This is a genomic window from Providencia sp. 2.29, from assembly GCF_015832305.1.
GTDB lineage: Bacteria > Pseudomonadota > Gammaproteobacteria > Enterobacterales > Enterobacteriaceae > Providencia > Providencia stuartii.
On sequence record NZ_CP065420.1, the window covers coordinates 1,038,089 to 1,960,834 of the forward strand.

823 protein-coding genes, 18 tRNA genes, 3 rRNA genes, 2 other RNA genes, 20 pseudogenes, 1 CRISPR repeat array, 1 riboswitch and 1 other annotated feature (2 of these 869 only partly in view) are annotated in these 922,746 nt (G+C 41.6%); of the genes and pseudogenes, 543 read left to right on the forward strand and 323 right to left on the reverse strand.

The window, feature by feature from the left end; genetic code table 11:
• From aas to luxS, 12 genes are all read left to right on the forward strand, one after another.
• A protein-coding gene (gene aas / locus I3B46_RS04555; protein WP_036941520.1) for a bifunctional acyl-ACP--phospholipid O-acyltransferase/long-chain-fatty-acid--ACP ligase crosses the window boundary here: on the forward strand, window positions 1-1,289 show its 3' portion. Its footprint begins 856 nt before the window's first position; the window shows 1,289 of its 2,145 coding nt (coding positions 857-2,145); its start codon lies off the left edge, out of view; the stop codon is at window positions 1,287-1,289.
• A 4-nt stretch (window positions 1,290-1,293) separates the two neighbouring features.
• Entirely contained in the window at window positions 1,294-2,484 is a 1,191-nt protein-coding gene (gene lplT / locus I3B46_RS04560; RefSeq protein WP_040132888.1) for a lysophospholipid transporter LplT, read from the forward strand.
• A 22-nt stretch (window positions 2,485-2,506) separates the two neighbouring features.
• Window positions 2,507-3,010 carry a nicotinamide-nucleotide amidase gene (gene pncC / locus I3B46_RS04565; protein WP_104872926.1) on the forward strand — a complete coding sequence of 168 codons (504 nt, stop codon included), beginning with the start codon at window positions 2,507-2,509 and terminating at the stop codon, window positions 3,008-3,010.
• A gap of 106 nt (window positions 3,011-3,116) precedes the next feature.
• Window positions 3,117-4,184: a recombinase RecA gene (gene recA, locus I3B46_RS04570; protein WP_014656658.1), complete on the forward strand. Its 1,068-nt coding sequence runs from the start codon at window positions 3,117-3,119 to the stop codon at window positions 4,182-4,184.
• 451 nt (window positions 4,185-4,635) lie between these two features.
• On the forward strand, window positions 4,636-7,266 hold the full coding sequence (gene alaS, locus I3B46_RS04575; protein ID WP_014656657.1) for an alanine--tRNA ligase: 2,631 nt from the start codon (window positions 4,636-4,638) through the stop codon (window positions 7,264-7,266).
• A 227-nt stretch (window positions 7,267-7,493) separates the two neighbouring features.
• A complete protein-coding gene (gene csrA / locus I3B46_RS04580) occupies window positions 7,494-7,679 on the forward strand; it encodes a carbon storage regulator CsrA (protein WP_004264815.1) in 186 nt (61 codons plus the stop codon).
• Window positions 7,680-8,092: 413 nt separating this feature from the next.
• Window positions 8,093-8,185 (forward strand) — tRNA-Ser (locus tag I3B46_RS04585).
• A gap of 11 nt (window positions 8,186-8,196) precedes the next feature.
• Window positions 8,197-8,273 (forward strand) — tRNA-Arg (locus I3B46_RS04590).
• A gap of 98 nt (window positions 8,274-8,371) precedes the next feature.
• Window positions 8,372-8,448, forward strand: a tRNA-Arg gene (locus I3B46_RS04595).
• Window positions 8,449-8,535: 87 nt separating this feature from the next.
• Window positions 8,536-8,612: transfer RNA gene (locus I3B46_RS04600), tRNA-Arg, on the forward strand.
• Between the two features lie 348 nt (window positions 8,613-8,960).
• The gene (gene gshA, locus I3B46_RS04605; RefSeq protein ID WP_040132889.1) at window positions 8,961-10,520 is read left to right on the forward strand and encodes a glutamate--cysteine ligase; all 1,560 of its coding nucleotides are present in this window, start codon (window positions 8,961-8,963) and stop codon (window positions 10,518-10,520) included.
• A gap of 158 nt (window positions 10,521-10,678) precedes the next feature.
• Complete coding sequence (luxS, locus tag I3B46_RS04610) at window positions 10,679-11,194, forward strand: S-ribosylhomocysteine lyase (protein WP_014656655.1); 516 nt, start codon at window positions 10,679-10,681, stop codon at window positions 11,192-11,194.
• Between the two features lie 64 nt (window positions 11,195-11,258).
• Here luxS and I3B46_RS04615 read toward each other — a convergent pair whose 3' ends face one another.
• Both I3B46_RS04615 and I3B46_RS04620 read right to left on the reverse strand, forming a co-directional pair.
• Window positions 11,259-12,545 carry a CNNM domain-containing protein gene (locus I3B46_RS04615; protein WP_014656654.1) on the reverse strand — a complete coding sequence of 429 codons (1,287 nt, stop codon included), beginning with the start codon at window positions 12,543-12,545 and terminating at the stop codon, window positions 11,259-11,261.
• A 44-nt stretch (window positions 12,546-12,589) separates the two neighbouring features.
• Window positions 12,590-13,387 (reverse strand): cytochrome C assembly family protein, encoded by a 798-nt coding sequence (locus I3B46_RS04620; RefSeq protein WP_004924889.1) that lies wholly within the window; start codon window positions 13,385-13,387, stop codon window positions 12,590-12,592.
• 402 nt (window positions 13,388-13,789) lie between these two features.
• Between I3B46_RS04620 and ffh the strand changes: the two genes are divergently transcribed.
• The 8 genes from ffh to I3B46_RS04660 all read left to right on the forward strand — a co-directional run bounded on the left by ffh (window position 13,790) and on the right by I3B46_RS04660 (window position 21,831).
• Window positions 13,790-15,151: a signal recognition particle protein gene (gene ffh, locus I3B46_RS04625; RefSeq protein WP_004924888.1), complete on the forward strand. Its 1,362-nt coding sequence runs from the start codon at window positions 13,790-13,792 to the stop codon at window positions 15,149-15,151.
• Between the two features lie 136 nt (window positions 15,152-15,287).
• Window positions 15,288-15,536, forward strand: a complete 249-nt coding sequence (rpsP, locus tag I3B46_RS04630; RefSeq protein ID WP_004924887.1) for a 30S ribosomal protein S16 — start codon at window positions 15,288-15,290, stop codon at window positions 15,534-15,536.
• 18 nt (window positions 15,537-15,554) lie between these two features.
• The gene (gene rimM, locus I3B46_RS04635; protein WP_004924886.1) at window positions 15,555-16,103 is read left to right on the forward strand and encodes a ribosome maturation factor RimM; all 549 of its coding nucleotides are present in this window, start codon (window positions 15,555-15,557) and stop codon (window positions 16,101-16,103) included.
• Window positions 16,104-16,141: 38 nt separating this feature from the next.
• Window positions 16,142-16,906, forward strand: a complete 765-nt coding sequence (trmD, locus tag I3B46_RS04640) for a tRNA (guanosine(37)-N1)-methyltransferase TrmD (RefSeq protein WP_004924885.1) — start codon at window positions 16,142-16,144, stop codon at window positions 16,904-16,906.
• A gap of 47 nt (window positions 16,907-16,953) precedes the next feature.
• Window positions 16,954-17,307 (forward strand): 50S ribosomal protein L19, encoded by a 354-nt coding sequence (gene rplS, locus I3B46_RS04645; RefSeq protein ID WP_004914006.1) that lies wholly within the window; start codon window positions 16,954-16,956, stop codon window positions 17,305-17,307.
• Between the two features lie 428 nt (window positions 17,308-17,735).
• Window positions 17,736-18,830, forward strand: coding sequence for a 3-deoxy-7-phosphoheptulonate synthase (locus I3B46_RS04650; RefSeq protein ID WP_004924894.1), 1,095 nt, complete (start codon window positions 17,736-17,738; stop codon window positions 18,828-18,830).
• A 14-nt stretch (window positions 18,831-18,844) separates the two neighbouring features.
• Complete coding sequence (tyrA, locus tag I3B46_RS04655) at window positions 18,845-19,966, forward strand: bifunctional chorismate mutase/prephenate dehydrogenase (protein ID WP_004924884.1); 1,122 nt, start codon at window positions 18,845-18,847, stop codon at window positions 19,964-19,966.
• Window positions 19,967-20,268: 302 nt separating this feature from the next.
• Window positions 20,269-21,831, forward strand: a complete 1,563-nt coding sequence (locus I3B46_RS04660; RefSeq protein WP_004924883.1) for a methyl-accepting chemotaxis protein — start codon at window positions 20,269-20,271, stop codon at window positions 21,829-21,831.
• Window positions 21,832-21,909: 78 nt separating this feature from the next.
• Here the strand turns inward: I3B46_RS04660 and pheA are convergent, their stop codons facing one another.
• From pheA to bamD, 3 genes are all read right to left on the reverse strand, one after another.
• The gene (gene pheA, locus I3B46_RS04665; RefSeq protein WP_036941497.1) at window positions 21,910-23,082 is read right to left on the reverse strand and encodes a bifunctional chorismate mutase/prephenate dehydratase; all 1,173 of its coding nucleotides are present in this window, start codon (window positions 23,080-23,082) and stop codon (window positions 21,910-21,912) included.
• A gap of 27 nt (window positions 23,083-23,109) precedes the next feature.
• Window positions 23,110-23,231 (reverse strand) — a sequence feature (Phe leader region).
• 140 nt (window positions 23,232-23,371) lie between these two features.
• Window positions 23,372-23,701 carry a ribosome-associated translation inhibitor RaiA gene (raiA, locus tag I3B46_RS04670; protein WP_014656650.1) on the reverse strand — a complete coding sequence of 110 codons (330 nt, stop codon included), beginning with the start codon at window positions 23,699-23,701 and terminating at the stop codon, window positions 23,372-23,374.
• Between the two features lie 395 nt (window positions 23,702-24,096).
• On the reverse strand, window positions 24,097-24,828 hold the full coding sequence (gene bamD / locus I3B46_RS04675) for an outer membrane protein assembly factor BamD (protein ID WP_004924881.1): 732 nt from the start codon (window positions 24,826-24,828) through the stop codon (window positions 24,097-24,099).
• 138 nt (window positions 24,829-24,966) lie between these two features.
• On the opposite strand from bamD, the gene rluD reads away from it, so the two are divergent.
• From rluD to I3B46_RS04735, 12 genes are all read left to right on the forward strand, one after another.
• On the forward strand, window positions 24,967-25,944 hold the full coding sequence (rluD, locus tag I3B46_RS04680; protein ID WP_004924880.1) for a 23S rRNA pseudouridine(1911/1915/1917) synthase RluD: 978 nt from the start codon (window positions 24,967-24,969) through the stop codon (window positions 25,942-25,944).
• Window positions 25,944-26,678, forward strand: coding sequence for a purine nucleoside phosphorylase YfiH (yfiH, locus tag I3B46_RS04685; protein WP_088499061.1), 735 nt, complete (start codon window positions 25,944-25,946; stop codon window positions 26,676-26,678). Before rluD ends, yfiH begins: the two co-directional genes overlap by 1 nt.
• Before the next feature lie 126 nt (window positions 26,679-26,804).
• The gene (clpB, locus tag I3B46_RS04690) at window positions 26,805-29,378 is read left to right on the forward strand and encodes an ATP-dependent chaperone ClpB (RefSeq protein WP_004924878.1); all 2,574 of its coding nucleotides are present in this window, start codon (window positions 26,805-26,807) and stop codon (window positions 29,376-29,378) included.
• Window positions 29,379-29,888: 510 nt separating this feature from the next.
• Window positions 29,889-31,428, forward strand: a 16S ribosomal RNA gene (locus tag I3B46_RS04695).
• A gap of 87 nt (window positions 31,429-31,515) precedes the next feature.
• Window positions 31,516-31,591 (forward strand) — tRNA-Glu (locus I3B46_RS04700).
• Between the two features lie 457 nt (window positions 31,592-32,048).
• Window positions 32,049-35,060, forward strand: a 23S ribosomal RNA gene (locus tag I3B46_RS04705).
• Window positions 35,061-35,190: 130 nt separating this feature from the next.
• Window positions 35,191-35,306 (forward strand): 5S ribosomal RNA (rrf, locus tag I3B46_RS04710).
• Together the 16S, 23S and 5S rRNA genes with 2 tRNA genes alongside form the textbook arrangement of a ribosomal RNA operon.
• Window positions 35,307-35,361: 55 nt before the next feature.
• Window positions 35,362-35,438: transfer RNA gene (locus tag I3B46_RS04715), tRNA-Asp, on the forward strand.
• A gap of 291 nt (window positions 35,439-35,729) precedes the next feature.
• Window positions 35,730-36,518: an endonuclease/exonuclease/phosphatase family protein gene (locus I3B46_RS04720; RefSeq protein WP_196993149.1), complete on the forward strand. Its 789-nt coding sequence runs from the start codon at window positions 35,730-35,732 to the stop codon at window positions 36,516-36,518.
• Window positions 36,519-36,897: 379 nt separating this feature from the next.
• Window positions 36,898-38,085 carry an NAD(P)/FAD-dependent oxidoreductase gene (locus I3B46_RS04725; RefSeq protein ID WP_004916265.1) on the forward strand — a complete coding sequence of 396 codons (1,188 nt, stop codon included), beginning with the start codon at window positions 36,898-36,900 and terminating at the stop codon, window positions 38,083-38,085.
• 13 nt (window positions 38,086-38,098) lie between these two features.
• The gene (locus I3B46_RS04730) at window positions 38,099-38,491 is read left to right on the forward strand and encodes a hypothetical protein (protein WP_014656645.1); all 393 of its coding nucleotides are present in this window, start codon (window positions 38,099-38,101) and stop codon (window positions 38,489-38,491) included.
• A 17-nt stretch (window positions 38,492-38,508) separates the two neighbouring features.
• A complete protein-coding gene (locus I3B46_RS04735) occupies window positions 38,509-39,702 on the forward strand; it encodes a methionine gamma-lyase (RefSeq protein WP_004922949.1) in 1,194 nt (397 codons plus the stop codon).
• Window positions 39,703-39,760: 58 nt separating this feature from the next.
• Here the strand turns inward: I3B46_RS04735 and I3B46_RS04740 are convergent, their stop codons facing one another.
• Complete coding sequence (locus I3B46_RS04740) at window positions 39,761-41,131, reverse strand: amino acid permease (RefSeq protein WP_104872924.1); 1,371 nt, start codon at window positions 41,129-41,131, stop codon at window positions 39,761-39,763.
• A 156-nt stretch (window positions 41,132-41,287) separates the two neighbouring features.
• Here I3B46_RS04740 and queE point away from each other — a divergent pair, with 156 nt between their 5' ends.
• Window positions 41,288-41,959, forward strand: coding sequence for a 7-carboxy-7-deazaguanine synthase QueE (queE, locus tag I3B46_RS04745; RefSeq protein ID WP_014656642.1), 672 nt, complete (start codon window positions 41,288-41,290; stop codon window positions 41,957-41,959).
• Window positions 41,960-41,993: 34 nt separating this feature from the next.
• Here queE and queD read toward each other — a convergent pair whose 3' ends face one another.
• The gene (gene queD / locus I3B46_RS04750; RefSeq protein ID WP_004922942.1) at window positions 41,994-42,356 is read right to left on the reverse strand and encodes a 6-carboxytetrahydropterin synthase QueD; all 363 of its coding nucleotides are present in this window, start codon (window positions 42,354-42,356) and stop codon (window positions 41,994-41,996) included.
• A 237-nt stretch (window positions 42,357-42,593) separates the two neighbouring features.
• On the opposite strand from queD, the gene cysJ reads away from it, so the two are divergent.
• From cysJ to I3B46_RS04765, 3 genes are read left to right on the forward strand one after another with little or no spacing between them, the layout of a single operon-like run.
• A complete protein-coding gene (gene cysJ, locus I3B46_RS04755) occupies window positions 42,594-44,399 on the forward strand; it encodes an NADPH-dependent assimilatory sulfite reductase flavoprotein subunit (protein WP_104872923.1) in 1,806 nt (601 codons plus the stop codon).
• Window positions 44,399-46,129 carry an assimilatory sulfite reductase (NADPH) hemoprotein subunit gene (gene cysI / locus I3B46_RS04760; protein ID WP_104872922.1) on the forward strand — a complete coding sequence of 577 codons (1,731 nt, stop codon included), beginning with the start codon at window positions 44,399-44,401 and terminating at the stop codon, window positions 46,127-46,129. The genes cysJ and cysI overlap by 1 nt, the downstream gene beginning before the upstream one ends.
• Window positions 46,126-46,860 carry a phosphoadenylyl-sulfate reductase gene (locus tag I3B46_RS04765; RefSeq protein WP_104872921.1) on the forward strand — a complete coding sequence of 245 codons (735 nt, stop codon included), beginning with the start codon at window positions 46,126-46,128 and terminating at the stop codon, window positions 46,858-46,860. Before cysI ends, I3B46_RS04765 begins: the two co-directional genes overlap by 4 nt.
• A gap of 63 nt (window positions 46,861-46,923) precedes the next feature.
• On the opposite strand, the pseudogene I3B46_RS04770 reads toward I3B46_RS04765, so the two are convergent.
• A pseudogene (locus tag I3B46_RS04770) lies at window positions 46,924-48,060 on the reverse strand (carbohydrate porin); the annotation flags it as partial.
• 542 nt (window positions 48,061-48,602) lie between these two features.
• Here I3B46_RS04770 and I3B46_RS04775 point away from each other — a divergent pair.
• A complete protein-coding gene (locus I3B46_RS04775) occupies window positions 48,603-48,842 on the forward strand; it encodes a BrxA family protein (RefSeq protein WP_001353740.1) in 240 nt (79 codons plus the stop codon).
• 187 nt (window positions 48,843-49,029) lie between these two features.
• On the opposite strand, the pseudogene intI2 reads toward I3B46_RS04775, so the two are convergent.
• Window positions 49,030-50,007, reverse strand: a pseudogene (gene intI2, locus I3B46_RS04780) (class 2 integron integrase IntI2).
• A gap of 385 nt (window positions 50,008-50,392) precedes the next feature.
• Here intI2 and lnu(F) point away from each other — a divergent pair.
• The 10 genes from lnu(F) to I3B46_RS04830 all read left to right on the forward strand — a co-directional run bounded on the left by lnu(F) (window position 50,393) and on the right by I3B46_RS04830 (window position 60,420).
• The gene (gene lnu(F), locus I3B46_RS04785; protein WP_070342364.1) at window positions 50,393-51,238 is read left to right on the forward strand and encodes a lincosamide nucleotidyltransferase Lnu(F); all 846 of its coding nucleotides are present in this window, start codon (window positions 50,393-50,395) and stop codon (window positions 51,236-51,238) included.
• Window positions 51,235-51,708, forward strand: coding sequence for a trimethoprim-resistant dihydrofolate reductase DfrA1 (dfrA1, locus tag I3B46_RS04790; RefSeq protein WP_000777554.1), 474 nt, complete (start codon window positions 51,235-51,237; stop codon window positions 51,706-51,708). Before lnu(F) ends, dfrA1 begins: the two co-directional genes overlap by 4 nt.
• Before the next feature lie 16 nt (window positions 51,709-51,724).
• Window positions 51,725-52,516: an ANT(3'')-Ia family aminoglycoside nucleotidyltransferase AadA1 gene (gene aadA1, locus I3B46_RS04795; RefSeq protein ID WP_001206316.1), complete on the forward strand. Its 792-nt coding sequence runs from the start codon at window positions 51,725-51,727 to the stop codon at window positions 52,514-52,516.
• A 163-nt stretch (window positions 52,517-52,679) separates the two neighbouring features.
• Window positions 52,680-53,027, forward strand: coding sequence for a quaternary ammonium compound efflux SMR transporter QacE delta 1 (locus I3B46_RS04800; protein ID WP_000679427.1), 348 nt, complete (start codon window positions 52,680-52,682; stop codon window positions 53,025-53,027).
• A complete protein-coding gene (sul1, locus tag I3B46_RS04805) occupies window positions 53,021-53,860 on the forward strand; it encodes a sulfonamide-resistant dihydropteroate synthase Sul1 (RefSeq protein WP_000259031.1) in 840 nt (279 codons plus the stop codon). The genes I3B46_RS04800 and sul1 (I3B46_RS04805) overlap by 7 nt, the downstream gene beginning before the upstream one ends.
• A 404-nt stretch (window positions 53,861-54,264) precedes the next feature.
• Complete coding sequence (locus tag I3B46_RS04810; protein WP_000050481.1) at window positions 54,265-55,806, forward strand: IS91-like element ISCR1 family transposase; 1,542 nt, start codon at window positions 54,265-54,267, stop codon at window positions 55,804-55,806.
• A gap of 263 nt (window positions 55,807-56,069) precedes the next feature.
• A complete protein-coding gene (locus I3B46_RS04815) occupies window positions 56,070-56,726 on the forward strand; it encodes a quinolone resistance pentapeptide repeat protein QnrA1 (protein WP_012579084.1) in 657 nt (218 codons plus the stop codon).
• Between the two features lie 124 nt (window positions 56,727-56,850).
• Window positions 56,851-57,555, forward strand: a complete 705-nt coding sequence (locus tag I3B46_RS04820) for an IS6-like element IS26 family transposase (protein ID WP_001067855.1) — start codon at window positions 56,851-56,853, stop codon at window positions 57,553-57,555.
• Window positions 57,556-58,004: 449 nt separating this feature from the next.
• Window positions 58,005-59,480 carry an ABC-F type ribosomal protection protein Msr(E) gene (msr(E), locus tag I3B46_RS04825; RefSeq protein WP_000052512.1) on the forward strand — a complete coding sequence of 492 codons (1,476 nt, stop codon included), beginning with the start codon at window positions 58,005-58,007 and terminating at the stop codon, window positions 59,478-59,480.
• A gap of 55 nt (window positions 59,481-59,535) precedes the next feature.
• Window positions 59,536-60,420, forward strand: a complete 885-nt coding sequence (locus I3B46_RS04830) for an Mph(E) family macrolide 2'-phosphotransferase (RefSeq protein WP_000155092.1) — start codon at window positions 59,536-59,538, stop codon at window positions 60,418-60,420.
• 189 nt (window positions 60,421-60,609) lie between these two features.
• On the opposite strand, the gene I3B46_RS04835 is transcribed toward I3B46_RS04830, so the two are convergent.
• Window positions 60,610-60,966 carry a helix-turn-helix domain-containing protein gene (locus I3B46_RS04835; RefSeq protein ID WP_260280703.1) on the reverse strand — a complete coding sequence of 119 codons (357 nt, stop codon included), beginning with the start codon at window positions 60,964-60,966 and terminating at the stop codon, window positions 60,610-60,612.
• On the opposite strand from I3B46_RS04835, the gene I3B46_RS04840 reads away from it, so the two are divergent.
• Window positions 60,957-61,661 (forward strand): IS6-like element IS26 family transposase, encoded by a 705-nt coding sequence (locus I3B46_RS04840; RefSeq protein ID WP_001067855.1) that lies wholly within the window; start codon window positions 60,957-60,959, stop codon window positions 61,659-61,661. The genes I3B46_RS04835 and I3B46_RS04840 overlap by 10 nt on opposite strands.
• Window positions 61,662-61,850: 189 nt before the next feature.
• On the opposite strand, the gene aph(3')-Ia is transcribed toward I3B46_RS04840, so the two are convergent.
• Complete coding sequence (aph(3')-Ia, locus tag I3B46_RS04845) at window positions 61,851-62,666, reverse strand: aminoglycoside O-phosphotransferase APH(3')-Ia (protein WP_000018329.1); 816 nt, start codon at window positions 62,664-62,666, stop codon at window positions 61,851-61,853.
• A 150-nt stretch (window positions 62,667-62,816) separates the two neighbouring features.
• On the opposite strand from aph(3')-Ia, the gene I3B46_RS04850 reads away from it, so the two are divergent.
• From I3B46_RS04850 to I3B46_RS04860, 3 genes are read left to right on the forward strand one after another with little or no spacing between them, the layout of a single operon-like run.
• Window positions 62,817-63,521 carry an IS6-like element IS26 family transposase gene (locus tag I3B46_RS04850; RefSeq protein WP_001067855.1) on the forward strand — a complete coding sequence of 235 codons (705 nt, stop codon included), beginning with the start codon at window positions 62,817-62,819 and terminating at the stop codon, window positions 63,519-63,521.
• 5 nt (window positions 63,522-63,526) lie between these two features.
• On the forward strand, window positions 63,527-64,009 hold the full coding sequence (locus tag I3B46_RS04855; RefSeq protein WP_001044207.1) for a Mu transposase C-terminal domain-containing protein: 483 nt from the start codon (window positions 63,527-63,529) through the stop codon (window positions 64,007-64,009).
• Window positions 64,010-64,011: 2 nt separating this feature from the next.
• Complete coding sequence (locus tag I3B46_RS04860) at window positions 64,012-64,872, forward strand: TniB family NTP-binding protein (RefSeq protein WP_000344784.1); 861 nt, start codon at window positions 64,012-64,014, stop codon at window positions 64,870-64,872.
• Between the two features lie 50 nt (window positions 64,873-64,922).
• Here the strand turns inward: I3B46_RS04860 and I3B46_RS04865 are convergent, their stop codons facing one another.
• Window positions 64,923-66,467: an IS3 family transposase gene (locus I3B46_RS04865; protein ID WP_000287615.1), complete on the reverse strand. Its 1,545-nt coding sequence runs from the start codon at window positions 66,465-66,467 to the stop codon at window positions 64,923-64,925.
• Window positions 66,468-66,589: 122 nt separating this feature from the next.
• Here I3B46_RS04865 and istA point away from each other — a divergent pair, with 122 nt between their 5' ends.
• On the forward strand, window positions 66,590-68,113 hold the full coding sequence (istA, locus tag I3B46_RS04870) for an IS21-like element IS1326 family transposase (RefSeq protein WP_001324342.1): 1,524 nt from the start codon (window positions 66,590-66,592) through the stop codon (window positions 68,111-68,113).
• Complete coding sequence (gene istB, locus I3B46_RS04875; RefSeq protein WP_000983249.1) at window positions 68,100-68,885, forward strand: IS21-like element IS1326 family helper ATPase IstB; 786 nt, start codon at window positions 68,100-68,102, stop codon at window positions 68,883-68,885. The genes istA and istB overlap by 14 nt, the downstream gene beginning before the upstream one ends.
• Before the next feature lie 534 nt (window positions 68,886-69,419).
• Here the strand turns inward: istB and I3B46_RS04880 are convergent.
• The 3 genes from I3B46_RS04880 to I3B46_RS04890 form a co-directional block, all read right to left on the reverse strand.
• On the reverse strand, window positions 69,420-69,920 hold the full coding sequence (locus I3B46_RS04880; RefSeq protein WP_000376623.1) for a GNAT family N-acetyltransferase: 501 nt from the start codon (window positions 69,918-69,920) through the stop codon (window positions 69,420-69,422).
• Between the two features lie 127 nt (window positions 69,921-70,047).
• Entirely contained in the window at window positions 70,048-70,887 is an 840-nt protein-coding gene (gene sul1 / locus I3B46_RS04885; protein WP_000259031.1) for a sulfonamide-resistant dihydropteroate synthase Sul1, read from the reverse strand.
• Entirely contained in the window at window positions 70,881-71,216 is a 336-nt protein-coding gene (locus I3B46_RS04890; RefSeq protein ID WP_052238321.1) for a DMT family transporter, read from the reverse strand. Before I3B46_RS04890 ends, sul1 (I3B46_RS04885) begins: the two co-directional genes overlap by 7 nt.
• Here I3B46_RS04890 and hypA point away from each other — a divergent pair.
• On the forward strand, window positions 71,109-71,474 hold the full coding sequence (gene hypA, locus I3B46_RS04895) for a hydrogenase maturation nickel metallochaperone HypA (RefSeq protein ID WP_025999322.1): 366 nt from the start codon (window positions 71,109-71,111) through the stop codon (window positions 71,472-71,474). The two genes, I3B46_RS04890 and hypA, sit on opposite strands and share 108 nt — an antisense overlap.
• A 3-nt stretch (window positions 71,475-71,477) precedes the next feature.
• Here the strand turns inward: hypA and ampR are convergent, their stop codons facing one another.
• Entirely contained in the window at window positions 71,478-72,353 is an 876-nt protein-coding gene (ampR, locus tag I3B46_RS04900; RefSeq protein WP_004193231.1) for a LysR family transcriptional regulator AmpR, read from the reverse strand.
• 110 nt (window positions 72,354-72,463) lie between these two features.
• Here ampR and I3B46_RS04905 point away from each other — a divergent pair, with 110 nt between their 5' ends.
• On the forward strand, window positions 72,464-73,603 hold the full coding sequence (locus I3B46_RS04905) for an extended-spectrum class C beta-lactamase DHA-1 (protein ID WP_004236386.1): 1,140 nt from the start codon (window positions 72,464-72,466) through the stop codon (window positions 73,601-73,603).
• 194 nt (window positions 73,604-73,797) lie between these two features.
• On the forward strand, window positions 73,798-74,238 hold the full coding sequence (locus I3B46_RS04910; protein ID WP_223672965.1) for a hypothetical protein: 441 nt from the start codon (window positions 73,798-73,800) through the stop codon (window positions 74,236-74,238).
• Between the two features lie 177 nt (window positions 74,239-74,415).
• On the opposite strand, the gene I3B46_RS04915 is transcribed toward I3B46_RS04910, so the two are convergent.
• The 6 genes from I3B46_RS04915 to dfrA12 all read right to left on the reverse strand — a co-directional run bounded on the left by I3B46_RS04915 (window position 74,416) and on the right by dfrA12 (window position 79,402).
• Window positions 74,416-75,957 (reverse strand): IS91-like element ISCR1 family transposase, encoded by a 1,542-nt coding sequence (locus I3B46_RS04915; RefSeq protein ID WP_000050481.1) that lies wholly within the window; start codon window positions 75,955-75,957, stop codon window positions 74,416-74,418.
• 404 nt (window positions 75,958-76,361) lie between these two features.
• Window positions 76,362-77,201 (reverse strand): sulfonamide-resistant dihydropteroate synthase Sul1, encoded by an 840-nt coding sequence (sul1, locus tag I3B46_RS04920; protein WP_000259031.1) that lies wholly within the window; start codon window positions 77,199-77,201, stop codon window positions 76,362-76,364.
• Window positions 77,195-77,542 (reverse strand): quaternary ammonium compound efflux SMR transporter QacE delta 1, encoded by a 348-nt coding sequence (locus tag I3B46_RS04925; RefSeq protein ID WP_000679427.1) that lies wholly within the window; start codon window positions 77,540-77,542, stop codon window positions 77,195-77,197. The genes sul1 (I3B46_RS04920) and I3B46_RS04925 overlap by 7 nt, the downstream gene beginning before the upstream one ends.
• A 163-nt stretch (window positions 77,543-77,705) precedes the next feature.
• A complete protein-coding gene (locus tag I3B46_RS04930) occupies window positions 77,706-78,497 on the reverse strand; it encodes an ANT(3'')-Ia family aminoglycoside nucleotidyltransferase AadA2 (RefSeq protein ID WP_001206356.1) in 792 nt (263 codons plus the stop codon).
• Window positions 78,498-78,502: 5 nt separating this feature from the next.
• Complete coding sequence (locus tag I3B46_RS04935) at window positions 78,503-78,793, reverse strand: DUF1010 domain-containing protein (protein ID WP_001336345.1); 291 nt, start codon at window positions 78,791-78,793, stop codon at window positions 78,503-78,505.
• Between the two features lie 111 nt (window positions 78,794-78,904).
• Window positions 78,905-79,402 (reverse strand): trimethoprim-resistant dihydrofolate reductase DfrA12, encoded by a 498-nt coding sequence (gene dfrA12, locus I3B46_RS04940; protein ID WP_001083725.1) that lies wholly within the window; start codon window positions 79,400-79,402, stop codon window positions 78,905-78,907.
• A gap of 144 nt (window positions 79,403-79,546) precedes the next feature.
• Between dfrA12 and intI1 (I3B46_RS04945) the strand changes: the two genes are divergently transcribed.
• The 5 genes from intI1 (I3B46_RS04945) to I3B46_RS04965 all read left to right on the forward strand — a co-directional run bounded on the left by intI1 (I3B46_RS04945) (window position 79,547) and on the right by I3B46_RS04965 (window position 85,163).
• A complete protein-coding gene (intI1, locus tag I3B46_RS04945) occupies window positions 79,547-80,560 on the forward strand; it encodes a class 1 integron integrase IntI1 (RefSeq protein ID WP_000845039.1) in 1,014 nt (337 codons plus the stop codon).
• 202 nt (window positions 80,561-80,762) lie between these two features.
• On the forward strand, window positions 80,763-81,113 hold the full coding sequence (locus I3B46_RS04950; RefSeq protein ID WP_000454193.1) for a DUF3330 domain-containing protein: 351 nt from the start codon (window positions 80,763-80,765) through the stop codon (window positions 81,111-81,113).
• A gap of 125 nt (window positions 81,114-81,238) precedes the next feature.
• Complete coding sequence (locus I3B46_RS04955; protein WP_000147567.1) at window positions 81,239-81,799, forward strand: recombinase family protein; 561 nt, start codon at window positions 81,239-81,241, stop codon at window positions 81,797-81,799.
• A gap of 2 nt (window positions 81,800-81,801) precedes the next feature.
• Entirely contained in the window at window positions 81,802-84,753 is a 2,952-nt protein-coding gene (locus tag I3B46_RS04960) for a Tn3-like element TnAs3 family transposase (protein ID WP_015344976.1), read from the forward strand.
• The gene (locus I3B46_RS04965) at window positions 84,687-85,163 is read left to right on the forward strand and encodes a hypothetical protein (RefSeq protein ID WP_223171565.1); all 477 of its coding nucleotides are present in this window, start codon (window positions 84,687-84,689) and stop codon (window positions 85,161-85,163) included. The genes I3B46_RS04960 and I3B46_RS04965 overlap by 67 nt, the downstream gene beginning before the upstream one ends.
• An 84-nt stretch (window positions 85,164-85,247) precedes the next feature.
• Here the strand turns inward: I3B46_RS04965 and I3B46_RS04970 are convergent, their stop codons facing one another.
• Window positions 85,248-85,952 (reverse strand): IS6-like element IS1006 family transposase, encoded by a 705-nt coding sequence (locus tag I3B46_RS04970; protein WP_001067784.1) that lies wholly within the window; start codon window positions 85,950-85,952, stop codon window positions 85,248-85,250.
• 63 nt (window positions 85,953-86,015) lie between these two features.
• Here I3B46_RS04970 and I3B46_RS04975 point away from each other — a divergent pair.
• The 5 genes and pseudogenes from I3B46_RS04975 to I3B46_RS04995 form a co-directional block, all read left to right on the forward strand.
• Window positions 86,016-86,846 (forward strand): annotated as a pseudogene (locus I3B46_RS04975) (IS91-like element ISCR2 family transposase); the annotation flags it as partial.
• Window positions 86,847-86,876: 30 nt separating this feature from the next.
• Window positions 86,877-87,761 (forward strand): DUF3363 domain-containing protein, encoded by an 885-nt coding sequence (locus I3B46_RS21680; RefSeq protein WP_001447541.1) that lies wholly within the window; start codon window positions 86,877-86,879, stop codon window positions 87,759-87,761.
• Window positions 87,762-87,983: 222 nt separating this feature from the next.
• Window positions 87,984-89,198 carry a chloramphenicol/florfenicol efflux MFS transporter FloR gene (gene floR, locus I3B46_RS04985; protein WP_000214122.1) on the forward strand — a complete coding sequence of 405 codons (1,215 nt, stop codon included), beginning with the start codon at window positions 87,984-87,986 and terminating at the stop codon, window positions 89,196-89,198.
• 27 nt (window positions 89,199-89,225) lie between these two features.
• The gene (locus I3B46_RS04990) at window positions 89,226-89,531 is read left to right on the forward strand and encodes a LysR family transcriptional regulator (RefSeq protein ID WP_001255015.1); all 306 of its coding nucleotides are present in this window, start codon (window positions 89,226-89,228) and stop codon (window positions 89,529-89,531) included.
• 111 nt (window positions 89,532-89,642) lie between these two features.
• Complete coding sequence (locus tag I3B46_RS04995) at window positions 89,643-91,136, forward strand: IS91-like element ISCR2 family transposase (RefSeq protein ID WP_015344975.1); 1,494 nt, start codon at window positions 89,643-89,645, stop codon at window positions 91,134-91,136.
• Between the two features lie 175 nt (window positions 91,137-91,311).
• Here the strand turns inward: I3B46_RS04995 and I3B46_RS22290 are convergent, their stop codons facing one another.
• Both I3B46_RS22290 and sul2 read right to left on the reverse strand, forming a co-directional pair.
• Entirely contained in the window at window positions 91,312-91,614 is a 303-nt protein-coding gene (locus I3B46_RS22290; RefSeq protein ID WP_000251875.1) for a phosphoglucosamine mutase, read from the reverse strand.
• A gap of 86 nt (window positions 91,615-91,700) precedes the next feature.
• Window positions 91,701-92,516 carry a sulfonamide-resistant dihydropteroate synthase Sul2 gene (sul2, locus tag I3B46_RS05005; RefSeq protein ID WP_001043260.1) on the reverse strand — a complete coding sequence of 272 codons (816 nt, stop codon included), beginning with the start codon at window positions 92,514-92,516 and terminating at the stop codon, window positions 91,701-91,703.
• Window positions 92,517-92,605: 89 nt separating this feature from the next.
• Between sul2 and I3B46_RS05010 the strand changes: the two genes are divergently transcribed.
• A protein-coding gene (locus I3B46_RS05010; RefSeq protein WP_085940648.1) for an IS4-like element ISAba1 family transposase occupies window positions 92,606-93,696 on the forward strand; the annotation gives its coding sequence in 2 pieces (ribosomal slippage) (window positions 92,606-93,146 and window positions 93,146-93,696; 1,092 coding nt in all).
• 196 nt (window positions 93,697-93,892) lie between these two features.
• Here I3B46_RS05010 and I3B46_RS05015 read toward each other — a convergent pair.
• From I3B46_RS05015 to I3B46_RS05025, 3 genes and pseudogenes are all read right to left on the reverse strand, one after another.
• A complete protein-coding gene (locus I3B46_RS05015; protein ID WP_006581703.1) occupies window positions 93,893-94,378 on the reverse strand; it encodes a hypothetical protein in 486 nt (161 codons plus the stop codon).
• A gap of 37 nt (window positions 94,379-94,415) precedes the next feature.
• Window positions 94,416-94,550, reverse strand: coding sequence for a phenol hydroxylase subunit (locus I3B46_RS22640; protein WP_223231885.1), 135 nt, complete (start codon window positions 94,548-94,550; stop codon window positions 94,416-94,418).
• 53 nt (window positions 94,551-94,603) lie between these two features.
• Window positions 94,604-96,103: pseudogene (locus I3B46_RS05025) on the reverse strand (Tn3 family transposase); the annotation flags it as partial.
• An 85-nt stretch (window positions 96,104-96,188) separates the two neighbouring features.
• On the opposite strand from I3B46_RS05025, the gene I3B46_RS05030 reads away from it, so the two are divergent.
• The gene (locus I3B46_RS05030; protein ID WP_000602738.1) at window positions 96,189-96,941 is read left to right on the forward strand and encodes an IS6 family transposase; all 753 of its coding nucleotides are present in this window, start codon (window positions 96,189-96,191) and stop codon (window positions 96,939-96,941) included.
• A gap of 62 nt (window positions 96,942-97,003) precedes the next feature.
• Here I3B46_RS05030 and I3B46_RS22645 read toward each other — a convergent pair.
• From I3B46_RS22645 to aac(3)-IVa, 4 genes and pseudogenes are all read right to left on the reverse strand, one after another.
• A pseudogene (locus I3B46_RS22645) lies at window positions 97,004-97,357 on the reverse strand (AAC(3) family N-acetyltransferase); the annotation flags it as partial.
• A gap of 5 nt (window positions 97,358-97,362) precedes the next feature.
• Entirely contained in the window at window positions 97,363-98,388 is a 1,026-nt protein-coding gene (gene aph(4)-Ia, locus I3B46_RS05035; protein WP_000742814.1) for an aminoglycoside O-phosphotransferase APH(4)-Ia, read from the reverse strand.
• Window positions 98,375-98,596 carry a hypothetical protein gene (locus I3B46_RS22295; RefSeq protein WP_000171321.1) on the reverse strand — a complete coding sequence of 74 codons (222 nt, stop codon included), beginning with the start codon at window positions 98,594-98,596 and terminating at the stop codon, window positions 98,375-98,377. Before I3B46_RS22295 ends, aph(4)-Ia begins: the two co-directional genes overlap by 14 nt.
• A gap of 20 nt (window positions 98,597-98,616) precedes the next feature.
• Entirely contained in the window at window positions 98,617-99,393 is a 777-nt protein-coding gene (gene aac(3)-IVa / locus I3B46_RS05045) for an aminoglycoside N-acetyltransferase AAC(3)-IVa (RefSeq protein ID WP_001199192.1), read from the reverse strand.
• 113 nt (window positions 99,394-99,506) lie between these two features.
• On the opposite strand from aac(3)-IVa, the gene I3B46_RS05050 reads away from it, so the two are divergent.
• On the forward strand, window positions 99,507-100,211 hold the full coding sequence (locus tag I3B46_RS05050; protein ID WP_001067855.1) for an IS6-like element IS26 family transposase: 705 nt from the start codon (window positions 99,507-99,509) through the stop codon (window positions 100,209-100,211).
• Window positions 100,212-100,316: 105 nt separating this feature from the next.
• Here the strand turns inward: I3B46_RS05050 and chrA are convergent, their stop codons facing one another.
• The 6 genes from chrA to I3B46_RS05080 form a co-directional block, all read right to left on the reverse strand.
• Entirely contained in the window at window positions 100,317-101,522 is a 1,206-nt protein-coding gene (gene chrA, locus I3B46_RS05055) for a chromate efflux transporter (protein ID WP_000184001.1), read from the reverse strand.
• Window positions 101,523-101,677: 155 nt separating this feature from the next.
• Window positions 101,678-101,881, reverse strand: a complete 204-nt coding sequence (locus I3B46_RS05060) for a hypothetical protein (RefSeq protein ID WP_000376616.1) — start codon at window positions 101,879-101,881, stop codon at window positions 101,678-101,680.
• A 127-nt stretch (window positions 101,882-102,008) separates the two neighbouring features.
• Window positions 102,009-102,848 carry a sulfonamide-resistant dihydropteroate synthase Sul1 gene (gene sul1 / locus I3B46_RS05065; RefSeq protein WP_000259031.1) on the reverse strand — a complete coding sequence of 280 codons (840 nt, stop codon included), beginning with the start codon at window positions 102,846-102,848 and terminating at the stop codon, window positions 102,009-102,011.
• Window positions 102,842-103,189, reverse strand: coding sequence for a quaternary ammonium compound efflux SMR transporter QacE delta 1 (locus I3B46_RS05070; RefSeq protein WP_000679427.1), 348 nt, complete (start codon window positions 103,187-103,189; stop codon window positions 102,842-102,844). The genes sul1 (I3B46_RS05065) and I3B46_RS05070 overlap by 7 nt, the downstream gene beginning before the upstream one ends.
• Window positions 103,190-103,411: 222 nt before the next feature.
• A complete protein-coding gene (locus I3B46_RS05075; RefSeq protein ID WP_001749986.1) occupies window positions 103,412-103,864 on the reverse strand; it encodes an NAD(+)--rifampin ADP-ribosyltransferase Arr-3 in 453 nt (150 codons plus the stop codon).
• A gap of 96 nt (window positions 103,865-103,960) precedes the next feature.
• Window positions 103,961-104,515 (reverse strand): fluoroquinolone-acetylating aminoglycoside 6'-N-acetyltransferase AAC(6')-Ib-cr5, encoded by a 555-nt coding sequence (locus tag I3B46_RS05080; RefSeq protein ID WP_063840321.1) that lies wholly within the window; start codon window positions 104,513-104,515, stop codon window positions 103,961-103,963.
• 291 nt (window positions 104,516-104,806) lie between these two features.
• Here I3B46_RS05080 and intI1 (I3B46_RS05085) point away from each other — a divergent pair, with 291 nt between their 5' ends.
• Complete coding sequence (gene intI1, locus I3B46_RS05085; protein ID WP_000845039.1) at window positions 104,807-105,820, forward strand: class 1 integron integrase IntI1; 1,014 nt, start codon at window positions 104,807-104,809, stop codon at window positions 105,818-105,820.
• Between the two features lie 274 nt (window positions 105,821-106,094).
• On the opposite strand, the gene I3B46_RS05090 is transcribed toward intI1 (I3B46_RS05085), so the two are convergent.
• On the reverse strand, window positions 106,095-106,799 hold the full coding sequence (locus I3B46_RS05090; RefSeq protein ID WP_001067855.1) for an IS6-like element IS26 family transposase: 705 nt from the start codon (window positions 106,797-106,799) through the stop codon (window positions 106,095-106,097).
• Between the two features lie 24 nt (window positions 106,800-106,823).
• On the opposite strand from I3B46_RS05090, the gene I3B46_RS05095 reads away from it, so the two are divergent.
• Window positions 106,824-108,398, forward strand: coding sequence for a methyl-accepting chemotaxis protein (locus tag I3B46_RS05095; RefSeq protein ID WP_071538080.1), 1,575 nt, complete (start codon window positions 106,824-106,826; stop codon window positions 108,396-108,398).
• A gap of 152 nt (window positions 108,399-108,550) precedes the next feature.
• Here the strand turns inward: I3B46_RS05095 and I3B46_RS05100 are convergent, their stop codons facing one another.
• The 9 genes from I3B46_RS05100 to treR form a co-directional block, all read right to left on the reverse strand.
• A complete protein-coding gene (locus tag I3B46_RS05100; protein WP_425288178.1) occupies window positions 108,551-109,198 on the reverse strand; it encodes a TniQ family protein in 648 nt (215 codons plus the stop codon).
• A 2-nt stretch (window positions 109,199-109,200) separates the two neighbouring features.
• Window positions 109,201-110,868, reverse strand: coding sequence for an AAA family ATPase (locus I3B46_RS05105; protein WP_001276994.1), 1,668 nt, complete (start codon window positions 110,866-110,868; stop codon window positions 109,201-109,203).
• Window positions 110,865-112,973, reverse strand: a complete 2,109-nt coding sequence (locus I3B46_RS05110; protein WP_000267723.1) for a DDE-type integrase/transposase/recombinase — start codon at window positions 112,971-112,973, stop codon at window positions 110,865-110,867. The genes I3B46_RS05105 and I3B46_RS05110 overlap by 4 nt, the downstream gene beginning before the upstream one ends.
• Window positions 112,960-113,781, reverse strand: coding sequence for a TnsA endonuclease N-terminal domain-containing protein (locus tag I3B46_RS05115; protein WP_001029679.1), 822 nt, complete (start codon window positions 113,779-113,781; stop codon window positions 112,960-112,962). The genes I3B46_RS05110 and I3B46_RS05115 overlap by 14 nt, the downstream gene beginning before the upstream one ends.
• A 118-nt stretch (window positions 113,782-113,899) precedes the next feature.
• Window positions 113,900-114,139, reverse strand: a complete 240-nt coding sequence (locus tag I3B46_RS05120) for a hypothetical protein (protein ID WP_231405897.1) — start codon at window positions 114,137-114,139, stop codon at window positions 113,900-113,902.
• Window positions 114,140-114,194: 55 nt separating this feature from the next.
• A complete protein-coding gene (gene pgmB, locus I3B46_RS05125; protein WP_004922933.1) occupies window positions 114,195-114,842 on the reverse strand; it encodes a beta-phosphoglucomutase in 648 nt (215 codons plus the stop codon).
• A complete protein-coding gene (locus I3B46_RS05130; RefSeq protein ID WP_061064736.1) occupies window positions 114,835-117,558 on the reverse strand; it encodes a glycoside hydrolase family 65 protein in 2,724 nt (907 codons plus the stop codon). Before I3B46_RS05130 ends, pgmB begins: the two co-directional genes overlap by 8 nt.
• Before the next feature lie 25 nt (window positions 117,559-117,583).
• Entirely contained in the window at window positions 117,584-119,005 is a 1,422-nt protein-coding gene (treB, locus tag I3B46_RS05135; protein ID WP_004922928.1) for a PTS trehalose transporter subunit IIBC, read from the reverse strand.
• Window positions 119,006-119,126: 121 nt separating this feature from the next.
• Entirely contained in the window at window positions 119,127-120,092 is a 966-nt protein-coding gene (gene treR / locus I3B46_RS05140; RefSeq protein ID WP_004922927.1) for a trehalose operon repressor TreR, read from the reverse strand.
• 311 nt (window positions 120,093-120,403) lie between these two features.
• Here treR and cysG point away from each other — a divergent pair, with 311 nt between their 5' ends.
• From cysG to rpoS, 12 genes are all read left to right on the forward strand, one after another.
• Window positions 120,404-121,816: a siroheme synthase CysG gene (gene cysG, locus I3B46_RS05145; RefSeq protein ID WP_004922925.1), complete on the forward strand. Its 1,413-nt coding sequence runs from the start codon at window positions 120,404-120,406 to the stop codon at window positions 121,814-121,816.
• Between the two features lie 15 nt (window positions 121,817-121,831).
• A complete protein-coding gene (cysD, locus tag I3B46_RS05150) occupies window positions 121,832-122,740 on the forward strand; it encodes a sulfate adenylyltransferase subunit CysD (RefSeq protein WP_004922922.1) in 909 nt (302 codons plus the stop codon).
• Window positions 122,741-122,751: 11 nt separating this feature from the next.
• Window positions 122,752-124,194 carry a sulfate adenylyltransferase subunit CysN gene (gene cysN, locus I3B46_RS05155; protein ID WP_040132390.1) on the forward strand — a complete coding sequence of 481 codons (1,443 nt, stop codon included), beginning with the start codon at window positions 122,752-122,754 and terminating at the stop codon, window positions 124,192-124,194.
• 5 nt (window positions 124,195-124,199) lie between these two features.
• Complete coding sequence (cysC, locus tag I3B46_RS05160) at window positions 124,200-124,805, forward strand: adenylyl-sulfate kinase (RefSeq protein WP_014656632.1); 606 nt, start codon at window positions 124,200-124,202, stop codon at window positions 124,803-124,805.
• 399 nt (window positions 124,806-125,204) lie between these two features.
• Window positions 125,205-125,504 (forward strand): cell division protein FtsB, encoded by a 300-nt coding sequence (gene ftsB / locus I3B46_RS05165; RefSeq protein ID WP_004922916.1) that lies wholly within the window; start codon window positions 125,205-125,207, stop codon window positions 125,502-125,504.
• A 68-nt stretch (window positions 125,505-125,572) separates the two neighbouring features.
• The gene (gene ispD, locus I3B46_RS05170; RefSeq protein ID WP_014656631.1) at window positions 125,573-126,295 is read left to right on the forward strand and encodes a 2-C-methyl-D-erythritol 4-phosphate cytidylyltransferase; all 723 of its coding nucleotides are present in this window, start codon (window positions 125,573-125,575) and stop codon (window positions 126,293-126,295) included.
• A gap of 12 nt (window positions 126,296-126,307) precedes the next feature.
• On the forward strand, window positions 126,308-126,820 hold the full coding sequence (gene ispF / locus I3B46_RS05175; RefSeq protein WP_004922911.1) for a 2-C-methyl-D-erythritol 2,4-cyclodiphosphate synthase: 513 nt from the start codon (window positions 126,308-126,310) through the stop codon (window positions 126,818-126,820).
• Complete coding sequence (gene truD / locus I3B46_RS05180) at window positions 126,786-127,835, forward strand: tRNA pseudouridine(13) synthase TruD (RefSeq protein ID WP_014656630.1); 1,050 nt, start codon at window positions 126,786-126,788, stop codon at window positions 127,833-127,835. The genes ispF and truD overlap by 35 nt, the downstream gene beginning before the upstream one ends.
• Entirely contained in the window at window positions 127,813-128,574 is a 762-nt protein-coding gene (gene surE, locus I3B46_RS05185; protein WP_004922907.1) for a 5'/3'-nucleotidase SurE, read from the forward strand. The genes truD and surE overlap by 23 nt, the downstream gene beginning before the upstream one ends.
• Window positions 128,571-129,197 carry a protein-L-isoaspartate(D-aspartate) O-methyltransferase gene (locus I3B46_RS05190; RefSeq protein ID WP_004922905.1) on the forward strand — a complete coding sequence of 209 codons (627 nt, stop codon included), beginning with the start codon at window positions 128,571-128,573 and terminating at the stop codon, window positions 129,195-129,197. The genes surE and I3B46_RS05190 overlap by 4 nt, the downstream gene beginning before the upstream one ends.
• Before the next feature lie 243 nt (window positions 129,198-129,440).
• Window positions 129,441-130,508: a murein hydrolase activator NlpD gene (gene nlpD / locus I3B46_RS05195; protein ID WP_014656629.1), complete on the forward strand. Its 1,068-nt coding sequence runs from the start codon at window positions 129,441-129,443 to the stop codon at window positions 130,506-130,508.
• A 54-nt stretch (window positions 130,509-130,562) separates the two neighbouring features.
• Window positions 130,563-131,549, forward strand: coding sequence for an RNA polymerase sigma factor RpoS (gene rpoS / locus I3B46_RS05200; protein WP_004922901.1), 987 nt, complete (start codon window positions 130,563-130,565; stop codon window positions 131,547-131,549).
• Between the two features lie 105 nt (window positions 131,550-131,654).
• On the opposite strand, the gene miaE is transcribed toward rpoS, so the two are convergent.
• The 17 genes and pseudogenes from miaE to I3B46_RS05275 form a co-directional block, all read right to left on the reverse strand.
• On the reverse strand, window positions 131,655-132,416 hold the full coding sequence (gene miaE, locus I3B46_RS05205; RefSeq protein ID WP_004922898.1) for a tRNA isopentenyl-2-thiomethyl-A-37 hydroxylase MiaE: 762 nt from the start codon (window positions 132,414-132,416) through the stop codon (window positions 131,655-131,657).
• A gap of 1 nt (window position 132,417) precedes the next feature.
• The gene (gene mutS, locus I3B46_RS05210; protein ID WP_061064741.1) at window positions 132,418-134,982 is read right to left on the reverse strand and encodes a DNA mismatch repair protein MutS; all 2,565 of its coding nucleotides are present in this window, start codon (window positions 134,980-134,982) and stop codon (window positions 132,418-132,420) included.
• A 511-nt stretch (window positions 134,983-135,493) separates the two neighbouring features.
• Window positions 135,494-136,602, reverse strand: a protein-coding gene (locus tag I3B46_RS05215) for an IS3 family transposase (protein ID WP_101495226.1) whose coding sequence is annotated in 2 segments (ribosomal slippage) — window positions 135,494-136,350 and window positions 136,350-136,602 — 1,110 coding nt in all. Because the reading frame shifts where the segments join, the coding sequence is not laid out codon by codon here.
• Between the two features lie 51 nt (window positions 136,603-136,653).
• Window positions 136,654-136,851, reverse strand: coding sequence for a hypothetical protein (locus I3B46_RS05220; RefSeq protein WP_230089057.1), 198 nt, complete (start codon window positions 136,849-136,851; stop codon window positions 136,654-136,656).
• 298 nt (window positions 136,852-137,149) lie between these two features.
• Complete coding sequence (locus I3B46_RS05225; protein WP_104872920.1) at window positions 137,150-137,401, reverse strand: hypothetical protein; 252 nt, start codon at window positions 137,399-137,401, stop codon at window positions 137,150-137,152.
• A gap of 273 nt (window positions 137,402-137,674) precedes the next feature.
• Entirely contained in the window at window positions 137,675-138,031 is a 357-nt protein-coding gene (locus I3B46_RS22650; protein WP_104872919.1) for a nucleic acid/nucleotide deaminase domain-containing protein, read from the reverse strand.
• Between the two features lie 11 nt (window positions 138,032-138,042).
• Window positions 138,043-138,477, reverse strand: coding sequence for an RHS repeat domain-containing protein (locus tag I3B46_RS22655; protein ID WP_404935966.1), 435 nt, complete (start codon window positions 138,475-138,477; stop codon window positions 138,043-138,045).
• Between the two features lie 97 nt (window positions 138,478-138,574).
• Entirely contained in the window at window positions 138,575-138,868 is a 294-nt protein-coding gene (locus I3B46_RS05240) for a hypothetical protein (RefSeq protein ID WP_004917071.1), read from the reverse strand.
• Window positions 138,859-139,560 carry an RHS repeat domain-containing protein gene (locus I3B46_RS05245; protein WP_231405898.1) on the reverse strand — a complete coding sequence of 234 codons (702 nt, stop codon included), beginning with the start codon at window positions 139,558-139,560 and terminating at the stop codon, window positions 138,859-138,861. Before I3B46_RS05245 ends, I3B46_RS05240 begins: the two co-directional genes overlap by 10 nt.
• A 190-nt stretch (window positions 139,561-139,750) precedes the next feature.
• Complete coding sequence (locus I3B46_RS05250; protein WP_004916875.1) at window positions 139,751-140,179, reverse strand: hypothetical protein; 429 nt, start codon at window positions 140,177-140,179, stop codon at window positions 139,751-139,753.
• 45 nt (window positions 140,180-140,224) lie between these two features.
• On the reverse strand, window positions 140,225-140,440 hold the full coding sequence (locus I3B46_RS22300; protein ID WP_163761952.1) for a hypothetical protein: 216 nt from the start codon (window positions 140,438-140,440) through the stop codon (window positions 140,225-140,227).
• A gap of 48 nt (window positions 140,441-140,488) precedes the next feature.
• The gene (locus I3B46_RS22305; protein ID WP_237683268.1) at window positions 140,489-140,779 is read right to left on the reverse strand and encodes an RHS repeat-associated core domain-containing protein; all 291 of its coding nucleotides are present in this window, start codon (window positions 140,777-140,779) and stop codon (window positions 140,489-140,491) included.
• Window positions 140,780-140,830: 51 nt separating this feature from the next.
• Window positions 140,831-140,908: pseudogene (locus tag I3B46_RS22310) on the reverse strand (RHS repeat domain-containing protein); the annotation flags it as partial.
• 30 nt (window positions 140,909-140,938) lie between these two features.
• Window positions 140,939-141,220 (reverse strand): hypothetical protein, encoded by a 282-nt coding sequence (locus I3B46_RS21695; RefSeq protein ID WP_231405900.1) that lies wholly within the window; start codon window positions 141,218-141,220, stop codon window positions 140,939-140,941.
• Complete coding sequence (locus I3B46_RS05265) at window positions 141,207-141,587, reverse strand: hypothetical protein (RefSeq protein WP_104872917.1); 381 nt, start codon at window positions 141,585-141,587, stop codon at window positions 141,207-141,209. The genes I3B46_RS21695 and I3B46_RS05265 overlap by 14 nt, the downstream gene beginning before the upstream one ends.
• Before the next feature lie 69 nt (window positions 141,588-141,656).
• Window positions 141,657-141,833: pseudogene (locus I3B46_RS05270) on the reverse strand (IS3-like element ISSde8 family transposase); the annotation flags it as partial.
• Window positions 141,834-141,932: 99 nt separating this feature from the next.
• Entirely contained in the window at window positions 141,933-142,466 is a 534-nt protein-coding gene (locus I3B46_RS05275; RefSeq protein ID WP_104873613.1) for a hypothetical protein, read from the reverse strand.
• Between the two features lie 243 nt (window positions 142,467-142,709).
• Here I3B46_RS05275 and I3B46_RS05280 point away from each other — a divergent pair.
• A pseudogene (locus tag I3B46_RS05280) lies at window positions 142,710-143,817 on the forward strand (IS3 family transposase).
• 84 nt (window positions 143,818-143,901) lie between these two features.
• Here I3B46_RS05280 and I3B46_RS05285 read toward each other — a convergent pair.
• The 4 genes from I3B46_RS05285 to I3B46_RS05300 form a co-directional block, all read right to left on the reverse strand.
• Window positions 143,902-144,405 (reverse strand): hypothetical protein, encoded by a 504-nt coding sequence (locus I3B46_RS05285; RefSeq protein ID WP_053110412.1) that lies wholly within the window; start codon window positions 144,403-144,405, stop codon window positions 143,902-143,904.
• Window positions 144,402-144,686, reverse strand: a complete 285-nt coding sequence (locus I3B46_RS22315) for a hypothetical protein (protein ID WP_053110411.1) — start codon at window positions 144,684-144,686, stop codon at window positions 144,402-144,404. The genes I3B46_RS05285 and I3B46_RS22315 overlap by 4 nt, the downstream gene beginning before the upstream one ends.
• Window positions 144,687-144,755: 69 nt before the next feature.
• Complete coding sequence (locus tag I3B46_RS21700) at window positions 144,756-145,025, reverse strand: RHS repeat-associated core domain-containing protein (RefSeq protein WP_231405901.1); 270 nt, start codon at window positions 145,023-145,025, stop codon at window positions 144,756-144,758.
• A 348-nt stretch (window positions 145,026-145,373) separates the two neighbouring features.
• Window positions 145,374-145,754, reverse strand: a complete 381-nt coding sequence (locus I3B46_RS05300; protein WP_053110406.1) for a hypothetical protein — start codon at window positions 145,752-145,754, stop codon at window positions 145,374-145,376.
• A 189-nt stretch (window positions 145,755-145,943) separates the two neighbouring features.
• Here I3B46_RS05300 and I3B46_RS05305 point away from each other — a divergent pair.
• Window positions 145,944-146,647 (forward strand): annotated as a pseudogene (locus I3B46_RS05305) (IS1 family transposase).
• A 301-nt stretch (window positions 146,648-146,948) separates the two neighbouring features.
• On the opposite strand, the gene I3B46_RS05310 reads toward I3B46_RS05305, so the two are convergent.
• From I3B46_RS05310 to I3B46_RS05335, 8 genes and pseudogenes are all read right to left on the reverse strand, one after another.
• Window positions 146,949-147,617 (reverse strand): hypothetical protein, encoded by a 669-nt coding sequence (locus I3B46_RS05310; protein ID WP_104872916.1) that lies wholly within the window; start codon window positions 147,615-147,617, stop codon window positions 146,949-146,951.
• Entirely contained in the window at window positions 147,617-148,192 is a 576-nt protein-coding gene (locus I3B46_RS21710; RefSeq protein WP_255532012.1) for an RHS repeat-associated core domain-containing protein, read from the reverse strand. The genes I3B46_RS05310 and I3B46_RS21710 overlap by 1 nt, the downstream gene beginning before the upstream one ends.
• Window positions 148,193-148,243: 51 nt before the next feature.
• A pseudogene (locus tag I3B46_RS21975) lies at window positions 148,244-148,321 on the reverse strand (RHS repeat domain-containing protein); the annotation flags it as partial.
• Window positions 148,322-148,351: 30 nt separating this feature from the next.
• Window positions 148,352-148,516, reverse strand: a complete 165-nt coding sequence (locus tag I3B46_RS21720) for a hypothetical protein (protein WP_231405903.1) — start codon at window positions 148,514-148,516, stop codon at window positions 148,352-148,354.
• Between the two features lie 297 nt (window positions 148,517-148,813).
• Window positions 148,814-149,203 (reverse strand): hypothetical protein, encoded by a 390-nt coding sequence (locus I3B46_RS05320; protein ID WP_231405904.1) that lies wholly within the window; start codon window positions 149,201-149,203, stop codon window positions 148,814-148,816.
• Window positions 149,154-153,335 carry an RHS repeat-associated core domain-containing protein gene (locus I3B46_RS05325; protein WP_231405905.1) on the reverse strand — a complete coding sequence of 1,394 codons (4,182 nt, stop codon included), beginning with the start codon at window positions 153,333-153,335 and terminating at the stop codon, window positions 149,154-149,156. Before I3B46_RS05325 ends, I3B46_RS05320 begins: the two co-directional genes overlap by 50 nt.
• A 5-nt stretch (window positions 153,336-153,340) precedes the next feature.
• Entirely contained in the window at window positions 153,341-153,772 is a 432-nt protein-coding gene (locus tag I3B46_RS05330; protein WP_060560807.1) for a DcrB-related protein, read from the reverse strand.
• Between the two features lie 346 nt (window positions 153,773-154,118).
• Window positions 154,119-155,771, reverse strand: a complete 1,653-nt coding sequence (locus tag I3B46_RS05335) for an alpha-keto acid decarboxylase family protein (protein WP_053110398.1) — start codon at window positions 155,769-155,771, stop codon at window positions 154,119-154,121.
• 290 nt (window positions 155,772-156,061) lie between these two features.
• Between I3B46_RS05335 and I3B46_RS05340 the strand changes: the two genes are divergently transcribed.
• Window positions 156,062-156,331 carry a DUF1471 domain-containing protein gene (locus I3B46_RS05340; RefSeq protein ID WP_004922790.1) on the forward strand — a complete coding sequence of 90 codons (270 nt, stop codon included), beginning with the start codon at window positions 156,062-156,064 and terminating at the stop codon, window positions 156,329-156,331.
• 161 nt (window positions 156,332-156,492) lie between these two features.
• On the opposite strand, the gene I3B46_RS05345 is transcribed toward I3B46_RS05340, so the two are convergent.
• The 4 genes from I3B46_RS05345 to gltS (I3B46_RS05360) form a co-directional block, all read right to left on the reverse strand.
• Window positions 156,493-156,843: a RidA family protein gene (locus I3B46_RS05345; RefSeq protein ID WP_004922788.1), complete on the reverse strand. Its 351-nt coding sequence runs from the start codon at window positions 156,841-156,843 to the stop codon at window positions 156,493-156,495.
• Between the two features lie 9 nt (window positions 156,844-156,852).
• The gene (locus I3B46_RS05350) at window positions 156,853-158,094 is read right to left on the reverse strand and encodes a D-amino acid dehydrogenase (RefSeq protein WP_053110397.1); all 1,242 of its coding nucleotides are present in this window, start codon (window positions 158,092-158,094) and stop codon (window positions 156,853-156,855) included.
• A 56-nt stretch (window positions 158,095-158,150) separates the two neighbouring features.
• Window positions 158,151-159,056 carry a LysR family transcriptional regulator gene (locus tag I3B46_RS05355; protein WP_004922785.1) on the reverse strand — a complete coding sequence of 302 codons (906 nt, stop codon included), beginning with the start codon at window positions 159,054-159,056 and terminating at the stop codon, window positions 158,151-158,153.
• A 230-nt stretch (window positions 159,057-159,286) separates the two neighbouring features.
• Window positions 159,287-160,492 (reverse strand): sodium/glutamate symporter, encoded by a 1,206-nt coding sequence (gene gltS, locus I3B46_RS05360; RefSeq protein ID WP_000599533.1) that lies wholly within the window; start codon window positions 160,490-160,492, stop codon window positions 159,287-159,289.
• Window positions 160,493-160,935: 443 nt separating this feature from the next.
• On the opposite strand from gltS (I3B46_RS05360), the gene I3B46_RS05365 reads away from it, so the two are divergent.
• Genes I3B46_RS05365 through I3B46_RS05375 form a run of 3 tightly spaced genes read left to right on the forward strand, consistent with a single transcriptional unit; the run spans window position 160,936 to window position 162,329 of the window.
• Window positions 160,936-161,256, forward strand: coding sequence for an antibiotic biosynthesis monooxygenase family protein (locus I3B46_RS05365; protein WP_000562370.1), 321 nt, complete (start codon window positions 160,936-160,938; stop codon window positions 161,254-161,256).
• Window positions 161,249-161,635, forward strand: coding sequence for a hypothetical protein (locus I3B46_RS05370; RefSeq protein WP_000460651.1), 387 nt, complete (start codon window positions 161,249-161,251; stop codon window positions 161,633-161,635). The genes I3B46_RS05365 and I3B46_RS05370 overlap by 8 nt, the downstream gene beginning before the upstream one ends.
• 7 nt (window positions 161,636-161,642) lie before the next feature.
• Complete coding sequence (locus I3B46_RS05375; protein WP_053110395.1) at window positions 161,643-162,329, forward strand: ArsR/SmtB family transcription factor; 687 nt, start codon at window positions 161,643-161,645, stop codon at window positions 162,327-162,329.
• Here the strand turns inward: I3B46_RS05375 and tetR(B) are convergent.
• Window positions 162,307-162,930, reverse strand: coding sequence for a tetracycline resistance transcriptional repressor TetR(B) (gene tetR(B) / locus I3B46_RS05380; protein ID WP_163761954.1), 624 nt, complete (start codon window positions 162,928-162,930; stop codon window positions 162,307-162,309). The genes I3B46_RS05375 and tetR(B) overlap by 23 nt on opposite strands.
• Before the next feature lie 81 nt (window positions 162,931-163,011).
• On the opposite strand from tetR(B), the gene tet(B) reads away from it, so the two are divergent.
• A complete protein-coding gene (gene tet(B), locus I3B46_RS05385; protein ID WP_053110393.1) occupies window positions 163,012-164,217 on the forward strand; it encodes a tetracycline efflux MFS transporter Tet(B) in 1,206 nt (401 codons plus the stop codon).
• A gap of 112 nt (window positions 164,218-164,329) precedes the next feature.
• Here tet(B) and tetC read toward each other — a convergent pair whose 3' ends face one another.
• Window positions 164,330-164,923 carry a tetracyline resistance-associated transcriptional repressor TetC gene (tetC, locus tag I3B46_RS05390; RefSeq protein WP_053110392.1) on the reverse strand — a complete coding sequence of 198 codons (594 nt, stop codon included), beginning with the start codon at window positions 164,921-164,923 and terminating at the stop codon, window positions 164,330-164,332.
• Window positions 164,924-165,010: 87 nt separating this feature from the next.
• On the opposite strand from tetC, the gene I3B46_RS05395 reads away from it, so the two are divergent.
• The 4 genes from I3B46_RS05395 (at window position 165,011) to I3B46_RS05410 (ending at window position 168,250) form a co-directional block, all read left to right on the forward strand.
• Window positions 165,011-165,943, forward strand: coding sequence for a helix-turn-helix domain-containing protein (locus tag I3B46_RS05395; RefSeq protein ID WP_004922753.1), 933 nt, complete (start codon window positions 165,011-165,013; stop codon window positions 165,941-165,943).
• 83 nt (window positions 165,944-166,026) lie between these two features.
• Window positions 166,027-166,431, forward strand: a complete 405-nt coding sequence (locus tag I3B46_RS05400; RefSeq protein WP_004922750.1) for a RidA family protein — start codon at window positions 166,027-166,029, stop codon at window positions 166,429-166,431.
• A gap of 399 nt (window positions 166,432-166,830) precedes the next feature.
• Window positions 166,831-167,982 (forward strand): lactonase family protein, encoded by a 1,152-nt coding sequence (locus I3B46_RS05405; RefSeq protein WP_014656610.1) that lies wholly within the window; start codon window positions 166,831-166,833, stop codon window positions 167,980-167,982.
• 64 nt (window positions 167,983-168,046) lie between these two features.
• Entirely contained in the window at window positions 168,047-168,250 is a 204-nt protein-coding gene (locus tag I3B46_RS05410; RefSeq protein WP_014656609.1) for a hypothetical protein, read from the forward strand.
• 37 nt (window positions 168,251-168,287) lie between these two features.
• On the opposite strand, the gene I3B46_RS05415 is transcribed toward I3B46_RS05410, so the two are convergent.
• Together I3B46_RS05415 and I3B46_RS05420 are read right to left on the reverse strand one after the other, a co-directional pair.
• Window positions 168,288-169,631 (reverse strand): NCS2 family permease, encoded by a 1,344-nt coding sequence (locus tag I3B46_RS05415; protein ID WP_053110390.1) that lies wholly within the window; start codon window positions 169,629-169,631, stop codon window positions 168,288-168,290.
• Window positions 169,632-169,655: 24 nt separating this feature from the next.
• Window positions 169,656-171,446: an adenine deaminase gene (locus I3B46_RS05420; protein WP_104872913.1), complete on the reverse strand. Its 1,791-nt coding sequence runs from the start codon at window positions 171,444-171,446 to the stop codon at window positions 169,656-169,658.
• A gap of 195 nt (window positions 171,447-171,641) precedes the next feature.
• On the opposite strand from I3B46_RS05420, the gene I3B46_RS05425 reads away from it, so the two are divergent.
• Entirely contained in the window at window positions 171,642-172,556 is a 915-nt protein-coding gene (locus I3B46_RS05425; RefSeq protein WP_004922734.1) for a LysR family transcriptional regulator, read from the forward strand.
• A gap of 12 nt (window positions 172,557-172,568) precedes the next feature.
• Here I3B46_RS05425 and I3B46_RS05430 read toward each other — a convergent pair whose 3' ends face one another.
• The gene (locus tag I3B46_RS05430) at window positions 172,569-173,075 is read right to left on the reverse strand and encodes a DUF2165 family protein (protein ID WP_040132372.1); all 507 of its coding nucleotides are present in this window, start codon (window positions 173,073-173,075) and stop codon (window positions 172,569-172,571) included.
• Between the two features lie 279 nt (window positions 173,076-173,354).
• On the opposite strand from I3B46_RS05430, the gene I3B46_RS05435 reads away from it, so the two are divergent.
• The 4 genes and pseudogenes from I3B46_RS05435 to I3B46_RS05450 form a co-directional block, all read left to right on the forward strand.
• Window positions 173,355-174,248, forward strand: coding sequence for a hypothetical protein (locus I3B46_RS05435; RefSeq protein WP_040132371.1), 894 nt, complete (start codon window positions 173,355-173,357; stop codon window positions 174,246-174,248).
• 200 nt (window positions 174,249-174,448) lie between these two features.
• Window positions 174,449-175,186: a vWA domain-containing protein gene (locus I3B46_RS05440; RefSeq protein WP_004922730.1), complete on the forward strand. Its 738-nt coding sequence runs from the start codon at window positions 174,449-174,451 to the stop codon at window positions 175,184-175,186.
• Window positions 175,187-175,666: 480 nt separating this feature from the next.
• Window positions 175,667-175,846, forward strand: coding sequence for a hypothetical protein (locus I3B46_RS22320; protein WP_004922728.1), 180 nt, complete (start codon window positions 175,667-175,669; stop codon window positions 175,844-175,846).
• Window positions 175,847-175,966: 120 nt separating this feature from the next.
• Window positions 175,967-176,091 (forward strand): annotated as a pseudogene (locus I3B46_RS05450) (IS256 family transposase); the annotation flags it as partial.
• A 52-nt stretch (window positions 176,092-176,143) separates the two neighbouring features.
• On the opposite strand, the gene I3B46_RS05455 reads toward I3B46_RS05450, so the two are convergent.
• From I3B46_RS05455 to I3B46_RS05485, 7 genes are all read right to left on the reverse strand, one after another.
• Complete coding sequence (locus tag I3B46_RS05455; protein ID WP_060560814.1) at window positions 176,144-176,845, reverse strand: tetratricopeptide repeat protein; 702 nt, start codon at window positions 176,843-176,845, stop codon at window positions 176,144-176,146.
• Between the two features lie 334 nt (window positions 176,846-177,179).
• A complete protein-coding gene (locus tag I3B46_RS05460; protein WP_061064747.1) occupies window positions 177,180-179,579 on the reverse strand; it encodes a beta-N-acetylhexosaminidase in 2,400 nt (799 codons plus the stop codon).
• Window positions 179,580-179,843: 264 nt separating this feature from the next.
• Window positions 179,844-181,115, reverse strand: coding sequence for an iron uptake transporter deferrochelatase/peroxidase subunit (gene efeB / locus I3B46_RS05465; protein WP_004922719.1), 1,272 nt, complete (start codon window positions 181,113-181,115; stop codon window positions 179,844-179,846).
• 11 nt (window positions 181,116-181,126) lie between these two features.
• Window positions 181,127-182,026: an EfeM/EfeO family lipoprotein gene (locus I3B46_RS05470; RefSeq protein WP_104872912.1), complete on the reverse strand. Its 900-nt coding sequence runs from the start codon at window positions 182,024-182,026 to the stop codon at window positions 181,127-181,129.
• Complete coding sequence (locus tag I3B46_RS05475) at window positions 182,019-182,852, reverse strand: FTR1 family iron permease (protein ID WP_004922715.1); 834 nt, start codon at window positions 182,850-182,852, stop codon at window positions 182,019-182,021. Before I3B46_RS05475 ends, I3B46_RS05470 begins: the two co-directional genes overlap by 8 nt.
• Window positions 182,853-182,863: 11 nt before the next feature.
• A complete protein-coding gene (locus I3B46_RS05480; RefSeq protein WP_014656601.1) occupies window positions 182,864-183,199 on the reverse strand; it encodes a cupredoxin domain-containing protein in 336 nt (111 codons plus the stop codon).
• A 226-nt stretch (window positions 183,200-183,425) separates the two neighbouring features.
• A complete protein-coding gene (locus I3B46_RS05485; protein WP_014656600.1) occupies window positions 183,426-183,983 on the reverse strand; it encodes an iron transporter in 558 nt (185 codons plus the stop codon).
• A gap of 264 nt (window positions 183,984-184,247) precedes the next feature.
• On the opposite strand from I3B46_RS05485, the gene I3B46_RS05490 reads away from it, so the two are divergent.
• Complete coding sequence (locus I3B46_RS05490) at window positions 184,248-185,177, forward strand: DUF7916 family protein (RefSeq protein WP_004922707.1); 930 nt, start codon at window positions 184,248-184,250, stop codon at window positions 185,175-185,177.
• Between the two features lie 102 nt (window positions 185,178-185,279).
• On the opposite strand, the gene I3B46_RS05495 is transcribed toward I3B46_RS05490, so the two are convergent.
• Window positions 185,280-186,245: a hypothetical protein gene (locus I3B46_RS05495; protein WP_163761955.1), complete on the reverse strand. Its 966-nt coding sequence runs from the start codon at window positions 186,243-186,245 to the stop codon at window positions 185,280-185,282.
• A 238-nt stretch (window positions 186,246-186,483) separates the two neighbouring features.
• On the opposite strand from I3B46_RS05495, the gene rimO reads away from it, so the two are divergent.
• Together rimO and I3B46_RS21725 are read left to right on the forward strand one after the other, a co-directional pair.
• Window positions 186,484-187,818 carry a 30S ribosomal protein S12 methylthiotransferase RimO gene (gene rimO / locus I3B46_RS05500; protein WP_004922699.1) on the forward strand — a complete coding sequence of 445 codons (1,335 nt, stop codon included), beginning with the start codon at window positions 186,484-186,486 and terminating at the stop codon, window positions 187,816-187,818.
• 721 nt (window positions 187,819-188,539) lie between these two features.
• A pseudogene (locus tag I3B46_RS21725) lies at window positions 188,540-188,677 on the forward strand (helix-turn-helix domain-containing protein); the annotation flags it as partial.
• A gap of 188 nt (window positions 188,678-188,865) precedes the next feature.
• Here I3B46_RS21725 and dhaM read toward each other — a convergent pair.
• Window positions 188,866-190,299, reverse strand: a complete 1,434-nt coding sequence (gene dhaM / locus I3B46_RS05510; protein WP_042116772.1) for a dihydroxyacetone kinase phosphoryl donor subunit DhaM — start codon at window positions 190,297-190,299, stop codon at window positions 188,866-188,868.
• 701 nt (window positions 190,300-191,000) lie between these two features.
• Window positions 191,001-191,630 carry a response regulator transcription factor gene (locus I3B46_RS22325; protein ID WP_014656595.1) on the reverse strand — a complete coding sequence of 210 codons (630 nt, stop codon included), beginning with the start codon at window positions 191,628-191,630 and terminating at the stop codon, window positions 191,001-191,003.
• Between the two features lie 488 nt (window positions 191,631-192,118).
• Between I3B46_RS22325 and I3B46_RS05520 the strand changes: the two genes are divergently transcribed.
• Window positions 192,119-193,114, forward strand: coding sequence for a LacI family DNA-binding transcriptional regulator (locus tag I3B46_RS05520; RefSeq protein ID WP_036941349.1), 996 nt, complete (start codon window positions 192,119-192,121; stop codon window positions 193,112-193,114).
• Between the two features lie 39 nt (window positions 193,115-193,153).
• On the opposite strand, the gene I3B46_RS05525 is transcribed toward I3B46_RS05520, so the two are convergent.
• Window positions 193,154-194,608, reverse strand: coding sequence for a glycoside hydrolase family 32 protein (locus tag I3B46_RS05525; RefSeq protein ID WP_104872909.1), 1,455 nt, complete (start codon window positions 194,606-194,608; stop codon window positions 193,154-193,156).
• Between the two features lie 231 nt (window positions 194,609-194,839).
• Between I3B46_RS05525 and I3B46_RS05530 the strand changes: the two genes are divergently transcribed.
• From I3B46_RS05530 to purT, 3 genes are all read left to right on the forward strand, one after another.
• The gene (locus I3B46_RS05530) at window positions 194,840-195,784 is read left to right on the forward strand and encodes an aminoimidazole riboside kinase (RefSeq protein ID WP_163761956.1); all 945 of its coding nucleotides are present in this window, start codon (window positions 194,840-194,842) and stop codon (window positions 195,782-195,784) included.
• A 112-nt stretch (window positions 195,785-195,896) separates the two neighbouring features.
• Window positions 195,897-196,814, forward strand: a complete 918-nt coding sequence (gene rarD, locus I3B46_RS05535) for an EamA family transporter RarD (RefSeq protein ID WP_196993150.1) — start codon at window positions 195,897-195,899, stop codon at window positions 196,812-196,814.
• A gap of 118 nt (window positions 196,815-196,932) precedes the next feature.
• The gene (gene purT, locus I3B46_RS05540) at window positions 196,933-198,111 is read left to right on the forward strand and encodes a formate-dependent phosphoribosylglycinamide formyltransferase (RefSeq protein ID WP_104872907.1); all 1,179 of its coding nucleotides are present in this window, start codon (window positions 196,933-196,935) and stop codon (window positions 198,109-198,111) included.
• Window positions 198,112-198,156: 45 nt separating this feature from the next.
• Here purT and I3B46_RS05545 read toward each other — a convergent pair whose 3' ends face one another.
• Complete coding sequence (locus I3B46_RS05545; RefSeq protein WP_102780741.1) at window positions 198,157-199,764, reverse strand: GMC family oxidoreductase; 1,608 nt, start codon at window positions 199,762-199,764, stop codon at window positions 198,157-198,159.
• Between the two features lie 353 nt (window positions 199,765-200,117).
• On the opposite strand from I3B46_RS05545, the gene I3B46_RS05550 reads away from it, so the two are divergent.
• The 4 genes from I3B46_RS05550 to yjiA all read left to right on the forward strand — a co-directional run bounded on the left by I3B46_RS05550 (window position 200,118) and on the right by yjiA (window position 204,402).
• A complete protein-coding gene (locus tag I3B46_RS05550; protein ID WP_014656592.1) occupies window positions 200,118-200,594 on the forward strand; it encodes a WG repeat-containing protein in 477 nt (158 codons plus the stop codon).
• A 382-nt stretch (window positions 200,595-200,976) separates the two neighbouring features.
• A complete protein-coding gene (locus I3B46_RS05555) occupies window positions 200,977-203,130 on the forward strand; it encodes a carbon starvation CstA family protein (RefSeq protein WP_004922657.1) in 2,154 nt (717 codons plus the stop codon).
• 70 nt (window positions 203,131-203,200) lie between these two features.
• The gene (locus I3B46_RS05560; RefSeq protein WP_004922653.1) at window positions 203,201-203,404 is read left to right on the forward strand and encodes a YbdD/YjiX family protein; all 204 of its coding nucleotides are present in this window, start codon (window positions 203,201-203,203) and stop codon (window positions 203,402-203,404) included.
• Between the two features lie 23 nt (window positions 203,405-203,427).
• Window positions 203,428-204,402 carry a GTPase gene (gene yjiA, locus I3B46_RS05565; protein ID WP_014656591.1) on the forward strand — a complete coding sequence of 325 codons (975 nt, stop codon included), beginning with the start codon at window positions 203,428-203,430 and terminating at the stop codon, window positions 204,400-204,402.
• 670 nt (window positions 204,403-205,072) lie between these two features.
• On the opposite strand, the gene I3B46_RS05570 is transcribed toward yjiA, so the two are convergent.
• From I3B46_RS05570 to I3B46_RS05580, 3 genes are all read right to left on the reverse strand, one after another.
• On the reverse strand, window positions 205,073-205,444 hold the full coding sequence (locus I3B46_RS05570) for a helix-turn-helix domain-containing protein (RefSeq protein WP_004922647.1): 372 nt from the start codon (window positions 205,442-205,444) through the stop codon (window positions 205,073-205,075).
• A 780-nt stretch (window positions 205,445-206,224) separates the two neighbouring features.
• Window positions 206,225-207,544 (reverse strand): L-cysteine desulfidase family protein, encoded by a 1,320-nt coding sequence (locus I3B46_RS05575; protein WP_104872906.1) that lies wholly within the window; start codon window positions 207,542-207,544, stop codon window positions 206,225-206,227.
• Window positions 207,545-207,743: 199 nt separating this feature from the next.
• Window positions 207,744-209,096, reverse strand: coding sequence for an MATE family efflux transporter (locus I3B46_RS05580; protein ID WP_004922637.1), 1,353 nt, complete (start codon window positions 209,094-209,096; stop codon window positions 207,744-207,746).
• A 216-nt stretch (window positions 209,097-209,312) separates the two neighbouring features.
• Here I3B46_RS05580 and I3B46_RS05585 point away from each other — a divergent pair, with 216 nt between their 5' ends.
• The gene (locus I3B46_RS05585; protein WP_014656589.1) at window positions 209,313-210,209 is read left to right on the forward strand and encodes a diaminopimelate dehydrogenase; all 897 of its coding nucleotides are present in this window, start codon (window positions 209,313-209,315) and stop codon (window positions 210,207-210,209) included.
• Between the two features lie 384 nt (window positions 210,210-210,593).
• On the opposite strand, the gene I3B46_RS05590 is transcribed toward I3B46_RS05585, so the two are convergent.
• Window positions 210,594-211,421, reverse strand: coding sequence for a phosphoenolpyruvate hydrolase family protein (locus I3B46_RS05590; protein WP_004922623.1), 828 nt, complete (start codon window positions 211,419-211,421; stop codon window positions 210,594-210,596).
• 10 nt (window positions 211,422-211,431) lie between these two features.
• Entirely contained in the window at window positions 211,432-212,655 is a 1,224-nt protein-coding gene (locus tag I3B46_RS05595; protein ID WP_014656588.1) for a Tm-1-like ATP-binding domain-containing protein, read from the reverse strand.
• Between the two features lie 310 nt (window positions 212,656-212,965).
• Between I3B46_RS05595 and I3B46_RS05600 the strand changes: the two genes are divergently transcribed.
• The gene (locus I3B46_RS05600; protein WP_104872905.1) at window positions 212,966-213,598 is read left to right on the forward strand and encodes a TetR/AcrR family transcriptional regulator; all 633 of its coding nucleotides are present in this window, start codon (window positions 212,966-212,968) and stop codon (window positions 213,596-213,598) included.
• A 55-nt stretch (window positions 213,599-213,653) separates the two neighbouring features.
• Here the strand turns inward: I3B46_RS05600 and I3B46_RS05605 are convergent, their stop codons facing one another.
• Window positions 213,654-214,064 carry a GNAT family N-acetyltransferase gene (locus I3B46_RS05605; RefSeq protein ID WP_004922612.1) on the reverse strand — a complete coding sequence of 137 codons (411 nt, stop codon included), beginning with the start codon at window positions 214,062-214,064 and terminating at the stop codon, window positions 213,654-213,656.
• A gap of 149 nt (window positions 214,065-214,213) precedes the next feature.
• On the opposite strand from I3B46_RS05605, the gene I3B46_RS05610 reads away from it, so the two are divergent.
• Window positions 214,214-215,269, forward strand: coding sequence for an AbrB family transcriptional regulator (locus tag I3B46_RS05610; RefSeq protein ID WP_004922609.1), 1,056 nt, complete (start codon window positions 214,214-214,216; stop codon window positions 215,267-215,269).
• 37 nt (window positions 215,270-215,306) lie between these two features.
• On the opposite strand, the gene I3B46_RS05615 is transcribed toward I3B46_RS05610, so the two are convergent.
• Window positions 215,307-215,654: a YacC family pilotin-like protein gene (locus tag I3B46_RS05615; protein ID WP_004922605.1), complete on the reverse strand. Its 348-nt coding sequence runs from the start codon at window positions 215,652-215,654 to the stop codon at window positions 215,307-215,309.
• Window positions 215,655-215,901: 247 nt separating this feature from the next.
• Here I3B46_RS05615 and cueO point away from each other — a divergent pair, with 247 nt between their 5' ends.
• Both cueO and hpt read left to right on the forward strand, forming a co-directional pair.
• Window positions 215,902-217,527 carry a multicopper oxidase CueO gene (gene cueO / locus I3B46_RS05620; RefSeq protein ID WP_104872904.1) on the forward strand — a complete coding sequence of 542 codons (1,626 nt, stop codon included), beginning with the start codon at window positions 215,902-215,904 and terminating at the stop codon, window positions 217,525-217,527.
• A gap of 362 nt (window positions 217,528-217,889) precedes the next feature.
• Window positions 217,890-218,426, forward strand: coding sequence for a hypoxanthine phosphoribosyltransferase (hpt, locus tag I3B46_RS05625; RefSeq protein ID WP_014656584.1), 537 nt, complete (start codon window positions 217,890-217,892; stop codon window positions 218,424-218,426).
• Between the two features lie 82 nt (window positions 218,427-218,508).
• Here hpt and can read toward each other — a convergent pair whose 3' ends face one another.
• Complete coding sequence (gene can / locus I3B46_RS05630) at window positions 218,509-219,162, reverse strand: carbonate dehydratase (protein ID WP_004922593.1); 654 nt, start codon at window positions 219,160-219,162, stop codon at window positions 218,509-218,511.
• A gap of 258 nt (window positions 219,163-219,420) precedes the next feature.
• On the opposite strand from can, the gene I3B46_RS05635 reads away from it, so the two are divergent.
• From I3B46_RS05635 to I3B46_RS05690, 14 genes are all read left to right on the forward strand, one after another.
• Window positions 219,421-220,362, forward strand: a complete 942-nt coding sequence (locus tag I3B46_RS05635; protein ID WP_004922590.1) for an ABC transporter ATP-binding protein — start codon at window positions 219,421-219,423, stop codon at window positions 220,360-220,362.
• Window positions 220,359-221,129 carry an ABC transporter permease gene (locus I3B46_RS05640; protein ID WP_014656582.1) on the forward strand — a complete coding sequence of 257 codons (771 nt, stop codon included), beginning with the start codon at window positions 220,359-220,361 and terminating at the stop codon, window positions 221,127-221,129. The genes I3B46_RS05635 and I3B46_RS05640 overlap by 4 nt, the downstream gene beginning before the upstream one ends.
• A 754-nt stretch (window positions 221,130-221,883) precedes the next feature.
• On the forward strand, window positions 221,884-222,435 hold the full coding sequence (locus tag I3B46_RS05645; RefSeq protein ID WP_004922584.1) for a fimbrial protein: 552 nt from the start codon (window positions 221,884-221,886) through the stop codon (window positions 222,433-222,435).
• A gap of 137 nt (window positions 222,436-222,572) precedes the next feature.
• Entirely contained in the window at window positions 222,573-223,253 is a 681-nt protein-coding gene (locus I3B46_RS05650; protein WP_014656581.1) for a fimbrial biogenesis chaperone, read from the forward strand.
• Between the two features lie 35 nt (window positions 223,254-223,288).
• Complete coding sequence (locus tag I3B46_RS21980; protein ID WP_255531931.1) at window positions 223,289-224,749, forward strand: fimbria/pilus outer membrane usher protein; 1,461 nt, start codon at window positions 223,289-223,291, stop codon at window positions 224,747-224,749.
• Window positions 224,750-224,786: 37 nt separating this feature from the next.
• Complete coding sequence (locus tag I3B46_RS21985; RefSeq protein WP_255531933.1) at window positions 224,787-225,854, forward strand: fimbria/pilus outer membrane usher protein; 1,068 nt, start codon at window positions 224,787-224,789, stop codon at window positions 225,852-225,854.
• 14 nt (window positions 225,855-225,868) lie between these two features.
• The gene (locus I3B46_RS05660) at window positions 225,869-226,927 is read left to right on the forward strand and encodes a fimbrial protein (protein ID WP_104872903.1); all 1,059 of its coding nucleotides are present in this window, start codon (window positions 225,869-225,871) and stop codon (window positions 226,925-226,927) included.
• Window positions 226,928-226,939: 12 nt separating this feature from the next.
• Window positions 226,940-227,491, forward strand: coding sequence for a fimbrial protein (locus I3B46_RS05665; protein ID WP_004922571.1), 552 nt, complete (start codon window positions 226,940-226,942; stop codon window positions 227,489-227,491).
• 1 nt (window position 227,492) lies between these two features.
• The gene (locus tag I3B46_RS05670; RefSeq protein ID WP_004922566.1) at window positions 227,493-228,035 is read left to right on the forward strand and encodes a fimbrial protein; all 543 of its coding nucleotides are present in this window, start codon (window positions 227,493-227,495) and stop codon (window positions 228,033-228,035) included.
• 578 nt (window positions 228,036-228,613) lie between these two features.
• A complete protein-coding gene (locus I3B46_RS05675) occupies window positions 228,614-229,183 on the forward strand; it encodes a fimbrial protein (RefSeq protein WP_004922560.1) in 570 nt (189 codons plus the stop codon).
• A gap of 60 nt (window positions 229,184-229,243) precedes the next feature.
• Window positions 229,244-229,924: a fimbrial biogenesis chaperone gene (locus tag I3B46_RS05680; RefSeq protein ID WP_004922557.1), complete on the forward strand. Its 681-nt coding sequence runs from the start codon at window positions 229,244-229,246 to the stop codon at window positions 229,922-229,924.
• 27 nt (window positions 229,925-229,951) lie between these two features.
• Window positions 229,952-231,313 (forward strand): fimbria/pilus outer membrane usher protein, encoded by a 1,362-nt coding sequence (locus I3B46_RS21990; protein WP_255531934.1) that lies wholly within the window; start codon window positions 229,952-229,954, stop codon window positions 231,311-231,313.
• 35 nt (window positions 231,314-231,348) lie between these two features.
• Window positions 231,349-232,452, forward strand: coding sequence for a fimbria/pilus outer membrane usher protein (locus tag I3B46_RS21995; RefSeq protein WP_255531935.1), 1,104 nt, complete (start codon window positions 231,349-231,351; stop codon window positions 232,450-232,452).
• Between the two features lie 14 nt (window positions 232,453-232,466).
• The gene (locus I3B46_RS05690) at window positions 232,467-233,510 is read left to right on the forward strand and encodes a fimbrial protein (RefSeq protein ID WP_072502464.1); all 1,044 of its coding nucleotides are present in this window, start codon (window positions 232,467-232,469) and stop codon (window positions 233,508-233,510) included.
• 140 nt (window positions 233,511-233,650) lie between these two features.
• On the opposite strand, the gene I3B46_RS05695 is transcribed toward I3B46_RS05690, so the two are convergent.
• From I3B46_RS05695 to sfsA, 10 genes are all read right to left on the reverse strand, one after another.
• Window positions 233,651-234,865 carry a hypothetical protein gene (locus I3B46_RS05695; protein ID WP_104872902.1) on the reverse strand — a complete coding sequence of 405 codons (1,215 nt, stop codon included), beginning with the start codon at window positions 234,863-234,865 and terminating at the stop codon, window positions 233,651-233,653.
• Window positions 234,866-234,923: 58 nt separating this feature from the next.
• Window positions 234,924-236,138: a hypothetical protein gene (locus I3B46_RS05700; RefSeq protein ID WP_040132336.1), complete on the reverse strand. Its 1,215-nt coding sequence runs from the start codon at window positions 236,136-236,138 to the stop codon at window positions 234,924-234,926.
• Window positions 236,139-236,381: 243 nt separating this feature from the next.
• Window positions 236,382-236,762, reverse strand: coding sequence for an aspartate 1-decarboxylase (panD, locus tag I3B46_RS05705; RefSeq protein ID WP_004922542.1), 381 nt, complete (start codon window positions 236,760-236,762; stop codon window positions 236,382-236,384).
• 48 nt (window positions 236,763-236,810) lie between these two features.
• Entirely contained in the window at window positions 236,811-237,674 is an 864-nt protein-coding gene (gene panC / locus I3B46_RS05710; protein ID WP_004922538.1) for a pantoate--beta-alanine ligase, read from the reverse strand.
• Window positions 237,675-237,707: 33 nt separating this feature from the next.
• The gene (gene panB / locus I3B46_RS05715) at window positions 237,708-238,499 is read right to left on the reverse strand and encodes a 3-methyl-2-oxobutanoate hydroxymethyltransferase (protein ID WP_014656572.1); all 792 of its coding nucleotides are present in this window, start codon (window positions 238,497-238,499) and stop codon (window positions 237,708-237,710) included.
• A gap of 59 nt (window positions 238,500-238,558) precedes the next feature.
• Window positions 238,559-239,050: a 2-amino-4-hydroxy-6-hydroxymethyldihydropteridine diphosphokinase gene (gene folK, locus I3B46_RS05720; RefSeq protein WP_004922531.1), complete on the reverse strand. Its 492-nt coding sequence runs from the start codon at window positions 239,048-239,050 to the stop codon at window positions 238,559-238,561.
• A gap of 1 nt (window position 239,051) precedes the next feature.
• On the reverse strand, window positions 239,052-240,623 hold the full coding sequence (gene pcnB / locus I3B46_RS05725; protein ID WP_104872900.1) for a polynucleotide adenylyltransferase PcnB: 1,572 nt from the start codon (window positions 240,621-240,623) through the stop codon (window positions 239,052-239,054).
• Between the two features lie 85 nt (window positions 240,624-240,708).
• Window positions 240,709-241,599, reverse strand: a complete 891-nt coding sequence (gluQRS, locus tag I3B46_RS05730) for a tRNA glutamyl-Q(34) synthetase GluQRS (protein ID WP_036941319.1) — start codon at window positions 241,597-241,599, stop codon at window positions 240,709-240,711.
• A 61-nt stretch (window positions 241,600-241,660) separates the two neighbouring features.
• Complete coding sequence (gene dksA, locus I3B46_RS05735) at window positions 241,661-242,116, reverse strand: RNA polymerase-binding protein DksA (RefSeq protein ID WP_004922522.1); 456 nt, start codon at window positions 242,114-242,116, stop codon at window positions 241,661-241,663.
• Between the two features lie 198 nt (window positions 242,117-242,314).
• Window positions 242,315-243,025, reverse strand: a complete 711-nt coding sequence (gene sfsA, locus I3B46_RS05740; protein WP_004922520.1) for a DNA/RNA nuclease SfsA — start codon at window positions 243,023-243,025, stop codon at window positions 242,315-242,317.
• Window positions 243,026-243,084: 59 nt separating this feature from the next.
• Here sfsA and hrpB point away from each other — a divergent pair, with 59 nt between their 5' ends.
• A complete protein-coding gene (gene hrpB / locus I3B46_RS05745) occupies window positions 243,085-245,577 on the forward strand; it encodes an ATP-dependent helicase HrpB (RefSeq protein WP_163761957.1) in 2,493 nt (830 codons plus the stop codon).
• 729 nt (window positions 245,578-246,306) lie between these two features.
• A complete protein-coding gene (gene mrcB / locus I3B46_RS05750) occupies window positions 246,307-248,823 on the forward strand; it encodes a bifunctional glycosyl transferase/transpeptidase (RefSeq protein ID WP_036941313.1) in 2,517 nt (838 codons plus the stop codon).
• A gap of 130 nt (window positions 248,824-248,953) precedes the next feature.
• On the opposite strand, the pseudogene I3B46_RS21740 reads toward mrcB, so the two are convergent.
• Both I3B46_RS21740 and hemL read right to left on the reverse strand, forming a co-directional pair.
• Window positions 248,954-249,076, reverse strand: a pseudogene (locus I3B46_RS21740) (NadS family protein); the annotation flags it as partial.
• A gap of 79 nt (window positions 249,077-249,155) precedes the next feature.
• Complete coding sequence (hemL, locus tag I3B46_RS05755) at window positions 249,156-250,445, reverse strand: glutamate-1-semialdehyde 2,1-aminomutase (protein ID WP_004922511.1); 1,290 nt, start codon at window positions 250,443-250,445, stop codon at window positions 249,156-249,158.
• A 334-nt stretch (window positions 250,446-250,779) separates the two neighbouring features.
• On the opposite strand from hemL, the gene erpA reads away from it, so the two are divergent.
• Window positions 250,780-251,124, forward strand: a complete 345-nt coding sequence (gene erpA / locus I3B46_RS05760; RefSeq protein WP_004922507.1) for an iron-sulfur cluster insertion protein ErpA — start codon at window positions 250,780-250,782, stop codon at window positions 251,122-251,124.
• Between the two features lie 40 nt (window positions 251,125-251,164).
• On the opposite strand, the gene btuF is transcribed toward erpA, so the two are convergent.
• Window positions 251,165-251,992, reverse strand: coding sequence for a vitamin B12 ABC transporter substrate-binding protein BtuF (btuF, locus tag I3B46_RS05765; RefSeq protein WP_104872898.1), 828 nt, complete (start codon window positions 251,990-251,992; stop codon window positions 251,165-251,167).
• A 78-nt stretch (window positions 251,993-252,070) separates the two neighbouring features.
• Window positions 252,071-252,763, reverse strand: a complete 693-nt coding sequence (mtnN, locus tag I3B46_RS05770; protein WP_004922501.1) for a 5'-methylthioadenosine/S-adenosylhomocysteine nucleosidase — start codon at window positions 252,761-252,763, stop codon at window positions 252,071-252,073.
• A 122-nt stretch (window positions 252,764-252,885) separates the two neighbouring features.
• On the opposite strand from mtnN, the gene dgt reads away from it, so the two are divergent.
• From dgt to I3B46_RS05810, 8 genes and pseudogenes are all read left to right on the forward strand, one after another.
• Window positions 252,886-254,409, forward strand: a complete 1,524-nt coding sequence (gene dgt, locus I3B46_RS05775) for a dGTPase (RefSeq protein ID WP_040132328.1) — start codon at window positions 252,886-252,888, stop codon at window positions 254,407-254,409.
• 322 nt (window positions 254,410-254,731) lie between these two features.
• Window positions 254,732-256,063, forward strand: coding sequence for a 23S rRNA (uracil(1939)-C(5))-methyltransferase RlmD (gene rlmD, locus I3B46_RS05780; protein ID WP_014656565.1), 1,332 nt, complete (start codon window positions 254,732-254,734; stop codon window positions 256,061-256,063).
• A 16-nt stretch (window positions 256,064-256,079) separates the two neighbouring features.
• Window positions 256,080-258,317 carry a GTP diphosphokinase gene (gene relA, locus I3B46_RS05785; RefSeq protein ID WP_014656564.1) on the forward strand — a complete coding sequence of 746 codons (2,238 nt, stop codon included), beginning with the start codon at window positions 256,080-256,082 and terminating at the stop codon, window positions 258,315-258,317.
• 83 nt (window positions 258,318-258,400) lie between these two features.
• Window positions 258,401-259,195, forward strand: coding sequence for a nucleoside triphosphate pyrophosphohydrolase (gene mazG, locus I3B46_RS05790; protein ID WP_040132326.1), 795 nt, complete (start codon window positions 258,401-258,403; stop codon window positions 259,193-259,195).
• Window positions 259,196-259,233: 38 nt separating this feature from the next.
• Window positions 259,234-259,548, forward strand: a pseudogene (locus tag I3B46_RS21750) (ATP-binding cassette domain-containing protein); the annotation flags it as partial.
• A gap of 607 nt (window positions 259,549-260,155) precedes the next feature.
• Window positions 260,156-261,793 carry a glutamine hydrolyzing CTP synthase gene (pyrG, locus tag I3B46_RS05800; RefSeq protein WP_004922482.1) on the forward strand — a complete coding sequence of 546 codons (1,638 nt, stop codon included), beginning with the start codon at window positions 260,156-260,158 and terminating at the stop codon, window positions 261,791-261,793.
• Between the two features lie 63 nt (window positions 261,794-261,856).
• A complete protein-coding gene (gene eno, locus I3B46_RS05805; RefSeq protein ID WP_004922479.1) occupies window positions 261,857-263,158 on the forward strand; it encodes a phosphopyruvate hydratase in 1,302 nt (433 codons plus the stop codon).
• A 319-nt stretch (window positions 263,159-263,477) separates the two neighbouring features.
• A complete protein-coding gene (locus tag I3B46_RS05810; RefSeq protein WP_004922475.1) occupies window positions 263,478-264,863 on the forward strand; it encodes a DASS family sodium-coupled anion symporter in 1,386 nt (461 codons plus the stop codon).
• A gap of 129 nt (window positions 264,864-264,992) precedes the next feature.
• On the opposite strand, the gene I3B46_RS05815 is transcribed toward I3B46_RS05810, so the two are convergent.
• The 3 genes from I3B46_RS05815 to I3B46_RS05825 form a co-directional block, all read right to left on the reverse strand.
• Window positions 264,993-265,922 (reverse strand): two-partner secretion domain-containing protein, encoded by a 930-nt coding sequence (locus I3B46_RS05815; protein WP_014656561.1) that lies wholly within the window; start codon window positions 265,920-265,922, stop codon window positions 264,993-264,995.
• A gap of 414 nt (window positions 265,923-266,336) precedes the next feature.
• Entirely contained in the window at window positions 266,337-269,498 is a 3,162-nt protein-coding gene (locus I3B46_RS05820; protein WP_004922465.1) for an efflux RND transporter permease subunit, read from the reverse strand.
• A gap of 15 nt (window positions 269,499-269,513) precedes the next feature.
• Window positions 269,514-270,701 carry an efflux RND transporter periplasmic adaptor subunit gene (locus I3B46_RS05825; protein ID WP_004922461.1) on the reverse strand — a complete coding sequence of 396 codons (1,188 nt, stop codon included), beginning with the start codon at window positions 270,699-270,701 and terminating at the stop codon, window positions 269,514-269,516.
• A 133-nt stretch (window positions 270,702-270,834) separates the two neighbouring features.
• Between I3B46_RS05825 and acrR the strand changes: the two genes are divergently transcribed.
• The 3 genes from acrR to mscK all read left to right on the forward strand — a co-directional run bounded on the left by acrR (window position 270,835) and on the right by mscK (window position 275,312).
• On the forward strand, window positions 270,835-271,485 hold the full coding sequence (gene acrR, locus I3B46_RS05830; RefSeq protein WP_004922458.1) for a multidrug efflux transporter transcriptional repressor AcrR: 651 nt from the start codon (window positions 270,835-270,837) through the stop codon (window positions 271,483-271,485).
• A 14-nt stretch (window positions 271,486-271,499) separates the two neighbouring features.
• On the forward strand, window positions 271,500-271,853 hold the full coding sequence (locus I3B46_RS05835; RefSeq protein ID WP_004922455.1) for a DsrE/DsrF/TusD sulfur relay family protein: 354 nt from the start codon (window positions 271,500-271,502) through the stop codon (window positions 271,851-271,853).
• A gap of 69 nt (window positions 271,854-271,922) precedes the next feature.
• Window positions 271,923-275,312, forward strand: a complete 3,390-nt coding sequence (mscK, locus tag I3B46_RS05840; protein ID WP_154625557.1) for a mechanosensitive channel MscK — start codon at window positions 271,923-271,925, stop codon at window positions 275,310-275,312.
• A gap of 6 nt (window positions 275,313-275,318) precedes the next feature.
• Here the strand turns inward: mscK and I3B46_RS05845 are convergent, their stop codons facing one another.
• Window positions 275,319-275,489, reverse strand: coding sequence for a DUF2496 domain-containing protein (locus I3B46_RS05845; RefSeq protein WP_014656559.1), 171 nt, complete (start codon window positions 275,487-275,489; stop codon window positions 275,319-275,321).
• Between the two features lie 398 nt (window positions 275,490-275,887).
• On the opposite strand from I3B46_RS05845, the gene I3B46_RS05850 reads away from it, so the two are divergent.
• A complete protein-coding gene (locus I3B46_RS05850; protein ID WP_104872895.1) occupies window positions 275,888-276,856 on the forward strand; it encodes an FUSC family protein in 969 nt (322 codons plus the stop codon).
• 82 nt (window positions 276,857-276,938) lie between these two features.
• On the opposite strand, the gene priC is transcribed toward I3B46_RS05850, so the two are convergent.
• Window positions 276,939-277,487 carry a primosomal replication protein PriC gene (gene priC / locus I3B46_RS05855; protein WP_053110366.1) on the reverse strand — a complete coding sequence of 183 codons (549 nt, stop codon included), beginning with the start codon at window positions 277,485-277,487 and terminating at the stop codon, window positions 276,939-276,941.
• A gap of 146 nt (window positions 277,488-277,633) precedes the next feature.
• On the opposite strand from priC, the gene apt reads away from it, so the two are divergent.
• The 10 genes from apt to I3B46_RS22330 all read left to right on the forward strand — a co-directional run bounded on the left by apt (window position 277,634) and on the right by I3B46_RS22330 (window position 288,210).
• The gene (apt, locus tag I3B46_RS05860; protein ID WP_104872894.1) at window positions 277,634-278,185 is read left to right on the forward strand and encodes an adenine phosphoribosyltransferase; all 552 of its coding nucleotides are present in this window, start codon (window positions 277,634-277,636) and stop codon (window positions 278,183-278,185) included.
• Between the two features lie 108 nt (window positions 278,186-278,293).
• The gene (dnaX, locus tag I3B46_RS05865; RefSeq protein WP_102780727.1) at window positions 278,294-280,225 is read left to right on the forward strand and encodes a DNA polymerase III subunit gamma/tau; all 1,932 of its coding nucleotides are present in this window, start codon (window positions 278,294-278,296) and stop codon (window positions 280,223-280,225) included.
• A gap of 49 nt (window positions 280,226-280,274) precedes the next feature.
• Entirely contained in the window at window positions 280,275-280,604 is a 330-nt protein-coding gene (locus I3B46_RS05870) for a YbaB/EbfC family nucleoid-associated protein (RefSeq protein ID WP_004922433.1), read from the forward strand.
• On the forward strand, window positions 280,604-281,203 hold the full coding sequence (recR, locus tag I3B46_RS05875; protein WP_004922431.1) for a recombination mediator RecR: 600 nt from the start codon (window positions 280,604-280,606) through the stop codon (window positions 281,201-281,203). The genes I3B46_RS05870 and recR overlap by 1 nt, the downstream gene beginning before the upstream one ends.
• Window positions 281,204-281,471: 268 nt before the next feature.
• Window positions 281,472-283,346, forward strand: a complete 1,875-nt coding sequence (htpG, locus tag I3B46_RS05880) for a molecular chaperone HtpG (RefSeq protein WP_004922423.1) — start codon at window positions 281,472-281,474, stop codon at window positions 283,344-283,346.
• A gap of 192 nt (window positions 283,347-283,538) precedes the next feature.
• Window positions 283,539-284,183 carry an adenylate kinase gene (adk, locus tag I3B46_RS05885; protein WP_014656554.1) on the forward strand — a complete coding sequence of 215 codons (645 nt, stop codon included), beginning with the start codon at window positions 283,539-283,541 and terminating at the stop codon, window positions 284,181-284,183.
• A gap of 128 nt (window positions 284,184-284,311) precedes the next feature.
• A complete protein-coding gene (hemH, locus tag I3B46_RS05890; protein WP_104872893.1) occupies window positions 284,312-285,283 on the forward strand; it encodes a ferrochelatase in 972 nt (323 codons plus the stop codon).
• 118 nt (window positions 285,284-285,401) lie between these two features.
• Window positions 285,402-286,520 carry an LPS O-antigen length regulator Wzz(fepE) gene (wzz(fepE), locus tag I3B46_RS05895; RefSeq protein ID WP_014656552.1) on the forward strand — a complete coding sequence of 373 codons (1,119 nt, stop codon included), beginning with the start codon at window positions 285,402-285,404 and terminating at the stop codon, window positions 286,518-286,520.
• A 101-nt stretch (window positions 286,521-286,621) separates the two neighbouring features.
• Window positions 286,622-287,935 carry an inosine/guanosine kinase gene (locus I3B46_RS05900; protein ID WP_004922409.1) on the forward strand — a complete coding sequence of 438 codons (1,314 nt, stop codon included), beginning with the start codon at window positions 286,622-286,624 and terminating at the stop codon, window positions 287,933-287,935.
• 26 nt (window positions 287,936-287,961) lie between these two features.
• Window positions 287,962-288,210: a hypothetical protein gene (locus I3B46_RS22330; RefSeq protein WP_131728120.1), complete on the forward strand. Its 249-nt coding sequence runs from the start codon at window positions 287,962-287,964 to the stop codon at window positions 288,208-288,210.
• 104 nt (window positions 288,211-288,314) lie between these two features.
• Here the strand turns inward: I3B46_RS22330 and ybaL are convergent, their stop codons facing one another.
• Complete coding sequence (ybaL, locus tag I3B46_RS05910) at window positions 288,315-290,057, reverse strand: YbaL family putative K(+) efflux transporter (RefSeq protein WP_004922404.1); 1,743 nt, start codon at window positions 290,055-290,057, stop codon at window positions 288,315-288,317.
• 262 nt (window positions 290,058-290,319) lie between these two features.
• Window positions 290,320-291,543, reverse strand: a complete 1,224-nt coding sequence (locus I3B46_RS05915) for an MFS transporter (protein WP_004922399.1) — start codon at window positions 291,541-291,543, stop codon at window positions 290,320-290,322.
• Between the two features lie 376 nt (window positions 291,544-291,919).
• On the opposite strand from I3B46_RS05915, the gene ushA reads away from it, so the two are divergent.
• On the forward strand, window positions 291,920-293,587 hold the full coding sequence (gene ushA / locus I3B46_RS05920; RefSeq protein WP_004922398.1) for a bifunctional UDP-sugar hydrolase/5'-nucleotidase UshA: 1,668 nt from the start codon (window positions 291,920-291,922) through the stop codon (window positions 293,585-293,587).
• 78 nt (window positions 293,588-293,665) lie between these two features.
• Here ushA and I3B46_RS05925 read toward each other — a convergent pair whose 3' ends face one another.
• The 5 genes from I3B46_RS05925 to copA form a co-directional block, all read right to left on the reverse strand.
• Window positions 293,666-294,451, reverse strand: coding sequence for a nucleotidyltransferase domain-containing protein (locus tag I3B46_RS05925; protein WP_163761958.1), 786 nt, complete (start codon window positions 294,449-294,451; stop codon window positions 293,666-293,668).
• A 166-nt stretch (window positions 294,452-294,617) separates the two neighbouring features.
• On the reverse strand, window positions 294,618-295,709 hold the full coding sequence (locus I3B46_RS05930; RefSeq protein WP_104872892.1) for a 3-oxoacyl-ACP synthase III family protein: 1,092 nt from the start codon (window positions 295,707-295,709) through the stop codon (window positions 294,618-294,620).
• Between the two features lie 419 nt (window positions 295,710-296,128).
• Window positions 296,129-296,605, reverse strand: coding sequence for a Cys-tRNA(Pro)/Cys-tRNA(Cys) deacylase YbaK (gene ybaK, locus I3B46_RS05935; RefSeq protein WP_004922388.1), 477 nt, complete (start codon window positions 296,603-296,605; stop codon window positions 296,129-296,131).
• A 19-nt stretch (window positions 296,606-296,624) separates the two neighbouring features.
• Window positions 296,625-297,425: a TraB/GumN family protein gene (locus I3B46_RS05940; protein WP_104872891.1), complete on the reverse strand. Its 801-nt coding sequence runs from the start codon at window positions 297,423-297,425 to the stop codon at window positions 296,625-296,627.
• Window positions 297,426-297,602: 177 nt separating this feature from the next.
• Window positions 297,603-300,548 (reverse strand): copper-exporting P-type ATPase CopA, encoded by a 2,946-nt coding sequence (gene copA / locus I3B46_RS05945; protein ID WP_053110363.1) that lies wholly within the window; start codon window positions 300,546-300,548, stop codon window positions 297,603-297,605.
• Window positions 300,549-300,689: 141 nt separating this feature from the next.
• On the opposite strand from copA, the gene cueR reads away from it, so the two are divergent.
• Window positions 300,690-301,100: a Cu(I)-responsive transcriptional regulator gene (gene cueR / locus I3B46_RS05950; RefSeq protein ID WP_014656544.1), complete on the forward strand. Its 411-nt coding sequence runs from the start codon at window positions 300,690-300,692 to the stop codon at window positions 301,098-301,100.
• Here cueR and I3B46_RS05955 read toward each other — a convergent pair.
• From I3B46_RS05955 to tesA, 5 genes are all read right to left on the reverse strand, one after another.
• Window positions 301,054-301,533, reverse strand: coding sequence for an NfeD family protein (locus I3B46_RS05955; protein ID WP_004922378.1), 480 nt, complete (start codon window positions 301,531-301,533; stop codon window positions 301,054-301,056). The two genes, cueR and I3B46_RS05955, sit on opposite strands and share 47 nt — an antisense overlap.
• Window positions 301,530-302,474: an SPFH domain-containing protein gene (locus I3B46_RS05960; RefSeq protein ID WP_014656542.1), complete on the reverse strand. Its 945-nt coding sequence runs from the start codon at window positions 302,472-302,474 to the stop codon at window positions 301,530-301,532. The genes I3B46_RS05955 and I3B46_RS05960 overlap by 4 nt, the downstream gene beginning before the upstream one ends.
• Before the next feature lie 13 nt (window positions 302,475-302,487).
• Entirely contained in the window at window positions 302,488-303,345 is an 858-nt protein-coding gene (locus I3B46_RS05965; RefSeq protein ID WP_014656541.1) for a co-chaperone YbbN, read from the reverse strand.
• A 59-nt stretch (window positions 303,346-303,404) separates the two neighbouring features.
• Entirely contained in the window at window positions 303,405-304,190 is a 786-nt protein-coding gene (locus I3B46_RS05970; protein WP_104872890.1) for an SDR family oxidoreductase, read from the reverse strand.
• 68 nt (window positions 304,191-304,258) lie between these two features.
• On the reverse strand, window positions 304,259-304,900 hold the full coding sequence (gene tesA / locus I3B46_RS05975) for a multifunctional acyl-CoA thioesterase I/protease I/lysophospholipase L1 (protein WP_036941282.1): 642 nt from the start codon (window positions 304,898-304,900) through the stop codon (window positions 304,259-304,261).
• Between tesA and ybbA the strand changes: the two genes are divergently transcribed.
• From ybbA to I3B46_RS05990, 3 genes are all read left to right on the forward strand, one after another.
• On the forward strand, window positions 304,868-305,554 hold the full coding sequence (gene ybbA, locus I3B46_RS05980) for a putative ABC transporter ATP-binding protein YbbA (RefSeq protein ID WP_014656538.1): 687 nt from the start codon (window positions 304,868-304,870) through the stop codon (window positions 305,552-305,554). The genes tesA and ybbA overlap by 33 nt on opposite strands.
• Window positions 305,551-307,998 (forward strand): putative ABC transporter permease subunit YbbP, encoded by a 2,448-nt coding sequence (ybbP, locus tag I3B46_RS05985; RefSeq protein ID WP_104872889.1) that lies wholly within the window; start codon window positions 305,551-305,553, stop codon window positions 307,996-307,998. Before ybbA ends, ybbP begins: the two co-directional genes overlap by 4 nt.
• 224 nt (window positions 307,999-308,222) lie before the next feature.
• On the forward strand, window positions 308,223-309,587 hold the full coding sequence (locus I3B46_RS05990) for an esterase-like activity of phytase family protein (protein ID WP_104872888.1): 1,365 nt from the start codon (window positions 308,223-308,225) through the stop codon (window positions 309,585-309,587).
• Window positions 309,588-309,677: 90 nt separating this feature from the next.
• Here I3B46_RS05990 and I3B46_RS05995 read toward each other — a convergent pair whose 3' ends face one another.
• The 5 genes from I3B46_RS05995 to ppiB form a co-directional block, all read right to left on the reverse strand.
• Window positions 309,678-310,928: an MFS transporter gene (locus I3B46_RS05995; RefSeq protein ID WP_014656536.1), complete on the reverse strand. Its 1,251-nt coding sequence runs from the start codon at window positions 310,926-310,928 to the stop codon at window positions 309,678-309,680.
• Window positions 310,929-311,030: 102 nt separating this feature from the next.
• On the reverse strand, window positions 311,031-312,113 hold the full coding sequence (gene purK / locus I3B46_RS06000; protein WP_104872887.1) for a 5-(carboxyamino)imidazole ribonucleotide synthase: 1,083 nt from the start codon (window positions 312,111-312,113) through the stop codon (window positions 311,031-311,033).
• A complete protein-coding gene (gene purE / locus I3B46_RS06005; protein WP_004922352.1) occupies window positions 312,113-312,628 on the reverse strand; it encodes a 5-(carboxyamino)imidazole ribonucleotide mutase in 516 nt (171 codons plus the stop codon). The genes purK and purE overlap by 1 nt, the downstream gene beginning before the upstream one ends.
• A 128-nt stretch (window positions 312,629-312,756) precedes the next feature.
• Complete coding sequence (locus tag I3B46_RS06010; RefSeq protein WP_036941271.1) at window positions 312,757-313,506, reverse strand: UDP-2,3-diacylglucosamine diphosphatase; 750 nt, start codon at window positions 313,504-313,506, stop codon at window positions 312,757-312,759.
• A 14-nt stretch (window positions 313,507-313,520) separates the two neighbouring features.
• Window positions 313,521-314,015: a peptidylprolyl isomerase B gene (gene ppiB / locus I3B46_RS06015; RefSeq protein WP_004922346.1), complete on the reverse strand. Its 495-nt coding sequence runs from the start codon at window positions 314,013-314,015 to the stop codon at window positions 313,521-313,523.
• A gap of 409 nt (window positions 314,016-314,424) precedes the next feature.
• Here ppiB and cysS point away from each other — a divergent pair, with 409 nt between their 5' ends.
• From cysS to I3B46_RS06060, 9 genes are all read left to right on the forward strand, one after another.
• Complete coding sequence (gene cysS, locus I3B46_RS06020; protein WP_036943984.1) at window positions 314,425-315,813, forward strand: cysteine--tRNA ligase; 1,389 nt, start codon at window positions 314,425-314,427, stop codon at window positions 315,811-315,813.
• Between the two features lie 726 nt (window positions 315,814-316,539).
• Window positions 316,540-317,055, forward strand: a complete 516-nt coding sequence (locus I3B46_RS06025) for a fimbrial protein (protein WP_014656533.1) — start codon at window positions 316,540-316,542, stop codon at window positions 317,053-317,055.
• A 70-nt stretch (window positions 317,056-317,125) separates the two neighbouring features.
• On the forward strand, window positions 317,126-317,851 hold the full coding sequence (locus I3B46_RS06030) for a fimbrial biogenesis chaperone (protein WP_014656532.1): 726 nt from the start codon (window positions 317,126-317,128) through the stop codon (window positions 317,849-317,851).
• Window positions 317,835-318,386, forward strand: a complete 552-nt coding sequence (locus I3B46_RS06035; protein ID WP_004922332.1) for a fimbrial protein — start codon at window positions 317,835-317,837, stop codon at window positions 318,384-318,386. Before I3B46_RS06030 ends, I3B46_RS06035 begins: the two co-directional genes overlap by 17 nt.
• Before the next feature lie 16 nt (window positions 318,387-318,402).
• A complete protein-coding gene (locus I3B46_RS06040; protein ID WP_014656531.1) occupies window positions 318,403-318,999 on the forward strand; it encodes a fimbrial protein in 597 nt (198 codons plus the stop codon).
• A gap of 5 nt (window positions 319,000-319,004) precedes the next feature.
• Window positions 319,005-319,733 (forward strand): fimbrial biogenesis chaperone, encoded by a 729-nt coding sequence (locus tag I3B46_RS06045; protein ID WP_036941264.1) that lies wholly within the window; start codon window positions 319,005-319,007, stop codon window positions 319,731-319,733.
• On the forward strand, window positions 319,733-320,464 hold the full coding sequence (locus tag I3B46_RS06050; RefSeq protein ID WP_036941261.1) for a fimbrial biogenesis chaperone: 732 nt from the start codon (window positions 319,733-319,735) through the stop codon (window positions 320,462-320,464). Before I3B46_RS06045 ends, I3B46_RS06050 begins: the two co-directional genes overlap by 1 nt.
• Window positions 320,465-320,560: 96 nt before the next feature.
• Window positions 320,561-323,161, forward strand: coding sequence for a fimbria/pilus outer membrane usher protein (locus I3B46_RS06055; RefSeq protein WP_014656528.1), 2,601 nt, complete (start codon window positions 320,561-320,563; stop codon window positions 323,159-323,161).
• A gap of 58 nt (window positions 323,162-323,219) precedes the next feature.
• Window positions 323,220-324,329, forward strand: a complete 1,110-nt coding sequence (locus I3B46_RS06060) for a hypothetical protein (protein ID WP_223854862.1) — start codon at window positions 323,220-323,222, stop codon at window positions 324,327-324,329.
• A 464-nt stretch (window positions 324,330-324,793) separates the two neighbouring features.
• On the opposite strand, the gene ybcJ is transcribed toward I3B46_RS06060, so the two are convergent.
• Window positions 324,794-325,006: a ribosome-associated protein YbcJ gene (gene ybcJ, locus I3B46_RS06065; protein WP_014656527.1), complete on the reverse strand. Its 213-nt coding sequence runs from the start codon at window positions 325,004-325,006 to the stop codon at window positions 324,794-324,796.
• Between the two features lie 17 nt (window positions 325,007-325,023).
• Window positions 325,024-325,881, reverse strand: coding sequence for a bifunctional methylenetetrahydrofolate dehydrogenase/methenyltetrahydrofolate cyclohydrolase FolD (gene folD, locus I3B46_RS06070; RefSeq protein WP_004922311.1), 858 nt, complete (start codon window positions 325,879-325,881; stop codon window positions 325,024-325,026).
• A gap of 188 nt (window positions 325,882-326,069) precedes the next feature.
• On the opposite strand from folD, the gene I3B46_RS06075 reads away from it, so the two are divergent.
• The 7 genes and pseudogenes from I3B46_RS06075 (at window position 326,070) to arsC (ending at window position 330,794) form a co-directional block, all read left to right on the forward strand.
• Window positions 326,070-326,146: transfer RNA gene (locus I3B46_RS06075), tRNA-Arg, on the forward strand.
• Between the two features lie 60 nt (window positions 326,147-326,206).
• Window positions 326,207-326,372, forward strand: a pseudogene (locus tag I3B46_RS06080) (integrase core domain-containing protein); the annotation flags it as partial.
• A gap of 127 nt (window positions 326,373-326,499) precedes the next feature.
• A complete protein-coding gene (locus I3B46_RS06085) occupies window positions 326,500-326,835 on the forward strand; it encodes a metalloregulator ArsR/SmtB family transcription factor (protein ID WP_004922304.1) in 336 nt (111 codons plus the stop codon).
• A 47-nt stretch (window positions 326,836-326,882) separates the two neighbouring features.
• Complete coding sequence (gene arsD / locus I3B46_RS06090) at window positions 326,883-327,248, forward strand: arsenite efflux transporter metallochaperone ArsD (protein ID WP_004922301.1); 366 nt, start codon at window positions 326,883-326,885, stop codon at window positions 327,246-327,248.
• A 13-nt stretch (window positions 327,249-327,261) separates the two neighbouring features.
• Window positions 327,262-329,013, forward strand: coding sequence for an arsenical pump-driving ATPase (gene arsA / locus I3B46_RS06095; RefSeq protein WP_042116859.1), 1,752 nt, complete (start codon window positions 327,262-327,264; stop codon window positions 329,011-329,013).
• Window positions 329,014-329,068: 55 nt separating this feature from the next.
• Window positions 329,069-330,358: an arsenic transporter gene (locus I3B46_RS06100; RefSeq protein WP_004922295.1), complete on the forward strand. Its 1,290-nt coding sequence runs from the start codon at window positions 329,069-329,071 to the stop codon at window positions 330,356-330,358.
• Between the two features lie 10 nt (window positions 330,359-330,368).
• Window positions 330,369-330,794, forward strand: coding sequence for a glutaredoxin-dependent arsenate reductase (gene arsC / locus I3B46_RS06105; RefSeq protein ID WP_014656469.1), 426 nt, complete (start codon window positions 330,369-330,371; stop codon window positions 330,792-330,794).
• A gap of 27 nt (window positions 330,795-330,821) precedes the next feature.
• Here arsC and I3B46_RS22660 read toward each other — a convergent pair whose 3' ends face one another.
• Window positions 330,822-330,938, reverse strand: coding sequence for a putative zinc ribbon protein (locus I3B46_RS22660; protein WP_113742863.1), 117 nt, complete (start codon window positions 330,936-330,938; stop codon window positions 330,822-330,824).
• Window positions 330,939-331,196: 258 nt separating this feature from the next.
• Here I3B46_RS22660 and I3B46_RS06115 point away from each other — a divergent pair.
• From I3B46_RS06115 to lpxL, 4 genes are all read left to right on the forward strand, one after another.
• Window positions 331,197-332,377, forward strand: a protein-coding gene (locus tag I3B46_RS06115; protein ID WP_104872885.1) for an IS3 family transposase whose coding sequence is annotated in 2 segments (ribosomal slippage) — window positions 331,197-331,452 and window positions 331,452-332,377 — 1,182 coding nt in all. Because the reading frame shifts where the segments join, the coding sequence is not laid out codon by codon here.
• 205 nt (window positions 332,378-332,582) lie between these two features.
• Window positions 332,583-333,150: a CRISPR direct-repeat array (repeat unit 28 nt; unit sequence GTGTACTGCCGTATAGGCAGCTTAGAAA).
• Between the two features lie 153 nt (window positions 333,151-333,303).
• A complete protein-coding gene (locus I3B46_RS06120; protein WP_004922288.1) occupies window positions 333,304-333,651 on the forward strand; it encodes a hypothetical protein in 348 nt (115 codons plus the stop codon).
• Window positions 333,652-333,972: a hypothetical protein gene (locus I3B46_RS06125; protein ID WP_004922284.1), complete on the forward strand. Its 321-nt coding sequence runs from the start codon at window positions 333,652-333,654 to the stop codon at window positions 333,970-333,972. It begins immediately after the preceding gene.
• Between the two features lie 277 nt (window positions 333,973-334,249).
• On the forward strand, window positions 334,250-335,173 hold the full coding sequence (gene lpxL / locus I3B46_RS06130; RefSeq protein WP_036941256.1) for an LpxL/LpxP family Kdo(2)-lipid IV(A) lauroyl/palmitoleoyl acyltransferase: 924 nt from the start codon (window positions 334,250-334,252) through the stop codon (window positions 335,171-335,173).
• A 168-nt stretch (window positions 335,174-335,341) separates the two neighbouring features.
• Here lpxL and I3B46_RS06135 read toward each other — a convergent pair whose 3' ends face one another.
• Window positions 335,342-335,587 carry a hypothetical protein gene (locus tag I3B46_RS06135; RefSeq protein WP_231405907.1) on the reverse strand — a complete coding sequence of 82 codons (246 nt, stop codon included), beginning with the start codon at window positions 335,585-335,587 and terminating at the stop codon, window positions 335,342-335,344.
• A 1,104-nt stretch (window positions 335,588-336,691) separates the two neighbouring features.
• Here I3B46_RS06135 and I3B46_RS06140 point away from each other — a divergent pair.
• From I3B46_RS06140 to ascB, 3 genes are all read left to right on the forward strand, one after another.
• Window positions 336,692-337,264, forward strand: a complete 573-nt coding sequence (locus I3B46_RS06140; protein ID WP_014656465.1) for a hypothetical protein — start codon at window positions 336,692-336,694, stop codon at window positions 337,262-337,264.
• A 1,058-nt stretch (window positions 337,265-338,322) separates the two neighbouring features.
• Complete coding sequence (locus I3B46_RS06145; protein WP_004922269.1) at window positions 338,323-339,738, forward strand: NAD(P)/FAD-dependent oxidoreductase; 1,416 nt, start codon at window positions 338,323-338,325, stop codon at window positions 339,736-339,738.
• Between the two features lie 2,328 nt (window positions 339,739-342,066).
• On the forward strand, window positions 342,067-343,497 hold the full coding sequence (gene ascB / locus I3B46_RS06150) for a 6-phospho-beta-glucosidase (protein WP_104872884.1): 1,431 nt from the start codon (window positions 342,067-342,069) through the stop codon (window positions 343,495-343,497).
• A gap of 790 nt (window positions 343,498-344,287) precedes the next feature.
• Here the strand turns inward: ascB and I3B46_RS06155 are convergent.
• From I3B46_RS06155 to nrfA, 7 genes are all read right to left on the reverse strand, one after another.
• Complete coding sequence (locus I3B46_RS06155; protein WP_004922246.1) at window positions 344,288-344,704, reverse strand: hypothetical protein; 417 nt, start codon at window positions 344,702-344,704, stop codon at window positions 344,288-344,290.
• 235 nt (window positions 344,705-344,939) lie between these two features.
• A complete protein-coding gene (gene nrfF, locus I3B46_RS06160; protein ID WP_104872883.1) occupies window positions 344,940-346,037 on the reverse strand; it encodes a heme lyase NrfEFG subunit NrfF in 1,098 nt (365 codons plus the stop codon).
• Window positions 346,030-347,910, reverse strand: a complete 1,881-nt coding sequence (locus I3B46_RS06165) for a heme lyase CcmF/NrfE family subunit (RefSeq protein ID WP_104872882.1) — start codon at window positions 347,908-347,910, stop codon at window positions 346,030-346,032. Before I3B46_RS06165 ends, nrfF begins: the two co-directional genes overlap by 8 nt.
• A 21-nt stretch (window positions 347,911-347,931) precedes the next feature.
• Window positions 347,932-348,888: a cytochrome c nitrite reductase subunit NrfD gene (nrfD, locus tag I3B46_RS06170; protein WP_004922237.1), complete on the reverse strand. Its 957-nt coding sequence runs from the start codon at window positions 348,886-348,888 to the stop codon at window positions 347,932-347,934.
• A complete protein-coding gene (gene nrfC / locus I3B46_RS06175) occupies window positions 348,885-349,556 on the reverse strand; it encodes a cytochrome c nitrite reductase Fe-S protein (protein ID WP_104872881.1) in 672 nt (223 codons plus the stop codon). Before nrfC ends, nrfD begins: the two co-directional genes overlap by 4 nt.
• A complete protein-coding gene (gene nrfB, locus I3B46_RS06180) occupies window positions 349,553-350,119 on the reverse strand; it encodes a cytochrome c nitrite reductase pentaheme subunit (RefSeq protein ID WP_004922230.1) in 567 nt (188 codons plus the stop codon). The genes nrfC and nrfB overlap by 4 nt, the downstream gene beginning before the upstream one ends.
• A gap of 45 nt (window positions 350,120-350,164) precedes the next feature.
• Entirely contained in the window at window positions 350,165-351,601 is a 1,437-nt protein-coding gene (gene nrfA, locus I3B46_RS06185; RefSeq protein WP_196993151.1) for an ammonia-forming nitrite reductase cytochrome c552 subunit, read from the reverse strand.
• A gap of 764 nt (window positions 351,602-352,365) precedes the next feature.
• Between nrfA and napF the strand changes: the two genes are divergently transcribed.
• The 19 genes from napF to I3B46_RS06280 all read left to right on the forward strand — a co-directional run bounded on the left by napF (window position 352,366) and on the right by I3B46_RS06280 (window position 370,966).
• Window positions 352,366-352,857 (forward strand): ferredoxin-type protein NapF, encoded by a 492-nt coding sequence (gene napF, locus I3B46_RS06190; RefSeq protein WP_076914254.1) that lies wholly within the window; start codon window positions 352,366-352,368, stop codon window positions 352,855-352,857.
• On the forward strand, window positions 352,847-353,125 hold the full coding sequence (napD, locus tag I3B46_RS06195) for a chaperone NapD (protein WP_014656456.1): 279 nt from the start codon (window positions 352,847-352,849) through the stop codon (window positions 353,123-353,125). The genes napF and napD overlap by 11 nt, the downstream gene beginning before the upstream one ends.
• On the forward strand, window positions 353,106-355,592 hold the full coding sequence (gene napA / locus I3B46_RS06200; RefSeq protein WP_061063793.1) for a nitrate reductase catalytic subunit NapA: 2,487 nt from the start codon (window positions 353,106-353,108) through the stop codon (window positions 355,590-355,592). Before napD ends, napA begins: the two co-directional genes overlap by 20 nt.
• Window positions 355,593-355,598: 6 nt before the next feature.
• Window positions 355,599-356,294, forward strand: a complete 696-nt coding sequence (napG, locus tag I3B46_RS06205; RefSeq protein ID WP_004922210.1) for a ferredoxin-type protein NapG — start codon at window positions 355,599-355,601, stop codon at window positions 356,292-356,294.
• Window positions 356,281-357,144 (forward strand): quinol dehydrogenase ferredoxin subunit NapH, encoded by an 864-nt coding sequence (gene napH / locus I3B46_RS06210; RefSeq protein WP_104872879.1) that lies wholly within the window; start codon window positions 356,281-356,283, stop codon window positions 357,142-357,144. Before napG ends, napH begins: the two co-directional genes overlap by 14 nt.
• The gene (napB, locus tag I3B46_RS06215) at window positions 357,141-357,590 is read left to right on the forward strand and encodes a nitrate reductase cytochrome c-type subunit (protein WP_004922202.1); all 450 of its coding nucleotides are present in this window, start codon (window positions 357,141-357,143) and stop codon (window positions 357,588-357,590) included. Before napH ends, napB begins: the two co-directional genes overlap by 4 nt.
• Before the next feature lie 9 nt (window positions 357,591-357,599).
• Window positions 357,600-358,202 carry a cytochrome c-type protein NapC gene (gene napC, locus I3B46_RS06220; RefSeq protein WP_004922200.1) on the forward strand — a complete coding sequence of 201 codons (603 nt, stop codon included), beginning with the start codon at window positions 357,600-357,602 and terminating at the stop codon, window positions 358,200-358,202.
• A gap of 192 nt (window positions 358,203-358,394) precedes the next feature.
• On the forward strand, window positions 358,395-359,132 hold the full coding sequence (locus I3B46_RS06225; RefSeq protein ID WP_004922196.1) for a heme ABC transporter permease: 738 nt from the start codon (window positions 358,395-358,397) through the stop codon (window positions 359,130-359,132).
• Window positions 359,132-359,344 (forward strand): heme exporter protein CcmD, encoded by a 213-nt coding sequence (gene ccmD / locus I3B46_RS06230; RefSeq protein ID WP_004922193.1) that lies wholly within the window; start codon window positions 359,132-359,134, stop codon window positions 359,342-359,344. Before I3B46_RS06225 ends, ccmD begins: the two co-directional genes overlap by 1 nt.
• Complete coding sequence (ccmE, locus tag I3B46_RS06235; protein ID WP_014656454.1) at window positions 359,341-359,820, forward strand: cytochrome c maturation protein CcmE; 480 nt, start codon at window positions 359,341-359,343, stop codon at window positions 359,818-359,820. Before ccmD ends, ccmE begins: the two co-directional genes overlap by 4 nt.
• Entirely contained in the window at window positions 359,817-361,748 is a 1,932-nt protein-coding gene (locus I3B46_RS06240; RefSeq protein WP_104872878.1) for a heme lyase CcmF/NrfE family subunit, read from the forward strand. The genes ccmE and I3B46_RS06240 overlap by 4 nt, the downstream gene beginning before the upstream one ends.
• Window positions 361,745-362,302 carry a thiol:disulfide interchange protein DsbE gene (dsbE, locus tag I3B46_RS06245; protein ID WP_060560852.1) on the forward strand — a complete coding sequence of 186 codons (558 nt, stop codon included), beginning with the start codon at window positions 361,745-361,747 and terminating at the stop codon, window positions 362,300-362,302. Before I3B46_RS06240 ends, dsbE begins: the two co-directional genes overlap by 4 nt.
• A complete protein-coding gene (locus I3B46_RS06250; protein ID WP_040132251.1) occupies window positions 362,299-363,366 on the forward strand; it encodes a cytochrome c-type biogenesis protein CcmH in 1,068 nt (355 codons plus the stop codon). The genes dsbE and I3B46_RS06250 overlap by 4 nt, the downstream gene beginning before the upstream one ends.
• Window positions 363,367-363,885: 519 nt before the next feature.
• On the forward strand, window positions 363,886-365,106 hold the full coding sequence (locus I3B46_RS06255) for a PfkB family carbohydrate kinase (RefSeq protein ID WP_163761959.1): 1,221 nt from the start codon (window positions 363,886-363,888) through the stop codon (window positions 365,104-365,106).
• Window positions 365,099-365,869, forward strand: a complete 771-nt coding sequence (locus I3B46_RS06260; protein WP_376738360.1) for a glutamine amidotransferase — start codon at window positions 365,099-365,101, stop codon at window positions 365,867-365,869. The genes I3B46_RS06255 and I3B46_RS06260 overlap by 8 nt, the downstream gene beginning before the upstream one ends.
• 124 nt (window positions 365,870-365,993) lie before the next feature.
• Entirely contained in the window at window positions 365,994-366,959 is a 966-nt protein-coding gene (locus tag I3B46_RS06265) for a DMT family transporter (protein ID WP_036941236.1), read from the forward strand.
• Window position 366,960: 1 nt separating this feature from the next.
• Complete coding sequence (locus I3B46_RS06270; protein WP_004922160.1) at window positions 366,961-367,992, forward strand: phosphotriesterase family protein; 1,032 nt, start codon at window positions 366,961-366,963, stop codon at window positions 367,990-367,992.
• A gap of 360 nt (window positions 367,993-368,352) precedes the next feature.
• Complete coding sequence (locus tag I3B46_RS06275) at window positions 368,353-368,787, forward strand: DUF2946 family protein (protein WP_004922152.1); 435 nt, start codon at window positions 368,353-368,355, stop codon at window positions 368,785-368,787.
• A 136-nt stretch (window positions 368,788-368,923) separates the two neighbouring features.
• On the forward strand, window positions 368,924-370,966 hold the full coding sequence (locus I3B46_RS06280) for a TonB-dependent copper receptor (RefSeq protein ID WP_104872877.1): 2,043 nt from the start codon (window positions 368,924-368,926) through the stop codon (window positions 370,964-370,966).
• Between the two features lie 78 nt (window positions 370,967-371,044).
• Here the strand turns inward: I3B46_RS06280 and I3B46_RS06285 are convergent, their stop codons facing one another.
• From I3B46_RS06285 to glgC, 4 genes are all read right to left on the reverse strand, one after another.
• A complete protein-coding gene (locus tag I3B46_RS06285) occupies window positions 371,045-372,424 on the reverse strand; it encodes a sugar porter family MFS transporter (RefSeq protein ID WP_004922142.1) in 1,380 nt (459 codons plus the stop codon).
• A gap of 316 nt (window positions 372,425-372,740) precedes the next feature.
• Window positions 372,741-373,628, reverse strand: a complete 888-nt coding sequence (locus I3B46_RS06290; protein ID WP_004922140.1) for a helix-turn-helix domain-containing protein — start codon at window positions 373,626-373,628, stop codon at window positions 372,741-372,743.
• A 201-nt stretch (window positions 373,629-373,829) separates the two neighbouring features.
• The gene (gene glgP / locus I3B46_RS06295) at window positions 373,830-376,283 is read right to left on the reverse strand and encodes a glycogen/starch/alpha-glucan family phosphorylase (protein ID WP_076914249.1); all 2,454 of its coding nucleotides are present in this window, start codon (window positions 376,281-376,283) and stop codon (window positions 373,830-373,832) included.
• A gap of 4 nt (window positions 376,284-376,287) precedes the next feature.
• Window positions 376,288-377,580 carry a glucose-1-phosphate adenylyltransferase gene (gene glgC, locus I3B46_RS06300; RefSeq protein ID WP_004922133.1) on the reverse strand — a complete coding sequence of 431 codons (1,293 nt, stop codon included), beginning with the start codon at window positions 377,578-377,580 and terminating at the stop codon, window positions 376,288-376,290.
• A 754-nt stretch (window positions 377,581-378,334) separates the two neighbouring features.
• On the opposite strand from glgC, the gene I3B46_RS06305 reads away from it, so the two are divergent.
• Complete coding sequence (locus I3B46_RS06305; RefSeq protein ID WP_004922128.1) at window positions 378,335-378,589, forward strand: helix-turn-helix domain-containing protein; 255 nt, start codon at window positions 378,335-378,337, stop codon at window positions 378,587-378,589.
• Between the two features lie 269 nt (window positions 378,590-378,858).
• Here the strand turns inward: I3B46_RS06305 and I3B46_RS06310 are convergent, their stop codons facing one another.
• Both I3B46_RS06310 and I3B46_RS06315 read right to left on the reverse strand, forming a co-directional pair.
• The gene (locus I3B46_RS06310) at window positions 378,859-379,851 is read right to left on the reverse strand and encodes a hypothetical protein (protein WP_014656441.1); all 993 of its coding nucleotides are present in this window, start codon (window positions 379,849-379,851) and stop codon (window positions 378,859-378,861) included.
• A 318-nt stretch (window positions 379,852-380,169) separates the two neighbouring features.
• The gene (locus I3B46_RS06315; RefSeq protein ID WP_004922124.1) at window positions 380,170-381,006 is read right to left on the reverse strand and encodes a MurR/RpiR family transcriptional regulator; all 837 of its coding nucleotides are present in this window, start codon (window positions 381,004-381,006) and stop codon (window positions 380,170-380,172) included.
• Window positions 381,007-381,292: 286 nt separating this feature from the next.
• Here I3B46_RS06315 and I3B46_RS06320 point away from each other — a divergent pair, with 286 nt between their 5' ends.
• The 11 genes from I3B46_RS06320 (at window position 381,293) to I3B46_RS06370 (ending at window position 397,828) form a co-directional block, all read left to right on the forward strand.
• On the forward strand, window positions 381,293-382,804 hold the full coding sequence (locus tag I3B46_RS06320) for a CoA-acylating methylmalonate-semialdehyde dehydrogenase (protein WP_004922117.1): 1,512 nt from the start codon (window positions 381,293-381,295) through the stop codon (window positions 382,802-382,804).
• Between the two features lie 12 nt (window positions 382,805-382,816).
• Entirely contained in the window at window positions 382,817-384,754 is a 1,938-nt protein-coding gene (gene iolD, locus I3B46_RS06325) for a 3D-(3,5/4)-trihydroxycyclohexane-1,2-dione acylhydrolase (decyclizing) (protein ID WP_014656440.1), read from the forward strand.
• Between the two features lie 1,043 nt (window positions 384,755-385,797).
• On the forward strand, window positions 385,798-386,784 hold the full coding sequence (gene iolG, locus I3B46_RS06330) for an inositol 2-dehydrogenase (protein WP_004922108.1): 987 nt from the start codon (window positions 385,798-385,800) through the stop codon (window positions 386,782-386,784).
• A gap of 120 nt (window positions 386,785-386,904) precedes the next feature.
• Complete coding sequence (locus tag I3B46_RS06335) at window positions 386,905-388,593, forward strand: solute:sodium symporter family transporter (protein ID WP_004922104.1); 1,689 nt, start codon at window positions 386,905-386,907, stop codon at window positions 388,591-388,593.
• Between the two features lie 16 nt (window positions 388,594-388,609).
• The gene (locus I3B46_RS06340; RefSeq protein WP_104872876.1) at window positions 388,610-390,481 is read left to right on the forward strand and encodes a DUF294 nucleotidyltransferase-like domain-containing protein; all 1,872 of its coding nucleotides are present in this window, start codon (window positions 388,610-388,612) and stop codon (window positions 390,479-390,481) included.
• Entirely contained in the window at window positions 390,478-391,182 is a 705-nt protein-coding gene (locus I3B46_RS06345; RefSeq protein WP_004922098.1) for a 3'-5' exonuclease, read from the forward strand. The genes I3B46_RS06340 and I3B46_RS06345 overlap by 4 nt, the downstream gene beginning before the upstream one ends.
• Window positions 391,183-391,458: 276 nt before the next feature.
• A complete protein-coding gene (locus I3B46_RS06350) occupies window positions 391,459-392,592 on the forward strand; it encodes a Gfo/Idh/MocA family protein (RefSeq protein WP_014656438.1) in 1,134 nt (377 codons plus the stop codon).
• Between the two features lie 20 nt (window positions 392,593-392,612).
• On the forward strand, window positions 392,613-394,517 hold the full coding sequence (locus tag I3B46_RS06355; protein WP_036941225.1) for a bifunctional 5-dehydro-2-deoxygluconokinase/5-dehydro-2-deoxyphosphogluconate aldolase: 1,905 nt from the start codon (window positions 392,613-392,615) through the stop codon (window positions 394,515-394,517).
• A 32-nt stretch (window positions 394,518-394,549) separates the two neighbouring features.
• On the forward strand, window positions 394,550-395,443 hold the full coding sequence (gene iolE, locus I3B46_RS06360) for a myo-inosose-2 dehydratase (protein ID WP_004922086.1): 894 nt from the start codon (window positions 394,550-394,552) through the stop codon (window positions 395,441-395,443).
• Between the two features lie 143 nt (window positions 395,444-395,586).
• The gene (gene iolB / locus I3B46_RS06365) at window positions 395,587-396,420 is read left to right on the forward strand and encodes a 5-deoxy-glucuronate isomerase (protein WP_004922083.1); all 834 of its coding nucleotides are present in this window, start codon (window positions 395,587-395,589) and stop codon (window positions 396,418-396,420) included.
• A 295-nt stretch (window positions 396,421-396,715) separates the two neighbouring features.
• A complete protein-coding gene (locus I3B46_RS06370; protein WP_014656437.1) occupies window positions 396,716-397,828 on the forward strand; it encodes a class II histone deacetylase in 1,113 nt (370 codons plus the stop codon).
• Window positions 397,829-397,883: 55 nt separating this feature from the next.
• Here I3B46_RS06370 and I3B46_RS06375 read toward each other — a convergent pair whose 3' ends face one another.
• Complete coding sequence (locus tag I3B46_RS06375) at window positions 397,884-398,525, reverse strand: NAD(P)-dependent oxidoreductase (protein ID WP_036941222.1); 642 nt, start codon at window positions 398,523-398,525, stop codon at window positions 397,884-397,886.
• Window positions 398,526-398,738: 213 nt separating this feature from the next.
• On the reverse strand, window positions 398,739-399,707 hold the full coding sequence (locus tag I3B46_RS06380; protein WP_004922072.1) for an FUSC family protein: 969 nt from the start codon (window positions 399,705-399,707) through the stop codon (window positions 398,739-398,741).
• A gap of 207 nt (window positions 399,708-399,914) precedes the next feature.
• Here I3B46_RS06380 and I3B46_RS06385 point away from each other — a divergent pair, with 207 nt between their 5' ends.
• Entirely contained in the window at window positions 399,915-400,532 is a 618-nt protein-coding gene (locus I3B46_RS06385) for a malonate decarboxylase holo-ACP synthase (RefSeq protein WP_004922067.1), read from the forward strand.
• A 127-nt stretch (window positions 400,533-400,659) separates the two neighbouring features.
• On the opposite strand, the gene I3B46_RS06390 is transcribed toward I3B46_RS06385, so the two are convergent.
• The gene (locus I3B46_RS06390) at window positions 400,660-401,298 is read right to left on the reverse strand and encodes a glutathione S-transferase family protein (protein ID WP_014656435.1); all 639 of its coding nucleotides are present in this window, start codon (window positions 401,296-401,298) and stop codon (window positions 400,660-400,662) included.
• 406 nt (window positions 401,299-401,704) lie between these two features.
• On the opposite strand from I3B46_RS06390, the gene I3B46_RS06395 reads away from it, so the two are divergent.
• From I3B46_RS06395 to tehB, 5 genes are all read left to right on the forward strand, one after another.
• Entirely contained in the window at window positions 401,705-402,262 is a 558-nt protein-coding gene (locus I3B46_RS06395) for a cytochrome b (protein WP_004922061.1), read from the forward strand.
• A gap of 14 nt (window positions 402,263-402,276) precedes the next feature.
• Window positions 402,277-402,855 carry a YceI family protein gene (locus tag I3B46_RS06400; protein WP_014656434.1) on the forward strand — a complete coding sequence of 193 codons (579 nt, stop codon included), beginning with the start codon at window positions 402,277-402,279 and terminating at the stop codon, window positions 402,853-402,855.
• Between the two features lie 208 nt (window positions 402,856-403,063).
• A complete protein-coding gene (locus tag I3B46_RS06405) occupies window positions 403,064-403,873 on the forward strand; it encodes a hypothetical protein (protein ID WP_004922055.1) in 810 nt (269 codons plus the stop codon).
• 349 nt (window positions 403,874-404,222) lie between these two features.
• Window positions 404,223-405,302 (forward strand): linear amide C-N hydrolase, encoded by a 1,080-nt coding sequence (locus I3B46_RS06410; protein ID WP_004922053.1) that lies wholly within the window; start codon window positions 404,223-404,225, stop codon window positions 405,300-405,302.
• A 113-nt stretch (window positions 405,303-405,415) separates the two neighbouring features.
• Window positions 405,416-406,303, forward strand: coding sequence for an SAM-dependent methyltransferase TehB (gene tehB, locus I3B46_RS06415; protein ID WP_014656432.1), 888 nt, complete (start codon window positions 405,416-405,418; stop codon window positions 406,301-406,303).
• 59 nt (window positions 406,304-406,362) lie between these two features.
• Here tehB and clcA read toward each other — a convergent pair whose 3' ends face one another.
• Both clcA and I3B46_RS06425 read right to left on the reverse strand, forming a co-directional pair.
• Complete coding sequence (clcA, locus tag I3B46_RS06420) at window positions 406,363-407,763, reverse strand: H(+)/Cl(-) exchange transporter ClcA (RefSeq protein WP_104872874.1); 1,401 nt, start codon at window positions 407,761-407,763, stop codon at window positions 406,363-406,365.
• A gap of 404 nt (window positions 407,764-408,167) precedes the next feature.
• Complete coding sequence (locus tag I3B46_RS06425) at window positions 408,168-409,265, reverse strand: porin (RefSeq protein ID WP_014656430.1); 1,098 nt, start codon at window positions 409,263-409,265, stop codon at window positions 408,168-408,170.
• Window positions 409,266-409,583: 318 nt separating this feature from the next.
• Between I3B46_RS06425 and hcp the strand changes: the two genes are divergently transcribed.
• Both hcp and hcr read left to right on the forward strand, forming a co-directional pair.
• Window positions 409,584-411,236: a hydroxylamine reductase gene (gene hcp / locus I3B46_RS06430; protein WP_014656429.1), complete on the forward strand. Its 1,653-nt coding sequence runs from the start codon at window positions 409,584-409,586 to the stop codon at window positions 411,234-411,236.
• Window positions 411,237-411,282: 46 nt separating this feature from the next.
• Complete coding sequence (gene hcr / locus I3B46_RS06435) at window positions 411,283-412,287, forward strand: NADH oxidoreductase (protein ID WP_060560862.1); 1,005 nt, start codon at window positions 411,283-411,285, stop codon at window positions 412,285-412,287.
• A gap of 148 nt (window positions 412,288-412,435) precedes the next feature.
• Here the strand turns inward: hcr and I3B46_RS06440 are convergent, their stop codons facing one another.
• Window positions 412,436-412,672, reverse strand: a complete 237-nt coding sequence (locus I3B46_RS06440; RefSeq protein WP_004922032.1) for a HEAT repeat domain-containing protein — start codon at window positions 412,670-412,672, stop codon at window positions 412,436-412,438.
• A 616-nt stretch (window positions 412,673-413,288) separates the two neighbouring features.
• A riboswitch (M-box (ykoK) riboswitch) is annotated at window positions 413,289-413,460 on the forward strand.
• A 74-nt stretch (window positions 413,461-413,534) separates the two neighbouring features.
• Here I3B46_RS06440 and I3B46_RS06445 point away from each other — a divergent pair.
• Window positions 413,535-414,605 carry a magnesium transporter gene (locus I3B46_RS06445; RefSeq protein ID WP_004922030.1) on the forward strand — a complete coding sequence of 357 codons (1,071 nt, stop codon included), beginning with the start codon at window positions 413,535-413,537 and terminating at the stop codon, window positions 414,603-414,605.
• A 29-nt stretch (window positions 414,606-414,634) separates the two neighbouring features.
• Here the strand turns inward: I3B46_RS06445 and I3B46_RS06450 are convergent, their stop codons facing one another.
• Complete coding sequence (locus I3B46_RS06450; RefSeq protein ID WP_141173165.1) at window positions 414,635-415,168, reverse strand: SprT family zinc-dependent metalloprotease; 534 nt, start codon at window positions 415,166-415,168, stop codon at window positions 414,635-414,637.
• A gap of 106 nt (window positions 415,169-415,274) precedes the next feature.
• On the opposite strand from I3B46_RS06450, the gene I3B46_RS06455 reads away from it, so the two are divergent.
• The 6 genes from I3B46_RS06455 to I3B46_RS06480 all read left to right on the forward strand — a co-directional run bounded on the left by I3B46_RS06455 (window position 415,275) and on the right by I3B46_RS06480 (window position 420,302).
• The gene (locus I3B46_RS06455; protein WP_040133352.1) at window positions 415,275-415,601 is read left to right on the forward strand and encodes an ArsR/SmtB family transcription factor; all 327 of its coding nucleotides are present in this window, start codon (window positions 415,275-415,277) and stop codon (window positions 415,599-415,601) included.
• A 2-nt stretch (window positions 415,602-415,603) separates the two neighbouring features.
• Window positions 415,604-416,041, forward strand: a complete 438-nt coding sequence (locus I3B46_RS06460) for a YeeE/YedE family protein (protein WP_169342121.1) — start codon at window positions 415,604-415,606, stop codon at window positions 416,039-416,041.
• Between the two features lie 4 nt (window positions 416,042-416,045).
• Window positions 416,046-416,453, forward strand: a complete 408-nt coding sequence (locus I3B46_RS06465; RefSeq protein WP_004922016.1) for a DUF6691 family protein — start codon at window positions 416,046-416,048, stop codon at window positions 416,451-416,453.
• Between the two features lie 268 nt (window positions 416,454-416,721).
• Window positions 416,722-417,333, forward strand: a complete 612-nt coding sequence (locus tag I3B46_RS06470; RefSeq protein ID WP_004922007.1) for a lytic polysaccharide monooxygenase — start codon at window positions 416,722-416,724, stop codon at window positions 417,331-417,333.
• Between the two features lie 67 nt (window positions 417,334-417,400).
• The gene (locus tag I3B46_RS06475; RefSeq protein ID WP_004922004.1) at window positions 417,401-419,080 is read left to right on the forward strand and encodes a glycosyl hydrolase family 18 protein; all 1,680 of its coding nucleotides are present in this window, start codon (window positions 417,401-417,403) and stop codon (window positions 419,078-419,080) included.
• 307 nt (window positions 419,081-419,387) lie between these two features.
• Entirely contained in the window at window positions 419,388-420,302 is a 915-nt protein-coding gene (locus I3B46_RS06480) for a LysR family transcriptional regulator (RefSeq protein WP_004922001.1), read from the forward strand.
• Between the two features lie 444 nt (window positions 420,303-420,746).
• Here I3B46_RS06480 and metK read toward each other — a convergent pair whose 3' ends face one another.
• A complete protein-coding gene (gene metK / locus I3B46_RS06485; RefSeq protein WP_004921998.1) occupies window positions 420,747-421,901 on the reverse strand; it encodes a methionine adenosyltransferase in 1,155 nt (384 codons plus the stop codon).
• A gap of 644 nt (window positions 421,902-422,545) precedes the next feature.
• Between metK and speA the strand changes: the two genes are divergently transcribed.
• From speA to I3B46_RS06505, 4 genes are all read left to right on the forward strand, one after another.
• Window positions 422,546-424,450, forward strand: coding sequence for a biosynthetic arginine decarboxylase (gene speA, locus I3B46_RS06490; protein ID WP_004921992.1), 1,905 nt, complete (start codon window positions 422,546-422,548; stop codon window positions 424,448-424,450).
• 104 nt (window positions 424,451-424,554) lie between these two features.
• Complete coding sequence (gene speB, locus I3B46_RS06495; RefSeq protein WP_004921989.1) at window positions 424,555-425,475, forward strand: agmatinase; 921 nt, start codon at window positions 424,555-424,557, stop codon at window positions 425,473-425,475.
• Window positions 425,476-425,801: 326 nt separating this feature from the next.
• Window positions 425,802-426,581, forward strand: coding sequence for an acetoin reductase (locus I3B46_RS06500; protein ID WP_004921987.1), 780 nt, complete (start codon window positions 425,802-425,804; stop codon window positions 426,579-426,581).
• A gap of 335 nt (window positions 426,582-426,916) precedes the next feature.
• Entirely contained in the window at window positions 426,917-427,822 is a 906-nt protein-coding gene (locus I3B46_RS06505; protein WP_004921983.1) for a sphingomyelin phosphodiesterase, read from the forward strand.
• Between the two features lie 37 nt (window positions 427,823-427,859).
• Here I3B46_RS06505 and I3B46_RS06510 read toward each other — a convergent pair whose 3' ends face one another.
• Window positions 427,860-428,729, reverse strand: a complete 870-nt coding sequence (locus I3B46_RS06510; RefSeq protein WP_004921981.1) for an alpha/beta fold hydrolase — start codon at window positions 428,727-428,729, stop codon at window positions 427,860-427,862.
• A gap of 178 nt (window positions 428,730-428,907) precedes the next feature.
• Here I3B46_RS06510 and I3B46_RS06515 point away from each other — a divergent pair, with 178 nt between their 5' ends.
• Both I3B46_RS06515 and I3B46_RS06520 read left to right on the forward strand, forming a co-directional pair.
• Complete coding sequence (locus I3B46_RS06515) at window positions 428,908-429,147, forward strand: Pathogenicity locus (protein WP_104872873.1); 240 nt, start codon at window positions 428,908-428,910, stop codon at window positions 429,145-429,147.
• 173 nt (window positions 429,148-429,320) lie between these two features.
• Window positions 429,321-429,653, forward strand: coding sequence for a hypothetical protein (locus I3B46_RS06520; RefSeq protein ID WP_231405908.1), 333 nt, complete (start codon window positions 429,321-429,323; stop codon window positions 429,651-429,653).
• Here the strand turns inward: I3B46_RS06520 and mutH are convergent.
• The 6 genes from mutH to leuA form a co-directional block, all read right to left on the reverse strand.
• Complete coding sequence (mutH, locus tag I3B46_RS06525) at window positions 429,640-430,323, reverse strand: DNA mismatch repair endonuclease MutH (protein ID WP_060560879.1); 684 nt, start codon at window positions 430,321-430,323, stop codon at window positions 429,640-429,642. The genes I3B46_RS06520 and mutH overlap by 14 nt on opposite strands.
• 550 nt (window positions 430,324-430,873) lie before the next feature.
• Complete coding sequence (gene sgrR, locus I3B46_RS06530) at window positions 430,874-432,553, reverse strand: HTH-type transcriptional regulator SgrR (RefSeq protein WP_014656422.1); 1,680 nt, start codon at window positions 432,551-432,553, stop codon at window positions 430,874-430,876.
• A 315-nt stretch (window positions 432,554-432,868) separates the two neighbouring features.
• Complete coding sequence (gene leuD, locus I3B46_RS06535) at window positions 432,869-433,471, reverse strand: 3-isopropylmalate dehydratase small subunit (RefSeq protein ID WP_004921966.1); 603 nt, start codon at window positions 433,469-433,471, stop codon at window positions 432,869-432,871.
• A 12-nt stretch (window positions 433,472-433,483) separates the two neighbouring features.
• The gene (gene leuC, locus I3B46_RS06540) at window positions 433,484-434,887 is read right to left on the reverse strand and encodes a 3-isopropylmalate dehydratase large subunit (RefSeq protein ID WP_004921962.1); all 1,404 of its coding nucleotides are present in this window, start codon (window positions 434,885-434,887) and stop codon (window positions 433,484-433,486) included.
• A 1-nt stretch (window position 434,888) separates the two neighbouring features.
• On the reverse strand, window positions 434,889-435,980 hold the full coding sequence (gene leuB / locus I3B46_RS06545; RefSeq protein WP_004921959.1) for a 3-isopropylmalate dehydrogenase: 1,092 nt from the start codon (window positions 435,978-435,980) through the stop codon (window positions 434,889-434,891).
• Window positions 435,981-435,982: 2 nt separating this feature from the next.
• On the reverse strand, window positions 435,983-437,563 hold the full coding sequence (leuA, locus tag I3B46_RS06550) for a 2-isopropylmalate synthase (RefSeq protein WP_004921957.1): 1,581 nt from the start codon (window positions 437,561-437,563) through the stop codon (window positions 435,983-435,985).
• A 907-nt stretch (window positions 437,564-438,470) separates the two neighbouring features.
• Between leuA and leuO the strand changes: the two genes are divergently transcribed.
• The 21 genes from leuO (at window position 438,471) to lpxC (ending at window position 463,695) form a co-directional block, all read left to right on the forward strand.
• The gene (gene leuO / locus I3B46_RS06560) at window positions 438,471-439,424 is read left to right on the forward strand and encodes a transcriptional regulator LeuO (RefSeq protein ID WP_004921954.1); all 954 of its coding nucleotides are present in this window, start codon (window positions 438,471-438,473) and stop codon (window positions 439,422-439,424) included.
• Between the two features lie 288 nt (window positions 439,425-439,712).
• Entirely contained in the window at window positions 439,713-441,494 is a 1,782-nt protein-coding gene (locus tag I3B46_RS06565) for an AMP-dependent synthetase/ligase (protein ID WP_169342124.1), read from the forward strand.
• 296 nt (window positions 441,495-441,790) lie between these two features.
• Window positions 441,791-443,518, forward strand: a complete 1,728-nt coding sequence (gene ilvI, locus I3B46_RS06570; protein ID WP_004921947.1) for an acetolactate synthase 3 large subunit — start codon at window positions 441,791-441,793, stop codon at window positions 443,516-443,518.
• A 2-nt stretch (window positions 443,519-443,520) separates the two neighbouring features.
• Window positions 443,521-444,012, forward strand: coding sequence for an acetolactate synthase small subunit (gene ilvN / locus I3B46_RS06575; RefSeq protein ID WP_004921945.1), 492 nt, complete (start codon window positions 443,521-443,523; stop codon window positions 444,010-444,012).
• 164 nt (window positions 444,013-444,176) lie between these two features.
• Window positions 444,177-445,187: a catabolite repressor/activator gene (gene cra, locus I3B46_RS06580; RefSeq protein ID WP_004921942.1), complete on the forward strand. Its 1,011-nt coding sequence runs from the start codon at window positions 444,177-444,179 to the stop codon at window positions 445,185-445,187.
• A gap of 698 nt (window positions 445,188-445,885) precedes the next feature.
• The gene (gene mraZ / locus I3B46_RS06585; protein ID WP_004921936.1) at window positions 445,886-446,344 is read left to right on the forward strand and encodes a division/cell wall cluster transcriptional repressor MraZ; all 459 of its coding nucleotides are present in this window, start codon (window positions 445,886-445,888) and stop codon (window positions 446,342-446,344) included.
• 2 nt (window positions 446,345-446,346) lie between these two features.
• Window positions 446,347-447,297: a 16S rRNA (cytosine(1402)-N(4))-methyltransferase RsmH gene (gene rsmH, locus I3B46_RS06590; protein ID WP_004921934.1), complete on the forward strand. Its 951-nt coding sequence runs from the start codon at window positions 446,347-446,349 to the stop codon at window positions 447,295-447,297.
• 2 nt (window positions 447,298-447,299) lie between these two features.
• Entirely contained in the window at window positions 447,300-447,620 is a 321-nt protein-coding gene (gene ftsL, locus I3B46_RS06595; RefSeq protein ID WP_072502443.1) for a cell division protein FtsL, read from the forward strand.
• A 12-nt stretch (window positions 447,621-447,632) separates the two neighbouring features.
• On the forward strand, window positions 447,633-449,399 hold the full coding sequence (gene ftsI, locus I3B46_RS06600; RefSeq protein WP_004921927.1) for a peptidoglycan glycosyltransferase FtsI: 1,767 nt from the start codon (window positions 447,633-447,635) through the stop codon (window positions 449,397-449,399).
• Window positions 449,386-450,873 (forward strand): UDP-N-acetylmuramoyl-L-alanyl-D-glutamate--2,6-diaminopimelate ligase, encoded by a 1,488-nt coding sequence (gene murE, locus I3B46_RS06605; RefSeq protein WP_040133347.1) that lies wholly within the window; start codon window positions 449,386-449,388, stop codon window positions 450,871-450,873. The genes ftsI and murE overlap by 14 nt, the downstream gene beginning before the upstream one ends.
• Window positions 450,870-452,243, forward strand: a complete 1,374-nt coding sequence (gene murF / locus I3B46_RS06610) for a UDP-N-acetylmuramoyl-tripeptide--D-alanyl-D-alanine ligase (RefSeq protein WP_004921921.1) — start codon at window positions 450,870-450,872, stop codon at window positions 452,241-452,243. The genes murE and murF overlap by 4 nt, the downstream gene beginning before the upstream one ends.
• Entirely contained in the window at window positions 452,237-453,319 is a 1,083-nt protein-coding gene (gene mraY, locus I3B46_RS06615) for a phospho-N-acetylmuramoyl-pentapeptide-transferase (RefSeq protein WP_004921918.1), read from the forward strand. The genes murF and mraY overlap by 7 nt, the downstream gene beginning before the upstream one ends.
• A 2-nt stretch (window positions 453,320-453,321) precedes the next feature.
• Window positions 453,322-454,647 carry a UDP-N-acetylmuramoyl-L-alanine--D-glutamate ligase gene (gene murD / locus I3B46_RS06620; RefSeq protein ID WP_004921917.1) on the forward strand — a complete coding sequence of 442 codons (1,326 nt, stop codon included), beginning with the start codon at window positions 453,322-453,324 and terminating at the stop codon, window positions 454,645-454,647.
• Entirely contained in the window at window positions 454,647-455,840 is a 1,194-nt protein-coding gene (gene ftsW, locus I3B46_RS06625) for a cell division protein FtsW (RefSeq protein ID WP_004921913.1), read from the forward strand. Before murD ends, ftsW begins: the two co-directional genes overlap by 1 nt.
• Complete coding sequence (murG, locus tag I3B46_RS06630; protein WP_004921911.1) at window positions 455,837-456,910, forward strand: undecaprenyldiphospho-muramoylpentapeptide beta-N-acetylglucosaminyltransferase; 1,074 nt, start codon at window positions 455,837-455,839, stop codon at window positions 456,908-456,910. The genes ftsW and murG overlap by 4 nt, the downstream gene beginning before the upstream one ends.
• 57 nt (window positions 456,911-456,967) lie before the next feature.
• Window positions 456,968-458,431 carry a UDP-N-acetylmuramate--L-alanine ligase gene (gene murC, locus I3B46_RS06635; RefSeq protein ID WP_036941184.1) on the forward strand — a complete coding sequence of 488 codons (1,464 nt, stop codon included), beginning with the start codon at window positions 456,968-456,970 and terminating at the stop codon, window positions 458,429-458,431.
• A 3-nt stretch (window positions 458,432-458,434) separates the two neighbouring features.
• Complete coding sequence (locus I3B46_RS06640) at window positions 458,435-459,355, forward strand: D-alanine--D-alanine ligase (RefSeq protein ID WP_104872870.1); 921 nt, start codon at window positions 458,435-458,437, stop codon at window positions 459,353-459,355.
• 1 nt (window position 459,356) lies between these two features.
• Entirely contained in the window at window positions 459,357-460,166 is an 810-nt protein-coding gene (gene ftsQ / locus I3B46_RS06645) for a cell division protein FtsQ (protein WP_004921902.1), read from the forward strand.
• Between the two features lie 36 nt (window positions 460,167-460,202).
• Window positions 460,203-461,459, forward strand: a complete 1,257-nt coding sequence (gene ftsA / locus I3B46_RS06650) for a cell division protein FtsA (protein WP_004921898.1) — start codon at window positions 460,203-460,205, stop codon at window positions 461,457-461,459.
• 57 nt (window positions 461,460-461,516) lie between these two features.
• A complete protein-coding gene (gene ftsZ / locus I3B46_RS06655; RefSeq protein WP_014656415.1) occupies window positions 461,517-462,677 on the forward strand; it encodes a cell division protein FtsZ in 1,161 nt (386 codons plus the stop codon).
• Between the two features lie 100 nt (window positions 462,678-462,777).
• Complete coding sequence (gene lpxC / locus I3B46_RS06660) at window positions 462,778-463,695, forward strand: UDP-3-O-acyl-N-acetylglucosamine deacetylase (protein ID WP_004921892.1); 918 nt, start codon at window positions 462,778-462,780, stop codon at window positions 463,693-463,695.
• Window positions 463,696-463,758: 63 nt separating this feature from the next.
• Here lpxC and I3B46_RS06665 read toward each other — a convergent pair whose 3' ends face one another.
• Window positions 463,759-464,280 (reverse strand): DUF721 domain-containing protein, encoded by a 522-nt coding sequence (locus I3B46_RS06665; RefSeq protein ID WP_004921887.1) that lies wholly within the window; start codon window positions 464,278-464,280, stop codon window positions 463,759-463,761.
• Window positions 464,281-464,491: 211 nt separating this feature from the next.
• Between I3B46_RS06665 and secM the strand changes: the two genes are divergently transcribed.
• The 3 genes from secM to mutT all read left to right on the forward strand — a co-directional run bounded on the left by secM (window position 464,492) and on the right by mutT (window position 468,292).
• Window positions 464,492-465,019, forward strand: coding sequence for a secA translation cis-regulator SecM (secM, locus tag I3B46_RS06670; RefSeq protein WP_104872869.1), 528 nt, complete (start codon window positions 464,492-464,494; stop codon window positions 465,017-465,019).
• 103 nt (window positions 465,020-465,122) lie between these two features.
• A complete protein-coding gene (gene secA / locus I3B46_RS06675) occupies window positions 465,123-467,834 on the forward strand; it encodes a preprotein translocase subunit SecA (protein WP_004921881.1) in 2,712 nt (903 codons plus the stop codon).
• 53 nt (window positions 467,835-467,887) lie between these two features.
• Entirely contained in the window at window positions 467,888-468,292 is a 405-nt protein-coding gene (mutT, locus tag I3B46_RS06680; RefSeq protein WP_040133346.1) for an 8-oxo-dGTP diphosphatase MutT, read from the forward strand.
• Between the two features lie 189 nt (window positions 468,293-468,481).
• On the opposite strand, the gene yacG is transcribed toward mutT, so the two are convergent.
• The 7 genes from yacG to ampD all read right to left on the reverse strand — a co-directional run bounded on the left by yacG (window position 468,482) and on the right by ampD (window position 474,358).
• The gene (yacG, locus tag I3B46_RS06685; RefSeq protein WP_004921873.1) at window positions 468,482-468,679 is read right to left on the reverse strand and encodes a DNA gyrase inhibitor YacG; all 198 of its coding nucleotides are present in this window, start codon (window positions 468,677-468,679) and stop codon (window positions 468,482-468,484) included.
• Between the two features lie 16 nt (window positions 468,680-468,695).
• A complete protein-coding gene (gene zapD, locus I3B46_RS06690; RefSeq protein WP_004921870.1) occupies window positions 468,696-469,454 on the reverse strand; it encodes a cell division protein ZapD in 759 nt (252 codons plus the stop codon).
• Window positions 469,455-469,463: 9 nt separating this feature from the next.
• Window positions 469,464-470,069, reverse strand: a complete 606-nt coding sequence (gene coaE, locus I3B46_RS06695; RefSeq protein WP_014656411.1) for a dephospho-CoA kinase — start codon at window positions 470,067-470,069, stop codon at window positions 469,464-469,466.
• A gap of 155 nt (window positions 470,070-470,224) precedes the next feature.
• Window positions 470,225-471,412 (reverse strand): type II secretion system F family protein, encoded by a 1,188-nt coding sequence (locus I3B46_RS06700; RefSeq protein ID WP_014656410.1) that lies wholly within the window; start codon window positions 471,410-471,412, stop codon window positions 470,225-470,227.
• Entirely contained in the window at window positions 471,412-472,812 is a 1,401-nt protein-coding gene (locus I3B46_RS06705; protein ID WP_004921861.1) for an ATPase, T2SS/T4P/T4SS family, read from the reverse strand. The genes I3B46_RS06700 and I3B46_RS06705 overlap by 1 nt, the downstream gene beginning before the upstream one ends.
• A gap of 14 nt (window positions 472,813-472,826) precedes the next feature.
• Window positions 472,827-473,252 (reverse strand): prepilin peptidase-dependent pilin, encoded by a 426-nt coding sequence (gene ppdD / locus I3B46_RS06710; RefSeq protein ID WP_004921858.1) that lies wholly within the window; start codon window positions 473,250-473,252, stop codon window positions 472,827-472,829.
• 557 nt (window positions 473,253-473,809) lie between these two features.
• The gene (gene ampD, locus I3B46_RS06715) at window positions 473,810-474,358 is read right to left on the reverse strand and encodes a 1,6-anhydro-N-acetylmuramyl-L-alanine amidase AmpD (protein WP_104873610.1); all 549 of its coding nucleotides are present in this window, start codon (window positions 474,356-474,358) and stop codon (window positions 473,810-473,812) included.
• 259 nt (window positions 474,359-474,617) lie between these two features.
• Here ampD and nadC point away from each other — a divergent pair, with 259 nt between their 5' ends.
• The 18 genes from nadC to I3B46_RS06805 all read left to right on the forward strand — a co-directional run bounded on the left by nadC (window position 474,618) and on the right by I3B46_RS06805 (window position 498,603).
• Window positions 474,618-475,517 (forward strand): carboxylating nicotinate-nucleotide diphosphorylase, encoded by a 900-nt coding sequence (gene nadC, locus I3B46_RS06720; protein ID WP_004921849.1) that lies wholly within the window; start codon window positions 474,618-474,620, stop codon window positions 475,515-475,517.
• A 1,051-nt stretch (window positions 475,518-476,568) separates the two neighbouring features.
• Window positions 476,569-477,339: a pyruvate dehydrogenase complex transcriptional repressor PdhR gene (pdhR, locus tag I3B46_RS06725; RefSeq protein ID WP_014656406.1), complete on the forward strand. Its 771-nt coding sequence runs from the start codon at window positions 476,569-476,571 to the stop codon at window positions 477,337-477,339.
• 165 nt (window positions 477,340-477,504) lie between these two features.
• Window positions 477,505-480,171 (forward strand): pyruvate dehydrogenase (acetyl-transferring), homodimeric type, encoded by a 2,667-nt coding sequence (gene aceE, locus I3B46_RS06730; RefSeq protein ID WP_004921831.1) that lies wholly within the window; start codon window positions 477,505-477,507, stop codon window positions 480,169-480,171.
• Between the two features lie 13 nt (window positions 480,172-480,184).
• The gene (aceF, locus tag I3B46_RS06735) at window positions 480,185-482,056 is read left to right on the forward strand and encodes a pyruvate dehydrogenase complex dihydrolipoyllysine-residue acetyltransferase (RefSeq protein ID WP_061063815.1); all 1,872 of its coding nucleotides are present in this window, start codon (window positions 480,185-480,187) and stop codon (window positions 482,054-482,056) included.
• 204 nt (window positions 482,057-482,260) lie between these two features.
• On the forward strand, window positions 482,261-483,688 hold the full coding sequence (gene lpdA / locus I3B46_RS06740) for a dihydrolipoyl dehydrogenase (protein ID WP_014656403.1): 1,428 nt from the start codon (window positions 482,261-482,263) through the stop codon (window positions 483,686-483,688).
• Between the two features lie 389 nt (window positions 483,689-484,077).
• Complete coding sequence (locus I3B46_RS06745; protein ID WP_014656402.1) at window positions 484,078-484,431, forward strand: VOC family protein; 354 nt, start codon at window positions 484,078-484,080, stop codon at window positions 484,429-484,431.
• Window positions 484,432-484,871: 440 nt separating this feature from the next.
• Window positions 484,872-487,469: a bifunctional aconitate hydratase 2/2-methylisocitrate dehydratase gene (gene acnB / locus I3B46_RS06750; RefSeq protein WP_004921820.1), complete on the forward strand. Its 2,598-nt coding sequence runs from the start codon at window positions 484,872-484,874 to the stop codon at window positions 487,467-487,469.
• A gap of 1,117 nt (window positions 487,470-488,586) precedes the next feature.
• Window positions 488,587-489,219 (forward strand): fimbrial protein, encoded by a 633-nt coding sequence (locus I3B46_RS06755; RefSeq protein ID WP_014656401.1) that lies wholly within the window; start codon window positions 488,587-488,589, stop codon window positions 489,217-489,219.
• Window positions 489,220-489,280: 61 nt separating this feature from the next.
• Complete coding sequence (locus I3B46_RS06760; protein WP_040133343.1) at window positions 489,281-489,988, forward strand: hypothetical protein; 708 nt, start codon at window positions 489,281-489,283, stop codon at window positions 489,986-489,988.
• Window positions 489,989-489,990: 2 nt separating this feature from the next.
• Window positions 489,991-490,647, forward strand: coding sequence for a hypothetical protein (locus I3B46_RS06765; protein WP_144242672.1), 657 nt, complete (start codon window positions 489,991-489,993; stop codon window positions 490,645-490,647).
• 39 nt (window positions 490,648-490,686) lie between these two features.
• Window positions 490,687-493,113 carry a fimbria/pilus outer membrane usher protein gene (locus I3B46_RS06770; protein ID WP_223854817.1) on the forward strand — a complete coding sequence of 809 codons (2,427 nt, stop codon included), beginning with the start codon at window positions 490,687-490,689 and terminating at the stop codon, window positions 493,111-493,113.
• A gap of 43 nt (window positions 493,114-493,156) precedes the next feature.
• A complete protein-coding gene (locus I3B46_RS06775; RefSeq protein WP_014656397.1) occupies window positions 493,157-493,837 on the forward strand; it encodes a fimbria/pilus chaperone family protein in 681 nt (226 codons plus the stop codon).
• A gap of 99 nt (window positions 493,838-493,936) precedes the next feature.
• On the forward strand, window positions 493,937-494,278 hold the full coding sequence (locus I3B46_RS06780) for a helix-turn-helix domain-containing protein (protein ID WP_004921801.1): 342 nt from the start codon (window positions 493,937-493,939) through the stop codon (window positions 494,276-494,278).
• 839 nt (window positions 494,279-495,117) lie between these two features.
• On the forward strand, window positions 495,118-495,750 hold the full coding sequence (locus I3B46_RS06785; RefSeq protein ID WP_042116721.1) for a fimbrial protein: 633 nt from the start codon (window positions 495,118-495,120) through the stop codon (window positions 495,748-495,750).
• Window positions 495,751-495,808: 58 nt separating this feature from the next.
• Window positions 495,809-496,447 carry a fimbrial protein gene (locus tag I3B46_RS06790; RefSeq protein ID WP_060560897.1) on the forward strand — a complete coding sequence of 213 codons (639 nt, stop codon included), beginning with the start codon at window positions 495,809-495,811 and terminating at the stop codon, window positions 496,445-496,447.
• Window positions 496,448-496,504: 57 nt separating this feature from the next.
• Window positions 496,505-497,134, forward strand: coding sequence for a fimbrial protein (locus I3B46_RS06795; protein WP_163761960.1), 630 nt, complete (start codon window positions 496,505-496,507; stop codon window positions 497,132-497,134).
• Window positions 497,135-497,194: 60 nt separating this feature from the next.
• The gene (locus tag I3B46_RS06800; protein ID WP_004921789.1) at window positions 497,195-497,830 is read left to right on the forward strand and encodes a hypothetical protein; all 636 of its coding nucleotides are present in this window, start codon (window positions 497,195-497,197) and stop codon (window positions 497,828-497,830) included.
• A 65-nt stretch (window positions 497,831-497,895) separates the two neighbouring features.
• A complete protein-coding gene (locus tag I3B46_RS06805) occupies window positions 497,896-498,603 on the forward strand; it encodes a type 1 fimbrial protein (RefSeq protein WP_040133342.1) in 708 nt (235 codons plus the stop codon).
• Between the two features lie 306 nt (window positions 498,604-498,909).
• On the opposite strand, the gene I3B46_RS06810 is transcribed toward I3B46_RS06805, so the two are convergent.
• Window positions 498,910-499,287 (reverse strand): VOC family protein, encoded by a 378-nt coding sequence (locus tag I3B46_RS06810; RefSeq protein WP_004921781.1) that lies wholly within the window; start codon window positions 499,285-499,287, stop codon window positions 498,910-498,912.
• A gap of 208 nt (window positions 499,288-499,495) precedes the next feature.
• Here I3B46_RS06810 and I3B46_RS06815 point away from each other — a divergent pair, with 208 nt between their 5' ends.
• The 4 genes and pseudogenes from I3B46_RS06815 (at window position 499,496) to I3B46_RS06830 (ending at window position 502,567) form a co-directional block, all read left to right on the forward strand.
• Window positions 499,496-499,867 (forward strand): YacL family protein, encoded by a 372-nt coding sequence (locus I3B46_RS06815; RefSeq protein ID WP_088499131.1) that lies wholly within the window; start codon window positions 499,496-499,498, stop codon window positions 499,865-499,867.
• 150 nt (window positions 499,868-500,017) lie between these two features.
• Window positions 500,018-500,893 carry a small-conductance mechanosensitive channel MscS gene (gene mscS / locus I3B46_RS06820; protein ID WP_004921773.1) on the forward strand — a complete coding sequence of 292 codons (876 nt, stop codon included), beginning with the start codon at window positions 500,018-500,020 and terminating at the stop codon, window positions 500,891-500,893.
• Between the two features lie 203 nt (window positions 500,894-501,096).
• Window positions 501,097-501,714 (forward strand): annotated as a pseudogene (gene argO, locus I3B46_RS06825) (arginine exporter ArgO).
• A gap of 118 nt (window positions 501,715-501,832) precedes the next feature.
• Window positions 501,833-502,567, forward strand: a complete 735-nt coding sequence (locus I3B46_RS06830) for an oxidative stress defense protein (protein WP_004921765.1) — start codon at window positions 501,833-501,835, stop codon at window positions 502,565-502,567.
• On the opposite strand, the gene I3B46_RS06835 is transcribed toward I3B46_RS06830, so the two are convergent.
• Window positions 502,564-503,466: a LysR family transcriptional regulator ArgP gene (locus I3B46_RS06835; RefSeq protein WP_004921761.1), complete on the reverse strand. Its 903-nt coding sequence runs from the start codon at window positions 503,464-503,466 to the stop codon at window positions 502,564-502,566. The genes I3B46_RS06830 and I3B46_RS06835 overlap by 4 nt on opposite strands.
• A 191-nt stretch (window positions 503,467-503,657) precedes the next feature.
• Between I3B46_RS06835 and rpiA the strand changes: the two genes are divergently transcribed.
• From rpiA to serA, 3 genes are all read left to right on the forward strand, one after another.
• Entirely contained in the window at window positions 503,658-504,314 is a 657-nt protein-coding gene (gene rpiA, locus I3B46_RS06840; protein WP_004921758.1) for a ribose-5-phosphate isomerase RpiA, read from the forward strand.
• A 170-nt stretch (window positions 504,315-504,484) separates the two neighbouring features.
• Window positions 504,485-505,006: a YcxB family protein gene (locus I3B46_RS06845; protein ID WP_004921753.1), complete on the forward strand. Its 522-nt coding sequence runs from the start codon at window positions 504,485-504,487 to the stop codon at window positions 505,004-505,006.
• 328 nt (window positions 505,007-505,334) lie between these two features.
• On the forward strand, window positions 505,335-506,585 hold the full coding sequence (gene serA / locus I3B46_RS06850; RefSeq protein WP_004921747.1) for a phosphoglycerate dehydrogenase: 1,251 nt from the start codon (window positions 505,335-505,337) through the stop codon (window positions 506,583-506,585).
• Between the two features lie 41 nt (window positions 506,586-506,626).
• On the opposite strand, the gene I3B46_RS06855 is transcribed toward serA, so the two are convergent.
• The 3 genes from I3B46_RS06855 to zapA all read right to left on the reverse strand — a co-directional run bounded on the left by I3B46_RS06855 (window position 506,627) and on the right by zapA (window position 507,972).
• The gene (locus I3B46_RS06855) at window positions 506,627-507,217 is read right to left on the reverse strand and encodes a 5-formyltetrahydrofolate cyclo-ligase (RefSeq protein WP_061063823.1); all 591 of its coding nucleotides are present in this window, start codon (window positions 507,215-507,217) and stop codon (window positions 506,627-506,629) included.
• Between the two features lie 131 nt (window positions 507,218-507,348).
• A non-coding RNA gene (ssrS, locus tag I3B46_RS06860) (6S RNA) lies at window positions 507,349-507,530 on the reverse strand.
• Window positions 507,531-507,642: 112 nt separating this feature from the next.
• The gene (gene zapA / locus I3B46_RS06865; RefSeq protein WP_004921740.1) at window positions 507,643-507,972 is read right to left on the reverse strand and encodes a cell division protein ZapA; all 330 of its coding nucleotides are present in this window, start codon (window positions 507,970-507,972) and stop codon (window positions 507,643-507,645) included.
• A gap of 175 nt (window positions 507,973-508,147) precedes the next feature.
• Here zapA and I3B46_RS06870 point away from each other — a divergent pair, with 175 nt between their 5' ends.
• The 7 genes from I3B46_RS06870 (at window position 508,148) to gcvP (ending at window position 517,802) form a co-directional block, all read left to right on the forward strand.
• The gene (locus I3B46_RS06870; protein WP_004921737.1) at window positions 508,148-508,726 is read left to right on the forward strand and encodes a YecA/YgfB family protein; all 579 of its coding nucleotides are present in this window, start codon (window positions 508,148-508,150) and stop codon (window positions 508,724-508,726) included.
• 280 nt (window positions 508,727-509,006) lie between these two features.
• On the forward strand, window positions 509,007-510,323 hold the full coding sequence (pepP, locus tag I3B46_RS06875; RefSeq protein ID WP_163761962.1) for a Xaa-Pro aminopeptidase: 1,317 nt from the start codon (window positions 509,007-509,009) through the stop codon (window positions 510,321-510,323).
• A 29-nt stretch (window positions 510,324-510,352) separates the two neighbouring features.
• Window positions 510,353-511,531, forward strand: a complete 1,179-nt coding sequence (gene ubiH / locus I3B46_RS06880; RefSeq protein ID WP_072502435.1) for a 2-octaprenyl-6-methoxyphenyl hydroxylase — start codon at window positions 510,353-510,355, stop codon at window positions 511,529-511,531.
• A 25-nt stretch (window positions 511,532-511,556) separates the two neighbouring features.
• Window positions 511,557-512,786, forward strand: coding sequence for an FAD-dependent 2-octaprenylphenol hydroxylase (gene ubiI, locus I3B46_RS06885; RefSeq protein ID WP_104872862.1), 1,230 nt, complete (start codon window positions 511,557-511,559; stop codon window positions 512,784-512,786).
• Window positions 512,787-513,287: 501 nt separating this feature from the next.
• The gene (gcvT, locus tag I3B46_RS06890) at window positions 513,288-514,382 is read left to right on the forward strand and encodes a glycine cleavage system aminomethyltransferase GcvT (protein WP_004921724.1); all 1,095 of its coding nucleotides are present in this window, start codon (window positions 513,288-513,290) and stop codon (window positions 514,380-514,382) included.
• A 54-nt stretch (window positions 514,383-514,436) separates the two neighbouring features.
• On the forward strand, window positions 514,437-514,829 hold the full coding sequence (gene gcvH / locus I3B46_RS06895) for a glycine cleavage system protein GcvH (protein ID WP_014656389.1): 393 nt from the start codon (window positions 514,437-514,439) through the stop codon (window positions 514,827-514,829).
• Between the two features lie 96 nt (window positions 514,830-514,925).
• Window positions 514,926-517,802: an aminomethyl-transferring glycine dehydrogenase gene (gcvP, locus tag I3B46_RS06900; RefSeq protein WP_004921716.1), complete on the forward strand. Its 2,877-nt coding sequence runs from the start codon at window positions 514,926-514,928 to the stop codon at window positions 517,800-517,802.
• 218 nt (window positions 517,803-518,020) lie between these two features.
• Here gcvP and I3B46_RS06905 read toward each other — a convergent pair whose 3' ends face one another.
• Entirely contained in the window at window positions 518,021-518,641 is a 621-nt protein-coding gene (locus I3B46_RS06905) for an HD domain-containing protein (RefSeq protein ID WP_004921714.1), read from the reverse strand.
• Between the two features lie 11 nt (window positions 518,642-518,652).
• Window positions 518,653-519,642 (reverse strand): tRNA-modifying protein YgfZ, encoded by a 990-nt coding sequence (gene ygfZ / locus I3B46_RS06910; RefSeq protein ID WP_004921711.1) that lies wholly within the window; start codon window positions 519,640-519,642, stop codon window positions 518,653-518,655.
• A gap of 252 nt (window positions 519,643-519,894) precedes the next feature.
• On the opposite strand from ygfZ, the gene sdhE reads away from it, so the two are divergent.
• On the forward strand, window positions 519,895-520,161 hold the full coding sequence (sdhE, locus tag I3B46_RS06915) for an FAD assembly factor SdhE (RefSeq protein ID WP_004921708.1): 267 nt from the start codon (window positions 519,895-519,897) through the stop codon (window positions 520,159-520,161).
• Window positions 520,142-520,552 carry a protein YgfX gene (locus I3B46_RS06920; RefSeq protein WP_036941148.1) on the forward strand — a complete coding sequence of 137 codons (411 nt, stop codon included), beginning with the start codon at window positions 520,142-520,144 and terminating at the stop codon, window positions 520,550-520,552. Before sdhE ends, I3B46_RS06920 begins: the two co-directional genes overlap by 20 nt.
• Window positions 520,553-520,597: 45 nt before the next feature.
• Here the strand turns inward: I3B46_RS06920 and fldB are convergent, their stop codons facing one another.
• Complete coding sequence (gene fldB / locus I3B46_RS06925; RefSeq protein WP_014656387.1) at window positions 520,598-521,116, reverse strand: flavodoxin FldB; 519 nt, start codon at window positions 521,114-521,116, stop codon at window positions 520,598-520,600.
• 162 nt (window positions 521,117-521,278) lie between these two features.
• On the opposite strand from fldB, the gene xerD reads away from it, so the two are divergent.
• The 7 genes from xerD (at window position 521,279) to I3B46_RS06960 (ending at window position 532,719) form a co-directional block, all read left to right on the forward strand.
• On the forward strand, window positions 521,279-522,202 hold the full coding sequence (gene xerD, locus I3B46_RS06930; RefSeq protein WP_004921697.1) for a site-specific tyrosine recombinase XerD: 924 nt from the start codon (window positions 521,279-521,281) through the stop codon (window positions 522,200-522,202).
• A 19-nt stretch (window positions 522,203-522,221) separates the two neighbouring features.
• Window positions 522,222-522,926, forward strand: coding sequence for a bifunctional protein-disulfide isomerase/oxidoreductase DsbC (gene dsbC, locus I3B46_RS06935; protein ID WP_004921696.1), 705 nt, complete (start codon window positions 522,222-522,224; stop codon window positions 522,924-522,926).
• A 5-nt stretch (window positions 522,927-522,931) separates the two neighbouring features.
• Window positions 522,932-524,665, forward strand: coding sequence for a single-stranded-DNA-specific exonuclease RecJ (recJ, locus tag I3B46_RS06940; RefSeq protein WP_004921693.1), 1,734 nt, complete (start codon window positions 522,932-522,934; stop codon window positions 524,663-524,665).
• Between the two features lie 138 nt (window positions 524,666-524,803).
• Window positions 524,804-525,905 (forward strand): peptide chain release factor 2 gene (gene prfB / locus I3B46_RS06945; protein WP_101495230.1). Its coding sequence is split into 2 segments (ribosomal slippage): window positions 524,804-524,881 and window positions 524,883-525,905, totalling 1,101 coding nucleotides; the frame shifts between segments, so codons are not numbered across the junction.
• A 7-nt stretch (window positions 525,906-525,912) separates the two neighbouring features.
• On the forward strand, window positions 525,913-527,433 hold the full coding sequence (gene lysS / locus I3B46_RS06950) for a lysine--tRNA ligase (protein WP_004921686.1): 1,521 nt from the start codon (window positions 525,913-525,915) through the stop codon (window positions 527,431-527,433).
• A gap of 628 nt (window positions 527,434-528,061) precedes the next feature.
• Complete coding sequence (locus I3B46_RS06955) at window positions 528,062-528,589, forward strand: hypothetical protein (protein WP_004921685.1); 528 nt, start codon at window positions 528,062-528,064, stop codon at window positions 528,587-528,589.
• A 26-nt stretch (window positions 528,590-528,615) separates the two neighbouring features.
• Window positions 528,616-532,719 (forward strand): hypothetical protein, encoded by a 4,104-nt coding sequence (locus I3B46_RS06960; RefSeq protein WP_163761963.1) that lies wholly within the window; start codon window positions 528,616-528,618, stop codon window positions 532,717-532,719.
• A 276-nt stretch (window positions 532,720-532,995) separates the two neighbouring features.
• Here the strand turns inward: I3B46_RS06960 and I3B46_RS06965 are convergent, their stop codons facing one another.
• From I3B46_RS06965 to I3B46_RS06975, 3 genes are all read right to left on the reverse strand, one after another.
• Window positions 532,996-533,820, reverse strand: a complete 825-nt coding sequence (locus tag I3B46_RS06965) for a helix-turn-helix transcriptional regulator (protein ID WP_004921678.1) — start codon at window positions 533,818-533,820, stop codon at window positions 532,996-532,998.
• A 930-nt stretch (window positions 533,821-534,750) separates the two neighbouring features.
• The gene (locus I3B46_RS06970; RefSeq protein WP_004921676.1) at window positions 534,751-535,110 is read right to left on the reverse strand and encodes a nitrous oxide-stimulated promoter family protein; all 360 of its coding nucleotides are present in this window, start codon (window positions 535,108-535,110) and stop codon (window positions 534,751-534,753) included.
• 233 nt (window positions 535,111-535,343) lie between these two features.
• On the reverse strand, window positions 535,344-535,562 hold the full coding sequence (locus I3B46_RS06975) for a DUF465 domain-containing protein (RefSeq protein WP_004921673.1): 219 nt from the start codon (window positions 535,560-535,562) through the stop codon (window positions 535,344-535,346).
• A gap of 271 nt (window positions 535,563-535,833) precedes the next feature.
• On the opposite strand from I3B46_RS06975, the gene eco reads away from it, so the two are divergent.
• Window positions 535,834-536,310 carry a serine protease inhibitor ecotin gene (eco, locus tag I3B46_RS06980; RefSeq protein ID WP_004921671.1) on the forward strand — a complete coding sequence of 159 codons (477 nt, stop codon included), beginning with the start codon at window positions 535,834-535,836 and terminating at the stop codon, window positions 536,308-536,310.
• 48 nt (window positions 536,311-536,358) lie between these two features.
• Here eco and I3B46_RS06985 read toward each other — a convergent pair whose 3' ends face one another.
• The gene (locus tag I3B46_RS06985) at window positions 536,359-536,796 is read right to left on the reverse strand and encodes a universal stress protein (protein ID WP_104872860.1); all 438 of its coding nucleotides are present in this window, start codon (window positions 536,794-536,796) and stop codon (window positions 536,359-536,361) included.
• Window positions 536,797-537,092: 296 nt separating this feature from the next.
• On the opposite strand from I3B46_RS06985, the gene I3B46_RS06990 reads away from it, so the two are divergent.
• The 8 genes from I3B46_RS06990 to I3B46_RS07025 all read left to right on the forward strand — a co-directional run bounded on the left by I3B46_RS06990 (window position 537,093) and on the right by I3B46_RS07025 (window position 546,941).
• Window positions 537,093-538,022: a cation diffusion facilitator family transporter gene (locus I3B46_RS06990; RefSeq protein WP_014656378.1), complete on the forward strand. Its 930-nt coding sequence runs from the start codon at window positions 537,093-537,095 to the stop codon at window positions 538,020-538,022.
• 302 nt (window positions 538,023-538,324) lie between these two features.
• The gene (gene galE, locus I3B46_RS06995) at window positions 538,325-539,350 is read left to right on the forward strand and encodes a UDP-glucose 4-epimerase GalE (RefSeq protein ID WP_004921658.1); all 1,026 of its coding nucleotides are present in this window, start codon (window positions 538,325-538,327) and stop codon (window positions 539,348-539,350) included.
• A gap of 24 nt (window positions 539,351-539,374) precedes the next feature.
• The gene (locus tag I3B46_RS07000; RefSeq protein WP_004921656.1) at window positions 539,375-540,427 is read left to right on the forward strand and encodes a UDP-glucose--hexose-1-phosphate uridylyltransferase; all 1,053 of its coding nucleotides are present in this window, start codon (window positions 539,375-539,377) and stop codon (window positions 540,425-540,427) included.
• A 78-nt stretch (window positions 540,428-540,505) separates the two neighbouring features.
• Window positions 540,506-541,666 carry a galactokinase gene (galK, locus tag I3B46_RS07005; protein WP_392504923.1) on the forward strand — a complete coding sequence of 387 codons (1,161 nt, stop codon included), beginning with the start codon at window positions 540,506-540,508 and terminating at the stop codon, window positions 541,664-541,666.
• Window positions 541,667-541,685: 19 nt separating this feature from the next.
• Window positions 541,686-542,726 carry a galactose-1-epimerase gene (gene galM, locus I3B46_RS07010; protein WP_104872859.1) on the forward strand — a complete coding sequence of 347 codons (1,041 nt, stop codon included), beginning with the start codon at window positions 541,686-541,688 and terminating at the stop codon, window positions 542,724-542,726.
• Window positions 542,727-542,858: 132 nt separating this feature from the next.
• The gene (locus I3B46_RS07015) at window positions 542,859-543,866 is read left to right on the forward strand and encodes a substrate-binding domain-containing protein (RefSeq protein WP_004921645.1); all 1,008 of its coding nucleotides are present in this window, start codon (window positions 542,859-542,861) and stop codon (window positions 543,864-543,866) included.
• Window positions 543,867-544,119: 253 nt separating this feature from the next.
• Window positions 544,120-545,751: a sodium/sugar symporter gene (locus tag I3B46_RS07020; protein ID WP_040133336.1), complete on the forward strand. Its 1,632-nt coding sequence runs from the start codon at window positions 544,120-544,122 to the stop codon at window positions 545,749-545,751.
• Between the two features lie 230 nt (window positions 545,752-545,981).
• Window positions 545,982-546,941, forward strand: coding sequence for a hypothetical protein (locus I3B46_RS07025; protein ID WP_104872858.1), 960 nt, complete (start codon window positions 545,982-545,984; stop codon window positions 546,939-546,941).
• Between the two features lie 505 nt (window positions 546,942-547,446).
• Here the strand turns inward: I3B46_RS07025 and I3B46_RS07030 are convergent.
• The 6 genes from I3B46_RS07030 to prpB all read right to left on the reverse strand — a co-directional run bounded on the left by I3B46_RS07030 (window position 547,447) and on the right by prpB (window position 554,648).
• Window positions 547,447-548,397, reverse strand: coding sequence for an AEC family transporter (locus tag I3B46_RS07030; RefSeq protein WP_014656374.1), 951 nt, complete (start codon window positions 548,395-548,397; stop codon window positions 547,447-547,449).
• Window positions 548,398-548,461: 64 nt separating this feature from the next.
• The gene (locus tag I3B46_RS07035) at window positions 548,462-549,655 is read right to left on the reverse strand and encodes a thiamine pyrophosphate-dependent enzyme (protein ID WP_225829652.1); all 1,194 of its coding nucleotides are present in this window, start codon (window positions 549,653-549,655) and stop codon (window positions 548,462-548,464) included.
• The gene (locus tag I3B46_RS21755) at window positions 549,607-550,095 is read right to left on the reverse strand and encodes a thiamine pyrophosphate-binding protein (protein ID WP_225829653.1); all 489 of its coding nucleotides are present in this window, start codon (window positions 550,093-550,095) and stop codon (window positions 549,607-549,609) included. The genes I3B46_RS07035 and I3B46_RS21755 overlap by 49 nt, the downstream gene beginning before the upstream one ends.
• A 995-nt stretch (window positions 550,096-551,090) precedes the next feature.
• The gene (locus I3B46_RS07040; protein ID WP_004921626.1) at window positions 551,091-552,539 is read right to left on the reverse strand and encodes a bifunctional 2-methylcitrate dehydratase/aconitate hydratase; all 1,449 of its coding nucleotides are present in this window, start codon (window positions 552,537-552,539) and stop codon (window positions 551,091-551,093) included.
• Between the two features lie 14 nt (window positions 552,540-552,553).
• Window positions 552,554-553,717 (reverse strand): bifunctional 2-methylcitrate synthase/citrate synthase, encoded by a 1,164-nt coding sequence (gene prpC, locus I3B46_RS07045; RefSeq protein WP_104872857.1) that lies wholly within the window; start codon window positions 553,715-553,717, stop codon window positions 552,554-552,556.
• Between the two features lie 46 nt (window positions 553,718-553,763).
• The gene (gene prpB / locus I3B46_RS07050) at window positions 553,764-554,648 is read right to left on the reverse strand and encodes a methylisocitrate lyase (protein ID WP_040133335.1); all 885 of its coding nucleotides are present in this window, start codon (window positions 554,646-554,648) and stop codon (window positions 553,764-553,766) included.
• Between the two features lie 255 nt (window positions 554,649-554,903).
• Here prpB and prpR point away from each other — a divergent pair, with 255 nt between their 5' ends.
• A complete protein-coding gene (gene prpR, locus I3B46_RS07055; protein ID WP_004921616.1) occupies window positions 554,904-556,493 on the forward strand; it encodes a propionate catabolism operon regulatory protein PrpR in 1,590 nt (529 codons plus the stop codon).
• Between the two features lie 653 nt (window positions 556,494-557,146).
• Entirely contained in the window at window positions 557,147-558,289 is a 1,143-nt protein-coding gene (locus I3B46_RS07060; protein WP_004921609.1) for an MFS transporter, read from the forward strand.
• Window positions 558,290-558,356: 67 nt separating this feature from the next.
• Here the strand turns inward: I3B46_RS07060 and I3B46_RS07065 are convergent, their stop codons facing one another.
• Window positions 558,357-559,298, reverse strand: coding sequence for an ATP-grasp fold amidoligase family protein (locus I3B46_RS07065; RefSeq protein WP_104872856.1), 942 nt, complete (start codon window positions 559,296-559,298; stop codon window positions 558,357-558,359).
• A gap of 409 nt (window positions 559,299-559,707) precedes the next feature.
• Between I3B46_RS07065 and I3B46_RS07070 the strand changes: the two genes are divergently transcribed.
• Window positions 559,708-560,601 carry a hypothetical protein gene (locus I3B46_RS07070; protein ID WP_014656367.1) on the forward strand — a complete coding sequence of 298 codons (894 nt, stop codon included), beginning with the start codon at window positions 559,708-559,710 and terminating at the stop codon, window positions 560,599-560,601.
• A gap of 143 nt (window positions 560,602-560,744) precedes the next feature.
• On the opposite strand, the gene I3B46_RS07075 is transcribed toward I3B46_RS07070, so the two are convergent.
• Window positions 560,745-561,221, reverse strand: coding sequence for a GNAT family N-acetyltransferase (locus I3B46_RS07075; protein WP_004921602.1), 477 nt, complete (start codon window positions 561,219-561,221; stop codon window positions 560,745-560,747).
• Window positions 561,222-561,652: 431 nt separating this feature from the next.
• On the opposite strand from I3B46_RS07075, the gene I3B46_RS07080 reads away from it, so the two are divergent.
• Complete coding sequence (locus I3B46_RS07080) at window positions 561,653-561,925, forward strand: hypothetical protein (protein ID WP_223854813.1); 273 nt, start codon at window positions 561,653-561,655, stop codon at window positions 561,923-561,925.
• A 342-nt stretch (window positions 561,926-562,267) separates the two neighbouring features.
• Here the strand turns inward: I3B46_RS07080 and I3B46_RS07085 are convergent, their stop codons facing one another.
• Window positions 562,268-562,897, reverse strand: coding sequence for a LysE family translocator (locus I3B46_RS07085; protein WP_004921590.1), 630 nt, complete (start codon window positions 562,895-562,897; stop codon window positions 562,268-562,270).
• 1,163 nt (window positions 562,898-564,060) lie between these two features.
• Here I3B46_RS07085 and I3B46_RS07090 point away from each other — a divergent pair.
• Both I3B46_RS07090 and I3B46_RS07095 read left to right on the forward strand, forming a co-directional pair.
• On the forward strand, window positions 564,061-565,761 hold the full coding sequence (locus tag I3B46_RS07090) for an ATP-dependent nuclease (RefSeq protein ID WP_196993152.1): 1,701 nt from the start codon (window positions 564,061-564,063) through the stop codon (window positions 565,759-565,761).
• Window positions 565,758-567,134 (forward strand): UvrD-helicase domain-containing protein, encoded by a 1,377-nt coding sequence (locus I3B46_RS07095; RefSeq protein WP_196993153.1) that lies wholly within the window; start codon window positions 565,758-565,760, stop codon window positions 567,132-567,134. The genes I3B46_RS07090 and I3B46_RS07095 overlap by 4 nt, the downstream gene beginning before the upstream one ends.
• A gap of 114 nt (window positions 567,135-567,248) precedes the next feature.
• Here I3B46_RS07095 and I3B46_RS07100 read toward each other — a convergent pair whose 3' ends face one another.
• The 4 genes from I3B46_RS07100 to I3B46_RS07115 form a co-directional block, all read right to left on the reverse strand.
• Entirely contained in the window at window positions 567,249-568,406 is a 1,158-nt protein-coding gene (locus I3B46_RS07100) for a DUF3800 domain-containing protein (RefSeq protein ID WP_196993154.1), read from the reverse strand.
• Between the two features lie 18 nt (window positions 568,407-568,424).
• Window positions 568,425-569,342, reverse strand: coding sequence for a hypothetical protein (locus tag I3B46_RS07105; RefSeq protein WP_196993155.1), 918 nt, complete (start codon window positions 569,340-569,342; stop codon window positions 568,425-568,427).
• Window positions 569,343-569,472: 130 nt separating this feature from the next.
• The gene (locus tag I3B46_RS07110) at window positions 569,473-570,270 is read right to left on the reverse strand and encodes a DNA translocase FtsK (protein ID WP_196993156.1); all 798 of its coding nucleotides are present in this window, start codon (window positions 570,268-570,270) and stop codon (window positions 569,473-569,475) included.
• A gap of 61 nt (window positions 570,271-570,331) precedes the next feature.
• The gene (locus I3B46_RS07115) at window positions 570,332-570,748 is read right to left on the reverse strand and encodes a hypothetical protein (protein ID WP_196993157.1); all 417 of its coding nucleotides are present in this window, start codon (window positions 570,746-570,748) and stop codon (window positions 570,332-570,334) included.
• A 137-nt stretch (window positions 570,749-570,885) separates the two neighbouring features.
• On the opposite strand from I3B46_RS07115, the gene I3B46_RS07120 reads away from it, so the two are divergent.
• The 5 genes from I3B46_RS07120 to I3B46_RS07140 all read left to right on the forward strand — a co-directional run bounded on the left by I3B46_RS07120 (window position 570,886) and on the right by I3B46_RS07140 (window position 573,237).
• Window positions 570,886-571,161 (forward strand): helix-turn-helix domain-containing protein, encoded by a 276-nt coding sequence (locus I3B46_RS07120; protein WP_196993158.1) that lies wholly within the window; start codon window positions 570,886-570,888, stop codon window positions 571,159-571,161.
• Window positions 571,162-571,268: 107 nt separating this feature from the next.
• Window positions 571,269-571,610 (forward strand): hypothetical protein, encoded by a 342-nt coding sequence (locus tag I3B46_RS07125; protein WP_196993159.1) that lies wholly within the window; start codon window positions 571,269-571,271, stop codon window positions 571,608-571,610.
• A 9-nt stretch (window positions 571,611-571,619) separates the two neighbouring features.
• Window positions 571,620-571,937, forward strand: coding sequence for a hypothetical protein (locus tag I3B46_RS07130; RefSeq protein WP_146063747.1), 318 nt, complete (start codon window positions 571,620-571,622; stop codon window positions 571,935-571,937).
• A gap of 279 nt (window positions 571,938-572,216) precedes the next feature.
• On the forward strand, window positions 572,217-572,651 hold the full coding sequence (locus I3B46_RS07135; protein ID WP_196993160.1) for a DUF2787 family protein: 435 nt from the start codon (window positions 572,217-572,219) through the stop codon (window positions 572,649-572,651).
• 70 nt (window positions 572,652-572,721) lie between these two features.
• Complete coding sequence (locus tag I3B46_RS07140; RefSeq protein ID WP_196993161.1) at window positions 572,722-573,237, forward strand: hypothetical protein; 516 nt, start codon at window positions 572,722-572,724, stop codon at window positions 573,235-573,237.
• Window positions 573,238-573,239: 2 nt separating this feature from the next.
• Here I3B46_RS07140 and I3B46_RS07145 read toward each other — a convergent pair whose 3' ends face one another.
• The gene (locus I3B46_RS07145; protein WP_196993162.1) at window positions 573,240-573,875 is read right to left on the reverse strand and encodes a hypothetical protein; all 636 of its coding nucleotides are present in this window, start codon (window positions 573,873-573,875) and stop codon (window positions 573,240-573,242) included.
• A 186-nt stretch (window positions 573,876-574,061) separates the two neighbouring features.
• Here I3B46_RS07145 and I3B46_RS07150 point away from each other — a divergent pair, with 186 nt between their 5' ends.
• The 6 genes and pseudogenes from I3B46_RS07150 to I3B46_RS07170 all read left to right on the forward strand — a co-directional run.
• On the forward strand, window positions 574,062-574,253 hold the full coding sequence (locus I3B46_RS07150) for a helix-turn-helix transcriptional regulator (protein WP_196993163.1): 192 nt from the start codon (window positions 574,062-574,064) through the stop codon (window positions 574,251-574,253).
• A gap of 76 nt (window positions 574,254-574,329) precedes the next feature.
• Entirely contained in the window at window positions 574,330-575,091 is a 762-nt protein-coding gene (locus I3B46_RS07155; RefSeq protein ID WP_196993164.1) for a hypothetical protein, read from the forward strand.
• Window positions 575,092-575,268: 177 nt separating this feature from the next.
• Complete coding sequence (locus tag I3B46_RS07160; RefSeq protein WP_196993165.1) at window positions 575,269-576,894, forward strand: DUF927 domain-containing protein; 1,626 nt, start codon at window positions 575,269-575,271, stop codon at window positions 576,892-576,894.
• Window positions 576,895-577,152: 258 nt separating this feature from the next.
• Window positions 577,153-577,350 carry a hypothetical protein gene (locus I3B46_RS22335; protein ID WP_231405909.1) on the forward strand — a complete coding sequence of 66 codons (198 nt, stop codon included), beginning with the start codon at window positions 577,153-577,155 and terminating at the stop codon, window positions 577,348-577,350.
• On the forward strand, window positions 577,331-578,527 hold the full coding sequence (locus I3B46_RS07165; RefSeq protein WP_231405910.1) for an FRG domain-containing protein: 1,197 nt from the start codon (window positions 577,331-577,333) through the stop codon (window positions 578,525-578,527). Before I3B46_RS22335 ends, I3B46_RS07165 begins: the two co-directional genes overlap by 20 nt.
• A gap of 364 nt (window positions 578,528-578,891) precedes the next feature.
• Window positions 578,892-579,709: pseudogene (locus tag I3B46_RS07170) on the forward strand (IS3 family transposase); the annotation flags it as partial.
• 12 nt (window positions 579,710-579,721) lie between these two features.
• Here the strand turns inward: I3B46_RS07170 and I3B46_RS07175 are convergent.
• Together I3B46_RS07175 and I3B46_RS07180 are read right to left on the reverse strand one after the other, a co-directional pair.
• Window positions 579,722-579,857, reverse strand: a pseudogene (locus I3B46_RS07175) (IS3 family transposase); the annotation flags it as partial.
• Window positions 579,858-580,002: 145 nt separating this feature from the next.
• The gene (locus I3B46_RS07180; protein WP_196993166.1) at window positions 580,003-581,742 is read right to left on the reverse strand and encodes a hypothetical protein; all 1,740 of its coding nucleotides are present in this window, start codon (window positions 581,740-581,742) and stop codon (window positions 580,003-580,005) included.
• A 188-nt stretch (window positions 581,743-581,930) separates the two neighbouring features.
• Here I3B46_RS07180 and I3B46_RS07185 point away from each other — a divergent pair, with 188 nt between their 5' ends.
• Window positions 581,931-582,170: a molecular chaperone DnaJ gene (locus I3B46_RS07185; protein ID WP_196993167.1), complete on the forward strand. Its 240-nt coding sequence runs from the start codon at window positions 581,931-581,933 to the stop codon at window positions 582,168-582,170.
• A gap of 315 nt (window positions 582,171-582,485) precedes the next feature.
• On the opposite strand, the gene I3B46_RS07190 is transcribed toward I3B46_RS07185, so the two are convergent.
• From I3B46_RS07190 to smpB, 4 genes are all read right to left on the reverse strand, one after another.
• Window positions 582,486-584,960, reverse strand: a complete 2,475-nt coding sequence (locus I3B46_RS07190) for a DEAD/DEAH box helicase (protein ID WP_196993168.1) — start codon at window positions 584,958-584,960, stop codon at window positions 582,486-582,488.
• 744 nt (window positions 584,961-585,704) lie between these two features.
• Entirely contained in the window at window positions 585,705-586,913 is a 1,209-nt protein-coding gene (locus tag I3B46_RS07195) for an integrase domain-containing protein (protein WP_196993169.1), read from the reverse strand.
• A gap of 165 nt (window positions 586,914-587,078) precedes the next feature.
• Window positions 587,079-587,442: a transfer-messenger RNA gene (gene ssrA, locus I3B46_RS07200) on the reverse strand.
• Window positions 587,443-587,490: 48 nt separating this feature from the next.
• On the reverse strand, window positions 587,491-587,973 hold the full coding sequence (gene smpB, locus I3B46_RS07205) for an SsrA-binding protein SmpB (protein ID WP_004921558.1): 483 nt from the start codon (window positions 587,971-587,973) through the stop codon (window positions 587,491-587,493).
• 154 nt (window positions 587,974-588,127) lie between these two features.
• On the opposite strand from smpB, the gene I3B46_RS07210 reads away from it, so the two are divergent.
• Together I3B46_RS07210 and I3B46_RS07215 are read left to right on the forward strand one after the other, a co-directional pair.
• The gene (locus tag I3B46_RS07210; RefSeq protein ID WP_014656346.1) at window positions 588,128-588,562 is read left to right on the forward strand and encodes a type II toxin-antitoxin system RatA family toxin; all 435 of its coding nucleotides are present in this window, start codon (window positions 588,128-588,130) and stop codon (window positions 588,560-588,562) included.
• Window positions 588,555-588,848, forward strand: coding sequence for an RnfH family protein (locus I3B46_RS07215; protein WP_004921549.1), 294 nt, complete (start codon window positions 588,555-588,557; stop codon window positions 588,846-588,848). The genes I3B46_RS07210 and I3B46_RS07215 overlap by 8 nt, the downstream gene beginning before the upstream one ends.
• 639 nt (window positions 588,849-589,487) lie before the next feature.
• Here I3B46_RS07215 and bamE read toward each other — a convergent pair.
• From bamE to nadK, 3 genes are all read right to left on the reverse strand, one after another.
• Window positions 589,488-589,967, reverse strand: coding sequence for an outer membrane protein assembly factor BamE (bamE, locus tag I3B46_RS07220; protein WP_004921543.1), 480 nt, complete (start codon window positions 589,965-589,967; stop codon window positions 589,488-589,490).
• A gap of 112 nt (window positions 589,968-590,079) precedes the next feature.
• A complete protein-coding gene (gene recN / locus I3B46_RS07225) occupies window positions 590,080-591,741 on the reverse strand; it encodes a DNA repair protein RecN (protein WP_036941037.1) in 1,662 nt (553 codons plus the stop codon).
• An 85-nt stretch (window positions 591,742-591,826) separates the two neighbouring features.
• Entirely contained in the window at window positions 591,827-592,726 is a 900-nt protein-coding gene (gene nadK / locus I3B46_RS07230) for an NAD(+) kinase (protein WP_036943950.1), read from the reverse strand.
• Window positions 592,727-592,827: 101 nt separating this feature from the next.
• On the opposite strand from nadK, the gene grpE reads away from it, so the two are divergent.
• Entirely contained in the window at window positions 592,828-593,418 is a 591-nt protein-coding gene (gene grpE, locus I3B46_RS07235; RefSeq protein ID WP_004921530.1) for a nucleotide exchange factor GrpE, read from the forward strand.
• A 66-nt stretch (window positions 593,419-593,484) separates the two neighbouring features.
• Here grpE and ung read toward each other — a convergent pair whose 3' ends face one another.
• Window positions 593,485-594,165 (reverse strand): uracil-DNA glycosylase, encoded by a 681-nt coding sequence (gene ung, locus I3B46_RS07240; RefSeq protein WP_104872822.1) that lies wholly within the window; start codon window positions 594,163-594,165, stop codon window positions 593,485-593,487.
• A 320-nt stretch (window positions 594,166-594,485) separates the two neighbouring features.
• Here ung and grcA point away from each other — a divergent pair, with 320 nt between their 5' ends.
• The gene (grcA, locus tag I3B46_RS07245; RefSeq protein WP_004921525.1) at window positions 594,486-594,869 is read left to right on the forward strand and encodes an autonomous glycyl radical cofactor GrcA; all 384 of its coding nucleotides are present in this window, start codon (window positions 594,486-594,488) and stop codon (window positions 594,867-594,869) included.
• Between the two features lie 161 nt (window positions 594,870-595,030).
• Entirely contained in the window at window positions 595,031-596,488 is a 1,458-nt protein-coding gene (locus I3B46_RS07250) for an ankyrin repeat domain-containing protein (RefSeq protein WP_104873607.1), read from the forward strand.
• A gap of 27 nt (window positions 596,489-596,515) precedes the next feature.
• On the opposite strand, the gene srmB is transcribed toward I3B46_RS07250, so the two are convergent.
• The 4 genes from srmB to I3B46_RS07270 form a co-directional block, all read right to left on the reverse strand.
• Complete coding sequence (gene srmB, locus I3B46_RS07255; protein WP_104873606.1) at window positions 596,516-597,859, reverse strand: ATP-dependent RNA helicase SrmB; 1,344 nt, start codon at window positions 597,857-597,859, stop codon at window positions 596,516-596,518.
• 158 nt (window positions 597,860-598,017) lie between these two features.
• Complete coding sequence (gltS, locus tag I3B46_RS07260; protein WP_014656340.1) at window positions 598,018-599,223, reverse strand: sodium/glutamate symporter; 1,206 nt, start codon at window positions 599,221-599,223, stop codon at window positions 598,018-598,020.
• Window positions 599,224-599,494: 271 nt separating this feature from the next.
• Window positions 599,495-600,412: a formimidoylglutamase gene (hutG, locus tag I3B46_RS07265; RefSeq protein ID WP_061063852.1), complete on the reverse strand. Its 918-nt coding sequence runs from the start codon at window positions 600,410-600,412 to the stop codon at window positions 599,495-599,497.
• Window positions 600,413-600,414: 2 nt separating this feature from the next.
• Complete coding sequence (locus I3B46_RS07270) at window positions 600,415-601,110, reverse strand: IclR family transcriptional regulator (RefSeq protein WP_104873605.1); 696 nt, start codon at window positions 601,108-601,110, stop codon at window positions 600,415-600,417.
• A gap of 164 nt (window positions 601,111-601,274) precedes the next feature.
• Here I3B46_RS07270 and trmN point away from each other — a divergent pair, with 164 nt between their 5' ends.
• Window positions 601,275-602,003, forward strand: a complete 729-nt coding sequence (trmN, locus tag I3B46_RS07275; protein WP_004921501.1) for a tRNA(1)(Val) (adenine(37)-N(6))-methyltransferase TrmN — start codon at window positions 601,275-601,277, stop codon at window positions 602,001-602,003.
• Between the two features lie 31 nt (window positions 602,004-602,034).
• On the opposite strand, the gene nadB is transcribed toward trmN, so the two are convergent.
• Window positions 602,035-603,636, reverse strand: a complete 1,602-nt coding sequence (gene nadB / locus I3B46_RS07280; RefSeq protein ID WP_104873649.1) for an L-aspartate oxidase — start codon at window positions 603,634-603,636, stop codon at window positions 602,035-602,037.
• 470 nt (window positions 603,637-604,106) lie between these two features.
• Between nadB and rpoE the strand changes: the two genes are divergently transcribed.
• The 11 genes from rpoE to acpS all read left to right on the forward strand — a co-directional run bounded on the left by rpoE (window position 604,107) and on the right by acpS (window position 613,793).
• On the forward strand, window positions 604,107-604,685 hold the full coding sequence (gene rpoE, locus I3B46_RS07285; RefSeq protein ID WP_004921494.1) for an RNA polymerase sigma factor RpoE: 579 nt from the start codon (window positions 604,107-604,109) through the stop codon (window positions 604,683-604,685).
• 111 nt (window positions 604,686-604,796) lie between these two features.
• Entirely contained in the window at window positions 604,797-605,423 is a 627-nt protein-coding gene (gene rseA, locus I3B46_RS07290; RefSeq protein ID WP_014656335.1) for an anti-sigma-E factor RseA, read from the forward strand.
• Window positions 605,423-606,373, forward strand: a complete 951-nt coding sequence (gene rseB, locus I3B46_RS07295) for a sigma-E factor regulatory protein RseB (RefSeq protein WP_004921489.1) — start codon at window positions 605,423-605,425, stop codon at window positions 606,371-606,373. Before rseA ends, rseB begins: the two co-directional genes overlap by 1 nt.
• Window positions 606,374-606,376: 3 nt before the next feature.
• The gene (rseC, locus tag I3B46_RS07300) at window positions 606,377-606,841 is read left to right on the forward strand and encodes a SoxR-reducing system protein RseC (RefSeq protein WP_014656334.1); all 465 of its coding nucleotides are present in this window, start codon (window positions 606,377-606,379) and stop codon (window positions 606,839-606,841) included.
• 228 nt (window positions 606,842-607,069) lie between these two features.
• Complete coding sequence (lepA, locus tag I3B46_RS07305; protein WP_036943946.1) at window positions 607,070-608,866, forward strand: translation elongation factor 4; 1,797 nt, start codon at window positions 607,070-607,072, stop codon at window positions 608,864-608,866.
• Window positions 608,867-608,883: 17 nt separating this feature from the next.
• On the forward strand, window positions 608,884-609,855 hold the full coding sequence (gene lepB, locus I3B46_RS07310; protein ID WP_004921482.1) for a signal peptidase I: 972 nt from the start codon (window positions 608,884-608,886) through the stop codon (window positions 609,853-609,855).
• Window positions 609,856-610,129: 274 nt separating this feature from the next.
• Window positions 610,130-610,810 (forward strand): ribonuclease III, encoded by a 681-nt coding sequence (gene rnc, locus I3B46_RS07315; protein WP_004921478.1) that lies wholly within the window; start codon window positions 610,130-610,132, stop codon window positions 610,808-610,810.
• Window positions 610,807-611,715, forward strand: a complete 909-nt coding sequence (era, locus tag I3B46_RS07320) for a GTPase Era (RefSeq protein WP_004921475.1) — start codon at window positions 610,807-610,809, stop codon at window positions 611,713-611,715. Before rnc ends, era begins: the two co-directional genes overlap by 4 nt.
• A gap of 16 nt (window positions 611,716-611,731) precedes the next feature.
• Window positions 611,732-612,460, forward strand: a complete 729-nt coding sequence (gene recO, locus I3B46_RS07325; protein WP_004921473.1) for a DNA repair protein RecO — start codon at window positions 611,732-611,734, stop codon at window positions 612,458-612,460.
• A 218-nt stretch (window positions 612,461-612,678) separates the two neighbouring features.
• Window positions 612,679-613,410 carry a pyridoxine 5'-phosphate synthase gene (pdxJ, locus tag I3B46_RS07330; protein WP_004921469.1) on the forward strand — a complete coding sequence of 244 codons (732 nt, stop codon included), beginning with the start codon at window positions 612,679-612,681 and terminating at the stop codon, window positions 613,408-613,410.
• Window positions 613,410-613,793, forward strand: a complete 384-nt coding sequence (acpS, locus tag I3B46_RS07335) for a holo-ACP synthase (protein ID WP_004921465.1) — start codon at window positions 613,410-613,412, stop codon at window positions 613,791-613,793. The genes pdxJ and acpS overlap by 1 nt, the downstream gene beginning before the upstream one ends.
• A 157-nt stretch (window positions 613,794-613,950) precedes the next feature.
• Here acpS and I3B46_RS07340 read toward each other — a convergent pair whose 3' ends face one another.
• Together I3B46_RS07340 and I3B46_RS07345 are read right to left on the reverse strand one after the other, a co-directional pair.
• Window positions 613,951-614,211 (reverse strand): YfhL family 4Fe-4S dicluster ferredoxin, encoded by a 261-nt coding sequence (locus I3B46_RS07340; protein WP_004921463.1) that lies wholly within the window; start codon window positions 614,209-614,211, stop codon window positions 613,951-613,953.
• Window positions 614,212-614,826: 615 nt separating this feature from the next.
• A complete protein-coding gene (locus tag I3B46_RS07345; protein ID WP_004921460.1) occupies window positions 614,827-615,285 on the reverse strand; it encodes a hypothetical protein in 459 nt (152 codons plus the stop codon).
• Between the two features lie 198 nt (window positions 615,286-615,483).
• Between I3B46_RS07345 and leuE the strand changes: the two genes are divergently transcribed.
• Together leuE and tadA are read left to right on the forward strand one after the other, a co-directional pair.
• Window positions 615,484-616,131, forward strand: a complete 648-nt coding sequence (gene leuE / locus I3B46_RS07350) for a leucine efflux protein LeuE (RefSeq protein WP_014656332.1) — start codon at window positions 615,484-615,486, stop codon at window positions 616,129-616,131.
• A 172-nt stretch (window positions 616,132-616,303) separates the two neighbouring features.
• Window positions 616,304-616,840 carry a tRNA adenosine(34) deaminase TadA gene (gene tadA / locus I3B46_RS07355; RefSeq protein WP_004921454.1) on the forward strand — a complete coding sequence of 179 codons (537 nt, stop codon included), beginning with the start codon at window positions 616,304-616,306 and terminating at the stop codon, window positions 616,838-616,840.
• Between the two features lie 35 nt (window positions 616,841-616,875).
• Here the strand turns inward: tadA and mltF are convergent, their stop codons facing one another.
• A complete protein-coding gene (gene mltF, locus I3B46_RS07360) occupies window positions 616,876-618,519 on the reverse strand; it encodes a membrane-bound lytic murein transglycosylase MltF (RefSeq protein ID WP_231405924.1) in 1,644 nt (547 codons plus the stop codon).
• Between the two features lie 441 nt (window positions 618,520-618,960).
• Between mltF and purL the strand changes: the two genes are divergently transcribed.
• The gene (gene purL / locus I3B46_RS07365; RefSeq protein ID WP_076914159.1) at window positions 618,961-622,848 is read left to right on the forward strand and encodes a phosphoribosylformylglycinamidine synthase; all 3,888 of its coding nucleotides are present in this window, start codon (window positions 618,961-618,963) and stop codon (window positions 622,846-622,848) included.
• 54 nt (window positions 622,849-622,902) lie between these two features.
• On the opposite strand, the gene I3B46_RS07370 is transcribed toward purL, so the two are convergent.
• The gene (locus I3B46_RS07370; RefSeq protein ID WP_163761978.1) at window positions 622,903-623,934 is read right to left on the reverse strand and encodes a methyltransferase; all 1,032 of its coding nucleotides are present in this window, start codon (window positions 623,932-623,934) and stop codon (window positions 622,903-622,905) included.
• Between the two features lie 903 nt (window positions 623,935-624,837).
• Here I3B46_RS07370 and I3B46_RS07375 point away from each other — a divergent pair.
• The 5 genes from I3B46_RS07375 (at window position 624,838) to glnB (ending at window position 630,550) form a co-directional block, all read left to right on the forward strand.
• A complete protein-coding gene (locus tag I3B46_RS07375) occupies window positions 624,838-626,277 on the forward strand; it encodes a sensor histidine kinase (RefSeq protein ID WP_014656328.1) in 1,440 nt (479 codons plus the stop codon).
• Window positions 626,278-626,279: 2 nt separating this feature from the next.
• Entirely contained in the window at window positions 626,280-627,131 is an 852-nt protein-coding gene (gene qseG / locus I3B46_RS07380) for a two-component system QseEF-associated lipoprotein QseG (RefSeq protein WP_004921434.1), read from the forward strand.
• Window positions 627,118-628,458 carry a two-component system response regulator GlrR gene (gene glrR, locus I3B46_RS07385; protein WP_004921431.1) on the forward strand — a complete coding sequence of 447 codons (1,341 nt, stop codon included), beginning with the start codon at window positions 627,118-627,120 and terminating at the stop codon, window positions 628,456-628,458. The genes qseG and glrR overlap by 14 nt, the downstream gene beginning before the upstream one ends.
• A 118-nt stretch (window positions 628,459-628,576) precedes the next feature.
• A complete protein-coding gene (locus I3B46_RS07390; RefSeq protein WP_104873601.1) occupies window positions 628,577-630,199 on the forward strand; it encodes an NAD+ synthase in 1,623 nt (540 codons plus the stop codon).
• A 12-nt stretch (window positions 630,200-630,211) separates the two neighbouring features.
• A complete protein-coding gene (gene glnB, locus I3B46_RS07395; protein ID WP_004921424.1) occupies window positions 630,212-630,550 on the forward strand; it encodes a nitrogen regulatory protein P-II in 339 nt (112 codons plus the stop codon).
• Between the two features lie 221 nt (window positions 630,551-630,771).
• Here the strand turns inward: glnB and hmpA are convergent, their stop codons facing one another.
• Window positions 630,772-631,971, reverse strand: coding sequence for an NO-inducible flavohemoprotein (gene hmpA, locus I3B46_RS07400; RefSeq protein ID WP_104873600.1), 1,200 nt, complete (start codon window positions 631,969-631,971; stop codon window positions 630,772-630,774).
• A gap of 351 nt (window positions 631,972-632,322) precedes the next feature.
• Here hmpA and glyA point away from each other — a divergent pair, with 351 nt between their 5' ends.
• Window positions 632,323-633,576 carry a serine hydroxymethyltransferase gene (glyA, locus tag I3B46_RS07405; RefSeq protein ID WP_004921412.1) on the forward strand — a complete coding sequence of 418 codons (1,254 nt, stop codon included), beginning with the start codon at window positions 632,323-632,325 and terminating at the stop codon, window positions 633,574-633,576.
• A gap of 81 nt (window positions 633,577-633,657) precedes the next feature.
• The gene (locus I3B46_RS07410) at window positions 633,658-634,809 is read left to right on the forward strand and encodes a 3-phenylpropionate MFS transporter (RefSeq protein ID WP_004921405.1); all 1,152 of its coding nucleotides are present in this window, start codon (window positions 633,658-633,660) and stop codon (window positions 634,807-634,809) included.
• 219 nt (window positions 634,810-635,028) lie between these two features.
• On the opposite strand, the gene suhB is transcribed toward I3B46_RS07410, so the two are convergent.
• Window positions 635,029-635,832, reverse strand: coding sequence for an inositol-1-monophosphatase (gene suhB / locus I3B46_RS07415; RefSeq protein WP_004921404.1), 804 nt, complete (start codon window positions 635,830-635,832; stop codon window positions 635,029-635,031).
• Between the two features lie 125 nt (window positions 635,833-635,957).
• Between suhB and trmJ the strand changes: the two genes are divergently transcribed.
• From trmJ to rluF, 23 genes are all read left to right on the forward strand, one after another.
• On the forward strand, window positions 635,958-636,689 hold the full coding sequence (gene trmJ, locus I3B46_RS07420) for a tRNA (cytosine(32)/uridine(32)-2'-O)-methyltransferase TrmJ (protein ID WP_004921401.1): 732 nt from the start codon (window positions 635,958-635,960) through the stop codon (window positions 636,687-636,689).
• Between the two features lie 106 nt (window positions 636,690-636,795).
• Window positions 636,796-637,293, forward strand: a complete 498-nt coding sequence (iscR, locus tag I3B46_RS07425) for a Fe-S cluster assembly transcriptional regulator IscR (protein WP_004921396.1) — start codon at window positions 636,796-636,798, stop codon at window positions 637,291-637,293.
• Between the two features lie 117 nt (window positions 637,294-637,410).
• Window positions 637,411-638,625, forward strand: coding sequence for an IscS subfamily cysteine desulfurase (locus I3B46_RS07430; protein ID WP_014656323.1), 1,215 nt, complete (start codon window positions 637,411-637,413; stop codon window positions 638,623-638,625).
• Window positions 638,626-638,649: 24 nt separating this feature from the next.
• Window positions 638,650-639,036, forward strand: a complete 387-nt coding sequence (iscU, locus tag I3B46_RS07435) for a Fe-S cluster assembly scaffold IscU (protein WP_004921389.1) — start codon at window positions 638,650-638,652, stop codon at window positions 639,034-639,036.
• Between the two features lie 148 nt (window positions 639,037-639,184).
• Entirely contained in the window at window positions 639,185-639,508 is a 324-nt protein-coding gene (gene iscA / locus I3B46_RS07440) for an iron-sulfur cluster assembly protein IscA (protein ID WP_004921385.1), read from the forward strand.
• Window positions 639,509-639,665: 157 nt separating this feature from the next.
• Window positions 639,666-640,187 carry a co-chaperone HscB gene (gene hscB / locus I3B46_RS07445; RefSeq protein WP_004921381.1) on the forward strand — a complete coding sequence of 174 codons (522 nt, stop codon included), beginning with the start codon at window positions 639,666-639,668 and terminating at the stop codon, window positions 640,185-640,187.
• Between the two features lie 11 nt (window positions 640,188-640,198).
• Window positions 640,199-642,049, forward strand: coding sequence for a Fe-S protein assembly chaperone HscA (gene hscA / locus I3B46_RS07450; RefSeq protein ID WP_163761979.1), 1,851 nt, complete (start codon window positions 640,199-640,201; stop codon window positions 642,047-642,049).
• A 2-nt stretch (window positions 642,050-642,051) separates the two neighbouring features.
• Window positions 642,052-642,387 (forward strand): ISC system 2Fe-2S type ferredoxin, encoded by a 336-nt coding sequence (gene fdx, locus I3B46_RS07455; protein ID WP_004921377.1) that lies wholly within the window; start codon window positions 642,052-642,054, stop codon window positions 642,385-642,387.
• Between the two features lie 33 nt (window positions 642,388-642,420).
• A complete protein-coding gene (gene iscX / locus I3B46_RS07460) occupies window positions 642,421-642,621 on the forward strand; it encodes a Fe-S cluster assembly protein IscX (protein WP_053110534.1) in 201 nt (66 codons plus the stop codon).
• 162 nt (window positions 642,622-642,783) lie between these two features.
• Window positions 642,784-644,079, forward strand: a complete 1,296-nt coding sequence (gene pepB / locus I3B46_RS07465; protein ID WP_004921373.1) for an aminopeptidase PepB — start codon at window positions 642,784-642,786, stop codon at window positions 644,077-644,079.
• 99 nt (window positions 644,080-644,178) lie between these two features.
• Complete coding sequence (locus tag I3B46_RS07470) at window positions 644,179-644,637, forward strand: enhanced serine sensitivity protein SseB C-terminal domain-containing protein (protein ID WP_004921371.1); 459 nt, start codon at window positions 644,179-644,181, stop codon at window positions 644,635-644,637.
• 426 nt (window positions 644,638-645,063) lie between these two features.
• Window positions 645,064-646,026 (forward strand): Rpn family recombination-promoting nuclease/putative transposase, encoded by a 963-nt coding sequence (locus tag I3B46_RS07475; RefSeq protein WP_104873598.1) that lies wholly within the window; start codon window positions 645,064-645,066, stop codon window positions 646,024-646,026.
• Window positions 646,027-646,353: 327 nt separating this feature from the next.
• Window positions 646,354-651,402 carry an alpha-2-macroglobulin family protein gene (locus I3B46_RS07480; RefSeq protein ID WP_104873597.1) on the forward strand — a complete coding sequence of 1,683 codons (5,049 nt, stop codon included), beginning with the start codon at window positions 646,354-646,356 and terminating at the stop codon, window positions 651,400-651,402.
• A gap of 73 nt (window positions 651,403-651,475) precedes the next feature.
• A complete protein-coding gene (gene pbpC / locus I3B46_RS07485) occupies window positions 651,476-653,797 on the forward strand; it encodes a peptidoglycan glycosyltransferase PbpC (protein ID WP_104873596.1) in 2,322 nt (773 codons plus the stop codon).
• Between the two features lie 243 nt (window positions 653,798-654,040).
• Window positions 654,041-654,466: a nucleoside-diphosphate kinase gene (ndk, locus tag I3B46_RS07490; protein ID WP_004921360.1), complete on the forward strand. Its 426-nt coding sequence runs from the start codon at window positions 654,041-654,043 to the stop codon at window positions 654,464-654,466.
• A gap of 152 nt (window positions 654,467-654,618) precedes the next feature.
• Window positions 654,619-655,800: a bifunctional tRNA (adenosine(37)-C2)-methyltransferase TrmG/ribosomal RNA large subunit methyltransferase RlmN gene (locus I3B46_RS07495; RefSeq protein ID WP_004921358.1), complete on the forward strand. Its 1,182-nt coding sequence runs from the start codon at window positions 654,619-654,621 to the stop codon at window positions 655,798-655,800.
• Window positions 655,801-655,993: 193 nt separating this feature from the next.
• On the forward strand, window positions 655,994-656,938 hold the full coding sequence (gene rodZ / locus I3B46_RS07500) for a cytoskeleton protein RodZ (protein WP_004921357.1): 945 nt from the start codon (window positions 655,994-655,996) through the stop codon (window positions 656,936-656,938).
• Window positions 656,939-657,091: 153 nt separating this feature from the next.
• Window positions 657,092-658,213: a flavodoxin-dependent (E)-4-hydroxy-3-methylbut-2-enyl-diphosphate synthase gene (ispG, locus tag I3B46_RS07505; protein ID WP_004921354.1), complete on the forward strand. Its 1,122-nt coding sequence runs from the start codon at window positions 657,092-657,094 to the stop codon at window positions 658,211-658,213.
• A gap of 215 nt (window positions 658,214-658,428) precedes the next feature.
• On the forward strand, window positions 658,429-659,721 hold the full coding sequence (gene hisS / locus I3B46_RS07510; RefSeq protein ID WP_014656316.1) for a histidine--tRNA ligase: 1,293 nt from the start codon (window positions 658,429-658,431) through the stop codon (window positions 659,719-659,721).
• A gap of 10 nt (window positions 659,722-659,731) precedes the next feature.
• On the forward strand, window positions 659,732-660,355 hold the full coding sequence (locus I3B46_RS07515; protein ID WP_004921349.1) for a YfgM family protein: 624 nt from the start codon (window positions 659,732-659,734) through the stop codon (window positions 660,353-660,355).
• A gap of 143 nt (window positions 660,356-660,498) precedes the next feature.
• Complete coding sequence (gene bamB, locus I3B46_RS07520; protein ID WP_004921347.1) at window positions 660,499-661,671, forward strand: outer membrane protein assembly factor BamB; 1,173 nt, start codon at window positions 660,499-660,501, stop codon at window positions 661,669-661,671.
• A 138-nt stretch (window positions 661,672-661,809) separates the two neighbouring features.
• On the forward strand, window positions 661,810-663,282 hold the full coding sequence (gene der / locus I3B46_RS07525) for a ribosome biogenesis GTPase Der (RefSeq protein WP_004921345.1): 1,473 nt from the start codon (window positions 661,810-661,812) through the stop codon (window positions 663,280-663,282).
• Window positions 663,283-663,430: 148 nt separating this feature from the next.
• Window positions 663,431-664,306: a 23S rRNA pseudouridine(2604) synthase RluF gene (gene rluF, locus I3B46_RS07530; RefSeq protein WP_004921343.1), complete on the forward strand. Its 876-nt coding sequence runs from the start codon at window positions 663,431-663,433 to the stop codon at window positions 664,304-664,306.
• A 79-nt stretch (window positions 664,307-664,385) separates the two neighbouring features.
• On the opposite strand, the gene I3B46_RS07535 is transcribed toward rluF, so the two are convergent.
• Window positions 664,386-665,534: a M4 family metallopeptidase gene (locus I3B46_RS07535; RefSeq protein ID WP_014656315.1), complete on the reverse strand. Its 1,149-nt coding sequence runs from the start codon at window positions 665,532-665,534 to the stop codon at window positions 664,386-664,388.
• Window positions 665,535-665,689: 155 nt separating this feature from the next.
• Window positions 665,690-666,607, reverse strand: a complete 918-nt coding sequence (gene hemF, locus I3B46_RS07540; RefSeq protein WP_004921339.1) for an oxygen-dependent coproporphyrinogen oxidase — start codon at window positions 666,605-666,607, stop codon at window positions 665,690-665,692.
• 136 nt (window positions 666,608-666,743) lie between these two features.
• Here hemF and I3B46_RS07545 point away from each other — a divergent pair, with 136 nt between their 5' ends.
• From I3B46_RS07545 to cysM, 8 genes are all read left to right on the forward strand, one after another.
• Window positions 666,744-667,175 carry a GNAT family acetyltransferase gene (locus tag I3B46_RS07545; protein WP_014656314.1) on the forward strand — a complete coding sequence of 144 codons (432 nt, stop codon included), beginning with the start codon at window positions 666,744-666,746 and terminating at the stop codon, window positions 667,173-667,175.
• Window positions 667,176-667,268: 93 nt separating this feature from the next.
• Complete coding sequence (locus I3B46_RS07550) at window positions 667,269-667,865, forward strand: RpoE-regulated lipoprotein (RefSeq protein WP_004921336.1); 597 nt, start codon at window positions 667,269-667,271, stop codon at window positions 667,863-667,865.
• Between the two features lie 279 nt (window positions 667,866-668,144).
• A complete protein-coding gene (locus tag I3B46_RS07555) occupies window positions 668,145-669,041 on the forward strand; it encodes a Dyp-type peroxidase (RefSeq protein WP_036940983.1) in 897 nt (298 codons plus the stop codon).
• Between the two features lie 263 nt (window positions 669,042-669,304).
• Entirely contained in the window at window positions 669,305-670,327 is a 1,023-nt protein-coding gene (locus I3B46_RS07560; protein WP_004921332.1) for a sulfate ABC transporter substrate-binding protein, read from the forward strand.
• Entirely contained in the window at window positions 670,327-671,157 is an 831-nt protein-coding gene (gene cysT / locus I3B46_RS07565) for a sulfate/thiosulfate ABC transporter permease CysT (RefSeq protein ID WP_004921329.1), read from the forward strand. Before I3B46_RS07560 ends, cysT begins: the two co-directional genes overlap by 1 nt.
• The gene (gene cysW, locus I3B46_RS07570; RefSeq protein ID WP_104873594.1) at window positions 671,157-672,023 is read left to right on the forward strand and encodes a sulfate/thiosulfate ABC transporter permease CysW; all 867 of its coding nucleotides are present in this window, start codon (window positions 671,157-671,159) and stop codon (window positions 672,021-672,023) included. The genes cysT and cysW overlap by 1 nt, the downstream gene beginning before the upstream one ends.
• Window positions 672,020-673,108, forward strand: coding sequence for a sulfate/thiosulfate ABC transporter ATP-binding protein CysA (gene cysA / locus I3B46_RS07575; protein WP_104873593.1), 1,089 nt, complete (start codon window positions 672,020-672,022; stop codon window positions 673,106-673,108). The genes cysW and cysA overlap by 4 nt, the downstream gene beginning before the upstream one ends.
• Window positions 673,109-673,405: 297 nt before the next feature.
• Window positions 673,406-674,290 carry a cysteine synthase CysM gene (gene cysM, locus I3B46_RS07580; RefSeq protein ID WP_004921324.1) on the forward strand — a complete coding sequence of 295 codons (885 nt, stop codon included), beginning with the start codon at window positions 673,406-673,408 and terminating at the stop codon, window positions 674,288-674,290.
• A 171-nt stretch (window positions 674,291-674,461) separates the two neighbouring features.
• On the opposite strand, the gene crr is transcribed toward cysM, so the two are convergent.
• From crr to cysZ, 5 genes are all read right to left on the reverse strand, one after another.
• Entirely contained in the window at window positions 674,462-674,971 is a 510-nt protein-coding gene (crr, locus tag I3B46_RS07585; protein ID WP_004921322.1) for a PTS glucose transporter subunit IIA, read from the reverse strand.
• A 49-nt stretch (window positions 674,972-675,020) separates the two neighbouring features.
• Entirely contained in the window at window positions 675,021-676,748 is a 1,728-nt protein-coding gene (gene ptsI, locus I3B46_RS07590; protein ID WP_004921320.1) for a phosphoenolpyruvate-protein phosphotransferase PtsI, read from the reverse strand.
• Between the two features lie 142 nt (window positions 676,749-676,890).
• A complete protein-coding gene (gene ptsH / locus I3B46_RS07595) occupies window positions 676,891-677,148 on the reverse strand; it encodes a phosphocarrier protein Hpr (protein WP_004921318.1) in 258 nt (85 codons plus the stop codon).
• Between the two features lie 354 nt (window positions 677,149-677,502).
• Window positions 677,503-678,456, reverse strand: a complete 954-nt coding sequence (gene cysK / locus I3B46_RS07600; protein ID WP_163761981.1) for a cysteine synthase A — start codon at window positions 678,454-678,456, stop codon at window positions 677,503-677,505.
• 277 nt (window positions 678,457-678,733) lie between these two features.
• A complete protein-coding gene (cysZ, locus tag I3B46_RS07605) occupies window positions 678,734-679,498 on the reverse strand; it encodes a sulfate transporter CysZ (protein ID WP_004921313.1) in 765 nt (254 codons plus the stop codon).
• Between the two features lie 348 nt (window positions 679,499-679,846).
• On the opposite strand from cysZ, the gene zipA reads away from it, so the two are divergent.
• The 4 genes from zipA (at window position 679,847) to I3B46_RS07625 (ending at window position 684,634) form a co-directional block, all read left to right on the forward strand.
• The gene (gene zipA, locus I3B46_RS07610; protein ID WP_151207855.1) at window positions 679,847-680,860 is read left to right on the forward strand and encodes a cell division protein ZipA; all 1,014 of its coding nucleotides are present in this window, start codon (window positions 679,847-679,849) and stop codon (window positions 680,858-680,860) included.
• Between the two features lie 57 nt (window positions 680,861-680,917).
• Window positions 680,918-682,933 carry an NAD-dependent DNA ligase LigA gene (gene ligA / locus I3B46_RS07615; RefSeq protein WP_104873592.1) on the forward strand — a complete coding sequence of 672 codons (2,016 nt, stop codon included), beginning with the start codon at window positions 680,918-680,920 and terminating at the stop codon, window positions 682,931-682,933.
• A gap of 231 nt (window positions 682,934-683,164) precedes the next feature.
• The gene (locus I3B46_RS07620) at window positions 683,165-684,349 is read left to right on the forward strand and encodes a NupC/NupG family nucleoside CNT transporter (RefSeq protein ID WP_014656308.1); all 1,185 of its coding nucleotides are present in this window, start codon (window positions 683,165-683,167) and stop codon (window positions 684,347-684,349) included.
• Between the two features lie 69 nt (window positions 684,350-684,418).
• Entirely contained in the window at window positions 684,419-684,634 is a 216-nt protein-coding gene (locus I3B46_RS07625) for a DUF3820 family protein (protein ID WP_004921304.1), read from the forward strand.
• Window positions 684,635-684,644: 10 nt separating this feature from the next.
• Here the strand turns inward: I3B46_RS07625 and I3B46_RS07630 are convergent, their stop codons facing one another.
• Window positions 684,645-685,061, reverse strand: a complete 417-nt coding sequence (locus tag I3B46_RS07630; RefSeq protein WP_004921302.1) for a MarR family winged helix-turn-helix transcriptional regulator — start codon at window positions 685,059-685,061, stop codon at window positions 684,645-684,647.
• 132 nt (window positions 685,062-685,193) lie between these two features.
• Between I3B46_RS07630 and I3B46_RS07635 the strand changes: the two genes are divergently transcribed.
• Window positions 685,194-685,946: an SDR family NAD(P)-dependent oxidoreductase gene (locus tag I3B46_RS07635; RefSeq protein ID WP_014656307.1), complete on the forward strand. Its 753-nt coding sequence runs from the start codon at window positions 685,194-685,196 to the stop codon at window positions 685,944-685,946.
• 203 nt (window positions 685,947-686,149) lie between these two features.
• Here the strand turns inward: I3B46_RS07635 and I3B46_RS07640 are convergent.
• The 3 genes from I3B46_RS07640 to gltX all read right to left on the reverse strand — a co-directional run bounded on the left by I3B46_RS07640 (window position 686,150) and on the right by gltX (window position 687,965).
• A tRNA-Ala gene (locus I3B46_RS07640) sits at window positions 686,150-686,225 on the reverse strand.
• A 38-nt stretch (window positions 686,226-686,263) separates the two neighbouring features.
• Window positions 686,264-686,339: transfer RNA gene (locus I3B46_RS07645), tRNA-Ala, on the reverse strand.
• 204 nt (window positions 686,340-686,543) lie between these two features.
• Window positions 686,544-687,965 carry a glutamate--tRNA ligase gene (gene gltX / locus I3B46_RS07650; protein ID WP_004921297.1) on the reverse strand — a complete coding sequence of 474 codons (1,422 nt, stop codon included), beginning with the start codon at window positions 687,963-687,965 and terminating at the stop codon, window positions 686,544-686,546.
• A 444-nt stretch (window positions 687,966-688,409) separates the two neighbouring features.
• Between gltX and I3B46_RS07655 the strand changes: the two genes are divergently transcribed.
• The 7 genes from I3B46_RS07655 to I3B46_RS07685 all read left to right on the forward strand — a co-directional run bounded on the left by I3B46_RS07655 (window position 688,410) and on the right by I3B46_RS07685 (window position 691,213).
• Window positions 688,410-688,485: transfer RNA gene (locus I3B46_RS07655), tRNA-Val, on the forward strand.
• 37 nt (window positions 688,486-688,522) lie between these two features.
• Window positions 688,523-688,598: transfer RNA gene (locus I3B46_RS07660), tRNA-Val, on the forward strand.
• A gap of 34 nt (window positions 688,599-688,632) precedes the next feature.
• Window positions 688,633-688,708, forward strand: a tRNA-Val gene (locus I3B46_RS07665).
• A 52-nt stretch (window positions 688,709-688,760) separates the two neighbouring features.
• Window positions 688,761-688,836: transfer RNA gene (locus tag I3B46_RS07670), tRNA-Lys, on the forward strand.
• A 29-nt stretch (window positions 688,837-688,865) separates the two neighbouring features.
• Window positions 688,866-688,941: transfer RNA gene (locus I3B46_RS07675), tRNA-Lys, on the forward strand.
• 29 nt (window positions 688,942-688,970) lie between these two features.
• Window positions 688,971-689,046: transfer RNA gene (locus I3B46_RS07680), tRNA-Lys, on the forward strand.
• A gap of 1,873 nt (window positions 689,047-690,919) precedes the next feature.
• The gene (locus I3B46_RS07685; RefSeq protein WP_014656306.1) at window positions 690,920-691,213 is read left to right on the forward strand and encodes a helix-turn-helix domain-containing protein; all 294 of its coding nucleotides are present in this window, start codon (window positions 690,920-690,922) and stop codon (window positions 691,211-691,213) included.
• A 367-nt stretch (window positions 691,214-691,580) separates the two neighbouring features.
• Here the strand turns inward: I3B46_RS07685 and I3B46_RS07690 are convergent, their stop codons facing one another.
• The 5 genes from I3B46_RS07690 to I3B46_RS22340 all read right to left on the reverse strand — a co-directional run bounded on the left by I3B46_RS07690 (window position 691,581) and on the right by I3B46_RS22340 (window position 698,066).
• Window positions 691,581-693,308 (reverse strand): potassium/proton antiporter, encoded by a 1,728-nt coding sequence (locus I3B46_RS07690; protein ID WP_076914141.1) that lies wholly within the window; start codon window positions 693,306-693,308, stop codon window positions 691,581-691,583.
• A 486-nt stretch (window positions 693,309-693,794) separates the two neighbouring features.
• Complete coding sequence (locus I3B46_RS07695; RefSeq protein WP_004921285.1) at window positions 693,795-694,463, reverse strand: methionine ABC transporter permease; 669 nt, start codon at window positions 694,461-694,463, stop codon at window positions 693,795-693,797.
• A complete protein-coding gene (locus I3B46_RS07700; protein WP_004921283.1) occupies window positions 694,460-695,473 on the reverse strand; it encodes a methionine ABC transporter ATP-binding protein in 1,014 nt (337 codons plus the stop codon). The genes I3B46_RS07695 and I3B46_RS07700 overlap by 4 nt, the downstream gene beginning before the upstream one ends.
• 3 nt (window positions 695,474-695,476) lie before the next feature.
• Window positions 695,477-696,937, reverse strand: coding sequence for an NAD(P)-binding domain-containing protein (locus I3B46_RS07705; RefSeq protein ID WP_004921281.1), 1,461 nt, complete (start codon window positions 696,935-696,937; stop codon window positions 695,477-695,479).
• Between the two features lie 4 nt (window positions 696,938-696,941).
• Window positions 696,942-698,066, reverse strand: coding sequence for a CMD domain-containing protein (locus I3B46_RS22340; protein WP_061063873.1), 1,125 nt, complete (start codon window positions 698,064-698,066; stop codon window positions 696,942-696,944).
• A 214-nt stretch (window positions 698,067-698,280) separates the two neighbouring features.
• On the opposite strand from I3B46_RS22340, the gene I3B46_RS07715 reads away from it, so the two are divergent.
• The 4 genes from I3B46_RS07715 (at window position 698,281) to I3B46_RS07730 (ending at window position 701,840) form a co-directional block, all read left to right on the forward strand.
• Window positions 698,281-699,126, forward strand: a complete 846-nt coding sequence (locus I3B46_RS07715; protein ID WP_227698385.1) for a MetQ/NlpA family ABC transporter substrate-binding protein — start codon at window positions 698,281-698,283, stop codon at window positions 699,124-699,126.
• Window positions 699,127-699,334: 208 nt separating this feature from the next.
• Window positions 699,335-700,072: a cyclase family protein gene (locus tag I3B46_RS07720; protein ID WP_053110513.1), complete on the forward strand. Its 738-nt coding sequence runs from the start codon at window positions 699,335-699,337 to the stop codon at window positions 700,070-700,072.
• Between the two features lie 184 nt (window positions 700,073-700,256).
• On the forward strand, window positions 700,257-701,036 hold the full coding sequence (locus I3B46_RS07725) for an SDR family NAD(P)-dependent oxidoreductase (protein ID WP_004921272.1): 780 nt from the start codon (window positions 700,257-700,259) through the stop codon (window positions 701,034-701,036).
• 9 nt (window positions 701,037-701,045) lie between these two features.
• On the forward strand, window positions 701,046-701,840 hold the full coding sequence (locus I3B46_RS07730) for a MoaF C-terminal domain-containing protein (RefSeq protein ID WP_053110511.1): 795 nt from the start codon (window positions 701,046-701,048) through the stop codon (window positions 701,838-701,840).
• A gap of 41 nt (window positions 701,841-701,881) precedes the next feature.
• Here I3B46_RS07730 and I3B46_RS07735 read toward each other — a convergent pair whose 3' ends face one another.
• The 6 genes from I3B46_RS07735 to I3B46_RS07760 form a co-directional block, all read right to left on the reverse strand.
• Complete coding sequence (locus I3B46_RS07735; RefSeq protein ID WP_036940952.1) at window positions 701,882-703,132, reverse strand: SLC13 family permease; 1,251 nt, start codon at window positions 703,130-703,132, stop codon at window positions 701,882-701,884.
• Window positions 703,133-703,505: 373 nt separating this feature from the next.
• On the reverse strand, window positions 703,506-704,819 hold the full coding sequence (locus tag I3B46_RS07740) for an NAD(P)/FAD-dependent oxidoreductase (protein ID WP_072502407.1): 1,314 nt from the start codon (window positions 704,817-704,819) through the stop codon (window positions 703,506-703,508).
• 346 nt (window positions 704,820-705,165) lie between these two features.
• Window positions 705,166-706,206, reverse strand: coding sequence for a M48 family metallopeptidase (locus I3B46_RS07745; protein ID WP_104873591.1), 1,041 nt, complete (start codon window positions 706,204-706,206; stop codon window positions 705,166-705,168).
• Window positions 706,203-707,435 carry a YjgN family protein gene (locus tag I3B46_RS07750; protein ID WP_004921259.1) on the reverse strand — a complete coding sequence of 411 codons (1,233 nt, stop codon included), beginning with the start codon at window positions 707,433-707,435 and terminating at the stop codon, window positions 706,203-706,205. Before I3B46_RS07750 ends, I3B46_RS07745 begins: the two co-directional genes overlap by 4 nt.
• Before the next feature lie 1,496 nt (window positions 707,436-708,931).
• Entirely contained in the window at window positions 708,932-709,144 is a 213-nt protein-coding gene (locus I3B46_RS07755) for a HEAT repeat domain-containing protein (protein ID WP_104873590.1), read from the reverse strand.
• 948 nt (window positions 709,145-710,092) lie between these two features.
• Window positions 710,093-710,167: transfer RNA gene (locus I3B46_RS07760), tRNA-Arg, on the reverse strand.
• A 557-nt stretch (window positions 710,168-710,724) separates the two neighbouring features.
• Between I3B46_RS07760 and mlaA the strand changes: the two genes are divergently transcribed.
• Window positions 710,725-711,477: a phospholipid-binding lipoprotein MlaA gene (gene mlaA, locus I3B46_RS07765; RefSeq protein ID WP_014656294.1), complete on the forward strand. Its 753-nt coding sequence runs from the start codon at window positions 710,725-710,727 to the stop codon at window positions 711,475-711,477.
• A gap of 918 nt (window positions 711,478-712,395) precedes the next feature.
• Here mlaA and fadL read toward each other — a convergent pair.
• The gene (gene fadL, locus I3B46_RS07770; protein ID WP_102780937.1) at window positions 712,396-713,727 is read right to left on the reverse strand and encodes a long-chain fatty acid transporter FadL; all 1,332 of its coding nucleotides are present in this window, start codon (window positions 713,725-713,727) and stop codon (window positions 712,396-712,398) included.
• 352 nt (window positions 713,728-714,079) lie between these two features.
• Between fadL and I3B46_RS07775 the strand changes: the two genes are divergently transcribed.
• From I3B46_RS07775 to sixA, 4 genes are all read left to right on the forward strand, one after another.
• Entirely contained in the window at window positions 714,080-714,376 is a 297-nt protein-coding gene (locus tag I3B46_RS07775) for a YfcZ/YiiS family protein (protein WP_004921249.1), read from the forward strand.
• A 386-nt stretch (window positions 714,377-714,762) separates the two neighbouring features.
• Window positions 714,763-716,082, forward strand: a complete 1,320-nt coding sequence (gene fadI, locus I3B46_RS07780) for an acetyl-CoA C-acyltransferase FadI (protein ID WP_004921245.1) — start codon at window positions 714,763-714,765, stop codon at window positions 716,080-716,082.
• Window positions 716,082-718,271: a fatty acid oxidation complex subunit alpha FadJ gene (gene fadJ, locus I3B46_RS07785; RefSeq protein WP_163761982.1), complete on the forward strand. Its 2,190-nt coding sequence runs from the start codon at window positions 716,082-716,084 to the stop codon at window positions 718,269-718,271. Before fadI ends, fadJ begins: the two co-directional genes overlap by 1 nt.
• A gap of 424 nt (window positions 718,272-718,695) precedes the next feature.
• Window positions 718,696-719,181: a phosphohistidine phosphatase SixA gene (sixA, locus tag I3B46_RS07790; RefSeq protein WP_004921240.1), complete on the forward strand. Its 486-nt coding sequence runs from the start codon at window positions 718,696-718,698 to the stop codon at window positions 719,179-719,181.
• 97 nt (window positions 719,182-719,278) lie between these two features.
• Here the strand turns inward: sixA and smrB are convergent, their stop codons facing one another.
• Window positions 719,279-719,821 (reverse strand): endonuclease SmrB, encoded by a 543-nt coding sequence (smrB, locus tag I3B46_RS07795; protein ID WP_004921238.1) that lies wholly within the window; start codon window positions 719,819-719,821, stop codon window positions 719,279-719,281.
• A 243-nt stretch (window positions 719,822-720,064) separates the two neighbouring features.
• Here smrB and hutI point away from each other — a divergent pair, with 243 nt between their 5' ends.
• The 11 genes from hutI to I3B46_RS07850 all read left to right on the forward strand — a co-directional run bounded on the left by hutI (window position 720,065) and on the right by I3B46_RS07850 (window position 732,317).
• Window positions 720,065-721,303, forward strand: a complete 1,239-nt coding sequence (hutI, locus tag I3B46_RS07800) for an imidazolonepropionase (RefSeq protein ID WP_014656290.1) — start codon at window positions 720,065-720,067, stop codon at window positions 721,301-721,303.
• A 365-nt stretch (window positions 721,304-721,668) separates the two neighbouring features.
• Entirely contained in the window at window positions 721,669-722,412 is a 744-nt protein-coding gene (hutC, locus tag I3B46_RS07805) for a histidine utilization repressor (RefSeq protein WP_004921235.1), read from the forward strand.
• Between the two features lie 380 nt (window positions 722,413-722,792).
• A complete protein-coding gene (gene hutU / locus I3B46_RS07810) occupies window positions 722,793-724,478 on the forward strand; it encodes a urocanate hydratase (protein WP_004921233.1) in 1,686 nt (561 codons plus the stop codon).
• 12 nt (window positions 724,479-724,490) lie between these two features.
• On the forward strand, window positions 724,491-726,023 hold the full coding sequence (hutH, locus tag I3B46_RS07815; protein ID WP_104873586.1) for a histidine ammonia-lyase: 1,533 nt from the start codon (window positions 724,491-724,493) through the stop codon (window positions 726,021-726,023).
• A gap of 206 nt (window positions 726,024-726,229) precedes the next feature.
• Window positions 726,230-727,627 (forward strand): amino acid permease, encoded by a 1,398-nt coding sequence (locus I3B46_RS07820; RefSeq protein ID WP_014656287.1) that lies wholly within the window; start codon window positions 726,230-726,232, stop codon window positions 727,625-727,627.
• 161 nt (window positions 727,628-727,788) lie between these two features.
• Window positions 727,789-728,721 (forward strand): 50S ribosomal protein L3 N(5)-glutamine methyltransferase, encoded by a 933-nt coding sequence (prmB, locus tag I3B46_RS07825; protein WP_004921227.1) that lies wholly within the window; start codon window positions 727,789-727,791, stop codon window positions 728,719-728,721.
• Between the two features lie 74 nt (window positions 728,722-728,795).
• The gene (aroC, locus tag I3B46_RS07830) at window positions 728,796-729,893 is read left to right on the forward strand and encodes a chorismate synthase (RefSeq protein WP_104873585.1); all 1,098 of its coding nucleotides are present in this window, start codon (window positions 728,796-728,798) and stop codon (window positions 729,891-729,893) included.
• 170 nt (window positions 729,894-730,063) lie between these two features.
• Complete coding sequence (locus I3B46_RS07835; RefSeq protein WP_014656286.1) at window positions 730,064-730,867, forward strand: TSUP family transporter; 804 nt, start codon at window positions 730,064-730,066, stop codon at window positions 730,865-730,867.
• A gap of 16 nt (window positions 730,868-730,883) precedes the next feature.
• On the forward strand, window positions 730,884-731,432 hold the full coding sequence (locus I3B46_RS07840; protein WP_004921221.1) for an elongation factor P hydroxylase: 549 nt from the start codon (window positions 730,884-730,886) through the stop codon (window positions 731,430-731,432).
• Between the two features lie 29 nt (window positions 731,433-731,461).
• On the forward strand, window positions 731,462-731,734 hold the full coding sequence (locus I3B46_RS07845) for a YfcL family protein (protein WP_004921219.1): 273 nt from the start codon (window positions 731,462-731,464) through the stop codon (window positions 731,732-731,734).
• Between the two features lie 58 nt (window positions 731,735-731,792).
• Entirely contained in the window at window positions 731,793-732,317 is a 525-nt protein-coding gene (locus I3B46_RS07850; protein WP_104873584.1) for a GNAT family N-acetyltransferase, read from the forward strand.
• Window positions 732,318-732,452: 135 nt separating this feature from the next.
• Here the strand turns inward: I3B46_RS07850 and mnmC are convergent, their stop codons facing one another.
• Window positions 732,453-734,507, reverse strand: a complete 2,055-nt coding sequence (gene mnmC / locus I3B46_RS07855) for a bifunctional tRNA (5-methylaminomethyl-2-thiouridine)(34)-methyltransferase MnmD/FAD-dependent 5-carboxymethylaminomethyl-2-thiouridine(34) oxidoreductase MnmC (protein ID WP_204282975.1) — start codon at window positions 734,505-734,507, stop codon at window positions 732,453-732,455.
• Between the two features lie 204 nt (window positions 734,508-734,711).
• Between mnmC and fabB the strand changes: the two genes are divergently transcribed.
• Complete coding sequence (gene fabB / locus I3B46_RS07860) at window positions 734,712-735,926, forward strand: beta-ketoacyl-ACP synthase I (protein ID WP_060561130.1); 1,215 nt, start codon at window positions 734,712-734,714, stop codon at window positions 735,924-735,926.
• A gap of 59 nt (window positions 735,927-735,985) precedes the next feature.
• Here the strand turns inward: fabB and I3B46_RS07865 are convergent, their stop codons facing one another.
• The 4 genes from I3B46_RS07865 to I3B46_RS07880 all read right to left on the reverse strand — a co-directional run bounded on the left by I3B46_RS07865 (window position 735,986) and on the right by I3B46_RS07880 (window position 739,553).
• Entirely contained in the window at window positions 735,986-736,429 is a 444-nt protein-coding gene (locus tag I3B46_RS07865) for a hypothetical protein (protein ID WP_060561129.1), read from the reverse strand.
• A 177-nt stretch (window positions 736,430-736,606) separates the two neighbouring features.
• A complete protein-coding gene (locus I3B46_RS07870; protein ID WP_004921210.1) occupies window positions 736,607-738,124 on the reverse strand; it encodes a tripartite tricarboxylate transporter permease in 1,518 nt (505 codons plus the stop codon).
• A gap of 10 nt (window positions 738,125-738,134) precedes the next feature.
• Window positions 738,135-738,566, reverse strand: a complete 432-nt coding sequence (locus tag I3B46_RS07875) for a tripartite tricarboxylate transporter TctB family protein (protein ID WP_004921207.1) — start codon at window positions 738,564-738,566, stop codon at window positions 738,135-738,137.
• A 12-nt stretch (window positions 738,567-738,578) separates the two neighbouring features.
• Window positions 738,579-739,553 carry a Bug family tripartite tricarboxylate transporter substrate binding protein gene (locus I3B46_RS07880; protein ID WP_004921205.1) on the reverse strand — a complete coding sequence of 325 codons (975 nt, stop codon included), beginning with the start codon at window positions 739,551-739,553 and terminating at the stop codon, window positions 738,579-738,581.
• A 291-nt stretch (window positions 739,554-739,844) separates the two neighbouring features.
• Between I3B46_RS07880 and tctD the strand changes: the two genes are divergently transcribed.
• On the forward strand, window positions 739,845-740,513 hold the full coding sequence (gene tctD, locus I3B46_RS07885) for a transcriptional regulator TctD (protein WP_004921202.1): 669 nt from the start codon (window positions 739,845-739,847) through the stop codon (window positions 740,511-740,513).
• Window positions 740,510-741,928, forward strand: coding sequence for a sensor histidine kinase (locus I3B46_RS07890; RefSeq protein WP_014656281.1), 1,419 nt, complete (start codon window positions 740,510-740,512; stop codon window positions 741,926-741,928). The genes tctD and I3B46_RS07890 overlap by 4 nt, the downstream gene beginning before the upstream one ends.
• A 58-nt stretch (window positions 741,929-741,986) precedes the next feature.
• On the opposite strand, the gene I3B46_RS07895 is transcribed toward I3B46_RS07890, so the two are convergent.
• Window positions 741,987-745,322 carry an SEL1-like repeat protein gene (locus I3B46_RS07895; RefSeq protein WP_104873582.1) on the reverse strand — a complete coding sequence of 1,112 codons (3,336 nt, stop codon included), beginning with the start codon at window positions 745,320-745,322 and terminating at the stop codon, window positions 741,987-741,989.
• A 393-nt stretch (window positions 745,323-745,715) separates the two neighbouring features.
• The gene (locus I3B46_RS07900; protein WP_014656279.1) at window positions 745,716-746,645 is read right to left on the reverse strand and encodes a DMT family transporter; all 930 of its coding nucleotides are present in this window, start codon (window positions 746,643-746,645) and stop codon (window positions 745,716-745,718) included.
• Between the two features lie 99 nt (window positions 746,646-746,744).
• Between I3B46_RS07900 and I3B46_RS07905 the strand changes: the two genes are divergently transcribed.
• The 10 genes from I3B46_RS07905 (at window position 746,745) to purF (ending at window position 756,866) form a co-directional block, all read left to right on the forward strand.
• Window positions 746,745-747,536 carry an AraC family transcriptional regulator gene (locus tag I3B46_RS07905; protein ID WP_004921194.1) on the forward strand — a complete coding sequence of 264 codons (792 nt, stop codon included), beginning with the start codon at window positions 746,745-746,747 and terminating at the stop codon, window positions 747,534-747,536.
• A 132-nt stretch (window positions 747,537-747,668) separates the two neighbouring features.
• Window positions 747,669-748,799 (forward strand): 4-phosphoerythronate dehydrogenase PdxB, encoded by a 1,131-nt coding sequence (gene pdxB, locus I3B46_RS07910; RefSeq protein ID WP_040133500.1) that lies wholly within the window; start codon window positions 747,669-747,671, stop codon window positions 748,797-748,799.
• A gap of 100 nt (window positions 748,800-748,899) precedes the next feature.
• A complete protein-coding gene (locus tag I3B46_RS07915; protein WP_014656277.1) occupies window positions 748,900-749,910 on the forward strand; it encodes an aspartate-semialdehyde dehydrogenase in 1,011 nt (336 codons plus the stop codon).
• Window positions 749,910-750,725: a tRNA pseudouridine(38-40) synthase TruA gene (gene truA, locus I3B46_RS07920; RefSeq protein ID WP_004921188.1), complete on the forward strand. Its 816-nt coding sequence runs from the start codon at window positions 749,910-749,912 to the stop codon at window positions 750,723-750,725. The genes I3B46_RS07915 and truA overlap by 1 nt, the downstream gene beginning before the upstream one ends.
• 128 nt (window positions 750,726-750,853) lie before the next feature.
• Window positions 750,854-751,540: a DedA family protein gene (locus tag I3B46_RS07925; RefSeq protein WP_036943938.1), complete on the forward strand. Its 687-nt coding sequence runs from the start codon at window positions 750,854-750,856 to the stop codon at window positions 751,538-751,540.
• Window positions 751,541-751,699: 159 nt separating this feature from the next.
• On the forward strand, window positions 751,700-752,683 hold the full coding sequence (gene accD / locus I3B46_RS07930; protein WP_036943936.1) for an acetyl-CoA carboxylase, carboxyltransferase subunit beta: 984 nt from the start codon (window positions 751,700-751,702) through the stop codon (window positions 752,681-752,683).
• A complete protein-coding gene (gene folC, locus I3B46_RS07935) occupies window positions 752,676-753,965 on the forward strand; it encodes a bifunctional tetrahydrofolate synthase/dihydrofolate synthase (RefSeq protein ID WP_183124486.1) in 1,290 nt (429 codons plus the stop codon). Before accD ends, folC begins: the two co-directional genes overlap by 8 nt.
• A gap of 5 nt (window positions 753,966-753,970) precedes the next feature.
• Window positions 753,971-754,651 carry a cell division protein DedD gene (gene dedD, locus I3B46_RS07940; protein ID WP_004921181.1) on the forward strand — a complete coding sequence of 227 codons (681 nt, stop codon included), beginning with the start codon at window positions 753,971-753,973 and terminating at the stop codon, window positions 754,649-754,651.
• A 179-nt stretch (window positions 754,652-754,830) separates the two neighbouring features.
• Window positions 754,831-755,334 carry a colicin V production protein gene (gene cvpA / locus I3B46_RS07945; RefSeq protein WP_004921179.1) on the forward strand — a complete coding sequence of 168 codons (504 nt, stop codon included), beginning with the start codon at window positions 754,831-754,833 and terminating at the stop codon, window positions 755,332-755,334.
• 14 nt (window positions 755,335-755,348) lie between these two features.
• Window positions 755,349-756,866: an amidophosphoribosyltransferase gene (purF, locus tag I3B46_RS07950; RefSeq protein WP_036940930.1), complete on the forward strand. Its 1,518-nt coding sequence runs from the start codon at window positions 755,349-755,351 to the stop codon at window positions 756,864-756,866.
• Window positions 756,867-757,004: 138 nt separating this feature from the next.
• Here purF and I3B46_RS07955 read toward each other — a convergent pair whose 3' ends face one another.
• The 7 genes from I3B46_RS07955 to I3B46_RS22345 all read right to left on the reverse strand — a co-directional run bounded on the left by I3B46_RS07955 (window position 757,005) and on the right by I3B46_RS22345 (window position 760,913).
• The gene (locus I3B46_RS07955) at window positions 757,005-757,547 is read right to left on the reverse strand and encodes a nuclease (protein WP_104873581.1); all 543 of its coding nucleotides are present in this window, start codon (window positions 757,545-757,547) and stop codon (window positions 757,005-757,007) included.
• 161 nt (window positions 757,548-757,708) lie between these two features.
• On the reverse strand, window positions 757,709-758,002 hold the full coding sequence (locus I3B46_RS07960; RefSeq protein WP_174822185.1) for a DUF1240 domain-containing protein: 294 nt from the start codon (window positions 758,000-758,002) through the stop codon (window positions 757,709-757,711).
• A 121-nt stretch (window positions 758,003-758,123) separates the two neighbouring features.
• Window positions 758,124-758,918, reverse strand: coding sequence for a hypothetical protein (locus tag I3B46_RS07965; RefSeq protein ID WP_104873580.1), 795 nt, complete (start codon window positions 758,916-758,918; stop codon window positions 758,124-758,126).
• Window positions 758,919-759,169: 251 nt separating this feature from the next.
• Window positions 759,170-759,637, reverse strand: coding sequence for a hypothetical protein (locus tag I3B46_RS07970; RefSeq protein WP_104873579.1), 468 nt, complete (start codon window positions 759,635-759,637; stop codon window positions 759,170-759,172).
• 19 nt (window positions 759,638-759,656) lie between these two features.
• Window positions 759,657-759,923 (reverse strand): hypothetical protein, encoded by a 267-nt coding sequence (locus I3B46_RS07975; protein WP_230089102.1) that lies wholly within the window; start codon window positions 759,921-759,923, stop codon window positions 759,657-759,659.
• A 103-nt stretch (window positions 759,924-760,026) separates the two neighbouring features.
• On the reverse strand, window positions 760,027-760,401 hold the full coding sequence (locus I3B46_RS07980) for a hypothetical protein (RefSeq protein WP_104873578.1): 375 nt from the start codon (window positions 760,399-760,401) through the stop codon (window positions 760,027-760,029).
• Between the two features lie 329 nt (window positions 760,402-760,730).
• Window positions 760,731-760,913: a hypothetical protein gene (locus I3B46_RS22345; protein WP_040133295.1), complete on the reverse strand. Its 183-nt coding sequence runs from the start codon at window positions 760,911-760,913 to the stop codon at window positions 760,731-760,733.
• Window positions 760,914-761,016: 103 nt separating this feature from the next.
• Between I3B46_RS22345 and I3B46_RS07990 the strand changes: the two genes are divergently transcribed.
• Entirely contained in the window at window positions 761,017-761,841 is an 825-nt protein-coding gene (locus I3B46_RS07990; protein WP_004921171.1) for a YwqG family protein, read from the forward strand.
• Between the two features lie 73 nt (window positions 761,842-761,914).
• Window positions 761,915-762,487 carry a UbiX family flavin prenyltransferase gene (locus tag I3B46_RS07995; RefSeq protein WP_004921169.1) on the forward strand — a complete coding sequence of 191 codons (573 nt, stop codon included), beginning with the start codon at window positions 761,915-761,917 and terminating at the stop codon, window positions 762,485-762,487.
• Window positions 762,488-762,596: 109 nt separating this feature from the next.
• Here I3B46_RS07995 and tnpA read toward each other — a convergent pair whose 3' ends face one another.
• Complete coding sequence (gene tnpA / locus I3B46_RS08000) at window positions 762,597-763,022, reverse strand: IS200/IS605 family transposase (protein ID WP_004924660.1); 426 nt, start codon at window positions 763,020-763,022, stop codon at window positions 762,597-762,599.
• Between the two features lie 56 nt (window positions 763,023-763,078).
• Between tnpA and I3B46_RS08005 the strand changes: the two genes are divergently transcribed.
• Window positions 763,079-764,248, forward strand: coding sequence for an RNA-guided endonuclease InsQ/TnpB family protein (locus I3B46_RS08005; RefSeq protein WP_004924658.1), 1,170 nt, complete (start codon window positions 763,079-763,081; stop codon window positions 764,246-764,248).
• Between the two features lie 87 nt (window positions 764,249-764,335).
• Here the strand turns inward: I3B46_RS08005 and I3B46_RS08010 are convergent, their stop codons facing one another.
• Complete coding sequence (locus tag I3B46_RS08010; protein WP_004921167.1) at window positions 764,336-765,253, reverse strand: TIGR01777 family oxidoreductase; 918 nt, start codon at window positions 765,251-765,253, stop codon at window positions 764,336-764,338.
• A gap of 298 nt (window positions 765,254-765,551) precedes the next feature.
• On the opposite strand from I3B46_RS08010, the gene yfcD reads away from it, so the two are divergent.
• The 4 genes from yfcD (at window position 765,552) to I3B46_RS08030 (ending at window position 769,200) form a co-directional block, all read left to right on the forward strand.
• Window positions 765,552-766,094, forward strand: a complete 543-nt coding sequence (yfcD, locus tag I3B46_RS08015) for an NUDIX hydrolase YfcD (RefSeq protein WP_004921163.1) — start codon at window positions 765,552-765,554, stop codon at window positions 766,092-766,094.
• 203 nt (window positions 766,095-766,297) lie between these two features.
• Window positions 766,298-767,533, forward strand: coding sequence for a M24 family metallopeptidase (locus tag I3B46_RS08020; protein ID WP_004921161.1), 1,236 nt, complete (start codon window positions 766,298-766,300; stop codon window positions 767,531-767,533).
• Window positions 767,534-767,551: 18 nt separating this feature from the next.
• A complete protein-coding gene (locus I3B46_RS08025; protein ID WP_004921159.1) occupies window positions 767,552-767,749 on the forward strand; it encodes a DUF3311 domain-containing protein in 198 nt (65 codons plus the stop codon).
• Window positions 767,746-769,200 carry a sodium:solute symporter family protein gene (locus tag I3B46_RS08030; protein ID WP_060561123.1) on the forward strand — a complete coding sequence of 485 codons (1,455 nt, stop codon included), beginning with the start codon at window positions 767,746-767,748 and terminating at the stop codon, window positions 769,198-769,200. Before I3B46_RS08025 ends, I3B46_RS08030 begins: the two co-directional genes overlap by 4 nt.
• Window positions 769,201-769,319: 119 nt before the next feature.
• On the opposite strand, the gene I3B46_RS08035 is transcribed toward I3B46_RS08030, so the two are convergent.
• The 4 genes from I3B46_RS08035 to ackA form a co-directional block, all read right to left on the reverse strand.
• Window positions 769,320-770,243, reverse strand: a complete 924-nt coding sequence (locus I3B46_RS08035; RefSeq protein WP_036940922.1) for a YopT-type cysteine protease domain-containing protein — start codon at window positions 770,241-770,243, stop codon at window positions 769,320-769,322.
• 2 nt (window positions 770,244-770,245) lie between these two features.
• On the reverse strand, window positions 770,246-770,482 hold the full coding sequence (locus I3B46_RS08040) for a hypothetical protein (RefSeq protein WP_014656271.1): 237 nt from the start codon (window positions 770,480-770,482) through the stop codon (window positions 770,246-770,248).
• Window positions 770,483-770,672: 190 nt separating this feature from the next.
• A complete protein-coding gene (gene pta / locus I3B46_RS08045; RefSeq protein WP_163761984.1) occupies window positions 770,673-772,817 on the reverse strand; it encodes a phosphate acetyltransferase in 2,145 nt (714 codons plus the stop codon).
• An 82-nt stretch (window positions 772,818-772,899) separates the two neighbouring features.
• The gene (gene ackA / locus I3B46_RS08050) at window positions 772,900-774,102 is read right to left on the reverse strand and encodes an acetate kinase (protein ID WP_004921151.1); all 1,203 of its coding nucleotides are present in this window, start codon (window positions 774,100-774,102) and stop codon (window positions 772,900-772,902) included.
• Window positions 774,103-774,705: 603 nt separating this feature from the next.
• Here ackA and yfbV point away from each other — a divergent pair.
• The 4 genes from yfbV (at window position 774,706) to I3B46_RS08070 (ending at window position 778,395) form a co-directional block, all read left to right on the forward strand.
• Entirely contained in the window at window positions 774,706-775,161 is a 456-nt protein-coding gene (gene yfbV / locus I3B46_RS08055; RefSeq protein ID WP_004921149.1) for a terminus macrodomain insulation protein YfbV, read from the forward strand.
• A 127-nt stretch (window positions 775,162-775,288) separates the two neighbouring features.
• Entirely contained in the window at window positions 775,289-775,783 is a 495-nt protein-coding gene (locus I3B46_RS08060; RefSeq protein ID WP_014656269.1) for a YfbU family protein, read from the forward strand.
• A gap of 20 nt (window positions 775,784-775,803) precedes the next feature.
• Window positions 775,804-776,478 carry a sugar phosphatase gene (locus I3B46_RS08065; protein WP_014656268.1) on the forward strand — a complete coding sequence of 225 codons (675 nt, stop codon included), beginning with the start codon at window positions 775,804-775,806 and terminating at the stop codon, window positions 776,476-776,478.
• 87 nt (window positions 776,479-776,565) lie between these two features.
• Window positions 776,566-778,395 carry an SLC13 family permease gene (locus I3B46_RS08070; protein ID WP_014656267.1) on the forward strand — a complete coding sequence of 610 codons (1,830 nt, stop codon included), beginning with the start codon at window positions 776,566-776,568 and terminating at the stop codon, window positions 778,393-778,395.
• Window positions 778,396-778,732: 337 nt separating this feature from the next.
• Here the strand turns inward: I3B46_RS08070 and yfbR are convergent, their stop codons facing one another.
• Window positions 778,733-779,314, reverse strand: coding sequence for a 5'-deoxynucleotidase (yfbR, locus tag I3B46_RS08075; RefSeq protein WP_014656266.1), 582 nt, complete (start codon window positions 779,312-779,314; stop codon window positions 778,733-778,735).
• Between the two features lie 212 nt (window positions 779,315-779,526).
• Here yfbR and I3B46_RS08080 point away from each other — a divergent pair, with 212 nt between their 5' ends.
• Window positions 779,527-779,886 (forward strand): hypothetical protein, encoded by a 360-nt coding sequence (locus I3B46_RS08080; RefSeq protein ID WP_004921139.1) that lies wholly within the window; start codon window positions 779,527-779,529, stop codon window positions 779,884-779,886.
• Window positions 779,887-780,413: 527 nt separating this feature from the next.
• Here I3B46_RS08080 and I3B46_RS08085 read toward each other — a convergent pair.
• Complete coding sequence (locus I3B46_RS08085; RefSeq protein WP_014656265.1) at window positions 780,414-781,628, reverse strand: pyridoxal phosphate-dependent aminotransferase; 1,215 nt, start codon at window positions 781,626-781,628, stop codon at window positions 780,414-780,416.
• A 772-nt stretch (window positions 781,629-782,400) separates the two neighbouring features.
• On the opposite strand from I3B46_RS08085, the gene I3B46_RS08090 reads away from it, so the two are divergent.
• The 14 genes from I3B46_RS08090 (at window position 782,401) to nuoN (ending at window position 799,067) form a co-directional block, all read left to right on the forward strand.
• Complete coding sequence (locus tag I3B46_RS08090) at window positions 782,401-783,330, forward strand: LysR family transcriptional regulator (protein ID WP_014656264.1); 930 nt, start codon at window positions 782,401-782,403, stop codon at window positions 783,328-783,330.
• Between the two features lie 747 nt (window positions 783,331-784,077).
• Window positions 784,078-784,521, forward strand: a complete 444-nt coding sequence (locus I3B46_RS08095; protein ID WP_014656263.1) for an NADH-quinone oxidoreductase subunit A — start codon at window positions 784,078-784,080, stop codon at window positions 784,519-784,521.
• A gap of 18 nt (window positions 784,522-784,539) precedes the next feature.
• Window positions 784,540-785,214 carry a NuoB/complex I 20 kDa subunit family protein gene (locus tag I3B46_RS08100; RefSeq protein WP_004921127.1) on the forward strand — a complete coding sequence of 225 codons (675 nt, stop codon included), beginning with the start codon at window positions 784,540-784,542 and terminating at the stop codon, window positions 785,212-785,214.
• A 73-nt stretch (window positions 785,215-785,287) separates the two neighbouring features.
• Entirely contained in the window at window positions 785,288-787,087 is a 1,800-nt protein-coding gene (nuoC, locus tag I3B46_RS08105; protein WP_004921126.1) for an NADH-quinone oxidoreductase subunit C/D, read from the forward strand.
• A 2-nt stretch (window positions 787,088-787,089) separates the two neighbouring features.
• Window positions 787,090-787,632, forward strand: a complete 543-nt coding sequence (gene nuoE / locus I3B46_RS08110; protein WP_004921124.1) for an NADH-quinone oxidoreductase subunit NuoE — start codon at window positions 787,090-787,092, stop codon at window positions 787,630-787,632.
• Window positions 787,629-788,987, forward strand: coding sequence for an NADH-quinone oxidoreductase subunit NuoF (gene nuoF, locus I3B46_RS08115; protein ID WP_004921121.1), 1,359 nt, complete (start codon window positions 787,629-787,631; stop codon window positions 788,985-788,987). Before nuoE ends, nuoF begins: the two co-directional genes overlap by 4 nt.
• 90 nt (window positions 788,988-789,077) lie before the next feature.
• Window positions 789,078-791,810, forward strand: a complete 2,733-nt coding sequence (gene nuoG / locus I3B46_RS08120) for an NADH-quinone oxidoreductase subunit NuoG (RefSeq protein WP_071821155.1) — start codon at window positions 789,078-789,080, stop codon at window positions 791,808-791,810.
• A complete protein-coding gene (gene nuoH / locus I3B46_RS08125; protein WP_014656260.1) occupies window positions 791,810-792,787 on the forward strand; it encodes an NADH-quinone oxidoreductase subunit NuoH in 978 nt (325 codons plus the stop codon). Before nuoG ends, nuoH begins: the two co-directional genes overlap by 1 nt.
• 14 nt (window positions 792,788-792,801) lie before the next feature.
• Complete coding sequence (gene nuoI, locus I3B46_RS08130) at window positions 792,802-793,344, forward strand: NADH-quinone oxidoreductase subunit NuoI (RefSeq protein ID WP_004921112.1); 543 nt, start codon at window positions 792,802-792,804, stop codon at window positions 793,342-793,344.
• A 12-nt stretch (window positions 793,345-793,356) separates the two neighbouring features.
• Entirely contained in the window at window positions 793,357-793,902 is a 546-nt protein-coding gene (gene nuoJ, locus I3B46_RS08135) for an NADH-quinone oxidoreductase subunit J (RefSeq protein ID WP_004921110.1), read from the forward strand.
• On the forward strand, window positions 793,902-794,204 hold the full coding sequence (gene nuoK, locus I3B46_RS08140; protein WP_004921109.1) for an NADH-quinone oxidoreductase subunit NuoK: 303 nt from the start codon (window positions 793,902-793,904) through the stop codon (window positions 794,202-794,204). Before nuoJ ends, nuoK begins: the two co-directional genes overlap by 1 nt.
• Window positions 794,201-796,057, forward strand: a complete 1,857-nt coding sequence (nuoL, locus tag I3B46_RS08145; protein ID WP_014656259.1) for an NADH-quinone oxidoreductase subunit L — start codon at window positions 794,201-794,203, stop codon at window positions 796,055-796,057. Before nuoK ends, nuoL begins: the two co-directional genes overlap by 4 nt.
• Before the next feature lie 19 nt (window positions 796,058-796,076).
• Window positions 796,077-797,597, forward strand: coding sequence for an NADH-quinone oxidoreductase subunit M (nuoM, locus tag I3B46_RS08150; RefSeq protein WP_004921104.1), 1,521 nt, complete (start codon window positions 796,077-796,079; stop codon window positions 797,595-797,597).
• A 6-nt stretch (window positions 797,598-797,603) separates the two neighbouring features.
• On the forward strand, window positions 797,604-799,067 hold the full coding sequence (nuoN, locus tag I3B46_RS08155; RefSeq protein ID WP_104873576.1) for an NADH-quinone oxidoreductase subunit NuoN: 1,464 nt from the start codon (window positions 797,604-797,606) through the stop codon (window positions 799,065-799,067).
• Between the two features lie 53 nt (window positions 799,068-799,120).
• Here nuoN and I3B46_RS08160 read toward each other — a convergent pair whose 3' ends face one another.
• Both I3B46_RS08160 and I3B46_RS08165 read right to left on the reverse strand, forming a co-directional pair.
• Window positions 799,121-800,128, reverse strand: coding sequence for an alpha-xenorhabdolysin family binary toxin subunit B (locus I3B46_RS08160; protein ID WP_231405911.1), 1,008 nt, complete (start codon window positions 800,126-800,128; stop codon window positions 799,121-799,123).
• 13 nt (window positions 800,129-800,141) lie between these two features.
• Entirely contained in the window at window positions 800,142-801,344 is a 1,203-nt protein-coding gene (locus I3B46_RS08165) for an alpha-xenorhabdolysin family binary toxin subunit A (RefSeq protein WP_104873574.1), read from the reverse strand.
• Between the two features lie 803 nt (window positions 801,345-802,147).
• Here I3B46_RS08165 and I3B46_RS08170 point away from each other — a divergent pair.
• The 6 genes from I3B46_RS08170 (at window position 802,148) to menE (ending at window position 809,301) form a co-directional block, all read left to right on the forward strand.
• Window positions 802,148-803,479: an isochorismate synthase gene (locus I3B46_RS08170; protein ID WP_104873573.1), complete on the forward strand. Its 1,332-nt coding sequence runs from the start codon at window positions 802,148-802,150 to the stop codon at window positions 803,477-803,479.
• A 119-nt stretch (window positions 803,480-803,598) separates the two neighbouring features.
• Complete coding sequence (gene menD / locus I3B46_RS08175; RefSeq protein WP_014656255.1) at window positions 803,599-805,272, forward strand: 2-succinyl-5-enolpyruvyl-6-hydroxy-3-cyclohexene-1-carboxylic-acid synthase; 1,674 nt, start codon at window positions 803,599-803,601, stop codon at window positions 805,270-805,272.
• Window positions 805,272-806,036, forward strand: coding sequence for a 2-succinyl-6-hydroxy-2,4-cyclohexadiene-1-carboxylate synthase (gene menH, locus I3B46_RS08180; RefSeq protein ID WP_014656254.1), 765 nt, complete (start codon window positions 805,272-805,274; stop codon window positions 806,034-806,036). The genes menD and menH overlap by 1 nt, the downstream gene beginning before the upstream one ends.
• A 12-nt stretch (window positions 806,037-806,048) precedes the next feature.
• Complete coding sequence (gene menB / locus I3B46_RS08185; protein ID WP_004921088.1) at window positions 806,049-806,906, forward strand: 1,4-dihydroxy-2-naphthoyl-CoA synthase; 858 nt, start codon at window positions 806,049-806,051, stop codon at window positions 806,904-806,906.
• Window positions 806,906-807,877, forward strand: a complete 972-nt coding sequence (gene menC / locus I3B46_RS08190) for an o-succinylbenzoate synthase (RefSeq protein WP_040133286.1) — start codon at window positions 806,906-806,908, stop codon at window positions 807,875-807,877. The genes menB and menC overlap by 1 nt, the downstream gene beginning before the upstream one ends.
• Window positions 807,865-809,301: an o-succinylbenzoate--CoA ligase gene (gene menE, locus I3B46_RS08195; RefSeq protein WP_104873572.1), complete on the forward strand. Its 1,437-nt coding sequence runs from the start codon at window positions 807,865-807,867 to the stop codon at window positions 809,299-809,301. Before menC ends, menE begins: the two co-directional genes overlap by 13 nt.
• Before the next feature lie 153 nt (window positions 809,302-809,454).
• On the opposite strand, the gene I3B46_RS08200 is transcribed toward menE, so the two are convergent.
• Window positions 809,455-810,894, reverse strand: a complete 1,440-nt coding sequence (locus I3B46_RS08200) for a catalase (protein ID WP_004921082.1) — start codon at window positions 810,892-810,894, stop codon at window positions 809,455-809,457.
• A gap of 298 nt (window positions 810,895-811,192) precedes the next feature.
• On the opposite strand from I3B46_RS08200, the gene I3B46_RS08205 reads away from it, so the two are divergent.
• A complete protein-coding gene (locus I3B46_RS08205) occupies window positions 811,193-811,741 on the forward strand; it encodes a YfaZ family outer membrane protein (RefSeq protein ID WP_004921080.1) in 549 nt (182 codons plus the stop codon).
• 141 nt (window positions 811,742-811,882) lie between these two features.
• On the opposite strand, the gene tyrP is transcribed toward I3B46_RS08205, so the two are convergent.
• Window positions 811,883-813,043, reverse strand: a complete 1,161-nt coding sequence (gene tyrP / locus I3B46_RS08210) for a tyrosine transporter TyrP (protein ID WP_230084765.1) — start codon at window positions 813,041-813,043, stop codon at window positions 811,883-811,885.
• 486 nt (window positions 813,044-813,529) lie between these two features.
• Here tyrP and I3B46_RS08215 point away from each other — a divergent pair, with 486 nt between their 5' ends.
• On the forward strand, window positions 813,530-814,870 hold the full coding sequence (locus tag I3B46_RS08215; protein ID WP_004921077.1) for an anaerobic C4-dicarboxylate transporter: 1,341 nt from the start codon (window positions 813,530-813,532) through the stop codon (window positions 814,868-814,870).
• Between the two features lie 62 nt (window positions 814,871-814,932).
• On the opposite strand, the gene yfaE is transcribed toward I3B46_RS08215, so the two are convergent.
• From yfaE to ubiG, 4 genes are all read right to left on the reverse strand, one after another.
• The gene (yfaE, locus tag I3B46_RS08220) at window positions 814,933-815,196 is read right to left on the reverse strand and encodes a class I ribonucleotide reductase maintenance protein YfaE (protein WP_014656251.1); all 264 of its coding nucleotides are present in this window, start codon (window positions 815,194-815,196) and stop codon (window positions 814,933-814,935) included.
• Window positions 815,197-815,198: 2 nt separating this feature from the next.
• Window positions 815,199-816,335 carry a class Ia ribonucleoside-diphosphate reductase subunit beta gene (nrdB, locus tag I3B46_RS08225; protein ID WP_004921075.1) on the reverse strand — a complete coding sequence of 379 codons (1,137 nt, stop codon included), beginning with the start codon at window positions 816,333-816,335 and terminating at the stop codon, window positions 815,199-815,201.
• An 11-nt stretch (window positions 816,336-816,346) separates the two neighbouring features.
• Window positions 816,347-818,638 (reverse strand): class 1a ribonucleoside-diphosphate reductase subunit alpha, encoded by a 2,292-nt coding sequence (gene nrdA / locus I3B46_RS08230; protein ID WP_004921074.1) that lies wholly within the window; start codon window positions 818,636-818,638, stop codon window positions 816,347-816,349.
• A gap of 335 nt (window positions 818,639-818,973) precedes the next feature.
• Window positions 818,974-819,696: a bifunctional 2-polyprenyl-6-hydroxyphenol methylase/3-demethylubiquinol 3-O-methyltransferase UbiG gene (gene ubiG, locus I3B46_RS08235; RefSeq protein ID WP_004921073.1), complete on the reverse strand. Its 723-nt coding sequence runs from the start codon at window positions 819,694-819,696 to the stop codon at window positions 818,974-818,976.
• Between the two features lie 243 nt (window positions 819,697-819,939).
• On the opposite strand from ubiG, the gene gyrA reads away from it, so the two are divergent.
• Window positions 819,940-822,543 (forward strand): DNA topoisomerase (ATP-hydrolyzing) subunit A, encoded by a 2,604-nt coding sequence (gene gyrA, locus I3B46_RS08240; protein WP_014656250.1) that lies wholly within the window; start codon window positions 819,940-819,942, stop codon window positions 822,541-822,543.
• A gap of 192 nt (window positions 822,544-822,735) precedes the next feature.
• Entirely contained in the window at window positions 822,736-825,516 is a 2,781-nt protein-coding gene (gene rcsC / locus I3B46_RS08245) for a two-component system sensor histidine kinase RcsC (RefSeq protein ID WP_231405925.1), read from the forward strand.
• Between the two features lie 78 nt (window positions 825,517-825,594).
• Here the strand turns inward: rcsC and rcsB are convergent, their stop codons facing one another.
• Window positions 825,595-826,245, reverse strand: coding sequence for a response regulator transcription factor RcsB (rcsB, locus tag I3B46_RS08250; protein WP_004921064.1), 651 nt, complete (start codon window positions 826,243-826,245; stop codon window positions 825,595-825,597).
• 1 nt (window position 826,246) lies between these two features.
• Entirely contained in the window at window positions 826,247-828,958 is a 2,712-nt protein-coding gene (gene rcsD, locus I3B46_RS08255; protein ID WP_104873571.1) for a phosphotransferase RcsD, read from the reverse strand.
• 215 nt (window positions 828,959-829,173) lie between these two features.
• Here rcsD and I3B46_RS08260 point away from each other — a divergent pair.
• Window positions 829,174-829,261, forward strand: a tRNA-Ser gene (locus I3B46_RS08260).
• Between the two features lie 5 nt (window positions 829,262-829,266).
• Window positions 829,267-829,342 (forward strand) — tRNA-Thr (locus tag I3B46_RS08265).
• 61 nt (window positions 829,343-829,403) lie between these two features.
• Here the strand turns inward: I3B46_RS08265 and I3B46_RS08270 are convergent.
• Window positions 829,404-829,649 (reverse strand): annotated as a pseudogene (locus tag I3B46_RS08270) (hypothetical protein); the annotation flags it as partial.
• 267 nt (window positions 829,650-829,916) lie between these two features.
• Between I3B46_RS08270 and I3B46_RS08275 the strand changes: the two are divergent.
• The 6 genes and pseudogenes from I3B46_RS08275 (at window position 829,917) to I3B46_RS08300 (ending at window position 833,523) form a co-directional block, all read left to right on the forward strand.
• Window positions 829,917-830,294, forward strand: coding sequence for a phage antirepressor KilAC domain-containing protein (locus tag I3B46_RS08275; RefSeq protein ID WP_255532014.1), 378 nt, complete (start codon window positions 829,917-829,919; stop codon window positions 830,292-830,294).
• A 122-nt stretch (window positions 830,295-830,416) separates the two neighbouring features.
• Window positions 830,417-830,743 (forward strand): hypothetical protein, encoded by a 327-nt coding sequence (locus I3B46_RS08280; protein ID WP_040133280.1) that lies wholly within the window; start codon window positions 830,417-830,419, stop codon window positions 830,741-830,743.
• A 146-nt stretch (window positions 830,744-830,889) separates the two neighbouring features.
• Window positions 830,890-831,132, forward strand: a pseudogene (locus I3B46_RS08285) (integrase core domain-containing protein); the annotation flags it as partial.
• A gap of 337 nt (window positions 831,133-831,469) precedes the next feature.
• Window positions 831,470-832,219 (forward strand): hypothetical protein, encoded by a 750-nt coding sequence (locus tag I3B46_RS08290; protein ID WP_014656244.1) that lies wholly within the window; start codon window positions 831,470-831,472, stop codon window positions 832,217-832,219.
• 150 nt (window positions 832,220-832,369) lie between these two features.
• Entirely contained in the window at window positions 832,370-832,705 is a 336-nt protein-coding gene (locus I3B46_RS08295; protein WP_014656243.1) for a hypothetical protein, read from the forward strand.
• 344 nt (window positions 832,706-833,049) lie between these two features.
• Window positions 833,050-833,523 carry a hypothetical protein gene (locus tag I3B46_RS08300; RefSeq protein ID WP_230084764.1) on the forward strand — a complete coding sequence of 158 codons (474 nt, stop codon included), beginning with the start codon at window positions 833,050-833,052 and terminating at the stop codon, window positions 833,521-833,523.
• Between the two features lie 244 nt (window positions 833,524-833,767).
• Here I3B46_RS08300 and I3B46_RS08305 read toward each other — a convergent pair whose 3' ends face one another.
• The 6 genes from I3B46_RS08305 to I3B46_RS08330 all read right to left on the reverse strand — a co-directional run bounded on the left by I3B46_RS08305 (window position 833,768) and on the right by I3B46_RS08330 (window position 837,394).
• Window positions 833,768-834,145 (reverse strand): hypothetical protein, encoded by a 378-nt coding sequence (locus tag I3B46_RS08305; protein WP_225829657.1) that lies wholly within the window; start codon window positions 834,143-834,145, stop codon window positions 833,768-833,770.
• Between the two features lie 319 nt (window positions 834,146-834,464).
• A complete protein-coding gene (locus I3B46_RS08310) occupies window positions 834,465-834,842 on the reverse strand; it encodes a hypothetical protein (protein WP_014656241.1) in 378 nt (125 codons plus the stop codon).
• A gap of 69 nt (window positions 834,843-834,911) precedes the next feature.
• Entirely contained in the window at window positions 834,912-835,157 is a 246-nt protein-coding gene (locus tag I3B46_RS08315; protein ID WP_163761986.1) for a hypothetical protein, read from the reverse strand.
• Between the two features lie 272 nt (window positions 835,158-835,429).
• Complete coding sequence (locus I3B46_RS08320) at window positions 835,430-835,672, reverse strand: ANR family transcriptional regulator (protein ID WP_004921036.1); 243 nt, start codon at window positions 835,670-835,672, stop codon at window positions 835,430-835,432.
• 53 nt (window positions 835,673-835,725) lie between these two features.
• The gene (locus I3B46_RS08325) at window positions 835,726-836,403 is read right to left on the reverse strand and encodes a hypothetical protein (RefSeq protein ID WP_041705003.1); all 678 of its coding nucleotides are present in this window, start codon (window positions 836,401-836,403) and stop codon (window positions 835,726-835,728) included.
• Between the two features lie 367 nt (window positions 836,404-836,770).
• Window positions 836,771-837,394: a LexA family protein gene (locus I3B46_RS08330; RefSeq protein WP_004921030.1), complete on the reverse strand. Its 624-nt coding sequence runs from the start codon at window positions 837,392-837,394 to the stop codon at window positions 836,771-836,773.
• Between the two features lie 205 nt (window positions 837,395-837,599).
• Here I3B46_RS08330 and I3B46_RS08335 point away from each other — a divergent pair, with 205 nt between their 5' ends.
• The 19 genes from I3B46_RS08335 (at window position 837,600) to I3B46_RS08420 (ending at window position 851,842) form a co-directional block, all read left to right on the forward strand.
• A complete protein-coding gene (locus tag I3B46_RS08335; RefSeq protein WP_040133276.1) occupies window positions 837,600-838,034 on the forward strand; it encodes an antiterminator Q family protein in 435 nt (144 codons plus the stop codon).
• 860 nt (window positions 838,035-838,894) lie between these two features.
• The gene (locus I3B46_RS08340; protein ID WP_014656238.1) at window positions 838,895-839,236 is read left to right on the forward strand and encodes a phage holin family protein; all 342 of its coding nucleotides are present in this window, start codon (window positions 838,895-838,897) and stop codon (window positions 839,234-839,236) included.
• The gene (locus tag I3B46_RS08345; RefSeq protein ID WP_004921025.1) at window positions 839,236-839,631 is read left to right on the forward strand and encodes a M15 family metallopeptidase; all 396 of its coding nucleotides are present in this window, start codon (window positions 839,236-839,238) and stop codon (window positions 839,629-839,631) included. Before I3B46_RS08340 ends, I3B46_RS08345 begins: the two co-directional genes overlap by 1 nt.
• Window positions 839,632-839,693: 62 nt before the next feature.
• Window positions 839,694-840,005 (forward strand): hypothetical protein, encoded by a 312-nt coding sequence (locus I3B46_RS22350; protein WP_014656237.1) that lies wholly within the window; start codon window positions 839,694-839,696, stop codon window positions 840,003-840,005.
• On the forward strand, window positions 839,977-840,156 hold the full coding sequence (lysC, locus tag I3B46_RS22665) for an Rz1-like lysis system protein LysC (protein ID WP_104873566.1): 180 nt from the start codon (window positions 839,977-839,979) through the stop codon (window positions 840,154-840,156). The genes I3B46_RS22350 and lysC overlap by 29 nt, the downstream gene beginning before the upstream one ends.
• Window positions 840,157-840,254: 98 nt before the next feature.
• Window positions 840,255-840,755 carry a phage neck terminator protein gene (locus tag I3B46_RS08355; protein WP_014656235.1) on the forward strand — a complete coding sequence of 167 codons (501 nt, stop codon included), beginning with the start codon at window positions 840,255-840,257 and terminating at the stop codon, window positions 840,753-840,755.
• Window positions 840,752-842,263, forward strand: a complete 1,512-nt coding sequence (locus I3B46_RS08360; RefSeq protein WP_040133275.1) for a DUF3383 domain-containing protein — start codon at window positions 840,752-840,754, stop codon at window positions 842,261-842,263. Before I3B46_RS08355 ends, I3B46_RS08360 begins: the two co-directional genes overlap by 4 nt.
• 9 nt (window positions 842,264-842,272) lie before the next feature.
• Window positions 842,273-842,707 (forward strand): phage protein, encoded by a 435-nt coding sequence (locus tag I3B46_RS08365; protein WP_004921015.1) that lies wholly within the window; start codon window positions 842,273-842,275, stop codon window positions 842,705-842,707.
• A complete protein-coding gene (locus I3B46_RS08370) occupies window positions 842,707-843,099 on the forward strand; it encodes a phage tail assembly chaperone (RefSeq protein ID WP_004921014.1) in 393 nt (130 codons plus the stop codon). Before I3B46_RS08365 ends, I3B46_RS08370 begins: the two co-directional genes overlap by 1 nt.
• A 144-nt stretch (window positions 843,100-843,243) precedes the next feature.
• Window positions 843,244-845,028 carry a hypothetical protein gene (locus I3B46_RS08375; RefSeq protein ID WP_104873565.1) on the forward strand — a complete coding sequence of 595 codons (1,785 nt, stop codon included), beginning with the start codon at window positions 843,244-843,246 and terminating at the stop codon, window positions 845,026-845,028.
• Between the two features lie 82 nt (window positions 845,029-845,110).
• Window positions 845,111-845,842, forward strand: a complete 732-nt coding sequence (locus I3B46_RS08380) for a phage baseplate protein (protein WP_053110979.1) — start codon at window positions 845,111-845,113, stop codon at window positions 845,840-845,842.
• A complete protein-coding gene (locus I3B46_RS08385; RefSeq protein ID WP_036940883.1) occupies window positions 845,839-846,177 on the forward strand; it encodes a phage baseplate plug family protein in 339 nt (112 codons plus the stop codon). Before I3B46_RS08380 ends, I3B46_RS08385 begins: the two co-directional genes overlap by 4 nt.
• Window positions 846,152-846,976, forward strand: coding sequence for a phage protein (locus I3B46_RS22355; RefSeq protein WP_040133272.1), 825 nt, complete (start codon window positions 846,152-846,154; stop codon window positions 846,974-846,976). The genes I3B46_RS08385 and I3B46_RS22355 overlap by 26 nt, the downstream gene beginning before the upstream one ends.
• Window positions 846,973-847,629 carry a Gp138 family membrane-puncturing spike protein gene (locus I3B46_RS08395; protein ID WP_014656228.1) on the forward strand — a complete coding sequence of 219 codons (657 nt, stop codon included), beginning with the start codon at window positions 846,973-846,975 and terminating at the stop codon, window positions 847,627-847,629. Before I3B46_RS22355 ends, I3B46_RS08395 begins: the two co-directional genes overlap by 4 nt.
• On the forward strand, window positions 847,629-847,991 hold the full coding sequence (locus tag I3B46_RS08400; protein ID WP_004920995.1) for a hypothetical protein: 363 nt from the start codon (window positions 847,629-847,631) through the stop codon (window positions 847,989-847,991). The genes I3B46_RS08395 and I3B46_RS08400 overlap by 1 nt, the downstream gene beginning before the upstream one ends.
• A complete protein-coding gene (locus tag I3B46_RS08405; protein ID WP_004920993.1) occupies window positions 847,975-849,099 on the forward strand; it encodes a baseplate J/gp47 family protein in 1,125 nt (374 codons plus the stop codon). The genes I3B46_RS08400 and I3B46_RS08405 overlap by 17 nt, the downstream gene beginning before the upstream one ends.
• Entirely contained in the window at window positions 849,092-849,748 is a 657-nt protein-coding gene (locus I3B46_RS08410) for a DUF2612 domain-containing protein (protein WP_104873564.1), read from the forward strand. Before I3B46_RS08405 ends, I3B46_RS08410 begins: the two co-directional genes overlap by 8 nt.
• Window positions 849,735-851,225: a tail fiber protein gene (locus tag I3B46_RS08415; protein WP_104873563.1), complete on the forward strand. Its 1,491-nt coding sequence runs from the start codon at window positions 849,735-849,737 to the stop codon at window positions 851,223-851,225. Before I3B46_RS08410 ends, I3B46_RS08415 begins: the two co-directional genes overlap by 14 nt.
• The gene (locus tag I3B46_RS08420) at window positions 851,225-851,842 is read left to right on the forward strand and encodes a tail fiber assembly protein (RefSeq protein ID WP_104873562.1); all 618 of its coding nucleotides are present in this window, start codon (window positions 851,225-851,227) and stop codon (window positions 851,840-851,842) included. The genes I3B46_RS08415 and I3B46_RS08420 overlap by 1 nt, the downstream gene beginning before the upstream one ends.
• A gap of 367 nt (window positions 851,843-852,209) precedes the next feature.
• On the opposite strand, the gene I3B46_RS22360 is transcribed toward I3B46_RS08420, so the two are convergent.
• Window positions 852,210-852,683, reverse strand: coding sequence for a hypothetical protein (locus I3B46_RS22360; RefSeq protein WP_163761987.1), 474 nt, complete (start codon window positions 852,681-852,683; stop codon window positions 852,210-852,212).
• A 434-nt stretch (window positions 852,684-853,117) separates the two neighbouring features.
• Here I3B46_RS22360 and I3B46_RS08430 point away from each other — a divergent pair, with 434 nt between their 5' ends.
• Entirely contained in the window at window positions 853,118-853,783 is a 666-nt protein-coding gene (locus I3B46_RS08430; RefSeq protein WP_014656221.1) for a DUF7822 domain-containing protein, read from the forward strand.
• Window positions 853,784-854,345: 562 nt separating this feature from the next.
• Here the strand turns inward: I3B46_RS08430 and I3B46_RS08435 are convergent.
• A complete protein-coding gene (locus tag I3B46_RS08435) occupies window positions 854,346-855,299 on the reverse strand; it encodes a glycoside hydrolase family 6 protein (RefSeq protein ID WP_104873561.1) in 954 nt (317 codons plus the stop codon).
• A gap of 441 nt (window positions 855,300-855,740) precedes the next feature.
• Window positions 855,741-857,048, reverse strand: coding sequence for a glutamate/aspartate:proton symporter GltP (gltP, locus tag I3B46_RS08440; RefSeq protein WP_004920976.1), 1,308 nt, complete (start codon window positions 857,046-857,048; stop codon window positions 855,741-855,743).
• A gap of 633 nt (window positions 857,049-857,681) precedes the next feature.
• On the opposite strand from gltP, the gene I3B46_RS08445 reads away from it, so the two are divergent.
• A complete protein-coding gene (locus I3B46_RS08445; RefSeq protein ID WP_104873560.1) occupies window positions 857,682-858,260 on the forward strand; it encodes a DUF3828 domain-containing protein in 579 nt (192 codons plus the stop codon).
• Window positions 858,261-858,459: 199 nt separating this feature from the next.
• Complete coding sequence (locus I3B46_RS08450) at window positions 858,460-858,957, forward strand: hypothetical protein (protein WP_225829659.1); 498 nt, start codon at window positions 858,460-858,462, stop codon at window positions 858,955-858,957.
• Between the two features lie 577 nt (window positions 858,958-859,534).
• On the opposite strand, the gene I3B46_RS08455 is transcribed toward I3B46_RS08450, so the two are convergent.
• The gene (locus tag I3B46_RS08455; RefSeq protein WP_102780472.1) at window positions 859,535-860,059 is read right to left on the reverse strand and encodes a pentapeptide repeat-containing protein; all 525 of its coding nucleotides are present in this window, start codon (window positions 860,057-860,059) and stop codon (window positions 859,535-859,537) included.
• Window positions 860,060-860,648: 589 nt separating this feature from the next.
• On the reverse strand, window positions 860,649-861,311 hold the full coding sequence (locus I3B46_RS08460) for a GntR family transcriptional regulator (protein WP_104873559.1): 663 nt from the start codon (window positions 861,309-861,311) through the stop codon (window positions 860,649-860,651).
• A gap of 386 nt (window positions 861,312-861,697) precedes the next feature.
• Here I3B46_RS08460 and I3B46_RS08465 point away from each other — a divergent pair, with 386 nt between their 5' ends.
• The 5 genes from I3B46_RS08465 to I3B46_RS08485 are packed head-to-tail and all read left to right on the forward strand — an operon-like array spanning window position 861,698 to window position 867,877.
• Window positions 861,698-862,936 (forward strand): NRAMP family divalent metal transporter, encoded by a 1,239-nt coding sequence (locus I3B46_RS08465; RefSeq protein ID WP_014656216.1) that lies wholly within the window; start codon window positions 861,698-861,700, stop codon window positions 862,934-862,936.
• Window positions 862,937-862,951: 15 nt separating this feature from the next.
• The gene (locus tag I3B46_RS08470; RefSeq protein WP_060561101.1) at window positions 862,952-863,725 is read left to right on the forward strand and encodes a LamB/YcsF family protein; all 774 of its coding nucleotides are present in this window, start codon (window positions 862,952-862,954) and stop codon (window positions 863,723-863,725) included.
• Entirely contained in the window at window positions 863,722-864,528 is an 807-nt protein-coding gene (locus tag I3B46_RS08475; RefSeq protein ID WP_004920961.1) for a putative hydro-lyase, read from the forward strand. Before I3B46_RS08470 ends, I3B46_RS08475 begins: the two co-directional genes overlap by 4 nt.
• Window positions 864,529-864,537: 9 nt before the next feature.
• Complete coding sequence (locus tag I3B46_RS08480) at window positions 864,538-866,145, forward strand: 5-oxoprolinase/urea amidolyase family protein (protein ID WP_104873558.1); 1,608 nt, start codon at window positions 864,538-864,540, stop codon at window positions 866,143-866,145.
• On the forward strand, window positions 866,138-867,877 hold the full coding sequence (locus tag I3B46_RS08485) for an acetyl/propionyl/methylcrotonyl-CoA carboxylase subunit alpha (RefSeq protein WP_104873648.1): 1,740 nt from the start codon (window positions 866,138-866,140) through the stop codon (window positions 867,875-867,877). The genes I3B46_RS08480 and I3B46_RS08485 overlap by 8 nt, the downstream gene beginning before the upstream one ends.
• Window positions 867,878-867,921: 44 nt before the next feature.
• Here the strand turns inward: I3B46_RS08485 and I3B46_RS08490 are convergent, their stop codons facing one another.
• Window positions 867,922-868,191 carry a hypothetical protein gene (locus I3B46_RS08490; protein WP_014656212.1) on the reverse strand — a complete coding sequence of 90 codons (270 nt, stop codon included), beginning with the start codon at window positions 868,189-868,191 and terminating at the stop codon, window positions 867,922-867,924.
• A 665-nt stretch (window positions 868,192-868,856) separates the two neighbouring features.
• Window positions 868,857-870,308 (reverse strand): class II fumarate hydratase, encoded by a 1,452-nt coding sequence (fumC, locus tag I3B46_RS08495; RefSeq protein ID WP_053110985.1) that lies wholly within the window; start codon window positions 870,306-870,308, stop codon window positions 868,857-868,859.
• Between the two features lie 694 nt (window positions 870,309-871,002).
• Between fumC and I3B46_RS08500 the strand changes: the two genes are divergently transcribed.
• Window positions 871,003-871,545, forward strand: coding sequence for a DUF924 family protein (locus I3B46_RS08500; RefSeq protein WP_004920950.1), 543 nt, complete (start codon window positions 871,003-871,005; stop codon window positions 871,543-871,545).
• Between the two features lie 774 nt (window positions 871,546-872,319).
• Here I3B46_RS08500 and I3B46_RS08505 read toward each other — a convergent pair.
• The 5 genes from I3B46_RS08505 to I3B46_RS08525 form a co-directional block, all read right to left on the reverse strand.
• The gene (locus I3B46_RS08505; protein WP_004920946.1) at window positions 872,320-873,096 is read right to left on the reverse strand and encodes a dimethyl sulfoxide reductase anchor subunit family protein; all 777 of its coding nucleotides are present in this window, start codon (window positions 873,094-873,096) and stop codon (window positions 872,320-872,322) included.
• 1 nt (window position 873,097) lies between these two features.
• Window positions 873,098-873,715 carry a DMSO/selenate family reductase complex B subunit gene (locus I3B46_RS08510; protein ID WP_014656207.1) on the reverse strand — a complete coding sequence of 206 codons (618 nt, stop codon included), beginning with the start codon at window positions 873,713-873,715 and terminating at the stop codon, window positions 873,098-873,100.
• An 11-nt stretch (window positions 873,716-873,726) separates the two neighbouring features.
• A complete protein-coding gene (locus I3B46_RS08515; RefSeq protein WP_004920940.1) occupies window positions 873,727-876,156 on the reverse strand; it encodes a DMSO/selenate family reductase complex A subunit in 2,430 nt (809 codons plus the stop codon).
• Window positions 876,157-876,456: 300 nt separating this feature from the next.
• Window positions 876,457-877,719 (reverse strand): mechanosensitive ion channel family protein, encoded by a 1,263-nt coding sequence (locus I3B46_RS08520; RefSeq protein WP_104873555.1) that lies wholly within the window; start codon window positions 877,717-877,719, stop codon window positions 876,457-876,459.
• A 665-nt stretch (window positions 877,720-878,384) separates the two neighbouring features.
• Complete coding sequence (locus I3B46_RS08525; protein ID WP_004920937.1) at window positions 878,385-878,960, reverse strand: DUF308 domain-containing protein; 576 nt, start codon at window positions 878,958-878,960, stop codon at window positions 878,385-878,387.
• 321 nt (window positions 878,961-879,281) lie between these two features.
• On the opposite strand from I3B46_RS08525, the gene I3B46_RS08530 reads away from it, so the two are divergent.
• Window positions 879,282-880,130, forward strand: coding sequence for a D-amino-acid transaminase (locus tag I3B46_RS08530; protein ID WP_053109881.1), 849 nt, complete (start codon window positions 879,282-879,284; stop codon window positions 880,128-880,130).
• Window positions 880,131-880,139: 9 nt separating this feature from the next.
• Here the strand turns inward: I3B46_RS08530 and I3B46_RS08535 are convergent, their stop codons facing one another.
• From I3B46_RS08535 to I3B46_RS08545, 3 genes are all read right to left on the reverse strand, one after another.
• Window positions 880,140-880,730: a cysteine hydrolase family protein gene (locus I3B46_RS08535; protein WP_004920932.1), complete on the reverse strand. Its 591-nt coding sequence runs from the start codon at window positions 880,728-880,730 to the stop codon at window positions 880,140-880,142.
• Between the two features lie 98 nt (window positions 880,731-880,828).
• Window positions 880,829-882,190, reverse strand: a complete 1,362-nt coding sequence (locus I3B46_RS08540) for a sensor histidine kinase (RefSeq protein WP_004920930.1) — start codon at window positions 882,188-882,190, stop codon at window positions 880,829-880,831.
• On the reverse strand, window positions 882,180-882,857 hold the full coding sequence (locus tag I3B46_RS08545; RefSeq protein ID WP_014656200.1) for a response regulator: 678 nt from the start codon (window positions 882,855-882,857) through the stop codon (window positions 882,180-882,182). Before I3B46_RS08545 ends, I3B46_RS08540 begins: the two co-directional genes overlap by 11 nt.
• Before the next feature lie 175 nt (window positions 882,858-883,032).
• Between I3B46_RS08545 and I3B46_RS08550 the strand changes: the two genes are divergently transcribed.
• Entirely contained in the window at window positions 883,033-883,275 is a 243-nt protein-coding gene (locus I3B46_RS08550; protein WP_004920926.1) for a hypothetical protein, read from the forward strand.
• A 22-nt stretch (window positions 883,276-883,297) separates the two neighbouring features.
• Window positions 883,298-884,098 (forward strand): MipA/OmpV family protein, encoded by an 801-nt coding sequence (locus I3B46_RS08555; RefSeq protein WP_004920924.1) that lies wholly within the window; start codon window positions 883,298-883,300, stop codon window positions 884,096-884,098.
• Between the two features lie 74 nt (window positions 884,099-884,172).
• Here I3B46_RS08555 and I3B46_RS08560 read toward each other — a convergent pair whose 3' ends face one another.
• Entirely contained in the window at window positions 884,173-884,433 is a 261-nt protein-coding gene (locus I3B46_RS08560; protein WP_004920922.1) for a DinI-like family protein, read from the reverse strand.
• Window positions 884,434-884,647: 214 nt separating this feature from the next.
• Between I3B46_RS08560 and I3B46_RS08565 the strand changes: the two genes are divergently transcribed.
• Window positions 884,648-885,223 carry a GNAT family N-acetyltransferase gene (locus I3B46_RS08565; RefSeq protein WP_071886617.1) on the forward strand — a complete coding sequence of 192 codons (576 nt, stop codon included), beginning with the start codon at window positions 884,648-884,650 and terminating at the stop codon, window positions 885,221-885,223.
• Window positions 885,224-885,266: 43 nt separating this feature from the next.
• On the opposite strand, the gene I3B46_RS08570 is transcribed toward I3B46_RS08565, so the two are convergent.
• Window positions 885,267-885,677 carry a GNAT family N-acetyltransferase gene (locus I3B46_RS08570; RefSeq protein ID WP_004920918.1) on the reverse strand — a complete coding sequence of 137 codons (411 nt, stop codon included), beginning with the start codon at window positions 885,675-885,677 and terminating at the stop codon, window positions 885,267-885,269.
• Window positions 885,678-885,769: 92 nt separating this feature from the next.
• Window positions 885,770-886,447, reverse strand: coding sequence for a DUF1345 domain-containing protein (locus I3B46_RS08575; RefSeq protein ID WP_014656196.1), 678 nt, complete (start codon window positions 886,445-886,447; stop codon window positions 885,770-885,772).
• Between the two features lie 300 nt (window positions 886,448-886,747).
• Between I3B46_RS08575 and I3B46_RS08580 the strand changes: the two genes are divergently transcribed.
• The 6 genes from I3B46_RS08580 (at window position 886,748) to I3B46_RS08605 (ending at window position 892,707) form a co-directional block, all read left to right on the forward strand.
• Window positions 886,748-888,019 carry an MASE1 domain-containing protein gene (locus tag I3B46_RS08580; RefSeq protein WP_076914095.1) on the forward strand — a complete coding sequence of 424 codons (1,272 nt, stop codon included), beginning with the start codon at window positions 886,748-886,750 and terminating at the stop codon, window positions 888,017-888,019.
• Between the two features lie 27 nt (window positions 888,020-888,046).
• Window positions 888,047-889,357 (forward strand): HdeD family acid-resistance protein, encoded by a 1,311-nt coding sequence (locus I3B46_RS08585; protein ID WP_060561096.1) that lies wholly within the window; start codon window positions 888,047-888,049, stop codon window positions 889,355-889,357.
• Window positions 889,358-889,435: 78 nt separating this feature from the next.
• Entirely contained in the window at window positions 889,436-889,768 is a 333-nt protein-coding gene (locus tag I3B46_RS08590) for a DMT family transporter (RefSeq protein WP_376738364.1), read from the forward strand.
• A 199-nt stretch (window positions 889,769-889,967) separates the two neighbouring features.
• Window positions 889,968-890,426, forward strand: a complete 459-nt coding sequence (locus I3B46_RS08595; protein ID WP_004920908.1) for an Hsp20 family protein — start codon at window positions 889,968-889,970, stop codon at window positions 890,424-890,426.
• A gap of 578 nt (window positions 890,427-891,004) precedes the next feature.
• The gene (locus tag I3B46_RS08600) at window positions 891,005-892,204 is read left to right on the forward strand and encodes an AAA family ATPase (protein WP_196993170.1); all 1,200 of its coding nucleotides are present in this window, start codon (window positions 891,005-891,007) and stop codon (window positions 892,202-892,204) included.
• Complete coding sequence (locus I3B46_RS08605) at window positions 892,201-892,707, forward strand: hypothetical protein (protein ID WP_163761989.1); 507 nt, start codon at window positions 892,201-892,203, stop codon at window positions 892,705-892,707. Before I3B46_RS08600 ends, I3B46_RS08605 begins: the two co-directional genes overlap by 4 nt.
• A gap of 2 nt (window positions 892,708-892,709) precedes the next feature.
• Here the strand turns inward: I3B46_RS08605 and I3B46_RS08610 are convergent, their stop codons facing one another.
• From I3B46_RS08610 to I3B46_RS08660, 11 genes are all read right to left on the reverse strand, one after another.
• Entirely contained in the window at window positions 892,710-893,885 is a 1,176-nt protein-coding gene (locus tag I3B46_RS08610) for a tyrosine-type recombinase/integrase (protein ID WP_163761990.1), read from the reverse strand.
• A gap of 1 nt (window position 893,886) precedes the next feature.
• Window positions 893,887-894,084 carry a hypothetical protein gene (locus tag I3B46_RS08615; RefSeq protein ID WP_004912104.1) on the reverse strand — a complete coding sequence of 66 codons (198 nt, stop codon included), beginning with the start codon at window positions 894,082-894,084 and terminating at the stop codon, window positions 893,887-893,889.
• Window positions 894,074-894,277 carry a hypothetical protein gene (locus I3B46_RS22370; protein WP_163761991.1) on the reverse strand — a complete coding sequence of 68 codons (204 nt, stop codon included), beginning with the start codon at window positions 894,275-894,277 and terminating at the stop codon, window positions 894,074-894,076. Before I3B46_RS22370 ends, I3B46_RS08615 begins: the two co-directional genes overlap by 11 nt.
• Window positions 894,278-894,683: 406 nt before the next feature.
• Window positions 894,684-895,277, reverse strand: a complete 594-nt coding sequence (locus I3B46_RS08625; RefSeq protein WP_163761992.1) for an HNH endonuclease signature motif containing protein — start codon at window positions 895,275-895,277, stop codon at window positions 894,684-894,686.
• Window positions 895,274-895,504 carry a hypothetical protein gene (locus I3B46_RS08630; RefSeq protein ID WP_163761993.1) on the reverse strand — a complete coding sequence of 77 codons (231 nt, stop codon included), beginning with the start codon at window positions 895,502-895,504 and terminating at the stop codon, window positions 895,274-895,276. The genes I3B46_RS08625 and I3B46_RS08630 overlap by 4 nt, the downstream gene beginning before the upstream one ends.
• Before the next feature lie 25 nt (window positions 895,505-895,529).
• On the reverse strand, window positions 895,530-895,706 hold the full coding sequence (locus I3B46_RS08635; protein WP_196993171.1) for a hypothetical protein: 177 nt from the start codon (window positions 895,704-895,706) through the stop codon (window positions 895,530-895,532).
• A gap of 45 nt (window positions 895,707-895,751) precedes the next feature.
• Window positions 895,752-896,252, reverse strand: a complete 501-nt coding sequence (locus tag I3B46_RS08640; RefSeq protein WP_153673902.1) for a siphovirus Gp157 family protein — start codon at window positions 896,250-896,252, stop codon at window positions 895,752-895,754.
• Window positions 896,252-898,273, reverse strand: a complete 2,022-nt coding sequence (locus I3B46_RS08645) for a hypothetical protein (RefSeq protein WP_163761994.1) — start codon at window positions 898,271-898,273, stop codon at window positions 896,252-896,254. Before I3B46_RS08645 ends, I3B46_RS08640 begins: the two co-directional genes overlap by 1 nt.
• A 12-nt stretch (window positions 898,274-898,285) precedes the next feature.
• Window positions 898,286-898,534: a hypothetical protein gene (locus I3B46_RS08650; RefSeq protein ID WP_231405912.1), complete on the reverse strand. Its 249-nt coding sequence runs from the start codon at window positions 898,532-898,534 to the stop codon at window positions 898,286-898,288.
• A gap of 11 nt (window positions 898,535-898,545) precedes the next feature.
• Window positions 898,546-898,878, reverse strand: a complete 333-nt coding sequence (locus I3B46_RS08655) for a hypothetical protein (protein WP_105881084.1) — start codon at window positions 898,876-898,878, stop codon at window positions 898,546-898,548.
• 492 nt (window positions 898,879-899,370) lie between these two features.
• A complete protein-coding gene (locus I3B46_RS08660; RefSeq protein WP_163761995.1) occupies window positions 899,371-900,012 on the reverse strand; it encodes a LexA family protein in 642 nt (213 codons plus the stop codon).
• Between the two features lie 107 nt (window positions 900,013-900,119).
• On the opposite strand from I3B46_RS08660, the gene I3B46_RS08665 reads away from it, so the two are divergent.
• From I3B46_RS08665 to I3B46_RS08705, 9 genes are all read left to right on the forward strand, one after another.
• Entirely contained in the window at window positions 900,120-900,305 is a 186-nt protein-coding gene (locus tag I3B46_RS08665) for a Cro/CI family transcriptional regulator (RefSeq protein ID WP_105881083.1), read from the forward strand.
• Between the two features lie 38 nt (window positions 900,306-900,343).
• Window positions 900,344-900,799 (forward strand): toxin YdaT family protein, encoded by a 456-nt coding sequence (locus I3B46_RS08670; RefSeq protein WP_004912077.1) that lies wholly within the window; start codon window positions 900,344-900,346, stop codon window positions 900,797-900,799.
• A gap of 17 nt (window positions 900,800-900,816) precedes the next feature.
• A complete protein-coding gene (locus tag I3B46_RS08675; protein ID WP_163761996.1) occupies window positions 900,817-901,041 on the forward strand; it encodes a hypothetical protein in 225 nt (74 codons plus the stop codon).
• Between the two features lies 1 nt (window position 901,042).
• A complete protein-coding gene (locus tag I3B46_RS08680) occupies window positions 901,043-901,855 on the forward strand; it encodes a helix-turn-helix domain-containing protein (RefSeq protein WP_163761997.1) in 813 nt (270 codons plus the stop codon).
• Window positions 901,848-902,438 carry an ATP-binding protein gene (locus I3B46_RS08685; RefSeq protein WP_163761998.1) on the forward strand — a complete coding sequence of 197 codons (591 nt, stop codon included), beginning with the start codon at window positions 901,848-901,850 and terminating at the stop codon, window positions 902,436-902,438. Before I3B46_RS08680 ends, I3B46_RS08685 begins: the two co-directional genes overlap by 8 nt.
• On the forward strand, window positions 902,435-903,805 hold the full coding sequence (locus I3B46_RS08690) for a replicative DNA helicase (RefSeq protein ID WP_196993172.1): 1,371 nt from the start codon (window positions 902,435-902,437) through the stop codon (window positions 903,803-903,805). Before I3B46_RS08685 ends, I3B46_RS08690 begins: the two co-directional genes overlap by 4 nt.
• A gap of 193 nt (window positions 903,806-903,998) precedes the next feature.
• Complete coding sequence (locus I3B46_RS08695) at window positions 903,999-904,235, forward strand: hypothetical protein (protein WP_150375419.1); 237 nt, start codon at window positions 903,999-904,001, stop codon at window positions 904,233-904,235.
• A gap of 113 nt (window positions 904,236-904,348) precedes the next feature.
• Entirely contained in the window at window positions 904,349-904,519 is a 171-nt protein-coding gene (locus I3B46_RS08700; RefSeq protein WP_164565073.1) for a hypothetical protein, read from the forward strand.
• Between the two features lie 27 nt (window positions 904,520-904,546).
• Window positions 904,547-904,888: a hypothetical protein gene (locus I3B46_RS08705; RefSeq protein ID WP_163761999.1), complete on the forward strand. Its 342-nt coding sequence runs from the start codon at window positions 904,547-904,549 to the stop codon at window positions 904,886-904,888.
• 50 nt (window positions 904,889-904,938) lie between these two features.
• Here the strand turns inward: I3B46_RS08705 and I3B46_RS08710 are convergent, their stop codons facing one another.
• Window positions 904,939-905,454 (reverse strand): hypothetical protein, encoded by a 516-nt coding sequence (locus tag I3B46_RS08710; RefSeq protein ID WP_163762000.1) that lies wholly within the window; start codon window positions 905,452-905,454, stop codon window positions 904,939-904,941.
• 224 nt (window positions 905,455-905,678) lie between these two features.
• Between I3B46_RS08710 and I3B46_RS08715 the strand changes: the two genes are divergently transcribed.
• The 11 genes from I3B46_RS08715 to I3B46_RS08765 all read left to right on the forward strand — a co-directional run bounded on the left by I3B46_RS08715 (window position 905,679) and on the right by I3B46_RS08765 (window position 912,105).
• Entirely contained in the window at window positions 905,679-906,272 is a 594-nt protein-coding gene (locus I3B46_RS08715; RefSeq protein WP_163762001.1) for a DUF1367 family protein, read from the forward strand.
• Window positions 906,273-906,283: 11 nt separating this feature from the next.
• Window positions 906,284-906,598 (forward strand): Ref family recombination enhancement nuclease, encoded by a 315-nt coding sequence (locus I3B46_RS08720; RefSeq protein WP_163762002.1) that lies wholly within the window; start codon window positions 906,284-906,286, stop codon window positions 906,596-906,598.
• Window positions 906,586-907,116, forward strand: coding sequence for an antiterminator Q family protein (locus tag I3B46_RS08725; protein WP_048607752.1), 531 nt, complete (start codon window positions 906,586-906,588; stop codon window positions 907,114-907,116). Before I3B46_RS08720 ends, I3B46_RS08725 begins: the two co-directional genes overlap by 13 nt.
• Before the next feature lie 164 nt (window positions 907,117-907,280).
• Complete coding sequence (locus I3B46_RS08730; protein ID WP_163762003.1) at window positions 907,281-907,475, forward strand: TrmB family transcriptional regulator; 195 nt, start codon at window positions 907,281-907,283, stop codon at window positions 907,473-907,475.
• Window positions 907,476-907,618: 143 nt separating this feature from the next.
• Window positions 907,619-908,668 (forward strand): DNA-methyltransferase, encoded by a 1,050-nt coding sequence (locus tag I3B46_RS08735; protein WP_196993173.1) that lies wholly within the window; start codon window positions 907,619-907,621, stop codon window positions 908,666-908,668.
• 38 nt (window positions 908,669-908,706) lie between these two features.
• Window positions 908,707-908,976, forward strand: a complete 270-nt coding sequence (locus I3B46_RS08740; protein WP_004912034.1) for an HP1 family phage holin — start codon at window positions 908,707-908,709, stop codon at window positions 908,974-908,976.
• Window positions 908,976-909,434 carry a lysozyme gene (locus I3B46_RS08745; protein WP_163762004.1) on the forward strand — a complete coding sequence of 153 codons (459 nt, stop codon included), beginning with the start codon at window positions 908,976-908,978 and terminating at the stop codon, window positions 909,432-909,434. The genes I3B46_RS08740 and I3B46_RS08745 overlap by 1 nt, the downstream gene beginning before the upstream one ends.
• Window positions 909,416-909,598: a hypothetical protein gene (locus I3B46_RS08750; protein WP_163762005.1), complete on the forward strand. Its 183-nt coding sequence runs from the start codon at window positions 909,416-909,418 to the stop codon at window positions 909,596-909,598. Before I3B46_RS08745 ends, I3B46_RS08750 begins: the two co-directional genes overlap by 19 nt.
• On the forward strand, window positions 909,585-910,016 hold the full coding sequence (locus tag I3B46_RS08755; RefSeq protein WP_163762006.1) for a lysis protein: 432 nt from the start codon (window positions 909,585-909,587) through the stop codon (window positions 910,014-910,016). The genes I3B46_RS08750 and I3B46_RS08755 overlap by 14 nt, the downstream gene beginning before the upstream one ends.
• A 101-nt stretch (window positions 910,017-910,117) precedes the next feature.
• Window positions 910,118-910,996 (forward strand): hypothetical protein, encoded by an 879-nt coding sequence (locus tag I3B46_RS08760; protein WP_163762007.1) that lies wholly within the window; start codon window positions 910,118-910,120, stop codon window positions 910,994-910,996.
• Between the two features lie 98 nt (window positions 910,997-911,094).
• Window positions 911,095-912,105 (forward strand): terminase small subunit, encoded by a 1,011-nt coding sequence (locus I3B46_RS08765; RefSeq protein WP_163762008.1) that lies wholly within the window; start codon window positions 911,095-911,097, stop codon window positions 912,103-912,105.
• Window positions 912,106-912,315: 210 nt separating this feature from the next.
• Here the strand turns inward: I3B46_RS08765 and I3B46_RS08770 are convergent, their stop codons facing one another.
• The gene (locus I3B46_RS08770) at window positions 912,316-912,531 is read right to left on the reverse strand and encodes a HEAT repeat domain-containing protein (RefSeq protein ID WP_163762009.1); all 216 of its coding nucleotides are present in this window, start codon (window positions 912,529-912,531) and stop codon (window positions 912,316-912,318) included.
• A 66-nt stretch (window positions 912,532-912,597) separates the two neighbouring features.
• On the opposite strand from I3B46_RS08770, the gene I3B46_RS08775 reads away from it, so the two are divergent.
• The 12 genes from I3B46_RS08775 to I3B46_RS08830 all read left to right on the forward strand — a co-directional run.
• Window positions 912,598-914,211 (forward strand): TerL protein, encoded by a 1,614-nt coding sequence (locus I3B46_RS08775; protein ID WP_163762010.1) that lies wholly within the window; start codon window positions 912,598-912,600, stop codon window positions 914,209-914,211.
• Window positions 914,212-915,741 (forward strand): DUF1073 domain-containing protein, encoded by a 1,530-nt coding sequence (locus tag I3B46_RS08780; RefSeq protein WP_163762011.1) that lies wholly within the window; start codon window positions 914,212-914,214, stop codon window positions 915,739-915,741.
• The gene (locus I3B46_RS08785) at window positions 915,710-916,504 is read left to right on the forward strand and encodes a phage head morphogenesis protein (protein WP_196993174.1); all 795 of its coding nucleotides are present in this window, start codon (window positions 915,710-915,712) and stop codon (window positions 916,502-916,504) included. The genes I3B46_RS08780 and I3B46_RS08785 overlap by 32 nt, the downstream gene beginning before the upstream one ends.
• Window positions 916,505-916,516: 12 nt before the next feature.
• Window positions 916,517-917,701: a DUF2213 domain-containing protein gene (locus tag I3B46_RS08790; RefSeq protein ID WP_163762012.1), complete on the forward strand. Its 1,185-nt coding sequence runs from the start codon at window positions 916,517-916,519 to the stop codon at window positions 917,699-917,701.
• 9 nt (window positions 917,702-917,710) lie between these two features.
• A complete protein-coding gene (locus I3B46_RS08795; protein ID WP_163762013.1) occupies window positions 917,711-918,196 on the forward strand; it encodes a structural cement protein Gp24 in 486 nt (161 codons plus the stop codon).
• 9 nt (window positions 918,197-918,205) lie between these two features.
• Complete coding sequence (locus I3B46_RS08800; RefSeq protein ID WP_163762014.1) at window positions 918,206-919,201, forward strand: DUF2184 domain-containing protein; 996 nt, start codon at window positions 918,206-918,208, stop codon at window positions 919,199-919,201.
• Between the two features lie 66 nt (window positions 919,202-919,267).
• Window positions 919,268-919,582 carry a hypothetical protein gene (locus tag I3B46_RS08805; RefSeq protein WP_163762015.1) on the forward strand — a complete coding sequence of 105 codons (315 nt, stop codon included), beginning with the start codon at window positions 919,268-919,270 and terminating at the stop codon, window positions 919,580-919,582.
• A gap of 9 nt (window positions 919,583-919,591) precedes the next feature.
• Entirely contained in the window at window positions 919,592-920,071 is a 480-nt protein-coding gene (locus I3B46_RS08810; protein WP_231405913.1) for a DUF4054 domain-containing protein, read from the forward strand.
• The gene (locus I3B46_RS08815) at window positions 920,061-920,612 is read left to right on the forward strand and encodes a hypothetical protein (protein WP_163762016.1); all 552 of its coding nucleotides are present in this window, start codon (window positions 920,061-920,063) and stop codon (window positions 920,610-920,612) included. Before I3B46_RS08810 ends, I3B46_RS08815 begins: the two co-directional genes overlap by 11 nt.
• Entirely contained in the window at window positions 920,605-920,985 is a 381-nt protein-coding gene (locus I3B46_RS08820) for a hypothetical protein (RefSeq protein ID WP_196993175.1), read from the forward strand. The genes I3B46_RS08815 and I3B46_RS08820 overlap by 8 nt, the downstream gene beginning before the upstream one ends.
• Window positions 920,919-921,458, forward strand: a complete 540-nt coding sequence (locus I3B46_RS08825; protein WP_163762017.1) for a phage neck terminator protein — start codon at window positions 920,919-920,921, stop codon at window positions 921,456-921,458. Before I3B46_RS08820 ends, I3B46_RS08825 begins: the two co-directional genes overlap by 67 nt.
• A gap of 9 nt (window positions 921,459-921,467) precedes the next feature.
• Window positions 921,468-922,746, forward strand: the 5' portion of a protein-coding gene (locus I3B46_RS08830) for a DUF3383 domain-containing protein (protein WP_163762018.1). 242 nt of this gene lie beyond the right edge of the window; only the first 1,279 of its 1,521 coding nucleotides appear in the window; its start codon is at window positions 921,468-921,470; its stop codon lies off the right edge, out of view.

Below are 922,746 nucleotides of genomic sequence, written 5' to 3' on the forward strand. Positions count from 1 at the left end.
ATTATACGGCGGGTAGCCATGGTATTCGTAATGCACTTAAAGCTTCTCAAGCAAAAGTTATCTTTACGTCACGACAATTTCTTGAAAAAGGCAATTTAACCCATATTCCAGAGCAAGTTACTGAAGCAAATTGGATTTACCTTGAAGATTTAAAAGATACCGTAACTTGGCAAGATAAATTATGGATAGTTAAACACCTATTAATGCCAGCTAAGGCCGTGATTCCTCGTAAGGCTGAAGATGAAGCATTAGTACTGTTTACTTCTGGTTCAGAAGGTACGCCAAAAGGGGTTGTGCACAGCCACGCTAGCCTTATGGCAAACGTTGAGCAAATTAAAACCATCGCAGACTTTACGCCTCGTGACCGTTTTATGTCATCGTTGCCACTCTTTCACGCTTTTGGGTTAACGGTTGGGCTGTTTATTCCTCTCTTTTCAGGAAGCCGGGTCTTTTTATACCCAAGCCCACTCCATTACCGAGTTATCCCTGAATTAGTGTATGACAAAAATTGCACTGTGTTATTTGGCACATCAACATTTTTGGCTAACTACGCACGTTTTGCTCATCAATATGATTTTGCACGATTACGCTATGTCGTTGCGGGTGCTGAAAAATTATCAGATAGCACCAAGAAGATTTGGTTTGATAAATTCGGCATTCGTATTCTTGAAGGTTATGGTGTGACTGAGTGTGCGCCTATTGTCTCTATCAATGTTCCGATGGCCTCTAAAGAAGGCACGGTAGGGCAAATATTGCCACAAATGGACTCCCGTATTATCCCAATTTCCGGGATTGAAAATGGAGGCAAGTTGCAGCTCAAAGGGCCAAATATCATGAAAGGGTATTTGCGTGTTGAAGCGCCCGGCGTTCTTGAAAAACCATCGGCAGAAAACCAGCATGGTGAGCAAGAAGAAGGATGGTATGACACAGGTGATATTGTCGTACTTGATGAACTCAATTACTGCACGATTAAAGGCCGTGTCAAAAGATTTGCGAAGCTTGCTGGTGAAATGGTTTCACTCGAAAGTATTGAACAGATGGTATTCAGTTTGTCGCCAAACGCCCATCATGCTGTGGTTACGAAACCGGATAGCAGTAAAGGCGAGGCATTGGTCCTGTTTACCACAGATAAAGAGCTGGATAGAAGTGCACTTTCATCTGCCGCAAAAAGTAAGGGCTTAACCGAATTAGCTGTGCCGCGGGATATTCGTGTTGTAAAAGAGTTACCAGTGCTCGGAACGGGTAAAACAGATTTCGTTACGCTTAAACAGATGGCGTTAGAGGATTGAAGGTATGCAAGATGTCAATGCGCCACTCATGAGCCGAGGGATGAAAGCGGTTCTGGCTTCGCAGTTTCTTTCCGCTTTTGCTGATAATGCGCTGTTATTTGCCATTTTAGCCCAGTTAAAAGCGGAGTTTTATCCTGAATGGAGCCATCCCGTATTACAGATGGTCTTTGTATTTACCTATATCATCTTAGCGCCATTTGTAGGGCAAGTTGCTGATCGCTTCTCGAAAGGGCGTGTCATGTTAGTTTCAAACTTGTTTAAGTTTATTGGCGCGCTGGGGATCTGCTTGGGTCTTAACCCATTCCTTTGTTATGGGCTTGTTGGGATTGGCGCAGCATCATATTCCCCTGCAAAATACGGTATCTTAGGTGAACTAACCAGTGGCGATAACTTAGTAAAAGCAAACGGCGTTATGGAAGCATCAACAATCGCCGCTATATTAGTTGGCTCAGTTGTTGGCGGTATTTTATCTGATGTTAGCCTAATATTAGCCCTTGCGACCTGTGCTGTGCTTTATGCGTTAGCGGTAATTGCCAATTTTTATATTCCTCGATTAGTTGCCGCTCGCCCTGGTAAAGGCTGGCATTTTAAAAAACTATTCATTGATTTTTGGACAGCCTGCCGCACGCTGTGGGCAAACCAAGAAAGCCGCTTTTCATTGGTCGGAACTAGTATGTTTTGGGGCGCGGGTGTCACTTTACGCTTCTTATTAGTGGCATGGGTTCCTATCGCATTAGGCTTACAAGATAATGCAACGCCAACCTACCTAAATGCCGCGGTTGCCGTCGGTATTGTCGTGGGAGCGGGGCTTGCCGCAAAATTTATTACATTAAAAACCGTATCACGCTGTATTCCCGCAGGGATTGTGATTGGCGTTATGGTGATATTACTTGCTCTGCAAACTAAACTCATGCCTTCTTACGCTATCTTGGCTGTATTAGGGATTTTTGGTGGGCTATTTGTAGTTCCTCTCAATGCGTTACTGCAAGAAAAAGGTAAGGCAACGGTCGGGGCTGGTAACGCGATAGCGGTGCAAAACCTAGGTGAAAATAGCGCCATGCTTATTATGTTAGGGCTATATTCACTGGCAATGAAAGCTGGGTTGTCTGTGATTAGTGTCGGTATTGGCTTTGGCTCGGTATTTGCTATCGCAATTGCTGGGTTGTGGATCTGGGATCGCGCACGCAAAAAATAGGCATGTAAAGGTAAACAATCAAATGAAAAATGAAAGTTATCTCGAAACATTAAGCATTCAGCTTGGTCAGCTCCTCAAAAAACAAGGTAAAACGATAACCTGTGCGGAGTCATGTACCGGCGGGTGGATTGCAAAAGTATTGACGGATATTGCCGGTAGTTCGGATTACTTTCATAGAGGGTTTGTGACATACAGTAATGAGGCAAAACACCAGATGATCGGTGTGACAGAAGCCTCATTGCAGAAGTATGGCGCAGTGAGTGAGCACGTCGTTTCGGAGATGGCGCTTGGTGCACTTAAAGAAGCCGCCGCTGATGTGGCGGTTTCCGTCAGCGGTATCGCAGGTCCCGGTGGCGGTAGTGAGGAAAAACCGGTTGGTACTGTTTGGTTTGGATTTGCTCAAAAACACTCTACAGGTACTGTTAATATTACGACTAAGCATTGTGTGTTCCAAGGTGATAGAAATGCAATTCGTTTACAATCAACCGCTTATGCACTTGAAACACTTTTACAAATGTTAAGTTAAAAATCTTCTTGATACTGTATGATTATACAGTATACTTATCATCAACAAACCGAATTCAATCGTTCTATTTGCAGTGGGAGAGTCCATTGCACCAAAGGGAGTGAACATGGCTATCGATGAAAACAAACAAAAGGCATTAGCTGCAGCGTTAGGTCAAATTGAAAAGCAATTTGGTAAAGGCTCTATCATGCGTCTTGGTGAAGACCGCTCAATGGACGTAGAAACTATTTCAACAGGCTCTTTATCTCTTGATGTGGCTTTAGGTGCAGGTGGTTTGCCATTAGGGCGTATTGTCGAAATTTATGGTCCTGAATCTTCTGGTAAAACAACACTCACGTTGCAAGTTATTGCAGCAGCACAACGTAGCGGAAAAACCTGTGCATTTATCGACGCTGAACATGCGCTAGATCCAATCTATGCGAAAAAACTGGGTGTTGATATCGATAACCTTCTATGTTCTCAACCTGATACTGGTGAGCAAGCACTAGAGATTTGTGATGCACTGACGCGTTCAGGCGCTGTTGATGTCATTATCGTTGACTCCGTGGCCGCATTAACACCAAAAGCTGAAATTGAAGGTGAAATCGGTGACTCACACATGGGCTTAGCGGCTCGTATGATGAGCCAAGCGATGCGTAAATTAGCGGGTAACTTAAAGAACTCGAATACACTTTTAATCTTCATTAACCAAATCCGTATGAAGATTGGCGTTATGTTTGGTAACCCTGAAACCACTACAGGTGGTAACGCTCTGAAATTCTACGCTTCTGTTCGTTTAGATATTCGCCGTATCGGTGCTGTCAAAAATGGTGAAGAAATTGTAGGTAGCGAAACACGCGTTAAAGTTGTTAAAAACAAAGTTGCAGCGCCATTTAAACAGGCTGAATTCCAAATCCTTTATGGTGAAGGCATTAACACCTATGGTGAATTGATCGACTTAGGTGTTAAACATAAGTTGATTGAAAAAGCCGGTGCTTGGTATAGCTATAACGGTGATAAAATCGGTCAAGGTAAAGCAAACGCGACAACGTATCTGAAAGAGCATCGGGAAATTGCAGAAGAACTCGATAAAAAATTGCGTGAAATGCTTTTAACGCATACTGGTGAGTTTAGCAGCGCAGCGGCTGACTATATCAGTGAAACTGATGAAGATGAGACACCAGAAGAATTTTAATACGAACTTATTAGTTTGATAAATAAGAAGATTATAAACGCCACTCTAAAATGAGTGGCGTTTTTTTGTTTTTCATTTGAGCTATAATGGGATGAACAATGGTTTTTCTGTGGAAAAATAGCCCATTGAAAGGTATAAACATACTTTCAGAAAATATTCAGACGCTTTACAATGAAAGCCACGAATGGATGTATCTATACTACAAAAAATTCAAGGCGCAGCGAGGCGACAAAAAAATAAGTCGCTAAGAACATGTATCATGTCTGTAACTAGGACGAGTGAACATAGTCAACCATGCTACAACTTGAAGTATGAAGAGTATAAATTTTACTTCTACACAAAGAGACTTTATCTTATCAGTCACTTTTTAATCGGAGAGTTGATTAGAGGTGATGTTACATTCCATCTCAACAATTCGTAATTCAGTTTCCAGCTTGAAATCGGGATAATTATGAGTAAAAGCACCGCTGAGATCCGTCAAGCGTTTCTCGACTTTTTTCATACAAAAGGTCATCAGGTGGTCAGTAGCAGTTCGCTAGTGCCAAACAATGACCCAACATTATTGTTCACTAACGCAGGGATGAACCAGTTCAAAGATGTTTTTCTTGGTCTGGATAAAAGAGCATATTCCCGAGCGACAACAGCACAAAGATGTGTGCGAGCAGGTGGTAAACATAACGATTTAGAAAACGTTGGCTACACAGCCCGCCACCATACTTTCTTTGAAATGCTTGGCAACTTTAGCTTCGGTGATTACTTCAAACATGATGCAATCAACTTTGCTTGGGAGCTATTAACTGGGAAAGAATGGTTCAACTTACCAAAAGAAAAATTGTGGGTGACCGTCTACGAGACCGATGATGAGGCCTATGATATTTGGCACAAAGAAGTCGGTATTCCTGTAGATCGTATTATCCGTATTGGTGATAACAAAGGGGCGCCATACGCATCTGATAACTTCTGGCAGATGGGGGATACAGGTCCTTGTGGTCCATGTACCGAAATTTTCTATGATCATGGTGAGCATATCTGGGGTGGTCCTCCAGGAAGCCCTGAAGAAGATGGTGACCGTTATATCGAAATCTGGAACATCGTTTTCATGCAGTTTAACCGTCAATCCGATGGCACGATGGAACCACTACCTAAGCCGTCAGTGGATACAGGGATGGGGCTTGAACGTATTGCGGCAGTATTGCAGCATGTCAACTCTAACTATGATATCGATATTTTCCAAGAGCTGATCGCAGCAGCCGCTAAAGCGACAGGTTCTAACGACCTTTCAAATAAATCACTTCGTGTCATTGCTGACCATATCCGTTCTTGTGCATTCCTCGTGAGTGATGGTGTTATTCCATCCAACGAAGGTCGTGGTTATGTATTGCGCCGTATTATTCGCCGCGCAGTACGTCATGGTTATATGCTGGGAGCAAAAGACACTTTCTTCTACAAACTAGTGGCGCCACTCATTAACGTTATGGGGTCCGCAGCGGATGAACTGGCTCGTCAGCAATCTACTGTTGAAAAAGTACTTAAAACTGAAGAAGAACAGTTCGCTCGTACCTTAGAGCGCGGCCTACAGCTACTTGATGAAGAACTAGCTGCCCTTAAAGGGGATACCTTAGATGGTGAAACGGTATTCCGTTTATATGATACATACGGTTTCCCGATGGATTTAACCGCTGATGTGTGTCGTGAACGTAATATTAAGGTTGACGAAGAAGGCTTTGAGCGCGCAATGGAAGACCAGCGTCGTCGTGCTAGGGAATCAAGTGGCTTTGGTACTGACTATAATTCACTGATTAAGGTCGAAAAGCACAGCGAATTTTCTGGTTATGCCTATAATGAACAATTAGCAACAATAACTGCCATCTATAAAAATGGCCAGCCAGTCGATTCCCTGAACGCAGGTGAAGAAGGTTTGGTGATCCTTGATAAAACGGCGTTTTACGCAGAATCAGGTGGTCAAGTCGGTGATACAGGTTTGTTGCGTAATGATAGCGGTAGCTTTATCGTGACGGATACCCAAAAATATGGTCAAGCGATTGGTCATATTGGTAAGGTAGAATCAGGCTCTTTGGTGATTAATCATCGTATTGATGCCAAAATCGATGTGGAAAGACGTGATGCAATCCGTCTGAATCACTCAGCGACTCACTTGTTACATGCCGCTTTACGTCAAGTGCTAGGTGAGCATGTGTCACAAAAAGGCTCTTTAGTTAATGATAAATACTTGCGCTTTGACTTCTCACATTTTGAGGCTATGACAGCCGCTCAGTTGCGCGAAGTTGAAGATATCGTTAACGCACAAATTCGTAAGAATACACCAATTGAAACGGAACTTATGGATTTAGAGAGTGCAAAAGCGAAAGGTGCGATGGCACTATTCGGTGAGAAATACGAAGAGCGCGTACGTGTTCTGAGTATGGGCGGTGATTTCTCTATCGAACTTTGTGGTGGTACGCATGCAAGCCGTACTGGTGATATTGGTTTGTTCCGTATCCTCAGTGAGTCTGGTACAGCGGCAGGTGTGCGTCGTATTGAAGCGACAACAGGTGAGAGCGCATTGGAAAGTGTTCATAGCCAGTCAGAGCAACTTAATGCGATAGCTCATCTTCTCAAAGGCGATATGAGTAGCTTAGTTGAAAAAGTTAAGTCTGCATTGGAAAAATCTCGTCAGCTAGAAAAAGAGATTTTGCAATTAAAAGATCAACAAGCATCGCAAGAAAGTGCTTCACTAAGTAGCAAAGCAAAAGATATCAAAGGCGTTAAATTACTTGTTAGTCAATTAAATAATACTGAACCTAAGCTTTTGAGAACCATGGTTGATGATCTCAAAAATCAGTTGAAATCAGCGATTATCGTGCTTTCAACAACAAGTGGTGATAAAGTCAGTATAATTGTTGGTGTAACTAATGATTTGACTGCTAAAATAAAGGCGGGTGATTTGATATCCTATGTTGCTCAACAAGTCGGTGGTAAAGGCGGTGGGCGCCCAGACATGGCTCAGGCTGGTGGTACGGATGTGAGTGCGTTACCAACAGCTATGGCAAGTGTAGAAGATTGGGTGTCTTCACGGCTCTAGCTACTGGGGAAGTTACCTCATACACCGTGAGGTAACTTTCGCTGTTGCAACATTGTTAAAGTGTTGTAAGTGGTGTTATATTTTGTATGTATATAATTAAAAATGATTGCCTTGATGGCATCAATGCTTTAGGTGTATATCATTGCTTTACGTTTTCACGGTGTGTGATGGACAATAGCGGGGGAAACCTAGAGACCCGACTCTTTTAATATTTCAAGGAGCAAAGAATGCTTATTCTGACTCGTCGAGTTGGTGAAACACTCATGATAGGCGATGAGGTAACAGTTACGGTACTGGGAGTAAAAGGCAATCAAGTTCGTATTGGTGTCAATGCCCCAAAGGAAGTTTCTGTTCACCGTGAAGAAATTTATCAACGGATCCAGGCTGAAAAGACTCAACCAGACAATCAATAATAATGAATAAGCGTCCATATCTTGACCCACACAGCAAAGATGGACGCTTGTCTTTTATCTATATCCCTTCCTATATTTAATTTTTTCTCGCTTCCCTGTGGCTAATTGGCCTTTTATTCTATGGCCCTTACCACTTCTCTTGCACTGCATATGATGATTAACATGTTTTGCTAGCATATTTTCACGATAGAATTTCACAATGAGTCGTTTTTTTACGACCTTAAAAATTGTGAAATTACCCCGTGATGAATATGATTTTCGATGCTAAACTAATCATCTTGCTTGTGAAATGTGCAAACGATCATTGAAAAGTAAAAAGTTTGGAAAAATTGTTTGACTTCTAAAGCGAGGAAAGTAATATGTGCGCCACACAGAGACGAGATGTCAAAAACAAATCGCCTGTGACTAAAAACGGTGAGGTGGCCGAGAGGCTGAAGGCGCTCCCCTGCTAAGGGAGTATGCGGTCAAAAGCTGCATCGAGGGTTCGAATCCCTCCCTCACCGCCATTTTAGAAGCTGCATCCGTAGCTCAGCTGGATAGAGTACTCGGCTACGAACCGAGCGGTCGGAGGTTCGAATCCTCCCGGATGCACCATATTTAACCCTATAAGTAAAGCTGGTGGGGTTGCGTTTTGGTTTTTAAGAACTGAAACAACAGTAGTCATTGAGAAGTGTAGAGTTTGATATTGTAATGCATCCGTAGCTCAGCTGGATAGAGTACTCGGCTACGAACCGAGCGGTCGGAGGTTCGAATCCTCCCGGATGCACCATCTACTAGCTAATCTAGCGTATCAAATATCCCCTCGAGAAACAGTATTTTAAATTGTTGAACACACTGTTCATCAGTAAAAGAATTTGCATCCGTAGCTCAGCTGGATAGAGTACTCGGCTACGAACCGAGCGGTCGGAGGTTCGAATCCTCCCGGATGCACCATCTACTAGCTAATCTAGCGTACCAAATACCCCCCTCGATAAACAGTATTGTGAAGTGTTGAACACACCGTTCAGCAGTAAAAGCATTTGTATCCGTCGCTCAGTTGGATAGAGTACTCGGCTACGAACCGAGTGGTCATAGGCTCGAATCCTTCCAGATGTACCATAATCAGAAGCCCCCTCAAAAGAGAAATTTTTTTAGCCCTATTATTGGCTTTATTGTTTATTTAATACTGTTTCAATGATTCGCTTTATATAAACCACACATCTAAACAGCGACAATTTCCTCCATTTACGCTAAAGTAAGCACCTTACTAAAATAAAATGACATCACTGGCGGGAGGTCGATTTGATCCCGGACGTATCTAAAGCGCTCTCATGGTTAGAGGCGCACCCAGAAGCACTAAATGGTATTCAACGTGGTATTGAACGTGAAACATTACGTGTTACTCCGGAAGGTTCTATTGCTGAAACTTTGCATCCGGAAGAGTTGGGGAAAGCATTAACACATAAATGGATCACGACAGATTTTGCTGAGCCTTTACTTGAATTCATCACACCTGTTGATAAAAGTATTGGGCATAGTTTGGCTTTTCTTAGGGATTTACATCGCTATACGGCGCGTCAGATGCATAATGAAAGGATGTGGCCGTTAAGCATGCCTTGTTTTATCGAAAACGAGGATAAAATCACGCTGGCACAATATGGCTCATCTAATGTTGGCCGCTTCAAGAATTTATATCGCGAAGGGCTGAAAAACCGTTATGGTGCGTTAATGCAGACCATTGCTGGCGTTCATTACAACTTCTCCTTGCCAATTGAGTTTTGGCAAGCGTGGGCGGGTGTTAAAGACGCTGAAAGTGGCAAAGCACAAATCTCGGATGGCTATCTACGTCTGATCAGGAACTATTATCGCTTTGGTTGGGTTATTCCTTATTTATTTGGCGCTTCCCCTGCAATTTGCGGGTCGTTCCTCAAAGATAGGGATACCAAACTCACATTTGAAAAGACCGCTGGTGGTACTTATTACTTGCCATATGCGACGTCACTGAGAATGAGTGATTTGGGCTATACAAATAAATCTCAGAGCGATTTAAACATTACATTTAATGACTTAGATAGTTATGTCGCGGGCTTGAAAAAAGCCATTTACAAACCATCTGAGGAGTTTGCTGCACTAGGTGTTAAAAAAGAGGGCAAATACATTCAATTGAACACTAATGTGTTGCAAATTGAAAACGAATTGTATGCCCCTATACGCCCTAAACGTGTGCCTAAAGGTGATGAATCGCCGTCAGATGCGTTGCTACGCGGTGGCATCGAATATATTGAGGTAAGAGCGTTAGATATTAACCCATTCAGTGCGATTGGTGTTGATGAAACACAAACTCGTTTCCTCGACCTGTTTTTAATTTGGTGTGTGTTAGCTGATGCACCTGAAATGAACGCTCAGGAATTGGATTGTAGCCGTAAAAACTGGAACCGAGTGATCCTCGAAGGGCGTAAGCCTGGGCAAGTCATCGGTATTGGTTGTGGCAGTGAAATGAAGCCACTCGTCGAAGTCGGGCAGCAGTTATTTAACGATCTGATCCGTGTAGCTGAAGTCCTTGATACTTGCTGTGATGCTAAGTATCGTGATGTTTGTCACCAATTTGTTGCGATGTTTGAAGATCCAACACTGACATATTCTGCTTTAGTGATGGATAAAATGATTGAGCAAGGCATTGGTGGCTATGGCTTAGCATTGGCAGAAAAATATTATCAGCAATTGGTGAGTGAACCTTACGAGGTGATCACTGAGGCACAGTTTGAAGAAGCTCGATTAGCTTCCATTGAAAAACAAGCTATGCTAGAGAAAGAGCAAACCGAAAGCTTTGAAGAGTACCTGCACAAGCATGCAGGGCGTTAAAAAGAAAATGGCCACGTTAAGTGGCCAAATATAAAATCTCTTAGAGAATTAGGGATGATAACAAATTTGCGCGTCTTTCATTTATTAAGACTCGGCGATTCCAAAATAGTTTCATTTATTTTTTGAAAATAAAAATAATTTTTTCAGGAGGTCAAGAAATGCCGTTATTAGACAGTTTTACTGTAGATCATACGCGTATGGCTGCACCTGCCGTCCGTGTGGCGAAAACCATGCAAACTCCAAGTGGAGATACGATTACAGTTTTCGACCTGCGTTTCACGGTTCCTAACAAAGAGGCAATGTCAGAGAAAGGTACTCATACACTAGAACACCTATTTGCAGGTTTTATGCGTGATCACCTCAACGGTGATGGTGTTGAGATCATTGATATCTCGCCAATGGGATGCCGTACAGGTTTTTATATGAGCTTGATTGGAGAGCCTGATGAACAACGCGTAGCGAATGCATGGAAAAGTGCAATGCAGGATGTACTGAAAGTCCAAGATCAAGCGAAGATCCCTGAACTGAATATTTACCAGTGTGGCACATATAAAATGCATTCACTGGAAGAAGCTCAACAAATTGCACGCAATGTCTTAGCGTCAGAAATCCGTGTTAACAAAAATGATGAGCTAGCCTTACCAGCTGAGAAGTTGACAGAACTACACGTTTAGATAAATAGCTTCTGGATAAACTGCACCTGATATTCGATACAGGTGCAGTTTTTATTTGTGCTTACTAAGAGGAAGATACCGCCGACTTTGTGTTTAAAGGCGTAATTTTTACCTGTTTGATAATATTGTCACTGATTTCTAATACTTCAACTAAGTAGTGTGAAATAACAATTTTCTCTTGTAATTCAGGTATATCCCCAATAGCTTCCAACACCATACCATTCACAGTTCTTGGGCCATCGATAGGCAGGTGCCAATCAAGGGCTTTGTTAAGGTCTCGAATATTCGCTGTACCATCAACGAGTACACTCCCGTCGCTTTGAGGTAGAACTTCTTCAGCCAATGATGGTGACATGGAGGTTGTAAAGTCACCGACGATCTCTTCTAAGATGTCTTCAACAGTAATCAGACCTTGGATCTCACCATACTCATCGACAATGATGCCTATTTTCTCTTTGTTATGCTGAAAATTAATTAGCTGAGTACTTAACAGCGTACTATTTGGAATAAAATAGATATTATCGGCGGCTTTGATCAGATTTTGTTTATTGAACTCGCGTTTTTCCATCATCATGCGATAGGCTTCGCGTACTCGTAAGATCCCAATCGCATCATCCAGTGAATCACGATACAGTACAATACGCCCATGAGGTGAGTGAGTTAATTGGCGTACAATGGATTTCCAATCATCATTAACATCAATGCCTACTATCTCATTTCTTGGCAGCATAATGTCGCCGACAGTCACTTTTTCAAGATCTAAGATAGATAGCAACATGTCTTGATTACGTCGACTGAGCTTTGCTTTCGACTCATTAACGATAGTTCTTAACTCATCTTTACTTACAGCATCGCTACGTATAACAGGGGGTTTTATTCCACAAATGTACATAAACATCAGTGTAATTTTATTGAACGCCCAAACGACAGGCAGCATAATTTTTTGTAGAGGTTTTAAAATATAGCTACTTGGAAAAGCGACTTTTTCTGGGTATAGCGCCGCGATCGTTTTAGGTAAAACTTCAGCGAAGACTAAGATGATGAAGGTTAAAATACCTGTTGCAATTGCCACCCCTGCGTTACCGTATAAACGCATCCCCACAATAGTCGCGAGTGACGAAGCTACGATATTAATCAGGTTATTACCAATTAGGATCAAACTAATCAGTTTATCAGGGTGTCTGAGTAATTTTTCAACTCGTTTTGCAGAACGGTTGCCTTGTTTGGCGAGGTGCTTTAAGCGGTAACGGTTCAGCGTCATCATACCTGTTTCTGAGGCTGAAAAGTATGCTGACATAATAATTAAAACGATTAATATGATGATGAGCGTACCAGTAGATACGTGATCCAAAACTAGGTTCCTTATGCAGTATAGATAAGATTATTTTATCCATCTTATGGATAAGATACCATAATTTGTTGCATCAGCCGGTTGCCGAAAAAAGCCATTGTTAGGATAAAGGCGCCTGCTACATGGAAAAATAGGACTCTTTTTCCGCGCCAACCTCCATGAAAATGACCCCATAATAAAATGATATAGACGAACCAAGCGACAACTGATAACACAGACTTATGAATATTCTCTTTATCAAAGATATTATCCATATAAATAAAGCCCGTACATAAAGTTAAGGTTAGCAGAATGACACCAACTTGGGTGATATGAAACATTTTACGCTCAATGACCATCATTGGTGGCATATCAGCTCTGAATTTGAACGTTTTATTTTTAAGTTGATAGTCAATAAGCGCGACTTGGAATGCATACAAGGCGGCAATTAAAAGGGTTGCATAGCTAAGCAAGGCCAAGCCAATGTGAATAAATAGCGGGACGCTGCCTTCTAGATGGGTGATAAATTCACCTGGCATCACGGCTGAGAGGATTAAATTAATAATGGCAAAACTATAGACAATAGGTGTCAAATACCACGCTTTGCCTTTGTAGGCGACCACCGTCATGATGATGCACATTAATAGGCTAACTGCGGAACCTAAATTCAGCAATGTGAGGTTTTGTCCTTCTGCTCCACGAAAAATAAGCAACTTTAGCGTGATTGCATGGGTAATCAGTGCAACAACAGCTAATAAGAGGGCTAACCGGCGATAGACAGGTTGTTTACGAACCTGGCCGGGAACGATCAGTGATATGCTGAACAGATATGTACAAACTGCTATGACTGCAAATACGGGCATAGTATAGTGTCGTTATTCATTTTTAGTGGATAATGTTAGCTAGTATAACGCGTGCAACTGTAGGCTCCAACCATTAGCACTGTTAATAAGCCTCTTCTTAATCGCTAATCGCATTTAAGAGTCCTTTTTACAGGCCATGTTCATTTAAAAATGAGGATAATTTGGGTATCTGGCCTGTAAAAACAACCTCCAACAGGGTGCAGCGAATATACGTCAGGTATGATACACTGTGACGAAAATTTTCGGCGTTGGTTTCAGTTGTGGCTGTCAGTGGTTATTTTGCTTTGAAAAGACCGATAAGCAAATTTGCCGAAATGAGCCACTCAATACTTGTATTTTGCAGTATTCATAACCAAATCTAGCTTTGACAGTAGGCCCATAAACAGAATTGAGCTAAGACATATGTTTGATAATTTAACTGACAGACTATCGCGCACTTTGCGCAACATCAGCGGGCGTGGTCGTCTGACTGACGATAATATTAAAGATACATTGCGTGAAGTTCGCATGGCTCTGCTGGAAGCAGACGTTGCGCTCCCCGTTGTCCGTGAATTTATTCAAAAGGTAAAAGAGAGTGCTGTTGGCCAAGATGTCAATAAAAGCTTAACGCCAGGCCAAGAGTTCATCAAAATTGTTCAAAATGAGCTTACTCGAGCGATGGGGGAAGAGAACCATCAGCTCAACCTTTCTGCACAACCACCTGCTGTGGTGTTGATGGCAGGTTTGCAAGGTGCGGGTAAAACAACCAGCGTTGCAAAACTAGGTAAGCTATTAAAAGAAAAACAAAAGAAAAAAGTTTTAGTGGTCTCTGCTGACGTGTATCGTCCAGCGGCAATCAAGCAGTTAGAAACATTGGCTGAAACAGTTGGAATTGATTTTTTCCCTTCCGATGTTAAAGAGAAGCCTGCGGCGATTGTGCAAAAAGCTTTAAAACATGCTCAATTGCAATTCTATGATGTATTACTTGTGGATACAGCTGGGCGCTTGCACGTTGATGAGGCGATGATGGAGGAAATCCAAGAAGTCCATCGCATTATCAAGCCTGTAGAAACCCTGTTTGTTGTCGATGCGATGACGGGGCAGGATGCGGCAAATACAGCAAAAGCGTTTAACGAAGCACTGCCTCTTACTGGGGTTGTTCTGACCAAAGTTGACGGTGATGCTCGTGGCGGTGCGGCTCTCTCTATTCGCGCTATCACCGGTAAGCCAATTAAGTTCTTAGGGGTTGGCGAAAAAACCGATGCGTTGGAGCCCTTCCATCCTGAGCGTGTGGCTTCCCGTATTTTAGGCATGGGTGACGTGTTATCTCTGATCGAAGAGATTGAACATAAAGTTGACCGTGACCAAGCTGAAAAATTAGCTAAGAAACTGAAAACGGGTGACGGTTTTGATTTAAACGACTTTTTAAGTCAATTAAAGCAGATGCGTAATATGGGTGGCATGGCGAGTATGATGAGTAAAATACCCGGTATGTCTCAAGTGCCTGATGCGGTGAAGTCACAAATGGATGATAAAATTACTATCCGTATGGAAGCTATCATCAACTCAATGACACGCAAAGAGCGCGAAAAACCAGAAATTATCAAGGGCTCCCGTAAACGCCGTATTGCAGCGGGGTCGGGTACGACGGTTCAAGATGTCAACCGCCTTTTGAAACAATTTGATGATATGCAACGCATGATGAAGAAGATGAAAAAAGGCGGTCTTGCTAAAATGATGCGTGGTATGAAAGGAATGATGCCACCGGGTTTTCCGGGGCGTTAAGTAATGAAGCTAGAAAGAATATGCACTTTTGATTGATTTTTGCGTCAAAGTGAGTAAAATTTTCGGGCTTTTTATATGACAACCGGACTCTATCCCTCGATGGAGTCTGGTTGTTTTATTAACTAATGAGGATGTTATGGTAACAATTCGTTTATCTCGTGGCGGCGCAAAAAAGCGTCCGTTCTACCAAATCGTTGTAACCGATAGCCGCAATGCGCGTGACGGTCGTTTCATCGAGCGTATCGGTTTCTTCAACCCAATCGCTTCAGGTCAAGCAGAAGAACTGCGTTTAGACTTGGATCGTGTTGAGCACTGGGTTGGTCTGGGCGCAACTATTTCTGACCGTGTTGCACAACTGGTCAAACAAGCTAAAAAAGCAGCTTAATCTGTCACGGTGGTAACTATGAGCAAGCAAGCAAATCTAGCGACTCCTACTAACCCAATTGTGTTGGGTAAATTAGGCGCTGCGTATGGAATTCGTGGTTGGCTCAAAGTTTTTTCGTCCACCGAACATGCTGAAAGTATTTTTGATTATCAGCCTTGGTTTATTCAACGTTCTGGTCAGTGGCAACACATCGAACTGGAAGATTGGAAACACCATAACAAAGATATCATTCTGAAACTCAAAGGGGTTGATGACCGCGATGCAGCAACGCTGTTAACTAATTTTGAGATTGTTGTGGATTCAGCGCAACTTCCTGAATTAGATAATAACGAATACTACTGGAAAGACCTTATGGGCTGCCAAGTGGTGACGTTGCAAGGGTATAACCTAGGTACCATTACCGATATGATGGAAACTGGGTCTAATGATGTCATTGTGATTAAGGCAAATCTAAAAGATGCGTTTGGCATCAAGGAGCGGCTGGTTCCGTTTCTTGATGGGCAGGTTATCAAGAAAGTCGATCTCAAATCTAAACTGATTGAAGTTGATTGGGATCCTGGTTTTTAAATCTCCGGTTGAACGGTTTTTATGAGTGGGACTAAATAATGTGGATTGGTGTAATTAGCCTGTTTCCCGAAATGTTCCGCGCAATAACCGAGTACGGGGTAACTGGTCGGGCAGTGAAAAATGGCCTGCTGTCTGTTGAGTGTTGGAACCCGCGAGATTTTACTCACGATAAACACAAAACAGTCGATGATCGCCCCTATGGCGGTGGTCCGGGCATGCTGATGATGGTGCAGCCATTAAGGGATGCTATCAATACAGCAAGAACTGAGGCAGGTGAGGGTGCGAAAGTCATCTATTTATCACCTCAGGGGCGCAAACTTAGTCAAGCTGGGGTTTGCGAATTGGCAACGAATGAGAAACTTATTCTTGTTTGTGGTCGATATGAAGGCATTGATGAACGGATCATACAAACCGAAGTTGATGAAGAATGGTCAATCGGTGATTACGTTCTAAGTGGTGGGGAGCTCCCCGCGATGGTGTTGATAGACTCAGTTTCTCGGTTCATTCCGGGGGTACTTGGTCATGAGGCGTCTGCTCAGGAAGACTCTTTTGCAGACGGCTTGTTGGATTGTCCTCACTATACCCGCCCTGAAGTTTTAGACGGCATGCACGTTCCTGATGTTTTATTGTCAGGGAATCATGCAAAGATAGATAGCTGGCGCATGAAGCAATCACTTGGCCGTACCTGGCTGAGAAGACCTGAGCTTCTGGAAAGCCTAGCTCTGACTGACGAGCAAAGGATGTTGCTGAACGAATTCCAAAATGAATATCGTTCTGAGCAACAAGTGAATCCAGACAATTAAATTAATTGTCTAACATATATCAGTTTACCTAGGGTAAGAGAATTATTATGAGCAACATTATTAAACAACTTGAACAAGAGCAGATGAAGCAGGACGTACCTTCATTCCGTCAGGGTGATACTGTGGAAGTTAAGGTATGGGTCGTAGAAGGCTCTAAGAAACGTCTGCAGGCATTTGAGGGCGTGGTTATTGCTATTCGTAATCGCGGTCTGCACTCTGCATTCACTGTTCGTAAAATTTCTAACGGCGAAGGTGTTGAGCGTGTATTCCAAACTCACTCTCCTGTCGTAGATAGCATCGCTGTTAAACGTCGTGGTGCCGTACGTAGAGCTAAACTGTACTACCTGCGTGAGCGTTCTGGTAAGGCTGCTCGTATCAAAGAGCGTCTGAACGCCAAGTAATACGCTTTCGCTACATCCGAAAGTTACGATAAGGCCCGCTTATGCGGGCCTTTCTATTTGTTACCTTATTGATTTAGATAAGTTCACTGTTAATCATTTTCTGAAGTTAGATCTTTCTCTGTCACTTATTTCCCTTCTTATCGACCTAATCGTTAATATATTATCCTCTTAAGTTAAATTACGTACTTTACCTGTTTTTGTAAACATAACTTTACTAAAAGAGTGGTTTTGTATAACAAATGAGCGATATTCAATAGTTTGTTTTATTAAAATCTATTACTTATCAATGTGTTGTATTTGTGTAATTTTTTATTTACGTATGTGGGAATATTTTACATTAATGGATTGTATTCTTTACGTCACATGGTATGTTAATAACCAAGCACTCAAACACAATATATAAACAATAAGTTAAGCAGGTAATAAAAATGATCATGCAAAAAGATGTACTCAATAATGTGAATATTCGTGATGAACAGGTACTGATTACACCTGAAGCACTGAAACAGAAGTTTCCACTGAGTCACAACAATCTGCATGCCATCGCGGCTTCGCGTCAAACAATTGCTGATATTATCCATCAGCGTGACCCGCGCTTACTCGTGGTATGTGGTCCTTGTTCTATTCATGATGTCGATGCGGCGATTGAATACGGGCAACGTTTACAGAAGCTTGCTGCTGAACTGAGTGATAGTTTATATATTGTGATGCGTGTCTATTTTGAAAAACCTCGTACAACAGTGGGTTGGAAAGGATTAATAAGCGACCCTCTTATGGATGGTTCGTTTGATATGGAAAAAGGGCTACATATTGCGCGTGATCTTTTGACCAACCTTGTCAATATGGGGCTGCCATTAGCCACTGAAGCGTTAGATCCTAATAACCCACAATACTTAGGTGACCTTTTTAGCTGGTCTGCAATTGGTGCAAGAACCACAGAATCGCAAACACACCGTGAAATGGCATCAGGGCTATCGATGCCTGTAGGGTTCAAAAATGGTACGGATGGCAGCTTGTCTACAGCCATCAATGCGATGAAAGCCGCTTCTATGCCACACCGTTTTATGGGGATTAATCAGTCAGGGCAAGTGAGCTTATTGCATACCAACGGTAATGAAAATGGGCACATTATTTTACGCGGTGGTAAAACGCCAAATTACAGCCCTGAAGATATCGCGGCTTGTGAAATTGAAATGAGAAAGGCAGGGCTAGAACCTTCATTGATGGTCGATTGTAGTCACGGTAACTCTAATAAAGATTTCCGTCGTCAGCCACTCGTTGTTGATTCAATTATTGAACAAATTTCTAATGGGAATCAATCAATAACCGGTATTATGTTGGAAAGCCATTTACATGAAGGCAATCAAAGTTCTGAGCAACCGCGTAGTGAGATGAAATATGGTGTATCAGTGACGGATGCCTGCATTAACTGGGAAACAACGGAAACGGTATTGCGTAAGCTACATCAAGCATTGTTACCTGTGCTTGAAGGGCGCGCAGAAAAATTTGAAATTGCGAGCTGATACAAGGTATAGGTATGTCTGTAGAATTATCTCATCTTAGAGAACAAATTGATGAGGTTGATAAATCGTTATTAGATTTGTTGGCTAAGCGCTTACAACTTGTAGCTGAAGTTGGTGAAGTCAAAAGCCAACATGGTTTACCTATTTATGTACCTGAGCGGGAGGCGAGTATGTTGGCCGCCCGCCGTCAGGAAGCCGAACGCATGGGGATCCCCCCAGACCTAATAGAAGATATTCTTCGGCGCATTATGCGGGAATCCTATGCCCGTGAAAATGATAAAGGGTTTAAAACATTAAAGCCTGATGCGGGTCCAATAGTGATTGTTGGTGGTGATGGTAAAATGGGGCGGTTATTTAATCGCTTACTAACGTTATCAGGTTACCAAGTTAAAATTTTAGGTGAACATGATTGGGCACAAGCAGAATCAATTGTTAAAGGGGCTAGCGTCGTTATTATTAGTGTTCCGATACATTTGACGGTGCGCGTGATCAAGCAATTACCGAAATTGAACCAAGAAACCGTATTAATCGATATTGCGTCAATAAAACATCAACCTTTGGAAGCAATGCTGGCTGTTCATGAGGGGCCAGTGCTTGGCTTACACCCTATGTTTGGTCCTGATGTTGGTAGCGTTGCGAAACAAGTGTTTGCTTTTTGTGATGGTAGAGGGGCTGAGTCATATCAATGGTTCCTTGAGCAATTACAAGTTTGGGGAGCTCGCTTGAAAAAGATCACTGCGAGTGAGCATGATCGTAATATGAGTTTTATTCAAGCATTGCGCCACTTTACTACTTTCACCTATGGGCAAAACTTAGCGAAAGAACATGTTGATTTGCAGCAATTGCTCGATCTCTCATCGCCAATATACCGGTTGGAACTTGCAATGGTTGGGCGCTTATTTGCTCAAGACCCACAGTTGTATGCTGATATCATCATGTCGTCAGATGAAAATATTGAATTAATTCGCCGTTACTATCAGTTATTAGGGCAATCGATTGAGACGCTCGAACGTAAAGATAAGGCTGAATTTATACGACAATTTAATGAAGTTAGTGATTGGTTTGGTGAGGATGCACATCACTTTATGAAAGAAAGCCAATCCTTGTTGCAAAGAGCGAACGACAATCGTAAGTAATGTATAAAATAGCTTCTAATTTAATTTTAGGAGCTATTTTTTTATTACCAAAATCAAAATATTCCCTCTTCAAACTCGTACGCTTTCTGCTTTACTATCTATAATTTGTTTTAGTTATTGCCATTTTTAATGATGTAAAATATTACATTCTTAGAGTCACTCAGCGATTTATTCTGATTTTGTCTGTTAATATCTATTTATAAAATGAATATTTATAAATTAAACAATTTAACTAATAAAGTTAGTCGATAATCTACCGATATTAACTGTCATAAAATGACGGCCAGTTCGGTGAGGAATCTATGTCTCTGAAAGATATAAAAATAGGTGTAAAACTTTTTATTGCGTTTGCGTTCTTTATTTTTCTTCTGCTCTTAAGCTCGGCGCTGTCCTTAATTAGCTTAAACAAAGCAAATAATGGTATTCAAGACATTATCTATAAAGATTATCCAATGACTGTTAATGCTAATCAGCTAATGGATAATTTTTATTCTTATATAGGGATACAGGAACTCATTTTATTGGATGATAGAGATAGTGAAAGACGCAGAAATGAACTAAAGAAAATCAGCTCGAATGTTGTTCGACTACTCAAAGAGCTTGATGAAAATGCCAAGGATCCACAGTCTATTGCTGTTCTTGCGGAGATCTATGATGTTCGTGAACGATTCCTTCAGTCACAAGCTAGGTTGAGTGAATTTCTCAATAACAATAATCGAAGCGCTGCTATCGATGAAATGATGAACAAAACATCGGCAATACAGCGTGAATACCGCGAGAAAGTACAACAATTTATTGAAGTGCAAAATCACAGAATGCAAGCCGCGGGCGTTATTGTCGATGGTGATTACCATTTTAATAAATATTTATTAATAACCCTCGCGATTATCAGCATTGCTATAGCTTGTATTATGGGATGGTTTATTACCCTGTCGATTACACGGCCTCTGGGAGCCGCCGTTGGCTTTGCTCAAGCGATTGCGGAAGGGGATTTAACACAACATGTTGAAATAAAAAATCAAGATGAAACTGGGGTGCTATTGCGAGCGCTAGTCGAAATGAAAAAGCGTTTGTTAGAAATTGTACAAGAAGTACAAAATGGCTCTGAAAGTATTTCAGCCGCTGCGGGGCAAATTGTTGCAGGAAACCAACATCTAGCGGCAAGAACCGAAGAGCAAGCAACCTCTGTGGAAGAGACTGCGAGTTCTATGGAACAAATCACATCGACAGTACAAAATACGGCAGAGCATACTCACCAAGCGACACAATTGGCCGCAGACACTGCGGTTGTTGTAGCCAATAATGGTCGCATGATGAATGAGGTAACCAACAAAATACGTGCTATTCATTCATCTTCTAACCAAATGACAGAAATTATTAATCTAATTGATTCTATTGCATTCCAAACAAATATTCTTGCATTGAATGCATCTGTTGAAGCCGCACGGGCAGGGGAACATGGCCGTGGTTTTGCAGTGGTTGCTGGTGAAGTTAGGTTACTTGCCCAAAAAAGTGCTAACTCGGCAAATGATATTCGTCTGTTAATTGAAAATTCGTTAACACGAACTAAAGAAGGTATGGAATTAGTTGAACATGTAGAGCAGCAAATTGATGGAATGATCAAAAATGTTGAAGAGATGGATCAACGGCTTCAGGAGATAGGTCAAGCTAGCCACGAGCAGAGCGCTGGAATATTACAAATAAACAGTGCGGTTGGACAACTTGATGTGACGACACAACAAAATGCAAGTTTAGTCGAGGAGTCAGTCGCGGCGGCAGCGTCATTGAATGAGCAAGCATTGCATTTAAAACAGCTGGTTAATTATTTTCAGGTAAGTGCGACTCACGAAAATAGGTCAGTGTAATAAGTAAATAGTGTGTGTCAGAAGCCAGTCATGTGAATGACTGGCTTACTATTAACGTATCAGCATAGATAAAATAGATTAAGGCGTAATTTTTTCTGGTTCAACGGGGACAATATTTTCAGAAGGATAGCAGCCTAACACCTTAACAGAACGGGTTATTGCAATCAGCTCTTTTAGTGCCTGCTGCATATTTTCAGAACGTAAATTGGCATGCACATCAACATAGAACATCTCTTCCCAAGGCTTACCATTAATAGGGCGTGATTCCAGTTTACTCATGATGATCTTATTATTTTTTAAGATGATTAGAGCATCAACAAGAGCACCGGCCTGTTGACCAGTTGTAATGAGTAATGTGGTTTTTGCAGGAACTTGCTCAGTGACCTCAATCGCTTGCTGAGCAACAACGATAAAGCGTGTCATGTTAATTTGTTGGTTGGCAAGATTATGTTCTAGCACTTGCAAGCCATATAGCGCGCCGCCTGCTTCACTTCCTAGTGCCGCAACATTTGGCGAGTTTTGTTGAGCAACATTCTGCATTGCGGTTGATGTGCTATCACAATATTCAATTTTCCAATGCGGGAATTGGGCTAAATATTGGCTACATTGTTGGAATGGTTGTGGATGGCTGTAAACCGTCTCTATTTTGCTAAGATCAGCCCCTGCGGTTGTGAGCAAGCAATGGTTTATTGGTAGTCGAATTTCACCTACGATTGAAAGGGTGGTGTTCTGTAATAGGTCATAAACATCGTTAATGGCGCCTGAGCTGGTATTTTCAATAGGTAGGATACCATAGTCGGCTTGACCACTTTCAACGAGTGAGAAGATATCTTGGAATTTATGGCAGCTACATTCAACTAATTGGTCAAAATGTCGGGCAGAGTATTGGCGAGCAGCAATATGTGAATAGGAGCCTTTAGGGCCTAGGAAGGCAAAACGGGCGGAGTCATTTGGTGTTAAGTTTAAATGTTGCTGTAAGATGGCTTGTTGAGTAAGAACGGAATCTTCAATGATCATTTGAAACAGTCGTGTAACATAAAAACCATCTAACCCTAATGGCTTGGCTTTATTGATCAAAACATCCAGTAATTGGCGTTCACGCTCTTTGTCTCGAATTGGACGGTTATCTTCTAATTTTGTTTGAGCTACTTCAACGGCATACCCGCGTCTCTTAGCCAGTAGGCCGAGAAGTTCACTGTCTAATTGGCTGATTTTTTCACGTATCTTCAGTAAATTAGTACTGTTGTCCATCCTACCTTCCCCATAAAATATCAGTAAATAAAAAAAGCCCCCTAGCAGGGGGCTTTCAAATCTTGTCATCTTTTCTTTCTCGAACGACAAAAGCCCCTTAGTAGGAGTGGCTAAAGAAAGAAAAGAAAACAAAATTCATGTGCATCATTATTTACCTATTATTGACCATTTCTTAAATAGACCCGATACACGGGCAGATGTCAACAAAAAAGATATTGGGGAAATTAAAAACGCGCCCAAGATAGGCGCGTTGATAAGGTTTCAAGATAAGTTTGTAGACAATATAAAATTATAACGTAACAAGGTTAGCTTCTTTTACACTATTACTGGCTCTTCTTGATTCTCCTTTATGTTGCACTTTGTTCAGTTGTCTTTCGAGTTTATTAATTAATTCATTGATGGCGACATACATATCTTCATGTTTGGCGCTTGCAACGAGTTTTCCTGTAGCAGTTTTGATGTTGGCATCAACCATAAAACCTTGTGGTTCTTTTGATAATACAACGTGAGTATTAATCAAAGCGACTTGCCATTTGTCGAGTTTAGTCAGACGGCTCTCAATGTGATCTCGGATAGCAGGGGTAATATCCATTTGTTTGCTAGTTATGTTTACTATCATATAGTTACCTCTCATTGTTTCCGTCTTTGATGTATTCAGAATACTGACTATTTATCTAAAAAAATTGATATAGATCACGCTTAATGAACAGGATAATCCTTCGCGAACCGAACTGTGATTCAGGATAAAAAAGAGAGGGAAAGAGATTGCCAAGTTGAGTTTCTTGAGCGAAACTGAAAAAGTTGACTATCAATACGGTAAATAGTCGGTACTTTATTTGGGCTAAAATTCAGATAAAGAGTAAACAATAAAATAGTGGCCTAAAAAAGATTATTTATCGTCAATTAAAGTTGCCTTCCGATTTTGTCTTTGATTATTTTATATGCTCAGTTTCACTTTTATGTGATAAACAAAAACAGCAGCCTAAGCTGCCGTTTTCAATGTTGATTTTTCTGTTAATTTGGATTGGCTGCAATAAGGTTAGCAACTTTATTTGCTTCTTCATCTAACCCCATCTGCTTATAAGCTATTTCCATGTATTTTAATGCATTACGGGTAGCTTCAGTATCTGGGTAGTCCCTTAGCATTTGTTGTACTCGATTGACAACCGCGACATAAGCGCCACGTTTGTTGTAGTATTCAACAACAGAGAGGTCAAACCTTGCTAAACGATCTTTTAAATAAACAAGACGCTTACTGGCGTCATTAGCATAGAGGCTGTTAGGATAGTAACGCACTAATTGGCTGAAGTCTTTGAATGCGACGCGTGCATGTTGTGGGTCTCTATCTGAACGGTCTACGCCGAAGAAACCTTGTAACAAGCTGTCATCAAGTGCCATTGCCGTTAGCCCACGCATATAAAGGACATAGTCGATATTTGGATGAGTTGGGTTTAAACGCATAAAACGGTCAATCGCAGCTATCGCCATTGGTAGCTCGGCTGATTTATAATAAGCATAAATCAGGTCTAATTGTACCTGTTGGGCGTAAGGGCCAAATGGATAGCGGTTATCTAACGCTTCTAATTGCTTGATGGCCGCTTTATAGTTGCCGTCCTGCAACTTTTGCTGGCCAATACTGTACATTTCAGCCGGAGTACTATCAGGGCTGACTTCATTATTGCTGGAGCATCCGGTGAGTACCAGGCTCAACGTGGCAGCAGCCACCAGATATTTGATACGTATCATCACGTGTTGGTTATCCTCTGAGTGTTTCGAGGGAGACTATCCGTAAGGCTCCCGGCAAAATTCGAGTTACAATAACATATATTTTAAATAAAACGGCATCGCCGTCAAAATACAAACACTAAAAAAGTAGATTAATTTATGGCTCAACAAGTACAACTTAATGCAACTGTTGCTGAATCACAGCTCGGTCAACGTTTAGATCAGGCTTTAGCGGAATTGTTCCCTGATTATTCACGTTCACGTATAAAAGAGTGGATTTTAGACGATAGAGTGCAGGTTAATGGAAAAGTTATCAATAAGCCAAAGGAAAAAGTTTTAGGTGGCGAACAAATTTTAGTCGATGCACTGATTGAAGAGGACAATCGTTGGGAGCCGCAAGATATTCCTCTTGATGTTGTGTATGAAGATGAGGATATCCTCGTTATTAATAAGCCTCGTGGGCTAGTTGTTCACCCAGGTGCAGGGAACCCAGATGGCACTATATTGAATGCACTATTGCACCGCTATCCTGAAATTGTTGATGTACCACGAGCTGGTATTGTCCACCGTCTAGATAAAGACACGACGGGATTAATGGTGGTTGCGAAAACCGTACCCGCTCAAACACGCCTTGTAGAATCATTGCAATTACGCGAAATCACCCGTGAATATGAAGCAGTTGCTGTAGGGCGAATGACTGCGGGTGGTATGGTCGAAGAACCCATTTCAAGGCATCCGACAAAACGTACTCATATGGCTGTTCACCCAATGGGGAAACCTGCGATAACACATTATCGCGTGATGGAGCATTTTAGAGCTCATACTCGCTTGCGTTTACGTTTGGAAACGGGAAGGACACACCAAATTCGTGTGCACATGGCCCACATTAACCATCCTTTGATTGGTGATCCACTGTATGGCGGACGTCCTCGTCCATTAAAAGGGGCAAGTGAAGAATTTTTTGAAGTCATGCGTAAATTTGATCGCCAAGCACTGCATGCAACGATGTTGCGACTGTATCATCCTATTTCAGGGATTCAAATGGAGTGGCATGCACCACTACCGGATGATATGGTTGAACTTATTGAAGCCTTAAAGGCAGACTATCAACTGCATAAAGACGATATGGATTGGTAATGAGCTCATTGATTTTTCCTGACTGGCCTAAGCCTAAGAATGTATCATGCTGTAGCACCACACGTATTGGTGGGGTCAGTTTGTCGCCATTTGATAGCCTCAATTTAGGGGGGCATGTAGGTGATGATCCCTCGGCTGTCAGTGAAAATCGTCATCTCTTACAGACCTTGGCGGGCTTGCCACAACAACCGTTGTGGCTTGAACAAGTCCATGGCACAAAAGTATTGTGCTTAACTGGTGCTGCCATTGACAACAAACAGGCGGATGCTGTCTATACTCAACAGGTAGGGCAGGTGTGCGCTATCATGACCGCTGATTGTTTGCCTGTTCTTTTTTGTAGCAAAGATGGTCGTGAAGTCGCGGCGGCTCATGCGGGTTGGCGCGGGTTGTGTGATGGTGTGCTTGAAAATACGGTAGCACAATTTAATTGTGATAAAAAAGACATAATGGCTTGGTTAGGGCCTGCCATCGGGCCTGAAAAATTCGAGGTCGGTGCCGAGGTGAAAGCAGCATTCGTCAAACAATCGAGTGAACTCGCATCAGGGTTTACGGTTCACGGCGAAAAATATTTAGCAGATATCTATTTATTAGCACGCAAAAAGCTGCAAGCAGCAGGTGTTTCATCAATTTACGGCGGTACATTTTGTACCGTGAGCGATAAAAACAGATTTTACTCCTATCGCCGTGAGGGTAAAACGGGGCGCATGGCCTCATTGATATGGGTAAATAACTAGTGCTTAGTGATTTATTCTGAATTAACTGATATCACTAAAATAATTTAATTATAAACTTGAATAAATAAAAATAGACCTCATTTATTCACCAGAAGCAATTTTAATCCCATTTTTAGTGGAGGTGTTATGCGTCTGGATCGTTTAACTAATAAATTCCAGCAAGCGCTCGCTGACGCCCAGTCATTAGCCCTTGGGCGCGAAAACCAATTTATAGAACCTATTCATTTATTAAGTGCACTGTTTAATCAAGAAGGTGGCTCTGTTCGTCCTTTGTTGACAACAATTGGTGTTAATGCAGGGCAATTGCAACAAAAAATTGAAGATGCACTCGCACGCTTACCGCAAGTGCAAGGGGTTGCCGGTGATGTGCAACCATCAAGTGATTTGATCCGCCATTTAAATTTATGTGATCAACTCGCTCAAAAAAATGGAGATGAATTTATCTCCTCCGAACTGTTTCTTCTCGCTGCTTTAGAAGCTAATACATCACTTGCAGACATGCTCAAAGCGGCCGGTGTGAATAAAGCAAATTTAAATAAGGCAATAGACGAGATGCGTGGTGGAGAAAAAGTGAATGACCAAGGTGCTGAAGACCAGCGCCAAGCGTTAAAGAAATTTACTGTTGACCTGACTGAGCGTGCTGAGCAAGGCAAATTGGACCCAGTCATTGGGCGTGATGAAGAGATTCGCCGTACAATTCAGGTTTTGCAGCGTCGTACAAAAAATAACCCTGTATTGATTGGTGAGCCAGGTGTCGGTAAAACCGCCATCGTCGAAGGGTTAGCGCAACGTATTGTTAATGGGGAAGTGCCAGAAGGGCTAAAAAATAAACGTGTCTTATCCCTTGATATGGGAGCATTAATTGCAGGGGCGAAGTTCCGAGGCGAATTTGAAGAACGTTTAAAAGGCGTACTAAACGACCTCGCAAAACAGGAAGGTAATGTGATCCTGTTTATCGATGAGTTGCATACGATGGTGGGTGCAGGTAAAGCCGACGGCGCAATGGATGCCGGTAACATGTTGAAACCCGCATTAGCGCGTGGTGAATTGCATTGCGTTGGTGCGACAACTCTAGATGAATATCGTCAATATATTGAAAAAGACCCTGCTTTAGAGCGCCGGTTCCAAAAAGTTTATGTGGCAGAGCCAAGCGTCGAAGATACGATCGCGATTTTACGTGGTCTGAAAGAGCGTTATGAGCTGCACCACCATGTGCAAATTACGGACCCTGCTATCGTAGCGGCGGCGACATTATCGCATCGCTACATTACGGATCGTATGTTGCCAGATAAAGCTATCGACTTAATTGACGAGGCTGGTGCAAGTTTACGTATGCAAATGGATTCTAAACCTGAATCCCTTGACCGTTTAGAGCGCCGTATTATTCAACTGAAATTAGAGCAACAAGCTCTGAAAAAAGAGTCTGATGATGCGAGTAAAAAACGTCTTGATATGCTTGAAGAAGAATTGGCGGAAAAAGAGCGTGAATATTCTTCATTAGAGGAAGAGTGGAAAGCAGAAAAAGCCTCGTTAACAGGCACTCAGCATATCAAAGCTGAGTTGGAAAATGCACGCTACGAAATGGAAAAAGCACGTCGTAGTGGTGATCTGGCTAAAATGTCAGAGCTGCAATATGGCCGTATTCCTGAGTTGGAAAAACAGCTAGAAGCAGCGACAAAAGCAGAAGGCAAAAATATGAAGCTTCTGCGAAATAAAGTCACTGATGTTGAGATCGCTGAAATTCTTGCTCGTTGGACTGGCATACCTGTTTCTCGTATGTTGGAAAGCGAAAGAGAAAAATTACTGCGTATGGAGCAGCAATTACATCAACGCGTAATTGGTCAAGATGAAGCGGTTGTTGCTGTTTCAAATGCAATCCGCCGTAGCCGCGCGGGTCTATCAGATCCTAATCGCCCAATTGGCTCATTTATGTTCCTAGGGCCAACAGGGGTCGGTAAGACTGAGTTATGTAAAGCACTGGCAAACTTTATGTTTGATAGTGATGATGCGATGGTGCGTATCGACATGTCAGAATTTATGGAGAAACATGCCGTTTCCCGCTTAGTGGGGGCTCCTCCAGGCTATGTTGGTTATGAAGAAGGGGGCTATCTAACAGAAGCTGTCCGTCGTCGCCCTTATTCTGTGATCTTATTGGATGAAGTTGAAAAAGCGCATCCAGATGTCTTTAACATTTTATTGCAAGTGTTGGATGATGGACGTTTAACAGATGGGCAAGGTCGTACTGTCGATTTCCGTAATACGGTGATTATCATGACGTCGAACCTAGGTTCTGATTTGATCCAAGAGCGTTTTGGTACAATAGGCTATTCAGAAATGAAAGATATGGTCATGGAAGTGGTTTCTCATAGTTTCAGACCTGAGTTTATTAACCGTATCGATGAAGTCGTTGTGTTCCATCCATTAGGTAAAGAGCACATTACTAATATCGCGAACATTCAGCTTGGTCGTCTATATAAACGCCTTGAAGAGCATGGTTATGAAGTGAGTGCAACACCCGCTGCGTTGGAGAAAATTGGAGAAGCAGGGTTTGACCCAATCTTTGGTGCTCGTCCATTGAAACGAGCAATCCAACAAGAGATTGAAAACCCACTGGCACAAGAAATATTGTCAGGCAAATTAATTCCAGGTAAACCAGTCGTTCTGGATGTTGAAAATGATGAGATAGTGGCTAAACAGTAAAACTCAACATTTCAATTAGTAAATAGAAAGGCGATCATCAGATCGCCTTTTTACTTTTGATAGGCATAAAAAGGCGATTTTGCTGTAAAAACCGGCGTAAAGTTTAAAAAGTAGTCGGTTGTCATTTTTTTTCAAAAAAACACTTGCCAGAATTTTCTGACTCCCTATAATGCGCCTCCACTGACCGACGATGAGCCGACACTGAATGTGATGGCAAGCCCAACAGGCTAACGAAGGCAGGCGAGAGATTCTGAAAAGAATAAGCGAAAAAAAAGCTTGACTCTCGATGAGGAAAGCGTAATATACGCCACCTCGCGACAACGACCTAACTGGTTAATATCGAAAGATAAAGTCGCAACGCTCTTTAACAATTTATCAGACAATCTGTGTGGGCACTCACAGGACACTATCAAAAAAATATTTGATTTTAAAGTCTTGAAGAGTGACTAACACGTTAATTCATATATGAAAGAATGTAGTCAGTTTAATTCTTTGAGCATCAAACACTTTTAATTGAAGAGTTTGATCATGGCTCAGATTGAACGCTGGCGGCAGGCCTAACACATGCAAGTCGAGCGGTAACAGGGGAAGCTTGCTTCTCGCTGACGAGCGGCGGACGGGTGAGTAATGTATGGGGATCTGCCCGATAGAGGGGGATAACTACTGGAAACGGTGGCTAATACCGCATAATCTCTTAGGAGCAAAGCAGGGGACCTTCGGGCCTTGCGCTGTCGGATGAACCCATATGGGATTAGCTAGTAGGTAAGGTAATGGCTTACCTAGGCGACGATCCCTAGCTGGTCTGAGAGGATGATCAGCCACACTGGGACTGAGACACGGCCCAGACTCCTACGGGAGGCAGCAGTGGGGAATATTGCACAATGGGCGCAAGCCTGATGCAGCCATGCCGCGTGTATGAAGAAGGCCCTAGGGTTGTAAAGTACTTTCAGTCGGGAGGAAGGCGTTGATGTTAATACCATCAACGATTGACGTTACCGACAGAAGAAGCACCGGCTAACTCCGTGCCAGCAGCCGCGGTAATACGGAGGGTGCAAGCGTTAATCGGAATTACTGGGCGTAAAGCGCACGCAGGCGGTTAATTAAGTTAGATGTGAAATCCCCGGGCTTAACCTGGGAATGGCATCTAAGACTGGTTAGCTAGAGTCTTGTAGAGGGGGGTAGAATTCCATGTGTAGCGGTGAAATGCGTAGAGATGTGGAGGAATACCGGTGGCGAAGGCGGCCCCCTGGACAAAGACTGACGCTCAGGTGCGAAAGCGTGGGGAGCAAACAGGATTAGATACCCTGGTAGTCCACGCTGTAAACGATGTCGATTTGGAGGTTGTTCCCTAGAGGAGTGGCTTCCGGAGCTAACGCGTTAAATCGACCGCCTGGGGAGTACGGCCGCAAGGTTAAAACTCAAATGAATTGACGGGGGCCCGCACAAGCGGTGGAGCATGTGGTTTAATTCGATGCAACGCGAAGAACCTTACCTACTCTTGACATCCAGAGAATTTAGCAGAGATGCTTAAGTGCCTTCGGGAACTCTGAGACAGGTGCTGCATGGCTGTCGTCAGCTCGTGTTGTGAAATGTTGGGTTAAGTCCCGCAACGAGCGCAACCCTTATCCTTTGTTGCCAGCGATTCGGTCGGGAACTCAAAGGAGACTGCCGGTGATAAACCGGAGGAAGGTGGGGATGACGTCAAGTCATCATGGCCCTTACGAGTAGGGCTACACACGTGCTACAATGGCGTATACAAAGAGAAGCGACCTCGCGAGAGCAAGCGGAACTCATAAAGTACGTCGTAGTCCGGATTGGAGTCTGCAACTCGACTCCATGAAGTCGGAATCGCTAGTAATCGTAGATCAGAATGCTACGGTGAATACGTTCCCGGGCCTTGTACACACCGCCCGTCACACCATGGGAGTGGGTTGCAAAAGAAGTAGGTAGCTTAACCTTCGGGAGGGCGCTTACCACTTTGTGATCCATGACTGGGGTGAAGTCGTAACAAGGTAACCGTAGGGGAACCTGCGGTTGGATCACCTCCTTACCGTTGAAGTGTTTTGTGAAGTGTTCACACAGATTGTCTGATGAAAAGTAGAGCAAAGCCAATCGAAGATTGACTGAAGACCTTGTTGTCCCCTTCGTCTAGAGGCCTAGGACACCGCCCTTTCACGGCGGTAACAGGGGTTCGAATCCCCTAGGGGACGCCAATCTTTGGTGTACAATCGAAAGGCTGCGCGTCGACCTTTCTGCGTTGTGCGGTGCTCGCGATGCTCATGTACCTGGTGTACATTCCGCTCGCTGCGCGCCTACGCCTTGAAATGTCTTAGCTCGCACTTTCTCGAAAGTGCTAGTAATAATGATTAAGCTAATTCAGTGAGTTAGCTTAACAATTATGCTCTTTAACAATCTGGAACAAGCTGAAAATTGAAACAACGCACATTGTTTATCGCTTAAACAATGTGAGAGTCTCTCAAAATTTCAAACCTGAAATTTTCGGTCATTCAAACGAGTGGCATGAGCGAGCAGGGTGAAATTCAAGGCGGACAGCGCGCAGCAAGCGCAGCGTACAGGAGTACGTGAGCATTGCGAGCACTGCCCAACGCAGAAGTTCACCACGCACAGCCATGACAGTCAGGTGATCGTTGAAACAATTTCGGGTTGTGAGGTTAAGCGACTAAGCGTACACGGTGGATGCCTAGGCAATCAGAGGCGATGAAGGACGTGCTAATCTGCGAAAAGCGTCGGTAAGGTGATATGAACCGTTATAACCGACGATGTCCGAATGGGGAAACCCAGTGCAATTCGTTGCACTATCGTTTGATGAATCCATAGTCAAACGAGGCGAACCGGGGGAACTGAAACATCTCAGTACCCCGAGGAAAAGAAATCAACCGAGATTCCCCTAGTAGCGGCGAGCGAACGGGGAGCAGCCCAGAGTCTTAATCAGCATCAGCATCAGGAGAACGGTCTGGAAAGGCCGGCAATAAAGGGTGATAGCCCCGTATCCGAAGGTGTTGGTGTTGTGAACTCGACGAGTAGGGCGGGACACGTGTTATCCTGTCTGAATATGGGGGGACCATCCTCCAAGGCTAAATACTCCTGATTGACCGATAGTGAACCAGTACCGTGAGGGAAAGGCGAAAAGAACCCCGGCGAGGGGAGTGAAATAGAACCTGAAACCGTGTACGTACAAGCAGTGGGAGCCCCACCACTAAGCCAGTGGTGAGTCATCACAGCGTCATCCTTACTTGATGGCGGTTGGCGGAACGTCCTTTGTGACGCCCAACCCAAAAAATCAAGCAAAGGGGGCTTAGTGGTGGGGTGACTGCGTACCTTTTGTATAATGGGTCAGCGACTTATATTCTGTAGCAAGGTTAACCGAATAGGGGAGCCGTAGGGAAACCGAGTCTTAACTGGGCGAATGAGTTGCAGGGTATAGACCCGAAACCCGGTGATCTAGCCATGGGCAGGTTGAAGGTTGGGTAACACTAACTGGAGGACCGAACCGACTAATGTTGAAAAATTAGCGGATGACTTGTGGCTGGGGGTGAAAGGCCAATCAAACCGGGAGATAGCTGGTTCTCCCCGAAAGCTATTTAGGTAGCGCCTCGTGAACTCATCTTCGGGGGTAGAGCACTGTTTCGGCTAGGGGGTCATCCCGACTTACCAACCCGATGCAAACTACGAATACCGAAGAATGTTATCACGGGAGACACACGGCGGGTGCTAACGTTCGTCGTGAAGAGGGAAACAACCCAGACCGCCAGCTAAGGTCCCAAAGTCATGGTTAAGTGGGAAACGAAGTGGGAAGGCTCAGACAGCCAGGATGTTGGCTTAGAAGCAGCCATCATTTAAAGAAAGCGTAATAGCTCACTGGTCGAGTCGGCCTGCGCGGAAGATGTAACGGGGCTAAACCATGCACCGAAGCTGCGGCAGCGACATGTAAATGTTGTTGGGTAGGGGAGCGTTCTGTAAGCCTGTGAAGGTGTGCTGCGAGGCATGCTGGAGGTATCAGAAGTGCGAATGCTGACATAAGTAACGATAATGCGGGTGAAAAACCCGCACGCCGGAAGACCAAGGGTTCCTGTCCAACGTTAATCGGGGCAGGGTGAGTCGACCCCTAAGGCGAGGCAGAAATGCGTAGTCGATGGGAAACAGGTTAATATTCCTGTACTGGTGATAATTGCGATGGGGGGACGGAGAAGGCTAGGCTGGCCGGGCGACGGTTGTCCCGGTTTAAGGATGTAGGTGGGTGAATTAGGCAAATCCGGTTCGCTATACACTGAGGTCTGATGACGAGTCACTACGGTGGCGAAGTAGCTCATGCCCCGCTTCCAGGAAAAGCCTCTAAGCTCTAGATTATCATTAATCGTACCCCAAACCGACACAGGTGGTCAGGTAGAGAATACTCAGGCGCTTGAGAGAACTCGGGTGAAGGAACTAGGCAAAATGGTGCCGTAACTTCGGGAGAAGGCACGCTGGCATTAGGTGAAGTGGTTTACCCATGGAGCTGAAGCCAGTCGCAGATACCAGCTGGCTGCAACTGTTTATTAAAAACACAGCACTGTGCAAACACGAAAGTGGACGTATACGGTGTGACGCCTGCCCGGTGCTGGAAGGTTAATTGATGGGGTTATCCGTAAGGAGAAGCTCTTGATCGAAGCCCCAGTAAACGGCGGCCGTAACTATAACGGTCCTAAGGTAGCGAAATTCCTTGTCGGGTAAGTTCCGACCTGCACGAATGGCGTAATGATGGCCAGGCTGTCTCCACCCGAGACTCAGTGAAATTGAACTCGCTGTGAAGATGCAGTGTACCCGCGGCAAGACGGAAAGACCCCGTGAACCTTTACTATAGCTTGACACTGAACATTGAGCCTTGATGTGTAGGATAGGTGGGAGGCTTTGAAGTGTGGACGCCAGTCTGCATGGAGCCAACCTTGAAATACCACCCTTTAATGTTTGATGTTCTAACGTAGCCCCATAATCTGGGGTGCGGACAGTGTCTGGTGGGTAGTTTGACTGGGGCGGTCTCCTCCCAAAGCGTAACGGAGGAGCACGAAGGTTGGCTAAGCATGGTCGGACATCATGCGGTTAGTGCAAAGGCATAAGCCAGCTTGACTGCGAGAGTGACGGCTCGAGCAGGTACGAAAGTAGGTCTTAGTGATCCGGTGGTTCTGAATGGAAGGGCCATCGCTCAACGGATAAAAGGTACTCCGGGGATAACAGGCTGATACCGCCCAAGAGTTCATATCGACGGCGGTGTTTGGCACCTCGATGTCGGCTCATCACATCCTGGGGCTGAAGTAGGTCCCAAGGGTATGGCTGTTCGCCATTTAAAGTGGTACGCGAGCTGGGTTTAGAACGTCGTGAGACAGTTCGGTCCCTATCTGCCGTGGGCGTTGGAAGATTGAAAGGGGCTGCTCCTAGTACGAGAGGACCGGAGTGGACGCACCGCTGGTGTTCGGGTTGTCATGCCAATGGCACTGCCCGGTAGCTAAGTGCGGAAGAGATAACCGCTGAAAGCATCTAAGCGGGAAACTTGCCTTGAGATGAGTCTTCCCTGACTCTTTAAGGGTCCTAAAGGAACGTTTAAGACGAAGACGTTGATAGGCTGGGTGTGTAAGCGTAGCGATACGTTGAGCTAACCAGTACTAATGAACCGTGAGGCTTAACCTGACAACACCGAAGGTGTTTTAGAGAGACGATTGTTGAAGTGCACGAGATAGAGTGGTGCGAGAAATCAGCTTGTTCAAGATTGCAGTTCTGGTTTGCGGTGTCGACGCGAACGAGAACGAAACCGAATTTGTCTGGCGGCAATAGCGCGGTGGTCCCACCTGACCCCATGCCGAACTCAGCAGTGAAACGCCGTAGCGCCGATGGTAGTGTGGGGTCTCCCCATGTGAGAGTAGGGAACTGCCAGACATCAAATTGAAGACTTATCGCAGAGCGGTAAGCAGCCGAAAGGCGAAGAATAAGTGGAGCGGTAGTTCAGTTGGTTAGAATACCTGCCTGTCACGCAGGGGGTCGCGGGTTCGAGTCCCGTCCGTTCCGCCACTTATCAAGCCCCGTGAGATAACTCACGGGGCTTTTTTTATCTGTGCTTTAACCTCTTCCTGCATACTACATTTCTTCAATAGATTATGAACTTGCTTAGCGCAAACCATGTGTTTGATGCTTGCAAAATGCTATGAATAATTCAGAAATGGTTAATGAACAGATAATTATCAGTGGAGTTTAGCCTTAACTACATAAGATATAACAGGGTAGGTTTGATATACTACAAGCCATATGGTTTATAAAATTGCTAAAATGCTTTTAACTTCTAATTTTGTAGGGATCAGAAACGTGGCGAAAAGAACCTATTCTGTCAGATATATTGCAGGTCAACCCGCTAAACGTATTCAGCCAATGCCTGTACATATGTTAGGAGAATCATTACCCGTGGGGCTTCCCCTATTTGCGGCGGGAGAAACCTTAGATGTTGTGACATGGAATATTTATAAACAACAGCGACCTAACTGGAAAAAGATCCTTAATGAGTTAGTTAAAGATAAAAAACTGATTCTACTTCAAGAAGCTCAAATGTCGCCTGAGCTTATTTCATTCGTAGCCTCCCACAAACTGATAGCAGATCAAGTGCCCGCGTTGCCTTTTTCTCAGCATCCTGCTGGCGTAATGACATTAGCAACTGCTCATCCTATCTACTGTTGCCCGCTACGCGAAAAAGAGCCGTTATTGCGTTTAGCAAAATCGGCATTGATAACAGTTTATCCCTTGCCTAATGGGGAGCATTTGATGGTTGCAAATGTGCATGCCATAAACTTTAGTTTTGGTGTTGATGTTTATACAAGGCAATTAAGTAAATTAGGTGAGCATATATCGAAACACGTTGGCCCTGTACTTTTGGCTGGAGATTTTAATGCGTGGAGCCGCCAAAGGGTTAACGCCTTAAAACGCTTTGTTAGAAGCGTGGGGCTTAAAGAGGTTAACTATGATACTGATCAGCGCACTAAAGCGTTTGGACGGCCTCTAGATTATCTCTTTTATAGAGGCTTAAAAGTGAAAGATTGTTATGTCACAAACACAGATGCATCAGATCATAACCCAATTATTACTCAGTTTGACTTAGTATAAAAATTATTTGAGTACCTACCTATTAGTAATTTCATACTTAAAAAGCCATTTATAGTTATTCTGCTCTTACGATAAACATTATCGATATGTCAGTTGCAGATAATGTTTATTTGGCTAAAAACAAATATTTATTATTAGACTGTATAAATAAGTTAGTCTTAAAATGAATGTTATTATTTTCATTCGGTAATTAAAAATAAAGATAACTATAATCTTGCTTATTTTTATTTAATGATAATTCACTGAATGTAATTAGTTTTATTTGGTGGATGAATATTAATTATTAATTAAATGTATGGCGAATTAATTAAATTAAACTATATTTATATATCTATATGATAACGATTTAACACAACTTAAATAATAGGTGGGTTAAAGTATGAAGCATATCGTCATAGTCGGTGGTGGTACAGGTGGTACAATGTTAGCGAATATCCTTGCAAGGAAACTTAATAAGGATATTTTTTCTAAAAAAATAAAAATAACATTAGTGACTGATAACCCTACTCATTATTATAAACCAGCTTTTATGTATGTTGCATTTAACTTATTCTTTAAAGAGGAGTTAAGTCGCCATGAACGATCGTTATTACGGCCCGAAATTAATTTAGTGATTGATAAAATTGAGTCCTTTGACTTTAAAAATAAAGAACTAAAGTCAAATAGCGGTAAGACTTTAAATTATGATTACTTAGTTATCGCGACAGGATGTGTTCCTAGGCCAGATAGAATAGAAGGGTTAAAAGAAATAGGTAACCACTTCTATTCTTATGAGCCAGCAAGAAAGTTAGCAGATCAATTATCAAAAATTGAAAAAGGTAGGATCTTTATCACCGTATCATTTCCTGAAACGCCAAATGTTCCTCATCAATGTGGTATCGCACCAATGGAAACGACATTGATGTTAGATGAATTTTTACGTAAACGTCGTGTAAGAGACAATATTGAAATTGTATACACCTACCCGACAGTCTCTCAATTATTACGTAATTGCCTTTTCCTTCAACAACCTGTTTGTGAAGCTATCCCTGAGATTTTTAATATAAAAAATATTAAAGCTCAACGAGGTTTTACATTAAGTAAAGTAGATCCAGACAAGAAAGTCGCTTATTCACAAGAAGGTGATGAGCAGCCTTTTGATATTTTAATTAGCACTCCGCCAATTACAGCTGTTGAAGCTGTGATTAATACAGGCTTAAGTGAGCACAATAATGGTGAAGGCTGGCTCCCAACAGATCATGAAACCATGCAAGTCTACGGCACAGATGGAGTGTATGTAATCGGTGATACCGTTGATTTGCCTATCAGTAAAGCAGGAGGGAGCTGTCATAACCAAGCTGGGATTATTGCTGATAATATTTTTGGTGAATTAACTTATGGTTATCCTGCGGCTATTTATGATGGGCGTGTACAAGCCGTTGCTCAAATGGGATTAAATGCAGGTATGCCATTACAGTATGACTATAAACATGATGTTATCCCAATACCTGCAACTAAGGTGGGAGGACTACTCAGAAATAGTTTCAATAGAGGTCTTTATTGGGCTGCTATCCGTGGTTTAGTGTAAGAGGGTAATTATCATGTCAAATGAAAATACGCACTCCAAACTTATTGAGCTACTTAATTCAGAGTCTGTAGATCATTTCGCCGAGAAAATATCACCACTGCTGCATTTAAAACGCTTAGATAATATCGTTGATCTACTTTCTTTAGTTTCTGACCTTGTTGATATTCTTGATTTAGGTACGGTTGAAAAATTATCCAATTCATTCGAAGACACGTTAACGCCAGTTTGGGAGCTAGGAACGGCATATAACATGGCTAAGATGGAGGCGATATATGATGATAAAACGCATAATTTTCGTTCAGTTTATAGCTTGTTAAAAGATCCAAATACTTTACGGGGGATTAGTATCCTATTAAGAACGTTGCAGATTATGGGTTCTAGGATACCTCAATCCAATGAGAAGTAATTTTTTAGGAGAGTGGTATGAGCTTAAATCAGAGGAATGCTTTTGATACTCGAATAATACACAGTTTTTATGATCAGCGTGAAAACAAAGGGGCGTTGGTTCCGCCTATATATCAAACCTCAACTTATTCATTTAGCAGTGCGGAAGAGGGAGCCGCCTGTTTCAGTGGTGAGAAAGAAGGGTATATTTACACAAGAATTAATAATCCTACGCTAGATTTGTTAGAAAAAAGGCTCGCTGATTTAGAAGAAGGTGAAGCAGCGATTGTATTTTCGTCAGGAATGGGAGCCATTACATCGACTTTTTGGTCTCTAATGAACCCAGGTGATGAGCTATTAGTTGATATGACGGTTTATGGGTGTACTTATTCCTTTTTTCATAATGGACTCGAGCGATTCGGTATTCAGGTACGCCACATTGATATGAGTGACCCTAAAAATGTAGCTCAAGCGATCAGCAAAAAGACGAAAATGATTTTTTTTGAATCCCCAGCTAATCCTGATATGCGCTTGGTGGATATACAAGCGGTAACGAATATTGCTAAGGAGCATAATATTATTGTCGTTGTTGATAACACCTATTGTACTCCTTATCTACAAAAGCCAATCACATTAGGCGTTGATATTGTGATCCATTCATTAACCAAGTATATGAGTGGTCATGGTGATGTTATTGCAGGCGCAGCCATAACAACAAAGGAAATAGCGAAGCAGATCCGGCTAGTTGGGTTAAAAGATATGACGGGAGCGTGTTTATCACCTCATGATGCGAGTTTGATTATGCGAGGAATGAAAACGCTCTCTGTTCGTATGGAGCGTATTGTGAAGAGCGCTCAACAGATAGCACAATATCTCTCTTCTCATCCTAAAATTGCATTTGTCATTTATCCAGGCTTGCCGAGCTTTAAACAATATGAGCTAGCCAAAAAACAAATGAAATTACCTGGCGGCATGATTGCCTGTGAAATTAAAGGCGGTATGGAATCAGGTAAACGCTTTTTAAATCGTTTAACGCTATTTTCACGAGCAGTGAGCTTGGGGGATTGTGAATCCTTAGCACAACACCCTGCAAGTATGACACATTCAACTTATACACCAGAAGAACGACAATATTATGGGATAAGTGATGGATTACTGAGATTATCGATTGGACTAGAGGATGTAAATGATTTGATTGCCGACCTTGAGCAGGCTCTTGAATTAGAAAGTTAATGATAAAACGCCCCATCAATGATGGGGCGTTATGTTGTGTTTTGCAGATAGGATTATTTTAATTATTTTTTTGGTAATCGCGCATTATAAAGTAGGCAACAGTAAGTATCACAACCCAAACACAACCGACGATTAAAGCCACTCGTGTGTTTTCAAAGAACCCAAGTAATGCGATAACAAATACCATAAAGGCAATCGTCACCATAGGGCCGACCGGCCAAAATGGTACAGGGAACTTGAGCTGCTTAACCTCTTCTTGGCTCATTTTACGGCGCATAGCAACCTGCGAAAGCAAGATCATTAACCATACCCAAACAGTGGCAAACGTTGCAATTGAAGCAATAATCACGAAAATTCGCTCAGGTAAAAGGTAATTTAAGTATACGCCAAGCAGCATAACGGCTGACATCACCAAGACGGTTACCCATGGCACACCATTGCGTGTCAACTTAGTGAAAGCGCTAGGTGCTTGTTTATCTTGAGCCATGCCGTACATCATTCGACCAGCGCCAAAAATATCACTGTTAATGGCCGAAATGGCGGCGGTGATAACAACGATGTTTAGAATGTTTGCGGCAGAAGAAATATTCAGACTAGAAAAAATTTGCACGAATGGGCTACCGTTTTGCCCAATTTGGTTCCATGGATAGATACACATTAAGATAAAGAGTGTTAAACCATAGAATAGCAAGATCCTAATAGGCACGGCATTAATTGCTTTAGGGATGGTTTTCTCTGGGTTTTGAGCTTCGCTTGCGGTGATACCAATCACTTCAATCCCACCAAATGCAAACATAACAATGGCGAGAGAGGCAATAACGCCAGTAATGCCATGCGGCATAAAACCACCATGTTCCCATAGGTTTTGCAAGCCGACAGCGTGGTCTGTCTCTTTACCAAAACCGTAGAACATTAAGAAGGCACCACCGATAATCATGGCAATAATCGCGGTCACTTTGACTATCGATAACCAGAATTCAAGCTCACCAAATATTTTAACGTGACATAAATTCAGCGCACCGATAAATAAAACGATGCTGAGTACCCATACCCATTGATCAACATGAGGGAACCAAAAGCCCATATACATCCCGAAGGCGGTGATATCTGCAAGGCAGACAACCAGCATTTCGAAAACATAGTTCCATCCGGTTAGAAAGCCTGCTAATGGCCCCATATAGTGGCTGGCATAGTGAGAAAATGCCCCTGGAACTGGGTTATGAACCGCCATTTCACCTAAAGCACGCATAACCATAAAAACGGCAGCGCCCCCTATCATATAGGCGATGAGTACTGCGGGGCCGGCTGCTTGTATGGCTGAAGCGGAGCCATAAAAGAGGCCTGTACCAATCGCTGACCCTAAGGCCATAAAGCGAATGTGCCTGACACTCAGTCCCTTTCTGAGTTGATTTTTTTTACTACTTTGCATTTTTTGTCCTGTCTTTAATTACCGAATATCGTTTCGGTTTTTTTAATCAGATGTGCTTTATCAAATCCAAGCTGTTTACATTACCATAAAGTGGGTTAACCGCGGATAGATATCTGCGATATAATACGTATTAAGATGACAATGCCAGAGAGTGCGATGAATTACCCAATCAATGAAATTTTTCAAACATTACAAGGTGAAGGTGTGTTCACCGGTGTTCCTGCTGTTTTTATTCGCTTGCAAGGCTGCCCAGTGGGTTGCAGTTGGTGCGACACCAAACATACTTGGGAGAAAGAAGAGAGCAAAGCAACAACACTTGGTGATATTGCACTAAAAACCGTTGATACAGATACATGGGCGCTGGCGGATAGTCATGAATTAATCAACCTCATGAAAAAACAAGGGTATACAGCTAAACATATTGTTATCACAGGGGGAGAGCCGTGTATTTACGATCTGCTTCCTTTAACGTGTGAGTTAGAAAATCAAGGCTATCAGTGCCAAATTGAAACGAGTGGCACTTATCCTATTCAATGCTCAGATAAAACATGGGTAACGGTATCACCAAAAGTGGGGATGAAAGGGGGATTACAGGTGCTTACGGAATCAATTAACCGAGCAAATGAAATCAAGCACCCTGTTGCGCGTGAAAAAGACATTGAAGAGTTGGATAAATTGTTGGCAAAACGAACCGAAAAACATGCGCCAGTTGTTGCATTACAGCCTATTAGCCAAAAAAGCTTAGCAACCAAGTTATGTATCGATACGTGTATTGCGCGAAATTGGCGTCTTTCTATTCAAACCCATAAATATCTTAATATCGCCTGATGTGCCGCGTTGAACACGGCATACCAGAAAGTGTCTATTCGCCGCGGTAAATACAGCCAGCATTACAGGTTTCTTTCACTGTCACGGCACTGAGTAATGGTAAGAGGGGTTTGGTTTTATGCCAAATCCAGCTTGCCAGCACCTCGCTGGTTGGATTTTCGAGGCCTTCAATATCATTTAAGTAATAATGGTCGAGTTGATCTAAAATTGGCTTAAATGCTTTTTTGACATCACTAAAATCGATAAGCCATCCACTTTTTTCCTCGACTTCGCCTGTCAGCTCTAATCTTACCATGAAAGAATGGCCATGGAGGCGACCGCATTTATGACCTTCAGGTACATAGGGAAGTTTGTGTGCCGCTTCAAAATGAAAATCTTTATAGATGCTTGTTCTCATAACTAACTCCTTATAAATCGAAATGCAGCGTATTCTACTGTAATTTGTACTCCGAGCATCTTATTTTGTCGAATTATCACTAACCATTTTTATGAGTATGATTCACTAACTATTTTCATTAGGCTTTTTAGCTATTAGTTATGGCGATCGTTTCTTATCCCGTTACGAAAGGGTGTTATAACCTGACAAACTATCGGGGTAGTAATTTATGATGAGCAACTCTGGGGTTATAAGATAATGACAAAAAAACAGTCTCCAATTTCGGCATTGCCAATATCTATGGAGCAACTTGCACGCTTACAGACAGCCGTGGATGATTTTTCATCTCACCAATTAGCTTGGTTGTCTGGATATTTGTGGGGAATGGTAAACCAAAATACAGTGACTAGCACACCTGTGAGTGCTCCCGTGCCACAGGACGAAACGATTACAATCATTTCTGCTTCACAAACTGGCAACGCGCGCCGTTTATCTGAACAACTTAGAGAAAAGTTGCTCAGCGAAAAGCTCAATGTGAATTTAGTGAATGCAGGAGATTATAAATTTAAGCAGATCGCGCAAGAAAAAATATTGGTGATAGTTGCATCAACACAAGGAGAAGGCGAGCCTGCTGAGGAGGCGGTTGCATTATATAAATACTTGCACTCCAAAAAGGCTCCAAGCCTGAATGAAACGGCATACGCTGTTTTCGCATTAGGCGACTCTTCCTATGAGAAATTCTGTCAAGCTGGTAAAGATTTTGATACGCAGCTGGCTCAATTAGGCGCCAAGCCATTACTTGCACGTATCGATGCCGATGTAGAGTATCAAGCAATTGCAGATGCATGGATTGAGGAACTGAGCCAATTACTTAAAGCGCGAGTGCCAACGCAAAGTACTCATCAACTTGTTGCGGCTCAGGTAGGGAGCGTAGATGAAATTCATTCATCACCTTACACTAAGACGTCGCCACTTACCGCATCTTTATCGGTCAATCAGAAGATCACAGGGCGTGGATCACTAAAAGATGTTCGCCATATTGAGATTGATTTGGGGGATTCAGGGTTACGCTATCAGCCTGGTGATGCGCTTGGGGTGTGGTTTGATAATGATCCTGCTCTTGTTGAGGAGCTTGTCAGTTTATTATGGTTAACCGGTGATGAAAAGGTTCAAGTGGCTGAACAATCATACACACTACGTGATGCACTGACTCACCATTTAGAATTGACACAAAACACCCCTCTTATTGTTGAAAAATATGCCAACTTGTCAAAAGACGAGACTTTATTGGGGTTAATAAGTGATAAGCAGGCACTTTTGCACTATGCACAAAATACTCCCATTGTTGATATGGTGAGACAAGCTGCCGCTCAGCCTACCGCTCAAGAGTTTGTTGAGCTTCTTCGACCATTGACCCCACGGTTGTATTCAATCGCATCTTCACAGGCGGAAACAGAAGATGAAGTGCATATTACTGTTGGCGTTATACGTTATGACATTGATGGTCGTGCTCGTACAGGTGGTGCTTCTGGCTTTTTGGCTGATCGCCTAAAAGAAGGTGATGAACTGCGTATTTTTATTGAACACAATGATAACTTCCGTCTTCCAGACGACAGTACAAAACCTGTCATCATGATAGGCCCCGGTACTGGCATCGCACCGTTCCGTGCATTTATGCAGCAACGCGATAATGAGGAAGCGACTGGTAAGAACTGGTTGTTTTTTGGTAATCCACATTTTGTTGAAGATTTTCTCTACCAAGTGGAATGGCAACGCTATGTCAAAGAAGGTTTGTTGACCAATATTTCATTGGCTTGGTCCCGAGATCAAGCACAAAAAGTGTATGTGCAAGATAAGTTGCGTGAACAAGGTGAGGAAGTTTGGCACTGGATTGAAGAAGGGGCACATATCTATGTCTGCGGTGATGCGAATCACATGGCTCGGGATGTGGAGCAGGTGTTGCTGGAGATTATCAGTCAATACGGAAACATGGATAGCGAATCGGCAGATGAATTTTTAAGTGAGCTGCGCGTGGAGCGCCGTTATCAGAGGGATGTCTACTAATGAGTGATAAAAAATACGGGCCTTTGGTCGTAGAAGGCAAACTGGCTGATAGTGAACGGATGAAAAACGAGAGTAATTATCTACGTGGAACTATCAAAGAAGATCTCAAAAATGGATTAAGTGGCGGATTTGAAGGGGATAATTTCCTACTAATTCGTTTCCATGGGATGTATCAACAAGATGATCGTGATATCCGAGCGGAGCGCGCTGAACAAAAATTAGAACCCCGCCATGCGATGATGCTTCGTTGCCGGTTGCCCGGGGGCATCATTACGCCTAAACAGTGGTTAGATATCGATAGATTCGCATCAGAACATACGCTGTATGGCAGCGTGCGTATCACTAACCGACAAACCTTCCAGTTCCACGGTATTTTAAAGGGAGATGTGAAGCCTGCACACCAAATGTTACATCATGTGGGGCTTGACGCATTAGCGACGGCAAACGATGTGAACCGTAATGTGCTTTGTACCTCTAACCCCGTTCAATCTGAGCTACATCAACAAGCTTATGAATGGGCGAAAAAAATATCGGAGCATTTACTGCCGCGAACAAATGCTTATGCAGAAATTTGGCTTGATAAAGAAAAGGTGGCAACAACGGATGAAGAGCCAATATTAGGGAAAACCTATTTGCCTCGTAAATTCAAAACATCGGTAGTGATACCGCCATTAAATGATGTCGATTTACACGCCAATGACATGAACTTTGTAGCGATTGCTCAAGATGGGGAGTTAATTGGCTTTAACGTGTTAGTGGGCGGTGGTCTTGCGATGACTCACGGTGACACGGCGACTTACCCTCGATTAGCCAGTGAGTTTGGGTTTATTTATTTGAAAGATACGCTGGCGATTGCAGAAGCTATCGTGACAACTCAACGTGATTGGGGGAATCGGACAGAACGTAAAAATGCTAAAACAAAATACACGCTGGAACGTGTTGGTGTTGAAACATTTAAACAAGAAGTTGAAAGACGCTCTGGGGTGACCTTCGAGCCAGTTCGGCATTATGCGTTTACTCAACGTGGTGATCAAATTGGTTGGTTAAAAGGGATAGACGATCGTTGGCATCTCACGTTATTTATTGAAAATGGTCGTTTAATCGATTTTCCTAATAAACCACTAAAAACAGGTGTTGCAGAAATAGCTAAAATTCATCAGGGAGACTTTCGCTTAACGGCGAATCAAAACCTGATAGTTGCGGGAGTGCCTGAATCGGAAAAAGAGCGCATTGAAGCGATTGCACGTGAACATGGCTTGATCAGTGATGAGGTGACATTGCAGCGTGAGAACTCAATGGCTTGTGTTTCTTTCCCTACCTGCCCATTAGCAATGGCGGAAGCAGAGCGCTTCTTACCTGAATTTGTCAGTGAAGTAGAAAAAATCATGTCGTCACACGGCATCGGTAACGAGCATATTGTATTACGTGTGACAGGTTGCCCAAATGGCTGTGGTCGAGCTATGCTGGCGGAAGTTGGATTGGTAGGTAAAGCGATTGACCGATATAACTTACATTTAGGTGGTAATCGTATCGGTACTCGAATTCCGCGCATGTATCGAGAAAATATTAGTTCGGCGGAAATTTTAGCTATCTTAGACAATTTGATTGGTCGTTGGGCAAAAGAGCGGGAAGATCAGGAAGGTTTTGGCGACTACTTAATTCGTGCTAATGTAGTGAAACCAGTACTGAATTCAGCTATCGATTTTTATGAAGTGAGGGAGGCGGTATGAGTCAACTTGAGCTTGCTGAGGTACTTAAATTAGGTAAAGCGCAACAAACTGAATATTTATCAGTATTGAATGTGCAATTGGAAAAACTGAGTGCTATTGAGCGAATCGAGTGGGCATTAGATAATTTGCCCGCTAAATTTGTATTGTCATCCAGTTTTGGCATACAAGCGGCGCTCATGCTACATATGGTGACACAAGTGATGCCCGATATTCCTGTTATTTTAACGGATACTGGGTATCTTTTTCCTGAGACTTACATCTTCATTGAAGAGTTAAAAGATGAACTCCATTTGAATTTGCAAGTTTATCGCTCCCCATTATCTCCAGCGTGGCAGGAAGCTATTTATGGCAAATTATGGGAACAAGGAACTGAGGGGATAGATCTATACAATCAAATTAATAAGGTTGAACCGATGAATCGAGCTTTGCGGGAGTTAAAAGCGCAAAGTTGGTTCTCGGGGCTGCGTAGAGAGCAATCGAAGAGTCGTGCCACGCTGCCCGTACTGAGTATCGGTAAAGGGGTATTTAAAATATTACCAGTGGTTGATTGGAATAATCGCCAAGTACATGAATATCTGACCAAATATGATTTGCCTTATCACCCTCTTTGGGAGCAAGGGTATTTATCTGTTGGTGATACACATACCACTCGTAAATGGGAGCCTGGTATGAGTGAAGAAGAGACCCGCTTTTTCGGTCTTAAACGCGAATGTGGGCTTCATGAAGGGTAAGTTACTGCAAATAGCTTGAGTGGCTGACCTGATAAATCAGCCACTCAATGTTTAATTCAATTTTTAGAATAAGTATTTAAATCTGACTCTGGAGCCATAACGATCTTTATCGCTATTTTTCACTTCGATATCTTTTCCATCAATTACAGAGTAGTAAGCGCCGATATAAATTTTAAAATTATCCATATCAAGTATGTTTGGTAACTCATATGAAGTATATAAAGTGTGAATATCATATTTTCCTGGACCAAAAATAACTTCATTATCGATGTCACTATCATAATTTAATGCGTAGGACTTGATATCATTATGAGCGTAAATATAACCCAGCTGCAAGCGGCGCCATAAAATATTGGCACCAGTAGTAAAATCTGTTTCATTGCTAGCATCTAAATAAGCCGTACTCCAGTTTACGTCGATACCATTTGTTGGATCATCTTTTAAGCTATTCCAACCTAGAGTTAAACCATATCCATTACGCTTAGATTGGTTTTTAAACTCACCTGTATTTTTATCTTCATAACCATAAGCATTTTTAATAACATTACTTTCAATGGCGGCGGCTACTTTAAAGTTGTCTTTATTCCAAGCGATCACAGGTCGAACATAGATAACATTTTTCTTATTGATTTGTTTTCGCCCATGGTATTCGCCATCGGTAAAGATACTGGTGCCATCTTCGATTAATAGATTTGTTTCAAAATACCAATTATCGTATTTAGTATTAAACATCATGCTGCCGCCACTATTGCTTCTTCCTCGGCCCTCTTTCATCATATAGATATAGCCAAAGCCATCACTATAGGTATCATTCGCGGTATTACCTGAATACTCAATAAAGGTATCTTGATTTAATGGGAACATATCGTAGGCTTCATAGCGGCCTAATTTTATTTGCCAACTCTCTTTTTTACCAAAGTAGAATTTGGCATCATCTAAACCAATTTGTCCATTAATATTAGCGAGTGGTTGAACGGAGAAGCCTGCATAGTTGTTATTCTTTAAAGAACGCTCACCATCAAGTCCAATTAGAATACGGCCATTAATTCCCCATTTATCATAATCACCAAAATCTTTATCTTTTCCTGCCTGAGTATTTACTGAGGTCAGTTGCCCTTTTTTACTAGCAATATCAGTATTAAATTCGACATCACCGTAAAGTTTAAGCTTGCCATATTGGCTATTGGTTTCGATTAAATGTGGGGCTTCAGTATGATTTGTCGTAGCTGTTGTTGTGGGCGGACAAAATAGTTGGGAACTGGGAGGGGTGGAAATGGAGTTTTTAAGGATTATTTAGGGAAGAGTGACAAAATAGATGGGAACTGGGTGTAGCGTCGTAAGCTAATACGAAAATTAAAAATGACAAAATAGTTTGGAACTAGATTTCACTTATCTGGTTAACTAATCTAGCTAACCTGCCGCTCAGCTTAGTACGATCCTATATCCAACTGATCATAATCCTTTCATCAGTATCCCAAATTAAATCCCCCTCCTAGACTGCCTCACCAACACTTTACAGTGATCCCGTATTTCCGGACAGGTGATTGATTTTTTTCGCTTGTACAGGTGTTAAGCCACAGTTATCTTGATGTGGACATTATGCATTGTAATAGCCCATTAACATGCGCTAAGAGCATAAATTAATATACAGTAACAAGCATTACGAGGTGCTAATGTTTGGAAAGCAGCCTCTTCCAACTACAATAATAAGTTAACTATCCTCCACCCACAAATAATTACAAATGACCCCTTTCCGCTATAACTCCGATCTCACCAGCGGCTCGCTACAAACCCGAGAGTGTCGCATTATTACTGGCTTGTTACTCCAAGAGCTTGATGAAGCTGCCTGGGATAAAGCCATGTATAAGGAAAATGTGCTTCAGAAACGCACGCAATCTACGGTAAGACGTATTTCTTCAGCGCTTAGAAAACGCCTAGAACACCTAAGCTCTGACTTTTGGGCTTTTGCGTTTTTATGTTAGGCATTGTCTGGCAACTGGAGGAAGTGTAATGACCATGAATGGTCACTGTGATTGACAGTATCTTGCTTAAACTTATCTGAACAATGGTAGAACTGGCTCATATTTATCCCCTCTATGATTGTTTATCTTTTTCACCATAAAAAGTATCAGGGGCTACTCAGGGCTACATAAAGATATTTATCTACTTTTACTGATTGATAAGTAGCATCAGTCCATCCGCAGGACTGGTGGTGCCGGCAAAATGCTGACCCAACACATGCGTATAGATTTGCGTGGTCTTAACATCGTTATGCCCTAAGAGTTCTTGCACAGTGCGAATATCACGCCCCGCTTGTAATAGATGCGTAGCAAACGAGTGACGAAATGTATGACAAGTGACACGCTTGCTAACGATGCCTGCTTTTTGTACGGCTGCCTTCAATGCCTTTCGCGCAACGGAGTCATGCAGATGATGGCGGCATAATTTGCCGTTATACGGGTGGTTGCAGAGCGTGCTGGAGGGAAAGACAAACATCCACGCCGCTTGTCGATAAGCAGAAGGGTATTTGTGATCTAAAGCAAAAGGCAGCGATGGCCCTACGCCTTGTAAGTTGTCGTCTTGCTGAATAAGCCGCGCTTGCTCAATGAGTTATTTTATTGCTGGGATTAGGCGCGTGGGCAGTAGGCTGTTTCTGCTTTTCCCACCCTTACCGTCATGCACAGTGATGCAGCCATTATCAAAATCAAAATCTTTAACCCGCAAACGCAAGCATTCATTAATGCGCAAACCTGCACCATACAGCAGCGTAAAAATAACTTGGTTGCGAGTATCCATAACCTGCAAAATGCGTTGCACTTCATTTGCAGAGATAACAGAGGGTAGCCGTCTAGGCTTGCTTGCAGGGATATAATCAATATCGCCCAACGGCTGTTGTAAAAACCTGTTGTACAAAAAAGCTAGGGCATTTAAAGCGATTTTCTGCGTGTTTATGGCTACATGTCTGCTGTTTGCTAAGCTGGATAAAAACAGCCTGACCTCTTCACTGCCCATGGTCTGAGGATGACGTTTTTTGTGAAACAGAATAAAACGCTTAATCCAGTGCAGGTAAGTTTTTTCAGTTTTCAGCGCATAACCTTTTTGTCGCATATCCGTGCGTATAGAATTTAAAAATGGACTGTTAGACATAAAACGCTCCTTGTCTTGCAACTGTCTGCCTATACAGCCTATTCTAGCTGGGATTTAAAAAAGTGCCTGTTTTTTACGCCTAGAGATGCTTGTTTACCGGTAGAGTTTTAATTTAATGCTAAATAAATTAAAATGTTATGAGTTCTTTGGGTGAGATAATGTGCATCGTGCAAGCAGGATAGACGGCATGCACGATTTGTAATAACAGAGTGTCTTGTATTTTTAAAGAAAGTCTATTTAATACAAGTGATTATATTAATTAACGGTAAGCATCAGCGGGTGACAAAACGAGCATGCTTACTAATAAAATGTTGTGCGTAAGAATAAAACAAAAGCTGCGTATACCTTTCCGCAGAATCAGTGGCTTCAACAAAAGGATGTTTCAATGCTTCAGCAGAAAATGATCGAACGCTTCAAGGAAGCTTGCCATGAGGATGCACGAATAATCGCGGCGCTGATGTTCGGCTCATTTGCTATCGGAGAGGGTGACGAGTTCTCTGATATCGAATTTGCAGTGTTCATCCAGGATGATCATTTTGAAAATTTCGATCAGCGCTCGTGGCTTAATGCTGTAAGTCCGGTTGCAGCTTACTTTCCGGATGACTTCGGCCACCACACCGCGCTTTTTGAAAACGGCATTCGCGGTGAATTCCATTTCATGCGAAAATCGGACATACCGGTCATTTCCACTTGGCAAGGCTACGGGTGGTTTCCCTCGCTTGAGGAGGCTGTTTTGTTGGACCGATCAGGAGAGTTGTCAAGGTACGCGAGTGCTCTCGTGGGCAGTCCCCCGAAACGTGAAGGCGCGCCGCTGGTGGAAGGACTTGTATTGAACCTCATCAGCCTGATGCTCTTTGGGGCAAATCTTTTAAATCGGGGAGAGTATGCTCGCGCCTGGGCTTTGCTCAGCAAAGCACATGAAAACTTACTCAAGTTGGTTCGCCTCCATGAAGGGGCAACAGACCACTGGCCGACACCTTCACGCGCGCTCGAAAAGGATGTCTCGGAGGACTCGTATAATCGCTACCTGGCATGCACAGGCAGCGCGGAACCAAAAGCACTATGTGTAGCCTATCATGAAACGTGGAAGTGGAGTCTCGAATTGTTCAGGAGTGTGGCTGGACCTCTGAATATCGAGCTTCCGAGAATTGTAATTGCGCAGACAAAAAGGTTGCTAAATGAATCTGCGACGCCGCACAATAAAATGTTAACCTCTGAGGAAGAATTGTGAAACTATCACTAATGGTAGCTATATCGAAGAATGGAGTTATCGGGAATGGCCCTGATATTCCATGGAGTGCCAAAGGTGAACAGCTCCTGTTTAAAGCTATTACCTATAACCAATGGCTGTTGGTTGGACGCAAGACTTTTGAATCAATGGGAGCATTACCCAACCGAAAGTATGCGGTCGTAACACGTTCAAGTTTTACATCTGACAATGAGAACGTATTGATCTTTCCATCAATTAAAGATGCTTTAACCAACCTAAAGAAAATAACGGATCATGTCATTGTTTCAGGTGGTGGGGAGATATACAAAAGCCTGATCGATCAAGTAGATACACTACATATATCTACAATAGACATCGAGCCGGAAGGTGATGTTTACTTTCCTGAAATCCCCAGCAATTTTAGGCCAGTTTTTACCCAAGACTTCGCCTCTAACATAAATTATAGTTACCAAATCTGGCAAAAGGGTTAATAAAATGTTAAACATCATGAGGGAAGCGGTGATCGCCGAAGTATCGACTCAACTATCAGAGGTAGTTGGCGTCATCGAGCGCCATCTCGAACCGACGTTGCTGGCCGTACATTTGTACGGCTCCGCAGTGGATGGCGGCCTGAAGCCACACAGTGATATTGATTTGCTGGTTACGGTGACCGTAAGGCTTGATGAAACAACGCGGCGAGCTTTGATCAACGACCTTTTGGAAACTTCGGCTTCCCCTGGAGAGAGCGAGATTCTCCGCGCTGTAGAAGTCACCATTGTTGTGCACGACGACATCATTCCGTGGCGTTATCCAGCTAAGCGCGAACTGCAATTTGGAGAATGGCAGCGCAATGACATTCTTGCAGGTATCTTCGAGCCAGCCACGATCGACATTGATCTGGCTATCTTGCTGACAAAAGCAAGAGAACATAGCGTTGCCTTGGTAGGTCCAGCGGCGGAGGAACTCTTTGATCCGGTTCCTGAACAGGATCTATTTGAGGCGCTAAATGAAACCTTAACGCTATGGAACTCGCCGCCCGACTGGGCTGGCGATGAGCGAAATGTAGTGCTTACGTTGTCCCGCATTTGGTACAGCGCAGTAACCGGCAAAATCGCGCCGAAGGATGTCGCTGCCGACTGGGCAATGGAGCGCCTGCCGGCCCAGTATCAGCCCGTCATACTTGAAGCTAGACAGGCTTATCTTGGACAAGAAGAAGATCGCTTGGCCTCGCGCGCAGATCAGTTGGAAGAATTTGTCCACTACGTGAAAGGCGAGATCACCAAGGTAGTCGGCAAATAATGTCTAACAATTCGTTCAAGCCGACGCCGCTTCGCGGCGCGGCTTAACTCAAGCGTTAGATGCACTAAGCACATAATTGCTCACAGCCAAACTATCAGGTCAAGTCTGCTTTTATTATTTTTAAGCGTGCATAATAAGCCCTACACAAATTGGGAGATATATCATGAAAGGCTGGCTTTTTCTTGTTATCGCAATAGTTGGCGAAGTAATCGCAACATCCGCATTAAAATCTAGCGAGGGCTTTACTAAGCTTGCCCCTTCCGCCGTTGTCATAATCGGTTATGGCATCGCATTTTATTTTCTTTCTCTGGTTCTGAAATCCATCCCTGTCGGTGTTGCTTATGCAGTCTGGTCGGGACTCGGCGTCGTCATAATTACAGCCATTGCCTGGTTGCTTCATGGGCAAAAGCTTGATGCGTGGGGCTTTGTAGGTATGGGGCTCATAATTGCTGCCTTTTTGCTCGCCCGATCCCCATCGTGGAAGTCGCTGCGGAGGCCGACGCCATGGTGACGGTGTTCGGCATTCTGAATCTCACCGAGGACTCCTTCTTCGATGAGAGCCGGCGGCTAGACCCCGCCGGCGCTGTCACCGCGGCGATCGAAATGCTGCGAGTCGGATCAGACGTCGTGGATGTCGGACCGGCCGCCAGCCATCCGGACGCGAGGCCTGTATCGCCGGCCGATGAGATCAGACGTATTGCGCCGCTCTTAGACGCCCTGTCCGATCAGATGCACCGTGTTTCAATCGACAGCTTCCAACCGGAAACCCAGCGCTATGCGCTCAAGCGCGGCGTGGGCTACCTGAACGATATCCAAGGATTTCCTGACCCTGCGCTCTATCCCGATATTGCTGAGGCGGACTGCAGGCTGGTGGTTATGCACTCAGCGCAGCGGGATGGCATCGCCACCCGCACCGGTCACCTTCGACCCGAAGACGCGCTCGACGAGATTGTGCGGTTCTTCGAGGCGCGGGTTTCCGCCTTGCGACGGAGCGGGGTCGCTGCCGACCGGCTCATCCTCGATCCGGGGATGGGATTTTTCTTGAGCCCCGCACCGGAAACATCGCTGCACGTGCTGTCGAACCTTCAAAAGCTGAAGTCGGCGTTGGGGCTTCCGCTATTGGTCTCGGTGTCGCGGAAATCCTTCTTGGGCGCCACCGTTGGCCTTCCTGTAAAGGATCTGGGTCCAGCGAGCCTTGCGGCGGAACTTCACGCGATCGGCAATGGCGCTGACTACGTCCGCACCCACGCGCCTGGAGATCTGCGAAGCGCAATCACCTTCTCGGAAACCCTCGCGAAATTTCGCAGTCGCGACGCCAGAGACCGAGGGTTAGATCATGCCTAGCATTCACCTTCCGGCCGCCCGCTAAATATCTCCTTTTGGGTTGTTAATAAAACATCCAATAAGTTGACTGTGCGTGAAAAAGAAAGTTTTGTGTGATGGCGTTGAAGATCGCACCGTTAAGCTCTTATGTGGGATGGTGCAGAGCTCGACGACTACCGATAAAACGCAACCGCCGCAAACAGACAAGAAAAAGCCCCAACTGATAACAGTTGGGGCTTCAGTATTGTGATTGGTGGAGCAATAGCACCCTGAACCCAAAACCTTCTCGCTCAACCGGTAGTGGCTGATAACAACTCGTGAGGGCTATTGCGGGTTAAGCATTTAGCGATGTCTAGGGCCAGACTGGACGTCTGAACGCAAGCCGCTGATACTGTACATAACCACAGTATCAGCGGAGGATACCCATGTCGCTGGCAAGGAACGCCACGGCGAGTCAATCGCCCACTCAAACAAACGGTTACGAACGCCACCAACCCGACCAGACGCTGCTCTACCAGCTGGTTGAGCAGCACTACCCAGCCTTCAAAGCCTCACTCGAAGCCCAAGGTCAACACCTGCCTCGCTACATCCAACAAGAATTCAACGACCTCCTCCAATGTGGCCGTCTGGAGTATGGTTTCATGCGGGTTCGCTGCGAGGATTGTCATCACGAGCGTCTGGTCGCCTTCAGCTGTAAACGACGCGGCTTTTGCCCTAGCTGCGGTGCCCGCCGGATGGCCGAGAGTGCGGCGCTGCTGATAGACGAAGTCTTCCCCAAGGAGCCCATTCGCCAGTGGGTGCTCAGCTTTCCTTTCCAGCTACGCTTTTTGCTGGCTCGCCATCCCCAGCTGATGGGCCAGGTCTTGAGTATCGTCTATCGTACACTCTCAACTCATCTGATCAAAAAAGCCGGTTACACCAAAGCCTCTGCACAAACTGGCTCAGTGACTCTTATCCAACGCTTTGGCTCCGCGCTAAATCTCAATGTCCACTACCACATGCTGTTTCTCGATGGTGTCTATGCCGAAGATGACTATGGCAAGCAACGCTTCCATCGTGTCAAGGCACCCACTTACGATGAGCTGAATACGCTCGCTCACACCCTCAGCCATCGCATCGCTCGCTGCATGGAAAAGCGTGGGATTTTGGAGCGTGATGCCGAGAATACGTGGTTGACACTGGAAGAGGGCGAAGACGATACGCTGACTCAATTACATGGTGCTTCGGTTACGTATCGCATTGCCGTCGGCCCCCAGCAAGGGCGCAAAGTCTTCACCCTGCAAACCTTGCCAGGGCGTGAGGATAAAGCCGACTCAAGCAGTCGAGTAGCCAACCATGCTGGTTTCTCGCTACACGCCGGTGTGATGGCCGAAGCGCATCAGCGGGATAAGCTTGAGCGCTTGTGTCGCTACATTAGTCGGCCAGCGGTTTCAGAAAAACGTCTGGCATTAACCGCCAATGGGCAGGTGCGTTACGAGCTCAAAACTCCGTACCGCAATGGCACCACCCATGTGATCTTCGAGCCGCTGGACTTCATCGCCAAACTCGCTGCGTTGGTACCTAAGCCGCGAGTCAACCTCACACGCTTCCACGGCGTCTTTGCACCGAACAGCAAACACCGAGTTCAAGTAACACCCGCCAAGCGGGGCAAGAAGCCCGACAAATCGGAAGGTCTCGATACTAACTGGCGTGACAAGAGTCCTGCAGAGCGCCACCGCGCCATGACCTGGATGCAACGCCTCAAGCGAGTCTTCAATATTGATATTGAAGTCTGCGAACACTGCGGCGGTCACGTCAAAGTGATTGCCAGCATCGAAGATCCGAAGGTCATTGAGCAGATTCTCAAGCATCTGAAACAGAAAACAGCCAAGGCGAATGCCGCCAAGCAGCGTGAGCTGCCACCAGAACGAGCGCCGCCACTGACTCCCAGCCTGTTCGATCCATCACAGAGTCGTCTCTTTGACTGACGACCCCAAATCCAACACTGCTCAACACTGCCAACTTTTAAACGGGGCGGTGGGGCAGTTTGTATCTCTCGAGCTATCAGGCTAGAGATTTTACCGCCAAATCGAACCTTATTAGAGCGGTTTAGGCTGGACCGGCAGTTAAAATTGGGGCTTGAGCGGTAAACGAGTGAGGGAATTTCAGGTAAGATACTTCGGATGAGGAGCAAAAAGGTGGTTTATACTTCCTATACCCGTTAGCACCCTCCCTGATTAAAGGAAGCCGTATGGATATTATTGATAAAGTTTTTCAGCAAGAGGATTTCTCACGCCAGGATTTGAGTGACAGCCGTTTTCGCCGCTGCCGCTTTTATCAGTGTGACTTCAGCCACTGTCAGCTGCAGGATGCCAGTTTCGAGGATTGCAGTTTCATTGAAAGCGGCGCCGTTGAAGGGTGTCACTTCAGCTATGCCGATCTGCGCGATGCCAGTTTCAAGGCCTGCCGTCTGTCTTTGGCCAACTTCAGCGGTGCCAACTGCTTTGGCATAGAGTTCAGGGAGTGCGATCTCAAGGGCGCCAACTTTTCCCGGGCCCGCTTCTACAATCAAGTCAGCCATAAGATGTACTTCTGCTCGGCTTATATCTCAGGTTGCAACCTGGCCTATACCAACTTGAGTGGCCAATGCCTGGAAAAATGCGAGCTGTTTGAAAACAACTGGAGCAATGCCAATCTCAGCGGCGCTTCCTTGATGGGCTCAGATCTCAGCCGCGGCACCTTCTCCCGCGACTGTTGGCAACAGGTCAATCTGCGGGGCTGTGACCTGACCTTTGCCGATCTGGATGGGCTCGACCCCAGACGGGTCAACCTCGAAGGAGTCAAGATCTGTGCCTGGCAACAGGAGCAACTGCTGGAACCCTTGGGAGTAATAGTGCTGCCGGATTAGCTCGAATGCAAACACAAGAGGCAAATATCACTTGAGTTCCGCGCTACAACAAGGCAGATTCGGCACTGTTGCAAATAGTCGGTGGTGATAAACTTATCATCCCCTTTTGCTGATGGAGCTGCACATGAACCCATTCAAAGGCCGGCATTTTCAGCGTGACATCATTCTGTGGGCCGTACGCTGGTACTGCAAATACGGCATCAGTTACCGTGAGCTGCAGGAGATGCTGGCTGAACGCGGAGTGAATGTCGATCACTCCACGATTTACCGCTGGGTTCAGCGTTATGCGCCTGAAATGGAAAAACGGCTGCGCTGGTACTGGCGTAACCCTTCCGATCTTTGCCCGTGGCACATGGATGAAACCTACGTGAAGGTCAATGGCCGCTGGGCGTATCTGTACCGGGCCGTCGACAGCCGGGGCCGCACTGTCGATTTTTATCTCTCCTCCCGTCGTAACAGCAAAGCTGCATACCGGTTTCTGGGTAAAATCCTCAACAACGTGAAGAAGTGGCAGATCCCGCGATTCATCAACACGGATAAAGCGCCCGCCTATGGTCGCGCGCTTGCTCTGCTCAAACGCGAAGGCCGGTGCCCGTCTGACGTTGAACACCGACAGATTAAGTACCGGAACAACGTGATTGAATGCGATCATGGCAAACTGAAACGGATAATCGGCGCCACGCTGGGATTTAAATCCATGAAGACGGCTTACGCCACCATCAAAGGTATTGAGGTGATGCGTGCACTACGCAAAGGCCAGGCCTCAGCATTTTATTATGGTGATCCCCTGGGCGAAATGCGCCTGGTAAGCAGAGTTTTTGAAATGTAAGGCCTTTGAATAAGACAAAAGGCTGCCTCATCGCTAACTTTGCAACAGTGCCTAAAATAAGCCTTATATCCAAGCATAAAACAAGGTTGTCTAGACTTCTTTTAACAGTAAAGTTATCATAAAACTGAATTTTATTTTTTAGGTAAGTTTATGCATTCTATCCGCATTCGTTAAGACACAACTATTTGCATAGTGACACTATTTTATAATGGTGGGCTTTTGTTGTGTCTTTAAGAATATATGCGGATATATAAAGTAAAAGTATGCTTAATTTATAAGTATGCTTTTAGTGCATAGTTTCCAGTTATAACTTAATTGACTAGCTATTTGTCCACCCTGTGGATGAATAGCTTTTTTTTTGGGAGGACACTGTGATGCTAGCTTTTGTTTTCACCTAAATCCTGTTTGCTGCATAAAAAATTTCAAGAGCTAAACAGGAGTAAATAAAAATGAGTTTAATTATTAAAGCGAGAAACATACGCTTGGATTATGCTGGGCGTGATGTTTTGGATATTGATGAATTGGAAATTCACTCTTATGACCGTATTGGTCTTGTGGGTGATAACGGAGCAGGAAAGAGTAGTTTACTCAAAGTACTTAATGGCGAAATTGTTTTAGCCGAAGCGACATTACAGCGTTTTGGTGATTTTGCACATATCAGCCAACTGGGCGGAATCGAAATAGAAACGGTCGAAGACCGGGCAATGTTATCTCGCCTTGGTGTTTCCAATGTACAAAACGACACAATGAGTGGCGGAGAGGAAACTCGTGCAAAAATTGCTGCCGCATTTTCCCAACAAGTACATGGCATTCTAGCGGATGAACCAACCAGCCACCTTGATCTCAATGGAATAGATCTACTTATTGGTCAACTTAAAGCATTTGATGGAGCATTACTTGTTATCAGTCATGACCGATATTTTCTTGATATGGTTGTAGACAAGATATGGGAGTTAAAAGACGGTAAAATTACGGAATATTGGGGTGGTTACTCGGATTACTTGCGTCAAAAAGAAGAAGAGCGACAACACCAAGCCGTAGAATATGAGCTGATGATGAAGGAACGGGAGCGATTAGAATCTGCTGTGCAAGAAAAACGCCAGCAAGCTAATCGATTAGACAATAAGAAAAAAGGAGAAAAATCCAAAAACTCTACCGAAAGTGCTGGACGACTTGGGCATGCAAAAATGACTGGCACCAAGCAAAGAAAACTGTATCAGGCAGCTAAGAGTATGGAAAAGCGTTTGGCTGCATTAGAAGATATTCAAGCACCAGAGCATTTGCGTTCTATTCGTTTTCGTCAAAGTTCAGCCCTAGAACTGCACAATAAGTTCCCGATTACGGCAGATGGTCTGAGCTTAAAATTTGGTAGCCGTACTATCTTTGATGACGCTAACTTTATAATACCGCTTGGCGCTAAAGTCGCTATAACTGGATCGAATGGAACAGGGAAAACGTCCTTGTTAAAAATGATATCAGAACGTGCTGATGGATTAACCATATCTCCAAAAGCTGAAATTGGCTACTTTACACAAACAGGATATAAATTTAACACGCATAAATCTGTGCTCTCCTTTATGCAGGAAGAGTGCGAGTACACAGTTGCGGAAATTCGTGCAGTATTGGCTTCAATGGGGATCGGAGCGAATGATATTCAAAAAAACTTATCCGACTTATCGGGAGGTGAAATCATCAAACTGCTTTTATCCAAAATGCTTTTAGGAAAATATAATATTTTGCTTATGGATGAACCAGGAAACTATCTTGACCTAAAAAGTATTGCCGCATTAGAAACAATGATGAAGTCCTATGCAGGAACTATTATCTTCGTATCTCATGACAAGCAATTGGTCGATAATATTGCTGACATTATCTACGAGATCAAAGACCACAAAATCATCAAGACTTTTGAGAGAGATTGTTAATGATAGCCAATCTAATCCGAACATTAATTATTGAACTCTTTAAAGGAAATTAAAAATGACAATTCAAGATATTCAATCACTTGCTGAAGCACACGGCTTGTTGCTTACGGACAAAATGAATTTCAATGAAATGGGCATTGATTTTAAGGTCGTTTTTGCTCTTGATACAAAGGGGCAACAATGGTTGCTGCGTATTCCTCGTCGTGATGGCATGAGGGAACAAATCAAGAAAGAAAAACGCATTTTAGAATTGGTAAAAAAACATCTTTCTGTAGAGGTTCCTGATTGGAGAATTTCATCTACAGAATTAGTGGCTTATCCCATACTTAAAGATAATCCTGTTTTAAATTTGGATGCTGAAACCTATGAAATAATTTGGAATATGGACAAAGATAGCCCGAAATACATAACATCTTTGGCAAAAACCTTATTTGAAATCCATAGTATTCCTGAAAAAGAAGTTCGGGAAAATGATTTGAAAATTATGAAACCTTCAGATTTAAGACCTGAAATAGCAAACAATTTGCAGTTAGTAAAATCTGAAATTGGTATAAGTGAGCAATTGGAAACCCGCTACAGAAAATGGTTGGATAATGATGTTCTATGGGCAGATTTCACCCAATTTATACATGGCGATTTATATGCTGGGCATGTACTAGCTTCAAAGGATGGAGCTGTTTCAGGCGTTATTGATTGGTCAACAGCCCATATAGATGACCCAGCGATTGATTTTGCTGGGCATGTAACTTTGTTTGGAGAAGAAAGCCTCAAAACTCTAATCATCGAGTATGAAAAACTAGGGGGTAAAGTTTGGAATAAACTATATGAACAGACTTTAGAAAGAGCAGCGGCCTCTCCTTTGATGTATGGTTTATTTGCCTTAGAAACTCAAAATGAAAGCCTTATCGTTGGAGCAAAAGCTCAGTTGGGAGTTATATAATTTAAAAATATGATTGCTGAGAACTGCCTTGTTTTGAAACTTGGTTGGCTTTAATTAGTTTTTAGTATTCTTTATAGAAAATGCCTCGATCAAGGGGCATTTCTAACAATCATTTAACATAAAATTTCTTATGTGAAGTAACCTGAATGCAGCGGTGCCCCATTGGGGGCGCGTTGAGATAAGCCTCTTTTAGATAACTTTAGCAACTCGATAGACAGTTGCAACTCCACAATTCACTGCTTTGGCAATTTCTTCCTTAGTCATATTGCCAACTACTAGCAATTCTTTTATTCGTTTATGTTTAGCCTCATTTGCCTTCTTGCCTGTTGGTTTGTAACCCGAACGTGCCAGGCCCTGCTTAATACGTTCTATACGTTTCTCATTGTCTAGGCGGGCCATTGTTGCCAGAAGATCAATCAACATATTGTTGATGAGTTCCAAGATTGAATGAGTAATGCTGTCACTGGTTTGAAGGCACTGTTGCAAATAGTCGGTGGTGATAAACTTATCATCCCCTTTTGCTGATGGAGCTGCACATGAACCCATTCAAAGGCCGGCATTTTCAGCGTGACATCATTCTGTGGGCCGTACGCTGGTACTGCAAATACGGCATCAGTTACCGTGAGCTGCAGGAGATGCTGGCTGAACGCGGAGTGAATGTCGATCACTCCACGATTTACCGCTGGGTTCAGCGTTATGCGCCTGAAATGGAAAAACGGCTGCGCTGGTACTGGCGTAACCCTTCCGATCTTTGCCCGTGGCACATGGATGAAACCTACGTGAAGGTCAATGGCCGCTGGGCGTATCTGTACCGGGCCGTCGACAGCCGGGGCCGCACTGTCGATTTTTATCTCTCCTCCCGTCGTAACAGCAAAGCTGCATACCGGTTTCTGGGTAAAATCCTCAACAACGTGAAGAAGTGGCAGATCCCGCGATTCATCAACACGGATAAAGCGCCCGCCTATGGTCGCGCGCTTGCTCTGCTCAAACGCGAAGGCCGGTGCCCGTCTGACGTTGAACACCGACAGATTAAGTACCGGAACAACGTGATTGAATGCGATCATGGCAAACTGAAACGGATAATCGGCGCCACGCTGGGATTTAAATCCATGAAGACGGCTTACGCCACCATCAAAGGTATTGAGGTGATGCGTGCACTACGCAAAGGCCAGGCCTCAGCATTTTATTATGGTGATCCCCTGGGCGAAATGCGCCTGGTAAGCAGAGTTTTTGAAATGTAAGGCCTTTGAATAAGACAAAAGGCTGCCTCATCGCTAACTTTGCAACAGTGCCAATTTATGAGTAAAGGATTATGTCCACGATAAGCACCTGGGTCGATTCCTGGGAGGCGGCCATGAGGGTAGGGAAGCGCCGTCCCGTCAAGTCAGCGTAATGCTCTGCCAGTGTTACAACCAATTAACCAATTCTGATTAGAAAAACTCATCGAGCATCAAATGAAACTGCAATTTATTCATATCAGGATTATCAATACCATATTTTTGAAAAAGCCGTTTCTGTAATGAAGGAGAAAACTCACCGAGGCAGTTCCATAGGATGGCAAGATCCTGGTATCGGTCTGCGATTCCGACTCGTCCAACATCAATACAACCTATTAATTTCCCCTCGTCAAAAATAAGGTTATCAAGTGAGAAATCACCATGAGTGACGACTGAATCCGGTGAGAATGGCAAAAGCTTATGCATTTCTTTCCAGACTTGTTCAACAGGCCAGCCATTACGCTCGTCATCAAAATCACTCGCATCAACCAAACCGTTATTCATTCGTGATTGCGCCTGAGCGAGACGAAATACGCGATCGCTGTTAAAAGGACAATTACAAACAGGAATCGAATGCAACCGGCGCAGGAACACTGCCAGCGCATCAACAATATTTTCACCTGAATCAGGATATTCTTCTAATACCTGGAATGCTGTTTTCCCGGGGATCGCAGTGGTGAGTAACCATGCATCATCAGGAGTACGGATAAAATGCTTGATGGTCGGAAGAGGCATAAATTCCGTCAGCCAGTTTAGTCTGACCATCTCATCTGTAACATCATTGGCAACGCTACCTTTGCCATGTTTCAGAAACAACTCTGGCGCATCGGGCTTCCCATACAATCGATAGATTGTCGCACCTGATTGCCCGACATTATCGCGAGCCCATTTATACCCATATAAATCAGCATCCATGTTGGAATTTAATCGCGGCCTCGAGCAAGACGTTTCCCGTTGAATATGGCTCATAACACCCCTTGTATTACTGTTTATGTAAGCAGACAGTTTTATTGTTCATGATGATATATTTTTATCTTGTGCAATGTAACATCAGAGGGCACTGTTGCAAATAGTCGGTGGTGATAAACTTATCATCCCCTTTTGCTGATGGAGCTGCACATGAACCCATTCAAAGGCCGGCATTTTCAGCGTGACATCATTCTGTGGGCCGTACGCTGGTACTGCAAATACGGCATCAGTTACCGTGAGCTGCAGGAGATGCTGGCTGAACGCGGAGTGAATGTCGATCACTCCACGATTTACCGCTGGGTTCAGCGTTATGCGCCTGAAATGGAAAAACGGCTGCGCTGGTACTGGCGTAACCCTTCCGATCTTTGCCCGTGGCACATGGATGAAACCTACGTGAAGGTCAATGGCCGCTGGGCGTATCTGTACCGGGCCGTCGACAGCCGGGGCCGCACTGTCGATTTTTATCTCTCCTCCCGTCGTAACAGCAAAGCTGCATACCGGTTTCTGGGTAAAATCCTCAACAACGTGAAGAAGTGGCAGATCCCGCGATTCATCAACACGGATAAAGCGCCCGCCTATGGTCGCGCGCTTGCTCTGCTCAAACGCGAAGGCCGGTGCCCGTCTGACGTTGAACACCGACAGATTAAGTACCGGAACAACGTGATTGAATGCGATCATGGCAAACTGAAACGGATAATCGGCGCCACGCTGGGATTTAAATCCATGAAGACGGCTTACGCCACCATCAAAGGTATTGAGGTGATGCGTGCACTACGCAAAGGCCAGGCCTCAGCATTTTATTATGGTGATCCCCTGGGCGAAATGCGCCTGGTAAGCAGAGTTTTTGAAATGTAAGGCCTTTGAATAAGACAAAAGGCTGCCTCATCGCTAACTTTGCAACAGTGCCCGCCGATGCGCTCAAGCCGTGGATTGCGCGGCGTGAACGCTGGCCGTCCTTTCTGATCCGGCGCGATCCGCGCGACATCAGCCGTATCTGGGTCCTGGAACCGGAGGGACAGCATTACCTGGAAATTCCCTACCGTACCTTGTCGCATCCGGCTGTCACCCTCTGGGAACAACGGCAGGCGCTGGCGAAACTGCGGCAGCAAGGGCGCGAACAGGTGGATGAGTCGGCGCTGTTCCGCATGATCGGCCAGATGCGTGAGATTGTGACCAGCGCGCAGAAGGCCACACGCAAGGCGCGGCGTGACGCGGATCGCCGCCAGCACCTCAAGACATCAGCTCGGCCGGACAAGCCCGTTCCGCCGGATACGGATATTGCCGACCCGCAGGCAGACAACTTGCCACCCGCCAAACCGTTCGACCAGATTGAGGAGTGGTAGCCGTGGACGAATATCCCATCATCGACCTGTCCCACCTGCTGCCGGCGGCCCAGGGCTTGGCCCGTCTTCCGGCGGACGAGCGCATCCAGCGCCTTCGCGCCGACCGCTGGATCGGCTATCCGCGCGCAGTCGAGGCGCTGAACCGGCTGGAAGCCCTTTATGCGTGGCCAAACAAGCAACGCATGCCCAACCTGCTGCTGGTTGGCCCGACCAACAATGGCAAGTCGATGATCGTCGAGAAGTTCCGCCGCACCCACCCGGCCAGCTCCGACGCCGACCAGGAGCACATCCCGGTGTTGGTCGTGCAGATGCCGTCCGAGCCGTCCGTGATCCGCTTCTACGTCGCGCTGCTCGCCGCGATGGGCGCGCCGCTGCGCCCACGCCCACGGTTGCCGGAAATGGAGCAACTGGCTCTGGCACTGCTGCGCAAGGTCGGCGTGCGCATGCTGGTGATCGACGAGCTGCACAACGTGCTGGCCGGCAACAGCGTCAACCGCCGGGAATTCCTCAACCTGCTGCGCTTCCTCGGCAACGAACTGCGCATCCCGTTGGTTGGGGTAGGCACGCGCGACGCCTACCTAGCCATCCGCTCCGATGACCAGTTGGAAAATCGCTTCGAGCCGATGATGCTGCCGGTATGGGAGGCCAACGACGATTGCTGCTCACTGCTGGCCAGCTTCGCCGCTTCGCTCCCGCTGCGCCGGCCTTCCCCAATTGCCACGCTGGACATGGCTCGCTACCTGCTCACACGCAGCGAGGGCACCATAGGGGAACTGGCGCACTTGCTGATGGCGGCGGCCATCGTCGCCGTGGAGAGCGGCGAGGAAGCGATCAACCATCGCACACTCAGCATGGCCTGTTGAGTTGCATCTAAAATTGACCCACTGGGGGTGCGGACGATTTCTTGGACGGTTTATACGGACATCAATCCGACCGCATGACGATACTCGATGGGACTACGCCCGCCAAGCGACACTTTGATGCGGCGCTCGTTGTACCAGTGGATATAGGCATCGATTCGCGTCATGAGGTCTTTCAGCGTCACGTGCTGCCAATTCCTCGGGTAGATTAGTTCGGTCTTCAATCGTCCGAAAAAGCCCTCGCATGCAGCATTGTCTGGCGAGCAGCCCTTTTTGGACATCGACCGCGTTAATTGGGCATTTTCAGTGCGGCGGATCCACGCAGGCCAGCGATAATGCGAGCCCCTGTCCGAATGGATAACCGGATGCTCACCGGGTCGCAGTGTCCGTACCGCGTGATCCAGCATGGTATTGACCAGGTTCGCATCCGGGCTGGTGCCGATATTCCAGGCCACCACCAGCCCATCGAAGCAATCGACGATCGGCGAGACGTAGACCTTCCCTGCCGGAATGTGTATTTCCGTCAGATCGGTCAACCATTTCGTATTCGGCGCCGACGCGTGAAAGTCGCGATTCAGCAGATTCGGGACCGCTGGTGTCGGGTCGCCAGCATACGCCGAGAAGCGCCGGCGGCGCGGTGTTCTCACGACCAGACGCTCTTGCGCCATCAAGCGACGCACGACCTTCTCGGACACACGCATGCCACCAAGGCGCAAGGCACTATCAATGCGTCGATAGCCATAGCAGCGGTAGTTGTCCTCGAAGATAGTCCGAATGACCTCACGCACCTGCGTGTACTTGTCGGGCCGCGTCTGCCGCAGGCGTTGATAGAAGTATGTGCTGCGCGCCAGCTTCAGGCCGCACAACAGATTGGCTAATGGAAACGTGACTCTGAGGGCATCAACCACCTTCGTTTTTTCTCGGCTTGTCAGTTCGAGGGGGTTGATGCCCATGTCTTTTTTTATCAATTCACTCGCCTTCTCCAGAATTGCATTCTCCATGCGAAGCCGCTGGTTCTGGCTCTCCAGTTCGGCCAGTTCCCTGAGTAGTGCCTCATGCCGCTGCTCGAGCGAGGTGTCACCTTTCTTCTTTGTCATGGGTTTTAGGGGCACTTTGCCAAGTAATCGATGCTGCCAGTTATACAACGTTGGTCGCGATACACCGACAGTGTCGGCCACATCCTTTGCCGAACCTACGCGCAGGTTCAGTGCAATGACGGCTTGCTGCTTCTCGAGGCGAGAGCGGGCGACTGTGGGAGCGCTGCTGCCGACGACCGTCCTAGCGAATTCAGGGCGTAAATCACGGATCCAGGCACGCAAGGCCTCGCGGCTTGGGTAGCCCAGGCTTCGGATTGTGTGACTCAGGCAGTAGCCTTGTTCGATATAGTGATCTACTGCCCGTTGCTTTTGCTCATCGGTGTACTGCCGTTTTATCCGTTGATAGCCTCGGCGAAGATCCTGATTCCGTTCGAATTCTGCCAACCAGGCCTTCAGCGAGTTCTTGGTGGGGTATCCCAGCTGCCGTAGTGTGGCGCTCATCCGGCGCCCAAGCTTCAGGTACAACCTCACGGCTCGAAGGCGATCTTCATACGAATACATGAACTACTCCTAAAGTAGTCCAAGATTTTGTCCGCACCCCAACTTAGGGTAAAGATTTGCGTCGAAATTTGACCCACGTATGACACTGTTTCCCGTCTGGATATGGCGGGAGAAATCAAGGAGTGATAAACGTGGCGATATTGAGCGCAATTCGACGCTGGCATTTTCGCGATGGTGCGTCGATTCGGGAAATAGCCCGACGAAGCGGCCTGTCCAGGAACACCGTTCGCAAGTATTTGCAAAGCAAGGTGGTTGAACCGCAGTACCCAGCGCGAGACAGCGTTGGCAAGTTAAGTCCTTTTGAGCCCAAGTTAAGGCAGTGGCTCTCCACCGAGCACAAAAAGACAAAGAAGCTGCGCAGAAACCTGCGCAGCATGTACCGGGATTTGGTCGCTTTGGGCTTTACCGGGTCTTATGACCGAGTGTGTGCCTTTGCCCGACAGTGGAAAGATTCCGAACAGTTCAAGGCGCAAACCTCGGGCAAGGGTTGTTTCATCCCCTTGCGCTTTGCTTGTGGCGAAGCCTTCCAATTCGATTGGAGTGAGGACTTTGCCCGCATAGCGGGCAAACAGGTCAAACTTCAGATTGCCCAGTTTAAGTTGGCCCACAGCCGGGCCTTTGTGCTTCGGGCTTACTACCAGCAAAAACATGAAATGCTGTTTGATGCCCACTGGCATGCCTTTCAAATCTTCGGTGGCATTCCCAAGCGCGGCATCTACGACAACATGAAGACCGCTGTGGATTCGGTGGGGCGTGGCAAAGAGCGCAGGGTCAATCAGCGGTTCACTGCCATGGTCAGCCACTACCTGTTTGATGCGCAGTTCTGTAATCCAGCATCGGGTTGGGAGAAAGGCCAGATTGAGAAGAACGTGCAGGATTCCCGCCAACGCCTGTGGCAAGGGGCACCAGACTTTCAAAGCCTTGCTGATTTGAATGTGTGGCTTGAGCATCGCTGCAAAGCGCTGTGGTCTGAGCTGCGCCACCCCGAATTGGACCAAACCGTGCAAGAGGCCTTTGCCGATGAACAAGGCGAGTTGATGGCGCTACCCAATGCCTTTGATGCATTCGTGGAGCAAACCAAGCGAGTCACTTCAACCTGCCTTGTTCACCACGAGGGCAATCGCTACAGCGTTCCTGCCAGTTACGCCAACAGGGCCATCAGCCTTCGGATTTATGCAGACAAGCTGGTGATGGCTGCCGAAGGCCAACACATTGCCGAGCATCCAAGATTGTTTGGCAGTGGCCACGCTCGGCGTGGCCACACACAATACGACTGGCACCATTACTTGTCTGTGCTTCAGAAGAAACCTGGGGCGTTGCGCAATGGTGCGCCATTTGCTGAATTGCCACCCGCGTTCAAGAAGCTTCAATCCATCTTGCTGCAACGCCCCGGCGGTGACCGTGACATGGTGGAAATTCTGGCCCTTGTATTGCACCACGATGAAGGTGCGGTACTCAGTGCTGTGGAATTGGCATTGGAGTGTGGCAAGCCATCGAAGGAGCATGTGCTTAATCTGTTGGGACGTTTGACCGAAGAACCTCCACCCAAACCGATTCCAATTCCCAAGGGGTTAAGGCTGACATTGGAACCACAGGCCAACGTGAACCGCTATGACAGTTTAAGGAGAGCCCATGATGCAGCATGAAGGCCATGTGAGAATCCTCAAATCCTTGAAACTCTTTGGCATGGCACACGCCATTGAGGAGTTGGGCAATCAGAATTCACCAGCATTTAATCAAGCCTTGCCCATGCTGGACAGCTTGATTAAAGCTGAAGTGGCAGAGCGTGAAGTACGTTCGGTGAACTATCAATTGCGGGTGGCCAAGTTCCCCGTGTATCGGGACTTGGTGGGCTTTGACTTCAGTCAAAGCCTGGTTAATGAGGCCACGGTCAAACAATTGCACCGGTGCGACTTCATGGAACAAGCCCAGAACGTGGTGCTGATTGGTGGGCCAGGCACAGGCAAGACTCACCTGGCCACAGCCATTGGTACACAAGCAGTGATGCACTTGAACCGACGGGTGCGTTTCTTCTCCACCGTGGATTTGGTCAATGCACTGGAGCAAGAGAAATCATCTGGGCGTCAGGGACAAATCGCAAACCGTCTGTTGTATGCCGATTTGGTGATTCTGGATGAGCTGGGATATTTGCCTTTTAGCCAAACCGGTGGGGCACTGCTGTTTCACCTGCTCTCAAAGCTGTACGAAAAAACCAGCGTGATACTGACCACCAACTTGAGCTTCTCGGAATGGAGCCGAGTGTTTGGCGATGAAAAGATGACAACAGCGTTGTTGGACCGACTAACCCACCACTGCCACATCCTGGAAACCGGCAATGAAAGTTACCGCTTCAAACACAGTTCAACTCAGAATAAGCAGGAGGAAAAACAGACCCGCAAACTGAAAATCGAGACATAATTCTGACAACAAGGGGTGGGTCAAAATTCAATGCAAATCCCGGGTCAAATTTGGGTGCAAATCAACAGCGTGGGTTTGATCACGTGTCGAAACCCTGGCGTACCCCACCAACATGCTGTTCTCCTCTCAAAACACTTAGAAACGTAGATCGGTGAGAGATCGGAAGCGAGAGGCAGTTTTGAGAGACCTTCAACCTTCGGCAGACTGTCGGCTTTGGTATCTCTCATAAACGGATGTTTTTGAGAGAACTATCTTCGGCCTTCACACGCACGAAAGGCGGCGAAGCTCCGCCGTTAATCCGTCCGCCGGAGATCTCGCCCAGGCAGGCTGAAGGCCGAGCAAGCCTGACAGGCCCGAAAAGCCCGGCACGGGCGTCGGCGGCGATGACGGCGGCGGCATTATCCAGGGTTGATGATGGAAGTGGAGGATATCGACAACCTCTCGCGCAACCAAGACATCGCGGTCGGACTGCAAGTGATCTTGAAGCCACGGGCCCGTCCCACCCCGACATGGACCTCGATGCCCGAACGGACGTTAGATTTCGAGTTCTAGGCGTTCTGCGATGAAGGTTGGATCCCAGCCGGGATTGAAAGTGTCGACGTGGGTGAATCCGAGCCGCTCGTATAGGCCACGCAGGTTCGGGTGGCAGTCGAGCCGCAGCTTGGCGCACCCCTGCGTTCGCGCGGCATGGCGGCAAGCCTCGATCAGCGCGGAGCTGACACCCCGGCCCGCATGTGTCCGTCGCACCGCGAGCTTGTGCAGATATGCGGCCTCCCCCTTGAGGGCGTCGGGCCAGAACTCGGGATCCTCGGCCGACAAGGTGCAACAGCCGACGATGCCGTCGCTGCAACTCGCGACTAGGAGCTCGGATCTCAGGACGAAGGTCTCCGCGAATGTCCGGTCGATCCGCGCGACGTCCCAGGCGGGCGTTCCCTTGGCGGACATCCACGCCGCAGCGTCGTGCATCAGCCGCACAACCTCGTCGATATCACCCGAGCAGGCGACCCGAACGTTCGGAGGCTCCTCGCTGTCCATTCGCTCCCCTGGCGCGGTATGAACCGCCGCCTCATAGTGCAGTTTGATCCTGACGAGCCCAGCATGTCTGCGCCCACCTTCGCGGAACCTGACCAGGGTCCGCTAGCGGGCGGCCGGAAGGTGAATGCTAGGCATGATCTAACCCTCGGTCTCTGGCGTCGCGACTGCGAAATTTCGCGAGGGTTTCCGAGAAGGTGATTGCGCTTCGCAGATCTCCAGGCGCGTGGGTGCGGACGTAGTCAGCGCCATTGCCGATCGCGTGAAGTTCCGCCGCAAGGCTCGCTGGACCCAGATCCTTTACAGGAAGGCCAACGGTGGCGCCCAAGAAGGATTTCCGCGACACCGAGACCAATAGCGGAAGCCCCAACGCCGACTTCAGCTTTTGAAGGTTCGACAGCACGTGCAGCGATGTTTCCGGTGCGGGGCTCAAGAAAAATCCCATCCCCGGATCGAGGATGAGCCGGTCGGCAGCGACCCCGCTCCGTCGCAAGGCGGAAACCCGCGCCTCGAAGAACCGCACAATCTCGTCGAGCGCGTCTTCGGGTCGAAGGTGACCGGTGCGGGTGGCGATGCCATCCCGCTGCGCTGAGTGCATAACCACCAGCCTGCAGTCCGCCTCAGCAATATCGGGATAGAGCGCAGGGTCAGGAAATCCTTGGATATCGTTCAGGTAGCCCACGCCGCGCTTGAGCGCATAGCGCTGGGTTTCCGGTTGGAAGCTGTCGATTGAAACACGGTGCATCTGATCGGACAGGGCGTCTAAGAGCGGCGCAATACGTCTGATCTCATCGGCCGGCGATACAGGCCTCGCGTCCGGATGGCTGGCGGCCGGTCCGACATCCACGACGTCTGATCCGACTCGCAGCATTTCGATCGCCGCGGTGACAGCGCCGGCGGGGTCTAGCCGCCGGCTCTCATCGAAGAAGGAGTCCTCGGTGAGATTCAGAATGCCGAACACCGTCACCATGGCGTCGGCCTCCGCAGCGACTTCCACGATGGGGATCGGGCGAGCAAAAAGGCAGCAATTATGAGCCCCATACCTACAAAGCCCCACGCATCAAGCTTTTGCCCATGAAGCAACCAGGCAATGGCTGTAATTATGACGACGCCGAGTCCCGACCAGACTGCATAAGCAACACCGACAGGGATGGATTTCAGAACCAGAGAAAGAAAATAAAATGCGATGCCATAACCGATTATGACAACGGCGGAAGGGGCAAGCTTAGTAAAGCCCTCGGTGCGGCGGACATTATCCGCGAACAGGCTGAACAGCACGGCATTGCGCGGGTAACGGATGTCTGGCTGGAAGTCGGCGCACTGGCGGATGTTGAGGAGAGTGCACTGCATTTCTGTTTTGATATCGCCTGCCGTGATACCGTGGCGCAGGGCTGCACACTGCATATTGATGTTATCCCGGCACAGGCATGGTGCTGGGATTGCAGCCGTGAGGCCGAAATCATGCAGCACGCCGGATGCTGTCCGCACTGCGGCAGTGAACGGCTGCGCATCAGTGAAGGTGATGATTTGCGGGTAAAAAGCCTGGAAGGTGAGTGAGTTTTACGCCGCCGCCGTATTCAGCAGCCAGCGGGCGAATTGCTGCATGGCCGGGGTTTCCGTACGGGACTGTAACCGCGTCAGCCAGTAGCCGCCGAGGGTGATTTCTGCGGCAAACGGCTGTACCAGTGCGCCTGACTGTAACAGGCGGCTGAACATACATACCGGTGCGATCGCTACCCCGGCACCCAGTTGTGCCGCCTCGGCCATGGCCAGTGAGGTATCGAACACCATTACCGGCTGTGACGGGGAAGGCGGTGTGCCGCCCGCACAATCCAGCCAGCGGCTCCATTCATCCCGGCGGAATGAGCGCAGCAGGGTAAAGCGGTGAACATCATCCGGCTGCTGTAACTGTTCTGCAATGGCCGGTGAGCACAGCGGAGCGTGTGGTGCACTGAAAATCAGTTCCGCATCTGACTCATGCCACGCGCCGTTACCGAAACGGATCGTATAATCATGCCCTTCCGCCGCCGGGTCCACATGATTGTTATGGGTGGAGATATGCAGATCAATATGCGGATGGCTGTCATAGAATCCGGCCAGACGCGGCAGCAGCCAGCCTGCGGCAAATGTTCCCACCGCACCGACTTTCACCCGCTCACGGAACTGCCCGTGAGAAAAACACTCCAGAGTATCCGCAATCCGGTCAAACGCCTCATTGAGCACCGGCAGTAATCCCTCACCTTCATGGGTCAGCACCAGCCCGCGCGAGACGCGGGTAAACAGCACACAGCCGAGTTGTTCTTCCAGCGCCCTGACCTGCTGGCTGACGGCGGCATGGGTGACATTCAGCTCAATCGCCGCGCGGGTAAAACTGAGATGACGGGCGGCGGCCTCAAAGGCGCGCAGCGGGTTAAGGGGGAGATAACGTCTGACCATAATCCACCTGTAAGTTTTTCTTTAGGCTCTTGTTATAAATAACCGTTTGTTCTGTCCGGTGAATCTGACTATACTTGCCGCCGTTACTCACACACGGAAGGTTAATTCTGATGAAAAAATCGTTATCTGCAACACTGATTTCCGCTCTGCTGGCGTTTTCCGCCCCGGGGTTTTCTGCCGCTGATAATGTCGCGGCGGTGGTGGACAGCACCATTAAACCGCTGATGGCACAGCAGGATATTCCCGGGATGGCGGTTGCCGTCTCCGTAAAGGGTAAGCCCTATTATTTCAATTATGGTTTTGCCGATATTCAGGCAAAACAGCCGGTCACTGAAAATACACTATTTGAGCTCGGATCTGTAAGTAAAACTTTCACAGGTGTGCTGGGTGCGGTTTCTGTGGCGAAAAAAGAGATGGCGCTGAATGATCCGGCGGCAAAATACCAGCCGGAGCTGGCTCTGCCGCAGTGGAAGGGGATCACATTGCTGGATCTGGCTACCTATACCGCAGGCGGACTGCCGTTACAGGTGCCGGATGCGGTAAAAAGCCGTGCGGATCTGCTGAATTTCTATCAGCAGTGGCAGCCGTCCCGGAAACCGGGCGATATGCGTCTGTATGCAAACAGCAGTATCGGCCTGTTTGGTGCTCTGACCGCAAACGCGGCGGGGATGCCGTATGAGCAGTTGCTGACTGCACGGATCCTGGCACCGCTGGGGTTATCTCACACCTTTATTACTGTGCCGGAAAGTGCGCAAAGCCAGTATGCGTACGGTTATAAAAACAAAAAACCGGTCCGCGTGTCGCCGGGACAGCTTGATGCGGAATCTTACGGCGTGAAATCCGCCTCAAAAGATATGCTGCGCTGGGCGGAAATGAATATGGAGCCGTCACGGGCCGGTAATGCGGATCTGGAAATGGCAATGTATCTCGCCCAGACCCGCTACTATAAAACCGCCGCGATTAACCAGGGGCTGGGCTGGGAAATGTATGACTGGCCGCAGCAGAAAGATATGATCATTAACGGTGTGACCAACGAGGTCGCATTGCAGCCGCATCCGGTAACAGACAACCAGGTTCAGCCGTATAACCGTGCTTCCTGGGTGCATAAAACGGGCGCAACAACTGGTTTCGGCGCCTATGTCGCCTTTATTCCGGAAAAACAGGTGGCGATTGTGATTCTGGCGAATAAAAACTACCCGAATACCGAAAGAGTCAAAGCTGCACAGGCTATTTTGAGTGCACTGGAATAATTTTTTTCCTGAACAGGCCCCTGCGGATACGCCGGGGCCGTAATTTAAGATTATTCCTTATGCAATAATTTGCTTTATGGGCTGTTTTATGGAGGATGAGAGTATCGGGCACTGACAGCTTCCGGCTGAACCGGATTTCACTGTGTGCTGCGGCAAACTGATGTCAGTCTCAACACACAGAGGAAAATGTTGTCATGGACGTTCTGCGTTTTATCCTCCGCTTACCTTTTATTTTGCTGCGTCTGGCGGCTCGCAGTCTTGTTTATCTCTTTACTCTGCTGGGTTTTCTGCTGCGCCCGTTCACCGGACGGATCCGCTGGGCGGTGCCGGGCTGGGTGACCTTTGCCGGTAATCAGCTTGCCCGGCTGGAGCGGGGGGGCAACCGCTATCCGAAAACCATATCTGCCTTATTATTACTGACTGCTGCGGTGGCAGCGGGCAGTTATTACACCTGGCACTGGTATCAGAACAAACCGAAGCCGGTGGATGTTGCGCCGCTGGTGGTGCAGGATATTTCCGCGTCTGTGCAGCGCCCTTCGGCGGTTAATTATAACCGTGATGATAATTCAGCGCAGATTGTGGGTATAGGAAGTATAAACCACCTTTTTGCTCCTCATCCGAAGTATCTTACCTGAAATTCCCTCACTCGTTTACCGCTCAAGCCCCAATTTTAACTGCCGGTCCAGCCTAAACCGCTCTAATAAGGTTCGATTTGGCGGTAAAATCTCTAGCCTGATAGCTCGAGAGATACAAACTGCCCCACCGCCCCGTTTAAAAGTTGGCAGTGTTGAGCAGTGTTGGATTTGGGGTCGTCAGTCAAAGAGACGACTCTGTGATGGATCGAACAGGCTGGGAGTCAGTGGCGGCGCTCGTTCTGGTGGCAGCTCACGCTGCTTGGCGGCATTCGCCTTGGCTGTTTTCTGTTTCAGATGCTTGAGAATCTGCTCAATGACCTTCGGATCTTCGATGCTGGCAATCACTTTGACGTGACCGCCGCAGTGTTCGCAGACTTCAATATCAATATTGAAGACTCGCTTGAGGCGTTGCATCCAGGTCATGGCGCGGTGGCGCTCTGCAGGACTCTTGTCACGCCAGTTAGTATCGAGACCTTCCGATTTGTCGGGCTTCTTGCCCCGCTTGGCGGGTGTTACTTGAACTCGGTGTTTGCTGTTCGGTGCAAAGACGCCGTGGAAGCGTGTGAGGTTGACTCGCGGCTTAGGTACCAACGCAGCGAGTTTGGCGATGAAGTCCAGCGGCTCGAAGATCACATGGGTGGTGCCATTGCGGTACGGAGTTTTGAGCTCGTAACGCACCTGCCCATTGGCGGTTAATGCCAGACGTTTTTCTGAAACCGCTGGCCGACTAATGTAGCGACACAAGCGCTCAAGCTTATCCCGCTGATGCGCTTCGGCCATCACACCGGCGTGTAGCGAGAAACCAGCATGGTTGGCTACTCGACTGCTTGAGTCGGCTTTATCCTCACGCCCTGGCAAGGTTTGCAGGGTGAAGACTTTGCGCCCTTGCTGGGGGCCGACGGCAATGCGATACGTAACCGAAGCACCATGTAATTGAGTCAGCGTATCGTCTTCGCCCTCTTCCAGTGTCAACCACGTATTCTCGGCATCACGCTCCAAAATCCCACGCTTTTCCATGCAGCGAGCGATGCGATGGCTGAGGGTGTGAGCGAGCGTATTCAGCTCATCGTAAGTGGGTGCCTTGACACGATGGAAGCGTTGCTTGCCATAGTCATCTTCGGCATAGACACCATCGAGAAACAGCATGTGGTAGTGGACATTGAGATTTAGCGCGGAGCCAAAGCGTTGGATAAGAGTCACTGAGCCAGTTTGTGCAGAGGCTTTGGTGTAACCGGCTTTTTTGATCAGATGAGTTGAGAGTGTACGATAGACGATACTCAAGACCTGGCCCATCAGCTGGGGATGGCGAGCCAGCAAAAAGCGTAGCTGGAAAGGAAAGCTGAGCACCCACTGGCGAATGGGCTCCTTGGGGAAGACTTCGTCTATCAGCAGCGCCGCACTCTCGGCCATCCGGCGGGCACCGCAGCTAGGGCAAAAGCCGCGTCGTTTACAGCTGAAGGCGACCAGACGCTCGTGATGACAATCCTCGCAGCGAACCCGCATGAAACCATACTCCAGACGGCCACATTGGAGGAGGTCGTTGAATTCTTGTTGGATGTAGCGAGGCAGGTGTTGACCTTGGGCTTCGAGTGAGGCTTTGAAGGCTGGGTAGTGCTGCTCAACCAGCTGGTAGAGCAGCGTCTGGTCGGGTTGGTGGCGTTCGTAACCGTTTGTTTGAGTGGGCGATTGACTCGCCGTGGCGTTCCTTGCCAGCGACATGGGTATCCTCCGCTGATACTGTGGTTATGTACAGTATCAGCGGCTTGCGTTCAGACGTCCAGTCTGGCCCTAGACATCGCTAAATGCTTAACCCGCAATAGCCCTCACGAGTTGTTATCAGCCACTACCGGTTGAGCGAGAAGGTTTTGGGTTCAGGGTGCTATTGCTCCACCAATCACAATACTGAAGCCCCAACTGTTATCAGTTGGGGCTTTTTCTTGTCTGTTTGCGGCGGTTGCGTTTTATCGGTAGTCGTCGAGCTCTGCACCATCCCACATAAGAGCTTAACGGTGCGATCTTCAACGCCATCACACAAAACTTTCTTTTTCACGCACAGTCAACTTATTGGATGTTTTATTAACAACCCAAAAGGAGATATTTAGCGGGCGGCCGGAAGGTGAATGCTAGGCATGATCTAACCCTCGGTCTCTGGCGTCGCGACTGCGAAATTTCGCGAGGGTTTCCGAGAAGGTGATTGCGCTTCGCAGATCTCCAGGCGCGTGGGTGCGGACGTAGTCAGCGCCATTGCCGATCGCGTGAAGTTCCGCCGCAAGGCTCGCTGGACCCAGATCCTTTACAGGAAGGCCAACGGTGGCGCCCAAGAAGGATTTCCGCGACACCGAGACCAATAGCGGAAGCCCCAACGCCGACTTCAGCTTTTGAAGGTTCGACAGCACGTGCAGCGATGTTTCCGGTGCGGGGCTCAAGAAAAATCCCATCCCCGGATCGAGGATGAGCCGGTCGGCAGCGACCCCGCTCCGTCGCAAGGCGGAAACCCGCGCCTCGAAGAACCGCACAATCTCGTCGAGCGCGTCTTCGGGTCGAAGGTGACCGGTGCGGGTGGCGATGCCATCCCGCTGCGCTGAGTGCATAACCACCAGCCTGCAGTCCGCCTCAGCAATATCGGGATAGAGCGCAGGGTCAGGAAATCCTTGGATATCGTTCAGGTAGCCCACGCCGCGCTTGAGCGCATAGCGCTGGGTTTCCGGTTGGAAGCTGTCGATTGAAACACGGTGCATCTGATCGGACAGGGCGTCTAAGAGCGGCGCAATACGTCTGATCTCATCGGCCGGCGATACAGGCCTCGCGTCCGGATGGCTGGCGGCCGGTCCGACATCCACGACGTCTGATCCGACTCGCAGCATTTCGATCGCCGCGGTGACAGCGCCGGCGGGGTCTAGCCGCCGGCTCTCATCGAAGAAGGAGTCCTCGGTGAGATTCAGAATGCCGAACACCGTCACCATGGCGTCGGCCTCCGCAGCGACTTCCACGATGGGGATCGGGCGAGCAAAAAGGCAGCAATTATGAGCCCCATACCTACAAAGCCCCACGCATCAAGCTTTTGCCCATGAAGCAACCAGGCAATGGCTGTAATTATGACGACGCCGAGTCCCGACCAGACTGCATAAGCAACACCGACAGGGATGGATTTCAGAACCAGAGAAAGAAAATAAAATGCGATGCCATAACCGATTATGACAACGGCGGAAGGGGCAAGCTTAGTAAAGCCCTCGCTAGATTTTAATGCGGATGTTGCGATTACTTCGCCAACTATTGCGATAACAAGAAAAAGCCAGCCTTTCATGATATATCTCCCAATTTGTGTAGGGCTTATTATGCACGCTTAAAAATAATAAAAGCAGACTTGACCTGATAGTTTGGCTGTGAGCAATTATGTGCTTAGTGCATCTAACGCCGGAGTTAAGCCGCCGCGCGTAGCGCGGTCGGCTTGAACGAATTGTTAGACATCATTTACCAACTGACTTGATGATCTCGCCTTTCACAAAGCGAATAAATTCTTCCAAGTGATCTGCGCGTGAGGCCAAGTGATCTTCTTTTTGTCCCAGATAAGCTTGCTTAGCTTCAAGTAAGACGGGCTGATACTGGGCAGGTAGGCGTTTTATTGCCCAGTCGGCAGCGACATCCTTCGGCGCGATTTTGCCGGTTATTGCGCTGTACCAAATGCGGGACAACGTAAGCACTACATTTCGCTCATCGCCGGCCCAGTCGGGCTGCGAGTTCCATAGCTTCAAGGTTTCCCTCAGCGCCTCGAATAGATCCTGTTCAGGAACCGGGTCAAAGAATTCCTCCGCTGCCGGACCTACCAAGGCAACGCTATGTTCTCTTGCTTTTGTAAGCAGGATAGCTAGATCAATGTCGATCATGGCTGGCTCGAAGATACCCGCAAGAATGTCATTGCGCTGCCATTCTCCAAATTGCAGCTCGCGCTTAGCCGGATAACGCCACGGGATGATGTCGTCATGCACGACAAGGGTGACTTCTATAGCGCGGAGCGTCTCGCTCTCGCCAGGGAAAGCCGAAGCCTCCATAAGATCATTGAGCAATGCTCGCCGCGTCGTTTCATCAAGCTTTACGGCCACAGTAACCAACAAATCAATATCGCTGTATGGCTTCAGGCCGCCATCCACTGCGGAGCCGTACAAATGCACGGCCAGCAACGTTGATTCCAGATGGCGCTCAATGACGCTTAGCACCTCTGATAGTTGGTTCGAAATTTCGATGGTCACCGCTTCCCTCATGATGTCTAACGGGCGAGGTAAGCCGACCGCAGAATGCGGGTCGGCTTGACCGAAATGTTAGAACCAGAAGCCAAAACGGATAACTTGAATTTGGCGACGGGCGCTAACCGTGAAAAAACGCTGCGCCACCGAGGCGGCACAGCACTGCAAAAACGATAGCTGCTTGCGCTTGCTACGCAAGGGCTAGAGGCCAAAAAGACTGAAAACCTGCGCAGCCCATGCAGGCGAAGCCCGGAAAAAAGGCAAAACAGGCACTGAATAACGCCTGAAAAGCTAAATGCCGTTTGAATAAACATGAGCTAAATAAAGCTGGGTTTCAGTGGTGCTAACGTTGGACGTAACGAGAGCCGGAGCGCAGCGGAGGGAACCAAAATGCGCAGCATTTTGGCGTCCCGTTGACGGAATGGTTAGCCGTTTCGACGCGCATAAACGGAGTGGGTGTACGGAATTACAGCTTGAATGGTTTCGGTTGAGACAAGCTCGAATTCTGTTTCGTTGAGCATTGGGAAGAAGGCGTCACCCTCGAAGGTTTGATGTACCTCAGATAGAAACACGCCGTGGGCGTGAGGTAGTGCCAGAGTGTATATCTCAGCTCCGCCCGCGACGTAGAGTTCATTGCCGAGTTCGGATGCCAAAGCGATAGCGTGCGACAGCGTTGAAACAACTACGCAGCCAGTGGCGCGGTAGTTAGCTTGGCGTGAGATTACCAATGTGTGACGGTTCGGTAGAGGCTTGCCGATAGACTCAAAGGTCTTTCGCCCCATGACAACGACTTTTCCCTCAGTGAGTCTGCGAAAAATCTTCTGCTCACCCGGAATTTTCCAGGGGATATTAGGACCATTGCCAATAACCCGATTGGCTCCCATCGCAGCAACGAGATAAATGCGTACTGATTCCGAGTTCATATGGCTAACTTTGTTTTAGGGCGACTGCCCTGCTGCGTAACATCGTTGCTGCTCCATAACATCAAACATCGACCCACGGCGTAACGCGCTTGCTGCTTGGATGCCCGAGGCATAGACTGTACAAAAAAACAGTCATAACAAGCCATGAAAACCGCCACTGCGCCGTTACCACCGCTGCGTTCGGTCAAGGTTCTGGACCAGTTGCGTGAGCGCATACGCTACTTGCATTACAGCTTACCAACCGAACAGGCTTATGTCCACTGGGTTCGTGCCTTCATCCGTTTCCACGGTGTGCGTCACCCGGCAACCTTGGGCAGCAGCGAAGTCGAGGCATTTCTGTCCTGGCTGGCGAACGAGCGCAAGGTTTCGGTCTCCACGCATCGTCAGGCATTGGCGGCCTTGCTGTTCTTCTACGGCAAGGTGCTGTGCACGGATCTGCCCTGGCTTCAGGAGATCGGAAGACCTCGGCCGTCGCGGCGCTTGCCGGTGGTGCTGACCCCGGATGAAGTGGTTCGCATCCTCGGTTTTCTGGAAGGCGAGCATCGTTTGTTCGCCCAGCTTCTGTATGGAACGGGCATGCGGATCAGTGAGGGTTTGCAACTGCGGGTCAAGGATCTGGATTTCGATCACGGCACGATCATCGTGCGGGAGGGCAAGGGCTCCAAGGATCGGGCCTTGATGTTACCCGAGAGCTTGGCACCCAGCCTGCGCGAGCAGCTGTCGCGTGCACGGGCATGGTGGCTGAAGGACCAGGCCGAGGGCCGCAGCGGCGTTGCGCTTCCCGACGCCCTTGAGCGGAAGTATCCGCGCGCCGGGCATTCCTGGCCGTGGTTCTGGGTTTTTGCGCAGCACACGCATTCGACCGATCCACGGAGCGGTGTCGTGCGTCGCCATCACATGTATGACCAGACCTTTCAGCGCGCCTTCAAACGTGCCGTAGAACAAGCAGGCATCACGAAGCCCGCCACACCGCACACCCTCCGCCACTCGTTCGCGACGGCCTTGCTCCGCAGCGGTTACGACATTCGAACCGTGCAGGATCTGCTCGGCCATTCCGACGTCTCTACGACGATGATTTACACGCATGTGCTGAAAGTTGGCGGTGCCGGAGTGCGCTCACCGCTTGATGCGCTGCCGCCCCTCACTAGTGAGAGGTAGGGCAGCGCAAGTCAATCCTGGCGGATTCACTACCCCTGCGCGAAGGCCATCGGTGCCGCATCGAACGGCCGGTTGCGGAAAGTCCTCCCTGCGTCCGCTGATGGCCGGCAGCAGCCCGTCGTTGCCTGATGGATCCAACCCCTCCGCTGCTATAGTGCAGTCGGCTTCTGACGTTCAGTGCAGCCGTCTTCTGAAAACGACAATGGAGGTGGTAGCCGAGGGTGTGGAAACACCCGACTGCCTTGCGTGGTTGCGGCAGGCGGGTTGCGACACGGTGCAGGGTTTCCTGTTCGCCAGGCCGATGCCGGCGGCGGCCTTCGTCGGCTTCGTCAACCAATGGAGGAACACCACCATGAACGCCAATGAACCGAGCACCAGTTGCTGCGTGTGCTGCAAGGAAATCCCGCTCGATGCCGCCTTCACGCCGGAAGGGGCCGAGTACGTGGAGCATTTCTGCGGGCTGGAGTGCTATCAGCGCTTCCAGGCGCGGGCCAGCACTGCGACCGAAACCAGCGTCAAACCGGACGCTTGTGATTCGCCGCCGTCAGGTTGAGGCATACCCTAACCTGATGTCAGATGCCATGTGTAAATTGCGTCAGGATAGGATTGAATTTTGAATTTATTGACATATCTCGTTGAAGGTCATAGAGTCTTCCCTGACATTTTGCAGGGAATTCCATGACTGGACAGCGCATTGGGTATATCAGGGTCAGCACCTTCGACCAGAACCCGGAACGGCAACTGGAAGGCGTCAAGGTTGATCGCGCTTTTAGCGACAAGGCATCCGGCAAGGATGTCAAGCGTCCGCAACTGGAAGCGCTGATAAGCTTCGCCCGCACCGGCGACACCGTGGTGGTGCATAGCATGGATCGCCTGGCGCGCAATCTCGATGATTTGCGCCGGATCGTGCAAACGCTGACACAACGCGGCGTGCATATCGAATTCGTCAAGGAACACCTCAGTTTTACTGGCGAAGACTCTCCGATGGCGAACCTGATGCTCTCGGTGATGGGCGCGTTCGCCGAGTTCGAGCGCGCCCTGATCCGCGAGCGTCAGCGCGAGGGTATTGCGCTCGCCAAGCAACGCGGGGCTTACCGTGGCAGGAAGAAATCCCTGTCGTCTGAGCGTATTGCCGAACTGCGCCAACGTGTCGAGGCTGGCGAGCAAAAGACCAAGCTTGCTCGTGAATTCGGAATCAGTCGCGAAACCCTGTATCAATACTTGAGAACGGATCAGTAAATATGCCACGTCGTTCCATCCTGTCCGCCGCCGAGCGGGAAAGCCTGCTGGCGTTGCCGGACTCCAAGGACGACCTGATCCGACATTACACATTCAACGATACCGACCTCTCGATCATCCGACAGCGGCGCGGGCCAGCCAATCGGCTGGGCTTCGCGGTGCAGCTCTGTTACCTGCGCTTTCCCGGCGTCATCCTGGGCGTCGATGAACTACCGTTCCCGCCCTTGTTGAAGCTGGTCGCCGACCAGCTCAAGGTCGGCGTCGAAAGCTGGAACGAGTACGGCCAGCGGGAGCAGACCCGGCGCGAGCACCTGAGCGAGCTGCAAACCGTGTTCGGTTTCCGGCCCTTCACCATGAGCCATTACCGGCAGGCCGTCCAGATGCTGACCGAGCTGGCGATGCAAACCGACAAAGGCATCGTGCTGGCCAGCGCCTTGATCGGGCACCTGCGGCGGCAGTCGGTCATTCTGCCCGCCCTCAACGCCGTCGAGCGGGCGAGTGCCGAGGCGATCACCCGTGCTAACCGGCGCATCTACGACGCCTTGGCCGAACCACTGGCGGACGCGCATCGCCGCCGCCTCGACGATCTGCTCAAGCGCCGGGACAACGGCAAGACGACCTGGTTGGCTTGGTTGCGCCAGTCTCCGGCCAAGCCAAATTCGCGGCATATGCTGGAACACATCGAACGCCTCAAGGCATGGCAGGCACTCGATCTGCCTACCGGCATCGAGCGGCTGGTTCACCAGAACCGCCTGCTCAAGATTGCCCGCGAGGGCGGCCAGATGACACCCGCCGACCTGGCCAAATTCGAGCCGCAACGGCGCTACGCCACTCTCGTGGCGCTGGCCACCGTCACCGACGAAATCATCGACCTGCACGACCGCATCCTGGGTAAGCTGTTTAACGCTGCCAAGAATAAGCATCAGCAGCAGTTCCAGGCGTCAGGCAAGGCCATCAACGCCAAGGTACGTCTGTACGGGCGCATCGGTCAGGCGCTGATCGACGCCAAGCAATCAGGCCGCGATGCGTTTGCCGCCATCGAGGCCGTCATGTCCTGGGATTCCTTTGCCGAGAGCGTCACCGAGGCGCAGAAGCTCGCGCAACCCGATGACTTCGATTTCCTGCATCGCATCGGCGAGAGCTACGCCACCCTGCGCCGCTATGCACCGGAATTCCTTGCCGTGCTCAAGCTGCGGGCCGCGCCCGCCGCCAAAAACGTGCTTGATGCCATTGAGGTGCTGCGCGGCATGAACACCGACAACGCCCGCAAGCTGCCAGCCGATGCACCGACCGGCTTCATCAAGCCGCGCTGGCAGAAACTGGTGATGACCGACGCCGGCATCGACCGGCGCTACTACGAACTGTGCGCGCTGTCCGAGTTGAAGAACTCCCTGCGCTCGGGCGACATCTGGGTGCAGGGTTCACGCCAGTTCAAGGACTTCGAGGACTACCTGGTACCGCCCGAGAAGTTCACCAGCCTCAAGCAGTCCAGCGAATTGCCGCTGGCCGTGGCCACCGACTGCGAACAATATCTGCATGAGCGGCTGACGCTGCTGGAAGCACAACTTGCCACCGTCAACCGCATGGCGGCAGCCAACGACCTGCCGGATGCCATCATCACCGAGTCGGGCTTGAAGATCACGCCGCTGGATGCGGCGGTGCCCGACACCGCGCAGGCGCTGATAGACCAGACAGCCATGGTCCTGCCGCACGTCAAGATCACCGAACTGCTGCTCGAAGTCGATGAGTGGACGGGCTTCACCCGGCACTTCACGCACTTGAAATCGGGCGATCTGGCCAAGGACAAGAACCTGTTGTTGACCACGATCCTGGCCGACGCGATCAACCTGGGCCTGACCAAGATGGCCGAGTCCTGCCCCGGCACGACCTACGCGAAGCTCGCTTGGCTGCAAGCCTGGCATACCCGCGACGAAACGTACTCGACAGCGTTGGCTGAACTGGTCAACGCTCAGTTTCGGCATCCCTTTGCCGGGCACTGGGGCGATGGCACCACATCATCATCGGACGGACAGAATTTCCGAACCGCTAGCAAGGCAAAGAGCACGGGGCACATCAACCCAAAATATGGCAGCAGCCCAGGACGGACTTTCTACACCCACATCTCCGACCAATACGCGCCATTCCACACCAAGGTGGTCAATGTCGGCCTGCGCGACTCAACCTACGTGCTCGACGGCCTGCTGTACCACGAATCCGACCTGCGGATCGAGGAGCACTACACCGACACGGCGGGCTTCACCGATCACGTCTTCGCCCTGATGCACCTCTTGGGCTTCCGCTTCGCGCCGCGCATCCGCGACCTGGGCGACACCAAGCTCTACATCCCGAAGGGCGATGCCGCCTATGACGCGCTCAAGCCGATGATCGGCGGCACGCTCAACATCAAGCACGTCCGCGCCCATTGGGACGAAATCCTGCGGCTGGCCACCTCGATCAAGCAGGGCACGGTGACGGCCTCGCTGATGCTCAGGAAACTCGGCAGCTACCCGCGCCAGAACGGCTTGGCCGTCGCGCTGCGCGAGTTGGGCCGCATCGAGCGCACGCTGTTCATCCTCGACTGGCTGCAAAGCGTCGAGCTACGCCGCCGCGTGCATGCCGGGCTGAACAAGGGCGAGGCGCGCAATGCGCTGGCCCGTGCCGTGTTCTTCAACCGCCTTGGTGAAATCCGTGACCGCAGTTTCGAGCAGCAGCGCTACCGGGCCAGCGGCCTCAACCTGGTGACGGCGGCCATCGTGCTGTGGAACACGGTCTACCTGGAGCGTGCGGCGCATGCGTTGCGCGGCAATGGTCATGCCGTCGATGACTCGCTATTGCAGTACCTGTCGCCACTCGGCTGGGAGCACATCAACCTGACCGGTGATTACCTATGGCGCAGCAGCGCCAAGATCGGCGCGGGGAAGTTCAGGCCGCTACGGCCTCTGCAACCGGCTTAGCGTGCTTTATTTTCCGTTTTCTGAGACGACCCCTAGTTGTTTGCGGTCTTGCGTGGCAGGGAGCAGGCATCTTTAACTTGCCTTTCACAGTGATGCTATGGACTATCATTAGATTAATTATCGTGGTATCGCTTGTATTTATTACTGGAAAATTCGGTCTATCAAGAGAGTTTACTTTCCCCGCAGCAGCAGTAGGTTTAGCTTTTAGTTTATTCCCTGTCCTTGATCATATTGCGTTAGGTTATTCTGCTAAAAATTTCTATGAAACCACTAATTTTATGGGGCAAACGGTTCGGGAATTTGGTGCCAGTAAAATTACGGTCTGGTGGGGTTCGATTTATGCCAAAATAGCCTATGCTAGCCTTGCAGGTTTAATTGGATATGGTGTTAAGGTCGCCACTGATGATTAAAAAAGAAAAACCAACTTGAAGTTGGTTTTTTTGGCACTGTTGCAAATAGAGATTTGAGTCGATGATGTTCCCTTTAAAAAGTACTTAGAGACCGAAAACCCTGTTGATTAGACACACTTCACCCTGAGGCTGACCATAATAAAATGACGATGCTTGTCCTTTACGTAGTGCACGCATGACTTCAATACCTTTAATTGTGGCATAAGCCGTCTTCATAGATTTGAATCCTAATGTGGCCCTGATGATCCGCTTTAGCTTGCCATGATCACATTCAATCACGTTATTTTTATACTTAATCTGCCTGTGCTCAAGGTCTGGTGGACATTTACCTTCCCGTTTTAACCGTGATAAAGCACGTCCATATGTGGGTGCTTTATCCGTGTTGATCACTTGTGGAATTTGCCACTTCTTCACATTATTTAAAATTTTTCCAAGAAAACAATATGCTGATTTGGTATTACGTCTAGAAGAAAGATAAAAATCAATGGTATCGCCACGTTGATCGACTGCACGATACAGATAAGACCATCGTCCATTCACTTTTACATAGGTTTCATCAATATGCCACGAGCTCAGATCTGTAGGATTACGCCAATACCAGCGTAAACGTTTTTCTATTTCAGGAGCATAACGTTGAACCCAACGGTAAATAGTCGTGTGATCAACATTCACACCCCGTTCGGCCAGCATTTCCTGCAGTTCACGATAGCTAATGCCATATTTACAATACCAGCGCACAGCCCAAAGAATGATTTCGCCCTGAAAATGCCGACCATGGAAAGGATTCATATGCTGCACCTTTAGCTAAAACAGTCTTCAGCTTACCATTCGTGGTTATTTGCAACAGTGCCGCTGACGCACACCATCGCCCACCGGGTGGGTCGCTATCTGGAACGGCAAGGCCTGCTGGAACGGGATGTCGAAAACAGCTATCTGGCCTCGGATGCGGTGGATGACGACCCGATGACACCCCTGCTGGGGCACTCGATCACTTACCGTATCGCTGTCGGTTCACAGGCGGGGCGAAAGGTGTTCACTTTGCAAACTCTGCCGACCAGTGGTGATCCGTTCGGTGACGGGATTGGCAAGGTAGCCGGGTCCAGCCTGCACGCCGGCGTGGCGGCCAGGGCCGATGAACGCAAGAAGCTCGAACGGCTGTGCCGGTACATCAGCCGCCCGGCGGTATCCGAGAAGCGGCTGTCGTTAACACGAGGCGGCAACGTGCGCTACCAGCTCAAGACGCCGTACCGGGACGGCACCACGCACGTCATTTTCGAACCATTGGATTTCATTGCAAGGCTGGCCGCCCTGGTACCGAAGCCCAGAGTCAACCTAACCCGCTTCCACGGGGTGTTCGCACCCAACAGTCGGCACCGGGCGTTGGTCACGCCGGCAAAACGGGGCAGGGGCAACAAGGTCAGGGTGGCTGATGAACCGGCAACACCAGCACAACGGCGAGCGTCGATGACATGGGCGCAACGGCTCAAGCGTGTTTTCAATATCGACATCGAGACCTGCAGCGGCTGCGGCGGCGCCATGAAAGTCATCGCCTGCATTGAAGACCCTATAGTGATCAAGCAGATCCTTGATCACCTGAAGCACAAAGCCGAAACCAGCGGGACCAGGGCGTTACCCGAAAGCCGGGCGCCACCGGCTGAGCTGCTCCTGGGTCTGTTTGACTGACGAGCCTGAAGGCCAACGATACCAATCAAAATGCTGCGTTCACAGCGCCGCGGCAGGGATCCGCCGTGCTGGTTGTCGGAAAAGGAGCCGCTAGTGGGAAAGAGGAGGGTAAATTTTCAGCGTTGCTGGCTCCCCGTCAGCCGGATTGGGTTGCATCGCAGGGGTGTCGAAAGAGTCAACTGCGGTCCAAAGCTGTTGGACTTGGGTGAAAAGGGCGTTTATTCTTCCTATACGTGCCGCGTTCCAGGCGGCGACTATGAGGGCTATGTCGATGCCCATGTGCGCCGGCTGGAGGCGCTACGCCGGGCCGGTATCGTCGAGCGGATCGACGCCGACCAATGGCGCATCCCCGATGATCTGGTCAGCCGTGCCGCCGCCCATGACGCCGGCCGAGACAGTCAGGCCAGCGTTCGCGTCCTTTCCCCGGTCGATCTGAACAAACAGATCGGATCGGACGGCGCGACCTGGCTGGACCGGCGGCTGATCCACGGCGAGACGGCCGACCTTGCGCCAACCGGCTTCGGGCAACAAGTCCGCGAAGCCATGGACCAGCGCCGCGAGCACCATATCGAACAGGGCGACGCCACCCGCAGCCGGGACAGCCGCGTCTTCTACCGGCGCAACCTTCTCGCCATCCTGCGGGAGCGCGAGGTAGCCGGCGTCGGATCGGATATGGCTTTGAGTAAGGGCCTGCCGTTCCGCGCCGCCACGGACGGCGAGAGCGTCAGCGGCAAGTTTACCGGAACCGTGCATCTATCGAGCGGCAAGTTCGCCGTGGTCGAGAAATCCCATGAGTTCACCCTTGTCCCGTGGCGGCCGATCATCGACCGCCAACTCGGCCGCGAGGTTATGGGCATCGTGCAGGGCGGGTCGGTGTCGTGGCAGTTAGGGCGGCAGAGGGGGCTGGAACGCTGAGTGCGCCCATGCCGCATTGCGAAGCAAAAGATAATCTGATAAAATGTAGCAATTCATATTCGTAAGCGTGGAGTAATCAGATGGGAAATTCCAAGTCAGCAGACAAGTAAGCCGCAACAACCAGTATTGTTGTTGCGGCGCTCTGTAAGGCTAGTCTCATCTGATTGCTGACGAGCAGACGTCGCCCGGTATTCCTTAATCTTAATCGAGGGTTGATTCGTCATGACCACCACACGCCCCGCGTGGGCCTATACGCTGCCGGCAGCACTGCTGCTGATGGCTCCTTTCGACATCCTCGCTTCACTGGCGATGGATATTTATCTCCCTGTCGTTCCAGCGATGCCCGGCATCCTGAACACGACGCCCGCTATGATCCAACTCACGTTGAGCCTCTATATGGTGATGCTCGGCGTGGGCCAGGTGATTTTTGGTCCGCTCTCAGACAGAATCGGGCGACGGCCAATTCTACTTGCGGGCGCAACGGCTTTCGTCATTGCGTCTCTGGGAGCAGCTTGGTCTTCAACTGCACCGGCCTTTGTCGCTTTCCGTCTACTTCAAGCAGTGGGCGCGTCGGCCATGCTGGTGGCGACGTTCGCGACGGTTCGCGACGTTTATGCCAACCGTCCTGAGGGTGTCGTCATCTACGGCCTTTTCAGTTCGATGCTGGCGTTCGTGCCTGCGCTCGGCCCTATCGCCGGAGTATTGATCGGCGAGTTCTTGGGATGGCAGGCGATATTCATTACTTTGGCTATACTGGCGATGCTCGCACTCCTAAATGCGGGTTTCAGGTGGCACGAAACCCGCCCTCTGGATCAAGTCAAGACGCGCCGATCTGTCTTGCCGATCTTCGCGAGTCCGGCTTTTTGGGTTTACACTGTCGGCTTTAGCGCCGGTATGGGCACCTACTTCGTCTTCTTCTCGACGGCTCCCCGTGTGCTCATAGGCCAAGCGGAATATTCCGAGATCGGATTCAGCTTTGCCTTCGCCACTGTCGCGCTTGTAATGATCGTGACAACCCGTTTCGCGAAGTCCTTTGTCGCCAGATGGGGCATCGCAGGATGCGTGGCGCGTGGGATGGCGTTGCTTGTTTGCGGAGCGGTCCTGTTGGGGATCGGCGAACTTTACGGCTCGCCGTCATTCCTCACCTTCATCCTACCGATGTGGGTTGTCGCGGTCGGTATTGTCTTCACGGTGTCCGTTACCGCGAACGGCGCTTTGGCAGAGTTCGACGACATCGCGGGATCAGCGGTCGCGTTCTACTTCTGCGTTCAAAGCCTGATAGTCAGCATTGTCGGGACATTGGCGGTGGCACTTTTAAACGGTGACACAGCGTGGCCCGTGATCTGTTACGCCACGGCGATGGCGGTACTGGTTTCGTTGGGGCTGGTGCTCCTTCGGCTCCGTGGGGCTGCCACCGAGAAGTCGCCAGTCGTCTAACCGACGACTGGTAGCAGGCCCGCTCCGATGCGGCGCACTAACCATCGAAACCTCGTGAATGTCGGTATCCTGTCTGGCAGGATACCGCTCATTTCCCTTGTTCAGTTCATCGCCGTCGCCGAGCATCTGAATTTTCGGCATGCGGCCAAGGCACTTGGTATCAGCCAGTCGAGCGTCAGCGCGCGTGTGAAAGCGCTGGAGGATAACCTTGGTGTCCTGCTATTTGAGCGCCATGCGCGGGGCGTTCGGCTAACAGACGCAGGCAGGCACTTCATGGAGCGTGTCACGGCGGGTGTCGATCAACTCGATCACGCAGTGAAGACCGCGGAGTGACGGGCACTGGCTGGCAATGTCTAGCAACGGCAGGCATTTCGGCTGAGGGTAAAAGAACTTTCCGCTAAGCGATAGACTGTATGTAAACACAGTATTGCAAGGACGCGGAACATGCCTCATGTGGCGGCCAGGACGGCCAGCCGGGATCGGGATACTGGTCGTTACCAGAGCCACCGACCCGAGCAAACCCTTCTCTATCAGATCGTTGACGAGTATTACCCGGCATTCGCTGCGCTTATGGCAGAGCAGGGAAAGGAATTGCCGGGCTATGTGCAACGGGAATTTGAAGAATTTCTCCAATGCGGGCGGCTGGAGCATGGCTTTCTACGGGTTCGCTGCGAGTCTTGCCACGCCGAGCACCTGGTCGCTTTCAGCTGTAAGCGTCGCGGTTTCTGCCCGAGCTGTGGGGCGCGGCGGATGGCCGAAAGTGCCGCCTTGCTGGTTGATGAAGTACTGCCTGAACAACCCATGCGTCAGTGGGTGTTGAGCTTCCCGTTTCAGCTGCGTTTCCTGTTTGCCAGCCGGCCCGAGATCATGGGGTGGGTGCTGGGCATCGTTTACCGCGTCATTGCCACGCACCTGGTCAAGAAAGCGGGCCATACCCACCAAGTGGCCAAGACGGGCGCGGTCACCCTGATCCAGCGTTTTGGATCGGCGCTCAATCTGAATGTTCACTTCCACATGCTGTTTCTCGACGGTGTGTATGTCGAGCAATCCCACGGCTCAGCGCGTTTCCGCTGGGTCAAGGCGCCGACCAGCCCAGAGCTCACCCAGCTGACGCACACCATCGCCCACCGGGTGGGTCGCTATCTGGAACGGCAAGGCCTGCTGGAACGGGATGTCGAAAACAGCTATCTGGCCTCGGATGCGGTGGATGACGACCCGATGACACCCCTGCTGGGGCACTCGATCACTTACCGTATCGCTGTCGGTTCACAGGCGGGGCGAAAGGTGTTCACTTTGCAAACTCTGCCGACCAGTGGTGATCCGTTCGGTGACGGGATTGGCAAGGTAGCCGGGTTCAGCCTGCACGCCGGCGTGGCGGCCAGGGCCGATGAACGCAAGAAGCTCGAACGGCTGTGCCGGTACATCAGCCGCCCGGCGGTATCCGAGAAGCGGCTGTCGTTAACACGAGGCGGCAACGTGCGCTACCAGCTCAAGACGCCGTACCGGGACGGCACCACGCACGTCATTTTCGAACCATTGGATTTCATTGCAAGGCTGGCCGCCCTGGTACCGAAGCCCAGAGTCAACCTAACCCGCTTCCACGGGGTGTTCGCACCCAACAGTCGGCACCGGGCGTTGGTCACGCCGGCAAAACGGGGCAGGGGCAACAAGGTCAGGGTGGCTGATGAACCGGCAACACCAGCACAACGGCGAGCGTCGATGACATGGGCGCAACGGCTCAAGCGTGTTTTCAATATCGACATCGAGACCTGCAGCGGCTGCGGCGGCGCCATGAAAGTCATCGCCTGCATTGAAGACCCTATAGTGATCAAGCAGATCCTTGATCACCTGAAGCACAAAGCCGAAACCAGCGGGACCAGGGCGTTACCCGAAAGCCGGGCGCCACCGGCTGAGCTGCTCCTGGGTCTGTTTGACTGACGAGCCTGAAGGCCAACGATACCAATCAAAATGCTGCGTTCACAGCGCCGCGGCAGGGATCCGCCGTGCTGGTTGTCGGAAAAGGAGCCGCTAGTGGGAAAGAGGAGGGTAAATTTTCAGCGTTGCTGGCTCCCCGTCAGCCGGATTGGGTTGCATCGCAGGGGTGTCGAAAGAGTCAACTGCGGTCCAAAGCTGTTGGACTTGGGTGAAAAGGGCGTTTATTCTTCCTATACGTTGTCGGCAGCGGGCCAAAAAGGAATACGTCCATGCCCATCGAGGTGAAACCGGCTGTGAGCGCGGGTTCAAGCATATAGCCCGACAGGCGCGTATCCTTGCCGATCACGACACGATGGCGGTGGTCACCGCGACGAAAGACACGGCCAGCCGCCATGCCGACGCGCAAGGCGGTTTCCGCCGTCATCGCGCCTTCGTTGGCTTTGCCACGAATACCGTCTGTGCCGAAATATTTGCGCACCATAAGGTCGATTATCCTGTCGTCGGGTCGCCCTCAAAGGGGACATGCCTGCTGAACCGCGAATATAGAGAAATATCCCGAATGTGCAGTTAACGAATTCTTGCGGTTTCTTTCAGCGCCGCCAATACCGCCAGCCCGTCGCGCAAGGGGCGCGGCTCGTGTGTGCGGATGAAGTCAGCTCCACCTGCGGCGGCGGCAAGCTCTGCAGCGAGTGTCGCGGCCCCGACATCCCCCGGACCACGGCCTGTGAGCGCGCGCAGAAAGGATTTGCGCGAAACAGACAGAAGCACCGGCAAATCGAAGCGCAGCCGCAATTCATCGAACCGCGCCAGCACCGAGAGCGAGGTTTCGGGAGCAGCCCCCAGAAAAAACCCCATGCCGGGATCAAGGACAAGGCGGTTGCGTTTGATACCGGCACCCGTCAGCGCCGCGATGCGCGCGTCAAAGAACGCCGCAATGTGATCCATGATGTCGCCAGCGGGTGCCTCGCGCCGATCTGCCTGCCCGTCTTGCACCGAATGCATAACGACGAGTTTGGCAGATGATTTCGCCAATTGCGGATAGAACGCAGCGTCTGGAAAACCGCGAATATCATTGAGATAGGCCACACCACGCGACAAGGCATAGGCTTGCGTCGCGGGTTGATAACTGTCGAGCGAGACGGGAATGCCATCTGCCTTGAGCGCGTCCAGCACCGGCGCGATACGCGCGATTTCTGTGTCGGACGAAACAGGCGCGGCGTCGGGATTGCTGGATGCCGGACCGAGGTCGATCACATCTGCCCCCTCGGCCATCAGCTTACGCGCCTGCGCAATGGCTGCGTCTGGCGCCAGATACCGGCCTCCATCGGAGAAACTGTCCGAGGTTATGTTGACGATGCCGAAAATGATGAGCGATTTATTCATGGGGGCTTCTATAATAATCTCTGTACACGACAAAAATAGATAACTCATTGAAATAATGTCACAATAATTGTTTTCTAACGACGAATACTATGACACATCTCAATGAGTTATATCTTATCTTAAACAAATCTCTAAAATGGAACAAGTCACATTTAAAGTGCTTTGCGCTCATCATGCTTGTGATTATTTTAAAGCAAACATGTAATCTTTCTTCTGCATCTAAAGCCTTGCCCATCAAGTGTTTACCACAATCATTTTATCGACGTATGCAGCGCTTCTTTGCAGGTCAGTATTTTGATTATCGTCAAATTTCTCAGTTGATTTTCAATATGTTTTCATTCGACCAAGTGCAACTGACTTTAGATAGAACCAATTGGAAATGGGGAAAACGAAATATTAATATCCTGATGCTCGCAATCGTTTATCGTGGAATAGCGATACCTATCCTTTGGACATTGCTTAATAAACGTGGAAATTCAGATACGAAAGAGCGTATTGCTTTGATTCAACGCTTTATAGCCATTTTTGGTAAAGACCGTATTGTGAATGTGTTCGCAGACAGAGAGTTTATCGGTGAGCAGTGGTTTACATGGTTAATTGAACAAGACATCAACTTCTGCATTCGTGTTAAAAAAACTTCATTGTCACCAATCATTTAGGAAAGAATCATAAAATTAGTGATTTATTTCGCCATCTTAAAGTTGGTCAAATTGAATGTCGTAAACGACGGATTTTGGTTGGTCGGGTGAAACTATATATAAGTGCACTACAGTTAGAAAATGGAGAGCTTTTACTCGTCGTTTCTCCTCAGTTTAATGCCAATGCTATTCAGGATTATGCATTACGCTGGGAAATTGAAACCTTATTCAGTTGTCTCAAAGGACGCGGGTTTAATCTTGAAAATACGCGCTTGACAGACCCTAGACGAGTGAAAAAATTGATTGCGGTGTTAGCTATAAGCTTCTGTTGGTGTTACTTAACGGGTGAATGGCAACATAATCAAAAAAAAGCGATAAAAATAAAGAAGCATGGACGACTCTCAATGAGTTTATTTCGCTATGGTTTAGACTATGTTCAAATGGCGATTCAGCGTTTAATTGGTTTTGGGAAAAAAGAAGAGTTTAAGGAAATTTTGGCAATTTTAAGAAAGCAGAATCCTGATAGGATAAGGGTTCTGTGAAATTTGTCGTGTACAGAGTATAATAATAATAATCGAGCATGAGTCTCATACGGATGCTCGGGTCGAAAGGGAATCCCCAGGCGAGTAACCTGTTTGCGGTGATCCATTAGCTGCAGGAGCAGAAGAGCATACATCTGGAAGCAAAGCCAGGAAAGCGGCCTATGGAGCTGTGCGGCAGCGCTCAGTAGGCAATTTTTCAAAATATTGTTAAGCCTTTTCTGAGCATGGTATTTTTCATGGTATTACCAATTAGCAGGAAAATAAGCCATTGAATATAAAAGATAAAAATGTCTTGTTTACAATAAAGTGGGAGTAGTAATTTCGTTACTTTGTTTAGAATTTCTTCAGAAATATTTCTTAATAAATCGTGTTTTTCAACAAGCGTAAAATTACTTTCTAAAATCTCTTGTTGTTTAGCTCGAGTTTGGGTATAAGCCCCATAATAAAATTGACGAGGATCTTTAAGCACGTACCAATCTTTCATTTGGATTACAGTACGGCCCTTATCGTAAAGATCAAATTCAGGCTGCCATAAAGGTTTGTAATGAAAATTAATTTCTTCCTGAATATCGTAGGTCGCTTCTTGATAACGTGAAGCTGGTTTATCACCAAATCTTTTTTCAATATAAGCATAAGTATTTCTTAAAGGCTTAACTGAAGATGTTTTAATATCAATTTGCATATAAATCTTCCTGATTTTTTAATAAAGACTAGAGTTTTTATTCTCTAATACCGGCCTGTCCAAATCGCCACTTCATGCGGTCATATTCAATCTTTGCAAAATCATCCGTACTTAGGTGCTGTACTTGATGGTGTGCGCAGAATTCTTCAAAAGCCTTGACTGGCATAATCATTTCTACAGCTAACTCTGGATGGGGTCGTTTGCGGGAGGGGGCGGAATCCTACGCTAAGGCTTTGGCCAGCGATATTCTCCGGTGAGATTGATGTGTTCCCATCCGAGCGGCGAAACATGGGCCAAGAGATCGGGCGATAGCAGCTTTCCATCGCGTTTCTGGTTTGCAACGACCTCGCCGAGCTTCATGGTGTTCCAGAAGATGATGATGGCGGCGAGCAGATTCATGCCGGCGATGCGGTAATGCTGGCCTTCGGCGGAACGGTCGCGGATTTCACCGCGGCGGTGGAAGCTGATTGCCCGCTTCAGCGCATGATGAGCTTCGCCTTTGTTGAGCCCGATCTGGGCACGCCGTTGGAGTTCGGCATCCAGAATCCAGTCGATCATGAACAGGGTGCGCTCGACGCGACCGACTTCCCGCAGGGCTGTCGCGAGCTCGTTCTGCCGCGGATAGGAGGCGAGTTTCCGCAGAATCTGGCTTGGCGCGACGGTCCCGGCAGCAATGGTGGCGGCGATGCGCAGGATGTCGGGCCAATTGCGCTCGATCATGGCTTGGTTGACCTTTCCGCCGATCAACGCTCGCAGGTGCGCCGGGGCGGCCGACGGATTGAACGCGTAGAGCCGTTTGGATGGCAGGTCGCGGATGCGCGGAGCGAACCGGTAGCCGAGAATGGCACATGCGGCAAAGACGTGATCGGTGAAGCCGCCCGTGTCGGTGAACTGCTCGCGGATATGGCGTCCAGCATCGTTCATCAGCAGGCCATCGAGGATGTAAGGCGCTTCGCTTGCCGTTGCAGGAATCACCTGGGTTGCGAACGGCGCATATTGGTCGGAGACGTGGCTATAGGCTTTCAGGCCCGGGGTATTGCCATATTTCGCGTTGACCAGGTTCATGGCCTCACCTTGCTCTGTAGCGACGAAGAACTGTCCGTCGCTCGAAGCCGACGTGCCCATGCCCCAGAACCGGGCCATGGGTAACGCTGCCTGTGCCTCGACCACCATGGCCAGCGCCCGGTCATAGGCTTCGCCCTCGACATGCCACCGTCCAATGCGGATCAATTCCCAGAAGGTGTGGGTGTTTGTCGCATCCGCCATTTTGCGCAAGCCGAGGTTGATCCCTTCCGCCAAGATAACGTTCATTAGCCCGATCCGGTCAGCGCAGGGTGCTCCTGTGCGCAGATGGGTGAACGCTTCGGTGAAGCCGGTCGCCGCATCCACCTCCAGCAGGAGATCGGTGATGCGCGTGGGCGGGATCTGCTTGTAGAGATCGAGCACCAGATCTTCGGCGCCTGTCGGCGCGGCGGCTTCGAGTTTCTCGATATGCAGAACGCCGTTTTCAATCGACCCGCCCGGGATCGTGCCTGCGCGAGCGGCACGGCCAAGCTCGCGCAACCGCATGTCGAGGCGAGCTTGCCGGTCTGCCAGCCATTCCTCCGGCCGCAATGGCACAGCGAGACGACCGCCTTCCGCGATGGATTGTGCCGGAACGAGTGCGTGTTTCAGATCGCCATAGCGCCGGGACCTAGTAAGCCAGACATCTCCGGAGCGGAACGCATGGCCTTGTCGCAAATTCTTCAGGTTAACTCGATGTTGACCATGGGGAGAGAAGTTGCCGCTCCTGATATTGCGGAGCGAGCCGATGATTTTGAATACCATTGCCGAAAAGCTGAAGCGCCAGTCGAAGGATGATTTCAAGGGCAGGCATTTCGAGGCCTGGCTGATTGTACAGGCGGTTGCCTGGTACTTGCGCTACCCGCTCAGCTATCGTGACTTGGAAGAGATGTTTCGCGAGCGGGGCTTCGAGGTCGATCATAGCACGATCAACCGCTGGGTATTGGCTTATGCACCTGTCATCGAGAAACGGCTGCGGCAGTTTCGTCGACCCCATTGCGGCTCGGTCCGGATTGATGAGACCTATGTCAAGATCCGCGGCAAATGGCGCTATCTGTACCGAGCCATCGATAAGCATGGCAATCCGGTGGATTTCCTGCTGACCGCTAAGCGCGATCTCGACGCTGCCAAGCGGTTCTTCCGAAAGATGCTTAAAGATGAACCCTTGTTGTCGCCGAACAGGATTGGGACGGACGGGGCCAACACCTTCCCGTCAACGATCAAAACGTCGGTTGATGATGGGCTTCTCCATCCCGATCCCGTGCATTATGTGACCAAACATCTCCAGCAGGGGATTGAGAGCGACCATTTCCGGGTGAAGAAGAACATGCCGAAGATCGGCGGTTTCCAATCCTTTAACACGGCGCGGCGAACCATCGCGGGTTTCGAGGCGATGCTGTGGCTGCGGAAGGGCTTTGGCTTTTCAGGCGGCTGGACCGTCAATGACCAGAATGATTTGCTTGCGCGCCTCTTCGGACTGCAAAAGGTTAACAAAGCATGAAAATACCGGCCTTGGCTGGGTGATAGCTGCCTCCAAAAGTGTTTGCGACACGCCCGGAACAATTCAGCCACTGCACCCATGTTCCGAGTTGGTGTGGTTTGCGGATCGTATGCCGGCATCTCGTTGCGCAAGATCTGCACCCAATCGGCAGGCACGGGCGGCGATCTCCAATCTGCGGGATCAGTCAGATCACCCGAGTGCGTGGGCATGACAATCGTGCCCTGGGGACCAACACAATCCAGAAGGGCCTGAATCACTGCGACCGGCCCTCCCGCGACCCAGCCGAGCGAGCTTAGCGAACTGTGGACGAGAACTGTGCCACCAAGCGTAAGGCCGTTCTCTCGCATTTGCCTTGCTAGGCTCGCGCGAGTTGCTGGCTGAGGCGTTCTCGAAATCAGCTCTTGTTCGGTCGGCATCTACTCTATTCCTTTGCCCTCGGACGAGTGCTGGGGCGTCGGTTTCCACTATCGGCGAGTACTTCTACACAGCCATCGGTCCAGACGGCCGCGCTTCTGCGGGCGATTTGTGTACGCCCGACAGTCCCGGCTCCGGATCGGACGATTGCGTCGCATCGACCCTGCGCCCAAGCTGCATCATCGAAATTGCCGTCAACCAAGCTCTGATAGAGTTGGTCAAGACCAATGCGGAGCATATACGCCCGGAGCCGCGGCGATCCTGCAAGCTCCGGATGCCTCCGCTCGAAGTAGCGCGTCTGCTGCTCCATACAAGCCAACCACGGCCTCCAGAAGAAGATGTTGGCGACCTCGTATTGGGAATCCCCGAACATCGCCTCGCTCCAGTCAATGACCGCTGTTATGCGGCCATTGTCCGTCAGGACATTGTTGGAGCCGAAATCCGCGTGCACGAGGTGCCGGACTTCGGGGCAGTCCTCGGCCCAAAGCATCAGCTCATCGAGAGCCTGCGCGACGGACGCACTGACGGTGTCGTCCATCACAGTTTGCCAGTGATACACATGGGGATCAGCAATCGCGCATATGAAATCACGCCATGTAGTGTATTGACCGATTCCTTGCGGTCCGAATGGGCCGAACCCGCTCGTCTGGCTAAGATCGGCCGCAGCGATCGCATCCATGGCCTCCGCGACCGGCTGCAGAACAGCGGGCAGTTCGGTTTCAGGCAGGTCTTGCAACGTGACACCCTGTGCACGGCGGGAGATGCAATAGGTCAGGCTCTCGCTGAATTCCCCAATGTCAAGCACTTCCGGAATCGGGAGCGCGGCCGATGCAAAGTGCCGATAAACATAACGATCTTTGTAGAAACCATCGGCGCAGCTATTTACCCGCAGGACATATCCACGCCCTCCTACATCGAAGCTGAAAGCGCGAGATTCTTCGCCCTCCGAGAGCTGCATCAGGTCGGAGACGCTGTCGAACTTTTCGATCAGAAACTTCTCGACAGACGTCGCGGTGAGTTCAGGCTTTTTCATATCTCATTGCCCCCGGACGAGCGTCTGCTCCGCCATTCGCCGTCCGCCGTGCCAATCGGATCAGCCGTCCAAATGCGGGATTTTCGTTAGTCGGAGGCCAAACGGCATTGAGCGTCAGCATATCATCAGCGAGCTGAAGAAAGACAATCCCCGATCCGCTCCACGTGTTGCCCCAGCAATCAGCGCGACCTTGCCCCTCCAACGTCATCTCGTTCTCCGCTCATGAGCTCAGCCAATCGACTGGCGAGCGGCATCGCATTCTTCGCATCCCGCCTCTGGCGGATGCAGGAAGATCAACGGATCTCGGCCCAGTTGACCCAGGGCTGTCGCCACAATGTCGCGGGAGCGAATCAACCGAGCAAAGGCATGACCGACTGGACCTTCCTTCTGAAGGCTCTTCTCCTTGAGCCACCTGTCCGCCAAGGCAAAGCGCTCACAGCAGTGGTCATTCTCGAGATAATCGACGCGTACCAACTTGCCATCCTGAAGAATGGTGCAGTGTCTCGGCACCCCATAGGGAACCTTTGCCATCAACTCGGCAAGATGCAGCGTCGTGTTGGCATCGTGTCCCACGCCGAGGAGAAGTACCTGCCCATCGAGTTCATGGACACGGGCGACCGGGCTTGCAGGCGAGTGAGGTGGCAGGGGCAATGGATCAGAGATGATCTGCTCTGCCTGTGGCCCCGCTGCCGCAAAGGCAAATGGATGGGCGCTGCGCTTTACATTTGGCAGGCGCCAGAATGTGTCAGAGACAACTCCAAGGTCCGGTGTAACGGGCGACGTGGCAGGATCGAACGGCTCGTCGTCCAGACCTGACCACGAGGGCATGACGAGCGTCCCTCCCGGACCCAGCGCAGCACGCAGGGCCTCGATCAGTCCAAGTGGCCCATCTTCGAGGGGCCGGACGCTACGGAAGGAGCTGTGGACCAGCAGCACACCGCCGGGGGTAACCCCAAGGTTGAGAAGCTGACCGATGAGCTCGGCTTTTCGCCATTCGTATTGCACGACATTGCACTCCACCGCTGATGACATCAGTCGATCATAGCACGATCAACGGCACTGTTGCAAATAGTCGGTGGTGATAAACTTATCATCCCCTTTTGCTGATGGAGCTGCACATGAACCCATTCAAAGGCCGGCATTTTCAGCGTGACATCATTCTGTGGGCCGTACGCTGGTACTGCAAATACGGCATCAGTTACCGTGAGCTGCAGGAGATGCTGGCTGAACGCGGAGTGAATGTCGATCACTCCACGATTTACCGCTGGGTTCAGCGTTATGCGCCTGAAATGGAAAAACGGCTGCGCTGGTACTGGCGTAACCCTTCCGATCTTTGCCCGTGGCACATGGATGAAACCTACGTGAAGGTCAATGGCCGCTGGGCGTATCTGTACCGGGCCGTCGACAGCCGGGGCCGCACTGTCGATTTTTATCTCTCCTCCCGTCGTAACAGCAAAGCTGCATACCGGTTTCTGGGTAAAATCCTCAACAACGTGAAGAAGTGGCAGATCCCGCGATTCATCAACACGGATAAAGCGCCCGCCTATGGTCGCGCGCTTGCTCTGCTCAAACGCGAAGGCCGGTGCCCGTCTGACGTTGAACACCGACAGATTAAGTACCGGAACAACGTGATTGAATGCGATCATGGCAAACTGAAACGGATAATCGGCGCCACGCTGGGATTTAAATCCATGAAGACGGCTTACGCCACCATCAAAGGTATTGAGGTGATGCGTGCACTACGCAAAGGCCAGGCCTCAGCATTTTATTATGGTGATCCCCTGGGCGAAATGCGCCTGGTAAGCAGAGTTTTTGAAATGTAAGGCCTTTGAATAAGACAAAAGGCTGCCTCATCGCTAACTTTGCAACAGTGCCTGTGCAGGCGGATCAAACCGCCGTAGAGGTCTTTGTCAGTCATTTTTTGTGCCTCACAGAGCGACGCTCAACAGCCACCCAGCTGCACCGCTACCGAGGACAACCAGCCACGGCGGGAGCTTCCAGAACATAAGTGCGACAAGGGCAACTAATGCCAAGCCGAAGTCTTGCGGCTGAAAGATGGCGCTAGTCCATACAGGCTGATACAGCGCGGCCAGCAGCAAGCCGACTACAGCGGCATTGATCCCGGCCAGCGCAGCTTGGATGCCTGTATTGCGGCGCAAACGCTCCCAAAATGGCATTGATCCGACGACCAGCAAGAACGAGGGCGCGAAGATAGCCAGCAGACACACAATGCCGCCGATCCAGCCCGACGGGGCGGTGTTCATCGAGGCACCAAGAAACGCGGCGAACGTGAACAAAGGGCCGGGCACCGCTTGAGCTGCCCCGTACCCCGCGAGAAAGGATTCATTGTTGACCCAGCCGGAGGGCACCACTTCGGCTTGCAGTAATGGCAGCACAACGTGACCACCGCCGAACACCAGTGATCCGACACGATAGAAGGAATCCACCATTGCCATGGTTTGACTTGGCATCAGTTCGGCCAACACCGGCAGGCCAATCAGCAAGACAAAGAACAGCGAGAGCCAAAGCACGCCGGCCCGGTGACTGACCGTGATAGGTAGGGGGTCATGCTCAACAACTTTCGCTGGCTTGAACAATAACCGGCCTGCGATGCCTGCGATAGCAATCACGCCAACCTGTCCCCACGCGGACGGCACAAGTAAAACGACGCAGGTAGCAATTGCCATGATGGTGACTCGCAGCCCATCCGTGCATAGGTTACGCGCCATGCCCCATACTGCTTGAGCGACCACGGCCACAGCCACCACTTTTAAGCCATGCAACGCGCCCTGCGAGACGTAATCGCCATAGCTGGAGATGCCGAGCGCAAAAAGGATCAAGGCTATGGCAGACGGCAGCGTGAAGCCAGCCCAAGCAGCCAGCGCCCCGCTGTATCCAGCCCGAGACAGTCCTACCGCTATGCCGACCTGGCTGCTTGCAGGCCCTGGCAAGAACTGACAAAGCGCGACCAAGTCAGCATAGCTCCGTTCGGAGAGCCAGCGCCGCCGTGTGACAAATTCGGCGCGGAAGTAGCCCAAGTGCGCAATGGGGCCGCCAAAAGATGTCAATCCAAGCCGCAGAAAAATAAGAAAGACCGACCATGGTCTGCTGTCATCGGTAGGGTTATTCGTCATACTTTCGCCTTCATGATCTGCAACGAGTTGATCAATAATAAGCGAAATTCGATAACGAAATTCGATATAAATCTAGAAAAAAATACCTCTATGTGTACTACGCAGTTTTAGCTGTGGCTTTCACAGGAGCACGCTTACTTACGGCTTAGCGTGCTTTATTTTCCGTTTTCTGAGGCGATCCCTAGGAGCTCGGATCTCAGGACGAAGGTCTCCGCGAATGTCCGGTCGATCCGCGCGACGTCCCAGGCGGGCGTTCCCTTGGCGGACATCCACGCCGCAGCGTCGTGCATCAGCCGCACAACCTCGTCGATATCACCCGAGCAGGCGACCCGAACGTTCGGAGGCTCCTCGCTGTCCATTCGCTCCCCTGGCGCGGTATGAACCGCCGCCTCATAGTGCAGTTTGATCCTGACGAGCCCAGCATGTCTGCGCCCACCTTCGCGGAACCTGACCAGGGTCCGCTAGCGGGCGGCCGGAAGGTGAATGCTAGGCATGATCTAACCCTCGGTCTCTGGCGTCGCGACTGCGAAATTTCGCGAGGGTTTCCGAGAAGGTGATTGCGCTTCGCAGATCTCCAGGCGCGTGGGTGCGGACGTAGTCAGCGCCATTGCCGATCGCGTGAAGTTCCGCCGCAAGGCTCGCTGGACCCAGATCCTTTACAGGAAGGCCAACGGTGGCGCCCAAGAAGGATTTCCGCGACACCGAGACCAATAGCGGAAGCCCCAACGCCGACTTCAGCTTTTGAAGGTTCGACAGCACGTGCAGCGATGTTTCCGGTGCGGGGCTCAAGAAAAATCCCATCCCCGGATCGAGGATGAGCCGGTCGGCAGCGACCCCGCTCCGTCGCAAGGCGGAAACCCGCGCCTCGAAGAACCGCACAATCTCGTCGAGCGCGTCTTCGGGTCGAAGGTGACCGGTGCGGGTGGCGATGCCATCCCGCTGCGCTGAGTGCATAACCACCAGCCTGCAGTCCGCCTCAGCAATATCGGGATAGAGCGCAGGGTCAGGAAATCCTTGGATATCGTTCAGGTAGCCCACGCCGCGCTTGAGCGCATAGCGCTGGGTTTCCGGTTGGAAGCTGTCGATTGAAACACGGTGCATCTGATCGGACAGGGCGTCTAAGAGCGGCGCAATACGTCTGATCTCATCGGCCGGCGATACAGGCCTCGCGTCCGGATGGCTGGCGGCCGGTCCGACATCCACGACGTCTGATCCGACTCGCAGCATTTCGATCGCCGCGGTGACAGCGCCGGCGGGGTCTAGCCGCCGGCTCTCATCGAAGAAGGAGTCCTCGGTGAGATTCAGAATGCCGAACACCGTCACCATGGCGTCGGCCTCCGCAGCGACTTCCACGATGGGGATCGGGCGAGCAAAAAGGCAGCAATTATGAGCCCCATACCTACAAAGCCCCACGCATCAAGCTTTTGCCCATGAAGCAACCAGGCAATGGCTGTAATTATGACGACGCCGAGTCCCGACCAGACTGCATAAGCAACACCGACAGGGATGGATTTCAGAACCAGAGAAAGAAAATAAAATGCGATGCCATAACCGATTATGACAACGGCGGAAGGGGCAAGCTTAGTAAAGCCCTCGCTAGATTTTAATGCGGATGTTGCGATTACTTCGCCAACTATTGCGATAACAAGAAAAAGCCAGCCTTTCATGATATATCTCCCAATTTGTGTAGGGCTTATTATGCACGCTTAAAAATAATAAAAGCAGACTTGACCTGATAGTTTGGCTGTGAGCAATTATGTGCTTAGTGCATCTAACGCCGCCATAAACGGCGACAGGGTGGCGCGCCTATTGCGCATAAAATGGCGAAGCCATGCGCAACAGGCGCGGAATCTCTGGCGTCCGGTTTGATGGCTTTGTTATGCAAAGGACTAGTCTTCAATGACGTGTAAACCACGGCGCTTTAAGTCCTCCAACGAATCCAACATTCCCCTTATTAATTCAACAGGATGCCCCTCCCAGTCTTCAACAACGCCAACAATTCTCAAGGGTTCGCAGGTTCTATAGGACTGTGTTGGATTACCGGGAAATCTTTTGTTCGTAAGATTCGGATCGTCTTCGAACGGTCCTGTTGGCTCAACTATGTATATGTAGCCGCGACCCTCGAGGCCAGACAGTGACATAGCAAGTTCAGCTCCCCAAACTGCTGGCTCCATCAAGGCTGAAAAGTAGATGTGCTTAAGAATACGACCGTCCTCGAAATGAGAGATGAACCCTGTGGTTAGCAAGTCACCAATCGCCAAATTGGCTTTGGTTCCATGATAGAACGGTCCTTGCACCTGCTTGTAATTATCATGAGAGATGGGAATCCAATCTTTTACCATTTTAAGACCCTTAATTGTTGGGATTTGGCTGCATAACGTTTGACATGAGGGGCGGCCAAGGGCGCCAGCCCTTGGACGTCCCCCTCGATGGAAGGGTTAGGCATCACTGCGTGTTCGCTCGAATGCCTGGCGTGTTTGAACCATGTACACGGCTGGACCATATGGGGTGGTTACGGTACCTTGCCTCTCAAACCCCGCTTTCTCGTAGCATCGGATCGCTCGCAAGTTGCTCGGCGACGGGTCCGTTTGGATCTTGGTGACCTCGGGATCATTGAACAGCAACTCAACCAGAGCTCGAACCAGCTTGGTTCCCAAGCCTTTGCCCAGTTGTGATGCATTCGCCAGTAACTGGTCTATTCCGCGTACTCCTGGATCGGTTTCTTCTTCCCACCTTCCGTCCCCGCTTCCAAGAGCAACGTACGACTGGGCATACCCAATCGGCTCTCCATTCAGCATTGCAATGTATGGAGTGACGGACTCTTGCGCTAAAACGCTTGGCAAGTACTGTTCCTGTACGTCAGCAAGTGTCGGGCGTGCTTCTTCTCCGCCCCACCACTCGACGATATGAGATCGATTTAGCCACTCATAGAGCATCGCAAGGTCATGCTCAGTCATGAGGCGCAGTGTGACGGAATCGTTGCTGTTGGTCACGATGCTGTACTTTGTGATGCCTAACTTTGTTTTTGCGTTGCTCATGATGTCTAACTCCCAATTTGTGTAGGGCTTATTATGCACGCTTAAAAATAATAAAAGCAGACTTGACCTGATAGTTTGGCTGTGAGCAATTATGTGCTTAGTGCATCTAACTTTGTTTTAGGGCGACTGCCCTGCTGCGTAACATCGTTGCTGCTCCATAACATCAAACATCGACCCACGGCGTAACGCGCTTGCTGCTTGGATGCCCGAGGCATAGACTGTACAAAAAAACAGTCATAACAAGCCATGAAAACCGCCACTGCGCCGTTACCACCGCTGCGTTCGGTCAAGGTTCTGGACCAGTTGCGTGAGCGCATACGCTACTTGCATTACAGCTTACCAACCGAACAGGCTTATGTCCACTGGGTTCGTGCCTTCATCCGTTTCCACGGTGTGCGTCACCCGGCAACCTTGGGCAGCAGCGAAGTCGAGGCATTTCTGTCCTGGCTGGCGAACGAGCGCAAGGTTTCGGTCTCCACGCATCGTCAGGCATTGGCGGCCTTGCTGTTCTTCTACGGCAAGGTGCTGTGCACGGATCTGCCCTGGCTTCAGGAGATCGGAAGACCTCGGCCGTCGCGGCGCTTGCCGGTGGTGCTGACCCCGGATGAAGTGGTTCGCATCCTCGGTTTTCTGGAAGGCGAGCATCGTTTGTTCGCCCAGCTTCTGTATGGAACGGGCATGCGGATCAGTGAGGGTTTGCAACTGCGGGTCAAGGATCTGGATTTCGATCACGGCACGATCATCGTGCGGGAGGGCAAGGGCTCCAAGGATCGGGCCTTGATGTTACCCGAGAGCTTGGCACCCAGCCTGCGCGAGCAGCTGTCGCGTGCACGGGCATGGTGGCTGAAGGACCAGGCCGAGGGCCGCAGCGGCGTTGCGCTTCCCGACGCCCTTGAGCGGAAGTATCCGCGCGCCGGGCATTCCTGGCCGTGGTTCTGGGTTTTTGCGCAGCACACGCATTCGACCGATCCACGGAGCGGTGTCGTGCGTCGCCATCACATGTATGACCAGACCTTTCAGCGCGCCTTCAAACGTGCCGTAGAACAAGCAGGCATCACGAAGCCCGCCACACCGCACACCCTCCGCCACTCGTTCGCGACGGCCTTGCTCCGCAGCGGTTACGACATTCGAACCGTGCAGGATCTGCTCGGCCATTCCGACGTCTCTACGACGATGATTTACACGCATGTGCTGAAAGTTGGCGGTGCCGGAGTGCGCTCACCGCTTGATGCGCTGCCGCCCCTCACTAGTGAGAGGTAGGGCAGCGCAAGTCAATCCTGGCGGATTCACTACCCCTGCGCGAAGGCCATCGGTGCCGCATCGAACGGCCGGTTGCGGAAAGTCCTCCCTGCGTCCGCTGATGGCCGGCAGCAGCCCGTCGTTGCCTGATGGATCCAACCCCTCCGCTGCTATAGTGCAGTCGGCTTCTGACGTTCAGTGCAGCCGTCTTCTGAAAACGACAATGGAGGTGGTAGCCGAGGGGGCACTGTTGCAAAGTTAGCGATGAGGCAGCCTTTTGTCTTATTCAAAGGCCTTACATTTCAAAAACTCTGCTTACCAGGCGCATTTCGCCCAGGGGATCACCATAATAAAATGCTGAGGCCTGGCCTTTGCGTAGTGCACGCATCACCTCAATACCTTTGATGGTGGCGTAAGCCGTCTTCATGGATTTAAATCCCAGCGTGGCGCCGATTATCCGTTTCAGTTTGCCATGATCGCATTCAATCACGTTGTTCCGGTACTTAATCTGTCGGTGTTCAACGTCAGACGGGCACCGGCCTTCGCGTTTGAGCAGAGCAAGCGCGCGACCATAGGCGGGCGCTTTATCCGTGTTGATGAATCGCGGGATCTGCCACTTCTTCACGTTGTTGAGGATTTTACCCAGAAACCGGTATGCAGCTTTGCTGTTACGACGGGAGGAGAGATAAAAATCGACAGTGCGGCCCCGGCTGTCGACGGCCCGGTACAGATACGCCCAGCGGCCATTGACCTTCACGTAGGTTTCATCCATGTGCCACGGGCAAAGATCGGAAGGGTTACGCCAGTACCAGCGCAGCCGTTTTTCCATTTCAGGCGCATAACGCTGAACCCAGCGGTAAATCGTGGAGTGATCGACATTCACTCCGCGTTCAGCCAGCATCTCCTGCAGCTCACGGTAACTGATGCCGTATTTGCAGTACCAGCGTACGGCCCACAGAATGATGTCACGCTGAAAATGCCGGCCTTTGAATGGGTTCATGTGCAGCTCCATCAGCAAAAGGGGATGATAAGTTTATCACCACCGACTATTTGCAACAGTGCCCCAAAAGATGCCAATATTCTTTCGACTACCTCCCCTCAAAGCCATATCACGTACGTTAATCCTGACTTCATTAAAATCAGTGGTTTCACTGAGGAAGAACTATTAGGCCAGCCTCACAACATCGTAAGACACCCAGATATGCCGCCTGCTGCATTTGAGCATATGTGGAGTACATTAAAATCTGGCCGCTCATGGATGGGGCTAGTAAAAAATCGCTGTAAAAATGGCGACCACTATTGGGTAAGTGCTTATGTAACGCCAATAGCTAAGAATGGTTCGATTGTTGAATACCAGTCTGTAAGGACCAAGCCTGAACCTGAGCAGGTTTTGGCTGCGGAAAAATTATATGCTCAATTGAGAAGCGGGAAGGCCGCGAGGCCGAAATTGGCTGCTAGCTTTTCCGTGAAAATACTCTTGCTCATATGGGGTAGTATTATATCAAGCGCAATGGCTGCCGGCATGCTTACTGATACATCAATAAGCAGCTTATTGTTAGCCACTTTAATGTCAGGAAGCTTAAGCTCTGTTAGTGTTTTGGCTATTCTCTCTCCTCTTGGAAGACTGGTTGAAAGAGCCAGGAATATTTCCAATAACCCATTAAGTCAATCCCTCTACACTGGGCGCACCGATGAGTTTGGCCAAATAGAGTTTGCTTTACGAATGATGCAAGCTGAAACAGGCGCCATAGTAGGTCGCATAGGTGATGCATCAAATCGGCTTAGCGAACACACCCGAGGCCTACTAAAGGATATTGAGTCAAGCAATGTACTTACAGTTGAGCAGCAGGCAGAGACAGATCAAATAGCAACGGCAGTAAACCAAATGGTGGCAAGCATTCAAGAGGTTGCGAGCAATGCACAGCATGCTGCAGATGCGGCCGGAAGAGCAGACACTGAGACGGCATCTGGCCAGCGTCTGGTAGCCCACACAAGCCAGTCAATCACTGCCCTTGAAGGTGAAATTAGGCAAGCCACTCAGGTTATTCATGAGCTTGAAGGTCAAAGTAACGAGATATCAAAAGTTCTTGACGTTATACGAGGGATCGCCGAGCAAACGAATTTGTTGGCACTCAACGCAGCAATTGAGGCCGCGCGTGCTGGTGAGCAGGGGCGTGGTTTTGCTGTTGTCGCCGATGAGGTTCGCAGTCTTGCTGCTCGCACACAGCAATCGACAACGGATATTCAAAGCATGATCAGCGCTCTACAAGAGCGAGCGCAATCCGCTGTTACAGTCATGGAGCAAAGTAGTCGGCAAGCGCACACGAGTGTAGCTCACGCAGAGGAAGCAGCTACAGCTCTTGATGGAATTGGCCAACGCGTTAACGAAATTACCGACATGAACGCGCAAATAGCGACTGCGGTCGAGCAGCAGGGAGCAGTAAGTGAAGACATAAACCGCAGTATTATCAATATACGCGATGCTGCTGATACCAATGTACAGACCGGGCAGAATAATTTGCAAAGTGCGAAATCTGTCGCTCAGTTAACTAGCGCTCTGAGCGAACTGGCAAAACAGTTTTGGGAAAAACGAGGATAACGCTTTTCAGTATCTCGACAGGGATAACTTACTTTACCATCGGTTATCCCTTTTAGCCGCACAAATTTTAGCCATGGCTTTTCAGGAAGTCAGGGCTATCAGAATGGCCTTAGAAAGCCTAGTCAAAGAGCTGTCACGAGAACACCGTTAGCTTAGCGTACGATTTTTTCCGAATTCTGCGGTTCCCCCTCTAACAGAGGGGCTATATAAGCAGCTAGTGCTGTTAATTGAGATAGGGAGTCTTTGGGGTAGTCTGAAAGCAGCTCAGTATGACCCAAAGCCCAAAATTGATGTCGGTGATCATCTACAGCTCTATCAAAGAAGACTAAAGCACCGTGTTTTGGACAATATGGCAAAGCGGGCAAATACCAATCTCGTTGCCAAAAGGCTTCCCCATACCTATTTAGCTGAAGAGCAACGCAATCAGGGCAGTATCTAAAGCGGTTATCGCTCTTAACTCTAGAAGCAGCGACTCCTAGCATTAAATGCACCGCACCTTGCGCTTGGTACTCCATTAACCGAATAGCTTCGTCTCGGCGCTCCTTGCCTACAAACGGAGCATATAAAGGGAATAAGGTATGCTCATAAATAAGCTGCTGAACAGCGTAACGTCCTGTTTGATGTAGATGTCTTGCTATCACACCTAAATGCGAGGGCAGACCTAAGGTAGCGACCACCTTGCGGTTGCCATACACCTCATCCAACAGCTGCTTAGGACTAACAATCCCTTGATAAACGCCTGCCCGTGCAATAGTGCTATAAATCAGCTCATTCGAGTACGGAACAGGAAAGTTTCTCATGGCTAACCTGCTTGTTTAAATAAGCTCGCCATATCCACTATTACCCCTTTCCCTTTTAACCGTTCATGCATGGTTTTTTCAGGTTGGCGTTGTGAATAGATATAACGTAAATCCGTATCAGGCAAGCTATCCCAGTCGCTGGGCTTGACTACCTTTATAGCCGAAACCTTTTTACTCTTGGAGGGCTTTTCTAGTTCTGACACTACCGTTTCGCCTTCCATCAACCACTGCAAAACAAGAGGCAGTAACTTTTGTCTTGTCATCGTTGGATTCTGGCTAAACGCTTTTTTAATAGTGGGAATTAACAGGCTTGAATCGTAATCCTCTTTCAGCATCAGATATAAATGACGCTGATCTTCGGTATCTAACTCTTGAAGGGCTTTTTCTTCTGGTGTTTGTTCTTGTATCGCTGCGATATCTAGCTGAAGTTGGATTAACCGTTTATCAATCTCGGGAACGACTAGATCAGAATAACGAGCAATGCGTTCTGGGATACCCGAGCGTAATGCCTCTAGCATGGGGTGCACAGGCTTTAACTCATCTTGATACACTTGCCGCAATAAACCAGCGGTAATACGCTCATTGCCTAAAGCTAGCGCACGGAGCTGAGCGAGTACAAAAAGTTTTACTACAATGTCCATCACTCCTTGGCTTAGCTCATACCACACATCACGGACCTCATCCGATAACAGCGCATCTTTGCGTTGTAAAAGCTGTAATTGCCAAAGATTATCCGTAAAAGCGATCCACTCTTGATTGGGCTTTCCACGTTGCGTTTGTTGTATAGGATCCCAGAATATAGCTCCAAACCCTGCCCCTCTACGTGCAGACCGCAAATCAGCCTCAAAAATCTCTCGTGCTTTAGGGGTACCAATCAACATCACTGGTACGCCAATAATATTCACCATCGTCACAAAAAAGTTCAGCATCTCTTGAGATCCACCCGAACGAGAGCGGCTTAAATGCTGAATTTCATCAATAACCAACAACCCTAAAGCATGTGCATTGGCTATTTGCGACATCAAAGCCAACATGGTTTCTATACCATGACGTTTTAAGCCATAACGACGCTCATAGTTCGAGCCCAAGGCTCGATCCAACGCTCTGAAAAAATTCAAGCAGATTTCTTTTAGCGAACCATTATGCGAGCAGTCTATTTTCAAATACACCACCTGCTCTACATTGAGTTCACGATGGTAAATCACCTGAGGATACGTGGCTAGAATACGATGAAGAGAGGTCGTCTTCCCACTACCAGAACAACCAATTAACAATAAGCTTTGTGCCGTAGATCGTGCCTCCTCAAAGCGAAATGTCTCCAACTCTCCCGTTTGAACACGCTCATAACCATTTTGTAAATGCTTTTGTAAATCTCCTGTTTTAGGATTTCTGCCTACGTAGCCACCTCGAATCATGACCGAAATACGCTCACTTAGTAGCAAATGCGTACCTAATGGCTGAAAATAGTCATCTGGAATACGACAAATGGTATGAGCTCTGATAACACGGGACTTTTGCAAGTCAGAGGAAGTAAGCTGTAAAGAGGATTTCAGTGATGCAGCACTATTCACTGACTCTTGTAATGGTGGTAAGGCCTCGATAAAAGGATTATCACGATAAGCCTCTACCCCCGTATCACGATAAACTGCTTGAATCCGGGTAGCACTCATGACTCATCCTTTTCTGGTGGATCCTGAAATAATTCAGGCACGTATGTGGGTAGGCTGTAATCTTCTTGATCATCCGCTTCCACTGCGTTGAAAGGAATAACTTTAGCCTCATCACCTGAAGAGCTTGGCTTCAAATGCTCCGCACGTTTTTTACGCTCCGAGGTCACGGCTTCTTTTTTATTAGTTTTAATCTGCTTAATGCGTGTTGATTTGGGCTCAGTAGTACTGGGCGTTAACTTATTCGCTTTCTGAATGGTTTGCTGAATAAACGCCTCAAGCTCCCTGCGTTTAGTTAACTCATCCTGCTTCGCATTGGCTTTATTGTGTTTTTCTTGTGCTTGTATATCCCAAACCTCCCAAAATGAGAGACCTTTAAACTGCCGACTACGTTCCGTCAGATTACAGCGCCAAAATACACGGCTGCCAACTTGCGGAAACAAATAAATCGTATCAACCAGCACTGGGTCATAAGCCGCTTCTAAATGTTGAGGTCTAGCTATATCAGTGCTCCGCTGCAACCAACCCTCACGCAGAATCTCTGACCCCGAGTAATACAAACCCCACAAATTAACGCCAAATGAAGAAATAGAGACCTTTCGGCGAGGCAGTAACGCTACTCGCAACTGCTCTTGCTCCACAGCCCTTAAACTACCTGTACGATGCTGCATACCCCATTGCCATAGCTGGACAGGAATAGACGGTAAATCTGTAGGAAAATCAGCATCTCGATCGTATTTATCCATCACCAGATGGTTATTTCTGAATAAGATCGTACGCAAAATAATTTGTGTGAACTCAAATACCGACAGAGATGCATCTAACCTATAGTCTGTTTCACCATGGCTTTTGATCCGACTGCCCTCTACAATGCCAGGTGCAAAGGACTTAAACTCGGCTTGTAGTGTTCTAAAAGTGCTTTCCACTATGCCTTTAGCATCGCCACGTCTAGGTGGAGCACTTTCCACTCGCACATTAAAACTAGAAACTAAGGCTTCGACCTGATGACTCATTAATTCGCCACGGTCCGCTAGCAACACATCTGGCAAACCTACACACGGCCAGTCTGAGCTACTAATCTCAATATCATGCTGGGCACAAATGGCCGTTTTGTCAGAGCAAGCATTTACAAAAGCCTGCATCGCCACCACATAAGACGGATTTTCAAAGCCGATATAAAAGCCCGTGATCATCCGACTAAACACATCAATCACAATGTAAAGCGTTGGTCTTCCTATGATTTTTTGGCGATCATGATGATCCACTAAATAAATATCAGCAATCGTGGCATCAATCTCATAACGACTCCCAGGGCCTAACGCCTGAGAAGTGGCTGTACTACTTAAGGGTCGTACGTCTTTTTTATATACCCCTGCTTTAACTCTAGACTTTAAGCGCTGAGCTTTAGGGTATTCTCGATCATAAAAATAACGAAACTGACGTAGTGTTGGGTAATCCTCTTGGGGAATGCGAGGAAAATACTGAGCAAACAAGTCCACAAATCGTCTATAGGCAACGGTGGTCTTTGTACCTTTTTGATTTAACAGGTGCTTTTCTATGGTCAACCTAAAAAGGCGTTCAATCTCGGGCGTTACCTTGGTTCCTTCACCCTTACCATATTCTCTGGCTCGGCCAATCTTTGCTGTTCCTGTCGCTGAACGTCTTTCCCCTGGTGCACCGCTGTTTTTGTAGTCAGGAATTAATGCATTAGGCGTTTGACCACGCTGCCAGTAACGGCGTAACAACTTATAAACTGTAGCCTTAGTAACCTTATGTTCTTGGACCACATGCTCAACGAGTTCGCTTCTGACTTTAGGGTCGAAACGATCCTTACTATTAATAATAGGAAGAATTTTTCGATAATCCTCCTCGCGCTTCTGGAAGCTGACAGAATCTACAGACGGCTCTTCTAAATCAAGATGTACATAAGGGTCATCAGTTCTAACTAAGCGGCCTTCATCTAAATACTGCATTAGCAACAACTCAGCCCTAGCTTGTGGAACTCCTTTATCAGCGCTTATTTGCATCCAGACAACTTGGCCATCCTCTATAGCCAAAATGCGATACGGATCATTATCAAATAGCACAACCTCATTAATTTGCCACATAGCGCAACTCCTCCATATTCACTACTTGGCTAATACAGAGATCTGCACACTTATTTGCCCTGAAAGACTTATAAATATTGAACTTAATAAAACCATTTGCGGTTAAGGCTCGTATCTCACTCAATGTTTTGCCTAACTCCAAATCATAAGCAATATCAACCTGCTTACAGACATTGATAATGTTTTCATCTCCTTTTTCTTGCAGGATATGGGCCAATGGGGATAGTTGTGCTAAAAGCTCCGCAGAAACTTCTTCTGTTTTCACTGAATAAAGCCATTCAATATTTTCTTTTACTACGGGATTTATTTCTTTATCAGTAAAAATGAACCAAGGAATTTGCTTTTGCTGCCAATAGCGACGCTCTAGTTCTAGTTTTTCTAAGGTACGCTCGTCTTGTAAGGCTGCTGCAGGTTTGACTTGAATAGCAAACTGCTCAAAAGGACCATCTTTGCAGTCCACTAAAAAATCAGTAGACATAACCTGATCTACACCACGAATAACAGGATGCTTAATACCACTATCTATTGCAATCTGCCTGGTATCACTAGGTAATAAGGGGAACTGCTCGCGTATATCTAGCACGCTGCTCTCCCACTCAAGACTGAGAAAAACAGCAAGCTCTAAGTCAGATAGCAAATGATGGACTCGTCCCGTCTTATGAGAATAAATACGGTGGGAACGACCTGAAGAAGGAACTTCTTGTACTGTTAGCCATGGAATATAGTCTTTACCATGCCCTTGGCCACGCCCCTCTTTAATACGACGGGCAATTTGCACTTCAGAAAATGAAGAGTTTGCTTTAGCCATAACAAAAGTCCAGTATGCTTTTTCACAGCATAACTGGACTGATTTCAGTTTACAACTATTCTGTCTAGTTTAAGACTTTATTGTCATAGTTTAGATCTATTTTGTTCAGTTTAAGACTTTATTGTCCGCCCACAGTTGTATTATTGATTGGCTGATTAATAACTTGACGATTTTGTAATGCTTTTTCTAAATTAGCTGCTTTTTGTTCAGCAAGTTCTGCTCTTTTTTCAGCAGCAAGTGTTCTTTGCTCTAAAAGCGCTAAACGTTGCTCTATTGATAGAGAACTTGTATTAGCTTCGGTTATAACAGGCATAGCTAATCCTAAGCTAACAGCAGTAGCTAATAGTTTAGTTTTCATTCTTTATTCCTTGTTTATATCTGGATGGAAAACAGAGTTTCCATCCGATAATTTATTATTTGATTAGTGTATGTATGTCTATTTCAGTTAATGAGTGCACTTCACGATCAGCTTCAGGCAGTGGGCCTTCAGCGATAATACCAATAGCATAAATCCTCGCTTTTTTAAGGGCTTGTATTCCTGCCATTGAATCTTCAAAACCAACACAATACTGAGCAGGCACATCAATGAGCTGCGCTGCTTTTAAAAAGATTTCAGGATCGGGTTTACCTTGTTTTAATGACTTAGGATCAACAATAGATTGAAAATAGTGCTCTATAGCCAATTTTTTCAATATAGTTGGCGCATTTTGGGATGCAGAGGCAATAACACAAGGTATATTGTATTGGTTAGCCTGCTTAATTAAATCTAATACGCCGGGTAAAATATCTTTTGGGCTAATGTTATCAAGTAACTTTAGATAATATTCATTTTTCCTTTCAGAGAGCATATTTTTCTCTTCAATAGAAAATGAATTTTGCTTATTACCATGGCGTAAAATTTTATCTAATGACTCTACTCGGCTGATTCCTTTTAAGGATTGGTTGAATTGTTCATCAATTTCAATCCCGATTTCGCTAGCCAGCTTTTTCCAAGCTAAATAATGGTAACCGGCGGTATCAACAATAACACCATCAAGATCAAATATGAGTCCTTTAACCATTAGCGTTACCCTCATTAGAATTTAAGGAAAAAGGAGTGTTAGGAACAAGGCTATAGAGGTGGTTATTGATTGATATTGTGCATGCTTTATCACTCATCACCGTAATATTGTTATGAGTTACCCTGATGTGGAACAAAACACATTGGTGTCTTAATTTAAAACTCAGCCCTTGCCACTGTTTAGGTAACGAAGGCGCGATATTAAGAATATCTTGTCGAATATCGACACCAGCGTAAGCCATGATCGTAGTATTTAAAGTCGCTGCCATCACTCCGGTATGTATGCCTTCAGCCGTCGTTCCACCTTGGATATCGTTGTAATCTGAGTACAAGGCATCCTGATAGAGTTGCCACGATAGGTCATGGAGCTGTATTTGTTCGGCTAAATAAGCATGAACAATGCGCGATAAGGTTGAGCCATGAGAGGTGCGTTCAAGGTAATAATGTAGATTTTTCTCCGCAAAGCTTTCAGATAATGAGTAGCCCAGAGATTCAATTAAAGATTTCACAGTTGTTTTATCTAAGTTATTAAACAACATGAGTGTGTCGGCTTGTTTAGCGACTTTGAAATCATCTGCTGATTTATTTTCTTTACGTAGGATCCGATCCATTCGGTAAATATTGCCATACTTCTGGCGATAGCTTTCCCAGTCGAGATCATCTAACGCAAAGTAGCCTGCAAATTGTTCAATAACGTCATCTTGATTTAGCGTGACAGCGAGCTGCGTTTTAATTTGGCAGAGCTTGTCGAGCGTATTTGCAGAAAAACCAAATTCAGATAATTTGTCAGTAAAACGTTTATCGCGATACAGCGTCGTCATCTCATTGAAAAGCCACGCCACCATTAAATTGGTATAGGCATTATCTTTTAGGCCGCCTTCTTGAGCATCGGCATATTTTTCATGAAATTCATCGGGGCCCATGACGCCACTGATATGAAAACGTTGGTCTTGCTCATCCCACTGACATAGGCTAAGCCAAAATAACGTGATGTCATTGAGCAGCTCTAAGCCATACTCTTCCATAAATGGGTTATCAAGGGTATTACGCCAATATAGCCACACGTTGTAAGCGATGGCTAATGAAACATGGCGTTGGCGACAACTGTGGTCAGGATCCCACTGACCAGATAATGGATTTAAATGCAGAACTTGAGTTTGCTCTGTACCATCGTGACCTGACTGCCATGGGAACATAGCGCCTTGGAAACCGGCGGCCTTCGCTGCGAGTCGGGCAGCTTCTAATCGGCGATAACGATAGAGTAAAAGTTGGCGAGCGGTATTAGGGAAGTGCATGATATAAAATGGGAAAATGAAAATCTCATCCCAAAAAATATGCCCTCGATAAGCTTCTCCGTGTAACCCTCGTGCGGTGACGGAAACATCAAGTTTATTTTTTTCGTTACTAAACGGTGACGCTGATGAAAGTAAATGGTAGGTATGTAGACGTAATAATTTTTGCGTCATTAAATCCCCTGATACTGCAATATCAGCTTCATCCCATAAAGTTTGCCATGCTTGTTTTGTTTCTGCTAACTGGGTTTGCCAAGCGGGAAGTTCCCATTTCGTAACATCTTGCCAATTATCGGGGTAAGCCGTAGATGTGGTTAGCGCGACACTTTTTTCAACAGTATAGAGGGTATTTTTCTGAGCATTGAATGTGATACTTTGTTCAACAACTGAGTCAGAAAAATGGCAAATAATGTCTTGTGGTGAAAAGAAATCACCACAAAGAGAGGATGCTAAGCCAATCCCTATTTTTGATTGATGAGTTTGAGCTAACAGATAAGCATTTTGTTGCTTTGCGCCACCTTCTAACACACTGTAATGGTTTTGATTTAGGCTACGATATCGTTCTACTCCTGCATTACAAGTGTTCCCTTCTAAGCGAGTGAGAAGGGTCATTTCGCCAGAAAAATTTAACGGAATAAATTGATAATGTAGGCAGTAATGAGACATATTTGCCATATTGGCAAACTTGAAACAGCGAATATTCAGTTGTTTCCCGTCTGTTGTTTCAATAAGCCAGTCAGAAGATAGGACACCAGTTTTAAAATCTAAATGGCGGGTTAGAGAAAGTGTGGTTACATTATTTGGATGAATGCAGTCGCCATCTCCGATTTTAAGCGAAATAAACTGGCCATTCGGTGCATTAACAAAGTCTTCGTTGACCACTTGGTGATCGTTGACTTGAGAGGTTGCTTGATTATATAGGCCTGCAATATAAGTTGCAGGGTAATAATCATGACTCGCTGTCATCTCCGGTAATGTACCGCGCAGGCCAATATACCCATTTGCCACCGTTAATAGTGACTCTTGGCAATACTCATCTTTCCCTGATGTTAAACCGGAATACTCAATTGACCAAGTAAGTTCTTTTTCCCGATGAATGAATTTCCTCTCTAAGCTGTCCTGTTGATTTACTTCCCTGATATTTTCAATAATAAATGGCTTATTAAGAGATTCTGTAAATAAATTTGCGACATCAATAGTTTTATTATCTTGTGTTTTTATCACATAAGATTTTTTTCCATCGTCATCGACTGGCCATTGTATAACGCCACCGTCAATCAATTGAAAGTCGCTATTTATTTTCTTAGCGATATTTAACCAGTCATGATAAGTACTATTTACTGTGTCAAAGGTGTAATCATATTTATTATTATTGTACTCAACAGACACGCTGATATCTGTAAAAGCAATGTATAAGTAATTCATAATAAACCTTAAATTTGATGATATATTAATTAGCTTGTAGCGTGCCTTTTCTTTCTTTATAGCGATAGGCGATAACGGTTAATGCAATGGGAACGACAACGGCGACGACCATAGCGAACAGGTAAACTAACCAATAAGTTGGTTGTATCGATAAAATGCCAGGTAAACCACCCACGCCAATACCATTAGATAGAACATGGTTTAAACCACAAATCAGTCCTGCGAGTGAAGCACCAACCATCGCACATAGCATAGGGAAGCCATATTTTAGGTTAACACCATACATAGCCGGCTCTGTTACACCTAAATAGGCTGAAATAGCGGCTGGGATAGTAATTTCATGTTCATTTGCTTTACGGCTCACAATAATGATACCGACAACCGCTGAAGCTTGGGCAATATTTGATAATGCGATAATAGGCCAAATAGGGGTGCCGCCGTAACTTTGAGTCATCTGTAAGTCGATCGCTAAGGTTGTGTGATGTAACCCTGTGATCACCATTGGCGAGTAGAAAAAACCGAAGATAGCTGAGCCAATAGGCGCAAAGTCACCTAGCATTAATAGCTTGATGACTTCGGCAATACCATTGCCAATGCTTCTGCCAATAGGGCCTAAAATAACGTGTGCGACGAAGACTGAGATAATCAATGTGACGATTGGAACAATAACCAATTTTAAATAATCGGGAATGTAACGGCGTAAACGGGTTTCAAACCAGCCGAGGAATAAACCTGCTAAGATAGAAGGGATGACTTGCGCCTGATAACCGACTTTCTCAATTGTAAACAGCCCAAAGTTCCAAACATCAGGGATTTGTGAGCCTAAATTATAGGCATTCATTAGCTGAGGAGAAACTAAAGTGATCCCTAATACTAAACCTAGGGCTGGGGTACCCCCCATCTTTTTGGTTGCAGACCAGCAGATGCTAACAGGTAAAAAGTGGAATATTGCTTCGCAAGGTAACCATAGGAAATCATAAATAGGCTTTAACCAAGGATAAAAATAGGTTAAAGGTTTATTATCCGATACAGGCATCTCACCAATAACGTTACGCAAACCTAAAAGTAAACCACCACAAATTAAAATAGGTAATAGTGGTACGAATATTTCTGCCAAATTTGCGATAAGCCTTTGCCAAAAACTCATATTTTTTTTGGCGTCAGACTTTACTTCATCTTTACTTTTTGTTTCTAACTCAAGATGCTTTGAAAGAATTTGATAATAGTGGTCAACATCGACACCAATAATAACTTGGAACTGTCCGGCATTATTAAAACACCCCTTAACAAAAGGGATTTGTTTTATTTTATCTATTTCTGCGATATTAGGGTCATTAAGAACAAAGCGTAGCCTTGTTAAGCAGTGAGAAACACTAATAATATTATTTTTACCGCCAATCAGTGCAATAAGCTCTTCAATGGCCTTTAAATCTTTGGCACTAGGCATATTTATTTTCTCATCGTAGTTATGTTTTTTTTAATATATATCCTTATTTGCATTATTTGAACGGGAACGTTCCCATAACTAGACGATGATCACAAGTAATAATAATTATTTTCTTAAGTTATTAATTTAATTTATCACTGGAGATAATGATTTTTTGTGGCGGAACATCTTCTTTTGCCATTTTAATCAATATATTAGCAGCCTCTTTCCCACTCTCTCTAAAGCCTAAACGGTAGAATTTGGTTTGAGGAAATAAAAAGGCCAATAAATCATTTCGCCCAATACAGGCCACATCGATATGATTCATGTTTTGTTCGGATAAGTATTTTTGTACACCAAATGCTAATGAGTCTGTTGCGCACAGTATGGCTTGTGGTGATGTGGTTAAGATCTCTTTAGCAAGCATATAGCCACTTTGGTAATTAAGTTCACCTAATTGTGCGTGAGGGGTTAAACCTTGCTGCTGACAATAGTGTAGATAAGATTGGTAACGAAGTAGGCCCGTTGTTTCATCGTGAACATTGATCCCGATATAACTTATTTGTTGGTAATTTTTTTGTTTATGAAAATAGTGCATAAGGTTTTTAACCGCACTTTCATCATCGTGACAAATAGAGACAAAACCTTCTAATGGTCGCGCAATAACAACCATTTTTTGTTTCCAATTGGAGAGCTTATTGATATCAATGCCTGAAAAAGCAAAAAAGACAATCCCATCAACCTTTTGGCGAGCAAGCATTTTTAAATGTTCCTCAACTTTTTCCGGTTTAAATTGACTCTCTAAAATAATAGGGTCGATATTATTTTGATAGAAAATAGGTAGCATGGAACTGACTGCTTGGTTTTCAGCGTAAGAATCTAAACGCGTCATGATGATGCCGAAAGAGCGGTTTGAATAGCCTCGCATTGCACGGGCAGATTTTGAGGGAGTAAATTGGTATTTTTCAATTATTTGATTAACTTTTTGCCGAGTCTCTTCATTAACCATTGGGTCTTGATTAATCACCCTTGAAACTGTTGATTTACCTACGCCACATAGCTTTGCAATATCATTAATGGTGAGTTTCTTTTTATCCGTTTTTATCATAATGTTTTGTCTTAATTAGCTAAATACTTATAAAGGCTTAGTCATTTATATTTATTTTCTATTTATGTGCTTAGTCTAACTCATTTTTTCAAGGCATCTGTAGAAAAGAAGCGATCAATACTTATCTTAGTCGTGAAATCGCGTTTTGCTTTGATGCCATTATGAGTATTTCTTCTTCATAACTCATTAGGCTGACTTATTCCTTTGCGTTACATCTAATGAATTTTTGGCATTTCATAACCCAACTTGCACGCCATATAGTCAATTTAAATGGTTGTCATAAAAAAGTGATATAACACCGGAAGAGCAAGATGGAATATTTACCGTTATTTGTGGATCTTCGATCCCGCAAAGCTGTGCTAGTTGGCGGCGGCGATGTTGCAGCACGCAAAGCAGAGCTATTGCTTAAAGCTAATGCCGCGCTTGTCGTCATTTCTCCGACATTAAACCCACTCTTACAGCGCCTTTATGAGCAAAATGCATTTGAGTGGATTAAAGGTGAGTATCACTCTGCACATATTGAGAAGGCATATTTGGTGATCGCTGCAACTGATAATCCCTCATTGAATGAGAAAGTTTTTCATGATGCGGAGTCTCAACACACCTTTGTAAATGTGGTTGATGAAAAGCCGCTATGCTCTTTCATTGTGCCTTCAATCATCGATAGAGACCCTGTCGTTGTTGCTATTTCATCGGGGGGAACGGCTCCCGTACTTGCTCGTTTATTACGCGAAAAACTGGAAGGGATGCTACCACATTCACTAGGCCAGATGGCTGAGATAGCAGGGCGCTGGCGCGAAAAGGTGAAAGAGTCTATTACCAGCATGCGTGAGCGCAAACGCTTTTGGGAAAAAAGCTTTAATGGTCACTTTGCCTCATTGGTTGAAAAAGGCCAACTTTCACAAGCAGAGCAGCAGTTAGAGAAACAACTGTATGAGCAAGATACTAGCGGGGAGCTGACCCTTGTTGGCGCAGGCCCCGGAGACGCAGGGCTATTAACATTAAAAGGTCTGCAAGTTTTGCAAAATGCAGATGTTGTTTTATACGACAACCTTGTTAGTGAGGAAGTGCTTGATTTAGCACGGCGTGATGCAGACAAAATTTGTGTTGGAAAGCGAGCTCATCGTCATTCAGTTCCCCAAGAAGAGACCAATTCGTTAATTGTCAAACTAGCGAAACAGGGGAAAAAAGTCGTACGTTTAAAAGGTGGTGACCCCTTTATTTTTGGTCGAGGTGGCGAGGAGCTTGAAGTGGCTGCCGCCGCAGGTATTCCTTTTCAAGTGGTTCCCGGTATTACAGCAGCGATTGGTGCGACAGCGTATGCGGGGATCCCTTTGACGCACCGTGAACATTCTCAAAGTGTCACGTTTATCACAGGGCACTGTAAGAATGATGGGAATGAATTAGATTGGCCAGCTTTGGCTAGAGGTCATCAAACCTTAGCCATTTATATGGGAACGGTAAAGGCAGATAGCATTAGTAAACAATTGATTTATTTTGGGCGCTCCCCAGAAACCCCTGTGGCAGTCATCGGTTGTGGTACACGCAGTAACCAGCAAGTGCTTAGTGGTCAGTTGCATGAATTAGAAGCACTTGCGCAAAAAGCGCCTTCGCCTGCTTTATTAGTGATTGGTGAAGTCGTCGCATTACATCAACAGTTAGCTTGGTTTGGTCATCAAGTCGTGGAAAACAGATGGCGTTCAGCCGTGCTGGAATTGGCTTAATAGAAGGAGGCCATCATGAATGAAAAACGATTGACCCATTTGCAGCAGTTGGAAGCTGAAAGTATTCATATTTTACGTGAAGTGGCTGCTGAATTTGCAAATCCAGTGATGCTTTATTCAATAGGCAAAGATTCATCCGTTATGTTGCATTTAGCGCGTAAGGCTTTTTATCCAGGTAAATTGCCATTTCCATTATTACATGTGGATACAGGGTGGAAATTTCGTGAAATGTATGAATTTCGTGATAAAACGGCGAAAAACTATGGTTTCGAACTCCTAGTTTACCGGAATCCAGAAGGGGAGGCGCTTGGTATCAATCCCTTTATACATGGTAGCGCAAAGCATACAGACATTATGAAAACGGAAGGTTTAAAACAAGCGCTGGATAAATATGGTTTCGATGCAGCATTTGGGGGGGCAAGGCGTGATGAAGAAAAATCACGCGCAAAAGAGAGAATATACTCTTTCAGAGACCGTTCACACCGTTGGGATCCTAAAAACCAACGCCCTGAATTATGGCATAACTATAATGGGCAAATTAATAAAGGTGAGAGCATTCGCGTCTTCCCACTATCCAACTGGACAGAACTGGATATTTGGCAATATATCTACTTAGAAAATATCGATATTGTGCCTCTCTATTTTGCAAAAGAGCGCCCTGTATTAGAGCGGGATGGCACACTATTGATGGTAGATGATGACCGTATAGATTTAAAAGCGGGTGAAGTGATTGCGAAGCGAAAAGTGCGTTTTCGGACGCTAGGGTGCTGGCCATTAACGGGGGCTGTTGAATCACAGGCAGAGACCTTACCTGAAATTATCGAAGAGATGCTGATATCCACGACGAGTGAACGTCAAGGTCGGTTAATCGATAGTGACCAAGCTGCATCAATGGAGCAAAAGAAGCGTCAAGGGTATTTTTAAGGGGAAACGTTATGGCAGATTTAGCATACAACGAAATTATTGCGGAACAAATTAAGCAACAAGGTGGAGTTGAAGGCTACTTATTAGCACAGCAACACAAAGGGCTATTACGCTTTCTAACCTGTGGCAATGTTGATGATGGTAAAAGTACCCTGATTGGTCGCTTATTACATGACACTCGACAAATTTATGAAGATCAACTTTCTGTGTTGCAAAATGACAGTAAGCGTATAGGCACACAAGGAGAAAAATTAGATTTAGCATTGCTGGTGGATGGCCTTGCTGCGGAGCGTGAACAAGGTATTACGATTGATGTCGCTTACCGCTATTTTTCGACCCAAAAGCGCAAATTTATTATTGCGGATACGCCGGGCCATGAACAATATACGCGTAACATGGCGACAGGCGCCTCAACTTGCTCACTGTCTATTTTGTTGATCGATGCTCGAAAAGGAGTTCAAGAGCAAACTCGACGTCACAGTTTTATTAGTACACTGCTGGGTATCCGTCACTTAATTGTGGCAGTTAATAAGATGGATTTAGTGGATTACAGTGAAGCTGTATTCGAAAAAATTAAGCAAGACTACCAAAAATTTGCTACCGAATTACCTGTTGATCTGAATGTTTGGTTTGTACCGATTTCTGCTCTTGATGGCGATAATATTGTTAACAAAAGCCAAAATATTCCATGGTATCAAGGTGAAACGCTACTACACATTTTAGAAAATGTTCAAGTCCAGCAAAAAGCCTCAGAGCAGGCATTACGCTTCCCGATCCAATATGTGAATCGGCCAAACTTGGACTTTAGAGGCTATAGTGGAACCTTATCTTCAGGGATTGTGAGTATCGGTCAATCTGTTAAAGCATTACCATCGGGTCAAGTCTCTAAAGTTAAAGATATCATTACATTCGATGGTGCTTTGCAGTTTGCTGTTCCGGGGGAAGCAATCACATTAGTGTTAGAAGATGAGATTGATATTAGCCGTGGAGATTTAATTGTTGCAGAAAACGATACGTTGCAGAGCACTCATCATGCCTTGATTGATGTGGTTTGGATGTCGGAGCAGCCACTTGTTCAAGGGCAACAGTTGGATATCAAAATCGCGGGCAAAAGAAGTCGCGCCAAAGTTGAAAATATTCACTATCAAGTCGATGTTAATAACTTAACACAAAAGGTCGCTACTGAACTGCCGCTTAATGGTATTGGGCTGGTGGAGTTCTCTTTTGATGAGCCACTATTATTAGATAACTATCAACACAATGCTGATACAGGTGGCATGATCCTAATTGATAGGCTCACGAATGTTACTGCGGGAGCCGGCTTAGTACGTGAGGTTACCGGACAGTTTATTGAGCAAAAAGATAACTTTAGCGAGTTTGAAATTGAACTCAATAAATTGATTCGACGCCATTTCCCTCATTGGGGAGCGCGCGATTTACTCGGTGGAAAATAAACATGATGGCGCTAACGGATAATCATATTGTTTGGCACGATCATCCCGTCACTCGGCAAGCTAGAGAAGTGGCTAATGGGCATAAAGGCGCGGTATTGTGGTTTACAGGGTTATCAGGATCAGGTAAATCGACATTAGCGGGAGCGACTGAGCAAGCTTTAGCCGCGATGGGAATAAAAACCTATCTGCTTGATGGTGATAATGTACGTCATGGTTTATGTGGTGATTTAGGGTTTAGCGAGGCGGATAGACAAGAAAATATCCGCCGGATTGGTGAAGTAGCTAAATTGATGGTCGATGCAGGCCTAATCGTCGCAACGGCTTTTATATCGCCTTATCAGGCAGATAGAGCGCGTGTTCGTGACCTATTTGAAGAAAATCAATTTTTTGAGCTTTACGTAACAACCCCCGTAGAAGTGTGTGAACAGCGCGATCCTAAAGGGCTTTATAAACAGGCCAGAGCAGGAAAAATTAAACAGTTTACGGGGATCGATTCTCCTTACCAAGAGCCGCTAAAACCCGAGTTACGGCTTGATGGTTTACAGCCTATCAACGACTCGGTGACAAGGATTATTCATCTGTTAACTCATCAACAAGTGATTAAGATTTAAACTATTCTTCATGAGATGATGTTGCTGGATAGATGCGATTTTCAGTAACATCTCTTCGCGTTCATCTGTCATTTCCCCTTAGCTTTCCTGAACATAAGACCCACTTGGGTTAGTCTTGGTCTTCTATAGTGGCGTTACATAAGTGCAAAATATTTTGCATGAAGGCTCGTGTTTTCGTTGGTGAATTTTACTCAGTTAGGTAATAGTTTGATGATAGGCGTAGAGATAAGATTTGATTCTGGATGAGAAATTAAACAAAGGACGTATTGTTAACATTAATTTGAGTAAAATTTAGCCATTTAACCGGTAATTTTTACTTACTTTTATGACATTACTTTCTTCATAGTAGCGTCATGAGCTCAGTTATGGGATGATTAGCTAATCATTTCAGGGGGCAAAATGGGCAAATTAACGCTTCTATTAATCGCCGTATTGGCTTGGACACAATATTCTCTATGGTTAGGGAAAAATGGCATTCACGATTACGTCCGAGTCAAAGACGATGTTGCGGCGCAAGAAATTATCAATTCTCGCTTAAAAGTGCGTAATGAGCAGCTATTTGCTGAAATTAATGACTTGAACGATGGTCAAGATGCTATTGAAGAGCGTGCCCGTACAGAGCTTGGAATGATCAAACCTGGTGAATCATTTTATAGAATGGTAAAAGAGAGTAATAACCAAAAAGAATCTAAAAATTAATAAGTTATAAACTCTTTTATAATCTGTTATATCTATCGGTCATTAATTTCAATGTAAGATCCAACATAATGAATAACTCAATAATTGGGGTAGATTCGCAAGTGGTTGCGATAATTCCCGCGGCAGGTATTGGTAGTCGTATGAAGGCCGATTGCCCAAAACAGTACTTGCAGGTTGCAGGGAAAACTATCATTGAGCATACAATTAATGCATTGCTATTGAATCCTCATGTTGCCAGTGTTGTTATCGCGTTGAGTCCTGATGACGACTATTTTGCTAAGCTTGATATTGCGCAAGATTCACGCGTGACGACAGTTGAAGGTGGCAAAGAGCGAGCAGATTCGGTATTAGCAGGGTTAGACTTTTTAGCCCAAGACGGCAATATGCATAATAAGTGGGTATTAGTGCACGATGCGGCACGCCCCTGTTTGCATCAAGACGATTTAAATAAAATTATTCAATTATCAACAAAAAATTGTTGTGGAGGGATCTTGGCAGCTCCGGTCAGGGATACTATGAAACGGAGCCGAAAAGCTTCTGATCTCATCGATCATACAGTGGAGCGGGAAGCCTTATGGCATGCATTGACCCCACAGTTTTTCCCTTTGTTGTTATTGCGAGATTGCTTAAGTAAAGCTTTGAAAGAGAATGCGGTTATCACAGATGAAGCCTCTGCACTTGAATATTGCGGCTATCAACCTGTATTAGTTTCAGGACGTTCTGATAACCTGAAAGTGACTCGACCAGAAGATCTGGCACTGGCGGAATTTTATCTTTCTAGAATGAAATAAAAGGAATAAATAATGAGAATTGGGCACGGTTTTGATGTGCATAAGTTCGGCGGTGATGGTCCTATCATTATTGGTGGTGTCCGTATCCCTTATGAACACGGTTTATTGGCACACTCTGACGGTGATGTGGTATTACACGCAGTAACAGATGCTATTTTAGGTGCAGCAGCACTTGGTGATATTGGTAAGCTCTTCCCTGATACCGACCCTGCATACAAAGGTGCAGATAGCCGCATATTGCTAAAAAAAGCTTACTGCCATGTTCGAGAAAAAGGCTACAGCATTGGAAATATTGATGTCACTATTATGGCTCAAGCACCAAAAATGTTGCCACATATCCCGCAAATGCGCGTCAATATTGCTGAAGATCTTGAATGTCACATGGATGATATTAATGTCAAAGCAACAACAACCGAGCAATTGGGGTTTGTTGGGCGTAAAGAGGGCATTGCATGTGCGGCGGTAGTGCTGTTAGTGAAAGATAATGGTAATGAAACTCATGAATGTACAGTACCTGCATGGTAAACCTCTCTCAACAGGTAAGCTAAAAAGTCAGCCAGAAGATTTTATTGTCAAAGAAGATCTTGGCTTCGAACTGGACGGCGAAGGCGAACACGTTATGGTTCGCGTTGAAAAAACAGGTTGCAACACATTATTTGTGGCTGAACAGTTAGCTAAATTTGCAAAAATTTCAGCTCGTTCAGTGAGCTATGCGGGTTTAAAAGACCGTAATGCAGTGACTGAACAGTGGTTTTGTTTACAAATGCCAGGTAAAGAAACGCCTGATTTTTCATTATGGCAGCTTGATGGTTGTAGAGTCATCGCGACAACGAGACAAAAACGCAAGTTACGTATTGGAACATTGAAAGGCAACCAGTTTGAATTGACGATCCGAGATATTTCAGTACCTGAGGATGTTGAGGCTCGTTTACAGAAAGTTGCAGAACAAGGCATTCCGAATTATTTTGGGGAACAAAGGTTTGGCCGTGATGGGCAAAACTTAACCCAAGCATTACGTTGGGCGAACCAAGAAATTACGGTTCGTGAACGTAATAAGCGTAGTTTCTATTTATCTGCCGCACGTAGTGCTATGTTTAACCATGTTGCAAGTGAACGGATTGAAAACCAAACCATAAACCAAGTATTACTTGGTGATGCGCTACAACTAACAGGGCGTGGAAGTTGGTTTGTTGCAACGGCAGAAGAGTTGCCTACCTTGCAAGCGCGTGTTGCTTCTGGCGAATTGAGTATCACTGCGCCTTTGCCCGGTGATGGCGAATTAGGTACGCAAGAGGATGCACTGGTTTTTGAAACCAACAGCTTAGAAAGCTATCACTCTTTGATGACACTGATGAAAAACGAACGCGTCTCATCGACACGAAGAGCGATGATTGTGAAACCGCAAAATTTTCAATGGCAATGGATTGATCAGACTACATTAAAACTCAATTTTTTCCTTAATTCAGGAAGCTTTGCAACAAGCGTGGTGCGAGAAATCATTAATCAGGATAGTGCCGATGTTAAAGATATTATTGAGTAACGACGATGGTGTGACTGCACCGGGGATCCAGACATTGGCGGCCGCTTTACGTCAATATTATCAGGTGCAAGTGATTGCGCCTGATCGCAACCGTAGTGGGGCATCGAACGCATTAACGTTAGATAGGCCTTTAAGGATCCAAACTCTTGCTAATGGTGACTTTTCTGTACAAGAAGGTACGCCAACAGATTGTGTTTACATTGGTGTGAATAAAGTCGTTAGGCCGCGACCGGATATTGTTGTGTCAGGAATTAACTGTGGGCCTAATTTAGGTGATGATGTGATCTATTCAGGGACAGTTGCTGCGGCGATGGAAGGGAGGCACTTAGGGTTACCTTCAATTGCGGTATCATTGGATGGAGATACCCATTTTGAAACTGCTGCAAAAATAACCTGTGATATTCTCGCGTTATTACATAAAAACCCTTTACGGGCAGGTAACATACTAAACATTAACGTTCCTGATATCCCTTATGAGGATGTTAAAGGGATCAAAGTCACTCGCTGTGGTAGCCGTCATGCTGCTTCAGAAGTCTACAACCTTGAAGATCCTAAAGGTAATATGTTGTATTGGCTAGGGCCTGTAGGGGAGATCCGTGATGCTGGGCCGGGTACTGATTTTGAAGCCGTATCACAAGGTTATGTTTCAATTACCCCATTACAAGTTGACTTAACAGCGTATAAAGCACATTCATTAGTTGAAGAGTGGTTAGAAAAATCGGGAGTGAAAGTAAAATGAGAACAGGCCTCATGAAAGAACTTTTGGCACAACTACGCCAACAGGGAATTCACGATGAGCGCCTGTTAGATGCTTTGTCACAGGTTCCTCGTGAACGCTTTGTTGACGAAGCCCTATCGCATAAGGCTTATGATAATATTCCATTACCTATCGGTTATGGGCAAACTATCTCTCAACCTTATATTGTTGCAAAAATGACTGCATTACTGGCGATTAAGCCAGAAGATCATGTATTAGAAATCGGTACAGGGTCAGGTTATCAAACCGCTGTTTTAGCGCACCTTGCAAAACATGTTTTTTCTGTTGAAAGGGTAAAAAGTTTGCAATGGACGGCAAAACGTCGTTTTAAGCAGCTTGATTTACATAATATCTCCACTCGTCATGGTGATGGCTGGGAAGGCTGGCAATCTAAAGGGCCTTTTGATGCAATTATCGTGACGGCGGCACCCAGTGAAATTCCGCCTCGGTTACTACAGCAATTAAAAGAAGGCGGGCGTTTGGTTCTGCCTGTGGGGGATAAAGATCAAGCGCTGAAGCTAATTACGCGCCGAGGGAATGATTATCATGCTAATGTGGTCGAAAAAGTACGTTTTGTTCCGCTAGTAGCGGGTGACTTAGCGTAATTTTTGCTTATAGTCATATTTGGTAAAATAGGGCACTTTAACAGCTTAAAGTTAAGAATGTTGTATTTTCCATTAAGTCATAATCTCAAATTGTTATATTTTTGATATATTTGGCTTGTTCAATATTTTATATTTCTGCTTTAATAAGCAAAATACTTTTAGTGACGAGAGCTAACAGGCTCTAATGTTTTACTGACACAAATTTATTTGCTATGTCAGATTTTTCTTCACGGGAGAAGAAGCATGAAAATTGTTAGCCCAATAAGCAGAATTCGATGGGCGGTGATCTTTTCATTTAGCGGGGCATTATTGGCTGGATGTTCAACTCCGTACCATACAGCAGCGCCTATTTCTAGCGTAAATGACGGTCAGACGAGTCAATCAAGTCAACAAACTGTTCAAAGAACGGCACCTACTGGTGGTACAAGTACAGCGATGCCTTCTTCTCGACCTAATTTGTCTTCGAATTCTTCATCATCTATTCGTACCTCTGCCCCAGTCAATATGGATGGGCAAGGGCGTATTATCTATAACCGCGACTATGGTAGCATCCCTAAAGGTAGCTACAGTGGCAGTACTTACACCGTACAACGCGGTGATACACTATTCTATATTGCTTATATAACTGGTAATGATTTCCGTGAGTTAGCAGCTAAAAACAATATTGCAGAGCCTTATAGCCTAAATGTTGGGCAAGTGATCAATATTGGTAACGGAAATGTGAACTCAAACGGGCAATTGGCCTCAAATTCATCAAATAGTAATCAGCAACCGGTTGATCTTCGAACAACTAATGCGTATCCTGCAAATGGAAGCGGTCAAAATTCAGGTAAGATGTTGCCTAATAATAAGAAGCCTGCAACGCAAACTTCTACGGCAACAACAACGACGGCAGCTTCTACCGCCTCTACGACGACAGCAAGCAGTACAAATAGCTCATCGATAAAATGGCGTTGGCCAGCGGAAGGGAAAACAATAGAAGGTTTCTCTGATGCTCAAGGTGGAAATAAAGGCATTGATATTGCCGGTTCACGAGGTCAACCTGTACTTGCTTCTGCTCCAGGTAAAGTGGTTTATGCAGGAAATGCACTACGCGGATATGGAAATCTTATAATAATAAAACATAACGATGACTACTTGAGTGCTTATGCACATAACGATACGTTACTTGTGCGTGACCAGCAGGATGTTGCCGCGGGTCAGAAAATAGCCACGATGGGTAGTACCGGAACGAGTTCGGTTAGATTACATTTTGAAATTCGTTACAAGGGAAAATCAGTAAACCCGCTGCGCTACTTACCGCAGCGATAAACTGGGCAGAGTGCAATGACATTCTGCCCTCATTATCAAGGGTAGGAGTCACTGATGAGCCAAAGTTCGCTGAAAGCTAACGAGTTATACAATGACCTCGACGATAGCATGATGGATGATGCTTTTGATGAGAGTCAGTTCAAAGAAGAGGATCTGGTTACTGAACTAGATGATGAAATGGATTTACTCCAGAACACGAATCAGCGTGTTCTGGATGCCACTCAAATTTATCTCAGTGAAATTGGATTCTCTCCGCTCCTAACTGCCGAAGAAGAAGTCTTCTACGCGAGGAGAGCGCTACGTGGAGATGTTGCTTCACGTCAGCGCATGATTGAAAGTAATCTTCGGTTAGTTGTTAAGATCTCTCGACGTTATAATAATCGGGGATTAGCATTATTAGATCTTATTGAGGAAGGTAATCTAGGGTTAATTCGCGCTGTTGAAAAGTTTGATCCTGAAAAGGGGTTCCGCTTCTCAACGTATGCGACATGGTGGATCCGTCAAACGATTGAACGTGCCATCATGAATCAAACTAGAACCATCCGCCTCCCAATTCATATCGTCAAAGAGCTCAATATTTACCTTAGAACTGCCCGCGAATTAGCGCAAAAACTCGACCACGAGCCTAGCGCTGAGGAAATCGCTGAACAGCTTGATAAACCAGTAGAAGATGTCAGCCGTATGTTGCGTTTAAATGAACGTATTACATCGGTCGATACGCCTATTGCTGGCGATTCAGAGAAATCTTTACTTGAAGTTCTCTCTGATGAGAATGAATCAGGCCCAGAGCATACAATTCAAGATAACAACTTAAAAGAGAATATTGTGAAGTGGTTATTTGAATTGAATCCAAAGCAGCGAGAAGTCCTTGCTCGGCGTTTTGGGCTATTAGGCTATGAAGCTGAGACACTAGAAGAAGTTGGCCGAGAAATTGGGTTAACAAGAGAAAGGGTGCGGCAGATACAAGTGGAAGGGCTAAGGCGGTTAAAAGATATTTTACAAGGAGAGGAGCTTTCCTTAGAAGCCTTATTTAATATGTAAATATCTTTGTGAATACATAACGAAAGCCCTCAATATTTGATTGAGGGCTTTTTTCGTTAATGATAATAAATGGTCGAGTTTCTCATCATAGACTTTAGCTTACCGTCACACAGGAACGCCACTATGAAATTTAAAATCGTGGTCTACTGAGGTGATAAGTTCGGCTTCAACGAGACCGAACATCTCAACACGCTCGCTAATATCTGTTTTACTGATTGATTGCGCTAACTGTAGGTAATCTTGATAGTGCCTCGCTTCTGAGCGCAGTAATGAGACATAAAAGCTCGCCAAATCATCGTCTAGAAAAGGAGCCAATTTCGCGAAACGTTCACATGATCGAGCTTCAATATAAGCACCAATAATCAGTTTATCGACCAATGTTTGTGGTTCATGACCACTCATATGACTGAATAGCCCTTTAGCGTATCGACTTGCCGTTATACCATCATAAGCAATATTTCGCTGATGCATAATTTCCAGCACTTGATAAAAATGGTGCAGCTCTTCTTTAATCAAGAGTACCATTTTATCAATTAAATCTTGGCTATAGGGTGACTGCTTTTTCGCCAAGATCTGTTTTGATATTTGGTTTTTATTCTTTAGCGTATGAATATCACCAATACGATCGTAGGCAAAGTCTTCATAAGGCTTAAACCAAGCAAGCAATGTTGCCGCACTCTCTTTATCAACCGCATATTTACGGATCAAAAACATCGCACTTTGCGCCGCCTTTAGCTCACATAATAGATGATCTTTTAAGAGTATAGGGAGGCTTTCTGGTTCACTGGCTTTTTTAACCCAACTATCAGGCGTTTCACAGCGTAAAAACTGCCTGATAGGCGCTAGAAGTTCAGCGTGGTCTTGCATACTACTTATCCATTTCCTTTAAACGATATAACCAATCTAACGCTTGCCTTGGCGTTAACTTATCAGGGTCGATACTTTCAAGAGCGCTAAGAACAGGGGATGGCTCTTCTGGCACTAAGAAGCTGAGTTGTGCGCTATCAACATGGCTCGCGTTGGTATTATTTGAAATAATTTCTAACTCTTTGAGCTTTTGTTTGGCACGCTTAATAACATCTTTAGGGACGCCTGCTAGAGAGGCTACCGCAAGGCCATAACTTTTACTTGCTGCTCCTTCTTGAACATTGTGCATAAAGGCGATGGTGTCGCCGTGCTCCATTGCATCAAGGTGAATATTGACCGCGCCTTCTAATTTTTCAGGTAAGGTTGTTAATTCAAAGTAATGTGTGGCAAATAAAGTCATGGACTTGATTCGGTTAACTAAGTTTTCAGCACAAGCCCAAGCAAGTGACAAACCATCATAGGTTGAAGTGCCTCGACCAATTTCATCCATTAGGACTAAACTTTGCTCTGTTGCATTGTGTAAAATATTAGCCGTTTCAGTCATTTCAACCATGAAGGTTGAACGCCCGGAGGCTAAGTCATCGGATGCGCCAACACGGGTAAAAATACGATCAACAGGTCCAATGACCGCTTTTGTTGCAGGTACGAAACTACCAATATAGGCAAGTAGTGTTATCAATGCAGTTTGGCGCATATAGGTACTTTTACCCCCCATATTAGGGCCTGTAATGATAAGTAGGCGACGTTGTGGGGAAAGTGAAAGCGGATTAGAAATAAATGGTTCACTCAGGACTTGCTCGACCACAGGGTGGCGTCCTTCAGTAATGTGGATCCCTGGTTTATCTGTGAGTTGTGGGCAAGCATAGCCAAGTGTTTCAGCACGCTCAGCTAAGTTATTGAGCACATCGAGCTCTGCAAGAGCCTCCGCACTGATTTGCAAGTCTGCCAAATGTGGCAATAGCATATCGAAAAGCTCATCATAGAGTGCTTTTTCGATAGCTAACGCTTTACTTTTTGAGGTTAAGACTTTGTCTTCGTACTCTTTTAGTTCAGGAATAATGTAACGTTCCGCATTTTTCAGCGTTTGACGACGTACATAATGAATAGGAACTAAATGACTCTGACCGCGACTGACCTGAATAAAATAGCCGTGTACCGCATTGTAGCCCACTTTAAGGGTATCAATGCCCAGCTTCTCTTTTTCGCGAATTTCTAGTCTATCAAGATAGTCTGTAGCTCCATCGGCAAGTGCTCGCCATTCATCGAGTTCGCTATTATAACCCGGAGCGATAACGCCACCGTCACGCACCAATACAGGCGGTGCATCAATAATCGCACGTTGCAGTAAATCCTGTAGCTCATCAAACTGGTTAATACGTTTTTGCAAGTTTTGCAGATATTCGCTGTTAGATTGGTTGAGGATTTGATGAATCTCTTGGTACTGTTCAAAAGCGTGGCGCATACGTGCTAAATCGCGAGGGCGAGCAGAGCGTAAAGCTAAACGGGCAAGTACACGCTCTAAATCACCAATTTGACGTAGTAATGGCTGTAATAGCTCGAAACCACACTCTTGTAAGGCGGCGATAGCTTGTTGGCGATTCGTTAGTGTTTGTATATGGCGCAATGGGGTATGAAGCCAACGCTTGAGCATGCGGCTTCCCATCGGGGTAACGCATAAATCCAAAATAGACGCTAAAGTATTATCTGTGCCACCAGATAAGTTTTGCGTGATCTCAAGATTACGACGTGTTGCAGCATCCAGAATAACGTTATCTGTTTGTTTTTCCATGATGATGCTACGGATATGAGGTAATGCCGTACGTTGAGTATCTTTGACGTATTGGAGAAGGCAGCCAGCAGCGCGTAGCGCTCTCGAGGCATTTTCGACCCCAAACCCAATTAAGTCTTTTGTGCCAAATTGTAGGCCAAGCTGCTGTTTTGCTGTTTCTAGCTCGAATTCCCATAGAGGCCGACGACGTAGGCCTTTACAGTTTTCGATTAACGCCATACTCGCAAAGTCTTCAGGATAGAGTAATTCAGCAGGGCGAGTACGTTGTAGCTCTGCTTGTAGAGACTCTTCGTCATCGAATTCACTGATGATAAAGCGCCCCGACGTGATATCTAAGGTTGCAAAGCCATAGCCTTGAGGCTCTTGCCAGACTGAGGCCAATAGATTGTCTTGCCGCTCATTCAGTAATGCTTCATCGGTGATTGTACCCGGTGTAACAATACGTACGACTTTACGCTCAACAGGACCTTTACTCGTTGCGGGATCACCAATTTGTTCGCATATCGCGACAGATTCACCCAGTTGCACCAATTTTGCTAAATAGTTTTCGGCCGCATGGTGTGGTACACCCGCCATTGGAATAGGCTGACCCGCCGTTTGTCCTCGTTTGGTGAGCGAAATATCTAATAATTGAGACGCTTTTTTGGCATCATCAAAGAAAAGCTCGTAAAAATCCCCCATACGATAGAACAGCAATATGTCAGGATGTTGTGCTTTTAGTTTTAAATACTGCTGCATCATTGGTGTGTGGGATTCAAAATTTTGGTTATCAGTCATAAGCTTGTTTGTCTAATCTGTTGAATTTATTTAATCCTGTGTCCGTTGGCTGTCTCATTAGACTCCATTTTATTGTAGAGAATGTCACAGAATCCCATGATTGAGTGTAGGTTAAAATGTAGGCTGTTTATGGGGCTAAAACCCAATGAGCATTGTAAATGCACCAATCTGCACTTTAGTCTAAACACATTGAATACTTTTATAATAAGCGTTAATTAGAGTAACACTTATGAGCCAAAAATCATCAGTAAAACCATTCTTAACACAGTATCGCAGCGATAAACTTAAGTGTAAAAATAGTTCTGAATCCTGCGAAAGCTCTGGTTTACGTATATTTTGTGGCATAACAGCCAGTAAGACCGTTTTCTACCGATATAGTAGCCCAGTTATAGGTAAACTTGTACAGCTAAAAGTCGGTAATTTTCCTCAAATAGCATTGATTGAGACTAGCGTTAAGTTGCAAGAGTTTAAACAGTTACACAAATGAGGTCGATGCTTTGTCCACTCCCCATTAATTAAGACACTTCAAATTAGAGATTTCTAACTGTTTACGGTATGTCTCCGGTGGGAGGTTATTTAAACTTTCGTGGGTTCGATTTAGATTGTAATCTTGCTGCCAAAACCACACCATCTCTCGTACTTGGCTTAATGATTCAAATAAATAGGCATTTAAAAATTCACGGCGAAATGAACCATTAAATCGTTCGATAAAACCGTTTTGTTGAGGTTTACCGGGTTGAATATGGCATAAATCAATTCGATTATTTTTACAATAATTCAATAGATTAGCTGAAATAAGTTCAGGCCCATTATCCACTCGAATTTGTTTCGGCAATCCTCTATCGATTTTCAAACGTTCTAGTACTCTAATGACTCGTTCAGCAGGCAATGACGTATCAACTTCAATTGCCAGGCACTCACGTGTCCCCTCATCAATAATATTCAAGGTTCTGAAGCGTTTACCACAGTACAAACTGTCGTGTACAAAATCCAAAGCCCATTGAATATTCGGGACTTTTTCTATCACTAATGGTCTTTTTTCACGCTTCGGAAGCACCTTTTTAACCCGTCGTTTCAAGTTCAATCCTAATCGACAATAAACGCGATAAACTCGTTTATGATTAAAAGAATAGCCTTGAAATCGCAGCCGAAAATAGCATTTCCAAAATCCTGATTGTGGTGATTTCGCTAACACAGATTGTATGGCATCGATCACCACTTGGTCTTTTTTACGCCAATCTAACGGTTGACGGTAAAAAGTAGCTCGGGGCAATGAAGTTAGTTTGCAAGCCTTAATGACTGATAAACCTGCCTCTTTTAATGATTGTGCACAGGACTTCTTTTCAGTCACTACCAACCCTTTTTTGCAAAAAGCTCCTTCATCGCCTGATTTTCAAGGCTGACTTCCGCAAAGAGCTTTTTCAGTTTCGCATTTTCATCCTCAAGCTCTTTTAATCGTTTAACATCATTAGCTTCCATGCCACCATATTTTGATTTCCAATTATAATAAGTGGCGTTACTGATCCCATTTTGGCGACAAATGTCTTCCACTTTCATCCCTGAATCAGCGAGCTTTAAAATATTAACGATTTGAGTTTCAGTAAAACGGGCTTTTTTCATCATGACCTCTGCAATTTTTAGGGCAGAAACTCTAATTATAGCTGTCTTATTTTAGGGGGAGTGGACATAGGAATCGACCTGTTCATTACTTTTAATATTTAGCACTACTGACCAAGATGATATATCACCACTTTTACCTCTCATTGGTTCAGTGATTACATAATATTTTAAATTCAGGGGGAGTGATTTTTTTCCACCTTGTTGCACTGGTGTCCAGTGAATCTTGACATTTTTTTTTGAAGTTTCCATTTTCCCCTCTATTTTAGCAAGTTGGTTGATGTATGTATTTACTCCATTTAGGTTTAATTTTTTCCTCATTGAGGACTGTATTTTCTATAAATCTAGCTTTTCATATTCCATCCAATCGAGGGGTTTTATAAGCAGCATCAGTTATATTATCAGGTACATTGAATTGAATGACACGGAAATCACCACCATGCCCCGTTTTTTCACCTCACATTACAGTTGTGTTACCTTATTAGTTGGTGAGGTCGAGTGGGGCACTGTTACTATAACAATGATAAGTAAAATGATGGTATTACCAATATTATAATGATTTATAAAAACTGACTCTTTCATCATTTAAGGGGAAAAAACCTTCTTCTAGTTCATAGGTTTTTGTAACCCAATAATATTCTGCATCTTTCATAGCATCAAAATCAATTTCATTATAAAATAAATTGATTTGTTCAGGATCAAATTCTTTGTCAACTGAATAGTTAGTTACTACTTGATTTAAAAATACATTATAAAAAGATACAAATAGTTTAATATTACTATTACAAAATAATATTTTCACGTTTTTATCTGGGGAGTATGTATAAAATATTTTACCATCAATTTCTTTAAAACAAAAATAACCACTTAAGTCCTCACCAAATATAATGTAATTTTCATTTGAATGTGTTAAAAAATAAGTTGGTTTGTAAAATTTAAAGTTATAATTTGTATAAGAAGGAAGTAAATCTACTTTATCCTCTAAATATTTTATTTTTTTTTTTGATAATGAATGATATTTTTAATATCAATCAACTTAGATTCTAATGTTTCTGTAAGATATGGCATATTTCACCTAACATGTTTTTTTGATATTATTTAGATTATGTTGTAAATCTTTTCTGCCTGAAGAACTGTAATTAAAGTTATAAGTATTTTTTGGTGAATATTTATTCACAAGCGGATTGCAACTAGTGCAAGGGTGCCTTTCCGAAAAAACCTCGTTAATGGTAATCCCTGGCTTATTCGCATACTTAGCTATTAATTTCTCTTCAGAGTGTAAAAAACCCAGATCATTTCTTACTACATCTATATAATTTTTTCCGTCTTTCGTGTAGTTTATAGTCGCATAGTTTGTTCCTTTGGCATTAAAATTACCGTCTAAAATACGCTGGCCTATTACACTTTGGCTTAACCCTTCACCATAAGGTATTTGTTCTACAGCTAGTCCAAAGGATCAATCAGTTCCATTAGGTTTACTGCATACTGATACAGATTTATCCTACCCAACAACCCAATTGGGTCAGGCATGATAAATCGGCCTATCTGTGGGTCGTAGAATCTAAAGGTATTAAAATGTAATCCGGTTTCATTGTCAAAATATTGTCCGGCATAGCGTAAGTTCTGCTCAAAGGACTCCATTTCACGTTCAGGGTCGGAGTAGAAACTTAATGGACTACTGCGAACAAAACCAAAACGTTCATATTTCCCTGACCACACCGTATTGCCTTGTTCGTTGGTGACGTCGAGTGGGATATAATAGCTGGCGTGTTCTTCGTAGCAATAGGGTTTCAGGTTTATCTCGATACAGTTTACCTGCTCCCCGATTTTTATGCATAGCAGGTTTCTTAGTGAACAGTCACTTTTGGGTAGAAAGATCTGCTCACAGAATCCACTTTTAGTTCACTGTTTTTCTTATCCCGAACTCAGGTTAGCTAAGCAATGGTCACTGTAACTCAGGTAACGTAATCATATATTATTTTAAAAAAACGGTGGCTACTTTTTTGGGTCCTTCGTATATATCAAAAGTACTATGTTGTTCCATGCGTTCTTTCGGTGCGTTATCCATTAAGAAATCAACACTAGCCTCACTTATAAATTCATTATTTTCTGATTTTGTGGAATGTATATCAAAAACTACACTCCAAGCATTATTTTGCCAAGTAGTATCTTCGGGGAATCTTGATACAGCATAATATCGACCTACATCTGGAGGTCTTGTTCGACCGCCATCTTTTTTTTGTACCCATTTTATTTTTACTAAATGCATCTTTGGTTTCCTTTCGCTGTAACATTTTTACTCCAAGTTATTTTCACATTAGAATTATTAAGATCATCTAATGTGTCAAATCTAGCTGGACCAATACTATCTAAATGAGGGTCAAAATGCCATTTTTTAGCAATTTCATCTGGTACATTTATTTGTACAACTTTAAATGTATCACCTCCATGCCCCATTTTGTTACCCCAAATAACAGCATTGTCATATGTTGTAGCAAACCATTTACCTTCTAATGCATTCGGTGGTGAAGTCCAAGTGCCAGTTTTCATCAAGCTCTCATATTCGCTAATATTCATGCCTCGGTATAAGGTCATTAATCCGAAAGGATCCACCCATGACATCGGATTAGGCGCATAAGCATACAGATTCATTCCACCCAATAACCCAATCGGGTCGGGCATGATAAAACGGCCTATCTGTGGGTCGTAGAATCTGAACGTATTAAAATGTAATCCGGTTTCATTGTCAAAATACTGTCCAGCATAGCGTAAGTTCTGCTCAAAGGACTCCATTTTGCGATCTGGGTCGGAGTAGAAACTTAATGGGCTACTGCGAACAAAACCAAAACGTTCATATTTCCCTGACCACACCGTATTGCCTTGTTCGTTGGTGACATCGAGTGGTGCACTGTTAATATCGCAGTGATGCCAGTAATAGTGGTATCCACTGGATTGCTTCACAATAACGGCGAGGGAGGATAGCTGCGCTGCCGTACTTTTCGTAACGTAACTTGATATTAACTCTATCGCCAACTTTTCAAACAGTTCGTTTTACCGTAATTTAAAAATATCCTTTTGAAGTTACCCCAATAGTTGGATAACCAATTACTAGGGGGAATTTTTATGTCAAAATACATCCTGAGCCTTATTCTTATAAGCGTATCTTTGCGAGAGTATTAACAAAAAGACGGTGTATGTCTGAACAAAACTGAGAGTTTTCAATGAAGTCAGGTAAAATCAAAACATAATAGAAAATATCATCTAACTGTAAATTTATATCATATGGTTCAAAATTTGATTCAGATTCAAACTCAAACAATGTAGCTATTCCATGTAAATTAACTATCTTTGCTTCTATACAAAAACATCCTTTATTATCAAGATCAAGGTTATAGCCAATATCTTCATGATGACGTAACATGTTTTTATCTTTATAAAAAAATAGCGATTCTTCATCGTTGTATGAATTATATTCGTACTGATAATCTATTTTAAGGATTTCATTTTTAAAAAAAGAAAAAACACTTTTCGTTGGTTTGTTCGTATAAAATCCATATAATTCGCCTGTCCATTCAGACATAAAATTCTCCTATGCTACAAATTTTGATGAATGTCATTGATTCAGCTAACAGCGACCATGTGTAACACCACTTTTTATTTTATTATTAGGATCGCGAAGATTTATATTTTCTTGTATGAAAAGACGTTTCACTCCATCCTGCCTGTCAACTCGTTGGATCTTGCTACTATCTATTTCAAAAGAGATATAATGTGTACTCTTTGCATTAGTTAGTCCCATTTGCCCTCTAGCTTTTGATGCATTCAGTTCTTCAGGCGACATTGTTGTCACATATACTGCATTAGGTTTTCCAGATATGGCTCCTTTACCTCAAGCTCCTGGGTCACTCATATTTATAGAACCAGTACCCATAATCCCTTTATATCCATCACTACTTGTGTAGTGATAAACTCTGACAATTTCCCCGCCCCAAGGGTCAATCCATCCCAATGGATTAGGTGCATACTGATACAGATTTATCCCACCCAATAACCCAATTGGGTCGGACATGATAAAACGGCCTATCTGTGGGTCATAGAATCTGAAGGTATTAAAATGTAATCCTGTTTCAGTGTCAAAATACTGTCCAGCATAGCGTAAGTTCTGCTCAAAGGACTCCATCTTGCGATCTGGGTCGGAGTAGAAACTTAATGGACTACTGCGAACAAAACCAAAACGTTCATATTTCCCTGACCACACCGTATTGCCTTGTTCGTTGGTGACGTCGAGTGAGGCACAGTTAATGTCGCAGTGATGCCAGTAATAGTGGTATCCACTGGATTACTTCACAATAACGGCGAGTGGGGTATAACTGCCGTGCTCTTCGTAGCAATAGGTTTGGTATTTACCGGTATTGATATCCTGCTCTTGCAGTAATCGTAGTCCTTGCCAGACAAAATGGGTTTCATGTCGTTCTACTTTGCCGTAAGCCCGTGACTCAACCACTTTATGAATGCGGCTACCCGGTGCATCGTAGTGATACAGTCGTTGTTTGTGGAAATTGAACTTGAGGGTTTTACCACAAAGTAAAACCTCTTGTTCTATTTCTTCAATAAGACTCAATAATTACTTTTGCAGAACTACCATGGAAAATAGTATCTATATATTCTTTCAATGTTCTATAGTTAAAGTGTTCAGCATTTAAATACACTAAAATATTTGAAAACCCAACATCCTTTATTTTGTCAGTTTTTATTTCAATTTTTAGGGTGTATTTTCTTAAAATGATTTTATCAATAGCATTAGAATACTCTCTTTCTGAAAGACTAGTTTGAATGCCAATTGAATCATCAACCTCCCCATCATCAAATCTTGATAAGATCAGATTATTTTGTGGGCTTGTAGGGTCATCTCCTACGCCAATAACAACAACGTCATTCTCTGTATAGCAATTAACAATGGAGGCTTTAAAAGTATATATATTATCCATAATTTTATCTTAGCATTTTTTTGAAGTTGTTGGTGTTTGTTTTTTAGGTGTGACATTCAAAGTCTGTTTTTCTGCTCCTTCCCAATTTAACTCAGCAAGGTATTGTTGCTTCCATCGCGACACAGCAGATTTGCCCGCCCCAGATATTTGTTCAACTTGAATATTGCTATATCCCCCTTCAACCATGAGTTTTGCATATTCCAGTTTTTGCTTTGCACTAAAGGTCACTTTTACTTTTCGGGTTATATTTATACCTATACGATTTTGCTTAATTATAAGCTATAAATCTCTACAGTTTTATTAGACCATCCCAAAAATATTTTCCATTAGAAACCAGACACTTCATTAACATTGTGAAAATTCAATATTCAACCCTTCTTCATTACATAAATCGACAAATAGTTGAGAGACAATCATTTGCTCACAAAAGACACTATCTCTCGCTATAAAGAAATCTTTATCACATTTATAGGCAGGAATATCGATTAGTTTAGTGCCATCAATAAGTTCCCTAAACGTTATTCTTTCCTCGTCAATAATTGGAAGGTAATTGTTTACCTTACATAAAGACATCGTTTCACTAGCATTTTCCACAGTACATTTATAGAAGGACATTTCAGATGCAATTCTACGCTCAAATATAGATACCGCTCTCTGTGAAAAAACTGGGACTCCGATATTGGCAGGAAAATAATCTGAAACCATCAGTTTATCACTCCGCATAGTACTTTGTACTTTACCTTTTGGTAGTGAATATGAGAGAAACTTATCATCCCCTTCATTCCAAATGAAAAAGCTTGATAATCTTGACTTTGGGTCTGAGAAGTCAATAACTCCATTTCCCAATGAGAAGCTACTACTAATAGTATAGATATTCATGCCCTTATCCTCGTAATCAAGCACATGTAAGTTTTCCTGTTTTGAATCCTTTACGAGCCTCATGCTGTAGGTTCAATACTTCACTTTGTATTCGTCGATAATCCCATTTTTCTTTATTTGCAACTCTCTCCAAAGCATCTAGTTTTGACTTCATCATTTCATTATATATTGCATGCTGTCCACTTCCCTTAAAATAAGACAGCGATAATTAGATTTTCTGTCCTAAAAATTGCAGAGGTCATAATGAAAAAAGCCCGTTTTACTGAAACTCAGATCGTTAATATTTTAAAACTTGCTGATTCTGGTATGAAAGTGGACGATATTTGCCGCCAAAATGGGATTAGTAACGCCACCTATTATAATTGGAAATCAAAGTATGGCGGCATGGAAGCTAATGATATTAAACGATTAAAAGAGCTTGAAGAGGAAAACACGAAACTGAAGAAGCTCTTTGCGGAAGTTAGCCTTGAAAATCATGCAATGAAGGCGCTTTTCGCAAAAAAGGGTTGGTAGTGGCTGAAAAGAGAGCCTGTACTCAATCATTAAAAGAGGCAGGCTTATCAGTCACTAAGGCTTGTGAGCTGACGTCATTATCACGAGCCACATTTTACCGTCAGCGAATAGATGGCGCAAAAAAGACCGCGTGGTAATCGATGCTATACAAACCATTTTAGCTAAATCGCCACAATCGGGATTTTGGAAATGCTATTTCCGACTACGATTTCAAGGCTATCCCTTTAATCATAAACGAGTTTATCGCGTTTATTATCAATTGGGGCTAAACCTGAAACGACGGGTTAAAAAAGTGCTTCCGAAGCGTGAAAAGAAGCCATTAGTGATAGAAAAATTCCCAAATATTCAATGGGCACTGGATTTTATGCACGACAGTTTATACTGCGGTAAACGGTTCAGAACACTCAATATTCTTGATGAAGGAACACGTGAATGTTTAGCGATTGAGGTTGATACGTCATTACCGGCAGAACGTGTTATCAGAGTGCTTGAACGTTTAAAAATCGAATGGGGGTTACCAAAGCAACTCCGAGTCGATAATGGGCCTGAGCTGATCTCAGTTAACTTATTGAATTATTGTGAAGATAACCAAATTTCGCTATGCCATATTCAACCAGGAAAGACACAACAAAATGGCTTTATCGAACGTTTTAATGGTTCGTTCCGTCGTGAATTTTTAAATGCGTATTTATTTGAATCGTTAAGCCAAGTTAGAGAATTAGCGTGGTTTTGGCAGCAAGATTATAACCAAAATCGAACTCATGAAAGCTTAAATCACCTCCCTCCGGAGGCCTATCGTAAACAGTTAGAAAACTCTAGTTTAGGGGGGCTTAATTAATGGGGAGTGGACAATCAGCACGTGTATCAGTATAGTTAAGCTAGAAGATTGAAATATCTTCTAGCTTAACTACGATAAAGTTCTTTACTGGTCAAGCTTTAGTAGGGTTAGATCATTCACTATATGACGCAATTCATCATATCTAAACTCTTCATAGAAGATATTTTTAGGATAATCTATTAAATCCTTCAATGATTCACTAGTATCAACAAATCTCCATAAAATGGCACCAATTTCATCGGTTAATTTGTATGAATATATATTAAAATAATCTGACCAAGTTCCTAAATTCACATTAAAATTTTCGGCTAACTCATACTCTTCACCATTAAAGTCTAAGATATCTGCTTCTAATAGTTCATAAGTAGAACAATAATTATCAAGCAAATATCTTTGATTTAAGTGTTTTTTGTTTAAAATTTCATTGAGCCCACCGATTAAGTAGCCATCAAAAAAAATTGTATCGTCTAAGCTTCCAAAAAATAAGTCATTAATCCAAAACTTTGCTCGGCCAATAAATTTCTCCTTATTTTCAAAAAAATATTCGACTGCAAGAGTATTTTTTTTTCCTATAAGTCTTGTCTTCATTTGCACGGTTTTATACCTTCCATATTTTTTGCATACTTAGGGACATTTCTTGGATCTATAGCTCTAGGTTTGCCTCTAATATCAACACCATCCGTTGAACCATTCCAATGGAATGGTCCTGAGCCATCAGCAGCACTACTTTGGAATCTATGCCAAACAGCTTTTTTACCTTCCCCAATTTTGACCCAACTCGTTTTTGAGTCATTAGGGTCTAACTGACTAAGTTTAAAGAGCTCTTCAGCGTTAGGTGGTATTATGCTTTTGGAGCTATTGAATGGCACTTGTCTACCTGGTAAATACCCGGGTTCATGATGTCCGGGATTTTTATAAATTAAAGCCTCCGTCAATCCTCAAGGATTCACCCACATTAGCGGGTTAGGTGCATACTGATACAGATTTATCCCACCCAATAACCCAATTGGGTCGGACATGATAAAACGGCCTATCTGTGGGTCATAGAATCTGAAGGTATTAAAATGTAATCCTGTTTCAGTGTCAAAATACTGTCCAGCATAGCGTAAGTTCTGCTCAAAGGACTCCATCTTGCGATCTGGGTCGGAGTAGAAACTCAATGGGCTACTGCGAACAAAGCCAAAGCGTTCATATTTCCCTGACCACACCGTATTGCCTTGTTCGTTGGTGACATCAAGTGGGGCACTGTTAATGTCGCGGTGATGCCAGTAATAGTGGTATCCACTGGATTACTTCACAATAACGGCGAGGGGGGGGAACTGCCGTGTTCTTCGCAGCAATAGGTTTGGCATTTACCGGTATTGATATCCTGCTCTTGCAGTAACCGTAGTCCTTGCCAGACAAAATGGGTTTCCTGTCGCATTGGCTTGCCATGCGCCCGTGACTCAACCACTTTATGAATGCGACGACCCAGTGCATCGTAGTGGTACAGCCATTGTTTGAGGAAATTAAACTTGAGGGTTTTACTACAAAGTAAAACCTCTCATTCTATTGCTTCAAAAAGACTCAATAATTACTGTTGCAGAACTATCATGGAAAATAGTATCTATGTATTCTTTCAATGTACTATAGTTAAGGTGATCAGCATTTAAATACACTAAAATATTTGAAAACCTAACATCCTTTATTTTGTCAGTTTTTATTTCAATTTTTAGGGTATTTTTTTCTAATGTGATTTTATCAATAGCATTAGAATACTCTCTTTCTGAAAGACTAGTTTGAATGCCAATTGAATCATCAACCTCCCCATCATCAAATCTTGATAAGATCAGATAATTTTGTGGGCTTGTAGGGTCATCTCCTACGCCAATAACAACAACGTCATTCTCGGTATAGCAATTAACAATGGAGGCTTTAAAAGTATATATATTATCCATAATTTTATCTTCGCATTTATTTTTAATTTATTTAGCTATGTAGAAATTAAATCTAAACATTGTAATGATTTATTTTCAATCATCTGTGCTCTCATAAATTTCGGCTGAGTAAAGCTACGTGGAAAAATGGGTTATGTATTCAATCCGGTGATTAACCTGTAATATAGGGTAATTTACCGGAGAATATTCATGGCTAAAGTCAATGTAAGGTGCCCATTTTGTCAACAAACTTCCTCAGTGAAAAAACATGGATTAGGGAGCACTGGACATCAACGTTATCGTTGTCAAGATTGCTGCAGAAGCTTCCAACATGATTATGAATATAGAGCCTGCCAACCCGGTGCTAAAGATAAAATTATCGACCCCCACGATGAATAATGCGGGTATTCGTGATACTGCTAGGGCACTTCATATTAGCATTAATGCGGTAGTTCGTACTTTAAAAAACTCTCGCCGAAGCAGGTAACTTCTTTACCCCTTGATAATTTGCACATTGAACTCCTTTGCGAGGTTGATGAGCAGTGGTCTTTTATGGCTAACAAGAAACAACAACGCTGGCTCTGGTATGCTTGGGAACCTCGCCTAAAACGGATTATTGCTCATACGTTTGGTCGTCGAAACAAGAGAACTCTTCGCCAGTTACTGGCTTTACTGTCTAGATTTAATGTGGCTTTTTGGTGCACGGATAAGCTCAGTGCTTATGAGATATTACCCAAACAAAAACATGTGGCAAGTAAGTTTTATACACAACGTAACGTATAGAAAGAGAGAATTTGAACTTGAGAAATCTCTTAAAGCAGCTTAACCGTAAGACGTTAGGTTACTCAAAGTCACCTGAAATGCATGATAAAATCATCGGTACATTCATAGAACGGGAGCATTACCTATTGTGATGATCTCTATATTGAATACACGACCGAAAAATGAGTATTTATTAGATGGTTTTATTGCCTACAGTTTGAGGTCGAAAAAGTCATCACTGAATATCCAACATACTGAAAAATTAAGATTTTAAATAATGGCTTAAACCTCGTTCAGACTATCTAGCTTCTATAGTAGTCTATGTCGTTATTTATAATTAATTACTTCTTCTCACTCTGGTTAGACTGTCAGGTTTAATTATGCCTAACATACTAAACCTGACAATCTAAATTTTAAGTAAATACAGTCAATTGGAATCTGATGTTTGAATTGTTAATTATTTATACTATTCTCGACATATTCTTTAATGACATTAAAATCGTCAAGTAATTTTTTATTTTTACTGTTAATTGAGATTTCATTATACAATGCCATTGTTTGCTCTACATAATATTTTGGTTGAGAAGATAATTTTAATAACAAGCTTCCTTTTAATATTCTGTTACTAGTACTTAAAGCTAAAGGAGGAAGTTTTAACTGATTAATATCATTGATTTCTTTATTTAATTCGCTGGGGGAACTATATTTATCAAAAAATGGAATGCATATTTTAATAAAATCATTCTTCCATTCGGTAATTATGTCATTAATGCGGGTATCAGATGTTATGATCTGTTCTGTATACTCTCTGCCGATTTTTATATCAAAATATTCACAAATTTCAGTAATTTCACCTCCATAGATATAAGGAGGGCAAACTGTATTTTTTGCTAATTTTTTGAACTCCTTATTTATGCCATCTATACTAATGTATAAAAAAGTTCTTAAGGCTAAATGACTCCCTCTATTAATAAAATTCAACATACATATTTTGCTGACTTCATTCTCAAAAATCTCAAATTCACATTTTGATTTTTTGTATTTAGCATTATAATGCTTCATGAATTCAATTAATTCGTTTAGCATAAGTTCTTTTTTGCTTGATAGACTAACTGGTTTCATTAGCATGATGTCCTTATTTGACGTAAAGAATTAGGTTTAATTTGTTTTGCTTGACTACCTCTAGGTAAAACAGCACTACGGCTTGATCCTTTAAATGTTCCACCTTTTTCATTTAGTAGTTTTTGATTAGCTGTAAATGGGGCGTTTCCATTTTTAGCATCAACTAAGTCTATAATATTCCCTGAGTTTCTATCTATAACCATAAAGTCAGGATTAGAATACAAAGCTTTTCCGGTTGGTCCAACCTCTCCATTTATATAGACTCGCGGTTGCTCTAATATTTCATACTGTGCTGAAGGGTATTTGCTTTGAAGTTGTTTAAGCACCTCCGGTTCTGATAGAGTTTTTGCAGTATTGTAATTATCACGGACAACACTTAACCCCCAAGGGTCAATCCATACCAATGGATTCGGAGCATACTGATACAGATTTATCCCACCCAATAACCCAATTGGGTCGGGCATGATAAAACGGCCTATCTGTGGGTCGTAGAATCTGAAGGTATTAAAATGTAATCCGGTTTCATTGTCAAAATACTGTCCAGCATAGCGTAAGTTCTGCTCAAAGGACTCCATTTTGCGATCTGGGTCGGAGTAGAAACTTAATGGACTACTGCGAACAAAACCAAAACGTTCATATTTCCCTGACCACACCGTATTGCCTTGTTCGTTGGTGACGTCGAGTGAGGCACAGTTAATGTCGCAGTGATGCCAGTAATAGTGGTATCCACTGGATTACTTCACAATAACGGCGAGTGGGGTATAACTGCCGTGCTCTTCGTAGCAATAGGTTTGGTATTTACCGGTATTGATATCCTGCTCTTGCAGTAATCGTAGTCCTTGCCAGACAAAATGGGTTTCATGTCGTTCTACTTTGCCGTAAGCCCGTGACTCAACCACTTTATGAATGCGGTTACCCTGTGCATCGTAGTGATACAGTCGTTTTTTGTGGAATTTGAACTTAAGGATTTTACTACAAAGTAAAAACCTCTTATTCTATCGCCTCAATAAGACTCAATAATTGCTGTTGCAGAACTATCATGGAAGATAGTATCTATATATTCTTTCAATGTTCTATAGTTAAAGTGTTCACATTTATTAAAGCACAACATTTAACACTGATAGAATCTGACAGACACCTGTATGAATAACCGGTAACTGTCAGGTCAAATCTGAGTTACTACATATTAGCGAATATTAACAATTATTACTGTTACTAATTATCTCATTAATTTCAGTTCGCCATACATTTTTCCATTTTATCTCTAAATCTGAAGAGTAATTTTCAATTGAATAATAGTCATCTTTATCATTATTAGATACAAAGCACTGATCAACGCCATTAACGATCCATGTCAGTAGATTTGAAATATCTTTGTCTTGATTATTTTCTTTAAAAAATAACTTAGCATTTTTTATTAGATCAATTAATAATACTTCATCAAAGAAAGCATTCTCAAATAAAGAGTAGCAAAAAGTTCCCTCGATCAAGTCATCTTTGTTTTTTAATATATTATGTTTTAAATTAGCTTTCATGTTAGCATCCCGGACCTTTTCTTTTTGCGGCTTTAATTGATTTCTTTTCATTATAAGAACCATCCAAATTAAATACTCCCTTAGACTTATCCAACGATGAAAAAGTTTCGTAGTGATCTTTATGAAGATTATCTAAATAGAAATAATCACCTTTTTTAAAGGTCACATCCCCAACTTTAACTTTACTAGTTATCTTATAAATCTCAGCCCCTTGGAATTTTTTTCCTGTTGTTGTAGCTGCATCACCTACGATCTCAAGGAAGCGATCTAGACCTAGCGGATCTACCCACATCAGCGGATTCGGCGCATACTGATACAGATTTATCCCACCCAATAACCCAATCGGGTCAGGCATGATAAAACGGCCTATCTGTGGGTCGTAGAACCTGAACGTATTAAAATGTAGCCCCGTTTCATTGTCAAAATACTGCCCGGCATAGCGTAGATTTTGCTCGAAGGACTCCATCTTGCGTTCTGGGTCAGAGTAGAAACTCAATGGGCTACTGCGAACAAAGCCAAAGCGCTCATATTTCCCTGACCACACCGTATTGCCTTGTTCGTTGGTGACGTCGAGTGGGGCGCTGTTAATGTCGCAGTGGTGCCAGTAATAACGGTAGCCGGCGGGTTGCTTCACGATGACGGCGAGTGGGGTATAGCTGCCGTGCTCTTCGTAGCAATAGGTCTGACATTTACCCGTATTGATATCCTGCTCTTGCAGCAACCGTAGCCCTTGCCACACAAAATGGGTTTCATGTCGTTTCAGTGTGCCGTAAGCCCGTGACTCAACCACTTTATGAATGCGACGACCCAGTGCATCGTAGTGATATTGGGCTTTCATGTCGCTGGTTTGGGCGATAACTAAACGGTTATCCCCATCATACTGATAAGTTTGTTTGGCTTGGTTAGGGTGCCCGCGTGAAATCACGTTACCATAGGCATCATGGCGATATTGCCAGCCTTGAAATTGAAGTAGCCTATCCCCTTGTGGGCTTAGGGCAGGCATTGATGGCGTTTGAGCCTCGATTTCTGATTGAGGACGCTCTAACAGATTATCCGCACGGTCATAGAACAGCATGGCATCCATGTTTTCGCCACTGGAGACTTTTTTCAGTCGCTGCTCAGAGTCATACAGGTATTCCACCCAACCCCGATAATGGTCTTCCATCGCGCCAAGGTTATCTTGTTCGTCATAGAACCATTTTCGTGATGAGGCAATGCCGTTGAGTGGATGCGGTTTATTGCGTGAGCTGAAGGTACTTATCGTCCGTCCCAGCTTATCGTACTGTCGATATTGGGTTAGAGCACCTTGGGTACGGCTGATTTCACGGTGCAGGTCATCGCGTTCAAATTCGGTGATTAAGTGCGGGGTGCCGTCGACAAGGTGATTGATGGCAGTGGCATGCCCTGAACCGTAATAGAGCCAGTTTAGGCTGTCACCTTGAGGTAACGTCAGACAGCTCAGATTATTGAGTTCATCGTAAGCAAATTCGACGATATCATCGCCCGTTTGCTCACGGGTAATACGCCCAAGGGCATCATAGGTAAAGTGAACTTGGTTAGCCTGCAAGCCCATTTCAAGGCCGAGTTGATTCGGTTGCCTCGACGCCACCAATAAGCGGTTTAGGCTATCCCACTGGTACTGATAGCTATCAGTTAATGTTTCCCGTTTAGCAAGGTTACCCGCGGGGTCATACTGTAACAACACCGTGCGAGCGGGGGAAGGGAACACACGGTCGCCTAAACGAGTTTCCTCGGCTAAACGTCCGAAACTGTTATAGCGATATTGCAGCAGCGTATCATCCGGTCTGATTTCCTCGATGAGTCGGCCTTCGGCATCACGGTTGAGTAGGTAACGTCCGCCATTGGCGTTTTCAATTGAAATTAATACGCCTTCAGCATTGTAATGGTAATGGATATGTCGAGCGAGTTTATCGATTTCCGTTGTGACGCGACCGAAGGCGTTGTATTGCCACTGACGTGGGGTATTGTCATTGCGTTGGTGATGGGTGAGGAGCCCCGCGGCATTCCAGGCCAATTGAACGGTAGAATTATCCGGCAACACAATGCGCGTGATGTGTCCTGCATTATCGTAGTGGTACTCTGTGGCTTCATGTAAGGCGTTAGTGTGAGAAACCAAACGACCTTCATCATCATAATGCCAGTAGTGCTGCTTGCCAGAACAGTCGGTATGACGCAGTAATTGTCCGCGTTTTGTCCAGAGGAACTCGCTGCGCCCCTGTTTGGCATCAATGCGGACGGTGGGGCGCAGTGTAGTTTTAAAGTCATAGCGGTATTCGGTCGTTTGCTCCAGTGGAGAGATTTCTTTGATTAACCGTCCAAAACGGTCATACTCTAAACGTGATTCAGTGCCATCAGGCCAAAAGACAGCAATAAGGCGGTCACGTTCATTTTGGTATTGCCAGCGGGTTTGGTTGCCATTACCATCGGTTAAACTGAGTAATCGTCCTAACTCATCCCATTCACTGGTTTGCGTATGTCCTTCGGCGTTGCGACAGCCGCAAGGTAGCCCAAACTCATCCCACAAGAGTTCGGTTTTGATGCTTGTTCGGTCAGTGTACTGAATGATTTGATAGTTATCATTGAGTTGCCAAAATGAGGTAGAGCCATCATACCAATAAGCGGTGCGTGTGAGATGGATATCATCGTATTCCAGTCGGTAGCTTTCCCCTTCGCTGGTTGTGTTTTCAATCACACGCCACAGGTTATCGTCGGAGAGTTCCCAACGGTACTCGCTGCGTAAACCATATTTATCCGTATGCCACGCCATGATGCCAGCATCTGTCCAACCAAATTGGCGGTAAGGGTGGTCTGTGTGCTGTTCGACACGTACCAGCTGGGCGTGTTCGTTATAAAAATAAGCACATTGACGGCGACGAGCTTGATTGGCGTTTACCTGATACACGGCTGTGAGACGTGATACTGTTTTTTCTTCAAACGGAAAGGATTGGTATTCACAAACGATATTCAGGTCACCGCAACCGGTAATGTGAATGAGTTGATGCTGTTCGTTGTAGTGGAAACGTTGCTCATTACCGACATTATCTATGACGTGGCTTAAGCGGCTGCGACCTTCGGTATCAAAAGGGGGGTAATGATAACGCAGTTCACCTGCATCCTGAAACGTCCAACTGTCATCGTCATTGTGGATCATCCAGCCTTGGGCAGCCTCACAAAAGCTACGATACCCTAGTGGGATGTCTGGAAACGGAAGGATGTCACCCGACAGGTTTTGCCAAACAAAGCCGTCTTCGGTTTTAATCAATTGGGTTTCCCAAAAGAAACTCCAGCCTCGACCCAATACACCCTCATAACAATAACTGCTTAAATAATTGCGTTGCCAGTAAAGCGGTAATTCAGATTCATAGGTAAAATCCAGCTCTTCTTCACCGTTTAATACTTTCTGCCCACCAATCACCTCCACAGGGCGAGTGAGTATGCCGATTGCGGGGATTGCCATGCTCATCGCTGTAAGTACCGTTCCATAACGACAGAAGAAACGGCTAATTTTGGTGCTGCCTGGTAATTTGCTCCACAGCTTTGCCACCGCGCTGGGGCCTTTCGCCACTCCTCCACCAAAGCTTAAAAATCCCGCAAATAACATGGTTAAATCAGAGGCCGTAGTGACCCAAGACGGAATTTCAGGCTCTATATCTTCAGTGGCTTGTGTCCCCCCACCAATCCGGACATTGGGGGAGCCTTCCATCACCGTGGCATCACAGGTGGTTTTATCACCGACCCGAGAAGCAGGGAATCCATTGATATACACCGAGTCAGAGCCTTGTGCCATTTGACGCAGACTATTTTCCTTATCGCACTTGACGTCACTGCGAGTGGAAATGGCGGCGGCCTTACCGTTAATTCGTACATTGTGAGAGCCGGTTTTGATTTCCCCGCAGGGGCTTAAGGATTTAGATCCCGTTTCAACACATTTATCCCGTGCCCATTCCGCTAGCTTAGCTGTGCCATACCCAATTGCTACTGAAGCTCCAATAGCAAAAAAACCGATACCAACACAACTTGTTCCAATGCCAATCCCCATCAAGGCACCAGAGATGACTGCGCCTCCTATGGCAATAGCCGCCCCTAATACCGTACCGATGAGCATTCCCCACATCGATTTTGAATGACCGATGATATCACCGACTCTGGCGGCTTCTGGCATGGTGGTTACCCTCTTGGTTGAAAGCTAAGCAGGAGGGTGTTCATCCACGCCCATTGCTCATCGTTAAAGGCGTTGGGGGATGACATTGTGAAAATCAGGGTTTGGGTATCACTGAAAGGGTAAACGGCTTGAATTTGATACACTTGCTGTTTCTTGTTGGGACGATAGCGTGAGCTGATGAGATAGCCGTGAATGCCGTCGAGTCCCAGTACAGAGGGCTTTTCTTCAAGGAGTTGCCAATCTTTCAGGGAGCGTTGTAACAGCTGCTTTTGACGAGCGACATAGTCATCAAAGGTTTCATCAGCGGGTTTGTCATCCCGAGAAATGTTAACCGCATTCCCTGTGGGGGAAATCAGGATATTGACGGTTTGTTCTTTATATCCATCGGGGAGGGTAACACTGCCTTCAGAAAAAACACAACGTGACTCAGTAATCATTCGTATCTCGCTTAAGTATGAATATTATTCTTTTTTAAATTATATAACCATTAAATTTCTCTTAATAATCGGTTATACCATATTAAGCCTACATACCTAAATGAAAATTTGAGTTATTCCAAGATAAATGTTAATCATAATTTTTTAAATTTCGATTTGAAATAACAATTAAATGAAATAACTAATTGATAATTAATGCTTTTTATCATGCTTCTGGCTTGGCGTTTTTTAAGAGGAGAACATTGCACAAAAATAAGGCAAAAAGAAAATGACTAATGCAAAAACTGGCAAGGTTTTGATTGTTTAATAACCAGCTGCCAGTTCTTATCATAATAGTTATTTCATATTAAGAAGAGTATAACGAATCTAATGCTCCCCGTAATTTATGTGAAAGCTCAGGTGCAACGTATTTATCAGTGACCACTTCAATGTAGGATGCAAAAGGGGATGACTCTGCATGATTGATGGCGATATCAAGTTCATTACAACGTGTTACCTTTTGGCAATTCCAATCATGACAACCTAATGCAGCGGGTAATTTTTCATAATCCCATTTAGCGATATCATTGTAATAAGCTTCCGGATCTTTGCATATTAAGCGCTCAAATAGATACCCATCATTATTGATAATGAAAATAATCGGTTTTAATTGAAAATGTGCAAACTGGCAAATTTCTTGTGCTGTTAACTGATGAGCCCCTTCCCCTGTAATTAAGATCACTCTGCGCTTAGGTGCTGCCAAAGCCGCTCCGAAAGCGGCGGCAGTAGACCATCCAATAGACCCCCACAAGGTTTGGTTACAGAATTGAACCCCTTTAGGAAGTTGTGCAAAGACTAAACCCATTAATGGGGTTCCTGTGTCAGTAAAAATAATATCATTTTCTTTAAACATCTTTTCGAATCGAGAATATAGATATTCAGCCGATATTGATTGATAGCCGGTGAACAATGATTCATCTAAGCGTTGAACTTTAGGGTGGTTTTGATGAAATGAGGGAATTCGCTCTTTCAATTTAGCGAGTACATCCTTCATATACACCTGAGAGTATACTGTAGAACCAATTTTGACATAATCAGGCATGATATTGATATGATATTCTGAAGGGATAGCGGCAGTAAAACAGCCCGTATTCATATCCGTCATCATTGCACCGATGCTAATAATACAATCGCTGCTTTCTATATATTCACTAACAGGGGTATTTATTAAATGTCCATAATAGATGCCCATATAATTAGATGCTGTTTCATTGAGTACCCCTTTATCCATAATCATGGTAGCATAAGGTAAGTTTGATTTATTTATTAGGGTTTGAAGCTCATCGGTTAATCCTAAACGAGAAGCTAAAATTCCCGGAAGTAGGCTAATTTTTTGGCTAGTTAATAGTTTATTTAAAATTACATTAATAACTTTGGTTAGGTTTTGATTATTACTTTGGGGAATATCAGTGCATACTGAATACCGTTTATTTGTATGAATAGGCATTTCAGCATAATCGGATGGAATACCGATATAGACAGGTTGGCGCTTAAATAAAGCGTATGTGATCAGCCGTTCTACTTCTTCAATACAATTTTCAGGGGTAAGAATTGCTTGCGCACAACTAATAGGTTGAAACATTTTATAGAACAGAGTGAAATCCCCATCTCCTAAAGAGTGATGAAGAATTTTTTTACTTTCCTGTGCACCGCTAGATGGCATACCTACCAAATGAAAAATAGGTAAATATTCAGCGTAAGAGCCCGCAATAGCATTGATAGCACTGAGTTCACCAACACCGAATGTTGTTGATAATGCAGCTATACCTTTTATTCGCGCATACCCATCTGCAGCATATGCTGCATTTAATTCATTACAGCAGCCAATCCAGCGCATTTTATTATTTTCACAAATGGCATCATTAATTGGAAATGAATAATCCCCAGCAACACCAAAAATATCGCTGACACCTATATCGTATAATCGAGTTAATAAATATTGTACCACTGTTTTTTTCATCATTTTCTCCATTATGCTTTTAAGACAGTCGGTAATGAATAATGAAATATCATTTGTAGATGAGTTTAAATGGAACTGCTCTATGTGATCGCTGTTATATAAATAAAATAATATAATAAAGCTTAAAAATGAGAATGTAGGGTAATCTTTTGTTTATTAAGAGCTAACAATATTTTCAATCTAGAAAGGAATAAACGAATTAGATAGTGTAGTCATTGACAGAACAAATATAAGTCATTAACGTTTTTTATTGTTTATAAACAAAAAATTATTGTTAAGGTGGCTTTATTATGAAAAAACTAAAAATACTTGTATTATCTTTTGCATTATTAAGTCCATTAGCGTTTGGGGCGACAGAAATTAATTATACAAAATCTCTGTATTTGAAATTTGCAGGCACGGTCAATGTTGTTATGAATGATGGTGTATCTGCTGATTATGTAAAGGCAATCTCTCAAAAAGCGGATGAGAAAGGTGCTGAATATTTTGTTATTACTTCGGTTGAGTCTGAAGGAAGTGGAAACGATGTTTCGGTAACGGCCAGCTTATATAAAAAATAATCATTAAACTAAGTTGTATCATTCACCCTTTATTAAAGGGAACGATGCAACTTAGTTGTTTTTTAGGTAGGGATTAACCTGTTGAGAGTGATATGCAAAGGTCAAACGCCCATGGAATATAAAGCGATTTTTAGGCCAAAGTATCGTTATTGAAATCGGCACTAACGTTGCGCAGCGGTTACCATGATTTCCACAAGCACTTGCTCTCTAGCCATATTTGCTTCAACGGCAGCACGTGCAGGGCTATTCTCTGTTGGCATCCATGATTCCCAAACAGCATTAAAAGCAGCAAAATCACGTTCCATATTTTTGATCCAAACTTGGGCTGAAAGAATACGTGTTTTGTCACTGTTACTTGCAGCTAATAGAGTATCTATTTTTGCAAGTACATCTTGTGTCTGAGCTGTGATATCACCATTTAAATCATTAGGAACTTGTCCTGATAAATAAACTAAGCCTGCATATTCAACGCTATCAGCTAAACGTGGCTTTGGATTATTACGTTTGATCATATTGTTGTATTACCTCGTTAATCCAGTTAAAGAGATGGGAGATGTTTCTCCTGAAACTAATTGGCTGAGAATTTGAGCGCTGCCAGCGGCTAAGGTAAACCCTAAGCTACCATGACCAATATTTAACCAAAGATTGTTATATCCAGTTTTGCCTAATATTGGTGGCCCTTTTGGTGTTGATGGACGTAATCCACACCATGTTTCGGCATCTTCAATATTTGTTACATCAGGGAATGTGTTTTTAATAATATTTTTTAAGGCAGAAATTCGGTTATCACGCAAGCCTGATTTGTCATAACCGATATCCACCATTGCGGCGATGCGAAGTTGCTGATTAAGTTTTGCATAAACAATTTTATTTCCATAATCAGTTACATTGATTTTAGGCACCACATGTTCTTTTTCTGGATAAGGAATAGAAAGGCTATAGCCTTTTAAGCCAAGCATTGGTACATGAATACCTAATGTTTTTAGCAGTTTCCTGCTTCCATTTCCGGCACATACAATGACATCATCGGCAGAAATTGTTCCTTGCGGAGTAATAACACCTGCAATTCGCTTATCATCTTTAATAAATGAAACAACAGAATGTTGTAAGCATAGTGTAAAATCTGCTTGAGTTGATAAATATTGGAGTAAGTTTTTACAGAATAAATAACAGTCTGCACTTTCATCATCAGGAGCATAAATTGCGCCCACTAACTGTGATTGAATATTCTTTAATGATGGCTCTAAGGCGGTAATTTCAGTCGGATTTAAAACCTTTTGAAATTGACTGTCGATGGTTTCGCAAGCTTTATTAAAGCTTTTTTGGTCACGGTGAATAATTAGTTTACCCGATTTTTCCCAAGCAAAGTCACCGATATCACCATTATTACGCCAGATATTCATGATCTCTTGGCTGAGTAAAGAGAGGCGTAGTTGGTGAGCACCATTAATTTTATTTGTTTTGCGATTACAAGCTAAGGTGAATTGAGTTAACCAAGCCCATTGTTGCAGGGAAAATTGTATTTTTAAATTCAATGGTGAATCATCTTTCCCCATCCAACTTAAACCTTGTAATGGTACTCCTGCATCTGCTAACGGCGAAACATAGCGATAGCTAAGTTGTCCGCCATTGGCGAAACTTGTTTGCATGCCGACATCAGATTCTGATTCTAATAAAGTGACGGCATGACCCGCTTTGATTAAAGCATATGCAGTACTAAGGCCAATGACACCTGCACCAATAACCACCACATGTTTTTTCATAATTATCCGCAACCAATAATAACTGAGGAGTTATTATTTAACGGCGAATAAGTTAACTAAACAATTGAGTTTTCATTGCCAGAGTATAACTTTTGGTTAACTACTTTATTTCTTTTTTCGAGGGTTAGTGACAAAGTATTTACATAGTTTTGAGCCGCTTTAGTCAATGGTCTATCCGCACGATGGAAAACTGAAACAGCTAAATGCAGATCCTCTTTGAGTGGATAGATCATCGATTTTGGTAATGTGTGCTCAGCAGAGAAAATATCAGTAATACTGCAACCTAATCCTGCTCGAACAAATTCAGCCGCCATGTGGTAGGTATGCACACTAATATTTGAAACCGAGAACTCATGGTATTGCTGTAATAATTGCGCTAATGAGTCTGAACCTGGATGTATCCAACGATCTTGGTCAATATCAGCTAATGAAACAGGACCTTCATGTTTTTGCGTATCAACATAAACAAGGGGAATTTCAGCGATGGGTAATACCGTAATTCCGCCTTCAATAGCCAAATTGAAACCAATACCAATATCAAGGTCTTGTTGGGTTAATAATTGCATGATATCGACGGTATGATGGGTGCCAATCGTTAATTTTATATTGGGGTGTTTTTTAATAAACAGAGCGGTGACTTCAGGTACTAAGTTTAAACCTAGGCTTGGTAAACAGCCAATCGCTAATTTTCCCTGAGGGTTTTTGGATAAATTTTGCGCTAATATTCTTAAGCGGTCTAAATTTCGATAAACTTCTTTTGCTTCATCAAAAAGCAGTAAAGCCTCATCGGTTGGTAATAATTTCCCTCTAATTCGTTGGAATAATACTAACCCTAATTGTTGCTCAGCATGTTTGAGTGCTTTACTCGCCGCGGGTTGAGAAATATGTAAAACTTCAGCCGCACGCGTTAAGGAACCACAAGTCATTACAGCATAAAAGATATCGAGATGTCTTAATTTCATTCCATGTAGCCTACTGATTATTTATTTCTACGGACTATTCTAACGAATAAAGTATAAATAATCAGATATACTCGTCATAATTCAAATTTTGGTTTAGTTGTCACGAGAATTAATTCGTAAACGTGCAAGCTAAATAGATTGACTAGGGGAATATACGGGGTAAGAAAGCGGCTCGGCATACTGCCCTATAATAAATTGTTAGGAGAAGTACGCCGAGTAGTGTGTAGCTATTAGGTAAAGTACGTACCAATTTCAATAAATATTTTAATTAAGATACTGTTTGAAATATCAACAATAAAGGCACCGACCATAGGAACGACAAGGAAAGCTTTATGTGATGGTCCAAATGCTTTTGTGACTGTTTGCATATTCGCAATTGCTGTTGGTGTTGCTCCCATACCAAAGCCACAGTGACCCGCGCTGATCACGACAGCATCATAATCTTTGCCCATCATTTTGAAGGTGACAAAGCAGGCAAATAGCACCATGACAACAGTTTGTACAGCAATGATAATTAATACTGGCCCTGCCATGCTTGCCAATTGACCAAATTTTAATGACATTAACGCCATTGCCAAGAAAAGCGATAAAGCAACGCTACCTAATACATCGACGGTCGGCTCAAACACTTCGTGTTTAAATACATGAGTCAGTGTATTACGGATAATAATACCGACAAATAAACACCAGACAAAAGTAGGCAGTTGCAGAAAAGTATCTTTAAACAATGCACTGATATAGCCACCAACAACAATACAGATAATCAGCATTGAAATGGTTTCAATAACGTTATTTGCATTGATTTTTCTTTTGACGCTTGGTTGCTCAAAAGCTTCAACGATAGTGTCGCGCTCTTGCTCGGTTGTTTTAGGAATAGAGACCTTTTTCAAAAGATGACGGGCAACAGGGCCGCCAACTAAACCACCCAACACTAATCCAAGTGTTGCACAAGCCATCGCTAATTCAACGGCGCCTGTTACACCATATTTATCAGCGAGAATAGGGCCCCATGCTCCGGCATTACCATGACCACCTGTTAGAGTAATTGAACCTGCAATTAAGCCAATAAATGGACTTTCATTCATCATGACAGCCATACTCATGCCGACAGTATTTTGAATGGCGATTAGGATCGTTACTGCAATAGTTAATAGAACTAACGGCTTTCCTCCTTTAATCAGTCGAGAAAAGTCAGAACTTAGCCCGATAGAGGAAAAGAATGTGAGCATTAATAAACTTTGCAATGAAGCATCAAAAGTAAACGAATAACCTGATGTTTTATCAATAATTAACAGAACAATTGCAACAATAAAGCCACCAACGACGGCTTCTGGTATGTGGTTTTTTTGTAGGAACGGGGTAAATTTTACGACAAACATTCCTATGAGTAGCGCGATACATGCGACTAATAATGTATAACTGGCATCTAGGATCATTTTTTTACCTCTATTAGTTTACCAGAATTTTCACTATAACAATTTAACAATAGTGAAAAATGAAGTTACTTTGGTTAACTAATTTTTAACAATGAGTTTTATTAGGGTATCCATAACTTTTAGTTAATAGGGTCATAATTTAAGTGTGATCTTAATCATGAAATATTAAAAAGGTTAAAATAACAACAATGGTATTTAATGATGGGTAAACCTGAATACCATGCGGGATCCGCACTATTTTCGGTGATAGCAAAAAATAAAAAAGTATAAATAATAAACAAAATTATAAGGGAAGGAGAACATGATAAGCGCAGGCCGAGCAATTTAAAGAAGTGTGATATACAACATAAAACAGCAGCATGACCTTTCTATATTTCGTTGCTTATCGAAGTGTTAATTTTCGGGTGGATTACTCTGTTTATTGATTAATAACGGAGAAAAATATGATTGCTGTAATATTTGAGGTGCAAATACAACCCGACCAACAAACTCGCTATTTGACTTTAGCTGAGGAGTTAAGACCACTATTAAGTCATGTAGCTGGTTTTATTTCAATTGAACGTTTTCAAAGTCTAGCTACAGAAGGAAAAATGTTATCGCTATCTTGGTGGGAAAACGAATACGCAGTTCTGCAATGGAAAAATCATGTTTTACATGCGAAAGCTCAGCAAGAAGGGCGAGAGTCAATATTTGATTTTTACAAAATTAGTATTGCTCATATTACTCGCGAATATTCATTTAAAAAGGACAAGGATAATGTTTGATGTTCATGTTGTTTTAGACAATCAAATAGGACAATTAGCATTACTAGGAAAAACATTAGGTAATAAAGGTATTGGATTGGAAGGGGGAGGGATATTTACGGTTGGTGATGAATGCCATGCTCATTTTCTTGTTGAACAAGGAAAGGAAGCTAAAATAGCGCTAGAGCAAGCTGGACTGTTAGTACTTGCGATCCGGACACCATTAATTCGTAAGTTAAAACAGGAAAAACCGGGGGAACTTGGCGAAATAGCACGAGTATTGGCGGAGAATAACATTAATATTTTAGTGCAATACAGTGACCATGCTAACCAACTGATATTAATAACGGACAATGATAGTATGGCTGCATCTGTTACGCTCCCTTGGGCAATAAAGTGAACTTGCGATGGCTAATTTAATACGAAAAGAGGTTACCTTTGAGTCCTCAATAGCCGCGATAGGGGCGGCTATGTCTGACATTTCACGAGTTAAAATACTCAGTGCTTTGATGGATGGGCGAGCTTGGACGGCCACTGAGCTAAGTTCTGTGGCGAATATATCAGCTTCAACGGCGAGCAGTCATTTATCTAAATTATTAGATTGCCAGCTAATCACAGTAATAGCTCAAGGCAAGCATCGTTATTTTCGGCTAGCAGGAAAAGATATTGCTGAATTGATGGAAAGTATGATGGGGATCTCCTTAAACCATGGCGTACATGCCAAAGTTTCCACGCCAGTGCATTTACGAAAAGCACGTACTTGCTATGATCATTTAGCTGGTGAAGTTGCCGTTAAGATCTATGATTCCCTTTGTCAACAGCAATGGATCACTGAAAATGGTTCAATGATCACATTAAGTGGTATTCAATATTTTCATGAAATGGGAATTGACGTTCCTTCCAAACATTCACGTAAAATCTGTTGTGCGTGTTTAGATTGGAGTGAACGCCGTTTCCATTTAGGTGGGTACGTTGGAGCCGCATTATTTTCGCTTTATGAATCTAAAGGGTGGTTAACTCGACATCTTGGTTACCGTGAAGTTACCATCACGGAAAAAGGTTATGCTGCTTTTAAGACCCACTTTCACATTTAAGTTGTTTTTCTAATCCGCATATGATCAATTCAAGGCCGAATAAGAAGGCAGGCTCTGCACTTTGGTGATCAAATAATTCGATAGCTTGTCGTAATAATGGCGGCATACTATCAGTAGTAGGTGTTTCCCTTTCTTCTTTAGCGACTTGATGCTCTTGATCTTCCAATACGCAACCTAAAGTAAAATGCCCCACAGCGCTGAGTGCATATAATGCATTCTCTAGTGAAAAACCTTGTTGGCATAAAAAGGCTAATTGATTTTCGAGAGTTTCATACTGTTTTTCTGTAGGCCGTGTACCTAAATGTACTTTTGCTCCATCGCGATGACTTAGTAAAGCACATCTAAAACTTTTAGCGTTATTACGTAAAAAATCTTGCCAGCTTTCCCCTTCTAAAGGGCAAAAGTGAGTATGGTGCCTATCTAACATCTCAATGGCTAAGGCGTCGAGCAAAGCCCGCTTATTTTTTACATGCCAATACAATGTAGGCTGCTCCACACCTAGCTTTTGGGCGAGTTTACGGGTTGTTAAACCTTCGATTCCGACCTCATTAAGCAGCTCTAATGCGCTGTTAATCACTTTACTTTTATCTAATCTAGACATCATTAATTCCTAATTTTTGTTGACACTCTATCATCGATAGAGTTATTTTACTACTCCCTATCAGTGATAGAGAAAAGTGAAATGAATAGTTCGACAAAGATCGCATTGGTAATTACGTTACTCGATGCCATGGGGATTGGCCTTATCATGCCAGTCTTGCCAACGTTATTACGTGAATTTATTGCTTCGGAAGATATCGCTAACCACTTTGGCGTATTGCTTGCACTTTATGCGTTAATGCAGGTTATCTTTGCTCCTTGGCTTGGAAAAATGTCTGACCGATTTGGTCGGCGCCCAGTGCTGTTGTTGTCATTAATAGGCGCATCGCTGGATTACTTATTGCTGGCTTTTTCAAGTGCGCTTTGGATGCTGTATTTAGGCCGTTTGCTTTCAGGGATCACAGGAGCTACTGGGGCTGTCGCGGCATCGGTCATTGCCGATACCACCTCAGCTTCTCAACGCGTGAAGTGGTTCGGTTGGTTAGGGGCAAGTTTTGGGCTTGGTTTAATAGCGGGGCCTATTATTGGTGGTTTTGCAGGAGAGATTTCACCGCATAGTCCCTTTTTTATCGCTGCGTTGCTAAATATTGTCACTTTCCTTGTGGTTATGTTTTGGTTCCGTGAAACCAAAAATACGCGTGATAATGCAGATACCGAAGTAGGGGTTGAGACGCAATCGAATTCGGTATACATCACTTTATTTAAAACGATGCCCATTTTGTTGATTATTTATTTTTCAGCGCAATTGATAGGCCAAATTCCCGCAACGGTGTGGGTGCTATTTACCGAAAATCGTTTTGGATGGAATAGCATGATGGTTGGCTTTTCATTAGCGGGTCTTGGTCTTTTACACTCAGTATTTCAAGCCTTTGTGGCAGGAAGAATAGCCACTAAATGGGGCGAAAAAACGGCAGTACTGCTCGGATTTATTGCAGATAGTAGTGCATTTGCCTTTTTAGCGTTTATATCTGAAGGTTGGTTAGTTTTCCCTGTTTTAATTTTATTGGCTGGTGGTGGGATCGCTTTACCTGCATTACAGGGAGTGATGTCTATCCAAACAAAGAGTCATCAGCAAGGTGCTTTACAGGGATTATTGGTGAGCCTTACCAATGCAACCGGTGTTATTGGCCCATTACTGTTTGCTGTTATTTATAATCATTCACTACCAATTTGGGATGGCTGGATTTGGATTATTGGTTTAGCGTTTTACTGTATTATTATCCTGCTATCGATGACCTTCATGTTAACCCCTCAAGCTCAGGGGAGTAAACAGGAGACAAGTGCTTAGTTATTTCGTCACCAAATGATGTTATTCCGCGAAATATAATGACCCTCTTGATAACCCAAGAGGGCATTTTTTACGATAAAGAAGATTTAGCTTCAAATAAAACCTATCTATTTTATTTATCTTTCAAGCTCAATAAAAAGCCGCGGTAAATAGCAATAAATTGGCCTTTTTTATCGGCAAGCTCTTTTAGGTTTTTCGCATGTATTGCGATATGCATAAACCAGCCATTGAGTAAGTTTTTAAGCACATCATCATCATAAGCTTTAAGTTGGTTCTCTTGGATCAATTTGCTGACAATGGCGTTTACCTTACCAGTAATGTATTCAAGGCTAATTTTTTCAAGTTCATTCCAACCAATGATAGGCATCACTTCTTGGATAGGGATAAGGTTTTTATTATTATCAATAATATAATCAAGATAATGTTCAAATATACTTTCTAAGGCAGACCAACCATTTTTTAAATCAGTTTTTGTTGTGATGTAGGCATCAATCATAATTAATTGCTGCTTATAACAGGCGCTGAGTAATTGTTTTTTATTTTTAAAATGATGATAAAAGGCACCTTTGGTCACCAACGCTTTTCCCGAGATCTCATCTATTGAAACAGCTTGATAGCCTTTTTCAACAAACAATATTCGTGCTGAGTTAACCAGTGATTGATAGGTACTCTTAAAATTTTCTTGTTGATGATTTTTATTTTCCATGATAGATCTAAAATAACATACCGTCAGTATGTTTATGGTATCATGATGATGTGGTCGTGACAATCTTAAGAACATTTAGGTTATTTTATGTATATTGAACAGCATTCTCGCTATCAAAATAAAGCTAATAACATCCAATTAAGATATGATGATAAGCAGTTTCATACAACGGTTATCAAAGATGTTCTATTATGGATTGAACATAATTTAGATCAGTCTTTACTGCTTGATGATGTGGCGAATAAAGCGGGTTATACCAAGTGGTATTTTCAGCGGCTGTTCAAAAAAGTAACAGGGGTCACACTGGCTAGCTATATTCGTGCTCGTCGTTTGACGAAAGCGGCTGTTGAGTTGAGGTTGACGAAAAAAACTATCCTTGAGATCGCATTAAAATATCAATTTGATTCCCAACAATCTTTTACACGTCGATTTAAGTACATTTTTAAGGTTACACCAAGTTATTATCGGCGTAATAAATTATGGGAATTGGAGGCAATGCAGCCACCTATCAATTTCGATATTGATTATTTAGCAATTCCTCAAATTGTTGAGTGTGAACAGTATACTTTGCATATTAAAGAGTATCAGTATCTATCTTCATTAGATGAGGTTGGATTATTGCATGAAAATATTAGGGGAAGTTTTTGGGATGATTTTTTTAAGGCGACAAATTTAAAAATAAAAGAATGCTATGTGTTGATCAATTATCAGAAAACAGAGAAAAGATCACACATGGTGCAAGTGAAATACCAGATTGGCTTAAAAGCAATAGATCCAATTGTTGATCACAACCAGTTTAAAGAAATTTATTTACCTAGTGGAAAGTACGCAAAGTTTTCATTTAAAGGCTCTTTGGCTGAATACCGTGATTTTAGCTTAAATCTTTATCTTTATTCTTTGCCTTCTCTAGGGTTACTTCGTCGTGAAGGGGTGGATATTGAAAAATATATTAATAATAAAGAAAATGTAGAATTACCAATAAAAGAAATTGAAATAGAATATTTTGTGCCAATTTACTAACACTGAAAACTAGTTTGTTCAAGCTTTGTTTAAATATGAAAAGGTATTTTATTCAAAATACGATTATTTTAAAATGAGATAATATGTCAAAAAAATCAATTAATCCTTCATCTGTTTTTAATTCATTGCAGTATGGATTTAGTCAAGCTATTGAAACTACAGGTACTCGGCAGCTTTTTCTCTCTGGGCAAGTTGGTGTTGATGCGAATCAACAAACCGTGGCTGGTGGTATTTATGAGCAAACCATTCAAGCAATTAAAAATATCGAGTATGTCCTTAAAGAAGCCCACGGAACGCTGAATGATGTTGTTATGCTGCGGATTTATATTAAGCAAGGTTGTGATAGTGATGAAGAGCAAAATGCGATATCTCAGGCACTAAAAGAAAAGTTTACCTCGGCGCCACCAGCATCATCTTGGGTGATCGTTACGGGGTTATCATTGCCAGAGTGGCTGATTGAAATTGAAGCCCATGCAGTGCTTAATTAAATGAGATTAACCGATAATATTAATTATCGGTTTTCGCCAACTCAATAAAATCTAGGTGAAATACAGACTGTTATTGATGATTAAATAATGATGATTTTTGTTCAATAGCGCGACGCTTATCTCAAAAATAAAAATACATACTAAAGTTAAATTACCTATCCAGATTGATTTTAAAATTCAATTTTATCAACAAAGCCAGTTGTTAATGTGTAACACCAGCTAAGTGGAAATGGATAACGCTAGTTAGTAGATTATTTCCACGAGAAAATGGAAATAATGTGGCTGCACAGTCATAGATGATTTTTCTATTCTACCAATGTAGTGGTTAAGTTTAATACTCATATTCGGTCATATACCAAGATATGAGCGTGTATTGTTATTTAACTAGGAAAATTTATCATGGCAAATAAGTTATCTATCTGGGCGGCGTCATTTATGTTTGCGAGTACTTCTTTGGTAGCCGCTCCTCAATTTGCGTGGGTTGGAACTTATAGCCCTAATGGTGAAGGAATATATCGTTTTGATATCGATAATCAAACGGGGCAATTAAGCCGTAAAGTTTTAGCCGCTCCACTTACAAATGCTGCACAATTGGTTTTATCAAAAAATGGTAAAGTGCTGTATGCAGGGAGTGAAACAGAAAAGGGAACGGTTCATGCATGGCAGGTTAAGGATAATGGGGAGTTACAGGCGATAAATAATGTTTCATCTGGAGGGGATGGCCCTGTTTATTTATCGATAACCCCAGATGGGCGCTACTTATTGGTTGCGAATTACCATAGTGGTGCTGTGTCGGTGCTTCCTATTCGAGATGATGGCGGTCTATTACCTGCAAGTGAAGTTATTCAACATGATGGTCCTGCTGGAGCCGCCTATCCTGAAGCGGCAGTTGAGGGGAGCTTTGCAATCAGTGATCATAACGGGCCTCATGCTCACATGATAGCAACCGACCCTTCAGGGGAATATGTGTTTACCACAGATCTCGGTCTTGACCGCATCTATCAATATCGCTTTGATGGAAAGAATGGAAAATTAATTGCAAATGATCCCCCATACATTATGGCATCATCAAAAGGTGCTGGCCCTCGCCATTTTGTTTTTTCTAAATTAGGAGACAGAGTTTGGTTGGTTAATGAAGAAGCATCAACATTGACTGAATATCAATTTGATAAACAAAAAGGTACTTTAAAAGAGAAGGCGACAGTTTCGACGTTACCTGAAAATTATAAAGGCACAAATTTTATTTCGGGTATTGTAGAGAGCCAAGATGGTAAACATCTCTATGTTGGAAATCGTTTACACAATAGTGTTGCACATTTTAGTATTAATGAAGAGGGTTCACTCAGCAAAGTATCACAAACATGGACACGAGGGGATTACCCAAGAACATTAACATTGTCTCCAGACGGTCAATATTTATATGTTATGAACCAACGTAGTGACAATATTACCCGTTTTAAGGTTGAACCGAATACAGGGGAATTGGTGTTTGTTGATGACTATGTACCGATTGGCGCCCCTTCACAAATGGTCGTCAGTGAGACAAAATAACTTACAGGTTTTATTGGTGGTGCTAATAAGTGCGATCAATGCGAGTTGAGAAAAGGAAATTGCAATGTCCGGTGAAAAATTAGGGAATGAACGTATTCGAAGTGCAACAGGGAATAATAAGCGTCTGTCACGGCTCGAAATCAATGAAATTAAGCGTGCGGTTGAAATTGAAAATTCAATCAGTAAGCGTCAAGGTAAACAGCCTAAACAACCTCAAATTGTGCGTTTTCACTGTGGCTGTAATTGCTTTTCAATTAAGGTTGATTAATGGGAAAGCACCCAACAGTTGTTGGGTGCTTATATGATCAGTGTTTGACCAGCGTAGAAAAATAGTAGACGAGTGGTACAGCTAATACCCATAAGCTGATAGGGATCTCTCTCCATTTCCCTGCAACAGCTTTAATCAGAATATAGAACAGTAGGCCACCTGCAATACCCGTACCGAAACTATTGGCGATCAATGTGATCATCACCATCATTAAAACAGGTAAACCATCCGTAAAGTTTGCAAGGTCAACTTTACGTAGTCCACTGAACATATTTAGTCCAATCAAAATTAATGCAGGCGCGGTGGCTTGCGCTGGGATCATTAAAGCAATTGGTGTAAACAGTAGCATTAATAGGAACATAAAGGCCGCTGCAAGAGCCGTAAGTCCCGTTTTACCGCCGGCTTCCGCAGCCGCTGAAGACTCAATTAAAGCGGTTGCCGCAGGAATGCCTACCCATGGGCCGAGTGCGGCTGCAATTGAGTCAACGATAAATGGGCGGTTAATGTTCGGCATATTGCCTTCTTTATCAAGTAACCCCGCTTCACCACCGACAGCCAGTGTCGTGCCCATCGTCGAGAAAAATTCAGCGGCAAAAAATACAAATAAAAAGGGTAAGAAGGCGATGTTTAAGGCGCCAATTAAGTCAACCTCTCCGAATACAGGGCCTACTGAATGAGGAATACCAATAAAGCTATCGGGTAATTTTGTGACTCCAAAAGGAATACCTATAACGGTGGCAAATAAAATTGCCCATAAAATAGCTCCGGGTATACGTCGTGCTTGCAAGGCGATGGAGACAAAGAAACCAGCCAAAGCCACTAATGCCCCCGGTGATAAAAAATCACCTAACATCAAGGCGTTGGTTTTAGGGTTAGCAAGTACTAAACCTGCATTTCGAAAACCGAGAACGGCAACAAATAAACCGATAGAGGCGGTTAGCCCAAGTTTGATCGATTGAGGAACCGAGCGAGTGACAACTTCGCGTAAACCAAATTTAGTGAGCAGGAAGAATAAAATGCCTGACCAACAAGCTATGCCCAAACCAATTTGCCAGTTAATCCCTTCGCTACCTGCAAGTGTGATACCTACCAGTACAGAGCCGCCAATGCCTGGTCCAACGACGAAAGGAAGGTTGGCATAGAAAGCCATTAGCAGACTCGCCAGCACAAAAACAATGATCGTGCCTGTTGTTGCGGCACCTTTATCCATTCCCCCAGCGGCGAGCAGCCCGGGGATCACAACTAACAAATAAGCGGCAGCAAGAAAACCTGTTACCCCTGCTAAGAACTCTGTTCTGACGGTGCTCCCTCGAGCGCGCAATGCAAAACGTTTTTCTAGCCAACTCCCTGATGTTGGCGCATTAATCATATTGTCAGCCATAAATTGGCTCTCCTATCATTATTATTAATTATTGTGATTGTGCGAGTGTTTACTGGTTTGAATCACGGGATCAACAATTTGTCGCGTTGTACCGTCAGTCAACCCTAGGTCAGTCAAATGAGGGCCTGCATTACAGGCAAGACAGGTGCCTTCAATAGCTTTAAAAACACGATAAGGCGGCTCCCAATCGGCTATTTCACTGCTAAGCTCTCGTAATTGACGAAACTGTTCGGCAAGCTGTTTTGCAGGCAGATCGGATAGCATGCCAGCAATTGGCATCGCAACGTGAGCGAGGACTTTACCGTTTTGAACTAAAGCCATGCCACCGCCACTTTCGATAAGCAAATTAGCCGCGTGTGCCATATCTTCTGCATCACGACCCAATACAACTAAATTGTGAGAATCATGTGAGTAGCTGGTTGCGATAGCACCGCGTAATTCACCCCAGCCTTCTAATAGTGCAATTTGTGGCTTGGCATCATGGCGTCCATGGCGATGTTGTACGCGGATCAAGCTAAAGCCATTCGGTATTTGAACTTTGCCATCGGTAATTTGCACATCAATTTCACCCCATTGTGTGAAGCGAGCTCCTCGAATATGGCGTAATCGAGCACTGCCATTAATAATATTATCAATTTGTAATGTGCAATCAGCGGCTGTGATAGGTGACAGACACATGGTATCTCTAGGTGGTAAAACGGTTTGATCTGTGGCTAGTGATTTAAATAGTTTTCCATCTTCGGAAATTTGCTGACCTGCAACATACACGCGGTGTGCTTGTAATTTTTTGAGTGAATCAAAGACCACCAAATCAGCGCGACGCCCTGCGGCAATTAACCCCAGATCGTGACGTTGTAAGCGAATGGCTGCATTTAAGGTTGCAAAACGGAGTACATCTGTCGCTTGCATACCATGCTCAATTAATAGATTCAGTAGGGCAATGATCCCCCCTTTTTCGATTAAAATATCAGGTGGAACATCATCGGTGCATACGGTGATTTGTGATGAGAGATGAGGTAGCTTTTGCAACTCAGCGACGATGTCTGGCAATAGATAAGGGTGAGAGCCACGAATTTCGAGTGTTAAACCAGCTCGCAATTTCTCTAAAGCATCTTCTGCTGAGGTAAGCTCATGATCAGATGTCACGCCAGCAGCGAGGTACGCTTGTAAATCGGCTCCTTTTAACCCTCTAGCATGGCCTTCAATGAGTTTCCCCGACGTAAGCCCCGCGTTTAAAATCTCCTCCATTCGTTCACTACCATGAAGAACGCCGAACATATCCATCACTTCTGCAACACCATGGACCTCTGGCCAACTTAACATGGTTGACATTTCTTTTCCGGCAAAGTCGGCTCCTGACATTTCAAGGCCTGGTGTTGAGGGAACAGAGGAGGGGGCAGCTACCATGACATGCAGCGGTAAATTGCGGCTTGCTTCAATCGCATAACGGATACCTTCCAAGCCTAATACATTAGCCAATTCATGGGGATCCCAAAATACCGCGGTGGTTCCTTGTGTTAGCACTATTTCGGCGTAACGCACGGGAGGAAGATGGGAGCTTTCTAAGTGAACATGTGTGTCAATCAGCCCTGGTGAAATAAAATACCCGTTAAGGTCATGGATTTCCTTGGCATCACTTCGGCTTCCTGTTGGGTGGACACTCGCAATGAGTGAATCGACGATACCAATATCGGCGGCACGGATCTCGCCAGTGACCATGTCGACAATATTGGCTTGTGTGAGAAGCAGGTCAAAAGGGATTTCACCTTTTGCCGCTTGCACTGCTCTGCGTCTGCTGTAGTTGGTTTCGCTCATAAAATACCATCAATAAATGATCCTTTGCTGCTACTTTATGAGTTACGCAAACGTTTGCCAAGATGATAAAACTTATCAGATCATAAGAAAGGGTTATAATGGTGAATAAGAGCATTAAGGCTAGGTTAGGCTTTGTATGGTTAATTAGAGGGTTATAACAACGCCTTATCATAAAATAGAGTGTGAATAGAGAACATGAGTGAACCATGGCAGCGCCTGCCTGCATTGACGTTAAAACAGATACAATATTTTGTGACTTTGGCACATTTAAGGCATTTTACTGATACAGCGAGCCGACTAGCCATTAGTCAACCTGCGTTGAGTAGTGCATTACGTCAAATTGAAAGTGTGATTGGAGGAAAACTAGTTAATCGAACCGCTTCCTCTGTAACGCTAACAGAGCTTGGTGCTGCTATTTTACCGCATGCTGAACGTATACTGAGTGTTTCACACCGTGCTTTTAGTGATATTCAACAGATAATTGACGAAGGCGGAGACGGCACGTTGCGTATTGGCTTGGTGCCTTCCGTGAGTTCACTACTTTTTCCTGATGTGCCGACACAACTTAATTTGCACTTTCCTCGGCTGAATGTGGAGTTTTACGATAAAACCAATGATTCATTAGTTTCTCAATTAATGAATAATGAGATTGATTTTGGGGTTGGTGTATTAGACAGCTCAGTCCCTAGAGAGTTACAACTGTTTACGTTACAAGATGACCCTTTTGTCGCAGTCGTACATCGAGAAGATGTATTAGCGGGAGGCTTCCATTTGCCTTGGAAAATGCTTAATAATCGCGATATTGCGGTGTTTTCTAAAGGCAACATCCAACGTTTAGTGTTAGCCACATTGGAAAGCCACCGCTTAAAGCCCAATATTCGTTATCAAGTTGATTACATTGAAACGCTATATGGCTTAGTCCGTTCTAAATTGGCGATTGCTATTCTTCCTCACCTTTATACCGTACATTTACGCGACCCTGACTTAATGGTTTTGCAGTTACAGCAACCGGCATTGACTCGCACGGTGTCTTTGATGCGAACCAGCCAAATCTTAACACCAATGGTAGAATCCGCATTTACAGTGCTGCTTAAGACACTGAAAGCATAAGCTGCTTTTTAATTACTCATGCGGTTTTTCATCATCGCTGTCACGAGCCGTGACATACATGAGTACCAACAAAATGGTAATAAAGAAACGGAATGCATTGGGTATACCGTTCCATTGTTTTGACATCCACATTGCAAACCATTCACCCCCAATAGACATAAATGCGACTTGCCATAATAAGAATGCCAGTGTTAATCCGATAATTGCCCATTTTTTGCTTTGATTAAAAGCCACAGCATTTTTGTTGATATTTTTAAATAAGATGAAAGCTCCCCACCAACAAATGAGAGCCGCAATAATTTCAATACTAATAATAGTGATATAGACAAGATGGTGAAAGGGAGGTGAATTGATAGCCCGATACTTCACATTTGCATTAGGGAATATTGCATCCATTGTTAGGACATGCTGTACAAATAAAAAATTTGTGTTGTAATCGGTTAAATTATTAAAGGCAGTAAATGAAATGAATAAGGCTATAGCACAAACACAGAGTGATTTTGATAAACGAATTATCATTTGTTTCCCTTAAGTTATTTTTCATCGTTTCATCCGTTGATAATTCGACAAGATAGCATCATTGACAAATTGCCGCTATTAACCATAGTAAATATCAGACAATATTCATCATATTGGCGACTTATTCTAAATAAGATAAATATTGAATATAAGTGCTATAAATATTATGAAGAAGGTAGGCGGTTTAGCTTAGTTTAAAATATGTTTCTATTTTTAATATGCTAATATTTTTCTATTAGAAAATGATAATACACACACCAATAGTGAGAAAAATAGATAATGAAAACAATATGTAAAAGTGGATTGCTAGCTATTGCGATGTTTGCTGTATCTGCTTGTGATGATTTTGATCCAATGAGCCATAAAGGTGAGTTTTATTATAGTAATCCAACAAACGATAATATTTCATTTAAGGTCGATAATAACGATTATAATGTGCTACCAGGGCAAAGAGGCATTATTCAACTTGCATCGGGTAAACATACGTTAGAAAACAGCCAAGGTGAATTATTTTCGTTTATGGTTTTTGACAACAATAACGGGGGGATTATTAACCCAAATAACCTTGTTTATTATACCCTTTCAGAGGCTTATGTTGTTGAAGGTAAAGCTGATCGTTTCAAACCGACCACTTATAACGTAACTATCAACGGCCATGATGTCAATATGGCAGTAAGAAGCGCAAATGCGTTTGTCATTGATGCTAATTTATTTAAGTGTAGCTATTTATTGGGAGAGCCTTTCCCTGAATCAATCACGACACATGATCAAAAATTAGACGGTAATATTAAGTCAAAGTGTTTTGATAAGGCTGAATTAATTGAATATATTGCCAATGAATATGGTGAAGATTTACAGCCTAATATGCCGGAAGATGCACTGCATGACTCCATCAATATGGCCTTTAGTTATGAGCTACCAACAGCAGACTTTACGGATCAATCGGTTCAGTCAATAGCCGAAGAATTGGTGAATTTACTAAAACAACTGAAAGAAACCAATGATACTGCTATCCATGAAAAATTAAATCAACAATTTCACCAGCTCAGTATCGAATTAGTGAAAGCTCATGCTAATAACTCGGCATCTAATTCAGTTTCAGATAACGAGCAATACAATAATTTTGTTCATCAGGTTGGTGAATTGAGAGGTTATGGTATTTGGGAAAAATAATAATAAATTTTAAATAATCAAAAAAAGATTGTATTTATAAAATCCCCCCAATCGTTGGGTAATCAATTATTGGGGGATTTTGTCTCCTTTTCTTTTTAAGAATCTGCCTGCAAACTAACCAGAGAATTCTTATGTGAAATGATTGTGATAAACGGATGATAGCTATTATCAAATAAGATCATCTGCATAGGAATAATAATATGAAGGCAATATTAAAGCCATTTCTTGGTATTACGTTTGCTTCTATCTTTTTGATGTTTTCTTCAATAGCAAACGGCAAATCGATCGTTGTAGAAAAAACACAGCCTGAAGTCTTAGACCTTGTATTTATACTGGATAAAAGTGGTTCAATGTCAGGTTTTGAATCTGATACGATTGGCGGCTTTAATCGTGTGTTAACAGAAAATCGTAATAAAAAAGGGGATGTCTTTATTACGACAGTGCTGTTCAATGATAAAACAACCCTCTTACACAATAGAGAGCCTATCGATAAAGTACCAAATTTAACTTTAGAAGATTATCAGGTTGGCAGTAATACTGCACTATTAGATGCGGTTGGTGACACCATTAGCAAAATGCAAGAAAACCGGAAGATAACAAAAAATAATAACGTTTTATTCGTTATCATTACTGATGGTGAAGAAAATAGTAGCCACAAATATAGTCAATCGAAAATTAAATCTATGATCAAATCGGCAGAAATGGAGGATAAATGGGACTTTATCTTCCTTGGCGCCAATATTGATGCGATCACTGCTGCCGATAGTATTGGTATTAGTCGCTCTAAAGCAACTGGATATGTGCAAGATAAAACTGGTTACGACAAAGCATATAAAGCGATTAATAATGCCGTTGAGTCAAAGAAAAATGCTGCACCAATATCAGAGGAATGGAAAAAAGAGGTTGAAACTGACGCGATGGAGCGCACAAATAAGTAGTGTAATGGAAGAGTAGATTTACTGATAAACTAATCCCTCAATATTGAACTGCACCCCAAAAGTGAGACGCCTTTAGTCTAATTTGAAGGGTGCTTTTCTATGTTAAAACATACTCTAGAGTTTAAACTTGAAATTATTCAGGCCTACCTAAATGGTGAGAGGGGTTAAAATACTCGATAAAAGATTTAAACGTAATCATGATACGACTTGGTGATGGATTGAAAATTATCAACAGCACGGGGTGTATGGGCTAAACGTTAAAACATGAAAACAGGTTTATTTTCCTGAATTCAAATTTCATGTGGTTCACATGATCCTAAATGGGACATTTTTACATGAGGGCTCTGACAGCTTGATATCAATGGCTGATCATATAAAGAATACGGTAGATAGGAAGTAAAAATAAACCGAAAGGGTGCCCAAACCAAATGAAGAAGTCTTCCCTGTTTTTGAGACAGCGATGGTAAAATTTCAGCTGAAATGCTGGGCAAGAACACTGTAATTTATGTTGAGAAACAACTTGGTGTTAAAATAGGTGAATATACAACATTTTGTAAAAATACTGTTGGTGCTTGTGCTGAGGCATCAGCAGCAGACTCGTTGATCCGCCAAGGGGTTAAGCCAGAAAATATCCGATTTACCCAAGCGGTCAGGCCATGAGAGGTTTGGGAAAAAGATACAATCCCGCTAAAAGCAATAAAAGAAACATGTGACAATTGCCTAGTTACATGGCCAACAGGCGTAGATAAATGAGTGCATTAGCAAATGACTGGAAACCAAGACTCTGCACAGAAAGTGATTTATTTAGCGATTGAATCGGCCTCTAAAAAATGGAGTATGCCAATTCAAAACTGGAAACAGGCATTATTATTGAGTTCGGTGACCGCCTAAACGGCCACATTTAATAAAAGGCAAATACACCGAATTATTTACAGTGTCGGCAATGGCTCTCCCTATTTATTGTTCACTGATATCTTTTAGTTCTAGAACTCTTTTACACCCATCTTGATTACCGTTATCGCACGACTTGCTATACCAAATTTTAGCAGTTGATTTGCTCTGTCTAACTCCTAATCCTTTATCATACATTTGTGCTAGATTGAATTGAGCCAATTCATTGTCTTGTTCTGCACCTTTCTGGTACCACTGTAGCGCCTGCTGGTAATCCTGTTCAACACCATTTCCATACTGGTACAACACGCCAAGATTATTCTGAGCTGCACTATTATTTTGTTCGGCAGATTTCAAATACCACCGTAACGCTTGCTGGTAATCCTGCTCAACTCCTTCTCCAAGATAGAACATCACCCCCAAGTTGCTTTGAGCGCTAGAATTTCCTTGTTGGGCCGATTTCAGGTACCATAGCCGCGCTTGCTGATCATCTTGCTCCCCACCCCAACCATGACTAAACATCACACCAAGCTTATATTGAGCATCTGCATTGTTCTGTTTTGCTGCTTTCTCATACCACTGTCTAGCCTTCTGATAATCCTGTATAACTCCTTCTCCATATTGATACATAGTACCTAATCTGTATTGAGCAGTTGCATTTCCCTGTTCGATTTTTATACATAAATCATGATCTGGTACTTCACAACTTGCGGCACTAACGACTACTGGAAGCATCCCCAAAAAAAGGAGAAAAATCGTTTTTTTCATCTAATCCTTATTCCCTAATCAGCACGTGAGGTAGGTATCGCTATGTTATATAAACATATTAAAATCTAACGAATTTTAGTTCAGAGCATAAAAGCAATAATTCAATATGGGATTAATAAGTGTTATTGCTTATCTGGCTTTATCATCGAGAAAATAGCGAATGAAAAACATACCTGAAAAAGTGGCGATATCATTAAAGTAAGTTTAACTTAAGGTAAAAGAATAGCATAAACAAACAGTGACTGATTTTCCAACTATTAAAACTCTTTATACCGATTATATTCCCCCCAAAAGTCGAATACTTGAGTTTAACTAAAGGGGGGATTGACTGTAACTATTGACCTGTTGTCGGGATGTGGCGGAGTAGTTTTTCTAGTGGTTCGACAATTGCAATGACAACTTCATCTTGCAAACCTGAGCTTTTTTCTAACTGCTGCAAAATAGCTGCTTTACGGCTCTCGGCTAACGGCTCACCTGTCGTATAATGCTTAATCAGTTCTAAACCAATCACCGTCAATTGTTCCACATTTTCGGTAACAGGCGTTAACCTAACTAAGTTAGCATTCTGTTTAATAAGACGCTGGACTTGTGGAATATTATCTTGCCAACGTTTTAATCTCTGCTCTAACCATTGTGCTGCCGCTGTATCATTCGGTTTAGCGATTAATGCGTCAATATGCTGGCGGAAGGCTCTTGCTTGCATACTTTCGGCCGGTAAAGCATCGACAAATCGGTTAAGAGGTTCATATTGATGATATTGGTTTTCTCTCCACTTAAGATGATGGCGAGTATAGTAATGTGCAGGCTCTACAGACTCAGAGAGGATCATCAAAGGCTCAATTTCAACGCCATTTGCTAAACGTGTAAATTCACGGGCCGTTTGTGCATGCTGCTGTAAACCCACCGAAATGGTTGACCAAGCATCTGTTGCGTTTAGGCGACGATACATGTCATTCTCATTATTGACATCTTTTGCAGACCATAGGCGCTCGGATACGGCAAAAGCACGTGGCCATAGCTTAGTATCAATGATGGGAGCGCGAATATTTTCAGCCCATAACGCAATTTCCCCGCCGAGAATATTGGTCATTTTATTATTGTCGGGCGTGGTTGGCGCAATTCCTTCGGGAATGGCTGTTAAGTGGGTTCCTGTCGTTGGATAGCGAGCATTACCTATTATGGTATAACCGCTTAATTTATCATCCGTTAAAGTAACAACAGGACGAGTTTCTCCCATCCAAGTGTCCACTGAGAAACTGACTTGTTTAGGCGAAAACCACTCAATCTTATTAATTTCTCGACGTGATTTACCTGCAAAATCAATAAATCCACGCCATCCATTTGACCCCTTTATTAATGTAAAACTGCCTTTTACGGGGCTACCTTTTAACCTTTCGATTTCAAATTGCCAACTTTGCGATTGTTCACCCTGTTTAACATTTGTCTCTACAGTAAGTGGCTGAGGTAGTATCTCATTTCGATAATGGTATGCCGCACTTTGAGATTGGTCGAGATAGAAACCGGTTGAAAGTAAACCTTTAAATCCTTCTTGAGCGCTATCGCCTAAAGAATCTTGTCCTTGCCACGACTGAATAACAATATTTTTTGATAGTGAAGGGTGTTGAATTTCATCCCAGCCGACCATTTTACGGTTATGTTTTGTGAGGATTTGTTCAAGCCGTTGATTGAAATAAGCCTGTAGTGCATGGGTATCTTTCAGGTTGTTTTTTTGCATAAACTCCTGAATAGCTGGATTGTTTTTCCATTGGGTTGGGTCAACCTCATCTCCGCCAATATGGATATATTCATCTGGGAAGATAGTGGTCAACTCGTTAATTAAGCTATCTGTAAATTGGTACACATTTTCTTGGGTTGGATTAAGTAGAGGCTGATGCACTCCCCAGTGACGTTCCATTTGGTAAGGGCCAGCTGCGCTCATAAGCTCAGGGTAGGCAACAGCAATAGCTGAGGCATGACCAGGGAAATCAATTTCAGGCACCACCCGAATTCCTCTTTCTTTGGCATAGGCGACAACTTGGCGCATTTGATCTTGAGTATAGTATTGGCCATCACTGGCTAGCTGTTGTAATTTAGGGTAGCTAAGTGACTCAAAACGCCAACCTTGGTCATCGGTTAGGTGCCAATGAAAAACGTTTAACTTAGCGGCTGCCATACCATCAATTTGGCGCAAGATATCATTGATTGGTAAAAAATGTCGTGAAGAATCAAGCATCACACCGCGCCAAGCAAAACGCGGACTGTCTTTAATTGTAAGCAGTGGGATAAACGTATTTTCCCCATCTGTTTGTATCAATTGTAATAATGTTTCCATCGCTCGCATTGCACCAAATCGGGTTGCCGCTTTGATCGTGGCGCCATGGTTATCTGTTGTGATTTGATAACTTTCGTCCATTTGTAGAGATGGCAATTCAGGTACTTTTTTCTCGATAAAAATTTTTATCGGGGCTTGAGTGTTGTTTGCTTGGTGTGGTGTTAATTGCCAGCCTGTTTGGGTCTCTATTCTTTCACGCCAACGACGGGTTGCATCACCTAAATCATCGCCTTCTACATAAATATCTAGCGTATTATTTAATACCCATTTTCCATCGGCATTTTTTACTTCAACTTGCTGTGGCCAAGGCATGAGCGGTAATTCAGATAATGATTGTGCTCCGCTTGGTAATGAGTAAATAAGTGAGGATATGACGATAGCAGACGTAAGTTTGTTAATCATAGAGATCCCTTATTATTCGTAATAGTGAATGCCATTTTGAGCATAAATCAATCTATGAAGTCCAACACGGTTATCGTATTAAATGATACGGGTCACATTATTTTTTATTGCGAATTAAGTGCGAGTGATGTTGATTTATTTAATTTATTGATTTTGTGATTGTTTTTAAATGTGGCTATTAGAAGGGAAAAGAGGGGGTGATGATGTTTAGTAGAATATTCAAGTGCGGGAAGGCAATGCGCGATCCCGCAAAAATTAAATCGATTAAGCTTTTTTGGCGGCTTCAAACATACCTTGAGCTAGGTAGTCTTGGGCTGTTTGTACACCTGGCAATACAAAATAGTAGCCACCCCCAAAAGGTTTAATATAGCGTTCAAGTGGCTCACCATTAAGCCGTTTTTGAGTATCAATAAAACCTGTTTTAAGATTTTTTTGGTATGAAACGAAGATAAGCCCCATATCAAGTAACCCATTAGGGGTTAAACCAAGTGAGTAGCTGTAGCTACGGCGCCTTAGTTTTGCGGTATAACGCTCAGGGTTACGAGGTTCGGCACGGCGCATGTGGGAGTCGAATAATACGCGGTCCCCATGAGGATCTTTGTCAAATTGAGGGTCATCATGTTCTTGCTTCATACCGATAGGTGCCCCTGTATCTTTATGGCGACCGAAATCATTTTCTTGGTCTTCAAGCGGGGTTCTATCCCAAAATTCAAGATTAAAACGGATGAGTCGTACTGCTTGATAGGTGCCGCCAGTACACCAACTAGGCTCTTTTCCTCCTTCGGTAACCCAAATAAGTTCATTCATTAATTGGTTATCATTGGCAGGGGCATTGCCTGTGCCATCTTTAAACCCAAATAAATTGATTGGCGTTGATTGGCTGTCAATATCACGAGAAGGTAAGAAACCATCTATTTTCCACAGTGGGAACATAAAAGGGGATGTATGCCTTAAAATATCGCGTAACGCATAAATGACGCTTTCTTGACTATTCGCACAAATTTGTAATGTGATATCACCGCCACACCACTTTTGCTCTAGCCTATCATTTGGAAAACTGGTCATTTCAACAAGATAGCGAGGTTTGATTTTATCTAACCCAAATCGTGTATCAAATAAGCTCTGACCCAGAGAAACCGTGACAGTTAAAGCATCTGGCTGAATGTGAGTTCCTAAAATCCCTGATTCAGCCGGCGGCATACGGTCATTAGGAGTTTTAGGTGCTGTTTGTACCTGCGTTAGATACGCAATTCTTTTTGTCAGTATTTCGAATAGCTTCTGTAGTTTATCGAGTGATTCAACGGTGACATTAAATGCAACAAATGAGGCATTTTTCTGTTCAGGCGTTAAAACACCCGCTTGGTGTAAGCCTTCAAAAGGGATCGTCTTATCATAGGACGACAAACAGGCATTTTGGCGCGTGTTAGCCGCAAATGTAGGAGCCGCTGCAATAAAACTACCAACAGCTAATGTTTTTAATGCATTGCGCCGAGATAAGCTGACAGTTGTAGAATCGTTTTGTAATTTAGCCTTCATGGCTTGTTACCTCAATATTTATAATATACATCAACACTGAGCTGATATCTGAGCTGTGCGAGGTCTTCAGCTTGCTGCGTTAATACGGAATAAAGTGCCATCATGTCTTTTTTGCTCAACTGGTTATAAGGCTGGTAAATCCCCGAGGGCAATTGATAAGGCTTCATGATCTCATTGGCCTTTTGATAATTATTTTGGATACGTTGGAGCACGTTGGGAGCGATAAAAGGGGTCAGCACTTTAATAACGTGTTGTGAGCCTTGCAGGTTTGCTGCTATATCGCTCAAATCAGATTGGCTATAGATATTCTCTTTGCCAGCCAATTTAGTTTCAAGGATCATCTCAATAAAATCGGCTGACGCTTGCACTAATTTAGGTATCTCAACACGTTCAGTCGCTATGCGTTTTTGAAGATCCCGGGCTTTTAGCAGTAGCTCATCGGTTGCAGCGAGTGCCGCTTTACTGTCTTTACGGTCAAATAATTGATATTCAATAAGATGGAAACCAGTGAAACGGTAATCTTTTTCTTTATCAAGAAAGTAGTCAGCCCTAGCATTAATGGTTCTGTCAGTATTACCAAACAATATAATAATTGGGCGAACAGATTCGTAATATTGATGTGCCTGAATATAGGCTTGTTCAGCGGTTTTGAGGTCGCCTTTTTTTAAACTTTTGTTCAAGGTTTCCAGTTGAGAAACCATTTTGCCTAATTGTTCCGTTGTATAACTTAAATAATTTGTAATGGCGGAATGATATTTCTCAGGGGTGGGAATATCACCTTTAGCGATAATTATGTCATCCCCTGTTTGTACAGGGGATCTTAATGCTTTTGCTGATACAGTAGTGGGTATTGCTATGACTAAAACCATACCGCATAGAAACATAGACTTTAGTGTTTTAGCATTACGCATGTTTTTTACTCCGAGAAAACAGCGCGATAACGACTATCCAATAAATGACAAATGTAATTACACTTAGCCAAATTGGCTGTGAGCGGTAAGCGAAGAACGAAGAGATAAAATTACCTACAATATTTGAATCATCTAATAGTGCTGTCGTATCCCATGCTGGGTAAATTAAAAACTCAGGAATAGCATAATCATATTCAATTAATAAGTTTGCGCTCTCTTCAACCCCTTTGAGTAGTAGCGATAAAGCAAGAAAGAGTAAGACCACGCCGGTGATTTTAAAGAACAGCTTCCATGAAATAAAACGGTTAGTAAGCAAGAAGGCATATAATGTTAGGCCTGCAATTAATACGCCACCTGCGACTTCTAAAGCAAATCCTGAAGCATTTTCTGCATTTAATGACATGATAAAGCTAGATAGGAAAACAACGATCTCACTACCTTCTCGAGCGATAGCAATAGCGATGATGAGTGCTGCTCCCCACCAATTATGGCGCTCTGCATTTCGGCTAATACCGGATTCAATTTCGGATTTTAAGGAACGACCATGCTTATTCATCCAATAGACCATTTGGACGATTAATATACACGCAAGGAATTCCATAAAGATCATAAACAGGGATTGCCCTGTATCATCAAGAATATTAAATACGCCATAAATGAGTAATGCTAACAAAATGGAAATGAGAAGACCGAGGGCAACCCCAGTCCATAAAAAACGCATTCCATTTCGTGCATCTGGGTGGTGTTTGATCCACGCATAGATAATGCCGATAACGAGTAGCGCTTCAAAGCTTTCACGCCATACAACAAACAGAACTTGCCCCATAAATTATCCTACTACTTCGCTATGATCTCACCTTTTGGGTGAGACAGGTGAAAATCATCAAAAAAGGTGTAACTTCCTGGTTTTAGAGGTGCAATGACGACAACAGAGCTAGCCCCCGGAGCGAGCACTTTTTCTTTGCGTAATTGGGTGCTTTCAAACTCTGCAGGTTCAGTGCCTGTATTGGTGATTTTGATCCGAATAATAGTTTTGGCAGGAACCTCGAGAACTCGTGGGATCAAGTCACCATTTTTCATTTCGAGTTCGACGGTAAATTTTTCTGCTGCGAAAACCGTATTCGGTATTAGCACTGAAAAAAGAAGCAGAGTAAGGCTTAGTAGTGTTCTCATCTTCATTTAGCTCAACAAAAGTGACCTTTAATAAAAGTAAAAGGGCTATTCGCAGCAATTAAGCAGCGGCTAGCCCTTAAACCCTATACACTCGCGATATTCAAGTTTAAATAACAGCGATATTAGTGATGCTGATGCGCACAGTTCATAAAGGTTTGTATGATCCTTGTGATACATTCATTTCACTTAGCTGCATCCCGAATGATTTAGAGTATTGATTCGTAGGTTAGTAGCTGCCTTTACGGCCGACGCCCGCATAGTCAAACTCCCATGAAACTTCGAAAGGTTTGAACCAAGGAGCAACGCCTGTTTCTTTATCGATATGACGACCAAAGGCAACTTGTTTGTTGTAGGATGGTGGATAAATTTTGTAGGTTACCTTGTATTTACCATTACCATCTAACTTGATGTTTTCGCCATAGTGAGGCCCATCACTTGCGACCATTGGCATGAAAGTACCCGTTTGGGTTTGGGGTTTGTCACCAAGTTTAGTTACTGTGTATTCGATGCTGAGATATGGGATCCAATCACCTTCAGCAAAACCATTCGGGTTATCTTCAACCGCATGAATATCTGCTTCTAAATGGATATCTGCTTTATCGGCCGGAAGGTGGGACATTGCATGTTGTCCTTCTTCGGTATCCATTGTGATAGGCTGTAGATAAACACCTTGGATTTCCATTCCATTTTTAATGACGGGCTGGCCTAAAGGGTATTCTTGAGCAAAAGCAGCCACAGAGAATAGAGCTAAACCCGAAACAGCAGCTTGATAAGCGAGTTTCATCATTTTGTCCTTACCATTATTTTATTATAGGAAGCGCAATGATAATCATTATTATTACTGCTGTTCAAGTTAAAGTTTAAGCTGAAAATTTCATTTAACGCCAAATACATGAAAAGTTTTAAAAAAATAATTACAGTAAGAAAGTTATTATTCTTTAAAAAATATCTTGTTATATCGAATATAATCAGCTTATTGATTTTATGGCATGATGAATTGAACAGAGTTTGTTTATTATCACCCCACGAATATATAAAGGTGTAAAGTATGCAAAAACGTTATCTTGATTGTACGGCTTCTGAAATACTGCATATGAATAAAAAGGCATTATTAGAAGCGATTAAAGGAAGTGAAGGGCGCCTAGTGGTTTCTGAGACTATTGGCACTATTCAACCTGTTTTAATGAATGTGACAAATGCTGAACTTGCAGCGAGTCAAGGTGCTGACATTTTACTATTAAACATTTTTGATGTGGATAATCCCGTTGTTCAAGGGCTTCCTGATAATACACCTCAAACAGAGATCATCCGCACGTTAAAACGCCTTACTGGCCGAGCTATCGGCGTGAATCTAGAGCCTGTTCCCGCAGGTTTTAATAATCCTCATCAAGATGCGCAGTGGAAAATATCTGAAGGGCGATTAGCTACGGTAAAAAATGCCATCAAATTAAAAGAGATGGGAGTGGATATTATTGTATTAACGGGAAATCCAGGTAATGGCGTCACCAATCATGAAATTAATTTAAGCCTAAAAGAGCTTAAAGCGGCTGTGGGTGAAAATATTATCTTGGTCACGGGCAAAATGCATGCTGCGGGGGTGTTAAATGAATCTGCTGAGCAGTTAATTACCGAGACGGATATTCGTAGTTTTATTGATAGCGGTGCAGATGTGATTTTATTACCAGCCCCTGGAACGGTGCCGGGGATCTCAGCCGAATTTGTGCAAAAAATGGTGGCTTATTGTCATTCACAAGGGGTATTAACGATGACGGCAATTGGGACATCGCAAGAAGGGGCGGATATACAAACCATTCGCCAAATTGCGCTGATGTGCAAAATGGCAGGAACAGATCTGCATCATATCGGCGATTCGGGCTATAACGGTATTGCATTACCAGAGAATATTTTAAATTATGGTATTGTGATCCGAGGTGTTCGGCATACTTATTCACGTATTGCTCGTTCAATAAATCGTTAGTGTTTTTTAAGCCGAGAGTTGATAGGGAATAGCTTTCGGCTTTGTGGTTTATATTCGTTTCATTAGGTAGACCAAATGAGGAAAGTGCGACAGCTAAGGTGATTATTTATTAACGTTATCGGTATCTGTATTGGTATAGCTAATATTGTTTACAGTTTCTGGATAAAGCCAACTCATAAATAAAGTCAATCCAATAAATATCGGGATAACTGAAGCTAATAACAAACCTAAAGCCCATGAAAATGGTAGGTTTATGGACAAAAATGTCCATAATATAAAGGAAAGACCTAAAACTATGATTGAGATAATAATGGCCTCTATATTTTCTACCCTTCTCTTTGATGGTGCAAATTCAAAGGTTTTTGGGTTTACATCGAGTTTAGTAAATACACTTTGATTGATTTTTATATCAGGAGTTCTCGCAAGTCCTTTAAGGACCGCCTTGAGCATCCACTTCCTTTTTTCTATTGGAGAGAAAAGTGAATAGTTAAGCCAGTTTTCGATGGGTAATTTATATTCTTTACGCTCATTTGAGGCATTTTTATATTGAAAAACAAGATAGTCAGGCCGATTTCTACCGCCTGTTTTAATATGCACAATATACTCAGTGCAAATAGTTTCCCAGAGTATTTCAATGTTCCCGTTTGGATATAGGGTATTAATAATACGAAATCCGTCGTTATCTACAGAAAAGTAACCAACAGTTTTACTTAATCGTTTTAGTAGAGCATAAAATGAAACTAATAGTATGGCCTCAATAGTAATAAAAAGTAACTTTCCCAAGATAACTTCCCATAAAATGAGAGAAGTAAATGCATATAGCAATGCAAAAAATAGCCATAAAAAATAAATAACTGCTTGATTACCATGGCCAATTACGGGTTCTATAGGGCGTTTTAGTTCATTTGGTAATGGGTAAATTATCGTTTCGAAGATAACATAAGGGTTATTGTTGTTACTGATACTATTGTCGTTACTCATGCTATCTATACTGAAAGTATTGCTGTTGTAGCTATGGTTATTTCTACGTCTGTTGCTTTTCTTATTCTTGCTCTTATTTTTCTTCATATTTTAACGAACAGTATTTAGCATCAACCCTTTTTAATGGAATCGAAGAGGGTAATATAAGTCAAATTTGATAGCTAATAAATAACGATGTATTAATAATGTCTATTTTATAGCGGTAAAATCCTTAAGAGGTAAATGGCTTAATCTAATCAATGTTCATAGCTAAAAATTTGTACAATTTTTATTATACTTCAGGTAAAATCCAGCCCATTTTTTAAAACAATAAAAGAAGTGAGTTATGTCGCAAAATACTAATCCGGTGCCAAAAATTGGTTTTGTTTCACTTGGCTGCCCAAAAAATCTTGTCGATTCAGAACGTATCTTGACTGAACTACGCACAGATGGCTATCAAGTTGTACCAAGTTATGATGATGCTGATTTGGTCATTGTGAATACTTGTGGCTTTATTGATAGTGCCGTTCAAGAGTCTCTTGAAGCGATTGGTGAAGCATTAAATGAAAATGGCAAAGTGATTGTGACAGGGTGTCTTGGGGCTAAAGAAAACCAAATCCGCGAAGTACACCCAAAAGTACTCGAAATTACAGGCCCTCATAGTTATGAGCAAGTACTCAATCATGTTCATCATTATGTGCCAAAACCAGAACATGATCCTTTTTTGAGCTTAGTTCCTGAGCAAGGTGTTAAATTAACGCCAAAACATTATGCCTATTTGAAGATATCGGAAGGTTGTAATCACCGTTGTACATTCTGCATTATTCCATCCATGCGTGGTGACTTAGATAGTCGCGCCATTGGGGATGTACTAAATGAAGCAAAACGCTTAGTTGAATCAGGTGTTAAAGAGCTACTGGTGATCTCACAAGATACTTCCGCTTATGGTGTTGATGTCAAACATCGTACAGGCTTTTGGGAAGGTAAACCCGTTAAAACCAGTATGGTTGGCTTATGTGAGCAATTAGCGTCACTTGGTGTGTGGGTTCGCTTACATTATGTCTACCCATATCCACATGTTGATGAGGTAATCCCATTGATGGCGGAAGGGAAAGTTCTTCCTTATTTGGATATTCCATTGCAGCATGCTAGCCCAAAAATTTTAAAACTCATGAAACGCCCAGGTGCGGTCGAAAGAACACTTGAGCGTATTAAACGCTGGCGTGAAATTTGCCCTGAATTAACTTTACGCTCTACTTTTATTGTGGGCTTCCCAGGGGAAACGGAAGAAGATTTCCAAATGTTACTCGACTTCTTACAAGAAGCGCGCCTTGATCGCGTTGGCTGCTTTAAATATAGTCCAGTTGAAGGCGCGAAAGCGAACGAACTAGCCGATCAGGTTCCTGAAGAAGTTAAAGAGGAGCGCTATCATCGTTTTATGCAGTTGCAACAACAAATTTCAACAGAAAGGTTGCAAGAAAAAATTGGGCGCAAATTGCCTGTTATCATTGATGAAGTCGATGATGAAGGTGCAATTGGTCGTAGTATGGCGGATGCCCCAGAAATTGATGGTATGGTTTATTTAAATGGTGAATTTGACGTGAAGCCAGGTGACATTGTTAATGTGCTGATTGAGCATGCTGATGAGTATGATCTCTGGGGTTCAATTGTCTCTGAATAACCACCAAGTGAAAAGATAATAGACAAAAGCCTGCTCAATAATTGAACGAGCAGGCTTTTTTTAGCCGCATTATTAGTATCTAATTTCGATATAATCAATGTTATTGTCCTAGATCAAAGGATAAAAAACTATTCATGTATTATTTGATTTGTGATATTAAAATTTCATGAAAAATTGACATAATTTGAGAATGACTTACGGATGTATAAGGATGGCTATGTCTATTGATTTATCATCTCCAGTAATTTCTCCCAGATCAAAAGAAGTGGCAAAGGCGATTTCTTCAGAGTTGTTAATTCATTTTGCCAGTCTTGCTATCGAAAACGGATTGGCTCCTATCAATGATATGACTATCGATGCTTCACTCATTGAGCCTAATGGAAAAACGTTGTGGTTAAGTGAGATGCTGACAGCACCATTGGCTATTACCAACGTATTATCAAATTGTACAACTCAGGAAGCGTTATTTAGCTTATTTACTCATCCTGTTAAGTTACAGGGAACCTTTTATTATCTCGCCCCTATTTATTGTGAAAATAGAGCATTAGTTGCCATCGTTGCGTTTGCTTCTCAAACGGTTGACAGCACTATTCTACTTGCCTTAGCAAACGCTGTTGGTCGTGAAATCAGTGAGAAAATAAAGCGTCACTTATGTTTGCAAGAGTTGGTTTTTGAAAAACATCAACCTACAGAGCGCCGAGAGCTGAGTATTCAGGAAGTCGAAAAAGCGGCAATTATCGAAGCGGCAAGGCTTTGTGGTGGAAAGGTCCAAGAGATGCATCAAGTCTTGAATATGGGGAGAACAACGCTTTGGCGAAAACTAAAGCAATACGACATTAATATTAAGGAATATAAGTAACTAACTCAAAGCGGCCTCATTATGCATGAAAAACAATGAGCAAAAAATGGTTGTAATTGATGGTTATCATCAAGAGATATAAAAGCCTTTCGAGTCGTTACACAAACCGCCGTATATTTTTACGGCGGCCTATGTTGAATCTATCAGAAATTGTCAGTGGTGGTAGTTGAAGCTCACCGTTTCACCATTTATGACGCCACTATTAATGAGCGAGTCTCAATAGATAATTGTAATTTTGTTTGTTCAGCTATTTGGTGAATGTTGTCGCCAAGATCCGTTAATATCGGTAGCCCCATTTTTGCCGCAATAATACAGGTATGGGAATAAGGGGAACCATTTGCCAGAGCAACACCCACTACGTTTGTATTTCTGTAGCGAAGTAGTTCAGAGGGGCCTAAGTTACCACTTAAAATAATCGTAGGCTCGGTGAAAGCACATGATGGCTGTGCGACAGATGATATTGACATAAGTAACTGATTTTTTAAGTCTTCAATATCAATAAATCGAGCTTGTAAATACTCATCGTCTAGTTGCTGATACTGTTTTGACATATTGTTGAATATGTTGGAAATCGCGTCATAGGCAGTATTGCATTCATTTTCGATGCTTTGTGTGATTGATTCTACAAGTTCATCATCTTCTAATAATAAGCGATGTCCTCGAAAAATATTGGCAATCTCTTCACCATATTGTTCGTTCAGTGTATTAGCGAGAGAATCTAAGTGCGTTTTTAACTGTTCAATTGCTTTGGTGGCCCTACGGGTTTCGTTTTCACTTGTTTGATAAGACGAAATGCAAAGTTCAGTGTTTGGAGCGTGGTGATGAGCTAACCCTGCTACGGTTGGTACATAGGCCGTTTTCCCTACAAAGGTTTTGCTGTCCGTTGTTGCGATGTTATCTCCAAAATTGTGTTGGGCAAGCTGATTAAAAGCATCGATGGCATTTTGGCTATCTACTCCTTCTGCAACCAATGTAATTTTGTCACCTTGACGCACCTGTAATAACGCAATTTGGTTCATGCTTTTCGCATCCGCGCGTTTTTCACCATGACGTAATTCTAATGTGGCTGTAAAACCAGAAAGCAACGTCGCTAATTTTGCCGCCGGGCGGATATGTAGGCCCGAAGGATTTTTGACCACCCATTGGGTTGTTAATGCCTGCTCTGAAAAATGAGTATGCTTGTCTTTTTCATTCTCAGTGGTAGTGACGGTGTCATTTAGCTGTTGCTGTTTTGCCTGTAAAGCTTGTTGAGCTTCATTTAATATTTCATCAATTGAAGCTCCACCCGATGCGGCGGCCGTAATCGCTATGGCGCCTTCCACTAAAGGGGCGCTACATAAATGAACCTTTTCTGCCAAATCTGGATCGATGAGATCAAGTGCCGTTTCTGCACTGAGTAGTGCACTGCCTAAGTCCATTAATAAAATGATATGCTCGGCATCGGATAAACTTTCGATTGCCTCCATCACTTTCACCGCATCTGTGCCGATAGGGTGAGTTTCATCATCAACACCTGCCGCGGTGATGATGTGACACTTTTGTTTGTTTTGCATTTGCGCTGCAAGTTGATGCAACCCATCAGCGAGCAATTTACTATGAGAAACAATAATGAGACCAATCATATCCTTCTCCTTTACCAAAGTGTGGCGTTCAATCGTATCGTTTGATAATAGGGAATTTTACGGCAAAAAGAGAGCGCCTCGGCTGTTATTGAGCAATAAAAGTGCAAAATATTAGCGGAAGCGCAAATAAACCAGCCAATGCTCGTGGATGTTTGCTGTGTGGCAAGGATCGAGACTTAAAAACGTTTGCTCCCTTTTCCTGAAATTTTCATGGTGTCAGCTTACTGATACAAAAATTAAAGAAAAATGAAGTAACGGCATTATTATTGACTAATCATTGATACTTGGATGTCAGTTTTGAACCGTTTTTTTTAGATTAAGAGCATTTTTAGAGAATAGGATTTAACGGGGAGTAACTTAAATTTAAAAGAAAAGTTGAGTGCACCTAAGCGGTTATTTATATGAAAGAGGGCGATAAGTGAAATAACTTAAAACTAATATGCGAAATTATTTCACGGTGAAAATAATAATTCACTTAAGTAACATTAACGATATCGGCGAAGGAGGCTGACACATTGCAAGTTTACATGTGGCAGCCCAGAACATTAACTAATCTAGCCATGAAAATGGCCTATAGCAATTAAAACTGTAAAAACCTTAATATTCAAAATAAAAATATATTAATGGTTAAATTTTTTAATTAATTAAAGCTAAATAGCTAAATTAATATTATCGACAATGTGCATTGATAATCAATGATGTCATAAATTTCTAGAGTAAGTATTTATATATTCATACTCTTGTATTAATTGCGGTAACGATTTTATGCCGAGTTTTGTATAAATATTTGAGCGATGAACTTCAACCGTTCTTGGCGAAAGTGCTAATTTTTCAGCAGTTTCCTTACTCGTGTTACCTTCTAGGATCATATCCATGATCTCTTTTTCTCGATTGGAAAGACGATCAAATTTATCTGCTAATTTATTGTATTTCTTGAGCTCAGAATGCTCATTAGCAAACAATTCCATAGCATGGCTGACAGCATGCGCGATATCCGAATCTTTAAATGGAAATGAAAAGAAATCAAATGCGCCGGATTTGAAACTTTCACGGCAAAGCTCTACAGATGGCTTTTCTGATAGGATAATAAAAGGGATGATACCTAATGAACCATTGATATTATTCAATCTGCCAATATGATTATTTTCACTGTTTAGGAATATTAATACACACTCTTTTGCTCCTTCTTCTTGAGGGTACGTATAATTACTTGTAAATAAATCTTCGTCATTATAGAACTTAAAATTGAAACCAAAAGATTCCATCATTAGTTTCAGTTTATTCTTAATGACATTATCATTTTCTATGATTACGTGAATGGTGTTATTCATCACCATACTCCTGTTACACTGATTTGATATTCATATAAAATTTGAAAAATACGTTGAGCCAGATTGCTACGTAAGCTAATGGTAATATTTTCTTGCTAATTTTTTAGATTTATTATTAATGTATTTACGGACCTTTAACGACCTTAATTTATATTATATTTCGCGACTAGGTAAATTTAATATAAAAGTAGGGTTAATGGTTAACGTTTGTGTCATTAAGTAAAAAATAATAAATATCTTACTATATGGTAAGTAGAAACACGTATACTTTGTTTATCTCACTATATATTTTAGATATGTTATAAAATTTTTTTATGTAATGGAATGATAATATCGTAAAATAGTAGTCATAAAAAGCTCTAATACTAGATTTAGTATAGTTTCATTTGTAATAATCACAAATATATTTAATCACTCCTGTAGGTGATTTTTATCCTTATCATGTTAGAATTTTCATTCGTTATTATATGGCTGAGTGAAAACACGTAATGGCTTCTTTAAAAGATGTGGCTCGACTTGCTAATGTTTCATTGATGACAGTCTCAAGAGCCATCAATAACCCTGAGCTTCTGAAACCTGATACCCTAAAACAGGTGCAGCAAGCCATTCAAACACTTAACTATGTTCCTGATTTTTCCGCTCGAAAAATTCGTGGGAAGGGGTCGAAAATATCCACGGTTGGTGTACTTGCGCTTGATACGGCTACAACACCTTACTCAGTTGAAATTATTCTTTCAATAGAACAGACCGCAAGGCAGTTTGGTTGGAGTAGTTTTGTGGTCAATATCACATCAAATGATGATAATGAGCGTGCTGTACGACAATTATTGTCGCAGCGGCCGGATGGTATCATTTACACAACAATGGGGCTAAGAGAAGTATCGATACCAGAAGGGCTACATACTTATCCTCTTGTATTGGCAAACTGTATTGACCCACAGCAGAATTTTCCTGCCTATATCCCTGATGATTACCACGGGCAGTATCATGCAATGTGCAAATTGATTGAAAAAGGTTATCGACGCCCTTTGTGTTTGTATATTCCAAAAGAAACATTAGCAGGACAGACCCGTAGAGAAGCGGTTGAATCTTCATGGAAGTCGGCTGGGTTACCACAAGAGGCATTAAAACAATATCACTTAGCGCTTGGTGATGAACATTATCTGGATGTGATCGACCTTATTAATAGGCATTGTGAAAGTGGTAAACCTGATTTTGATGTTGTGGTATGTGGTAATGATCGTATCGCTTTTTTAGCGTATCAGGTTTTGCTGAGCAAAGGGCTGCGTATACCTAAAGATGTTGCCGTATTGGGGTATGACAATATGATTGCGGTTGGGGAGCTGTTTTATCCACCATTGAGTACGGTTGTGCTGCCTCACTATCAGTTAGGGCAGGAGGCCGCATTACATATTATTGAACAACGAAAAATTGAAGGTACACAGTATGTTTCTTGTGACCTTCTGGAGCGCTCATCAATTTAATGAAAGGATCACGGTTTATTCGCGATCCTTAAAAAGTGGTTATTCGACCGCTTTATGCAGTGGCCATAATGTCGCCTTTATTAATTTGGCTTTCTGGTTTATGGCAAATAAAGTTAAAGCTCGCTCCCCTTCTTGCGGATAAATTCGGCTGGTAAAACACATTTCCCCCTCATTGATAAAAACTTCAATGCTAGATTTATCAATAAAAGCACGTATTTTGAGATACTGGGTTTGTGGTAACGGCGCACAGCGGTAATCACTAATAACATATTCTGGATAGTGGCGGGTGAGCATTAAGGTTTGTGTCTGCCCATCAATGAAGAATTGAGCACCATTACCAATCCAAAAACCGAATTTTTCAGCCGGGCTATTCTGTAAATCCCAAATTAATTCAATTTCACAGGTTTTGGCATCATCATACATTTTAATCACACTATTTTTTTCTAACACACAAGGTGTGATCTCAATAGCTTCTTGCCGTAACGATGTCAGCTCTTTAATTGGGTTTACCTGTATTTTACCTTGGTTGTTCAAGGTTAGCTCTCTTGGGATGGTAAAGCAGCCTGACCAACCGTGAGGTTTTGATGGCATATGGCTTTCCCACATATCCATCCAAGCAATCGCTATACGCCGTCCATCTTTAGATAAGAAAGTTTGCGGCGCATAAAAGTCATGACCAAAATCGATTTCGGTAAAATAGTGAGTTATTTCATAAGGCTGTTGCGGTGACCAATGACCCACAAGATAGCCATTTTGGAAACGGTTTCGATACTGATGACCCGATGGTTTTTTGCCTTGAGGGGAAAATAATGTGACAAACTGTTCGCCTAAAGGGAAAAAATCAGGGCATTCCCACATATAAACATTTTTATCTTCTGTTTTAGCCAAAACTTGGTATTCACTAGGCCAATTAAGTAGATCCTCTGTGCTAAAGAGGAGAATTTGCCCCTGATTTAAATGGTCTCTTGCACCAACGACCATCCACCAACGGGAATCTTGATACCAAACTTTTGGGTCACGGAAGTGCATATAACCTTCAGGTGGAGGAATAAGGACACCTTTTTTCTCAAAATGTATGCCATCTTCACTCACTGCAAGGCACTGCGCTTGATAGATCTCGCTGTCATCCCCTTCATCGGATAACCAAATATGACCGGTGTAAAATAAGTATAGTTTTCCATGATGACTGACCGCAGAGCCTGAAAAACAACCGTCGCGATCATAGTCATTACCCGGTGCGAGGGCGATAGGTTGATGTGACCAGTGGAGCATATCTTGACTCGTAGCATGCCCCCAATGCATTGGTCCCCAATCTGAACTGTAGGGATGATGTTGGTAAAAAGCATGGTATAGACCATTATGATAAACAAGCCCATTTGGATCATTTAACCAACCCGCATAAGAGGCAAGATGATATTCAGGATAAAATTGCTTGTTTAGAGATTGTCTCGCTGTTTCAAGCGCTATCGATGCTTGTTCAATACGTTGTTTCATCATAGCTCCTTTATGTGTACCGATTGTTTATCAATGCTTATTGTTAAAAAGATTAGGTAATGCACATTGATCCATAAATAGGATGAGGCGATATAACACGTGCGTTAATATTGTCTTTTATTTATACTCTAAGCTTTAAATGTTAACGTTAACAATCTGGGTTTTCCAGTACTAATTTGTGTTAATGTAAGAATTGTATGTCGAGTCATTCAATCTTCGAATGGGGTGAATATGAAAGTTTGGTCTTTAGGTGATGCGGTCGTTGATTTAATTCCTCTGCACAGTATGCAATATGAAGCCTGTGCTGGTGGGGCTCCTGTGAATGTCGCTGCTGGTGTTGCAAAATTAGGGATACCAAGTGGTTTTATTGGGCGCGTAGGCGAAGATGCTTTTGGTCATTTTATGCAAAAGACGTTATTTGATATCGGTGTTGATACTAGCACGATGGAATTTGATGAGCGGTATCGCACGAGTACGGTGTTAGTGTCTTTACATGAAAACGGTGAACGTGAGTTTTCCTTTTTAGTTTCACCTTCGGCAGATCAATTTCTCAGTAACAAAAATTTACCGCGTTTTGAAAAAGATATACTGCATTTTTGTTCGTTAGCGCTTGTTCATCCAGTTTGCCGCGCATCATTAAATGAAGCAATTGATAAAATTCAGCAAGCAGGGGGATTACTCAGTTTTGATATTAATATTCGACCTCAAATGTGGTCGGATCCTATTGAAATGCATACCAAGGTCGATGAATTTGCTTATCAGGCAGACATACTGAAACTCTCGGAAGATGAGTTATTGTGGCTTGTCGAGGAGGTGACATTGGATAGGGCAATAGAGAAACTCAAGAGTTATCCTGCCCGTTTGAAAGTTGTCACTCAGGGAGCGAAGGGCTGCTTGGTATTAACCCATACTCATCAAATCGGCATTAGCGCATATCGTGTCGAAAGTGTTGATACGACGGGGGCTGGTGATGCTTTTATGGCTGGATTGCTTGCGGCCATCGCCCAATTTGGAGTGAGTGATAATGATGGCGATTTAATGAAAGTCATTACACAAGCAACAGCTTGTGGTGCATTAGCGACAACACGTAAAGGGGCAATCAGTGCAGCGCCATCCCAGCAAGAGCTAACGGCATTTATTCACCAGCAACCACCATTACATATTCGCGAACTTTGAGAAGGGCTTTACGGATGCGAATAGTGATGTTAATTAATTCAAATTGATAAATAAAAGTGTATGATATTTATAGTGAAATTTTATTTAAGAAAACATCAATTTTGGGTTAATTATGTTACTGAGATCAGGGGTAGCATTGGCTATCTTTTCTTGTATTTTATGGGGGATCACACCGCTTTTTTACCGTTTGTTGCCCGGCGCTGAACCTTTAGAGCTACTTGCCCAACGTGTAATTTGGTCGATCCCCTTTTTATTAGCCATTCGCTTACTGATTAAAAATAAAACGCTTTGGCAACAAGTATGGGCAGATAAACGCTCAATTATTTTATGTTTGTTTAGTTCATCTATTATGGCGATATCATGGGGGGCATTCACTTATGCATTAACCCATGGGCAAGTACTTGCTGCCAGCCTAGGTTATTTTATTAATCCACTGTTTTCTATTTTACTTGGGGTCGTATTTTTACATGAACGGCTAGTTTTAGCCGAGAAAATGGCGGTATTGCTGATTTTTTCCGGTGTCTGTTTCCAAATCTGGCAGTATGGTGAATTGCCTCTACTTGCCCTTGTGATGGGAAGTGCTTTTGCCGTCTATGGTTTGATCCGCAAATTTATTCGTTTTGATGTTATCACTTCCCTTTTTGTTGAGGCGATGTGGCTATTGCCTGTCGCCATTGGGATCACATGGTGGCTATCCGCTAATGGCACGAGTGCTGTCGAGGCGGGGGATTGGCAAATCAAGCTGCTGTATATGCTTGCGGCTCCGGTGACAATTATTCCATTACTGTTTTTCACTGCGGCGATAAAACGCACAACATTAACCGTAATAGGGCTTGCCCAATATATTGAACCAACGATCCAATTCTTATTAGCTGTATTCTTATTTAATGAACTATTTGATTGGGTGAAAGGGGTTAGTTTCTCATTGATTTGGTTAGGATTACTGTGCTGTATTATTGCCTTGCTGCATAAGCGCTACAATGAATATCACAAACGTGTCCCTTATGTAACAGGTCGTGATAAGCGTTAGTAATGCTAAGCGAATATTGCGATAAATGAAGTGAAATACGATCTCTTATGGTTTAAGCAAACGATTGCGTATATAATCTTGTCCATGAAATCAGCTTTTTTATACAAGGTTATCCATCATGAATAAATTAGGTACAGCGCTTTGTCCTTCTGCAACAAAAGTGATGCTGCTCGGTTCAGGAGAGCTCGGGAAAGAAGTGGCGATTGAGTGCCAGCGTTTGGGCATTGAAGTTATTGCGGTTGATCGTTATGACCATGCGCCCGCCATGCATGTTGCTCACCGTAGTTATACCGTTAACATGCTAGATGGAGAGGCAATTCGCCAACTTGTTGAGAAAGAAAAACCTGATTTTATCGTGCCGGAAATTGAAGCGATTGCGACCAAGACCTTAGTGGAATTGGAGCAACAAGGGCAAAAAGTGGTGCCTTCTGCTAATGCGGTTTATTTAACCATGAATCGTGAAGGGATCCGCCGGCTTGCGGCAGAAGAATTAGGCTTACCGACCTCAGATTATCGTTTTGTTGAGGCTGAAGCGGATTTTGTGACCGCAGCTAAAGAGATTGGCTTCCCTTGTATAGTCAAACCAGTAATGAGCTCTTCGGGTAAAGGCCAAAGTGTTATGCGCGGCGAACAGGATCTCAAAGCAGCATGGCACTACTCGCAAGAAGGTGGACGTACTGGTCAGGGGCGTGTGATCGTTGAAAAAATGATCCATTTTGATTTTGAAATCACGATGCTCACCATTAATGCCGTTGATGGTATTCATTTTTGTGCGCCTATTGGGCACCGCCAAGAAAAAGGGGATTATCGAGAATCATGGCAACCACAACAAATGAGTGAAAAGGCATTGGAAAATGCACAAGCGGCCGCTGCCAAAATTGTGACTGCATTAGGTGGGTATGGCTTATTTGGTGTGGAACTATTTGTATGTGGTGATGAGATCATTTTTAATGAAGTTTCGCCTCGGCCTCATGATACAGGTATGGTGACCTTAATTTCACAAAACTTATCTGAATTTGCCCTTCATGTGCGTGCTTTCTTGGGGCTACCTATCGGGGCAATCCGTCAATATGGGCCAAGTGCATCGGCGGTGATCCTTCCTGAATTGTCTAGTCGTGATGTTGTTTTTTCGGGGGTAGGGCAAGCGTTAGATTCGGATATTCAATTACGCTTATTTGGTAAACCTGAAATTGCTGGAACTCGCCGCTTAGGTGTTGCCTTGGCGATTGCGGATTCTATCGATCATGCGTTAAATAAGGCGAAGAAGGCAGCGGCAACCATAACCGTGAATGGGTAATGGCATTATTATCGCCCACTTAGGGTGAGTGGGCGATCATTGGCGTTAATGGTTATCCTGTATCACCATTGCCGCGCCACGCTCGGCAATCATGATTGTTGGAGCGTTGGTGTTACCACTTGGGATTTCTGGCATCACAGAGCAATCAATGACACGAAGTTGCTTAATGCCATGCACACGTAAGCGTAAATCGGTCACGGAAGTTGCTGTGTCTTTTCCCATACGACAACTGCCGACAGGGTGGTAGACGGTTTTACAAAAGTTACGTACAAACTCCTCTAATGCTGCCTCATCATGTTGAACCTGTGCTGGCGGCATTAATGTCTCTTTACTAACCGCTTGTAGTGCCTCCGACCCAAGTACTTTTAACCCAAATTTGACAGCACGTTTGCAGCCTTCCATATCTTCCGGTGCGGCTAAATAGTTGGCATGAATTTTTAGTGGCGCTTGTGGATCTTTGCTACGCAAGAGTAATTCACCGCGCGACTTAGGTTGTAAATAGCCCACTTTTAATGTGAAACCATGTGTCGCGGGCAGTGGCTCGCCGGGAACATCATCCCAGCTATCAAGTATGGGTAAAAAGTGAATTTGTACGTCGGGGCGACCTTGACCACAGCTATCAATAAATGCAGCACCTTCAAGTACGTTTGATGCTAATAATCCACTACGAAAAGCTAACCACTGAAAGCCATGTTTTATAGCATGGATACCTTTGTCAGCGCCAAAGAGGCTAATAGGATCTTTGGTTGTGACATTAATGGACATATGAAGATGATCATGGAAGTTTTTACCGACAGGAAGGTCAGCGACCGTTTCAATCCCTAATGATGAGAGGTGATCTTTAGGACCGATACCTGAGAGCATGAGTAATTTCGCGGAGCCCATCGCGCCGGCACAAATGATCACCTCTTTTTGGGCGAAAACATCGGCTTCACCACCATTTTTATCCTGATAGCTTACCCCAACAGCGACACCATCACGGATAATAATACGGTTAACTTGTTTATTAAGCTTTACTGTAAGTTTATCGCTTTGTGCGACACTCTTAAGATAAGTTTTTGATGTGCTTGCTCTTTCGCCATTTTTCGTTGTTGTTTGATAAAAACTGACTCCTTGTTGGCTTTCACCATTAAGGTCATTAACATAAGGAAGCCCTTGCTCTTGTGCGGCTCGGATAAAAGCCATAGAAAGAGGGTGCCGATAACGGTTTTCACTGACAGGAAGCAGCCCTGCGGTACCATGATAGCTATCAGATAAACTTTCATTTTGTTCGGCTTTCTTAAACCAAGGTAGGACATCTTGGTAGCTCCAGCCATCACAGCCATAGATTTGCGCCCAATTATCGTAATCCTGTTTTTGGCCTCGAATATAAATCATGCCATTCACAGAACTGCTGCCTCCGAGAACTTTACCTTGTGCTATCTGCATCTTGCGATTATTTGCATGTGGTTCAGGTTCCGTTTCGTAGGGCCAGCTTTTTTGGGCAATAATTTTAGCTACCCCAGCTGGCATACGAATATACAGATGATTATCACTTCCTCCGGCTTCAATCAAAAGAACGCGTGACTGGGTTTCTTTAATAAGCCGTGCGGCAAGCACGCAGCCAGCCGAACCTGCTCCTACAATGATGTAATCATAGTTTTCATTATTCATACAGTTATTCCCCTGATCAAAGTAGCGTTGCTATAACAATTTATTTTCATGTTATTAACAATAACTCTTTATCTTATTAAGGTGTGAATAATGTGTTGTTTATGTGAAGAGTATCAAAATGAAAGTTGTGTGTTTTTTTCTCGGTGTTTTAGTATTTTGTTGTTTTTAAAGGATAAAAAAATCTAATTTATTAAGGTTTTTTGGGGTTTTCTTATTATTAATAAGTAAATGAGCTAATTAACTGATTGTTTTTTATTAGAGTATTTGCTGATTTTCGCTGTATTCTTAGTTTGAATATTAGTGGCATCCGCTATATTGCATTAATACAACTGATTGGGGTGAGGAAGTCGAAGATGAAGCAAGGTTTGATTGGGCTGTTATGCGTATTACCGAGCATGTTATTTGCTGATTCACTACATGAGCAATTTGCACAATTGATAGAAGCACCAGAAAAAACATTAAATTGCTTTGAAGCCGACTCTGCATATCGCTTTTGTTTAAAAAATCTCCCTAATCAAGGAATAGTTGTGGTCGACCAACAGGGCAATGAAGCCTATCGACCTTATTATTTTGATAATTGGCCTGATGAGCCTAAAAATGGGCTTTATCGTATCCGCCAAGGTGACAAAATTGGTTTTGCTGAGGCAAAAACAGGCAAGGTCGTGATTGAAGCAAACTATGATTGCGCCTACCCTTTTGAGAATGGGAAAGCACATGTAGGAATAGGTTGCCAACGGGAAACGGATGGTGAGCATAGCTGGTGGGTTGGTGGCCATTGGGTATGGATTGATCTGCAAGGAAATAGGATAACCGCTCATCCTGCATCGTGAGATTTTACGACTATTCGAGTTTTATTTAACAAACCATTTCATTTATACCATTTCCATTAATATGATTAACTTATTGATAATCAACTGTTATTGTTAAGTTAATCACACTTTTTTCGTCTTTGCCATTTCGATAAAACCATTCGCAGTGAAAAACTGACCGCTTAATTTTGTATGCAACCGCTCGCACTGACTTTAGACATTCGCCAATAGATATTTTCTACCATAGAGACCATGGCAGAGCTCAAATTTTTTCTTATTGCACGGTGATAACGACTGCCAAAAAGAGACTTAGTAATGATAAAGAACGGTTCTTTGAATCGATTTGTTATTGATAAGTCAATAAAACATAAGAGAAGTTCGTTTTACCTCAGAAGGGTGTTTTATGAACAAAAATGGTATTTTAAAGCACATTCCTTGGATGATCCTTGGGATTATCGGTGCGATTTGTCTAGGTGTGGTTGCACTTAGACGCGGAGAACACATCAGTGCGCTGTGGATTGTTGTGGCTTCTGTGGCGGTTTATCTCATTGCTTATCGTTATTACAGTTTGTATATCGCGAAAAAAGTGATGAAGCTCGATGAAACGCGAGCGACACCCGCGGTCATTAATAATGATGGCTTGAACTATGTTCCTACAAATAGAAACGTTCTATTCGGTCACCACTTTGCTGCAATCGCAGGTGCAGGGCCACTTGTAGGGCCTGTCTTAGCAGCACAAGTCGGTTACTTACCAGGCACCTTATGGTTATTGGCTGGGGTGGTACTGGCTGGTGCAGTACAGGACTTTATGGTGCTATTTATCTCTTCTCGCCGTAATGGTGCATCATTAGGTGAAATCGTTAAAGAAGAGCTTGGCCCTATTCCGGGAACCATTGCGCTTTTCGGCTGTTTCCTCATCATGATCATTATCCTTGCAGTATTAGCGTTGATCGTGGTTAAGGCACTAGCAGAAAGTCCATGGGGCGTGTTTACGGTATGTTCAACAGTACCGATTGCGCTGTTTATGGGAATCTATATGCGCTATATCCGACCCGGACGAGTGGGGGAAGTTTCGGTCATTGGTATTGTGTTACTGATCTTGTCGATTTGGTTCGGTGGTGTTATCGCTCATGACCCATATTGGGGGCCTGCACTGACCTTTAAAGACACTACAATTACTTATGTTTTAGTTGGTTATGCGTTTATCTCTGCATTATTACCTGTTTGGCTGATTCTGGCGCCTCGCGACTATCTCGCTACCTTCTTAAAAATCGGTGTGATTGTCGGTTTAGCGATTGGGATTGTGATTTTAAATCCTGAGCTAAAAATGCCAGCGGTCACTCAGTTCGTTGATGGCAGTGGCCCAGTTTGGAAAGGCACGCTGTTCCCATTCTTATTTATTACGATTGCTTGTGGTGCCGTATCGGGTTTCCATGCCTTAATTTCGTCAGGGACAACGCCTAAGTTGTTGGCTAACGAAAAAGATGCTCGCTATATCGGCTATGGTGCGATGTTAATGGAATCGTTTGTCGCGATCATGGCGCTAGTTGCAGCTTCAATTATTGAACCTGGCCTCTATTTTGCGATGAATACTCCACCAGCCGCTTTAGGTATCACTATGCCGAATCTGCATGAGCTTGGTGGTGCTGACGGTGCGGCAATCCTAGCACAACTGAAAGATGTCACGGCACATGCTGCGGCAACAGTCAGTTCATGGGGCTTTGTGATTTCACCTGAGCAAATTATGCAAACGGCAAAAGATATCGGAGAGCCTTCCGTATTGAACCGTGCAGGGGGAGCACCGACGTTAGCGGTAGGTATCGCGTATGTATTCCATGAAATCATACCTGCTGCTGATATGGGTTTCTGGTATCACTTTGGTATCCTATTCGAAGCACTGTTTATCTTAACTGCATTGGATGCAGGAACGCGCTCAGGTCGTTTTATGTTACAAGACTTATTGGGTAACTTTGTACCTGTGCTGAAAAAAACCGATTCACTGTTGGCTGGGATTATTGGTACAGCCGGATGCGTTGGTTTATGGGGATATTTATTGTACCAAGGCGTGGTTGACCCATTGGGCGGCGTGAAGAGCCTATGGCCTCTGTTTGGTATTTCGAACCAGATGCTGGCGGCCGTTGCCTTGGTGCTCAGCACCGTAGTCTTAATTAAGATGAAACGCAGTAAATATATCTATGTCACTGTGTTACCAGCGGTTTGGTTATTGATTTGTACAACTTGGGCATTAGGTTTGAAACTGTTTAGTGATAACCCTCAACTCGAAGGTTTCCTCTATTTAGCTAAGTCTTATAAAGAGAAAATTGCGGCGGGTGGTGCTGACTTAACGGCTCAGCAAATCACTGACATGAATCACATTATTATCAATAACTACACAAACGCAGGGTTAAGTATCCTATTCCTAGTTGTTGTCTACGGTATTATTTTCTATGGTATCAGAACAGCGATGAAGGCGTATAAAAACCCAGAGCGTACCGATGCTGAAACACCTTATGTACCGGTGCCTAAAGAGGGCGTGAAAACCTCATCTTCACACTAATCTTTAGTGTATAAAATGGTGCCCTGCATTGTGAGTAAACATGATGTAGGGCATCTGTATTGGAGAGCATATGTTTGGAAATTTAGGCAAAACAGGTAAGTACTTAGGGCAGGCTGCACGTATGTTGATAGGCATTCCTGACTATGATACCTATGTACAGCACATGAAAGATAATCATCCAGACAAACCGATTATGACTTATAAAGAGTTTTTTCGTGAGCGCCAAGATGCGCGCTATGGTGGAAGCGGTAAAGGTGGATTTCGCTGCTGTTAATTAATGACGTCATGAGGAATACAATGAAACCAATCTCTGTCACGATTTTGACCGGTTTTCTCGGTGCGGGCAAAACCACCTTACTACGCCATATTCTTCAAGCAGATCATGGGCATAAAATCGCAGTCATCGAAAATGAATTTGGTGAAGTGCCAATTGATAATGCCTTAATTGGTGATCGTGCGACACAAATAACGACATTGAGTAATGGTTGTATTTGTTGTAGCCGCTCTAATGAGTTGGAAAATGCTTTGCTCGATTTACTTGATGGGTTAGATAGTGGGAAACTCGACTTTGATCGCTTAGTGATTGAGTGCACAGGAATGGCAGATCCCGGTCCTATCACTCAAACTTTTTTTTCTCATGAAGTGCTTTGTGAACGTTATTTATTGGATGGCATTATTACATTGGTGGATGCGGTTCATGCAAATAAGCAACTTGATGATTTTGCGATAGCGCAGGCACAAATTGGCTATGCTGATCGGATCTTATTAACGAAAACGGATGTTCAGCCTGAGCATGAAAGCTTAATTGAACGCTTACAGCGCATCAATGCACGGGCACCCATCTATCCCGTGACCCATGGTGAGATTGACCTCGATTTACTGTTTAATATTCAAGGTTTTTTACTCGATTCACAACTGAAAGTGAATCAGCCCACTTTCCGCTTTACCCCTAAACAGCACAATGAAGTGAATTCTATCGTTGTTGAATTTGATTACCCTGTTGAGTTAATGGCGGTCTCTGATGTTATGGAGTCTCTACTGCTAGGATTTGCGGATAATTTATTGCGTTATAAAGGGATTTTATCAATCAAAAACGAGCCGAAAAGGCTACTATTCCAAGGGGTTCAACGCTTATATAGTGCTGATTGGGATAGCGATTGGGCAGAGAATGAGCCGCGTCACAGTGTTTTGGTGTTTATTGGGATTAATTTACCAGAAAATGAAATACGCCAAAAATTCGCACAACTCCAGACGAATAATGAAGAGCTATAAACATATCGATAACCCCTTTCCTGACTGCTAAGGGAAGGGGGCGATAATAAACATACGAATCTTAACTTAACATCATAGCTTTTCATTGGTTCCGATATTAACTTAACCAAAATTAAATGGGTTAAATTTCTTGTCTCATAGGAACGGTACAAAAATATCAAAACTAAATTTTAATAATTTCAAAAGGAAACTTATTTTTTATTTTAAGGGGAATTTTAGGTTTGGAAGGGTAAAAGTGTGCTCTAATCGAAAATAATGGTTATAAATTATCGACCTTACTCATTTTTATTCTATTATAAATTAGTATAAAGAATCAGTAATTAAATGATCCATTGGCTTGTGTTGATAGAAAAACGAAAAATCAGCGTGATAAGTTAATTTGCTATTATACTTTTAGTGATACTATCGCGATATAACGTTCACCATCAATGATACTAAATTTAGTATCGTTGTTTTTATTGGCCATTTTATTAGTTCGGCCTTGGTTCTGTTGAAATAAACACGACTTACTCCACTGAGATAACCAATAATAACAAGATTTTTTAACCCACTTTTACTAGCAAATACACTAGGGTGCCAAACAGGGCTAACTTACGTGTCTATCCTAACAGCGGCACCTTGACTGCAAGGGACTGAGAGAAAAGGAGATTGAAAGTTTATTAAATGCGATTTAGCCAAATAATAATGAAGATTTTGAAGTTACATAATGATCAGTTTTCTCACCATTATTTTTGCAAACATTTAATATCCTATCTAAATCAACGTGATTTTTGATCGGGGTTAAATTAATTTCTTCGATAAGTAAAGTATTAAATTCCCCAACGGTAATATCGAGTTTTTCTAATAATAGTAATAGCATGCTGACATTAATATGATTAATGCCACACTCATAGCGTGATATTTGCTGTTGGCTAAGATTGACTAAACGACCAAAATCGGCACCAGTTAAACCTTGATTTTGCCTTAGTCGTTTCAACGTTCGACCAATAGCTAATGAAATAGATGAAAAAAAACTATCGATACTCAATTCTTCACTTTCCATTAAAAACCTCTGTGTAGATAAAGTTAATAAATTATAGCCAACAAGCAATATGCTAAAACGTATTGCTTATTTAAGTTATGTTTTTATGTGAGCTTATTCTTATTTCTAAAACAAATATAAATCTTATTTTTTTTTAGATCAAATATCCGATAGTCTGAATTTATTTATTATACGAGTAAAACCCATAAATGGAGTAATGGTTCTATTAATATAAATCTATTAAAATCAATGCGATAAATGGTTATTGATACTTTTTGAGCACCAATAACTGAGTATTATATGCTTATAACCCTGGTTTTTATGTGTCAATTCGAGATAAACAACTAAGATTATTAACAATTAATAGTTGTTATATAAACATGTTACAAAAAGAAATGTTTAACGGGGAATTGTTAGAAAGTATTAATAAAGTATAAAAAAATATGAATATGAATAAATCAAAAATTATTACTATCAATAAGTTATAGGTTTCTGGTTTTTTGCCATATAAATAAGAAATAATAATGATTGTAATATATTAAATAACGCTCCACTGCATACATGCCAAGTTTAAATAAAAATTACCGATTATTTGGTTAACATCTACATTTTATTGAGCAACAGCACTATGCTCGACCTCTATTGAGCTAAATTATCTACAAACCCATATTTAAGTATTATTGTAAGAATTATCTTAGTTATTTTCTACTGTTTTTATCTGTTTTTTTAATATTTTTAGATGCCATAAAAAAAACAGGCCACGAATAATTAGTGGCCTGTTTTTCTTGAATTTTGATTATGTTAGCGCGCTTTTGCAGCCATTATTTCAATAATTTGAACATCGGTGTGCCTCATAGAGCCGGTAGCTAAAGCGCATAAGTTAGCTATGGATTGGTCTACATCGTCGGACACGATGCCATCAGAGCCTCTTACACAACTGTTGTCGAGAGCCATTAACACGGCTTTATAGGCTGCGCTAGCGCTGGTTGAAACCTTCATCGCACAACTGTTTGATGCACCATCGCATATCATACCACTGACATCGCCAATCATACTGCTAATTGCCATTGCGACAACCTCATAACGTGATTCTAGCAACCAAGCGATCCCCGCCGCAGCTCCCATTGCGGCTGTTGTTGCAGCACACAGCGCAGATAAGGCGGGCAGTTGATTATGGATATAGATTGCCATTAAGTGTGACAACATTAAGGCGCGAGCTAACTGCTCTTCTGTTGATTGTAAGTAGTCAGCAGTGACAACAACAGGCATTGTCGCCGCTATACCTTGGTTACCTGAGCCGGAATTACTCATCGCGGGTAATACGGCTCCACCCATACGTGCATCTGAAGCTGCCGATGTTCTGATCATAATTTCTGACATGAGATCTTTCGACAGCAAGCCTCTATCTCGCTGAGATTGCAACGTTTTACCAATATGCAGACCATAAACATGGCGTAGCCCTTCCTGAGACAGGGCATCATTTAAATGTGCGGCTTCTAAAATAAAGCGGATATCTTCAAATGGCGCTTGTGTTGCAAATTGATAAACAGCTTTGGCCGTGACAGGGGGAAGTGTCACGTCGGCAGCACAATCCACAGGGGATTCATTTTGTTGCGTTTGTTGGGTGCTATCAAAAATAACAGTATCGTTATGGATCATTTTTACGACATGCGTATGAGTACCCGCGATAACGACAGTTGCTGAGCATTTATCTGTAAATACCGTTGCCTCTGAATAGATCACATCATCACAGGGATGCTTAATATCGACAGTAATAAGGCCCTGCGCCAACATATTTTTACTGCGTTCAATGGCACTCGTTGAGGCTGACTTTAATACCTCTAGCCCAGCGTCGGCATCCCCTCCAACAGCACCTAATGCCGCTGCAATTGGGAGACCCACCATGCCCGTTCCCGGTACGGTCACTCCCATGCCATTTTTCATTAAGTTAGGGGAAACCAATGCGGTGACACGAGTGACCGTACCACCAACGCAAGCAGCGGCTTTTGCTGCTGCTAAGGCTAAAGAGATTGGCTCAGTACAACCTAAAGCAGGTTTGACTTCTTGTTTTACTGCATGGATAAAATACTGCCAAAGAAGTGGCTGAGCTTGAACTTGCATAATGAATTCCCCTAAAGAACACCTGTTTAATAAGGATATTTTAAAGAATTATTGGGAGAAAATTTTCACTATGTTAGAGAAGATAAAATTGTTTGAGAGAAATTTTTTCTATAAAGATGCGAATAGTAAAAAATAAATTTCAAGTTTGAGCTTAATCACAAAAAATCCTGCCTAAGCGATAGGCAGGATAGTATTGGTTTTAAGACTCACTTTCGAGATCAAGTCTCTTACTTTGCCATCGACGAGAACGCCAACGCCATGCGTTAGTTAAACCACGTAACCATTCATCGGCAAAAAAGCCAATCCAAATGCCTAATAAGCCCATTTCCATTTTTATTCCTAAGAAATAACCGAGTGGAATGGCGACTCCCCACATAAAAATAATGGCGGTGCAAAGTGGGAAGCGAGCATCTCCTGAAGCCCTAAGAGCGTTAACCATGACGATATTGATAGTACGCCCCGGCTCTAAAAAAACAGAGAGTAGAAACAGCGGTAATAACACATGAATAATATTTTGGTCATCCGTTAAATTGTTAAGGATAGGGGAACGGAATAACCAAAAGAAAAATACCACGCCAATCGTGACATAAAAGCCCATTTTTAAGCTTTTTATTCCACGACGGTAAGCCTCTTCAAAACGCTTAGCGCCAACAAGGTGTCCCACCATAATTTCATTACCAATACTGATAGAGATACCAAACAGCATGATAAAGAGTGAGAGTTGGAAATAGAGTGTTTGCGCGGCAAGAGAGGTTTCTCCCATTAAACCGATAAACGCAGATGCGGTCATAAAATGGAGGATCCACACTAAATTTTCACCCGCAGATGGCAAGCCTATATGCAGTATTTTACCTAGCATTGTACGTGACCAGCGAACCAGCAGCTGTGGCGTAAACTTGATCCTTAATCCATAGAATAACAGACAGAACAGCAAGATAACGGCGACAATACGGCCCACTACCGTCGACCATGCTACCCCTTCAAGGCCATATTGCGGCAGACCAAAAAAGCCATATAGCACAATCATATTACCAACAACAGTGATCACGTTAGCAATGAGCGTTACCCACATAGCGGGCTGAGCTTTGCCGTACACACGCAAGCAAGCAGCAAGAATGATGGAGATGGCTTCGGGGATTAGACAAATACCAAGAATATGCAAGTAAGCATAACCATCTTCCATAAGATGGGATGGCGTATTCATGATACTGAGGATTTTATATCCAAAAAACAGCGCGATAAGAGCACTGGAAAAACCGAGTAGAAAGTTAAAAGCGATAGAAATATGAATAGCTTGGCTGGCCTTTTCACGGCGTCCAGCCCCTAAATATTGGGCGATGACAACGCTACATCCCACACTAATAAAGTTAAATATGGTAATAAAAAGATCAAATACCTGATTCCCCACGCCCATTGCCGCAAGGTAGGCGGTTGAAACATGGCTCACCATATAGGTATTGATAAGTAATGTGGCCAAATGAAGAAAAATATCAATAAATATTGGCCAACTGAGAGAAAAGAGTGATCTCTCAGTGACATCGGATTGATGCATTGAGAACCTTCAAAATAATTAAAATAAAATTCATATGGATAAAGGAAAAGCAGGCAGATTTTACCCGTATTTATGTTGAGTTAATAGAGTCTATAGGTGCTTATTTAAGGAAAAGTTAATCTTTTGTTTAATAATGATGATTCTGCTAATTTATTCCTGATTGATAGTTATGATATCAATATAAAAAGACAACATCAGAACAGTAAAGGAGTCACAATGACAAAAATTAAAGCCGCAATAGTGGGATACGGAAATATTGGCCGTTATGCACTCGAAGCGGTATTGGCAGCGGATGATTTTGAACTTGTCGGTGTGGTACGCCGTAATGTACAGAATATCCCAGCAGAATTAGCGGGGTACACCGTTGTCGATGATATTGAAAAATTAGGCAAAGTTGATGTGGCGCTTTTATGCTCACCCACACGGGCGATTGGTGATTTAGCTGAGAAAGTTTTAAGTCAGGGGATCAATACCGTCGATAGTTTCGATGTGCACTCCGATATTGTGGCACTAAAAAAACGGTTAGATAACGTTGCGAAAGAGCATAAAAGCGTTGCCGTTGTTTCCGCGGGTTGGGATCCGGGCTCTGATTCAATTATGCGTACACTCATGTTGGCAATGGCGCCAAAAGGGGTCACCTACACTAACTTTGGCCCAGGAATGAGTATGGGGCACAGTGTTGCAGCTAAAGCTATTGATGGCGTTAAAGACGCATTATCGGTAACGATTCCGCTGGGTACTGGCGTTCACCGCCGTATGGTCTATATTGAGCTTGATGCGGGCGCAAACTTTGCAGACGTTGCTAACGCGATTAAAGCCGATAGCTATTTCTCATCCGATGAGACCCATATTCGCCAAGTTGATAGTGTGGACGCGCTGAAAGATGTTGGCCATGGTGTCCATATGACGCATAAAGGGGTTTCTGGAGCAACGCATAATCAATTATTTGAGTACTCAATGCGAATTAACAACCCTGCACTGACATCGCAATTTATGGTTTCTGCGGCAAGAGCGACGATGAAACAATCTGCCGGAGCATATACCGTGATTGAAATCCCACCAGTGCATTTCTTGCAAGGTGATCTCGATAGCTTGATTGCTAAGTTAGTGTAATCACTGGATGGCATGATTGTTTTTGCTACACTCATGCCAATTCCGTTTGACCTATTTAGTCTTTTTAGATAAACCATTAACGTTGGTTTACCGCTTATTTCCCCCGCAATATTGCCATGTCGCGCAGAGTGATAATCTGAGTTTTATTTTAGGTGATCGGGCTATTTTTATGATGGCGCAACGAACGCTTTGTTTTTCCTTGAACGCAACAAAGACAAACGGATAAGTAAGAGAATCAATTCTGGCAGGCTGTAAAAAGAAAAGCACCTACGGTGAAGTAGGTGCCCTGGTGTTGGCAAAGCCATAGATACTCGTGATATTAAAGTTGCATTATTATTAGCGGTTTATGATTACCATGGACAACTTTCATTGAGTATTAAAGTACTAACGTTTAATTGATTTAAATTTTTCGGTTGTTGCAGTGAGAGCGACCTCCGTTGGTAGGCGCTCCATGGAGCTTGCACCATAGAAACCGTGGCAGTCTGGGCAGTTCGCTAAAATATATTCCGCATCTTCTGGGGTCGCAATTGGGCCACCATGGCACAGAACGATAACATCATCGCGTACTGATTTTGCGGCTTTAGCCCAGTCATTGATTAATGGCACACAATCTTTAAGTGTTAATGCTGTCTCTGCACCAATATTGCCCCCCGTGGTTAACCCCATATGAGGTACGATAATATCTGCACCCGCTTCGGTCATTGCAATAGCATCTTCACGGCTGAAAACATAAGGGGTAGTTAATAAGCCTTTCTCATGGGCTAGGCGGATCATATCCACTTCTAAACCATAGCCCATCCCAGTCTCTTCGAGGTTAGCTCTGAAGTTACCATCGATTAAACCTACGGTCGGGAAGTTTTGCACACCCGCAAAACCTTTGGCTTTTATTTCATCAAGAAAATGATCAAATTGGCAGAATGGATCTGTGCCATTAACACCGGCAAGTACAGGCGTATGTTTTACAACTGGTAAAACCTCTTTAGCCATATCCATAACGATTTCATTAGCATTACCATAAGCAAGTAGGCCCGCGAGTGAACCACGACCCGCCATCCGGTAGCGGCCAGAGTTATAAATGACAATTAAGTCAATGCCGCCTGCTTCTTCACATTTCGCAGAAAGGCCTGTACCGGCACCACCGCCAATAATTGGCTCGCCTCGCGCGATCATCTCTTTGAATTTTTTCAGCAAGCTTTCGCGATTATGTTTCATTGATGAACCTCTATTTGTTGTTCAAAATGTCCTGGTGTAATTGAATCACTTGTTCACAAAACTCCAGTGAGTTGATGTGATATGGACTCAAAATAAGTTTGCGTTTTTCTGTTGTTATAAGATTTTCAGTTAATGCATCAATGAAGGCTTGATCGGCTTCTGGATCCCAAAATTGAGCGCCTTCAATATCCAATGCTGAGAAGCCTGCCGTTGGGATAATAAAACGCACTTCACCTTCGCAGCGGTTCAGTTTGTTAGCTATCCAGCGGCCCATCTGCTGGTTTTCTTCTTTCGTTGTGCGCATCAATGTTACTTGCGCGTTATGGTTGTAAAATAATCGATGGCGATAATGGTCGGGCACCGTTGATGGGCGTCCAAAATTAACCATATCCAATGCCCCACAAGACAGAACACAAGGGGTCTGTGTTCGTGCTATCGCACCAAATCGATCGTCGTCACAAGCTAAGACGCCGCCAAAGAGGTGGTCACACACTTCTGTGGTGGTGATATCCAATACAGAGTGCAGTAAATGGCTATCGATTAATTTTTCCATCGCTTTACCGCCACTGCCTGTTGCGTGAAAAACCAAGCAGTCATACTGTGATTCAAGTTGCTCAGTGAGCTGTTGAACACAGGGGGTGGTTACCCCAAACATCGTTAATGCAATGGCTGGTTTTGATACATCGTCTACTTTATCTTCACGGTTAAAATAGATTGAACCAGCAATTTGGTTAGCGGCATTTTTTAGCACTTTACGAGAAATCACATTTAGGCCCGAGACATCGGTGACGGAGTACATCATCGAAATATCACTTGCACCGACATATCCAGAAGTATCTCCTGATGCCATGGTGGAAACCATGAGCTTTGGAATACCAACGGGAAGTGCCTGCATCGCGGGGGTAATTAACGCGGTACCGCCGGAGCCACCTAAGCCTAAAATAGCCGCTACATCGGTTTGTGCATTGAGGTAAAGGCTAAAAGCCAATGACATTGCCTCAATCGCTCTTCCTCTGTCACCACAAAAAACGGCTTCAACACCTGCTGGGTGGAAACTGGCAACCGTCTGTGCACTAACATCTGCATCTCTTTTTAATTGTGTTGGTTGCGTAGTCAAATCTACAGTGCGTACAGATAAACCCGTCTCTTTGATCAAATCGCAGACATAGAACAATTCATCGCTTTTAGTATCTAATGTTGTTGCTATGTAGATGTATCCCTGATGTTGTTTCATAGGAAAATCCTTACAGGTTAGGAAGATGTTTAATTTCTCATCTGAATGAGACTATAGTATCATTTTGGTTGAATGTAAAATGAGACTGTAGTCTCATTTTGAGGTTGTTCAATAATTTTTAGATATTGGTTTCTTTTATGGCTTGATAAATAAGGCATATTTGAATTTTTTGTGTTTTAATTTTTTTTAAGGCGAACGATAAAAATACAAGGTGCTTTAAGAATCGGTAGCTGTCATTATGGCAAAGTGTCATGATGAGTAACCATTCACTATTTTATCGTAGCGAAATGTTTTTAAGGGGAGGGAGACGATGTCATTAACACATTCTAATCATGAATATAAAGGCACAAGAAAACGGACTTACATTTTACTCGTTAATACAGCATTAGCGCTTTTTGAAAAAGGGAGTATGCCGTCAGTCTCTGAGCTTGCTGCTGAAGCGGGAGTGTCAAGGGCTACCGCGTATCGCTACTTTCCGACGCAAAGTGATCTGATCGCTGCCACCGTTAATGCGAGCTTGGGGCCAATTTTAAGATGGCAACCACGTAGCCAAAAAACTGAAGAGCGTATTGATGAGTTATTATCATTTGCCTTACCTCGGATGTTTGAGCATGAAGGCGCATTGAGGGCGGCATTGCAAGTTTCATTGCAACAATGGGCACAGGGGCGATCACTGGCGCAAGACCCTAAAGAAAAGCGTCTTGAAAGGGGGAACCGTAAAGACATTTTAACGATGGTGACCGCTCCAATGAAAGATGAGTACCCTCAAGAAATTATTGATAAGGTGATCAAAGCATTTTCAGTCATTTATGGTTCTGAAATCTTTTTAGTACTCAAAGATATTTGGAAACAAGATGATGCTGAGGTCATTGAAATCGCACAGTGGATGGCGAAAGCAATTATTAACCAAGCCACTGCGGATAAAAATGCCCAAGAGTGCTGATATATCGCACTAAAAGAACGGTAGGGGGAGTACCTATCGTTCCTGATATATAGATTTATAACGCTTTCATAAAATAATACCTTTCATGCTTAATCGGGTACTCAATCAGTGTTGAGATCACCTGATAACCTTGTTTTTCATAAAAAGGTTTTGCTTGGAAACTGAATGTATCGACTTGTGCATATTTGGCACCCAACTCTTTCGCTTTGTTCTCCATGGCTTGTATTAATTGTGATCCAATGCCTTGCTTTCTCAGTGACTCTTCGAGCCAAAAGTAGTTAATTCGTAGCCAATTTCCGAGTGTTGAGCCTGTTATTCCGCCTAATATTTCCCCTTCTTGTTCATAAAATACGGCTAATGGGGAATGAATATCTTCACTGAAAAATTGCAAATTATAGTTAATTAATGATTGATGAATACGAGCAACTTCAGATTCAGACGGGGATGTTGTGATACGTATTGTCATAATTTTGCTTATCTCTCAAGGTAATGATGATTTATACGGTTATTTACTATCTAATAATTTAATGAATTTAAAGTATTAAGAGGATACTATTAAGACTATTACAGATAATATAGGCACGCTAACTGCTCTCGCAGTGATAGGATTTTGCGATGATAAGATTATTGAAGATGGGCTTAGGCATTGCTATTTGTGCCTTAATTGGTGGCACCCTCACTTATCTTGGCGTACCTCTCGCATTAATGTTTGGTCCAATCATTGCTGTCATTGTGTTTAATCGCTTCAAAATTCAATTTGCCATTCCAAAATATACGCTCACATTTGTCCAAATATCATTAGGAACGTCTGTGGGGCTGATGTTTAATCAAGTCTCATTGGGGCAAGTGGAAAATCTATTTCTACTCCTTTTGATGTTGGTCGTCTGTTTAGCCGTCCAATTTTCATTCAGTTACTTTTGGTTTCATCGCAAAGTCGGGTGGACAAAACAAGAAGCGATGCTGGGCTCTGTTCCGGGAGCCATGGCGGCCATATTAGCATTAACAGATCATACCCATACCCCGCCACAAAAAATTGTCATTTCTCATACGATCCGCCTCATCATTTTAATTTTGTTAGCTGGGATCGTGGTAGGTAGCAATGGGGATCCCCAGCCGTTAATTGTACTGCCATCTTTGACGTTAGAAGCAACCTTCTGGTTAACGCTCATTGTATTAACGGGGTTAGGATTAGGCTTGGTATTGCAGCGGATGCATGTTCCTGCTCCATTTATGCTGACATCATTAGGTGCTGCGACGCTGATCCAAGGCTGGCTAGATGTGCAAATCCATTTTCCGGTGATGATCACTGAACTCAGTATGGTTTTGATCGGGATGAATATTGGTAACCACTTTATTGTTTTTCCACTGTCGTCATTGATCAAAAATATCTATTCATCGGCTCAAGTGGTCATTATTAATATTTTCCTAACCTTATTGATCACACTGTTTGCTGCATGGGTGACTGGCTATCCGATTTCGGTATTGTTGCTGGCTTGGGCACCGGGAAGCATGGAAGCGATGACGTTTGCTGCAATCACAATGAAGCTGGATGCTGGATTTGTTATGTCAAATCACATCATTAGGATGGTGATTATTCAAAGTATTCCTTCCATTGCTATGTTCTGGCAAGAAAAGCGGGCGAAAAAAAAGCGTAATAGCGATGTTGGCTGATCAGTGAGCGTTGACTCCCCTCGATAAGGGGAGATGTTTATTTTACATAAGCAAATAAGCCTAATGAATCACGCGCAAGAGATTGGCATTTAAATTCTTGCGGGAGCGGGATCCCTTTTAGGTCATTGTAGCTCTCTTTGTTCAAAACAGTCATTTGGTGTGAATCGTAATCCCCTAAATCCCACTTATTGCTGCGAGCAAAGTAAACGATAGCTCGTTCAATTTCTCTATCAGGGATTTGGGTGTAGCCACAATCATATTTTAAGTAGATAAAGACCGCTGTGAGATCAGCAAGATCTTCAGCTTCGTTGGGGGTCAATGCTCTGGCAGAATGGGTTATTCCTAACAGAGTTATGATGTAAAAAATTACAGTAAATTTGCGCATTCAGTATTCTATCTGTTTTTTATGTCAAGTAACGTTAACATAACAATAGAATTGTTAGTCAAGTATATTTTTCTTAAAACTGTGTAATATACCCTTAATAAGTACATGGTTTCCTTGACCTTCCTGTAAGGGGAAGCTTTATCATTTTTGGACATTAAACCATATTTTGGCCCTAAACGGTAATCACCCACGGAGCCAGATAGTTTGAATTCGTTTATTAATTTGATAAATAAAAGGAAGGTTATCAATGTTACGTCGCGATTTCATTAAGTTGAGCGCTATCACTTATGCGGCTAGTGCACTACCGATTTGGAGCCGTATCGCTGTGGCAGCCGAAAATTACCCAACACTGGCAATCCCTCCACTGCTAGAGCCTGATGCCCAAGGTAATATCCAATTAGCAATCAAACAAGGTGCTTCCCAATTTGTTCCCGGTAAAAAAACGACAACGTGGGGATATAACGGAGACTTGCTCGGCCCAGCTTTGAGCCTGAAAAAAGGTCAGAGCGTAAATATTCATATTGCTAACCAATTACCAGAAGAGACAACCGTTCACTGGCATGGCCTTGAAATTTCAGGGGAGCAGGATGGTGGGCCACAAGCGATCATCAAACCGGGCGCTAGTCGCCAAGTCAATTTCACCATCGACCAACCAGAGGCGACCTGCTGGTTCCATCCTCATACTCATGGCAAAACAGGTTATCAAGTCGCAATGGGGCTTGCGGGCCTTGTGATTATTAAAGATGAACAAAGCGGCAAACATGGGTTACCAAGCCAATGGGGTGTTGATGATATCCCTGTGATTTTACAGGATAAGCGACTTAAAGATGATGGGCAAATCGACTACCAATTGGATGTGATGAGTGCGGCCGTGGGTTGGTTTGGGGATTTGATGTTAACCAATGGTGCGGTATTTCCGAAACATGTGGCACCAAAAGGCTGGTTGCGTTTAAGGCTACTTAATGGTTGTAATGCACGTAGCTTGAACATCTCAACCAGTGATGGACGTAAAATGTATGTTGTAGCAAGTGATGGCGGATTGCTCGCTGAGCCTATTGCTGTGACCGAATTACCTATCCTGATGGGGGAAAGGTTTGAAGTGCTGATTGATGCGAGGGATGGCCGCTCTTTTGACTTGCTGACACTGCCTGTTAATCAAATGGGCATGACAATCGCGCCATTTAATCAACCCTTACCTGTGTTACATATTGAAACCACAATGGGTACTGGTGCGGGGAAATTGTCTGAACAGCTCGCGACGTTGCCCGCCCTCCCTTCATTGGCTGGATTAACGCGTCGACGTTTTCATTTAATGATGGATATGCGCTTGGATATGCAAGGGATGATGATGTTACGTGAGCGCTATGGTGAGCAAGCGATGGGTCATATGGGCGGACATGGTGGCATGATGCAAGGCCACATGATGTCGAATGGTGAAAATGGCGGTATGGGCATGATGGGGCATGGTAATATGGGCGGTATGCGTAATGGCGGAGGCCACTGCGGAACCGGCTCTGGTGAACTTGATATCCATAATGCCAATACAATTAATGGTCGGGCATTTTCGATGACGGAAGCCGCCTTTGATGCCCCTATGAATCGCCAAGAAATATGGGTTATTTCCGGTCGTGGCGATATGATGCTTCACCCATTCCATGTTCATGGAACGCGCTTTCGCATACTAAAAGAGAATGGCAAGGTTGTGGAGCCTCATCGACAAGGTTGGAAAGACATTGTTAAAGTTGAAGGCCAAGTCAGTGAGGTGCTGGTGGAATTTAAACATCCTGCCACCAAGGCGCATCCTTATATGGCGCATTGCCATCTCTTAGAGCACGAAGATACTGGCATGATGATGGGCTTCACAGTGAGTTGAGGTGATATCACTTAGCCTTGTGTATTAGGTCGTTAATGAGCCATGCTGCTATGCCCTCATTACGCCCTAATACTGAAGTGAAAAAGTCAAGGATGACATCTTTTATTCATATCTATTGCTATTGATTTTATTCGTTTTCTCATCATAAAAAGGCCATATTGCCTGAAATTGTGAAAGATGAGTTATAAAATTTATAACAAGTTATCGGATCCTCTTTTACGACAAATGGTGAGTTCTGTTATACTCCTTCCAAATTTTGTTCTCATATTTCTAATGTTGCTGTTGGTCGCGGCTTAAAAGCGTTTTGCGTCTTATCATAGAAATGTGAATTTTAGTATTCAAAACAAATAGGTAGTGGGAAATTGAAACATACACTAGAAGTGATGATCTCTGAAGAAGAGCTCAGCCAGCGAGTCAGTGAACTAGCTGAAAAAATTAGCGCACATTATAAAAATATTGATGGCGAGCTGGTCTTAGTAGGTTTATTAAAAGGTTCATTTATTTTTATGGCTGACTTATGCCGTAAGATTGAAGTCCCACACGAAGTCGATTTTATGACCGTTTCAAGTTACGGTAACGCAATGAACTCAAGTCGCGATGTTAAAATAGTCAAAGACTTAGATGAAGACATTCGCGATAAGCATGTGTTGATTGTTGAAGATATCATTGATTCAGGGAATACCTTAAATAAGGTTCGTGAGATCTTTGAATTGCGCGGTCCTAAATCCGTGGCAATCTGTACTCTGCTTGATAAGCCATCACGCCGTGAGGTTGAAGTACCTGTCGAGTGGATTGGATATTCAATCGAAGACAAATTTGTTGTTGGGTATGGTATCGATTATGCACAACAATATCGTCATTTACCTTATATTGGTCATGTCACGCTGATTGAAGAGTAAGTGAATAATATTCGATGCGTTAGTTAAAAAAAGGGCCGTTCCATGGAACGGCCCTTTATTCGTTTATCGCGATAAATAAAAATTATTTTTTATTGGTCAATTTAGCAATTGCTTCACGGTAGCAAAGCTCTAATCTTTCACGGCTATCTGCGGTAATATGCAAGTCATGTAGACGACCATTGTTGATACCGTAAACCCAACCATGGATCATCACTTTTTGCCCACGTTTCCACGCTGATTGCATAATGGTTGAGTGACCTAGGTTGTAAACTTGCTCAACGACATTTAATTCACATAAGCGATTTAAGCGTTCGCAAGGTTTTAATTCACCTAACATTGAGCTGTGTCTGTACCAAATATCACGAATATGCAGTAACCAGTTATTGATTAAGCCAAGTTCAGTATTGTCAACCGCAGCCTCAATACCACCACATCCATAGTGGCCGCAGATGATAATATGCTCAACCTGAAGGACATCAACAGCATATTGGATAACCGACAAACAGTTTAGGTCGGTATGGATAACTAAGTTTGCAACATTACGGTGAACGAAGAGATCGCCTGGTGCAGCATTGATTAATTTTTCGGCAGGTACTCGGCTGTCTGAACAACCTATCCATAAGAACCTCGGTTTCTGAGCTTTGGATAGTTCTTTAAAAAATTCAGGATCTTTTTCTTTTACGGAAGCTGACCATGCTTCGTTGTTAGCAAACAGCTCTTCAATTTTTCTCATCATGACGTATAGCCTAGTTGTGTTACTTTACGTTAAAATCTTATACAGCATTTATTTATTAATTAATATTCAGTTGTATTAATCTTTACATCCTTATGATGTGCATTTCATTCTGATTAGACAATATTGATATGGCTAACCACATGAATTGGTTAGCATATACCTATTTTCTCTTTTCTGCATAACAGTGATCAGAAAAAAATGGCATCATAGTATTATATTGCTCCCAAACCTACCCAAGAATAAAGGTGTTTTTTACATATGACTTACGCACTTGAGTTATCGCAGCTCACCAAAACCTATCCAGGTGGCGTGAAAGCCTTGCGAGGAATTGATCTAAGCGTAGAAGATGGTGACTTTTATGCATTACTTGGACCTAATGGCGCTGGTAAGTCGACCACAATAGGAATAATTAGCTCATTGGTCAATAAAACGAGTGGGTCTGTTAAAGTGTTTGGTTATGATTTAGACAAGCAAGTCGTACAAGCTAAACAACAATTAGGGTTAGTTCCTCAAGAGTTTAATTTTAACCCATTTGAAACCGTGTTACAGATAGTACTTAATCAAGCGGGCTATTACGGGGTTTCTCGTTCTGTAGCCCATCAACGGGCAGAAACCTATCTTTCTCAATTGGATTTATGGGAAAAGCGCAATGAGCGCGCGCGTAACCTATCCGGTGGGATGAAGCGTCGCTTAATGATTGCACGAGCGCTAATGCATCAGCCAAAACTACTGATTTTGGATGAGCCGACCGCGGGGGTCGATATTGAATTACGCCGTTCTATGTGGAGCTTTTTGAAAAAGCTCAATGCACAAGGAACGACGATTATTTTGACCACACACTACCTTGAAGAGGCAGAAATGCTTTGTCGCAATATTGGTATTATTCAGCATGGCGAGTTAGTTGAAAATACGAGTATGAAACAATTATTAAGTCAGCTGGAATCTGAAACCTTTATTTTTGACCTTGGCACAAGAAGCCCTATTCCAGAGCTTAAAGGGTATGAAACTCGTTTAATTGATACGTCGACCTTAGAAGTTGATGTGAAAAGAGAGCAAGGATTAAATGGGGTATTTAGCCAACTTAATGAGCAAGGCATCGAAATTTTAAGTATGCGCAATAAAGCTAACCGGTTGGAAGAACTGTTTGTGAACTTAGTGAAAAAAGAAAGTCATGCCGCTCGTTTGGAGGAAGCACAATGATTTCTCTATATTGGGTCGCATTAAAGACTATTTGGATTAAAGAAGTCACACGTTTTGGTCGTATATGGGTACAAACGTTATTACCGCCAGTGATTACAATGTCTCTCTATTTTGTCATTTTTGGTAACCTGATTGGTTCCCGAATTGGCGATATGGGTGGGGTAGATTATATGCAGTTTATTGTTCCTGGCTTGATTATGATGGCTGTGATAACGAACTCCTATTCTAACGTCTGCTCCTCATTCTTTGGCTCTAAGTTCCAAAAGAACATTGAAGAATTGCTCGTTGCGCCAGTACCGACACATGTCATCATTGCTGGTTTTGTTGGTGGTGGTGTTGCTCGCGGTATTTTGGTTGGGCTACTTGTCACCATCGTGTCATTGTTCTTTATTCCACTCCAAGTACATTCTTGGAGTATGGTGATAATTACATTGTTATTAACTTCAATCGTTTTTTCACTGGCAGGGTTATTAAATGCAATTTTTGCCAAAACATTCGATGATATCAGCATAGTTCCTACTTTCGTATTGACACCATTGACCTATTTAGGTGGCGTATTCTATTCACTCTCATTATTACCTCCCTTTTGGCAAGCGGTATCAAAACTCAACCCGATTGTGTATATGATCAGTGGCTTTAGGTATGGCTTTTTAGGTATTGCTGATGTATCAATTGCCGTGACATTAGGTGTATTGATGATCTTCTTTGTGATTTTTTATGGATTAACATGGTATTTAATTGAGCAAGGGAGAGGGCTAAGAAGTTAACGATATAACTTATTTTCTTATCTCGAAGTGACTTAATTTAACCCCTAATAGCTAGCTAACTATTGGGGGTTTTTTTATACCTTAATATCTAGCGACGATTAGTTAGATCCCCATATTCAATTCAGATTTTTATCAATCATGAAATTAACATGGAATATAGTTACGGAAATATACTTAGTTTGGTTTCTTGCGTAAATAATATTAATAAAAAATAATCACTATAATTTATGAGATAAATATAACTAAACTGTCTTTTTGCGATATATGTTCAAATGTAACTAACAAAAAAGTATTAAAATAATTTCAATCTTAAATTTTTTTTATTTTTCGTTAGGTAGGAAAAATAGATATTCTTAACATAATGATTTTATTGTGTTTTCTGATATCGAAAAAAAATAGCAAACGCAAAATAGTAGAGATATCAGCACAGTAGGGTGAAATATTGCCTTACATTTATGTATTAGAATATTGAATACTCTCTTACCCCTCGAATTGGATTTAATAGCTTTCTTGTGTTTTATTTTTGGTTTTTTATTCTATGGTTTCCTTTTTTATAGCGTTTTGTTTAGTGATTTGTTTGTTTTTAATGTAAATTAACGGTTTTCACACGTAAACTGGATTTTACACATAAATTGCATATACTCCTATGCAGGATGGTCGAGATAAGAAATAACCTTATTAAACTATGTAATTTCATAGTGAAATACCAATAAAAGAATTAGATAACAAATTATATATTTTAGGAGTCATCAAGATGAAACTAAATAAAGCCTTATTAGTTACTTCAGCTATCACTATGTCTTTATTCACTGGCGTTGCAAATGCAGATGTCATTGATGGTAAAGAAACGGGAACTATCCATTTTAAAGGGCAATTTGTTGAATCAACTTGTACTATCGAAACAAATAATGAGAACTCAAGTGAAGGAACAGTACAGTTAGGCACTTGGTTGGTGAGCCATTTTCAAAAATCCGATGAAACAACAAAACCAACAAAGTTTGTGATTGCACTTAACGAATGCCCTGATGTTATTAAAAAAGCAAAGATCACTTTCACTGGAACTGCGGATAGTACAAATAGCAGCTTATATAAAACATCCACAGAAGTTGGTGCTGGTATTGGTATTACTCATGCTGAAAGCGATACAGCTTATATTACCCCTGGAGCACCAGCGGGTGAAATTGAACTTAAAGGAGCTAATAATAGCGGTGAAAAGGAATACTATGCCCGTTATGTGACAACTGGCCCTGTAAAAGCGGGTGTGGCTAACGCGGATGTGACAGTAACAATTTCTTATAACCAATAATGCCAAGTAAATAAACAATAATAATTAAAGTGAGAAAAATTCTCGATTTAATTTAACAAAGTTTTAGCATTAATGGGAACATATCATTCTACACGTGATTATCAGAAGGTATGTTCCCCATATTTAGGGATAGCATTATGGTTAAAACATTAATATCTACTCTTTTTTTCTTCTTTTTAATCGTAACCCAAGCGAATGCAAGTGTTGTACTTGGTGGAACACGGGTTATTTATGATGCAAACAGCAAAGAAGCTTCCATTACAGTTCGTAATAATGATAAGACACCATATTTAATTCAATCTTGGATTGATCATTTCGATAGTAATAATCAAACTAAGTTACCTTTTGTTATCACCCCTCCCTTATTTAGAATTGAACCTGAATCCAGCAATTCATTGAGGATTGTTTATACAGGTAAAGATCTACCTGACGATAAGGAAAGCGTTTTTTGGTTGAATGTAAAGTCGATTCCACCGACTGATCCTAATGCTAAAAATAACCTGACTATTTCGATTAATAATCGAATCAAACTGATTTATCGCCCTAAATCATTATCGAGCGCAGACGCAGGGGCTGCTTATAAAAAAGTGACATTTGAAAGAAAAGGCAACCTGTTAGTGGGTAAAAATCCAACACCTTATTATGTCTCTTTTAGTGAATTAAAAGTAGGGAATAAATCTATCGACGAGCCTGTTATGCTTCCTCCTATGGGAGAGCATTCGTGGAATATTTCAGGTATTCAAGTTAATAAAGTGATGTGGAAAGCCGTGACTGATGTTGGTGGGATAACAGATAGTCAAGAGCAAGAATTAAAATAATAAAAAATTAAAGTCAGGTATGGAATTTTACTATTATGCTAATTTTTAATAAAGAAGAGTACATACAAGAAAATTTAGTATCCATATTTGAACTCAGCAAGATTGCTCCTCATTCGCTCAGCAAAGCCATTGCAGGTTTAACTCTGTCAGTTGCTTGCCTTCCAATGGCGTTTGCTGGTGACTATTTTAGTCCTCACTCGTTAACGCCAGTTAATGGACAAAATATAGCCGAACTGCAAAGTTTAGAGCAATTTTCAACGCCTGGAGGACAGCAGGAGGGCGAATATCATGTAGATATTGTCTTAAATGGGCGAGGAGTAGGTTCTAAATCTTTGGTTTTTGTTAAGAGCAAAGAGGATCAAAAATTAATACCAGTACTCACTAAAGAGGAACTTGAAAATTGGGGGGTTAATGTTAAAACCCTTCCTACTTTTGCCAATTTAACTGAAACACAGCCAATTGAAGATATTTCAAAGTATATTCCAGATGCGTATACACGGCTTGAATTGACTAACCAGAAGCTGATTATTTCTATTCCTCAGATAGCGATGAATAAAACAGCGTCTGGAACAGTTGATCCTAGTTTATGGGATGATGGTGTACCCGCTCTGGTATTAAGTTATTTTTATCGGGGATCTAACACTTGGTATAAATCTTCTCATGCAGATACGTCATCCCACTATGTTAACTTACGCAGTGGGTTAAATGTTGGCCCTTGGCGTTTGAAAAATTATTCAACGTATTCTTATCAAAATAATCAAAGCCGTTGGCAAAATATTGAAACCTACCTTGAACGAGGCATTAATCCTCTTAAATCTCAATTAACAATTGGTGATACTTCAACGCCGAGTGAAGTCTTTGATGGTTTTCAATTCCGTGGTGCTAAACTCGCTTCAGATGAATCGATGATCCCCAGCTCTCTACGTGGTTTTGCACCGATCATCCGAGGAATTGCGCAAAGTAATGCCGAAATAACGATAAAACAAAATGACTATATTATTTATCAATCTTATGTTTCACCCGGCCCCTTTGAAATAAACGACCTCTATTCGACGGGAACGAGCGGAGATTTAACGGTGACGGTAAAAGAGGCCGATGGGAGTGAACGCTCATTTATCGTTCCTTTTTCTTCATTAGCCATTATGCAGCGTGAAGGTCAATTGAAATACGCAGTGACTGGCGGGAAATTTAAAAATAATAACAGTGGCAAAGAGCCTAATTTTGCGCAAGCAACGGTTATTTATGGTTTACCTAAAGGAATAACGGCGTATGGCGGTGGTCTATTTTCCAAAGATTACCAATCTTATGCTGCGGGTATTGGATTAAACCTAGGTTATGTTGGTGCTTTGTCTTCAGATGTGACCCAAGCAAAAACAAAATTTACTCAATTTGATAACCGACAAAAAACAGGTCAATCGTACCGTGTTCAATATACTAAAAATCTGTTAACTACAGGTACCACAGTCACCTTTGCAGGTTATCAGTTATTCAACTGAGGGCTTTTATTCTTTCCCAGAAGCTAACGCTAATTATTTGCGAGACAGTTTTTATAGCAAAAAAAATCGTTATCAAGCGACGGTTAATCAGGATTTAGAGGCTTATGGCAACCTTTATGTTTCCGCTTATCAGCAAGATTTTTGGAATCAAAGTGGTCATGAGCGGACATTAAATGCGGGTTACAATAATAACTATAAAGGTTACCAATATACCTTGAATTATAGCTATTCTGATTTTTCAGGCTACGATAAGGCTGATCACCAATTTGTTCTCTCTTTTAGCATACCTCTTGGTGGCCTATCGATTAATAATAGTATGCTAAACCTCTCTATGAGTAGTAATAACAGAGGGGATAGTAATTATATGGCTGGATTGAGTGGATCCCTGTTGGATGATCATAATTTAAATTATTCAGTACAGCAGTCATACGGCAATCGAAATCAAAAAGCACAAGGTAATGCTTCATTATCTTATAAAAGTACGTATACCATCGCAAATGCTGGCTATAGCTATGACCAATTTTCACAACGCGCCAATTATGGCTTAAATGGTGCCATTGTTGTGCACTCTGATGGTGTGACATTATCTCAGCCAATCTATGACTCTTTTGCTATTGTGAAGGCACCGGGAGCAAAAGGGGTTAAAGTTAAAAATAAAACAGGAATAAGAACTGATTGGCGAGGTTATGCGATAGTTCCTTATCTCAGCGCCTATACACAGAATGAAGTGTTATTAGATACCACGTCATTACCAGAAAATGTTGATTTGCAAAAAAGCGCACTGACCCTAGTTCCGACAAGAGGTGCGGCAATGTTAGCGGAGTTTAAGACATATACAGGATATCGTGTTTTATTGACAGTGACGCACAATGGGAAAGCCGTTCCTTTTGGTTCAATAGGACAATTAGTTTCCGAACAAGATGGATTAAGCAGTGGTGGTATTGTTGGGGATAATGGTGATATTTATTTTAGTGGTATGCCAGAGCAAGGAAAGATCCATATTAAATGGGGAAATCAAACAGATGAACAGTGTATGGCCAATTACCAACTTAATGAACAAGAAAAGCAAATGCCAGTAGCATCTCTGCAAGCAATATGTGAATAAAGAACGGAGATAAAATGAAAAATACAGTATTAAAATTATCATCAATTGCATTTTTTCTCGGATTGCTATGTGGTTACCCAAATATAGCTATAAGTTCAGATATTTCTGCAAGGATCATTTTTCCTGATTCAGAATTAGTGTTTGATGATGCTGCGGGAGAGGTCGCATCGGGAACGATTATCGGGGAGGGATGGCAAATATATTCAGGAACAGTTTGTCAAAGCAACCTTAATAACCCGAAAGAACAAGGGAAGTTTACCGAAATGATATTTTATGATGCTAGGTACGCAACAGGCCTAACAGTTAATTTTGGAGGAAAAGCGTTCCCTGTTTATGCTGGAAATGTTAAAGGCGTTGGTTATGCTTGGGGAATTAGAGAGGATGGTGATCCTGAGTGGTATCCAATAAAAGATAGGTATGGAAGTGGCCTTTTTGGTTTAGAAAAACCTGATACTGAGGTTAGGATTGAAATTGCCTTTGCAAGAGTCAGAGTTGATGGTATCCCGCCAAAAGGTGATACAAAGATCTCTCGCGATGCTCGGGCATTTTTTACCTGTTATAAGGAAGATGATCCCCAATATACTTATGATGGATTTATAGATAGTAGCTATACTCATTTAAGGTCGACAGCCTCTACTTGTAATATCAATACAAAAAGATTAAATATCGATTTAGGGGAACATGATCTAAATAGGGTAAATAGGTTTGATGTTGGCTATAGGTTTGGTTTAGCAGAAGAAAGTATTGAGATGAGTTGTAATGCTGAGATGCGTGTTTATATGACATTAGGTGAATATGGAAGAGCCTCTAAAATAGGCAGTGATTTCATCGAGTTAACAGATAACTCGGACTCACCTGGCTATGGCGTGCAGGTTTTTCATAATGGCTCTCCGGCATTAAAAGTTGGTGGTGATAAAAACGTTGTTACCGATAATCATCAGCTTCTATTTCGTACGGAAGCAGGCAAAAAGAATTATACCGTTCCATTGCGTTTTGAATATGTTAAAACGGCCAAAAAGGTTAAAGCGAGTTCAGGGAATGCAGCATTAACACTAACGTTTGCTTATGACTAAAGGATTGATACCATGAGACAAGGTTACAATCTAATACGTTATTTTTTTCTCGTATTCCTTATCCCTATTCTGATTAATTCGGCCTCTGCAACAGTAATGGTCAATTATACAGGAAGCATTAAACATTCGACTTGTGGTATCAAAACACGGAATATCAGTGTTGATTTAGGAACTTGGCTAACTAATAGTCCTAGAGGTTTTGGCAGTGCAATAAATTCCCAGTCTGAATGGATTGAATTTACACTTGAGTTTGATTGCCCAGATAAAATGAGTGTATTAAATGGCCAATTTCAAGGTGTTTCAGAATCTAATGGCCGTTATTTATCGCTTGATAAAGGTGATGGATATTCAACGGGAGCTGCAATTGAATTACAAAGCTATGAAAATAGTCTCCACAATTGGGTCAACCGAGATATTAATACGCTATATAACTTTATGCAGAATGAAGCTATTAATAAGGGAAATACTGAATTAAAAGTGCGTGCTCGTTATGTTCAAACCAATAGTAAAATTACACAAGGTAAAGCAAACGCTTCGGTTACCTTTGTCGTACAGGCCAATTAATATGACCACTAAAAAAATACTGCGGATAGTATTGCTGAGTTATTTCGGGTTAACTATAAACCATGCTTACAGTTACGATGTGTTAGTCAACATCACAGGTGCTGTAAAAGCTTCAACTTGTGATTTAAGTTCTAACCAAACTAAAAATATTAATTTAGGGGATATTTATTTAAGCTCTACAGGTTTGGGAGGCAGCGTTGGTTCGACTAGCCCAAAGGCAGATTGGTCAATTAGCTTGAAATGTCCAAGTAATATTCCAGTGATATTTATACCTAAAGGTAACAGTTATTCTGGTCAATCTAGTGTCTTAGCGCTTGATGCGGTCGATGGCGTTGCAACGGGGGTTGGGATAGAAACAGAATATTCAATGGATAAAAATAATTGGAAAGCATTAACGCTCAATGTACGAAATGAAATTATTAATAGTGTAAAGAGTGAGGGTGACATTCATATTTTTATGCGGGGTTACTATAAACAAATAAATGAAAAAGTAACACCTGGTTTTGCAAATGCCTCCATGACTATCGATATTGTTTACCAATAAAGATAAGAAAAAAATTATTGAATAAAGCCAAGATAAATGAGTGAGATTTATCTTAGCCTTATTTTTTATTTAGAAAACCAAATTATTATAAAAGTTAAAATAATCAACAAGGAAACTATATTTTTACCCGCAATAAATGTAAGAAAGTACTACAGAGCAGATAAAGATGTTCAATATAGGTAAGTAAAAACAGTTACACATAACCGTATGATAATAAAGTAATTTTAGGTGTATAATTTTAATCATTCATTTTTTGATGCAGATCAAAAAATAATATTCCTATATAACAATGAGTTGTGATGTGTGAGTTGTTTTTTTGTCACCTCTAAAATTTACGTTTTGAAAAACTTACACAAATCAAATACTACTTTAATGTTATATACTCTTTTTACATGTTACTCATCAGTCGGGTAACATGAATTTTTAACTATTTCTTATTTGTGTATATAAGTCTTTAATATGTTCTCGCATTAATTTTTAGAATAGCGATATTTACCTATATCTATACTATTTTATTAATTACGCGCTGAATAATTAACATTACTATTAATTACTATGTAGAGTGTAAAGGTATATCAATGAAAAAATTATCAACTCGAAATATTTTTATGGCTGTTATTGCTTCAGCATTTGCTTTTTCAGCAACAGCAGAAGAGCAAAGTGGAACGATTAAGTTTAAAGGACTTATTTATAATGCTACATGCACTATTAGCCTGAATGATACTAACTCACCAAATGCTGATGTAAAAATGGGACGTTTTGCTACTAGTGAGTTTACTGAGGAAGGTGATGAGGTTGGTGGTACTGGTGGTGATGGTAAATTAAAAATTAAATTAATTGACTGTCCTGATCAAGGTACTATCTCTATCAATTTAACGGGTCATGAAAACCGTTTTGATAAAACTATTTTAGAACTGGACAATAAAGGTAGTGCTGGCGTTGCAAAAAATGTGGGTATCCGTATTTACAATGAAGATGACCTATCCAAGCCATTAAAAATTAATGGTAGTAAAAGTGAAGAAATAAAAGTAAATGGTAATAGTGCTCAATGGACTGGAACTTTTATTGCTAAGTATGTAAGTACAGACGATGACGTAGAAGCAGGCCAAGCAGACGCAACATTAAATTATAAAATTACTTATAAATAATTTGATAACGCAGATTATCAATTATTAATCTGCGTTACTTTTTTTCTTGGAGGACATCCTATGTTTATGAAAAAAATAGTTCCTACACTGTTATTGTGTTTTCTTGCTAGTTCAACCAGCTATGCTGGCTTTGGTTTAGAAACAACGCGTGTTATTTATCACGAAAAAGAGAATAGCGAAGGTGTTGTTGCATTTAATACAGATAAAAATAGGAATTATTTACTTCAATCTTGGGTGGAAGATAAAAATGGAAAAATAACACAAGATTTTGCAGTAACACCTCCATTAATTAAGCTAAAATCTGAGCAAAAAAACACGATCCAACTGACTAAAATAGCATCATTACCGAGTGACCAAGAAGCATTATATTGGCTAAATGTAAAATTTGTGGCACCGAGTAGTGAGGATTTAGAAAACGTTTTACGTTATTCAATGACAAACAAAATAAAGCTAATTTATCGACCTACAGCATTATCCGATAAAAAGCTTGAAGATGTTGTCAATGAGTTAACTTGGTCTCGCTCTACCGCTGGAGTCAAGGTTGTTAACCCAACACCATTTTATATTAACATTGCAAAAATAAAAATTAATAACAGAGAAGTCGAAGCACCAAGCTATTTAGAACCACGCTCTGAAACAGTAATTAATGTTTCTAATTTAGGGGCTAGTTCCAATAAGGTTTCTCTAAACTATATCAATGATTATGGTAAAGGGTTAGATAGTCAATATCTTATAAAATAATAATCTAATAAAGTAGAGTAAAGGCCTATGAATCGTCTTTATCATAAAAAGTATCCATATTCACCTCTGTTTATGGCTATTGTATTCGCTTCATTGTCATTTGAAATGCGGGCTGCTGATTATTATCCACCTAGCTTGTTAAATATTGCAGGTACAGATACGCAATTGACTAATGAAGATCTGGATGTGTTTAGGGAAAATGATATAGCACCAGGGAAATATCATGTCAGGTTTTTCATTAATAATAATTTAATTCTTAATAAAGAAATTAGCTTTGTGATGATGCCTCGGGCAGATGGTGGAGAACAACTTACACCTTGTTTTAGTTTTGCGGATTGGGAAAGTTTTGGTATAGATTTTCATAAGACCTTAAAAGGTGATCAAGAATGCTTCAATATTAATGATATTGAGTATATGACACAGTCACTTGATTTAAATACTAAAGTGTATTCAATGACTGTTCCGCAATCAATGATTAATCAGCAGCGCATAAGAAAAGCTGAAGAAGCACAGTGGGATGATGGCATTCCTGCTGTATTTTTAAATTACTCTTTTTCGGCTTTTAACACCTATGAAGGCGGTAAAGTCGATGATAACTATTATGGTAATATTCAGACGAAAATTAACATAGGCTCATGGCGTTATCGTAATTATTCCACATGGGCCAACAATCGGCACGATAAGAATAAATGGAATAATATTAGCAACACCTTATCAAGAAACATTAATATAATAAAAAGTGAGCTAACACTAGGGGACTTATATACAAGCTCGCAATTATTTGATTCTTTTAAATTTAAAGGGGTTAAATTAGCATCAGATAGGCAAATGGAACCTTATAACTTAACGAGTTATGCGCCAAGCGCAAATGGTATCGCTAATTCTGAATCTATCGTGACTATTGTACAAAATGATCAAGTTATCTATAAGAAAAGTGTGCCTGCTGGGCCATTTGAAATTACAGATTACTATCCAATGAGTAATGGTGGCAATCTATATGTCACAGTAGAAGAAGCAAATGGTAATGAAGTTAACTTTATTGTTCCTTTCTCATCAATTGCTTTTTTAGAGCGAAAAGGCAGTATTAAATACAGTTTCTCTAGTGGTGAATATGATGGGAATAATAACGGTGATGGCCGTTATGTGAATGAAGCTGAAATCTATTATGGATTAACAGACTTTGTGACCGTTTTTGGTGATGCACTCTACGCTAAAAAATACCAATCCTATGCAATCGGTACAGGGTTTAACTTAGGTGAGGTTGGCGCAATTACAACGGATGTTGTGCACTCTCGTACTGATGTTGATAATCAATCTACGTTGAGTGGTAATGCATTTAGAGTCAATTACTCAAAACATATTGAGACAACGAATACGAGCTTAGCTTAGCTTTAGCGGGTTTCCGTCATTTTGATGCTGATTTTATGAATATAGATGACGCATTCTTTTATGAGGAAAAATACCGTGGCAGCTATGAAAAACTAAAAAATGAATACACCGTATCTCTTTCTCAACCAATACTCGATAGCTCAAGCTCGATTAACTTAAATAGTGTTGTTTATGAGTATTCAAGTGGTCATAAACAACAATCTTATAATGTTGGTTTTAACAGTAATATCGATAAGGTTCATTACAGTGTCTATTACACCTATTCAAAAGGTAGACAATTTGAAAATGATAACAGCCGTTCATACAATTTGAGTTTAAATGTCAGTATTCCGTTCGATGTGTTAAATAACACAATGAGTGTGAATTATGGCATATCAACGGATGACCAGCATCGTACTTCACAAACAGCACGTTTAAGTGGCAGCTATGGCGAATTATATCGTGGAACGTGGGATATTTATCAAGGCTACGGTAATAAAGGTATGGGCTATTCAGGGGGGTTAAGTAGCTCTTATCGCTCCCCTTATGCAGTCGTTAATGCAGGGTACGCTTATAACGATAGCCATAAAAACTTTAATTACGGTATTAGTGGTGCATTTGTTGGCACTCAATACGGTGTGGTATTAGCACCTTCAATGCAAGATACAAGCGCATTGATTCTTACCAAAGGGACACAAGGTGTCGGTATTATTAATGGGCAGTCAGTTGAAACTAACGCTTACGGTTTAGCGATTGTTCCGGGGATGGCGCCATATCGTAAAAATACACTGGCGATTGATACAAAAACTATCCCACAAGATACCGAAATTGAAAATAACATTATTAATAATGTTATCCCAACAAAGGGCGCTTTGATACTGGCTGATTTCGACGCTAAAAAAGGCTACAAGTTATTATTTAAGTTACAGCATCCAACGAATAAAGAATTACCGGTAGGTGCAAAAGCTGTTACAGAAGATGAAGCGACTCATCTCGTTTCTAACTTTAATACCTTGTATTTAGTTGCAGATAAGCCTAAAGGACGCATTAAAGTTAATTGGAAAAATGAGGGTGCTAATGAATCCTGTGATGTGGATTACAACATCGAAAATACCATGCCAACAAATGGGCTTTATATCCTGAATTCAGAATGCCGCTGAAAGGAGTAAGAATAATGAGAAAACAGATTAATTGGGGCTATGCAGCAGCGTTCAGCGTGGTGTTAATGTTCTCTGGGATAAATAGCAGTATTGCGGCTCAGAATTGTGTTGAAGGAGGGGATGGTCAAAATCACTCTGCAATGCGCGCAATGGTGGACATTAAATTAAGTGGTGCGATCAAAAAGAACGACGAGATTGCTCGTTATACATTTGTGCGAGAGAGTGGACGAGGTGGTGTCGCGCAGTGTGGGCCTGACTCACAAGTCTATGCTTATGCAACATACGGTGAAGGCAGCGGCATTATAGCGAGATATTATGGCGAAATTGATGGGAAGCCCGCTTACCATGTGCATGCTGGTGGCCCCGTAAATATCGTCTATGTCTTAATTGAAAGTAAATCAGAATTGCCTTTTACAAATCGTCCAGGACAAGTGTTGCCTGTTCCTGAAGGTGCACTTATGCCTATAGATGCAACGGTTATTTTTTATGCCGGTAAAGATAACCCGACGGCAACATCCTTTGATAATTCGGTGATTGGGGCGATACTCATTAAACGGTTTGACCCAGGTGGTGGCTCGACAAAAGTTGGTTATACTTATCGACTAAAAGGAAAAGTGACAAGTGCGCCGACATCTTGTGAAGCTAAAAATACCGATTTGTCATTTACGTTACCTCGGGTACCGACCACGGCATTCCCATCCGTAGGGTTCCCGACAACGCCGTCATCTGTTGAGGAACATATTAATATCGTCTGTACGGGGAATGTTTCAGCGAAGATCAAGCTCATTGCAAACAATACAGCGAGTTATAATGGTAAAGATGCAGTGATTAAAATCGATAATGAAGGGCAAGGTAATAATGCCAGTGGTATTGGGTTTGTTGTAAAATCACCATTAAACAATGATAACGTATTAGTTAATCAGGAGTTTGTTAAATTAGCTGATTTAGAAAAAGGTGAAACGCGTGTTCCCCTGAAAGCGGAATATTACCGTTATGGTAATTCTGTCAAAGCAGGGAAAGCAGAAGCGACGGCACAATTTGTTTTGCAATTTAACTAAACGATAGCAAAAGGGGATGAGCAGATCATCCCCTACAATGATGAATGAACAAAATACCCCGCCTATTTGTTGGCTATAATGTCATGATAAAAATTGGTTGTACGAAAATAATAAAGACTCGTTTTTCTTAAAGTGGTTATTTAAACGCTGACAGTACCATACATATCCTCTTCAAATACAATATTAATATTCCCTCTATTACCATACTCATCGATAATAAAAATTTGCAGAGGGTCGGCCACATGATAGGGGGCAGGGCAATAATATCCCCAATAATAGAGTTTCTTATCTCTAAGATACATTTGATGACAGACGATAGTGATGGCGTGTTTATCTAAGGCGGTTTTTGACCAAAGAGGACCGAGATTTCCTTCCAGCCGAGGCCAAATCGCATAAGTTGTATCGCCTACAAATCGGCCATCTTTTTCCTCAGTACAATAAAGAGATTGGCGGATATCTTTTATAATCCTATTTAGCCCTTTATTTAATATATTGGAATAGCCAATCTCTATATTATTAGGCTCTATAAACCAGCTATTAACATAAATTCCGCTATAATAAGGCCCCCCAACGATCTTTATTGCATGGGGCATCACGTGATTATGGTACCAATCTTTAATTTTAGGGATATGTTGTAAGCTATATACAGGAGATTTATACTTTAATTTATATTTATTATGCGTTGTAATTTTAAATGTTTTACGTCTTATGATCCCGTAATTATGCTCATAATTCCCCAGTATCGCCCCTTTACTGATATGAAATGAAATATTTTTTGAGATTTCCTGCCAATCGTTATCTGTTATAGCGATGTTTTCATTATTATCATAATCAATTTTTTTAATTCCTTGAATGATAACCCGCTTAGGTGCAATAAAAATAATTTCTCCTTTATGATTTAAAGTGCCATTTTGTGAGGTATTGAATAAACCTTCACCATCGATTCTCACCCCGACTGCAATTTCATGTCCGGGATTGATCTCTTTCAGTGAGAAATAATATGAGGTACTGATCCTTTTTGTGCTTTTTATGGCCTCTATAGATGCATTTTTTATGTGAGTAATCTCATTCTGTACGGCTTTACAATAGTCTCCCCGATGTTCAGAGATTATCCATTCATCACCGAGTAGTTGTTGATCTGAAAAGGAACAAAAATAGATACAGTCTCTAAATTCTTTTTCATTTTCAAAAAAAGCGTCATTATTTTCATCTAAGATTTCAGCAGTAACAATAACCTCAACTTGATTATATCCATTTGCATAAATAACCGAATGAATATTAGTCGGATTATCTTTAAAATGAATGCTAAGATGGTTGATTTGTTTGAATTTTTTAGCTGGGGGTGAGTTAAGCATTTTGGCTCCAAATATTTTAAGCTAAAAGATCAATAGTGCCACTTTTAACAAAACGGATTTAAACAGTAATTTCCCCATCAATATTATGGCGATACTCAATAGTCATGATGCCTTCATTGCCAAACTCATCAACAATTTCAACATGGCTTGCTAAGGATGTGTTTGATTGAGCGCGGCATTCAGCACCGAGATAGAGAGGAATGTGATCCACTAAATTGATTTGATGGCAAACAAGGGTGATACTATTTTGATTATTATTTGAAAAGCGGGCAAGTTTAGGCATATCGTTGCTAAATTGTGGCCACACAGAAAACGTATTTTTTTTATTAAATTCACCATTTCTCATGCTTGTAAAATAGAGTGGCGGCTTTTTCTTGTGGGTTAGCTCTGTCCAACCTTCGTTAATTGCGTGAAAATAGCCGACTCTATCTCGAGTCTCAATAAACCAACTCGTTAAGTATGCACCGAGCGCCTGATCATCGGTGGCATAATTCATTGCATGGGGCATGGTCGTACTATAAAACCAATCTTTATAAGGAGCACTATAAGGCAATGTAGGCGAGACTCTTTTTTCGATAATGTTATATTTGTTGGCTGTAATAATAGATATTTTTTTATAGCGAATAATGGCTGCATAATTCCGATAAGAGCTGGAGTGCCGATTGCTACCATTGCGGAATAATGCATCGGTCATGATATATTTCCAACCTTTATCAATCACCATAACATTTCTATTATCTGTATAATCGATAGGGGATATCCTGCTTACTGAAATTCGGCTAGGTGATTTAAAGACAGAGCCTGAATTTAAAGTAGGTGTTCCATTCATTGAGGTGTCAAAATTGCCTATTCCAGGAATATTAATTCCTACTGCGATTTCTAAGGCGGGGTTAACAATGTCGGATGAAATAAACTTGGATATTTGAAATGTCGAGCGGGTTATCGTTCGTAGGGTTGGTGGCTCCCGCCTTGATAGAGTTGTGTCATACTTAACTGCTTTACAAAATGGCCCTTTTTCATTCGAAATTTGCCAATTTTGATTTAAGGGTTTACCATCAAAAAATGAACACAGATAAGTGGCATCTTGCACTTCTCGTTCATTATTAAAATAAGGCTCTCCATCTTCACTAATAGCATCAACAGTAATCAATATTTCGATTTGATTTTTTTTATTTGCATAAATAAAGCCACTAGAAAACGAAGGCATATTTTGAAATTGGATCTTTAGAGTATATAACAGTCCAAACGTCTTCTTGTTTCTATTATCATTCATAGCATCCCCTTTATGTGATGTTTTTTTCAATCTAATATAAATTGGGATGTTAAATAATTATCTTTTTTATTAGCTATGGTGATTTAAATGATATTTTCTAGAGGTATTACTGAGATTAATATAATAATTTTTAATGTTATAGAAAAAGATCAAATAACGAAATGAAAGCTGTATTTTCTTGCTTGGCTAAAAAAGGAAGCTAAGTAACCCCCAACAAGCTAACTGCCGTTGGGGGATATAGCGTTAAGCGACTTGTACAGGAACTGCTTTGGCAACACGGCTCATAATATTGTCACCGTCAAAGTAAGCGACTTTGGGTTTATGGTGACGAGCATCTTCATCTTTGATATCAACGTATGAGCAGATAATCAATCTATCGCCAACAGCAGCACGACGTGCAGCGGCACCATTGACTGAAATAATTTTAGAACCTCTTTCACCTGCAATTGCATAAGTAGAAAAACGTTCTCCATTATCGACGTTGTAAATATCAATGGCTTCGTACTCGAGGATCCCAGCGGCATCCATAAAATCCTGATCAATAGCACAAGAGCCTTCGTAATGAAGGTCGGCTTGTGTGACCTTAACCCGATGTAATTTACCTTGTAACATTTTTCTAAACATAATTATTGTCTACCATTTTTAATCGTCATGCTGTGTTTGCTTGTTTTTTTAAGCTGAAACTGTGGGTAGGTCAACCTGTAAATTATCAATCAAACGGGTTTGCCCTAACCAAGCTGCCATTAAGATGACCGCTTTTTGACTTATATTGCTCAATGGAGCAAGGGTTTCGGCATCACGAATAAATAGCTCATCAGGGGTAAAACCTGCTTGGCGAAGCGAATCATCGATTTCTTGGATAATCGCTTCAACGTTGTCAGGGGCTGCAATTAGCTTCTCTGCCGCCTGTTGCATAATGCTATATAGTTGTGGTGCTATTTTGAGTTCACTTGCTGATAGATTGTTATTTCTTGAACTCAATGCAAGCCCATTTTTCGCTCTGACGGTAGGCACAGAGACAATTTGTATATCAAAAGAAAGGTCACTCACCATTTTGCGAATTAGCTGTAATTGCTGGAAATCTTTTTCACCAAAAAACGCTAAATCAGGTTGGACTAAATTAAACAGTTTGGTAACGACTGTTGATACACCGCGAAAATGCCCAGGGCGACTCGCACCTTCAAGTATTGATGACAATTCAGGCACTTCAACAAAGGTTTGTTGCGCCATTCCTTCAGGGTAAACATCTTTCACAGAAGGGGCAAAAACGAGATTGATATCGCGACGTTTCAGCTTTTCACAATCCTCTTGCAAGGTTCGAGGGTAATTGGCTAAATCGGATTGGCGATCAAACTGCATAGGGTTAACGAAAATGCTGACAATTACAATATCAGCTTGTTGTTTCGCTTCATCAATTAAAGCTAAATGTCCATCATGCAGGTTGCCCATGGTTGGTACAAGAGCGATACGTTTACCTTCTAGCTTCCAGCGGCGGATCTCACGGCGAAGAATGGGAGATGTTTCGACGATAAGCATAGGTGAATTCCTTATTATTGAGCCGTAATAAAATTATTCAAAAGAATGATCTTCACTAGGGTAGATCCCTGCTTCAACTTCTTGAATATACAGTTTAACCGCATCTTGAATATTGCCTGCTTGTGCAAGGAAGTTCTTGGCAAACTTAGGAGGGCGGGCCGTAATGCCTAATGCATCATGCATGACAAGAATTTGCCCATCAGTACCATTGCCTGCACCGATACCAATAACCGGAAGGAGTAGTTCTTCTGTAATATTATTGGCTAGTGAGGTAGGAACACACTCAAGAACCAAAAGCTGTATTCCCGCATTTTCTAGCGCAATGGCATCTTTCATGAGTTGGTTGGCGGTAACCTCATCGCGACCTTGTACTTTATAGCCACCAAGAACGTTGACGGCTTGTGGCGTTAGCCCTAAATGCCCACATACGGGAACGGAACGTTCACACAGCATTTTGACGGTATCGCATAGCCAGCAACCCCCTTCAAGTTTTACCATGTTTGCACCAGCCTGCATCAGAATAGCGGCATTAGCACAAGCTTGTTCAGGGGTGGCATAACTCATAAAAGGCATGTCAGCGATAATGAATGCGTCTGGTGCACCTTTGCGTACACAGCGAGTGTGATAAGCGATTTGCTCTACGGTAACAGGGAGGGTGCTAGATTCGCCTTGTATGGTCATACCAAGGGAGTCACCGACGAGCATGACTTGGATACCTTGCTCTGCAAATAGCTGAGCGAAGCTGGCATCGTAAGCCGTCATGGTAGCAAATTTGTGTTTGTCTTTTTTAAACTGACCCAGAGTAGCCAGAGAAATTGGTTTCATTATAATAACCTCCGGAAAAGATCCCACTGACGACCCCTCCTGTTTAGGAGGTTCACTGTTTAGGTTGTAATATCCCAAAGGGTGAGGCCATTACGTGGGACGAGTGTGAGCCTTTCTGATAGCGGTTCGCCATCAGGAAAAATCAGATCAGGGGCAATGTCATTGAGCGGATATAACATAAATTCCCGCTCTTTTAGCCCATAATGAGGTACGGTCAATCGTGGGGTATTAATAATATGATTGCCGAAAAGCATAATGTCGAGATCGAGCGTTCTAGGGCCCCAACGCTCAGCTTTGCGAACTCGACCAAGCTCCAGCTCAATGCGTTGTGTATGATCAAGCAACGCTTCTGGCTCAAGCTCAGTTTCAAGTGCAACCGCCATATTAAGAAAATCGTTTTGATCTTGTGGCCCCAGCGGTTTACTACGATAGATCGAAGAGGTGTTGACTATACGGCTGTTTGGGAGCGCATTTAACGCATCAATAGCCTGTTGAGCCTGTTTCAATGGCTCGCCAAGGTTACTGCCAATAACAATATAGACCAACTCCATTCTATGACCCCTGATTTTTATTTGGTTTATGGGCGCTTGATGATGACTTGCGTGGGCGATGGCGTTTACGCACTGGCGCACTACCTAGCTCAGCTATCATCTCACGCTGCTTAGTATTATTGGAACGCTGATACTCATCCCACCAGACAGCAAGCTCTTGAAGCTCATTTCTCCGTTCAACATTGGCCCTTAATTCTAATAAATCAAATGCAGCACGGAACTTTGGATGCTCCATTAATTTATTCGCTCGACGCCCTTGGCGGCGAGGAAGGCGTAATTGCAATTGCCAAATATCACGCATGGTGGTGGTGATACGTTTAGGTATCGCAATCGAACGGCACTGCTCATCAAGTATGTCATTCATCGCCAGTGCGAAAGCATCATAGTAGGCAAGCCCACCTTCTTGAGACAGCTTTTCTGCATGTTCCGTAACGGGATACCATAACATGACTGCAAATAAAAATGCAGGATTAACCCGTTTATCATTTTTGAGCCTAAAGTCAGTATTTTTGAGTACCTGATCAATGATTTTTTCCATTGGCGAATCATTGTTATTGGTAAAGCGACTACTGATAACCGGAAACAGTTGCTCAAATAAGTGGTACTCTTTTAGCATGTTATAGGTTGCATAACCTTGACCCGCTTGTAGCAGTTTCAGTGACTCTTCAAATAGCCTTGCTGAAGGAATTTCGCGCAATAGCGGTGCCAGACGTTGGATTGGTTGCGCCGTATTCGGCTCAATACGCATATCCAATTTACAGGCGAAACGCACCGCACGTAGCATGCGAACAGGATCTTCGCGATAACGAGTCTCTGGGTCACCAATAAGGCGAATAATGCCCGCTTTAAGATCGTTTAAGCCGCCCACATAGTCACGAACAGAGAAGTCATCAATGTTGTAGTAAAGGCTATTGACGGTAAAGTCACGGCGGATTGCGTCTTCTTCGATAGAGCCGAAAATATTATCCCGTAGCAACATGCCATTTTTGGCTTGCTGGGAGCGGTTTTTATCTTCCGACTCAATTTGGTCATGGTGACCGCGGAAAGTGGCAACTTCAATGACCTCTGGCCCGAACATAATGTGGGCGAGACGGAATCGACGACCGACTAGCCGGCAGTTACGAAATAGTTTGCGGATCTGCTCAGGCGTTGCATTAGTTGTAATATCAAAATCTTTGGGTTTTTTACCAAGGAGTAAGTCACGTACACCACCGCCAACGAGGTAGGCCTCATAGCTATTTTTATTTAAGCGATAAAGTACCTTCAGTGCATTATCACTAATATCACTACGTGAAATAGTATGCTCTGAACGAGGAATTACAGTGATATTTTCATCTGTTTCAGTCGTCATTGTCTCTGATTTCTCTGCCTGAATACCGGCACGTTTGGACTGACGAACCGTGGTTTTTGTTTGTTTAGCGTTCTGTTCTACGGACTGAGCTGTCGCAGTGTCAGAATAAGTGACTGGCCTTTCACCGGCTGCCTGTGCGTCACGCGTGTCCTTGTCATTTCGCGATAAAATATTACGGCAGAAATTTGCTACTCGGTTAAAAATAGTACACCTCGATATCATTACGAATATTCATTAAACAAAATAAGCGGCTAATCATAGCTTACTGGCCTTTCTTTGAGAATGCTTAAACGCATAAAAGTCATATTCAGTCATAAGCATTGTCAATAATATCATGAGATGGGATCGCCGCTAGCTGCCATTTATCCGTTGCGGTTTTTAAAATCTCATCGGTACTCAAATCACGCCAGTACTGGATTGGCGGTTGATTCAGTAATGTTAGTGCATGGCATATTACTGGGCGAGGATCCGTCATCGGCAGTGCTGTGGCATGATTTTGCTTTGATAGCTTATTATTATCATGATTTAGGATCAGCGGTAAATGGGCATAATCAGGAACAGGCAATGAAAGGTGGTGATATAACGAAATTTGCTGTGAGGTGGTAGGGATTAGGTCTGCGCCTCTCATCACTTCAGTGACATTTTGATAATGATCATCAACAACAGCGACTAAATTATAAGCAAACAAACCATCTTTACGATGAATAATAATATCTTCTTCAGCGACATTGGCTGGTGTCACAATTTCGCCTCTGAGCCTATCTGTAAATTGATAAACGGGGTGAGTTTGTTTTAATCGAATAGCCGCTTGATGGTCTGGAAGATGGAGGTTGCGACAATGACCATCGTAATGCCCTTGCAACGCTTTGATACGTTGCCGTGAGCAAGTGCAGTAGTAACTTTTGCCTTGTTGGCGAAGGTCATCTAATGCAGCACGGTAGGCATCATGACGTTTTGATTGGTACAGTACCTGATCATCCCAATATAAGCCGTAATGCGCTAACGTTTTTAGAATATTATCAGCCGCGCCGGGAACTTCCCTTGGGGGATCAATATCATCAATACGCACCAGCCATTTACCTTTTTGCGAGCGTGCTTGCAAATAGCTACCTAGGGCGGTGACGAGTGAACCAAAGTGAAGGTTACCTGATGGAGATGGTGCAAAGCGACCAATATAGGGTGAAGTGGAGGTGCTCATTACTAGATTTCCTTATAACGGCGCAAGGTTAGTGCGCCGTTAAGGACTCCATAATCAGTGATTAGCCAGCCATTTGCTTTTCGCGAATTTCTGCTAATGTTTTACAGTCGATACACAAATCAGCGGTAGGGCGGGCTTCCAAACGACGGATGCCGATTTCCACACCACAAGATTCGCAGAAGCCAAAATCGTCTTCTTCGACTTTCTTCAGTGTTTTCTCGATTTTCTTAATCAACTTACGTTCACGGTCCCGGTTGCGTAATTCAAGGCTGAATTCCTCTTCCTGGGCTGCCCGATCAACAGGATCTGGAAAGTTAGCTGCCTCATCTTGCATATGAGTAACTGTCCGGTCTACTTCATCCCTGAGTTGATTGCGCCATGCTTCGAGAATGAGCTTAAAATGCGCCAACTGGGCTTCGTTCATGTACTCTTCGCCAGCTTTTTCATGATAGGGTTCAACCCCAGCAATGGCGAGAATGCTTAAGGACGATGTCTTACGTTTTTGCCCTTCTTGCATAATGCTTCTCCTACACACGCAAATTTCACAAAACCCCAAAGGGGGGAAAAATTAAGGTCGCTATAAATAGCAGAAGAGTGCCCTCTTGGCAATCGTTCATGCAATGAGTTTTGTAATGCTGTGAAGGCGCGCGTGTTTATTCCTTTTTAAGCCTCCAGAACCCATGCGTCTTCGCTTTGAGCAGCGAATAAACTATCATTATTTGATAGGTGTAAACTTAATTTTTTTACCCAATAGCATTTTTTGCGTATTGATATCTACTTGATAACACAGTACTTCAACACCATTTTCGATAGCTTCTTTCAAAAGTGTGGCATATTGCTTATCAATATGGGCTGCTGCCGAGACCTCGTAGATCCCCGTATGCAAAACTGCAAACAACAGTATGGCTTTTTTTCCTTCTTTAGCAATTGTTGTTAGCTCTCGTAAATGCTTTTGTCCGCGTTCAGTCACAGCATCGGGAAAATAGCCATGGTTATTTTCCAATAACGTGACAGATTTTACTTCGATAAAACAATCGGGTAGCCCATCTCCAGATAAAAAGAAATCAATCCGGCTATTTTCAGAACCGTATTTCATCTCAGGCTTTATTACACTATATTCGGATAATTCTGGAATGGTTTTTTGCGCCAACGCCTCGGCAATGATCTGATTAGCTCGTAATGTATTGATACAAATTAGATGATTTTGTGACGTTTGTGTCACTTCCCAACTGTGTGGGTACTTGCGTTTTGAGTTATTCGATGTTGAATACCAAATTTTATCTCCGGGCGTTGCACAGCCAGTCATCGCCCCCGTATTGGCACAGTGGATAGTCATGACTTCACCGTCAGGTGTAACGACATCCGCTAAAAAGCGCTTGTAGCGTTTGATCAGTGTGGCTGGTTGTAACGGGGGAATAAACTCCATATTGTCTCCGCAATCAGTATTCAGGAAATAAGCAGCAATGCTACAATCTTTGCCTGAAAATGTTAAATACCATTGGAGTTATCAGCCGCGTGTTACCGATTTATGACGTTAGTGATTCCTTACTTACGGCCTTACAGCAATCTCCGCAAGTGTTATTACATGCCCCTACAGGGGCGGGTAAATCAACCGTTTTACCTCGGCTAATATTAGAAAGTGGGGTGATTGACGGACGTATTATCATGTTGGAGCCGAGACGAATTGCGGCTCGTAGCGTCGCTAAACGGTTAGCCGAGCAGCTAGGCGAAGATATCGGTAACACGGTAGGGTTGCGCATGCGCTCTGAAAGCCGAGTTAGTGTAAACACACGTATCGAAGTGGTGACTGAAGGGGTTTTGACTCGCATGTTGCAAGATGATCCGATGTTAGAAGGGGTCGGTTTAGTCATTCTTGATGAGTTTCATGAACGCAGTTTACAAGCGGATTTAGGTTTGGCTCTACTGCTTGATACTCAGCAGGCACTGCGTGATGATTTAAAAATCTTGTTGATGTCGGCCACATTGGATGATCAAGGGCTGGTGGCTCTATTCCCTGATGCCCCCGTGATCGTATCCGAAGGGCGTGCCTATCCTGTCGAAAGGCATTTTTACCCCATCAATGCGAATAAATTATTCCACAAAGAGGTGGCAAATGCGGTTTGGCGATTACTTCAACAAGAAAGTGGCTCGCTATTGCTTTTTCTACCCGGTGCGGGGGAAATCGAGCGAACTCGCTCAGAGCTAGCTTCTATGGTTAGTGAGGACATACTTTTATGCCCAATGTATGGGGCACTATCAATAAAAGAGCAGCAGCAAGCCATTCAGCCAGCCCCTGAAGGCAAACGTAAAGTCGTTTTAGCGACCAATATTGCAGAAACTAGCTTAACGATTGAAGGCATTCGCTTAGTTGTTGACAGCGGTTTTGAACGAGTAGGCTTATTTAATCCTCGCACTGGACTAACAAAACTGGTTAAACAGCGTATTAGCCAAGCGTCCATGCAGCAGCGGGCTGGGCGAGCAGGACGGTTAGAAGCCGGTATTTGTTGGCATTTATTCAGTCAAGAGCAAGCGGAAAGAGCTGCACAATTTAGTGAAGCTGAAATATTACACAGTGATTTAAGTTCGTTATGGTTATCCCTGTTGCAGTGGGGATGCCAAGCGGTGGAGCAGCTTCAATGGTTAAACCTGCCACCACAACCCGCAATAGCCGCAGCGAAAGAGTTGCTGAGTCGACTTGGGGCGATTGATCAACACGGCAAGCTAACTCCGCTTGGAAGAGGAGTCGCAGAACTCGGAAGTTCAGTGCGCACTGCCGCCGTGTTGTACAAGGCCTTGCAAAGTCAAAATAATGAAGTGATTAAATTAGCGGCGTTATTAGTGGCAATATTAGAAGAGCCTCCACGCCAAGCTCACAGTGATATTTATTATTATTTGGATAAGCCTACAGAGAGTTGGTGCAAACGTGCCACTTTATTATGTGGTTATCCGGTCACAGCAGCAGTTGGCAGAAACGTCTCGCTAATAAGTGAGTGGTTACCTACTTTATTAGCGAGCGGTTTTCCAGACCGTATCGCGAAAAGTCGAGATCATCAAAGCCGCTATCAGTTAACAAGTGGATTAGGGGCATCGTTAGATGAAAATGACGCGTTGTTAGGAAATGAGTGGCTAATCGCTCCAACACTTTGGCAACCTGAAACCTCAGCAGATGCCAAAATAAGTCTAGCAACCCCTATTGAGATCGCTAGCTTGCAGGCGGCTTGTCCTGATTTGTTTTATCAGCAGGAAACCGTCGAGTGGGATGAACAAAAAGGCACTTTAATTGCTTGGCGACGGTTGCAATGTGGGCAATTGGTTGTTCGCTCTGAAAGATTAACCCATCCTGATAGACAACAAATTAAACAGGCATTGTTACATTGGCTAAGGCAAAATGGATTAGAAAGTTTAAATTGGAGCCCGTTTGCACAGCAGTTTCGGATCCGTTGCCAATTGGCTCAACGTTGGTTTGCTGATACCACTTTACCAGATGTGGCTGATGAGGCTTTGTTGGCTTCCTTAGAAGCTTGGCTTGCGCCTTACTTAGATGGAATAACTCACCGTAAGCAACTTCAAGAAATCAATGTCGGGGAGCTGCTGATGCATCGTTTAGATTGGGAGCAACAAAAATGGTTAAAAGAGGCTTTACCGACGGACTATTTAGCGGGTTCGGGGAGTCGTGTAAGCATTCACTACTCTTTAGATAAGCCCCCGATGATAGAGATCCGCATGCAGGAGATGTATGGGCAGACATCGAACCCAACGGTTGCTCATGGCAAAGTCGTTGTGGCGGTTGCTTTGTTATCACCTGCGATGCGCCCATTACAGATCACCCAAGACTTAGGGGCTTTTTGGCAGGGCAGCTATCGAGAAATACAAAAAGAGATGAAAGGTCGCTACCCAAAACATTTATGGCCAGATGATCCTGCTAATACGCAACCTACCAATAAAACTAAAAAAGCGATGAATACCGAGGGGCGTTAAATAGAAGCGAATGAAAAAACAGGCGAGATATACACGAAACACGCCGTGAAAAAGCATCATCAGTCAATTTGAGCCTTCTAATTTTTTGTTGGTATGGATAAGTGCGCTAGCAACTCAATCCAGATATGGGTCGTGATAGACGGTCTAACTGAGAGCGTTTTTATCTTGCGTTGTTGTGCTATGTCTCAGACATGGCATGAGTTTCACTGTCTGTCAGTAAATCGATGTAAATATCTGCATAACGTAACAGAAAAAAGTTATAGCTAGCTTCAGGCATTTTTTATCCACTCATTGCGCGACAAAATTGATATGGATCCTACACGCTCTATTTGATATGGAATAATAGAGTAAACTGTAAAAATTACTTTAAATATTAATTGGTTAATTGAGTGTTACGTGTATGCGTGTTTTTAGTTGGAAAGTAAAGTATCACGGATAAAAATATTCTATTTTATTAATTGCTTATAGGGTTTATTTTGTTTTTTTGCCGTGTTGGTATGTCATTGGCAGTTTTTGAGATAAAATTTAGCGATGCAAATGATGTGCAGACAAAGATAAGTGCGTAACAAGGCTATTTTATGCTCTAATAGATGTCCGTGGTGATGGAGTGATATTATTTGCTGTGTAAGGTAATGAAATGTAATTAAGAGCTTTCTTCTGTGAACGCTTTGACATTTTAAGTCAGAATCAAGGATAGTACGTTAAGAATGTAGGTGATATGGAGCGACCATGTCCGGTAAAGATTTTGAACCTATTGGTAGACGTAAAAATACGTCGACGAAAAAAAAGCAGTCTCATTCACGCCGCCGCCGTGATGACTATGATTATGATGAAAAATTATTTGATGACGATGATATTGATGAGCAAGACCTCGATGATGAAGAGGACGAGCTAATGGCGAAGAACAAAAATAACAAAGGTAACAAAAATCGTAAGCCAAAAAGCCGATGGCGCTGGTTTTGGTTATTGGTCAAAATTTTTATTGTCTTTGCTGTATTGCTTGGAGCCTATGCTTTTTATTTAAACCAGCAAATCAAAGAACGCCTTGATGGCAAGGTTTGGGATTTACCTGCGGCAGTGTATGGCCGGATGGTTAACCTTGAACCGGGAATGGATTATAGCCAAGCTGAAATGATCCGCTTACTGGAAGGTATGCAATACCGTAAAGTGACGAAAATTACTAGCTCAGGTGAGTTTTCCGTTAAAGGCAATACGATTGAAATATTACGGCGTCCATTTAATTTCCCTGATCAGAAAGAAGGGAAAATATTGGCGCGCATGGTGTTTGACCAAGGGATCTTAACTAAAATTGAAAACATGGAAAATGGTCGTTCATTTGGCTTCTTCCGGTTAGACCCTAAACTGATCACCATGATGCAGTCGGCGAATAATGAACAGCGCTTAGTTTTACCGTTGTCAGACTTCCCTGAATCGCTAGTAAAAATTTTGATAGAGACCGAAGACCGTAACTTCTATGAACATGATGGGGTGAGTCTTTACTCTATTGGTCGAGCGGTTGTCGCTAACTTATCGGCGGGCAAATCTGTGCAAGGGGGAAGTACCCTGACGCAACAGTTAGTTAAAAACTTATTTTTAACGAATGAGAAGACATTCAGGCGCAAAGCGAATGAAGCCATTATGGCGCTCTTGCTAGATTACAACTATAGCAAAGACCGTATCCTTGAATTGTACCTCAATGAAGTGTTCTTAGGGCAAAACGGGAACGATGAAATTCGTGGCTTCCCATTAGCGAGCCTCTATTATTTTGGTCGCCCTATTAATGAATTAAGCCTAGACCAACAAGCGTTATTAGTTGGAATGGTTCAAGGTGCCACAAAGAATAACCCGTGGACGCAGCCAGAAAATGCGATTAAACGTCGTAACATCGTGTTGAAAATACTAGAAACACGCAATGTTATCGATAATGAAATGTATCAAGTGCTTAGCGCGCGTCCTTTAGGAGTAAAACCAAGAGAAGGGCTTGTCGCCTCTCAGCCTGCTTTTATGCAGATGGTTCGTCAGGAATTAAATGAAAAACTGGGCGATAAAGTTAAAGAGCTTTCTGGCGCAAAAATCTTTACGACTCTTGACCCCGTAGCACAAACTGCGGCTGAAAATGCGGTGGAATCAGGTGTGGCTCAGCTACGAGCAGATCGCAAACTGAATGATATTGAAGGGGCGATGGTCGTGGTTGACCGCATTAACGGTGAAGTTAGAGCGATGGTGGGTGGCTCACAGCCACAATATTCCGGTTTCAACCGTGCGCTCAATGCGCGTCGTAATATTGGTTCATTGGCGAAGCCACCGGTTTATTTAGCGGCATTGAATGAGCCTGATCGTTTCCGCCTGAATACATGGCTAAAAGATGAACCATTATCCGTTAAGGTGGGGAATCAAGTCTGGAGGCCAAGAAACTATAGCCGCAATTTTACAGGGGGAATGATGTTGGTTGATGCATTAGCGAAATCACAGAATATCCCAACGGTAAACTTAGGGCTAGAAGTTGGGCTGGATCAGATAGTTAATATCTTTGTGCGCCTAGGTGCGCCAGCGAGTGCGATGGAAAAAGTTCCCGCAATGCTACTCGGTGCGGTTAACTTAACACCAGCTGAAGTGGCGCAAATCTACCAAACCATTGGTGGTAATGGTAACCGCGCTAAACTTTCTGCATTACGCTCTGTTATTGATGGCGATGGCACTGAAATTTATCAAAGCTATCCATCCGCTGAGCGTGCAATACCGTCACAAGCGGCTTATTTAACGCTCTATGGTATGCAGCAAGTGGTGCAACAAGGTACTGGGCGAGTACTGCTGAAGAAATATGGCAAATATAATTTAGCGGGTAAAACGGGAACAACCAATGACTTGCGTGATAGCTGGTATGCAGGTATTGATGGTAAAGAAATCGCCATTGTCTGGATTGGTCGTGATAATAATGGGCCAACACAGTTAACGGGCTCTACCGGTGCATTGCGTGTGTATCAGCGTTATTTGGATAATCAAACACCATTGGCGTTGATTAATCGTCAGCCTGAAGGGATTGTGGATATGAAAGTGATGCCTGATGGTCAATTTAACTGTTCAGACTTTGGTGGCGGACGCGTATTGCCGATTTGGACTGAGGCGCCAGACGCATTATGCCAATCATCCGCACAGCAAGAGCCAGTTTGGGATTTAAATAACAACGCTCAACCGGCCCAAGAAGACGCACCAGATTGGGTGAAGGAAATGTTCGGTAATAATTAATTAGTACCGTAAAATGAAAATGCCCCGTGAGTATCAACTCGCGGGGCATTTTTTATAGGCGGAGCTTATACGATCAACACTTGAAATAACAACAGACTGTTTGCATCGCTATAAATATTTTCACCACTTATCCAAGTGGGATATACCGTTTTAATTCCCCACTTTTTATTGTTTCAGCACTTGTTCCCAATGCTTTGACGGGTTCAACTTGTGAAATTGTAAGTTGTGCTCTAATCGCTTTAACATTAATGAGGAAACGCTAGTCGCGACAAAATGAGGGAGTAAAGGCGTAAATAAGGAGGCGAAGATATCGCCTCCGAGTGAAAGAAAGGTTAAGCAGTTTTCATTTTTGCAAATGCAACTTCTGCTGCTTCGATGGTTTTCTCAATATCTTCATCGCTGTGAGCAATAGACATAAAACCCGCTTCGAATGCGGAAGGCGCTAAATAAATACCTTGCTCTAACATAAGGTGGAAGAAGGTTTTAAAACGCTCAACATCACACTTCATGACGTCTTGGTAGCAAGTCACACTTTTTGCGTCAGTGAAGAAAATACCAAACATGCCGCCGACATGGTTGATCACCATTGGAATGCCTTGCTCTTGTGATACGCGTTTTAAACCGCGGGCTAATTTTTCAGTTAGCTCGGTCAGTCTCGCGTGAACACCTGGCTGTGCAACCTCATTAAGACAAGCAAGGCCTGCTGCCATTGCAACTGGGTTACCGGATAGCGTTCCTGCTTGGTATACAGGCCCAATCGGCGCAAGTTTTTCCATGACTTCGAAACGACCGCCAAATGCGCCAACCGGCATACCACCACCAATGATTTTACCTAGGCAGGTTAAATCAGGTTGTACACCATAGTAATCTTGCGCGCCGCCGAGTGCCACACGGAACCCCGTCATGACTTCATCAATGATCAATAGGGCATTAAATTCATCACACAGTGCACGTAGGCCGGGTAAAAACTCATCGGTTGGTGGAACACAGTTCATGTTACCCGCAACAGGCTCAACAATGACGCACGCAATATCTTGTGGATAATTTTCAAAAGCCTGACGAACCGATGCTAGATCGTTATAAGTGCAGGTGAGTGTATGTTTAACGAAATCTTCAGGTACACCCGGAGAGTTAGGCTCTCCCATTGTCAATGCCCCTGAGCCTGCTTTGACTAATAAACAGTCAGCATGGCCGTGGTAGCAACCTTCAAATTTAATAATTTTGTCGCGACCTGTGTAACCACGTGCTAAGCGGATCGCACTCATGGTTGCCTCAGTACCTGAGTTCACCATACGGATCATATCGATAGAAGGCACTAATTCACAAACCAGTTTTGCCATTTCCACTTCTGCGGCAGTTGGGGCACCGAAACTTAAGCCTTTATTGACAGCTTTGATTACGGCATCACGGACGGCAGGGTGGTTATGACCAAGCACCATTGGCCCCCAAGAGCCTACATAGTCAACATAAGCTTTACCATCAACGTCAAAAATATAAGCGCCATCAGCACGTTCAATAAATAAAGGCGTACCACCAACACCATTAAATGCTCGTACTGGTGAGTTGACGCCTCCGGGGATTAGCTGTTGCGCTTCATTATATAAGTTTAAAGATTGGCTCATGCAAGGCTCCTGAATAGGGACAAATAAATCGACTAAATACCGTTGAAACGAGACTTATCATACTTCAAGTTGCCTAGATAGGGTGGCTCAAGCGATAAGGTAGCGCTGAGTGAGGCCACTTCTGGTTGGTCATCTACATGCAACTTGAATTATTTAATAGGCCTATTCTAAAGCACGGAACCAATTAAACCAAATGCATTGATTGGTATGCACAATGTGTTGAATTACGACACAGGACTTGAATCAATGACTAAGCTGGCGGATAATTAGTAAATTGATCTGAGTAAGCTATCTGCTTACGCTGAATTACCGGTTGACCGGCTTGGAGTAAAAAATGAGTGATGATGCAGCTCTGCCATTGCAGTTTACTGATGCGGCAGCAATTAAAGTAAAAGACTTAGTTTCTGAAGAAGACAACCCAAACCTGCGTCTACGTGTTTACATTACCGGTGGTGGTTGTAGCGGCTTTCAGTATGGCTTTACCTTTGATGACCAAATTAATGATGGCGACATGACCATTGAAAAACAAGGCGTTGCCTTGGTGGTTGACCCAATGAGCCTACAATATTTGGTTGGCGGAAGTGTTGATTATACTGAAGGGTTAGAAGGTTCACGTTTTATTGTGACCAATCCAAATGCGAAATCCACCTGTGGTTGTGGTTCTTCATTTAGCATTTAAGTCTTATCGTTGAGAGGGGCGTTCCCCCTCTCATTCATCGCTATTCTGAGTGTAATTGTTCACACAATGACTGGGCCGCCAGCACTACGCGAGGGCCAGCACGATGAAACCAATCTTCATTTAAACGAATAATCGGGATAGAAAGTTGCGTTTGCCAAAATTGGCGAACGGCAGTTTCTTGAGTCTCGGTTCCTGTCATTACAATCATCTCGGGCTGCCTAGCAATAACCTGTTCACGGCTGACTTGAGGCCAAGGCACAGCACTGTTTGCGAAAATATTTTCCCCACCACACATTGAAACAATGTCATTTTGAATAGTGTTACTGCCTGTACTAAATAGGGGTTGAGTGCCTAGTTGAATAAAAACCCGTTTTTTGGGGCGCTCTTGCTTAGCGTAACGTTGTTTTAGCTGGTTAAGTTGCTCACGTATCGATAAAACGGACTGCTGGGCAATTTGGGGCTGCGGGCTGTATTTAGCCAGTTGTTCGATAGCAGAAATAACCCCTTCAACGCTTTGTGGATCGAAATAGATAATAGGGATCCCCAAAGCAGCAAGTTGGTCGAGTGGGCGCTGAGGGTTACCACCTCGCCAAGCTAAAATAAGATCGGGTTTTAGTGCCACAATCCGTTCGACATTAAGGCCTTGCCAATCGGAAACCTGCTCTAATTGTTTCGCTTCGGCAGGATAATCGGAGTATGCACTGACAGCAATCAGGCTTTCGCCTAATCCAGCCGCATAAGCCAACTCAGTATTCGCTGGAGAAAGGCTGATCACGCGGTGTTTCGTGTCTGCAACAACCGATGTATTAAAAAATAGCAATAGTAGTAAGGCGAGTGTGGTTTGAAGTGTGCTTGGGTGCCATTTCATGCAGTCATTGCCTCTAACTAAAAGAATAAATAAAAAGCATAGCGTTTTATTGACTATGCTTTTTATTTTAAACGAAAGTTATGCGAGTTCAGCTAAAATTGCCGCTATCATCAGTGATGATTGGCGCGCTGCAACAGGTAAAAACTCATCAAAACTGGTGTGTGATTCTTTATCTGCTACATCGGAAATAGCGCGTACGACAACAAAAGGTACAGCGAATTGATGGCAAACTTGGCCGATGGCGGTAGCTTCCATCTCAACAGCAGCGACTTGAGGGAAGGTTTTTTTAATTCGAGCCAAAGGTTCTGCGCCATTGATGAAAGCATCACCACTGCACACAAGGCCACGAACCGCATTCATATCCAACTGTTGAATACATTTTTCGGCGAGCGCGATCAATTTAGGGTCAGCCATAAATGCGGGAGGGCATTGCGCCATTTGGCCTGGTTCATAACCAAAAGCAGTTACGTCCGCATCGTGATAACGTACCTCAGTTGAAACAACGATATCGCCAACATTTAAGTTAGGATCTAAACCACCCGCTGAGCCAGTATTAATTACTATATCGGGTTGGCAATGTTCAAGTAGCAACGTGGTGCCGATTGCCGCCGCCACTTTACCAATACCTGATTTTAGCAGCGCAACGTCGACGCCATTAATTTTCCCTGTGTAAATTTCACAGCCAGCACGGCTGAGAGTTTGGCAGCCTTCAATTTGTTCACGCAGGATGGCAACTTCCTGCTCCATTGCACCTATGATACCGACTTTCATTATGTCATACTCACTGTTGATTAATTAGACACTTAAGGTAGAGATGACTAAAGTGTAACATTGAAAGGTATTATTTCTCTGCCTTTTATTTTTGTCTCGTGTATAAAGGATGAGGAGTTGGTGTGAGCGAAATTAATTTTCTAACAAAATTAAATTATCAACGAAACTATAATAGCGCGAAAAGTCCTCGAGTCTCTGCTCACAATGAAGATGCTGTTAATCGCCAATTTGAAAGTGATAGAGGCCGAATTATCAATTCAGCGGCGATCCGTCGGTTGCAGCAAAAAACACAAGTATTTCCATTAGAACAAAATGCCGCAGTGCGCAGCCGATTGACCCATTCCTTAGAAGTACAACAAGTCGGGCGTTACATTAGCAAAACGGTTCTTCACGAATTAAAAAAGAAAAAGTTACTGGAAAAATATGGGCTACATGAGCGTTGTGATGCGTTTGAAAGCCTAGTCGAAATGTCTTGTTTGATGCACGACATCGGTAACCCTCCTTTTGGGCATTTTGGTGAAGCCGCAATTCAGAGTTGGTTTCGCCAACTGCTAGCCCCTCAATACCAATACACACCCGATTATCCTGATCCTTGTAAAATCGCCGCCATGCGTTTAACTGGGGATGAACGTCTTGATCTCTTCCGTCGTCAACTTAAACAGGATCTATGCTCTTTTGAAGGTAATGCGCAAGGGATACGCATGGTACATCGCCTATTGAAGCTAAACCTCACTTATGCACAAGTCGGCTCTATCTTGAAATATACGCGTGGAGCATATGATCTTGAGCCTATTCCTGAAGAATTTGATTATTTGATGAAAAAGCCGGGCTACTATTGGTCTGAACTCGGTTTCGTGAATGAACTATGTAAAAAATTAGAGATGGGTGAACATTGTCGTTTCCCACTTTCTTATATTATGGAGGCGGCTGATGATATCTCTTATTGTATTGCTGATTTAGATGATGCCGCTGAGAAAGGAATTTTTACCGTTGAACAATTGATCAACTATTTGCGGAACGAATGGGGGGTAGTCGAAAAAGGCGACTTATTTGATGAAACCATTATGAGCGCTTTTAATAATATCAGTGATAACCATACAAGACGAATTCAACAAGACCAATTTTTTATGTATTTACGAGTGAATATTACCAGTAAATTGGCTCGTTACAGTGCTCAGCGTTTTATTCAGAATCTCCCCGAAATCTATGCAGGGCGCTTCAATAGCGCATTGTTGGAAGATAAAAGCCCTGAGCATCGTTTACTTAAAGTTTTGAAAACGGTTGCATTTAAGCATGTCTTTAGCCATCACGAAGTAGAAGAGCTGGAGTTGCAAGGTTATCGCATCATTGGGGGGCTGTTAGATTTTTATCGCCCATTATTGATGTTAGAAAGGGAAGACTTTATTTCGCTAGTTGAAAATAACTATCACAAACAATTTTTTATCGAAACACGGTTATTCCATAAACTCTCTAATAAGCACCGTTTGTCATACAGTGAAGCAATTGAAGGCATATGTGCAACAAATGAAATAGAGAAATCTATTCTTGAGTTTTATTATCGGGCACGATTGATTCAGGATTATATCAGCGGCATGACGGATCATTATGCCTATGAAGAATATCGTAAATGTATGGTGTCAAACTGATTGTTTATTCGGCAGTAAGGTGATGAAGGCGTCAATTATTTTGAATAAGAGCCGTTCAAACAAACAAAAATAATAAAAAAATATACGTTAAGTGAAAAAGTGATAACTCATCTTGGCAAAAAAACTGCTATTATAGGCGCGCTTTTACTGAGCATATATTCTGCTGACTAGGTGATATGCACTAGTAGACGCTATAGTTACGCGTAGGTAGAGCTTAAAGTCAGTGTGTTGTCGCGTATCTTATGCCAGTGAGAGAGCATCTCTTTAACCAAAGAGAATATAAAATTATTTTCTGAAACTTAACACCTCGTAGTGACAAATTATGGCCCAATTTTACTCGCCAAACCGCCGTACCACCCAACGCCGTCAAATAACGGTGACAATCGATAGTCTAGATGCAGCAGGTCAAGGAGTTGCACGCTCTAATGGTAAAGCGATTTTCGTAGAAGGGCTTCTACCCGGTGAACAAGCGCTAATTGAATTGGTTGAAGAGAAAAGCCGCTTTGCGAAAGCAAAAGTGGTTAAACGTTTAAGTACCAGCCCACAACGGGTTAAGCCACAGTGCCGTTATTTTAATCAGTGTGGTGGCTGCCAGCAGCAGCACATTGATATTTCTCTACAAAGAGAAAGTAAAGCCAATGCATTACAGCATCTAATCGCCCGAGAAACTGGGGTTCAAAAAGAAGCCAAGCCCATTATTTTTGGTGAACCTTATGGTTACCGCCGTAGAGCGCGTCTTGGATTACAGTATCAAAATAAAAGCAAACACCTGTTAATGGGGTTTCGCCAAACTCAATCGAATACCTTGGTCGATATCAAGCAGTGCCCTGTACTGCATCACGACCTTGAACGATTGATCCAACCACTATCTGACTGCTTAAATCAGCTAAAAGCTGCACCAAAACTCGGCCATGTGGAGTTGATCCGAGCAGATAATAGCCTCATTGTCTTACTGCGCCACCTTGTACCATTGGCTCCCTCCGATCAGCAGCTGCTTAAAAGCTTTGAACAGCAACATGAGGTCTGTGTTTGGTTAGCAGGGGATGAACATAGCTTACATCCGTTAAGCGCTTCTACCGTGATACCCGAATATCAGGTTGCTGGGGAAATGTTACAGTTTAGCCCATTAAACTTTATTCAAGTCAATAGTGACATCAATCAGAAAATGGTTGCTCAAGCACTTGAATGGTTGGATCTGCACCCACATGATCGAGTTTTAGATTTGTTTTGTGGCATGGGGAATTTTACATTGCCTATCGCGAGGCGAGTCAAAGCCGTGGTTGGTGTTGAAGGTGTCGAAAATTTAGTCAAACAAGCGAGAAATAACGCGCAGCGCAATTCAATTGGTAACGCGACCTTCTATAATGAAAACTTAGAGGCGCAAATCCATACTCAGCCATGGGCAGCTGAAGGGTTTAATAAGGTATTGTTAGATCCTGCTCGAGCGGGCGCCGCTGGCGTAATGGAACATTTAGTTAAACTGATGCCCGAAAAAATTGTCTATGTTTCTTGTAACCCGACCACTTTGGCACGGGATAGCAAAATTTTGCTTCAAGCGGGATATCAGTTAGTACAACTGCGGATGTTGGATATGTTTCCGCATACCAGTCATCTGGAATCAATGGCGCTATTTATCAATAGCCCAGAGGGTTAACAGGTAGGGAGAATATATGGTTGCTGTAAGAAGTGCACATCTTACCCCAGCAGGTGAGTTTGCCCCAGAAAAATGGGTAAGCGGGCTGGGCCTAAATAATCCACAATCAGAACAAAAACTTATCCATACCTGGCAGTATTGTCATGAAAAATTAGCAGGGCAAGAAACGGCACCCCTACTGCTATGGCGTGGGATCGAGATGACCGAAATACTCTCGACGCTGAGCATGGATATCGGTAGCTTACAAGCCGCACTGCTATTTCCGTTAGTTGAAGAGAAACAGCTCGATGAACAAGCGGTAATTGATGATTTCGGTCAATCAATTTATGAGCTGGTAAAAGGTGTCCTTGAAATGGATGCCATCCGCCAATTAAAGGCGACACAGTCGGGGGAAACTAGCTCCGTTCAAGTGGATAATATTCGTCGTATGTTACTGTCGATGGTTGAAGATTTCCGCTGTGTTGTTATCAAGCTAGCCGAACGCATTGCGCATCTACGCGAAGTGAAAGATGCGACAGAAGATGAGCGCGTATTAGCCGCTAAAGAGTGTTCCAATATCTATGCGCCATTGGCCAACCGCTTGGGTATCGGTCAACTCAAATGGGAATTGGAAGATTTTTGTTTCCGTTATTTGCACCCAGAAGAATACAAGAAAATTGCGAGCTTATTGCATGAGCGCCGTATTGATCGCGAAGAGTATATCGATAACTTTGTGACCACATTGCGCAAAAAAATGCTGAAAGAGAATATTCAAGCTGAAATTTATGGGCGTCCCAAGCATATTTACAGCATTTGGCGCAAAATGAAGAAAAAATCGCTAGCATTCGATGAGTTATTCGATGTCAGAGCGGTACGTATTGTCGTTGAACGTCTACAAGACTGCTATGCAGCGCTGGGGATAGTACATACCCATTTCCGTCATTTGCCGGATGAATTTGATGATTATGTCGCCAACCCTAAACCCAATGGCTACCAATCTATCCATACCGTAGTACTTGGGCCAAATGGTAAAACCCTCGAAATACAGATCCGCACCCGCCAAATGCATGAAGATGCAGAGTTGGGGGTTGCTGCACACTGGAAATATAAAGAGGGAGCAACAGGGGTTGGTAAAGGAAGCAGCTACGAAAACCGTATTGCATGGTTGCGTAAATTGATAGCATGGCAAGAAGAGATGGCTGATTCAGGTGAAATGCTTGATGAAGTGCGTAGCCAAGTTTTTGATGACCGCGTATATGTATTTACACCTAAAGGGGATGTTGTTGATTTACCTGCGGGGTCAACGCCACTCGACTTTGCTTATCATATCCACAGTGATGTTGGGCACCGCTGTATTGGCGCTAAAATTGGTGGTCGTATTGTACCGTTTAGCTATCAGTTACAGATGGGTGACCAAATTGAAATTATTACCCAAAAACACCCAAATCCAAGCCGTGACTGGCTCAACCCTAATTTAGGCTATGTGACAACCAGCCGGGGGCGCGCTAAGATCCATAACTGGTTCCGTAAGCAGGATAGGGATAAAAACGTGCTGGCGGGGCGTCAAATTCTTGATAACGAATTAGCGCACCTTGATATAGGTATCAAAGAGGCGGAAAAATTATTGATATCACGCTATAACGTCCATTCTCTTGATGAGGTCTTGGCCGGAATTGGCGGTGGTGATATTCGTATCAATCAATTAGTCAACTTCTTACAAAGTAAATTCAAGAAAACGTCAGCGGAAGAAGCCGATCGCGAAGCGATGAAGACGCTGGAAAGTAAAACTGCGGCGCCACGACCAGCTTCCCAAACGAATAGCAGTGGTCGCGTAGTTGTCGAAGGTGTGGGTAACCTAATGCACCATATCGCACGCTGCTGCCAGCCCATTCCTGGTGATGACATTGTTGGATTTATCACGAAAGGGAGAGGTATTTCTATCCATAGTGTTGATTGTGAACAGCTTGCTGAGTTACAGAGTCATGCACCAGAACGTTTAGTTGACGCGGTCTGGGGAGAAAACTACTCCAGTGGTTATTCGCTAGTGGTGCGTGTTGTTGCTAACGATAGAAGTGGGCTGTTACGTGATATCACAACCATCTTAGCTAACGAAAAAGTTAACGTACTTGGCGTTAGCAGTCGTAGTGATGTTAAACAGCAGTTAGCGACCATCGATATGACGATTGAAATTTATAACCTACAGGTATTGGCTCGAGTATTAGCCAAACTGAATCAATTGCCAGATGTGATCGAAGCGAAACGCCATTCTAAATAATCGTAACATCGTTATGCAGTAATAAACGATCCCATGTTATCCTTGCGAAACATGGGATTTTTATGGTTTAAAAAGGTCAAAAAATGAGTACGACAGCATCACAGCTTGAACGATTACTAGACATTATGGCGAAATTGCGTGATCCACAAACAGGTTGCCCGTGGGATACTCAACAAACGTTTAAAACGATTGCTCCTTATACGCTTGAAGAAACTTATGAAGTCATTGATGCCATTGAGCGTGAAGATTTTGATGACCTAAAAGGTGAATTAGGCGATTTGTTATTCCAAGTCGTGTTTTATGCGCAAATGGCGAAAGAGCAGTCACGTTTTGATTTTAATGATATTTGCCAAGCGGTTAGCGATAAACTAGAACGACGCCACCCGCATATTTTTGACGCAGAAAATCACCCTGATAGCAATGTTGCACTGGCAGGATGGGAAAAGCGTAAGTCTGCTGAACGTGCACAAAAGGCGCAATTTTCCATCCTTGATGATATTCCAAGCGCGCTACCTGCCTTAATGAAAGCCTATAAGATCCAAAAACGTTGTGCATCAGTGGGTTTTGATTGGGACACGTTAGGGCCTGTAGTCGACAAGGTTCGCGAAGAGCTGGATGAAGTAATGGAAGAGGCCACTCAAGTGGTTGTTGATGAGCAGCGCTTAGAAGAAGAAATTGGCGATCTACTGTTTGCGACCGTGAATTTATCACGTCATCTAGGCCATAAACCCGAAATGGCACTTAACAAGGCCTGCCAGAAGTTTGAAAAGCGTTTTCGCCAAATAGAGTCACGTCTTGCACTAGAAGGTAAAACCACAGAAACCGCAACGCTTGAGGAGATGGAACAGCATTGGCAGCAAATTAAGCTCGCGGAATAATATTTGTTTTTAATGTGTTACCTTATTTTTTAAAATAGTTAGCATCAATACACGAGGAAATATCTTCATTTCCTAGAGGATATGAAACGATAATTGGTGATATAGGAAGTCTCCTTTCTGGAGGACAAAGGCAACGAATATCGATTGCAAGAGCACTTTATCGAGAACCTAAAATTTTGTTAATGGATGAAGCGACAAGTGATTTGGATGTAGAAAATGAGCGTAAAATAACGGAGGCGATTGCCTCACTACAAATTCCCCGTATTTTTGTTGCCCATCGCCCTGAAATGATAAAGTCGGCAGATAAAATTTTTAATCTGCAATTAAATCACTGGGTGTCACAATATGATTGACTATTATTGTTGCTGAAAAAGTCATCATAACTGCAAAGCAAGCTTAAGTTAACCTCATTAACATGCAATTAATACACGCTAGATTGCTGATCTTTTCTACGAGTTATACGAAAAATTTCACCTAATTTAATAAAACCATCTTAGTTCACTCTAGTTTTGCTGAAAGGATTTAGCTTTTGCGAAAAATATGCTAGCCTTAGGAGGTGTTTCTGTATAGAGACACTAATTAAAGAGAGGTGAAGTGTTATGAGTGGCATCATAACGCAAATTTGCTAACCTAAAATAGGTATATGATGAGTAAACTCACATTGCTATTTTACTTTAGGGAAAACAGTTTCTACGCTGTCGTATCTCAAAAGCTATGGTAAGCAAAGTCACTTAATGGGTTAAATGGCTTGAGTGATAGCACTGTTGCTGTTTGCATGTTAATCAACCTTGTTTGGGGCTAGAAAATATTTTTTATTTTAACTAGCTGATATTAATGGAATATAGAGGAAAATTAACCTTATTATGCTTAGAACATTTGTAGCGAAATTAAGGTTCGGGTATACTGTTTTCCCGTCCTGTTATATCCATCATCTTTTAAACCTAAACTTTCAGGTTCAGCATGAAAACTAATTATATTTTTGTGACCGGCGGGGTCGTATCCTCTCTGGGTAAAGGCATTGCCGCAGCCTCTTTGGCGGCTATACTCGAAGCCCGTGGACTCAATGTCACCATTATGAAACTGGATCCGTACATCAACGTTGATCCAGGGACAATGAGCCCAACCCAACACGGGGAAGTTTTCGTTACAGAAGACGGCGCTGAAACTGACTTGGATTTAGGTCATTATGAGCGTTTCATCCGTACCAAAATGACGCGTCGCAACAACTTTACAACGGGGCGCGTTTATTCAGAAGTATTGCGCAAAGAACGTCGCGGAGACTATCTTGGCGCGACTATCCAAGTTATCCCTCATATTACCAATGAAATTAAAGACCGCATCATCCGTGGTGGTGAAGGTCATGATGTTGTTTTAGTCGAAGTTGGCGGAACAGTTGGTGATATCGAATCATTGCCATTCTTGGAAGCTATTCGTCAAATGGCGGCAGAAGTAGGGCGTGAACGCACACTCTATCTGCATCTGACTTTAGTTCCTTATTTGGCGGCAGCGGGTGAAGTGAAAACTAAACCAACTCAGCATTCTGTTAAAGAGCTGCTATCCATTGGTATTCAGCCAGATGTGCTGATCTGTCGTTCAGACCGCGTTATTCCTGCGAATGAGCGTGCAAAAATTGCACTGTTCTGTAATGTTCCTGAAAAAGCGGTTATTTCACTCAAAGACGTTGATTCCATCTACAAAATCCCTGGTATGTTGAAATCACAGGGCTTAGATGAGTATATCTGTAAGCGTTTCAATCTTGACTGCCGCGAAGCAAACCTTGCTGAATGGGAACAAGTGATTTATCAAGAAGCAAACCCTACTGGTGAAGTGACCATTGGTATGGTTGGTAAGTATGTTGAATTACCCGATGCTTATAAATCAGTTATTGAAGCTTTAAAACACGGTGGATTGAAAAATCGCCTAACTGTGAATATCAAACTGATTGATTCACAAGATATTGAAACTCGTGGTGTTGATCTATTAAAAGGCTTAGATGCTATCCTTGTTCCGGGTGGATTCGGTGAGCGTGGTATCGAAGGTAAGATCATGACAGCGAAATATGCACGCGAAAATAAAGTGCCTTATTTAGGCATTTGTTTAGGTATGCAGGTTGCCTTGATTGAATTTGCACGTAACGTTGCCAATATGGAAGGTGCAAACTCAACTGAGTTTGATGCAAACTGTAAATACCCAGTCGTTGCGCTAATTACTGAATGGCGTGATGAAAATGGTAACCTAGAAGTGCGTTCTGAAGAGAGCGATCTTGGTGGAACCATGCGTGTTGGTGGTCAACCATGCCACTTAGTTAAAGACAGCTTGGTTCGTGATATGTATGGTGCAGATACGATTGTTGAACGTCACCGTCACCGCTATGAAGTGAATAACCTGTTGCTAAAACGCATTGAAGATGCGGGGCTAAAAGTTGCAGGTCGTTCAGTGGATAACAAACTGGTTGAAATTATTGAAAATCCAAATCACCCATGGTTTGTGGCATGCCAGTTCCACCCTGAATTCACTTCAACGCCAAGAGATGGTCACCCATTGTTTGAAGGTTTTGTTAAAGCCGCTGGTAGCTACCAGAAAGGTGAGTTGAAATAAGATATGGCGGGGTAGGCAGATGTGCCTGCTCCCCACAATTTAACTTGTACTGAGGAAAACCTAATGTCCAAAATCGTTAAAGTGATCGGTCGTGAAATCATTGATTCTCGTGGTAACCCAACTGTAGAAGCTGAAGTTCATCTAGAAGGTGGCTTTGTTGGTTTAGCAGCCGCGCCATCAGGTGCATCTACAGGTTCTCGTGAAGCACTGGAACTGCGTGATGGTGATAAATCACGTTTTCTGGGCAAAGGCGTTCTGAAAGCGGTTGCCGCTGTTAATGGCCCAATTGCAGAAGCGCTGATTGGCCAAAATGCAAAAGACCAAGCGACTATCGATAAGATCATGATTGATCTAGATGGTACTGATAACAAATCTAAATTTGGTGCGAACGCGATTTTGGCTGTGTCATTAGCTAACGCGAAAGCGGCAGCTGCGGCAAAAGGTATGCCTCTTTATGAGCATATTTCTGACCTAAACGGTACTCACGGTCAATATTCAATGCCTCTGCCAATGATGAACATCATCAATGGTGGTGAGCACGCTGACAATAACGTCGACATTCAAGAGTTCATGATCCAGCCAGTTGGTGCTTCAACACTGAAAGACGCTGTTCGCATGGGTTCTGAAATTTTCCATCACCTAGCGAAAGTACTGAAAGCTAAAGGCATGAACACCGCTGTTGGTGATGAAGGTGGTTATGCGCCAAACCTAGAATCTAACGCTGCTGCACTAGGTGCTATTAAAGAAGCTGTTGAGCAAGCTGGTTATGTATTAGGTAAAGATGTCACTCTGGCGATGGACTGTGCGGCTTCTGAGTTCTATAACAAAGAAACTGGCAACTATGAGCTAAAAGGTGAAGGTAAAACCTTTACTTCTGAAGAGTTCACTCATTATTTAGAAGGTCTGACTAAAGAGTATCCAATCGTTTCTATCGAAGATGGCTTGAACGAATCTGATTGGGATGGTTTTGCATACCAAACTAAAGTGCTTGGTGACAAAATCCAATTGGTTGGTGACGATCTGTTTGTTACAAACACTAAGATCCTCAAAGAAGGTATTGAGAAAGGCATTGCTAACTCTATCCTGATTAAATTCAACCAAATCGGTTCTCTGACTGAAACATTGGCTGCTATCAAAATGGCGAAAGATGCGGGTTACACTGCGGTTATCTCTCACCGTTCAGGTGAAACTGAAGATGCAACCATTGCAGACTTAGCGGTTGGTACTGCGGCAGGCCAAATCAAAACAGGTTCTATGAGCCGTTCTGACCGTGTTGCTAAATACAACCAATTGATCCGCATTGAAGAAGCATTGGGTGACCGTGCTCCATTCAATGGTCTGAAAGAAGTTAAAGGCCAAGCATAATTTAAGCTAGGTTGAGTTATTTCTCAAAACGGGGAGCATTGTCTTCCCGTTTTTTATTAGCCCCCATCCCCCCATTTTTTTGTTTAAATTTCTTTATCTTTTGCTAAGGAATTACACGGACTCATCATTTTTTAGATGTTCACAAAATCGATAGTTTTTTATGTATCAAATGAAAAAAGTGTTTAATTGCGCGGTACAGCTCTCAATTTTGCATCATCTACATTTGAATTTCATTCGATTAACTCTATATTCCCCATACTGTAAATAAATATTAACAAGAGCTTGGGCACTAGGATGCTGATAAGCCAATGGAGTGAATATGGATGCTTCTGAATCTCTGAAACCTTCTGTTGGGCCAACGCCATCAAATGTAAAAGGTTGGGTGATTTTAGCGGTTGATATCGTATTGCTAATTTTACTTTTAAAATATTTACCATTTGATGATAAAGCGAATGCTGGGCTTGCAATGATGGTATTTATTGGTGTGCTTTGGTTGACTGAAGCGATACACGTTACTATCACTGCATTATGTATCCCAATCTTAGCGGTTGGTCTTGGTTTGATGAATACAGGCGATGCCTTGAAGTCATTTGCAAACCCAATTATTTTCCTATTTTTTGGTGGTTTTGCTTTGGCGACAGCGTTGCATATTCAAGGCCTAGACCGGCTGATCGCTAACCGTTTATTAATGGTAGCACGTGGGCGTTTATCCGTAGCCGTGGTGTTGCTATTTGGTGTAACGGCACTGCTATCAATGTGGATTAGTAACACGGCAACAGCCGCGATGATGCTACCCCTTGTGTTAGGTATCCTTTCTAATTTGGATGCGCGTCATGAACGTAACACCTTCGTGTTTGTTCTATTAGGTGTTGCTTATAGTGCGAGTATTGGTGGTTTAGGTACCATTGTTGGTAGTCCACCAAACGCAATCGCAGCTTCTGCACTTGGCTTGGATTTCTTGTCATGGATGAAATATGGCATTCCAATTATGGTTGTGCTGTTACCAATGATGTTTGTGCTGATGTTTATGATGCTACGTCCAAATTTGAAGCATCGCTTTGAATTAGAGCTAGAGCATGTGGAATGGAATGGTAAACGTATCACAGCGATGTGCATCTTTCTTATCGCGGTGCTGTGCTGGATCACTAGTACATTTATCAGTAAAGCATTAGGTGGCGTTAAAGATCTGGATACGATTATTGCCGTAAGTGCAGCAATCCTTATCGGGGTAACTGGTGTTGCGAGCTGGGCGCAAATCCAGAAAAACACGGAATGGGGCGTATTGATGCTGTTCGGTGGTGGTTTAACACTGAGCGCTATTCTAAGTTCGTCAGGTGCAAGTAAGATTATGGCTGACTGGATGCAAATGACTTTTGGTCAAAGCCATTGGTTCGTCATTATCTTAGCGGTCACTACGTTTATCATTATCTTAACGGAATTTACAAGTAATACAGCGAGTGCGGCGTTGTTAGTACCTATTTTTGCTACCGTAGCTGAAGCATTGGGCATGCCTGTTATGGCATTGACGATGATTATTGGTATTGGTGCATCTTGTGCCTTTATGCTACCAGTGGCAACACCGCCAAATGCTATTGTCTTTGGTTCTGGTTATATCAAGCAGATCGAGATGGTGCGTGTTGGTGCAGTGTTAAACGTTGCTTGTATTATTGTGATATCACTATTTGCTTGGTTCTTCTGGCTGTAATTCGAGTCAGTCATAACCGCAAAGTGATTGGAGGCCTCATATTGATGAGGCCTCCAGCTATTTAGCCCCGCTCGGCTTAAGGTAATAGTCAAAGAGTAAAGGAATAAAATGGCATTTTATACTCAATGATTATTCGACAGTTTGTCTCACCAACTCTTGCTGGTTGCTGCCAAGGCGTAATCGTCCTGTAAGGGCAAACTGGCTATCCCCCTGTAAAGAAAAGTTCATCGCTTCAATGAGACCTTTTATATCAATCTTATTTTGTGGACACATAAAGCTGTCCTTACATTGATATCGATGGCTTTCGAGTAAAATAGAACGCCCCGTCAGTTTACCATTTTCACTTAGTTCGAATTGGCTCCCTTCACTATGCAGTGTTGTTGCTTTGTATTTTGCTCCTGAAACCAGTAGACCTTCACGAATAGAGAGAGAAGCATTACCTGAGCTACTTAGATAGTTTTGGACGGCAGAGGTGATGTTGACAGCATTTTGTAGTTTTATACGGTCAGCGAATACATTGATTTTAGATAACTGTATAGGGTTAGCTTGTTGTTGATTAATGGTGACTTGACTACCGGGAGAGACGGTAAATTTTAATTGGCTATAGTCTTTTAATGGTTTCGGTAGCAGTTTTTTGGGATCTGTTTTGTCTTTAATAAACTGTCTTTCAAAATTCCCTGCGACCAATGATAGGCTAGCAATATTGCTTGCAGAGCCGTTGTTCCATGTAATGCCATTAGGATTAGCAATGACTAAGTTGGCTGTTTGGCCTTTTATACCAATAACTCCTTGAATATTTGTAGCTTCGCTCCCGGTCACTTCGGCAAGGATCATTTTAGCGGCTTTCCCACCGAGAGCGCTATTGTCGCTGATATCATTATTAAATACTAAACCATGTTCATTAGAAGAGAGTGTTTCAAAGCGGTTAAATGAAATATGGTTCTCTAATGGAGCGGTAATATTGATGACTTTGGCTTGAGTTGTGTTGGTGGATGCGATTGCGTAGTGGTAAAAGGTAAATAAAAATAACGAGGTAATACAACGATAACGTAGTTGCATGGTGATGCTCCTTGCGATGAAAGATCCTATAAATTTAATTAAAGTATATCGGTAAAAGAAAGCGGTTAACCATATCAAAAAATATGGGGAGATAATCAAAAATAAAAAGAGTGAACATATAATAAATAAATTATTGCTTTGATTTAATAAGAGATATTTAACTTAAGGGTATTTGAGGTGAGATTGTAAACAATGACTATCAGTAGAGCCGCAAAGATACCTATTTCAATTAAGCGTTAATTTAAATGAATAATAATGATTATTTGGTGTTTAGTATCTCTTGTGGTATCGAATGGCATTGACTGCGTCAGGCGTTATAGGGAAGGGAAGAATAATGTCACACTTAAGCTGACAAGTAATGCATTAAAAAGGGCCACTGTTGTGGCCCTTAGCGATTATTTTAGCTGAATATAATTATTCGGCTTTTTTGACTGGATGAGCATGCTCAAGCTCTTCTGTTTTTCCTGCAAAGCGGCGACGGATCACCACGTAGAACACAGGAACAAAGAAGATAGCCAGTGAGGTTGCAGCGAACATACCACCCAGAACGCCTGTACCAACGGAGTTCTGTGCTGCTGAACCTGCACCATTACTGAATACCAGTGGGATAACACCTAACATAAAGGCCAGTGATGTCATCAGAATGGGTCGTAAACGCATTTTCACAGCTTCTAATGTCGCTTCAACTAATCCTTTGCCTTCTTTTTCCATCAAGTCTTTGGCGAATTCAACAATCAATATTGCGTTCTTCGCCGACAGACCAATGGTTGTTAAGAGGCCCACCTTGAAGTAAACGTCGTTTGACAGTCCACGAACGGAGGTAAACAGTAATGCACCGATAATACCCAATGGAACAACCAACATAACAGAGAATGGTACAGACCAGCTCTCATATAGGGCTGCCAGACATAGGAAGACAACAATCAGTGAGATAGCATACAGGGCAGGTGCCTGGTTACCAGACAAACGTTCCTGATATGACATACCTGTCCACTCATAACCAATCCCTTTCGGTAGGTTTTCAGTTGTCAGTTTTTCCATCATCAGCATAGCATCACCCGTACTTTGACCAAATGCTGCTTGCCCTTGAATGTTCATTGAAGGAACACCGTTATAACGCTCTAAACGCGGTGAACCATATTTCCAAGGATCTTGAGATTCATCCAAGAAGGCAGAGAATGGCACCATGTTCCCTTCGGCATTTCGAACATACAATGAACTAATATCCGAAGGTAGCATACGGCTTTCTGCATCACCTTGTACGTAAACTTTCTTAACACGACCACGGTCGATAAAGTCGTTTACATAAGTACCACCGAAAATTGAACTAAGCGTTGCATTGATATCTGCAATAGCGACACCTTGTGCTTGCGCTTTTTGTTGATCAATATAGATACGGTATTGTGATGTATCATCTTGCCCGTTAGGACGAACACCTTGCAAAATTTCAGGGTGTTGAGCCGCTAAACCAAGTAACTGGTTACGTGCCGCCATTAAGGCATCATGTCCTAAGTTACCTTGGTCAACCAATTCAAAGTCAAAGCCGTTGGCCGTACCTAACTCAACAATAGCAGGTAGGTTAAAGGCGTAAATCAATGCTTCTTGCTTTTGTGATAGTGCAGCGTTTGCACGACCCACAATCGCTTCAACGTGGTTTTCATCGCCTTTACGTTCACTCCAATTCTTCAGAACCACGAATGCGAGACCCATGTTTTGGCCTTGACCCGCGAAACTGAATCCACCAACGGTAAAGACAGACTCAACGTTACGTTCTTCTTTGGTATGGAAGTAAGTGTTAACTTCATCCAGTACAGCTTGTGTTTGCTCTTGCGTTGATCCTGGTGGTAATTGAACCATCGCTAAGAATACCCCTTGGTCTTCTTCTGGTAAGAATGAAGAAGGAAGGCGGATAAACATTAACGCCATACCTGCCACTAATACGAGATAAATGAGCAAGTAACGGCCTGTACCATTCAACATGCGGCTAACACTATCAGTATAGTGGTGTGCTTGCTTTTCGAATGTACGGTTAAACCAGCCGAAGAACCCTTTTTGGCTACCATGACTGCCTTTTTTAATTGGCTTTAATATAGTGGCACAAAGTGCAGGGGTTAAGATCATTGCAACCAGTACCGATAAGATCATGGCTGAAACGATGGTAATGGAGAACTGACGGTAAATTGCACCTGTTGAGCCACCGAAGAAGGCCATTGGAACAAATACCGCGGACAGTACCATGGCGATACCCACCAACGCACCTTGAATTTGCCCCATGGACTTCTTGGTTGCTTCTTTTGGTGATAAACCTTCTTCTTGCATAACACGTTCAACGTTTTCAACCACAACGATGGCGTCATCCACGAGAAGACCGATAGCGAGTACCATCGCAAACATGGTTAAGGTGTTGATCGAGTATCCAAATGCGGCCAAGACGGCAAATGTTCCCAACAAGACGACAGGAACCGCAATTGTTGGTATCAATGTGGCACGAATGTTCTGTAAGAACAGATACATTACTACAACAACCAGCATGATTGCTTCAACGAGCGTTTTAACAACTTCGTTAATCGAAATCTTAACGAATGGCGTTGTATCATATGGATAAACAATTTCTAACCCTTCAGGGAAGAATGGTTCCATATTCGCTAGTGCTGCACGGACATTGTTCGCCGTATCCAGCGCGTTAGCGCCCGTCGCTAGCTTAATACCGATACCTGCTGCGGCTTTACCATTAAATCGCGCAATGGTGCTGTAGTTTTCAGCGCCAAGTTCAACCGTTGCTACATCTTTTAAACGTACTTGAGAACCGTCTTTATTGACTCGTAAGAGGATATTGGCGAATTCTTCAGGGTTGTTTAAACGGGTTTGTGCAATGATAGAAACGTTCAAGCGTTGGCCTGCAACTGGAGGTGTTCCCCCTAATTGACCTGCCGCCACTTGGTTGTTTTGTACTTTAATTGCATTGATAACATCGGTTGTTGTCATGTTGTACTTAACGAGCATTTCTGGTTTTAACCAGATACGCATCGCATATGGCGTACCAAACAACTGTGTTTCACCAACACCATTAACACGGCTAAGTGGGTCTTTAATATTAGAGCCAACGTAGTCGGCAATATCATATTGTCCCATTGAGCCATCGGCAGAAACGAAGCCGGCTACCATTAAGAATGAGCTGGTAGATTTATCAACGCTAATACCTTGTTGCTGTACTTCTTGGGGCAGTAATGGCATCGCGAGCTGAAGTTTGTTTTGCACTTGAACCTGTGCAATGTCGCCATCCGTACCGGCTTCAAACGTCAGCATGATATTAGCAGAACCTGATGAATCACTGGTTGATGACATATACACCAAGTTATCGATACCATTCATATTCTGTTCGATAACCTGAGTCACTGTGTTCTGTACCGTCGATGCATCGGCGCCCGGATAGTTTGCCGAGATAGAAACAGACGGCGGTGCAATGGTCGGATACTGTGCCACAGGTAACTTGATAATTGCCAACAGACCAGCAAGCATAGTAATAATAGCAATTACCCATGCAAAAATTGGTCTTTCTATAAAAAACTTAGGCATTAATCAACCGCTCCCTTACTTAGACTTTTGTTCAGGTTGTGCCTGATTGTCTATAGATTGCGCTTCTAAATTAGCTTCCTTAGGAACGACAACAAGACCTGGTTTGATTTTTTGGAGGCCAATCACAATAACGCGATCGCCATCTTGCAAACCATCAGTGACTAGCCATTTGTTGCCTACAGCTTGTGCTGTTTTTACTTTTCGGACTTCAACTTTATCGTCTTTACCTACCACCATGACTTGAGCGTCACCTTGTGGAGTACGAGCCAAACCTTGTTGAGGAACCAAAATCGCTTTTTCCATGACACCATCTTCTAAGATAGCGCGCACAAACATTCCTGGCATAAGCTCTTTATTTGGGTTCGGGAAGACTGCTCTCATTGTGATTGAACCTGTTGTTTCATCCACAGTGACATCAGAGAATTCCAGAGCACCTTTTTGGGCATACTCTTGGCCATTATTAATGACTAAGCTCACAGGGGCTTTGCCCGGCTCTTTTTGTAGAGCGCCTTTTTCTATCTCGTTACGTAGACGCAAGAAATCTTCACTAGATTGCGTCACATCAACATAGATAGGGTCAAGCTGTTGAACTCGCATCAACTCAGTGGCTTGACCAGAAGAAACTAAAGCACCTTCGGTGACATTTGATTTCCCCGTGCGACCACTGATTGGCGCAGTAACTTTGGTATAGTTCAGATTAATACGCGCAGTTTCAACGGCAGCTTCTGCTGCTTTCACAGCCGCTAAAGCTTGTGCATAAGTTGATGTTGCCTGATCGTATTCTTGCTGACTAATGTAATTAGTACCTAAAAGTGGCTTGTAGCGTTTTACCGTCAAACCGGCCAAATTTGCATTAGCTTGCGCTTTAGCAAGTTCAGCTTTCGCACTATCATAAGTGGCTTGGAAAGGCGCTGGATCTATCTGATATAAAGACGTTCCGGCCTCAACATCGCTACCTTCTTTGTAGTTACGTTTGAGTATAATGCCACTTACCTGTGGACGGACCTCTGCGACACGATATGCGGATGTACGTCCAGGTAATTCGGTCTTGATAGTCAGAGGTTCGGCTTTTAGCGTAACAATTCCTACTTCAGGCGCCGGGCGTTCACCGCCACCTTTCTGTTCATCGTTACAACCTGATAAAGCTAAGCCACCTGAAAGAACCAACAGAGCCAGAGGTAACACCCCTCTGTTTTTTCGCATAAGTTAACCTCAATTAATCAACATGAGTAAAAAACAATATAAGAAAAATGGTAAACAATAAGATTTATCACTATGCTATAGTACAAACATACACGAATGTATGTAAATCAGCTTTGTCGATAAACGAGTTACAATGGCACGAAAAACTAAACAACAGGCCGAAGAAACCCGTCAGGAAATTTTAGATGCTGCCATCAAAACCTTTTCTGAACGAGGTGTATCGGCGACATCTTTAGCCGATATTGCCAAATCCGCTGGTGTGACCCGCGGAGCGATATACTGGCATTTCAAAAATAAAGTCGACCTATTCCACCAAGCTTGTGAGTTTAGTGACAGTCAAATACAACAGGCCGAAAATTATTATCGTTTGAAGTATAGTAATGATCCACTGGCAATTCTAAAAGAAATTTTAGTTTATATTTTGACAGATTTTATTGAAAGCCCTAAAAATCGCGCTTTGATGGATATTCTGTTCCACAAGTGTGAATTGGTAGGGGAAATGGCGGCCATTGTTGATTTAAAAAAAGAGAATTACGTTGCTAGCCATCATCGTATCATTGAACTCCTACGCCATTGTGTTGAAGCAGGGCAACTCCCAGCTAATCTCGATTTAGAGTGTGGGGCAATTATGATCCGCGCCATGATGGCTGGGTTACTTGAAAACTGGTTATTGCAGCCTGATAGTTTTAAGATACATAAACGTACGGAAATATTGGTGGAAACGATGCTAGAAACATTGAAATACAGTCCATCATTACGCGTAAAAACGGATCAGACTGAATAACCGGAGAAAATACCATGTCATCAATTTTGATTATTGCTAATGGCGCCCCTTATGGTAATGAAACTTTATTTAACTCATTACGTTTGGCGATTACACTCAAAGAGCAGCACCCACAAACAGAACTGAAAGTGTTTTTAATGTCAGATGCGGTTACAGCGGGTCTTAAGGGGCAAAAGCCGAAAGAAGGTTATAATATTCAACAGATGTTGGAAATTCTAACGGCACAGCAAGTGGCGGTGAAATTATGCAAAACCTGCACAGATGCACGTGGTGTGAGTGAACTTCCCTTAGCCGATGGCGTGGAAATTGGCACTTTAGTTGAACTTGCAGCTTGGACATTAGAAGCAGATAAGGTTCTGACATTTTAAAAATATAATGTGCTGTTAGCAAAAGTTAGCAGTACATTATTGACTCAACAAGATACAAAAAAACCTTTTATGGGTTCATCCATGCAGACGACTAAATATCAATGGGTTCGGCAATTCATCATGATTTGCGCACTCTTTATGTTGCTTTTTTCTGGCTATAGCCATGCGGTGGTAAATAGCTCTCTTCCAAATAAAAATGATATTCAAAATAAACTGAATACATTAAATAAAAAAAGCCATCCGAGTGCTGAAGATAAACTGGCTATTGCAGATATTGAAAAGTCGCTGGGTTTTTATGATGAGTTAAACAAACTTGATAGCAAGTCGGATGAACTGCAAAAAAGTCTAGATAGAGCGGGTGAAGATGCAAAGCATGCTGTTCGTGCTTTGCAGCAGCTTAAAAAGAGTAGCGAAGAAGATGCACTGAATTTTGCTAATAGCATCAAAAACATTCCCCAAAGTCAGCTGGAAACTATGCTCAGTAATACCTTAGAGCAGCTACAAGCAGAGCAAAATGATTTGGCTAGCTATAATAGCTATTTAATTAGTTTGCAAACTCAGCCTGAAAGGGCGCAAACCATCATGTTGGAGAATGCTCGTCGGTTACAAGAAATTCGCAATGAATTAAATAATGTATTTAATGACTCGGCAAAGTTACGCGATACGCAAATTGAGCTACTGCAAATAGAGCAGAATTATTTGCAACAACAAAACGAATATCAAAAGCGGGTATTACAAGGCAATACTCAGTTGCAAGAAGTATTACAAAAGCAACGTGACTATACGATTTTTTATATCGAACAACTTGAAAAACGGATTGAATTGCTTCAATCCTATATCAGTGATAAACGGCTTAATGACTCTGAAGCAACAGCAAGAGAAGCACAAACCTCCACTGAAAGCGATTTACAACTAAAACAAAACCCATTAATTCAAAAAGAATTAGCGATGAATAATGCCCTGAGTGAGCGCTTGATTGAAGTCACTCAAGGAAATAACCGCATGGTACAAAATAGCATTCGCGTGAAAGCGTGGCTAGAACGAGCAACGCAATCAGAACGCAACTTGAAAGAGCAAATTAATGTCCTACGTGGAAGCCTATTGTTATCGCGTATTTTATTCCAGCAACAAATTGACCTTCCTGATGATATTTTAACCAAAAATCTGCCTAATACGATTGCTGATTTACGTCTGGAGCAGTTTGACGTTAATCAACAACGTGACGCTTTATACCAAGTGAATAATTATATTGCGAATATAGAAAAGCAATTAGCAGAAAAATCAGGCGCTGAGCAAGGTCATAGCCAATTACTTTCCACAGAAGATAAAGAGGCATTAACGAAGCTGCTGGATGTAAGGCGTGAATTACTAGATGAATTAAACCTGCAATTAGGTAACCAAATTTCTCAGGCCATTAATTTGCAGCTCGACCAAAAACAGTTATTGAGTGTAGTGAGTTCACTGGAACATACGTTGGCGCAACAAATTTTCTGGGTAAACAGTAATAAGCCGATCGACCTTACTTGGGTCAGTGCATTTCCAGAAGCGGCAACACAACAAATCAATAATTTTGATTTTAGCCTGTCAAAAGGCAGCATCAAAAAAGGAATAACAAACTCATTATTTGTCGTTGTTCCACTGCTATTATTGGCGTTAGTGTTTGTTTGGTTATACCACAAAATTTCGGCTCGCCTACAACAGATAAATCAAAGCTTATCTAGCTTAAGGCAAGATAGTTTATTAAATACGCCATTCGCGCTGTTCTTGACTCTTTTGCAAACCTTACCGACGGCGTTAGTGCTGGTGGCTTTAGGTTACTGGTTTTTAAAAACAGGTAATGTTCAAGGTGAATTTGTTTGGGCGCTCTGTTTGCAATTAGCCACTTTTTGGGTGTTATTTGAATTAACTTGGCGTGTGTTAAAACCCAAAGGAATTGCAGAAAAACATTTTGGTATTGACCCCAAATTTGCTGCACAAACACGGCGTCGAGTAACGCGTCTGTCACTGCCTTTATTGCCATTAATTTATTTTTCTACGTATGGGGTGATTAATCCTCTAAAAGTTTCTGAAGACGTGATTGGGCAATTAATTGTTTTATTGTCATTGTTGATGCTGTTTATTTTTACATTGCCATTTTGCAAACATATTTGGAAAGAGAAGGGCAGCCATTTAACGCGTTCAGTAGTGATAACAATATTAACGTTCTCGCCTTTGGTATTGATTGGTTTAATGATGGCTGGGTACTACTATACAACGTTGCGTCTTGCTAATCGTTGGTTAGATAGCCTGTATTTATTGCTGCTTTGGTATATCACTTATAATGCGTGTTTACGTGGTCTAACATTAGTGGCTCGGAAACTCGCTTATCAACGCGCAATTGAGCGTCGTAAAGCACAAAACCAAGAGGAGAGTGAGAACGAGCCAATTAAAGAGCCACCAATGACGATTGAGCTTATTAGCCAACAATCATTGCGCTTAACCACAATGGTCTTGTTTATTATCTTTGCATTAGGTTTTTATGCCATTTGGTCTGATTTCATTACTATTTTCTCATTTTTAGATAGTGTTGATTTATGGCATTACACAGCAACGACCGCCGAAGGTAGCAATACCTTACAGTCGGTGACCTTAGCAAACTTATTATTGGCTATGGTGATTATTGTGGTGGCATGGATCATGACTCGTAACTTACCGGGATTATTAGAGGTTTTAGTATTATCACGGTTAAAATTACGTCAAGGCTCAACCTACGCGATCACGACAATTTTAACTTACATTATTGTCGGGATCGGGGCGATAACTTCTCTAGGTATGCTAGGTATCACATGGAGCAAATTGCAATGGTTAGCGGCCGCATTAACGGTTGGTTTAGGTTTTGGTTTGCAGGAAATCTTTGCTAACTTTGTTTCCGGGATCATTTTGTTATTTGAGCGCCCGATCCGTATTGGCGATACCGTGACTATCGGCACCTACTCAGGTACGGTGAGTAAGATCCGTATTCGAGCAACAACCATAATTGATTTTGATCGCAAAGAAGTGATCATCCCAAATAAAGCATTTGTAACGGAACGCCTAATTAACTGGTCGCTTTCAGATACCGTCACGCGGATCACGGTTGCACTTGGTGTGGCATACGGCTCTGATCTCGATAAAGTGAAACAAGTGCTACTTAATGCGGCGACATCGAATAGTAAGGTGATGACAGATCCTGCACCAGCGGTATATTTCACAGGATTTGGGGCGAGCACCTTAGATCATGAATTGCGTTTTTATGTACGCCAAATTGGTGATAGAGGAACGACCAGCGATGAAGTACACCGTGCAATCGACAGGTTATGCCGTGAAAACGATATCAATATCGCCTTTAACCAACTAGAAGTTCACCTTCATAATGACCAAGGTGAAGTGATCCAAGAAATTAAGCGTGACCCAAATTTAAAGAAAGGGGATAACGATTAACACGGTTTAGTCATCGGTTAAACAGGTTGCTTCGGCAGCCTGTTTGACTAAATAGTCATGTTTTACAATTTCAAGGGCTTTGAGAACAATATCAGTTTCAATATCTGATGTTTCAAGTAAGTAGATTAAATCAACAGCAAGCTGTGTTTCTTTTGGGGCATCTTTTAAAGAATCCATTCTGACTCCTTATTATTGACAGCGGGCTATTATGATACGAATTTTTTGCTATTTATATATTGATAGATATTAAATTTTTATCGAAATGTGAGCAAGTTGATATTATTTAATGATAACGGTGATGATTTTCACTGTAAAACATGAACAGATATTGAGCATATTTATCATGAGTATATGAATTGCTAAATCGAATAATGATACTACTAATGTTAAATATATCGGAAAATTATTAATTCAACTCATCTTTTATTGATGACTGAAAATGGATTGCATTGATTTGATAATCTAAAAATTGTTATTTCTTTATTTATTAACATTATGACAGTATATTTATTGTTATTGAATTATATGCGTGCTAATGTTGCTAGTTATTATTAGTGGTATAACTAGGTGATTTTGTGGTGAAATTATCAGAAAGTTTTTATTTAACAATTTGTATAGTGATAAGTTTTATTGTTACTTATTATATTGCAGGTATTGATGCGACGTTATGGAGCTCGCTATCAACACTTCATGGTTATACTATTTTTAATAAAGCCACACGTTATAAAAATATAATTTATTCATTATTATGTTCGCTGTTTGTTTTTGTAGGAACTGCACTTGGCTACTATTTAGGTTTTAGCTATCTATTTTTTATTGTTTTATTCTTATCACCTTTTTTCTACTATCAACTTTATAATGTTGACTCCTCTTTAGAGATGTCATTTAAGTACTTTATGATTTTCTTCATCATAGGGGCGACATTGAATAAATCCAGTTTTGATGGTCTGGTGATAGGGTTACTGATCGGGACGTTCATAACACTAACCTTTTGTTATAGCATCAGTAAACGGAAGAAAATTACCTTTTTTCAAATTAGAAGGTATATTTCATTAAAAAGGGATAGGATCACTTATCATTTGATCTGCCAGTCATTGATCTACGCGGTTGGTTTATTATGTTGTGTCTTATCATCAAGAGCAATCAACGTTGATCACTTCTTTTGGGCGCCTTTGACCTTTATTTTTGTATTAAATCCTAAGTTAACAAATATTGTTAAATTAACTCGTGATAGAGTGATTGGCACATTGATTGTTGTTTTTGTTCTTTACTTGGCATTTAACGCATCGGTATTAATGCCATACATTGGTTTTGCATTAATTCTTCTCTTTTCGTTTTTAATTCCAATTAGTAATACAAAGAAAAATAACGTATTTGGAACAATTTGTCTCACAGGGCTTGTATTATCGCTTATTGAAATGTCGATTTACTTTAATAATGTTGACTATCACTTATTGTCCGAAAGGATCATGGAAACATTGATAGGGGGTCTATTTGCGATAGTAAGTAGCTACTGTATTAAATTGGTTATGAAAGGTAAGTAATCAATATTATTAATATAAAGCAATGTGTAGCCTTCGTTTTCTGTTATGGAATGAGGCTACATCCAAAAATGGTTCGCTTTATTTAATCTAAATATTGATTTTCTTGATGTTCTATTGCTTTTTCGATTCGTATCAACGCTTGTCGGCAACGGTATAAACGGCCGGCTAATGCGGCGATATCTTTTTGGCATTGGTGGCGTTGTGCCTGATTGGTTAGACTGTTTAGCTGTAATTCGCGTTCACTCACCATTGCTAATAAACGGCGCTCATAGTCTTGATGTTGGGATAAACGCTCATATAGGTCGACTTGCTCTTTCTTTTCTTGATAATGACTCTCCTTTTTACGTAAGCCCTGTGTCGATAGTTCACGAGACAGCGCTTGAATTTGGTGAGCAATTTTTTCTGTCAGAAAGTTAACTTGTTCTTTATGGTTGAGTGACACACTGTGACAAAGTTGCTGATACAACTTATCTAACTCTTTCTGGCAATCTCCTAGATGCGTTGATTTTGTACTAAAAAGCTGAGTATCAAAGCGAGCGTGTGAAAATTCCTGATCTGCAATAGGCGCAATACGAGCTTGCAATGCGTCAATTTGCGTTTTTAGCGCATCTAAAAGAGGCTGTACTTTCATTTTTGTTCTCGCTAAAAGTGAAAAATCATGGAAAATTGATGTGTAACAATAAAACTTGCCGCAAATAAGCAGCCCCTTATTGCATTTTTATGGTACTTTAAATAGATTCTACCTTTTCGTGTTTACTATACTGATTGGCACTTATTATGACTGCTAAAGAGCAACAACTGCAATTAATTAAAGAAAGTATTGCAACCATCCCTAATTACCCAAAAGAAGGGGTGCTATTTCGCGATATTACCACACTATTAAATAACCCTGCTGCTTATCAGGCCACCATCGATTTGTTGGTTGACCATTACAAAGATAAAGGGGTAACTAAAATTGTAGGTACTGAAGCCCGCGGTTTTCTGTTTGGTGCACCAGTCGCATTACGTTTAGGGGTTGGTTTTGTTCCTGTACGTAAAAAAGGGAAATTGCCCCGTGAAGTATTAAGTATGACCTATGACTTGGAATATGGTACAGATACTCTTGAAATCCATCGAGACAGTATCCTGCCTGAAGATAACGTCTTAGTCATTGATGACCTGCTGGCAACAGGGGGAACGATTGAAGCGACAGTAAGAATGATCAAGCAACTCGGTGCTAAAATTGTTGATGCTGCCTTCATTATTAGCCTACCTGATTTAGGTGGCGAGGAGCGCCTTGCCGCAGAAGGGATCCACTCATTTAGCTTAGTCGAGTTCCCAGGTCACTAATTCTCGTTTCCTCACTATTTTCCTTACTATTTTTATCACGGTCTCGCCGTAAGGGCAGAGGCTGTGGTAGCATGGTGCTATATACCATGTTTAGAAACTGCATAATTCATGAGCTATCAGGTACTTGCCCGTAAGTGGCGCCCCCAAAAATTTTCAGATGTCGTAGGTCAACAACATGTATTGACCGCGCTTGCAAATGGTCTGGAACACCAGAGGCTTCACCACGCCTATCTTTTTTCAGGCACTCGTGGTGTCGGCAAGACGACAATTGCTCGTCTGTTTGCTAAAGGTCTTAACTGTGAAACGGGGATCACTGCGACACCTTGTGGTAAATGCACAAATTGCCAAGAGATAGAACAAGGGCGGTTTGTGGATTTGATTGAAATTGATGCGGCATCCAGAACAAAAGTGGAAGATACGCGAGAGCTACTGGATAACGTTCAGTATGCCCCTGCACGTGGACGCTTCAAAGTTTATCTGATTGACGAAGTTCATATGCTATCGCGCCATAGCTTCAATGCGTTGTTAAAAACCCTTGAAGAGCCGCCTGAACATGTCAAATTTCTTTTGGCGACGACAGATCCGCAAAAATTGCCAGTGACTATTTTGTCACGTTGCTTGCAATTCCACCTAAAAGCGTTGGATGTCAGCCAGATCAGCGAGCAACTTGAGCATATTCTCACCGCAGAAAATATTGAACACGATACTCGCGCGCGCCAACTGATCTCTCGCGCTGCTGATGGCAGTTTGCGAGATGCCCTCAGCCTAACTGACCAAGCGATTGCGATGGGGCAAGGAAAAGTGACGGCAGATATTGTCAGTCAAATGCTCGGCACGCTCGATGATGAGCAGCCACTCGCTATCATCGAAGCCTTGGTTCGAGCTGACGGTATTGCGGTCATGTCAGAGGTAGAGCATGCGGCGAGCCGAGGAGCGGATTGGGAGAATTTGCTGGTTGAAATCCTCTCCTTGTTGCATCGTATTGCCATGATCCAGCTGTTACCAGCCGTTAAAGAGACGGATCCATCATCGACAGAGGGGCGGCTCAGGCAAATTGCCCGAATGATCTCGCCTGCTGATTTGCAACTCTTTTATCAAACCTTGCTTGTTGGTCGTCGAGATCTTCCCTATGCCCCTGAGCGTCGCATGGGGGTTGAAATGGCGCTGTTACGTGCACTGGCATTCCATCCCAAAAGCATTATTGAGGAGCCAGTGACACCCACGGTAGTGGCTGTACCAGCACCGACAGCGATAGAGCCTGCTCGTTCTGTACCGCCGAAGCCAACAGCGGCAACAGCAAATGCTGCAATATCGGAAAATAGCCCGACATTGCAGCTACTAAAAGCAAAGGAAGCGTTACACTCCTCTCAAAATGAGGGACCTGACGCAAAAAAGAATAAACCGGCCGCGCCTGAAAAGGCTAAGCCGGCGATGTCAGCACTTGAGAGGCTGGCCGCCGTCACTAGCCAGCACCAACAAAATATGGCTAGCCGCGCATCTGACGCAAAAAAAGCGGCGAAACCAAAACCTTATCAGTGGCGTCCACAGTCTGAAGAGGCTAATACCAAAGAGGCGGTTACAACACCAACAGAAATAAAAGAAGCGTTGGAATATGAGAAAACCCCGGAATTAGCCGCGAAAATTACTGAAGAAGGTCGGGCGCGTGATAGCTGGTCTGCCGAGATCGCACAATTAAATATTCCTAAGCTGGTTGAACAATTAGCTTTGAATTCATATATAGAGAAAATAGACAGCTCGCACATTGTACTTCATTTACGCTCAGCACAGCGTCATTTGAATAAGCCTTCAGCGCATGAAGCGTTACAAAGTGCATTGAGCCAACATTATGGTCAACCTGTTGAACTGAAAATCGTTCAAGATGATAATACGGCAGTAAAAACGCCACTTGAATGGCGACAGGCGATTTATGAAGAGAAACTGGCGCAAGCCCGTCAGTCAATTATTGCGGATAAAACGATTCAAAAGCTACGCTCAATGTTTGATGCGCAGCTAGATGAAGAGAGTATTCGCCCCGTTTAACGCTACAGTCTCTGTTAGTAAGCTGTAGCCTCAGTAGTGAGAGATAACTATGTTTGGTAAAGGTGGTTTGGGCAATTTGATGAAACAAGCCCAACAAATGCAAGAAAAAATGCAGAAAGTTCAGGAAGAAATCGCCAATCTAGAAGCAACAGGCGAATCTGGTGCCGGCCTAGTCAAAGTTACCATCAATGGTTCACATAACTGCCGCCGTGTTGAAATCGATCCGAGTCTTCTTGAAGATGACAAAGAGATGCTAGAAGACTTAATTGCGGCAGCATTTAATGATGCGGCTCGCCGTATCGAAGAAACGCAAAAAGAAAAAATGGCAAGTGTTTCCAGTGGAATGCAATTGCCACCAGGCTTTAAGATGCCGTTCTAATGCAAACAAGTCCGCTTCTTGAGTCATTGATGGAAGCCTTGCGCTGTCTCCCTGGTGTAGGACCAAAGTCAGCGCAGCGTATGGCATTTCATCTGCTTCAGCGTGATCGTAGTGGCGGCATGCGCCTTGCGCAGTCGCTCACTCGAGCCATGTCTGAAATTGGTCATTGTCGCGATTGCCGCACCTTTACAGAACAAGAGGTGTGCAATATTTGTGAAAATCCACGTCGCCAACAAAACGGGTTGATCTGTGTGGTCGAAAGTCCAGCAGATATCTATGCTGTTGAGCAGACAGGGCAATTTTCTGGGCGCTACTTTGTACTGATGGGGCATTTATCACCCCTTGATGGTATTGGGCCGATGGATATTGGGCTTGATAGGCTAGAAGAAAGGTTGTCTTCTGAAACCATTATCGAAGTGATACTTGCGACAAACCCAACTGTAGAAGGTGAAGCGACGGCAAACTATATTGCACAAATGTGTGCCCAATATGGGGTGGCTGCAAGCCGCATTGCGCATGGCGTACCTGTCGGTGGTGAATTAGAAATGGTTGACGGCACAACGCTATCGCATTCACTTGCGGGTCGTCAGCGCCTCTAATTTTTACTCCAAGCTACAGCTTTACAGACTTCCTAACTATCTGAGTCACATACTTAGGTATGCGACTTGGAGTGCGTACGCTTACGGCCCGCTGTAGCTCGCAGCTTCCCGCCTTTCGCCATTCTTTTTTCGCTTTTCGTTAGCTGTTATCTTTATTGTCGTAATGCATTTTTTACCTTAATGAGTTGAATTCCTATTTTTTGCCCCCAATTAAACTCCATCGATAAGTCAAAATTATCCCATTAGATTGATGATATAAGAGGCATTAATGAGTATGAAAGGACAAGAAACTCGTGGGTTCCAATCCGAAGTTAAGCAACTTCTCCAGTTAATGATCCACTCTCTTTACTCAAACAAAGAAATCTTTTTGCGTGAACTTATTTCAAACGCATCTGATGCGGCAGATAAATTACGTTTTCGTGCACTTTCAAAGCCTGAGTTGTATGAAAATGATGGTGAGTTACGTGTTCGTATCAGCGCGAACAAAGAAGATGGCACCCTAACAATTAGCGATAACGGTATCGGTATGAGCCGTGATGAAGTGATTGAGAACTTAGGGACTATCGCTAAATCAGGAACAAAAGCCTTTTTAGAATCTCTGGGAAGCGACCAAGCGAAAGATAGCCAAATGATTGGTCAATTCGGTGTTGGTTTCTATTCTGCATTTATTGTGGCTGATAAAGTGACCGTCCGCAGCCGTGCGGCTGGTGCAGCAGCAGATCAAGGGGTATTTTGGGAATCAGCAGGTGAAGGCGAATACACTATCGCTGATATCGAAAAAGCCGATCGTGGTACGGAAATAACCCTTCATTTACGCGAAGATGAGAAAGAATTTTTAGATAGCTGGCGCTTGCGCTCGGTAATCAGCAAATACTCTGACCATATTGCATTGCCTGTTGAGATTGAAGTTAAGAACGAAGAAGATGGCACTATCACTTGGGAAAAAATTAACCAAGCGAAAGCACTGTGGACGCGTAATAAGTCTGAAATTTCCGATGAGGAATATACCGAGTTTTATAAGCATATCTCTCATGACTATGCAGACCCACTGACTTGGTCTCATAACCGTGTTGAAGGTAAACAAGAGTACACAAGTTTACTGTATATCCCTTCACAAGCCCCGTTTGATTTGTGGAATCGTGAGCAACGCCATGGTTTGAAATTGTATGTTCAGCGCGTCTTTATTATGGATGATGCAGAACAATTTATGCCAAACTATTTACGTTTTGTCCGCGGTGTATTGGATTCAAACGACCTACCACTCAACGTGTCACGTGAAATTTTACAAGACAGCGCATTGACTCGTAGCCTACGTAGTGCACTCACTAAACGTGTTCTGCAAATGTTAGAAAAATTGGCGAAAAACGACGCAGAAAAATACCAATCTTTCTGGCAACAGTTCGGTTTAGTGATGAAAGAAGGGCCTGCTGAGGATATGAGTAACAGTGAAGCTATCGCTAAACTGTTACGTTTTGCATCAACCCATAACGATAGCAGCGTGCAAAATGTGTCTTTGGAAGAGTATGTTGCTCGCATGGTTGAAGGTCAGGAAAAAATTTATTACATCACTGCTGATAGCTATGCTGCCGCGAAGAGCAGCCCACATTTAGAGCTATTCCGTAAGAAAGGCATTGAAGTATTGCTACTTTCTGATCGTATCGACGAATGGATGATGAACTATCTGTCAGAGTTTGATGGCAAACAGTTCCAATCTGTTAGTAAGGCTGATGAGTCACTAGATAAGCTGGCGGATGAAAACAAAGCTGAGCAAGAAGAAGCTGATAAACAGTTAGAGCCATTTGTTGAGCGAGTAAAAACGTTGCTGGGTGATCGCGTCAAAGAGGTTAAGTTAACGCATCGTTTAACGGATACCCCAGCGATTGTCACGACCAATGCGGATGAAATGAGTACTCAAATGGCGAAACTCTTTGCTGCAGCGGGTCAAACAGCGCCAGAAGTTAAATACAACTTTGAACTGAACCCTTCACACCCATTGGTTAAAAAAGCATCTGAAATAACGGATGAAGCGCTGTTTGCAGATTGGGTTAATGTGTTACTTGATCAAGCGCTATTCGCTGAACGCGGTACCTTAGAAGATCCAAACTTATTTATCCGCAAAATCAATGAATTATTAATGAAATAATGAGATAATTGATTTTCGTTTTTGAGCAAAAACCACGTTTTAGCGGGCGCTTTAGCGTGGTTTTTTTCTTTTGCGAAAGAAGTTAAATGCGAAAACGTTTACGTGTCTTCTTGAGTAAAGCGGCATGCTAATGGTATGGTATCTTGTTTTCTTTTCAAATTATAAAAAACTAAATAGCAAGGGGTTTACGCAATGCGTATTATTTTGCTCGGTGCTCCAGGCGCCGGTAAGGGCACTCAAGCTCAATTTATTATGGAGAAATTTGGTATCCCACAAATTTCAACTGGCGATATGTTACGTGCAGCAGTTAAAGCAGGTAGTGAGCTAGGTTTAAAAGCAAAAGAGCTAATGGACAATGGTAAATTAGTGACTGATGAGTTAGTGATTGCATTGGTTAAAGAGCGTATCAAACAAGATGACTGCCGCAATGGTTTCTTGTTGGATGGGTTCCCACGTACCATTCCTCAAGCAGACGCGATGAAAGAAGCAGGCATTAATGTCGATTTCGTATTAGAATTCGATGTGCCTGATGAAATCATTGTTGAACGTATTATTGGTCGCCGTGTGCATGCGCCATCGGGTCGTGTTTATCATGTGACATTTAACCCACCTAAAGTTGAAAACAAAGATGATGTCACTGGTGAAGAGCTGACTATCCGTAAAGATGACCAAGAAGACACCGTGCGTAAGCGTCTGGTTGAATACCATGACTTAACAGCACCTTTGGTTGCTTACTATCAAAAAGAAGCTGATGCGGGTAACACCAAATACTTCAAAATCGATGGTACACGCAAGGTCACTGAAGTGAGTGAAGAATTAGCGAAGATCCTTGGCTAATATTCAACAATAGTTATCAACAAAGGCAGCGATTATCGCTGCCTTTGCTTTTCAAGCATTAGAAAACAATAAAAGACAATATTTTGTGATATAAAGTTGGGAATAATTATCATTAAGGAGTAATTACCATGTCAAAAAGTCAATACGGCATTTTATTGGTTAACTTAGGAACCCCTGATTCCCCAACAACCCCAGCAGTGAAACGTTACCTTGCAGAGTTTTTAAGCGATGTACGAGTGATTGATGTTTCACGTGCGATTTGGAAGCCTATTTTATACGGTATTGTCTTGCCATTTCGCTCACCAAAAGTGGCTAAACTCTATCAATCGATTTGGACAGAAGAGGGGTCACCCTTACTTGCTTACACGCTACGTCAGAAAGCAAAGCTATCAGCTTGTTTTCCTGATATCCCAATGGAAGTTGGGATGAGCTATGGTTCACCATCATTGAAAAGTGCAATTGATTCATTAATGAGCCAAGGTGTGACAGAGTTGATTGTGCTACCGTTATATCCACAATACTCTTGTTCAACCACCGCCGCAGTTTATGATGGGATCTCGGCAATTTTCCGCCAAATGCGCACGATACCGTCCTTACATTTTATTCGTAGCTATGCGACGCATCCTGCCTACATTCAAGGGTTGGTCAATTCCATAGAGCAAAGTTTTGAGCAGCACGGGGAGCCTGATCGATTAATACTGTCATTTCACGGTATTCCTAAACGCTATGCAGACACTGGGGATATTTACCCTCAAGAGTGTGAAGCAACGACACGTTTAGTCAAAGAAGCCTTGAATTTCCCAGCAGAGAGAGTATTGATGACCTATCAATCTCGGTTTGGGAGAGAGCCGTGGTTAACCCCTTATACTGATGAAACGATGAAGCAATTATCCTCACAAGGTGTAAAGTCAGTGCAAGTTATTTGCCCCGGATTTTCAGCGGATTGCTTAGAGACATTAGAAGAAATTAGTGAGCAAAATCAACACTTTTTCAAAAGTCAGGGCGGAGAATCGTATCATTATATCCCTGCGTTGAATGATAATGATGATAGTATTAACTTATTTAAATTACTTATTACTAGTACAATAAATACAATCTAAAGTTGTAATTGATATTAAATATGGCGTTAATCGATATATCATAAGTATCAAAATTCACTATACTAGTTAATATAAAAAGTTAATTTATTGTTAATATTTGTATTTTATTGGAACTGATATGAGCACTGATAGAGAGTCACCGGATGGCAAAACCGCAAAAGGAAAGCAAGTCTCACCATTTAACTCACAGCAAAGCGATGAAATCGATTTGATGGCTTTATTCGCTGTTTTATTAAGGAATAAGCTTCTTATTATCGTTATTACTGTTGTTATCACGCTTATCAGTATATTTGTGGTATTTCAGTTGCCTCAAAAGTGGAGCAGTACGGCTGTTGTCATCCCACCTTCTTCTGAGGAAATTAAAGATATCAATACATTGAGCGCACAGTTGAGTGTGCTCGATGTTAAGATTGATTTATCGGCACAGCAGATCTTTAATGCCTTTATTGACCAGTATCGTTCGAAAGTTAACCAAGAAGCTTATGTTCGGAGTACCAATTACTTCAAAAAGTTGTCAGAGCAAGTGAATTCTACAGATAAAGAAAATGAGCAGCAGCGGCTAGTCAATACTATTATTTCGAATAATATCGGCCTTAAGGACCAGTCAAAAGAGAAAAACAGTACCTCTAGCGACATCATACTGACTTTTGTGGCGCCAACACCTTCTGAGGCCCAAGACTTACTGTCTGGTTATGTTCGCTATACGGCAACTAAGGTTAGAGAGCAGTTTAAGAAAGATATTCAAAATGCGATTGCACAGCAATTGGTCTATGCTAATGAAACTTTTAAGCAAGAAGTGACAAAGATCCGTTCTGAATATGATGTAAAAGTTGAAAGGTTAAAACGTGCTATTGATATTGCAAAAGCAGCGGGTGTGCGCAAGCCCATTGTTAGTGATTCGGCAATCATTAGTGATGACCCCGATTACCCTATTGCATTAGGTACGGAAGCTCTTGAGAAGAAGTTAGCGATTGAATTACAAAACCGTGATATCGCTCTGTTGAATGAAGACCTACAAATTCGCCAACATTACATTAAAAATCTATCAGAGCTTGATATTGATACCCTTGACTTTATCCCTGCTAAATTTATCTTAGCGCCGGATCTACCCACTCAAAAAGATTCACCTAAATCAGTATTGATTATCATGCTGAGTGCTATTTTAGGCTTTATTCTGAGTTGTGCTTATGTACTGTCGCGCGAGCTATATCGCGACTATCACAAGAATAATAGCTAACTAAAAAGTCTTATTGATGTAAGCCAGCGCCTTTGTCTAAGGTGCTGGTTTGCATTTATCGTGCTAGAATAGTGCCATGTATACTCTCTAATTTATCCATTATGAAATTCCCCGGTCAACGTAAATCAAAGCACTACTTTCCTGTTAGCCTCAGAGATCCGCTGTTACAGCCTATTAAAGAGCGTTTAGATGATGGCGAAAACTGCCAATCTTATATTGTCGGTATCGATCAAACACTGGTCGATATTGAAGCTAAAGTCGACGATGCATTCATTGAACGCTATCAACTCAGTAAAGGTCACTCTTTAGTGATTGAAGATGATGTTGCAGAGGCTTTATATAAAGAGCTAACCAGTAACGCATTAATCACACATGAGTATGCCGGGGGAACCATCGGGAATACGCTGCATAACTACTCCGTGCTGGCGGATGATCGCTCGGTGTTATTGGGAACGATGTGCAATAACATTCAAATTGGAAGCTACTCTTATCGCTATTTATGCCATACATCGAGCCGCATGGATCTCAACTATTTACAAGGGGTCGATGGGCCAATTGGTCGCTGCTTTACCCTTATTGCTGAAAACGGTGAGAGAACCTTCGCGATTAGCCCAGGGCATATGAATCGTCTACGCCCTGAAAGTATCCCAGAAGAGATTATTGCTGGCGCTTCGGCGTTAGTTTTGACCGCTTATTTGGTTCGTTGCAAGCCCGGTGAAACCATGCCAGAAGCCACGATGCAGGCGATTAGCTATGCTAAAAAGCATAATGTTCCCGTTGTATTAACACTCGGTACTAAGTTCGTGATAGCGCAAGACCCCCAGTTTTGGCGTGATTTTCTGGCTGAGCATGTCTCTGTTGTCGCGATGAATGAAGATGAGGCGCTAGAGCTAACAGGGTGTAATGACCCGTTGTTAGCTTCGGATATGGCTCTAAATTGGGTCGATCTTGTGCTGTGTACGGCGGGGCCATCAGGGCTATATATGGCAGGTTATACGGAAGAAGCATTTAAACGCACCACCCAACACCCATTATTACCGGGCGCTATTCCTGAATTTAACCTCTATGAATTTAGCCGCGCAATGCGCCAGCAAGATTGTGAAGTTCCTATGCGCATATACTCTCATATTGAGCCTTATATGGGGGGACCTGAAAAGATCATGAATACTAATGGTGCAGGAGATGGCGCGTTATCCGCATTGCTACACGATATCACCGCAAACTCCTATCATCGCTTCAATGTGCCTAATTCCAGTAAGCATACGCGCCAATATCTAACTTACTCTTCGCTTGCTCAAGTGTGCAAATATGCAAACCGCGTGAGCTATCAAGTCTTGACTCAACATTCGCCGCGTTTAACGCGTGGCCTACCTGAAAAAGAAGACAGCTTAGAAGAGTCCTATTGGGAGCGTTAATACGCAAGCCTTTGCATAATGCCTCATTGTTTGAGCAAAACAGTGGGGTATTTTTTTACCTCAATGCCAGAAAAAAATTCCCCCACATCGTGGGGGAAGAGGACACAAAAAATATCATCAATAATGGTTTAGGCGGGGATGAGTATAACGACTTATCTATGCTAAAAAGTGGAGAAAATGTGAATCTATTTATTATTAATTATTCTATTTTAGAATTTTTAATAGTGAAAAATCGCATATTAGGCGGGGGCGAACAGTTCACGCTCTCTCAGTAAACCAGTCATGATTGAAAAGAGTAAGCTGCATCCCTGATACAGGGATTAACACAATAGAATTACCAGATAAACAAAGGGAAGCCGAAGCTTCCCTTAAACGTGTTTTAATGAGAGGGTTTTAGATATTCATCTAGACTTTTACCTTCACCGGCTGTGGGAGAAGGGTCATCATCCATTGAGCAACCATATTCAGTGACATCATTACACATAAAAGTTGCCATCGCTTTAGCAATTTCATGTTCACCAATAATAATATGCTCAGCACCACGCTCTTTAATAAAGCTGACTTCATCATCGTAGTGCGCGCGAACAATCACTGTGATATCTGGGTTTAGCTCTTTAGCATGCGCGACGATTTCACCTGCTTCATAACCATTTGGAATGGTAAGAAGCAGCGTTTTTGCACACTCAATACGAGCAAGGCTGATGATATCTCTATTAGCACCGTTACCTAAAATAGCACTGAACCCGTTTTCTGCTAGTTCCTCAAATTTAGCGCGAGTATCTTCAACCACGACTAATGGGATATCACGTCTACGCAGTTTATCTGCCAGCATAGTTCCTACACGACCGTAACCAACGATAATTGCATGGCCACAAATATCGACAGGAATTTGAGTTTCTTCTTCCAAAGTCTCTTCGAGTAACTGCTCTTCGGCGGTTTCGGTCTTCTCTAAGTACTTATCCAATAAGCTGAACAGCACTGGGTTAAGCATAATAGAGACAATGGCACCGGCTAACACAAGGTTTTGCGCCTCTTTATCCATCACGCCAAGCGCCATTCCCATCCCCGCTAAAATAAAGGCAAACTCACCGATTTGGGCAAGGCTGACAGAGATGGTTAATGCGGTTCGCCGCGAGTGACCAAATAAACGCACAAGCACCAACGCTGCGGCGGATTTACCCACAATGATAATAGCGAGAACAGCAATCACACCTAATGGGTGATCAATAATGACCACAGGGTCAAATAGCATACCAACAGACACAAAGAATAGAACAGCAAACGCATCTCTGAGCGGTAATGTGTCTTGTGCTGCACGGTGGCTTAGTTCTGACTCATTTAATACCATACCAGCAAAGAACGCGCCAAGAGCGAAGGAGGCATCAAATAAGGCGACAGCCGCATAGGCGATACCTAATGCAAGTGCCAATACAGCCAATGTAAACAGTTCACGAGAGCCGGTGGACGCGGTGCGCGATAAAATCCAAGGTATGACTCTGCGGCCAATCACTATCATGAGGATAATGAAGGCGACAACTTTACCTATTGTCCATGCAAGACCGATGAGTAACTCACTTAAGCTGGCTTGCTCTGAATTCATAATCGCGGCGGCGGCTGGCAGTAGTACCAGTGTTAATACCATTGCCAGATCTTCAACAATCAACCAGCCGATAGCAATTTTACCGCGTTGGCTGTCAATCAGTTGCCGCTCTTCTAAGGCGCGAAGTAACACTACGGTACTGGCTGTGGATAAACAGAGGCCGAAAACAATCCCTGAAAAGGTTCCCCAACCAAAAAGGGTGGAAAGGCCTAAACCTAACAGTGTAGCAACCGCAATTTGTGCAATAGCACCGGGAATGGCGATGGTTTTAACCGCCATAAGATCTTTAAGCGAAAAGTGTAACCCAACGCCAAACATCAGTAGGATAACACCTATCTCAGCGAGTTCAGGTGCAAGTGTTGTATCGGCAACAAAACCAGGTGTAAAAGGACCGGCCAAGACTCCAGCCGCAAGATACCCTACTAGAGGGGAAATTTTTAATCGCTGAGCGATCATACCTAACAAATATGCAAGGGCGAGACCACCAACAATGGTTGTGATTAAGGGCGTAGAATGCTCCATTTAGTCTCCTTTTATTAATTTGAATTTTTAGGAATAAAATTCCCGTATTTTGGAATGCGCTTTGCATATAATTCTATTTTATCGTTATTTGAGAAAAATTTCCTTAAAAAATTTCAATGTTTTTCAAATAAAAGTACTGTATTAGTGCTAAATCGTTACAAAGATGTCATTTTTATGATTTTTTATTGAATTTTAAGTGGGATATAGAAGGAAATGCCCATACTTATTTTTCAATAAGTATGGGTGAAATAAAGAGAAATGGTTATTTTTGTTCTAAATTTGGTAGTAGTACAGTGAAAATTCCTAATAATGGTAGAAAAGCACAATATTGATAAACTTGTTCAATACTGGTCTTATCGGCAATCTGCCCTAGCACTGCCGCTCCAACGCCTCCCATACCAAATGCTAATCCAAAAAATAGCCCTGAAATCATGCCTGTTTTACCGGGGATGAGATCTTGTGCGTAGACTAAAATGGCTGAAAATGCAGAAGCTAATATTAATCCGATAATAACGGTCAAAATACTGGTCCAGTACAGGGAAGCATGCGGTAGCATTAGCGTGAAAGGCGCAACGCCTAAAATAGAAAACCAAATAACATATTTGCGCCCGATCTTATCGCCAACAGGCCCACCAATCATGGTTCCTGCTGCGACGGCAAAGAGAAAAATAAACAGATGGAACTGGGCGTTTTGTACACTAACACCAAATTTATCAATGAGATAAAAGGTATAATAGCTACTAATGCTGGCTAGATAAAAGTACTTGGAAAAAATTAAAATCAGCAATATCGTCAATGAGCCAATCACCGCTTTACGTGGTAGTACTTTGACTTCCACGTGACGAACTGGTTTTTTGCTGGTGGTGCGATGCTGTTGCTTATACCAACGGCTCACTTGCAATAAAACCACAATAGCTAATAAGGCCGCCAGAGAGAACCAGCCAACGTTCCCTTTACCATATGGCTCAATGATGAGTGCCGCGAGTAGCGGGCCTAATGAGGAACCTAAATTTCCACCGACTTGGAAGAACGATTGTGCAAGGCCATGTCGCCCCCCTGATGCCATACGCGCAACGCGAGATGATTCAGGATGGAATACGGAAGAGCCTGTTCCTACCAGCGCAGCAGCAAGCAAAATAACCGGGAAGGTTTCCGCCATAGCGAGTAGCAACAAACCTGTTAGCGTAAAGCCCATTCCTATTGGGAGTGAATAAGGTTGTGGATGTTTGTCAGTATAATAGCCAATGATCGGTTGTAGTAGTGATGCCGTAATTTGGTAAGTCAACGTGATCAAACCAACCTGTGCAAAACTTAATGAAAAGTCGGATTGCAATAACGGATAAATAGCTAATATCAAAGACTGGATCATATCATTCAGTAAATGAGAGAAGCTAATTGCGGTTAGAATACTGAAAACGGTTTTGCCTGTTTTGCTGATAGGCTTTGATGGTGCGGTATTGCTAGAACTTGTTGTTTGGTCGCTCATAGTTAGTAACTTCTAGTTGTGTTGCACAATTGTTATCAATATAGCGTATTTGTAATTTATTTGAACTAATAAATATCACGATAAAAAAAGTCACTCGTGTCATTATTTTGATTGATGTCTCACTTTAATGAAACAAGCATCATTTTATGCACTGGTTATCTAATTATGATCGCGGTTTTGTGCTATATACTCATCATACTTCAACGTGTGGTGCTACTGACGGCGCTCATTCGTATGAGACACAGCCTGCCTTATATTTCTATGGTAATACGTCCGTGACGTATCTTAAATGATATAGAGTATAAGATAGGCGGTGATATTAAACTTATTATCTACTTATACCGCACAAAATTCCTATATCGGCAGGGAGAAAGAGATGAAATTAACCTTTAAAGCATCGGTATGCGCATTAACGGTATCTTTAGCACTGTTGCCTATCGCACAGGCAAATGCTTGGGAAAAAGATAAAACCTATAACATCACCATTTTGCATACTAATGACCATCATGGTCACTTCTGGCATAACGATCACGGTGAGTATGGCTTAGCGGCTCAAAAAACGGTGGTTGATGAAATCCGTGATGAAGTTGCGAAACAAGGTGGAAGCCTATTGCTGCTTTCTGGTGGTGATATCAATACAGGTGTACCTGAATCTGACTTGCAAGATGCAGAGCCTGATTTTAAAGGGATGAACTTAGTCGGTTATGATGCGATGGCATTAGGTAACCATGAGTTTGATAATCCGCTTGAAGTGTTACGTACCCAAGAAAAATGGGCTAATTTCCCATTCTTATCTGCCAACATTTACCAAACTAGCACCGGTAAACGCTTGTTCAAGCCTTATCAAATTTTTGATAAGCAAGGCGTCAAAATCGCCGTATTAGGATTGACCACGGACGATACAGCGAAACTCGGCAATCCAGCTAATTTCCCAGATGTGGAATTTAGAACGCCATCGGTAGAGGCGAAAAAAGTGATTGAAGAGCTGCGTGAGACTGAAAAGCCAGACATTATTATTGCAGCCACCCATATGGGGCACTACGATGACGGTCAACATGGTTCGAATGCACCGGGTGATGTTGAAATGGCTCGTAGTTTACCTGCTGGATATTTAGATATGATAGTAGGTGGTCACTCACAAGATCCCGTTTGTATGTCTGCGGAGAATAAAAACTATAAACAAGTCGACTATGTGCCGGGAACACCTTGTGCACCTGATAATCAAAATGGCACTTGGATCGTTCAAGCCCATGAATGGGGGAAATATGTCGGTCGCGCAGATTTCGAATTTAAAAATGGTAAGTTCACACTGAAACATTACCAATTGATCCCTATCAACTTGAAAAAGAAAGTGACTAAAGAAGATGGCACCACTGAGCGTGTCTATTACACTCAAGAAATTGCGCACAACCCAGAAATGATGAAGTTACTGACACCTTATCAAGAGAAAGGGGGTGAGCAGCTGAATGTTAAAGTTGGCTCTGTTGAAGGCAAACTCGAAGGCGACCGTAGTAAAGTTCGTTTTGTGCAAACTAACATGGGGCGTCTCTTGTTAGCGGCACAAAAAGAGCGTGCAGGTGCTGATTTTGCAATTATGAGTGGCGGCGGTGTCCGTGATTCGATTGAGAGCGGTGATATTACATATAAAGATGTTTTAAAGGTACAGCCATTTACGAATGAATTAGTGTATGTTGACTTCAAAGGCAGCGAAGTGCTTCCATATTTGCAGGCTGCTGCGAACATGAAACCTGATTCAGGCGCTTACGCACAGTTTTATAATGTCAGCCTGACTGTTAATCCGGATGGTAGCATCAGTGACGTGAAAATTGATGGTAAGCCAGTTGATCCTGAAAAAACTTACCGTATGGCAACACTGAATTTTAATGCTATAGGCGGTGATGGCTATCCGAAAATTGATAATCATCCTAACTACGTCAATACAGGGTTTGTCGATGCAGAAGTGTTGAAAGGCTATATTGAAAAACATTCACCACTAAAAGCGGCAGACTATGAACCAAAAGGCGAAATTGTTTATAAAAAATAATGCCCAAGTCGCCTATTAATAACATTTCAATAGGCGAGTGAACTGCTTACAAGGCCTGATCCCAGATAGTAACTGGGGTCAGGCCTTTTCGTTTGCTTTCATACTTTCATCTGCTTGCAATAGGCGAGTTATTGCCGTGTGCAAATGGGGGATAAAATCTTTTTTAGAGTAAGCCGCGAACTGGATTTGCGCCATAAAAAAGGGTAATTGATGCGCTAAGGCAGGATATTTATTGTGTAGCCGAGTGATATGTTCATCTAATGTATCTGGCCAGTCTGTGTCGTTAGGCGTCCGTAAAATATTTGTAGAGCGGATAAGTTTCTTAGAAGCTTCTTTGGATAATTTTAAGAACGTTGCCTGATCATCCGTACTTGCCATTTTCTGAATGTAATCTAAGAGAGTGGTGTGATAATCACCATTGACGGCTAAGGCGATGGCCCTTGATGGGCGGAATAGGGGAAAATATCGGGAAAGGTCGTCACCATAAATGATACGGCAATGGTGCTTTAGCCAGTATCCCCAACTGTTGGTGTTATTCGGTGACAGGACCTCCTGTTGACTGGCTATATCGAAATCCACCTTTGGAACAATAGGGTAAAGTCGAAGGCTATTTTCGCCTATCTTGCTGAGCGCTAAAGCCTCTGTGTTATCAATATTGCCGTGAAAAATAACACAGAGATCCAGATCGGATTTAGGAGGAGTAGCTTTGCCACGTGCAACGCTACCATAAATAAAAATACTGCAAATTCTATCGCCATACTGAGCGAGTAGTTGTGATTGAACAGATGTGAGTAGTTCTTGATATCTCGCGGGTATAGGTTGCTTTTTTAATGTGCAGATATAGCCATTTTCATCAACTGCCATTTTTGAGTACCTTTTTCATGATGAAGATTGCAGTAACAAGGAGCGTTTTATTCCCCCTTTATCTCGAGAAATCTATTTTGTGATCTGACCAAAAATAACGTAAATCCAGCAAGTTAACAAATGCCGTTGGTTAAGCTTACTAATTTTGCACCTTGAAAGAGGTCATCTACGGTATGTCTTTATGATCGATCACGGAAGCAGGCTCCGGTGGTGCACCAAGGATAACATTAGGCCAGCGCAATACAGCGGCTGACGCTTCTGTTTGTCCTCCGTAGGCGTATAACAGCATAATGCCGCCGGGCTTAATCGATTTTTGTATCGCTGCGGTATACAGATGGATCGGCATCATGGCGGGGCCATTGTAAGCAAATTGAGGAAATGTATTGATGACCCGTTTGGGTTCGATCCCCAATACATTAGCGGAAAACTCGGCATGCCAAGCTGTCGGGGCATTGAGTGCGACACAATCGATATCGTTAATAGAGAGTTTTGCTTTGGCTAATGCGCCTTTTACGGTCTGTTTAAGGTAATATTCCGCTGTTGAACGTAGCACGTGGGTTACTGGCTTATTGAAACTGAGGCGGATATGTTGCGCTGTTGGCGAATATTGGTCTTCGACGACCTTAAAGCACCAAGTGCCACATGTTTCACCAAGGTGTAACGATTTAGAGCCCAGCAGGCCATATCCTTCTTTAACAGGGCCTACGATGAAGGCGGTGGATGCGTCACCATGAAAACGCATGGCGGCATTGTCGTCGTCAAGTGCCCGAGAGAATAGTGCTGTGGCAATGACTAATACCTTGTTATTTAAGCCGCTGCTTACCAAGCCACAAGCTGTTAGTAATGCTGACATCGAGCTATTACAGGTTGCCCCAATATTAAAGGCGCCACCACCGATACCGAGTGCCTGTGCGATATAGCCTGCATCACCACAACCAATATGGTCATCAAACATGGAAGTGACAATGAGGCAATCTATATCACTAGCGGCGACTTTTGCGGCTGATAACACCTTGGTTGCTGCTTTGATCCCGAGTGAGGAAGCGCTTTCATGATTGACCACGACTCTGCGCTCGACACTGCCTAAAAAGGGATCGGATAGATAAGGTTGCATGGCTTTATCATAAAGAGACTGGTGTTGGTGAGTTGAAAATTTAGGTGAATGAGAAGAGGTGATGGCCTCTTTATCCCACCATGCATTAGTGCGTAAACCTTCTGGTAAATGAATGGCAACAGCTTGAATTCCAACTGATAACATAGGTTCTCCTTACATGGTTTCTATGATGATGCCAAATGCATTGAGCGTTCATAACATTCATCGCAAATAAAACAGAAACGGTTTTTAACCTTTAGGAGTCTGTTTGAGTTGTTACTATTAAGACGGATATAAATTATTATTTTATTTATACGGTAAATAATAATTTTTGGATTTTTAAATGTAATATAAAAATAAATATTAATTTATAATTTTCATAATTCAAGCTGGTAGCATATAAAAATATGCTTATATATCAATCGATTTAATAAAGGTGCTCATTTATTTTAGATGATGACTATTTTATAAAGTTATGATAAATCGACTGGCTTATGACTTATAAATAATAAAGTATAAACCAGTATGATGAATTGATAGTGTAAGGGAAATGAGAGTATTATCGATAACAACGCTCAGGGGATTTACACTTTCTTTATTTCAGCAAATGTTGCATTGAGAACGCGAGCTAAATCCTGTGGCGCTATTTCAATGTCTAACCCTCTTTTACCGCCAGAAATAAAGATGGTGGAAAATTGTTGCGCTTGGCTATCGATAACGGTAGGCAGACGTTTTTTCTGCCCTAGTGGGCTTATCCCTCCAACTAAATAACCTGTTGTTTTTTGTGCTATCTGTGGGTCGGCCATTTCAACTTTTTTGGTTTTGAAAACCTTAGCAACCAGTTTTAAATCTAACTGCCCTGATACAGGGGTTACTGCGACCGCTAACGTTTTTTGATCACCATTAAGTGCAATAAGTAGCGTTTTGAAAACTTGTTTAGCATCTAAACCGAGTTTGCTCACTGCTTCATTACCAAAATCATGCACATTAGGATCATGATCATAAGGGTGGAGCGTGAAGTTTATTTTTTGTTTTTCAAGTAACTTTACAGCGGGAGTCATGTTTTTACCTGTTTTGTATTCAATTTCGTAGATAACTAACTAAACTATCATCACCAAATAAATGTAAAGCACCAACGGTAACCACATAATTACCATCAGGTAATGCCTTTAGCTTGCTACTCCAATCTTGGTTACGTTGTTCCATGAGAACACGATAAACATCATCACTGAATGTTTTAGGTAATGTGACACGGTTATGGGGTTGGTAATCAAGCCACCAGCTTATCATGGTCTGTAATGAACGGGCATTAGCGCGCCAGTGCTCTAACGTATCTTGTAATAAAGGTAAGCCTTCTTGGGGCAAGTTTAATAATAGCTCGACTTGCGCATCAGTACCTTCCAACTCGATGATTTTCATCCGCTGAGATTGTGCATTACGGAGTAATTGGTAATCAATCCCATAGTGCCCGTGTAGTCCTAACCCTTGAGCTTGGGTGGATTGTAAAATTAGGGCGACTTGCCATGAGGGTAACGCATCAAATTGGTTTGGATTTTGATGTATTTCTTGGCAGCAACTTTGCAGTCGTTGATATTCGTCAGCGCTTAGGCGATCTTGTAGGGGGGCACGAAGAGCATTATCGGTTATAAAGGGGGAGCGGGTATCCGTGATGTCGGCTTCAACAATCAGGGCATCGGCTCGGTTGAGTTTATCGAGAAGAATGTCAGAAAGTGGAAACATGTTTTCAGTTCCCATATGAATACTACCAACAATATGCAGCTTAAGATTTTTTGATAAGCGAACATCAATAGCTGGATAAGGGTAGACGGGAGCTGCTTCTGTATGTAACCAGTTTTTTAAGTTTTCGAGCAGCTTGGCCATTTCACTTTCCTACGTTTTAGTATCAGTCCTTTAGATTAAACAATCTTGTAGCGATTTGCGACTCACTTTGCGCTATTTTATCTGTAAAATTGGATTGGGGTTAGGCATGATATCACGAGCAATTTACCTAAGCGTGAAAAGCCCGACATTCAGTTAAACTCAATGTCGGGCTGTAGCCTATTGTTGTTTCGGTTTAAAGCGTAGCAGTCGGTTAGCGTTAGTCACGACGGTGATTGAGGAGAGAGCCATTGCTGCACCTGCAACCACAGGGTTCAACAATGTTCCTGTTAGAGGGTAAAGAATACCCGCTGCAATTGGGATCCCCAATGTGTTGTAGACAAAGGCACCGAATAGGTTTTGTTTCATATTGCGCAATGTGCCTTTTGAAATAGCAACCGCATCTGCAACACCATGTAGGCTTTGGCGCATTAAGGTAATCGATGCTGTTTCTATCGCAATATCACTGCCGCCTCCCATTGCGATACCAACATCGGCACGGGCCAGTGCGGGGGCATCGTTGATCCCATCGCCAACCATTGCCACTTTATGGCCTTTGGCTTGTAAAGCTTCGATTGCAGCCGATTTACCATCTGGCATGACGCCTGCGATCACTTCATCAATTCCCGCTTCTTTTGCGATGGCTTTTGCGGTAACTGGGTTATCCCCTGTTAACATAACTAAACGAAAGCCTTGTTTATGTAAGCGAGCTAAGGCACTGACGCTGTCTTCACGTAATGGATCACGGATAGAAAGCAATGCAGCGATTTTATCTTCTACGGCTAACAAAACGGGGGTAACCCCCATTGAAGCTTGTTGATGCAATGTTTCTTCAATCGCACTGGTATCGATATGACTTTGCATCAATAATTTTTGGTTACCAAGTAATACCGTTTTGCCTTCGATGACGGCACTGACACCGAGACCCGCTAATGTCCTAAATTGTTCGCTTGTAGGGAAGGAGAGCCCTTTGGCTCGATTGACAATTGCACGAGCAAGCGGGTGGTTAGAGCCACTTTCCAATGAAGCCGCAAGTTGTAGTACTTCTGTCTCAGAAAAGCCATTAAAGGTATGGATATCGGTAACCTGTGGCATGCCTTCTGTTAATGTGCCTGTTTTATCGAAGACGATAGTGTCTAACTCACTTGCTTGTTGCAGAGCATCGGCATCACGGACAAGCACACCAAATTCTGCCGCCCGCCCAACGCCAGAGATGATTGACATGGGGGTCGCCAGACCAAGAGCACACGGACAAGCAATAATCAAAACAGTCGTGGTGATGACTAATGCGTAGGTAATTTGCGGGGCTGGGCCGACAAAATACCAAATAAGCCCTGAAATGACAGCAATGGCAACCACGACAGGTACGAATATCGATGAAATACGATCGGCTAATTGGCCAATTTGAGGCTTACTGCTTTGAGCTTGGCGCACAAGATGGATAATACGCGCTAGTGTGGTTTGGCTACCCACAGCCGCCGCGCGAAATAACACAGTACCATCTTGAACGACAGTGCCTGCATGTACCTGATCGCCTTTGCTTTTTTGTTGAGGAATGGGTTCACCGGTTAGCATCGCTTCATCTAGCCAGACTTCACCTTCAATAATTTCGCCATCAACAGGTACACGATCCCCCGTTGTTAGGCGTAAAGTCATCCCTTTCTTGACTTGCTCAAGTGGCATATCCACTTCACCTTGCTCGGTAACCACGCGGGCAGTCGGAGGCGTCAAGTCCAGTAATCGCTCTAAGGCTTTTGAGGAGCGCTGGCGGGCACGTTGCTCTAGTGCATGGCCTAAATTAATCAGACCAATAATCATCGCACTAGCTTCATAGTAGAGATGGCGTGCTTGCTCAGGGAAAATCTCAGGCCACAAGTTGACGACAATTGAGTATAACCAAGCAGCACCTGTACCGAGTGCGACCAAAGTATCCATTGTCGCACTGCCATTTTTTAGGCTTTGCCAAGCGTTTTTATAGAAATGACCACCAGCAAAGACCATCACAGCGAAAGTTAAAACCCCAATGGTTAGCCAAATTGAGTGGTTTTGTGGCGTGAGCATCATATTGTCGCCGATCATCCCCCAGATCATCACAGGGATACCAAGGGCTAATGCAAGTGCAGATTGCCAACGAAAACGGCGCATATTTGCATCAGCGACTTGTTGCTGCCGTGCTCGGCGTTCAGCTTCGTCTTGTATGATTTCGGCGCCGTAGCCAGCGTTTTCCACCGCAGCTATCAGTGCGGCTGGCTGTGCTGTTCCTGTCACTAGCGCGCTACGCTCAGCAAGGTTAACACGGGCATTTTCAACGCCCGGAACACTGTTGAGGGCTTTTTGCACTTTATTAACGCAACTTGCACAAGTCATACCATCTAATAATAGCTGGATACTGTCATCTGAAGGGGAGATGTCAGGTTGCTCGCCTAAATCGGACTCTTGAGCCGGTATTTCACAGATTGCCGCTGAGTCAGTTTCCGGCTGTTCAGGCGATTTTGCTAGCGGCTGCGTTTTTGGGAAGTTAGCCCCCGCTTGATTTAATGTGGCTTGGTAACCCGCATCAGCCACAGCGGCAATTAACGCCTCTACAGGTGCGTTACCATATATCACGGCAGAGTTAGTATCAACATCCGCATGATCAACACCGTCAACGGCCTCAAGGGCAAGGCGGGTTTTTTCAGCGCATTTCATGCAACTAAGCCCCGATAATGCTAATGTCACCTGACTGGGTTGTGCCACTTTTGCATGATAGCCTGCTTGCTCAACCGCATTAATTAAGGTATCTGCTGCTGCACTACCGTAAACTTTTGCTTGTTGAGTATCGACAATAGCAGCCGCTACACCGTCAACCGCTTCAAGTGCTTGCTGGGTTTTACCGGCACAGTTCATGCAGCTAAGGCCGGATAGCTGTAGCGTGATATCCGGTTGTTCGGCCATTTTTGCGTCATAACCCGCCTGTTGAATAGTTTCAATCAATGATTGAGCGCTAGCATTACTTTCAATCACTGCATACTCAATGGTGACGTTGAAATGATCAATGTCCGAGCGGGCTTCAAGTGCTTTGGTGACTGTACCAACACAGTGCATACAACTTAGCCCTTGCAGGGAGAGAATGATTTTGCTACTCATAAGTAAAATCTCCTTAACTCATGACGGATCCTGTCGTTTTTATTATCATGGCAGAATACACTGAAATTTTTAAACAAATATAAATTTTTTGATATGTAGGGAAGGTTAAACCTTCCCTCAAGGGTAAGGTCAAGGGGTATGATGAATATTAGTGAAATTGCCAAGAAAACCGGTCTTACCGCAAAGGCCATTCGTTTTTACGAAGAAAAAGGTTTAATTACTCCACCTGAACGGGGGGAAAATAGTTATCGCTATTATCAAGATAGACACCTTAATGAATTAGGTCTGTTAAAACAGGCAAAAGATGTCGGTTTTACGTTAGAAGAGTGCGGCGAGTTATTGAGTTTGTTCCGTAACCCAGCAAGACACAGCGCGGATGTGAAAAATACCACAATGGCGAAAATTGCAGAGTTAGAGCAGACAATCGCGAAATTGTCTGCTATTAAAGATACGCTGCAAAACTTAGTGGACGCTTGTCCCGGTGATGAGAATGCAGACTGCCCGATTATTGATCACTTGTCTCGGGGTTGTTGCCATCATGATAAGGCTTAACATGCAGAGTGATCCCATCCACTGAGGTGATGATCACCTCAGTGCCTGCTTTTAAAGGTTGCTCACTGTATGTTCGCCAACTGCCATCGGCTAGGCGTGCGCGGCTAAAACCTTCATCCGTATCGGAAATCAGACGGACTTTAGTGCCAATGAGTTGGTGGCTCTTTTGGTTGACCTCATCTGCTTGTGAGTTTTTACGTAAACTCAACCATTTCCGCCATAATACGGCTGAAAGGATAGTTAAGATAGCAAATAAAATCCCTTGCCATTCCCAACCCAGAAAAGGCAGCACGAAAGTAATGATCGCCACCGCAACAGCGGCGATCCCCGACCATAATAGATAACCACCGGTGCCGAGCAGTTCACCAATCAGCAATAAACCACCAAGGCACAGCCAAAACCATGCAGGTTGAGCGCTGATAAGTTCTATCATGAGTTTTCCTGTTTCTTATTCGAGTGCGTTTTTTTGCTTTCACCGACAAGTTCAGCAATCCCTCCGATAGCGCCCATTAAATTGCTCGCCTCAAGTGGCATCATGATCACTTTACTGTTGTCAGCAGAGCCAATACTTGTCAGTGCCTCGGTATATTTCTGAGCAACGAAATAGTTGATTGCTTGCATATCACCCGCCGCGATAGCCTCAGAAACCATCTTAGTCGCTTTTGCTTCCGCCTCAGCAGCCCTTTCACGGGCTTCTGCTTGTAAGAATGCAGATTGACGATCCCCTTCTGCTTTGAGAATTTGTGACTGTTTTTCACCTTCCGCTTTCAAGATAGCCGCTTGACGAATACCTTCAGCTTCCAGAATGTCGGCACGCTTAGTACGCTCTGCTTTCATCTGCGCATTCATCGCGTTGACTAGCTCTTTCGGCGGCTTAACATCACGAATTTCGATACGGGTGATTTTCACCCCCCAAGGGTTGGTTGCGTCATCCACAATGTGCAGAAGGCGTGAGTTGATGGAATCTCGTTGTGACAACATCTCGTCCAGCTCCATGGAGCCTAATACGGTACGAATATTGGTCATTGTCAGGTTCAAAACAGACAGCTCAAGATTGCTAACTTCATAAGCTGCACGCACTGGGTCAACGACTTGAATAAAACAGACGGCATCGATGGTGACGTTAGCATTATCACGCGAGATAACTTCTTGCGATGGGATATCAAGGACTTGCTCCATCATATTGATGCGACGACCTATTTTATCCATAAATGGCACAATAATATGTAACCCCGGCTGCAATGTTCTGGTATAACGACCAAAACGTTCAACCGTCCATTGATAGCCTTGCGGTACTGTTTTGACACAGGTAAAAACAATAACAATCGCAATAAAAATAATAATCGGTATAGCACCAAACGCGAACAAATCCATGATCATTCCTTATTTAGTAAAGTAATGAATATACTTGTCGGCGATACTTACTGGCCATCGCATCTCCTGTTCCCATTGCCGACATAATATCCATCATTGTTTTTTTCACGGCGCCATCTCCAGCGCTGAGGTCTTTTTTCAAGAAGCTAAATAGCATTTCTAAAGCTTCTTCATTGCGATTCACTTCATGTAATTTTAATGCCAATTGCACAGCTAGCTCGGCATTGTCTGAGTCAGCATCAAATTCTTGTTGTAATTGCTGGATCTCTGGCGTATCCGCCGCTTGTCTGAGCAACTCAATTTGTGCCACTAACCCTTGATAGCGGCTATCTTGGTCCTGCATCGGAACCGATGTCAGTGTTTTTTCTGCCTCATCCACAAGATTCAGACCGATCTGTGTTTCTGCTAATAACAGGGTGATATCACTGTTTTTCTCATTAAGCTGATGCGCTTCTTTAAGTAACGGTAGCGCTTCCTGAGGTTTCCCCTCAGCAATCAACTCTGCTGCTTGTGCGGCTTTCAACTCTTCTGGACTAGGCAATACGCGCGAAAGCATCTCTAATACGACTTCTTCGGGTTGAGGGCCTTGGAAACCATCAACAGGACGACCTTCTTGCAGAATATAAACGGTTGGTATTGCTCTAAGACCAAATTGAGCTGCAACATTTTGCTCTACGTCACAATTGACGCGCGCCAACATAAACAGACCCGCATAGTCATTGGCAATTTTATCGAGAGTCGCACCAAACTCTTGACAGTGCGGGCTTTGTGCAGACCAGAAGTAGAACATAACTGGCATCTGCATGGATTGTTCTACAACTTGGTGTAAATTTTGTTCATTAACATCCACGATTTGGGCAAAAGATTGCATAAAATATCTCTTTTAAATAAGTTTTTAATACTCTAAAGGTGGGGCTATTTTATTTTTTTTCAAGCCTTTTTTCCCTGACCTGCCAGTATTTTATCCATCAAGTAATCCGGTAGCAGCCGTTTCAGTATGCGAACTATGACGGTGAGCAAAGTGACTGAATAACGGATACGTGGACGAGGGCTTTCAAGGGCATGTACCAATTTTGCGACCACATGTTCTGGCGTTAAGGTAAAACGTTGTGCAATTCCTGGGTTTTTAACCGGATTATCTTGCTGTGTTTGCGCCACATTACTGGTGAAATTGGTATGGATGGGGCCTGGTTCAATTAAACTGACATGGACACCCGTGCCTTTTAGCTCCAAACGGAGCGCATCGGACCATGCCTCTAACGCATATTTACTCGCTGCATAGGCACCACGACCCGGCGTTGAAATAATTCCCATTACCGAGCTAGTTTGTACGATACGCCCCTCATGATGAGCTAGCATGGCTGGAAGCAAGCGCAAGGTCAATTGGTGTATTCCGAAAAAGTTAGTCGAAAATTGAGACTCTAATTGCTGGCGGTTAATACTCGTTAGCGCGCCGTACACACCAAAGCCGGCATTATTGAATAAGCCAAAAAGGCGCCCTTGGCATAGCGTCAATACCTCATCGGCAGCGCTATCTATGCTATGGCTATCATCGAGGTCGAGTACAACAGTATCGAAGCCTAGTCCTTTTAGGTGCAAAACATCAGCTTCTTTACGGCAGGCAACTATCACATGATAACCTCGTTTGCGAAGTGTTTGGGCGGCACAAAAGCCAATACCGCTAGAAGCACCGGTGATAAATACCGACTTTTGCATAACTTTACCTACCTATAGGCTCAAATTGATATAAAAACTGCTTTACAATTACCCACTTATTTATTCTTTTAATTTGCTGAAGAAGTTAAATAAGGGAGTAATTGTTTTTCCATAAAATCAGCGATAGAAGGTTGAGCTTCTACAGTTGGGTGAATACCATCTTGTTGGATCCACTCAGGTTTAGTAATGATGGTTTCCATATAAAAAGGCAGTAGTGGAACCGCGTTTTGTTGTGCAAGTGCAGGATAAACATTTTCGAAACTAGAAGTATAACGCTTACCGTAGTTCGGCGGTATACGAATTTGCATTAAAAGCGGTTTCGCACCGGACTGCGTTATTTGTTCAATAATTTGTTGTAGTGTGTTCTCCATCTGTTTAACAGATAGCCCTTGCAAACCATCGTTTGCACCTAACTCGATCAATACCCAATCGGGTTTGTGTTGTTCAAGTAAGGCAGGAAGGCGCTCTAGCCCTTGGGCTGAGGTGTTTCCACTAATGCTACCGTTAATGACAATAACGGGTGGCGACGATTTCTGCCAACGTTCGGCAAGGAGTGAAGCCCATGCTTGCTCTGCCGGTAAGCGATAGCCTGCACTGAGGCTGTCACCAAGGATTAACAGTTTTGTGGCTGCGAGTGCTTGCCCACTTGCGACAAATAATAGGAGAAATACCAGTAAATGTCGGCGGAAAATATTCTTGAAGTTCATCATCTCATTAAACGTGTTGGTCAAGGGGAACATGAACTCACTATATTGCAAGGTGTTGAACTAATTGTCGAGTCCGGTCAAACAATTGCATTAATTGGCGAGTCTGGTTCTGGTAAGTCGACTTTATTAGGCATTATTGCCGGTTTAGATGATGGTAGCAGTGGCAGCGTTAGCCTATTAGGGCACGAATTGACCCAAATGGATGAAGAACAACGCGCTTATTTGCGTGCCCAGAGTGTGGGCTTTGTTTTTCAATCTTTTATGTTGATACCAACACTTAATGCCCTCGAAAATGTGCAATTGCCTGCTCTATTGCGAGGTGAGCCAGAGTCACAGAGCTATCAACAAGCAGCCGCCTTGCTTTCTGAACTTGGGTTAGGCCATCGCTTAAAACATATGCCGGCGCAGTTATCTGGAGGTGAACAGCAGCGCGTTGCATTAGCAAGAGCATTTAATGGGCGGCCTAAAATTCTGTTTGCCGATGAGCCAACGGGAAACCTTGACCGACATACTGGCGATAAAATCGCCGATCTTCTATTTTCCATGAACAAAGAGCATGGCACAACATTGATCCTTGTGACACATGATAACGAATTAGCTGCCCGTTGCCAGCGTCGCTTACGACTGGTAGATGGTGTATTGAGGGAAGAAGCATGATTTGGCGTTGGTTTTGGCGTGAGTGGAAAACGCCATCACTTCTGATCGTCTGGCTGGCGCTGACTTTAGCCGTCGCTTGTGTGCTTGCTTTAGGGCGTATTAGTGACCGTATTGAAAATAGCATGAGCTACCAAAGCCGAGAGCTATTAGCGGGTGACTTGGTGTTGCGCTCCTCTTATCCCAGTGATCCTGAGTGGTTGCAACAAGCAGAAGCGATGGGGCTAAAACTAAGCCAACAAATGTCGTTTTCTACTATGGCTTATTCGACGGCTGATGAAGATTTACGTCCACAATTAGTGCTGGTTAAAGCCGCAGATCAGGCTTATCCACTTTATGGCGAGCTTATCACTGAGCCAGCCGGACTTCGACCAACCAAAGGGGAAATTTTAGTTGCCCCTCGCTTGTTGGAATTACTTAACTTAAAAATTGGCGATAACATCGATATTGGCGACGCGACCCTAAAAGTTGCTGGAACATTAGTCCAAGAGCCGGATAGCGGCTTTAACCCATTCCAAATCGCTCCGAGAGTACTTATCTCATTAGAAGATGCTGAATTGACAGGCGCCGTACAGGTGGGGAGTCGATTAACCTATCGAGATATGTTTGCTGGAGAAACCGCCACAGTTGATGCTTTTGAATCTCAGTTTGATGGGCAATTAAGAACGGATCAACGTTGGTTTACGTTAAAAGAAAATAGTGGGGCGGTAGGAAAAACTTTCCAGCGGGCGCAGCAATTTTTATTACTGTCGGTATTGCTGACATTGTTGCTAGCAATAGCGGCGGTGGTGGTATCGATGACTCACTATTGCCGTAGCCGCCACCAATTAGTTGCTGTACTTAAAACCTTGGGTGCAGGGCGCTCGGCGTTACAAAAATGGATAATAGGCCAGTGGTTGGCTATTTTGATAGCCGCAGCCTTGCTAGGGTCGCTACTAGGGCTAGCTTTTGAAGGTATTTTAATGCAAATACTCGGTGCAATGCTGCCGAAAGCGTTACCTTCTGCCAGTTTATGGCCATGGGTTTGGGCGATTGGAACTTTGTTTGTGATTGCTATTCTCGTGGGGATTCGTCCTTATCGTCAGTTAATTGCAACGCAGCCATCACGGGTATTACGTGAAGATGCTAACTCACCTGTTTGGCCATTACGTTACTATTTACCTATTGTCACCTTAATTGTTGTTGGTGGGTTATTTCTGTTTACAGGTGTGAACCCACTATTATGGTCGATTTTAGTGGGCATCGTGATCGTCGCTATTTTATTAGCTTTGATTGGTTGGTTAGGGTTATGGGTACTACGCCAATTTAAGTTTAAGCAATTAAGCTTACGGCTTTCGGTGAGCCGTTTATTGCGTCAACCTTTACAAACGGTCTCGCAAATGAGTGCCTTTTCACTCTCATTTATGCTGTTAGCCCTGTTGCTCCTAGTCAGAGGGGATTTATTGGATAGGTGGCAGCAACAACTGCCAGCGGATAGCCCTAATTACTTTTTGATCAATATGAATGAATCGCAGATTAAACCTGTAACGGAGCTAATTGTGCAACACCAAGTGAAGCCGACGGAGTTTTATCCTGTGATCTTAGCGCGTTTATCAGAGATAAATGATAGCTCAGCGATAGAGTGGGCGGACGAGCGTGATCCAAATAATAATACCGTGCGACGCGAGCTGAGCCTAACATGGCGAGCTAAACTACCGGAAGCCAATGTGGTTGATGAAGGCACTTGGCCGCCTAAAGACGGTGAGGTCTCTATCGAGCAAACCGTCGTGAAACAATTAGGACTTAAAATCGGAGATAAACTCACTTTTAATGCCGGCGCTCAGGTATTTAGTGCAACAGTCACTAGTATTCGTACTGTTGATTGGGAAAGTTTGCGACCAAACTTCTTCTTTATCTTTGCTGAAGGAACATTAAAAGATGTGCCTGCAACATGGATGAGCAGTTTCCATTATGATGGCGACGGTAAGCTACTGACAGACTTAAGTCGTCATTATCCAACCATCAATGTATTGGATACAGGGGCATTAATTACTCAAATACAACAAATCCTTCAACAGGTCAGCCAAGCACTGGAAGTGATGGTCGTGTTGGTGATCTTTTGTGGCCTACTGTTGTTATTAGCGCAAATTCAGGTTGGTATGAGTCAGCGGGAGCGTGAGTTAGTGGTCTATCGTACCTTGGGGGCAAGCCGGAAACTGATGCGTAAAACCTTATGGAGTGAGTTTGCGCTATTAGGGCTAATGGCTGGATTAGCTGCTGCCTTTGGTGCTGAGGTCGCTTTATGGTTACTGCAAACTCGCGTGTTTGATTTCCCTTGGCAGCCTGAATGGTCAATGTGGTTACTATTACCATTATGTGCAGCCCTATTACTGTCTATTTGTGGTAGTTGGTTAGGATTAAGATTGCTAGGAACAGGCAATCAGCATCGTCGCATGCCGAATAATTAATCGCATTGATATACCACACAACAACCTTTCAACGCCCAGATCGCAGATAACATGTGATCTGGGCTATTTCCTATTTAGCCGCGAATTTTATTTCTTTGAAAAATAGCTTGTTACTTGCCCTAGTTGAATAAAATAACTGTCTTATATCTATCACTAAACTGTCATCAATGCTGTTTATGATCCTATGGTCAACAAATGATTAACTATTTGATAGGAATATAATAATGCAGCATCGCCGCACCATAAAATTGCGCTCTTTATCATTACTCGCGACATTGATTACTTTTTCTACCACGGGATACGCACAACAAGAAGTTTCAGCAACATTAGCAGGGCACGCGGTGTTACCTGTGAATTCGACGATATCTGCCCCAACGGATGCAGCGAAAGATTTACAAAACAGTGGTAAATACACGACGGGAAGTCGTATTGAGACATTGGGAAGCGTTGAAGGGAAGTCAGCCGATCGCCCGACAGGCATGCATGTTCCCATTAAAGGGCAGCCATTACAAGGGCACTCAGGCATCAAACGTATGTCAGATGGCACTTATTGGGTACTGACTGACAATGGCTACGGCAATAAAGTTAACTCACCTGATTCAATGCTGTATTTAACTCAATACGACATCGACTTTAAAACTGGAAAAGCAACGCCATTAAAAACGGTTTTCTTTCATGATCCCGATAAAATCATTCCGTTCCATATTATTAATGAAAGCACGGATAAGCGTTATTTAACCGGAAGTGATTTCGACCCTGAAAGCTTCCAGTTTGCCGATGGCGCATTATGGATTGGAGAGGAGTTTGGCCCGTATTTGATTAAGATGGATCTGAATGGCAAGGTGCTTGCTCTCTTTGAAACGTACGTTGATGGGAAAAAGGTCGTGTCACCAGATCATTATCAAGTGACAACACCGGCTAAGCCAAGCGATAGCGTCAGCTTTCAAGTGAACCGTTCAAAAGGTTTTGAGGGGATGGCCTCATCGCCAGATGGTAGCAAACTCTATCCAATGCTCGAAGGCGCATTGTGGGATAGCGAAAAACAAGATTATGAGAGCGTAGAAGGGAAACGGGCTGCACGCATTCTTGAATTTGATGTGAAAAAACAACAATGGACGGGGCGTAGCTGGTTATATGTTTTTGAAGATAATCAAAATGCCATCGGTGATTTTAATATGATTGACGATACTCATGGCTTGATTATTGAACGTGATAATGGCGAGGGAACCGCCGATAAAGCTTGTGCAGAGGGGGCTACGGATACCCAACATTGCTTTAGTCATTTAGCTAAATTTAAGCGAGTTTATCGGGTTGAATTTTCCGATAAAAACCAAGGTAAGCCAGTTAATAAGCAAGCCTATGTAGACTTAATGAATATTAAAGATCCTGAAGGCGTCGCGAAGAAACCATTGAATAATGGCGTATTTACCTTCCCATTCTTTACAATTGAAAATGTGGATGTTGTCGACGGTGAACACATCATTGTTGGCAACGATAATAATTATCCATTCTCATCCAGTCGCGAACCGAACCAAGCGGATGATAACGAATTTATTTTATTGAAAGTGCCTGCGTTGTTAAATCCTTAATTTCCTTGTCTATATTGATTTTGCTCGGGGAGTAGCCCGAGCTTTTTTATTTATCGCCAATTGTAAACATCGTGATTTTTACCGCCACCATTATTTTTTAGCGGATAACTCAGGCGGCTTCATCATTAATGTAAACATTAGCACCACAATAACGGGAGCCACAATAATAAGAAATGCCGGCGTGAAACTGTGCGTATAATCTTTAATAGCACCAGCAATAAAGGGGGCTAAGCAAGCGAGGGTCGATAGCAAATTAACGACAGAAAATAACTCTAAATAGGGGCCTCTGCCAAAATAGTTCGATAATAATACGCTAGATGCTAAGAAAGTCATGCCATAGCCGATACCAACACAGAGCACAAACAGTATTAACCATAACCAAGAGGTGGCGATACTGAGAGAAATAACCCCAATGATCATAATAATCAAACTACCAATTAACAGTTTTTTCGGTTCCAACCATTCGCCCGCCGCACCGCCAATAAAGCGTGAAAATGCGTTCACAAATGCCATGGTACTGAGTAATGAAACAGCTACGGTGATCCCAAAACCACGCTCTTCAATATGAGCGACGGCAAAACTGTTTACTGTAATACCGCACCATAAAAATGAGGTATAGGTTGCTGCGATTAAATAGAATTGCCAAGTACGTAGCGCACGGCGTACTGTCCAAACTTCTTTGGTGCGATAAATAGGTTTGCTAACATCACTGACCTGTTTTTGTACCACGCTTTTAGCGTGTTCACGTTCGCGTTGACCTTCGCGTAAGACCAAAATAGTCAGCAGTGTGACAATACCGAGATAAAGCGCACAGAGTACCCAGTGCATACGCCATGACCCTAACTGGTTTGACGCATAGAAATAGATCCAAGGCCCCGCGACGCCCCCTAATCCCCCGATGGTAAAATAGAGGCCAAAAGCGAGAGACTGTTTTTCAAATAGGCGAGAAAGAACATAGGTTCCCGGAACGGTCGCGAGTAGAGTAAAGCCTATACCTATCAGGGCAGTACCGAGAAAATAGCGACTGATGGTTTCGGTCGAATAGAGGCTATAAAACCCCGCGATAAAGACGAGAGCACCGAGTAAAAGGGTGAGGCGAACGCCGATTTTACGGATCAGGACAGACGGAAGAAAACTGGCTAAACCACAAGTCAACCCCAATAACGTGAAACCAAACCCTGCCTCTGTCCAACTCCATTGCAGTTCCTCAATCATACTGGGGAGAACAACACCTAACGAGGTAAAGGTTGTCGCGGTGGCTAAAAAATAGACCATCCCTAACAAAATGAGGATACTCCACTGATAAAGTGGGCTAAACAACGGGGAATTTGAGGCTACCATGTCAACTCCGGTCACTCTGCCTGTTTTTTGCACAAAAAAGACAGCGATATAAACGCAAAATGCCCGAAAATATCGGGCATCGTATCGCGCTATTTTCCCTGTTTATTGGGCATAGTACCAGTTTAATTTTGCTTTTGCCCATTCAATGCCACTTTTGTACTCATTTGGTAACATATCGACGAGTGCGTCTAATGTATCAGCAAGCATTGACGGAGCATTATGCGTGAGATTTAAATGACCAACCTTGCGGGCTGGGCGTACTTCTTTTTCATACCAGTGTAAGTGTACGAGTGGTAGGCTGAGCCAGTGTGAGTTGACATCAGTACCAATCAAATTAACCATAACGGATGGACTAAACACTTCTGGTGATGGCATTGGTAAATCTAAAATAGCCCTCAAATGTAGCTCAAATTGGCTAATAGAGGCACCATTTTGAGTCCAATGGCCGCTGTTATGCACGCGAGGAGCAAGCTCATTGATGAGTAACTTATCACCAACCACAAAGCATTCCATTGCCATCACGCCAACATAATCTAACTCATCCATTACTGTACTCAACATGGATTGTGCTTGTTTTTGCTGTGAGTTATCTGCCTTCGGAAACGCTACGCTGGTACGTAAAATCCCTTCTTGATGTAGGTTATGGGTAATCGGATAAAACACACTCTCACCAGCACGGTTACGTGCGCCAATGACTGAAACTTCGGCATCAAAAGGGATACCTTGTTCGACAATGCACTCCCCGTAGATTTCATCGGGCAGGCTGGCTTCATCACCAGGGCGAACACGCCATTGACCGCGCCCATCATAGCCACCAGTCCTACGTTTAACTATCAAAAAATCGCCAAGTGTTGAGAATAACTCAGGCCATTGATCTTTGGATTCAAGACAGGCCCAAGGAGCGGTTGCTAGGCCCAATGAATCAAATAGACTTTTTTGGGGAAACCTGTCAGCTAGGCGAGGGAAAATATCGCGATTAATAAATGCATTATGGCGGGCCAATTCTTTGGTCAGTGGTGTCTCAGGCCAGCGCTCAATTTCTGCAGTAATGACACTTTGTTGATAGGGAACGGCTTCTGGCTCGGCATCTAAACCAACAGGAAACACCGCGATACCAAGTGGTTCACCTGCTTGGCGTAACATTCTTCCTAATTGACCATTACCAAGGACACAAACAGGTTTCATTACGCCTCCCGAGGGTCTGGGTTGTTCAACACGTCATTAGTTTGACTTTCGCGCCAAGCCGATAGGCGTGTTAATAAGGCTGTGTCAGTGTTTGCTAAAATTTGCGCTGCCAATAATGCCGCATTTGCTGCTCCAGCTTTGCCAATTGCTAATGTGCCAACAGGAATGCCTTTTGGCATTTGCACAATAGAATAGAGACTATCGACACCGCTTAAAGCCGCACTTTGCACAGGAACACCTAATACAGGAACCAATGTTTTCGCAGCTAGCATCCCCGGCAAATGTGCCGCGCCACCTGCACCAGCAATGATCACATCAAAGCCATTTGCTTTTGCTTTTTCAGCAAAGGAGAATAATTTATCAGGCGTACGGTGTGCTGAGACGATTTCAACGTGAAAGGGCACTTGCAGCTCAGTTAAAACATCCGCCGCATGTTGCATAGTTGACCAGTCACTTTTAGAACCCATAACAATGGCGATTTTAGCCGCAGATTGTGCAGATACTTGGGCAGTCATTTGATGTGATCCTGTGGTTAATAAACTTTCACCGTGAGGTGGGAAAAATAAATTACCTCGATCATATCATGGTAAAAGGGGAAGGAAAACGTTTGCGTGGTTAAAATATCAGCAGACAGACTGGGGGTTTAAGAGCGAGTCGAGTGTGTCTCAGGCTCGAAAGGGAAAAAAATAAGTTCGATACCTTGTTCGTTAATCACAAATGCGGAGCCTTCATGGTGCCATGCTCCTAATACACCACGATAGCAGCACTTATCACCAACCTTCACTTCATGAATAGCAGGACGATGTGTATGCCCATGGATCATCCAATCAGCTTGGTAATTTGTTAAGGCGTTAATCACCGCTTGTGGGTTGACATCCATGATTGATTCGGCCTTCATACTGCTGGCGTATTGGCTGTTTTGGCGCATTTTTTCTGCTATCCGCCGGCGAATAAACAGCGGTAGGGCTAAAAATAGGCGTTGGATCCAAGGCGTATGCACTTTTTTACGGTAATTTTGATAAGCCTGATCATCAATACACAGTGTATCACCGTGTAAAATGAGTACGCGTTTACCATAAAGCTCCAGTAATGTTTCTTGGTTGAGTATAGTCATACCACATTGTTTGGCATAACGTTTCCCAAGTAAAAAGTCTCGATTACCATGGATAAAGTAGCAGGGAATGCCTCGCTCAGTGAGCATTGTTAGGGCATTGGCGACTTGCTGGTGGAGTGGGGTTTTATCGTCATCACCAATCCAGTAATTGAAAAAATCACCGAGTATATAGAGGCTATCGGCATGAATTGCTTGCTGATGAATAAAATTCATAAAACCGGCGGTGATCGCCGGTTCATCTTCACTCAAATGCAAATCTGCAATGATATAAGTGGACATATTGTTGAGTCGAATTATTCGCTAACAGTCACTTTTTCGATCACAACATCTTCGCGAGGAACGTCTTGGTGGAAACCGCTGTTTCCTGTTGCAACGCCTTTGATTTTGTCAACAACGTCCATGCCTTCTACAACTTCAGCAAAGACACAATAGCCCCAGCCTTCAGGACGTTCTGAACGGAAGTTAAGGAAGTCGTTATCAACAACGTTAATGAAGAACTGTGCTGTCGCTGAGTGAGGATCGTTGGTACGTGCCATAGCAAGAGTACCACGCGTATTTTTTAAGCCATTGTTAGCTTCGTTTTTGATTTGTGCTTTTGTTGCTTTTTGTTTCATGCCTGGCTCAAAGCCGCCGCCTTGGATCATGAAACCGTCAATGACTCGATGGAAAATGGTATTATTGTAAAAACCTTCACGGCAATAGCTTAAAAAGTTTTCGACAGTAACAGGGGCTTTATCGTCAAAAGTCTTAATAACAATATCACCGTGATTGGTATGAAAAGTAACCATAATAGCTATCCTGAATAATTGTTTTATTGCGCCTTCTTATGAAGGCGTTGTTGTCAGAAAGTTTATATCACAGATGAAACCTGACTTGAAGTCACAGTCTGGTTTGTAAAAGCAGCGAGTGATAAAAATAGACAGGTAAACACTATGGTTAAACCTTGCATTATTGCAATGTTCAGGTTTCAATATCACTCTATTTAACAGGTTGATACCTTATTATTGAGATACCCCTTATAGCTTGAGCGAGTAATACGCTAAATAATTCAAGGTGTAACAGGGCGGCAACAGACTAGTCGGCTAGGCATAGGCAATATGTATGGCTAGCGTTAAAGGCAGTCGCCGTTTGTGTTGCGGCTTGAATCAAGGTAAGCCAGTAAGGAAAAACACGTACACATTAAACGGAATAGTTCAGATGCTACAGATTTTTAATACACTGAGTCGTCAAAAAGAAGAGTTTAAACCCATTCATCCAGGGAAAATAGGGATGTACGTGTGTGGTATCACCATTTATGACTTGTGTCATATTGGTCATGGTCGAACCTTCGTCGCTTTCGATGCGATTAGCCGCTACTTGCGCTATTTGGGATATGACCTGAATTATGTGCGTAATGTAACAGATATTGACGATAAAATTATCAAACGTGCAGCTGAAAATAATGAAACCGTCGATTCGCTGACAACACGGATGTTAGCTGAGATGCATAAAGATTTTGATGCATTAAATATTTTACGCCCAGACAGTGAGCCGCGAGCCACCCAGCATATTGATGAAATTATCGAAATCACCGATCTGCTTATTAAACGAGGTCACGCTTATGTGGCAGATAACGGTGACGTGATGTTTGAAGTCAAAACGGATAAAAATTATGGTCAATTGTCTCGCCAAGACCTAGAGCAACTGCAAGCTGGCGCACGTGTTGAAGTTGCTGATTCAAAACGTAATCCGATGGACTTCGTTCTTTGGAAAATGTCAAAAGAAGGCGAGCCTAGCTGGGAATCACCATGGGGGTTAGGTCGCCCTGGTTGGCACATTGAATGTTCCGCGATGAATAGCAAAGCATTGGGTAACCATTTTGATATTCACGGCGGTGGTTCGGATTTGATGTTCCCACATCATGAAAACGAAATTGCGCAATCATCTTGTGCTCACGATGGTCCTTATGTGAATTATTGGATGCACTCAGGAATGGTGATGGTTGATCGTGAAAAAATGTCTAAGTCACTGAATAATTTCTTTACTATCCGTGATGTGCTTGAGTATTACGACCCTGAAACGGTGCGCTATTTCTTGCTATCTGGTCATTATCGTAGCCAACTTAATTACACTGAAGAGAATTTGAAACAAGCACGTACAGCCTTAGAACGTTTATATACTGCCTTACGGGGTACTGATAAATCAGTCGCCCCAGCGGGTGGTGAAGTCTTTAAAAAACGTTTTGAAGATGCCATGAATGATGACTTCAATACACCTGAAGCTTATTCCGTACTGTTTGATATGGCGCGTGAAATCAACCGACTGAAGTCAGAAAATAAGGTTGCAGCCAATGAATTGGCCTCTGAGTTACGTAAATTAGCGGGTGTGCTTGGTTTACTTGAGCAAGACCCGGAAGCCTTTTTACAAGGTAATGCTCAAGGTGAAGGCGACGAAGAAGTGGCTAAAATTGAAGCGTTAATTAAACAGCGTAATGATGCTCGTAAAAATAAAGAGTGGGCATTGGCTGATGCAGCCCGTGATGAACTGACTGCAATGGGAATCGTATTAGAAGATGGTGCTCAAGGAACAACTTGGCGCCGTAAATAGTCTTATCTTTATTTAAAATCAACCCGTTAAAATTTGAGTAGATAGCACTCAATCATTTTAACGGGTTTTATTATATCTATCGATATTCAACAGCTAGCCCTATTATTAGCGCAATAAGTCAAATTTTTATCGATTCAGCTTAATAGATTAGCTGAATTAAACTTTATGCGGTATCACATATTAATTATCTTTATATTTATAAAATAGAGATAGAAAAAAACAGCGTTATTTTGGGAGTAAACGCAAGGTTGGTCTTTTTGCGACTATCATAATAAGTGTATTTTGGATAAGTTGTATTTTATAATAATTAATTATTTTTAACTTTTTTAATAAATAACAGTTATTGTCATCTAACGATAATAAGTATTAACACCTAATTGAAATAAAAAACTACCAATGGAATCTAATATAAATTTATATTCTAATTTCGTGTTTAATATTTAGTCGTTATGGGTTTTGTTGCTTGTTTTTTCGCTTTAAGTGTTTTTACTATATTATTTTAAATAAAAACTTAGATTTATATAAAGGTAAAAATAATATAATGACGTGATATTTTTCAATTATTAAAATTGTAGGTATTTACATACTTTTATTTTTATCTATTATTCTGATGAGTAGGAATAAACTCCTATTCTTGTTTTAAATTGATTTTTTATTTCTTTATTTTGTATTTGTTGTGGGGTCTATTTAGGCTCTATTAATCACTACTTGTTCATGAGGTATATCATGGCTTTTAAAACTAAGTTAATTACAGCGATGTTATTTACCGGTGTCAGCCTAGGTGCTGTTGCTGGTAGTAATAGTGACAATATTACACTTAATGGTGTAATTACGGCGGTAACTTGTAATGTGACTGCTAATGGTGGTAATTCAGTATTTTATGTAGGTAAATTTGCTCAAGATACCTTTAGTCCAAATGTACAAAACGGTGATACTCCACTTGTCGTACAATTAGATGCGTGTGACAAGGCATCCGATAAAGGTGCACTGTATGTACAAGGCACAACGGCTACTTCAAATACTGCAAAAAATATCTTCATTGGTGAAAGTTCAACCGTTGGCTTTATGCTGCAAGAAGAGGGTAAAACCGATCAAGTTGTTGCAAACAAAGCAATTCCTGTGACTGTTTCTGATACTGCACCAATAACGTATACCTTCAAAGTTGGTATGGGTACAACGGATGCCTCGCCTGCTGTTGGTGCCTATTCAGCGCCAATTATTATTTCTTACGCATCTGAGTAATTAATAATATTTGAAGCGCAGAGCCCTGCGCTTCATTTTATCGTTTAAGGTGAATTATTAGGATAGGGAAATGATAGTAAAAGTATTTAGAGTTATCGGAACCATATTATTATTACTGAGTACAACTTCAGCAATGGCGGGGATCGTGCTGCATGGAACTCGTATAATTTATAATGAAAGTCAGGATAATGTAGGGGCTAATATTACTATCAAAAGTGAAGATAATTCGAATACTCCTTATTTAGTTCGTACGCAAATTTACCGTGATGTACAGGGGCAAATAGCGCAAAATAATTTTATCACCACACCTTCAATGTTCCGTTTAGAACCGAGTGACTTGAATCAAGTTAAAATTCTAAAAGTTAAAAATGACTTACCTAAAGATCGTGAGTCTATTTTTTATTTTAGAGCAATAGCGCTACCTGCAACGGATAGGTTAGATAATAACTCTACCCCCAAATTAGCAGGCTCATTGCAAATCGCAACGGGAAACACAATAAAATTATTCTATAGACCTGTTCAGTTTTCTGTCAGCCAAAAAGAGGCAATGGGCTTATTGAAGTTCTCTTTGCAAAATAATGGCTTAAAGGTGACCAATCCGACACCTTATTATATTACGCTCAGTGAAATCAAAGTGGGCAATAAGCTCGCTAAGCTGGAGCCTAAATTAGGTAATACCATGATTTCGCCTTTTAGTGACATGCTGTATCAAGATATTCACCAAAAAGGCAAAGTACAGTGGAGCGCAATCAATGACTTTGGCGGAAAGGATCAATTCGATGGTTGGGTTCAATAAGTCTTCCTCGATCTTTTTTGTGCTGATGCTAACTAACATTGGCCAATTATATGCGGTAGGTACTGCAGAAGTTGATTTGTCGGCTTCCTTAGTCGATGGTAGTTGTTCCATTGAATTATCAGATAAGGCGCTACATTTTAAGCCTTATTCGGTTGCTAGTTTCCCAACAGCAAAAACAACAGTTGAAATTCAACCTATTTCAGCAAAAGTGACCTGTGAAGGGGGAAATACCACACCGTTATTAACATTAAAAGGCATAACGCCTTATAGCGGTAATAATCAAGTTTTTTTAGACAGTACGCCTAATGGCACAGGGTTTATGATCCAGCATGGTAAAAAAGAGCTTGGATTAAATGATTTCTATAATGGTGACGCGCTAGAAAATCAAGGAAAACAGGTGGCTTTAACACCGCTAAATTCATCGAACCAATTTTCAAGTACCGAGTATTTTGGGATTGGGCTTGTAAGCGTGGATAACACAGTTACCCCTGATTTTTTAAAAGCCAATATTACATTTACCGTTCTTTTTCAGTGAAAAGTAAGGGGCCACTGTGCAGAATTTTTTTACATTGTATAAGAAATTAAAGCGGGTGACGCAAATTAGCTTGATGATACTGACATTGAGTTATTTACCCTTAGCAAAGGCTGCACCAGTTCAAATAAATTTTTCAGCTGAATACTTTCAAGGCACATGTGAAATTAGCGTTAGTCATCCAGTTATTGCGTTTAATAATGGCGCTAATATTTCGACCTCTCAGGTTAAAAATGGTACAGCTAAACAAGAAAAATTTACCTTAGACTTTATTGATTGTGATAGTAAAGGGTTAACACACTATACGCCGAAAATTAAAGTTACGGGGGAAAGCAAAACCCTTGGTGGGCGTCATCTATATGTGAACTCAGCAAGCTCAACTACTAAAGGGTATGGTTTTTTACTTAGTACTGAAGGAAATACTTATTTCAAGAAAAATACTAATGTAGCCGAAACAGGATTAATTAATGCTAATTGGGTGGCAGAAAGTCCATTATCAATATTGAATAAAACCAAAATACCATTTACGGCAACAATTTCATGCGGGAATTGTAGTGGCGAATTACAAGCTGGGAAATTACACAGCACCGTAACTTTTCAATTTCTTTATGACTGAAAACGATGATGAAATATTTCTTAGCTTTATTAACATTATTGCTTAGTTCTCTATTTAATAGCGCTATTGCGGATGGCGGTGTGTTATTGAATCAAACGCGTGTGATCTTTTTAGAGACCGATAAAAACACAAAAGCAACGATTCAAAATCGTAGCAATAATACCTATTTAATTAAAGTTAATGCACTTATTTCACCTGATAGCTTAGAAAAGGCTCCCTTTTTAGTAAATCCACCATTATTTAGAATGGAGCCACAAAGTCAAAATACGGTAGTGATTGTTCCTAATCAGATAAAGCATCTACCTAAAGATAGGGAATCGGTTTTCTATTTAAGCTTTTTAGCAATACCGAGTATACCTAAGGAAGGATTAAGTGAGGAGAGTGATAATTACTCACAAGTCTCTTTTGGTTTGCAAATGGTGATTAAACTATTTTATCGCCCTGAAAGTATTATCAAGGGTGTAAATTCGTCAGCATCACAACTCACTTTTCAACAAAAAGGAAATGTTTTAGTTGTAAATAACCCAACAGCCTATTTTCAGACCTTTTCTTCGTTAAAGGTGAATGGACAACAAATTGATAATCAAAATAATGGAATGATGGTTGCACCGTTTTCGGAAATAAAATATCACATCAACCAAAATGCTAAAGAGGTAACTTGGCGAGTTGTTAATGATTTTGGTGGAGAAAGCCGAGAGTATCATTATTTAATGGGTCATACGGAGAAAAAATAATGAGACGCTCATCATGGTTTACTTTGTTTATTTTTCATTGCTTCTGGTTATTTTCTCTTTCATCTTATGGGCAAAATATGGTGAAGCATGATGGCATTGCCATGCAATCGACAAGGGTCATTTATCCAGAGTCTGCGAAAAAAGGTGTACCCTTTAAAGTGACTAATTACAGTAATATGGCTTATTTATTGCAATCTCAAGTTGTAAACCCAAATGATGATGGACTTAATAAGCCTGATTTTATTGTTTTGCCGCCATTAGAAAAAATAAATGAAAAAGACGCGGTCGTATTAATGATTAAATCAATTAATCATAAAATGCCGCAAGATCGTGAGTCACTATTTATTCTTAACATTAAGGCGATACCTAATCAGAAAAAAGAAACAGGCCATACAGGAAAGTCACAAATGATTATTGCGACACAGAATCATTTAAAACTTTTTTATCGCCCAAGTGGTTTACCCAAATATGGTACTGATGAAATATCAAAAAAAATAGTTTTTTCTCGTGATAAGGACTCTTTAATTGTTAAAAATCCAACACCTTATTATGTCACTTTTTATTCAATAAAAGTGGGCAATCAAGATGTTGACTCTTTATCTCTATTTGAAATGGTTCCACCTATGGGGCAACAGCGGTATCCATTACCTGAGAATATTAAAGGTGAGCTTGAATGGAGTTTAATTGACCAAGATGGTGGAGTAACACAGCAATATACGCGTTTATTGTAATTATTTCAGAACTCGTTATTGAAATGAATATAAGTAAAAAAGAGCACTTACTGCTTTAGGCTTAATTTTGCTATTGATAAGTCAATGGATATAAATATGAATAGAAATAAGCACACACTACCTGCTTGCGTAAGTCCAGCTAAGTTTACATGGCATCCTATTGCGTTGTGCTTGATGTTAAGCATTCACTCCGCTACCGCAGAAGATTATTTTGATCCTGCTTTTTTACAAGCAATGGGAGAAACCGATCAAGTTGATTTATCCGTGTATTCTAAAAAAGGGAGTATTGCTCCGGGTGAATATCTCGTTTCTGTTTATATTAATAAGGTCGGTATTGGGCAACTTCCAATTACATTTAAGGAAAATAAACAAGGCGTTGTTTCTCCAGTATTAACACCTGAGCTACTAGAAAAACATGGCGTTAATATTAAGCAACTTCCTACAACAAAGGATTTGCCGTTAGATTACCCGATTGATAATTTGCCGGCTTTGATCCCAGATGCATCAACACATTTTGATATTTCTATTCTAGAACTTGAAATCAGTATTCCGCAGATAGCAATGAAATCGAGCCATACTGAGGTACTCGATCCTGACTTATTGGATTATGGGATCCCGGCACTTATTGCGAATTATAATTTAAGTTATGGGCATACTGAAAATAGTTCACGGTATAGCTCAGATAGAAAAACCGATAACTTCTTTGCAACAGTAAGAGCTGGTTTGAACGCGGGGGCATGGCGTTTACGGAGCACGATCACCCATAGCCAAATAAAAACGGATGGTGGTGATAACCAAGATAATAACCAGCACTATACCCGTTTTACGAATACATATTTATACCGCGAATTATTCCCACTGCGCTCTGTGCTGTTAGTTGGTGAAAATAATACGGGGAGTGATGTTTTTGATAGTGTTCCTTTTCGCGGTATAAAATTGAGTTCTAGCGAAGAGATGCTACCAAGCCAGCTACGGGGCTATGCTCCACCCATAGAAGGGGTTGCGAATAGTAATGCAAGGGTAACCGTTCGCCAAAATGGGAATATTATCTATGAAACCTATGTCGCTCCAGGTGCTTTTTACATCAATGATATTCAAGAAGCAGGGCTTTCAGGTGACTATGATGTCACTATCACTGAGGCAAATGGTACTGAACGGAAGTTCATTGTGCCTTACTCATCATTACCTGTCATGCTAAGGCCCGGTGGCTGGAAATATGAAGTTACGGTTGGACGTTATGACGGTAATGTGACGAATCAATCCCGCGAGGCCGATTTTTTATTAGGAACGGCTGTTTATGGGTTACCTTATGACACCACAGTTTATGGTGGTGTATTAGCTGCTGAAGATTACCAAGCTGCAAACGTAGGAACGGGTATTTCACTAGGCAACGTAGGTGCCATTTCTCTTGATATCACGGCTTCTGCTGCAAAATTAAATCACAACTCACGGAAAACGGGGCAGTCTTATCGCCTTCGTTACTCGAAAAGTATGATGAATACGGGAACCTCCGTAGATCTCACCGCATTACGTTATTCAACACGTAACTATTATAATTTTAGTGAATTTAACTCTGAAGGTTATCAGCTTGAAGACGGGGTTTACCCGTGGTCAATGCAAAGACGGCGTAGTAGTTTCCAAACTCAAGTCAGCCAGCGTATGGGAGAATGGGGAACAATTTACCTTCGAGCTACGCGTGATGATTATTGGGGAAGCTCTAGAACCCAAACTGGAGGTTCGATTGGCTACAGTAATAGCTATAAAGGGATAACTTATGGCAGTAACTTTACTATTGATAGGGTTAAAGATGATAACGGAAATTGGCCTGAGAATAGACAAATTTCCTTTAACATAAGTATTCCATTTAGTGTATTTGGTTATTCAGATTCCTTACAGTCTATTTATTCTACTAGCTACTATACACGCGATAACAATGGTAAATCGCAAATTCAAACTGGGATAAATGGTAGTTTGATGGATGGTGATTTTACCTATAGCGCTTCTCAAAGTTGGGAAAATAAAGATGGCGCTAATAGCAGTAATATTAATGCTGGTTATCAAGGAAGTAAGGGAAGTATTACCGCGGGGTATAGTTATAGTAGCCAGATGAAGACATTTAATATGAACGCAAATGGCGGCATGCTGCTCCATTCCGGCGGACTTACACTGACAAAAAATATGGGGGAATCAGTCGCATTAGTTTATTTACCGGATGCACCGAATGTCAGTATTAATAATGGTTCCTCTTACTCTGATTGGCGAGGTTATGGTATAGCTCCTTATCTTTCTGACTATAAGAGAAATAGTATCAGTATCGACCCAACAACATTACCTGATGATGTCGATGTTGCTCAAACAAATATCAATATTTATCCGAGTAAGGGCGCAGTTGTTCCGGTTAAATTTGCGACAAAACGAGGGTATCAAGTGTTAATGACGTTGATTAAGAATAATGTCAATGTGCCGTTTGGTGCGATAGCTAGCTTACAAAATACGTCAGATAGTTATAGCAGCATCGTTGGTGATTCAGGGCTGGTTTATTTAACAGGATTACCTGAAAAAGGAAAATTATTGGTTAAATGGGGGGAGTCTACAGAAAAACAATGTGAAGTTCGCTTCGATTTAGCCAATATCGAGTTAGAGGCAGACCAACCAATACGCCAAGTAACTTATACATGTACCCCTGTGAAATTATAAAATAGATTAAGGTATTTGCCTGACCATGAAATATTATTATTTTAAATATAAAACCATGATGAGTTCAGTGTTTAATAAATATATGACTAGCACAGTCATTGCCTTTGGTTTTATCCATCCAGTCGCGTTGGCTGCAAATTTTAATGCGATGCCTGGCCAAGAGATTATTTCACTTGGTAATGTGAACGCCGAAATAACCCTAACAAAAATTAGTGCCGTAAATTCATCTAGCGCGATTAGGGCCGATGGTTTTGGTATTAATACATCTTCTTCTAAGGTTGATTGCTTACCAAGCTCGTATGAAATGACGGTGGGTAAAATGAAAGGTTATAGGGTAGATCAGGACATAATTATTGGTTTTCGTAGTACAAATGCAACAGGGGTTGCGTCGGTTGGAGCAGGTGCGAGCACATCAGGACCTTTTCATGATGTTACTGTAAAAGGGGCGTGGGATAACTACGGTAATTATACACCGTCACCAGTACAAAATGCGTCGACCATGTGGTGTGGCTCTGCTTGGCCTGAAGCAACTCAGCATCAATGGAATACGAATAGGAAAAATAATAAGGCATCAATACGAGGGGAGTTATTTTTATATGTTGGTAATAATGCAAAGCCTGGCTCTTATACGTTACCGAGTCTTTATCTTATAAAATCAGCTTCATCGGGTGATTTGGTCTCCCATCTAATTTTTCCGAGCGGAACAGTGACGGTCAGTTATCCACCTTGTTCCATTTCAACGCCGACAGAAGTCTCATTTGATACGAGAAAAGGGCTTCCCGTTATCAATCCAACATCTTCAATTAGTGTGAATTGTGGTGCTAATGACGGGCGAGCTTTCCAAATTGCTATTTCAGGCCAGCCTGTTGCCCCATCAACTGCCGTCGGAAATCATGCAATTAGCTTACACTATAGTGATGGCACAATCGGGGGATTAGTGCGCGGCTATATTGGCAGTAATGCGGCAGCAGATGCAGTAGGCTGCGTGGATAGGACTTCAAGTATCCCTTTTTCAGTCAATAATCAAGGGTTAAATTTCATGCAAATAGGTGCACAAACCGCAAGCTCTTCACAATCTCAGCCGTTGGTGTGGTCGCTATGTCCTAATAAGACGGAAAAACCAGGGAAAGCAACCGGCGCAGCGCAGCTTGATATAATTTTCAAATAAAAATAAGTAAGATAAAAAAGTCCCCCATTGAAGGGGGAAAACAGAAGTATATTAATTGTTATCATAATCAAGTAGGAGTTGCTATTAGGTGTGGTTGTTGCACCTCTTACAAACTTGCTTTTCGATAATGGCACACAGTGCAGCAGAAAGGCAATATAGGTATAGGCGGTTATTATCACATTTCGAGACTAAATAATTCTTGGGCTATTAATTTCTTAAATTAATCATCTAGTTTAGGAAGAATAGTTTATTGGAATAGAGTGCAAATATTTCTCCTAATTCGGATGTCGGTCACAGATAAGTTATTCAGTTATAGCTCGTTGGTGGGGTAAAGCTTACTCGCCTTCATTTTAAGATGAGATTGAGATGAGCCGACTCGGTGGTAAGTGAGAGAGAAAAGTATGTTAATAGAGAAAATGGCGGTAAAAGTAAGCTGATCTGCACATCAGCTTACTTGTTGGTATTTAGTCTTGAACTTTGATTTTTTGGTCGCCCATAGAAACTACTTTTCCTGCCGCGATTTTGCAACGCTTGCGAGTTTCTATTACGCCATCAACTTGCACTAAGCCTTCAGCGATCATGGCCTTAGCCATTGCCCCGCTTTCTGCCCATCCTTCTATTTTGAGCAAATCACACAATTCTATGTGTGGGTGGCCTTCAAGCCTGAAAATATCCATGACAGCTCCTGATTTCATTAAATATCGTGATACTCTTCGCACGCTTGCAATGTATTTTGGATCAGTGTGGCTACCGTCATCGGGCCAACACCACCAGGTACAGGGGTGATCCAAGAGGCATATTTGGAGGCCTCATCAAAGTCTACATCACCGGTGACTTTACCATTTTCAAGGCGGTTGATGCCAACATCAATCACGATAGCACCCGGTTTAACCCATTCACCCGGAATAAAATTCGGTTTTCCTACTGCAACAACTAAAAGATCGGCATTGCGAACGTGTTGCTCAAGATCTTTTGTAAAACGGTGAGTCACGGTGGTTGTACAGCCAGCAAGTAGCAGCTCCAAGCTCATAGGGCGACCAACAATATTAGATGCACCAATGATAACGGCATTTAGCCCATAGGTGTTAATACCGTAGCGGTCGAGCAGGGTAACAATCCCTCTTGGTGTGCATGGGCGTAGACGTGGTGCGCGTTGGCATAAACGGCCGACATTATAAGGGTGAAACCCATCAACGTCTTTATCTGGGTGAATGCGCTCAATAACTTTAACGTTATCGATGCCCGCCGGCAGAGGTAACTGAACTAAGATACCATCGATTTCAGTATCTTGGTTTAAATCATCGATCAGTTTTAGAAGCTCTGCTTCAGTTGTTGTATCAGGCAAATCATAAGAGCGAGATAGGAAACCCACTTCTTCACATGCACGGCGTTTGCTGCCGACATAAATTTGTGAAGCCGGGTTTGCACCGACTAAGATAACAGCAAGGCCTGGTGCGCGTTTGCCCTGTTCTATACGTTGTTGGACTTTTTGGGCAACTTCCTGCCGAATTGTCTGCGCAATCGTTTTCCCATCAATAATTTTTGCTAACATCTGTGACTTAATCCATATATGAGACTTGGGGATGTGCCTATTTTGTCAGAAGTTAGCGCCAATGTCAGTTCAATCTGTAACATAAAATGAGCAGATAGTTATTTTAGTAGAGAAAAGCCATTGACTCAGCGCGTAGCAACCGTATAATTCAACGCCATCAACCGTATAGGTTGCCGCATTTCTCTTATGCGCCCTTAGCTCAGCTGGATAGAGCAACGGCCTTCTAAGCCGTAGGTCACAGGTTCGAACCCTGTAGGGCGTACCATTTCGAAGTCAATAGACATCAACTGATGTCTTTTTTTATGCCTAAAATTCAGTGAATTAATTGAATTACTGTGAAAATAATCAGATAGCGTTATGCCATATTCAACCCGATAAGCTACAGCAAAATGGCTTTATCGAGCGTTTTAATGGTTCGTTTTGTCGTAATTTTTTGATTTGCTTATTTATTTGAATCGTTGAGCCAAGCTAGAGAGTTAGCGTGGTATTATCATCATTGATTCTTACCTTTTCTATAAACTAGTACAAAAAGGAACAAATGGTTTATAAATAAAACATATTCGATTTGACGTATGTGATTTTTAGGTATAATTTAAAGAAAAGGTTAAAGAGGTACACATGGAACCATTACAACTGTTTAAAATTTTAGGCGACCAAACAAGGCTCGATATCGTGCTGCTTTTGAAAGCATCCGGTGAGCTATGTGTCTGTGATATCTATACGGCCTTAAATTTATCGCAACCGAAGACCTCTCGACATCTAGCAATGCTTAGAGAGGCGGGTCTTCTACTCGATTCAAAACATGGGAAATGGGTTCATTATCGGCTATCTCCGGCATTACTACCGTGGGTAAAAAGTATCATTGATGTCACCTATGCCACAGAGAAAAATAGAGTCGCAGATTTACTCAAAAGCTTAGAGAAAAAAGAATCTGCTAATCGCTGTTCTATATAAAATTTTTTAAATTAACATATTCGAAAAATCATATATAAGGTTGAGACATGAAAAAACTCGAAGTATTTGATCCCGCGTTATGCTGTAGCACTGGCGTTTGTGGAACAGAAGTTGATCAAGCATTAGTGGACTTTGCAACAGATGCAGATTGGTTAAAAAAACAAGGAGCGAATGTAAAGCGTTTTAATTTAGCGCAAGAGCCTATGGCGTTTGTTAACAACATAAAAGTAAAAACATTTCTGGAAACCGCTGGTGCCGAATCACTCCCACTCTTTATTCTTGATGGTGAGATTGTGCTGACAGGTCGATACCCTAAACGTCATGAGCTAGCAAGATGGTTTGGTATTCGCCTGAATATTGAGAAGGTGGAGACAGTTAAGTCGTGTTGCGGTAATGACAAAACATGTTGTTAACAGGGGCGATAAAATGAATTTTTTAGACAGCACACCTAATTATTTATTTTTCACTGGAAAAGGGGGGGTGGGTAAAACCTCTATTTCCTGTGCGACAGCAATCAAGTTGGCAGAGGAAGGGAAAAAAGTCTTACTGGTGAGTACGGATCCGGCTTCTAATGTTGGGCAGGTATTTTCTCAATCGATTGGCAACAATATTCAGCCAATAACATTGGTTCCAAACCTATTTGCCATTGAAATAGACCCTCAAGCCGCTGCCGAAGAATATCGAAATAAAATTATTAATCCAATCAAAGAAAGTTTACCTGAAGCGGTAATTCAAAGCATTACGGAGCAGCTATCAGGCGCCTGTACCACAGAGATTGCGGCTTTCGATGAATTTACTGGATTGTTAACCAATACCGAAATTACCCGCCAATTTGACCATATCATTTTTGATACCGCACCTACGGGGCATACCATCCGTTTATTACAACTCCCGAGCGCGTGGAGTGATTTTATTAGTGACAATCCTGACGGTGCGACATGTTTAGGCCCAATGTCTGGCCTTGAAAAACAACGTGAGCAGTACAGCATGGCAGTGCAAGCGTTGAGTGATAACTCACTAACAAGGTTAGTATTGGTTGCACGTCCTCAGTCAGCCGCTTTGAGGGAGGTTGCGAGGACCTATAGTGAATTGTCTTCTCTGGGTATCAAAAATCAACAATTGATTATAAATGGTGTTTTCCCGGAAACGGCGATGACTGAAAATGATAAGTTATCCCATGCACTCTACTCTCGAGAGCAAGCCGCATTAAAGTCTCTGCCTGAGGCATTGCGTTCGTTACCCATTGATATTCTTTATTTACAAAATATCAATATGGTTGGTGTCGATGCATTGAAGCAGTTGTTATCGAATGACATGCCACAATTTTCAACCATTACTCCGACAAAACAACCTATTTCTTTACCCTCCTTGTCAGAACTGGTTGGGGAAATATCTCAGCAACAACATGGGCTGATTATGTTAATGGGCAAAGGCGGTGTTGGGAAAACAACGATTGCAGCATCAATAGCGGTTAAATTGGCAGAAAAAGGGCTTGATGTGCATCTGACTACATCAGATCCTGCTGCTCATGTTGAATCAACACTTGATGGTGTTTTACCCAATCTTCAAGTTAGCCGAATTGATCCCATCGCCGAAACTGAACGCTATCGTAATTATGTCTTAGAAACAAAAGGGAAAGATTTAGATGCAGAGGGGCGTGCATTACTTGAGGAAGATTTGCGCTCTCCATGTACTGAAGAAATTGCTGTGTTTCAGGCCTTTTCTCGCATCATTAGAGACGCAGGGAAACGTTTTGTCGTCATGGATACTGCACCGACTGGACATACATTATTACTTCTTGATGCAACAGGGGCATATCATAAAGAAATTGCTAAGAAAATGGGCAAAAAAGGCCACTTTTTGACCCCTATGATGCAATTACAAGATCCTGAGCGCACCAAAGTCATTATTACGACACTCGCTGAAACAACGCCTGTGCTTGAGGCGGAAAACTTACAGAATGACTTAATACGGGCAGATATACATCCGTGGGCGTGGGTAATTAATAATAGCCTATCTATCACGGAAACTACCTCACCATTGTTACTTTCAAGGGCAGAGCAGGAAGTCGTTCAGATTGAAAAGGTGGCATCAACGTTAGCAAAACGTGTTGCTATCGTTCCTTTACTTGAGACTGAGCCTGTGGGGATATCCGCATTAAGTCAGCTCGCAGAATAAGTTTTATTTTTAGAAAATAAAAGGTGCACGAAAGCACCTTTTAAACGAGGTTGTTATGTTTATTGCCGCATTAATTTTTGTTCTAACGATTACGTTTGTTATATGGCAGCCCAAAGGGTTGGGGATTGGCTGGAGTGCTACAGTAGGGGCTGTATTAGCACTGATCTTTGGTGTGATCAGTTTTCAAGACATTCCGATTGTTTGGAACATTGTTTGGAATGCCACCGCGACATTTGTTGCAGTGATTATTATTAGCCTACTTTTAGATGAAAGTGGTTTCTTTGAATGGGCGGCATTACATGTTGCCAAGTGGGGCGGTGGTAAAGGAAGGCTGTTATTCAGTTATATCGTATTGCTTGGTGCAACTGTTGCAGCCTTATTTGCCAATGATGGTGCGGCATTGATATTAACGCCCATTGTGATTGCGATGTTACTTGCACTTGGTTTCAACAAAGGCACGACGTTAGCGTTTGTCATGGCGGCGGGTTTTATTGCAGATACAGCGAGCTTACCGCTTATCGTTTCAAACCTCGTGAATATTGTTTCTGCGGACTTCTTTAATATTGGATTTACTGAATATGCCTCAATTATGGTGCCAGTGGATATCGCGGCGATTATTGCAACGTTAGTGATGCTGCATTGGTTTTTCCGTAAAGATATTCCTAAGCAATATGATATGACTAAATTGAGTGAGCCTGCTTTAGCCATTAAGGACATGACAACGTTTAAAGCAGGTTGGCTTGTATTGGTGCTGTTGCTCATCGGTTTCTTTGTCTTAGAACCATTAGGTATTCCTGTTAGCGCTATTGCTGCAATTGGCGCCTTAATTCTTTGGGTGATTGCAGCCAGAGGCCATACGATTAATACCAAAAAAGTCTTACGTGGTGCACCGTGGCAAATCGTCATTTTCTCTTTAGGTATGTACTTGGTGGTTTATGGCTTAAGAAATGCAGGGTTAACCGATTATCTTTCTGAAACGCTCAATTACCTTGCCGATAAAGGGTTATGGGTAGCAACTCTGGGAACTGGATTTATTACCGCATTTTTATCATCCATAATGAATAACATGCCAACGGTATTAATTGGTGCTCTATCCATTGAAGGGAGTGAAGCGTCAGGGGTAATTCAGCAAGCAATGGTTTATGCCAATGTAATTGGCGCAGATTTAGGTCCAAAAATTACACCAATTGGTAGCTTAGCAACATTGTTGTGGTTACATGTGTTATCACAAAAGAACATGACCATTACATGGGGATATTATTTCAAAACAGGGATTATCATGACGATCCCTGTGCTCATTGTCACACTCGTTGCTTTAGTGCTTCGACTTTCATTGTTAAATTAAGGGTAACCCAATGAATGAGATCACCATCTACCACAACCCAAATTGTGGCACTTCACGTAATACCCTTGCAATGATCCGCAATAGTGGTATTGAGCCGGCGATTATTCATTATCTAGAAACACCACCCTCTAGAGATGTGTTAGTAAAACTTATTGCCGATATGAAAATCACGGTAAGGGCGTTATTACGAAAAAATGTCGAACCCTATGAACAATTAAATTTAGAACAAGATAGCTATACAGATGACCAACTCATTGATTTTATGTTGCAGTACCCGATACTGATTAATAGGCCGATTGTCGTCACTCCGCTAGGCGTAAAGTTGTGTCGGCCTTCTGAAGTCGTGTTAGATATATTACCTAATCAGCAACAAAATGAATTTATCAAAGAAGATGGTGAAGTTGTCGTTGATAAACAAGGGTGCAGAATAAAGTAAATGATGCTTTGAAATCATTGTTGTAGGTTAATGTTTATCAGCGACATTCTTTGTTGGAATAGACCAAATGCCCTTATGGCAAGTAGGGCAGTATTTTTGATTATTTGTAAAGTCGTCATGGCACGGTACACAAAACCAATCCATAACCTTTAAAATCGGTAAAACGGAATGAAATTACTGAGTAAGTTTATACGTTGAATGAGTTAACAATAAGGGCCATTTTAATAGATACATTAAAATGGTCCTTATTGTAATAAGTTGATTAATCAAGCGAAGGTTAAAATGTCACTGTTACTTTTGAAGAGATTGTTTTATCCGTAGCTTCTAATTGTAGTGGCATAGTTAATTTGGTCACCAAGTCAGAGGTGATATCATCACTTCATAAACAGATAGGTAATAATTATGGCGAAACGTATAAGACGACTTTTCAGTGCTGAATTTAAACTTGAAGCCGCTCAACTGGTGCTTGACCAAAGCTACTCCGTAGTCGAGGCCGCCAACGCCATGGGCGTCGGTAAATCAACCATGGACAAATGGGTTCGGCAACTCAAGCTAGAACGCAAAGGGATTTCACCGAAAGCGTCACCCATGACGCCAGAACAAGTCGAAATCCGTGAATTGAAAAAGAAAATTGCACGACTTGAAGAGCATAATGAGATCTTAAAAAAGGCTACAGCGCTGGTGATGTCGGACTCTCTGAACAATTCTCGCTGATCGAGAAACTCAGTCGGCGCTTTAGTATTAAACAACTGTGTAACGTGTTCAGTGTTCATCGCAGTAGCTATCAATATTGGCGTCATCGCTCAAAGATACCGTCAGTGGAACAAACACGGCTTCGGGCTCTTGTTCGAGAAGCCCATGAAAGTAGTCACGGTTCTGCTGGTGCTCGTACTATTGCTGACATTGTATCGAATACAAAACAGGTTCCTTTAACGCGCTATCGTGCAAGTAAGTTAATGAAATTACTTGGCTTGGTGAGTTGTCAAACATCGAAGCATCGATATAAAAAAACGACTCAAGAGCACGTTGAAATACCGAATCATCTCAGACGTCAATTTGCGGTCACGGAGCCAAACCAAGTTTGGGTGGGTGATGTGACCTATATTTGGTCAGGTAACCGCTGGATGTATCTTGCTGTTGTAATGGATTTATTTGCTCGAAAGCCCATTGGTTGGGCGATGTCATTTTCACCGGATAGCCAGCTAACAGGAAAAGCATTATCAATGGCTTTTGAATCAAGAGGTAAGCCAAGGAATATCCTGTTTCATTCAGATCAAGGAAGTCATTATACAAGCCGCCAATATCGCCAATTATTATGGCGTTATCAGATAAAGCAAAGTTTATCTCGGCGAGGTAATTGCTGGGATAATGCGCCGATGGAGCGATTTTTTCGAAGTTTAAAGACAGAATGGGTACCCATTTTAGGCTACCGTAATTCCATAGAAGCACAGCAAGAAATAACACGATATATCATCGGGTATTATAGTCAGCTTAGACCCCATCAATATAACGGTGGCTTAACACCCAATGAATCAGAACGATTGTATTGGGAAAACTCTAAAACGGTGACCAATTTTTGTTGACCACTCCAAATAAGGCTCTTTCTATCTCTTTTGATGTAAGAAGGGGGGAAGATGCGTGATAGTTATCTTATTTTACCTTCTATTTTTATTGAAATTTTATTCTGTTTAAAAACAAAGTGTTATGATACCCTCTAAAAAATAAGGTATTTTGCACAAATTAGCCATAATTTATTGTTGCACGAAGGTTTTTTCCTGATAGTTTATAGTGTACTGCCGTATAGGCAGCTTAGAAAATATGCGCATCCCAAGCTTCTGGGGGGCATGTGTGTACTGCCGTATAGGCAGCTTAGAAAGCGTTTAGGCAGCATCATTTTGCCGTCAGCATGTGTACTGCCGTATAGGCAGCTTAGAAACATCGATTTAAGATATCGCTGAACTGCACATTGTGTACTGCCGTATAGGCAGCTTAGAAATGATGATAACGGGCGCGATAAGCTAAATGAAAGTGTACTGCCGTATAGACAGCTTAGAAAAATATCCCAATCAACCAGCGGAAACACTTGTAGTGTACTGCCGTATAGGCAGCTTAGAAATTTATATGCATGTATTAAAGACAATCATGAAGGTGTACTGCCGTATAGGCAGCTTAGAAAGAGCTTCAAATGCCGCATTTAATCCGCCTAACGTGTACTGCCGTATAGGCAGCTTAGAAAATTAAGGGCGAGGTTAGAGTGAGAGCGAAAAGGTGTACTGCCGTATAGGCAGCTTAGAAAAAATGGTAAAGCGGTTGCATCTTTTAGTTTACGTGTACTGCCGTATAGGCAGCCTAAAAATGATAAATGATTATCCTGTGCGCTTTCCAATAAGCTGTACAGGCTTCTTTTTTCGCTATTTTAAGATTAATAATTAGATTATATTTATTGAGATTTCTAGTTTATTAAAACAGTGCAATTCCTTTAAATAATAAAATTAATCGGTGAGGCAGGATGAAGCTGCTAAATAAAACAATCTATACGCTTATTGTGGCATTTATATCAACAGCGGCAATGGCAGAGGAGTGTATAGGTGATAGTACCTATCAAGCATGTACAAGATCGAGTACTAATGCACAAGGCGATAATATTATTGAATCGTATGATACTGAAGGTAACTCATATTCAATAACATCTGGCTCAAGAGACTATGCGGATGGTTCATCTGAAGTCTTTTCAGTTGATAGTGAAGGCAATGAATACTCGATAAAAAGTTGGTGTGACAGCTCTGGATGCCATACATCTGATAGCGAAGGGAATACGTGCACAATAACAAATACTGGTGAGATGATAGGCTGTTAAATGATAAAGAAAATACTAATAATATTTATTGTTTTAATCAGTGCAATATCAGTATTTGCATATAATAAGCTGACAATTTTTACTGTTCAGCCAATAGGCGCAATACCGGATGGTGTCACTGTTGTTATGTGGAAGAAAGGTGATATGCGTTTTTTTGAAAGTCCTGACGGATTATGTATGCAGAGAGTCGGCAAGGTTAATTTACTCTGTAGAATGACAATGTTAGGAAGCGCTATTGATAAAGATAATATTATTATCAGACTTCCCTATAGTGAATATGCCTATTTAAAATCAACAAATGGCAGAAAATTTGATAGATGATAAGACTCATAGCTATTATTAGGGGTATGATGAGTTAGTGTTTTTAACTATTTTTGATATGTCTTCGCTAAATGGTGATTTAAACTTTTATACACATTAGGTGCGTGATATATAAAATCAATCATTACAAAGTGATTGATATCTTTTCTCTATCATTTATCTTATTGAAAACAAAGGGTAAATAGACGATGGCGGATTGATGAAATTTTTGAATTAAAAATAAGAATAACTGTCTAACTTACATTGCATATCGCAAAGACGAAGTGTTGAGATACATATGTACGCTAACAACCTGTTTTCCCTAAAGTTACTCCATCCCAAATACGCTACAACATGGTTAGGAATTGTTATTTTATTTTTATTGGTTCAACTCCCTTATAAATGGCTTGTTCGGCTTGGTGCATTTTTGGGGGTTAATTCGAAGTATTTTATTAAAAGACGAGTTTCCATTATAAAAAGAAACTTAGAATTGTGTTTTCCAAATAAAAACCGCAAAGAAATAGACGATTTAGTTATCGAAAACTTGAGATCGCTAGGTATTGCGTTATTTGAAACCGGAATAGCGTGGTTCTGGAGTGATAAAAGAATTAAAAAGCTCTTTCAAGTCAAAGGAATATCTAATTATCAAGAAGCTATTGCCAAAAATAAAGGGGTAATTATCGTTGGGGTTCATTTTATGTCGCTGGAGTTAGGTGGCAGAATTATGGGGCTATGCTTTCCTGTAAATGCGATGTATCGACCACATAACAACAAAGCAATGGAATATATTCAAACAAAGGGTCGATGTCGTTCTGGCAAAGGAATGATTGATCGTAAAAATTTAAGATTTATGGTTCAAGAATTAAAAAGTGGCAAGGCCATTTGGTTCGCACCTGACCAAGATTTTGGTCGAAAGGGAACTGTATTTGCTCCGTTTTTTTCAGTCAAAAATACTTCAACGTCAAAAGGTACATCAACGCTTGCTCAATTATCTCACTCACCAACATTAACTGTCACACTGCTACGTAACCGTAATGGTATTAGTTATGACTTGGTGCTAGGGAAAGAAATAGTCAATTACCCAACTAGCGATGCGCTACATGATGCCGCGACAATTAACTCTGTACTAGAGAAAGAAATAATGAAAGCACCAGAGCAGTACTTGTGGGCGCATAGAAGGTTTAAAACTCGCCCTGATGGGGAGCCTTCTCTCTATATTTAGAAAATGGTGACGCAAGATAAGGGGGATTCCCCCTATAATATAAGACCCGCATTGGTTGGGTCTTTTTAATTATTTGGTACTTCAAACATAAAGGGTATTTATTGGTAAGAGAGGGAATAGGAATAATTAATTATAGCAAATAATCCTATTTCTAGATTACCCGTAATATTACATTTCCCAATGATCATCAACCCATGTAGCTTCTGAGTCTTCGATGCTAACACTCCATTGTGCTGTCGAAAACGCTAGAGTTAATTGCGAAAGACAATCTAACCAGTAATCGATAGACTCGAGCAAAATGGACTCATCATCAAGTGGTAATTTTGTTGAACCTTGTAGTAAGAATTGATCTGATGGCTCTTCATAAAAATAGAGAGTCTCCGCATCTTCTTTGTATGGAAAGGCTTGATTCAACTGATTTACCATGGTTTCAAACGTATTTTTTTCTTCAAAATTGAAATGAGTCTTTTTTGTTGCGGAATAATAAATAGAAACGCCCATATTCGTACCTTGCTTGTAAGAATCCAATGTAAGAGATAAGTCAGATAATAAAAAAGAGGGGTAATATTTTAAATAAGAGTTAACTGAGATTGGCATGCTCAAGCAGAGCCTTTGCTTAAAATGTGACGTTAATTGATCGCTGTGACTGTGGTAGCTGGCTAACCTCTGGGCTAAGGCGAAACTAAATGCTGTTATTGAACTTATCGCTTAATCATTGGCTAGTCTGAATACCTCGATACTGAAAAATGACTTAAGAAGGTGAAAAGGCAAAGAATATTAAAAAACGTGTATCGCACAAAGAAGGAGACTATAAAAATAGCGAATTTTATTTTGCTAATTACCTTAATTTAAAAAAATATTGCCATACAGACGATAACATAAAAAATTATTGTAAGGCTGCTTAAGAAGGTCAGTAAGTTATTTTTATCTTCATTTATTATGACATAGACAAGCGGTGCGATAAAAAAGAGGATAGAAAAAATATAAAAATATAATGCGTAGCCGCGTAGAGAAAACATGAATGTCCAGCCTTTAATTTTACTGACCATCGTATGCTGCATACGAACAATAAAAATCAAAGTATAGTATTTAATTCTCTTGGTGAGTAGGATATTTCTTATTTTTAATGAAGTGAGAATTAAGATATATCTGACAAATTTAGTTATTAATACTTAATAATGATGTGTGTTTTTATTTTAAATTTCATTTTGTCGTGATGAACAAATCGAGAGTAGGAAAGAGACAGATCACAACCTCCGTCGACTTTTTATATAAACTCAGTGCCCATCATTAGGGCTATTGATAGAAATTTTATTTTTAAATATCGGATTAAATTGATGTGATAGTTTTTTTATTACCTTGTAGTTTCTATGCTTAATTTATCTGATAAATTTAATGGTAATTGATATTAAGGCACCTATTTGCAGATTATTTATTTCCTAGATACAATGAAAATACTTTAAAAATCATTGGTTACAAATCTATCGCGTACTATTAATCTTAACTTTTAGGGTAAAAATGAAAAAACATATTCTCTCAATTACAGTACTTAGCGCCGCCACATTGTTGGTTACAGGCTGTAGCTCAAATAATGATATGTGGGGTGAATTCGCGAATATTCTGAGCGACGCCAACCCAGTTGTTCAAGAGTCAGAGGAATGGGAAGCATATAGTATTAAAACAACACAGCAGGGTGTGACTTACGCTTCTGCTAGCTCTGCTGATCAACAGTTTGTCAGCAAAAAAATGGATGCTGAATATGCTGATGCTCTATATCGCGTATCAAGCCCTTTTGCGAGAAGCGATAAAACGAAAGAACAGTTAGCTAAAGACAACCAAGGTTATCGTTTTAAATATAATGAAATCATGGTGGTAAAAGATAAAAAAACGGCTAACACAATTGGGTATTGTGTGAATTATGACTCTGACCAAATAGAAAATGGTCAAGTAAAACCAGTGAAAGAAAAAGATAAGATTAGAAACCACTTTATCTATGTCGATAAAGTTAAGCCTTTATCTGTAATGACCGTTGGCAGCGACTTTACTAAAGTGATGTGCGGTGAAGAATTTTATAATAAATATAAAAAATAAGTTTCATCACAATCACTTCTTATAGGCAAAAAGAATTATTGTTGTGCCATCATTTAATATCCAATGAGTTAGGAGGAAGCTCCTAACTCGGACTGGGGGATTTTTATATCAGACTAAATTGAATATAGCACAGTTAGTTGATATCAGATCAGCACCTCTCTAGACCACCTTATTTTTAAGCATGATTTTTTTGATCAGCCTTGAAAGGGAAATACCGACAAAGCTAGGCCTAGCAATGAAAATGAATGAGTGAGAAAAGGTTGACAAAGGGCGCCTATTATTTGTTCTAGCTCCCAGTTTTATATCAATATAATTTATTCTTTGATTCGAAGAAAGTCGGGGTTTAGGTACTGATAATACAATACGTAAGCACTGTAGGTTAAATTGTGGTGAGATATGAGATAACCATTAAATAGCTTTAACTAACATGAATAGTCTCGTCATAACAGCTCAAAGAATAAGGTTAATTTTAGTGTGAAATTTAATCTTAAAATAATAGAGAGTAAAGTGCGATGGCATAAAAAGACCTTAATTAATAAGTGGTCAATAATATCCGTAAGAGTGATTCAAGAGTCCCCCTTTTTTTAATGGTTATTGATATATTAAGCTAAAAATGAATTGATAAAATACTTAAGTAAAATAACGTATCCTGTTAGCTTTAATATTGCCCAAATCGTAGGTCTACGATAGGTTAATTTTCCTACAGATGTTACAAATTCTCCCTAGCGACCAAGTGTTTTTCTTTTAGATAATGAAAATAACTATTCATTTATAGTGACTTGTCATTTTTCTGTTAGCGCTAAATATATTATATCTTGCAGAAGTTCCGATATTGATAGAATAGGGGTTTTGCATTGCTATTTGTCTAAAAAGTATTCAGTTTTATTTAGTTAATATTCTATTTTTATTTTATGAATAAACATTCATTAAAAATAATTTTTAACAAATAAATTTAATTTTAATCTAAATTAGAATACAATTACGTTACAAATAAAAATTAAATGATGATCTTATTATTTAGATACTGACGTTCATTTGATAAAAGGAAATGTTTTAAAATGGCAATAACTAGAAGAAAGTTTCTTATCGGCGGGGCTGTTGTAGCCGTGGCTGGTGGGGCGGGAATTTTAACCCCGATGTTAACTCGAGAAGGTAGATTTGTTCCTGGCACACCGAGACATGGGTTTGTTGAAGGAACCGCAGGTCCTCTACCTAAGCAAGCTGACGTTGTTGTGATTGGTGCTGGTATTTTAGGTATTATGACCGCTATCAATCTTGTTGAACGCGGCTTGTCTGTTGTAATCGTTGAGAAGGGGAATATTGCTGGCGAACAATCTTCTAGATTCTATGGCCAAGTCATTACTTACAAAATGCCTGATGAGACATTCCTGCTTCATCATATTGGTAAACAGCGTTGGAGAGAAATGAATGCGAAAGTGGGTGTCGATACTAGCTATCGTACTCAAGGGCGCGTAGAAGTTCCTCTTGATGAAGAAGATTTAGATCACGTCAGAAAATGGATTGATACAAGAAGTAAGAATGTCGGTTCAGATATTCCATTCAAAACTAGAATTATTGAAGGTGATGAATTAAATCAGCGCCTTCGTGGAGCTACATCAAATTGGACAATCGCCGGTTTTGAAGAAGACTCAGGTAGCCTAGATGCTGAGATTGCAACCTTTGTTATGGCGGAATACGCTAAAAAAATTGGGGTTAAGATCTACACAAACTGTGCTGCAAGAGGCTTAGAAACTCAAGCGGGTGCAATTTCTGATGTTGTGACAGAAAAAGGTGCGATTAAAACTTCTAGAGTGGTTGTTGCTGGCGGTGTATGGTCTAGACTGTTCATGCAAAACCTGAATGTTGACGTACCAACATTACCGGCTTACCAATCTCAGCAATTGATCAGTGGTTCACCTACTGCACCGGGTGGTAACGTCGCTTTACCAGGTAACATTTTCTTCCGTGAGCAAGCTGATGGCACCTATGCGACTTCGCCTCGTGTAATCGTCGCTCCAGTCGTAAAAGAATCATTTATCTATGGTTATAAATATCTGCCATTGCTATCAATGCCAGATTTCCCAGTACACATTTCATTAAATGAACAGTTAATTAATTCATTTACACAACCGACACACTGGGAGCTAGACGAAGTTTCTCCGTTTGAGAAAAATAGGAATATGACCGCACTGCCAGATATTCCTGAGCTAAATTCTTCATTAGAGAAATTGAAAGCAGAGTTCCCTGCATTTAAAGACTCTAAACTTATCGACCAGTGGAGTGGTGCGATGGCGATAGCACCAGATGAGAATCCTATCATTTCTCAAGTTAATGAATATCCAGGTCTGGTGATTAACACCGCGACAGGTTGGGGTATGACAGAAAGCCCTGTTTCTTCTGAAATCACGGCAGATCTACTGTTAGGTAAAGAACCTTCATTGGATGTGAAACCATTTAGCCTTTACAGATTTTAGATTAAATCGATTTTAAGTTATCCGACCCATATTTGATAACAGCCCTCCTTGTGAGGGCATTTTTTGCTTTCTGCAATCTATTCTCTCATGCTAATGCTAAATAAGGCCGCTATTAGCGCATTCGAGAATCCATGCAGGAGGGGAGTCATCTCATTCGTGTAAAGAAAAATACAAAATATGTTAATCCTTTAATGGGGCCATTTAATTTCTTATCTCTTTCTATGCAGAAAGGAATGATTGTATTTACGCTAACGGATACAGCTACTTTTTGAAGCTGTAGTAATACGGTGATGTACCATGATGGTAGAAATTTATATCGGTTGATTGGTTGTCGTAAGATATAGAAAGTGAGGTGACAAAGCAGCCATGGTTAATAGGTATTTAAAGGAAGAAACAGCGATTGAGCATCATTACAAATGAAGCTAACTGTATTTAAGGCGGGTCGTAGGTATTTACTCTGACTTTAAGGATAACAATACGCAGGCTTTTATCTTTGCAGATGTGATTAGTGACTATTGGTAGTTATTTTTACTGATTACGTATTGCTCTTTTGATTTATGGTAAAAAGTGAATTAGGTGCTAATACGTAATTTTTAATCAACTAACGGCAAAAACAGGTGCATGTGTGTTGTTAAAAAGACAAAGTCAAATGTTATAGCTCAATGTATTCAACGTTACTTAGTTTACCCTGTTCATTATAAATTTATATATTTCAGGTAGATATAGTGAAAAACTAATAAATATAAATGCGGCTATAAAATAGATGTTGATAGACTCCATGGTTACTGTTGTTGAAATCGTTGCGACAGCTAAGATTGTCACAATGATACGTCGGCTATTTGCAGTCATTATATTGGACAGCTCATTAAAAAATGTTTCAAAAAATCTAAACATAACAATTCCTTTTTATCGTTTCATGCTGAGTGTATATGATTTAAATAAATTATTGAAGTTTTTATTAGCTATTTGTGCTATTTAATATTATACCAAATTATCAAACTGGCTGATTTTTATCTTTTTTTAATGCAGGGCCGTAAAAAGTAATTTATAAAATTTATTATTACGATGAAATATTTAAATTAAAATAATAAAGAGATATAAAAGGCAATGGATGTTGTTTCCATCTGATTGATTTGAATGGGTTATTTTTTTATTCTTATCCTTTCTAATAAGAATATTTCATGCTGGAATTATTATTAAAACATCAATGATTAAGTTGGTGTGGAAATAAGGTTAAGTGTTAATACTTAACTTTTTTATAGTGGTTTTCACATTGATCGACTTCACAATTTTATTCTTTTAATAAAATATCTCGCATATTCTAAATAAGCCTTCTATTAACCACTATATAGGTGATTTAATTATATTGTGATGCTATTATAATTAAAACGTCAGGTAATAATCACGATTTGATATCGATAAATTTAAGATAAGTTAGGGTTATTGGGCGATTTAGCATGTTTTCATTTAAAGGCAGTGAAAACATTTTTTAGCTTATCGATTGTATTTTAGTCATCACATAATATTGACAAAGGGGATAAATAGGTGGTGTATTTAATAGATGAGTTTTAACACGATTCTGATTGATAGTTTTAATTGGATTATTTATCCTGCTGAGAGCCATCAAAATGAGGAATGAGTATGCCAACAGTTGATATAACTGACCTACTAGGTTATTCCATTATCAATACCATAAATATGATTTTTAACCCATTGGAGTATTTCTGCCAGGAAAACATGATTGAGAGTATGGGCACCTTGTTGCTATCTTTTATGATTTAATCACCTTACTACTTCAAACCACTATTTTAATGATCAAAAAACGATAGTGGTATTTAGTAAAGTAAGTAAAAAGTGATTGTTAACTGATTGATAGTATTAGATTTTTGTAATTATGGCGCTTTTTTTAATTTATCCTATCAATAAAAACATTATTCTCTAACAAAACTCCCCCTTATAGATAAATATTGTAAATAAAATAATCAATCAAATGATTATTATTTTATCGATATGAATGATGTGGCATAGCGCTTTATTGCGTGTGTGGTTTTTTATTGTGTGTGGTGCATCACAAAAAATAATTACTATTCAAAATGGCATTGTTTTTATCTTTAATCGACGGATAGTTGTGGCTGTTACCGCAATGGTTTCTACTGATTTTGTGATTAATAAAGATGATTAATAGGGAGTTAATAGATATTACCGTCATTAATTATCAATAAATAATTAATAGGTAAGATTAAACAAAAACAGTATCGCCAAAGAAATATAAAAAATTTTTGTTAACCAGAAAGTAAATAATTTTTTCACTATTGAATGAGGGTAATTATGCCAGGATCTCTATTTCCTCAAGATTTTCTGTGGGGTGGTGCAATAGCGGCAAATCAAGCGGAGGGGGCTTGTTTTGAAGGGGGGAAAGGACTCAGTATTGCAGATGTTATTCCTTATGGAGCTAACAGGCATCCGGTAAAAATGGGGATCGAAAAACGTTTTAAATTACGAGATGATGAATATTACCCAAGCCATTTGGCAATTGATTTTTATCATCAATACAAGCGTGATATTGCGCTAATGGCAGAAATGGGATTTTCGGTATTTCGCACATCGATTGCATGGAGCCGTTTATTTCCGCGTGGGGATGAAGTCACTCCAAACCCAGAAGGTATCGCCTATTATCTCGACTTATTTAATGAATGCAAAAAATATCATATTGAACCGCTAGTAACCTTGTGCCATTTTGATGTTCCGATGCATTTGGTCACTGAGTATGGCTCATGGCGTGACCGGAAGATGATTGATTTTTTTGTGACCTATGCCAAAGCCTGCTTTGAAGCATTTGATGGGATAGTGAAATATTGGCTGACATTTAATGAAATTAATTTGCTATTGCATACGCCGTTTTCATCATCAGGGTTAGTCTTTGAAGAAGGGGAAAATAGCGAACAAGTTAAATATCAAGCCGCTCATCATCAATTAGTTGCTAGCGCATTAGCGACAAAAATAGCCCACGAAGTCAATGCTCAAAACCAAGTCGGCTGTATGCTTGCAGGTGGTGGATATTACCCTTGGTCGCCTAAACCAGAAGATGTATGGGCGGCAATGGAAAAAGATCGTGAAAACTTGTTTTTTATTGATGTACAGGTGCGTGGGTATTATCCCGCCTATGCACAACGTGTTTTTCGTGAAAACAAGGTGACACTTCTGGTCACGGAAGAGGACGAGCAAATCCTTAAAAATACCGTCGATTTTGTTTCGTTTAGTTATTATGCCTCTCGTTGTGCCTCAGCGGATATGGGGGATGGTACAAACCCGTCGATTAATGCTGCACAATCTTTAAGCTCTCCGTATATAAAACAGAGTGAGTGGGGGTGGGGAATTGACCCTCTCGGTTTAAGATTAACCGCAAACATGCTCTATGATCGCTATCAAAAACCATTATTTCTAGTAGAAAATGGTTTGGGGGCGCATGATAAGTTAAATGAGGATGGTGAAATTATTGATGATTATCGAATCGATTACCATCGTTCACACATTCAAGCTTTAGGTGATGCTATCGCTGATGGTATCCCCATTATGGGATATATTTCATGGGGATGTATTGATTTAGTCTCTGCTTCAACAGGCGAAATGAGTAAACGATATGGTTTTGTGTATGTTGATAAAGATGATCAGGGAGCTGGCTCACTAACAAGGATACGTAAAAAATCTTTTTGGTGGTATAAAAAAGTGATAGCAAGCCATGGTAATGATTTGTATTAATTGCTTTTTTCCATATTAAAACATAAAAAAAAAAGAGTCCCTTTAGGGACTCTAACTGAATGAAATCACTACTACATGATTTGTTCTTTACAGCGATATTATAATTATGCAATCGGTACTATAGCATATCTACGTACATGATGAAGACGTTAGTTTTTAATAAATATCTTAGCTTTTCGTTGATACATAGCTTAAATATATAATGTTTATATGATAATAACTTAAGTATTCAACTTAGCATGTTATTTTATATTACAAGCGTAATATTTTGTTACGCGCTATATCAGATAGGAAATGATATAACACTGGTACTAATAAATTCCCTGGTATTAGAATTCAGTATTCAACTGGTTAAATATTATACTTTTATTTTTGCGAATATTATTATTTACTATTTTATGGTGTAACGACATTGATACTGGTTAATGTGATTAAAGAACATCAACATTAATTTTTATTCCTCAATGATGAGATATCTCTCCCTTCGTTTGACTTGACACTAATGTACCGTATAAATCCGATGATAAAAATGTGAACTGTGTATCAAAACACACGTCAAGTGTTAATATTTTTAAAGATATTAATATTGCTTATGTAAAATTTTCTTGTGTATTCAATAGATTGGCTTTTTGGCTTATGTAATAAATAGACATGAATTGAAGGAGATTAACAATATTCATCAATGGGTTGAAGAAAAGAGGGCGTGCTGGTTTATTAAGAGTGATTTATTACTAAGCCAAAAAGGTGAGCTGATAAAGGTTAAGTTGCATACTACAGGCGTCAAAAGAGATTATTCTTTCTTATCAGATTGTTCACGGCAAAATTGATCCCAGATGATGTTGAAGTTGTCGTTAGGAAAAATATTTCCAGAACGTTCAATTAAAGGGATAGAAACGACATTTCTTCCATCTTGGTGCATATATGTTTTGACGAGGAATCGTTTATAGCCAAAGGAATTTTCGCTTTTAAAAACGAGTACCTCTCCACATACATAACCAAGTATTCCGTGATCGAGTGTTTGCCGAATTTCATAGTAATGAACATTTTTATATTCGGCGGTTTCGGGAAATGTAAGGAAATCCTCCACTGCTTTTTGTGATTTTTTAACGATATCCAGATCAGGGGTATAATTTGCCATCATGCCAGCAACAAATGAGCCGCCTGCGATAAGAGCAATAATTAAATATGAAAATATATTCTTTTTCATGAAGTTACTCTTTTTATATTTGAATAATAGTAGTGATTTTAGAATTAGGCGATATTAAGGTAGCATAAGCATAGGCGTGTTTATATGGGGATGAAATAACAATAGTCAATTAAAGACAAAGGGTTACAATTAATAATAAATTGTTATGTTAAGTTTATTTGAATAGTTATTGTTATTTTAAGTTTTTTATTGATGACGTGTATGTACTTTAAATGAAAAATAATCAAAAAATGATTTAATGATTATTTTTCATTATTGTTGCCATATTTATCGCTTCTATTAATTGTGAACGATTAATTCTAGGGCTATTACTATCGAGTAGTTGTTGCCATAGGCTAATGGCTTTTTCATAGTTGGCGTGCATAAAGGCGTCTGAGGCTAATAGCATTAAAGCGGTCACTTCATGTTTATCAATGGATAATGCATGCTCTATTACTTGCATTGTATCTTCAGTCATCTGTTGCCCCGCTTGATAATAGAGCACAGTCGCGATAGCTGAATAAAGTTGCGCGTTTTCTCCTGTATATTTAAGTGCTTGGTTATAGGCAATCAAGGCATTGTCATAGCTATTTTGATATAAATAATATTCACCGAGGATTGCCCAAAGGTCACCATTTTGGGGGGATTGTCGAATATTATTTTGTAAGCGTATCAGATCACTTTGTTGTTGCTGTAGTGGGGTCAATATATGTAATGGGTCTGAGATGCGCTGGTATTCATGATAAGTGACGCTAAAGCGCGGTAGAAAAAAATACCCTGCTATTGTAAGGAGCAGTAATAGAGCTACGCATAAATGGATAGCATAATAAGAAAGGGTATCGTTGCGCTTCACTTCGGCGTGCTGTGATGGAATTTCATGAGTTAATTGTATGGACAGCTTAGACGTCGGAGTAATGGTAGCTTCCGTTGAATTATGTTGATTTGTTCGCGGTACTGAGGCTCTTTTTTTTATTAAATAATAGAGCAGGGCGATGACAAAGATGAATCCGATAAAAGGCAGGCTCCAGAGTACAATGGTTCCCATGTGTAATGGCGGATTGTAGAGTACAAAATCACCGTATCGCTCGGTCATATAAGAGCGTATTTCAGCTTCAGTTTTCCCTTCCGCTACCATTTTATACACTTGATGGCGCATACTGACAGCGGTAGGGGCATTGGATTCGAGCAGGTTTTGATTTTGGCACTGAGGGCAGCGTAATTGAGCCGCAATTTGTAATGAAGTTGTTTGCTGTTCTGCGGTAGCAAATTGCCAAGTATCCACAATGTCGGCTTTGGCTATATTCGTCGCCATAAGTAATAACGTTAGAACAACATAATGCAAGAGTTTATTCATGCTGACTTCGCCCTTTAAACCACCCAATAAAGAGACCGATGCACATGATAAAAGCCCCTCCCCAGATCCACTGGATACCATCTTGCACATAGAATCGTAGCGCATAGCGGTTATTTCCCGTCTTTTCACCTAATACGGCGTACCAATTTCGCATCCATCCCCAGTGCATACCAGGTTCAATCATTATCTGTTGGCGAGCGGTATAAAATCGACGTTCAGTCTCAAGGTGTGTAATAAATGTATCTTTTTGATAAACGGCAATGAGCGCTTTTTCAGTGGTGTAATTGGATTGAGTATCCAACTGTAATTGCTTGAAATTAAATTGATAACCGGCGAGTGAAACGGTGTGATTAACCGTCATATTGGCACTGATTTCTTGTTTGCTTACAGTAGAAAAAGCAATACCAGTGGCAAAAATAATCACGCCAGTGTGTGCAAGTAATGAGGCTAGTCGCTTCTGTATTTCATTGAGAGGGCGTAGCCATAATAGCAACAGTAAGCCAACCATTATAGCCGTTGCGCTCGCGATAAATTTAGCATCACTCCATCGCAAAAGTAGGGCGATTACAGCGGCAATGATGCTAACAGACAAACGCCAACGGAAAAAAGAGCGGGTAGATGATTTGAGGCTCCCCACGGCCCAAGCGCCGATAACCATCAGCATAATTAAGCCAAAAGGCAGTAATGTTTGGTTAAAATAAGGCGCTCCGACTGATATCTTTCCCCACCCAAGTAGGCTGTAGAGCATGGGATATAGCGTGCCGACTAACACAATAAACAGGACAACCACAAATAAAATCAATGTCATCTGTAAATAGATTTCGCGTAGAGTTAATGCCCGTTTAGAGGCTGATACTGCGGGTTTCGCCTTACAACCATAAATAAGTAAGGCGACGATGCTCATGCTAATAAATAATAAAAATAATGGTATTGCACGAACATTATCTAGGGCAAATGCATGGACTGACACGAGTATGCCCGAACGAACAATAAGCGTGCCAAGTAATGATAAAATAAATGTGACTATGGCTAAGATCATCGACCAATGGCGGTAACTTCCCTGTTTTCGCGAAGCCACTAAACTGTGTAGTAGGGCGGTTGCCGCTAGCCAAGGCAACAGTGAGGCATTCTCGACAGGATCCCAAAACCACCAACCGCCCCATCCTAATTCGCTATAGGCCCACCATGAGCCTAGCGTGATCCCCATGGTAAGTATGCACCAACTTGGTACGGCCCAACGCCAACAAACCCATGCAATAGTTTGGCTGAAATTTCCAGCAATCAGCGAAGCCAAAACGCATGATGTGACGACCATCAAGCCGCTATAACCCAAGTAAAGTAGCGGAGGATGTAAAATAAGCCCCCAATGTTGCAACATTGGGTTGAGGTCGCGACCTTCAATCGCGGGCGGAAAGAGCCGCATAAAAGGGTCTGAATAGAGCACGATAAACCAAAGTAGCGCTGCGCTCATTGCGGCAAGAATAGCTAAGGTTAAAGCAAAAAAGGGGTGATCTTGTTTGCGATAGCGCCAAGCGAATAACAGATGCCAAGTCGACAGTAAAAGCACCCAAAGAAGGAGTGAACCTTCATGCCCACCCCAAACCGCCGCTATTTTTATTAATAAAGGGGATAAACGGTGGCTATGTTGAGCAACATACACCACCGAAAAGTCACTTTGAATAAAGGAAATAGTTAGGCAAAGAAACGCAATAACGAGAAATATAAATTGCAGAGTAGACCAATAAACCCCAAGTAAGCGTGATTTTTGGGTGTGTTTGTAGGTACTAACCAACCCAAACAAGGCATGAAAATTGGTTATGCAGAGTGTTAACAGCAAGCTAATAAACCCGATTTCAGGGAGTATAAGTTCCAATGAGCACCTTGTTTGTGTTAATTAAGCGACCGTTAATTGCCCTGCATAAAGGACAAAGAAACGTAATAAAAAGACCCCAACCAAACTCGCACTACTGACAAAAACCACTCGGGCGGCACTTTGGCTATTATTGACCCATTTTTTCAAGGCCAGTGGGATCATAAAACCAATGCCAACCACACCAATCCAAAACCACCAAGTCCAAAAGCCTCCACCAAGTGCTGCGATAAGCGCGCGCATTTTGCCATCATCCCCTAATGCTAAACCGACAAAGAAAGCCGCTAATAAGAAGATTTCCAGCCAAACGACAAAGCCTTCAACGCGATGTAGAAAATGCGCTTCTGGGTTATGGACATTTTGGCGATAGCGCAATGCTAAAGCAATGAGCGCGACGGCAAGCCCCGATGAGATCCCTGAAAAGAGAAAGAGAGCAGGTAAGATAGGGTTATTTAAGAATGGATAGGATTTTAACGCGGAAAGTAAAAAACCGGTATAAGCCCCTAATAATACCGCCAGTACGAGCATGGTGATTTCAATGGCACGTATAGCAGGTGTGAATAAATTTAATAATGAGCGAATAAAGCCAAAACGCGGTAGCCATTTTTGCTGTATTGCGACCAGTTCAGTTTCGAAAACTTTAGCTAACCAGACAACGAGTACCACCATGTAGACTTGGAAGAGCATAACCCCCATCGACATGACGGAGGTCGGACTGTAGTGGAACATCAATTTCCAAAAGGTCCATGGGCGTGTTAAATGGAAAATTAAAATGAGTAATCCCAAAATAACGGTCGTCGGTGCCAGAAATAGAGTGGCTCTCATTAGTGTGCTCTTACTGGTTGCCTCAGACGGATAATATTGACGCAATAGCACGGCAAGCACCACTAACCCTGCTGAAATACCAATTAGAAAGAGGTAAACGGCAATGGGCCAATCCCAAACTAAAGATTCAAAATGGAAAGCAGAAGCAGTTGTCATTGGCTAACCTCCCCATATTTGAACGGAACTCGGTACATTTTGGGGCGAGTACCGAGGGCTATTTTATAGCGATACGTGGTTTTTTGACGCAACATAAGAGAAATATCACTGTTAGGATCATCCAGATTGCCAAAGACCAATGCCTTGGTTGGACAGGCTTCGACACAAGCCGGTTGTTTACCTTTTTTCAAGTTTGTTTTTCGGCAAAAATCGCATTTGTCGGCAGTTTTATTGACTGGGTGAATGAATCTTACTCTGTAAGGGCAAGCCGCAATACAATATTGGCAACCAACACATAGGTCTGGGTTAACATCGACAATCCCTGTCGTTTTATCAATAAATGATGCGCCCGTTGGGCAAACATCGACACAAGGTGCATGCTCACAGTGCTGACATGAATGCCGGAAAAAGCGATATTTGATATCTGGGAAGTGACCAATTGGCTCGCTGCGAATAATGGTTAGCCGAGAAACCCCTTCAGGGACTTGGTTGACTTCTCGACAGGCATCCATACAAGCAGTACAACCTATGCATAAGGTTTCATCGTGGATCATGCCGTAACGTACGCCATCCATTTTCATCGTATTTGCGAGGCTATGGAGTGTCGCACCTCCTGACGCCGCCAAGGCTCCTGCATAAATAATAAACTGACGACGCGAACAACTCATGGCTGCTCCTTAAGCAATTTTACCGCCGCTGGATTGAAGTCAGGGTTATTACGTTGGTCTGAGTGACAATCAACACAAATTTTTACGCGACCTTTGTCATTAAGTGTTTTCATCGTATCTTGTTTTGGATGCAGATCATGGCAACTGGCACAGGCAACTTTAGTCACATGAACATCGTGTGGCCAAAACGCTTTTTGTAGCTGTTCGGGTAAGTGACATGACATACAGACACTATTTTGTTGCTCCACGCTATACATAGGGTGGTTAAACCGCATCACATCTTTAGCCCCCTCACGGTGATGAGGGCCTGGGTTACCATGGCAGTTGGTACAGGTAACGGGAAGGTTATTATTAGGGTTAATGACCGATGCGTGAGTGCCATGCATACCTTCTTTGTCGGGTTTATGACAATCCAAACAGGCTGCATCTGGGTTACGTTGCTGAGTAACAACCCAACGTTCACCCGTCTCTGTCGCGGGAGGTGTCGCAGTAGAGGCTGCAATGCTCCATAACAAGCCTAATGCCAGCCCCCCAGCAGTGAATAACGAACGTAGTACGCTCATATTAACTCCATTGGTTATACCGCCTCTGTATGAGGCGGATCACGGTTATTGGCTTAACAGGTTGTTTTTACGAGCTTGCGCATCCCATTCGGGCACGACAGTTTTCAAAAACTCTTGTTTTTCAGCGTTGATTTTTTGCATATCCAGACCAATTGCTTGTTGCGCTTTTTCTTTGGTTGAAATGTCTGGAATAGCAATTTCATGTGTAATGCCTTTAGCACCTAATAGACGAACGAGTTTGGTGCGAGCATCAGCAGCTTTGTTCATTGCGCCACCGAGCATGCGCAAGCCTTCCTCTGGTGCGTGCATATGAATACCATGAGATGCAATAGCTAAATCCCAGCGCCATTGTGCATGGCGAATATCAGCTAAAATGGGCGCCATCTCTTTTTCGGTTGCCCCTGCATCCCAAGCTGCTTTAGCTTCAAAATGGGCATGAACAAGTTGATCTTCCACTTTGATTTTCATCTCTTGGATAGCTTGTTTGCGCTCGGCAACGACAGCTTGTAGCTCTTGCTTGCTTTGGGTATGGCAGTTACGACAGGTTTGTTCGAAATTATCGAATGGATTACCTATCTTATGGCTGGTGTAGAGCTCGCCTTTTTCATTTTGTAATTTAGGCATGTGGCAGTCGATACAGGTCACGTTGTTTTTACCGTGGATCCCCGCACTCCATGTTTCATACTCTGGGTGCTGTGCTTTTAACATAGGGGCTTTCGACAGTGAGTTTGTCCAGTCAGAGAAGGCGATATTGTCATAATAGACTTCCATATCCTCCACTTTCGTACCGCTATCCCAAGGGAATTTGACGGATTTATTTTCCCCTGCAAAGTAGTACTCAACGTGGCATTGCCCACACACCATAGATTGCTGATCAAAACGACTGGCTTTATCGAAGGGTTTACTAATCGCTTCCATGGCTCGAGCGGCATAAGGACGGGTGAGTGTTAAAGCGGGCTGGCCTTGCGCGAATTCTGGAGAGTCGGTTTTGTGGCAGTCAGCACACCCTAGTACGTTAACAATTTCAGGCCCACCTTTAGCCCATTTACCGTGGAAATATTCATCTTCCCCTTGCTCTTGGATAAGTCTGGCGACATCTGGGCTTTTACAGCTCCAACAAGCCATAGGGAGAGGGCCATCTTGTGCATCTTTCGGTGCACCAGTACGTAGTGTTTCTCGTACGTCAATTAAAGCATAAGCATGGCCTCGAGGCTTGTTGTAATCACGTGAAAAAGGGTAGCCAGCCCAGAGGATCACCAACCGGGGGTCTTCTGCCAGCGCATCTTCACGTTGTGATTGTTCGGATGTTGCACGCCACGAGTGATATTGATCAGGGTGAGCCTGAGCAAAGGATTCATTTTTAGTATTTATTGTTGATGATGCTTCCTTTGATGCAATTTGTGCATGAACAGCAGGGGTTAACAACCATATCCCAGCCACCAAACTGAGTAAGTACAAAGTCCTGTTGATTATCTTTGCCATAAGGGCCTCGAGTGATATAAGCCAGCCATCCCATTGGCTGTGATATTATTATTTATAGGTGATGGCATAGGTTTTGATGCCATCATGACATGCTCAAGGAATAGCTCTAACAAATAACCACACTTAAAATATTGTTTTTGATCAAAGCTAAATTTACTAAAAGAAATGTCATTAAAATAATGTGATTAATATCGAATCGTGAATGTAAATTAGGAAAGAAAACATTGAGTCAGTTAAAATAAATGAGAGCAAAGCATTTAAGCGTCACTTTCATGTGAGTGAGGGTTTTTATTTATTGAATTCATATTGAAAGGCTTTATTATCAGTAGGATATGACTAAGTAATCTGCTTATCTATTATTTAACTAATAACCAAAGTGTGCAGTACCTCTAATATTTTCAATGTGGATATTCATCGTTGATGACTATAACTACTACTTTAGTGGTAGTTTATAATGTTATATATATGAGGGTTTCATGAAACATTAGGATTAATTTGGTTTCTCATATTTAAAAAATGTTAATATTTTTTGTTTGAAGATAATTTATTTAAGTTCTAGTCAATAAGTTACATCGTTATTTCAAATAATACTTTCTGTATAAATTATTTCATTCTAAATAGCACATTCATTAATGTTACCTATTAGGTGGTATGTATTTTTTTACTCTCTATCGATAAGATTCTGCGTGAATACACATATAATAATTGCGGTTAATTTTTACTTTTTGCATTAATTTTGTTTGGGCAATGTTAAGGAAATCAACATGGCTGATATCACCCGTCGGGGAGTGTTGACTGGTGCATGGCGTCGCGCCGCACCCGTTATTCGACCGCCATGGAGTCGTAGTGAAGATCATTTCATTGAAAGTTGTACTCGTTGCAACCATTGCCTGACGCATTGTGAAACCTCAATTTTAATATCTGGCCCCGGTGGCTATCCCGCTGTTGATTTTTTGCAAGGGGAGTGCACGTTTTGTTATGCCTGTGCTGCCGCTTGCCCTGAGCCAATATTTCTTCCACAACTCTCCCAACCTTGGGATATTTCCATCTCAATTGCTCAAACCTGTCTGGCATATCGCTCTATTGAATGTCGGCGATGCGAAGACAATTGTGAGCCACAAGTGATCGCGTTTCGCCCATCACTGAGTGGAATTTATCAGCCCAATATTGATAAGCAAGGTTGTACAGGTTGTGGTGCCTGTGTTGCCGGTTGCCCCGTATCAGCCATTACTTTGGAGCATGAAAATGCGCAATAGCTGGCAAGTATGTAGTTTGATTGTACAAGTAAAAAGTGAACAGGCTTGCGCTGTGACGGCAGCTTTAAATCAATTACCCGGTTGTGAGGTGGCTATCAGTTCACCGGAAACAGGCAAATTGATTGTTGTTGTCGAGTCAGAACACAGTCGCACCCTGATTGAGACTATTGATTCAGTACGCAATGTTAATGGTGTGCTGGCTGTTTCGCTGGTTTACCACCAGCAGGATGAGCAATGTGAGGAAAATGATGAAACTCAGTCGTCGTAGCTTCATGAAAGCCAATGCTGTTGCGGCCGCTGCTGCGGCGGCAGGTATTGGCGTTCCGAGTATCGCTAAAGCGGTCGTCGGGCAACAAGAGGCCATCAAATGGGATAAAGCACCTTGCCGCTTCTGTGGTACAGGTTGTGGTGTACTTGTGGGAACGCAAAATGGTCGCATTGTGGCGAGCCAAGGTGACCCAGAAGCGCCAGTTAACCGTGGCTTAAACTGTATTAAAGGCTATTTTTTACCGAAAATCATGTACGGTAAAGATCGCTTGACTCAGCCATTGCTGCGAATGAAAGACGGTGAATATGACAAAAATGGTGAATTTACCCCGGTGACTTGGGAAAAAGCCTTTGATGTCATGGAAGAAAAAGTAAAAACCACATTAAAAGAGCGCGGCCCTGAAGGGATTGGCATGTTCGGTTCAGGCCAATGGACTGTGTGGGAAGGTTATGCTGCATCAAAATTGTTTAAAGGTGGCTTCCGCTCTAACAACTTAGACCCTAACGCACGCCATTGTATGGCCTCAGCGGTTGTTGGTTTCATGCGTACTTTTGGTATGGATGAACCTATGGGCTGTTATGATGACATCGAGCAAGCCGATGCATTTGTGCTTTGGGGTTCGAACATGGCAGAAATGCATCCTATCCTATGGTCACGTATTACCAACCGGCGTTTATCTGACCCTAATGTGCGTGTTGCTGTACTCTCCACATTTAAGCATCGTAGCTTTGAGTTAGCTGATAACGGTATTGTCTTTACCCCACAGTCTGACTTAGTGATCCTCAATTATATTGCTAACTATATTATTCAAAATGATGCGGTGAATCAGGAATTCTTCGATAAACACGTTAACTTACGTCGAGGAACAACGGACATCGGTTATGGATTGCGTCCTACTCATCCATTAGAACAAAGTGCTAAAAACCCAGGTTCAGATGCCTCTGTGCCGATGACTTGGGAAGAATATAAGGCCTTTGTGGCTGAATACACATTAGATAAAACCGCTGAAATGACAGGGGTGCCGAAAGATCAGCTAGAAGAACTAGCAAAATTGTATGCGGACCCAAACACAAAAGTCGTCTCTTATTGGACAATGGGCTTCAATCAGCATACTCGTGGTGTTTGGGCGAATAACCTCTGTTATAACTTGCACTTACTGACAGGTAAAATTTCTCAGCCGGGTTGTGGTCCGTTCTCATTGACGGGGCAGCCGTCTGCGTGTGGTACTGCTCGTGAAGTCGGTACGTTTGCCCATCGCTTACCCGCCGATATGGTGGTAACGAATGAAAAACACCGCGAAAAAGTGGAGCAAGTTTGGCAACTCCCCGCCGGCACGATCCCAGAAAAAGTTGGCTTACATGCCGTGGCGCAAGACCGTGCCTTAAAAGACGGCACGCTTAACTTTTATTGGGTCATGTGTAACAACAACATGCAGGCAGGCCCCAATATTAATCAAGAGCGGATGCCGGGCTGGCGTGACCCACGCAATTTTATTGTTGTTTCTGATCCTTATCCAACCGTGAGTGCTATCGCCGCAGATTTGATTTTGCCAACCGCCATGTGGGTAGAAAAAGAGGGGGCTTACGGGAATGCGGAGCGCCGGACACAATTTTGGCGTCAGCAAGTGAAAGCGCCGGGAGAAGCAAAATCTGACTTATGGCAAATGGTGCAATTTGCCCGTCGCTTTAAAACGGAAGAGGTTTGGCCTGAAGAGTTACTGGCTCAAAAACCGGAGTATCGCGGTAAAACCCTGTATGACGTGCTGTTTGCTAACCAAGCGGTTACCAAGTTCCCGATCACTGAGTTAGCTGAAGATCAGCTCAATGATGAGTCACGCGAATTGGGCTTCTATCTACAAAAAGGGTTATTTGAAGAGTACGCCAGTTTTGGTCGCGGTCATGGTCATGACCTTGCGCCTTTCGATGATTATCACAAAGCACGCGGTATCCGTTGGCCTGTGGTCGATGGCAAAGAGACGCAATGGCGTTACAGCGAAGGCCATGACCCCTATGTCAAAGCCGGTGCGGGTTATCAATTCTACGGTAAGCCAGATGGTAAAGCAGTCATTTTTGCATTGCCGTTCGAACCCGCGGCGGAAGTACCTGATAAAGAATATGACTTATGGCTATCAACGGGGCGTGTGTTGGAGCATTGGCATACCGGCAGTATGACTCGTCGTGTACCAGAACTGCACCGAGCTTTTCCTGAATCACAGGTCTTTATCCATCCTCTAGATGCGAAAGAGAGAGGGTTACGTCGTGGTGATAAGGTAAAAGTGATTTCACGCCGTGGTGAAGTGACCACTATTGTGGAAACACGAGGGCGTAACCGACCACCAAAAGGATTGGTGTATATGGCTTTCTTTGACGCATCTCAGTTAGTTAATAACTTAACGCTGGATGCAACAGACCCACTCTCTAAAGAGACGGATTACAAAAAATGTGCCGTTAAATTGGAAAAGGTGTAATTGCATATGTCCCAGAAACCTAAACCTCAAAATAGTCGTCGCCGTTTCTTACGCGATGCCGTTCGTGCGGCAGGCGGATTGGCGGCGGTTGGTGTGGTACTGGGCTTACAGCAACAAACTTCCCGCGCGAGTGGAATTCGTCTCCGCCCGCCGGGAGCCATTAATGAAAATGCATTTGCGAGTGCGTGTGTTCGTTGTGGGCAGTGCGTACAAGCTTGCCCTTATGACATGTTGAAATTAGCAACATTAGCATCAGGACTGGCAGCGGGAACGCCTTATTTTATTGCGCGAGAAAACCCTTGTGAAATGTGTGAAGAGATCCCGTGCGCCAAAGTGTGCCCGAGTGGTGCACTGGATAAAGAGATTGAGTCTATCAATGACGCACGAATGGGGTTGGCAGTGTTACTTGATCAGGAAAACTGTCTCAATTTTCAAGGGTTGCGCTGTGATGTGTGTTATCGCGTTTGCCCGCTAATTGATGAGGCTATCACGCTGGAGCTTGAGCAAAACCACCGTACGGGTAAGCATGCACGTTTTTTACCAACAGTGCATAGTCAAGCTTGTACGGGATGTGGTAAGTGCGAGCAGGCTTGTGTCCTCGAAGAAGCGGCCATTAAAGTCCTGCCGTTAACGCTTGCGAAAGGTGAATTGGGGCATCACTACCGTTTTGGTTGGCTGGAGGGAAATAATGGCAAATCGTAAACGTGATGCCGGACGCGAAGCGCTGGCGAAAAAGGGCTGGTGGCAGAGCCATAAATGGTTATGGATGCGTCGTATCAGTCAACTATTGGTAATCGCGATGTTTTTGAGTGGACCTTGGTTTGGGGTCTGGATCTTACATGGTAATTACAGTAGCAGTTTATTGTTAGATTCAATCCCGCTCACTGACCCTTTGATCACGTTAGAAAGTCTTGCTAGTGGCTATTTACCTGCTATTTCGACATTAATTGGTGCAGCAATAGTATTGCTAGTTTATGCATTACTTGGAAAACGTATTTTTTGCAGTTGGGTTTGCCCTGTAAACCCTGTTACGGATGCGGCAGCATGGTTACGCCGTAAGCTCGATTTTAATCAATCCGCAACGATCCCTCGTTATATCCGTTATGTGTTGCTTGTGGTGATTTTAATCGGCTCTGCGGTAACAGGGACTTTATTGTGGGAATGGATCAACCCCGTTTCATTAATGGGCCGAAGCCTCATCTTCGGTTTTGGTAGCGGTGCTTTATTGCTGCTCGCCTTATTTTTATTCGATTTACTCGTTGTGGAGCATGGCTGGTGTGGTCACCTTTGTCCTCTCGGTGCCTTATATGGGATCGCCGGTTGTAAAGGGGTACTGATGGTCACAGCGATAAACAAGCAAAATTGTACTCGCTGTATGGATTGCTTTCACATTTGTCCGGAGCCGCAAGTTTTGCGTACCCCGGTTTTAGATAAACAGGCCCCAGCATTCATTTCGGATAAGGACTGCATAACATGCGGTCGTTGTATCGATGTGTGTTCTGAGGATGTTTTTAAAATAACACTACGATGGAGTTCGGGAGCGAAATCATGAAAACCCATGCCCTGATTAAGACAATGAGCCGTTGGATGGCGGTAATAGGACTCGTTGCCTCGAGCCTTGCTTGGGCGACAAATGGCGTTGATCTGTCTAAGTCACCAGAAGTTTCTGGTACTCAAGAAGGTGGCATTCATATTCCTAAAGAGCAGGAAAGAATGGCTTTAAACTATGTGAATCAACCTCCAATGATCCCACATAGCGTTGATGGTTATCAAATTACCACCAATACAAATCGCTGCTTACAATGCCATGGTGTTGAAAGTTATCGAACAACAGGGGCGCCTCGCGTTAGCCCGACACACTTCGTGGATGCTACGGGGAAAGTATTAGGTGGTGTAGCACCAAACCGCTACTTCTGCCTACAGTGCCATGTGCCGCAGTCCGATACTTCACCGATTGTGGAGAACACATTTACCCCATCCAAAGGTTTTGGGAAATAAGAGGCCGACATGGGAAACAATAACGCTAAGCCTGGTGTGATCCGTAGAGTGTGGCAATGGTGGCGACGCCCGAGCCGTTTGGCTTTGGGAACCTTACTATTGATTGGTTTTGTTAGTGGCGTCATTTTTTGGGGCGGCTTTAATACGGGAATGGAAATGGCTAATACTGAAGAATTTTGTATTAGCTGCCATGAGATGCGTGAAAACGTGTATGAAGAGTATATGGAAACGATCCACTACACCAACCGTAGTGGTGTTCGAGCAACCTGTCCTGATTGCCATGTACCTCATGAGTTCGGACCTAAAATGGTCAGAAAGATTAAAGCCAGCAAAGAGCTTTATGGCAAAGTATTCGGCATCATTGATACACCACAAAAATTTGAAGAGCACCGTTTAGCCATGGCGCAAAATGAGTGGCGACGGATGAAAGATAATAACTCTCAGGAGTGCCGTAATTGCCACAATTTTGAATACATGGATTTTACGGCACAAAAAAGCGTGGCAGCCAAAATGCATGATCAGGCCATTGTTGATGGAAAAACCTGTATTGATTGCCATAAAGGGATAGCTCATAAGCTACCTGATATGCGCGAAGTTGAGCCGGGTTTTTAAATGGAAAAGCGTCACTCAGGAAGGTTGATTAAATGGGATCACGCCTGAGAAGCATAGAGGCTAGTCAACAGTTAATGGTTTGACTAGCCTCAGTTTATATTTGTGCTATATCAATAAACCCATTGTTATTACGTGTATTGTATATTGCAGCAGCGCAAAGTTTGCCTGAGATATGATCTGGAGCCTTTAAATATGTGGAAAAAGCTTCACCAACTTGCTATTCCTGCCAATCTCTACCAACTATGTGGGCGGTTGACCCCTTGGTTTATTACCCTGAGCGTGATTTTTTTAGCACTAGGTTGGGGATGGGGATTCGGATTTGCGCCCGCCGATTATCAGCAAAGTGATAGCTATCGCATTATGTACCTCCATGTTCCAGCAGCAATGTGGTCAATGGGGATCTATGCCATTATGGCGTTCGTCGCTTTTGTTGGTCTTGTTTGGCAAATGAAAGTGGCTGAATTAACGATTGCCGCTATGGCACCTATTGGTGCGGTATTTACCTTTATTGCCTTAGTCACGGGGGCAACGTGGGGCAAACCCATGTGGGGCGCATGGTGGGTATGGGATGCACGTTTAACCTCAGAACTTATTCTCTTTTTTCTGTATGTTGGCATTATCGCGCTTTGGCATGCATTTGATGACCGCCGGACAGCAGGAAAAGCTGCGGCGATCTTAGTCTTAATTGGTGTGATTAATTTACCTATCATCCATTATTCCGTTGAATGGTGGAACACATTACATCAGCCATCAACGCGAATGCAGCAAAGTATTAACCCTGCAATGCGCACACCTTTGCGTTTGGCTATCTTAGGCTATCTATTTTTATTTATTTCTCTGACGCTGGTGCGTTTGCGCAACCAATTATTACTACTGGAGCGTAACCGCCCATGGGTTATGGATATCGTGAATAAGAAGGGGCGTAAATAATGAGTCGTGCATTTGCATCTTGGGCGGATTTTTTTGCAATGGGCGGTTATGCCTTTTATGTCTGGCTGGCAGTTCTATTGACGGTAACACCGCTATTGCTGTTGTGTATTCACACCGTTTTACAACGCAAAATGATCATAAATTCCATCACTGCACAGCAAGCAAGAGAAGCAAGACAGAAAGCAGCACGAGCGCGTCGGGAGGCTGAGTGAATATTCGTCGTAAAAATAGATTATGGCTAGTTTGTTCCATTCTAATTGGTGTGGGGTTAATGGTCGCGCTGCTTTTATATGCACTTCGTTCCAGTATCGACCTATTTTATACCCCCGGTGAGATCATTTATGGGAAGCGAGAAACCCAGCAGATACCTGAAGTTGGCCAACGCTTACGTGTCGGGGGAATGGTGATGCCAGGTACTGTTCAGCGTGATCCGGACTCCCTGAAAGTCACCTTTACGGTGTATGACGCGGAAGCGGAAGTTGATGTGAGCTATGAGGGAATTTTGCCTGATCTGTTTCGAGAAGGGCAAGGGGTAGTTGTCCAAGGGGAGCTGGCTGAAAACCATCATATCATTGCCAAAGAAGTGCTCGCTAAACACGATGAAAATTATACGCCACCCGAAGTTGAGCAAGCGATGCAGGAAAATCACCGTCGACCTGCCGCGGCTTATAAGGATAACGCACTATGATCCCTGAGGTTGGCAATATACTGCTATGCCTAGCGTTAGGTATTGCAGTATTACTCTCTATCTATCCATTATGGGGCGTATCTCGTCACGATGAGCGCTTAATGCGGGCTTCAAGGCCTCTTGCTTGGCTACTGTTTTTGTGTGTGGCTGGCGCATTTTTAGTGCTAGTCAACGCCTTTGTCATAAATGATTTTTCAATTACTTATGTTGCAAATAACTCCAACACGCAATTACCTGTTTGGTATCGGGTTGCGGCAACATGGGGTGCGCATGAAGGTTCACTGCTGTTGTGGGTGCTATTGATGAGCGGCTGGACGTTTGCGGTTGCATTATGTAGCTACCGCATGCCGCTGGATATTGTTGCTCGTGTTTTAGCAGTAATGGGGATGGTGAGCGTCGGGTTTCTGTTGTTCATCATTTTCACCTCTAACCCCTTTTCGCGCACCTTGCCCTCCTTCCCAATTGAAGGACGTGACTTAAATCCGCTCTTGCAAGATCCCGGCCTGATTTTTCATCCACCATTGCTGTATATGGGGTATGTTGGCTTTTCAGTCGCCTTCGCATTTGCTATCGCGGCGTTGCTTAGTGGCCGGCTGGATAGTTCATTTACCCGTTTCGCTCGCCCTTGGACGATGGCTGCGTGGTTTTTTTTAACGCTCGGCATCATGTTAGGTTCGGCTTGGGCCTATTATGAGCTAGGTTGGGGCGGCTGGTGGTTCTGGGATCCTGTTGAAAATGCGTCGTTTATGCCTTGGCTAGTAGGAACCGCGTTAATCCACTCGCTGGCGGTGACAGAGCAACGAGCAACATTTAAGGCATGGTCTTTATTGCTATCGATATTTGCGTTTTCACTTTGTTTACTCGGTACTTTCCTCGTACGTTCAGGGGTGCTGGTTTCTGTGCATGCCTTTGCATCTGACCCCTCGAGAGGACTCTTCATTCTCGCCTTTATGGTCTTAGTTATCGGTGGCTCATTGCTGCTGTTTGCCATAAGAGGTCACAAGGTTCGTTCTCGTGTTAATAATGCGCTTTGGTCTCGGGAATCAATGCTACTGGCGAATAACGTCATCCTAACCGCTGCAATGCTGGTCGTGTTATTAGGCACCTTACTGCCTTTAGTTCACAAACAAATTGGTTTAGGCAGTATTTCGATTGGTGAGCCCTTCTTTAATACCATGTTTATCGCGCTAATGGTGCCATTCGCACTCTTACTGGGGATTGGGCCTCTAGTGCGTTGGGGGAGAGACCGCCCCGCAGCGATTAGAAAATTACTCTTAATGGCCTTGCTCGTGACCTTGATATTGTCATGCCTACTGCCATGGCTAATGCAAGATAGATTAGAAGCGTTGACCGTGCTTGGTTTAATGATGGCTTGCTGGATAGCATTACTGGCGTTCGCCGAAATGCGTGTACGTATTAGTAAAAAAATCAAGCTCACACCAAGTTATTGGGGAATGGTACTTGCACATTTAGGTTTAGCAGTAACTATTGTGGGGATTGCTTTTAGTCAAAATTACAGCATTGAACGTGATGCCAAAATGAAGCCCGGTGAAAGTGTGGTTATTCGTGATTATACCTTTGTCTTTAATGGGGTACATGAAGCGAATGGCCCGAATTATCAGGGGGTGATAGGGAATATTGACGTTAAGAAAAATGGTGAATTACTCACTAAATTACAGCCTGAAAAACGTTTTTATAGCACCAGCCGTGCCGTGATGACCGAAGCGGCTATCGATGGGGGAATAACCCGAGATTTGTATGCTGCATTAGGAGAAGAGGTCGGCAAAGAGGTATGGACTATGCGCCTTTACTACAAACCTTTTGTGCGCTGGATTTGGTCGGGAGGCATTTTAATGGCTGCTGGAGCGCTATGCTGCCTATTTGATCCGCGCTATCGTCGCCGTAAACCCATGCAGGAGGCTGCATGAAACGCAAAGTTTTCTTGATCCCTTTTATTATTTTCGCTGCTATTGCCGCCGTTTTGTTATGGCAATTGATGCGTAATGCCGAAGGGGATGACCCTCGTTTACTTGAATCTGCATTAGTGGGTAAACCGGTGCCTGTGTTCCGTTTAGAGTCACTTGAAAACCCCGGTCAACATTATGAGTCAAATGTGTTGATTCAAGGGAAACCTATCCTCTTAAATGTTTGGGCGACATGGTGCCCTACTTGTCGCGCTGAACATAAATACCTCAATCAGCTTGCTGCTGAAGGTGTACGCGTGGTGGGGTTAAACTATAAGGATGATCGCAATAAGGCGATTGTTTGGTTGCGCGAACTTGGTAACCCTTATGCTTTAAGTCTTTTTGATGGTGAGGGCATGTTAGGCCTTGATCTGGGCGTTTATGGGGCTCCTGAAACCTTCTTAATCGATGGCAATGGGATTATTCGTTATCGCCATGCAGGCGCAATGGATGAGCGTGTCTGGAATAAGGAAGTGAAACCATTATGGGAACGCTATAGCAAGGAGGCCAGCCAATGAAATATGTTATTGGTTTGCTGATGCTAGCGGTTAGTGCAAGTAGTGCTTTTGCGGCGACTGAAGTTTTTACCTTTGATAATGAGCAGCAAGAGCAGCAATTTCGTAAGTTAACAGAAGAGTTACGTTGCCCGAAGTGCCAAAACAATAGCATTGCAGATTCAAACTCAATGATTGCTTTAGATTTACGGCAAAAAGTGTATGAGTTGATGAAAGAAGGCAAGAGCCGCGATGAAATCGTTGACTATATGGTGGCACGTTACGGCTATTTTGTGACGTACAATCCTCCATTGACGCCATTAACGGCCATCTTATGGGGATTACCTTTTGCAGCCATGATTGTCGGTGGGTGGATCATTTACGCACGTACTAAAAAACGTGTTCGCATAAAACAAGATGTTCCAAATGATCAGCAACATACCGCTTCAATAAAGCCAACGCGCTCAACTGGGTGGGTGTATGTCCCGGGGGTGATCATGGCTTTCGGAATTGGGGCCGCGGCTTATTATCAGGTAGGCAGTTATGGTAAAGTTGCAGATTGGCATTTAGCTTACCAACAGGCGCCAGCGTTGCTTGACAGAGCGTTAGATCCCTCAGAGCCACCACTTAATCTTGAAGAAATGGAGCGCCTTGCGTTAGGTTTACGTACTCGTTTGCAGGATGAGCCTCAAAATGCCGATGCATGGGTGATGCTAGGTCGGATTGGCATGGTATTAAATAATGCCACGATGGCGACAGATGCTTATGAGCGGGCTTATCGACTCAAGCCGAATGATGATAACGTGGCGCTAGGGTATGCCGAAGTGTTAACGCGTTCGTCTGATCCAGAAGATAATCGCATTGGAGGTGAGTTATTGCGTAAGCTGATTGCTGAAAATAGGACCAATGTTAAGGCATTAAGCATGTTTGCTTTTAATGCATTTGAGCAGGCTCGTTATGCAGAAGCTATCTCAGCTTGGCAGATGATGCTGCAATTATTACCTGAAAATGATCAGCGACGAACAGTCATTGAGCGCAGTATTGAACAAGCATTGATGATGGTGCATGAGAAAAAAACAGTTCAATAGTGGGTTGTTAACTGATTCAAAGCACTAAAACGGGAGCAATCGCTCCCGTTTTTATATTCTGCGTACCATTTTTTGATTTTATTTTTCTCGATACGTTTTATTTAAATGGTGGTCATTTTTAGTTTGAATCGATTCAATATTGAAATTAGGCGATTAAAATTGAAAAATAAGTAATTTATTTATTTGAAATCCTTTATAGTTAATTATTAATGATAAATTAACTTGGTTCCTTGTAAGCTATTGAAGTTAATATTTAATTTTATTTAATCTTATGATTGTTTTATAAGTAATATAATTATTATTTTATGATTAAATTAAATGATGATTAGATTACTTAATGCTTTCCTATTTTGTTTTGCATTAAAAACTAAATTTACCTTAACGTAATATGCTTTTGCTTTTTTTTGTTTTAGCTTTTGTGTTTTTTGCTTTTTTTTGCTTTGCATTGGGAACATATGATTATTATCACATTAAAATAACATTATCTAATTTAGAGTAAATGCCATGAGGTAAAATGGCATGAAAGCAGAACGACATAAAAAAATAATTAATTTTTTAAAAAATGCAGGCTCAGCAAAAGTTTCTGTTTTATCGAAAGAACTGAATGTCACAAAAGAAACCATTAGAGCAGATTTAAATTCTTTGGCAAAAAAAGGAATTATTAACTGTTGCCATGGTGGCGCGTTCATTGAATTTGAATCCCTAGATAAGGTTGCTAAAAAAGAAATTATACAGTTTCTGGAATGTAACGATAGCCTTAATGAAATAACCAATAAGGATGATTCAGTGAACGGCAAAGTTTGTGTATTAGGTTCATTTAATGTTGATATGATTAGTTATTTGCCTCGATTACCAGAGGCAGGTGAATCATTATTATCAAACAAATTTATTTTTTCACCAGGTGGCAAAGGTTGCAATCAGGCTTTAGCTGCAAGTTATTCAGACTCGCAAGTCCATTTTATTACTAAAATTGGCACTGACCAATTTAGTGATTATGCGGTGAATTTTATTTCATCATCAAAAATTAAGACATCAACAATTTACCAAACTGAAAAGTTCCAAACGGGTACAGCATCAATTTTCGTGTCAGAAAATAGTGGCGAAAACATTATTTCCATATATCCTGGCTCAAATATGGATATCAGTGCTGATGAGGTAAAAATTCAAAAAGATAAAATTATTAATTCGAATATTATCTTGCTACAACTTGAGACAAATATTGAAGCCTTAAGGGAAATTATATCGATAGGTAATGAGTATAATATACCGATTATTTTAAACCCTGCACCTTATAGTGATATTGCTATCGAACTACTTGAAAAAGTCGATATTTTAACGCCGAATGAAACGGAAGCCAGTTTGCTATCCGGAGTGAATGTTGTGGATATGGAGTCGGCTAAAAAAGCAGCCGACGTCATCTATCATAAAGGTGTTAAAAAGGTTGTGATCACATTAGGAAGTAAAGGCTCTATTGCTTACGATGGCAATAAATTTATTTACTCACCGGCCTACACAGCGGTGGTCAAAAATACGGCTGGCGCTGGGGATGCTTTCAATGGCGCATTGGCGGCCTCACTAGCAAAAGGTAAGCAATTTTCGTATGCGTTGCGTTATGCTTCGGCATTTTCATCGCTTGCGGTAGAAACGAGCAAAGCTTCAGAAATGCCTGAAGATATTAACGTGATATATCGTATTAACCAAACAACCTACTCTCAGGTTGTCACTCAATCCCCTGAATAATTCATATTCTGAAAGAGGAATAAAAATGAAAATTTTATTTATTGGTGAGTCATGGCACATTCATATGATTCATACTAAAGGCTACGACAGTTTTACTTCGAGTAAATATGAAGAGGGTGCAACATTTTTATTAGATTGCTTAAGAAATAAAAATGTTGAAATTGATTATATGCCTGCACATACCGTTCAAATGGCATTTCCTAAAACGGTAGAAGAGTTAGAGAAATATGATGTCGTTGTCATTAGCGATATTGGTGCAAATACTTTCTTACTGCAAAACGATACTTTTTATAATATGAAAGTATTACCAAATGCACTGCAATTAATTAAGCAGTATGTCATTAATGGCGGTGGATTATTAATGATTGGTGGCTATCTATCCTTTATGGGAATTGAGGCTAAAGCGAATTATAAAAATACATTATTAGCAGATGTATTACCGGTAGAAATGCTTGATGGTGATGATCGTGTTGAAACACCTGAAGGTATTTTTGCAGTACCAGTCAATGCAGAACATGAATCCGTTAAAGGATTTGGACAATGGCCAATGTTTTTAGGCTATAACAAAGTTAAAGCTAAAGAAAATACAGAAACCGTTTTAAATATTGGCGAAGATCCTTTATTAGTCTTTGGTCAATATGAAAAGGGTAAAACAGCCTGCTTTATGAGTGATTGCTCGCCACACTGGGGAAGTAAAGAATTTATGGCTTGGGAACATTACTCTGACATGTGGGTAAATATCCTAAAACAGATCGCTCGTTAATTCAGTTATTGTCAAAAGTAAAATATCAAAAATAAGAAATTAAGTGTGGGGAATTTCCCCCGCACTTTGTACTCCGATTACAAAAATAATGACTCATAGTCAAAAAATCCAAAAGGAATATTTTATGAGTGCAAAAAGTTATTCTACACCATTACTGATGATAGCGACGGTTTTAGCCGGGATGTTATCGCCAATGCAATCTGCCGTTAATGGGCAGCTCGGGGATGTATTAAAAGATGGCAACGCAAGTGCGGTAATTTCGTTTGCTAGCGGTCTTGTCGTCATGTTTTTTATTATCATAGCGAAAAAACAGACTCGTCAGCAATTTGCCTCTATTCCAAGTTTAATTAAACAACGTAAAATTCCATTGTGGAACTGGTTTGCAGGCCTTTGTGGCGCAATGGTGGTTTTCTCTGAAGGGGCTTCTGCCAGTGCACTAGGGATTGCTACTTTCCAAACCGCATTGATATCGGCGCTATTATTATCAGGCCTATTGTGTGACCGTTTCGGTATTGGTATCGATGAGAAAAAACCGTTCACCCTTTTTCGCGTATTAGGCGCTGTTTTTGCCGTGGTAGCCACCTTATTTGTGGTGTCTCCACAATGGCACTCTACCTCTGCTATCTATTTAGCCATTCTTCCTTTCTTAGCGGGTCTATTAGCGGGTTGGCAACCAGCGGGTAACTCTAAAGTGGCAGAAGCGACAGGTTCAATGATGGTATCTATCACATGGAACTTTATTGTCGGCTTCACGGTTTTGACTGTCGCTTTGGTGATCCGTATGGCTCTTGGTCACATTACTCTTGAATTACCGGGGGTGTGGTGGATGTATCTCGGTGGTCCATTAGGGCTAATGTCTATTGCGTTAATGGCAATCTTAGTTCGTGGATTAGGGCTGTTAATGCTCGGAGTTGCATCAACAGCAGGGCAATTGCTGGGTTCAGTTCTGATTGATTTACTCTTGCCATCATTGGGTAACACTGTCTATCTGGTCACGATTATTGGCACACTGTTTGCGCTGGTTGGTGCAATTATCACAACAATTCCTGAGTTTAGAGAAGCAAAAGCTGTGAAAACGGCGGGAGTGTAAAATGAAAGGTTATATTCAGACTGTCACTGGGCCAGTTAAAAAAGAAGATATGGGTTTAACCCTACCACATGAGCATTTGTTTAACGATCTCTCTACCGTTGTCGATGAACCTTTTTACGATTTCTCGCATGTGTTGGTCGATAAAAAAGTCAGTGCAGATATTCAATGGGGGCTAAAACACGATCCTTATTGCTGCTGTGACAATATGGATAAAAAACCTATCGACGATGTGATTTATGAAGTGAATAACTTTAAGGAGCTTGGCGGTAAAACGCTTGTTGATGCGACAGGCTCCGAAGCAATTGGTCGAGATGTTCGTCAATTGCGAGAAGTGTCCATTAAAACAGGTATTAATGTCGTTGCCTCATCAGGCTTATACATCGAAAAATTTGAAGGCGAGCGCCTAGTAAAAAGTATCGATGAAATGGCGAAAATGATTGATGACGAATTGAATATTGGTATTGATGGCACTGATATTCGAGCGGGGATGATTGGCGAAATTGGGGTTTCTCCATTTTTTACTGAAGGGGAAAAAAATAGCCTTAGAGCCGCATCCGTCGCTCAGCTTGCCAATGATCATGTCTCGATGAATATCCATATGCCAGGTTGGCAACGTCGTGGTGATGAAGTATTGGATATTTTAATCAAAGAGATGGGCGTTAATCCCGCTAAGATCTCATTAGCGCATTCAGACCCATCAGGAAAGGATATCGATTATCAGCGTCGTATGTTAGACAGAGGCGTATGGCTTGAGTTCGATATGATAGGGCTTGATATTTCATTCCCTAAAGAAGGGGTCGCACCAACTGTTACAGAAACTGTTGATGCGGTTTATAAGTTGATAGAGCTGGGATATAGCAATCAGATCGTTTTGAGTCACGATGTGTTCTTAAAACAGATGTGGGCAAAAAATGGCGGAAATGGATGGGGCTTTGTACCGAATGTTTTTCTATCGCTTCTGGCGAAGAAAGGCGTCGATCAAGCTACCCTTGACCGCTTATGTATCGATAACCCAGCTAACTTATTAGCTTAATAAATAATCTCCCTTGTTTTTTTCTGTTCGATTTTGCGGTGATAGCTAAGCTATTGCCGCTTTTTGTTTTTTATGGGGCGTGAAAGCAAAAGGGCTTTTTGTCGATAATTCCCGTTTTACTATTTTTTATTATTGAGAATGCTATTGGTGGATATGACTTGTAAAAATAATATTTCGAATGGTTTTTATTTCAGGTGAATGTAATGGAAATTACGCCAATATAATGGTGCCAAATTGTTCTATTTGAATATAGAGGGAATGTAGGCCAAGTAACATTATTGACAAAAAACGATAACAACGATGATGTAAATGAGATACACTTTCGCGCATTAAAATAACAATAGATATTACGGAAAAACGTTGCACCTGCATGATAGATTAAGACAATTTGCAGCCTATCTTGCGCTACTTGCAGTAGCAATGCTGTTTATTGCACCATTGGTCTCAAAGTCAATGATGCAAATGGCTGATTGTTCTTCAATGGAAAATATGGCACCACACGTGATGCACCATTCGCATCAAGGTGCTCTATTGCCTGAAGAATGCCATTCTAACGGCATGATGAATCATCTGTTAATGTCGGGAGTCGGACTATCGCCGATGGAAGACATTGCCTGTGGCTATTGCCAGTTGTTGATCCATTTTCCATTTATCATTCTATTTATTGCCATTGCAATTCGCCAATTGGCAACGCTGACGACGCGGATCTCCCTTGAGCCTTGCATTCATCCATATTTGTTTCGGCCTTGGTCTCTGCGTTTTGCGCGCGCTCCTCCGTCTCTCTTTTCTTATTAATTATTGATCATTTTAAATTCACAATGTTGCATTTGCCGTATTGAGTGCAAAGGGCTTCGCCTGCTCTCTATCTTGAATTTGATTATCGAATTCAGGCGGCATGGCTACGTCATAAAGAAAAGAATTAGGCAAAATAATGAACAAAGAAAAATGTGTAATCGCACCACTGACACTTTTAGTAACGACCGCGCTGTTGTCGAATAGCGCAGTCGCTGAGGAAGAGAATCAAAGTCAATTTTCAGAACACTCAGTGATGATAGTCACTGCCCCCGTTGATTCACCATTAACTATCAGCACCTCACCAAAAACACCTAGACAGCCAGTGCCGGCGAGTGATGGTTCTGATTATTTGAAAACGATCCCCGGCTTCTCGCAAATTCGTAATGGCGGCACGAACGGTGACCCCGTTTTTCGTGGCATGTTTGGCTCTCGCTTACGGATTTTAACTAATGATAGTGAGATGTTAGGCGCTTGCCCATCTCGCATGGATGCCCCAACCTCTTATATTTCGCCAGAAAACTTCGACCTATTAACGATGATCAAAGGGCCTCAGTCAGTTCTTTGGGGACCAGGTAACTCGGCAGGTACAATCCGTTTTGAGCGTGAAAAACCCATTTTTGATAAAGCGGGTGTTCATGGGAATGCAAGTGCGTTAACGGCCTCTAATCAGCGTTGGGATGCGAATGCAGATGTCAGTATGGGGAATGAAAAAGGTTATTTACGCTTAATAGGTAATAAATCTCGCTCTAATGATTATAAAGATGGAGATGGTAAGAAAGTGCCATCAAAGTGGGATAAATGGAATGCGGATGTTGCTGTAGGCTGGACGCCAGATGAATACACGTTACTTGAGCTTACCGCGGGGAAAGGGGATGGTGAAGCTCGCTATGCAGGTCGTGGAATGGATGGCTCGCAATTCAAACGCGAAAGTCTAGGTGTGCGTTTTGAAAAGACAAATATTGGCACAGTGCTTGATAAGCTAGAAGCGAATATGTACTACAACTATGCCGACCATATTATGGATAACTATTCATTACGTGACACAAGTGGCTCAATGGGGGGCGGCTCTGGTCATATGGGGCATATGATGGGCGGTGGTCATGGCATGATGAATATGCCAATGAAAATGCGTGTTGATCGTAAAACGGTGGGTGGCCGAGTTATGGGAACTTGGTTATGGAACGATTACGAATTACGTGCAGGGGCCGATATGCAAACTAATACTCACCGTAAGGAGAGCAATAACCACTGGAATAAGGATGCAACATTCCAAGATTATGGGCTGTTTGGTGAGTTAACGTGGAATGCAAATGCGCATGGGAAAGTCGTTACAGGTGCGCGTGCCGATAGGGTATTAGTGGATAATGAGACCGCGGTAGGGTCATCGGGGCGCAATACTGTGATGCCAGCAGGGTTTGTGCGTTATGAGCATTCGCTTTCTGATATGCCTGTCATGCTGTATGCCGGTGTCGGTTACACTGAGCGTTTCCCTGATTATTGGGAGTTATTTTCACCAACCTACGGCCCTGATGGAACAAGCAATGTGTTCGATCATTTAAAAACGGAAAAAACGACCCAGTTAGATATCGGTGCAAAATATAGCAATGATAAAACTAACGCATGGGTTTCCGCTTATATTGGGCGAGTCGATGATTTTATCCTATTCCGTTATAACCCACATAATTCGCGACAAAGTCAAGTTGAAAACGTGAATGCGATGATCATGGGGGGAGAAATGGGCGTCGCCTATAAGCTCAGTGATGCGTGGAAAGCGGATGCAAGTCTCGCTTATTCTTGGGGGGAAAACCGCAGTGATAGGCAACCATTACCGCAGATGCCGCCATTAGAAACCCGTTTTGGTTTATCTTGGGAAAAGAATGATTGGACGGCAACAGGGCTAATGCGTATTGTCAGTAGCCAACATCGTGTGGCGATTAATGATGGTAACGTAGTCGGGAAAGACTTCGGTAGCAGTGCTGGTTTCACGATTTTCTCCGTTAATACCGCTTATCGGGTGAATGATCATGTTAAGTTAAGTGCTGGTGTTGATAACCTATTTGATAGAAATTATAGCGAACACCTAAACTTAGCGGGTAATAGTGGGTTTGGTTATTCCTCTAATCAACCCGTGAATGAGCCGGGCAGAACGTTTTGGGCGAAATTGAACTTAACTTTCTAACGAGAAGCGGTTTTATCAAAACAGAACACCCGAGGTAATATCGGGTGTTCTACAAAAATAAGGTTTAATTGTGGATGCTTATCGACCAATATTGCGTAGCGCATTGCCTTTCATTAGGTTCTCTTCTATCTGCTCTAATGAAACATTTTTTGTTTCTGGGACAAAATAGAGCGTGATAATAATAAATACAGCATTTAACCCAGCATAAACCCAGAAAGTATTCGTATCCCCTAAAGTCGATAGCAGTGTTAAGAACGTAGCACTAACGATCATATTTGCTACCCAATTTGAGGTAGTTGAACAGGTGATACCGAAATCACGACCTCTCAGTGGTTGTATCTCAGAACATAAGACCCACATAATCGGTCCCGCACTCACGGCAAATCCAATAATAAAGATAAGTAAAAAGGCAATACTACTATATTGGATTAGAACGGTATGCGTATCAAAAGAGAGCAAGTAGGCGAGTAAGCCGATACTGATTGCCATGACACTAAAGCCAAAGATCAATAATTTTTTACGGCCAAAACGGTCAACGATTGAGATGGCAAAAATGGTTGTGATGACGTTGACTAAGCCAATAAGAACTGTGCCATACATTTGTTGGGTGGTACTTTCAAACCCCGCTAATGAAAATATTTTAGGGGCATAGTACATAATGACATTGATACCTGTCAGTTGCTGCATAAATTGCAGAGCAATACCCAAAAATACAGTACGTCGGAAATTACTGTTATTTTTAAATAAACCGAATCCCGATTGCTTGATCTTTAGGCTATTAAAAATATCATCCAGCTCTTGGATCGCTTCATTTTCTGATTTTCTTAATTTTAATAATATAGTTTTAGCATCATTCGATCTATTTTTACTGGCAAGCCAACGGGGGCTTTCGGGTAAAAAAGTGACGCCAATAAAAAGCAAAACAGCAGGGATAGCTGTGATCCCTAACATCCAACGCCAAGCATGATCATAACTAAAAGCGGTATCAGAAATAAATGCAAGTAAGATACCTATTGTAATCATTAATTGATACATAGATATCATTCCACCACGGATCTTTTTCGGTGCGATTTCTGATAAATAAGCTGGAGTTGTGAATGAAGAAATACCAATTGCGAGTCCTAATATGACTCGCGAAATAATAAGTATATTGGCATTAGGGGAAAAGGCGGAGCCTAATGCACCAATAATAAATAATATTGAACTGATCAGTAAACTCTTTTTTCTACCACTTAAAGATGATAACCAACCGCTAATAATAGCGCCAGCTGCGGCACCAAACATCATTGAGCTGACAACCAGTTCTTGCTGGGTTGATGAGATATCAAACTGTTGACTAATAAAGGGAAGTGCACCAGAGATAACCCCCGTATCTAAACCAAAGAAGAGGCCTGCGAGTGCTGCCAGTAAACCGACAAAGATAACCATAAGACTTGTTGAGGTATTATTCTTAACCATTATTATTAGTCCTTTATTGCAAAGTTGGATTATTAACTCAGTTATCTGTCCTTTAAAAAAGATGAAACTAAAATTTATGCTAACGTGATATTTGTTTATTTTCAACACTCGATATATTTAATATGAACTTTAATGAAGTAATATTCAAATAATTATTAACATCATAGAATTGATTATCTATATTTGATGGGCTTTTAATGATGATTTTTTTTATGAAAATGAAATGAAAGTTAATTATCTGTTAGATAAGTTATTAAGATTAAATATAAGAAATAAAGAAAACTAACTCATTGTAAGTTAGTTTTCTTTAATTTAATCAAATAATGACAGGGATATAATAATTTAATTCTTTAAGATAGAGGCGTGAGTTTTCAATAAACTCTTTATAATCGGGCGTAGACTTTAAAACATAGTTTTCAATGTCACAGCCTTCACCCCGAGCAATATCCATACTCGCAAGTACTTTTCCATATACGGTATAGATAATGTCGTTGTAATCAATACCGTGGAGTTCATCACACGTAAACTTAATTTGTAGATAATCGCCAGCAGGGAGAGTTATGCTTTTAAGATTAGGGGTAGGGGAGTCAACACCACTTTCTTCAAAGGTTGTGGTATAGCAGAATTGCCCCTCTTGATCATTGATAGAATCAACACCGTGGATAGCATACATATTGGTTGTGACACACTGAGCCTCATTGATAAAGTCTCTCCAATAGTAGCGTCTCAGCTCTTGGGTTTTAAAATTCCATTCATTGATGCTTTTGGTATAGCGATGCTGTTTACCGATAACCTTAACGGGATCTAATTTGGTTAGGCTGACCTTAACGCTGAACTCTTTACTTTCTCTTAGTGGCAGGCAAAAACCTTCAATTTTCCATCCGGTACGTTTGCGGTATTCAGAAGGGGTGATATTGAATTGTTTTTTAAATGCACGACAAAATGTTTGCTGTGAATCGAAACGATAGCGTAAAGAGATATCCATGATGCTATCATTAGTTAGCCTCAATGCCACGGCTGAGCACGATAATCGTCTAGCACGAATGTAAGAACCGAGAGCAAGTCCTGTTTGGTTTTTAAATAGGCGCTGAAAATGCCACTTGGTGTATCCTGATTTTTCGGCAACAGTATCTAAAGACAGGCGTGACTCTAAGTTTTTTTCGATCCAGAGAATCATTTCTCTAATAACACTTTCCTGAAGCATGATGACCCTTTTAAATTAACTTTGCCCAAAGTATAAAATCATAACTGGCTAAAAATCGGACTTTTATACTAGACAGATACATCCCAGTCGGTATCAGGATAGCATGCCGACTGAGAATTTTTTTAAATAGTTGTGAAGTTAAGTAAGTTTCTCGTTAAATTGACCTTAACCAAAATGTCTAGATTAATCTAATTCATAGGGTCATAAATTGATAGATTCGATATTCCAAATTTGTGAGGCATAGTCTTGGATTGTTCTATCAGTAGAAAAAAAGCCCATATTACAGATGTTTTTTGCTACCTTAGACTGCCAAGATAATGGGTCTTGATATAAATCGTCGACTTGTTCCTGTGTATTGATGTAACTACGATAATCTGCAAACAATAAATATGGGTCACCGCCATCGAGCAAGCTGTAGGTTAAATCTTGATAAAAGTTAGGAACGTCAGGTTTAAAGTAACCCTGTGCTATCTGGTCTATCACTTGTTTCAGTTCAGCATCATTTTCATAATACCAACGTGGATAGTAGTAATTCTGCTTGATTTGTTTTACTTCATCGATGGTATGACCAAAGATAAAAATATTATCGTGGCCAACATGTTCGCGTATCTCAACATTTGCGCCATCGAGTGTACCGATGGTCAATGCACCATTTAGTGCGAATTTCATATTACCGGTTCCGGAGGCTTCTGTACCTGCAAGTGAAATCTGCTCGGAAAGGTCGGTGGCCGGAATTATTTTCTGAGCTAGGCTTACTCCATAATCAGGAATAAACACCACTTTCAAGCGCGAACCGATACGCGCATCATTGTTGATAACCGCAGCAACATCATTAATGAGGTGGATGATTTTTTTTGCCGCGCTATATGAGGAGGCGGCTTTACCTGCAAAGATCACCACGCGGGGCACCCAGTTGTGCTCTGGATCTGCTAATATTCGATTATAACGAGTGATGACATGCAGTAAATTTAAGAGCTGCCGCTTATATTCATGAATACGCTTGATCTGTACATCAAATAAGGCTTCAGGGCTAACCACAATTTGTTGTGTCTGGGCAATAAAACGCGCTAATTTAATTTTGTTACTGTGTTTAACTTGTTGCAACTTATCTAAAAATTGAGGGTAATCCATCCACTGCTTCAATTCAGTCAATTGAGGCAAATTAACTAACCATTGTTGGCCGATATAGCTTTCTATAACCGAAGTCAGCTCTGGGTTAGCAATAGCTAGCCAACGTCGCGGTGTCACGCCATTGGTGATGTTGCAGAATTTATTAGGGAAAATTCGGGCAAAGTCGGCAAACAGAGAGTCGGTCATAAGTTGACTATGTAACTCAGAGACGCCGTTGACTTTATGGCAGACAATAGCCGCCAGCCACGCCATTCGCACAAGCTGCCCATACTCTTCATTAATGATGGAGACACGACGCGGCAATTCGTAATCTTGCGGAAATTTTTGGCTCACATGTTGCAAAAATTCGTCATTAATTTGATAAATGATTTGTAGATGGCGCGGCAGAATTTTACGGATCATCTCGACAGGCCAAGTTTCTAAAGCTTCACTCATCAGCGTGTGGTTAGTATAAGAGAACACGTTTTGTGCTAATGCTAAGGCATCCTGCCAACTGACTTGGTGTTTGTCGACTAATAGACGAATTAACTCAGGAATGGCAAGAACAGGATGGGTATCATTTAAATGGATTGCCACTTTGTCAGCTAAGTTATCCCAACGTTGGTAAACTAACCAATGGCGGTGAAGTATGTCTTGCACAGATGCAGAAACTAAGAAGAACTCTTGTTTTAAACGCAGCTCTTTGCCTGAATAGGTTGAATCGTTTGGGTAGAGGACGCGAGAAACGTTTTCAGACTCATTTTTTTTCTTAACCGCGGCATAATATTCGCCATCATTGAAAATTTGCAGATCAAATTCATCGCTAGCTTTGGCACTCCATAAACGCAGGGTATTTGTTGCCTCAGTATTATAGCCAGGAATAATTTGGTCATAAGCGACAGCGATAATATCGTTCGTTTTTACCCACTGATAGCGGCCCTCTTCTTCGGTCACATGGCCTTCAAATTGGATTTGGTAGCGATTTTCTGTTCGAGGAAACTCCCAAGGGTTGCCATGAATCAGCCAATCATCAGGGGATTCGATTTGTTGTCCATTACGAATGGTTTGTTTAAACATGCCGTATTCATAACGAATACCATAACCACATGCGGGGAGATTCAGGGTTGCGAGAGAATCGAGAAAACATGCGGCAAGGCGGCCTAAGCCGCCATTACCGAGGCCGGGATCTGTCTCTTGCTCTAACAATTGCTCAAAATCAAAGCCAAGCTCAGCCACGACTTGGGTTAGATCCTCATACATATTCATTGAAATTAATGTATTAGATAATGATCGACCGAGTAAAAACTCCATCGATAGATAGTAAACCTGCTTAAGCTGCTGTGAATAGGTTGCACGGTTCGTCGCCATCCATCGGTCAACGATCCGATCGCGAGCCGCCAGTATGATGGCTTCTAACCATTCTCGTTGTGTCGCAATATAAGGTTCTTTGCCAATCACAAATTTTAATTTATAGATAATGGAGCTTTTTAGTGCTTCTTGTGTCACTAGTGGCGAATGACATTCGTAAACAAAATGAGTGCTCACAATCTTATTCCTTATTGTTATGTAAATTATCTAACATCTCTTTTGTGACGAGAACGATACCTTGTTCTGTGCGATAGAAGCGTTGGCTATCTTCTTCAGGGTTTTCGCCAATAACGGTATTTTCTGGAATGACGCAGCCTCTATCGATAATACAGCGGCGTAAACGTGATGAGCGCCCAATATTCACTCCGGGCAGTAAAATAGAAGATTCGATATTACAGAATGAATTAACTCTCACGCGAGGGAATAACACAGAGTGTATGACAATCGATCCTGAAATGATACAACCCCCCGCAACAAGTGAATTCATGGTCATGCCATGGCTTCCCGAGCGGTCTTGGACAAATTTTGCAGGTGGTAAAGGCTCCATATAAGTACGGATAGGCCAGTTGCGGTCATACATATCTAACTCAGGGGTTACCGAGGCAAGATCCAGTGTTGCTGACCAATAGGCTTCTAATGTTCCGACATCGCGCCAGTAAGGAGGAACATCGGCATTGCTGGTGACACATGAATATTCAAAGGGATGAGCGAGAGCTTCTCTTCTGGCCACTATTTTGGGAATAATATCTTTACCGAAATCATTACTGGAACTCGGGCAAAGGCTATCGTCTTCTAACATTTTGTAGAGGTAATCACTGTTAAAAATATAGATCCCCATGCTCGCTAAACATGAATCAGGCGAATCTTTTAGTACCGGCGGGTCTTGTGGTTTTTCATGGAATTGGGTTATCCAACGATTCTCATCAATTTCCATTACACCAAATTGATGGGCTTCCTCTTTTTTCACTTTGATGCAGGCAACGGTAAATTTTGCATCATTGTTAACATGATCGAGCAACATGCGTGAATAATCCATTTTATAGATGTGGTCACCCGCAAGGATCACAATATATTCTGCACGATAATTACGGATAATATCCATATTTTGATAGACCGCATCGGCCGTGCCTTTATACCAATGGTCGGTAATTTCGCGTTGCTGTGCGGGTAGTAAATCGACAAACTCATTCATTTCTTCATTAAAAAACGACCATCCTCTTTGGATGTGTTGTACTAATGAATGAGATTGATATTGGGTAATAACACCAATTCGTCTAATACCCGAATTTAGGCTATTTGATAATGCAAAATCGATAATACGAAATTTACCACCAAAATGAACAGCAGGCTTGGCTCGTTTACTCGTTAATCCTTTAAGGCGAGTACCTTTACCTCCAGCAAGGATCAAAGCAACAGCCTTTTGAGGCAAATGACGAGCTAACATCATCATATTATTCATATCATTTTGAGACATACCTTAGAACTCTCCAAAATAAGCAAACTGTTATTTAAAGATTTCCCTATTGGTGTATACCTTTCATATTTCAAGTTTTTGTTCTTTTGAACTCAATGACTTAACTATTATTTTGTTCGCCATCTACTGTTATTCAAAATATTCAAGTATAGTAAAACTTAATATAATCGTTTATTGATTACTTTTAATCTAAAAAAGATGACTTTTTTTATTTTTTTATATTACTTACATTCAATAATATACTAGACTTTAGAAATTTAAATATGACTTTAAATGTTTTTCTTTTTTGGAATAAAATTAGTCCTAAATCAACTGACATAAAATGTCATAATTAGTAACAATAAAGTTATTTATCTTAATAATAATATGGCGATAATCTTATGAATGTTTTTAAAGAGTGATTATATAATTTAATAAATAAAAATAATAAAACACATAAAAACCACATAAAACTTACATGTATAAAATTCTTAAAAAGACGGTTTAATGCTGAATAATACGAAGTTAGGATACACATTTTTTGTGATTAATGTCACAATAAATATCTAGGGATAAAAAGATCTATTTTAAAAATGTCCTTATGATTCACTGGATTATGTTTTATGGTTGAAATTAATCATTTAGTGCTATTCATAATTCGATGAGTTTTTTGGCGTCATTTTTTAATTTAAATCAATTAATTTATGGAAGCAGAATGCTAATTTACGCATCGTCAAAACTAACTTTACTTAATTTATTTTTTTAGGGGGTTATTATGCAAAAAGATAATATTGCAAAACTACTTGGTATCAAAATTCGTAAACAAAGAGAAAGTCATAAAATGACGTTAAAACAAACGGCTAGACTAATTGGCGTTTCTGAAGATGAGATGACTCGCTTTGAAAGTGGTGAAAGCTGTATCGATGTCGATTCTTTATTCCAATTTGCCTGTTTATTTAACTTGGAGCCAACGACGTTTCTGTATGGTGTTGTTAACGTTAACCTAGGTACACGCTGCACCATTCATTAATAGGCGTATGATACACTCAGGGAAGGCTATAAAATATCTTGTAAACACCGTCAACAAAAGCACCAAATATCAACATAGAGAGATACTATGAGAAAGTTAATCGGACCGGAAGGAATGACAGAGTCATTATCTTTTTTGGCTCTATTTCTTCCGGCCTTGATTGTTAATTAAGTAATTATACTGAATAGTTTGATTTTTATTATCAAAAAATAATCAACAAGGTTATTATTGAATACATTATTGATTTGGGTAGATTATAAATTCACTTATCAAATAAACTGATTTAATTCCAATTGATTTAAAATCGATTCAGTTATTTTATTGATATCAATTAATTGTGAGTTTATGACGATTTTGTTTGTTTTATGTGGATTTAAGATGAAATGGTCAAGCTGTTTTATAATCAATGAATTTTCGTTAATTATTGAGAATTGGTTATTAGACATTAGAAAATTCTCAAATTGGAGATCATGATGGCATTGCTTAAGGGATAATTTATCAGAAACATTCCCTGTATTAAAAAACAGTTCTAGCGAGGCTAAAAAGCCATTGCTGTCTTTTAAATTAATCATAAGCACATCACCTTTTTCAATGTGTGAAAATGGACGAGAATATTGAATTGAGAGGGAATCAAATTTAAATTCAGGCAGTAAATTAAGGAGCAGCGATACTTTTTCTGCAATTAATGAACGTAATGTCTCTTTGGAAAGGCAATCCATTTTATCAATTTGACGGTGGGCGGATAAGCGCAATAAACTACTATCACGAGTACTCTTATTTGATAAGATTGATTTCATTTCATCATACTGGTGAGAAAAACGAAGCAGGCTATTTTGGCAGATATTAACATCGTTGTATTTAGCTAATTTGAGTAAATTAACTAACTCATTGGTTCCATAATTTGGAACATTATTGAGTAAAATATTTTTTCCTGAATTAATCGCAGATTGAATAATAAACTTTAATAGCTCTTCACTGCATAGGGATGTCACGATAATTGTATCAACCGCATCATTGTCGATGAGATGCTCGATTTTTCTTTTTTGGCAAATAAAGTATGCAGCTGAAGGTATCGGTGAATCTAACGAACAAACGGAGTTGAGTTGACAATGATGTTGGCTATGCAATATCGCTTCTGTGTACCATGTATTGTGCGTGGGGGAGCCTATGAGGCCAATACCTGTCTTATTTAACGAGACAAGCGCATGCTGCTCTTCAAGTAAGCGAAGGTGGCCAAACAAATAGAGAAAATGTGTATTCATTACCAAGCTCCTCACCGAAAGGTTAGTTTCAGGTGTTTACATAATCTCAACATAACAGTGTGAAATAATAATTTCATTATTATTTTTATTGAAATTCGTGTTTTCTGATGAGTCTCACAATTTTTAAAGACACTGGTAATAGGCTTAGATTTCATCCATGAGTGGTGATTAATAGCATCAAGAAACGAGGTACAGGTTAGTGAGTTTGGAGATTGCCGAAATTGAGGAATATTGAAAGGGAAGGGGAATCGATACCGCTTTGTAATGTTCCGGGCTAAGTCACAACGGAGGTATTTGTGTCCAAAGCCCGTCTTAAGATTAAACTAGCTTACTGCCTTGGCGATACGCCAGTGCAACAGTGAGTGATTGCGCAAGACACAAGGTTGCTGACTGGGAACGGAAGGCATCAACTTGGGCTTCTTTGATCACAAAACAGACATCACTAAAACTAGCGAGTGGGCTGATTTGGCTATCTGTGATAACAATCTGCTTTGCGCCAGTTTGGGCGGCTTTTTCGCTCACCATAATGGTTTCTTCTGCATAAGGTGTGAAACTAATAGAAACCACAACATCTTTTTCGTTAATTCGGTTGATTTGCTCTTTGAACATACCACCAAGGCCATCGATCAATTGTGGACGGCACTCTAAGTGGCTAAGGGCATAGCTAAGATAGGTTGCAACGCTGAACGAACGACGTAACCCAATGATATAGACATTTTCTGCTTCGGCTAATAGGGTGACGGCTTTTTCAAGATCTTCAGCGGGGGTTCTCGCTGCCATTTGTTGTAGCGCTTGCGCATTTGAGTGAGCAAACTCTTTTAAAATCTGAGCAGGATCATCACTCAGTTCTTGGTCGCTATCCATTTCACGAAATAAACGGGCGCGATCGGTGTAACTTGCCGTTTCTTCCACTAAATTCATACGAAATAACTGTTTCATTTCGTTAAATCCGCTGAAATTAAAGGCATTAGCGAAACGGATTAAGGTAGATGGTGGAACATTGGCTTCCTTAGCGATGACAGCAACTGTATCAAAAGCCACACTATTTGTGTTATCTAAAACATATCGTGCTACTTGCTGTAGCCGTTTACTTAGTTCATCGTAACGGGAACGAACTTGCTCCTGAAACTCATTTAAATTCGATGCAGTTGACATAAAACCTCCGTGACTAGGCTATTGATTGTAGTTATTTTCAGCCGTTAGTCGAATTTTTTTGAAAAACTAATCCAACTAAATGGAATAATCAATTCATATTGCTTTTTATCTGAGGGCTGATTAAAACGATTTTTGAAACCAGTGTCTTTATCTTCAATCGACAATTTCATAAAAACTCAGTCTGGATCACATAAATTGAATGTTATTTCAGTTTTAGTTGAAAATGAAATGAATATTTCATATATCTTTAGCAACAAGGTAACTCTATCAGCTAAAGAGAGGCAACATGCAACAGATTCAGAATTTCATTGGCGGTGAACTTGTATCCAGCCAAAGTGGGCGTTTTGCACCCGTATATAACCCTGCAACCGGTGAACAAACAGCTCAAGTTGTGTTGAGCAGTGCTGCTGAAACTAAACAGGCAATAGAGGTTGCCCATAAAGCCTTCCCTAAGTGGTCAAAACTGTCTCCACTAAAACGTGCGCGTATCCTATTTAAATTTAAAGCGCTGCTTGAAGAGAATATGGATGATTTGGCGCGTTTAATCTCGAAAGAGCACGGTAAAGTATTTTCAGATGCTGTCGGTGAATTAACTCGCGGTCTGGAAGTCGTTGAATTTGCTTGTGGCATTCCACATTTACAGAAAGGTGAACATTCCGCCAATGTGGCAACCGGTGTTGATAGCCACTCCTTAATGCAGCCGTTGGGGGTATGTGCTGGCATTACGCCATTTAACTTCCCTGCGATGGTGCCTATGTGGATGTTCCCAGTCGCATTGGCAACGGGCAACACCTTTGTCCTAAAACCGTCGGAAAAAGATCCATCACTCGCTATTGAATTAGCAAAACTATTAAAAGAAGCGGGTTTACCCGATGGTGTTTTTAACGTTGTTCAAGGCGACAAAGAGTCCGTTGATGTATTGCTTCGTGCACCTGAAGTTCAGGCGGTCAGTTTCGTGGGTTCAACACCAATCGCAGAATACATTTACACAACAGCCTCAGAGCATGGCAAACGTTGCCAAGCACTAGGTGGTGCAAAAAACCACTGTATCCTAATGCCTGACGCAGATATGAACCTAGCGACAAATGCGATTATGGGGGCGGCGTTTGGTGCGGCTGGCGAGCGTTGTATGGCATTATCCGTCGTGCTTGCTGTTGGTGATGAGACCGCAGATACACTGATTGCAAACTTGAAACAGCAAATCGCTAAAATGACCGTAGGTCCGGGTATCGTTGATGGTAAAGAAAATGATATGGGGCCTGTGATTTCAGCACAGCATAAAGCAAAAATTTGTGACTATATCACCAGCGGTGAAAAACAAGGTGCTAGCCTGTTAGTTGATGGACGTGATTTCAAAGTGGCAGGTTTTGAAAATGGCTACTTTGTAGGGCCCACTCTGTTTGATAATGTCACTCCAGACATGGACATCTATAAAGATGAAATTTTTGGTCCAGTACTCGCCATTGTGCGTGTTCCAGATTTTGAAACAGGTCTGAAACTGATCAATCAACATGAGTATGGCAACGGTACGGCTATCTTTACTCGTGATGGTGAAACGGCTCGTGAATTCCAAGAGAATGTGATGGCGGGGATGGTGGGTATTAACATACCAATTCCAGTTCCGATGGCTTTCCACAGTTTTGGTGGCTGGAAACGTTCTATCTTTGGACCGCTGAATGTTCATGGAAATGATGGCGTACGTTTCTATACACGCATGAAAACGGTTACCAGCCGTTGGCCTGCAAGTGTCCGTCTGGAACATCATGAAAGCAGTTTCACAATGCCAACTATGGAATAAATGGAGCCCCATATGAATAAGCAGACAATGACCACAGCTCAGGCATTAGTTAAGTTTCTTAACCAACAATATGTTGAGGTTGATGGCGAGCAGTATCCGTTTATTCAGGGAGTATTTACCATCTTCGGCCATGGTAACGTAGTAGGTTTAGGGCAGGCGCTAGAAGAAGCGCCTGGGCACCTGCAAGTTTATCAAGGATGCAATGAACAAGGGATGGCGCATATTGCTACAGGGTTTGCGAAACAGAAAAAACGCAAGCAAATTTGTGCAGTGACATCCTCTGTTGGGCCGGGGGCAGCAAATATGGTGACGGCGGCTGCGACAGCGACCGCGAATCGCATCCCTCTTTTATTGCTGCCAGGTGATACTTTCGCAACACGTCAGCCTGATCCAGTATTACAGCAAGTTGAGCAATATGGTGATGGCACGATCAGTACGAATGATTGTTTCCGGCCTGTTTCGCGTTATTGGGATCGGGTATCTCGTCCAGAGCAATTGATGTCAGCGATGATCAATGCCATGCGTGTCTTAACCGACCCGGCAGATACGGGAGCGGTAACAATCTGCTTACCACAAGATGTTCAAGGTGAAGCTTGGGATTATCCGGACTATTTCTTTGCTAAACGTGTTCATCGCATTGAACGTCGTCCAGCGACAACCGTGAGTTTAGAAGAAGCGGTCAGTTTAATTCGTAGCAAGAAAAAGCCACTGTTAGTCTGTGGTGGTGGAGTGCGTTATTCCGAAGCGCATGATGCCTTCCGTACTTTCGCGGAGCACTATGCAATCCCATTTGGCGAAACTCAAGCAGGTAAAAGTGCCATTGTGGCAAGCCACCCTTTAAATGTGGGGGGGATTGGTACAACAGGCGGCCTAGCCGCGAACCTACTAGCAAAAGAAGCCGATTTAGTGATTGGTGTGGGAACACGTTTCACTGACTTTACTACCGCATCAAAGTCGCTGTTTAGTCACCCTGATGTACAGTTTTTGAATATTAACGTTGCTGAGTTTGATGCCTATAAGCTCGATGCCTTAAAAATTATTGCAGATGCAAAAGAAGGGCTAACGGCACTGGATGCTTTATTACAAGGTACTGGCTATCAAGCACAGTGGGGTGAGCGTATTCAACAAGCTAAGCAACAGTGGCAATCTGAGTTAGATAGATTATTCTCGATTCAATATAGCCCATTGAATTTTGTGCCAGAAATAGCGGGTCACCTTGATGATAAATTAGAGGAGTATCGTGAAGCGCTTGGTACCGAGTTGGCACAGACTCGCGTCTTGGGGCTAATGCAGCGCCATATGGAAGATGATGCCATCGTTGTTGGTGCAGCAGGGTCATTGCCGGGAGACTTACAGCGTATTTGGTTACCTAAGCATCCTGATACTTATCATTTGGAATATGGTTATTCATGTATGGGGTATGAAATTGCTGCTGCCATTGGCGCAAAAATAGCAGCCCCGGAACAACCTGTTTATGCGATGGTCGGTGATGGCTCCTATTTGATGCTACACAGTGAGTTACAAACGGCTATCCAAGAAAACGTGAAGATCACCATTCTTTTATTCGATAACGCAGGTTTTGGTTGTATTAATAACCTGCAAATGAGTCAAGGCATGGGGAGTTTCGGAACGGAAAACCGTCATCGTAACCCACAAACAGGGCAAATGGATGGTCCATTAGTTAAAGTTGATTTTGCTAAAAATGCCGAAAGTTATGGGTGTAAGAGTTATCGCGTACATGATGAAGCTCAATTGATCGCCGCAATTGAGGATGCTAAATCGCATTCAGGTTGTGTATTAATTGATATCAAAGTACTCCCTAAAACGATGACTAACGGTTATGAAGCGTGGTGGCGTACCGGAACAGCGCAGGTCGCGAAGAAACCGGAAGTGGTTGCCGCAGCAGACAAAATCAAAGACATGGTTGCTAACCGAGTACGGCAGTACTAAATCATTACTCTGTAGGGAGGGTAATGGGCTAAATGCTTTAGCCATCTCTTTGCATCGCTCAAAATAAGTTGAAATATGCTTGTTTAATAAGGGGAAATAATCCGCCTTAGCCAATCGGCACATTGAAATATTGAGAGCGGTGATGAGCTCTAATCAGACAAGATCAGGTTATTTATCGGGAAGTTTGCATGGATGCAGTGGTTGTTATTTGACGATTAAAGTGGTTGACGTCATTAGGTTATTTCTTTTTACCCAGCGAAAGCTGGGTTTTTTGTTTATCCATTTTGGGCATTGAAGGTTAAAAGCGATTTAATAAAATGATGAGCGTCGGCAAAGACTAAGTGAGATTGATGAAAAAAATACCATCAATCAGCGAAGAAGAGACACCTCAATGTTTCTCTAATAGGGCTGGGCATTGTCGAAGATTGTCGGGAAAGCAATATGATTTAGGTTGATGTATCACGGCAAGTGTTAACTCGTTTTACCGAGTGCGAAAAAAAACGCATTTTGGTGAAGGTATGAAGTACTCGTTGGTGAAATGGCAACAACAATTCAAAGTCGAAAAGTCGTTTTTTTGGCATAAAGTGGCGTAACTCCTTTCACTTCACATCTTAAAGCTGTTCCTTTGATCGTTGGTCGTTCAGTTCGCTGGGAGCTTATCTTGTGCCATATTTATGGTTTTAGCGGGGGAACTCACGTCGACTCTTTCATTTTATCAGGAAAAAGGCAGTCAAAATAAAAGGAGTCGCTGTGACGAAATGATAATTAATGAAATGAATATTCTAAAATATCCGTTAAGTTGAATATCTCCCGTTATTAACCTTACTCTAATTGTGACTATCGGCATGCTCTAAAGGCTAATTGATTGAGTTTACATTGTTATTTTGTGATCAGAATAACACTAAAAATCCACTTTATTATAGCAATTGTTATCTAGTCCTCAAAAACATAATTTTCAATTAATTATAAATTGAAATGAATGTTTTATTTGTTATATTTCATCATATCCTAATAGTGGATTTATCGCCTCAAGGAGCATTTCAATGTTCAATATAGCACTATTTGGCGCAGGACGTATCGGGCAGGTTCATGCTGTCAATATTGCCGGCCACAAAGAAACTACACTTTACTCTGTGATTGACCCTTACCAACCTAATGCACAAGCATTGGCTGAGAAGTACCAAGCGAAAGTTCAATCTACAGAAGAAGCGATGCAGGACCCAAATGTTCATGGCGTTCTGATTGCTTCTGCAACGGATACTCACGCAGATTTAATTGAACTTGCTGCAAAAAATAAGAAAGTGATTTTTTGTGAAAAGCCGGTGCACTTAGATCTTGAGCGTGTTAAAGCGTGCTTAAAAAGCGTTAAAGAGCACAATGTACCTCTCTTTATTGGCTTCAACCGCCGCTATGACCCACAATTTCGCCACCTGAAAAATTTATTCGAACAAGGCGCAATTGGTAAAGCTGAATCTTTAATTATTACATCACGGGATCCATCACCTCCACCAGCGGAATACGTTAAGGTTTCCGGTGGTATGTTCAGAGATATGACAATTCATGACTTTGATATGGCTCGCTTTATGATTGGCGAAAACCCATGCTCAGTCTATGCACAAGGTAGCAATGTCGTTGATCCTGCAATAGGGCAAGCAGGGGATATTGATACCGCGTTTATTATTTTGAAATTTCCATCAGGAGCCATGGCAACCATCTCTAATAGCCGTCGTTCAGGTTATGGCTATGACCAACGTATCGAATTACATGGTGAAAAAGGGTTGTTAACAGCAGGGAATATCAAAGAAAACAGCGTTGAGTTTTTAAGTGACGTTGGTTGCTTATCCGCAAAACCTGAATTCTTCTTTTTGCAGCGTTACCACGAAGCGTATAAAGCAGAATGGGAGCATTTTGTCGATATCCTTGCAGGCCGTGCTGAATCAGAGACAACAGGTACAGATGGTGAATTGGCGCTTTACTTAGCAGACAAAGCCCTAGAATCACTAAAAACAGGCAAAGAAATTCAACTTTAGTTTTAAATACCTCTTGTTTACCGATTACTAAATAAAAAGCGGGAAATGCCATTCCCGCTTTATCAGTCACCTGACATAAATTTATGCGCTAATTATAAATAGAAAGGCTTGGGGGTACTAATGCTGGCTCTACTTTCATTTATCGGCTTTACCTTATTGGTTGCTGGGATTGCTTATTATAAAACCCGAAATGCACATTTGACCTCGTCTGCCGAGGGCTATTTTTTGGGTGGCCGTTCCATGACTGGCCTGTATATCGGTGGCTCTATGCTACTGATGAATTTATCTACTGAACACCTTGTGGGACTAAATGGTTTATCTTTCCGAACCGGTTTTATTGTAATGGCTTGGGAAGTTATGGCGGCATTAACCATTGTGTTATTCGCTATTTATTTTTTACCGAAATATCTTAAATTAGGTATTTCGACTATTCCGGAATATTTAGAGCGCCGTTTTGATAAAAACACCTTATTAATTACCTCTATTTTATTCCTCGCAATGTATGTGATTTCATTGCTACCTATTGTGTTATATACGGGAGCTATTGCTCTTGAAAGCTTATTCCAAGTTTCACATGTTTTTAATGTTGATAAAACAACCGCCCTGTGGATTATGGTATGGGGAGTTGGTGGTTTAGGCGCTATTTACGCCATTTTTGGTGGTATTAAGGCGATCGCGATTGCAGATACTGTGAACGGCGCAGGTTTGATTATTGGCGGTCTATTAGTGACAATATTTGCCCTGATTTATGTGGGAGATGGCAACGCTTGGGCTGGATTAACTGAAGTCTATCAATCACATCCAGAGAAATTTAACTCCATTGGTGATGAAGATTCACTCGTACCATTCTCGACTCTATTTACAGGGTTAATTGTTTCAAATATGTTTTTCTGGTGTACTAACCAGTCAATTGTCCAAAAATCATTGGGCGCTAAAAACTTAGCGGAAGGGCAAAAAGGGGTGATGCTCTGCGCGTTCTTTAAGTTGATCATCCCATCAATCATTATTTTACCGGGTATTATTGCATTCCATATTCTTAATGGCGAAATTGATAATCCAGATAACGCTTATCCCGTCTTAGTACACATGGTTCTACCTGAATTCTTAGTTGGATTCTTTGCCGCGGTGGTGGTTGGTGCAGTTTTCTCAACATTTAGTGGTGGTTTGAACTCTTCGGTCACTTTATTTACGGTTAATATTTATAAAGATCGTATCAATAAGAATGCGACAGAAGCTCAGACGGTTAAAGTCGGTAAATATTTGGGGATCGCTTTAGCGCTGGCAACCATGATTATAGCTCCTTTGGTTGCTAATGCTCCTGATGGCCTATTCTATTTAATTCAACAATTACAAGGTATCTTTAACGCACCTATTTTAAGTGTGGTGTTAGTTGGTTTGATGACTAAGCGTGTTCCTGCCATTGCTGCAAAATTAGGTTTATTGTTTGGTATGTCTGCTTACATCATTTGTAACTTTATTTTGGATCTAGATATCCACTTCTTCCATTTAGTGGGCATTTTGTTTGTCGCAAATATCCTCTTTATGCTGACTATTGGTTACTTCTTCCCGGGTAAACCTTATGAAGATGTTTATACTGAACAGGTTGATATCTCACCATGGCGTTTTGCGACTCCTGTTGCTTGCTTGATTGTACTAGGCGCTATCTCAATGTATGTCTATTTGGCTCAAGGTGCACCAAGCTATGTCATGATTGGTTACTATATTTTTGCCGCTATCCTTTTAACCTTTATTATTTATAAATTCTCAAAGGCGTGGTTAGTGGGTAAAACTCAGTCGGTTAATGCATAAAGGAGAGTGACGTATTATGGAGCCATCACTTATCCCGATGGTTAAGCAGTTTATCTCACAGCGTGACCCATTTGATCGCTTAGATGATATGCAGCTAGACCAATTAGTAAATAGCGTTGAAATTAGCTATTTGACTCAACGGGAAGTGTTGAAGCCGCACCAAATTGCTGGTCAAGGTTTATATCTGGTAAGAACGGGAGCGGTGGAACAACGTTATGAGGATGGCTCCTTAAGAGCAAGGCTGGGGTCTGGGGATGTTTTTGGGTTCAGTGTGTTAAACAAAACCCCAGAATCCCCCGGTGAATACCAAGTGATCGCTATAGAAAACACATTGCTTTATTGCATCCCTCGCGACTCGTTGTTGTTAGCGATGGAACAAAACCAAGCGGTTCGCCATCATTTTGCTTGTGAGGAAGGGCAGCGATTAGCATCACGGCCCAAAATCGATAACCTCACAGAAGATAGCCTGTTGTACTTAAATCCAGTCTCCTCCATTGAAAATGGCAATATCGTCGTGATTACACCCGGCACAAGTGTTCAAGATGCAGCTCAAGAGATGGTGCGAAAGCACCGTTCATCGGCATTAGTCATGGATGGGGAGACATTACTCGGGATCATTACCGATCGTGATCTGACGAAGCGGGTTGTGGCTTTAGGGCTGGATATTAAAACCCCCGTCAGCAAAGTGATGACTGAAAACCCAATCACCATTGCAGCCAATGCTCCTATCATTAATGCCATTGAATTGATGATGCAGCATAACATTCGTAGCTTGCCAGTGATGACAAACCACCGTATCACTGGTGTTTTAACTGCAACGAGCTTAGTGCAGAAAAACAGCATGCAAGCGGTGTATTTGATTAGCCGCATCTATCGCCAAGAGAGCCTTGCTGAATTAAAAATGCTTGGGGTACAAAGGCAAGCCGTGTTTGAGTCTTTGATTGAATCCGGTGTTCAATCACACACTATTCAATTAATGATGACATTAATTGCTGATGCATTTAATAAGCAATTGTTAAGGCTGGCGGAACGAGAGCTAGGAGAGCCTCCCTGTGACTATTGCTGGTTTGCCGCAGGTTCACAGGCACGACAAGAGATGCATTATCTTTCAGACCAAGACAATGGGATCATTTTAGCGCGTGAAGTGACTAAGGAGGAGGAGGGCTGGTTTAGGCAATTGGCAGAGTATGTCTGCTATGGTTTAGACGAGTGTGGCTATTCTCTCTGTCCTGGGCATATTATGGCGACCAATCCCAAGTGGTGTAAGCCGTTAACACAGTGGCAGACCTATTATCAACAGTGGCTCAAAGAGCCTGAGCAACAGGCCTTATTAAACATTTCAGTTTTTTTAGATATTCGGTTTCTTTATGGTAGCCAAGTGCTGTTTAACTCATTGGTGCGTTCAGCAGAATCACATTTAAAAGGAAGTAAGCGGTTACTTTCAATGTTGGTCGCTAATTCAACGCGCATAAATCCACCTTTAGGTATGTTTAGGCAGTTTGTGTTGGTTAAAAATGGCGAAAACCACAGTGTCTTTAATATTAAAAAGCAAGCCGTTAATTTATTAGTGGAGCTTGCACGAGTTTACGCATTAGAAGCTGGTATTTTTACGCCATCAACCTTGACTCGGTTTGAAGTGGCGCGTGATTCAGGCATTATCAGTGCAGCGTCTTGCCAAGAGTTAACAGAAGCTTATTTGTTTATTAATCAGGTGCGATTTGGCTGCCAGCGCAGGGCATTGTTAGCCGGAGATGCGTTATCGAATTTAATTGTGCCTCAGCGGCTCACGCAATTTGAACGAAATCATTTGAAAGATGCGTTTCGTATTATAGCTCGCACGCAAGAAGCGGCGGAACAACGTTATCATGCTAAAGGTGTGATGAAATGATAGGTTCAATGCTGTGTTACCACCAGCCATTGGCGCGTTTAGCACGTCGCCGTGCGAAATTATTGCGTTCACCCCAACTACCGAAGCTATTGCAGGCAGCCTTACAATCACCGATACCGAGCGAGGATAGTTTATTAAAAACCCAACAAATTCTGTCGATTGATTTAGAAACTACAGGGTTAGATCCTGAAAAAGATAGAATTTTAAGTATTGGGATGGTGACCATTGCAGATAGCAAAATCCTACTCAAAAGCGCCCAACACTATTATGTGAATGATAACGAACCGGTGAAAGCAGAAACGGCGGTGATTAACCACATTACGCCGGAACAGCTCAGCGATGGGGTATCGTTGCCTCACGCCATTGCATCATTTTTACATGAAGCAAAAGGTAAGTGTATTTTGGCGCACGGCAGTGCGATAGAACATGCTTTTCTTTCTAAGGCATTGAATATCAAAGAACTCCCTTTGCTCTGGTTTGATACGCTTAACATTGAAAAAACGTTACTAAGCCATAAGAATATTAATCGTAATGACTTTAGTCTGTCAGCCTTAAGAAGCCGTTATCAGCTACCCGATTATGATGCCCACAATGCGCTCTCTGATGCTATTGCTACAGCAGAACTCTTTTTAGCGCAATCTAAAGTGATTTACCCTTCCCAACATCCTGTTATTAAACAGCTCTATAAGCGCTCACAATAGTATTTATAATGATTTTTTGAAATTTTCATTTCATTTTTAATCCTTTTTTATTTCATTCGTGAGATCAGATATAAAGAATATTATTTTTATTTCTTTATATATTAACTAATTACACAAAAAATTAAGGCTAGATCACATAATGAAATTAATATTTCTCGTTTTGTTGAAAATGAAATAAATATTCCGTATAAAGTCAGTATCAAATAAAAACATCAGGCACAGACATCGGGCTAGCTTGCGCTACACATGATGAGTTGCACGAAGGGAGAATACAGAATGAAAGAAATCCGCATTGGTCTGATTGGTACTGGCTATATTGGTCGTGCTCACGCAATAGCTTATGCGCAAGCGCCGACTGTTTTCCCATTAAAAGGCAAATTGGTTCGCGAAATGATCGCGGAAGTCACGCCTGAATTAGCCGAAGCACGTGCTAAAGAGTTGGGCTTTAATCGCTCAACGGATGATTGGCGAAAATTAGTTGCGGACCCAAACATTGATGTGGTCGATATTTGTTCACCAAACTTTTTGCACAAAGAGATGGCGATGGAAGCAATTAAGCATGGCAAACATGTTTATTGCGAAAAACCATTAGCCCTCAACTCTGACGATGCGAAAGAGATGGTGGCTGCCGCTGAGAAAGCTGGTGTGAAAACCTTAGTGGGTTTTAATTACATGAAAAACCCAACGGCACAATTGGCAAAAGAGATCATCGCTAATGGTGAGATTGGAGAAGTTATTCATTTCTACGGCACTCATAATGAAGATTATATGGCAGATCCTAATGCACCAATCCATTGGCACTGCTTTAAAGAAAAAGCCGGTTTAGGTGCTCTAGGTGATTTGTCAGCCCATATTGTCAACATGGCGCAATTCTTAGTCGGTGATATTGAAACGGTATGCGGTGATATGGAAATTGTCATCAAGCAGCGTCCAGAAAAGGCCGGCTCGTCAGTGATGGTCGATGTAGAAAACGAAGATCAGGCCCATGCCATGGTACGTTTTGCGAGTGGAGCGATGGGTGTTATCGAAACTTCACGGATCGCGGCAGGGCGTAAAATGGGGTTAACCTATGTGGTTACGGGTACTAAAGGGACTTTATCCTTCACCCAAGAGAGAATGGCTGAGCTAAAACTATACCGCCATGATGAGCCTTCCAATCGCCAAGGTTTTAAAACAATTTTAGTTGGTCCAGAGCATCCTGACTATGCACCTTTCTGTAATGGCGCAGGGCATGGTATTGGGTTTAATGACCAAAAAACAGTTGAAGTCCGCGATTTAATTGATGGTGTCGCGACCGGTGAAAATATGTGGCCTGATTTTGAAGAGGGCTGGAAAGTGTCGCGTATTCTCGATGCTATCGCACGTTCTTATGAAGAACAGCGTTGGGTTAAAGTCACTGAAATCAATTAATTCTGTTCAAGGGGTAATTAATGGATAAGCAGAAGAAGTTAGATGTTATCTGCATGGGCCGTATCGCCGTTGACCTTTACGGACAGCAGATAGGTGCACGCTTAGAAGATATGAGTAGCTTTGCTAAGTATCTCGGAGGATCTTCAGGGAACGTTGCGTACGGAACAGCAGTACAAGGCTTGAAGTCATCAATGTTGGCGCGTGTTGGTGATGAGCACATGGGACGTTTTATCCGTGAAGAATTACAGCGGGTAGGTTGTGATACTAGCCATCTAATTACGGATAAAGAGCGATTAACTGGGTTAGTGATCTTGGGGATCAAAGATGAAGATACTTTCCCTCTGATCTTCTACCGTGAAAACTGTGCAGATATGGCTATCACGCCAGATGACTTTAGTGAAGAGTACATTGCATCGGCACGTTGTCTGGCGATTACAGGCACCCATTTATCACACCCTAAAACCCGAGCAGCAGTGTTAAAAGCCCTAGAATACGCGAAACGCAACGGGGTGAAAACGGCGATTGATATCGATTACCGTCCAGTACTTTGGGGACTCACTTCATTAGGGGATGGTGAAACCCGCTTTATTGAATCGGACAAAGTGACAGAACAACTGCAAGAGGTTTTATCGTTATTTGATCTGATTGTCGGAACAGAAGAAGAGTTCCATATTGCAGGTGGCTCTACCGACACCATTCAAGCACTAAAAAATATTCGTCAATTGACCGGCGCTGAACTGGTGTGTAAACGAGGTGCACTTGGATGCTCAGTATTTACTGATGCAATCCCAGACACCTTGGATGAAGGTATTACTGTCAAAGGGGTACGGGTTGAAGTCCTGAATGTATTGGGAGCAGGTGACGCCTTTATGTCGGGCTTACTTCGCGGTTATCTCAATGGAGAAGGTTGGGAAAAAGCTTGTACTTATGCCAATGCGTGTGGCGCGCTGGTGGTTTCTCGTCATGGCTGTGCACCAGCGATGCCAAGTCAGCTTGAGTTAGATAACTATCTTGAGCGTGCGGCGGTTGTACCGCGCCCTGACTTAGATCCGATGTTAAATCACTTACATCGTGTTACGACTCGTGCAACACAGTGGGAAGAGCTGTGTGTCATGGCTTTTGATCATCGAATTCAGTTCGTTGATATGGCTCGCGCGGCGGGAGCTGATGTTTCATGTATTCCTTATCTGAAAAAATTGATTTTCCGTGCCAGCCGTGAAGTCGCGGAGGAAGCAAACTTACAAGGTAAAGCGGGGCTACTGTGTGACAGTACATTTGGTCAAGACGTGCTAAATGATGTGACGGGACGTGGTTGGTGGATTGGGCGTCCAATTGAACTACCGGCTTCAAGACCACTGTGTTTAGAGCACGGTAATATTGGCTCACAGCTAGTCAGTTGGCCAAAAGAGCATATTGTGAAGTGCTTAGTTTTCTTCCACCCAGAAGATAACCATCCACTACGCCTTGAGCAGGAAAAAACGGTACAAGAGGTCTATAGCGCTTGTTGCCAATCCGGCCATGAACTACTGCTTGAAGTTATTCTACCGGCTGATATGGAACGTAATGACGAACTATACCTCAGAGCCATCAAACGCTTCTATAACCTTGGTATCAAGCCAGATTGGTGGAAACTGCCGCCATTGAAAGCCGAGAATTGGGATGAAGTGGATAGATTGATCCAAGAGCGAGACCCTTACTGCCGTGGTGTCGTGTTACTGGGTCTTGATGCGCCACAATCAGAGCTAGAAGCGGGTTTCAATGCTGCTGCTGGGAAATCGATTGTAAAAGGGTTTGCAGTAGGTCGCACCTTATTTGGTAAACCTTCTCTCGCATGGATGAAAGGTGAACTGGATGATGACGCGTTAGTGCAGACCATTAAATCTAATTATCACAACCTGATCGCCTTATGGCGTCAGCGTAAATAATTTTACTCTTACCTATACACAGGAGCTTCATCATGGCAATCCAACTCGGAATTAACCCTTTGACATGGACCAATGATGATTTACCAACATTGGGCGCAGAAACGCCTTTAGAAACATGTTTAACTGAAGGTCGTCAGGCGGGGTTTGCCGGTTTTGAATTAGGCAATAAATTTCCACGTAAAGCCGAAATTTTAGGGCCAATTTTAGAAAAGCATGATCTTAAATTAGTTTCAGGTTGGTATTCAGGCGAACTACTGACTCGCAGCGTAGAAGAAGAAATTGAAGCAGTGCAAGGCCACTTAGCGTTATTACGCGATTTGGGTGCAAAAGTGATGGTGTTCGCGGAAGTCACTCACTGTATTCATGGCGACCAAGACAAACCTGTCCATATGCGTCCTTTGTTCCCTGCGGATAAATGGGAAGAATACGGTAAAAAATTAACCGAATTCGCTAAATATACCTTATCTCAAGGCGTACAAATCGCGTATCACCATCATATGGGAACCGTGATCGAATCAGCGGAAGATGTTGATAACCTGATGAAACACACCGGTGATGAAGTTGGTTTACTGCTTGATACAGGCCACTTAACGTTTGCCGGAGCAGATCCTGTCGAGGTTGCGAAACGTTGGGCTAAACGCATCAACCACGTTCACTGTAAAGATATTCGCCCTGATGTGCTAAAAGACGTGAAAAACCGTAAAACCAGCTTCTTAAATGCTGTTTTAGCGGGTGTCTTTACGGTTCCTGGTGATGGTTGTGTTGATTATCCAGCGGTATTTAAAGTATTGAAAAATAGCCAGTATGAAAATGGCTGGTTAGTGGTTGAAGCGGAGCAAGATCCTGCCATCGCTCATCCGCTGACTTATGCGACAATGGGCTATAAGAATCTGCATAAATTCGCGAAAGATGCAGGTCTTATCTAAATGACCATGGATAGCAAATCTCAATTATTTGAGTTGCTAATAATTGAAGAGTGAAGTTAGCCCGATGAGTCGAGTGATATCGATGATTCGGGTAACTGAGCTTCCACAGCTTAAAGTATTTTTTAGAGGCCGAGGTAAGCGATATGTCTAAATTATTATCAAAGTATCATTCTCCAGATGCGCATAAGCGTACTCAGCATATTACGCCTGAAATCGCCAACTGGGGATATGTGCACTTTGATGTGTATGAACTCAAACAAGGTGAATCTATTTCCTTGCCGGCATCTGAGAATGAAGTTTGTCTAGTGTTGGTTGCAGGTAAAGCAACGGTGAAAACGCCGGGGCAAACATTCGAAAATATCGGCGACCGTATGGATCCTTTTGAGCGCAAAAAACCGTATGCAGTTTATGTGACAGCACAAGAAGCGGTTGAGGTGAAAGCAGAAACGGCGCTAGAGCTAGCAGTATGCCAAGCAAAAGGTAAAGGCACGTATCCGACACGCTTGATAGGGCCAGAAGACATTGATGCTGAGCAGCGTGGCCATGGTAATAACAAGCGTTATGTTCATAACATTCTACCTGATAATAAATCAGCAGATAGCTTACTGGTGGTTGAAGTCTTTACTGATGAAGGGTGCACAAGCTCTTACCCAAGTCACAAGCATGATACCGATAATGAACCCGCAGAAACTTATTTGGAAGAAACCTATTACCACCGTCTGAATCCATCTCAGGGTTTTTGTATGCAGCGTGTTTACACGGATGACCGTGAATTAGACGAGTGCATGGCGGTATATAATAAGGACGTCGTCATGGTGCCTAAAGGCTACCATCCAATGGCAACAATGGCGGGTTACGATAACTATTACTTAAATGTAATGGCTGGCCCGACACGTAAGTGGCTCTTTACGTGGGAAAAAGACCATAGTTGGATCAATAGTGAAACGTATGCCGCTAAACATCGTGATGAAAAGTAGTTATTAATACTCACAGACGGTTGTTTCTTGAATTAGTGAGAAACAGCCGAGGTTGTAGAGTACGTACCAAAACCAAACCAAAATCTGTTATCTATTGTTTGCCGGTAATTTATTACCGGCTTTTTTGTTTATTACGATATTAATAAGTTTACGAGGCCATTATTGCCAATAATAAACAGTATAAATGTGAAAAATTGAATTGTAATATCAGTCACATTATTAATATATTAATCTGTTCGTATGTTTCCATTGTGTTAATTTTGTGTAAACAAAAAACATGATGAGTGAGGTGTCAATGAAGCGTAAAACAGGTTTTTTCTTCGATGAACATTGTTTTTGGCATAGTACTGGCTTACATGCCACAACGTTACCCGTTGGCGGCTGGGTACAGCCTCCCGCTGGAGCTTCACATGCGGAATCACCGGAAACGAAAAGGCGGCTGAAAAGCCTAATGGATGTTTCTGGTTTAAGCCGCTCTCTGATTTTATCTTCCGCTGAGCCTGCAACTGAAGAGACATTACTTAAAATACATCCTCAAGAATATTTAACCCGTTTTAAACAAGTGAGTGATAATGGGGGAGGGCTGTTGGGCAAAGAAGCACCATTAGGCCCTGGAAGCTATGAGATTGCTAAATTATCTGTAGGATTGGCTTGTGCTGCTGTAGAGGCAGTACTCAAAGGCGAATTGGACAATGCTTATAGTCTTTCACGCCCGCCGGGTCACCACTGTTTACCGGATGAATCGATGGGATTTTGTTTCCTTGCGAATATCCCATTAGCGATCGAACGCGCTAAGACACTATTTAATATTGAGCGTATCGCTGTCATTGATTGGGATGTTCACCATGGCAATGGAACTCAACATATTTTTTGGGATCGCTCAGATGTTTTAACCATTTCAATACACCAAGATGGTTGTTTTCCTCCTGGGTACAGTGGGGAAGATGATATTGGTGGTGGAGATGGTACAGGGTATAACATAAATATTCCGCTACTCGCGGGAGCAGGGCACAACAGTTACATCTATGCGATGGAGCAGATAGTGATCCCTGCATTGGCACGTTTTAAGCCTGAATTGATTATTGTGGCGAGTGGTTATGATGCGAATGCTATGGACCCATTAGCCAGAATGCAACTGCATAGTGAGAGTTTTCGTGACATGACTCGTCTTGTGATGAATGCCGCGGATAGCTTGTGTGACGGTAAGTTAGTTATCGTTCATGAAGGTGGATATTCAGAGGCGTATGTGCCTTTCTGTGGACTTGCTGTTATAGAAGAGATGAGCGGTGTACGTACCGAAGTGGCTGACCCCTTATTGGATTTTATTAGGTTACAGCAACCAAGAGCGGAGTTTGAACATTTTCAGCAACAGTTACTGGATAAGCTGAAAAAGAAATTTGGCTTATAACCAAATAAGTTTAGGTTTGCTCCTCGTGATGTGAGTCAGGAGCAAACCCTGCTTTTTAATAAGCAGCTGTAAATTGTTTGCGAATAAATTGCGGCTTTTCTGCTTCATCAAGAATGGCAACCGCAAGATCTTCAACTGAAATTTTGGCAGGAACGTTACCGTTCATCAATAATTGGTTGCCTGCAAGCCGAAATGTTTGTGTGCGCTCACCTGATTCTAACACCGCGGCAGGAGAGACAAATGTCCAATCTAGCTCGGGGGTGTTTTGCAGTTGTTGTTTGAACTCTCTGACCGCTTGCGCTCCCGGTTTGATTTCAGCAGGGAAGTCAGGGGAATCGATTAATTCTAATCCAGGAGCGATTTCAAGACTCCCAGCACCCCCTACGACAATAAAGCGTTTAACGCCAGACTGTTTGACGGCCTGTAAAATAGCCTGATTGCCTGTCACTGTATCTTGATATAGGTTTGGGTTTTGCCAACCGCCATTAAAAGCACTGATTACAATATCCTGCCCTTTAAGGCGTGCTGTTAGCCAAGCAATATCAGTAACATCCCCTGAAGCGGTGACTAAATGAGCATGTTGCTGTAGTTGGTTACTATGGCGAGAAATGGCTGTCACTTGATGTTGGCGAAATAAGGCTTCATTCACGAGAACCTTGCCGACGAAACCCGTCGCTCCAATAATCGATATTTTCATCATTTTCCCCGCAAGTTATTAATAACATTAAGCTATAGTTAAATTTTATAGCTGCAATTGGATCAGATTTCCTACATCGCTCTATTTGAGTATATCTCAATGTGGAGAAGTATAGTGGTATTCCCTTAACCATTTACTGAACATTACGCGCAGTTTTCGGGGGAAATAATGGAAACGCCCTGAACACTCAGGGCATCTTAGCTAGACAGGTTGTTATTTGGCATCCCTAAACAGTTTTAAGATGATACTTGTGATAATGGCAATAACGCCACCTAATGCCGTTTCCAATACCCTATCAAATAGCAGTACATAGGCAGGGTGTCGCCAATAGATGACCTGTTCAAGCACGGAAAGGATCAAACTTGTCACGATAAAGGTCATAAAAGTATAACCATGATGGAAACTCATCGGCATTAAAAAGGCAAAAACCACAATAGCGGTAAGACCAATATAAGGCATCAAAGGGGTATTGAATAAAAAATAAAGTAAAATAACCGAGAGCAAACTACCCGCAACACGTTGTAGCGTTATATGAATAATACTTTGTGATTTTGGATGTAGAACAAACACAAATGTCAGTAGCGTCCAATAAAAATGGCCGAGCTCCAACATCCGAGGGATCGCTAACGAAAGTGATAAACCAATAGCATAAGTCATCGACCGAGGAATAATGTATTTGCGTAGCGTAAATAAATTTTGTTCGACGAGGCTACCAGTAAGGATAATATGGCGATGCATCTTCTTACTTAGCAGGTAACAGGTCATTAGGGTGACGCTGCTCCCAATTAAAAAACCCAGTGCAAGGCTCTTTGATATATCCGGTAGAACCGTTCCAATGGTTGACATGATAATCATAAATTTCATCGTCAAATCCATAACGGGATCGGTTCCATAGAGTTGATAATAAATAAAAGAGAAAATAGCTAGGTAAACATAAAAGCTGGTGCCTAACCGTAAGGTATCCCCAATAAAAATGGCGAGCATGATCATGGCTAACCAAAAAGCCGTATAGAAATAGTTTTTATACTCTTTAGCGGCGTTAAAAAGGTTAAAGGCATATAGTGTTGAGAAAGCGGCCCACATAGAAGCTTGCACATCCATAATGGCGAAAGCAACTGCTGCACTTAATAGCATACAGCCACTAAACATAAGACCGTCATTAATCGCTGGTATTTTCCTCATAAAAAGATGCTCACAAATTGCGGTGTAAGTTATTATTTATTAAAGTAAATTTATACTATCATAAATATCAGCCAAAGGTCTGTACTCAATCAATTAGAATGAAAATAGACACAAAATGCCAAATTCCATCTAACGGTATTTTTTGCCATCTAAAAATTGCATAATAATCTAAGAGCATGTCATTAGAATTAAAATAAGGAATCTGTAATGCAAGTGAATCCCCATGATTTTGTCTGGATCAGCAGCCTTGATGATTTACCCGTGGAATCACTGCCGGAATGGGTTATTTCTCAATGGAATAAGCAATTGCCATTGGTCGTGCGCCGAGAAGCAACGGATGAAAATAAACTTTCAGTGGGTATTCGAGGGATCAAACCGGGACAGCGTGTTATTACTCAAATAGATAAGTCAGCAATTACTCATATTATGAATGTAGAGTCTCTCGTTTCTAACTCACGAGAATTACAGCGCTCTATGTTTATCGCATTACCGCCAGTACAAGTATTATTATTACTTTCACAGCATAATTGGCCATGGAAATGGGCGGTGACAGGGAGCTGTGCCTATACATTAGTGACCGATATTCAAAGTATGCTCGCAGATTGTGATTTGGATGTTTTGATCCGTTGCCCTACACGCCACAAAAAAGAAGACTTTGCGGAGTTTGCCATTAAAGCGAATACGCCTTTATGCCGCATTGATATACATGTTGAGACACCAAAAGGTGGTTTCTCTTTGGCAGAATGGTTTAAAAACGAAAAAGTCACGCTTCATACGCCGAATGGCGATGTCATGACAGCAGATCCATGGGATGAAAACCTGTAATTGATGGTGTTACAACCGATATTTGCGGGCGATTTAGCCATATTGAACAAAAATTAGTTTTGATGCTCGTACAGATGATTTTTTTATAAACAATCGGTTAAGTTGGGCTGCAAACAGCCCAATCGTATTAGATATGTTCAACGCTTGGCTCTTCAAGCCCTGCTCGATACCATTCCTGCATTGCCGGTAACGCTAGCATGCGGTCAACCCATTGTTGAGCGGCATTACTCATAGGGAGTTGATAACTACGGATCCTAAAGGCGACAGGGGCGTAAAAAGCATCCACCGCCGTAAATTGATTCCCTGCTAGCCATGGTCCACCAAAGGTCGTAAAGCCTTCTTGCCATAACTGTTGAAGCCGATTAAGGTCGGCTTGTAATTCTCGAGAAAGTTTTTCTAATGGAGCTTGGTGAGTCAGATTCATCGGGCATGTTTGGCGAAGCGCCGTGAATCCAGAGTGCATTTCTGCACTAGCGCAGCGAGCCCATGCACGTGCTTGTTTATCAGCAGGCCATACTTGAGGGAACGCTTCATAGAGATACTCACAAATCGCCAGCGAATCCCAGATCGTTTGCTTCCCATCGACTAAGCAAGGAACAAGACCAGTGGGCGAGAAATTTTTAAACTTATCGTGGCTACTTTTCCCTCTACCAGTTTCAAAATAACAGAGGTTTTCATCGAAAGGGATACCGAGCGTTTTGAGCAAAACCCAAGGGCGTAGTGACCACGAAGAGTAATTTTTATTAGCAATCCAAAGTTTGTACATAGTATGACCACCCTATATCGGTAGAATAATGAGAGGGAAGATAGTGGCTAACAAGCACATTTAATTTAAGTGTTTTATGGACAATGACAACGATTTATTAGACAGAATACAAAATTAGGTTATATTTTTTTTATATAAGTTATAACGAAAATTATAGTTGCAATAAGAGTAATAAAAATAAATGGTTTCTTTTATTTACATAAACTGAAGATAATTTTATTTACATTAAATGATTGGCACTAGACAAATTGAAATTTATTGAAAAAACGATAATGTTGATAGTATTTGAATATGTTCAACAAAATATTTGTTTAAGTTAGGGATAGGAATAATTTAAAAATCCCCTTATGATTACGGCAGGTTATTAAAACAAATGATTACCTTTTAATTTATAAGGCTATTTATCATGCAATGGAAAAATAGTGCCACTCGTTATGGGCATATATCACTGCTCATACATTGGTTAGTTGCGATTGTTGTATATGGAATGTTCGCACTGGGTTTATGGATGGTGACCCTTGGTTACTATGATAGTTGGTATCATCAAGCACCCGAAATTCATAAAAGTATAGGTATTTTATTATTTATTGTTATGGCATTTCGTGTGATTTGGCGGTTTATTTCTCCGTCACCTAAACCGCTTGAGAGTTATAGTCGTTTAACCAAAATAAGTTCAGCGATCGCACAAATATTAATTTATGTGATTTTATTTAGTATTTTGATCAGTGGTTATTTAATCTCAACTGCTGATGGCCAACCCATCAGTGTTTTTGGTTGGTTTGAAGTACCCGCTTTATTTACTGGTGCAGCAACACAAGCAGATACAGCAGGGGATATTCATCTTTATCTTGCTTGGGCAGTTGTTTTGCTATCACTTTTACATGCCTTTGCAGCATTTAAACATCACTTCTTTGATGGTGATATTACTTTAAAAAGAATGTTGGGTTTTAATCCCGATAAATAAACGTGGAGAAAGATATGTTTAAGAAAACGGTTCTTGGTCTGGCAACTGGAGCATTATTTTTAACAGCAGGTTCTGCATTAGCTGAAACCTATAAATTTGATAAGCAAGGTCAACACGCATTTATCGAATTCCGTATCCAACATTTGGGTTATAGCTGGGTTTATGGCAGCTTTAAAGACTTTGATGGTAGCTTTACCTACGATGCAAAAGATCCTGCAAAAGACAAAGTCGAGGTGACAATTAAAACGGGTAGCATCGATACTAACCATGCTGAACGTGATAAGCACCTACGTAGTGGCGATTTCTTGAATGCGGCGAAGTACCCAGAAGCGAAATTTGTCTCTACTGACGTGAAAAAAGAGGGTGAAAATTACAAAATTACAGGTGATTTCACACTCAATGGTGTCACTAAACCTATCACTTTAGATGCTAAATTGATGGGTGAAGGTAAAGACCCTTGGGGTGGATACCGTGCTGGTTTTGAAGCACAAGGGAATATTAAACTGAAAGATTTTAACATCAAATCAGACTTAGGTCCTAAATCTCAAGAAGTTGAGTTGTTAATTTCAGTTGAAGGCGTGCAAGAGAAGTAATGATTCTTTAGCCTAAAATGCCCTCAATGCGACCCGCGCATTGGGGGCAATATATTTGGATTTTTAATTTCCCTTTTTCCTATAGCTTAATGACTTTGTAACAGGGTAGAATACATTAAAAATCAAATGGCTTGATCGTAAGTGCTTATTTAGGATAAGTCAGTTGAGGCGATTTATTAGTCAGGCATTGTTATAAAGGTATAGGCTCTTGGAGACAAATAATTCACGTAAAACAGCACTGATTGTTGTTGTTATTTTTATCGCGTTTGCACTCGGTTTTTATTGGTTGGGCAAAGATAACAATACATTATCAACACAAGCAGAGGCTGAAGTTCAATCAAGCTCTTTAGAGGCACCATTAAGCGTTGCTCAGATAGAGGCATTATCTGATATCGAAAAAGATATGCCGGTTATTAAAACGATAAAAAAAATCAATCCTGATGTTTATCAAGCCATAGAAAATATTGTTCGTGATTACGATCCTTCTAATGAACTACTGAGCCGACATATGTTTGATCAGATAGTGGGTAGTGTCATGAAGCTCGTGACTGAACGTATCCCTTATGCTTCGGATGAATCCATCATTAATTTTACCAGCAAAGTGAACGATTATTTAAATGTGCTGTTGGAAGCAGACCCGTCAGGAAAAACCTGTTTCTATTCACTGTTCCCATATTTGCGTGATTCAGCGGCGATTATGCCACCACAAAAAAGTCATTCGGTCCTCCTTAAACAATTAGAGGCAACCAATGAATTACTGATTTCCAGTGAAGCTGGCGTTAAACAGCCGACATTGTCGAATGAAGAAAAAAACACAATTCTGACGAATATTCAGGCTAAATTAACTGCAAAATATGGTAAGAAAACCTCATTACTAGGGGATTTAGAAAAAGCTAAGCAGCAACCGGCCGTCACTTGCCGTATTACAATGAGTTTTTACGATCACATTTTGGCGATGCCAGATAGCCAGAAAAAAGCGGCCTTTTTACGCTCTCTATTCGCTGGCACGAATCAATAATCAGTGACGCAATATCCCATCTTAAAATGATGGGATATTGCTTCATCATGTTATTTCCCTGCCAAATATGACGGTTTAATAGACAAAGTCGAATATATCCTCACATTAATGAATGTATTTTTTGAAGCTAAATAGCCTTTAATTGTTATTGAATGTTTCAAAAGGTTGATTCGTCCTGCGCATAGCTCATAATTCTTCTATACTTTTATCATCAAATTATATTTTCAATTTTATGATGAATATGAACATGTTAATTGAGCCAAGTTGATACATTTTATTTATTCAGTCCATCACTGTTTGACGATGTGTAAAGTCTATTGGCGGTAACTCTTTGTTTCTAGGAGGTCAGATGTCGTTTGTTAAGAAAAGCATGGTTGCACTACTCACCGCGGCCGCAGTTTATGTTCCCTCAGTTGTCACTCAAGCATGTACGCGCGTCGTGTATTTAGGTGAAGATCAGCAAACCATGACAGCGAGGACGATGGACTGGAAATATGATATTGGGACTAATTTATGGATATTTCCGCGAGGAATGAAGAGAGAGGGTATCGCTGGGCCTAACTCCCTAAAATGGACGTCAAAATACGGTAGTGTGATTGCATCAGGCTATGATATTTCAACGACCGATGGGGTGAATGAAAAAGGTTTAGTGGCTAATTTATTATGGCTTGCAGAATCACAATACCCGCCAGCGAATGATAAGCAGCCAGCGCTCTCTATCTCATTATGGGCCCAATATATGCTTGATAACTTTGCGACGGTGGCTGAAGCGGTAGAAGCATTAGAGAAAACACCGTTATTGGTTATGACCGATAACGTACCCGGGCAAGACCGCTTAGCCACTTTGCATTTATCATTGTCAGATGCGAGTGGTGATAGTGCGATTGTTGAATACATTAATGGTAAGCAAGTTATTCACCACAGTCGCCAATATCAAGTCATGACAAATTCACCTATTTATGAAAAGCAATTAGCTATGCAAGAATATTGGCAAGGAATAGGTGGTACGGTTATGTTGCCGGGCACAAACCGCTCAGCGGATCGGTTTGCACGTGCACAATTTTATATTAATGCTATCCCACAACAGACAACACCAAATAAAGCTGTTGCCAGTGTGTTCGGCGTTATTCGTAATGTGTCTGTTCCTTATGGATTAACCACAGAAAACTCACCTGAAATTTCCTCGACTCGTTGGCGGACTCTAGTTGATCATAAACGTCAACTCTATTTCTTCGAATCCGCTCTAACCCCAAATATCTTTTGGACTAACCTTAAGAAGATTGATTTCTCTGCTGAAACGGGCAAGGTGAAAAAACTGACCCTCGGTGCTGAGCAGAGTCATATTTTTTCTGGCGATGCGACCAATGAGTATGTAGAGAGTGAGCCTTTTGAGTTTTTAGGTTTATCAGCAAAACAACTGGGTTATTAATCTTCCGCTATCAACCTTCTGGTTTTCCAGAAGGTTGATTCTGATCAAGCTACCAAACATCATCTTATGAAACCTTTGCAGGTCGATTAATAAAGTTATAAGATGTATTTAATATGCAACTTAAAGGTGATGATATGAGCGAGTTAGTTTGTTATAAGACTATGCCTGTGTGGGATAAAGCCTCTCTTCCTCTGATGTTTCAAGAGCGCCATAACACGAAAGAAGATACCTATGCACAACTTCGAGTACTAAAAGGATCACTCGATTTTGTTATTTTTTCAGAAGACGGTAGCGAGCAAAAATTTACATTTGATATTAATAACCAACCACCGATTATTGAGCCTCAAGTTTGGCATCGAATTTCGGATTGCAGCGATGATATGCAGTGCCAACTCTCCTTTTTATGTCATCCCGATATCAAATTCTATAAAGAATATGGCTTAACTATCCCACATTCGGAAGTGAGATTTTTGTGTGAAAATAACCTGTCTCAGCCATGTAAAACGTTAGATTTAGGATCAGGACGTGGACGCAATAGCTTCTATCTTGCATTGCAAGGTTATGACGTGACAGCGGTAGATATTAACCCACAACATATTCAGGCCATTGAATTTGTCAAAAAACAAGCTGGTATAGAGAATATTAAAACTGCGATTTATGATATTAATAGCCATCAAATCAAAGACGATTATGATTTAATCATCTCTACCGTTGTATTAATGTTTTTGCAGCGTGAACGTATTGCGGATGTTATTGCTAACATGCAAGCACACACATTACCGGGTGGTATTAATGTGATCGTATGTGCTGCTGAAACGCCAGATGCTCCTTTAGATTTGATCCCATTCAAATGCTTTCTCAAAGCAGGGGAGTTGCATGAATATTACAAAGACTGGGAGATTTTAAAATATAATGAAAATCCTGGTCATCTGCATAGAACGGATGCGCAAGGTAACCGTATAAAACTTAATTTTGCGACATTAATTGCCAAAAAGCGGTAGTGTTTGATTAGGTTAAGACAATTGCGGGATGCGTAAAACATCCCGCTGGTTGATTAAGCTTAGCTCGCCGCTTTGGTTTGCTCTGCTGATTTTTCTTGCGCACTTCTTTGCAATGTTCTTTCTAATAAAACCGAGTAAAGTGGTCTACCACCTAAAAATTGCGCTACCATGGTCGCGCCTAGACAGGTAATAATCATAGGTAAAATAAGTTGGTAGTTACTGGTCATTTCGAGTACTAACACTAACCCCGTTAGCGGCGCTCTGACTGTCGCGGCAAATAAAGCGCCCATACCCGCAATAGCAAAAGTGCCCACTTCAATGTGGTAATCCGGAAAAAGCTCTAACACGCAGTAACCGTAAATGCCACCGAAAAGCGTACCTAAAGCGAGTAGTGGAGAGAAAATACCACCGGGGGCACCAGAGCTAAAGCTGATAGTGGATGTGAGGAAGCGTAGGGCAAAAAACAGTATTAAGACCGATACAGTAAAACTTCCTGCTACCATTTGGTGGATCATAGAAAAACCGCCTCCAACAACTTCAGGAGTATAAACACCAATAGCACCACAGCATCCACCGATTAGGCCTCCCATTAATACAAAACGAGAAACTTTATTTTGATAAAATGCGAGGAATTTCGTTTGTAGATAAAGCAAAAAGCGGTTAAAGCAAATACCAATCACCCCAAATAGCATTCCTAAAATTAAATAAAGCCATAATGTATTTAAGGGGGCAGATGAAAATTGTCCAATATTTAAGATGGCGGCTTGACCACTGATTAATTGGTAGACAATGGTAGAGGTAATTGAACCAATAAACACCGCTTTTATGGATATTAAGCTATATTTAAACTGTGGACGCATCTCTTCAATAATAAATAAGATACCTGCCAGTGGGGCATTGAACGCCGTTGATAGCCCCGCTGCTGCACCCGCAGCTAATAACGTATGACGTGATTCATTATCTTTAATACGAAAAATATCATAAAACATTTGGCTGATATTGGCGCCGAGCTGTACTGTTGGGCCTTCGCGGCCTAGCACCATTCCAGAGCCTAATGCACCTAATCCACCAAAAAATTTAACGGGGATAACGCGCCACCATCGTACAGGGCGTAGGTCTTGTAATGCGCCTTCAATTTCAGGTATCCCTGATCCCCCTGACTCTGGTGAGATTTTCTTGACGAGATAATAGCCTATCATCGCTAATATTGCAGATACTGCAAACATAGCAGGAATAAGTAGCCATTTGTCGGTAATAAGTTCATTAACAGAACTGCTTCGATAGTTGCTCACCCATGTTGTGCCTAGTTCAAATAAGGTTCCCACCAAGCCAACAAATGCACCAATGACCGCGGATAAAAGCAATATGCCAAATGGGGTCTTATTAGATTCTTTTAATCGTCTGAGTATTCCGAAACGATATTTCATTGCGGATTGACTCATTGAACTTTGTTCAGACATCTTTTTATGACTCTCTATTAGTGATGTATAGCAACTTATTGTAATTTTAGTATGACAAGCAGTATGTCAAACCATACCACAATTTTATTGTCAGGTATTTTATTTAATAAACAAAGCAAATAAAACGTAAGACTTTACTTTTTTTAATTATTGGAATATGACGTTATTTAATTAAAGTGAAATTAATAAGTCATAAATGTGTAATCATTTATAATATCTGTATAAAGTAAGCTAGTTTAAGTAAATAATAAGGGATATGCGCTAAAGTTTATTAGATTTGTTAATAAAATAATCGGTAAGTTAATATTTAAGTCGGGGAATGACAGGACGTTTGGGGATAATTGCGTATGATGGAATTCACCCCACTATGAAAACCATAATGGGGGTGAATTACTTAAATAGATTTAAAATTGGTAAATTAAACCTAAGCCAAGCACATTGTCTGTATTGATACCATAGTCATCGGTGAATTGGTTATCTTTTAATAAATTGATTTTGTAATCAATGACAGCGGCCATATTCTTGTTGAAATCGTAGGATGCACCAACTGCAATATACTTCACTAAGTCTTTATTGCCATAATTACCTAGGTTTTTACCTTTAGATTGGTTATAGCCAATGGAGGGTGTCAGGCCAAAATCGAACGAATACAATGCAACTAGTTCAAGATTTTCTGTTTTGTTGGCAATCGCCTCAGCGTCATCATCGCCAAATCGGGTTGTGTTGAGTGTTTGCCCATACATCGCGGCTAAATATAACTCATCAAGTTCTAATTTACTGCCAAGGTTCCAAGCTTCGGCGCGTTTTCCTGTTGCTCCCGTTTTAATATTATTCTGGCTTGGCGTACGCGATGAATTTGAATAACCGCCACCAATTGAGAGACCCCAACCTAATTCATAAGCGGTAGAAAAACCGTAGCCATCACCATTGTTATCTAATGCGCTTGAGCCGGTTGATTTATTTTGATCGCCATTTTTACCTTGGTACTGTAGAGCGAAGCTTAAACCATCAATATAACCAAAACCATTGTTATTACGATAAGTTAGTAAATTGCGGTTACGGCCCATCATGAAGGTATCTTCTTGATCCATGGTATCAGCACCCCAAAGTGGCAATACGTCTGTCCAAGCATTGGTATCATAAATCACACCATAATTACGACCGTAATCAAGTGAGCCGTAGTCTGCAAATTTTAATCCAGCGTACGCTAAACGATTTTGGTTATCATTACTGGTTTCCGCTTTATTGGTCGACGTTTCCCACTCAAAACGACCAAAACCAATTAACTGGTCTGTAATTTGCGTGTCACCTTTAAACCCTAAACGGACTCGTGAATCATCCCCATCTTCCCCGCTTTTTGCATCGGCAAAATAGTGGCGAACATCAATTTGACCGTAAACATCCAGTTTATTGCCATCTTTGTTATAAACCTCAGCAGCATTGGTAACACCCGCCGCGAATAATGTGCAGATAGTCACTGCAAGAATAGTCTTTTTCTTCATAAAAAATCCTTTAAGCCATTTACTAACTAAGTGAAATCTTTTTGTACCTAACAAATTAAGCGCGGGTATTATCAAGTTAACAAATCAAATTTAGCAAGTACTAATTCGAGCAAAAATGAAACTATTTATCTTAAGGATACTGTCATAAGGCTAATTTTCCTTATTTTATTAGTGAGATAGATGCAAATAGTTCTCATTTACTAAAAACATTAATATAGATCAATAAAGCATCAGATAAGCTTTAAATCCGCTTTCTTATTATCGAAAAAGGTTTAATCTTAATGTTGTATTCAAAATGCAACTTATGAGGCAATGAACATGTACTGTGTGCAATGTGAACAAACAATTAGAACTCCAGCTGGCAATGGCTGTGCATACGCGCAGGGTATGTGCGGTAAAACGGCGGAAACGTCTGACCTGCAAGATTTATTAGTGGCTGTACTACAAAGTCTGTCGGCGAGTGCAGTTACGGCCCGTGAATTGGGAATTATTGACCACGATGTCGATAGCTTTGCTCCTCGAGCTTTTTTCTCAACACTGACAAACGTTAACTTTGATTCAGAGCGTATTATTGGCTATGCACGTGAAGCGATTTATCTGCGTGATAAATTAATCAAGCAATGCCAAGCTAAAAATAGTGCCATTGTGTTTAATCACCCCCTGATTAATATCCAATTAAATGGTAACGATATTGCGACCTTGCAAAAACAAGCCGAAGCGTTCGCACTTGATATTGATAAAGCACAAGTGGGTGATGATATTCATGGCTTACGCATGCTTTGCTTATATGGGCTAAAAGGTGCTGCCGCTTATATGGAGCATGCTCATGTATTGGGCCAATATGATAATGAGATTTATCGTCAATATCATCAAATCATGGCGTGGCTCGGTACATTACCAGCGGATATGAATGAACTGCTTGATAACGCGATGGCGATTGGCCAAATGAATTTCAAAGTCATGGAAATTCTAGATGCAGGTGAAACAGGGGAGTTTGGTCACCCTGTGCCAACAGAGGTCAATGTTCGCCCTGTTGCTGGTAAATGTATTCTTATTTCAGGCCATGACCTGAAAGATTTGAAAATGTTGTTAGAACAAACGGAAGGAACGGGGATTAATATTTATACTCACGGTGAGATGTTACCTGCTCACGGTTACCCTGAACTTAAAAAATATTCACACCTTGTTGGTAACTATGGTAGTGGTTGGCAAAATCAGCAAACGGAATTCGCGAAATTTCCGGGTCCTGTGCTGATGACTTCAAACTGTATTATCGACCCTGATGTCGGTCAGTATAAAGATCGTATTTGGACTCGCAGTATCGTGGGTTGGCCTGGAGCGAAACATTTAACGGGAGATGATTTTTCTGAAATGATCAATCAAGCTCTATCAATGAATGGCTTCCCATATACAGAAATTGAACACAAAATTACGGTTGGTTTTGGTCGTCAAACATTATTGAGTGCCGCTGATACCGTAATTGATTTAGTTTCACAGAAAAAATTACGTCACGTATTTTTAGTAGGGGGTTGTGATGGTAGCCGTGGTGAGCGTAGTTATTATACGGATTTCGCTCGCAGTGTACCGGAAGACTGCTTAATTCTCACGTTGGCATGCGGTAAATATCGTTTCAATAAATTAGACTTTGGTACATTGGAAGGCTTGCCTCGTCTACTAGATGTGGGTCAGTGTAATGATGCTTATTCAGCAATCATGCTTGCAGTGAACTTAGCCGAAAAATTAGGTTGTGGCGTTAATGATTTACCATTGAGCTTGATTCTGTCTTGGTTTGAACAAAAAGCGATTGTTATTTTACTGACGCTGTTGTCGCTGGGCGTTAAAAATATTTATACCGGCCCAACAGCACCTGGTTTCTTAACTGAAAACTTATTAAATGTGCTGAACGAAAAATTTGGTATGCGTAGCATTACAACAGTTGAACAAGATCTAGCTGAAATTCTGCCTGCTTAATATTAAGAGTGAAGGGGGGATATTTCCCCCCAATTGGAGTGATAGGATGACAATGCCGAGTAGTTTATGTCCAAATAGAATGCAAATACATTCTATTCATCAAGAAACCTCCGATGTATGGACGATTAATTTAATCAATCACGACTTTTATACATATTCACCCGGTCAATATGCACTTGTTAGTATTAAAAACAGCGATGAAATCATGAGAGCTTATACGATTTCATCGACACCTGGGCAAAGCCGTTTTATCACGATTACGGTAAGACGCTTAGAACAAGGCACAGGATCATGCTGGTTAACGGGGGCAGTAAAACCCGGTGATTATCTCTGGCTTTCTGACGCTCAGGGGGAGTTTACCTGTGCAGAGCTCAATAGTAACCAATATCTGATGTTAGCCGCTGGCTGTGGTGTGACGCCAATTATGTCGATGGTGCGTTGGTTGATGGCTAATCGGCCTCAGGCGGATGTCAAAGTTTTGTTTAACGTGCGTGATAGCCAACAAGTCATTTTTGCGGATGAATGGGATCGGTTGATTGAGCGATATCCATCTCGATTACAACTGTGCATTATGGCGGAAACGCCAGATAATGGTGGCGTCGCAGAAGGGCGATTAACCCTTGAGAAACTTTCTGCCTTGGTGCCGGATATTAGCGCTAGAGTGGTCATGACTTGTGGGCCTACACCTTATATGAAGAATGCTCAGCAATTCGCTAAAAGCCTAGGTGTACCTGCTGATCATTTCTTTATGGAACGTTTTTCGCTAGAGCCGGAGCCGGTTGAAAGTGAAGACGTAGTGACATTAAAAATACGCCACCGTTTGGTCGATTTTAAAGTTCCTGTCGGAACGTCGTTGCTGTCGGCTTTAGAACAAAATAAACAGCCAGTCATTGCGGCTTGCCGTGCTGGTGTTTGTGGTAGCTGTAAAACAAAAGTACTCTCAGGCAATTATACGACGAGCAGTACCATGACATTGACAGAAGAAGAGATTGCGGCCGGTTATGTCTTGGCTTGTAGCTGCCAATTACAAGGTGATACAGAAATAGCGTAAGTGACCTCATCAATGAACTGTCTCATTATAGTGGCTAAGTAATGAGACAGTGACCTATGTATTATTTATTAAACAAAAATACGTAATTGGTTGTAAGTTATTATATAATAAAAGGTAACTGAATATCGATATAACACATTAAACGAGTTTATTTAAGTGTATATCCTTCAGGTATAAAATAAACGGATAATTTACTTAATGTGTTGATAGCTGATACTGCAATCTCTTTATTTGGATCTTGGCAAAGATTGATAATACGAACAATAGCTTCTTGGTGTTCAATAGTTGCTTTATAATCTCCTAACGCTGATATAGCGGCGATTTTTATCTCATCATTCACTCGAAATGTTAGATTTGTCAGCATACCGACAATGGTTCTGTCCATAATTAAAACTTCACTCTTTAATTAACCTTGCGGTATTTTAAAATAAAAATAAATATATTAACCACTAAATTAATATGTGATTATGTATTTTTATTTTGAAATACTAATAAGCTGAGACTTTTTTCGAATTAAATAATGCATTAAGTGCATTCTCTTATTAAGACGTTTTTTATGATGGTTGATTAAAATTAAATAAGATGTGACAGAAATAAAAATAATTTACCTGTTTGGCGGGTTTGTTTTATATAGTATAGATTATTCAAAAAATTATAATAATGCAAATTAATATATTCAATATTATTCTTTTACCTTAGGATGAAAGATAAAATAAATTAGATAAAATCAAGTAATTTTCCTTTTTTGTCATTGCGTTATAAATTTATTAATCGGGTAACTACGTTTTTTATTCACGTGTAAAAAATAAGTCAAAAGCAGCGTATTTTGAACAGTGAATAAAATATTAATACATGCTTGGTTACATTTAGTAACGCGACGAATTGTTGTCATACATCAACTTAAACAAAACCTAAACAAGATAATCAACATGTGTTATTAACGCTATTTTCGGGGTGGTAATTAATAATCTTATGGTTATAATTCGCGTCGCATCAAAAGTGCAGTATCTCGTTAGGCGAGGCTCCTATACAAACACAGGTTACTGATCTGACGACGTCGAGAGACGCCCAAGATCAGGACAGGATATATCGAACGAAGGTATATCCCCATGTAACTTCCAATGTAAGTTGGATACGTTGTATAGTGCTAAAACCGAGACGTAGAGATAGCCACCGCATTCTCTCATCTGGTTTCGCCCCTATGTGAGTACTGTTTGAGTAAACAACAGTAACTAGGGACTAAAAAAATGACTTTCACTACCCAGAACAAAGCGGGATCTGTAGCAATTGCTCAGTCCGCAATGAAAGGCGCACGCCTGAATAACAACAACACTCAGCAACCAAAAATTGATGACGCAACTGTCAGCGCATATATGAGCCAATCTTATTTGCCTGTTTCTATTGCGGATTCTGTTGCTTGCGTGAAAAAGAATTTGATCGAACACTTAGACGGTGAGCAGATCCCAACGTATTTATTTGTTGTTGATCAGGAAAATTATTTAAATGGTATTCTTTCAGTCAAATCGCTATTAGCGGCGGATGAAGGGTTGCTTGTATCCGATATTATGAGACACAACTACTTTTCAGTGGCGCCTGATCAATCACGTCATGATGTTTATGATCTGATCAACCATAGTGGTTTGGATATGATACCCGTTGTTCAATTTGGCAAATTGATGGGGGTATTACGTCCTCAAGATATTGCTGAATTAATTGAAGATGAGAATACGTTAGACGCACAACTTCAAGGGGCGACTACACCACTTGAAGAGCCTTATTTAGCAACCAGTCCTATTACGTTATGGCGTAAACGTGTCGTATGGCTATTAATGCTATTTGTTGCGGAAGCTTATACCGGTACAGTATTAAAAGCCTTTGAAGAGCAATTAGAAGCTGCGATTTCTCTGGCCTTCTTTATTCCATTATTAATTGGAACGGGCGGGAACAGTGGAACGCAAATCACTTCAACCCTTGTCAGGGCGATGGCGCTAGGGGAAGTGAGCCTACGTAATTTGGGCGCGGTATTGAAAAAAGAAGTATCAACCTCTTTCTTAGTGGCCGTGACTATTGGTGCAGCTGCTTTGATTAGGGCATGGATACTGGGTGTGGGCGCTGAAGTGACGATTGTAGTAAGTCTAACTATTGTTGCTATCACCATGTGGAGTGCAATTGTTTCTTCGATTATCCCAATGGTATTGAAGAAATTAAAAGTTGACCCCGCAGTAGTATCTGCGCCGTTTATTGCAACCTTCATTGATGGAACGGGTCTAATTATTTACTTCGAAATTGCCAAATTGGTAATGACGGAGTTCGCCTAAAGACACACCATCGAGTTGATGCGGCAGTGTTATTCAACATCTGCCGCATTCACCCACTCATTCTGTTTTAAAACCTCCCCACATTTTCGGCACAAATACTGATTCTCCCCTCTGACAATTTTATTATGCCTTCTAATGGTTAATTCGTGCGTTGTGGAACACGCACAATGGTAGGTAAAAGTGCGACTTTTGACGGACGTGACTTCAAAGCGATGTGTACGTTTTGCGGGAACGTCTAAAACGTGTTCCATCATCCACTTCCACTCTTTGCCATGGGGAGCAATACCTTTACGGCCAAAGACTTGATACACTAATAGATGAGCCAACTCATGAGGGATCACCTCATTAATGAAGCTATCACCATTTTCAATCAGTAAGACAGCATTTAAACGAATTTCCCACTCTTTTAAGTAGGCACTCCCTGCTGTTGTTCCTCGCTGCTTATAGTTAAGTGTTGGTTCTGGAAAGATTTGTTCCAGCTTTTGTTGGGCTAAATTCAGTTTTGCCCTCAGCATGCGCATGGCTTTTTGTTGAAGATAAATGGGGATTCGAACGGTTTTCATATAACTAAGCATAATATAAGCCGATATGAGGAAACAAGCATTATTGGCTATCATTATATAAAAATATATATTATATTTTATGATAATGTATTTATTGGGAGGATTTATGAGCGAGGACTCTACAAACCAATTGCTTTTGGCGATGAAGCAGGCTGCAACACAAACGTCATCATTGCTGAAAACATTAGGTAATCCGGATCGATTACTTCTGTTATGCCAGTTAACGCAAGGTGAGGCGTGTGTGAGCGATCTTGAAACGTCGCTGGGCATACAGCAACCAACCCTTTCTCAACAACTAACGGTATTGCGTCATGAAGGGCTCGTGACGACACGTCGTGAAGGTAAACGAATTTATTATGCGATTGCCGATGAAAAGCTCTTCACGTTACTGAATACACTTTACCAACTTTATTGTCCGGTTCAGGAGAAATAATGATGTCTATTGATTGGGCTAATTTTACCCCTTGGTCAGCTGCGATGGGAGGCTTATTAATTGGCGCGGCAGTTTCCCTATTACTTCTTTTTAATGGCAGAATTGCTGGTATCAGCGGTATTTTAAGTGGCGTTTTAAAACCGATTGCAGGGGATACCGCTTGGAAGGTGGCATTTGTGCTCGGGATTATGGCGGCTCCTGCTTTATTTACGCTCTTTTTCTTTTCACCGGAAGTGTCGATCACGACGAGCACCCCTATCCTTATCCTCGCCGGTTTATTCGTCGGCTTTGGTACGCGATTAGGGAGTGGCTGTACAAGTGGTCACGGAATTTGTGGTATGGCGAGGTTTTCTCGGCGTTCGATAGTTGCGGTTATCACTTTTATGTTAGTGGCATTTGCGACGGTAGCGGTTATAAATTTATTGGGATTAAGAGGATAAAGTTATGCCAGTTATTATCGCATTAATCTCAGGTTTATTATTTGGCTTGGGGCTATTATTAGCGGGGATGGGAAATCCGGCTAAAATTCTTAGCTTCTTAAATATTACGGGTAATTGGGATCCTTCTTTATTAGTCACTATGGCAGTGGCGATGGTGATCAGTGCAATTGCATTTGCCTTCGCCAAAAAACGTCAAGCTAGTGTATTAAAATGCCCTATGCAGATCCCGACCAATCAAAAAATTGATAAGCCTCTAGTGATAGGGAGTGTGTTATTTGGACTTGGCTGGGGATTAGCCGGTATTTGTCCTGGGCCTGCATTGCTATTAACGGGGATGGGGTTAACACAAGGGATCATTTTTACATTAGCCATGATTGCGGGCATGTCTGTTTTTCAATTATTCAAAAAATAATAGCGTCAGCCCCAAATTTAAAGGGGCTGAATTTTTTATTAAAGATTAGTGATATCTATTAAATAACATTTCTGCTTTTCTATTTTCATATAAAAATATATCTATTCATATTTAAAAAAATACTTATCATGATAAATATTTAATTTAGCTCGTTGATTTATTCATAAAAAACGCTTTTAAACTGATAATAATATAAATGAACCGTGTGATGGCTATTAATCGCACTGTTTAAAAAACATTTATTATAAAGTGAATAAAGAGGTGCATTATGAAAAATCAATTTAAGCATCTTATATCCTTAAGCTGTTTAGGATCGCTATTACTAGGCGTTTCTCAGTTTGCCCTAGCACATGGTTATACAACAGAGCCACCAAGTCGTGCTTATTTATGTTCGGTGCGTAATACCACTGAATTAAAAAATACGGGCTGTGGCAATCAAGTACCTTATGACCCACATAGTTTTGAAGCACCAAAAGGATTCCCTGAGGCTGGTCCGGCTGATGGAGTCATTGCCAGTGCTGCGATAGCAGCTCACTCTGAAATGGATGAACAGTCGCCGACCCGGTGGGTAAAAAGTGAGCTTAAAACGGGGAAAAATACCTTTGCTTGGTATTTAACCGTTGTGCATTCTACCGATAGCTGGCGGTATTTTATCACTAAGCCTGATTGGGACCCATCACAGCCACTCACACGCGATTCTTTTGATTTAACGCCTTTCTGTGTCAAATATGAAAATGGTGTTAGACCACCAGTCGTCACAGAAATCGAGTGTGATGTGCCGAAAGATCGCTCTGGCTATCATGTCATCCTTGCGGTGTGGGATGTTTATGATACGTCAAATGCATTCTACCAAGTTAGTGATGTCAATATCAGCGATTAATATCGAACGATTAATTGTTGAACTCAATAAAATATCCCGTATTCCTTAACACATTAAGGGGTAAAACATGTTTAGACTAAATAAGTTAATGCTAGCAGCACTTATCGGTCATTGTGCTACTCAGTTTGCATATGCAGCGTTGCCCGGAAAGCCCACAATTCAATGGATGGATAACACCTATAGCATTGTTGAAATTAACCCTAATGAGGATAAATATGAATTATTAGTGACGAGAAAAGAGGCGGCAACTTTTAATGTCTCCTGGGATTTATGGTATGGAGATTATGGAACTACGGCAAAAGTGTATTTGAATGACCAAGAGGTATGGAGTGGTCCTTCAACCAGCTCTTCAGGTCAAGCAAGCCTTTCAATATCTAAAGGCGGGAAGTATAAATTGAAGGTTGCACTATGCAATGGCGACGAATGTAATTTTAGTGATGTGGTTGAAATTACAGTCCAAGATACAGATGGAAGTCATTTTGCTCCGTTGCAAACGCAACTTTTAGAAAATAACCAAGCTTACAAGCAAGACTCAGGAAAAGTCGTTGCTGCATATTTTGTTGAATGGGGAATATATGGACGGAAATTTTCTGCCGATAAAATACCGGCACAAAATCTTACTCATATTTTGTATGCTTTTATTCCTATATGCGGCGGAAATGGAATTAATGATAGCTTAAAGCAAATTGAAGGTAGTTTTGAGTCATTGCAGAAGTCATGTACAGGTAGGGATGACTATAAAGTGACTATTCATGATCCTTGGGCTGCAATTAATGTCTCTCAAACAGGAACTTCATTGTCATATAAAGGTAACTTTGGGCAGTTAATGGCAATAAAGCAAGCCTATCCCCATTTGAAAATATTACCTTCTGTTGGTGGATGGACATTATCAGATCCATTTTATGCAATGAAGGATAAAACCAAACGAGACAAATTTGTAACGTCTGTCAAAGAGTTTTTGTTGACATGGAAATTCTTCGATGGTGTTGATATCGATTGGGAATATCCTGGTGCAAATGGAGCCAGCACCACATTAGCGTCAGATAAAGATGGTGAAACTTATTTATTGTTGATGCAAGAGCTTCGCGCGATGTTGGATGAATTAGAGAAAGAAACCGGGCGCGAATATCAATTAACATCAGCTATTAGTGCCGCGAAAGCCAAAATAGATAAAGTCGATTTTGGTGAGGTACAAAAATCGGTTGATCACTTTTTTATGATGAGCTACGACTTTTATGGTGCATTTGATTTAAATACACTTGGCTACCAAACCGCACTTAATGCCTCCAGTTGGCGTCCAGATACGGAATATACAACGGTTAATGGGGTAAATGCTTTATTGAATCAAGGTGTTGATCCCGCGAAAATCGTGGTAGGTGCAGCGATGTATGGGCGTGGATGGACGGGGGTGAATGGCTATACCAACGGTAATCCATTTACAGGGAAAGCGACAGGCCCAGTTGCAGGGACATGGGAAAATGGAGTTGTTGATTATCGCCAAATCAAAAATCAGTATATGAGCGGACAATGGGTATATAGCTATGATGAAGTCGCAGAAGCGCCCTATGTATTTAAAGCATCAACAGGGGATCTGATTACCTTTGACGATCAACGTTCAGTGCAAGCAAAAGGGAAGTATGTGTTAGAGAACAAACTTGGAGGATTATTTGCATGGGAAATTGATGCGGATAATGGTGATATTTTAAATAGCATGAATTCGAGTTTAGGTAATAGTCTTGCTAAATAAATTGATATTAATATTTATTATAGAGGGAGTCTATTTCCCTCTATAATTATCCAGCGTTAAGTGAGCGCTGTTTTTCATAAAGATATACTTCTATAAGATCTATTATTTTATATTACCAATGACTTTTATTTTAATTCTATTTATTAATTATATATCTACTAAGAAAATTAATGACTATTAAGTTAGTAGATTAGGATGTTTCTTGATTGTTTATGAACAACATTATGATAGTTCTATATATGAAGTCGACTAAATATTAATGCGCTGAAATCATTGTATTAGCTATTTAAATTAATTAGGAGCTTATATGACTAGATTATCCGTGGATGCAATTAATATAATAAGCACTATCAAAAAAACAGGTTCTTTTTCAACAGCGGCAGATGTATTGCATAAAACACCGTCTGCGATTTCCTATCAAGTATTAAATATAGAAAGTCGATTGAAAGTTAAGCTTTTTCACCGTAATGGACCTGTAATTCGTTTAACTAAGGAGGGGGAATTTTTATTACAGGAGGGGGCATGGATCTTAAATGCAGTGCAAGATCTCGAAAATAGAGTGAGAAATATTCCAACATTTGATAACCAAATTCGTATTGTGGTTGAAAAATTTCTACCGCTAGATATCTTTGTTCAAGATATTCGTGATTATATTAAGGCAAATGGTGATGTTCATATTTCAATCCTAAGAGAAGCAATGACAGGGGCTTGGGATGCATTAAAAGAAAATAGAGCAGATTTTATTATTGCTCTTGGGGGGATCCCTGAAAACATAAAGGTAAGAACCCAGCTACTAGGAAAACTTAGTTTTGCCCTTTGTGTTTCCCCATCACATCCATTTGCTTCACAAAAAACGATAATAACGAGAAATCAGTTAATAAACGATATCCACGTTGAAATTGCAGATAGTAGCCATGAGCTATCAATTAATAGAGAAAAAGAAGTCATATTAGGAAGGCAAATATTGGTTTGCGATTTAGAAAGTAAATTAGTCTTAATTAAGCGAGGAATAGGGTATGGGTTTATTTGTCCTTCACATATTAAAAAAGAGTTAAAGAACCAAGAATTAGTCATTGTTCCGGTAGAGATCCCTAAAGATGATCAATTTATTTGGCTAGCTTGGCATCCATCAAGTCAAGGTGGTAATTTCTCTTGGTGGAAAGAGCGATTAATAAAGAAGATTGATACATCAAGTTTTATTGAAAATTTATCTACGGTATAATAGAAAGCATACATAATATCTTGCATATTGTAGGCTTGGATGACGCTGAGCTACCCTAGTTATAAAAATACCTAATATATCTAGGGTTGGCTTCTTCTACGATTTCATTACGTTTATTATTCCATAGTAAATAAACGTTTTCTCTATAGACACTACCGCCTTTAACTGGTTTTTATAACCACTTATCTCTTTCCACTATGAAATAAATATGAGATATGCGTTTCTAAGTGCGAATCATTGCTAATATAAAAATTATTACATGGCAATACTTATTCTATAGGTATGATAAGGCCCAAACGTGATGATTATATTCTTTAGCCCAATTAGTTTAGGAGAATTGTACTTTTGCTCAAGGAGTTCTAAAAATGAATTTAAGCGAGGAAATAAGATAGAGGATGAATAAAGAAATAAACCCCACAGTGTGGGGCTTATTGGTTTGGCTAATTATTTTAGGCCAGCAGCTTCACGTAAAATAGCGGCTTTGTCTGTTTTTTCCCAAGGGAATTGAGAACGACCGAAATGCCCGTAAGAAGCCGTTTGTTGGTAAATTGGATGTAGTAAATCCAGCATTTGAATCAAGCCGTATGGGCGTAAATCAAAGAATTCACGCACTAACAGAACCAGTTGCGCTTCTGGAACTTTACCTGTACCAAATGTTTCAACCATGATTGAAGTTGGCTCTGCAACACCAATTGCATAGGAGACTTGGATTTCACAGCGATCAGCTAAGCCGGCTGCAACAATGTTTTTGGCAACATAGCGAGCAGCATAAGCCGCTGAACGGTCTACTTTAGAAGGATCTTTACCGGAGAATGCACCGCCACCGTGACGAGCCATGCCGCCATAGGTATCAACGATGATTTTACGACCAGTTAAACCACAGTCGCCCATTGGTCCACCGATAACAAAGCGACCTGTTGGGTTGATAAAATATTTTGTTGTTGGCACTAACCACTCTGCTGGAAGAACAGGTTTAATAATTTCTTCCATTACAGCTTCATGTAAATCTTGCTGTTTAATATCTTCTGCGTGCTGTGTGGATAAAACAACCGCATCAATGCCAACAATTTCGTTGTTGTCATATTGGAAAGTGACTTGGCTTTTGGCATCTGGACGTAACCATGGCAGAGTGCCATTTTTACGAACTTCTGCTTGGCGCTGTACCAGACGGTGAGCATAAGTAATTGGTGCAGGCATCAGAACGTCAGTTTCGTTTGTCGCATAACCGAACATAATACCTTGGTCGCCAGCCCCTTGTTCTAATGGGTCTGCGCGGTCAACACCTTGGTTGATATCAGGTGATTGTTTACCAATCGCACTTAAAACCGCACACGAGTTTGCATCAAAACCCATGTCAGAGCTGGTATAACCAATTTCGCGAACGGTTTTACGTGTGATCTCTTCAATATCAACCCAAGCGCTGGTGGTGATTTCTCCCCCGACCATCACCATACCTGTCTTGACATAGGTCTCGCAAGCAACGCGAGCTTTTGGATCTTGCTCAAGAATCGCATCAAGAACCGCATCAGAGATTTGATCGGCAATTTTATCAGGATGCCCTTCCGATACAGACTCAGAAGTAAAGAGATGTGTAGCCATGAGATTAATACCTTAAGAATTCGCTGATTGTAATTGGATGTTTTAACATCTAGACGTCTATTTTAATGTTTTAACAAAAAAAGTGCTACCTGTTTTTACGTTTGACAGAAAAACAATAAGTAAAAAGACGAGCCTTACAAATTTTATTTCTATTAAGCCAATAACGTTTTGCAATTTCTGCCTAATCAATGTATAAACAGCGACCGTGACGGTTAGTTAAAAATGTTCCGTTATATACCAGTAGGCGTACAATATGCCTGCTATCTATCAGGAGTGTTTATCTTTCTCGCTATTGATAAAGATTAAACAGTTATATTGGGGGTTAATGGGTAATGATCCATAATCTACTGAATAACAGTAATCAGCAGCTAAATGCGGATCGCCGCGTGTTTTTGGCGTTTACTTTCCTGTCTTTATTTACTTCTTCTCGAAGTTACTATCATCTTCCTAGTACACCCTTGGCTATCAGTCAGTAACTGTCAGCCAAATGGTTGTATTTGTCACCGTTTAGATGTTCTAAGCACTTTAATTAATCCGAGTAATAGCTGTTTCCCCGACATAACTGCCTTGCAGAGCCACGTCTTAGGACGGGTCGCTGTCTGGCCGGAGAAAGCGTCACTCACCCCTCCATAAAGGAGTTTGTTATGAATGATAATATCGCTCGCAAAATGCGCCAGACGTACAACATCGCGTATTGGGGCGGTGGTTACTATCAGGTGAATGAGCGCGGAAATGTCTGTGTTTGCCCAAATCCTGATAACCCAGACACGTCTATTGATCTAGCCGAACTTGTTAATCAAGTTAAAGAGGAGCAGGAGCACTTGCGTTTACCCGCATTATTCTGTTTCCCACAAATCTTACAGCACCGTTTGCGCTCAATTAATGCGGCATTTAGGCGTGCTCGTGAATCGTACGGCTATACAGGCGACTATTTTCTGGTCTATCCGATTAAGGTCAACCAGCAGCGTCGAGTCATCGAATCATTAGTCAATTCAGGTGAACCGCTTGGACTAGAGGCAGGGTCGAAGGCTGAATTGATGGCTGTGCTAGCAAATGCCGGCCGTACTCGTACCGTTATTGTTTGTAATGGTTATAAAGATCGTGAATATATTCGATTAGCGCTTATCGGGGAAAAATTAGGTCACAAGGTTTACCTTGTTATCGAAAAAATGTCTGAAATTGAGGTTGTTCTTAAAGAAGCGGAAAGCTTGAATGTGACACCTCGTTTAGGCGTTCGTGCTCGTTTGGCGTCGCAGGGGTCAGGCAAATGGCAGGCAAGTGGTGGCGAGAAATCAAAATTTGGTTTAGCGGCAACACAGGTTTTACAACTTGTTGAAATTTTACGTCAGGCAGGTCGCCTAGAAAGTTTACAGTTGCTGCATTTCCATCTTGGTTCACAAATGGCGAATATTCGTGATATCGCGACAGGTGTCCGTGAATCTGCACGTTTTTATGTTGAGTTGCACCGTTTAGGCGTAAAAATTCAATGTTTTGATGTGGGTGGCGGCTTAGGTGTGGATTACGAAGGAACGCGCTCCCAATCAGATTGTTCAGTAAACTATGGTTTAAATGAATATGCGAATAATGTGATTTGGGCGATTGGTGATGCGTGTGAGGAGTTTGATTTACCACATCCGACGGTGATCACCGAATCAGGGCGTGCATTGACCGCACATCATACGGTCTTAGTTTCTAATGTGATCGGGGTGGAGCGAAATGAATTTACCAAAACATCTCCTCCCGATGAGGATGCACCGCGTTCATTGATTTCATTGTGGGAAACCTGGGAATCAATGCAGCACCAAGGTAATAGCCGTTCGTTACGTGAATGGCTCCATGATAGTCAGTTTGATTTACAAGAAGCGCATACGCAGTATGCTCATGGTGTACTCGACCTGACTCAGCGAGCGTGGGCCGAGGAGCTTTATTTGAATATTTGTCGTCGTATTCAACAAGACTTAGATCCCAGTAACCGTGCTCATCGTCCAATTATTGATGAGCTGCAAGAGCGGATGGCCGATAAGTTCTATGTGAATTTCTCGTTATTCCAATCGTTGCCAGATGCTTGGGGGATTGATCAGGTGTTCCCCGTTTTACCGATAGAAGGCCTTGATAAGCCTCTTGACCGTCGCGCGGTATTATTGGATATCACTTGTGATTCGGATGGTATTATTGACCATTATGTCGATGGTGACGGTGTTGAAACAACTATGCCAATGCCTGCATACGACCCTGAAAACCCACCCATGATCGGCTTCTTTATGATAGGGGCCTATCAGGAAATTCTAGGTAACATGCATAACCTATTTGGCGATACAGCAGCAATTGATGTTTGGGTTGATAGCCAAGGCAACGTGCGTTATCTGCAAAGTGAAGAAGGCGATTCGGTCGCTGATATGCTGCAATATGTGAAGCTAGTACCAGAAGTATTGCTTGAAAGCTTTACAGAGCAAGTTAAAGGCACTGGGTTGAGCGAGCAGTTGCAAAAAGATTTCGTTGATGAGTTTGAGAATGGGCTTTATGGCTATACTTATTTAGAAGACGAATAATTGGCGATAAATAAACGGTAGCTAATCACAGGTGGTGTAGAGCCACCTATGAGTCTAAATAATAAAAGTATTTGCAGATTACAAATACTGATAGAGGAAGAGTGATGATTAATAGCACATTAGGTAATCAGGTCGATAATTCACTGGTTTCTAACGCATTTGGCTTTTTACGTTTCCCATTAAACTTTCAACCTTATAACTCAGATGCTGAGTGGGTGATAACGGGGGTGCCGTTTGATATGGCAACTTCTGGTCGTGCGGGCAGCCGTCATGGACCTGCTGCTATTCGTCAGGTATCTACCAACTTAGCGTGGGAAAGCCATCGTTGGCCATGGAATTTTAAACTAACAGAGCGCTTAAATGTTGTGGATTGTGGCGATGTGGTGTTTGCTTTTGGTGATGCACAAGACATGTGCGATAAGCTACAAGCACATACAGAAAAATTGCTGGAGGCGGGCAAGCGCTGCTTAACATTTGGCGGTGACCATTTTGTGACTTTGCCTCTGTTGCGCGCCCATGCAAAGCATTTTGGTAAAATGGCGTTAGTCCATTTTGATGCACACACAGACACTTATGGTAATGGTAGCCAGTATGACCACGGCACTATGTTCTACCATGCACCAAAAGAAGGGCTAATTGATCCGACTCGTTCTGTACAAATTGGTATTCGTACAGAGCATGAAAGTGATAACGGGTTTACAGTCATTGATGCCGCACAAGTTAATGATCGCGGTGTTGATGAGATGATCGAACAAATTAAATCTATTGTGGGTGATATGCCTGTTTATCTCACTTTCGATATTGATTGTTTAGATCCTGCTTTTGCGCCGGGAACCGGAACACCTGTCATTGGTGGATTAACCTCAGATCGTGCATTAAAACTGTTGCGTGGTTTACAACCGTTAAATATCGTTGGTATGGATTTAGTTGAAGTCGCACCAGCTTATGATCAATCTGATATCACTGCATTGGCCGCAGCAACCATTGCTTTAGATATGTTGTACTTACAAGCATCTAAAAAATAACCTATAGTTTGTCTGATTTTTAGGCTGCCTTCTAGGCAGCCTAATTTATTCTCAATAAAATAGATTGTTATTTAAACAAATATGAGGAAATAGCACTTTTTGCTATACCTCTTTGTGAGTAGTTCCACTTCGATTTGTTACCTATTTCCCTTTTAAAAGTTATTTCTTTCATAAATGCGAGTGATTATCACTCAATTACAGTCATATTTATCTCTATAGAACATAGTTGTAGTCTAATATCATGATTTTGTAACTTATTGTTAATCTTGCTAACGTATTAATCAGTTAGAGTCATTCATTTAACTATCCTTATTGGGAGAAAGCTTATGGCACTGAATAATAAAGTCATTTTAGTTACTGGCGCAGCACAAGGTATTGGTCGTGGTATCGCATTACGTTTAGCGAAAGAAGGTGCCAATATTGCACTTGTCGACCTGAAAAAAGAAAAATTAGCGGATGTGGCTAAAGAAATTGAAGCATTAGGCCGTAAAGCGACAACATTTGCTGCTGATGTCAGTAAGCGTGAGGAAGTTTTTGCCGCAGTTGCACATGCAGAAGCTGAACTCGGTGGTTTTGATGTAATGATCAATAACGCAGGAATTGCACAAGTTAAGCCTATTGCTGATGTACGCCAAGAAGATATGGATCTGATTTTCAAGATTAACGTCGATGGTGTGATGTGGGGAATTCAAGCGGCGAGTGAAAAATTCCAGCAGCGTAAACAAAAAGGGAAAATTATTAACGCTTCTTCCATTGCAGGGCATGACGGCTTTGCAATGCTAGGTGTTTATTCCGCTACAAAATTCGCTGTACGTGCATTGACCCAAGCCGCTGCTAAAGAGTATGCAAGTTCTGGCATTACCGTTAACGCATATTGCCCTGGTATTGTAGGCACGGACATGTGGGTTGAAATTGATGAGCGTTTTGCTGAAATTACAGGTGCACCAAAAGGTGAAACCTATAAAAAATATGTTGAAGGCATTGCATTAGGACGTGCTCAAACTCCAGATGATGTTGCTGGTTTAGTCGCATTTTTAGCAAGTGATGATTCAGACTATATTACAGGGCAGTCTATCTTGACTGACGGTGGTATTGTTTACCGTTAATCAAACCACTTATTAAGCAGAGCATTTTCTGTAAATTAACATTGTGCCTTGGCTAGTTAAAATAGGCCCAAGGCACAATTTAAATATTAATTCGCTATTATATTAGAAACTATATTTCTCCTACCTTTATTAACAGTAGATAAAACTATTTTATTTATTGTTATCATCCATCAAAAATCTTTAGGTAATGCATTAATTAATAATATGTTCAGGCATGTTAGTCTCGTTTAGCATACTCCTTGTCGTCATTGTGAACTCAATGTTTTCAATAAAACAGTATTGATAGGATAAAGAAATTTATACATTTATTAATGGAAAACGAATAAGGAAAAACTATGCCACATAAAATTAAAGTGATGACATTCAATACCTATTTATTGCATATTCCTTTTTTTAGTATTGGCGCATCCACTCAAGATGCTCGCATTAATGCGATGATAAAAGATAATATATTCTATGATGTTGATATCGTTATTTTACAAGAGGTATTTAATACTCATTCAGCACAAAAACTTTTTTCGGGTATGAGGAGTTTAGGCTTTTTTTACCACACACCGGTTGCCGCACAATATAATGAATCTGTCCTCTCTTATTGTGATTCAAACCATTGTTGGAATGCTAAAAAAGGTGAATGGGATATGGTTCAGCAGGTCAATTCAGGGATCGCGATAGTTTCCCGTTATCCTATAGTTTATCGTGAATATCAACTGTTCGATGATGCAGGATGCGGTGCTGACCGTTTCAGTGCTAAAGGTGGGGTGAGAGCCGTTATTGAAATAGAAGGTAAAATGCTTCAAGTCATAGGAACTCATCTGCAATCGGATGACAACTTCTGCCTAATGACCTCACCTTCATCCCATCGCAAAGCCCAACTTACTCAGTTAATTAATTGGGCTGAAACTTCAATCACTGAAGATCGTCAAATAACAATCTTAGGGGGAGATTTAAATATTAATTATGGTTCGGAAGAGTACGAGCAAGCATTAGATATTATTGGTTGGGGAGAGCCTCACCATTTTAATCCACGACCGTCATGGGATTTTTCAACTAATAACGTGATTAGAGAAGCTTATCCCGATACTAGGCAAAGTTGGCATTTGGATTATATTTTTGCCAAAAATATGCGTTCAATTAAACAGCAAACACGGGTGATCAAAAGCAAAATTGGTTATAACTATAATAATAAAGTCTTTTTTGATTATTCCGATCATTATCCTGTAGTGGCTGAAATTGAGTTGTGATAATTAGATATTTCAGCCACATATTTTTAAGGCGCCTTTATTGTGGAGCTAAATGGGTTAAGATGCGCTCCGCTTGTGTCCAGAGTAGTGAACCACCATCATCTTCTAACACGAAATGTTGGCAATTAGGGAAACGCGTTGCGAGGGTTTTACCAAAGTCTGGTGAATGAACAGTGCTTTCATCTTTCTCACCATACCACAGTGAAACAGGGCAATGGATCTCTTCAGGCTGGAAAGGCCAAGGCTGTAACGAGATCAATAAGTCTTGCACATAGCCTAAATTGCCTTGAAGAAAGGCTCGGTTCATACAGTCAGTATAGGCTTGCAAAAATGAGGGCTGATTGTAAACATTTTGATCAACCGTCGCGCTGCTATTGAGTATAAAAGCCAGTAACCAAGGTGCACTCACGTTTTTCTGTAACCAATCAGACAGCGCATCAGGTGTATTTCTGGCTTGCTCTTGCATATTGATAATATCGGCTTTTAATAAAGCACTTGTCGCGGGATAGTCAAATTGATCTTGCCCAGCAACAATAGATAAAGTGTTAGGGGTGCCATAGAAAGCTAATGCCATGGCAAATACAGCACCTTGAGAAAAGCCAATAACAGAATATTGCTCAATTTGCTGAGCTTGCAATAACGCGTCAATATCTGCCGCAAAACGTGAAAGCGATTTTTGTGGATCTTGTGACGATTCGCCTAGCCCAGCACGTTCAGGTACGATGAGTCGGATATTAAGTGGATCAAGTTGCTCAAGGCCAAAGCCTAACGTTCCACTCATACCCGCGCCAGTACAAAAAATAACAGGAAATCCCGTTCTTGGGCCTGATTCATACCAACTTAAGTTGCGGCCATCAGACAATTGAAGTGAACCTTGGCGCGTGTTTGTGAATGTGTTTGTCTGCATTGCTGAGTCCTAACTTATTTTGGGGCACGGGATGGTCACAATCAATGTGAAAGTGGCAAGGGTATATTTGATTGAATCTTAATAATGCTAGCCATAAAACGAATAATAAAATAATCGTCAGGTATAATGCAAAGCCAATTACGAAAAAGATTATTTGTTCTCTCAATAAGGAGCTGATATGGGGTTTTCAGATGCGGATAAGCAGTGCCTACTGGCGGTAAAAGGTGTTGGCCCAACAGTTATAAGTCGGTTAGAACAAATGGGATTTTCGACATTAGCTCAACTGAGTGAAGCATCATATGAAGACATTTTAATTGCTGGGGCTGCTTTAACAGGCTCGAGTTGCTGGAAAAATAGCCCACAAGCGAAGAAAGCCGTAGAAGGGGCAATTGCCGCGGCGAAACAAGCCATGAAATAACCCTGATTCGGTAAAAGGGTTTCATTATCTAATTTGATAAAAACAACCTCTCTTTTTGCATGAAGTACTAAAAGGTTTGCTTTAAGGTTAGCTTAAAGCTAAATCATAATATTATTAACATCATGTATAAGAAAACTATTAGGGCAGTCATTATTATATTCGCTGTTATGGCGATGACTGCGAGCCCAAAAGGTATCAATATTTTTTCGAATCAATGTGAAGCCTATAAAGGGATACCAAAAAGAATTGCCGCAATGACATTCGGTGAGCAGCTGATTAATCAGCAACGTGTTTTTTATACAATAACGTTAGTTGATGGCAAAAAAACGACGCAACAAATCGCCGTATTTAATACTATTGAGCATGAGCTAAACAAAAAAATGTTGGAGTTAATTCAAGCGGCTTTTGTCGTTGGTGCACCGGTTACGATACAACAGTGTGAGCAGGCGAGTATTGCAGGGTTAATGGTCGACTTTAACGGAGGAAAAACCATTAATCAATTTTAAAATGTCGAGCAAGCAATGGGGCGGTAAAGTCTTTTTTCAGATAGAAACCCCTCGGCAGCGTCATGATTGTTTGCCCAAATTCGCCAATACCCTCTGTTAGTGCTTTGCTATTTGCCGCTTTAGGGCGTATTTGTAGGACTTGTCCATGTCGAGCGGTGATACTTTCCACTTTGCCTAACACAATCAGATCCATCAACTCTTCCCAGTCTTGGCGCAGCAATTGCTCTTCCAAAGGAGAAGGGCTCCATAATAATGGGCTTGCGATACGACGTTGAGCGAGTGGTATTTGTCGTTCGCCTTCAATTGGAAACCATAAAACACGAGAGAGTTTTCGGTACACATGGCTATTTTTCCATGTTAACCCACTATTGCCTGTGAGCGGTGCGATCGCCACAAATGTGGTTTCAAGGGGCATTCCATTTCGGTCAATAGGGATGGTTTTTAGTTCGACACCAATATTGGCGAAATCTTGTTCGGGTTTACTGCCAGCGGTAGCTCCTAAAAAATATTCTAACAGCATACCCACCCAGCCTTTGTCACGTTTAAGATCGGGCGGCATAGGTAAGCCAGCGTATGCCGCTAATTCACCAAGAGTATAGCCAGCGAGAGCTTGTGCCCTAGCCATTAAAACGGACTCATTTTCAGGAGGGGATGGTGGTATAAATGGCATAATACGATTAAATAGTAACCAGAAAAAATTCACAGGGTAGCAATAGTATATCACTTTTTATAAGAGATATTTAATTTGCTGATATATAAGGAAATAATTCAGTCTATTAAAAAATAATCCTCAAAGAAAAATAGGTTATTCATGTTCATCCCATAATAATCACAGGATCATTCACTAGGTTATCCACAGAATTATTGGATAACTGTGAAAAACTTTAATTACTGTGTGTATTTACAGGCTTGACTTACGTAGTTTTTTGAACCTAATCACATAAATTGGGTAAGTTAAGCACATTACTTGTGGATAAATCATACATTGATTGATCTTTGCGCATTTGAACTCCTAAAGCATAAAGTCGAAAAGATAAACTGTGTATAAAGAGAGGGTGATTGATTCATCCTATTGTTTTTAATGAAGTTAATTAGTTTTCTTGTTTTCTGTTAAAAAACAGGGGAAGGGATATACCCTGATTACTAGCGGGTTGTTCACATGGATATCCACAGAAAAAGTGAATAACATCCTTATTATTCACTCTCAGTGTTTATAACTTTTATGATTTCTGTGTATTATCCTCAGTAGGTTGAAACCATGCAGATTTAAAATCAAACCAACCAAAGGTATTCATGCGTGCTCCGCGCATGGTTTTTTGGCCTTGCAACTCTAGCCAATGGTGAAAAATAGGGTGAAAAATTTGTGTGTCAATGAGGCTTTCACACCAAGATTCGACATGCAGCTCCTGCCGACGCCATTTTGATAACGCCTCAGAGAGCGTAGAGCCTAAACATTTGCGCAATAGTGGCATTTCATACAAGGTGGCAAAAATAGAAAATTCGAGCGGTTTAAAGAAGTTAGCGGTAGCAAGCCAAATATCGCTCTCGACAGTGCCATTAAACCACTCAGGATAATCAACAATGTTGATTTTTAGATCAACGCCTTGAGTTTTCAACACACGTTTCATGATTTGGCTAATAGAATAAAATTCATGGTGTTGATGATAGAAAGTGACGGTGAGTTCCGTTAAATCAGCAGGCTTAGGTAACTGTGTGAGCATTCGGCTATGATGCCAATGTAGCAATAATCCGTAAGCAGGCGCCCAATGCCGCTGATAGAAGGATTCACAGTGAGCTAATAAATTGATTGGTGTTAAAAAACTACACAGCCATTTACGTATATCGCTACGTCTGGAAAGCTCAGAGCGTTGATCCATTAATAAAAAGTAGCATCCTTCTTCCATTCTGCTTTCTAATGAATCATTAGGTTTATTATCGCTGTCCATTTTCAACGTGGTACAGACCATCTGCTCAGATAGTTCAGGCACCACCCAAATGGTCACTTCATCAAGGAGTGCTCGATAACCAAAATAGCGATCAAATGCGGTAATCGTGAGTTTTTGAGGCAGGTTTTTCTCAACGAAAAAAGGGCCGGTACCAATTGGCATTTTGTCAAAATTATCAATGGACTCCCACTCTTTAGGAATAATTGCTGCATGGGGGCTACCAAGTAGCAAAGGGAGTTGTTTATCCACTTCACTTAATTGAATATCGATGACATTAGGGAGAGGAGAGGTAACCGATTGGATGTGTGAAAACAGAGGCCAACAATGTCGTAAACGCATAAGCGAACTGATGATGTCATCGACTAACATTTCTCTACCATGATGAAAGTAGATGCTAGGCCTTAAATAAAAGCGCCATTCAGTATCACTTATCGCCTGCCAATGATGTGCGATACCATTTTCAACTTCCCCTTTTTCCTCATTTATATGGGTTAAGCCATTAAATATTTGGCTCATTAAATGAATTTCTGAACGCCGCATAGGTGTTCCCGGTAATAAATTGGGGAAGTCTCGATAGTAGATAATACGTAATAAATTTTTACCTTGCCGATAGCTTCTTTCTAATTCGGAGAGCACCATTTGGCGAATAGTTTCTTTATCGCCGACTAAGGCAACCAATTTTTCTATGCTCTCTTCTTTTAATAGGCGCTCTGCTTGGGCTTGCTGTAGCTCTAATCCATTAACATGAAACAGAAGGGTAGAACGCTTTCCTCTACCCGCTTCGGCTTGCCAACTAAGCCATCCATGAGACTGCATACTATTGAGCAAGGTACGTACATGGCGTCGAGAACAAAACAGGGTATCTGCAATATGCTGCAATGTGGTTTCACTGTCTTGCCCCTGAAAATGTTGCCACAGACGAACAAATTGTGTTTGTAAACGAGAACTGGTCATAAAAGAGGAACTCCGCTGGCGATTGTATCAATTTTTATTTCCTAATATCCGTTGATAATAGATACCAGTATGTAGCTCGTTTGGTCTGTTAGTTGACAGACTGACTCCCCGAATTATTGAGTAATGGTAATTTACCAGCCGATAGCATCATTATCGGCTTTTTTATTACCTTTATTTTGATGGCAATTTTTTAATGATTATACCTAATAATAGGGATAATTTTAAAAGAGATTAACCCTCTATGGTAAATTTATTCACTATTTTACAATAAAAAACGCCTGCGATTGGCAGGCGTTTGGGGCAGCGTTTTTGCTCTTAACGCATAAATGAAGGGATATTTTGCTCATATTGACGGATTTGATCAGCATGTTGCAGCGTTAAGCCAATGCTATCAAGGCCGTTCATCATGCAGTGGCGGCGGAAGCCATCAATATCAAATCGATAAGTCTTTTCACCCGCCTTGACCGTTTGCTTTTCTAAATCAACAGTGAATTGGCAGCCTTCATTGCTCTTCACATAGTTAAACATTTCGTCGATTTCTGCTTCGCTCAATTTAATCGGTAACAACTGGTTATTGAAAGAGTTACCATAAAAAATATCAGCAAAACTCGGCGCGATGACGACTTGAATGCCAAAGTCTGTTAAAGCCCATGGAGCATGCTCTCTCGATGAGCCACAACCAAAGTTTTCACGCGCAAGTAAAATCGTCGCCCCCTTAAAAATGGGTTTGTTTAACACAAAATCAGGGTTGGGCTGTTGGCCTGCATCATCAAGAAAGCGCCAGTCATGAAACAGATGTTGCCCGAACCCTGTGCGAGTCACTTTTTGTAAAAACTGTTTTGGAATAATGGCATCAGTATCGACATTCGCTGCATCTAAAGGGGCAACAATGCCAGTATGGGTGATAAATTTTTCCATGAATGATCTCCTTTAGATTTGGATATCGCGAACATCCGCGAAATGCCCGTTGATTGCTGCCGCTGCCGCCATTGCTGGGCTAACTAAGTGGGTGCGTCCAGCACGGCCTTGGCGACCTTCAAAGTTACGGTTACTGGTCGATGCGCAACGTTCGCCGGGGTTTAAGCGGTCATTGTTCATTGCAAGGCACATGGAGCATCCAGGTAAACGCCATTCAAAACCTGCATCAATAAAGATCTTATCTAATCCTTCTTGCTCAGCTTGGGCTTTAACAGGTCCAGAGCCTGGAACAACAATCGCCTGTACCCCTGAAGCCACTTTTTTACCTTTTGCGATAGCGGCGGCTGCACGCAAATCCTCAATGCGTGAGTTAGTGCAAGAACCAATAAACACTTTATCAATCTTAACGTCAGACAATTTAATGCCCGATTCTAACCCCATATAAGCTAATGCTTTTTCTGCCGATGCGCGTTCTACTGGGTCACTAAAAGAGTCCGGAGATGGGATCGGTTCATTGATGGCAATCACTTGACCGGGGTTCGTTCCCCAAGTGACCTGCGGTGCGATTTCGCTGGCTTGCAAGGTGACAATTTTATCGAATTGTGCACCTTCATCGGTTTTTAATGTTTTCCAGTAAGCAACGGCGTCATCCCACTCTTGGCCTTTAGGGGCAAATTGGCGACCTTTCATATAATTAAAGGTGGTTTCATCTGGTGCAATGATCCCGGCTTTCGCCCCTAATTCGATGGCCATATTACACACTGTCATACGGCCTTCCATGCTGAGGTTTTCAATGGCTTCACCACAAAACTCAACAATATAACCTGTGCCACCCGCGCTACCAGTTTTACCAATAATCGCCAAGACGATATCTTTTGCGGTGATCCCCACAGGTGCTTTACCAACAACTTCAATTTTCATCGTTTTGGCTCGAGCCTGTTTCAGGGTCTGTGTCGCCATGACGTGCTCAACTTCAGAGGTTCCGATACCAAACGCCAATGCACCGAATGCACCGTGTGTTGCTGTATGTGAATCCCCACACACAATGGTCATTCCCGGCAAGGTAATGCCTTGCTCAGGCCCCATAACATGCACAATCCCCTGATAAGGGTGGTTGAGGTCATATAAAGTAACGCCAAATTCTTGGCAGTTTTTCATCAACTCTTGCATTTGAATGCGTGCCATATCACCGCAGGCGTTGATATCTTTCGTTTGAGTGGAAACGTTATGATCCATCGTTGCAAATGTTTTGCTTGGTTGGTGCAACGGACGGTTTTTCGTTCTCAGTCCATCAAATGCTTGAGGTGAGGTGACTTCATGAACCAGATGGCGATCGATATAGATAAGCGGGATCTCATTATCCACTTCGCGCACAACGTGAGCATCATATAATTTCTGATATAAAGTTTTGGCCATGTTACACCCCTTCGGCGATATAACGGGCGATAATATCACCCATTTCACTGGTACTGACTGATTTGCCCCCTCCCGCTAAATCAGCGGTACGGTGACCATTTTCTAACGCTTTATTTACAGCCCTTTCAATGGCATCAGCGGCATCACTTTGATTCAAACTGAATCGTAATAACATAGCGGCTGATAAAATTTGGGCGATTGGGTTAGCGATATTTTTACCTGCAATATCTGGGGCAGAGCCACCAGCAGGTTCATATAAGCCAAAGCCTTCTTCATTAAGACTGGCTGACGGTAGCATTCCCATTGAACCTGTGATCATTGCGCACTCATCTGAAATGATGTCACCAAACAGGTTTGAACACAGCACGACATCAAATTGAGAAGGTGCTTTGATCATCTGCATCGTCGCATTATCAATATACATATGACTAACAGACACATCAGGGTATTCTTTCGCGATTTGATTCACGACTTCACGCCATAATACAGAGCTTTGTAATACGTTGGCTTTGTCAATTGACGTCACTTTATGGTTACGTTTACGCGCAGATTCAAATGCAATACGAGCAATCCGCTCTATTTCATAGCGATGGTAAACCTCAGTATCAAAAGCATATTCATCTTGACCTTCGCCTTTACGACCTTTTGGTTGACCAAAATAGATACCGCCAGTCAACTCACGCACACAGAGAATATCAAAGCCTTGTGCTGCAATATCAGCTCTCAATGGGCAAAATGCTTCTAATGCTTGGTACAAACGAGCCGGACGTAAGTTACTAAATAATTTAAAGTGTTTGCGTAATGGCAGTAATGCGCCTCGCTCAGGTTGACTATCGGGTGGCAAATTTTCCCATTTAGGGCCACCAACAGAGCCAAACAGAACGGCATCTGCACTTTCACAACCCGCGACTGTTGCTTCTGGCAGCGGTTTGCCATGGCGGTCAATTGCAATACCACCAACGTCATACTCTTTTGTTGTGATAGATAATGCAAAGCGCTGGCGGATCGCATCTAACACTTTATGGGCTTGGGCCATAACTTCAGGGCCAATGCCATCTCCAGGCAATACGGCAATATGATAGCTTTTAGACATTGTTATACAGCTTCCTTTGTATTGGATTGTGATTCTTTTTGATTTATTTTTTGTTTTTCTTTTTCAACTTGTTCAGAGCGCCAAATACTATTCAATACGTGCACCATTGCTTTGGCTGACGATTCGACGATATCCGTTGCCAAGCCCATTCCGTGGAAACGGCGGTTAAAACATTCCACGACAATATCCACTTGACCTAACGCATTTTCCCCTTGGCCTTTCGCTGATAATTTATAAGAAACCAATTTAATAGGGTAATTGGTGATATTGCTAATCGCTTGGTAAATAGCATCGACAGGACCATTTCCTGTTGCCGCTTCTGATTTAACCTCTTCACCGCAACGCATTTTGACGGTAGCCGTGGCGACAACGCTAGAGCCTGACTGAGTACTGAAATAATCCATCGAAAAATGGTCGGTATCATCTTGTTGACTAGCGAAGAAGGCCAGAGCTTCCAAGTCGTAATCAAACACTTGGCCTTTTTTATCCGCTAAACTTAAGAAGGCGGTATACAACTCATCCAAGTTGAAATCTTTCCCTTCTTGATACCCCATTTCTTCCATACGATGTTTAACCGCAGCACGACCAGAGCGGGAAGTTAAGTTCAATTGAATCGCTTTTAAGCCGATGGATTCCGGTGTCATGATTTCATAGGTTTCACGGTTTTTCAGCACACCGTCTTGGTGAATACCGGATGAGTGAGCAAAGGCATTGCTACCAACAACCGCTTTATTGGCTGGAATAGGGGTGTTGCATAATTGACTAACTAATTGGCTGGTACGATAAATCTCTTTGTGATTGATGTTGGTATGGACGTTTAACATTTGCTCGCGCAATTTAATCGCCATGATCACTTCTTCTAAGGCGGTATTACCAGCGCGTTCACCTAACCCATTAATCGTTCCCTCAACTTGGCGAGCCCCCGCTTGGACGGCAGTGATAGAGTTGGCAACAGACATACCTAAGTCATCATGGCAGTGAACTGAAATGATGGCTTTATCAATATTTGGTACTTTTTCATATAAAGAGGTGATGATCCCACCGAATTGGTAAGGGGTTGTGTAACCGACAGTATCTGGAATATTGATGGTTGTCGCGCCAGCTTTAATGGCTGCTTCAACAATGCGGCATAAGTTATCAATATCAGTACGGCCCGCATCTTCACAAGAAAACTCAACATCATCAGTATAACGTCTTGCGCGTTTGATAGAGTCGATAGCCATGTCCATCACCCCATCAAATGTTTTATTCAATTTCTTTTCGACGTGTAAATTTGATGTCGCTAAAAAAATGTGGATGCGGAATGCTTCGGCAACTTTCAATGATTCAGCGGCCACATCAATATCATTTTGTACGCATCGCGCTAATGCACAAATACGGCTGTTTTTGATTTCACGAGCGATAGTTTGTACTGACTCAAAGTCTCCCGGTGAAGAGACGGGGAAACCAGCTTCAATGATATCGACCCCAAGGCGCTCTAAAGCAAAAGCGATTTGCAATTTTTCTTTAACGGATAAACTTGCCTGTAATGCCTGCTCGCCATCACGTAACGTGGTGTCGAATATAATGACTTGATCGCTCATGTTGTGTTCCTCTTATACAGAATTTGTCGTTATATTTTTGCGGTGCCGGCAGGCATAAAAAAACCCGCGGCTAGCGCGGGTTTTTATGTTTCTGGACTGTGAGTTTCCTATCTTCCGTCCATAAGCATACCGCGCACATTGGATGCGAGTAGTAGTAGGCTTAGTAGGCGGATAGAAGTTGTCATTTTCACAGTCTCTAAATTTGGTTTTAATCAATCTGTATTTATTGATACGTGATCTTTTCTTGGCTGTCAACTTTAGTTTTTTTCGTCAATTTTGGAGAATGATGAATCATCACTAATACTTGGTGATTGTGACTAATTTCTATATTTTTAGTGATGTTTTTTCCTATATTTTACCGATAAGTTAGGGGTAAAATTCTTTTTATGAAAGAGCCGGGCTGAAACATAGCATAAACTGATGGTTTGGTTGCTTTTTGAACTGCTCTGTGAGGGGAAAACGAAAACGATAACATGAGATATAAAAATAAATTTTAATTATAGTTTTTATTAAATAAATTATTTAGTAAATGAATTATTTAGTAAATGAATTATTTAAAATTAATCTGATAATGGGATAGTATCGTGGTTGTTGATGATATTTATTATGATTTATTTTTAGAATTGTTTTATTATTTTGATGCTAACAATAATAGTTTTAAATGATTTGATAAAACTTATTATGTCGATGAATACCTTCGTTTCATTATCGTATCTATATTGTGTTGCTAAAATGATAGGTAATATAATAGAAGCGTCGTTTTAATAAATGCAGGGAACGCGAAATAGCTTATCATTGATAAGTTTTTTGAAGAATAATATTTAATGAATTTATAAAAACCTTATTTATTTAAGGGGAGATGATTTTCATTAATTAAAAATGATAAATATCTTTATTGGAGTACATAATGACTGATTTTGATACGGCTTCACCAGCTAAAAAAGAGAATAATGACATCAATTTGCGAAATGTTGATCTCAACTTACTCACCGTTTTTGATGTGGTTATGCAGATGCAAAACGTAACAAGGGCAGCACAGGTATTAGGCATGTCTCAACCTGCCGTGAGTAATGCTGTATCCCGTTTAAAATCAATGTTCAATGATGAGCTTTTTGTCCGCTATGGACGCGGTATACAACCGACATCCCGCGCTAAACAGTTGTTTGGGCCGGTTAGGCAAGCTCTACAACTCGTTCATAATGAGTTACCGGGGGCTGGTTTTGACCCTAAATTAAGTGAGCGAGTATTTAATCTTTCTATTTGTTCTCCATTAGATATTCGTTTAGCTGCCGTTATCGTTGAAAAATTCAAACAAGTATCACCAAATATTAATGTACGTATTCATTGTTTCTTAGATAATAACATTGAGCATAAATTAAAGTACCAAGAGACAGATTTTTCGGTAAGCTATAATCAATTCGAAAAAAGCGAATATCAACATCAGGTTTTATTTAATGATGAGTTAGTTGTCGTGGTCGCCAATGATCATCCACGAATTCACGGTAATGTTACGCAAGAATTATTAATTAATGAAAAGCATGCCGTGATGTCAATGGATAATATGGGGTCCTTTAGTAAGCCTTATTATCATAATACAGAGTTATCACATACAATTAGCTATCAGGGCACGGATTTAAATAGTGTTTTAAATATCGTTTCTTTAACTGATTTAGTGGCAATTGTGCCAAAATGGCTTGTTGAAAACTCAGCAAATAAACTTCAATTACGAACAGCCGCTTTGCCATGGGCAGAAAATACGCGCCCTTGCTATTTGACGTGGCATGAATCAACGGCTCGGGATAAAGGGCATCAATGGATGAAGTCACAATTTTGCCAACTAATCACTGAATTACCTATGTAGCACTGGCTTAATCATCCGCTGAAATCGCGGCAGTTGCACGGTTTATGATTAACTCATCATGGTAAAACTCTATGATGAGTTATGTTACCTGACTAACATTTGCAAAATATTTACATAATATCTCTTTTCACGACACTCTTTCACCTATACACTCAAATCATTCAGCTAACACTTGTAAGCTGAAATAATTAACTGGTGAAGCGCTTCGTGGGTTTGCCGAGCGGCTTCAGTTAACAAATGTACTATAGGAAAAACATTTTGATTACTGAAAATCTATATCCATACCATATGGTCAATCGCTTGCACAGCCGGTTTAATGCCGCTGATTCAGCGACTCGGATAGCTTTCAGTCAATGGCATAATGGGCAACAGAGTGATCTAACATGGAAAGAGGTTGAACAGCACTCTTTTGCTATTGCTCGCCGCCTTTTGGCACTCAATGTTGAAGTACAAGAAAATATTGGGTTATTTGCGCATAACAGTATGAATTGGGCTTTGGTGGATCTTGCGGTCTTACAGTTAAAAGCCGTTACTGTACCTTTATATGCGACCAGCAGTGTTGAACAAGCTGCTTATATTATTAATGATGCAAATATTCGTATTCTATTTGTTGGTGAGCAAGAGCAATACCAAGTTGCATGCCAACTAAAATCACGCTGTCCTCAATTAACCACTATCGTGGTGCTGAATGAGGATGTTGAATTAGTCGATGGAGAACTGGTTTCTGTTCACCTATCAAATTTTATCGCGCAAGCAGAGCCTGAATACCAAGACGAGCTAAATCAACGTATTGCGGCTCACCATCTGAGTGATCTTTTCACCATCATCTATACATCGGGTACGACAGGGGAGCCTAAAGGGGTCATGTTGGATTATTACAATATGGCGGCGCAGCTCTATCTTCATGACCAGCGTTTGAAGTTAAACATCGATGATGTTTCATTAAGTTTTCTACCGTTATCACATGTTTTTGAGCGCGCTTGGAGCTTCTATGTCATGCATACAGGTGCTCGCAATGTTTATCTCACTGATACTAATGCGGTTAGGGATGCATTGACACAAGTTAAACCTACCGTGATGTGTGCGGTGCCTCGTTTTTATGAAAAAGTGTATAGCGCTGTACAAAGTAAGGTTGCTAAAGCACCACTTATGCGTCGTTTGTTATTTAAATGGGCAATCGCACAAGGCAATAAAAGGGTTAAAGCGCTGGCACAAGGTAAGCAGCTAAATGCGCTGAATCAGTCATTGTTTAATTTAGCCGACAAGTTAGTGTTAACAAAGCTACGCCAACTGTTAGGTGGACGTATTCGCTTTATGCCTGCCGCCGGTGCTCGTTTAGATGATGATGTTATCGCCTTTTTTCTCGCAGTAGGCGTGAACATCAAATATGGTTATGGGATGACAGAAACTTGTGCGACGGTGTCATGTTGGGAAGAGGGGGAATACCCATTAGGCTCTATCGGCACACCGTTGTCATCGGTTGAGGTACGTATTGGCGATAATAATGAGATTCAGGTAAAAGGGCCTGTGGTCATGAAAGGCTATTATCATCGCCAAAAAGAGACAGAAGATGCATTTACCCCTGACGGCTGGTTAAAAACTGGGGATGCAGGTGAAATCGATGCTCAAGGTAATTTGTATATTACCGACCGCTTAAAAGATTTAATGAAAACCTCAAATGGGAAATATATTGCACCACAAATGATCGAAGGGGTGTTAGGCCAAGACCGGTTTATCGAGCATATCGCCGTTATCGCGGATGCGCGTAAATTCGTTTCGGCGCTGATCGTACCTTGTTATGATTCATTAGAAGAATATGCGCGTTCGATCAATTTAAAATATCGTGATCGATTAGAGCTATTAAAAGATTCGAATATTGTGGCTCTGTTTGAAAATCGCTTAAAAGAGCTACAGAAAAATATCGAAAATTTCCATCAGGTTAAGCGTTTTACGTTACTCCCGGCTAATTTTTCCATGGAAAAAGGGGAGCTCACACCAACCTTAAAGCTGCGTAGAAAAATTATTTCAGAGCGTTATCACTCTGAAATTGAATCAATGTACCGCGAATAATTCCTCAATAGAGCCGGATAACACATAGCATGATATCCGGCTTCTCTTTGTACTCTTTTTCATCGCTTTATAGTGATATTTTCCACCATTCTTCCTTTTCTTGGTTAATTCAACCAATAATCTGAGTAGATAAAGATAATATTCAAAGTTGTCATGTTTGCTTAATAAATGGTGTTTGCGTCACCTTAGACACAACGATATGTTAATAGCAGTCATAACTACGGCAGAAATGACAATACATAGTAGAGGACTGTCATACCTCTGTTAACTTGTAAAAATAGTCTGGGGGCAAACTCATGGAGATGTTGTCGGGAGCAGAAATGGTCGTCAAGTCTTTGATTGACCAAGGTGTAAAGCATGTATTTGGGTATCCAGGTGGTGCTGTTTTAGATATCTATGATGCACTTCATACGGTAGGCGGTATTGATCACATCCTCGTTCGCCATGAACAAGCCGCGGTTCATATGGCGGATGGTTATGCACGCTCAACAGGAGAAGTCGGGGTGATTTTAGTGACCTCGGGTCCTGGTGCGACAAATGCAATTACAGGGATTGCGACGGCATACATGGACTCTGTTCCTTTGGTTGTTTTATCAGGACAAGTAGCAAGCTCCTTGATTGGGAATGATGCATTTCAAGAGTGTGATATGGTGGGAATATCTCGCCCAATTGTAAAACACAGCTTTTTAATTAAAAAAGCCGAAGACATACCTGAAACCATTAAGAAAGCCTTCTATATCGCTGCAAGTGGTCGTCCAGGTCCTGTGGTTATCGACTTACCTAAAGATACGGTTAATCCGGCAAATAAATACCCTTACCGCTATCCTGAAGCGGTTTCTTTACGCTCTTATAACCCAACCCTTCAAGGGCACAAAGGGCAGATTAAAAAAGCGTTAACAAAATTGATTGCGGCGCAGAAACCTGTTTTCTATATCGGTGGAGGGGCAATCAACGCAAATTGTTCGGCTGAAATCATCGCATTAGCAGAAAAACTGCAACTGCCTGTTGTATCAACACTCATGGGGCTAGGGGCATTTCCAGAAACCCATCACCAGTCAGTTGGGATGCTTGGTATGCACGGTACATATGAAGCCAATAAGGTGATGCATAATTCTGATGTTATTTTTGCTGTTGGTGTGCGTTTTGATGATAGGACAACGAATAATCTTGAAAAATATTGTCCGAATGCAACAGTGATCCAAATTGATGTCGACCCAACCTCTATTTCTAAAACCGTTAATACAGATATTCCGATCGTAGGGGATGCTAAGCTGACACTTCAGCAAATGTTGAGTCAGCTCGATCAAGTTTCCACCAAACAAAATAGCCAAGCATTAAAAACATGGTGGAAAGAGATTGAAACTTGGCGAGAGAGAAAATGCCTCCGTTATGAAACCAATAGCCAAAAAGTGAAACCTCAGCAAGCGATTGAAACCATTTACCGCCTGACAAATGGTGAGGCGTATGTCACTTCTGATGTTGGGCAGCATCAAATGTTTGCCGCACTGTATTACCCATTTGATAAGCCTCGCCATTGGATTAATTCAGGGGGCTTAGGCACCATGGGCTTTGGTTTACCTGCCGCTTTGGGGGTTAAATTAGCACATCCACAATCTACGGTTATCTGTGTTACTGGCGATGGCAGTATTCAAATGAATATCCAAGAACTGTCGACCGCAATGCAATATGGTTTACCGGTGGTTGTGTTGAATCTCAATAATGGGTTTTTGGGGATGGTTAAGCAGTGGCAAGATATGATTTATCAAGGCCGCCATTCTCAATCTTATATGCAATCGCTTCCTGATTTCGTCAAACTTGCAGAAGCTTATGGTCATGTAGGTATTTCGATTCATTCCCCCGATGAACTCGAAGAAAAATTAAAACAAGCACTGGTAGAAGTGAATGAAAACCAACGCTTAGTTTTTGTGGATATTAACGTTGATGAAACTGAACATGTTTACCCAATGCAGATACGTGGTGGTGCAATGGATGAAATGTGGCTGAGTAAAACAGAGAGGACCTGATCATGCGTCGTATTTTATCCGTCTTACTAGAAAATGAATCGGGGGCACTTTCCCGTGTTATTGGGCTGTTTTCTCAACGTGGTTATAATATCGAAAGTTTAACGGTTGCACCTACCGATGACCCAACACTGTCACGTATGACCATTCAAACAAAAGGTGATGCAAAGGTGCTTGAGCAGATTGAAAAGCAACTGCATAAGTTAGTCGATGTCTTACGTGTAAGTGAACTGACGGCTTCAGCACATGTTGAACGTGAGATCATGCTAGTTAAACTGCAAGCATCGGGTTATGGCCGCGATGAAATTAAACGTTGCTCCGATATTTTCCGCGGTCAAATCGTTGATGTAACGCCTACGCTGTATACCGTTCAGCTAGCGGGAACAAGCGATAAACTGGATGCATTCATTGAAGCAGTCCGTGGCGTTGCTGAAATTGTTGAAGTTGCACGCTCAGGTATTGTTGGTGTTTCACGTGGCGATAAAATTATGCGGTGAAAAATTTATCGGCTGAAGGTAGAATACCATTGCATAGAGCCCCGATTGATTCGGGGCTTTAACCGTTGGCGGCTATTTTAGCTTGGCTACGGTTATCAGGGATTGTAAAAAATAAATAGTAAAATCAATATGTTGGTTTTATCTGATAACACAAAGAGGTTAACGTGAAACTGGATGAAATAGCCCGTTTAGCGGGGGTATCTCGCACAACGGCTAGTTATGTGATCAACGGCAAGGCCAAGCAGTATCGAGTCAGCGATAAAACTGTAGAAAAAGTGATGGCTGTTGTCAGAGAGCACAATTACCATCCAAATGCTGTAGCAGCAGGGCTACGTGCAGGGAGAACACGTTCGATTGGGCTAGTGATCCCCGATCTCGAAAACACAAGTTATACTCGCATTGCTAATTATCTTGAGCGTCAAGCACGTCAGCGTGGCTACCAACTGTTGATTGCCTGTTCAGAAGATCAGCCCGATAACGAAATTCGTTGCGTTGAGCACCTTCTACAACGCCAAGTTGATGCGATTATTGTTTCAACGGCGCTGCCACCTGAACATCCTTTTTATCAGCGTTGGGCCAACCGTTCTTTGCCGATTATTGCGTTAGATAGGGCGCTAGAACAAGAGCACTTTATTAGCGTTGTCGGGGATGACCAAGAAGATGCATTGATGCTCTCTACGGAGTTGAGGCAATTTTCCGCGGAGTCAGTCTTGTATCTTGGCGCTCTGCCAGAATTATCGGTGAGCTACCTTCGTGAACAAGGTTTTAGAAAAGGCTGGCAAGGTGATGCTCGTGAGGTCAAGTATCTCTATGCAAATAGCTATGAGCGGGCGTCAGCGGCGGAGGTCTTTGCTGACTGGTTAGATAAAGGCAATCAGATGCCTGATGCACTCTTTACAACCTCATTTTCGCTGTTACAGGGGGTGTTAGATGTTGCATTGAAGCGTGATGGTCGTCTACCTGAGCATATGGTAATTGCAACGTTTGGTGACAGTGAGTTGCTGGACTTTTTAGGTTGCCCTGTTTTATCACTTGCACAACGTCACAGAGATATTGCTGAGCGTATTTTAGAACTGGTGTTGGCAAGTTTAGATGAAAAACAAAAACCGGATGCAGGGATTACTCGTATTCGTCGTGATCTGTGCCGACGTGGTAGCCTCGGGCGCAAACAGTAAAATATCATTTAAATAATAAAAACCAGACAAAAAGTCAGGTTGAATATTAAGTGATATCGATCACGTTTATAAGTATTATGTTAGCCCCAAAGTAAATGGGGCTTTTTATTTCATGCTAAAAATAAGTAAATATTTAACTTTAGGACTATTCTTAACGAGGTAAATCTAATTTATCATTGTAAAGAAAATAAAATAAAAAAATTTGATTTAAGAAATAATTTTTAAATCAAAGAAAGCACGTAAAATTTTATTTATTGTAAAATACTGGCTATTAAAACAGTATTTTAATTATATGAAATATATGGTTTTTATTTTTCTGTGAGGCTGTTATCGATAATATTTACCTTTATTAAACATTCACGGTTATTTTGAAAGTAAAGAATCGGTTAACGATATACTGATTAAAAATGAGACATATAAAGGAAATATCATCATTTGAGTGTTTTTTCATCAGTAAAATAGAGTTTACGTAATATTTGCTCTTTTGTTGAAAATAAATGAATTATATCAATCCGTTATTCCTCATTTTATCTCCGAAGTAGATTTTACCCACTCTTATCTTTTCTGAATTGTTCTGTAAATAAAGCAAAAGCTAGGCGCGTCTGGCTTGACAACGTTTTCCTACCATTCGTAAACTTTATAAGTGGAGAATTGTGGGGTAAAGTGGGTAAATAGGAAATAAAGAGGTTTTACTGGGTATGTTTCGTGGGGCAACACTGGTAAATCTCGACAGCAAAGGGCGGCTTACCGTGCCTACCCGATATCGGGGAATGTTGAGCGAGGAATCTAAGGGGCAGATGGTTTGTACTATCGACCTCCACCAGCCATGCCTGCTGCTTTACACTTTACCTGAGTGGGAAATCATCGAAGAAAAGCTCTCTCGCCTATCAACCATGAATCCAGCAGAAAGACGTGTCCAACGACTTTTGTTGGGACATGCCAGTGAATGTCAAATGGATAGCTCAGGGCGTCTTTTGTTAGCCAGCACGCTACGTCAACATGCAGGGCTAACAAAAGAGGTCATGCTAGTAGGCCAAATAAATAAATTTGAACTTTGGGATGAACAGACTTGGTATCAGCAAGTGGAAGAGGATATTGCCGCTGAACGACAAACCCAAGAACCACTGTCAACCCGTTTACAGGATTTGTCACTATAAACATGACACAGCAACAATTTAAACATGTAACAGTACTGCTTGATGAAGCAGTAAATGGCCTAAATATTAAACCAAACGGTATTTATATTGATGGAACTTTTGGGCGTGGTGGGCATTCAAGGCTGATTTTAAGCCAGCTAAACGAGCAAGGGCGTCTGATTGCTATCGATCGTGATCCAGAGGCGATTAAAGCAGCGCAAGAAATTGATGACCCTCGCTTTATGATCAAGCATGGCCCATTTTCTGCAATTGCAGAGTATGTAGAAGAAGAAGGGCTAGTTGGCAAAATTGATGGCGTATTACTGGACTTAGGGGTGTCATCCCCCCAACTGGATGATCCTGAGCGTGGTTTTTCATTTATGCGTGATGGGCCGTTGGATATGCGTATGGATCCAACGAAAGGGCAGTCAGCCCAACAATGGCTAATGAATGCTCAAGCTGATGACATCGCATGGGTTTTGAAAACTTTTGGAGAGGAACGTTTTGCAAAACGCATTGCGAAAGCCATCGTTGAGCGTAACCACAATCCAGAAGAAACACCTTTAACGAGAACTCGTGAGTTGGCTGAATTGATCGCTAAAGTCAGCCCTATCAAAGAGCGTCATAAGCACCCTGCAACGCGGAGTTTTCAAGCAATACGTATTTACATTAACAGTGAGTTGGAAGAAATAGAGCAGGCGCTTGAAGGTGCTGTCTCTGTATTAGCACCGGAAGGACGTCTTTCGGTGATCAGTTTCCATTCATTGGAAGATAGGCTAGTGAAGCGGTTTATTCGTCAAAATAGCAAAGGGCCTAGTGTTCCTGCTGGCATCCCTCTTACGGAAGCTCAAATACGAGAACTGGGCGTCGCTAAGCTGCGTGAAGTGGGCAAAATGAAGCCTTCAGACGCTGAAATTGACGAAAACCCAAGGGCACGTAGTTCTGTACTGCGTTTTGCACAGAGGACACTGTAATTATGGTTCCAGAAAGGCATAGTCTTGGGAAAGTGATTGGTCGTGACCTTTTTCGTCATGGGATAATTCCTTTGATTTTGCTAGTGGCCATCATTATTAGCGCTATTTTTGTGGTCACAACTGCCCATGAAACGCGTTTGCTAACGGCAGAAAAAGACAAGCTATATGAAGAGAAAGATGCGCTGGATATTGAATGGCGTAACTTGATCTTGGAAGAAAACGCATTGGGAAGTCATAGCCGAGTTGAACGTTTATCGGTGGAAAAGTTGCAGATGGTTCATGTTGAACCTTCTCAAGAAAATATCATTGTCTCTAAGCAGTAGATAAGGTTACGAATGAAAGCACCTAAGTCAGCTAGGAATAAAAAACAGTCTGAAAATACCAGCTTTGTTAGCTGGCGTTTTGCCTTGTTGTGCGGCGGTATTCTACTGGCTTTAGTCGGGCTTTTAGTGCGTGTAGCTTATCTACAAATCATTTCGCCTGAAAAGTTAGTTAAAGAAGGGGATATGCGCTCCCTACGTGTTCAAGAGGTCTCTACAGCACGTGGCATGATAAGCGATAGGGAAGGGCGGCAACTGGCTGTTAGTGTGCCTGTTAATGCGATTTGGGCTGACCCAAAAGTGGTATTTGAAAAAGGTGGGGTGAACAATGATGAACATTGGAAAGCGCTCGCTGATGCATTGGAGATCCCACTTGAGCAGATCACCGCTAAAATTTCTGCCAATCCAAAAGGGCGCTTTGTGTACCTCGCTCGTCAAGTCAACCCTTCTATTGGCGAATACATCACGAAACTAAAATTACCCGGTATCTATTTACGCAAAGAATCACGCCGTTACTACCCCTCAGGGCCTGTTGCAGCGCACTTAATTGGTGTGACAAATATTGATGGCGAAGGGATAGAAGGCGTCGAGAAGAGCTTTGAGCGCTGGTTAAAAGGGGAGCCAGGTGAGCGTATTGTTCGTAAAGACCGTAATGGGCGTGTGATTGAAACGGTTTCTTCCGTTGATAGCCAAGCGGCTCATAACTTAGTGCTAAGTATTGATGAACGCATTCAATCTATCGTTTATCGTGAATTAACGAAAGGTGTTCAGGAAAACAAAGCTGAATCAGGTGTTGCCATTTTAGTGGATGTGCACACGGGGGAGATTTTAGCGATGGCGAATAGCCCATCCTATAACCCGAACAATTTGGCAGGAACCCCCATGGATGCTATGCGTAACCGTGCGATCACCGATATTTTTGAACCGGGTTCAACGGTCAAGCCGCTCGTCGTTATGAGTGCATTAAATAACCGTATTGTCAAAGAAAATACCGTATTGAATACCTATCCATATCGAGTTAATGGTCATGAAATCAAAGACGTAGCTCGTTATCCTGAATTATCAATTACAGGTATTTTACAGAAGTCGAGTAACGTGGGTGTTTCAAAACTGGCGTTAGCGATGCCTGCCACAGAGCTGGTGGATGTGTATAGCCGCTTTGGGTTTGGCAAGCCGACTAATCTGGGGTTAGTCGGGGAAAGTAGTGGCATCTTTCCAAGTAAAAAAACACGGTGGTCTGATTTAGAAAGGGCCACCTTTTCTTTCGGGTATGGGCAAATGGTAACACCGTTACAGTTAGCCCGTGCCTATGCAACAATTGGTAGTTTCGGGATTTATCGCCCGCTATCGATTACTAAAGTTGACCCTCCTGTGCCGGGAACACGCGTTTTTCCTGAGCATATAATGCGCACCGTTGTGCACATGATGGAAAGTGTTGCCTTGCCGGGTGGTGGGGGAACAAGAGCCTCAATAAAAGGCTATCGTATCGCGATAAAAACAGGTACTGCGAAAAAAGTAGGGCCGGAAGGGCGCTACATTAATCAATATATTGCTTATACCGCAGGCGTCGCGCCTGCAAGTAACCCACGCTATGCCCTTGTCGTTCTTATCAATGAGCCTAAAGCGGGTAAATATTATGGTGGTGCAGTATCGGCACCCGTGTTTGGTTCAATTATGGGCGGTGTTTTACGCATGATGAACGTTGAACCTGATGCACTACAAACAGACGATAAAAACGACACAGTTCTTAACAGAAAAGAGGTTAAAAGTGGCAGATCGTAATCTTTGTGATCTTCTTTCGCCATTTGGCGTTAGCACAGCAAGTGTCTCGTTACGTGAGATGACATTAGACAGTCGTAAGGCGGCTGCCGGTGATCTGTTTATCGCAATTAAAGGCCATCAATCAGATGGTCGACACTATATTTCTCAAGCGATCGCCCAAGGGGTCGCCGCGGTGGTTGCAGAAGCGCATGGTGAAGCCGCTGAAGGTGAAATTCGTTATATCCACGGCGTTCCCGTTGTTTACCTAAATGATCTGAATAGTCGCCTATCAGCATTAGCGGGGGCATTTTATCAACATCCTGCTGAAAAAATGAAATTGGTTGGGGTGACAGGCACTAATGGTAAAACGACGACAACTCAACTGATCGCGCAGTGGGCACAAGGATTAGGTGAAACCAGTGCTGTCATGGGGACCGTAGGGAATGGTTTACTTGGGCAAGTTGCGCCGAGTGAAAACACCACAGGTTCCGCTGTGGATATTCAAGTTGAGTTGACTCAGTTATTGAAGCAGAAGGCTACATTAACCGCGATGGAAGTCTCCTCTCACGGCCTTGTGCAAGGTCGCGTAGCTGCCTTACCTTTTGATGCCGCAGTATTTACAAATTTAAGCCGTGACCATTTAGATTACCATGGTGATATGGAAAGTTATGAAGCGGCGAAATGGTTACTGTTTTCGACACATCAAACCAAAGCGCAAATTATTAATGCTGATGATGATGTGGGTCTAAAATGGTTACAGCGTTTACCGCAAGCTTGCGCCGTTTCTATGGAACAACGAATTCCTGAGCAATGGCAAGGGCCATGGTTACAAGCAACAGCGGTTGAATATCATGATCGCGGAGCAACCATTCAATTTACCTCATCATGGGGCAACGGAACGTTAGAAAGCCCATTGATGGGCGCATTTAACGTCAGCAACTTATTGTTAGCTATGGCAACACTGCTGACGATGGATTATTCGTTAGAACAGCTATTAGAGGCATCATCATCTCTTTCACCAGTATGTGGTCGAATGGAAGTGTTTAGTGCGCCAAACAAACCAACCGTGGTTGTTGATTATGCCCACACACCGGATGCACTCGAAAAAGCGTTGGCGGCAGCACGCTTACATTGTAAAGGCCAATTATGGTGTGTCTTTGGTTGCGGGGGAGACCGTGATAAAGGCAAGCGACCTTTGATGGGCGCAGCGGCAGAAGAGTGGGCGGATAAAGTCGTTATTACTGATGATAACCCGCGCAGTGAAGAGCCGTTAGATATTATCAATGACATTATGGCGGGGATCCTCGATTCAAGTCGAGTTCTTGCGATCCCAGGGCGTGCGGAAGCGGTTACCAGCTCAATCATGCAGGCAAATGCGGATGATGTGATTGTGATCGCAGGTAAAGGCCATGAAGATTATCAAATTATCGGTCATCGCCGTTTAGATTATTCAGATCGCCTAACCGTTGCAAGGCTATTGGGGGTGTTAGCATGATCCCCTTAACGTTAGCTCAACTGGCGGCCGTGACCGCTGGGCGTTTATTTAATGCTGAAGGTATTGATGCCGCTACACTGACATTAAGTGAAGTGAGTACAGATAGCCGCCAAATTGGTCAAGACTGCTTATTTATCGCCTTAAAAGGTGAGCGTTTTGATGCCCATGACTTTGCCCCTTCTGTGGTTGAAAATGGCGCTGTTGCATTACTGGTTGAGCGTGAGCTTGATGTTGATTGCCCACAGGTTATTGTGGCGAACACTCGTCTTTCTATGGGGCAACTTGCTGCATGGGTGCGCAAGCAAAGCCAAGCGAAAGTAGTCGGTTTAACAGGCTCCTCGGGGAAAACCTCTGTTAAAGAGATGACCGCATCCATTTTATCTCAGCGTGGCAAAACCCTGTATACAGCGGGTAACTTAAATAATGATATTGGTGTGCCATTAACGCTATTTCGGCTAACTCACGAATATGATTATGCCGTAATTGAAATGGGGGCGAATCATCCAAATGAAATCGCCTATACCACGAATATCGTGAAGCCTGAGAGTGCACTGGTGAATAATTTATTTGCAGCACATCTTGCCGGTTTTGGTTCACCTGAAGGTGTGGCTCGCGCAAAAGGGGAAATTTACCAAGGTCTACCTGACGAGGGTACCGCGATTGTTAACCTTGATAGTTATTCGCCACATTGGCAATTTCAACCGCGGCAAACCGTGTGGTATTACTCGCTGAAGCCACAAGACAAAGCGGATTTCTATCCATCGGATATTGAAGTTAAACAACTTTCAACAAACTTTACGTTGCATACGCCAGTTGGGCAAATTGCAATCACATTGCCTTTACCGGGGATGCATAACATTGCCAATGTCCTTGCGGCAAGTGCGCTTGCCATTTCAGTTGGCGCAACGCTGGAAGATATTCGCAATGGGTTAGCGACGACGAAAGCAGTGCCGGGGCGTTTATATCCGGTACAACTGAGTCCAACAAAAGTGGTATTGGATGACACTTATAACGCGAATGATGGCTCAATGATTGCAGCAATTAATGTTTTAGCTAAAATGCCCGGCTATCGTATTTTGATTGCAGGTGATATGGGCGAGCTTGGCGATTACGCACAAGATTGTCATCAACGCGTTGGCATTGCGGCAAAAGATGCAGGTCTGGATAAAGTACTGAGTGTGGGTACACTGAGCGAAATGATCAGTCAATTCAGTGAATGTGGTGAGCACTTTGCATTCAAAAAAGATTTATTAACCCGACTGATTCCGCTAGTCCAGCAGAATGAAGTTGTTTCTATTTTAGTTAAAGGTTCACGTAGCTCCGCGATGGAAGATGTCGTGAATGCATTAAAGGAGTGCTTTGCATGTTAGTCTGGCTTGCCGAAATATTGGTGCATCATTTTTCTGTTTTTAACGTCTTTTCTTATCTGACGTTCAGAGCCATTGTCGGTTTGCTAACGGCACTCGCTATCGCGTTATGGATGGGGCCACGTTTAATTACCTATTTACAAAAAATGCAGATTGGTCAAGTCGTTCGCGATGTAGGGCCTGAGTCTCACTTTAGTAAACGTGGCACACCTACAATGGGCGGCATACTGATTCTATTTTCAATCAGTATATCGGTGTTGTTGTGGGCGCGTTTAGATAATCCCTATGTTTGGTGTGTCCTGTTGGTATTGGTGGGATATGGCCTTGTAGGCTTCGCTGATGACTACTTAAAAGTGGTTAGAAAAAATAGCCGAGGCTTAATTGCTCGCTGGAAATATTTTTGGCAATCCGTCATTGCGCTCATTGTTGCTTTTTCAATGTATGCAGTCGGTAACGAGACGCCAGCGACACAATTAGTCGTACCTTTCTTTAAAGATGTGATGCCTCAACTGGGAATGCTTTATATTCTGCTGGCTTACTTTGTAATTGTTGGAACCAGTAATGCCGTTAACTTAACAGACGGTCTTGATGGTTTAGCAATTATGCCAACAGTATTCGTTGCGGCAGGGTTTGCTCTGGTCGCGTGGGCGACAGGTAACGTTAACTTTGCGAGTTACTTGCATATTCCATTCTTGCCACACGCTGGTGAACTAGTGATCGTCTGTACGGCTATTGTTGGTGCGGGATTAGGTTTTCTATGGTTTAACACTTACCCAGCACAAGTCTTTATGGGTGATGTAGGTTCTTTAGCACTCGGAGGCGCTTTAGGTACTATCGCAGTTCTACTACGCCAAGAGTTTTTGTTAGTCATTATGGGTGGCGTGTTTGTTGTAGAAACATTATCAGTCATCTTACAAGTGGGTTCTTTCAAATTACGTGGTCAACGTATATTCCGTATGGCACCAATTCATCATCATTATGAGTTGAAAGGGTGGCCGGAACCACGCGTAATTGTGCGTTTTTGGATTATTTCCTTAATGCTAGTCCTGATTGGGTTAGCAACATTGAAGGTACGTTAAACATGGCTCGTATTCAGGGTAAACAGTATCAAGGTAAAAAAGTGGTGATTATCGGGTTAGGTCTAACAGGCCTATCCTGTGTGCACTTTTTCTTATCACAAGGTGTCATTCCACGTGTGATAGATACTCGTTCTGCCCCACCCGGTGTAGAGCAATTACCTAGCAATGTCGAATATCACCATGGCAGTTTAAATAACTCATGGTTACAAGAAGCTGATTTGATTGTCGCAAGTCCGGGTATTGCTCTAGCGACACCTGAGTTGCAACAGGCGGCTAATAAAGGCATTGAGATTGTTGGCGATATTGAGCTGTTTTGTCGTGAGGCTGATGCACCAATCATTGCCATTACTGGCTCTAACGGTAAAAGCACGGTGACTTCTTTAGTCGGGGAAATGGCAAAAGCCGCAGGTATCTCTGTTGGTGTGGGTGGTAATATTGGTATTCCTGCATTATCCCTACTGAACCAAGGTCACCAGCTTTATGTGCTTGAGTTATCAAGCTTCCAATTAGAAACCACATCCAGTTTACAAGCCTTAGCGGCAACCGTACTGAATGTGACAGAAGACCATATGGATCGCTATCCATTAGGGTTAGCGCAGTATCGCGACGCTAAATTACGTATTTATCATAATGCGGCGAATTGCATTGTGAACGCGCAAGACCCACTGACGTTACCACGAGATAGACGTCATGAAGCGTGTATCAGCTTTGGGGTCGATAGTGGTGATTATTATTTTGATACACAGCAGCGTTTATTAGTTGCGAAAGGGCAAGCCATCATTGATGTTGCTGATATGCATTTGACTGGGCAACACAATTACACGAATGCGCTGGCAGCGCTTGCACTGGCAGATATTGCAGGCATAGAGCGTAAGGCTTGCTTGGATGTACTGAAAAATTACGCTGGATTAATGCACCGTTTCCAACTGGTGTTATTGAACAACGGAGTACGTTGGATTAACGACTCTAAAGCGACCAATGTGGGTAGCACGGAAGCCGCACTAAATGGCTTAAAAGTGGATGGAACACTGCATCTGCTATTAGGTGGTGATGGTAAAGCTGCCGATTTTTCACCCTTAAAGCCATATCTTGCCCAAGATAATGTGCGTGTGTACTGCTTTGGTCGTGACGGTAAAGCTCTAGCCCAATTGGAGCCTGAAAAATCTGTGCTGACGGAAACGATGGAGCAGAGCATGCGTTATTTGGCTCCACATTTAAAATCAGGCGATATGGTTTTACTGTCTCCAGCTTGTGCAAGTATCGACCAATTTAAAAACTTTGAGCAGCGAGGGATGATTTTTGCTCAGTTAGCGAAGGAGTTAGGCTGATGACTATACCAGGTGCTGTGCGCATAAAAAACTGGGTACTTGGTGAAAAGGGTGGCGTTATTGCTGGCTCAACACTCTATGACCGCACCTTGGTATGGCTGGCACTTGGCCTCGCTGCAATCGGTTTTATTATGGTGACATCGGCATCCATGCCGGTGGGGCAAAGATTGACAGAAGATCCTTTTTATTTTGCCAAGCGTGATGCCGTTTATTTAGCCATTGCCTTTGTTTTAGTGTTAGGCGTGATGCGGATCTCAATGGCAGTTTGGGAAAAATACAGCTTTGTATTGTTAATGGTCTCCCTGCTGTTATTAGCGGTAGTACTGGTTGCAGGGAGCTCTGTCAACGGGGCATCGCGTTGGATTGATATCGGTATTGTTAAAATTCAGCCGGCTGAGTTATCTAAATTAGCTCTATTTTGCTATGTATCCAGTTACTTAGTAAGAAAGTCAGAGGAAGTGAGAACACGCTTCCTTGGTTTTGTAAAACCAATGTGTATCTTGATTGTGATGTCATCATTATTGCTACTACAGCCTGACTTGGGAACCGTTATCGTACTAGTCGTCACCACCCTTGGGTTGCTCTTCCTTGCCGGAGCAAGATTGGCCCCCTTTATTATTGGGATTGCGGCGTGTGTTGTCGGGGTATTAGCACTGATTTGGTTTGAGCCTTACCGTTTGCGCCGAGTGACATCATTTTTGAATCCATGGGAAGACCCGTTTGGTAGCGGTTATCAGCTTACCCAATCATTAATGGCATTTGGTCGAGGTGAGTTAGTTGGGCAAGGGTTAGGGAACTCAGTCCAAAAACTGGAATATTTACCAGAAGCGCATACGGACTTTATTTTTTCGGTTTTAGCTGAGGAGCTTGGCTATATTGGCGTTGTGTTGGTGTTATTGATGGTATTTATGCTGGCATTTCGCGCAATGATGATAGGCCGTCGAGCTTTATTAGCTAACCAATTATTTGCTGGCTATTTAGCGTGTTCGATAGGTATTTGGTTTACCTTCCAAGCATTAGTTAATGTTGGGGCTGCTGCCGGTATGTTACCGACGAAGGGGTTAACATTACCATTGATCAGCTATGGTGGCTCAAGCCTATTAATTATGTCTGCTGCTATTGCCGTGTTATTACGTGTCGATTTTGAAACACGTCTGCAAAAAGCGCAGGCGTTTGTAAGGAGTGTTAAATGAGTCAAGCAAAAAGGTTATTAGTCATGGCTGGTGGTACTGGGGGGCATGTATTCCCAGGTTTAGCTGTGGCCCATTATTTGCAGGCTCAAGGCTGGGAAATCCGTTGGTTAGGCACAGCCGATCGCATGGAAGCAACGTTAGTACCGCAACATGGTATTGAGATTGAATTTATACGGATATCAGGGCTTAGAGGTAAAGGCGCGTTAGCATTGGCTGCCGCGCCTTGGCGGATCTTTAAAGCGATACGCCAAGCAAAAGCTATTATCAAACAATATCAACCTGACGCTGTACTCGGTATGGGCGGATATGTTTCAGGGCCTGGTGGGATTGCGGCTTGGTTATCAGGTGTACCTGTGGTGCTACATGAACAAAATGGGATTGCAGGTTTAACGAATAAATGGTTGTCAAAAATTGCAAAACGAGTACTTCAAGCGTTCCCCGGTGCTTTTGCGGATGCGCCAATTGTTGGCAATCCAGTACGAAAAGATGTCTTAGCGCTGCCACTGCCCGAGGAGCGATTATCGGATCGTGACGGTAAAATACGCGTACTGGTTGTAGGTGGTAGTCAAGGCGCGCGTATTTTGAACCAAGTAATGCCAGAGGTTGCTGAAAAAGTAGGCAAACAGTTAAATATCTGGCATCAAGCGGGAAAAGGCAGTAAGGAAACTACAGAAGCGTTGTATAATGAACGGCTAAAAAATTCAGTTAATTCCGAGTATAAAGTTACGGAGTTTATTGATGATATGGCTCAGGCGTATGCATGGGCGGATATTGTGGTTTGCCGTTCTGGAGCGTTAACGGTCAGTGAAATTGCCGCAGCAGGGTTACCTGCGATTTTTGTGCCATTTCAGCATAAAGATCGTCAACAGTATTGGAATGCGCTTCCGCTAGAAAAGGCGGGAGCGGCAAAAATCCTTGAGCAACCACAATTTACTGCGGATAACGTTGCTAGCCTATTGGCGCAGTGGGATAGGCAAGCATTATTATCGATGGCGAAAAAGGCACGTTCTTGTGCTATCACCGACGCGACAGAGCGTGTAGCGGCAGTAATCAGTGAAGTGGCTAAATAGTTATCACCATCGATAACATGGCATAGATATAGAATTAACTAAAAGCGAAGACATACAGTGAATACACAACAGTTGGCGAAATTAAGAACATCAGTGCCAGAAATGAGAAGAGTCAGGCACATCCATTTTGTCGGTATCGGTGGTGCTGGCATGGGTGGTATCGCCGAAGTGTTGGCAAATGAAGGTTACCAAATTAGTGGTTCTGATTTAGCGCCAAATGCCGTTACTCAGCAACTCACGGCTTTAGGTGCAACTATTTATTTTAATCACCGTCCTGAGAATGTTGAAGATGCGAGCGTAGTCGTTGTTTCGACTGCAATTTCAGCGGATAACCCTGAAATCCAAGCGGCGCATGAATTACGTATTCCTGTTATCCGCCGCGCTGAAATGTTGGCGGAATTAATGCGTTATCGTCATGGTATTGCAGTGGCAGGTACACACGGTAAAACTACGACAACAGCGATGATTTCAGGGATCTATGCGCAAGCGGGCTTAGATCCTACATTTGTTAACGGCGGTTTAGTGAAATCCGCGGGGACTCATGCCCGTTTAGGTAGTAGCCGTTATTTAATCGCAGAAGCTGATGAAAGTGACGCCTCTTTCTTACATTTGCAGCCTTTAGTTGCAGTGGTTACTAACATTGAAGCGGACCATATGGATACTTACCAAGGTAACTTTGAAACCTTGAAAGATACGTTCATCAACTTCCTGCATAACTTACCATTTTATGGTCGTGCGGTGATGTGTATTGATGATCCTGTGATCCGTTCATTATTACCGCGAGTCAGTCGCTACGTGACGACGTATGGCTTTAGTGAAGATGCCGATGTACGCATCGTCAAATATGAGCAAAAAGGTAATCAAGGCTTCTTTACTATTGCCCGTGAAAATATGCCGGAACTGACCGTAGTACTGAATGCACCGGGGAGACATAACGCTCTGAATGCAACAGCGGCTGTCGCCGTGGCGACGGAAGAAGGCATTGATGATCAGCATATCTTGTCTGCACTGGTTGAGTTCCAAGGTACAGGGCGCCGTTTTGATTTTCTTGGAAACTATTCATTACGTCATGTGAATGGTAAAGAAGGTGAAGTGATGTTGGTGGATGATTATGGTCACCATCCAACAGAGGTTGACGCGACAATAAAAGCGGCAAGAGCCGGATGGCCAGACAAACGAATTGTGATGGTGTTTCAGCCACACCGTTATTCACGTACTCGTGACCTATATGATGACTTTGCCCATGTCCTCAGCCAAGTAGATGTATTGCTGATGCTAGAGGTTTATCCTGCGGGAGAGAAGCCTGTGCCGGGGGCGGATAGTCGTTCATTATGTCGGACGATACGCGGTCGTGGTCAGCTTGATCCAATTTATGTGGCAGAGCCTGAACAAGTTGCACAAATTTTAGCTCAAGCACTTGAAGATAATGACTTAATTTTAGTTCAAGGTGCTGGGAATATTGGTAAAATAGCGCGTAATCTTGCTGAAACAAAATTACAGCCACCCATGGTAGAGGAGTGATTCATGGCCGAGAAAGTCGCGGTGTTATTTGGCGGAACATCTGCTGAACGTGAAGTTTCTCTTCAATCAGGCAATGCGGTGCTTGCTGGTTTACGTCAGGCTGGAATTGATGCGCATCCTATTGATACAAAAGATTTTCCAGTGGTCACTCTCAAGGATGCTGGGTTTGATAAAGTGTTTATCGCCCTTCATGGCCGAGGAGGAGAAGACGGTACAATTCAAGGGATGCTGGAGTTTTTAGGTTTGCCGTACACAGGTAGTGGCGTGATGGCCTCCGCCTTGAGTATGGATAAATTAAGAACAAAGCAACTTTGGGAAGGAGCAGGGCTAGCAGTATCGCCTTATGTTTCGTTGAGTAAATTTGAGTTTAGTTCACTTAAAACTGAAAAAATTGAAGAATTAGTCGCATATCTAGGATTACCACTTATTGTCAAACCGAGCCTTGAAGGGTCAAGTGTAGGGATGAGCAAAGTTGATAATTTAGGTGATTTATCAGCGGCGTTGGCACTAGCGTTTCGTTTCGATGAAACCGTACTGATTGAGAAATGGTTAAGTGGTCCAGAATATACGGTCGCAGTGCTTGGTGAACAAACATTACCATCAATTCGTATTCAGCCTCCTGGGGTGTTTTACGATTATGAGGCGAAATATCTTTCTGATGAAACGCAATATTTTTGCCCAAGTGGCTTAGATGCAGGATCAGAAGCGCAGTTATCACAACTTGCGATGCGTGCTTATCAGGTGGTTGGGTGTCGCGGTTGGGGGCGAGTTGATGTGATGCAAGATAGTGACGGTCAATTCTACTTGCTAGAGGTGAATACCTCACCAGGAATGACAAGTCACAGTTTAGTGCCAATGGCAGCGCGCCAAGCAGGTATGGATTTTTCGCAGTTGGTAGTACGTATTTTGGAATTGGCTAACTGATATGTCACAGGCAGCATTGAATGTTCGGCATCATAAGCATAATGATGACAACAACGAGTCAGGGTCAGGCCCAAGTAATGGTGCTTTTCTCGGCGGGTTGATTTTCTTTCTAATGGTTGTGGGAACAATCATTTGGAGTGGCTGGACCGTCATGAACTGGATGAAAGATGCAGATAGGCTGCCAATGTCAAAGTTAGTATTAACCGGAGAGCGCCACTATACCAGCAATGATGATGTGAGGAAGGCGATATTATCTCTAGGGCAACCTGGTACTTTTATGACAGTTGATGTCAATGCCATCCAAAATCAGATAAGTGCGATGCCTTGGATCCGTCAGGTGACGGTTCGCAAACAGTGGCCTGATGAGTTAAAGATACATCTGGTAGAATACGTACCTTACGCACGTTGGAATGACCAAAATATGGTTGATCAGGAGGGGCGAGTATTTAGCCTCCCTGCGAGTGAAAGCAGCAAGGGCAATTATGTGATGCTCTATGGCCCCCAAGGTAGCCAAAAAGAAGTTATAAAAGAGTACATTGAATTTAAAAGAATATTGTCAGAACACAATTTAAAATTGAAATCAGTATCTATGACGGCACGCCATGCTTGGCAACTTATCTTAGATAATGATGTCCGAGTAGAGCTCGGGAAAAAAGAAGTTTTTCAGCGGTTAAATCGTTTCCTTGAACTTTATCCGCTTTTGCAGCAAGCCACAGATAAACGTGTCGACTATGTTGACCTTCGTTATACCAGTGGTGCTGCGGTGGGGTGGGCTCCGCTCCTAGTGGATGCTCCACTGGAGTTACAATAATTAATATTGCTAATAACTCAGACTAGGCAGAAGCAAATGATCAAAACGACGGACAGAAAATTAGTTGTAGGCCTTGAAATTGGAACTTCCAAGGTGTCGGCCCTTGTCGGCGAAATTCTGCCCGATGGTATGGTGAATATTATCGGGGTGGGAAGTTGTCCATCTCGTGGAATGGACAAAGGTGGCGTTAATGACTTGGAATCAGTCGTTAAATGCGTGCAAAGGGCGATTGATCAGGCTGAGTTGATGGCGGATTGCCAAATTTCTTCAGTTTATCTTGCGTTATCAGGTAAGCATGTTAGCTGCCAAAACGAAATCGGCATGGTGCCCGTTTCGGAAGAGGAAGTGACACAAGAAGACGTTGACAGTGTTGTTCATACCGCAAAATCAGTTAGGGTTCGTGATGAGCATCGAATTCTTCATGTCATACCACAAGAATTCGCGATTGATTACCAAGAAGGTATTAAGAACCCTGTTGGTTTGTCAGGTGTACGTATGCAAGCCAAGGTACATTTGATTACTTGTCATAACGATATGGCAAAAAATATTGTAAAAGCGGTTGAGCGTTGTGGATTAAAAGTCGACCAGCTGATTTTTGCAGGTCTTGCGGCGAGCTATTCAGTATTGACCGAAGATGAACGCGAACTTGGCGTTTGTGTTGTCGATATTGGCGGCGGAACCATGGATATGGCGGTATACACCGGTGGGGCACTACGTCATACCAAAGTTATCCCTTATGCAGGTAATGTCGTCACCAGTGATATCGCTTATGCCTTCGGTACTCCACCGAGTGATGCGGAGGCAATCAAAGTTCGTCATGGCTGCGCTGTCGGTTCGATAGTGAGCAAAGATGAAACTGTTGAAGTCCCTAGCGTGGGAGGGCGTCCTCCAAGAAGTCTACAACGTCAGACTTTAGCGGAGGTCATTGAACCACGTTACACAGAGCTGTTAAACCTTGTAAATGAAGAAATTTTAAATTTACAGGAACAGTTACGCCAACAAGGTGTCAAACACCATTTGGCAGCGGGTATCGTGCTAACGGGAGGGGCGGCACAAATCGATGGCCTCGTCGAATGTGCTCAAAAAGTCTTCCATACACAAGTTAGGGTCGGTATTCCGCTCAATATTACAGGCTTAACGGATTATGCTCAGGAGCCATACTATTCAACTGCGGTTGGGCTTCTGCATTACGGTAAAGAGAGCCATCTTGGCGATGATACCGAAACGGAAAAACGTGCTTCAGTTAAAGGGTGGTTTAGTAAAATCACAGGCTGGCTGAGAAAAGAATTTTAATTTTTATTCAGAAGCATATTATTAGCTTCGAAGTAAAGCACAAAACGGAGAGACATTATGTTTGAACCAATGGAGCTAACCAACGATGCGGTGATTAAAGTCATCGGCGTTGGTGGCGGCGGCGGTAACGCCGTTGAACACATGGTGCGTGAACGTATTGAAGGCGTGGAATTCTTCGCCGTCAATACTGATGCACAGGCACTGCGTAAAACTGCAGTCGGACAAACAATCCAGATCGGTACTGGTATCACTAAAGGCCTTGGCGCGGGGGCAAACCCTGAAGTTGGTCGCAATGCCGCTGAAGAAGATCGTGAAGCTTTACGTAATGCACTTGAAGGTGCTGACATGGTCTTTATTGCAGCTGGTATGGGTGGTGGTACAGGTACAGGTGCTGCCCCAGTTGTGGCTGAGGTTGCCAAAGAGCTGGGCATCTTAACAGTTGCTGTTGTGACTAAGCCATTCAACTTTGAAGGCAAAAAGCGCATGGCATTTGCGGAATCTGGTATCACTGAGCTATCTAAGCATGTTGACTCATTGATTACGATTCCAAATGATAAATTATTAAAAGTCTTGGGTCGTGGTATCTCTTTACTTGATGCATTTGGCGCAGCTAACGATGTACTGAAAGGCGCTGTTCAAGGTATTGCGGAACTGATCACACGCCCAGGTCTGATGAACGTGGACTTTGCTGACGTACGTACTGTGATGTCAGAGATGGGCTACGCAATGATGGGGTCCGGTGTGGCTCGTGGTGAAGATCGTGCTGAAGAAGCGGCTGAAATGGCAATTTCAAGTCCACTGTTGGAAGATATCGATCTGTCTGGCGCACGTGGTGTTCTTGTCAACATTACCGCTGGTTTCGACCTGCGTTTGGATGAGTTTGAAACGGTGGGTAATACCATCCGCGCATTCGCATCTGATAATGCAACCGTCGTAATTGGTACATCACTTGACCCTGAGATGAATGATGAATTGCGCGTGACTGTCGTGGCTACCGGTATCGGTATGGACAAACGCCCTGAAATCACTCTGGTGAATAACAAGATGTCACAGCAAGCGTCTATGGAGCAGCGTTATCAGCAAATGCAAAATAGCATGTCTTCTCTGACAGAGGAAAAACCAGTTGCTGCGAAAGCGGTGAATGACCAAAATACGCAAGCGAATAAAGAACCTGATTACTTAGATATTCCGGCATTTTTGCGTAAACAGGCCGATTAATTTTAATTAATATTGGATTCTCCGCTTTTTGTGCTAAACTTTCCCGCTGGTTATCTAGTAAGATAATCAGCAGGACGGATAACATTGCGAGAAAAATACGATGATCAAACAAAGGACACTTAAACGTATAGTTGAAGCGACTGGTGTTGGTTTACATACCGGCAAAAAAGTCACGCTTACTCTGCGTCCAGCGGCGGCAAACACCGGGGTCATCTACCGTCGTACTGACCTAAATCCTCCGGTTGATTTTCCGGCTGATGCTAAGTCTGTCCGCGATACCATGTTATGTACTTGCTTAGTCAACGAAGACAACGTGCGTATTTCGACCGTAGAGCATCTGAATGCTGCTTTGGCAGGATTAGGTATCGATAACATTGTTATTGAAGTCAATGCGCCTGAAATCCCGATCATGGATGGCAGTGCAGCACCGTTCGTTTTCTTATTACTAGATGCTGGTATTGAAGAATTGAACAGTGCGAAAAAATTCTTACGTATAAAAGAGAAAGTACGTGTAGAAGATGGTGATAAATGGGCAGAATTTGCACCATACAATGGTTTTAGCCTAGATTTTACCATTGACTTTAATCACCCAGCGATTGATAGCAGCACTCAACGTTATAAGCTGGATTTTTCAGCAGAAGCGTTTGTGCGCCAAATTAGTCGTGCGCGTACATTTGGTTTTATGCGTGATATTGAATATCTGCAATCCCAAGGCTTATGCTTAGGTGGTAGCTTCGATTGCGCTATCGTTGTTGATGACTATCGTGTACTCAACGAAGATGGCCTACGTTTTGAAGATGAATTCGTTCGTCACAAAACTCTCGACGCTATTGGTGACCTATTCATGTGTGGACATAATATTATTGGTGCATTTACTGCATACAAGTCAGGCCACGCATTGAATAACAAACTTCTACAAGCGGTATTAGCAAAAGAATCTGCTTGGGATCTGGTCACATTTGAAGATGAAGCTGAATTGCCGGTGGCATTCAAAGCACCTTCAACTGTTTACGCCTAATCACACTGATAATAGTCAGTGTTGAGTAAGCAGTGATATTACTACCACATATATAATGATGTGTTAGTCTTTTCTGTTGGTTGTACTGGTACTCTCTCCGGCCAGTGCAGCCAGCCGCTCTAATCTCTCTTTTAATCTCTTCGGACTATTCTCCGCTAAATGCAAAAGTTGTTTTGCCGTTTCTGTACTGATCTTACGTTTATTCGCAACCTGAGCAGTTTTAGCTGTTTGATTATTCAGTGAGCTATTTTCAGCCTTTTTTCGCATGAGAACGGGATTGATTCTGATGTCTATAGAAGATAAAGATGGTAGAATAGAGTTTCGTAATGCAGAAAGTAGCTGAAGTTTTTCGTAATTCAGTCGCGTCATCCAACTTGCGTTAGCAACTTCGATAACCAAAATGCAATTACGGTAGTTTGCTACGCGGCACATGGGTTTTAATTCGCTTGGCAGCAGTGCTTTAACGGCTTTGTTTAGTTTATTAATCGCGATAGCATTTCGTTGAATGGTGAGCAAGGGGCTGCGCGTTTTGGCGAGTGACTCCTCAAGAACATCGAACAAAGCTTGTGGGTGGCTATCTCTCATTGTTAGCTCCGTCTAAATAGGTAGGTTTAGTATCTAAGTATACTCTAAATTACCAAGGCTGTAGCAAGGTGCTGTTGGGTGTTTGAGAAAATCGCGCCAACAAGGGCCACAATCATAGAGATTGGTGGGGTATAGCAAGCGGGTATGGTTGGTATGCTGTTAAGCAATCATGAATAAGAATGGTATATTAGAAATATAATATAAGACTTTGATGGGCATTTTAAATCTTTGGCGACAATTTGGTATAAAATACTTTTGGCCGCACCTTTTACTAGGGGTTGTGGCTACGAGCATTGGCATGCCTGGGATTTTAAATGCGTTATCTGATGCTCAGCAAACGCAGTTCAACTCCTCTTCAATTAATCGCCAAAACCAAGCGGTTAATGCGTTTGATAATTTATTTGCTCAGCAAAGCCCTCAGCGCTCCTCATCATCATCTTCTTATTCCGTGAATTACTGGCAGCAGCATGCGGTCAGGAATGTGATTAGGCAATTAACATTCGCTTTTTCAATCTCTGAAGATGATGATGCAAATCAACAAGATGAAAAAAAAGGGCCACTGTTAGCACCTCAAGTCATGCTTGATACGTTGTATGCCATGTTGGCACAACGTTCACTTCAATGGAGTGATAATTTCGATCAAACTGATCACTATGCTTACCCTCATTTCGTTGCATACCAACCCGCTATTTGGGTTGCTCAGGTACATGGTATCCGTGCGGGCCCTGCTTTCAGTTAATTGTTAGTTTTATTTAAGCATCTGTTCGAGATGCGCTGTATTTATTCAAAATACAGGGTTTTACTATTTAGTAATTAACTGAATTACCTGAGAATATATCAATATGTTAACAAAATTATTAACCAAGGTTTTTGGTAGTCGTAATGATCGTACTCTACGTCGCTTGCGTAAAGAGGTTGAAAAAATCAATCGTCTTGAGCCTGAATTTGAAAAATTGAGCGATGATGAGCTTAAGGCAAAAACGCAGGAATTTCGTGATCGCCTAAGCAAGAATGAAAGTCTCGAAAGCTTGATCCCAGAAGCGTTTGCGACAGTGCGTGAAGCCAGTAAACGTGTTTTCGGTATGCGCCATTTCGACGTACAGTTGATTGGTGGTATGGTTCTGAATGAACGTTGTATCGCTGAGATGCGTACAGGTGAAGGTAAAACACTTACCGCGACATTGCCAGCTTACTTGAATGCCTTAACGGGTAAAGGGGTTCACGTTGTTACAGTAAACGACTACTTAGCTAAGCGTGACGCCGAAAATAACCGTCCTTTATTTGAATTTTTAGGTTTAACCGTTGGTATCAACCTTCCGGGTATGCCTGCTGCGCTGAAACGTGAGGCTTATGCGGCTGACATCACTTACGGAACTAACAACGAATTCGGTTTCGACTATCTACGTGATAACATGGCATTTAGCCCAGAGGAGCGCGTACAGCGTAAACTTCATTATGCGTTAGTGGATGAGGTTGACTCCATTCTTATCGACGAAGCTCGTACCCCACTGATTATTTCAGGCCCTGCTGAAGACAGTTCAGAGCTGTATAAAAAAGTCGATAAATTAATTCCTAAGCTAGTGCGTCAAGAAAAAGAAGATTCAGACACTTTCCAAGGCGAAGGTCACTTCTCTGTTGATGAAAAATCACGTCAAGTTACGCTGACTGAACGCGGCTTGGTGCTGATTGAGCAACTGCTGACAGAAGCAGGCTTAATGGAAGAGGGGGAATCACTCTATTCGCCATCTAACATTATGTTGATGCACCATGTTATGGCCGGCCTACGTGCGCATGCGTTGTTTACTTTGGATGTCGACTATATCGTTAAAGATGGTCAAGTTATCATTGTTGACGAACATACAGGTCGTACAATGGAAGGGCGTCGTTGGTCAGATGGTTTGCACCAAGCTGTTGAAGCCAAAGAAGGTGTTGAGATCCAAAACGAAAACCAAACATTGGCATCGATTACATTCCAAAACTATTTCCGTTTGTACGAAAAACTTGCTGGTATGACAGGTACAGCGGATACCGAAGCATTTGAATTTAGTTCTATCTATAAACTCGATACGATTGTTATTCCAACTAACCGTCCAATGATCCGTAAAGATTTACCTGATCTGGTTTATATGACAGAAACAGATAAATTTGCGGCTATTATCGAAGATATTCGTGAAAGAACACAAAATGGTCAGCCTGTTCTGGTCGGTACAATCTCAATTGAAAAGTCAGAGTTAATTTCTAACGCGCTTAAAAAAGCAAAAATTGAGCATAACGTATTGAATGCTAAATTCCACGCCTTAGAAGCAGATATTGTTGCAAACGCGGGTCAAGCGGGAGCAGTAACTATCGCGACTAACATGGCAGGTCGTGGTACCGATATTATGTTAGGTGGTAGCTGGCAGACAGAAGTTGCTGCTTTAGAATCGCCAACTCAAGAGCAAATCGATGAAATTAAAGCACGTTGGAAAGAGCGCCATGATGCCGTTCTTGCCGCGGGTGGTTTGCATATCATTGGTACAGAGCGCCATGAATCCCGCCGTATTGATAACCAGTTACGTGGTCGTGCGGGTCGTCAAGGGGATGCCGGTTCTTCTCGCTTCTACTTATCAATGGAAGATGCGCTTATGCGTATTTTTGCGTCTGATCGTGTCACAGGCATGATGCGTAAATTAGGTATGAAACCTGGTGAGGCGATTGAGCATCCATGGGTAACCAAAGCGATTGCTAATGCACAGCGTAAAGTAGAAAACCGTAACTTTGATATTCGTAAGCAACTTCTTGAGTACGATGATGTTGCGAGTGACCAACGTCGTGCTATTTATAGTCAGCGTAACGAATTGCTCGATGGTGGTGACATTAAAGAAACCGTGGATAGCATTCGTGAAGATGTCTTTACGGCAACAATCGATACTTATATTCCACCGCAATCACTAGAAGAAATGTGGGATATTGAAGGCCTACAAAAACGACTGGTGAGTGACTTTGATTTAGATTTACCCATTAAAGAGTGGCTGGATAAAGAACCAGAGTTACATGAAGAAACGCTTCGTGAGCGTATAATGGAAAAAGCCATCGAAGTCTATCAGAAGAAAGAAGAGATTGTTGGCGCAGAAATGATGCGTAACTTTGAAAAAGGTGTCATGCTACAAACGTTAGATACGTTGTGGAAAGAACACTTAGCTTCGATGGACTATTTACGCCAAGGTATCCATTTACGTGGTTACGCACAAAAAGATCCGAAACAAGAATATAAACGTGAATCTTTCAACATGTTCGCGAATATGCTTGAATCGTTAAAATATGAAGTAATCAGTACACTTTCTAAAGTACAAGTTCGTTTGCCTGAAGAAGTTGAAGCTTTAGAGCAACAGCGTAAAGAAGAAGCTGAGCGTTTAGCAAGAAGACAACAGTTAAGCCATGAAGCTGGCGCTGAATCATTGATGTCTGAAGCGGAAGCGCAAATAGCAACACAAGGTCATAAAATTGGTCGTAATGACCCATGTCCTTGTGGTTCAGGTAAAAAATACAAACAGTGTCATGGTCGGTTAAAATAATTAATTATTACATCAAACAAGGCGGGGTAACCCGCCTTTTTAACGAAGAAATTATGGAAAAAAAACACCTTTATATCGCTGCTGGAATTATTCGTAATAACGCGCAAAAAATATTTATTACAGAGCGTCCAAGTGGAACGCATATGGCCGGTTTTTGGGAATTTCCCGGGGGAAAACTGGAAAACGGCGAACAACCGCAAGATGCACTTATCCGTGAACTAGAAGAAGAAGTTGGCATTATCGTCACTGAATGTGAGCTTTTTCATTGTGTCGAACACGAATTTGATGAACGTTATGTCACTTTATACTTCTTTATGGTTTCAGATTGGGAAAATGAACCTTATGGGAAAGAGGGACAAAAAGGGCGTTGGGTCGATCAAAAAGACTTGGTCGCAAGTGAATTTCCTCCAGCTAACCGAGTGATTATTGATATGTTAAACGCAGAAGATATTCACTGAGATTAAGTTAGGGGTTGTTGACGATAAACCGGGGCCGTATCCCAAGGTAAACAGCCATATTAGTGTTTTCTTGTTCGTGTAGAAAAATATCATTACTAGCTTATAGCAGCAGGATATTTATCAAAAATGCTTTATATCTCAATCTATCTCAGAGGAATGATTGGGATATAAAGCTCATCACTCATGTTGCTACTGGTCGGGTTGTTCGCTCCAGTTATCGCTGTCAGAAATATCCCCTTGGCTGGTAATACGCTTTTCTTCAGCAGCCCATTCACCTAGGTCAATGAGCTGACAGCGTTTACTGCAAAAGGGCCGATAAGGGCTTTCTTCACCCCAGACCACAACTTTTTGGCAAGTTGGACAATTAACTTCAATTTTCTCAGTCATTTATTACTACCCCTTATTAGCAGCAGGATAATTCAAAGGCCATCGTTGTGGGTACAATACCATTTTCACTGTCAATGTGAAGAAAACGGATAGCAAATCGCGTTTTATGACCTGAAATCTGAGGGAAAATTAATTTATCGCTGGATAACTTCACTCTTAATAACTCTTTGTCTTCAACACTATCTTGATAAAAACCATTATGGCACTCTTTTAGCTCAAAAGCGCCTGCGTGGCGGATTAAGTTCAAGATAGTATCTAATGCATCTTTGAGTGGCATGAGACTCTTTAGCCACTCGCTAATAGCCTGATCTTTTTGTTCTTGTGGCATATGAAGCCATAACTGTAATGTGGGCAGATCGAAACTACAGCATCCACCAGGGATACTTAAGCGCTGGCGCACCATACTAATAATTTTGTCATTTCGTAATTGTTGACCAAATCTAGGCGCCGCGGTGATATTGGTAATCTTAGCCGCAAGATCATCAAGAAGTGTTGAGATCAACTGGTTGTCTGCATTTGGAGCCTCGGCCCATGCAGCTAAACGCTTACGCTGTTTTTCTAGCTCTTTGATCAGATCAGAGCGTACTTCACCTCTATCAAGGATTTCAATTAATTCTGAAACTGAGCGGAAAAAGGCAATACCAGAGGTATAGGATGTAATGTGACTAAGCTCATAAACCTGTTGTAATAGTGTTTCGAGCCTTAACCATGAGCGAATTTTTTCATTCAATGGATACTCGTAAGTGACGAAGTTTACAGTGTTTGATTCACTCATATTTATTTCCTATTTTTGCTGTTGTGCTAACGTCATATACTTTTCGTGCAATGTGGCTACCTTTTCAGCTATGTTTAATTCACCATCATGGTTTGTAATAACATCATCAGCTTGTAGTAAACGGTTTTCTCTGCTGGTTTGGGCTTTCAAAATATTCACTACATGCTCTTCGCTCACATTGTCTCTTTGTACCGTGCGTAAAATTTGTTCTTCAGGGGTGACATCAATAACCAGCACCCGATTGGCAAGATGAGCGAGTTTATTTTCAAATAACAGAGGTACAACCCATAACACATAAGGGCTATCGGCCTGCTGTAATTGTTGTTGTGTTTCTTGATGAATTAAGGGATGAAGTAGGGCATTTAGCCATTGTTTCTCGGCGACATCAGAAAAAATAATTTCCCTAAGACGTTGTCGATTGAGAGAGCCATCAGGTTGAATAATGTCTGCGCCATAACGAGAGGCGATAGCTTCAAGGGCTGGTGAGCCAGGCTCGACGACTTTTCTGGCAATAATATCAGCATCAACTAGCGGTATTCCTAGCTTGGCAAAGTGATTCGCAACGGTTGTTTTACCGCTACCGATCCCCCCTGTTAATGCAACAATATAGCTCATATTCTTCTTCATTCTATTGAAAAATAGTAGGTTACACGGATTTTTTTGATTTGTCTTCACTCACAAGATAATACGCACGGTAGGTTTACTGATCTTAACATCCGCAAGTAGTTTTATAGCATAAATAGGCAAAATGCTATCCTATAATTAAGCCATTAAATCCCTGTTATAACATTTCCTAAATTGAAGATAGGGAGGTACATTGCCACCATAATAGTTCCAACGAGGAATGCCATTAGCAATAGTAAGATAGGTTCGAGATTCTTTAATGACTTTTCAGTTAAGCTAGTATGTTGCGTTGAAAAATGTGTAAATAAATACTGTAAGAAGTGAGGAAGCTGACCAGACTCTTCTGCAACAGCGATTAGCTGATGCACAATACTTGGAAAGAAAGCGCTGTTTTTAACGGCAGCAGATAATGACTCCCCTTTTAAAACAGCATGATATACAGAAAGGCTTTCTTTTTTATACAACGGATTATGCAGTGTATCCGCTGTACATTTTAAACATTCTGTTAGCGGCAAACCCGCTTGGAGTGTTGAGGATAAGGTTAAGAAAAAGATATTCAAGTTACTATTTTTAATTAATTTTTTGATAGGTGGAACATAAAATAGCAACGTAATAATGAATCTTACGGTATTCGCTTTAAATTTCCAAATCAGTAATGAAATAATTAGCGTTATAAGTAAAAAATAAGGGAAATAATCAGTGACCAAATTAGATAAATAGATCATGATTTTTGTGATTAAAGGAAGCTCGTGTTGAAAACTTTGATAAATAGTTTCAAATTGAGGTAACACATAAACTAACATAATGAAGATTAATGCGATAGAAAACAATGTTAATACAATAGGGTATCTAAGTGACTTAGTGATTTTTTTCTTTGTCTCTTCATTGTGTTTTAGCATACCTGCAATGATTTTAAAGTTATTTTCATAATTTCCGGTTTTTTCTGCGACGCTTATTAAACTGATTATGGTGGGGGTGAAGATGTTAGGGTGTTTTCTTAAGCTATCAGAAAACCGATTGCCTTTCTTTAAGTCAGTGATCGTCGATGTGATAATCTTTTGCCAAAATGGTGAGTGTGTGTTTTTTTGCAAAATATATAGACTTTGGAGTAAATTAATACCGGATGATACGAGGGAATTTAGTTGATAGAAAAAATGCGTTCGGTAGTTAATATTGGCTGCGTTGAGAATGAATATGGCTTTTAAACGAATATGAAGTGGAGTTTGTTCCGCTTCTAAGAGTTCAATAAAGGCTGATTTTTTATTTTTAGAAATAATAAAATCTTGGACAATATTATTATCATGAGATAAAGCGGTATAAGAATAGATAAACATTAAATAATCTCCCCTGTCCCTGTAATAGCATAGAGCTCTTGTAATGTGGTTTCACCTGCTTCAATTAAGTTCAATCCATCCTGAAAAAGTGTTTGAAAATGAGTGATACATTGTTTTCCATGCTGAAAAATCTCAGTCAGTGCATCTTGCCCTAGATACTCATATATGGCGGTTCTCCCCATAAACCCTGCAAAACAGAGATCACATCCCGTGGATGACCACTCTTTAATCGTTTTATTGTCGCTAATTTGAGTATTTTTAGGGTGTGTGACTTTACAGTTTGGGCATAATCGGCGTACCAGCCTTTGTGCAATCACCATTTTTAAGCAAGAACTCAATTGGGATTGACTCACACCTAATTGCGCCATCCTTTCAATGGCGCTAAATGTGCAATTGGTATGTAGAGTTGATAAGACTAAATGGCCTGTTTGTGCGGCTCTGGTTGCTATTTGTGCCGTTTCTTCATCTCGAATTTCTCCTACCATGATAATATCAGGATCTTGCCGGAGTAAGGCTCTTAGTATGTGAGCGAAACTCAAGCCATATTTATCGTTTACTTGAACTTGGTTAATTCCAGATAGTGGGATCTCAATAGGGTCTTCAATGGTAGATATGTTACGTGAAGATTGGTTGAGATACTCTAATGCACTATAGAGCGTGACGGTTTTCCCACTGCCAGTCGGGCCAGTGACAAGAATTAAGCCCTGTGGTTGCAATAGCTCTTTTTTTAAACTTAATAGCAAATTATTGTGCATCCCTATTTGTTCTATAGAATACTTTAGCTGGGTGCTAAGTATCCGTAGAACCAATTTTTCACCATATAATGTTGGTATCGTTGACAGGCGAATACTGTAATTATGCCCTTCGAAATGCCAACTCATTTGCCCATCTTGTGGTAATCGCTTCTCTGCAATATTCAATTTGGCAACTATTTTTATTCGAGCAATAATTTCATTATTGATTTCGAGAGGTGGTGAAGGAATAAAATAGAGCTTGCCATCTACACGTAAACGGATTTTTATCCCTTGTTTTGATGGTTCGATATGAATATCAGATGCGCGTTTTCTTACCGCTGTTTTGAGCATATTCTCTACAAAATCGACGGCGGGTGAACGTGTATCTAGCTGCTCGGCGCCATTAGGTTGATAGTTTGTTTCTGGCTCTTGGATCTCCTCATATTTTTTATTGAAGTAATGATCAATCTTTTCTTTTGGCCAAATGTCATAGCATACCGGCACGCTAGCAATAAAACGTAAAGTAGCAAGTATATTGTCATCTGGCTTTTTAGGTACACCTATAGATAATCTTTTATGATTGTAATCAACAATAATAATATAGTGTTTATCACAAATACTTTTTAATTCTTTAAATATAAAATCTCTTTCCCTGGTGCTATTCATAAACTTACCTTATATTAAAAGATGAAGGTATTTTCACATAATGCTTTTAATTTACTGTCACTATCATGTTCGCAGGCTACTTGCCATTGGAATGGTGAACTATCAGTAGGGATAATTGGGGTTAAAGTCACAGAGAGATTGGCAAGACTCTTATCGGCTATAAAGTTAATAATGCCTGACTTTACATCTATTGTTTTGATATATTTTCCTTTTATATTATTAGGAATATTTTCACTTCCTGCATTACAGCCAGTTAATGAGCCTTTATTAAACGCGCAAATTTCAATATTATTCTTATATGGTAAAACTGTTTGTAATACATCGGTTATTGCCGCTTTTTGCATATAACCTTGATATCCCGGTATTGCAATAGCACTTAATATAGAAATTATTGCAATGACAACCATTATTTCAATTAAAGAAAATCCTTGTTGATTCATATAGCCTCCTTGTTGAGTGAGGAGGCATCTTAAATTGTTCCATTTGATTATTTAATCTCTTCAAACCCTGCATACGAGCACCTACGAAAAATTAAAATAAAAAATGTATCGTATTACATTTTCTTGGGAGAAGACTCGCAAAGGTAAATATGGTGGACAATAAAATATCGAGTTAATGAGAAAGTATGATAAAACTAATGAGTAGAAGCGGGGGAAGTAGGGGCTATTTTAGAGAGAATGCTATAAACCTCGCGCAGTGTGGATTGGGATATAAGATGAAAAAACTAAAGGGCTTTAAAGAGTAATCCATCGTTGAACATGACTGACAATCCACATCCGGTATAAGGGAATTATAGGGGGCAATAGCTGAGCTTGTCGTATCAGCCGACAAAGAGCAGTCTTATCCGTCATATCGGCAGTTGCGGGCCGAAAAGTGGAAAGCTTCGCGGTTTATGGCGAGGGAGGGGCAGTCATTGTAGAGACTTAAAAGAGTCCATCTAAAGTAGGTTTAAACAGAGATAAGGCACTCAGTTAAGTCGGTTGCACTATAAATTATATTATCTTTTATGTTTTAACAGGGCCTTGAATTGTTGCCAATCAAAATAAGGGCCGGGATCTGTTTTACGGCCGGGGGCAATGTCGCTGTGACCGGTGATGTTATCTTGTAATTCAGGGTATAGCTCAATAAGAGCATGTGTCAGTTTTACTAGCGAATTGTATTGTAAAGGCGTGAAAGGCTCAAAATCCGTGCCTTCAAGCTCGATTCCAATTGAAAAATCATTACATTTTTCTCTACCCTTATAAAGGGATTGCCCGGCGTGCCAAGCTCTTAAATGAAAAGGAACATATTGAATAATCTCGCCATCACGGCGAATTAAACAGTGGGCTGAAACACGAAGGTGTTTGATTTCATCAAAAAAGGCATGCTCTGTTGGGTCGAGTGTTCCAGTAAAAAGTTGGTTGATATAAGGCCCACCAAATTGGCCGGGGGGTAAGCTAATATTATGGATAACTAACAGGGAAGGGATAATGTTCTTAGGGCGCTCATCATGGTGTGGTGAAGGGATATGAGTCACATTTTGTAGCCAGCCATTATGTATTTTTATCTCTGGTAGCATAGTATTCCCGTTTTATTACTCGCTTATATTCGTTATCTTGAGTTGAGAAGATTAGCATATACACAAAATTATTCGAGATGTATGTTTGTAGCGGTGGTTCTATTTTCATACCCAAGCACATTGAGTTGTATGTACTGTAATAGCTTAGATGATTGGGCGATAGCAAGATGAATAACGTGCGCCATAAGGCTTGATACATGATGGGTATAGATAGCAATGGGCACAAGAAATTTATTGGAGTGGATTGATGGCGACGAGGCGTTATAGCGAAGAACAAAGACGTGAATTATTGCTTGAAAGGTTAAATAGCGATATTCCATTTATAGTAAGCCACGCGTTAAAAGAAGATCTTGGGCAAACAGTTGATTTTAAGCAAGATATTACGGGGCAGCTTTTACAACCTACTTCACAAGCTAAAGCGCGTATTATCACACGGGAAGAAGGCGTTTTTTGTGGACAAAAATGGTTAGAAGAAGTTTTTAGCCAGCTTGGTGGGCAAGTTAGCATTGTATGGCATGTGAATGATGGAGATAAGGTTGCGCCAAATCAGCTGCTTTGTGAAATGTCAGGGCCTTCACAAGTATTACTCACTGGAGAAAGAACGGCATTGAACTTTATCCAGACATTGTCTTCTGTTTCTACTGTAACTGCTCAGTATGTGGCGAAAATTGAAGGCACAAGAACCAAATTATTAGATACACGTAAAACGATCCCCGGTTTAAGAAGTGCTCTTAAATATGCGGTACTAATGGGTGGAGGTTTTAATCATCGTCTTGGTTTATCAGATGCTTATTTAATTAAAGAAAACCATATCATTTCGGCAGGCTCTGTTGCTCAAGCAGTGGCGTTAGCGAGGCAAGCTCATCCGGAAGTTCCTATTGAGGTTGAAGTTGAAGATTTAACTGAATTACTTCAAGCATTAAAGGCGAATGCAGACATTATTATGCTTGATAATTTCACTGTCACGATGATGAAAGAGGCTGTTGTACTGACAGCGGGTAAAGCCGCTCTCGAGGTGTCTGGTGATGTTACATTAGATACTATCAGAGAATTTGCGGAAACTGGGGTTGATTTCATTTCTGTTGGTGCATTGACGAAACATATTAGAGCGATGGATCTTTCAATGCGTTTTATTGAAGAAAAATAAGCAATATAGCCAGGACTCCCATCGCTAACCTAGTGCCCGATGATGGCCGCATTTAGCAATAACAGAATAAATATTAACCATCATAACTCCCCCTTTCTCATAACAAGAAAGGGGGAAGAGATTTTCTGTTTATTTAGTCACAACAGTGGGCATTTTGCCTTGATTCATGTATGGCAGCAGTAATAGCAAATATGAAAATTGAGAGCCGTTAGCTTAACTAAATCCACCTTATTACGCTGTGCATAAAGCTAAAACGAGGGAGTGCTACGCCAACGCTTTTTACTCAGAAAGGTGGGTTTTGAGTATGGCCTTGATATTAGCTTGTTGATTACTAGCTAACGAAAATAAATATTGGAGCGATAGGCCGCGAAAGCGAGCATCGCCGTCTCATGCTAGTAGGCCTCCTAGGTTGAGGCAGGCTTATTTTTTCGTATAGGTAGTATCATCTAGGGCGCTTTGCTGTTTTTTGAACTATTCTAGATGTATTCATTCCAACTAATTAGCCAGACATTTTTATCTATAAAACGCAGTGCAGTTAGAGTCTAATCAAGATGTAACCTCATCATTAATCGATAGATGAGCCGATTACAGATTTTTATATCGTGTAGCCTTGCTATCTTGGTGAATATAGATAACGCTTACATTGCGTAAAATAACAAATGACGTGAATATTTAACTAGATTGTTAAGGTTGCTCCTTGCGGATCTGCATTTGAAACGGTTACTGTGAGTTAATATGGTTATTATTCGTTATTATTGAATAATAAAACGCTAATGGTTTGGCTATATCGATTCAGTTAGCGTGTTTATAGCATAGAAATTCGCTTTAAATGTTAAATTACCGTGCTGGCAATCGGAGGATTAGTTATCAAAACATGCTAAAATTTAAAAAAATCTGTTAAAATTTGCAGGATTTTATGATTTAGCTCAAGGTCTTTATGGACAGTTAGTGAATACTTTGTTACTTTATTAATCCGTAAAGAAATTGGTATTACCAATTAACACTGAGCAATACCTAATCAATAATTAATCACTAACGATCATGGCAGGTTATGGCTTACGGTAAAATTCGCCAACCAAAATTATCAGATGTTATTGAGCAGCGCCTCGAGCATCTTATTTTCGAAGGGACATTGCGCCCCGGCGAAAAACTGCCTCCTGAACGTGAGCTGGCAAAACAGTTCGACGTTTCTCGGCCATCAGTGCGTGAAGCTATCCAAACTCTTGAAGCTAAAGGTCTATTATCTCGCCGCCAAGGTGGGGGAACTTTTGTTCAAAAACAGATGTGGCAAAGTTTTAGCGACCCACTAACTGAACTTCTTACGGGGAATCCCGAATCTCAATTTGATCTTCTTGAAACACGCCATGCCCTTGAAGGGATAGCTGCTTATTATGCGGCGTTGCGTGGTACGGATGAGGATTTGGAGCGAATTCGACAAAGCTATGAGCTAATTATTAAAGCTCAACAAAGTGGCGATATTAATGCGGAATCAAATGCGGTTTTGCAATATCAACTGATTGTCACAGAAGCGGCGCATAATGTGGTGATACTGCATTTGCTACGTTGTATGGTGCCAATGTTGGAACAGAATATTCGTCAAAACTTTGAGTTTTTGTATACCCGTAAAGAAATGTATAAAGCAGTTAGTGAACATCGAGCTCAAATATTCTCCGCTATAATGGCAAGAGAGCCTGAGAAGGCAAGGGAGGCTTCCCATCGCCATTTAGCCTTTATTGAAGAGCTACTTTTGGATATTAGTCGTGAACAAACAAGGCGGGAGCGTTCTCTACGTAGGTTGCAGCAACATCCTGAATTAAATTAGTAATGCAGATTACTGACTGCTGCGTCTGCATTACTGTGACTACTCTCTGTGAGAGTTCTAGCGGCAACAACAGCAGGGCCTATCTTCTCGCTATTTTGTAGAAAGTAGCGCGAAGATAGGCTCCACATAAACATTAAAAAATAGATAACAGATAAGGAATACACCATGTCAGATATGTTGAAAAATGACGTGGATCCGATTGAAACTCGCGACTGGCTACAGGCGATTGAATCGGTCATCCGTGAAGAAGGTGTTGATCGTGCTCAGTTCATTATCGAACAGGTATTGAATGAAGCGCGTAAAGGCGGTGTTAACATTGCTGCTGGTGCATCTGGTAGTTCTGATTATATCAACACTATTGCTGTTGAAGACGAGCCTGCATACCCTGGTAACATGGATTTGGAGCGCCGTATTCGCTCCGCAATTCGTTGGAACGCAGTCATGACTGTACTGCGTGCTTCTAAAAAAGACTTGGAGCTGGGTGGTCATATGGCATCATACCAGTCTTCTGCAACTTTATATGAAGTCTGTTTTAACCATTTCTTCCGCGCTCATAACAACAATGATGGCGGTGACTTGGTCTTTTTCCAAGGTCATATCTCCCCAGGGATCTACGCACGCGCATTCTTGGAAGGTCGTTTAACTGAAGAGCAGATGAATAACTTCCGCCAAGAAATTGGTGGTAAAGGTCTGTCTTCTTATCCACACCCTAAATTAATGCCTGATTTCTGGCAATTCCCAACTGTTTCAATGGGTCTTGGCCCGCTAAATGCTATTTATCAAGCGAAATTCTTGAAATATCTTGAAAACCGTGGCCTGAAAGACACTTCAGCTCAAAGAGTGTACGCTTTCTTAGGCGATGGTGAGATGGATGAGCCAGAATCTAAAGGTGCTATCACTATCGCGACACGCGATAAGCTAGATAACCTTGTATTCGTGATCAACTGTAACTTACAGCGTCTAGATGGCCCTGTTACAGGTAACGGTAAAATTGTCAACGAGCTGGAAGGTATCTTTAATGGTGCAGGCTGGCAAGTCATCAAAGTTATGTGGGGCGATCGTTGGGACGAGTTGCTGCGTAAAGACACTAGCGGCAAACTGGTTCAATTAATGAACGAAACCCTTGATGGTGATTATCAAACATTCAAATCACGTGATGGCGCGTACGTTCGTGAGCACTTCTTCAATCGTTACCCAGAGACTGCTGCATTAGTTAAAGACATGACTGATGACGAAATTTGGGCGCTGAACCGTGGTGGTCATGATCCGAAGAAAGTGTATGCCGCATTTAAAAAAGCAGCAGAAACTAAAGGCAAGCCAACTGTTATTTTAGCTCAGACCATCAAAGGTTATGGTATGGGTGAAACAGCTGAAGGTAAGAACATTGCGCACCAAGTGAAGAAAATGAACATGGACGGTGTTCGTCACTTCCGTGATCAATTCAATGTGCCTGTGGCTGATGATCAACTGGAAAAACTGCCATTTATTACTTTTGATAAAGATTCAGAAGAATACAAATATCTGCATGAGCGTCGTCAAGCTCTAGGTGGTTATCTACCAGCACGTCGTACGCACTTTGATGAGAAATTAGAAATCCCTACGTTATCTGATTTCAGCCAATTGCTAGAAGAGCAATCAAAAGAAATTTCAACCACTATCGCATTTGTTCGTGCGTTAAACGTGATGTTGAAAAACAACTCTATCAAAGACCGTTTAGTGCCAATCATTGCTGACGAAGCTCGTACTTTCGGTATGGAAGGTTTGTTCCGTCAAATTGGTATTTATAGCCCTAAAGGTCAGCAATATACGCCTCAGGATCGTGAGCAAGTGGCTTACTATAAAGAAGACTCTAAAGGTCAGATCCTACAAGAAGGTATTAACGAGCTAGGTGCAGGTTCATCATGGTTAGCGGCTGCAACATCATACAGCACAAACAACCTGCCGATGATCCCATTCTACATTTACTACTCAATGTTTGGTTTCCAACGTATCGGCGACCTAATGTGGGCAGCGGGTGACCAGCAAGCTCGTGGTTTCTTGATTGGTGGTACTTCAGGCCGTACAACTTTAAATGGTGAAGGCTTACAACACGAAGATGGTCATAGCCATATTCAATCACTGACTATCCCTAACTGTATCTCTTATGACCCTGCTTATGCTTATGAAGTTGCCGTCATTATGCAGGATGGTTTAGAGCGTATGTATGGTGAAAAACAAGAGAACGTGTACTACTACATCACGACTCTGAATGAAAACTATCATATGCCTGCAATGCCTGAAGGTGCTGAAGAGGGGATCCGTAAAGGTATTTATAAACTGGATTCAATCGAAGGCAGCAAAGGTAAAGTTCAGTTATTAGGTTCTGGTTCTATGATGCGTCATGTTCGCGAAGCAGCTAACATTCTGTCAGCGGAATATGGCATCGGTTCTGATGTGTATAGCGTTACTTCATTCACTGAATTGGCTCGTGATGGTCAAGATTGTGAACGTTGGAACATGCTGCATCCTTCTGAAGCACCACGTGTACCTTATGTTGCTCAGGTAATGAATGATGCGCCAGCCGTTGCATCAACTGACTATATGAAACTGTTTGCAGAACAAATTCGTACTTACGTACCAGCAAGCGATTACCGTGTATTAGGTACTGATGGTTTCGGTCGTTCTGACAGCCGTGAAAACCTACGTCACCACTTTGAAGTGGATACATCTTATGTAATCGTTGCGGCGTTAGGTGAATTGGCTAAACGTGGTGAAGTTGATGTTAAAGTCGTTGAAGAAGCGATTAAAAAATACAACATCAACCCAGAAAAAGTTAACCCACGTCTGGCATAAGAGGTAATAATCAATGTCTATTGAAATCCAAGTGCCTGATATCGGTGCTGATGAAGTTGAAGTCACCGAAGTTATGGTTAAAGTTGGTGATAAAGTAGAAGCAGAGCAATCGCTGATCACTGTTGAAGGCGATAAAGCATCTATGGAAGTCCCATCACCACAAGCAGGTGTGGTTAAAGAAATTAAAATTGCAGTAGGTGATAAAGTCACCACTGGCAAATTGATCATGGTCTTTGAATCAGCAGAAGGCGCGGCTCCGGCTGCGTCAGCAGAAGCACCAGCGGCACCAGCCGCTGCCCCAACAGCAGCAGCTCTGAAAGAAGTGTCTGTCCCTGATATTGGCGGCGATGAAGTCGAAGTGACTGAGATCATGGTAAAAGTAGGTGATACAGTTGCAGAAGAGCAATCGCTGATCACTGTTGAAGGTGACAAAGCTTCCATGGAAGTTCCTGCACCCTTTGCTGGTACTGTAAAAGAGATCAAGATTGCGACTGGTGATAAAGTGAAAACAGGTTCACTGATCATGGTCTTTGAAGTTGCAGGATCAGCACCGGCAGCGGAAGCAGCACCTGCATCGGCACCTGCGTCAGCGCCAGCAGCCTCGGCAATTAAAGATGTTAATGTACCTGACATCGGTGGTGATGAAGTTGAAGTCACTGAGGTTATGGTGAAAGTTGGTGATACTGTTTCAGCTGAGCAATCAATCATTACGGTTGAAGGCGATAAAGCATCAATGGAAGTTCCTGCACCCTTTGCCGGTACCGTGAAAGAGATCAAAATCGCCACTGGTGATAAAGTGAAAACAGGTTCACTGATCATGACGTTTGAAGTTGCAGGTGCAGCACCAGCAGCATCGGCACCAACTGCGTCACCAGCGCCAGCCGCTTCCGCTCCGGCAGCCGCACAGGCGCCAGCACCAGCACCAGCAAAAGCAGCTGATAGCAAAAATGAATTTGTTGAAAACGACGCTTATGTACATGCAACGCCAGTCATCCGCCGTTTAGCGCGTGAGTTTGGTGTTAACCTTGCTAAAGTAAAAGGAACGGGTCGTAAAGGTCGTATTCTGCGCGAAGACGTACAATCTTACGTTAAAGACGCCATCAAGCGTGCCGAAGCACCAGCCGCTGCGGGTGGTGGTTTACCGGGCATGTTGCCATGGCCAAAAGTGGATTACAGTAAGTTCGGTGAAGTTGAAGAAGTTGAACTGGGTCGTATCCAAAAAATCTCTGGTGCTAACCTAAGCCGTAACTGGGTGATGATCCCTCATGTTACGTTGATGGAAGAAGTCGACACTACAGATGTCGAAGACTTCCGTAAGCAGCAGAACAAAGAAGCTGAGAAGAAACAACTCGGTGTTAAAATCACGCCACTGGTGTTTGTGATGAAGGCTGTTGCTCGTGCGCTAGAAGAAATGCCTCGTTTCAATAGCTCTATTTCTGAAGATGGCCAACGCCTATTCATGAAGAAATATGTCAATATCGGTATCGCGGTTGATACGCCAAATGGCCTAGTTGTTCCTGTTATCAAAGACGTGAACAAAAAAGGCATTATGGAACTGTCTCGCGAACTGATGGAAGTTTCTAAGAAAGCGCGTGCAGGCAAATTAACAGCTTCTGATATGCAAGGTGGATGCTTCACTATTTCTAGCCTTGGTGGCATCGGAACAACTGGTTTTGCACCAATTGTTAATGCACCAGAAGTTGCAATTATGGGTCTATCTCGCTCTTCCATCAAACCAGTTTGGAATGGTAGTGAGTTTGTGCCTCGACTGATGTTGCCTATGTCTCTTTCATTCGACCACCGTGTGATCGACGGCGCTGATGGTGCTCGTTTCATCACCCTAGTAGGTCAATTGATGAGCGACATTCGTCGACTGGTGATGTAATAAATTAGGCCGGCTTATTAGCCGGTCTGTTTTATTTAGGCTGGGGCAGAATTTTTTACTGTTCATCCGAAACGTTGCGAGTTACGTCACGTAATGAGCCTTTTCAGGATGTTAACAATTCTGTAAACTGCTCGCGGTGTGTATTTTCCGGTGGAATAATTCGTTTTTCGGCTGCCCCGCTGGACAAAACAAAAAGAGGTCATGATGAGTACTGAAATTAAAGCCCAAGTAGTGGTACTTGGTGCAGGCCCTGCAGGGTATTCTGCGGCTTTCCGTTGCGCTGACTTAGGTTTAGATACTGTTTTAGTAGAACGTTATTCAACTCTGGGTGGAGTTTGTTTGAACGTTGGTTGTATTCCTTCTAAAGCACTATTGCACGTTGCTAAAGTGATTGAAGAAGCTAAAGCGTTGGCTGAACATGGTATTGTTTTTGGTGAGCCAAAAACCGATATTTCTAAAGTTCGCCTGTGGAAAGAGAAAGTGATTAACCAGCTGACTGGTGGTCTAGCTGGTATGGCAAAAGGCCGTAAAGTAAACGTTGTGAACGGTCTTGGTAAATTTACTGGTGCTAACACACTGGTTGTTGAAGGCGAAAACGGTAGCACAACTATCAACTTTGATAATGCGATTATTGCTGCGGGTTCACGTCCTATTCAGTTACCATTCATTCCTCATGAAGATCCACGTATTTGGGATTCGACAGATGCGTTAGAGCTAAAAGAAGTTCCAGAGCGTCTGCTTGTTATGGGTGGTGGTATCATCGGTCTGGAAATGGGTACTGTGTATCATGCTCTGGGTTCTCAGATTGATGTTGTTGAGATGTTTGACCAAGTCATCCCTGCGGCTGACAAAGATGTGGTTAAAGTCTTCACTAAACAAATCAGCAAGAAATTTAACTTACTGTTAGAAACCAAAGTGACTGCCGTTGAAGCAAAAGAAGATGGTATTTATGTCACAATGGAAGGTAAAAAAGCACCTGCTGAACCACAACGTTATGACGCAGTTCTGGTCGCGATTGGTCGTGTTCCAAATGGTAAAAACCTTGATGCTGGTAAAGCGGGTGTTGAGGTTGATGACCGTGGCTTTATCCATGTTGATAAGCAAATGCGTACTAATGTACCTCACATTTTTGCAATTGGTGACATCGTTGGTCAGCCAATGTTGGCGCACAAAGGTGTTCACGAAGGTCATGTAGCGGCTGAAGTTATCTCTGGCCTGAAACACTACTTTGATCCAAAAGTTATTCCATCAATCGCTTACACTGAGCCAGAAGTGGCTTGGGTTGGTTTAACTGAGAAAGAAGCGAAAGAGAAAAATATCAGCTATGAAGTTGCAACATTCCCATGGGCAGCATCAGGCCGTGCGATTGCATCTGACTGCGCAGAAGGTATGACTAAGCTGATTTTCGACAAGCAATCTAACCGTATTATCGGTGGTGCTGTTGTCGGTGTTAATGGTGGTGAACTTCTGGGTGAAATTGGCCTTGCAATTGAAATGGGCTGTGACGCAGAAGATATCGCATTGACTATCCACGCTCACCCAACGCTGTATGAATCAATTGGTATGGCAGCGGAAGTCTTTGAAGGTAGCATCACTGACTTACCAAACGCAAAAGCGAAAAAGAAAAAATAATTTCTTAAGTCGCCTTAATAAACGGCCTCTGTAGTTGGCTGTTTATGACCAAAGAGCATAAAGCCAATGTGGAAACACATTGGCTTTTTACTTTTTCAAATATAAGCAGAGAGTCATATATATTTATCCTCTTATTTAAGTTGGGTTTATATTCTTAAGGAAAAAAATTATCAACAATAATGTTTAGATGACTAATGGAATATTAAATTCTCATTTTTTATTCTGTTTTTATTTATATCTAATAAAGGGATGTGCATTTGATAACACGTAAATACGTAAGTCATGGCAAATTGGATTATTGTTTATACGTTCCGTAACTTACCTTCAATTGTGAACGAACCTGACATATCATTATCGATTATGGGTACTCACATAAATAAGCTAATTTAATGAAACTAATACCGACTGCCATTTTAATCCATGTTCCTGACGTTGCTGTCGGCTTAGCTTGGTATCAACAAGCCTTTCCACAAGCGGTTGCCGAATATCTACCAGAGTTTGATTTTACCGTATTACACGTAGGGAATTTCACTATCGAGGTTGTCCAAGCTGACGCAAAGGTCTGTGAAGGCAAACGAGGCACAGTATTATATTGGCAGGTGGAATCTTTCGATTTAGCGGTTGAGCATTTATCTAAATTAGGTGCAAAACGGTATCGAGGACCGATGTTAATAGAAGGTAACAAACGAATGTGTCAGCTTGAAGATCCGTTTGGTAATTTAATTGGATTAAAAGGGCAATAAAATCAATTAAAACCTTTAAAAAAATTAAAGCCAATCGTAATGATTTACCTTATCAATTAGTAACGTAAATAAAATTACGATAAAAATATAATTTGTGATATGAGAGGTAAAAACACATCAAAAAGGGTGCGTTAAATGCGTAAATGCATTATAAAAAGTGAGGTTTTATCTGCTTTTTATAACTCTTTATAGTATCTTAAGCTAAAAAATAACCCGAAATTAATGGTTAAGGCTTAAAGTAAGCAGAGGGATGTTGCTTTCTTGTGAATGAATTAACATTTCGTTTAAACTCTGCTATGCTGAACGCCCGAAGCTGGGCATAATTTTACTGCCATTGAGATTATGCGAGCAAGTTCCTCTGACCTGGCACCGGATGATGATTTTTTCAAGATGGTGCAGACAGCCGGGTATATAAATTACAATGAAGCGAGGAGAACGTCGTGCTAGAAGATTACCGTAAGCACGTAGCCGAGCGTGCCGCTCAAGGGATTGTCCCTAAGCCATTAGATGCTGCGCAAGTTGCTGCATTAGTAGAATTACTGAAAAATCCACCTAAAGGTGAAGAAGATTTCCTATTAGACCTGCTGACCAACCGTGTGCCCCCCGGTGTTGATGAAGCAGCGTATGTCAAAGCGGGCTTTTTAGCCGCTATCGCGAAAGGTGAAACTACCTCTCCTCTTATCAGCCCAGAAAAAGCCATTGAACTGCTCGGTACAATGCAGGGCGGGTACAATATTCATGCGCTAATTGAAGCTTTGGATGATGCTAAGCTAGCACCAATCGCGGCTAAAGCACTTTCCCATACTTTGCTCATGTTTGATAACTTCTATGATGTAGAAGAAAAAGCAAAAGCAGGGAATGAGTACGCGAAACAAGTTATTGAATCATGGGCAAATGCTGAATGGTTCATCGAACGTCCTGAGCTGGCTGAAAAACTGACTGTGACTGTATTTAAAGTTACAGGTGAAACTAACACAGATGACCTGTCTCCAGCTCCGGATGCATGGTCTCGCCCTGATATTCCGCTTCATGCCCTAGCTATGCTGAAGAATGCTCGCGATGGTATTGAGCCGGATGAACCAGGTAATGTCGGGCCAATTAAACAGATTGAAGCCTTGAATAAGAAAGGTTTCCCGTTGGCCTATGTTGGCGACGTTGTGGGCACAGGCTCTTCTCGTAAATCAGCAACTAACTCTGTGTTATGGTTTATGGGGGATGATATTCCGTTTGTCCCTAACAAACGTGGTGGTGGTGTTGTACTTGGTGGTAAAATCGCCCCTATTTTCTTCAATACCATGGAAGATGCCGGCGCGTTACCTATTGAAGTGGACGTATCTAAGCTGAATATGGGCGATGTTATTGATATCTACCCATATAAAGGTGAAGTGCGTAACCATGAAACGGGTGAGTTACTGGCAACATTTGAACTGAAAACGGATGTATTGATTGATGAAGTCCGTGCTGGCGGTCGTATTCCATTGATTATTGGCCGTGGTTTAACGGCTAAAGCGCGCGAATCACTTGGCTTAGAGCCAACTAACGTATTCCGTCATGCGAAATCTGTTGCACAAAGCAATCGTGGTTTCTCTTTGGCTCAAAAAATGGTTGGTCGTGCTTGTGGCCGCCCAGGTATTCGCCCAGGTGAATACTGTGAGCCTAAGATGACTTCTGTTGGCTCGCAAGATACCACAGGCCCAATGACACGCGATGAGCTAAAAGACTTAGCTTGCCTAGGGTTCTCCGCAGATTTAGTTATGCAATCATTCTGTCATACTGCGGCATATCCAAAACCCGTTGATGTGACTACGCACCATACATTACCTGATTTTATTATGAATCGTGGTGGTGTTTCCTTGCGCCCAGGCGATGGCATCATTCACTCATGGTTGAACCGTATGTTATTGCCAGATACTGTCGGTACGGGTGGTGACTCGCATACCCGTTTCCCAATCGGTATCTCTTTCCCAGCAGGTTCTGGTTTGGTGGCATTTGCAGCAGCAACAGGTGTAATGCCGCTTGATATGCCTGAATCTGTTTTAGTGCGCTTTAAAGGAGAAATGCAACCGGGCATCACGCTTCGTGATCTTGTTCATGCTATCCCTTTATATGCAATCAAAGAAGGCTTACTGACTGTTGAGAAAAAAGGTAAGAAGAATATTTTCTCTGGTCGTATCCTTGAAATTGAAGGGTTGCCTGAGCTAAAAGTTGAGCAAGCATTTGAATTAGCAGATGCTTCCGCAGAGCGCTCAGCAGCAGGCTGTACGATTAAACTGGATAAAGCACCAATTATTGAATATCTCCAGTCAAACATTGTTCTGCTGAAATGGATGATCTCAGAAGGGTATGGTGATCGCCGTACCATCGAGCGTCGTATCAAAGGAATGGAAAACTGGTTAGCTGACCCGCAGCTTCTTGAAGCAGACGCTGATGCAGAATATGCCGCAGTGATCGAAATCGACCTAAATGAGATCAAAGAGCCTATCTTATGTGCTCCTAACGACCCTGATGATGCACGTTTGCTGTCTGATGTTCAAAATGAAAAAATCGATGAAGTCTTTATCGGTTCTTGTATGACAAACATTGGTCACTTCCGTGCGGCAGGTAAGCTGTTAGATCAGCATAAAGGGCAGCTACCAACACGCCTATGGGTTGCTCCACCAACTAAGATGGATGCAGCACAATTGACTGAAGAAGGTTATTACAGTGTGTTTGGTAAGAGCGGAGCACGTATTGAAGTGCCGGGATGCTCTTTGTGTATGGGTAACCAAGCACGTGTTGCAGATGGTGCAACCGTTGTTTCAACCTCAACACGTAATTTCCCGAACCGTCTTGGTACAGGGGCAAATGTATACTTGGCTTCGGCTGAACTTGCTGCTGTCGCATCTTTGCTCGGTCGTCTCCCTACGCCTGCTGAGTATTTGCAGTTTATGGATAAGGTCGATGAAACTGCTGAGGATACTTACCGTTATCTGAACTTTGATCAGTTAGAGCAATATACTGAAAAAGCAGATAGTGTTATCTTCCAAACAACAGTTTAATTTAGCGATGTAGCAACAAATCAAAAGCCCTGAATTTAATCAGGGCTTTTTTTATGGTCGCTAATTAGGGTGTTAGTAACTTGATTAGCCGATTTGATAGGCGATAGTAACAGTGGGGAAAAATGTCGCTAATTGCTCGATAGGGAGCGCAATAGATCCTTTATCGTTTGGTGGATGATGAAGGGGAATCTATATAGTTAATGCATAAAAAGTGGTTTTAAGTGATACAGAGGAGTAATTCGGTTAGATCGTAAGCGTCGAATACGCAATATTGTGACAGAGTATGCGGATATTTTGTTGTAGATCTATATCGATATCACTCTAAACTGTTATCTTTTTGGCTAATTAATATTCATTAATTTCAATCTTGGTATGATTACTTTTTTAAACGACTAGCTAAAAAAGACTATTTTATCATTATTTGAAATTCTTAATTTGAATATTAAAAAAAGAAAAAAGATTGTCTTTTTATTGATTATATTAATTTGATGATATTTATTTGATATTGAAACAATATTACTCGTTGTATTGAAGGCTATATTTATCATGTTTTTATTTTAAAAAGTCATAATAATCAAAGAGGTGTGGTATTTTTTTAACTTGGTTGTTTTATTTGTGCAAATAATTACTCTCGTCGCGAGTTAAAATTGAAAGATTATATTATAAAGTATTAAACTACATTAAATTAGATATTTTGTTCTTTTCTTTAGTTCTTATTGTGATTTGTTTGGAGTTATTTTCTTATCAATCTTGATTGGTATGAGTGACTATTACTATATTCTATTGTTTTTAATGGTGAAATAAATTGTTACATCTATGACTCCTTTGGTGAGTGTGCGATTTACTCGAGTTAGGTGTAATGTTAATTATAAAAAAGTTATCTATAATACTTACATCTGAAAAACAGTATTTCGTTGAGATGTTTTAAAGATGCATAAAAATAGAATGTGTTATCATAATTAGAGGTAATTAATATCGGCAGTAAAAATATTTTTATAACTCTTATTAAGATAAGTGATAATAATAATTAAAATATTTTTTTATATATTTACTAATATAAGTATTGGTAATGGATTCTATTTTTCTTTATTTTGTTTTTTATTATAGAAGGTTAATCATGTTTAAGAAAACATTATGTGCACTGTCGTTAATTTCTGTTTCATATGCGGCATTCTCTGCACCTGTTGCTAATTTAAAAGTTACGGGCTCGATTACGCCACCAACATGTACTATCGATAACCAAAATGAAGTGGATGTTGAATATAAATTTGATACCGCGCCAAGTATGTTCCCTTTATCAGGTAACTTAACGTTAACGCCAGTATCGAAAAAAATTGAGATAGTGTGTGATGCAACAACGTATTTAAGCTTTGAAGCTAAAGATAACCGCAGTGATAGCCCTATGACGGCTGCTGATACCAACTTTGGATTAGGTAAATTTGGTACAGACGGCAGTAAAAATATTGGTTTTTATACCATCAATATGAAAAACGCGACGGTGAAAGCAAACAGTGAAGATGCAGGAAAGCAGACAGGGATCCGATCAGGCACGCTTTTCTCTGCCGCACAGGCCTTGGTTAAAAAGACAGGCAAAACAGCGTGGGCAATATCATCAACACAATTAGCCTCAGGACAAATCTTTGCGGCTGATTTTGAAGTTACCCCAACATTGAGCGAAGACTTAAAGAATAGCTCGGGTGATGTGTCTTTAGATGGCCACGCGGTACTATCATTTGGTTTTGGTATCTAACGTGATTCTAAGATAGGTCATCTATTTGGCCTATCTTAATTATCGAGGTTGTTAACTGAGTATGAAAAACACAATTAAGTATTTAGGTTTACTACCATTACTAGCGGTTAGCTTTAGTTATGCAGATACAAATGCCAATTTGAAAGTATCTGGTGATATTAAGCCACCAACCTGTATGGTTAATGGAGAAGAGCAAACCAATATCATATATGACATGGGAAAACTCTCTGTTGATGTTATACCTATGTCGAGCATGTATATTTTTCCCGAAAATTCGAAAGTAAAAAATACCGTTACGGTGACATGTGATGCTCAAACATATTTAATATTTATGGCGACAGATACCTACCAAGGTTTGAGTTTACCTTCAACACCGGTATCAAGCTCGTATTCACATAAATATTTTCATATTAATGGGGGTAAACCGGCCGCACTTGGTGGTGTCTCATTTTTAGTAAAAGATGCTAAGGTCGATAATAATTCTGGATATGTTCGCCGTTTATATAATTCAACACATGCCACTTCTAGGCTTGGAGATTATGTATTGACTAAAGGTGAATACTATGGATGGTCTAATACTAAGCATGAAGCCGGGGATAAAGATGCATTTATGCAATCATTAATACCTGGAAAAGTCTTTTCAGCGAGTTTTGAACAAGACAGTGTATTTATTAACTCACGAGATGATTTAGCTAAAGCAAATATTGAACTTAATGATGAACTTAATTATAACGCAGAAGCTGTAATTACATTTAGCTTTAGTCTTTAATAATGAAAAAAATGGGCATGTATCTTATGCGGATAATATTATATCAACTTACAGTAATGTTAATGTTCTATTTTTGTGATTATTCAAATGCTCAGGGCGTATATAGGCAAAATATAATCACCGATATTGTGACACCTCCAAGTTGTGAAATTATCCCACCAAATAACGGGAACTATCAATTTTCCCAGTTACATGCCCATTATTTTAAATTAAACAAAGTCACAGCGCTTCCAGAATTAAAACAAACATGGCAAGTGATGTGCAATACACCGATAAATTTATTTTTAAAAATTATTGATAATCGTCATGATTCCTCCCGTATGGATGATGAAAGCTATTTTGGGTTAGGTAACGTAAATGGTTCAGGGAAAATAGGTGATTATCGATTAACGTTGAGTCATGCCAATGTTGATAATGAAAAAGCGGAGTTGTTTTTAAGCGAAAATTTATCAGGAACAAGAACATCTGCTATAACGGTGAAAAAAAATAGAACCTATGGTTGGTTAACGGGTGAAAGTCATATTGCCTCGGGAAAATTATTTTCTGTTGATATTACTGTTTCGCCTAAACTTAATTCTTTAAAAGAAACCCATGGGCCTATTGTTAATGGTGCTGAATTAGACGGTAATGCTGAATTGATTTTTTCATTTGGCATTTAATGCCTGAACACATTAATTATAATTAAGCAATGAGCATGTATGTTATATACTAATAAAAAAACACGACGTTACTATTTTTTTATGGCTTTAATATTCATGTTATATAATGAGTATTCATATTCATCAAATCAAGATAATGCTGATAAAAACTCAAAAGTGAATTTTGATATTGATTCATTAAAGGCACTTGGTTACGGTGAAGAAGTCGCTGATTATTTTATGCAAGGGAGCCAATTTCTTCCTGGTAACCATGATGTCACAATACAATTAAATGGTGATCAAACTTATTCTGTTAATGCCAAAATAGATGATAGTGGTCATCTTTGCCTTGATGATAGTTTGCAGAAGACGTTGAGATTAAAATCGACAAATTTAGAAGATGGATGTCATGTTTTTCAAGATGTCTATCCTGATTCACGGGTGGTAATGCGACCTAATGAGTTTGCTATTGATATTACAGTCGCTGAAAACAACTTTGATCCTAAGTTGCTAGGTCGTGAATTGACTTATGGTGGCTTTGGTTTAGTTAATAACTATCGAATTTACGGTATGCATATTAATGGCCATAATAACCAAGAGTTTTATCAAGGTGAATTTGAAACGGGAGCAAACTGGAATAACTGGGTTTTACGCAATAATAGTAGTTTTTCTTCAAGTAAAGGGAACTCAGAGTATCAATTTAATGAAACAGTATTATCGCGTAGTATCGAGTCATTAAAGTCTCAATTTGAAATAGGTCAACTGAATAGCCGAGGCAGTTATTATTCTGGTATACCAGTTAATGGCATTCAACTCTATTCGGACAGTGCATTACAGCTTAATAATCGATTAGTTGTACCGATAGCTGGTTTTGCAAATTCGCCATCAACCGTAGAGGTTCAGCAAAATGGTCGTCTGCTCTATCGAACAATAGTGCCTGCTGGTCCTTTTGAACTAAATAGAATTAATAATATTATCAATGGAACACCAGTTGATGTAACAGTTATTCAAGATAATGGTGAGCGTCAGAAATATCAAGTAATGACCTCAAATCAAGCAACTGAAAATTTATCACCTTTATCTTATCAATTTTTTATTGGTAAATATCGTACAGTCAATAGTGTTCAAGAAAGTGATAATCCTTTAATTAGTAGTTTGGAAGCAAGCGCACAATATAAAAAAATAGATTATTCAGCAGGGGCTTTATATTCAGATAAATATCAATCTGTAAGTGGTGGTGTTCATTCTTCATTTGGAGAAAAACTACTCATTAATGGTGGAGGCAATGTTTCAATTTCTCGTAATGATGAAAAAGAGGGAAGCCAGTTAGACTTTAATACATCGTTGGCCAAAGGTGCCGCATCATTGGGAGTCTCATTTCTATATCGCAGTCATGAGTATCCGACGTTAGATAGTACATTAGAAAAACAGCAACCAATATTGGATGAAGATGCATGGAATTTACCATGGTTTAGTCGAGACCTTCAGACTTCTTCTTCACTTTATACAAGTTGGGGTGATATTAACTGGGGAAGTTTTAGCTATAGTTTAAATTATAACCATTATTATGGAGACGGTTCAGATACAGTAAGTCATTTAGTCGGTTATAGCAGAAAGATCGGTGATGTCTCATTAAATTTATCTTTTCAGTCTGGAACAGATCAAGACAATCGCTTTTATCTGAATGCATCAATCCCAATAAATAGCCGTTCAAGTGCAAGTATACAAAGCCAATATTACGATGACCGTAGTACTTTAATGGCGAATTATAACTATAGACAGAATGATAGGTGGAATTACTCTATCGGTGCAGGTCGTAGCAGTGATGTAAATCGTGTTAACGGGAGCATTAATAATACGAATGCTTATACACAATTATCATTAAATGCTTCCATGACTGAAAATAATGTTTACTCATTTATGTCATCTGCTACAGGCGCTATTGCTTATTCAAATGGGCTAGTTGCAACCTCTTCAGTGCCATTAAGTAATACTTTTGGGATTATATATATTCCAAATCAACCAAATGTTAAGGTGAGTGCGTTAGGCAGTGGTTCAACAATCACGAATCATTTTGGTACGGCTGCCATTTCGTCATTACCAACAAATAGGAAAACAACGGTTCAATTGAACACGCAAGATTTACCGTTAAATATTCGGCTTGATACCACTTCGTTCGATGTTGCAGTTGCTAGAGGAAGTGTTATTACAAAAGAAATTAAAGCTACCGAAATGAGACAGTTATTACTGAGTATTACGCTTAAAAACGGTCAAAAAGCACCTAGTGGTGCAAGCTTAATAAATAAAAAAGGAAAGTATGTCAGTGCCATTATGGGTGAAGGGAATACTTTTTTAACTAACGAACAAATTGGTGATGAATTAATTCTTCGTTCGCCAAACTCAGATGATTGTATTGTGAAATACACAGTACCAGAACATTTTTCATCTGAGTTGCTTTATGAAGAAGTAGACGCAATATGTCAATAAGTCATCAAAAAACTAAACATAGATTTTGATAAAGAGGTTATTTATGAAAAAAATATTTGCAACTATTCTTTCAAGCTTTTTATTAATAGTGAGCACAAATGTTCATGCAAGTTTCCAATTAGAAACCATGACTGTAATATTAGATGCAGGAGAAGGGCGAAAGGTTTTTAATGTTAAAAATACCGGTAATTCACCTATTTTATTATCAACCAAAGTTGAAGAGCTAGATGGTTCAACAAAACTTGCTGGTGATATTATGATTTCGCCACCGATTGTTCGTATTGAACCTCAACAAAGTCAACAAATTAATTTTATTTTGAAAAAAGGCGTTGATATTTCCGATGAAGTAATTTTAAAAGCATCATTTCAAGGTATTGGGGCAAGTAAAGAGAATGTCACTAAAATGCCTATTCGTCAGGATGTGGCAATGTTAGTTTCTCCTGCTAATATGAAAGTGAGCCAAACACCTTGGGACGCTCTTTCAGTGAGCCAAAAAAATAATCAGTTAACATTAAAAAATAATGGAAAGCAAGTCATTAGGTTATCACCCTCATTTAAAGTTTTACCGAGTAACGAAGATTACGCGCTAGACCAGTTTTATATCAGACCTGGTGAAAGCAAAGTTGTCAATATTAAAGGTAATGCAACGAGTATATCTATCTCCCCTTTAAGTCGTTATGGATTTAAAATGAGTGATAACGCTATTTTAGCTGTGGAACACTAATTCCCTATTATAGGCAATTAGATATTAAGGCCCATTTATCTTTAGCATATTGAATGGGGTTTAATTTTTCAGGATATATAGTAAAAGGGTAATTTAACCTTGAATAATGTAATACCTAAAAACTTTTTCACCAAAGTGATTGGTGAAGAAATTAAGAGATTGCGAAAAGCAAGTTCATTTTCAGGGACAAAAATGGCGAGTGAATTAGGCATTTCGCAGCAACAATACTCTCGATATGAAAGGGGGGTTAATACAATATCTGTTGATGCTTTACTAAATATATTGTGCATTCTTGATTGCGATGTGAGTTCCTTTTTTTCATATCTGCGTCAGCAGATAGAAAAAGATAATCATGAATTGTATGATACATTAAAGCCATTGTTTTATAACTTTGAGACTCATACAGAGATAGAAAAGTATTTTTTAAAAAGAGGCCTTTAAATTTAAAGATAGAGTCGGTTTGCTTTGGAACAGCCTAATTTTATCAAGGTGGCAAGTTTATACGGCTTATGCCACCTTGATATTAACTGGGGAAATTCATGCTTTACCTATAATTGACTGCCTGAGATTGAGTAAAACCGACTTTATCATCTAGAGTTTTGTAGTGATAAGATAAAAAATCGTGATAGTCTTTTTATACTAAAGGAAATAGGCAAGGTAAACTTGATGTTGAAACAATATTACTCGTGATATTGTGTATTACCTTGACGATACTTCTTCTAAAGTGATTAATAATCATAGGGATAAAGGTTATTATTATGAAGTGTTTTTCCAATGTGAATAATTACTCTCTAACCGAGTTGAAATTAAAAGGATTTATGTTTAATTATTAAACTACATTAAATTAGGTATTTTATTCTTTTCTTTAGTTCTTATTATGATTTGTTTGGAGTTATTTCCTCATTAATCATAGGTGCGATAGCTAGATGTTAATCTACTTTATTGTTTTTAATGATGAAATAAAATGTTACATTTGTGATTTTTTAGGTTAAAGTGCGGTTTACTCGATTTTGGTGTAATGATAATTATAAAAAAGTTATCTATAATACTTACATCTGAAAAACATTATTTCAGTAAAATATTTTAAAATTACATAAAAGTAGAATGTTTTATCATATTTAGAGGTGTTTAATACCAGTAACCAAAATTATTTATTATAGCTCTTGTTAAGCTAAGAAATGACAGCGAGTTTAAATATTTTTCTCTATGTATTACTAATATAAATGTTGGTAATAGATTCTATTTTTCTTTTTTTGTTTTTTATTATAAGAAGGTTAATCATGTTTAAGAAAACATTATGTGCACTGTCGTTAATTTCTGTTTCATATGCGGCATTCTCAGCACCTGTTGCTAATTTAAAAGTCACGGGCTCGATTACGCCACCAACATGTACTATCGATAACCAAAATGAAGTGGATGTTGAATATAAATTTGATACAGCGCCAAGTATGTTCCCTTTATCAGGTAACTTAACATTAACGCCAGTATCGAAAAAAATTGAGATAGTGTGTGATGCAACAACGTACTTAAGCTTTGAAGCTAAAGATAACCGCAGTGATAGCCCTATGACGGCTGCTGATACCAACTTTGGATTAGGTAAATTTGGTACAGACGGCAGTAAAAATATTGGTTTTTATACCATCAATATGAAAAACGCGACGGTGAAAGCAGACAGTGAAGATGCAGGAAAGCAGACAGGGATCCGATCAGGCACGCTTTTCTCTGCCGCACAGGCCTTGGTTAAAAAGACAAACAAAACAGCGTGGGCAATATCATCAACACAATTAGCCTCAGGACAAATCTTTGCGGCTGATTTTGAAGTTACCCCAACATTGAGCGAAGACTTAAAGAATAGCTCAGGTGACGTGTCTTTAGATGGCCACGCGGTATTATCATTTGGTTTTGGTATCTAACGTGATTTTAAGATAGGCCATCTATTTGGCCTATCTTAATTTTCGAGGTTGTTAATTCATGATGAAAAACACAATAACATGTTTGGGCTTATTGCCGTTATTGGTAGCGGGTTTAAGTTACGCAGATACAAATGCTAATTTGAAAGTATCTGGTGAAATTAAGCCACCAACATGCTTTATCAATAATCAGAATGAAGTAGATATTGTATATAATTACACGATATCGCCAGAAATGCTTAACCGTTCAGAAAAAACACCTTTAGATAAACAAAAGAAAAGAATCGAAATAGTGTGTGATGCTACAACTTACTTAAGCTTTGAAGCCAAAGATAACCGTATTGATAGCGTTTCTTCAGAACAAGGTCATATTTTATTTGGATTAGGTACATATGGTACTGATAATAAAGAAAATATTGGTGCTTATACCATTACAATGTCAAATGCGACTGTTAAAGCGAATAGTGAAGAAGCCGACAAAAACGTTTTAATATCGACAGGAAATACCGTTAAGTCAGAAATTTCGGTAGAGCAATCGAAAAAAATAGCTTGGGCTGAAACATCGACAAAATTAGCACCAGGAAAAATTTTTGCTGCTGATTTTGAGGTTTATGCGGTATTAAATATAATCAGAACAGATGATATTGAGGATATATCTCTAGATGGTAGTGCGACATTATCATTTGGTTTTGGTATTTAATTTTATTTTAAATAGGTTAGGTAATTGACCTATTTAACTTATTGAGATTGTTAATTCATGATGAAAAACACAATAACATGTTTGGGCTTATTGCCGTTATTGGTAGCAGGTTTAAGTTATGCAGATACCAGTGCTAATTTGAAAGTATCTGGTGATATTAAGCCACCAACATGCTTTATCAATAATCAGAATGAAGTAGATATTGTATATAATTACACGATATCGCCAGAAATGCTTAATCGTTCAGGAAGAACATCTTTAGATAAACAAAAGAAAAGAATCGAAATCGTATGTGATGCAACGACTTACTTAAGTTTTGTGGCTCATGATAATCGCATTAGTCCTAGCGACGCAGCATTATTATTTGGATTAGGTACATATGGTGCTGATAATAATGAAATTGGTGTTTATAGCATTACAATGTCAAATGCGACTGTTAAAGCGAATAGTGAAGAAGATGCTAAACGTGTTTTAGTGTTACCAGAAGGAAGCAAAGCTGTAGCAGAAACCTCGATAGCGAAAATGAAAAAAACAGCTTGGGCTGAAACATCGAAAAAATTAGCACCAGGAAAAATTTTTGCTGCTGATTTTGAGGTTTATGCGGTATTAAATATAATCAGAACAAATAATATTGAGGATATATCTCTAGATGGCAGTGCGACATTATCATTTGGTTTTGGTATTTAATTTTATTTTAAATAGGTTAGATAATTGACCTATTTAACCTATTGAGATTGTTAATTTACGATGAAAAGCACAATAACATGTTTGGGCTTATTGCCGTTATTGGTAGCAGGTTTAAGTTATGCAGATATCAGTGCTAATTTGAAAGTATCTGGCGATATTAAACCACCAACATGCTCTATCAATAATCAGAATGAAGTGGATATTGAATATCGATTTGATATCGCTCCAGAAATGTTTCCTAGTTCAGATATCTTATATTTAGATGGTGAAACGAAAAGAATTGAAATAGTGTGTGATGCTGCCACTTATTTAAATTTTATAGCCAAAGATAATCGTAGTGATAGTGTCATAAATCCAGGCGATATCTTCTTTGGTTTAGGTAAATATGGTGCTGATAATAGCCAAAATATTGGTGTTTACACTATTACAATGTCAAATGCGACTGTTAAAGGAAATAGTGATGAAGGCGCTAAAAAAGTCTCTGTGTTGGCTGCGGGAGGGAGCGCTGTGCCAGAACTTTTAATAAGCCAATCGAAAAAAACAGCTTGGGCTGAAACATCGACAAAGTTAGTATCAGGACAAATTTTCGCGGCTGATTTTGAAGTTAAGCCAATGTTTTATGGTGAGGTAAAAGAGAGTGCTGGTGATGTATCCCTAGATGGCAGTGCGACATTATCATTTGGTTTTGGTATTTAATTTTATTTTATTCTAATCGGGTTAGGTTGTTGACCTATTTAAATTATTAGGGGCGTTAATTTAATATGAAAAATACAGTAAAATGTTTAGGTGTATTACCATTATTAGCCGCTGGTTTAAGCTATGCAGATACAAATGCTAATTTAAAAATATCTGGTGATATTAAGCCACCAACCTGTATGGTTAATGGAGAAGAGCAAACCAATATCATATATGACATGGGAAAACTCTCTGTTGATGTTATACCTATGTCGAATAGATATATTTTCCCGGAAAACTCAAAAATAAAAAATACGGTTACAGTGACATGTGACGCAGAGACTTATTTACTATTCATGGCGACGGATCTTTATGAAAGCTTAAATTTACCTTCGACGCCAGTAAGTCCTGATATTGCACATAAATATTTTCATATTAATGGGGGTAAACCGGCCGCACTTGGTGGTGTCTCATTTTTAGTAAAAGATGCTAAGGTCGATAATAATTCTGGATATGTTCGCCGTTTATATAACTCAATACATTCAACAGCGGGTCTTGGGCAATATGTGTTAACTAAGGGGGAATATTATGGATGGTCTAAGGCAAATGGTGAATCAATAAGTAAGAATGAATTTATGAGGTCATTAATACCAGGGAAAGTATTTTCAGCAAATTTTGAACAAGAGAGTATGTTTATTAACTCACGAAATGATTTGGCTAAAGCAAATATTGAGCTTAATGATGAAGTTAATTATAATGCAGAAGCTATAATTACTTTTAATTTTAGTATTTAATAATAAAAAATGGGATTTGTATTTTATGCGGGGAATCTAATGTTAACTTATGCCTGTATAAATTTTTGATTATCTAAATGATTTTGTACAGATAAAATATAATCAAAATATTGTGAAATCATTTTTCCAAGCAGTATAATTTATCAAAATTCACAGTTACATATCCATTGTTATTAAGTAATATAAATAAAAATCAGGCACTCGATATCTCATGGCATAGTGTATTGGGGACAGCTTAATTTTTGATTAGGTAGCCAGTCTGTACGACTCGTGCTACCTTTGTACGAATTTAGCAGTAGTATATGGCTATATATAATTTGCTATCTCAATAAGATTTAAATCAGGATCTCGAATATAAATAGATAATATCTCTCCCATTGCGCCTGTACGTTTGACAGGGCCTTCTATAATCTCGACACCTTGCTGTTGAATAAACGTCATAATTTGGTTTATTGGTGTATTACTGATAAAACATAAATCGAGTGAGCCAGGTACGGGTAAATGAGCTTTTGGCTCAAATTCTTTACCATATTGGTGGATATTTATTTTTTGCTCCCCAAATTGCAACGCATAGCGCTGCTCACCGAAGGTTATCAACTTCATTTTGAGTACATGGGTGTAGAAATCAATGCACGCGTTTTGATCGGTTGTGGTTAACACCAGATGGTCTAAATGGTTAATCATCAGACACTCCTATCCTTCTTCTTTATGTCGTGTTATGCGATGACGCTTACTTTGTTCTGCTATTAGCCGTTTGTCGTTTTTGCAGAACAAAAGTTCATCAATGCTCCCCATATCATAGTGAGCTTTCTTTTTATCTCATGTTTTAGCGAACAATAATACTGAACTAGAGGTATAATTATAACGAATGACGTCTGGTGTGAGGTGGATTATGGAATACCAATTTTTTCAGGATATAACTGGAGAGATATCGGCAAAATTTTCGATGGATCATGAAGCGGTTGGTTATTGGCTTAATGAGGAAATTAAAGGCGATTTGAGTCTGTTAGATGAAATAGAAGCCGGATACGAATCGATTAAAGGTAGCGAGAAGCAATGGGAATTAATCGGTCATGAATACACATTGGTATTAGACGATGAAGAAGTGATGATCCGAGCGAATCAACTTGCTTTCGAGACGGAGGGTTTAGAAGAGGGAATGAGTTACTATGATAATGAAAGTGTCGCATTTTGCGGCATTGATGATTTTATGAGTATGCTTAACGATTACAGACAATTCGTTTTAGAAAATAAAGTAAAATAAATTTTTGTTTTAAAATGTTGTCAGATTTTAGATATTGTAGTTATTATTTAATTGCAATATCACATGGTTAGTTTGAATAAGAACTAAATTGTTGGGAGCATGTGATAATTTCATTTACCGAGTAATTCCATTTAAAAATTAGAGGACTGTATGAATACTGATGATGTTACCGGAGCGTTGAATGACGCAACGAATTGGTTTGCGGCAAATCAGGATCTGTTAGTTCAGTATGCGGTGAATATCGTTTCTGCTATCGTCATTCTTATTGTCGGTATGATGATTGCTAAGTGGGTTGGACGTGGCTTACATCGTGTGATGACAGCACGCGGCATCGACCCTACCGTGAGTGAATTTTTATCCGCGATTGTCCGTTATACTGTTGTTGCGTTTACGTTTATTGCTGTACTTGGCAAAATTGGTGTTCAAACAGCATCTGTGATTGCTGTATTGGGTGCTGCGGGCTTAGCTGTTGGTTTAGCATTACAAAACTCATTAGGCAACTTTGCCGCTGGTGTATTATTAGTCGTGTTTAGACCTCTGCGAGCTGGTGAGTATGTCCAAATTGGGGCTGTAGAAGGAACGGTTCAAAACGTTCAAATTTTCTCTACCACACTTAGAACAGCGGATGATCGCATTATCGTCATTCCGAATGGTAAAATTATTGCAGATAACATTATCAATATCACTCGTGAACCTGATCGCCGAACTGATATTATTGTTGGAGTGGCGTATGATTCAGATATTGATTTAGTCAAAAAAGTATTAGGTGACATTGTTGCTGCTGATGAGCGTATTTTACACGATAAAGGTGTGACTATCCGTTTACACGAAATGGCGCCATCTTCATTAAATTATTTAGTCCGTTTTTGGGCTAAAAATGGTGACACATGGCCTGTATATTGGGATTTAATGGAAAATTTCAAACGTGCACTCGATAAGCACGATATTGGTATACCATTCCCTCAAATGGATGTCCATTTACATCAACAGGCTGCTGTTGCAGTGAAAAAAGATATGACAGAATAAGCGTATTTATTGAATGATAAAACTGGGTCAGTTTATTGTACTGTACCCAGTTTTTTATTTGCTGATTTTCCTTTCCTATCGTTTAGATAGCGAATGTCACAATAAGTTATTCTAATCTTCTATAAGAAATAATAATTTTCCCTAATAATTTTTTCTAATTAGAATCTCATTGAATAAAATGAATAATTATTAGGAATTTATGCATGTTTACGATTTATATTCAGGGTGCTTTACTTGGTGCTGCAATGATACTTCCATTAGGCCCGCAAAATGCATTTATTTTGCAGCAGGGAAGTCGAAAGCAATATCATGTGATGAGTGCATTTTTATGCTCCTTAAGTGATACCGCATTAATTATTGCTGGCGTTTTTGGAGGAAGTGCATTACTAAGCCAGTCTGAAATTCTGTTGCAATTGATTACATTGGCTGGGGTAGCGTTTCTAGCTTGGTATGGTTACGGCGCATGTCGTAGCGCTTTTAGTCGCGATGAAGTTAGGGTGCAAGCAGAGAATAAGGTTGCCAATCGTTGGCGAGTGATCGTGACTCTATTTGCGGTAACGTGGCTAAACCCTCATGTGTATTTAGATACTTTTGTGGTATTAGGCAGTGTGGGAGGGCAGTTAGAAAGCTCATTACGGCCGTGGTTTACGGCAGGGGCACTGACCGCATCTTTTGCTTGGTTTTTTGCTTTAGCGATATTAGCGGCTTGGTTTTCCCCCATACTAAATAAGCCACGTTCATAACGCGTAATTAATCTCTTTGTTGGAATGGTGATGTGGTTTATTGCCTTTCAATTAGCGAAGCAAGGGTTAGGGTATTGATAATTTCTTATTAATCCGAAACGAATTTCACATAGGATGTGTTAATGTTTAAGTAAGGTTGTGGGATAAATAAGTTATGTCACCACAACTTTCTTATTATTGATTATTAGGAGGTCCTGTGAAGTTAAAGTCTCTTGTTCTTGCTGCCATGATGGCTGGTGTTGCGGTTCCTGCTATTGCACAAGCTAATCCGCTTCCTGAAGGGCCACATATTACAACGTCAGGTAATGCAATAATTAAAGCATCACCGGATATGGCGACATTAAATATCAATGTTGAAGTGACTGAAAAAGATGCAGCAGCGGCTAAAACAGGCGTTGATAAACGTGTTGCTGAATATTTTGAGTTCTTGAAACAAAATGGTATCGAAAAGAAAGATATCAATGCTGCTAATGTGCGTACTCAACCAAAATATGAGTATGATAAAGAATCTCAGAAATCATCCATTGTAGGTTATACAGCAATTCGTTCTGTTGAAGTTAAAGTCACTAAATTAGATCAACTCAATACCTTGCTTGATGGTGCATTAAAAGCAGGGCTTAATGAAATTAATTCAGTTCAGTTCGGTGTGAATAACCCTCAACAATATCGCGATGAGGCTCGAGAAAAAGCGATTAAAAATGCGATTGAACAAGCGAATGCATTGGCAAAAGGGTTTAATGTTCAGTTAGGGCCTGTGTACAGTGTGAATTATCGTGCACCAGATGCGACCCCATACCCTGCGCCAGTCATGAATTACAGAGCGAAAATGGCACTCTCTGCTGCCCCTGAGCGCGATGTCAACGAAACTTATGAGCAGCAGAGTATTGATTTTAACGACCAAGTTGATGTGGTTTTTGAATTAAAACGTTAAGTTTCATCTTCTTGTTTTAACATCTGACGCCCTGTTTTGAGTAGGGCGTCAGTGACTTTCTTCATCGTACGGCTTTCCGGGGCAAAACGGTGCCAATATAGCATCCGACGTTGGCATAGCCCTGGCGTCAAATCAATTAATTCACCTGTACTAAGCTCATTAGCAATTTGTAAATGTGGGATCATACAGCAAGTTGACCCCTGTTTTGCCAGTTGTACAAATGCCTCTGATGAATTAACGATGTGACATGGCACACTACCGGGCGATAGACCAAAATTCTGTTGTACAAAAGCTTGGTGCATATCATCAAGGTGGTCAAAGGCTACTGCTGGCGCTTTAAGAAGCGATGAACGTGTGACGCCTTCAGGGAAATATTTTGCTGCAAAATCGGGTGATGCAACAAAAATATAATCCAATGCTCCGAGTTTATCGACTAAACACCCCGGCAATGCTTGAGGTTGAATACTGATTGCGCCAACCACTTCGCCACGTCTTAACCGTTCTTGTGTTCGTGTTTCATCTTCCACTTGGATATTCAAACGAATTGGGCTATTGCCTAAAACAGGATTAAGTGCAGGTAATAACCAAGTTGCTAGACTGTCGGCGTTGACTGCAAGTGAAAGTAGTAATGGCGTTGACCCCCCGTTTTCATCACCGAGCCATTGTTCTTCGAGTAATTCTACTTGATGAAGAAGTGCTAATAGCTTCTGCCCTTGCTCTGTGGGGTGTGGCGGTACTGTCCGAACGAGTAGCGGCTGACCAAATAGGTTCTCTAATTGTTTGATCCGCTGTGAGACGGCAGATTGTGTAATACATAATTTTTGAGCTGCCCGCTCAAATCCTCTTTCACGAATGACAGCATCCAGTGCTTGCAACGCGCGGTAATCAGGGCGCTTCATTGGGGGTATTCTCCTTGTTGTTATTCTACGACTCACTATGCCATATTTTGCCTCAGAACACCTGCAATATTGATGACAATGTGTGAATCACAGAATATTACGAACAAAGCTGAACTTGTTAGGTGTCCGTTATATAATATTATTAGCAGATAAAAACCTCATTCACTCTTAAAAATAGTAGAAGGCATCGCATGACTCAGGATGAATTAAAAAAAGCAGTAGGTTGGGCAGCATTAGATTACGTGAAACCGGGCACGATTGTTGGTGTCGGCACTGGCTCTACCGCCTCTCATTTTATTGATGCTTTGGCAACAATGAAGGGGCAGATAGAGGGGGCAGTTTCAAGTTCAGAAGCATCGACAGCGAAACTTAAATCACTGGGCATTCCTGTGTTAGATTGTAATGATGTTGATTCGCTGGATGTTTATGTTGATGGTGCAGATGAAATTGATCACCATAAAAACATGATCAAAGGTGGCGGGGCAGCCTTAACACGTGAAAAAATTGTGGCAGCGATTGCCAAAACATTTGTTTGCATCGTAGATGAGTCTAAACAAGTGGATGTATTGGGTAAATTCCCTCTCCCTGTTGAAGTGATCCCAATGGCACGCAGCTATGTCGCGCGTGAACTTGTTAAATTAGGTGGTGTACCAGAGTACCGCCAAAATGTCGTTACTGATAACGGTAATGTGATTCTTGATGTGCATAATTTAAGCATTGTGGATCCTGTTGCTCTCGAAAACAAAATTAACGCCATTGCAGGCGTTGTTACGGTTGGTTTGTTTGCAAATCGTGGCGCTGACATTGTTTTAATGGGGACTTCTGAAGGCGTAAAAACGATTAAATAGTTTGTTCTGAATATCGATTTAATACTGCTGTTTGTTAGAAATCGGTTATTATTTGAATATCCCCCTTAGCCAGTTAGATTGACTTAGCTATGCTGATAACAGCATAGCTAGGAACGACTGACTTTAGCCTTTCTCAAATGATCATTTCATGATACTAGGGATGTATTGACATGGTAGATCACATCAAAGTCAAACTCGAACGCAACGAATATGTCCGTTTCAATAATTACTGTTATAAAAATGACTATTTTTCCGAGAATAGTGCATGGGATAAATCGTTGATTGTGATGGCGGTTGTTTTTTTCATCGCATTTATTGTGGCTTTTCAGCTTTTAAATATCACCCTTTTTCAGTTAACCATTGCGTTTATTATCGCCTCATTTTTATTTTTGTTTATTGCCGTTCGATTATTGAAAACGTTTAATCGAGCAATTCCTGATGAAGGCGGCTACCTGTTTTGTGAAAAGGAATATCGTTTTGATGAGATTGGGCTTCATGAGGTAAGTAAATATGGCAACGCATTGATTAAATGGGAGTCATTTAAATTTGTACGGACGGATGGTGATTTATTGTATCTTTTTATAGACCGTGTTTTCGCCATTATCATTCCAGCGCGCTGTTTTGCGTCGACAGAAGAGAGCCAACAATTTGTGCGAATGGTAAAAGAAAAAGCGATTAATTTAGTTAAGTAAATTTTTGCTGTAAAAACAATTGGTCTATTGGTTTGGAAGATAGATGCCTGTCTAAGTCATCTATTTTACTAATATCATCTAGCAATAAAAAAATAGCAATTTTTATTTCCCCCTTATTTTGGTGATATATCTCACACTAATGCTTATTGCACAGGCAAAATCCTTATTTTGTGTTACCGCCCCTGATTTTCTGCCACATAACTTCTTTTTCTTCGCACTTAACCAGATAAATGAGGCAAACGATTGTATTGATACTGCGCCGTTTTTTGCTATGTTGGTACACGGAAAGTTCATCTGTTATGAATCTTAAGCTGATAGGGTAGGGTAAATGGTTAAGGTATCTTTGGAAAAAGACAAAATTAAATTTTTACTATTGGAAGGAGTTCACCAAAGCGCGGTTGATAATTTAAAAGCAGCAGGCTATACCAACATTGAATATCACAAAAGTGCGTTGTCGGACGAAGAGTTAAAAGAAGCAATTAAAGATGCGCGTTTTGTCGGTATTCGCTCCCGTACTCATCTGACTGAAGAGATCTTTGCGGCAGCAGAAAAATTAGTGGCTGTCGGCTGTTTCTGTATTGGTACAAACCAAGTGGATTTAGATGCTGCGGCGAAACGCGGTATCCCTGTTTTTAATGCGCCTTTCTCAAATACCCGTTCCGTTGCTGAGATGGTTTTAGGTCAATTGTTACTGCTGTTACGTCGTATTCCGGAAGCGAATATGAAAGCGCATCGCGGCATCTGGGAAAAACAGGCGAAAGGTTGCTTTGAAGCTCGCGGTAAACGCTTAGGGATTGTTGGTTACGGTCATATCGGTACTCAGCTAGGTATTTTGGCTGAAGGGATTGGTATGGATGTTTATTTTTATGATATTGAAAATAAATTACCGCTGGGCAATGCGACACAAGTTCGCTCAATGGCTGAACTATTAAACATGAGCGACGTTGTGAGCTTGCATGTGCCAGAAACAGCAAGCACCAAAAATATGTTTGCAAAAGAGCAGTTTGAACTGATGAAACCGGGGGCCATTTTCATCAATGCGTCACGCGGTACAGTTGTTGATATCCCTGCTTTGGCTGATGCACTGGAAAGCAAACATCTGTCAGGTGCGGCAGTTGACGTATTCCCGACAGAGCCTGCGGCGAACAATGACCCTAATGACCCATTCATTAGTGAGCTAATCAAGTTCGACAACGTGATTTTGACGCCTCATATTGGTGGCTCAACAGAAGAAGCACAAGAAAATATCGGGTTAGAGGTTGCAAGTAAATTAGCGAAATATTCAGATAATGGTTCGACGCTTTCCGCGGTTAATTTCCCTGAAGTTTCTCTGCCAGTACATACTGAAGATACTAACCGTCTATTGCATATTCATGAAAACCGCCCTGGAATGATGAATAGCATTAACCAAGTGTTTACTGAAAACAATATCAACGTTGTTGGCCAGTATTTACGTACTGCTGGAAATGTTGGTTACGTTGTAATTGATATTATCACGCAACAGCCCGATCACGCTGATGATATTCTGGTTAAATTGAAACAATTGCCGGGCACTATCCGCGCTCGACTACTGTATTAATCATTTAACCAAGCGTATCGAATGGATATTATGGCACTGGGTTACCAGTGCCATATTTTTTGTGGGGTAATAATTTCAGGAAGAGGAATATCCCAATGTGCCACGGGGAGAGCGGTGACCCGTTGGCAATCATGGGCAAGCCCTATTGGGTAAAATCCTTTCTGCTGCCAATTAGCTAAAGTCCTATCATAAAAACCGCCTCCCATACCTAAACGTTGACCCTGTTCATCAAAGGCAACCAGTGGGATCATCATGACATCTAACTGATTTATGGGTCGCACTTCGGTTACGTCTAATGGGGGTTCATCAATGTTAAATCGATTTTTAACTAACTGAGTTGTCGGCGCATAGTTTAAAAACAGCAGATGATGAGGGCTAAAGGGATGTAATACGGGCAGGTAAACTTTTTTCCCTTGCTGCCATAGTGCATCAATTAATGGTTGAGTGTGGATCTCGCCATCAAAAGAAAGAAACAACGCAATGTGTTGTGCTTGAGCAATCTTAGGGTGAGATAAGGTGTGTTGTACGATTTTTTTTGCAGCCAGTTGTTGTTGCTCTGGACTCAGCTGCTGGCGTAACTGACGAACCGATTGGCGAATTTGCTGACGCATGACTGATAAGTTATCTTCCATAAGATCCGCAACCTTAGAGGCTATTAACTCTATTATTATTAGTGGTTTGATAAATATGTAAGTAATGGTTGGAAGTATAGCCTAATGAGCGTGAGATAATAGTATTAGAAGCAAGCTTATGGGAAAAATTGAGGGTCTCCAAGATGCCGTTGTAGGCTGTAACCCTTGAACCCTTGGTTCAAGGTGAACGTAGTTTAGCAACCTTTAGGCTTCCTGAGCGAATCAGGCGTGCTCACCAGCGCAATAACCACATTCTGTTTTTTTGAAATATCGGCTCAGGGGACTGACCCACTCACGAGCATCTCAGAGAAATTTGGTTTGAGTACGTAACGTCACTCTATGTACTTCATTGTATGAAATTGGATTTAAAAAGCAACCCTATTTTCGTTTATTTTTTTATACTAGTGTATGATTATTAAGCAAATTTAGCCGATAGGCATAACCTGCCTCTCAGTGATTTTTACCTGATCGTGTAATGCTTGCTCGATTGTTTGTTGCAGCATTTTTATCTTCTCTTCCATATTATATGCATAATCGCGTGTTTTTGTCTTTTCTTGTGTTAATTCGTGACACACGTTCAATGCAACGATAAAAATAAGCTGTTCTGTATTAGTAACACCACTTCTATCTTTGAGATCTTGAAGGCGTTGCTCAAGTTCTTGGGCGGATGCCAGTAGGGCTTCTTTTTGTTCGACAGGGCAGTTGACTCTCATTGAGCGCCCGAATATTTGAATGTCAACAGGTTGTGCGGACATGATACCTCCATACGAATAGGACTCGCCGCAAATACAATGTTCGGCGTAAAATAATAGATGGTTTATTCACTAATTTTAGCTGCTTTATTAAAAATACAGATCAAAAGCTTACTGGTATAGCGACCATCCTTGATGGTAGCATATCATGAATCATTAGCTAACATGACGAATTCAGATGTCTATACAAAAATCTTTACCAAATTATGAAACGTTGGACAACCTTCTCCAACAGCATTCTATCGCACTAACTGCCGCAGAAATTCACGGTTTAATTACAGGACTGATTTGTGGAGGAAGTCGCGATAGTGGCTGGCAGACATTAGTCCACGATCTGGCTAATGATGGTTTAGCGTTCCCTCAAGCTATTGCTCAACCACTACGTGAATTATATGACACGACTTTCCAAGTGTTGGACGACAGTGAATTTGCGTTCTCAATGCTATTTCCCGATGAAAATGCGTCCGTCTTTGATCACGCAGATGCACTGGCAGGATGGGTAAACCACTTCTTATTAGGTATTGGCGTGGCTCAACCTAAACTTGCAGATAAAAAAGAAGTCAGTGAAGTGATTAACGACTTACGTAATATTGGCATGCTTGGTTATGATGAAGATGAAGACCAAGAGGAGCTTGAGCAGGCGTTAGAAGAAGTCGTCGAATATGTCAGAGTCGCTGTTCAGCTTTGTTATATTACTTTCACCGAAGGGAAAAAAGAGCAGTCGACAACTGGCAATAATAAACCCATTCTTCATTAAAACAGTTTGTGCCTGTGCACCATCTTTGCTTATTTGAGCTAAATAGCCATTTGTAAAGTGAAACAGGTACAGATTAACTGCTTGCCGTTGTACTCTACCTAATTCGAGTTGCATCTAGGCGGCAAGCAAAGATATCCCCTCGAAAGAGTAAAGAATTGATGTTACTTGGGTGATTGAGCCTGTGCAAATAACAAGGTAATTTGAAGTGTGGTAAGTATATTCGCTTAATAAATAAGCGTAACCCTCTACTCAACAATCTAGATAATAAGGCAGAAACGGTATGAATAAACAGGAATTTATTTCTCGTCGTAACGCATTATTGGCTCAGATGAAGCCAGCAAGCGCCGCTATTATTTTTTCAGCGCCTGTGGCTCAACGCAATGCAGATTGCGAATACCCGTATCGTCAGCACAGCGACTTTCTTTACCTGACAGGGTTTAGTGAGCCTGAAGCCGTTTTACTGCTAATCAAAAGTGATGAAAAACATAGCCATACGGTGCTTTTTAACCGTGTTCGTGATTTAACGGCTGAAATCTGGTTTGGTCGTCGATTAGGGCAAGAAGCAGCGCCTGAAAAACTGGGCGTTAGTAAAGCATTACCATTTGATGAAATTGAAGAACAACTCTATCAACTCCTTAATGGACTTGATGTGATTTATCACGCGCAAGGCGAATTCGAATATGCAGACAAACTAGTTTTCGGTGCGCTAGATATACTTCGTAAAGGTAGTCGCCGCAATTTGCGCGCACCAAATACTATGATTGATTGGCGTCCTTTAGTGCATGAGATGCGTTTATTTAAATCGGAAGCTGAAATTGCGGTGATGCGCAAAGCAGGTGAGATCTCTGCATTAGCGCATATCAGAGCAATGAAGACCTGTAAACCAGGCATGTATGAATATCAGCTTTGTGGGGAGTTGGAGCACGAATTCACTCGCCATGGGGCACGCTACCCTTCGTATAACTCGATCGTTGGCAGCGGTGAAAATGCCTGCATTCTGCATTACACTGAAAATGAAAGTGAAATGAAAGATGGAGAGTTGGTGTTAATTGATGCGGGGGCTGAATTTGATGGCTATGCTGGTGATATCACACGTACTTTCCCCGTCAATGGTAAATTTACGCAGCCGCAACGCGCTATTTACGATATCGTACTGAAAGCATTGAATACGGCTTTAGAATTATATCGTCCGGGCACCAGCATTCATGAAGTGACGCAAAAAATCATTCGAATCAAAGTTGAAGGACTTGTGGAACTGGGTATTTTGCATGGCGATGTCGATCAATTGATCGAAAACAAAGCACATTTCCCATTCTTTATGCATGGTTTAAGCCATTGGCTGGGGTTAGATGTTCATGATGTCGGATGCTATGGGGTGGAGCGTGATAGGATCTTAGAGCCGGGCATGGTTCTGACCGTAGAGCCGGGGCTGTATATTGCGCCTGATGCAGATGTGCCACCAGAGTATCGCGGGATCGGTATCCGCATAGAAGATGACATTGTGATTACCGAAAATGGTAATGAAAACTTGACCGATTTAGTGGTGAAGGATCCTGATGACATCGAGGCATTAATGGCTGAAGCTAAAAATGCTTAAAATAAGTAGTAAAAGGTAATTAATACAACATGAACGTGATTATTGTTGGTGGTGGAATGGCAGGGGCAACATTGGCTCTGGCTATTTCATCATTAAGCCAAGGAAAATTGTCAGTATCACTGATAGAAGCTTCCTTACCGGAAGGCACACATCCAGGGTTTGATGCTCGAGCGATAGCGCTTGCCCATGGAACATGTCAGCGATTGTCTAAAATTGGTATTTGGGAAGCACTGGCGGATTGTGTCACACCAATAACTCATGTTCATGTTTCCGATAGAGGGCATGCCGGGTTTGTCAATATCAACGCGCAGGATTATCACATCCCTGAGCTTGGTAATGTGATTGAACTCCATGATGCAGGGGAGCGCTTATTTGCCTTATTGCGTAAAGCTCCCGGCGTTACTCTGTATTGCCCTGCGAAAGTTGAAAATATCCAGCGGCACAGTGAATGTGTGTCAGTCACGCTAGATAACGGCGAAACTCTTTCAGGCTCCTTATTGGTGGCCGCAGATGGTAGCCATTCTGCCGTGGGCCATGCCTGTCATATGCAGTGGCAGCAGGACGATTATGGGCAAGTTGCAATAATTGCCAATGTAAAAACGGCGATAAACCCACACGGGCAAGCATTCGAGCGTTTTACTGAGTTTGGCCCTTTAGCCTTGTTGCCGATGTCGCAAGGGCGCAGCTCATTAGTTTGGTGCCATCATCAAGAGCAAGCCGAAACGATTAAAATGTGGGATGATGAAACATTCATTCAGCAACTTCAGCAAGCTTTTGGCTGGCGGCTTGGTAAAATCACTCAAGTGGGAACACGGTTTTGTTATCCGTTATCCCTTCGAAAAGCGTTAAATCCAATTAGCCATCGAACTGTGTTAGTGGGAAATGCAGCGCAAACGCTACACCCTATTGCAGGGCAAGGTTTTAATCTTGGGATCCGTGATGTCATGCAGTTAGCGGAATTGGTGGTTGCCGCACATCAACAAGGTCAGGATATTGGCGCTTATGCACTGTTAAATACGTATCAGCAAGCGCGTGCTATTGATAGAGAACGAACGGTCACCATGACAGATGGTTTGGTTCGTATTTTTGCAAATCGCTGTTTGCCGTTAGTGGTTGGACGTAATTTAGGTTTAATGGCAATGGAAATGTTACCGTCAGTACGTGATGTATTAGCTCGTCAAACACTTGGCTGGGTGGCGGAACAATAACCACAGAACTAAGAGGAATAAAAATATGCAATCGTTTGATGTGGTTATCGCCGGTGGTGGTATGGTTGGCCTAGCACTTGCCTGTGGTTTAGAAGGCACAGGGCTACGTGTTGCCGTAATTGAAAGTCATCCAGCGAAAAAGCCTTTTTCGGACAGTGACCCTTATGCACTGCGAGTGTCTGCGATTAATGCAGCGAGCGAAAAATTACTAAGCTATTTAGATGTTTGGTCAACAATAAAATCAATGAGGGCTTCAGCCTACAACGGCATGGAAGTTTGGGATAATGACAGCTTTGGTCGTATCCATTTTTCTGCAAAAGAGCAGAACCTCTCCCATTTAGGGCATATTGTTGAAAATAACGTGATTCGTGATGCGTTATGGCAAAAAGCATCCACCTTGCGAGAGGTGACTATACTGGCGCCGGCGACTATTCAAAAAGTCGTTTGGGGGGAAAATGATGTTTTTATTACCCTCACTGATGATTCGATGTTAACCGCAAGGCTTATTGTCGGAGCGGATGGTGCCAATTCTTGGTTACGTGGTCATGCCGATATCCCTCTGACATTTTGGGATTATGAGCACACGGCCTTAGTTGCGACGATCCGCACAGAGCAGCCCCATGAGACGGTAGCACGCCAATCCTTTGATGGTAAAGGGATATTGGCATTTCTGCCGTTGAGTGACCCTCATCTATGTTCAATTGTTTGGTCTCAACCTGCCACAGAAGCAGCAAGACGTCAGCAAATGGATAAAGTAGATTTTGAAAAAGAGTTAGCGGTCGCATTTGATACGCGTTTAGGGCTATGCCAACTGGAGAGTGAACGACTGACTATCCCTTTAACGGGGCGTTACGCACGACAGTTTGCGGCGCAACGTTTAGCACTTCTTGGCGATGCCGCTCACACTATTCACCCATTGGCAGGGCAGGGAGTTAACTTAGGCTTTATGGATGTTGCCATGCTGTTAGGGGAAATCAAACGCCTGCATCGTGAAGGTAAAGATTTCGGGCAATATTTCTACTTGCGTACTTTCGAGCGCCATCGTAAACACAGTGCGGCTTTGATGCTTGCTGGTATGCAAGGGTTCCGTGAATTATTTGATGGCAACAATCCGGCTAAGAAATTATTCCGTGATATAGGATTGGTGCTGGCAGATAGCTTACCCGGCGTGAAACCTCAACTACTTAATCATGCTATGGGCCTGTTTGATATGCCTGAATGGCTAGAAAAAGTTCAGTTAGCCCCCTCTAAATAATATTACCTATCAATTGGCAGTGGTAAACGCTGCCAATCCCTCTCTTTTTGTGTTCATGGAACACTCATTTTTTTCAATGATGGCAAGGCGATTATTGACGTAATTGCCATCGTTATTTTTTGTATTCATGATTGAGAAATTCTAATTATAGCCAAATTTCGCATTAGTTTTACTAATTTTGCTGTGAGGTGCTAACATTGGTTTTTCACTAACATCTCTAGAGATACGATGATTAACTCTACGCTTTTAGGTTAAATATAGTGGGATTGAGTGATCATTCTCAATTTTTTAACAAAATTAGCTGGATTATGTCGCTTGTAATCAGTAATACAGAGTGTTGGTAGCCCTATTTTTTTTAATGGTTTCTTACTAAAAACAGTGGTAGTTTTTAATAAGATGTTATCGTTTGCGTAGCGTTATTGGCTGTGGCGTGATAAATCATTTTCCTGCACAGCAACAGTGGCGCTCACCCTATCATATTCAAATGTAAAGAGGGTATTCATGGCAAAGCAAACCCCGCTATATGATGAACATATAGCCTGCGGTGCGAAAATGGTGGATTTTCATGGTTGGATGATGCCATTGCACTACGGGTCACAAATCAATGAACATAATTTAGTGAGAACCGATGCTGGGATGTTTGATGTCTCCCACATGACTATTGTTGATCTACATGGTGAAGGTTGCCGCGATTTCCTTCGCTATCTTCTCGCAAATGATATTGCCAAGCTGACCGACAAAGGGAAGGCACTTTATACGGGGATGTTAAATGCTTCTGGCGGAGTCATTGACGATTTAATTGTTTATTACCTTAATGATGATTTCTACCGCTTGGTTGTCAACTCCGCGACCCGTGATAAGGATATCGCATGGATTGAACAGCATATGAAATCGTATCCTGTCTCTATTGAAGTGCGTGATGATCTTGCCCTATTAGCGGTTCAAGGCCCTACAGCGCAACAAAAAGTCCATTCGCTATTGACGCCATCACAATGTGCCCTGTTGGCAGATATGAAGCCATTCTATGGGGTGCAAGCCGATGAACTCTTTATTGCAACTACGGGCTATACTGGCGAAAAAGGCTATGAAATAGCATTGCCGAAAGCGCAAGTGGTCGAGTTTTGGCATCAATTGCTGAAAGCCGGTGTTCATCCCGCAGGGTTAGGTGCGCGTGATACTTTGCGCCTTGAGGCTGGCATGAATTTATATGGGCAAGACATGGATGAGACTATCTCACCACTGGCTGCCAATATGGGATGGACGATCGCTTGGAAGCCTGAAGACCGCCAATTCATCGGTCGTGAAGCATTAGAGAAATTAAAAGAGCAAGGCACCGAAAAATTAGTCGGTATTGTTATGCGTGAAAAAGGCATATTACGAGCAGGCCAAACGGTACGTTTCACCGACGATTTAGGTAAATTACAAGAAGGGGTTATTACCAGCGGCTCTTTCTCGCCAACACTCGGTTTCAGTATTGCCTTGGCACGTGTGCCAAAAGAAATACAAGATAAAGCCATTGTTGAAATACGTAACCGAGAAATGCCTGTTGAGGTGGTAAAACCTGGGTTTGTGCGGGAAGGAAAAGCCCTCGTTTAAGAGTGGCTAATCCCCCCATAATGAAAAAATTCGTAAATAAGAGTGAGGTTGATGATGAGTAATGTTCCTGCAGAGCTGAAATATACCCGTGAGCATGAGTGGGTCCGTCATGAAGGTGATGGCGTTTACACCGTAGGTATTACCGAGCATGCCCAAGAGTTATTAGGTGATATGGTGTTTGTCGATCTCCCCGAAGTGGGCAGCTCTGTTGATATTGGAAGTGAATGTGCGGTTGTCGAATCTGTTAAAGCTGCATCCGATATTTATGTTCCACTAAGTGGTGAAATCATTGAAGTTAACGAAGCGCTAGTTGATGCGCCTGAACTGGTCAATGAGCAACCTTATCAAGAAGGTTGGATTTTCCGTATTAAAATTACCGACGAATCAGAACTGGCTGATTTGTTAGATGCTGACGCTTACTCAGCGTTGCTCGAAGAAGACGAATAATACCGTAAAACGCCCCGTAATGCTGTCATTACGGGGCGTTTTGCTTTGAAGCCTACCCTTTAGCAGCAGATTAGATATAGGAATGGGAACACAGCTATGACGATGCCTCTGAGTCAATTAGAAAACCGTTCGGAATTTATTCAACGCCATATTGGTCCATCAGAACAACAAGTAAAAACGATGTTGGACACTGTGGGTGCCACCTCTCTTGATGCACTGACAGACAATATTGTCCCTAAAGCCATTTTATTGGCAGAGCCACCAAGAGTTGGTGGTGGGGCGACAGAACAAGAAGCGTTAGCAGAATTGAAAGCAATAGCGAGTTTAAATAAGCGCTATAAGAGTTATATTGGGATGGGGTACGCCCCGGCTATTTTACCGCCCGTTATTTTACGTAACTTACTCGAAAACCCAGGTTGGTATACGGCTTATACGCCTTATCAGCCAGAAGTGTCTCAAGGACGCTTGGAATCGTTATTAAACTTTCAGCAATTAACGATTGATTTAACAGGGCTTGAATTAGCTTCCGCTTCCCTTTTAGATGAAGCGACAGCAGCGGCGGAAGCCATGGCGATGGCGAAACGTATTAGTAAATTAAAAAATGCTGAACGTTTTTTTGTTGCTGACGATATTCATCCACAAACATTAGATGTTGTTCGCACCCGTGCAGGCACATTTGGCTTTGAAGTGATAGTCGATAAAGCTGAGAAAGTCCTTGAACACGAAGGTGTGTTTGGGGCGTTATTGCAGCAAGTAGGCTCGACTGGTGAAGTCCATGACTACAGTGAACTGTATGCGCAACTCAAAGAGCGTAAAATTATAAGTTGTGTGGCCGCTGAAATGATGGCTCTGGTGATGTTAACCGCACCGGGTAAGCAAGGCGCTGATATTGTCTTTGGCTCAGCACAGCGCTTTGGTGTGCCTATGGGGTATGGTGGTCCACATGCTGCATTTTTTGCTTGCCGAGATGAATACAAGCGCGCAATGCCTGGCCGTATTATTGGTGTATCTCGCGATGCGTCCGGTCATACTGCACTGCGTATGGCGATGCAAACTCGAGAACAACATATTCGCCGTGAAAAAGCAAACTCAAATATCTGTACGTCACAGGTGTTGCTAGCAAATATTGCCGCAATGTATGCCGTTTACCATGGCCCAAAAGGGTTAAAATTGATTGCTGAGCGTATTCATCGCTTGACATCTATTTTCGCTAAGGCGCTACAAGATGCGGGTATCACACTACGTCATAAGAGCTGGTTTGACACACTCTCAATTGAGGTAGCAGATAAAGCTGCCGTTCTGGCGCGGGCGGAAAGTGCGAAGGTCAACTTACGTACTGATATTCATGGTGCAGTTGGTATCACATTCAGTGAAACAACAACACGCCAAGACTTGAATGAGCTATTCACTATCATCACAGGAAATGAGCAAAAATTGGATTTCGAACAACTTGATAAACAAGTTTCGGCCCAAGAGAGTGCTATTTGCCCTTCAATGCAACGTGATGATGCCATTTTGTCGCATCCGAATTTCAACCGTTATCATAGTGAAACGGAAATGATGCGCTATATGCACAGCCTAGAGCGTAAAGATCTCGCATTGAACCAAGCGATGATCCCGCTTGGCTCTTGTACGATGAAGCTAAATGCTGCGGCTGAAATGTTGCCGATCACATGGCCTGAATTTGGCGAAATGCATCCATTCTGCCCACCGGAGCAAGCTCAGGGCTATCATCAAATGATTGAGCAGCTATCACATTGGTTAGTTCAGTTAACAGGGTATGATGCAGTCTGTATGCAGCCTAACTCAGGTGCCCAAGGTGAATATGCAGGGTTATTGGCAATTCGCCGCTACCATGAAAGCCGCCATGAAGGACACCGTAATATTTGCCTTATCCCTGCATCGGCACACGGCACCAACCCTGCATCAGCACATATGGCTGGTATGGAAGTGGTGGTGGTACGCTGTGATGATGAAGGGAATATTGATCTGGTGGATTTACGTCAGCAGGCAGAAAAACATAGCGATAATCTTTCGTGTGTGATGGTGACTTACCCGTCAACTCATGGCGTGTATGAAGAGAGCATCAAAGAGGTTTGTGAGATCATTCATCAGTTTGGTGGGCAAGTGTACCTCGATGGTGCCAATATGAACGCACAAGTAGGCCTAACAACGCCAGGTTATATTGGTGCCGATGTTTCTCACCTCAATTTACACAAAACCTTCTGTATCCCACACGGTGGTGGCGGCCCAGGTATGGGGCCAATTGGCGTGAAAAAACATTTAGCGCCATTTGTTCCGGGGCATTCAGTTGTTGAACAAGAGATGATCACTGAGCAAGGCGCAGTTTCGGCAGCACCTTTTGGTAGTGCGTCCATTCTGCCAATCAGTTGGATGTACATTCGTATGATGGGATCTTATGGTCTGAGAAAAGCAAGTCAGGTAGCGATTTTAAACGCGAACTACATTGCTAAACGTCTACAAGGCCGCTATGACATTCTGTATACAGGTCGTGATGGCTACGTTGCTCACGAATGTATTGTTGACTTGCGCCCAATTAAGAAAGATACAGGGATCAGCGAATTAGATATCGCAAAACGCCTCATCGATTATGGTTTCCATGCACCAACCATGTCATTCCCTGTTGCGGGTACATTGATGATTGAACCAACAGAATCAGAAAGTCTGGTGGAAATTGATCGGTTTGTTGATGCGATGTTAGCCATCCGCAATGAAATTGACAAAGTGGCTAATGGGGAATGGACACTGGAAGATAACCCACTGGTTAATGCTCCACATGTTCAAACAGAGCTAGTGGCGCAGTGGGAGCATGCCTATAGCCGCGAGTTAGCTGTATTCCCAACAGCGGCCACAAAAGCAAACAAATATTGGCCTGCCGTGAAGCGCTTGGATGATGTTTATGGTGATCGCCATTTACATTGTTCCTGTGTGCCGATTGAAGAGTATATGTGATTAGTGTGTTGTAAATAATAAGTAGCCCTCAATAGTTGTATTATCAATTATTGGGGGTTTTTAGTTATAGTGGGGAAAGGATAAAACGCATCTGTTTCATCAATCGATAGCCGTTGGTATTTTCCGCGTGATAACACGATTGAGTTAAATACCCGATATTATTACCGGGTATTTGATTCACTGATTCACACCAAGAGCAAACTCTATTGGTGAATAAATTACAACAACCAACCTTTTTGCTGGGCGAGTTTCAGTTGTGGTAAGAGTTGCTCCCAAAATTCAGGAAATACTTCTTCTATAAACTCATTTCGAGCGATCACTTGTTCTAGGCGAATATTATTCTCGACCCAACTTTGCCCTTGATTATGTAAATTTAAGAGCATAGGAATGGTTCTATCGATAACATTGGCAAATTTCGCATCCAATGTTTCTGCCGCATCATACTCTTTCCATAAAGCCAAAAATTGCTCATTTTGTGGAGAAGGGAGTAAGCCAAAAATACGAACAGCAGCTTTGACCTCTTCTTCGCGAATAGCATCACGTGCCGCAACATCGTAAACCAAGACATCACCTGCATCGATTTCGACGATATCATGTACTAAGGCCAACTTAATGGCGTGATCAACATTCACCCCTTTGACATAAGGCGCGAAACTCATTGCAGCCATAGCAAATTGCCAACTATGCTCCGCTGTATTTTCTTGCCTCTCATTGTTGAGTAATTTATTTTTTCGATAAACACTTTTTAGTTTATCCAACTCCATTAAAAATTGGATAACTTCGGTAAAGCCGCCAAAATCTAAAACGTCAACGGACTTATTACCTTTTGCAGATGACATAAAAACCTCAATTATTTTTCTTCTTCCAACGAGTAAGGGAGTGGCTGAATAGTTAGGTGGCTTTGCTCATCCCCTGTAACACGAAATACACTATCCGCTTCCATATCATTATTCATAATGATTTGAATATTCACTTCACCATTTGCTAATTTCACCGCAGCAAGAACAGTACCGGTACGGCGCCATTTATCACCTAATTGCCATTCTACACCTTCACCGACTGCCGGAACGGATGTTGCTGTGCCTTTCAGCCAATACATCGCCCGCTTATTGGCGCCACGGAATTTTGCCCGTGCGACCATTTCTTGTCCGGTATAGCAACCTTTTTTAAAGCTAATACCATAAGGTAAGGCTTGCAGGTTGGTGGCTTGAGGCAAATGTTGCGCGCTGCTGGCTTGTTCGATAACGGCGTATCCCGCTTCTATTTCTAGTGATAACCATTGCTCATCATTAACCACTTCCGCATTAAGCGAGTCGGTAATTTTTTGTGCAGTTGCTTGATCTGTGACGATAAGAAAACGTTCGTTAGGCAATGCGTAATGTAAAATTGTTGAGACGCCATCAACGGTGACTTGGTTTTCTGCATCAGGTAGCGTAGTGAATATAGTGGCTAATGCTTCGCGAGCCCCTTTCCCCGCGACACCGAGTAATTTTAGCTCTTGCTTATGTTCAAAGGTGACTTTCGAGAACACCGCGTATTTTTTTAGCTCGGCTAATTGGCTATCAAGTACGCTGGCTCTTTCAATATAAGAGAAACCATCAAGGTGGTGGAATAGACGCAAGTCACTCCACATTTTCCCTTTAGGATCACAGTGAGCGGTTAAGGTGTGTTGTGCTGGTGTCATTGCGCTAACATCAGCCGTAACTTGCCCTTGAAGGTACTTTTCAGCATCAAGGCCATGCAAATGAATTAATCCCCAGTTTTCCAGTGAAATCAATATAAGTGGTAAAGACTGAGAATCAAGAGGGAATTGTTTTGAGTGAGCAACTTCAGTAGTCATGATTTCACCTGTTTTTCTTTCGTATCAGAAGGGGGTTAATGGTAAAAGAGCTGGATTACATTGCAAGTAGTTATTATGATGCGCTATCAATTATTCAATATTTTTAATCGGCATTCTTGGATAAAAGCGCGATAGAGTGATGAAAATTATCGACATTGTACGATAGGTCATGTTTTCCCAATCAATTATCTGTTAGAGTATTGAAAATAATTAATCTTATCAGTTAACTGCAACAAATAAGGTCGTAGTGGAATGGATATAGAGAATAAAGCAAGAATTCATTGGGCTTGCCGTCGTGGTATGCGTGAGTTGGATATTTCCATCATGCCATTCTTTGAATATGAATATGAAGGACTTTCTGACAAGGACAAACGTACTTTTGTTCGTTTACTTGAGTGTGCAGACCCTGATCTGTTTAACTGGTTAATGAATCATGGGCGCCCAGACGACGATGAGTTGTTTGGTATGGTTAAATTGATTCAGGAAAGAAATAAAAATCGTGGTCCTGTGGAAATCTAATCTCTCCATTTCATGGAAAACTCAGCTTTTTTCAACCTGTGCTCATGGGGTAGTCGGCTTTATTCTATTGGTCGCACCATGGGCGCCAGGGAATTCAATGGTGTGGTTGCCGCTGTTAGTGATTGTGATTGCTAGCTGGGCAAAAAGCCAAAAAAGCATCAGCAAAATCAAAGGGACTGCGGTACTGGTTAATGGCAATAAAGTCCAATGGAAAAAGAATGAGTGGAGTATCGTTAAGCAACCTTGGTGTAGCCGTGTGGGGGTATTATTGACACTCAGTGCCTTACAAGGTAAGCCACAGAAGATCCGTTTATGGGTTGCAAAAGATGCCTTATCAGAAGAGAGCTGGCGTAATTTAAACCAACTATTACTGCAATATCCTGATATTTAATCATTAGGGGTTATTGCAGTAATGGGGAAAGTCAGCATAGTCAACTTACAGTAATTCTTCAATCTCGGTTAAGATTTGCATACACCACTGTGCGATACGCTCATCGGTCTCTTCAAATTGATTCACATCATCTAAAGCCAAACCAACGAACTGTGTACCATCTTCTGTCAGTGCTTTCGGGCTTTCGAATTGGTAACCATCGAGTGGCCAAAAGCCTACAAATTGCACCCCTGTTGGCTTTAGTTGATGATATAGCATGCCTAGTGCATCAAGAAACCATTCACTATAATCAATCTGATCGCCCATCCCATACATAGCAACAATTTTGTTGTTAAGCTTAAGATTGGGAAGCGCATCCCAAATTGCCAGCCAGTCTTCTTGTATTTCACCAAAATCCCACGTAGGGATACCCAAAATGAGAACGTCATACTGCTCCATCAGTTCAGGCGGTGTATCGTTGACATTATGTAATGTAACCAAATCTTCACCGAGGATATCGCGTATTTTTTCCGCGACAATTTCGGTATAACAAGTACTAGAACCGTAAAAGAGACCTATTTTCATGTTAATGTAACTAGTTTTCATTGCAGTAGAGAGGTATTGTAACAGAATGAACGGTATCGGGCACACACTCTCAATATTTTAGGGGGATGAGAAGACGAACCGAACATCACCAATAGCGCTGTAACTTGAGATAGGATAGGTATAATAGCTTACGTGGCGGTTATGAAGAGGAATATAAGCAGCGTGGAAACCAAACAGCTTAATCCATTAATTGAGCAATTTCTTGATACCATTTGGTTAGAGCAAGATCTCGCTGAAAATACATTGGCATCTTATCGTTTAGATTTGCAATTATTAGATAAGTGGCTGGAAGCGAATCAATTGGATTTGGAAAGTGTTCAATCAATCGATTTACAATCGTTTTTGGCAGAACGGATTGAAGGGGGATACAAAGCGGCTAGCTCTGCGCGTCTATTAAGCGCTATGCGGCGTTTATTCCAATATTTTTATCGTGAAAAAATACGGCTTGATGATCCTTCAGCGGTGATTGCCGCACCTAAAATACCACAACGGCTACCAAAAGATTTGAGTGAACAGCAGGTTGAAGATCTACTGAATGCCCCTGCAACCGAGGATCCTCTTGAGCTTCGCGATAAAGCGATGTTGGAAGTCCTGTATGCTTGTGGGTTACGAGTCTCAGAGCTGGTGGGGTTAACTTTCTCCGATATTAGCCTACGGCAAGGTGTCATACGTGTTGTGGGGAAAGGGAATAAAGAAAGATTGATTCCTCTGGGAGAAGAGGCTATTTATTGGGTAGAAAAATACCTTGAAGAAGGTAGGCCTGACTTACTCAATGGTAAAGCCAGTGATGTTTTATTTCCTAGCAAACGTGGCACAAAAATGACGCGCCAAACATTTTGGCATCGTATTAAACATTATGCGGTGATTGCGAATATCGATTCTGAAGCGTTATCACCACACGTTCTACGCCATGCATTTGCGACACATTTACTGAATCACGGCGCCGACTTACGAGTTGTGCAAATGCTATTAGGGCATAGTGATCTCTCTACGACACAGATTTATACACATGTCGCAACCGAGCGTTTGCGCATGTTACATGAGCAGCATCATCCAAGGGGGTGATGTGCGTTAAAGGATAATTATGAAACATAAACTACTCTTATGGGCGGCTTGCATTGCAACATTTTCCGCCTCAGTGTCTGCGGCAACAGATGATAAAGTGATTGAAGAGAAGCTTGCCAGATATAATATCTCTGTAGAATCAATCAAACCATCGCCTATTGTAGGGCTTAATACTATTGATACTTCAGATGGTATTATTTATGTAACTGATGATGGGAAATATTTATTACAAGGCCCTATTTATGATTTAAGCGGCAAAATGCCAGTCAACATTTCTAATCAACCACTCATGAAAAAGGTTGAAGCGCTAAAAGATGAAATGATCGTCTTTAAAGCGCCGAAAGAGAAGTATGTGGTTACAGTATTTACCGATATTACCTGTAGCTACTGCAAAAAATTCCATGAATCGGTTGGTGAATTAAATAGCAAAGGTATCACAGTACGTTACCTCGCTTACCCACGCCAAGGTTTGGAGCATGAGTCCGCAAAACAAATGGCATCTATATGGTGTAATGCGCTCCCTCAAAGTGCATTAACTAAAGCATTTAAAGGTGACGAAGTTGCCATGATTGATGAATGTAAAATTGATCTCAGTAAACACGTTAAGTTAGGTAGCCAATTTAAAATGACAGGAACGCCAGCGATCGTGTTACCTGATGGGCAATTATTGTCGGGTTATTTATCCCCCGATAAACTGTTAAAGATACTCGAACAAAATAGTTAACCATTGTGAATGTAGAAACTTTTTTACGCCAGCGTACACTCGCTGAGGATATTAAAACACTGGATGGTTTTCCTGAAATCCTTCAGCGAGTTTATGCCCATCGAGGCGTGACGGATATTTCACAGCTAGAGCGTAAAGCCGCTAACTTATTAGATTACCGCACGTTATCAGGGATAGATAACGCATTAACGCTACTTTATAGTGCATTGGAGAACCATAGCGTAATTACCATCGTAGGGGATTTCGATGCTGATGGCGCTACGAGTACGGCTTTAGCTATTCGTGCATTAAAATCAATGGGATATGTGAACTTAAATTACATTGTTCCAAATCGGTTTGAAAATGGTTATGGGCTGACGCCTCTTGTCGTTGAGGAAGCCTACAAACGCGGCGCGGATCTTATCATCACCGTTGATAATGGTATTTCGTCACACGAAGGTGTCGAAGCGGCTAGGCAGCATGATATTAAGGTCATTGTGACGGATCACCATCTTCCGGGAGATGTATTACCGAAGGCCGATGCCATTATTAACCCTAATCTAGAAGGGTGCCAATTTGCTTCTAAATCATTAGCAGGCGTTGGCGTGACTTTCTACTTAATGTCCGCGTTACGCGCCAAATTGCGCCAAGAAGGCTGGTTTGTTAAGCAGGGAATGAGCGAACCTAATTTAGCCGAATTCTTAGATTTAGTTGCGCTCGGAACAGTGGCAGATGTTGTTCCACTTGATACTAATAATCGTATTTTAGTGCATCAAGGTCTGCATCGTGTCAGGGCGGGGCGTTGTTGTGCGGGGATCAAAGCATTAATCGAGGTCTCAAAGCGGGAATGCTCTCGTTTGGTCGCCAACGACTTTGGTTTTGCTTTAGGGCCTCGTTTGAATGCCGCAGGGCGTTTAGATGATATGTCTGTGAGTATTGAATTACTCCTGACCGATGATATGGCTTATGCGCGAGAACTGGCTAACGAGCTGGATGGATTAAACCAAGCACGGCGGGAAATTGAAGCGGGGATGCAACAAGAAGCTTCCGTGTTATTTAATAAAATTGAGTATAGTGATAGCCAATTACCCAATGGGCTAGCTATCTATCATCCTGAGTGGCACCAAGGGGTTGTGGGAATATTGGCGTCAAGGATTAAAGAACAATATCACCGCCCTGTGATTGCTTTTGCACCCGCGGGTGACGGCACATTAAAAGGCTCAGGGCGCTCAGTACCAGGGGTGCATATGCGCGATGCATTAGAGCGCCTAAATACCTTACAACCGGGGCTAATGCAAAAATTTGGTGGTCATGCCATGGCGGCTGGCTTGAGCCTAGAAGAGAGTAAATTTGGCTTATTTAAGCAGCATTTTGAATCATTGATGGGGGAACTTATTCAACCCGATCAGCTATCAGGTGTTGTTTGGAGTGATGGTGAACTCAAACAGGATGAGTTCACATTAGAAATTGCTGAGTTACTACGTGAAAGCGGCCCTTGGGGGCAATCATTCCCTGAGCCTGTTTTTGACGGCTATTTTCGGTTGCTGCAACAGCGCTTAGTGGGTGAACGCCATCTTAAAATGATGTTAGAGCCAGTGAAGGGAGGGCCAATGCTGGATGCGATTATGTTTAATATCGATGTGCGGCGGTGGCCCGATAATAGTGTGAAACGCGCAAAAATTGCGTTTAAACTAGATGTTAACGAGTTTCGAGGTCAAAAGAGTGTTCAACTGATGGTTGAGCACATTTGGCCTGAATAAGGGAACTTTCTCAGTTTACGTCGATGAGAGGTAAGATTCGCTTTTGCAGTGCTATAAATTTTAGTGAAATTCCGTTATCATTGACGGTTTGTGAAGAATTTATTCTATTTATAACGACCAAACATAAGACATTGAAAAATGACGTTTGAAATTAACCCAGTAAAAAGTAAGATTCAGGACCTATCTGAGCGAACAGCGGTCCTTAGGGGGTATCTTTGACTATGATGCCAAGAAAGAACGCTTAGAAGAAGTTAATGCGGAACTTGAGCAACCAGATGTCTGGAACGAACCTGAAAGAGCACAGGCGTTAGGTAAAGAGCGATCTTCTCTTGAGGCGATTGTTGACACCATAGATCAAATGACCCAAGGCCTTGAAGACGTTGAAGGCTTACTCGAACTTGCTATTGAAGCTGATGATGAAGACACCTTTAATGAAGCAGGTGAAGAGTTAACTCAGCTCCAAGCAAAACTAGAGCAGCTTGAGTTTCGCCGGATGTTTTCTGGTGAATATGATAGCGCTGATTGCTACATTGATTTACAAGCCGGTTCTGGCGGTACTGAAGCCCAAGATTGGGCCAGTATGTTAATGCGTATGTACTTACGTTGGGCAGAATCGAAAGGCTTCAAAACAGAAATTATTGAAGAATCAGATGGCGATGTGGCGGGTTTAAAATCGGCAACCATTAAAGTTATCGGTGATTATGCTTACGGTTGGCTAAGAACAGAATCCGGCGTACACCGTCTCGTGCGTAAAAGCCCATTTGATTCAGGGGGCCGCCGCCATACGTCGTTTAGCTCCGCCTTTATTTACCCTGAAGTTGATGACGATATTGATATCGAAATTAACCCAGCAGATTTACGCATTGATGTTTACCGCGCTTCTGGTGCGGGTGGGCAGCACGTAAACAAAACTGAGTCAGCAGTACGTATTACGCACATACCTACAAATATTGTGACTCAATGTCAGAATGACCGTTCGCAACATAAAAACAAAGATCAAGCCATGCGCCAGTTAAAAGCGAAGCTTTATGAACTGGAGATGCAGAAAAAGAATGCTGATAAGCAAGCGATGGAAGAGAATAAATCGGATATTGGCTGGGGTAGCCAAATTCGTTCTTATGTCCTTGATGATGCACGTATTAAAGATTTACGTACTGGTGTGGAAACGCGTAATACGCAAGCCGTACTGGATGGTGATTTGGATAAATTCATTGAAGCTAGCTTGAAAGCTGGCCTGTGAGGAAAAAATGTCTCAGCAGCAACAACAGGGTGCAGAACAAGCCCCCGATTTGAATAACGAATTGAAAGCACGTAAAGAAAAACTCGTTGCTTTACGTGAAAAAGGGATCCCATTCCCGAATGATTTCCGTCGTGATATCACATCGGAAAAGATCCACGCACAATATGATGAAAAATCAGCGGAAGAGCTAGAAGACTTAAATATTGAAGTCGCCATTGCTGGCCGTATGATGACTCGTCGTATTATGGGTAAAGCATCATTTGCAACCCTGCAAGATGTGGGTGGTCGTATTCAAATCTATGTTTCTCGCGATGACTTAGCGGAAGGCGTTTATAACGAGCAATTTAAAAAGTGGGATTTAGGCGATATTTTAGGCGCTAAAGGCCGCTTATTTAAAACCAAAACAGGTGAATTGACTGTCCATTGTCACGAAGTGCGTCTACTGACGAAAGCACTGCGCCCATTACCGGACAAATTCCACGGTTTAGCAGACCAAGAAACACGTTATCGTCAACGTTACCTTGATCTGATTGCCAACGATGAATCTCGCCACACCTTTATGGTTCGTTCGAAGATCTTAGCTGAGCTACGTAACTTTATGGTCGGCAAAGGCTTTATGGAAGTGGAAACACCAATGATGCAAGTTATCCCTGGTGGTGCTTCTGCTCGTCCATTTGTGACTCACCACAATGCGCTGGATATCGATATGTATCTGCGTATCGCTCCTGAACTGTACCTAAAACGTTTAGTGGTTGGTGGTTTCGAACGTGTGTTTGAAATTAACCGCAACTTCCGTAACGAAGGCCTGTCTCCACGTCATAACCCTGAGTTCACTATGATGGAACTCTATATGGCGTATGCTGATTACCGTGACCTAATCGATCTGACTGAAGAGTTATTCCGCACGTTAGCGCAGAATGTTTTAGGAAACACTGTCGTTAAATACGGTGAGCAAGAGTTTGATTTTGGTAAACCATTTGCCAAATTGACCATGAAGGAAGCCATTTGTAAATATCGTCCTGAAACTAACGTTGCTGATTTGGATGATATGGATAAAGCGGTTGCAATTGCCCAGTCTATCGGCATCAAGGTAGAAAATAGCTGGGGCTTAGGTCGTGTTCAATGTGAAATTTTTGAAGAGGTTGCAGAAAGCCACCTGATCCAACCAACTTTCATTATTGAATATCCAGCGGAAGTTTCACCATTAGCTCGTCGCAATGATGAAAATCCATTTATCACCGACCGTTTTGAGTTTTTCATCGGTGGACGTGAAATCGGTAACGGTTTCTCTGAGTTAAATGACGCTGAAGACCAAGCAGAGCGTTTCGCTGAGCAAGTTCGTCAGAAAGATGAAGGTGATGACGAAGCGATGTTCTATGACGAAGACTATGTCACCGCATTAGAGCATGGTTTACCGCCAACGGCTGGCCTCGGGATTGGTATTGACCGTATGGTCATGCTATTTACTGACAGTCATACGATCCGTGACGTGATCTTATTCCCTGCATTACGCCCATCTAAAGCTTAGTGCTATCAATAACAATGCCCAGCTGAGTCTGGGCATTGTTTTATCCAATCCTAAATCGTTAAATAATACGTTAGTACAGTTAGCGATTATTAAATTATTACTTAAGTTAAATTATTTTTGTTAATGTATTTCCTTTATCAATAGGGCTTAATTATTTTTTATTGTTGCGCTTAAGTGGAAATACTCAGACATCATTTTTATGTTTATAACATAATAAGTGTAATGTACTTAACAAAATGTTAATAGATAAAAGATTCGAATTTGTTTTTTTGTTAGAAAATATTTCATATATTGAAATATTGTACTTTTCAGAAAAATCAAATAGTCACCGCCGTCCTGCAGTGGAATTGTTTATTAACCGGATAAAGGTTTCGCTTGAGATCGTTAGATGATAATTTTTTACAGTTATTATTTATAAAACTCAAAATAAGTGTTCTTAGTAATTTTATTGCATTAAAAATGATGGGGTCGATACCGATTTAGTGCTAAGATTAAAATAATTAACCAAAATTTATGAGATGACTCTATTTCTAGATTAGGGCTTATAGAAAATAGATAAATTTTAGCTTACACTAGGTTTCTTGAATGTCATTATAATAGCGAAGAAAAGTGCTGGTAAGGTAACTATATGTTTTCAAACAATAAAATTTTTGTTGCGTCTTTGCTTTTGGCTGGGACAGCAATTCTCTCTGGCTGTTCTTGGGGCTCTAACACGAATTATTCAGAAAAAACTGATGCCACAGCTTCATCAACGGCTAATTCAGCGACGGGGCAGCAGTACATGGATTATTCCCATGCTGATTCTCAGACTGTTTTAAACACGGCAATTAATCATAAGCCCGCTGGGCAAAATCCTACGATGCTAAATCAATCTGGAAGCGAAGGTGAGTCATTCCAGAGTTTAAGCACCTGTATTAAAGAACTTAATGCACTGAAAACACTGTCACCAGCAGATTACAATCGCTTAGTCGGTTCCTTTAAAGAAGTGAGCGAAATTAATCAGCTTTATAAACAAGTCGCATCGACAGCAAGTCCAGACACGATTGAACTGTTACAAATGGCAATAGAAGCTAAAACAAAAGTTCTTTGCGCGAAAGTTCGTTATAACTCAGTCCTGTCTACCGAATCAACATTGGAAAAAATTAGTGGATTATGAGAATTAACCTAAGACTTTGTATATCTTTGGCCATTTTTTCGGCTGCTTTTAGTCAATTTGCAAAATCGGATAGCTTCAATAATGTCATTGATGACTTTGACACTTACCTGCAATTAGAGCAGGAAGGTAAAGTGCCGGAAAAGCCATTGAATATTCAAGGTCAGGGATATGACTCATTTTCATCTTTACCGCTCGCTCCTGAGCCAAAAGAAAAATCTAAATCTGCTGCGGGTAAAAATGCAGGCCAAAGTAAAACGCCTGCACGTACCCAACCTAAAGCTAAAGGGGCGGTCACTCAGCAGACCCAGACTAAAGTTACGACGACAAAAGTAGCTACACAAGCTAAAGGTCAGATGACAGAACAACCTAAAGTTGCTTTGTCTGAATGCCCATTACCAGAAGAAAGCATTGTGGATCAACAAACTGGTTCAGCACACCAGTCTTTGTTATTGTCATCCTATCCTTATTTCTTTAATTCAAACCAATGGCATCCACAGTATTTATCGAAAGATTTTGCTAAATACCAAATTGTTCTAGATCCATTAGGGCTTTACTCTGCTAAGTACTCAATGGGGGTATTGCGTGATAATACGGCTTACCTAGAACAGCTTGCCGATCTACTCGCGCAACAACAATCGACTCACCTATTTAGATTTGGTGCTGCTCAAGGCGCTGGTCAGTTAATTGCTTATCATCAACTTTTAACCGATAGGCAATTAGTCGAAAAATTAATTGCACATAATAAAAGTGTAGCGGAACTCAGTCATGATATCGCCGAGAAACAATTTGAAATAGAGCGTATCAATAACGAACTTGCCGAAAATAAAAATCAAGTTGCTTTGTTACGTGAAAAACTAAGTGCAACAGATGATAAAGAAACCATTGTATTACTGACGGATGAATTGAACTCCGTTAAAAATATACTGGCAGATAAAGAAAATAATTTAGAACAACTCACTGCACAGAATCAACAAGCGCAGAAATCAATTGCGGCACTTGAGAAAAAACTTAGCGAAAGTATTCAAGCTCAAGCATTAGCAGAAAAACAACTTGCTGAGAAAGATAAACAAATAGAGCAAGCAAAATTACAATTTGAAAATGCTCAGAAGCAAGTTGAACAATTAACCGCCCAGCTAACTCAATTAGAAACGGATGCAAAAGAGCAGGCGGAACGATTAAATAAAAATAGTGACGAGCAAGTTAAACTCGTGACTGCTTCACTTGAAAAACAGAAGGAATTACTGAAGCAAAAAGAGTCAGAACTTCAGTTAACTCAAAAACAAAATAGCGATATTCAAGCTGAACTGTTGAAACAGCAAGCAGCTTCTAAAGCTTTTGAGGCTGAGCTAAAAGCGGCACAACAACTGTTAAAAACGAATAAAACAGAGCAAGATTCGCTGACGAAACAGTATGCAGAAAGTCTGAAAATTCAGCAGCAGCTACAAGAAAAATTAGCGAAACAAGAGCAAGAGTTTGCAACAGCACAAACTCAGCTGAAAAAAGCCAATACGGATGTTGTTGAGCTGCAAAAAGAGATTGAGAAGCAGAAGCAGCTAATGACGCAAGCGTCCGATCAGCAAGTAAAAGCATTGACGGCTGATCTTAACCAACAAATTGCGTTATTGAAGAAACAAGAAGCGGTGTTGCAAAAAGCGGAGTCAGATAGTCAAGCGACACGCGAAGCGCTGGCGAAGCAACAGGCCACAGCGCAACAGTTAGTAGAGCAGAAAAAAGCGTTAGAAGCTGAGTTGAAGACAGCTCAAGCACAGTTACAAGCACAGAAAACGGAGCAAGCGACATTAGCGAAGCAATATGAAGCAGGTCAGAAAGCCCAGCAGCAGCTACAAGAAAAATTAGCGAAACAAGAGCAAGAGTTTGCAACAGCGCAAACTCAGCTGAAAAAAGCCAATACGGATGTTGTTGAGCTGCAAAAAGAGATTGAGAAGCAGAAGCAGCTAATGACGCAAGCGTCGGATCAGCAAGTAAAAGCATTAACGGCTGATCTTAACCAACAAATCGCGTTATTGAAGAAACAAGAAGCAGTGTTGCAAAAAGCAGAGTCGGATAGCCAAGCGACACGCGAAGCGCTGGTGAAGCAACAGGCCGCAGCGAAACAGTTAGCTGAGCAGAATAAGCAGCTACAAGCGCAGTTAAAAGATAACGAGCAGCAGGCCGCAAAACTGCAAGCCTCGTTAACGGCTCAAACGGCACAAGCGGAGCAGAAAAAAGCGTTAGAAGCTGAATTGAAGGCGGCTCAAGCACAGTTACAAGCACAGAAAACGGAGCAAACGGCATTAGCGCAGCAATATGAAGCAGGTCAGAAAGCCCAGCAGCAGCTACAAGAAAAATTAGCGAAACAAGAGCAGGAGTTTGCAACAGCGCAAACTCAGCTGAAAAAAGCCAATACGGATGTTGTTGAGCTGCAAAAAGAGATAGAGAAGCAGAAGCAGCTAATGACGCAAGCGTCGGATCAGCAAGTAAAAGCATTAACGGCTGATCTTAACCAACAAATCGCGTTATTGAAGAAACAAGAAGCAGTGTTGCAAAAAGCGGAATCGGATAGCCAAGCGACACGCGAAGCGCTGGCGAAGCAACAGGCCGCAGCGAAACAGTTAGCTGAGCAGAATAAGCAGCTACAAGCGCAGTTAAAAGATAACGAGCAGCAGGCCGCAAAACTGCAAGCCTCGTTAACGGCTCAAACGGCACAAGCGGAGCAGAAAAAAGCGTTAGAAGCTGAATTGAAGGCGGCTCAAGCACAGTTACAAGCACAGAAAACGGAGCAAACGGCATTAGCGAAGCAATATGAAGCAAGTCAGAAAGCCCAGCAGCAGCTACAAGCGAAATTAACGCAGCAAGAAGAAGGCTTCACTACCGCTCAGGCTCAACTGAAAAAAGCGAATACTGATATCGCTCAGTTACAAAAAGAGATTGAGAAGCAGAAGCAGCTAATGACGCAAGCGTCGGATCAGCAAGTGAAATCATTAACGGTTGAGCTTACTCAGCAAGTATCGCTATTAAAATTGCAAGAAGCGGTACTGAAGAAAGCGGAAGAAGATAGTCGAGCGACACGCGAAGCGCTGGCGAAGCAACAGGCCGTAGCGAAACAGTTAGCCGAGCAGAATAAGCAGCTACAAGCGCAGTTAAAAGATAACGAGCAGCAGGCCGCGAAACTGCAAACCGTGTTGACGGCACAAACCGCGCAGACTGAGCAACATAAAGCATTAGAAGCTGAATTGAAAGCTGCTCAAAAACAGTTACAAGCACAAAAAGCGGAAGTTGAAAAACAAGCTAAAGAGCGTGAGCAACAAATTAAACGCCTTGAAACTGATATTACGACTAAAGAGAAAAAAGCGGCTGAGATTGATAAACAGTTAGTCGAGGCGAACAAACAAATCAGTGCATTAAAACTGGATGCTGAGAAGCTAAAAGGAATTGATAATAAATATCAATCTCAGAATACTGAGTTAGAAAAACTGAAAAAACAGTTAGCTGACAGTGCTAATTTGCAAAAAGAGTTAGCAACAGCTAAAGATCAATTGAAGAAACTAGAAGCTGAATTGAAGCAGCAAATGTCATTAACTTCGAATGAAGCGCTTAAAGCCCAGATCATGGAGTTAAATAAAAAAGTCATGCAGCTTCAAGATGAAAATGACAAGTTAAAAGCGAAAATAGCGCCGAGTGGCTCTACATCGATTATGGGAGCACCTAAAAAGCAACTGTCTCAAAAAGAGCTAAAGGCAATTGCTCAAGCGAATGCAAAGCGTAATCAACGTATAATTGAGGAAATCACTAAGCAGAAATACAGTAAGCTTGATAGCTTTACGTATTATAAAATCCTGCAAAAAGGTAAGCCAATTACCAATGTGCAGAAGAAAAATATCACATTTATTATGCGAGAACAGCTTACTGATGGAACTCTGACGGTACTGTATAAGGATCAAGAGCCTGTCACATTGCCTTATAGTGAACTACCCGCACCGTTGAACTCCTTTGTTGAGAAAGCGGGTGAAGGGGGTATGGTTAAGGTTTATATTAAGCCAGAAGGTGGTTATGGCGTCGATGGAATACCTGGGGTCATTCCGCCAAACTCAATGTCGATTATTGATTTAAAAATTATCAGCGCTAAATAACCATAATCAAAAAGTTAAAAAAGGCCGTTTTACTAATTTAGTAAACGGCCTTTTTTGTTATCGTCCCTGCATAAGTACTGAAATTTTTTCCGTTATCCATTATTGAAAAACCACTGAAATAGAGATTAGAACCATCGAATTGAGAGCAATTCAGTTAGGGAAGGGCAGGCGTTTAGCTAATTATTATCTGCCTTTCTGTCAGTATATAGGGCAATGCACACATATCTATAACTGACAGGGCAAATGTATTTTTTAGAAATAATCTAAATCATCACATCAGTGAGTCGGTGATCTTGATTTACTTGGCGTATACCCAAAACGCTTACGATAGCTTTGTGTAAAATAAGATTGACTTGAAAAGCCTGCTTCCATTGATATTTCAACGATACTCATTTGAGTATTTACAAGCAATTGATGTGCATACATAATTCTTTTTTCGCTGATCCATGAACGTGGTGAGGTTGAATAAACCGCATTAAATAGTTCTTTAAAAGTTGTTAAGCCCATACCGAATGTTTTCGCAAAATCAGCCAGCTTCCACTCTTTTAAAAAGTTATTTTCCATGAAATTCTGTAATCGTTCTGCTTGTCGATTACTCAGTTGTCTTAAATTAGCCAGCAGCTTTGAGCCTTGTTCACTATAAGAAAGCAATAAAAGAAACTCAGATATACGTAATGTCACCAGTAATCTAGGGTATTGTTGGTCAACGATGGCTTTAAAGCTATTTTTTAATTCATCAATGAGTGTTGATGTAGTAAACCTAATCACATCATAGCTATTGGTTTCTGTACGTTCAATTTCACTCAATTGGCTGCCATAAAGATTAATGAACTCTCGTAAAAATTGATCTTCTAAGGATATCCAAAGAAATTCACAATCTGACTCATCATCCGTGCTTTTTAAAGCGTATGAACCTTGTTTGTGATAAAGAATATCACCACAGTGTAATGTTTCTATTGATGTAGGGCTTTCCCATATCAAGCTGCCCTTTTCAATAATAATTAATCCTTTTGTAGGTTGGTCGATGATAGAATACGGGTTCTCTTTATTAACCAAGACTCTTTTTATACGACGGTTAGTTACATTGCTATCATTTTGCATAACGCATCCTGAGTGTTAATTTTTTAATTAAATGTTGAATTTGTTAATGTAAAGTTAAGGTTGAATTCCTTTATCTATTTATTAGATGAACAATAAATTCATCTTTATCTGATTGATCAAAATTATATAAATCAGCTTTTTTGTGTCACAGATTAATTCTAAATATTAATAAATGTTTCCAAATGCTAATTTTCCGAATTAATATCTTTTTTTGCTCGAAAAAAGTATTGTTAAAGATGTTTTTTAGTTATTTATAACTAGTTAGTTGTTTTTGTATAGTGATTAATACTAATAAATGGTTTTTAGTAGCATAAAAAGTAATCTAATGGTTTTATTCAATTCTGGTGTTTTTTGATCTAGATGGGGTAAGCCACCTTTTTCTGCATATTAGGAGGAAAATATAGTGATAGCTTTTATTGTTATTAATATCGGAAAATATAGTACTGATAAATAAATTTTATGTTTTTATCTGTTAGCCATGTTATCAATTAATTTTGTTACATGTAACGATAATAAATATTTGTCGTAATAACATAAATCACACAATATTTGAGATAGAAATCTCATTTATTAAACATATTTTCTAAAAGTATGGTTTTTGATAGTTCTATAAACATAGATTTTGATTATTAGTTATCATGGGGTACTAATTTTTAGAGAAACGTCACTCAAATGAAATGGATATAAGCTCTGTCGAGGAAGCAACCTATTGACGAGTTAAAAAAGATTTACAAGTGTTTAGGGGGCTAAGCGATAAATGACAATTAGCATGCCATAAATTGATAGGGCAACAGTTGGCGTTAAGAAAGGGGGCTTTTAAGATTATTTAATGATTGTTTCTTTTATTATCATCACACTCATTATCAATATATTTTAGCAAACTAATAAACCCAGCGAATATCACAATGTAAATAAAAAGTTATCTAGCGGTTAATTATCTGTGGATGAATTTCTATTACGTTTTCTTTCAGGGAGTTCAGGAACTGGCTTTCGGTCATCAAGTAAATGTCTGATGGCTAAGATGGGGTGATGGAGTAACATTTTTGGCCCAGCCCAGCGCATTACTATTTTCATTTGTTCTCGCATTTTTGGCTGGTAACAATGTATTGGGCATTGTTTACAAGCAGGCTTTTGCTCTCCATAACGGCATTTTTCGAGCCGATTAATTGCATAGGCATAGAGCTTTTTATATTGTTCTGGCGAATCAGCCGGTGCAGGATGTGCCTTTTCGTAGAGTTGGATCATTTTTTCGATAGTTTTTATTTCCCGTTGGATACGTTTCCCAACCATCTGTGCACCTCAATCTATCTACAATAAATTGCATTTAATATACATGTTATTGGAGGGAATAGAAAGTCGGCATGATAAGAAGATAAACCGAAAATGGCATAAGTAACGACTTATGCCATAATAAACAATAAGATAAAATTAACTAGAAAATGAGTAATATAAATTGTTAATTAAGGTTTAACTAAACCAAAAACAAGATAAAAACTTACTTATTTAGCCTAGTAAATTGAATATTAACCTTTATTTGCCGATTGCATTATTTTTTGCATTTCGTCTTTTATATGCAATTTTTCTTTTTTAAGCTTAGCAACATGCTCATTATAACCAGCACCGGAAGGGCCTTCTAATTTGCTGATCTCTTTATCGAGCTGATGATGTTTTTCATAAAGATTTTGGAAGCGGGGATGAGTAGATATTAACTTTGAAACTAAATCTTGCTCTGTAGATAACATAGTACCTCCTCAGAATGTATTTAAGCCTCATCTCCAGTATAAGCACTGTCTATTATTTATGCATTAAAACAGAGAAGAATTTACATAGTTTTTATCAAATTTATGATCATTCTACTAAAATTAGCTATGATGGGATTGAATTAGATAGTTATATTTTCTTATTTTTGAAATTAAGAATTATCCATAGTGTAAATTGTAGTATTTTTCACTTGCTCTAGGTAAAAAGATTTCTATTTTTTATTAATATGATTGCATTTTATAGGATTTTATCATGAAAAAAGCGATTTTATCTGTAATGGCAGTAGCCTTAGTATCGTCTTGCGCAATGGCGACAGGGGAGTTAGAAAAGATCGCACCTTATCCTAAAGCAGAAAATGGCATGACACGTCATGTGATCCAGTTGGCAGCAAAACCGAATGAAGATAATTATCAGGTTGAGCTTGTGATCGGTAAAACCATTAAAGCAGATTGTAACCGTCAATGGTTTATGGGCGATCTAGAAGAAAAAACACTGGAAGGTTGGGGCTATAGTTATTATCAGTTAGAAGATGTTAAAGGGCCCGCTTCAACGATGATGGCATGTTCAGAGCCTGCAAAAGAACGTTTTGTGACTACGCAACTTGGTGATGATGCTTTTGTTCGTTATAACAGCAAATTGCCTATTGTAGTTTACGCTCCGAAAGATATGGATGTGAAATATCGTATTTGGTCAACGGATGATCAACTGCTCGATTCGGTCAAGAAATAACATATCCTATAAGTGCCACGGTTAATGCTGTGGCACTTTCCTTTATGTCTATCTAATAACTAAGACAGATGTTTTTGCATGGCGTACGATAGTTGATGCCGTAGAGCCTAATAAATAGGTGGAGGCACTTGGACGATGAGAGCCGAGTACAATTAAGCTCGCACCGATATCATCGGCATAACTGAGTATTTCGTCTTTGGCGGAGCCAATGCCAATTTTGCAGGTAATTCTTTCATCGGCGATATTAATATCTTTGATCACGTCTTCTAATGCTTTCAGAGCAAGCACGGAGCGTTCTGCCGAGTTTTTATGACTTTCAGGTAAGATAGTCACTTCAATACCAAAAAATAGCTCAGCGCTTGGGATCACAGATAAAAAATGAATTTCTGGTGAGCCTAATTTTGCTAGTTCTTCGATATGTTTAATGATCTGTGGATTAAGTGAGTCTTCTAATAGGTCGATAGGAACTAAAATTTTATTATACATAACCACCTCATTCATATGTTTATTCAAGCCATTATAGCAGTTAAGATTTAATATAGTATAAAGGATTTAACTTTTGTTAAATCAATGTAATTTAAACAAAAAAACTATCATTTTCTGCTATTCAATTTAATACAAAAATAATAAAAATAACGATTATCATTCAATTCGATAGACTACAATTAAATAACAAGACTTTTCTTTAATTATATGTCAGTATTTACAGTGAGTTTCATAACTAATTGATTTAAAAAGTTTAATTAAATGATAATTATTTTGCTTTTCATTAAGAATATATTATGGACAAAGAGAAAATATTAAATACGACAGGTGATGAGCTTACTCTTCAGCAGAAAAAGTTTCATGCAGCTAAAAAAAGCACCTTAGTCAGTGTCATTGTGAATATGGTGCTTTCTATATGGCAGATTATCATTGGTTTTATTTCTCATTCTCAAGGGTTAATTGCCGACGGTATTCATACATTATCAGATCTCGTTGCTGACTTTGTTGTATTAATTGCCAATAAAAAGAGTCATAAAAAGCCTGATGAAGACCATCCTTATGGCCATTTTCGATATGAAAATGGTGCTTCATTGATCTTAGGGATTATTTTATTGATTGTTGGCGTTGGCATGATTTGGTCGGCTGTACAAAAAATGCTTGACCCTGATTTAATCCAAGAAGTTCACACGATTGCTCTCGTCGCAGCATTGGTCTCGTTGGTGGCGAAAGAAGGGCTTTTCCGCTATATGTTAAAAGTTGCCAATCAGGTCAACTCCAGCATGTTGGTTGCGAATGCTTGGCACGCTCGTTCAGATGCGGCATCTTCACTGGTTGTCGCGATTGGGATTATTGGTAGCTTATGTGGTTTGAAAATTTTTGACCCTATCGCGGCATTAATTGTGGGTACTTTTGTTTTCCGCATGGGCTATAAATTTACTTATCAATCAATGCAAGATCTGATGGATAAAGGTGCGGATGAAGAAACATTGCAAGAAATTCGTACTGTGCTTGAAAACATTGAGGGGATCAAAGGGTTTCACGATTTGAAAACACGTAAATCGGGCGATTTCTATTTAGTTGATGTTCATTTAGAGGTCGATGGTGATATGTCGATTGTGGCAGGCCATGAAATTGCGGTAAATGTACGTGATAAATTAATGGAAAACCCGCAAATCCTCAATGTCATGACTCACTTAGATCCTTACGATAAAGAATGTATTCATTAGTTGAAAACCGCCAATAGAAAAATAACCGAAAGGGCCTCGCTTTCGGTTTTTTCTTCAAACTATCTTCCTGATTAAACCTCTTTATATCTCAATCGTGCTTTATTTCACAAACTGTTTCACTATGTGGCCGGTGTTGAACATATTGAAAATGCATCGCTCTTCGCCTCTGAAAAGCCCCTTATTGGGGTTATTTGTGTAAACGTTTACACTATCGCGAGATAGATCACAGAATAAGGTATTAGCCCGTTGCTATACTTTGCAAAGTGAATTTTCATATCCTTAATAGAATCAAGGGGTAAACGATGCAGCCAACAAAAGTGCTTGTCACAGGGGGGATGGGGTATATTGGTAGCCATACGTGTGTGCAGATGATCCAAGCTGGGTTTGCTCCAATCATTATTGATAATTTGTGCAATGCGAAAGAGGAAGTGCTCAATCGTATTGAAAAGCTAACCGCAGTGCGCCCGCTTTTTTATCAAGGTGATATTCGTGACGAATCTCTGTTAAACCGTCTTTTCTCTGAACATAAAATCAGCGCAGTGATCCATTTTGCGGGGTTAAAAGCCGTTGGTGAGTCGGTAGAAAAACCACTCGAATATTATGATGTGAATGTTAATGGCACCTTGGTGCTAGCCAAATGTATGCAGCGTGCTGGCGTACATCGTATCATCTTTAGCTCCTCCGCGACTGTTTACGGTGAACCGGATACGGTGCCTATTACAGAAAACTTTCCAACTGGCAATACACAAAGCCCGTATGGCACAAGCAAATACATGGTTGAACGCTGTTTATCCGATTTGGTGATCGCCGAACCAAATTGGTCTGTGACCTTATTACGCTATTTCAATCCAGTTGGTGCCCATCCTTCGGGTTTGATGGGGGAAGATCCGCAAGGTATACCGAATAATCTAACGCCTTATATTGCTCAAGTCGCCGTTGGCAGACGAGAAAAATTGTCTATTTATGGAAACGATTACCCTACTGTTGATGGAACAGGTGTGCGTGATTACATCCATGTTATGGATTTAGCGGATGGGCATGTGGCTGCACTGAAAGTGGTTAGTCAGCAGGCAGGATTACATATTTACAACCTCGGTACGGGGAGAGGAACGAGTGTATTGGAAGTCCTACACGCATTTGAAAAAGCTGTCGGCAGGGAAATCCCATACGTTGTTGTGCCAAGAAGGGCCGGTGATATCGCAGAGTATTGGTCGACATCAGAAAAAGCACAGCGCGAACTTGGTTGGAAGGCAACTCGTACCATTGATGACATGGCTATGGATTCATGGCGCTGGCAGTCTCAAAACCCTAATGGCTATGAATCGTAATAGATACAGGAGAAATAGAACATCATGGATAAAATAGCGTTCAACCCATCAGATTGCCCGCATCGGCGTTATAACCCATTAACAGGACAATGGGTTTTGGTCTCACCTCATCGTGCTAAACGACCTTGGAGTGGGCAAGATGAGAAGGTGGAAGTGAAACAACTGCCTAAATACGATGGAAACTGTTTTTTATGCCCAACCAACCATCGCGTTTCTGGTGATATCAATCCTGATTATCAAGATACATATGTGTTTCAAAACGATTATTCTGCACTATTACCTAGGTCTTGTGCGCAGCCAAAAGAACAATCGCCTTTATTTAAAACACAAGCGGTCAGTGGCTTGAGCCGAGTGATCTGCTTTTCACCTGATCACAGTAAGACTTTACCTGAACTATCGACAGCTCAAATCGGCCGTGTAATTGAAACTTGGCAGCAGCAAATTGATGAACTCAGCCAACGGTTTTTATGGGTACAAGTTTTTGAAAATAAAGGTGAGGTGATGGGGTGCTCTCAGCCACACCCTCATGGGCAGATTTGGGCGAGTGATTTCTTGCCTAATGAAATTGCTCGTAAAGATGAGCACTTAAAACAGTATTACCAGCAGCAAGGAAGCAATTTACTGTTGGATTATGCACAGGCAGAGCTGAAAGATGGCTCTAGAACGGTAGTGGAAACAGCACATTGGCTTGCTGTTGTGCCTTATTGGGCGGCTTGGCCGTTTGAAACCATGCTAATGCCTAAAATACATATTCGGCGTATGAATGAAATGAGTGTAGAGATACGCGATGACCTTAGTGTTGCACTGAAAAAGCTCACCTGTCGTTATGACAATCTCTTTCATTGTGCATTCCCTTACTCGATGGGATGGCATTTCGCTCCATTTTTTAGTGATAACCGAGAGATTGAACACTGGCAGCTTCATGCTCTTTTTTATCCGCCTTTGTTGCGCTCAGCGACAATCAAAAAATTTATGGTTGGCTATGAAATGTTAGCTGAAACTCAACGTGATTTAACCCCTGAACAAGCAGCGGAAAGGTTACGGGGTGTCAGTGATATTCACTACAAGCAGCAGTAAATATTTAGAGCATACAACCAGCATGGCCGAGCCATTCCATTATTACCCAGATATTATCGAGAGGTTGCTATGAATAGCATCGAAATACTCCAACAAAAAGTGACAGAAGCCTTTATTAAGGGCTTTGATGCTCAGCCCGAGGTCTATGCGCAAGCGCCAGGACGTGTGAATATTATTGGTGAACACACCGATTATAATGATGGGTTTGTTTTACCTTGTGCAATTGATTATCAAACAATGACGGCAGCCAGAAAGCGCCCTGACCGTTTAATTCGCGTGATTGCAGCCGATTATGGCTATGATATTGATGAGTTTAGCCTTGATGAAGAGATCCTATTTTTGCCTGAAAAAATGTGGGCAAACTATATTCGGGGCGTCGTTAAATATCTATTAGCCAGAGGGTATCAATTTGGCGGATGTGAAATCGCGGTAAGTGGCAATGTACCTCAAGGAGCAGGACTTAGCTCGTCGGCTTCACTGGAAGTGGTGATTGGACAGACATTAAAGATATTGTATCAATTGGAGATTAGCCAACAAGACATCGCTTTGAATGGTCAGCAAGCTGAAAACCAATTTGTCGGTTGTAATTGTGGCATTATGGATCAGTTAATTTCTGCTTGCGGTGATGAGGGGCATGCACTATTAATCGATTGCCGTAGCCTAGAGTTAGCACCGATTCCAATTCCTGATGATCTTGTCGTCATGATCATCAATTCAAATAAAAAACGCGGATTAGTGGATAGTGAGTATAATATTCGACGTCAGCAATGTGAAACTGCGGCGAAACAATTCGGCGTGAAAGCTTTGCGGGATGTTACATTGGCACAATTCGCCCAAAAGCAGGGGGAATTGACACCTCTAGTGGCTAAACGCGCTAAGCATGTTATTAGCGAAAACGACAGAACACTTGCTGCCGCAAAAGCCTTAACTGAAAATAATCTTCCCCTATTGAGTATGCTGATGGAGCAGTCACATATTTCTATGCGGGATGATTTTGAAATTACCGTAAAAGAGATTGATACCTTAGTAGAGATTGTGAAAGCGGTTCTGGGGGATCAAGGCGGCGTGAGGATGACAGGCGGCGGTTTTGGTGGCTGCGTGGTGGCATTGATGAAACAGCAACTCGTTACTCCTGTCATTGATGCGGTTGAGCAAAAGTATCAAGCGCTGACAGGGCTGAAGGCCGATATTTATGTTTGCCAGCCTAGTGATGGTGCTGGGATCATGGCGAATGCATGAAAATTGTAGGGAGAAAAGAATGCAGTTATCGAAAGACCAAGGGTATGTGGCACGTGCATCTAAAGTGATTGCATTGACCAACAGACATGGCATGAAAATTTTATTGTCAACCTTGGGAGCAAGTTGGATAAGCTGCATATTACCCATGTCGGCAGGTAAACGTGATGTTTTACTCGGTTCACCGAATATGGCGGCCCAAATGGATCAAGGCGTTTATCTAGGTGCAACCATTGGGCGAGTTGCGAACCGGATTGCACATGGCCGTTTTAATTTAGCGGGTCGTGAGTATCAGGTGACAAGTAATCAAGGTGAACACTGTTTACATGGCGGTCGGGATAATTTTAGTTATCGTGTTTGGAAGGTGACTCAAATTAACCCATATGAGGCAATTTTTTCGTTGGTTTCAGAAGATGGCGATCAGGGATTTCCTGGGGAATTACAAGCTGAAGTCCGCTATGTATTAACGGATGAAAATAAAGTCATTATCGACTATCGTACACAAGTGAGTGAGTTGTGCCCTGTAAATTTAACCAATCATGCTTATTTTAATTTAGCAGGGGAAGATTCGGCGAGAACGGCCTTAGAGCACGATTTACAACTAGCGGCCACCCATTATCTGCCTACCGATAAGGGGGGGATCCCAACAGGCGAATGGCGTGATGTTTCTGAGACGTTTTTCGATTTTCGTCGTAAAAAGCGTATAGGCTATGATTTTTTGCAAGACGATGATCAAAAAGCAGTTGGTGGTTATGATCATGCGATGATCTTGGCTCCAGAGCTTACGGATGGTGAGCAAACGGTCGCTTCACTCTTTTCACCAGAAGGTGATGTTCGAATGGATATCGCAACAACTTTGCCAGCAATGCAAGTTTATACAGGGAATTATTTGATTTCGGTTCCGGGAAAATCACGTCATTATACCCCGTTTTCAGGTGTGGCCTTTGAAACTCAGTTTCCACCGGATGCCGTTAACCACCCTGAATGGGGGGAGCAATACAGCGGTATTTCACAGCCAAATCAAATATATCACCAGAAAACGAGCTATCACTTTATTTTCTGAGAGTAACGCCGCCTCATGCGGCGTTTTTCGTATTACTATATTAAAAGTAGGGTCATCGTATCTATAATATACCCCATTGTTTTTTATACTAATGCATTGTTTAATGGCATCGACTGAACTTAGAGGTAAAAAATGGCAACGATCAAAGATGTAGCAAGAGAAGCGGGAGTGTCGGTGGCGACAGTTTCTCGAGTGATTAATCAATCACCGAAGGCAAGCAAAATGTCGATTGCTGCGGTTAAAAGTGCCATGAATAAACTCGGTTATCGTCCAAATGCAGCCGCTCGCGCATTGGTAAATCAAAGTTCTAACACCATTGGGGTATTGGTGAATGATGTCTCAGACCCTTTTTTTGGTACGATGGTCAAAGCGGTTGATGCGGTTGCCCACAAAAATGGTAAACACATTTTAATTTGTAATGGTTATCACACGGCACAGGAAGAGCGCCAATCTATCGAATTGCTGATCAATAATCGCTGTGATGCCCTCGTTATTCACTCTAAAGCGTTGTCAGACGAAGAGCTGATAGAATTTGCCGAAGAAGTTCCTAGCATGGTATTGATTAATCGACGTATTGAGGCGATTGCTGATCGCTGTATTTCGTTGAATAACTACAAGGGTGCCTATCTTGCCACTGAGCACTTGATCCGCCAAGGCCATACTAAAATTGCTTATATTTCATCGGATCATAAAATAGAAGACGCTGAACAGCGGTTACTTGGCTATCGTGATGCATTGAAAAAACATGCAATTTCATTACCTGAAAGCTATATCGAATATGGCAAGCCTTATGGTGAGGGTGGTGAGCAGGCGATGACTAATCTATTGACTAAGTCCTTAGAGATCACCGCGGTTGTCGGGTATAACGATTTTATGGCCGCGGGGGCAATTGCAGTACTTGATGAAAATGACATTCATTCCCCAGAGCAGGTATCCGTGATTGGTTTTGATGATGTACTGATTGCCCGTTATATTCACCCTCGTTTAACAACCATTCGTTATCCCATCCAAATGATGGCTGAACGTGCCACTGAATTAGCGCTTGCTTTAGCACGTAATGAAAATATAGAGGCTGGTGGTTTAATCTATTCCCCTACACTGGTACAGCGTAACTCTGTACGTCCATTGAAAACCTCATGACTTCAATAATGTAAACGTTATCATATCTTTTGATGACGTTGACCCACCAGAGACATTTTTTCTCAAAAAATCCAAAATCGGACATTTTATGTACGTGAAATCGCCTTTAATATGTTAAATAACATACAATTATTTGACATTTCGTTGATAAAATTAATCTATTATAAAAATCTGTGATTAATCTAACAGTGATATGCAATGGTAACGTTTACACTAATGGTGAATCATTTGGTGAAGGTGAAGGAACTTGATCATGCATACAGAAGGCGTTGGATTGAGCACATTAGACTACGGGATATTTATCCTGTATGTGCTTATTATCATATCAGTCGGTTTATGGGTTTCTCGTAATAAAAAAGGCGAGAAAAAAGGCACTAAAGACTATTTCTTAGCAGGAAAAACATTACCGTGGTGGGCAATTGGCTCTTCATTAATAGCTGCAAACATCTCTGCCGAGCAGTTTATCGGTATGTCAGGTTCAGGGTTTTCTATCGGATTAGCGATTGCCTCTTATGAGTGGATGGCTGCGTTAACACTAATTATCGTTGCTAAATATTTCATGCCTATTTTTATCGATAAGGGTATTTTTACTATCCCTGAATTCGTTGAAAAACGGTTTAATCGTACGTTAAAAACGATTTTAGCAGTATTTTGGCTAGCTTTATTTGTCTTTGTTAACTTAACATCTGTTCTTTATTTAGGTGCGTTGGCTCTACAGACTATCCTTGGCATTCCAATGTCTTATGCAATATTGGGTTTGGCGCTGTTTGCTATTGCCTACTCTCTTTATGGTGGTCTATCGGCAGTGGCGTGGACCGATGTTGTTCAAGTCTTCTTCCTTATTTTGGGTGGCTTACTGACGGCTATCATGGCGGTGAGTTACATCGGTGGTGATGCAGGGATCATGGCAGGTATGAGCCGTATGGTTAGTGAAGCTCCCCAGCATTTTGAAATGATTTTAAGCCAAGATAACCCTCAGTTTAGCAATTTACCGGGTATTGCGGTGTTGATTGGTGGTTTGTGGATCGCTAACTTGTATTATTGGGGTTTCAACCAATATATTATCCAACGCGCTTTAGCGGCTAAATCTATCAATGAAGCACAAAAAGGACTGGTTTTTGCTGCCTTCTTGAAATTAATTGTTCCTATCCTTGTTGTTGTTCCAGGGATTGCAGCGTATGTGATTGTCACTGATCCACAATTACTTGCGGGACTTGGTACAATGGCCCAAGAGCATATTCCAACGCTCGCACAGGCCGATAAAGCCTATCCATGGTTAACGCAATTCTTACCTGTCGGAGCGAAAGGGGTTGTATTTGCGGCATTGGCTGCTGCAATTGTTTCATCATTAGCGTCAATGTTGAACTCGGTCGCAACCATTTTCACGATGGATATCTATAAAGAGTATATTGCGCCTTCGACCAGCGATCATAAATTAGTTAATGTAGGTCGAGTCAGTGCGGTCGTGGCATTAATTATTGCCTGCTTTATTGCTCCATTACTGGGGAATATTGGCCAAGCTTTCCAATATATTCAGGAATATACAGGTTTAGTTAGCCCAGGTATTTTAGCCGTCTTCTTGTTAGGGTTGTTCTGGAAAAAAACGAATGCAAAAGGGGCAATTATTGGTGTGCTTCTTTCTATTCCGTTTGCATTATTCTTGAAGTTAATGCCTTTAGGTATGCCATTCCTTGACCAGATGATGTATACCTTCTTCTTTACTGCGGTAGTGATTGGGCTGATCAGCTTAACAACATCAAAAGAAGATGATAGCCAAGGTGCAATTATCCTGACATCAGAAACTTTTAAAACATCAACAGGCTTCAACGTTGCTTCTTATGCAATCATGATTATCTTGTGTGTACTGTATGCGCTGTTTTGGTAAGACATGGGCTTGATCAATAACGGGGACAGATGTCCCCGTTTTAGATCGAATAAATAAAGTTTTAGGTGTTGATTTCTTATTTTATTGGGAAAGTAAAAGAATAATACACTAATAATTTGTCAATCATTGGAGGGTATTTCTGAATATTTTGTTTTAAGATGTCATGAGTAAACGCGTTATATTGGCCAGTTTAATGAACATGTTATTACTCAGGGTAACAAGGAATGTATATGCGCCATTTATTAAAAATTGCAGTTTTGCTGACTACAACTCTACATTCGATATCAGTCAGTGCAAATGAATATGCCCAAGATGATGAAAGTTACCTTCAATTTCTGAATGAAGAGGTGTCATATTATTGTTATTCCGAGCTAGAAAATCTTATTCTTAGTTCAAATTATCCACCCGCCGTAAAATATAAAAAGTCTTCCGATAGAGTCTCTATGGATGCCAGTTATCAAGACGAAAATATATTAGAAATAGGCATAATCGACAGTTGTAGCGATTATCTTCCGGGAGAGCAATTACAAAGGCCAATAGGCACTTTAAGTTATTTACTGAGATCAAATACGTTATGGACGACAGATAGTGATGGTCGGAAATTAAAGCAATTGGCGTTTGATAAAAAGTTAGGGGAGCAATATCAAAACTGCATTAAAAGAGAACAGTTTTGCTCTCAACGGCGCGAGCAGATCGGCTCTGAATTTTTTTCACCTAAATCAGATACATGGGTGGTCGTTGGCGAAAAAAAAGCATATTTCCACTCCGCTCCAACACCAGAATGCAAGAGTAATATTAATTTTGTAATACCTAATGATAAGGTGAAGGTTTTTAATCAACTAGCTAACTCTATGATTGATGATGAGGAAAATGAATATGTCTTTGTAAGTTATGGTAGAGCGAGAGGTTGGTTAAATGTGGAATCCGTATCCAAGCCTGAGGATATCTATTATAAGCTTGAGGAGCCATCAAAAGGGAATTATAGAGTTAAAGAAAAACGCCTCTACTTTTATGAAGACCCAGCCTTAGCTTGCGAAAAACCTGGACAGCCTTATGTCATTGAAGGGGATTCAGTATGGCTATTTAGTGCGCAAGAGTTTCCCGGTTTTGCTTACGCAAGTTACACTAACCCTAATACTGGAACGTTCACAACAGGGTGGCTACGGATTAATGGGCTAGAGAAAGAATAGAGTCAGCCTATAGAAATTGAAATAATAAATGAATAGAGCCGTGGTAAATAGCGTTATATCTATTTAGCCACGGGTTAATATCTTAATGGGCATTTACTTTTTATCAGTATAAATCTGGCAGGGATAGTATTGGTAGAAAGAGTATTCACAACTTTTGTGAGTTTGACTTGTGCTAAATAATAATTCGCTTTTTCTTTATCCATAACAACGTCATATCCGTGATCATACATATAGGCTATATTTTTAAAGGCGGTGTTTTCGAGAGTATTTTACCAATGAAATAACGTATGGCTCCTTTTTGACTGTTGGATGAGCTTTATGCCGATGTAGTGAGTCACTTGAAAACGGTATTCGAAAATTTGCAGTGCCAGAGATGACGAGTAGAAACCGCAAAGCAGATGCAAATAACGACCATGGAAAGACTTTTAAGAGTATTGTCTGTAAGAGGAAAAATTGACATTCTGCCATGGTCGTTTAATTTCAATCGGTTTAGCGTTGAATTAACTTAACTTCCTGTAAACCAAATAAAGCCACCCATTGTAATAACTGATAAAATGGTACTCCAAAATAGTGTTGATGCCATTTCTTGCTCCCCTGTTTTATATTCCACCGCAAAAATAACCGCTATTGATGCTGTAGGGATAGCCAGTGTTACAGACACTAAGCCTCGCTCGACATGAGGTATATGTAACGCCATCATAATTACCAGTATAATTAAAGGTAATAGAATATTTTTACTCAGAACGTTTATGATAACAGATAGAGAAAAACTCACTTTTTGTGCATAGAGAACAGCGCCTACAGCAAATAATGCCACTCCACCAGTTGCTTGACCTAATAAAATAAATGAACCTTTTAAAAACTTAGGCATATCCAATCCAATCAGTAATAAAATAAAAGCTAGGATAGGTGCCCATACGACAGGTTGCATTAACGCATTTTTTATACTGTTAGCAACAATTGAAAATACACTTTTCTTATTTGTTGATGTGTTGTCAGAATCGCCACCAACTAAAAAGACTAATGCTAATGGAACCTGAATTAAATTCATTAATAAGCTACCGACGGCAATTGCAATATCAGCATCTGTAGTAAACAGAACGCCTAATACAGGGGTTCCAACAAAAGGTACAGCAGGACCGGCAATAGCAATGGAACGTAATGCGGCTAAACGAGCGCTAGATTTGAAGATGAAGCGGGAAATAAGGAAAACAGCAAGAAACCCCACCACCATGCCCACGAATATCCACAAGAAAACATCAACGTTATTGATTACTTCTGTTAATGGAGTACTTAATATTCCTGCAAATAGCAATAATGGTAAGGCATACAACATAACCATTTTATTTAATATAGTGGCTTGATCCTTATTGAAGTCATGTCGATACCCTGCAAAATATCCGAGTAAAAGAGTAACCACAATAGGCAGTAACGCTGTAATAATAGTATCTAACATTAGATAACCTCTTTTATACGCAAAAAAGGCGCAATAACACGCATTGCGCCTCAAGTTTATTTAATTACAACAAAGGAGGTGTCGTAGGAATAATAGGAACTTCAATCACGGTAGGAACTGAACGTGAAAATGCCACCTTACATATTTGGCTTATCTCATCTATTGTTTCAGCACGTACGCCAACACAACCATAACCTTTAGCTAAAGAAGTGATATCTATATCAGGCAAGTCAAGGCCCGGAACGCCTGGGGAATCTTCTAATTCAGCAAAGGATTTCAAGATCGCATATTCATAGTTTCGTGGTACAACAAACAATATAGGTAGCTTAAGTTGAGCAGCTGTCCATAGGCCTTGAATTGAATATTGCAAAGAACCATCACCGATAATGGCTAGAACAGGACGATTTCTACCGCTATCTCTTTCTGCTAATGCGATACCAATACTTGCGGGTAAATTCCAGCCAAGGCTTCCGCTTGCAAAAGTGTAGAAAGAGTCTGGCTTATCAATAGGCCATGCGGTATGCAATTCACCAAGATTAGAGGGTGATTCTTCGATTAACACAGTATTTTCGGGAGTAAACTCACGTAACCCTTGAAATAATTCTAATGCAGAAAGCTGTTGACCTTTATGTGGTAATGGCGGTGCTGCTGGGTGAGGTGACATTCTGTGATGTTGTTGCGGAACTTTAGGCGGTGTTATTGAGCGTTTTGGCACTAGATTGAGTAATGCTTCCAGTGCTAACACCGGGCTAGATAACAAACTATCACCAACAGGAGCTCTTCCAGATTCATTAGGGTCATCAGTAATATGCAGTAATTTTAACCCCTCGGGAATATATTCGCCTTCCACATAAGGATAATAGCGAAATATCGGTGCGCCAATAACAATAGCGACATCATAGCCTTTCAATTTTTCTGATAACGGTTGAATAGCAAAAGGCAATCCGCCAGCATAAAGAGGATGGTTCTCAGGGAATGAGGGCACCTCTGACGCGGGGGCACTGAATACATGGCAATTCAATTTTTCTGCTAATTGGATCCCAATATCCCAGCCTTTCCCTCGAGCAATACCAGAACCATATATAAGTGCTGGATTTTTAGCCGTTGATAGCTTATCGGCAAATTGAGAAATCCGGATAGGGTCTGGCGCAAATTGTGATGCAACAGTGCGTACTACAGCATCACCTAATGCAGGTTTATCCCAATCATCTAGCGGAATGGATAAAAAAACAGGACCAGCAGGTGGTTGTAATGCCATTGCATAAGCGCGCATATAAATGCAGCGGGTACATCTTCTGCTCTGACAGGTTCATAGCTCCATTTTATCCAAGGTTTAGGCAGTTCTGTTGGTGAAACGTTGGTTAACCAAGGTTCCATTAACAACATTTCACGAGTTTGGTTACCCGCAGTAATAATTAATGGTGTTTTATTCTGTGCCGCAGTCATAATATTACTCATTGAGTTACTTAGGCCTGCGGAGGTATGGACGTTGACGATAGCTGGTTTTCGAGTCGCCTGAGCATAGCCGTCGGCAGCACCAACCGCTGATGATTCGTGTAATGTTTGAATGTAACGAAAATCTTTAGGGAAATTTTTTAAAAAAGTCTCCTCTGTTGAGCCTGGGTTACCAAATAAAGTCGTTAGTTCAAGCTGACGTAATAAATCAAAGGTGACGTCACGGATAGTTTTTGTCTTCATATCGTACTAATTCCTTAAATCAATAAAAGTTAATATTGGTCATGCAGGTTCTAGCTAAATGAAAAACACCAATGGCATTTTGAAGAGTGTTAACTATCTAATTTCGTTTAGTTGTTTGATTATTTATCATAACACCAGTTATTTAAGATGTAATGAAGTTATAATATTTTAATATTAGCTCTATTGATATTTATAAACATTAACGCAATCATTAATAGATTTGTTTTAGATTTAATAACTATTTAATTTTGATTGTTATTTATTGAGTGGTTTTGTTTGATAAGGTGTAAAGATTAATTCAAATAAACATAATGTTGCGTTTATTTTATCTATTTATGATTGCTTTTCTTATAGGCTAATTTTATTTTTTTATATCTTATAAGGTGTTTTATCAGTTGGTTTTTTATTTAAGTAAACATTATCCATAAAATCAATCATTTGAATTTTAAGGTTTATTTCTATTATCTGTTCTAATTTTTTATTTTGATGAGTTTGTTAATAAAATCAATTACATTCGTTTAACTGTGCTATTTATGAATTTTAACTGTTTTTATCGGTGCTGCATCACTGATTCCTGTATATTGGGAATAATTAATTCTTTTTCCATCTAATGCATTAAGATAACGTAAATTAACATTAACTTTTAATAGATGAACCGATAATTGCTTTTGATGGATTAAAATAAAAATGGAGGTCAGCTTCGCTGATTTTGAGAAGTAATATTGGACTCACTGTTAAATGTGTACATATTGAATCAAAGGTAATTCATATGATAAAACCAGTATCAACCACAAAATTATCACAAGTATCTGCATAGGCAGTTGCAGAAGCTACGAGTATTAAAGTAACCATAGGAAATCGGTGCATAATATCCTTTTAGGTTTATTCAATAGAATTAAAACTAAAATCTATCGCTATTAAAGGGATATTTCATTTAAGAAAATTGGGGATGAGTCGATTATGGGGACAGGGGTCCCCATATTTGATCATAATGATTAAATAACAAACAAGTCCATAAACGCATTGACCGGCATCGCTTCAAGCAATGGTTTATCAAGTGATGCAGCAAGAATTCGTCTTTGTTGCGTTTCAGGGAACTGACGTGCCAGATTGGTTCTGTATTTCTTTAATAGTAGAGGGATCCCTTCTTTACGGCGACGTTTGTGGCCAACTGGGTATTCGATTAATACTTCATCAAGGCATTGACCATCTTTAAGCTTAATCGTTAACCCATTGGCGATAGAGCGCTTCTCTGGATCATGGTAATCCTGTGTGAAGCTAGGCTCTTCACGGCAAACTATTTTGCTACGTAAGTTATCAATACGTGGGTCATTAGCAATATTATCTTCATAGTCAGCAGCGGTTAAACGCCCAAAAATCAGTGGGATCGCAACCATATATTGAATACAGTGGTCTCGGTCAGCTGGGTTATTAAGTGGCCCTTGTTTATCAATAATCCGTACACAAGCTTCATGGGTGCGTATCGATACGCTCTCAATATCATCAGCACTTTTACCAAGTGATTTTAATTGCTCATGCAGTTGTAATGCAGCTTCCACCGCAGTTTGTGCATGGAATTCAGCAGGGAACGAAATTTTAAACAGCACATTCTCCATAACATAAGAGCCATAGGGGCGTTGGAAACGGAAAGCTTGCCCATTAAACAGCGCATCATAGAAGCCCCATGTTTTTGCGGTTAGTGCGCTGGGATAGCCCATTTCACCTTTTTGTGCCATAAGAGCTAGCCGAACTGCTCGAGAGGTTGCATCCCCCGCAGCCCATGATTTACGCGAACCTGTATTTGGTGCATGCCGATAAGTACGTAAACTGTGGCCGTCAATCCAAGCGAGGGATACCGCATTTAATATCTCTTCGCGATTGAGTCCTAACATCTGTGCTACGACGGCGGTAGAGGCTACTTTGACTAAAATAACATGGTCAAGCCCTACCTTATTAAAGGCATTTTCTAAGGCGATACATCCTTGAATTTCATGTGCTTTGATCATAGCGGTGAGCACATGCCGAATTGTTAAAGGTGGTTTACCTTTTGCGAGCGCTTCTCGCGATAACCAATCCGCGACCGCGAGAATACCGCCTAAATTATCAGAGGGATGGCCCCACTCAGCGGCAAGCCAAGTATCATTAAAATCTAACCAGCGGATCATGGTGCCAATATTGAAAGCGGCCTGTACAGGGTCGAGTTGAAATTGCGTGCCAGGTACTTTTGCGCCATTAGGCACGACCGTACCTGGAACGATAGGACCGAGCAATTTTTTACATGCAGGATACTCAAGCGACTCCATACCGCAACCAAGCGTGTCTAGAAAGCAATAATAGGCGGTGTCATAAGCTAAGTCAGAGACGATGGGATATTCGGTGACATAATCGACGATATCACTGATCACTTTATCGAATTCTTGCTGATTTAAGGTAGCTGTTGTCATTGATATGATCCTTATTAACGCTGTTCCATGCGAGTAAATAGTTTGTTTTCTGGGCCAATATAGTTAGCAGAAGGGCGAATAATTTTATTATCTTGGCGCTGCTCGATGATGTGTGCAGACCAACCTGCGGTTCGTGCCATAACAAACAGTGGGGTAAACATGGCGGTCGGAATTCCCATCAAATGATAAGTGACAGCGGAGAACCAATCTAAATTCGGGAACATATTTTTTTCACGCTTCATCACCGACTCTAAATGGTGTGCGATATCATAAAGTTGACGGTTTAAATTTTGCTCAGACAGTTGCAGTGCTACCGATTTAATAATGGGGTGACGGGGATCTGCAAGGGTATAAACGGGATGACCGAAGCCGATGATCACCTCTGATTTAGCGAGACGCGCCATAATATCGCGTTCGGCTTCCTCAATAGAGGCATAGCGTTGTTGTATCTCTAAAGAAACCTCATTTGCTCCACCATGCTTAGGCCCACGTAATGCTGCGATTGCTCCTGTTATTGCAGAGTAAAAATCGGTGCCTGTTCCGGCAATGACACGAGCAGCAAAAGTGGAGGCATTAAATTCATGTTCAGCGTAGAGAATAGAGGCTATGTGCATGAAACGTTCCCACTGCGCTGGTGGCTTCTTACCGTGTAAAAGATGCAGAAAATGTGCGCCAATCGACTCATCATCGGTTTCTGTTTCAATTCGGCGTCCATGATGGCTAAAGTGATACCAATACAGCAGCATGGAGCCGAGAGAGGCAAGTAACCTGTCAGCAATCTCTTTGGCTCCGGCTAATGTGTGCGCCTCTTTTTCAGGTAAAACACAACCCATGACAGAAACGCCTGTACGCATCACATCCATGGGATGGGCATTTGCAGGGATTGATTCTAAGGTTTGTTTTACACTGGCGGGTAAGCCCCTTAATGCCTTTAATTTTTCTTTATAAGCCGTTAACTCAGAGCCCGTGGGGAGCTTTTCATGAATGAGGAGGTAAGCGACCTCTTCAAATTCACACTGAGTAGCGAGATCGTGTATATCATAGCCTCGGTAGTGCAAATCATTGCCATTTTTACCGACAGTACAAAGTGCGGTATTCCCCGCCGCGATACCTGAAAGTGCAACGGATTTTTTGGGTTTAAATTGCGATGTGTTAGAAGTGTTCAGTTGTTCAGTCATCGGATCATCCTTTGTAGGGTTTACACAACGTGTTTTATTGAATTAATTATTTCTGTTGTGAAAATAAGGCATCTAATTTTTGTTCATAATCGTAATAGTTAATACTTTGGTACAACTCGTCACGGGTCTGCATGATTGGCACAACACTTTTTTGCGTACCCTCTTGACGTAAAGTGGTATAAACCTGCTCTGCGGCTTTATTCATTGCACGGAAAGCAGAAAGGGGATACAGCGCAATCGCAATGCCAACACTGCGTAACTCATCAAGGGTAAAGAGTGGGGTTTTCCCAAACTCAGTCAGATTGGCAAGGACAGGTACTTGAGTATGATTGACGAATTGTTGATACATGCTTAATTCGGTTATTGCCTCAGGGAAGAGCATATCAGCCCCCGCTTCGATATAGGCATGCGCTCTTTCTAGAGCGGCCTCTAACCCTTCAACAGCGAGAGCATCAGTCCGAGCCATGATCACAAAATTATCATCAACACGTGCATCGACCGCAGCTTTAATGCGGTCAACCATCTCTTGTGTAGAGACTATTTCTTTGTTTGGTCGGTGACCACAACGCTTTGCTCCGACCTGATCTTCTAAATGTAGGCCGGCTGCACCTGCTTTATAGATAGATTTCACTGTCCTAGCGACATTAAATGCGGAGGGGCCAAAACCAATATCGGCATCTACCATTAAAGGGAGATCACACACATCGGTGATGCGCCGAATATCAATTAAAACATCGTCTAAAGTGGAAATTCCTAAATCGGGTAAGCCTAAAGAGCCAGCCGCTACGCCACCACCAGAAAGATAAATGGCTTTGTAACCTGCACGCTGGGCAAGTAAGGCATGATTGGCATTGATCGTGCCAACTAGCTGTAGAGGTGTTTCACTATCCAATGCATTACGAAACGCTTGTCCGGCTGAAATAGATGACATAGAAAGCCTCATGTTATCAAAGTGCTAATAAAGTGTAGCTGAGTTTGTTTTAATTATGCGTAGCAAGTGCCGTGCCATAATCGCCGAATAATGGGATAATTATTTTATTTATTTAAAATCAATTAGATGTGAATAGTGTTGTTTTTGTGAGCTAACTTGGAGTTTTGTATAAAGCCATTGTGTTGTTTCAATGAAACAGTGCTAATGTCTATTGAAACATTATATGAAACGTAATTGGGTTTCAGGATCAAACTTATGCAAAAACCAATTATTTGGACAGTTTCTGTCTCTCGATTATTTACACTATTTCGTGATATCAGCCCAGAATTTAGCGCTCAAGCGGAGATAACACCACTCAATATGGGGTTTGAGCAGGCGGCAGAAGAGGTGCGTGAACGGCTCAAAACCGGGCATTGTGATGCAATAATTAGTGCTGGTTCAAATGGCGCTTACTTAAAAAGTCACGTATCGGTTCCGGTGATCATCGTTAAAGTCAGTGGATTCGATGTGATGCAAGCGCTCGCGAAAGCACGTGAGATCAGTCATAAAGTTGGCATTATTAATTATCAAAAAATTATCCCTTCATTAGATGAGTTTCAAAGAAACTTTGGTTTGCGCATTGAACAACGTAGCTATATCACCGCAGAGGATGCGAGGGCGCAATTAAAGTCATTAAAAGCCATGGGGATCAATGTGGTTGTTGGTGCAGGGCTGATTATGGATCTTGCCCAAGAGTTGGGAATGACGGGGATCTTTATTTATTCAACCGAAACAATACGCCAAGCTTTTTACGATGCTATTGAATTAAGTCGCATTTCTTACGATCAAAAAACCACACCAATCGGTTATCAGCCAGAAAACACAACCAAAGTACGACATACAATCAATGACTTAATTGGTGCTTCCCCTTTAATGGAACGAGTACGCCAAGAGATTATGCTTTACGCGCGCTCTGAGGCAACAGTGTTAATTCAAGGGGAAAGTGGCACAGGGAAGGAAATGGTGGCGCAAGCTATCCATCATGAATATCGATTATTTAATCAGCATAAAAGAAAGGCACCTATGCCATTTGTTGCTGTCAACTGTGGTGCTATCCCTGAAAATTTATTAGAAGCAGAGCTATTTGGCTATGAAGAAGGAGCATTTACTGGCTCTCGGCGCGGAGGGCGAGCAGGTTTATTTGAAATGGCAAATGGCGGCACCTTATTTTTAGATGAAATAGGGGAAATGCCATTAGCGTTGCAAACTCGGTTGTTAAGGGTATTGGAAGAAATGACGGTGGTACGTATTGGCGGATATCGCCCATTACAGGTGAACGTCCGTGTCATTTGTGCGACCCACTGTGACCTTGATAATTGGGTAAAAGAAGGGCGTTTTAGAGCCGATTTATTTTATCGACTGGGTGTTTTACGCATGAAAGTACCTTCATTACATGAACGCGGAGAGGATATCTATATGCTAGCAGAGCGGCTACTAAAACTGGCATTTGCTGGCTTACAACAATCACTGCCCGCATTTAGAGTTCAGCAACTATTTAGTTGCCGTGATTTTTTTAAGCACTATTTATGGCCGGGTAACGTGCGTGAATTACGCAACTTAATGGAACGAGTGGCGTTATATTGCAGCGCATATCCAGATAAAGCGATTACGCAAACGATGTTGGTAAGTTTATCGCCTGAACGTGAAACGGTGACGGCGGATTTTACACAAGCTAAGCAAGTCGGTGCCTCACTTTCTGAGGTGATGGATTATTTTAAAGGGGATAGACAAGCCGTTGCACGTTATTTAGGAATAAGCCGCACAACATTATGGCGGAGATTAAAACAGGAAAACGAACAAAATTAATTCAAACGACGTTAATTGCCGATAAATACGATTTTCAATTATAAAAATGAATAAAAAAGATAATTAATCCTAGTAAGTATCTTTAATGATCAAATGGCGCAGCACAATATTGTAATAAAATATTTTTTAATAGATAACCAATAAAATTTATCAATACGATTGTGGTTAAAATTCAATCAATCAGTGCTATTGCTTTTATTGAAGGGCTTGCTTTTAATTCGTTGTTTTAAAAGGTATTTTTATTTTTATTGCCTTTGCGGCCAACAACACTTTCCCAAGAAAAATTGTGATTTTTCTCACATAAATATTTTTACTAGTGAGCATTAGTTTTTCTCATTTTAATTTACCCCATTAAAGTTCTATATTGCCGCCAAATTAGTCTTACCATTTTTATTTAAACACCTGCACTAGTCGCCGGACTGGGTATCTTTTGGGTACTCAATATTGCCGCGTGGCCCCCCGATGAATGCAGCGCAGAGACTCAAAATCATTCAATCTGTAGTTAGTTGGCCAAGTCTGAATGGTTAAGTGCATTAAGTAACAATGTGACTAGTGCGAATAAACCCAGTCAACAATGCTGTTATTTGAATGATGGCGAGTCATTATTTATTTTGTCAGTGGGAGAGTAGGTCGTGAAACAGGCCTCTACATTAATGCGCAAACAAGACAGTACATTTGTACCTGTCGCGGGCTTGACCATTTTTGCAATTGCTTCGGGGTATCTAATGAGCCTTATCCCATTATCAATGGGGGGCTTTAATATCGATACAAGTTATGCGGGCTGGTTAGCTAGTGCCTACTATATTGGTTTATTAATTGGGTCAATGATGATCGAACCTATTATTGCTAAAATAGGTCATCGTCTCTCATTTATTGCTTTTTTATTAATGTTGGCGGCAACCGTGGTTATTTTGCCGTGGACACCGAACATTTCTGCTTGGTTACCAAACCGTTTGATTGCGGGGATTGCCGTCGCTGGGATTTTCGTGGTTGTTGAATCGTGGCTCCTGATTGGTGACAGCCCTAAAGAGCGAGCGAAACGCCTCAGTTTTTATATGACATCTCTTTATGGTGGAACCACATTGGGGCAGTTGGCTATTGGTGTTATTGGCACTCAAGGCGCTTATCCATTTATGGTTGTGCTTGGGCTATTACTGCTTGCCGTTTTACCACCACTGTTATTTCGTCAGGGGCAACCAGCATGTGATTCGCATCAAAAACTATCATTGAAAAAAATTGCTCGTCTCAGTAAGCCTGCAATGATTGGTTGTATGACATCCGGAATTTTGATGGGAACAATTTATGGGTTAATGCCTTTATCATTAAAAAATGGCCCATTTAACACTCAACAAGTGGGTGTGTTGATGGCATCAATTATTCTAGGCGGTATGCTGATCCAGCCAGTCGTCAGTAAACTGTCAATTATGATGAGTAAAACGTTGCTGTTAGCGATGGTGTCGTTACTGGGGGTATTTGCAATGGGGATTATTTATATCTCTAACGATTACCTTGTGATGATAGTCGCATTGGCGCTGCTGGGGATGTCTTCGTTTGCACTATACCCAATTGCGATTACGTTGGCCTGTGACAATTTAGATTCTTCTTATATTGTTGCGGCAACTCAAGTTATGTTGTTTAGCTATAGCGTGGGATCTGCTGTGGGTCCATTAGTCGCTGGAACCTTCTTAGAGCAACACAATGGTTTGGTTAACTTCTTCTTTATTGTATTAACGGTTACAACAATTTATATGCTTATTGCCAGTGTGCGTCGTAAAGCGGGTGTATTGGCAAATTAACTATAAAGTTTAAGCCAAAAGCCGTGTTGTTCATTGAGTTAACACGGCTTTTATCGATTAAATAGGGCTATTTCTTTTTATTAAAAGAGATAGCCGCTAATGTTTCACCAACCTCAATATTACCTGTCGCCCCAACAATGCGTTGTTGCCACATTTCCCCTAGTCGAAAATCCCATGATAAAGGTTGAATGACTGTGCGGCCCGCATTTGGTGCAAATGTCAATTCGCTAAAATATAATGTGTCTTCTGACATCAAAAAATCAGCACGGCAATAGTCAAAAGGGCTGACAAGCCGCTGAGCCAACCTTAGCATCTCTTGGAATAACGGAGGCTCTGCAACGGGCTCTAACATATTCGGATAGCCAAATGTCACAGGTTGCAGCTGCCATTGCGTATCATAGATATTAATAAACTCATTACCCAACTCATCGCTATAGTCGATCTCTGCGTACATTGGTTTACCTGCAAAACAGTGGATACGACAGGTCTCGGGAATGAGCTTTCTATTTTTGTTTGCAAACAGATCAATATATGATTCACAAATTATTTTGGCTTTAATATTTTTATAATGCCGTTCACGCGTGATGTAATACAAATTTTTCATTAAATGAAATGAAAGCCTGTCTTTCGCTTTTTGTAGATTAAATTGTGCTTTATTGACACAAATAACACTACTACCACTATCATGATTACATTTCAATACGAAACGTTCTGGTAATTTATCAATATTGATTTCATTAACGTCATTATAGGTGGCTAAAATTGGTACTAAATATTGGTCCCCAATTTTTCGAGAAACATATTCCCTGACTGCCAGTTTATCGGCTAATTGTGTATATAACGGATTTCGGTCATATATCATCCGATAATTGACTTTCTCATTAAAGCTTTTGGGAGTATCAAAATTAGGGGTATAACCGATTTTTTTCCTAAACTTATTAGTGAGATAGAGCTTATCGCTGATAACTACCGAACGTAGTTTTTTGAGTAAATATTCGACTTTTTTCATATGAGTCGCCAACCATTCTTTATGTTATTTTTAATATTTTTTTACAATTTGAAATTGTTTGAAGATTATATTTCTTTAAACATAAATAGATATTAAATATGAGGGCTATTGTTAATAAATCTGCTTTTATAATTAATTTTTTCTTAAGGTTGCTTTTAATATAAACAAAAAATCAATAACCTTAACTCGTCTAAGGTATTACACCTAAGATTTATCCTTTTTTATATCAAAATTCATCGTTTTATTTTTATACTCAATAAGTTGATCCTAGAGATAAGTTATCGTATCACCCGTAACCCCGCTAAACCTTAAGAAATAATTTAATTCGAAACTATTAGTTAGCTAATCAATGATTAACCATCTATATTTAAAACGTAAAATTAATCAAATGTATGATGAGGTAACAGTGATGAAAACTAACGAATTTTCTCAGCCTTATTTATTGCTACTCGATATAATCAACCCTGCAATAACACAGTTTAATAAAACAACGAGGGAGACTCACAACCTTGTTGAAGGGTTGGGTGGTACGCCTGATGGTATAGATGTTGATCCTGTAAGACGTTTGATTTACTGGAGTAATATGGGAGATGACTTTGATGCTGATGATGGTTCTATCAATGTGATGAATTTTGATGGAACAGCCAGAAAGATGCTGATAGGCAATGGTCAAATCAGAACGCCAAAACAGCTTCAACTTGAGCAACAATCACAACGATTATATTGGTGCGACCGAGAAGGAGGGAAAATTAGTTCATGCAAAACCGATGGATCCGATTTACAAACTCACGTTGAACGACCACGCAATAATCAAGGTAAAGTCGATATATTAGACCAATGTGTGGGAATTGCCCTCGATGTTGCAAATAATTGGCTCTATTGGACACAAAAAGGTACTGCAAAAGGTGGGCTAGGTCGTTTATTTCGAGTGCCATTACAGCCAAAAGCCAATTATCATCCATCCGATAGGAAAGATATTGAATTATTACTCGACAAGCTTCCCGAGCCTATTGACCTATTAATTGATGAAGAAAAGCAAATTCTGTATTGGACAGATAGGGGCGGGGAGCCAAATGGTAATAGCCTAAATTGTGCGGAAATGACGGAGCATGGGTTGGCTAATTATCGAGTGATTTGCCGAGGTTTTAACGAAACTATCGGCTTAACGTACGATAAAAGTGCTCAATTGATGTATATTGCCGATTTACTTGGCGGGGTTTATCAGGTCACTTTAGCAACTGGCAAAGTCGATAAACTACATCAAGGTAAAGGTTATACAGGTATAGCACAGTATGCGGGTTAGGTATGACCACTTTTATGCGTTTTTATATGGTATATAAAAATAAATTAAAGTATTTCTATATTGACTGATCCTCTTGTCCACCATTATTCACAATCAAGTTTATTTAATGGTGGGCGGAAAGAGAGATAAGGCCTGTCGAGCGACTATTTTGTTTTATGGTTATCAGTCGTCACCCATTTGGATAGAATAATTAAGCCTTCATGCACTGTAAAACCATTACGGCGATAATAACTTTCCGATGGAAAACCTTTCTCAGTATTTAGAATAATAGCGTTAAGATTGCATGTAACGCATTGCTGTTCGATATATTGCATAAATGCACTGCCTAGCCCTTTACCCTGAAAATCAGGATGAATAAATAGCTCATCAATATAGTATTCAACCCCTTGATTCCATGGTTTTTTAAAACCAAGGCAAGCACCAACAATGCGCTTTTCTACCTGTATAACATAACCCATAAAATAATTATTACCTAAATGATGGGTAATAAACTCAATTATGGGGTGATGTGATGGCCATTGTTCAAACCAAGGAGCAGAGCTGTAGGTTTCACAGTAAAGTTTTGCGCACTCTTCAACCATTTCGCTGGTTAAAGTAATAAAATTAGCAGGAGGGAGCATGTATATCATCACCTTATTATTTTTTATTGTAATAGTTTATCAACAGAGTCGCACTATTAATACGTTTTAAATGCTCTGTGAGTGATAATAAGAATGGTGTATTTTATACTGATTAATAGATCTGGCTATGTTAGTAATAATGGCAGAATGCGGGTGTATTCGAGTCGTTACATGAAATTAATTTTAATATGTGTATGGATATATAGCTAAAAAATAATTATTACTTTTGCCCATCATAGCCTATTGAAAATGAGTATTCATTATTTTTAAAGTGAGTCTACAAACACGTTTCGAAGATAAAGATAATCAGTGAAGTTGTTGAAGGTCTATTTGTTATATGTGAGTTATAATAATAATTTCTTTTAAATAGGTTTTTATTGCCTTATAGTTATTATTGAATTAGAGTTTGAATTAAACCAAAGGGGATGGATATGAAAAGATGGTTAGTGATATCAATGCTATTATCATTGAGTAGTACTGTATTAGGCGCTACAGATAGATATGATGATTATTTATCTAGAATAAATAGTATTTGTAAAAAACATCCTGAGCCAGCAAATTGTGAAGATGAGGTCAATATTCTTTTACAAAATGTGCTTATGAATGGTGACATACTCTCACGGTGTGAAAAAGAGGAAGAAACGGGAACAATGTCTACAGAATGTAAAAATTTCGCTGACTTTTGGATGTATTTGACCAAGTAATGATGTTTTTTAATGAGGAAAAGGCTTTAGCATACATTACATTTTTCGTAGCCTTAAGCCTGAGAGGGATAACATATTCTGGAAAATATTTAGAACATCAATACAAACCTGATAATTTTACTATACAGTAGATAAATATTGTGGCTCGATTATGAATTAAGGTTCTGGGTATTAATTAAAATTATAATGCGGTCTGATAAACGTTATTTTTAAAACTATCTGCTGAAGGTTAATTTCTGGAAATAATCCGATGCAGTAACTTGTTGCTTGAATGGTATTAAGATAAAAAGTCATCTTTAATTAATTGATGACTTTTTATTTAATGAATTTTAAAATGTTGTATTATTTAGCCACTTTTTGAGAAATTAGAAGCCCAACGCCTGCACTAGCTAATAGACCAGAACAGGTGCGATTAAAAACCTTTTTAGCATTTGGTTTTCTTAGTAACTTCTTCATATGTAAACCTAACCAGGCATAGAGCATGATTGCAATGAATTCAAGTAACAAAAATAAAGAGCCAAGTGCTAGAAATTGGGATTCAGTTGGTAGTTGTGGATTAACGAATTGAGGAAGAAAGGCTGTGAATATGAGTATCGCCTTTGGATTTCCCGCTGCGACCAAAAATTCTTGCCTTGCTAATTTTATTATCGAACTATTTTTCTTGGTTTCTTCAAATTTGAACTCATCAGTTGGAGAGTTCCATAATTGGTATGCAAGCCATAGAAGATAAGCAACGCCAGCAAATTTGATTATGCTGAAAATGACTTCTGATGTCTGCAAGACAACAGCTAAACCAAATGAAGCTAAAATAAGCATAATCACAAATGCGAACAACCTACCAATTCCCCCCGCGCAGGAGTATGCAAAGCCATAGTATACTGCATTGTTAACAGAAAGCAGGTTATTAGGACCAGGTGCTAGGTTCAAAGCAAAACAAGCAGGAATAAAAAGAAGTAAAGTTGAAAGTTCCATATCTGTCCAATAGTGTTTTTAATGTATGTTTGCATACCAATCATACATATAAGCAGAATAACAATCATCTTGAAAGTCGCCCAGTGCGGCTTTTTTGTATCTGTCGACCCAGAATGACACACAACACTTCACGTTCATATAAGAGCCTTAAGTCGGATTTTTATTAATTTTAATCATAAAAGATGACATCGATAAAGCATTTTTTCTAGATAAAAAGTCAAATGATGTCATTATGGTTGTTACTGAATCAGAAAAAATATCTAACATTAAAGATATTGTTGAAGACTGTGAGCTTTATATTGTTGTTACAGATGACAATGAAAATTCAGTATAATATAAATGTACGGATGATAAAGGTAATGAACAAAAGTACAGTACAAGTGGAGAGCCTATTCAGTGATTCCATATACGATTTATTTGATCTTAACCATATTGGGAATTGTTTTTTATTTTAAGATTAGAAATCAGTATTCCTCAAAGTTTAGGCCAACTAGCACGTTAATATATGTACGACGATTTTTAATCGTTTATTGTTATATTGTTGGCGCATATGGTATTTATCTAACAACAAAACAGAGTGAAGAGACGATTGTTAATTGGGTGATGTTTGGTTATTCAGTCATTATTTTGTTATGCTATTTAAAAATGATATGGAAGCTAGAGTCTTTCCGTAGTAAACGGTAATCATCATGTCCTATTAGCCACTATAAGTTATTAGTGGCTTGTTTCTTATAGTGCACGTGTATTTAGTATGCATTCTAGGTAATATTACTGTTTGCTCAGCGCTGGCGTAAGTTGAATTTATGATTTATTTAATTGATTTAAAATGGAATATTATTTTTGATGTTTTATCGTATAACTAAATGTATAACTATAAGTAGTGGCTATTACATTTTTGATACATCACTGAACTAGCTACAGGCTGTGAAACGGAATTAACATAATCGCTATTTTTATGGAATGTATTAAAAAAGAGAGTTGTAGTATGGGATATGTTATCACATAACCCTATACCTATATAGGTGAGTATGAGCGATGAGACATTATGGGTTGCTAACAAAATACTCATACCATTATGTTTTAAAGCTAGGAAGCTTACATTCGTGAGGCTATTTGTAGTACAGTTGTGATATATAGTTTTGGATCCTTTTAAGGAAAACTTTATGTATATCAAAAAAGTATCGATCAGTAACTATCGTAATTTCCGTTCTTTCGAAGCTCAACTTCAGAAGCTCACTATTGTTATTGGAGAAAACGATACAGGCAAGACAAATTTTTTCTCTGCGTTATCATTACCCCTTTGTGGTAATCAAATTGATTTTAACCAAAAGCGTTTAAACATTTCTGATCTTAATAAAGATTCTATTTTAGAATTTTTTGCTTCAATAATAGATGATGAATCAGAGGGAGTGCAGTTAAGTAAGATCCCTAAAGTATTAGTGACAATAGAGTTTACTGACCCTAAAAATAGTTATGAAACTGCACTTTTAGCGAAATGGATTGTAGCAGATGGTGATGAGGAGAGTTATAGAATTAGATATGAGTTCAAGCCTAAAAATGATAATGATATACTTGAGCTAACTCGAAAGCTGCTTGTAGGAAAGACTATTGATGAGGTTAATTGGTTCATCTTACCAATAGAACTATATGACTACCAAATTGTTTCTGTAAATAATGAAAAAGTAATTGGTTTTAGTGATCTAAGAAATGTTAGTATTCACAATATAAATGCTGAAAGAGATGATTTTTCTGAAAGTAGTTCAATGAAGTCTAATAGTATTTTTACAAAATTACTTATGAATACGTTAGGTGAAGATGACAAAAGTGAGATCAATACAGCCTATTCAGAATTTTTTACCGCAATAGAAAAAACAGATACATTTGATAAAATTATTGGTAATAATTCAGATTTTGATAATTACAATGATATTGTTGAGAAGCTAGAGTGTATACCTAACCTACCTAATTTGAAAAATATATTATCAAATATCACTCTTCGATATGGAAATGAATTTTTATATCAAAAAGGTTTAGGGCAACGTAACCTTATTTATATACTAATTCTTTTTGCATATTATAAATCATGTGGTGATACGTTTAATCTTTGTTGTATTGAAGAGCCAGAGGCTCACCTCAGTGTAAATAACTTGCGTTTAGTAAGAGATTTTATAGAGAAAAGTTCTAGTAATAGTAGTACATTAGTTCAAACTATTATTTCTACTCATAATCCCACTATTATTAATAAATTACAAATATCAAATGTATTGGCTTTCACAGGAGATAAAGCAATTAATTTAGCTGGAGTACCAGAAAAATTAGTTGATTATTTAAGAAAAAGACCAAATTTTGACATTCTCAAACTGTTATTTGCAAACAAAGTTATTTTGGTAGAAGGTACAACAGAGGAGATGCTAATTAGCACATTTTTGTCGAAAGAAGCCAACGTACTCAATGATGTCGAAGTTATTGCGATAGGTCAACGCGGATATACTAATTTTCTAGATATATGGCTAGCTTTAAACAAAGATAATATGAATAAGAAAATTGGCGTTATTCGTGATTATGACAATTCAGATACAGCTAAAGAAAAACATGATGCTTATGATTTGAGTAATGCAAACGTTACGGTTAGGACAACAAAGAATTATACGCTTGAAATTGATTTAGTAGAAACAGATGGTAACTTGGAACTGCTAAATACTCTGTTTGGTATGACTGGTAATATAACGGAAGTATCTGATTATATGATTAGTGGCAAAGCTGCGAGAATGTTGGATATATGTGATGCAATGTTAGCAAAAGAGGAACCGTTAGATATAAAATTACCAGCCCATATAGCTGAGGTAATTGAGGCCGTACTATGATTGAAATTCAAATTGCTGGGGCGGGTGCAGGCAAAACATTTGGATTAGCAAAATCAGTGATTGCTCATTCTAAAGCATGTAATAACCATAAAAAAATATTTGCACTAACATACACAAATTCAGCAACATCAAAAATAGAGCAGGAAATAATCAAGCAATATGGTTTTATCCCGTCAAATCTTTGTATACAGACAGTACATAGTTTTTTATTAAATGAAATAGTGTATCCATTTTCATCGTTCACGCTTGGAGATGTATACAATGATGCATCTATTATGCTGTTGCCTGCAGACATTAAATTAAAAAATTGGCAAATAAAGCGATTGAAAGAAAGAAATATTATCCATGCAGAAAAAGTCTATAATATATCTAAGCAAATTGTTGATGAGACTATAAGTAAACATAATACCAAAGTAAAAAAATCTAGAGTTAGACGGCTTTTAAATATTTTAACAAACTGCTTTGACAAAATATTTATTGATGAGATTCAAGATTTAGATGGTGATGCTCTGCGTTTTTTTGAGGTATTAGGTAGTAATGGAATAGATGTTTATATGATAGGAGATCCTAAGCAAGCGATAAAATATCCTCAAGAGCTCGATTTGTTTGTTAAACGAATATCGTTAGAAAAATATGTATATATGCATGATATTAATAATTTAACAAGAAGAGTTCCACAAGAAATATTGAATATTTCGAATCGATTTTGTTATGAAAAACAACAGCAAGAATCTCTATCGGATGTTATTGGTGAGTTGATGTATTTAGAATCAACAGATGAGCGGTATTATATATTAATTGAACAATATATAAGTACTAATCAAATAGTATGTATTGATAAAAAAGTAGATAAGTATTCCACGTCTACCAAGCCAAAATATTCATTTCCTAGAGATGTTGAGGATATGATTCGTGATTCTAATCATAAGAAAGATAAAGTATTAGTTGTAAAGGCAGCTTTTAGTGATTTTATAAATGATATACAAAAATATGGAGATAAAAAAGCCATAAACATGCTTATCTCTAGGCACTCAATTCAGTTACAGAAAACTCACTTTGCTCAATTATATGATTTTTGTCGATCATATAGCGAGAATGATGCACAATTTAAAGTTAAAAGTATTGATTCTATAAAAGGCCTTGATGCAGATACTTGTGTAATTATATTGACACCTAATTTGTTAAAATATTTAATTCAAACTGATTTGAAGTCAACTGAAATTTATAATAAAGAATGGAAAAAAATTTATGTCGCCCTTACTAGAGCTAAAAAAAGATTAGTGTTAGCTATAGATTATGATTTGTTTATAAAACATAAACAGGAAAAAATAAAAAAAATAATCGAAAAATTGGGTTTTGTTAAGCATTATTGAGGTTGTAGTATCTTGTAATATGTAAGATTAGTTATTAATAATTATAAATGATGATGATAATTTTAAGCATAAGGCATTAATTAATAATTAATCCATGCCTTATGCTTTTATGAGTTACGAATTAAATAATTTATACATTTTTATTTCATCATCAGGAACTTGGACTCTGAATATAAATCCTTCACACTCAGAATAAGATTTCTCAATATTTTTATAGAGTATTTTTAAATTATCTAATTGTTGGGTCGTTGCACTATCTAGAAATGCTTGAATATTCTCTTGGTTTGATTCTTCTATGAAGCTAAACAATAATCTTATGATTCCTGATGTGATGTCAGATATTTGAATTTCGATACTTTCTGTTGAATCAACAAATTTAAAATCGATACCAAAGAAAGGGTTTTCATCATTACCTATATTAGAGTGTTTAGTGATACTGATTATTTCAGGTTCAATAGTATTTTCTTTATCAAGAATATGTTTTGAATTTTTAAAACCATTTATGCGAGTAATATAAAAAGTTGCAAAAGAGTCTATCAATATATCAGTCTTATCATCAAACGTAAAATCAACATTATTTATATTTTTGCATTTAGATAAAAATGATGTCAATCCAATAATTTTATTGTTAATTTCATTTTTTTCTCGTTTTTCTACAGGAAGATTAATATTGTTATTTTTTCTTGCTAGCTTATGAAGTTCACGATAAAAAAAACTCTCCTGACCTTTACTAATATTAGGATAACTAAATTTTTTTATCAATTCTATGAAGGATTTTTTATCTTTTTTTATTAGTAAATATAATGCATTTTTATATTGGTCTACAGAAAATCGATCAATATTATAATTTTCTTCACTATTCATAAAGTAATGTATTGCATCATCTATGATGTCAACAAATGACCAGTAAACTGTATTTACAGCAAAGTATTGAAGATAAAAATTGCTATTGTACATCCATGTTAGGAATTTGAATATTTTCGGACTATTTAGGACTTCTAAAAAATCACCTTTTGCAATATTTTTCAATTTTACTTCATTAATATTTTCAGGGAGAGACAATAGTTTTTTAAAAAAATCAAGAGATATGTCACTTTCACTGTAAATTTCTTTTTTTACAATACCTCCGAGTATAAAAATTGGCGAATATGGGTTTTGAGGATTATTATCGACATTAAAGTTATTTTTTTTAATTGAGAATACTCGAATATTATTACTCTCATCATAGTAAAAGATATATTTTTCATTATTTATAACATAACCATATTTCATATTTAGCACCCTAACCATTTAAAATTTATCATAATAATTTAGTAAGCCTTTGCAGAACTCTCCTCCTACTGGGTCACCATCTGAAGCAAACAATTTTCTAAGTGATATATGTTTATTTTCTTTTCTTTCAATCTTTGAATAATTACTATGCAAATATAGTAATCGTGAAAACTCCCCTATGTGGCTAGCCAATAATTGCTTATCTATGGCTCGAGCAGTTTTTTTTATTATTAAATAATATTTAATTAGTTTTTTATCATCCAATTTAATAATTGGTATTGGCTGAGTATTTTTAGTTATTCTGGAATTTTCGATATCTCGCCCGAAAGCATGAGAAAAATTATTTCGCAAAATTCTCATCTTATCTAAATCTGATATGCTTTTCTTAAGGATAGGAGGTGCAGAACCAAATATATTAACAAAATTGTTTGCTCTATCTAACCAAGTTCCTTTAACACAGGAAGTCACAATGTTATTTTGTACTTCATTTATTTTTTTTAATGATGCATTATTTTTTACTAATTCTATACCATCAATTCTTTTTGAACAGTTATATATGATTCCTATATCTGACTCTAAAGCTAGTTTTACTATGGTGGTCATGTAGGTTTCTAAATTTGATAAAAGAGATGTTAGTGTACTTAAATTTATCCAATTATCTAATTGGTTATATGACTGATACCAATTTTCTATATCTTTAAATTTCAATTTATAATTTTCAGGATCTATGTTAAAATTGTGTTCGAAATGAATATCAGGTGGGTCAGTTTTTACTGCTTGATCTTCTTTAAGTTTTTTATATAAATAAATTCTAGATGACTTCGATGTTAGGTACATTTTGAGTAGTTCATTATTATATTTTTTATAAATACTCCAAGGTCGAGAGTTTTTGTCTCTTGAAGACCATCGTTCAAACTTGTATTCGCTTACGGCCATTCTAATATAATACCATGTTATGTAAGAAACATTTATTATACAATATATGTTTCTTAAGTCGAATGATTTAAAATAAGAATAATAGTAAAAATGGAAACAACAGAAAAAACTACTGATTCGCAATAATACGTCAAAACCAGCTTTTCCAATAAATCAGATACCTCAAATAATCCCCTCCATCCTCTTGCAGCTCATGCACCAACGGTTTCATGCTTTTATGGGGTAAATCAGGCCACTCACCAATTCCTCTTTGCTGATGAATATTTTCCTCAGATAGGCTTTCCCAGCCAGCCTCATTCGGCACCCATAAACCTTGCCATTCTTCCTGTGCTATACGGGGTAGCTTCCAGCAGGGTTGATAACTAATGCGTCCATGTTGCCGTAGTACATCCAATGGGGTTTCAGGGCGAAGCGTGGCTAGAAAACGATAAGAACTGGCGTTGTTACGGAGCGTATCTTGATAAATGTCATCGCTGTGGGTATCAATCAGGTATTCAAACGGTGAAACAGATTTCAAGACATTGTTTGTCCCGCCTTCAACTTCTATTTCCTCGACCCAGACCACAATACGTTGCCAGACAATAGCTTGAATCAAGCAACGGTATTCTAGGGATTGCGTATCTAGTGGTGAATCAGTGAATAACGGTGTCTGTGCTATCTCAATAGGTGCTGCAAAGGCTGATGCATCAAAAGATTGGTAGTGAGTTGGGTATCCCAGCACTTCACGATAATCATACTGATTCAAGGGCGTAATCACACCCAAATATTCAAGTTGATGAATAATGCGCTCAGCACGGTGAAATCCTATCCGAAAATGGCGCTGTAAACGCCTCGGTGAGGCTCTGTTAATGAGAGTGACATAATCAATAGCTTTAGCCGTTAATGGGTCATAGCTGCTGTCTAGCATGTTGTGGTGAGATAACTGCATAGTGCCTCTGAGTCAGTGACGAAAATACAGTTATTAAAATAACAAAAGATATTAAAAGATACTAATCTAATTCTTCCTGTTTCATGGTGAGTGCATTTTTTAATAACGCTTTTCTTTTCTCAACTGACAGTGATTTGTAGATTTCAAGTAAAAGGTTAAGATCTGCACTTTCAGGAGATAGCGTGTTTTGCTTGATGAGCTCTTTTTCATCCGTGTTTAGGATCACCTTAAATGCATCAATATGATAGAGGTCGCCACGCTTATTAGGGTTCTTCTTGCGAAAGTGGGGATGAAGAGCTGTGATTGATTCTAGACGGACTCTAACGCCTTTCGCGGTGGTAGGGATATCCATATCTTTATATTCAGGGTAACGTGTTGGATCGTCAGCTTTTTCTTTTCCTATAGCAGCTAGCTCCCCACTGGTAAACCAGAGCTTGGGCGCATTATCCATTTCAGTTAGTTGTTTTTTATCAGTCATGATTTTTATAAATTCCATACATATCAAAAGGATAAAATAACCGCACTAGAAAGATGTTAAAATCATAAAGATATCTATTGATAATTCCCTTTAATTGGTTTTTAATAGATGAGGAATTAAACAGTGGAGTTATTACTATGTCTAACCCTGTAGCATCTCAAAAAAAGTGCCGAAAAGGAAGCTCTGCGGATTGGCACCGTGCGGATATTGTGGCGGCTTTGCATAAAAAAGGGGTCACACTAGCGCAATTATCTCGTGAGCATGGGCTTTCTTCTCGGACGTTAAATAATGCGCTAGAGAGAGCTTACCCAAGAGCTGAACAGATCATTGCAGATGTGATTGGTACGGCTCCTGAAACAATATGGCCGAGTCGTTACATCAATAAGCCACCCTCTAATAATCATGAAAGGTAATTGAAATAGCCTAAATATTTACCCTTGCCTATCGGTAAGGCATTGCACCCATTCTAGCGTCAACACCATGGAAAAAAACCTTAATTCATTTAATTGAAGGAACAGTCATGTCTATCAAAAATAAATTGCAAAAAATCCGAGAAGAAAACGAAGCGAAAGGATTAAATGATCCGGCTTTATTTAAACAGCGTTTGCTCAACGGTGGTTTTGGATTAGCAAAAACCTTTTGGCTATTTTGGTTTTTGCCGATTTTATTCTTAAATATCGTTGAATTTTTTATTACTAAAAAGGTGACATTGAATAAAGTAGAAGCATTGAGTCTCATTTGGGATGTTTGCTGTTTTTACTTTATCGTGAAAATACCAAATCGTCGTGCTTGGTATTACGTGGCGTTGGTTGTGATTGCACTCGATATATTAGCAGGAATAACCGTGAATTTTCTGCTGTAAGGTGACAATGTGAAAATGAAACTTAACCAGTGGATGAAATTAAGCATATTAATGGCGATAGTTGGTTTAACGGGATGTAATGAGAGTACCATTAATTGTAATAGTGATGGTGCAAAAGCATTAGCGTTACAAGTGGTCAATCAACATGTCGGTTGGGCGATGTATGAGCAGCTTGAGAATGTGCGAACGCAACGTCAAAATGCAGAACGAGGCGTTTATCTCTGTGCTGCCGAAGCAACGGGAAAAGCAGGTTCTGTCACGGTAATTTATTCCGTGCAGCTCACGGATGATAAAAAAAGTTTTGTTGTTACGTTACTCAACGGTTAATTGCTATGCCAGCCTATTATTAGGTTGGCATTTTACCCTTTGACGCTTCCATTCTTTCATTCACTTTCCACATCAATATTCCCCGCCATTAATAAAAATCACAGTACGTATATCAAAATAGCAATGATGGCTAAATGTATATAACTTCCTGATTATAAACAATAAATAGCTTTACTTTGCTAATGGTTATGGTAAAATATTAGCATGTCACTATACCCATATATGATTGGGTTGTGCTTAACAGTTTATTTCCACTTTTTTATTTAAAGGTAACTTTATATGACTATTCATCAGTCAGGGCTGCGCTTGCCTATCGCACAAGCATTTAGCCAATTGTTATTACATGAACTGGACAATTCAGTTGTTAACTCAGCGATTGATTTAACCACTGTTCGAGCGGTTACAATAAATTTTCGAGACCCATTGTATAGTGCTGAAACAGGCGGCTTCCATCCTGTCGAAATACGTTTGTTGAGGCTGCATGAGCAATGGCAGTTTGATTATGTGACAGATTTTTCATATATGGGGGGCTATTATCCTGAGCTTGAAAAGGAACTCGATATTTGTTGGTCGCAGGGTTATGTCTATCATTTTATGATGGGGGATATTGATGAAGAAGAGGGCGGAGCACTGTTTGAACTGTGGCAACGCAATTTTATTCAATACCACAAAATGAAATGTTATGAAGTCAGTATTCAGTGGGAAACCCACTAATTAAGTAAAAAATAATACCAGCGCTGGTGATTCCATTAAGTACAGTACAATCAATAGAAGGTTTGAATTGATGTTGATACCGTCCAAGCAAGGGGATTTAGATTGCCTCTGTGGGATTTACAGTCTGGTGAATATGAGTACATGGTTCTATGGAGAGCGCATTAAACCCCGCCCGTTATTTAACTATCTTTTGCGTGAATACAGCGAGTATTGGTCACTGTACAAGTGTTTAAGTCAAGGTATTGATATTCCTGAAATGGATTACTTGATTAAGCGCCTAACCTCAAAATATCCATCACAAACCCCTCTACACGTCACCACGCCATTTCGTTACAGAGATGGACTTACCACACAAAAAATACTGTCTGCTTGTCAGGCGTTCTTAGGCGCTCATACAACGTCACGTCGGCTTATTCTTCTGGGTGATCAGTGGCATTGGTCGCTGGTGGAACGTATGGACAGTGAATATCTCTATTTCTTTGATAGCCACCAGCAAGAGAAAGTGAGCCGCACCTGTTATGGTTTACGAGGTAACAAGGTACGGCGGTTGTATAGTGAATCTGTTTATTTTATTGATTTAAAGTAATTTTACATATCATAATTGTTTAATTTTTTTAGATATTTATTAATCATTTCTGTATCTAATAAGTTTTCAATATCTTTTGGGTGCCATTGCCTATTCGGTATATTATGACCTCTCCCTGCTATACAAAGAGGCACCGAAACACCTTCATAATTTAGTCTTGCGAGTATTTTTTCAAAAGTTAATTTTTTTTCAGTGCTAAGGTATTTGGCATACTGGTAGATTGCATATAATTTATGTGACTCATAACTAGTTGCTGGAGTAATAATCACTAGTTCACTATTTTGTTTATTATGATCCAAATCATTATAAGCTTTATTTATGCAATAAGAAATTACATCACCTAAACTGTCTATGTCCTTTTTACCAAGATAATTAAGATCTCCTCCTAATTGAGATTTATATATAGCCGCTAGTCTAGCGCAAGTGTCTCTACCTAGATGTACATGAGTGCTAATAAGTCCCTTTTTTTTTCGCAATTCTGATTTTTTTCTGTGAGATAAAACATCACTTTTTACATCATTATCCGAAGTGCTAGTTTTGGTGTTTTTTTCACTAATAGCTGGTGATATATTTTTTTTGTTGATGGTTACTTTTCTTTTTTTAGCTAAATGTTCTGATTTTTTTTGTTTCGGCGGCATGTGTTTTTTCTTAAAGTTTATGTTTTAACAATTGAGATTCAGTTAAAGTGAGATTATAGCAGTTTAAAGTACTAAGCGAGCGATTTCTTCTGATTGACTGAATTTCAGCATATTAATCTGTGTAAAAACGTTCTGATATACTTAGCTCCTAGAACAAGGTATTTCATTGGTTTAAAAGGGGGAAATATGAATCATACAACTATAAAGGTGATCTCAATGGCCGAAGTGATGGCTTTACTTGGGTATAAAACTCGTAATTCAATTTATGATCTCGAACGTAAAGCAGGATTCCCGCCGCGTATCCATATAGGTATTAGAAGAATAGGTTATGATTTTCACTTGGTACAGGAGTGGATACAGTCGCGTACTAATAAGTAAGCATAAACTATTTAACTAATTTAAATAACTATAACAAAGAAATAATACCTTTATTATTTCTAGGGATAATTATGTAATGAAAATCTATGCCAGTAGGCGAAGTATAAATAGACGAAGTACTAAAGAAGGTAGAGAAAATAATGATCGTATTAAAATATTGGAGTCTGTTTACAATAAAACAAAAAATAAAACTTATAAGAATTTAGCTAAAAAAATTAATAATTGTGAGGATGCTTACCCATGTAATAGTTTAGCTTGTGCTAAATGTATTAAGACTAAACAATTTTATATGGTTAATAAATACAGGAGTTATATAAATAAAAACCATATCTTTGTGACTCTTATTTTCTATAAAGATAAAGTTCCGATAAATAAATTGTCAGATTTTAACCCTAATTTATTAAAGGACAAATTAAGAAAGAAGCTTAAATCTATTGGTTTTAATAACTTTATTTTTGGCTGTCTAGAATTAGATCTCCACTTATATGAGAGCATTAATTCTAGTTATTATCAACCTCATTTTCATTTATTAATTCCTAATGAAAGTGAAAAAATCAAATCTCTTAGAGATTACATGAAGTCATCTAAGAATTTAAACTCTCGTCAAGGCATCAAAAATAGACCTATGGTGGTTGATGAAATTAATGATATAGACGGTATTATCAACTATACCACTAAAATCATGTGGTGCGAAATGGCATTTTTTACTAATAAGGAGGGAAAGCTCAAGCATAGTGGTAAACGTCGTATATCGAATAATCGTATGTTTACTGATTCATTAGTTAAGCTAGATACACTGAAATTCAGTGACATATTTTTTAAGTGTAATTTCCAGTAACTAATTTCTAGATCTCTGTTTAGACAGCACCAGTATGCCTGTAGATATGGAAGATGAGTTAGTTTACTAGTTTTTAGAATGAACACTGGTTAATTTATCTTTATTAGTATAATGCTAATACATACTGGTGTTGTAAATGGTGATTTAGTGATTTTTTGATTATCAATGAGGTCATTTATGACAATGAAAAAATTTGGTTCGAAACATATTAAGCTTGTTGCTTTATCATACCAAGATGAAGGGCAAGAATCTTATCGTTTAGTTAAGTTTTTTAATATAAATAAAAAGCAGGATGATTGTTTATTAATTCCAGCATCAATAATTGCAGTGCCTAATAAACTTAAAAGCCTTCTATTAGAGAATGGTTTTAAACCTAAAGTTATCCATGAGAATTTCAAAGAAGTTTTTGATGTTATTTTAGGTGATTGTGATGAAAGAATTTTACTGTGTAATAAACCAGGTTTTCTTTATGTTGATAATGAGTACTACTATATTAAAAACTCAGGAGAGGTATTAGGTGGACATAATGACTTGAAGATATTTCCAAATCCTAATGCTAGAACATTTAATTACTCATGTCAGGCTAAAGGGACATTGGAACAATGGAAGAATAAGGTAGCAGAAACTGCTAAATATAGTCCTTATATTATGCTTGGCTTATGTTCAGCTTTTGCTGGCATGTGCATTTATTTTACAAAAATAGAATCAGGAGGATTTCATGCTCACGGTGAGAGTTCTTCGGGGAAAAGTACAATGTTAGAATCAGCAGCTTCTGTATTTGGGGACTCCTCATATATTCTTGATTGGAATATCACTGAGGCTGCATTTGAGCAGCAAGCTGAGTCTCGTAATCATGGTTTGCTATTGACTGATGAGCTTATTTTAATAGATTCCAATCGTCAAACAGCCGCCCAAAAAATGCAAAAATTTGTGTATATGCTTGGTTCTGGTACTGGAAAGTCAAGAAGTCATACCTATCAAGAACGTTCGGCTAGTTGGCAATTAGTCGCTTTAAGTAATGGAGAAGAAGCTTTAAGCCAACATGCCAGCTCTGGTCTAATGAGTCGTAAGAATGGTGAAATAGCGCGGTTCATCGATGTTCCTGTTGATTGTGATAATGATATGGGTATTTTTAGTTCATTACCTGAAGGTGTATCGTCATCTGCTGAATATGCAGAAAATTTGAAAGAAAATTGCAATAACTATTATGGCACCGCTGGGGATGCATTCGTACAGAAGATACTGGCAAAGGTCAATCAAAAGTCCTATGAGTACATTGCTAATAAGCTCAAATATTATATTGCCGAATTCTTAGAGCAGAATGATGTAGGTTCTAATGGATTAGAAAAGCGTATAGCTACTCGTTTTGCCTTAGCATATGCAAGCGGGATCCTAGGTATTAAAACTAAGGTTCTCCCTTTTACTGAGAAGGAAATCTTTGATGGTATTACACATTGTTATCTAAAAGCTATTGATCAAAACCCTGTTAACAAAATGGTTTTAAATCAAAAACTACTAGATGCATTGAAAAATCCCTGCAAACCGAAAAAGAGTCTAGTCGACGAGGACGAGCTAAATAACTTAGATGTTATTGTTTTAAAAATCAAGGGAGAATATTATGCAGCAGTAAACCCATCATTTTTTAATAATAATATTATTGGGAACAAAAAATCAGTGATCAATCAGTTGGTCTCAGAAGGGAAATTGCTTACTGATGCTCAAGGCAAAAGCACTCGTCAGTGTAAGGTTAATGGTGTGAAATTAAGTCGTCGCTATTGTTTGAAAGTAGATGTTGTGAGTTAACTGTTCAACTAGTAAATATCATATGAAAGGCCTTCTAGTTATTTCTGGAAGGCCTTTATTACATTGGCTTTAGGCTATTTGAGTGATATTGGTCATACTGCATCAAATTTAATTGGGTAGTAGTCTGCTCTGAGCGAGGAGCGGACATTGCTAACAGCGTTCTATGTAAACCAGCGGGGCACAGGTCACGCAATGTTTAAAAATCCACCAGCTCTGGCATAATGAAATTACAATGTAATTCATGCAAGGATGACATACATGTTGAATCTTATCGTGGTTGGTAATCTCGATTATCACAGTTTTTTCTCTGATAATAACGGTGAAGCGTCTTTTCCGGTTTCCCAGCTTTTTGAATCCACCCCTGACTCACTCAGAAATAAACTGCTCCCCCTGACCAGAAACCTATCAGTTTCTTCAGGAACTGCCGGTCATTTTTATGACAGAGCCGGAGTTTGAAGTTGATGAGGAAGACAATACAGGCGGTTATTACAGCAATATCCGCATTAGAAGAATAAGTGACATCAGAGCAACAACTATAAACCGGGAAAAAGTTCTGGCTTTTAACTATGAGTTAACCGGTATCATCGGCAAAGAATCCTTAACCAGTGAAAAAGAATACATCAGAAAGCTGGAGCTGGGCAGCTTTGGGCTGAACAGAAATTTCTGGGCAGTCAAGGATATAGACGTTAAAGAGTTTTTCGATATATTAGGTCTCAGTGTGTTAGCCCCTGAAGCTTCCGCTTCGGTTATAACTGAAGCACCTGACAATAATGAAGACCTTGAGGTAATTTCGGATATCAATCAATATCTGGAAATCATATTGAATCATCCTCAGGATCATAATGAAAAGGTGTTTTACCGGGGTCACTCCGACATCAGCTATCAGTTAGAACCTTCGCTGTTCCGTAAAAATACGCAAGGTAACTATCGCTACCGACATCACGAATCGGATATGATTACCGAGCTGCTGACAGTTCAACCCGCTGAGTTTAGAGAAGACCGCTATATGGTGGATAAGCTTGTACGCATGCAACATTATGGCTTACCCACGCGCCTGCTTGACGACTCAACTAACCCGCTTATCGCACTCTATTTCGCGTGTTCCAAAATCAAACGAGATGAAGATGAAAATGAAAATGAAATTGATGGCAATGTCATTATATTAACGACACCCAAAAGTGAAATTAAGTTCTTCGACTCCGATACCGTAAGTTGTATAGCCAATCTTTCCCGGCTTTCATCACGTATCAAAAGCAACCTGAATACCAGCTTGGCGACTCAGGAATTTAATGCCACCGAGGAGTGCGAGCATTTGCTTCATCTGCTCCGTGATGAGAAGTCCAATTTCAAAAACATTATCGATCCGGCACATCTGAGTAAAATTGTTCTGGTTAAAGGTAGTCTCAGCAACGCCCGCATTTCCTCTCAGTCTGGAGCGTTCCTCTTATTTGGCGAAAGCGTGGACCTGCCAGATACGGGGCTAAGTACGCTGAACGTCAGAAAACTGGTGATTAGAAACAAGGAACGCCTGATGCAGCAGCTCAGCCGCTTCGGCATCAACGAAAGTACGGTTTATCCGGGTATAGAGAAAGCTGCAACGGAAATCGCCAAACTCTACAATGGTCGGAGCTGATAACAAATAGGCATACTGTGCTACTGTATGCCTTCCCAGTGCTACCTGTCGCGTATTTCTTTCGGGAAAAGACGAACTCCCGTTTAGAATGGTTCTAATTACCTAATAGTGTAAAAAATAAAAAATATAATAATTTCATATTGTTATATGACAACCACATCAACTATGTGAAGTTTTTAGTAAAAAATAGCCTTTATTACGGCTAAAAACTTTACTTTCATCTCTTGGCTGTTGCACACCGCAATCATTCTAACTTTCTGGAATTAGTCTAAAAGAGAATCAGAGTAACTCTTTGCCTATTGGCTGCTGATCTCTTACCCTTGTACAGTATCTGGAACTAACCCCGGTCAATTTGTAGTTCGGCAAAAAAACTTTAACGGTACCTGAAAAGCGTGAACGGGTGCGTTACGTGATGACGGAATATCAGGCCAGTGAACGACGCGGGTGCCGTATTATGGGTATCAGTCTAAGCTTGTTGCATTATTGCCCTGACACCGGGTGGGATATACCGGTGGTTGAGATATTACAAAAGCTGGCACATCAATATCCAGCATATGGCTTTGGCCTTGATACGACAAGCAGGATTATAATGAAATGCAAAACGAGTATACCGTGTATATCGTTTACTGAAACTTAACTTCCTGCGAAAAGATAAAAAATGGCTGCCTGACAGGCATCCACAGCCTTTGGCTATTCAGCTTAATATGAACTTGGTCAATTGATTTTATGAGTGATGCCCTGACAGATGGACGGTGGTTCAGATTATTCAATGTCATGGATGATATTAACCGGGGAGCGCTGGCAATTGAAGTTGACTTAAATATACCCGCACATCGTGTGGTACGTATTCTGGAGCGATTAAGTGCAGAGAGAGGTTACCCTGCTTTTATACGGAGTGACAACCGGCCCGGGATTTATTGCAGCAACACTGACTGAATGGGGAAGGGATCACGGAGTGACTTTCGACTTCATTCAGCCGGGAAAACCCATGCAAAATGGATTTATTGAACGGTTTAATAAAACACTGCGAACTGAAATACTAGATATGTATTTGTTCTGCTCACTGTCCGAAGTATGTGCTCTGACAGAAGACTAGCGTACTGATATAACGAAGCACGCCCACATAGCTCACTGGGAGATGTTCCCCCAATCATTTATGCAAGGCAAAAACTGGCAGCGGAACTAAAAACAGAAGGGACTACACATACAATCATACTTCTTACGCCATGTGTAAAACGTGGCATCGGAAATGGCGTTCTTACAGCGGATATCAGGGCTTCGCCTCGCGGAGAATACTAATGATCTCTTCGTCGAAAAAATGCTTCTTCATGGGGATGTCCTCATGTGGCTTATAATGATATTACTAACATCGGGGTGTACTAATCAACGATGAGCAGGTCAAGTCATCAATTATGAATCGAAATCAGAGTTGCTATATAATACTCTGAGAACCTTGAATTTCAGTTACTTTCCATTCAGAATTTCTCGTGGAATAAGGAAATTCTAGGCCATTGCTTAAGCCAATTCTTAGCCTTATTTATCCTTACTTTTAAAGCCCTTTCGCTAATCTCATTAATTTCATTAGCTTGTAGGATACCTATGAACTTACTCACTGAGGTTTTATCTACAAAGAGGTTATACCAAAGGAAACAAATTCCGAGCAATAAATCTTCAAGTGCGCTTATCTCCATAGTGAGATTTTCTTCTAGAGTTTCTTGAAGGTACTGGCCTTTACAAAAAACTCCTGCCAGATATAAACTATCTTCTTTTGAAATATTTGTGGGCGTGTAAAAAATACAAGTATTTGTATTACCTGAAGGGAGTTGAACCATTATATTAGGCTTCATCCACTGTGAGCTATCAAAATTATTAAGAAACATAGGAATCATTAGCACAGAACTTGCCAAATTTAGTTTTTTGAAGAACAAATTTCTTTCAGCTATACACTCAATATTATCACTATTTTTATTACTGAAATAATGCTTCATCAATTCCATCGGCTCTGGTAAAGAACCCAAAAACATCCAAGGGAAAAGACCAACTGGGTTTGAGTGGAATAGCTCTTTCAAGTTATTAAACAATAGATCGTCTATATGTCCATCATTCTCAGAAAAAGTTAACAGTTTGAACTGATAGTCTTGAGGATAGATCTTTTTCAGTTTAGTCATGCACTCCCTCACTTTAATGTACCAAGTAGAATTTTTCATTACTGAAAAATAAAACATGACCATGTGACATATGACCATTTTCCGTACTACCGCTGGGTCCATTTTCTTTAGTAGGGGTTGTGTAACTTTAGCAAAATCATCGGGATAGGGCTTTATAAATCGGTATAGAGAAAATAATCGCCTATTTAATCTTTTAAACTGAGGAGCAATTTTTTTACTATCTAACTCATGATCGTATTCTCTTGGAAATTCTTCTCTATATATTTTGTAATACTTTGCAGGTGTAATATCCTCATAGTAACGACATAATGCATGTAGTATTGGCGCCCACTGTGTGTACCTCTTTCCATCTAGCAATGGATGCAATACATCTTTCAAAGGATCTTGACCTAAAGCAAGTTTGTGAGCTATTTCTATAAAGTGCGCGTGGATCTGTCCAAGATTAAATTCACTATTATCTAATTTATTAGTGAATAAATCGCAAGCATGAATCCTAAATTGAGCCATGTTGTTTTGAGGATGTCCATACACGACCTTTACCAAATTTGACGTAAGTTGCCGTTCATTCACCATCTTATACAGCGCAATTAGTGTCGGATCTTTAATTATAATATCTTGTCTATGACGCTCAATACTATTTAATTCTGTACGAACTTTATAATAAGCATGAACAATTTTTTTTGGCTCTAAAACTGAATAAGTAGTTGCAGCTGCGGTCAGAAATAACTCAAGTGACATATTGGGATAATTTTTGGTGAGAATATCAACGTATGCAAAAAACTGACAGTTCAATGGTGAAGTCAAATTGAGATTCCTCATTACTACATGTAGTGCGTCATAACGTGGGTCAAATGCTTTTTCTAAGATGTCATAGTAATAAGGCCTATTAGATAGGGGGATTCTGGCTAGAAGTCTTCTTAAGTGAACTAAACCAGATTGTTTTCTAAAATCTAAACTTCCAAAAATTAGATTATAGGCTATACCTGCTTCAAACCATTCCCTCAACACATTTTCAGCCTCACTTGATTTTAAAACAATCTCTTCCATTCACATTTCCTCGTTAATTACAATACATAAATTGAAAAATAATTCGGGTCGTTAAACAAATTAGGAATTATTAGTATGTCTACTCTTATTGAGTTTCAACTCTTAAGGAAATCATACAGGCTACTTCCGAAACATAAAATGGTTCATTGGTGATCCTGTGTCATTCATATAAAAAAGTGAGAGAAATCATGAAAGAAGTACTTTGTTCATTATGCCATGGGCGTGGTAGTGACGTAGTGATTACATGCAGTAACTGCAATGGTTCAGGTTATGATCCAAAAGAAGATAAACCGTTCGCACAGTGCCATACCTGTTACGGGGAAGGTATTGAAGAAGTTGAAATTTGTCCTAAGTGTGGTGGTGAGGGTTACTACTACGAAGATGATGATGAAGATGAAGATGATGATGATGATGATAAAAGGCTGTAAATAATTTTTAACTGCCGTCATATGAAAGGTGATCGCTCAGGCGATCACCTAACTCGAGAAAAGAGATCCTGGAAATAATCATGCCAATCTATTGTTTAAATTTGACCAGTAGGTAGACATTTCCAGCAAGGCAAGGTCCAAATCACAATAGACTAAAACCTTCATCAACAAATTTTCATCACAACCAACTCCGCCCCAACAACTAAATCAAGTTGTATGCAATTTTATCTGTCGGGGCAAGATGCTGGTTGCTCTCAAGCGAACTTTAATCGTGCAGCTCCCTACTCCGCGAATCACGAGCCAAAGTGATATACGTCACTTGGCTCCTTGTGCGACCGTGCACAACGCTTCAATATCTTCCGCAGAAAGTTGGTAATGTTTAAGTTGTTTATGCACCGCTTGCGCGTCATTATAACAGCCATTACTAACCAAGGAGATCGAATATGCTTTAATCGCCTTGTGCATCCTAGTGAGTCCTTGTTCGTTGACAATTCGGATATCGGAATGAGGTGATGCAGCATGTTCAAATATGGTCTTGGGATGTACCAAGATGGGCGTCCTTGTACAGGTGTGGCCATACTTTTCATCAAACCAGACGATGGACCCATTTAATTGGTTCGTGTCATGTTTGGAAACGCGTTCGGCCAGTACAGCTCCGCTTTTGCATTCGATCACGAAATACCGTGAGTTACCGAGAGCCCAGAGATTATCTGGTCCTCGACCTACTAGATCTTCTGGCCTTTCTGACCCGAAACCGAGAAACACTCCTAGCTCCTTCATAGCAGCCTCAAACCGCTTTGCCCCTTCCTCTCCCCACTGTAGATCATCTAGCAACCCGTTTACCCATATAATGAGGTCGTTACCTTCGAGAAAGCGCGTCATGAAGTTAACGGCTGCGGCTGCTTGTCCGCTGGCTGGGGCGCTAAGACGGTGATAAGTAGTTCCTGCCAATGGCTTAAGAAGCCGATGATTGTTGCTGAGAGCAGCCAGTTGCAGCTCCTGCGCCTGTGAAGGGTCAGTAAAATTAGTGTACGTTGCTAACTGTTGTTTCAAGTAGCCTTTAATCTGACGCTCACTCGTTGCGTTCACCGCTGTCTGAGCCTTATTCTGGGCAATATCATATCGCGACACACGTGCCGCATCGAAGGCCTCCCGCAACAACACCTGATTAGCGTCAATGCGTCCCTCTTCGATAGGGGGCGCGTTTACAACCGCATTACGGCCAGCCTGCACCCAGTTGTCGTTTTGGGACAGACATAGGTCCATAATTTCTTCAAGCTTCTCGAGCGATTGCCCACGCAACTGCTCCGCAACACTTTTTCCGAGATAAATCTGAGCGCGAGTAGCAGAAGAAAACATCGTTTCGGCCTCGGGTTGATGAAGTCGTTGCGTCAGCCTGCCGCCAAGCAATAGTACGACACAATGATCGTCACTGGACCGTACACCACGGCCCATTCCCTGCTCGATTCTCTGAACTTGACGCACAAGCTGGCGTCTGGTTCCATCCAACAGTAACATTTCGCGCCGTTCGCCGAGCCCGTAAACCTCCGGCAAGCCGTCAATGACGAGCAATTCACAGGCCTTTCCTGGCAAGTCGATTCCGTCGTATTTATTGATCAGTACGGTTAAACCCAGAATACCGTCCTTAAGATGCTGTATACCTGCTTGAATGTTGTCTTTGTCAAGAGTTTGATGCGCGACATCTTTCCAGAATTTTGCACGCTCTTTAGAGGGTACGATAACAACGACGTTCAGGTTCTCTGCGATCGTTGATACAAGTTCGCGGATCTCCTCCATCTTGAAATCCGGATTGATCTCTTGTGGAGCAAGAATCATGCGATCTCCAATGTCTCCACCTCCTTTAGGTCGAATCGGCTTAACTACCTCATCTGCCAAGGCCCCAAAATGGCTCACAAGGATTGTATCATCCGCTAAGGTTGCCGTCATATAGATCCGCCGCTGTGCAGTGTCGAAGGACGGAATACAATCGATTGGGATGAAATGTGGAGAGATTTCTAGTTTGCCACCGCCGAACAGGCAGGTGCAAAGCGGGATACAATCGCGCAGCAAGGGCCAACTCCACTCCAACTCTGCGGAAGCTCGTTGGGTATGCAACAGCTCGATAACTTGCCTTTGATGATATTGCCAAGCCCAATAGGGCACCTCCATAACGATACTAGGGTCTAGGGCCTGCACATCGAGCAGACCGGCCGGTGACTGATTTTCCAGATCGCTCTTAAAGAGCTTGAGTAGACCGTCATATACAGGTGTGCCAACATTGGCCTTAATCGAGAACTGATCGTGAACCACGCCAAGGCATGCATGCGCATCGTCAACAACAACACAACCTATCGGAATCTTCTTTTGTCCGACCCCAAAAATAGATCTTGCGTTGAAGAGCTTCCACACGTTGGCAACAAGGATGGCTCGACCTGCAAGGAAGTCGGGATCCTTCTCGTCATCTGTAGCGGGAATGCCAAGCTCCTTCGCCTCATGTAGTACCTGATTGACAAGGAAGCTATCGGGCGTGATGTATACTGCGGGCTTGATGTTTTCGTTAAGCGAACTCTGCAAGCACAGCAAGCCCACTACAGTCTTGCCGCCGCCAGTATTCATCTTAAGCGTCAAATCTTTGGCTTCCCTCCGTGCATACCAAGCGTCTAGTACGTCAGCCTGTTCATCCAGAGGACGCTTGAAACGGGCGTCTCTCTTGAGAGTAGTAAAGATTTTTCTCGGATCAGTTTGCTTTGCACCGATACCTGCATTCAGCTTGCCAAAGTCTAGGCTCATATAACAATCTCTAGTTAGGTTTGGACCATGTAAATCGCCACGGTTTTTTATTATGTATTACAATGACCATATAACGACATAGTCACTGCCCCAATTGAAACCTTAAAATACTCTATATCCAGATAACTTATCTGTGAGCTAGGAGCAATAATAAGGGGTCTAGTTCCATCAGTCCATAGATGACTGCTCCCCGTTGATTAGTGCCCCTCGCTATCTAAGCCAATAACTATCTTTTTTCTCCATCAGAACGCTCACGGTCAATCTTTGTCAACGGTGCATTAAGCTGATGCTCTTTCATTCCATGTTTGTATGCATTGTATTGCCAGATCACAAACTGTTGTTTGTACCTCCGATTCTCTTCCTTAAGCTCTTCGCTTTCAAGATTCACAATCCTAGCGGCTGCAATGTTCAAACTATCTGGACGCGGATTTTTGGGGCCAGCCTTAATAGGTTATGCAGCCCATTTTATTGGATTAACAGCGACCTTTATCTCACTCGGCGTGATAGTTGCATTGTCAGCATCAATCGTCACAATGGTTATGTCGAAAAAAGTAAACAGCTGAGAAGTGATACTCTTTGTTCATCAATGCTCTGTAGATAAGGTCTAGCCAAGTTGTATATTCTGATAAGTGTAGCTAAATATCTACCAGGAATTGATTATATTATGAGTATTTTCAGGCGAAAAGAAAAGTCATAGCAACGTCCGCCTTTGGCACAAAACAGACAATTAAATTTAATTGTGCACTAACGTTTATTGATTGCCTTATTAACAAACTCTCCCCACCAATCCATCATTTCACGCCTTTGTTCAAGATAAATAGCTCTGTTATAAGCACGTCTTACCTCATTGCTATCTATATGGGCTAAAGCTGCTTCAATCACATCAGGTTGAAATCCATGCTCATTTAATGCAGTTGATGCAATTGAACGGAATCCATGTGCTACAAGGCGACCTGCAAAGCCAACACGCTTGATAGCCGCATTAACTGTTTGGCTATTCATTGGTTTAGTGTGTGGTGATTTCATACTGGGAAAAATGTGTTCCCTATGACCGCTTATAGGTTTCATAGTTTCTAATATTGCCAATGCTTGAGGAGAGAGAGGAATGATATGTTCTCTTTTCATCTTCATTCTTGCTGGTGGGATAGTCCAAAGCTTATTATCGAGATCGATCTCACACCATGCCGCTTCGGCTGCTTCGGCTGGGCGAGTCATAGTTAATAATTGCCATTGCAGTAAACAATAAGTTTGTCGCTCAATGTTGACTCCTTGGATTGCAGCCATCAATTCAGGAAGCTGATCAGGTTTTAATGCAGGTAAGTTTTTTACAACTGGGTTTTCAAAAGCGGCGGTAATTTTTGCAGCAGGATTAGCATCAAGATAGCCCACATTCACAGCATAAAACATCACTTCATTAATGCGTTGCGCTACTCGTTTAACTGATTCTAGTTTGCCTTGTGCTTTTAAAGGTTCTAATGCGCTAATAAAGTGGCGGGCTTTTAAATCAGCTATTGCTATATCACCAACATGAGGGAGGACATGTAGCTCAAGAGAACGCCAAATATCTTTCAAGGTTGATTCTTGTAAACTAGATTTACTTTTGATTTCGAACCACTGTTGAGCTATTTTTTCAAAGGTATTATTTTTTTCTTCAAACAGGCGTTGTTCTTCAGCTTTTTTGTGTTCTTGTGGGTCTATATTTTTAGCTAGAAGCTCTCGCGCATTTTCACGTTTAAGCCTAGCATCTAAAAGACTAACTGTAGGATAGCTACCAAAGCTAATAAGTGCTCGTTTTTTGGTTATAGGGCGGTAGTAGTTAAAGCGCCATATTTTTGAGCCAGTTGTTTTGATTAGCAGATATAAGCCATTTCCATCTTGCAGCGTATAATCTTTATCTTTGGGTTTTGCTGATTTAAGCTTGGTATCACTGAGTGGAACTGTTGTACGCGCCATATAGTTATACGCCTTTTAGTTATACATAAGGGATATAACTAATGATATAACTAAAAATTTTGCTTGTCACTGAGCATAACTAACCATTAATACATATAAAAAAAGCCTTCAACTATGAAATTGAAGGCTTTTTTAATCATCACTGAACATCAATGATACTATATTTGGTGGAGCTGGCGGGAGTTGAACCCGCGTCCGAAATTTCTACATCCTCGGTACTACATGCTTAGTCTAGTCTTTAAATTCATTTGCCAGCTGCGGACAGACACGCCACCAACAAACTATCCTGATTAAATTTAACGCTTCAACCCCAGGCAAGGCATCCACGCGATCTCTTTTGGGTTTGACCTCTCTTGATCCCCGTCCTAAGAGCGGAGGCTAGGGAGAGAGGGCTCTATGCAGGTTATTAAGCTGCTAGTGCGTAGTTTTCGTCGTTTGCGACTATTTTTTTGCGGCTTTTATCGAGGCCAACCGCCCCTCGGCATGCACCTTGGGTTTCGCAAATCCCGTCGAATCCAGAATCAGCCCCAAGTTGTTAAGTGCAGTATAACAGAAAAATACTCTAAAAAGCTAGAACTTAGCGATTAGAATGTTTCATTATACGTGCTTTATCTAGTTTCCATTCGCGTTCTTTAATATCAGAACGTTTGTCGTGTGCTTTTTTACCTTTTGCAACGCCAATTTTGACTTTGCACCAAGCATTTTTCCAATATAAAGAAAGAGCAACGACAGTATAACCTTCACGGTTTACGCGACCATAAAGGGTGTCTAATTCTCGTTGGTTCAGTAACAACTTTCTGCTGCGTGTTGGGTCACAAACTACGTGAGAGGATGCAACATTTAAAGGTGTGATATTCGCACCAAATAAATAGGCTTCACCATCCCTAAGCAGGACATAGCTATCACCAATGTTCGCTTTACCAGCACGGAGCGATTTTACTTCCCAACCTTGTAGGGACAAGCCAGCCTCGAATTCATCTTCGATAGAATACTCGTGGCGAGCACGTTTGTTTAGGGCAATAGTTGCCGAACCAGGTTTATAAGCTTTTTTCTTTGTCATAGTTTGTTCATTATACTGTAAGCTGAAGTGAAATAAATCTTTCCGTGTTTAAAAATGTGCCGATTGTGCAATTATTGTGCTTAATCCGTTTTGTTTTTTGTTTAACCAATCAATAGTGGTATTATATGGGCAGTTTTTGGGGATAGGAATTGATATGCCACAGATTAGTCGCTCTGCGTTAGTCCCATTTAGCGCGGAACAAATGTATAAACTTGTTAATGATGTCATTGCATATCCAAGCTTCTTGCCTGGATGTGTAGGTAGTCGGGTGATTAGTCATAGTGATGACGAAATGACCGCTTCTGTTGAGGTTTCAAAAGCAGGTATCAGTAAGACCTTTGTAACCAAAAATGTGTTAGAGGATAACAAGGGTATCCATATGCAATTGGTTGAAGGGCCTTTTAGTAAACTGACGGGAGGATGGCGCTTTATACCTCTAAGCCCAGATGCTTGTAAGATAGAATTCCATCTTGATTTTGAGTTTACTAATAAGCTGATTGAACTTGCATTTGGCAAAATCTTTAAAGAACTTGCGAATAACATGGTACAAGCTTTTACGTTGAGAGCGAAGGATATCTATAGTGTCTGAGCTAAATGTTGAAGTCACTTATGCTTTGCCGGAGAAGCAATATCTATTACCAGTTAAGGTTATGGAAGGTGCTACAGTTGAAGATGCAATAATGGCATCTGGTATCCTTGCATTACGGGCGGATATTGACCTTAAAAAAAATAAGGTGGGTATTTATAGTCGCCCTGCAAAACTGAGTGATAAGTTGAATGAGGGTGACCGAGTGGAAATTTATCGGCCTCTTATTGCTGATCCTAAAGAGTTACGCCGTAAACGGGCTGAAAAATCTAAAGATAGTAAAAAATAACTCTCTTTTTTTGTGATTAAACCGAGTACTTGCTCGGTTTTTTATTGACCGCTTTTGGATGGTTTAATCGGGTAGGTAGTATTACGGCTTAATCAGTATCTTTTCAACCAAATGAAAGAATTTTGCTATTATCATGTCTGGGTGCATATATTATGCCAGTACAAAAGCGCAGTATATTGACAGCATTCTATGAAAAGCGCTGTTGGTAATGAGAAGAACACTGGCGAAATAACGCCAATGAAATAGAGCTTAGCACTAGAGACAATGGCGTTAGTGTAATAGAGGATAGGGGGGAGACTCTTACTATTGCATTAAGTTGAGAATTTTTATTACCTGTTGATGAGTGCCTTGATGGATTAAACGGTATTAATGTAATACGCGATACTCATGATGCCAGTCAAATAGAGTGCAGCAGTAAAAATAGCTTTTATTGAACAAATTGAGAGTTTTTGGTTTTGATAGTGCGTACTTTGAATGGCTAAGTGGCTAATTGTATTCATCGCAGCGCAATTTAGTGCTAGGTTTGAGAATTCTTTAGATAGCCTAAAGCAGCAATAACTACCTGTTTTATATTGATGACAGGTAGCTATTGTAAGGCTAATTAACAAATAAGTGGATAACGAATATCAGTTAACAAGCTTATTTGCTTAGCATCTTTTTAGTCGCGGGAGCTGCGGTTTGTGGCTGCTCTGAAACAGGTTCACTAGCTTCAGTGTTGCTAGAAGCAGGCTCAGCAGATACTGGCTGTGCATTTTCAATTTCTTTTGCTTCCATAGATTCCTGCTCTGAAAGATCCTTCTCATTTTTGATATCAGTCAGGATACCATTACGGTCAAAGCTAAGAGTCAAAGTTTGTTGCTTAACGGGATCATGACCAAGCTCTTGGCGGAAAACATAATACCAAGTTTGAGTACCAAACGGGTCGGTTAACATTGGTGTGCCCAAAGTATACGCGACCTGTTGCTGAGTCATTCCTTTTTGTATCTTAGCAACATCTTTCGCTGTCAGGTAATTACCTTGGTTAATGTCAGGGTGATAGACCAGACGCTCCATCATTGAACAACCTGATGACATTAATGCGAGTGATAGTGCAGCAGCAGTTAACAGTTTATAACGCATGGATATCTCATTCCTTTTGGAGTCAGAACATCAATGATAATCGACATTGATACATTTTAAAACCTTCCGTATTGACTCTAAGACCATAGGAGTGCAAAAAAGTTGTCAAAATTTATGCGGCAAGTAACTCTTTTGCATTTGCCAATGTGTTTTTGGTCACTTCACTGCCTGCTAATAAACGTGCAAGTTCTTGTAAACGTGATTTTTTATCAAGTAATTGCATATGTGTTTCGGTTTCTATGCCGTTCGTTTCTTTACTGACATAAAAATGATGGTGCCCACAGCCTGCAACTTGGGGTAGATGTGTTACACACATGACTTGGGTTGATTCACCTAATTCACGGAGTAATCGCCCAACAATAGCAGCCGTTGGGCCGCTAATACCGACATCGACCTCATCAAAAATCAGTGCTGGTGTATCCATTTTTTTCGCTGTGATCACCTGAATAGCCAATGCGATACGTGATAATTCACCTCCAGAAGCAACTTTAGCAAGTGCTTGATGTGGTTGCCCTGGGTTTGTTGTGACATTGAACTCCACCTTGCTTGCCCCATCTGGCTGTAGATGCTCAGGGGTAAACTTAACATCAATAGTAAACCGACCATGAGGCATAGAAAGTTGATGCATACTATTAGTAATCAGTTGGCTCAGTTCTTGAGCATACTCTAAACGGATTTGGTGCAGATCTTGGGCACAAGCCATCGCATGTTGATGATCTTGGTGAACTTGCTCACTTAGCATTTCACAATCTTCATTTTGGTTGGCTATTTTTTCTTGTTCGTCTAATAACTGCTGATAAAGCTCAGGTAATGCCTCTGGCATAATATGATGTTTACGAGCAAGGCTAATTTGTTTTGATATACGCTGTTCAAGTTCATACAAGCGATTAGGATCCAATTCATACTGATCACAATAATGCCTTAACTCATCGCTTGCCTCGCTGACTTGAATAGATGCTTCTTCTAGCATATCGAGTAGACTAGAAAATTTTGTATCAAGGGATGCTAGCTCGGCTAATTCATGCTTGGCGCTGTTGAGTAAACTCAAAATATTAGCATCATCACTCTCGGACATAATTTGCATGGCATTTTGCCCAAGCGTTAAAAACTGCCCGTAATTAGCGAGTTGCTTATATTCCTGCTCAATACTTTCAAATTCACCTTGAACAGGTGAAAACTCAGCTAATTCTTTTAAATGATAATCAAGCAACTGTTGACGCGACTCACGCTCTTGCATCTGTTTTTGAAACATGGCGAGCTGTTGGCATGAATCATGCCACTTTTGCCATGCGTGTTTCATTTGTAAGAGACGCTCTTGTTGATTGGCGTAGGCATCCAGCAGTGATTTCTGATGGTTATTATCGAGTAAAAGCTGATGTGCGTGTTGCCCATGGATTTGGATAAGCAGAGCGCCCAGTTCACGAAGCTGTGAAAGTGGCACCGCTGTACCATTAATAAAACCACGTGAACGGCCATCTAACGTAATGGTACGCCGTAAAAGACATTCACTTTGATTATCAAGTTCATGTTCAATGAGCCACTTGGCAGCCATATCTGCATCCACTAAGGAGAAGCGTGCACATAAGTCAGCGCGTTGTGCGCCGGGACGTACCATATTGGCATCGCCGCGGCTACCTAAGCAGAGACCAAGTGCATCAATAGCGATAGATTTACCTGCACCAGTTTCACCTGTAATTGTGGTCATACCGCTACGAAAATCGATTTCCAGATCACGAACGATAGCAAAATTATTAATGGTAAGTTGGGTAAGCATCTGCGCTCTCCTGTGAAAATACACACCTGTGTTTGTATACAGTGTATCCTGTTTTTTTATACAGTAAAGAGGCAGATGAAAAAAATTAGAAAGTTTTTTTGGCCCAGCCTAATTTTGAGCTTAACGTATTGAAATAGTTATAATCTTTTGGGTGAATAAGATTTAAACTTTTATTACTACGCAGTATGACGACTTCTTCACCATCTTGTATAGGAAGCATGATTTGGCTATCACAGCTTACTTCATAATCAATATTACTGCGTAAAAATTTCAGGCGAATACGACTATCACTGCTGATCACTAATGGGCGTGAAGAGAGCGTATGTGGGAACATAGGGACGAGTACAATTGCATCAAGATTTGGTGTGAGAATTGGCCCTCCAGCAGAGAGTGAATAGGCTGTCGAGCCTGTCGGAGTGGCGATAATTAACCCATCAGAGCGTTGTGAAAAGGCAAAACGATCATCAATGTACACTTCGAATTCAATCATATGAGCGACTTTACCGGGGTGTAATACCACCTCATTAATTGCGCTACTTTTTCGTGCTTTCTGATTCGGTTTTATTACTTGTGCTTCCAGCAAAAAACGTTGTTCTTCATGATATTCGCCATCCAACACGCGAGATAATTGCTGTAAAGCATTATCAGGGTCAAGATCAGTGAGAAATCCAAGGTTCCCGCGGTTAACACCAATCACTTTATTATTGTAGCGAGATAGAATTCTAGCAGCCCCTAGCATGTTGCCGTCACCGCCAACAACAATAACTAAATCAGCCTGTTGACCAATCTCTGTAAGGTTACCTGTGTTCGCATTTTGTAGTTTTAAATCTTTGGCCACTTGTTTATCAATAATGGCATGATAATTTTTAGATAATAGCCAATTATAGATTAATTCATGGGTCGCTAAAGCTTCGGGATGACGTGGATGCCCCACAATACCGATAGTTCGAAAATTTGTTTTTTGCGTGTTATTACCCTTACGCATAATTTTTTGGCCTCTCATTGCGTGACGTCCCTTGAATCCCTGTTTTATATCCCCATAATACTCTAATAAATGGGATTAATGCTAAATACGCGGAGAAATTCATGAGTAGTAAAGAACAAAACATGCATGATGAGCAAGCCCCTGAGCTAAATGAAGAGCAAAAGTCGGAGTTAGAGCAAGAGCAAGAAGCGCAGCAGGCGGATCCACAGGCAGAAGTACAAGCGTTAGCAGCGCGTATTGCTGAGCTTGAAGAACAACTCGCAGCGTCACAAAAAGTGGAGCGCGAAGCGATGCTACGTGCACATGCTGAAATTGAAAATATCCGTCGTCGTACGGAGCAAGATATTGAAAAAGCGCATAAATTTGCGCTTGAAAAGTTTTCAAATGAGTTGTTACCCGTGATTGATAACTTAGAACGTGCTATTGATGCCGCTGATCATGAAAGCGAAACATCAAAAGCAATGTTAGAAGGCTTAGATTTAACTCTTAAAACCTTTTTAAGTGCTGTCGGGAAATTTGGTATTGAAGTCGTTGGTGAGTCCAATGTGGCCTTTAACCCTGAAGTCCATCAGGCAATGACAATGGTTGAATCGCCTGACCATCAACCAAACCAAGTGATTGATGTGATGCAAAAAGGTTATCTTTTAAACGGTCGCTTATTAAGACCTGCAATGGTTATCGTTTCTAAGTAATTAACGCATAACTAAATTGAAACCGGGTGAGCAATAGCGACCCGGTTTTTTTGTCACTCAAAAAAGTTAAGCTTCGATAACAGGCGTCCAATCGATGGCTTCAAGCCCTTGCTGCTGCAATAGTTGATTCGTTTGTGAGAAGTGCCCACAACCTAAAAAACCCCGGTGAGCTGACAACGGCGATGGGTGAGGGGCTTTTAGTACATGATGGCGCTTAGTATCAATGATACGGCCTTTCTTTTGGGCATGTGAACCCCACAACAAGAAAACAACGCCTTCTCTATGTTCATTAATGGCAGCAATCACTTTATCTGTAAAAGTTTCCCACCCTAAATGGGCATGAGAGTGCGCATTGCCTTGCTCTACGGTTAATACTGTATTTAACAAGAGCACCCCTTGTTGCGCCCAACTCAGCAGATAGCCATGATTGGGGCGTTTAAACCCTGAGATGTCGTTTTCTAACTCTTTGTACATATTGACCAATGAGGGAGGGGGCTTAATTCCCGGAAGAACTGAGAAAGATAAGCCATGGGCTTGACCCGGACCATGATAAGGATCTTGACCCAAAATGACGACTTTAACATCGGCAAGCTCGGTATATCTAAAGGCGTTAAACACATCTTGCTGTGGGGGATAAATAATTTTTCCTTTTTGACGTTCGTTCGCCACATAGGCAAGCGTGTCTTTAAAATAAGCCTGTGTTTTTTCTGAGCCAATGACGTCGTGCCAAGTAGGTGTGTTTGACATGAAAATTCCTATAACAAACAAATTATGTCTATAAGCTTACAGTTTAAGGCCCAAGAGATAAAGGCGAGCTTTTGTCTATTTGATTAAAAATTTTTTTAAAAATAACTAAAAAAATTGATTTTTATAAATAATAAAAATTGATTTAAAACATAGTGTTGGGTGAATAACGGTTAATTACCCCTTGAAATTGTTGATAAATATCAAAGAAGCTGAGGGTTCTAGCTGGTATATAGTGTGTAGAAACATTGGTTAGACCAAATATTTTATTGGCAGTCAAATGAGTGGATTGATCCCAATCCTACCCGAACGTGGAGGTCGACATGATTACTGGTATTCAAATTACTAAAACTGACAATGCAGCGCTATTGAACTCTTTTTGGTTACTTGATGAAGAGAAAAATGAAGCGCGTTGTGTTTGTGCAAAAGCAGATTATAACGAAGGACAAATTGTTGCTAAGGATGAGTTAGGTGCTTTTGAGTACCGTGAAGTACCTTTAGAAGTTAAGCCAACAGTCCGTGTTGAAGGTGGTCAACACCTGAATGTCAACGTTTTAAGCCGTGAAACCTTAGAAGATGCGGTGAAAAACCCTGAAAAATATCCACAGTTAACAATTCGTGTTTCTGGTTATGCAGTGCGTTTTAACTCTCTGACACCAGAACAACAACGTGACGTGATCACTCGTACTTTTACTGAAAGCCTGTAATTGTTGTATTGTTCAAGGTAGAAGTATTAGTTTAAAATTAATTCAAAAAGCCATTGAATTCAATGGCTTTTTTATTCTTCTCTAATAAAGTACATTCTTTTTCCCTGCTGAAATTTCGCCTTTAATGATCTCCCTTATCACATCTTCAATGGGGAGAGTCTATGTCTTCTATCAATCAGAGTATCCAAACTAACTCATTAAATGAAATATCGTTAATTAAAGAAAGCATTAGTATCTATCAGAGAAAAAGTGGTGTATTGGCACTGTGCTCTGAACAAAATCAATGGACGCAGACGCTATCGCCAAAACAACTTTTAGGCCCACATGCTCAATCGCATGATTATCTTATTGGGTTAATTGCTTATGGGGTCTATCTTAAAGATTGGAAAAATCTGCATGGTGTTGAGCGCCTTAATGCTCTGCAACTCAAAGAAATTGGCATTGATCCAAGCTTACTACGCGATAAATCAACAGGTTTTGAAGCTAATATTTGTCGCTTTAATGATTTGTATATTATTAGTTTTGCTGGTTCTGATGAACTCGTTGATTTCTATGCTGATTTACGACAAGGGCTGGGCTACTTTGAACCGCAATATTTTCAAGCGGTAAATTTAACCAACATTCTACATCGGGTCTCTAAAGGGAATATGATTTGTATAGGTCACTCTTTAGGCGGCGGATTAGCCACATTTGCAGCTCTTGCAAGCCAGACACCTTGCATCGCTTTTAGCTCTGCTGGTGTTTCTGCAAATACTATCAAGCAGATTGGTATGGATTACGAGACCGCAAAACAAGTGGCAAAGGATGGTCTCGTTCGCTTTTATGTGGTTCGTTATGATTGGTTAGATTTGTTGCAGTCAGTGATGCCATTTCCTCCCGCCTTAGGTAACAAAATTGTGTTGGATTACTATAAAGGGGAAAAAACGTGGCGGGATTGGCTCCCTCATCGTCTGTTAACACGTAACTTTATCGCCCATACGATGCCAAAAATTCTCAAAATGATGTGTCATTTTACACCGTGGGTAAATAAACAGGCGATGGTTAATGATGATTTTAATACACAGTTAGAAGAATTTAGCTGCAATTTTGCATTGAGTCATGACAGCACTCTGGCAGATTGGCAAAACAGCTGTGAAAACAGTATTAAGCAAGGCAATGTGACTGAATTTTCTACCTTGCTTTCAATGAGAAATAAACCAGCGAATTTTAATGAGCTACTAGGGTATGCCGTTCGTTCGACTGACCCTCGCTTTATGAAAATTCTTCTGAGTTCTGCTTATACAGATGAAATCAGAAAAACGTCATTGCCACAAAATCGAACTTATTTGCATTTAGCGGCGCAGTCAGGAAGGTTAGAGCAACTGGAAGTTTTATTAGCTGAAGGGGTAGAAATCAACGCAGTAGATGATTTAGGTAACACATCGTTACATGATGCATTAGGGAGCCATGCATTATCAGTTGCTGAGTTTTTACTGAGCCAAGGTGCTGATTGGCGTATTAAAAACTATCAGGGGTATGATTGCCGTGATGTTTTAGTAAACCATATGATTAAAGTGGATATGTTATCTGCGCAAGGAAAAAGAATGCGTGAAAAATTGCAGATGATAATGATGCAATAAAAAACGGGCCGTAGCCCGTTAGTTGCATTATTCAGAGTTATCGCGAGTTGGTGCCGTAGAAGAGGAATTTGGTTTACGGCGTTTGCCAATGTTCTTTTTGTCACGATGACGAACTTTGGTTTTCTTTTTGGACTCTTCTTCTTTTTTCTTTTTCTCTTTACGTTTTGCGAGCACTTTCTTAGATGGTTTTGGTTTATTCATCATAGATTCTGAAGGTGCTTTGGTGCTTGGGCGTAGACTATCGATGACTCGCATTTTAATGGAGTCTTCAATATAACGGCTGACTTTACCGAACAGCGGATAGTCATGAGCTTCTATCAGTGAAATAGCGGTGCCTTTGCGGCCTGCACGACCGGTACGACCAATACGGTGGAGATACACATCAGCGGTGCGCGACATGTCAAAGTTAAAGACATGACTGACATTATCGATGTCAAGTCCTCGCGATGCAACATCGGTCGCTACGAGTACTTTGACTTGCCCTGTCACTAAACGACGAACGGCTTCATTACGTTTCGCTTGAGCCATTTCTCCTTCAAGGTAACAAGACTCAATACCTGCATCTCGTAACCATTGTACGACTTCACGGACACGCTCACGCTTACGAACAAAAACAATGGACTTAGTCACATCCTCTTGTTTTAGCAGATGGCACAACAAGGCTGTTTTGTGTTCTAAATTATCGGCACGATAGTAAAACTGTTGTATTTTTTTACGTTCGCGACGTGACGATTCGGCATCAATTTCAACAGGATCTTCTAGCAGTCGTTCAGAAAAATCACGAATAGCTTCGCCTTCAAGGGTAGCAGAGAACAGCATAGTTTGTTTACGCCAGCGTGTTTCACCTGCAATTGTTTCAATGTCATTGGCAAAGCCCATGTCGAGCATGCGATCAGCTTCATCAAGGATCAGGATTTCAACGGCGCGACAGTCAAAATTTTCTTCTTTGATGTATTGAAGCAAGCGGCCTGTTGTCGCGACAACAATATCTTGGTTTTCGCTAAAAACTTCAGCATGGTTCATATACGCGACACCGCCTGTAATCGTAGCGATATCGAGATGGTTATGTGCACATAACTCTTTTGCTTGGTCTGCAACCTGCATGGCTAGCTCACGCGTTGGTGTTAATATCAGCACTCGCGGAGGACCGGACTTTTTCCTTGGAAAGTCAAGTAAGTGTTGGATGGCTGGCAGCAAAAATGCGGCGGTTTTACCCGTACCAGTAGGGGCTGAACCTAAAACGTCACGCCCATCCATTGCGGCAGGGATAGCGGCAGCCTGAATTGCAGTTGGGCGTTCATAGCCTTTGTCTGCCAGCGCGTTGATCAGGCTTTCATCGAGTTCAAGTTCAGTAAATGTGGTTGCAGTCATGATATACCTCTATTTGGGGCGCTGATTATAAACAGGTTAGCCAAATTGTTCATCAGAAAATATCGATCTTTTAGCAAAGTGTACCTGTTTTAAGTTTCAACGGGCAGTGATATTGCCAGAAAGCGTGCTTTTCCGAGGTGAAAAGCACGCGATGGGGGTTAGCTGAGGATATTAATTAACCAAGTATGATAAGGGATACCAACTAAATCAATTAAAACAGCACCACTTAGCGGAACGATCATGAACGCTTTCATTGAGACATGTTTATAGCGTTCGCACACAGAGGACATATTTGCCATTGCATTAGGTGTCGCTCCTAATCCATGCCCCATTAATCCAGCACACATAACAGCGGCATCGTAATCTTTGCCTAAAAGTTTAAAGATCACGAATACAACCAATAGAACGAGGACAACCACTTGGGCGAATAGAATAATAAAGAGTGGTAAGGCAACGTCTTTGAGCTCCCAAATTTTTAGCGACATCATTGCCATGGTTAAGAATAGGCCGAGAGAGACCTCAGAAATTAAATCAACAGATTTTTGGTTGATTTTAAATAGGTTAACTTGGTCATTAATATTACGAATAATAATCGCAATGATCATGGCACCGACATAGCTAGGCAAAGAGAAGCCTGTTGCTTTGGTAAATTGTGCAGATGCGAATTGACCAATTACCATGATCCCGAGTACCAAAGCGAGCATTTTCAAAAAGGCATGGGCGTCAATGGACTCAATCTTACCTGCAATGGTCTCTGTTACTTTTGGGCTTTGCACTGACTCATCCGCTTGGATGGTCACCTTATATTTTTTAATCAGGAAAGAGGCAATGGGGCCGCCTAGTAGGCTACCGGTGATTAAACCAAAAGTTGCCGCTGCAATCGCCGCAACCGTCGCTGACTGCACACCTAAGCCTTCTGCCATTTGACCAAATGCAGCAGCACCGCCATGGCCTCCTGTTAATGAAACACCACCTGCCATAACGCCAATGACTGGGTCAATGCCTAATAAATGCGCCAGTCCGGCACCAAACGTATCTTGGAAGATCACTGTAAACCAGCAAATAAACAGATAAATAAACAGGAGCTTACCGCCGTTTTTGAGAATGCGAAAGCTGCCATCAATACCAATCGTGGTAAAGAAGGCAACCATTAAGAAGGTTTGCAAACTCGTGTCAAATTGGATTTCAGCTAAATTAAAGGATTTTAGCCCCCAAATAATCAGGCTTACTAAGAAGCCACCAATTACTGGGGATGGGATACAAAAACGTTGTAGCCATTCGATACGTTTTTTTAAATGGATGCCCATAAGCAGGCACAATACAGTAAGCAGGAGTGTAGATAATGTGTCTAGTTGTAATGTCATATAATTTTCCCGGTGTGCCCGCTTTCGCAATTTGTCGTCTTTAGCGGCTAACCGCACCCTTATTGATACTTTAAAGGTTGCTTGTACGCTGCCTAGCGACAGTTTTGAAATCCCAAAGCCTATTTCTACTTAGCTGATTAACTAAAGAAGAACATGCTAGAGATCTATCATTGCCGCTTTATTTTTTGTCAGTACTTTTTCAAATACTGTTATTGTTATATCGCTACAAATTGAGTCTACGGGCGATTTATCAGTCGCGTTATTGTGTTTATTAGAATAAAAATTGGTAAATCAAATAAGCTGCTAATTTTGAAGTATGATTATCGATATCGAATTCTGGGTTGCACTCTGCAATATCAAAGAGTGCAATTTTGTTGCTGGCTTTAATCACCGAAAACAGTTCATCAAAGATCTCAGTAGTGATCCCTTTCGCTGCGGGAGCGCTGACTCCAGGCGCAATTGCGGCAGAAAAGACATCCAGATCAACGGTTACATATAAATAATCGACGTTATTAATAAACTGTTGAAGCCGCTCTATGGCCTTAGGTAATTGACTGTGATTTAGTTCTTTATCACGAATATATTGGCAACCTAATTTATCCGCCGTATCAAATAACACTTTCGTATTACCATGATCAGCAATACCTAAACAGAGATAATTAAATGGGCGATGATGCTGCTGGCATAAGTGTGCCGATTGTAAAAAAGGTGTGCCGGAAGTGGCTTCAGGTGCCGTTCGTAAATCAAAATGCGCATCAAAATTAATGATACCTATTGTTTTTGTAGGCTGGGTTTGAGCGATGAAGTCAAACAGTCCTTGAAAGCTGGCAAAAGCCACTTCATGACCGCCACCTAAAACAATGGGGGTCTGATTTGATGATAAAATATCGACAAGTTCATCCGAAAGACGACGTTGCGCTGCTTCTAAATCGCCATCGTCACAGCGAACAGTGCCGGCATCACGGATGGACAAGGGGTGATGTATCGGAAGGCCAGCTAACTGCTGACGGATTGCATCAGGTCCTGCTTTGGCACCGAGCCGTCCTTTATTGCGCCTAACGCCTTCGTCAGATGCAAAACCAATTAAAGCAAACTGTGCAGGGGTATTTTTATTCATGACTTGATGGATACGTAGGTGCTCCTCAGTATCACCATCAGTACGGCCTTGCCAGATAAAAGGTGCTGCCATAATTACTCCATATTAATTAGTTTAGTCATGTTATGAGCTGCTTTGCAGGTCTCAGAGATAAACTCGTCAACTCGATGGGTTGAACGAAATTCAGGTGCCATCACAGAGACGACGGCAATCACATCGTTTCCTTTAAAAATAGGGGCTGAAACGCCATATCCTTGCTGGCGGATTTGCATCAGTGCATTTTTTAATTGCGTTATACTTTCAGGGGTGGGTAACTGTTCTTTATGAGTTTCAAATACTAATGATTGGTAGTCTTCATCTCGAAAGGCGAGCAAGGTTTTCGCGCTAGCGCCTTTAATTAGAGTATTACCACGGCCAATGACAAAAGAGCAGCGTAAGGCTTGTGAACTCTCAATCATGTCAACACAGATAGTTTCACATAGGTTTGATGTAATAATAGCGACCGTTTCTTGGGTCTTTTTACTCAGAGCTTGGAGTTCTAGTTGGGATGAATTCATGAGTAAACTGTGGTGATAGTATTTTTCTTGAGTTTTGATACTCTGCGCACCAACAGTGTAAGTGCCATATTGTTTTGCATGGGTCACAAATTCCCAATTTATGAGAATGGCTAATAATCGATAAACAGTAGAAACTGGAATATTTAATGCGTTAGAAATCACTTGCGGAGTTACCGGAGCCGCGCTTGCAGTGATGTAAGATAAAATATTCAATGTCCTGTTAATACTGTTCATGGTATCCCCTTTTTTTCGAACTTAGCAGTAAAAATTTTGATGCTCAAATAATATTCTCATAATGTGAGAATTATTTTGTAGAAAAAGTGTAAAATTTGCATTCTTAAATTGTCACATAATGAAAGTTTGATTGATTAATATACGATTTAGAGTGGTTGAATAACGTGAAAAAAAGCTATCGCAAAGGTGGTTTTACCTTTAAGCAGTTTTTTGTTGGTCATGACCGTTGCGCTATGAAAGTCGGAACCGATGGAGTATTACTTGGCGCATGGGCACCTGTTCAGCAGGCTAAAAAGGCGTTAGATATAGGGAGCGGCAGTGGACTCATTGCGCTAATGCTCGCACAACGCAATCAGCAAATGACCGTTGATGCTGTTGAACTAGATAAAGCAGCGGCTCAACAGGCACAGGAGAATTTCGCTGAGTCAAAGTGGGGAGAGAGGCTACAGATTTTTGAGCAAGATATAACGCAGTTTAGTGTATCAAGGCAAAAAGCGTATGATTTGATTGTCAGTAATCCACCTTATTTTGAGCCATCAGTATCATGCAGTAGTGAACAACGAGAGCAAGCTCGCTATACCGCGACGTTAACCCATCAGGCATTATTAGATAGTGCGATGGATTGTTTAACCACAGATGGCCTATTTTGCCTTGTATTACCCTATGATGTCGGTGAAAAAGTTGAGCTTATGGCGCATCGTAATGGCTGGTTTACTGCTTATCGCGTTAATATTCGAGATAAAGCAACGACGCCATTTCACCGTATGTTGTTGGGATTAAAGCGGGAATTAGTTGAGCCAGAAATTTCAACGTTAGTGTTAAAAGAAGCAGACAATAACATCTATACTGAAGACTTTCAGCGGCTTATTCGGGATTTTTATTTGAAATATTAATAGCCAACCCGAGGGTTGGCTAGGTATGAGATTACGGTTTGAGTACGGTGGGGCCTGAATGCTCCAGCAGATCAGGGTAGTCTAACGTATAGTGTAGCCCGCGGCTCTCTTTACGCTCTAAAGCGCAGCGAACCATCAGTTCAGCCACTTGGACGAGGTTTCTCAGTTCAAGTAAGTTATTAGAAATACGGAAATTGGCATAATAGTCGTGAATTTCTTGCTGTAACAAATGGATGCGTCGCAAGGCGCGTTCTAAACGCTTAGTGGTTCGTACGATCCCCATATAATCCCACATAAATAGGCGTAGCTCATGCCAGTTATGTTGAATAACAACTTGCTCATCTGAGTTGTGTACACGGCTATCATCCCATTCAGGGAGAACGGGAATATCCTCGATCTGCATGATCGCATGGCAAATATGCTGTGAGGCGGACCATCCGTAAACGAGGCACTCTAACAGCGAGTTAGATGCCATGCGGTTGGCTCCGTGTAACCCTGTATAACTGACTTCACCAATGGCATAAAGGTTGGGGATATCGGTCATACCGTTTTGATCGACGCTGACACCGCCGCATGTGTAATGGGCTGCGGGTACAATGGGGATCGGCTCTTTCGTCAGATCTAAACCAAGTGTCATCAGTTTTTCATAGATGGTAGGAAAGTGGCTTTGAATAAAATCAGCGGGTTTATGGCTAATATCAAGGTACATGCAATCAGCACCTAAGCGTTTCATTTCATGATCGATCGCTCTCGCAACAATGTCTCTCGGCGCTAATTCACAGCGTGGATCATAGTCGGGCATGAAACGGCTTCCATCAGGGCGTTTCAAATAGGCTCCTTCACCACGTAACGCTTCCGTTAATAGAAAATTGCGAGCTTGCGGATGAAAGAGGCAGGTTGGATGAAATTGATTGAATTCTAAGTTAGCGACACTACATCCAATACGCCATGCCATCGCAATGCCATCCCCAGAAGAGATGTCGGGATTTGTTGTGTATTGATAGACTTTTGCGGCGCCGCCTGTAGCCAAAACAACGATTTTTGCTCGGATCGTTTCAACGTGCTCTTTTTGCCGATTCCAAACATAGGCACCGACAATACGGCTTTCGCCTGCTAATCCGATCTTATCGGAGCGAATGAGATCAACCGCATTATAGCGCTCTTTAACATGGATATTCGGATGCGCAAAAGCGAGGTTGACGAGAGTCGTTTCAACCTCTTTGCCAGTTGCATCTGCATGATGAAGGATCCTGCGATGGCTGTGTCCACCTTCGCGAGTGAGGTGATATTGGGTTTCACCTGTTTCAGTCACTTCCGTGTCAAATAGTACGCCTTGATCAATTAACCACTGAACGCACTCTTTGGCATTCGAGGCGATAAATTCGACGGCCTCTCTTTCACAAATACCTGCGCCTGCAATTAAAGTATCTTCTACATGGGATTCAATGCTGTCGGTATTATCGAAAACGGCTGCAATTCCACCTTGTGCGTAATAAGAAGCCCCTTCATTGAGTGTGCTTTTACTTAGGAGAGTAACTTTATGAAAAGGAGCAAGTCGTAAAGCGGCGGAAAGCCCAGCGACACCGCTGCCAATAATCAGAATATCAGTGTAATGCTGTGTGGGATCGTTCATAAGTGTTTGCATGTTGTATATACTCGTCGTTTCTACCCATAAGGGGCAGCATAAAACCCGTTATACAGACGGTTGCGCCCTAAGAAGTGGCAGGCCTAGCCGTTTACGGCAGAGAGCAGTCACAGTATAGTATCTATTGGAAGTTTCATGTTAGCCTATCAGGCTTGGCAATGCTATTTGTGAAATAGCGTTCAGCCTTGTATATCTACTAGGGGGTTGAGTCAGGTTTGGTACTTAGGGTAAATAAAGCGGTGTGATACGTAGAATAATGTATAAATTAGCGATAAATTAATTAGGATCACTTAGATCCTCTATCGGTAGTCACACGGTTTTTTGTCAATTTTTTACTATTTTTATGTATTAAATTGAACTTCACTTGTTTTTACTACTCAAAGTAACGCTTGCTTTAGGAAGGGAGACATGATCAAGTTAACAAATTTACAGCCTGAGCGCGGGAGATTTTCCCAGTAATGAGCGAGCAACTAACGGACCAGATGTTGGTCGAAAAAGTCCAAAAGGGCGATCAAAAAGCGTTCAACTTACTGGTTGTAAAATACCAGCACAAAGTTGCAAGCTTGGTTTCCCGTTATGTACCACAAGCGGATGTACCTGACGTTGCTCAGGAGTCTTTTATCAAAGCTTATCGTGCGATAGGGTCGTTTCGCGGTGATAGTGCTTTTTATACTTGGCTATATCGTATTGCGGTAAACACGGCTAAAAATTATTTAGTCGCTCAAGATAGGCGCCCACCCGCGTCAGATCTTGAAGCAAGCGATGCAGAAAACTACGAAACTGCAAGCGCTTTGAAAGAAATATCGAACCCAGAGAACTTAATGTTGTCTGATGAATTGAAGAAAGTAGTTTTTCGAACCATTGAGTCGTTACCTGAAGATTTAAAAATGGCAATAACACTCAGAGAACTTGATGGTTTAAGCTATGAAGAGATCGCCGAGATCATGGATTGTCCTGTAGGCACCGTGCGTTCGCGTATCTTTAGAGCAAGAGAAGCTATTGATAATAAAGTACAGCCACTGATCCAGCAGCACTAATATGTTTGTGTTTATTGAATTGTTTTTTGGAACACAAGATAACGTGCAAAAAATAGCGAAATCAGGGCATTAAACTGTAATTGTGATGCAATTAACTGAAGGTATTCGGGCATGCAAAGAGAGAAACTTTCCGCAATGATGGATGGCGAAGTTCTAGATGTAGAACTGTTAAATGCCATTTCATGTGATTCAACGTTACAAAAACGTTGGGAGAGCTATCATCTTATTCGTGATACTCTGCGTAATGACACACCTGATGTCATCAATTTTGACATAGCGGGTAAAGTCGCCGCAGCATTAGAGAATGAAGTTGTGCGTATTAATCCTCAGGTAGTTGTTGAGTCACAGCCTGAACCTGCAACATGGGGCGCGATGCCGTTCTGGCAAAAAATTCGTCCATGGGCAAGTCAAATCACCCAAATTGGTGTTGCAGCATGTGTATCCCTTGCTGTTATCGTTGGGGTGCAGCAGTATAATCAAAGTAATTCAACGGAATCGGTGATTGATGAACCTGTGTTTAACACCGTTCCCGTTGGAGCAGGCGCACCTGTGAGTTTAAATTTCTCTGATGGTCAACTTTTTGGTAACGAGCAACAAATGCAACAAGTTGAGCAACAAAATCAGCGTGTAAATGCAATGCTACAGCAATATGAAATTGAAAGACGTTCAATGCTTAATCAGCAATATCATGATAATGATGATATTACTACAGCACCCGCTGGAGCTAAAGCGCGCTAATGAATAAGTGGTTATCCGTCATCTGCCTGGCGGGCAGCCTGATTTTATCTAATCAAGCTTCGGCATCTCAACAAGATGCCGAAGCTCTCTTTAAAGAGATGGGGAGCGCTGCCCAAAATCTTTCCTACGAAATGTCTTTTATGTCCTTTAGTCCCAGAAGCATCGTGCCTGTCCGTTATCGACATGGGATCATTAATAATGTTCCTGTCTCTCAAATGATCCAAATGGATTCTACGCGGCGTGAAATAGTGCAAAAAGGGGAAAGGATCAGTTATTTTGAACCCGGTTTTGATGCCTTCAGCTTAAATGGGAAGCATATTGTCGATAATTTGCCTTCGGTATTATTTGCTGATTATGACAAAATCAAACCGTACTATAATTTTATCGATGCGGGGCGAACCCATATCGGTGATAAGCCTTCACTCGTCATTCGCATTATTTCTAAAGATAACTCTCGTTTTAATTATGTTCTTCTGATTGATGAAGAAAATAAGTTGCCATTACGGGTCGATCTCTTAGATAACAATAACCAAACGTTAGAACAGTTTCGCGTCATTTCAACAGTGCTAGACAGCAAAACGGTGAATGACTCTCTGGTGAATTTAAGTAAGATTAATTTACCACCGCTGCTAGTCTCCCCTCAGGATAATCGTCCGTCATTTAAATGGCGTGTTGGACTTTTACCTCCTGGGTTTGAAGAAGTCTCTCGTTCAAAACGTAAACTTGCCGAAAATGATGAGGTAGAGAGCGCATTATTTAGTGATGGCTTATTCACTTTTTCGGTTAATGTCACTAAAGCTGAGCAAGGCTTGCCTTTAGAACAACCAGTCCAAAATGGCCGCCGCACAATTTATACAATGACTCAGAAACAAAATGTGATTACCATAATAGGTGAACTGCCGTTATCAACGGCACAGCAAGTCGCTGCAAGCATTCGTTTTCAGGAGTAGATGATGATAAAAGAGTGGGCAACAGTTATTCGTTGGCACCAAGGAAGGGCGTTATTGCGTTATGGGGCTTCTTCTGGGTGTGGTAGCTGTAGCGCGCGCGCGGCATGTGGTTCGTACGCATTGAGTAAAATAGGGCCAAATACCGAACATCAGCTCGAAGTTGACATTGAGCAACCTTTAGTTGTTGGGCAAAAAGTGGAGGTTGGAATTCCTGAAGGGAGTTTGCTGCGCTCTGCTATGCTCGTTTATTTAACCCCGTTGATTGGCCTATTTCTGGTTGCAGCGTTAGTACAATTAGCGGGGTTTGAACAAGTCTGGGTTGCTCTTTCTGGTGTCGCTGGTGGCTTTTTAGGCTTCTTTTTAGCGCGTAAAATCGCCTCTTATTGGCGGGATGAGACTGCATTTCAACCAGTTATCTTACAAATAGGCTTACCCCCCAACGAACTGTCAGTTCAAGTTGATTGCTGAGTGAAACCGCCTTGCTTGATAGGCGGTTTGGCGAGTTCAGCGCTCCTATCTAGCAAAAACCCGCATAGTTTACAGTTGTTTTACATTGAACCTTTGTGTTACAGAGATCTTCTATGTAAAATGCAGCTAATTAGTAATCTTGTGATAATCATAGCATTTTAGTTCTGCGATACCTATTTATGCAGAGCTGATTTTGTAGGCAATTTAAAAGAAGATATTACCTTGAAAATCAATAACATAAGAAACTTTTCTATCATTGCTCACATCGACCATGGTAAATCCACGTTGTCTGACCGTATTATTCAGATTTGTGGTGGTTTAACGGACAGAGAAATGGCGGCTCAGGTTCTAGACTCTATGGATTTAGAACGTGAACGCGGAATTACAATCAAAGCGCAAAGTGTGACGCTGGATTATAAGGCCTCCGATGGTGAGACCTATCAATTGAACTTTATCGATACCCCAGGCCACGTTGACTTCTCTTATGAAGTATCACGCTCATTAGCTGCCTGTGAAGGTGCGCTGCTCGTTGTTGATGCTGGGCAAGGGGTTGAAGCTCAAACGCTAGCTAACTGCTATACAGCGATTGAAATGGATCTTGAAGTTGTTCCTGTGTTGAACAAAATCGACTTACCAGCGGCTGATCCTGAACGCGTTGCAGAAGAAATTGAAGATATTGTGGGCATTGATGCGCATGATGCGGTACGTTGCTCGGCAAAAACGGGGATTGGCGTTCAAGATGTTATTGAGCGTTTAGTGCAATCTATCCCTGCGCCAGAAGGTGACGCAGAGGCACCTTTACAGGCGCTTATTATCGACTCATGGTTTGATAATTATTTAGGTGTTGTATCACTTATCCGTATTAAAAACGGTACGTTACGCAAAGGCGATAAAATTAAGGTGATGAGCACGGGCCAAGTGTACAACGCGGATCGTCTTGGTATTTTCACACCAAAACAAATTGATCGCGACTCTCTCAGTTGCGGTGAAGTTGGTTGGTTAGTGTGTGCGATTAAAGATATCACAGGGGCACCTGTCGGGGATACTTTAACGGGCGCTCGTAATCCTGCTGATAAAGCATTACCTGGGTTTAAAAAAGTTAAACCTCAAGTTTATGCAGGTTTATTCCCAGTCAGTTCAGACGATTATGAAGCATTCCGTGATGCACTAGGCAAGTTGAGCTTGAATGATGCGTCACTCTTTTATGAGCCTGAAACCTCTAGTGCTCTTGGCTTCGGATTCCGTTGCGGGTTCCTTGGCCTGCTGCATATGGAGATCATTCAAGAGCGCTTAGAGCGTGAATACAATTTAGATCTGATCACCACGGCTCCGACCGTTGTGTATGAAGTTGTGCAAACGAACGGTGAAATCGTTTATGTCGATAGCCCCGCTAAGTTGCCACCATTGAATAATATCGAAGAGTTGCGTGAGCCAATTGCTGAATGTCACATGCTGATGCCTAAAGAGTATCTTGGCAACGTTATTACACTTTGTGTGGAAAAACGCGGCGTTCAGACAAATATGGTCTATCATGGTAATCAAGTTTCATTAACGTATGATATTCCAATGTCAGAAGTGGTATTGGATTTCTTCGATCGCTTGAAATCAACATCTCGTGGTTATGCTTCTTTGGATTATGCATTTAAGCGTTTCCAAACGTCAGACATGGTTCGTGTTGATGTTATGATCAACGGCGAGCGTGTGGATGCCTTGGCATTGATCACTCACCGAGCTAACTCACAGTATCGTGGTCGTGAATTGGTTGAAAAAATGAAGGATTTAATCCCTCGTCAACAGTTTGATATCGCGATCCAAGCTGCAATTGGTAACCATATTATTGCTCGCTCTACCGTTAAACAATTGCGTAAAAACGTACTGGCTAAATGTTATGGTGGTGATGTTAGCCGTAAGAAGAAACTGTTGCAGAAGCAGAAGGAAGGTAAGAAGCGCATGAAGCAAGTGGGTAATGTTGAATTACCTCAAGAAGCTTTCCTCGCTATTTTGCATGTTGGTAAAGACAACTAAAATTACAAGGAGTCTCAATGGCTAACACCTTTGCCTTGATCCTAACACTGGCGACAGTGATTACGGGGATTATTTGGTGTTTAGATCGCTTTAAATTTTCGCCTGAGCGGAAGAAAAAGCTCAAACATATACAGGAAGTGAGTCAAGGCTCATTAACTCAAGATGAGATGGATAAAGCTGTACGCCGTCCATCGTGGGTTGAAACAGGCTCCTCGATTTTCCCAGTATTAGCGATTGTATTGGTGGTTCGTTCATTTATTTATGAACCCTTTCAAATTCCATCTGGGTCAATGATGCCAACGTTGTTGGTTGGGGATTTTATGCTGGTTGAGAAGTTTGCTTATGGTCTAAAAGATCCCATTACGCAAACGACGTTAATTAAAACGGGAAAACCTGCGCGTGGTGATATTGCCGTATTTAAATATCCAGAAAATCCAACAATTGACTATGTAAAACGGGTTATTGGCTTACCGGGTGATAAAATTGTTTATGATCCAAACGCTAAAGAGCTGACAATTTATCCGAATTGCGCAGATAATAACTGTACGAAACAACTTCCAATAAAATATGGTCCGTTAGCGCCGAGTGAGTGGACCATGTTTTTCAATGTGGAGTCTTTGGTCGATAGCCAAAAAGGTAACTATGAAATTCCTCTTGACGAACCATTGCCAAGAAATGCATTACGTCAATATCAAAGAAGTGAAACTCTTGATACCGTCGAGCACCAGATTTTGATTATTCGTCAGGCCATTACGGAATCTCGTTACATACAGCCTAATATGCCGCCAAATGAGTGGATTGTACCTGAGAAACATTACTTCATGATGGGGGATAACCGAGATAACAGCTCAGACAGCCGTATGTGGGGCTTTGTTCCGGAACAAAATTTGGTTGGTCGCGCTGTATTTATCTGGCTAAGTCTTGAGAAACAAGAAGGTGAATGGCCGACAGGTATTCGCTTTAGCCGAATTGGGCCACTAGGTTCATAAGGTAGATTTATACGGGTTTTCGTGTGAAAACCCGTATAAACCGAAGCATTATTGTTTATCTCAGTGTACAATATAATTTAAATTAATATTTATTGGCTTCTTAATTAACTCTTATCATTTTATTCATTAATAGTGTTATGCTGAATTTTAAGCTTAGTTCTATTATATAAATGAAAGATAAAAGCGTTAAGAGTCAGTGCAAACGCAACAGTTTTGTTTTTTACAGGTCTGTTGCGTGTGCTTTTTTGTCAATCAGAGAAATGGCTGAACGCGCATGAACCCCTCTTTACTTGAGCAATTGCAACGAAAACTTGGTTATAAGTTTAATCAACACGATCTTTTAATTCAGGCGCTTACGCATCGCAGTGCAAACAGTAAGCATAACGAGCGCCTAGAGTTCCTTGGCGATTCTATTTTAAGTTTTGTGATCGCAAATGATTTATATCATCGCTTCCCGAAAGTGGATGAAGGAGATATGAGTCGCATGAGAGCAACGCTAGTGCGCGGAAATACACTGGCGGAAATTGCTCGTGAATTTGAGCTTGGCGAGTGTTTACGTTTAGGGCCAGGCGAACTAAAAAGTGGCGGTTTCCGCCGTGAATCTATCCTCGCTGATACAGTGGAAGCATTGATCGGGGGGATCTTTCTCGATAGTGATATCCAAACAATAGAAAAAATTATTTTAGATTGGTATCAAACTAGGTTGAATGAAATCAGCCCGGGTGACAAGCAAAAGGACCCGAAAACGAGACTACAAGAATATCTACAGGGGCGTCATTTGCCTTTGCCTAACTATATCGTTGTCCAAGTTAAAGGTGAGGCTCATGATCAGGAATTTACTATCCACTGCCAAGTCAGTGGTATTGAACAACCTATTAACGGGGTTGGTTCAAGTCGACGTAAAGCTGAGCAGGCCGCTGCGGAGCAAGCATTAAAAATTTTGGAGATTGAATGAGTGAAAAATTACCCCACTGTGGCTTTGTAGCTATTGTTGGGCGACCAAATGTCGGTAAGTCAACGCTATTAAACCAGCTATTGGGGCAAAAAGTTTCAATTACGTCGAGAAAGCCTCAAACGACGCGCCACCGTATTATGGGGATCCATACTGAAGATGAATATCAAATCATCTATGTGGATACGCCAGGCCTGCATATTGAAGAAAAACGTGCAATCAATCGTTTGATGAACCGTGCAGCTTCAAGTTCAATAGGGGATGTTGAGCTAGTTATTTTTGTCGTTGAAGGCACGAATTGGACTGACGACGATGAAATGGTACTCAACAAATTAAAAGGCCTTCGCTGCCCTGTGATTTTAGCAATTAACAAAATTGATAATGTCACGGATAAAACAGTGCTGTTACCGCATATTGGCTTTGTCAGCCAAAAAATGAACTTTTTGGACGTTGTGCCAATTAGTGCTGAAAAAGGTAAAGGCGTTGATACGATTGCTAAAATTGTTAAGCAGCACATTCCTGAAGCTGAGCATCATTTCCCTGAAGATTATATTACCGATCGCTCTCAGCGATTTATGGCATCAGAAATCATTCGTGAAAAATTGATGCGTTTCTTAGGTGATGAACTTCCTTATTCTGTGACTGTTGAAATTGAGCAGTTCAAAATGATGGAAAGGGGGGGATACCATATCAATGGCTTGATCCTTGTTGAACGTGAAGGCCAAAAGAAAATGGTGATTGGTAATAAAGGTAGTAAGCTTAAAACAATCGGTACGGAAGCCCGCATCGATATGGAAAAGCTGTTTGATACCAAAGTACACCTTGAACTGTGGGTTAAAGTGAAAGCTGGCTGGGCGGATGATGAACGCGCATTACGCAGCTTAGGCTATGTTGATGACCTAAAATAAATTTATTGGTGAAATTGTGAGTGGCTGGCAACGTGCGTTTGTACTCCATTCTAGACCCTTTAGTGAAACGAGCTTATTAGTCGATTTCTTCACTGAAGGGGAAGGCAAAATCCGCTTATTAGCAAAAGGGGCTCGCCGAAACCGTTCACCTTTTAGGGGCTGCTTGCAGCCCTTTACACCTTTGTTAATCCGCTGGGGTGGCAAAGGTGAGATTAAAACATTAACCCATGCAGACCCTATTTCACTCTCATTACCACTAACGGGAACCGTACTTTATAGTGGGTTATATCTCAATGAATTAGTGACGAGAGTCATTGAATTTGGTACTCCGTATTCAGCATTATTCTTTGATTACCTTTCTTGCTTACAATTACTTGCTGCTAGTGAACACACACCTGAAGCTGCGTTACGCCAATTTGAGCTAGCCTTGTTATCCTACCTTGGTTACGGTGTTGATTTTCTTCATTGCGCAGGTAGTGGCGAGCCTGTTTCAGACACAATGACTTACCGTTATCGAGAAGAAAAAGGTTTTATTGGTAGTTTAGTCATCGACCAACTTAGTTTTACTGGTAAACACCTTAAAGCTTTAGCAGCACGCGAATTCCCCGACAGTGACACACTGAGAGCGGCTAAACGCTTTACTCGTATAGCCTTGAAACCCTATTTAGGTGGAAAACCGCTAAAGAGCCGCGAACTATTCCGACAATTTACTAAGCCCCCTGTTGGTAATACACCAAAATCATGAGCTAAGTGTGACCGACAATGGTCAGTATGCCAAATCAAAATCTGCACCACGCCGATATTTTACGAGCCGCTTCTCAAAATCTAATAAGTTTGCTGAAAAAATCGTCAAAATATGGAAAGGCGCTCGAAGCGATAGAGATTTATTCCCACTCAATATTAAATTGCAGTAGGATAGGGGCATTGAGCGTACTTGACTGTATTTATGATAGGGAGTGAAAAATGGCTGAGCTTTTGTTAGGTGTAAACATAGATCATATCGCAACAGTGAGAAATGCACGGGGAACACAGTATCCTGATCCTGTACAAGCCGCATTTGTTGCAGAACAAGCAGGAGCTGATGGTATTACTGTGCATTTGCGAGAAGATCGCCGCCATATTACTGATAGGGATATTGAGCTGCTAAAAGAGACTATTCAAACCAGAATGAACCTTGAAATGGCAGTGACAGAGGAAATGATTAACATTGCATGTCGAGTGAAGCCTGCATTTTGCTGCCTAGTACCTGAAAAGCGTGAAGAGGTCACGACGGAAGGGGGGCTTGATGTGGCGGGGCAATTACCCAAAATTACTGATGCTGTTAAACGCTTGACTGAAGCCGGTATTCAAGTATCTCTGTTTATTGATGCTGATCACACTCAAATTGATGCGGCGCAAGCAGCAGGTGCACCATTTATTGAGATACATACAGGTGCATATGCAGATGCGAAAACGGAGCAAGAACAAGAAATCGAATATCGTCGAATTCGTGATGGCGTAGCTTATGCGGCAGGGAAAGGCCTAAAAGTAAATGCGGGCCATGGTTTAACTTATCATAATGTTCAGCGGATCGCGCTATTACCTGAAATTTATGAATTGAATATCGGGCATGCCATTATTGGGCGAGCGTTATTTAGCGGCCTAGCGAATGCGGTGGCAGATATGAAAAAACTACTCAGAGAAGCGCGTTACTAATGGCAATCGTAGGTCTTGGTACGGATATTGTTGAAATAGCCCGAATAGAAGCGGTGATTAAACGTTCAGCTGACAGCTTAGCGAAACGGATATTGACTGAAAATGAATTTGCGCAGTTTCAACAACAAGCTCAGCCAGCTCGTTTCTTAGCAAAACGTTTTGCGGTTAAAGAGGCGGCAGCTAAGGCGCTCGGTACCGGAATTCGTAATGGATTGGCCTTTAACCAATTTGAAGTCAGTAATGATTCTTTGGGGAAACCGCTACTAACATTGGTGGGGGAGGCTGAAAAACTAGCGCAGCGTATGAACGTAACGCATATTCACGTATCTATTACGGATGAGCGCCATTATGCCGCTGCAACGGTGATTATTGAAAGTGTGTAATTGGCACACAATAGGCTCAATAACTCTTCTTATCCAGAGGGCATATTTGATAAGAAGAGGATGATACCTCGCCGTTATGCGGCGGGGGGAATCAACACTCAGCGATAGCGCTGGGTCGTGAGTAAGTGTCAGGGAACAGGTAGAAAGTGCTAATAGGCTAAATTTTATCAGCATGATGGATCATGACAAACTTATCCCATAATTGTTCTTGTGTTTCAATATGTTGTGGGTCTGTGATAATCGTATTGTTGATAGGGCAAACCGATTGACAGGTCGGTTTATCATAGTGGCCGACACATTCAGTGCAGAGATCTGCATCGATTTCATAAATTTCGTCACCCATATAGATAGCATTATTAGGGCATTCGGGTTCGCACATATCGCAATTGATACATTTTTTAGTAATTAATAGTGCCATTTCAATCAGTTAAATCTGTTACCATAAATAATTCTAATGAGGTGACTAATTCTACACGGAAATAGGGAAATTAAATACTAATTCTATCAATTTCACCTAACATCTTCTTTTTATGTTAAAAAATTGTATTATTTATTATGCATAACTGGAAAAGGGATAAGCGTGGCTATAATTTCCATAGCAAAGATAATAAACATTGTTCAATATGATAACATTTATTATTATGTGCTAAATAGAATGTGTATTAGTAATATTATCTTAGAGAGTATGAGCTATCTCTATTTAATAGGGAAAAATAGAATAAACACATCGAAGTCGATTGTATTAAGTTAGCTTGTTTTTTAGATATACAATTTTTTGTATTATTTAGTATTCTTTGTTATGTGTCATTAGTTTATTATGGATTAAAGATTTAGCATTACAGTGATTATAAATTTTAGACGGTGGGGTTTTATTATTTATCGGGTTAATTAATATTGAAAACGCTGACTGTAAGGCTTATCTAAAATTATCTTATTTAGTGTGGTTGCTTTAATCTTATATAAGAGGTAACTGTTAAAATAAAGGATTGGGGTTACCAATCCTTAAAAGGAACTCTTTAGCTATCAAACACTATTATTTTACAATTACGACAGAGAATGATTCCCAATTTTTTGATTTTTCATACTGGTAGTAATAGTATAAAATGCCGTTGATAACGAAGAACGACGCTGTTCTAATTTGCATGCCGTTAGCGTTAAAAGTAAAGTCGTAAACATTTTCAAGATTGCCATTATCTAAAACAACAAAGAATTGAATGGTCTTTTCTTCTAAATTATAACCATAAATATACTGTTTATTCAGCGTTAAATCTTGTACATATTGTAGATTGCTAAGGTAGCTGTTTAATTTCCCTTTATGGATAGGAGCACTTGTATCAATAATCCCTTTATCACTAACATTATAAATAAAGTAGGCCTTATCTTGAGGAGTATGGCCTAAGAAGAATATTTTTTTTGCAGCAGTGTAGACAAGCGTGGTTGGGTAAAACTGTTCAAATATACCCGCTTGAATACCTGATTGGATCAGAGACATATCAGCTCCTTTATTTATTAGTAAGTTAAATTGTTTATAAGCACTTTGATATTATGAAAATAAGGCATATTTAAAAATAATCATTATTATTAGCTTATTTCATATTTTTAAATGTTATGGTAATAATTGAATTTATAAATATTCACAACTGGTTAAGATTGTGATAGTAATAAGAAAAAAATGGTTAAGGTTTTCATTATGTTTGAAAGTTTTGGTGTTTTGAATTTCTGGACTTATATGGCAGGGTTGATTTTTATCATCATAGTGCCGGGACCAAATTCATTATATGTTTTAAAATCAAGTACATCTCATGGTACTCAAGCAGGGTATCGGGCAGCATTAGGCGTATTTACCGGTGATGCAATACTCATTTTTCTCTCATTTATTGGGGTTGCGTCAGTGATAAAAGCGTCACCTACACTTTTTATGGTCGTAAGGTATTTAGGCGCGGCGTACCTGTTGTACTTAGGTTGCAAAATTCTTTATGCGACTTTTAAGCAAAAAAAATTAGCAAGTTCAGATACTGAGCCAATGGTGGTTAAATCAGAGAAAATTTTTACGCGTGCGTTGATCCTAAGCTTAACTAATCCAAAAGCGATTCTATTTTATATCTCCTTTTTTATTCAATTTATTGACTTTAATTACTCGCACGCTTGGGTTCCATATTTGGTGCTCGCGTCTATTTTGGAGCTTGTCAGCTTTATTTATCTTAGTCTGCTGATTTTTAGTGGTTATCTTATCGCGCGTTTTTTACGTGAAAAACAAATATTGGCTAAATTGGGTAACTGTGCGGTAGGAAGCTTTTTTATGGGGTTTGCTGCAAAATTAGCGATTTTTAGTAATTAAGGCGAGATTTTGCCTTGTTCACACTGTTGTCTATTTATCAGTTATCGTGGCATATCAAAACCACGGTAACTTCCTCTCTATGCAGTGATTGATAAATTTCCTCATTACCGCCCTACAGCAACTCAAATAATTTACGGTATAATCTATTTAAATAGATAGATTAGAGGTTGCTGTGACACAAGCCGAAGTTGATGAGTTTTGGATGAAGCGCGCTTTAGAATTGGCGAAAAATGCTCAAGATGCAGGAGAAATACCTGTTGGTGCTCTATTAGTGAAAGATAATCAATTAATTGCATCGGGTTGGAATCGTTCAATCGAAAGTCATGATCCTACAGCTCACGCAGAAATAATGGTGTTACAGCAAGGTGGTCGTGCGCTTAGTAATTACCGATTATTAGACACAACACTTTATGTAACGTTGGAGCCATGCATTATGTGTGCTGGCGCATTAGTACATAGTCGAATAGGGCGTTTAGTCTATGGGGCGAGAGACTTTAAAACCGGTGCTTGCGGTTCATTTATTAATATCTTAGAGCGCCCCGGATTAAATCATTATGTGGATGTGAAGGGCGGGGTTTTAGAAGAAACCTGCTCAGCGATGTTAAGTAATTTTTTTAAAATGCGTAGAGCGCAAAAGAAAGCGCAGAAACAGATGTTGGCGCAAACAGAAGGTGAGTGCGGAGGATGTCAGCAGCAAAAATCACCTTAATCCCTCTTTCATACTGATTAGCTATGATTAAGTTTCTAATTATTTGTTGTTACTGGCTCTGTAGGCTCCTTGGCATGGGAGCCTTCTTGTGTATGGGGTGAAAGAAAATATTGCCCCAAAGTGAGCGTATCCTTCGGGGGAATAGCGGGTAACTTCTGCTGTACTGGAGCAGATTGAACGTGTTTTAGGCTAACCTTTTCTTGGTGGGGATTTTGTGTTGAAGATGCTTGTGGTGCGTTTGAGGTCACATCATCCTGTTTTGCGGTGTCTGCATTTTCAACAGCCTGCTTCTGCTCGTTAGGCGTTGTAAGAGGCGGAAATAAAATGAGCGATTTTTCCGCAATCGCTAGTGCACGCTGTTTTTTATCTTGGTTTTGTAAATACCCAACCAAACTTTGATGGTAGCGGCGAATATTTTCAACATAGCGGTAGGCTTCGTGACCCCGTGCGTAACCATAGTTAAGTTGAGAATAATATTTTTTTTGTGTTAGAAGAGGTAACCTTGATTTCACATCTAGCCAGCGGTCAGGATCACCTCCTTGCATTTCAGTTAGCTTTCTAACATCTTGCATGTGGCCATAGCCCATATTATAGGCGGCTAAAGCAAACCAAATTCTATCGTCATCAGCAATGGATACTGGCAGGCGCTGCATCAGATATTCGAGATAGGCAGCTCCTCCTTTAATACTCTCCTCAGCGTCTAACCTATCAGCGACACCCATGGTTTCCGCCGTTGGTTTTGTAAGCATCATTAGTCCACGTACACCTGTTGGTGAGGTAGCCAAAGGATCCCAATGGGATTCTTGCCATGCAATAGCGGCTAAGAGTTTCCAATCAAGGGTCGTGGCATATTTTTCAAATAGTGGCTGATAATTGGGCAGTTTTTTGTTGATAGCGTTAATAAATGAAATGGTATCAAAATAATCGAATGAACTAACGTGACTGAAATATTTTTCATCAAGTCTTGCGAGTAAGTCTATTTCATTACTGACATTGAAAAAGTCGAGAAGAGCAGCGTTTAGGCTATCGTCATTAAGACGTTTCATATACCAAGTAATGGCGTGATCATCGACTAAATCGAATCCAACAGCAATTTCTGGATGAATGCGTTGTTGGAGGGCAACGGAAATTGAATCTTCGAGTGTATAGTCAATCAGCCCTTCGGCAACCATTTCTAACAATTGATTGGTTGTGTATTCGGTAGTTTCTTGCCAAGTCAGCTCTGGGTATTTATCGGCTAATGATTTGAGGGTGCTGGCGTGTGCAGAGCCTGCCATAACCACCAATTTTCCTTTAATATCATTAAAGCTCTTAGGGCGAGTAGAACCCTTTCGGTAGACCAATTGCTGTGTCACATTTAGGTAGCTTGGCCCAGTTTTCATTTTTTGTAATCTATCTTTATTATAGAGCAGACCAGCAACCCCGATATCTGCATTCCCCTCTTCAATATCATCAAAAATAAGTTCGACGGTGGGTCTCATGGTGATGATTAGTTTTACGCCGAGGTAATCGGCAAAGCTTTGTACAAGCTCATAATCAAAACCATGCAGATTCGCTTCATCGTCAAGATAAATCAGGGGGGAGCTAATCGCGCTGACTCGCAATTCACCTCGAGAGAGGATTTGATTGAGTTGATTATTTTGTGTATTGGGCCAGCGGAGATTCAGTCCGATAATCATGGCCGCAACAAGCGCAATAATCCCAATAATGAAATAATTAACCTTGATGTTATTCAAAAAAAATATCTCGTATGTATACCCTTTATACTTCAAGTCCAGATTGCTTTGCACTGTTTAGCAATCGAAGCTGCTATCCAAGCGAGTCAATAGATGAATGTTGCTATCTCTCAATCGCCCAGAAAATTGTGGGTGTTTGTATGCCGGTGTTGTAATAAAAATTGTTATAAGTAATGGTTATATTTCCAGTGTTTGGACATTTTGCTCAACAATTATGATCCGTGCAACCAATATTGTGCTATTTCGTTCCTAATAATTTTTAACGGTTTGCTTTATTTTTAGTCACGCAAACGGTTTCGTATTGATTCGCATTGCTCTATAATGTGTTCCGGTTCCCCTGCTTTTATGATCAGGGCTGGCGTTTAAATGAGAGAATTTAAGACTATGGAAATTTTGCGTGGTTCACCTGCTCTATCAGCATTTCGTATTGCTCGCCTGTTGGCGTTGTTTGCTGAAAAACAGCTTCCTGTTACGGATATTTATGCTGAATATATGCACTTTGCTGAACTATCAGCGCCTTTAAGTGAAAGCGAGCAAGGCAAACTGCGTAGTTTGCTGAAATACGGTCCTTCTCTCGCGGAGCACGAGCCTTTTGGTAAACTCATATTAGTGACACCACGCCCAGGAACAATTTCTCCTTGGTCATCTAAAGCGACAGATATTGCTCACAATTGTGGTTTATCTCAGGTCGAAAGAATTGAACGTGGTATTGCTTACTATGTGCAAGCCGATTCATTATCACAAGCACAGTGGCTAGACGTTGCAGCGCTACTACATGACCGCATGATGGAGAGTGTTTTTGGCTCTTTTGAGCAAGCTGAGGCACTGTTTGTTCATCATCAACCCGCACCAATGAAAGTTATTGATATCAGTCGTCATGGCCGAACTGCCCTCGAAAAAGCTAACGTAGAAATGGGGTTAGCACTTGCTGATGATGAAATTGATTACCTTCTAAATGCATTCACTGAGTTAAAACGCAACCCAACGGATGTTGAACTGTATATGTTTGCACAGGCAAACTCAGAACACTGCCGCCATAAAATTTTTAATGCAGATTGGATCATTGATGGTGAAAAACAGCCTAAATCGCTGTTTAAAATGATTAAAAACACCTTTGAAACGACGCCAGACTATGTGTTATCTGCTTATAAAGATAATGCGGCAGTGATGGAAGGATCTTCCGTGGGGCGTTTCTTCCCAGAATCAGATAGCCGTACTTATCGTTATCATCAAGAAGATGCTCATATTTTGATGAAAGTCGAAACACATAACCACCCTACAGCGATCTCTCCATGGCCGGGGGCAGCAACGGGCTCGGGCGGTGAAATTCGTGATGAAGGGGCGACAGGGCGCGGTGCCAAACCGAAAGCAGGTTTAGTTGGTTTCTCAGTATCGAATTTACGTATCCCTGGGTTTGAGCAGCCATGGGAAGAAGATTTCGGCAAACCGGAACGTATCGTTACCGCTCTCGATATTATGCTAGAAGGGCCATTAGGTGGCGCGGCGTTTAATAACGAATTTGGTCGCCCAGCACTATTAGGTTACTTCCGTACCTATGAAGAAAAGGTTAACAGCCATAACGGTGAAGAGCTACGCGGCTATCATAAACCTATTATGTTAGCTGGAGGGATTGGCAATATCAGGGCGGATCACGTGCAAAAAGGTGAGATCCCTGTTGGAGCAAAACTCATCGTCCTTGGTGGGCCATCAATGAATATCGGTCTTGGTGGTGGTGCCGCATCTTCTATGGCTTCTGGTCAATCAGATGCTGATCTGGATTTTGCATCAGTGCAGCGTGATAACCCAGAAATGGAGCGACGTTGCCAAGAGGTTATTGATAATTGTTGGCAGTTGGGTGAGAACAACCCCATTTTATTTATCCATGATGTGGGAGCGGGTGGCTTATCGAATGCCATGCCTGAATTAGTGAGTGATGGGGGCCGTGGTGGTTGCTTTGAACTGCGCAAAATTCTGAATGATGAGCCTGGAATGAGCCCATTAGAAGTATGGTGTAATGAGTCTCAAGAGCGTTACGTCTTAGCCGTTGCTCCAGAACAAATGGCTCTATTTACGGCAATTTGTGAGCGTGAGCGTGCTCCTTTTGCAGTAATTGGTGAAGCAACCGAACAGCGTGAATTAGTTTTAAAAGATGCGCATTTTAATAATCAACCTATTGATATGCCTCTTGATGTGCTGTTAGGTAAAACCCCTAAAATGTTGCGTGATGTGAATACATTAAAGGCACAACCAGGGGCGTTAGATAGAACGTCTATCCATTTAAATGAAGCAGTAAAACGCGTGTTGCATCTTCCAGCCGTCGCGGAAAAAACATTTTTAATTACTATTGGTGACCGTACAGTGACTGGTATGGTTGCGCGTGATCAGATGGTTGGGCCTTGGCAGATCCCTGTCGCGGACTGCGCGGTCACAACAGCGAGTCTTGATAGCTACTATGGCGAGGCTATGTCAATTGGTGAAAGAACCCCTGTTGCATTGTTAGACTTCGCCGCTTCTGCCCGTATGGCGGTAGGGGAAGCATTAACTAATATTGCTAGCGCATATGTGCAAGATCTAAAACGAGTAAAACTTTCAGCTAACTGGATGGCGGCGGCGGGGCATCCCGGGGAAGATGCAGGTCTGTATGAAGCTGTGAAAGCGGTAGGCGAAGAACTGTGTCCTGCTTTAGGGTTGACTATCCCTGTTGGTAAAGATTCGATGTCAATGAAAACACGTTGGCAAGATAATGGTGAAGAGCGTGAAATGACATCACCACTATCACTGATTATTAGCGCATTCGGTCGTGTTGAAGATGTGCGTTTGACGGTGACACCTGAATTAAAAACGGACGTTGACTCTGCCTTAATGTTAATCGATCTTGGTCAAGGGCATAATGCTTTAGGCGGCTCGGCTCTTGCGCAAGTTTACCGTCAGTTAGGTAACAAAGCACCGGATGTGCGCGACCCTAAATTACTATCTGGTTTCTTTGCCGCTATCCAACGCTTATTGTCAGAGCAAAAACTGCTAGCATACCATGACCGCTCTGATGGTGGTCTGTTCGTGACATTAGCTGAGATGGCATTTGCAGGCCATTGCGGTATTAATGTTGATATTAGCGAATTTGATGAAGATATTCTCGCCGCGCTGTTTAATGAAGAGTTGGGCGCCGTTATCCAAATTAAACAGCAAGATAAGCAATATGTTGAAAATTGCTTTGCTGAAGCGGGCTTAGGTGAATGTTTACATTATCTAGGTACGGTCACCCAAGAAGATGCATTGGTGATTAATAGTCGTGATACTGTTGTTTATCAGGAATCTCGCAGTACATTACGTGAGTGGTGGGCTGAGACAACATGGCAGATGCAACGCTTACGTGATAATGAGGCGTGTGCAGATGAAGAGCATAAAGCGAAGTTGGATAGCCAAGACCCTGGTCTAAATACTCAGCTTACTTTCGATATTGCAGAGGATATCGCAGCACCTTATATCCTGTCTGGTGTACGCCCTAAAGTTGCGGTGTTGCGCGAACAAGGTGTTAACTCTCATGTGGAAATGGCAGCTGCTTTTGACCGTGCTGGTTTTGATGCGGTTGATGTCCATATGAGTGATCTGCTCGCGGGGCATGTATCATTGGCAGGCTTCCAAACCTTAGTTGCATGTGGTGGCTTCTCATACGGTGACGTATTAGGTGCTGGGGAAGGTTGGGCAAAATCAATCCTGTTTAACAACCAAGTACGTGATGAATTTGCTGCTTTCTTTGCTCGTCAAGATACATTATCCCTTGGCGTGTGTAATGGTTGTCAAATGATGTCCAATTTATATGAGTTGATCCCAGGAGCAGAACTGTGGCCTCGTTTTGTACGCAATCGCTCAGAACGATTTGAAGCGCGCTTTAGTTTGGTTGAGGTAGCTAAGAGCCCTTCCTTATTGCTTCAAGATATGGTCGGTTCGCGCATGCCGATTGCGGTATCTCATGGTGAAGGTTTGGTTGAGGCGCGTAATCCTGCCCATATTCAGCAATTGGAGAGTCATTCATTAGTGGCACTGCGCTTTGTGAATAACTATGGGCAGGTCACAGAACAATACCCTGCTAACCCTAATGGCTCAGTGAATGGTATTACTTCGGTGACATCAATGGATGGCCGCGCAACAATTATGATGCCGCATCCTGAGCGTGTATTCCGTACTGTAAGTCACTCTTGGCACCCAGAAAATTGGGGTGAAGATGGCCCATGGATGCGTATTTTCCGTAATGCGCGTAAGCAATTAGGCTAAGCAGCCTGAATCTGATAGCCCCGTAATACGGGGCTATTTTTTCGTCGTTGCCGATTAGACAGGAACGGTTTCAATGATATCAATATGGCTTTCTGTTGGAATAATTCGGTTGATTTTTAGACCTGCTTGCGAGAACAATGCGTTAAATTCAGCTTCTGTATGCTCGTTACTATCGTGAATAACACTAAAGCATATAAGCTCTAATTCCTTTCCAAAATGGGGGCGATTATCTTCGGGGATAATCGCGTCCATGACCAGTAATTTTGAGGTTGGTTTCATGGCGCGACGGATGGTTTTAAATATCTCAATAAGCTTATCATCACTCCAATCATGAGTTATGTATTTCAATAGGTAGATATCAGCTTCTGGACACTGTTCAAAAAAAGAGCCGGGTTGTAATGTCCAACGGGTATCATCTTTGAGCCGATGTAGAATATTTTTTTCTAGCACATGTTTCCTATCAAATAGGATACCCTTTAATGACGGATTACGTGCCAATACTTCAAGTAGCAGGTTGCCTAAGCCGCCAGCAATATCGGCAACAATGATATTTTCTGGGAAAGTATAATTTTTTAGGATAAATTCGTTTTCAATTTTTGATAAAGAAGCTTGCCCTTCATCAAAGCCTTCTGGTTGGTCAGCATTCTTTTCCCAGTAATCAAAGAATGTACTTCCGAATAAATCTTCAAATACGCGCTTACCATAAGCGGATTGTGTGAACTCTGCGCTCGTTAGCCAAAAGGTTTTATCAGTCAACCAGAGAATAGCAGGGCGCAATGAGTAGGGGTGATCAGTGCATAAAAAGGTCGCTTCTGGCGTTAATGCGTAATGAGTGCCATCTAAACAAGTAAAAATTTTACGGGTTGCGAGTACTCGAAGAATTTTTTTCACGACTCTCGCATCTGCCTTTATTTCAGCAGCCAGTTGCTCAACGGTCTTTGCTTCCTGCATTAAATGATCCGCAATATTTAACTGCACCGCGGCGCGTAGTGCTGCTTGAAATACAAAACCAATAGTTTGCTCAAGCACATACAACGCGGCTTGCATATCGTTCTGCTCTATTGTGTTACTTGATTGCATATTCATAAATTTCCTCATCGAATCTTTATTATCAAATCAATAAGTAAAAGTTAAGTATTGTCGTGAAGTATAGATTAGTAAAATTATTTCTTGGAAAGTACTCTTAATTTTTATCAATAAAAATTAGGGGTGCCATAGTGTTTATTATTTTCGCTTTAATTTGAATTTCTGTTGGTCTCGCAATAAATATCAATTTTATTAATTGTTCTGAGGTTTTTTTATTCAGGTGATGAGGTTTTTTTTCGAGGTGTATAAAATTGGCGACAAACCCCTTATTTGGGTGTCTCCAAATGGAGACATTTAATTTGTTGAAAAATAAAAATAATTTTCTATGCTGTGGTGGGTGTCTTTAAAAGGAGACAGTATAGAGGAAAGAAAGAAAAATTTTAGAGGTGAAAAAGAAGAAATAAGAAACTAAAAAAATAAAAGTACTTATCTTTCAATCAGTTAATAAATACATTGAAAAGTTGGCACGATGTGTGCATAATAATATTCAGTTGCTCATTCAACATTATTATGTCGGTCCACATTAGGGTGGGAACATACCACATAAAGCAAGAATGATGCCAAAGTAAGGTGCCTACCGTCCAACAGCACAGATATTCGCTTTCGAGCCTTATCAAACACAGGGCGACACGTGGAGTGAGGCACCACCTATATGATTATAAAGAGATAATCATATATCACATCAGTAAATCGCTGGCGGAATAAAGTTGAACTCTTTATTCCGCCTTCCTGTATTTATCCCCCCATAATTTTTCTTGTTTATTCTCAATGAGATTGGCACATTGCTTGCTGTAACTAGCGTGACTCTTATGAAATAAGAGGGAAAATCGAACTGTGGTGATCATCAAGTTCACGTAATTCATTCAGTTCTGTTACCATGGAACCTCGTTTAACAGGTGTGAGATGAATGCATTGAGTAAATGGCGTCTATTTCCGCGCTCCTTGCGCCAATTGGTTGTCATGGCATTTTGGTTAGTGCTATTGCCACTATTGGTTCTGGCTTATCAGGCTTACCAAAGCTTGGAGCAATTAAGTAATCAAGCTGCTCAAATCAATAAAACAACACTTTTAGATACCCGGCGAAGTGAAGCGATGGGAGGGCTAGCTTTAGAAATGGAAAGAAGCTATCGCCAATACTGTGTTTTGAAAGATGCTTCATTACATACCCTCTACCTCAAGCAGTTTTCTGATTATCAACAGATGTTTGAGCGGCAAAAAACGATACTGCCTAAAAATGCAGATACATCGGCACTGACTCGCGCGTTGGAAGAATTAAAAACGGTAGTTTGTGAGAATAGTGAACCGCCTAAAGAAGTCACCGCAGCATTAAGCCAATTCTCAGAACAGAATAATGCATTAATACAAGAGACCCGCGACGTAATATTTAGTCGAGGGGAGCAATTACAAAAAGCAATTGCCAATAAAGGACAGCTTTTTGGTTGGCAGAGCCTTATCCTCTTTTTATTGAGTGTGCTCTTAGTTGCTTTGTTTACTCGAATGATTATCGGGCCAGTGAAAGGCATCGAACGTATGATCAACCGATTAGGCACAGGCAGAACGCTGACAAATAATTTAAAATTATTTAAAGGGCCTCGAGAGCTACGCTCGTTAGCGCAGCGGATTATCTGGTTAAGTGAACGCTTAGCTTGGTTAGAATCGCAGCGCCATGAGTTTTTGCGGCATATTTCCCATGAGCTGAAAACACCATTAGCAAGTATGCGTGAAGGCACTGAATTACTGGCCGATGAAGTGGCGGGGCCGCTTACCGAGTCACAAAAAGAGGTTGTAGAAATTCTTGATAACAGCAGTAAGCATCTTCAGCAACTTATTGAGCAGCTTCTTGATTATAATCGTAAATTAGCAGATAGCCCGCCAGAAGCACAACATGTTGATTTGCAAAAATTGATTGAAGACATTGTTATGGCTCATAATTTACCTGCGAGAGCGAAAAATATTCAAACGGATATTCGTCTACGTATTGACCATTGCCTTGCTGAACCAACGCTACTAGGACGGGTTATTGATAATATCTACTCCAATGCGGTGCACTATGGCAGTGAATCAGGTAATATTTGGATCACAAGCCGCAGAATAGATAATAAGCTTGTTATTGAAGTTGCTAATACTGGCACACCAATTCCTGAGTCAGAACAAAGTATGATTTTTGAACCTTTTTACCAAGGGTCGCTTGTGAGAAAAGGAGCTGTCAAAGGCAGCGGATTGGGGCTAAGTATTGCACATGATTGCATTAAGCAAATGGGGGGTGAACTTTCACTAGTACCCAATAAATTAGCAGATGTCTGCTTTAGAATTGAACTGCCTTTAACTGCAGAGAATGAATAATAATGGCAAATAGGTCTACAGATGTTTTGGTTGCATTACGCTTTGCGGTGTTACCAAAGCGATATATCGGGTTAACGAAAAAAAACTCTACATTCATCCAAAAGCAAAAAGCGGTGCATATAGGCGCGTTATTGTTGTCACTCATTTTAACGGGGTGTACGACTCAAAATGGGCAATCTTCTTTAGATACGTTAGCTCAAGTTGTTGTCCCTGAAGTTAAAGTGACCGATTACCGCTATGCGGCATGTGAGGGCGTTTGGGAAAATTATCAGCCTAATGCGCGAGAAAATGCACTTTTTTGGTTGAGGATGATGGACTGTGCCGATCGTCTCGACCCTGCTACAGCACGCAAGCAGGCATCACAGATACAGATTGAAAATTGGTCGGACGCATTTCAGCACAGTATCTTAATGGGCGCGGCTGAACCCACAATTGCTGAACGACGCAAAATGGTCGACAGTATGAACACTTTTAGCCTTAATTTCCCCACGGCAATTCGCCCGTTATTACAACTTTGGCGTGAACAACAGGTACAAACAATTAATCTTGCTGAAGCCAATTCTCGTTTTAAGCGGCTACAGCAAGATACAGACAATAAACTTGACCGTATGAAAGAAGAAAATGCCAGACTGGTATTTGAACTGAATACAACCTCACGTAAATTAGAAAATTTAACTGACATTGAGAGGCAACTCTCCTCTCGCAAACAAATTACCAATGAAACGGAAAAAGAGGTTGAAGCGGTAGATAAAAAGCAACCAAAAGAAGCGGCTAAAACGGAAAAACCAGTCGCTGAAGATGGTAACTCTTCAACTAATAACCCATCGGAGAATGAGCGCAATGACCAACCGTAAATCAGCAAATCTTCTGCTGGTGGATGATGATCCTAGTCTGCTGAAATTACTGGGTATGCGCTTAAGCAGTGAAGGTTTTAAAGTCACCACCGCGGAAAGTGGGCCAGAAGCGCTAAAATTGCTTCAAAAAGAAAAAATAGAGTTGGTGATTAGTGACTTGCGAATGGATGAAATGGATGGAATGGCTCTGTTCGATGAGATCCAGAAGCAACACCCTAATTTACCCGTGATAATCCTCACCGCCCATGGCTCAATTCCCGACGCCGTTGCAGCAACACAGCGCGGCGTATTTAGTTTCCTAACCAAACCTGTTGATAAAGATGCGCTCTACAAGGCCATTGATGAAGCATTGGCATTATCTTCAACACCAATCAGTGATGAAGAGTGGAGCGAAGGCATTGTTACTCGCAGCCCATTGATGATCCGACTGTTAGAACAAGCCCATATGGTCGCGCAATCGGATGTGAGCGTATTAATTAATGGGCAGAGTGGTACAGGTAAAGAGGTCTTAGCACAGGCAATCCATAAGGCAAGCCCACGGGCACGCAAGCCATTCATCGCGATTAACTGCGGCGCATTACCAGAACAATTACTTGAATCTGAGCTATTTGGCCATGCAAAAGGGGCCTTTACAGGGGCTGTGAGTAGCCGAGAAGGGCTATTCTTTGCCGCAAATGGGGGAACGCTATTTCTTGATGAAATCGGCGATATGCCAATGCCGCTGCAAGTTAAATTATTACGCGTATTACAAGAGCGCAAAGTACGTCCTCTTGGCAGTAATCGTGATTTAGATATTGATGTGCGTATTATCTCTGCAACACACCGTAATTTACCGAAGGCGATGGAAAAAAATGAGTTTCGTGAAGACCTCTATTATCGTCTGAATGTGGTGAATTTGCGCATCCCAGCCCTGAATGAGAGGGCGGAGGATATACCTATTTTAGCTAACCATTTACTACGTGAATCGGCATCAAGGCATAAGCCGTTTGTTCGTAGCTTTTCGACAGAAGCTATGAAGTGTTTGATGTCAGCCAGTTGGCCGGGCAACGTACGTCAATTGGTTAACGTCATTGAGCAATGCGTCGCATTGACTACAACACCTGTGATCAGTGAAGCGTTGGTTAGCCAAGCGTTACAAGGTGAAAATACGGCACTTCCAACGTTTGTTGAGGCACGTAACCAATTTGAGCTTAACTATCTACGTAAACTATTACAGATGACAAAAGGGAATGTGACACAAGCCGCTCGCATGGCAGGCAGAAATCGTACTGAATTTTATAAATTATTGGCACGTCATGATTTAGAGGCTAATGATTTTAAAGAATAATTGGCCTTATCATCTAAATTTATCGTGTTTAAGTCACTCAATTTATCGCTGCCGTGGTAATGGCTAGTGAAGAGTGAATTAAGGTATCAATATCAATGCTCGGGAGAAGAAATACCTTATGAGCCGTAAGCTTAATATTTCACTAGCTCAATTAAATTGGTTAGTTGGCGATATTGAAGGCAACTGTGAACGCATGTTGCAAGTTTTTGAAGAACAAAAGAATATCGCTGACATTGTTGTGTTCTCTGAGCTGTCACTCACGGGGTATCCACCGGAAGATCTTTTATTCCGTGCGGATTTTACCCAACGTTGTTTAGTGCAATTAGAACGCTTACAAAATGCGAGCACGGAAACAGCGATTGTTGTTGGTCACCCGTGGACAGAAGCGGGGAAAATGTATAACGCCCTCTCTTTTTTCTACCAAGGAAAACTCCTCACCCGCTATTTCAAACAAGAGCTGCCAAACTATGGTGTTTTTGATGAGCTTCGCTATTTCTCTGCGGGGGATAAAACCGGTGTGGTTGACTTTAAAGGTTACCGTATAGGCTTATTAATTTGTGAAGATATTTGGTTCGATGGGCCAGTGGATGCCGTTAAGCAAGCCGGTGCCGAACTATTGTTGACGATTAATGCCTCCCCATATGATCGTAACAAGGATCATAGTCGGAGTGATTTATTGGTAAGGCATTGCCAGCGTACACAATTACCTATCATCTATTTGAACCAAGTGGGCGGTCAGGATGAGTTAATTTTTGATGGTGGCTCTAAAGTGCTGGCGAGTGACGGTAAAATCACACATCAGCTGGTTGATTTTGATGAGCAAATCGTTAATTGCCAGTTTAATGAGTTATCCGCGGTACTGATGGAAAAGCTAGCACCAGCACTGTCACCAGTTGCACAGGTTTATCAAGGCTTGGTGATGGCAACTCGCGATTATATCAATAAAAATGGTTTTAATGGCGCTATACTCGGTTTATCCGGTGGGATTGATTCGGGATTAACAGTGGCAATAGCGGTGGATGCGATTGGCAAAGAACGCGTTCAGGCCGTGATGATGCCATTCCGCTATACCTCAGAAATGAGTATCCATGATGCCAAAGAGCAGGCTGAATTGCTTGGCGTTGAGTTTGATATTGTCTCAATCGAACCTATGTTTGATGCTTTTATGTCACAACTTCAACCAATGTTTGAAGGTACTGCTGTTGATACTACCGAAGAGAATTTACAGGCGCGTTGCCGTGCTGTTATTTTAATGGCGATGTCCAATAAGCGCCGTCGTTTAGTTTTAACGACCAGTAATAAAAGTGAATCTGCCGTTGGCTATTCAACCTTATATGGTGATATGGCGGGCGGTTTTGATGTTTTAAAAGATGTACCAAAGACATTGGTTTTTGAGTTAGCGAAATATCGTAATACGATCTCTCCTGCGATACCGCAACGTGTGATCGATAGGCCACCATCGGCGGAGCTGGCACCAGGGCAGCTCGATCAAGATAGCTTGCCGCCATACGATATTTTAGATGCGTTACTTGAAGCTTATGTGGAAAAAGATTATTCCGTGGCACAATTGATTGAGCAAGGCTTCGATGAAGCAACGGTTCATCGCGTTGTGCGTCTTGTCGATATTAACGAATATAAACGCCGTCAAGCGCCAGTTGGACCACGTATTACGGTGCGTAATTTCGGAAAAGATCGTCGTTATCCAATCACGTCAGGTTTTGGCCGTAAAAACTGGTCATAACAGGAATTATTTATGAAAAAAATTGATGCAATTATTAAGCCTTTTAAGCTGGATGATGTCCGAGAAGCGTTAGCGGAAGTGGGGATCACTGGGATGACGGTAACAGAAGTCAAAGGTTTTGGTCGCCAAAAAGGTCATACCGAGCTTTATCGTGGCGCCGAATATATGGTGGACTTCCTGCCTAAAGTCAAAATTGAAATTGTTGTGCCCGATGATATTGTCGAAAGCTGCGTAGAAACTATTATGCAGACGGCACAAACTGGCAAAATTGGTGATGGCAAAATTTTTGTCTACGATGTTGCTCGCGTGATCCGTATTCGTACTGGTGAGCAGGACGAAGAGGCGATTTAATTTCCATGCTTTTTTCGCGGCTCTAGTCACATTTCAAGGGAGCCGCGCCATCGACTCCTACTTACTACGCATTATTTAGGGAATGGTCGCGGGGCAAACATCATGGAATAGCTTAGTCATTATTTAATAAAAAGCGGTAACGGCATAAACACAGGAATGGGATTAAAAGAGTGTTTAGTATACAAAACCGTTACCGCGAAATTTAAATAGGTTATTTAAAATTAATTTAAAGGTAGAACTTTATGAGGGCCAAAGCACTCATAATGAATATTCTCTGCTGAAACGCCCATCTCAATCAGTTGTTTAGCGATGTATTGCATAAAGCCAACTGGACCACAGAAATAGAACTGCATATTTGGAACGTCTAACCACGCTTTAACCTGCGAAAGATCCATTAAGCCACTAAATTGATAATCAAATCCTTGTTTATCTTCTGCACGTGGCTGATTAAACCAAACAGCGGATTGGCTATGTGGATGGTGAGCAAGGTGTTTATTTACCTCATGATGGAACGCATGAACGGCACCATTTTCGGCGGCATGTAGCCAGTTAACTTGTGCTTCATGGCCTTCCTGAGTTAATGAATTGAGCATGCTCAGCATCGGTGTTAAACCGACACCCGCTGAAATGAGAGTGACAGGGGTTTTATTATCGATATCAATAAAGAAATCACCGCATGGTGGTGCTAAATGAACAATATCACCTTCATTTAAGTTTTGGTGAATATAATTGGAGACAACACCATTATCTTCACGTTTAACGGCAATACGATAACTACGACCATTTGGTGCTGTGGTCAGTGAATATTGGCGAATTTCTTGGTTAGTTAGGCTGTCATCATTGATATAAATAGTGATGTATTGGCCTGGACGATAATCTGCGACAGGCTGACCATCGACAGGGACAAACTCAAAGCTTGTGATCACATCACTTTGCGCCTGTTTAGCCGCAACACGGAATTCACGTAAACCTTCCCAGCCCCCTGTTTTATCTGCATTTTGGCGGTAAATTTCTGCTTCACGGTTGATAAAAATATCAGCAAGGACACCATAAGCTTTACCCCAAGCATCTAACACTTCTTGCCCTGGGTTGAGTAACTCATCGATAGCAGCCAATAAATTTTCCCCGACAATAGGGTAGTGTTCAGGTTTGATATTCAAGCTTGCATGTTTTTGTGCGATTTTTTCTACAGCGAAAATCAATGCTTCGGGCGTCTCAATATGTGTCGCATACGCGCAAACCGCATTAAATAAGGCTTCACGTTGTGAGCCGTTACTTTGATGCGTCATGTTAAAAATATCTTTCAGCTCAGGATGTTGTTTGAACATTCTGTCGTAGAAGTGAGCAGTTAGTTTGGGACCCGTTGCAGCAATGGCTGGGATAGTGGATTTAACAATAGCGATAGTTTGGCTGTCTAGCATACAGGCTCTCCTGAAATAATTTCATTCGATGATGAATTTTATAACATGTATTTTAAATGCAATTTATAACTTTTAACACACAAAGTAAATAGGTCTATTATAAAAAGAGTTTAAAAATAGAAACTTTATAAAAGAGTCACCCAATAAATAGGATTTAATCTTTTAGCAATGCGAATATGGCTGATTTTATCTTGGTATGCTTGATAGTCTTTTATGACTGAGAAAATTTATGCAAACGTTTGCGTATATTTTTTCTTTAGGGCTATCACCCTGAAGAAAAAGAGTTTACACTGTGTGCTATTGCGATAGTTTTGTTATCAACTTATTGAATGGCTGAGGCAGGAGAAGCGAATGTTAAAGCGTGAAATGAATATTGCAGATTATGATCCACAACTGTGGGAAGCAATGGAACAAGAAGTCGTCCGTCAAGAAGAACACATTGAGTTAATTGCTTCAGAAAACTATACCAGTCCACGAGTGATGCAAGCTCAGGGATCTCAGCTAACGAATAAATATGCAGAAGGCTACCCAGGCAAACGCTATTACGGTGGTTGTGAGTATGTTGACGTTGTCGAGCAATTAGCTATCGATCGTGCAAAAGCGCTGTTTGGTGCAGATTATGCTAACGTACAACCTCATTCAGGTTCACAGGCTAATGCGGCTGTTTATATGGCGTTGCTGCAACCGGGTGATACCGTATTGGGTATGAACCTTGCTCATGGTGGTCACTTGACCCATGGTTCACCTGTCAACTTCTCTGGCAAACTTTATAACATCGTTCCTTACGGTATCGATGAAAGCGGAAAAATCGACTACGAAGATATCAAAGCACAAGCATTGAAACATAAGCCAAAAATGATCATCGGTGGTTTCTCTGCATATTCTGGTATTGTTGATTGGGCTAAAATGCGTGAAATCGCAGATAGCATCAATGCTTATCTATTCGTTGATATGGCTCACGTTGCGGGTCTAATCGCAGCAGGCGTCTATCCTAACCCAGTTCCACACGCACATATTGTTACTACAACGACCCATAAAACATTAGCTGGCCCTCGTGGTGGTCTGATTTTGGCGAAAGGTGGTGACGAAGAACTGTACAAAAAACTGAACTCAGCCGTTTTCCCTGGCTCTCAAGGTGGCCCGTTAATGCATGTTATTGCAGGTAAAGCGGTCGCATTGAAAGAAGCGATGGAACCTGAATTTAAAGTTTATCAACAACAAGTTGCGAAAAATGCGAAAGCAATGGTAGAAATTTTCCAACAACGCGGTTATAAAGTAGTGTCCGGTGGCACAGAGAACCATCTGTTCTTAGTGGATCTGGTTGATAAAGGTATTACAGGTAAAGATGCTGACGCTGCATTGGGTCGTGCAAACATTACGGTGAATAAAAACAGCGTTCCTAACGATCCGAAAAGTCCATTTGTTACCTCTGGTATCCGCATTGGTACGCCAGCGATCACACGTCGTGGCTTTAATGAAGGCGATGCACGTGAACTGGCTGGTTGGATGTGCGATGTTCTGGATAACCTCAATGATGAAGCGACCATTGAACGTATCAAACAAAACGTATTGAATATCTGCGCAAAATACCCAGTTTACGCATAAAATAAAATTAATTTAGTTTCAAAACCCGCTTCTACACTTTGGTAAAAGCGGGTTTTTTGCATTGAAAAACAAGGAGGAGTGATGGTAATTCCATCAACTCGCTGGCTAGCGATTGATTATTTTACCTATTTTTTCGCTTACAGTATTTTTCTACCATTCTGGCCAATTTGGCTACAAGGTGAAGGTATTGATGCTGAAATGAGCGGGGTGTTATTAGGGATTGGGTTAGCTGCGCGTTTCCTTGGTGCAATGTTTATTACACCGATGGTTAAAGATCAATCCAAACTCATTAACGCATTAAGAATATTGGCAGGATTGTCTCTACTCTTTGCTGTTGCCTTTTCCTTTGGTTCCCATTGGGCATGGCTATTTTTTGTCATGACTGGGTTTAACTTATTTTTTGCGCCATTAGTGCCACTCGGTGACTCGCTGGCAGGAACATGGCAAAAGCAGTTTCCCTTTGATTATGGCAAAATTAGGCTTTGGGGCTCCGTCGCTTTTATTATTGGCTCCATAGCGATGGGATATTTCGCCGATATATTAGGTCATCAATCCATTATGGTGGCTTTAATTATTAGCTGCTTAGCTTTATTACTCACGGCAATGTTAACGCCTGCAATTATGCCTAAAGGCATACCTAAAGTTGCAGGAGAAGATAAACTCTCATTTAGACAACTCATTGCGGATAAAAACGTAGTGACGTTCCTAATTTGTGTCACCTTGTTGCAAGGCGCACATGCTGCATATTATGGCTATGCCTCTTTATTTTGGAAGGAAGCAGGCTATTCTGACATCGTTATAGGTCGCCTCTGGGCACTTGGCGTTGTTGCTGAAGTTGTGGTTTTTATGTTGAGTAACAAACTATTTCGCCGTTGGAGTTCACGAAATCTACTTTTGCTATCTGCCATCAGCGGCATCATTCGTTGGGGGCTAATGGGGGCATTTACCTCACTACCAGTCCTTATTGTTGTTCAGATATTGCACAGTGGAACCTTTACCGTATGCCACCTCGCTGCAATGCGTTTTATCAGTGCTCGAAAAGAAAATGAAATTATTCCATTACAAGGTGTTTATTCAGCATTAGCAACAGGGGGCGGTTTAGCTATCATCACTGTTGTGGTGGGGGCTATCTATGAGCGTGTGCCAGACAATCACGGTTTAGTCTTTTATTTAATGGCATTATTGGCGATCCCTGCTTTGTTTATTAGACCGAAAGTTGTAGCACAATCATAAGGTTAACTTGGGTTTGTTCCTAAATATCAGGGTTAGATATATATCTGAAGTGAATGAACAATCCAAAATCACTAACAAGAAGGCATTTTGGTGGTGTAATCGATAGTAAAAAACGTGACACTAAAATGCTTTCTATCAAATTGAGTTATCTTATGGTGGGTTATATGAGAGGGGAGAATTAAAGGCATTGGGGGAAGCCCCAACACCTTTATTAAATCATTAACGTTTCAGTGACTCGGATAATTCTTCACGCATCACAGATAAAATCTCTTTAACAATGCGTGGGCTACCCGCAACAATATTACCTGAAGCTAAGTAATTATGGTTGCCAACAAAATCCGTCATAATACCGCCAGCTTCACGCATGATCAGTTCACCACCTAAGAAATCCCATGGTTTTAAACCAATTTCATAGTAAGCATCGACACGACCCGCAGCGACGTAACACAAGTCAAGAGCCGCTGAGCCTGTACGGCGGAAGTCTGCACAGCTCTCAAACATTTTGCTCATGATGTTCATGAACACAACGGCGTGCTGTTTTTGCTTAAAGGGGAAACCGGTTGCCACGATCGCGCCATCGAGTTCACGAGCATCGGCACCACGTAGGCGATAACCATTTAATTGTGCGCCTTGACCACGAACAGCGGTAAATAACTCGTTACGCATAGGATCGTAAACAGCGGCGACTTCTGTACGGCCTTTAATACGAACCGCGATAGAAACAGCAAAGTGAGGGAAACGTTTTGTGAAGTTAGTAGTGCCATCCAGTGGATCGATTACCCATTGAATATCATCTTCTTTACCAAGTAACTCACCACTTTCTTCAGTAATGATAGTGTGGTCAGGATAAGATTTACGGATGACCTCGATAATTAAATGTTCTGCTTCACGGTCAACGTTGGTGACGAAATCGTTAGAGCCTTTTTGAGTGATTTGAACATTGTCAGGCGTTTCATAGCTTTTTGCTATGTGGTTGCCAGCCTTACGCGCAGCACGTATGGCGATATTTAGCATCGGATGCATGGGCTTTTTCCACTGGAATGTTAAAGAACGAAAAACTTTGAGTGGGCGGATTATATAGATGTTCGTCACAATAAGCAATTTTGTGTTAGACTCTTGCGATTATTTTTTAGAAAAACGACTAAACCATGTTAGACAATATCCGCATTATCCTTGTTGAGACCTCACACACTGGCAATATGGGCTCTACTGCTAGAGCCATGAAAACCATGGGTTTATCCAACCTTTATCTCGTTAATCCACAAGTACAGCCTGACTCGCATGCGATTGCGCTTTCTGCAGGAGCCAGCGATGTTATTGGCAATGCCACGATAGTCAATTCATTGGATGAAGCTCTAGAAGGGTGTAAATTAGTCATTGGCACGAGCGCGCGCTCCCGGACACTTTCTTGGCCGATGGTTGCACCGCGTGAATGTGGCGAAAAATCAGTGATGCAAGCGAAAACGGCGCCTGTTGCCATAATTTTTGGCCGTGAGCGTATTGGGCTGACCAATGAAGAGCTGCAAAAATGCCAGTACCATCTTTATATACCTACCAATCCTGAATATGGTTCATTAAACCTTGCGATGGCGGTTCAGTTGGTCAGTTACGAAATTCGCATGGCCTATTTAGCCCTAGAGGAAAAAAACGCAGTGAACTCGGAGGAGGATGAGGTAGAATATCCGCCGGTAGAAGATATTGAGCGTTTTTATGTGCATCTTGAAAGTGTGTTGAATGAATCAGGGTTTATTCGTAAGGCGCATCCGGGCCTAATTATGAATAAATTGAGACGTTTATACACCCGTGCACACATTGAAACTCAGGAGCTACATATTTTACGTGGTATCCTGACTTCAATGGAAAAATGGGCAAAAAAATGAGTTATCACTCCGTGAAAAATACTTGAGTAAATTAGTCAGGTAAATAGTTGACTAAATTAGTCGGGAATGTCACAATTGGGCAATATTTTACCACGGAGTATATGTTATGAGACTCACTTCCAAAGGGCGTTATGCAGTAACGGCGATGTTAGATGTCGCATTACACTCTCAGACAGGGCCTGTACCTTTAGCTGATATTTCTGAGCGTCAGGGAATTTCCCTCTCTTATCTTGAGCAACTTTTCGCTCGTCTACGCAAAAACGAGCTTGTTTCGAGTGTTCGTGGCCCAGGTGGTGGTTATTTGCTAGGCCGCGATGCTGATCAAATTTTTGTTGCTCAAGTAATTGCCGCGGTTGATGAATCTGTTGATGCGACACGTTGTCAAGGCAACAAAGAAGGTTGTCAAAATGGTGACCGTTGTCTAACGCATGCGCTGTGGCGTGATTTGAGCGATAGGATCACAAGCTTCCTAAGCAGCATTAGCCTTGATGAATTAGTTAAAAATCAAGAAGTCATAGATGTCGCCGATAGACAAGATAACGAAAAACGTCGGGCAACATTAGGTGGTCTTTCACCTGAAACGATTATTAATGTCCGTGCTTAATTATATAATATTTTAATAAATTGCAGTTGATACACAAAATGATGGGGTTCGAATGAATGATCATCATAGGTATCGTTAGAAAATGAAGACAATTTTGTCTTTTGGAGTAAGTGAGCAATGAAATTACCGATTTATCTTGATTATTCAGCAACAACACCCGTTGACCCACGTGTTGCTGAAAAAATGATGCAATGTCTAACAATGGACGGCATTTTTGGTAACCCCGCTTCGCGCTCTCACCGTTTTGGGTGGCAAGCAGAAGAGGCCGTTGATATTGCACGTAATCAAATCGCAGAATTGGTGAATGCCGATCCACGCGAAATTGTCTTTACTTCAGGTGCAACAGAATCTGATAACTTAGCTATCAAAGGTGCCGCTAATTTCTATCAAAAGAAAGGCAAGCACATTGTCACTTGTAAAACAGAGCACAAAGCAGTTTTAGACACCTGCCGCCAGCTTGAGCGTGAAGGGTTTGAAGTGACTTACCTTGCACCACAAAGCAATGGTTTGATTGACCTGAAAGATTTAGAAGCTGCTTTACGCGACGATACTATCCTTGTTTCTATTATGCATGTGAATAATGAAATTGGTGTCGTTCAAGATATCGCAGCCATCGGTGAAATGTGCCGTAGCCGCAACATTATTTTCCATGTCGACGCCACTCAAAGCGTTGGTAAACTCCCTATCGACCTGTCCACTCTGAAAGTGGATTTGATGTCATTCTCTGCACATAAACTGTATGGCCCTATGGGTATCGGTGCTTTGTATGTGCGTCGTAAACCACGTGTTCGCCTTGAAGCTCAACAACACGGTGGTGGTCATGAGCGTGGTATGCGTTCTGGTACATTACCTGTCCATCAAATCGTTGGGATGGGTGAGGCTTACCGTATCGCAAAAGAAGAAATGGCTGAGGAGTCAGCACGCTTACGTAAACTGCGCATGCGTCTTTGGAATGGCATTAAAGATATTGAAGAAGTTTACCTCAATGGTGATTTAGAGAACGGTGCTCCACACATTCTGAATGTCAGCTTCAACTATGTTGAAGGTGAATCGCTGATGATGTCTCTTAAAGATTTAGCGGTATCATCTGGCTCTGCATGTACTTCTGCAAGCCTAGAACCTTCTTATGTTCTACGTGCCCTTGGAATGAATGATGAACTTGCTCACAGTTCTATTCGTTTTTCTTTAGGTCGCTTTACAACAGAAGAAGAAATTGACTATGCAATCAAACAGATTCATGGCGCAATTGGCCACTTACGTGAACTGTCTCCTTTATGGGAAATGTTCAAAGACGGCGTAGATCTTAACAGCATCGAATGGTCTCACCATTAATCAGACAGTTTCAGGAGTTTAAAAATGGCATATAGTGAAAAAGTCATCGATCATTATGAAAATCCACGTAATGTGGGTTCATTCGACAATAACGACCCAAGCGTAGGTAGCGGGATGGTTGGCGCGCCAGCTTGTGGTGATGTGATGAAACTGCAAATCAAAGTAAATGATAATGGAATCATTGAAGATGCGCGTTTCAAGACTTACGGCTGTGGCTCAGCAATTGCTTCAAGTTCACTTGTCACTGAGTGGATGAAAGGTAAAAGCTTAGATGAAGCCGAAGCGATTAAAAATACAGCTATCGCTGAAGAGCTAGAATTACCACCAGTGAAAATTCACTGTTCGATTCTTGCTGAAGATGCAATTAAAGCAGCCATTGCGGATTATAAAAGCAAACGCCAAGGCAAATAAGGCTTTAATTCCGGCTAATGGGCACATGGACATAAATAACTAAAATCCGTGTGATGAAAACATCGGTCGGTATAATTGATTAATTTTTAAGGCGGATGCTACCAATTAGTGAGTATCTGCCTTGTTTGTTTCTATAGTGAGGTTCGCAATGTCTATTTCTCTAACAGAAAGTGCTGCGCAACGTATTCAAGCTTTCCTCGCAAGCCGTGGTAAAGGTGAAGGTTTACGCCTTGGTGTCAGAACATCAGGTTGCTCAGGCATGGCCTATATTCTCGAATTTGCAGATATTATCAATGAAGAAGATACCGTTTTTGAAGATAAAGGTGTCAAAGTGATCGTTGATGGTAAAAGCATTGTCTACTTAGACGGTACTGAGCTAGATTTTGTCAAAGAAGGCTTAAATGAAGGTTTTAAATTCAATAACCCCAATGTCAGCAGTGAGTGCGGTTGTGGTGAAAGCTTTCACGTATAATGTCTTTTTATAGGCAATATTTTTAACTAATGCATTTCGTGGCTCCTGACACCTATCGAAAGCGAATATTCGCGCTGATTATTTAACATTGTGAGTGAGTTTTGATAGCTAACTAGACGAAGTGCATGAGTGCGTCAGTTCGAGAAACTAAGTACTTATGGATTATTTTACTCTTTTTGGGTTAACGCCCAACTATGCGATCGATAATGAACAATTAACGCAACGTTTTCAATCGCTACAGCGCCAATACCATCCAGATCGCTTTGCTGCCTGTACGGAACAGGAAAAAATGCAAGCGCTTCAACAAGCGGCAACGATCAATGCGGCTTACCAAGCTCTTCGTCATCCACTAAAACGTGCCGAATATATGTTATTACTACAAGGGATTGATATTAATAACGAACAACATACTATGCACGACACTGCATTCTTAATGGAGCAATTAGAGCTACGAGAAGAGCTCGATAATATTGAGCACCATAATAATGCGACTGATTTGCTTACAGCGTTCATGACGAAAGTAAAACAAATGCAAAAAACACGTTCCGCATTGATGGTTGAGCAACTCGATAGTGCACAGTGGGAATTGGCGGCAGATACGGTACGTAAATTGCGTTTTCTCGATAAATTACAGCAACAAGCTGAACAACTCGAAGAACGTTTACTGGATGATTTTTAAGAGAAACGATTATGGCTTTACTTCAAATCAGCGAACCAGGCATGACAGCCGCACCACATCAACGTAAATTGGCGGCGGGGATTGATCTTGGTACGACTCACTCTTTGGTCGCCACGGTACGTAGCGGTGAAGCAACGGCTTTACCTGATCATGATGGGCGTTATTTACTACCATCGGTCGTCAATTATCAATCCGATAATAAACAAGTGGGCTGGGCGGCAAAACAGCTAGCAGAGCGTGACCCTGTTAATACCATTATTTCGGTAAAAAGAATGATGGGGCGTTCATTGGCTGACATCCAACAACGTTATCCCGACCTACCTTATCGTTTCACTGCTAGTGAAAATGGGCTTCCTTTTATTCAAACGGCAGCAGGGCAAGTTGATCCGATCCAAGTTTCTTCAGATATTTTAAAAACGCTAGCAAAGAGAGCGGAAGAAACATTAGGCGGAGAAATGGATGGTGTCGTGATCACCGTACCCGCTTATTTCGATGACGCACAACGCCAAGGAACAAAAGATGCAGCCCGCCTTGCCGGTTTACATGTTCTCCGTTTATTAAATGAACCGACAGCGGCGGCTATTGCCTATGGTCTTGATTCAGGCCAAGAAGGGGTCATCGCTGTTTATGATTTAGGAGGCGGAACATTTGATGTTTCTATTTTGCGCCTAAGTCGTGGTGTGTTTGAAGTCCTTGCTACAGGGGGCGATACCGCACTGGGCGGCGATGATTTTGACCAAGCATTAGCCAAATGGATTGCCGAGCAAGCAAGTATTCAGACACAAGGTGACCACCATTTAAATCGTCAATTACTGAATGCTGCAACCGAAGCGAAAATCGCACTTAGTGAGGCTGAAACCGCACAAATTTCATTGCCACAATGGCAAGGAGAAATTCAGCGTGAGGTGTTTGAACAGTTAATACAAAACCATGTGAAACGCACATTAATGGCCTGCCGTCGTGCATTGAAAGATGCACATGTAGATGCTGATGACGTGTTAAATGTGGTGATGGTTGGTGGCTCTACCCGCGTGCCTTTAGTCAGAAATAAGGTTGGTGAATTTTTTGGTAAACAACCATTAACTTCGATTGATCCTGACAAAGTAGTAGCCATTGGTGCTGCCATCCAAGCTGATATTTTAGTGGGCAATAAGCCTGATAGTGACATGTTGCTGTTAGATGTTATCCCATTGTCGTTAGGTCTTGAAACGATGGGGGGATTAGTCGAAAAAATTATCCCTCGTAATACCACGATACCTGTAGCACGTGCCCAAGAGTTTACGACGTTTAAAGACGGACAAACAGCGATGTCTGTGCATGTGGTACAAGGTGAGCGTGAAATGGTTTCAGATTGCCGTTCATTAGCACGTTTTTCATTACGCGATATTCCGCCAATGGCTGCTGGTGGTGCTCATATTCGTGTCACTTTCCAAGTGGATGCGGATGGCTTGTTAAGCGTCAGTGCAATGGAAAAATCGACGGGAGTAGCCGCTTCTATTCAGGTGAAGCCCTCATATGGGTTAACTGATACTGAAATTTCAAGCATGATTAAAGATTCAATGACTAATGCGCAAGATGATTTAAATGCGCGCCGTTTAGCGGAACAAAAAGTTGAAGCCGCAAGAGTGCTTGAGAGTTTGACTAGTGCATTAGAGCAAGATGCTAATCTATTGACTCCCGACGAAGAGTCAGCGATTGATAATGCCGTCAATATATTAATTGAAGCAGTAGAAGGCACAGACCCTACTGCTATTGAAAATGCCATTAAACAACTGGATAAGCAATCACAGGGGTTTGCGGCGCGTCGAATGGATGCTTCTATTCGCCAAGCGCTATCAGGCCAATCTGTGGATGAGATATAATTATGCCTAAAATAGTTTTTCTACCTCATACAGAATTATGTCCGGAAGGTGCAGTTGTTGATGCACAACAGGGCGAGTCAATTTTAAATGCAGCATTGCGAGTTGGCATTGAACTTGAACATGCATGTGAAAAATCATGTGCTTGTACAACTTGTCACTGTATTGTTCGCGAAGGCTTTGATTCTCTCGAAGAGAGCAGCGAATTAGAAGATGACATGCTGGATAAGGCATGGGGATTAGAACCAGAAAGTCGCTTAAGCTGCCAAGCTTTGGTCGCTGACGAAGATTTGGTTGTTGAGATCCCAAAATATACAATTAATCACGCTCGTGAGCATTAATACTGATATAATCCGCTGTGTGGGGAAGCAAATATGAGCCTTAAATGGTCGAATAGCCGAGAAATCGGTGAAGCACTGTACGATGCGTATCCTGATTTGGATCCAAAAACTGTGCGCTTTACGGATATGCACCGATGGATTTGTGAATTAGAAGAGTTCGACGATGATCCACAAAAATCCAACGAGAAAATCTTAGAAGCCATTTTATTGGTTTGGTTGGATGAGTTCGAATAATTTTCAAATTTGATAGATAAACCGGGCAACTCGTCCGGTTTTTATTTATGAGCACTATCTTGATACCTATTTGGCCGTTAATCGGTTAAGTTACTTCTATCAGCGACTGATTTAGACAAGAGCTGCCTGTAAAAAACAGATACAGATAAAGTGGGAGAAACGATGACAAAACAAATTATGCCAGTAATGATTTCATTTGAAGCCGCGGCACCTTGTTGGGGTGAAGGGGCGTTAGTGAGTTCTGGCGATAAAGGAATAACTATTCATTTAAAGCATCCGGGTAAGTTGTGCGCGGTACAAAGTGCAGGGCGTAAATTGGATAGCCAAGGTATTCGTAATGTTTCTTTAACGGGTGAAGGTTGGGATCTAGAAAAAAGTTGGGCATTTTGGCAAGGTTTTCGTGCACCAAAAGGGGCAAGAACAATAGAGTGGCCAGTTTTGCCAGAAGCGGATCGCCAAGAATTAGAAAACCGTATCCGTACAATTGATTGGGTACGCGATGTGATCAATGCGCCAGCGGATGAGTTAGGGCCAGAGCAACTGGCGCAACGTGCGATTGATTTGTTGTGTCATATTAATGCCGAAGATATCAGTTACCGTATCATTAAAGGTGATGATCTACTTGAGCAAGGGTATGCAGGTATTCATACGGTAGGTCGTGGTTCAAGCCGTGCGCCTGCTTTATTAGCGTTAGATTACAACCCTACAGGCAACCCCCACGCGGCTGTTTTTGCCTGCTTAGTTGGGAAAGGGATCACATTTGATTCAGGTGGCTATAGTATCAAACCTTCATCATCCATGAACTCAATGAAAGCAGATATGGGTGGGGCAGCAACGCTGGTTGGTTCTCTGGCACTCGCTATTAATCGTGGTCTGAAAAAACGCGTTAAATTGTTCCTTTGCTTGGCTGACAATATGGTTAGCAGTAATGCCTTTAAATTAGGTGATATCATCCGTTACCGCAATGGCAAGTCTGTTGAAGTGATGAACACAGATGCAGAAGGTCGTTTAGTTTTGGCTGATGGCTTGATTGATGCAAGTAAAGAGCAACCATCGCTGATTATTGATGCGGCAACTTTAACGGGGGCTGCAAAAACCGCAGTTGGCAACGACTATCATTCAGTGCTTAGCTTTGATGATAAACTGGTTGCTGAGCTTATGGATGCTTCAAATGAAGAGTTTGAACTGTTTTGGCGCTTACCGCTGGCTGAATTCCACCGCCAGCAATTGCCGTCGGGGTTTGCAGACCTAAATAACATTGCTGCACCATCCCATACAGCAGGTGCAAGTACCGCAGCCGCATTCCTATCCCATTTTGTTGAGAATTATCGTCAAAACTGGGTGCATATTGATTGTTCAGCAACGTACCGTAAATCACCAGTGAGCCTGTGGGCTGAAGGTGCAACGGGAATTGGTGTAAGAACGATAGCAAACTTACTGATGAAAAAAGCAGGCTAAAAAGTTTTATCTTAATAAACATTAGCGGGGACGAAGGGGGCGACTTTTCGTGCCCGTTTTTTTATTATAGGGTTAATTATTTTTCTATGAGGCATAAGCATGTCGCAGCAATCCGAATCGAATAAACCTTTTAGCAACGATAACAATATCGAATTTACTGAGTTGGTTATTCCTCAAGGGGCATCGTTAAAATTAAGCGCACTTGAAGAAGAGCCTGAAGCATTAGTAGGGGTCTTAACTGAATGTTTTAAACAGCATAAGGTGGTACGCCGTGCCTTTTTAGTATCTGCCCAAGAAGAAAACCAAGAGGGTGATGAAGCTATTTTAATGGTGGCATTAGAGTTTGTGCCAGGAACTGAGAATATCGATGAGATTATTCATCAAGCGGGAACATTAGCGTGTGAATATTTAGACGATAATGAGTCCATTGATTTTTGTTTAGTTAATGAAGCAGAAAAGGGTATTAGCCATTTTATTACCGAACATATTCAACCTTTCTATCAACGTAAGTTAGGCAGTTGGTTACGTGATTCAATCCCAATTAAAAACACCAAATAAGCTTCTGCAGTGGGTTAGTGGCCCACTGTGGGGTAGTTATCCCTCATTAAACCAATAGCTTAAATAACCTAAGCAGCGAGCGTCATTACATATAGCGTTTCAGAATCATACTATTTTTCAGAGAAACTTTTGTCGTGAGTTAATTGAGCGACTAATGACCTTTTCAGTATTGAGATGATAGGTTTGTCATGTAATGACAAATAGTAGGGTACATCGTCCATATTGATGGTTAAATAGTTTAAAGTCATAAATATTGCTGTGTCGATAACGATATGGCTAGTGTGAGTGTAGTCAGTAACGACTTAATATATGACGAGTTATAGTGGTCATTTAAAATACGATGCTCCCTTCTAAGGCAATCACCAAAATCGCCTGCAAATAAATATCACAATGATTTTTATAGGTCTGCTTAGATAAGGTTCGCTAATGAAGAAAGTACAACGACACTCAGCTCACGATGCGGCATTTAAAGGTTTCATGGCGCAAATAGAAAATGCTAAAGATTTTTTTCATTTTCATTTACCAGAGCATATTCATGCATTATGTGATTTTGAAACATTAACTCTCACTAATTCTTCTTTCATAGACAAACAATTGCGTTCACGATTATCAGATGTGTTGTATTCAGTTCAAACGACAGAAGGAGAAGGGTATATTTACTTACTCGTCGAACATCAATCTTCACCAGACAAATTGATGGCATGGCGATTAATGCATTATGCATTTTTAGCGATGAATCAGCATTTGCAACAAGGGCATAAGAACTTGCCACTAGTCGTACCTGTTTTGTTTTATCACGGGGAGAGTTCACCTTATCCATATTCACAATTATGGACTGACTGTTTTCCTCTCGCGGATATGGCTAATAACTTGTACACACGTTCTTTTCCTTTAGTCGATGTCACGGTTATTGATGATAATGAAATTGTTAATTATCGTAAGGTTGCAATTATGGAATTGGCTATGAAACATAAGCATTTGCGGGAGGAAAGTGAGCATGTGATCTCCCTATTGGCTCAAGCGCTCAATAATCACTATAATACTGATAGCGATGTCATCACTATTCTCAACTATCTATTTTTTACGATGGATGCAGAAAATGTTGAGAAAATAGTCCAACAGTTGAGTGAAAAAACTGAAAAGCATCAAGAGGTTATTATGAATATTGCACAACGTTTGCAAGATAAAGGTGTAAAAGCAGGTTGGGAAAAAGGGCATCAACAAGGTCTGGAAGAGGGCATTGAAAAAGGCATTGAAAAAGGTATTGAAAAAGGCAAACATGAGGCAAATCTTGCCACCGCTAGAACACTTTTAAAAAATGGAATTAGCCTTGAGTTAATTATGGAAAGTACAGGGCTAAGCCAAGAAGAACTTATTTCCCTCCAGTGATGTGACAGGTGCCCTGCTTTGTTGATGTGAAGGGCTCTATTTTTTCTTTGTATCTTACAAAATCATCACAACACCGCCTACTGATACATTAATGGATTATCTTATGTGCGTTAATATCTGTTTTATCTGTACTGATGCCTAAAATAGTTAGGGTTTTTTCCGCTTTGTCTTATAGGTACTAATCGCACAATCTGTTAAATTGTGTAACCGATTTACGCACTATCTCAGTCTTTGCTTATTTTAACATCCAGCCAAGATTTCTGTAGCTTCCAACTTATAGATGGAAGTAAAAGCACCATATATTAACTATAAAAGGAAGAATCGGTCATGAATCAACATATTCGTTGGGCTTCATTGGCGGGTCTAAAAACAAAAAAACGTTATATTGTAGCAGCATTAGCCTCAGTTATTGCACTAACAGGTTGTGATAATTCAGACAACACAAATAGTAAAGAAAACAGCGTCGTAGCCGAAAAAAGTGCAACGACAGAAAAAGTGATTCAAACGGCACCGTTAGCGGCGGCAAAGGGAGCTACGCCGAAATTATCAGCAGCTGAAATGATGAAGCGCTATGCGGGTAAAGAGTTAACTATTCTTGATGCCTCTGAGTTGCAACTAGATGGGGCAAGCGCAATGGTTGTCACCTTCTCTGTGCCGCTATATGAGGAGCAAGATTTTAGTCAATATTTAAACTTAGTTGATGTGAAATCAGGAAAATTGGATGGTGCTTGGGAACTATCCGATAATAAAATGGAGTTACGTTTTCGTCACTTACCGCCATCAAGAGAGTTAAATCTCACAGTAAATACAGGGATTAAGGCGATAAATGGGCGTACGATAGAGCAACCATTTGAGAAAAAACTGCAAACAGCACAGATTATCCCAACTGTTGGTTTTGCAAGCAAAGGCTCCTTATTACCGAGCAAAGTAGCACAAGGATTGCCCGTTATTGCGCTGAATGTAGATAAAGTCGATGTGAATTTTTTCCGTATTGACGAAAAGCAATTACCACAATTTCTGTCAATGTGGCAATACCGTAGTAACTATGAATATTGGTATTCAGAAGAGTTTCTCAATAAAACCGAACTTGCTTATACAGGGCGCTTTGACCTCAATCCTGATAAAAACACTCGCCAAACCGTTTTACTACCTTTAAAAGACATTAAAGAGCTACAGCAAGACGGCGTCTACCTAGCTATCATGCAAAAAGCGGGTAGCTACAGTTATCAGTTCCCTGCAACAGTATTCACCCTGAGTGACATAGGGGTCTCACTGCATAGCTATCAAGATCAGGTTGATGTTTTTACGCAATCACTCGCAAAAGGTTCAGCCCTTAAAGGCGTTGAGCTGCGTATCCTTGATGAAAAAGGTCAATTGGTTAACCAAGCGACTACTGATAGCGAGGGGCATGCCAAATTAGATAAATTAGCGGGTGGAAAATTATTGCTAGCGACCCTTGATGGGCAAACGAGCATGATTGACCTTACTCAACCTGCTTTAGACCTCTCTGAATTTGATATTTCAGGCCCTACTGGATACGCAAAACAATTTTTTGTGTTTGGGCCACGTGACTTATATCGCCCAGGTGAACTGTTATTGGTTAATGGGTTATTACGCGACGGTGATGGAAATCCACTTAAAGCGCAACCTGTTAAAGTGGATGTTTTAAAAACGGATGGACAGGTTGTTAGAAGTTTTGTGTGGCAACCTGAGAAAGACCATGATGGTTTGTATCAATACCAGTATGAAATTCCTCAATCAGCGGAAACGGGGGGCTGGTCATTACGCTTTGATTTAGGTGACGGGTCACCACTACGTTACTATAAATTCAATGTTGAAGACTTTATGCCTGAACGCATGGCATTAGATGTCACTACAAAAGATAAACCTATTTTGAATAATCAGCCTGTTGAGTTTGATATTCAAGGCCGCTATTTATATGGTGCACCCGCCGCGGGTAATGAACTTCAAGGGCAAATATTTATTCGTCCTGATCGTGAAGCCGTAGCTAAATTACCTGGATTTGAATTTGGTTTTGCGAGCGAAGAAGGGTTGCAACGTAAGCTTGATGAATTCGATTTAACGCTAGATGATACGGGTGAAACCGCCATTAGTGTGCCACAAAGTAATTGGGAATCTTTACGCTCCCCAATAAAAGTTATTGCGCAAGTTAGTCTATTGGAGGCGGGCGGGCGTCCGGTGACCCGTCGTGCTGAGCAAGCCGTATGGCCAGCAAGGGAGATGGTGGGTATTCGCCCATTATTCAATAAAAAGGAAATTTATGATTATCGAACTGACCGCTATGCCCAACGCTATAATGTTGATGAAAATTCTTTAGCGGAGTTTGAGCTTGTCTTTGCTGATGCTGCCGGAAATAAATTAGAGGCCAACAATTTAACTGCACGCCTAATTTATGAGCGTCGTGATTATTATTGGAATTGGTCTGAAAGTGGTGGTTGGGCATCAAACTATGATCAAAAAGATTTAGTGATGGCCAATGAAAACATCAAGATTAGTCAAGGTCAGACAACAAAAGTCTCATTTCCTGTTGATTGGGGTGCCTTCCGTCTTGAGGTTATCAATGAAAATAACCAATTAGTCACCAGTCTACCGTTTTGGGCCGGTTATTCATGGCAAGACAATACGGGCGGTAATGGGGCTGTGCGCCCTGATCAAGTTAAGCTGAGTTTAAATAAACCGGCTTATTTACCGGGTGAAAAAGCAAAAGTTCGTGTGGAATCACCAAAAGCGGGTAAAGGTTATATTTTACTTGAATCAAGTAATGGTCCACTGTGGTGGCAAGAAATTGATGTTCCTGAAAAAGGAATGGAAATTGAGGTACCAGTGAATAAAGAGTGGGCTCGTCATGACCTATACATTACTGCGGTCGTTGTTCGTCCAGGAGATGACTCGAAAGAGGCAACGGTTAAGCGAGCGATTGGGGTACTTCATCTTCCGTTAGCGGATGAAAATCGCAAGATTGGATTAGCGCTCTCAGCACCAACCCAAATGCGTCCAAACCAAGACCTTATCGTTAAAGTGAAAGCGACGGCACAAGATGGCAAGCCATTACCTGAAAAAGTCAATGTATTGCTATCTGCTGTGGATACTGGCGTGTTGAACATTACTGATTTTAAAACGCCCGATCCGTATGACGCCTTCTTTGGTCGTAAACGTTACAGTGTCGATCAGTACGATGTGTACGGTCACCTCATTGAAGGCCAAGGTAAGTTAGCAAATTTACGTTTTGGTGGTGATGGTGAAGATACTTCATTAGATCGTGGTGGAATGAAGCCACTTACAGAAGTGCAAATCATTGCGGAACAGGCGGCACCTGTCACATTAGATAAAAATGGTGAAGGTGAAATTAGCTTACCGATCCCTGATTTTAATGGTGAGTTGCGCGTAATGGCTCAAGCATGGAATGAGAAGGATTTTGGTCATGCTGATAGTAAAGTCGTGGTAGCGGCGCCGCTTATCACTCAAATGTCGATGCCACGTTTTATGGCTGGTGGTGATAAATCTTACTTCGCATTAGATCTCACTAACACGACGGACAATACACAAAATGTGACAGTGACTTTTAAAGCCTCTGGAATGGTGAAATTAGAAGGAACCGCCACGAAAGAGCTAGCCTTAGTGAAAGGTAAACGTACAACGGTAACGTTGCCAGTTCGCGCGGATTATGGTTATGGTCAGGGTGAGGTTTCAATGACAATCAATGGTATTGATTTGCCAGATGAATCATTGAAAGCGTATAGCAATAGTTGGAAAGTTGGGGTTCGCCCTGCACAGCCTGCGGAAACGGTCTCTTATGCTGTTGCTATTGAGCCGGGTGAGCAATGGTCATTACCAACCGAGAATTTACAAGGTCTCTCCCCTAATACGCTCGAAGGTCAAGTTTTACTAACTAGCCGTCCACCATTGCAGATTGCCCGCTATATTCGTGAGCTATTTGCTTATCCATATGGCTGTCTTGAGCAGACAATCAGTGGCTTGTATCCATCGTTATACTCTTCACAAGCAGAGCTGAATAAGTTAGGTATAAAATCGCAGACAGATGATGACCGTCGCAAAGCCATTGAATTGGGGATCCCTCATTTATTAAGCATGCAACGTCCTGATGGTGGTTTCTCGTTATGGGATCGTAACGGTAGAGAAGAGTACTGGCTAACGGCATATGCTGCGGATTTCCTTAACCGAGCAAATCAGCGTGGTTATACGGTGCCGAAAGAGGCATTAACCAATGCTAATAGTCGTTTATTGAGCTATTTACAAGATGGTAATCAAATTAATTACCCCTATGTAGATGATCAATCAGCCGCACGTTTTGCAGCCCAAGCCTATGCGGGCTTAGTACTTGCAACACAGCAAAAGGCGCCTCTCGGAGCATTACGACAACTCTACTCAAGAAGTCAGGAAGCCAATAGTGGGTTGCCACTAGTACAGTTGGGTATCGCTTTAAATTTGATGGGCGATAAAACACGGGGTGATAATGTAATTGCTGATGGGTTGAAAAAGCAGCGAGCTCGTTACAGCTACAGTGGGGATTATGGCTCAATCATTCGTGATGATGCGATGATCGTTGCGTTACTGAATGAATACCAATTGATGACAAAAGCACGTGATCAAAAACTGCAAATGCTTTCAAACAACTTGGTATCTCAACAGTACTTCTCAACTCAAGAGAGCAATGCGCTGTACTTGGCGGGACGTTATTATGTGAATAATACAGAAACCCCATGGAAAGCGGTCATTAATGGTCAACAACCACCGATGACCTCAGATAAGCCTATCAATGAGTTTTTAACTAAAGAGCAGCTAAAAACAGGTTATAGTATCGAAAATACAGGAACGAACACGTTGTATGGCCAATTGAACGTAGTGGGTTATCCATTGTATACGCCAACACCAAGTTCGAATGTGTTGAATGTGAAACGAACCTATTTAGATCTGCAAGGTCGTCCAATTTCACTCGATCGTTTAAGAACAGGTGAAATGGTCGTGGTGAAATTAGAAGTTAATGCTTCACAAAGAGTACCTGATGCTTTAGTGGTTGATTTATTGCCTGCTGGCTTAGAGCTTGAAAACCAGAACTTAGCAAATAGTAGTGCTAATCTGAGTGAAACTGCGCCAAACTTGCAGGAAGTGATTGATGATATGCAACAATCACAAGTCAACCATATGGAATATCGGGATGATCGCTTTGTGGCAGCCGTTGAGGTTGAGCAATATAGACCGACAACATTAGTCTATTTGGCGCGTGCCGTGACACCGGGGGTATATTCTATCCCGGCTCCACAAGTGGAATCGATGTATGTTCCTGAATGGCGTGCGGTAGGTAAAGCTAACGGCCAATTAGAAGTCGTTCGTTAATCTTTAATCAGCCCTTATACTGGATGCGTGATGATTTCGGTATAAGGGCTATTTGTTTGCGGTATATCCATCTATGAAAAAAAGATTACGACGCGCTGGGTTGGTTTTGCTCTGCTTGGTGATTTTTTTGCCTCTTTTATTTTTGCTGGCAGATAAGATTTGGCCATTGCCGATAAAACAAGTTGAGATGGCGCGCACGGTCGTTGCCCAGGATGGTACACCACTTTGGCGTTTTGCGGATAAAGAAGGAATATGGCGTTACCCCGTAAAACTGGATCAAGTTTCCCCTGAGTTTATCGAAGCATTATTGACCTACGAAGATCGTCATTTTTATCAACATCCCGGTGTTAACCCATTTTCATTACTGAGAGCATTGTGGCAAGACATCAGTTCAGGGCGCATTGTCTCTGGTGGAAGTACGATCTCAATGCAAGTTGCTCGGTTAGTCGATCCCCATGACCGCACCATAACAGGGAAATTGAAACAGTTATGGCGTACTGCACAACTTGAATATCACTATTCAAAAGATGAAATACTGGAAATGTATCTTAACCGAGCTCCCTATGGAGGTACGATTGAAGGTATCGGTGCGGCCAGTTGGGTCTATTTAAACAAAGCACCTGATAAATTAACTTCAGGTGAAGCGGCATTGTTTGCAGTGTTGCCACAAGCACCTAGTCGACTAAGGCCAGACCGTTACCCCGAAAGAGCGCAAGCTGCGCGCGATAAAGTGCTCGATAGACTCGCGGAATATCAGGTGTGGCCAGCAGATAAAATTGAAGATATTAAACAAGAACAGATCTGGTTAGCGCCACGCAAAAATCCGAATTCTGCGCCTTTGTTGGCGCGCCGAGTTGTCAAGGATGCACAAGAAACGGTCATTGAAACCACCATTGATGCAGGGTTGCAGCGCCAATTGGAAGAGATGGCAATTAACTGGAAAAACCAGCTTCCTAAGCAGACATCGCTAGGGATATTGGTAGTAGATCATACTGATATGAGTGTGAAAGCTTATATTGGGTCAATCGATTTTCAAGATAATAGCCGTTTTGGTCATGTCGATATGATCACGGCTTGGCGCTCACCGGGGTCAACATTGAAGCCCTTTTTATATGCCTTAGCGATGGATGATGGTTTGATCCACGCTGAATCTTTACTGCAAGATGTGCCTCGACGCTTCGATGATTATCGACCGGGGAACTTTGATAGCGGTTTTAATGGGCCTGTGAGTGTGAGTGACGCATTAGTCCGTTCACTGAATTTACCCGTAGTACAAGTGCTTGACGTTTACGGAAGTAAGCGTTTTACGGCGAAATTACGTAATGTGGGAACAGAATTACGTTTTCCTTTAGCTAGCGAACCTAATTTGTCGTTAATTTTAGGAGGCACTGCCGCTCGTATGGATGAGCTAGTTGCGGCTTATAGTGCTTTTGCTCGCCAAGGGAAAGTGTCGCCATTGCGCTATCGTCCAACAGACACAATACGTGATCGCCAATTAATGTCAGCGGGTGCGGCATGGATTATTCGGCGTATTATGGGTGGTGAAGCGCGCCCTGTTCCTGATAGTAGTTTGACCGCGCAAGTTAATTTAGCGTGGAAAACAGGTACTAGCTATGGTTATCGAGATGCTTGGGCTATCGGGGTAAATCCACGCTACACAATAGGAGTGTGGGTGGGGCGGCCCGATGGTACTCCTGTTGCCGGGCAATTAGGTTATGCGACCGCGATCCCCATTATGAATCAAGTGAATAATTTATTGTTAGGGCGTTTGTATCAATCGAATCAATTGATGCCAAAAGACACCAAGCCATCAACGGTCAGTCAAGCGATGATCTGTTGGCCTAGCGGCACTGTATTACCAGAAGGGGATAGTAATTGTCGGCAACGCCGTTTAAGTTGGATTTTAGATAATACGATCCCGCCAACATTAATGGCGAAAGATCAAGAATCATTATTGGGGTTACGTCAGAAAATATGGGTAAATGAACAAGGGTTGCAGGTTGCTCCTGATTGCTCTAATGCAGTGGAAAAAGAGGTTTATTTGTGGCCGATTACCTTAGAGTCTTGGTTACCACAGAGTGAAAAACGGATAAATCGTTTACCGCCAATCGACTCGTCCTGTCCTCCATTGCGTACGGAAACACCACCTTTGTTTATTTCGGGCATCCGTGATGGTGAAATTCTGCAACGGCTACCAGGAAAAACGAGTTTGGATGTGCGTCTAATGACACAAGGTGGGCAAGGGCAGCAATGGTGGTTTTTAAATGGTGAACAGATCCAAGAGACTGAGCACAATGGCAGCGTTTTACTGACCTTCGATAAGGCAGGAAACTATCAAATTTCGGTATTAGATCTTGGTGGGCAAGTCACGTCAGTTAATTTTAAAGTCAAGTAGCAAATAAAAAGTGTGACTGAGTCAAAAAAATAGTGTTTTTTGCTATAAAAAGTTTAACAAAATGTTGATGTGACTGTAGGAAATTGTAATCGTAGCCCCTATAATCAACGCCTTAATTTCTGCTGCTCGTCATCAGAAGATAAACAATATAAAAAACTACAACTGACATCTACTTTGTGTTTTGATTAACATGAAAGTTAAGAATACAAAAGTAAAAGTCACGATATCGCTAAGAGGTTATTTATGACGGTTCAACGTACATTTTCTATTATTAAACCAAACGCAGTGAAGAAAAATGCTATTGGTGCAATCTATAATCGTTTTGAAAGCGCTGGTTTTTCAATCGTTGCCGCCAAAATGTTGCATTTGACTCGTGAGCAAGCAGAAGGTTTCTACGCAGAGCACAAAGGCCGCCCTTTCTTTGAAGGTCTGGTTGAATTCATGACTTCTGGTCCAATTATGCTGCAAGTACTAGAAGGCGAGAACGCAGTTCAACGTCACCGTGACCTAATGGGTGCAACTAATCCAGATAATGCACTGGCAGGTACTCTACGTGCTGACTATGCAGACAGCTTCACTGAGAATGCGGTTCACGGTTCAGATTCTGTTGAATCAGCAAACCGCGAAATCGCGTATTTCTTCACTGAAGACGAAATCTGCCCACGCTAATTGGTAAACTAGTGTAATGCATTAGCATTATTTTTATAAAGTTTGTACAATGCGACGCCCTGTTAATATAATTGTTAACAGGGCGATTTTATTATGAACGTTGTGCTACCAAAGTAGCACTCGCCGAAAGTGTAACAACGAGGCAACTTAACATGTCCGATATGACAACCAGTGCACAATGTGCAACTTCCTCCGCTATTTCTGTCACACCAGAAAACAACACACAAAAAATTAACCTGCTGGATTTGAATCGCAAGCAGATGCGTGAATTTTTTGCGCAAATGGGTGAAAAACCATTCCGTGCCGATCAAGTCATGAAATGGATTTATCACTACTGTTATGACGATTTCGATCAAATGACAGATATTAATAAAGCGTTAAGAGCAAAACTAAAGGAAGTCGCTGAAATTCGTGCTCCTGAAGTTGCTGAAGAACAACGCTCAGCAGATGGCACCATTAAATGGGCGATAACGGTAGGTGACCAGCAAGTCGAAACGGTTTATATTCCAGAAGATGATCGTGCAACCTTGTGCGTCTCCTCACAGGTAGGTTGCGCGTTGGAATGTAAATTTTGTTCTACCGCTCAACAAGGATTTAACCGTAACTTACGGGTTTCTGAAATTATCGGTCAGGTTTGGCGCGCAGCAAAAATTATTGGTTCATTAAAATCCAGTGGTCGTCGTCCTATTACCAACGTGGTTATGATGGGAATGGGGGAGCCATTACTGAACTTGAATAATGTGGTTCCCGCGATGGAAATCATGATGGATGACTTTGGTTTTGGTTTATCTAAACGCCGAGTCACACTGTCAACTTCCGGTGTTGTTCCTGCGCTGGATAAATTAGGGGATATGATTGATGTCGCTTTGGCGATTTCATTACATGCACCGACTGATGATATCCGTGATGATATTGTACCTATCAATAAAAAATACAATATAGAAACATTCCTGAGCAGTGTAAGACGTTATTTATCCAAATCCAATGCGAATGGTGGTCGTGTCACGGTAGAGTATGTCATGCTTGACCACATTAATGACAGTATTGAACAGGCTCACCAATTAGCGGAATGTTTAAAAGATACGCCAAGTAAAATTAATTTGATACCTTGGAACCCGTTCCCTGGGGCGCCGTATGGTCGTAGTTCGAATAGTCGTATTGATCGTTTTTCAAAAGTATTAATGGAATATGGCTTTACAACGATTGTGCGTAAAACACGTGGTGATGATATTGATGCCGCCTGTGGTCAGTTGGCGGGAGAAGTGATTGACCGAACAAAACGGACCTTGAAAAAACGTATGGCTGGGGAACCTATTAAGGTGAAAGCAGTCTGAAGTTATAGATAAAGTCTAAATATTTGGTCTAATTATCATTTGGGTCATTTATGGATAGGCAAAATGGCCCTCATCACCTACAATGTTTTGTAGGTGATGATATTAATATAATTATCACATTAGGATTATTACGAGTAAAGCTAAGGAAAAATAGCTTTATATTTCATTCACTCGGAAACAGTGTTGCCAGCAAATGACTATCGATAACAATACCGAACAAACCCCAATCACTGTAGGAAAATTATTGTCTCAAGCGCGTGAACGTATGGGATTAACACAAGAGTCAGTCGCGGAGCGTCTGTGTCTTAAAGTTAGTACGGTAAGGGAAATCGATGAGGATGTGAAACCTGCTGGCGTTGAACCTACGTTTTTACGCGGTTATATGCGCTTATATGCGCGTATGGTTAATGTGCCTGAAAGTGAATTGAATGCGTTACTTAAAAATGATGAGCCGATTGCGGCATCAACAGTCTCATCAATGCAGAGTTACTCTTTAGGTAAAAAGCGTAAGAAGCGTGAAGGTTGGTTAATGAAACTAACCTGGCTAATTGTCATTGTTTTAATTGCTATGGTTGGTATTTGGTGGTGGCAAGATCATCAAAAACAACAAAATGAATTTGTTACGATGGCAAATCAAAATGATTTGCTTATATCTCAGCAAAATGAAAGTGGAAATCCAGTTGAGCTTTCCAATGGGTCAACAGAGACGCCCACAAATACATCTGAGACAGGTGAAGGTACCCTTGTCGACTTAAACGCCGCTCAAGCGACAGAGAATCAGCCAATTGAATCTTTGCCAGTAAAAACCGTTCCGTTACCGAATTCACCTAATACAACAGTGAGCGTTGATCGCACTCAATCAACGGAAGAGCCTGTAGCTACTCCTGTCGTTCAAGATGCGCTCACCATGAGCTTTAAAGGTTCATGTTGGCTGGAAGTTCGCGATGCGAATAATAAAGTCTTGTATAGTGGTATTAAGAACAGCGGCGACACCTTGGATTTACAAGGTAAATTGCCTTACCGCTTGAATATTGGTGCGCCCGCAAACGTTGATATCAAATTCAATGGTAATGTGGTTGACTTAAGCCGTTTTATTAAAGCGAATCGTTCTGCTAAATTAAAAATACCTGAAGCATAAAGTCACAAATTAAGAAGACGCAAACTGTATCCTAAAACTAGAATTGTGATAGTTTGCAGTTTGCGTTTTTGTGTATAGTGGTCATCGAAGCAATGATTATCAACTACACAACAGTGTTTAAGAGCACATGGATGTCCAGAGAGTAAAATTAAAATGCATAATGAATCACCGATAAAAAGACGTAAATCCACCCGAATTTATGTAGGTAACGTGCCTATTGGCGATGGTGCTCCCATTGCTGTCCAATCTATGACGAATACGCGCACGACGGATGTTGAAGCCACTGTGCGGCAAATCCAATCACTTGAGCGTGTAGGTGTTGATATCGTCCGCGTGTCTGTTCCTACGATGGATGCAGCAGAAGCCTTTAAATTAATTAAGCAGCGCGTGAATGTGCCATTGGTTGCGGATATTCACTTTGACTACCGTATCGCGATGAAAGTGGCTGAATATGGTGTTGACTGCCTACGAATTAACCCAGGTAATATCGGCAGTGAAGAGCGTATTCGCCAAGTCGTTGATAGTGCTCGTCATCACAACATTCCTATCCGTATAGGGGTCAATGGCGGGTCACTGGAAAAAGATATCCAAGAAAAATACGGTGAGCCAACACCTGAAGCATTGGTTGAATCAGCAATGCGACATGTTGATATCTTGGACAGGCTGAATTTCGATCAGTTCAAGGTCAGTGTTAAAGCGTCGGATGTCTTTCTTGCCGTCGGCTCTTATCGTTTATTGGCGCAAAAAATTGATCAACCACTTCACCTCGGTATTACAGAAGCGGGTGGGGCTCGTTCTGGTTCAGTGAAATCAGCAATTGGTCTTGGTATGTTGTTGGCTGAAGGTATCGGCGATACGTTACGTATCTCACTCGCGGCGGATCCTGTTGAGGAAGTGAAAGTCGGTTTTGATATTCTAAAATCGTTACGGATCCGCTCACGTGGCATCAACTTTATTGCTTGCCCAACCTGTTCACGCCAAGAATTTGATGTGATTGGTACGGTAAATGCTTTGGAGCAGCGCCTCGAAGACATTATCACGCCGATGGATGTCTCTATTATTGGTTGTGTAGTGAATGGCCCGGGTGAAGCCGAGGTTTCTACTTTAGGTGTGGCTGGCGCGAAAACCAAAAGTGGTTTCTATGAAGATGGCGTTCGCCAAAAAGAGCGTTTTGATAATGACAATATTATTGATCAGCTTGAGGCGAAAATTCGCGCAAAAGCAGCAATGCTTGATGAAAATAACCGTATAAAGATAAACCAAGTCGAAAAATAATTGTCAAACAACTGGCTCATTGAGGGCCAGTTTTTGTTTTTATGACTTTTTGACGGGGGTTCAGCGCATAGCTTGATGTAAAAATTAAACGGACAAACCCAAAAAGAGCAGAATATTCCCGATTGAAGCGGAATATTGTGGTTTGTCGATTGAACCCAATGACATTTCGCTTTTATAATCGAGTCTATTCGATTCCGAAAAAATAGAGACATAACGTGGCAAAAAATATCCAGGCCGTTCGTGGCATGAATGACTATCTGCCGGCAGACACTCGAGTCTGGCAGAAAATTGAAGCAGTACTTAAAAATATTTTGCAGGGTTACAGCTTTAGTGAAATCCGTACCCCGATTGTAGAGCACACCCCGCTATTTAGCAGAGCGATTGGTGAAGTGACCGATGTTGTCGAAAAAGAGATGTATACCTTTATCGACCGTCACGACACAGATAAAGCAGAGGTAAGTCTCACTTTACGCCCTGAAAATACTGCCGGTTGCGTCCGTGCAGGTATTGAGCATGGTTTGCTGTACAATCAGGAACAGCGCTTATGGTATCTAGGGCCCATGTTTCGTCATGAACGCCCACAAAAAGGCCGCTATCGTCAATTTCACCAACTTGGCGCCGAAGTTTTCGGTCTTGCGGGGCCAGACATTGATGCTGAACTGATAATGATGACAGCACGCTGGTGGCGCGCATTAGGTATCAGCGAACATGTGACGTTAGAGTTAAACTCAATCGGCTCTTTAGACGCTCGTGCAAATTATCGTGAAGCATTAGTGGCCTTCCTTGAGCAGCATAAAGAAAAACTCGATGAAGATTGCAAACGCCGTATGTACACGAATCCATTGCGTGTGCTTGATTCAAAAAATCAAGATGTACAGGCGTTATTAAATGATGCTCCTGAGTTGTTTGATTATTTAGATGATGAATCTCGTGAGCATTTTGATGGTTTATGCAAATTGTTAGATGCAGCGGGTATTCAGTATCGTGTTAATCAACGTTTAGTACGTGGTCTGGATTATTACAACCGCACCGTTTTTGAATGGGTGACAACAGCGCTAGGCTCGCAAGGTACAGTATGTGCTGGTGGTCGTTATGATGGTTTAGTCGGTCAATTGGGCGGTAAACCAACCCCAGCTGTCGGTTTTGCTATGGGCATGGAACGTATGGTTCTATTAGTTGAAAGCCTAAATCCTGGCTTTATTGCTGATGAATCTGTCACGGATGTTTATTTAGCCTCATTTGGTGAAAATAGCCAAAAATCGGCGCTGTTATTAGCAGAGCAAGTACGTGATGCTCTACCAAACTTACGTGTGATGACCAACCATGGCGGCGGTAACTTTAAAAAGCAATTAGCGCGTGCAGATAAACAGGGCGCTAAAGTTGCGTTGATTTTAGGCGAAGAGGAAATCGCTAATCACCAAGTCGGGGTAAAAGATCTACGAACAGGTGAGCAAGAAACAGTATCGCAGCAGCAATTGGCACAGCGTTTAGCTGAACTGTTAGGTTAAGGAGAGGCACGTGGAAGTTTATACAAACGAAAATGAACAAGTTGATGCGATTAAACGCTTTTTTGCTAATAATGGCGTGGCATTGGTGGTCGGGCTTGTTTTAGGGGTTGGGGCTGTTTGGGGATGGAATTACTGGCAGTCACATAAAACAAATATGCTGCAAGAAAGCGCTCAACAGTTTGCAAAAGCGAGCGAAGAACTGCATTCAGGCTCTACTCAAGGTATTGAAGCTGCGCAAAAATTCGCTGCGGATACAACAGATGTATATAGCGCGATGATCGGATTAGAGTTGGCTCAAGTGGCTGTCGATAAAGGCGATTTAGCGTTGGCTGAAAAATCATTGTCTGCTGCTTTAACTAAAGCAAAAACCGATGATATGCTTGATTTAATTAATTTCCGCTTAGCAAGAGTGCAGCTTGCACAAGGGAATGCTGATGCAGCATTAGCTTCTGTTGGTAACATCAAAGGAAAGGCATGGCAGGCTGCTGCACAAGATGTTCGTGGAGATGCATTACTTCATAAAGGCGACAATGCAGGCGCAAAAGCTGCATATACTCAAGGGCTAGATAGTGAAGGCTCACAGACGCTTAAAGAACTTCTTACCCTTAAACTGAACAACGTATCTGTACTCTAAATTATTAGGGTCGTATCCAATCGGTAGGCCAATCCCCCCTTAGAGCGATAGACATACGCGATAGGGGGAAATCAATGGATATCAACAGGATACGGCTTGAAATTGGATGAGTATAATTTATAAGAAGAAAGGAAACGATTATTATGCAGTTGCGGAAAACACTTTTGATTGGCTTAGTCGCTTCAGCTTTACTTGCCGGTTGTTCCAGCGAAACTGATTCTATCGTTATGGCACCACTTCCTCAGGTTGAAAACCAATTTACTCCAACGATCGTTTGGGATAAATCAGTCGGTAATGGTGTAGAGCAGTTTTATTCTGACCTATCGCCAGTATGGGATGGTAGTGCTGTTTATGCTGCCGATCGTAAAGGAATAGTGAAAGCATTAGAACTGGAGAGCGGTAAAGAAATTTGGTCAGTAGACCTTTCTAAGCGCACAGGTTTTCTTTCTGCTAACTTATCCGCACTGCTTTCGGGTGGGTTAACGGTTTCGGGTAACCATATTTATATTGGTACTGAACGCGGAACAGTCATTGCATTGAATAAAGAAGATGGCTCGGTGGTATGGGATGTCGAAGTAGCGGGTGAAGCCCTCTCTCGCCCAGTAGCCAATGATGGCTTAGTTATTGTTCATACCAGTAATGGCATGTTGCAAGCACTTGATGAGAACAGTGGTGAAATCAAGTGGACAGTGAATATGGATACACCATCATTGTCTTTACGTGGCGAATCAGCGCCAAGTATTGCCTATGGTGCCGCTATTGTTGGTGGTGATAATGGCCGCGTTAGTGCTGTACTTTTATCCCAAGGTCAACTTATTTGGCAACAACGTATCTCTCAAGTGACTAGCTCTACAGAAATTGGTCGCTTAGATGATGTTGATATGACGCCAATTATTGATGATGGTACTATCTATGCAATTGCGTATAACGGTACACTCGCAGCACTTGATATGCGTTCAGGACAAATAAAATGGAAACGCGATCTCGGCTCTGTCAATAACATGGTGCTTTCAGGTGAAAACCTTTATCTGGTCGACCAAAATGATCGTGTATTGTCTGTGCGTAAGAGCGATGGCGTAACACTGTGGACACAAGAAGATCTGCTTAATCGTGGGTTAAGTGCACCAGAAATGTACAATGGCTACCTTGTGGTTGGTGATAAAGAAGGCTACCTCCATTGGTTAGACATGAGCACTGGTGGTTTTGTAGCACAAAACAAAATTAACAGTTCAGGTCTGCATAGCCGCCCAGTTGTTGCCAGTGATAAGCTAATGGTTCAGGCAAGAAACGGAACAGTTTATCTGTTAACTCGTTAATTTTCTGACAAGCTGTCAATTTCTCGCTAAAATCAACGGTTCCTAGTGGTAGGAACCGTTTCGTTTTTTGTTTTCTGGTTGGGTTTTGTTTAAGAACCGGGATTCTTTTAGTTAATTAGAGTAGTGAGGCATCAAATAATGATACCCGTCGTAGCGCTGGTTGGGCGTCCAAACGTAGGAAAATCCACGTTATTTAATCGATTAACCCGTACCCGTGATGCACTGGTAGCGGATTTTCCTGGTCTGACTCGTGATCGCAAATATGGTCGTGCCGAAGTGGAAGGGCATGAGTTCATTATTATTGACACGGGTGGTATCGATGGTACTGAGGAAGGCGTCGAAACCCACATGGCAGCACAATCCTTACAAGCGATTGAAGAAGCTGATGTGGTTCTATTTATGGTCGATGCACGTGCAGGGTTAATGCCTGCTGATGAAGGTATCGCAAAACACCTGCGTAGCCGTAAGAAAAAAACATATCTGGTCGCCAATAAGACGGATGGTATTGATGCTGACAGTGTAATTGGAGACTTTTATTCACTTGGTTTAGGTGAAATCCACCCTATTGCAGCGTCACATGGTCGCGGCGTGACCCAGCTAATCGAAAAATCGCTAAAACCTTTTATTGAAATAGAAGAAGAAGTCGAGCTAACCGAGGAAGAAGAAAACGCGGCGTATTGGGCTGCGCAAGAGGCTGAAGCTGAGTTTGATGAAGAAGACGAGGAGTTTGATCCAACAACGTTACCAATTAAGTTAGCGATCGTTGGGCGCCCAAATGTGGGTAAATCAACATTGACTAACCGTATCCTTGGAGAAGAGCGTGTTGTGGTGTTTGATATGCCAGGCACAACTCGTGACAGTATCTATATTCCAATGGAGCGTGACGGGCGTGAATACGTTTTAATTGATACAGCGGGTGTCCGTAAACGCGGTAAGATCACCGAGACGGTCGAAAAATTTTCGGTAATCAAAACGCTGCAAGCGATTGAAGATGCGAATGTGGTGTTGTTGGTCATTGATGCGCGGGAAGGTATTTCCGATCAAGACCTGTCACTACTTGGTTTTATTCTTAATGCTGGTCGTTCATTAGTGATTGCGGTTAATAAATGGGATGGAATGAAGCCTGAAGATCGTGAACATGTGAAAGACATGTTAGAGCTACGTCTCGGCTTTGTGGATTTTGCCCGTATTCACTTTATTTCAGCGCTGCATGGTAGTGGTGTAGGTAACCTGTTTGAATCCGTTGAAGAGGCCTATGAGTCTGCGACACGCCGTGTTGGTACTGCATTGTTAACACGTATTATGAAGATGGCGGAAGAGGAGCATCAACCTCCACTTATCCGTGGTCGTCGTGTGAAAATGAAATATGCGCATGCGGGGGGTCATAATCCGCCAATTGTTGTTATTCATGGTAATCAAGTTTCTGATTTGCCTGATAGCTATAAACGTTACCTGATGAATTATTTTCGCCGTTCATTGCAAGTGATGGGTACACCAATTCGTATTCAATTCAAAGAAGGTGAAAACCCTTATGCGAATAAGAAAAATCAGCTAACAGCAACTCAATTGCGTAAACGTAAGCGTTTAATGCAACATTTGAAAAAACGCTAAGCGAAGAAGTCGCACGTCAACGTGAAGCTTCTGAAAAAGCCGTAACAAATTATTCTGTTACGGCTTTTTAATAACTATCCGTTATTATTTAAAGTGAGCTAGGTTCAACCGTTTGGCTCCCTATCTATGCAGATTACAGAGGGTAACCATGCAAATTAAATCTTCGACACGTCTTAATAAGTACATTAGCGAGAGTGGAATTTGTTCAAGGCGTGATGCGGATCGTTATATCGAGCAAGGAAATGTCTTTATTAATGGCAAACGTGCGGCTATCGGCGATCAAGTTTTTAGTGGTGACGTTGTCAAAGTAAATGGACAACTTATTGAACCTAGGAATGAAGAAGACTTAGTGTTAATTGCGCTGAATAAGCCAGTTGGTATTGTGAGTACGACGGAAAGTGGGGAAAGAGATAATATCGTTGATTATGTTAATCACAGTAAACGTGTTTTCCCTATTGGTCGCTTAGATAAAGATTCTCAAGGGCTAATTTTTCTCACAAACCATGGCGATTTAGTGAATAAGATCTTGCGTGCGGGTAATGAGCATGAAAAAGAGTATTTAGTCACGGTTAACAAGCCTATTACTGATGATTTTATTCGTGGTATGGGAGCTGGCGTACCTATCCTAGGCACGGTAACTAAAAAGTGTAAAGTAAAGAAAGAAGCTCCTTTTGTATTTCGGATCACGTTAGTTCAAGGGTTAAATCGTCAGATTCGTCGCATGTGCGAATATTTTGGTTTTGAGGTCACTAAGTTAGAACGCGTGCGTATTATGAACGTGAATCTTTCTGGGATCCCATTAGGTGAATGGCGTGACTTAACAGATGATGAGCTAATTAAGCTATTTGAGATGATTGAAAAATCAGAATCAGAGGCTAAGCCGAAAAAGTCTGCTAAACCGAAAACATCAACGGCAGGGAAAACGGGTAGCAAGCCAAATGCAGGTAGCAAGCCTAAAGGAATGGCTGATACTGCGTCTCGTAAACGTTTCACTCAACCAGGCCGTAAAAAGAAAAGACGCTAACCTTATGTTTTAAAATGTCAGCCGTATTTTATGGCTGACAAGCTCTGTCTGTTAGTGACAGGGCATTTTATTTGCAAACTTAAACGTAGATACCGACATTTTCCCAGCTTTTGCGAGTAAGATTAACGACATGATGGTCAAATTTTTCTGTCGCTGTTCTAATGGTTGCTTTGGCGAAATCGTCAAATGTTGCTCGCGTGCTAAGTGTCTTATCAAACATAGTGCGGATCCAAATCTGTCCCGCTACCTCCCATGAGTAACCACCTAACGTTGTCGCCAGCAGGTAAAATGCTTTATTAGGTATACCTGAATTAATATGCACACCACCATTGTCTTGGAAAATAGACAGATTTTTGTAATCTCTCATATGACCGACTTGTGGGTCTCTGTTTGTTTCCGAAAGGCGATAGGCGGTTCCCGGTGCGGCCATAGAACGTAAAGCAGGAGCTTTGGCTTTATTGATAAAAAGGTTTTCACCGAGCAGCCAATTGGACTCAGCTGCTGTTTCATTTGCTACATACTGTTTAACCATAATACCGACAACATCGGCAACGGATTCATTCAAGGCACCTGACTGGAAAATATAATCAAAATCAGTCGTAAAGGTAATAAACCCATGGGTTAATTCGTGTGCAATAATATCAATATCATTATAAAACGGGCCAAAATAGATACTATCACCATCACCGAAATAGATAGCTTGTGAATTCCAGAATGCGTTTGGATAATTTTTGTCGAAATGAACTACCGCATTGATTTGCGAATCACAACCAAAGATCTTATCAATGTTGAGTTTCTCTTTATAAAACTGCCTAACATAGCCAATAGAATCATAAACAATCTGTACGGGTGTGTATGGTTGTGCAGGATCACCTTCTTTCATAACAATAAGATAGTCTTCATGGGGCATATGAAGTTCATCAGGACTCGGATAGGTAGGCTCCAGTGAAAGGTCAGAACGAGAGCAGATAGGTAGGTTAGAATGGGTATGGTTAGGTAAAAATGCTTTTTCCTGTGCATCGCGGATGATGCGTTCGTAGTTTGTACCTGGGCGGGCTGAACAAGTAAATAACTGTTTTAGGTGTTCTTTATCTTCTGTCGAATAGCCTCTGCTCATTAATTCATTGATATGAAGTAGTGTGGATTTAAGCTTTTGGCATTGAGATTCTTTATATAAGTGATCAACAAGGTATGGGGGAAGATAGGAACGACCAAGAATATGATTCATAAATAGACTCCATTTTGTGGGTGGAAATGGAATCATAAGCTACAAAGAGATGAGTGTAACTAGTTGATAATTAATTATATTTGATAATTTTTGCTATTTTTTGTTACTAAAGCCGCCAAGTGCTTTGGCGACTTTATAAAAAATGATTTTTACACTTATTTCGCCAGCCAATCTTTTTTAGAGACTAAAAAGTCACTATACAGTTTGGCTTCGGGGGTATTGGGCTCAGGGTGATAGTCATATTCCCAACGGACTAAAGGAGGCATTGACATTAAAATGGATTCTGTACGTCCTCCACTTTGTAAACCAAATAGTGTACCGCGATCCCACACGAGGTTGAATTCAACATAACGACCACGTCGATACAGTTGAAATTGACGCTCTCTTTCTCCCCACTGATGGTGGCGACGTTTTTCTACGATAGGTACATAGGCATCTAAAAAACCATGACCAACAGCTTGTGTGAAGTCGAAACAAGTCTCGAAATCAGGTTGGTTTAGGTCATCATAAAATAGCCCACCAACGCCTCGTGGCTCATTGCGATGTTTCAAAAAGAAATAGTCATCACACCACGCTTTATATTTGCGGTAAGTTTCTGAACCAAAAGGTGCGCAGAGGTCGTGTGCAATGGTGTGCCAGTGGATCACATCGTCTTCAAAACCATAGTAAGGGGTTAAATCGAAACCACCACCAAACCACCAAACGGGATCTTGACCCTCTTTTTCTGCAATAAAAAAACGGACATTTGCATGAGTGGTTGGAATATAGGGATTCAGAGGGTGGATCACCAAAGAGACTCCCATAGCTTGATAGCTACGACCTGCTAATTCAGGGCGGTGAGCGGTTGCTGAACTCGGGAGTTTTGTTCCTTGAATATGGGAAAAGTTAACGCCTGCCTGTTCAAAAATAGCACCTTGAGTTAACACACGGCTGCGGCCTCCGCCACCTTCTGCGCGTTCCCATGTTTGTTCTAGGAAGGTTTCCTTACCATCCAGTTCAGTAATTTTTTGGCAAATGGTTTCTTGTAGTTCAAGCAAAAATGTTTTTACTTGAAAAATATCAGGGTAATTCATTGTTTTCCAATAGAACGGTTGGTAAAAAAAAGTGAGTAAAGTATACCCTTTTGAGTTAAAAAAGGCATATTGAATATTGATTGTGCGCAAAAAGCGGTGATAATGGCAGAAAACTCAGTTAAAACGGGTCATGAACATGGAAATACGCATCTTTCGCCAAAGCGATTTTGAAGAAGTCATCACATTGTGGGAACGCTGTGATTTAAATGAGTTTGGGGATGATCCTGAACTTGATATTGAACGAAAACTCCAGTGTGGTGCAGATCTTTTTCTTGTTGCGGAAGTGACAGGTGAGGTTGTTGGCACTGTGATGGGAGGATATGACGGAATAAGGGGAACGGCATGCTATCTTGCGGTTCATCCAGAGTTTCGTGGCCGAGGTATTGCCAATGCTCTGATTAGTCGCTTAGAGAAAAAATTGCGAGCAAGAGGGTGCGGCAGAATTGAGTTCCTTGTGAATGAGGAGTCTGACGCTGCTATCTGTATGTTCGAAAAAATGTTATATGAAGAAGAGCAGCCAGCAAGGCTTATCTATACAAAAACACTGGATCGTGATTTGGATTTTTAATGCTGTTGTGTGTTTATTTCGTTATAAACTGGAATGTTTTCAGAAAAAGGTTGTCACAGTAAGCAGTCAGTCAGCCAATAAATAGAGGATGTTATGCCCAAAAGTGTAATTGTGAAGCTTTCTCAGATAGTCGCGCTAAGTGGTGTGTTTTTGCTATCGGGTTGTGCAGGCTCAGGGGGGTTTTGGTCTTCACTTTCACCAATGAACTGGTTTAGTAGCCCTATTACTGCGAAGGCAGCGGGTGTGGGGGAGATCACTGGGTTCACACCAATGCAAGCTGACATCATCAAGGAGCGATTAGATAACCGTTACACGATACGAAGTGGGATGCAAACTGAGCAAGGTGAAATTGTGACCGTGTTTCAAGGTATCGATGATGAGACGGTTAAAATTGAAGTGATCGGCCCTGAAAAAGGTTATGTTTCACGTATTATTGTGGATGACCCTGACATTAAAACTGAATGGGGAACGAAAATTGGTTCATCATTTAGCGGTATTTATGAAAAAGCTTTTGGCGCATGTAAAATGGCTGAGCCAATTAATAATCAACCGACTGTTGAATGTGTAGCCCCGCAAACATCCCATATCATTTATCGATTTAATGGTAAATGGCAAGGGCCAGAAGGTTTAATGCCACCGGATGATGAATTAAAGAGCTGGACGGTATCACAAATTATTTGGAAAAAATAATGGTGATTTAGCGTGATGATAGAGAGCTATTGGTCGATAGCTTTGGATTATGTTCTAAACATTTAATTGATATAACAACGTGTTTTATTAAGGTAAAATACGTTGTTATTCCCTCCTAAATATACGATCCCCTCTTAACCCACTTATCTTATTAAGAATAAATTGTGCATTTTTCTAAATGTTAGCCAATATTTGCGTTAAAACAGGTGAAAATCGTCATCGATGAGATACTATATCGCTAGACATAAATAATAAATTATTTAAAAGAGGTTGATTAGCATGTCTCATTCTCAGAGCGGTATTTTGAAAGATCATAGCCGTTTCGGTATTTTCATTGAAGCAATGGTGCAAGGGTCTCTGGCTGATATAAAAACAGGTTGTCAGCGTTTTGTTGAAACACTGACTCAATTACAAGAGCAGTATCCAACAGATAGATTAGGGGCTGTAGTGGCCTTCGGCTCTGATATCTGGAAACAGCTATCAACACCGGAAAGCGCGCCTGAGTTAAAACCATTTCATCCATTAGGTAAAGGGTTAGCGCCAGCAACACAGCGTGATATTTTTATTCATATCCAATCTCAACGCCATGATATTAACTTTTCATTGGCACAGGCGGCACTAAAAGCATTCGGCTCAGCAATTAAAGTCGAAGAAGAGATCCACGGCTTCCGTTGGGTTGAGGAGCGCGACTTAAGTGGCTTTATTGATGGAACCGAAAACCCACAAGGTGAAGAAATTGCTGAAGTTGCATTAATTGCTGATGGCATTGATATGGGAGGCAGCTATATTCTTGTTCAGCGTTATGAGCACAGCCTCAATAAATGGGACCGTTTCTCTGAACAAGAACAAGAGAAAATGATTGGTCGCACCAAAAAAGACAGTGTGGAGCTGGATGAAAGCGAACGTAATGTGACTTCACACGTTTCTCGCGTGGTGGTTGAAGAAGATGGGGAAGAGCTGTCGATTATGCGTCATAGCTTGCCATATGGTACGGCAAGCGGCAAACATGGTTTATTCTTCGTTGCGTATTGCGCGCGCCTCCATAATATTGAACAGCAGCTTTTGAGTATGTTTGGTGAAAAAGATGGTAAATATGATGACCTGTTACGCATGACCAAAGCAGTATCAGGAAGCTACTATTTTGCCCCTTCAATTGACACTTTATTGTCGTTATAAATTATTCTTATTGCCGCCATCTGGCGGCAATTTACTTTTGCGTCAATATCCTACATTTCCCTTCTATTGCTTAGCGCCTTCATGAAGGCCTTTCACGCAGTCAACTTTATGATAACTAATATAATTTATTTGCTTATTGCCATAATTTCTTGAATATACCAATTTGATATATTAAAAGGCAATTGATAGCTACACAGTTATAAACAAAGCAGATAAAGTAACCTCATTAGCGTAGTTTTGGTTTAGTCATAAGTAGGTGCCTAATGCAAAAAGCGATTTTAAAGAAAACAGCCTTAGCGAGTCTCGCAACATTTTCATTGATGGGGAGCGCGCCGTTGGTAGCGGCTGAACTGCTCAATAGCTCTTATGATATCGCCCGAGAGCTATTTGTTGCACTAAACCCTGAATTTGAAAAGCAGTGGAATGAACAGCACCCTGATGACAAATTAACGATCAAGCAATCACATGCTGGCTCATCGAAACAAGCCTTAGCTATTTTGCAAGGTTTAAAGGCTGATGTGGTGACTTATAACCAAGTGACAGATGTACAAATCTTGCATGATAAAGGCAAGTTGATCCCTGAAAATTGGCAAGCAAGATTACCGAATAATAGCTCACCATATTACTCTACGATGGCGTTTTTAGTGCGTAAAGGTAATCCAAAGGGCATTAAAACGTGGGATGATTTAGCGCGTGAAGACGTGAAGCTGATTTTTCCAAATCCAAAAACATCGGGTAATGGTCGTTACACTTATTTAGCGGCATGGGGAGCCTATGCGCAAGAAAATAAAGGTGATGAAAAGAAAACCCGCGAGCAGATGAAGCAGTTTTTGAAAAATGTAGAAGTGTTCGATACAGGGGGGCGTGGTGCCACAACTTCCTTTATTGAAAGAGGCCTTGGGGATGTATTGATTAGCTTTGAATCAGAAGTGAACAATATTCGTCAGCAGTATGGTGAAACGGACTATGAAGTTATCGTTCCTCCTGTCGATATTCTGGCGGAGTTCCCAGTTGCTTGGGTTGACAAAAACGTTCAGAAAAATGGTACGGAAGAGGTGGCGAAAGCCTATCTTAATTACCTATATAGTCCAAAAGCTCAAGAAATTATCACTAAATTTAACTATCGGGTGAACGATCAGGCAGTCATGGCGGCAAATAAAGATAAGTTCCCTGAAACCCGCTTATTTACGGTCGAATCACAGTTTAAGAGTTGGCCTGCGGTGATGGAGACCCATTTTGCGACGAACGGAGAGTTTGACAAATTGATGGCAGAAGGGCGCCGTTAATGCGTAAGTCAGGGAAACGTTTTTTGCCAGGATTTGGCCTCACACTAGGTAGCAGCCTATTTTATACCTGTTTGATCCTGCTGCTACCTTTGAGTGCGTTAGTCGTTCAGTTATCTGAAATGACGTGGCAACAATATTGGGATGTGATCAGCTATCCGCAAGTCGTTGCCGCTTATAAAGTCACCTTACTGGCTGCACTGGTTGCGAGTTTATTTAATGCGGTTTTTGGCATGCTGCTCGCTTGGATTTTGACTCGGTATCGTTTTCCTGGCCGCACTTTTTTAGACGGTCTTGTTGACTTGCCTTTCGCCTTACCTACCGCGGTGGCAGGTTTAACATTAGCTACGTTATTTGCAGCGTCTGGCTGGTACGGGCAGTTTCTGCATCACTTTGATATTAAAGTAGTAAATACTTGGCTCGGCATTGCTGTCGCAATGGCTTTTACCAGTATTCCGTTCGTTGTACGAACGGTACAGCCTGTGTTAGAAGAGCTTGGGCCTGAATATGAAGAGGCGGCACAAACATTGGGTGCAAGCCGTTGGCAAACATTTCGACGGGTGGTATTGCCTGAAGTTTCTCCCGCATTAATTGCAGGAACAGTATTGTCTTTTACCCGAAGTTTGGGGGAGTTTGGCGCCATTATCTTTATTGCAGGAAATATTGCTTGGCAAACTGAAGTCGTATCTTTGATGATTTTTAGTCAGTTACAACAGTTTGATTACCCAGCAGCGAGTGCGATTGCTTCTGTTATTTTAGCGGTTTCATTATTACTGCTATTTAGCGTCAATGTCGTACAAAGCCGCTTTGGCAAAAGGTTGGGAGGAAAGTAATGGCTCAGGTTACACCTGTCACGGGGGCTTCTCGTCAACCGATTAATTGGGCTAAATGGCCTTTGATTATCACTGGCATATTGTTTTCAGTCATGTTGTTGGTGGTGCCAATTATTTGGATATTTTTGACCGCTTTTTCCAAAGGTATTGATGCGGTTTTAATGAATTTGAATGACGCGGACATGTTGCATGCTATTGGACTGACGGTCCTTATTGCACTGATAACGGTGCCTGTCAACTTGATCTTTGGCACCATGCTCGCGTGGTTAGTTACTCGATTTCAGTTCCCTGGTAGGCAACTGTTATTAACCCTAGTCGATATTCCTTTTGCGGTATCGCCAGTGGTCGCGGGGTTACTTTATCTACTGTTTTATGGCTCCAACAGTTGGTTTGGGGGCTGGCTAGAAAGTTATGATATCCAATTAATGTTCTCGTGGCCCGGTATGGCATTAGTGACCATTTTTGTGACCTGTCCTTTTGTAGTTAGGGAATTAGTTCCACTGATGTTAAGCCAAGGTAGTCACGAAGATGAAGCGGCAGTATTACTGGGCGCTTCAGGTTGGAAAATGTTTTGGAGAGTTACCTTACCAAATATCCGTTGGGCACTATTGTATGGTGTTGTTCTGACTAATGCTCGAGCAATAGGTGAATTTGGTGCCGTGTCCGTTGTTTCTGGTGCCATACGCGGGGAAACCTATACGCTACCGTTACAAGTAGAATTATTGCATCAAGACTATAACACCGTAGGCGCATTTACTGCTGCTGCGATCCTAGCTGTAATGGCGATTATCACTTTAATTATTAAAAGTGCATTGCAATGGCATTTGAGCCGGCAGCAATCCGAATCAGGAGTTCATTTACCATGAGTATTCAAATTGAAAAAATTGGGAAATTGTTTGGTAGGACGCAAGTGTTGAAAGATATTTCATTAGATATTGCATCTGGTGAAATGGTGGCACTGCTCGGTCCATCCGGTTCAGGTAAGACGACACTGTTACGGATTATTGCAGGGTTAGAACAGCATAGCCATGGCTTATTACGCTTCCATGGTCAAGATGTTAGCCGTATTCATGCTAAAGATAGGCATGTTGGCTTTGTATTTCAACATTATGCCCTGTTTCGTCATATGACGGTGTTTGACAATGTCGCGTTTGGTCTCACCGTTATGCCAAGAAAACAACGCCCATCATCGCAAGCTATCAAGCAGAAAGTCATGCAATTACTTGATATGGTTCAGTTGGCGCATTTGGCCTCTCGTTATCCTTCTCAGCTTTCAGGAGGGCAAAAACAGCGTGTTGCGCTGGCCCGTGCCTTGGCTGTAGAGCCACAAATTTTATTGCTAGATGAGCCTTTCGGTGCGTTGGATGCTCAGGTACGTATTGAATTGCGCCGCTGGTTACGTCAATTACATGATGAATTGAAGTTTACCAGTGTATTTGTCACCCATGATCAGGAAGAGGCCATGGAGGTTGCCGATAGAATAGTGGTGATGAGTCAGGGGCATATTGAGCAAGTTGGCACTCCTGATGATATCTGGCAACGTCCTGAAACGCGTTTTGTGTTGGAGTTTATGGGGGAAGTGAATCAACTCCATGGGCAAATTAAAGGTTCTCAGTTACATATTGATGGTTATGAATTCCCTCTACATCATGCAAGTGCCCAACAAGGCGAGGTGGATGTGTTTTTACGTCCATGGGATATAACACTGAAGAAAGACGTTGATGAACAGCACCGATTACCGGTTCGTGTGATTGAATCAGGGCCGAGAGGGCATTTCTGGCAGTTAACGGTACAGCCTATAGGTTGGGGGCATGAACCTCTCTCTGTAGTTTGGCAATCTTCTCATGCAACGCCTGTGCGTGGTGAGCACTATTTCCTTGGTAGTCAACAGGCTAAAATTTACCAAGGTGAAAATGAGCTCTTCTTTCCCCAGTTAGCTAAAAGTGCCTAACCATTCCTAATATTGCGTTGATGTTGTTATTTCATCAACGCAATATCCCTCGATATTAAAACGCAATTTATGCCTGCCTGACCATTTTTGAGCTGACTAATGGCATTTTTTTGAGACTATTTTCAGTCAAATTCCCTGTAAACACATCATATATCGATATTAGTAATAACATCGACCAGAATTATTAATTACTGATATATAAGTGAATTTTTTTCATGCTGCTAATTTGTAGGTGTTAGGATACTATCTATATCATTCGAAATGGTGATTATAGATAAATAGAATAAGGAATAGACAGTGGCAACTCTGGAACAATTTATAGGTAATACGCCGCTAGTTAAACTTCAGCGTTTGACACAGGGGATGGACGCTGAAATTTGGGTCAAACTAGAAGGTAATAATCCGGCTGGCTCCGTCAAAGATAGAGCTGCGTATTCAATGATCACAGAAGCGGAAAAACGTGGTGAAATAAAACCTGGTGATACATTGATTGAAGCGACGAGTGGCAATACCGGGATTGCTTTGGCAATGATCGCCGCAGTCAAAGGTTATAAACTCAAACTATTGATGCCCGAAAATATGAGTAAAGAGCGCCAAGCCTCAATGAAGGCTTATGGTGCTGAACTCATTTTAGTCAGTACTTCAGTTGGCATGGAGGGCGCTCGCGATTTAGCTCAAGAAATGGAAGCGAAGGGGGAAGGGAAGGTCCTTGACCAATTTAATAACCCCGATAATCCATTAGCCCATTTTAAGACCACAGGCCCTGAGATATGGCAGCAAACCGATGGGCGCATGACTCACTTTGTTTCAAGTATGGGAACGACAGGAACTATCACGGGTGTCAGTCGTTATTTAAAATCACAATCATCACATATTCAGATTGTGGGCTTACAACCAGCGGAAAAAAGCCAAATTCCGGGGATCCGCCGTTGGTCGCCAGGCTATCTTCCGGGGATCTTCAATCAGGAATTCGTTGATACCGTTTTAGATATTAATCAGGAAGAGGCTGAGGAGACGATGAGAGCCCTCGCTAAACAAGAAGGTATCTTTTGTGGTGTTAGTTCAGGAGGCGCGGTTGCGGGCGCTTTGAGAGTGGCTAAAATGAATCCGGGAGCGGTGATCGTTGCCATTATTTGTGACCGAGGCGATCGCTATCTTTCTACGGGCGTGTTTGACGATTAATTAGCATCGCCATCTAGACACTGACAAAAGCATCAATGTGCTCGAATATAGGTGAGTCGTTGATTGCAACAGATATGATGGCGATGGATTTTATCCTGCCATAAAAAAACCACCAGAGGTCATACAACGCTATCTGGTGGTTTTATTTGAAAAGCTTAAAAGGGATTGCCGTTATTTTTTAACGCGCATAATAACTGTTTCACCCACGGTAACGCTACCGCTAAGCTTAGTCAGCTCTTTAATTTCATCCATATTAGAAATCACAACAGGCGTTAGAACTGATTTTGCTTTTTCTTCCAGCAATGCAAGGTCAAACTCGATAACCAAATCACCTTTTTTAACGGATTGCCCTTCTTCAGCGATACGTTTAAAGCCTTCACCTTTCAGTTCGACTGTATCAATACCGAAGTGAACAAATAGTTCAATACCATCATCAGATTCAATAGAAAACGCATGATTGGTTTCAAATATCTTACCAATAGTCCCATCTACAGGAGCGACAATTTTGTTCCCTGCTGGTTTGATGGCGATACCATCACCAACAATTTTTTCAGCGAAAACAACATCGGGAACATCTTCAATATTGACAATTTCACCCGATAGAGGTGCGATAATTTCAATACTGCCACTGCTATTTTTATCATCCGAAACCAGTGATTTCAGTTTGTCAAACAGACCCATGGACCTTCTCCTAATCGTTTTTATATGGGACCGAACTAATGTGCTGCTCCTAGCATAACGTTTTTTCTTGGATAAAGGTATCAACAAGTTTCATCAATTCGTCTGCGGTTGGTTGGGCAAGGGCTTGCTCAGCCAGTGCTTTAGTATCTGCAAAGTTTGCATTACGAATTAATTTTTTAATACGAGGAATTGAAATTGCACTCATACTAAATTCATCTAACCCCATACCAAGCAGCAACAAGGTTGCACGTTCATCACCTGCTAATTCACCACACATTCCTGTCCATTTGCCTTCTGCATGTGATGCATCGATGACTTGCTTAATCAAGTTCAATACAGCAGGCGACATTGGATTGTAGAGGTGAGAAATCAGCTCATTACCACGGTCAACAGCTAGAGTATATTGAGTGAGATCGTTCGTCCCAATACTGAAAAAGTCAACTTCTTTTGCTAAATGATGAGCAATAACCGCTGCGGCAGGGGTTTCCACCATGACACCAACTTCGATTGATTCATCAAAGGCTTTGCCTTCTTCACGTAATTGACCTTTTAGCATCTCAAGTTCTGCTTTTAGTTCGCGAACTTCCTCAACGGAAATAATCATCGGGAACATAATACGCAGTTTACCAAAACTTGAGGCTCTTAAAATAGCTCTTAACTGAGAATGTAGAATTTCTTTGCGATCAAGGCAAATACGAATTGCCCGCCAGCCTAAGAATGGGTTCTCTTCTTTTGGCAAATTCATGTATGGCAGGTCTTTATCACCGCCGATATCCATGGTACGCACAATAACAGCTTGGCTTCCCATTGCTTCGGCAACAGCTTTGTATGCTTGGAACTGTTCTTCTTCAGTTGGCAGTGAGTCTCTATCCATAAACAGGAACTCAGTGCGGTATAAACCAACCCCTTCAGCACCGTTACGCTCAGCACCTGCGACATCGCGTACAGTACCAATGTTTGCACACACTTCGACTTGATGGCCATCCAGTGTGATTGCAGGTAAATCTTTTAATTTTGCCAGTTCATTTTTTTCTTGCTGATATTCTTCATTGAATTTTTTCAGCTTATCAATTTCTTGATCTGACGGGTTCAGATAGATGTGGTTGTTGACACCATCTAGAATGAGGTAGTCACCATTTTTGATTTTCGCGGTGGCATCTGAGGTGCCGACAATGGCAGGCAACTCCAGTGAACGAGCCATGATTGAGGTATGTGATGTACGACCACCTAAATCGGTGATGAAACCTAATACTTTATCAAGGTTTAATTGTGCCGTCTCTGACGGTGTTAGGTCAGCTGCAACCAAAATAACCTCTTTGTCGATGGCACTCAAATCGACGATAGGCATACCGAGGATATTTTTTAATAGGCGTTTACCAATATCGCGTACGTCGGCAGCACGCTCTTTCAAATATTCATCATCAAGTGCTTCGAGCGCTTGGGCTTGATCCTCAATAACGGAGTAAACCGCGGCATCAGCTGTTTTTTTATCACTTTTGATTAGAGAGACAATTTCTTGTTCAAGCTCTTCATCTTCCAGCAGCATAATATGGCCTTCAAAGATCTCAGCTTTTTCTGCACCAAGATTTTTTTCGGCTCGCTCTTTAATGAAGCTGAGCTGTTCGGCTGATTTGTTACGTCCTTCAATAAAGTGTTGGATCTCGGTTTCTATCTGGTCGTCAGTAATTTTTTTTGTGCTGACAGTGATAGGATCTTCTTTGAGGATTAAAGCCTGACCAAAAGCAAAACCTGGGGATACTAAAATTCCTGAAATCATAATATTACCTTACTACTGCGGGTAGGTGTTCTGATGTTGAAAAGACAACAGTAAGCTTATCTGTGTGTAAACTGATATCCCTGAATGATGCCATTCAGGGATGAAGATTAATGCGGTGACACAGGCTCTCTTGCTTGTGCGGTTATTCCAACTCACCCATCAGTTTAACTAAATGCTCAACTGCTTGTTTTTCATCTTCGCCTTCGGCAGAAATTGTCACAACAGTACCTTGAGTTAAGCCTAGAGTTTGTAACTTAAATAGGCTTTTTGCGCTTGCTGATTTGCCACCAGAAGTCAAAGTAATATCAGAAGAGAATGCTTTGGCTTCTTTCACAAATTGAGCGGCAGGGCGAGTATGTAAGCCGTTAGGTGCTGTAATAGTGACTTCTTGCTGGAACATATTATTTCCTCAATAACTTTAGTTTTTTATAATGACCTAAGCTAGTGTAGTTGAATAAACTTAGGTTTGCGTATTGTTAGATTATTAACTGTTAAAAAGGTTTCCTACTTTGTTGCGTATCAACACTTTTTCAGTTTATTGGCCTAAATAATGTCAATTTAAATCGCAAAGAATATGAGTAATTGAACAAATCTTTGACTTAAAGTTGATTAATTTCGTGGCTCAAAATAATTACTATGTTTAATACTAAACCCTAGGTCAGAAATCATCTCAATACGTGCTAAAGTTTGATCCATTCCACAAAAAAAGCACCAAATAGGTGCTTTTTTAACGATTAATTAACGGTTTTTAAAATTACTCGGCGGATAGATCGGAAAATAGAACCGTTGATAAATAGCGCTCGCCTGATGAAGGTAAGATAACAACAATATTTTTATCTTTAAATTCAGGTTCAGCTGCGAGTTTTACTGCGGCTGCAAGAGCAGCACCTGATGAAATCCCTGCTAGGATCCCTTCTTTTTCCATTAATTGGCGGGCAGTTTGAATGGCTTCATCATCACTGATTTTAAATACTCTATCAATAAGCGTGATATCTAGGTTGCCAGGAATGAAACCAGCCCCGATCCCTTGAATTTTATGTGGGCCTGGCTTGACTTCATCTCCTGCTAGCGTTTGGCTAATAACAGGGGACGTTTCAGGCTCTACCGCAACCAGAGTGACATTTTTGCCCTTGGTTTTTTTCAAATAACGACCGATACCGGTGATAGTACCCCCGGTTCCCACACCCGCGATAACAACATCAACCTTACCGTCAGTATCACTCCAAATCTCAGGTCCTGTCGTTTTTTCATGAATTTCAGGGTTAGCTGGATTATTAAATTGTTGCAGCAAAATATACTTATGCGGATTGCTGTTGACGATTTCTTCGGCTTTCTCAATGGCGCCTTTCATCCCTTTAGCGCCTTCAGTCAATACAAGATTCGCCCCTAATACTTTAAGCAGTTTACGGCGTTCGACGCTCATCGTTTCAGGCATGGTCAATGTTAATTTGTAGCCTCTAGCCGCGGCGACATACGCCAAAGCAATCCCTGTATTACCACTAGTAGGTTCAACCAGCTCTTTTTCTTTGGTCAGAAGTCCTTTTTTCTCAGCATCCCAAATCATATTCGCACCAATACGGCATTTAACGCTGAAACTTGGGTTGCGTGATTCAACTTTCGCTAAGATATTGCCATTGCCGAAATGCTTTAAACGTACTAACGGGGTATGACCAATGGTTAGCGAATTATCATCATAAATTTTACTCATGGGATATCCTTATAATCAGGCAGTTGCCTATTTAGAACTGAGAATGATAGATAAGATTGACTCCAAACATACGTGAACTCGCTATTATTGCAAATATAAATTAAGTATAAGCTTATAACGAATTGCTATCTTATATGGAAAAATTATAAGTAAAAGGTTGTGACACAAGCACCTATCATAAAATATGTTGCGCTGTGTCTGTGGTCTGAGGGAGGTTGAAGATGAAAAAGTGCGAGGTGTAAATTCCCCCCGCACTCTTGATCAAATCAGTGAATAATTAATAGCGTGCATGACGAGCGCGGTATTGGTCAACCCACATTAAGGTCGCGCCACAAACGGCAACAGGCATAATAATCAAGTTAAGGATAGGTATCATCATTAACACACTAACTGCTCCACCAAATTGAATATTATTCATGCGGTCTTTGGCTAAAGCATTTTTCATTTCACTAAAGCTAACGCGGTGATTATCAAATGGATAATCGCAATACTGAATTGACATCATCCACGCACCGAATAGGAACCAAAGAATGGGAGCAACAGTTTGCCCAATACCAGGGATAAAAAACAAAATTAATAAGCCAATAGCGCGCGGAAGATAATAACCGATCCTAACAAACTCACGCTTAACCATGCGTGGAACATCTTTTGCGATATCAACAATACCGCCATCAGGGGCGGGCACACCGGTTAATTCTGATTCGAGCTTTTCGGATAACCAACCATTAAACGGTGCGGCGATAATGTTGGCAACCGTACTGAAAAAGTAAGTAAATATAAGTAAAATCGAAATAACGGAAATAGGCCAAATAAGATAATCAAGCCATTGTAACCAACTAGGAATATAGCTCATGACTTGGTCAATCCAACCACCAAGTTTGGTATATAACCACCAAAATGCACCACCAAGTAAGATGATATTGGCTAAAAGTGGTAGAATCACAAAACGTTTAATACCTGGACGTGTAACAAGACGCCATCCTTGAACGAAGTAATAAAAACCTGAATGGCTTTTTTGTTGCGAATCTGTCGATTGTATCATACTTCTTATTCTCTCCTTTGCGGTTGACTATGTATCATATAGATAGGTTTTTAGGCTGGCTAGTCAGTATTTGCTTAAAAAAGCAGCAAACGAAAGCAGAATTGTCTCTTTCTTATCAGAAAATCGTTTAGGGGGTTGCACTTAGCACGTTTGACAAATAATCTTAAGATATATCCGTCATTTTTTAAGTTGTTTTTCGGTTGACGGCGTTTTACCGCTGAAATCCCCAAAATCATACCGCAATGCGGGGCGAGGGGAGCGGGAGTGCGCCTTGGCTTGCAACTTAAAGTATTTTGGCTTATTTTTTGCCGTGGTGGCATTATCATTCAACAATTAGAGATAGCAGCGATGCAGGATTTGCGTCTGATATTAGTGGTCGTAGGTGCGATAGCCATAATTGCGTTATTACTGCATGGTTTATGGACCAGCCGTAAAGAGCGCTCTAAGTTATTCCGTGATCGTCCCGTAAAACGCCGAAAACATGACAGTCAGGATAAATCATCGGATTATGATGATGATTCTGCATTATTCAGTGAAACTCAAAAGGTAGAGCCTCCCGTCTCTTCACCGGTAGTTTCTGAGCCTGCTCGTCAGGTTCAAGAAGAACGTCGTGCCGAACCTGATTTGCCACCCATTACATCTTCTACTCGTGATACCGAGCCTGTATTAAATATTACGCCTGAGCGTTCAGAGCCTGTTGAATCTGATATTGACTCGCGCGTTAATGCTGTAAATGAACAACCCGCGATGAAGGTGGAACCAACGGTTCAACCAATAGCGACACCAGTCTCTACAGCGAATGGGCGCACTCAGCATGCGCCTGAACAACCAGAATTTGATTTTGACATTCACGAAGAGCAAGAGGGGCCACAGCCGACACACCATGAACAGGAACAGGCGCACACTGAGAAGAAAACTGAACAACCGCAAAACCAATCTTCAGAGAACAACAAGGAGACGGTTCTGGTTCTTCATGTAGCTGCACTTCAGGGGCAAGTTCTACAAGGTGAAGCGCTGTTGCAAAGTATTCTTCAAGCGGGCTTCCAGTTCGGTGAAATGCGTATTTTCCATCGACATGTGCATCCATCGGGAACAGGGCCGGTTTTATTTAGTCTTGCTAATATGGTGAAACCGGGGTCTTTTGATCCAGAAACGATGTCAGAGTTCACCACTCCGGGTATCTCTATGTTTATGATGGTGCCATCGTATGGTGAAGCAGGGCAAAATTTCAAATTGATGTTGCAAGCTGCACAGCGTATTGCTTCCGATGTGGGGGGGGTAGTCCTTGATGATGAGCGTAAAATGCTCACACCTCAGAAAATTGAGGTGTACCATGCTCGGATCCGCAACACACTGAATTAAATATCAGAATCAACGAAACCCCCTTAACTGGGGGTTTTTTATCTTTACTGGTGAAACATGACTACAAAACAACATCTCGATACACTCAAACAACAATTACGTCATCATGAATATCAATATCATGTATTAGATGCACCTGAAATCCCTGATGCAGAATATGACAAACTCATGGAAGAGCTGAAGGCTATCGAAGCGGAACATCCTGAATGGATCACCAGTGACTCACCGACTCAGCGAGTGGGTGCGGCTCCATTAGCGGCGTTTGACACCGTACGTCATGAAATACCGATGTTATCGCTTGATAACGTATTTGATGAAGAAAGCTATCTTGCTTTCGACAAACGCATGAGAGACCGATTAAAAGATCAGCAAGAACAAACCTTCTGTTGTGAATTAAAATTAGATGGCCTTGCGGTGAGCTTACTGTATGAGAATGGCGAACTCGTCCAAGCCGCTACTCGCGGTGATGGAACTGTGGGGGAAAATATTACCTCTAATGTTCGTACAATTCGTGCTATTCCACTTCGTTTAACGGGTGAAAATATTCCTGCTAGGGTAGAAATTCGTGGTGAAGTATTTATGCCACAAAAAGGCTTTGAAGCATTGAATGAGGAAGCGCGCCGTACGGGTGGAAAAGTTTTCGCTAACCCTCGTAACGCGGCAGCGGGGTCATTACGCCAATTAGACCCACGTATTACAGCGAAAAGGCCTTTAACGTTCTACTGCTATGGCGTGGGGCTGGTGGAAGGCGAAACACTGCCAGATACTCATTATGAGCGACTGATGCAATTTAAGAAGTGGGGGTTACCTGTAAGTGAGTATGTGCAATTACGGACAGGCGCTCAGGCGGTATTGGACTTTTATCATGAGATAGAAAAAGCTCGCCCAACATTAGGCTTTGATATTGATGGGGTCGTCATTAAAATTAACGACATTGCAACCCAAGAAGAGTTAGGCTTTGTGTCTCGGGCACCTCGTTGGGCAACGGCGTTTAAGTTCCCGGCTCAAGAGCAGATGACATTGCTAAAAGATGTTGAATTCCAAGTTGGACGTACCGGAGCAATTACGCCTGTTGCACGTTTGGAACCAGTTCAAGTTGCCGGCGTGACAGTCAGTAATGCGACGCTACACAACGCTGATGAAATTGAGCGCTTAGGGGTTCATATCGGTGATACTGTTGTGATCCGTCGTGCGGGCGATGTGATACCTCAAATTGTGAGTGTTGTTGAGTCTGAACGCCCAGCCGATAGCCGAGAAATTGTTTTCCCAACTCACTGCCCAGTCTGTGGCTCTGATGTGGAACGTGTCGAAGGTGAGGCCGTTGCGCGTTGTACTGGTGGGTTGATTTGTGGTGCACAACGTAAAGAAGCACTGAAACATTTTGTCTCACGCCGTGCGATGGATGTGGATGGCATGGGCGATAAGATCATCGACCAATTAGTTGAAAAAGAATATGTGAAAAATCCGGCTGATCTGTACCAATTAAGTGCAGGGATATTGACGGGTTTAGATCGCATGGGGCCAAAGTCGGCACAAAATTTAGTGGAAGCCCTAAATAAATCGAAATCAACGACTCTCGCTCGTTTTATTTATGCGTTAGGCATTCGTGAGGTCGGTGAGGCTACCGCGGCAAATTTAGCGGCGCATTATGGCACCCTTGAAGCCCTAATGGCGGCAGATGAGGAGTCACTCAAAACGGTACAAGATGTTGGTCATGTGGTGGCTAAGCATGTCGTTAACTTTTTCCGCGAGGAGCATAATCAAACTGTCATTCAAGCGTTAATAGATAAGGCGAATATTCATTGGCCAGAAGCTGTTGCTGTAGATGTGAGTACGATAGATAGTCCATTTGCAGGGAAAACCGTGGTATTGACGGGCTCTTTGAGCCAACTGACACGGGATGAAGCAAAAGATAAATTAGTGGCACTCGGCGCTAAAGTCTCTGGCAGTGTCTCTAAGAAGACGCATTTAGTCATTGCAGGTGAGGCGGCAGGTTCAAAACTGGCAAAAGCAAATGAGCTAGGTATACCTGTCATTGACGAAAATGAGCTAATTCGCTTATTAGAAGCCTAATAATTAACGAGAGTTTGAAGTATCATTACCCAGAAAATGGGTAATGATATGATCTGTATCAATCTACCACCTAAGAATTAGAATTTACTGTAATAATGTGATCGGTATATATTTTTTGCAAAATACACTGGGGTCGTTTTCATACTAATGTGATTCCCGTCTCATTTAAATGTCGGCTATTACATAGAATAGATACATAAACCGCTTTATTAAATTTGTATGGAGTCGCATATGACCTCGATCCTGCATTTTGTTCTATCCCTTGTTGTAATTGGCGCTCTTGCAGTCTTAGCCAGTAGTAACCGTAAGGCGATACGACTACGCTATGTTTTTCAACTACTGGTTATTCAAATCGCATTAGCATACTTCTTCTTGAATTCTAATGTCGGTTCTTCATTCGTACTAGGCGTTGCAAGTGTTTTCACCCATTTATTAGGTTATGCAGCCGAAGGGACCAAGTTCGTTTTTGGTGGCATGATCGAAGGCAATCTAGCGTTTTTCTTCTTGCAAGTCCTCTGCCCAATCATCTTTATTTCCGCACTGATCGGTATCTTACAGCATATTAAGGTGCTGCCTCTTGTGATCCGTGTGATCGGTACGGTTCTATCTAAAGTCAATGGTATGGGCAAGCTAGAGTCTTTTAACGCGGTTAGCTCACTGCTATTAGGCCAATCTGAAAACTTTATTGCCTATAAAGATCAGCTAGGCAAAATGTCTGAACGTAGAATGTACACCATGGCTGCAACGGCAATGTCGACGGTTTCTATGTCGATAGTTGGTGCATATATGTCCATGCTAGAACCGCGCTTTGTGGTTGCAGCATTGGTACTTAACATGTTTGGTACTTTCGTGATCCTTTCCTTAATCAACCCATACCCACCTGAAGCCGAAGAAGAGTTACAGATGACCAATATTCATGAAGGTCAAAGCTTCTTTGAAATGTTGGGTGAATATATCCTTGCCGGCTTTAAAGTTGCGATTATCGTATCAGCCATGTTAATCGGTTTTATCGCTTTGATTGCCATGGTAAATGGTATCTGTATGGCGATTTTTGATATCAAGTTCCAAACCATGCTGGGCTACGTGTTCTACCCATTTGCTTGGATATTAGGTATCCCTGCTGAAGAAGCATTGCAAGTCGGTGGGATCATGGCGGTAAAAATGGTCACTAACGAGTTCGTCGCAATGGGCGACCTAAAAGAGGTTGCAGCAACGTTATCAACACGTTCAGTCGGTATTTTATCGGTATTTTTAGTCTCTTTTGCTAACTTCTCCTCAATCGGTATTGTGGCAGGGGCAATCAAAGGCTTAAATGAGAAACAGGGTAACACGGTTGCACGTTTTGGCTTGAAACTGCTGTTTGGTTCAACATTAGTTAGCTTCCTATCAGCGGCTGTTGTTGGCTTAATTCTGTAAAACATAAAAGCGTGGTAAAGTGTAAAACGGCGTTCATTATGAATGCCGTTTTTGCTTTTAGAGGAAAAAATGGAAAAACAAGATCTCATTGATATGGCAAACACGCGGATGCCATTTGGAAAATATCAAGGTCGTGTATTGATCGATCTTCCTGAAGAATACCTGCTATGGTTTTACAAAAAAGGGGCATTTCCACAGGGGCGATTAGGGCAACTGATGGAAATGGCATTAGGCTTAAAAATAGAGGGGCTAGATGGCCTTGTAAAGCCTTTAAAACGAGTTTAGTTGTATTGGGTCAGTCATGGCCTAAAGCCGCAGTGACTTTCTGTGAAAGCTGGATAAACAAAGCTTGTTCATTCGCTGTTAAAGCACTACTGACTTTAGCGGCATTTTCTTTTCGGCCTGTTGCTGCACGTTGTAAAAAATCCCGACCTTCATCGGTTAAGTGAGTGATTAATTCTCGCTTATCTTGTTCAGATTGGTATTGGCTCACGAACCCAAGTGCTTTTAGTGCTCGAAGAAACTTGGATAAATTCTGCCGAGATATGCCTAACAGTTGGCTTAATTGCCCTGGTGTTTGATCCCCTTTGAGCCGAAGTATTTCTAATACATCATATTGCCCCCAAGTGACCTGTTCAGGTGTAAAGCTTAAACGCCTCGCAACCAAGGTACATTGCAAAAGTGATAGTGCATCTTCGAGTTGATTTGCCATGTTATTTCATCATGTTAGTGATTATTGACACAGTATAGCCTTATCAATCCGATAAAATCGACTATTGATTAACTAAAGTTAATCATATACAGTGTGGTTAATTAACTTTAGTTAATCATATTGAGAGGGAGTATGCAAAATTTACAAGAGAAAGTCGCTTTAGTAACAGGCGCATCAACAGGAGTTGGTGAAGAAATTGCACTACATTTATACCAATGTGGTGCGACGGTGTTTATAACAGGACGCAACGAAATATCATTACAAACAGCAGCCAATAAGATAGACCAAAGTGGCGAACGTGTTATTCCTTTAGTGATGGATGTGACAAGTCACGAGCAATTTAAAGCAGCAATTACACAAATTGAGCAGCAGTGTGGGGCGTTACACTATTTGGTTAATAATGCAGGGATCACAGGACCTCATGGCGTTACTATTGAGGATTATCCACTAGCGGATTGGGATGCCGTTATCGCAACTGATGTGAGTGGAACTTTTTATGGATTAAAATACGGATTACCTGCAATCGTCAGGGCGGGAGGCGGAGCCGTCGTGAACTTATCTGCATGTAATGGCGTGACTGGTATTGCGGGTATTTCACCTTATACAGCGGCAAAACATGCTGTTTTAGGTCTAACTCGTGCAACGGCACTAGAGTATGCTCAAAAAGGGGTGAGGATTAATGCTATCGGTCCTGGTTATGTCGCAACGCCAAATATAATGAATCTACCAACAGAAACTCAAGAATGGATGGCATCGACTCACCCAATGGGGCGCATGGCAACGCGTGAAGAGATCGCAAAAACAGTCGCATTTTTACTTTCTGATGATAGCAGTTTTATTACAGGGGCATTTATACCCGTCGATGGGGGATATACGGCACAATAGGGATGCGGTGGTGATAGATATTCATGGCTAGCCGCAACCACTTCTTCTTACAAGAAGTGCATCAAAAACAGCCATAGTATGAGGAAGAGTTATATCTCAATAGCGGCTATTTTTCTGAAGTAAAACCGGATGACATCCCGAACCAATCTATTATATTGGGATAAAACAGAGATAGGCTGACTAACTATTGACAGGATATAAGGTGGTGGAGCTAAGCGGGATCGAACCGCTGACCTCTTGCATGCCATGCAAGCGCTCTCCCAGCTGAGCTATAGCCCCAACAAAATGATTTTGATACCACCTAACAGGGAATTAGATGGTGGAGCTAAGCGGGATCGAACCGCTGACCTCTTGCATGCCATGCAAGCGCTCTCCCAGCTGAGCTATAGCCCCAAACAAAATCTTTTGGACGGAGGGCATAATATTCAAGCAATGTCAGGGTGTCAATCAAATAATGTGGTTTTAAGTTTAATTGCTGAATTATAGAGCATTTCGTCAATGAATAAGGGGGTGTATAGAGATTAGAGGAGTGCTTATAAGGTTGATAAGGTGTGAACCCCTATGATGCTAACCATCACAGGGGCTTAATTAAATCAATTACTGGGCTGAGGCTTCACGTTCGGCGATAAACGACAACGCTTTATCAATGCGTGCAATAGCACGTGTTTGACCAATCGCATGAACGGTAACATCTAACGCAGGGGATTGACCCGCACCAGTTACAGCGACACGTAATGGCATGCCGACCTTACCCATACCAACGTCTAATTCAGCGGCCGTTTGCTCGATAGCTTGATGAACGTTTTCTGCTGTCCAATCGGTAATTGCTGACAGTTTTTGTTTCACCGTTTCTAATGGTTGACGTGCAACAGGGCGCAAGTGTTTTTTCGCGGCATCTGCATCGAACTCATCAAACTCTTCATAGAAGTAGCGGCAGGATTCAGCGATCTCTTTCAATGTTTTGCAGCGTTCACCGAGCAATTTAACTAACTCAGCTAATTGCGGGCCATTTTCAGTGTTGATGTTTTGTTGCTCAATATGCCATGCAAGGTGAACGGCAACTTCTTCTGGTGGCAATTGATTAATATAATGGTGGTTTAACCAAAGCAACTTATCGGTATTGAATGCGCTCGCTGATTTGCTAATTGCATCTAAGCTAAAGTATTCAATCATTTCTTCACGAGAAAAAATCTCTTGGTCGCCATGTGACCAGCCCAAACGAACTAAATAGTTGAGTAGTGCTTCTGGTAAATACCCTTCGTCGCGATATTGCATAACGCTTACAGCACCGTGACGCTTGGAGAGTTTTTTACCGTCATCGCCTAAAATCATTGAAACGTGTGCATATTCAGGAACAGGTGCTCCTAGCGCTTTTAAGATATTAATTTGGCGTGGGGTATTGTTGATATGATCTTCACCGCGGATAACGTGAGTAATTTCCATATCCCAGTCATCAATAACCACACAGAAGTTATAAGTTGGTGAGCCATCGGTGCGGCGAATAATGAGGTCATCTAACTCTTGATTACTAAACTCAATCGGGCCACGGATTTTATCATCAAAAATAACTGAGCCTTCTTGTGGATTACGGAAACGAACAACATGCGGCTCGTCAGGCGTATGGTTATGGGCGTGATCACGGCAGCAGCCATCATAGCGAGGCTTTTCACCTGATGCCATCTGTTGATCACGCAGCGCTTCTAAGCGCTCTTTTGAGCAGTAGCAACGATAAGCGGTACCTGCTTCAAGCATTTGGTCAATAACATCGTTATAACGGTCAAAGCGTTTCGTTTGATAATAAGGGCCTTCATCCCAATTCAAATTTAACCAGTTCATACCATCCATAATGGCATCGATAGCTTCCTGAGTTGAGCGTTCTAAGTCCGTATCTTCGATACGCAGAACAAATTCGCCTTGATTATGGCGGCTGAATAACCAGGAATAAAGCGCAGTACGCGCTCCACCAACATGTAAATACCCTGTTGGACTAGGTGCAAAACGGGTTTTAATTTTACTCATCGAGATTGCCTTAATTGCGATACGTGGTTTCTAACATGCCAACGTTCTCTAAATAATAGGGAAGCGTTAAATATAAACAGCCTATCATTGATGTGTGAGCGAAAGATTTCTTCTCGCTATCGGTCACCAGAGAAACACGTCAGCATGTCTAAAATGTTGTTCTATTCTATCACTCTAAAGTGATACCTCAATCAAGTTATCGATGTTGATGCAAATAAAATCCGTAAAAAAAGAAAAAGGATAGGCAATTTCTCAGCATAAAAATATTTTTGTTCTAATATTGTATTGGTTGGGTGATACAAAAGCTTAATTATTGGTTAAATAAGGTTCTTTTCTGGTGAATATTGGAACATCTTGCTTATTTTTACAACGAACAGAAAAAATCTATTCAAAAACCGTTGACTCAGAACGAGGGATCCCTATAATGCACCTCCATCGATGGCAGGGCGATTAGCTCAGTTGGTAGAGCATCTCCCTTACAAGGAGGAGGTCACTGGTTCGAGCCCGGTATCGCCCACCACTGTCGACGATGAAACAAGTAAGTGAAGTAAATAAATGGGCGATTAGCTCAGTTGGTAGAGCATCTCCCTTACAAGGAGGAGGTCACTGGTTCGAGCCCGGTATCGCCCACCATTTATTTACAAATATGTGAAACTTGTCATGAAGTGGGCGATTAGCTCAGTTGGTAGAGCATCTCCCTTACAAGGAGGAGGTCACTGGTTCGAGCCCGGTATCGCCCACCACTTCATTAGTTACTCGCATTTTCATAAATACTGGTTATAAAAATTAATAGATGGGTCGTTAGCTCAGTCGGTAGAGCAGTTGACTTTTAATCAATTGGTCGCAGGTTCGAATCCTGCACGACCCACCATCTTAATATTAAAATCAGTCATACCAGATGGGTCGTTAGCTCAGTCGGTAGAGCAGTTGACTTTTAATCAATTGGTCGCAGGTTCGAATCCTGCACGACCCACCATCTTAATATTAAAATCAGTCATACCAGATGGGTCGTTAGCTCAGTCGGTAGAGCAGTTGACTTTTAATCAATTGGTCGCAGGTTCGAATCCTGCACGACCCACCATCTAACCAAATCCCCTAAATCAACAATAACCACCTTATTTTCATGATGTTTATTTAAGTATCAATGAAAAACCGCATTAAAATTCTAATCAAACCCACTGTAACCGCTTTGCGATCATTGAACCCTGCTTATCGATAGCGTTTTTGTCATGTCTGCGAAGCTAGCAAACAGAGATTTAGCCAATACACCGAGCTTAATGATTTGCTAGCTTGTAAAATTGATAAATAACCACTCACATAGATAATATCACTTCAACCTCTCATTTTTATTCAATTTTGCTCTAGTGCGCAGCGTGCTAGATAAAATAACAGAAATTCATTTCTCGGATAGCTCCATTAAATTTCCCACTGTAGAGTGAGCTAAATGCGCATATCTCAGCATTTTAGTCTTAATTGACTGTTAGCTGGGCATAATAATAAAAAAACTTGTAAACGCGTTGAGTGCAAATTGAACGCAGTCATTAAACTCGCTGAAAGCAACGTCTAAACCTAAATTTAGATATTAAATATTACCCAATGTGCTAATTGATGAAAATAATCTCTTATTAACTCGAGCGTATTATCTTTGCTTTATTATCACTTACCGTTATTTTATTTAATGAAAATATTAATGATAATTAGTTTTAATATTTACAATATCGAAAAATATTCATTAAGTTGCTATTAGTCACTAATCAGGTAATTAATAAACCATCTAAAATATGTATTAATAAAAATGTTTGGTTCAAAAATGATCATCAATAAAAACTTATCAATAAATGATCGTCATTAAAAGGTGATTTTGCATGGTGTTTATTTGTCGCTGTATCTACGCTGTATATGAGTTATAAGGAAGGTAGGATCAAAAAAGGAAATAAATTTCGAATGATTATTGCTAGAAATAGTCTTCTTATTGGGCTAAGAATAATGGTTAGATAAAATCTACATTGTTACTCTTATAATGCTGTAGATGTTCTTTTTGTTGAGGATTAGATTTCATTTGTCTATATCAGATGCTAAAAACAAAAAAATTGTAGGAGTATCAGTCGAGCTTAACATGATAAAAATCTGCCGATAAAAATTTTGTAGACATAAACTCCCCATGTTTAATATATGTAAAAAATCTATAAGAAAAATATCACTTTTAGAGTGTTGTGGCGAGATAAAAACCTGTTTATTTATGGGAATTTAATTTTTTGTTTTTTGTGATATGCTTCATGTATAGCAAAGCAAAAAGATACTTAACGTTAATGTTTTGTTATGTTAGCTATGATAGCTGTAGTCTGTTTTTTTTGTGCTGCTTTAAAAATTAAGTATTTTCTGCCGATTGTAACAAAAGGACTATTGTTATAAGTTATTGATATTTAAGTTATCAAAATGATAATATGGGAAAAATTTCCATTTTTTACTTTGTTTTACAGTATTGCTGTAATTATCCTATTATGCGTATTCATAAAATGAATATTGATTTGAAAAATCATTAATAGTGTTACAGTATTAAATTATTCTGTTTATTTCTTTTATTTTTAGATTTTTTATCGGTTAAATGAGGTTAATTTAGATTATAATTCTACCGCTACCTGTTAGACTATGTCTGCATAGAACAACAACTATTAATTGTTAAACAGATTAACTTATTGAAATTAAAGAATAATACTTAGGTGGTGGGCTTTTTGTGATTCTGATAATATTTAGTTACACATTTGCAATGTCATTTTTGGATTAGTTGAAACTAATTATATGGCTAGTATATCATCCCTCTCAAGATATATGCTGAATCGTCGTTAATACACCCAAATGGCTATATCATAAATAAAGATAACAATAGAAAAACACAGAGAATCACCTGCTGATTTTTTATTTCATTAATAATATAAGTTGAAGCGAGAATGTTTATGAATACAAAATATCCTGTCGCTTGTGCAGTTGGACAAAAAATTAAATCGTTAAGAAAATCTCAAGGCTATACCGTTTTTCAGTTAGCTAAAGAGATTGATATCAGTGAGCAACAACTATTTCGTTATGAACGTGGGGTAAATCGTATAGATATTGATTGTCTAGTTAGAGTACTAAAAGTATTAGATGTAAATATGGGCGAATTCTTCAGTGAAATCCTGCAAGATGATACTCATGCTAATGAGGACAAAGAATCTAAAGGGTTTGATGACTCTATTTATTCACTCATTTAATCATCAGTTATTATGTTCCAAAGTGGAACTTAATTAAGCAATTAAAACTTAATTGTTTCAATTAAGAACATTAATATGCTAATAACAATTGAGAATTCTCTCTATTGAGTATACTGATAATTTATTGTAGCTATCTTTATTTATACTTTGCGAAATAAAAGCCCGTTTACGGGCTTTTATTTTTTGTAGCTAAGAATCTAGAAAATTATATGAGTAAAAATAACAACTCATCAAATAGTCTAAAGAAGATAAAGCTATCAACAATACACCCAGATAAAATCGCACATCCAGACAATAAAAGAGGCTGGCAGATATAAACATCAGTTAATTTCATTGTAAATCGAATTAACTGATGTTTGCCGTTGAACTAATTATCTTCTTGTGGAAGGGGCTCTAATACTGCCGTCACAATTCGAGAGCCGATCATCTCACTAATTCTTATCTGTAATGTCGCTAAGCTAATGACGGTGTCTTGTATTGGCTCATTTGCTGAAATGCTATAAATAAATTGATCCAGTGTCTGGTTATTCTCATTATCGATTAAAATGCCATAAGACTCATAAATCTCATCTAACCTTGTTGTGCCCTTTAGACTGAGCCCAGAAGTGGGTAATTCTATCGGGGTTAAATCAGGAGAGACTTGTTCAGAGAACAGCCGTTCGAGGAATAAACGATTTTCTGGTTTCAAGACGACAAACAAATGGTCATCGGCAATTAGTCTTGTTGAACCACGAGGGGGGAGCACGCTTTTACCACGAGTGATCATTGCGATGACAGTTTGGTCAGGTAGTGCCAACTGAGATAGACGGCGGCCGACAGCAGAACAGTCCTCACCCAACGTATACTCTACTAGGTCAGCATCAATTTGATCGACAGCGGTAATGTCCAAAGTTGCAGCAGGCAGTAATGGTGGTGGCTGCATTAAATTAAGTTTGCGTGCGACATAAGGTAGGGTAGAGCCTTGTAACGTCGCTGAGATTAATACCACGAAGAAAACCACATCAAAAATTAAGTTAGCGCCTGGTAGACCATAAATAAAAGGGAAGATCGCTAAGATAATAGGAACAGAGCCACGCAGACCAACCCAAGAAACCAGAGTGATTTCTTCACGACTGAATTTAAAGAATTTTAATACAGGCACGACAGCGATGGGGCGAGCGATAAAGGTGAGTACCAGTGCGATCACCAACCCTTCAAACCAGACCTCTAATAAAGAGCTTGGGTTAACTAGCAAGCCTAACATAACGAACATGATGATTTGGCTGAGCCAAGCCAGCCCATCATGGAATAAAAAGGTATTACGTTGGAAAACAAAGCGAGCATTACCAATCACAACGCCTGTAACGAAGATAGATAAAAAGCCACTACCTTGCAAGTTACTGGCTAGACCGAATGATAATAGACCACACGCCGCCACTAATACTGGGTATAACCCTGTTGCCAGTAACTTAATTTTATTAATGATCTTGATTGAAATCCAACCAACACTTAGGCCGACAAGTGTACCGATCCCCATTTGGCTAACGAACAGTAATAATAATTCGCTACCAGAAGCGCTTTGATTCATGAGGAGTTGCAGTAAGCCCACGGTTAAGAAAATTGCCATTGGGTCGTTGGTAGCACTTTCAATTTCTAACGTTGATTGTAAACGTTCATTAAGGTAGATACCCGCGTTACGCAATAGGGAGAATACCGCCGCCGCATCTGTTGAGCCGACAATGGCGCCAAGCAACAGCCCTTCAAGTAAGGGGATGCCAAGAATATAAGCCGCGGCGAGTCCGGTGATGCCCGCGGTAATTAACACCCCAAAGGTGGCCAAGGTAAATGCAGGCTTCCAAACAAGTCGAATCGATTTAACTGATGTTTGTAGGCCACCGTCGAACAAAATCAAGGCTAATGCGAGTGAACCTACAGCATAGGAAACATTCACGTTGTTAAACGCGATTTGGCCTATGCCATCTTCACCCGCTAACATTCCTATAAACAGGAACATAACAAGCATAGGCAAGCCTAGCCGAGCAGAAAGTTTGCTAGAAAAAATACCCAGTAAAATCAGTATGGATGTCAGTAATATCAGTTGTTCTATTGTTGGCATAATCAGATTTAGGTTAGAGGTTAATAAAACGCTGATGATGCAGTAGTGTTGCGTATAAAGTAATCAGCAATAAGAAGAAAAAACTCAGATTAACATGGCATTGATAATGTTTTTGTTTAAAACGACTTAAAAACATTTCCATTGACATATCATTATGATTATACAACAGATAACAACAAATAAATTGACGATTAACTGCATTTTTTTAAATTGTTATGACATGCTTATGCTATTTTTATAAGCTTTTGAACGCATTGTTTGGTGGAATCAGCGGTTTCATTTATATTTTTTTGTGGGATTTAACTTTAAAGTTAGTAAAGGTTGGCGTTTTGTGTAATTTTCACGCTAATCAATAAGCTATAAATTAGAAAAATAATTATTTAGAGGAAAACAGGCGAAAAAGATGCGGAGATTATCAATAAAATGATGCATTGGACGGAAAAGAGTAGATTGACCGATATAATCTGATATATCGGTCATCTAGAATTAGTGGAATCTTGCTTTCTTAGCAAGATAATCACCAATCATTTGTATTCCTTGAACAATAATGACTAATGTAACGACGGTGATTGCCATAGCAACGTTGTCGAAACGTTGGTAACCGTAGTTGAGTGCTAGGTCACCGACACCGCCACCACCGACCGCTCCAGCCATGGCTGTCGCTCCCACTAAAGTGATACTGGCTGCGGTTAAGCTTAAGATTAGCGATGATTTAGCCTCAGGTAAGATAAAGTGCCAAACAATTTGCCAATTGGTCGCCCCCATTGAATCTGCGGCTTCAATGATCCCCGAATGCACACTTAATAATGAGTTTTCAATTAAACGAGCCGTATAAGGTGCAATATAGATAACTAAGGGCACAATGGCAGCCGTAGTGCCGATAGAGGTGCCAACCATAAAACGTGTTAGAGGGATCATTGCAACGAGTAGAATAATAAAAGGCAATGAACGGACCGTATTGATTATTGGGTTAATAATGCGATAAACCCATTTATTTTCCCAAATCCCATCAGGGCGCGTCACAACGAGTGCAATCCCCAGTAAAATCCCCAATAGGGAACCGATAACCAGTGCAATTGAAACCATAGTGAAGGTTTCAGACATCGCGAGTAAAAATTGTTTACTCGTTAATGCGGTATCAAGCCATTGTGTCATAGTACCCCCTTATTGACAGCAACACCGCGCTGACGTAAAAATGCGATCCCTTGGTCGATATCTTCATCATGGCCGACGATCTGGACAAACATACTGCCTAACACGACACCACTTATCTCTTTCATATTGGCAAACAAAATATTGATTTTAACTTTATCCTGTAAGATCAGTTCATTCACAACGGGTTGCTGTGCGGAAGCACCTAAAAACTCTAAGCGGTAAACATTGCTTTGATGCTCTAAATTGTGCAAGACACGTTCAGGGATTTCTTCGTTAAGTACGGTACGGACAAACTTTTTTGTCGTCGGATGTTGTGGCTCTGAGAAAATCTCTAAAACAGTGCCTTCTTCGACAACTCGACCCGCTTCCATTACCGCGACACGATTACATATCTGCTCAATCACCTCCATTTCATGAGTTACCAACAAAATGGTGATATTTTGTTCACGATTAATTTTTTTTAATAATGACAAAATAGATTGTGTCGTTTGTGGGTCAAGTGCAGAAGTGGCTTCATCACACAATAAAATTTTCGGGTTATTGATTAATGCTCGAGCAATACCGACACGCTGTTTTTGTCCGCCTGATAGTTGCCCAGGATATTGGTGTTTTTTATCACTCAGCTCTACATAGGCTAAAATATCATCCACGCGTCGCTGAATTTCTTTTTTGTCGACCCCTGATAGCAATAACGGCATGGCGATATTCTGTGCAACGGTCTTCGTTTCTAACAAATTGAAGTGCTGGAAGATCATGCCGATGCTTTTTTTATGGGCTCGAATTTCAGTTGCACTATGGTGAGCAATATTTTTCCCATTAATGATCACTTCACCTGACGAGGGTTTTTCAAGTTGGTTGACGAGACGGATCAAGGAGCTTTTTCCTGCACCGCTATAGCCAATAAACCCAAAAATATCACCTTCATGAATCTGCAAATTCACATCCTGTAAGGCAGTGAGTGAATGGCCTTCTTTTTCATAGACCTTCTGAATATTTTTAAATGTAATCATCAATCACTCCACATTACTCGTTTGTGGTGTTCGCTGGCTATAGGGGAGAGCAGGTTGCCATTCATCACCTAGTAGCTCCGCTTCAGTGCTATTTTTTACCTGCTCTAAATGTTGCTCATGATGAGCGAGGTACAACTGAGCAGCGATATGTTCAGCCAGTTTCTGCGCGCCTGTATTGGTATTAGGGATCAAACCAATAAGTGGCCCCATACTTAAGGATGCAGCTAAGTTAAAGCAGTAAATATTACTGAGCTTAGGTAACTCACAATCGGTTTTAGGGAGAAATTCAAAGTGATGGCCTAAATAGGGATAGGAGGCAAACTCACTATTTTGTTCAGCTTTAGAAGGGGTATACACATCACCCCATTTACGAATAAAAGGCGCGATGTGATTAAATGCACTGTGGCGCTGCCAATTAATGCGATATCCGGTCGCTAAGATCAGGTAATCGACCACATATTCCCCTGTAGTTGTGGCGATATGCAGTTTCTTACCATTGACGTCTATCTTTTTGACCTGTGTATTAAAGTTAAAATAAGCATTTTCATGCCGAGAGACTCTCAGCGTGCTGCCATGCGGGGCCGGCGTTTTTGCTTTAGCAACATAATCACTGTAATGCCATTTTTGTGCATCGGTAAGCTGGTGATAAGCTTGAGTAAAGCCAGGGTTGCCTGCGACTTTTCCGCGATTCACCCTTGGCATATCTTTCGCTCGGATCAATAATTCAACAGAGCGCGCACCCTGTTCAAGTGCTGTTGCCGAGCTATCCATAGCACCGGCACTGTATCCTACGACCGCAATATCTAACCCTTTAAACCGGCTGTAATCACTACCGGCGTAAGAGTGCTCCCAGTAAGCAGAAGGGATCTCCGCCATAAAGCTTGGAATATTAGGTTCGCTAAAGGATTCCATACCTGTCGCAAGGATCACATGTTGTGCTTGATATTGCTGTTTACCGTTAGGTGTTGCAAATGTGAGTAGGCAACCTTGTGGGTTGACTTGAATATCAGTTAATTGATATTGATTGAAAACCACTGGCGACGTCATGGTTTTAAACCATTGTAGATATTCCCCCCATTGTAAACGAGGAATTTTATCGAGTGCTTCCCACTCATCGTCACCAAACTGAGCTTTAAACCAAGCTTGAAAAGTTAAAGAGGGTGACGCGAGTGCTGGGCCAACCACCTGTTTTGGTGAACGCAATGTTTCCATCAAGGCCGGCGTTTGCCATGGGCCTTCTTGACCTTCTGGAGCTTGATCAAAAACTATCGCATCAATCCCTTGTAATTTAAGGGCAAAGGCTGCCGTGACCCCTGACATGCCCGCACCGATAATTGCAACATCTAATTGATGGTCATCAGACTGGTTTGGCGATAATGACCAGCGGTTTAATGGCAGATTAAGGTTTTGTAGGTCTTGAGTGATTTGCTCTTCCAAAGCATTTAACCCTTTTAGCTGTGTCACGAGATCACTCCTTGTCCTGTTTAAGTTCAAATGGTTCACCGAGTGAGAGCATCAGTCGATTAGCCCAAGAGAAAAAGGCGGTTGATTGGATCAAATCAAGTAGCTCTAGCTCACTTAGCCCTAGTTGACGTAGTGTCTCAACCTGTTGATGCGTGGCTCGTATTGGTGTCGTTGATAGCGCTGTCGTGAAATCCGTAATCGCCGTTAAACGGTCATCAAAACCCTCAGCTAAAATCGCGCCTACTGGCGTTGCGATAAGCTTCTCAACATCCGCTTTATGCTCTTTGGCATATTGGCTGGCTTTACGAGCATGTACCGAAGCACAATAGATGCAGCCGTTCACCTTGCTAACCGCCGCAGCAGCAAATTCACGTTCCCAACGAGGTAAGCCGCCGAGGGTATAAAAGACGCCACGATCGATAAGCGTACGTAGTGTTAGAATGTGACTTTGATGGGCGAGCAGCAAAAAATATTCAGAATTAAGTTGGCCGAATTTTTTCATCACCTGAGCTTCATCTGCTTCTAGCGTCTGTGGATCTCTCGCTCGTAGCCATGATTCCCATCCAAGTTGATCTTGAGTGAAGGCGGTCGGAGCGGGTTGGCCTTGATGAGTGTGTGAGTTGCTATTCCATTGTCCAGCAGTAACTGGCTCAGCAGATTTGGTGATAGTACTGTTACCTTGCAATAATCTTAACCCTTCAATTAAACGGGCTTGATAGGTGACAAAAGTTATTAATTGCGCAAGTAGGATAATATCCGCTTCGTGCCACCCTTGTTCAATAAGGGCATGAATGAGGGAGTAATGAGTTTGTTTTGGCTGGCTCACCAATATGCGTAAATAGTGTTCAGCGGCTTGAAGCGCTGGCGTATTCAAGTGAGGTGAGCGCTGCCCTAATAATTGATTGTAAAAATCGGCTAGCACATGGCTACCTGTCTGTTCAGCGATAATTCGCGCAAATAAAAACTTAATTTCTCCGGTTAATTGGGGTGACGGTGCGGAAAAAATCGCTTCAAAAGCAGCTTGCGTATTTTCTGTCGCGTTTGAACGTTCTTTCCTTGCATCTGCTAAGGTAGACTCTGGTGTTATATTGATTAGCGCATCAATTAAATCATAATTTAAAATCGGCATTTCATAACTCACTTTTTTTTAACGTTTTTTATCTCCTTCATTACATATCAAGCGAATCGTTATTCGAACGAACAAATTATTATATTCATATACCTAAAAGGCATATAAAATAGGTTATATATTCTTTTTGTATTAAGTTATAACGAGATGATCTAAATAAGATGTAAAAAATATGATTATACTGGCCACATTATTTACACAGGGTCGTAACATCATGTTGAAACAAAAAATAAAATACTTATCGCTTATTGCTACCGCTGTTATTGCATTAGCTGCATGTAATGATAATAGTGAAAAGGATAATCCGAATAAAAAAGAGATCACTATAGGTTTTGGGGTTGGTAATTATATCGACCAAGTTGAGAAAGGGATTGTACCCATCTTGGAAAAGAAGGGTTATAAAGTCAATTTACGCCAATTTTCGCAAAATAGACAAATAAATCCCGCCTTTGAAGAAGGTTCTATCGATGCTTCGGTAAACCAGAGTCGTGCATATATGGAAGCTTATAATAAGAAAAATAATATTAATATGGTGGCATTAACTGATTCTCCGAGTGCACCACAAAGCTTACGTTCGAATAAACATAAATCATTAGACGAAGTGAAAGACGGTATGATCGTTGCTTTATCCAATGACCCCGTAAATGCAGAGCGCGGCGCACGTATTTTAGAAGAGTTAGGTTGGATAAAAATCAAACCGAATATCAGCACATTAACCTTTAGTGTTAATGATATCGAACCTGCTAAATACCGTTTAGATATACGTGAAACCGATGCAGCTCAGGGGTTACGTTTATTAGATGATGTTGATTTTGTTGTTGTTAACGGCAACTATGTTGCCAGCGCTGGTCAGCGTATTGCCGATGGGCTGGTTGTAGAAAATTCACCATTAGAGCATCGGGTGATTGTGACTGTTATGCAAGACAATGTGAATTCCCAATGGGCAAAAGATTTAAAAGAGGCTTTTGAATCTAAAGAATACGCTGATTACATTCGTTCTCAGTCTATTTATGATGGTTTTATTGAACCTCAAGCATGGGCTAATTATCCAAAACCCTAGTCTATTTATTATTTTTTATTATGTTACATTTGACCACCTAATATTTATATTAGGTGGTTTTTTATTTGAGTGATACGATTTTCTCTTCTATTTTTAATATGAAAATTCCTCTCTTTACTGATCTAGACAAATTGTGTTTTTTTCGTTAATTAGTTATTGAACAAGCTAAAAATTAAAAATTGAATTAACACATCATCAGGGGAATATTATGGAAAATGACTTAATCACAGCACTTAAATTATTAAAGTCAAAAACATGGGTTGATTTAACGCATCCTTTTGATAAAGATTCACCGCATTTTTTTATGTTTGAATCGGCAAGCATAAAGACATTATTTGATTATCCAGATGGTTTTTTTGCCCAACAATTTACTTTTCCAGGCCAATATGGCACACACATTGACGCCCCCTGCCATTTCGTTGAAGGGAAACGCTATCTGCATGAATTAGAACTAAAAGAGTTAGTTTTACCCCTAATTGTGATTGACCAATCAAAAAGAGCGAAGCAAGACCCTACGTTTGCATTTTCACGTCAAGATGTACTCAATTTTGAACAAGAGTACGGAAAAATAGAGCCTGATACTTTTGTTGCACTACGGACTGACTGGAGTCATCGTTGGCCATCTCAGGAGGCGATGGATAACAAAGATGCAGAGGGAAATAATCAGATACCGGGTTGGGGGATTGATGCATTGAAATTCTTATTTGAGGAAAGGGGGATCAAAGCAATAGGTCATGAAACCTTTGACACCGATGCGGCTCAGGATTTTCGTCGCCATAATGCATTATTAGGTGAATACTATGTTCTAGAGCAGGACACCTATCAAATTGAATTGATGACCAATCTGGACAAATTACCGACGAGAGGGGCGGTTATTTTTAATATTGTTGCCAAACCTAATAATGCGAGCGGTTTTCCCGTGCGTTCTTTTGCTATCTTACCTTAATGCTTCCCTTATCTTTATCAACCTGTTGTGAGGCAGGTTGATACCTTTTAGCGATAAATTTATTCGCGACCTCCGTATTTTGCTGAATATCGTTCCTTAGATCGATGGTCAACGAAGGTTATTTATTTCTATATTAATAAATAAATTAACGTTGTTTTAACAATTCCAGCGATAGGGGGGTTGAATGAACTCAAGATCCGTCATCATTACAGGAGGTGGCACAGGGATTGGTGCGGCGTGTGCGCAACTATTCACACAGCAAGGGGATCAGGTTTTTATTGTTGGACGGCGTGCAGAGCCGCTAAATGCAGTTGCACTTGAAACAGGCGCCATTGCTATCGTTGCTGATGTCTCAACTGAAACTTCATGGAACGAAATTATTTTGCCACAAATTAAGCAACATACGAGCACTATTGATGTGCTGGTGTGTAATGCAGGCGGAATGGGGTTGGGGCGTGTTGAAGATATGAATGACCAACAGTGGCATCAAGCGATGAAAGCTAATCTTGATAGTGCTTTTGCGAGTGTTCGTGGTTGTATACCCCTATTAACGCAAAGTCACGGTAATGTCTTATTTGTCGGCTCACTGGCATCGTTGGCCGCAGGTCCGGAAGCGTGTGGGTATGTGACAGCCAAACACGCCTTAATAGGATTGATGCGCTCCGTTGCACGTGATTATGGTCATCAAGGTGTCAGAGCGAATGCGGTTTGTCCCGGCTGGGTTAGAACACCAATGGCAGATGAAGAGATGCAGCCTTTAATGGAGCAGCATCAATTTACATTAGATGACGCTTATCGATATGTATGCCGTGATGTACCGTTACAGCGCCCTGCAACGGCAAAAGAGGTCGCATTGGCATGCCGATTCTTATGCTCTACTGACGCATCAATGATTACAGGTGCTGCACTGGTTATTGATGGTGGTGCAAGCGTCGTTGATTTACCTACACTCGCTTTTACTTAAGGAGCTATTATGATTGAAGAAGTGGCTTTTATCCAAGTTGGCGCATTGTCAGATGGTTTTGCTCCAGATAGCTATATTTTAGAAACCAATAACCAATTAACAGGTAAAACATTTCAATTGAGATTCGCTGAAAAAGACCGGCAAGAAGATATTTCTTTTCCAGCAGATCAACAAATTGAATGGCAAGGTGTGACAATTGATTGCCGTGTTACCTCAATTCGTTCAGGGGTTTATTTCGTCAATTTTATCTCCCCAGATGATTGGCAAGCCAGTGTTACCTTAATTATCAATGAAAAAGACGGTAACTGTGTATTAGTGCAAGGTAAACTCCCTGACGAAGCAGATATTCGCATTTCTGCCTTTAGTAAAGTAGAGCAAAATCGCCCTTTGACAGATGTCGAAGTGGAGATTTATTTTGGCACTTTAGGAGAGGCTCAACGCTCCTTACCAGCCTACACATCTGAATTAATTGGTATGCGCAATATGTATACCTATAATCCAAAAGAGCGCTATGAACATGTTTATCTTAACGAACAGTTTTATGCGTGGCATTGTTTAGATGGGGTCGAAAAGGGGTTAGCTGATGTTGACCGCTGCCACTATATTAAGGTGTCAGAGCAGTTATATTTATTTATTTGGCGTGAGAAAATTATTCCAACACTCGGCATTATCCTGATTGATTTAGATATGATGAGGACGGATGGTGGGATCATGGGGTATCAGGATCAGGCCTTTAGTGCGGTTAGCCTATTTCCCGTTGGGGCGCATGCCACTATTTTAAATAAAACCAGCTATCCGAAATAATTATTTATATGCCACTCGCTATTACGCGAGTGGCATTCTGCTTAAAGCACCAAGACTATCCATGCTGCTGCTAGTAGCATACATAATAAAGCGACGATCCCACCTGATTTGGCAAATTCCGAAAACGAAATTTTCACGCCATAAGCGGCAGCTTGTTCGACCACAATGATACCGGCAAGGCTACCAAAGACGAATAAATTACTTGAAAAACCCGAGCCAAGTACTAAGGCGGCACCTAATGAGTCGGTATTACCGCTGGATGATAAGAAAGGCACCAGTAACATTACTGCGGGGTTATTACCAACAATGGTACTTAACACACCAGTGATCAAGAAAAGTACGATAGGGTTATTTAGCTCAACACCGTTATTCCGTAAATCATTTAACATTTGCTGAGGCAATCCCGTTGATGCAAATGCAGCATTGACGACAAATAATCCCATAATCAGTAATAACAGATTACCATCAACTAATTTCAGCATATCACTTGATGCAATTGAGCGATTTAGCAATAAAAACCCAGCCGCAGTTAATGCAATAAGCTCTCTTGGAATATCACTGATGACGAAAGCGATAATAACAATTAACGTAATAATGCCCGCTTTACTGGTTTCCCATACATCAAGTTTTGTTGCAGGATCAGTAGATGGAGTAGGGGGGGCCGCGGCTCCATCCACGGATGTTTTCGCCAGATACCAACGGTTCCGATAAAGAAAAACTAAAACAGCCCAAGTCAGTGGTAATGAGAGTAAGGCTGGTACAGCCGAAGCCTGGAGTAACCCAACAAATGAAATATCTAGCCCTTGGGCTGCGATCATATTTTGTGGGCTACCGATCAAGGAGCCAGAAGCGCCATTATTTGCAGCAAAGCAAAACCCTAACAAAAAAGGGACAGGGTTTAATCCCCGTGACAATGTAATAGAAACTAATAATGGGGTCATTGCCACCACAACAACATCATTGGTCAATAAAGCAGAAAGTAAACCACCTACAGCAATGAGTACAGCGAGTAACACAGGGGCACTGACTTTGAGCATGGCAACGCGGTTTGCCGTCCAGCTATAAAATCCAGATACGACAAAAGAGGCGGAAACCACCATCAACCCAAATAACATGCCAATAGTACGATAATCGATCGCATTCCATGCTTGAGGAGGGGTAATACTACCAACAGCCATCATGGCTAAGGCACCAATAACAGCAGCACCGGTTCTATCCACTTTAAAACCGGGGAGCTTACCAAACCCCATCGCAATATAAACAAGTAAAAAGATAATGATTGTGAGGCTCATAAACCATTCACTCATATTAGTAAAATTACGGGTAATTTAGCGGTGAAGGATCAATGAAGCAAGTTAGAATAACCTTTAAATAATAATAAGTTGTGAAAAGTCATTTAATGATAATCCTAATCAGTCTGGGTTAAATAAAAAATATTCGATGGATGGCGATCATAACCGTTGAATAGCATTCACAGCAGGTTTATTGGGCAAAGGTTCAATCACATAACGTAGGCTATGGTGTTAGCATGAATAGGCAGCAAATTGCAGTAAAATTTCTTACTGATGGGAAACCAATGGTCCAATAAATGACGCGATAAAAGGGTTCCATTGGTTAGTGCGGAATGTAGATCAAACTAGAATGGGAGAGTTCACTCGATTGCCATTATACTTCCGTTCTCCCAATATATCTTTCTTTCAGTAATGAGGCGTGGATTGCAATATCCAATATCGGTGATGGTGGCAAATAGTTCGCTTGCCCAAGTTGCTGCATGGCATCAATTAAAGGGTTATCAATTCCTAAAGCATAATCTGCCAATAATGTTCCTGCTATGGTTTGTTTTGAGATCCCAGCGCCATTACAACCGCCCGCGCTATACACGCCTTTCATGAGTTTGCCCCAAATAGGAGCACCATTTCTGGTAACGCTGATTGTACCGGACCAAGTATTTGTTATCGGAACGTCGGCTAATTGCGGGTAGATTTTATTGAATAGCTGTTGATGCTGTTGTGTCACTCGATAAGTTTGTTCTGCACTGATCCGCCCACATATCGCAGGGGTAACATGCTGGCGGATCAATATACGCTGATCTTTGGTATAGCGTAACGTTGCGCCAGCAATAGCATTCACAGGTGTTAAGCCCCAGCTCTTCATCGCTGGTAAGCGTTGTTGTTGTTCGAGAGAAAGTGGGGCTGTGATACTGGCAAATGTCGCCATTGCTGCTTGGTTATGATTAATTGGTGTTAATTCTCTAGAGAGTGCATTCGTTGCTAACATAATGTTTGCTGTACGAATATTGCCATAAGGAGTCAGTACCTGTATGGTGGCGCCAGGCTGTATTGCCATAACGGGAGTGTAATTATACACTTTCACATTCTCAGGTAATGAGCGTGCTAAGCCTACCACCAATTTTGCTGGATTAACGAGAATTGAATTTGGTGTGTATATCCCTTTATGATAAAAATGCGTACCTAATTTGTGATAGAGCATCTCCTTATCGAGTAATTGATAAGGTTCACTCATTGTATTGAGATTATCGACATACTCTTGTAAAACACGTTCATTCTTTTTATCAACTTGGCAATGATATTTGCCGGCACTTTCCCAGTCACACTCAATCGCAAACTGTTCAGTTAATGTCGCGAGCTGATGAATGCCTTCTTCAAGTAATGTGCGATAAAATTGGGCTTTCTTTAGTTCGGCCGTTGAACTGCCAATATTATGAGGTAACCCAATAATAAATCCTGAATTTCGAGCAGATGAACTTTCGGCTGCCGTTGCGCAATCAAGGAGAATAATTTTAAGGTTCGGATTGTTGTGTGCAAGTCTTCTTGCAAAAGATAAACCCGCGTAGCCGGAACCTATAACTACCCAATCTGCGTCGGTATTTTGATTTAAGGTCGGATATCGGGGAGTGCGTGAAGTTTCATTTAACCAACCATTTTCGTTTTGATTAAATGGCACGGATGCGTATTTCATCTAATTTTGCCTAATAATATCTTGTGCTAGCGACGATATATGATGGGTATTGACATCATAATCAAAAGGTTAAATAACACTTAAAGATCATGACTATAACGTAAATTTGATTTTTTGATAGTGAAGAAAACTCAATTTCACATAAAACAGAGCGATGCTCGTGTGGTAACAGAGTGGTAAAACGCGGCATATTGTTTTCATAAACGCTATCTATATCGAACGTATAAATATTCCATTAATAATCAGTTATATGTTGATTTTTTTACCAATAAGGCAAATAGAGAATCTCCATATTATTGGGGATTCTCTATTCAGTGATTGATAAAAAGGGATGTTAGCGAGGTGATTAGTGTTTTTTATCCTGACTATAGGGTTTAGATGCATCTATCGCATTTAAGCGCTCTTTCCATAGAGGATGGGTACTTAATAGCTTACTCTTCATTTCAGGTGATATGTTAGCCAGCTTGATAAATATTGATTCCATCATCTCTAAAGGGCGTTCTTGTTTTAACATATACTCAATAGCAAATTGGTCAGCTTCTAATTCCATATCCCGAGAGTAGCTCAATGTCATTAATTGATTACCTGAATTTAACAATATGTCTTCAATCCCTGATGATTTGCGCAGTATCCACATGCTGACAAATTTTAACGATGATGAACTCACTAAAGAATTCATTATATGATGATGATAATGATGGCCCATTTCATGTAATAAAACGGAAACAAGTTCATTTTCATCTTCAATTAAGTTAACTAACTCATCAGTAATGATGATTGTACCGTCAGTTAATGTTAATGCGTTGGCTTGTTTCGGGTAGTCTCTAAAAATAAGCCGTGGTTTTAAATCATAATTATTAAATTCTTGAGGTGTAATTCTTTCAAATAGCGCCTTAAGTTCTTGCTGCTTTTTTAATGGCAATTTACTTGGTTCAAGTACACTTTCATCTAAGAGTACGAGTGTTTCTTGGCCAAGGTGCATTTGAATTCGAACAGGAGCCTCTTTAGCAATAATCGATGCCATTGATGGTAGAAAGAATTGGAAAAAGAGATATACCATAGGAATAATACAGGCTAGTAAATACAGGCTAGCCATTTTATAACGTTCTAAAAAGTGAATAACACCAAAATGGAGTTTGCCTTTTTTCAGAACGAGTTTGTTACGTAAATGTTGCTCTTTATCACAGGTAAAACATCCACCATCAGAAAAATAGATAGAGTCTGGTAGTGTTCCTAGTGGTTTTGATAAATGAATATCTTGGTATAGATATGTTTTAACTTCATCGTTAACGTGAAGAGTAATTTGATGCTTATCATTATCTAACTCAATAAAGGCACTGTGTTTCAGTGCCTTTTTATTATAAGTATATTCACCCGCTATGTTCACAACGATAATCCAAAGTCGAAGGAATCAAGCGTTTCATCATGAAAAGAATTGGAGTGAGTCTCATCATGAGCGAGTTCATTCTCTAGAGACATATCGCCTGTAATTTTAGTGTTCATGGCGAAATATCGTGCATGGCGAATTTGAGCAATAGGCGTAGCTAACCCTAGCGTAAATATAATAATAAGACTATTAGAGAACAGTAAAATTAGGTAAGAAAAATAGGTGATGGATGAGCTAAATTTTAGCTCGTTACTGAATTCTAATTTATTGAAAAACTCACGTCTCATCATGATATGAATGTAACTATAAGAGAAGAAAAACCCTACGTATAAGTATAAATATATGAATAAAAACAAAAAAACAGGTGGTTCTAACTCACTGAAGTTGCTTTCGTGTATGATAACGGTTTTTATCATAGAGATGATGCTAAACCCGCTTAAGATGATGAAAGGAACCAGTATTAAAAAAGCGATACTATAAATTTTAGCCACTGCCCGATAATTCATTTTTAGCTTAAATGCAGATTTGCCAAAGTAAAAGTTATTTGCGAAATACTCATACAATTGTTTGGTTCTTATTGCAAAAATGGCATATAAAGAAATCGCTATTAATAACAAAGTCGCGTATGTGCCGATAAAGTATCTACTCAGATTTATATGTTCATTGGTATTCGCTGAACTAAAGATAGCGATTAAACCTATGACTTGTCCTACCAAGAATGAAAAAGCAATTGCACCTAATAAAAGTAATAATGGAAGGATAAAAAAGTACCAATACCCTTTTTTATAACTGCCGAGAAAATTAAATCTTACATTTCTATAGCTTGTCATAATGGCATGGAAACGACATGAGCGAATAATAAAGTAAGGTAGCATCAAGAAAAACAGGGACAGAATAACATATGCTATTGGTTGGAAAAGATAGTTAACGGCTAAATATAATGCAAAAAAGAAAAATATAATAAGCCTAGATACTAGAATCCTTACAGGTGAAGCATGATACTCAAGACGTGAGCCATTAACCTCAGTATTACCTAAGAAGTAGCGTCGGGTTCTGACGGTGGCCCAAGCTGAATATATACCTAGAGTGAGTATCGTCAATAAAACATTCACTATCCATATAAAGAAATACTCAGTATTGTCACCATGAAATTTAACATGATGAACTTGACTACGTATATCTTCCTTTTCAATATCGATATCCAAAAGGTTTTTTGTTGCGTTTTCCATAAGGTTACTCTATTTATGTTTTATTTACAGTGTGCTGGGGATATAAAAAGTAACTTACATTTTAAAACGCTATACGTAGACAATTAGGCTGAAACTAATGAGATATAACGCATAGTGATGTGTATTTAGATGAAAATGACAGTGGTTAGTGAATTTTCAAGTATAAAATACAGCAAGCTAAATATGATACAACGGTTTATTCGTTAAAAATGTAAATTCCCAGCTTTACCAATCACAAATTTTGTGACTTAATCTAAATTATTATTAAGTAAAACTCAATATAAATAAATCATCATATGAGAATTTTTATCTTCATAAAGGGACAACTTATGGTTGTTTATTAGCTTTAATAGAGTAAAAGAGTTAATTCAAGAATTATCCTATTTTGAGTGAATGTACTGTATGATTCATCACTTTATATGGGACATGTCTGGATTTGATGATTTTTATCATGAAATGGAAAGCTTTCTTTTTTTAGATTATTGGGACTGCCGATACTATAGTGGTTCATTTATAGCGAGTGACAATAGCATTTTTGATTTATCGACTCTGTTGGTTCAACATTGATAACAGTAAAAATCTCTTTATCTAAGGAAATAAAAATGATAGGTCGCACAGTTAATAGGGAGTGCAACAACTACCAGAGACAAAAAATATATTCCATCGGGATAGAGGATTTGTATTGATGTTACTTAGCTAATGAATAGTAAAAAATACGGATACGTTATTTAGATTAGAAGATATGTAATTTCAGATATTAATGATGGTTACTTTCACTCTCCACACAAAATGGAGAATGAGTTAGAAGTAAGAAATATCCGAACGTTGTAAGGTAATTTATATCCCTTTAGTTAAATGGACATAACGAATCCTTCTTAAGGGCTAGTTGTAGGTTCGATTCCTACAGGGGACGCCATGATAAGCGGAATAGGTGATAAAAGGTAATTTGAGTTTGTTGAAATGCGTATTAATAATAATTTTTACTAAGCAGTAATCCCTTTCGTGAGGCTGTTATTAAATGCTATACATAATACAAAAGCTCATAAAATGTTTTAGATGCGTTATCAGAAAAAACAGTGATAAACTTAGACGTTGCAAAGCATTGCGTTAGGCAGGTGAATGTATTCATGGAGGATGCTATTTATCCTGTAATTAGATTTATTTTCTATCGACCCAAACTTCGTGGATTAGTCGGGATAGCTAAACCAGCTCCTTAATGAGTAGGCTTCGCCAATGTAATGATAGTGCGTTATGGCATTCGTTCTTCTCGCTCATATCTTAGCGATGGCGTAAACTTATTTTAACTTAAATGCGGTTGTATTGTGTTTTTTCACATATCGGAGATGGTCATGTCGGCTTCGTTATTGACAAAACAGAATCATGGAGATACCGCACGACCTAATGTAGCAGTTGAACAAGATTAGTGATGATAGCTGAGAACGAACAGCAGGCGATGTATTTGCTAAATTACATTAGAACGGAGTGTTTACAATAAGTTAAAAGAATTCTGCAAGCTTACTTAAGGCTTTTATGGCTGAAATTGCCACATCCTTATTGGGGTCCTTGCACAACTCAATAAGCCTAGAAATAGCAGTTTGCTGTTCAATCGTTGCCTTGTAATCTCCGAGAGCGGTGATTGCGGCTATTTTAACATCGTCATTACCTCTATTTGTTAATTCAACGAGTGTATGAATTATATTATTTTCCATATAACTTACCTTCAAATCCATATTTGATTTCTCATTTTGATATATTAAATGGAATTAAAGAATATTTTCATTCATTTATTGAGCACTAAATGAAATTAATTGTTATTTTAACTCGGAATATGTTTGGAATCTAACTTAAACGGGTAATGGATGTCACAGTGCTAGGATTTAGTTAAAGCAATGTGGGGCCTTGAATAACATGCCTTTGAGGAATCAATCGCTTTTTGATGGGGGGCTTGATTAATGTTGTCTATTAGCTATGGTGGCTAATAAAAGTGACTTTGAGATGAAAACCTTTTACACGCGCGCAAGCAACAAGGAACAGTGTTAACTTATTCATGACGAGATGAAACCGGAAAAGAGGCCGAAAGTAAAATACAGGCTTGACGTATAAAAAATGGTTTAGAGGGTATTAGCAGGCAAGTTGATTACTATTGTTAGTGCCTAATGTGCTAATACGCTATGCGGTGATGTAAAGCCGACAAAACACAGCCAATGCCGCAGTAATGCTAGATAATTGATAGCATGAAGAGCTGAACAGACTTAGCCACATTAGGGCATTGATACTCAATGTCGATTAATGGTGTACAAGAGAAAATCATTGCTGCTATAGGGTAACGGACAGAATTTGTCAGAGCAGTTCCAGTTTTGTCGTGCAGCAAGACACGCAAAACTAATGGCAGGATATAACTCGATAGTATGAAGTTTTTCTTTTTATCGAGTCTATTAAAACTTTGCGCCAGTGGACGATACATTAAAACATCAACCATCATCATCGGTTTGTTTATAGGCGTTATCTTGGAATTACGTTTAGTTTCATTGGGGTAATAAAAGTGTGTGAGACCCCATATTCCCCTGAGAAATATTTATTCAGTTTAGTATTATTTAACTCAACGGACAGGTAAAGCAGGTTTTTAGTGGGAGGATAGCGGGTTTATTGGCTTACAGTGGCGTCCCCTGCAGGAATCGAACCTACAACTAGCCCTTAGGAGGGGCTCGTTATATCCATTTAACTAAGGGGACATAAATTATGTTACAACGTCCGGCATTCTACTTCTGACTTCTAATTGAATCAAGTTGTTACGTGGAATTTCTTTTATAAAAGAGTAATAAACTATAGTTTTAGGTGATCTTTTGCTCGATATGTTAATGAAACTATAAAAACACGTAATGTTATTATTGAGGGTAATTATGGCGTGAATCGCTCATCCTATGCAGGGATAAGCCGTAAATCGAGATTCGCATTTTTGCGCTGAATAATCATTTTTGATGAGTAATGCTTAGTAAACTCAGTGAGCGCCGATGTTTATCGCTTATCTTAAAAAGCCCATTCTAAGCCTCGTGAATACTGTACTGTTTATTACTCCATTGTAACGGATACAGTTAGCCAATCGTGCATTTGATCACTTTTCTTATAAAAACAATATACTTAATAATGTATACTTAGCGTTATGGTTGCTTGGTCATATTGAGCACTCAAATTGGTTAACAATTATATTTATTTGGTTTTAATATAAACGCATTGGTTTATAATTTGAATTGAAGTGCCATGGCTGGTGGTACAGGGAATGGAGAGTATTATGAAGTTTCGCATGAGTGGCGTTCTTCTTGCGGGGGTTTTGCTTGTTGGGTGTTCAAGCTCAATTAATCCTGAAACTCAGGAGCGCTCAGATCCGCTTGAAGGTTTTAACCGAGCGATGTTCAATTTTAACTACAATGTGTTAGATCCCTATATCTTAAGGCCGGTTGCCGTTGCTTGGCGCGATTATGTACCTATGCCTGCACGAAATGGTTTAACGAACTTCTTTGTCAACCTTGAAGAGCCAGCCAGCATGCTGAACAGCTTTTTACGAGGTGAAGTCAGCCAAGGGTTTAAACACTTTAACCGTTTCTTCCTTAACACCGTCTTTGGTGTTGGAGGACTCATTGATGTAGCTTCAATGGCTAACCCGCAGTTAGCAAAAGAAGATCCTAAACGTTTTGGTAACACATTGGGTTACTATGATGTAGGTTATGGTCCTTATGTGGTGTTACCTGGTTACGGTAGTTTTACACCACGTGAAGAGGGCGGTAATTTAGTTGATGATCTTTACCCAATGTTGAGCTATCTGACATTCTGGATGTCGGCAGGTAAATGGGCCTTAGAAGGCATCGAAACGCGTTCCCAGCTACTCGATTCGGATGGATTGCTGAAAAATTCGTCTGATCCTTATTTGTTGATGCGCGAAGCATATTTCCAGCGAAATGATTTCTTATCAAGTGGTGGGGAGTTAAAAGCGACGGAAAATCCAAATGCCTCAGCTATCGAAGATGATTTAGATTCTATCGATTAATGACAGGAAGCTATCACTCTCTTTTGCTATGTATGGCATCAGAGAGTGATAAGAGTATTATTCATTGCCTCGTTTTCCTCGAGAAGTGATTGCATCAATCAGAGCAATAACACCTAAAACACCAATAAAGCCAACCGTAAACAGTGTTCCCATAAATACCTCCTCTCTATATCGTCATATTAACCTCTTTAGAATTAACGGTTAGCTTACGATTATTGCTTAAACGTTAATTTATTTTTCCTATATGCTAGCGGCGCTACGCCGAACCAGACAATGACTACATTGTACTAGGCGTAGTGACAAGAACATGCAGGGTGTGTGATGTTATGAAAATGAATTGCAAAACTATTTACAACGAAGTGATCGAGAAAGAAGAAATTGAAATAGTTTTACAGTGATAAGCCCGATAAATCATTAGTTAATACTAAGATAACATTCAAGCCACAATTTAATTTATAGATTTACAGGGATAAAAGTCAAGAGCACTTCAGGTCTGAACGGCCTCAAACTCACTTTTAAGGGGATTTAAAGTAGTGTATTTTTCTGTTTTAATAATTAATGGGTATTTATTTTCAAGAAAACTGAATAGATATTAGTTAATTATTTTGTGTAAAGGTAAATTTTTGGTGCGAGAGTTTTTATTTCTATTTGTCCGTGTTTTAGGTTTATTGCAGCTACGACATATAAGATGGAGACAGTAACTAGGTTAACACTCTTTTTTATCCTTTTAGGACTAAAAAGAGAGATTGGTGCCAATTAAAATGAGTTATCGTTTTCATTAATGACGTTCAGAAGATAATGGGAGAATCATTTTAACGATTATGTTCCTTAAACAAGAAACCCCATGTAGAAAAGCATGGGGTTAGCTAACGGTTTGGCAGAGGGATCATCCCCTGTTATTTATTTGCATCGACACAATTAGAATGTGTAGTTGAAGTTCACACCATACAACCAGGCTGACCCTTCAGATTTAAACTCATAAGCAGGAAGTGGCAGTGCGTTAGTTTCTACTAGCTTCTCAGATATGTTGACTTTTTTACCGTACATATAAGAAATACCCAAGTCTACAGAAGCATTTTCATTAAATGCATAGGTTGTACCCGCACTTAACCAATAGCGATCTTGGTCTGGGATGGAAATTGAACGGTATTTTGTCGGTACAGGGCTTTCGTCATAGGCGATACCTGTACGGAATGTCCAGTTATCATCATAGTAATAGGTTGTACCTACTGCGAAACGCCAAGCATCTTTAAAGTTTTCAGCCTTGTGGAATAATTGCTTTCCATCACTACTACGATATGCTGTTAAATCTTTGAATTCACTCCAGCCAGTATAAGCTACGCTGTAGTGCAATGCCCATTTTGGAGCAACTTTATGGTAACCTGAGAACTCCCAAATATCAGGAAGGTTTAGGTCAAGCTTACCTTTGATTTTTTCACCATCAGTGCCGACAATACCAGCGCCATTAAGGTAAGGGTTATTACTTGGAAGGTCATTTGAGTACTTACCATCTTTAAACTTGACGGTAACTTTAGAACGATAGGTTAAACTAAAACGGTTATCTGGATTGAGTTCGTAGAGGATACCTGCGTTCCAGCCGTAGCCCCAATCATCGCCTGTCAGTTTTGCCATTGTGGTACTAGCAGGAATAGGTGGTAATCCAAGTTTTGGTGTTAATTTACCTAAATCACCTGCATGGCGAGTGATTTCAGCATCGGCATAAACCGCATTGACACCTAAACCAAAACTAAAGTTATCATTTAAACGATATGCACCACTTAAATTTAAGTTGGCTGTTTTCAGGTCAGTTTTACCGCCAATAGGGCCTGCTGCATAGTTTTTACTAAAGTCAGTTGCGAGGCCAAAGTTGGTGGTCATTGATGTACCTACCGCCCACTTATCATTGATAGGGAAAATGAAATGCGCGTTAGGCACGAGAGCGCTTGGTGCAATATCATTTGCGGTTAAGTTACTGCCTAAAGGAGATGCTCCACGCCCTTTAATATCAACACTTGGGTCAATATAAACTGCACCGACTGAAATGGCTGGGCGATCAAATAACATCATTGCAGCAGGGTTACGACTACCTTCACTTGCGTTGTCACCGAGTGCGCCGGCTCCCGAAAATGCACGTCCGAGCGCAGATGTGGAATATTCATTAAGCAAAAAACCAGCGGCGCCCGCATTAGATGAAACTATTGCCACTGCTATTGCTAAAGCTGATCGAGTAAATAGGTTTTTCTGGCTCATGACCAAAACCCTCTTGTTTATTATGTATATTAGGCGACTTCTATCGCAAGAAGCGCAGAATTGTAGGGTCGCTTGCCTCTATGACAAATCAGACCAGTTACTAGAGTATAGGTCTGACCACCTCATATGTTGCAAGCATGTTTTTCGTTTATATGCAAATTGTTTTCAAAATTGCGATGTATTTAACAAAATGGCAACATCCGTTGGGCGTAATTCTGTCATTGATGAGTATTTATGGGGTTAGATCAAACTTATCTCAGATAGTCAGGGAATAGGCTTGATATACACTGGTTTTTCTCTCTTTTTCAGCGTTATGATAGCAACTTAACAGTTTGTTGATTTGGAGAGTAAAATGACTGATGCGATTAACCGTTGTAGCGCGGAAGAAACTGCTGCTTGCTGCTGTGTAGATGTGGGTACAGTTTTAGATAATAAAGATTGCACTGCATCGTATCAGCATGTTTTCGCGAGCCATGAAGAAGCGGAATCTATGTTGAAACAGCTAACTGAAAAGGCCAAATCTGTTGAGTCAGAACCTTGTGCTATCGACCATTCCATCACCAATGTTGAAGGTGGTGTTGAGTTGTCTGCAAACTTTACTTTTAGTTGTGAAGCAGAAAGTCTGATTTTTCAATTAGGCTTACGCTAATCAAACAACTGATTAACTCTTTATCTCCTTCACTATAGTCTAATTACGCTATAGTGAAGGTATTTTTCTATTTAATTCCCTTTATTTTCTGCTCAACTCTTTTCTGCTTTCATTAATATTCATTAAGTTGTGTGCAAGCTCGCATTTTCTTAATGTCGCTATTTTCTGAATGTAACGTTTATGTTAACAATATTAAACAGGTCAGACCTCTTTAGCGAGGGTCAGCTAGCCACAAGCACTTTTTTAACAGGTTACGAGAATCGGTTAAATATAAATAAGTTACACCTATTATTTTAAAGTGCGGGTTTCACTTGTGGCTACAGAAACCAGCATGAAAGGTTTAGAGGTCATAAAAAACGGTTTATCACTTTTTAGCAGGAGCTACCATGAATCAACTTTCCCATCATGGCGAAAGCACTTATGCAGCAAAAGAGAGGATAGCAATTATTAGCGGCCTCCGTTTACCTTTTGCCAAGCAAGCCACAGCATATCAAGGTATTGCTGCGGTTGATCTGGGAAAAGCTGTTGTTGCAGAACTGCTAAGTCGAAGCGGTATTGAAAAACAACTTATTGAACAGCTGGTGTTTGGGCAAGTGGTACAAATGCCAGAAGCCCCGAATATTGCGCGGGAGATAGTGCTCGGTACAGGTATGAGTGTCTCGACGGATGCCTATAGTGTTTCTCGCGCTTGTGCGACGAGTTTCCAGGCTATGGCAAATATTGCTGAGAGTATGATGGCTGGTCATATCTCAGTTGGTATTGCTGGAGGTGCAGATTCATCTTCTGTATTACCTATCGGGGTTTCCAAGAAACTTGCAGCAACGCTTTTGTCATTAAGTAAAGCGAAGTCATTCGGGCAAAAGCTTTCATTGATGTCGAAATTACGTCTAAAAGATCTGTTACCTGTCGCACCCGCCGTTGCAGAATATTCGACAGGTTTACGGATGGGGGATACGGCGGAGCAAATGGCGAAAACGTATCACATCACTCGTGAGCAGCAAGATGAGCTTGCGCATCGCTCACATCTGCTCGCGACCAAAGCTTGGGAAAGTGGTGTTTTGGAGCAAGAGGTGATGAGTGCTTACATGCCGCCATTCAAACAAGCCTTCACTCAAGATAATAATATCCGTACAAATTCAGTTTTATCTTCTTATGCAAAGTTAAAACCTGCATTTGATCGTAAACACGGTACGGTGACGGCAGCCAATAGTACACCACTGACCGACGGGGCGGCCGCCGTGCTAATGATGACGGAATCTCGTGCTAAAGCATTAGGTTATACCCCGTTAGGTTATATACGTAGCTTTGCTTTCTCTGCTATTGATGTTTGGCAAGATATGCTGTTAGGCCCTTCTTATGCGACACCAATAGCGCTTAAACGTGCGGGGTTGACGCTACAAGATTTGACATTAATCGATATGCATGAAGCTTTTGCCGCTCAGACGCTAGCGAATCTTAAACTCTTTTCTAGTCGCCAATTTGCTCAAGAAAAATTGGGGTTATCAAAAGAAATTGGTGAAGTAGATATGGATAAGTTCAATGTGCTTGGTGGGTCTATTGCTTATGGTCATCCATTCGCTGCAACAGGAGCGCGTATGGTGACACAAACACTGCATGAATTACGTCGCCGAGGTGGTGGGTTTGGTTTAACAACAGCATGTGCTGCTGGTGGGTTGGGCGCTGCAATGATTTTGGAGGTGGAATAATGACGCACCATTCAGAAACAGGGGTTCAAGCAGGCCTCGTGCATGAAGCTTTTCGCCTTGAAGTTCATGCCCAAACAGTGGGTGTCATTTTCATTGACGTACCAAATGAAAAGGTCAACACATTGAAGGCTGAGTTTGCACAACAGTTCCTCTCTATTTTACAGCAAGCACAGTCGACACCTGGTTTAAAAGGATTGGTGATCACCTCTGGGAAAAAAGACAGTTTTATCGCGGGCGCGGATATTAGCATGATTGCTAACTGCCAAAGTAAAGAGCAAGCCAGTGAGTTATCTCGAGAAGGGCACCTGCTTTTCGAAAAGCTAGAAAACTATCCTTTACCTATTGTTGCGGCAATCCATGGAGCCTGTCTCGGTGGTGGGTTAGAACTTGCATTAGCATGCCATGTCAGAGTGTGCTCGAATGACGATAAAACGCGTTTAGGCCTACCTGAAGTCCAATTAGGCTTGCTTCCCGGCTCAGGTGGAACCCAACGTTTACCAAAATTAATTGGCATACCAAATGCACTGGATATGATGTTAACGGGTAAACAGTTACGCGCGAAACAGGCACTAAAAATGGGGTTAGTGGATGATGTCGTGCCTGAAACCATTCTGTTAGATGTCGCTATTGCAATGGCGAAAAAAGGTAAAATCCAACGCGCGCCTATTCATTGGCAACATCGTTTATTAAGCAGTAATTTATTACGTAATAAAGTCTTTTCCAGCGCCAAACAAACCGTAATGCGCAAAACGAAAGGCCATTATCCTGCTCCAGAGAAAATTATTCAGGTTGTCAAAACAGGGGTAGAAAAAGGGGCTAAAGCCGGATATGAGGCAGAAGCCAAAGCGTTTGGCGAGTTAGTGATGACACCAGAGTCAGCCGCACTAAGAAGCTTATTCTTTGCGACAACGGCATTAAAAAACGAAACGGGGTCTAGTGCAAAACCACTCGCATTTAAGCAGATTGGTGTGTTAGGTGGCGGTTTAATGGGAGGGGGGATTGCATTTGTCACCGCAATGAAAGGTGATCTTCCTGTCCGTATTAAAGATATTAATGAGAAAGGCATTACCCATTCACTGCGTTATAGCTGGGATCTATTAACGCAAAGAGTTAATAAAAGGTGTATGCTTGCTCGCGAGCGTAATGCAGTGATGGCAAAAATATCGGGCACGCTAAATTATCAAGGGTTTGAGCACGCTGATATTGTGGTTGAAGCTGTCTTTGAAGATCTCTCACTAAAACAAAAGATGGTTGCAGAGGTACAAGAGGTCACCCACGGGAAGGCGATTTTTGCCTCGAACACCTCTTCATTACCTATTCATCAAATCGCTGAAAATGCAGCTCACCCTGAAAAAGTGATTGGCCTACATTATTTTAGCCCTGTTGACAAAATGCCACTGGTTGAAGTGATCCCTCATCAGCAAACAGATGCAGAAACCATTGCGACGGTGGTGGCTTTTGCGAAACGCCAAGGTAAAACGGCCATTGTTGTGGGGGATGATGCAGGCTTTTATGTGAATCGTATTTTAGCGCCTTATTTGTGTGAAGCGGCTGAATGTTTAATGAGTGGCGAATCAATTGAACATATTGATAGTGCGCTTGTTGATTTTGGCTTCCCTGTTGGGCCATTTAACTTATTAGATGAAGTCGGTATTGATGTCGGAACTAAAATTTTACCTATTTTAGTCAATCGCTTTGGTGATAGGTTTAAGGCTCCTGAGCTTCTGGATAAAGTGAATAAAGACGACCGTAAAGGCAAGAAAAATGGGAAAGGCTTTTATTTGTATGGGCATCAACCCGCATCTAAATTGATGTTCTGGAAAAAATCTAAAAAGCGTCAGGTAGATAGCAGTATCTATTCATTAATCGGTATTCAGCCACAAAATCATTTGAGCAAAATTGATATTGCTGAACGCTGTGTGATGTTGATGCTCAATGAGGCTGTTCGCTGTTTAGATGAGAATATTATCCAAAATCCACGAGATGGGGATATTGGCGCGGTATTTGGTATTGGCTTCCCGCCATTCTTTGGTGGGCCATTCCGATATATGGATAACTTAGGTATTCAAAAAACAGTAGATACGATGAATCAGTTAGCTGAGCGTTACGGTGATAAATTCCGCCCTTGTGAACGCTTGTGTCAGATGGCACAAACAAATGAAACCTTTTTTCCAGCAAACAAAAGTTGAGTATTGTGAAGCCACTTTCAAGCAGCCATAACGGTGGCTTCTTTAATTAACAACCTGAAATACCACTTAGCGTACAACTGTGTATTTTAAGGTACGATGATGTAACCAAAAAGCCTGATGTATTTGCTTTAATATAGCAATCATCGGGTTTTTTATTGATTGAAAATAGAAAAAGCTAGATGGTCTCTAATGTAGTTAATTGGTAGGTCAGAGGGGCCGATGGGAGCGGGAGCAATAAGGTAATTAGGCCACTGCTGCATGCTTTTCAGACAAAATTAAACGCAAAAAATTACTTAAATCATTTTATTTGTCGGTAGTTTGATGCAGAATCACTTTTCGCCCCACTGATGGTGACTCTGACAATAAATTATTTTAACAAAAAGATTAGCCAGTGCTATTTGCTAGGCTACTCAGATGGTGGATTATGCAAGTTTATATTATGCGTCATGGTGATGCCGCACTACAGGCCGCAAGTGATGCGGCAAGAGCGTTAACTCAAAAAGGGAAAGATGATTCGGTATTGATGGCTCAATGGTTGAATAAACGTCATCCAGAGATTGATCATGTCCTAGTAAGTCCTTATCTTCGAGCAGAGCAAACACTACAAACTGTCCGTGAGCATCTTAGCCTACCTGAACAAGCTACGGTAATGGAGATGTTAACACCCGGTGGGAATGCGGCATTTGTGGCAGATCATATTCGTGACCTAGCAATAATGGGAGCGAATGCCGTATTGGTGGTGTCTCATCTACCTCTTGTCGGGTATTTAGTTTCAGAGTTATGCCCTCATGAAGCACCTCCGATGTTTATCACTTCTTCGATTGCCTGCATTGAAATGGATGTGAAGCACCATAAAGCCCATTTAGATTGGATGCTCAGCCCAGCTCAATTACTCTCAGTCAATCAGTAATGGCGACCAGTTAGCCCCTAGGGGCTTTTAAACGGTCTGTTGTCGTGATGAAAAATGGCTAACGTTGTATTGTGTAATATGAAGACGCTGAAAATTGCTAGCGCCTAATGTGTTCTTGAGTTTCAATTAATAAGAGTAGTGACGCATTCCCGCCCCATTCTTTAGGTGCTTGATGAAAAGCAAGAATATCTGGGTGTTGGGCTAACCACAGTGGCGTTTGCTGCTTTAAAATATGCTTACCATGGCCGTGCATAATGCACGCACAAAAGACATTTTCGCGTTTACATGCGGCAATCAGCGCCCCAATTTCCTGTTTCGCTTCTAATTGCGTTAAGCCATGCAAATCAAGAAAAAGTTCAGGAACATAATCGCCTCGACGCAATTTTTTCAGTTCGTAAGGGCTAGAGCCGGGTTTCAAATAGCGAGTTGGGCCTTCATCTTCCAATTGAGGTTGAAATTCATCTGAAAAATAAAATGAAGCATCGATTTGTTCTTGTTGGACTTTTTTACTTGAAGGATGAGTGACTTTTGTTCGCACAGGAGTATGCAAGATTTGATCTTGTGCTATCTTTTTTGTGCCGCGAATAGCTTCTTTAAATAGATGAATGTCATCTTTGTCTAATTCAAATTTATTTTTCATTCGATTAATTATCTTAGCTAGCTGTTTAATTATCTTTTTCAGATAGTACTTATCTACATTAGTGTAACCTATTTTTGGTGACGAAGGTTATAGCTGTGGATTATAAGATTTAACTAACAAAATTTTAACGTTATGGGCAGTTTACATTGACAATTGTAGCTGTATTGACTAATTGTATATACATATATATACCTGTTATCTATTGCAGTGGTAAATGTACTTATTAAACCCATAGGATCTGTTATGTCATTTAAAACACTTGCTCATGATGTCGTCTGGCGAAATGGCCGCATTGCTACAATGGATCTGGGATCTAACGTGGCATATGGACTCTTAGAAAATCACGATATGGTCACGCGAGAGAATAAGATCGTGGCGATTGAACCAAAAGGTGAGTTAGATACAGCTAATTGTAAAGTAGTGGATCTAGAAGGGCGCTTAATTACACCAGGTTTAATTGATTGCCATACGCATTTGGTTTTTGGTGGCAATCGTGCGGCCGAGTGGGAGCAGCGGATGAATGGTGTCTCTTATGAGACTATTAGCCAACAAGGTGGTGGGATTAACTCTACTGTACGTGCCACGCGAGCGTTAAATGAAGATGAACTCTATCAGGTTTCACAACCGCGATTAGAGGCGCTGATCCGTGAAGGTGTCACAACCATTGAGATGAAGTCAGGCTATGGCTTGGATTTGAAGAGTGAGCAAAAACAGCTCATGGTTGCCAAAAAATTAGCCGAAGCATACCCAGTAACAGTCAGTTCAACTTTGCTATCAGCGCATACGGTACCGCCTGAGTATAAAGATAAAGCTGATGAATATATTGATCTAATTTGTACGGATATTATGCCAACATTGTGGCAGCAAGGGTTATTTGAAGCCGTTGACGTCTTTTGTGAGACGGTGGGCTTTTCGCTAGAACAGAGCCAAAAACTATTTGCAGCCGCACAAAAATTGGGGATCCCAGTCAAGGGGCATGTTGAGCAGTTGTCCAACCTTGGAGGCAGCGAACTGGTTGCTAGTTATCGGGGATTATCGGTTGATCATATTGAGTATCTTGATCTTAATGGTATTCGTGCACTAAAAGAGAGTGGAACAGTAGCCGTTTTACTTCCGGGCGCCTTTTATTTCTTGAGAGAGAAAAAATTGCCACCTATAGAACTGTTGCGTGAACATCAAATACCAATGGCGGTATCAACGGATTTTAACCCTGGCACAAGCCCTTTCGCTTCACTACGTATGATCATGAATATGGCTGCTGTACTATTTAGATTAACACCTGAAGAAGTATGGGCTGGAGTTACTTGTCATGCTGCGAAAGCATTAGGTCGCGAGGCAAGCCATGGACAGCTTAAGGTCGGCTATCAGGCTGACTTTGTGGTTTGGAATGCGGTTGACCCCGTTGAGATGATTTATGAGCAAGGTAGCCAGCCATTATATATGCGAGTTTATCAAGGCAATATTAGTCATCATAACTCATAAGTGAATTAAAGTATCAGATAGTTTGCACGCTGGTGGAGTAGGAACGGGATGAGAATATAAACCGTTCCTTCAAATAGAATAATGTCGATAAAATCAGCTGATTATTAGTTATTTTTGTTAGAAATTCATTAAATCATAAAATTCCTATTGTTTGGTGTTGCCAACATTATCAATTTGTTGTGTGGTAATATATGCTGTAAGGGGTTTTTGTTAGCCTTTAATTGGTAAATAGACTTGTAGGATATTTACAGAGGGTTAAGTTTTATTTGCGACTGTCAGAATATCCGCTATTTGATAGCACAACTTAATAGTATAACGGTAACCCTAAGTTTTTACTTTAAGGGTTTGGCATTTTACTTTTTAAAATGGAAACGATTGTGACAGCAGAAAAAAAAGGTAATAGAGACAACCCGATCCCGCTCTATTTGCAAGTAAAACAGTTAATAACAGAAAAAATCCATACAGGTGAGTGGCAGGCGAATGATCGTGTTCCCTCGGAATCTGAATTGGTCAAACAATTCGAATGTAGCCGTATGACGGCAAATCGTGCATTAAGGGAGCTGACAGCAGAAGGGCTGTTAGTTAGGGTTCAAGGGGTCGGTACATTCGTCGCAGAGCCAAAAGGCCAATCAGCGCTATTTGAAGTTCATAGCATTGAGTCCGAAATTCTGGCAAGAAATCATCAATATAGCTGTAAAATTATCAAGCTAGAAGAGGTTGCTGCATCGGTTTCGTTGGCTGCGGAATTGAATATCGCCCCTGAAACAAGGGTATTCCATTCAATTATTATTCATTACGAAAATGATGTACCAGTGCAAATTGAAGATCGGTATGTCAATGCGCTAGCGGCTCCTGATTATCTACAACAAGACTTTTTGACCATCACTCCTCATGACTACCTTTCAATGGTGGCGCCATTAACAGAAGGTGAGCATATCGTTGAGGCCATTGAAGCCGATGAGCGCGCCGCTAAATGGCTGAATATTGCGTTAGGCTCTTCTTGCTTATTAATTTCAAGACGTACATGGTCCCAATCATTTGTGGTGACTAGCACGAAATTATTATTTCCGGGGCATCGCTATAAATTGAAAGGGCATTTTACCTCTTAGTATCTCAAGGCAACGCTATTTTATGGGGTTGCTTTCCTAGCGTATTTTATCGAATAAATGTTGAAAATTACGTCTATATTGACCATGAGTAGAAGGTTTATCTTAATCTCATGGTGAATTTTGATATTTCCCGCTAAAACCCTTGAAAGATGTGAATTAATTGTAAATTTAATGTGATCTCACTGGCAGATTTAGAAGAAAATTTAACCACCAATTTGATGTGGTTTTTTCATAATCCATTGAAATATAATATGTAATTATTATTTATCTGCATTTCATTCTCAATTTTGATGTTAAATAGGGTATTGATTGTACATGTATATACAACTATACCTATATAAAGACGTTATCAGTACAAGCTGAATCTATCGAAAGAGGGTATGAATGTGACAACGATAAATAATAAATACAGAAATGGTGATATCAGAGCACCACGAGGTAACACTCTCAGCGCGAAAAGCTGGTTGACTGAAGCCCCTTTACGTATGCTGATGAATAACCTAGATCCTGATGTTGCCGAAAATCCACATGAACTGGTCGTTTATGGCGGTATTGGTCGTGCGGCACGTAATTGGCAGTGCTATGACAAAATTGTTGAAACACTTAAAAATTTAGAGAGTGATGAAACTCTACTGGTCCAATCTGGCAAGCCCGTTGGCGTCTTTAAAACCCATGAAAATGCCCCTCGCGTATTAATCGCAAACTCAAACCTTGTACCACATTGGGCTAACTGGGAACACTTTAACGAATTGGATGCGAAAGGGTTGGCAATGTATGGCCAAATGACGGCGGGTAGCTGGATTTACATTGGTAGCCAAGGCATTGTTCAAGGGACTTATGAAACTTTCGTTGAAGCAGGGCGCCAACATTATAATGGTGACTTAACTGGGCGCTGGGTGCTCACGGCAGGGTTAGGCGGTATGGGCGGGGCGCAGCCGTTAGCAGCAACACTCGCGGGTGCCTGTTCACTGAATATCGAATGTCAACAAAGCCGTATTGATTTTCGCTTGCGTACCCGTTATGTGGATGAGCAAGCGACCGATCTGGATGATGCATTGGCGCGTATCAAAAAATACACCTCGGAAGGGAAAGCTGTATCAATCGCCTTATGTGCTAACGCGGCTGAAATCTTACCAGAGTTAGTGAAACGTGGCGTTCGCCCAGATATGGTTACCGACCAAACGAGTGCTCACGATCCTCTCAATGGTTATTTACCTGTTGGGATGAGTTGGGAAGAGTATCGCGAGCGTAGCGTGAAAGATCCTGAAGGCACAGCGAAAGCAGCAAAAGCATCGATGGCTGAACATGTTAAAGCGATGCTCGCCTTCCAAAAACAAGGCATTCCAACATTTGATTATGGTAACAATATCCGTCAAATGGCCCTTGAAATGGGCGTCAAAAATGCTTTTGATTTCCCAGGGTTTGTACCTGCTTATATTCGCCCATTATTCTGTCGCGGTATTGGTCCTTTCCGCTGGGTGGCGTTATCCGGTGATCCTGAAGATATTTATAAAACAGATGCAAAAGTAAAACAGCTTTTACCTGACGATAAGCATTTACATCGTTGGTTAGATATGGCGCGTGAACGTATCAGTTTCCAAGGCTTACCCGCACGTATTTGTTGGGTTGGCTTGGGGGATAGGGCGAAATTAGGTTTAGCTTTTAATGAAATGGTAAGAAGCGGTGAAGTTTCAGCGCCGATCGTGATTGGTCGAGATCACCTTGATTCAGGATCAGTTGCTAGCCCAAACCGCGAAACAGAAGCGATGAAAGATGGTTCAGATGCCGTCTCTGATTGGCCTTTACTGAATGCCTTATTAAATACAGCAAGTGGAGCAACATGGGTTTCATTACACCATGGTGGAGGGGTCGGTATGGGCTTCTCTCAACATTCAGGGGTGGTGATTGTGTGCGATGGCACTGATGAAGCTGCTGAGCGGATTGCTCGTGTTCTACACAATGACCCTGCGACAGGTGTCATGCGCCATGCTGATGCGGGTTATGATATAGCGATTCAGTGCGCACAAGAAAAAAATCTTAACCTACCGATGTTAAAAACACGCTAAGAGGAGCCGGGCATGACTAAGTTAACTATCCATCCAGGAAAAATGTCACTGAATGATTTGCGTATTGTACTTGCACAGCCTGTAACGGTTGCTCTCGATAAACGCTCTCATTTGGCAATCGAAAAAAGTGTGGCAACGGTAAATAAGATTATTGCTGAAGATAAGACGGCATACGGTATTAATACAGGATTCGGTTTATTAGCCAATACCCGAATCGCTGCAAAAGATCTGCAATCGCTGCAACGCTCTATTGTGATGTCACATGCAGCGGGCGTGGGTGAACCGCTTGATGACGAATTGGTTCGTCTGATTATGGTTTTAAAAATTAATAGTTTAGCTCGTGGCTTCTCTGGTATTCGATTAGAAGTGATTGAAGCCCTAATTGCGTTAGTGAATCACCAAGTTTATCCCTTTATTCCTGCTAAAGGTTCAGTTGGTGCCTCTGGTGATTTAGCACCTTTAGCGCATATGAGTTTGCTGCTACTTGGTGAAGGGAAAGCACGCTATCAAGGTAAATGGCTCAGCGCTAAATCGGCACTTGAAAAAGCAGGGCTAAAACCGTTGAAACTGGAAGCGAAAGAAGGTCTAGCACTATTAAACGGCACCCAAGTATCAACGGCGTTTGCGCTAAAAGGGTTATTTGAAGCTGAGAACTTGCTGCTAAGCGGTATTGTTTGTGGCTCTCTGAGTGTGGAAGCGGCATTGGGGTCACGCAAACCATTTGATGCGCGCGTCCACGAGGTGCGTGGTCAAAAAGGGCAAATTGATGTTGCAAGACTATTTCGTGAGGTGTTAACACCAACGAGTGAGTTGGCTCAATCTCATGAAAATTGCGTTAAAGTACAAGACCCTTATTCGTTACGTTGCCAGCCTCAAGTGATGGGGGCCTGTTTGACGCAAATTCGTCAAGCGGCTGAGGTAATTTTAATCGAGTCGAATGCTGTTTCTGACAACCCATTAGTCTTTACTGATAATGGTGACATTATCTCTGGCGGTAACTTCCACGCGGAGCCAGTGGCAATGGCTGCGGACAACATCGCGCTTGCTTTAGCCGAAATCGGTGCACTGTCTGAACGACGTATTGCGTTATTGATGGATACGCACATGTCTCAATTGCCACCATTCCTCGTTAATAATGGCGGGGTCAACTCTGGTTTTATGATTGCTCAGGTAACTGCGGCAGCATTGGCGAGTGAAAATAAAGCATTAGCACATCCATCCAGTGTTGATAGTTTACCGACCTCGGCAAACCAAGAGGATCATGTCTCTATGGCGCCAGCAGCAGGCCGCCGCTTGTGGGAAATAGCAAAAAATGTGACAGGCATTTTAGCCATTGAATGGTTATCGGCATGTCAAGGGATCGACTTTCGTGAGGGCTTAAAATCAAGCGAGGTATTAGAAAAAGCCCGTCACATATTGCGTGATAAAGTCGCGTATTATGATAAAGACCGCTATTTTGCCCCTGATATTGATGCGGCAATTCAGCTCATTACGGAACAAAAGCTATCAACATTGTTCCCTGAAAACTCGGTTTTTCCTAAATAATACATCACGCAAATAATAAGCGGTCGGCAATGTATCGGCCGCTTGTAGTATTTATCTGCACGACCATTATTAAAAATAGTACCCATTAATCTTCAAGCGACATGAGAGATAGATATCTGTCTGTCACCTTAGTGAGCTAGTGTCTACTCATCATTCTGATAAGTAGCTTGAATGATTTAGGGTATATAAAAAACGAAGGATAAATCATGCAAAGCACAACAAAACTTACGCGTGGACTTTCTGCGCGTCACATCCGGTTTATGGCCCTCGGGGCAGCGATTGGTACAGGTCTTTTTTATGGTTCAGCAAAAGCGATTGAAACGGCAGGCCCTGCGGTTTTAATTGCTTATATTATTGGTGGCGCGGCAGTTTTTATGGTGATGCGCGCCCTAGGGGAAATGGCGGTACATAACCCCCTTGCTGGCTCCTTCTCACAGTATGCAAGTCACTATTTAGGTCCACGAGCAGGTTTTTTTGCTGGTTGGACATATGTTTTTGAAATGCTCATTGTCTGCTTAGCAGACGTCACCGCATTTGGTTTTTATATGAAGCTCTGGTTTCCTGAGGTCGCTCAGTGGATCTGGGTTTTGAGTATCATCTGTTTTATCGGGGCAATTAACCTTTGTCATGTAAAAGTATTTGGTGAAATGGAGTTCTGGCTCTCTATCATCAAAATTGTTGCAATTATCGCGATGATCATCGGCGGTGCGGCGATTATGGTGTTTGGCTTTGGGCAAGCCTCTGAGCATGCAGTCGGTATTACAAACCTATTTGAGCACGGTGGCTTTATGCCAAATGGGATCGGAGGGGTTATCGCATCGTTTGCCGTGGTAATGTTCGCCTTTGGGGGCATTGAAGTCATTGGTATTACGGCAAGTGAAGCTAAAAATCCTGACGTAACAATTCCTCGTGCTATCAATGCGGTACCAATTCGTATCCTACTCTTTTATGTCTTAACTTTATTTGTCTTAATGTGTATCTACCCTTGGAATCAAATTGGTCACCAAGGCAGTCCATTCGTACAAATTTTTGATAGCCTAGGCATTGCATCGGCTGCAAACATTTTGAACGTGGTAGTGATCACCGCAGCAATCTCCGCTATCAACAGTGACATCTTTGGGGCGGGCCGTATGATGTATGGTATGGCACACGAAGGGCAGGCACCGAAAGTATTCACTAAACTGACCAAAAATGGTGTGCCATGGATGACCGTACTGGTGATGTCAATTATTTTGCTGGTTGGGGTGGTATTGAATTATCTGATCCCTGAAAAAGTGTTCTTAGTGATTGCATCGATTGCAACCTTTGCCACGATTTGGGTATGGCTGATGATCTTGGTATCACAGGTAGCCATGCGCCGCAAAATGACGCCAGAGCAGGTGAGTAAACTGAAATTCCCTGTACCATTATGGCCAGTTGGTCCAGCACTTGCCATCATATTTATGCTATTTATCTTTGGGGTACTCGGTTATTTTGAAGATACACGTATTGCTTTATATGTGGGTATTGTTTGGTTGGTGATTTTAGCCGTCGTTTATGCACTGTGGGTTAAACAACCCAATGCGGAGACTGACGTAAATTACAACGCTGAGTCGGTAGAATAACGACTTATCCTAAGAGGCCTCCAGTTTAAACAGGGGGCCTCTTGACATTAAATAGCTTCCCCTCTGTTTTCCTCGCGATTTTATTGTATTAATCTGCTGATTTGTGTCTCACTTCGTGGCAAACTTGAACACTTTCGATATACAGTCTGGAGAAACCCTTCTTGGAAAAGATCTTCGTTGATGAAGCTGTTGCTGAGCTTCATACCATTCAGGACATTTTACGTTGGACAATGAGCCGCTTTAATGCTGCCAATGTTTATTATGGTCACGGTACTGATAATGCATGGGATGAAGCGTTACAATTAGTGCTACCAACGCTTTACTTACCTCTTGATGTACCGGATGAACTATTGACCTCGCGCCTGACCCCAACGGAGCGTCATCGTATCATTGAACGTGTATTGCGTCGTATTAATGAGCGTGTTCCAGTGGCTTACCTGACTAACTGTTCGTGGTTCTGTGGACATGAGTTCTATGTGGATGAGCGTGTATTAATTCCTCGTTCACCAATTGGAGAGCTTATCAACAACCATTTTGTTGGCTTGTTGGCTGATGAGCCGCGAACGATACTTGATATGTGTACAGGGAGTGGCTGTATCGCAATCGCCTGTGCGTATGAATTCCCTGAAGCGGAAGTGGATGCGGTCGATATCTCGACCGATGTGCTTGCCGTTACTGAACACAATATTGCGAATCATGGTTTAGAGCACCGCGTTATTCCTATCCGCTCTGATCTGTTTAGGGATATGCCTGACGTTAAGTATGATTTAATTGTGACTAATCCACCTTATGTTGATGCTGAGGATATGGATGATTTACCGGAAGAGTTCCGCGTTGAGCCTGAATTGGCGCTAGCGGCGGGAAGCGATGGTTTAAAATTGGTGCGTCGTATTTTAGCAAATGCACCACGCTTTCTGAGTGATGAGGGTGTATTGATCTGCGAAGTCGGTAACAGTATGGTACATCTGATTGAACAATACCCAGAAATTCCCTTTATTTGGTTAGAGTTTGAGTATGGTGGTGATGGAGTATTTATGTTGACGCGTGAGCAATTAGTTGAACATCATGCTCATTTTCAACTTTATATTGATTAAGAAAATATTGCGCGGCATTCTAATCAACCACAACATCAAAATAACAATCATGAAATATTAATTAGGAATTTGGTATGGCAGGAAATTCAATAGGGCAACTGTTTCGGGTTACCACTTTTGGGGAATCTCATGGCTTGGCTTTGGGGTGCATCATTGATGGTGTGCCACCAGGGCTAGCATTAACAGAAGCCGATCTACAAGGGGATCTTGACCGCCGCCGTCCGGGAACGTCTCGTTATACTACTGCACGTCGAGAGCCTGATCAGGTCAAAATTCTATCTGGGGTATTTAATGGTGTCACTACGGGAACCAGCATAGGCCTATTGATTGAAAATACCGATCAACGTTCTCAAGACTACAGCGCAATTAAAGATGTCTTTAGACCAGGGCACGCAGATTATACCTACGAACAAAAATATGGTCAGCGCGACTACCGTGGAGGCGGGCGCTCTTCTGCTCGTGAAACGGCTATGCGTGTTGCGGCTGGAGCAATCGCTAAAAAATACCTACAAGAAAAATTGGGGATCACGATACGTGCCTGTTTGACACAAATGGGGTCAGTGAAATGTGAAATCAAAGATTGGTCTATTGTTGAGCAAAACCCTTTTTTCAGCCCTGACCCTAGTCAATTAGAAGCGCTAGATGAGTTACTAAGAGGGCTAAAAAAAGAGGGAGATTCGATTGGCGCGAAAGTGACTGTCGTGGCTGAGAATGTACCAGCAGGATTGGGAGAGCCTGTATTTGACCGCTTAGATGCAGATATTGCTCATGCTTTAATGAGTATTAATGCTGTTAAAGGGGTTGAAATTGGGGATGGTTTTGGAGTAATTGGCCTGAAAGGGAGTGAAAACCGCGATGAAATCACTCGCGAGGGCTTCACTTCAAACCACGCTGGGGGAATTTTAGGGGGGATAAGTAGCAGCCAACCTATTATTGCGCATATCGCGATGAAGCCAACCTCCAGTATTACCGTTTCAGGTAAAACGCTAAATCGTGATGGTGAAGAAGTCGAAATGATCACCAAAGGTCGACATGACCCTTGTGTTGGTATTCGAGCCGTACCTATTGCAGAAGCAATGATGGCGATTGTATTGATGGATCACTATTTACGTCACCGTGGGCAATGTGCTGATGTTATACCCACAATGAAACCATTTTCAGGATTGTCGTAAAGAGTGCGTAAGGGGGCATAGTCTCCCTTATTGTTAATATGAAGGTTTGGATGACGCCTCCTTAAAAATACCTCATCTGGGCAGTGATACTCTGTGGGCTTGTATTTGTTTATCAGCGGCAGAGTAGATTACGTATCGCCGTAATGGCAATTCTGTTACTTGGATTAAAAATGGATTGGCTGACTGTTGTTGCACCTGAAATTTATTTATTACTTTTCTGTGTTGCATTGTTCGCGGGATTTATTGACTCCATAGCTGGCGGCGGGGGGTTATTAACTATCCCTGCATTACTTTCTGTCGGTATAACGCCTGTTGAGGCACTTGCAACTAACAAACTCCAAGCAGTTGGAGGTTCGTTCTCATCGTCACTCTATTTTGTTCGACGTAAAGCGATTAACTTACGAGAGCAAATGTTCCCCTTTATCATGACGATCATTGGTGCCATGTTAGGCGCCATCTTGATCCAAATGATTAATACGGATTTTCTCAAACAGCTCTTGCCTATCATGGTTATCTGCGTTGGCCTTTACTTTTTGTTAACACCGTCAATTGGTGCACAAGATCGTAAGCAACGTATTAGTATGCCTGTTTTTGGGGTTGCTGTTGGTATGACGATGGGTTTTTATGATGGTGCATTTGGGCCGGGAACTGGGTCATTTTTAGCATTAGGCTATGTGTTATTGTTGGGGTATAACCTTGCTAAAGCGACTGCCCATGCTAAGTTACTGAACTTTGCCTCAAATTTTGGCTCTTTAATATTTTTTATTATCGGAGGTCATGTTCTTTGGGTGCTCGGTTTTGTTATGCTTATCGGCCAAATGGTTGGCGCAAGACTAGGCGCTCGCTTGGTGTTAACGAAAGGGCAAAAACTGATCAGGCCAATGATTGTGATCATCTCTTTGCTGATGAGTATTAAATTGCTCCATGACAGCCATGGCGATGCTATCAAAGCTTGGGTTGTTTCATTATTTTAAAATGATTTGAATTTCCATGATTAAACATCATTATCAGCAGTTGATTGATATTTTTGAACAGTGCTTTGGCGAAGAGTACAACACCAAATTGGTGAAAGGTGACGATGAGCCAGTTTATTTACCGGCCGATGAGCAAACACCTTATCATCGCATTGTCTTTGCACATGGTTTTTTCACCAGCGCACTGCATGAAATTTCGCATTGGTGCATTGCGGGAGAGGCAAGACGCCAGCAAGTCGATTATGGCTACTGGTATTGCCCCGATGGTCGTGATGAAAAAACGCAATGTGCATTTGAAGTCGTTGAAATCAAACCTCAGGCGTTAGATTGGTTATTTTGTGTAGCGGCTGGCATTCCTTTTAATGTCAGTTGCGACAATCTAGAAGGGGATTTTGAGCCTGACCGTATCGCATTTCAGCGCAAAGTACATGGCCAAGTGATGGAATATTTAGCAAATGGTATTCCTGAAAGGCCATTACGCTTTGTGAACGCGTTACAAACGTTTTACAATACTCCACCACTTTGTGCAGAAGACTTCCCTTATCCGGAAGATATTTTTGCCTAATGACACATTAACGAGAGTAAGGATTAAGCATGCTTGCGGATTTTGAAACACGCATACTGACAAAAATTGATGATATGGTCGAACACGCAAGTGACGATGAATTATTTGCGGGCGGCTATTTGCGTGGGCATCTAACCCTTGCTGTCGCAGAGCTTGAACAAGAGAATGAAACCAGTGTTGATGCACTTTATCAACGTGTTGAAGAGAGTATTCAGCAGGCAATTAAAGGGGGAGAGCTCACCCCACCAGATCAAGTGCTGGTTTTAGGTATGTGGAAATCCTTACTGGATGACGTGCGTTAATCACACACTATATTGATTATTAAGAGGAGGAAGCTCCTCTTTTTTATAGGTTTATTTTATGTTTCATATTCGCCAAGCACAGCCGTGCGACGCAAAAAAACTCCCTACTATCGAGCGCTCTGCCGCGCAAGTATTTCGTGGTCATCATCAATTTGCTTGGATTGCTGACGATGAAGTGCAATCAGAGCAAGATCATCTACAGTTTATTCAGGACAATAGGGAATGGGTGGCGGTAGATAATGACGATCAGCCCATTGGCTTTATTAATGTCGACAAATTAACGCATAGCCTCCATATTGGTGAAATTTCTGTGTGCCAATCGTGGCAGGGTAAGGGCGTAGGTCGGGCATTAATTCAGCATATTCTCCAATATGCGTTACAACATCACTTTGACTATGTGACGCTAACCACTTTCCGTGAAATCCCTTGGAATGCACCGTATTATCAGCGTTTTGGATTTTCTATCATTGATGAAGAGGCTCTACCCACTGAGTTAGAAGAAATTCTACAACAAGAAATTGATGCTGGGTTTAATGCTGCTGATCGTTGTGCAATGAGGATTAAAACAGTCCGTCCGAATTAAGATAGCAGTAACTTACTGTTTTTAGACGTTAATAGCCGCATTGAACGAATGCGGCTATTTTTTGCTGTTCATTCATATCGCTTTTTAAGCGATAAAGCGCTCGATATTATTACGTCAATAGAGCACAGGATTCTGTTATTTTATGATGTTTTCTTGTGGCATCACTTTAACTTCACGGCCTTTGAGCAATTTTCTCACCCAAAAGCGGTTAGGGTGCAATGCGGCTAACGTTTCATCATCTAAAGGCAGTGGTTCATTAAAGATTTGTGCGGCGAGTAACTCACCACACAAAGGCGCGGTTGAAAGCCCTCGTGAGCCTAACGCCCCTAAGATAAAGAGATTAGGATAGGTTGGGGCGAGTACAATATTTGCCTGTTTTTCCATCTGTTCAGGTAAATTTTCATAAGCTGCCATTAATTGCGTAAAGTGAGGGATATTCCCCACTAGTGGCATATGGTCGCGGATCACACAGCGGATCCCTTGGCGAGCTTGTTGAGCAGAAACATCAACCTCTTCTGGCCAACTCACATCGGGCAAACTATTGAGCAGTTTTTGGCGATTATCTTGCTGGTCTACTTCACTGTATGCAAAATCTAAGTGGTTACGCTGATAACTTGCCCCAATACAGTGCTGCTGGTTATTGGGATTTACTGGGGTTAAATAACCTTCATAGCATAATACATTGTTAAGTTGGCTTAATGATGGTGTCGTTGGGATATGACTCACTTGCCCTTTCACGGGGGTCACTGGAAGTTGTTGGGTTTGTTGAAACTGGGTAAGTAAATGACCATTAGCAATGACAACCGTTTGATGTAAATATTGTTGCTGTTTGCCGGAAACATTCGCAGATAAAGTCCACCCTTCCTCAGAATGCTGTAATTGCTCAACATCGTGATTAAAATGAAATTGAACGCCTTTTTCAGCGAGATAGCGCATAAGGCTTTCACATAATTGAGCGGGGCAAAGCCATCCCCCTTTAGCATAATGAATACCAGCATGGTTAACATCAAGACCTGCTAACTCGGTTAACTGCTCACGTGTCTTTGCAGCCGCGAACGCAGCAGGCCACTCAGTTTGCAGCATCGCATCAATCTTTTTGCGGCTTCTTTCATGGTAGGCTAGCTCAGAAACACCGCACCACTGGCTATCAAATGGGATCCCCGATTGGGAAAGATGACGATAAAAGCGGTGCGCATAAGGGAACGCACTGACGAAAAAACGCTCTAGAGGGTTATCACGCCCATTGAGAAGTGGGTAGACCGCCCCTTGGCGGTTGCCAGAAGCATTTTGTGCCACTTGTTGGTCTTTGCAATAGAGCGTGACGTTAGCACCGCGCTGATTTAAGGCATAGGCGGTGGTTAAACTGGCGAGACCTCCGCCTATGATAGCAACATCGGTTGGTATTGCAGCTGGCTGACGAGCGAACCAAGGTGTCATCATTTCGTCATGCTTATCCGCTAAGCTGCCTGTTAACATTTCCCGTTTACGACCAAAACCTTTAATTTTTTTGATAGTGAAACCCGCTTGTTGTAATCCGCGTTTCACAAAACCCGCAGAGGTAAAGGTCGCAAAAGTGCCTCCTTGGCGGGCAAATTTAGCCATTGCAGTGAACAGTTGTTCGCTCCACATTTGTGGGTTTTTAGAAGGTGCAAATCCATCTAAAAACCAAGCATCTATCTTATTGTTTAAATTGCTATTAAGTAGAGGTAATTGTTCATTTACGTCACCAAACCATAAATCAAGAATGATTTCCCCATTTTTTAAGATAATACGTTGGTTACCGGGTAGGGGATCAGGCCATTTTTCACAGAGCATTTGGGAGAGTGGATCTAGCTCAGGCCAACGGCTGTGGGCTGCTTTTAGGTCTTCTTGGCTGAGGGGGTATTTTTCAAAACTGATAAAGTGTAAGCGTTGTAGTTTTGCGTTGGGATGATTTTGCTTAAACTCTTCAAAACATTGGCATAAAGTAAGAAAGTTTAACCCAGTACCGAAGCCTGTTTCGGCAATAACACAGGTTTCAAAAGGATGTGTTTCAAAGCGCGTTGGAAATTGATTTCCTTGTAAAAAAACGTAGCGAGTTTCTTCAAGTCCATCTTGATTAGAAAAATAGACATCATCAAATTGTTCTGATACTGGCGTACCTTCATCATTCCAGCTAAGGCGGGCTGTTTGCACGGCTGACTTTTTCACACTTATGCCTGTTCTTATCCAAATAATCATTGAATTTTAGCGCCGAACAGGCATCAAGGCTACCTTTGAACAAAAATGTTATTATGTTCGATGAAAAAAAAATACAAATATTTACCCTGATCGGACTTGTTCAGCTTACAAGTGTAAGCTAAAGTGACAACCTGTAATCCCGTACTCACATTATTAAAAGACATGAGGTAATGAATGAAGCGTGCAGTCATCACTGGCCTGGGTATTGTTTCCAGTATTGGTAATAACCAGGAAGAAGTACTGGCTTCTCTGAAGGAAGGTCGTTCCGGGATCACTTTCTCAGAAGAATTCAAAGAGGCGGGGCTGCGTAGCCACGTCTGGGGTAATGTAAAAATGGATACTGACGGTCTGATTGATCGTAAGATCCGCCGTTTCATGAGTGATTGCTCAGTTTACGCCTATCTGTCTATGGAGCAGGCAATTAGTGATTCGGGTTTAACAGACGAACAAGTTTCGAATTTACGTACTGGTTTAGTGGTTGGTTCTGGCGGGGGCTCTCCGCGTAACCAAGTTGCTGGCTCTGATGGTATGCGTGCAAAAGGCCTTCGTGGTGTAGGCCCTTACATGGTTACACGAGCTATGGCATCTGGGATCTCAGCTTGCTTAGCAACACCTTTTAAAATTAAAGGGGTGAACTACTCAATCAGCTCTGCTTGCTCCACTTCTGCACACTGTATTGGTCATGCAGTTGAATTGATCCAGTTAGGTAAACAAGACGTTGTATTTGCAGGTGGCGGTGAAGAGTTGAGCTGGGAAATGACCTGTGAATTCGATGCAATGGGTGCATTGTCAACAAAATACAATGATACTCCAAGCAAAGCATCAAGAACCTACGATACTGACCGCGATGGTTTTGTTATTGCAGGTGGCGGTGGTATCGTGGTGGTTGAAGAGCTTGAGCACGCGCTCGCTCGTGGTGCCCATATCTACGCTGAAATTGTTGGTTATGGCGCAACGTCAGATGGTGCTGACATGGTTGCCCCTTCAGGTGAAGGTGCAGTACGTTGCATGCAAATGGCTATGCAAAGCATTGATGGTAAGGTTGATTACATCAATACACATGGTACTTCTACCCCTGTGGGTGATACGAAAGAGCTCGAAGCGATTCAAGAAGTATTTGGTAATGACTCACCCGCTATTTCTGCCACTAAGGCAATGACAGGGCACTCTTTAGGTGCTGCGGGTGTTCACGAAGCCATTTATAGCTTATTAATGTTAGAGCATGGCTTTATTGCACCAAGTATCAACGTCGAAAACTTAGACCCTAAAGCTCAAGGGCTGAATATTGTTACGAAACCGACAGAGCAAGCATTAGAGACAGTTATGTCTAACAGCTTTGGCTTTGGGGGGACTAACGCAACGTTAGTGATGAGCAAATATAAAGGCTAATTGGTCTTTCACGCTATCAAATTAAAAGCGAGAACCTCGATTCTCGCTTTTTTTTATGGTCAATCACCGCCGCCGCCACCGCCACAATCTCCTCCACCTGAATCACCGCCTGAAAAGTGGCCACTATGGTTATCGTCAGAACGACTTGTATGATGATGGCTGTCTGAATCACTGCTTGGTGATAAATAGGGCGGATGTGATGATGATGTATTTGACGGAAAACGGAACACATCTTTTTTAATATTAATCACTTTTGCTTTGTTATCCACTACGCCAATTGTAATGACACTGACATTCTTAGTGAGGCGTAGTACCAATTTGCCATCGCAATACAGATGGACTTTACCAACCGTTTTCGCTAATAGCTCACCATTATCTTTATACGTTATTGTGGCAGGGTACTCGCTACTGATTTGGTATAGGTTATTGAATACAGTCACAAATTGATTATGATGAAGTGGCTTAGGCTGCCATTTAAAAAAAGCTTGTAACAATTTAAGCATAACAAATAATGTCGTCTAAGAGTGCTCACTGAGTATAAATAGGTAAAGGGAACATTGGCTGACTTGCTGAATGTTTAACGCCTTGTACTAAATGCAATGTGATGCTCAGTAATAAAAAATGCCCCTAACTACCGGTCGGGGCAAAGTTTACAGAGAAATCGATGAGATAATATAAGCTTAATCCGAGAGGGTGGATGGTTGGTGTTGGCGCTTTTTACGTATTAATTTAATAATTGGTGGTAGAGCGAGAACAAGTACAGCCATTACCAGTAAGCATTGAGAAATCGAACTACTCCAAAGAATATCGAAATCACCATTACTGATAGATAAAGAGCGACGTAAATTTTGTTCCAACATCTCGCCAAGAACAAAGCCAAGGATCAACGGCGATAATGGGAAATTCATTTTCCGTAGGATATAGCCAAATATGCCAAGTCCCATCATGAGTAGTAAGTCAAATGTAGTACTGTGAACCGCGTATACTCCAACGGCTGATATGGTGGCGATTGTCGGTACTAAGAACCAAAGTGGCACAGAGAGCATGCGTGTGAATAGCCCAATTAATGGAATATTCATGATCAATAAAACGATATTGGCTATCAACAATGCCGCGACTAATCCCCACACAATATCCGGTTGTTCCGTGAACATGCCAGGACCTGGAGTAATGTTATACAGTGTTAATGCGCCCATCATAACGGCGGTCGTACCTGAACCGGGAACACCAAGGGTCAACATCGGGATAAATGAGCCACAGGCTGAAGCATTATTAGCGGCTTCCGGCGCTGCAACACCTCGTACATCACCGTTACCAAACTGGTTGTTAGCCCCACTGATTTTTTTCTCTGTCATATAGGTGATAGCACTGGCGATGGTAGCACCCGCGCCGGGGAGGACACCGACAAAAAAACCGATAAAAGAGGAGCGTAACGTAGGGCCAGCACAAGCTTTAGCCTCTTTACGATTGAACAGCATACGGCCTGTTTTACGGATCAGCCCTTGGCCTGTTGCAGTTCCTTCTAACATCAATAGAATTTCACTAACGGAAAATAGCCCAATAACGAGCACAATAAATTGGATGCCATCCGATAAATTGACACTATTGAAAGTAAAGCGGTACTCACCAGAGTTTGCATCAACACCCACCGTGGCGAATGCGAGGCCAATTAATGCAGCCAGTAGGGATTTAACTGGGTTTTGGCTCATCATACTGCCAAGGCACGCGATGGCAAATACCATGAGCGCAAAGTATTCGGCGGGGCCGAACGCCAGCGCCCATTGTGCAAGTAATGGGGCGAATAGAATGATCCCGAAGATAGCGATGGTAGAGCCGATAAAGGAACTTACCGCTGAAATTGATAACGCCACCCCACCTTTACCCTGTTTTGCCATAGGGTAGCCATCAAGGGTTGTCATAATCGCGGCAGCATCACCGGGCACGTTTAATAAAATAGACGAGATTCGACCACCATATTCACAGCCTAGGTAGACGGTTGCCAACAATATTAAAGCCGATTCAGCAGGCAGTTTAAGGGCAAAAGCGAGCGGTAAAAGTATTGCAACGCCGTTTACTGGCCCTAATCCAGGCAACATACCGACAACCGTACCAATAAAGCAACCGATAAGTGCGATCACTAGGTTTTGTGGAATTAGTGCCACTTCAAAGCCTTGTGAAAGGTACATCCAAGTTTCCATGGCTATCTCCTTAATTAAACAAGTTGCCAATTGGCAAAGTGACATCCAGTAGCTTGTCGAAAGCATAAAAAAGCGTGATACCTAATACTGGGCCGGAAATGATGGCAGCAATAGGTGTCGCGCCAAACAGCAACGCAATACTGATAGTCAATAGAGAGGTCGATAACGGGAAGCCTAGCCACTCAAATACCCAAGCATAGATAACCAATGAAAGGATGAGTAATACTAAGCGACGTAACACATATGCCTTAGGCCATTCAATCGCTTCTTGTTTACCAACAAGTAAGATGAATGCGCATAAAGCCATTAACGAAAGTATGGCTATCGGAAAAGGGCGGGGGCCAAGTGGTTCATAGGCGTATTCACTTTGTATCCCCCAGCCAATATAGAGGCCGATACCACACAATATTAGCCAGACAATGGCGAATATGCGTTGGCTCATTATTGGCCTCCGTTATTTCGCTAAGCCAAATGAACGAGCTTGTTCGCGGTATTGCTCGATCTCTTTTTTGACATAACTATCCAGCTCTTGACCTGTTAAGTTATATTCAAATAACCCGCGTAGCTCACGTTGTTTCTTGAACTCATCGGTTTGTTGGAGTTTTTTGAAGGCTTCAACCCATTGATTATAATCTTCATCTGAGACTTTTGGCCCCATATAGAAACCACGAATAATCGGCCACTCAATGTCGTAACCTTGTTCTTTCGCTGTTGGAATATTTTCAAGGCCATCACCAAGGCGCTTATCGGAATAAACGGCTAATACACGCACTTTCCCATCATTAAGGTAAGGAGCCATTTCACTCATATCACCCGACATGACTTGGATGTGATTACCTAACAGTGCAGTTAAAGTTTCGCCACCGCCTTCAAAGGCCACATAGCGCATTTTGCGCGGATCCACATCAATCTGTTTCGCGAGTAATGCCGTCTTCATCCAATCTTGACTACCTACCGATCCACCAGCACCAAAGACGATACTGTTAGGGTCTTTTTTGAATGCTTCCATCAGATCTTTTAGATTTTTATAAGGAGAGTCTTCACGAACAGCTATCATGCCGTAATCACTTCCCACACTGGCGAGCCAACGTACATCATTTTCGTTGTAACGACCAAATTTCCCTTGTGCTAGGTTAAGCAGTGAGCCGCCTGAGAAAGCAACGATTGTGCCAGCTTCGGCTGGGCGTTGTGCAACGATGGCATTATAAGCCACCGCGCCAATACCACCAGGCATATAGGTAACACGCATGGGTTTTTCAATTTCTTTGGTTTCGAGTAGGGAAACTTGCACTAACTTACAGGTTAAATCAAATCCACCGCCGGGTTTTGCTGGTGCGATACATTCAGTACGCTCAGGTAGAGCCGCAGCTTGGTTAAGACCAGCAAAGAAAAGGGCAGCAGCGAGTGTCGCTAATGATGTTTTTTTCATTCTTTATTTCCTCACAAAAAAGCAGACAAAAAGAGATGTCATTGTTGTTTTTCTAATCATCATCATTGGCTCATAAAGCTTTCATTTACCTTTCATTAACAAACGAAGTTGTTTTTTTGTGATGAATATCAGATTGTTTATTATTAGTAGTTTTAACTTGTTAATTTAATGTTAATTTGTATTCATATAATATTCTTGTGAGCCACCTTGAAAATATTGTGCTTAAGTATTTTATTTCTCAGGGGTTAATGCGAACGTATACTCAGTATTGAATGAATTGAGAGCATACAAATGAGAATATTATTGGTTGAGGATCATGACGAGTTGTCGTTATGGTTACAAAAAGCGCTTAGTTCGACCGGCTTTGCTGTCGATATTGCGAGTGATGGCGCAATTGCTGATCAATTATTACAAACAGAAAGCTACTCATTAGTGGTATTAGATGTGTCGTTGCCAAGGCTCAGCGGGTTAGAAGTACTTGCCCAAATGAGAAAACGGGGTCAAGAGATCCCCGTGTTGTTGTTAACGGCAAACTCAGATGTCTCAGATAGGGTCAAAGGGTTAAATGCAGGGGCAGATGATTATCTCACTAAACCGTTTGATTTAGCGGAATTAGAAGCTCGGATCAGAGCATTATTACGGCGGAGCCAAGGGCAGGTGAATGAGCCACAACGTTTTGGTTCACTTTGCTACCATGAAGAAGGCTATTTCTTAGTGGATAAAGAGCCGCTGGCCTTAACACCAAGAGAATTCGCAGTACTTAATACATTATTTCATCGTCGTGGGCGGCCTGTCTCAAAGACACAATTATTCGAACAGGTTTTTTCATTGTCCGATGAAGCTAACTTACAGAGTATTGAATTGTATGTGCATCGAGTAAGGAAAAAACTCACAGGAACCGATGTCAATATCAATACGCTTCGCGGATTAGGATACCGATTAGAGCAGTGTAGTGTATGAAATTAGTCTCTCATCCACGCTCTCTCTTTCATCAGTTACTGCTCTTTTTCGGTATCCCCCTCATTATGTTGGGGGGATTCTCCGTTTATACTCACTATTACAGTGCCAAAAACGCGGCAAATCAGGCCTATGATCGGACATTATTGGCTTCGGCTCGTACTGTTGCCGAGCGGCTAAAGGTTGAAAACGGTCATTTGATTGTTGATGTTCCTTATGTCGTTTTAGACAGTTTCGAACGAAATATTAATGACCGATTGTTTTACCAAGTGATTGCGCCTAATGGTGAAACGATTTCTGGCTATGATGACCTACCTGAAATTCCCCCAAATTGGATGCGCTCTCAGTACTATACGGCGCTGGTCTATTTTTATGATGCCGAATATAAAGGTTTGCCTATCCGTGTGGCCACGTTTTATCAACCGATAAATGAAGGTGGCATGATGGGAATGGTGCAAATTCGCGTTGCTGAAACAGTCTCTTCGCGGCATGAGTTTGCTCGTCAACTATTAATATCCTCATTAATGAGCCAAGGTACAGTCGTGTTCCTGACATTAGTGCTGGCCTATTTATTACTGAGTAAGCTATTAACGCCGTTGAAAAAGTTATCTCAGTTAATGATGGGGCGCTCTGCTAATGATCTCACACCTATTCCTGATATTCTGCCATGGTCTGAATTATCGCCACTCGTGGACGCCCTGAATCGCTATATTGAAAGGCTAAAACGGATGGTTAAACGCCAAGAGCGCTTTAGTGCCGACGCTTCTCATCAATTGAAAACACCTTTAACGGTACTTAAAACCCAAGTGTCGGTTGCCCTGAATAGTACAAATGAAGTTCAGCGGCAGCAAAGTCTGCATGCGATTAATAAAACCCTCGACAGTACGATTGTCTTAACTGATAGGTTATTGCAACTCGCGCGTTTAAAAGCGCATGAGAAAGAGGCTATTCGTCACTATCGCGCGATTAATTTAGTGGAGTTAGTCCAACAGGCTTGTTTTACACGATTGGGGCAAGCCGAAAGTAAAGGAATTGACCTTGGTTATGAAGGACAAGAGCAATCATGGATTAAAGGTGAGCCTATTTTATTGGCAGAAATGTGTGCGAACTTAATCGATAATGCCATTAAATATACCCCTGATAACGGTATTGTAACGGTACGGATATTATTAAGTGAAAACAAACAGCATACCATATTAGAAGTTGAAGATTCAGGACCCGGTATCCCCGATAAAAAAATCAGTCGCTCAATGGAAGCATTTACACGCTTAAATAATGCATTAGCTATGGAAGGATCAGGTCTCGGGCTTGCGTTAGTGAAAGATATTGCAATTTATCATGGTACCGACCTGCAATTATTGAAGGGAAGAGAACTCGGTGGTTTGTTGGCAAAGGTGGTGTTTCAAACTAGCCAGTGATAAGTCAGATGAGGGTATTAATATAATCAACATTAGCACCCTCATTGCTGTAATTAACTTATTTATTCGTATTTTTGTTATCAAAATAATCTTGTACACGTGTTTTGATAGATTCACGTTGTACATCTGTTAGCGTATTAAACATGGTGACATTATCCGTATCTTTATTGAGAATTAATGCATAGTAATAAGCTTCATTGGTATTTCCGTTTAGGATATGTGACTCATAAAGTTTTTCTAAAGCAATTTCAGGTTCATATTTTAATAAATATTGATACATCTCAATTGCCTTATCTAGATCTCGTGGCATATCGTAAAAGCCTTCGAAATAGATATCAGCAATGCCGATTATATGTTCAGTAGGAAGAGTAAGCTCATTGATAATCTTCTCATCAGCACTTTCCCTCATATTGAGATATTTTTTGAGATATTGAGTAGTACGCTTAAGATTTTCATGATTGACATCAAGGTGAGCATAATAAAAATTATATAGATATTTAGCTGCTCTGATATCACCTTTTTCATAAGCCTTTTGAGCATAATCTAGAGCCTTTTGGGGATTTTGGGTTGTGTAATATTCTGACAATAACATGAGAACATCATCACGATTTTTAGACTGTGACTCCAATAATTCTACATACGCTTTCTCATTTATCGGGCGACGGAATATATAACTATACTGTTCGGTTCCATCTCTATAGGCAGTAAGTAAAGAGTTAAATGCAAGATCTGAAATGATAGGATCGCTTGAGCCTAATCCCTCATGTAGAAATTGAATCATAGACTGGTAGAGTTCAGGGTTTGCAGCGACTTTTTTATTATTTACAGCTAAAGACGCAAAGTGTACTTTAGAATATAAGTCATTTTTCAAGGTTCCCGCTGAGTACAATTCACGCTTTTTGCCATCATTCGTAATGATTTTATCAAGCGCAGGAATAATGATATTTAAATCTTTTTTATCAAGTAATTTGTTATACCAATAGGCCGCAGCAGTATGTTGTTGTTGCTCAATATACCAATGAGAAAGTTTTAATGTCGCATTAATATCATTATTTAAAGCCGGTAATACCAGTGTATTATAGCGAAGCAGTTCATCTTCCTGACAACATGCGAGAGGGTATTGTTTTAGCCACGAAATAGCTTCATACCAATTAGGTTCTGCGATCCAGCGATTTTTTTTATAATCATAAATACCATTTTGCAATGACCTAATATATGTGTAAGCAGATTCTTGATGGCCTTGTTCTCCTGCGGTTTTAAAAAATTGCCTCGCTTTTAAATGATCAATGCTGGCGCCCCGACCATATGTGTGTGCAACGCCTAGTTGATAATTAGTGGTGGCATCTTTATCTTTTAATGTATATTTCTCATCAAACTTATCCATTTCAGCGAGATAGCGCTCACCATCTTTACCTGATTTCTTCAATAATTCACGCGCTTTCGTTCGGTTCGCATTAACAAGGTGTAACCCATATAAATAATTTAAGCCTAAGGTGAGAGCAGCAGATTGATTCCCAGAGGCGATCTGCTTGCTATAATAGCTCATGATTTTAGCTCTGTTTTTTTCAAGCTGACCTTCATCCTCATAATAGGACCATAATTCATGTAATGCTTTAGCACTACCTAAGTTTGCTGCTTGATCTAGATATTTAAGCCACTTAACATTGTCTTCTTTTTGCCCATATTTACCAAATCGATAGACATCGGCTAGCCTGTGGGCGGCTTCGGCATCATTATTGTTGTATTGATTGAGTAGCTCATTGAATTTTTGTTGTTCTTTTTCAATAAGCTTCATATCGGATTCATAATTAAGAAATTCATAATTATCCGGTGTAATATGAATGCGCTTATAATATTTAAGTGCTTTTGAATAGTCTTTTTCGACGCCAAATTTACCATATTGGTAGCGATAACCAAGTTCGGCTAAACAGCGGTTACTTCCTTGGTCAGCGCATTTATTGTGCCACATCCAACGATCATCATTCGTTATCCCCGTGAGTTGGTCAAATTTATTATCATCAAAAAGAGTTCCGGGTAGACGGTCATCATCGACTTTACCATGAATAATAAACAGCATTGCATCAATGGAACCCAGTTCTGCGGCTGTAATTATGTCTTGATAATGTAATGCTAACGCCTTGTCATCAATTGTATTCTTGATGCTCATACGGTTAACATTCGCTATGGCATATTTAAACTTTGCGTCAGGGTTTTGCTTTAATAGAGGTTGAATAGCTGATTTTACTTGCTCATTATTAAGTGACTGTTCAACAAGAAATTGAATTGTTCCAGGATAGTCAAGAAAGTGTTTAAAGAGCAAGTTATAAGCGTTTTGACGCTCTATTGTGGTGAGATAATGATATTTTTGATCCGCTTTTAAAGTTGATAAAATAAGGTAGGCGGCTTGTTCTTTTTCGTGTTTTTCATATTTTATTAGCGCTAATGCATGATGTATATTCGCATCAGTAAAATAATGACTTGCTTTATTGTATAAGGAAAAAGCATATTCTCTATTATTAATCGGATCTTGTTCTAAAAGGTAGTCTGCATAGTAATACGCTAAGCTATAATCTGGAAACAAGGCGGACTTATTTCTTTCAACACTTTCTCTGAGTATATCCATAACGAAATCTTTTCCAATTTCATCGGATACATCAAATTGAAAATAGAGTCGTGCTAGTGCATATTGACTATCTTGTACCAATTTATCATTCGTAATATTTTCTTGTAAAAGACTGATCGCCTTTTTTAAATTTTGCTCTGTACCTAGCGCTAGAGCGTACTTTTTTGCGAGATCATAGTTGATTTCTGCTGATGGTGAGATTTCACTAGCTTTTTGAATTAGTTCAAATGATTTTTCAGGATTATAAAAATGCTTTCTATAGTCTGCATAGAGGTTTCCTACAGTGATCAGTGTTTTTGGAGAATTCGGATATTTTTCTAGCAGCATATTGATATATTTTTGGGCTTGACTATCAAGATACTTCCCTGGTGCATTATAAAGGTTGGTTGATTGGTCAATCATTTCGATTAATGCATCTTGATGCCCAAGTTCGGCAGCTAGCTGAAGGTATTTTTGAGCCTGCAATTGATCGGGTTTTAAACTTTTTCCATATTTGTCACCATTATAGATTTGATACAGTAAATAAGCTTTTTTTGCATAATGATCGTCAACAATCATTGAGAAAATAGTAGGGAGATTAACCGTTGATGATAAGTCATTATTGGCACTTTCGGTCAGTGATATTAGATCCTTTTGGGGGGCATCGGATTGAGAAAATGCATAACTAGGTGATAGTGGTGATATCTGACTTATTGATGGAATAAAACTTAGGCTTATCAATGCAGTTAAAAGCACAGTCGGTGTTATCAGTGGCTTAATATTAGGGAGCATGGTTATCCTTTTTCATATTCATCATAAATCAAGTTGTACTATTATTTTAAACGCGATTACTTATATATTACCAATGCTAGTTTACAGTTGTTAACGCTTGGGGTATTAAAGAATAAACTGATCTTTTTCAGGAAAACCTGAAGCAAAAATTGCGTCAGGTTGTTTTAGCCAGCATGCCGTGATTTGCACGATATCTAACGGCAGTGGAATAAAAAATTTCCTTTTCCTGATAATATTAATTGCTTAGCGAATAACTTGTCCAAAACGGAATGTTTTGCTTATTTATATTTAGTTCAAACTATTCTAATTAATAGGTCATAATAAAAAACATAGCCCCACAAGTGTGGGGCATATGGATTACGACATTGCATTGCTTGAAGCTTAATTTTACTGCTAGGAGTCGTTTAAGCAATCTTTTTTCTGCTCAATTTTTTTCTTGCTCTTAAAAAGATGAGTCAGAGGGGTACGTAATTGCTGTGCTAACATAACACCTAATAATACCACGCCACCACCAATTAAATGGTAGCTTTGCAGCTCTTCACCGAGCGCAAAGATAGCGATGATTGCTGTAAATACTGGCGCTAAATTCATAAAAATCGAGGTCGTATTGGCGCCTAGGCGCATAACCCCTTGGATCCACAATGCAGGTGCGAGGATAGAGGCTGCAATACCCGCGAAGGCCACAAGACCAATGTTGTGACGGTTAAGCGACACGTCATCTGCCAATAAGAAATTGGGAATTAATAAAATAACGCCAAAGAAAACTTGTACATACAGTGAATCCCAACTTGATAATTGAATAGCCCAACGCTTAGTTAAGACGCCATATAAGGCATAAGCGGCAGAGGCAATCAACATCAACAGTTCACCGGTGCCTAATCCTTGGGAAAAGAGCGTTGCAGGGTTACCTTGGCTGACTAACCAAGTTAAACCCGCCAGCGATAACAGAGTACCGATAAAAATACCAACGGTTGGGATCACTCGCAGGACAAAAATACTGATGACAACGGTTAATAATGGGATTAAGGAGTTCATAATTCCCATAAAGGTTGCACTGACAGAATGAGCGGCATAATAGGCTAAGCTTTGGTAGAGCATCATACCCAGCGCCCCTAAAATGGCGAGTTGCCACCAATGTTTTCTGACTATCGACCAGTGACGCAAGACAGAGCGTAGCACAAATGGAGTCATGACAAGCAGAGCTAATGCCCAACGGTAAAAGGATATTGCGGCGGGATCGATAGCGGTTGCCGCGGCTTTATTCACTATCGCATTCATTGACCAAAGTAAAACCGCTATTAGCGGAAATAATAAATTTTTCATTAAAAGTTTCTCCCTAATGAGTGGCGTTAGTATACCGTTGTCAGATTTTTTATATATACTGATATCCAGACATTCGATAACGGTTTTCAGACAACATTTATGCAACAAGATCAAAAATCACCAACATGGCTGATTAATGAATGCAATATTATCGAACCTGCATTCATTGCATTGCGCCATGAACAAATTGATACTCAAAGCGAGTACAAATCGCATTCCCATCCATTTGGTCAATTGTTATATGTGGTGTGTGGCATTATGGAAATGGAAGTCGAAGGCAAACACTACCTTGCACCACCGGAATTTTGTGTTTGGATCCCCGCAAATACACAGCATGCAAGCTTTAATAAGCAGAGTGTGAAATTTCGTATTATCGATTTCGCGCAACGTTTTAGCGATAAATTATCATCCCGTGCTGGTGTGATTAAGCTCAGTCCTATCTTTCAAACAATTATGGCCGATCTTTATCAAAGGGGGGTCGTCGAGCCACAAACGGAGGAGGACATACGATTAGCCAGTGTACTGATTGACCAATTTGCAGTGTCACCTTGCCAAAAAACGTATCTGCCTATCACCAAAGATAAATTCTTATCGCCAATCCTAGCGTCTTTGCAAAAAGACCCTTCCGATAACACCACACTTGCGGATTGGGCGAAACGGAGTTACACCTCAGAGCGTACATTGTCGCGTCGTTGCCAGCAAGAGCTGGGAATGTCGTTTAGCGAATGGCGTCAGCGTTTACGCTATTTGCACGCCGTTTCTGCACTGGAACGAGGGAAAAGCGTACATGAAGTCGCACTGGATGTTGGCTATAGCTCAGCGTCTGCATTTATTGCGATGTTCCAACAGATCTCAGGGGTAACTCCCGACCGTTTCCGTGCGAAAGAATAGTGAAATCACAGTAATCGCACATAGGCAATGTGCGTGGAACGTGGCAAAATAAGCACTCATAAAATGAAACAACCATACAGTAGTTTGTATGTTGATCATTGAGCATACAATGACATGATTGGGGCGAATAAAGTGAAAATTTTGGTTGATGAAAATATGCCGTATGCTCAGCAGTTGTTTAGCAAACTGGGTGAGGTTAAAGCCGTACCTGGGCGTCCAGTACCTGAAGTTGAGCTTCTGGATGCAGATGCGTTAATGGTACGTTCGATAACAAAAGTTAACCGAGCACTATTAAGTGAAACGCCTGTCAAATTTGTTGGTACTGCCACGGCAGGTTTTGATCATGTAGATACGGCATGGTTGAAGGAAGCCAATATCGCCTTTTCTTCGGCTCCGGGGTGTAATGCCATTGCGGTGGTTGAGTATGTTTTTTCGGCCTTATTGATGCTTGCTGAACGTGACCATTTCGATTTGCGTGATAAAACGGTCGGTATTGTTGGTGTCGGGAATGTGGGTGGACGCCTCGCTAACCGATTATCCGCTTGGGGAGTGAAAACGCTTTTATGTGACCCGCCTCGTAAAGCAAAGGGGGAACAAGGGGCGTTTTTACCGCTGGAAACCTTGTTAGCTGATGCGGATATCCTAACGTTCCATACCCCATTGAATATGGATGGCGCAGATAAAACCTATCATTTAATGGATGCTGAACGCTTATCTAACTTACGTGATGGTACGATTTTAATTAATGCGAGTCGTGGTGAGGTTGTTGATAATCAAGCACTATTGTCTTTGTTAAAGCAAGGCAAAAACATGAGCGTTGTGTTAGATGTTTGGGAGCCAGAGCCTAATTTAGACACTGAATTATTAGAATGGGTAGATATTGGCACACCGCATATCGCAGGTTATACCTTAGAAGGGAAAGCGCGCGGTACGACTCAAGTTTATGAAGCGTACTGCCAATTTTTAGGTCAACCGGACCGTATCGCGCTATCATCGTTATTACCGAAACCGGAGATCAGCGCCATCACTTTTCTCGGTAAATTAACGCAAAGTCAACTCAAAAGGTTAGTTCATCTGGTGTATGATGTGCGTCGCGATGATGCCGCTCTACGTGAAGTAGCGGCAATCCCTGGTGAATTTGACAAATTACGTAAACACTACCAAGAACGCCGTGAGTGGTCCTCTCTTGAAGTGCACTGTGATGATGAACAAACGGTATCTCAACTTGCTGCACTGGGTTTTAATGCACATTTAATTAAGTGATCACAGCGTGTCTCGATAAAGGTTGGTGAATGTAACATCAACCTTTTATTAAGACGCGTAGATGATTTCATTTAATGGTTATATTTTTGGAGAAACAGCAATGACTGAAGGTTGGAATATTGCGTTATTGGGAGCTACCGGGGCTGTCGGTGAAGCTATTTTAGCATTATTACAAGAACGCGAGTTCCCTGTTGGCGAATTGCATCTATTGGCGAGTGAACGAAGCGCTGGAGAAAGCCTGCGTTTTAATAATAAAAGTTATCAAGTTCAAGACGCTACCGATTTTGATTGGTCACAAGCTCAAATCGCGTTTTTCGCCGCTGGGGAAGAAGCCAGTTTATATTATGCAGAGCGTGCCGCCCAAGAAGGGTGCATCGTGATTGATACGAGTGGTGTATTTGCGCTTGAACCTGACGTACCTTTAGTTGTTCCCAGCGTGAACCCTCATGTGCTTGCTGATTACCGTAACCGCAATATTATTGCACTAGCGGATAGTTATGTAAGTCAGTTACTTAGTGCGACGAAGCCATTGATTGAAGCGGCGGGTATCGGCCGTATCACCTTAACGAACATGTTGTCTGTTTCCTCCTATGGCAAAGCGGCTGTTGATGAGTTAGCGGGGCAGAGTGCTCGCTTATTAAACGGTATTCCTGCGGAAGAAGGGCGTTTTAGTAAACAATTGGCGTTTAATATGTTGCCTATGCTGGCAGATATGGAAGGCAGCGTACAGCAAGAACGCCGTTTAGTTGAACAAGTCAGAAAAGTTTTACAAGACGATGGACTACCTGTTGCGGTGAGTTTTATTCAATCGCCTGTGTTTTATGGCAATGCTCAAGTGGTGTATCTCGAAACATTGCGTCCTGTTGGAGTAGAAGAAGCTCGAGATGAACTGGAACGTTTTGATGATATTCAGGTCTCAGAAGAAGGTGATTATCCAACTCAGGTCACTGAAGCATCGGGTAATGATCGCTTAAGTATTGGCTGTATTCGTAATGATTATGGTATCCCTGAAATTTTGCAATTTTGGTCGGTGGCCGATAATGTGCGTTTCGGTGGCGCTTTAATGGCAGTGGAAACGGCTGAAAAACTGGCTCAGGAGTTGTTTTACTGATGTCAGAGTCAACAAAGTTGTCTCGCATTGCGTTAGGCATCGAATACAATGGGAGTCGTTATTATGGATGGCAGCGCCAACAGGAAGTGAAAAGTGTGCAAGGCTGTCTTGAAGACGCTTTGTCAAAAGTGGCGAATCATCCGATTAATGTATTTTGTGCAGGTCGCACGGATGCAGGGGTTCACGCAACGGGGCAGGTGGTGCATTTTGATACCCCTGTGATCCGCAAAGAAGCCGCATGGACAATGGGAGTCAATACCCATTTGCCAGAGGATATTGCGGTACGTTGGTGTAAACCTGTCGATGAAGAGTTTCATGCGAGGTTTAGTGCAACAGCACGCCGTTACCGTTATGTCATCTTTAATCACCGTTATCGGCCAGCGATTTTGTCCAGTGGAGTGACACATTTTCACTATCCACTAGATGAAAAAAAGATGCATGAAGCGGCGCAAGCTCTGTTGGGGGAAAATGATTTTACCTCATTCAGAGCAGTCCAGTGTCAGTCGCGGACACCTTGGCGTAATGTGATGCATGTGCAAGTCACACGTCACGGTAATTATGTCGTGGTGGATATTAAAGCCAATGCTTTTGTTCACCATATGGTCAGAAATATAGTGGGAAGTTTGCTAGAAATTGGCTGCGGTAATCAGGATATTAATTGGATGGCACAATTGCTCGAACTAAAAGACAGAACGAAAGCTGCGGCAACTGCCAAAGCTGATGGCTTGTATTTAGTATCCGTTGATTATCCTGAAAAATTCGCTTTACCGTCGAATGTGATGGGGCCGTTGTTCTTAGCGGACGAACTGATGTGAATCTAATTTTATATACTCTAAATAATTTCAGAAGCAGCTAGGTGACTTGTGTGGATGTCCAGAGTCAACAGTGCCGTCATTGAAGGTATCATGAGTATAGCATGGATGCTATTGATAATGAGGTTTGTATGGAGTTTATCAGTTTTATTATCGACTTTATTTTGCATATCGATGTCCATCTAGCAGAGTTAGTTGCTGAGTATGGTGTATGGGTGTACGGTATTTTATTTCTGATCTTGTTTTGCGAAACTGGGCTGGTCGTTACCCCATTTTTGCCGGGAGATTCGCTGCTGTTTGTCGCAGGGGCTATTTCCGCGTTAGATAGCAATGATTTAAACGTACATTTAATGGTCGCATTGATGATTACAGCCGCTATTCTTGGTGATGCTGTTAATTATGCGATCGGGCGTATTTTCGGCGATAAACTGTTTAAAAACCCGGATTCAAAAATATTCCGTCGTGTTTATCTGGAAAAAACCCATGCTTTCTATGAGAAGCATGGTGGTAAAGCAATTATTTTGGCTCGTTTTGTGCCGATTGTTAGAACATTTGCGCCATTTGTTGCGGGAATGGGCAAAATGTCTTATCGTCATTTCGCCTTTTATAATGTGACAGGGGCGTTATTATGGGTACTGTCATTCACTTATGCAGGTTATCTGTTTGGTGATCTACCCGTTATACAACAGAATTTGAAATTATTGATAGTGGCAATTATCTTTATTTCAATTCTTCCGGGGGTGATCGAAGTGATTCGTCATCGTCGTGCAGCCGCGAAAGAAAAACGTGTTGCGGTTGAAAAAAGTGATAATCCATAACGGATTTAAAAGTTTTTATCCACAGTGGTGTACCATTGTGGTTTAATGGCACAAAATTACATACTGGCGTTTTACCTGAGTGAGTTGATGTGGCAATTATTTTTGTTGCTTGAATTCGCTAAGGAAAGTCAGAGATCAATCAGACGAAAAGGTCCATTAATGAGCTGGATTGAAAAAATATTAAAAAAAGGTAACTTGACCCAATCAAACAAAGTCAACATCCCAGAGGGTGTTTGGACAAAATGTGATAGCTGTGGGCAAGTCCTCTATGGGGCTGAATTAGAGCGTAACTTACAAGTATGCCCTAAATGTGATCATCACATGCGTATTCATGCACGCCAGCGTCTTGAAGCTTTCCTCGATGAAAACTCGACAACAGAATTAGGCAGTGAGCTTGAGCCAAAAGATGCGCTGAAGTTCCGTGATTCCAAAAAATATAAAGATAGACTCTCAGCGGCTCAAAAAGAGACCGGTGAAAAAGATGCTATCGTCGTAATGAAAGGAACGTTAAAAGGGATGCCAGTTGTCGTGGCGGCTTTTGAGTTCTCTTTCATGGGAGGCTCTATGGCTTCCGTGGTAGGTGCACGTTTTGTGCGTGCGGTTGAACAAGCTCTAGAAGATAACTGCCCATTGGTTTGTTTCTCTGCTAGTGGCGGTGCGCGTATGCAAGAAGCGCTGTTATCACTGATGCAAATGGCAAAAACCAGCGCGGCATTGGCCAAAATGCAAGAGCGTGGGTTACCTTACATTTCTGTGTTAACTGACCCAACCATGGGGGGGGTTTCTGCAAGTTTGGCGATGCTAGGTGATATCAACGTGGCTGAACCAAAAGCGCTGATCGGTTTTGCAGGTCCTCGCGTTATCGAGCAAACTGTGCGTGAAAAGCTACCTCAAGGCTTCCAGCGTAGTGAGTTCTTACTGGAAAAAGGGGCGATTGATATGATTGTTCGTCGCCCTGAAATGCGTGATACCTTGGCAGATGTATTGGCAATGTTGACTAACAAGCCAAGTTTTAATACCACTGAAGATACATTAGTCGTCGAAGAAGAGGATGTGAAAATCGATATCGCCAGTGACGATGCTGTCATCGATGCTCCTGAGCAAGTAAAGGACTCTGCTAAGCATAAAAAAGATGATGAATAATCAGTTTACAATCCCTAATGCCGAGTCTCCGCTGGAGGCTTGGCTCTCTTATCAGACAAACTTGCACAGCCAAAATATTGATATGGGGCTAGAGCGAGTTGGCTTAGTCGCCCGCAAAATGGGTTTAACACAACCCGCACCTCGCGTCATTACCGTCGGTGGTACTAATGGTAAAGGTACAACCTGCCATACGATTGAATCTATTTTGATGGCTGCCGGTCTGAAAGTCGGTGTTTACAGCTCACCACACCTTGTTCGTTATACGGAACGTGTTCGTATCCAAGGTTCGGAATTGGCCGAGTCCGACTTTTGCCGTGCCTTTGCCGAGATTGAACAAGAGCGAGGCGATATCTCTTTAACCTATTTTGAATATGGCACGCTGGCGGCATTAACGTTATTTAAGCAAGCCTCATTGGATGTCGTGATCCTTGAAGTGGGTTTAGGTGGTCGCTTGGATGCGACGAATATCGTCGATGCAGATGTCGCGGCGGTGACCAGTATTGCACTCGACCATACCGATTGGTTAGGGTCAGATAGGGAACATATCGGTTTTGAGAAAGCGGGTATATTCCGCGGTGGTCGCTATGCGGTTGTCGGTGAACCTGATATGCCTCAGTCAATTGGTCAACATGCCGAAAATATCGGTGCGTTGCTGTTTCGTCGGGATAAAGATTGGTCATTTGAACAACAGCAAGATTGTTGGGCATGGCAGAGTCGTCAATGCCAATGGCTGAATTTACCACTACCTAATGTGCCGTTAGCAAATGCAGCGACCGCATTGGGGGTGATATGTTGCCTTAAAGAGATTGATAGCCAACTTGCGACTAAAATCACTGATCAGGCAATTCATGACGGCTTGCGATCGGCTCAGTTACCGGGGCGCTTCCAAATTATTGGTGAAAAGCCATTAATGATTTTGGATGTCGCGCATAACCCGCACGCTGCTGGATATTTGATAAACCGCTTAGCACAACTGCCTGCTGTGGAAGGGCGTCGTGTCAGAGCCGTGGTGGGAATGCTTGGAGATAAAGATATTCAAGGTACACTCACCTGTTTATCAGAGCAAGTGACGGATTGGTATGTGGCTCCTCTTACTGAGTTTCGTGGGGCGCCTGCCTCGCAGTTGAGTCAATATCTTGATTCACCACAAGTATTTGATTCAGTCGATGACGCGTGGCAAAAAGCGTGCCTTGATGCAACAGATAACGACATCATTGTTGTTTGTGGCTCATTCCATACGGTCGCTCACGTAATGATGTTGTTAGAAAATTCAAAAGGATAAAATCGGTGGCGAGTAAATTTCAGAATCGTCTTGTCGGTGCCATTGTTTTAATCGCGGCGGGGGTCATTGTATTGCCTGCGCTACTTGATGGCGATAAGAAATATAATGAAAATGAATTTGCGGCCATTCCTATTATTCCTAAACCTGGTGATGAACAGGATATCGAAGCTATTGCACCGCTGGCACAAAATCCGGCGTCAGGCCAAGCTTCTGAGGCTATGCTGTCAGAAGCGATTTCCGAGCAGAAGCAGGAGGAGCAACAGCGACAGCGTGAGCAACAAGCCGCTGCAAATTCTGCCTCTCAACCTCAAGAGGTGCCGAATATCCCTGCTGAGGCACCTAAACAGGTGGAGCCAAAGCCTGAACCTAAACCAACGCCAAAACCTGAGGTTAAAGTAGAGCCGAAGCCAAAACCTGAGCCTAAGCCAGAAGTACAGGCCCCACAAGGTAAAGCTTTTGTGGTACAGCTTGGGGCGTTGAAAAATGCAGCAAAAGTTGAGGAAATTGTCGCAAAATTGAGGTTGTCAGGGTATCAGGTTTATACCGTACCTTCACGGCCAGTCAATGGGCAACTGACGCGAATTTTTGTCGGACCAGAAGCTTCAAGGCAATTGTTAGAAGGCGCACTGCCTGAGCTACGTTCAATCACGGGGCTACAGGGAGAGATTAGGGCTTTTAAGCCATGATATTAAAATAGGAATATCACAAAAAGCCTGAGCTTTTAATCAATTACAGCGGCGAAGATGAATTTTTCTTTTCGCCGCTGGTTTTTTTAAATTGTATGTAAATTGGTTACGCAAACGTTTTCGTTTTCTGTTAGAATGCACTCCAGCCACTGCCGTGGGTGCGAATTTTGGAATAAGATATGGTCTGGTTAGATTACGCAATTATTGCCATCATTGGCTTCTCGGCATTGGTAAGCCTGATCCGTGGGTTTGTTCGAGAGGCGTTGTCACTAATCACATGGGGTTGTGCTTTTTTTGTGGCTAGTACATTTTATCCTTACTTGGCGGAATACTTTACGCGCTTTGAGGATATACTGGTACGAAATGGTATCGCCATTGCAGCATTATTTATTGCGACATTAATTGTCGGTGCTGTTGTGAACTATGTCATTAGTTCTCTGGTTCAAAAGACTGGCTTATCGGGTACAGATCGTGTTCTGGGGATCTGCTTCGGAGCGTTGCGTGGGGTATTGATTGTATCGGCATTACTCTTTTTTCTCGATACTTTTACGCCTCTACCTCAAAGTGAGGATTGGCAACGTTCGGAACTTATTCCGCAGTTCAGTCATATAATCAGGTGGTTCTTTGACTACCTGCAAAATGCGTCAAGTTTCCTACCGGAGAATATTTCTCCGTCTGGCTGATGAGGAAAGACTAAATGTGCGGTATTGTCGGTATCGCCGGTGTTACGCCGGTTAACCAATCAATTTATGATGCTTTGACGGTGCTTCAGCACCGTGGGCAAGATGCAGCAGGGATTGCTACCATTGATGGCAAAAATAATATTCGCTTACGTAAAGCGAATGGCCTCGTCAAAGATGTCTTTGAAACGAGGCACATGCTCCGACTACAAGGTAATATGGGGATCGGTCATGTCCGTTACCCAACCGCAGGTAGTTCGAGTGCATCAGAAGCGCAGCCCTTCTATGTGAATTCACCTTTTGGTATCACCCTTGCTCATAATGGTAATCTGACAAATGCGCATGAATTAACGCGCCGTTTATTTGAAACCGCCCGCCGCCATGTCAACACAACCTCCGACTCTGAGATTTTGTTGAACATCTTGGCTTATGAATTAGACCGTTTTGACCACTTTCCGTTAGAGCCAGACAATGTGTTTACGGCGGTTGCGGCAATGCATAAAAGGTTGCGTGGCGCATACGCATGTGTTGCATTGATTATTGGGCACGGTATGTTGGCGTTTCGTGACCCTTATGGTATCCGGCCATTGGTCTTGGGGCGCCGCATATTAGAAAACGGCGCACAAGAGTACATGGTCGCTTCAGAAAGTGTTGCGTTGGATACGTTAGGCTTTGAATTCTTACGTGATGTCGCACCCGGTGAAGCGGTTTATGTGACAGAGCAGGGGCAGTTGTATACTCGCCAATGTGCAGAAAACCCACAATTAACGCCTTGTTTATTTGAATACGTCTATTTTGCTCGTCCAGACTCTTTTATTGATAAGATCTCGGTTTACAATGCGAGACTACGTATGGGGCAGAAATTAGGTGCTAAAATTGCCCGTGAATGGGAAGATCTGCAAATTGATGTGGTTATTCCAATTCCAGAAACCTCTTGCGATATCGCCCTAGAAATTGCCCACATATTAGATAAACCATATCGCCAAGGATTTGTCAAAAATCGCTATGTGGGGCGCACCTTTATCATGCCAGGCCAGCAGGAGCGTCGTAAGTCGGTGCGTCGTAAGCTCAATGCAAATCGTGCAGAGTTTCGTGATAAAAACGTATTGTTAGTGGATGACTCTATCGTGCGTGGCACGACCTCAGAGCAGATTGTCGAACTCGCTCGTGAAGCTGGCGCGAAAAACGTCTATTTTGCTTCCGCTGCACCAGAAGTGCGCTTCCCAAATGTGTATGGCATTGATATGCCGAACGCGAATGAATTGATCGCCCATGGGCGTGAAGTCGATGAAATTCGTAAACTGATTGGGGCAGATGGATTAATTTTCCAAGATCTGAATGACTTGGTTGATGCCGTTCGTGAAGAGAATCCAGAAATTAATGAGTTCGAGTGCTCTGTATTTGATGGTATCTATGTCACAAAAGATATTGATCAAACTTATTTAGATTATTTAGAAAATCTCCGTAAAGACGATGAATTAAAAATTAAAGATCAAAATGAAATTGAGAACCTAGAAATTTATAACGAAGGTTAATCATTTCTTTATACATATTAAGAATGCCAGCGAGATGATTGCTGGCGTTTTTCTATGCACAATAAAAGTCTCTCACATCATGTGAAAGACTTCTATATAAAAGGCAGCCCTCTATGCGGATGGTTATGATTTATTCTATTAATTGGATAATTCATCCCAAAATTCAATAGATTGAGATGAAACTAATTTTGCTATAGTCATTGGTGATTCTTTATTTATAAAAAGAGTACCAAGCCCCCTAAAAAATAATATAAAATCAGATGCAATTTGTTCAAAGTCATCCATTGATGACTCATTTGTCATAGAAAAAACCTCACCTGTATTAACATTTAAAATTATGGTATAAGGATCGGATATTGCTATAACAATAAATTCAGCAGGTCTATTTTTTCCAGTCCACCATTTATTAACATTATCTCTATCATTTATGCTAACTAACATATTAAGGTAATCAGAGCCATTACCGAATGAGATATTACATAGCGAAAAATTATCTAAATTGTAGCTATCTAAAAATGAAGAAAATTTATCAGGGAATGTAATATTAAGGAGTTCTTCTGATGACTTAAGATTCAATAATGGCTGATCACGTTTCAATAACCTTAAATCATCAAAATCACTACCTAATGGAGAAAATTTATTATCCAATTGCTCACGTATTTCTTCTAATGTTAGCAACACAATGAATCCTCTTTATTTTGTATGCCATACATCACCACTACTAATATGGGGAGTGCTTAGTACAGGAATTGCGTATTGAGCAAAATCAACATGGCGAATACATCAAGCTACACTATTAATAGTGAGATGGTTAAGTAGTTTTTAGCATCAAAAGATATGTGCTACTTACACATATCTTTTGATATAACGTATTCATTTGGTGCGAAAATAGATGATTTGTAGCATGTGTAGTAGCCTTTTGAGGTTAAATCAATACTGACATAGGTCGAAAAGAAAAAGCTAAACACTATGCCTATTATAAAGATAACAGCGAAAAATCCAGCTATCCTATTATTCATTTTTTGTAGTTCTTTTTTATATCCCAATATAAAACTATAATATGAAAAATATAGTATCAAAGGAGCTGAAAAACACAGGAACCCTGTTTGAAATGAGAATAGAATTCTAGGCTTCATTTGAAAGTAATCAATATAATATGTTGTTGATAGATAGATCCCGAAGATTGCTAAAAGTAAAAGCGCTATAGATGATAAGATTAACTTTGTGGGCTCTAATTTAACCACGACTGAATCTCCCCTACAGAGTAAAAAATTGGTCTGGATGGTAAGGTGTTTCTGGTTTTCTTGCTCTGTGAGTTTTTAAGCCTTTAATGATAGTTGTACTAATTTGGAATTTATTATCTAACCAGTACAATAGTATCCCTACAGATACACCTACAGCAAACACCTCTAAAGCTACAAGTATGACACTTGTTCCAGTCGTTAAAGCAGCAGTAGCTAAACCTCCAGTTATGGCTGTCGTTATTTGAGTGCTGATAGCTAGCTTTGCCATGTCCATGGGTATATTCACAAAAAAATCAACCAAGGTATATTCATTCTTGAATATTAATTCAATAGTTCTATAAGCTGCTGAGAAAACTATCGCAAAGCGAGCTGCGCCTACAGAGATATTATTCATGCCTTGAGTGCCTACTCCCATGTATAAAATACGAGGGTTGTTGACTAAATAACGAGTTCCATTTAAGTATGCTCTTATTCCAGCATGGCCTGATAGGCGAATATAAACATTATCGTTTGGCCCTGTATATTGAGTTGCTCTGATATTGAGATTCTCAAACTCGTTAACAATTCTGTTTATTCTGTAGGCTTCATAAATATTTTCTGAAAATGAAGATATTATATCTCCAATGCCAAATAGTGTTTCTTTCGGATCTTTGAAAGGGGTTGGAGTCGATAGATTTTTTAAAATATAATCAGTTTCTTCAATAGTGATAACTGCTGTGACATTATCATCATTAGGTGTTTCTTCGAAACTAAATTTTGCGTCCGCATCAATGAGTGTTTTTGATATAGGGTCGTATTTATACGCCATGTGGTTTTTTCTTTAATTTAGGTTATGGGAGAGAACTATAGCATTAATGACGCTGTATATTCGACAATAAAACAGCTAATGCCCCAATGTGGTACTCACCAAAACGGAGCGAAGCGACAACATCATTTTGTCTTTGCTTTTCTCCATGATGGGTTATTGGGGCATGGTTTCTTAGCGGGTTAATCTAACTAAGTTTGCTTAGGTTAGGCTTCTTTCGACGGTGTAATCCAAGAAATTCCAAGTAATTAGTACTATTCAACTTCATAAAAGGTCATGCAAAAACCTTCTTCACCATATAGGCCATCATCTGTAATAATAAATTCAAATGTTTTATTAGGATAAAGGCTTTTTAATCTAATTCCCCAAAAATATTTAAGAACATTACTAAATTCGGTCATTAAAACTTCGTTATCGCTGGCCGCATCGGTAATTGTCGATAAAAAAAAGTCGTTAAATGAAAAAACATTATTGACCATTTCTAATGTTCTTTTATCCTTACCATAACCATCATATGGCTCTATTTTTCCATTATTGTTCTCACATCTGTATATAACACCATCAATTTCAATAATTTCAGGGCAAAACAGGCCAGCACATGCGAGAATAGATTCTAACCCAACACAGTTTGAAACAAAATTAGGCAAACTATAATCAAGTGGAAAAGGTGTAGGAAATATAGCAATGAGATCATTAGATACTATGCTCGGATATTTTTTCATTTTTACTCCAATAATTTTTTTATTTCATCAGGTATTTTTTAATTCTTTCTTTAGATATATTAGCCATCCTTCGCCCATCAGGGTCAAAAACAATTACATGACCTCCCGTAGTTTTAGAGTAAGTACCTGGTTCTCCCATAGTTGGTAACTTATTACGACTAATTACCTGACCATCAAATTTTAAATTTCTAAAATAATCTAAATCTAAAATGTGACCTTTCGAGTCAACCAAGAATCGGGCTTTATTTTCCCCTGAAGCGTCATCAAGTTTTGAAGTGCCACTCAACCCAAACGGATCAATAAACCCTGTCGGATTATGCTCATACCTATACGGATTGAACCTACCCAGTCGCCCTATTGGGTCAGGGCAGCGATATTGCCCGGTACCCTTATCCTCTAGTACCGAAAGCGGTGATAATACAAGCTGGGCTCACTATCTTCGTACAGGCCTGCAAAACGAAAATGACACTGGGTATAATTGGGGTCATTATCTGCTGACTTGTCTTGTAACCGCCAAAACTGGATGTGCCCCACGTATTCAACCAGCCAGCGCAGCTCGCCTGACCCGCTTCGATAAATATCTCCCGTAGCATTCCTTGATGGTCGGCGGTGATATAGTGCGGTTTGCCACTCTGATAACGCGCGGTAGGCGTGATGTGTTCCGGCTGGTAGAGCCACTGAATATCCGAATCATAGGTTACCATCCTATCTGCATACACCGATGTTTCTTCCACTATTTGGTCTCCGGCCGTAAGTAGTGCCATGCCATCGCTTTCGGGCTATGTTGTGGAAATCGCGAGTTTACAGTTGCAATTTCGTTATCTACAGTCTTGGTTTTGCTTAACCGACGACCAAACGTATTATTATAGGTATAATGTCAATAATCCCCAGACGTTTACAATTGAAAGGGAATTATAAAACAATTATTAATAAGTCCGAAAGATGATAAAATTCTTTGCAGCCATATATTATAAATTATTTAATACTTTAATAGTGAAAAACAAGAATAGAATTCACCACAGTTAATTAAGCCTATAATGGTTTTGTTGATAACATCTTTTGTTAATACTTCCACAATAATTATATCAGAAGCTCAAAAATATAAACCATGGCAGCACTTTCCCGTTTCCTTATAATTTTTCAATATAGAAATTATATTGTTAACAGTGAAAAAAATTGATGAATATCTTCTCTCATCATTTAAAGTTACTTCTACATTATCATTTTTAGGAACAAGCTGCTTGTCACCACTAAAAATTTTAATATCTAGGTTCATGAATCATTTTTTCCTACCAAAAACTTTCAGAACCTCATAAATTACTGTTTGTTGATTTGCTTTATTAGATTTGCCTAATATTTCTATACCATCTGGAGTTCTCATGATTGACCTAACAGCCTTACCCGATAACTTAAAGCCTTTTGTTGATAAAATCACGGCCACAGCTAAACCAACCATAGAGATGCAACTCACGCCTGTTGAACAGCCGATTTTGTGGGAAAGTCGTATTGGTGGCATGCCTTATTTGCCTTTAGGCTCAGATTTTCCTGTCGATAGTGATGGCATTCCTTTAAAACTATTGGCACAAATTAATTTCGCACAAATGCCGCCACTTGAAAACTATCCAACAACTGGATTATTGCAGTTTTTTATCGGCGGTGATGATTTGTATGGTGCGGATTTTGATGATCTACAAACCCAAAACGGTTTTCGCGTCATCTATTGGGAGAGTGTTATTGAAGATAACGCAAAACTCCAACAAGACTTCTCCACCATTGAAGCCGCTTATGAAGATGAGTATTACTCACCAATAGAAGGGCAGTTTAGTCTCGAATTCACACCCGCGACACAATATATCAGCTCGAACGACTTTCAGTTTGGCCGCAAAATTTTAGATGTTGATGATCTGTATGATTACGAAGATCAGTTTGAAGGCGAGGATTTTTACGATGAATGGCTAGAACCCTACAATGAACACTTTGCGTCGAACGGTCATCGTATTGGCGGCTATCCTTTCTTTACTCAAACCGATCCTAGAGAGTATCGTAAAGAAATTCAGGACTATGTATTGTTACTGCAAATCGACAGTGATTATGAAACTGGCATTTTATGGGGCGATATTGGCGTCGGTAACTTTTTTATTCATCCTGAAGATTTAAAAAATAAAGATTTCAGCAAAGTGGTCTATAACTGGGATTGTGGTTGATAGATTTAAGGGCTTTTCATTGCGATAATTGCTACTATGGTTGTTGGTGATATCGAATCGTGCGGGGAGCAGAATGAAGAAGCTAATCATTGGGTTAACAGGAGCAAGTGGCGCAATCTATGGCGTTAGGTTATTAGAGGTGCTAAAACCTGTTAAGAATGTGGAAACCCATTTAGTGATGAGCGCAGCGGCCCGTCAAACCTTATCATTAGAAACACATTATAGTGTCAAAGAGGTTCAGCAATTAGCTGATCATCATTATGATAGCCGCGATATCGCCGCGGCTATTTCTTCCGGCTCCTTTCGTACAACGGGTATGGTGATTATGCCATGCACCATGAAAACACTTTCTGGCATTGTACACAGCTATACCGATACATTAGTCACTCGTGCTGCCGATGTGGTCTTGAAAGAAGGTAAAAAACTCGTTCTAGGGGTACGTGAAACACCGCTGCATTTAGGGCATTTAAAGTTACTGGTGCAAGCGGCTGAAATGGGAGCGGTCATTATGCCTCCAATGCCAGCCTTTTATCATCAGCCTAAATCCATTCAAGATATTGTTGACCAAACAGTGAACCGAATCCTCGATCAATTTGATATTGAATTAGACCAAGATTTATTTACCCGCTGGCAGGGAGGGAAGTAGTTTTATTCGATTGCCAGTTATAAATTGTCGCCGTTTAGCAAAATCCGCCGTAAACCCTCGCCCAATGCGGGCGGGGATATAAGGCGAAAAGTCCGCAGGGCTTTAAAGATCAATCAGGCGTTGACTGACTCTGAACGTAGGCTCTGAGCGTTTCAATTGTTGCCCCTCCGGTGCTACAGACAAAGTATGATCTCGACCACAAAAGCCCCGTTTTACTTTGCATCCGTAAATGTGTGTTTTGCTGGCGCAGCAGGCGCGACGATACTGATTTCAGATTGTTTACCATCACACTGACCGCCAGTTTTGGCGGGTAAGCAACCAGCAGATGCACATGGTCAGGCTCTCCGTCCATCTCAATAATTTCGCATTCAAGTTTTGCCGCAGCGGAGCCAAAAGCCTCACGCAGTTGAGCGATCATCAGTCCGTCAAATAGCTTACGTCGGTACTTCGTCGTAAAGATCAGATGCACGACCAGTTTACTGACACTGTGCCGCTTTCGGAGGAATCCCGCCAGTAAATCATCATGATTACTCAATTGATATATTCACCTAACATGTTAAAATAAAAACATTATATCAATGAGCACTGATTATGTTAAGAGCAACAAAAGTACGCATCTACCCGACACCAGAACAGGCTGAATACCTCAATGCTCAGTTTGGGGCGGTTCGTTTCGCGTACAACAAATCTCTTCACATTAAAAAACAGGCTTACCAGCGGCACGGCGTAAATTTAAACCCGCGTAAAGACCTCAAGCCACTGCTTGCAGTGGCGAAGAAATCCCGTAAATACGCATGGCTTAAAGAGTATGATTCCATAGCGTTACAGCAGGCGGTGATTAATCTCGACGTGGCTTTTTCCAACTTTTTCAATCCGAAACTGAAAGCTCGTTTCCCGACGTTTAAAAGTAAGCATGGTAAACAATCCAGCTATCATTGTGTTGGAATCAAAGTCCTTGATGGCGCGATAAAAATCCCTAAAATTGCACCAATTGAAGCGCGTTTACATCGTGAAATTACGGGAATGCTGAAAAGTATCACCCTGAGCCGCAGCACAACTGGGAAATACTACGCCTCGCTACTCTGTGACGACGGAATGGAAGCGCCAGAGAAGCCGGCACTGATATCAAACGTGACGGGGCTGGATATGGGGCTGACGCATTTTGCCATCAAATCCGACGGTAATAAAATTGCCAATCCACGCCACCTTATCAACGCCAGCCACAACCTGCGCCGGAAGCAGAAAGCCCTCTCCCGGAAGAAAAAAGGGAGCGCAAACAGACGCAAAGCCAGAATACAACTTGCATCCGTTCACGAACGGGTAGCCAATGCCCGTGCCGATTTTCAGCACAAGTTATCTCGTGCAATTGTTGACGAAAACCAAGCGGTAATTGTCGAGACGCTGAAAGCGGCAAATATGATGAAAAACCACCATCTGGCGCGTGCGATAGGCGATGCGGGATGGTCTGGATTCATCACAAAACTGGAATACAAAGCCGCAGAGAAAGGCGTGCATCTGGTGAAACTGGATCAATGGTTCGCCAGTTCGAAAACCTGCCATTGTTGCGGTCACAAGATGCCGGAAATGCCATTACATAAGCGCATATGGCAGTGTCCAGAGTGTGGAGTTGAACATGACCGTGATATCAATGCGGCGATCAACATCGAACGCAAGGGCATACTGGAATTACAAGCGGCGGGACTCGTCGTTTCTGCCCATGGAGGCCAGCGTAAATCCGTCACACAGACGGTTGCGGCCTAAGAAGTGGGAAGCCTCGCCCGACAGGGCGGGGAGCAGTCACTTAATCTACTGACCATGACGCATTGAATGGTCAGTAGCCTGCTCAAACTAGCTCGTTGAACTATCACGCGTTTTAAATAAATCTTCTAAGGCGATTTTTAACTCAATATATTCAAATTGAAAACCCGCCTCTTCCAAGCGTTTTGGGATAGCTTGCTGCCCACCAAGCACTAACGTCGCTGCTTCACCCAAAATGGCCTTAATCATAAAGGCGGGAGTTCGAACAAAAGCGGGGCGGTTAATGACCTCGCCTAAAATAGCGGCAAATTGGTCATTATGGACAGGATAAGGCGCTGTCATATTAAAGGGGCCTGATAAAGTTGGGTTATCAAGCAAAAAACAGATAGCATTGACCATATCGTTAATATGTATCCATGGCATAAATTGTTTGCCATGACCAATTGGGCCACCAGCCCCCATTTTAAAGATAGGAAGGACTTTTGCGAGCGCACCTCCGTTTAATGACATCACAATGCCTGTACGTAATAAACAAACGCGGGTCGATGGTGATTGCGCATTTTGAGCAAGGGCTTCCCAATGTTGGCAGAGTTGATGAGTAAATTCATCGTGTGGCTGCTCTGATTCTGTGACAACGGCTTGGCCTTGATCGCCATAATAACCAACCGCAGAGCCAGATAAAAAAGTATGCGGTGGTGTTTTACTTGCGGCGATTAATTCAGTTAAGCGTTGAGTAATTTTCCATCGGCTATCACACAACAATTTTTTCTGTTCATCACTCCAGCGCTTTTCAGCGATAGGCTCCCCAGCAAGGTTAATCACAGCATCAAAATCATTGAGATCTTGCTTATCCTGTAGTGAAGTCCAACATTCGATAGCCTTACAAAAGCGGCTGTAGACTTTCTGCGGGGAACGGCTTAGTACTGTTACCTTATCAGAGCGAGCAACAAGCCGTTGTACGAGAGGTGTACCAATTAAACCGGTACCACCGGTAATAAGTATCCGCATAATCGCCTCCTGTGAAAAATTGGACTAATCAGTGTAAAGCTTATCTGAGCTAACTATAGCAGCTACTCAGAAAATTTGCTGAGACTGCATTGTATTTCCTAAAAATTCGCTTGTTGTTGCTGTAAATAGCCTATTATTAAAGCTCCTGCAACATGAAATCAATACTCAAATTTGTGTGCTATCACTTGCAAGGGGAACGTGAAAAGCATACCTTGTTACAGACTGTTTGCTTGACCGATTTCGGCAATAGTTCTATGGCATAAAAACTGTGTTAACAGGTTAAAAAAAGGTTTTAAGGATGGAAGAACAAACCGAAGTGGTTGAATGGGTTGACATTGTTGATGAGAACAATGAGGTTATCGCTCAGGCCACACGTAGCCAGATGCGAGCAGAGAACTTGCGCCATCGTGCTACTTACATTGTTGTCCATGATGGAATGGGCAAAATATTGGTACAAAGGCGAACGGATAGTAAAGATTTCTATCCGGGCTACTTAGATGCGACTGCTGGCGGAGTGGTGACTCAAGGTGAAAATATTTTAGATTCTGCTAAGCGTGAAGCAGAAGAAGAATTAGGCATTGCAGGCGTGCCGTTTGCTGAACATGGCTTATTTTATTATGAAGGCGAAAACTGCCGTATATGGGGCGGTCTGTTTAGTTGTGTGAGCCATGGCCCTTTTGCATTGCAAGAGTCTGAGGTGGTTGAGGTGAATTGGTTAACGCCAGCCGAAATTAGTGCTCGTTGTGATGAATTTACCCCTGACTCCTTAAAAGCGCTCTCTTTATGGTTAACACGGAATAATGAGTTTGAGAAAGCTATTTCGTGTGCAAATAATTCGTAACTTAACGACTTAAATTGATAAGGGCTATGCTTTAGCCCTTTAATTCATACTGTCTTCTATTCTATAGTGTTACTGATACTATATTATAACTATTAGTTATAATTAATAAGTGGGCTATTTGATATATTTATATGCCCACTGAATTATGCCTTCCTGCTAATTAATTCTTGGTCACCATGTTGCACCATCCGAGAGAATAAATAATGACAATTCATAAAGATGTATCTTCTTTAAAACAACAACACCTACAAAATGTCACGAATAAAGCCCGTGCGATTATGGAGCGAGAGGGGATTGAAGCCCTCGTAGCTACCGTGGGAGATAATTTTTATCACTTAACCGGTTTTGCTAGTTTCTTCATGTATACCTTTAGGCAAACAGGCTCGGCGATCGCGGTAATTTTTCGTGACCCATCAGTGAAATCGCTGGTGATTATGAATGAATTTGAGGCTGCAAATTTGCAATTGGAAATGCCTAATGCACAAGTGCGTACATTCCCAATATGGGTTGATGTGGATGATCCTTATCACCCTGATAATGGCAAAGTTGTTAAGCAAAGGCCTATTCATAGCCCGATTGAGACTATCTTTACGCTATTAAAAGATGCGCTGGCCGAAGCCGATGTATATGGTAAACCTGTCGCCATTGAATTGGGTCAAATCAGCCATATGGGGAAAGTGTGGCTAGACAAGGTGATCCCAGAATTAAATCTAGTGGATTCCGCTCCGCTCTTCAATGAATTGCGCGTTATCAAGAGTGAATGGGAAATCGCTCACTTAAGAAAAAGTGCTCAAATTACAGAAGCGGGTATTCAAGCTGCTAGCGAATTAATCAAAGTGGGTTGTACTTCCGCTGAATTAACCGCAGCTTTTAAAGCTAAAGTGATGGAGTTTCCAGAAACTAACTACAGTCGTTTCAATTTAATTTCAGTCGGCAGTGATTTCTCCCCAAAAATGCTACCGGAAAATGTGCCTGCGAAAGAAGGGGATCTTATTAAATTCGATTGTGGTGTTGATGTTGCGGGATATGGGGCTGATATTGCAAGAACCTTTGTTGTTGGCAATGCTAACGATAAAGTTAAAGAGATTTATCAAACCATACATAAAGGCCATGAATACATGCTCAACCGTGTCGCTCCTGGGGTACGTTTAAGTGATGTGTTCAATGAAACTATGGCATTAATTCGCTGTTCTGGCTTACCACACTATAACCGTGGTCACTTAGGGCATGGAGATGGCGTATTTGTCGGGTTAGAAGAAGCCCCTTTTGTGAGTGCAGCGACGACTGATGTGTTTCAGCCGGGAATGGTGATGAGCCTAGAAACACCTTATTACGGTATCGGCATTGGCAGCATTATGATTGAAGACATGCTGCTAGTCACTGAAGAGGGAGTTGAAATGCTCAGCCATTTGCCACGTCATTTGGTTTCTGGTGGTTAAGTAAGAAGGAATTAATGTATGAAATGGTATCACTTTTTGGTGATCTTCCCGCTACTGGCTCTAACTGTGGGTATTTACTATGCCAATCGCGTAGAGCCTTTTGTTATGGGATTGCCTTTTTTAATGTTTTGGATTGTGGCTTGGGTGGTGATCAGCGCTTTAATTATGCTGCTAATTAATATTTTAGACTCTAAAAAGAATAAGGAAAAACAATGAGCTACGCTTTAGTTGTCATTACACTGTTTTTCCTATTGAGTATCTACCTTGCATTGAGGTCGAAAAAAGGTAAAACCATGGATCACGAAGGGTGGTCTGTTGGTGGACGTAGTTATGGCGCTTTATTAGTCTTTTTACTCAGTGCAGGTGAAATTTATACTACCTTTACTTTTTTAGGGGGGAGTGGCTGGGCATATGGGAAAGGGCCTGCCATATTATACACATTGGCGGTTAACGCTTTTATGGGGATATTTCTATATTGGGTGCATCCTCGTGTATGGCGATTTGCTAAGCAGAATGATATTAGAACCATCTCTGACTTTTTTGGGGCAAAATATCAAAGCCAAGGCTTAGCACTATTGATTAGCCTAATTTCCATTGTGGCGATGGTACCCCTTTTCGTATTGCAGCTTAAAGGGCTTGGTATTATTGTTTCTCAAGCCTCTTATGGTGCTATTCCCGCAGATATGGCGATTTGGATAGGCATCATTGCAGTGACCTTGTTTGTGATGATTTCAGGTATTCATGGTTCAGCATGGACATCGGCATTAAAAGATTTGATGATCTTAATTGTTGTTGTCTTTATCGGTGTTTATATTCCCTTGCATTACTACGGTAGTTTTGGCGATATGTTCCGTGCTATCGATACGGCTAGCCCAGGCTTTCTGACATTTTCTGAGCAGGGATTGAATATTCCGTGGTATATCTCAACTATCTTTTTATCTGTAGTGGCTTATTTTTGCTGGCCGCACTATATGGCCGCCGTATTTACAGCTAAAGATGAAAAGTCATTAAAGCGTAATAGTATTCTCATTCCTGCATACAGCTTGATTATGCTGTTTGCGTTCTTTGTTGGTTATGCTGCAATATTACAAATACCGCATCTTGATGGCTCAATGGTGGATTTATCGTTATTTGAGATCGCTAAAACCACATTTTCACCGCTTATTGTTGGTCTTATTGGTGCCGCGGGTATGCTGACGGCATTAGTACCTGGTTCAATGTTATTATTGACGACGTCTAATATGTTGGCGGGAGTGGTACAAAAAGCATTAAATGTGAGTGAAGAGAAACGTCAATCAGGAATTTATGCGCGTTTTATGGTGCCTTTGGTTGCGTTAGTGAGTTTGTACTTTATTTTTCACAGCAACGACACATTAGTGGCTATCATGTTATTAGGTGTTAATATTGTCGCACAATTTTTTCCCGCGTTATTGATGAGCTTTAGAAAACATAACCCTATGACGGCGACGGGGGCAATGGCTGGTATTATCGCAGGGGTCATTTTCCTTGCAGTGACTTATATTGAGCACATTTCGTTATCGCAACTGTTCCCTTGGTTAGGCAAAGGGCTTGAATTTATGAATATCGGTATCGCTGCATTTGTGTTAAATATTATTGTTGCAACGGTCGTATCGTTATTGATGTGTAGAAAGCAAAAAGCGATTTAGATGCTATTGTTGATAGGGCAGTGTTTTTGCCCTATCAATCAGTTAGTTATTTCTAATAGGTGGTGTAGTGGTTATTTGCTGGTATGGTTTTTAATATTTTAGTTTTATAACCCCATAAGTTAAATTGTTTTTCTGTGATGTTTTAATTTGCTACTTTTCATTCTTAATGCTTTTGCATCTTGGTTTACCAAGCGCTCATCTATTCTTGGTGCTTGGATATAATTGAATGTTTGATTTGCAGCCAGTGAGCTAGACAAACTGACAGTTTTTTCTTCAGTTTTGGCTCTCATTTCAAACTTATAGGACTTATCATTAAACAGAGCATCTAAGAAGTTAAAAAAATGACTTTTATCGGTTGTTTTAAATAGTCCTTTATTCGGTTCGAAAAATTCAAAAATAGGTTTACCATTTCTATATTTAACGACAATTCCCATTGAGTGCGTTTGACTGCACAGGTTACCAATAATATCCTTTTTCTTTATTAAGCAATCTTCAATGTGTGCTTTTAATTCTTTGGATGTAAAGGTGATATCGAAATCAATAGATGTAATTGAGTCATAATGTATATTTTGTATATTTTCAAGCTGTGTTAATCTTTCTTTTGTAAGCTCTAAATAATAATCTTTCACTAAAGAGAAAAATAGTGGAAAGCGCAGTGAGTCTATTTCGCTTTCATTCTGAAAACATTTTGAAGAGACATCACTAACTAAGTTATTATAACGGTTTTTTTCTAACTTAAGAGGAGGATTAAGTGCATCATGGTAAACTTTATTGATAAACTCGTGTAGCTCTAGATATAAATGTTTTTCATCCTCTTTAATTGATAACGTGTTTTTTTGAAATAACCTATTTATGTAATCACAGTCATCTTCATTATATTCTTTTTTTATTTTATTGAATTTATTCAGTATATCTCTTAAAAAATAAATCATGTGATGATGATTTTGAATGTTCCTAGCTTTATTGAAATTCTGATTTAACAAGGCTTCACTATGTTTTTTAAAGGCTTTATAATGATAGGTGTCTTTTAAAAAATCAACCAACTTTATTTTTTTATGTTTTTATAAGCGTTATATGTCTCAGTGACATAGATCTCTTCTTGGTTTGCATGAGCATAATATAAAAAAGAGTTAGTTAGCCCATAACAGATCCCATCTTGTAAACTTTTCATATTATCTACCCCAATTATTTTTTTAGAAAAATTATTTTTTGAGGTGTTTTTAAAATGGTTGATAATATCAACTTGCTCAAATTTTACTGAATATTTAAAAGCATCTAGCATGCTCATCTCCGCGCTTAATTATATTTTAAATGTTTCTTTATTATTACTATTAATGGTAATTAATCTTGCAATTTTCAGCAGTTAAGAGGAGATGAGGAAAAGCGTCTCGCGTATTTTTGTTAGATAAAACAAAGCCAACCGTTTTTGTTCAGTTGGCTTTTTAATTAAGACAAAATGCTAATAATTTATATTAGGCATTTTCATTTTGTACGGCTTGGATCGCTGTCAGAGCAACGGTGTAAACAATATCATCGACCAATGCACCACGTGATAGGTCGTTAACCGGTTTACGCATACCTTGCAGCATTGGACCAATAGAAACGAGGTCGGCTGAACGCTGAACCGCTTTATAAGTCGTGTTACCCGTGTTCAAGTCAGGGAAAATAAACACGGTAGCTTTACCTGCAACAGGTGAGTTTGGTGCTTTCGATTTCGCGACATCTGCCATCACAGCCGCATCATACTGCAATGGACCATCAATCATTAAGTCTGGACGTTTTTCTTGTGCTAAACGAGTCGCTTCACGCACTTTCTCAACGTCGCTTCCTGCACCTGAATTACCAGTAGAGTAGGAGATCATTGCAACACGAGGTTCGATACCAAAGGCTTTCGCGGAATCTGCTGATTGGATAGCAATCTCTGACAGTTGCTCTGCGGTTGGGTCTGGGTTGATCGCACAGTCACCATAAACGAAGACTTGCTCAGGGAGTAGCATAAAGAAGACAGAAGAGACTAATGAGCTACCCGGCGCTGTTTTGATCAATTGCAGAGGTGGGCGGATAGTATTTGCTGTGGTGTGGACGGCACCGGATACGAGACCATCAACTTCACCTTTTTCGAGCATTAATGTACCCAAAACAACATTGTCTTCAAGTTGCTCACGAGCAACAACTTCGGTCATGCCTTTGTTTTTGCGTAGCTCAACTAGGCGAGCAACATAATCTTCGCGTACCTTCACAGGATCAACGATTTCGATGCCTGTACCAAGCTCAATACCTTGCGCAGCAGCGACACGGCGAATATCTTCTGGATTACCTAACAGTACGCAAGTTGCAATACCACGCTCTGCACAGATAGAGGCAGCCTTAACCGTACGTGGCTCATCACCTTCTGGTAAAACAATACGCTTACCGGCTTTACGTGCTAGTTCAGTTAATTGATAACGGAAAGCAGGTGGTGATAGGCGGTTAGGACGCTCAGAATCAGCCACGAGTGATTCAATCCATTCACTGCTAATATGATGAGCAACGTAGTTTTGAATTTTTTCAATACGTTCATGGTCATCCGCAGGCACTTCTAAGCTGAAACTTTGTAGATTCAGTGAAGTTTGCCATGTATTGCTTTTCACCATAAATACAGGTAGACCTGTTTCAAAAGCTTGTTCACAAAGTTGGCGAATAGGCTCGTCGATTTGGTAGCCGCCAGTTAGCAGGATTGCACCAATTTCAACGCCATTCATTGCCGCAAGAGACGCAGAAACTAATACATCTGGGCGGTCTGCCGAAGTCACTAAGAGTGAACCCGGGCGGAAATGCTCAAGCATATGAGGAATACTACGAGCACAAAAAGTCACTGATTTCACGCGGCGAGTATTGATTTCACCTTCATTAACAACGTCGGCATTCAAGTGTCTTGCCATGTCGATGGCACGCGTTGCAATCAGGTCAAAGTTCCAAGGGATTGATGCTAGAACCGGTAGACTTAGGCACTCTAAATCTTTTGCTGTGATATTCGCAATGGTTGCTTTGGTCGAATCATCAAAGATTTCAGAGAGGTCAGGGCGAGTACGACCTTGCTCATCAACAGGGGCATTCACTTTATTGACGATAACCCCGATAATATTTTTATTGCGTTGGCCGCCGAATTCGTTACGTACTAACTCAAGGCGCTCTTTCATTTGAGTTATATTGCTGTTACCCGGTGCGGTGACAAACACAATTTCTGCACCTAAGGTTTTTGCGATGTCATAGTTCAGAGACTGTGCAAAAGAGTGCTTACGCGTTGGCACTAAACCTTCGATTAATACCACTTCAGCATTTTTAGTTTGCTCATGATAACGGGCAACAATCTCTTCCATAAGCACGTCTTTTTTTGAAGAGGTCAGTAGTGACTCTACATATTCCATTTTTAATGGTTCGACGATAGTGGTGAGACTTGAATGAGAGCGTAAAACTTCAGTGGTTTGATCTTTACTACCGGAAATACGTGGCTGAGCGATAGGTTTAAATACGCTCAACTGGACACCTTTTTGTTCCATTGAACGAACGACACCTAAGCTGACGCTGGTCAAACCAACGCTAGTGCCGGTAGGAATTAACATAATTGTACGAGACACGGGAACCTCTTTAATCGGTTACTCTAATAAAACAGTATCATAAAGTAGTACCGCCAGCGGGTTAGGCTGGCGGTAGAGAATCTTAAGCGGTTAAGCGTGCTGAATCTTGAGCAATCACTAACTCTTCGTTAGTTGGGATAACCAGCGCTGGGCGGCTGTTATCTGTGGTGATTAAGCCTTCTTTACCGAAACGTGCAGCTAAGTTGCGCTCATGGTCGCACTCGAAGCCAAGTAGAGCCAGTTTCTTCAGCGTTAACTCACGTACTTGCGCAGAGTTTTCGCCGATACCGCCAGTAAAGATAATGGCATCAAGACGGCCTTCCATCAATGCACAGTATGCACCGACATATTTCGCTAAGCGATGGCAGAAAACGTCCATAGCGCGTTTAGCGTCGGCTTTGGTTGCATAGTTATCTTCAACATAACGGCAGTCACTAGTCACACCGGTTAAGCCGAGAAGGCCAGACTCTTTTGTTAGCAACTTGTTGATCTGCTCAACGCTCATGCCGAGTGAGTCATGTAGATGGAAAATGATCGCAGGGTCGATATCACCACTACGCGTTCCCATGACTAAGCCTTCTAATGGTGTCAGACCCATAGAGGTGTCAACACATTGACCGTTAACAACCGCCGTCACCGAGCCACCATTACCTAAATGGCAGGTAATAACGTTAAGCTCTTCAACCGGTTTATTCAATTTTTTCGCCGCTTCACGGGAGACATAGTAGTGGCTAGTTCCGTGAGCGCCATAACGACGGATACCATGCTCTTCATATAATTCATATGGTAGTGCATATAGGTAAGCTTCTTCAGGCATAGTTTGATGGAACGCAGTGTCGAAAACCGCTACGTTTTTGTGTACTAAATGAGGGAATGCCTTTCTCGCTTCCTCGATACCAATCAAGTGAGCTGGATTATGCAAAGGTGCAAATGGCACTGCTGCTTTAATGCCTTCAACGACGTCGTCATTGATCAAAACAGATGAGGTGAATTTCTCGCCACCATGAACAATACGGTGACCAATAGAAGAAATTTGAGCAGACAACTCAGGTTTTGCTGCAAGAATAGTGTTAACAATGAAATTCAGTGCTTCACTGTGTGCCGCGCCTGCACCTAATTCAGCTTCATGCTTAGCGCCGTCCATTTTCCACTTAATACGAGCTTCAGGCAGATTAAAGCATTCAGCTAATCCAGATAAATATTCATCGCCATTGGTTGGATCGATGATGGCGAATTTCAGTGAGGAGCTACCGCAGTTTAGTACCAGTACCAGCTTACTTGACATGGAAATACCTATCGTTAATTGTTGTTGTGAAGCCTTTAAGTTGCAAAAGCATAAAAAGACTTTGTAAAAAGTATGGTATCGCTAGAGACTAGCGCATTTGACACCTGATATTTCATGATTGATATCAATGATAATGTCAAAACTACATGTATCGGTGCCTAATAAAGGGTTAAAAAAGCCGTGTTTTTAATTGCATTAAGCGCATGATGAGTGAACTTAATGACTGGCGTTGAAATAACACGCAAAAACCCCAATATATATCAAAGCTGTAGAACAATTGAAACCAAGCATAAATTAACAGACTTCTACAGCGATGCTAAATGCGGCCAATTCTACTAAAATTATTTTATATTTTGTATGTTTTTTTTAGAAATGGCCGGTTTGATTGATTAAAATCATAAGCACCGTAAAAAATACGCATTTTATGCAAATTTACCTATCAATCAGGATAGCTGATTTCGCCAAAAATGATCAGATTAGTGCGGCAATAATTGAAAATTATCTATTTGTGCTTATTCATAGGCATTGCTGTTAAAATGGCGTAAGGTAAGTATTAAATGTGTTATTTCTTTATATAGGTTTGCGAGTCATAGGAAGGAATGTATGAGTACATTACAAAACTCACCATCGGGTTTTTTTAAACGATTTAGGTTGGGGAACCTGTACCTAAAAACGTTTCCTATGGAGAAAAAGTTAACCCCTATCTTCCCTGAATTGCGCATGATCAAGGCGACTCGGTTTGGTATTCGCTATATGCCGCCTATTGCTATCTTTACACTGACTTGGCAAATCGCACTAGGGGGAGACCTCGGTCCTGCGGTTGCAACAGCACTATTTGCTTGCAGTTTACCGATGCAGGGTTTGTGGTGGCTTGGTAAAAGAGCATCAACTCCACTTCCCGCCAGTTTGTTGAGTTGGTTCTACGAAATTCGAGAAAAATTTGTACAAGCAGGGATTGCGATGGCACCTGTAGAAGGGCAGCCTGATTACTTGGCATTAGCACAATTGTTACAACGAGCATTTAAGCAATTAGATAAGTCATTTATGGACGATATTTAAATTAAAAGTCCGATTTAACAACAAGTAACGCAAAAAGCCTGTCTAGATCAATAAAAGTGATGTTTTCACTGTCCATCATGAAATTTGAATGCGAAGATGAGCTAAAAATTTTCCGAGGAGAAGCATGATGGAAATGACCAACGCACAACGCCTAATTTTATCTAACCAATATAAAATGATGACTATGCTCGATCCTGAAAATGCGGATCGTTATCGCCGTCTACAAACGATTGTAGAGCGGGGTTTTGGTTTGCAAATGCGTGAGCTTGATAGAGATTTTGGTGAATTAAGTGAAAGCACTTGCCGTACCGTCATTGATATTATGGAAATGTATCATGCTTTACAGGTCTCATATGGCAATATGAGTGACCCACAAGGCATTGACGCGCGTCGAGTACAATTTTTAGGTTTTGATGCAGCAACAGAGGCGCGTTATTTGAGTTATGTTCGCTTTATGGTTAATACGGAAGGTCGCTATACGCATTTCGATAGCGGAACTCATGGTTTCAACTCACAAACACCAATGTGGGATAAATATGTGCGGATGCTGGGGATCTGGCGTGCATGTCCTCGCCAATACCACCTATCTGCGGTAGAGATTAGTCAAATTATTAACGCATAATGCGTTTGTAAGGGGTAAAAGTGGAGTTAAAAGCAAAAGGTTTACTATTTGATCTTGATGGTACACTTGTCGATTCATTAGCTGTTGTTGAGCGCTGCTGGTGCTTATTTGGTAAAGAGATAGGGGTAGCGCCAGAAGAAATCATTCGTTTTATCCATGGGAAACCTGCGCTAACCAGTTTACGCCACTTTATGCCTGATGCCAGTGAAGACGAAATTAATGCTCGTTTTCGCTGGTTAGAAGAAATGGAAGCTTCCGACACTGAAGGTGTTATTGCGTTATCAGGCGCCGTTGCACTGCTCACCCGTTTAGAGGAATTAGGGGTGCCTTGGGCTATCGTAACCTCAGGAACCGTACCGATAGCGCATGGTCGTCAACAAGCAGCAGGATTACCCGAACCCAAACATTGGGTCACATTTGAAAAAGTGACAAAAGGTAAGCCTGATCCTGAACCTTTCCTATTAGGGGCAAAATGCCTAAATTTAGATCCACAAGCGTGTATTGCATTTGAAGATGCACAAGCAGGCATTCACTCAGCCCTTGATGCAGGCTGCCAAGTGGTCGCTGTTCATGCCCCAGAGAGTATGCCAAGAAGAGAACAAATTCATGCAATAATCAGTTCATTAACGCAAATTTCGGTATCTGGCCCAGACAAAAATGGTGTTTTCACACTATCTGTATCAAAAAATGTTTAATACCGAATTAATCAAAGAAATTCTCCGCTAAACATGGTTAACTAAAGGAATTGATTAGCACTGTTTTTTTCGTCGAAAGGGGATGCTTTGAACGGAGAATTGCTGTGGGTGTTAACCCTGCTACTGATAGCTATCGTACTGTTTACCACAAACAAAATTCGGATGGATGTGGTCGCGTTATTGGTTATCGTTGCATTTGTTCTAAGTGATACTTTAACTTTAGAGCAAGCCACTGCGGGTTTCGCCGATCCTAACGTATTATTGATAGCGGCGTTATTTGTGATTGGTGATGGCTTGGTTCGAACAGGGATCGCCTATCAAATGGGCGATTGGCTGGTTCGTGTTGCAGGTAGTAGTGAAAGCAAGATGTTAGTATTTTTAATGCTAACGGTTGCTGGGCTAGGCGCTTTTATGAGTTCTACAGGGGTGGTTGCTATTTTCATCCCTGTTGTACTGAGTGTTGCCGCCCGCATGAAAATCTCTCCAGGTCGCATGATGATGCCATTAGGCTTTGCGGGCTTAATTAGTGGCATGATGACATTAGTTGCGACACCACCGAACATGGTGGTCAATAGTGAATTGGTCAGGGAAGGCATCAAAGGGTTTCAATTCTTCTCCATTACACCAATTGGTATTGTGATTTTATTGGCGGGTATCGCCTATATGTGGGTTGCCCGCCGCTGGTTAGGAAGTAGTGAACCCGATAAGCTCCCCGAACGTTATCAACGTACCTTTCGTGACCTCATTCGTGACTATAAATTAACCGGTAGAGCGCGCCGTCTTGCCATCCGTAAAGGCTCGCCATTAATTGGTCATTCCCTTGATGAATTGCATTTACGCTCTCGCTATGAAGCTAACGTGGTAGGCATTGAGCGCTGGCGGAAATTTCGCCGTGTTATGGTCAGTGCAACAGGGGGAACAGAACTTAGAGAGCAAGATGTATTGCTGGTAGATATTTCTGTCAGTGATGATGAGTTACGCCAATTCTGTTTTGAACAGAAACTGGAACCGATGATTTTACGCGGTGACTATTTTTCTGATCAATCTCGAGATGTTGGTATGGCGGAAGTGTCTATGAACCCAGATTCTGAATTATTGGGTAAAAGTCTTCGCGATATTAAGTTTCGTACTCGTTATGGCCTGAATGTTGTGGGGATCCGCAGAGATGGCAAGGCCATGGATGGTAAATTAGTTGATGAACCATTGAGGCTCGGTGATATTCTCTTGGTCATTGGGGATTGGAAACTGATCCGCATTTTGTCGACAAAACCGCGCAATTTTATTGTGTTAAACCTTGCTGCTGAAGTAGAGGCAGTCGCTCCAGCCGCCTCACAAGCTCCCCATGCGCTGTTTTGTCTGGCATTGATGGTCGCTATGATGGTAACAAATGAAATTCCTAACTTTGTTGCAGCGTTGATTGCGTGTTTATTAATGGGGAAATTCCGTTGCATTGATATGGAGAGCGCCTATAAGTCTATTCACTGGCCCAGTATCATTCTGATTGTTGGGATGATGCCGTTTGCATTGGCGCTTCAAAAAACGGGCGGGATCTCATTGGCGGTTGATGCCCTCATGGAAGTCGCGGGTAATTTGGGGCCACATGTCATGCTGCTATGTCTATTTATACTTTGTGCCACAATAGGTTTATTTATTTCTAATACCGCTACGGCCGTTTTAATGGCGCCTATCGCGATTGCTGCGGCACGTCAGATGGAGGTTTCACCATTACCGTTTGCGATGATTGTTGGGATTGCAGCTTCTGCGGCATTTATGACGCCAGTCTCGTCACCAGTGAACACATTAGTGCTAGGCCCTGGGGGCTATAAGTTTGGTGATTTTGTCAAAATTGGTGTGCCATTTACCATCATCGTGATGATTATAAGCGTATTATTAGTACCTATTCTTTTTCCTTTCTAATGAGAATGAAGCCCTTTATCAGAGGGCTTCTACTTCTTTTTGTATTCATTAAAAAACGTAACCGTTAATAGCTTAAATAACTTGAGATCGGCTTAAGCCGACTTCAGATTAACGCTTATGATAATTGGCCTGTAAAATACATGATTAAAAGTGGCAAAAAAATAGCAAACAAAAAACAATTTCTATTGTTCTCATAGAGAGTGATCATGGAAAAGTTATATTAGGTATTAATGGTGATTCAAGACGACTGAATATCGATTTCCCGACAGTATTAAAAGAATGAGAGTGAGTGTTATTGATTAAACTGGAATGAAAAGTACCATTCCAGTTTTGAAGATTAATGGCTAATTTCATCAAGAGATAGTTTAAAACCAGGTACAAAAATCTCGATAAAATAATCCATCTCGGGGCTTTGTCGCTCAGCAAGGATTTTTTCAAGGCGTTTTTTGGCTAATTTAAATTCACTATTTCCGGCAGATAACTCTTCTAAACATTTTAAATAAGCGCACAGCGAGTCAGCCTGTTTAACAATGCTGTGCTCTTCATCCGATTGCAACTCTTCAATGAGAAGTGGCTTGAAATCCTCTTGTAGCTCTTCTGGAAGCATATCTAGCAATTTTTGCTGGGCAAATTGTTCTATCTTTTTATATTCATGCGCAATCTGTGAATTGTGATACTTAATCGGGGTGGGAAGGTCACCCGTAATCACTTCACTGGCATCATGGTACATTGCTAATAAAGCAATGCGTTCAGCGTTAACGTGACCACCGAATTTGCGGTTTTTGATAATCGCCAGCGCGTGAGCGACCATGGCAACTTGTAAGCTATGCTCTGAGACATTCTCAGTACGGACATTACGCATTAGCGGCCAGCGATAGATGAGTTTCATTCGTGCAAGGTGGGCAAAAAAGTAGCTCATAAAACCTCATTAAATGGGCAAAGAAATGATTATATTATAGTCTATTTAAAATAGATATTGGTTTGTCAAAGGTTAAGGAAATTAAAATAGAAGTAAATTAATAATTTAAGCGGTTTTATATCGCTAATCATTCATTTATTTTATATCTACTGTAAAACAGCATTAATTAAATTTATTTCTATTGATAGCATGAGAAACTATATGGAGGGTTTATGCCTTGGAATTTGGGGTTTATTACATTTGAAAATTTTTGGCATGAAAAATTAAAATATGTCAGATTACATCATACGGCCGCTCATGGTAAGCCAACAGATATGACACTTTATAATATTGAGCATGGGAAGATTATAAAAAAAGCAGGTTCATTTGAGTATTCTGGCTATGAAGATTATTGGCGACTAGAAATAATAACAGAGCGAGGAGAAAGATTTATTACAAAAAATAATTTTTACTGTTCTATTACTGAAGATGATGACCCAACAGTTATTGTTGGTGTTAATGGTGATGCAAGAACCATGTATATTGCATTTTCTCACTCAAGTGGTTGCAAAACTAAACTACTAAGAGCCTAGTAAAGCTAATTTAAAAGAGACGTGATAATGCTATCATAATAAGATAGTAGCTTTAATTTTATTAGGCCAATATACTTTTATAGAACGTCTGTTTATGATGCTCTTTTATTGTTGTTTTATTTGTTTTTAATTATTGTTTGATCTGCGGTGATAAAAATCTATAATCAGGAATAACATTCTTAATAAATAATGGTAGGGGATAATATGAAATACTTTCCAATTATATTATTGCTATTCTTTTTAGCAGCAGTTTATTTTATTTCTATTATATGATTATTGATAAACGATAATAAATAAGTCTGAATCATCTTTTTAAGAGTATTAACAAAACGTTGTTCAATAAAGAGGTGATAGGCCGTCTATTGTGTTTGCTGAATGCTTAGCTCTATTGTCTCAATAAGACAGCAGGGCTTTTTTATTTTCTAGCTTAAATTGGAAAAGTAATAAATGTTAAGCCGTAACAGACGATTCATAAAAAACACTCCCTTTTTTGAGGGAGTGTTTCTGTCTTAACGATTAATGAAGCATTATTGGCGATAATTTTCGATAAAACGACCAAATTTATTAATTGCCATTTCAAGATCATCTGCATAAGGCAGGGTCACGATGCGGAAGTGATCCGGCTCTGGCCAGTTAAATGCAGTACCTTGTACAAGAAGCACTTTTTCTTGTAGTAATAAATCAAGGATCATTTTCTGGTCATCATGGATATTGAAACGCTTAATATCGATTTTAGGGAACATATACAGCGCGCCTTGTGGTTTTACACAAGAAACCCCTGGGATTTGGTTAATTAGTTGCCAAGCACGTTCACGTTGCTCATATAACCTACCACCGGGTTGAATAAATTCGCTGATGCTTTGATAGCCGCCGAGTGCTGTTTGGATAGCATGCTGCATAGGAACGTTAGCACACAGGCGCATTGATGCTAACATTTCGAGACCTTCAATATAGCTCTTAGCTTGTTGTTTCGGCCCGTTTAATACCATCCAACCTTGGCGGAAACCTGCCACACGATAGGTTTTTGACAATCCGTTAAAAGTGACGGTCAGTAAATCTGGCGCTAATGCCGCAATTGAGTGATGCACGGCACCGTCATACAGGATTTTATCGTAAATCTCATCGGCAAAAATAATAAGGTTGTGTTGGCGTGCAAGCTCAACGATTTCTAACAATAACTCTTTACTGTAAACCGCGCCGGTTGGGTTATTTGGGTTAATGATGACAATTCCGCGAGTGCGAGGCGTAACTTTTTTACGAATATCATCAATATCAGGCATCCAACCTTGCTGTTCATCACACATATAATGAACTGCATTACCACCGGATAAAGAAACTGCCGCAGTCCACAACGGGTAATCAGGGGCAGGTACTAGCATCTCATCACCATTATTGAGCAGCGCTTGCATTGCTTGCACAATCAGTTCAGAAACACCATTACCAATATAAACGTCTTCAACCGTCATTTCACGAATATTGCGAGCCTGATAGTGCTGAACAATGGCTTTACGTGCGGAATATAATCCTTTTGAATCACAATAACCTTGCGAGCTCGGTAGATTACGCAATACATCGACCAGAATTTCATCTGGGGCTTCGAAGCCAAACGGTGCCGGATTACCGATATTTAGCTTGAGGACTTTGTTACCTTCTTCTTCTAAGCGCTTTGCTTCTTTTAATACAGGCCCGCGAATGTCGTAACAGACATTATCAAGCTTGTTAGATTTTTTAATGTTATTCATTCGTTCTCTCATTACCCTATTTGGGAAGACTTAAGTAGGGGGATTCCGGCTTATCTGTTACTACTCTACTCTTACCACGGAAGCTTTTGAAGATAGGAGATAATTTTTGGTGAAAAAGGTTGGTTTATGCTGTGATGTGACTGTTGATAACTAAACATGCCACTTAAGTTGAATGTAGATGCCAATAATATTAATTAATTTGAAGTTATCTGTTGTCAATTCTGGCTGTTTTGGAGGAAAAAATAGAAATTATGGGCAAATAATGGCTAGAAACAAAAAGATTGTATCAAATTGTAAGATTGATGACGAAATTGGATGTATAGAAATAAAAATTCATAAATTTCCGTGGAATTTCAACAGAAATTAGCTCTTTTTGTTAGTAATATTGATTGTTCTAGTGAGAAAATAATGAATAAAAATGAATGATAAAACTATAACTAACTGAAAAATAAACGTTTGAGTTAGGGCGTGAGTACATGTTTAAAGGCATTTACATTAAAATAATTGCAATTACATTAAATATGTTAGTATTTAGAGGACGGCAAATAAGAAGGTTGTTTTTACGATTTAAATTAAATCGATTGGTTAACATGCTTCTTTGTCGTTCGGTGGAACGTTCATTTTAAGATTGTCCCACTCGGATAAAGTGTAATAAATGTGAGTCTAAGGATTAGATAAACATCAAGCAAGTTATTTCAGTAATTAAACAAGCTGATCTCAAGGAGGAGAGCAGGAACACCAGGTAACATAAAATTATATAAGAGAATTAAAGATGATAAATTCCAATCGTCCAATAATGAACCTTGATCTGGACCTACTGAGGACATTTGTCGCAGTTGCCGATCTAAATACATTTGCTGCCGCTGCTGCTGCAGTATGTCGAACCCAGTCTGCTGTCAGTCAGCAAATGCAACGCTTAGAACAATTAGTCGGTCGTGAGTTATTTGCTCGCCACGGGAGGAATAAATTACTCACCGCACATGGTTTACAATTACTCGGCTACGCAAGACAAATTTTGCGTGCAAATGATGACGCAACAGCATCATTGACGTATAACGACGCTGAAGGTGAATTGAGAATAGGTGCATCCGATGATACGGTTGATATCTTACTCCCATTTTTACTCAACCGTATTGCGTCTATTTTCCCGCGTCTTGCTGTTGAAGTCAGGATCAAACGCGCACAATTTATTGAGTCGATGCTAGATAATCATGAGATTGATTTAGCTTTGACGACGGCGCGTATTAGCCATCATCCAAAAACAGCATTAAGAACAGTACCGGTGTTATGGCACAGTGCCCCTGATTTCCAGTTGCGCGCTAATGAGCCGATTCCATTAGTAGTTATGGATGAAACAAACCCATACCGCAAACTGAGTACTGATGCTTTAGATAATGCGGGGCTTGCATGGCATATTGCGTATGAAGCAGCATCACTTCCTGCTGTCAGAGCGGCTGTAAATGCAGAAGTCGGCGTGACAGCGCGACCGATGGAAATGCAAAATGCGGATCTGCGCATTTTAAATGAAACGGATGGTCTGCCTCGTTTGCCTGATATCCAATATTGGCTGTATAAAAATGCTGATGAACAAAAGGATTCAGTGTTAACAGTATTTAGTGCAATTGAAAACAAAAAGATCCCTTATGCTGTTGCACCTACCAGTGACGATGTCATTGTTAACGAAAGTGAAGGGTCATTTTAAGCACCAATAATTATTTGATGATTATTAATTGATTAGTACAAACTCAATGGAAAAAACCGCGATAACTTCGCGGTTTTTTTTTGAGCAAAACGGGGCAAAAAAGGACAAAGTAACCACTTAATAAGTATGGTTTAAAATAATATTACGTGAAATAATTGTGATGTAGATGGCAGAACATGAATTTCATTTTTTAGTTACAAAATTGTTATCTTGTTAACAATCATATTTTGCTGAATTGATAAAATAGGACTGCTTAGTCAGACAGTTACTTGATTTAGTGAATAAAAAACAGTTAATGTGACTTAGACTAAATTTGAATATTCTGTAAACAGTATGAGCAAATTTTCAATAAAACTGTGCGCTAGATCAAATAAAAAGAGCAAGTTTTCATCTGGTAAGACAGGTTTTTCCTGAGATAATAGTGTAGTAAAAGCGAATAATCAGTTAGACTAGTCATTGCGTTTATTGTGTGTATTTACACACTGACACGTTTTAGCTGATTTTGAGTACTTTTTGTTGCAATCTTGTTTTTGGTAGGTCAACGAATTGTAGCAAGTACGGGTTATTTTGCTTAAGTTGAGCAAAATAAATAGTCGGAGAGAGGACAAACCAAACACGGTCTTCAGACTGCTTTTTTATGTTTGGTGATGATTTTTGGTCTTTCTTCTCGGTTAACTGGGCAATTATGGTGTAATACTGCCGTTAAGAGCAGATTCACGCACCATGTGTAATGAGTAAGCAACGAGTATGTCTGAATCTATCCTAGCGTTAGCCCATAACTGGGCCTTTGCGATATTCTTTGTCGGCGCCATCGCCCTTTGTTCGTTTATGTTGGTCGCTGGTCATTTCCTCGGCAGCCGTGCCAAAGCCAGAACAAAACACGTACCTTATGAATCAGGTATTGATTCAGTAGGGAGTGCCCGTCTTCGGATGTCGGCGAAATTCTACTTGGTTGCCATGTTCTTCGTTGTCTTCGATGTGGAAGCCATGTTCCTGTTTGCATGGGCTGTAGCCGTCCGTGAAGTCGGTTGGTTAGGCTTTATCGAAGCAGCAATTTTCATTTTGGTATTGTTGGCTGGACTGTTTTATCTGGTTCGCGTTGGTGCATTGGATTGGACTCCTGTCCGTTCACGTCGCGCAGTTAAAGGTCCTAGTGAAGTTATTAAAATCAGCAATCGTCATCCGCAGTAACAAGCGAGGCATTATACAATGGATTATACGCTCACCCGCATAGATCCGAACGGTGAGAACGACCGTTATCCCCTGCAAACTCAAGAAATCGTTACCGATCCACTTGAGCAGCAAGTTAAAAACAGTGTTTACATGGGTAAACTTTCTCATGCCTTACACGATGTCGTTAACTGGGGGCGCAAAAATTCTCTTTGGCCATATAACTTTGGTCTCTCATGTTGCTATGTTGAAATGGTGACGTCGTTCACAGCAGTTCATGACGTAGCCCGCTTTGGGGCAGAGGTTCTCCGTGCTTCACCTCGTCAAGCCGACTTTATGGTCGTTGCAGGAACCTGCTTTACGAAAATGGCTCCCGTCATTCAACGTCTCTATGACCAGATGCTTGAACCAAAATGGGTCATCTCCATGGGTTCATGTGCTAACTCTGGCGGTATGTATGACATTTATTCTGTCGTCCAAGGTGTAGATAAATTTATTCCTGTGGATGTTTATATTCCCGGTTGCCCACCACGTCCTGAAGCTTATATGCAAGCTCTGCTTCTGTTACAGGAATCCATCGGTAAAGAGCGTCGTCCGCTATCGTGGGTTGTTGGTGATCAGGGGGTTTATCGTGCCAATATGCAATCAGAAAGAGAAAGAAAGCACGGTGAACGTATCGCAGTGACTAACTTGCGAACCCCAGACGAAATTTAAGGCTTAAAGCCATACAGCGTAACAGAGCAATGTGTTGCGAAATGATAAACCTGATCAAGCGTTATGGTGAAGAATGATGACAGATCAGATAGCGCAAGAGAGTACCCTGCCAGGATGGCAGACACAGGAACATTTAAATGATCCTGTGCTTCTGGAACTGCGCAACCAATTTGGCCCGGATGCCTTTTCTGTTCAAGCTACCCGTACTGGAATGCCAGTTATTTGGGTAAGACGTGAGCAGTTACTGGAAGTCGTAGACTTTTTGAAAAAATTGCCAAAACCTTATGTCATGTTATTTGACTTGCATGGGGTGGATGAGCGTCAGAGAATACATAGACAAGGTTTGCCAGAGGCAGACTTTAGTGTTTTCTATCACCTCATCTCGATTGATCGCAACCGCGATATCATGTTGAAGGTCGCATTAAATGAGAAAGACCTGAATGTACCTTCTATCGTGTCACTGTTCCCAAATGCTAACTGGTACGAGCGAGAAGTGTGGGATATGTTTGGTATTACCTTCCAAGGTCACCCAAACTTACGCCGCCTGCTAATGTCACCAAGCTGGGAAGGTCACCCATTACGTAAAGACTACCCAGCGCGCGCTACAGAATTTGACCCATTTGAGCTAACTAAGCAAAAACAAGATCTGGAAATGGAAGCACTAACTTTCAAACCAGAAGAGTGGGGCATGGCGCGTGGTAATGAAAACGAAGACTTCATGTTCCTTAACTTAGGACCTAACCATCCCTCTTCACACGGTGCCTTCCGTATTGTGTTGCAGCTAGATGGTGAAGAAATCGTAAACTGCGTACCAGATATCGGTTACCACCATCGTGGTGCTGAAAAAATGGGTGAGCGTCAGTCTTGGCATAGCTACATTCCTTATACTGACCGTATTGAATACCTTGGCGGTTGTGTGAATGAAATGCCTTATGTGTTAGCCGTTGAAAAGCTGGCGGGCATTGAAGTTCCTGATCGCGTGAAAACGATCCGAGTGATGCTATCTGAGCTGTTCCGCATTAACAGCCATTTACTCTATATCAGTACCTATATTCAAGACTCCGGCGCAATGACCCCTGTGTTTTTTGCGTTTACAGACCGCCAAAAAGTTTACAACGTCGTTGAAGCCATTACCGGTTTCCGTATGCACCCAGCTTGGTTCCGTATCGGTGGTGTTGCGCATGACCTACCACGCGGTTGGGATAAATTACTACGTGAATTATTAGATTGGCTGCCAAAACGCCTCGACTCTTATGTCACGACAGCACTGAAAAACACCATTTTGAAAGGCCGTTCAATCGGGGTTGCTGCTTATACAAAAGAAGAAGCCTTGGCTTGGGGGGTTACTGGTGCTGGTTTACGTGCGACAGGTCTTGATTTTGACGTGCGTAAATGGCGTCCGTATTCAGGCTACGAAAACTTTGAGTTTGATATTCCTATTGCTCACAACGGTGACTGTTATGACCGTGTGATGATCAAAGTGGAAGAGATCCGCCAAAGTATGCGTATTCTTGAACAATGTTTGAAGAATATGCCAGAAGGGCCTTTCAAAGCCGATCACCCATTGACGACGCCGCCACCGAAAGAGCGGACGTTGCAGCATATTGAAACCCTGATCAACCACTTCTTACAAGTGTCTTGGGGTCCAGTTATGCCTGCGAATGAATCATTCCAGATGATCGAAGCAACTAAAGGGATTAACAGTTACTACCTAACGAGTGATGGCAGCACAATGAGCTACCGTACTCGTATTCGTACACCGAGCTATGCGCATTTGCAGCAAATTCCAGCGGTGATCAAAGGTAGTCTGGTTTCCGACTTGATTGTCTATCTGGGTAGTATCGATTTTGTAATGTCGGATGTGGATCGCTAACCATGCATAATGAACATAATAAGCAGACCAGTCTTGATGGCGTAAATGTTTTTGAACCGCAAGAAACACAGCACGGTTTCGTTTTAACGGAAGCCGAGCGTGCTGAAATCGAAGGTGAAAAACACCACTATGAAGACCCGCGTGCTGCCTCAATTGAAGCACTAAAAATTGTGCAAAAAAACCGTGGCTGGGTTGAAGACGGTGCTATTTACGCGATTGCCGAAGTACTAGGTATCCCCGCGAGTGATGTAGAAGGTGTGGCGACATTCTATAGCCAAATCTTCCGTCAACCTGTAGGACGCCACATTATTCGTTATTGCGATAGTGTGGTTTGCCATATTACGGGATACCAAGGATTAGAAGCTGAAATTATCAATCAGTTAAATATTCGTCCAGGGCAAACAACGGCAGATGGCCGCTTTACGCTGCTACCAACCTGTTGTTTGGGTAACTGTGATAAGGGTCCTACTATGATGATTGATGAGGACACTCACAGCTACGTACAGCCTGAAGATATTAAAAAGTTACTGGAGCAGTATCCATGACAAACTCCTTTAAACAAGTGATCCGTACTGCGGAAACACATCCGTTGACATGGCGTTTGCGTGATGACAAACAACCTGTTTGGCTGGATGAGTATCGTAGTAAGAATGGATATAAAGGTGTTGAACGTGCACTTAAAGGCATGGCACCCGACGAGGTGGTTAGCCTTGTCAAAGACGCTGGGCTAAAAGGCCGCGGCGGTGCAGGTTTCTCCACTGGTCTGAAATGGAGCCTGATGCCAAAAGACGAAAACATGAAACTGCGTTACTTTTTATGTAATGCGGATGAAATGGAGCCAGGCACCTATAAAGACCGTCTTTTGATGGAGCAACTGCCTCACCTTTTAGTTGAAGGCATGATCATCGGGGCTTATGCGCTAAAAGCTTATCGTGGTTATATCTTCCTACGCGGTGAATATGTTGAGGCGGCCAAACACCTACGTCGCGCCATCGAAGAAGCGAAAGCGGCTGGGTTACTCGGTAAAAATATTTTAGGTTCAGGCTTTGACTTTGAACTGTTCGTGCATACCGGTGCTGGTCGTTATATCTGTGGTGAAGAAACGGCATTAATTAACTCCCTTGAAGGGCGTCGCGCGAACCCACGTTCAAAACCACCATTCCCTGCAACGTCAGGTGCATGGGGTAAACCTACTTGCGTAAACAACGTTGAAACTATCTGTAACGTTCCTGCCATCTTAGAGCATGGTGAGCAATGGTATATCAACCTCAGTGCTGGCAAGAGTAAAGATGCGGGCACCAAGCTGATGGGCTTTTCAGGCAGAGTGAAAAATCCAGGCTTATGGGAATTGCCATTTGGCACAACAGCACGCGAAGTGTTGGAAGATTATGCAGGTGGGATGCGTGATGGACTGACATTAAAAGCATGGCAACCCGGCGGCGCGGGTACTGACTTTTTAACTGGCGATCATCTTGATTTACCAATGGATTTTGAATCTATCGGTAAAGCAGGGAGCCGTTTAGGTACTGCGTTAGCGATGGCCGTGGATAATGAAATCAACATGGTGTCTCTGGTTCGTAACCTTGAAACTTTCTTTGCTCGTGAATCCTGTGGCTGGTGTACGCCTTGCCGTGATGGTTTGCCATGGAGCGTGAAAATTTTGCAGGCGTTAGAAAAAGGGGAAGGGCAGCCGGGCGATATTGAAACATTAGAGCAACTTTGCCGTTTCTTAGGTCCGGGTAAAACTTTCTGCGCTCACGCACCGGGTGCGGTAGAGCCATTACAGAGCGCCATCAAATATTTCCGTGAAGAATTCGAAGCGGGTATCTCGCAAAAAGATCTGCGCAATATTGCTCAGATAGCCGGTATCCAGCCCAACCTATTAAAACAGCGTTGGTAATATTTTTGCGAATGAGCAACCGCAAAAATCGATTTTCACGAAGAACGTATTTTTGATTAACGCCTGCTGTTGAGCGGGCCTTTGGGAAGCATGCTGACTATGGCTACAATATATGTAGACGGCAAAGAATATGATGTAAACGGGTCTGAAAACCTGTTACAAGCCTGCCTTTCTCTGGGGCTAGATATTCCTTATTTTTGCTGGCATCCGGCGCTGGGAAGCGTTGGCGCTTGCCGCCAGTGTGCGGTTAAGCAATATCAAAACGCGGATGACACTCGTGGTCGTCTCGTGATGTCTTGTATGACACCGGCAACGGAAGGGACTTACATCTCTATCGATGATGAAGAGGCCAAACAATTCCGTGAAAGTGTTGTGGAATGGCTAATGACCAACCACCCACACGACTGTCCAGTCTGTGAGGAAGGGGGCAACTGTCATTTACAAGATATGACGGTAATGACCGGTCATAATATGCGTAAATACCGTTTTACCAAGCGTACTCACATCAATCAGGATCTGGGGCCTTTCATTAACCATGAAATGAACCGCTGTATTGCCTGCTATCGTTGTGTGCGTTATTACAAAGATTACGCAGATGGTACGGATTTAGGCGTGTATGGCGCACACAACTATGTCTACTTCGGTCGTACTGAAGATGGCACTCTGGAGAGTGAATTCTCCGGTAACTTAGTTGAAGTGTGTCCAACGGGGGTATTTACCGATAAAACACATTCAGAACGCTATAACCGTAAATGGGATATGCAGTTTGCACCGGGGATCTGCCAACAGTGCAGCATCGGTTGTAACACTAGCCCAGGTGAACGTTATGGTGAATTACGCCGTATTGAAAACCGCTACAACGGCTCAGTAAACCATTATTTCCTGTGTGACCGTGGGCGCTTTGGCTATGGTTATGTTAACCGTAAAGATAGACCTCGCCAGCCACTGTTAAATAAAGATGGCGTGAAACAAGTGATTTCAGCCATTGAAGCGATGCAAAGTGGTGCACAGATCATCAATCAAGCGAAAAAAGTGATTGGTATCGGCTCTCCACGTGCCAGTGTCGAAAGTAACTATGCACTCCGTGCATTAGTTGGCGCGGAAAACTTCTACTCAGGTGTTTCGGCAGATGAACAGCGTCGCCTTGAATTGATGCACAACATTCTGCAAAACGGGGGGATCTATACACCAAGCTTACGCGAAGTGGAAGATTACGATGCAGTATTGGTTCTGGGTGAAGATTTAACTCAGACGGGTGCTCGTATGGCACTCTCGGTTCGCCAAGCCGTTAAAGGTAAAGCTCGTGAAATGGCAGCGGCCCAAAAAGTGGCAGACTGGCAAATAGCGGCGATCATGAATATCGGCCAACACGCGAAATACCCTCTGTTTATCACTAACGTTGATGATACGCGTTTAGATGATATCGCGGCATTTAACTACCGTGCTCCTGTTGCAGACCAAGCGCGTTTTGGTTTCGCTATTGCGAACATGATTAATGGTGATGCACCGGCTGTAACAGATTTACCTGCTGATTTACGAGCTAAAGTTGAAACCATTGCTCAAGCGCTGGCCAGTGCGAAAAAACCATTGATTATCAGTGGTAGCCACTCAGCAAGCGATGCGATGATCCAAGCGGCTGCTAACGTTGCGTTTGCACTCAAAGCAAAAGGTGCTCAAGTGGGGCTATCTTACCTTGCTTCCCACGCGAATAGTTTTGGTCTCGCAATGATGAAAGCACAGCCGTTGGATAGTGCATTTGAGCGCATTAATGCAAATGAAGTCGATGTCGCTATTGTGATGGAAAATGACCTTTACCGTCATAGCAGTGTTAACGCTGTCGATAGTGCATTGGCGAAACTGAAGCACCTCATTGTGGCGGATCATCAACATACTGCCATTATGGATAAAGCCACCTTGGTATTACCTGCGGCAAGTTTTGCGGAAGCAGATGGAACCTTGATCAACCAAGAAGGTCGCGCTCAACGCTTCTTCCAAGTCTTTGACCCATCTTTCTACGATAAATCTATCGTCATGAACGAAAGCTGGCGCTGGTTGCATTCACTGCAAACAGAAGCGCAAGCACGTGATGCAGATTGGTCTCAGCTTGATCATGTTATTGCGGATTGTGTGGCTGCGTTACCTCAGTTTGAAGGTATTGTCGATGCGGCACCAAAAGCATCTTTCCGTATTCGTGGTCAGAAACTTGCTCGTGAGCCACACCGTTATAGTGGGCGTACGGCGATGCTAGCGAATCAATCGGTTCATGAACAGCGCCAACCGCAAGATAAAGACACGGCGTTTGCGTTCTCTATGGAAGGGAACAACAGCCCAACGGCACCACGTCAGCAAATTCCATTTGCATGGGCACCAGGTTGGAACTCACCACAAGCTTGGAACAAATTCCAAAGTGAAGTGGGTGGCCATCTGCGTTTTGGTGATCCGGGCGTTCGTTTGTTTAATTCAACAGAAGGTAAACTGGGTTATTTCACGGAGATCCCAGCGGCTTATCAGGCGACTGAAGCTCAATGGGTGGTTGCGCCTTACTATCACTTGTTCGGCAGTGATGAGATGTCACAACGCTCTGAGGTGATCCAGCAGCGCATGCCGGAACCTTATATCATGTTGAATGAAAAAGATGCCGCGGCGATTGGCCTTGCAGCAGGTACTCAAGCGGAGTTCAGTTATGAAGGACAAACCTTTAATCTGACGGTGCGTGTGAGTAAAAATCTGTCGAGTGGTCAAATCGGTCTGCCATTGGGTATGCCAGGTATTGCACCAGCCATGGCGGGTGTATCAGTCAATAATCTGCGGAGGGGGGCATGATGGATTGGATATCCCCAGAAGTGATGGAAATTTTGGTTTCCGTCCTTAAATCGATTGTCATCCTATTGGTTGTTGTGATCTGTGGGGCATACATGAGTTTGGGTGAACGCCGTATTCTCGGTTTATTCCAAAATCGTTATGGCCCTAACCGCGTTGGACCATTCGGCATGGGGCAGTTAATGGCCGACATGTTCAAAATGTTGTTCAAAGAAGACTGGATCCCACAGTTTGCAGACAAAAAAATCTTTACGTTAGCACCTGTGATTGCGTTTTGTTCGCTGTTCCTCGCTTTTGCTATCGTACCTGTCAGCCCAACATGGTATGTCGCTGACCTGAATATCGGGATCTTATTTTTCCTGATGATGGCAGGTCTTGCGGTTTATGCCGTTCTGTTTGCTGGTTGGTCAAGTAACAACAAATACTCACTGCTAGGTGCGATGCGTGCCTCCGCACAAACGGTGAGCTACGAAGTGTTCTTAGGTCTTTCATTGATGGGGGTTGTGGCTCAAGCAGGCTCTTTCAATTTGATTGATATTGTGGACGCTCAGAAAGGTATGTGGAACATCATTCCTCAATTCTTTGGCTTTGTGACGTTTGCGATTGCAGGTGTTGCGGTATGTCACCGTCACCCGTTTGACCAACCAGAAGCTGAACAAGAGATTGCGGATGGTTACCACGTTGAATATTCAGGTATGAAATTCGGCCTGTTCTTCGTTGGTGAGTATATCGGTATTGTTACAGTCTCTGCCTTGATTGTAACGCTGTTCTTTGGTGGCTGGCATGGACCTTTCTTGCCGTCATTCCTGTGGTTTGCGATTAAGACTGCCTTCTTCATGATGATGTTTATCCTGATCCGTGCATCTTTACCACGCCCACGTTATGACCAAGTGATGTCTTTCGGTTGGAAAATCTGCCTGCCGCTGACTCTGCTTAACCTGCTGGGTACCGCAGCAGTTATTTTATACAACGCTCAGTAAGGGGTGATTGAACCATGACATTGAAAGATTTATTGGTCGGTTTCGGCACTCAAGTACGCAGTATTTGGTTGGTCGGTTTGCATGCGTTCCAAAAACGTGAAACGCAAATGTATCCCGAAGAGCCAGTTTACCTGCCGCCCCGTTACCGTGGTCGTATCGTATTAACCCGTGACCCAGACGGTGAAGAGCGTTGTGTTGCCTGTAACTTATGTGCGGTTGCTTGCCCAGTGGGCTGTATCTCACTGCAAAAAGCGGAGCATGAGGATGGGCGTTGGTATCCTGAATTTTTCCGCATTAACTTCTCACGCTGCATTTTCTGTGGGTTGTGTGAAGAGGCTTGCCCAACAACGGCAATCCAATTAACACCTGACTTTGAAATGGGTGAATGGCGTCGTCAAGATCTTGTTTATGAAAAAGATCACTTATTAATTTCAGGTCCGGGTAAATATCCTGATTATAACTTTTACCGTAAATCGGGTATGGCGATTGCAGGTAAAGACAAAGGTGAAGCGGATAACGAAGCCAAACCAATTAACGTCAAAGACCTGTTGCCATAAGGAGCGATATTCATGGAATTTACATTTTATATCGCCGGTCTGGTTGCTGTTTTAGCGACTTTGAGGGTGATAACCAATACTAACCCGGTACATGCGTTGTTGTATCTGGTTGTTTCTCTGCTGGCACTGTCTATGGTGTTCTTCTCGCTCGGCGCATACTTTGCGGGGGCTTTGGAGATCATCGTATACGCGGGTGCCATCATGGTACTGTTCGTTTTCGTGGTGATGATGCTCAACCTTGGGCGCTCTGTTCAAGAGCAAGAGCGTGAATGGCTGGCACCGAAAAACTGGATTGGGCCGGCACTGTTATCTGCAGTATTGCTGGCACTTCTGGTTTACGGCATTACCAGCCTGTCATACCAAGACGGTATTACTGGCACGGTGATTAGTGCGAAAGAGGTGGCAATTAGCTTGTTTGGACCTTATGTCCTAGCGGTTGAATTGGCATCATTGTTACTGCTAGCAGGCTTAGTAGTTGCGTTCCACGTAGGTCGTGACCGTACTGAAAACAGTGCTGATCTTGTTAGCAATGCGAAAGCGAAAGCGGAGGAACAATAATGATACCTCTTCAACATGGTCTGATTTTAGCGGCTATTTTGTTTGTGATGGGGCTAAGCTGCCTTGTTATCCGCCGCAACTTGCTTTTCATGCTGATCGGACTGGAAATCATGATTAACTCAACAGCGCTCGCTTTTGTGGTCGCTGGGAGTTTTTGGGGGCAACCAGACGGCCAGATAATGTACATTCTGGCAATTGCACTGGCTGCAGCGGAGGCGAGTATTGGATTGGCGTTGTTACTGCAACTCCATCGTCATCGTCAGAACCTGAATATTGATAAAGTCAGTGAGATGCGCGGATGAATTTACTCTATTTAACAATTCTGTTTCCGCTTCTGGGGTCAGTGCTATTAGCATTTTCCCGCGGTCGTTGGTCAGAAAATGTTTCAGCTATTATTGGGGCTGGAGTCGTCGGCCTTGCAGCGGTTGTTGCATTGTATGCGGGTATTGAGTTTTTAGAACAACCTGTACTTGCAAATGGTGCATATCCTCCGTACACCGATCTGCTTTGGACTTGGATGTCAGTGGGAGATTTCAATATCCCGTTTACGATTCGCCTTGATGGCCTCTCACTGACGATGTTAGGTGTTGTAACGGGCGTTGGCTTCCTGATCCACGTTTATGCTTCTTGGTATATGCGTGGTGAGGAAGGGTATTCACGCTTCTTTACTTACACTAACTTGTTCATCGCGAGCATGGTGGTTTTAGTACTCGCCGATAACATGATGCTGATGTATCTCGGTTGGGAAGGGGTAGGGCTGTGCAGTTACCTGTTGATCGGTTTCTACTACACCAATCCAGATAACGGCAAAGCGGCAATGAAAGCCTTCTTCATTACGCGTGTTGGTGACGTGTTCTTAGCTATCGGTATGTTTATTCTGTGGAATGAACTCGGTACTTTGAACTTCAGCGAAATGGCTGTAATGGCACCACAAAAAATGGCAGAAGGTGGCAGTGCAATCACATGGGCAACCTTAATGATCTTAGGTGGTGCGGTAGGTAAATCTGCTCAATTACCACTCCAGACATGGCTAGCCGATGCGATGGCGGGTCCAACTCCGGTCTCTGCTCTGATCCACGCAGCAACCATGGTAACTGCGGGTGTTTATCTTGTTGCTCGTACCCATGCGTTGTTCTTGATGGCACCAGAAATCTTACATCTGGTCGGCATTGTGGGCGGTGTCACCCTGTTGTTAGCAGGCTGTGCAGCATTGGTTCAAACCGATATCAAACGTGTATTGGCCTACTCAACCATGAGCCAAATTGGTTATATGTTCTTGGCTCTAGGTGTTCAGGCGTGGGATGCAGCTATTTTCCACCTGATGACGCACGCCTTCTTTAAAGCGCTGTTGTTCTTGTCAGCAGGTTCGGTGATCATTGCTTGTCATCACGAACAAAATATTTTCAAAATGGGTGGATTGCGTAAGCAAATTCCATACGTCTATACGGTGATGTTAATCGGCGGAAGTGCACTGGCTGCACTACCTCTATTCACGGCCGGTTTCTACAGTAAAGACGCTATTTTGTGGGGTGCAGAAGTGGATGGCCAAACGGTTCTCTTATGGGCTGGCCTCATCGGTGCACTACTGACAGCAATGTATACTTTCCGTATGATTTTCATCGCCTTCCATGGCGAAGCGAAAATTAAAGCGCACAAGGTCAAAGGATTTACTCACTCCATACCATTGGGCATTTTGGCAATTTTAGCGACATTTATTGGTGCGCAGATTCACCAGCCGTTAGAAGGCGTATTCCCTGTTAATCCACTGGAGCATGAAGCTGGTAAGCTACAGTTGGAGATGCTTTCAGGTAGCCTTGCTGTTATCGGACTGTTGATTGTGGCATTCATTTATCTGTACAGACGCTCTATCGCCACAGTTATCGCGAAAAGTGCACCAGGCCGTTTCTTCTCAACATGGTGGTATCATGCGTGGGGATTCGACTGGCTGTATGACGTTGTCTTTGTAAAACCTTTCAAGGGTGTTGCATGGCTACTGGAAAGCGATCCTGTGAACTCATTGATGAACCTACCTGCCTGCTTGTCTCGTTGGGCAAACAAAGGGTTGGCAATTAGTGAGAACGGTCAGGTCCGTTGGTATGTTGCCTCATTGGGGCTGGGTGCAGTGCTGATTCTTGCTCTGCTGCTTTTGGTTTAATTAAGGGACACATTGCGCCATGCTATTACCCTGGCTAATACTCATTCCCTTCATCGGTGGCCTGCTAAGCTGGCAGGCTGACCGGTTTAGCCACCGCGCACCACGTTGGGTTGCGCTGGCTTCAATGGGAATAACATTAATATTATCAATCTTGTTATGGCTACAGGGAGATTACTCTCTGGTAAATCCACAAGGTGTTCCACAATGGCAAGTGGAATATTCAATGCCGTGGATCCCAATGCTGGGTATTAATTTCCATCTGGCGATTGATGGCTTATCACTGTTAATGGTGGTACTAACCGCGATCATGGGGGCTTTCTCAGTCCTCAGTTCGTGGAGTGAAAACCAAGCCAACCAAGGTGCTTATCACTTTAACCTGCTGTGGATTATTGCAGGTGTGATGGGGATTTTTACGGCGGTTGACCTGTTCTTGTTCTTCTTCTTCTGGGAAATGATGTTAATCCCAATGTACTTCCTGATTGCTAACTGGGGGCACAAAGGAGCAGAAAACAGACAGCATATTAACGCTGCCACTAAGTTCTTTATCTACACACAAGCGAGTGGCTTGATTATGTTGGTGTCGATTGTTGGATTAGCATTAGTCCACTTCGGCGACACCTCTGTGTGGACATTTAACTACAATGAGTTGCTTGGTACTCAGATGTCTAGCACCGTTGGCTTTATGCTAATGTTAGGCTTCTTTATTGCCTTTGCGGTTAAGATGCCATTAGTGCCATTCCACGGTTGGATGGCGGATACCCAAGAGCAATCGCCAACAGCAGGCTCTGTGGATATCTCAGGTATCATGTTGAAAACAGCGGCTTACGGCCTGTTGCGTTTTACACTACCTCTGTTCCCTGAAGCATCGATCGAGTTTACACCTATTGCGATGACACTTGGTGTGATCAGCATTTTCTACGGTGCATGGCTTGCATTTAAACAAACAGACATTAAGCGTCTTGCTGCATACAGTAGCTTGTCTCACATGGGATTTGTGACGGTGGCAATCTACGCTAGCTCTGTTCTTGCATACCAAGGTGCAGTGATCCAAATGATCACAAATGGCTTGTCAGGTGCAGCATTAATTATCATCAGCGGGCAGTTGTATGAGCGTACACAAACCCGTGATATGCGCATGATGGGTGGATTATGGAAACGTATTAAATGGTTACCGGGTTTATCACTGTTCTTTGCCGCTGCAACTTTAGGTATGCCGGGCACAGGTAACTTTATCGGTGAATTCATGATCCTGTTTGGTACATTCAGCCAATTTACGCTGGTGACTTGCATCATGGTCTTTGGTGTGGTGTTCGCATCTGTCTACTCATTGTGGATGATGCAACAAACCTACTACGGTACACCAAAATCCGAGAGCGAAATGAAAGGGTTAACAGCACGTGAATTTGGTGTGCTGCTGGCTCTGGCTGTTTTACTGGTTATTATTGGCTTCTATCCACAACCAATTTTGGATACTTCAGAGGGTGCGATGGAAACATTACATAACTTGTACACTGCTTCACTTACAACATTAAGGCCGTAATTCGCCATGACAATAACACTTCAACAATTGATCGCAATACTCCCGCTATTGATCGTCGGATTGACGGCGGTGGTTGTGATGCTGTCCATTGCGTGGCGACGCGATCACCTAACAAGTGCCACACTGACAGTATTCGGCTTCGCCGTTGCGCTGCTATCTCTGTTCTTTATTGCAGAGGGTCTGCCAATAGAAGTCACTCCGCTTATTCGTGTTGACGGCTATGCGATGTTCTACAGCGCATTGGTCCTGATTGCGGGTATGGCAACCAGCATTTTTGCTTTCCATTGGTTGGAAGGCTTTAATGATAATAAAGAAGAATTCCATCTGTTACTGGCGATTGCGGTAACAGGGGGCGTCTTACTTTCAATGGCTAACCACATGGCATCCATGTTCATTGGTATTGAATTGATCTCTTTACCCTTGTTCGGTCTTGTGGCTTACACCTTTGAACGTAAACGTTCGCTGGAAGCAGGTATCAAATACATGCTGTTATCTGCCGCTGCCTCTTCTTTCTTGCTCTTTGGTATCGCCTTACTGTATGCAGAATCAGGCAGCTTAAGCTTTGCGGCTGTGGGTCAGAGTCTTTCTGATAGCCAAATCCATGCGCCATTGGTGTTGATTGGCTTGGGGATGTTGATTGTAGGCTTCGGTTTTAAATTATCACTGTTCCCATTCCAATTATGGACTCCAGACGTTTACCAAGGTGCTCCAGCTCCGGTATCCGCGTTCTTAGCAACGGGAAGTAAAATTGGTATCTTTGCAGTATTAATGCGTATCTTTATGGAAGCGCCTGCTGCTCAAAGTAATACATTGGCGATTGTTGTTAGCGTCGTCGCTATTGCTTCGATTCTGTTTGGTAACCTGATGGCTATCACTCAGAAAAGTGCCAAACGCCTACTTGGTTATTCGTCCATTTCTCACATGGGATACCTGCTGGTTGCCTTAGTTGCATTACGCGCCGCCCCAACAGATTCCCAAGTCACTGTCGCTATCTATTTAGTCGGCTATCTGTTTGCAAGTTTGGGCGCCTTTGGTGTGATCAGCATTATTTCTAGCCCATATCGTGGCGATGACCAAGATGACTTGAGTGCATTTCGCGGGCTGTTCTGGCATAAGCCTGTACTTGCGACAGTGCTTACCGTGATGATGCTTTCTCTGGCTGGTATACCGATTACATTAGGGTTTATTGGTAAATTCTATGTGATTATTTCCGCAGTGAAGGCAGAGCTATGGTGGTTAACTGGTGCCGTGGTCTTAGGTAGTGCGATTGGTCTATTCTACTATCTACGCTTTATGGCAAGCTTGTATAGCCGTGATGCAGAACATGCAGATCGTTATACTGGGCCAGAAAAAGCCACTTTCGGGACAGTTGTTGCTGCTATCTGTGCAATTATCGTGATCCTGCTAGGGGTATGGCCGCAACCGCTTATCAATCTCTCCTATATGGTATTGGCTGTGAGCCCGCTTTAATCTTCACCGCCATCACAGTAAAATAAACGGCTACTTTTCAGTAGCCGTTTTTTTTAATCAGCTAATTGGCGCTGATATTGATATTCGGCTTCATTAATAAAGTCCATAAAGGCTTCACAAGATTTGATGGCATTATGGATATTAAACGTCTGCTCGTCTAAACATGTCTGCATATAGTCAATCCATTGCGTTAAATAAGATTGTAACTGCTGAAAATGGGCAGCCACATCTTGTCGTTGCTCATCTATTTTTGAAATATCTTTAGTGAGCATAAGTAGGTGTGTCAGCTTATCAATGCGCTTTTTAAACTGCTGGTTTTTCTCATTTAAAACAGCGATTTGATCGACCAAATAGAGTCGAACATTGACCAATTTTATAAAATCTAAGCCATTGTCAAGGATAGTGAGTAAGCGCTTGGCACAGGCAATCGCAATTTTTAGCAGATCTTTTTTAGAAGGAGGGATATTTAATGATTCAATGAGCGATATATCAGGAAAAACATGATCAAATAAATCCGCTAGCTTGTAATTTAAGATAACTTCTTCAGCTTTAACAATAGCAATTAACTCTTGGTTAAACTCATCCAATGTCTTTTGATTATTGTTAGCCAGTAATAAAAGGCGATTTTGTAGGTTACGATAGCTCTCACTTTTAAGGTGGTTTGCTTCTTCTAATTGTAATGCCAATAGATAATCGCTTGTGGTACGTAAAGGTGCTGTTAGCTTCTCTAGCTCATTTTTAAGCTCAGTAAAGTCATCGATAAATTCTGTTAACTCTAAATCCTGTTGACCTCCCTTTAAGTCATCAACATCCTGACTTGAAAATCGCTCACTAATCGTACTATCAATGATATAACGAGTTTTTAATTTCATTATTGGCAATGAGTTTCTGATTTGCTCATTGAGACTTTCTGCCTGAGTAGCAATCCGTTTTATTCGATTAAAAATGCTCGGATCGTAACTTAGAATGTTATGATTAAAATTATTAATTTTATTAATGAGCATTCTTACCTGATAAAACTCAATAGCAGGTAAAACTGGGAAATTTACGGTTTGGTGCATAGTATTACCTTTATTAAGCATGAGAGTAATGTGTCATTTTAATATCAAATAGTTCAATGAGTTGTTCTGAGTAAGTTTGCACAGACGCCCATGCGGTGATAATTTTTTTGAAACGAGCAATAAACTTTAAAAGGTTGGCAGCATTATCAATACGCGCAAAAGTTTCTATTGACTGCTTAATTTCGGTCAAAATAACAAGCCACATATAGTCTAAATGGTCAACTGCTAATCTTGCATCTTTAAAATAGCCTTCAATCTTCTGTAAATGTACTTGAATATCAAAAATAACTTTTTTAATAAAGCGATCTTTATTGAGTTTGTTATTGATTTCAACAATTTCTTTAAGTAATGCGTTTTTTCTATGGCGGACTTTTTCAGCTTTGCTGCCGAATATCCCTCCTGTAATCAGTAATCCAATTAAACCACCAGCAAGGCCTGTAAAGCTTAACTTAACAAAATGGTCATATTCTTTTTCGAGTGTTAATACCTCTTTTTTGAGTAAAGTGACTTTCTCAAAAAGATGTGATTCAGAATTAATATCATCAATAGAATCTAATTGCAAATAAATTGACTTAACTTTAAATAATAAAGAATCAACATGTTGATTATTAGATAAAGCACCTCCAATAATATGTGCTCGAAAGTCAGAAATAGTATTTTTAATCCTAGAAGTTTTATTGGCTTGCATTTTAATATCATCTTGGATGAGATTCAGTATGCTTAATAATTCTGTGGCAATTTGCTGGTCATCATTTTGGTAAGTAAGCCCATCTAGCGCCTCGGCTGACAAGTCGTCAATGCTATTGGCTATTTGCTGTATAATAGGCATATCATTAATGTATTCAATGATTTGATTTCCAGTCTGAACAATATTTCGACTAATCAGTGATAAATTAATAGATTGTTGTTTAACTTCTTGTTCGACACCATCCCAACCACTGGCATGGTTGTGAATTAATTGAATAACCTCAGTCAGTGCGCTAATTTTTATGGGTAAATCAGTTGATTCATTAATTTTTAGCCATGAATGGATTTCTAATGTTGATGTTGGTAATGAAAGGGCAAAATGGGTATATCGATGAATATTCACTAAATCTTGGTGAGTAAAAATGCCGGCGGGGCGAGCAGAGTGAGGGTCTTGGTTGGTTAATAATGCAAGAGTTGCCGCTCCTATATTCTCTTTTTCAATTATTTTGTCATAAGTTATTTCACTCATAATGGTTCATTTCCAATTAAGTATTGTGGTTGAAATAAAAGGTAGACAACAGAAAATCACAAATATGAGTGATGCGATAAAAATGATAGAGCTAAAAATAGTATTATCTCTAAGCAATTTATCACCCATGGTAAAACATTAGATTCGCATTTACCCCGTATAGTTAAGAATAAATTACTTTAAGGATCGCCTAAAAGTAGATACTAAAATATGAAAATATATATTATAAATTGACGACCTAATATAATCGATAATAAATTCATTATGATTAAATGTTGAAATGTCTAATCATAAAAGTGCAGGAAGTTATATTAAATGTTCTAAGATAAAAATATTATGTCACTCTTTGACGCGTTAAGAGAGTGATTAATAAATATTAACTCTGCGAGCATTGTTTTTGTCATATCATTTTTTTATTTTTTAATATCGTAATTATAATTAATGTTTTTTTAGTGTGATGTGACGTATTTGAATACTTACCGTATTGTTACCCGATGATGATTATTTTACTTTGTACAAATATGATTAACAAATAACCATCAAGTAAAAAAACAAAATGGTGTTTTTGTGTGATCTTGAAGATAAAGATTGATATAAGTCAAGTAAATAATTAAAGTTAAATTTTTTAATCTATACAATAAGATGCGTAGTGATTTATTGGTGATGTAATAAAAAATTACTAATACATATTTGATTTTACGAGGCGTAACACCTATTGTCAGAAATAATCAATGTATTAATAAATTATATTGCACTATATAATTATCGATAGTCTTTGTTGAGTGTGGCAGTAGGGATCTAAAGTGGTATATAAAAAAATAGATAATTTAATAACTGAAATTCTTCATCAACTGTCAACATTGGCATTGGGCAATCAAGAATTCATACGTCTACATTGGCAATTGGATGGTCACTCTACATTTCCTGGGTTAGCTTGGCTATCGGCTCAATCCTGTTATCCGCAGTTCTATTGGTATCAGCGCACGGGAACGGATGAGTGTAGCGCTCTGGGAACCGTATATGAATTTAACGCAATCACTGAGGCCGAACAGTTTTTGTCTTTACATGCCCAGTATCCCGATATGCGTTTATGGGGCTTAAATGGCTGGAACGCGGTTGGTGAAGGAATTTCATTGGCCGATAAACAACAGGCAACGTTTTACTTTTTACCGCGTTTAGAAATTTTTCGCGTTCGTTCATCAATATCAGTCTATCTTAATATCAAAGGTGAAAATGACCGTTTAGCCGCAATCGCATTTTTAAAGCAGCTCAAGCCAGCGGCAACATTGCCACCTTTAAATACACAAATTATCGGTCATGAACATTTCCCTGAAAAGGCGCAGTGGTGCCACCTATTAAATAAAGCTATCACGAAAATGAGAGCCGGGGAGATGGAAAAAGTTGTGATGGCGCGTGAAACGAAATTGACGTTGTCACAACCCGTTTCTGTGGCGGAATTTTTAGCGGCAAGCCAACGAGTTAATTTTCAATGCTACCATTTTATGATGGCATTAAGCCAAGAAACAGGTTTTCTGTCCTCAACACCGGAGCGTTTGTATCTACGACAAGGTACACAACTCAATTCGGAGGCACTTGCAGGTACAGTCGCGAATCATCCTGATGACGCGATTGCTGCTGAAAAAGCAAAATGGTTGATGGAAGACAGTAAGAACCAACACGAAAACTTAGTGGTCGTGGACGATATTTGCCAGCAGTTACAAGGTATTGTAACGGGTATTGATGTTTCACCCGCGAAAGTGATTCGCCTACGCAAGATCCAACACCTCTATCGTTCGATTGCCGCAACTTTAGTGTCACCTTCAGACAGTGAATGTTTACAGCGTTTACAACCTACTGCTGCGGTATGTGGGTTGCCGAGAACGGTTGCTCGTCAGTTTTTAACGGAACATGAGCCTTTCTCGCGCCGCTGGTACGCTGGAACGGGAGGTTTCGTTAGCTTAAATAAAAGTGAGTTCGCCGTGTCCTTACGCTGTGCTCAAATTGAACATCAACGGTTGTCATTGTTCTCGGGGGCTGGGATTGTCAGTGATTCTGATCCGGAACAAGAATGGATTGAAATTGAAAATAAAGCTGCGGGGCTTAAATCTCTACTTGAACCCCCTGAAAAACCATAAATATAATATGGTTATTTTTCTTTTGGTTTCAATTAGTTCACTAAAAATTGTTCTAAGATCAAGAAATTTATATCAAGCGCATTACACTTACTGATAATAAACAACTTATTGAGCTCATTATGTCGAATTCTGTTTTTAATATGCGTTGGGCTGAGATTATTATCGAAGCACTCACCCGCCACGGTATGAAACATATTTGTATTGCGCCTGGTTCTCGCTCTACACCTTTGACGTTAGCAGCAGCGAATAACAATAAGCTTCACTGCCATACTCATTTTGATGAAAGAGGCTTGGGGCATCTAGCTTTAGGTTTAGCAAAAGCAAGCCTTGAGCCTGTCGGCGTGATCGTCACTTCAGGAACCGCAGTGGCTAACCTCTATCCTGCCCTAATTGAAGCCGGACTGACTGGCGAAAAAGTCATTTTTTTGACGGCAGATAGACCGCCGGAGCTTATCGATTGTGGCGCGAATCAGGCTATTCGCCAAACATATATCTTTGCGTCACACCCATCACAAAGTTTGATGTTACCCCGACCAACTCGTGATATTTCGGCGAAATGGTTAGTCAGTGCCATTGATAATGGGATGAATCAACTACACCACGGCGCTTTCCATATTAACTGCCCATTTGCTGAGCCGCTGTATGGTGAAACGGAAGGAGATTATGAATGGCAGCAACAACTTGGCGATTGGTGGCATTCTAATTTACCTTGGTTAAGCGAGCCTTTAACCAACACCGTTGCCCATATTTCTGACTGGTATTTTTGGCGTCAGAAAAAAGGGGTTGTTATTGCGGGCCGTATGAATAGTCAAGATGGTGAGCGTGTTGCAAACTGGGCGAAGGAACTTGGCTGGCCGTTAATTAGCGATGTGTTGTCACAAACAGGGCAACCTTATCCTTGTGCAGATTTATGGTTAGCTCATCCACAGGCCAAAGCGCGACTTAATGAAGCTGAACTGGTGGTACAATTCGGCTCGAGCTTAACAGGAAAACGCCTACTTCAATGGCAAGCGCAGTGCCATCCACAAGAATACTGGATCATTGATACGATCCCAGAACGCCTTGATCCCGCTCATCACTACGGACGTAAATTAACATGCTCAATTAAAGGGTGGCTTGATGCTCATCCCGCTCAACCAAGAGGGGCTTGGTGTGAAGATCTTTACTCGTTGGCTGAGCAGACACAACGGCATGTGAGTACAAAGTTACGCAATCACTTTTCTGAAGCCGCGATTGCGCATCAATTACCAGCGCTACTGCCGCCAAAAGGGCAGTTATTTGTGGGTAATAGCTTAATTGTTCGGCTAATTGATGCTTTGGCGCAATTACCCGTGGGTTATCCGGTTTATAGTAATCGGGGGGCCAGTGGTATCGATGGTCTAATTTCAACAATGTCTGGTGTCCAGCGGGCAACCACCAAGCCGACCTTGGGGATTGTTGGTGACCTTTCGGCACTGTATGACCTCAATAGCCTCGCTTTATTGCGAGCGCCTTCAGCGCCAACAATTTTAATTGTGGTGAATAATAACGGTGGGCAGATATTTTCTATGCTACCTACGCCTGAAGCGGCAAGGCAGCAGTATTATTGTATGCCACAAAATATTCACTTTCAGCATGCGGCACTGATGTTTGGCTTGCAGTACGCAGCACCTAAAGATTGGCTCTCTCTAAAAAACACTGTTGAACAATTTTGGTATAACCAACAAGGGACATTGTTGATTGAATTAAACACCGAGAGTGACGAAGGTGCGCGAACTTTAAAACAGTTACTTGATGAGGTAGGCAGTTTCTGATGTTAGCGGCTTATCGACACAATGAACATCATTCGGGGCCTTGGTTAGTGTGGTTACACGGGCTGCTCGGTAGCGCCGATGAATGGCTGCCGATGGTGGAACTGTGCCCTAACTTCCCGTCATTGCGTGTTGATTTGCCCGGTCATGGATTATCTCAGTCTATAAGCTGCCAAAGTTTTGCTGATTTTGATGAGCAGTTGGTTCAACTTTTACAACATCATGGTATTCAACATTATTACCTTATTGGATATTCGTTGGGTGCACGCCTTGCTATGCATACGGCTTGTTATCGCCAACCAGCAGGTTTAAGTGGGTTGGTAATTGAAGGAGGAAATGTTGGGCTAAATAGCTCATCGGAGCGGGAGTCTCGTTACACCAACGACCACCATTGGGCGCAACGTTTTCGCCACGAGCCGATTTGCCAAGTGTTAAATGATTGGTATCAACAACCTGTATTTGCACATTTAACTGCGAGCCAACGCCAACAATTAATCTTGTTAAGACAGCACAATAACCCCTTAGCTGTCGCTGATATGTTAGAAAGTACCTCTTTGTCTAAACAGCCTTTTTTGGTGGACAAACTGTATCAGCTTACGATGCCATTTCGCTACTTTTGTGGTGAACAAGATCAAAAATTTCGAAGCGTTTCGCAACAATATGCTTTGCCGATTACGCTAATTAATAATGCAGGGCATAATGCTCATCGGGAAAATCCGTATGGCTATGCCACTGCACTTCATCATTTTTTATCACACTGTGGTTAAAGGAACTTGATAATGATTTATCCTAGCGAAGAAAAACTCTATGCCCCAATCGAATGGCAAGATTGCTCAGAAGGGTTTGACGACATTCTCTATCACAAGTCGTCAGAAGGGATTGCAAAGATTACGATTAACCGTCCACAGGTGCGTAACGCATTTCGCCCACAGACCGTAAAAGAGATGATCCAAGCGTTAGCTGATGCGCGTTATGACGATAAAATCGGTACTATTATCTTGACGGGTGAAGGCGAAAAAGCATTCTGTGCAGGGGGAGACCAAAAAATTCGTGGGGATTACGGCGGGTATCGTGATGAAAGTGGTACTCACCATCTCAACGTCCTAGATTTCCAACGCCAAATTCGTACTTGTCCAAAACCTGTTGTGGCGATGGTGGCTGGCTTTGCTATTGGGGGTGGGCACGTATTACATATGATGTGTGACCTAACGATTGCCGCGGATAACGCGATTTTTGGTCAAACAGGTCCTAAAGTAGGCTCTTTTGATGGTGGCTGGGGTGCATCCTATATGGCACGCATTGTTGGTCAGAAAAAAGCGCGTGAAATTTGGTTCCTGTGCCGCCAGTATAACGCTCAAGAAGCATTGGAAATGGGCTTAGTGAATACGGTTGTACCATATGCCTCTCTTGAAAAAGAGACCGTACGCTGGTGTCGTGAAATGCTTGAAAATAGCCCAATGGCACTACGTTGTTTGAAAGCGGCACTCAATGCAGATTGTGACGGTCAGGCAGGCCTACAAGAGTTGGCTGGCAATGCAACTATGCTGTTCTATATGACAGAAGAAGGTCAAGAAGGACGCAATGCGTTTAATGAAAAACGTGCGCCAGATTTCTCTAAATATAAGCGTAATCCATAATGCGTAAGGCAACACTTTACGCGTTTAGCCTGCCGATGGAGGCAGGCGTTATCCTGCGCTACCAACGCCTGAAAACTCGCGATGGGTTGTTGGTTCGCTTACAAGAAGGGGATAATGAAGGGTGGGGGGAAATATCACCGCTCCCCGAATTTAGCCAAGAAACGCTGGCGGAGGCAACAGAAGAAGCCAAACATCGGCTTGCCGAGTGGGTAAGTGGTAAGCCACTAGCGGAAAGCCTGTTACCGTCGGTAGCTTTTGGTTGTAGTTGTGCATTGGCCGAATTATCGGGGGAACTTCCTGAGCAAGCCGACTACCGCAAAGCACCATTGTGTAGTGGTGATCCTGATGACTTGATTTTGCGTCTAAGTGCAATGGAAGGCGAAAAAATCGCTAAGGTCAAAGTCGGCTTGTATGAGGCGGTACGTGATGGCATGGTGGCGAACCTATTACTGGAAGCGGTGCCTGACCTAAAATTACGTCTTGATGCTAATCGTAGCTGGACGCGTGCAAAAGCAGATGGCTTTGCGAAATATGTAAACCCTGCTTATCGCGATCGTATTGACTTCCTTGAAGAGCCTTGTAAAACACGGGAAGAATCACTGCAATATGCCGCAGATACTGGCATTGCCATTGCATGGGATGAAAGTGTGCGTGAGGCTGGTTTTAGGGTGGAGCCTCAACCGGGAGTTGCGGCGATTGTGATCAAGCCGATGTTAACCGGTAGCCTTGCTTATTGCCGCCAATTAGTCACAGAGGCTCATCATCACGGTCTGCAAGCGGTGATCAGCTCATCGATTGAAAGTAGTTTTGGTTTGACTCAGTTAGCGCGCATTGCTAATGCATTAACGCCTAATACGCTACCAGGGTTGGACACATTAGATTTGATCCAGTCTCAACTGATACGCACGTGGCCAAATAGTTCACTTCCAGTGAAGCAATTAGATGAATTGACTATCGAATGGCAGAGTTAGTATTTTTCCAAGACTGGCCTTGGCAACATTGGGCCAGTCATCGACCTGAAGCAGTGGCATTAATTACCGATATTGAGCCATTGACATGGGAACAACTGAATCAACGAGTGATGAGGCTCGCTTATCACTTTACTCAACAGGGTTTACGTGACGGACAAACCGTAGTGTTGCGCGGTAAAAATAGTGTAGAACTGTTATTGAGCCAACTTGCAACATTGTATTGTGGGGCGAAAGTTTTGCCTCTTAACCCTCGTTTACCTGAGTCTTTACTGGCAGAACTGTTACCACATCTGAATATTGATTTTGCTATCGATTTTGATGATGGTTTACTGGCTAAGTTTACTTACCCAATTTTAGCCGTGTCAGAGCGAGCGGTAACGGCGCATGAGTGGGAACACCATCTGCCTCACTTTTCTCATGCGAAGACCCAACCCGCCACTTTGATCTTAACATCTGGCTCTACGGGGTTACCAAAGGCGGCAGTGCATAATGTGCTTGCTCACCTCGATAGTGCAAATGGTGTGTTACAGGCGATGGATTACCAACAGCATGATTGCTGGCTGCTTTCTTTACCGTTATTTCATGTTTCAGGGCAAGGTATTTTATGGCGTTGGTTGCTGCGCGGAGCGCAACTAGCAATACGCTCAACACCGCTTATCGAAGCATTACAAACGGTTACCCATGCGTCTTTGGTTCCGACACAATTGTGGCGGTTACTCAATCAAACGGAAACATTATCACTATCTTTAAAACAGGTTTTACTTGGTGGCGCGACGATCCCGACTGCATTGACTGATCTTGCCTCACATAGAGGCATTGATTGCTGGAGTGGTTATGGTATGACAGAAATGGCTTCGACCGTCTGTGCAAAACGTGCAGATGGTAAGAAAGGGGTTGGCCTTCCACTTAAAGGGAAACAGTTGCGCTTAGTCGAGGGAGAAATTCAGGTTCGTTCACAGAGCCAAGCGATGGGATATTGGTTTGATGGAAAAATGATTCCATTAAAAACTATCGAAGGTTGGTTCAAAACCAATGATAGAGGCGCATATATCGACGATGAGTATCATGTGATCGGGCGGCTGGATAACTTATTTATTAGTGGTGGAGAGTGTGTTCAACCGGAAGATATTGAAGCGGTGATTAATAACCATCCAGCGGTGAGTCAAAGCTTTATTATTCCAATTGATGATGTGGAGTTTGGTCAAAGGCCTGTTGCCGTGATTGAGTTCAGCGATAAATGTGAATTAGACACCATTCAAGGTTGGCTAAAAGGCAAACTAGCGCCTTTTCAATATCCTGCTCATTTTTTTCTATTAGAGAATAGCTTAAAAGGAAGCGGTATTAAGGTATCGCGCCAGCAAGTGAAAAATTGGGTGTTACAGCAACCCGACCTTATTCAGTCAAAAGAGAATTCAGGACTGTAGTTTATCTATTTTTGATGAAAACAGGGGTGATAAAGCATCGTCAGAGTCAGATGGGCTTGTTTCGTCAATAGTGCAAACTAATCACTGATTTCCGGCATGGCTCATAATAAACATCAGGCTCAAGATAAGAGCCTGACGTTTAACTAAGCGTGATTATTTAAGGGCATTTAACGCTTTTTCTACGCCCGCACCATATTCAGGGTGAACTTTTTTGAACAGGTCAATTTGGCGTTTTTGTGTCTCTTCAGAAGCCTCAATCAACTCTCCTGCAAGACGTTTGAACATGCGTTGATGCTCTGCATCATCAAGCAGTTCATATAATGCACGCGGCTGGCTGAAATAGTCTTCATCTTCGCGATGGTTCCAATGATCAGCTGCACCTTCAAGCGTCAATGGTGGTTCACTGAAATTAGGCTGCTCTTGGAACATACCTGCACTGTTTGGTTCATAGGTCACACCATTACCACTGTTACCATCAACACGCATTGCACCATCACGATGATAGTTATGGAATGGGCAACGTGGTGCGTTAACAGGGATCTGGTAGTGGTTAACACCTAAACGATAACGCTGAGTGTCGCCATACGAGAACAAACGACCTTGCAACATTTTATCCGGAGAGAAACCGATACCTGGAACAATATTTGCTGGGTTAAAGGCAGCTTGCTCAACATCGGAGAAATAGTTAGCAGGGTTACGATTTAATTCAAAGTAACCGACATCAATTAATGGATAGTCTTTGTGAGGCCATACTTTAGTCAGATCAAAGGGATTATAAGGCACTTTTGACGCTTCGGCTTCTGGCATCACTTGAATTTGTAGCTTCCAGCGTGGGTAGTCACCTTTATTAATGGCATCAAACAGGTCACGCTGAGAACTTTCACGATCTTTACCGATGATCGCTTCTGCTTCATCATCCATCAAGTTCTCAATGCCTTGCTGACTACGGAAGTGGAATTTAACCCAGAAACGTTCATTTTTATCATTGATAAAGCTATAAGTATGGCTACCAAAACCGTGCATATGACGGTAGCTACGAGGTATACCTCGGTCACTCACGTCAATGGTCAATTGATGAAGTGATTCTGGTAAATGAGAGAAGAAATCCCATTTATAAGCCATTGAACGCATATTACTGTATGGGCAGCGTTTAACCACGTGGTTCAAATCCGGAAATTTCAGCGGGTCACGCAGATAGAACACAGGGGTGTTATTACCAACCAGATCCCAGTTACCTTCTTCTGTGTAAAATTTTAATGCAAAACCACGGATGTCACGCTCAGCGTCTGCCGCACCACGTTCACCAGCAACCGTTGAAAAGCGTGCGAACATATCCGTTTGTTTACCGACAGCAGAAAAGATATTTGCACGGGTATAACGGGTAATATCATGTGTAACAGTAAAAGTACCGAATGCACCTGAACCTTTAGCATGCATACGGCGCTCAGGAATAACTTCACGGTCAAAATGGGCTAATTTTTCTAAAAACCAAACATCCTGTAATAGCATAGGGCCGCGAGGGCCTGCCGTCATCACATTATTATTATCAACAACAGGTGCGCCAGATGCAGTCGTGAGACCTTTCTTTTTCATCACAATACTCCAGTAAGTTATAGACAATAAAACTAAAAAATGCATTTATTCCGTTCGAAATACAATGCTTTCCATGCATAATGCCTTATTATCATTGGATTATAGTTGATTAGTTAAAGTATAACTAATACATAGTACCAATTACTGTGATAACTGATTAAAAATCAATAGGAATACTCAGCGTCGTTGTGAATGGTGTTGTTTTAATGACTGAAAAGTAAAAAACAGTAATAACTACTGAGAATTGGATTTATATATTGTAGTATGACTAAATAACTTCTATTAATGGGGCAATGATATGCGTAAAGGATTATTTCTCGTTGCAGCGGCAGCATCATCAATGATGTTCGTCGGGGCTGCACAAGCTGTTTCTGTTAATGCAAATGTGGGTAAGCATTATACTGAACTCAATGCAGGCATTGGTACTAAAGGCGCAGGCCTTGCATTTGATGGCTCATGGGCGCGTAGTGATCATGATGGTCAAATGGGTAGCTTAGGCGCAACCTTTGGTTTGCCTCTAGGTCCATTTTCAGCCTATGTTGGTGGTAAAGCCTTATATTTATCACCTGAAGACAATAAAGATGGTATGGCGCTAGCAGGTGGAGCCGGTCTTGGATGGCAAGTGATGCCTTCTTTGAATATTTATGGTGAAGCTTATGGTGCTCCGGCATCATTAACATCGGGAAGTCAATCTTATACCGAAGCAAAAGTCGGCGCACGCTATACTGTGTTTAAACCGCTTTCAGTTGATGCAGGCTACCGTGTCATCGATATTAAAGGTACGCATGACAACCCAAGCAACAAAATTGCTGACGGTTGGTATGTGGGAGCAGGTCTAAGCTTCTAATTACTGGTTGTAATATAGCGGAACCCGTACAGTTTGGAGTGACGCTATAAAATCGGATATCAAAAGCCCCCCAATAGTTGGTTGCTATTGGGGGGCTTTTCCGTTTAGTGAACGGTACGAGCTTTGTTTTTGACGCTAAATTTAGCCTACATTAGGTAGGTAGCCCGCAACGATAGCAAATTGAATAATGATCACTGCAAAACCGCATAATAAAACCAGACGGAGCAGAGTAGAGCCGCCTTTAACTCGGTAATGAGCTTGCTTATCGATAGGTTTTTCAACGGCTCTAACTTGCATTGTCAATAATGCGGGGATGATCAGGGCTAATACAGACAATGCAACCGCCGCATAAGTTAACGCCTGTACGAAACTACTAAAAAATAACGCTGCTAATAACGGAGGTAAAAAAGTTAACAAGCCTGTCTGAATACGCCCAATGAGGCTATCATTCCGTTTAAATAAATCAGCAAGGTAATCGAATAAACCAAGAGCAACCCCTAAAAACGATGTGGCTAGCGCTAAATCCATAAACAGATTAACGGCAATATTAACGCGTGGAGCCGTAACGACATCACGAATGGCGGTGAGTAAGCCATCTAGGCCAGACTTTTGCGCCAAAATCCCTAAAAATGTGTTAGAAGGGATCGACCCTAAAGTGGCTATCTGCCACAAGATATAGGCAACTAAAGGGATCGCACTCCCTGTAATGAAAATGATACGAAGTTTACGCACATCGCCATTCATGTAATTCACAAGGCTAGGCACGCTACCATGGAAACCAAATGAGGTGAAGATGACTGGCACTGCCGCCAGCAGTAGCCCTTTTTCAGCAGGCATACTGCCTAAGTTGACGGTTTCAACGTGGGGTAACATAACAGCCAACATAATGACTAAAAAGATAATTTTAGCTGTAAATAGTAGGCGGTTAATAAAATCGACAGAGTGCGTACCGATACAAACAACAGCACCACCGATAAGCGTAAATAAGATAATTGATGTTTTGGTCGACAGATGAATATCCCACCACGAGAGTAGGCTGTTGGAGATCAGGACACCTGCGCCACCAATATAAGCGGTAGTCAGCGCGTACATCAGAAGTAACATACTTAAGCCTGTGACGATTTGTCCAATAGGCCCAAGGTATTTTTTCGCGATTGATCCCAAGCCCATATCTGGTGGATTGTATTGATAAACCTCAACGAGCAGTAATGAGGTATAACTCATTAACATCCATAGGCCGACAAGTAGGCATGCAATACCTGTGAAACCGACACCCGCAGCGGCAAGTGGCATAGCCAGCATCCCTGCACCTATTGTTGTTCCTGCAACGATTAAAACGCTACCTAGCGTGCGATTTTTCACAAATTCCTCTGATTAAAAGTCGTGGATTTATTAGTTGAGCAGATTATGCGATCACAGTTTTTCTGTCAAATCTAAATTACAATGAGTGTAAACATAAAATTACACACGCGCATTTTTCTTATAAAGCAACGGTGAAAATAGCAACGAATTATTCGTCCTAGTTAATGAATAATCGTTATTGATATGGTGATTAAAGGTAAATACATCGGATTTTAAATGTTAATGGATGTTAATTAATTGATTGATATATATGATGTTTTAGATTAACAGGACAGTATCTCAGGAACCTAAGATAAATTTTGTGACGGGGTGGGAAAATCGAATTGAAAAATAAGATTAAATTCTTTAACCAGTTAATATAAATCAAATTTGTGTCAATCTTTCATCCCGATAATGTAAGGAAACATTAATTGAAAGGATGAACTTATGGACTTTTTGATACAACTTGCCATTATCCTCGTCTGCTTGTTCTACGGAGCAAGAAAAGGGGGAATGGCTCTCGGGCTGCTAGGCGGCGTTGGCTTAGTGATACTCGTTTTTGGTTTTGGTTTACCTCCTGGAAAACCGCCTGTTGATGTTATGCTTGTGATCATCGCTGTTGTTGCAGCATCAGCGACTCTACAGGCATCAGGCGGTTTGGATGTCATGCTACAAATTGCAGAACGACTACTACGTAAAAATCCAAAATACATCTCTATTGTGGCACCTTTTGTTACCTGTATTTTAACCATTTTGTGTGGTACAGGGCATGTGGTGTATACCATCCTTCCTATTATCTATGACGCGGCGATAAAAAATAATATTCGTCCTGAAAGGCCGATGGCGGCCAGTAGTATTGGTGCACAAATGGGGATTATTGCCAGCCCTGTCTCTGTTGCAGTGGTGTCTTTAGTGGCGATGTTAAATGGCATCACCATTAATGGTAAATCGCTCGAATTTTTAGATCTCTTGGCGATTACCATTCCATCGACCCTAATCGGGATACTGGCAATCGGTATTTTCAGTTGGTTCAGAGGGAAAGATCTCGATAAAGATCCGGAATTCCAAAAGTTTATTTCGGTACATGAAAATTACGAATATGTGTATGGCGACAGCGCGACACTACTCGATAAAAAGTTACCGAAAATCAATTGGGTTGCTATGTGGATTTTCCTCGCTTCTATTGGGGTTGTTGCAATTTTGGGGGCGGTTTCTGAATTAAGGCCATTGGTTAATGGCAAACCACTGTCAATGGTACTTGTGATACAGATGTTTATGCTGCTCGCTGGTGCGCTGATCATCATTATTTGTAAAACAAATCCGGCACAGATTTCGAAAAATGAGGTTTTTCGTTCAGGAATGATTGCCATTGTTGCCGTATATGGTATCGCTTGGATGGCAGAAACAATGTTTGGCGCGCATATGGATCAAATCAAAGGCACGCTTGGGGCATTAGTCAAAGACTATCCATGGGCTTATGCCGTGATCCTCTTATTGGTCTCTAAATTTGTGAACTCACAAGCAGCCGCTTTAGCTGCGGTCGTTCCGATAGCGCTCGGCATTGGTGTTGATCCTGCCTATATCATCGCATCTGCGCCTGCTTGCTATGGTTATTATATTCTTCCGACTTATCCAAGTGATTTAGCCGCTATTCAATTTGACCGTTCCGGTACGACTCGGATAGGTAAATTTGTGATTAACCACAGCTTCATTCTACCCGGCCTCATTGGTGTTGGTGTCTCTTGTGTGTTTGGATGGGTATTTGCAGGATTATATGGTTATCTATAATCTGTAAGTGACGTGTTTAATTAACAGCGATGGCGTAAAGAGAGCGTCATCGCTGTGAGGTTTTAACCGATTTCGATGTCAGAAAGGGGATGGCAACAACAAGGTAAAATCTCACCGTCTTGTACAAAGGCAAGCGGTTTTTGTTTATAGCCCACTTTCCCTTTTAATAGCATGACTCGACATGAGCCACAATAGCCTTCTCGGCACTGATATTCAACAGGAATACGGCTGTCTTCAAGTGCTTCAAGCAGGCTTGTGTGGATCTCGGTGTGGTAAGGTACTTGCACACCCTGCGAGAGCCGCAGGGTGACTTTATGGCTAGCCATGATTAGAGTTCGAAATCACTCAGGTCATCAGTGTTGACTTCAGAGTCAATCTGACCAACCAGATAAGAGCTAACTTCGACTTCTTGCGGCGCAACTTGAACGTTGTCAGACACCAACCATGCGTTGATCCAAGGGATTGGGTTTGAGCGTGCCTCAAAAGGTAATTTTAACCCAACAGCTTGCATACGGATATTGGTGATATATTCCACGTATTGGCACAGAATATCTTTATTTAGGCCAATCATAGAACCTTCACTGAACAGATATTCAGCCCACTCTTTTTCTTGTTCAGCCGCATCCACGAACAGTTTATAGCACTCGTCTTCGCACTCAGCAGCAATCTCTGCCATTTCAGGATCATCCTGCCCAGAACGTAACAAGTTCAGCATATGCTGGGTTCCTGTTAAGTGAAGGGCTTCATCACGCGCAATCAGTTTAATAATTTTTGCGTTCCCTTCCATTAGCTCACGCTCTGCAAAGGCAAATGAGCAAGCAAAACTGACATAGAAACGGATAGCTTCTAAGGCATTTACGCTCATTAGGCACAGGTACAACTGTTTTTTCAGTGCACGTAGTGATACTGTGATTTGTTTACCATTGCAGGTGTGAGTACCTTCACCAAACATATGGTAATAGTTGGTCATCTCAATCAGCGTGTCATAGTAAGCAGAAATGTCACGAGCGCGTTTTAAGATCTCTTCGTTTTCAACGATATCATCAAAGATGATTGCCGGATCATTCACGATATTACGGATAATATGAGTGTAAGAGCGTGAATGGATCGTCTCTGAAAATGACCAAGTTTCAACCCAAGTTTCTAATTCAGGAATTGAAATCAGTGGCAATAACGCCACGTTCGGGCTGCGACCCTGAATAGAGTCCAGCAGCGTTTGGTATTTCAGGTTACTAATAAATATGTGTTTCTCATGATCAGGCAAGCCATTATAGTCAATGCGGTCACGGGAAACGTCAACTTCTTCTGGACGCCAGAAAAATGAAAGCTGTTTCTCGATTAACTTTTCGAAAATCGGATACTTTTGTTGGTCGTAACGAGCAACGTTAACAGGTTGACCGAAAAACATCGGCTCAAGTAATTGGTCATTTCTCTTTTGTGAGAAAATGGTGTAAGTATGTGACATGACAATTCCTATTAAATTTTACACGCGCCGCCTTCACAATCTGAATCCGCTGACTCAACAACTTCTTCCAGATCACCTTGAACATCTTCCGCACCATCGCGGGTGTTGTGGTAGTAAAGTGTTTTCACACCAAACTTATAGGCGAGCAATAAATCTTTTAGCAATTGATTCATTGGTACTTTGCCTGTTGCAAAGCGCGTTGGGTCATAGTTGGTGTTTGCAGAAATAGACTGATCAACAAACTTCTGCATAATACCGACTAATTGCAAATAGCCGCTGTTTGAAGGCATTTGCCATAACAACTCATAGGCGCCTTTAAGATTCTCATAATCAGGTACAACTTGGCGTAGAATACCATCTTTAGATGCTTTAATGCTGATATAACCACGAGGTGGCTCGATACCATTGGTTGCGTTAGAGATCTGTGATGATGTTTCCGATGGCATCAACGCTGATAAGGTTGAGTTACGCAGACCATATTGTTGGATATCTTTACGTAACGTTTCCCAATCATAATGCAGAGGCTCATCAGTCAATTTATCCAACTCTTTCTTATAGGTATCAATTGGTAGAATACCTTTTGAATAAGTGGTTTCATTGAACCAAGGGCAAGCGCCTTGCTCTTTAGCCAATTCGTTAGAGGCTTTCAATAGATAGTATTGAATTGCTTCAAAGGTTTTGTGAGTCAAATTGTTGGCGCTGCCATCGGAATAGCGAACACCATGCTTGGCTAAATAATAAGCATAGTTAATGACGCCAATACCTAAAGTACGGCGACCCATTGCCCCTTTCTTCGCGGCAATAATCGGGTAGTCTTGATAATCGAGAAGGGCATCCAATGCACGTACAGCAAGCACGGCCAACTCTTCTAATTCATCAAGGTTTTCAATCGCACCCAAGTTAAAGGCTGACAGCGTACAAAGCGCAATTTCACCTTCTTCATCATTGATGTTATTCAATGGTTTTGTCGGCAGTGCAATCTCTAAACACAGGTTTGATTGACGCACTGGTGCAACTAAAGGATCAAATGGGCTGTGAGTATTACAGTGGTCAACGTTCTGAATATAGATACGACCTGTTGATGCACGTTCTTGCATCATTAATGAAAAGAGGTCAACCGCTTTAACACTGGATTTACGGATGCTGTCGTCTTGTTCATAAGCCAGATACAGGCGCTCAAATTCATCCTGATCAGCAAAGAAAGCATCATATAAACCAGGCACATCAGAAGGGCTGAACAGCGTAATATCTTGGTTTTTGATCAAACGCTCATACATCAATTTGTTGACTTGGACACCATAATCCATATGGCGAACACGGTTACCTTCAACCCCACGGTTGTTTTTCAGCACTAATAGGCTTTCAACTTCTAAATGCCATAAAGGGTAGAAAAGTGTCGCTGCACCACCGCGCACACCGCCTTGTGAACAAGACTTAACGGCGGTTTGGAAGTGCTTATAAAAAGGGATACAACCAGTATGGAATGCTTCACCGCCACGAATCGGGCTACCTAAAGCACGGATACGGCCTGCGTTTACACCGATACCTGCACGTTGAGACACATACTTAACAATCGCACTGGATGTTGCGTTGATAGAATCTAAGCTATCGCCACACTCAATCAATACGCAAGAGCTGAATTGACGAGTTGGTGTACGAACACCAGCCATGATTGGTGTTGGTAGCGAAATCTTAAATGTGGAAGCCGCATCATAGAAACGACGGATGTAGTCTAAGCGAGTCTCTTTTGGATAATGAGAGAACAAGCATGCAGCAACGAGAATATAGAGGAACTGTGCACTCTCATAAATCTCGCCCGTAACACGGTTTTGTACTAAATACTTACCTTCAAGTTGTTTGACGGCAGCATAGGAGAAATTCATGTCACGCCAATGGTCAATGAAACTATCCATTTGCTCGAACTCTTCTTGTGAGTAGTCTTCCAGCAAATGCTTATCATATTTTCCCATTTCAACAAGGCGAGTGACGTGCTTGTACAGCGCGGGTGGCTCAAATTGACCATACGCTTTTTTACGTAGATGGAATATTGCAAGACGCGCCGCAAGATATTGATAGTCAGGCGTATCGCCAGTAATAAGGTCAGCAGCCGCTTTGATCATGGTTTCATGAATATCAGACGTTCTGATCCCATCATAAAACTGAATCTGTGAACGTAACTCCACCTGAGAAACAGATACATTATTCAGGCCTTCAGCAGCCCAAGTGATTACCTTGTGGATTTTATCGAGATCAATGCGTTCTTTATGTCCATCACGTTTTGTGACTAACAGACTCTGGTTCATGAGCAAGTACACCTTGGTTGACCTACAAAATAGCATATTGCTAACGCAAAAAAGCTCATAGATTAACTCTATGAGACTTGTAGTGTTAGATTCAAATTACATACTATATGTAGTGGTTTGTTGATTTTACTATAACAAGATAATGTTAATAAGCGGTTTTATCAAGTGCACAAATCTGAGTCTTCTGTGGATAACTGTAGGGATAAAAAACGTCACCTTGTCGGTAAGCTGCACTAGAAAAGGAATTCTATAAGTGGAAACTCGCAACAGGGTGACGAAAATAAATTTTGCAAAATGCGATCGTTTGCTGTTTTCTTGAACGTAACGCTTGCTATTTATTCGTTGACAGTATGGAGCATATAATTAACGTCCACATTCGGGCCTAAATAGAATTTATCTTTAAGTGGATTATAATGTAACCCCATGATATGCCTATCTTTTAGCTGAGCCTCGTTTGCCCACGAAATCAGTTCAGAAGGGCGAATAAATTTTTTCGCATCGTGGGTGCCTTTCGGAACCATTTTCATCACATATTCCGCCGCAACGACCGCCATTAACCACGCTTTTTTATTGCGGTTGATCGTCGAAAAAATAACATGCCCACCGGGCTTGACCAATTTAGCACACGCACGTACGACCGACTGTGGATCAGGCACATGCTCCAACATCTCCATGCAGGTCACGACATCATAAGCTTGTGGATATTTGTCTGCGTGCTGCTCTACTGTTTCTTGTACGTATTCAACAGGGATCCCTGACTCTAATGAGTGCAGGCGTGCGACCATCAGTGGGTCCGCCCCCATATCAAGTCCCGTCACATCGGCACCTTCACGTGCCATACTTTCAGATAAAATTCCGCCACCACAGCCCACATCAAGTACTTTCTTACCAAATAAACCATCAACCCGTTGCATAATATAGCCAAGGCGAAGCGGATTAATGCGATGAAGTGGGGCAAATTCACCTTCGAGATCCCACCAGCGAGAAGCAATAGCTTCAAACTTCTCAATTTCATGCTTATCGACGTTCTGATACGCGGGGGTTGAAGTATCATTCATGAGTGGAGCTCCTGTTCCTAGATAGGTGTCCAAACGTTAATACGCGAATTTATTGAGGCCATAAAACGTTTTTTTGTTGCTCTTACGCAATAAACTCAAAGTATACGGACACATAAAGACATTTTTCCGCTATTATACATAGCTTGAAAGACAAATACTCACTTCTCATTTTTTTTATTAAATTGGCGAATTGTGGTATAGTTCTAAACCTTTGAATCCGAAGTTATGAGGGACAGTGGTTCCATGAGCGACATTGCCAGAGAAATCACACCGGTCAATATCGAAGAAGAACTCAAAAGTTCGTATTTGGATTATGCGATGTCCGTTATTGTCGGGCGCGCGCTTCCAGATGTTCGAGATGGACTGAAGCCAGTACACCGCAGAGTACTGTTTGCGATGAATGTATTGGGAAATGATTGGAATAAACCCTATAAAAAATCTGCCCGTATAGTCGGGGACGTTATCGGTAAATACCATCCACATGGTGATATCGCTGTTTATGAGACAATCGTTCGTCTTGCTCAGCCTTTTTCTATGCGTTATATGCTGGTAGATGGTCAGGGGAACTTTGGTTCAGTTGACGGAGATTCCGCAGCTGCAATGCGTTATACGGAAATCCGTATGGCGAAAATTGCCCATGAAATGTTAGCGGATCTTGAAAAAGAGACCGTTGATTTCGTCCCAAACTATGATGGTACAGAGCAAATCCCTGAAGTTATGCCTACGAAAATCCCTAACCTATTGGTTAATGGTTCGTCAGGTATTGCTGTTGGGATGGCAACGAACATTCCTCCACACAACCTAGGGGAAGTGATCAGCGGTTGCCTTGCTTATATAGATGATGAAGATATTAGCATTGAAGGTCTGATGGAGCACATCCCAGGGCCTGATTTCCCGACTGCCGCTATCATTAATGGTCGCCGTGGAATTATCGATGCGTACCGTACTGGCCGTGGTAAGGTCTATATTCGTGCGCGTGCTGAGGTCGAAGTTGACGAAAAAAATGGCCGCGAAACGATTATTGTCAGCGAAATTCCTTATCAGGTAAACAAAGCTCGTCTTATTGAGAAAATAGCTGAACTCGTTAAAGAAAAACGTGTTGAAGGAATTAGTGCATTACGCGATGAGTCTGATAAAGACGGCATGCGTATCGTGATTGAAGTGAAACGTGATGCGGTAGGAGAGGTTGTCCTTAACAATCTTTACTCGCTGACTCAGCTTCAAGTCTCGTTCGGCATTAATATGGTAGCCTTGCATCAAGGCCAACCAAAAATCCTTAATTTAAAAGATATTATTGCTGCGTTCGTTCGCCACCGCCGTGAAGTGGTGACTCGCCGCACTATTTTTGAATTGCGTAAAGCACGTGAACGAGCACATATTCTTGAAGCATTAGCCGTTGCATTAGCTAACATTGATCCTATTATCGAGTTAATTCGTCGTGCACCGACGCCAGCAGAAGCGAAGGCAGGGTTGATCGCACGCCCTTGGGATCTTGGTAATGTGGCAGCGATGCTTGAGCGTGCCGGTGATGATGCAGCACGCCCAGAATGGCTTGAAGAACAATATGGCGTACACGACGGTCAATACTATCTGACTGAGCAACAAGCCCAAGCGATTTTGGATTTGCGTCTGCAAAAACTGACCGGGCTTGAGCATGAGAAACTGCTGGAAGAATACCGTGATCTTCTGAAGCAAATCGAAGAACTGTTGTATATCCTACGTAGCCCTGAGCGTTTAATGGAAGTTATTCGCGAAGAGTTAGAAGCTATCCGTGAACTGTATAATGATGCTCGTCGTACTGAGATCACCGAAAATACAGCGGATATCAACATTGAAGATTTGATTAGCCAAGAAGATGTGGTGGTAACACTGTCTCACCAAGGCTATGTGAAATATCAACCACTGTCTGATTACGAAGCGCAACGCCGTGGCGGTAAAGGTAAATCGGCAGCACGCATTAAAGAAGAAGACTTTATTGAGCGCTTGCTGGTGGCGAATACCCACGACACCATCCTATGCTTCTCTAGCCGTGGTCGCCTATATTGGATGAAAGTTTACCAATTACCAGAGGCCAGCCGTGGAGCACGGGGTCGTCCAATTGTGAACTTGTTGCCACTTGAACAAGATGAGCGTATTACCGCTATCTTGCCAGTTCGTGAATACGAAGAAGGCTACTATGTCTTTATGGCAACGGCGAGTGGTACGGTGAAGAAAACGGCATTGCAAGACTTTAGCCGCCCAAGAAGTGCCGGTATTATTGCCGTTAACCTCAATGAAGGCGATGAATTGATTGGTGTTGATTTAACCAATGGTTCAAATGAAGTCATGCTGTTCTCTGCTCAAGGTAAGGTTGTCCGTTTTGCCGAAGATGCGGTTCGCCCGATGGGACGTACTGCAACTGGGGTACGTGGTATTCGTCTAGCCGATGAAGACAAAGTGGTTTCACTGATTATCCCTCGCGGCGAAGGCCATATCTTAACTGTGACTGAAAACGGTTATGGTAAACGTACGGCTGAGCAAGAGTACCCAACGAAATCGCGGGCAACTCAAGGTGTGATCTCAATTAAAGTCAGTGAGCGTAATGGTAATGTGGTTGGGGCTATCCAAGTGGATGAAACCGATCAGATTATGATGATTACGAATGCTGGTACTTTAGTGCGTACACGCGTTTCGGAAGTTAGTGTTGTTGGCCGTAATACACAAGGTGTGACGCTGATTAGAACAGCGGAAGAAGAAAAAGTTGTTGGTTTACAACGTGTCGCTGAAACAGAGGAAGATGAAAACTCTGATGAAGCAGGTGCAGAGGATATACCTAGCACAGACATGGGAACCAATACGCCTGAATAAATGTATGGGTCATTGATTCGACGGGCGGTTTACCGCCCGTTTTGCTATCTAACCATCCAGTTTAACAACTATCGCTTTTTACAACTTTTATCGAGTATACTCAGTCACAGTAACATAGCCTGTGTAGGATAGATCTTGAGATATTTACCGTCATTTAGAACATCATTACGATTATCCCGTGATTTATTCCGTATCCTCGGCTTAATGCTATGGGGAATGGGGGTTTTTATTACCTTATTCTTCCTTTATACCCAATTTAATGAAAGCAAGTCAGATATACGCCAGCAGTTTTATTCAGGGTTTGAAAATATGCAGGCGTTCATTTTGCAAACCGGTACCACATTGCGCTCTATCCAGTTTATGACTGAACAACATGAAGAGCGACTGGAAAATGAACCAAATTACGTCACATTACCTGCCACTGGTTCCTATAGCCTGTACCCATTATCACCCGAGGCGGATTGTACCTATTTTAAAAATAGAACCAGTGATTACCTAAACGCATTCGAACAACTCATTTATTTTTGGAAAGACAGTATTGCTGCTCCGCAAGGGTTAAATCATGTCTTTGTAATAGGTTCTAAAAGTTACTGCATGATGGATTTTCCAATCCGTACGACCGTATCTGACATTGAGATCTTAAAAAAGGTTGGCTACGAAAATATACGTTCCTATCAAAGCCTAAGATTACAAGGGCAAGAGCGTAACTTATATACGATTGTTCATGGTGCTCAAACCGATTCAGGGCAGTTGTATCTGATCCAACCTATTTATGTGAGTAGCCTTCTGTATGGGTTTATTGGTTTAGAGAGAACAATCAGCTTAAATCAATTTATACAACGTTCGAATAAATCCTTTGAAGTGGTCGTCCTTAATTCGTATAACCAACCGGTTTTATATTACCCAACGGACTTGAATCCTAAAAATTCCAATTTACTCTCTATTTCTGAGCCTAGTTTTTTTGGCTTTAGCTCCGATTATTCAAAACTGATTTTTAAAAAGCGCTTATCGCCATCATTAATGACAGTGGTGTATGCTGTTCCCACCAGCGAGATATTTGCAGAGCATAGAGCGTCCATTTTTTATAGTATCGTTATTAATATCACCTCTGGCTGCCTGATCTTTTTCCTCATTTGGTTGTTAGAGCGCAAAATGCTAGTGCCAGCCGCGAATACCGCTATTCGCCTTGAAGAGCATGAACAGTTTAACCATAAAATTGTAGCATCGGCGCCTGTCGGCATCATCATTCTAAGGTTAAGTGATGGTGGCAACATTCTGAGTAATGAATTAGCTCACGATTATTTCCGCTTATTAAGTGAAGATGATAAACAGCGCATACTGACAATTATTCGCCAAAAATCGAGTAATTACATTGATGTTGTGACTAGTAGTAGTACGCATCTACAAATAAGCTTTGTTAATTCGCGTTATCAAAACGAAGATGTTGCTATATGCGTACTGATTGATATTAGTATCCGTGTTCAGATGGAGAAATCCTTACAAGATGTGGCTGATGCTGCGGAACAGGCTAACCATGCTAAATCCATGTTCTTGGCAACGGTGAGTCATGAATTACGTACGCCACTATATGGTATCATCGGTAATATTGAATTATTACAGCGGCTTGAGTTATCCGATAAAGCGAATCGTCTTGTAACCACGATGGATAATTCATCCTCACTGTTGCTGCAAATTATCAGTGATATATTGGATTTTTCAAAAATTGAATCTAATCAACTAAACATTGAATATAAACTATTTAATTGCCGCGATGTTTTTGCTTTTGTCTTAGCTAACTACTTGCCTTTAGTCGCGAAAAAACAGATAGCGCTTTATTCCTTTATTGAACCTAATGTGCCTGATTTGCTATTGAGTGATGCGGTAAGGCTACAGCAGGTGATATCGAATATCATCAATAATAGTATTAAATTCACAGATTCTGGTTTTGTCTTTTTCTATGTTTGGCGTGACGAAAACTATTTAAAGATTGAAATTAAAGACTCAGGGATAGGCATGCCGCAAGCGGTTGTGTTACAACTTTTTGATCCCTTCTTCCAAGTGCATGACCAAAATAATTTGGGGCATAAAGGTACAGGTTTAGGGTTAGCAATCTGTGAAAAGTTGATTAACTTGATGGATGGAGATATTGAAGTTAATTCGCAAATAGGCTTGGGTAGCTCCTTTATTATCCGTATCCCACTTTATGGCCAAAAGTATACCGAACATACTATTCCGGAATACCGCTTTCATTATCGGATAGCGATTATTTGCCGGAACCAATGTCTTTCTAGCTTTTTAACCAGACTACTTAGACATAACCATTTTGTTGTCTGTGTTGATAAAGAAATTGATAAGGCAGAAAGTTATGATTTATTGATCACCGATAACCAAGACTCTCATGAGTTAAAGAGTAAAAAAGTACTTCATCTGTGTAATCTATATGTTGGTGATTTGCGTGAAGAGTCGCCTAACAAATGGTTATATAACACTTATCAGAATGAAAAGTTACCATCAATCATCGATAAATTTATTTCGAAATCACGAGGTGAGCAGGCTGCAAAAGAAGAGAGCAATAAAGCAAACTCCCTTGAGATAGATGGTTCACTGAGTTCATACCAAGTATTAATTGTTGATGATCATCCAATCAATAGGGTGATGTTAAGCGATCAAATATCCAATATTGGTTTTAGCACTTGTACTGCCGTTGATGGTATTGATGCACTGAAATATCTAGAAAACCATACGGTTGATATCGTTTTAACCGATGTGAATATGCCAAATATGGATGGTTATGGGCTGTCTAAAGCGTTACGAAACTTAGGTTCAACAGTTCCAATTATTGCATTAACAGCAAATGCAATGGAGGAGGAGAAGCAACGTTGCCGGGATGCAGGTATGAATGGCTGTCTATCTAAGCCAACCAAAATCACAACCTTGAAAGAAACCTTATTGAAATTCGTGGGTAATAAATAAGCTACCCGGTAAAAGCGTTAAAGAGAAAAACCCGTTTGTATCGGGTTTTTCAGCAATAACATAAAGGTGATTTATCGATTAATCGGTAGATGAGTTATCGATGCTAACAGAAGACAGGTAGTTAAGTAATGCGATATCGTTGTCGACACCGAGTTTCAACATTGCTGATTTCTTTTGGCTACTAATCGTTTTAATACTACGATTCAATTTCTTAGCTATTTCTGTGACCAAAAAGCCTTCTGCAAAGAGGCGTAAAACTTCACTCTCTTTTGGCGATAAGCGCTTATCTCCATAACCACTTGCATTCACTTTCTCAAGTAGCTTACTCACACTCTCAGGGGTAAATTTTTTCCCTTTTTGTAATGCGGCTAAAGCTTTTGGTAGATCAGCAGGCGCGCCTTGTTTTAAAACAATACCTTCAATATCTAGCTCAAGGATTGCACTTAAAATCGCAGGGTTATTGTTCATGGTGAGAACAATGACAGAAAGATCAGGGTAGTGACGTTTAATATATTTGATTAACGTAATACCATCGCCGTATTTATCACCAGGCATTGATAAATCAGTGACTAAGACGTCGGCATTTAAACGCGCTAAGTTATTAATTAAAGACGTTGAATCTTCAAATTCACCAACGATATTGACCCATTCAATCTGTTCGAGTGACTTTCTGATACCGAAAAGAACAATAGGATGATCATCGGCAACAATGACATTTAGGTTATTCATATTATTGGTTACCTTTTGGCATTAGCTTTTCCACTGAAACATCCAGCTCTCTAATGCAATTACTTATTTTTAAGCTATTTCCTTCTGCTATGTAAAGTTCCAAATCTTCACAAAGCTTGTGAAGGAACCTAAAATCTAGCATAGCAAAAACTCCTTTTAAACGGTGTGCTGTGTTTTTCAATTCGGCCAAATCCTCAAGACTTTCACTAGTATACAGTTTATTAATATCTATCGGAACTGTTGTTATAAACAAATCCTTATAATCGCTATTTGATAAAATATTTTGATAAGTTTGAAGTATGCTTTCCATCGATTCATCAGTTGTTGGTGTCGTATCGTGCTGGGAAAGTGGAATTCCGACCACCGACGCCAACTCGTCATCATCGGCTTGTGCATTTTCAATAAGCAAAGATATAGCATCAATCAGCTCATCTGCAAAGTTATAGTTAACTTCTATGTGCTGTGGTGTGATTGAGTTGACACCTGACGTTGTTCCAGAAATTTTTATTATGTTTTTAAACTGATTATCATCATTATCTGTTATCAATAGATCCCAATCCGTATGCGGTGAACTTTCGTGTAAATCTAAAAAGTCTGCACCATAATTAGATAGGATATTTCTGACAATTCGTGATGTATCAATATTGTGAATTGCTAAACGAATATGAATATCTTCGAGTAATGTAGGATAGCTATCGGCAATGATTGCTGATTTTGTAGGTAAAGTTAATTGATAGTGAGAGCCTATTGCAGGGCTGCTTTTAACAGTAAAGCTGCCATTCATCTTTTTACAGATAGCCTTGCATAAATATAGGGTGATCCCTGAGCGGTTAAACCGTGATGCGTTTAATACTTGCCCTGAGAATGGATGCTGAATATTGGCTAACTCCTGGTTTGTCAGGCCCATACCGCTATCTTTAATATCAATAATGATGGTTTTTTTATCTTCCTGATAATTCAGGCTAACGGCAATTTTCCCAAATGCAGTGGTATCAACGGAATACTCTAGGATTAACTGCAATAGATGTTTTAAGTAGGTCGGCTCTAATGAAAATAGAGAATCTGGATTAATATTATTATAGAAGTAGAGCGATAACCCTTTATTTTTAAGGCGGAAAAGGTTTTGTTTTAAGAATTGAGTAAGCAGCAAACTCACTGAGATTTTTTCAGTTTGTAGTTTTCCAGAGGAAGATTCTAAGGAGTTTAATAAGTTAATATTATTAAACCAACGATTAATATGGGTCGTTTGGGCGACTATCGTATCAATAAATTCGTGCTTATCATCTTCAGAAGCTTCAATCAGCCCACCCACCGCTTTATTCAGCTCGGTTAATGAAGGTTGAACTTCATGTTGCATGTTCTCAAACACCACTTTTCTCAGTTGAATATTTTTCTTATATTCGCGATTAGCCATCTCTTGTCGGCGTTGAGTTAATGCCTCTTTATCTTTATCAATAATAATGAAGAGATAAGTATCTTCTAGCATACTGATATTGACGAGGATAACTTCATAAACGTTATTCTCAATCGAGATTTGGATCATATCATGGTTATGGGTCGCCAATTCTTTAATATGGTTGAGATCCATCGAAGGCAATAAGGCGTTTACCACATTATTACTCAGTAATTTTTTATTTGATGTAAAATCATACACTAGAATGCCATAACTAATATTATTGATAATATCGTTATTCAGTGTCTCTTGAAGCTCTAATTGGTGTTGCATGACTGAGTTCGGTGAAATGATCCGGTTACGGATAAAGACGCTTGTAAAGAAGACAAGCAATATCACGACAACCATACAAGTAAGCAGCCATATATTATAGCCAATAACACCGACAATCAGGTCTTTTAACGGTACTCGGTAATAAACTTGATAGTTGCTACCTTCAATATGCTGTGCGAAAACTAAGCTCGTTCCTCGCACCTCAACATTTGTTCCTTTAGCGGTATCATTATTACGTGGCGATAACGAGATATTATCGCCTTTCAGGTTTGTTGGGAGTATCGAGTTGATCGATATATCAAACGAAATCACGCTGGTTAATTGGCCAGGTGAATTAAACATCAGACGATAGGTATAATAATAGATATTCTCAGGTGCCAGCTTTTGTAGGTTAGAAATGATCTCTCTTCTATCTAAGAGTGTCGACTGAGTTAGCATATCTGTACGCTTTTCTTCAGCGGTCATTGTCAGATAGCTCTCTTTATAACGTAACTCGGGCTTTAATATAGAGTGCGTGGTGACCAAGATCAGCGTGTTATCAGTGCCATTGAGGTAATACATCGAGTTATATTCATTTCGCGCCCCCCAGACGATTTCCATGTAGTTAGCTAATTTTGTTGCTAATAAGTTATTTCGCTCACTATCACTCCCAAATAAAATTGCATCAATGGTTTGATTTGTACTGCCTAGCCAGTAAACGTCATGACGAATTTTCGTAATACGGGCAGGGGAGGCCGGTGTCGTATTTAAGTTTGTAGTGGCTGGTTTTTCGTTAACCTGTTTATACATCAAGTTAGCTTGGTAACGATAATCCTCTATTTGGTAGGCCAATTGTTTCGCTATGGTATTCAAGGAGGATTGGCGGCTAAGTAGCCACGAGTGATACGAATTATATAGCGACAGCGAGAGCATCACGACGAGTAGCAGAATAAAGACGTAAAATAGGCGTGAGAGTAAAATGGTTTTTATCAAAGATTGTCTGTACATATTGTGGTGAACTGTCCTGTCGGCAAAAATATATTAATTGACTAAAAATCATACGCCTATGAAAAATTGAGACACCGATTTTGCACAGATATTAGCACTTTTATTATGAAATAGAGAACAATTGAGTGAAGATTAGCCAAACAGAACGAAAAAATCAATTTTTTTACTTTCAGGGGTAGACAAGCTGCGCCGATTCCTCCATAATCGCGCCCCATGGAAGGATGGCCGAGCGGTCGAAGGCAGCGGTCTTGAAAACCGCCGATGGGAAACCATCCTAGAGTTCGAATCTCTATCCTTCCGCCAAATTCGCCGGCTTAGCTCAGTTGGTAGAGCAACTGACTTGTAATCAGTAGGTCACCAGTTCGACTCCGGTAGCCGGCACCAAATAAGAACCCGCTATCTCTCAACCAGATAGCGGGTTTTTTCTTTTTATTTGTGCGCATAATTACAATGCCCTAAGTAGCGGTTGTGCCATATTTGTGTCATCGTGTGACATTAGCTCGTCTATCTTCATTGCATGTTCAGTTAGATGATTCGGCGCTAAATGAGCATACCTTCTCACTGCTGGCGTTAATGTTCCATCCGCTCTATTTTTCGCCTCCTTATGCACAAACACATACCTATGATGGTTCCCAATCTAACTGCGAAGAACCTTGCACGCAGTATCGTTTAACGCGACGCCAATGGCTTTAGCAAATTAACAATGCCACTTCACATACCAATCTTACCCCTTCGGAAGATTGATATCTTATTTCCTCTTCTTACACACTTTCAGTGTTATTGTGCATGCTGTCATTCAAAGCTTCAATACAGTTTGCTCTAGCAAATGGCCAAGGTGGCTTTTTCTTTTTTGGGTCTTTGCGAGACCCGCTTATCCATCCAGTATTAATCCATTTTTTAGTGTGGAGTACTCACGTATTCAGAAAAAGTTATTGTACTTGAACACACTAATAAAGAACTGAACAACAAAGTTGAATGCATGTCAAACCTGTTCAAAGAAGGCATGACACCAACACAATTCTGTAAAATGCTTAATGGCGTAAATACTCAACAGGTTCAAATGTGGCTAGCAGAACGCAGCTGGTTATATCACGAGACCAAATCAGGTAAAAATGTTCTCTGGCGCGTTGCTTCATATGCTTGTGATAAATACATGACTGAAAATCAGAGTGAAATTAATCCTCACGGTCATGAGCCATTCATCAAATATCAGCCTGTATCATTGAAGAAAGGTGCTAAACGTCTTTATGAGCTTTATCTTGCAGGTGAGTTACCAATGAAAAAGAATTGGAATGGATTAGTTATTCACGATAAAGAATACAAAGCCGTAGCCTAACCACACATAGCCCAAGGATGGGCTTGCAATCCAGATCACATATTACGCTTCTTAACTGAGGTCTTTTGCTTTGTTTTGTTCTTTACGTTAGTTACCATGGCTTAAAACAAGTAGGGGGTAACGTGAATAAAATCTTATTAAGCACTTTTTTTGTATTGGGTTCATTGCTATCAGTTCCTGCAAATGCAACTGTACTAGCACCTGAAGGTACAGGTGTTGGTGGCGTTTATGAAATGGAAGAAATGAAAAAGCTGATATGTGACGATCAGAATGATAAACAAAAATGTGAAAGGTTTGTATACATAGCAATGACAGGGGCATATACCTATGGAAAAGTAGCTGCGTCATGCGAAGAATGGATGAGAAATGGAGGTATCCCTAATGGGTTTGAAAGTCGCTGTGAGCATGTGAGTAAATTAGATGATTATTTTGATAAAGACCTGGAGTAACTCCACTAAGAATAAATAACGATTTGCTCCCCATTGCACTATATAACATATAGGCTATGGTGAAAGGCTCCTCTAAGTTGATGTGGGGATAGGAATGAAGCGCATCTTATTAGGTTTGACAGTATCTAGATTATTGAGTGGCTGCGTCACTGTGCCATATTCAACTGGGCAAACTGCAATAAAATGGCTTTATCGAACGTTTTAATGGCTCGTTCCATCGTGAATTTTTAAATGCGTATTTATTTGAATCATTGAGTCAAGTTAGAGAATTAGCGTGGTATTGGCAGCAAGATTATAACCAAAACCGAACGCACGAAAGTTTAAATCACCTCCCTCCGGAGGCCTATCGTAAACAGTTAGAAAACTTTAATTTAGTGTGTCTCAATTAATGTGGAGTGGACATACCCGCACAAGAAAATGCAAAAGTTACCAATAGTACAATGTTAAATTTAGGGTTTGTTATACACGCATCTGAAATTCTTGGCTTTAGTGAGATAGTAAAGAAAATTACAATACCAAATTGGCAGCCACAAAATGGCGTTTTTGGTGAAAAGAAAAAACTCTCTCCACATAGAAACAGCCTTTGCGATTGTAATAATGGATATAAAATATAAACACTGTCATGGTAAAATCAAATGAACCCACTTCGGTGGGTTTTTTATTGCCTTAAATGAGGTGTTGCCCTAATATTCATTGGACTTAAGCTAAACTTATTGAGGCAATGGAATGAAAAAATTACTAGCGTGTTTTTTGAGCATATCGATTTTAAGCTCTACGGGATGTTTAACAAAAAACTTTTGGGAAGATAACCCAACAGTCGAAACCAAATCACAAAATGTTGTTAAGTTAACAGATAAAATAATTGCCAGTTTTGAATATAAAAATATTAAAATTGAAAGTAAAACAACAAAAAACGATATAAATGATATCAAATTTCCGGATTCTGGATTCGGTTTTATAGGAGAAAAGTACGCCTATTTATTAACCAGTGGCTCTTCTGAATTAATGGAGTTAAATGAATTAGTGAAAATAATCCCATTAACTGCATTTGATAATCCCAAGGGAATAATTCGAATTAAAATACTTCCCAATAGCAACAGTCAATCACCGATCGAATTTATGCAGAATTACTTTGTATACACTGATCCCAAATTTCAATTTACTGACGCACAAATAAAGGCCTTAGAGCAGGCAGGCTTTAAGAATAGGGCACAAGGAAATGATAAATCATCTTGGGTAAGAACTGTGCCAATTAAAGGGTATATTATTGATAGGAATGATATAAGCTTACCAGTAACTTCCAATGCAAAACTAAATGAATTATATACTGTTGAACTGTATGCTTCCGAAGAACAGAAATCATTTAATGCAGGTAATTTGATTGCAAAGATAATAGCTACACCATTTACCGTTGTAGCAGATGTAGTCATCACACCTCCTCTTGCTATTTTTGTTTTGATTGCATTTAGTAAGTAATTTTCTGAATAGCAAGTGAATTGGTAGCTCAAGCACTAGTGAATAACCTGCTCCGGCAGGTTTTTTGTACCTAATTGTTTGCTTTGTTTTACGCTGCTTTCGGTATAACATCAATTAAATTAATAAAAAACTGAGTGTGAGGATGGGATGATGAAAAAGTCAATAATTGCAATTGTTTTATCTTGTATTGGTTTTAGCGTTTATGCAGGAACATCTTATACAAAGGAGGAATTAAATAAACTTGTAGATTCAGGCAATCCGCCAAAAGAAAAATATGAGCAAATACTTGGAACTGACACTATGCCATTTTCGCCATGCAAATCAGATGTCAATAAGATGTATAATCAATTAATTGGTGAATATCCCGTTAAAGTAATTCAGAATAGCCCAGACTCATATGTGGTAAAAATGTGGGCAAATGATGGATTTGTGGTAGCTAAATGTGCCAATGGTCAAAAAATAGTTTCAGGGGCAGAGTACGAATAATGGAAAAATATTCGTGGCAGCTGCTCTGATTGCATTATTGGTAGGCTGCGGCAGAAAACCAGATGCTCCGTTCGGCTTGAAATGAAGAGTAGATAGCGTGAGTTTTGTTAAAGATGGTGACTGTGAGAAAAAAGCTGGAATGACAACTCTTGGTAATGGAAAGCTATTTAATGATCTGTCCTATTACAGCACATTAAGATTTGATAAAAATGGATTGTTTGAGGTGTAGTCGATATTTGTTGGCGACTAAGGCTCTATAAATAAATTTGTGTATTTAAATAATGAAAAAAATATTCTCTTTGATTGTTATGCTATGCGCTCTTTTCTGTATCACCAGTGTCAGTATGGCTGGTGAAAATGAAACAGCGGAAAAAAAGACAAAAATTGACGTGCTCCCGCAACCATACTCAACAAGTGATTTATATGGCTATTGGTTTGATACAAATAATACACCCGAAGTAAGAATTCTTAAACTGATGATCCTAGCTCCGAATGGTGTTGCGAGAGATGCATTGCTGATTGAACTAGGTGATAATGTAGAAGAAATCAAACAAGAATCTTTGTGGAAATTTGACCCGAATTCTAGCGTGTTAACGCAAAAAGTGACCAAAATGACTTATACAATCAATGGAAAAATAGAACCAATAGATTTTGGTGAGGTCGAGCCTGTAAAAGTATCTGTGACAATTAAAAAAAGAGGTGATGATATTTTTATGAATACTGTTTCTGATGATGGCACTGTAGAAACTTACCAAAAAATAACAAAAGAAATGAAAGATAAAATTCACCAGAAAGCGAAAGAAAATGCTAGAAAATAAATTACACATCAATACCTAGCTGAATATTCACCATTTTCCTCGAGATTATCTGGCGTGTGTAATTGACAACGTTATTCATGACCATTGTCTTTTGGTGGCATATCCTCTTGGTCGTAATTTTTAGGAACTGATGGACTTATTATGGTGTAATCAGATTTTTGCATTATGATAAGCTTAAATTAATGTTCTGATAATCTGATTTGGCTGTGTAAAAACGAAGAGCAGACAAATATCATCATGCCTGCTATTTAGTAAAGTAAGTCCTCATGCACCAAGGTGATGACTCACAATCACCAGCATTGATATATATTATGAGATCATAAAACGAGGCGATGTAAAAGGATAACGCTGGTGCGATAATAATTAAATAAATCATCCCTACTTTTGTTAATTGCTTCCTTTGTGTCGAAAAAATACCAACAAAAGCAATTAAAGATAATAAAGCTTGAAGAAATCTTGAAGTCGCAAAGAGATAAAGCATTGTATCTATTCGATATATGCCCTGAGCTGTTGGGTATTTTTCAAAAATAAATTGAATAGATGCAGTTCCAACATACCAAATTATAATGAATAAAAGATGAATTGAATATTCACCTTGAACAAGTTTTTTTAATGAACCCATAAAATTTTCTTTTACCATCAAACCTTAAGTTAAATTAAAACATATAGGGGGGTAAATGTCACTAAAGACTCATTAGCTGGGTAATAAAAGCCCAACAAGACACCATCAAAGCAATGCAAAGCCTATTTATAGACTCAAGCATAAAGATTTCAATGGGGTTAAACTATTTTTGTTCCCCTTTTAAATTGAGGGCACTGTATAAATTTGAGAATTTAGAGCCTATATAATCTTTATAGAAATAACATAGTCAAATAGGTGATACTCTATTCCTAGGGCATTGCCAGATTAATGCCGGCAGACAGTATTAAATTATAGCCTGTCATTGAAACAGGCTTTTAGTACTTTCTTCATATATCTGATAATTAATAATGTCAGGTAGGGCGACCATACACCAATTTATCATCGCGATTATTAAACAGATAATTTGAACACTTAACAACAGGATAACAACGACACGCCAAATCGTCACTTTGCTTTTTAACATGTGAAAAACGCCCGTTATAATGGCGATAGAATACGATGTTTTAAATATGAATAGAAAAAAGATAAGAAAAAGCTGTGTTTTGATTGGAATAGCATCACTACTTTTCATTAGTAAAAATACGGCGGAGCTGCATAGCTCTAAAAATAGCCAAAAACCCCAAACTGTAACAGCGAGAGAATACTTCCCTGTAACAACCCTTTTTAATACGCTCATTGATACTTCCTTTTAAGTAAACCCCCCTAGTAGCTTATTAGTTACCATATCTAATAGGCGGATGAAATATTATTTGGTTTTTGTCCAATCTCTTGCATAGGTTTTATTGAGTAAGCCGGTTAAAAGTGAAGAGGGTTGATGTTGCCGCCTACCTTTTCTTACACGATGAGTGTATGTGAGCGAATTTTTAGCGTCATTGTTAGGCTTTAATAAAAGATCAAAAGCATCATCGATAGTAATACCTTTATTTTGGGCTAGGTATTTTGCTTGTAATCTTAATAGATTTTTTCTTGTCTTTACTACTATCGGGTTCATATGATCACTCCATTTTATATCTATATAATTTACCCGATATTTTTTGCGAAGGAAATATATTCCACTTAAGGATAAGTGGGTTTATTGAAAAAGTCATGATAATAGGCTGTGAAAAGTATAAAAACATATAACAACAGAGATAATCTCCTGCATTATTGCAAAGATAAAAACATTATTTCACAGCTAGCATAAAAAGCTAACAATATTAACCCGCTATTAAAAATAGCGAGTTGTTTAAACGATTTTTATATGAAAGATACTGCTGATATGTGTCATATCAGAGAATTTTCTGTAGACTCATCGTCAGCCATGAGTTTATATTTTTCTCTTTGAATCTGCATATAACAAAAATCAGCACGGCGCTCACACCATATTTGGTTACGATAAACACGCGATAATCGATTAGCTTGTGACCATGCTTTGGACGCTTCAAAGTATTTACCTGATCTTTCGAGACGTATCGCGTCACGAGCGACTTTAAGGTAGAGCGGACTATCATTATTTTGATTCACCATAAAAACTCCTAAATATTAAAATAAATCTTTGCGACGAGATAAAATGCAGAGGGTTAATTTTTTAATATACCTTTTGCTATTTTGATGACCTCAGGTAAATGTTCTATGGCGACTTGATTTAATTTTTTTGCTTTAAATTGATTAAGAATTTCCACTGCTTCATTTCGATATCCATTTTTGGCTAATTGCAGTATAAGGCTCTCTGCTTGTGAAAATAGAATATTAGGGTCAACATGAATTGTTTTATCTTCAATTACGTGTTTAGAACTGATAAGGGATAGGACAAATTCACAACGTTCAGCAATGCCATGTAAGTTACCCCAATTTGCTAAAATTTCTATACATAAATTATGAATAGCAATATTCGGCAATTTTGTAACTTGTTCTAAATTTACCAGTGTCATATGTAAAGCTTCGATTTGCCTATGCTGCTCTGTAGTATTTAAATCTAATATTTGATTGATTTTCTTAATATGTGATCCTGTGAGTTGCTCAAAATTGCCTTTATATATTACACATAATGCAATAATTTGTTTTAATGTAAGGCTATTAATATCAATATCTTTTTCTATAGGTGAATCTGTTGCACCTGTGTGAGAGTAAACAAAAGATTGATGTGCATTATTTTCAATATTATCGCTGTTAAAACAGCCTCCCTTAGACTGTAGAATGGCAATTAATTGGCGCATTACCTGTGTGTTTTCTTTAATAATATGTTCTAAATCCATCATAAAACCTCAAATGATTAAGTGAACAAGATGTTTTCACTGAACTTTGATTTTGTCGGTATTACAAGACTAAACACTGGTATTACCGACCCAATACAGTTCACCTGCAAATTCATGTTAGTCGTCTATCCCTTTATTGATGCATCGTTCAATTTTTGTTCTCCTAGGTTGAAGAAGGCTGACTTTATTACAGTATAATTAGTATTACGATGGTTATATTACTATATAAATAGTAAATGTAAACTATGAATGTAGTAATTTATCGGTTGAGTAACCTATTTGCTTGTTTTTAATAGAAAGAAAATTACTATGTTTGATAACGCGTTTTCTTGTTTGCAGAGAAAACGCGTTAAGAGAGGGGTCTAGAGAATTATCTTTTGCGGCGGTAAATGCGGTGCTCAACCATGACACCAATGAGTGAAATTTGATAATCGTGACTGTTCAACGTTGGGTAATCAGGGTTAAGAGGCACTAATTCAAACTCACCAGTACCAATACCTGTAGGCCGATATTTTTTGAATGTTCCTTGGTTCCCGCCATTTTTCGCAAACACAAATTCACCTGGGTTAGGCCAGATCTCGGTATCAATCACTACGATGTCACCTTCTTTAAACTCAGGTGTCATGCTGTCGCCTTCAACCCGTAATGCAAATGCATTCGCGCTGATATCGTCATCAACTAAGATGTATTCGAAATTCCCTTCATAGTCAGTGATCGGGTTGGCATCCTTAAATAACCCAGCTTGGACATAACTTAATAGTGGAATTCGTCGGCTATTGACCTCGGATATTGGCATAATGCTTTTGCCGTTGAGTAGCCATTCAGGATGAGATTGAAGAGCTTTTGCTATCTCTATAATATTTCTTGGTTTTTTGGTTCTACCATTTTCAATGGATTCGATTGATTGCTGACTGATCCCCGCTTTTTCTGCTAACTCAGTCTGGGTTAAGTTTAGTTCTTGCCGGCGTTGCCGGATCCTGCTTGCTAGTGACATGAGGTTAACCTCTTATAAAGAATAAAAATTATTGTTATTAGATATAATACAATTTTTATTGTAATTGACAAACAAAAATATTGGTAGTTTAATACTACTTATATTGTTATTGGTGAGTTGAATATAAAAGCGTCTAAAGCTGAGCTTAAGGTGCAGTATGAGTTGGGTTATTAGTTAAAAACAGTGTAGGAAAGGTAGGTTGCAAATGATGAATAGAAACATACAACAAATTCTTACATATTGGGGTGGTTGGTCATATGGCGATCATTGTGGTGTGATAGGTTGGTCATCTGTCTCCGCTGGTTTTCGTGATTTGGTAACATCAACAAGCAAGAGTAGGCCAATGTGTAGTGATGAAGATGGTTTGGTTATCGATTTATGTGTTGCCAAACTTGGGGTTGTTGGTATGGAGCGTGAACGTAGTTATATTGAAGACTATTATGTTAAAGGTTATTCAAAGCGGGCTATTGGTCGGAAATATAAAGTACGGGAAGGGGAAATACGTGAGAGAATACAAGTTGCCGAAAGTTTTATTTTAGGCTGTTTAGAAACATTAAATATTCAGTTAGATATTGATATTTTATGCGCTCAGCCAGTAATAAAATCAGAACGACGAGTGCGCGCGCAAAACATATATTAACATATTATAATTGAACGTTTTTGACAAATGATAGGCCTCTCTTTAGAGGCTTTTTTTTATTTTAAATAAGCTATTTATCAACGTAAAAGGTTAGAAATAGGGTAGCTAGAAAGCCTTAGTAATAAAATTTGTGCGCGCGCAAAAAAGGAGTTAATCTGCTAATACTGAAAATTTCTAATAACAAACAGTCTCGCTTTAGAGGCTTTTTTTATTTCACATAAGCTGTTCATCAACGTAAAAGGTTAGAAAATAGAATAGCTAGAAAGCCTTAGTAATAAAATTTGTGCGCGCGCAAAAAAGGGGTTAATCTGCTAATACTGAAAATTTCCAATAACAAACAGTCTCGCTTTAGAGGCTTTTTTTTATTTTAAATAAGCTATTCATCAACGTAAAAGGTTAGAAAATAGAATAGCTAGAAAGCCTTAGTAATAAAATTTGTGCGCGCGCAAAAAAGGGGTTAATCTGCTAATACTGAAAATTTCCAATAACAAACAGTCTCGCTTTAGAGGCTTTTTTTATTTTAAATAAGCTGTTCATCAACGTAAAAGGTTAGAAAATAGGGTGGCTATAAAGTCTTAGTAATAAAATTTGTGCGCGCGCAAAAAAGGAATTAATCTGTTAATACTGAGCGTTTTCAATCAGGTCAATTATGAATGAATCCTTAATGAATAGGACTGATGTTTTTTACTGATTAATGAAACTATGTTTATGAAAAGAGTATTTTACTGAATGAAAACTTTATCTCTTTGTTATATGCCTTTTATTTAAAATAATGCCTATCAATTATTCAGTATGGTTCAATAAAGTTATCATGGTAAAAGAAGCTTTTATTAGAACACTTATATAAAGTGAATAGATTTATGCCTGACAAATATGAATGGTGGGAGCCAATTTTGCGTTGGCTACAATATTATCTTCCGCTTATTGGCGGATTTTCTATTGCAACAACGATTGCCTATATTCGTGAACGACGCGAAGGGATGCTTTGGAAACAATCTTTATTGGAAGCGTTGATGTGTGGTTTGCTGAGTGTGGGCACAATCCGGTTTATTGAATGGTGGTTAGCACAAAATGGCAATACCGAGTCTTGGAGCTTATTAGCCGAATTTTGTGGTGTTGTGATCGGTTTTTTAGGAACAAAAAAACTCTATGGCATCTTTGAGATGATCATCCAATTTATTAAAAATCGATTTGGAGTTTAATGATGAATCAATTTTTTCTTAGCCAGCGTAGTGAACAAAACTTACGGGGTGTGCATCCTGATTTAGTCAAAGTGGTGCGCCGAGCGATCAAATTGAGCCGTGTTGATTTCATGGTTATTGAAGGAAAACGCAATGAAGCTCGCCAACGGCAATTAGTGGCTAATGGACAAAGTCAAACGATGAATAGTCGGCACCTAACAGGGCATGCCGTCGACTGCGCTCCATTAATTCACCGTCAAATTCCATGGAATGATTGGTCTAAGTTCGAGCTGGTTGCTCGAGCAATGAAAAAGGCCGCGGCGGAATTAAACGTGGAAATTGAATGGGGAGGTGACTGGGTTAATTTTAAAGACGGGCCACATTTTCAATTGTCATACCGCGCTTACCCTCTATGACATCGCTAACCAAGGTATTTACGGCGACCAGCCTGATCCTAGCTTTTTGGTTGTGGTGGGTAATGCGTGATTATGACAAGTTAAATCGCCAATATATGTCACTGAATCATCAAATGGCAGCGCAACAGGCTTTATTTAATGGGTATTTAAAATTTTCAGCACAACTCAATAAAATTACCAAAAATCATCTTAACCAACGAAATGAGGTGGATCTTAGTTCTGAACAAACCAAAGAAGTTATTAAAAAGAGGCTTTCTGACACTATTTGTGCCACTCATCGTGTGCCTAGTGATGCTACTGTCCAGTTGCACAAACATTCAGAAAGAATACGTTCCACAGCCGCAAATGGCGATCCCAGCTTATTTACTCGATGATTGTTTACCCCCGATTATTCCTCTCGAATTAACTTGGGGTGATTCGCTTCTACTGAATGAAACATTATTAACTATTATCGAACAATGTAATTTAGATAAGCAAGCCATCAGAGTGATTGAACAACAACGCCATACCCTCTTTTTCAAGTAAGCGTTTATTACATCTTTAACTAATTGAATAGCAGATAAAACAACCGACTATCACCGATAGCGCGGAAGATTGTCTATGCCTAATTATTGGGAATTCACATGGAAACAACAACGCTTTCACGGCTCAACCTAGATAAATTGCGCCAAATTATCGTGCTGCTCACACGACTACCGGAAGAACGCGTTCTTGATGGCAGTGTTTATACCGATGTATCGAAATGGGATGACTTTATCACTGTCACGCCATTGGTATCTCATTCTATCGGTACGGAAGTTAAATTCGAAGCAGAAAACAGTAGAGAAGTGGTGACGACGACACGGGAAACCACGGTTTCGATTACCGCACAAGGTAAGCAGGCATTCTTATTGATTGAAGATTTAGCCGCGCAAATGCACACATACCTTGCTTTGCAACAACTTAAAGCTATGGGGGCGGGATTAGTTCACGGATCAGAAATTCAATATTTCCCCGAGGAGGAGCCTGAAGGAAAGCAACAAAGAGCACAGCTCAATTTAACACTATCACATATTCATCGTATCGAATCATCACTGACTTATGGTGAATCGGTCGTTATAACCACGCTAAAGGAACCATTATGAGTTTATCTATTAAAGAGATCATTAATGCACAAATTTTACCCCAAGCGGCAGCCGTACAACGTCGTGATCTAAGTATGATTGCGATTTTTACGTCTGAAATGGGCAATGCGTTTGTTGATGCATCTTCGCGTTATGTATTTGTTTCTAATGAACAAGATGTTGCTAATTTATTTGGTACAAAATCGGCAACCTATAAAGCAGCACAAGCACTGTTTTCTGCGCGCCCTAAATTGAAGCGTGCGATGATCGCGCGTTTTGCGAAAGAGAAACAGACAATTGCCGCAACCGCGAATGCGCTAAAAGGCTCAACGATTTCTGTTGGACTGAATGTATTAAAGGCGATTACTGATGGTGCAATGACTTTGAACCTTGCGGGCTCTGATATTTTACTGTCGGCCCTCGACTTTAGTAAAGCTATTGATTTTTCAGACATTGCAAAAGTTATTAATCAAAAGCTACCTAGTGATGCCAACGTACAAGCGGTGTGGGATGCCATCGGTAAGCGCATGATCATTCAATCGAAAACGGCAGGAGTAGATGCAAAAACGCGTTTCGGTTATGTGAAGCCATCCACTAGCGGTACTTATGTGGGTAATTTACTCAAATTGGAAGAAGGCCAAGCTACGCTAACGGTGGGAGCCGCCGCACAAACTGTTAATGCAGAACTACCTTCCGAAGCCTTGCATAAACTACAAAATGTCTATCAAAACTGGTATGGCGTCTATTTCGCAGACTCTCTCACCGATGAACAGCTTGATGATGCTCATGCATGGGTGACCGCGGCTGACTTAAAAGTTATGGCCTATACCGCGACGCGTGATGAGCAGATTGAGTGGAACAACAGTAACATACTGAAAAAGCTGTTTGATAAAAACAGTGGTCGGTTGATGGTGCAATTCAACAAAACGGGAGATAACCATGCCGGTGCTGAGTTGTTGGCGATTGCTGTTTCAACGGTTTGGCAAGGACAGAACACCGCAAAAACTGTCAAATTTAAGCAACAAACGTCGGTACGCTCTGACGATCGCGTGACTCAAGATGCGGCACAAAAATGCCGTCGTTTGGGGATCAATTTTTATACCGATTATGACGGTATCAATATGTTAGCTGAAGGCACGATGCTCGGCGGCACATTTATTGATGAAGTGATGGGGCTGGATGCGTTTATCGATGCGTGCCAAAAACAAGCCTTCACGACCTTACAAGCAAGCCCTACAAAAATTCCTCAAACCGATAAAGGCCAAGCGATGCTAATTGGCTCCTTGATTGTCATTGGCAACGAATTTAAACGCAATGGCTTCTTAGCAGGGGGGATCTGGCGTGGCAGTGATATTGGCGAGGTGACTTTTGGTGACCGCTTAGATGAAGGTTTCTATTTTTATTCGGATAGCTTTGATGTTCAGTCACAAGCGGATCGAGAAGCACGCAAAATGATGCCGATTATGTGTGCAATTAAGCTCGCGGGTGCGGGTCATTCAGCAGATTTATTAATTCAATTCAACCGCTAAGAGGTCACTATGTCTGTTTATAATCACAAAAGTCTTATGGTTAGTATCAATGGTTATGAAATCACAGCCTTTGATGAATCTGCAGATGCGCTATCAATTGCTCCTGTAGGTGATGATGGTGCTTGGACGTTCGGCGCTAATGGGCGTGGGGTTTATGTTTTTAGTGGTAACCAGTCGGGAATATTAACACTGAAGTTACTGCAACACTCTGCAGATAATCATTTTTTATCGAATCTACGTAATCAAATGCTCAGCAGCCAATCTGCTCCCGCGCCGCTTGAATTGTATATCAAGGATACGTGGAACGGTGATGAGATTGTGGGGCATGTTGGCTTTTTCACAACACCGCCGACGCAAACACGTGGGGCTGGCCATAATGCGCAGTCATGGGTGATCCAATTTGAACGTGTGATCACTAAATTGGGTAAAGGAGCCTTTAACTGATGGAAAAAGATAACATCACTTATGAGCATCGTCATAGCAACTTTATCGAAGCGAAAACCCATGCCATGAAGCTATTGGGGATGCTAAAAGGTTGCATTGCAATGAATGGTGAACAGGTTGATATCGATGTGGGGGGCGTACTTGCCAATATTGGCTCCACAGAAATGCAAGGTATCGAAAAATTCATCTTAAAATGGGTGATAGCAAAAGATGCCGATGGCAATGTTATTCAGCTTGATAAAGTGGATGTGTTTAATACCCATTTTAATACTTATCGTTCCCATTATTATCCACTTATTGTTAATGGCCTAGTCTTTCATTTTGCTGATTTTTTGCCCGATGGAGTCGCATCCAAGGTAAATATGCCCAGTTTGGTCAATCTAACGGCATAACAGATGTAGATTGGTTAAAAATGCTGCCCATTATGGAAGGCAAATATACCGGTCATGATCTTAGAACGACAGCAACGCTCGGCGATGTGCTTGATTTTCATGAGGCCTATGTCGAGCGTTTGTTGTCTCAGCAGAGGGCAGAAGATGGGAATCGAACAACTTCTAACCATTATCGGTCTTAATGAAGAGCAAGTGGTTAAACTAAAAGGTGTCGTCACTGCCCTCGGCGCGGCGGCGACTTCAACGGCAACAGTTATTGGCCAATTAGGTGAGAAATTAAGTAATGCGGGTTTAACGATTGATAATTTGAAAGCAGTGGTTTCTGGTCTCGTGACGGCTATTGATTTTATGTCGAATAAATTCTTTAGCTTTATTGGTGGCGCGGTAGCAGGGGCGAGAGAGCTCTCTCAGGAAAAAAGTGTGTTATTTACCATTTCTGAGAAAGAATTACAGCAAGCTGATGAATATCAATCAGTCACGAAGAAAACTAGCTTATCAATAGAGTCAATAAAAACGAAACTCGTACTAGGGCTACTCCCTAACTTAACGGAGGTGATTAATCGCTTTAATGAATGGCTAGATGCGAATAAGACACTGATATCAGAGGGATTAACTCAGCTGGTCGTGTGGGGGAGTAAAGGCATACAAGCGATAGGGAATGCGGGTCGTGCCATTAATCTCTTAGTCGAAAAAACCATAGGGTGGAAAGCGGCAATCATTGGCGTTATAGCGGTGTTAGCGGCCTTTAAAAAAGCCGCTTTAATAGCCTTTGCCGCGAACCCTGTCATGTGGGTTGCGGCTGCGGTGGCTGGACTGATGGTGCTGCTCGGGGATCTCATGGCTTATCTAGACGGTGGTGAGTCACAATTTAGTGAGTTTTGGGCGCCAGCCATTGAATGGATACAGTCAGTATTAGCTTGGTGGAATACTTTTTATGCTGAAAATAAACTGATTTTCGATGGCATTGCTCAAGCATGGGCGCTCACTATCGATAGTGCTGTGATGATTTTCCGTGGCTTCTTTAAATATATAGGTAATGCCTTAAAGCTACTCTTTGGCTTATTCAGTGGTAATACGGCGATGATGGGGGAAGCATGGGAGGGCATGACCGAGGGATTGAAGGAGATTTGGGCAGGATTTGAACACTACTTTCATGGTTTTGCCACGGCATTTTTAGCATTATGGCAAGTGCTTATCCAAGGGGTTATTCAGGCTTGGGATGTCATTAAAAATGCAGCGAAAATGGCTTTTGAATGGGTATTGAGTGTTGCAAAAACCTTTATTGATGGTTTAAGTACAGTATTTTTTGCGATTATCGATTACCTATTGGCGCCATTTCAGTCAGCGTTTGATTTGATACAATCGTTATATGAAATATTCACCGACGATTCAACGTCATGGACGGAAAAACTTAATTTAGCATTTGCCGCAATTCAGGAATTCTTAACCGCACCATTTAAAGCGGGATGGGAATTTATTAGAAATCTTTTTGATCTCAGTGATACCGATATTGGCAAGTTTATTAATGATCTTGCGAATACGTTTAATGGGGTGACTGAATTAATTAAAAAGCCTTTCGAGTTGGCATTTAATTGGGTAAACCAAAAGCTTGATGAGTTGACATCGGGTATTATTTCAATATTAAAAGCACTGGGTATTATTGACGATAAATATCAAAGTGAAAAAAAATTAGTACAAATCTCAAATCTTGCTGGCGGCTTAATTAAGCAAAACCTAGCTGATCCCAATTTATCTAATGTCACAACTAGCAATCATAAGAGCATTGTTGTTAACCAAGGGGATGTTAATGTGAAACAAGATATTCATACCATGGATAGCCGACAAGCGGGTGTATTGGCGGTAGAGGGGATCAATCAATATGTTAATGAGATTGCATACCATTCCTTAAAGAGTGCGAATGCTGATTAACCCGCCGTTTTAAAGAATGAGTTGGGTTCAATTCAACTGATAAGGTCACTTAATGTGGCCTTTTTTATTTAGGCAATAGATTATGGATATTACAAGCGGAATATTTACTGGTCGAGCGTCTGTTATTACAAGAACGATTGGTCAGTTTGAACTTGATTGTACGATCCGCGAGACTCATACCTCTGCATTAAGGATCACAAAAAACCCCGTTGAATCGGGGGCTGATATTGCTGATCACGCATTTCTTGAGCCGAAATCACTGAGTATTACGGGAACGGTAGTGGGCTATGAACCTGCGAAATATTTTAATGATTTTTTAGGGTTCGATACCGAGGCTATGGGGGAATACCCTCTGCCGTTAGAAATATCGTCATCAATACGGCAAGCGGAAGCGATGCTGGGGCAATATATAACGATAGGACGGGTGTTAGCCAATAAAGTGCAGAAGGTGATTGCACCTTGGTATCCGGATGTATTGAAACCTTTTGCTGATAGTTCGCAGACATTAGATCGTGCTGGTCGTGCTTATGAATCATTATTGGCAATACAAAAAATGGGGGAGCCGATTGATGTACAAACAGGGCTTCGTTTGTACAAGAATATGATGTTAACCAGTATTGGCGCGACACAGGATAAGCCTGGGGCGGTTGAATTTAGTTTAAATTTAGAGGAAGTGTTTATTGTCGAGAGTCAGACGGTAAAAGGATTACACCCTGATTTAAAACAACAACCTCAAAAAAGTAATATGGGAAGAACTCAGCCTGAGGCCAAATCTGCCCATACTTTCCGTGAAACATTAGGGGGACGTTCATGATTTATGAAATACCCGTATCTAACGAGCCGATCCAAGAGCAATTATTTACCTTATTTGGTAAGGCCTTAAAGCTAACTTTGTACTACAACAAAATTTCAAAAAATTGGCAGTTTGATTTATTCGACATCAATGAGAATAAAGTTATTACACAAATGCAAGGATTAGCTGTTAATGCTCCTTCATTAATAGAGAAAAATCTCCCCTTTATTTTGACGTTAAGTGATAAATCACGTTTTGGTATTAATTCAATATCACAAAGTGAATTAGGTGAAAGGCTTTTGCTCTATATTGTTGATAAAGGATTTTGGTATGAAACAATTAGGCAGACAACTTAAGCTTGTTATTGGTAATGATGATGAATCTTTCGAAATAACACAATTACGCGTCACGTTTGATATCAAAAAAACATTAACACCAGAGCCTAACCCTGCTGTTATCCGTATTTACAACCTTAATGCGTCACATCGAAACTTATTAACCAGCAAGGTATTTAATCGGGCAGCACTTTCGGTTGGTTATGAAGAGCTGCAACTAATTTATGCAGGGGATATTATTGAGGTTAAGGTAACTGAAAGTGCGGAAGATATTATTTGTGAATTAATTTGTGGCGATGGATTTAAGGCTTATACCTGTACGTTAGTTAATAAAACATTATCTTCGGGTAATCGCGATCGTGATATTTTAACAGAAAATGCGCAGGCGATGGATATTGATATTGGTGTTATAGAGTTGCCAAATGATCGTCAACTTCCGCGTGCAAAAGTGATGTTTGGTGATGCAAGGGAATTACTGCATAAAATCGCGAAAAATAACCAGTCAGATTGGTCTATTCAGGATGGACAACTCATGTTATTGCCAAAACAAAAGGTGATAACGGATAACGAAAGTTTTGTTTTATCGCAAGAAACGGGGCTAATTGGTAAACCCGAAAAAAGTGAAGATGGCTTGACGATAACCTGTTTATGTCATCCTACATTAAAAATTGGTGCCCTCATTCGGCTTCAATCCATTACATCTGAATTTAATGGTGACTATAAAATTACGGAGCTAAGTCATACGGGCGATTTTATGGAGAGGGATTGGTATAGCAGGCTCGTTTGTGTTGATGGTACGTTTGATAAGGTGAAACAATGAAACAGCCAACACTTCTTGATGTGATGAATCAACACGCTCAGAACCAGCGCTACGATATTCATACTGCGTTGCCTGGTAAATTACTGTCTTGCAATGGGCATAGTGCGACGGTTGAATTAATGATCAGCCATGTCACTAAAGAGGGAAAAGTGATTGCGTTGCCGCCGTTAGTTGATGTTCCGGTTGGATTTTATCGGGGAGGTGGTTTCTGTGTCACAGTGCCTGTACGTGAGGGGGATGAGGGGCTGGTGATTTTTGCCGAGCGTTGCATTGACGGCTGGTATGTTTCCGGTAAACAGTCGCAACCGCTTGATCACCGTTTTCATGACCTATCCGATGCCTTCTTTTTACCTCAAGGCAGTAGTCAACCCAATAAAATTCCTAATTATTCGAGTGATTCACTATCGCTACAAACGGATGATGGCTCAACGTTTATTCGTATGCAGTCGGGAAAGATCATGATTAAAGGCGATATTGAACACCAAGGTAATTATCAGTTAACAGGTAATGCGTTGATTAAAGGTAACCATTCAGTGAATGGTAATAGTGAATCATCCGGCGGCACACTTAAACATAATGGCAAAAATATTGGCGATACCCACACGCACAGCGGAGTGCAAACGGGAGGAGGCAATACAGGAGGTCCTAACTAATGAAAGTACGTCGGCTTGATGATAACCATGATTGGTGTTTTGGGCGAGGGAGAGCAGATTACAACATTCGCTCGGAAGCTATCGCACAATCGGTGCTAACTCGCCTATTGTCATTGAAACAGGATTGGTTTCTTAATCGCGAACATGGCATTAAATGGTTCGATTATTTACGCAAAAACCCTAATTTGATAGCGATGGAGGCTGAAATAAAAGCGAGTGTATTAAATACGCAAGGGGTTGAGCAAATTACCGAATTTGATATTCAACTCAATCCTGATACAAGGTTGATGGCGATATCAGTCACTTATATTGATATTTACGGCCATAAAAAAGAGGTAATGACAGATGCTCCAAATTACTGAAACGGGCATAGTGATTGATAAGCTGACTGACGTTCACCAACGCTTAACGGAAGGGTTTAAACGTATCTATGGGGATGACATCAATCTGGATGCGGATAGCCCTGACGGCCAAATGATCGGCTTATTTTCTCAAGAGATAGATAATATTAATCAAGCAATTGCCCTGATAGCGCAGATGCTTGACCCCTATAAGGCCATTGGGTCATGGCTAGAACAACGCGCAATGTATGCCGGCATTGTTCGCCGAGGGGCCGATTACAGTTATCTCAATGAGGTGGTGATCACGGGTAAACAGGGCGTTACCGTACATAAAGGGAGCTTATTGTCTGATGATAATCGCACCAAGTGGGTCACATTGGCGGATGTCACGTTAGGGAGTAACGGCTCCGCAAGAGTGGATCTACGAAGTCAGGAGCTTGGCGCTTTTTCGTTGCCAGCAAATCGCCCCTTAACCATGGACACGGTGACCATTGGGGTTGATAGCATCACAACCACAAAAGCGGCAAAAGAGGGCGCTTTTGAGGAAACGGATGGCAATTTGTTATTACGTTTTATGCGTTCGCATGCCATCAATAATCATGATGATTATCAAGGACTAGAAGGCGCTCTGCTTGATTTACCGGATGTAAAACAAGCTAAGGTCTACGAAAACTACACCAATCAAACGGATGAAAAAGGCATTCCACCGCACACATTAAATGCCGTTGTTATTGGTGGCCATGATAATGATATTGGGCGAACGATTTTAAGTAAGAAAGTGGGCGGGTGTGGGGTATTTGGGCGTATCAGTAATACACAAACGTATGCTGGCGCACCGCGAACTGTCTATTTTGATCGCGCCGCTTTGGTGAATGTTAAAGTCAAATTACTACTTGAACGAGTGGGGGGCTTCCATGATATCGATACCGATGCCATTAAAGCCGCGTTAGCCGCCACTGAATTTGATATTGGTGAATCGGTTTATGCGATGCGTTTAACTTGCCAAGTAAATGCAGTACAAGGCTTTTATATTAAATCAATTACCGTAAATGGGCGCGATGCTGTTTCAATAGGGGTTCGCCAATGCGCACAAATCAGGCCAGAAGATGTGGAGGTGCTGATTGAGTAAACCACGCGAAGACTTTTTGATTTGGCAGTACCGAGGAAAACCTAAAGCCCGACAAACCGTCGGGCTTTTGCTTTCTGAAACAAAGCAACTCTTTGAATCGGTCATTACGTTATCGACCATTTTAAATATCGACACTGCTACGGGGTATGGACTCGATTTAATCGGCAAACATGTCGGTCTTCATCGGCTCATGAAATCATTGGTGCCGAAAGACTATTTTGGCTTTCGGGGGATTGAAGGCGCGCTAGGCTTCAATATTGGGGCCTTTTATCGTTATGGTGATTCACTCAAAGGATCATCGGTATTGGGGGATGATGATTACCGCTTTTTTATCAAAGCCAAGATCATTAAAAATTACCAAAAACCCGATATCGCCAATATTACCTATTCCTTACGTCACTTATTGGGGGAGCAAGCCTTTATTATCGACAATTATGATATGTCGATGAATGTGGTTATCCCTGCCAATTATTTAACACCGTTTCGGATCCATGCCATCAAAGATCTCGATATTTTATCGAGGCCTATAGGGGTTAATTATCAATATCTCGTTATTACCGATGCACACCCATTTGGTTGGGCGGGGGATCAATCGGCATTTGGTTTTAACGATGGAAAATTCACGAGGTTAATGAATGTCAGTCATTAAAAAGCCAGACTTAAAAATATTCGCGCAAGATGCGAAAACGGGGGAAATTGAAACATTCCCAGATGTATTGCGTGGGTGGGGGATTACTTTAGACAGAACTGCTGGCAAGCCGCCATTGGAATGGTTTAACGCCATAGGTAAGCGTGTTGATGAGTGGTTGATGTATTTGACGCAGCGTGGCGTCGCTGAGTGGGATGCGACGCTATCTTACCCAAAAACGGCCATCGTTCAGTGGAATGGGGTTATCTATGTTTCCAATAAAGAAACCAAAGGTGAGCAACCTGATAAATCGCAAGCTGCATGGTCTACGCTGGGTGTGTTTTTGGGGTTGGGTAATTATTACAACAAGACTGAATCTGACGTCAAGTTTCAACCGAAAGGCAACTATGCCCCTGCTGGTAATTATCAACCAGCGGGAGATTATGCGACAAATACGGCGCTCAATAACGGCCTTGGTAAGAAGTTTGATAAAGCGGGAGGGGTAATCACTGCTAGTGGTCAAGCTATAGCGCTTCGAAATACAGATGACACTCAGCCACATAGTATTGGTTTTCTTGACTCATCGGGTAATCGCCGTGGATTGATTGGTTATACAAACGCGACAAATGATTTTGTGTTGAGTAATACACGTTCCGGAATAACCTTAAAATTAACGGCATGTGGTAAAGCGTTAATTGGTGATAAGGAAATAGCAAGAGCTGGCGATTATGGAATCGGTGCAAATGTAATAACAAGTAATAATTGGGATTTAATTAATAAAACAGGTATCTATACAAATTCATCAAGTGAACAACCAGAATTACCTGTGCGAGCAGGGTATTTATGCTTAATTCACATGCAAACTTCAATTAACGCAACTCAAGTTTGCTTTAGAGCAAATGCTTTACTGCCGCTAACTTATAGGCGTTCTTTTGATAATGGTTCTTGGGGGGAGTGGAAAGTAGATTATAACGAAGCAAATACCGCAGTTGATCGTAATGGTTATTTAAAAGCTTCAGGAACAGCAGAACACCTTAGCGATTGTCGTGTCGGTGTGCCTTTACCGTGGCCTCAAGCAACAGCGCCAGCTGGTTATTTAATTTGTAATGGGCAGTGGTTTAATAAAACGTCATATCCCTTGCTAGCCGCTGCTTATCCATCTGGTCAGCTGCCTGATCTACGTGGTGAGTTTATCCGAGGTCTTGATGCTGGTCGGAATATTGATAATGGGCGAGTAGTTTTATCATTCCAGCGTTGTGCCACAGAACATCACAAACATATTTCAGGATGGGGGGAAGCAAGTAATGCGAATGCAATATTTGGTAAGACTGTTAAAAATGGATACGTAGGTTCAGCTAGTACCGATCGTGATAACTACTTATTTTATACAAATGATGGTTCAGAGTTCCAAGGCAGTAATCCAAATTCTACAGGAATTATGGCAAATGAAACTCGCCCCCGTAACATTGCATTTTTATATATCGTGAGAGCAGCATAATGAAAAACTACAATTTAGAAATTGAACAAGCAGAAATCGGTCAAAATGGTTTAGCAACAAAAGCCGGTTGGATTAAAACGTATATTGCAGACCCGACCACTCGTGAATATCTCAATGCAAATATGGAATATATTTACTTTGATGTCAGCGTGTCCGCGGGAGCTTATACCGATGCACCTGAACTACCAACCAAAACAGGTTTTGCCATTGTGCGTAGTGAAGATGGCTCAAAATGGGAAATTGTGGCTGATTATCGTGGCAAAACAGCGTACAACACAGAGACCCGTCAGCCTGTTGAAGTCGATTTTATGGGCGATTTACCTGAAACACTCACACTTTTAGAGCCAAAAACGGAATTCGATGCATGGAACGGTAAAAAATGGGTCACTGACACAGAAGCCCAAAAAGCCGCATTAATCGCGCAGGCTGAACAGGAGAAATCACAACGACTGGATGAAGCAAATAATATGCTGACTTATCTGCAAGACTCCATCGATACAGGACTGGCAACCGATGAAGAAGCCGCAGCGCTGCAAGCGTGGAAAAAATACCGCGTTTTACTAAATCGTGTTGATACTTCTTTAGCACCTAATATTGAGTGGCCGGAAAAACCGTAATTTTTACTTATCCATAGCCGCTTTATGAAAAGCGGCTATTTTAAAATGCATCGGCTATTCTATTTCATAAAAAGCCTTATTATGTCCTTTTAGTCACATTGAGAGAAGCAGCTTTATTCCTAATATAGGCATTCCGATAAATTATTTTTTATTTATGCGGAGTGTAATGACATGGTAGTGAAAGCCACTGATAAGCCCTTTAAACAAGAATAAACTGGACTTTTTATCAAATACACACTAAATATTTTTATATGTCCACCATACTAGTATTACGCGTATCATTTTCCAGTGATTACCAATTAACAGAGTATTGCTAGTTATTCAATTCATAAAATGGCTGATATATTAATTGATTAGCTGGCTTATTTTATAAATATAGCCTTTCTGCATCATTAGGCCAGTCATCATATAGATGGTCAGTATAAAGTAAAAAGCATTCTGTGATGGCCCTATTAAGTACCTTATGGTGCACAATATCCCCTTCCGTTGAACGAACTTCCCAAATATTGCTTTTATAAAGTTTTGTGACTGTCATTGAACAACCGCCCATCACACTCATCGCTTCTTGAGTATCGTTAATAAGATCAAATAGCTCCCCCATTGAGTCGTAAACCTTCATTGTATCGATATGATAATAGTATTCAGAACCGTTACGTCGAAATCCGCAAGTCACATTAATTTGAAAACTAGTGTAATGGCTATATTTATTGGTTAATTGCTCAAAATCATCCTGATAAAGGTCTTTATTGTTATTTATTTGGGCATTGTGTTGCGCTGCTCGGATATAAGGAGTCTCATCGAACTCAAGTAATGTTGCAGATATCTCTAGGGTTGAGTTCACAATAAAAGCGTATAAAACTGTACCGTAATATTTGCCTTGAGCTGTTTGTACCGTTGCATTTTCTTCTATTTGAAAAGCTTGTTTAGGGTCAAAAGATGCTTTATCGGGGAAAACAGCGCCTATACTTTCTGTTATTTTTATGAGCTGAGCGCCTGTAAGTTGTATCGATGCCCTTAAAGGATCCTTTAAAAAAATACGTATATTGATTATAAAGTTAAGAAGTGATCAGCGATACGTATCACCGTATTTATTCTCCACTGAAAAATAGTGTATTGCGGTAGGAAATAAGTAAATCATCAGATAATTCCTGAAAATATTTCTAATGATATTCAAAAATAATTATCGGCTAATAAAGTTAGGCCTAGTTATTGCTATATCACTTTGAGATTGCTAGAGTCATTTCGCTTAAGCATTTTTATATAAAAGGATATTTTATGGCAAACCGCTCTTACCTTTATAGTATATCTAATCAACCAAGCTCTTATTATGACCGACCAGATATTGCGAATGGACTTTCTGAATGGTCATATGCAATACCAATGACCTATCGTATATTGATGTCTGGAAACCCAAAATTATGTGAGTCACTGCTATATCATGGGTACGATCATGAAGAAGAAGGGGAAAAAACACCTTTTTATGCGTTGACAAGTGATTTTGATATCGGGTTTGCAAGATTAAAGAAATTTTTTACCTCAATTGAACCGTTATTTTTAGAAAATGGTTATGATGCGAGTAAAGAAATCAAAGAAGCCCTTGAATTTTTAGAGCAGCATAAACAGCCATTTTTGCTATTAGAAACGATTGAATTAGATATGATGCTGACGGAAGGAGCGGATAATTTACGTCAAGCAGTTGAAGATGAAATACAAAGATGTTTACTGGTGGGGCGGGGCATTGATGCAATACCAGATGATAAAGAAACGGCAATTGAGGTAATTAAATGGGCAGCATCTGACCCAGAAAATTTATTTTCTGCTATCAATTTTAATAGCGAATGTGACTATGTTGATGCAGGTTATCCGATGGGCTTATCTTATTGGGAATCTAGCCTATATTATAGGATCTTGAATAAAAAAGAGTTCGAAGAAGAGTCATAATACTATTGAAATATCATGCTATTGGGGGATTAATATAGATATTTTCGATACAATCCCCCTATTATCTGCGATTAACGCCGCGTAGCACAGCGTTTTTTATGCTTAACGAAAGATAATTGATAGTGAGTTAACTTTACGATAAAGAGAACAAATAGGCTAAGTCAAATAGCGTTATTGCCTTTGTTTCAATTTCCGATAGATGAATGGGCTATATAAAACGATAGCTAGAATGATATAGCCTAATACCCATTTGAGTTGAAACCCATGAAAATATAGGCCAATAAAAGCAATGAGTAATATTGTAATTCTAATACCGAAAAGTTGAAAAAGATTTAACAAGAGTTCAATACAAAAAGCAAAAAACCTAGCGACGGCCTCGAAAAGAGCATCCATATTTTATCCCTATTCTCCACTGTTTTTATTGGCACTCATGGTACAGCATTAAGTTAAATTATCGTAGTGATAAATTGACACAAAATAATTTATCGGAAAAATGCCAATACCCATAACCTATTATCGGCACTTCTCCTGCGCTGACTTTCTCGCCTTGGTCTTGTATCTATTATTCCCCTTTAATCAGGCGTATCGCTAAATCAGGGCTAAAAACCCCTGCTTTAGGGCCGCCATGGCAATTAGCTGTTGGAGAAAAGTCGCCATCTGATTCCCCCGGTGGCTTTATCCAAGCGATTTTAACGGTTGCTGAAATATCTTTTGGGCCTTCACCTATCTTACGGCCAAGTGGATTGCACCATTGATTTGGCAATGCTGGTGCACCATGACCATTGCGTGAGGTATCAATAATCATATTGGATTTTATCCCTATCAGCGCCATTAAAAATCGATTAATGTCTTCACCATATTTTATAGTGGGCTCGGTCGCATAGTAATTAGAAATATTGAGTGAAAAACCTGATGCATCTTTTATTCCCGCTGCAATGAGTTGTTCTGCCATTGTTTTTGCGGGTTGCCACTTCATATTGCCAGCATCAAGGTATACATGCGCATTAGGACTTTTTATTTTAAATTGAGTCACAGCATATTTGAGTAAATCTGTTCTATCTTTGCGCTGCAATGGCGTTAGGCAACTCATATCCGCTAAGGCGTCAGGCTCTAAAATAATGGTAAGCTCAGTGTTTGAAATTGCTTTTGTTAATTGATTAATCCATGTTCGATATTTTTGGCTATTAGTAGTGTTGCTGGCGGAGGCTTGGCCTGAGCAATCGCGGTTAGGTAGAGCGTATAACACAAACATAAGCTGAGTTTTTTGCTTATCAGCTTGTGAAATATAACTTGTTATTTGCTGGGCTAATTCAGTCTCATTTTCATGGATTTTAGAAAGCCAAATAGCCGTAGGCACAGACGCTATTTTAGCCCGAATAGCCAGTGCTCTGGGATCGCTCTTGTTTTTTTCTACCCACAATGCGGCAGACGAGGTGGGATCAACGAAATACTCAGTTGCCATTAGGTTTCCGGTATAGCAAGCTGTAATTAAGCTTAAGAAAAGTATTTTATACATAAAATCGACTCCGGATTTAATAAGAAAAAATGGCTATTAATTATTAATATTGGTAAATAGCTTAAATTAATTTCTGCCACAGTTAAAACGATATAAATAGATCGTTATTTAACGTGCCATACTAAACCGGATTGAATAATTCAAATTAACAGCGATATGTTAATAAAACAGTAAGTTAGAAAACAAATAATAGAATATATTTATATTATAATTTGAATAAGCTGATTTTTTAACATGCCTAGTCAGTAAAGTAAATATACTTACTCGCTGTTATTAAAAATTGTGTTGTTTATCACGGTTTTACATTAATAATCTAAGATGAAATTTAATCAATATATTAATAAGATCTCAATCGATGTTAGATTATAATTTTTAGGAAATAGATAAAAACACACCGAGTCGTTGCTCGGTGTGTGGAAAGGGATTGTGGATTATCAACCGTTAAAAGGTTTGCTCATACTCACGTGCTTTTTCTTCATCATAATTATGTTCCCACTTGGCAATTACCAAGGCTGCGAGGGCATTACCGACAACGTTTAGTGCAGTTCGAGCCATATCGAGAATACGGTCAACCCCAGCAATAAAGGCTAAGCCCTCCAGTGGAATACCGACACTGCCTAAAGTGGCTAAGAGAACGACGAAGGAGACACCAGGTACGCCTGCAATACCTTTAGAGGTGATCATTAAGGTAAATACAAGGATAAGCTCCTGACCAATAGACAGTTCAATTCCATAGAGCTGAGCAATAAAGATGGCGGCAATACTTTGGTAGAGTGTTGAGCCATCGAGGTTAAATGAGTAGCCAATTGGTATAACGAAACTGGTTACTGATTTAGGTGCACCGTATTTTTCCATTTTATCCATGATACGTGGAAGCACGGTTTCAGAGCTTGCGGTGGAGTAGGCTAAAAGTAGCTCGTCTTTTAAAATTTTCATTAAGGTGAAAATATTAATTTTGCAATAACGAGCGACAATGCCAAGTACCACAATGGCAAAGAACAAAATTGCACAGTGAACCAGAATCACTAATTTTAGTAGTGGTACTAAAGAGGTAAAACCAAAGTTGGCGACAGTCACGGAGATCAGTGCAAAAACCCCGATAGGGGCATACAACATGATCATATTAGTGACGCGGAACATGGTTTCAGAAAAGGTTTGCAAAACGTCTAATAATGGTTGCTTCTTCTCTTTAGGTAATGAGGAGAGGCCCAAACCAAACAGGACGGCAAAGAAAATGACGGGTAGCATTTCCCCACTGGCCATAGAGGCAAAAATATTGCTCGGCACCATGGTTAAAATGGTATTGATAATACCCGAAGGGTGGCTTTCAACTTCTTGGGTGGTTTTTTCATATTGGGAGATATCAACTTGTGTCAACTGTGACATGTCAATACCAACACCAGGTTGGAAGATATTGGCGAAGCTTATCCCGACAACGATTGCAATAGTGGTGATAATTTCAAAATAGAGGATGGTTTTAAACCCGAGTGACCCAAGTTGTTTCGTATTTCCTACCCCCGCGATACCGACAATTAATGTTGAAATTACAATCGGAACAACGATCATTTTAATTAATTGTATAAATATTTTACCCGCGGGTGATAGAACATTAACGATTAACCAATCTTTATATTCTACGCTTTCATGCAAAAAAGCGCCTACGATAACACCTAAAATCAGTGCGACTAAAATTTGCCATCCTAGGCCAAATTTAAATGGTTTTTTTGTCGAAATGTGGTTTGAAGTCATAATGAAATCTCAAATATATTAATAATTTTTATGTTTGTACTTTTTCTATCGCAATTTTTATAGCGAATATTCGTTAAAACTACAACTGTTAGATCGTAAATATTGAGTTGTTTAGTCGATTAATTGAGCATGGCAATCATTATTTATCGTTGATTTGTATTAAATTGTAATAATTCTTTTCATAATTGATTTGCCACGGTGGAGTAAGAATGGGCTTGGTAGTTAAATGCTTAACCATCAATATTAATTAATTGTTTTCGTGGTGTAACTAAAATGTTAAATGCTGAGTGAGGATCATTCTAAATAAAACGAATGAATAGATTGTTTCTATTTATCTATTTAATGGATAAGGAAAATAAGTTATAGGCAGAAAAAGGCAATTATAAAAAACTAATTTTTTAAAATAATGTAAAATCTAAGTCAAGGAATTGTGTGATAGAGGCACTTGATCAACAGGGGAGGATGGAGTACCTATTGTATGAGAAAGAAACATAATAGATTATTGATTGAGCTTTGATTAGCCCTGATATGGGTTGACAACTTTTCGGGTGCTGTTTAGAACTTCATTGGGCATTTAGCACCACTGAGATTATGTGTATTTTATTCATTGGGAAATTTTAAGATTAATTGGTGATGGTACTTGGTATGTTTAATCGAATTAACATTTTTATCTTCTCGATAGTATTACTTCCACTAATAGGCATAGCTAATGGGCATGTTAACGACAATTCTAGGACAAATAATGTTTCATCAACTGCAAGTTCAGGGTTATCTCCCGAAGAAGTTGTTGTGAATTTTTATGAAGGCTATTTCAAAAATATAAATGAAGAAAGTCTAGTGGAGAACTATGTAACCCCTGAATTAGCATTAAAATTATACTATTCGTCAATATGTCACTATGATTCGGATGTAGATGAAAAAGAGTTGGAAAAAATTTGTAAAAAAGAACAAGAGTGCAGAAAAAATAGAGGGAATATTGTTTGTAACTGGGATGGAACTTGGATTGAGACAGATGTTAATTATTTTATAAAATCTCAGGATAATTATCCCTCTTGGGAAAAAAGTATAAAGATATTGAAAATTAAGCAAACTGATGCTTACTCAAAAATAAGTTTAATTTTAGGTGACGGCACTGAGCCAAAATTAAATTTACAGATTATCTTAGTTAAGCAGGGAAGTAACTGGAAAATAAATCGAGTTACGAAAGTTTAAAGAAAAGAAAGGGGAAGTTATACATGGAAAAACAAAAGCAATCTAGAAATAAAAATAAATCATGATATGGAAGAAATAATATATACATTAAAGCCAAGTGAGGGTAGTATGGTACTCTTATCGGTATATGAGGCGGGCTATTAATAAAATGAATTATAAATTGTCAATTTTATTTTTATTCAGCAGCATGACATTTGCAATGGATAACAATATCTTAAGTGCTGGCTTCTTATCCTATTTTCCTAATGAAATCATACTGTATTCAACTGAAAGTAATTTAAACAACAAAACGGTCACGGTTTGTATAAATAATGAACGCAATAATAAAGTCAAGTGTTACCATATGAATGGGCGTGACTTTCAAAAGACTGAAAAAGGTAATGATGGATATAACTCGATAAATAGCGATTTATTACTTAAATATAGTTACAAAAAAGAATTGCATGATAACAATAATGGTCTGTTTTTTGCTTTTATTTATGACGAAAACAATAAGATGAATATTCATTTTACAGCCCAAGATGCATCAAATTTCACTGTAAGTTACAGTCATCACACTTTAAATCTTGCGACTTGTTTAAGTACTGAAGGGCTTTATTTTTATGATAAAATAAACTTTAAAGCTCTTAAACTATATTACTCTCTCGGTTATGGCGTTGAAAGTAACTGTCCTGAATACTTATATTCAGAACAATAAAATAAGACGCTGAATATCCAAATTTTACTTCGTCCTAGTAAGGTATCTATACGAGCAAAAAGTAAAAGCAGCAAGCGATATCTCATTAGCGTTATAGATAAAAATTAATTTATCTTCTTTTATGCTGCTTGATGTAGCTAAAATTATGTACAAGAGGAAATACAGATTAAAAGTCAATTTAACTCGTTATTTTAGGTGCATGAGATGGTGAGCCCTCTAATAACCTGTGATTCTATTTTTTAAGTACTATTCGATTGTTAATCATACAAAGTTTGTAGGGATAATATACTTTATTTAACGGATTATTAGATCAATTTAATAACTAAAAAGAACTTGAAATATAATAATATCATTGGATATGCATACAATTTATTTTGTGTGACTATATATTGAATGCTTAACTTAATTTCAAAATATGACATGTAAAAGATTGAGTTTAATATTATAGGTAAGCTCACCCATCTGATCTCATTCGTGCGAATGTAAGAATACATGAAATCAGGATCAGTATGATGCTTACACCATACTGATAAATCATGATTTGCAATCAAATGATGATTTTTTTCTTTATAAATCGTTAACCTCCGCTTGGCTCCTCGCCTTCAGTGTCTTGCCAATCTATTTGTTTTTTTTGCTGTATTGAAAGAGGAAGAGCTTCTCCAGCTGTTTTAGTCAGCTTTGCTCCTTGCATATTAGCTAAGGTAAATATGCAATTATTAAATTCAGCTAGCCTTAAGTCGGAACCGGATAAGTTACACTCTGTAAAATTTGTATTTTCATAAATAGACGCACGAAGATCCGCACCTGCTAGATTAGCGCGTGTAAAATTGACGCTTATAAAATCATTCCAACACATATTTGACTCAGCTAAGTCAGTGTCTGTGAAGTTACAGCCGACTATTTCTGAACGAGAAAAAAATGTCCTTCTCATGTCTAAGGCGCTTAGGTCTAGGTCTTCTATGCCCATTCGAAAAATACTGAATCCACATGGATCAGGATCATCAAACTTGGGCATAGCCTCAGGAAGTCGTGGAGATTGGTCATCATAAATTAAGCCTAATTCCCGCAAGGTATTTATAGTTTCATCGAATGTTTTCTTCATGTAATTTTTCCTTGAAAACAAAGTTAAACAAATAAGAATTAGAAAGAGCGTAGTCTCAAGCACAATTCGTTCAACTAACATCACTAGAACTATTCAGCGAATTGAAGATAATAAAGTCCCAAATATAGAGACAATTAGTGCATTGGCTTCTGTTTTTAATGTCAGTGTATCTGAACTTGCTTCTATGTCGCTAGTAGAAAATATAGAGTTAGATAACCAAATAGCAGAAACTAGAAAACGGGTAAAGATGAAACTAAGTTACTAAAAAATATAATAGTCGCCGTCATAGTATACTCAACAATATATCATTGTAATTACCCTATTTAGGTTATTACTATCTAGGGAAGTCTTCTGCTCGTAAAATCATTCAAGTTATTCCTTTTAGATAAGTTTTTCTTTAAATCGCAAAAAATAGATTAATGTCTCTTACCAGAAAGAATTAGCACTGAGTTATTGAAATCTTGCTCCTATTTACCAATATAGTTGATAACAGAAAAGCAGGGGATCCTATTTGTGTAAACAGGCTCTGAATTCCTCAGGATTGACCAGTACTAGATTGATGGCTTTCACACTTTATTAATAAAGAGAATTAATAGCCGGCTTGTTTTCGTTTAAAGGCGGCGAGCAAGGTTCGCTCTGATAAATCTAAATAACGGCTCAATGTGTCAGCCGCTTCAAGGTTACACCCGGCGTCTAATAACTCTAATATCGATTGGTTTTTATCGATATAAGGGGCATATAGAATCTTAGGATCATTAAGATGACCAAAAGCTAGACGTAGTTCAGCGGCGATATTACGGTAGAGCTTAATTAGTCTTTCGCTATCAGACAACTCTACAATGGCAGTGTGAAATTTCATATTGGCTGTTCCCACACCAATCCAATTTTCCATCTTTTCTTGTTCGCGAGCTTCGTTGACGGCTTGCTTCATTTTCTGTACGGCAGGATGCATGGCATAGGCTTGCTTCAATGCATCACATTCAATTAATCGGCGTACTTGGTAAATGTCGATGATAGCAGCCATATCGGGTACTGAAACAAATACGCCCTTATTTGGTGCATAAGTAAGTAACCCTTCTTGTGTCAAAACACGAAATACTTCGCGCAGAGTATTACGAGAAATATCTAACTCTTCACTAAGAGCGGCTTCTGACAAACGTTGGCCTGGCGTAAGTTCCCCAACCGTGATTTTGTAGCGGATCGTTTCGGCGATAGTAACAGCTAAGGTCTGAACAACAGGTTGTTTAGTCATATCAATAGGTTTTAGGTATGAGCCAATGAGGAACAGTGTAAGAGTTTATCTTCACATATTCCCTAGTCGGCTTCAAGGCTCCTTTTGGTGCATGCTCAGCACAAATCTATCGTTTTTTGCACTCATATGGTGCATTTCGCCGTAATTAGCATTCAAAAAATGTTAATTATTTATGTGTTTTGTTAAAAAAGTGATCGGTCTTTGATTTTTAAATCGCAAACCACGATTTTGATTGCTTGTTAATTCGCCATTCACTATTAATTGTTCAACAATATATTAAAGATAGATTAACAATAATGTGTATTGGTAGAACAATGGCATGATTATTGCCTTTATAACTAACACAACATCGATAACGACAAAAACAATCCGAAAGGAGTATGCACATGGCAGCTCAAGAAAGTACCAGCACAGCAGAGTTCATAAAAAATAGGCGTACCTCATTGATTGGGGCAATATTTTTAATGGCGACATCTGCAATAGGGCCAGGTTTTATTACTCAAACAGCAACCTTTACTGTTACCTTAGGAGCCGCGTTTGCTTTTGGGATCTTGGCATCCATTATTATTGACTTTGTGGTGCAGCAGAATATTTGGCGAGTGGTTACTCTAACCAAAATGCATTCATCGGATATCGCTAATGCCACCATCCCCGGAAGTGGCTATCTACTTGCAGTATTGGTGATTTTTGGTGGTTTGATTTTTAATATCGGTAATATCGCAGGGGCTGGATTAGGGTTAAATGCCCTTGTTGGGTTAGATCCCAAATGGGGCGGGCTGCTCAGTGCCCTGTTAGCGATATATATCTTCTCTTCCCGTAAAGCGAGTACCTTCATTGACCGCGTGATCATTTTGTTAGGCCTAGTCATGATCGGTTTAACGCTGTTTGTGGCCTTTGCTTCCAATCCACCCGTTGGTGAAGCATTACGCCAAAGCGTGCTACCAGATACCGTTGATTTTGCGATGATTACTACCATTGTTGGCGGTACGGTAGGGGGCTATATCTGCTATGCTGGTGCCCATCGTTTACTAGATAAAGGGGCTGTTGGAGTTGAAAACATCCATGTTGTTTCAAGCGCTGCAACTAAAGGGATCTTAGTTGTCGGATTAATGCGCTATATTTTATTTCTTGCCATTCTTGGTGTGGTGGCAAGTGGCGTGACAATTGATATATCAGGCCAAGCTGCTAACCCTGCCTCTCAAGCTTTCCAAGCGGCAGCTGGGAATTTTGGCTTACGCATTTTCGGGTTGATTTTATGGGCGGCTGCATTAACGAGTGTTATCGGTGCTGCTTATACCTCCATGAGTTTCATTACCGCGTTTAAAAAATCCATTACAGAAAGGCAACGTAATATTGCCACCATCTTATTTATCGCAATATCGCTGGCGGTCTACTTAATGATGGGAACCGCACCTGCCGCATTATTAGTTTTTGCTGGTGGGTTTAATGGTCTGATCTTACCGATTGGTTTAACCATCTTTGTTTATATCGGGTGGAAACGTGCCGATTTGATGTCCGGCTATCACTATCCACGTTGGTTGTTATGGTCCGGTATCATTGTCTGTGCATTAACATGGTATATGGGGGCTATGTCGGTTGAAGCAATTTTTAACTACTTGAAATAGAGGTCAAATAGAACAATGAAAAAAATCATCGATTTAAACAGTGATCTCGGGGAAAGCTTTGGTCAATGGAAAATGGGCAATGATACAGCCATGCTGAAAATTGTCAGTAGTGCAAATATCGCCTGTGGCTTTCATGCAGGCTCGCCAGAAGGTATTTTGCGAACATTAAAAGCGGCGAAATTGAACCATGTTACGGTAGGGGCACATGTAGGCTATCCAGACTTAGTGGGCTTTGGGCGGCGCAATATGGATATCGCCTCGGATGAACTGAGCGCTGATGTTATTTATCAAATAGGTGCACTTAAAGGGCTTGCAACTGCGGTTGGTTGCCAAGTCAGCTATGTTAAGCCTCATGGGGCACTGTATAACACCATCGCCCATGATAAGCGTCAAGCAATGGCTGTTATTGATGCAATATGCGCTATCGATTCACAGTTAGTTTTGGTTGCACTTGCAGGCTCGCCACTGATTGGATGGGCCAAAGAGCGAGGGCTAACCGTTATTGCAGAGGCATTTGCGGATAGGGCTTATCACTCTAATGGTGCTTTGGTTTCCCGTCGGGAAGCCGGTTCGGTATTACATGATCCTGAGCAAGTTGCACAGCGCATGCTGCAATTAGTGAATGAAGGGGGAGTAATATCAATTGAAGGGGATTTTACGCCGATCGAAGCGGGCTCTATTTGTGTTCATGGTGATAGCCCTGGGGCATTAGCGATGGCGCAAAATGTGCGTGAGTTATTACAACAGCATGGTGTTGAAATCAGAGCTTTTTCGGGAGGGGCCCTATGACAAGTTTATTTAAGGCGTCAGAAAAAGCGATTATGGCAGCAAGAGCCGCAAGAGAAGCTATTCGACAAGGTTTTGATAAACCGACGGCGGGCTTGGCTGCTGGATTGACTCAAGCCAATATGATTGCGTTGCCTCGTGATTGGGCCTTTGATTTTTTATTGTATGCACAACGCAATCCGAAAAGCTGCCCTGTACTGGATGTATGCGAAGCGGGGAGTTGGCAAACCATTTTGGCTGAAGGGGCCGATTTGCGAACGGATATTCCTCGTTATCGCGTTTGGCAACAGGGGAAACTGGTGGATGAGATCACGGATGCCAGCAAGATTTATCATCAACACACTGACTTAGTGACTTTTTTAATCGGTTGCAGCTTTACTTTTGAAACATCATTGATAGAAGCGGGTATTGATGTACGGCATATCACGGATAAAACCAATGTGCCAATGTATAAAACCAATCGGTTATGCCGTCCAGCGGGGCGATTACATGGAGAGCTCGTGGTTTCAATGCGGCCTATCGCTGCGGATCGTGTAGCGGATGCGGTCAGTATTACAGGGCGTTTTCCATCGGTTCATGGAACCCCTGTTCATATTGGCGCCCCTGAACAATTAGGGATTGTCGATATTATGCAACCTGATTTTGGCGATCCAGTTCGCATTGAAGAGGGAGAAATACCTGTGTTTTGGGCTTGCGGTGTAACGCCACAAGCAGCCGTGATGAAATCAGGCGTTCCATTTGCCTTAAGCCATGCGCCGGGGCATATGTTTATAACGGATATTCCTGATGCAGCCTATCATGTATAAGGGGGTTTAATGCGATTTTTACCTGTCAATTTAAGCACTTTTATGATTGAGCTACAAAGTCTTGAAGAGACAATGGCTCTGACGGATGTACTGCGTAACATGTCACGTCAGCTTGCGATTGAAGAAATTACACCAGCAGCAAGAACCGTTTTAGTTCGCTTTAATCCTGTTATTACGAATGCCAATATCATCATTGATGAAATTGAAAGGTTAGATATTTCGAAGGCGGATCTTAAATTAGGCCAGTTGGTGACTATCCCTGTTCATTATAACGGTGAAGATCTTGCTGATGTTGCTGAACACCTAGGGGTGTCAATTGATGAAGTAATAAGAAGACACACTAACAATGAATACCAAGTGGCTTTTTGTGGCTTTGCACCAGGGTTTGCTTATATGGTTGCAAAAAATGCCCAATTAAATGTACCACGTCGGCCATCACCACGGATCCGAATTCCGGCTGGCTCTGTTGCTTTAGCTGGCGAGTTCAGTAGCGTCTATCCTCAAGCAAGTCCAGGGGGATGGCAATTAATTGGCGTTACACCAACGGCTGTATGGGATTTACATCGCACAGAGCCTGCACTGTTAAAACCGGGGTATCGTGTCAATTTTGTTGATGCTGCGAAAACGGGGATCACCTATAGCCTACCTCAGCCAACAGTTGCGCATCATAAGGATAGCCAACGTAGTGATATCACTGTCCTTGCCACAGGATTACAAACGTTATTACAGGATATTGGGCGAATAGGGCAGGCTGCATTGGGAATTTCTGAATCCGGAGCTATGGATAAAGGCGCGCTACGAAGCGCAAATCGGTTGGTAGGAAATGCAATCCATGAAGCAGTGCTGGAAATTACCCAGGGGGGTTTTAAAGCACAGGCAAATAAACCGTTATTGGTAGCAGTCACAGGGGCATGTTGTGATATCGAAATTACGACAGCCGAAGGTGTTACCTATTGCGCACAGCAATATCAAGCGATTCATTTAGCCTCGGGGGATATTATTCGCTTAGGAACGGCAACAAAAGGCGTGCGTAGCTATTTTGCGATACGCGGTGGCATCCAAAGTACGCCTGTTCTTGGTAGCTGTTCTTTTGACACATTAGCACAGGTAGGGCCTGCACCATTAACGGTAGGGCAGACATTAGCGGTTAAATCACTTAAACAACCAACGGCTATTTCACTTGATGAACAACCTGCATTTAACTACCCAAGTACGAGTGATGTGGTGGTGCTAGATATCATTTTAGGGCCTCGAACTGATTGGTTTACTCCACAGGCGGTACAACAGTTAACGTCACAATTATGGCAGGTTACGGCAGCATCCAATCGTATCGGGTTACGCTTGGCGGGCGATGCGGCTATTGAGCGTGCAATACATCAAGAGTTACCCAGTGAGGGAACGTGTATTGGGGCAATTCAAATCCCTGCGAATGGACAACCGGTCTTATTTTTGAATGACCATCCGTTAACTGGAGGTTATCCGGTTATTGGTGCGGTATGTGAATATCACTTGGATTTAGCGGGGCAGCTACCCGTTAATGCCCAAATACAATTTAACCCAATCGGGGTATTTAAAGAATATGAAGGGAGTCGGGATACTTATGCCTACAATGAATAATCAAACTAAACATAAAGTATTGATCGCAAACCGTGGCGAAATAGCAGTTCGCATTATTCGTGCGTGTCGGGATATTGGCTTCGATTCAGTCGCGGTTTACGCGGATCCCGATATTAACGCATTGCATGTTCAGATGGCGGATGAAGCATATGGATTATCGGGAAGTACACCCGCCGAAAGCTATCTGGATATGGATAAATTACTTGAGGTAGCGAAAAAATCAGGGGCAACCATGGTTCACCCTGGTTATGGTTTTCTATCAGAACGTGCAGAGTTTGCTCGTGCGGTACAAGGGTTGGGCTTGATTTGGGTTGGCCCAGAACCTGAAACCATTGACATATTGGGTGATAAAGTCAAAGCTCGTCAAATTGCGATGCAGGTCGGCGCACCTTTAGTGGCAGGAACCAAAGAGCCTGTCAAAGAGGCCAAAGAAGTCGTTGAATTTGCCCATACCAATGGTTTGCCGATTGCGATTAAAGCGGCCTATGGCGGTGGCGGTCGAGGCTTAAAGGTAGCATGGCACATGGAAGAGGTAGAGGAGCTATATCACTCTGCGGTGCGAGAGGCGACAGCGGCTTTTGGGCGAGGCGAGTGTTTCCTAGAGCAGTTTTTACATAATCCTCGGCATATTGAAGCGCAAGTTATTGCGGATAAATTTGGCAACGTGGTTGTCGTGGGAACGCGTGATTGTTCTTTACAACGACGAAATCAAAAATTAGTGGAGGAGTCACCAGCGCCATTTTTATCAGAACAATTACAACAACAAGTGATTAAAGCGTCTGTCGATATTTGTAGTCACGCCAATTATGTGGGGGCGGGAACCGTCGAATTTTTGTTAAGCCAAGATGGCAAATTGTCATTTCTTGAGGTGAATACGCGTTTACAAGTTGAACACCCTATTACCGAAGAGACCGCAGGGATTGACTTAGTCATTGAGCAATTACGGATAGCACAAGGTTTACCATTAAGTATCCGCGAAACCCCTAAACCACGAGGGCATGCTTTTGAGTTTCGTATTAACGCAGAAGATGCAGGAAATGGTTTTTTACCCACACCGGGGGTTATCCTTAAATTTGATCCCCCATCCGGCCCGGGTATCCGTTTAGACAGTGGTGTTGTGGCAGGGGCGACTATCCCAAGTACGTTTGATTCTTTAATGGCAAAACTGATTGTCATTGGCAATACACGCGAACAAGCTATCCAGCGCGCTCGCCGTGCTTTAGGCGAATTTTCGATTGAAGGCGTGGCATCCGTACTGCCTTTCCATCGTGCGGTGATGGAGCATGCTGACTTTTGTGAAAGGTTTAATGTGCATACTCGCTGGATTGAAACTGAATTTTCTGTTGAGCTTGCACCAGCAAAACGGCAATTACCACAAAATAACCCACAAATAACGCGTACCTTTATTGAAATCGATGGGAAGCGCTGTGAGCTTGGTTTACCGACACAATGGTTAGCTGGGTTAGCGATGCCATCGACAAAGCAGGCTTCAATAACGAATCATCAAGCGGTCGCACAAGATCAGCAAGTGAATGCCCCTATTTCAGGCGTACTGTTTAGTTGGTTAGTTGAAGAAGGCGACACGGTTGCTCAAGGAGAGGTTATTGGTGTCATGGAAGCGATGAAAATGGAAGTACAGGTGATCGCTCACCGTGCCGGTACGCTGAAATATATTGTCAATAAGGGTGATTATATTGATGCAGATAGCGTAATTGCAGAAATAAATGACTAGTTCACTCTGGAGCAAGTGTTTACTTGCTCCCGTTTAAATAACCATTATCGCGAAATACGTTCAGGGAGTGCACGCAATGGTGGGTTAGGGGCGGGCACACTGTGCTTATCGTCTTTTTTGATTTCTTCGCTATCGCGATAGACTTCACCACACATAAAATAGAGGTTAGGGCGCTTTGATTCGAGATAAGATTTACGGGTGATACACTGATCTTGTGTAAAAATGGTCTCAGTCACAGGCAATGCATCACAGGCATCTGTGCCACAAGGACTTACCCATAATGCCCAGCCAATGAGTACCATATGTCCTGCCATTTCGAGCCGCTCCTCCAACGAGTATTGGGTTAATACCATGCCACAGTGTGGTGGCTGAATTGACTGTTGATGATCTAAATAATGCAATGACAATTGTTAACCCGATAAATGTTGATATAAACGAGCATTAATTGGGTTTACGCGGATCTTACCATTGCATTTATCAAATGTATGTAATTGCGTGAAAAATCATTTTAAATTGGCATTAAATAGCAAATCAATAAAATTATTGGAATGGCAACCGTAAAAAGGGTTAAATCGAACGTATTTTATTTTTAACAATTTGGTTCTACAGCGAACTAGCCAACGAGTATAGGTGTATCGGCCGCGACAGCATAGTGAATAAAATGCTTGATCAAACTACCATAATACATATCGCTTCTATTATAGAACAGTGGTGTACATTGAATAGACGTCAGCGAAGGGCGAATAGTGTAAAGGGCGGATTATTCCAAAATTACGCCACACAGTTGTATTTTTTGTGGGTGAACTCAGCGAAAATAATAGGTCCAAGCCAAAATCCGGTTAAGCTAAATTTTAATGTCACTAGGTGGTAATATATCACTTATGCTATTCCCCCTGAAATATATAATAATGTTATTTCAAGGGGGTATCTTGTTTTGCTTACTGTGGTATTGCTATTTTAATCATCATAAAAAGATGGGTTAAGCACCCGATAAACCATTGCCAGTCATATCGATTGGATTCACATATTTATTAAAGTCTTCTTCACTTATTTTTCCTGAAGCAATAGCGGATTCTTTTAAAGTGATATTTTTGGCTATGGCATTTTCTGCAATATGCGCCGCATTTTGATAACCAATAATAGGTGACAAAGCGGTAACTAACATCACACTGTTATCGACATACTCAGTGATTTTAGTGGTATTTAATTGCGTACCTTCAACAGAAAACTCTCTAAATTTATGGCAACCATCAGCTAAAATACGAATTGAATGTAGCAAGTTATTGATAATAACAGGGCGCATCGCATTTAATTCAAAGTTACCTTGGCTGCCTGACATGGCGATTGCAGTATCATTGCCCATCACTTGAATACCTATCATCACAATTGCTTCGCATTGAGTTGGGTTAACCTTACCTGGCATGATTGAAGAGCCTGGTTCATTAGAAGGTAAAATTAACTCACTAAAGCCACAGCGAGGACCCGAAGCTAACCAGCGCATGTCGTTGGCGATCTTAATGAGTGCGACAGCTAATCCACGAATAGATGCGTGTGTGCGAACTAACGCATCCAGAGAGCCTTGCGCAGTAAATTTATTGGGTGCAGTAATAAAGGGTTTTTGAGTCAACTCAGCTATTTTATCGGCAACATCTTTTGAAAAACCGGCTGGTGCATTGAGACCTGTACCAACCGCGGTGCCGCCAACCGCGAGCTTATAAAGATCTAATTTACTACGTTTAATATCTTCGAGAGCATCTCTGAGTTGACCTGCCCAACCATACCACTCTTGACCAACAGTTAAAGGCACGGCATCTTCCAGATGAGTACGGCCAATTTTCACTACATTCATCCAAGTGCTGGCTTTTTTCTCAATAACATCAATTAAACTTTCAATACTTGGGATTAATTGCTCATCAAGTGCAAAAATGGCAGCAATATGCATCGCGGTTGGGAAGGTATCATTAGATGACTGCCCCATATTGACATCATCATTTGGCCCTATGGGCGATTGACTTCCTAACGTTCCACCAAGCAATTGAATTGCACGATTGGAAATAACTTCATTCACATTCATATTCGATTGTGTGCCAGAGCCAGTCTGCCAAACATAAAGAGGATAATGCTCATCCAATTGACCATTAATAGTTTCATCCGCAGCGATAACAATCGCCTCTTTTTTCCACTCAGGAAGTCGGTTAGCAGCACAGTTAACTAACGCACAAGCTTTTTTGATATAACCATAAGCGTGATACACTTCTTTTGGCATTAAATCGTTGCCAATATTAAAATGCTGTAATGAACGCTGAGTTTGTGCTCCCCAATAACGGTCGGCAGGAACATTTATTTTCCCCATACTATCGAATTCTTCACGAAAACCTGTCTCATTAATACCGATTGGTAATGTCTTATTTAGACTGTATTTATTTTCCATTATAAATTCCTAAATGATGAGAGGATGTATATCTAGGGAATATTATTTAGGATATATATTTTTTGTTCAAATCATTTATAAAAAATAAATAAAAAATCAATTAATGATGATTTGATTTCGATTTCACTTGTAAATTAACAGAAATTAACTGTGAAAAAATTCTATGCAACAAAAATAAATATTAAAAAGAAAAATAAATAGAGGGAAAAGGAGAAATAAATTTATTTAATATTAAGTCAAATAGTTTAAATGGCAAAAGTAGACTTACTTATGTTCTTCTCAAAACATTGTCTAGATAACCCATATTGGTTGTATTAATAGTGAGAATCGTATCAGTGAAGTAAAAAATCATTGAGCATGTAACAATGCCGCGATGAATACGTTATTCATAAGGGGGATAAACGGTGTCTAGTAACATTCCTTTAGTCTCAAGATTATTGGATTATTAATAATACCTATCAGAACAAGTTAACACATGGGATCTGATTATTTTTTATCAGATTTTTAATGGACTATCTATCCTTGATGATTAATTTATATGCACTATTACTCGCTGATTTTGGAAGCGCTTCGCAAAAATACAAAATATTTATCTGAAGATTGCAGTTTTAAGAAGTAGCTCATAACAATACTATAAGGTTTTATTTACGATAAAAAATAACTTATCACTAACAAATTTAGGCTTATAACGATTATGAATACCATGGAAAACGTTTTAACATTTTGGTTTGAGGAGTCAACCTCAAAACAGTGGTTTGAAAAAAATGAAAAGTTTGATGCTCTTATTATGCAGCGTTTCGGCGGAACACTAGAGCGTGCAGCAAAAGGAGAGTTAGCTTATTGGCGTATTTCTATTCGTGGGCGCTTAGCTGAGATTATCGTTTTAGATCAGTTCTCTCGCAATGTGTGGCGTGATACACCGAAAGCTTTTGCCCAAGACCAAATGGCACTGGTATTGGCTCAAGAAGCGATAAAACAAGCAGATTATAATTTGCTGCCACTATCTCAACGCAAATTTATTTTAATGCCGTTTATGCACTCTGAATCAAGCTTTATTCATCAGCAAGCGGTTGAGCTATTTCGTGGCTTAGGGGATGACAATACGCTAAATTATGAAATGCAACATAAGGCGATTATTGATCGTTTTGGTCGTTATCCACATCGAAACCAGATATTGGGGCGTCCTTCTACTAAAGAGGAAATTGCCTTTTTACAGCAACCAAATTCCGCTTTTTAGGTAGTTTCTAAACGCTGGGGTGGCTAGGTTTGCCGTGAATGGAAACACTGCAAACCCCTGTTGACAAAATGAAGAAGATTTAGTGGTATCACTTATTGATTATTGTGAGAAAAAAGGCGAATGTATTGCTGCATTCTTTCGCTTTATTAAAAGATTTATTACTAAGGTTATTTTAAACAGGTGAAAAGGACCTCTCTAATGCCTTCTAATAACCATAATGCGTTGATATCATGTCTATCACTTTGTTTTGGTATAATTTGTTATTATCTTCAAGCTGTACAGCAGCTATTTTTTCCTTTTTATAGAGAAGGGGCAAATACTTATCTGCTATTGCTAGCGTACTACAAATCAATGAGTTTATATTTACTCGGTTATTGGCTCTTTCTAATACCTGTATTTTACTTTTATCTCAAAAAAAGTTTGAATCATTTTCACCGCTACTTATTGTACTTTTTGATCCCAGGCCTTTTTTCTATACTCCTTTGGTTCATAGAACTTCTACCACACAGCCATCAAGTAGAGGGTCTAATAATTGAAATTATAGTAGCGGATATCCTCTTCGCTTATATTATAGGGGGGACATTTATTATCGCGCTAGTTGCGGTAATGTGTGATTTTTTAATGCAGAAAATTGCCTTAAAATGGAATACTGTATTGAGAAGGTTGCAGTGATGCTGGTGGCTTTAATTATTACTTTTGTGTTTATACGCTAATTAAAAAAAGAGCCTACATTCGCAGGCTCTTAACGTGATTATTAAATTGATACTCGTGGAACTACATGGTGATTTGCCATAAGTTATAAAAGGCAATACGTCCTGCAAGTTCAGCCAGTAAAACAGCACCCGCACATGTCGCTAATGTCGCTTTTGGTGCACGTTGTTTTAATGCCATACCGATAAATCCTGCCAAAGCAATAACTAAGACAACGACTTGGAAACCCCAGAAGCCAGTTTGCTCAGCGCTCAATGCTGGACCGGTTTCGGATAAGAACGCTTGATACCCCGCACGGCTAGCGAAAATAACCAACGCACCGATAAGGAAAGAGGCGATCCCTAATCCACGAGCGCCAATAGCTATTGCTAAAGCACCACCGCCAACTAACATGGTCATCCACATTTGCAGCGTAGTATAGCCCGTATTCCAGTTTGCGATTGAAGCAATGTTATAAACCTGTGGAATTGACCAAACAAACGCCACACCTGAAATAACCGCGGCAATATTCGCTAATTCACGTAGTAATGCTTGTTTATAAAAGAGTGTAAAAAACAAGGTTGCAGCGGCAAAAGTGACGAAGACACCACTTAAAAAGGCTTCGTTACTCATCGGTGAGCGACCAACACCTAGCAACATATTGAAAAAGCGCAGTGGTTGGCCCACATGTAGGCCACCAATACCTAACCCAATAATCATCACAACAAAGGCGAGGATATTGGCATTTTTCAGTTGCTTTTCATCAATTGAACCTATTTTTTTACTTAAATAAGCTAATAAAAATAGCCCAGCAGCAGACTGCCCCAACACGGTGAAAAAGACTAGTGGTAATTCATGCATTTTACACCTCCGCAGGGTTTTTTAGTTCACCACTTTTATCGCCAGAAGGTTTGGCATCTTTATGTGGTTTAATAACGATGTTTGGATTGGTAAGGCTAGGGTCTGGCATAGGCGCAATACCACACTCTGTACCGTGAAGCTCACGTAGGACATTGATATCATCAAAGTCCAATGCACGTTGTGGGCATGACTCAACGCAAACGGGTTTCATACCTTTAGCAACGCGCTCGTAGCAGCCATCACATTTGCTCATCAGTTTTTTCTTCTCGTCATATTGCGGCGCACCGTATGGGCAGCGTAATTCGCAGTAACGACAACCGACACAAACGGTTTGGTCAACAACGACAAGACCATCTTCGGCACGTTTGTGCATCGCCCCTGTTGGGCAACCTTCCACACAGGTTGGATTAGAGCAATGGTTACAAGAGATAGATAAATAGTAGCTATAGACATTTTGCTGCCAAATACCATCTTGTTTTTGCCAACTACCACCACCAAATTCGTATACACGGCGGAATTTAGGGCCTAAATCGAGATCTTTTTCGTCCTTACAACTGACTTGACACGTTTTACAGCCAGTACATTTTGTGGAGTCAAAATAAAAGCCATACTGTTTCATCAATTAACTCCTTAAGCGCGTTTCACTTCAACAAGATTAGTATGTTGTGGTGTTCCTTTCGCTAGTGGTGAAGGAACTTGTGAGGTGAGGGTATTGATACAGCCTCCTGTATCTAATCCTGCTTGATCCAAAGTGCGCCATGCGCCTTGTGGAACGGCAATAACCCCCGGTAATACGCGCTCAGTCACTTTAACTCTAATCTGAATGCGACCACGGTCGTTGAAAATTTCTGCAATATCACCATTGCTTAAACCACGCTCTTGCGCGTCGATTGGGTTAAGCCAGAATTGATGAGGGATCGCTTCACGTAACATTTCAACATTAAAATAGCTTGAATGGACGTGACCTTTGTCGTGGAAACCGGTCATTAACAGAGGGTAAGTCTGTTGATTACGTTGCTGCTCAACACCTTCTTTGTTTGCACAGTACTCAGGGATGGCAGGAATACGTTGACCCTCAGGGAGCTCCCAGTTTTTAACGCGCTCTGCTAACTGCTCAGAATAGATTTCAATCTTACCTGATGGCGTTTTCAGTGGATTCGCAATCGGGTCATCACGGAAATCTTTTAGGGCAATGTGTTTTGACGTATCAGCAAATCGACGGTCAATAATGCCTGCACCATCTGTTTCACTAAATTCAGGTAGATGAGGCATAGTTTCACGGGTTTTATTGTAGCAATACTCAATCCACTCTTCATAAGTGCGACCTTCAGTAAACTGCTCTTTTACACCCATTTTTTCTGCAATTTCGGCCAATACATCATAGTTAGGGCGATTTTCCCACAATGGCTCGATAGCATTTTGTAAACGCACCAGATAATGATATGCGCCACTTGCGTAAGAGTTGTTGATCAGATCGTTGGTCTCAACAGGAGTAACATCTGGCAACAGTAAATCAGCGTATTTAGCCGATGGAGTATTATGATTATCCCAAACTAAGATAAATTCACATTTTGACTCGTCAGATAGAATTTCATGTGTTTTATTCAAGTCAGCGTGCTGGTTACCAATAACATTACTGGAGTAACACCACATGAACTTAATATCGTTGTTTAGCTTATCTGCGCCTTTGATACCGCCATTTTCTGCGGTTAACTCTTTGCCGCGCACGATCGCTTCTGTCCACATAAAGGATGGCAGCGTTGCTTTGACAGGGTTTGGTAAACTAAATCCGGCAACAGGATAAGCAATGCTATTACCCCATAGGCCAGTGTTAGTACCTGGACGACCGATGTTGCCTGACATAATAGGTAGCATCATAATGGAGCGGCAAGCCTGTTCGCCATTCTCAGTACGCTGTAGACCCCAACCTTGTGAAATCCAAGCATGATTTGCGTTACCAATTTCACGAGCCAGTTGAATGATCCGCGAAACAGAAATACCTGTTAGCTTACTTGCCCATTCAGGTGTTTTCGCAATGCCATCAGGGCCATTTCCTAAAATATAATCTTTGTAGGAGCCATTACGTGGCGCTGAAGCAGGGAGTGTGCTCTCATCCCAACCGACACAATAGTTTTTCAAAAACGCTTCATCAGTTAGGCCTTCTTGGATCATCACATAACCCAATGCAGCAACCAGCGCGGCATCCGTACCAGGATAGATTGGGATCCATTCTGCGCCTAGCGTCGTCACGCTGTCAGTGCGACGAGGGTCAATAATGATGACTTTAGCTTTACTTTTCTCAAGTGCGTTCAATGTTTCATAAAATTGACCGCCACCAGACATACGCGTTTCGGCAAGGTTATGACCAAACATCACGACTAAGTCAGAGTTTTGGATCTCAGATAGGAGCGATTCTTCAACGCTACCGTATACATACGGTGTGATTTCCATTAATTGAGCATAGGAATAGGTGCCGTAGTCACCGAGAAAACCACCGGTTAGGCTTAATAAACGTTTACAGGCCGCACGACCATGTAAATTCGCCCCTGTCGAACCCGTACCATACTGATAATAAATGGCATCACTACCATATTTATCAATAGTGTATTTTAGTTTTTCTGCAATGATAGTAGTCGCTTCATCCCAACTGATTTTCTTGAACTTACCTTCGCCACGTTTACCAACACGTACCATTGGGTATTTCAAACGATCTGGGTTATAGGTTTTCCAACGTACAGAGCGACCACGTAAACATGGACGAATTTGGTGTTCGCCCAAAGTTGAGTCGTCGTACATGGTTTCGTTAGAAATACGGCTGATAACACCATCTTTAACATGGACTTTGAGTGGACAACGGCTACCACAGTTAACTAAGCAAGCGCTGTAACTGATTTTCTCGTTGACTTCATCAGGCATGATCTCTGGTGTTTTTGCTTGAGCGGTAAAAGGAAGAGTGATTGAGCCTGCAACAGCAGCAGCGGTAGCAACCGTTGCAGAGGTTTGAATAAACTCCCTCCGACTCAGCTCTCCAAAATGAGTATTTTTATTTGTTTTATGCATTGACATTGCCTATATGTAAAGTTCGACATCACTTTCTTGTTTTATATGTTAAAAAAAGTCACTCATCAGCAACATGACCTACATCAACAATATCCCTGATAAATTAGAGGAAATTAATTATTATCACATTAATTTTTAAAGGATTTTTTCTATTATCTAGAGGGGATAGTCGCATTTAAATTATCTATCGTTATGTGACTATTTATATAGGGAGGTGAGAGAAATAGAGGAAAAGAGGGGTTTCCCCCTCTTAAAAACTACTACCTAAGTTGTAATACCATAAATTAACTTAATTAATCACTATTGGGTATTAGATCCAGTGACTGTTTGACCGATAGCTCGCATATCTGTGCCTGTTGGTGACTGGTGAACGCGCAGTTCAAACTGTGGCAGAATGGAGAAAATATGGTCAAAGATATCAGATTGGATCCCTTCATACTCAACCCAAACAGTGGTATTGGTAAAGGCATAAATTTCAATAGGTAACCCATTTGAGTCAGATTCAAGCTGCCTTACCATAATTGTCATATTTTTATGGATTTTAGGATGTGCCTTCAAATAAGCTTCAACATAGGCACGGAAAGTACCAATATTGGTTAGCCTACGCTGGTTAAGTGGTGTCACTCTATCTTCGGGAATAGACGAGTTAAAGACTTTAATTTCAGAAATTTTATCACCAATGTAGGGCTCTAAAAGATTCGCCTTAACTAAAGAGTCAATCTGCTCTTGGTCAAGAAAATGGATACTCGTGGTATCTAGGCGAATACTACGTTTAATACGACGCCCCCCTGATTCAGTCATCCCTTTCCAGTTTTTGAATGAGTCTGAAATCAAGGCATAAGTTGGAATAGTTGTAACAGTGTTATCCCAGTTACGCACTTTAACGGTTGTTAAACCAATGTCGGTGACAGCACCATCGGCGCCATATTTAGGCATTTCAAGCCAATCGCCAATGTTAACCATATTGTTTGCAGAGAGTTGGATCCCTGCGACTAACCCCATGATTGGGTCTTTAAAGACCAACATCATGACCGCCGTCATTGCACCTAATCCACTGAGTAGGATCAGAGGGGATTTTCCGATTAGCAGTGCAATGATCATAATTGCAATGAGTACGGATGCGATAAGTTTTACGCTTTGGAAGATCCCACGTAACGGCAGGTGAGCTGTTTTTGCGGCGCGCTGTAATACGCTAAGCAAAATATCGAGAATAGAGAAAAACGTAAGTAACCCAAACAGTAAGCACCAAGCCTGTGAAGCAACACTTAATATCTGTTGTGCGGTAGAGCCTGAATGAAGCCATAGAACGGCTTGGATGTTGACGACAACACCTTGGATAACAAACGCAATGCGATTAAATAGATTAAACTGGGTTAATTGACGTTGCCAGCCACTGCCTTTTTTCTGACCACTTTTCTCTATCCGAGGAAGGATAATTTTGTGCAGAATAAAATGCAAAATTAAGGCGACAACAAGAATTAAGCCTAATACGATTAACAGTGAAGCAATTTCGGCATAATCTTGGTTGAACTGGCGTACCCAGTCTAGCAGTTGCTGCTGCATGTGTTCTCCTTCTTTATTGGCATCCATTGTGCTGAAAGATGCTTTAGTTCAATTTTCCACTTTATAGACAACTTATAGATAGTAACATAAATTTAACCAAAACTCACCCATAATAGCGAAACAATCTAAGATAGCCAAAAATATAAGCCGAAAATATGCGTTTAAAGCGAAATGTGAGCCTTAAATAAACCTATAGAGGCTTAATTAGCAGGTAATAAAAACGGCTGACTGTATTGACAAGATATGGCTCGTCAATAGGCGGCATATCTCATTTAGTTATTTATGGTGACTAAGTAGAGGAATCGGTGATATGGGGGCAACTGTGATTAACGCTATTGTTGGATAAAAAAACAGCCTTAATGAGTTAAGGCTGTATTGCAAAAAAATATGCACAGAACGCTAAAGATGAGGTAATAAAATATGCGCTGTCTTACATAAAACGTTTAGCAAGTAATTCAATAACTTCTTGAACATCACTAATAAATTCTTTAAGGGTATGCATGGGAACTCCAAATGTTAAAGTGTGATCTAGATCACTTGATGGCATTTTAACTATTGGAAAAGGAAAGTCAAGCTTGGATTAAATATTATTTTATTTTTTAAAAAATATTTGATGGCGAGTTTGTTAGGTAGGTAACAGGGGGAAACTCGCCATCAATCATGGGCTATTTATTGGTGCTTTTTAAGGCCCCAGCCAGTAGGAACAGGGTGAAAGAGCTAAAGAGCAATTCAATACCAATAAACAGGGTTAATAGGGTGATGGAAGTTTGAGCATTTCCGCTTAGTAGCATATAGGCGATGATAAAATCTAAAATACCAATCAAAATATTCATCATTCCGGCTGCTGAACTAAACAGCTTAGTACCTGCGTAGATCCGAATGACCCCGCCGAAAATAAATAAAATAGCGACAAAAATGGCGAGAAATAACAAGCTTTGTAGTGGGTCTGAGAGGAACGCATAACCTAAAATAAGGTAGGCGATACCGACGATTAAACTGAATAAAATAGACATATTCGCGTAGAGTCGGTTGAAGAAAATATTCAAAATAACGGCTACGCCACTGACTAATAACACCACGCCAATGAAAGAACTGAATACGATCCCAGATACAAGCGGATTAGTAATACAGACAATCCCCCCAATGAGCAATAATAAGGCAACGAGATAAATAATCGTTCTATGACCTTTTAATTGTGACTCTGCAAGGTTTTTAAGTTGATCTGGATTGATATTAAGCATGATAAGGCTCTCCCTTATGTCAAATAAAGAGTAGTTGACGGGGTTGATTTGTATTAATTTTAAAAATATAGGGCATTAGCATTTAGTTCAATAGCTATTTCACAAAAATAACAACAATGACTATTGTTAATACTAGAGAATCAATCTAAAAGTGATGAATTTTGATCTCACATTAATATTCATCAATAAAAAACACTCAATTAATGAGCGTCTAAAATGGATTTTGTTGCAACAATGACGTTTTTATTGTGTGGCATGGCTGTCGATCTCTATTTCATCACATAACTTGGTGTGTGCAATTTGAAAAGGAAAAGTAACGCTATGATGACTTATATCAATGGGCGGTTTATCCCAGAGGAGCAGGCCTCGATATCAATTTTTGACCGTGGGTTTTTATTTGCCGATGCTGTATATGAGGTAACAGCTGTCATTAACGGGAAGTTAATTGATTTTAAAAACCATATAGCAAGGTTAAAACGGTCATGTCATGAATTGGAATTAGCACTACCTTATACAGAGGATGTATTATTTGATATTCATCGGCAACTTATTGAAAAAAATAACCTCACTGAAGGCCTCATCTATTTACAATTAACACGTGGAAATGCAGGGCAACGTAATTTCTTATTTCCTGATAAAACGATCCCCCCAACATTGGTTCTTTTTGCTCAGCAGGTATCTATTATTGAGAACCCTCGTGTAAAAACAGGGATTAGAGTTGTGACATTTGAGGATATTCGTTGGCAGCGTTGTGATATTAAAACAGTTGCATTACTTGCAGCATGTTTAGCAAAAGAATATGCCCGCTCTCAGGGAGTTGAAGATGCCCTTTTTGTCAAAGATGGTTTTATAACAGAGGGCAGTTCCAGCAATTTTTTTATTATCACCGCTGAAAATAAAATTAAAACACGTAGCTTAAGCCATGAAATATTGCCCGGCATTACAAGGCAAGCCATTTTAACCCTTGCGCAAGAACAAAACTTAGCGGTTGAAGAAAGTGCATTTACCATTGAAGAGGCAATAACTGCTAAGGAAGCGTTTATTACTTCATCAACAACACTTGTTTGGCCGGTGATTGAAATTGATGGGCAGAAAATTGCTGGGGGCAAGCCAGGGCAGTTAGCACTCCGGCTTCGCGATATTTATATCCAGAAAATGTTAGCACTATAAAAACAATAATCAGTAGGATGGTTTGACGTTTCCTTGCAAAAATTCTGAGAGTGAAGAAACGGTGGCCATTCCTTGTAATGCTTGCATACTTTGTTGATGCAACTCTAAGCTTGCTGCTGCACAAAGTTCATCAATGACGGTAACTTGATAACCAAGATCATGGGCTTGGCGAGCGCTGCTTTGAATTGCGAGTAGTGAACTCACTCCGCCAAAAATAACCTGTTTAATATGATTTTCTTGTAACCAATGTGCAAGTTGATTTCCAGTAAATGCACTAACGCCTTTTTTAATCATAATGAGGTCTCGGAGCTGTACATCAAGATCTTTAACCCAATGACAACCAGAACTACTTAATTTTAATGCGTTAAGCTGTTTTGCACGGTGAAACATCGGAGAGCCTGCTGGGATATCTTGATAATCATCAGCAAACCCAACCTTGACCCAAATAACAGGGATGTTGTGGCTACGTGCAAAAGCAGCCGCTTGATTAGCGTTCTCAACAACATGACGTTCTTGCGCTTGTAGGTAACTGGTATTTGATAATCCATTCTTACCTATAATATCTTCAATGAGATCGATAATAATTAATGCTTGAGACATGAGCCTTCCCTTTAACAAAATAAGTAAAAAGACTTATAGAATTAAATTATAGCCCAAAAAACGGTCTAAGCTCTATGATCTTAATGGCAAAATTATTATTAAGGTAAATCAATAATAAATCCAACACCTTTCTTATCTAACCCATCTGTCACTCGGATAGTCGCATCAATTTTTGTCGCAAGATTATGGACAATGGAAAGCCCAAGGCCACTTCCTGTTTCCATTGTTCCGGGTACACGATAAAAACGTGAAAAGATAAGTTGGCGACTTTCTTCAGGGATCCCTCGACCATTATCTTGCACGGTTATAGTGGCACCGAACGGACTTAAATCTCTAATGGTGATCTTAATTTTGCCTTTTTTGTCACTATATTTAATCGCGTTTTCCAGCAAGTTGGTAAAAATAGTGGTCAATGCAAGTTTATCGGTGGTAATAAAAACATTATCAGGACTTTGTAATTCAATATCGATATCTTGGCTAATCGCATGGGGAACATGTGATGAAGTGATATGGGAAATTAAAGTAGGTATATTAATTTGCTCTTTATTGACAGAAAAGTCTTCAGCTTCTAAGCGTGCTAAATCAATAAGTTGGTGAGACAATGAAGCTGCCCGATTTAAAGCGGCTTGCATATCTTTGACAATCTCCTCCCTCTCTTTGACATTGTCTATTTGCATCAATAAATGCAATTGTGCAATCACAGCAGCGATAGGGGTTCGGAGTTCATGGGCGGCATCTGCCATAAAACGTTTTTCGCGCTGGTTGGCGGCATCGACCCGCAACATGAGATTATTGATAGCAGTAATAATAGGGCGGATTTCTTTATATTGCTCTTTGACTTCAATTGGCGTCAAATTCCCCGGCTTACGGCTGGAGATTATAGTTGCAGCTTGTCTGAGTGGTCGCAAACTGAAATAAGCGGTGACAATAATAGCGATTAGCATGATACCTAATATAAATAATAAAGGTATTGCGGTGCCTTCTGCAGGGCTGCCAATTATTGATTTACGGTCAAAATAGGATTCACCAAGGATCACCTCAATGGTGTGCGCGTCATTCCATGACACAGTAAAGTGCCAATTTGGTTGCTGTGCTTGTAATTCATTGAACGTAATATTGTCAGTTATATTAATTTTATCGCTATTACGGTATAGCACTTCACCATGTTGATTACGGATCACAACAAAAGGCTTATAGGAGACTTCCAAGCCATTTTCCATCGCATCGGTATACATTTTTTGTAATGAGGTGGCGATACGATCAAAATATTCAGGATTATTGGTAACGGCGCCTAAAGTATCAGCAAAGCCTTTGGTAACAATTTGTTGTTGCCGGTTAAAATCATCATCAATGCTAGGTAAATAAAAAAATTGTAGCCAGCCAACGAGCAGCCCCCACAGTAAAACCACTGAGCTTATCTGTAAGAAAAAGGTGTAAATAAAAAAGGATTTAACTTTCACTTGGCTGAGCTTCTTTTTTAAGTAAATAACCAATGCCGCGGATAGTGATAATGCGATCTTTACCTATCTTGCGTCGTAAGTTGTGAATATGTACCTCAAGCGAATTACTTTCTATTTTATCATCGAAACCAAATAGGCGCTGTTCAAGATCGGCCTTGCGAACTACATTATCGGCATTTTTCACTAATTCATATAAAAGTTGATACTCTTTGCCTGATAGTAGCAAAAGCTGATCATTTAAGAGCACTTGGTGATTGATTGGATTTAATTGCAGATTATCCAATTGCCAAATTTCCGATGAAAAACCTGCCATACGGCGGCTGACCGCTTTTACACGAGAAATTAACTCTGGCATGGCAAATGGCTTGGTTAAAAAGTCATCGGCACCAGAATCTAGACTGGTTACTAAATTATCCATCTGATTACGTGCGGTCAAAATAATAATCGGTATTGATTGGCCTGAGCGGCGCCATGCGATTAATTCCTCATTACCATCACCATCAGGCAATCCTAAGTCTAGGAGCATGAGATCAAAATTACGGGAATTGAGTTGTTGTTTAGCATCCGAAAGTAACCGTACCCAAAGTGGATTAAAACCTGCAAGTTCTAAGCCACGGCAGAGTGCTTTGCCTAATTGGAGATCATCTTCGACTAATAGAATATTCATTTTATCACCTCTCTGGCGAGCAGTATAAGCAGGCAACATTTTTCCGACAATATAATCAAGGTCAATTCAACGTGAGATTTAATAAAGCCTTAAGGTTTGTTTAACCCATTTTTAAGGTATGAATGAGTAATAAGATTATTATTTTAACGTCTTTGCAGTTATAGGAATAACTAAAATGAAATTACAACTTATTGAGAGCACAGCTTTCGTTACGGTTATTTTTATCTCAATGATTTTAATAGGGAAAAATTTTAATTTGCCGAAGGAAAGGTTATTTCCAGCGGTTTCAATAAACGAAATTCATGCTTGTACAAAAATAAAAAGTTGCATTGCAAATGAGAAAATCACTAAAGAAGTAAAGAATGGTACTAATCCGATGAAGGAAATCAAAACGTTTATTAGGCAGAAAATTTATTAATAAATAAGATAGGAAACTTCTAATGAAACAATTGTGTTCAGCGGTAACCTTGGTTGCGGCATTATTACCCTATAGTGCTGTCATGGCAGGGGAAACTATGCTGATATTAGGAGCTGGTGGCTCAGTAATGCCCGCTTATGAGGGATCCAATAAATACCTATTTTCACCGACAGTTGATATTAACTATGGCTATATATCCGATGATTATGGTGTATTTAGTATTGGATTAGAAGGGGCGGAATGGGCAATTGGTTTAACAGATAACTTCACGTTTTCTAGCCGAATTGGCTATGATGCCGGACGAGATGAAAAAATAGGGATTTTGGGCAATAAAAATGAAGATCTCAAAGGGATGGGCGATTTAGATGGTTCAATGACCGTAGGAGCCACAGTCAACTACTCAATCAATAACTACCAGCTTTATGTTTCAGCAGACATGGCAACCAAAGATCGCCACTATGGGGGGCGAAATATTGGTAGAACAGTGAACGTTGAAATCGGTGGTATTGGTAATTACCAAATAAATAGCAAGTGGGATATTGAATATACGTTAGCGACGGTCTGGGGAAATAAAGCTTATAATCAAGCTTATTTTGGCGTATCAAAACAGCAGGCAAGTCGCTCACGCTTTAATGAATATGACGCGGGAAGTGGCTTTAAAGATATTCACGGTGGTGCCATATTAAATTATAACCTAAATGAAGACACCGCGCTTTATACTGGCGTTGGTGCTTATTACCTAGTTGGAGATGCTGCGAAAAGCACGCTTACTGAGCAGCGTTTAGGATGGGTTGGTTTAGCTGGAATAAAATACACTTTTTAAAACGTATTATTTTAGATAGTGGCAAAGGAATGCTGAGCTAATTTAGCCAGACATTCCTTTAATTGACCACATGCCTAATCCATTGAATTTTGTTCAGGGATCCAGCCATCGTCCAGCCAAATTTCCTCTAATATCTCTTCAATACGAGCCTTATCTTGCGCAAGTTTGGTGCCTGAAATATTAATTCGCTGGCTAGAGCTAAAAGCAACCCGCGTTATCATGTCTGGATATTGTGGGCTAAGTTTACGAGTAATTTCAGTTTCAAGTGCTTGCAAGATAATATCACTAGGTTTTTGTGGTGCATTTTTATCAAATAAAATCTCAATGCGTAACATAATCGCCTCTACCTAACACTGTATTCATATACAGTATTTTTAGATTGAGAGAGGGATAAAGTCAATATCAGAATGATAATATTTTTTAAAAGACCAAAGGATTGTTATCCTTAAGAGGTAATTATCTATTTTTATCTATGAAAAACAAATGATTATATTAGCTTCTTACCCCAAGAGAAAGTGAAAATCAGTTGCCGAGTAATAGATAATAGGTATGCTAACAGGGTTTGTTTGTAAAATAATGGATTTTAGTTTAATGCTGACCGTCACGAGATTAACAGAGAAAGATTCGATAGAAATAGAAAAGGTCAATGGCCTCTACGATTTGTCATTCCCAGCTTATGAAAAAAGAAGTTATCAAGGACGACAAAGTATACTTAAACATAAAGATTATTATTTGTACTCTTTTTCTGATGAAGGTGTTTTTATTGGTTTTGTAGGAAGTTGGAAAATTGGTGATTATTTTTATATTGAACACCTTGCTATATCGCCTAATTTACGGGGAAAGGGATACGGTCAAAAAGTGCTAAGCGGCTTCTGTGAACAAGTGAGTCGGGTTATTCTGGAAATCGACCCTGTTATCGATGAAATTAGTGAGAAAAGGCTGCGTTTTTACCACCATTGCGGCTTTAAGCAAAATGAATATCAACATGCCCATCCAAGTTATCATCCTGAATATGCACCGCATCAATTGGAAATTTTAAGTTATCCAACAAAGATAAACCCGCAAACCTATCAGCAATTTAATGAAAAATTGACAAATGTAGTGATGCACGCTTCTTTGTTATAAGGTTTTAAATTAAACATTATGTTTGCTCAGTGGTAGAAGGTGTTCATCGGTAAAAATAGATCAATTCAGGATCGCCTTCGTCAAGGTTCTCTATTATTCCACTCGAAATAAACTGAGCATTCGCGAGTAATCTTTGCATGGAAACATTTGATTGATTGGTTGAGGTGAATAGTTTTGGAGTCACACAAGTTAATTTAAGCTGTTCTATTAACTGTGAGCCTATGCCTTGTCGCCGAAATTCGCTATCAACCATCAACATTTCAATAAATCCACATCCAAAAAAGCGGTAATGTAAAACGCCATAGGCAATAATTTGGCTCTGGCGTTCGATGAGATAGCAATTCTTCTCATTAACCCATTGCTGAATATTTTGGGCTCGTTCAGCAGTCGCTACGCTATCAATGTGTTTCAGTGCTTCGATATCTTGTGGTGTGGCGAGTCGAAAATAATCCAATCATTGTTCCTTTTTAATAATTATCATGCCGCTGTCTTTGTGCTATTAGCGTGTAACTGATTCAGACGGCGTGAAAATAAGCCTCATTAACGTTAGAAAAAACTTGCCGAGATATTGATACATAACCCTAAGATTGCCATGTTAAAAATAAAAGAAATAACGGACTGTAGCAATACCGCACGACGCATAGGAGTTGAGGCAACTTCAACATCCGCTGTTTGTGACGCGACGGCAATAGTAAAAGAGAAATACATAAAATCGGAATAACTCGGCTCAAGCAATTTATCAGGAAACCGCAACCATGGCTGTTGTTTATCTGAATTACTGTAATACAAATGTGCATAGTGCATGGTAAAGCCGGTAGGAAGCAGTAACCACGAAGAAATCAGTGTTGAAGCCGTTAGTGCATAAGAAACAAATTTATCATCTTGCGAAAAATCGCCATGGCCCCCTAACGCAAAAAATAACACCAATAAACTGACACAACAGCCCGCGACGAGAAAAAATATAACCATACGCGCACTTTCATCCTCAACTCTGGTTATTTTGCGTATATCTTTGACTTTATGATTAATAATTCGAGCAAAGAGAAAAAGTAAATAGATCCAAGCAAAGGCGTTCCAACTTAGGATCAAACACATCATAGTGCCTTGATATGGCAACAGAGCGAAAAAGGTAGTCAATGCAACAAGCAAAGAGATAATAAAGCGAGGCCGTGAACGAAATGCATGACGGAGAATATGTGTAATATGAGCAGGGTAACGTAACATCGACTAAACCTTCAACAGAATAGAAAAATAATATTCACTATATCAAATAGTTGTATATTTGTTCTAAGTAAATTGCACTATGATGGAAACCTTTGCACGATAGGTGCGTTGTCGCGGCGCAGTTTTTGCGATATTTCGTTATTAAGTGAGGTATGATTAAGATACTATCGAACATAATAAATCAGTGTAATTACTATACCTGAGGCTCTAATTTTGCTATTTTTTGCCAGCGAAAAGGGGATTTGTTCTTTTTTTATTGAGAAACACCAGAGATAACTTTTACTGAGCCTGAGATAATATATGAAAACATCTCTGTTATCACAGAAAATGCCATTCGTTGCCATAATAGGCTGGCTGTTGCTTTATTATGTGACAGGTGAGATTTCAGAAATTCTCACGCCACCTAACGCTGAAATTTCCGTTGTCTGGTTTCCTGCCGGAGTAGCAACGACGGCATTTCTATGTATGCATAAACGCCAATGGCCAATATTGTTATTTGGCTTCATTGTGTTAAATCTTTTTTTAGATGGCTTTGATAGTGAAGCTATTCTAATTTCAGTTCTTTACTCTATTTTAGGGGTACTTTCCTGCATTATTATTGCTTGGATTGTACGCAAATATGCCCATCAAGATGATGATTTGCATATTATCTTATTATGGCTATTTACCATCATCATCGTCAGTTTGTTAGATGCGGTATTGTTTTCGGTCAGCATGTATTGGTTGGATCATACTTCGATTAAAAATATCTTTTGGGATGGATTTATTGCTGATATTACGGGGAATATATTTGCTACAACAGTGATGATGGGGTTAATAAATACCCGATTTAAAACGATAACTAATTTGCGGATGCATTTAATTTGGGGCGTCATCGTTCTTGGCTTACTGATTATGAGTACTATCTTGATATTTAATGATAGTGCAATACAACTGTATAACGCCTATTTCCACCATCAACGTAATCTTATTCGGCTATCTTTGCTGTGTATCCCTGTTTTATTTGCCGTTATTTTATCCTTGCTCTGGGGGAACCGTGGGGGGTCATTAGCATTATTAGTGCTTGCCACTATCACTATCTATTATACCAGTAATCGACAAGGGCCTTTTTATCTTCACGGCTTGTTTCGTCATGAGTCTCTTTGGCTTATTCAAGGTTATTTGACAGTAATATCGCTATTAATGGTATTTTTGCGCGTTGTGACGCGTAGCACTCAACGGATCGATGAAAATCAAGGCATCTATACTCGACAGCATCTTGTTTATCAATTGAATTTAAACGATGGAACGATTGAATGGGGAAACTCAAATAACGGTATTCCTGATACAGATATTACTGCATGTTCCAATATTAAGCAGCTTATCGAGGCCATTCATCCTGAGGATCAGGAAAAACTTAATCAGCATTGGTATTCACAGCAGCATCATGCTGTTCTTCCCACAATACTATTTCGTTTTGCGGATAGCGATGGCCACTGGTGGACGATAGAAGATCGTGGCAGTGTATTTTTTGGTAGCAGCGATCCCATGATGGTTGTTGGTAATTGGTTTATTTCAAGTGAAGTTTCTTGAAATTGAGGTCATAACAAGGGATAGGTGATGCTACAAATTGCATTATTACTCTTTGGTGCGGAGTTCATCAGAGGAAAAGCTCATTACCTTTGGGGTATAGGGAGCCTTTGGTGTTTGATGGGTATTTTTATTTTTATTGATGGCCTTGATGGGAATGCTTTCTTCCCGATACATCTCTTTGGTTTGTTATTATTACTAGAAAGTTTGGTGACATTAAGTGTCGCTTCGAGTGGGGTTGGTACCCAAAAAGCAATACTCTTTTTTAAAGGTTGCCTATTTCTGTTTTGCGCACTGGTTATATTAATCAATCAAAAATTTAGTAATGTACTGCTATCAGCAATGTTTGGCTTTGCTTACTTTTTTACTGGTTTATTTGTGGTCGTGTCTGCATGGGTTGTTCGTTTCCCCGGATGGCAATTGGTCATGATATGGGGAGGAATTGAAATATTTTTTGCATTCTTTCTGTTTACGCATCATCAAGCCACTATCTCCTTTTTTCTCGGATTTTTAATGATAGGAAGTGGTTTAGGTTGTTTGCGAATTGCATTGCGCGCACGTTATATTCGGCGGGGAACAGCAATATTTGAGCTTATGCGTCCGAGGCCTATGTCATTTAAAAAGACAGGCGCTACCGCAACGAATACGACGGCTTCAACGGCAGATACTTTGAAGCAAAAAATAGATCCTAACTCAGTTTTAACGGTCCATATATGGACACCGGAAGGCTCTGCTAATCAGCGTCCTGTGCCACGCCCAATTATTAATCGCTATATTGCCGCAGTTGATGCCGATGGCGTTATTTCAACAGGGCATGCCGCATTAGAACTTTATCCCTATATCTATATTAGTTTATATCCAGCGGAAGATATTGACCGTTCTCCTTCAGAGTTTTTTAGAATATTGAAGGCAACGGCTGCTAATAATGTGCCGGGGCGTTTTTTACCCGATTATCAAACAGAAGCTTCAGAATGGTGTGATTCAGATAGGAGGATCACTTTCGAGGTTTATAACCCAGCATCATTGATAACTTTTTGGGAAAAATATCGGCAGCACCCAGTTTATAATCTGACATATCAAAATTGCTCTAGCAGCGTTGCGTATGCGTTAGAGGCTGCATTGGATGGGGTTTTATCTATCCAGAAAAGAAGCAGTTTTTTGGGAGTATTAAGTGTACTTTGTATGCCTGAATTATGGATAGCCGCTCAGATACGGCGTCGCGCACGGATGATGGCCTGGACTCCAGGATTGATGATGGATTATGCACGAGCATTACGCGCTATCGTCCATCCAGCGCCTATACCGTGGTACAAGCGCATACCATGGCGGCGCACGTCATAGCATTATGATGAATCAATAATCTATTTTGTTTAACAAGGGAGCGATGAGCTTCCAAAATGAGTCAAAGAGGTCTTTATGCTGAAAGTATACGCAATCTTAATGGTGTCTATATTAGCTGAAACAGCAGCGACAACCATGATGAAAGCGTCTGATGGATTTACCCGCTTGGTGCCGAGTATTATTGTTATCGTAGGTTATGCCGTCTCTTTTTATGGCTTATCGCAGGTCGTAAAAAGTATGAATATTGGCATCGCATATGCGATATGGGCAGGAGTTGGGATATTCCTTGTTTCGGTATTATCGTTCTTTGTTTACAAACAGAAACTCGATCTCCCAGCATTAATTGGACTAGGGTTCATTGCATTGGGCATTATTATTATCCAACTGTTTTCAAAATCGGTTATTCATTAAGCCAGTCTGGTCAAGAGCAGTATGCGGAGGCACTGTATCTTTACGTTAAGAGACTACGATTAAACGACTGATAATAATAAAAAATAAATTTTTCTATAAAATTTGAGCTGGCAGGGTTGAAAAGTGATGAGTCGTCCCTATGTATATTTATGGGTGATAGGTACATCCACTTAATCTCATTAATACTGAAGGAGGAATTATGGCTAACATTAAACCTTTTTCATTATTTCCAACAATTTCTGATAGCTTACTATCTAATCGGTTTGATCAGATAGACCGTTTATTCAGCCAACTCACCGGAAGCAGGCCTATTGCATCACCGGTTCAGACCTATGATCTGAAACAGATTGATGATAGCCATTATGAGCTTACGGTTAGTGTTCCTGGATACCAAGAAAGCGATTTAACTGTTTCATTAAAAGGTGGTCGATTATTGGTAGAAGGGAAACGAGAAGAAAAATCTCAGGAAGATAACGAGAAGTGGCTTCACCGTGGAATATCCTACGGTCAGTTTACGTTGCAGTTTGACCTAGGTAAAAATGTAAGGATAGAAAAAGCGGATCTATCAAGAGGGCTTTTAACGGTGGCCATTGAGTATGAATTGCCGGAAGAAGAGAAACCGCAACTGATAGCAATAGAAAATAAAGATAAAAATTAAGTAATTGATATAGAGTTAGGTTATTAGGCTACACATAAGGTGTAGCCTCAATCTGCAACCCTACCAGCTGGTAGGGTTTTTTGCATTTTATTGTTGCAACTATTTACTCATATTCACTCATTGATAATTAAAAAGTATTGATGATGAAAAGAATATTTTTAGTTGCGTCTCTATTTCTATTGGCGGGAAAAGATACAGCCAGACTTTGAAGACTCCAAAAGCAAACTTTTACCCCTGTTTTACCCCGCTTAAAATTTAGATACAAAAAAACCAACCATAACAGGTTGGTTTTCTTAGGGAATTCTGGTCGGCATGAGAGGATTTGAACCTCCGACCCCCGACACCCCATGACCCCGATAGTAAGCTATAAACACCATTGATTTAAAAGGAAAATAACCTATTTGACTGGTTATGCAAACAGTGCATAAATTACAAAAATCGCATTATATGAATCAATGAGTTAGCTATAGTTTTACCACATATATAATGAGTCGCCTAATTATCCAAAAGAGTTTTTATTTGTAATTTGCTGTCAAAAATGACGGATTTCGCTTTTAAGAGATTCCAAAGTTGCTATAATGCTAGCAAATACTATAAGTAGAAAATTAGGGTCACATAAAATGCTAGTATCTTTTGGTGCTAAAAATTTTTCCTCTTTCAAAGAGGGCTTTGAAATATCCTTTAAACTAGGCAAAAACTGCCCTGCAGAGATATCTAGAGGAAAAAATATTAGTAATCTTGTTTGTGTCAAAGGAGCCAACGGTTCAGGTAAGACTAATATTTTAAGGGCGCTTTATTTTTTAAGTAGATTCATAACAGATTCTTTTTCATCTAAGCCTGATGAAGTAATTCCCTTTGACTCATATTTCAATAATCACGAGCCATCTGATTTTTATGTCTCGTTTTATTTAGATAATGTACTATATACATATGAACTTAAAGCCACAGATAAATGTATACTATCTGAACGTATATCTAAAAAATCAAAAAGAAAAACTCTTATTTTCGAAAGAATAGGAAATAAGTTAACAGACGTGCATTCAGAATACTTGGAATTACAGCAAATACCGAATTTAAGGAGTAATGTTTCTGTCATAAGTACAGCAAAGCAATTTGGGTTTAACGTTACAGAGGATATATGGTATATATTTAATAATATCTTATCCAATGTCTCATATACAGGTTTAATGGCTGAAAGCTTTGATATAGATTTTATCAATAAATTTTTATTTAAAAATTCTGAGTATATGGAATTTACAAAAAAAATTATAACTAAATTTGATCCTGCAATTAAAGATATTTTTATTAAAGAAATAGATACTAATATTTTGCTAACAGGCGAGTCTCAGAAAAAATACATACCATGGTTCGTATATAATGTTGATGGAAAAATGGAAATTTTATCATTCACTTCTCAATCTAGTGGTACAAAGGCGCTGTATAAACAACTAGTTGCATATAAAAGCGTTATTGATGCAGGCGGAATATTAATTTTAGATGAATTTGATATTAATTTACATCCACATATATTACCTTTTTTATTAAAAATATTTTTAGACGAAGAATTAAATACTGATAATGCGCAAATTATATTTACAACACATAATACTGACATATTAGATTTTTTAGGTCGTTATAGAACGTATTTAGTTAATAAAGAAGGAACTGAAAGCTACTGTTATCGGCTGGATGAAATACCAGGGGATATACTGAGAAACGATAGACTAATAACACCTGCATATAATCAAGGAAAGATTGGTGGGATACCAAACCTATGAGTAAACGATTTAAGAATTCGAGAAAAGAAATGTTTTTAAGTGGGTATAATTGTCTTGTCAGTTTGGATGATGACAATTGCAACCTATCTACTCGTTCAAAATTTAACTTTTCTTACTTCTGCTCAGAACAGGAGCATGCTTGCGATTTTATAGAATGGGGAGGCGAAAATGCTTGCATGCTTTTGGATAAACTCGTGGAATATAGTCGCCTTTCGATTACTGAACTGAGAACAATGCAACTCGGTAGTGCTAGAATTCCCTTGTTGTCTATTTACGGAGTTTTCCCTTCTCATAGTTTATTTGATAAACCGAAGAATATTCCCCATCAAGCTCAATGGGGGCGTTTTAGATTAGATAGCAATAAGAGGCTAATTGGATTTATTGTTCCAGATGAGTTTCATGATGTCAAACACCCTAAAACTGGTGTTATGTATGATAAAAACACATTTTATGTGGTATTTATAGATAATGATCATAAGTTTTATCCATTAAAAAAATCTTAGGATTATGCTATTTCGCAATGTGGTACCTCTACCCACTCAACATGATTTTCGGTATAAATCTTGGTTGATTCAGCATCACTATGAGCCATTCGCGCTTGTGGGTCATACCCACGGTCTTTAAACATAAATGCAGCTAGTGCTCTTATTTCATGAAAAGTAGGCCGTTCATCCATCGATAGATTCGCAGCAACACCAGTTTTATCTCTAAGTGCAGAGAACGCGCGACTAAGATAATCTGGTGCAATTTGCGTAGGATGATTAACCTCTTTACTTATATTATTCGGTAAGCGAGCCGGTAATCTATGGACGATATAAGGGCTAGCTACATTATCACGGCTGTTATCAATAATTTCTTTAAGTTTTTTACCAATAGGTATTGCTACATGAGCAGCTTCTTTATGCTGAACTTTTTGTCTATGAATATAGATCATTCCAAAGATGCCGTTCTTTTCCTCTTCATACCAAACACAGCCACATGTATTATTTTTAGGTGCTTTGATGCTGTATTTTATGCGTGAAACTTCAAGCCTTGCCTGTGTCGTTTGTAATGCTAGATCCATAGCAGTACGTAACCATGGCTCAGCTGCGTCACGTATTTTAAGAAAATCATCATAAGATAAACGTCGACGTTTTTTCGCATCAACGCGTTTCATTTTTTTGCGTTCTGCCGGATTATCAAACATTAATGATTCATCTACAGCATAACTAAATATTTTCTTTAAAAAACTGACCTTTCTATTTTGTACATTAGCGGAAGCGTCAGCATGATACTCATTGATAAAACCATTAACATGCTCGAGCGAAATTTCATTGGATGGGATATCTTTAAAGAATGCGGAGACTCTTTCCAGATCATTAGTCCAGTCACTTAAGGTGCTTTTTGATGGTTGTTCATCGCGAACTATACGTTCAAATAGTTTTTCTAAATGCTCAGATAATGGCAAAGCTTCTCCATTCTGGCCTCCTGACTCAATAACTAATGAATTTACAGAAATAGCATTTTCAGGGCGCATAATGTTGTTATATTCACGAGCGATCGCGATTGCTCTAGTTTTATCTGCACCAATATTTTTACGGACACCGTTTACTAATGTTAAGCGGTACTGTTTTTTAGATGAATCGTAATAAAGGAAGTCAGGTAAGTGCCTAAATTCCTTTTTTCTAGGTCTGCTGGCCATATCAAGACGCCTTTATTAATTCATCAACACATGAAGAAATAACGGATTCGATGCCCCAACGCTCAGTAGAAATAATCCAAACAGAACTATCGACAACTCTACCTTTTAATATTCCACTCTCAACCCATTTCTTTATTGTTCTATTATCCGGTATTGAGCCATGTTCAAATTCTCGCTTAGCCCAAGCGCTAGCTTTCATCAATTTTCCTTTCATCTTGGTCTTGCCTCATTATAGATAAAATAAGCTGGTCGGTTGTGTTGCAAGCTCGTTTAATATCAGCTTTAGTGCATGGTCTATTTCTTACACTGGCAGCTAACCGACCTAGTTTAATATCAAAATCAGTTAATAACTGTTCCCCTGGTACCCAAGGGATTAATTGTGGTTCTTTCATGGTGGTTACTCATTGGTTTTGAATAAACCACCATGCTAATAATAAATATAAAATAAAACTGATTATGCTTAATCAATTATTGGCCCGAATAATCGCTTCGATGGGATAGCATTCAGACAAAACACCTCGTTGAGTTAGGGCGTCTTTATCCATTAAACAATTCTGCTCATCTAGATATGTGTAGCCGTTAGATTTATATAAACAATCAGCACCGCTGCAAATTAGCAGGAATAAACCATAAATCATTGTTTACTCCTTTGTAGTTCTGCTTGTGTAGGTTGAATTTCAATTTTGATTGATGAGGGTAAGTCATAAGAGACTTTGCAACGTCTATCAGTTGAAATAAAACCGTACGATCCATCGGGCAGGGTGATTTTTACTTCCTGGTCTTTTTGATGTTCGTGTCTTAACATTGGTCTTGCCTCTTGGTTTCTATGCCTCTAATTGCAATCTTTATTCTGGCCAATTGTAAGACTGCATCTTTATATTCAGGGGAAGCGCCTGAGAAAAAACGATTAATAACTCCATGTTCTGATCTTGTAATAGCCATCAAATTATCAATGCTGCAATTTAGTGGATTGCAATCGATGAATTTAATGACATGTCCTTTTGGAACAGGGCCGTTATGTTCCTCCCATACTAGAATATGTTTGTGTTTCCATTTTCTAGGGTGTCCTATTTTGATTTTTATGTATCCATCAGTAGTAATAACCTCGGTACCAATAGGTTGGTAATTGTGAGGTATATGGTTCTTTTTGAATGATCCTGAGTTAGCCCCCTTTAACCCTTTTTTCCCTTTATTGGCAGGCACATTCCCTTTAGGAAAAGTACCTGATCTTCCCGTTTTTAATTTCAGGCGTTTGCGAAATCCATTCATTTCCTCTTTGGTTCGAGAGACATTAAATGCTTGATTAAAAGCATCTGTTAATTCAGGTAAAGGGAGTAAATAATGCTTACGCATCCATCCACGCATTTTATCTGTATGTACAAAGCGGCTCATGATTTAACTTCCAAGTATTTTGGTGGCTTTCTCACTTTGTCGTTATAAGCGAGACGTTGAACATTGATTGCTAGTTGGCCATTACTGATTATTTGTGAGGCAACGGCTGATAATGCCTTAGCACGATTTATCTCGGCTTTAAGTTCATTATCTTTCAGGTCTTCATCAGATAAACGTTCTAATTGAGCAAATAAATGATTGTGTAAATCTTCTAAATTATTTTTCATAATCAATACTCCGTGACATGTCACGCTAGTGCATGACTGTGTTAACAGGGCAGTCAAACTGGATCATTACTGCTTTTTGTATTTGAGCAAGGGTTTGTTTTTCTTGTTGAGTCACGTTCTCGGTTGCGGCCGTTGACCACTCAACGCTGCATTTATTGTTAGTTTCATCGTGAGTAATGATGACTTCCAATTTCATGGCCATAAAAATATCTCCTGATAATGCGCCCATTGCTGGGCGCTATATTGATTAACGAACCATTAATGAACGGTCACCGACTTCTAAGTGAGCACCAGGTATCTCAATACCGTTTTCAATCGCTTCTTTAATGCGTTTCTTATCAGGGGCGGTAATGGTTTGAACATCTACCAATTCATCGGGCAAGGCTGCTTCGTTATCGATGATGACACGCACAACACCAGCGCGAGCGGTAAATGTGTTTTTAGTGGTTTTTAACTTGTCTTTACCTGATGTTAATAAGCAATCTAATGCATATTTTTTTAGGTTCTTAACCTGATTTTCGAATGACTTTTTACGGTCAGCCAAACGTTTTGCTTCTTCATCCAGTGTTTTAGCTTGCCCCTCTAAATTACGGGCATGAAGCATAATTGCATCCAGTTTATCGCCTAGTTCACACTCGATGCCCTCTAAGGTATCGGCTACATCTTCTGCGGTGAATTCACCTGTTTCGACGAGTTGTTGTAATTTGCTGTAGTCAGCAGCCATTGCAATAGCAGTTGTCTTGGTCATTAGATTGCCTCTTCTTTATGATTAAGTTGGTCTAAACACTCTTTTTCAATTTCATTTAGCCGGCGCAAGCGGCCGTTTAAATATTTTTCATATTCACTGTCGCCACGTTGTTTAGCCAACTTGGCATGCGTTGAAATTTCACGGGTAAGGGTGGATGTGATACCCCGTAATTCGTTTGGCGTCACCGCACTGCGCATAGTTTCAGTGTGTCGCGTTAACTTCTCATCTAACTCTTTGCGAATGCGGGTAGCATCTTCAGCGTTATCGCTGGCGGCTTTGATTTCATACTCGAGCTTATTGCTTGCAACATATTCAGGGTTATCATGCATACCCATGAATACATCAGAACTAAAGCCAAGCATAGACAAGGCTTTTTTGATTGCATCGGTGAGAGATTTCTTAATGGCTTCACCATCAACTTTCATGCCGTATTGAGTTTGGTACCGGTAAGGGGTGGCGCCATAACTTTCAAATTCGCCACGGGTTTCACATTCGATGATGTACCAAAAACGGATTTTGATTGAATGGTTTTGTTCGCAGAATAAAGATCCGTCACCATCACGTAAGAATCTAGTCGCGACTTGTTTGTTTCTCTCATCAAGAACAGGTTCTACAAGTGGCTTTCCATCAATCAGTTTTTCTTCAATAACTTCATATCCCCAACCTTCGCCAATAGGGCCGAATATCTCGGTAGCACGCATGAACATGTAAGTACTGTTTATGCTAGTACCAACGAACCCCATACCTTCTAAAGGCTTGGTAAAACGTGCATCGGTACGTTGTACACGCTTCCAAATGCTGAGATTATCGCTATCGCCTTTATTAAGAACTTCATCTAATACAGAGGCGCGGTGTTGGAAATCATCTTGTTGAACATTGACGACCTCAACTGCAGGCTCAATATGCTGGTTAACTACCGGTGTTTGAGCTTGTTCGGTTTCTACGATAACTTCCTTCACAGACTCTTTTTCTGTTTTAGCCGGTGAATCTTTTTTCTTACTCGAGCGCTTTGGTTTTTCTGATTTAGCTGGCTCAATATCCTCTTTTGTTGTTTCATCGTTAGCAGGCTTAGTATCCAAATTATCAACCGCAAAACGGCCACTACCGAGTGAGGTTATCTTGGGGCTATTGGTACCAAGTTTTGAATCGATAAACGCTTTACGAGCATTCGCATCATCAAATAGTTCGGGTTTTTCGCGTGCCTCGGTCACTAGTGTAAAGATGTTCTCGCGAGGGATGTCTAGAACGCTAGGGAATGTACGCAAATCCATAGATAAGCGCTTCCAAGGTTTATCTTCAGTGCTGATGAGTTCTTTTGCTTTACGAATATCTGCACTTTTTGCATCGCTTGGTTTAATGTCCAAGAGTGCGAGGGCAATTTCGAGATCAAGTGCGGCATAATCACGTTTAAGGACAGGCTCGTCCTCAACGGGAGGAAGTTCAGGTTCCTCGGTTAACCAACTTTCACCAAGTGCCTTAGCATCTTCGATGGTGACATTATCGTCAGCATGCTCATAAACAGCCTGTGCAATTTCCATCGTGGCTTCAGCATCCATCAATGAAACTTTGGTGATTTCAGCAAGGCCAGTAGCAATATTACGAACTTTCGGGTCCTCTGTACTTTCATTGAGATACTTCAATGTGAAAGTGTATTGCTTATCAGTAATTTGAGTTTTACCAAACATCAGCAAAGCAGCTATGCGAGGTTTAGTAGCAAGCTTTTTAAATTCTTTATACTTAACTGGTTGCCATTTCTCACCGTCAAACTCATTTTCAACAGCAAATTTTTCATCGAACTGCTCGAGTGCAGGGCGGGGGGAACCTACAGCGTCTTCACAAATGATAGGCTCATCAACGTTGAAGTTATCCATCGAATCAGGGAAAACCTCAGATAGCTTAATCATTGCAGTTGCAGCAGCAATTTTAGCATTTGCAGCATTGAGAGCTATTGTTAACGGTACTGCACCGTTGTTAGTGCGAGCCTCGGTCGTAGGCTCAAATACACAGATAAATGTTGTCATTGGTCATGCCTCTTATTTTCCAGACTTGGCGAGCTTGATAGCTCGTTTTATTCCAGCTTGTTTAATGGTGGTTTGTTTATACTTTCCCTTTACTGGGTTTGAATAAGCAGTACCAGTTGATGGGTAATATTCAACTTGTCGCTTGCCACCGATAATAGAAATGTGTTGAGTACCAGAACTAAAATCACAGTTATTTTTATGTTCAATGACTGATAGTTCGGCATCTAGTACCGCATCAATAGCTAAGTTAACAGCATCCATCATATTCACCGTTAATAAGGAATTTGTTCATCAATTTTAGAAATAGGCTTACCCTCTAAGCAGAGAAGCATTTGGATCTTGTCTTCCAGTAAACTTGATTTCACCTGTGCATCAGCCAGTATCTTATTTTGCTCGGCTTTGAGTGCGTCAATTTCTAACTGGACAAGTTCTGCATTGGTTGGTTCTGTAAATGGAATCTCGGTAGTATGTTCAGCAATAGCGAAACCTAAATATGAATCACTTTCTGCTTTAAATGAGTGGGTATTGTACCGATATGAACCGTCAAATTGCTTTTGTGCGTGGATATAAAGCGTAACACTTAGGGTTTTAGGTTGTGCTTTCATAGCAGCTCCTTTAAAATAGTGGTGATCAGTGATTTATCATTGGTCTTGCCTCTTCTAGCGTTTGGTCGCGCTAGTAGAACTCTCGGTTAGCTTTGGTCGGCGACCCGAGGTAAAAGAACCCACTTCGGTGGGTTTTTTTACGTCTATAACTTGTTGCCCGTCTTTCCGAGCTGTCAGGTCTTGCCTTGTAGCTTTGGTCGGTAACTAATTAAATTCCCTGGTACTGATAAAAAAATCTGCCGTTATGTCGTGATAATCATGAAAGGTCGCGATGAGAGCTTTGGTTCTCCTACGACATAACAGCAAAACTAAATTTGGTTTGAACACCTGACTAAATACTTGCTGTGTTGTTTAAATAGTGGAACTTCTTTAACTGAGACTAAGTTTAATTAATCAAACAAAAGTGTCAAGAAAAAAGTTCGAAAAATTAAACTCATTTTCTTTGAGCATAAAAAAACCCACATGCAGTGGGCTTTTTTCTTTAAAGTTAGTCTATATCAAATCTTGCTCTATTCGAACGCACACACCTATAATTTCACAAGCATCATCAAAAGGGATAGGCTTGTAATTAGGATTGATAGGCATTAAATATTCATTAGGTCCATCAACAACGTATTGCTTCACTGTTGTTTCATTGCTGGATTTTAATCGGGCAACAACAATTCGTCCATTATAAACATCCTTTTCAGGGTCTACTATGACAATTGCCCCCTCAGGAATCGAGATGCGACTCCGACCAGTTGTGTCTACCATTGAGTTACCTACAACTCGCAAGGAAAATGAATGACCTGAGACTTTCGCAGTGGTTTCAATCCACTCTGTAAACTCATCAAAATGTTGTTCAACCATGTCTTTCCATCGCCCTGCTTGCACATAGGAAACTAGAGGGACTCGCCTAGTTATATCAGGTCCAAGAGTTACATTTCCTTTGGTTTCCTCTATTAATCCACCATCGATTAACCACTTCTCAGTTACCCCAAGTACAGTCGCTAATGATGATAGGAATTTTGCGGACGGCTCTGTGCCGCCGTTAACCCATTGGCTGACGGTTCCTTTTGATGCGCCTGTCGCATCCATGATGTGTTTACTTTTTAATTTTAGCTCTCGCATCCTCAGGTTAATACGGTCGCTCATTGTTTGTAGTGTCATGTTTATATAATTAAACAAAATGAGTTTAATTTCTTGACTTTCTCTGGTTTATTTATTTAAACTTTAGCTTGTTTAATAAATTGGAGAAAACGATGAAAAAGCAAGATGTCCTTAAATATTTTGGTGGTACAACAAAAACCGCGAACGCGTTAGGAGTCTCAAAATCAACAGTAAGCTTATGGAAGGAAACTATTCCTTGGAAATACGCGTTATTGATTGAAAAAATTACTAATGGTTCATTGTTAGCGAGTATACCGACAAATCCGGTTTTAAATTGATTTGTCTTAATCAATTTTGCGACAGGAGACGCGAGTAGATGAATTTTGATATCGATATTGTCCGATCCGAAATTGAGGACTGGGCAGCGGAGCAAGGTCAAGAGCATGTTGCTATTGAAGTTAGCCGTGCTTATTTACGTATTGTAAAAAACAGGTCACAAGGGCGTTTGCATGTGATTGAAGATGAATCGGGTAGGGCTGATTGGAAAGCGATTAATAATAACCGGCAACAGATATTTCGTTGGTTGCGTGGTGATTCTCCCGCATCTATCAGAAAAATAGCTGAGTTAATGCCGGCAATAGAAATTGCATTACCGGCGTCACGTCTGGCTCGGGTTCGAGGTGATACAAAAAATTACCTAGCTTCAATTGCAATACAGCGATTTGCCGAGGCAATTAGCGAAATTTTATTAGAGGGTCGTGACATGTCACACCATATTAATAATGCAGTCATTGCGTTAAATGCGATACCACGCCAGACTAGCGTGCATTAATTCAAGAGGCAAGACCAATGCTAAGAACAATTGAGAAAATCACCTATCGCAATGGTTTTTTGCTGAACGGAAAACCAGCTGATAGAGAGAAAGTCGAAGACGTTTTCGAAGGTAGAAGAGCAGCTGCGCTAAGTGTTTGGGAACAGTACGAACAACAGAAAAAAAAGCTGCTGTCGAAAAAGCTGACACCTGAGCAATACCAGAACGCTTGCCGTGATATTGCTAAAGCGTTGGGGGTGTGAAATGAGTATGACATTAATGGCTAAAGCCATGTCAATTAAAGTGGGCAACCCCCTACGTAAGTTGGTGTTAATAAAACTGGCAGACAATGCAAATGATAAGGGGGAATGCTGGCCTTCTTATCAACATATCGCTGAACACTGCGAGTGTAGTAAAAGTGCGGTTCGTACACACATTGAAGCATTAATCGATATGGGGCTATTGGTAAAAGAAAATAGACTAGGTATTAACAATGGGAAAGGAAATACCTCTAATATTTACTATTTAGATTTATCTAACCCTATGTCGTCAAAAAGCATAGCCCCTATGCCACCAAAAAGCATAGCTATATCAAATGGTGATAGCCCTGTGCCGTCAAAAAGCATAGCTATGCCGCCAGATGGCAGACCCCCTATGCCGTCAGATGGCACCAGAACCAGTCACTCTTTTGAACCAGTCAATGAACCTATCATTGAACCTAATAAATCCCCCCTTACCCCCAAAGGGGAGAAGGGAGAGAAAAAAGTAAAATTCGATCCATTGCCAGCTAAACCAGAAAATGTGAGCGAGGAAGTTTGGCAAGATTGGATTAATTTCCGAAAAGAAATCAGGAAACCGCTGACAGAAACCACCTGTAAACAACTGGCTAAAAAACTGGCGGGCTGTAGCGATGCTGATGCAGTGTTGTGTAATTCAATCGCTAACGGTTGGCAGGGGATATTTCCTGAACGTATTGGAACATTACAAAAAAAATCCAATTCGCATGTTGGATTTGCGGATAAACAATACGGCACTCAAGAAACACCTCACTGGCTAACAGGGGGTAAAAATGCCTGAACAAAATTTTTTATCTAGCGTGAATATACCCCCGCGTTTTGCTAATGAAACTTTCGAAACATTCAAAGCAACTACGCAGCCGGCTAAACATAATCTCACAGTCTGTCAGCAGTATGTTAATACGTGGGAAGACCGAAAGAATGCGGGTGAGGGGCTTATATTTTGTGGAATACCGGGAACAGGGAAAACACACCTTGCAGTATCAATTGCTCGTGAGATCGCTGAGGATTTACAAGAATCAGTATTTATCACAACTGCAGCACGCATCATCCGGGCATTTCGTAGAACGTGGTCAGGAAATTCAGAATTTAGTGAACTAGATGTACTAGCGAAATACTGTGATCCTGATTTGTTGATTATCGATGAAATTGGTGTGCAGTACGGTACCGACTCGGAACGCAATATTTTATTTGAAGTGATTAATGATCGTTACGAGTATTTATTACCCACTATTTTAGTTAGTAATTTACCTCTGAATGAACTGGAAGAAATGCTAGGTGAACGTGTTGTAGACCGATTATTACAGGGTGGTACAGTGTTAACGTTCAACTGGCCAACCTATCGCAGAGGTAATCATTCATGATGGATGAACGTGATTTAGAAGGTGCGGTAATCAGTGGTTTTCTTGCTGGAGGTGCTTCTCAAGATGCTTATGAGGTATTAGCCACATTACCTGAGGAGGCGTTTAGTTCAGGTTATTACCGCCGTGTTTATCAGGAAATCAAAAAACAGGCATTATCTAGCTCGCTGATAGATCCGTTTTTTATTGCTGATTCACTGGGGGATAAAGGCGATTTAGCTAACTTACTTGAGCTTGCAAATTCGCCAGTTTGGAAAGCAAACTTAAAGGGTTATGCATCAAAAGTACACAGTTACTTTCGTGTACGTGAAGCCGTGCAGTTGATAAGTAAGTATCAAACAGCAATCACAGAAGCGGGCAATCACGAACAAGCTGAAGAATTTATTAGTCAGTTTGCAAACAAAATTAACAAACTGACAACGGGCAATCAAAACCTGTTACCCGTTCATCTAAATACACTCATTGAGGGATATGTCGAAGTCCTCGAGCGCAGAAATTTAGGTGAAGATATCAGCGGTATGATCAAAACAGGCATAGAGGCTTTAGATGACAAAATAGGGGGCTTTAATCCGACTGACTTGGTGTTTATCGGTGGTAGACCAGGAATGGGTAAAACTGAACTAGCACTAACTATGATTGAGGGTATGACTCGTGATGGCGGTGGTGCCTTGTTGTTTTCTATGGAGATGGCGAATCAGCAAATCGCGGAGCGTATGATCGCCGGCTCATCTCAATTATCTGTATCAACCTTAAGAAAAGCGCAGTTACATGATGAAGATTGGGCGCGGTTAAGTTCTGGTCTGGCACATTTAATGGATCGGGATATTCACATTATCGATGCAAATAATTTAACGGTTGAGCAAATATGCGCGATTAGCGAAAACCATAAACGGCAATACCCGAATTTAAAAGGCGTCTTTGTCGATTATTTAGGTTTAATTAAAAAGCCAAAAGCAGAGCGTAACGATCTTGCTATAGCAGCAATTTCAGCAGGGCTAAAAGGGCTTGCTAAGCGGTTGCATACACCAACTATTGCTCTAAGCCAGCTATCACGAGATGTAGATAAGCGACCGTTAAACCAACGTCGACCGGTAGCAGCTGATTTGCGCGACTCTGGTAGTTTAGAACAAGATGCTGATTATATTTTATTCACCTATCGTGATGTGGTTTATAACCCGAATAGCCCAGCCAAAAACTATGCTGAGGTTATCGTAGATAAAAACCGTCACGGTGAAACGGGTACGATTTACCAAGAATTCAAGAACGGCCACTACATGCCAACCGACCAAATTACGGCAGCGGAAGTGTCCAGAATGCAACAGCAATCGCAGAGCGGTAAAACTCGTCGCTATGCAGAGAAAGCGTTTTAAAAGACCAAAAGAGGCAGACCATGATAATCAAAGACCCCATCACACACGAATCACTCGTGCGTGATAACAGACCTATTTTCCCTGATGATGGTTGCGACTATTCGCAATGTCATATCGATCGCCTTCACGCAGCTGCACGAGCAAGAACTAAGGCTCCATATCAACCTGAATTAAAACCACAAAAGAGGTAGTCATGTCAGGGCAATCAAGTTACTTGCCTGATGGACTTCCTCATAACCGTGCTTTGTGGCCAGAAAAGTATCGCGAACTGGAACAGCTTGATTTATTGGCTAGCCGGCTAATTCGGCAATTGAAAAATCGCAAAATCTACAGAGAGCGCGTACTGGTTGAAATTGAAAAAGCACCAGAGGTACATCGGGAATTTTTTAGAGATAGGTTAAATCATTGGCGTGAGGTGATGAAGGTATGAAACACAGACACTTGGAAAAAATAAAATCGTTCCCATCATATAACTACAAGCTTTACAGCGTATATAAGTCCGTTTAGTCATAAGGTTATTAGATGTAGTTAGTTGGAGTTAAAATGAAAAAATCGGTTTATAAAGCAAGTGGTTTATGGAACCAAACGTCTTTCATAACTCTTTTTGTCGCAACAAGCGAAAAAGATGTACTTTCAACAATAGCATTTTGGGCAAATCTAGGTGGCGCTAGAGTAGATGATTTATCTATTGAGCGTTATTGCTCAGTGCATTAACCGAGTTGATATGAAGAGGCAAGACCAATGGCAAAAACAGCAGCAGAACGTAAAGCCGAACAGCGTAAGCGTCAAAAGGAATCAGGCGTTACTAAAATAGAGTTATTTCTTGATGAGCAAGAATTAGAAATGCTTCAAAGAAATTGCGCATTACGTAGACCAGGAAGAGAGCCTTATGATATCGCTGAATATCTCTCAATGTTGATTAGAATTGATGACCGTTCAGTTATATCTTTGGTGGCAGAACTAAATAAACGGCGTTGTAAAAAATGTAATGAGCAACTACCAGTAGATAAATGTTGCCTCAGTGGTAGTTCTGAGTGCTGGAACACACAGGGCTGGCATGAATTGAAATTGAATACTATATAGCATTATTAAAAATGGTAAACTACAGCATAATTGTAATTTACCATCCAAATTTAATCACGAATAAATATAAAATCAAAGTTGTGAATACCGTTAGTGTTTACAGTATGAAATTGACTTTCAGATAATGGAAAAATTTTATATTCGCTTAACTTTTGTCTGATGAGATTAATATCAGAATTAGAAATTTCTTTTGAGGTTTCGTAGTGAAGAAGGTATTCATTTGGTGTTTTTTTTAATTCTAAAACCTTTAATCGAATTTCAGATACTATGCTGTCAACAATATTTTGAGCTGAAGCGAGCGCCTGTTCGATGATTACGTCTTTAAACACATCAGGAATAATAAACCATATAGGGTAGCCTCTAGATAATGGGGTACCTTTATTATTATCTTTTAATGAGCCATTCCAACGCATACCTATACATTCTTCAAACTCATCACCTATTGAATCCCTATAATTTAGTAGCGCAACTGAAGCTCCCCATCTACCACTGTCAAAAATGATATCTAAGATTTCAACTTGTCCCTTGGGAGATAAAACGTCTTTAGGGTTAATATAAAGGCTCATTTAGTTGTACTCCTTAACATGTAATATAATTTCTCTTTGTATTTAAAGCATGTAAATATTAGCAAGATAAATGTAACTAATCTAGTTAAAAGTTTTATTTCTAGCTAAAACTCTAGTTAGAAGTTAATTGCTATAGTGTGCTGTAATCAGAAGTTTGATGTATAATAGTTGCATTGGTCTGAACACCCAATCTTAACACTTGCTGTGTCTACTGAGAGAAACGTATGGCACAGCATAGCTTTATCAAAATGTCTAACGACACCCTTGTACCCGCTAATCCAGCTGCGAGAGATTTTCTGCATTCAAAAATCAAATGTGGTGATGTGCTTTATGCTGATTTTAAGAAAGCACGAAACCCACGATTCCACCGTAAATACTTCGCATTGCTTAACCTCGGATATGAATACTGGGAGCCAACTGGCGGTACAGTTTCGCCTGAAGAAAAAGAGCTAGTACGCGGTTACGTTAAATTCCTCGCTTACTACACTGATAACGACGATGCCCTCCAATCTGCTGCGGATGTTTACCTCGATGAGATAGCACAGAAACGCGCACATAATATTTCAGCGACCAAATCTTTTGATGCCTTTCGCTACTGGGTAGTTGAACAATCTGGCCATTATGAAACCTTTGAAATGCCAGACGGTAGCCTACGCCGTGTAGCCAAATCAATCAGCTTTGCCAAAATGGATGACCTAGCCTTTGGCGAACTCTACAAAGCCACGCTCGATGTGCTCTGGAATTTCATTTTATTCCGTAAGTTTCCCACCCAAGAAGCTGCTGAAAATGCGGCTGCTCAGTTATTAGATTTTACCTAGAGGCAAGACCAATGATCAAAAAATCAAAGACCAAAGAAGATAAACAATGGCTATCAGATGTAGCCGAACTTGGCTGTATTTGCTGTCGAAATATGGGGTATGGACCATCACCGGCAGAAATCCATCATGTAAGAACAGGGCAGGGAATGGCGCAGCGGGCTAGCCATAAAGATATTTTACCGTTATGCCCACCTCATCACCGGCCTAGTTACGATACTGGATTTCATGCAGCGCCAAAAACATGGCAAGAAATTCACGGTACCGAAATCGAGTTATTAGAACAAACCAAAAGAGAAGTCATGGAGCTGCGCGCATGTCGAGTATAAAAAGTATTTCTGATGGTCTGGTATTAGACAAAGAGCGTGAGGCATGGTTACAAAATTGGTTAACTCGATTTGGTACATGGGTTCACAGTGGTCGAATTGATAAACGTCAAACCAGTATGATCGCTCAATTCATGGAAAGGGTAGAAAGGCGTGATTATCCTGACAGGCCCACATGCAGTGATGATGATGGTTTGCTTATTCAGCGAGTGGTTGACAGTATTTACCGTATAGATGTTAAGGCATTTGATATGTTGCTTAGTCGGTATGCTTATTGTGCATCAGATAGGACAATAGCGCGTCTCTATCATGAAAATAGTGAACCAAGAATTATGGCGCGTAGAAATGGAATGCTAAGGGAGAGAAAACCTTCAATGTCTACTTGTCGACGAGAGGTGGAGGAAATATTAAAGGCAGCTGAATATTTATTGTACCAACCGCTGGTGGATGCATTTAAAAATAGAGAAAAAGAGGCAATATTGAAGCGAAATAGCAAAAACGTGTTGACTTCTTTGAACTAATGAGCCACTATTTCAAGGTAAGTTGCCATTTTAGTAACTTCACCAACTAACCCAGCCAATGCGCTGGGTTTTTTGCTTTCTAAATCAAGTAAAGCTTGCTGTCACCTTTGTTCAGAGTTACATGTGTATTCACGACCAATAAACGACCAAAGGTATGAAATATCATGTTAAAACATAATAGTATGACAGAAGAGGCAAAGCTTGTTTTAAATGCGGTTACAGGTGAACCTGCGACAGTCGGTGAAGTTTCTCAATTTACTGAACTAACAAATTCGTGTTGTCAGTTAATACTGACACAGCTTTCAATGGCTGGACTTATCAAAGAAAACGCCAAAGAAAAAACATATCAAAATATCTAAAACTGTGAAAATGGGCGACTGTAAAAGTGTTGGTAGCACTCTTACAGTCATTCGCCCGTTCCGCTAGATCACGGACAAACTAAAGCCCACCGCTTATGTGCACAAAGCATGGTGAAGCTTATCAAAAAAGGTTTCCTTGATCTATGAAAAGTACTGTGAATTTAAACAGTGTCAATTTAGTTAATGATGACTCACTCAGCTACATAAAAACACTTCCAGATAACTGTATCGATTTAATCGCAACTGACCCTCCATACTTTCAAGTAAAGTCGTGCAGTTGGGATAATCAGTGGGAAAATGTCACGTCTTATCTATTATGGCTTGATGAAATGCTTGCGGAGTTTTGGCGCGTTCTGAAGCCTAATGGCAGCTTATATATGTTCTGCGGTTCAAAACTTGCAGCAGATACTGAGTTGTTATTGAGAGAACGCTTTAACGTCCTGAATCATATCATCTGGGCAAAACCGTCAGGGCCATGGCGTAGAACATGTAAAGCTGACCTACGCAGTTTCTTTCCAAGTACTGAAAGAATTCTTTTCGCTGAACATTATCAAAGCCCATACAAAGGTAAAAGTAGTGATTATTTACAGCAATGTAAGCAGCTAAAAGAAAACGTGCTCAAGCCTTTGATTGAGTATTTCAAGCAGTCGCGTGAATCGTTAGGGATAACAGCAAAAGAAATAAAGCAAGCAACCGGTAAGCAAATGGCATCTCATTGGTTCAGCTACAGCCAATGGCAATTACCTAATGAGTCTGATTACCAAAAGCTACAAGAATTATTTCGCCGTGTAGCAAGTGAAAAACACAGTGAAAACCCGTTAAATCGAAGTCATTCAGATTTAGCAGAAACTCAAATAACACTTAACCGAGAATATAGAGAGCTTGCTGAACAGTATCAACTGTTGCGTCGTCCTTTCTCGGTTACTGTTGATGTTCCTTATACCGATGTGTGGACCTATCCGCCCGTGCAATATTACCCGGGTAAACATCCCTGCGAAAAACCCTCGGTGATGATGGAACACATTATCAATAGTAGTAGCCGTGAAGGTGATGTTGTAGCCGATTTCTTTATGGGCTCAGGTGCAACAATAAAAGCAGCATTAAAACTTAATCGTCGAGTTATAGGTGTTGAACTAGAAGCCGACAGATTTGAGCAAACCAAAGCGGAGATAAGTAAAACCTCCAATTTCTAATTTTCAATTAACTCGGGCACTCCGTAGGGGGTGAATTTATGCGTATGGATAAATATAGCAACGCAGCCTACGGTAGTGCTGGGCTTACAGCATTTTTCGCGAGCTTATCGCTTTATGAATGGGGCTTCATTATCGGGATGGCATTTAGCATTATCCTAGGTCTAGCGACTTTCTTCATGAACAGACGAGAGCAGCGAAAGCGAACTCGTTTATTTGAAGATCTGGTTAACAAGACTGACCCACAAAACCCCTCAGCTACTGCACGAAAAGCCGCCGAACTTATGGCGAAAGCACCTAAGGATATCTAATGTCACTCAAACAAAAATTAACTGCAGGGGCTTCGGCTATCGCTTTAACGGTGATTGCGTATTTTGAAGGTGTTAGGTATGAGCCGTATGAAGATGTGGGTGGGGTTTTAACAGTTTGCTATGGGCATACGGGAAAGGACATTGTTCCCAACAAAGTTTATTCAAAAGAAGAATGCAACGAGCTGTTAGAACTGGATTTTATGAGAACTAAACTGCAGGTCGATCGTCTGGTTAAAGTTCCTGTCAACGAACACACAAAAGCCGCGCTGTATTCATTTGCATTCAATGTTGGTACTGGCGCGTTCGCTAAGTCCACCATGCTTAAAAAACTCAACGCGGGTGACCAATACGGCGCTTGTGAAGAATTGAAAAAATGGGTTTACGCTGGTGGCAAGGTATGGCGTGGGCTTGTTAATCGCAGAGAAGCGGAGGCGGCCATATGTCATGGAAACCTATAGCGGCTGTAATTTTCTTTATGCTACTTGCGATATCAATAATTGCATTTGGTGCCTACAGACTCACTGACAATACATGCGGTATTGATAAAGCCAGTTTAGAAAAGCGTTGTCAAAAAGCTATCGACCATTATAAGGGTAGGCAAGTTAATTATGAAATTCGATAAATCATTCTGGCTATTCATTATGGTTGTAGGAATGGGCTGGTGGGTTGTTACTGTTCACGATAGCAACAAGCTACTGAAAAAAGAAAACTCAGAGCTTATTGATAGCATTCAAAACTACGAGCAGCGCATTGAGATCCTTCATGAACTCGACACTAAACATACCCAAGAGCTAACAAATGCAAAAGCCGAAATTGATAAGTTGCGTATTGCTGCTGAGCGTAATCCTGAGCGGGTGTACATCCGAGCCAGTTGTAAAAAAACCGAAGGCACTACCACCTCCAGCTTGGATGATGCAATCACCGCCAGACCTACTGACTCCGCTATCCGAAATTATTGGTTACTCAGAAATAGAATTGCAGAGTCAGAGCAAATGATCAAAGGGTTGCAGCATTTTATAGAGATGGAATGCTTGTTATAACGCTATCAAATATAGTATTACTTAAGTGGCATAATAGTTTCAACATAATATGTATCGACAACAGTGTTTAACACTATTTGAATAGTCGTAAGGATAAAATAATGAATATAAATGAAATAATAAAATTTAATAGCGTCATAGTTATTCAATCATTACCATCAGGGGAAAAAGAGACAGGAAAGATCCTAGTTGAAGAGTTAAAGAAACACCACTCACCAGAAACGATTGAATTAAAAAAAATCAAGAATAGCGGCGAATTAAATCTTATATTATCAAATATAAAAGAAAATATGTTATTAAATCCAGCGTTTACACCCATCATAAACATAGAGACGCATGGATGTGAACAGGGAATTGGATTTGCAGATAGAAGTTTTATGGAATGGGCTGAGCTAATGGATCAGTTACGAGAACTGAACAGACTTAGAAATAATCAGTTGATAGTCTGCTTATCTTGTTGTTTTGGAATTACATATTTAAGACAATTACAGATAAGTAAATATTCATCGTGTGGCCATCTTATCGCACCTAAAGTTAAGATATCTCCTTCAGAGATTCTATCGTCGCTACTTGATTTTTTTAACGGTATCTTAACAGAAGAATTAGCTAGTTTAGATATTGCATTAGAGCGTTTACCAAAAGATAAATTTGATTTTTTTAGGTCAGAAGAGTTTTTTCTAAATGCATTAACGTGGACGATTATTAACTATGAAAATAAAAAAAATGGTATAAAAGATGAGGTAAAAAAACAATTAGAAATGCTGATTAACAGTCCAAATTCTTTATATTTTCAGCTAAATGAGTCTGAGCGAGAAGACTTTCTAAATGCACAATACGAGCGTGTTGATAGCTATATGATTGATTGGGAAAAATTTATAGCAGGAATGAGCTATATATTCTTAGGCGAAGATAAGGAGGGATATGCGAATCATGTTGTTGAATGTGCGAGAGATTATATAAGCAAGAACTCAGAAGAGTGAAGTTTCATATCAAACATCTTTATGCAAAAGATAATGTTTAGCCTATCACAAAGCCTACTTTCGAGTGGGCTTTTTAATAGGTTAAGGAGATAAACACGATGGCTAAACCGGATTGGGGGACGCTACAGCAACAGTTCCTCACCGAACATGCTATATCAGGAATATCCCCTAAAGAGTGGTGTGAAGACCAGGGACTCAATTACGCAACAGCAAGGCGATATATAAAAAAGCCGGCTGCGCAATCTGCGCAAAAAACTGCGCAAAAGAAATTGCGCACTGCGCACGATAAAGAATGCGCAAAAGAGCCTATATGTAATAGCGTGATACCAACTGCGCAGAGTAGTGAACAAGATAATGCGCACAATGAAGAAAATACCTTTGATGTGCGCAACTACGGGCTTAACGATATGCAAGCACGTTTCGTAACTGAGTACTTAATTGACTTAAACCGAACTGCAGCATACAAAAGAGCCGGCTATAAATGTGAGGGGAATAATGCGTATATCGCAGCATCAATCCTTTATAGAAATTTTAAGGTTTCAAAAGCAATCGCGGATGCACTAGCAGAACGAGAACGCAGAACTGAGATAACCCAAGATGCCGTATTAAAAATGTGGTGGGATATTGCAACTGCAGATGTAAATGAGCTAACTGAATATCGTCGATTATGTTGTCGCCATTGTTGGGGATTTGGATTTAATTATCAGTGGCGCGATGCTATAGAGTTTGAAGACGCTGTTACTGAGGCTAGAGCTAAAAAGAAAAAGATACCAAATGACAATGGCGGTTACGGTTATGATAATTCTCTTGATCCTAATCCTGACTGCCCCCGCTGTAGTGGTTTTGGTATTGGCCGTGCGCATTTTCACGATACGCGTGACCTAACCGGCTCAGCTCGTCGCTTATTTGCGGGAGTGAAAGAGGGGAAGTTTGGTGTCGAGGTGATTACTCGTAATCAAGATGATGCGCTTAAGATGGTTGCGCAGCATTTAGGGATGGTGAAAACTCGAACTGAATTAACTGGTAAAGATGGCGAACCTATCAAAACCGAAGTTGCAAACATGACTTCTCAAGAAGCCGCAGACGCTTATAAAAAGTTAATGGGGTAATTGATAAAAATAACCGTTTCAGCCCAAAAACAGGCTATGCAAAATCACACCTATTTTATGCACGATTTATTCACTAAGAATTTAAGTCTTTTTGATGGATAACATAGATAAATGGTGCTTACCTGAAAAAACTGAATCGAACCTGTTTTCCGTAGGGCGTGTAAGCACCATTATGTTAAATACTGAGAGATTTGCAAAAATTAGTAGATATTAATTTCTAGGAACAGGCCTACAGATTCGGCCTAGTGCTTTGGCTGCTGCTGCACGGACAGCTGCGTGATTATCTACCGAAAGAGTTGTCAAACAAGCTATTACTTCTTCTGAGTAATATCTTGTTTCACCCAAACCGTAAGCAGCTCCAGCCCTCACATCAGAATGGTTATCTTGGGCTAAACGGAATAGAAGCCTAGCAATTTCTTCGGACATAACATCTCCTTAAATTAAAATTTAGTTTAAATATTTATATTATGTGCTTGGGAACAATATCACATTATGCCTATCCCATTCCCGTTTGATTTTAAAAATCCTGACTATGCACAGGTGTTTGAATGGCGAATGGAACGATTAATACGTATTCGCCAAAATCCTGAATCTATACCGGTACTCAATGCTTATTACAAAGACAACCCAGCTCAGTTTATTATCGATTGGGGAATGACTTATGACCCACGAAACCCTGAACGCGGCTTACCATCATACATCCCATTTCTGCTATTTCCACGACAGGAAGAGTGGGCCGAATGGTTTATGGAACGGTGGAAATCACAAGAACCAGGCATTACTGAAAAAACCCGTGATATGGGAATGAGTTGGTTAACGGTAGGCTTGGCTTGCACAGTATGTAATTTTAATCGCGGTATCAGCGTGGGTATTGGTAGCCGTAAAGAAGAGTACGTCGATAAAATTGGTGTGCCTAAATCGTTGTTAGAAAAAGCCCGTATTTTTATGTCTTATCTACCGGCTGAATTTCGATTCGGCTGGGATAGGGCTAAAGATGCACCCCACATGAGAATAAAATTCCCTCATACTGATTCAATTATATCAGGTGAGTGTGGTGATGGTATTGGGCGGGGGGATCGTGCGAGTTTTTATATTGTGGATGAAGCCGCTTTCCTTGAACGACCCACTTTAGTTGATGCCTCACTGTCAGCGACAACCAACTGCCGACAAGATATCTCAACGCCTAATGGGAACGCTAATAGTTTTGCTATTCGTAGGCACAGCGGAAAAATACCCGTATTTACGTTCCATTGGCGCGATGACCCGCGCAAAGATCAGCAGTGGTACGACAAACAAGTCGAACTGTTAGACCCTGTGACCGTCGCGCAAGAAATTGACATTGATTACAACGCATCGGTTGAAGGGGTGATTATTCCTTCGGCATGGGTTCAGGCCGCAATAGATGCGCATATTAAATTGGGTATTGAACCAACCGGTAAACGCACTGGCGCACTTGATGTTGCCGATGAAGGGATAGATAAAAATGCCTTTGCATCGAGAAAAGGCATTCTTGTAGATGTTTGTGAAGAGTGGAGCGGCAAAGGTTCCGATATCTATCAGACTGTCGTCAAGGCTATCAATATTGCTGATGATTACGGTTGTAATGACGTTCTTTATGATGCGGATGGTATTGGTGCCGGTTGTCGTGGTGACTCTAAGCAAATTAATGATGAGCGTAAAAAAGCAGGTAAGAATACGGTCGCATTCAATGCATACAAAGGTAGTGCTGGGGTATTAAACCCAGATAAAGCAATCATGAGGGATGCGAACGGGCGGGAAATCACAAATAAAGATTTCTTCCAAAACTTCAAATCTCAATCATGGTGGCATCTGCGTAATTTATTCCTAAATACGTATCGTGCAGTGAATGGCATGAAGTATGACCCTGATGAAATTATCTCGCTATCATCAAAAATGAAAGCGTTAGCACGACTAACATCAGAGTTGAGCCAGCCGACCTATTCTAAAAATCAAACAGGTAAGATTGTGGTGGATAAGAAACCGGATGGCGCATTGTCACCAAACTGTGCCGATAGTGTCGTCATTCTCATGTCACCATCAAGAAAACCTCTGTATATCGACCCATCAGTATTTTCGGAATTCTAAATGAAACTATTCAAATGGAGAAAACGCCTGTCTGAGCGAGAGACGGAGCTTGCTATTGAGCGGGAAAAAACAAAGCAACTTGAGCTGGAAGCCAGAAAAGCAGATGCACAAGAACGTTTAATGCAAATGCTGATGATGGAAGAGAAACAGGAAAAACAACCTGTTATCGTTTCCCCTCCCGTAATCCATCCTGGTGTTGTGCCAGAGGGGCAAATAGCCCCCGTTGCAATGGATAGTGATTGCGCAGGTTCTTATGCCTACGTGAATATGGACCCACAATTTTATTCCAGTTTTATTGGGTATCCGACGTTGGCGGTTATGTCACAGTCCAGTGACTATCGTAGCGTGCCTGAAACTACCGCAAAAGAAATGACGCGTGAATGGGGTAAAGTGAAATCACGCAATAATGGTAAAGATAACAAGGATAGAACAGACAAGGTTGCGCTCATTACCTCAGAATTAGAACGCCTTAAAATTTGTGATTTAATGCGTCAGCATATCGAAATTGAAATGATTTTCGGACGCTCTCAGCTGGCCATTAATATTCGAGGGCAAGAAGATAAGCGCGATTTGCCCTTATTGCTTAACAACAAAAGTATTAAACAGGGTGATTTAGAGGGATTCGCAATCATTGAGCCGATTTGGTCAACGCCTAGCACTTATAACTCTACAGACCCAAGCCGTGAAGATTTTTTTAAACCGTCAAAATGGTTTGTGTTAGGCAAAGAGGTTCATAGTGACCGATTGTTAACATTAATCATGCGGCCTGTGAGTGATATTTTAAAACCCGCTTATAACTTCTCAGGGATATCGATACTGCAATTGATGAAGCCTTATGTTGAACGTTGGCAAAGAACAGCTGATTCAATTAGTGATTTAATCGTCGCGTTCTCTTTGACCGGTTTAGCGACAAGTATGCAGGATGTACTTGAAGGCGGGAGCGCAGTTAATATCGCTTCACGAGCTAAATTATTTTCACAAATCCGTGACAACAGAGGGTTGATGTTAACGGACAAGGATAAGGAAGAGTTCTTCCAGTTCAATACTCCATTGTCAGGCTTAGACGCGTTACAGCGACAAGCCCAAGAACAAATGGCTGCACCCAGTCATACACCGCTTGTTAAATTACTCGGCATCACACCGGCGGGTTTAAATGCAAACAGTGACGGAGAAATTCGCGTTTATTACGACTACATAGCGTCATTGCAAAACGCCCACTTGTTACCCCAAATAAACACTATCATTAAGCTCATTCAGTTGAATCTATTTGGTGAAATTGATGAAGGTATTTATTTCGAATTCACGCCGCTGTATCAGCTGGATGAGAAAGAAATAGCCGAGGTTAATCGCACTAATGCGGAAACAACGGAAAAACTCTTTAACATAGGTGCGATTGACGGTGAGGAAGTTAGACAGTCTTTATCGACGGATGAATCAAGTAAGTTTAGTTTTATTGACCCTAAAAAAATAATCCCGCCGCCATTTGGAGTACCTGACTATGAAAGTGATCGCGAGGAAGAAACCGAGTGATGCGATCATGCCGGCAATTAGGGCTTCGGTTGTTATTGAGAGCGAATATTATAAAGCACTAATGCGCATTGTTGAGGACATTCGTAAAGAGCTCGATAACGCTTTGGTGAGTGAATACCACGATAAAGCCAAACGGGAGCTAGCCAATGACGGTATAGCGGATTGGATAGCTCATGTAGCTGATTATTTGTTGGATAAATGGAACAAGAACCTCAACGGCTTAAGTCAAGAAATCGCCAAACAGTTTGTTGATAAAACCGTTGGCAACTATGACACGCGATTAGCTGGATTACTTCGAAAACGCGGTTTTACGGTGAGAATGCAAAACAGCGAACAAACGCTGGATGCATTACGAGCCGTGATGGGTGAAAACATTGGTTTAATTAAATCCATCGGCACCGAGTATTTAAGTAAGGTTCAAATGCACGTTTGGCAATCCGTTGCTGGCGGTTATGACCTTAAAACGTTAACTGATAATCTTGAACATGATTTTCACATTGCCCGAAATCGAGCGGCATTGATAGCCAGTGACCAAACTAATAAGGCTCACGCGGTTATTGAACAGGCTAGGCGTAAAGAGCTTGGCATCAAAAAAGCTATTTGGCTTCACTCACACGCGGGTAAACAGCCTCGACAATCTCATTTAAAAGCTCACGGTAAAGAGTTTGATATCGAGAAGGGTATGTACCTTGATGGTAAGTGGGTATTACCAGGAGAGGAAATAAATTGTAAGTGCGGTAGTAAGGCCATTCTTCCATTCTAAATAGGGGCAGTCATGACCATGACAGAACGCCTAGCTTTTGATAGATCAATGCGTAGTAAAGACGGTAACGGTCACTTAATTGTGGAGAGGACTGTTTTGTCTAAAGCGTCAGTAAATCCGTATCGGGGTAAAGAAATCCCCAATTACGAGCACTTAGGGCTAGACCCTGAAAAAATTTACTACCTACTTCGTGACCCTGTCGAACTTGAGCGGGCAGCAAAGACATTTAGCAAAAAGCAGTTACTGATAAAGCATATTCCCGTTGATGCTGATGAGCCCGAAATGGAATACACCATCGGCACAACCGGTTCAGATATTGCTTTTGAGAGTGGGCGGCTATACGGCGATTTAAGTGTGTGGGATGGGAACGCGATAGCCATCATCGAAGCGAAAAAGATGGAGGAACTATCTGCGGGCTATGCCTACACCGCTGATATGACATCAGGCGAGTTTAATGGTGAGCACTATGACGGTGTCATGCGCAACATCCACGGAAACCACATTGCGTTAGTTTATCGCGGTCGCATTGGGCGTGACGCAATTATTTCAGACCATCAGACAGTCGATTTGGAGACAGAGATGAAACTAAAAAAAGGCGCGCTTCCAATAGTGGCTGCGCAAATTAAAAAAGCGTTGGGGATGGATGCAGATATTCCAGAAAACCAACTTCGTGACATTTTAACCGCAGTCAAGTTAGGGATGGACGTTTCACCTGAAGATCTCGACGGTGCAAAGGATGAGGAGCAGAAAGCTGCTGAGGTAGCAAAAGCGGCTCAGGATGAGGAGGAGGCTCAGAAAAAAGCCACTGACGAAGAAGAAGCTGAAAAGAAAGCCAAAGATGAGGAAGAGGCTAAAAAGCAAGCTGCTGATAATGAAGAAGCCAATAAAAAGGCGATGGATTCAGCCCTCACAGCAACAAAAGATGCCACCATTAAACAAATGACGGCAATGTTTGGCGCATTGCGTGACGTTGAACCGCTGGTGGGCGTCATTGCAATGGATGGCTTTACAAGTGCCGATGATGTTTATGCGTACGCGCTTAAACAAAAGGGCATTGCTTGTGATGGTGTTAATGGGGCTGGATTGGCTCATATGGTCAGAATGGCAAAAGACAATGCAAATGCAACCAAGCAACCTAAGTTTGCAATGGATGCGGATACTTTCGCTGAAGATGAACATACAGCACGTTTTAAATAAGGGGAAATCATGAGCGGTTTTCAAACAAAAATGAATAATGACTTGCCGGTGGGTGTGGCGGGTGACTTTGCTTCGGTGAATCCACACTTCACGATGCTGGCGGGTGAAAGCCAATTAAAAGTTGGTGAAAAGGGCGTTGAGGTCGGTTTATTCGCTTGGGCTGACGAAAAAGGCTTAGTATCGAATATAAAAATGGATGGCGGGCTAATCGGCTTTGTACATCGTAATAACCAAGCCATTATCGATGCCTATATGGCAGAAGCCACAATGAAAATCCCAAAAGGTCGTGAAGTGACTTTAATGACTAGCGGTGACTTTCGTGTCGTACTTAAAGAAGGTGGTAAGCGTGGCCAGTTTATTGTTGCTGATGTGGCAACAGGGGAAGCGAAAGCCGTTGATACTATCGATCCCAATGACACCGCCGTAGAAGCAACACCGTTTCGAGTTGCTAAAACTGTCACTGCGGGTTTAACCACTATGTCCGCGTCTCTGTAAGGAAAAACCATGCCACTGAATTTTAATGCGTTAGCAAATCGCGCTGGTGTCGTATTTGCAGCAGGTTATCAGCCACAGGAATTGACTGCACAAGTTCGAGCAGCGATTGCGATGGATAGTGAACTTGTTACCGCCCCAAATGCGGGTATCCTGTCCATTTTCACTACTTACGTTGATCCTAAAGTTATTGAAGCCGTTGTTACTCCGATGCGAATGGCCGAAATCTTTGGTGAAAAGAAACAAGGGGATTGGACCACACAAACAGCCGCTTTTCCTATGATGGAAGCAACAGGTGAAGTTTCTACCTATGGAGACTTCAATAACAACGGTCAAACGGGTGTCAATGTTAACTGGCCACAACGCCAACCCTACCATTATCAAACGTTTGTGCGTGTAGGGGAGCGTGAAATGGAGTTAGCCGGCGCGGCTAAACTCGATTGGGCTTCAATGAAACAGCGTGCTGCTGTATTAACGTTGAATAAGTACCAAAATAAATCTTATCTCTATGGGATTGAAGGGCTCGAAAACTACGGTTTATTAAACGACCCTGGTATGTTGCCAAACATGACGTCAGCGGCGTGGGATAATCTGGACGGTGAAGCAGTCTATGAATCCATTCGTAAACTGTTTTCTCAACTGGTTAAACAAACCGATGGCTTAGTTGATCGCCATGAAAAAATGGTGTTAGTGCTATCGCCAGAAATGGAGACAAATTTAACCAAAACCAACCAGTATAACGTTAACGTTTCTGACCAGTTGGCGAAGAACTTCCCTAACTTAACCGTGAAAAGCATTCCTGAGTTTTCAACGTCAGCGGGTGAAGTTGTTAAGTTAATTGTGGAAAGTTATGAAGGGCAGCCAACGTTAGACCTTGGTTTTACTGAAAAAATGCGCGTTCACGCCATGCTACAAAAAGCCTCATCATGGGAGCAAAAACGCTCTCAAGGTACGTTTGGTTGCGTGGTATATCGCCCCTTGTTCATTGCATCGATGTTAGTGTCTTAACGATATTTCGATTGCTCACATTAACCGCCTACGGGCGGTTTTCTCGTTTATAAAAGGTGATGATTTATGTCTACAGTCACAATCGCATGCAAATTGTCCAACGGTATTTATTTGGATGTTGGCGAACGACGCGAAGAAATTAAAGGTTTTGCAAATGGTATTAATGATGGGAATGGCTTTGGCTTGACCTATGGTGTCGATAAGTCGCTATGGGATGCTTGGTATGCGGAAAATAAAGAGCGTGTTTTAGTGAAAAACGGGCTTATCTTCGCACACGAAAAAGTGAAAGAAACTAAGGCAGAAGCCAAAGATAAAAAAGAGCTGCGATCTAAAACTGAGCCTTTACAGCAAAAAGCCGATGGTGTTGAAGCCGCTAAGTAAGGAGCCGTCATGAACAGAATGGCAATGCTTCATTATCGCAGCCAACAGTCTCAGAGTGAACCGACCGGCACTGTGGAATTAGACCCTACTAGGTTTAAAGATGCTTACCCCCAATTTAGTGCGCTAAATGATACGCAGCTGCAGATGCTCTTTGTGAAAGCCTGCTCTTTACTGAATAACACAAAGTGCAGTTATGTGAAAGATTTGGCTGAACGTGAAATGTTGCTGTTTTTGTTGATGGCCCACATGGCATACATACAAAGCCAAATTGCGGAAGGTAACAACGCAGTCGGTCGTGCATCGAGCGCGAGTGAAGGGAGTGTATCGGTTTCTCTGGATTATGGTCAGACAACCAATGCTGAAAAGTGGTACACGCAAACGCCGTATGGTGCAGAGTATTGGCAGATGACCAGTAAGTACCGTTCGTTCCTTTATGTACTCGGTGTTATGCCGATGCCCGTTTGGCGAGGGGGGTATTATGGCAAGTAAGCTTGAAGCGGCACTGAGTAAATATCTGGGAAATAATTTAGAGTTACGAGCGGGAATTCTGGAGGGCTCGACATACGAAGATGGCACCTCGGTAGCGCAAATTGGCTATATCCAAGAGTACGGAGCAACAATCAATCAACCGGCTAGAATGGGTACCATTTATCGACGGATCCGCAAAGATGGTACACTTAGCAGCGGTGGACGGTTTGTTAAGGCCAAAAGCTCAAACTTTGCCACTGATCACAACATCCCAGCACACACCATCAATATTCCGCCTCGCCCCTTTTTCCGTACAGTCGTAGCCAATGGCAGGGCAACATGGCCAGCCATTCTTGCTCAGTCTATTGAACGACACGGAAGCGTTAGAAAAGGCATGGAATCGTTAGGCCGAGCGATAAAGAATGAACTGGAGGTTTCTGTTTTAACATGGGAAACACCACCTAACGCTAAATCGACAATAGCGAAGAAAAAATCCGCGAGTCCTTTAGTTGAAACTGGCAAGTTACATCATTCATTCGATTTCGAGGTGAACGATGATTAATGTTCGGTCTCTGGCCAATACTGCAATTCAAGTCGTTAACAAAAATATTCCTGCGGTCTTAATGGCCAATGAAGGCTATCAAACCGATGATGCGGGTGTGAATACAGCAAAATTTGTTAACTACGATATTTTGGTACAACTGCAAAGCCTGAGTACACAAGACCTCGAACACCTTGGCGTGATTAGCCAGCAAGGCCAATTTATTTATGGTTATGCAAGAGGACAGATATCTGCGCTTAGGCGACCTAAAGAAAAAGGCGCGGATAAGATGATGTTCAAAGCGTATGGCGAGGATGAAAAATCCGAATGGCTAGTAACGCAAGTTATCGAGTCTTATCCAACGTGGGTGAAGGTGCTGCTATGGCGACAATAAGCATTACTGAGCGCGATATTTTTGTTGAGCTCAGAAAGTACCTGATTGAGCTATTTGATTGTCCAGTTCAGCAAGGCTACCAAAACAACACACCGGTACCTGAAAACGGTATCATCATGCACATGTTGTTTGAGCATGATTTGGATTACACCGCTGAGTATTGGAATGCTGTACAAGAAGAAGTGACAGCACAGCGTTCAGTTAAGGCCACATTTCAATTGGATTTTTATGGTGTTGAAGCTAATAACCGTTCTCGCGTGATGGCCAACCTTTGGAAATCATCATACACCACTGAACGATTAGTAAAATGCCAACCACTGGACAGCGGGCAACCGAAGAAGGATGTGCTGGTGGATCAGGCCAATCAGTACGAAAACCGCATGATGTTAGAAATTACCCTGCAATATAACCCTGAAACCTCGTATCACGTCGATGGTGTCGACGAAATCTCAATTACTACCACAAATATCTAAGGTAAAAATATGAAATCTATTCCGGCAAGCGATATCGTCCAGATATTGCCTGGTGTTGTTGGCACCGGCGGCAACCCTCTGGCGTTAAACGCGTTGTTTATTACCAAAAGTCAGCCTGAATCCATGCTAGGGGTAAAAGCCTTTGGCTCAGCGGATCTGGTTGGTGAAGTGTTCGGTATCGATTCGAAAGAATATGAATCGGCTCAAGTCTATTTTAAGGGCTTTGAAAACTGTACGGTATTGCCTGATACGCTTTATATCGCTTCTATGTCATCCAATGCACAAGCGGCAAAGTTGGTTGGTTCAAAAGTACCGAATCGCACACAGGGAGAATTCACACCACTGCCAACTGGTTTTGTGATCACTATTGATGGCAAGCAAATTTCTGCAGAAGTGGATGCAAGCGCTGCACTGGGTTTTAGCGGTTCAGGTAGTCAGCCGTTTGATAGTGGCGCGTTCTACAATGTGTCAAGTTATTCCGCGTTGGCTGAGTTAGTGACCGCTGCTTTAAACGGCGCGGGAACCTGTAAGTATGATACGGGTGCTAAAACGTTCATCATCGAGGGTAAAACCAAAGGCGCGGTAGGCAATATCTCAACCGCTGAAGGTGGCCTCGCTGAATTTATGTGCTTAACTGAAAGTGCAGGGGCTCAAACCAACGATGGCATCAATGCCGATACAGTTGAAGATTTGCTCCCACGTATTACTAAAGAAACGACTAACTTTGTCTCAATCATGACCATTGGTTTTAACGCCGAGGAAATGATTAAAATCTCCCGTTGGGTATCGTTGCAGAAAGACCGCTATTTGCATGTTCTTTATCAACAAGACAATAGCAATAGTGAGCTAGAAACACTTGCAAGCGCAATTAAAGAATCGGATATGGGTGGCACGTTCTTGATGTACGGTGATCATACTCATGCCGCATTTATTTGTAGCTACCCTGCCTGTTTGAACTTTGATGAATTGAACGGCCGCACAAATTTAGCGTTTAGAAAGCAAGAGGGTCTGAAGCCTACGGTTACTGACAAAGCGCTGGCGGATGAATTGTTAGCATTAGGGTTTAATTTCTACGGTGCTTACGGTACCGCGAATGATCGCTTTATCTTTGTGAATCCTGGTTCAATCTCGGGCAAGTTCAAATGGATGGACAGCTACGTTATTCAAGTGTTTTTCAATAGCCAGTTGCAACTTGCGTTAATGACGATGTTAACCAGCTTTAACAGCATTCCTTATAACGATGCGGGTCGTGCTATGCATCGTGCAGCTATTCAAGACCCAGTTAATC

Bases quoted from the DNA above. Each gene is read 5' to 3' on its own strand.
- lplT (WP_040132888.1), top strand. From the start codon at position 1,294: ATGCAAGATGTCAATGCGCCACTCATGAGCCGAGGGATGAAAGCGGTT.
- pncC (WP_104872926.1), top strand. From the start codon at position 2,507: ATGAAAAATGAAAGTTATCTCGAAACATTAAGCATTCAGCTTGGTCAG.
- recA (WP_014656658.1), top strand. From the start codon at position 3,117: ATGGCTATCGATGAAAACAAACAAAAGGCATTAGCTGCAGCGTTAGGT.
- alaS (WP_014656657.1), top strand. From the start codon at position 4,636: ATGAGTAAAAGCACCGCTGAGATCCGTCAAGCGTTTCTCGACTTTTTT.
- csrA (WP_004264815.1), top strand. From the start codon at position 7,494: ATGCTTATTCTGACTCGTCGAGTTGGTGAAACACTCATGATAGGCGAT.
- luxS (WP_014656655.1), top strand. From the start codon at position 10,679: ATGCCGTTATTAGACAGTTTTACTGTAGATCATACGCGTATGGCTGCA.
- I3B46_RS04620 (WP_004924889.1), bottom strand. From the start codon at position 13,387: ATGCCCGTATTTGCAGTCATAGCAGTTTGTACATATCTGTTCAGCATA.
- ffh (WP_004924888.1), top strand. From the start codon at position 13,790: ATGTTTGATAATTTAACTGACAGACTATCGCGCACTTTGCGCAACATC.
- rpsP (WP_004924887.1), top strand. From the start codon at position 15,288: ATGGTAACAATTCGTTTATCTCGTGGCGGCGCAAAAAAGCGTCCGTTC.
- rimM (WP_004924886.1), top strand. From the start codon at position 15,555: ATGAGCAAGCAAGCAAATCTAGCGACTCCTACTAACCCAATTGTGTTG.
- trmD (WP_004924885.1), top strand. From the start codon at position 16,142: ATGTGGATTGGTGTAATTAGCCTGTTTCCCGAAATGTTCCGCGCAATA.
- rplS (WP_004914006.1), top strand. From the start codon at position 16,954: ATGAGCAACATTATTAAACAACTTGAACAAGAGCAGATGAAGCAGGAC.
- I3B46_RS04650 (WP_004924894.1), top strand. From the start codon at position 17,736: ATGATCATGCAAAAAGATGTACTCAATAATGTGAATATTCGTGATGAA.
- tyrA (WP_004924884.1), top strand. From the start codon at position 18,845: ATGTCTGTAGAATTATCTCATCTTAGAGAACAAATTGATGAGGTTGAT.
- I3B46_RS04660 (WP_004924883.1), top strand. From the start codon at position 20,269: ATGTCTCTGAAAGATATAAAAATAGGTGTAAAACTTTTTATTGCGTTT.
- pheA (WP_036941497.1), bottom strand. From the start codon at position 23,082: ATGGACAACAGTACTAATTTACTGAAGATACGTGAAAAAATCAGCCAA.
- raiA (WP_014656650.1), bottom strand. From the start codon at position 23,701: ATGATAGTAAACATAACTAGCAAACAAATGGATATTACCCCTGCTATC.
- bamD (WP_004924881.1), bottom strand. From the start codon at position 24,828: ATGATACGTATCAAATATCTGGTGGCTGCTGCCACGTTGAGCCTGGTA.
- rluD (WP_004924880.1), top strand. From the start codon at position 24,967: ATGGCTCAACAAGTACAACTTAATGCAACTGTTGCTGAATCACAGCTC.
- yfiH (WP_088499061.1), top strand. From the start codon at position 25,944: ATGAGCTCATTGATTTTTCCTGACTGGCCTAAGCCTAAGAATGTATCA.
- clpB (WP_004924878.1), top strand. From the start codon at position 26,805: ATGCGTCTGGATCGTTTAACTAATAAATTCCAGCAAGCGCTCGCTGAC.
- I3B46_RS04725 (WP_004916265.1), top strand. From the start codon at position 36,898: ATGAAGCATATCGTCATAGTCGGTGGTGGTACAGGTGGTACAATGTTA.
- I3B46_RS04730 (WP_014656645.1), top strand. From the start codon at position 38,099: ATGTCAAATGAAAATACGCACTCCAAACTTATTGAGCTACTTAATTCA.
- I3B46_RS04735 (WP_004922949.1), top strand. From the start codon at position 38,509: ATGAGCTTAAATCAGAGGAATGCTTTTGATACTCGAATAATACACAGT.
- I3B46_RS04740 (WP_104872924.1), bottom strand. From the start codon at position 41,131: ATGCAAAGTAGTAAAAAAAATCAACTCAGAAAGGGACTGAGTGTCAGG.
- queE (WP_014656642.1), top strand. From the start codon at position 41,288: ATGAATTACCCAATCAATGAAATTTTTCAAACATTACAAGGTGAAGGT.
- queD (WP_004922942.1), bottom strand. From the start codon at position 42,356: ATGAGAACAAGCATCTATAAAGATTTTCATTTTGAAGCGGCACACAAA.
- cysJ (WP_104872923.1), top strand. From the start codon at position 42,594: ATGACAAAAAAACAGTCTCCAATTTCGGCATTGCCAATATCTATGGAG.
- cysI (WP_104872922.1), top strand. From the start codon at position 44,399: ATGAGTGATAAAAAATACGGGCCTTTGGTCGTAGAAGGCAAACTGGCT.
- I3B46_RS04765 (WP_104872921.1), top strand. From the start codon at position 46,126: ATGAGTCAACTTGAGCTTGCTGAGGTACTTAAATTAGGTAAAGCGCAA.
- I3B46_RS04775 (WP_001353740.1), top strand. From the start codon at position 48,603: ATGACCCCTTTCCGCTATAACTCCGATCTCACCAGCGGCTCGCTACAA.
- aadA1 (WP_001206316.1), top strand. From the start codon at position 51,725: ATGAGGGAAGCGGTGATCGCCGAAGTATCGACTCAACTATCAGAGGTA.
- I3B46_RS04800 (WP_000679427.1), top strand. From the start codon at position 52,680: ATGAAAGGCTGGCTTTTTCTTGTTATCGCAATAGTTGGCGAAGTAATC.
- sul1 (WP_000259031.1), top strand. From the start codon at position 53,021: ATGGTGACGGTGTTCGGCATTCTGAATCTCACCGAGGACTCCTTCTTC.
- I3B46_RS04810 (WP_000050481.1), top strand. From the start codon at position 54,265: ATGTCGCTGGCAAGGAACGCCACGGCGAGTCAATCGCCCACTCAAACA.
- I3B46_RS04815 (WP_012579084.1), top strand. From the start codon at position 56,070: ATGGATATTATTGATAAAGTTTTTCAGCAAGAGGATTTCTCACGCCAG.
- I3B46_RS04820 (WP_001067855.1), top strand. From the start codon at position 56,851: ATGAACCCATTCAAAGGCCGGCATTTTCAGCGTGACATCATTCTGTGG.
- I3B46_RS04830 (WP_000155092.1), top strand. From the start codon at position 59,536: ATGACAATTCAAGATATTCAATCACTTGCTGAAGCACACGGCTTGTTG.
- I3B46_RS04840 (WP_001067855.1), top strand. From the start codon at position 60,957: ATGAACCCATTCAAAGGCCGGCATTTTCAGCGTGACATCATTCTGTGG.
- I3B46_RS04835 (WP_260280703.1), bottom strand. From the start codon at position 60,966: ATGGGTTCATGTGCAGCTCCATCAGCAAAAGGGGATGATAAGTTTATC.
- I3B46_RS04850 (WP_001067855.1), top strand. From the start codon at position 62,817: ATGAACCCATTCAAAGGCCGGCATTTTCAGCGTGACATCATTCTGTGG.
- I3B46_RS04865 (WP_000287615.1), bottom strand. From the start codon at position 66,467: ATGTATTCGTATGAAGATCGCCTTCGAGCCGTGAGGTTGTACCTGAAG.
- istB (WP_000983249.1), top strand. From the start codon at position 68,100: ATGATGCAGCATGAAGGCCATGTGAGAATCCTCAAATCCTTGAAACTC.
- I3B46_RS04880 (WP_000376623.1), bottom strand. From the start codon at position 69,920: ATGGACAGCGAGGAGCCTCCGAACGTTCGGGTCGCCTGCTCGGGTGAT.
- sul1 (WP_000259031.1), bottom strand. From the start codon at position 70,887: ATGGTGACGGTGTTCGGCATTCTGAATCTCACCGAGGACTCCTTCTTC.
- ampR (WP_004193231.1), bottom strand. From the start codon at position 72,353: ATGGTCAGACGTTATCTCCCCCTTAACCCGCTGCGCGCCTTTGAGGCC.
- I3B46_RS04905 (WP_004236386.1), top strand. From the start codon at position 72,464: ATGAAAAAATCGTTATCTGCAACACTGATTTCCGCTCTGCTGGCGTTT.
- I3B46_RS04910 (WP_223672965.1), top strand. From the start codon at position 73,798: ATGGACGTTCTGCGTTTTATCCTCCGCTTACCTTTTATTTTGCTGCGT.
- I3B46_RS04915 (WP_000050481.1), bottom strand. From the start codon at position 75,957: ATGTCGCTGGCAAGGAACGCCACGGCGAGTCAATCGCCCACTCAAACA.
- sul1 (WP_000259031.1), bottom strand. From the start codon at position 77,201: ATGGTGACGGTGTTCGGCATTCTGAATCTCACCGAGGACTCCTTCTTC.
- I3B46_RS04925 (WP_000679427.1), bottom strand. From the start codon at position 77,542: ATGAAAGGCTGGCTTTTTCTTGTTATCGCAATAGTTGGCGAAGTAATC.
- I3B46_RS04930 (WP_001206356.1), bottom strand. From the start codon at position 78,497: ATGAGGGAAGCGGTGACCATCGAAATTTCGAACCAACTATCAGAGGTG.
- I3B46_RS04935 (WP_001336345.1), bottom strand. From the start codon at position 78,793: ATGTTTATTCAAACGGCATTTAGCTTTTCAGGCGTTATTCAGTGCCTG.
- dfrA12 (WP_001083725.1), bottom strand. From the start codon at position 79,402: ATGAACTCGGAATCAGTACGCATTTATCTCGTTGCTGCGATGGGAGCC.
- intI1 (WP_000845039.1), top strand. From the start codon at position 79,547: ATGAAAACCGCCACTGCGCCGTTACCACCGCTGCGTTCGGTCAAGGTT.
- I3B46_RS04950 (WP_000454193.1), top strand. From the start codon at position 80,763: ATGGAGGTGGTAGCCGAGGGTGTGGAAACACCCGACTGCCTTGCGTGG.
- I3B46_RS04955 (WP_000147567.1), top strand. From the start codon at position 81,239: ATGACTGGACAGCGCATTGGGTATATCAGGGTCAGCACCTTCGACCAG.
- I3B46_RS04960 (WP_015344976.1), top strand. From the start codon at position 81,802: ATGCCACGTCGTTCCATCCTGTCCGCCGCCGAGCGGGAAAGCCTGCTG.
- I3B46_RS04965 (WP_223171565.1), top strand. From the start codon at position 84,687: ATGGCGCAGCAGCGCCAAGATCGGCGCGGGGAAGTTCAGGCCGCTACG.
- I3B46_RS04970 (WP_001067784.1), bottom strand. From the start codon at position 85,952: ATGAATCCTTTCCATGGTCGGCATTTTCAGGGCGAAATCATTCTTTGG.
- I3B46_RS21680 (WP_001447541.1), top strand. From the start codon at position 86,877: ATGCTGCGTTCACAGCGCCGCGGCAGGGATCCGCCGTGCTGGTTGTCG.
- floR (WP_000214122.1), top strand. From the start codon at position 87,984: ATGACCACCACACGCCCCGCGTGGGCCTATACGCTGCCGGCAGCACTG.
- I3B46_RS04990 (WP_001255015.1), top strand. From the start codon at position 89,226: ATGCGGCGCACTAACCATCGAAACCTCGTGAATGTCGGTATCCTGTCT.
- I3B46_RS04995 (WP_015344975.1), top strand. From the start codon at position 89,643: ATGCCTCATGTGGCGGCCAGGACGGCCAGCCGGGATCGGGATACTGGT.
- I3B46_RS22290 (WP_000251875.1), bottom strand. From the start codon at position 91,614: ATGGTGCGCAAATATTTCGGCACAGACGGTATTCGTGGCAAAGCCAAC.
- sul2 (WP_001043260.1), bottom strand. From the start codon at position 92,516: ATGAATAAATCGCTCATCATTTTCGGCATCGTCAACATAACCTCGGAC.
- I3B46_RS05015 (WP_006581703.1), bottom strand. From the start codon at position 94,378: ATGCAAATTGATATTAAAACATCTTCAGTTAAGCCTTTAAGAAATACT.
- I3B46_RS22640 (WP_223231885.1), bottom strand. From the start codon at position 94,550: ATGATTATGCCAGTCAAGGCTTTTGAAGAATTCTGCGCACACCATCAA.
- I3B46_RS05030 (WP_000602738.1), top strand. From the start codon at position 96,189: ATGATTTTGAATACCATTGCCGAAAAGCTGAAGCGCCAGTCGAAGGAT.
- I3B46_RS22295 (WP_000171321.1), bottom strand. From the start codon at position 98,596: ATGACGTTGGAGGGGCAAGGTCGCGCTGATTGCTGGGGCAACACGTGG.
- I3B46_RS05050 (WP_001067855.1), top strand. From the start codon at position 99,507: ATGAACCCATTCAAAGGCCGGCATTTTCAGCGTGACATCATTCTGTGG.
- chrA (WP_000184001.1), bottom strand. From the start codon at position 101,522: ATGACGAATAACCCTACCGATGACAGCAGACCATGGTCGGTCTTTCTT.
- I3B46_RS05060 (WP_000376616.1), bottom strand. From the start codon at position 101,881: ATGGACAGCGAGGAGCCTCCGAACGTTCGGGTCGCCTGCTCGGGTGAT.
- sul1 (WP_000259031.1), bottom strand. From the start codon at position 102,848: ATGGTGACGGTGTTCGGCATTCTGAATCTCACCGAGGACTCCTTCTTC.
- I3B46_RS05070 (WP_000679427.1), bottom strand. From the start codon at position 103,189: ATGAAAGGCTGGCTTTTTCTTGTTATCGCAATAGTTGGCGAAGTAATC.
- I3B46_RS05075 (WP_001749986.1), bottom strand. From the start codon at position 103,864: ATGGTAAAAGATTGGATTCCCATCTCTCATGATAATTACAAGCAGGTG.
- intI1 (WP_000845039.1), top strand. From the start codon at position 104,807: ATGAAAACCGCCACTGCGCCGTTACCACCGCTGCGTTCGGTCAAGGTT.
- I3B46_RS05090 (WP_001067855.1), bottom strand. From the start codon at position 106,799: ATGAACCCATTCAAAGGCCGGCATTTTCAGCGTGACATCATTCTGTGG.
- I3B46_RS05095 (WP_071538080.1), top strand. From the start codon at position 106,824: ATGATAAGTTTATCACCACCGACTATTTGCAACAGTGCCCCAAAAGAT.
- I3B46_RS05100 (WP_425288178.1), bottom strand. From the start codon at position 109,198: ATGAGAAACTTTCCTGTTCCGTACTCGAATGAGCTGATTTATAGCACT.
- I3B46_RS05105 (WP_001276994.1), bottom strand. From the start codon at position 110,868: ATGAGTGCTACCCGGATTCAAGCAGTTTATCGTGATACGGGGGTAGAG.
- I3B46_RS05110 (WP_000267723.1), bottom strand. From the start codon at position 112,973: ATGTGGCAAATTAATGAGGTTGTGCTATTTGATAATGATCCGTATCGC.
- I3B46_RS05115 (WP_001029679.1), bottom strand. From the start codon at position 113,781: ATGGCTAAAGCAAACTCTTCATTTTCTGAAGTGCAAATTGCCCGTCGT.
- I3B46_RS05120 (WP_231405897.1), bottom strand. From the start codon at position 114,139: ATGAAAACTAAACTATTAGCTACTGCTGTTAGCTTAGGATTAGCTATG.
- pgmB (WP_004922933.1), bottom strand. From the start codon at position 114,842: ATGGTTAAAGGACTCATATTTGATCTTGATGGTGTTATTGTTGATACC.
- I3B46_RS05130 (WP_061064736.1), bottom strand. From the start codon at position 117,558: ATGAATTACTTATACATTGCTTTTACAGATATCAGCGTGTCTGTTGAG.
- treB (WP_004922928.1), bottom strand. From the start codon at position 119,005: ATGCCTAGTGCCAAAGATTTAAAGGCCATTGAAGAGCTTATTGCACTG.
- treR (WP_004922927.1), bottom strand. From the start codon at position 120,092: ATGATAAAAACGGATAAAAAGAAACTCACCATTAATGATATTGCAAAG.
- cysG (WP_004922925.1), top strand. From the start codon at position 120,404: ATGGAATATTTACCGTTATTTGTGGATCTTCGATCCCGCAAAGCTGTG.
- cysD (WP_004922922.1), top strand. From the start codon at position 121,832: ATGAATGAAAAACGATTGACCCATTTGCAGCAGTTGGAAGCTGAAAGT.
- cysN (WP_040132390.1), top strand. From the start codon at position 122,752: ATGGCAGATTTAGCATACAACGAAATTATTGCGGAACAAATTAAGCAA.
- cysC (WP_014656632.1), top strand. From the start codon at position 124,200: ATGGCGCTAACGGATAATCATATTGTTTGGCACGATCATCCCGTCACT.
- ftsB (WP_004922916.1), top strand. From the start codon at position 125,205: ATGGGCAAATTAACGCTTCTATTAATCGCCGTATTGGCTTGGACACAA.
- ispD (WP_014656631.1), top strand. From the start codon at position 125,573: ATGAATAACTCAATAATTGGGGTAGATTCGCAAGTGGTTGCGATAATT.
- ispF (WP_004922911.1), top strand. From the start codon at position 126,308: ATGAGAATTGGGCACGGTTTTGATGTGCATAAGTTCGGCGGTGATGGT.
- truD (WP_014656630.1), top strand. From the start codon at position 126,786: ATGAAACTCATGAATGTACAGTACCTGCATGGTAAACCTCTCTCAACA.
- surE (WP_004922907.1), top strand. From the start codon at position 127,813: ATGTTAAAGATATTATTGAGTAACGACGATGGTGTGACTGCACCGGGG.
- I3B46_RS05190 (WP_004922905.1), top strand. From the start codon at position 128,571: ATGAGAACAGGCCTCATGAAAGAACTTTTGGCACAACTACGCCAACAG.
- nlpD (WP_014656629.1), top strand. From the start codon at position 129,441: ATGAAAATTGTTAGCCCAATAAGCAGAATTCGATGGGCGGTGATCTTT.
- rpoS (WP_004922901.1), top strand. From the start codon at position 130,563: ATGAGCCAAAGTTCGCTGAAAGCTAACGAGTTATACAATGACCTCGAC.
- miaE (WP_004922898.1), bottom strand. From the start codon at position 132,416: ATGCAAGACCACGCTGAACTTCTAGCGCCTATCAGGCAGTTTTTACGC.
- mutS (WP_061064741.1), bottom strand. From the start codon at position 134,982: ATGACTGATAACCAAAATTTTGAATCCCACACACCAATGATGCAGCAG.
- I3B46_RS05220 (WP_230089057.1), bottom strand. From the start codon at position 136,851: ATGGAAACTTCAAAAAAAAATGTCAAGATTCACTGGACACCAGTGCAA.
- I3B46_RS05240 (WP_004917071.1), bottom strand. From the start codon at position 138,868: ATGCATTTAGTAAAAATAAAATGGGTACAAAAAAAAGATGGCGGTCGA.
- I3B46_RS05250 (WP_004916875.1), bottom strand. From the start codon at position 140,179: ATGTCTGAATGGACAGGCGAATTATATGGATTTTATACGAACAAACCA.
- I3B46_RS22300 (WP_163761952.1), bottom strand. From the start codon at position 140,440: ATGTCGCCTGAAGAACTGAATGCATCAAAAGCTAGAGGGCAAATGGGA.
- I3B46_RS22305 (WP_237683268.1), bottom strand. From the start codon at position 140,779: ATGGAGTCCTTTGAGCAGAACTTACGCTATGCTGGACAGTATTTTGAC.
- I3B46_RS05265 (WP_104872917.1), bottom strand. From the start codon at position 141,587: ATGGATAATATATATACTTTTAAAGCCTCCATTGTTAATTGCTATACA.
- I3B46_RS05275 (WP_104873613.1), bottom strand. From the start codon at position 142,466: ATGAATATCTATACTATTAGTAGTAGCTTCTCATTGGGAAATGGAGTT.
- I3B46_RS05285 (WP_053110412.1), bottom strand. From the start codon at position 144,405: ATGAAGACAAGACTTATAGGAAAAAAAAATACTCTTGCAGTCGAATAT.
- I3B46_RS05300 (WP_053110406.1), bottom strand. From the start codon at position 145,754: ATGGATAATATATATACTTTTAAAGCCTCCATTGTTAATTGCTATACC.
- I3B46_RS05310 (WP_104872916.1), bottom strand. From the start codon at position 147,617: ATGAAACCAGTTAGTCTATCAAGCAAAAAAGAACTTATGCTAAACGAA.
- I3B46_RS21710 (WP_255532012.1), bottom strand. From the start codon at position 148,192: ATGGAGTCCTTTGAGCAGAACTTACGCTATGCTGGACAGTATTTTGAC.
- I3B46_RS05320 (WP_231405904.1), bottom strand. From the start codon at position 149,203: ATGAAAAGAAATCAATTAAAGCCGCAAAAAGAAAAGGTCCGGGATGCT.
- I3B46_RS05325 (WP_231405905.1), bottom strand. From the start codon at position 153,335: ATGCCAGAAGCCGCCAGAGTCGGTGATATCATCGGTCATTCAAAATCG.
- I3B46_RS05330 (WP_060560807.1), bottom strand. From the start codon at position 153,772: ATGATTACTGAGTCACGTTGTGTTTTTTCTGAAGGCAGTGTTACCCTC.
- I3B46_RS05335 (WP_053110398.1), bottom strand. From the start codon at position 155,771: ATGAAAAAAACAGTGGTACAATATTTATTAACTCGATTATACGATATA.
- I3B46_RS05340 (WP_004922790.1), top strand. From the start codon at position 156,062: ATGAAAAAACTAAAAATACTTGTATTATCTTTTGCATTATTAAGTCCA.
- I3B46_RS05345 (WP_004922788.1), bottom strand. From the start codon at position 156,843: ATGATCAAACGTAATAATCCAAAGCCACGTTTAGCTGATAGCGTTGAA.
- I3B46_RS05350 (WP_053110397.1), bottom strand. From the start codon at position 158,094: ATGAAAAAACATGTGGTGGTTATTGGTGCAGGTGTCATTGGCCTTAGT.
- I3B46_RS05355 (WP_004922785.1), bottom strand. From the start codon at position 159,056: ATGAAATTAAGACATCTCGATATCTTTTATGCTGTAATGACTTGTGGT.
- gltS (WP_000599533.1), bottom strand. From the start codon at position 160,492: ATGATCCTAGATGCCAGTTATACATTATTAGTCGCATGTATCGCGCTA.
- I3B46_RS05365 (WP_000562370.1), top strand. From the start codon at position 160,936: ATGATTGCTGTAATATTTGAGGTGCAAATACAACCCGACCAACAAACT.
- I3B46_RS05370 (WP_000460651.1), top strand. From the start codon at position 161,249: ATGTTTGATGTTCATGTTGTTTTAGACAATCAAATAGGACAATTAGCA.
- I3B46_RS05375 (WP_053110395.1), top strand. From the start codon at position 161,643: ATGGCTAATTTAATACGAAAAGAGGTTACCTTTGAGTCCTCAATAGCC.
- tetC (WP_053110392.1), bottom strand. From the start codon at position 164,923: ATGGAAAATAAAAATCATCAACAAGAAAATTTTAAGAGTACCTATCAA.
- I3B46_RS05395 (WP_004922753.1), top strand. From the start codon at position 165,011: ATGTATATTGAACAGCATTCTCGCTATCAAAATAAAGCTAATAACATC.
- I3B46_RS05400 (WP_004922750.1), top strand. From the start codon at position 166,027: ATGTCAAAAAAATCAATTAATCCTTCATCTGTTTTTAATTCATTGCAG.
- I3B46_RS05405 (WP_014656610.1), top strand. From the start codon at position 166,831: ATGGCAAATAAGTTATCTATCTGGGCGGCGTCATTTATGTTTGCGAGT.
- I3B46_RS05410 (WP_014656609.1), top strand. From the start codon at position 168,047: ATGTCCGGTGAAAAATTAGGGAATGAACGTATTCGAAGTGCAACAGGG.
- I3B46_RS05415 (WP_053110390.1), bottom strand. From the start codon at position 169,631: ATGGCTGACAATATGATTAATGCGCCAACATCAGGGAGTTGGCTAGAA.
- I3B46_RS05420 (WP_104872913.1), bottom strand. From the start codon at position 171,446: ATGAGCGAAACCAACTACAGCAGACGCAGAGCAGTGCAAGCGGCAAAA.
- I3B46_RS05425 (WP_004922734.1), top strand. From the start codon at position 171,642: ATGAGTGAACCATGGCAGCGCCTGCCTGCATTGACGTTAAAACAGATA.
- I3B46_RS05430 (WP_040132372.1), bottom strand. From the start codon at position 173,075: ATGATAATTCGTTTATCAAAATCACTCTGTGTTTGTGCTATAGCCTTA.
- I3B46_RS05435 (WP_040132371.1), top strand. From the start codon at position 173,355: ATGAAAACAATATGTAAAAGTGGATTGCTAGCTATTGCGATGTTTGCT.
- I3B46_RS05440 (WP_004922730.1), top strand. From the start codon at position 174,449: ATGAAGGCAATATTAAAGCCATTTCTTGGTATTACGTTTGCTTCTATC.
- I3B46_RS22320 (WP_004922728.1), top strand. From the start codon at position 175,667: ATGCTGGGCAAGAACACTGTAATTTATGTTGAGAAACAACTTGGTGTT.
- I3B46_RS05455 (WP_060560814.1), bottom strand. From the start codon at position 176,845: ATGAAAAAAACGATTTTTCTCCTTTTTTTGGGGATGCTTCCAGTAGTC.
- I3B46_RS05460 (WP_061064747.1), bottom strand. From the start codon at position 179,579: ATGATTAACAAACTTACGTCTGCTATCGTCATATCCTCACTTATTTAC.
- efeB (WP_004922719.1), bottom strand. From the start codon at position 181,115: ATGAAGGCTAAATTACAAAACGATTCTACAACTGTCAGCTTATCTCGG.
- I3B46_RS05470 (WP_104872912.1), bottom strand. From the start codon at position 182,026: ATGCGTAATGCTAAAACACTAAAGTCTATGTTTCTATGCGGTATGGTT.
- I3B46_RS05475 (WP_004922715.1), bottom strand. From the start codon at position 182,852: ATGGGGCAAGTTCTGTTTGTTGTATGGCGTGAAAGCTTTGAAGCGCTA.
- I3B46_RS05480 (WP_014656601.1), bottom strand. From the start codon at position 183,199: ATGAGAACACTACTAAGCCTTACTCTGCTTCTTTTTTCAGTGCTAATA.
- I3B46_RS05485 (WP_014656600.1), bottom strand. From the start codon at position 183,983: ATGAAACTCGCTTATCAAGCTGCTGTTTCGGGTTTAGCTCTATTCTCT.
- I3B46_RS05490 (WP_004922707.1), top strand. From the start codon at position 184,248: ATGCAAAAACGTTATCTTGATTGTACGGCTTCTGAAATACTGCATATG.
- I3B46_RS05495 (WP_163761955.1), bottom strand. From the start codon at position 186,245: ATGAAGAAAAATAAGAGCAAGAATAAGAAAAGCAACAGACGTAGAAAT.
- rimO (WP_004922699.1), top strand. From the start codon at position 186,484: ATGTCGCAAAATACTAATCCGGTGCCAAAAATTGGTTTTGTTTCACTT.
- dhaM (WP_042116772.1), bottom strand. From the start codon at position 190,299: ATGATTGGTCTCATTATTGTTTCTCATAGTAAATTGCTCGCTGATGGG.
- I3B46_RS22325 (WP_014656595.1), bottom strand. From the start codon at position 191,630: ATGAATAACACCATTCACGTAATCATAGAAAATGATAATGTCATTAAG.
- I3B46_RS05520 (WP_036941349.1), top strand. From the start codon at position 192,119: ATGGCTTCTTTAAAAGATGTGGCTCGACTTGCTAATGTTTCATTGATG.
- I3B46_RS05525 (WP_104872909.1), bottom strand. From the start codon at position 194,608: ATGAAACAACGTATTGAACAAGCATCGATAGCGCTTGAAACAGCGAGA.
- I3B46_RS05530 (WP_163761956.1), top strand. From the start codon at position 194,840: ATGAAAGTTTGGTCTTTAGGTGATGCGGTCGTTGATTTAATTCCTCTG.
- rarD (WP_196993150.1), top strand. From the start codon at position 195,897: ATGTTACTGAGATCAGGGGTAGCATTGGCTATCTTTTCTTGTATTTTA.
- purT (WP_104872907.1), top strand. From the start codon at position 196,933: ATGAATAAATTAGGTACAGCGCTTTGTCCTTCTGCAACAAAAGTGATG.
- I3B46_RS05545 (WP_102780741.1), bottom strand. From the start codon at position 199,764: ATGAATAATGAAAACTATGATTACATCATTGTAGGAGCAGGTTCGGCT.
- I3B46_RS05550 (WP_014656592.1), top strand. From the start codon at position 200,118: ATGAAGCAAGGTTTGATTGGGCTGTTATGCGTATTACCGAGCATGTTA.
- I3B46_RS05555 (WP_004922657.1), top strand. From the start codon at position 200,977: ATGAACAAAAATGGTATTTTAAAGCACATTCCTTGGATGATCCTTGGG.
- I3B46_RS05560 (WP_004922653.1), top strand. From the start codon at position 203,201: ATGTTTGGAAATTTAGGCAAAACAGGTAAGTACTTAGGGCAGGCTGCA.
- yjiA (WP_014656591.1), top strand. From the start codon at position 203,428: ATGAAACCAATCTCTGTCACGATTTTGACCGGTTTTCTCGGTGCGGGC.
- I3B46_RS05570 (WP_004922647.1), bottom strand. From the start codon at position 205,444: ATGGAAAGTGAAGAATTGAGTATCGATAGTTTTTTTTCATCTATTTCA.
- I3B46_RS05575 (WP_104872906.1), bottom strand. From the start codon at position 207,544: ATGCAAGTTCAAGCTCAGCCACTTCTTTGGCAGTATTTTATCCATGCA.
- I3B46_RS05580 (WP_004922637.1), bottom strand. From the start codon at position 209,096: ATGCATCAATCCGATGTCACTGAGAGATCACTCTTTTCTCTCAGTTGG.
- I3B46_RS05585 (WP_014656589.1), top strand. From the start codon at position 209,313: ATGACAAAAATTAAAGCCGCAATAGTGGGATACGGAAATATTGGCCGT.
- I3B46_RS05590 (WP_004922623.1), bottom strand. From the start codon at position 211,421: ATGAAACATAATCGCGAAAGCTTGCTGAAAAAATTCAAAGAGATGATC.
- I3B46_RS05595 (WP_014656588.1), bottom strand. From the start codon at position 212,655: ATGAAACAACATCAGGGATACATCTACATAGCAACAACATTAGATACT.
- I3B46_RS05600 (WP_104872905.1), top strand. From the start codon at position 212,966: ATGTCATTAACACATTCTAATCATGAATATAAAGGCACAAGAAAACGG.
- I3B46_RS05605 (WP_004922612.1), bottom strand. From the start codon at position 214,064: ATGACAATACGTATCACAACATCCCCGTCTGAATCTGAAGTTGCTCGT.
- I3B46_RS05610 (WP_004922609.1), top strand. From the start codon at position 214,214: ATGATAAGATTATTGAAGATGGGCTTAGGCATTGCTATTTGTGCCTTA.
- I3B46_RS05615 (WP_004922605.1), bottom strand. From the start codon at position 215,654: ATGCGCAAATTTACTGTAATTTTTTACATCATAACTCTGTTAGGAATA.
- cueO (WP_104872904.1), top strand. From the start codon at position 215,902: ATGTTACGTCGCGATTTCATTAAGTTGAGCGCTATCACTTATGCGGCT.
- can (WP_004922593.1), bottom strand. From the start codon at position 219,162: ATGATGAGAAAAATTGAAGAGCTGTTTGCTAACAACGAAGCATGGTCA.
- I3B46_RS05635 (WP_004922590.1), top strand. From the start codon at position 219,421: ATGACTTACGCACTTGAGTTATCGCAGCTCACCAAAACCTATCCAGGT.
- I3B46_RS05640 (WP_014656582.1), top strand. From the start codon at position 220,359: ATGATTTCTCTATATTGGGTCGCATTAAAGACTATTTGGATTAAAGAA.
- I3B46_RS05645 (WP_004922584.1), top strand. From the start codon at position 221,884: ATGAAACTAAATAAAGCCTTATTAGTTACTTCAGCTATCACTATGTCT.
- I3B46_RS05650 (WP_014656581.1), top strand. From the start codon at position 222,573: ATGGTTAAAACATTAATATCTACTCTTTTTTTCTTCTTTTTAATCGTA.
- I3B46_RS21980 (WP_255531931.1), top strand. From the start codon at position 223,289: ATGCTAATTTTTAATAAAGAAGAGTACATACAAGAAAATTTAGTATCC.
- I3B46_RS05660 (WP_104872903.1), top strand. From the start codon at position 225,869: ATGAAAAATACAGTATTAAAATTATCATCAATTGCATTTTTTCTCGGA.
- I3B46_RS05665 (WP_004922571.1), top strand. From the start codon at position 226,940: ATGAGACAAGGTTACAATCTAATACGTTATTTTTTTCTCGTATTCCTT.
- I3B46_RS05670 (WP_004922566.1), top strand. From the start codon at position 227,493: ATGACCACTAAAAAAATACTGCGGATAGTATTGCTGAGTTATTTCGGG.
- I3B46_RS05675 (WP_004922560.1), top strand. From the start codon at position 228,614: ATGAAAAAATTATCAACTCGAAATATTTTTATGGCTGTTATTGCTTCA.
- I3B46_RS05680 (WP_004922557.1), top strand. From the start codon at position 229,244: ATGTTTATGAAAAAAATAGTTCCTACACTGTTATTGTGTTTTCTTGCT.
- I3B46_RS21990 (WP_255531934.1), top strand. From the start codon at position 229,952: ATGAATCGTCTTTATCATAAAAAGTATCCATATTCACCTCTGTTTATG.
- I3B46_RS21995 (WP_255531935.1), top strand. From the start codon at position 231,349: ATGAATATAGATGACGCATTCTTTTATGAGGAAAAATACCGTGGCAGC.
- I3B46_RS05690 (WP_072502464.1), top strand. From the start codon at position 232,467: ATGAGAAAACAGATTAATTGGGGCTATGCAGCAGCGTTCAGCGTGGTG.
- I3B46_RS05695 (WP_104872902.1), bottom strand. From the start codon at position 234,865: ATGCTTAACTCACCCCCAGCTAAAAAATTCAAACAAATCAACCATCTT.
- I3B46_RS05700 (WP_040132336.1), bottom strand. From the start codon at position 236,138: ATGAATGATAATAGAAACAAGAAGACGTTTGGACTGTTATATACTCTA.
- panD (WP_004922542.1), bottom strand. From the start codon at position 236,762: ATGTTTAGAAAAATGTTACAAGGTAAATTACATCGGGTTAAGGTCACA.
- panC (WP_004922538.1), bottom strand. From the start codon at position 237,674: ATGCTTATCGTCGAAACATCTCCCATTCTTCGCCGTGAGATCCGCCGC.
- panB (WP_014656572.1), bottom strand. From the start codon at position 238,499: ATGAAACCAATTTCTCTGGCTACTCTGGGTCAGTTTAAAAAAGACAAA.
- folK (WP_004922531.1), bottom strand. From the start codon at position 239,050: ATGGAGTTGGTCTATATTGTTATTGGCAGTAACCTTGGCGAGCCATTG.
- pcnB (WP_104872900.1), bottom strand. From the start codon at position 240,623: ATGATATCGAGGTGTACTATTTTTAACCGAGTAGCAAATTTCTGCCGT.
- gluQRS (WP_036941319.1), bottom strand. From the start codon at position 241,599: ATGAGCACCTCCACTTCACCCTATATTGGTCGCTTTGCACCATCTCCA.
- dksA (WP_004922522.1), bottom strand. From the start codon at position 242,116: ATGCAAGAAGGGCAAAAACGTAAGACATCGTCCTTAAGCATTCTCGCC.
- sfsA (WP_004922520.1), bottom strand. From the start codon at position 243,025: ATGGAGTTTATTCCCCCGTTACAACCAGCCACACTGATCAAACGCTAC.
- hrpB (WP_163761957.1), top strand. From the start codon at position 243,085: ATGTTAAATACCATTGGAGTTATCAGCCGCGTGTTACCGATTTATGAC.
- mrcB (WP_036941313.1), top strand. From the start codon at position 246,307: ATGTCCGGTAAAGATTTTGAACCTATTGGTAGACGTAAAAATACGTCG.
- hemL (WP_004922511.1), bottom strand. From the start codon at position 250,445: ATGAGCCAATCTTTAAACTTATATAATGAAGCGCAACAGCTAATCCCC.
- erpA (WP_004922507.1), top strand. From the start codon at position 250,780: ATGAGTGATGATGCAGCTCTGCCATTGCAGTTTACTGATGCGGCAGCA.
- btuF (WP_104872898.1), bottom strand. From the start codon at position 251,992: ATGAAATGGCACCCAAGCACACTTCAAACCACACTCGCCTTACTACTA.
- mtnN (WP_004922501.1), bottom strand. From the start codon at position 252,763: ATGAAAGTCGGTATCATAGGTGCAATGGAGCAGGAAGTTGCCATCCTG.
- rlmD (WP_014656565.1), top strand. From the start codon at position 254,732: ATGGCCCAATTTTACTCGCCAAACCGCCGTACCACCCAACGCCGTCAA.
- relA (WP_014656564.1), top strand. From the start codon at position 256,080: ATGGTTGCTGTAAGAAGTGCACATCTTACCCCAGCAGGTGAGTTTGCC.
- mazG (WP_040132326.1), top strand. From the start codon at position 258,401: ATGAGTACGACAGCATCACAGCTTGAACGATTACTAGACATTATGGCG.
- pyrG (WP_004922482.1), top strand. From the start codon at position 260,156: ATGAAAACTAATTATATTTTTGTGACCGGCGGGGTCGTATCCTCTCTG.
- eno (WP_004922479.1), top strand. From the start codon at position 261,857: ATGTCCAAAATCGTTAAAGTGATCGGTCGTGAAATCATTGATTCTCGT.
- I3B46_RS05810 (WP_004922475.1), top strand. From the start codon at position 263,478: ATGGATGCTTCTGAATCTCTGAAACCTTCTGTTGGGCCAACGCCATCA.
- I3B46_RS05815 (WP_014656561.1), bottom strand. From the start codon at position 265,922: ATGCAACTACGTTATCGTTGTATTACCTCGTTATTTTTATTTACCTTT.
- I3B46_RS05820 (WP_004922465.1), bottom strand. From the start codon at position 269,498: ATGCCTAAGTTTTTTATAGAAAGACCAATTTTTGCATGGGTAATTGCT.
- I3B46_RS05825 (WP_004922461.1), bottom strand. From the start codon at position 270,701: ATGCGAAAAAACAGAGGGGTGTTACCTCTGGCTCTGTTGGTTCTTTCA.
- acrR (WP_004922458.1), top strand. From the start codon at position 270,835: ATGGCACGAAAAACTAAACAACAGGCCGAAGAAACCCGTCAGGAAATT.
- I3B46_RS05835 (WP_004922455.1), top strand. From the start codon at position 271,500: ATGTCATCAATTTTGATTATTGCTAATGGCGCCCCTTATGGTAATGAA.
- mscK (WP_154625557.1), top strand. From the start codon at position 271,923: ATGGGTTCATCCATGCAGACGACTAAATATCAATGGGTTCGGCAATTC.
- I3B46_RS05845 (WP_014656559.1), bottom strand. From the start codon at position 275,489: ATGGATTCTTTAAAAGATGCCCCAAAAGAAACACAGCTTGCTGTTGAT.
- priC (WP_053110366.1), bottom strand. From the start codon at position 277,487: ATGAAAGTACAGCCTCTTTTAGATGCGCTAAAAACGCAAATTGACGCA.
- apt (WP_104872894.1), top strand. From the start codon at position 277,634: ATGACTGCTAAAGAGCAACAACTGCAATTAATTAAAGAAAGTATTGCA.
- dnaX (WP_102780727.1), top strand. From the start codon at position 278,294: ATGAGCTATCAGGTACTTGCCCGTAAGTGGCGCCCCCAAAAATTTTCA.
- I3B46_RS05870 (WP_004922433.1), top strand. From the start codon at position 280,275: ATGTTTGGTAAAGGTGGTTTGGGCAATTTGATGAAACAAGCCCAACAA.
- recR (WP_004922431.1), top strand. From the start codon at position 280,604: ATGCAAACAAGTCCGCTTCTTGAGTCATTGATGGAAGCCTTGCGCTGT.
- htpG (WP_004922423.1), top strand. From the start codon at position 281,472: ATGAGTATGAAAGGACAAGAAACTCGTGGGTTCCAATCCGAAGTTAAG.
- adk (WP_014656554.1), top strand. From the start codon at position 283,539: ATGCGTATTATTTTGCTCGGTGCTCCAGGCGCCGGTAAGGGCACTCAA.
- hemH (WP_104872893.1), top strand. From the start codon at position 284,312: ATGTCAAAAAGTCAATACGGCATTTTATTGGTTAACTTAGGAACCCCT.
- I3B46_RS05900 (WP_004922409.1), top strand. From the start codon at position 286,622: ATGAAATTCCCCGGTCAACGTAAATCAAAGCACTACTTTCCTGTTAGC.
- ybaL (WP_004922404.1), bottom strand. From the start codon at position 290,057: ATGGAGCATTCTACGCCCTTAATCACAACCATTGTTGGTGGTCTCGCC.
- I3B46_RS05915 (WP_004922399.1), bottom strand. From the start codon at position 291,543: ATGAGCGACCAAACAACAAGTTCTAGCAATACCGCACCATCAAAGCCT.
- ushA (WP_004922398.1), top strand. From the start codon at position 291,920: ATGAAATTAACCTTTAAAGCATCGGTATGCGCATTAACGGTATCTTTA.
- I3B46_RS05925 (WP_163761958.1), bottom strand. From the start codon at position 294,451: ATGGCAGTTGATGAAAATGGCTATATCTGCACATTAAAAAAGCAACCT.
- I3B46_RS05930 (WP_104872892.1), bottom strand. From the start codon at position 295,709: ATGTTATCAGTTGGAATTCAAGCTGTTGCCATTCATTTACCAGAAGGT.
- ybaK (WP_004922388.1), bottom strand. From the start codon at position 296,605: ATGACTCCCGCTGTAAAGTTACTTGAAAAACAAAAAATAAACTTCACG.
- I3B46_RS05940 (WP_104872891.1), bottom strand. From the start codon at position 297,425: ATGGCCAAGCTGCTCGAAAACTTAAAAAACTGGTTACATACAGAAGCA.
- copA (WP_053110363.1), bottom strand. From the start codon at position 300,548: ATGAGTAGCAAAATCATTCTCTCCCTGCAAGGGCTAAGTTGTATGCAC.
- cueR (WP_014656544.1), top strand. From the start codon at position 300,690: ATGAATATTAGTGAAATTGCCAAGAAAACCGGTCTTACCGCAAAGGCC.
- I3B46_RS05955 (WP_004922378.1), bottom strand. From the start codon at position 301,533: ATGATAGAACTTATCAGCGCTCAACCTGCATGGTTTTGGCTGTGCCTT.
- I3B46_RS05960 (WP_014656542.1), bottom strand. From the start codon at position 302,474: ATGGATTTGTTCGCGTTTGGTGCTATACCGATTATTATTTTTATTGCG.
- I3B46_RS05965 (WP_014656541.1), bottom strand. From the start codon at position 303,345: ATGCAATCTTTTGCCCAAATCGTGGATGTTAATGAACAAAATTTACAC.
- I3B46_RS05970 (WP_104872890.1), bottom strand. From the start codon at position 304,190: ATGCAAAAGTCGGTATTTATCACCGGTGCTTCTAGCGGTATTGGCTTT.
- ybbA (WP_014656538.1), top strand. From the start codon at position 304,868: ATGTCGGCGGAAAATATTCTTGAAGTTCATCATCTCATTAAACGTGTT.
- tesA (WP_036941282.1), bottom strand. From the start codon at position 304,900: ATGATGAACTTCAAGAATATTTTCCGCCGACATTTACTGGTATTTCTC.
- ybbP (WP_104872889.1), top strand. From the start codon at position 305,551: ATGATTTGGCGTTGGTTTTGGCGTGAGTGGAAAACGCCATCACTTCTG.
- I3B46_RS05990 (WP_104872888.1), top strand. From the start codon at position 308,223: ATGCAGCATCGCCGCACCATAAAATTGCGCTCTTTATCATTACTCGCG.
- I3B46_RS05995 (WP_014656536.1), bottom strand. From the start codon at position 310,928: ATGGTAGCCTCAAATTCCCCGTTGTTTAGCCCACTTTATCAGTGGAGT.
- purK (WP_104872887.1), bottom strand. From the start codon at position 312,113: ATGAAACCTGTTTGTGTCCTTGGTAATGGTCAATTAGGAAGAATGTTA.
- purE (WP_004922352.1), bottom strand. From the start codon at position 312,628: ATGACTGCCCAAGTATCTGCACAATCTGCGGCTAAAATCGCCATTGTT.
- I3B46_RS06010 (WP_036941271.1), bottom strand. From the start codon at position 313,506: ATGTCCACTTATATCATTGCAGATTTGCATTTGAGTGAAGATGAACCG.
- ppiB (WP_004922346.1), bottom strand. From the start codon at position 314,015: ATGGTTACTTTTCATACCAATCACGGTGATATTGTTATTAAGACTTTT.
- cysS (WP_036943984.1), top strand. From the start codon at position 314,425: ATGCTACAGATTTTTAATACACTGAGTCGTCAAAAAGAAGAGTTTAAA.
- I3B46_RS06025 (WP_014656533.1), top strand. From the start codon at position 316,540: ATGGCTTTTAAAACTAAGTTAATTACAGCGATGTTATTTACCGGTGTC.
- I3B46_RS06030 (WP_014656532.1), top strand. From the start codon at position 317,126: ATGATAGTAAAAGTATTTAGAGTTATCGGAACCATATTATTATTACTG.
- I3B46_RS06035 (WP_004922332.1), top strand. From the start codon at position 317,835: ATGGTTGGGTTCAATAAGTCTTCCTCGATCTTTTTTGTGCTGATGCTA.
- I3B46_RS06045 (WP_036941264.1), top strand. From the start codon at position 319,005: ATGATGAAATATTTCTTAGCTTTATTAACATTATTGCTTAGTTCTCTA.
- I3B46_RS06050 (WP_036941261.1), top strand. From the start codon at position 319,733: ATGAGACGCTCATCATGGTTTACTTTGTTTATTTTTCATTGCTTCTGG.
- I3B46_RS06055 (WP_014656528.1), top strand. From the start codon at position 320,561: ATGAATAGAAATAAGCACACACTACCTGCTTGCGTAAGTCCAGCTAAG.
- I3B46_RS06060 (WP_223854862.1), top strand. From the start codon at position 323,220: ATGAGTTCAGTGTTTAATAAATATATGACTAGCACAGTCATTGCCTTT.
- ybcJ (WP_014656527.1), bottom strand. From the start codon at position 325,006: ATGGATATTTTCAGGCTTGAAGGCCACCCACACATAGAATTGTGTGAT.
- folD (WP_004922311.1), bottom strand. From the start codon at position 325,881: ATGTTAGCAAAAATTATTGATGGGAAAACGATTGCGCAGACAATTCGG.
- I3B46_RS06085 (WP_004922304.1), top strand. From the start codon at position 326,500: ATGGAACCATTACAACTGTTTAAAATTTTAGGCGACCAAACAAGGCTC.
- arsD (WP_004922301.1), top strand. From the start codon at position 326,883: ATGAAAAAACTCGAAGTATTTGATCCCGCGTTATGCTGTAGCACTGGC.
- arsA (WP_042116859.1), top strand. From the start codon at position 327,262: ATGAATTTTTTAGACAGCACACCTAATTATTTATTTTTCACTGGAAAA.
- I3B46_RS06100 (WP_004922295.1), top strand. From the start codon at position 329,069: ATGTTTATTGCCGCATTAATTTTTGTTCTAACGATTACGTTTGTTATA.
- arsC (WP_014656469.1), top strand. From the start codon at position 330,369: ATGAATGAGATCACCATCTACCACAACCCAAATTGTGGCACTTCACGT.
- I3B46_RS22660 (WP_113742863.1), bottom strand. From the start codon at position 330,938: ATGGATTGGTTTTGTGTACCGTGCCATGACGACTTTACAAATAATCAA.
- I3B46_RS06120 (WP_004922288.1), top strand. From the start codon at position 333,304: ATGAAGCTGCTAAATAAAACAATCTATACGCTTATTGTGGCATTTATA.
- I3B46_RS06125 (WP_004922284.1), top strand. From the start codon at position 333,652: ATGATAAAGAAAATACTAATAATATTTATTGTTTTAATCAGTGCAATA.
- lpxL (WP_036941256.1), top strand. From the start codon at position 334,250: ATGTACGCTAACAACCTGTTTTCCCTAAAGTTACTCCATCCCAAATAC.
- I3B46_RS06140 (WP_014656465.1), top strand. From the start codon at position 336,692: ATGAAAAAACATATTCTCTCAATTACAGTACTTAGCGCCGCCACATTG.
- I3B46_RS06145 (WP_004922269.1), top strand. From the start codon at position 338,323: ATGGCAATAACTAGAAGAAAGTTTCTTATCGGCGGGGCTGTTGTAGCC.
- ascB (WP_104872884.1), top strand. From the start codon at position 342,067: ATGCCAGGATCTCTATTTCCTCAAGATTTTCTGTGGGGTGGTGCAATA.
- I3B46_RS06155 (WP_004922246.1), bottom strand. From the start codon at position 344,704: ATGAAAAAGAATATATTTTCATATTTAATTATTGCTCTTATCGCAGGC.
- nrfF (WP_104872883.1), bottom strand. From the start codon at position 346,037: ATGAATAAACTCTTGCATTATGTTGTTCTAACGTTATTACTTATGGCG.
- nrfD (WP_004922237.1), bottom strand. From the start codon at position 348,888: ATGACAACTGCTTCTGCTTTCCATTTTGAATCTTTAGTTTGGGATTGG.
- nrfC (WP_104872881.1), bottom strand. From the start codon at position 349,556: ATGAGTTGTTCGCGTCGTCAGTTTATTATTTATGCAGGAGCCTTGGCG.
- nrfB (WP_004922230.1), bottom strand. From the start codon at position 350,119: ATGAGCGTACTACGTTCGTTATTCACTGCTGGGGGGCTGGCATTAGGC.
- nrfA (WP_196993151.1), bottom strand. From the start codon at position 351,601: ATGGCAAAGATAATCAACAGGACTTTGTACTTACTCAGTTTGGTGGCT.
- napF (WP_076914254.1), top strand. From the start codon at position 352,366: ATGGCTGATATCACCCGTCGGGGAGTGTTGACTGGTGCATGGCGTCGC.
- napD (WP_014656456.1), top strand. From the start codon at position 352,847: ATGCGCAATAGCTGGCAAGTATGTAGTTTGATTGTACAAGTAAAAAGT.
- napA (WP_061063793.1), top strand. From the start codon at position 353,106: ATGAAACTCAGTCGTCGTAGCTTCATGAAAGCCAATGCTGTTGCGGCC.
- napG (WP_004922210.1), top strand. From the start codon at position 355,599: ATGTCCCAGAAACCTAAACCTCAAAATAGTCGTCGCCGTTTCTTACGC.
- napH (WP_104872879.1), top strand. From the start codon at position 356,281: ATGGCAAATCGTAAACGTGATGCCGGACGCGAAGCGCTGGCGAAAAAG.
- napB (WP_004922202.1), top strand. From the start codon at position 357,141: ATGAAAACCCATGCCCTGATTAAGACAATGAGCCGTTGGATGGCGGTA.
- napC (WP_004922200.1), top strand. From the start codon at position 357,600: ATGGGAAACAATAACGCTAAGCCTGGTGTGATCCGTAGAGTGTGGCAA.
- I3B46_RS06225 (WP_004922196.1), top strand. From the start codon at position 358,395: ATGTGGAAAAAGCTTCACCAACTTGCTATTCCTGCCAATCTCTACCAA.
- ccmD (WP_004922193.1), top strand. From the start codon at position 359,132: ATGAGTCGTGCATTTGCATCTTGGGCGGATTTTTTTGCAATGGGCGGT.
- I3B46_RS06240 (WP_104872878.1), top strand. From the start codon at position 359,817: ATGATCCCTGAGGTTGGCAATATACTGCTATGCCTAGCGTTAGGTATT.
- dsbE (WP_060560852.1), top strand. From the start codon at position 361,745: ATGAAACGCAAAGTTTTCTTGATCCCTTTTATTATTTTCGCTGCTATT.
- I3B46_RS06250 (WP_040132251.1), top strand. From the start codon at position 362,299: ATGAAATATGTTATTGGTTTGCTGATGCTAGCGGTTAGTGCAAGTAGT.
- I3B46_RS06255 (WP_163761959.1), top strand. From the start codon at position 363,886: ATGAAAGCAGAACGACATAAAAAAATAATTAATTTTTTAAAAAATGCA.
- I3B46_RS06265 (WP_036941236.1), top strand. From the start codon at position 365,994: ATGAGTGCAAAAAGTTATTCTACACCATTACTGATGATAGCGACGGTT.
- I3B46_RS06270 (WP_004922160.1), top strand. From the start codon at position 366,961: ATGAAAGGTTATATTCAGACTGTCACTGGGCCAGTTAAAAAAGAAGAT.
- I3B46_RS06280 (WP_104872877.1), top strand. From the start codon at position 368,924: ATGAACAAAGAAAAATGTGTAATCGCACCACTGACACTTTTAGTAACG.
- I3B46_RS06285 (WP_004922142.1), bottom strand. From the start codon at position 372,424: ATGGTTAAGAATAATACCTCAACAAGTCTTATGGTTATCTTTGTCGGT.
- I3B46_RS06290 (WP_004922140.1), bottom strand. From the start codon at position 373,628: ATGCTTCAGGAAAGTGTTATTAGAGAAATGATTCTCTGGATCGAAAAA.
- glgC (WP_004922133.1), bottom strand. From the start codon at position 377,580: ATGTCTCAAAATGATATGAATAATATGATGATGTTAGCTCGTCATTTG.
- I3B46_RS06305 (WP_004922128.1), top strand. From the start codon at position 378,335: ATGCAAAAAGATAATATTGCAAAACTACTTGGTATCAAAATTCGTAAA.
- I3B46_RS06310 (WP_014656441.1), bottom strand. From the start codon at position 379,851: ATGAATACACATTTTCTCTATTTGTTTGGCCACCTTCGCTTACTTGAA.
- I3B46_RS06315 (WP_004922124.1), bottom strand. From the start codon at position 381,006: ATGTCAACTGCATCGAATTTAAATGAGTTTCAGGAGCAAGTTCGTTCC.
- I3B46_RS06320 (WP_004922117.1), top strand. From the start codon at position 381,293: ATGCAACAGATTCAGAATTTCATTGGCGGTGAACTTGTATCCAGCCAA.
- iolD (WP_014656440.1), top strand. From the start codon at position 382,817: ATGAATAAGCAGACAATGACCACAGCTCAGGCATTAGTTAAGTTTCTT.
- iolG (WP_004922108.1), top strand. From the start codon at position 385,798: ATGTTCAATATAGCACTATTTGGCGCAGGACGTATCGGGCAGGTTCAT.
- I3B46_RS06335 (WP_004922104.1), top strand. From the start codon at position 386,905: ATGCTGGCTCTACTTTCATTTATCGGCTTTACCTTATTGGTTGCTGGG.
- I3B46_RS06340 (WP_104872876.1), top strand. From the start codon at position 388,610: ATGGAGCCATCACTTATCCCGATGGTTAAGCAGTTTATCTCACAGCGT.
- I3B46_RS06345 (WP_004922098.1), top strand. From the start codon at position 390,478: ATGATAGGTTCAATGCTGTGTTACCACCAGCCATTGGCGCGTTTAGCA.
- I3B46_RS06350 (WP_014656438.1), top strand. From the start codon at position 391,459: ATGAAAGAAATCCGCATTGGTCTGATTGGTACTGGCTATATTGGTCGT.
- I3B46_RS06355 (WP_036941225.1), top strand. From the start codon at position 392,613: ATGGATAAGCAGAAGAAGTTAGATGTTATCTGCATGGGCCGTATCGCC.
- iolE (WP_004922086.1), top strand. From the start codon at position 394,550: ATGGCAATCCAACTCGGAATTAACCCTTTGACATGGACCAATGATGAT.
- iolB (WP_004922083.1), top strand. From the start codon at position 395,587: ATGTCTAAATTATTATCAAAGTATCATTCTCCAGATGCGCATAAGCGT.
- I3B46_RS06370 (WP_014656437.1), top strand. From the start codon at position 396,716: ATGAAGCGTAAAACAGGTTTTTTCTTCGATGAACATTGTTTTTGGCAT.
- I3B46_RS06375 (WP_036941222.1), bottom strand. From the start codon at position 398,525: ATGAAAATATCGATTATTGGAGCGACGGGTTTCGTCGGCAAGGTTCTC.
- I3B46_RS06380 (WP_004922072.1), bottom strand. From the start codon at position 399,707: ATGAGGAAAATACCAGCGATTAATGACGGTCTTATGTTTAGTGGCTGT.
- I3B46_RS06385 (WP_004922067.1), top strand. From the start codon at position 399,915: ATGCAAGTGAATCCCCATGATTTTGTCTGGATCAGCAGCCTTGATGAT.
- I3B46_RS06390 (WP_014656435.1), bottom strand. From the start codon at position 401,298: ATGTACAAACTTTGGATTGCTAATAAAAATTACTCTTCGTGGTCACTA.
- I3B46_RS06395 (WP_004922061.1), top strand. From the start codon at position 401,705: ATGCAATGGAAAAATAGTGCCACTCGTTATGGGCATATATCACTGCTC.
- I3B46_RS06400 (WP_014656434.1), top strand. From the start codon at position 402,277: ATGTTTAAGAAAACGGTTCTTGGTCTGGCAACTGGAGCATTATTTTTA.
- I3B46_RS06410 (WP_004922053.1), top strand. From the start codon at position 404,223: ATGTCGTTTGTTAAGAAAAGCATGGTTGCACTACTCACCGCGGCCGCA.
- tehB (WP_014656432.1), top strand. From the start codon at position 405,416: ATGCAACTTAAAGGTGATGATATGAGCGAGTTAGTTTGTTATAAGACT.
- clcA (WP_104872874.1), bottom strand. From the start codon at position 407,763: ATGTCTGAACAAAGTTCAATGAGTCAATCCGCAATGAAATATCGTTTC.
- I3B46_RS06425 (WP_014656430.1), bottom strand. From the start codon at position 409,265: ATGAAGAAAAAGACTATTCTTGCAGTGACTATCTGCACATTATTCGCG.
- hcp (WP_014656429.1), top strand. From the start codon at position 409,584: ATGTACTGTGTGCAATGTGAACAAACAATTAGAACTCCAGCTGGCAAT.
- hcr (WP_060560862.1), top strand. From the start codon at position 411,283: ATGACAATGCCGAGTAGTTTATGTCCAAATAGAATGCAAATACATTCT.
- I3B46_RS06440 (WP_004922032.1), bottom strand. From the start codon at position 412,672: ATGGACAGAACCATTGTCGGTATGCTGACAAATCTAACATTTCGAGTG.
- I3B46_RS06445 (WP_004922030.1), top strand. From the start codon at position 413,535: ATGACTTTCACTACCCAGAACAAAGCGGGATCTGTAGCAATTGCTCAG.
- I3B46_RS06450 (WP_141173165.1), bottom strand. From the start codon at position 415,168: ATGAAAACCGTTCGAATCCCCATTTATCTTCAACAAAAAGCCATGCGC.
- I3B46_RS06455 (WP_040133352.1), top strand. From the start codon at position 415,275: ATGAGCGAGGACTCTACAAACCAATTGCTTTTGGCGATGAAGCAGGCT.
- I3B46_RS06460 (WP_169342121.1), top strand. From the start codon at position 415,604: ATGTCTATTGATTGGGCTAATTTTACCCCTTGGTCAGCTGCGATGGGA.
- I3B46_RS06465 (WP_004922016.1), top strand. From the start codon at position 416,046: ATGCCAGTTATTATCGCATTAATCTCAGGTTTATTATTTGGCTTGGGG.
- I3B46_RS06470 (WP_004922007.1), top strand. From the start codon at position 416,722: ATGAAAAATCAATTTAAGCATCTTATATCCTTAAGCTGTTTAGGATCG.
- I3B46_RS06475 (WP_004922004.1), top strand. From the start codon at position 417,401: ATGTTTAGACTAAATAAGTTAATGCTAGCAGCACTTATCGGTCATTGT.
- I3B46_RS06480 (WP_004922001.1), top strand. From the start codon at position 419,388: ATGACTAGATTATCCGTGGATGCAATTAATATAATAAGCACTATCAAA.
- metK (WP_004921998.1), bottom strand. From the start codon at position 421,901: ATGGCTACACATCTCTTTACTTCTGAGTCTGTATCGGAAGGGCATCCT.
- speA (WP_004921992.1), top strand. From the start codon at position 422,546: ATGAATGATAATATCGCTCGCAAAATGCGCCAGACGTACAACATCGCG.
- speB (WP_004921989.1), top strand. From the start codon at position 424,555: ATGATTAATAGCACATTAGGTAATCAGGTCGATAATTCACTGGTTTCT.
- I3B46_RS06500 (WP_004921987.1), top strand. From the start codon at position 425,802: ATGGCACTGAATAATAAAGTCATTTTAGTTACTGGCGCAGCACAAGGT.
- I3B46_RS06505 (WP_004921983.1), top strand. From the start codon at position 426,917: ATGCCACATAAAATTAAAGTGATGACATTCAATACCTATTTATTGCAT.
- I3B46_RS06510 (WP_004921981.1), bottom strand. From the start codon at position 428,729: ATGCAGACAAACACATTCACAAACACGCGCCAAGGTTCACTTCAATTG.
- I3B46_RS06515 (WP_104872873.1), top strand. From the start codon at position 428,908: ATGGGGTTTTCAGATGCGGATAAGCAGTGCCTACTGGCGGTAAAAGGT.
- I3B46_RS06520 (WP_231405908.1), top strand. From the start codon at position 429,321: ATGACTGCGAGCCCAAAAGGTATCAATATTTTTTCGAATCAATGTGAA.
- mutH (WP_060560879.1), bottom strand. From the start codon at position 430,323: ATGCCATTTATACCACCATCCCCTCCTGAAAATGAGTCCGTTTTAATG.
- sgrR (WP_014656422.1), bottom strand. From the start codon at position 432,553: ATGACCAGTTCTCGTTTACAAACACAATTTGTTCGTCTGTGGCAACAT.
- leuD (WP_004921966.1), bottom strand. From the start codon at position 433,471: ATGGAAAAATTTATCACCCATACTGGCATTGTTGCCCCTTTAGATGCA.
- leuC (WP_004921962.1), bottom strand. From the start codon at position 434,887: ATGGCCAAAACTTTATATCAGAAATTATATGATGCTCACGTTGTGCGC.
- leuB (WP_004921959.1), bottom strand. From the start codon at position 435,980: ATGTCTAAAAGCTATCATATTGCCGTATTGCCTGGAGATGGCATTGGC.
- leuA (WP_004921957.1), bottom strand. From the start codon at position 437,563: ATGAGCGATCAAGTCATTATATTCGACACCACGTTACGTGATGGCGAG.
- leuO (WP_004921954.1), top strand. From the start codon at position 438,471: ATGACTGATTTTGATACGGCTTCACCAGCTAAAAAAGAGAATAATGAC.
- I3B46_RS06565 (WP_169342124.1), top strand. From the start codon at position 439,713: ATGGTCAATCGCTTGCACAGCCGGTTTAATGCCGCTGATTCAGCGACT.
- ilvI (WP_004921947.1), top strand. From the start codon at position 441,791: ATGGAGATGTTGTCGGGAGCAGAAATGGTCGTCAAGTCTTTGATTGAC.
- ilvN (WP_004921945.1), top strand. From the start codon at position 443,521: ATGCGTCGTATTTTATCCGTCTTACTAGAAAATGAATCGGGGGCACTT.
- mraZ (WP_004921936.1), top strand. From the start codon at position 445,886: ATGTTTCGTGGGGCAACACTGGTAAATCTCGACAGCAAAGGGCGGCTT.
- rsmH (WP_004921934.1), top strand. From the start codon at position 446,347: ATGACACAGCAACAATTTAAACATGTAACAGTACTGCTTGATGAAGCA.
- ftsL (WP_072502443.1), top strand. From the start codon at position 447,300: ATGGTTCCAGAAAGGCATAGTCTTGGGAAAGTGATTGGTCGTGACCTT.
- ftsI (WP_004921927.1), top strand. From the start codon at position 447,633: ATGAAAGCACCTAAGTCAGCTAGGAATAAAAAACAGTCTGAAAATACC.
- murF (WP_004921921.1), top strand. From the start codon at position 450,870: ATGATCCCCTTAACGTTAGCTCAACTGGCGGCCGTGACCGCTGGGCGT.
- mraY (WP_004921918.1), top strand. From the start codon at position 452,237: ATGTTAGTCTGGCTTGCCGAAATATTGGTGCATCATTTTTCTGTTTTT.
- murD (WP_004921917.1), top strand. From the start codon at position 453,322: ATGGCTCGTATTCAGGGTAAACAGTATCAAGGTAAAAAAGTGGTGATT.
- ftsW (WP_004921913.1), top strand. From the start codon at position 454,647: ATGACTATACCAGGTGCTGTGCGCATAAAAAACTGGGTACTTGGTGAA.
- murG (WP_004921911.1), top strand. From the start codon at position 455,837: ATGAGTCAAGCAAAAAGGTTATTAGTCATGGCTGGTGGTACTGGGGGG.
- I3B46_RS06640 (WP_104872870.1), top strand. From the start codon at position 458,435: ATGGCCGAGAAAGTCGCGGTGTTATTTGGCGGAACATCTGCTGAACGT.
- ftsQ (WP_004921902.1), top strand. From the start codon at position 459,357: ATGTCACAGGCAGCATTGAATGTTCGGCATCATAAGCATAATGATGAC.
- ftsA (WP_004921898.1), top strand. From the start codon at position 460,203: ATGATCAAAACGACGGACAGAAAATTAGTTGTAGGCCTTGAAATTGGA.
- ftsZ (WP_014656415.1), top strand. From the start codon at position 461,517: ATGTTTGAACCAATGGAGCTAACCAACGATGCGGTGATTAAAGTCATC.
- lpxC (WP_004921892.1), top strand. From the start codon at position 462,778: ATGATCAAACAAAGGACACTTAAACGTATAGTTGAAGCGACTGGTGTT.
- I3B46_RS06665 (WP_004921887.1), bottom strand. From the start codon at position 464,280: ATGAGAGATAGCCACCCACAAGCTTTGTTCGATGTTCTTGAGGAGTCA.
- secM (WP_104872869.1), top strand. From the start codon at position 464,492: ATGGGCATTTTAAATCTTTGGCGACAATTTGGTATAAAATACTTTTGG.
- secA (WP_004921881.1), top strand. From the start codon at position 465,123: ATGTTAACAAAATTATTAACCAAGGTTTTTGGTAGTCGTAATGATCGT.
- mutT (WP_040133346.1), top strand. From the start codon at position 467,888: ATGGAAAAAAAACACCTTTATATCGCTGCTGGAATTATTCGTAATAAC.
- yacG (WP_004921873.1), bottom strand. From the start codon at position 468,679: ATGACTGAGAAAATTGAAGTTAATTGTCCAACTTGCCAAAAAGTTGTG.
- zapD (WP_004921870.1), bottom strand. From the start codon at position 469,454: ATGAGTGAATCAAACACTGTAAACTTCGTCACTTACGAGTATCCATTG.
- coaE (WP_014656411.1), bottom strand. From the start codon at position 470,069: ATGAGCTATATTGTTGCATTAACAGGGGGGATCGGTAGCGGTAAAACA.
- I3B46_RS06700 (WP_014656410.1), bottom strand. From the start codon at position 471,412: ATGTTTATCTATTCTTATACCGCTTTATCTCATGATAATAATATTGTC.
- I3B46_RS06705 (WP_004921861.1), bottom strand. From the start codon at position 472,812: ATGAATAGCACCAGGGAAAGAGATTTTATATTTAAAGAATTAAAAAGT.
- ppdD (WP_004921858.1), bottom strand. From the start codon at position 473,252: ATGAATCAACAAGGATTTTCTTTAATTGAAATAATGGTTGTCATTGCA.
- nadC (WP_004921849.1), top strand. From the start codon at position 474,618: ATGGCGACGAGGCGTTATAGCGAAGAACAAAGACGTGAATTATTGCTT.
- pdhR (WP_014656406.1), top strand. From the start codon at position 476,569: ATGGCTTACGGTAAAATTCGCCAACCAAAATTATCAGATGTTATTGAG.
- aceE (WP_004921831.1), top strand. From the start codon at position 477,505: ATGTCAGATATGTTGAAAAATGACGTGGATCCGATTGAAACTCGCGAC.
- aceF (WP_061063815.1), top strand. From the start codon at position 480,185: ATGTCTATTGAAATCCAAGTGCCTGATATCGGTGCTGATGAAGTTGAA.
- lpdA (WP_014656403.1), top strand. From the start codon at position 482,261: ATGAGTACTGAAATTAAAGCCCAAGTAGTGGTACTTGGTGCAGGCCCT.
- I3B46_RS06745 (WP_014656402.1), top strand. From the start codon at position 484,078: ATGAAACTAATACCGACTGCCATTTTAATCCATGTTCCTGACGTTGCT.
- I3B46_RS06755 (WP_014656401.1), top strand. From the start codon at position 488,587: ATGTTTAAGAAAACATTATGTGCACTGTCGTTAATTTCTGTTTCATAT.
- I3B46_RS06760 (WP_040133343.1), top strand. From the start codon at position 489,281: ATGAAAAACACAATTAAGTATTTAGGTTTACTACCATTACTAGCGGTT.
- I3B46_RS06765 (WP_144242672.1), top strand. From the start codon at position 489,991: ATGAAAAAAATGGGCATGTATCTTATGCGGATAATATTATATCAACTT.
- I3B46_RS06770 (WP_223854817.1), top strand. From the start codon at position 490,687: ATGTTATATACTAATAAAAAAACACGACGTTACTATTTTTTTATGGCT.
- I3B46_RS06775 (WP_014656397.1), top strand. From the start codon at position 493,157: ATGAAAAAAATATTTGCAACTATTCTTTCAAGCTTTTTATTAATAGTG.
- I3B46_RS06785 (WP_042116721.1), top strand. From the start codon at position 495,118: ATGTTTAAGAAAACATTATGTGCACTGTCGTTAATTTCTGTTTCATAT.
- I3B46_RS06790 (WP_060560897.1), top strand. From the start codon at position 495,809: ATGATGAAAAACACAATAACATGTTTGGGCTTATTGCCGTTATTGGTA.
- I3B46_RS06795 (WP_163761960.1), top strand. From the start codon at position 496,505: ATGATGAAAAACACAATAACATGTTTGGGCTTATTGCCGTTATTGGTA.
- I3B46_RS06800 (WP_004921789.1), top strand. From the start codon at position 497,195: ATGAAAAGCACAATAACATGTTTGGGCTTATTGCCGTTATTGGTAGCA.
- I3B46_RS06805 (WP_040133342.1), top strand. From the start codon at position 497,896: ATGAAAAATACAGTAAAATGTTTAGGTGTATTACCATTATTAGCCGCT.
- I3B46_RS06810 (WP_004921781.1), bottom strand. From the start codon at position 499,287: ATGATTAACCATTTAGACCATCTGGTGTTAACCACAACCGATCAAAAC.
- I3B46_RS06815 (WP_088499131.1), top strand. From the start codon at position 499,496: ATGGAATACCAATTTTTTCAGGATATAACTGGAGAGATATCGGCAAAA.
- mscS (WP_004921773.1), top strand. From the start codon at position 500,018: ATGAATACTGATGATGTTACCGGAGCGTTGAATGACGCAACGAATTGG.
- I3B46_RS06835 (WP_004921761.1), bottom strand. From the start codon at position 503,466: ATGAAGCGCCCTGATTACCGCGCGTTGCAAGCACTGGATGCTGTCATT.
- rpiA (WP_004921758.1), top strand. From the start codon at position 503,658: ATGACTCAGGATGAATTAAAAAAAGCAGTAGGTTGGGCAGCATTAGAT.
- I3B46_RS06845 (WP_004921753.1), top strand. From the start codon at position 504,485: ATGGTAGATCACATCAAAGTCAAACTCGAACGCAACGAATATGTCCGT.
- serA (WP_004921747.1), top strand. From the start codon at position 505,335: ATGGTTAAGGTATCTTTGGAAAAAGACAAAATTAAATTTTTACTATTG.
- I3B46_RS06855 (WP_061063823.1), bottom strand. From the start codon at position 507,217: ATGGAAGATAACTTATCAGTCATGCGTCAGCAAATTCGCCAATCGGTT.
- zapA (WP_004921740.1), bottom strand. From the start codon at position 507,972: ATGTCCGCACAACCTGTTGACATTCAAATATTCGGGCGCTCAATGAGA.
- I3B46_RS06870 (WP_004921737.1), top strand. From the start codon at position 508,148: ATGTCTATACAAAAATCTTTACCAAATTATGAAACGTTGGACAACCTT.
- pepP (WP_163761962.1), top strand. From the start codon at position 509,007: ATGAATAAACAGGAATTTATTTCTCGTCGTAACGCATTATTGGCTCAG.
- ubiH (WP_072502435.1), top strand. From the start codon at position 510,353: ATGAACGTGATTATTGTTGGTGGTGGAATGGCAGGGGCAACATTGGCT.
- ubiI (WP_104872862.1), top strand. From the start codon at position 511,557: ATGCAATCGTTTGATGTGGTTATCGCCGGTGGTGGTATGGTTGGCCTA.
- gcvT (WP_004921724.1), top strand. From the start codon at position 513,288: ATGGCAAAGCAAACCCCGCTATATGATGAACATATAGCCTGCGGTGCG.
- gcvH (WP_014656389.1), top strand. From the start codon at position 514,437: ATGAGTAATGTTCCTGCAGAGCTGAAATATACCCGTGAGCATGAGTGG.
- gcvP (WP_004921716.1), top strand. From the start codon at position 514,926: ATGACGATGCCTCTGAGTCAATTAGAAAACCGTTCGGAATTTATTCAA.
- I3B46_RS06905 (WP_004921714.1), bottom strand. From the start codon at position 518,641: ATGTCATCTGCAAAAGGTAATAAGTCCGTTGACGTTTTAGATTTTGGC.
- ygfZ (WP_004921711.1), bottom strand. From the start codon at position 519,642: ATGACTACTGAAGTTGCTCACTCAAAACAATTCCCTCTTGATTCTCAG.
- sdhE (WP_004921708.1), top strand. From the start codon at position 519,895: ATGGATATAGAGAATAAAGCAAGAATTCATTGGGCTTGCCGTCGTGGT.
- fldB (WP_014656387.1), bottom strand. From the start codon at position 521,116: ATGAAAATAGGTCTCTTTTACGGTTCTAGTACTTGTTATACCGAAATT.
- xerD (WP_004921697.1), top strand. From the start codon at position 521,279: ATGAAGAGGAATATAAGCAGCGTGGAAACCAAACAGCTTAATCCATTA.
- dsbC (WP_004921696.1), top strand. From the start codon at position 522,222: ATGAAACATAAACTACTCTTATGGGCGGCTTGCATTGCAACATTTTCC.
- lysS (WP_004921686.1), top strand. From the start codon at position 525,913: ATGTCTCAGCAGCAACAACAGGGTGCAGAACAAGCCCCCGATTTGAAT.
- I3B46_RS06955 (WP_004921685.1), top strand. From the start codon at position 528,062: ATGTTTTCAAACAATAAAATTTTTGTTGCGTCTTTGCTTTTGGCTGGG.
- I3B46_RS06965 (WP_004921678.1), bottom strand. From the start codon at position 533,820: ATGCAAAATGATAGCAATGTAACTAACCGTCGTATAAAAAGAGTCTTG.
- I3B46_RS06970 (WP_004921676.1), bottom strand. From the start codon at position 535,110: ATGGTTGGGAAACGTATCCAACGGGAAATAAAAACTATCGAAAAAATG.
- I3B46_RS06975 (WP_004921673.1), bottom strand. From the start codon at position 535,562: ATGTTATCTACAGAGCAAGATTTAGTTTCAAAGTTAATATCTACTCAT.
- eco (WP_004921671.1), top strand. From the start codon at position 535,834: ATGAAAAAAGCGATTTTATCTGTAATGGCAGTAGCCTTAGTATCGTCT.
- I3B46_RS06985 (WP_104872860.1), bottom strand. From the start codon at position 536,796: ATGTATAATAAAATTTTAGTTCCTATCGACCTATTAGAAGACTCACTT.
- I3B46_RS06990 (WP_014656378.1), top strand. From the start codon at position 537,093: ATGGACAAAGAGAAAATATTAAATACGACAGGTGATGAGCTTACTCTT.
- galE (WP_004921658.1), top strand. From the start codon at position 538,325: ATGCAGCCAACAAAAGTGCTTGTCACAGGGGGGATGGGGTATATTGGT.
- I3B46_RS07000 (WP_004921656.1), top strand. From the start codon at position 539,375: ATGGATAAAATAGCGTTCAACCCATCAGATTGCCCGCATCGGCGTTAT.
- galM (WP_104872859.1), top strand. From the start codon at position 541,686: ATGCAGTTATCGAAAGACCAAGGGTATGTGGCACGTGCATCTAAAGTG.
- I3B46_RS07015 (WP_004921645.1), top strand. From the start codon at position 542,859: ATGGCAACGATCAAAGATGTAGCAAGAGAAGCGGGAGTGTCGGTGGCG.
- I3B46_RS07020 (WP_040133336.1), top strand. From the start codon at position 544,120: ATGCATACAGAAGGCGTTGGATTGAGCACATTAGACTACGGGATATTT.
- I3B46_RS07025 (WP_104872858.1), top strand. From the start codon at position 545,982: ATGCGCCATTTATTAAAAATTGCAGTTTTGCTGACTACAACTCTACAT.
- I3B46_RS07030 (WP_014656374.1), bottom strand. From the start codon at position 548,397: ATGTTAGATACTATTATTACAGCGTTACTGCCTATTGTGGTTACTCTT.
- I3B46_RS07035 (WP_225829652.1), bottom strand. From the start codon at position 549,655: ATGGCATTACAACCACCTGCTGGTCCTGTTTTTTTATCCATTCCGCTA.
- I3B46_RS21755 (WP_225829653.1), bottom strand. From the start codon at position 550,095: ATGAAGACAAAAACTATCCGTGACGTCACCTTTGATTTATTACGTCAG.
- I3B46_RS07040 (WP_004921626.1), bottom strand. From the start codon at position 552,539: ATGACAACAGCTACCTTAAATCAGCAAGAATTCGATAAAGTGATCAGT.
- prpC (WP_104872857.1), bottom strand. From the start codon at position 553,717: ATGACTGAACAACTGAACACTTCTAACACATCGCAATTTAAACCCAAA.
- prpB (WP_040133335.1), bottom strand. From the start codon at position 554,648: ATGTCATCTATTTCAGCCGGACAAGCGTTTCGTAATGCATTGGATAGT.
- prpR (WP_004921616.1), top strand. From the start codon at position 554,904: ATGCAAAAACCAATTATTTGGACAGTTTCTGTCTCTCGATTATTTACA.
- I3B46_RS07060 (WP_004921609.1), top strand. From the start codon at position 557,147: ATGCGCAAACAAGACAGTACATTTGTACCTGTCGCGGGCTTGACCATT.
- I3B46_RS07065 (WP_104872856.1), bottom strand. From the start codon at position 559,298: ATGAAAAAAGTCGAATATTTACTCAAAAAACTACGTTCGGTAGTTATC.
- I3B46_RS07070 (WP_014656367.1), top strand. From the start codon at position 559,708: ATGAAAACTAACGAATTTTCTCAGCCTTATTTATTGCTACTCGATATA.
- I3B46_RS07075 (WP_004921602.1), bottom strand. From the start codon at position 561,221: ATGCTCCCTCCTGCTAATTTTATTACTTTAACCAGCGAAATGGTTGAA.
- I3B46_RS07080 (WP_223854813.1), top strand. From the start codon at position 561,653: ATGAAAAGATGGTTAGTGATATCAATGCTATTATCATTGAGTAGTACT.
- I3B46_RS07085 (WP_004921590.1), bottom strand. From the start codon at position 562,897: ATGGAACTTTCAACTTTACTTCTTTTTATTCCTGCTTGTTTTGCTTTG.
- I3B46_RS07090 (WP_196993152.1), top strand. From the start codon at position 564,061: ATGTATATCAAAAAAGTATCGATCAGTAACTATCGTAATTTCCGTTCT.
- I3B46_RS07095 (WP_196993153.1), top strand. From the start codon at position 565,758: ATGATTGAAATTCAAATTGCTGGGGCGGGTGCAGGCAAAACATTTGGA.
- I3B46_RS07100 (WP_196993154.1), bottom strand. From the start codon at position 568,406: ATGAAATATGGTTATGTTATAAATAATGAAAAATATATCTTTTACTAT.
- I3B46_RS07105 (WP_196993155.1), bottom strand. From the start codon at position 569,342: ATGGCCGTAAGCGAATACAAGTTTGAACGATGGTCTTCAAGAGACAAA.
- I3B46_RS07110 (WP_196993156.1), bottom strand. From the start codon at position 570,270: ATGCAGTTATCTCACCACAACATGCTAGACAGCAGCTATGACCCATTA.
- I3B46_RS07115 (WP_196993157.1), bottom strand. From the start codon at position 570,748: ATGACTGATAAAAAACAACTAACTGAAATGGATAATGCGCCCAAGCTC.
- I3B46_RS07120 (WP_196993158.1), top strand. From the start codon at position 570,886: ATGTCTAACCCTGTAGCATCTCAAAAAAAGTGCCGAAAAGGAAGCTCT.
- I3B46_RS07125 (WP_196993159.1), top strand. From the start codon at position 571,269: ATGTCTATCAAAAATAAATTGCAAAAAATCCGAGAAGAAAACGAAGCG.
- I3B46_RS07135 (WP_196993160.1), top strand. From the start codon at position 572,217: ATGACTATTCATCAGTCAGGGCTGCGCTTGCCTATCGCACAAGCATTT.
- I3B46_RS07140 (WP_196993161.1), top strand. From the start codon at position 572,722: ATGTTGATACCGTCCAAGCAAGGGGATTTAGATTGCCTCTGTGGGATT.
- I3B46_RS07145 (WP_196993162.1), bottom strand. From the start codon at position 573,875: ATGCCGCCGAAACAAAAAAAATCAGAACATTTAGCTAAAAAAAGAAAA.
- I3B46_RS07150 (WP_196993163.1), top strand. From the start codon at position 574,062: ATGAATCATACAACTATAAAGGTGATCTCAATGGCCGAAGTGATGGCT.
- I3B46_RS07155 (WP_196993164.1), top strand. From the start codon at position 574,330: ATGAAAATCTATGCCAGTAGGCGAAGTATAAATAGACGAAGTACTAAA.
- I3B46_RS07160 (WP_196993165.1), top strand. From the start codon at position 575,269: ATGACAATGAAAAAATTTGGTTCGAAACATATTAAGCTTGTTGCTTTA.
- I3B46_RS22335 (WP_231405909.1), top strand. From the start codon at position 577,153: ATGTTGAATCTTATCGTGGTTGGTAATCTCGATTATCACAGTTTTTTC.
- I3B46_RS07165 (WP_231405910.1), top strand. From the start codon at position 577,331: ATGACAGAGCCGGAGTTTGAAGTTGATGAGGAAGACAATACAGGCGGT.
- I3B46_RS07180 (WP_196993166.1), bottom strand. From the start codon at position 581,742: ATGGAAGAGATTGTTTTAAAATCAAGTGAGGCTGAAAATGTGTTGAGG.
- I3B46_RS07185 (WP_196993167.1), top strand. From the start codon at position 581,931: ATGAAAGAAGTACTTTGTTCATTATGCCATGGGCGTGGTAGTGACGTA.
- I3B46_RS07190 (WP_196993168.1), bottom strand. From the start codon at position 584,960: ATGAGCCTAGACTTTGGCAAGCTGAATGCAGGTATCGGTGCAAAGCAA.
- I3B46_RS07195 (WP_196993169.1), bottom strand. From the start codon at position 586,913: ATGGCGCGTACAACAGTTCCACTCAGTGATACCAAGCTTAAATCAGCA.
- smpB (WP_004921558.1), bottom strand. From the start codon at position 587,973: ATGACAAAGAAAAAAGCTTATAAACCTGGTTCGGCAACTATTGCCCTA.
- I3B46_RS07210 (WP_014656346.1), top strand. From the start codon at position 588,128: ATGCCACAGATTAGTCGCTCTGCGTTAGTCCCATTTAGCGCGGAACAA.
- bamE (WP_004921543.1), bottom strand. From the start codon at position 589,967: ATGCGTTATAAACTGTTAACTGCTGCTGCACTATCACTCGCATTAATG.
- recN (WP_036941037.1), bottom strand. From the start codon at position 591,741: ATGCTTACCCAACTTACCATTAATAATTTTGCTATCGTTCGTGATCTG.
- nadK (WP_036943950.1), bottom strand. From the start codon at position 592,726: ATGCGTAAGGGTAATAACACGCAAAAAACAAATTTTCGAACTATCGGT.
- grpE (WP_004921530.1), top strand. From the start codon at position 592,828: ATGAGTAGTAAAGAACAAAACATGCATGATGAGCAAGCCCCTGAGCTA.
- ung (WP_104872822.1), bottom strand. From the start codon at position 594,165: ATGTCAAACACACCTACTTGGCACGACGTCATTGGCTCAGAAAAAACA.
- grcA (WP_004921525.1), top strand. From the start codon at position 594,486: ATGATTACTGGTATTCAAATTACTAAAACTGACAATGCAGCGCTATTG.
- I3B46_RS07250 (WP_104873607.1), top strand. From the start codon at position 595,031: ATGTCTTCTATCAATCAGAGTATCCAAACTAACTCATTAAATGAAATA.
- srmB (WP_104873606.1), bottom strand. From the start codon at position 597,859: ATGACTGCAACCACATTTACTGAACTTGAACTCGATGAAAGCCTGATC.
- gltS (WP_014656340.1), bottom strand. From the start codon at position 599,223: ATGACATTACAACTAGACACATTATCTACACTCCTGCTTACTGTATTG.
- hutG (WP_061063852.1), bottom strand. From the start codon at position 600,412: ATGGCAGCACCTTTTATCTGGCAAGGCCGTACTGATGGTGATACTGAG.
- I3B46_RS07270 (WP_104873605.1), bottom strand. From the start codon at position 601,110: ATGAACAGTATTAACAGGACATTGAATATTTTATCTTACATCACTGCA.
- nadB (WP_104873649.1), bottom strand. From the start codon at position 603,636: ATGAACGATCCCACACAGCATTACACTGATATTCTGATTATTGGCAGC.
- rpoE (WP_004921494.1), top strand. From the start codon at position 604,107: ATGAGCGAGCAACTAACGGACCAGATGTTGGTCGAAAAAGTCCAAAAG.
- rseA (WP_014656335.1), top strand. From the start codon at position 604,797: ATGCAAAGAGAGAAACTTTCCGCAATGATGGATGGCGAAGTTCTAGAT.
- rseB (WP_004921489.1), top strand. From the start codon at position 605,423: ATGAATAAGTGGTTATCCGTCATCTGCCTGGCGGGCAGCCTGATTTTA.
- rseC (WP_014656334.1), top strand. From the start codon at position 606,377: ATGATAAAAGAGTGGGCAACAGTTATTCGTTGGCACCAAGGAAGGGCG.
- lepB (WP_004921482.1), top strand. From the start codon at position 608,884: ATGGCTAACACCTTTGCCTTGATCCTAACACTGGCGACAGTGATTACG.
- rnc (WP_004921478.1), top strand. From the start codon at position 610,130: ATGAACCCCTCTTTACTTGAGCAATTGCAACGAAAACTTGGTTATAAG.
- era (WP_004921475.1), top strand. From the start codon at position 610,807: ATGAGTGAAAAATTACCCCACTGTGGCTTTGTAGCTATTGTTGGGCGA.
- pdxJ (WP_004921469.1), top strand. From the start codon at position 612,679: ATGGCTGAGCTTTTGTTAGGTGTAAACATAGATCATATCGCAACAGTG.
- acpS (WP_004921465.1), top strand. From the start codon at position 613,410: ATGGCAATCGTAGGTCTTGGTACGGATATTGTTGAAATAGCCCGAATA.
- I3B46_RS07340 (WP_004921463.1), bottom strand. From the start codon at position 614,211: ATGGCACTATTAATTACTAAAAAATGTATCAATTGCGATATGTGCGAA.
- I3B46_RS07345 (WP_004921460.1), bottom strand. From the start codon at position 615,285: ATGTCTCTGATCCAATCAGGTATTCAAGCGGGTATATTTGAACAGTTT.
- leuE (WP_014656332.1), top strand. From the start codon at position 615,484: ATGTTTGAAAGTTTTGGTGTTTTGAATTTCTGGACTTATATGGCAGGG.
- mltF (WP_231405924.1), bottom strand. From the start codon at position 618,519: ATGATTATCGGACTGAATCTCCGCTGGCCCAATACACAAAATAATCAA.
- purL (WP_076914159.1), top strand. From the start codon at position 618,961: ATGGAAATTTTGCGTGGTTCACCTGCTCTATCAGCATTTCGTATTGCT.
- I3B46_RS07370 (WP_163761978.1), bottom strand. From the start codon at position 623,934: ATGAATATGCAATCAAGTAACACAATAGAGCAGAACGATATGCAAGCC.
- I3B46_RS07375 (WP_014656328.1), top strand. From the start codon at position 624,838: ATGAATGCATTGAGTAAATGGCGTCTATTTCCGCGCTCCTTGCGCCAA.
- qseG (WP_004921434.1), top strand. From the start codon at position 626,280: ATGGCAAATAGGTCTACAGATGTTTTGGTTGCATTACGCTTTGCGGTG.
- glrR (WP_004921431.1), top strand. From the start codon at position 627,118: ATGACCAACCGTAAATCAGCAAATCTTCTGCTGGTGGATGATGATCCT.
- I3B46_RS07390 (WP_104873601.1), top strand. From the start codon at position 628,577: ATGAGCCGTAAGCTTAATATTTCACTAGCTCAATTAAATTGGTTAGTT.
- glnB (WP_004921424.1), top strand. From the start codon at position 630,212: ATGAAAAAAATTGATGCAATTATTAAGCCTTTTAAGCTGGATGATGTC.
- hmpA (WP_104873600.1), bottom strand. From the start codon at position 631,971: ATGCTAGACAGCCAAACTATCGCTATTGTTAAATCCACTATCCCAGCC.
- glyA (WP_004921412.1), top strand. From the start codon at position 632,323: ATGTTAAAGCGTGAAATGAATATTGCAGATTATGATCCACAACTGTGG.
- I3B46_RS07410 (WP_004921405.1), top strand. From the start codon at position 633,658: ATGGTAATTCCATCAACTCGCTGGCTAGCGATTGATTATTTTACCTAT.
- suhB (WP_004921404.1), bottom strand. From the start codon at position 635,832: ATGCATCCGATGCTAAATATCGCCATACGTGCTGCGCGTAAGGCTGGC.
- trmJ (WP_004921401.1), top strand. From the start codon at position 635,958: ATGTTAGACAATATCCGCATTATCCTTGTTGAGACCTCACACACTGGC.
- iscR (WP_004921396.1), top strand. From the start codon at position 636,796: ATGAGACTCACTTCCAAAGGGCGTTATGCAGTAACGGCGATGTTAGAT.
- I3B46_RS07430 (WP_014656323.1), top strand. From the start codon at position 637,411: ATGAAATTACCGATTTATCTTGATTATTCAGCAACAACACCCGTTGAC.
- iscU (WP_004921389.1), top strand. From the start codon at position 638,650: ATGGCATATAGTGAAAAAGTCATCGATCATTATGAAAATCCACGTAAT.
- iscA (WP_004921385.1), top strand. From the start codon at position 639,185: ATGTCTATTTCTCTAACAGAAAGTGCTGCGCAACGTATTCAAGCTTTC.
- hscB (WP_004921381.1), top strand. From the start codon at position 639,666: ATGGATTATTTTACTCTTTTTGGGTTAACGCCCAACTATGCGATCGAT.
- hscA (WP_163761979.1), top strand. From the start codon at position 640,199: ATGGCTTTACTTCAAATCAGCGAACCAGGCATGACAGCCGCACCACAT.
- fdx (WP_004921377.1), top strand. From the start codon at position 642,052: ATGCCTAAAATAGTTTTTCTACCTCATACAGAATTATGTCCGGAAGGT.
- iscX (WP_053110534.1), top strand. From the start codon at position 642,421: ATGAGCCTTAAATGGTCGAATAGCCGAGAAATCGGTGAAGCACTGTAC.
- pepB (WP_004921373.1), top strand. From the start codon at position 642,784: ATGACAAAACAAATTATGCCAGTAATGATTTCATTTGAAGCCGCGGCA.
- I3B46_RS07470 (WP_004921371.1), top strand. From the start codon at position 644,179: ATGTCGCAGCAATCCGAATCGAATAAACCTTTTAGCAACGATAACAAT.
- I3B46_RS07475 (WP_104873598.1), top strand. From the start codon at position 645,064: ATGAAGAAAGTACAACGACACTCAGCTCACGATGCGGCATTTAAAGGT.
- I3B46_RS07480 (WP_104873597.1), top strand. From the start codon at position 646,354: ATGAATCAACATATTCGTTGGGCTTCATTGGCGGGTCTAAAAACAAAA.
- pbpC (WP_104873596.1), top strand. From the start codon at position 651,476: ATGAAAAAAAGATTACGACGCGCTGGGTTGGTTTTGCTCTGCTTGGTG.
- ndk (WP_004921360.1), top strand. From the start codon at position 654,041: ATGACGGTTCAACGTACATTTTCTATTATTAAACCAAACGCAGTGAAG.
- I3B46_RS07495 (WP_004921358.1), top strand. From the start codon at position 654,619: ATGTCCGATATGACAACCAGTGCACAATGTGCAACTTCCTCCGCTATT.
- rodZ (WP_004921357.1), top strand. From the start codon at position 655,994: ATGACTATCGATAACAATACCGAACAAACCCCAATCACTGTAGGAAAA.
- ispG (WP_004921354.1), top strand. From the start codon at position 657,092: ATGCATAATGAATCACCGATAAAAAGACGTAAATCCACCCGAATTTAT.
- bamB (WP_004921347.1), top strand. From the start codon at position 660,499: ATGCAGTTGCGGAAAACACTTTTGATTGGCTTAGTCGCTTCAGCTTTA.
- der (WP_004921345.1), top strand. From the start codon at position 661,810: ATGATACCCGTCGTAGCGCTGGTTGGGCGTCCAAACGTAGGAAAATCC.
- rluF (WP_004921343.1), top strand. From the start codon at position 663,431: ATGCAAATTAAATCTTCGACACGTCTTAATAAGTACATTAGCGAGAGT.
- I3B46_RS07535 (WP_014656315.1), bottom strand. From the start codon at position 665,534: ATGAATCATATTCTTGGTCGTTCCTATCTTCCCCCATACCTTGTTGAT.
- hemF (WP_004921339.1), bottom strand. From the start codon at position 666,607: ATGAATTACCCTGATATTTTTCAAGTAAAAACATTTTTGCTTGAACTA.
- I3B46_RS07545 (WP_014656314.1), top strand. From the start codon at position 666,744: ATGGAAATACGCATCTTTCGCCAAAGCGATTTTGAAGAAGTCATCACA.
- I3B46_RS07550 (WP_004921336.1), top strand. From the start codon at position 667,269: ATGCCCAAAAGTGTAATTGTGAAGCTTTCTCAGATAGTCGCGCTAAGT.
- I3B46_RS07555 (WP_036940983.1), top strand. From the start codon at position 668,145: ATGTCTCATTCTCAGAGCGGTATTTTGAAAGATCATAGCCGTTTCGGT.
- I3B46_RS07560 (WP_004921332.1), top strand. From the start codon at position 669,305: ATGCAAAAAGCGATTTTAAAGAAAACAGCCTTAGCGAGTCTCGCAACA.
- cysT (WP_004921329.1), top strand. From the start codon at position 670,327: ATGCGTAAGTCAGGGAAACGTTTTTTGCCAGGATTTGGCCTCACACTA.
- cysW (WP_104873594.1), top strand. From the start codon at position 671,157: ATGGCTCAGGTTACACCTGTCACGGGGGCTTCTCGTCAACCGATTAAT.
- cysA (WP_104873593.1), top strand. From the start codon at position 672,020: ATGAGTATTCAAATTGAAAAAATTGGGAAATTGTTTGGTAGGACGCAA.
- crr (WP_004921322.1), bottom strand. From the start codon at position 674,971: ATGGGTCTGTTTGACAAACTGAAATCACTGGTTTCGGATGATAAAAAT.
- ptsI (WP_004921320.1), bottom strand. From the start codon at position 676,748: ATGATTTCAGGAATTTTAGTATCCCCAGGTTTTGCTTTTGGTCAGGCT.
- ptsH (WP_004921318.1), bottom strand. From the start codon at position 677,148: ATGTTCCAGCAAGAAGTCACTATTACAGCACCTAACGGCTTACATACT.
- cysK (WP_163761981.1), bottom strand. From the start codon at position 678,456: ATGAGTAAAATTTATGATGATAATTCGCTAACCATTGGTCATACCCCG.
- cysZ (WP_004921313.1), bottom strand. From the start codon at position 679,498: ATGATACAATCGACAGATTCGCAACAAAAAAGCCATTCAGGTTTTTAT.
- zipA (WP_151207855.1), top strand. From the start codon at position 679,847: ATGCAGGATTTGCGTCTGATATTAGTGGTCGTAGGTGCGATAGCCATA.
- ligA (WP_104873592.1), top strand. From the start codon at position 680,918: ATGACTACAAAACAACATCTCGATACACTCAAACAACAATTACGTCAT.
- I3B46_RS07620 (WP_014656308.1), top strand. From the start codon at position 683,165: ATGACCTCGATCCTGCATTTTGTTCTATCCCTTGTTGTAATTGGCGCT.
- I3B46_RS07625 (WP_004921304.1), top strand. From the start codon at position 684,419: ATGGAAAAACAAGATCTCATTGATATGGCAAACACGCGGATGCCATTT.
- I3B46_RS07630 (WP_004921302.1), bottom strand. From the start codon at position 685,061: ATGGCAAATCAACTCGAAGATGCACTATCACTTTTGCAATGTACCTTG.
- I3B46_RS07635 (WP_014656307.1), top strand. From the start codon at position 685,194: ATGCAAAATTTACAAGAGAAAGTCGCTTTAGTAACAGGCGCATCAACA.
- gltX (WP_004921297.1), bottom strand. From the start codon at position 687,965: ATGAGTAAAATTAAAACCCGTTTTGCACCTAGTCCAACAGGGTATTTA.
- I3B46_RS07685 (WP_014656306.1), top strand. From the start codon at position 690,920: ATGAATACAAAATATCCTGTCGCTTGTGCAGTTGGACAAAAAATTAAA.
- I3B46_RS07690 (WP_076914141.1), bottom strand. From the start codon at position 693,308: ATGCCAACAATAGAACAACTGATATTACTGACATCCATACTGATTTTA.
- I3B46_RS07695 (WP_004921285.1), bottom strand. From the start codon at position 694,463: ATGACACAATGGCTTGATACCGCATTAACGAGTAAACAATTTTTACTC.
- I3B46_RS07700 (WP_004921283.1), bottom strand. From the start codon at position 695,473: ATGATTACATTTAAAAATATTCAGAAGGTCTATGAAAAAGAAGGCCAT.
- I3B46_RS22340 (WP_061063873.1), bottom strand. From the start codon at position 698,066: ATGCCGATTTTAAATTATGATTTAATTGATGCGCTAATCAATATAACA.
- I3B46_RS07715 (WP_227698385.1), top strand. From the start codon at position 698,281: ATGTTGAAACAAAAAATAAAATACTTATCGCTTATTGCTACCGCTGTT.
- I3B46_RS07720 (WP_053110513.1), top strand. From the start codon at position 699,335: ATGGAAAATGACTTAATCACAGCACTTAAATTATTAAAGTCAAAAACA.
- I3B46_RS07725 (WP_004921272.1), top strand. From the start codon at position 700,257: ATGAACTCAAGATCCGTCATCATTACAGGAGGTGGCACAGGGATTGGT.
- I3B46_RS07730 (WP_053110511.1), top strand. From the start codon at position 701,046: ATGATTGAAGAAGTGGCTTTTATCCAAGTTGGCGCATTGTCAGATGGT.
- I3B46_RS07735 (WP_036940952.1), bottom strand. From the start codon at position 703,132: ATGAGCCTCACAATCATTATCTTTTTACTTGTTTATATTGCGATGGGG.
- I3B46_RS07740 (WP_072502407.1), bottom strand. From the start codon at position 704,819: ATGAAATACGCATCCGTGCCATTTAATCAAAACGAAAATGGTTGGTTA.
- I3B46_RS07750 (WP_004921259.1), bottom strand. From the start codon at position 707,435: ATGGAAAACGCAACAAAAAACCTTTTGGATATCGATATTGAAAAGGAA.
- I3B46_RS07755 (WP_104873590.1), bottom strand. From the start codon at position 709,144: ATGGAAAATAATATAATTCATACACTCGTTGAATTAACAAATAGAGGT.
- mlaA (WP_014656294.1), top strand. From the start codon at position 710,725: ATGAAGTTTCGCATGAGTGGCGTTCTTCTTGCGGGGGTTTTGCTTGTT.
- fadL (WP_102780937.1), bottom strand. From the start codon at position 713,727: ATGAGCCAGAAAAACCTATTTACTCGATCAGCTTTAGCAATAGCAGTG.
- I3B46_RS07775 (WP_004921249.1), top strand. From the start codon at position 714,080: ATGACTGATGCGATTAACCGTTGTAGCGCGGAAGAAACTGCTGCTTGC.
- fadI (WP_004921245.1), top strand. From the start codon at position 714,763: ATGAATCAACTTTCCCATCATGGCGAAAGCACTTATGCAGCAAAAGAG.
- fadJ (WP_163761982.1), top strand. From the start codon at position 716,082: ATGACGCACCATTCAGAAACAGGGGTTCAAGCAGGCCTCGTGCATGAA.
- sixA (WP_004921240.1), top strand. From the start codon at position 718,696: ATGCAAGTTTATATTATGCGTCATGGTGATGCCGCACTACAGGCCGCA.
- smrB (WP_004921238.1), bottom strand. From the start codon at position 719,821: ATGAAAAATAAATTTGAATTAGACAAAGATGACATTCATCTATTTAAA.
- hutI (WP_014656290.1), top strand. From the start codon at position 720,065: ATGTCATTTAAAACACTTGCTCATGATGTCGTCTGGCGAAATGGCCGC.
- hutC (WP_004921235.1), top strand. From the start codon at position 721,669: ATGGAAACGATTGTGACAGCAGAAAAAAAAGGTAATAGAGACAACCCG.
- hutU (WP_004921233.1), top strand. From the start codon at position 722,793: ATGAATGTGACAACGATAAATAATAAATACAGAAATGGTGATATCAGA.
- hutH (WP_104873586.1), top strand. From the start codon at position 724,491: ATGACTAAGTTAACTATCCATCCAGGAAAAATGTCACTGAATGATTTG.
- I3B46_RS07820 (WP_014656287.1), top strand. From the start codon at position 726,230: ATGCAAAGCACAACAAAACTTACGCGTGGACTTTCTGCGCGTCACATC.
- aroC (WP_104873585.1), top strand. From the start codon at position 728,796: ATGGCAGGAAATTCAATAGGGCAACTGTTTCGGGTTACCACTTTTGGG.
- I3B46_RS07835 (WP_014656286.1), top strand. From the start codon at position 730,064: ATGGATTGGCTGACTGTTGTTGCACCTGAAATTTATTTATTACTTTTC.
- I3B46_RS07840 (WP_004921221.1), top strand. From the start codon at position 730,884: ATGATTAAACATCATTATCAGCAGTTGATTGATATTTTTGAACAGTGC.
- I3B46_RS07845 (WP_004921219.1), top strand. From the start codon at position 731,462: ATGCTTGCGGATTTTGAAACACGCATACTGACAAAAATTGATGATATG.
- I3B46_RS07850 (WP_104873584.1), top strand. From the start codon at position 731,793: ATGTTTCATATTCGCCAAGCACAGCCGTGCGACGCAAAAAAACTCCCT.
- fabB (WP_060561130.1), top strand. From the start codon at position 734,712: ATGAAGCGTGCAGTCATCACTGGCCTGGGTATTGTTTCCAGTATTGGT.
- I3B46_RS07865 (WP_060561129.1), bottom strand. From the start codon at position 736,429: ATGCTTAAATTGTTACAAGCTTTTTTTAAATGGCAGCCTAAGCCACTT.
- I3B46_RS07870 (WP_004921210.1), bottom strand. From the start codon at position 738,124: ATGGAAACTTGGATGTACCTTTCACAAGGCTTTGAAGTGGCACTAATT.
- I3B46_RS07875 (WP_004921207.1), bottom strand. From the start codon at position 738,566: ATGAGCCAACGCATATTCGCCATTGTCTGGCTAATATTGTGTGGTATC.
- I3B46_RS07880 (WP_004921205.1), bottom strand. From the start codon at position 739,553: ATGAAAAAAACATCATTAGCGACACTCGCTGCTGCCCTTTTCTTTGCT.
- tctD (WP_004921202.1), top strand. From the start codon at position 739,845: ATGAGAATATTATTGGTTGAGGATCATGACGAGTTGTCGTTATGGTTA.
- I3B46_RS07890 (WP_014656281.1), top strand. From the start codon at position 740,510: ATGAAATTAGTCTCTCATCCACGCTCTCTCTTTCATCAGTTACTGCTC.
- I3B46_RS07895 (WP_104873582.1), bottom strand. From the start codon at position 745,322: ATGCTCCCTAATATTAAGCCACTGATAACACCGACTGTGCTTTTAACT.
- I3B46_RS07900 (WP_014656279.1), bottom strand. From the start codon at position 746,645: ATGAAAAATTTATTATTTCCGCTAATAGCGGTTTTACTTTGGTCAATG.
- I3B46_RS07905 (WP_004921194.1), top strand. From the start codon at position 746,745: ATGCAACAAGATCAAAAATCACCAACATGGCTGATTAATGAATGCAAT.
- I3B46_RS07915 (WP_014656277.1), top strand. From the start codon at position 748,900: ATGACTGAAGGTTGGAATATTGCGTTATTGGGAGCTACCGGGGCTGTC.
- truA (WP_004921188.1), top strand. From the start codon at position 749,910: ATGTCAGAGTCAACAAAGTTGTCTCGCATTGCGTTAGGCATCGAATAC.
- I3B46_RS07925 (WP_036943938.1), top strand. From the start codon at position 750,854: ATGGAGTTTATCAGTTTTATTATCGACTTTATTTTGCATATCGATGTC.
- accD (WP_036943936.1), top strand. From the start codon at position 751,700: ATGAGCTGGATTGAAAAAATATTAAAAAAAGGTAACTTGACCCAATCA.
- folC (WP_183124486.1), top strand. From the start codon at position 752,676: ATGAATAATCAGTTTACAATCCCTAATGCCGAGTCTCCGCTGGAGGCT.
- cvpA (WP_004921179.1), top strand. From the start codon at position 754,831: ATGGTCTGGTTAGATTACGCAATTATTGCCATCATTGGCTTCTCGGCA.
- purF (WP_036940930.1), top strand. From the start codon at position 755,349: ATGTGCGGTATTGTCGGTATCGCCGGTGTTACGCCGGTTAACCAATCA.
- I3B46_RS07960 (WP_174822185.1), bottom strand. From the start codon at position 758,002: ATGAAGCCTAGAATTCTATTCTCATTTCAAACAGGGTTCCTGTGTTTT.
- I3B46_RS07965 (WP_104873580.1), bottom strand. From the start codon at position 758,918: ATGGCGTATAAATACGACCCTATATCAAAAACACTCATTGATGCGGAC.
- I3B46_RS07970 (WP_104873579.1), bottom strand. From the start codon at position 759,637: ATGAAAAAATATCCGAGCATAGTATCTAATGATCTCATTGCTATATTT.
- I3B46_RS07980 (WP_104873578.1), bottom strand. From the start codon at position 760,401: ATGGCACTACTTACGGCCGGAGACCAAATAGTGGAAGAAACATCGGTG.
- I3B46_RS22345 (WP_040133295.1), bottom strand. From the start codon at position 760,913: ATGAACCTAGATATTAAAATTTTTAGTGGTGACAAGCAGCTTGTTCCT.
- I3B46_RS07990 (WP_004921171.1), top strand. From the start codon at position 761,017: ATGATTGACCTAACAGCCTTACCCGATAACTTAAAGCCTTTTGTTGAT.
- I3B46_RS07995 (WP_004921169.1), top strand. From the start codon at position 761,915: ATGAAGAAGCTAATCATTGGGTTAACAGGAGCAAGTGGCGCAATCTAT.
- I3B46_RS08005 (WP_004924658.1), top strand. From the start codon at position 763,079: ATGTTAAGAGCAACAAAAGTACGCATCTACCCGACACCAGAACAGGCT.
- I3B46_RS08010 (WP_004921167.1), bottom strand. From the start codon at position 765,253: ATGCGGATACTTATTACCGGTGGTACCGGTTTAATTGGTACACCTCTC.
- yfcD (WP_004921163.1), top strand. From the start codon at position 765,552: ATGGAAGAACAAACCGAAGTGGTTGAATGGGTTGACATTGTTGATGAG.
- I3B46_RS08020 (WP_004921161.1), top strand. From the start codon at position 766,298: ATGACAATTCATAAAGATGTATCTTCTTTAAAACAACAACACCTACAA.
- I3B46_RS08025 (WP_004921159.1), top strand. From the start codon at position 767,552: ATGAAATGGTATCACTTTTTGGTGATCTTCCCGCTACTGGCTCTAACT.
- I3B46_RS08030 (WP_060561123.1), top strand. From the start codon at position 767,746: ATGAGCTACGCTTTAGTTGTCATTACACTGTTTTTCCTATTGAGTATC.
- I3B46_RS08040 (WP_014656271.1), bottom strand. From the start codon at position 770,482: ATGCTAGATGCTTTTAAATATTCAGTAAAATTTGAGCAAGTTGATATT.
- ackA (WP_004921151.1), bottom strand. From the start codon at position 774,102: ATGTCAAGTAAGCTGGTACTGGTACTAAACTGCGGTAGCTCCTCACTG.
- yfbV (WP_004921149.1), top strand. From the start codon at position 774,706: ATGAGTACATTACAAAACTCACCATCGGGTTTTTTTAAACGATTTAGG.
- I3B46_RS08060 (WP_014656269.1), top strand. From the start codon at position 775,289: ATGGAAATGACCAACGCACAACGCCTAATTTTATCTAACCAATATAAA.
- yfbR (WP_014656266.1), bottom strand. From the start codon at position 779,314: ATGAGCTACTTTTTTGCCCACCTTGCACGAATGAAACTCATCTATCGC.
- I3B46_RS08080 (WP_004921139.1), top strand. From the start codon at position 779,527: ATGCCTTGGAATTTGGGGTTTATTACATTTGAAAATTTTTGGCATGAA.
- I3B46_RS08085 (WP_014656265.1), bottom strand. From the start codon at position 781,628: ATGAATAACATTAAAAAATCTAACAAGCTTGATAATGTCTGTTACGAC.
- I3B46_RS08090 (WP_014656264.1), top strand. From the start codon at position 782,401: ATGATAAATTCCAATCGTCCAATAATGAACCTTGATCTGGACCTACTG.
- I3B46_RS08095 (WP_014656263.1), top strand. From the start codon at position 784,078: ATGTCTGAATCTATCCTAGCGTTAGCCCATAACTGGGCCTTTGCGATA.
- I3B46_RS08100 (WP_004921127.1), top strand. From the start codon at position 784,540: ATGGATTATACGCTCACCCGCATAGATCCGAACGGTGAGAACGACCGT.
- nuoC (WP_004921126.1), top strand. From the start codon at position 785,288: ATGATGACAGATCAGATAGCGCAAGAGAGTACCCTGCCAGGATGGCAG.
- nuoE (WP_004921124.1), top strand. From the start codon at position 787,090: ATGCATAATGAACATAATAAGCAGACCAGTCTTGATGGCGTAAATGTT.
- nuoF (WP_004921121.1), top strand. From the start codon at position 787,629: ATGACAAACTCCTTTAAACAAGTGATCCGTACTGCGGAAACACATCCG.
- nuoG (WP_071821155.1), top strand. From the start codon at position 789,078: ATGCTGACTATGGCTACAATATATGTAGACGGCAAAGAATATGATGTA.
- nuoH (WP_014656260.1), top strand. From the start codon at position 791,810: ATGGATTGGATATCCCCAGAAGTGATGGAAATTTTGGTTTCCGTCCTT.
- nuoI (WP_004921112.1), top strand. From the start codon at position 792,802: ATGACATTGAAAGATTTATTGGTCGGTTTCGGCACTCAAGTACGCAGT.
- nuoJ (WP_004921110.1), top strand. From the start codon at position 793,357: ATGGAATTTACATTTTATATCGCCGGTCTGGTTGCTGTTTTAGCGACT.
- nuoK (WP_004921109.1), top strand. From the start codon at position 793,902: ATGATACCTCTTCAACATGGTCTGATTTTAGCGGCTATTTTGTTTGTG.
- nuoL (WP_014656259.1), top strand. From the start codon at position 794,201: ATGAATTTACTCTATTTAACAATTCTGTTTCCGCTTCTGGGGTCAGTG.
- nuoM (WP_004921104.1), top strand. From the start codon at position 796,077: ATGCTATTACCCTGGCTAATACTCATTCCCTTCATCGGTGGCCTGCTA.
- nuoN (WP_104873576.1), top strand. From the start codon at position 797,604: ATGACAATAACACTTCAACAATTGATCGCAATACTCCCGCTATTGATC.
- I3B46_RS08160 (WP_231405911.1), bottom strand. From the start codon at position 800,128: ATGCACCAAACCGTAAATTTCCCAGTTTTACCTGCTATTGAGTTTTAT.
- I3B46_RS08165 (WP_104873574.1), bottom strand. From the start codon at position 801,344: ATGAGTGAAATAACTTATGACAAAATAATTGAAAAAGAGAATATAGGA.
- menD (WP_014656255.1), top strand. From the start codon at position 803,599: ATGTCGAATTCTGTTTTTAATATGCGTTGGGCTGAGATTATTATCGAA.
- menH (WP_014656254.1), top strand. From the start codon at position 805,272: ATGTTAGCGGCTTATCGACACAATGAACATCATTCGGGGCCTTGGTTA.
- menB (WP_004921088.1), top strand. From the start codon at position 806,049: ATGATTTATCCTAGCGAAGAAAAACTCTATGCCCCAATCGAATGGCAA.
- menC (WP_040133286.1), top strand. From the start codon at position 806,906: ATGCGTAAGGCAACACTTTACGCGTTTAGCCTGCCGATGGAGGCAGGC.
- menE (WP_104873572.1), top strand. From the start codon at position 807,865: ATGGCAGAGTTAGTATTTTTCCAAGACTGGCCTTGGCAACATTGGGCC.
- I3B46_RS08200 (WP_004921082.1), bottom strand. From the start codon at position 810,894: ATGAAAAAGAAAGGTCTCACGACTGCATCTGGCGCACCTGTTGTTGAT.
- I3B46_RS08205 (WP_004921080.1), top strand. From the start codon at position 811,193: ATGCGTAAAGGATTATTTCTCGTTGCAGCGGCAGCATCATCAATGATG.
- tyrP (WP_230084765.1), bottom strand. From the start codon at position 813,043: ATGCTGGCTATGCCACTTGCCGCTGCGGGTGTCGGTTTCACAGGTATT.
- I3B46_RS08215 (WP_004921077.1), top strand. From the start codon at position 813,530: ATGGACTTTTTGATACAACTTGCCATTATCCTCGTCTGCTTGTTCTAC.
- yfaE (WP_014656251.1), bottom strand. From the start codon at position 815,196: ATGGCTAGCCATAAAGTCACCCTGCGGCTCTCGCAGGGTGTGCAAGTA.
- nrdB (WP_004921075.1), bottom strand. From the start codon at position 816,335: ATGTCACATACTTACACCATTTTCTCACAAAAGAGAAATGACCAATTA.
- nrdA (WP_004921074.1), bottom strand. From the start codon at position 818,638: ATGAACCAGAGTCTGTTAGTCACAAAACGTGATGGACATAAAGAACGC.
- ubiG (WP_004921073.1), bottom strand. From the start codon at position 819,696: ATGAATGATACTTCAACCCCCGCGTATCAGAACGTCGATAAGCATGAA.
- gyrA (WP_014656250.1), top strand. From the start codon at position 819,940: ATGAGCGACATTGCCAGAGAAATCACACCGGTCAATATCGAAGAAGAA.
- rcsB (WP_004921064.1), bottom strand. From the start codon at position 826,245: ATGAATAACCTAAATGTCATTGTTGCCGATGATCATCCTATTGTTCTT.
- rcsD (WP_104873571.1), bottom strand. From the start codon at position 828,958: ATGTACAGACAATCTTTGATAAAAACCATTTTACTCTCACGCCTATTT.
- I3B46_RS08290 (WP_014656244.1), top strand. From the start codon at position 831,470: ATGAAAAAATTACTAGCGTGTTTTTTGAGCATATCGATTTTAAGCTCT.
- I3B46_RS08295 (WP_014656243.1), top strand. From the start codon at position 832,370: ATGAAAAAGTCAATAATTGCAATTGTTTTATCTTGTATTGGTTTTAGC.
- I3B46_RS08300 (WP_230084764.1), top strand. From the start codon at position 833,050: ATGGCTGGTGAAAATGAAACAGCGGAAAAAAAGACAAAAATTGACGTG.
- I3B46_RS08305 (WP_225829657.1), bottom strand. From the start codon at position 834,145: ATGGGTTCATTAAAAAAACTTGTTCAAGGTGAATATTCAATTCATCTT.
- I3B46_RS08310 (WP_014656241.1), bottom strand. From the start codon at position 834,842: ATGAGCGTATTAAAAAGGGTTGTTACAGGGAAGTATTCTCTCGCTGTT.
- I3B46_RS08315 (WP_163761986.1), bottom strand. From the start codon at position 835,157: ATGAACCCGATAGTAGTAAAGACAAGAAAAAATCTATTAAGATTACAA.
- I3B46_RS08320 (WP_004921036.1), bottom strand. From the start codon at position 835,672: ATGGTGAATCAAAATAATGATAGTCCGCTCTACCTTAAAGTCGCTCGT.
- I3B46_RS08325 (WP_041705003.1), bottom strand. From the start codon at position 836,403: ATGATGGATTTAGAACATATTATTAAAGAAAACACACAGGTAATGCGC.
- I3B46_RS08330 (WP_004921030.1), bottom strand. From the start codon at position 837,394: ATGTCACTAGCAAGCAGGATCCGGCAACGCCGGCAAGAACTAAACTTA.
- I3B46_RS08335 (WP_040133276.1), top strand. From the start codon at position 837,600: ATGATGAATAGAAACATACAACAAATTCTTACATATTGGGGTGGTTGG.
- I3B46_RS08340 (WP_014656238.1), top strand. From the start codon at position 838,895: ATGCCTGACAAATATGAATGGTGGGAGCCAATTTTGCGTTGGCTACAA.
- I3B46_RS08345 (WP_004921025.1), top strand. From the start codon at position 839,236: ATGATGAATCAATTTTTTCTTAGCCAGCGTAGTGAACAAAACTTACGG.
- I3B46_RS22350 (WP_014656237.1), top strand. From the start codon at position 839,694: ATGCGTGATTATGACAAGTTAAATCGCCAATATATGTCACTGAATCAT.
- lysC (WP_104873566.1), top strand. From the start codon at position 839,977: ATGGCGATCCCAGCTTATTTACTCGATGATTGTTTACCCCCGATTATT.
- I3B46_RS08355 (WP_014656235.1), top strand. From the start codon at position 840,255: ATGGAAACAACAACGCTTTCACGGCTCAACCTAGATAAATTGCGCCAA.
- I3B46_RS08360 (WP_040133275.1), top strand. From the start codon at position 840,752: ATGAGTTTATCTATTAAAGAGATCATTAATGCACAAATTTTACCCCAA.
- I3B46_RS08365 (WP_004921015.1), top strand. From the start codon at position 842,273: ATGTCTGTTTATAATCACAAAAGTCTTATGGTTAGTATCAATGGTTAT.
- I3B46_RS08370 (WP_004921014.1), top strand. From the start codon at position 842,707: ATGGAAAAAGATAACATCACTTATGAGCATCGTCATAGCAACTTTATC.
- I3B46_RS08375 (WP_104873565.1), top strand. From the start codon at position 843,244: ATGGGAATCGAACAACTTCTAACCATTATCGGTCTTAATGAAGAGCAA.
- I3B46_RS08380 (WP_053110979.1), top strand. From the start codon at position 845,111: ATGGATATTACAAGCGGAATATTTACTGGTCGAGCGTCTGTTATTACA.
- I3B46_RS08385 (WP_036940883.1), top strand. From the start codon at position 845,839: ATGATTTATGAAATACCCGTATCTAACGAGCCGATCCAAGAGCAATTA.
- I3B46_RS22355 (WP_040133272.1), top strand. From the start codon at position 846,152: ATGAAACAATTAGGCAGACAACTTAAGCTTGTTATTGGTAATGATGAT.
- I3B46_RS08395 (WP_014656228.1), top strand. From the start codon at position 846,973: ATGAAACAGCCAACACTTCTTGATGTGATGAATCAACACGCTCAGAAC.
- I3B46_RS08400 (WP_004920995.1), top strand. From the start codon at position 847,629: ATGAAAGTACGTCGGCTTGATGATAACCATGATTGGTGTTTTGGGCGA.
- I3B46_RS08405 (WP_004920993.1), top strand. From the start codon at position 847,975: ATGCTCCAAATTACTGAAACGGGCATAGTGATTGATAAGCTGACTGAC.
- I3B46_RS08415 (WP_104873563.1), top strand. From the start codon at position 849,735: ATGTCAGTCATTAAAAAGCCAGACTTAAAAATATTCGCGCAAGATGCG.
- I3B46_RS08420 (WP_104873562.1), top strand. From the start codon at position 851,225: ATGAAAAACTACAATTTAGAAATTGAACAAGCAGAAATCGGTCAAAAT.
- I3B46_RS08430 (WP_014656221.1), top strand. From the start codon at position 853,118: ATGGCAAACCGCTCTTACCTTTATAGTATATCTAATCAACCAAGCTCT.
- I3B46_RS08435 (WP_104873561.1), bottom strand. From the start codon at position 855,299: ATGTATAAAATACTTTTCTTAAGCTTAATTACAGCTTGCTATACCGGA.
- gltP (WP_004920976.1), bottom strand. From the start codon at position 857,048: ATGACTTCAAACCACATTTCGACAAAAAAACCATTTAAATTTGGCCTA.
- I3B46_RS08445 (WP_104873560.1), top strand. From the start codon at position 857,682: ATGGTACTTGGTATGTTTAATCGAATTAACATTTTTATCTTCTCGATA.
- I3B46_RS08450 (WP_225829659.1), top strand. From the start codon at position 858,460: ATGGATAACAATATCTTAAGTGCTGGCTTCTTATCCTATTTTCCTAAT.
- I3B46_RS08455 (WP_102780472.1), bottom strand. From the start codon at position 860,059: ATGAAGAAAACATTCGATGAAACTATAAATACCTTGCGGGAATTAGGC.
- I3B46_RS08460 (WP_104873559.1), bottom strand. From the start codon at position 861,311: ATGACTAAACAACCTGTTGTTCAGACCTTAGCTGTTACTATCGCCGAA.
- I3B46_RS08465 (WP_014656216.1), top strand. From the start codon at position 861,698: ATGGCAGCTCAAGAAAGTACCAGCACAGCAGAGTTCATAAAAAATAGG.
- I3B46_RS08470 (WP_060561101.1), top strand. From the start codon at position 862,952: ATGAAAAAAATCATCGATTTAAACAGTGATCTCGGGGAAAGCTTTGGT.
- I3B46_RS08475 (WP_004920961.1), top strand. From the start codon at position 863,722: ATGACAAGTTTATTTAAGGCGTCAGAAAAAGCGATTATGGCAGCAAGA.
- I3B46_RS08480 (WP_104873558.1), top strand. From the start codon at position 864,538: ATGCGATTTTTACCTGTCAATTTAAGCACTTTTATGATTGAGCTACAA.
- I3B46_RS08485 (WP_104873648.1), top strand. From the start codon at position 866,138: ATGAATAATCAAACTAAACATAAAGTATTGATCGCAAACCGTGGCGAA.
- I3B46_RS08490 (WP_014656212.1), bottom strand. From the start codon at position 868,191: ATGGCAGGACATATGGTACTCATTGGCTGGGCATTATGGGTAAGTCCT.
- fumC (WP_053110985.1), bottom strand. From the start codon at position 870,308: ATGGAAAATAAATACAGTCTAAATAAGACATTACCAATCGGTATTAAT.
- I3B46_RS08500 (WP_004920950.1), top strand. From the start codon at position 871,003: ATGAATACCATGGAAAACGTTTTAACATTTTGGTTTGAGGAGTCAACC.
- I3B46_RS08505 (WP_004920946.1), bottom strand. From the start codon at position 873,096: ATGCATGAATTACCACTAGTCTTTTTCACCGTGTTGGGGCAGTCTGCT.
- I3B46_RS08510 (WP_014656207.1), bottom strand. From the start codon at position 873,715: ATGAAACAGTATGGCTTTTATTTTGACTCCACAAAATGTACTGGCTGT.
- I3B46_RS08515 (WP_004920940.1), bottom strand. From the start codon at position 876,156: ATGCATAAAACAAATAAAAATACTCATTTTGGAGAGCTGAGTCGGAGG.
- I3B46_RS08520 (WP_104873555.1), bottom strand. From the start codon at position 877,719: ATGCAGCAGCAACTGCTAGACTGGGTACGCCAGTTCAACCAAGATTAT.
- I3B46_RS08525 (WP_004920937.1), bottom strand. From the start codon at position 878,960: ATGCTTAATATCAATCCAGATCAACTTAAAAACCTTGCAGAGTCACAA.
- I3B46_RS08530 (WP_053109881.1), top strand. From the start codon at position 879,282: ATGATGACTTATATCAATGGGCGGTTTATCCCAGAGGAGCAGGCCTCG.
- I3B46_RS08535 (WP_004920932.1), bottom strand. From the start codon at position 880,730: ATGTCTCAAGCATTAATTATTATCGATCTCATTGAAGATATTATAGGT.
- I3B46_RS08545 (WP_014656200.1), bottom strand. From the start codon at position 882,857: ATGAATATTCTATTAGTCGAAGATGATCTCCAATTAGGCAAAGCACTC.
- I3B46_RS08550 (WP_004920926.1), top strand. From the start codon at position 883,033: ATGAAATTACAACTTATTGAGAGCACAGCTTTCGTTACGGTTATTTTT.
- I3B46_RS08555 (WP_004920924.1), top strand. From the start codon at position 883,298: ATGAAACAATTGTGTTCAGCGGTAACCTTGGTTGCGGCATTATTACCC.
- I3B46_RS08560 (WP_004920922.1), bottom strand. From the start codon at position 884,433: ATGTTACGCATTGAGATTTTATTTGATAAAAATGCACCACAAAAACCT.
- I3B46_RS08565 (WP_071886617.1), top strand. From the start codon at position 884,648: ATGCTAACAGGGTTTGTTTGTAAAATAATGGATTTTAGTTTAATGCTG.
- I3B46_RS08575 (WP_014656196.1), bottom strand. From the start codon at position 886,447: ATGTTACGTTACCCTGCTCATATTACACATATTCTCCGTCATGCATTT.
- I3B46_RS08580 (WP_076914095.1), top strand. From the start codon at position 886,748: ATGAAAACATCTCTGTTATCACAGAAAATGCCATTCGTTGCCATAATA.
- I3B46_RS08585 (WP_060561096.1), top strand. From the start codon at position 888,047: ATGCTACAAATTGCATTATTACTCTTTGGTGCGGAGTTCATCAGAGGA.
- I3B46_RS08595 (WP_004920908.1), top strand. From the start codon at position 889,968: ATGGCTAACATTAAACCTTTTTCATTATTTCCAACAATTTCTGATAGC.
- I3B46_RS08600 (WP_196993170.1), top strand. From the start codon at position 891,005: ATGCTAGCAAATACTATAAGTAGAAAATTAGGGTCACATAAAATGCTA.
- I3B46_RS08605 (WP_163761989.1), top strand. From the start codon at position 892,201: ATGAGTAAACGATTTAAGAATTCGAGAAAAGAAATGTTTTTAAGTGGG.
- I3B46_RS08610 (WP_163761990.1), bottom strand. From the start codon at position 893,885: ATGGCCAGCAGACCTAGAAAAAAGGAATTTAGGCACTTACCTGACTTC.
- I3B46_RS08615 (WP_004912104.1), bottom strand. From the start codon at position 894,084: ATGAAAGCTAGCGCTTGGGCTAAGCGAGAATTTGAACATGGCTCAATA.
- I3B46_RS22370 (WP_163761991.1), bottom strand. From the start codon at position 894,277: ATGAAAGAACCACAATTAATCCCTTGGGTACCAGGGGAACAGTTATTA.
- I3B46_RS08625 (WP_163761992.1), bottom strand. From the start codon at position 895,277: ATGAGCCGCTTTGTACATACAGATAAAATGCGTGGATGGATGCGTAAG.
- I3B46_RS08630 (WP_163761993.1), bottom strand. From the start codon at position 895,504: ATGAAAAATAATTTAGAAGATTTACACAATCATTTATTTGCTCAATTA.
- I3B46_RS08635 (WP_196993171.1), bottom strand. From the start codon at position 895,706: ATGGCCATGAAATTGGAAGTCATCATTACTCACGATGAAACTAACAAT.
- I3B46_RS08640 (WP_153673902.1), bottom strand. From the start codon at position 896,252: ATGACCAAGACAACTGCTATTGCAATGGCTGCTGACTACAGCAAATTA.
- I3B46_RS08645 (WP_163761994.1), bottom strand. From the start codon at position 898,273: ATGACAACATTTATCTGTGTATTTGAGCCTACGACCGAGGCTCGCACT.
- I3B46_RS08650 (WP_231405912.1), bottom strand. From the start codon at position 898,534: ATGGATGCTGTTAACTTAGCTATTGATGCGGTACTAGATGCCGAACTA.
- I3B46_RS08655 (WP_105881084.1), bottom strand. From the start codon at position 898,878: ATGAAAGCACAACCTAAAACCCTAAGTGTTACGCTTTATATCCACGCA.
- I3B46_RS08660 (WP_163761995.1), bottom strand. From the start codon at position 900,012: ATGAGCGACCGTATTAACCTGAGGATGCGAGAGCTAAAATTAAAAAGT.
- I3B46_RS08665 (WP_105881083.1), top strand. From the start codon at position 900,120: ATGAAAAAGCAAGATGTCCTTAAATATTTTGGTGGTACAACAAAAACC.
- I3B46_RS08670 (WP_004912077.1), top strand. From the start codon at position 900,344: ATGAATTTTGATATCGATATTGTCCGATCCGAAATTGAGGACTGGGCA.
- I3B46_RS08675 (WP_163761996.1), top strand. From the start codon at position 900,817: ATGCTAAGAACAATTGAGAAAATCACCTATCGCAATGGTTTTTTGCTG.
- I3B46_RS08680 (WP_163761997.1), top strand. From the start codon at position 901,043: ATGAGTATGACATTAATGGCTAAAGCCATGTCAATTAAAGTGGGCAAC.
- I3B46_RS08685 (WP_163761998.1), top strand. From the start codon at position 901,848: ATGCCTGAACAAAATTTTTTATCTAGCGTGAATATACCCCCGCGTTTT.
- I3B46_RS08690 (WP_196993172.1), top strand. From the start codon at position 902,435: ATGATGGATGAACGTGATTTAGAAGGTGCGGTAATCAGTGGTTTTCTT.
- I3B46_RS08695 (WP_150375419.1), top strand. From the start codon at position 903,999: ATGTCAGGGCAATCAAGTTACTTGCCTGATGGACTTCCTCATAACCGT.
- I3B46_RS08700 (WP_164565073.1), top strand. From the start codon at position 904,349: ATGAAAAAATCGGTTTATAAAGCAAGTGGTTTATGGAACCAAACGTCT.
- I3B46_RS08705 (WP_163761999.1), top strand. From the start codon at position 904,547: ATGGCAAAAACAGCAGCAGAACGTAAAGCCGAACAGCGTAAGCGTCAA.
- I3B46_RS08710 (WP_163762000.1), bottom strand. From the start codon at position 905,454: ATGAGCCTTTATATTAACCCTAAAGACGTTTTATCTCCCAAGGGACAA.
- I3B46_RS08715 (WP_163762001.1), top strand. From the start codon at position 905,679: ATGGCACAGCATAGCTTTATCAAAATGTCTAACGACACCCTTGTACCC.
- I3B46_RS08720 (WP_163762002.1), top strand. From the start codon at position 906,284: ATGATCAAAAAATCAAAGACCAAAGAAGATAAACAATGGCTATCAGAT.
- I3B46_RS08725 (WP_048607752.1), top strand. From the start codon at position 906,586: ATGTCGAGTATAAAAAGTATTTCTGATGGTCTGGTATTAGACAAAGAG.
- I3B46_RS08730 (WP_163762003.1), top strand. From the start codon at position 907,281: ATGTTAAAACATAATAGTATGACAGAAGAGGCAAAGCTTGTTTTAAAT.
- I3B46_RS08735 (WP_196993173.1), top strand. From the start codon at position 907,619: ATGAAAAGTACTGTGAATTTAAACAGTGTCAATTTAGTTAATGATGAC.
- I3B46_RS08740 (WP_004912034.1), top strand. From the start codon at position 908,707: ATGCGTATGGATAAATATAGCAACGCAGCCTACGGTAGTGCTGGGCTT.
- I3B46_RS08745 (WP_163762004.1), top strand. From the start codon at position 908,976: ATGTCACTCAAACAAAAATTAACTGCAGGGGCTTCGGCTATCGCTTTA.
- I3B46_RS08750 (WP_163762005.1), top strand. From the start codon at position 909,416: ATGTCATGGAAACCTATAGCGGCTGTAATTTTCTTTATGCTACTTGCG.
- I3B46_RS08755 (WP_163762006.1), top strand. From the start codon at position 909,585: ATGAAATTCGATAAATCATTCTGGCTATTCATTATGGTTGTAGGAATG.
- I3B46_RS08760 (WP_163762007.1), top strand. From the start codon at position 910,118: ATGAATATAAATGAAATAATAAAATTTAATAGCGTCATAGTTATTCAA.
- I3B46_RS08765 (WP_163762008.1), top strand. From the start codon at position 911,095: ATGGCTAAACCGGATTGGGGGACGCTACAGCAACAGTTCCTCACCGAA.
- I3B46_RS08770 (WP_163762009.1), bottom strand. From the start codon at position 912,531: ATGTCCGAAGAAATTGCTAGGCTTCTATTCCGTTTAGCCCAAGATAAC.
- I3B46_RS08775 (WP_163762010.1), top strand. From the start codon at position 912,598: ATGCCTATCCCATTCCCGTTTGATTTTAAAAATCCTGACTATGCACAG.
- I3B46_RS08780 (WP_163762011.1), top strand. From the start codon at position 914,212: ATGAAACTATTCAAATGGAGAAAACGCCTGTCTGAGCGAGAGACGGAG.
- I3B46_RS08785 (WP_196993174.1), top strand. From the start codon at position 915,710: ATGAAAGTGATCGCGAGGAAGAAACCGAGTGATGCGATCATGCCGGCA.
- I3B46_RS08790 (WP_163762012.1), top strand. From the start codon at position 916,517: ATGACCATGACAGAACGCCTAGCTTTTGATAGATCAATGCGTAGTAAA.
- I3B46_RS08795 (WP_163762013.1), top strand. From the start codon at position 917,711: ATGAGCGGTTTTCAAACAAAAATGAATAATGACTTGCCGGTGGGTGTG.
- I3B46_RS08800 (WP_163762014.1), top strand. From the start codon at position 918,206: ATGCCACTGAATTTTAATGCGTTAGCAAATCGCGCTGGTGTCGTATTT.
- I3B46_RS08805 (WP_163762015.1), top strand. From the start codon at position 919,268: ATGTCTACAGTCACAATCGCATGCAAATTGTCCAACGGTATTTATTTG.
- I3B46_RS08810 (WP_231405913.1), top strand. From the start codon at position 919,592: ATGAACAGAATGGCAATGCTTCATTATCGCAGCCAACAGTCTCAGAGT.
- I3B46_RS08815 (WP_163762016.1), top strand. From the start codon at position 920,061: ATGGCAAGTAAGCTTGAAGCGGCACTGAGTAAATATCTGGGAAATAAT.
- I3B46_RS08820 (WP_196993175.1), top strand. From the start codon at position 920,605: ATGATTAATGTTCGGTCTCTGGCCAATACTGCAATTCAAGTCGTTAAC.
- I3B46_RS08825 (WP_163762017.1), top strand. From the start codon at position 920,919: ATGGCTAGTAACGCAAGTTATCGAGTCTTATCCAACGTGGGTGAAGGT.